The following is a 922,746-nucleotide window of genomic DNA, read 5'->3' as shown; positions in this document are numbered from 1 at the left end:
AACTACAACGAAGGGGATATGACGGTACCGTTCGGCGGCTTCAAAATGAGCGGCAACGGACGTGATAAGTCACTGCATGCCTTTGACAAGTTCACCGAAACAAAAACTACTTGGATTCGCCTGTAAGTCAACTAAAGGATTAGATCATGACCACACATACCGATTCATTCTATGCCAACTCTGTCCCGAATATGCCAGCGTATCCGCAACTGCAGGACAACATCGAAGTCGATGTTTGTGTCGTCGGGGCAGGATTCTCTGGCCTGTCATCAGCCCTGCACCTCGCCGAAAAAGGCTTTCGCGTTGCTGTTCTTGAAAGCGCCAAGGTGGGTTTCGGTGCTACCGGTCGTAACGGCGGCCAAATCGTCAACAGCTACAGCCGTGATGTCGATGTTATCGAGCAGCGCTATGATTCCAAAACCGCTACCGAGCTGTGCAACATGATTTTTGAAGGCGGTGATATTATTCGCCAGCTTGTCGCAACACATAATATTGATTGTGATCTTAAGCAAGGCGGGCTTTTTACTGCTCTTAACCACAAGCAGCTAAAAGGGCTCGAAGAGCACAAGAAAAACTGGGAGCGTTACGGTAACAATCAGCTGTCACTATTAGACGAAAACGACGTTAAGCAAGCCGTAGGCACCGAGGCTTACGTCGGCGGCCTGCTGGATATGCGAGGAGGTCACATCCACCCTCTTAAACTTGCCCTCGGTGAAGCCAGCGCTTTTGTCAAAATGGGTGGACAGATTTTCGAACAGTCCGCTGTGACCCGCATCGAAAAAGGCCCAATGCCTGTTGCCCATACTGAAAAAGGCTCAGTAAAGGCCAAATACCTTGTCCTGGCAGGTAACGCATATCTCGGAGGACTGGCCCCGAACATCAGCAACAAGGCAATTCCATGCGGCACCCAGGTTGTCGCGACGGCCCCGCTCAATGAAGAGCAACTCAAGACGATTCTGCCTTCTGACTATTGTGTGGAAGACTGTAATTACCTGCTCGATTACTTCCGCCTCTCGGCCGACAAGCGACTTCTGTTTGGTGGTGGCGTCGTCTATGGTGCACGTGACCCGCAAAATATTGAGCAACTCATCCGCCCCAAAATGGATAAAGTCTTCCCACAACTTCAAGGGATAAAAATTGACTATGCGTGGACCGGCAACTTCCTGCTGACCTATTCGCGTATGCCACAATTTGGTTGCTTCAGCGACAACATCTACTACCTGCAGGGTTACAGCGGGCACGGTGTTACCTGTACGCACCTCGCCGGTAAATTGCTGGCAGAGGCACTGACCGGCCATGCAGAACGCTTCGATGCATTTGCTTCACTCAAGCATTACGCCTTCCCTGGCGGCCGTCACTTCCAAATTCCTTTTACGGCTCTGGGTGCGGCTTACTACAACCTACGCGACAAACTGGCAATCTAAGAAACACAAGGACGCATTCATGACAAGAAAAGTAACTTTTGCTGCTGTGCAGCTTGCTATCAGCTGGGATTTAGAAAAGAACCTCGACAAAATCCGCCAGAGCGTAAAAGAAGCGGCCGATAACGGTGCCAATGTGGTGGTTTTGCAAGAGTTATTTGCAGCGCCCTACTTCTGCAAAAAGCAAGAAGCCAAATACTTTGAATTAGCACAAGAGCTCGATAGCAGCCCGCTGATTAGTACGATGAGCGCTATTGCCAAAGAGTTTAACGTCGTGCTTCCGGTCAGCTATTTCGAAAAGAGCGGCAATGCTTTTTTCAACTCATTAGTCATGATCGATGCCGATGGCACGGTGTTAGACAATTACCGTAAGTCACACATCCCTGATGGCCCGGGCTACAGCGAAAAGTTCTATTTCAGCCCTGGAGATACCGGCTTTAAGGTTTGGGATACACAATTTGGCCGCTTCGGAGCCGGGATCTGCTGGGATCAATGGTTTCCTGAACTTGCCCGCTGTTTGGTACTGCAAGGCGCAGAAGCTATCTTCTACCCGACAGCCATAGGCTCAGAGCCGCAGGATGCTAACTTAGACTCACAAGGGCACTGGCAGCGCACCATGCAAGGTCACTCTGCGGCTAATCTGGTCCCGGTGATTGCCTCTAACCGCACCGGGGTTGAGTCTGACGACGGCATTGAAACCACTTTCTATGGTTCATCTTTCATCACTGATCATACTGGAGACAAACTTGCCGAAGCCTCGCGAGATGAGGAAACCATTATCTATGCCGAAATCGATCTCGATGCGACCGCAAAAGCCCGACATAGCTGGGGGCTGTTTAGAGACCGCCGCCCAGATTTATACGGCCAGCTAAATTCCCTTAGCGCGAAATAATACGCTATTAACCAACTCCCCTTTTCCTGGCAACTGGCTAAATGTTGCCAGTAAAAGGAGCGGTATTCAGCTCATAAATCAGTATAGAGAGCTTGCAAATGGAACTTGTGACAACGCCCAAACAAGATGGATTTACCTTCCCTGCTGAATTTGCTACCCAGCAAGCGGTGTGGCTCGCTTGGCCTGAGCGTCAGGACAACTGGCGAAATGACGCCAAGCCTGCTCAGCAAGCTTTCGCAAGGGTCGCCAATGCAATCAACCGGGTCGTCCCCGTTACGGTTGTGGTCAGTGAGAGGCAACAACAAGAAGCGAGGGATCAACTTGCCCCATCGGTTCACGTTGAGGTCATGACTTATAACGACGCGTGGATGCGTGATATAGGCCCGACCATCGTCACCAATGCCGAGGGTGAAAAACGCGGGATAAGCTGGCGCTTCAACGCCTGGGGTGGCGAGTTCAACGGGCTTTACGCGCCTTGGTCTGATGATGACAAGTTAGCAGCTAAAATTTGCGAACGTCTGGGAATAGACCACTACCGAGCCCCTTTTGTGCTTGAAGGAGGAGCCATCCATACTGACGGAGAAGGCACGCTCTATACCACTGCGGAGTGCTTGTTAAGCCCGGGGAGAAACCCGGAGTTAAGCCAGGACGACATTGAGCAGTACCTAGCCGATTATCTCGGCATCACTAAAGTCATCTGGCTTCCCAAAGGGCTATTCAATGATGAAACCGATGGGCATGTTGACAACCTGCTACATGTGATAGCCCCCGGTAGAGTGGTACTGAGCTGGACCGAAGATATCAATGATCCGCAATACCTGATCTCGCGTGAGGCGCTGCGGGTATTGGTCAATAGTCTGGATGCCAAAGGGCGCACTATTGAGGTCATTAAACTCCCCATCCCGGGGCCATTGTATTTGCAAGAGCACGAAGCGGCGGGTATTGCCCCATCGCATGGAATGAAGCGTCATGCCGGCGAGCGGCTGGGCGGCTCTTACGCGAATTTCCTGATGATCAATAAGACTGTATTTCTACCGGAATTAGACAGTCTGACCGATTCTATGGCGAAGTCGATTTTGCAAAACGCCCTCCCCGACTACAACATCGTTGGTATCCCAACCCGGGAAGTTTTGCTCGGTGGTGGCAATATCCACTGTATTACCCAACAGATCCCTGTGGGAGGTGCAGCATAACCTCTCATCAACAAGCACATAAGCACGTCTTTACCTAGCCCTTGGAGTAAGGCTAGTTTTTACCCTTAACTAGGACACAGTATGGAACAGATAAAGAACAAGAGTTTGCTCTCTTTTTTGAGCGAACCGGATTGCCACACCCTAAAAGTCACTAATCCTGCCACCATGGCCGTGCTCGGGTATGTGAAAACTACCACCTCAGAGCAACTATGTGACATGATTGAAACCGCACATCTTGCGCAAAAGTCATGGGCTGGTCACACAGCCAAAGAGCGAGCTTCGAAGCTCAACAAGTGGTTTCAGTTGCTCATCGAAAACCAAGATGATCTCGCGCGTTTGATGACTCTAGAGCAAGGGAAGCCGTTTGCCGAAGCAAAAGGCGAGGTACTCTACGGTGCGAGCTTTATCGAATGGTTTGCCGAAGAAGGTAAGCGAGCCTACGGCGATTCCATTCCCGGCCATACCTCTGACCGGCGTGTCATTACCGTTAAACAGCCAGTGGGGGTTGCTTGTGCCATCACGCCTTGGAATTTTCCTATTGCGATGATCACCCGCAAAGCGGCTCCTGCTCTCGCGGCTGGCTGTAGCTTTATCGTTAAACCCTCCGAGCTTACGCCATTATCGGCACTGGCTATTACTCAGCTGGCCTACCAGGCAGGGATCCCCAAAGATGTGCTCCAGGTCGTTTGCAGTTCGAACGCAAAATCAATCGGTGACACTTTTACCCATCACCCACTGATTAGAAAGCTATCTTTTACCGGCTCGACCCGAGTCGGCAAGCTTCTAATGGCACAGTGTGCAGATACCGTAAAACGCACATCCATGGAGCTAGGAGGTAACGCTCCGTTCATAGTCTTCGATGATGCAGACATCGATAGTGCTGTCCAGGGCGCGATTGCCTCCAAGTTCCGCAATGCTGGCCAAACATGCGTCTGTGCCAACCGTTTTTATGTACACAGCAAAGTCCACGATGAGTTCGTCCTGAAGTTCCGAGCCGCAGTAAACTCACTCAGAATCGGCAATGGCCTTGAGGAAGGCGTAGCACTCGGCCCAATGATCAGTCAAGCGGCCAAAGACAAAGTCAAGTCCCTTGTCCAGTTTGCTTGTGAACAAGGGGCAACCTTGATTACCGAGCAAAAACAATATGGGGGCTTATTTATGTCTCCTGCAATTTTGGTGGATGTCGAACAGCATATGGACATCGTTCAGGAAGAGATTTTTGGCCCCGTCGCCCCGATTTTGCGCTTCGACAGCGATGAAGAATTAATCGACATGGCCAACGATACCCCTTATGGTCTCGCCTCCTATTTCTACAGCCAAAATATCAAGCGGATCTGGAAAGTCGCCGAGGCACTGGACTACGGCATGGTCGGGATCAACGAGGGGATCATCTCGACTGAAGTTGCACCATTCGGCGGTGTAAAAGAGTCGGGGATCGGCCGAGAGGGCGCCAAACAGGGATTAGATGAATACCTAGATATTAAATACATGTGTTTCGGCGGTATTGCATAAATAAAAGGAAATTAGCCATGAAATCCAATCAAGAACTACACAATAAAAGACAACAAGTGATCGCCCAGGGTATGGGGGCGCTTTACCCGCTGTATGTGAAAAAAGCCGAAAATGCCATTGTCTGGGATATTGAAGACAACCAGTATATTGATTTTGCAGCTGGCATCGCGGTCAATAACACCGGTCACTCCCATCCGAGGATCACCGAGGCGGTCAAAGCCCAGCTGGATCAATTCTCACACACTTGTGCAATGGTAACGCCGTACAGCTCATTTGTTGAGCTTGCCGAAAAGCTCACACAACTTGCCCCAGGTGACACCCAGAAAAAGGCTGTCTTTCTTACAACAGGCGCAGAAGCCGTCGAAAATGCGATTAAAATTGCCCGCGCTCATACCAAACGAAGTGGCGTGATTGCCTTCAAGGGGGGCTTCCACGGACGGACCAATATGACAATGGGCTTAACCGGGAAAGTCGCACCATATAAAGCAGGCTTCGGCCCTTTCCCTAATGAAATCTACCATGCCCCATACCCTAACGCATATCATGGTATTTCGATTGATGACAGCCTAAACGCTATCAACGATCTGTTCAGCTGTGATATCGAGCCAAATCGAATTGCCGCTATTATCTTTGAGCCGGTTCAGGGCGAAGGCGGCTTCTACCAAGCACCTGTTGAATTTGCCCAGCGGGTACGTGAACTTTGCGATCAGCATGGCATCGTACTCATCGCCGATGAGATACAAACTGGCTTTGCCCGTACCGGGAAATTATTTGCGACCGAATACTTAGGCATTGAGCCTGATCTCATCACCATGGCAAAAGGCATTGCAGGTGGCTTCCCAATATCAGCCGTGGTGGGCAAAGCCAATATCATGGATGCAGCCCTACCCGGCGGATTAGGCGGTACCTATGCAGGCTCTCCACTTGGCTGTGTGGCGGGATTAGAAGTACTGAAAATTATTGAAGAAGAACAGCTTTGTCGCAAGGCACTGGATATTGGTGAAATTGTCTCGGCCAAACTGGAAACGCTCCGCACCAAAGTCGCCACCATTGGCGATGTACGAACCCTTGGAGCAATGATTGCCATTGAATTTTCAGACCCAATTTCTGGAAAGCCATTACCTGAGCTCACCAAAACCGTTATCAGCAAGGCACAAGAAGCAGGTCTAATTCTTCTGTCATGTGGAGTTAAAGGTAACGTGATCAGGTTACTTCCGCCGCTGACAATAGAAGCTGACGTACTGCATCAAGGGCTAGATAAGCTCGAAGCAATCTTGCTAGATTGCGCCAACTAGTAAGTTATGCCTAACCCAGAGCGTATAAGAGCGAGACACCGAATGCCCTCGGCCAGGAAGGCACTTCGGTGTTTCGCTTTTCATTTATCGCTGAGGCTGACGATAAGTCACATATCGTGATTTGACCATCCGATATACCAACCCAACAATAGCCGACACCATCAGGGTGAAGCTTAGCATCACCAACCCTTTGGTTAGGATTTGCTGGTATTCACTCAACATCGGGCTAAGCATTACCCATTTGCCCACCAGCAACAAAATCAAACACCAGATCAGGGAGCTCATGGCGCTGATCACCACCATTCGCCATGCGCTCAGCTTAGCGATCCCCATCAACATGGGCGTTAGCACCCTGACAAAAGGAACAAAGCGAGAAATGAACAACGAGAGAAAGCCGTATTTATTGAGTAACCGTCTTGCTTTTGGCAACGCATCATCAGGTAGCATACGCTCCAACCAATCCACAAACCGGGTCCGATGTAACACCCTTCCCTGCAGGTAGCCCATAAACCCACCAAAGGTAGCCGCAAAACACAGTGCAGCAACAGTCGTAGGGAAATCTAAAATTCCAAGCCCAATCATACCTCCGGCAAACAGTACTAACCCGTCGCCAGGCAGAGGCAAAAATACAAAACTCGATTCCAATAGCAAGATTATCGTCAGCAACAACAAGAACCATTGCAATGAACTCACTTGCTGCAGGGTTTCAAAATCATGATGCCATATAGCCAATAACATCTCTTGCATATACTACTCCAAAACGTAACTACCGGTATTCCCGGCCTTATTGCCGCCTATGAACAAACAAACCGTGACATGTTGTGCTCAACCTTGGCGAGCGTTACCAAAAATCAAATCCACTAGCATTCGGGAAGCTAGAGTCCCTTCCTGGTTGATTTTCATCTCAACCAATCTGTGTTCGATGTACTCATTTACCACCAGCGATGAATGGTGAATTGGTGAGCTTGGCCAGCTTAGAAAAACGAGCAGCGTCGAAATTACAACCAGGGTGATCCCCCGCCAATTAGACAGTGCAGTTTTAACTCGCAAAGAAACCCAAGTACGCTCCATTGTCATACCCTTTATTTATAAAGTCCCTGATACACAGGAACCCCTTTTGTATAGGAGACAGTAGTGATCGATATCGATCTGCTACAAATACACTCAGTTAACTTACTTAAGATATGGAGCTATAAGGATTAGCCGACACGATGGCTATAGAGCAAATTGCCCTCTTTCCAGCCGGAAAGACGGTTATGGCTTTGAGGAATGCGGGCAACCCATTGGGACTGCATCGATGGCAATACCGTTGGCGTCAGCGCAATTTGTAAAAAAGAAGGGGGATGAAATTCAAAAACGAGGCTAAACGAGGGCTTTACCCCCATGCCGGCATAATGATCAACGCTTTTGATACGCCTTAACGCGTTGAAAATATAAGCGTCCCCTCCTTCATCGAAGATGGATCGCTCTTCCTCCTGGGTGATGGTTATCACTTCTGTTTTTTGTATTGGCCAACTGCTGTCAGTCACTGCCAACAAGCTTACAGAAGGATGAACAGGCGCTGTCGGACAAAACTTATTGCCACTAAACGACTCAATATGCTGCGCTATCGCGGTGTTTACACACAACGATACAACAAACAGACAAATTGTGTAGAGACGCCTAATCAACATACAATCTACCCAGACTAATTACTCAGAACATTATAATCTGTCCAAGCGAACTGAAAAGTGATAAATAGCAGGTTGTGTTACAAGTTATGTAATATGCAAATAAAGAGCCCTGAGGCTCTTTATTTATTTCCATCTGGTGAGAAAACAGCGGGCCGTATTACCCTTTGTCTGCTTTGCCGGCCGCATCGGCAAACTTGGCCAATTGTTTATCCACCCATAATGGTTTGCGTCCGGCATCTTCGGCCGCTTCTTTACGACGAATCGCGTTGCGTACCATCATCGCCCCAGTCCAGCGAATTGGCTCTGGCGGGAAATAACCTTTAGGGCCGGATACCAAGCCACACTCGGTCCAGTCATTTTGCTGCTCTAGTACCAATGATGACAGAATTTTCCCGCCTATCCAGGTTTGTGCTACACCATTGCCCGAGTAGCCTAAGCCATAAACAATGTCTTTATTGTGCTTTAACTGGCCGAAGAACGGCATCCCGGTCACAGAGCGATCCGATGCCCCGGTCCAAGTCGCCGCAAATGGCTGATCCGATATTATAGGGAAGAACCGATTGAATGCATTACGCAGCAGCGGCTGATAACGACTTGGCTGATCAAATACCTTGCTGATACGATTGGCAAACGCGAAATAATTACCGCCCTTGCCCAGCATCAGCCGGCCGTCAGGTGTCGAGCGGTAGTAATGAACAAAGGTACGCGAGTCAACAATTGTCTTGCCGTCCTTTAGCCCCATTTCAGCCAGTTTATCTGGGACAGGCTTGGTGATCGCCATATCTGAAGAGACTAATACCACGCTGCGCTTGAATTCGGGGAACTGCTCTACCATCCAGGCATTGAGTGCCAGTACCACCTTCTTGGCAAAAATATCCGCCTGCGGGGTGGTAATGGTAATTGGGATCTCGGTATTGATATCTTCCATCGGGGTATTCTCAAAGATCTTTACCCCCATACGTTCGGCAACACGTTTCAAGCCACGGGCCAACATCGCCGGCTGGACACTGGCAGCCGCCGGAGAATAGTACCCTTCACTATGCACGCTAGATCCCGCCTCCAGTTGGATCTTGTCTTTTTCCCACGCTTGCCAGCTGTTAATTTCCTGCTGCTCCAATGCCTGCAAGACGCCAGCCATTGCCCCTTCTTGGGCACTGTTGGTCGCGGTATATAACGTTCCATGGCGACGCAATTGGGCATCAATACCGTGCTCCTTACAGAAGGCCTCGATTTCATAGATTGCCAGCTCAGAGGCCGCAACTAGCTTTGCCGCCTTCTCTTCGCCGTAGAGCTTTTTCATCGACAGGTATTTAGTCGACCACGTCAGCATGCAGCCGCCGTTGCGACCAGAGGCTCCAATGCCACACAGCCCTTTATCAATGACCACAACATCCAGCTCTGGCTGCTGTTGCTTCAGATTAATGGCAGTCCACAGACCGGTATACCCGCCACCGACGATACACACATCGGTTTGGATATCATTTTGTAGCACATTGGGTTGAGCGGATACTTCTACTCCCATCGCCTGAGCAAACCAATATGGCTGGAAGTTATCTTTGTCCTTGAGCATTATTCACCACCTAATTTGGTATAGACCAAAACAATAGCGATAAATTAACAATCACCTGTGAAAGGATTATGACAATCTAGGTGTGAAAAAATTATTTTTGACGTAAATTACCACTAGCGCATTATGAAATTTGCTTTTAGAATGCGCCTGCTTTGGGGAGTAGTCACCAACTGTTCGTCTGTCGTCATCTCGAAGTCCCAAACTTCCGGCAGCCGAGGGTGGATTTGTAGTACCAGCCCTACACCATCCTGACGAGACCAACGCCATTAATCATGCACATCCGTGCAGGGGTAGCTTCATATGCCATTTAGCATTTGGAGGTAGCTCATTACATTAATGCGCGAAAGGTCTGGTCTCCCCCTGATCCGGTCCCTTTCGCGCGCTCGATCGTGAAAGGAGTAAATTATGAGCCTTTTGAGCTATGAAGGGTTCGCTGTTCTAACCATCTTTATGTTGGCGCTGGACTTGTACCAAACCCGCGGTGGCAAAGTCACCATCAAAAAAGCCGCTATCTGGAGTGTTTTCTGGGTTATGTTGGCTTTAGCTTTCAATGTGGTTATCTATTTATACTGGCCTTTGATGGCACCAGAGAGTAGCTATACCAATAGCGAAGCGGCGACAGCTTTCCTTACCGGCTACTTGCTTGAAAAATCATTGAGTGTCGACAACCTGTTTGTCTTCGCATTGATTTTCAGCCAATTTGCCGTGCCTGAAGCGATTCGTCCGCGGGTACTGATGCTAGGCGTAGTGGGCGCACTGATACTGCGTGCAATCATGATTGCCGTGGGGGCTGAGTTGCTCACCCAATTCCACTGGGTCTTGTATGTCTTTGCAGCGTTCTTGCTGTATACCGGCTACAAGTTATGGCGTGAGGATGAAGAAGAGCAAGAGGACTTTTCCCAGTCGCTACCAGTACGCTTAGTGAAAAAATGCTTCCGTGTTACCGATGACTATCGTGGCCATCAGTTCTTTGTCAAAGACAGCATGGGTTGGCTTGCCACTCCGCTGTTGATTGTCATTGCTGTCATTGCATTGACCGATGTGATGTTTGCTCTGGACTCGATCCCGGCGATCTTCGCGGTAACCAAAGAGCCGTTTCTGGTCATGACAGCCAACGTCTTTGCCCTGCTTGGCTTGCGTTCGCTGTATTTCGTGCTGGAAGGTATGCTGACCCGCTTCTGCTACCTGCGGCCGGCACTGGCGTTCATCCTGAGCTTCATCGGTATCAAGATGCTGTTGATGGAAACCAGTTATGCGATCCCGACACCGGTTTCCTTGGGTGTGATCGTACTGACCATCAGTGCCGCAATTATCGGCTCGCTCTGGAAAACCCGAGAGCTGAAAGTGTCATAACTGACTATCTTCCATAAAAATAAAGCCGCTCGAACTATTTCGAGCGGCTTATTTCATCAAGATGCTAGATAATCAGAGGCATTTCTACTCGCGAATATCTTTAAAGACAGCACCACCTTTCATGACCACCTTGATGTTATCGGGGTTGGCCAGGATATCGAGGTCTGCCACCGGATTTCCTTTAACAAACAGCATATCGGCAAATGCCCCCGGACACAGTACACCCAACTTGGCTTCTGGATAAGGATCCAATAGCCCAGACATTTTCAACAACTCACCGGTGTCTGACGTAGCCTGCTTGATACCTCTGAACGAGCCGAAATACTTCTTACGCGCAGAGAACTCCATGTTCTGCTTGGCATGCACTTCGGGTGTGCCGACTAAATCTGTACCAAAGGCACATTTCAAACCGTATTTATCTACCAACTCAGCCTGCTTTAACAAACCTTTGCCGACACGCTCAGTTTTCTGATACAAAATCTCACTACCTAGCGGGATCATGCGATTGGCAATCAGCTCAGCCGTGGCATATTGCGGTACCACCCAAACATCATTGTCAAGGCACATGCTGGCGACTTCATCATCCATAAAAGTGGCGTGCTCCAACGACTTCACCCCTTCCTCAATCGCGATTTTCATTGCCGGCTGGGCATGGATATGACTACAGACATACGACCCGTAATTTGTCACGGTTTCAACGATGGCTCGCAGTTCATCACGGGTGTATTGGATCGTATCCAGTGGGTCGAACAATGACGAAGCGCCGCCCCCGCCGAAGACCTTGATTTGCGATGCACCTTTGAATATTTGATCACGGGTGCGCTTCAAGCACTCTGGCACACCATCAGCCAGAATCAGATGCCCCTGGCGCATAAAGCTGGAATCTTCGATGCCGCGATTGAAGTTTGAACGCTGCGCACGGTTCTGGCGATAGTCCGCATGACCACAAGTTTGCGAGATCCCCGCATAACTCGGGTAAATCCTTGGCCCCGGCACGAAGCCATTGTCGATGCTTTGCTTAAGGCCATAACAGTTACTGCCAACATCACGCACCGAGGTAAAGCCGCGCTCCAGCATCTCCTTGGCAATCACTGTCGAACGGACAGCTACTTCTTCCTGCGTCATCAGATCAATCTTGTCGAAGCTATCAGACAGTGCAATATGGGTATGGGCATCAATAAGGCCCGGGATCACCGTGTAGCCTGCGGCATCTATGGTTTGATCAACATCTTCGAGCACAGCCTCGTACTGGTAAATCTTAGTGATCACCCCATCTTCCACCAGCAAACTACAATCATGGCGTAGCGCTTCGTTTTCGCCATCAAACAAGGCGGCATTTTTAACTAATACTTTCATTTCTTTTCCCATCACAGTCGATTAAAAACCACAACTCAGAAGTGCTATTCAGCACTCAGCCTGCGCTACAGCCTCAGCGTGTTTTGGCTGGCCAGCTTGATTGACAAGCTCACGTTCGATCTCGAATGCAGCGATAATTTTCTCTGCCGAAAGGTCAATATCCTGCTCGTTGGTATGGCAGCTCAACACCGAGAACAACATGGTCTTCAGCCCTTTGTAGCCAGATGTGGACGGATAACAGAAACCTTCCTGCTGCAAGCGGTGTACCACGCGCTCGGTGAGCTGGTTGCGCTGTTCGTCGTTGCCCGTTCCGAATTGGGCTGAGAAGCGGTTAGAGACCACATCATTCAGAATGGTGATCCCCTCGACGGCACGTAACTTATCGGCCATGCGCTGGGCAAGCTCACAGCAATTATCAAGATGTTGTTCAATGCCTGATTTACCCAGTGCTTTAATTGCCGCATACACCGGTACCCCGCGGGCACGACGAGAAGCGGAAATACCAAAGTTGATCGCATTGCGATCCGGTTTGGCCATCGCGTCATTGAGGTAGTCCCCCATGTTGCTGCCGCCCATGGCACAGGCCAACGCCGATGCATCCTTTACAATGACCAGACCGCAGTCATAAGGCATGTTGAACCACTTGTGACCGTCGGTATCGATGGAGTCTACTCGCTCAATACCCTTAACCAGGTATTTCTGCTTGTCACTTACTGCCGCCCACAGCCCAATAGCACCGTCCACATGCAGCCATGCATTTGGATGACTCTCAACAGCATCAGCCAGTGCATCAAACGGGTCGAAGGCACCAGAGTCGATACATCCGGCTTGCGCACAAACAAGCGTTGGCCCTTCGCAACGAGACAGGACTTCTGGGATATGATCCTCAATGATCCGGAGGTTATCGTCAGTCGGAATAGTATGGATATCTTCAAGGCCAATGCCGATCATCGACAGAGCACGCTTAATGGTAGAGTGAATTTGATCGCTCACGACAACATTAATACGTGGCGCACCGTACAGACCTTGCTTGGCGACATCCCAGCCAGCGCGCTGCAACAAGGTATTACGTGCGGTGATCAATGCAGTATAGATTGCTTCCTGCGCGCCAGAAGTAAAACCAAGGCCTGCGCGTTCAGATAAGCCGAGCAGCTCCAGCACCCACTCCGCTGCGGTTTCTTCGACAATGGCCATCGATGGGCTTGAAACGTAATAAGGCACATTCTGATCCCACGCACTGACCAGCCAATCCGCGGCCATAGACACAGGGAAAGCACTGCCAATGGCATAGCCAAAGAACCTTGGGCCACCAGAGCCAATCAGACCTTGTTCCACATTCACAGCTAGCTGGTTTAGAACAGTATCAGGACAACTCGGCGCTTGTGGTAGCTCACCGCCGATAGCCTGTCGCAATGCATCAGATGTCACATGCTTATCAACCGGACGCTCTGGTAATGACTCAAGGTAGGCCACTGCATGATCAAATGATTGGTTAAGTAATTGACGGTATTGATTAAACTGGTGAGACATAGCACAGCTCCTCTTCGTTTTCGGCTATGCCACTAAATTACTTCTCCTCCGTGAGAGTTTTTTATCAATTCGCGCCAAAAAAATAAAACTCTCAGTACAAGGCAGTAAGATTCTCTTCAAAATCAACCGATAAGAACAAGCCCCATTAACCGTGTTTCCCGAGTTCCCTGAAGACTACTGCTTGAGTTGTATGACTGGATTTAACTTCGGTGGTGATCACAAACCGTCGCCCGGTTACCGATTCGCTTTGTATCTTCAAGGTCAGTTTCACCTCGCTCGCTCAAGACAAGAGTGAGCTTGCTGTCTAAATCAAATAAGGGTGAGGTGAAAAATTCTACGTTAAGTGCGGAAAAAGGAAGTGGAAAATGGCGATCTGGCCTACCAATCAAAATTTGGTCAGAAACAGCGTTGCAATATCGATATCAAAATCAGTGAGTTGAGCTGGCAAGTCAAACGATTGGTAAGCTATAACAACCTCCTTGAGTTCCAATACCTAGAATAGGAAACCATGGGTTCAAAGGTTGTATTGAAAGTGACAAAAACACCAATGCCCAAAAGGCATTGGTGTCGAAGGAAGGAAAAAGAGGTTACTGCATTGGCGCCCACACAGAGTAGTCAACGTCAACATCATCCTCGGCATAAATAACCAAAGGAAGCTTTGAGTTATAGCGCAGCAGATCACTGTGGAACTGCAGGTTGGTATCAGTGGCTTCTTTCTCGCAAGCCATCATTGTACTGGCATAGTTCGTTTGTTTTTTCATCACATAGTATGAGTATCCCCACCCTTCCAGCGAGCGTCGCTCAAAGTCCATCGGCAGTGCTTTGATGTTGCAATCTACCTTCATAACACTGTCAGCGATGATTTGAACCCGGCGGGTTTGGCTTTCGTTATCAACCTCATCAAGCTGGATCACATGCTTGGTGAAGCCCGGCATTTCAGGGAACATGTCAGCGTTCCCGCTTGCCATAACATGAGGGGCTGAAAACAATAATGCTGCGGTAAGAAGTGTCTTTTTCATTGTTATTCCTATTATTTTTACTGAGTCTAGTTTTACCATCATAGCCTGAACCCTCGCTGTTCAACTCACAAGTACTTTTCTATTGGGAATAACTGTAACAGTCGAGACTTAATGCGCTCCCACTGACCAGTATCTGGCTCGCTGTCCCAGCTTTCTGAACCGGAATACCACCGGACGCTGCCTTCTTCCAAGCTCAGACGCCAGCTATTCTCGTCCTCCATTGCCGCCTCAATGTCATCAGCAAGCGAATCGGCGATGCTTTGATTGTCTATCACCAGAATAGATTCGGTATTGAGATAGGTTGAGCGCAAGTTAAAGTTAAAGGAGCCGATCCCAGCGATTTGCCGGTCAAATACTACGGACTTAGAATGCAGGCCATAAGGGGTTGAGGGCGCACATTTAGAAGCATCTTTAGTAGACTCCTCACATAGACTGGTTTCCGGTTTTAACTCAAACAACTGCATGCCATTCTCTAGCATGTCCTGACGGCGCCCCGCATAGCCTGAATGATTGGTGATGAGATCGTTCGAGACCATAGAGTTAGTCAATGCCTTTACGACAACACCTTCACTCGTTAGATCCTCAAGACCAGCCAACTGGCGATCATCGAAAACCAGATATGCCGACTCCACGATGATTTCTTGCTCAGACTGCAGTGCTAAGTCCGACAAAACTCTGGCTGTCTTTTTGGGTGCATCGGTATTGTCAACATCATCCGGAACAGGCTGGTCGGCCACATAACGCGCGTTGACCCAAGTCATCTCGCTCATTAACTCTTGCAGAAAACGATAAGCGACCTCTTTTCCTTCAGGCAATACCGGGTAATGCTTATAGCGCGGCGCATAGACTTTATCTAAATCCGCCAGTTCAATTGTTGCTTCCCCACCCAGCATGCTGACAGGATAAGACCAACGGCTATCCCAATAGTCGACAAAACTAGTTTGGATATCATTAACCACTGGCCCCATAACCAATACATCACGGTCACGGAAATTAATATCATCGGAAAGATCAAAATATTCATCACCGATATTACGCCCTCCGACAACCGACATAGCCCCATCGACGGTGAAGGACTTGTTGTGCATGCGGCGATTCAGGCGGGAGAAATCCCCCAACACATTGAGCCACTTTGCAACACCACGGCGGGTGGGAATAGGGTTAAAGACACGTATTTCGATAAAAGGGTGAGAATCGAGCGCTGTTAGCAGATCTTCTCGCTCGTTGAGGTTGATATCATCAAGCATGACACGCACTTTCACCCCGCGGTTCGCGGCGGCTATCAACCTGGTCGCCAGGTATTTACCCGACGCATCTGAGTTCCAAATGTAATACTGGATATCGATGCTTTGCTCAGCGGTTTCGATTAGCGCTAGCCGCTGGGCCAGCGCATCCCAGCCGGACTCTTGCAACACAACGGCACTCGTGCCTTGCTTAGGACTTTGCGGTCGATAGGTATCAGTCAGCGATGATAATGTGCTGGTTGACCGCGAGACCGGTGGCCCAACCTGGTGCTTTACCTCATCAGAGAGTGACGCACATCCATTAAGAATAGTGACTAAGAATATGGTTAAGCTAATGCGTTGCAGCAGAGGCATTTATTATAGTTCCTATTTTTACTTCGAATAACCCATCCTGGTGCTAACAGCTACGGTTTAAGCGGTAGCCTGAGCTCACTGGGTAAATTTAAACGAGAAAGTATACCAAACTGATCGCCATATACCGCCATAGAGTGCAACTTTGTCAGCCAAGCTCAAGTTTTAGCGACTCTATTGCCTATAGTTTTTCACTGTTGAATATTGCAGTTTAACCGGTCTCTTAATTGGTCTGTCGTAACCATAGATGTCTTCCCGCAACTGTAGTTGGTTATTTTCATCAACCCAGGCAGTCACATACGTCACATCGACATCAATCTTACGCGGCAGCGTGATAGTATTGGTTCTGCCGTCACTGACCAGTTGCTGGTAGTTACGCCAGCTTGGCCGCTGCTGGTAATCCAAGACATACTCAGCCAGCTCCGCAGCCTTCTCGACCCGAACACAGCCCGAGCTCAGGTTACGCCTGGCTTTGTTGAATAAACTTCTGGATGGCGTGTCATGCAGGTAGACGGAGAAATCATTGGGCATGAGAAATTTTACATTGCCAAGAGCATTACCTCGGCCGGGACTCTGCATAAACTCATACGGGAAGGTATTGGGATCAACATTGCTCCATTCCACCATCTCGGGAGAAATTTCAGTCCGATCATCCCAGCTACGGATCATTTTCAGGTTCGTTTGTTGTAAGTAATCTGATGAAGCCTTCATTCCCGGGATCACATCTTTGGTCTTGATCGTTTCTGGAACATTCCAGTACGGGTTGACCACCATGATATTCATCGACGATGAAAACAGGTTCGTTGGCCGGGCTGTTCGTCCTACGATGACTCTGGACTCAAAAACAACTTCTTGCTGATGGGTTATTTGCAACCGGTAATCAGGAATGTTCACCCGTATAATCGGCCGCTCATTGCCAGTCGCACCCAACTGGCTGCGGTAGTGGTTAAGTGCTATTAGGCGTGCCACCTCTTGATAAGGCAAAGCAACCTGCTGTGACGTTGCAGAACCAATGATTCCATCATCCTCAAGGCCGTTCCGTAACTGAAAACGCCGAATAGCTTGGTTAACAGCACCTGTGTTTATGATCGAGTATTGCTCCCGAGCAATCAGGTAATCATCTATATTAATATCGCCATAGGTGTTAAGCACTTCTAACAGTGCATGCCCGTTGGGAATGACTTGCCCCTGTTTAATTAAGCCCCGTTTTATTGGCTGGTATTCGTGTGATGCTAAATCAAAAAAAGACTGTGCCAGACGAATGGCGGTTTGAGACAATCTAGGCAGAGCCAAATCTGCATAGAGTCGGTTTAAAAATCGAGTTTGCTCCAACTCAAAAAAACCATACTCAGAGGTGTAGTCGACCACTTGATTGTGACCTAGTGGTGGCACCTCTTTATGACGAAACAACAATGTCGGATTATCCTCAATCAATTGCTCCACAGCTTTGACAACCCAATAACTATCGGTCGCAAGGATATCAAATCCCCTCTTATCTTGATTTGCCTCTAAGGCCTTCAGCTCTGCTATACGTTGATTAATACCTATAAAAAGGCCTGATAACCGGAGGATAGTGAGTTTAGTATATAACCCTTGCCGTAGCGCATTATCTTCCCACAGCGGAAGAAAACCATTGTTTGCATAAACTTTTTCTGTGAGATCAGTAAAACACACTGAGCCTGCGAATTGAGGACATATTTGCTGAGAACTGTAGATTTTGACTGGCTCGATTAAAGAATAATCCAGCCTGACATCCTGTTTAACTGATTGTGCACATATAGCAGTAACAAAGAAAATGCTACCTAATGCCATAATCTTTTCTAATGCTGTTTTTATTCTTTTAATAACGCAAAACATCACGAATTCCTGCTCAGGCAAACCAAGGTCGCTCGTGCCTCCTGCATTGCAACTTATAACAAGTTCGCTTTAACGCCTCCTTGTTATATCAAGTTTTAGTCAAAGAATTGACAAAACGGCAACTTTCAAACCACAAAAAAACTCGAAAAAACAACAGTAAATATCTCCTAACTAGCTAATATATAATTTACTTTTCTAACTACTATGGTTTAAAAAACATTAAAAAAATGCACTTGTTTTCCATTATGGAAACTGCAGGTTTATATCTTTTCACTTCAAGAAATCAGATGGCCAATTTATGATATTAACCATAATTCAAACATGGTTAATAGCATGAGCATTCAAGATAAATTCAGACAAATCATCAACGACCCGACTCTTTCTCCGAAGCAAAAGAGCCAATACCTTGCCTTAGAAGCCGATGCCAGCCTGCCCTATCCAGAGATCACGGAGTCGGTCAAAACCGCGATTGAAGACAATATCTTGTGTGATATGTTTGAAGGTAATGCGCCTTTCAAACCACGCTATGTCCTGCCGGATTATGCCAAGTTCCTTCAGCAAGGCTCTGTATATTTAGAATTGCCACCTGCCAAGGATTTCGACGAAGCACTTAACCATCTGACTATCCTCTATCACCATGTACCATCGGTCACGAATATTCCTGTCTACCTTGGCCAACTCGATGATGTCTTACTGCCTTACGCCGAAGGGCTCGATGCAGAAACAATTTACCGCAAGCTGCGCCTGTTCTGGATCATGCTTGATCGCACCCTGCCAGATGCTTTCATGCACGTAAATATCGGTCCAACGGACAATGTCATCTGCCGTACTATTCTCCGCGTCGATGCCGAGCTCAAGCAGGTCGCCCCTAACTTGACCTTTATGTATGATCCGGAGATCACGCCAGACGCTCTCCTGCGGCAGGCCAGCCACAACATCTGCGAGTGCAGCAAACCACATATTGCTAACTACCCTATCCACGCCCATGCCTATGACAACACCGGCTTCGGTATTGTCAGTTGCTATAACTCACTGCCATTGGCAGGCGGGGCCAACACCCTGGTTCGCATGAACCTCAAAGAAGTCGCACGCAAGGCGTCATCAAGCGAAGACTTCTTTCACGCAACCCTGCCGAACTACTGCCAAACCATGTACGAGCTGATCGAGGCCCGCTCAGCTTATTTGCACGAGCAATCAGGCTTCTTTAATAGCTTTTTAGTGCAGGAGGGCTTAATTGACGAAAGCCGTTTTGCTCCGATGTTTGGCATCTATGGCATGGCAGAAGCGGTTAATACCCTGCTGGAAAAAGACGGCCGGGCCGAAAAGTATGGCCACCAGCCGGCAGCAAATGAACTCGGCCACCGAATCTCTAAAGCCCTGAGTGACATTGTCACATCCACACCGGTTAAATATGGCTACCATGGCCGCGCCCTGCTTCATGCCCAAGGCGGGATCAGCCTTGATGAAGATGTCACTCCGGGCGTTCGCATCCCATATGGCACCGAGCCGGATCCGGTAAGCCATATCCAGGCATTGGCTCAGCATCACCAGTACTATACATCCGGTATCAGCGATATTCTGACCATTGATGAAACGGTCAAATCCAACCCTGAGGCCATGTATCAGCTCTGTAAAGGCGCGCTAGCTATCGGCTTTCGTGAGTTTACCGCCAATGTCCACTCCAACGATCTGGTCCGCGTGACTGGCTACATGATCAAACTGTCCGATATCGCCAAGTTCAAAGAGCAAGGCTCCCGCACCAACACCACCGGACTAGGCGCTGAGGCTGCCGCGAATACCGGTATCCTCAATCGCAAACCACGAGTTGTGAGCCATGAGCAAGCGCCGCGCTACTGCGACAGTCAGTAAGATCCTCAATTTCTCGTGTGTCGACGGGCCTGGCAACAGGCTCGTTATCTTCCTGCAAGGGTGTAACTACCAGTGCAAGAATTGCCACAACCCGCATACTATCGGGATCTGCAACCACTGCGGGGACTGCGTTGCCCCCTGCCCAAGCAATGCGCTTTCGATGAGTGAAGGCCACATCAGGTGGAATGCAGAGCTATGCACCCATTGCGATCGCTGCTTGGCCGTTTGTCCTAACCAGTCGAATCCCAAGACCCAAACCATGAATGTTAATGACATATTGCAGCTTGTCCGCAAGCATCAGCTGTTTTTATCGGGGATCACCGTCAGTGGTGGCGAGGCTACGCTTCAGCTGCCGTTCATTGTCGAACTCTTTAACGCAATCAAGGCCGATCCAAGCTTGCGCCATCTCACCTGCATGGTAGATTCCAACGGAAGCCTGAGCCGAACTGGATGGGAGAAACTGCTACCGGTATTGGACGGCGCGATGGTTGATCTGAAAGCGTGGCAGGAAGAAACCCACCGTTGGCTGACAGGTCGCAGCCATCACAGGGTAATGCAAACTATCGATTGGCTTGGCAAGCACGATAAGCTGGAAGAAGTCAGACTGCTGCATATCCCGGCGATCACAGATTTCGAGCAGGAAATTGATGCGTTGGCGCACTATTTATCAGCCCTTCCGCTACGCACAACTATCAGGCTAAATGCCTTTCAGCACCATGGGGTAACGGGCCCGGCCCTTGAGTGGCCGCCTTGCAGCGCGTCTCAGATAAACGCGTTTGCAAAGCAGTTAACCCAACGAGGCCTGCGTGTTCTGTATCGTGAGCCCCTGGCTTAAATTCTCAGAGCTGTGTTATCTCCCCCCATTTCATCGGTTGGAGATAACACGGGCTTTGCCATTATTCTCCAAGCTCAGCCACTGAGTGGCTTTTATCAGCCGTACCGGCTTGCTTGGTGCGCTGCCATTTCTCAGTGCGTGCCGCTTTTATTTTGTCGGCCGCTTTTTCCGCAATCATAATTGTCGGGGCATTGGTGTTTGCCCCCACCAAGGTCGGCATGATTGATGCGTCTACCACCCTCAATCCTTCCAGGCCATGGACTCGCAGCTCACTATCGACAACAGCCATAGGATCAGAGCTTGGCCCCATTTTACATGTCCCGACGGGATGGTATTGTGTATCGGCTCTATTACGAATATCTTGCTCTATTGCGGCATTGTCGCACTCATCAACGGGATATAGCTCTGCCCCTCTGATTCCGTCGAATGCCTTGCTCATCAGCATCTGTTTCTGTTTTTTCCACCCCGCAATCATCACTGGCAGATCATCGGGATGAGAGAAGAATTGGGGATCAATCCGGGGCGGCGCAAACGGATCGGCGCTCTCCAGCTTGACGGTACCCCGGCTTTTGGGTCTCAATAACGTTAAATGGCAGCTAAAACCGTGCTGAAGATGAATTTTACGGGCGTGGTCATCAACGATGGCGACCACAAACACGAATTCAAGATCAGGAATGGTGACATTGGGTTCTGAATAAAAGAAACCGATCCCTTCGGCAAAATTGCTGGTTACTTTCCCACGACGCTTGAGCAGCCATTGCGGCAGAGCCTTGCTCATGGTGGCCAGCATTCTTGAAGAGAAACCAAACGTGTCATACCGGCTGCAGCATTCGAAGCTGTGAACTAAATCGATATGATCCTGCAAATTTTCACCAACCCCCGGCAATTCATGGATCACATCAATACCCAAGGGAGCAATATCTTTTCCGCGCCCTATCCCCGAAAGTTGCAGCAATTGCGGAGAGCCAAACGCCCCGGCGCTGATAATCACTTCTTGGGTTGCGGTAATGACCTTGTGCTGGCCTCCTTTACTGTATTCCACCCCCACGGCTCGCTTACCTTCAACCACCACGCGCGTTGTGGTTGCCTTGGTCAACACCGTCAGATTCTCACGATCTCTATTGGGCGTGAGGTACGCCCTTGCCGCGCTGCATCGCTCACCGTTTTTCTGGGTCACTTGCGTTGCCATGGCGCCGAACTGCTGTTCACCATTGACATCGGGGTTCGCCGGGATCCCGATTGACTCACAAGCGTTGAGATAATGCGCTAACAAGCTGCTCGGGCACTGGAGATCCGTGACATTCAATGGTCCCCCTTGGCCATGGTACTCATCGGCATGGATCTCGTTACTCTCTGCTTTCTTGAAATACGGCAAGCACTCTTGGTAACTCCATCCCTCATTGCCGAGGCTAGCCCAATGATCATAATCAGCTTGATGTCCCCGGGCGTACATCATGGCGTTAATTGAACTTGAGCCCCCCAAGGTTTTTCCTCTGGGCTGATACCCCTTACGGCCATTGAGCCCCGGCTGGGGAACGGTCTCAAAGGCCCAGTTATTCAGCTTGGTGGGCAACATCGCGACAGATCCAATAGGCGCACGAATAAGCATACTGTTATCTGTCCCACCCGCCTCGACTAAACAGACTGTCACTTGCGGGTCCTCTGATAACCGAGCGGCCAGTACACAGCCTGCTGAGCCACCGCCGACAACAATATAGTCATAGTCCTTCATCATGCTGCTCCTGACTTATTCTGCGGTGAGTTTTCGCTTTAAAATCTTGCCTGTCGCACTCATCGGCAATTGCGCCCTAAAATGAACGTGCCTTGGGTATTTATAATCGGCCAACTGAGCTTTACACCATGCCTTGAGGGTTTGTTCATCCGCTTCGTGGTTGTTATCCAAGACAACAAACGCATGTATTTCTTCGCCATGTACGGCATGGGGTAACCCAACAACAGCAACCATTGCCACGGCTTCGTGCGCCATGAGGATTTCTTCTACCTCGCGTGGATAGACGTTATAGCCACCGCGCACAATCATTTCCTTTATACGGTCAACAATGTAGAGGTAACCGTTACTATCGAGCCGGCCGATATCCCCGGTGCGAAACCAGCCGTCCACCAACACTTCCTCAGTGGCTTCCGGACGGTTGTAATAGCCCTTCATGACACTCGGGCTATTAATACAGATTTCGCCAAGCTCGCCCGCGGGTACATCATCGCCGTTCAAATCAATAATTTTGATCGCCGTTGCACACAGAGGTTGGCCGACACTACCGGGAATACGCTTGGCATCAACATGGTTAAATGTGGCGACAGGGGCGGTTTCAGATAGCCCGTACCCCTCAAGGATCGGAATATTGAACCGACTTTCAAATTGCTTAATGATCTCAACCGGCATAGAGGCGCCGCCAGAAATGCCTAGCCTCAGCTTCTCCGACAACCGCTCTATCAGCGATTGATGATGTTCACAAGCCGCCAACAAGGCGATATACATCGTCGGGACACCGGCAAAAACCGTAACTTGATACGCATCAAGCGCTTCCAGTACCGCGTCGGGATCAAATCTGGGGATCAGGACCATACTACTGCCACTCAGTATCGATGCATTCATCAACACTGTTTGGCCAAAGCTATGGAATAACGGCAAGGTGATAAGAGTCGTATCCAGCTTAGACAGCCGCATCAGATTTTGCGACGCCATGGCATTGGTCAGCATATTCGTATGCGTCAGCTCTGCCCCCTTCGGTCGCCCCGTCGTGCCCGAGGTGTAGAGGATCACCGCAGTATCATCCCCGGCACTGGGGTAAACATCACAATATGTAGATTGCTTCTCGACCCACTCAGCAAAATGGATTTCTCCCTCATGAGCAGGCACAGTATGTCCGGGGGTTGGAATTTGAATAAAGTGTTTACAGCTGCTTGCCTGAGTAAACCCACTACGTCCCATCTCCCCAATCGGCATCTCGGGAGTCCCTTCAAAACAAAAGTAGGCTTTTGCTTCTGAGTCTTCCAGGTGGTATGCGACCTCTCTGGCTTTGAATAAGACATTAAGAGGCACGACCGTACAGCCAGCTTTTAAGATTCCATAATAGATAGCAGGGAAGTACGGCAGGTTCGGAGATGAAAGCGCGACTTTGTCCCCGGGCACCAAGCCGAGCCCTTTCAACCCGTTGGCAATCTGATTGGCCAACACGTTCAACTGGCTAAAGCTAAGATTTTGACCCGCACACGTTAGTGCATTTTTGGATGGATACAATGTTGCACAGCGTTCTAGATTTACAGCAAGATTCAGCATTTACGACCTCTTGTTATGGCTTTATTTCACATTAGAAAAGGGGTACTGCTTGGCCCACTAGCGCTGTTATTTCACACTAGTGAGCCTTTAAATAACGAGTTACAACGACTGCTATTATTTTTTATCAATCAAGCTGGGATCAGGCTTGCCAACGAACATTCGCAATATCAAACGTTGTAGCAGGCCGCCATATGGTGGACTGAAAATTTGGATCGGAAACCAAGGCTTCATTTCCAATACCGAGCGGGCATGGCTTAGTTCACGAAAACCTTCTTCTCCATGGTAGTTACCTATTCCAGAGTTGCCCGTACCACCAAAAGGCACTGCATGGTTGAGTACATGCCACCCCCAATCATTGATGGTAACGCCTCCACTATGGGTATGGGTCAGCACCCATTCCCGCCGCTCAGTATCATGGCTGAACAAGTAACAGGCCAGTGGCCGGGGCCGCGACTGGATATGCTCGACAACATCATCGAGTTCGTCATACCCGTAGACGGGTAACAGTGGTCCAAAAATTTCCTCTTGGCAAATGCGCATCGCCGGCGACAGTGAAGTAACGATATGCAACGGATACTGACGCCCCTCCCCCTTCTCACCGCAGCGAACAATGACCGCACCTTTTTGCTCGGCGTCCTCCACCAGCGCCAGAAATCGGGCTTCTTGCGCCTCATCGACTAAGTTCGTGATATCGGGGTTACCACTCAGGCTCGGGTACATTGCTCGGTTTGCCTTCTGCACGGCAGCAACAAAATTCTCGACTTTTTCCCTTGGTACCATGGCGTAGTCCGGGGCAATACAGATCTGCCCCGAGTTGAGCCCTTTGCCGTGGGCGATGCGTTCAGCTGCTTTTTCTATCTCATAGTCATCAAACACAATAGCCGGTGACTTACCCCCCAGCTCAAGCGTTACAGGGGTCAAATTGGCCGCAGCATTGGCCATGATATGTTTGCCGCTTGCCGGTGAGCCAGTGAAAACCAGATGGTCGAAAGGCAGGTGGGAAATCTCCATCGCTTGGGGATGCTCCCCCTCAATAATACACACCAGATCCTCACTGTAGATCTCGGCCAGCATCCGCTTGAGTACTACGGTGGTTTGCGGGCAGTTGGGTGGCATTTTGATCATGCAGCGATTACCCGCTGCCAACGCCGTGATCATCGGCCCGATTGATAGATACAAAGGGAAGTTCCACGGGCAGATAATGCCGACAATCCCCTTGGGTTGATAGCGCACCTGAAGCTTATTGCCTTTAAATAGCCACTCTGTCGGCCTACGGCTTGGCTTTGACCACCGCTTGATGTGACTGAGTACATGGTTGATATCTAAAATCGGCGCCAGCACGTCAGCCAGGATAGACTCCGTGTGCGAGCGATAGCCAAAATCAAGGCTCATGGCATCAGCCAGCAGCTGCTGATAGCGGCTCAACTGGGATTTCAGCGCTGTTAGACGCTCTTTCCTCAATGGAATACTTGGATACGGTTCTTGTCTGAAAGCACGTTGCAAGGCTATGAATTTATCATTCAAATCATCAACTTGACTGGAATCATGTGGCATCGTTTGTTGATTGGCGACAATACACGGTTCACTCATAGTAAAAATTCACCTCATAGTAATACCGTCACAGTACAACATTTGATTAACATTAATCACAGGTCGCAAGCAGACAATAATAGGTGAAATACGGACAACCCAATAAAGTGAGTAAATGTTTGTGGTAATCTGTTGCGTATGGTCAATCTAGAATGAAAATATGGAATATATTGCTGATTACGCCCCGAGTGCCAACGATTACACTTACGGTATATTAGATATTCAACTCTTGGTAAAAATGCTCGAGAAAGAAGGAATTGCTGTTGAAACCTTACTCTCGGGCAGCAACCTAACACCTGATGATCTGGCCTCGCCCAACACCCACATTCGCTACCGGGATAAATTGGCAGTATTTGCTAATGCCATCGATTTATCCTCTCAGCCCGGACTTGGCCTGCTGGTAGGCAACCAAGCTCGATTTAGTGATTTTGGTGTCCTCGGCTATGCCGTCTTCAGCAGTGCGACTCTCGGTGAGGCACTGCTTATTGGCTTTAAATACCTCCGCCTCGCGGGTCCGGTATTACGCAAAAAAATGTGGATCAATGGAGATATCGGTGGATTCAGTGGCGAAGAGTTGCTGGAGCTCGATGCAAAACTACTCCGTTTCTGTGCCGAATACTGGTTCAGTGCCATCAAATCACTATGCGAAGAAGTCACCCAGACACGCTTTCCAGCTCAGAAACTCTACTTTCCTTTTCCCGAGCCGAGCTACAGCCACCTGTACCAAGAAATCTTCCAATGCCCCGTGGTATTCAACAGCAACAAACTCGAATGGCATTTTGACTCGGAGTGGTTGGCACGCCCACTGCCAACAACCAACCCTCTGACGTTGAAAATGTGCCTGCAGTCTTGCGATGACATGCTCTCTAAGCTAAGCCACCCTACGACATTGGCCGACAAAGTCTCGTTGCTCTTTGTTGAATGCTCAGGACGCTACCCGAACATCGAACAGGTCGCTGACCACTTTTCCATGTCTTCACGTACCCTTCGCCGGCGCTTGACCAACCTGGGCACAAGCTATCAGTCCTTGCTGGATCAAGTACGCTCTAACCTGGCCAAAGATTATCTAAAGACGACGCACATGAGCCTGGATGAGATTGCCGAACGCATCAGCTTTTCAGACAGTGCCAATTTTCGCCATGCCTTCCAAAAGTGGACCGGCATAAGCCCTTCGCAATACCGTAAAAGCACTCGGGCCGGCAACAAAACCTAAGCCTTACGATTCACTTAGCACTTTTCCTTTCATGTACGACATTCAAAAGGCTATGACCCTTTGGCGACCGAAATAATTTGCTCGTACAGCCAACGCTGAGCCGGATCATTCATACTCGGCTGGTGCCAGACAAGACTGTAAGACACTTCGCCGTAATTGAAAGGCAACGGTTTGGTGATTAACGCTTTGGCCTGAAGAGCGACATCGGCCCATTGACGCGAGCAAGTGAATAACAAATCACTGTGGTGGCACATCAAGGCTGCGCCACCAAAATCCGGCACATGAACCGCAATTTTGCGTTTCTGGTGCTGCTGGGCAAGCTGCAGCTCGAAAAACGGCACATTCAAGTCGTTATCAGTAATACCAACGTGACCGTAGCTCAGGTAATCATCGATGGTCAGTTTCTTGCCTGCCAGCGGATGGTTAGGATTCATCAAGCACACCATTTCGTCATCTAATAAGGTTTCCCAAACCAAATTATTCTGGGTGCTCGGCGGCTGGCTCTTGTCATGGGGCAAGATAATGAAATCCAACTGGCCTTTGGCAAGGCTGTCAAAACCCATGTTGTCCCGCGACCAAATTTCCAACCGCATACCCGGCGCTTGCTCCAACACTCTGGCACTGAGCTTGGCCGCTAACAATTCGAAGGTGCTTTCGCGCATCGCCAACGAAAAACGCCCCTGGTAAGACGCCGGATCAAAAGCCTCCTGCGTCAACATCTGGTTCATCTCGTTGATCATCTGATGCACGGTTGGCCCCAGGCGGCGCGCCAGCGGCGTCGCGACAAGCTGGTTACCATGGCGGTAGAACAGCTCATCATTGAGGCTCTCCCTCAACTGGGTCAAGGTTTTACTGACAGAGGACGGGCTCAGGCATAACCGCTCAGCACTGGCAGTGACACTGAGCGTGTCCAGCATCACATGCAGTGTAATGAGATGCTTCATGCTGATTCGGGATAGTTTAATTAAATCCATAAGCCTTTCAGTATCCAGATGAAAAAACGATAGCTACAAAAAAGCCAGTAGGTTATCTACTGGCTTGTTTCATAATAAATTATTCTAGATGGGCGTCAAATAAAGATTAACGCAGGCCGTGCAGAAATTCAGCGCGGGTGGCTGGGTTGCGCTTAAAAATACCACCCAAGGCTGTTGTCGTCGTGGTACTGGTCGCATCCATTACACCGCGCGCTTTCACGCAGTAGTGGGTTGCATCCATGGTGACCGCAACATCATCGCTTTCCAGCAGGGTTTGCAGTGCCACCAAAATTTGTTGGGTCATACGCTCCTGTACCTGCGGGCGCTGGGCAAAGAAACGGACGATACGATTGATCTTGGACAGGCCAATGATCTTACCGCGCGGAATGTAAGCGACTGTCGCAGTACCATCAATAGTCACCAAGTGGTGCTCACAGGTACTGGTCAGGGTAATGTCTTTCACGCGAACCATTTCATCACACTTCATCTTGTTCTCGATGACGGTGATCTTCGGGAAGTTGGCGTAATCTAGACCAGAAAACACTTCGTCAACATACATTTTCGCGATTCGATGGGGAGTTTCAACCAGGCTGTCATCGGTTAAATCCAGTGAAAGAAGCTCGAGGATCTCACGCATGTGATACTCGATTTTTTCCTTCTTTTCTTCGCGGCTTACCACCTTGTCAGTCATCGGGGTTTCTAGGCCACGCTCAACCAGTGCTTGGCGCACCTTCAATGCAGATTCGCTAAATGCAGTCATTCTTTTCCTCCAACCGGCTGGGCTTAAGGCAAACATCAAGTAATTTTAGTTACTTATATGTACAAAACACGCCCAAATACGAGTGCCAGCAAACTTTGAGACGGAAGGATACCTTTAAATGATCAAAAATACACTAGGAATTACACTACAAAACTACTCAGGTATTAGTGCTAGTGACCTTTTTTTGTCATAATTACGCCACTAAAACATATAACGACGATAGACGGATACCTATTATGGGATGTTGTGACACTCCAGGCTTAATGCCAGTCGAAACCGCACTGACTAAAATTCTTGACCAGGTTGAACCACTCAAAGATGTAACATCAGTTTCTCTTTCTGACGGTATGGGCTTGGTGCTGGCTGAAGATATTTGCTCACCAATTAACGTACCCCCTTTTGCTAACTCGGCAATGGATGGCTATGCCCTGCGCATTGCTGATCTGGAAAGTACAGATACCTTGCGCATGGCAGGTAAGTCGTTTGCCGGCATCCCCTACGACGGTGTTTGCCAGCCTGGCGAATGTATCCGCATCATGACCGGTGCTCAAATGCCAGAAGGTGCTGATACCGTTATCATGCAGGAAGAAACCGATGTCGACGGTGATAACATCCGCTTCACGGCCAAGGTCTCTCACGGCGAGAACGTCCGCCCTATTGGTGATGATGTTCATCAGGGTGATGTGGTCGTCGCAAAAGGAAACCGTATCACCGCCCGCGAGATGCCACTGCTGGCTTCTCTGGGTATTGCTACCCTGCCCGTTTATCGTCGCCCAGTGGTTGCTTTCTTCTCGACCGGTGATGAGCTTCGCCCGGTTGGCGAGCCGCTGGAAGCGGGTCAGATCTACGACAGCAACCGCTACGGCATCCGTGCTCTATTGGAAAAATTCGGTTGTGACGTAATGGATCTGGGGATTATCCCTGACTGTCCTGAAAAACTGCGTGAAGCCTTCGATAAAGCCACCACCGCCGATGTATTGGTTACCTCCGGTGGTGTCAGCGTGGGCGAAGCCGACTACACCAAAGACATCTTGGATGAGCAAGGCGAGATCGGCTTTTGGAAAATTGCGATGAAACCGGGCAAACCTTTTGCCTTCGGTACCATCAAAAACACTTGGTTCTGTGGCCTGCCGGGCAACCCGGTATCGGCCATGGTCACGCTTTACCAACTGGTACAGCCCATGCTGGCCAAGCTGTCGGGCCATAGCCAATACCAGCCACCGCAGCGCCTGAAAGCCAAGGCGACAACGGTCTTTAAAAAGCGTCCGGGCCGTGCCGACTACCAACGTGGCATCTACCAACTGAACAGCGAAGGCCTGGTTGAAGTGGCAACGACAGGCAACCAGGGCTCAGGCGCCTTTAGCTCGATGCACCAGGCCAACTGCTTTGTAGTGCTCGAGCAAGAGCGCGGCCGTGTGATGCCGGGCGAAGAAGTGACGATCGAGCTGTTCAACCACGCAATGTACTAAATACGCTAAAGACGGTGCTCGCCAACCGGCGAGTACGCCTCCCGCACATAACTACCGACAGGAATATACAGTGGTAGAACTTACCGATGCAGAGATGCTGCGCTATAACCGCCAGATTATTCTTAGGCAATTTGATTTTGATGGCCAGGAAGCGCTCAAAGCCACCTCGATGCTGATCCTTGGTGCCGGTGGGTTGGGTTGTGCATCCAGCCAATACCTCGCAGCCGCCGGCGTTGGCAAGCTTACCTTGATCGATGACGATAAAGTCGAAGTGTCCAACCTCCAGCGACAGGTTCTGCACAACGACAGCACGGTCGGCATGCTGAAAGTCGACTCTGCCAAGCGGGCTCTGCAGACGATCAACCCGAATACCGTTATCGCAACCGTGGCAAAACGTCTTGATGACGAAGCTCTGAAAGCGCTTATTGAGCAGCATGATATGGTGCTCGATTGTTGTGATAACGTGGACACACGAAACCAGCTAAATCGGTTGTGTTTCGAAACCAAGACTCCGTTGATTTCCGGTGCAGCTATCCGCATGGAAGGCCAGATCAGTGTTTATACCTATCAGGATAACGAGCCTTGCTACCAGTGCCTGAGCGCCCTATTTGGCCAGCAAGCCCTGACGTGCGTAGAAGCCGGGATCATGTCGCCGGTAGTTGGCATTGTGGGCGCGGTACAAGCCATGGAAGCGATTAAAGTCGCCGCCAATATGGGACAGCCCCTGACGGGTAAAATCCTGATGCTCGATGCCATGACCATGAGCTGGCGGGAAATGAAACTCGGCAAGCAACCTAACTGCCAGGTTTGTGGTTAATACCTAGCAATTTAATTTGCAGCCAATTTTGAAGCCAGCAGGTATTTCCTGCTGGCTTTTCTTTTTCCCGCGCCAATCACATTCACCAAATGTATGGGTTTGTATGGGTTGCGCATAAAAGCAATGAATAGCATTAAATTAGTGCTACTATCGACACATTAATGAACAGTGTTTTATAGGGCGTATATAATGAAAAAAATCGGACTGATCGCATGTGGTTTGAGCGCATTGCTACTTGCGGGCTGTGCAACCCCTTATGATACCGACCGTGACTCTTTCTGGTCATTCGGTAAAGGCTTCGAAGTTACACCTCTTGCTCAGGATACTTGGCAAATCAGTTTTATCGGCAACGAAAATACTGACCGCACACTGGCCCGAAACTACCTGCTCCACAAAGCAGCAGAGCTAGCGCAAGGTGCCGGCTATCCTTACTTTGCTCTTCGCGGCGAACAGAACTTCCGCGACCAAACAGGTAGCTCAACCGGGTTTGGTTACTCGAGCAACGATTTCCTGTACGGTATTGGCAACACGATCTCAGAAACTACCGTGATGGTTGAAGTCATTGGCATGAATGAAAAGCCAGCTGACAGTAACCTACCTGTGTATGAGTCAGACTTCATCTTAAAAAATGTAGATGTGAACTCGTAAGCAGCTAAGAGACTCCCCCTTCAAGCCGGTGCAGAAACACCGGCTTTTCTGCAAAATGATAAAAGCCTCTCATTTATCACCGACTTTCTTTACCCCAGCAGTTTTCTAACTAAGATTTAGTAAAACAATAAGTTAATCTTATGCTCAGGGAGCGCTCCAATGCACGATTTACTGACTGTTAGCGTAACCGTCTTTATGGGTTTCTTCGCCATTATGAACCCGATCGCTAACACCGCGGTATTCATCGGTTTAACCAGTGCGCAAACCCGCCAGCAGCAGAGAGCGACAGCCTTCAAAGCCCTAGTTACTGCATTTTGCATCGTGGCGGCTTTCAGCTTGCTCGGCAAAGGGATTTTTCACGTTTTCGGTATTACCCTACCTGCACTTCGCATTTCAGGGGGCATCTTGGTATTCTTGGTTGGTTACCACATGCTGCAGGGCAGCAGCTCTTCAATGCATCGTCATCAAGAAGAAGATAACCAAAGCAAAACCGTCAGTGAAGATCAGGACGTCGCGATTTCTCCGCTTGCCCTCCCTATACTGGCAGGGCCAGGCACCATCGCAACCGCCATGAACTATTCTGCGGCAGGTGGTTTTCTGAGTATAGCGGTCACAATTTCAGCCTTTGCAGTGCTGTGCCTAATCAGTCTGGTTTGTTTTATTTATGGCCAGAAACTGGTGAGTGTGCTTGGGGATAACGGAATAAGTATCGTCACCCGGCTAATGGGATTAATCCTGACAGTCATCGGGATGCAAATGGGGATCCAGGGAATACATGATGCCATCGCCCTGTTCGATCACCTTGCCAAATAAAAGCCGGACAATCGTCCGGCTTGATAGGCAATAATATCTAATTTGAAGAGTCTTACTGCATCAGGTACAAATCACGACTGTATCGCGCTTCTGCTGCATTGGTGGCCGAGTAGCCGCCAACTTTTGTGCTCTTGAGCACTGAACGCGTGTAGTGATAAAGCGGGATAGCTGGCATCTCTTCAGAGAAAACCTGCTCCGCCTGCTGGTAGTACTTGTTACGCTCGTCATTGCTTGGCGATTGGATAGCTTTGGCCATTGCCTCGTCATAGGCATCACTCGACCAGCGAGAGTAGTTCATTCCGGTACTTTCGAAATAAGACAAGAAGGTTGAGGCTTCGTTGTAATCCCCTACCCAGGCATAACGGGCTACCGTAAAGTCTTTCTGGCCAAGTTTCTGCAAAAACGTCTTCCACTCTTGGTTGGCCAAGTTGACCTTGGCACCCAGGGTCTTGTTCCACATCGACGACATCACAATCGCCAACTTCTTGTGCGATTCTGAGGTGTTGTACACCAACTCGAAAGAAAGTGGATTGGACTTGTCAAAGCCCGCCTCAGCAAGTAGTTCTTTGGCCTTCTGGTTACGCTCTTTCTGGCTTAGCTGCCCCCATGCCAATTTCGGCGGTACAAAGCCGTCTACGGATGGCGGGGTCACCCCATAAGCAGGTACCTGTCCTTGGCCAAGGATCACCTTGGTGACAACGTCACGATCAATCGCATAGGCCAGAGCCTTGCGGACCCTTGGATCATCAAACGGTGCTTTGCTGACATTGAATAAGTAGTAGTAAGTGCCGAGCGATGGCATGGTCAACAGCTCTTCCGGGCGCTGTTTTTTAATTGCATTGTATTGCTCGAGAGGGAATGACGAGGTGATATGGATCTCCCCAGTCCGGAAACGGTTATATTCCGCTGTCATATCAGCAATTGGCAAATACGTAACCTTGTTGACGACAGTTTTGTCGTTGTTCCAATATTGCGGGTTGCGCTCCAGCACAATGCGCTCATTCAGCGTCCAGTTAGCCAATTTATAAGCACTGCTGGTAACAATATTCTCCGGCTTGGTCCATGCATCGCCATGAGCTTCGATGGCGGGACGGTAGACAGGGAATGTCGACTCGTGAACCATCATTTTGACGAAATACGGTACCGGCTTATCAAGAGTGACCTGCAACGTTTTGTCATCAAGCGCTTTGACACCAAGCTGCTCCACCGGCAGCTTGCCTTCGTTGATTTTATCAGCGTTAAGAATATGGGCAGTACTGTAATACCACGCATACGGCGCACCGGTTTTCGGATCCACCACCCGCTTGAAACTGTACTCGAAGTCACCGGCAACAATTGGCTCACCGTTTGACCATTTAATGCCATCGCGCAGATGGAAGGTAAACATTTTACCGTCATCCGATTGTTCCCAATGCGTTGCCAGCGCAGGAATAATCTCGCCATCGGGGCTTTGGGTCACCAGCCCCTCGAACATATCGGCAATAACGCGGGCACTGGAGGTATCTGAAGAATAAGAAGGGTCTAAAGTCGGAACTTCATCGCCATTGCCACGAACGATCTCCTGAACTTTGGCTAATGTCACATTATCGGGGACATCTGCCGCCCAAGTTGGGCTTGCCGCTAGCATTGCGACAGCAGCAGCGATCACTGTTAGCTTACTTCCTTGCATAATCTATCCTTGTGATGGTTGTAATAAAGGGTTAAACCGCTTTTAACATACACACATATTCACTCGGGTGATATGCTACTGCTCACAAAAAAGCCGGTGATAAACACCGGCTTTTGATTCAGTATCACAACCTTACACTGGTTAATTATCGTTCAAGCGAATTCCATCACGCTCAATAATAATAATGCCTTTTTTGTACAGGGCACCGATAGTCTTCTTGAAGGTCGCTTTACTGGTACGGAATTCTTTGAAGATTTCATCTGGTGACGACTTGTCGCTCAGCGGAACAAAACCACCCTTGCGCTCAAGGGTCGTCAGAATTTTATCGGCCAAGTCATCAACCTTAGCCTTACCTGCTTTTTGCAGCGACAGGTTGATCTTGCCGTCTGGGCGGATTTCTTTAATGTAAGCTTTCAGCTTCTTGCCCGGGAACAGCTTGCCAAATGATTCTGTTTTGAACAGCAGTCCCCAGTGTTTGTCTTCAATCACCGCTTTGTAACCCAGATCGGTAATTTCAGCGATCAGCACCTGGACTTCTTCGCCGACTTTGTATTTAGCGGGTGTTTTATCCAAGAAACGGTTGAACTTGGTGGAACCAACAATACGGCCTGATGCTTTATCCGTGTAAACACGCACCATGATGTCCTGGCCGACTTCAAGGCGGCGGCGTTGCTCACTGAAAGGAACAAGCAAATCTTTTTCCAGGCCCCAGTCAACGAATGCCCCCACGCCACAAATACCGACCACGCGTAGCAAGGCGAAATCCCCCACTACCGCGTAAGGCTGCTTGGTCGTTGCAATGATGTCATCTTCAGAGTCGAAATATACAAAGACTTCCAGCTTATCACCCAGCTCAGTGCCAGCAGGAACACAAGCTTTAGGCAGTAGGATATTGCCAAAGTCTTCACCACCATCAAGGAATACGCCAAAATCAACCAGCTTGACGACCTCTAATGTGTTGTATTGTCCAATTCTAATCATTCTTTCGACACTCTCTGGGTAAATAAAACGGCCTGCTCATCTCACAGCCGCCAGTATGCGAAGCTTCGCAACAGCTTCATCTTAACATCAGGCGGCGCATTATACGTGATGTTAACCCAATGCGCCTGACCTATCTTTCATTTTTTGCTTATTTTTCACTCTAATAAAGCGCCAAATTCCAAATAAGTCTGCTAATAACTGACTAATTCATCTAAAATTAATATTAATTCCGACAGTTAACGCTATATTGATATCCCCTAGCTAATGTGAGGTAGTGTAGTAGAGTGATCACAGTTGAAAAAAAAGACGGGCACAAACTCAAAATTTCCCACGTCATCCCTGAAACAACCAATAGACAACTGGATCTCTTTATTTTCGTTCCCGGTGAACTCGGATTAAACAGCAATATCATTGCTGAGGATGAATTTTTCCACAATGCTATCCAGGGCAAGCGCACCTACTACAGTGACGTAAACCATTTACCCTTGGTCCACAGCCGCCTTGCCAGCCGAGGTAAGTTATCGACCGAGCAGTACCGTTTGAGCTTGAGCCTCTATGCGTATCAATACGCCTTGGCGCTTGAGAAAACCACCCAGCAGCTGCTTGATGACAAAGAAGATCGTTCGCTCGATGAAGTCGAAGAAGTCGCCCAACTCACGATGCGGATCCTCAAGCGACTTCGCCGTAATGTGCCAACCGACAAAAAACTGCACAAATACTATGAGAATGTCGATAACTACCTATCATGGTTTACCGAACAACGCTTGCTAGAGATGGTCGCCCACTTACCAAGAAGCAGTGACTATAGCGAAATAAAATCACTGCTGCTTGAAGTCTGTGAAAGAGAGTCTGAGCATCGCAGCAACCATGACTACAACTCGTCCAAGGCCATGGAAGATCCTACCCGGATGTCAAACAAGATGCGCCTGTTGCGCCGCTTGATTGAGTACCCGGTAACCATGAAGGAAAAAACCACCGAGCTCGGGCAGAATACACGAAAAATTGTGACCGGTTTTGCTGCAGGGTTTGTGATGATTTTCGTAACGTTAATGCTCATCAAAGCACGAGGGGTACTCGGCGATATTACCGCCTCTTTCATTTTGGTGCTCTCTTTCATCTATGCCGCCCGTGAAGTATTCAAGGATGACTTGAAAACCATGCTTTGGCGCTGGGTGCGTAAAGGCAAGCCGAAATGGCGCAAGCAATTCTTTGACGTCAACTCAAACCAATTGATTGGCCGCCAGCTTGAATGGATGGAATACTGCGCCTTCAAGGAACTCGACAAGGAAATCCGAAAAGTACGCAAGCACAAAGTCTCCCAGCACGAGGAAACCGTACTGCATTACAAGAGCACGACCCGGATGTCACCCACCAAATTCCTGACCGGTTATGAGCAAACCCGTGAATCCATTATGTTGGATCTCCGCACTATTACCCGTCTGATGGAGAAAGGCTCGCAGAAAATCTACCAGCTCAAAGACGGCCAGGTCTCTAAGGAGTCGGTAGAAAAGCGCCATTTGATCAACCTTGTCACCCGGGAGAAAGTTGATGACAAGACCATTTCGATCCAACGCTGGAAAGTGATTATGAACCGCTCGAAAATTGTCGATATCGAGCCGATTGAAACCTACAACGGGGAATAACCCTACACTCTCTCCGTTGTAACCTCGCGGACAGTTGATACGCTTAAAGGGAAGCCATTTAGATGATCCCTATATGAAAAAACTGTCCGAGCTCGTCTTCAACAACACCTACAGTGCCCTACCGAAAAGTTTTGGTACCTTCATCAAACCTCAGCCGCTTGATGATCCTTTCCTGGTCAGTGTGAACAACCGCGTTTGCCAAATGCTTGAGCTTGATCCGGCTCAAGCCCATACCCAATACTTTGTTGACCTCTTTACCGGCAACGATGAGCACCCAGCGATGGCTCCTCTTGCCATGAAGTACACCGGCCATCAATTTGGCCAATATAACCCTGATCTGGGTGACGGACGAGGCTTGCTAATGGGAGAAGTACTGACATCTTCCGGGCAAAAGTGGGATATACACCTGAAAGGCTCCGGCCTTACCCCCTACTCGCGCCAAGGTGACGGCCGGGCTGTATTGCGCTCCAGCATCCGTGAATACCTGGCCAGCGCCGCAATGGCAGGACTAGGCATCAAAACTACCCATGCATTGGCGGTGCTCTCGAGCAATACCCCAGTATTTCGAGAAACGGTCGAGCGCGGAGCAACCTTGATCCGGGTGGCGGACAGCCACCTAAGGTTCGGTCATTTCGAGTACTTTTTTTATACCCAGCAATATGCCGAATTAAAACTACTGGCCGACTATCTAATCAGCCATCACTTTCCTGAAATCAATCGCCATAATAATGAGACCGACCAGTATCGCGAGATGTTCAACCACATAGTTCAACTTACCGCCGAAATGATAGCCGACTGGCAAGCGGTAGGATTTGCTCATGGGGTGATGAATACCGACAATATGTCGGTACTCGGCCTGACGTTCGATTACGGTCCATACGGCTTTCTCGATGACTACGAGCCCGGCTATATTTGTAACCACTCTGATTACTCCGGCCGATATGCGTTCAACCAGCAACCAACGATCGCCTTGTGGAATTTATCCGCTCTGGGCTATGCATTAACCCCGCTGTTGGAAAAACAAGCCATTGATCAGGCCCTTCAGAACTATCAGCCGCTATTGCAGAAAGCTTACAACAAGAAAATGCGCCATAAGCTGGGATTGAAAGCAACACTCGAACAAGATACCGCGCTATTTGCTGGTTTGTTTGATTTATTGAAATCCCAAGCCGTTGACTACACGCTGTTCTTCCGCACGTTATCGTCGCTCCCTCATGCCGAACTCCTATCAGCCAGTCACCACTTTCAGGCCCTGTTTGAAGATCTCGCCCCTTTGGCTGCCTGGCTGTCTTTATATTCAGATCGGCTGGAAAAAGAATCGTTAGATGATGCAGATCGCCTCGATCTCATGAGATCAACCAACCCCAAGTTTATCCTGAGGAACTACCTCGCCCAGCAAGCCATTGAGCTGGCAGAAAAAGGGGATTTTTCCATGATCGAGCAACTACTGGCCATCCTCCAACATCCCTTTGAGGAACACCCGGAATTCGATGCCTTTGCAAAACGCCCACCTGAATGGGGCAAAAAGTTGGAAATCAGCTGCTCTTCTTGATAAAGAAAAGCCATTTACAGCTCGTAAATGGCTTCATTGTTTACTGCTGAATGAGCTACTTTCAATTGTTAATGATATCAGAAACCGGGAAGTTGGTACTTCAGCTTAACACTGAACGAATCTACGTCATTGGCATCGATAAAGTAACGGTTAACAGCCAAGCTAACTAGCCACTGCGGAGTGAAAGCATAACTCAATTCTAAGCCTAAATAAGGATCCACACCGTCGTCATCATGGGTAATTACCTTTCCTTGATATAGGCTCTCTATATCTGCCTGCCAAAACATGGCTCCCACTACTCCGGCAAGTGATACTTGATGTTGCCGCCAGAATGCATATCGTGTATCGATACCAAAACCTTGCACCAGTACAGGCGTTATTCGAGATACAGATTGATGCTCAGCGTCTGTCAGACCAAGCCCTCCGGCTAAGGTCGCCGCTCCTTTGCCCTGATCAATATACCTAATCGTTACATCCCAATCAGGCGTGATCGAATAACCTGCCCCAACAGCCCAGTAAAGATCATCATCCTCGATATTGATGATCTCTGCTTGGGTCGAACCCAAATCATCTCGAGCTTTACTCATGCCGATATCCGCCTCTACATACCAACCAGCCTGAGCCTGTAAACTGAAAGGCAGCATAAACAACAGTATCATGCGTATCAATGAACGGCTTTTGGAAGCCCCCCACTTACAAAGCGCTAACAACATCAGCATCATTATCCCTACTCCGCCCATGCTGCCTCCTCCTGAGTTTTTCACGTAGGTTGAACTGACATTACGGACAGTGACCTTGACGTTAGCTACCGACGTCAAACCAAACATATCTGTAATTTGATAGCTGATGGTATCTATCCCTTCAAACCCAGCATCAGATTGATAACTCAAGGTTTGATTGCTATTAATCACAACCTTACCATTCGTCGCACTAGCAGCGAGTATTGCTAATTGATCGCTATCAGGATCGTAGTCATTTGCCAGAACATCGATAAGCACCGTTTCCTGAGTGACGGCTTGTGCATCATCTGCCACCGCAACCGGCGACTGGCTGTTAACAACCGTGACGGTAGCCGTCGCAGTGGCAGTCCCTCCTCGACTATCTGTAATACTGTAGGCAATCAACGCCTCACCGAGGTAGCCCGTTTCAGCCGTATAATAGAGTTGACCATTAATGATCTCAGCCTGGCCGAAGTTAACCGACGCATTGACAATACTGAGGGTATCCCCGCCTACGTCACTGTCATTTGCTAACACATCAATCATGACAGAAGCATTCTTACCCACTATCGCGATATCAGGCTCAGCGACGGGAAGCACGTTTTCACTGGCTTTTGCCGCTACACCGCCCGGATCCATAATGCTACCGTTTACCGTACCATCATCATCATTCGGGCCACCATCTTCTATCGTGAGCTGAACACACCAATCTCCCTCTTTAAGGCCAACAACCCAAAGTTCACTTCCTGGCGGCGGGCAATACCCTGCCTCACCCGCGGTTGACGACAAGTAGTTATTACTGTCTATGACAAAATCAAACCACCCATTCTCCTCCGAGTATTTTCGGTAAACAGCATTGGCCGGAATAGGAAGACGCTGAGGAAAGACCACCTGATAAGTTTGACCTGGCGTCGGTAGTCCGTAAGCGATGAAATCGAACACCCCACCGATATTGGTTGCTTCCGTATCGCTTCCAAATTCCTGCTCAACCTCGTCATCAAATAACTGCGTTCCTCCCGATGCATTCGCGGCAACACTCACACCTTTACGCAAGCAGACCCCTGGGTTCCCTTCGATCAGGTAGCTATCCGACTCGAGAGCACGCTCTTGGAGGACATTACATTCATTGATTGCATCAAGGTAATCAGGGATACCATCATCATCGCTGTCGGCAAAGCCCTCTTCGCTATCAGGCATCAAATCACCATCACTATCCTCAGTGCCAAGCGAAGCCAATTGCGAGACCACCTCGAAATAAATGTCCTTTTTCACCAATGCCGGAACAGAAGCATTATCCATCACCGTCAAGCTGATTCGATAATGCCCTGGCAAAAGCGACTGGGGGGAAAACACAAACTCCTCTTCATTATCACTTTGGTTAATGATCAAAGGCTCATCCGTATCCCAGCTATATTGGTGGCTATCCAAAACATTTGCGTCAATAACCGTAGTTCTGATTGTGACCAAATCGGCACTGTTGGTGATCAACTGACGATTTTGACCAGACTGACTCACAGTAGCTGTTAGCTGAGGTGGAATATTGTCCTCTTTGATAAGCAGGTGGAACACTGACTTGCTACCAAGATTCACGCTTTGATCCAAGGTGATAATCAACTCTTCATCGCCTTCACTGATACCATCAGCAGCTATCGAAAACGTGATCGAACCTTCCACACCGTCTTCAATAACAACTTTGCCTTCTTCTAGATCGTGGTCTTTGTTATCCACACTTCCCGATATGGTGTAAGGGATGACAACAGGGTAGCTCGGAGAGGCCCCATTTAAGTGAACCTTAACCTGGTGACGACTTCCTTCCGCTGTCACTCGATCTTTTTCGATAGACACTAACGGGTGTACCATGACTCGCTGGCTTGCCTCCGCAGTATTTCCTTGGGCATCTTTGGTTTGCCAATAAGCAATATTCTTACCAGGAGGGAAGTAAAGCCGATTATCGACCAAAGAAACACTCAGCGGGTTACCCACAGAATCAAATGCTGAGGCAATACCGAGATCAACTTTAGTAAAGAGTCCTGTTGCGTTGACCTCAACGTCATCGGGTTCATTGATAACAGGTGTTCCTAACTGAACATCTCCTTCAATGGTTAAATTGACCGTCGCACTGACTAACTCACTGTGTTCATCAGTAACCAAATAGCTGATTTCAACATTGCCGGTAAAGCCTGCGGGTGCAACAAAATTAAGCTTGTTATTCTCGATTGTTACTGTTCCCACGCTGGCCTGGGCCGCAACAATGCTCAATTCGTCACCATCCACATCGACATCATTGCTTAGCACATCGAGTTCAAACTGATTTTGCTCCGTATATGTTTCCGTGATGGTGTCGTCAACGATAATCGGCACATCATTGACCGGCATAACGGTCAGGTCCACCATGGCAATGTTAGACACGTCACCAGTCAAGTCCTTGACCTGATAACTAAATAAGTCATCACCGAAGAAATTCTCAATGGCCTGGTAACGTATTGCGCCGGTCGGCGTTACACTGACCGTCCCGCCTTGTGGCATTGTCACAATTTCTACCGATGAAACGTCTAGCTGATCACCCTCGTCGACATCGTAGTCATTGCCCAAGACGTTAATCTCTAGCGTGCCCTCTTCGAGCAATTGAGCTTGGTTATCGATAGCAACAGGTGAATCGTTTACAGGAGTAATCGTAACAGTCACCGTTGCGGCTAACGACTCATAACCATCGCTATCAGTAATCGAGTACGAGATCAATTCAGTGCCATTAGCATCCGCATCAGGGACATACCTTAGCTTTCCATCTGCGAGCACTGAGACTGAACCTATATGCAAAGAGCCTTGGTCAATGAGGGTGATCTGCGAAGATGCAAACCCAGCCTCGCCACTGCCATCTTCAATATCACTGTCGTTCGACAAAATCGCGATATCAACTGGCTCGTCCTCAAATGTCGTTACCTCATCATCTCTGGCAACTGGTCGGTCGTTAATTGCCCCTACCAAAATCTTGATTTCTGCATTTTCCGATGCGAGTCCTGCTTCATCGTAGATGCGGTAGGTCAATTCATCTTGGCCAAAATAATCATCATTGGGCATATAACGAATATTGGCGCTGTCGACTACGGTAGCTACACCGTACTCAGGATGAACCACTATTTCGATATCCCCTGCGGGTGTTCCCTCTTCAGAGTCCGATGATGCAATTCTTACCGCCAGAACTAAAGGGTTGTCCTCTGCCGTTTTTTCGTTAAATGCAGCAGCGACCGGTGCATCATTAACAGGTGTGACTGTTATGGTGACTGTTGCCAGTTCAGATTGACTTAAATCGCTATCTTTGACTCTGTAGGAGAAGATATCGGTACCATTGAAATCATTTTCAGGCTGGTAGGTCACTTTTCCTGTTCCAGTATCAAACTGAGCAGTACCGTGTTCTGGGGCAGTTTCTATGCTAACGCTGGATACCACCAGGTTCTGATCGATATCGTAATCATTGCTCAGAATGTCAATCAGTACTGACTCATCTTCATTTGTCTCCGCAATGTCATCAACAGAAACCGGCGCGTCATTGACATTCACCACTTCCAGGTTAAACGCGACCAGACTCGCGGTTTCGTTACCATCACTCACGGTGATCACGATGTTCGCCGTGGTGCCGACATCGTCGTTGCTCGGCGTGCCGGATAGCAGCCCGGTGGCAGTATTGAAGCTCGCCCACGCCGGCTGGTTGTCGATACCGAAGGTCAGCGCGTCGTTGTCGAGATCACTGGCCACTGGCGTGAAGCTGTAACTGGCATCCTGCTGCACGCTGGTCGCCGGGGTGCCCGATATCGTCGGTGCATCATTAACATTGACTACCTCGAGATTGAACGCCGCCAGACTCGCGGTCTCGTTGCCATCACTGACATGAATCACGATGTTCGACGTGGTGCCGACATCGTCGTTGCTCGGCGTGCCGGAAAGCACACCGCTGGCGGTATTGAAGCTCGCCCAGACCGGCAGGTTGTCGATACCGAAGGTCAGCGCATCGTTGTCGATATCGCTGGCCACTGGCGTAAAGCTGTAGCTGGCATCCTGCTGGACGCTGGTCGCCGGGGTGCCCGAAATGGTCGGCGCGTCGTTGACGTTCACCACTTCTAGGTTGAACGCCGCCAGACTCGCGGTCTCGTTGCCATCACTGACATGAATCACGATATTCGATGTAGTGCCGACATCGTCGTTGCTCGGCGTACCGGAAAGCTGCCCGCTGGCGGTATTGAAGCTCGCCCACGCCGGCAGATTATCAATGCTGAAGGTCAAGTCATCGTTGTCGATATCGCTGGCCACTGGCGTGAAGCTGTAACTGGCATCCTGCTGCACGCTGGTCGCCGGGGTGCCCGATATCGTCGGTGCATCATTAACATTGACTACCTCGAGATTGAACGCCGCCAGACTCGCGGTCTCGTTGCCATCACTGACATGAATCACGATATTCGATGTAGTGCCGACATCGTCGTTGCTCGGCGTACCGGAAAGCTGCCCGCTGGCGGTATTAAAGCTCGCCCACGAAGGCTGGTTGTCGATACTGAAGGTCAAGTCATCGTTGTCGATATCACTGGCTACTGGCGTAAAGCTGTAGCTGGCATCCTGGTTGACCGAGGTCGCCGGAGCCCCCGATATGGTCGGCGCGTCGTTGACGTTCACCACTTCTAGGCTAAACGCGGCCAAGCTGACCGTTTCCGTGCCGTCACTGACATGAATCACGATGTTCGCCGTGGTGCCGACATCGTCGTTGGTCGGCGTGCCGCTCAACTGCCCGTTGGCGGTATTGAAACTCGCCCAGACCGGCAGGTTGTCGATACCGAAGGTCAGCGCATCGTTGTCGAGATCACTGGCTACCGGCGTGAAGCTGTAACTGGCATCCTGGTTGACCGAAGTCGCCGGCGTCCCCGAAATCGTCGGTGCATCGTTAACATTCACGACTTCCAGGTTGAACGCCGCCAGACTCGCGGTTTCGTTGCCGTCACTGACATGAATCACGATGTTCGACGTGGTGCCGACATCGTCGTTGCTCGGCGTGCCGGATAGCAGCCCGGTAGCAGTATTGAAGCTCGCCCACGCTGGCTGGTTGTCGATACCGAAGGTCAGCGCGTCGTTGTCGAGATCACTGGCCACTGGCGTGAAGCTGTAACTGGCATCCTGCTGCACGCTGGTCGCCGGGGTGCCCGATATCGTCGGTGCATCATTAACATTGACTACCTCGAGATTGAACGCCGCCAGACTCGCGGTCTCGTTGCCATCACTGACATGAATCACGATATTCGATGTAGTGCCGACATCGTCGTTGCTCGGCGTACCGGAAAGCTGCCCGCTGGCGGTATTGAAGCTCGCCCACGCCGGCAGATTATCAATGCTGAAGGTCAAGTCATCGTTGTCGATATCACTGGCTACTGGCGTGAAGCTGTAGCTGGCATCCTGGTTGACCGAAGTCGCCGGGATGCCGCTGATAGTCGGTGCATCATTAACATTGACTACCTCGAGATTGAACGCCGCCAGACTCGCGGTCTCGTTGCCATCACTGACATGAATCACGATATTCGATATAGTCCCAACATCATCATTGGTTGGCGTGCCGGAAAGCAGACCGCTGGCGGTATTGAAGCTCGCCCAGACCGGCAGGTTGTCGATACCGAAAGTCAGCGCATCGTTGTCGATATCGCTGGCTACCGGCGTGAAGCTGTAGCTCGCATCCTGCTGGACGCTGGTCGCCGGGGTGCCCGAAATGGTCGGCGCGTCGTTAACATTCACCACCTCTAGGCTGAATGGACCAAGACTATCCGTCTCTATCCCATCACTGACATGAATCACGATGTTCGACGTGGTGCCGACATCGTCGTTGCTCGGCGTGCCGCTCAGCTGTCCGGTGGCGGTATTGAAGCTCGCCCATGCCGGCAAATTATCAATGCTGAAGGTCAAGTCATCGTTGTCGATATCGCTGGCCACTGGCGTGAAGCTGTAGCTGGCATCCTGCTGCACGCTGGTCGCCGGAGTCCCCGAAATCGTCGGTGCATCATTGACATTGACCACCTCTAGGCTGAATGGACCAAGACTATCCGTCTCTACTCCATCACTGACATGAATCACGATGTTCGATGTAGTCCCGACATCGCCGTTAGTCGGCGTACCGCTGAGCAAACCGCTGCCGGTATTGAAGCTCGCCCAGACCGGCAAATTATCAATGCTGAAGGTCAGGTCATCATTGTCGATATCGCTGGCCACTGGCGTGAAGCTGTAGCTGGCATCCTGGTTGACCGAAGTCGCCGGAGTCCCCGATATGGTCGGCGCGTCGTTGACGTTGACCACTTCTAGGCTAAACGCGGCCAAGCTGACCGTTTCCGTGCCGTCACTGACATGAATCACGATATTCGACGTGGTGCCGACATCGTCGTTGCTCGGCGTGCCGAACAGCTGCCCGCTCGCGGTATTGAAGCTCGCCCACGATGGCTGGTTGTCAATACCGAAGGTCAGCGCGTCGTTGTCGAGATCACTGGCCACTGGCGTGAAGCTGTAACTGGCATCCTGCTGCACGCTGGTCGCCGGGGTGCCCGAAATCGTCGGTGCATCGTTAACATTCACGACTTCCAGGTTGAACGCCGCCAGACTCGCGGTTTCGTTGCCGTCACTGACATGAATCACGATGTTCGATGTAGTCCCGACATCGTCGTTGCTCGGCGTGCCGGATAGCAGCCCGGTGGCAGTATTGAAGCTCGCCCACGCCGGCTGGTTGTCGATACCGAAGGTCAGCGCGTCGTTGTCGAGATCACTGGCCACTGGCGTGAAGCTGTAACTGGCATCCTGCTGCACGCTGGTCGCCGGGGTGCCCGATATCGTCGGTGCATCATTAACATTGACTACCTCGAGATTGAACGCCGCCAGACTCGCGGTCTCGTTGCCATCACTGACATGAATCACGATGTTCGACGTGGTGCCGACATCGTCGTTGCTCGGCGTGCCGGAAAGCACACCGCTGGCGGTATTGAAGCTCGCCCAGACCGGCAGGTTGTCGATACCGAAGGTCAGCGCATCGTTGTCGATATCGCTGGCCACTGGCGTAAAGCTGTAGCTGGCATCCTGCTGGACGCTGGTCGCCGGGGTGCCCGAAATCGTCGGTGCATCATTGACATTGACCACTTCCAGGTTGAACGCCACAAGGCTCGCACTCTCGTTGCCATCGCTGACATGAATCACGATGTTCGACGTGGTGCCGACATCGTCGTTGCTCGGCGTGCCGGAAAGCACACCGCTGGCGGTATTGAAGCTCGCCCAGACCGGCAGGTTGTCGATACCGAAGGTCAGCGCATCGTTGTCGATATCGCTGGCCACTGGCGTAAAGCTGTAGCTGGCATCCTGCTGGACGCTGGTCGCCGGGGTGCCCGAAATCGTCGGTGCATCATTGACATTGACCACTTCCAGGTTGAACGCCACAAGGCTCGCACTCTCGTTGCCATCGCTGACATGAATCACGATGTTCGCCGTGGTGCCGACATCGTCGTTGCTCGGCGTACCGGAAAGCAGACCGCTGGCGGTATTAAAGCTCGCCCAACTCGGCAAATTATCAATGCTGAAGGTCAAGTCATCGTTGTCGATATCACTGGCTACTGGCGTGAAGCTGTAACTGGCATCCTGCTGGACGCTGGTCGCCGGGGTGCCCGATATCGTCGGCACGTCATTGACGTTCACGACCTCCAGGTTGAACGCCACAAGGCTCACTGTCTCGGTGCCATCGCTCACGGTGATCACGATGTTCGACGTGGTGCCGACATCGTCGTTGCTCGGCGTGCCGGAAAGCACACCGCTGGCGGTATTGAAGCTCGCCCAGACCGGCAAGTTGTCGATACCGAAAGTCAGCGCATCGTTGTCGATATCACTGGCCACTGGCGTAAAGCTGTAGCTGGCATCCTGCTGGACGCTGGTCGCCGGAGTCCCCGAAATCGTCGGTGCATCATTGACATTGACCACTTCCAGGTTGAACGCCACAAGGCTCGCACTCTCGTTGCCATCGCTGACATGAATCACGATGTTCGATGTAGTCCCGACATCGTCGTTGCTCGGCGTGCCGCTCAGCTGTCCGGTGGCGGTATTGAAGCTCGCCCACGCCGGCAGGTTGTCGATACTGAAGGCCAGTGCATCGTTGTCGATATCGCTGGCCACTGGCGTGAAGCTGTAGCTGGCATCCTGGTTGACTGAAGTTGCAGGTGTTCCCGAAATAACAGGTGCGTCATTAACGTTCACCACTTCCAGGTTGAACGCGGCCAGACTCACGGTCTCGTTGCCGTCGCTGACACGAATCACGATGTTCGCAGTGGTGCCGACATCATCATTGCTCGGCGTGCCGGATAGCTGCCCGCTGGCGGTATTAAAGCTCGCCCAAGCCGGCAGATTGTCGATACCAAAGGTCAGCGCATCGCTGTCGATATCGCTGGCCACTGGCGTGAAGCTGTAGCTGGCACCCTGGTTGACCGAAGTCGCCGGCGTCCCCGAAATCGTCGGTGCATCATTGACATTGACCACCTCTAGGCTGAATGGACCAAGACTATCCGTCTCTACCCCATCACTGACATGAATCACGATGTTCGACGTGGTGCCGACATCGTCATTGGTCGGCGTGCCGGATAGCTGCCCACTGGCGCTATTAAAGCTCGCCCACGAAGGCTGGTTGTCGATACTGAAAGTCAGATCATCGTTGTCGAGATCACTGGCCACTGGCGTGAAGCTGTAGCTGGCGTCCTGGTTGACCGAGGTCGCCGGCGCCCCTGAAATGATTGGTGCTGTGTTACCTGCCGACGAGGGTGTCACCGTCAGTCTGAAGGTTAGGTCATAATCGGGAAAAACAGCACCATCTAAATACAGATTTCCATTAGGATAAAATGGTGGGTTTCCGTAATTAGCTGACTTGCTACTATCCGAATAGTTAATGCTATGACAATCAGCGGGCATTAGCGTAAAAAGATAAGTATTCCCTTCAGTAACAGGTACAGAGTCGGTAAGGGAAATTTCACTAAAACTATAACCATTCTGCTCTGTACTAGTGATGAACGTATTAGTGATATTCCATTGTTGTTCACTACCTATTGACGCACCTTTACTACCACTAAATTCATAAAATTGAATTGTACATGTAGATGATTGGTTTGAAACAAGTTCTACTTTGGTAACCACACCAGTTGCAGGAGCTTCAAACGTCTGCCCCCACTCCGAACCGTACTGACTAGAAGACCAAATATTAAACGCCCAGCCATTGGTGTCATTTACCACAATCGCACTGTTCACTTGCCCAGAATATATTAGACCCAAGGCTGCACTATAAAAAATTATAGCTCTCCAACAATTTCTCAAGTTATTTGGACTAAATCTAAACAAACCATCCATATCTATTTCTCCCCCAGTTACCACATCCTTGTGGTGCTCAGCCCTTTATAGTGATCCTTGACAATTATCTATGATGAACTAGACCCCTTCCTTAGTTGCGCGATGGAAATACCCCCACTAGGGAAATGATGTGGTACAGCCCCAAATACGGGTTTCGAATTCCAAATGCTTGGTTTGAACCTGTGTTTCCAACTGCCACCGTTCCGCCACCGCTCCCCTGCACGCGCACGCCACCAAGAGAAACAAGATCAGCATCAGCAGGGTTTGCGGCATAGGCTGTTTGTAAACCCATACCTTCGGTCGCATTCGCTAAAACAGCATTATCTTTAGCAGACGTATCGCCCGCTTTTTTAGAGGCCATCACTGACACCTCAACGCTACCGCCACCGCCAGACGGGTTAAACTCAGCCACATGTGAATGTTGAGGAAGATTGTCTAAACTCAGCGTCGTAAGTTCAGAGCCATAGCTCTGGCCCCACATTATTGTTGACAAACCTTTTCCTTGCCCTACACCCACAGGAGAACGCCCCTGTAAATCAGGTAAGCCAAGTGTTGTTCTACCATCCCCACCAAACGTGGTTCCAAGCAAGGCAAAAACCGCCTCATTGTTATTAATTGGCAGCAATTGTCCTTGACAAAATGAACTGCCTTTCGGGGCAAAGTTGAACCCAACGGTATGAATACTTCCTATATAGGTTTCCATGAACTTTCTCCTTACAATTAATGGAGATAGTCACGACTACATAACTGTGAACTATCAGCAAGGTGGCGAAGTTTGCCTCGCCTACCCCAAAATCATTCCGGCATCTAGCTGGTAAAACACGGCGAACTGATAGCCACTGTAATAGCCCGATTGGGCGACGATCACATCCAGACGCACTGCGCCATCTTTGGCTGCCACAATCAACCCCTTTTCTTTATCAACCGCCAACACGGTACCCGGAACACAGCCATAGCTTGGCTGGGAGTTGGCAGTGATTTGCATGACATTGAACGTGCCACCATTGACTCGAACCGCCACGCCACCATGATGGGGATTACCGGCCCGTGCCGCACCGATAAAATCGGCCACGGTATGCTCGGACCAAATAAGCTGAGCATTATCAGCATTCACTCTCGGAGCCAGCGATACCTCGCCTTGCTGCGCCCGCCATTCAATGGCACCAGCTTCGTAGCCGGCGATAAAATCGGCCACCAACTGCGGGGCGGCTTGCATCACACGTAGACCGAGGCTCTGATGATTATCAAAAGGATGAATAGCTAGCGGCGCTTGCAAGCCTATCTCACCGCTATCCATCTGCTGAGTTAGGCGGTGCACAGTCAGTTGGGTTTGGGTAAGGTTATCGCGCAATTGCCAATAGATGGGGTTGCTACCCCTGTAAGCAGGCAGATCGGACGCATGGAGATTAAAAATCTCACCATCGAAGTAGTCACAAACCTGCGCATCGATTTTATGAGAAAATCCGAAGACTAACCCCGCGCTGGCTTGCCAGTAGTCGAACTGGGCCAGCAAGCGATTATCATTCAGATCAACCTGGGGAATATTTGCCTGTACCAGTTGCTGATTCAATTGTTGTAGATCCCCGACTAATCGGCTGTCACCGAGATCTTCTAGTGATAACGTCACCACGCCCACCAGCTTGTTTTGACTGGCAAGCAACTCAATAACGGGAATGCTGACGCAACTGGCAGTAAAAACGACGACCTTGTTTAAGCGTTCCATGCTCTGATCCTTTCGCTAACTTAGGCTTTGATAGGAATAAACCGAGGTAATCCCGATAACTGATAGTAAAAACCAACTCGCTCTCCCCCTCGGGCAACAAAGTACTTTCTGTCGGGAACCGAAGGCGTGGCATCGACGTAAAACGTCATGTCCGGTAAAGGGTGCGTAATACCGGAGTCATACTCATCAACCACGTCGTCGCCAAACGCATGGATACGCGCATAAATCGCAAGAATTCGCTCTGGCATATCAGTAACGCCATCAGGTAACACCAGCGTGCCCGCCTGAACGACCTCAATATCATTGGCCAGCGTAATGGGCTGCATCGCCAACAATGCCGTTTTGGAGATATGGAATATTTCACCCAGTTCAACTCGCTGATCACGAGCAGAAAGGTGGGATGAATGGGTATAGGCCGCAGACTGCCACTGTTGGTTAAATTCTGTATCGCCGTGTACCATGATGGCCTGTACAGAGATGGACTGCGGCACCATAATGCCATCGAGACTCAAGAACTGTACCTGGTGCCGGGCAATGCTCAACTGTCCCTCTTGGGTAAAACCGTGTTGCAGCGCCTCAAGCAACAGAATGTCTATCGCCCCCTGCGGCTCATACTGTGTGGCGTCTGCTTCGACGATAGCTTCGACATAGTCCGATACATTCAGGTCTTTGACCAATTGGTGCAAAGACTGAATCGCGCCAGGCTGGATATCGACAAGTACAACCTGTAACTGGCTACTGTCAACTCCACCTTCGTCTTGGTAATACTGCAACAACGGCAGTAGCAAGGGGGCAAAGGGGCCACAAGCCGGATAGAGCAAACGCACTTGCTTCCTGTTGCTGAGTTTGGCTCTGATCGCTTTATCTAACCCACGAACGAACCCACGTAATCGGTAAACATCTTTGATGCTGGTGCTGCAATTGAGTGGCGACATAATCAGCCCGGTTGCGCTGACATATTGGCGGGTAAGAAGATCCTGACCCAAAGCCGCCTGCGCCATTGACAACATGGCCTGATCGTACATATCGGTAAACAGTGCAGTTAACTGCTCATGCACGGTCACGCTGTCAGTCAACACCGCTGTCATCGCTTGGGTAAAACTCTGCTGCAGTTTCAGCTTGCGCTCGGCCTGGGATAACTGTTGCTGCGCCAGGGACTCCAGTTGCTGACGAATGGAAAACTTCAACAGGTTATCAACGGCGGGATCCGCAAAATCGAGCTCGGCTTTTGGGTGATTCGCCATCTGTAGTTGCGCTTTCATCTCTCTTCATGCTCCGTCTTTGGTTGAAGTTGTGCCATTAGCCAATCATTGACAATGCAATCGAAAACCAGGTAAATACGAGGCGTATGACCTCGGTGATAAACGGCATGTTCTGCAGCCGCATTGATGTACCATAATTCACGTTCCCCAATCTTTAGCGACTTCCCTCCTACAACGAACTCCACACCAGGATCTGTCTGCAGACAAAAGTGAAGACGGGCTTGGCCCTCAGACAGGACTAGGCCATGATCACAATGTGGCTTAATAATCGAGCCCGGACCCAGCTTCATCAAACGGGCAGATAAAACAGCACAAGGAAATAACCGTAAAAAACGAGCGATATGGGGTAGCCCGTCTAAAATGGGATAATTTTCATAATCGTCAGGGCCTGCTGACTCCTCAAAATTAAAAGCCTGTAAGATTGGTGAACGGCCAGCATGTTTCACCAAGCCTCTCAACGGAAGTACCAGCCATTCCCCTTCAAAACATGCTTTATTTACATGAGTAAGCCATCGGCCATTATTATCTTGTGTAAAATCCCACTGTTCCGAGTTAGATAAATCCAACTCTTCAGGGACGCTTAATTGAGAGAAAATCACATCCATATTATTCTCTAATAAACAGAAGGTGTCTTTATTATCAAAGAAAAGTAAATATTATAAATCGCTGATTACACGCCATATTAACGAGCATATCAATGACGAAAAACCAACTCTAACAGTCAAATTTACTTATATGATGTTTACCTTTTTATAATTAACCATTATTCAAACATTTTCTATTACAGCTTATTACAGAGCTAATTCAGATTATGACTGCATAAACCAAACGGAAATTCGACTGTGCAATATTTATAAGTTCAAACTTATATTTATTTAAGGGTGCTAGCTTTGTTAGTTGACAAACTTACAAAGCTAGCGGTGCGGAAGGTAGCTGTCACGCCATCATTGAGTCTACTTCCAATTCGTGCCCTTTAAACACTTTAAAATCATTTGCTGCAAATCTCACTCTACCTCGTTTTCGTTCAATCAACAGAGGGGCTGAAATTCCCTCTGATTGCAACTTATCAGCCAATTGCTTCCTGGCTCGGTGTATTTGGATGTTGACATGGTTTTCAGACAGGCCTATATCTTTTGTGAGTTGCTCAATAGTGCGCCAACCCTGTAAATGCTCGGGCATATTGGCTCTCTGATCTTGGCCTTTGTAACGCGCTAATAGCGCCGTGAGATAATGATGGCTCCTGATCTCACAATCAATATCTGTCCTACTATTTTTGAGCGTGAGTTCCGTAAGTTCTTCATCTTGACTAATGTTGAATATATAACAAATATCATTGCTCACATTACCATCTGAAATGAGGGTTTCTTTTTCTGCAGCATCAGCCCCCTTGATTAATTTCCATATTGAGTGAGAAAATTCAAGCAACTCGCCATCATAAAGTTTTGTTGGCGTTGAATCAGCGATAGTTTCGCAATACCAACACTTTTCCACCATATCATAAAATATGATCACTTCAGGGGAGTTTTCTGAAGGAAGAAAATGATAATGTTCAAGCAAGATAGGTTTTGCATTGGGCAAGTCAGCACTGGATTCTGACTCAAGGGGGATTAAGACATCTTTTGGTTCATCAAGGTTTTCGACCACAAAAGTGATATTTTTTTTGTTCGCAAAACAAATTTTATCCTTCACCGCTAGCTTATAAAGCTTATTCGGTGAAATGGAATCGCCATTTACCCAAACGCCATTTTTACTGAGATCCCGTATATACCAGATGCCATCAATCCATTCGATAACCGCATGAATGCGAGATATCTCTGGGTTGTCGACTAATGTATCAACAGCAGTAGCTAGTCGACCAAATTGATGAAATGCTTTCAAATAAAGAGGATAACGCGAATTTCCCGATGTTAAATGAGCCATAGTTAATCCTTGCTGTTAGCGAATAGCTTTATCCGGTATATAACTTTGTCATATCTAGACTTTAGCGTGGTGAGAACGTGGTGCCTATTACAAGGCATTACAAGCGAAGTCATCCACTGTTTGTTCTAAGTTGGCTTAGACATAAAAGCCTTGCTGGCAAATACTCCTTTCATCCTTCAACGCGTTTTGCCAGTGCAGCTTTACCGGCACTTGGTACAAGCGCTCATTCGCCAGTTGCGGCCAAATATGGCAGAGCCCAGGGACAAAAACTTTTACGGTATAAAGCGGAACAGGCTCACGACTGTAGTCCAGAACGAGTGTTTCGTAGTTAAGGCTCTGCAGTTGCTCGACAATGGATAAGATATCATCCTTCATATCCCCCGAGCACAGCAAGCAAGGCTGAACGGCTTGACGCTCAGGTGCAGGATATAAGTACGGCCCCTCTTCCACCGCATCGAAGTCAAACGGCGCCCCTTTTTGATTACGCACGGGGATCAACTGGCACAACTCAGTCAGCGCACGCTGGGCTGCCAACTCGGGTTTTAAATGGCAGCCGAAGCCAAAAATAAACCCTTTATGTTGCTTATGCTGGCCAACGGCAACCATCACTGGTACCCCGGTATCATTGGTTACATCAAGCACCCAGAATTCATACTGTTTGGATAATGAGTTTGCTATTGGTTGAAGCAGTTCTGGCGGTATTTTATTTAGCTCAAAAGGCGGTCGAGTAACACGGTTATACCACCATATTGATACTGCATCTCGCTCGATCAGCTCACACAATCCTTGTAAAATTGCCTCTTCACGGGTATTGCCGGCCGACGCCCCGTTTGAATGCCAGCGACCATATTTTTCATCGACAAACGCCAGCTGTTCAGTATGCTCGCTCTCGATTTCAATATTGGTAAAACAGCACGTCAGGGGAACATATACATGCTCTTCTTTGGTCAAAGACCAGGTTTCAAACCAATAGATTTCCTCATTACGATATGGCTGTACCGCTTGCTTTCGCTTGGACTCAGGATCGCTTCGATCTGCAAACCTCAGGTATTGTCGCTCACTGTATGGTGTCAAAGCTTGGAAAGGCACATACCGCAATGATAAATCATCAGGGTGAGATTTTAGCAACGGCTCATTCCCTCTGAACTGAGCGTTCACCCTTTCAATCGCCTCGCATACCGCACTGACCTGTGATTGCACTGGGCTGACGCCTTTACCCAGACAAATCTGAACAAAACTATTTTGGTCAAACGGCTCCTGAGTATTTTGCGGCAGCGACTTAAAAAAACTGGTGCGATAAATCTCCACCTCTGAATCAGGTGAACTCTTAAAAGGCTCAAGATGACTAACCACCCCAGTAATTGGACTGATGAAGGGTTTTAACTTATCCAATGTTTGCTCTGCACTAATACTTCTCGAACCGCCATCTTCCGCATATACCGCCAGGCAGCTTTCGAGCTTTATTGGTGCTCTCGCAGGTTCGGATAAACAGCCATGTTGCTGCAAGGAACAAACAACATCGTGATATTCGTCAGCCGATGTATCAATATCATAGACTGCTAACTGATAACTTTCGGCTCTTAATTGCTTAAGCAGCACCCCCTTTAACTGCTGACATTGCTCGGCGGTTAAGCGAGTCCCAGCTTTGAACGAGTAACCATGACACCGCTCAGGCCACTTCTTAATCAACCACTTCCTCACCGGTTGATTATCAAGCAGCTGTACTTGTAGCTGATGATATGCTGATAAGTCAGCGGTACCGAATTTTGGGGTAAGCCAAACCTTTTCGCCACCGACTTTAATCACAATGAACTCAGTATTTAATGGCAGGTCGGATATTCTCGGGTCTAACAAATCATCAACAAACACGAATGTTAAAGGGCCTCCTTTCCCGTAAGACTGATATACCGCTATATCCGCCATAAAGGATTGAAGTTTTTCACTACCATCAAATAGCTCAGGCAAGGTTAACACCGACAGGTTGAAGACCGTTATTCCAGCAGGAAAGTCATGTACCTCTGCACTCCGAAAATCGACACTTTTCTGAGTATCAAATAATGGCCGTTGATATTGCTCGCCAGTATCACCACAAAGCAGAAGATTTGCCGCTGTAAGCTGTTCTATCTGGTAATAAAAAAGCGCCGCGGTTTGCGGATCGTAAACATCGCTAACCCGCAAAATATCATCCGCCGATTTCGAGCTATCAATAAACTGCATCAAGGGGAAATGCAGAACCGGCAGAATCCATTGCCCTGACGATGACACCAACAGTACATCACCATTTTCAAATAGATAATGGTTTAAGCTTGGATGCCATTTCAATACACTCGAATTATACATATTCAATATCTCTTCAGCTTGCCCGATTTGAACCCAGCGAAAAGAAATCGCTAGCATTACTGTCTAACAGTCTATGTAATTCAGCCTCAGACAACTCGTCGAGCTGTGCAGCGATATCCTTGGTCGTAAACTGCAAGTGATCGGGATGTGGATAGTCCGTACCGTAAAGCAGCTTATCCGGCCCAATGAGATCGATAACCTCCCGCAAACAAGGCTCGCCAAGCTCAATGGATACCCAGCACTGCCGCTTGAAATACTCGGAAGGCGGCATGGTAATAGTATCTTTGGTCAGTGATGGAAATTCTGGATAACAAATATTATCGAGCCGCCACAGCCAATGCGGCAGCCACGATGCACCAGCCTCAAGAAAAGCAAACTTGAGTGTTGGGTACCGCTCTAAAACGCCAGCGTCCAGCAAAGATAGGAAGGCCATTTGAATTTCCATTGAGTGAGAGCAAGCATGCATCGCAAAGTGAGAGCCAAACCGCTCTGTACCGGCGGTAGGCAAATTCGCATGGGTACCGCCGTGTATCGCAATACTCACCCCGTTCGACTCACAAGCCTGCCAAAACGCTTCATAGTCATGATGACCGAGCGCACGCCCGGCAACCACTTCCGGTCGAAGCGTAATACACCGCCACCCGTTCGCTATGATGCGGTCCAGCTGCGCTAACATGGTATTTGGATCATGCCGGCTGATCAGGCCGACGGCGTTTAATCGGCCAGGATCGTAGTCGCAGTATTGTTTCAACCAGCTATTGTAGCCATCTGCATAAGCTAGCGACACTTCAGCAGGTATGTGGTTATGGTTAACTATCATTCCGCCAAAGGTCGGAAAAATACTGGCAACCGCAATATTGGCTTCGTCCATACTTGCCAGCTGAGTATCCGGTGACATTGCTTTTAATCGCTCAGCCTCGCTATTTTTGACCTCTAAACAGGCAAGCTGAAGCTCCTCCCCCCAGCCGGACAATACCGTTTTGTCCCCAATCATAAATGTCGGAGGAAGCTTCTTCGAAGCCGCAAATCCCAGCCGTTTGACTCTTTCCTGCATTGCCTCTTCTGTATCATGCACCAATGATAATGGGTATCTGGCAAACACAGCATCATCAACATACTGGCGCCACATATCCAGCGGCTCCATAACATGCCTATCGGAATCAATTATCCTTTTATTTTGCATAAAAATATCCATTTGTTGTGAAGTCATGGTTTATGGGCACGTAAATGGATACTGCATCCCATCGGAATTATATTGCGCTAACGCAATTGCCTTAATGGCATCATCAGTAAAGCCATCAACGGACTTAGGTGGCGCAGGATAGTTGAGTTTGACTTCATTATATAAGCCGCACCATCGCTGATTCTCTTTATCCCACATGGCCCCCTCCGGCGCTTGTTTAAACTTAATATTGAAACCCCAGGGGTTTACGAAACCAACAAGGCTTGTAAGTGCATCCAAGCCGTGAAGCTCAAGCTGCTCGGCAAAATCAGGGGTACTACTTCCGCCACCATTACCTTTCGTCGCCCAACATAGGCTGATCCCTTGCAAAAGCGCACAACTAAAGTTCACAAAGTCTTCTGACAAGCCTTCACTATCGCTATCATCTGTTGTCCCCATCAAAGTTGGAAACATCTGGTTGTAGGCAGCGATGGCACTTGCATACTCTGCGGGATCTTCGGGGGCCGGAGGTAAGTTGATCACAAATTCATCATTAATCCCGAACCAGCCAGCTGTTGGACCTGGCATCCAGCGCGTATTCAATGGAAAACCATTTTCCAGCGGCTCGGGTATAAAAACAAAAACTTTGGCCGTCCAAGGCAGAGGCTTTTTATTCGGTAATAAATCAATAAATGCCTCCCACTCGAGAATGTTATTATTTTCTTCCAGCAGTCCGATTTTAAATTTTTCATCACTCCACGACTTTGCAACTGCTTTTAAATATGCAGTCCTAAAACTGACAATCGACTTAAATGATGATTTATAACCAGCAACGCTTGTACCCATAACTTAACCCTCTCACAATTAGTGTGTTTCTTCTTTTAGCTGTAACAAGTAGTGTTTTGACTGCTGTAATGTCTGGCTGTTGCCTCTTAACTCGGCCAACTTAATTGCATGTTTTAAGTCTGACCTAGCCCTGGTATAATCAGGGTGTTCCGCATTCAATAAGTAACATGCCCGCCTTTTATAGAGCTCTGATTCATAACTGTAGTCATTAAACTTTTCACATGATATTAAGCATTCATCAATGAGCTTGATAGCCGCTGATGTTTGCCCATTACGTATCAGCGTATCTGCATGTAATGACCCATAATACGGAATAAAGGCATTACAATTCATCTCTCTAAGTGTCTTTACAATACAAGCTTCTGTATCAACATCCGGTAACTCCAAGGCCCATAGGTTTAATAAAGACGCGTAACCTTTATAGGCGGGAAGGCTATAGTTATCAGACAACGTAATTATCTCTTCGGAATAACGCTTTACCTTCAGTTTATCGGCGTTGAACTGGGCAACAATGGCTTTGTAAAGCAATGCAATACATATTGAAGGAACGTGTTCGATTTCTCTGGCCCATTTTACCGCTTTTACACCAGCAAGCTCTGCTAATTTATTTTCTCCCTGATAGGAATATATGATACCCAAAATCGATTGGGCCCATGTATATAAGTCCAATCCGTATAGATATATCAGCACCTGATGATCTTTTGCGGCGTAAAGGTTAACAACCTTCAAAAAAGAAGCTTTCGATTGCTCGAAATCGGCTTCGTTAAAATATATAAATCCTTGCATTATATGGGCTGCCAAAGCCATATCTGGTTCATTTTTATTTTTCAGGATCCCTCTAACATGCTTGTGCAGGCTGACCATCCCTTCTTTTTGGCCGACAACGAAATAATAAACAAAGGTAGACACTAAACTCCAAACCACACTCCGGCTGTACTGGGAAGGTGTTAACGCGGCAAACAAACTTTTTGTTTTATCAATATGCTCATAAACTTGTTGATGCCCCCAGCCTAGTTTCAACATAAGCGCCTGCAACAAAATACGATTAATCTCAATCTTATCTACAACTGTCACTGACTGTGAAACTTTATCGATCCAACAACAGACTCTTTGACTTTGTTCAATTGTTTCTTCTATAGCAAAACTAGCTAGTGACGCGTTTGCCGATGACGTACCAAACTCAATCGCCAACTCATACTGTGAAGCTCGGGCAAAGTGCTCGGCGACTTCACCGGGCTGCCCGCTCACCCTATCCGGGAAGTTATTGACTAACACCTCAGCGATTCGCAAATGCGCATTTTGCAACGTTTTCTTATCCATGCTTTCATAAGCAGTATCCCTTACTAAGGCATGCTTAAACAGATACTTATCCCCTTCAAGTTGGCGTTGCGGATAAACCAATTCAGCTTTTACCAATTCCTCCAAATCAACTTGGATCTCTGCTTCATCCTTACCTGAAATCAATACCAGGAGATCATAATCAAACGCACGTCCAATCGTTGCAGCAAGCTGTGCTGTAGGTTTTGCGTATCTAAGCCTGTCTAACTTCTGATGAAGTAATTCTCGCAAGGTCGCCGGAATCTGATTCAGATTATGTTCATTAACCAAGTCAACAGTACCATTCACTTTCCTAACCAGTTTTTGCTCCTGTAGCGTTAAAACCAACTCTTCGATGAACAGCGGAATACCATCTGCACGTTCGTTCAAAAATTCCTTTAGCTTAGAAGACAAAATCTGCTGGTCGAAAAGAGAGTTCACGAAAGTCATCGCGACCATATGATCTAGGCGCTCGAGATGAACAGTGACGAAAGAAGTACCTCCTAGCAGTGAGGGAAGTGGTTCGCGGGATGTATTGAACCAAGCGTGTTCATTAGCATTAAACGAGTCCGATTCAGCGATGAACTTAATGAACTCAACACTCGTTGGATCAGCCCAATGCAGGTCTTCAAAAATGAACAAGTGATGCTTCGAATACTGGATATTACTTGAGATGCCGGAGCGTACTTGGCACAAGAGATAGGCAAGTATTTCAAACAGGCGCTGTTTCTGTAAGGCTGGCGATAAGTTACCGAGTATATAGGCCCTCTCCCGACTGCCATCCACCTCCAAGTTCAACCACAAGGCCAAAACAACAAGTCCCTGAAGTTTATGCTCTTGAGGTAATGGAAGTATGTCTATTGCCTGATTTAGACGATCTAACCTTTGCCCATCATTTAAAGGCTCTAACGCATACTTCGCTTTAAGCATCTTCAGTATGGGAAACAGCGCGTTGTTCTGGTGTTCAGGCAAACATTGCCCGACTAAATGCCGCCAATCAGCTTTTCGCTCCCTGAGTTCAAAGAGCAGGCGAGATTTACCAATTCCCGCCTCACCCTCTATATGGGCAAATTTCTTTGCATTACAACATGAAAGCAAATCGTCTAATACAGAGACTTCAGTTTCCCTGCCAATGAAGGCATGGTTCTTCCTTGTGCTTCGTAAAAAACCAAATGCTTCTGACAAACGTTCAGAGCGTAGTAAATACATCCTTTGCTCAAAACAGTCTTCACAAGCACTTTCTTTCTCACCGCCAATCAAACGCTCAAAATTAAGATGGCTCTCAAGTAACTGCTTGACGTTTTCCGAACAGACAATTTGTCCTGGCAGGGCAATTCGGCTGAATTTCATAGCATCATGGGCAACTTTCCCCTCAGGAATATGACCAATCAAACTTTGCATGAGCCCTATTTGAATTCCCATCTGGATTTGGCTAACAATGCCATGACTACCTTTTAATAATGCATTCTTTTTCTTTATATTGCTTGCAATCTCTAGGGCAGCGCGACTACATAAGCGACTGTCATTATCTGTGACTGACGGATAGCCAAAATAAAATAGTAGAGTATCCCCCAAAGTACCTACATGCACGGCGCCATAACGGCTTGCAATATCAATGCTCTGTTGAAGCTGATCACTATGAAATGTATCGATCACATCTTGCTCAATAAAATGAGCAGTCTGCTGTTGTTGATTAACGATTCCTGAGCTCAATATCACACTCAAAACAGTGAGCTGTTTACGCTCAGTAAGCCTTGAATACGAGAAGTGCCCATCATTTATCAAGGTTTCATCATAATGAGTCATTGATGGAGCTTTACTATCCAGAACCTCCTTCTTCGAACCTGCTAACTGTTTACAATCTAGATTTGAAAAATTTAACTTTCTGAACTCATGATATAGCTCTGCAGTATTTAACGGCCTTTCATGAGGCTTTTTATTCAATACCCTGCGGAATAATTGCGCAGAGCTATGCCCAGCTAAAATAGCTAGCGGTATATTGGTTGGGCTGAGCTGCTGATGGAAAATGGCTGCCAGACTTCGACCGGTAATCGTTGGAACACCAGTCAAACACTCTAGAAAAACTAACCCCCAAACATAAATATCAGTCTGCGCAACAGGCGGCTCACCCCGCAATTGCTCGGGTGAGCTATATGTTGGTGTTCCCAGCGTTTCTTGAGTCAGGGTAATACTTTTATAATCAAGCTGCCTGAAGTCACTATTTAATGTTGCGATACCAAAATCGAGAACTTTAACATGTGTTTTAGCACCAACTTTATAAAGCATAATATTTGAAGGCTTGATATCACGATGTATTACCCCTTTTTCATGAGCATGAGATAAGGCATCCAATACACAAGCCATAATTTCAGCTGTATCGACAGGATTTAAAGCTCCATTTGTTTCAATATGTTCTTTTAGTGTTCGCCCATCAATATATTCATATACAGCATAAACAAGCGTATCGCTTTGCTGACCTTTATCGATAAGGTTAACAATATTCGGATGGTTGAGGCGACGAATTAAATCCGCCTCTCGGTTAAAACGCTCTATATACCGTCTTGCTTTGTCTTTATCGAAAGTCGAGCTAATAGTCAGGAACTTTATGGCAACAAATTTTTGGGTCCTGTGCTGAATGGCTTTATACACCTGACCAAAACCGCCCTCACCTATCTTTTCTAATAACTCATAATCAGGCGAGTTAAAAGCCGTTTCTACTGAATATTGACTGTGGAAATCCATTTCCATTACAAATTCTCGTTATTCTGTTAATGATCATACTATAAAATTATTCACCGTTGATAATCCTAACAGGACCACATATTATCAATAACGAACTTCAGCTAAACATAGGTGTTCTTCATTAAATGATCAAACAACAATAACTCAACGTGTTTCATAATGTGAGTTGGCACTCATCTCCACTCCCTTCTACAAGTAAATATCAGCCTCGTCATATGAGGAATATTTGATACATCGCTCATTTTTTTCAGTTCAATTGATAGATAGATGCCTTAAATCCATGGTGGCTGATAAAATTACAGGCCTTATTCACCACTCTCAAACCCCATGTCAAACAACCGCATAGCAAGTTTCGAGGCCGGAAGGCTCCTGGCCCTTCTCGGCGTCATCGCTATTCATAGCCAGATTTTCATACAAGCACCTTTAATTAACGGCGAACCTTGGCTGGGACTGCTTATCAACCAACTCAGTCGTTTTGCCGTGCCGCTCTTTTTCATCATGGCGGGTTATTTTATCGCTCCGAAACTTTCGGCCCTGCCTTCAAGTACAATGAAGCAATACAGCCTGCCATTGCTGAAAGTCTGGCTGGTATGGAGTGCAATATATTTCCTTGTGCCCTTTAACCTCCAGTTAGCCTGGGAAGCAGGCTATCTGGCTGAGCGCAGCGGCTATTGGCAGTACCTGCTGTCCCAACCGCTTAATACCCTGTTTGAAGGCAGCCTGGTTCACCTCTGGTATATCCCAGGGTTGATTTGTGGACTGCTGGTCATTGCGATTTGCTGCTATATCAACAAACAAAACCTTATCCTGCCAATCGCCATTGGGCTCTATTTTGTTGGTCTAGCCGCGGGAAGCTATGAGGCACTGACCGGCCTTGGATCACCTCTTTTCACCCGCAACGGACCGTTCATGAGCACCCTCATGCTAGCAATTGGCTTTAAGATAAGGCAAAGCGGTTGGCACCTGAGTTTTATTAAAGCCGCGGCTCTTGCACTAGTTGGCTTGGGGTTACATTTGGCAGAAGCTGTGTTTCTCATGCGCTATGACGTACCGTTCAATATGCATGACTTCCTGTTGGGTACGCCGTTATGGGGGGCCGGCCTTTTCGTCATGCTAAAACAGCGTCCGCTGTTTGGCCAATCACTCATCAAACTAAATATCAACAAACATGTACTGGGGATCTACTTACTTCACCTGCTGATCATTATCTATTTGATGCAACTCCTCCCCCTATTGGGTATCACAGGCTACGCTAATGATATTTTACGCTTTGTGCTTACCTGTCTGATCAGCTACGGCTTGGTTGCTCTCATCGATAAAACGCCTCTGCGGGCTCTACTTCTCAGGTAGCAGTATCCACAAAAAAACCCGGCCCACCTTGCGCTGTGCCGGGTTACTTAACCTGCTATGCTCGGGTTGCGCTTAACCTATTGCGTAATAACCGTCGAAACATTCTGCTCTAATAACCACACCTGTAGGTTTGGTGCCTTGTTGATGTAATGGCTGACAAGATCACAGGGCTTGTTTACGGTTGCTGCCGCCTTGAGTGCATGGTCGATGAGTGCCAACACCGCCTCATTTTGATCATCATGCAAGTATTCCAGTGACGGATGTTCTTGATCCAATCCCAGGGCAAATTGGGCAAGCTGATCGATATCAACAACCAGCCCATCAAAGTACTGCAGGAATTTTTCTGCCAACAAGGCATTCGCCGGTAGCTCAGCCATTAAATGTACCCGTAAGCCATGCGCGCCTCGACATAGCCCTTGCTCCGCTAGCAGATCAATCGCGGTTGCAGACTCGCTGAACGTACGGACAAATGGGATAACCAACTCGATATTCGCCATCCCCTCGGCGAGGCGAGCACGTTTAATCGCCTCGCACTCCAATTCGAATGCCTTGCGCAAAGCTTTGTCCGCCCAGCGTGAAACGCCTCTCTTACCAATAAGCGGGTTAACCTCTTGCGCTTCAAGCTCCGAACCGAGTAAAGCCTGTCTTTTATGAGAATCGGCGCCAGCCAAACGTACTTTTAGCGGCTTTGGACCCGCTTTCTGTGCCGCAGCAATTAGCTTCTCCGCCAGCGCTGAGACAAAAAACTCTGCTGGGTTACCGTCTGTTTTCGCATGTAACTGCTGTTGGATGTCTTCTGCGAGATCAGATGGATAGGCTGCAGCGAAAGGGTGGACCCCGATTTCCAGCAACAGATCGTCCACAGAGACCAAACCTATCTCTGTCTGTATACCCGATAGTTGTGAAGAAGATTTAAGAATTTCTGAAAACTGTAGACCTGACTGAGCACTATTTGTCATAAACCACCATAACTGCTTTAACTTGGTTTCTCAGAAGAAAATATATGGATAGATCCTAGCACCGCGGCTTGTGACTCCCTTTGTATATCAACTTCCATTTTTACCCAAAATGATTGGGTAGATATTCACTAAACCCCAACATACTGGCTCATTTCGTCGGACGCAAGTAGGTAAATAGAAAGTTTTCTTCTTCAGGATAACTAAATAACTTCGGTTGCACGATTATTCACATAGTCCAGCCACTTAAGGCTATCGGTAAATGACCACGACCAACTGGACAAAATGACAACATTCATTGATCTAACTTGAGAAAAGGCGAAGAAAAAGAGAACGCGCTAGAATAAAAATCTAAGTGATATCACAAGTTTGGTTTATTCCTGCCGACTTTTGGGCTATCTTTACGCGTCAATAATTTTTGTAATACCGAGATAGGCAACACTATGCCAATGAAAACAGATGAACTCCGCACCGTTAGCCTTGGACTGATGCCAACGCCGGCTGCGGTCGAAGCTGCTTACCCAATCACAGATGAAATTGCGGAGCATGTCGCCCACTCTCGTCGTCAAGTTGAAGCGATTCTTACGGGCCAGGATTCCCGTCTTCTTGTTATCGTTGGCCCTTGCTCTGTCCATGATCCTGATGCTGCCATCGATTATGCCAAACGCCTTTGTGCGGTGCAGGAAAAATACAAAGATACGCTATTTATTGTGATGCGTACCTACTTTGAAAAACCACGCACTGTTGTCGGTTGGAAAGGTTTAGTTTCCGACCCTAATCTAGACGGCAGCCTCGACCTCGCCAAAGGGCTTCATACGGCACGCAAGCTGCTGGTCGATATCAATGCTCTGGGTATGCCTACCGCGACGGAATTCTTGGATATGATCACAGGCCAATACCTGGCCGATCTGATCAGTTGGGGCGCTATCGGGGCTCGTACAACGGAATCTCAAATTCATCGCGAGATGGCTTCGGCCCTTTCCTGCCCTGTCGGCTTCAAAAACGGTACCGACGGCAACATCAAAATTGCGATCGATGCCATCCGTGCCACCCGTGAATCACACGTGTTCTGCTCACCTGCGAAAAACGGTGAAATGACAATCTACCGCACCTCAGGCAACCCATATGGCCATGTCATCCTACGAGGAGGCAAAATGCCAAACTACCATGCCGACGATATTAAAGCTTCATGCGACACGTTGGCATCCTTTGATCTGCCTACCCGTCTCGTTGTCGATTTCAGCCATGGTAACTGCCAGAAACAACACAAACGCCAGCTTGATGTTGCGGCCGATATTTGCCAGCAGATTAAGTCTGGTAGCCAGTTCATTGCGGGTATCATGGCAGAAAGCTTTATAGCAGAAGGTAACCAGCCGGTTGACAGTAACAATTTGAGCGCTCTGACTTATGGCCAGTCCATCACCGACCCATGCATTAACTGGGAAGACACTGTGACGATGCTGGATATGCTTTCTGAAGCCGTAGGCAGCCAAATTAAATAACCATAAGGTAGGGTTCAGTAACGCCCTACCAATACCTTTACATCATTAAACAATCAGGATTACTCACATGCCATCTTTTGATATTGTTTCTGAAGTCGACTTCGTTGAAATCCGCAATGCCGTAGAAAACTCTTCTCGTGAACTGGAAACCCGTTTTGACTTCCGTGGTGTAGAAGCAAGCTTCAAGTTTGAGAAAGAAGTCGTTAAAATTTCAACCGAATCTGATTACCAGCTCACCCAGCTGGTCTCCATTCTTCGTGCCAACCTTGCCAGACGCCATGTTGATGCCCAGGCTATGGATCAAAAAGAGACGACTCGCACAGGCAAGTCCTTTTCTTGTAACGTTGAGTTCAAGCAAGGCGTAGATACAGCTGTTGCGAAAAAAATCATCAAGCTCATTAAAGATGAAAAACTTAAGGTACAAGCATCAATCCAAGGTGATAAGGTACGAGTAACAGGCAAAAAGCGCGATGATCTTCAAGCCGTTATGGCACTTGTTCGCGGTGCAGAGCTGGGCCAGTCCTTCCAGTTCGATAACTTCCGTGACTAATCGGTCATGTATAGCTTCGAAAAAACCGCCTGCAGGCGGTTTTTTTATTTCAGTTGATATCAATATTTGAACCATGTAGTGATGCGAGCTCGAAAATGACGGTACTAACCGTCACTTAATTTTCACCAATAATTTTTAAAAATACCAAACTAACCCTTAATAGTTATAAAGAATACTTGGATTCATTGGCTTAACGAAAATTACTTTTCACTTTCGCTGTTCTCTCTAACTAAACCCCGTATGGCGGTTCTCAAAAGAAAGAGTATTAACTTTTATTAACAAATATTAAAACAACCCCACCATTGAACACAAAAAATCATAACTGGATATTTTACGGTTATAAACAAGTGCCTGTTTCTTGTGCAAACAGACTCGTAAAAGCGAAAAACCATAGTTGTGATACGGATAATCCCCTATACTTGCCGCGTCCTATCTAGGGTTCCAATTGTTAATTTTAAAGGTTTTAATAAGTTAGAGATTCAGAGCAGTCATTACCAAGTAGCATTGTGCATGCATGGAATTCGCGCTTTTCGACCCAGGACGTCACCATAATCACTCTCAGTTTGAAGTGATTCCCCTCGCAACTCGCTCTTATATTGTTCGTATGAACCTGCAAATAGTTATTTGCAAACTGCTCTTACTCCTTTGCTGACGTTCCATCAGTAAAGCAGGGAAGATACACAGAAGAGAACCCTTTGAAGGCTATATAAACTATACCTATAAAGGAGATGTCCATAATGGACACTGTGAAAAACAATACCGTTCATTCTCAATCAACCACGAAAGCAAAGCTTGGCTGGAAAAAAGCCGATACCCTATGGGTACTTGGCCTATTCGGTACCGCTGTTGGTGCAGGTACCCTGTTTCTGCCAATCAACGCCGGTGTCGGCGGCCTGATCCCGCTATTGGTAATGACAGTACTTGCGCTACCAATGACTTACTTCGCTCACCGCGGTATGACTCGTTTCGTGCTTTCGAGCTCCAACCCTGGCGCTGATATCACAGAGGTAGTAGAAGAGCATTTTGGTGCCGGTATGGGTAAAGTAATCACCCTACTTTACTTCTTTGCTATCTACCCGATTCTACTGGTATACAGTGTAGCTCTGACCAATACCGTAGAAAGCTTTATGATCAACCAGCTAGGCATTGTTCCACCAGCTCGCTGGATCCTGGCCCTGGCTCTGATTGTTGGCCTTATGGCAATTGTCCGTCTGGGTGAAGAGCTTATTGTTAAAGCAATGAGCATGCTGGTATTCCCGTTCGTAGCCGTTCTGTTGGCTCTTGCTCTGTACCTTGTTCCTGAGTGGAATGGTGAAATCTTTAACCACGTGATCCCTGCAGAAGGCGGTATGACGTCAGTCTTTATGGCTGTGTGGCTGATCCTGCCAGTTATGGTTTTCTCTTTTAACCACTCCCCAGTGATCTCGTCTTTTGCTGTTGCCATGCAAAAAGAGCACGGCGAAAATGCTGAAGCACAGTCACGCCGGGTACTGCAGCGTGCACACATCATGATGGTTGTAACTGTTATGTTCTTCGTGTTCAGTTGTGTGCTTTCTCTGTCTCCGGCAAACCTTGCTGAAGCGAAAGCACAAAATGTCTCGATCCTGACGTACCTATCTAACCACTTCAACACGCCAATGATTGCGTACGCAGCACCTATCGTTGCTATCATTGCAATCACCAAGTCTTTCCTTGGCCATTACCTTGGCGCCAGCGAAGGCCTGAACGGTTTGGTGGTTAAAGTGACACGTAGCCGTGGCAAGGAAATCGGCCCGAAAGCCCTTAATGCTTTCACCGCTGGCTTCATGCTGATCACAACTTGGGCAGTAGCGACCATCAACCCAAGCATCTTGGGTATGATTGAGAGCCTTGGCGGCCCAATCATCGCTATGCTGCTGTTCATCATGCCGATGTACGCTATTAAGAAAGTGCCAGCAATGCGCAAATACTCTGGCGCAATCAGCAACGTATTCATCGTTATTATCGGCCTGATCTCTATTTCAGCAATCTTCTACTCTCTGGCTCAATAAGCCAGGGATAGTGAATTAAAAGCCATCCCTGAATGGCCTTTGATTGCAGACGAACCCCACTCTTTAGTGGGGTTCTTTTTTTGCACGAAAAGTCCATTAGGCTACTTCCACCTAGTTTCTTACGCTTCTGCCAAGCCTTCCTTAAACCTCTCCATCTAGACTATGGCTACTTTTGTTGGTTTTTTTCGCCTTGTTGGCTTCCGCCTCATGAGGCTTGCTCTCGCTTTTGTTCATGAACAAAAGTTACAAAAGTACTAGATAGTTACATAAACACTGTTCTCAATTTTCCTCTTTGCACATGTTGTTAGACTACGCCCAAACCACAACAACACTTAAAAACAGGTGAACTATGTTTTCCAATAACACCATGAGTCATAGCGACAAGCGTATGATGAATGTGATTTTTGCACTTTCTGCTGCAGTGATCTTACTGGCGACCGTGCAAAACAATATGCCAACCGGGATCATCGGCGCGATTGGCGTCATGGCCGTCGTTGGCTATATCCTCAATGTCGCAGGCGACAAAACCCCTATCGTCAACCAGTTCTTCGGTGGCGGTGCCATTGTTATCATTTTTGGCTCTTCATACATTTTCCACAGTGGCCTGATCCCTCATGAGACAGCTGATACCATTACCACCTTTGTCAAAGGCGGTGGCTTCCTGTCATTCTTCATCGCCAGCCTTGTCACCGGCTCAATTCTGGGCATGGACACCAATGTGCTAAAGAAAGCCGCCCTGAAGTACATTCCCGTTATCCTCGGCGGTGTCGCCTGTGCATTCCTGTTTGCCGGTATTGTCGGCGCAGCACTGGGCCACGGCTTTATGGAATCGGTAATGCTGATAGCCCTGCCAATTATGGGCGGCGGTATGGGTGCTGGCGCGGTGCCTCTGGTGGAGATCATGTCGGGCAACACCGGCATGAGTGCAGAGATTCTGCTGTCAAAGATGGTTCCTGCGCTGGCTATCGGTAATGCGATTGCGATTGTGATGGCCGGCCTGTTGGATAAAGTCGGTAAATTCTTCCCGTCGCTGACCGGCAACGGCCAGCTGATGCGCGGCAAAGCCGAAGAGAAGCAGGAAGAAAACGACGAGCAGCCAATTTCTATCAACGTACTTGGTGTCGGTGCCCTACTGGCTATTACCATGTACTTTGTTGGTTCAATGCTAAGCAGCGTGATCAGCATGCACACCTACGCGCTGATGATCATCTTCGTAGCGCTGGTCAAGGTGGCCGGCTTCATGCCGCGCGAGTTGGAACGTGCGGCCCACGGCTGGTACAAGTTTGTGGTTGATAACCTAACCCCTGCTCTGCTAGTCGGCATCGGTGTGGCGTATACCGACCTTAACCAAATCATCGAGTCCCTGAGCCTGGTTTACTTCCTGATGGTTTTTGCCACGGTACTCGGCGCGATTGTAGGTACGGCGATTATCGGCCGTCTGATGGGCTTCAACCCGATTGAGGCATCTATTACCGCAGGGCTTTGCATGGCTAATATGGGCGGTACTGGTGACGTAGCGGTGCTGGCCGCCAGCAAGCGTATGGAGCTGATGCCGTTTGCACAGATCTCCTCCCGTATCGGCGGTGCTTTCATGTTGATATTGGCGACCATGATAATCGAGTTGCTGAAATAGCCATTAACGGTTTCGCGTTTCATGCCGGGCCAGCCATGCTGCCCGGCATTTGATTGCCTACTGGCCAGATAAAAGATATCTGGCACAGTATTCCCACCTTAAATCCAGTTATAATCCTTGCCAAATTCAGTGCCTAATCAACCGACCCGTTCAATGAAACTCAAGAGCTACCTTGCCCTTACCACCCTGGCGACAACATCTTCGATCGTCGTTGTTGTCACCACCTTTATCTTCTACCTGCTGCAAAACGCGCACATTGGCGGTATTGAAGAGCGGGGAATGGAGCTGGCCCGCGTCTTGGCCCATGACCCAGTGGTCATTCAAGCGGTCAAAGCCAAAAACAGCCGCCAGCCGTTCGAGCTACAGGGCTACATCGAAGATATTCGCAGCAAGACCGACGCTTCTTTCATTGTCGTGACCGATCAGCAGGCTATGCGCCTGACCCACCCTGACCAAGAGAAGATTGGGCTGCATTTTAACGGGGACGATATCTACCCGACCCTGAACCAAGGCGTAGACCATACCAGTGTGGCATCCGGCACGCTGGGTAAGGCCATCCGCAACTTTTCCCCTATCCTTGATGACGGTCGGGTGATCGGGGTCGTCAATATCGGTTATATGTATGACCGCAGCATCGGCATATTGATGGAGCAGTTTGGCAAGATTGCCGGGCTGGTCGCGATTGTTTACTTGTTGGGCGTTTCCATTACCAGTGCGTTTGTATTCAAAATGAAGCGTACCTTCCTTGATTACGAGCCCGAGATTGTGGTCCACAAGTTTCGCGAGCGCGAGATGATCCTTAACAGTATCCGCGATGGCATTCTCGCCATTGACAACAATCACTGTATTACCACCATGAACCACAGTGCCAGCAAAATGATCTCGATGGGGAAGCTCGGGCCACATGACTATATCGGCCAACCGCTTTCCTGCTTTTCAACCACCCTGAGCCATCTGGTATTTTCGGATAATGACAGCTTCCACCAAGGTAAATTCAATATTGGTAAGCATACTTATCGTGCTGATATCTATCCGATCAAACACAATAAGGGCATACGAGGCCATGTTATTGTCTTCTATGCCAACCTAGATCAAAATGAGCTGGAGCGTGAGGTCACCTATCTCAAAAACTATGCCGAACTGCTGCGCAGTAAAACCCACGAGTATTCCAACAAACTCAATGTCCTGTCAGGAATGCTGCAACTGGGCAACTTTGAGAAAGCCGTCGATTTTATTCAGCAAGAAACAGACAGTTACCAGTCCATTATCCGCAGTATCGTTACCTCGGTTAACGACAGTGCCATTGCCGGTCTGCTGATGGCCAAATTCAATAAGGCATCCGATCTCGGTGTCACCTTTACGCTAGATGACGATACCAGCCTGTCAAGCTACGAAAAGGCTATTTCGGAAAAGCTGGTGACGATTATCGGCAACCTGATTGACAATGCGCTGCTGGCCGCGTGGCAAAACCGCGGTCAAACGCCTGCGGAAGTCCAGCTCTATCTTAGCGATCGCAATCAGCATATCATTATCGAGGTACAAGACAGCGGTGCCGGGGTGCCGGTTGAGATCAGCGACTCAATTCTTGAGTTCGGCGTCAGCAGCAAGCACGACGACCAGCAAAACGGGGTTGGCCTTTACCTGGTCAATCAGCTTGTCGATTACTTCCACGGCAGTATCGACTGGGAACGCACAGAACAAGATACCACCTTGTTTAGCCTGTATTTAGACAAACAGATCACTACACGCTTATGACAAAGACAACGGTAATGGTGCTGGAAGATGACATCCGCGCCAGCTACACCCTGGAGTCAACCATCAACCAACACCCGCAATTTTCAGTGGTGGCCGTCAGTGAAAGCTATACTGATGCCCTGTTGCAATTCGATGCTTTCAAACCCGATTTGGTGTTTGTAGACATCACCCTGCCTGATGGCAGCGGGCTGGCGCTTATCCGCGAGCTGCGTGCCCAGAATGTCAGCTGCAGCTTCATTATGACCACTGCAGAGCGAGAAGCCGCAACCGTCGAGCAGGCGGTACAGCTTGGGGTCATGGATTACCTGGTCAAGCCAATCCGCATGTCTCGGGTCAATCAGGCACTGGAAGATTATCTCAAATACCGCCGTACCCTGACCACGGCAGCTACCGTTGATCAGAATGATATTGATCAGCTGTTTCGGAAATCGCCCGCAACACAGATTCGCAGCACCCCCAAAGGGATCGACGCGACAACCTTGGCAAACCTCAAGCAGATATTGCTCGATGAGCAACTCCAGGACTTCTCAGCCGATGATATCGGCAAGAAAATGAATGTCAGCCGGATCACCGCCCGCCGCTATCTGGAGTTTCTGGAAACGGAGGGGATGATCAAGTTAGTACTCAATTACAAAACCGGCGGCAGACCCCAGCGGCTCTATCAACTGCTGCACTGACCCATGCGTGCCTGGCCTCAATCCCGGCGGGCACTATTTGGGGATATTGAACGATTTCTGCCCATTGCAGATAAAGGTGAAGTAACGGCTGCGCTCATGGAAAGCGGAAAAGCCTTGGCCACGGCAGTATGCACCGTTTAGCTCATGCATGTAGGCCAAGGTGTCCTGATCTTTGACCGAGAAATAACTGTTGTTTTCGCAGACGATACGGATCTTACCATCATCACCCTGAGCGTAAGACTGCACCTTGGAGCCACACAGGGTAAAACTGGCCTCGACAAATTCGTCAGCACGCTCATCAACAGACTTGGAACATCCTGCTATTACCAGGGGTAAAAAAGTCACAAGCAGTAAGTTTTTCACAACCGGTCTCCTAAACACTAGTTGGTAAATGCCCATTTATCAGTGTAGTGCGGGTTCGTACTTACTGTGTCTCAATTATTGAATAAAAGACTTTTTTTACCATTAGCATGTCACTTTCATCCATTAATTTGTCTTTTTTTGCCTTTAGGCTCATCAATCCTACGGCGGTGCCAAATAGAGTAGTGGCGCAAGCCTGCGGGGCCGTGAGCGATAACCACCGACATCACGAGAATGACGATGAACAGCTCAGGTTTATGCTGTGGTAGCCAGAAAAAGCTACTGAGCAAAGCTAGTTTTACAAACGTCAGTACGCCTTTTAGCTGGATCAGCCATAATCGTGACTGGCGGATTTCTAACCCCGTCATGATAACGCCCGTTACCATTGCCATGACCCACCAGTGGAGCCACAGCGCCTGCTCGACCCCGTACAAGAAGCCACCAGCACTCCCGGCAATACCGAGGATATGCATTGCCCGGATAGCGGTTTTACTCAAGCGCTGAATCCAAAAGCGGGTTTCCGACATGCCGAACTGCTCTTCTTGATGCGTATTTTTGCTGTGTTTTTTACTAGAAGAACGTGTAGTTGAAGAGGGAGGCGATGATTGGTTCATGGTGATGACAGGGTATTCAAACAATGCAGGAAGAATACCTCTTATACCCAAGTCACTGCAAGGTACTTGGGCATCAACTGTCCGGTAATGGCTAGCGTGTTGCTTTGGTCAACGTGGTAATTTCACCATCGACGACAAGATAACAATCCATACCTGCCGCCAGGGCAGCTTTCTGACCTAATTCTGTGTCTTCGAACACCACGCATTCATGTGGTGTAACACCGATACGTTTGGCGGCTTCAAGGAAGGTATCGGGGTTAGGCTTGTGGTTGACGACATCATCAGCGGTAACCAATGCATCGAGCATAGGCAAAATCCCGGTTTGGCCAAGAAGCGGCTCGGCATTGAACAGGCGGCTTCCCGTTCCTACTGCCATTTTTTTGCTGCCTTTATGGTCGAGCAGAACTTGGTATACCGACTCAATCACTTCAGCCTTGTAGGCAATTTCATCGTAGAATTTGTATTTGGTATTGGCGAGGCGTTCTGTATCAAAGTTCTGGCGGAAGCTGCGGTTGATCTCCTGGGCAATGCGGATGCTAGGCATTCCGCCTAACTCGTAGAACCAATTGCGATCAAAGGGTATCTCATGAATCGCACAGGTCTTCTCCCATGCCTCGAGATGTGCAGGCATTGAGTCAACCAACGTGCCATCCATATCGAAAATAATTCCTTTGTAGCTTGATAAATCCATGTTTCTCCTTGTTTATTTAGCTTATCTCTCGGCATTTGCATCCACCGAGACTCCCGTCATGCTAACGACACTATATGTCACTTATATTGCAATCAGTCCATTATGTAAACCTAAACCGCTCACAGAAGCCGGCACACAACAAAGCTAGATTTGTTCGTATTTTGAGCAAAACAATCTACTGACAGCAAAAAAAATAGCAAAACCTCCCCCCGATAGGTATACATGCAATAACTTTGTATATATATTCAGACCAATAACATTGATATTCACTGCGCCTTTTTGATATTGGACGTACAGCTAAGGAACGCTATATGGCTCAACCTGAAATTACCTCCCTCATTCCCATCATCATTACCCTTGCCCTATCCCTCACAACACGAAACGTTGTCATCGGTTTGTTTGGCGGTGTTTTCAGTGGGGTTGTAATGCTCAATGGTATTGCTCCATTAGCGACCTTCGGCACTTTGGTCAAAGACTACTTGGTACCTCAGCTGACCGACAGCTATAACGCCGGCGTCATCGTTTTGCTGGTCTTTATCGGTGGTTTTGTTGCTTTGATGGAGCAGTCCGGTGGCGGCCAGGCCTTTGCTGCCAAGGTGACACATTGGGTAAGCAGCAAATGCCGAGCCCAACTATCCTCTTGGTTTGGTGGTATTTTTATTTTCTTTTCCGATTTGGGCACGCCGCTGATTGTTGGGCCTGTTTTCCGTCCGTTATTTGACAAGCTCAAGCTTTCTCGGCAAAAGCTCGCATTTATTATTGACTCCACCTCATCCCCTGTCGCGATATTGATCCCCTTCATTGGCTGGGGTGTTTATATCATGGGCTTGCTGCAAAAAGAGTTCACAGCTTTGGATGTCGCAGTTACTGATTGGGAAGCATTCGTCAAGGCTATTCCTTTCCAGTTCTATGCATTTTTAGCTATTTTCATCGTACCCCTAGTCGCATTCAAGAAGCTTGATTTTGGTCCTATGGCTATTGCAGAGCAAAAAGCCAAGCAAGGTATAATTACCGGAACCAGTAGCGAAACGCTTAACACCTTCACGCATAAAAATGCAAAGGCCTCCTTCGTATTTGCCCCTCTTCTTGTTATGGCGTCAGTACTCATTTTAATGCTGGCACCACTCGGTTTTCCGTTTGAGAAGGTGTCCGGTTCAGTATTCCGCGCTGCGCTTTCAAGTGCCTATTTCTTCGCCGCTATTACACTTATCTCGCTGATGGCGTTCCATGGCGTGCGTAAACTCAATGACGGTATTGGTGTATATCTCAAAGGCATGGGAAATATGATGCAAGTGGCTATCGTACTCATCCTTGCCTGGACACTGAGCAGCGTGGGTAAAGAGCTTGGTACTGCCGCTTATATTGCAGAGCAAGCCCAAGCAGGCTTCCCGTACTGGCTGGTACCTGCCGTTGCTTTCTTGCTATCTGCGATCATTTCTTTCGCGACTGGATCATCTTGGGGGACTTTCGCCATCATGATGCCACTTGTTATCCCGACAGCAATTGCCATCGATGCCCCATTGTATGCCTGTATCGGAGCGGTGCTGTCCGGTGGGCTATTTGGCGATCACTGCTCGCCGATCTCAGAAACCACTATTTTGTCTTCGACAGGATCAGGCTGTGATCAGTTTGAGCACTTCAGAACCCAGCTACCCTATGCACTGCTCAATGGCACGATTGCTTTGCTGAGCTTTGTCGCCGCAGGCCTGATGCCAAGCCCGACAGTCCTGGTATTCGCGCTTATCGCTCAGGCAGGCATGGTATACCTAGTGTCAAAATGGCACCGTTCCAGATACGTCGAGCCGACAACCCTGACCGAAGCATAGGCACCGCCCTGCGATTTCCAGCAGCCCGCCGATCCTACTGGCTGCTGGCAGTCGATCCACTATCGCATATCTAATTTGACCAGGCCCCATTTTTCGGCAACACGATCAAAAAACCCCTGGGTCTGCTTCAGCTCGATCCAGTGATTGACGTAGTTGATCCAAACTTGATCATCCTTGGGCAGCAGCATGGCTATCGGCGTTGGCAAACGCATCCCATCGACTTTGGCCACGCTCAGCTGAGGATAACGTTTGACCAGTGTCGCAGCTTCGATGTTCGAGGTCACTATCGCGGTGGTTTTGTTATCGAGCAGGTATTGGTGGGTTAGTTTTGCGTTTTCGCTGGCATGCTTGCGCGCGTTGGGCAGTAGTTCTTCGACTAAGCTTTGCTGAACCGTACCTGCCGTGGTGGTAAGGATGACCGACGACGAATTGAAGTCACTCCACTTACGAAAACGTTTCTCGTTCGCTTTGGCTACCACAGGTACAAATGCCAGTTGATAGTAGGTATTACTGTAGCCGGCCAACCTGGCACGGTGCATATTCAGCGAAGCACTGCCGGTCATATCGTATTTATCAGTCACAACACCGTTGACCAGTTTTTTCCAGGTCGTAGGAACGTATTCCACCGTTACCCCCAAATCCTTGGCCAGCTCGGTGGTGATATCGATATCAAACCCGCGGTAAAAGTTTGTGGCAGGATCGCGTACCGTCATCGGGCTCCAATCCCCCGTCGTTCCCACCCGCAGAACGCCCCGGTCAATAATCTCCGTCAACCGGCTTTTCGCGGCATGAGCCACCCCAGAAAGCAGTGACATCAAAATACATAGGACTGCGATTCCACTTTTGATGTACCGTGTCTTCATAGATGCCTCTGATACCCATCAAGAAACTTATCTATAAAGATAGCAGTAATTTATTTTGGCAAATTTAACCTTTGGAACTTTTATAGCCTAGTAAAAACATTGAGACACATGACTTTAAATAGGCTCTTCTTTCCTGCTCTGTTTCCAGGCTGTCCTGCCCTAGATAGGCCCAGTATACAGCCTTGCCGTGACACATCAGCAAAAACTGCAAAGCGGCATCATTGCAATTCAAATCAGGCTGTAGCACCCCTCTTGCGCTAAGCTGGCCGAGATAGGCTGCCACCATTTCTGTCGTATTTCTGGGCCCGGCATTCACATAAACCCTGGCAAGATCTGGATGGGTATCACTTTGCCGCACTGCTGTTTTATAGGTATTCAACGCCTCATCACTCAGCAGCATATTCTGGAACCGCCAAGCAAACTCCTCCAATACTTTATCTGGCTCTCTAGGGTCATCCAGCAAGCTAATATCTAGCTGATTTGCTGTACATTTGGCTCTGATACAGGTGTCAAAAAGCTCATCCTTCGTCCTGAAATGCGCATACACGGTTTGCTTTGAAACCTGCGCCCTTTCCGCAATGGTATCCATGCTGATGCCATAACCCTGCTCACAGAATAACTCTGTGGCAGCCTTCAAAATTTGCTCCCTCTTCTGGGCACTTCTCGCTGTTAACACACACTCACCTCTAATTAACAAGCATACATAAGTTTTAATACAATCAAACTGGACAGTCTAGTACTGATGGGTTATTTTTAAACATATGGACTGGACAGTCTAGTTTTATATCCAAGTCTATTGGATATCTCAACGTAAGGCAGGGCAAGATGAAAAGGATAACAATCGCCGGTATCGTGATCGGTTCCGCATTGCTGGGTGGATGCAATACCTCAACCTCGTCACCATCAGAGCGGCAGGAACACCCGCTGCTGAGTGTAGATACGCTAACGTTAACTCCGTCAGATCATTACAGCGTTGAACGGGAATACGTCGGCTTGGTCCAAGCTGGACAACAAGCTAATTTAGGCGTAGAGCTCGGCGGTAAAGTCGCACGAATTTTGGTCGATGTCGGAGATAGTGTTCAAGCGAGTGAGCCACTGCTTGTTCTCGATACCCAACTTTTGATCACCCAGGCTGATGAACTGCGCGCCCAACAGTCACAGATAACGGCGCAACTGGATTTGGTTGAAGCAAACTTAAAACGCCAGCAGTCACTCAAACAAAAAGGCTTCAGTGCCGATGCTGACATTGATACGCTCAGCAGTCAGCGCAAGGCACTACAAGCTAGCTTCAGACAACTCAGTGCTGCGCTTACAGCCAACCAGCTGAGGCAGGAAAAATCGACCGTCTATGCCCCTTACGATGGTATCGTCAGTGCCCGTCATGTATCGACGGGCGATGTTATCAATACCGGCGCCCCTACCCTTACCCTGCTAGCATCTACCAGCAAAGAAGCCCATATCGGTATACCTGCCAAGCAACTGGCCAAGTTAAACAACCATCACAACAACCATGACAGCTGGAAATTACAGATCGGCCCAGAGAGTTACCCCGTCACACTGTTGAATCCCGGTGCGCGTATCGATAGTGGTTCACGCACCGTCAAGCTCCGCTTTGCTTTGCCTGAGTCGGCCGAAGTCATCGATGGCCAATTGGCCTACCTGCAGTTTAGTGACGTTCACGAAAAGCCAGGGTATTGGATCCCGCTTTCGGCTATGACAGACGGCCTACGTGGTACTTGGAATGTCTTTGTCATGCTTGGTGAAGACAAACGACATGTGGTCGAACGCCGTTCCATCCAAGTGCTGCATGCCAACGACAGCTATGCCTATGTCACTGGCGCCCTGACAACGGGTGAGCGACTGATTGCGAATGGCCTCCACCGGCTTGTCCCTGGCCAGGCCGTGCAACCGGTAAAAAAGTTGCCGCTTCCTCTAAATACTCGCGATGAGGCCGCGCTATGAAGATGGAAGCCATAATCAGCAATACCCGCCTGTTGATATTAGCCATTGCACTCTTGGTGGTCGCTGGTTTCTCAGCCCTGACAACATTGCCCAGGGCAGAAGATCCGGTGATCCATAACCGCCATGCCAGTATCGTGACCCACTTACCCGGCGCAACCGCCGAGCGGGTTGAGGCACTCATCACCGAAAAAATTGAAACCGAGTTGCGTCAGCTAGAGGAAATCAAAGAACTGTCCTCTGTTTCAAGACCCGGTATCTCAGTTATCCGAATTGAGCTTAACGACGACATCACCGACTCCGATCCCGTTTGGTCCAGAGCCAGGGATAAGCTATCTGATGTTGTACCTTTGCTTCCGGCCAGCGCATCTGTACCGGAATTGGATAACGACCACGGCTATGCGTTCACCATGATCACCGCGTTGACCTGGCAAGACGAGAGCCAGCCCGATCTGCTGACCTTGCGCCGTTATGCCATTGAGCTTGGCAACCAAATGCGGATCATGAACGGGGTTGAGTTTGTGGATGTATATGGTTTACCTGATGAAGAAATCCAGGTGACCTTAGATCCCGCGGCGACCAGTGCCCTTGGCCGTTCCGCCATATCCTTGTCACAGGCTATCGATCAGGCCGATGCCAAAAACTCCGCCGGTGAGTTGGTCAATGGTCATACCCGCTTTGCGCTAGAGATCTCGGACTCGCTGGATACCCTCGACAGGGTCCGCCGTGTTCCTATCGCGATGGATGACAATGGCTTTTTTATTCGCGTGGAAGACATTGCCCAGGTTGAACGCAAGCCTGCCAGCCCGCCATCGGAAATCGGTGTGGTCAATGGCAAGACGGCGATTATTGTTGCCGCCCGGATGCAGCCCAAGTTGCGAGTTGACCAATGGACGGACCGAATGAACAGGCTGCTGGAGCAATACCGCCAGCAGATCCCGGCGAACATCGCCGTCGATGTCATCTTCGAGCAACAAAGCTATACCGAAGCCCGCCTTTCTGAGCTCAACAACAGCTTGCTGCTTGGCTTTTCCATCATCTTAGTGGTTCTGCTGCTGACACTAGGGCTCCGCTCTGCGGTTATTGTTGCGCTCTCATTGCCGCTTACCAGCCTGGTAACCCTCGCGATGATGAAATTCACTGGGCTGCCGATCAACCAGATGTCAGTGACAGGCCTTATCGTCGCACTCGGTATTATGGTCGATAATGCGATCGTCATGGTCGATACCATCCAGCACTACCGCCAACAAGGCAAAGCCAAACTTGACGCTGCTCTGGAGGCCATTCACCATCTTTGGATCCCGCTACTGGGCTCGACCTTGACCACGGTATTAGCCTTTGCACCGATTTTCCTGATGCCCGGCCCTGCCGGTGAGTTTGTCGGGGCTATCGCCATCACGGTCTGTTTTTCACTGATTGGCTCATACCTGATATCCCATACTCTGGTCGCCGGTTTTGCGTCACGCTTACTGCCTGCAATAAACCGGAATCCGCGCTGGTACCATAGCGGAATCGTGCTCCCGGCGCTCAGCCAGCGCTTTGAAGGATCCGTTCGCGTTGCTATCAAACACCCGTTGCTCACCGCCTGTTTGGTCTGCCTCCTTCCCCTCTCCGGCTTTTGGGCAGCGACAAAACTGACCGAGCAATTCTTCCCGCCATCCGACAGGGATATGTTTGAGATCCAACTGTTCTTGCCTCCGCAAGCCAGTATTTTTGCCACAGCGGAAGCGACCAAGCAGGTCGACCGCATCATGGCAGGCTATGACGGTATCGAGCAGGTTAGCTGGCTTGTCGGCGGCAACTTCCCCTCTTTCTACTACAATTTGGTCAGCCGCCAACAAGGCGCACCATACTTTGCCCAAGCCATGGTCAAAGTACGAAACTTTGAGTTGGCTAACACCTTGATCCCCACCCTTCAAGCCAAGTTTGACCGGGTTATGCCCAATGCCCAGATCTTGGTGAGAAAACTCGAGCAAGGTCCCCCGTTCAACGCGCCGCTGGAAGTCCGGCTATATGGCCCCAATCTCGATAGGCTCAAAGCAATTGGGGAAGACATTCGCCTGATCATGGCGAACACGCCCAACGTTACGCATACCCGAGAAACATTGCAGCCCGGCACCCCGAAGGTATGGCTGAATGTGAACGAGGAGGCCAGCCAGCTGAGCGGGTTAAGCCTTAAGGGTTTTGCCGAACTGCTCCAGGCCACGTTCACCGGCCGCTTGAGCGGGAGCATTATCGAGGCAACCGAATCGGTCCCCGTGCGCGTAAGGATCAGCGATGACGGTCGTGAGGATATGAGCCAGTTGAGCAGCCTACCACTACCAATCAAAGCGGGCAGCAACGTCGTCGGGCTACCCGTTTTTGCCCTCGCCGATCTCTCGCTCACTCCGAGTCGAGGGGCGATACCCCGCCGCAACGGCCAGCGAGTCAATGTCATCGAAGGCTATATCCGCGCTGGAGTGCTGCCGCAAACAGCACTGGCGCCTTTTCAAGCAGCGATGGAAGAGTACCGCTCGAGCATGCCAAGTGGCTACAGCATCGAGTTTGGCGGCGAATCCGCAGAGCGCAATGAGTCGGTTGGGAATTTAATGGCCAATTTGACTATGGTGATCACCCTTTTAGTAATGGTTGTTGTCCTCTCGTTCAACTCATTTAGGTTGAGTTTGGTCATTTTCTTTGTCGGTATGCTCTCGGCCGGTCTGGGCTTACTTTCGGTTGCCGTCTTTGGCTACCCGTTCGGCTTCACCGTGATCATCGGCTTGCTTGGCCTTGTCGGATTGGCGATCAACGCTGCCATTGTGATCCTTGCGGAGCTCAAGAGCTGCCCGGAAGCCAGCAAAGGCAACCTGGAGGCCATTGTGGCGGCAGTGATGAGCTGTACCCGGCATATTACCTCTACCACCATCACAACCATCGGTGGCTTCATGCCGTTGATTCTCGCAGGCGGTGGATTCTGGCCCCCGTTCGCAGTGGCTATCGCCGGCGGTACCCTGCTGACAACTCTCGTTTCCTTTTACTTTGTGCCTGCCGCATTTAAGATGGCGGTCAAGTACAGACCTTTAGCGGTAAGCAATATGACATTGCGCACCGCTAAGATGGGTTGATTATGGGTATATAGCTGGTCCGCGAGAGGTTATATCTTGCTACTGGCAGTACTGCTGCAGAGCACTGAAAGAATTAGAAAAGTTCTTATTGGGAAAGTACTCGTTGTTAATCAACAAACTTTTGCTCTTCGCCCAGTTATGGGCGAACGAGCCATTGCCGTAAGGGATATCATAGATTTCAAAATGCCGCTCATCTCGGCTATAAATCAAATTAGCCGCCATTCTGCCCGAGCGCAGCAAAGTGTTCTTGTAATACTGGAAATCGCCGTCGCAGCTTTTGATCACATATGATCCTTTTTCACTGCGCACACTAATATAGTAGTTCGGCGTATTCTCGAACTTACTCACCTGCCAGATACCAACATCACCGCTGAGTTTGATGCGTGGCACAATTACTTCTCTATCTAGCGCGACACCTTCTGGAGACACAACATGCTCAGTATTTGAGCTCTGGGTCTGGGTCGTATCGTGGTGCAGCAATCTCATTGTTGGCTTGCTGACTCTCTGCGGCTCGGGGTTGAGACTGTCCCAGGCACTCATCAAAGGTTCTTTACCCGGCCCTATCGCAACCCATACCAACACAATAGGTATGGCAAGCATTGCCAAACGCCCCCAGTAGCGGCTCCTGCCAATGGCTTTGATCTGACCGGCAACGACCGGCGTCAATCTTTGCGAAGCCGCAACCAGTTGACCGGGTATTTCGGATTTCACAACAGCTGTTTTTGTGCTTTTCTTCTCGCGGCGAAGAACATCTATCTGGGATTGCAAGCGGCGGTTTTCACGCCTCAGTGCCTGCATATCTTCATCCTGTATCTGTTTCTGTTTCGCTTCGGCGTCTGTCGGCACTTTCTCTTGTTGTTGCGCGTTCTGCTTCTCTAATGCTGCTTTGAGCTTTTTCTCCAGCAGCTCATTGCGACGGTGCAAGTCTTGGTTTTGATCTTCAAGCTGCTGACACTTCGTTTTCCATACAGCGGCCTGGTCATTGGGTTTGAGGTAAACCACGTGAACGGCTTCTTCGTGCCCGTGCCCTGACAGGATCTTCTCATACGCCAGCCCAACCAGTTGCATAATAGATTTGGATCCCCCTTTATCGGGGTGGCACCGGCTTGAGAGCAACTTGTATCGCCGCTTCACATCTGCCAAAGGGGTATTCTTTTTTACTCCAAGAATATCGAAATACGTTGTCATTCCATTCTTACCGCAAACATATTTTTTGAACTAACATCCCAGTTTCATTATATGCAGATAAACACATATCTTACTAAAGGCATTTTGTCTTTATTTGTCATGGGTCATACCAAATAACGATAAATGTTATCGGTGCATAAAAGCAGGGAATGTTATCGGCTTTGAAATGACAAAATTGAGGGCTTGCACTCAATAACACCAAAAACACCCCATTTACCCAAGCGGCAAATAGTCACATGGGTATATGGGGTGCTCTTCAGGCAATCCTAGTGTCAAACTCAAGTATGAAGGTTATGCTTGCGCATTCTGAACTCGCCCGGCGAGCAGCCCATGTGCTTCTTGAACACGCGGGAGAAATAAGAGACATCTTTAAAGCCTGCCGAATGGGCAATTTGCGAAATCTTCTCCCTATCCGAACTCAATAACCCACAGGCCAGATCCAATCGCTTCTTGATAATATATTGCTTTAAGGTTACCCCCATCACATTGTGAAAAAGGCGCGAGAAATAAGTCGGAGAGTAATGGCAAGCATTGGCAAGATCCTCCTCCCGTAGCGGGGAGCTTATGTTCTCGTCAATGATCTTCAAAGCCGGTCGTATGGATAGCTCGCGCTGCTCAAACCCTTGAACCGGCTCGGCCACCACATTATGTGTATGAAGTCTGCTAAAGCAGGCGTCTATTTCCTGTTTAGTGGCATTAGCCGCAATCACATCCTCCCCGCCCGCACGAAGAACATTTAATGCGAGATCGGCATCAAGGCTATGGTAAACCACAACGACTTTAGTTTGCGGAAAGCGGCTCTTAACCGACTGCAGCAATTCAAAACCGTTTGACGTTGAGTCTACGACCTCAAGGAAAATCAGCTCCTGACCTGTCATGGTTGACAACAGCTCAAAAGGTGAGACGTCAACTACATCATGTGACATCTTGAGGTTTTCTTTCGCTTCTGCCACTTTATCGAAGTGACTACAACTAACCCATATCACAACTTCACCTTAATCTATCAAGAAAATTACAAGCGTTTTGTCTTCATGGACACTCCTTGTCATAAATCGTCGTCAATCTTTTTATAGTTTTATGACCGTCAAAAAAGTCACGTGACATTGATAAGTAACGTCTATAAACCCAAAAAATTCCAGAAGGCAAATTTGTTGCAAGATTAAAGCTGTTTTCTCAAAATATTCTGCTATTGCGAACACTTCAATAAGTTATAACGCATATACGCCTTTAAAATCTTGGGGTTTATATCGGAAGTGAATTTAAATGTATTTTTTATTCAAAAATAATCTAATAATTTTATCCGTACCGCACTTTATTAAATTTGATTTTTGCCCTTTTTCGCCAGCCACACCACAAAATTATTGCGTTTGAGCTCATAAGCAAGAAAAAGACCATATAAACACACTTGCACTGAACGCATTATCACCACAGGCAATTTCCATCACAAATCTATAAATTGAATCGCCTTAACTTTATGGTCTCTTATCCGGCTCTCCAGCCCATCAGCCCGCCATAATTTGGCGAACTAGCCTTTTATAAGCCAACGCCCGGTCATCAATACCAGTTGCTTGACATTATCTTCAGCGGGCTCGGTAGTGCCACCGATAGCGACGGTTATTAAGCCAAAAAAAATGGGAAAGCAGACATATTTGTCTAGCACGTCAACTCATCCTCTTAAAATTTGTTGAATTTTTTGAAGACAATCGCATTTTTATCTATTAGTATGTCTCGGCAAATTTGAGTTCCGATGAAGACAGCAGGAGAGTGGCAAGTACTGGTTATTAAGCTAGTTACGAGCCCGCCGAAGAAGTAAGCTAGCTATCCCGTTTGCAGCCACTGCAAACAATGGCAAGTAAATCTTTCAGGCACCTTACTCAGTTGAACACTGAGCAGGGTATGGACTGTTGTTGGAGGAGCCTCTGGAGAGATCCGTTAAATCGGACGCCGAAGGAGCAAACCTGGTATCAGGTGAAACTCTCAGGCAAAAGGACAGAGGAGATAAGATCAACAGCACAGAAAGTAACACCAACATTCTGAAACACCACGCAACGGTATAACTGTTGTTCTTTATCTCTTCCTTTGATGTTTAAAGGTAAAGAGAAAATGAACCCACTTTATAACTTCTTACAAACTATCGACAACCTTGTTTGGGGCCCACCACTACTACTTTTGCTGGTAGGTACAGGTATTTATCTGACAGTCCGTCTCGGCCTGATCCAAATCCGCTACCTCCCCCTCGCTTTGGGCTACCTCTTTAAGGGAAATAAAAACAGCAAAGCAGACGGTGACGTCTCAAGCTTTGCCGCTTTGTGTACCGCACTTTCCGCGACCATCGGTACGGGTAACATTGTTGGTGTTGCTACCGCCATCAAACTGGGTGGCCCAGGTGCCCTGTTCTGGATGTGGCTAGCGGCACTGTTTGGCATGGCGACCAAGTATGCAGAATGCCTATTGGCGGTAAAGTACCGTGAGGTTGATGCCAACGGCCAAATGCTTGGCGGTCCTATGTATTACATCGAAAAAGGTACAGGTCAGAAATGGCTGGCTCGCCTCTTCGCGGTCTTCGCGCTGGGAGTTGCCTGCTTTGGTATTGGTACGTTCCCTCAAGCCAATGCGATTGTCGATGCGGCCTACCTGTCGTTTGAGATCCCGCGCGAAATCACCGTGGTGGTACTGACCATTCTGGTTGCTGTCGTTACGCTTGGCGGTGTGCAGTCTATTGCCAAAGTCGCCAGCAAAGTTGTTCCTTTCATGGCACTGTTCTACATCCTGGCTTGTGTCATTGTTCTTGGTTCGCAATACAGCGCTGTCCCTGAGGCGATTCAGCTTGTGATTCAATCAGCCTTTACCGGTCACGCCGCCACTGGTGGTTTCGTCGGTGCCGGTATTATGCTAGCTATCCAATCAGGTATCGCCCGTGGTGTATTCTCCAACGAATCAGGCCTTGGTAGTGCACCAATGGCCGCCGCTGCAGCAAAAACTGACTCGTGTGTTGAGCAAGGTCTGATCTCCATGACAGGTACTTTCTTCGATACCATTATCATCTGTACCATGACCGGTCTTACCTTGGTCGTAACCGGTGCCTGGCAGAGTGACTATGCCGGTGCGGCGATGACCAGCTACGCCTTTGCCAGCGGTTTGGACTCAAGCTTCATTGGTCCAATGATGGTAACGATTGGCCTGATGTTCTTTGCCTTCACAACCATTCTGGGCTGGAACTACTATGGTGAGCGTTGTATTACCTATTTGTTCGGCGTCAAAGCTATTCTGCCTTACAAGATTTTCTTCTTGGTCTTGATTGCGGCAGGCGCCTTCATGAAGCTTGATATGATTTGGCTGATTGCCGACATCGTGAATGGTTTGATGGCGATTCCAAACCTGATTGGATTGATCTTGCTACGTGATGTGATTGTGACGGAGACGCGTGAGTTCTTCCAAAAACTGACCCCGCCACCAGCAAACCTTCAAACAGCCTAATCGTCTTATCTGCCCTTCGCAGGTAACCAGCAAGTAAACACCCCGTGATACATAGCTACGCGGGGTGTTTTCATTCCAGTCGCCGGGTCAACTGCTGGTATAAATCAAAGCTACTGTCTTCCAGCCGGCAGTCGATAATTTTATCATCCTTGTGTTTGAAAAAAGCCATACCTGTCATCATGACTTTTTGCTTTTTTGCCGGTATTTTCGCCCACCCGCCACAATACAATGCATGGCACTGATAAATAACCACGGTTTTGTTGTCATCTCTGACGGTATCAACAATTCGAAAGGTCACATCCTTGAACCGTTGTCCCCATAGCGTAATAAAATTAAGGTATTCATTATGGCTAAGCAGATAACTTTTACCACCAGGTACGTGAAAATGAAAAGGATCAGAAGCTAATACCTGTAACCTTGAACTATCAGCCTTAGACCAGACTTCATTAAACCACTGCAGAACCCATTTCTCATCCATATGATATTACTCCAAGCCCGTTATTATAATTATACCCAAGCCACTCCAAGTTGCTTGGGTATAACATAGAACTTGTAGAGGGTTCTATCTAATCATCAGCTGTAGAACAATTAGATGAATCTTGACTGGTTATTCAATACCCAGATTTTAGCCCGCTCATCTTGCGCCGAAGCGGATAGCTGCTTAGCTATTTTCCGCCAGTGAACCCTATCAACTTGATTAAGATGCGAAATATTATCGTCGCTAAGATCTAAGGCTGTTTCTATTGCCAACTGTTCATATTGTTGCTGATCGGCAATTTGCCAGGCCTCAATCAACAATCCGGTAGCTTCTTCTCTCTGCTGCGTCTGCGAATACAGTCGCGCTTTCTCTCTTAAAAAATATGCTCTTGCTCTCGGCTCGGCATCATCCAAATATACTTCGGCTTGTCCTAAATAATACCTGGCTTGCTCAAAATCTTTACGCACCACAAAAGTACGGCTGATTTGACTGAGTAGTTCACTCAAGAAAGTTTTATCGGCACTGCTTGCGGCCATGTTCAACATGGAGAAATAGGTTGCGGCGGTTAGCTCTGGGTTATCATCATTCCAAAGCGCCATATAATCGGGGAAATTGAAATCGGCAAATTGATGGCAATACGGAACGTCTTCTTGTGCGGCATAGACCATTATGGGAGAAGAGAGTAAAAACACACAGATTAAAGAGGTAAACCAAATACTCATTGGGCGTAAATTTAGCATAGCAATTCGAATGCAAATAAAAGATGATAACTGCTTACACTATATGCGGAAATTCCCGCACTACGCCCAATAAAGTCAAGGTTCTGGAAGGATCCTCACATCCGGTAAGATACGTGACTCCCTATGCCGACAACGCTAATTGTGAAAAAGCAGCCTGGTAATGAGCCAGATTCGGAATATGAGTATGATTCCCTGACCCGCTCCCCACTTCTACATAGTCGTAGCCCAATTCTTGTGAGGCATGCTTGCTGCGATCACCATGAGCAAAAACAATACGACGTTCAAAAACAACCCCAGAATCTTGCTTGGCGCGAAAAGCCGCCAGCGCCATAATTTCAGTGCGGCTTAGTGCATCAGATGAAGAAGCAAAGGTCACATTGCCAATATCTATCCCTGCTGCACGCAATTTCAATTTCGCCGCCGATGCCCAACTGCTGGTAGCAATCGCAATATGAGTATCCCGCAACTCTTTCACCTGCATCAGAAACTCTTTTGCTCCCATCACCTCACTCACAGTCTCAGGGCGCTCATTTATTGCTTGCCGAACCAAAGCCAAGTAACGATTCTCCACTTTACGATGAATAATCGAACGGCTCTCGGTAATACCGTGTTTAGCGATAAGCTCATCCAACACCCCTGCATCGGTCAGATTGGCATATAGGGAAAGGTCTGTATCCATCTCAATACCCAGCACCTCATTGACCGCTCTAGCATAGCAATCCAGCTCTAGGTTGTGTGAATCTACCAGCGCCCCATCAATATCTAATAAAAACAAATTTGCCATTTTTTATCCTTATGACTCGCTGTACTCGACGCAAGATAATGCGCTTGTAAAAAATATGTTGCAAGCCAATTGTTTACCTAATCTGTAAAATCTTGTTTCAGATCAAGCCTTATTTGTCAGTATGTTAGTGTGAAAATTGCGAGCTCACCCCTTGACCGTACATTTATCAACCAACAGCCGAAGAACACCCAGCCAAAACATAAAAGCAAAGTGCAGGCACAAAGTGTAACAAACAAGACAATCTTGTCACATTTTAATCCACCACCGGCTTGAATTCCGTATTACCCTTGTAGAGTAAGACAAATAACAAAAACGATTATCGTTAACTTTGTGAGCAATAAGAAAGGTCGTAATGAAATGAAAAACACAACGAATAGAAGGAATTTCCTCAAACTTGGGCTGGCCAGTGTTATTGGTATTACTGTTGGTAAAGAGTTACTGGTTAAGCCAGCACACGCCTCTGAATTGCCCCATTTAACCGAGGATGATCCCCAAGCCAAGGCTCTCCAATATGTTCACCAAGCTGCAGACAGTGACAAGCATTGTGGCAACTGTGCCTTGATTCAAGGTGATGATGGAGACGAATGGCGTCCGTGTGCGATTTTCCCCGGTAAAGCAGTGAATGCCAATGGCTGGTGTAGTGCTTGGGTGAAGAAGCCTTAGCCCCCCACCTTATTTACCTACCCGGTCTTTTAGGGTCATACTGAAAAAGCCTGCTATCAATGTAACCCATCAATTGGAATACAGATAGTCAGGCTTTTTTAAAGCACAATTAAACAACTCTAAAAAACTAATTAATTCGCCAACAACTAGTCAAAAGTCTGCTGCGCCCAGCGTGCAAGCCCCGCGGTGACCGAGCCAAAGTAGCTGCCGCTGACCACCGGCGTCGATGGCAGTTGCTGCTCAATACACGCACGTAAAATTGGGGAGCGGGCTGTACCACCGGTCATATACACAACATCGGGTTTGATACCGCTTTGCTCAATGGCGTCTGTTACCAACTGGCTAATGTGCACCCTTGGTGCCTCAATGGCCTGAGCCAGTTGCTCTTGGCTTACTTCCACTTCAAGCAAATCAGATAGTTGAGATAAAGCCAACCGATGTGTCTGGGCATCTGACAAAGCAATCTTGCACTCCTCAGCCTTGCGCACAAGCTGATAGCCCAGTGTCTCCTGGTAGACTCTAAGAAGATACTTCAACTTCTCGGGCTCAGCAGCATCACGCTGCAATTGCTTCAATACCGCAAGATTAGACGAACCGTAGAAATCCGTTTGCGCCACAACATTGTTGATGGCGATCGGGTTCCAGAATTGGCCTATTGGCATATCAATCCCTTTCTGGGTTTTGGTGCCCAAGCCTAACTGAGGCATGATTTGGCGAAAAGCCAAATAGATATCGAGGTCATTTCCGCCAACGCGCAGCCCGGTGTGGGCCAAAAGACTTTCGGTTCGATCCGTCTTACCCGCCCAGCTCGGTCCCATCTGGATCATTGAGCAATCGGTCGTACCGCCACCAATATCGACCACCAATACGGTTTTGTCTTCTGTTAGTGTACTTTCATACTCAAGCCCTGCAGCCACAGGCTCGAACTGAAATTCTATGTGTTGGAACCCTGCCCTCTTGGCCGCCTGGCGCAATATTGACTCTGCCTGCTGATTGGCTTTTTCACCGCCAGTGCCCTGAAAGTTAACCGGACGGCCAATCATTGTGCTGGTGATCGCCTTATCAAGCTGAGCTTCTGCTTTGTGCTTGATATTGCTCATCATGGCGCAAACCAGATCTTCAAAAAAACGAATTTGCACATCACGCAGACCATTCGCCCCTAGAAAGGACTTGGGTGATTTGACGTAATACACCTCTTCAGGATCATCGAGATACAGATCGAGTGCAGCCTGACCAAATAATAGATCGCCTTTTTCGACAATAATGTCTTCTTCGCGGTTAAATGCAATGGCACGACGCAAGACTTGTTCGCCCAACTCATCGCCGGGCTGTACGCCCATATGACGGTACAAATACTCGCTTACTGCCTCTCGAGTCGGTGCACAAAGTGTCGAAGGAATAAAACTGCTCTCGCCTTCCAGAGCAAGCATACGCGGCTGGCCCTGCTCCATCACTGCTACCGAGCAATTGGCCGTTCCATAATCAAAACCAATAAACATGCTATCCTCCGCACCAAGAAAAGCCGGCCATCATACTGAAATTCGCCATTTGTTCAATCAAGAGTTTATGACAATGCATGCTCAGTAGGATTAAATCCAGTCTCGGCCCCATCTCTTCCCCTCTTGCATGTTAATTTTTAATTAACCATTAGCTTAAAACTTTCAAATATTCAGAATGAAAGTACACAAGTATGCTTGGCCTACCTTTCACAATAACATCAAGATAGGCAAGCCAATGACGGGAATACATATTTCATGTGCAGTGAACAATGTGGATGCACTTTCTCATCTCCCCAAATATTGCGACAAAATTGCACTCGTCACCGAAGGAGGGGGCCAGCGAGGTATTTTTACAGCTGGGGTATTGGATGCTTTCTTGGACGCCGATTATAATCCATTCTCATTGCTGGTAGGTACTTCGGCTGGCTCTCTCAATATCGCATCCTTTATTTGCGGGCATACCAAGCACGCATATCGTGTCATCACTGAAGCCACCACTACCCATGACTTTTTTGACTTACCCCGCTTTTTGCTCGGCAAGGAAGGATTGAATCTCGATTGGCTATTGGAACAAACCCAAACCCGATTGCCACTCGACTGGCAGCAGGGCCATAAGAACATGCGCTGGCGAACTGTTCTCGCCTGCGCATGCCATGCCGACAATCACCGTGCCTCCTTTTTTGACCTCAGAACTGATGACTGGCAAGCCGCCTTGAAAGCGTCGTGTGCCATTCCCGTCCTGCGTCGACAACCGATTCTCAATCACCAGCAGTACTGGGTCGATGGCGGTGTAGGTGCGCCAATTCCAGTACAAGAGGCTTACGACAGAGGTTACCGACACATCGTGGTCATCCGAACGGTGCCGATAAGCGTCAACTTCGATCATTGCTGGATGTCGATGCTCAGTAAAGCGTTAGGAAAAACCAAAGCAGCAGAGCTAATCAGTTTGTTTCTTGAACATGAAGAGAACTACCGCCAAACCCAGGCCTTTTTAAACAACCCACCAGATGACGCAACAATTTATGAAATCCATCCTAATAAAGAGCTGTCTTCAAAACTCCTCGGCAGCCGTCTTGATTCGCTCAAACAAGATTACCAATTAGGTTACCAATCGGGTCGATATTTTATGGCGACACTTGGCCGCGAATTCTCAGTACCGGGCCATCCTCCTAAACCCCACTCGTCCGATAGCGATAAAAAACCTGCCAATGACGAAGTGTGCGCCCAGAAAATGTATGCCTAGGATGGCCCGATGAAACCAAGATATTCAGCAGATTTTGTTACCAAAGAAGCAGTGTTTACTGAACTCATGCACCATGATATTCACCAGATGTGGCAACAACGTAAAAAGCATGTCTTTTCAGGGATCGGGGGGATTCCTATCCACGGTATTAGCCTTTGCGAATCAGGCACGACATTCTTGCCCCATGAGCGTTACTGTGTGGTGATAGTCAATGGCAGAAATGAAAGTGTCTGGAAATACCAAGAAGTTATTTTTGAATATGTTACCCGCGGTTTTGACGTATACGCCTATGACCATCGCGGGCAGGGGGCTTCAGGCCGCTTAGCCGCTGATCCTGAGGTAGGCCACGTCGACAGCTTTGACGATTACGTAGCTGATCTTGAGACATTCATCGAAAACATTGTCCAGCCGTCCCGCTATTCCCGCTGCTTTCTTCTCGCACATTCCATGGGCGGTGCCATTTCAACCTTGTATCTTGAGCAGCACCCTGATGTATTCAATGCAGCGGTACTCAATGCCCCTATGTTTGGTATCCACATGTCCGGCGCGCTGCGCTTGGTTGCACCGGCAGTGGCGAAGATCTTTGACCTTTACCAATCAGTACCGACATACGCCCTAGGGCAGAAGGCGTACCATGAACTACCGTTTGAACAGAACGATCAATGCCAGAGCCAATTGCGTTACGTCTGGGCCAAGCACTTGTATCAGACTCACCCAGAGTTGAGGGTCGGAGGCCCAAGCGCCAGGTGGGTATGGCAAGCAATACGTGCAGCGAAACATTGTATTCAAGACGCAGGCAAACTCCAGACACCGTTGCTGTTGCTTCAAGCTGAGAATGACACCATTGTCGATAACCGGGCACAGCTCCTGTTTGATGATCATACCGACCGATGCCAACTGAAAGTTATCGAATCGGCCCGTCATGAGCTGCTGATGGAAAAAGATGAACTGCGCGATCAGGTATTCAGTGAAACCATGAAGTTCTTCGAACAATTTTTCGAAGAAAAATGTGCCTGGTAAGTCATACAAAGGTGTCAATGTGCGCGTTAAGCAGGCAGCTATCTCAGGCAAATTGCTCGAAGCATCTAATTGGTTAACGCTTTCGAGCGATTGCGACAAATAGATCTACAGTAAGTTTTTTATATCATTTCTGTTTCATCAACGCGATGGCCAACCCAGAAGTTATAAACGTAGCGCCCGCACCAATATTTAAGCCAGACATAATTTTCGGCATTTTACTGAGCCAAAGGGTCAGCCGCGATGAAAACACTCCCATCATACTGAAGCCTATTGCCGTCAGCACGGCAAACCACACGCCATATACGATCATCTGCACGGTCACAGAACCAAGCGTTGGATTCACAAACTGAGGAACGAAGGCCAGAACAAACATACCGGGTTTCGGGTTAAGGGCCGCCGACAAGAACCCGGTAGAAAAGATTGATTGTAATGATTGTTTCTTAGCGCTTTTAAGTGAAAAAAGACTTCTTGAGCGTAATACGTTAATACCAAGCCATATTAAATAAGCTGCGCCAGTGGCTTTGACAATATAGAAAACCAGCTCAGAGGTCTGAATCAATAATGTAAGTCCAAAGGTTGCTGCAAGAACATGAAACAGAATACCGGCTCCAGAAGAGCAGCCCGATACGACTGCCGCGAGCTTTCCTTGACTTAACCCTCGCCCTATAGCCAGTAAGTTATCCGGCCCCGGGGAAATCACCAACAGCAGGCAAGCCAATGTATAGGCCAAAAAGACTTCAAGTGGGAACATAACACCTCCTTGTTTATTATTCCCCTATTATGTATGTAGTTTTTGAATCGGTTCTCCGGGATATCATACCTTCACTCGGTACTTGAGATCGGTAACCTCATCTCCGGTCATGCCGCGGAAACCCCAGCAGTGTGCCGACTGCTCCTTGATGATTATTTCAATATCTACCGGTGAAATACCCAAAGCCTTTTCAATCTCAATGAATAACGATTTGATCAACGCCTTTTGGGTATCCTTTCTGCGTCCTTCCATCATGTTGATTTCAATGACTGTATAAGCATCACTTCGACCACCGGGATAGTAAAAGTCTTCTTTTTCCATCGGTATAAAGCGATGAGAGCGTTTATCTTCTGGCAGCCCAAGCTCCCTGCCCATACAAGATTGAATAACGTCTGAAAGACTCGCTTTAATCGGATTGAGTCTTTCCTTTATTCCATAAATAACAATCATCATCGCCTCACTACTGTATTGACGCCCCATATAAGCAACAGACCGAATATCCAGGCAACACATCACCGCACCCATTCAGTCATTTTTTGTACAATCATGAACCAAGCCGCAACATAACATGCACTTCATCCAATAATGGGTAAATAAACACCCAAATAAGCACTTAACAACCTAATGTCTAACGCGAGACGAGATTCGAAGAACCGGCAACCCTCTGAACTGAGTGACTCTTTGCGAATAACGTGACCAACGAGGTATTTGGAAAGAACATCCATTTAGCGACAGAAAAAAACTAACAAGAAAGACATTATTTTCGTCGAACAGACAACAAAATTGATGTTTGCCAACGATCTCGTCTTGATTTTCATCCATACTTACAGCTTTAAACCCATTACAATTATCAGTATGAATACACTAACGAAAATCTTTGCTTCTGTCCTTTTTCTTCTTGTTGCCGTCACGGGGTGTAGTGAAACCGATACGCCGAAAGAAGGCGTAAAATACACCTTAGTCGCAACGCCAACAGCCGGTATTGCCGACGTTGTCGAGGTCTTTTCCCTGGGCTGTGGCCACTGTCGAAACATGGAGCTGATGCTACCTGAGATCAAAAAGTTGGCGGAAGTAGATATCGACCAGGTTCACGTCACGTTTAACGAAAGTGCCCAATACGCTGCTTACCTTTACTACACGGCAGCTATCCAGAGCAGTGGCAAACCATCAGCTGATTTGAAAGAAGCGTTATTTAGTTTTGTTCAGGAGCAAGCCGCCGGCCTAGATGAGGAAGGTCGCAAGAATAAGCTGGATGAGATCTTCGGCCAGCATGATCTTGTTAGCCCGTTTGCTCTTAACGATGAACAAAAAGAGCTCGTCTACCAGCAAATGACCAATGCCAACCAACTAGAACAAAATGCACAAATTACCTCTGTGCCTTCTTTCCTAGTTAAAGGGAAATACCTTGTTCAGAATGGTGCACATGACAGCTTGGAAGATTTAGCTAACACCATTCGTTTCCTCTCTGAAAAGCAATAAACCAGTTCGCGTATACGGGCTAGCTATTTCTGCTAGCCCAGCCTTTCTACCAGAACCCACTTTACTAACCAGCCCCCCTTCGGCCTCAAACCATACCTTTACTCCCCCTAACTCTTAATATTCAATTCTGGCACCGTACAGACTTCGCTTTTACTTCTTTACTTCCCGATAATTGCAAATACAAGCCAACAGGTATTATCGCGCTAAATGATGAATATTTGACGCTGTGCGTCAATATCCCCACCAAATAAATAGCAATTAATTGTTTGTCCACTCATATTTATCACCGTAATCAGTAGCAAAAAAACCTAAAGCTCAAGATTTGAAAAAATAAGTTTTTGCCACTGCGAACACGTTAACAGTCTTGTGGCAGGCATGCACTCTAGGGGATGTAACATTTTTAAACACCATAAATTAAAAACATTTAAAAACAGCATCTTAAATCTAAAACTTTCTTTATACCCTCCCCCTTAAGATCATTTCACTATTACTACAGGGAACGAAGTAATAAAAAATAAAACAAGCATTTATGAGTGCTTTACACCATTAAATTAGGAATTATGAAATGAATAAAAAGCTAATTGCCCTAGCAGTGGCAGCTGCGGCAACCTCATCGTCTGTTCATGCATTGGAAGTTTATAACGATGGCACTAACACCTTCTCTGTAGGTGGCCGTTTGGCAGTAAGCGCTAAATTTTCAGATGGTGATTCGAGCCTCAATAACCAATCATCACGTATTAACTTTGGTTACACCCATGCCCTCGAAAGTGGCTGGGATATCGGCACTCGTGCTGAATGGGCATATGACGCGCTTTCAAATAGCTCTGAGGGCAGCCATATTTCAAACCGTTTAGGCTTTATCACTGCTGATCACGAGGACTTTGGTAACTTTACGCTCGGTAAAGCCTGGTCTGTTCACTACGACGTAACAGGTAAAACGGATCTGTTCTGGATCTACGGTGGTGATACAGCCGGTAACTACGACGGCATTTCTGGCGACGGTGGCGTACATGGTACAGGCCGTGCGGATGACGTAATTCAATACCGCAACAACTTCTACGGTGTACAGGTTGGCCTTCAGTACCAATTCCAGGATTCCAACCTTTCACGTGACGAGGAAGGCAATATCTCTGGTGGCTATGACCGCGATTACGGTTACCAAGCTATGGCAGGTTACGACTTCGATACCGGTATGGGTATTATCGGCCTAAGCGGTGTCTACGCTGAAACTAAATTTGATGATCGTGCAGACGCAAAAGTGGCTAATGCCGTTATCACTTACCAGTACAATGGCCTGAATCTAGCGGCTAACTACGGTGAATTCCGCAACCACCAGAGCAAAACATCAAATGAGGCGTTCAAAAAGTCTAGCTTCAGCAGCAGTAGTGTTACCACCGATGGGATGATCAGAGCGGCGACGGGTGTAGAAGTATTTGGCTCCTACGATATCAACCAGTTCCAAATCCTTGGCGGCTACAACCTGCTGGAAGATGATAACTCCAAGGCCAAATATTCCTACGCTACAGTGGGCGCGGCATATTTTACCGGCCCTATCATCCTTGCTGCAGAATACAAAATTGATGCAAGCAGCAAAACCGCAACGGGTTCTGATGCCAAACTGGATAATGAGCTAGCCCTATTGGTACGTTATAACTTCTAAGGTACTCACTCACTAATCTGTGTTCATTCTGTCGAGCAGTTTTGACAACCTTGGGACACCTTTCGGTGTCCCCTTTTTCAGTATTACTAGCAGATAAATCCCACCTGATACTCACCATTTAGGGTATGAATTATCCTTGTTTGATGACTTATTCGTCATCATCACTGATGTAGCAAGCAAGCTTTAAAATCAATCCAATAACTATAAATACAATGGCTAAAATAACCACTGTCGAGCTGGTTTGATCACATTTTGGCAACCTTGTTTACAACCATTCCATCTATCAAAAAGGCTATTATTAACGATTAGTTACAAAGAGCGATAATCGCCTTGTCAAGACTTGAAGATCTTTTGGGTTAGTGGTTTGATCTGCGCCTTGCTGACTTTCACCCTCCATGCTCAACCGGGTGAGTAAGCTATAAATAGGATTGGATAAGTCCTTTGTAGCAAGCAGCAACACAACATGATAACAGTAAGGTGCATTCATAATGGCGAAATCCCCAACCGCTTCGGAAGTCTCTCAAGCCGTCGATATCGAGTACCAATCCACTTCAGTGGAGATTTGGGACAGTAAGTATCGTTTGAAATCAAAGCACGGAGAAGCTATTGATGTCACGCTTGACGACACTTTCAAACGTGTTGCCCGCGCATTGGCAGATCTAGAAAACGATGATGCTAAGGATCATTGGTACAACGAATTTCTTTGGGCACTACGTAACGGGGCTATTCCAGCTGGACGTATAACCTCCAATGCAGGTGCATTCGAACATAAACCTGCCACCTCAACCATTAACTGTACAGTCTCTGGCACCATTGAAGATTCAATGGATAACATCCTGAGCAAAGTCCACGAAGCCGGCCTCACGCTCAAAGCAGGCTGTGGTATCGGCTACGACTTTTCGACCCTGCGCCCGCGCGGTGCTTTTGTTTCGGGTGCTGGCGCTTACACATCTGGCCCACTTTCGTTCATGGATATCTATGACAAGATGTGTTTCACCGTCTCTTCTGCCGGTGGCCGCCGTGGCGCGCAGATGGGAACCATGGATATCCGCCACCCGGATATCATCGAGTTTATTCGTGCCAAGCGCGAAGACGGTCGCCTACGCCAGTTCAACCTGTCGCTGCTTATCAACGAAGATTTCATTGAAGCGGTTAAAAACGATGCGCCTTGGCAGCTGATTTTCCCTATCACAGCCAAAGAAGCGAAACAGGATAAGCTTGATCTCGACAATGACGACAGCATTGTTTGGGCCGACTGGCCAACCAAAGACAACTTGGTTGAAGACGCCGAGGGCCGTGTGGCGTGTAAAATCTACCGCTCGCTTCCAGCCCGCAATCTGTGGAATGTCATCATGACATCGACTTACGATTACGCCGAGCCGGGCTTTATTCTGATCGACAAAGTCAACCAGATGAACAACAACTGGTTTTGTGAAGAGATCCGGGCAACCAACCCTTGTGGTGAGCAGCCACTACCACCTTACGGTGCTTGCTTGCTGGGTTCGGTTAACTTGACCAAGTTTGTTCGTGAGCCGTTTACCGACAATGCCCACTTCGACTGGGAGGCCTATCGCAAAGTTGTTGCTATCTTTACCCGTATGCTGGACAACGTGGTAGAAATCAACCAGCTGCCGCTTGAAAAGCAGCGCCATGAGATCACCAGCAAGCGCCGTCACGGTATGGGCTTCCTCGGCTTAGGCTCTACTACGACCATGCTTAAGCACAAATACGGCAGTGCTGCTTCTGTGGCCTTTACCGAGCAGGTCGCACAAGAAATGGCCATCACAGGCTGGAAGGAAGGCCTGAAGTTGGCCAAAGAGAAAGGCGCAGCGCCGGTGATGAACGAAGAGTTCGAAATCACAGCCAAAATGCTTCGCCTCCGTCCAGAAATGGCCAAAGACGGCATCAAAGTAGGCGATAAGGTGAAGGGTAAAGTCCTTCACGCCAAGTACAGCCGCTACATGCAGCAAGTCAGTGAAATCGAACCCAAGCTGATCGAGGATCTGGCAAAACACGGCTGCCGTTTCACTCACCACAGCTCAATTGCCCCGACAGGAACCATTTCCCTGTCTCTGGCCAATAACGCCAGTAACGGTATTGAACCGAGCTTTGCGCACCACTATACCCGCAACGTTATTGTGCCGGGCAAGAAGACAAAGGAAAGCGTTGACGTCTACAGCTTCGAGTTATTGGCTTATCGCAAGCTGGTTAACGAAAAAGCAATGCCGTACAGCAACGACGAAGAAAGCCAGCTTCCCGAGTACTTCATCACCGCTGACGACATTACGCCAAGCCAGCACGTTGAAGTACAGGCCGCGGCCCAGCGCTGGATTGACTCTTCGATCTCAAAAACGGCCAACGTACCGACAGATTTCCCGTTCGAGGACTTCAAAGACATCTACATGGATGCCTACGACAAAGGCTTGAAGGGTTGCACAACTTTCCGTTTCAACCCTGAAGTCTTCCAGGGCGTCTTGGTGAAAGAGAAAGATCTCGAAAACACCACCTATGTCTTCACCCTAGAAGATGGCTCGACCTTTGAAGCCAAAGGTAATGAAGAAATCGAGTACGACGGCGAGACTCACACCGCTGCGAACCTTTATGATGCCCTGAAAGAAGGCTACTACGGTAAATTTTAAGGTACAGGTTAGAAACACATGACGAAAAAAATCGACGGTAAGATTGTGGCCTTCAAAGTAAAGAGCCAAGAACAAGAAGCGCCACAGGCAGCACCTGCACCTTCATCAGCTCCTGAGTTTGAAGTGCAGCACATGCATGAAGATATGCAGCGCCCGGAAAAGCTATTAGGTACGACCTACAAGCTGAAAACGCCGGAGCATATCTCTGAGCACTCACTGTTTATTACCATTAATGATGTCGTACTCAACGAGGGTACCGAGCACGAAGTTCGCCGTCCGTTCGAAGTGTTTATCAACTCTAAGAGCCTGGAGCACTTCCAATGGATTGTCGCCCTAACCCGCATTATGTCAGCGGTATTCCGCAAAGGTGGCGACTGCACATTTTTGGTCGAAGAGCTTCGCTCTGTGTTTGATCCGCGCGGTGGCTACTGGAACAAAGGGAAGTATGTCCCATCGCTTATCGCCGAAATCGGCAATGTGATTGAGCAGCACCTCACTGAAATTGGCATGCTGGGTAAGCCAGAAGTCGATGAGCACCAGCAGGCCTTCCTTGAAGCCAAGAAAGCCGAGCTTGAAGGTAAAAAGGAAGAAGCAGAAGAGGAGTCTGGAAGCTTCCCACCAAGCGCGACACTTTGCTACAAGTGCCACAACAAATCCGTTATCGTCAAAGACGGTTGTCAGACTTGCCTGAACTGTGGTGACTCCAAGTGCGGTTAACCGCAAAGAAACCAACCCTTCTCTAGAAATCGAGTAGGAGGAGGCCTCGCGGCCTCCGTCCTCTCACACCACCGTACAAGCGTGGGTCGCATACGGCGGTTCCGAATATATTTTCAGTGACTCATACCCATCTCTCAATGAGTACATGCCCATCTCCTTGAACCGTTTCGTTGGCATGGCCTGATTGAGCTGCGGCGATAAAGCCAGATGCCACCATCCTTTCTCTGACATCGCTAGCTTCCAAGCATTGCGCTCGTTTACGCCTTCTTGGCGTAACCATATCGCTATGCTGTGTCTGCGTTTTCGCTGCTTGAGTCGGTAGCACCGTAAGCGCCGTCTTATCCATTCATCCAAGCGCTGCATCGCGCTTTTCCGCATGGCGAGCTTGAAGTAGTGTTGCCAACCTCTTAGATATTGAGTTAGTTCGACTATTACTGTCTTCAACTCTCGTCCTCGATTCCGCTTCGTTATTTGACGCACTCGCTTCTTCATGTGAGTTTGTGCTGTCTTCGAGATATGGATACTTCCATCTCGTTGGAAGCGATGGCCTAAGTAAGTCCGCTCTGTCACTCTTGTTGCTGCACTCTTCTCCCGGTTGACCGTGAGTTTCAGTTTCTGCTCCAAGAACTCCGTTATCGAGGCTTTTACTCGATTTGCGGCTTCCTCACTGTGCACGTAGATTTGGCAGTCGTCTGCATATCGGCAGAACTTATGCCCTCTTCGTTCAAGCTCTTTATCCAACTCATCTAATACGATATTTGATAGCAGCGGAGATAATGGGCCACCCTGTGGTGTCCCTCGTTGCCTCTGCTCGACTAACCCGTTTCGCATTATGCCTGCCTGTAGGTATGACCTGATCAGCTTCAGTACCCGTTTATCTGTGATATCTTTCGATAACCTGTGCATCAGCCTATCGTGGTTCACAGTATCGAAGTATTTCGCTAGGTCAACATCGACTACATAACCCCGCCCCTCCCTGATGTAGTGGCTTGCTGCCGCCAGAGCATGGTGGGCACTACGGTTGGGCCTGAACCCGTAACTGCTGTTGGAGAACTTAGGTTCGTAGATATCTGTCAGGACTGATGTGATGGCCTGCTGGACGATCCTATCAAGTACCGTTGGGATACCTAGCTGCCTCACTCCCCCACTAGGTTTAGGGATTTCTACACCCAAGACGGGTTGGGGTTGATAGCTACCGTCCAGAAGGCTCTGGCGGAGCGCTTGCCCATTGGAAGACTGCCGAAGCACCGAGATAGTGGCTGCTATGTCGAGTTTATCAACCCCAGCACATCCCTTGTTCTTCTTTACTCTTCTCAGGGCTTGGTTCAGATTCGTTGATGAACAGATCTGCTCCATCAACTGAGTGGAGGTCACCAAGACTCGTCCTCCTGTCTACGCCAAACATGCTTGTCATTCTTCGTGGCCATGAGCGTCACTTGCGGTGTTGCCCATTGGTACGTAGAGATATTGTTCATCTTGCTATGACTCCACATGATTGAGTGTCTAATGACTGCTTCTTGATATATTCAGTTCCGGCCTTCCCTTGGGTTGTACTTCCCCAAGGTACTATGCCTTCTGCTGACTTCTTATTAACCGTCACGCAGCATCACTGCTGCACTAGTCTCGTCCGAGACAGCTAATAAGATCTCCCGAGGTAAGACGTTGTTCTTTCCCTTGGTTGTGCCTGATTTACCCGTACACACTTCCCGTCGAGGCATTGGGCTATTCTATATATGGCTAGGTTACCCAAGTTGTACTGGCCTACTATCAGATTTCTGTTCGTCACAACCAAGTTTTGCCGTTTGCTTCCTTCAGATCCCACCTCACGGTGGGCACCCTTGCATAGGCTAACGGTTCTCGCTCGACTGAGCCCGTAGAGGACTTTCACCTCCTAGAACAACGCCATGCTCGGCGCACCAATAAAGCCAGTCAGCGGTTTGCTGACTGGCTTTTTTAAAAAAGTTTATTGCTCGCGCCGTTTATTGTGGATTGAGGCCTAATTTTTCCAACACTAGCTTAAAGTTAGCGCGTCGTTCTTCAACGTTGTGAACAGGGCCTGTATCACACGTCAAGTCTGGACAGCCACGGTTAACGATGCCAGAAACGTCATCGATAAACTGGGTACCTGTCATACCACCTTCAACGTACTTTTTCAGCTCTGCGTGGTAATTCCAGCCTGGGTAGTTGCCACTCTCGTCAGGGTAACTCTGCACTGAGGTCACCCAGTAGAACAAGCCTGCAATCCACTTAATTTCCCTGTTCTCCTCGGAGCTACAAATCAGCCCAGGGTTCGAACAGAAGTCAAGTTCTGCGTAGAGCGGGTTGGCTGGTGGCGCTTCAACGGTTACCCCGTCGATGGTTTTACCAATCGTATCTGGGTCAACATGTGAGCGCCCCATGTAGTGGTTCAACGTACCGAAGTTTTGGCGGCCTGTGGTTTGGATAACTCCACGTCCCCACCAGCCACAGCCTTCAACACTCTCTTGGCTGCTGCCATCCCAGATAAACTTACCTGCTTTTTGGCCTACGTAGACTTTACATTCGTCACGCTCCCAAACCTGCTTGGACGTATCAACAGCTTCCGGTTCTTCGTTACAGTGACCATTGTTTGTCCAGCGACCCGCATGGCCGTTGACGAGCAGCCCACGTTCTTCAAGCACTGCATCCGGAGCGGCAAACACCGGCGCCGGCGCGCCATACCATTTAGCATGGGTCAAGGCACTGACTTCCATCTTGCTGTCACGAGGACAAGAGTATGCGTGATCCCGGCCGGTAACGGGATTGACCCCGTAATCAGCGTATTTCTGATCTAACTGACCACAGCTGGCTGACATTGGATAATCAGTAGGTGCTCCCCACCTTGTTTCAGACCAGTTGTTTTCGTCACAAGCATTGTAGCGAATAGTCTCCTGCATACTCTGCGCTAGGAAAGCGGCAATCGCGACTTTTGCATACTTAATGTTTGTTTCATCATCAGCAGTATCATCAAGAAGCCAGAATGTGTTGCCCGCAACACCGATGTTGTGCATGGCGTTCAGGCCATCAAGAAAGTCAGCCCATTTGTAGACCGTCGATGGGATCCATTCGGATTGAGGCGTTTCGTAAAGAAAAGCTTCATTGTCCATCACGTATTCTGCATCGGCCAATTCACGGTTCAAGGCTTCGATACGCGTTAGCGGGCCTTCGTGAACATCGTCGCCATTGTAGTACAGTGGCACTTTAGCAGCTTGGTAACGCTCAATTTTGGCGCTTAAGTCGGCAGTATCCGTGTCAAACATAATGGCGAATACGTTGCTATATGCCGCTTTACGGATGTGGCTCTCGCCAATTTTATCCCCCATAAAATACGTTGCCGCCTGATCTGTCGGCATTGACACCAATAACGCCGGTGTCTGAACATAGTCAGTCACTTGTTTTACATATTCCAGCGCATTGTGCCACTGTTCGCTAGTTAAAGCAGGCGTGGTGCTTGGCTTGGTAAATACAACAAAATCCGCTTTCGTCTCCGCTTGCGCGTCATAGAGCTCGAAGTTATACAAAAGTTCGGCGGTGGTACTCGATGCAGCATCCCATACCGACTGGCGCCCCGAATGGGTTTCATAGGCAAAATCGCCAATCGTTAAGGACCAACCGAAAGTCGCTTCTGTAGCCAGCGTAGAAACAATTAGGTTATGGGCTTGAGCCCAGCCTTTCGCATCGTTACTAAGCGCATTGATATCGTCAATATCAATGCGGCTACCTGTAATATCAACCGCTTCAATCAGTGCTTCTTTAACGGCAATGGTACCTAACAATGCGCTTTTATCCGCGGCGATGTTATCCAATACATCACTGCTGATAATGATTGATGAAGCACCTGCCTGCTCAGCCGCCCCAATCATACTGACGAACGCACTGGTTAGTTTTCCGAAATCAGACAGATCCTCGCTATTGATGGTATTAACGGTCAATGTTGCAGGTGCAGCTGAAGATGGACTCGCTGCCACGAACGTATTCGGCCAACCCTTCACCTCAAGCCTCACAGGATCCATTGGGTTCGGTAATGAGAGAAGCGGAGCCGTACCGGGATCGGTACCATCACAGTTTAGGTGATGTTCCCACGAACCATCACTGCCAGGAACCGATTGTGTCCAGTAAATCGCAGAATAAGCGATGTTATTGTGAACCATGATGTCACCACCGGTTGCATGATCACCACGCGTCCAGTCAGGATAAACATTGAAGTCTTCACATAGCTCACCAGGTGGCTCCACGGGTGGCGGTTCACTTGCATCGGTAACCGTTATTTGCACACTTGCTCTCGATGAGAGGTTCTGCGCATCTGTTGCGATAGATTCGAGTGTCACGCTGCCCACTTGCGAGGCATTCCAGTTACAGTCGAACTGCTGTGTTTTTGTCGCATCGAACTCGCAGATTTGTTTATTGTTGGCTTTCACGACAACCCGTGATAAATCATCGTCGGCGTCCGTTGCGTGAACTGAAATGGCAACTGTATCGTCTTTTTCAAATTCTGAACCATTAGCCGGAGCAACGAACCTCACTTCAGGTGCCGCATAATCCTCATCAGCTTCAACGGAAACCGTAACGGATTGCTGTACTACCTTCTGATTATCTTTATCAAAGACAAAAACATTAACTTTGGCATCACCCAGCTCATTTGGCGTCCAAGCCTGTGAGTATACCGTCTCACTGTGATCAATTGGCTGTTCGCCCAGTTTATTGCTGTTGGCCCAAAATTCAACTTTGGTTGCTAGCTCGCCTTCGACATGGGCTTGGATAACTGTCGCTTCATTGACATTTAGTCGCTGACCATCCGTTGGAGAGAGAATTGACAGTTCTGGCTCGCCGGGCTCTCCGGGATCATCTGGGCAATCTGTAATATCCCAGAACCATGAACCTGCGCTCGGCGTCTCCCACACACCCGGGCTATTTTTGGCAATAAAGCATTCACCATTGTAGGAAACCATATCACCGTTATTCACTTGAGTTTGACCCGGCACAAACGGAATAACGTTACCTGGGTTTTCTCCCGGGTTCTCTCCAGGATTTTCTCCTGGGTTTTCACCATCATCTGAACATTCAGTCAAATCCCAGAACCATGAAGATGCACTTGGGGTTTCCCAAACTCCTGGATTATTTTTAGCGATGAAGCATTCGCCACTATAAGAAACCTTGTCGCCATTACTTACTTGCGTTTCACCCGGTACAAAAGGGATTGCAGTCGCAGCAAATAGCTGCCCGCTAAAAGCAGCACCGACTATCGCAACAGTTATTAAATTTATCTTACGCATAAATTTACCTTTGTATTAATTACTTCCATATTAAATATTCAAATACCTGACGTGTTAAATTAGGTCCTAGAATATCCAGGACCTAATTTTCTTATTTAACCAACAAGTGTGTTTTATTCAGGACAGTTCACTGGCTTCCAGAACCAGCTTGATGTTGTAGGAGTCTCCCACACGCCTGGATTATTTTGGGCTGCAAAGCACTGGTTTTGATATTTCACAATATCACCGTTTTCTACCATCGTCTGACCCGCAACCCATTCAACAACATCACCCGGCTCTGGGCTTGGGCCAGGCTCTTCACCACCACATTCACCATCTGTAACCAAACGCCATACGCCCCATTCACCAGTTGTTCCGGGTTCTTCACCTTCCGTCCACCACTGTGCTTCCCATACCTTACCGTTGTGAACAACCTCATCACCTTTCACGTAGGTTGTAGTTGCAGACCAGTTATCCTCACAGCTTGGCGGTGGGGTTGGGGTCTCATCCTTACCGATCACCGTTACTCGAGTCGACGCGCTGGTATCAAGCTGGCCATCAGAAACCAAAACAGTAATCACTTCAGTAAGATCCACTTCAGTTTTTGGGGCTATTAGGGTCAAGCGGCTGCTGTTCTGCCCGCCCACCAAGGTAAAGCTGGCAGGATACTCCCACGAATAGGTCAAAGGCGCGCCTTCCGGATCCGTTGCCTGTGCCTTCAAAGAGAATTCTGTATCAGAATCAACCGACAGCGTTTCCGGTAGCGTGACTTCGGGCGGCAAATTCTCTGGCTCTTCCGCTAAATTTTTCACACTGGTTGTATCCGTACCGGTCAGGCCACCCGGATCCTTAACGGTCAGTGAAAAGGTATAATTCATGTCTTCATTAACAGCAGGCACAAAAATAGTCGCTTTCGCGCGATCTGCATTCATGATTTCAACTGGCTCGCCGCCAGCTTGTGTCCATTGGTAAGTGATGGCTTCACCTTCAGGATCGTAAGAGGCTGAACCGTCGAGTGTCACTTCAACAGGGCCATAGACTTGCTGGTCCTTACCGGCATTGGCTACAGGCGGCTTGTCCGCAGGTGGCTGGCTATCATCACCATGCCCCAAAGACTCATGCATTGCATTGAGTATATCGCCGTCATCGCCATCGATCTCCCAGGACATCAAACCACCCAATCCATTTTCTCTGACGTACTTGCCCTTCTCCATCACCGCGCGTTCGTTGTCAAAGGTGATCAGCTCTTTTGTATCAGGGTTCCACATGTAAGAGGCTTTCGCTGCTTCATCCCAGCGCTCTTCCCAACTGCCGCCGCTGCGATTGGCCCGGATATCGCGGTAATCAACAACACCGGGATCCCAAGTTCCCTGGATCGCGCCCGTCGCACGCCCGGACATCGGGTTGTCGTTAGTAAAGCTATGTACACCAGTCCAACCTCGACCGTACTTAGGCACCCCGGCGATGATACGGTTGCGATCAACACCCGTTCTAATCAAATGCTGAACACCTTCGTTCAGGTTGAAATCATTCGGAACTTCATGTTCAGGCTGGTAAATACCCGATTGGTGACCAAGGTTTTCCAAGTCAAATGCGCCATACATGTCATAACTCATCACATAGATATAATCCATGTATTGCTGGGCTTCCTTGAAGTCAACCACACTCAGTTTGACCGACGAGGTATGGACGGCAGAAGAAAGCTCGAACTCTCTCCCCGTCTCTGCTTCCAGCTCGTCCATCATCTGACGCAACTCTCTCATCAAGGTCACGTATAGCTCACCGTCTTGCGGCGATCCCAAGGTAGGATGGGCACCTCCGCCACCAGGGTATTCCCAATCAATATCCACACCGTCGAAGAACTTCCAAGTTAGCAGAAACTCTCGTACAGACTCGACAAAGGTCCGACGCTTGGCCTCATCATGCATGAAATAAAACGGATCAGACAGTGTCCAGCCACCAATAGATGGGACAATTTTAATATCAGGGTTAGCCTGCTTCATGGCCATCATCTGAGCAAAGTTGCCTTTGTAGGGATCGCTCCACTCCGAGGCCCCTTCTTTAGGCATTTGAAGTGCAGCCCATGCATCATGAACAGCCACAGAGAAATCTGGTGTTCCCTTACAGGCACGCTGCAATGCTTCGAAACTACCAGGAATTTCCTTCACGCTGTCGTTAATACCTTCCCCGCCGCAAATAGGAATGAAAGCATAAATGAAGTGAGTCAAGTTAGTGTGCGGAACACGATCAATCGGGTAGCTACGTTCGTAGTCAGACCATTCGACGTAGTAGGTTGATACGACACTGTTCGACTTGTTCTCATACGGTTTGTTCTTTTCATAAAATTTCGCTTCAAGCGGCTCCATGTGTGAGCCATCAGTGTCAGCAACCACAATTTCTTTGGTCTCGGTACTCCGTGTACAACCATCATCGTTGCAGAGTTCGACATACATCTCGTAAATGCCGCCCTTGTTAATCTGGAAGGTTGCTTCTTTTACCGAACCCGCACCGCTCCACACTTCCTCGCCATCTAAATAGACATGCGCGGAAGTGGCAGGATCGCCAGACCACACATCCCAAGTGACAGTGACATCCACCGCCTCTTTACGCTCACCAACCAATTCGTTATATGCAATTGCCGTTTGTGACACTTCAACCATTGCATATTTGTGCTCACCCCAGCCAATGACTGGCGCACCAGGTGCTGAGGCCAGCGCAGAACCAGAAATCAGTCCACAAACAAGCAGATTAAGAGGTGTTTTCCTTATCATCATATATAAATAACCCTTTGTTATATATCTAATTATTTTTTAAAAAACCAAAATGGGCTTATGGGAAGATGTTTTTATTTTCAACTAAAAAAGCACTCTGTGCCTTTCAGATTTTTCCTACATTAAGGGGAAAAAAGGTGGGATAAGCTGAATTGAAGTCACAAAAACAGCCCTAACAAAGAGAAAAAACTATAAAACCGCCAACTTATTACAAGACGCAAACTAAAAGGAAAAATGTAAAGTGTCGCTAATGTAACCCAATAAAAAGCAATTGAGCTTTTAACAAAAATTCACAGGTATACCGCAGAATAGACGCACTATTTGGCTCGATTGCTATGCTTAAGGTGATCTACTTGATGGAGTACTGATGAGCTGAAGCAAAATACCCCAGAGGTATATATGAATGTAGGAATTATCTGACTATACGCATTCCCCCCCGCCCTGTTATGATTAATCAGCTACATCATTTGCCAGTCAGCCTAATAATGAAAACAATAGTATTCATAGTAATTATTTTAAATTCCCTTTTTATATGCAACAAAACACTCGCTAATAACTACCTATACAAGAACGAGAGCTCTCAGGGACATGATAACCAAGCAGTTTGGCTGTTTGGCTTTATTGATTCATTTTCCCCCCCATACATAAACTCAGACTCAGGGAAAGCTATAGGCGTAGACTTTGACATCATTAATACAATTGCTCACGAACTAGGCTACAAATTGAATTATGTACCCTACAACAACACAAATGAACTCGTCGAAGCGCTTGAATCGGGCCGTGTAGATTTTGCTCTTCAGGATCCCCGAAACCTAAAAGGGAATTTTCACTTATCAGAGCTAATATACAGAGATCGTATAGCTGTAATAGAAAAGAATCACTTACAAGGTGAAAGTCGTTATGCTTGCCTTAAAGGTCAATTCTACTGCAAAGATATCGATAATGTTATAACCGTCATTGACCATTATGACAATATCAAATTATTGGAAGATAACTTTGTTACTGGCATTGTCAGTACCTATGCTACATTAGTGCATCATACACTAGACAGTAATACATATGGCAATATTGATTTCCTGCAGCAAGAGTTATTCAAAGAAGGATATTTGATTACCTCTGAGAAGAACTTACCTCACCTTAATGATATAAACAAAATAATAAGGAATTACAACAAGAAAAATTTAAAATGGACAGAGAACAAATCTTTTTTGTTCACTGAGTTTTCTGGAAAAGTCGAAGAAAAATTTGAGTTGAGAAAGCCACTCAGATATACAATTGAAAATGACGTTTATCCTGCCATATATCTAGATTCGACGACCAACACTCCTAGAGGTTATGTTGTAGATATATTGCGATATATTGAGCAGCGCACATCATTATCATTTAAATATATACCTAACCCTTTAGGTAAAAGTGATGCAAAATTAATGGAAGATGGCGAAATTGATTTCAGCCCTTATCAATACACTGAAAAATCAAAGCTATTTTTCAATGACAGCTTAGTCACGAACCCATACTATCATACAAATTATGTGATAGTTGATGTAAAAAAAACCACATCAAAGAAAGTTGGTATTTTAGCTCGTTCTATTATTTCTCAAAATCACCTATCTGACATATTACCAGAAGCTGAAGATACTATTTTATTTTCTAATTTGGATGATTTAATTATCGCAATTTCATCTGGTTCTATCAGTAAGGTATACCTCAGCAAAGATGTTTTTACTCAAGACTTTATCATCACGGCAAGCGACAATCTTAATATAAGTAGTTCAACAGAGTTACAAAAATTCCCTATAAGCATGGTTTTTTCTAATGAAATAGCAGACACCTTTCACTTGGTAGATGCTTTTTTGTCAACGATTAGCATAACAAAAATAAACGAGTTGAAAAATAATTATGGCAGTTCAAATTTCTTTTTTGGATTTGATGAGAAAATAACATATACATCTATTTTATTAAGTGCCATATTGTCTCTCGGCATCTGGTGGTTGTATAAAAAAAACAGCTCTCGATTGCGTAAAGACTTGGTAATTGAAAGGAAGAAAAAAGAATTAACAGATCAAACCTTACAATGGTTTCGCTCTTTACTTGAAGATCTACCAGTTGGATTATTACTAACCAATGGGAAAAATAACTCCCTCATTAGCAACCGACTTTATCGTGATAGATATATTAACTTAAAGATTAATCACAATGACTTAAAAGACGACAATGGTATTATTGAAGATGATAAAAATGAGTTAGCATTCCAGTACTATCGAATTCCATTTAATCATCCTATTTCAAAAGAACCAGGATATTTAATGGTATGGAACGAAATATCAGAATTAGAGAAACAAAAAAAAGAACTCATTAATGCGAGAAACATAGCTGAGCGTTCGCTAGAAATACGTCAGCAGTTTACAGCAATGATAACTCATGAACTCAGGACACCGATATCGGGAATATTGGGCCTTATCGGACTGTTAAAAGAACGTCACAATGACTGCAAAGACTCTTTAGAGCTATTGGAATCACTTCACAACTCTGCTGTAAACCTGAATCAACATGTAAATGAAATACTTGATATATCTAAAAGTGAATCAGGACAATTAACGTTAGACTTTGAAGACTGTAACTTATTAAAAGAGCTTGATAATCTATTTCAACAATATGAGACTGTTTGCAAGGAGAATGATCTTAGCTTTTCCATCTATTGGCAGCCAACAAAATGGATATTTGGTCACACCGATCGCAATCGGGTCATACAGGTAATCTCTAATCTTCTATCTAATGCTGTAAAATTTACGGACTCTGGCGGTATTAACGTATCAGTAAGTATTACATATAATCAATTTGAAATTTCAATAGCGGACACAGGTATTGGCATATCTCAAGGAGATATTGAGACCTTATACCAACCATACACACAAGCTGATTCATCTATTTCTAGAAAGTATGGCGGAACAGGTTTGGGAATGACGATCGTCAAAAACTTTGTAGATATGTTAGATGGAGAAATATCTATCAAATCAGAATTAGATAAGGGAACATGTGTAAAAATTAAATTACCCATGACCACATTCCCACCAAGCGAATTATTTGATTATAAGATGTTCACAAATGTACAAGAAATTAATAACTGGCTTAAATGCTTTAATGCTTTAGATGAAACACTTCCTATTACAACTTTTCCTGAGCACAAAGTAAAATCTATTCTGCGCTATCCAAGTGAGTTTTTTTGTTTGCTTAATAAAAATTCTAAGCAATATCCCATGCCTTCAGAGAAAAAGTTACTCGACGGATGTGTTCTCATTGTTGATGACAACCCAATAAACAGACTGCTGTTAGAAAAACAAATTGAACTATTTGGACTAACCGTTCAGTTAGCTTCAAACGGCATAGAAGCATTAAAGTATATAAACAAATCGAATGATTTAGATTTGGTTTTGACTGACTGTAGAATGCCTAAGTTATCAGGCTATGAACTCACGAAAAGAATTCGAGAAATCAAGCAAGACATAGAGCTACCTATCATTGGTTGTACTGCTGAAGTCAGTGATGAAGCGAAGGAGCTAGCTTTTAATTCTGGTATGAATGACATTATATTTAAGCCTTATGAGCTGCAAGATCTTTACAAGGTTATATCTCAATACCTCAAACCGAAAGTCAATATTATTCCGTCTCACGCAGGAGAGTTCATTAAAGGTTTCATTCCAATAAAACATAAAGATATTCTTCCAATCATTGTAAATACCTATAAGGAAGATATTGATCATCTTAGAATAGATGAGAAAAATATCAAGAATATCATTCACCGTATCAAAGGTTCTGCAAGTCTTCTTGGTATGCCTGTTTTTTCAACATACCTGTCGAATTTAGAATCCAAGAACAAGATTGATCAACACGATACCGAGCTAGTTGTGAGCATTTTGAGTGAGATTATTTCAATGTGTGAAAAATATTATAATTGTGAGGTTTAATGTATGAAAGTACTTATTGTTGAAGATGATCATATCCAGGCTTCACAGTTGAAACTTGATCTATTAAACCTTGGAGTTGAAAGAATACTGATCGCGTCGAACTGTTTATCAGCATTTGAACTTTGCGAAGCACATAGATTCAATATAATTTTCTGTGATATTCAACTTCCCGATCATGATGGTATCTATCTACTAAATAAAATTGCAGAAAGAGCACGAAAAGCCCACATCGTCATCATTAGCGCAGGAAATGGTCGCATTCTTTCTCTGGTAGAAAAAATCAGCAAACTACTTGCCTTCAAACAGGTTTCACGTATTGATAAGCCATATACAATCAGTCAGTTAAACTCAGTACTCGAATTGAGCTCAAAGAAGAGTCAGCAATCAAAATCAGTACTAACTGACAATAAACTTTATGAGTTTACTGAACGTGAAATATTAGAGGCCATTGACAATCAAAAAATCTTTGTGCATTACCAAGCTCAAGTCAATATCAACTCGGGGGAAATTGTCGGCTTAGAGGCCCTGGCAAGGTTGGATCACCCTGATTATGGCGTTGTAAGTGCAAATCAGTTTGTTCATATTCTTAACCAAAGCGAAAGTTACATTCGATTATTTAAAATTATATTCGAGAAATCCCTTATTGCGGTGCAATCATTACCTGAATCTATACAACTTTCCATTAATATTACATCTCGGGATATTCAATGGAGTGGCCTGTTCGATGAGATCACTGAACGCTGCGCCCGGCATAATTTTTCACTTAACCGTCTAACGTTAGAGTTAACTGAAAGTCACTTATATCAAGCAGATGTCCCAGCATTGCTTGCACTTTCAAGATTAAAACTTCTAGGGGTGAAACTATCCATCGATGATCTTGGATCCGGTTACTCATCTCTTTTCAAACTAACCCAGATCCCTTTTGACGAAATTAAAATAGACAAAAACTTTATACAAGGCGTTGAAGAGGACTTTCAGAAGTCAACTATTGTCCAATTACTCTTTAATCTTGCGCAACAAATGAACCTGACATGTATTGCTGAAGGTGTTGAAACGAAAGAAACTCTCCATTACTTACAATCTATAGGAATTTCTATTTGCCAAGGGTTCTTGATCAGCAAACCACTACCGATAAACGAAATTACAAATATTTTTCCTAAACAGTTTATTTCCGCTAGCCCTGAGCCTATACATTGCCTTGTTGTAGATGATCATCCTATTATTGGGGCTGCTTTATGTCAATCATTCCAGTTGCATAATCAAGTTCATAGTGTAGCTAGCGTTAAAAGTATCATGCAAGCATTAAATTACATTCGTGATATACCCTGTAACCTGCTATTAATTGATATAAATTTACGAGGAGAGAGTGGTTTTGAGCTAATCAGGCAAGCTAAAGAAAAAGGTTTCCAAGGCAAAGTTATATTTATGTCATCTGGTGATAAAGCTAACTATTCATTTTTGTCGATTGAAAAAGGCGGCATTGGATTTATTGACAAAGGAGTTGATGTAGACTGTCTAGTACAACAAGTCATTCACTTAGCTACAGGCCATGCTCAACAAGATATTAACTTTTGTTCTCCATCAAATAAAACTGTTAATTCCATGCAATTACTATCTAAACGCGAACATGAAGTTTTAGACAAGTTGATGTCTGGTCATTCAAATAAAAGCATCGCGAATGAACTTTTACTTAGTGAGAAAACCATAAGCACTTATAAATCTAGAATATTTGACAAGTTAGGTGTTAAGTCACTAATAGAAATATCAAAAACATACTTCTAATTATGCGTAAGCAGCTTATAATCAGTCATTAATTATTGGATGAAATCCTTATAACAACAACATGCTCAATAAAGGAGGAACCATACCTCCTTTCCCATTTTTATTATTTTTATAATAAAAACATTTATATTCACCAGAGGTATGATTTTAGCAATTATACCCCTTTACTTTATGATTAAACTTATTATATTTTTAGGTGCAGATCACAACAACAATAAAACTTATTTTCCACCTAACAAAAAGCCTGCCAAAATACTTCTAACTTTCAGGCGCATTTAATAGTTCTGAAGATTTTTCGATAAATCGCCTCCAGAAACACTACTTATACAAAAAGGAACTTCAATGAAAAAACTTCCCCTTGCGGGCATTATTGCCACCCTTTTATCACCCCATGTTTTCGCCGATGGCTATGATTGTACCGATCTGGAAATATGGAATAGTACTACGCAATATAATGGTGGCGTCAATGTTCAGCACCTAGACCACGCCTATAAAGCAAATTGGTGGTCGCAAGGTAGCGCACCCGATAAGTTCTCAGGTCAATATCAAGAATGGAGTTTACTCGGGCAATGTGAAACCGGTGAGCCTCAGCCGCCGACGATCTCTATCACATCACCTCAATACGGCGGCCAATTTGTTCTTGATAAACCCATTTTACTGGCAGCCGAAGTAAGTAGTAAAAACTCGGAAATTAAAGACGTCGAGTTTTTGGTCAATGGTGAGTCTGTAGCCGTTATCACACAAGCGCCGTTTTCGACCGAATGGACACCTAGCCAACTCGGACAATCTGTGGTCACGGTACGAGCAACCAACGTGGATAATATGACAGAGTCCAGCCAGGCTTCTATAACTATTGTCGACAGTGACATCTCATTGCCACCCAATGTTACTCTGACTTCACCTGGTGCTGGCAGTGTTTTCGATGAGGGTGACACCGTCACTTTTTCTGCCGATGCCTCTAGCGAACACGGCAGTATAGAGCGGGTTGAGTTCTACCTCAACGATGCGGTGATCGGCAGTGACAGTAGCGCGCCTTATGAATACCGCTGGACATCATCGGCAGGTAGCCATGCCATCTATGCACAGGCCATTGACAGCAACCAACAGAGCAGCAAAACACAGTCAACCCACTTTACGGTCAATGGCAAGCAGCCTGGCGGCAGCTGTAAGGAATTACCGGCCTATGCTGAGGGCCAAAGTTATACCCAAGGCCAACTTGTGACTAACGTTGATAACCAATATAGCTGTCAGATCCCAGGCTGGTGTGGTGGCGCAGCTTGGGCTTATGAGCCAGGTGTAGGCTTGCATTGGCAAGATGCATGGCAGCATGAAGGTGATTGCGGTGCGGCTCCAGAGCTCAGCTTTACCTCCCCTGCCGCAGGTGAAACCCTGTTAGCCGGAATACCTACCGATCTGATTGTCAACACAACGGCCGGCGCCTTTGATATTGCCAAGGTGCAGTTCTTTGCTGATAACCAGCTAATCGGCAATGGCGTTGTCGACGGCACGAAATACCAGCTAGAGTGGATCCCGGTCAATACTGGCAGTATCACCCTTAAAGCCGTGGCGACAGATACCGATAATGGCGAGGGCGAAACCACCCAGCAAGTAACCGTTACTGATCAAGCCTTGGCTATCGATCTTACCAAGCCGACAGCAGGATCTCGCTTTAGTATTGGATCTCCAGTGGAAATGACCGCAGATGCTAAGTCATTCCAGTCGGAGATTGAACGCGTGGATTTTCTGGTCAACGGTAGAGTGGTTGCCACTGCCCACCAGGCACCTTACCAAGCGACATGGCGCTCTGAAGCGGCCGGTGACTATCAGATCCAAGCCAAAGCCATTGCTGGCAATGGTGATGAAGAACTATCAAGTGCCGTAACGATCAGCGTGACGTTGTCGACCGAGAATAAACACAAACTTGTCGGCTACTGGCATAACTTCGTCAACGGCTCTGTGTGCCCGATGAACCTGAGTGATATCCCTACCGAGTGGGATGTTATTGACATCGCCTTTGCAGATACTAACCGTGCCTCACCCGGGACCAACTACTTCAACCTGTTCTCCGGCGATGGTGGATGCCCGGCGATTGATGCCAATCGCTTCAAGCAAGATATTCAGGCATTGCAAGCGGAAGGGCGTAAAGTAGTCCTATCCCTGGGAGGTGCCGAAGGAACTATCATCCTGAATGATGATGCTTCTGAGCAAGCCTTCGTCGATAGTCTGACCGCTATCGTCCAGGAATGGGGCTTCGATGGCTTGGATGTTGACTACGAGAGTGGCTCTGGGCTGGTCAACGGGTCTGAAATTCAGAAACGCCTGCCACGCGCCCTGCGCAGCATCCAGGATAAACTGGGCCGTGACTTGTATCTCACCATGGCACCAGAGCACCCTTATGTGCAAGGTGGTTACGTCAGTATTGCCGATGGCAGTGTGTGGGGAGCATACCTTCCGGTCATCGACGCAACCCGTGATATGCTCGACTTACTTCATGTCCAGCTCTACAACAACGGCGGGCTTGAGCACCCTTATGGCGGCACTGCGCCTGCTGGCTCTGTCGACATGATGGTCGCAGCCCAGAAAATGCTTGTCGAAGGCTTCCAGACGGCCTATGGCAACGGTCCGAACTTCGAACCTCTCCGAGACGATCAGGTCTCGATTGGTTTGCCTTCCGGTGCCAAAGCCGCCGGCAGTGGCCAGGCAACGATCGCCGACACCAACAAAGCACTGGATTGCCTAGTCTTGGGGACTCAGTGTGACACGGTTGTACCAGCTAAACGTTACGACAACTTTGGTGGCGTGATGTTCTGGTCTATCAACTGGGATGAATACTACAACCGTGCCTACTCACAAGGTGTTGGTGCCAAGTTGAGCGAGCTGAATCAGCGCTAATAACCAACTAGAACTACCCCGCGACAAAACGTCTCTTAGTATTGAAGCCAGTCGAAAGCTACCTTGTGGTAGCTTTCTTTTTTTCGAGTATTTCACCAATGATAATTGGATACGGCATATCGTTGAGTTACCAAGGCGTTACTGTCCGCTGTCGACATCAAGTGGTCCGCTATCAAATTTCGATTAATCATTTGCCAACGACGTCACTTTTTTGCAGTTGTATTCACAACGCAAAAGCTATCATCATCCCAAACAAAATCCCTTCGATGAGATCACATCAGTATCTATCAGTTTCATGGCATGCTATAAAAAGCACGATCGTTCTTATTTTATACCCAAGCCGTATAGCCAGTTAAGGAATTACTATGGTGCAAGCAGAACTACAACAAAGCACGGAAGCAACTAACCAGCCATTGCTCAATCGCCCATTTACACTCGCCAAAGGGACTACCATAAAAAACCGCTTGTTCAAGTCAGCCATGAGTGAGCAGCTTGGTGACGCACAACACAACCCCAAGCAAGGTTTGGTCACGCTTTATCGACGTTGGGCAGAGGGTGGTATCGGTTTGGCAATGACTAGGAACATCATGATTGACCGTAATGCATTGGGTGAGCCAAAAAATGTCGTGCTTGACGATAAGAGTGATCTCACCGTTTTCAGAAAGTGGGCCGAGGCCGGAAAGCAGAACGGCTCTCATATTTGGCCACAACTCAATCACCCTGGTAAGCAAATTCCTAATTTTCTGACCAAAGAGCCAGTCGCACCGTCAGCAATACCTTTGTCTAGAGGGTTAGAGAAAGGCTTCAACACACCAAAAGCGCTGACTGAAGAAGAAATCCTCACTATCATCGCTAAATTTGCCACCAGCGCAAAACTAGCAAAAGAAACAGGCTTTACCGGGGTACAAATTCACGGCGCACATGGTTATTTGGTTAGCCAGTTCCTTTCACCAAGGCACAATCAACGTGATGACCAATGGGGCGGTACCCTTGAGAATCGCATGCGCTTTGTCCTGTCGGTATATCATGCCATCCGTGAACAAGTTGGAGATCACTTCCCTATCGGCATCAAGCTCAACAGCGCCGACTTTATGAAAGGCGGTTTTACTGAAGAAGACTCCATGCAGGTAGTCCAGAGTTTGGCTGAGGCCGGGATAGATTTGATCGAGATTTCCGGTGGAACCTATGAAAGCCCTTCTATGATGAGTGGCAAAAAGGCCAAGGAAAGCACCATTCAGAGAGAAGCCTATTTCCTTGATTATATGGAGAAGGTGCGAGAGATGGTGGATGTCCCACTCGTTGTAACCGGTGGATTCCGCAGCGCGCCGGCAATGAATGAGGCACTCGAGAGCGGTGCAACTGACTTTATTGGTTTAGCACGAACCACTGCTATCGATGCCGAGTTCCCCAATAAGCTGATTGCTAATGCCCAATACAGCATGCCATTGGCCACCCCCACAACGGGCAGCAAAGCAATGGACCGTTTAGGGATGTTGAGTATTACTTGGTATGAGCAGCAGATGTGGCGTATGGCTAAAGGTCTCGACCCCAAACCAAAATTAAATGCATGGGGAGTGGTATTTAAAACCTTGGCAAGTGCGGGAATATACGCCTTCAGAAAACGTCGTGCTTAACTAGACAGTTAACCAAAATTGCGGCATGGCTGTGGTGACATGCCGCGATTCAGGTGATCTTCAACCTTAATATTCTTCGATTGTGGCACGCTGCAATACCTTGCATTCTCATCACCCGGTTTGTTATAACCCTTCTCAGCACCCGGCACTCATAAAAACGACTAGCGAAAAACATGCCCTCAGATCAGCCTAACCATAATAATACTCACCCTCATCAGCTCTTGGCCTCTCAAGAAGAGTCAAGCGAAGAAAAGCAGTCTGCTGGTAAAAGGTATTCTTACACTAAAAAACAACAAAACACCGAAAGGTGCGGTCAAAAGAAAGCTGGCCCCAAACCCGCCCAAAAGGTTGAAGATGTCTATGAGTATGCCATTTGGTGGCTCAACCAACGTGGCTATTCCGTCATGAAGCTGCGAGAAAAGCTGACGAGAAAAACGACCAATACCGAATGGGTCAACCAGGTCATCAACCGCTTGCTAGAGCTCGGCTACCTTTCGGATAGACGCTACGCTGAAACCTACGTCAATTCGCGCTGTCGCTCCTACGGCCCTGCGGTACTGGCGCAAAAACTCAAGCTTCAAGGTGTGAGCCAGGCCGATATCGACAATGCCCTGCAGACCATCGATGAGTCTGAACAAGAGGTATTGATCACCCGCACCATCAACAAGTATGCCGGTAAAAAAAGCGCCAATGATATTGGTCTTCGCCTGCGGCAAGAGGGCATTAGCCAGGCAAAAATACAGACCATCATGGCACAATCGCTCGACTTGGAGCACGAATTGCAACTTGCCGAGCGATTGATCACCAAGCACAGTAAAAAAATGGGCCGCACCGGCCTTATTCAAAAGTTACGCGGCGAAGGGATCAGCCAAGACGCTATTGACCAGGTGCTAGCCAATGAAGATTGTGAGCAACAGCAGAGTGAAGATCAGCACAAAGCGCTGGCAATGCTCAACAAGAAATTCAAGGCCCCTATCACGGACTTTGCCGAGAAGAAAAAAGCGACCGCTTTCTTGGTTCGCAAGGGCTTTAGTTTTGCTGACGCCAATTACGCCCTTGACCATCATTTGGATGATATCTAACAGCAGATTAAAAACTATAAAGGCTCCGGTTTTGGAGCCTATATTACCCAAAGGACTCAATCTTTCTCTACGCCGCGATATATTGTCCCAGTGCGATAAAAAATGGCACGCCGAGTAATACATTGAATGGGAAAGTAATCCCCAATGACGCAGTGATCGACATACCGGCATTGGCTTCTGGCAAGCTTTGTTTCATGGCTGCAGGCACTGCAATATATGAGGCGCTGGCACCGAGAATAGCCATCAGCGAAATTCCCCCTGCACTGAACCCGAGCAAGACGCCAAGGCTTGTTCCGCAGATACCGCCAACCATCGGCATTAACATACCAAAACTCACCAAGAACAAGCTGTTCTTTTTCAGGGCCGCCAGCTGTTCACCCGCCACTAACCCCATTTTCAGCAAGAACAGGGCCAATACACCGGAAAACAACTCAATGAAAAACGGTGCTAGCTTTTCAACACTTTGGCCACCAAAATAGCCAATCAGTAAACTTCCGACCATCAGCAAAATACTCTGATTGGCCACCAGCTCTTTTTTGATAAAGTCAGCATTGATCAGCTTCAAACTGCCCTTAGCCAATACCAAACCAACCAGAATCGCAGGCATTTCGAGCAATACAACAAACAGCGGGAAATAGGCCTCATAGCTAATGTTGTTGGCCTCGAGCAAAGCAACGGCCACCGCATAGGTCGCTACACTGACCGAACCATAATGGGCGGCAACGGCTCCGGCATTGATTCTATCCAGCTGGCCAAAATACCTGAGCAGCGGGTAAGCAATAAGCGGCAGCAACAAGCCAAATGCAACCACGGCCAAAGACAGGGCAATAAGATCGGAGTCGATATGTTGCTGTAGCGCCAAGCCCCCCTTAAGGCCAATAGCAATCATCAAGAACAGGCTCAGGGTTTTATAGACATTTTCGGGGAATGAAACCTTGGCACCCAGCAGCTGACATACGATTCCCAGAATAAAAAAGGCAACGACGGCGTCCATGGATCACTGTTCTCCTGCAATCTGAATGGCATGAACCGGATTCGCCTTGCGCAACGGTATTGATTTCGAGGCGTCTTTTGCCTTTTCGGCATTCGCACTCGCAACATTGACCAATATCAAGCCGACCAAGCTAACAGCCAAGACAACAAAACCTAGCAAGCTATGGCCGATCTCCACACTCAAGCCGTAAAACAAAACCAGCATCAGGCTGGTTGATGCTGGCAAAAATAAGCTTCTTACATTCATAGTGACCTCCATCGAACTGATGAAAATCTTACCGCCGTCATCCCATAGATAAAAATAGATAATAGCTATATCATGATTAGATAAAAGTCTATACAAAGGAGCAAACGATGGCATCTCGGTTGCACGCCCATATCGGCACATTCCGCCAGCTGGAAATATTGCTGGCTGTTCATGAACAAGGAAGTATTAAATCGGCATCCGAAACCTTGTTTTTGACTCAGCCGACTGTCTCCATGCAGTTGAAAAAACTAACAGAAGCTATCGGTTTACCGCTCTATCAACAAGTCGGCAGAAAACTGAAGTTTACCGATGCCGGTCTCGCCACGATCGCAACGGCCAAGAAAATCCTGCAAAACTGCGAAGAGCTAGACATGCAGCTTTCAAGCCTCAGAGGGTTAAAATCAGGCACCCTTCGGCTGGCCTGTGTCACGACCGCAAAATACTTCATCCCGCATCTACTCGGGCCGTTCTGCGAGCACTACCCGGGTATCGATATCCAATTTACGATCGCCAACAGGCAACAGATAATTGAGCGCCTGGAGCAAGGGATGGACGATTTTTATGTATTCAGCCATCTGCCAGAAGGGCTCGATCTCGACGTGATTGAGTTTATGTCCAATGATCTGGTTGCGATAGCCGAAGCCAACCACCCTCTTGCCAACAGGAACAGCGTGTCATTGGAAGAGTTCTGCCAGCAAGACTTTCTTATCCGAGAACAAGGCTCGGGCACCCGTTATGCCATTGAAGACTTTTTCAAACAGCAGCAACATACGCCAAATATTAAGATGACCATCGCCAGCAATGAAGCCATTATTCACTCCGTCTTGTCACGGCTTGGTGTTGCGATCCTATCGGCCCATACACTCGCCTTTGGTGAAATTTACGGCGTGAAAAAGGTCAATGTGGAAGGTTTGCCCATTCAGTCAAAGTGGTCATTTTCCTGGACCAAAGCGGAGAGCCTCTCTCCCATTGCCCAGGTTTTCCTCAGCTACGTTGAAACCGAAGGCAGGGAAATGATAAGAAAGGCGGTGCAGTTTTAAACTGCTATTTCCCTATTATCATTCCCAGCAGCAATGAAAAAATGGTTCTAATATTATTCATTTAGTATTGGTAAAAGTCACAGAGAGTGTTCAATGCTGCATCAATTTGTTCTGCTTGTTATGGCTCCCATTTTTTGGGCTCAAGGAAAGTATGTCCGCAAGTCTATTCCGTGCCTTAGAGAGGCCGAAGGCCCTCGCCAAGGGCATTCGGCCCAAGCAGAACGAAACCGAGGACGTACTGTTCAAAACAAACAAAAACTCAGGATCCTTCTGATCGGCGATTCAGCCGCGGCAGGCGTCGGTGCCAAACACCAGTCCCAGGCACTCTCTGGCCAGCTTATTTCGGCCCTGCGCCCCTTTTTCCAAGTTGAATGGCAACTTATTGCCAAAACAGGCTTTACGACTAAACAAGTCATCCAGTCTGCCCGATTACATCCCAAGCAGATGTATGATGTTGTTGTTGTCTCGGCAGGCGTAAATGATGTCACCAAACCGACCAGCGCGGCACAATGGATCAAACAGCAACAGATGCTCACCCATACCTTGCGGCATCAATTTTCCTGCCCACACATCATTCTGACCCAAATTCCACCTATGGGGCGATTCCCCGCACTGCCCCATCCACTCCGGTGGTATTTGGGAAGTAAAGCGAAAAGCTTTAATAAACAACTACACCACTGGGTATCGACACAGCCCGATTGCGAGATCGTCAACCTAGAAGGAGAGCTGGAGCCCAGTCATATGGCTAGTGACGGCTTCCATCCCGGCCCCGTCATTTATCAATACTGGGGACAAGCAGTCGCAAAGCTCATCGAGGCTAGATGGTCTTCACGCTGATAAATATCATCACTCGTGGTTATTAATATTATTATTTTTAGTGGTTTCTGTTATTTGTTGTGACAGTTAGCAAGACCAACATCATAATCAGCACTTTCCCAGCCATTTAATACTTCTCGCCTTAAAATTTCAAAATGTTATTCATTTAATCAGTATTACTCATAAATTATCAACATTTTAATCTCTTTGGAGACCACGTATTCAGACGCCGGTCTTCCAGCATTCATCTTGACTCATCATTTCAAATAAAGTTTACAATATTAATTGAAAGCAAAGCCTTACACGTTCCAAAAAGGTAAAGACAAAAGATATGAATCGGTTAAAACAGCTTTGCACAAATGTCTCCATAGGGAAAAAACGCACGGCTTGTGTTGCCATTTGGTTAAACAGAAAATTATTTCACCTCATATGTTTGGCGTTGTTGGCGTTATTGTTACCAGTTGGTTTAAGTGCGAAAAAAGTAAATATGTAATAACTTTTGATTCTCAACAAAGTCGATTCACCTCACATTTTATATTTTAGCCATCATTAATATCTCCACCCGAAAAATAACTAACCAGGTAGACACCTATGAGTAATCGCTCGCCTATAAAAATAGTTGCAATATCAACTATTATCGCAATGGCCGTCATATTCATTGCGCAAGTTGTTATTGGGACAAAAAACATTTCGTTCGGGGAAATAAATATTGCCATCCTGCCAATGCTGTTTGCAGTAACGATCGGGATGATCATTTCTTTAAATCCAGTACGTAATAAGATCAGTGCATGGGGTAAGATTTTCACTGAACAAGAAGAGTCTTTCTCCTCGAAAATGGTCGGTTTCTGCTTGCTTGTACTGGGTACTCAGTACGCAGGTATGATCATTCCCAACATCGACATTATTCTTGATGCCGGTATCCCGCTGATCTTCCAGGAACTCGGTAACCTATTGCCAATTCTGGTCGCGATTCCGCTAGCCGTTAAGTTTGGTATGGGTCGAGAGTCAATCGGTGCCTGTTCCTCTATCAGCCGTGAGCCTTCCATCGCCGTTATCCAGGGCAAATACGGTACCGGAACCAAAGAGTACATCGGTGTTTTGGCGATTTACCTGTGTGGTTCGGTGATCGGTACCCTTTGGTTCAGTGTACTAGGAAGTGTTGGTCCGCTAACAGGCATTCACCCACTGGCACTGGCTGCCGGTACCGGTGTAGGTAGTGGCTCGATGCTAAGTGCTGCCTCTGGTGCCTTGGTCAGCAACCTAACCCCGGAAATGGCCCAGCAAGCTCTGAGTATTGCTGCCGCTTCTAACCTGCTTTCATCTGTTCTAGGTGCACTATCGCTGACGTTCATCGGTATTCCACTCGCAGAATTCGTCTACAAAATTTGCCAGAAAAAAGAGGTGCGCAATGCAGTCGGTGCTTAATGATATGAAGTTTGTGTTCTTGGCACTGTTGCTTGCCATGTTCACACAAACCCTGACTACGGGTATCAGCTTCTTTAACATGTGGGACAGCTTCATCGCGATGTCGATTGTGGTGTTCCTATCACTGGTGGCTAAAAGCTACATCAAGTCACCACTGCCGACATTTGCCTACGCGACTATTATCGGTATTTTGATTTGTTTGCCTGAAACGGCCGTGAGAACCTTTTTCCTCGATTCAATCGGTAAAGTACAGTTCCTGTCTTGTACTGTACCGTTGCTAGCCTTTGCAGGTTTATCTGTCGGCGGCAAGATGGAAGAGCTGAAAAAGCTGTCTTGGAAAGTGATTGTGCTGTTCCTGGTGGTATCAACCAGCTGTTTCCTAGGCGCATCTTTGATTGCACAACTTGGCTTCTCGATGAAAGGGATTATCTAATGCTGTCTCGCTTTAATATTGACAATAAACTGCTTGAGCTCACCGCTTTCAGTATCACGGCTCGCCAAGATTTGCATCAGATCCCTGAACTGTCTGGCGAAGAGTATAAGACGTCGGCCTACTGTCAGAAAATCATGAATGAGTGCGGCTACGCCATCACGACTTACGACGGCTATACCGGTTTTATTGCTGATCTGATTGTTGACGAATCTTTCAAGATGGTCGCTTTCCGTGCTGATATGGATGCACTGGAAATGGATGATCTCACCAACGACGAGTTTACCTCGCAGCATGCGGGTAGAGCCCATAACTGTGGCCATGATGTCCATATGGCAACGGCACTGACGGCGGCAAAATACCTGTCATCGTACAAAGATGAGCTAAAGCACAACGTCCGATTCATCTTCCAAATGGCTGAAGAGGACATGCGCGTCGACGGCGCGAACAAGATGGTTGAGCTTGGCTGTATGAGTGGCGTAAGTGAAGTCTATGCCCTCCATAATGACGCGGCACAGGAGTGTGGCTTTGTCAGCATCAACAACGGCATCATGTCTTCTTACGGTAGCGCGTGGACTTTGGACATCGAGGGCAAATCAGCCCACGGCTCAACCCCGCACAAAGGGCTTGATGCGATCCGTGAAGGCGCCCGTATTGTCGAAGACATGGACTACATTGTCGCCAAGCAGACCAACCCGTTTTCACCGGCGGTCTTTGTCTGCGGCATGTTCAATGGTGGTACGGTACCCAACGCGGTAGCGGCCAATGTTCAAGCCCGTGGTACTATCCGCTCGATGGACAGCGAAACCGACCAAGTGCTGCGCAACAGTTTCGAGTCGATAGTGGCACAAAGCAAGCTGCGTGGGTTCAATACCACTATGACTTACTGTGGCTACCCTGCCATTATCAACCACCCAGAGGCTTACCAGCGCGTGGTTGAAGCTGCGGGCTCTGCCGTGCCGTCAGAAATGATGAACATCAACGGCTCGCCAATGACCGGTAGCGAAGACTTCAGCTACATGGTCAATGCGACGGAAGAGAAGCGCGGTGCATTCTTCTTCTTGGGTTCGGGCAACAAAGGACAAGGGATCTGTAACTACCTTCACTCCAACCCGTACTATGTTGATGAGCATGCCCCGCTGGTTGGCGCGCAGATTTTTATCAACATCGCTACCAGCTAGTTGAACAAAGCCTCATATAAACAAGGCCTAGCAAATATGCTAGGCCTTATTCGTATTTATCTACATCGCCTCAGCTCTGCCCTTGCATTTATCACAAAGGCCAATGGTCGAAATAGATATGGCTCGCCTGATGGTCTACTTTAGCGCGGTTATCAGCCAACAGCATTTTGGCCACAGTAAACGAGAACTCAAAACTCACCCCAAGCCCCCTGCCTGTGATGAAGTTATCGGCAACCACGACTTTCTCGAGCTGAAACTCACCATCGCTAAACTTGTCAGCCAATTTATCGCCGGTGGTATAGTGCCGCCCCTGCAATAAGTGGTGTGCAGCCAGTACCTTGGCGCCTGACGAGCACAACGCACATATCCACTTACCCTGTGCAATATGGCGTTTTAAAAACTCGATAACCGCTGGATTAGCCGACAAATTATCAGTCCCCTGCGGACCGCCTGGCATCATCACAGCATCGTAAGTGTTGGCTGCACAGTTTTTCAGCGTGTCATCGGCACTGATGCGCGTACCAAAATAGGTGTTCAGTACTGTACTCTCCATGCAGGAAAGTACGTCAACCTTGATATCAAGCCGACGCATAATATCGATAAATACGACAGCTTCTGCATCTTCGAAGCCATCAGCCAATAGAACGGCAACATGTTTTTCGCTCATTACTTTTTCCTTAAAGCCTAAACATTCATTAACTCGGTAAGGTATCCGGTATAATCTCTCGGAATGATTGCGCCCTTGTGCTGAATAACCCTTGCCGCCAGCTTATTGCCCCAATGGCAACACTCGTGCATCTCCATCCCCATACTCCATGCAGCCAGAAATGCCGCATTAAATGCATCTCCGCCAGCCGTCGTATCCATGACCCGATCCACCTTGTTTCCTCTCGCCATGCCATTTAGCCCATACTGAGACCACATTGCCCCTTCCTGGCCGAGCTTGACCACAACCTGCTTGACCCCCATCGAGTGCATGCGTTTGGCAATGATCAGCGGCGGAGAATCGTGCATCCCAAGCAGCCGGTCCTCGTCATCAGCGGTAACCAGGGCAATATCCGCTAATTGATAGAGTTTGCCGATCCACTCGCAAGCCAGAGATGATGATGGCCATAGCGCTGGACGATAATTTGAATCTACCGCTATCTTCACCCCCTCCTCTTGGAGGGTCTCCAGCGCCCGAAGCAGCAGGTACTTGTCCGGATCAGGCAAAATGGCCAGAGTGATACCGGTGAGATAGACCAAGTCAAACGCTTTCAAATCGTCAACAACCGAGCCAAATAGCTCGTGCCGGCAAAGGCAGCGCGCAGCAGAATCATTGCGCCAATAGTGAAAACTCTTTTCACCGCACGGGGTATTCTCAATGGCATATAAACCCGGTAACTTCCCATCGAGCGTCAGGACAAACTGCGTATCAATTCCTTCCTGCAACCAAGATTGGCGCATGTACCGGCTGTAATTGTCATTGCCCAATGCCGTCACATATGCGGGATTCATACCCGGCACCAGACGGGACAAATACAGCGCCGTATTGAGCGTATCCCCACCAAAGTACTGTGCTTGCTGGCCGAATGGCTGACCACTCAGCTCAATCATGCACTCGCCGATCACGGCTACTTTTTTCTTTTTGAACGTCAGAGACGAGGCCATTGCTTGTTATCCATCACATATGCAGTTAACAGAAAATAAAAATGGCTACACCGGGAAATGAGAGAGCACTATTCGGTGTAGCCAAAAAAAAGACTGGGAGTATCTTAACGCTTGCTTGTAAGGGGGGTTACAGCTTGCCAGCACTCCCGCACACTGCAATCTTGTCCATGACCACCTTCTTCATCGCTTCCTTACCCGGCACGATATAGTGGCGCGGATCATTGGCATTAGGATTGTCGATAAAGTACTGCTTCACGGCATCGGAGAAAGCAATTTTCAATTCGGTTGCCACATTGACTTTGGTGATACCCAACTCGATACAACGGCGGACATCGGCATCAGGCACCCCAGAAGCACCGTGAAGTACCAGCGGGACATCCGTTTTACTGCGAATGATACCAAGGCGGTCAAAGTCCAGGCATGGCTCTTCTTTGTACATGCCATGGGCCGTGCCGATCGCGATAGCCAAGGAATCGATACCTGTCTTGCTGACAAATTCCAATGCGGCATCCGGATCAGTAAATAGCGCATCCTTCGCATCAACAATCAGATCGTCTTCCTGTCCACCCAAACGACCTAGCTCAGCTTCTACCGAGCAGTCCCAACGGTGGCAGAATTCCACCACTTGCTTAACCAGTTCGATATTCTTGTCAAAGCTTAAGTGCGATCCATCGATCATCGCCGACTTAATCCCGGCCTCCACCTTATTGCGGATATCGCCAAAAGATTCATGGTGATCCAGATGAAGTGCAATCGGCATTTGGTATCGCTTCGCCGCTTCCTGGCAAATCCCTACCAAATAGTCAGTACCCGCATAGGAAAATGTCCCGGGAGTACCTGCCAGAATAACCGGCGATTGCATTTCTGCCGCTGTTTCAACCACAACCTGGACAGTCTCTAGGTTATGAATATTAAAAGCAGGAACGGCATAACCGCCCAGCTGTGCCTTATGGAGCATTTCGCGTGACGAAACCAGAAACATATAAAACCTCAAAAACCTTCGTTATCTTTCGCTTTGATGATATTCGAAAACAAAAGCAAAATAAAAGATCTAGATCACATAAATACTTTCAAACCGAAAGAAATTAAAACTAAAAGAAATGCGACATTTTCGAGCTGTAGCAAGTGATCCCTTTGCGCAGCAGGTTATTCTTGGGTCTCTCCGCACGTCCGGTCAGTATTTCCTGGATTTTTCTTGCCAGTTTTTGTCGCTCCAGACGACGAGAAAGCGGATCTTGCTGCTCACAATACTCTGACTGAAAAATCACCACGACCTCTTTCGTTTTGAAAGTGCCAATCACCTTGGCTTCAATCGCAGGGATCTCAAATGAAAAGTCTCCCCGTTCAATCTCAAGCGGGTGCTCTTCTGCTTGCCAGAGATTAAGCCGATCCCCACAGTACAGGGCGATGTTTAACGCCCGCAATGACCAGAAGCTGCTTGCTGGACCACTGTAGTTATCCACCAGCCGTGCGTCATCGCCAAACAGACCTTGCGTTGGCGCACCGTATTGCAAAGCACCGTGAGAGATAAAGTACTCAAGGCTGGTACGGAAGGCCCGTTTGGCCTCCCCGAGATGCAACCCGCCGCGGTAGGAATGACGGCGATTTAGATCGACCGCAGCCAGAAGCGGGGCTGATGCGGCTAGTCGGTAACACGCACTCCGGCCAAACAGAGGCAAGCCAACAGGGGTAAAGAACGCGCGGTAATTTTTGGAAAAAGCCTGCAAGCTGGCACGAATGAATTCCGGGTCAAAACTAGGATCGATTTGATCAAACCAATAGAGTGAATAATAAAATCCCCAGGCATTGTAATAGTCGTAGTTGCCTTTCGCGCCGTCCCGAAACCAGCCATCTCCGACATAGAACTCTTTTATCCTGTGGTAGCGGGTGTGATCAAAATGATCCTCGCCGGTGAGTGAGTTGATCACCAGTTGCACGGTCAGCGGAAAAAGATGCCAATTATTGTCAACGGTCTGGCAATGGTTGACCTGCTTGAACCAGGCGACAATTTGCTTTTGCTGGCCATAGGTCAAGGTCGTCCACACCGTCTCCCGGCTCAACCACAGCGCCAGGGCCAGATCGGCGCTTTCACAGATGCGCTGATCATAATCATGCAACTCCCCCCAATAGCCCGGGTGGGCGGGATCGGTGCCGGCCAAAAACGCTTTCTTCAACCATAAGGCGATATCCAGCGGCTGCCCGTTCAGGCCGTTAAGCATGGTACTCGTGCCTTTTTGTCGGGATAACCAGGCTGCCAAGGTCGGGATAACCCGGCTGCATCCCTCCATCGCATCGGTACGAGCATTCTGCTGGCTCGGCCTTCCCGGGTAATACGCATGGGTATAATCCCACACGGCGTAATGTTCAAAGGCCTCGGCGACATAGCGAACCAAATCGTCACACTGCTGGCGCAGTTGGCCAACCGTTGAAAATTGCTGACGAATATAGTCATCATGCTGAGAGTAGGCTGCCTTGCGGTAGCGCAGCCGGGTCAAGTTCTCTTTGAACAACCTGAGATAAATGGCGGTATCAGGATGTTCGTAGGGAATAATGGGACGCTCGGTGGCGTTTATTGTTTTTTGCATCGGTCACAATCCATCGAAAAAGGGCCTCGAACGAGGCCCTAACATCACAGCAAGCTTTACTTCGCTGACTCCGTCAATACTTGGTATCGGTCTTGGCCCCAGCCCAGAGGAGCTGGCTTGGACTTGATCCAGTCATAGAAGGCCGCTTTAAGCTCTTTAACTTTCTCCGGGTGTTTGGCAGCTAAGTTAATTGACTCAGCGGGATCGTTCGCATAGTGATAGAGCTCAAATCCCTCGTTGCCGCCATCGTAGTAGTGAAGCGACCACTCCTGATCTTTAATTGCCCATTCGCCCTTGGAGTGTTTTTCAATGTACTTGCTCGGGATAAATTCCTGCTCCTCGAAGCTGATCCACTTCCAGTAATGGTTCCAAAAGTCGACATTGCTTGAGTCATAGTGAAGGGCCCGCGGGCCTGCCCAGTATAGGTACTTGTGCGGTTGTTGTTTTTCCCCTTTCATCAACGGCATTATGTCCTTGCCGTCAACGCTCATTTCCTCGGGAATCGCAATGCCTGCAGCTGCCAAGGCCGTCGGCAAGATATCCATCGCCGAAATCATGGTATCGCTCTGGGTATTTTCCGGCAGTACCCCCTTCCAGTGGGCAATAAACGGAACATGGACGCCACCACGGTAGCGCTGCCCCTTGAATGCCCGGTCCATGCCGTTCATCGGCATGGGTGACTCATGTACCGCCCCGTTGTCGGACAGGAAGAAAATCAGCGTATTCTCGTATTCTCCCAATGCTTTGAGCTTAGCGATGATCTGGCCAATCCCCTCGTCCGAAGCATTGACGTGGGCATAGTACTTGTCGACTTCGACATTGCCGGTATCAAAGCGATCCATATACTTAGCCGGAGCCGGCTGTTCCAGCGGGATATGCGGTACGCTATAGGCCAGGTTGACAAAAAACGGTTTATCCTGCTCGCTGGCCTGTTCAATAAACTGCAGCGTCTCGTTGGTCAGGTTATGGGTGATGAAACCCGGCGCGGGGACATTTTCGCCATTGCGGAAAATCGCCGGTGAATTATACAAGGCGGCCCCGGAAGCAAAGTAGCTATAGGCATAATCAAACCCCCGCTCCTCCGGCCCATAGCCCGGCTCCGGAATCGAGATCTGGTTGTCATGGTAATCCCGTGTCTGGATGCTTTCGTCAATAAACTCTTTTCTGACCTTGGCATTGTGATACTTGCCGATATTCGCGGTGGCATAACCATTTTGATTCATCAGTGCAGGGAGCAACGTGATATCGAGCGGGATCCCAGAATGTGCATCATCGTTGCTGTAGATACCGAAACTGTGCGGGAACCGCCCAGTCATCATCCCGGCTCGTGACGGGCCGCATACCGGAGTCGCTACGTATGCATTGGTCATACGCACCCCTTCATTGGCCAGCTGGGTTATATTCGGCATCGAGCGCTTGGCTGCGTCATAGAGTTTGTCGAAATCCCCTTCATAGCGCTCGGGCGACGGGCGCTCCGCCAATGCCTGCTTATCAATATTGTCCAGGGCGAAATCCAGCTGAGCGGTACCCAAGTCATCCATCACAATCAGTAAGACGTTCGGTTTTACCTGCTCGCTAGCCATCGACACTACCGGGCTTGCTGCACATGCAGCCGCTACCAGTCCGGCCAATACCGTCTTCTTTTTCGAGGACAGTGTCATTGTTCACTCCTTGATTAACTTGTTTAAAGTTGTGTTTTGTCGTTGTTGTATATCGTCGACATCGCAGGCATGACATCCGCTGCAATGCCACCGCGCTGGATGGCCTGCACCATGTGGTGCATGGCCGGTGCGGTATGCTTGAATATCTGTTGATAGGATTGGCAGAGATAGTTTTGGCGATGCTTCTCCCCCGGCAGCGACACGATGCGATGCTTCGGACAGCCGCCATAGCAAAGGGCCTGAACCGAACACTGCTTGCACTGCTCAGTCAGCCGAGTGGACTTTGCCTGGCCAAAACGCAGCTGCTGCTTGCTCTGAGCCAGCTTGGCGATATTGGTTTGGCTGATATTGCCGAGTTTATTGGCCGGATAAACATAGTGATCGCACGAATAGACATCACCATTGGCCTCTATCACCATCGCCTGGCCACAATTTTTAGACTGCACGCAGACCGAGGCCGGATAGCCCATCCACGTTGCCAGAATACTGTCGAACATACGAACGTAGATCTGGCCAACATCCCGGGCAACCCATTCATTGAAGACATCGGTCATAAACCGGCCATAGCCATTGGCGGGCACCGAAAATGGCGTCAGTGTGGCATCGGCTGCGGGAGAATAATGACCTGTCGTACTCTGCTGGCAATGCGGCTCGATTTCGACAATAGGAATAAACTGCAAATGCTCCGAGCCCAGCGCCTTGAGGGCATGGTACGTCTCTTTGCCCTTGTTCCAGTTCTGATCATTGATGACGGTCAGAGTATTGAATTGAACCTGATACTCTTTTAGCAGTTCGATGGCGTGCTTGACCCGTTCGAAAGTAGGTTTGCCGTTAACCGAAATGCGGTATTTATCATGTACCTCCGCCGCCCCGTCGACCGACACCCCGATCAAAAAATTATGCTCGGCAAAGAACTGCGCCCATTGCCGGTTAATGGCAACGGCATTGGTTTGGAAACTGTTGGTGATTGTTCTCCCTTCCGCATACTGCTTTTGGTATTTGACTGCATTACGGTAAAAGTCCAAGCCAGCCAGCGTCGGCTCCCCGCCCTGCCAGGCAAAGTCAATCATGTCGCTATCTTGCGAGCGGATATAATCGCGTACATAGCGCTTTAGCATCGCATCTGACATTTGGTCCGCAGCCGCCTGCTTTGCTGTCTCGCCGGGCTGCATCATCTGCTCTTTTTCCAAATAGAAGCAATAGTCGCACTTAAGGTTGCAACGATAGCTGGCTGGCTTGGCCATCATATGAAAACGAGCATGATTAGAACGAAAGGTAGTCATTGCAAAAGCCCCGCATCTTTGAAAGGACATAAAAACAAAAAGAAAGAAAACGAAAGAAAATATACGCCAAAAAACGGAAATGAAAAACGTTTTTGATCACAAAATGAAATAAAAGGAAAGTTTTCAGGGCAAAACTGAAAGGACACAAAAAATAAGCCGGGCAATATATGCCCGGCTCCTGATATGAAGAGATTGATTAGGACACCGGCGCCAGTGTCAGCTCCTGCACCATGCCGAAGTAAATCTCGAAGGTCAGGGTGGTCGTCGACGAGTCAGTTTTCACCTTGACCTTATCGTTCGCCGTCACTGGCTGCCACCTGCCGGCAAGGGTGACACTGACAGAGGTTGGTTTCGCTTCCGTATAACGGGTCATGTTAAGATCCGGCGTAACCCCCGAGACCATCAACTGGCCATCGGCCAACTGGCGAGTCATGACAATGGCAGGCTGAGCTACCTGGGTCACCACGCCGCTGTCTAGGCTGACACTGTCGAAAGCAGCATAGGCTGTCACACCCGTTTGCTTGTCCCGTACCACATGCACTCTGCTATCCTCGCGCAAGACCTCGTAAGGCTTCTCACCTGACCCCTTGTAGGCTTCAGCCAAGGTGGTCATTTTCTCCGCGGTGGCATCGAGCACTAACAGATACTCATAACCCGCATCCGATGGGGCGTTGCCATGGTTGATCCACGCGACCGAGAAGTTGCCTTCTGTTGGTCGGCGGGTTTTATCATTGGCCGACTGCTGGTGCTGGCGCCTGACTTCTACCGTTACATCACTGGTGATCAAATACCCGTTGCCGTGACCGTCCATCAACCAATCACCTTGGCCAAGCTGTGTCTGGTATGGCATGTCGCGCACCTGCTCGCCATTGATCCAGATCTCATCAGCCTGCGGGGTGATGCCGTGCTGGAACAGCGTGGTTTCCGTCGCGTTGCCCTTACTCGAGTTGCTGATATCGCTGCCCAGCATCACTACCCTGTCAGCGACGGAGAAGGTCGATTTCCTCGCGGTAAAGCTACTGTCAAACTTAGGCATTGACGGTGCTTTGAACTTAAAGGCAAACATCCCGAACTGTCCATCTAGCGAGGAAGCCCCGCTGAACGGCTGGTCGCCGCGCAGCATCAGCGTATGTGAATTCGGGCTGTCAAGCTGCTCCAGCAGCAGGTGGAGGGTTGTGGTACCCGGATTCCGATTCCAGTCCCAGCCGTCCTGGCTAAAACCTATCTCTGCCTGCTTGCCAAACGGCACAACTTGGACGGCACCGTGGCTTTGGTAGCGACCGTATCGGTTGTCGCGGTAATAGATTTCCGATGACCAAACATTGCTGTTGTAGGCTTTCATCGTCACCATGTTGTCCCGGTAGCGGTGAATACCAAATGCCCCGCCGTTAAAGGCCCAGTAACCTTGCGGCAATGCCGCCGGGGTGATCGCTTCACCGAACAAGGCAACCGATTCGGCCTCGGTTTTCCCCGTGATCTGCAAGTAAGCCGCTGCCAGGGCCTTATCGACTTTCTCGCCGGTCTCCGGGTTGCCGGTCAGGGCGAGCCAACGGTAGGACTCATCAAGGTGGGTCACCGCAGGCGGGTTAAACGGATGGCGGCCAGACAGGCCGAGGCCAACTTCCGGGTTACTGTAGATCCATGCCGACAACATCGCTTTCTTAAGGGCGGCACGCCCTTCGCTGCTCACGCTAAACGGCGTGCCCTGCAACATATACACCAGCTGCGCGGCATTGTTGAATGCCGGGAATGAATACCCCGGATAGTTCCCCTCATGGCGCCATGCGGTTCCGTCAGGGCGCAAACCGTCGTAGCCTCCCGGCGGCGTTTGTGACAGGGCGATATTGATGTAGTTACCGAACTTCTTCAGCAGTGCGATGCGGCGGTCCTGATCCGGTTCGAGCATAAGCAGCGCCAAATGCTGACGAGAAAGCGTATTGAAGTAATCCAGATCCGAACTTTCCGGTCCCGCGACCATATCGAAGTTGGCCTTGAACTCACGTGAATACCACAGTAAGGCATCGAATATCGGCTGGCGCAGTTCGGCTTCGGTCAGAACCTCAGACATCAGCATGGCAGAGATATACCACCAGCGCGAGCTATAGCCCCAGTGGTGAGTAGTCACCAGACTACTGCCATCGACAAAGCCCTGGTCAAGAATATGCTCTGTCATCAGCACATACATGTCGGCCAGCTCCTGCTTGATGGCCGGTTCGTCGGTTTTATGCCAAAAACGCCCGATGTTGAACAGGATATTGGAGTATTCTGACAGGGTGACATAATCAGCAAACAGTGCTTTATCTTCTTCCTTCATGAATTCGGGCTGATAAATCACTTTTTGCTTGCCGGTAATGATATGGCGCCCAGACAGCACCCCGTTTTCATCGCGCTTGATCCGTAGCGAGGCATACTGCTCGCGCAGTGTCTCCAGGCTATTAAACGCCTTGACCCCTTTGAGGCGCTCGGCCCCGATAAAGACATCAATCAATGACTCACGGATAGACTCGGCAGCGGCAATTTCGTGCTGCTGAGCCACAGGGAGCTGGGCCGGCAACCCGAAATCAATCTCAGGAATATCATAACGGGTGGTTACCTGATCGTCCGACCATTGGTAACGGGCATCGTCTACCGACAGCATGACACGATCGATATAGAATGTCCCTTGTTTGGCTTTCCCCGGCGCGGTGAAGCGGATGCTATCCATGTCGCTGCGCGGGCCACCGGGCATGCTGTTCATCCCGCGGCCTTCACCGGAACCGTTGTCGGTGATCCCCTGCCCTTCTACTTCGCGGCCTTGAATATCGTTTTGCAGTGACACGCCGACGGTACGCCAGCCAGTGAAGTTCATGTGCACTTTGAAGCCCGCATCCGCGTTAGACGCGGCACTGAGTCCCCGGCCCAAATCGACAATCATGTAATCATCTACCGGTACTTCGTTGTACACCCAAAATGACAGCACCTGGGTTGCGGCACGCCCCCATGTCCGGCGTGCCTCCATGTCGGTCACCAGCGAAATCGGCTGGCGGAAAACCAAGGTGCTATTGGCGGTCCAGTCCCACTGCAGCGACTGCTCGCCTAGCACATATCGCGCCTTGCTCAGCGACAGACTCGAGCCCTGGCCGGCTTCGGCGTAGTCCGGTACCGTCTCCCCGGTCATCGCTAAGATCTGTGACTGCATCACCGGTGGCGGTGCGGCCTGTTCTGTTGGTTGGGTAACAGATAACCCGGAACATGCAGACATACCAAGCACCGCCGAAATAAGCAGTGGCAACCTGCTGAATTTATGTAGAGAATTCATTGCTTAACCTTTAACTTTATTGGCAGGTACGGGCGTTGCCGCCCGTCGTCTTAGCACTTAGAAACGTTTAGAAACAGCCAGGCCCAGAAAGCCTTCTTTATAGTCATCACGCTGGTAGTAAGTTAAGCCAGTTGACGCACTCAGGCCGTTGCCCATGTTGAGGTTGGCATTGAATTTCGCTTCGATAATGTCACCGCCGACAGCATCGCCATAAATCACGAAGCGGTCAGTCGAGGTGTCCATGGTCAATGCTGCACTTTCGCGGATCCGCTCATCGTCATCCATGTCGAAGTACGCCATCAGCGAAAACAGCGGAGTGAACTGGCCGTATGCCATGTCATAAGTGTTAAATGCAGTCACACCTGCACCCAATTGCTTGACCGAGTAAGAAGTGCGATCGTACTTGAGGCTGGCCGGCGATCCGGTTTCGTTGTAGTCCTCAACACGCAGCCATTGGTAGTTGTAGGCAACCCGCGGTTCAACTTTCACCACATCGAGGTCGAACTTCATCCCCGCCATCACTTGGTAACCGACTTGGTTGGCATCGTATTTGGCCTTGGCCTGGGTATTACCCTCATAGCCGGTTGAGGTGCCAATCGAGCGAGTGCTGTTGATGGTGTTCGTCCCGATATTGACATTGCCATCGATAAAGTAGCGCTCGTTGAACCATCCGGTGTAGATCATTCCCTGCAGGCTATCGATGTCTTTGCTGTTGCCGGTATCTTTGATATCCGAGTTGGAGCGTGCATAGGCAATGGAAACGCCGAACAGCTTTTCGCTGTCGAAGACCCGATCAATCCCGATGTTAATGCCGTAGGTATTGAGATCATACCCGTGGATATCGCCGCTACTTTGGCTACCATAGCCAACGATCAAGCTTGTCCAGGCATTCCAGCCATCATGGGCTTTGCCCAGGTGGCTTTCGTTACGCAACACGTTGGTACGGTCATCGACCTGGCTGCGCATCTTATCCACCACCAGCATCGCGGCCCGGACTTCACTGCCTTCGGCATCCGGGGTCAATTCGTCGGCCAGGCGGGCTGTCGCCGCGTCATCCGTGCCTGAAGAGGCCAGTAACGCAAGCAGTTCGCCAGATTCATCCGAGCCTGTTTTATTATGCTGATCAAGGGCATAGTTGACCATGTAATCGGCAACCACAACTTCTCCGGCATTGGCTCCCCCTGCGGCAGCCTGCCCCACAAACTCATCGCCGCCCTGGTAGTTAACGGCATAGCGGGCGATCAGCTGATCACCGCTCACCCCGCCATTAACATCAGGGGGTGTTTGCTCTAGCCATGAGTCATCCACAGTCAGCAATGGCGACGTATCAAAGGATTCCGCCGTCCCAAAGCCCTCGCCGGCTTCAACGCTGACATTGTCACCGCCATTTATCCCGCCTTCCGATTCCAACAGCACCACGTCTTTGCCCAGCAAGTCGTTGACGTTGCTGCCGGTATACGAAAAGGTCACCGTGCTGTTTTCATTGAACGTCGTCGACCCGGTCACCAGCAAGATCGGGTTATTCAGATCGCTGTTGTCACCGACCTTGAATTCCATCGATGCATCCGCTTTATTGGTATAGTCCGCATCCCAAACCACGGTCTGGTCTTGGCCAATAATGGTCAGATTGCCGTAGTTTTCGATTTTATCGACCCCGGTGATGCTATGGCCATCAAAGGTAGCATCTTTCCCCGCACCACCTTGGTAGCCGAAGTTGATCTTGTTGCCCTCAACCCCGTTACCTTTAATGTTGCCCTCAATCGTACCGTTGACATCGATACGCGCTGAGCTAGAGCTGGCACTAAAGTCGATCGCATTCTCGCTGCCACTGACCAAGCCGCCATCCTTGATATAAATACCCCGGTTAGGGTTGGTCGGTGTGCCCTGTTCGAAATCTCCATCAATTTTGATCCCGGTGCCGTTTTCGCTGACTACCTGGCTACCTTCGATATTGAGGTTCCCGGTAAACACCGCATCGCCATCGACATAGATGCCATTAGCCCCTTCCCCGGATACCCGAATGTTGCTCTTTAGGTACAAATTTGAAAACGCCGCTCCGCCGCCCTGGTATTCAAGGCCATTGCCGTCAGCGACCAAAATGTCTCCGCCGCTATAGCTGGTGTCACCGTCGGTTTTGACCACGGTTTCACAAACAGTATTTTCGGGACAGTCCGCCGCATTGACGGCCATTGGCGTCATCAGGCAAGAAGCAATAAGCAGCGATAGTGTTGTGCGCTGAGAAACTGGAATTCTGTGCATATTAAAAAACTCTCAAGTAATTATTTTTAAGATAAAAGGACACTTAGAAGCTCACACGAGCACCGAGTTTCAGGTATTTGACTTGAGAGTCTTCCTTGCCCATCGTGAAGCCTTCCTTATACTCCACATCCTCAATGTAATATTCAGCCTGGATCCGTAGATAATCAGTCAGCGGATAAGCCAACTGGATGGCATAACGTGACACTTTGCTCTGGGTCTTAGTCTCGTCGTGATAGGCGCTGTCATACCAAGCCGAGGTTTCGCCATAGCCCAGTGCGTAGCGGACATACGGTGAAATAACCAAGCCGATTGGTGTATCCCAGTAGTAATAAAGTCGTGCTTGCTGGTTGTAGGTATGATCGGTCAAGCCCCACGTTTCGCCTTTGTCGCTGCGCTTGCCCGTGTTGTAATACGACAGGGTCAGACGCTGCTTGGCGGTAAGGTTGTAGCGGATACCCGGCTCTACTTCCCATGCCAGGTAATCACTGTTGCGGACGGTGCCGCTGACATTTTTGTCTTCCTGACGCTCCAACCCAAACTGCGCCTCGCCCCACAGCGTCCACTTATCACTGAGGTCAAAAATATATTTGGTTTCGCTGCTGTAGATATCATTGGTCAGGCGCGAACCGCTGTCATAGCTGGTGACATCCTGGCGCACTTTGGCACTCGGTTGGATCCAGCCGCCATCAAACCGAAAACGATAAGCGGCTTGAATTTCAGCTCGGGTGTAGACCTGCTTGCTATCATGGGTACGGTTGCGGTAACCGAGGTCAAAATACCAGTTCGAACCATCGGGGTTAATGTTCATGTCCAGCCTCGGACCGGCATAGTCATAATCACTACCGTAATCCCCTGACTCGTAACTCAAGGTTGCATTTACCTTGGCAGCTTGTGCGACCATAGGAATACTCGCAGCAACCAGTACTGCACACAAAACAACCCTCGACGTTGGTCTCAATCCTGTTTTCATAACGATGCTAATGCCCTTCCACTTAATATCATCCAATTAGCAGCCGTAAATTTTTATTGTCCTGCTGCTTTCCATAGCATTTCAATGCCACTATTGATGAGTGGAATATTACGTTTATTTTCTAACCACAACTGTGATGAAGGGCAAATTTACGAAAACAAACGAAAGAAAACAAAAACACAAATCAAACTTTCGCATTTTTCCTAACATGGAAAAACAGATGAAGAAACGAAACAGGCCGGGCGTTAAACCATTAATGAAACTGATGGTATATACCGAAATTATTGAATCAACATCAATTGTCATACCTATATAGCACTATTAACCTTTCTAACAACGAAAACCAAAGCTGAATCACACTTTGAAAACAAAAGCAATTGAAAGCATTCACTGTTCAAGTTTTACCCATTAGACTCACTTCAACGCAAAAGAAAACGAAAGCACAGACTTTCATCTTACTTTCAAAGTAATTCACTCTGCATGGATGGAAATATGAAACTCAGATATTGCGCATTAGCCATCGCAACCGTATTAACTGGCTGTGGTTCCGACAGTGAAAATCCCGCCCAAGGCAATAACGGACAAGATTTTAAAGCGCCGATCGCTTCCTCGGTTGCTATCAGCGGGGACGCACTTGTCGGCTCAACGTTGACAGGCAAATACACCTTTACCGATCCGAACTATTCACCGCGCCCGGAAGGTGACAGCCAGTATCAATGGCGTCAGGCAGATGGCGACGCCGATACCGGCAATGACAAAGTACTGGGTGAAAGCCAGACACTTGCCCTGACGGATAGTGAGTTCGGCCAAAATGTCTACTTCTGTGTTACCCCTGCCGCGGAAGGTAACGTGAATATCATCGGGGAAGAAAAGTGCTCGGCGTCGGTTAACGTACAGAGCGGTGCCGGCGAAAAGCCCCAGGCGGACAACGTCACTATCGACAACACGGCTCCAACCGTTGGCGAAACCCTGACAGGCGACTACACCTACAGTGATCCTGACGGTGATGCCGAGGCAATAAGCCGATTTGTCTGGAAGAGCAACGGCAAGGACATTGATGGCGCCAACCAGCAAGGCTTCACCCTCACCGCAACCCAGGAAGGTGTCTCGATCCAGTTTTGTGTCACCCCTGTTTCAGAAAATCCTGATGGTTTGCCGAACTATCCGGTGACCGGCGATCAAGCCTGCTCGGATGCGACTACCGCGGTTGCCGCCAAGCAAGGCTCGGCACCGGTAGTCTCTGCCGTAACCACCTCGGGCGATCACACTGTCGGCTCAATCGTCACCGGTCAATATAGCTACCAAGACGATGACAATGATCTGGAAGGCGAAACGATCATTGCCTGGAAGCGCGACAGCGTGGTACTGCCAAGCGAGACGGCATCTAGCTATACACTGACGGCGGATGACAAAGGCGCCAGTGTGGAATTTTGTGTCACTCCTGTTGCTGCCACAGGGCTACCGAAACAAGGCAGTGAAGTCTGTGCCGATCCAATTACCGATGTGACAGAGCCAGAGGGCGACGTTCCAACCATCACCCTTGGTGATGTCGCCAGTGACGGTGATGTCCAGCTCGCCCAAGTCGGCGATACACTGACCGGCAGTTACCAGTATCAGCCATCAAGCTCTGGGGCCGCCGATGATTCGAAGGCCGTGTGGAAGGCCGGTGACCAAGTCATTGCCAGCGCAACCTGCGCCACCGGCCAAGCTTGTGATCTGACTATCGGCGAACAGCAGCTGGGCCAGACCCTGACGTACTGCGTCACCCCCAAGGCAACCGACAGCCAGCCAGGTACCGAGCAATGCTCACCGGCACTGGATACCTTCGGCATTCGTATGAGCGGCAAGCTGGAGTTTGGCCAGGATCTTGAAGCAGACATTGTCGGCTACACCAACGCCCAGTTGTCATGGAAGGTCGATACATCCAATACCGATGGGCCTGCTGGAGATAGCTCGAGGGTAGAAGTTGCAACCGGCTCTATCTATACCATCGGACAAGAGGTATTGGCTAACATCACCCCAGAGTTTGAAAGCAGCACGGGTAACAACAACGGCATGATTGATGATGCCGACTGGGATCAGGCAATACGAGCGAGCGTCGTTGACTCAACCACAGTCAATGCAGCCCACTACGTCGGTAAAGACGTTGAGCTGTGCATGACAAGCACCGAGCAGCCACAGCCGCAGTGCCTGTTGGCCTCGGCCCAGCCGACTGTCAGCGGCGGGGTGATCTACAACAAGGATGACTTTAGCCTGCGGGCTATCGAGCCGGTTCGTGAAGTCACCTTCAAGGGTGCCGTTTACCACCGCCCACTTTCTTTTGCCGAAATGCAGACTGGCTCGGGCAGTGACTTCGGCCCGCTGATGCCAAAAGCCCACTACAGCCAAACCGCTATGGGCATTGACTGGGCAAGCTTGAAACTGGAGCATACCGACGGGACCAAGCCTGGCCTGGAAGTCTGCCTCAACCTGTATAAGCAAGATGAAACTGATAGCAGCACATGGTTCCTGCCTGCCAGCCGCAGTGACAGCGCCTATCTGCCAAATGGCTTCGAGGCTGAGGGGAATCAGCTACCAGTCGATGACGTTAACACCTACCTCATCAAGCTGGCCAATATCTACAACACCAAAGACAGTGTGGTCGGCCAAGGCATTGTCGGTAACCTGCAAGGCACGGCATCGCCAATATTCGGCTGGGTCACCAACAGCGCAGGCAATACCCCATTCTGGAGTGCAACCAAGCCCAACTCCAACCTAGAGCAGGCCAACTCGGTCAAGTTCTACGACAGTGGCTCATCGGGCAACAATGCCGTCGGCAACGGCCGCTTTGTCACCTGCGTCCGCGCTGCAGGCTAGGCAAAACATTCAGGGATGGCGCGAGCCATCCCTTTCTTCGTTCAGGAACAATAATAATGAAACCACATCTCCTCTCCTACTCGCTACCCGTAGCTTTTCAAACACTCTCTTTGTGCGTCGCCGCCGCGCTATGGACGCCGGATACTCAGGCCAATGCAGATCTCACCGCTCAAATCGAAAGCTTTGAGGCAAATGCTTTACCCGCTGATTTGAGTGGACAAGGCATAAGCCTCACCACCGCGCGTGCCATCATGGGTGATCAGGCGCTTGTTTGGTCTTGGGACAAAGCCGATGCCTCGATCACGCTTAAACGCCACTTTTCCCGCCTCAGCGACAAAGAGGCCAACGAGGCCAAAGGCGTCTACAGTGGTTATACCCAAGTCCTGTCCTTCTGGCTCTACAACGAAACTCCGCAAGATAATGATCTGCGGATCCGGCTGGGCAACGCTTCGAGCTTTACCGACGAGTTTACCGTTAACCTGAACTTTAGCGGTTGGCGAGCGGTGGGGGTTTCCCTCAACAATGATTTCAACCTCGGCCAAAACAGCTCGCACGCCGCAACGATGGATCTGCAGCAGCTCCGCATTCAGGCGCCGAGGGGCGTCGCTAGCGGCACGCTGATCATTGACCGTATCATGGTCTCGGTCGATGACAATCGCTATCAGTGGTCTGACGAACAGGTCACCACCCGCTACGACGTACCTGAAATTGACTTTGGCCTGAGCTCCCCTTTGCCGGCAGTCAGCCAAGCCGAACTGGATGATGCCGAACAGATCAAAGCCAGCTTGATCGACGCATTTTCCGGCAACCCCGGTACGATTGACAGCCTGGAATCTCGCTTTGCCCAGTTTGAAATTGAAAAAAACTCGCAGGGGGTGATCTCCGGTCGCCATATCATTACCGACAAACAACAAGTTATCTATCAACCCGACCACCTTTCGCCAACCGACAAACCAGACTTTGATCAGTATGCACTGCTTGGCGAAAGCGACAGCAGTGGTGACAAGCTCGCTGGCTACGCAGAGCTGATGTTAGATCTCGGCAAGGCCTATCACCACGCTGCCTTCATCAACGATCGGGAGCGAATCGCCGACATGTACCTGCTTATGACAGAGCATTTGCTCGATCAGGGCTATACACACGGCAGTAGCCTTGTCACTACCCACCACTGGGGTTACAGCGGAAGGTGGTGGTATATTTCTGCGCTGATGATGGAACAACCACTGACCCAAAAAAGCCTACTGTCACCCGTATATCAGGCCCTGCTGTGGTTCTCCCGCGAGTTCAAGGAAAGCTTCGATATGGCGTTGAAACCTGATAGTTCTAACCTGGACTATTTCAACACCCTATCCCGCCAGCATCTGGCACTGTTGCTGCTCAACCCTGACGACCAAGAGCGGATTGCCCTGCTGCATAAATTCAGCCAATTCTTTTCCGGTGCGCTGGCCCAAACCCCGCCGGGTACCCACGACGGGCTGCGTGAGGATGGCACTGCATGGCGCCACCATGGCCATTACCCCGGCTACGCATTCCCGGCCTTTGAAAATGCCGCCCATGTCAGCTTCATGCTGAAAGATTCAGCCTTCGAAATTGCCGAACCGGCACTCGACAAGCTGAAAAAAGCCATGATTGCTGGCTGGCACTACAGCAACCCGTATGTTCCCCTTGCCCTGTCCGGCCGCCATCCGTTTACCGATCTCAGCGTCAGCCGCTACAACAACGGCATCAAATGGCTGGCCCAGAGCTACCCGGTACTGGATCGCACCCTGGCTTCGATTCACCTCCAGGTAGGCAATTACAGCCAAGCACAGAGCAAGGCAATTTTTGGCGAGGAGGTTGAGCCGGCCGCGCTGCCTCAGGGCAGCTGGAGCTTCAACGGCGGTGCATTTGCCGTCCACCGCAGCGGGGACAAAATGGCAGTTATCAAAGGCTATAACCAAGATGTCTGGTCGGCGGAAATCTATACCAATGACAACCGCTACGGCCGCTATCAGAGCCACGGCAGCGTACACGTGATCCCCGCGGGTGATCCGGTCGATAACGGCTACCAGCAAAACGGCTGGGACTGGAACCGCAACCCCGGCGCAACAACTATCCATCTCGACTATGACCAGCTGGAAAGCCCGAAGTCTTCGACCCTCATGCTGCGATCGGATGAAGGCCTGAGCGGGGCCACCTCGCTGGACAATCGCTTTACCCTATTTAGTTTCAAGCACAAGGCCCCACAAAACCTAGCCCAGTTCGAGCCGACTTTTGTTGCCGAAAAACATGTGCTTGCCGCTGGCAGCCAGCTGTACCTGAGCGGCAACGGGATCAGCAACCAAGACGGCCAGCATGCCACCGAAACGACCCTGTTCCAATTGGCAATGACACCGCAATCCTCGGGAATTTGGATCAACGGCCAGCACCATGACGCCACGAGCTTCACCACCGAGCTAAGCAGCGGCGACTGGCTCATCGATGACAACGGGGTTGGCTATTACCTGATCGAAGCCGACAAGGTGAAGGTGCGCCGCGGCGCCCAGCAGTCACGCCACAACAAGACCAAGGCTGACACTAGCGGGCAATTCTCGTCGGCATGGATAGATCATGGCGTAGCCCCCGCTAATGCCGGCTACCAATATGTCATGGTCATGGATACCACCCCAGCCGAGATGGCCAGCCTCGCCAGTGCGTTTGCGACCTCCCCTCGCTTTAGCACTCTCGAGCGCAGCCTCGACGGCCACGTGGTCAGCGATCGCGCCAACAACCTCTTCGGTTACACCAGCTTTGCAGCCAGCGATTTCAGCCAGGGGCCGGTGAAACACCTTGGAACCGCCAGTCAGCTTCTGGTGCAGCAGGACAAGAAAGAGATGTCACTCAGCGTCTCCTCATTGACGCTCAACATCGGTGAAGATGACGCCCCCACCCAGCCGGTCTCGATTCGCATTGAGCTGGCCGGGAAATGGGATGTCGATACCCAGGGGATCAGCTACTACTACCAAGGCAACAATACCGTTGTGACGGTTTCGAGTCTGTTCGGCCAAGCTGCCACCGTTGCCCTGAGCCAGGACGGCGGCAACGACGGTAACGGCAACGGCGGCGATACCGGAGGCGGAGAGGATAACGGAGGCGACGGCAATGGCAACAGCGGCCAGCCAGCCTCTGGCGGCAGCGGCGGCTCCAGTTCGGCCTTAGGCCTGATCATGTTGGCTATATTGGCCGCAAGAAGAACCAGGTTGTAATACGAACTAAGGGGCAATCATGACGTTGCCCCTTTTACTTTTTGCTCTAGCACGCCTGATAAATAAATCCGCAGCGATACAAGGTCTGAGTTTTATAAATTGTTTTTGCCCCTTTATGGTTTAGAGCTCACAACTTTGCTTACAGAAAGCATTGAGTTTGACTTAGTTTTCCTTATGTAGATATTCTGACCATCTGTAATGCTGATTGAATAAGCTAAGAGTTGAATTCAAGGGAACGATTATGCAGGTAAGTTGCAGGTTACTTGGTAAAAACGATAGTAGTGCGTATAGAGTACTGAGGCTGGAGAGTCTTCAGTTACACCCAGAGCTCTACGGGGCAAGCTTTAAAGAGCAGTCTGAGTTAAATAAACTTTACTTTCAAACGTTGCTGGAAGAGGAAAGTGAGCAAGGAGCGATGATCGGTGCTTTCATCGGTGAAAAGCTCGTGGGTTTATGCGGGCTATTGTCTCTGGAGGGGGGTAGGTCGCTAGAAGTTGTACAGATGTATGTGTCGCAAGCATTCAGGGGTAAATCACTTGGAAGTATCATGCTTCAAAGAGCAAAATCTGTACTTGATTCAAGAGTTGAAAACGAGCTCACCTTAACAGTGTATAAACTTAACACCGCAGCGATTGAGTTATACCAAAAATCAAAGTTTGAGCTCGTTGACCAGTCTGAGAAAGAGTACCGTATGAGCTACCAATGCTCAAAATAGTCGATATCTAGGGCGGTGAGTTGAGGCATACATGTCAGTCGGGCTACCAAATTTATGCCCCATTTTAATTTGGCAGCCCAATGCCACTGGCACGCCATGAAGTACTTTACCCCAAATTGAACCAGTAATTGAGCTTTGGTTAACTATATGATTAATATGGAAAATAAAAACAAACAAAAAAAAGTATATCTATTTGGCTCATACAGTGTATAGTGAAGTCCAGCTCAAACATTGAGCTATAGATAACTTATTTAGTTCAAGATCTTCTCAGTTCTCTTTCGATTTGATACGTCATATCTAACCTGCGATACCTTTTTCTTCATTCCTTATTTAGTAGCTCTAGTTTTAACTCAATCAATCTATCGAGATATGCATGTCAAATAAAATAACTGGCTCAGTAAAGTGGTTTAACGAAACAAAAGGCTTTGGATTTATCACACCAGATAATGGCAGTGCTGATGTATTTGTTCATTTCCGAGCAATTACTAGTAATGGCTTCAAAACACTAGCGGAAGGCCAAAAAGTCTCCTTTAACGTGGAGCAAGGTGGCAAAGGCTCACAAGCAGCCGATGTTACTGTACTTTAAGCATTTTGTTGAGATCTTACTCACTTCCTAGTTACGGTGTGATCTCTTCCTTAGAGCCCTTATCAAGGAGTCAAATGATTCGAAGAACAAATCGGAAAACATATTGGTATTATGTTTTGCGTGAGAAAAAATACCTAAAAGAGCAAAAATTAATTGTATCAGATTAAATATTATCTTTGTCACAACAAAGCCTCTTGGTCAACTATGATTAATCAGCTAAATAGCGATGTTTTAAAACGCCATATCCTCCCTAGAGTAAATACTACCTGCCTTGACTTGCGTTTTACGTTTTGTGAGTCTGAAAATACTGGAGAAATCAGAAATGCAGAAGATATGGTCTTGGGACATTTTTATATCTTATAAGTAAAGGAGGTTCGACTTTGAAAAAAACATCTGGTCGTAAATTGAAATCAAAAAATATCGAAAGTCATGGCAACGGAGATAGAAAAGAAAACATCCATAGGATAAGAAAGGAGATCGAGAATATTCTACTAGAACGAGAACATAAAAAGCTATGGGAACTATGAAATGAAAATTAGAAAACCAGCAAAAAAATCGAGTAAGAATATTCGAAAAAGCAATTTCGAAGAGAGATTTTCTCTTATGGTAGCTGACTATCACAAAGCTAAAGAAACTCTTGATTCTATGACAGAAGGCACTCCAGAGTTTGCCAAACAGAAGAAAAAGTGTGATAGCCTGTTCGCTAGTGCTGAACGTTTCATAAACGCAAATTAATGCACTCCAATAGTTTTGAACTTACTGTAGTAGTACAGTAAGTTTTGCCAATACTTTGTGCTTTACTTGACTATTTTGCCTTAGTTGAGTTTATATGAAATATCTCCACTTCTCGGAAATCGTAACAAGGTTATGTCCAAAAATGTGTCATATAGTAAAGCTTATTCGTGTGAAGCTTATTCGTGTCACTGGAAACTTGCGGTTTCAGCCAACACTAATCATATTAAAATCATTAACACATAAATCTATTCGCCTGAATATTGCAATGACAAAAAAGCCTTCACACGGAAGGCTTTTCTTTCCTTTGACCCTGGCTCAGGCGGTATGTCTGGTTGGTGCCGCTGTTGCCGTCATACCGGTGCTCATTGAGATGCCACGGAAGTGGTCTTGTACGGCTTTTTGCTTATTTTATGCCGATAACCCTTGAGTGCTTGTTCCAATGCCTTGCGGTGCATTTTCTCTCTTAACTGTTCAACGTCCATTTTCTCTTCACGTCGCTAAAGATCTGAACAAAAAAAGCCCCTGCACTGTGTCTCACCCTCGTTAGTCACAATACAGAGGCTCCCGAATTAACCTTCTAGCCGAAGCCAATTACTTAACTAACTTACAATTACCGAACGTACCTGGATTATGGAAGTTAGGTTTTGGTGTGTTCGGGTCAACCCAGGTCATCCAGCCCATATCCAGACTGCCGTCAGATTGAGGAGTAAACTCGGCTCGCATCAGGGCACACAGTAGCTCTGACTTATCGTCATCCTGCCACAGCCCCAATTTATCCAATGTCGCAAGCGGCAGCTTGCCTTCTACGATATAGCCATCATCTTTGATGCTGGCTTTCGTTTCCAACCCCGGCCATTGCCAGCTGCTATCGAGTGACGCGCGTTTCTTGGCTTTGGTGTCATACGATGCCTTGGCGCTGAACACGCGCGCTTTCGGGTCGATTTCCATGGTGTAGTAGCTTGATAGCGACGGGTCTTTGGCAAGGAAGATTTCTGCGCGATCAGAGTCCAAAATAGCCCGTTCAGGATCGGTGCCAATGGCCAGGTGCTTATCCGCTACTCGATAGCGGAAGTAAAAAGCCTGCTCGTCCCAAAGCGCCTTGAACTCGGTTGCCGGTGCCATTTCGCTCCGCCAAGGGAACGTAAACTGGGTCAATGTTTTCGCCCCGGCCCATGCGCTATCCTCACCCTTGCCGTCAATCACTGGTGCCTGCTCGGTATACTGAACGTGATAGGTAGGCTGCACCTCTTCTGCTGCCGCTTGACCGGCAACGACGCTGCCCACTAACAGGGCTGATAATCCCAACAGCTTTTTCATTGTTATATCCTTCTTTTGGTAATTATAAAAAAGCTGACCTTATTGCGTTGAATAACATCAGCTTTTCTTGTTCACGTTTTGGTTAATTATTCCTTGGCCGTTATTCCACCAAGTAGGCCATCTGCGTTGCCGCCAACAGGAACGCCCCTGCGCCATAATCGATGTTGTGGTCGAACTTCACATCGCGCGGGTTGAATGCCGGCAGCTGAACCCAGCCCATCATGCCGTTGTCATGGATGCAGCTTTCCAGTGCCGCCCAGGCTTTTTCGACGACCGGCAGGTAGGTTTCACGATCGAGGTGACCGTTATTGATCCCCCAGGCAAGCCCGTAGCAGAACAAGGAGGTCGCGCTGCTCTCCGGTGCTGGGAAACTGTCTGGGTCAAGCAGACTGGTGCGCCAGAAGCCATCGGCCTGCTGGTATTTGATCACTTCGGCAGCTAAATTCTTGAACAGGTCAAGGTACGGTTGCTGCTGGTCAAACTCGGCCGGGAAGCGCGCCATCAAGCGCGGTACCGATGCCAGCATCCAGCCTATCCCTCGTGACCAAAACACCTTCTCGCCATTGGCTTCGCGTAGCTCGGCGCCACCGTCACCGAATTCATCACGGTACTTCTGGCCGACTTCTGTTGGCATGTAACGGTAGTCACGGTAAAACAACTTAGTGTCCGGATCGTAAAGGTGATCAACCGCATCCCAGAACGCCATATGCATGTAGTCGACATACTTGCGCTCGCCCGTTACTTTCGACAACGCGGCGAAGGCAGGCGGTGCCATGAACAGAGAATCAACCCACCACCAGTCGCGATGGCCGGGCTTTGGCTCATCGAGCATGATGTCGAACGCCTTGATGGTCGGCTCCAGCGCTTCAGGAATATTGATTACCGGATAGACATCCAGATACGCTTGGGCACAGACATGGTCATCGGCAAAACGCGGAAAGGCACCGGTACGAAAACCTGTGTGCAAGGTATAGCCCATCACCCCGTCAAGGTATTCGCTATCGTCGGTTGCCTTCCAGGCTTCTGCCACACATGACCAAAATACCCCACGTTCCCAGTCGGTATCTTTAATGAAGCGCGTCGCGCCGCTGCGGCGGATCACCGAACGAGTCTGGTTTGCAGCCTGGTAGCGGTAAACCCGCTTCAGCTGCTGTAATACCTTTTCCTTTGTCACAGTCATATCACCACCTATCATCGAGCCAACCAGCCGCCATCGACCGCGAGCGTGTACCCTGTTACGTAATCTGAAGCCGGTGATGCCAGGAAGATAGCCGGACCGGCCATATCCGATGGCAGCCCCCAGCGACCAACAGGAATACGCTCCAAAATGGCCTTGTTGCGCTCTTGATCTTCACGCAGTGCCTGAGTGTTATTGGTTGCCATGTAACCCGGAGCGATGGCATTGACAGTAATGTTGTAAGGGGACAGTTCGGTCGCTAGGGCGCGGGTGATGCCCATGACTGCCGACTTGGAGGCCGTGTAGGAGATAACACGGATACCGCCCTGGAACGACAGCATGGAAGCAATATTGATGATCTTGCCGCCATTACCTTGGGCAATGAAGTGCTTAGCAACCGCTTGAGACAGGAATACAACCGCTTTTTGGTTGATGGCGATAACGTCATCCCAGTTGTCTTCTGAAAAATCCAGCAGATCTTCACGGCGAATAATACCGGCATTGTTCACCAGAATATCAACACGGCCCATTTCCGTTACCGCTTGGTCAACCAGAGCGTTCAGCGCTTCTTTGTTGGAATCAGAAATAAGGTTGGCAGTGATGTAATGAAACTTACGGCCCAGTGCTTCAACTTTTTCGCGTGTTTCTTCTGCAGGGACATAACCAATACCAAGGATATCAGCACCAGCCTGTGCCAGGCCAACCGCCATGCCTTGACCAAGGCCCGTATCACAACCGGTCACGATGGCCACTTTGCCGGATAGATCAAACATATTCATTTGGAGTTCCTATTTATTTGGTTGCAACATGGCAAGCCGCGAGGTTGGCTATGCCATGGCGCAAGATATTCAGGGGAATTACTTCAGGTCGCTCATTGCGACATGATCCATGTCGTGGAACGTCTGGTTTTCGCCAACCATGCTCCAGATGAAGGTGTACGCCGCGGTCCCGACCCCGGAGTGGATTGACCAACTCGGGCTGATCACCGCCTGCTCGTTGCGAACAACAATATGGCGCGTTTCCTGCGGCTCTCCCATGTAATGGAATACCAGGTTGTCGGCTTGCATATTGAAATAGAGGTAGACTTCCATCCGACGCTCGTGGGTATGGCAAGGCATGGTATTCCACAGGCTGCCCGGTGCCAGCTCGGTCAGCCCCATAGAAAGCTGGCACGTCGGCAGTACCGATGGGTGCAAATACTTATTGATGGTACGGACGTTGCAGTTCTCTTGGCTACCCAGAGTTTCCGGGGCCGCTTGCTCACGGGTGATCTTGCGGGTCGGATAGCTATGATGGGCCGGTGCGCTGTTTATGTAGAAGCGCGCAGGCTTTTGCGCCGAAATACTGCTGAATTTAACCTCTTTGGCCCCTTTCCCGACATAAAGCGCTTCGCGGCTGCCGATTTCGAACGTTTCACCATCGACCCAGACCACGCCCGGCTCACCGATATTGATCACGCCGAGCTCCCGGCGCTCGAGAAAGTAATCGACGCCGAGCTCTTTGCCCCCGACCAGTTCCAGGTCTGTCTCTGCCGGTACCGCACCACCGACAATAATGCGGTCAATGTGGCTATAGGTCAGGTTGAGCTGGCCGAGCTGAAACATCTCTTCGATCAAAAACTGCTCTCGCAGACCGGCGGTATCCAACTGCTTGGCATGCTCACTGTGAATTGGTTGACGAATTTCCATTTTTTCCTCTGTCATCTTGTTAGCAAAGGGGCAGCGTTGACTTACGCCTTAAATGCCCACTGCCCTTTGATCATTGTTCCTTGCACCTGAAGATCAGCATCCATCATGGTCAAACTGGCCTCCATCCCCTTGGCAACGCCGCCCAGGCGCTCTGCCAGCCCGAGGTAGACGGCCGGGACATAAGACGCCATTTGCACCGCTTCCCATACCGGCACGCCGGTCAGGTTCACCATATTTCGCACCGCCTGATCCAAACTGCAGGTGCTGCCTGCCAGCGAACCACACGGGCTGCGGGCCTCTCCGTTTGTCACTGAGATCATCTGCGCCCCAAGCTGGTACTCACCATCACTGAGGCCACCGGCCCGCATGCAATCGGTGATCAGCGCAATCCCGCGATAACCCTTAATGCGGTACGCCAAATTCATCATCACCGGATTGACATGCACCCCATCGGCAATCAGCTCGGCCAGCATGTCGTGATACAGCACGGCCCCGCAGCAACCGGGTTCGCGGTGGTGAAGCCCCCGCATGCCATTAAACAGGTGCACCCCGCAGTCAGCACCGCGCTGGTGCGCCTCGGTCACTTGGGCATAGGTTGCATCAGTATGGGCAACGGATGGCTTTATATGCTGGGCCGACAGCCAACTGATCGTGTCCATCGCCCCTTCGGATTCCGGTGCCAGCGCCGCCCTCAACAATGAGGCGCCTGCTGTTTCTTTCAGTTGCTCCAGCTCCGCAACGGTCGGCGCTTTCAGGAAGGCCGGTGGATGAGAGCCGCGATGAGGCTCGGTGAAATACGGCCCTTCGAGAAAGCTCCCCAGAAGCTCGGCACCTTGTTGCTGCGGTTGGTCGGTAAACTGCCTAACCGCAGCCAAGGCATCGATAATGTCCTGCCATGGCGCCGTTACCGTGGTGCCGACCCAAGCCACCACACCGGTTTGCGGCAGCGCATCGGAAATCGACTGCAGCGCGGTATCCGTGGCATCCATCACATCAAAACCGTTTCGGCCGTGGATATGGATATCGACAAAACCCGGCATAATCGACTGCCCGGCCAAGCGAACCACCTCGCAGTCTGCCGGTATGGATGATGTAACATCAGCAATCAGGCCATCTTCGACAATTACGGCACTACCGGTTTCGATACCCGCTGGAGTAAAAACCTGATCGGCAAGCAAGGCATAACGCATAATTACAGTCCGTCTTCACATTCCAGTTCAGGCTGTGGCGCCATCATAACTTCTAGCTCTTTGCGCATGTTCTGCAGGCATGAGCCACCAATTTCCAGCAGGGTATCAACCAACTCGTCCAGTTTTGCACCGTCACGCTCGAACGCGGCATTGGCAATCATGGGGAGGTTCACCCCGGCAATCAGCTCGATATTATCGGTATCCATCATGATCGCCATCGCACGGTTGCACGGTGAGCCGCCCGGAATATCAGTCAGGAACAAGACCCCTTCCCCGCCGTCGACCTGCTTGGCCGCGTCACGCAGCGCTACTTCCAGATCATCGGTTGACATCGATTCGACAAAATCCACAAATGCCATTTGCTCTTGGTCGCCGGCAATGGCCATGACCGCCGAAGCCATGCCTGTCGCGAAGTTGATGTGGCCAGAAACTACAATTCCAATCATTTTAAAATCCTTGAAACTTAAATCCTTGGGGATATAACCCGAAGCTAATACATTGAAGCGAAATACTTGAAGTTAGCACCTTGAAGGCCAGAGCTTTAAACAACAGTGACTCGATAGATGTCCCTAAAGAGCAAGACCTTTAAGCTGATAACTCGAACTCGAATGATGACCGGTTAACATAAGGGGGAGATACCTCCCCCCTAGCGTTGACGCATACCCGTTAAAGGATGCCGAAGAAGTGGCCTACCACACCGGCAGCAAGGGTGGAGAAGATAAGTACCGGCGGCTTAGCCCAGAACCCGGTGCCCTTCACCATCTTGAACATGAAGAACACCAAGCACAGCGGCAGCAGGTTCGGCATGATCTTGTCAAACAGTGCACCTTGCAGCTCGACGACCTTGCCCCCAAGCTCCAGCGAGGCGGTGGTCTGCACCCTGATAAAGGTTGCCGACAGCGCACCAATCACGAAGATACCCATGATGTTGGCCGCTTTCGCCAGCTTCTCGGTAGCATCGCTCATGTTCACCATGGCGGCCGTACCGGCCTTGTAGCCCATGAACATCAGGCCGAAATACACAGCGAAGTGAACAATCTGGTACAAGAAGAAGAACACGAACGGACCAGCAATCGAGCCTTCCATCGCAATCGACGCACCCAGCGCTAGGGTCAGCGGCATCAGGGTCATGTGGTCAATCGCATCACCGATCCCGCCTGTCGGGCCCATACCGGCCACTTTCATCACGTTAACGGTTGATGGTTTTTCCTTGTTCTCTTCCATCGCAATGGCAGTGCCAAGCAGGAAAGTGAACAGTTTCGGGCTCGCGTTGAAGAACTGAAGATGGTTCTTCAAAGACTTGGCAAAGTCACGCTTGTTGTTGCCGTGGATCTTTTTCAGCGCCGGGATAATCGAGTAGGCAAAACCACCCGCCTGCATACGCTCGAAGTTAAAGTTACCTTCCATGAACAGGCCGCGTAGCGAACACATCCACAGGTCACGTTTGGTAATTACTTTGCGCGGCGTTGTGTCTTCGTATGAATCAATATCATCAACCAGACTTTCAACCTTGCTGTTTTTATCGGCTAGCTTGCCTGCGGTGATATCAGATGCCATCTTCAAATTCCTCGACTTGATTGTTGTTAGTTCCATTGTTACCGCTGAAGAAGTAGTACAGCGCTGCGGCTGATGCGCCCAGGACCGCCACGGCCATGATTGGCAGCTTGAGGTATGTCGTCATCACGAAGCCGATAAAGAACACACCCGCAACTTCCTTCGACCACATGATTTTAAGCAACATGGCAAAACCGATTGCTGGAACCATCTTGGCGCCGATGCCCAGACCTTCTAGCAGAACTTTTGGTGCGTTTTCATCAATCCAGGTTGCAGCATGCTCACCGAAGTACACGGTGATAAAGGCGACCAGTGAGTACATCAGGGCACGCAGCGAAATTGTGGTGATCAGCAAGCGGTCAATGCCATCAGAGTCTCCCTGCTCGGCGAAGCGATCCGCTTTGCCCATCGTGAAGGCTGTCAGAGCGAAGAAACCGATAACCAGCATCTGCATCAAGACGGCGATTGGCATACCCACACCCATCGCGACTTCCGCTGACTGGCCAGTCATCACCGCGAAAGCGACAGCAGCAATGGTACCCAAGGTAACATCAGGCGGCTGAGCCCCTGCATTTGGCACTAGGCCTAACCAAGCCAACTCCAGGGTGGCACCGGCAATCAGACCGATTTGCATATCACCCATGATCAACCCGACAACCGGGCCGGTAATGAGCGGACGGTGGATGTTCAACGCGACATCGTATTTATCGATACCACAGAAGAACGCCCAAATTGCGACCAGCGTAGCTTCAAAAAACATGATTTATTCCTTTTTTAAATCTCTGTTTAGCGTGAATGTTGCCTGCGTTTAGGCAGTTTGTTTTGCCAATTCAAGTACATTGACTGGCGTTTGATCTGGTGTGTTCTGCACCGTACACGTCACCCCTTTGGCTACCATACGCTCAAAGGCATCGATATCTTTCTCATCGACCGATACGGTTTTGGCGATCTGGCGCTTGCCTTCGTGGAAGTGCATGTTGCCTACGTTGCAGTGTGTAAGAGGAACGCCACCTTCAACCAAACGGGCAACATCGGTAGGGTTGTTACACAGAATGAAAATCTTCTGCTTTGGCGATGCTTTGTGGATCACATCGATGGTTTTCTGGATAGAGAAGAAACGTACAGCGTATTCCCCTCCGGCAGAGGCCTTCATACCCGCCTGCATAAAGGCGGCATTCGGCCCTTCTGCTGCATCGTCATTGGCCACTAAAATTAAATTCGCCTCGGTATGTTTACCCCAAGTAATTCGAATTTGACCATGTAGAAGACGTTCATCGATACGCGTCCAAACAATGTTAGGTGACGTCATAGTAGTAAACCCTTTTTTATTTATTGTGCTATTAATTGAATTCGTGAATTGTTACACCCTGAACAACACGATTGACCTCGCCGGTCGGACAAGGATTGTCCGGCGTATTTCCTAATTTCAATGAGTGATGGAAAGCGTAAACTTGAGCAATGATTAAATATGGGAATATTAATTCTACATCGCTGGCATTATCCATACCGTTAATATTAATAAAGTCGCCATCAGTAACCGTATCGTCTTGCTGTGCCGTAATTGCTAATACTTGAGAAGCAATTTTGTCCCGGCGCAGTTCGGCTAATAAGTCCAAATCATACTTACGCGTATATGGGTTATTAGAAATAAAGACAACAACTAATGTTTCATTATCAACTATCGATTTTGGTCCATGTCTAAAGCCAAGTGGGGAATCGAACATTGCCACAACATTCCCTGCCGTTAGCTCCAGAAGCTTCAGTGCTGACTCCTGGGCTAAACCCTGCAGGCATCCACTGCCCAAATAAATAACTCGTTTTGCATTCTTATTAGCAATTATACTGATAGAAGAATTAATTTCTTTGATCAAAGCCTCAGATTGCTTACAAATACTTTCAATTTCTTTCGAGTAATCGTTGTCACAAGTTAATACCGAAAATGCTGCAAGCATCATAGAAGAGAAACTTGACGTCATCGCGAAAGACTTATCGTTTGTTTCAGCCGGCATCAAAATCGCCAGCGAGCCCGCGTCGTTCCTGCATCTTTCGTACAGTTGCCCTTCACCGTTACAGGTCAGCACCAGGTGATAACACTCGGTTAGCAGCTGGTTGGCCAAATCAACCGCCGCAACACTTTCAGGACTGTTGCCAGAACGCGCAAATGAAACAACAAGTGTCGGAATATCTTCGGCAAAATACTGATAAGGGTTCGATACAATATCGGTAGAAGCGATGGCTTCAACACGACGATCAAGCACCTTTGACAGCGCCGGTGCCAATGCTCGTCCGGCAAAAGCAGACGTACCTGCCCCGGTCAATACAATGCGCAAATTCGGCTTGCTATAGAGTGGTGCCAGAAATGCCTTGCTCACGGCTTGACACTCGGTCACGATTGACAATGTTTTTCTCCAGCACTCAGGTTGTTGCTGAATTTCTTTTGCAGTCCAAAAAGCCTTTAAGCTTTCGAGATCTTTATGGTCAAGATCTAAATATTTCATGGTATGCCCTATTATATTAAAACTCACAAGCTGCAGAATAAATACGAAGTACTTGCTGTACTTTGTTAATTACGAAATCTTTAGGTGTATTTTCTATTTCACCATTTCTCAAAGCATGGAACTGCTCAGGTAAATATTGGCTAATTAGCGGCAATGGCATTGGTTGCTGTGACAGATTGCTAAATAGTTTTGCTTGAGCCTGTTGAATTTTTTCATCGGGCCAGTAGTAACGAATACGGTCACTAAAGCTGTAGCAACGAGCAAAGCGTTGTTGATTGGCATCGCCATGATAATATTTCTGCCAGAACCCGGGCTCGATACACATGGTTTGTTCGATATGTTCTTTTAAATTCGAGCAATGGGCCTTCGGAACCATCTCTTCTTCGATTGCGCATAGGTTAAATAGCGCTTCACGCATGGCAAAAGTCAGCGCTGGGCCTACTTTCAGAATTGAAAAATGATCCCGAACCAAATCTTGGTAAGCCTGCGCAGGCTGATAATCTGTCGAGTGCGCCTCGAACACCATGTGCTGGTATTCATCAATCACCCGGCTGAGCGCCTGTGCTTTCTCCGGGCAATAATCAATAACGCCGGTATGATCAAACTCAACCCCCGGTTGGACGACCAAGCCAATCACGCGCTGCCAGCAATCGGCAACACCAGCTTGCTCAAAAGCCGTCAGGTGGCATTGGATGGTTTTCTGTGCCGCCTCCGGGTGAGTCACCTCGACCCCTTCGAGTAACTCCGCGGCCCCGCCCGGTACCGGTACTTCGGTGCCGATAACATAAACAACATCACTGGAGCCGAAGCTGTTTATCGCGGTCTCTTCAGCCACGTTAGCAAGACGGGCAGCCCGCTCGGCCACTACTTCATCGGCCAGTGGCACGGGATCGCCAGTACAGGACATGCTGCAATCAAGGTGTATTTTCTTAAAACCGGCAGCCACATAGGCCGCAATCAGTGCATCGGCATTATCCATTGCCTGATCAGCAGGCAAATCCTGCCAGCGATTTGGACCAAGATGGTCACCACCCAGTATCAAGCGCTCTGAAGGAAAGGCCAGTTGTTCGGCAAGATCAAGGACAAAGTTTCGAAAATCAACCGGTGTCATACCGGTATAGCCACCGAATTGATCCACCTGGTTTGACGTTGCTTCAATCAGCAACGGCGAATTGTCTTGCTTGGCTTGACGTATCGCAGCTTCAATCACAAATGGATGCGCCGAACAAACAGAATATATCCCGTTTCTGCCGCCAGCCTTGTGACGTTTTACGATATCAAGAAGGGTGTTCATGTACTAACTCCACAATCAGCATCTGGTCTGCTGCTATGGAGTTAGCACATCGCTTATAGAAAGGATTTAATCTGTCTTTTCAACAATGATCACATTCACTTTCATGTCTCGCAAACCCTGGAGGTACTCTTCCGGAATACCGGAATCTGTTACCAGGGTGTCAATCTGACCGAACTCTCGGATCATATGACAGCTGCGTTTACCAAACTTGCTGGAATCCGCAATAGCAATAACATGTTCGGAAATTTCACACATCAAGCGGTTCAGACTTGCTTCCTGCTCGTTGTGAGTTGTAATCCCCGATCTTAGATCAAAGCCATCCACACCCAAGAACACTTTATCAAAGCGGTAGTTTTTCAACCCGTTCTCAGCCTGTGAACCCGAAAAAGACAATGCCTTCTTACGAAGCACACCACCGGTCATCAATACCTCAATACCCGGTTTTGACGACAACTCCATAGCCACATCCAGACCATTGGTCATTACCACTACATCCTCGACATTGCTCAGGCTTGAGGCAATTTCGCGTGTAGTAGTACCCGAATCCAGAATGACTGTGTCACCATCTTCGATCAGCTCGGCCGCTGCTTGTCCCAATACCGCTTTCAATCCGGCATTTTGACGACGCTTTTCATGTACGGTCAGCTCAGCAATGACACCGGTATTCGGAATTGCGGCACCGTGCGAACGCACAACATAACCATTCTTTTCCAAAAAACTCAGATCACTGCGGATAGTGACACTGGAGACACTAAATCTAGAAGCTAGGTCCTCGACACGGGCTTTACCTTCTTGGTTTACCACGTTGACGATTTCCATTCGCCTTTCGACAGCACTTTTCATTATTTAGTCTCCTGTTGAAACCAAGCTTTCGTTTGGTTTCGATATAAGCTTACAATCAAAAACAAAAGGCACAATGGGAAGAATACAAACTTGCGATCTCTTTCACATACTTTCGTTAACTTACCTATTTATTTACGCAAACTTTCGAGTAAAAGAAAAAGCAGCACTACGAAAGCTGACTATCACTAGATTTGCATAAATAACTGCCAGTAAAAGTAAATTTATCGTAAATCAACTCGCAAAGCAAAACATAAGGCGTTTCACTTTGAAAGCATTTGACAAGTCAATGTCTTCTTTTGTGATCAGCAACCACGTCAATACGCTTTCGTTAGTTTACGATAGCGCTATAAAAACACCAAAACGTAAGAAAAGGAAATTAAATTACTTTCTTTTTCCGTCTTCATCACACTTTATATGCAAATGGTATCTTAAATTAAAGGAGACTAATGATGTCGATATCACGCCGTGACCTTTTAAAAGGCATTGCTGTCACAGGGGCTGTGGCTGCAACGCCAGCTTGCAGTTCACTTACGGGCAATCAACCGGTGGTTACCGCCAAAAACGAAAGTAAAAAGCCAAACCTGTTGATCATCTTCCCTGATGAGTTTCGTACCCAGTCGCTTGGCTTTATGAATCAGGACCGCTCATTAACTCCATATCTAGACAAATTTGCTAAGCAAAGTGTGGTACTGGATCAGGCCGTATCCAACTTCCCGCTTTGTACTCCGTTCCGTGGCATGTTGATGACAGGTCAGTATCCTTACCGCAACGGAATCCAAGGCAACAGCCATACCGCCATGCCTGGAAACTTCGGCGGCAAAGACTTCGGTATTGAGTTGAAGAAAAATACCCTGACCTGGTCAGACATCATGAAAAAGCAAGGCTATAGCATGGGCTATATCGGCAAGTGGCATCTCGATGCACCGGAAGCACCGTTTGTGCCGAGCTACAACAACCCGATGGAAGGCCGCTACTGGAATGACTGGACGGCCCCTGACCGTCGCCACGGTTTCGATTTCTGGTATTCATACGGTACCTACGATCTTCACATGAATCCTATTTACTGGACCAACGACACCCCGAGGGACAAACCGCTGCAAATCAACCAGTGGAGTCCGGAGCATGAAGCTGACATCGCCATAAAGTACCTTCGAAACGAAAACGGCAAGTATCGCGACAGTGACAAGCCCTTTACTCTGGTCGTCTCCATGAACCCGCCGCACTCCCCTTATGATCAAGTTCCTCAAAAATACTTGGATCGCTTCAGCGGCGAAACGTCCGAATCACTCAATACCCGGCCGAATGTGGTATGGGATAAAGACTACCAAGACGGTTACGGGCCGAAGTACTTCAAAGAGTACATGGCTATGATCAATGGTGTGGATGAACAATTTGGCCGCATTATTAATGAACTTGACCGCCTCAACCTAGCCGAAGATACCTTGGTGATCTTCTTCTCTGACCATGGCTGCTGCCTGGGTGCCAATGGCAACCCGACCAAGAATGTCCACTACGAAGAATCAATGCGGATCCCGATGATGTTCCGCTGGCCGGGCAAATTGTCCCCGCGCCAGGACAACCTGCTATTTTCGGCACCGGACATCTTCCCGACGATGTTTGGCCTGATGGGTATGGATCAGCAAATTCCAGACAGTGTTGAAGGCACAAACTTTGCCAAAACCGTACGCGGTGAAAATGGCGATACCCGTCCGACATCGCAACTCTACACTTTCGTACCCTACGGCGCCCAGTCCTACGGACGCCGCGGGATCCGTACCGACCGCTACACCCTGATGGTCGATCGCAAAATAGGCAAACCTCTGACATACGTCTTACACGATAACGTCAACGACCCTTACCAGATGGCCAATATTGCCGAGGGCAACGATGCCTTGATCAACCAACTGCTCGAAGAAGAGCTGCTGCCGTGGCTTGAGCATACCGGTGACCCGTGGCGCCCGGCCGAAGTCCCAGCCAGCGTACTCAAAGCTTTTACCTAACAGACCACTCCCGGCCATGCGCCGGGAGTTACCGATCACCAACATGAGAAGAGAAACCCATGCAAAAATTTAAAGTCGCTCTACTGGCCATCACGATGGGATGCAGCCTACCGACATACGCAATAGACAACCCAGAGGCACTTATCCAACAAAAAGGCACTTTGATCTATAGTGACACTTTCAACCAAAACCTATCCCAATGGGTCGTAGAGAAATCGGCCGTATCAGAGGTTAGCATCAAGCAAGCAGCGCTAGATATTGATGACGCTGCCGGCACTACCGTGTGGTTCAGGCACAGCATAAGCACGCCGTCAGTGATCGAGTTCGATGGCACGGTGGTTGTCGCTGGTGGCCCCAATGACCGAGGTACCGATCTTAATTTCTTTTGGATGGCCCAAGAGCCAGGCAGCCAGGACTTTTTTGCCAAATCCGACTGGCGCGCCGGTGACATGCGAAAATACGATCCGATGCAACTCTATTACATCGGCTACGGTGCCAATGACAATAGCACGACACGTTTTCGTCGTTACCCTGGCGATGGCACCCGCCCGCTACTGCCTGAGTTCGATGTCACCGACAAGCAGTTCATGAATATCCCTAATCAACCGACCAATATTAAAATCGTCAGCCTTGATGACCAGATCCTGGTCTTTAGCAACAACCAAAAGCTATACGAAATCAATGATGAAGAGCAGTTTAAATCAGGCAAGTTCGGCTTTCGGACCTGGAAAAGTCATCTGAAAATCGACAACTTCAAAGTGTATTCACTGAATATGGAACATGAAGGCTAGTTTAAAGGAAGTAAACAATGTCATTATCTCGCCGCAACTTTATTAAGGGTGTTGCCGGGGCCGCAGCAGCCAGCAGCACGTCGGCTGTTATGCTCAAGCCGTCCCCTGCTGCTGCCGCGCCTGCGTCCGACCGCGCGAGCAAGCCAAAGAATATCCTTATCATTACAGCTGACCAGCTTTCCCGCCATGCAATAGGCGGCTATGGCAACCGTGATGTGTCGACCCCGGCTATCGACCAGCTCATTGCGCAAGGCACCCGTTTCAACGCCGCTTATACCGCCTATCCATTATGCGGCCCTTCCCGTGCTTCGTTCTGGACCGGGCGGCTACCGCACCAGAACGGCGTGCACGGTAACAACAGCCCCAATATCCCCTCGTCAATGCCGACCCTCGGCCAACTGTTCCGAGAAGCGGGCTATGATGCGGTCCATTTCGGCAAGCGCCATGACTTCGGCTCCCTGCGCGGTTTCGACTGTGCGGAACAAATAGAAATGGACATGGATGCCCCCGAGGCCTTTCCGGTGAACTATGACTCGCGGGAAGATCTCTATGCCGAGCAGGAAAGTGTGGCGTTCTTGCGCAAAAAACACGACAAGCCTTTTATCATGGCCGTCGATTTCAACAACCCGCACAATATTTGCGGCTGGGTGGGTGCGTTTGCCGGGCCTCATGGCGATATCCCGGGCATCGGGCCGCTACCGCCATTGCGTGATAACTTTGAAAACCTCGATCCTATCACCAACCGGCCGAAAGCCATCCAGTACCTTTGCTGCGGACATCACCGCATGCACGAAGCCGCCCATTGGGATCCGCTCAATTACCAGCAGTATCTGGCAGCCTACTACCATTACACCCGTATGGGCGACAACAGTATCAAGAAGGTACTGGATGCCCTCGCACAATCAGATGCTGCAGACAATACGCTGATTGTCTTCTTCAGTGATCACGGCGATGCCATGGGTAGCCACCGTCAAGTCACCAAAATGAATTTTTTCTATGAAGAGGCAACCAACGTACCATTTGTGATGATGGGTCCCGGTATACCGCAAAACCAACACAGTGACGAACTGGTTTCACTCTGTGATTTAGTCCCTACCTTGTGCGACTATGCCGGCTTGCGTATTCCCGAGCAACTCTATGGTCGAAGTGTACTACCGCTGCTGGACGGAAATGCGCCTCGGGACTGGCGAGATGCCGTCGTCAGCCAGTGGTACACCAGCCGCGAAACTACCATCGAACCCGCTCGGATGTACCGTACTAAAACCCATAAATACACCGTCTACCAGGAAGGAGGCGAAGAGCTTTTCGATCTGGTTCGTGACCCAGGCGAACGCCAGAACCTGGCCAACGATCCGGCTTTCCGGGACTTGCTTGATAAATACAGGGAGCGTTTTACTCATTACACCCACGAGCAAATCGATCCGTTCAAGACCCAAGCAACCAGTATCGATCCAGCCTGGCGCCACCACACGCCGGGCTACCAGCATCATCACGGCGACTGTGCCCTAGACGCCTACCTCAAAGCCAAAGAGGCTGAAACCGTGACTTAAACGGCGCCGCAGATTGGCTAGGTAATCGCAAAAATCGAGTAGGAGGAGGCCTCGCGGCCTCCGTCCTCTCACACCACCGTACAAGCGTGGGTCGCATACGGCGGTTCCGAATATATTTTCAGTGACTCGTACCCATCTCGCAATGAGTACATGCCCATCTCCTTGAACCGTTTCGTTGGCATGGCCTGATTGAGCTGTGGCGATAAAGCCAAGTGCCACCATCCTTTCTCTGACATCGCTAGCTTCCACGCATTGCGTTCGCTTACGCCCTCTTGGCGTAACCATGACGCTATACTGTGTCTGCGTTTGCGCTGCTTGAGTCGATAGCACCGTAGGCGCCGCCTTATCCATTCATCTAAGCGCTGCATCGCGCTTTTCCGTATGGCAAGCTTGAAGTAGTGTTGCCATCCTCTTAGGTATTGAGTGAGTTCGACTATTACTGTCTTCAACTCTCGCCCTCGATTCCGCTTCGTTATTTGACGCACTCGCTTCTTCATATGAGTTTGTGCTCTCTTCGAGATATGGATAATTCCACCTCGTTGGAAGCGATGGCCTAGGTAAGTCCGCTCTGTCACTCTTGTTGCCGCACTTTTCTCACGGTTGACCGTGAGTTTCAGTTTCTGCTCCAAGAACTCCGTTATTGAGGCTTTTACTCGGTTCGCGGCTTCCTCACTGCCCACGTAGATTTGGCAGTCATCTGCATATCGGCAGAACTTATGCCCTCTTCGCTCAAGCTCTTTATCCAACTCATCTAATACGATATTTGATAGCAGCGGAGATAATGGTCCACCCTGTGGTGTCCCTCGTTGCCTCTGCTCGGCTAACCCGTTTCGCATTATGCCTGCCTGTAGGTATGACCTGACCAGCTTCAGTACCCGTTTGTCCGTGATATCCTCCGATAGCCTGTGCATCAGTCTATCGTGGTTCACGGTATCGAAGTATTTCGCTAGGTCAATGTCGACTACATAACCCCGCCCCTCCCTGATGTAGTGGCTTGCTGCCGCCAATGCATGGTGGGCACTACGGTTGGGCCTGAACCCGTAACTACTGTGGGAGAACTTCGGTTCATAGATATCTGTCAGTACTGAGGTGATAGCCTGTTGGACTATCCTATCAAGTACTGTTGGGATACCTAGTTGCCTAACTCCCCCGCTAGGTTTAGGGATTTCTACACCCAGAACAGGTTGGGGTTGATAGCTCCCATCCAGAAGGCTCTGGCGGAGCGCTTGCCCATTTGAAGACTGCCGAAGCATCGAGATAGTCGCTGTTATATCGAGTTTATCGACACCAGCACACCCTTTGTTCTTCTTCACTCTTCTCAGGGCTTGGTTCAGATTCGTTGATGAACAGATCTGCTCCATCAACTGAGTTGAGGTCACCAAGACTCGTCCTCCTGTCTACGCCGATCATGCTTGTCATTCTTCGTGGCCATGAGCGTCACTTGCGGTGTTGCCCATTGGTACGTAGAGATTTTGATCATCTTGCTATGACTCCACATGATTGAGTGTCTAGTGACTGCTTCTTGATATATTCAGTTCCGGCCTTCCCTTGGGTTGTACTTCCCCAAGGTACTATGCCTTCTGCTGACTTCTTATTTCCCATCACACAGCATCACTGCTGCATTAGTCTCGCCCGAGACAGGTAATAAGATCTCCCGAGGTAAGACGTTGTTCTTTCCCTTGGCTGTGCCTGATTTACCCGTACACACTTCCCGTCGAGGCATTGGGCTATTCTATATGTTGCTAGGTTACCCAAGTTGTACTGGCCTACTATCAGATTTCTGTTCGTCACGGCCAAGTTTTGCCATTTGCTTCCTTCAGATCCCGCCTCACGGTGGGCACCCTTGCATAGGCTAACGGTTCTCGCTCGACTGAGCCCGTAGAGGACTTTCACCTCCTAGAACAACGCCATGCTCGGCGCACAACAAAAATGGGCTCGTCAATCGAGCCCAATACATATAGGCAACAACACAACCTGGGATTTAATATAATTATTTGACTCAGTACGTAATATTGAGGTATCGACTAAATTTCATCATCACTGATATCACTAAAATGAGACAGCACAAATGCTGTGCTGTAATCACTTTGTTTATTTATTTCATTCACAACAAATGTAGTTTCGTCTTTCTCCAGAGGACCAATAAGAATACGGTATATCCCAGCAGAGCGAATAACAGATGTTTGCTCGGGGAAAAATAACCTCACATCCCTCAGTACATTTTTAGCGTTATCCTCATCCAACGTTGCAAAAACCTGAACATAAAGCGCCTCTTCTCTACCTAAGGTACTAGAGATTTTTTCTGTCGAAAATTGTCCATCAGAATAATTTGATGAGGTCGTTTCTATAGCATAAAATTGCTGCTCTTCAAACTCCACTGAGATTGGTAGAATATCTTCAGATGTCATTTCAGGTATGGCATTAATCGCTGTAACCTCAACAGTGGGTCTGCTGGCAGTATCATCATTATCTGTTCCAAACCCCGAGTCAAACCCTGACTCACTGATTGTGTATTCAGCCGTATTTTCACTCAATGCTGGCTCATATACAGTTTCAGTATATGTCGTATTAATGTCAGGCACACACTGGTCAGAATTTAAAGCTGTATGATACTTTTGATAGGGATCGAGCTGTATACATCCAGTAAGCATTATTGAGCACATTAGAGATAGTTTAATTTTATTAACCATAGGATTAGCATTCTAATTTTTAGATAAATTTGGTATAAATTTTAGTATCCAACATTAACATTCCGTGTTTAAGAAATGAAAAGCTTTCTCATTGACACCATTCCAGTTAATATTATCAAACCTCTATAAGATGAGAATGAATAACAGTTATTCGTTAATGATGTAGGTATTAGAAAATATTATTTTTTATTACAATTTGTTATTCTATAACTAGCTAAAAAGTTAAATTTCATTTAGCCTCAATAGACATTCGTTAATCTTTCCAGTCAATCCCGGTTCGATTCTCTCCCAATTAAAGTAGTCTATATCAGAAAAAGAGTTATTCCATGACTCAATACTCTGAAATTGGGAGTAATTAGGCAAATCGCTCTTCCAGTGATTATCGCTAAGACCCTGTGCATATCCATAACAATACATATACTGCATATATTGCTTGCTAAATGGTGCTTCCGACGGTGCATCTGGAATTCTATGGTCAATATATGAAAAATTGAACGATGCACCAATCAATTGACTTTGCTGATAAATATTCGTTAGATCACTCCGTCCTTGGTACTTTATCATCGTAGATATCGAACGGCCTGTAATATTAGTTAATGATGGCTGTGTTGGTTCCCAAATTGCACCAATACGCGAGTTATTAATCATCCATATGTGGCTTTCTCGCTCCTCTGGCAGCTCTATACCTAGCTTGGTAAAATATCTATCTTCAATACTAGCAAATTCCTCAACATCCATATTTTCTGGGATAAAAAAGGCTTGAGCTATGACACCACCATCAACATGTAACTCATCATATTGAACACCATTGATATGCATCGGTATAAGAACCGGTTCAAAAATACCAGGAATGGAAGCTGAAGCTATGATCACACTTTGAAAGAGGCGCTCTGCCTCCTTTGTGTCATGCATGGCTATCTCCCCCATATTCCATATGACTGGGCGCTGTGCATCAAGGTTTGTCGTTTTGACTAGAAAAGTTCTACCTCGCAAGTACTCTTCTTTGACTTTATCCAACAGATCGCGATCAATTTCCTCTCTTACCAGCGTCTCAAACCTGGCAGTATTCAAAAGTGAAGAGCTAGAAAATATTTCCCACACATATCGTGTCTGATAGAGATCTTGATCTGATAATTGTGTGTAGAAATCTCGTAGCTTGTGATCATACTCTTCACCTAAAAACGCGTATAACCCGATAATTGCTCCAGTACTAATGCCTGTAACCATCCGGTATTCAGGTCGTTTTCCACTAGCTGACAAGCCATTGAGAATTCCTGCGCCATATGCACCATTTGCTCCTCCACCAGATATAGTCAAATAGTGTTGAGCCCTAAAGTTACCGGCCTCATCAACAATGATATTTTTATCAAATGTATTGCTTCGCAGTTTCTCATCAAATACATATTGCTCAATTGAGAACGGTGTATCACCCCAATGTCTAAGCGTTTTGGAGTTAAATAAACCATAATCCATATTTAAGTGAGCAGGCGCTGGGTTTCGTTGTAAATCACTAGTACAACCGATTAAAAAAGCGGATAAAAGAAAAGCAATAATCTCTTTATTCATATCTATTCCAATAAAACCAGCACCAATTAGCTTAAAATTATAGCAGAGTTTATTTAGTCTAAAATCACATACTTCATTCTAGAGCATAATAATTATTAATTCTCTGATATTATCATTCTCATTTCCAGTCGACTATGAATAAGAGATATTCAATTTTGGCAAATGTTTTTTGGGATGGTCATACGAAAATATTACAGTCTCTCGTTTGGCATTTAATTCAATATTGTGATAATTACTGCAATTACAGAAAAGCCCTCGATATTTCGCCCGGATACTCACTTGAACTCTCAAGGTAACTTTCCGGCCGCAATATCAAGGGCAGGTTGCAGTATGTAAGAATATGGGGCTTAGTTAGCCGTTAACGATACGCAAGTGATCAACGGTGCTTGCTCCTCGGTATAGTTATTAGCCGTACCGCCATCCTGGTAAAAACGCACCACGTTGTAGTTCTGTGTTGCCTGATCAGCCGCCAAGCGACTGGCGCTACCATAAGGCAGTTTTAACGCCGTCCCCAGCGGCCAGCCGTATACCGGTGATAGCTCAACCTCCAGATCAACATTGGAAATCAACTCTTTGGTCAGCTTGATCATCGAGTTAGCGCTGCTTGTCGGCGGTTGGTTGCCATTGGCTTCGTAATAGTTGGGGACATACTTGCCCGCCGTGAACTGGCTGATCGGCAAGTGCCAGTCGCCACCGTCCTGGTAAAGGTTTCGGCACGAGTTTAATGCTGGTGTTTGGCCATTGGTGATCTGAGCAAACAACGCCCAGTCAATACCATTGGCAGCCAAAATCTCGCTCGCCTGCGGCAATCCGGCTCCTAGCTCACCTTTGTGAACAGTTTCTGCCTGGGTCAATGGACGATGGTATTTGTAACCGTTGAAGTCAACAATTCTGATTGGCTCAATGACGCGCAGCGCTGCATTGCTGGCATCGGTCAGCAAACCGCCGGAAACACTGTCAAAATCTGCCGCTGACACACATTTAGTGCCATAGGACTGGGTATTCAAACAATATTGCACCCCTTTGCCGATAAAGTTTCGGGCATCCACGGTATGGCCCTGTGCCGCCCAGTCGTAGTCATCAACAACACCGTTGCCGTTGCTGTCATTGCCTTGTGCCCGCACACCGATAATGTATTCATTGCCCGTTGCTTGTTCGGTCGGGTTGCTATCGCCCGCCGGGCCATTTTGATTACTGGTGTCTACCAGCCAGCGACCATCAGTATTGGCATTGCCATCGTAACCGTACACCACCGCCGTCAGCTTTTGGTCGTACTCGAGGGCACCGGTCAATGTGATCCCCATTGGCTCAACGGCCGGGGAACAATAGGCCTGATCGGCAGGGGTACCAAGGTAAGTTACCGGTGTTACACAGTATTCAATCGTTTTTCCGAGATCATCACCCGACAAAGTATACTGGCAGCTTTGTGCGACATCACAGCTCACCTCGGAAACTACACCATCGACTTTCCACTGGGCGGTCGATTGACCTTCTTCTGCGCCTTCAGCTTGCTCGTACTGGTATTGCCCCACCAGCGTTTCGCCGACCTCGGGTAAACCACCTGACAGCACCACCGCCTCGACACTGCTTGCCTGCGGCGGGGTTTCTACCTTGACAGAAATGGCTTCATCCATTTGCTGGCAAACTTCCTCCCCTACCGTCGGTGATCCTGTTTCAGAAACTGGGGTAACGCAAAAAGATAGATAATAACCGTCATCAGCATTGGCGACCGAATAAGCCGTTTCCGTCGCACCTTCAATCGCATTGTTATCACGTAGCCAGCGATACTGACTGGTACCCTCAAGGTCACCATCTGCATCAAAATAGGTGTATTTCCCAGTCAAACTCGCCCCGACAAAGGGCTGTCCGTCAACCGCGACGCTGCCTGCTTCCACTTCCGGTGCCGAGCCAGGCTTGACCGCCACCGGCGCAGTCAACTCAGAGCAGACAATCTCACCCACGACCGGAAAATCCTGCTGCGTTTTAGGCTCGACACAAAATGCCAACTGTTTGCCCTCGGTTTGATGCGCCAGCAAGGTTAGGCGACTATCATCAGCGCCGTCTATTGCTTCGCCGTCAGCCAGCCATGACAAGACAGAATCACCTTCGGCAACCCCCTCGGGATGATAGTACTGATACTCCCCTTCAATGACATCACCCACCATAGGGGCCATATCGCCAATGGTCACGTCATTGGCCTGCGGCGGGGTGCCCAACGGCGGCTGTACTTGCTTCGGCTCACTGCAAGACTGAGCACCGATAGTATTGGCCGTCCCTTCGGCGACCGGTGTCACACAAAAGCGGACTTGCTCGCCCAAATGCTGTTCAACCAAATACAGCTCCTGGGCGATGCCAATTTCAGTATCATCGGCCAACAACCAGCGGTATTGACTGGCACCTTCCGGACGGGCAGCCGGATTGGGATCGAAATACTGGTAAATACCTTTTACACCAGCTCCGACATGCAACGCCGGTATGGTTACTTCGCCCCTTACCGTCGGCGGGTACACATTGTCCTGCTTACCTGAGATATCCTTGTTATCTTCAGCTCCACAGCCTGCCAGCAAGGTGGCAATAGCCAGGGCCAAGGTAGAGTGTCTTACTTTCATAACCTTCTCTTTTCTGATTTGGAAATGAATAGTCCGTTTACGCCGATTCCGATAAATGGCGAGCTGGGCTAATATTTCGTTATAGTCAAACGCAACCTTTCAACTATCTTCGATAGCTTTCGCATAACTATATACTCAATCAAAAGCAAAGTTTATCTTTCGATAACGCTTTTGTGATCATAAAAGCGAAAGAAAACAAAAGACAATCAAAAACGAAAAAAGCGCCTATCGCTAGGCGCTTTCATTACGTTTCGAAATACAAATTGGCTTATATCTTTTGCAACCGTGTTTGGATCGGTAGGCCATCCTTGCAACGGAAAGTCACCACTGTCTTGCTCCCCTTGTGCTTCACGGCAATCCGCTCATCAGCCTCCGCTGGGCGCCAGCGCCCTTTCAAGGTAATGGCTACCGGGACTTCTCGGCTCAGGGTGTTTTTCTCCATGTTCAAATCAGGATTGGCAACACTCAGGCTCAATATTCCGTCCTGCTCTTTGGCCATGACCACGGAGGAGGTACTGATCGCCCTGATCCATTTGTCAGAGGTTCTCACAAACTGGTACGCCGTGTAGCCCGTTACGCCACTTTGCCTATCATGAACAATGTGGGCCGTTCCGTCTTTACGCAGCACCTGATAAGGCTTCTCCTCTGCCGATACCATTGATGCGGCCAACGCCTGCATTTTTTCCGGCGTTGCATCAAGCATGATCATGTACTCGTATTCTGCTCCGGACGGGGCATTACCGTGATTGATCCACGCCGACACCATATTGCCGAAGGTCGGTTCCTTGGTGATGTTATCGCGTGACTCCTGATGTTGGCGCCTAACCTCAATGCTGCCACCTTTAGCCACGTAATAACCGTTCCCCATACCATCTATCAGCCAGTCACCGGGCTCGAGTTCGGTGCTAAACGGAAACGCCGTCACCGCCTCGCCATTGATGATCAGCGACTGGGTTTTGTCTGTCAGGCCGTATTGAAACAAGGTGGTCTCAGTTGAATACTCACTGCGGCTATTGGCAATGTTACTCCCCACCAAGACCAGCCGGTTATCGAAGCTAAACACCGACTTCTTGGCCCTGAATGACGGATCAATAAACGCCGGCCAGCGATCAGGGTTTTCGAGGGTAAAGCCAAAAGCACCGTAGCGCCCTTCCAATTCGGTCGAACCATTGAAGCGAACATTGTTGGTTAGCATGGTGGTATGTTTGCGCGGAGCATCCAGCAGCTCCCAAGGCAAATGGATCGTCGTCGCCCCCGGCATCCGGTTCCAATCCCAGCCCTCTTGGCTAAAGCCGTACTCTTTTTCATCACCCCACTTCTGGATCTGCACACTGCCGTGGCTCTGGTAACGGCCATACCGGTTGGCATTGTTGTAGATTTCCGACGACCATACATACCGGTTCCAGCCCTTCATCGTCACCATCTTGTCATCGTAACGGTGGATCCCCATCGCGGCGTAATTGAAGCTATATGCGCCTTGAGGATGGGCTTCTGGCATCACCAGTTGGCCGAACTCCCCAGCAAACCGCTGTGGATCATCGCCGCTGATCCGTAAGTACGCCTGCGCCAGATCGGTATCGGCTGTTCCTTGCTCGGTCCCTGCCAGCGCCAGCCAACGGTAACCGTCTGCAATCTTGTTGAGCGAAATACCGAAGAACGGACGGCGGCCATTGGTGCCGACCCCGGGGTTCGGGTTACTGTACACCCTTGCCGCCAGCATCACCTTCTTCAGATACTGCCTGGCTGGCTCGGACAACTCGTAAGGGGTTCCTCTTAGCAGGTACGCAACATGGGCTGCCGAGTTAAAGGCAGCAAACGAATACCCCGGGTAGTTGCCCTTGTGGCGAAATGCCGTGCCATCTGGGCGGAAGCCGTCAGCGTAGCCAGGCGGTGTCTGCGCCATATTGCCGGAGATAAACTTGCCGAACTTATGCATCAGGGCAACTCGCTGCTGCTCGTCAGGCTCGAGCAGCAGCATGATCATATGGGCACGGGCCAGGGTATTGTAGTAATCCATGTCCGAGCTTTTTGGCCCGACTTCCATATCAAAACCGCGCTCTTTGAATTCCCGCGAGTACCAGAGCAGTGCCGAATGAATTGGCTCTAATAAACCGGCATCTTTCAGAGACTGCTCCATCAATAGCACCGACGAGTACCAGCTCCGGGTGCCGTAGCCCCAGTGGTGGGTCGCCACCAGCGAGCTGCCATGCTGGAAGCCCTGATCAAGCAGGTGCTCAGACATCAGGATATATTTGTCACGCATTTCAGCACGCACGACAGGATCATCGGTGACATGCCATACCCGGGCAATCTTTTCCATCAGCTCCGAGAACTTGCGCAAATCAACATAGGCCTTTACCCGTGCTTTGTCGTCCGGGCTCAAATGGGCTTTCTGATAAATCGTCAGCTGCTTCTTGGTTACGATATGCACGCCGTTGATGACACCATTTTCCTTGCTCAAGCCATATGTACGGTATTCTTTGCGAATAGCATCCAGTGCTTTCTTGCTCGCCTTCATGTCACCGACATAATAGTCAAGCAACTCTTGCTTGATGGTATCTACCGCAGCCAGTTCCTCGGCCGTAACATCCGGCAGGATTTCAGGCAGGCCATAGTCGACCTCGGGCACGGTGATCCTGGTGGTTACCACATCATCAGACCATTGGTAGCGAATATCATCAATACTGACCATCACACGATCAATATACAGCTCGCCCCCTTCCGTCATGCCTTTCGGGGTAATGGTCAGCCCCTTGAGGGTCGAGGCTGGCATCCCCTGCATATCTCGATGAAAAGCCAAGCCTGGTGAGCGCCAACCGGTAAAGTCCAACTTCATGGTAAAACGGCTATTTGCTGCCGAGCCAAACTGGAACTCAAGCTCACCCTCACTGGGCTTTTCATTATAAATCCATACCGAGAAAACCGTCGAAGACTGACGCCCATACGCTTGGTAGGCTTCCTTAGGTGTGTAGTAGCGAAACTCAGTATCGAGTGTTAGCGGCGCATCCGGCTGCCACTGCCATACCAGTGACTGCTCCCCGTTTACCGCCCGGCGATCCGTGACCGCAACGGTACTGCCATCGGCTACCTTGACATAGTCAGGTACCGCCTTCCCTTCGAATGAGATGATCTGTGCTTGCATCGGATCCTGTGGGTCGGTTTGTTCAACAACACTGGCCGAGGTGATATTGCCTGCAGCCTCTATCTGGCCGCCGGCATATACATTGCCGGACAACACCAGTGAAACCGCGGCGGCCAATACCGATATATGACTTAATCTGTTCATGCCTAATCCTTAATCATTACAGGCAATTTGCCTGTCGTGCGCGCAAGCAGCCACTTGCGCGCCACGTATCCTTATTGCTGGGTCAACAAGACTTGCAGAGGCTCTGCCCCAACCGTACTAAAGCGTATTTCCGTATGGCCGTTGGCCATATCGTGCAGCGTAACCCCTGCTGGCAGCGCAGAAGCCGCCAGCCACCGGCCACGCAGTACCATCCGGTTATCCACCGCAGCGAACGGGTTATCTTTCCATTTGCGAGAGTAGATACTGACCTCTTGCATAATGCCTTCGCCGTCATACTGGGTGCCGTCTCGCCCTTGGTATAGGTTGAGATCCGGATTGACGAGTGACAGCTGCAGCAGCTGACCTCGGATTGCAGCCATGACCATGGCGGGTGACGCGACTTGCGCAACCAGCCCGTGAGCGAACTCGGTATCAGCCGCAAATACTGCATATCCAGTTGTCGTTGAAGCACTATCGCTCACGACATGAGCACGCTCATCGTGCTGGACGACCTGATAAGGGGTATCCTCTGCGCTTGCCAGCTGGCGCGCAAAAGCGTCCAACTGAGCCTGTTCCGGCTGTACCAAGACAGCATACTCATACCGCCCGTCACGCGGCGCTTGGCCGTGGTCGAGCACCGCAGTGGCAAAGGTACCCTGGGTAGCTGAGCTATTTTTCTGGTGTACCGACACCTGCTCGCCCTGTGACACCCTGACATCTTGTGCCGGCGCGACAAAATAGGCATTACCATCGGGATCGCGTAACTGGAGATAGCTCCCCTGTTTGACTGCTACCTTCTGCTCCGAAGCAGGCATTGCCCGGCCCTCGACCACTGCCTGCTCACCATCGGCATACACGGCATGCTGAAACAAGGTCGTCTGAGTTGGATAAGCCGCCTGTTCGGTGGTGATCCCACTACCGAGCGCGACAATCCGGTTATCGAAGAAAAAGACCGACTTGTGGGCCTGGAAGCTGGCATCGTATTTAGGGTGGCCTTGCAGCACCATGGCATATAAACCGTTTTCCCCATTGCCCACCCCGCCAGCGAAGTTCTGTTCCGAGAGCAACATCTCTTCCAGCCCGCTGAATGTATCGACGTTACGCAACTTGGCATTGAGTGCCTCATAAGGCAGCTGTACGGCAGTGGTTCCCGGCCAGCGGTTCCAGTTCCATCCATCATGGCTAAATGCCCGGGCCTCGCCCTCAGGCCCCATGATCTCGAGTTGGCCGTAGTTAATATAACGGCCGTAGCGGTTGGCATTGGCATAGCTTTCGTGGCTGACCAGATAACGGCTAAAGCCGCGCACTGCCGCCACCCAGTCAGAACGCCGCTGAATCGTCATGCTGGCAAGGTTCATGACCCAGTTGCCCTGCGGCGCGACCCCAGACTCCATTCCTTGCTGCACCAGATAGCGGCCGAACGCATCATCTTTGCCCGCCATCCGCAAATAGGCAGCCGCCATATCCGGATCAATAGCCTGAGTGCCATCTGGCGAACCGGCCATGGCCATGTGCTGGAACGGCACCAGCTCGATAGATTGCTCTCCGTCGGGGTGACGGCCGGTAACAGACATCAGGGTCAACTGGTCATTACTGTAGATTTCTGTCATCGCGACAGCATGCTTGACGGTTTGGTGCGCCTGTGGCGACACGGCGTAAGGCGTACCCGCCAGCGCTTCAATCACAGGCGTGAGCCCTTTCAGGGCCCCTTTGGCATAGGCTGGATAATGCTGGGCATGGTGGAAGACCGAACCGTCAGCCTTGAATCCCCCACCCAGCCCGTCAGAGTGGCTGATAGACTGGGATAACCAGAAACTGAACTGGGACAGCCAGGCCCGGCGCTGCTGCTGATCCGGCTGCATCAGCACGCTGTATAGCATACCTCGTAGCTGGGTATTCATAATATCGACATTGAAATTGGTCATCTCTTCTACCGGACGGTAGATACGCCCTGTGCCTGAATACCATGCCATCATATCGCTGACTTCCTGCGCGAGGCCTTCCCTCGCCAAGAGATCCCTGCTGAGGTAATGGGCTTGGAACAAGGCCCTGAGGGTATACCCCATGTGGTGGGCAGTACCCAATCCACTGCCCGCGGTATAGCCCTGCGTAATCGCATATCGCGTCATATCCAGATACATCTTTTCAAAAGTACGCCGTTCATCAGCGGCCAAATCACCTCGCAGCACCTGCGCCAGCTCCAGCATATATTCGCCATATTCCCTGAGCAGCTTGACGCCGAACACGGTGTCGAACCCTTCTTGGTTCAGCAGCCCCTTGTTGACTCCCTTGTCGATGAACGTTTTGAGTCGGTTGCTATTATCCATTGGCAGACCGGTTATTACTCCATTGTGTTCAGCAAGCTGGTAACTGTCGTAACGCGATTTGAGCGCAAGTCGCTGCGTTGAGGACAGTACCTTGTCCTCGGCCGCAATGAATCCATCCAAGGTCTTTTCGATCCCCGCAATCTCCGGATCAGCACCTGCAGAATCAGCCTCCTGACCACTAGTATGTAGCTGGAGGAATTGGGAATAGCGGTACAGTGCCAGCCAATGGCGGTTCGGCGCTACATCCGCTGCCATATTGACGTATGGCACAACGGCATCCCTGGTCGGCCAGCGAGGGTCAACTGGAATGCTGGTCATCAGCTGATCAAGGTAGATCTTGCCTGATCCCCCCGCGTGCATCGTCTCGATGACCATCTGATCCATCGACTCGCTCGGCTGGCCCTGCATATCGGAGAACGGTACCAACAGCTGACGCCATCCCGAAAAGTCCATATTGATATCAAACCAGCTAGCTCGCTGTCCCTCGGCCAGAAAAGAAAAACGCAAGGTCCCTGCCAACGGTGATTCGTTGTAAATCCAAGTCGTAAACGTGCTTTGCGACTGATCGGTATTGTTTGCCACAAACGGCTTGTAACCGATAGGCTGGGTAAACATCAGCGTATTGCCCGGCGAAAACTGCCAGGCCAGACTGTGCTGACCATCTTTTTGTAGCGCATTATCGATAGCCACCAGGCCACCGTCCGATGCCGTCACCGTATCGGGCATACCATGCTCAAAGAAGTACATGAAGCCACCCGGCTGGCGATAGGATTCACTGTCCACCGCTACAGGCTCCGTTGCCAGTGCCTGCCCTTGCAGCCCCATTGCCACCGCCAATACCAACATTTTTACGCCATTATTTTTCATCTTGCTTAATACCATCCCTGATTAAAACGAGTACGTGCCGCGGCCGTAGTACATAGTGGTTTCCTGGCTATCACTCCATAGGTATTGGGCACCGATATGCCAGGAAAAACTGGTGTTGGTTTCCCAAACCAGATCGAGGTGGGTTTCGTAGAAAAAGTCATCGGCCTCACTGACCGGCAGAGTGAAGCTGGCACCACCGCTGGCCAGCCTTGCCGTGGTGGTCAGGTTGTGATCGAGTAGCTCCTGCTGGGCCTTGAGTTTTAGCTGGGTCGCAAACACCCCGACACGGGTATCAAGCCGGTGGGCAAGTTCCAGTCCGATCCCTAGGTTGAAGGTTTCATACTCTTGCTTGTCGTAGGCCAACGCGGCAGGAGAACCCGATGACTTGGTCAGCTCACCGGCTTTGTTGTATTCGCGGACATAATTTTCCTGGTAATCTTCAACCTTGACCAAGGAGTAGTCGGCATAAAGGGACGGCAGAAAAGTCAGCTCGCCGACATAGACCGGAAACTGCCAGTCAAGCAGCAACGCAAAGCTCTGGCTGTTGAATCGCGCGGTCGCTTGTGACTGCCCATCAGCCACCAGACTGTCACCGATAGAACGCTCGGAACGATTACTGTTCCAGCCGGCCAGCCCCTGCGCTGAGAAATACATATCACGCCACTGGTAAGTCCCATAGAGTACAGCCTGGTAGGTATCGATATCCAGCCGCTGGTTATAGAGCCGGCTTTGGCTATTGATTGACTGCTGACTAAATGCGACCCCGAGGATCGAGTCTTCCGACAGCACCCGGTCGTAACCTATGGCTATCCCTGATGAATCAGCGTCATAGCCATCAAAACGGTTGGTCCCTTCACTGGTGACAAACGAGGTTGAGTCCGTTCCAAGATAGGTTACCCACAGTGAGGTACGGGCCGAGTCACCCAAGATATAATCGGAGGTACGCTTGCGCACTGCATTCGCAAAAACATTCTGCGCGGTAGCCACGTTGTAGATACTGGCGCCACTCCGATCGGGGGTTATTTCTCCTGCCAACCTGGCGGCCTCCTCGCTCGTGGTCACCGCGGCAAACAAATCCAACAGCTCCTGGTTATTGTTTGCCCGTGCCTGCTCTTCCAGCAATTTCAGAACATAAACCTCGGTCGAGTCTGCGCCTCCTGCGGCGGCAAGATCAGCAATGCCGGAAGAGGCTGCCGCCGTGGCAGCGTACGCCAGCCCCATTCCTGTAAAAGCCAACCCCACTATCCCCCGATGTAACCTTCTACCGCGCTCAACAGCCATTCCCTATCCCTCTCAGCTGACACTTATCAAATACCGACATACACATTTTCGCTTCCTTGTTCTGAAGCCACCCTGCTTATGAAAAGCTTCATTATACTTACGAAAACCTTCGTTTAAGTGATCAATGTTTTAATTTTCTTATTTTTAGTTTTCTTTTTGTTTCGTGATGAAGAACACGAAAGAAAATGAAAGCACAAATATAATAGACTCAACTTTTGCTGCCACAAGCAGACGGCCACTGGCCACCTGAGGGTAACTGAATCACTACAACGGAGGTCCCGAGACTCATGTCTGTCGCTAAGGGAATACATCAACGACGTGTTAAACCAATTTATTCTGCCATGCTCGCTTCACTGGCGGGGTTATCTGCCATGCCGTCAACGGCGATGGCAGATACAGCGGACTTGTATAACCAATTCATCAAGGACGGAACGGTAACGGTTGTACTCCTCAACCACGGCAAGACGACCGAAAAATACTTCCGTGACACGAAAAACGATATTGACGGCATGGATCGGCAATATGAATGGGGACAGTCAGTCGGGTTGTTCTTCCGCTCAGGCAAAGTTCCAACGCTGAGCGACAACGTCACCCTAAGCGCCAACCTGGGCTACAGCTATATGTTCAAGCTGGCGGATTCCTATCCTGGCGGGGTGCACAACTGGAATGCCGGGGAAAAAATCTTTATCAGCGAAGACTGTTTTTGGTCCGGTGGCGAACCGGGAAAAGGCCAGTACAAGTGTAATGAAACCAGTGGATACGGCAAACTACCGGTAGCCAACGTGCAAATGAACTGGGGCAAGGACCGCAGCAAGAGCGGCTTCATGAAGATCGGTGATGGCTTCTACAATACCGGGATGATCACCACAGCTACCGATGATGACGCCCTGCTATCAAGTTACCGCGGCGTGATGGCGCAACAGCATTATAATGGCTATACCTTCGACGGCGCCTATGTCATTGGATTTATGTCGGGTAACGACGATACCATGCGCGATCTAAGCGGAAACGCTAACTACTATGCGCCCGATCCGCTTAACTATGACTACCTGTATACCCTAAGGGTACGCAAGAAGTTCGACGAACCCGGCGGGTATCAGGTTGCTTACGGCGAAGCAAAAGATTACCTGCGCCGCTTCCACTCCAGCGCCTATTACACCTTGGGTATCACGCCTCAGACCAACCTCTTCATGCAGGCGCAGTATTATTACAACCACAAGGCCGGTGATCTGTGGGATCAGGATGTTGAAAAAGGACTGGCATCGTTTGACGAATACGCCTCGGCACTGTCGTATGAGTTTCGACTCAACTATGACGCCTGGCAGCTGTTATATGGCTTTACCAAAATCAATGCCCCGCGTGAAAACGGCAGTGCCAATGGTGCCTTCAGCTATGGGTTTGGTAACGCCAAAGGTTACCTGAAGCTGCCGACAAGCGGCAACTACCACGGCTTCCGCCGAGACGGCGAGGAAGCAATGGTGGTCGGGGCGAAATACGACTTCCGTCACATTGGCCTGCAAGACCTGAATCTGGAGTACCGCTACCACTGGGGTAAGGCGCCAATTCAGAACAAATACAGCGGCGATACCGACTACGGCCGGGAAGAGGAGCATGCTATCACCCTCAACTACTACCCGCGCTCGGGGCTGCTCCGTGGACTGAATGTTAACCTCAAGCAGGCATTCTACCGACCAGACGAAACCCTGGGGCAACTGCAGCCTGGCGATATCAGTGAAAAGGCCGACAAAACGGCTACCAAGCTGATCGTCAGCTACAGCTTCCGTATCTAACAGTCCAAGACAGGCAGCGGTGTTGCCCCCATAAAACCGCTGCCTGTGCTCCTGATTGGGTCGGCTATCGCTCGATATCCCAGAGCTTGGGGATCTTGATCGCCGACCTTTGACCCACCTAACAGCTTTCTACCTGCAATCCCGCTACACTCCGCGCCGTTTATTCCTATATCAACGTATAGATTTATGGCAACCATTAAAGATGTCGCCCAGTTGGCGGGGGTATCTACCGCAACCGTATCACGGGTGATAAACCGCTCAGCTTATGTTGAGCCCGTCACGCTGGAACGGGTTGAGAAAGCAATCAAAAGCCTCAATTACCAACGTGACGCCAGGGCAACAGCCCTTGCCAGCCGCTCAAACAACACGCTCGGCCTGCTGACCGGCAACCTGGCTGATCCCTTCTTTGCGCTTATCGCCAAGCACGTGGAAGAAATTGCCCGCCAGCATGGCTGCCAGCTGGTGGTGGTCAGCGGTGGCCACAATGCCCAGCGGGAAAAGGAAGGACTGGACTTTCTGATCAGCCAAGGCTGCGAGGCCATGGTCGTCCACTCAAAGATGCTCGACGACTCGATGCTACTGAGATACAGCGCCCAGTTACCCGCGATGGTATTGCTCAACCGCACCATTCCTCAAATAGCCAATCGCTCGGTATGGGTCTACAACCGCAAGGGAGCAGCCGAGTCGGTCAGCTATCTCATTGCCCAGGGCCACCGCAGGATAGCCTGTGTCACCAGTGACTTACCGATAGAAGATCGGACGGATCGATTGGAAGGCTATCGGGATGCGATGCAGCAGGCCAACCTAGTCGTAGAACCTAACTGGATCATCAACCAAAACTTCAGTGAGCACGGTGGCGAGCTGGCTGGCGAACAATTACTTAGCCAATGTCCGGAAGTCACTGCGGTTGTTACCTTCAACGATGTTATGGCGGCAGGACTGATGGCCAGCCTGCATTCCCAAGGGCTACACGTCCCCAATGATATATCCATTGTCGGCTTCGATGACGTGCTGCTGGCCCGTTACCTCTACCCTCGCCTATCGACCATGCACAACCCGATCGACGAGATGTCGAGTCACGCGGCCAAGCTGGCACTGAAGCTCAAAGCCACAGGATTGAATCCGCCGAGCGAACACCAATTCGAGGCAACCTTGGTCGAGCGGCAAACCGTTGCAAGCCCTAGGAAAGCCATTCTGCTCGAAAAACTGTGATGAAACTCATATGTACACACCCCATGTAAGCGCTTACATGAAACCAGCATCTAGGTCTCATTTTACGAGCGGGGCCGATCTTAACATTGTGTCATTGAAACAGACGTGTACTTACTTGAAGAGGACAACACAATGACAAATACAAAGCCTCTGCCATCACTTCCGCTGGCGATAGCCCCTATCGCGGTAATGTTTGGCTTACTGGCAATTGGTTACGGCATGCTGGGACTGCGTATCGAACCACTACTATTAGTTTCAGCCGCGTTTACCGGCTTTATCGCTTACCGCATGGGCTACAACTGGGATGACATCATGGGAGCTATCGTTGAGAAGCTCGCCAAAGCCATGCCGGTTATCCTTATTCTGGTCTCTGTCGGTGGCTTGATTGCCAGCTGGATGATCAGCGGCACCATTCCTTACATGGTGTACTGGGGTTTGAAAGTTATCAGCCCTGAATACATCTTGATTGCCGCCTTCTTTGTCACCAGCGTCGTATCGGTGTGTACCGGTACGTCGTGGGGCTCTGCAGGTACTGTGGGTGTGGCGCTAATGGGTGTGGCTGCGGGTTTGGACGTTTCTCTCGCCGCGGCTGCAGGTGCCGTAGTTTCCGGTGCTTACTTTGGCGATAAGATCTCCCCGCTTTCAGATTCAACTAACTTCGCGCCGGTCGTGTCTGGCACCACCCTTTATGAACACATCCAGCACATGCTCTATACCACACTGCCAGGCTTTGTCATTGCCTCAGTGGTGTTCTTTTTCGCCGGTCAGCACGGCGATATCGCCGGTGTCGCCGAGCCGCAAAAAGTCGTTAAGATCTTGGCTGGCCTTGAAAGCCTGTATAACCTGAACATCCTGCTGGTTATTCCACCAGCGATGATCCTATGGGGCGCGTTAACCAAGAAACCAGTGATCCCTCTAATGCTGACCGCATCGGCCATTGCGCTAGCTCTGGGGATGGTTTTCCAAGGTTTTAGCCTACAACAAGGCTTCCAGGCCTATGTCGACGGCTTCAACATCAGCATGTTCAGCGACAACGGTCATGCAGTAGACGCTATCATTCCAGATGTGGCCAAGCTGCTTAACCGCGGTGGCCTGTTCTCGATGATGAGCACTATCCTGTTGGTATTCTGCGCCTTTGCTTTCGCCGGAATCCTCAGCCTGACGGGTGCGCTCAATGTCGTACTGGGCCATTTCCTACACCTGATCCGCACCACGGGCCAATTGATCCTGTCTACCGTTATCGCCACTATCACCGTTGTGTTCACCACTTCCGACGGTAAGCTGGCGCTACTGATTCCGGGTGAACTCTTCCAGAACGCCTACCGCAAGATGGGACTAGATACCAAGAACCTGTCCCGTACTATCGAAGATGCCGGCACCATCATTGAACCACTCGTCCCTTGGACGGCAGCGGGTGTATACATGGCAGGTACCTTGGGCGTCTCGACCTTGGATTACCTACCATGGGCTATCCAATGTTACACCGGGGTGATCTTCGCCATCATTTACGGCTTCACCGGCTTCGGTATTGCCAAAGCGCCAGTCGCTCAGGCATCAGAACAAAAAGAACAAGCAGCAAACCATTCAGCGGTTGCTGAAGCGAAATAAGGTAACACCATGACAGTAACTTTCGACCAGGTTCATGACCGCCGCTCAACCGGCTCGCTCAAATGGGATTTCATGACCGAAAAGCTGGGTCTAGACTCCGAAGAGCGCCTACCAATGTGGGTATCGGATTACGATTTCCAAGCGCCACCGGCGGTACTGGAAGCGCTTAACCAGCGCATTGGACATGGCATCTTTGGTTATGCCGAGCGCAACAACGACTATTACCAGGCGATCATCAACTGGTATCAGCAACAACACGGGATCAAGATAGATCAAAGCTGGATCACCACTGTACACGGTGTTCTACCCGGCCTGTCGATGCTGATCCAGATGCTGACGCAATCTGGCGACAAGGTGGTGATGCAGACCCCGGGTTACGGCTCGTTCCGCAAGATCACCGAGCTGAACGATCGTGAAATTGTTGCCAACCCGTTGGTCAATGACAACGGCGAGTACCGGATGGATCTCAACCACCTTGAGCAATGCTTTACACAAGGCTGTAAGGTGATGATCTTCTGTAACCCGCACAACCCTGTGGGCAAAGCCTGGTCGCAAGAGGAAATCCTGGCGCTGGCCGAGTTGTGTGAGCGTTATCAGGTATGGCTGCTCAGCGACGAGATCTGGGGGGACTTGGCCATGCCTGGGCATCAGTACCACTCTGCGCTGTCGTTACCTGAGCGTTTGCAGCAGCGCCTTGTTGTTGCCACCGCGGCCAGTAAGACCTTTGGCCTGTCGTCACTGCGGATCTCCAATTTCCTGATCCCGAACAGTGAACTGAAAGCCGCGTTTGTCCGCCGGCTCGATGCCCATGGCATGGATGTGTACAACAGCCTGGCAATGTGTGCCGCAACGGCTGCATATCAAACTTCAAGCGATTGGCTCAATGCGCTTAAGCTCTATCTGCAGGGCAATATCGATATACTGGCGACTTTTCTTGAAAAAGAACTCCCAGCCCTTCGTTTCCAGCCACCGCAGGCCGGCTATTTAGCGTGGGTCGATTGCCGTGGGTTAGGGCTTGGTGATGATGTTCTCGAGAAGAAATTGGTTAACGCAGGCATAGTGCCAAGTATGGGGATTGCCTTCGGTACTGAAGGTTCAGGCTATATCCGCTTGAATTTGGGCTGTCCGCGAGAGACCTTGCTTGAGGCTTGCCAGCGCATGAGAACTGCACTCACGAAGTAAATTTCTCGTTCCGGAAAATAAAAGGATCTGACCATGTCAGATCCTTTTGGTTTTTAAACCACGCAAATCTCCCTGTCGGGTGAAAGTGCTGGCGAAACAGCTAAGCATATTGCTATATGGCACAAACGCTGTATAAAGACTTAACAAGTGCATTTATGAACAACATCAATTGCTTAAGCGGAAATTAAGGAGATATATGGCCGTTCTAGACATTCTTACTGCACCGGATCCTCGGCTGAAGGTTCAAGCTGAGCAAGTACAGAATACAGAATCCGTGCAGACCCTAATCGATGACATGCTGGAAACCCTCTACGCTACCGACAATGGCATTGGCTTAGCGGCAACACAGGTTGGTCGAAAAGAAGCGATCGTCATTATCGACTTATCAGAAAACCGAAATGAGCCACTTATTCTAGTAAACCCAAAAGTCGTCTCTGGTACCGATAAAGCCTCGGGGCAGGAAGGCTGCTTGTCTGTACCCGGCTATTATGCCGATATTGAGCGTTTTACTTCCGTTGTTGTCTCAGCCCAGGATCGCCATGGCCATCCGATTACAATTGAAAGTGACGACTTCCTGGCTATAGTGATGCAACATGAAATCGACCACCTTTCAGGTAACTTGTTTATTGATTACCTTTCCCCCCTCAAACGCCAAATCGCGATGAAGAAAGTTAAAAAACACTTAAAAGCATAACTTTGATTGTCAAAAACGGACAGTGGAAGCAGCGACTCCCTGCTACTTCCACCTCAAGTTTCCTTCAGGGCTTTATGAGCTTTCTTTATTTTGACGGCGGCGCCAACCGGAAAAACCGAGCATTCCCATACCGAAAATAGCCAGTGATGATGGCTCGGGAATATCAACGACGGGATCATCACCACTGTCAAACTCAATGAAACCATTAAACGTAGGATCATGTATTTCACCACGTTGAATGAAAGAATCCACCACGACAGATCCTTCAATTGGCGTCGCATTCGTCAGGGCCGCTAATGGAGCCAATAAACTACCATTGAGCTGTTTGGTTAAATCTATCGTTTGAGCTTCATAAAAGTTCCAGATAATGAGCTCTCTGGTTTGATCATTGACAATATTGCCCACAGCATTAGCCGAGAATGTCGTATCCGTAATTGTTGTACCGCCAACATTCATGACAATTGCTGACGGAGTTTGCGAGTTAAAATTGACATCGTACTGCTGGATGAAACTGTTTCCGAAGAAATCAACAGCTTGAAAATCAAACACCGCCACATCACTGCCTAAACTATTATTGACGTCAAAGGATGCCGGGCCGCAACATGACAAGGGAGTCGTCAGTATAGAATTTGCTGTTAGGTTTTGCAGATAACTTGAAAAACTGGTTAATTCATTTTGAATATCAACCAAGTCGTAAGCGGTGATATTATTGGTAAGAGCCCCGCCCCCATTGAGGTTGATGATGCCATTATTGGTCCCGCCGATGGCAGCACCATAGCCATTATTGATATTTACATTAGCATTGTTATTACCACCGATGATCAGAGCATCTTCAGGCCCCGTAGCCGTCGGTAAATGTATACCGTAATTCGAGGTTGTTCCATTGATATCCCCCATCACTATGGTTTTACCTTCAACTTCACTGTCGGAGTCTAAATCCCCAAATACAATCAAGTTATATTCATTTAAAATGTCAATTGCCGTCGCATTAACCGAAAGCGATGTCAGTGAAATGAATATTAGCGGTAAACATTGATTCCATACTTTCATTGTGCGCTCCATTATATGCTTATACCTTAGAAAGCTTATATGGGTTCCCCACTTTTTCAAACTGATAAGACTATAAATTAGCCTTTCTAAATTTACCCTGTTAAAACTTGAAGACATAGCCTCATATTATGTCTTAAAAATCAGACAATAATTCCTTGAGCTAGTTTTAGCTTTTATTCACCATTGCTTTTGAAATTATTCATTCGCGGTTTATATTATTTTCTCACTACATGACAGATACAATTAACAGAAATCTTCTTTGTTGCAGCAGTAACACTAAACTAAGCCAGCTTCTATGACATTTTTTGCTATATCTATAAATAGCATTTATCGTTAAGCCAGTTATCCTAAGCTGTTAACTCACTCACCGCCAAGCCAAACAAGAAAAGCCCGTGAGAATAGTGAACAATGTGAAAGTGCGATACCTCTCAGAAATGCCCAGTCAAATAAAGTAGCATAGCAAACCTAATATCAGCTGCCTGTAAGGCACTTGGCAGTACTAGAAACCGAGAAACAACAATGCAAAAAGTTAATGATTTTGATATCAAATTGCTTCACCTTTTTATTACCATTGTCGAATCAGGCGGCTTTTCTGCAGCGCAATTTAAACTAAACATGCATCAGTCCACCATCAGTACCAAGATGAATGACTTAGAAACACGGCTAGGCATGACCCTGTGCCATCGTGGTCGAAGAGGGTTCAGGCTAACCAGTGACGGACAAAAGGTTTACCAGTACAGTAAAGAGCTCTTTAAGGATATCGCCCGATTTGAATGCCGACTCGATAGTATCCGCAATGTTTCTCATGGCCATATCCACCTAGCCCTCACCGACAATTTGGCCACCAACCCGCAGTGCAGAATTCAGCAGGCTATCCGTCACTTTTGTAACGACTTCCCTAGAGTCACCATCGATACCGATATCCGGGATTCCTACCAAATAGAGATGATGCTGCTGGAAGGAAAAATTGAGCTGGGGATCACCTCATCAGAAACACCCAAAGATGGCCTGAACTACACTTTTTTGTTCAATGAAAAACAATGTCTCTACTGCTCGGCTGAGCACCCCATCCTGAACCTCGCCCGAGAGGTTCAAGTCGAGGATTTGCTTAAATACCCTATCGTCGAGCGCGGTCTGGCGCATAAAATCACCCCGCTCAGCGAAGCCAAGGATTTGATGCACCTCGCCAGCAGTACCAATATGGAGGCAACGGCACACCTGATCTTATCTGGTAACTTTGTCGGCTACCTACCCGATCACTATGCCTTTATCTGGGAGCAGCGCGGTGAAATGGTCAAAGTCAACGCACCTTCGCTCGAATATCTTGCGGATTTCCATCTGACCACTCTGGATTCAAAAGAACAATCTCTGGCTGCAGCCCAACTGATGAATGCGATTGTCAACGTTCATCATAATCAGGATAAAGACTTACACACAGCCTAACACCTTATTACTTATAACTTATCAGCGGGATAAAATTTCTTATCCCGCCGATTTGATTTCACTATTCTCAATACATCGAATATAGGCAAAGTAACCATCTTAACCCCGCTATTTATTATCCCACTCAAAAAGCGCTAAATATTTACAGATAAAATCATACCCACCTGATATGCAGCCATAAAAGCCATTTTTATTTATTCAGGCGGGTTTATTACAAAGGTAAATCAATGAGCGTTTATCCATGCATTAATATTCGATTAAATACGATCACCCAAAATGCGCAACATATGGTAGCTACCTGTAAAAGCCATGGCATTTCCCCTGCAGGCGTGACCAAACTCGCCTGCGCCTATCCCGAAGTCGGACAGGCCATCATCAACGGTGGTATTCACCTACTGGCCGATTCCCGTATTGCCAACCTCAAAAAGCTACAACAACTTGATGCCGAAAAGATGTTACTCCGGTTACCGGCAATCAGCGAAGCCTGTGAGGTTGTCCGCTATGCAGATATTTCCCTGAACTCTGAGCTGGCAACCTTGCAAGCCCTTTCCGCTGAGGCCGTCAAACAACACCGGCAGCATCAAGTCATTCTTATGCATGATTTGGGCGATCTTCGTGAAGGCGCATTCTTTGAGGAGGAGACGTTGGCTCTTGCCCGTCTGGCCATCACCCTGCCGGGCATCGAACTGGTTGGTCTTGGTACCAACCTAGCGTGCTATGGCGGTGTCGAGCCCAGTAGCGAAAACCAGAGCAGCTTGCTCACAATTGCCGCAAAGATAGAAACCGAAAACCAGATTAAGCTGAAGTATGTAACGGGTGCCAGCTCGGCCGGACTGAATATCATGCAACGCGGAGAGCTCCCTCGCGGGGTCAATCAGCTGAGATTGGGGGCCTCTCTGCTAATGGGGATCGGGCTTAATGATGATCCAGTTCCCAATACCCGCCAGGACACTTTTGATCTGTCAGTAGAAATTATCGAAATAAAGGTCAAACCCTCGTTACCAGCCAACTCCACAGCATTGGATGCCTTTGGCAATAAACCTCAATTTATTGACCGCGGGCTCCGCAAACGCGCCATCTGTGCCATTGGCAAACAAGATGTCGATATCAATCAAATCACCCCGCAAGACAGCAGCATCCTTGTCATTGGCGGTAGCAGTGATCACTTGATCCTGGACATCAGTGACAGCGACATCAACTACCGGGTTGGTAGCTTGGTTACATTCAACCTGTCATACAGCGGTGTCTTGCAGTGTATGACCTCCGAATACGTTAACAAGCATTTTATCTAGTTTCGCCTTCTACACAGAGCGGGCCGTACATGCCCGCTTTTACACGCCGCCATGTAATTTACAGCTTTCCTTTACTGTTCTTTGTTATCCCCGTTCATTTCCTTATCCATCATATTGTGCGTGTAATTTCCCGGCAGCCTATTCACCGCTTAAATATATATTATCGAACACAGGACTCTTTTTATTCGTCACGTTAAATAATGCCGAAAAAGAAAAACCACCAGCAATATTAATTACTGGTGGTTTTGCTATTACCTTAATCCTAATTAATTACATCATTGCGCCAATGCTTAAAGTGGCCATGATGAGCACAGTCAGCATACCGATAAGCGGAGCGACCCATTTAAGCCAGCGGACGTACGGCACGCGCGCAATGGCCAGTCCCCCCATCAGTACTGCTGACGTTGGTGTCACCATATTCACCAAACCGGATGCAGATTGGTAAGCCGTCACGACCAAATCACGGCCTACACCGGCAAAGTCAGCAAGAGGTGCCATGATAGGCATGGTCAATACGGCCAGGCCTGAGGAAGAAGGAACGACGAACGACAATAACACCTCAAGCCAATACATAACGTTGATGAAAACGATAGAAGACAGACCCGTAACGGCGTGCTCGGCATAGTTCAATACGGTATCGGTGATCATTCCGCGGTCCATGATGACGACAATACCTCGGGCAATACCGATGATCAGGGCTACGCCCAACAAATCACGGGCACCGTTGATGAAACTGGATGTTAACTCCTCTTCGCTCATACGGGCGACTAAGCCAATGATGATGGTGGCAGCCAGGAACATGGCAGAAATTTCGGCCATCCACCACCCAGCCATAGCCACGCCGTAGATCATGATTCCGAACGATGCGGCAAATAGCGCCAGAATGATTTTGCGCGTTGTGGTAAATTCCAGCAGTTCATCAGACTGATTACCAAGGAAGAAGGCTTTGTTTTCTTCGTATTTGTCATAAACGATAGACTTGGTCTTGTCTTCACGAACCATTTTGGCATAGCGCATGACATAACCGACACAGATCACCCAACCAATCAGCAATATCGCAAAACGTGGTTCGATCCCATCTGTAAATGGGATGCTCGCAGCATTGGAGGCAATGACGGTGGCGAATGGGTTAATGGTTGAGCCAAGACTACCGATCCCGGCGCCTAGCTGCACGGTTGCCGCTGCGACCAAAGGGTCAAAGCGTGCTAGCATCATGACAGGAACAAGCAATGTATAGAAGGGAATGGTCTCTTCGGCCATACCGTAAATCGTCCCCCCTGCAGCGAACATCGCCATCAAGATGGGGATCATCAGCTCTTCCCGCCCTTTGAACCGTGCGGTTACACGCGCAATACCGGCATCGATCGCCCCCGTTTTGGTCACCAAACCGAGGAAGCCACCGATCACCAGAATGAACAGGGCAACGTCGATCGCTGCCGCCTCATAGCTGTTGTGGTCATAAAAACCGTCTATCGGTGCCAGCAGGATATCCACGAACCCCTGCGGGTTGCTGTCTATGGGTTGGTAAGTACCACTTATAGGTACTTCTCTACCAAGCTCCTCATTCATCACGCGCTCATACTGACCTGCAGGTACTATCCAAGTCAGCAATGCTACAAACGCAATAAGGGCAAAAAGAATGGTGTAGGCTGAAGGAAATTTGAAGTTAGCAAAAAAGCCAGTTTTCTCTTCTTTTGTCGCGGTTTGGGTCGTCATTATTATCTCCTTGTCTTGCTACTGTCGCCAGTAGAAAACGGTCACTCTATGTACCAAACACTGAATAGAAATCGTTATTGGGAAAAAGAATTCATAGCATTATTCAAAGTTGTCTTTTATTAATACGTCACCATCCAAAATCATTGTTTTTCCTTTGGCAATTACGGAATGAATCGAGAAGTCATCATTAAAAATGCAGATATCTGCATCACAACCTAATTCAACTCGACCTTTATTTATTCCTAATGTATCGGCAACGTTAGCTGTCATCATTGCAATAGCCTGCTCTGGTTCAATACCTACATTGATTAGTTTCGGTAAAAATTCCAGGTTGCTATCACAGCTTGCCGCAACAATACCGGTAAGCTCGCCTTGCTCATTAAATTCCGGCAGGCTGCCATTGCCATCTGAGCTGGTGGTAATTCGGTCTGCAGCGACTCCAGATTCGAGGGCATGTTTTATCATCTGCTCTTGATCAGCAAAATTGCCAGGCGCAGACGTAATATCGATTTTCCCGCCTTTCAGGGCAAAGCCAATTGCTTCGTCAAACAACCCTGAATTGCGCTCGAGGTGGGTCGGCGAGAAATGCTTGATCGGTATCCCCATATCGAGGAGCTCATTGATCTTGTCAAATGCGTTGGGCAGATCGCCCATATGAATATGCAGTACACCTCGCTTGCCAGATAGCATCCCGGCAACCCTGATATCTGAGGTAATGCGAGCCAGTTCCTGTGTTGTTGGGAAAGAACAGCGGTGATCAGCCAAAGCGATTTTTACGCCCAGAACAGACGGAATAAAGGCAATATCATCCCGAATCGCCCCGGTAATGGTCTTGGTTGGGACCTCGTAGGAGCCGGTATACATGTAAGCAGTCATGCCACTTTCCGTCAGTGCGGCGGCTTTGGCATACAAATCTCGAGGCGAGCGCGAGATACCATCGGTTCCCAGCACACCAATAACCGTGGTAGTGCCGGCCTGCAGCAGCTTTTTAAGGCTAACCTGCGGCACTCGGCTGCCAAAACCGGACTCTCCGCCACCGCCGATAAGGTGAACATGTTGATCAATCAATCCCGGCGTGGCGATTTTCCCGCAGCAATCAATCGTCGTGACACTCGGCAGCCCGCAGACATTTAGGTTGGGCTCAATGGCGAGTATCTTTCCTTGTCCGATTAAAATATCGGTCTTGCCGACTTTATTGGGATTATAGAGATTCGTATTTTTCAGTAGGGTAAACATGATTCCTCTTCCTTTGGGATCGGTGATTTTTGATAACCGGACATATCAGACGGTCAAAAGGAACAAGCAAATAGAAGCGAGGCTTGGGTTATGGTTCTGCATATAAAGTACCTGCTGTCCTACCTTTGCTTGTTGGTTGTCGACATTGAACGCCTATTAGAGCAAAAGATAAATAGCGAGGTTGGGATAGTTACTTTGCGTGAAATCGATGTATTGAAAGCAAGAGGTAATATAATCATTTATATCATTAACTTACAAAGCAAACATTACTCTTAACCCTAGCTATGTTAGACTCCCCGCAAGCAAGCACATTAGTGCTTACTCGTTTTTATCGAACATATCGAGGCCCGATTTGAAATATTTTTCTTTTGTATTCATGCTGATAGCAGCACCTAGCTATGCGCAATCCCTGTGCCAACCCAATGAGGACTATATTACGGGTTGTGAGCTTCGAAATGGAAAAACCGTGAGCTTTTGCTCCGGCAGCGAGGGGCTGACTGTTTACCGTTATGGCCGTGCCGGACAGGTGGAGCTTGCCGTCACTGAGCCTGAAGCCGGTACGATGCAGTTGAGCGATGAGTCTTATTCTCGAGGTGCCGCATCCGAATACCAGGCAACGAACGGCAAATACCACTACAGCTTTACCGACGCAATATACGGCAACAATGATGCAAGCTACTTGATGCTAGAACTGGAGCATCGTGGCTACGAGGTACCTTGGCTGAATGAAAATAGCTTGTCACATCATACGATCAGCAAGTCGTTAACCGTATCGCATGAAAACAAAGGAGAACTCACCTCTCTTTTGTGTCATGACGACAGCCATTTTTATGGTATGCCTCATAATGAGGGCCAATATATCCATATCATGAGAGAGGTGAGCAATAAGTACCATACTCAATGGCCGGAATCGATTCCCCAGTGTCAGGCCGACACCCGTTCTTGTGTCGCTATCTATGAAGATTTCAAACAGGAGTTCGCTTTGGTGTACTTTCTACCGGTTGAAAGCAGTGAATATATCAACCACAAGGCCTATTTGATCAAATCGGCTACGGGCGCAATGGCTGAAATCTCCCTCTCCCTCTTTACCACCGAAGCTACAGATCACTCACTCGCTAACGCATTTCACCTAACGGTTGACGGCCAGCAGACGGTTGTTTCACTTGAACCTGCCTCTTGAAGTAGCTTGGGTATATAACAACTTAAGCTTCCTTTATTATTAAATCAAACCACTGTTAATCGGAATCAATGCCCCTGAAAGCTGATATCTCGTTGGTTTACTGATATCTATCATGATACTTGCCATTTGTGCAGGGTCGACAAAGTTTGCGGGATCAATATCAGGAAGTGCTTTACGATTTACTGCGGTATTGATAATGGTCGGTTGCACAGCATTAACAGTGATGTTGGTGCTAATTAATTCAGTCGCCAGGCTTTCGACCAAACCATTCAATGCCATTTTTGATGCCATATAAGGGCCAAAGCCAGCCCCCACAAAGCGTGAGGTGTCCCTTGCCGAGACAAACACCATACTGCTACGGCTCTCTCCCAGCATAGCAGGCACTAGCGCCTTAGACATGCACCATGCCGTTTGGAAGTTGGCATTAAACAAACGCGCAACTTCAGTAGGTTCAACATGTTGCCAATGGTTCCAGGAGAACACACCAGCACAATGGTAATGGGCTTCGATACTGCCCAGTAGCTCAACGGCCGATGCCACCATGTGGTTTGACGATTCAGGATCAGCCATATCGCCATAAACGATTTGGATCGCTCCTTTGTAGTTGGCCTCTAGCTCTGCGCCTCTCTGTTCATCACCTACCCTCGCAAAACCAACCAACTTGGTTCCCTCAGAGATTAGTTGCTCAATAAGCTTGGTGGCCACCTCGGAGAATGGCGCAGCAACCGTTGCAGTTTTAATCATGTGATACCTCTCTTTTTTAGGAGTATATCGGATTATTTTTTGCTAATGCCGCAAAGCATTTTTGCTTTCTATGGTGCCTTTCAAACTAAGCTAGTTGCCATGATTTCCGCTGCAACAATCAATAACGGATAAGAAAGGCCAGCCTCCAGCAACGAAGCTCAAGCTTCGCATTTTTCCTTTACCTTGATTTACAATACTTACCCAAAAGCAAAACCAAGCATAACGCATTGATATATTGGAATTTTACCATCACCCGTTCTCTTCCCTATTTTTCTTGCTATCTTTGCAACCTGCATAGCAGAAGCCAATATGTTATTCTCAGTAAACGATAATCAATTTCACTAACAATTTGGGATAACCTGCAGTGCTTTCTTACTGTTTTGTCGGTTTCAGCATTGAACAAGGCCATACTGAATCCCCCTTAAAGAACGCGTTTCATGACTAAAACACAATTTTTTGCGCACTTTCTGCGTATGAATCGCAAGTCATACATACTGGCGATTTTTTTCATTTTTCTCGTTAACTGGCTCCAAGTCGAAATCCCCCGTTATATCCAGTTGGCAATTGATCTTATCGACAACGGCTCACCAGACGGCCACCAGCAGCTGACAACCTATGTGAGCATCGTGGTATTCATGGCTATTGCCATGGTTGTGGTTCGCATTTGGTCACGCATGTACGCACTTAACCCTGGCCGCGTTACAGAGGCAGCCCTCAAGAATATACTGCTGCACAAGTTGACCCGCTTACCCAATAACTTTCATAGCCAATTTGCATCAGGAAAGCTCATCTCGATCATCAATAATGATTTAGGTGGCGTCCGCCTGCTGTTTGGCCTTGGCTTCCTGCAATTTTTCAATGTCTTACTTGCGCTATCTCTCACACCTCTCTGGATGTGGCGCATTTCACCCGAGCTGACACTTTACTCCGTGATTCCTATCATCATCGCTTTTGTGATTTTCCGTATCGGCTTTAAACAAATGAAAACACTGCATATGGAACATATGCGCCGGTTGCAGAACCTCTCTGCCCAGCTGATGGGTTACTTGTCCGGGATCGATCTAATAAAGAGCGAGCAGATGTCCCCGTGGGTAAAAGACGAAGTCGAAAAGCTTAACCAGCAACTGCTTCACTGCCGGATGCAGATCACCCGTATTCAGGTGTTTTTTATGCCTGTGCTGGATTACGCCAACAACCTCATGAAGATTGTTATCCTCGGACTTGGCGGTTATATGCTGATGAGCCAGCAGCTCACTTTAGGCGAGATAACGGCTTTTCTCAGCTATTCTGTCTTACTGGCTATGCCGCTGATGCAACTAGGGCGAATTGCGACCATCTATCAGCGCGGCATGGTTGGGATCGAAAGCGTGCAAACTATCCTCAATGCTGAGATCCCTCAGCAAGATGTCACCCCACTGCCGCAACGTGAACTTGATAGCTTACAGGCAAAAACGTTATCTGTACGTAACCTGAGTTTCAGCTACCCGGGTGACGAGGCTTTAGTTCTGGATAACGTCAGTTTCGATATCCCCCCGGGTAAAAAAATCGGTGTTCTCGGCAGCATCGGGGCAGGAAAAACCACTCTGGTCAACTGCCTCAATCACCATCTGGATGTACCGGCAGGCAGCGTTTTCCTCGGCGATAAAGACATCACCACTTTTGCCCGCTCCGACCTGCGCCGCTATATCAAAACGGTCACACAAGACCCGTATTTATTCTCGGCAACGGTAGAGGATAATATTCGCTTCGGCAGCCACGCCCCGGACATTGCGAAAACTCAAGTCGATGAAGTGTTGTCACTTAGCCAACTTTCTGGTGATGTTGGCCGTTTTGAGAACGGCGATCAAACCATGGTCGGCGAAAAAGGGATCATGCTCTCCGGTGGCCAGAAACAACGTTTGAGCATTGCCCGAGCCCTGCTTGAGCCAAGTGATTTGATCATCTTGGACAATGTCTTGTCTGCGGTTGATTACGAGACAGAACGCAATATTCTGGAAGGCTTGTTTGACCGTTTGCAGAATCAATCCGTCCTCGTCGTCTCCCATCGCGTTAACGCCCTCGAATATATGGATGAAATCATTGTTCTCAGTGAAGGAAAGGTAATTGCCAAAGGTGATCACACTACCCTGCTCCAAACTTGCCCTTACTATTTTGATACCTGGAAACTGCAACAGAGCGAAGCGGAGGCAGCAGCATGTTAAAGGGCATTGATGTTAAATACCTAAAGCACTTTTTTAAATTTGCCAAGAAATACAAAGGCTCTGCCATCCTGGGTATTTCCATGTTGCCGCTCACCGTTGCAACCAGTTTGCTGTTCCCATGGCTGATTATCCAGGTGATTGATACTCACCTTTCGCAGGAAAACACCAACGGCATGTGGCTATATATCATGGCGCTTGTTGGGGTTTTGATTGTCGACTACATTGTTGATACCACCTATTCTTACAACCTGCGCAAAACAGGCCAGTACACTATTACGGATATGCGTTCAGTGCTTGTTGACCGCGTATTGAGACTACCCCGCAGCTATTTTGATAACACGCCAAACGGCGTGACGCTTTCTCGACTTACCAGTGATCTTGAAACCATTGGCGAGACATTCATCCAATCCGTTGTTGGGCTGGTTCGAGATAGCCTCAATACCATTGCTTTACTAGTGATGATGCTCTTTATCGACTGGCAACTGACACTGATTGTCTTGGTTATCATGCCACCGGTGATGTACCTGACGATGTATGTTCGCAACCGCCTGCGGGAACTGCACTTGACCACCCGTTCTTCATTGGCCCGTGGTATCGGCTATTTGCAGGAAGTGATCTTAGGCGTCAAAACCGTTCAGTTATACCGTGCAGAAGAGGCCGTCGAACAAAAATACAAAGGCTATACCGATGAGTTTTTAAAAGCGCAGAAGAAGGTCAATAAATACGATGCCGTATTGTTTTCCTTCATCTCCGGCATTACCTCTATCACTGTGGCACTGATGATTTGGTACGGCTCTGGGCAAGTCTTGGAGGCGTCACTGACTTTGGGTGTGCTGATTGCGTTTATCAACACATTGGAGAAAGTGTTTGTACCTATCCGAGATTTCACCTCGCAAATTGCCTCGATCCAAAGCTCATTTGCTGCGTTCGACCATATAGAAGAACTATTCGTCGAGCCAATCGAAGAGGAAGGCCGTGATTTGCAGCCGACACACAAAGTGGAACAACAGCTTAAAGAGTTTGTCAGCCTTGAGTTCAGAAATGTCAGCTTCCGATACAAAGATGACGCCCCTTACGTGCTGAAAAACGTGTCCTTTATTTTGGAAAAAGGCCATCAGATCGCGCTGGTTGGCTCAACCGGCTCAGGCAAGTCAACGATTATGCGCCTGATCTCGAAAACCTATCAAGATTACGAGGGCAGCATCCTACTAAATGGCATTGAGCTCTCTGAAGTTGCCATTGAAGATTGTGCCCATCTATTTTCATTGATGATGCAGGATGTCCACTTGTTTGAAGAAACCATTCACTTCAATATTGCCTTGGGCAAAACAGGCATCTCACGCGAGCAGGTTGAGCAGGCATCGCGTTATGTTTACGCCAATAGCTTTATCGAGCAACTACCACAAGGCTATGACTTCCCGTTAGATAAAAACGGCGCTAACCTTTCCGTTGGCCAAACCCAGTTAATCTCCTTTGCCCGTGCAGTGGCACAAGGCGGACAAGTAATGATGCTCGATGAGGCCACCAGCTCAGTTGATTCCATCACCGAAGATCTGATCCAAAAAGCCATGCAGCGCTTGTTCAAAGAAAAGACCGTTATCGCAATCGCCCACCGCCTTAGCACAGTGCGCCACTCAGATATGATCCTGGTTCTGGAAAAAGGCGAGATTGTCGAGCGGGGGAACCACCAAGAACTGGTTACCCAAAATGGTATTTACGCAGGATTGCTCAATGAGTCGACGTTGCAGTCTTCAGCTCCAGAGCTAAATTAACAAATAAGTTACAGGCACAAAAACACAAATCAGGTGGCACCGTAGGTACCACCTGATTTGTCAGTTGCGTGCATAAGTTATTTTACTTGTGCTTTATCGCATTACTGAGCGCCTAGGTTTTTAGCTGGTTGATGCATCATCTAATACCAATTTGGATAACAAACTGGCTATAGTGAGAGTAGACGCTGTCGGTATTATTGATTTACAAAAGAGGATTAAAACAAACTAAAGAAAAGCACCGAGAAGCTGTACAATACGCGAGTTGCGAGATCGCAGCATGGGATACTCACTCACAGAAACCCTCAAAGTAGCCACTTATGTCTAAAGATTTTGATTTCACCACAGAATACACCATCGACAAGGCCTTTTTAGCAGAATGTTATGATCAAACTAGCCGTCCTGCTGTATTTCCACAAGCCTATTTAAAAGGAATACTTTTTCTTCTTTTTGGGGTGGTTTTAGTAAAATTTGAACTGCTACCCAGTGGTTACGTTGGTTGGTTCTTTATTTTTTTGAGTATTATTGAGGCGCTTAGTGTTTATTTTAAGAGAGCCTGGTGGTTGTGGCGACAAACTCTCAGCATGAGCTCTGGCAGCAAAGTGGTATTTCACGTTGACTCTAACGGTGTGAGTTATAAAAGCGGTAAAAACACCCGTAACATCGCCTGGAGTGAAATCGACCAACTTCAGCAAAGCGATTTAGGTTTTATCCTTCATATGGGTAAACAGCGCCAATATGTCAGTAAGTCTTGCTTAAATGATGAAGTGATCGCGTTCATGGTAGAGCAGCACGCTGTATCAAAAATGAACTAACGTCAGCATTTTTTACCGCATATTTATCATATATAGGTTCATGCTTCTGCAGTAATGTGTATGAGTAAGTGAGTAATATTGACTGCTGTTAACACTTTACAATGAATTAATTTGACCAAAATTTGAGAGCTCTAGTACTGTTTAATTAACACATAACAAAAAAGTAGGCGCTAATTGTGGACGGAAATACACTGTTTCATTACACCTCAACGGACGGACTCTTTGGCGTTATGCTCAACAAAGAGATATGGTTTACCGATTACCAGTTTTTGAACGACAAAGGGGAGTTCAAAAAAGCGTTACATGCCCTGACCGGGCGGCTCCGTGACTCGGACTACACCACATGCAGTATGATGCTGGAAATGCTACTGCACCAAATCGAAACCCAGCACTCCATGTGTGTCTGCTCTTTTTCCGGTACCAGTGATTCCCTTACTCAGTGGCGCTTTTATGGTGATGATTGCCGCGGCAGCTGTATCGGTTTTCGGTCCGATGTACTGAAAAACAACACCAGTGATAGTCCCTCACTAACCTGTTCTGCTCACTACTTTAGCGGAACGCTAATGCTGAGTGAGACATTCAAGTGCAGCTATGACCCACTACATAACTATATCGAGGAAACCATTTTCCTGTTCAAAGAGCTGTTTGATTATTTGAACGCCATTGACATGCAGCATCAACATGAGCAGCAAAGTGTTCTGGAAGCCTTGGCGCCACATTACAAGTCCTCGCTCTTTTCCTTGCTCAAAACCCTATTTGCCTGGAAGCATCATGACTTCATTAACGAAGATGAGTCACGCGCCATTGCACTGGTTCCGCTGAACGAACTGAGCTATCGCGTGAACCGGAACCTTATCACCCCATATTACAAGCGTACCTTGGAAGATGTCTTTTCTATGGAGTCGATAAAAGTCATCATTCTCGGGGCAAAATCCGACAAAAGAAACTCACTGGCTATCTCTAGCTTAACCTCGCAGTACGGCGAGCAAGCCTTGCTGTGGGAAGCCAACGCCCGAGAGCTATCTGAAACAAGGCCTGAAACCTATGAAGATGTCGGGCAATGTGCAAGGCATAAAACCCAATACAATTGAAATCACATTACCTTGCTTCGACTGAAAAGGCCTCTCACTGCGAGGCCTTAAAACAGTTATAACAACTGTTTGTTGAGAGTACACATTAAATAAGGTGGCTATTCATTGCGCTCGAGCAACACCATCACTTCCGCATGTTCCGTATGAGGAAACATATCAAACCACTGCAGCCGCTGAACCTCATACGGATGCAAATCCATTAAGTCCTTTTTAAGTGTTTCTGGGTTGCAGCTGGAATAGATAATATATTTGGGTGCCAATGCGAGAAGTTGCTCGGTTAATGCCTGTCCTAGCCCGCGACGTGGCGGATTAACCAACACCAGCTCAGGTGCACGGTCTTGCAACTGGGAAAAATGAGCAGAATCCAACGCATCAAACTCGAGGTTGTTGATCCCCAACAGTGCAGCCGAAAACTTGGCACTGGCAATCGCCTCAGGCTCAATTTCAATACCAACGACCCGTTCGACATCATTGGCACAGTGCAAGGCAAAGCCGCCTACGCCGCAGAACAAATCCCACATCGTGGTCGGTGCCAACTCTCTGACCCAATTTCGTGCCGTCGCATATAGCTGCTCTGCGACCTTCGGGTTAGTCTGGAAAAAACTCTTTGGCCGAATCACCAATGGCACGCCGTTGAACTGCTCGACCAAATGCTGAGCGTCGGTAAGGAAAATTTCTTCTTCCCCTTCCAAACGTGCCATATGAATTGGCTGCAGGTTCACCGAAACCACTGTCACTTGCGGCCAATCAGCAAGCAGCCTGGCAAGGTTTGCTTCAATACGGGCAATAGCATCTCTGCTTTTCATCACGAACCGAAGCATATACTCGCCCTGACATTGAGAACGAGTAAGCAGAATGTATTTCAACTCGCCTTTCTTTTTCGCCTTGTTATAAGGCGGAATACCCGCGCCTCGAATCCAGTTCTCTAGATAAGCCAGTAATGCCTGCATATCATTAGGATAAAGCGGGCAGCCGCATAAGCTTACAGGCAGATTATCACTGCCTTCTATACCCAACACTGGCTGGTGGGCAGCACCAAGTACAACCATCTTGGCCTTGTTTCGGCATGCACTTTCCTCACTATAAACAGCGGGCAACCATTGCAGTGGCATTACCGTTGAAAACAACTGTTTTAGCGTGTCATCTTTTTGCTGGATTTGCTGTGGGTAAGGCATACCCGATAAATTACAGGAACGGCAGCGCTGCTGATCAAAGTGAGAACATTGCATGGTGGTACGGGTAATAAAGAAAAGCGCTAGTCTATTCCTTTCTCCGAAAAGCACCATTTGGATTATTTCTGCACATAATAAGTAATTTTAATGACACTGCTGACATTTTAAACAACAATAATTCGTTACCCTCAATTTCACGGTTAGTTCAAAGAAACCAAGTCATGATTTTGCTAGCTTAGCGCAAACTCGAACAACCCTGCACGACCATGAAACTAACCCAACTGAATGCGTTCAAAGCCATTATTGAATGCCAAACCGTCACCGCCGCAGCAGAGCGCCTTCATCTCAGCCAGCCTGCCGTCAGCAGATTATTGTCCTCATTAGAGCAACGCTTGGGCTTTAAATTATTCATCCGCAAAGGCAACCGATTGGAGCTCAGCGATGAAGGGCAGGCTTTTTACCTCGAGGTCGCCAAAGTCTTCGATGCCGTCGCCGGATTGGATCAAGCCGCCAACTCAATCCGCTCCAATCACTTTGGCAGCCTCAATATCGCGGCAATGCCACTGCTCTCCAATGCATTTTTACCCCGGGTCGTTGCGACCTTCCTATCCCAGACGCCTAAACTCAAGCTGGGCTTCAAAACGTACCGCTCGGAAGATGTGATCCGCCGGATACAAAGCCAAACCGCCGATATCGGCTTTGCTTTTGTCGACGACATTGTGGCCGGGGCCAAAGCACAGCGGGTCGAATGCGAGTGCGTATGCTTGGTTCCAGCCAGCTCACCGCTGGCAAAACGCAAGGTCATCGATATCTATGATATTGCCGATCAAGTGCTAATACGCCATGAAAAAGATGCCACCCAACGGCGTATAGATGCATTATTACGCCGTTACAGCCTGTCGACTATCGAGCATATCGAAGTCTCCCTTGCCAGCACTGCCGCCGCGCTGGTCAAAGAGGGAGTTGGCATTGCGATCACCGACCCGTTTACCGCCGTTATCGACAGCGAACACCCGAACGTGGTCATGCGACCACTGGTCTTTGGCCTGCCGTTCGAATTTGACATCCTCTACCCAGCCCTCAAGCCGATCCACCGTCATGCCGAGCACTTTATCGAACAATTTATGCTGCTGGCCGACGCCCTTGATGTGCAGTTGAAAATTGGCCCGATGAGAGATCTTGATGAGTAACCTTCGGGACGACATCACACTTGAGCCGCGTATGGGCGGCCAATGAGATGAAAAAATAACCCATTAAAAATCAAAAAGATAATAACGTTATCACTAACTAGCATTACTTTTTTGCATGGCTGTTTGTTCCTTTAGCATTGGCGAGATAACTGGGAGGTTCCTTACTGTAGCCAAAACAACGACACACACTGAAAAGGAATAATCATGACAAATCGTGTCTCTATCATTGGCTCGGGAAACGCCGGATTAACAGCAGCCTATCACTTTACCAAGCATGGTGCAGATGTCTGCCTATATGGCAGCAAGGGGTTTGATCAGCCTCTTCAAGATATTGAACAGCGTGGTGGAATTGAAGCCCTCAGCCACTTCAACGACGTGGAACTCACTTTCGCTGGTTTTCAAGCCATCGACAAGATCAGCCGTGATCTTAAAGAGACGCTCGATTATGCTGACCTTGTTGTACTTCCGGTGCCATCCTTTGCCCAGGAGCCTCTGTTTATCGAGATGTTGCCGCACCTGCGCGATGGCCAGATCATCATGCTGATGCCGGGTAATTACGGCTCCTTGGTGCTCAATCGAATCAAACACGAAAGAGGTTACGGCCAGCTTGATATTACCTTTGTCGATGCCATTTCCATTCCGTGGGCCACACGTATTGTGGGGCCAGCGCAGCTGGCAATCCTCGGCATGAAAGAGTTCCTGCCCGTGGCAGCTTTCCCGGCCAAGCGCTCGCAAATGGCTATTGACGCCCTGCAGCCGGTCATGCCGCTTCCGCTCACCGCTTTGGGCAATGTGATTGAAGCCGGCCTTGAAAATATCAACTTCGGGGGCCATCCACTGCTCACCACGCTGAACATGGGATTGTTGGAAAATTTCGACGGCCAGTTCAATTACTACAAAGACTGCTGTTCGGTGTCCACCGCCAAGGCTGCGGCAGCAATGGAAAACGAACGCCTTGCCATCGGTCGCTTACTGGGCCTGAGACTCAAGCCCGAACTGGATGCCATGAACGCGCTCTACGACATGGATTGCAAAACCGTGTATGAAGTCAACCGTACTTCAGAAACCCACGGCAAGCTCAACAGCGCACCGAACTCGGCAAGCAATCGCTATATCACTGAGGACGCCGCCTACCTGTTAGTGCCTTGCTATGAGCTTGGCCAACTTACCGGGGTGGAGACCCCTATGATCACCGCCTGCCTACACATTGACAACGCCTATAACGATACCAACTACTTCACTACTGGCCGCACATTGAAAAAAATGGGGCTGGATAACCTTTCCGCCCAAGAAATCATGGACTTTGTAGCGTAACTCAAGCGCAATTGACAAATATGGGGCCACTGGCCCCATAAAGGACTGAACAATGAGCAAATTGAAATTCCCTTCTGCCTACACCATCTTAATGCTGCTTACGGTATTGATGGCACTGCTGACCTGGATGATCCCGGCAGGCCAATACCAAATGGAAATCAATGAGACACTGGGCAAGCTTGTCCCGGTTGTGGGTTCGTACCAAACCGTCGAAGCGAATCCCCAGGGCATCATTGATATCCTGATGGCTCCTATCCAGGGCTTTTACGACCCATCGGACTATGTTGCACGGGCTGTTGATGTCGCCCTGTTTGTCTTGGTCATCGGAGGCTTCCTGGCTGTCGTGACCGAAACCGGTGCCATTGATGCCGGTATCGCCGGCACCATGAAACGTCTGGCCGGCCGAGAAAAATGGATGATCCCTATCCTGATGGGCCTGTTCGCCCTCGGCGGTACTGTATATGGCATGGCTGAGGAAACCATCCCCTTCTATGCCCTGCTGATCCCGGTGATGATTGCTGCCGGGTATGACAGCATTGTCGGTGTCGCCATTATCATGGTTGGGGCCGGTATCGGCTGCTTGGGCTCGACCATCAACCCTTTTGCCACCGTCATTGCTTCAAACGCAGCTGAAATCAACTTCATGGAAGGCTTTGCCCTTCGCGCGGTGATCCTTATCCTGGGCTGGCTACTGTGTGTGTTTTATGTCATGCGCTACGCCGAGCGCGTCAAACAAGATCCTTCTCGCTCAATTGTCGCCCACCAGCGTGATGAAAACCTCAACCATTTCCTGCACGGCAAGCAGCAGGAAACCCCTGAACTCACCAATACCCGTAAGGCCGTGCTGGCCATTTTTGCCCTGACGTTTGTCGTCATGATGTGGGGCGTTTCCGTTGCTGGATGGTGGATGGCTGAACTTTCAGCCCTGTTTATTGGCTCAAGTATCCTGGTTGGCTTTGTCGGCCGTTTATCAGAAGTTGAGATCACCGACAGTTTTGTCAACGGTGCCAGAGATCTGCTTGGTGTCGCATTGATCATTGCCATCGCACGGGGATTGGTCGTCGTCATGGACAATGGCAACATCACCCACACGATTCTTCATTATGCCGAAGGCCTGCTTGGTGGGCTAAATGAGATTGCCTTTATCAATGCCATTTACTGGGTTGAAGCCGTCCTTTGTCTGGTGGTGCCTTCGTCATCCGGCTTGGCCGTGCTGTCCATGCCTGTGCTCGCGCCGCTTGCTGACTTTGCCGGTGTGGGTCGAGAACTTGTCGTAACGGCCTTCCAGTCCGCCTCCGGTCTCCCTAATCTTGTCACACCGACCTCCGGTGTCGTGATGGGTGGGCTTGCCATCGGCCGAGTCGCCTATTCTTCTTGGTTACGCTTTATCGGACCGCTAATTGGTATCCTGACACTAATGATCATGGCGCTGCTCAGTATCGGCGTCATCGTTGGCTAAGGCTGGATAAAAACAGCCTATATCCTATATAAAAACAGCCAGGCTAACCTGGCTGTTTTAAATTCAAGCAGAACTATATTATCCCCTATCCTGACTATAGGAAATCCAGCGTATTATCCTCAAACGCTTTTAGCGTGGGGAAGAGAGTATCTAAATGGGCCTCTTCATAGCCAAACCACTTGGCCAGCGTCGCATTGACTTGGTCGGCAGCAATTTCCGGAATAAGGCGACCATTGTTGTAGTCGTACTCACTACCCGGTGTTAAATCAGGCCATTGACCGTAAGCCTTACCACCATTAACCGCACCGCCCATTACCAGCTGATGGCCTGCCCAGCCATGATCCGTACCGGTATCATTGGCCATCAAACGGCGACCAAAATCAGACATCGTGAAGGCCGTTACATTGTCCAACATGTTGATATCTTTCAACTCTTGATAGAAGTCTGCCATCGCATTAGATAGTTGCTCCAACAACGCATGATGAACATTCTTTTGGTTATGGTGCGTGTCAAAGCCCCCGAGGCCAACAAAATAAACCTGTCTGTGGTGTCCCATCTCGGCGTGCTTTTGAATCAGCTTCGCGGTGGTATGCAGCTGCTCGCTCAATGATGAACGATCAGTATCGTCATCCTCATCAGTACCAAGCAATTCAGCAAGTCTCTGATTTTGGTAGAATCGGCTGGACATCACATCCGCGTAATTATCCTTGAAGAGGTTATTGAACTGGCGATCAAAATGGAATTTCATCGCTTCGTAGCGTTCATCTTGATCAAGGCCGTTATACTTGCCAGCCCCGCTCGCGGTCATCACCATTTGCTCATAGATATCATTGCGCAGCCATTTCTGCTCGCCGTTCAAAGACATCATTGGTGATAAGTCATTGGACATATAAATACTGTCGACCATGCGCCCCGCCCAGCCAAGTTTGTCTTCCATGTTAAGCGCGCCTGACTGCCACATGGTTTGCTGCAGGTTATGCGCCATCAGGAAATCGGGAACAGGGTGCGGATTCGTTTCTCCGATAATTGGTCCAACCAACTGGCCCGAATTGACAATGACTGTGGCATTGTTATCTCTGAATACCGACTCCAGCCGTGACATTGCAGGATGCAAACCCAGACTAACCGCTGGGCTGGTGTCTCCCGGCTCTGACTGGATACCAATATCAACCAGTTCATGCTTGGCAATCGCCAGTGTCGGCCTTGCTTTTTCATACGTTAAGTAATGCTGGTCAACCGGTACCACCATGTTGTAGGCATCATTACCACCAAACAAGAAAATACAAACAAGGGCTCTGAACCCGTCATCACCCGCAACAGCCTGTTTGCTGAGTGATAGTCCCGGTACTGCTGATAGTGCGCCAAGTGCAGTAGAGCTTTTTAAAAAGTGGCGACGTGACATCTTCATGATGGCTTACTCCTGGCAGCGGAAATCAGGTGAACATTGAATGGCAAACAAGGTGGCGAAAGTTCTTCTATCAGTACCAATGTTTTGCTCGGTCATTTTGATCAATAAATCTTCGATGTACTGATGGAGCTCGTCTGACATCAAACCGAAAAAGATCCGCTCGTTAATCCACGCCATATACTCTTCCGGCTTATCAACCCGGTTTTCCAGCGGGCTACGATCCCAGGTCCACTGCTCTACCCCCGTGAGTCGATGGCTAAGGATAAGTCCCCACATCTTGTTTGAAATTCGACGCATTGAGTCCATGCTGTGGATATTGAACTCAGGAGCTGTGAGCTCTTTATTGGCGATCTCCCCTTTGGGCGCATAATCTGGCTCATAAAAGTTGAACACGCTCGGTGCCTGCAGCGGCGCCTGACCGAAATTACTCTGCAATCCGGGAAAGTCCCACCAGCGACGAGGATCATTGCTTTTTACATTCAGGGCACGGCAGAGGTTGGTCATCGCAATCACCGGCTCTTTGACTTTACCGAAATTGCGGGTGCTAAAACCAAAGCCCTGATAGTCTGCCATTGCATGGCCCTCAATCAAATCTTCATCAAGCAAAATAGCTTTGATCACAGCTTTCATATTGCCACGAACGCCTTGCCCGTCATCAATGAAGATCCTCGCGACCCGCTCAATATAACTACGACGAGGATTACTGATAGTCAGACGCTGAATTAACAGCCGTGAGATAAATACCGGTGTATTGGGGTGCTCATATAACACCTTGATGGCCTGGTCTAAATCTTGTTCTGCTGATTGGCCGGCAGGGAAGTCGACACCTAATACCGACTTTGCACCATCATCATGCCAATCTGCGTTATTCACCATTGGCTTGGTATTACTGTCCTTGCCATCGCTATCTTTGTCTTTTCTCCACCCGGTTAATACACGCGCCAATTCTTCAACATCTTGCTGTGTATAAGCCGGCTTGGTTTTCTCGCCATCAAGTTGGGGCTGACCATTTATCTTCAGCTCCCATAGGCCAATCGAAAATAATTGCATGACCTCCCGGGCATAGTTTTCATCCGGGTAGGTATTGTTTTGCTCATCATGGGCCCGGCTACCGGCCAAGGTCAAGAACTGTCCCATCGCCGGGTGCAGAGTGACTGCTTTGAGCAACACATCAAAGCGCTCAAAAGCATTTCTCACCAACACATCATAATACGATGCCAGCCCTTCCCCGCCGGGACCGCCATTGTTTGATACCACAAAAATCTGGCTCAAAGCGTAGGCAACACGCTGGCGAAGTTGATCTCCTCCAACGAGTGAGCGCTGCCACCAGGCACTCATCCGCGCACTTTCATTAAGAGGCGTACCGGTATCGTCCGCGACTTTTCGTGCCAGGCTCAAATGCAAATTCTGGCGAGCATACTGGTCCTCAAACCAACCATCAATGCCACCGTCGAAATCGAGAAGTTTTTCGACATCCCCATTCTTGGGACCGAATGTTGAACGATACAGGAACTTAGCCGCCTGTATCGGATCGTTAATTGTTGTTACCACTGCTTTTCCTTTTAAAGTTAATTCTGCTTTATTTATTCATGAAGCAATAAACGGGTGAATAATATTTGCAGTGGTTCCGACTAATGTTTATTTTTCGTCAACTCTTTTATACAGAGCAATAAACTGGGATGAAAATAACAGATAAGAAAATCTTACACTTGGCTATTTAAGAAATTAACATTCCCTTGATATTGCCATGATACAAGAGATTATATTTTGCTTTTATAAATATAAAGGCATATAAAAAGAGCCAGCAACATGCTAGCTCTTTATATCTATTACCAATTCGGTGTTAGAGAAAGCCCAGGGTATTTTGTGGGAATGTCTTCAACGACGGGAATAGCACTTCCAATTCGCCCTTGTAACCAAACCAGTTTGCCAAGGTTGCATTGACCTGATCCGCGGCGATTTCTGGAATGAGGCGACCATTGTTATAGTCATACTCGCTGCCTGGGGTAAGATCCGGCCAATTTCCATAGGCCCTGCCGCCTTTGACCGCGCCCCCCACGACTAACTGATGCCCAGCCCACCCATGGTCAGTACCGGAATCATTGGCCATGATGCGACGGCCAAAGTCCGACATGGTAAAGGCTGTTACCTGATCGGAGAGTCCCTGCGCTTTCATCTCCTGATAAAAAGCCGCCAGCGCATCCGACACCTGACCAAGCAGTGCCGCATGGGTGCCAGCCTGATCTTTGTGGGTATCAAAGCCACCCAATCCTACAAAGAAGACCTGACGATTATGCTGCAACGAGGCCGCGTTTCGCACCTTGATTAACTTGGCAGTTGTATGCAGCATGTTACCTAAACCGGTTTGCGGGAAGCCATCCAAATCGCCGACCGATGCCAGAGCATCATCCAATGCATCATTTTCATAATAGCGACTTGCCATAGTCGTCGAATAATTATCGGCATACAGGTTGGCATACTTTTCATCGAAGTGGCGCATCATGGCACCAAGGCGATCACTGTTGTTCAACCCGGTATAGTCACCCGCCCCTTCGCTTGTCATCACCAGAGGCTCTACATGGTTATTGCGCAACCACTTCTGTTCACCGTTCAATGACATCAAGGGGGACAGACTGCCCGACAGGTTCATATCCTGAACCATTCGTCCCGCCCAACCCAACTTGTCATTCATGTTTTCCGCCCCCGACTGCCACATCGTCTGCTGCAGGTTGTGGGCCATCAAGAAATCAGGTACCCGGCTATTCGGGTTATTCGCGCCAATGATCGGCTCGACCAACTGGCCAGAGTTAACGATTACTGTCGCATTTTGCTCAGCGAAAGTCGACTTCAAGCTTTGCATCGCCGGATGCAGACCCAGTTTCACACCGTTATCGCTTGCGATGTTCAACGGCACCAGATCACTTTGCGCTATTGCCAAGTTGCGCCTCGCCTGCTCGTACTTCTGGTAAGCACCGTCATCGGTTGGAATCACCATGTTATAGGCATCGTTACCGCCAAACAGGAAGATACAAACCAGCGCTTTGTAATCGTCTTGATTGGCATGAGCCATATTAAGCCCCGTTAAAGCAGGAGCAACAGAGGTGGCACCAAGCGCTGCCGTTCCTTTCAAGAAATGACGTCGTGATAATTTCATGATTTACTCCTGGCAGCGAAATTCAGGTGAACATTGGATGGCAAACAACGTGTCGTTGATTTTACGATCGTCATTGCGATTATCTGCAGTTAGCTCATCAAGCATCTGGCGAATAAAACCTGCCAGCTCCGTTGACATCAAACCAGCAAAGAAGCGTTCATTTAGCAGCTCAATATACTCGTCAGGTTTATTTATCTTTTTCTCGAACTGTGAACGGTTCCACGACCATTGTTTTACGTTGGTGCTGTCGTGAGCCAGAATCATGGTCCACATCCGGTTGGATATCCGGCGCATACTATCCATCGACAAAATGGCAAACTCTGGTGCAGTTAGCTGCTTGTCTGTAATTTCCCCCTTTGGCGCATAGTCGGGCTCATAGAAGTTAAAAACACTCGGAGCACGCAATGGTGCCTGACCATAATTGTTCTGGGTGGCAGGGAAATCCCACCAGCGCTCAGGATCATTACTTTTCACATTAAAGGCACGGCATAGGTTGGCCATTGCGATAATGGGCTCTTTCACTTTGCCGAAGTTACGCCCATTGCTGCCGTGGGCCTGATGATCGGCCATCGCTTTGCCATCAATCACATCTTGATCCAGCAATATGGCTTTGATCACGGCAACCATGTCACCCCGAACGCCTTTGCCATTATCCTTGAATACATCGGCTACGCGCTGAATATAGGAACGGCGAGGGTTACTGACGGTCAATCGCTTGATCAGCAAAATAGAGATGAACATCGGGGTATTGCGATGATTGAACAGCAAATCCATTGCTTGTGACAAGTCTTGCTCGGGCGACTGCCCTTCGGGAAAAGTTTGGCCCAGCACTCGTTTTTCACCAAAGTCATGGCGACTGTCATCGGCATACATGGGCTTAAGGTAGGTATCACGACGCCACCCTGTCAGCACCCTTGCCAGTTCCTCAACATCCCGCTGGGTGTAGGTCGGCTCTTTATTGCCCTGACCATCCAGTCTTGGCATGCCGTTATTCTGCAGTTGCCACAACCCCAAACTAAAGAGCTGCATCACTTCACGGGCATAGTTTTCATCCGGAAACGTATTATTGTCCGGGTTAGCTTTACGGCTACCTTCTAATGTCAGGAACTTACCCATTGCAGGGCTTAGCGTCACTGCTTCAAGCAAGTCACGGAAATTTCCAAACGCATGTTTTAGCAATACATCATAGTATTCAGCCAGCCCTTCAGCATTGGGGCCACCGCTGTTTGACACCACGAAAATTTGGCTTAGTGCATACGCAACGCGCTGCCTTAGCTGATCACCAGCGTTCAAGCTGCGGTTCCACCACGCACTTAGCCGAGCATTTTCATTTAGCGTATCGCCGCTCGCGTTAGCATAACGCTCGGCCAGTGGCCGGTGCAGACGCCAGCTTCGGGTAAACTGGTCATCGAGCCATGCTTCCACTCCCAATTGCAAAAAATCATCAACATCCCCTGGCTTGGGACCAAATGTTGCCCGGTACAGGAACTTTGCCGCCTGCTCCGGTTGGTATATTGAGCTCGCCACGATGCTTACCCCTCTCCTTATTAATTTTACTTATAGATGTATCAATCAACTTCAATAATGATTGAGAGGCATAAATTGACGAGCAGAATAATTATTTTCTGGAAGTAAAGTACCAAAAAATCATGAACAGTTCCGGTATAATGCTTTGATTAAAAAAAACAATCCAACCGTTCCCATCGTATTAGCTCCAGCCTGCTATTGTCCCGCTTCCTCACCGATTAACCTGCAGTTGTCCATCAGTGATGACAGTGTCAGCCAATGTATCGAAATGTACGGATCATAATTTTGCTATTGAACAATGTTTTATTGAGGCGTAGCATTCACCGCAACAATAAATGAGCAGGTAAAACCAAGCTCACCAGATAACAGGCTCTAAGCCTCGAAAACATAATTAGGAAAAACATGAAAAAGTTAATGCTACTTCCTTTGGCTGCACTTGTCGGTGCTTCTTTCGCTGCCAACGCTCAACAGCCGATGACCCAGAACTTCGACTACATTTCTGGTGGCTTCCAGTACAGCAAATTCAGCAACGACATTCCTTCTTCAGCAAGCGTAAATATTTATGGTGATGTCTACGGTACTACAACTGATGATGCAGCAGGTCTTTACCTACGTGGTAGCTGGAACTTCACTGACAACTTCTTCGTCGAAATGCGCGGTGATGCCGCAGCAGCAGACGATATGGTCTTCTCCAACGGCCTATTGGGTCTTGGCTACTTCATGCCAATCCAAGAAGATTTGACAGTTTACGGCCTGGCTGGTTTTGCAAATTACCGTTATGACCTAGATGTAAACACTCCTATTGGTACTATTGGTGGCGACCACTCTGACTCAGGTTTCACCGGTGAGCTAGGTGCCCGCTACCAGATTATGGATAAGTGGATGATTGAACCCGCTGTTCGCTTTGCGGCATTTGATGACACCATGTATGAACTGCGCCTAGGTAACAACGTTCAAATTACCGATCATGTTAGCCTTGAAGCCAACCTATCTCGCATGGACTTTGATGCGAACAAAGAAACCAACTTCCAACTTGGTGCGCGCTACAGCTTCTAAGTGTGTCTAGCTAGACGCTCTTGCTGAATTAAAATATTTACATTCGCTTTCGCTAGGTTAAAGCAACGGCCTGTGGTATCACTACCTACAGGCCGTTTTTTTAGCTTGGTTCCGCGCAAAATATATTTTTCTAATCAGTGACGGAAGCCATTAAACTTGCCGAGCACCAACTCAAACTCGTCAATTTGCTTGGCGACCATATCGACGCTCTGCTGCCAGAACTCCGGTTGGCGTATATCCATACCCAGGTGTTTTACAACCACCTCTTCCGCTGTCATCGAACCCGTATCACGAAGCAAGGCTTTATAGTCCGCATAAAAGCTGTCGCCTTTCGCCTCGCGCTGGGCGTACACCCCCTTGCTGAACAGATAGCCAAACAAATACGGGTAGTTATAGAAACTGATTTCCGCGATGCTAAAGTGCAGCTTGCTGGCCCAGAACATCTCGTTAGTTTCGTCCATGGCCTCGCCGTACCACTCCTGCCAGGTGTCCGACATCAGTGTCTTAAGCTGTTCAGGGGTAAACTCCCCGCCTTGGCGCTGTTCGTAAAACGCCTTTTCAAACTCATAGCGCACCGGGATATTGACCATCAGTGCCAGAGCTGACTGGGCTTCCTCCCACAGCATCAATAACTTTTCTTGCTCATCGCTGGCTTTTTCCATCAACGCATCGCGCACTACGTTTTCGGCAAAAATAGAAGCCGTTTCCGCCAACGTCATCGGGTAACGGGTTTGAACCAATGGCATGTCTTGCATTACCCAGTTATGGAAAGCATGGCCAAGCTCATGGGCCAATGTCAGGACATCCGACATACTGCCGCCCCAAGTCATGAAAACCAGTGGCAGCCTGCTATCGGCGAATTTAGTACAATAAGCACCCAAACGTTTATTCGGCTGCGGGGCAGCATCGATCAACTGCTTCTCGACCATCATATCGACGAACTCTGCCATTTCAGGATCGACACCGGCAAAAGCTTCGCGGATGATAGCAATGCCTTGCGCGAAACTGTACGTACTGGCGTCTCCGCCAGACAAAGCGGGCATAGACGCCATTTCATCCCAAGGTTTAAGCTTATCGGTACCAAACAGCCGCGCCATCAGTAGCCCCGCTTTTTGGCCAATATGACGGTTGCCTCTAGCGACCGCCATCATGGCATCAAGGGTCGCTTTTTCGATTCGGCTAGTATGCAGGCTAGGATCAAGAAAATGCACCTGCTGGGTATGACTGCGCTTTTGGTATTCCGTCAGACGCGCACCGGACAGCGCATTCAAGATGGCAGCAAAGCTTTCCTGATGGGTAGTCATCGCTTCAGAGATGGCGCGCCAGGCAGGTTCTCTGCGCATGCTATCCCCCCCATAGAGTAGACTGGCTGCCTGAGACAATCCCATTCGCTCCTGTTGCCCGTCAGGCAGTTGCAAGGTGACCTTCATACTGCCAGTGATATTATCGTACAACCGCCCCCATGCCAGCTTGCCATCGACATCCAGTGCGGTGAGCAGCTGCTCTTCAGCCACTGTTAGTTGCTGTGGCTTAAGCAAGCGCTCGCGCTCCAGCAGGAAACGCCATGAAGATAGCGCCTCTTCACCCTCACCCATTTCAAGCAAGGCTTCAAAGTCTACAAGGCTTAGGTTCACAATGGCTTGCATAAACGGGGTCATGGCCTGATCAAGCTGGGACTGCAGCACATTCACCTTACCGAGCAATTTCTTCGCGTGTTCATCAGCAGCATCGACCGACAATATACAATTGACATACGCGCTGAGCGTCATTACTTTCACACGCTCGATTTGTTGCCTGTTGAGTGCTGAAGCCAACCCCGCCAAAGACGTTACATCCAATTTTTCCAGCTCAGAAAACAATGCCTCCACCGCTGCTAGATCTTGTTCGATTTTGGGATCATTAACCCCTTGGTAGGCAATAGATAAATCCCAGCTCGGAATATTCATTCGTTCTCCTTGTTGAGTGACATCCCCATAAGCCGTCAAGGTGTTCGGACTTGAGCAAGCGGCTCGGGTATAGGCTTTAATCTGTAAACAAGAGGCAAGATTTGCCTTCATGCTCAATGCGCTGAACTTGAGTAGAAAAGACCGTTTCCAGCGTGTTGACGGTCATGACTTCGTGTGGCCGACCTTTCACCACACAAGAGCCATTATTCAATAAAATTACTTTATCAGCCTCTCTCAGGGTGCGGTTCAAGTCATGATTGGCCATCACCACCGCGATTCCCTTGCTTGCCAGACGGCGGATAAGTTGATACATAATGGCTTCCTGGCCGATATCCAGTGCCGATGCCGGCTCATCCAATAATAGTAATTGGGCTTCAGGATTCAATGTCGGCCATACCTGAAGACAGGCCGCCGCTAACCTCACGCGCTGCCACTCTCCCCCGGACAACTGCTGAATATTTCGGTTGAGCTTATCGGCAATTTTCAACGCTCCGCAAATCTCGTCTAACGCCGCTTGGACTCGGCCAGCAGGCAGCTCTCCCAGCGGCGACAGGGCAAGTGACAAATAATGGTACACCCCGACGGCAAAAGCCGGCTTGTCCTGCTGTGCCAGATAACAGCGCATCTGGGCCAGCCGAGGAAGCTCTAAGCTTGCGAGATTCTCACCGGCCAAGGTTATTTCACCTTGGGCTTCGGCCAGCCCAGATAGCATGGAAATTGCGGTACTCTTGCCGCTGCCATTGGGGCCAATGAGATGAACAATTTCGCCACGCAGGACTGAAAATGAAACCGGTAATAACCGGGGTGGCATCGCCAAGTTTTGAGCAGATAGGATCACAGGTTGTGATTCTAGTAACGTCTCCATTCACAACCTCCTTAATCGATTTGTGAGCGCAACAGCATCCAAATAAACACCGGCGCACCCAAGCTGGTGATCACCACCCCAACCGGTAGCTCGGCAGCAGGCAGCATCACTCTCGCCAGTGTATCGGCCAAGGCTAGCAGCAATGCACCGCAGAGCGCCGATAGGGGGAGCAAGTAGCGATTTTCGGTACCCAGAGCCAGGCGCAATAAGTGCGGTACCACGAGACCGATAAATCCAATCACACCGGCTAAGGCTACCGAGGCCCCCACCAATAGCGATACAACGAGAATTAACCGCCAGCGGCTGGCCGCTACATCCAACCCTAGTTGCTTGGCCTGGTGTTCGCCTAGCATCAATAAATCTAGCTTGCGGCCCTGGAGACATAGCCAGAGCAATACCGGCAAGACAAATAACAGCAATGTCAGCTGCTGCCAACTGACCCCGGCCACACTTCCCATCAGCCAATACATCAGCATGCGAAGATTTAAGTCATCACTGAAATAAAATGCCCAGGTTACAACGGCGCCAGACAAAATCCCCAAAGCGACCCCGATGAGCAATAACCGGGCTGTAGAAACCCGCTTTCGCCGAGATAAGCCAACAAGAATAAGAGTAAACAAAAATGCCCCAACCATGGCGGCGGCCATCATCAAAATAGGGGTTGGCGCAAAGGGGAGCACAAAGAGCAAAATAACAAGGGCCAGACTGGCGCCACCGGAAATCCCCAATACGCCAGGCTCTGCCAGTGGGTTCCCCAATAAAACTTGCAAGACCGCGCCCGATGCCGCCAACGAAGCCCCAACCGTGATAGCCGCCAGCAACCGGGGCATTCTGAGCTGGAGCAGCAATTGCTGCTCAAGGCCTGATTGGGCTGACCACGGCCATATGAATATTTCACCTACGGCAAGAGAAAGAAAGCAGACAAGCACCAGCAATAGGGCTGAAGTCATAAATCCTGTACGCCATCTAAGCTGCCGACGGCGCATTAACGTTTGTAGTTGCATCTTATTATCACGGTAAAGAGGAACGACTAACCTTACTCTTTCAGCCAGAAAATAGAAAGTCAGCTTTTTAGCTTCATGATAAATATGACAAAAACAGCTCTAATTCGAACCTTTACAGACCACCTACTGAGCAACAATTTGTTCACCCACAGAGACCTCCGCCTTCTTCACCAACAAACAGGCGCGCTGACCTATAGCCACATTGGCATTGGGAAAGACAACCGCTTCACCTTCTTCCAGTACGTAATACTCCAGATCCCGGTCACGGCCCAACAGGGTTCCCTGTGGATACAGCGTAAAATTAGCTTGATCGTCCGGAAAGTTAAGCATGAATTGCTCGGTTTGCTTTATCAGAGTCCTTGTCACCTTGTACACTACAAGTTTGTCGTGTTGCCAATGATAGTCAGGGCTTATCTGAGTAACCAGCGCGACCATCGCTTGATAGAACGGGGCTAAACGCCGCAGGTCATTCTGACCGAAGGGCGCGACCTTACCCAACTCCATCGTCAAAGCCTGCGCGCCAAAATACTCGGCGCTGTACCAACTGAATGTCGGCGAAGGAGAATTCGACAATAACGCCGCTTCAATTTCTCCATGTTGCAAGAACGAAAACAACTCTTGTTTGCGGGTTTGATGACTAGAACAGGGACTAACAGCAAATGTGAAGTGGGCTGAATCACGAATTGCACAATGCAGATCAAGGTGCCAGCGAGAGCGCTGTACCTTTTCACCAAATTGGTAGAAATCACGGACCGCCAGCTGCAGTTCATTGGCACGAATACAGTCAGGGTTCGTTGCTAGGTTATGGGCCTTAAACAGCCGGTTCATGTTCTCATCGACATATCGGCGGTGCTGATTAATCGCTTCAGGATGGCCAATGATCACCAATAGTCGGTGTACGGGTTGAATTTCACCAGAAAGAATTTGCTCAACTAATTGCTGGAGTAACTCGATAGGGCTAGTTTCATCACCGTGCACGCCAGACGACAGCACAATATCTTTTGATTGCTCTACCGGAACCGAAGCAACCGCTGGTGAGAACGATAATATACCTCTCCCTAACAGTTCGCATACCGTGCCAGACTCAGTCAGCCAGCGTCCCTGCTCTTCGGGCAAAGCTAAATCCAATGTCGCTTCAAGAAACTTCCCTTCTTTTACTCGCTGTAGCATTCCCATTACCTACCTCCATGTTATTAGCTAATCCCGAGCTAATGGAACAGGTTTATTCTACCGCTGCAGAAATTTCTTTGAAACCACACAAAAACATAATTTTAACATCAAGCACACAATTAAAGCTGATACATTGCTTAGATCCGTCGCTTTATGAAACCAGTAATAATAAAAAACCCGGGTAAGTTCTACACACCTTACCCGGGCTCTGTTTTCGTCAATAAGTTCGCGATTACTTTTCGATTTCGATATTTTCTACGCGAGCTTTTAATTTCTGACCTGGACGGAAAGTCACAACACGGCGAGCGGAGATTGGGATATCTTCACCCGTTTTTGGATTTCTTCCCGGACGCTCGTTCTTGTCGCGCAGGTCAAAGTTACCAAAACCGGATAGCTTAACCTGTTCACCACTTTCAAGCGCTTTTCTGATTTCCTCAAAGAAGACTTCCACCGTATCCTTGGCGTCCCGTTTGCTCAATCCAACATTTTCAAACAGGTTCTCAGCCAAATCGGCTTTTGTGAGCGCCATAGATAATTCCCTCAAGACTATATTGAATGGATTGCAGGAAGACATCAGTCATTCCCACAGCGAATTAGTCGAGTCAGGCAGAAGCCAGAAACCGCTGAAATAGCAGGCTTCACCAAGCTCAATCCTAACTAGAGACAAGTTTATGCCAACTAGCTGATTTCCGCCAACTTTTTTATGTCAACTTATCTTTAAATAATTGATTTTCGCGAGTGAAATTGAACCACTTTCATGCACCCTGTTGTGCTTATTTCGAATAATTAGTGGTAAATATTGCTAAAAACCAGCCAACTCCCAACATTTATTGCTATCAATCACATTCAATGTAGAAATTATCTCTATCTATCAGAAAGTTACGGTATTTAGATTCAGATCAAAAAATTTACAATTCTAGAGACGAATTTGTAAAACAATGACTTAAAAATCACGCCACTACCGACCACAGGTTGCAGCAAAGGCCCTCTTCACTTACATCGTAGAGCGCCCTTTTCAGACATCGAACTACCCAAGAAAGAAACCAACCGCACAAAGCAAAAAAAAGCCCCACCAAAATGGCAGGGCTTTATATCCGTCAAGAGGATCGATTAGTCACGAAGTGACGCGCCGAACTTCTCAGCAACATGAGCAACGATAGCATCAACAGAGCCAGCGATGTCAGCATCTTCCAACGTGCGCTCAACAGACTGAAGGCTCAGGGCGATAGCCAGGCTCTTCTTGCCTTCTTCGACGCCTTTACCAACATAAACGTCGAACAGTTTAGCGTCAGTCAGGAACTCACCGCCCGCTTCTAGGCATGCATTTACGATGTCGCCTGAAGCTACCGCTTCATCAACAACAACAGCGATGTCACGACGGTTTGATGGGAACTTAGACAGTGCAACGGCTTCTGGGATCACTTTGGTGTTAATCGCAGACCATTCGATTTCGAATACGATTGTACGGCCGTTCAGACCAAACTTACGCTCTAGCTCTGGGTGAACCGTACCGATCACACCCACTTCCTTGCCGTCCACGATGATTGCCGCAGACTGACCTGGGTGAAGAGCCGGGTGCTTGGCTGCTGCGAAGCTGTAGGCCTTCTCGTTGGCCGATAGCTCAAGAATCGCTTCTAGATCACCTTTCAGATCGAAGAAATCAACGGTGTTGGTTTCGATGTCCCAGTGCTCTTCGCTACGCGTACCCGCGATAACACCGGCAAGCATCGGCTCTTGGCGCATGCCGTTTTCAGCCGTTTCACATGGGATGAAACGCAGACCAGATTCGAACAGGCGAACACGTGGCTGCTGACGCTTCTGGTTGTGAACGACCGTATTAAGCAGGCCCTGGATCAGACCAAGGCGCATTGCTGACATTTCCGCAGAAATCGGGAACGGCAGGATTAGCGGCTCAACGTCAGGCACGATCAGCTTCTGCTGCTCTGGCTCAACGAAGCTGTAAGTGATCGCTTCTTGGTAACCACGGTCAACAAGTAAGTTGCGAACACGCTTAAGAGGAAGATCTGCTTCAACGTGGTCGTGCATCTTAAGTGCTGCTGCTGGGTTCTGGTTTGGAATGTTGTCGTAACCGTAGATACGGCCAACTTCTTCAATCAGATCCTGCTCGATAGCAATGTCGAAACGCCAAGTTGGTGCAGTCGCTGTCCAACCCGCATCTGTAGTTTCTACAGTTAGGCCCAGACGCTCTAGGATCTCAACCACTTCCGCATCAGCAATGTGGTGGCCTAGCAGGTTGTCTAGCTTAGTACGGCGCAGTGCTACCGTGCTTGGCTTAGGAAGATCAGCTTCAGATTCTTCGGCAACCACAGGTGCAACTTCACCACCACAGATTTCAACCAGAAGCTGAGTGGCACGCTCCATTGCGCTTACCTGAAGTGCGTAATCCACACCACGCTCGAAACGCATTGAAGAATCAGTGTGCAGGCCGTAACTACGCGCGCGGCCACGGATGTGGTCAGGTGCGAAGAATGCACACTCTAGTAGCACGTCTTTAGTCTCGGTGGTTACACCAGACTCTTCACCACCAAAGATACCAGCGATTGCTAGAGCTTTGTTGTGGTCGGCAACAACTAGGGTATCAGCATTTAGCTCAGCTTCAGTGCCGTCTAGCAGCGTTAGCTTCTCGCCCTGCTCTGCCAAACGAACCACGATACCACCTTCGATCTTCGCCAGATCGAACGCGTGCATTGGCTGGCCTTGCTCAAGTAGAACGTAGTTAGTGATGTCGACAACCGGATCGATTGAACGGATACCACAACGACGTAGCTTCTCTTGCATCCAAAGTGGTGTTTCTGCCTGAACGTTTACGTTCTTAACCACACGGCCAAGGTAACGTGGACATGCAGCAGGAGCTTTCACTTCGATAGATACAGTGTCGTCGATAGACGGAGCAACCGCTTCAACCGCTGGCTCAGTCACGTCAGCGCGATTCAGTACACCAACTTCACGCGCAAGACCGCGGATGCTGAAGCAGTCAGCACGGTTTGCCGTTAGGTCAACGTCAACGGTTACGTCGTCCAGACCTAGGAATTCGCGGAAATCAGTACCGTTTACCGCATCTTCTGCCAGCTCCATGATGCCGTCAGATTCAACGTCGATACCCAGTTCAGTGAATGAACATAGCATGCCGTGAGATGGCTGACCGCGTAGCTTGGCTTTCTTGATTTTGAAATCGCCTGGTAGTACTGCGCCAACAGTCGCAACAGCCACTTTCAGGCCCTGACGACAGTTAGAAGCACCACAAACGATGTCTAGTAGTTCTTCTTCACCAACATCAACTTTGGTTACACGCAGTTTGTCAGCGTCTGGGTGCTGGCCGCACTCAACAACCTGACCCACTTTGACGCCAGTGAAAGTGCCTGCTACAGGTAGTACGTCGTCTACCTCTAGGCCGGCCATAGTGATTTGGTGAGTTAGCTCGTCAGTTGTAACCGCAGGGTTTACCCACTCACGAAGCCAAGATTCGCTAAATTTCATAGTGTATGAACCTCTGGATTACTTGAATTGTTTTAGGAAACGAAGGTCGTTCTCGAAGAACGCACGAAGGTCGTTTACGCCGTAACGAAGCATGGTTAGACGCTCAACGCCCATACCAAATGCAAAACCAGAGTATTTCTCAGGGTCGATACCTACACTGCGAAGTACGTTCGGGTGAACCATACCGCAACCTAGTACCTCAAGCCACTTACCGTTCTTGCCTTTAACGTCAACTTCAGCTGAAGGCTCTGTAAACGGGAAGTAAGAAGGACGGAAACGCACTTCCACTTCTTCTTCGAAGAAGTTGCATAGGAAGTCGTGAAGGATGCCTTTTAGCTGCGCGAAGTTAACGTTCTCATCAACCAGCATACCTTCCACCTGGTGGAACATTGGCGTATGCGTCTGATCGTAGTCGTTACGGTATACACGGCCCGGAGCGATGAAACGGAAAGGCGGCTTGCCATTTTCCATCGTACGGATCTGAACGCCAGACGTGTGAGTACGCAACATTAGATCAGGGTTGAAGAAGAAAGTATCGTGGTCGGTACGTGCTGGGTGATCTTCAGCAATGTTCAGCGCATCGAAGTTGTGGAATGCATCTTCGATCTCCGGGCCAGACTCAGTGTTAAAGCCTAGCTCACCAAAAAACTGCTCAATACGCTCAACCGTACGCGTTACTGGGTGCAGGCCACCATTTTCAATGCGACGACCAGGTAGGGTCACATCGATAGTTTCAGCCGCAAGCTTCGCTTCTAGTTCAGCGCGCTGCAGTGCGTCTTTGCGAGCGACAATCGCCTGCTGAACAACACCTTTAGCCTTGTTGATTTCCTGACCAGCAGAGCGGCGCTCTTCTGGTGGAAGCTTACCCAAACTTTGAAGTTGAAGGGTCAATTCACCCTTTTTGCCCAGATACTGGACACGGACTTCGTCCAGAGCGACTAATGAATCAGCCTGCTCGATAGCTGCCGTTGCGTTGGCAATAATCTCGTCTAGATGTTGCATCGTTTCCTCATCCACCTACAGGTGGCGTCCTTTAGGGAGATATAAATTCGCGTAACGATACATACTAAAGAAACATGCGTCTAAATCCAAACCCAATCGTAAGAAAACCGTTGGATTGCGTGAAAAAAACACCATTTACTCTTCAGGTCGAGCTAATTGATGGTTTCCGCTGTGGCTTGCTAGCTAAACAGGATACTGATAGCCGTCAAATTGCACCAACATTCCCCCTTCATTTCGCCTTAGCAGCGTTGAAATGAAAGAGATGCCACTTACGGTTAATAATGTCAAACAGGCAATTGGGGCTTGGCAAGCTCTTAGTTATTGGTAGCTTACAACCAATAAAAATAATTGCTCAAAACGAAAAAAGGAGAGCCGAAGCTCTCCTTTCCACATCAAAACTGACTGAAATTACAGTGCAGCTTTTGCTTTTTCAACTAGTACTGTGAAAGTAGCTTTGTCGAATACAGCGATGTCAGCAAGGATCTTACGATCGATCTCGATAGATGCTTTCTTAAGACCGTTGATGAAGCGGCTGTAAGACATACCGTTCTGACGAGCAGCAGCGTTGATACGTGCAATCCATAGTTGACGGAAAGTACGTTTCTTGTTGCGACGGTCACGGTAAGCGTACTGACCAGCTTTAGTTACTGCTTGGAAAGCTACGCGGTAAACACGTGAACGTGCACCGTAGTAACCTTTAGCTTGTTTAAGAACTTTCTTGTGACGTGCACGTGCTTGTACACCACGTTTTACGCGAGGCATAGGAGACTCCTAACTAAATTAAAATATAAAACTAAAAACGATTAAGCGAACGGAAGCATACGTGCAACAGCTGCTACTTCACATGCAGGAAGAATAGCGTTTGGACGTAGCTGACGTTTGTTCTTAGTAGTACGTTTAGTCAGGATGTGACGCTTAGTTGCGTGCTTAAACTTAAAGCCACCAGCAGTTTTCTTGAAACGCTTAGCAGCACCTTTGTTGGATTTCATCTTAGGCATGATGAGACTCCGCATTGTTGATAGTTAATAACATAGTAATCAGGCGAACAAAAAGCGCTGCGGGTAAGCAGCGCTTTGTGCTACTTGAATGCCGTAATTACTTCTTCTTAGGGGCAAGCATCATCGTCATTTGACGACCTTCAACCTTATTAGGGAAGCTTTCAACAACCGCTAGGTCGCCTAGGTCTTCTTTAATTCGGTTTAGAAGATCGATACCAAGACTCTGGTGGGCCATTTCACGACCGCGGAAACGCAGTGTGACTTTACCCTTGTTGCCCTCTTCTAAAAAGCGAGTCAGGTTGCGCAGTTTTACCTGATAATCGCCTTCGTCTGTACCAGGACGGAATTTAACTTCCTTAACCTGGATTTGTTTCTGCTTTTTCTTTTGCTCTTTAGCAGCCTTGCTCTTTTCGAACAGGTACTTGCCGTAGTCCATCACACGACAGACTGGTGGCTCGGCATTAGGGCTGATTTCAACTAGATCAACACCAGCTTCATTAGCAGCATTCATTGCTTCTTCGATAGAAACAACACCAATTGACTCACCGTCAAGACCAGTTAGTCGTACTTCGCGTACGCCACGAATTTCACCATTCAGACGATGTGCATTCTGCTTAACTGGTGCTTGGGTTCTTCTTCCGCCTTTAATACCTTATTCCTCCACAATATTGAGCTTGCGACTGCTAATCTCTTGCTGCAGGTAAGCAACAAGATCGTCAATCTTAAATTTACCCAAATCTTTACCCTTGCGAGTACGAACCGCAATCTCGCCTGCTTCAACTTCTTTGTCGCCGCAAACAAGCATGTAAGGTACTCGCTTCAAAGTATGTTCGCGAATTTTAAAGCCAATCTTCTCATTTCTCAAGTCCGCATTCACACGAATTCCAGATTTTTGAAGTTTTTCGACTACTTGTTGAACATATTCAGCCTGGCCATCAGTGATATTCATCACAACCGCCTGTTGAGGCGCCAACCAAGTTGGGAAGAAGCCAGCATATTCTTCGATAAGGATACCGATGAAACGCTCTAGTGAACCAAGAATAGCACGGTGGATCATAACCGGCGTGTGACGCTCGTTATTTTCACCAACGTAAGTTGCACCTAGACGCTCAGGAAGTGCGAAGTCTAACTGAACTGTACCGCACTGCCAAGCCCTATCTAGACAATCGTGCAAAGTAAATTCAATCTTAGGACCGTAGAACGCGCCTTCACCCTCTTGGATCTCGTAAGGGATCTCCATTGATTCTAGCGCAAGTTTTAGATCTGACTCAGCTTTATCCCACATTTCATCAGAACCTACACGCTTCTCAGGGCGGGTAGACAGCTTAACAACGATGTTGTCGAAGCCGAATGTCTTGTAGGTATCGTAAACCATTTCGATACAGCTAGTTACTTCTGCCTGTACCTGCTCTTCTGTACAGAAGATGTGAGCATCATCCTGAGTAAAGCCACGTACACGCATAATGCCGTGTAGCGCACCCGATGGCTCGTTACGGTGACATGAGCCGAACTCGGCCATGCGCAGCGGCAGGTCACGGTAAGACTTCAGACCTTGGTTGAAGATCTGAACGTGACCCGGACAGTTCATCGGCTTGATCGCGTACTCACGGTTCTCAGAAGAAGTCGTGAACATCGCATCAGCGTACTTGTCCCAGTGGCCAGAGCGTTCCCAAAGCACACGGTCCATCATCAGTGGACCTTTCACTTCCTGGTAGCCGTACTCATTCAATTTCTCGCGGATGAATACTTCTAGGTCACGGAAGATAGACCAGCCGTTGTGGTGCCAGAACACCATACCCGGCGCTTCTTGCTGCATGTGGAACAGGTCTAGCTGCTTACCGATTTTACGGTGGTCGCGCTTAGCCGCTTCTTCCAGACGAGTAAGGTGCGCTTTCAATGCTTTCTTGTCGTGGAAAGCCGTACCGTAGATACGCTGAAGCATCTTGTTGTCGCTGTTACCACGCCAGTATGCACCCGCAACATTCAGCAGGGTGAAGTGCTGACAGAAGCCCATGTGCGGTACGTGTGGACCACGACACATGTCGATGTATTCTTCGTGGTGGTATAGGCCCGGACGGTCATCACGCGAAACGTTCTCGTCTAGGATTTCCACTTTGTATGGTTCGCCACGTGAGTCAAACGTATCACGCGCTTCCTGCCAGCTGACCTTTTTCTTGATAACTTGGTACTTGGTCTTCGCCAGCTCTTTCATACGCTTTTCAATCTTTTCAAGATCTTCTTGCGTAAGCGACTCTTCTAGGTCGATATCGTAGTAGAAGCCGTTGTCGATCGTTGGACCGATCGCCATTTTCGCTTGTGGGTAAAGCTGCTTAAGCGCATGGCCTAGAAGGTGAGCACAAGAGTGGCGAACGATTTCAAGGCCATCGACTTCATCTTTAACAGTGATGATTTCAAGGCTTGCATCTTCTTCGATCAGATCACACGCATCAACGCGGTTACCGTTTACACGGCCGGCAATAGTTGCTTTCGCAAGGCCAGGACCGATCGACTGAGCGACTTCCATAGTAGAAACTGGGTTGTCAAATTGACGCTGACTGCCGTCAGGAAGAGTAATTACAGGCATGTAAATATCCTTTCACAGTGGTCTTGCACACCAAGCAAGACATGTTGAATTAAAAATATAAAGCTTTGAGAGCTAAATAAAAGAAAACCCAGAAATCCGGCGCTGCAATACTGAGCAGGCCAAAATCGCTGAGCGAAGCTGCAACTATAACAAACGCGACAAGCCAATTGCAAAAAACAATGTTGTTAAACAGCCGGCTAATTCACCTGCGGCTTGGACATAGCACTTGCCAAGTTTAAAAAATCTTGCTTTTATTTGTATAGGCAATTAGGAAAAGCGTTATGGCTCAGTCACCTCGTTATCAGCAGATCAAACAGTACCTGCTAGAAAGGATTCATACCCGCCAATGGCCACCGGGCCATAGGATACCGACCGAAATGTCACTGTCTGAACAATTCGCGGTAAGCCGTATGACCGCCAACAAAGCCATCACCGAACTGGTCAAGGAAGGCTTTCTCGAAAGAACGCCACGCCTGGGTACATTTGTCTGTCATAAGAAAGCGGAATCCCCCCTGATGGAAATCCGCAACATTGCCGAAGAAGTGAAAAACCGCGGCCACCGCTATTCATCAGATGTGATCTCTCAATCAACTATCCAAGCAACCGAAGATATCGCGCTGCGACTTGGCGTGCGCCAAGGCACGGAGGTTTATTTCACCCAAATTGTCCATTTCGAAAATAGCTCACCGATTCAACTGGAAGAGCGCTGGGTTAACCCAGAACACGCACCGGCCTACATCGAGCAAGACTTCAGTACGCAGACCCCTAACGAATACTTGGTCAAAGCTTGCCCGCTCAGCGACATTGAGCACACAGTAGAAGCCTTGCTGCCTCCCCAGCGGATTGCTGAGTTGCTTAAGGTCAGCCCGCAGGCACCTTGCCTGCTGCTTAATCGCCGTACCTGGAGCAACAACAATTTGATAAGCACAGCCCTACTCTATCATCCGGGCAATAAATACAAACTGAGCTCGCGTACACAGGTAGGGATTTAGTTGCTAGATCCTAAAAGCCTAGGCCTTACAAAAACATGGCATATCGGCATTGGCTTTAATTACTTTTCCTGACAACCAAGGTTCGTATTCTAGGAACTAGGAACTAGGAACTAGGAACTAGGAACTAGGAACTAGGAACTATTCACTCCTCAAAATCTTTCTCTGCATAAACGCATTTCAAACGTGCGATCCCTCTCATAACCCAACGATTGTCAGCAATTAATTACAATTACAATCACATTTCATTTACATCCCACCTTGAACTTTAACCTCTAATTGCCTATTAATTTGTATATACATTAACGCAACTAGCAATAAATGCTAGTGATAGTAAATAACTTCAGGGTCGCAAAATGGATAGAGTACTGACGAACGTCAATCTGGTTACCCTAGCAGGGAAAGAAGGCTACCAAGTGATCAGCGATGCCATGATTGGCATCCAAGACGGCAAGATCATGTATGCCGGCCACAAGGAGCACTTCGACTGCCACGGCCACCCTGAAGTCGTAGACTGCCAGGACGCACTTGTCACTCCGGGATTGATTGATTGTCACACCCATCTGGTTTTTGCCGGCAACCGCGCTGGAGAATTCGAACAACGCCTCAACGGTGTCCCGTATGAGCAAATCGCCACCGCCGGCGGGGGAATTCTGTCGACTGTCCGGGCAACCCGCGATGCATCAGAAGACACACTGTTCAAGCTGGCGTGTGAGCGTTTGCAAGGCCTGAAGAATGAAGGGGTGACCACTGTCGAAATCAAGTCTGGCTATGGCCTCACCCTCGAAGATGAGCTGAAAATGCTCAGGGTGGCCCGCCGCATTGGCGAAATGCCCGATATCAATGTATCGACAACATTGCTTGCCGCTCATGCCCTACCGCCAGAATACGTCGATGATCCAGACAGCTATATCCGATTTGTCTGTGATGAAATCATTCCTGCCGCCGCGCAAGAAAAACTGGCCGACGCGGTGGATGTATTTTGCGAGAGCATTGGCTTTACTACCAGCCAGTGCCAGCAAGTATTCCAAGCAGCACAAAAACATGGCCTTGCCATTAAAGGCCACACCGAACAGCTTTCCAACTTAGGTGGCAGTGCGATGGCCGCAAGAATGGGGGCTTTGTCTGTTGACCATATTGAGTACCTTGATAACGAAGGGGTTGCCGCCCTCGCCGCTTGCGGCACTGTGGCAACCTTGCTGCCCGGTGCCTTTTATTTTCTTCGTGAGAGCCAAATGCCACCGCTTGATCAGCTCCGTCAACTGAACGTACCGCTGGCGATTTCCACCGACTTCAACCCCGGCACCTCGCCGATAGCTTCCATCCGCACCATGATGAACATGGCTTGCACCTTATTCCGGCTGACGCCTGAAGAGTGCCTACGCGGTGTCACGGCCAATGCCGCCAAAGCGTTGGGGATACATGAACAACGAGGACAAATCCGTGCAGGCATGAAAGCCGATTTGGCCATTTGGAACTTATCTCACCCGGCTGAGCTGTCATACCGAATAGGTGTGCCCGATCTTAAGGCGCGGGTAGTCAATGGTGAGCTATTCAACCAAGCTATTTTACCTAGTTCAGGGCAATAAGGAGTCCCCCATGTCGGTAGATATGACAGTCTGGCAAGGCCGCAGTGATCCCGAAGACGGTAACCTTGGATTACGCTGGCATGAAGTGATCAAGCCGGCCGACGAGGTTAATGATCCCGGTATCATGCTGCTCGGTTTTGCCTGCGATGAGGGGGTTTCCCGTAACAAAGGGCGTACCGGCGCCTACGATGCCCCAATATCGATTAGAAAAGCCTTGGCGAACCTCGCTTGGCACCATACAGATCCCGTTTATGATGGTGGGGATATTTCCTGCAATGACGGCAACCTTGAGTTGGCCCAACAGCGCTTGGGAGACGATGTCTGCCGCGCACTGCGCCAAAAGCACAAAGTGATTGTATTCGGTGGTGGTCACGAGGTTGCCTGGGGAACATTCCAAGGGATCGGCAATTATCTACTGCAAAAGCAACACGCGCAGGAGGGGGTGATTGAACCAGAGTATCTGGGTATCGCTATGCCGACACCCCAAATTGGTATTGTCAATTTTGACGCCCATTTTGATCTGCGTAATCCGCCATCTGGTGCATCAGCCGAGCAAGGCAGTTCGGGGACTCCTTTCCAGCAAATCGCACGATTCTGCGAACTACAAGGCTGGCCGTTCCACTATGCCTGTCTGGGTTTGAGCCGAGCCAGCAACACCCAAGCTCTATATGACAAGGCCGATAAACTGGGCGTGTTCTATTTCGATGACTGTGAGCTCACCCACCAGCGTCTGCCGCTGGTGATTGAATCACTCGAGCACTTCATCGCCCAATGTGATTACCTCTACCTCACCGTAGATATTGATGTGTTCCCAGCCTGTACCGCGCCGGGCGTCAGCGCGCCGGCTGCGCGTGGTGTACCGCAGGACATCATTGAGCCATTGATCAACACCGTATTAGCTGCCGAAACACCGGCGGGAGAAAAGAAAGTTCTGGTTGCTGATATGGCGGAATATAACCCGCGCTTTGATATCGACAACCAAACAGCACGACTCGCCGCGCGATTGGCCTGGACCATCGCCCGTGCCCTACGTTAATCAACGCCGCTGTCTTAATAAATCATTACAGTGACAGCATTGCAAGGAGAGCCACATGACACAAGATACCCAACCTCGCTTGGACGAAAGCCGTACCATTATTGCCCCGACGGGCACAACGCTAAATGCCAAGTCATGGTTAACCGAAGCCCCACTTCGGATGTTGATGAACAACCTGCATCCCGATGTGGCGGAACACCCACACGCTTTGGTGGTATATGGCGGCATTGGTCGTGCTGCAAGGAACTGGCAGTGCTATGACAAAATTGTCGAGGTGCTAAAGCGCCTTGAAGAAGATGAAACCTTGCTGGTTCAATCCGGCAAGCCTGTCGGTGTATTCAAAACCCACACTAACGCGCCGCGGGTATTGATTGCCAACTCAAACTTGGTTCCGCACTGGGCTAACTGGGAGCATTTCAACGAGCTCGATAAGGAAGGCTTGATGATGTACGGCCAAATGACCGCAGGCAGCTGGATCTATATCGGCTCTCAGGGCATCGTGCAAGGGACTTATGAAACCTTTGTTGCCATGGCAAAACAACACTTCGGTGGAGACAGTTCTGGTCGTTGGATCCTAACGGGAGGCTTGGGCGGAATGGGGGGCGCTCAGCCGTTGGCGGCCACCATGGCCGGCTTCTCAATGATTGCCGTTGAATGTGATGAGAGCCGCATCGACTACCGCCTACGTACCGGCTATGTAGATTGCAAGGCGACTTCTCTTGATGAAGCGTTGGCGATTATCGAAGAAGCCAAACAAACCGGAAAGCCTGTCTCTGTTGGTCTGCTTGGCAATGCCGCCGATGTGTTCCCTGAAATTGTTCGCCGTGGCATCGTGCCTGATTGCACCACCGACCAAACCTCTGCCCATGACCCATTGAATGGCTACTTACCACAGGGCTGGACTATGGAGCATGCCGCCGAGATGCGCCAACGCGATGAAGCTGCGGTAGTCAAAGCAGCCAAAGCCTCCATGGCCGTTCAGGTCGAAGCTATGTTGGCGCTCCAGAAAGCCGGCTCGGCGACCGTCGATTATGGTAACAATATCCGTCAAATGGCTTTTGAAGTCGGTGTTGAGAATGCCTTCGACTTCCCGGGCTTCGTGCCAGCCTACATTCGCCCATTATTCTGCGAGGGTGTTGGGCCTTTCCGCTGGGCTGCATTGTCTGGCGATCCGGAAGATATCTACAAAACGGACCAGAAAGTCAAAGAGTTGATCCCTGATAATCCTCATTTGCACAACTGGCTCGATATGGCCCGTGAGCGAATCCAGTTCCAAGGTTTGCCTGCACGTATCTGCTGGGTTGGTCTCAAAGATCGTGCTCGCTTGGGCAAAGCGTTCAACGAAATGGTGAAAAATGGTGAGCTGAAGGCACCGATTGTTATTGGTCGCGACCACCTTGATTCTGGCTCTGTCGCCAGCCCGAACCGTGAAACGGAAGGTATGATGGACGGCTCCGATGCAGTCTCTGACTGGCCACTACTCAATGCCCTGCTCAACACCGCATCAGGTGCCACCTGGGTATCGCTACACCATGGCGGTGGCGTGGGTATGGGCTTCTCGCAACACTCAGGCATGGTCATTGTCTGTGACGGAACCGATGAAGCCGCTGCACGCGTTGGCCGTGTGCTTCGCAATGACCCGGCCACGGGTGTGATGCGCCACGCCGACGCCGGTTACGACATCGCGGTTAACTGCGCCGAAGAGCAAGGCCTCGATTTGCCGATGATCCCATCAACCCAGAAGTAACAGGACGTTGTATGTACCAAATTGAAATCAATCCAGGGAAACTGTCACTCAAGCAACTGCGACACATCAGCCGCCACAAGGTGACACTGTCACTCAACAGCGCAGCTTATGATGATATGTTGGCAAGTACCCGAGCCGTTGAACAGGTGATCGCAGAGGACAAAGTCGTATACGGTATCAACACAGGATTTGGTTTGCTCGCCAATACCCGTATCGCCGTTGAAGATTTGGAAACCCTCCAGCGTAGTATCGTTCTGTCCCATGCCGCCGGCATTGGCGAGTTCATGGAAGATCATACCGTCAGGCTGATGATGGCTCTGAAGATCAACAGCCTTGCCCGCGGTTACTCGGGGATCCGCCCCAAGGTGGTTGATGCGCTCATCACCCTGGTCAATGCCGAAGTCTACCCTTGCATCCCACAGAAAGGATCGGTTGGTGCATCGGGGGATCTTGCCCCGTTGGCACATATGAGCACGGTACTATTGGGTGAAGGACAAGCTCGTCACAATGGCGAGGTTATCAGCGGCGCGGCAGCATTGAAGATTGCTGGCTTAGAGCCTATCACTTTAGCCCCGAAAGAAGGTCTCGCACTGCTCAATGGCACACAAGCGTCCACCGCATTTGCGCTGGAAGGCTTGTTTGCCGCAGAAGATCTGTATGCCTCGGGCACCGTCTGTGGTGCAATGTCGGTTGATGCTGCACTTGGTAGCCGCCGTCCGTTTGACCCTCGTATCCACCGCGTTCGTGGTCACCGCAGCCAGATTGATGCCGCGATGGCCTACCGCCATCTGTTGGACAAAGAAAGCGAGATTGGCTTATCTCACCAGCAGTGCGAAAAAGTCCAAGACCCCTACTCGCTTCGCTGCCAGCCTCAGGTGATGGGGGCTTGCCTGCAGCAGATCCGCCATTCTGCGGATATTCTGGAAATCGAAGCCAATGCCGTTTCTGACAACCCACTGGTATTCGCTGATGATGGCGACATCATTTCCGGTGGTAACTTTCATGCAGAGCCGGTTGCCATGGCAGCTGATAACCTTGCGCTGGCCATTGCCGAAATTGGCAGCTTGTCAGAGCGTCGTATGGCCCTGTTGATCGATAGCGGGCTGAGCAAACTGCCGCCATTCTTGGTGGATAACGGCGGGGTAAACTCCGGTTTTATGATAGCGCAGGTGACGTCAGCTGCACTGGCCAGCGAGAACAAGACCCTAGCCCATCCGGCTTCGGTCGATAGTTTGCCGACCTCGGCCAACCAGGAAGATCATGTCTCGATGGCCACCTTTGCCGGCCGCAGGCTCAAAGACATGGCAGAAAATACCCGCGGGATTTTGGCTGTCGAGCTTCTTGCCGCGGCACAAGGCTTGGATTTCCGCACGCCAAACCGCAGTTCAGAGCGTATTGAGCAAGCCAAGGAAATGCTTCGCGCCCGGGTGAGCTTCTACGACAAGGATCGCTACTTCGCTCCGGATATCGAAAAAGCCAATGAGCTACTATTGGAAGCGCATTACAACAGCCTAATGCCTTCGCAACTGCTTCCGAGCCTGTAACCAACTTGCCGCTATCCTATTTTAAGCCGGCAAACACTGCCGGCTTACTTTCATATTGCGGCCAGTAGACTATTCATTACTTGCACTTTTTCTATCCTGTTATGCAGGGAATACGTGCGCTTCCCGTACAAAATCGCATTCTTTTTCGTCTGAGAACATTAAAACCTTGATAAATACCCAGTTATTAGCTCAATAAATAGACTACTATGTTGAAGAGGCAATGAGCCCAACTGCAAATTGATGTTTCGTGGAGGATGCTATGTGGCAAGCAATTTCTCACCAACTTTCTGAGGTATTGGATAGACCATTCAAAATCAGCGAAAAGGAAGTGCTTGAAGGCGGTGACATTAATGAATGCTACTGCATCGGAGACGGTACCGACCGTTACTTCGTCAAGCTCAACGATCGCGAACGGCTTGTTATGTTCGAGACAGAAGCGGAGAGCCTGAGGCTACTCAACGAAACCGACTGTATCCAAGTACCCCAGTTTATCCACCTCGGCACATCCAAAGACCGGGCTTTTATTGTCCTCAACTACCTGCCGACGAAAGTGATCGATAACCAATCTGCCTATACGCTTGGGGAGCAGTTGGCTCGGATGCATGCCTGGGGCGAACAGGGGGAGTATGGCTTTGACCTCGATAACTACATTGGCTTGACCCCGCAGCCCAACCAATGGTGCCGCAAATGGTGCCGCTTCTTCGCTGAACAACGCATTGCCTGGCAGTTGCAGCTTTGTTCGGAAAAAGGCATCGATTTTGGCAATATCGATACGATCACCAGCAAAGTAATCGATCTTCTGGTACACCACCAACCCAAGCCCTCGTTGCTGCATGGCGATCTCTGGCATGGCAATACCGCCGTTACCGTTACCGGGCCTATCATCTATGATCCTGCCAGCTATTGGGGGGATCGTGAATGTGATATCGCTATGACCGAACTGTTTGGTGGGTTCCCACCCAGCTTCTACGAAGGATACCAGTCTGTCTGGCCGCTGGAAGACGGCTATGAAAAGCGCAAAACGCTCTACAACCTTTACCATGTGCTCAACCACTGCAACCTGTTCGGCGGTAGCTACATCACCCAGGCAGAACATATGATGGAAGAGCTAGGGCTGAAATAGGCCCAATTATTCTCGCCATCAACGCTGCTGATGTGCTCGGTGTTAGCCCACAGTCATTTATTGCCGTCGAGGACTCGGTAACCGGCCTGCTGGCCGCGAAAGCGGCCCAAATGAAAAGGGTGGCCGTCCCTGATGCCGTATATGCCAATGGTCCACGCTGGTCAACTGCCAACCGCAAACTTAACTCGTTACCCGAAGTAAATAAGCAATTAATTGCAACCATCTGATACCGTTGCTTAGATGCAAAGGTGTCATTGTAACCATGATATTGTTTACACCTTTTTGCTCTGTCCTTGCAGTCGCAAAATGTGCCATTTCTGACCTAATATTTATTTCACCAATATAAACAGAAATTTATACGTCCAGTCTTTTTTTAATATCTGATCGCTGCAACTCTCTTCTTTGTCATAACTTTCTGTGAGTTCAAACTTTATAGATAATTTGAGGCGAAAACGAATGCTTAACGCTAAAGTTAAATCATTGAACTGAACCAGTCGCGTTCTCGGGAATTATTGCAACTTGGATGCTAATTCTTGGCTTAAGTTTGCAAGGAGTACACTATGAAGAATTACACAGAGCAGACAGTAGTATGCCCACACTGTGGCCACAACATCCCTATTACTCTTGATGCCAGTGCAGGCAGCCAAGAGTTCTATGATGACTGCCCTGCCTGCTGCCACGCCATCCATCTAAATATGCAAGTTGATGAACTACATAAGACCATCAACTTATTTGTCGATGCCGATGATGAGCAGATTTTCTAGTCCATTGGCTGTTATTAAATGCCGTATCCGATATTCAAAACCCCTACTGAACCGTAGGGGTTTCTATTTTACTTGAGTCAATTATCCTAAGCCTTTTTCAGCCAATACCCTTTCAACCGTATCGACTATGGCTTGGGTTTGAGGATCGATTTCGATATTGACTTTAGCACCGACTTTCTTCACGCCAAATAGGGTTCGTTGCAAGGTTTCAGGGATCAAATGCACACAGAAACGATCCTCATCTACCGTACCTATCGTCAACGAGCAGCCATCCAAACCAATGTATCCCTTGCGCAAGATATATTTATTGTAGGATTCGGGGATTTCAAACCAAATAGTTGTATTGTTTGGCGATACTTCAATGTCAACGATCGTTGTTACCGCATTGATGTGCCCCGACATGGAGTGGCCGCCAATTTCATCACCAAACTTGGCCGCCCGTTCAATATTCACACTATCACCGGCGCTGAGTGCGCCGAGGTTAGTCACGGCCAGTGTTTCTTGCATCAGGTCGAAAGAAACATTATCCCCCTCCAGTTTCGTGACCGTCAGGCAACAACCGTTATGGGCAACTGAGGCACCGATTTCCAACCCCTCCCGCATCTTGCCGAATAATCGGACAACATGGGTTTGAAACGCTTCTTTTTTTTCGATAGCAATAACTTGTGCTGTACCCTGAACAATTCCGGTAAACATATCAACTCCTGATGATCAGATAACTTTCAGTATGTTAACAATAAATCGGCCGTGTAAAAAGCAAGCGAAATTGCACTATCAGGCTTAACCCTATATCCTCAGCACATATTTAGAAGGTTACAGCAGAATGTACTAAGTTGGACTCCGCATGCTAAGGCACCTAACAAAAAATCTTAATTTGCAAATTCAGGTGTTGATGGCGTTGTTGGTTGTCCTTACGGCGCTGCCTATCGGCTTGCTCTGGCACAACAGTACCGAGCGTGTTGTCCACCAGACGATTGAGCACATCTACAAACATGCCAGCCAAGGGGTAATTTCCCATCTCCGGGAATTTTTCACTGATGCGCACCAAGTCTATCAGCACCAGGACCGTATTCAGAAAGCCCTCAACAGCAAGGTGCAAAACCGGGAAACATTGCTCAACCATCTTCTAACCGTGTTAAACCACCACAATGAAATCGATTATTTCTATTTCGCGAATGTCGATGGTGGATTGCTCTCTATGGGCCATCAAGAAAATAACCAGTATTTCCTGATTGAAACTGATTCTAATCAAGCTGGTAACTTGAATCGTTTTTCCTCCGATCACGATGGTCACAAAGGCCAGCTACTCGAAACAACAACAAACTTCGATGCCCGAGAAAAAGCATGGTTTCAAAATGCCATCGACAGCAATGAGCCGGTCTGGAGCAATATTTACGCCGGTGCCTTTGACCCAACCCTGCTAGGTATTACGTTGTCGCAGGCGCAACGGGATGAAAGCGGCAAACTGTTAGGTGTCTGGGGACTGGATTTAACACTCACCACGGTTGTGCATGAACTGAACAAGAGCAAACTGAGCCAGCATGGTGATGTCGTGCTATACGATAAAAACCAAGCTATTCTTGCCAGTACCTCTCCCGCTCATACACCGAGCAACGGTGAGCTTCCTGCCATCAACCAATCCACCGCCCCAATCCTTGATAGCCTGATCAAAGCCGATAGCAACAAAGGCAACAGCTTGCTGCTGGTTGACCACAATGGTGAACAATGGGCTGGATTTATCAGCGACTACAATATCGGCCAAGATCACCTTGTCAAAATTGCCTTCTATTCCCCATTGACTGACTTTGCCCCTGAACTCGGTGCCTCCCAGCGAGCCGCGATCCTATTGACCGCCGTCTTAGTGCTCGTTGCCATCCTGCTCGGCAAGAAAGCTGCCTGGCAGCTCCATCAACCAATTCAAGCCCTGACCCAAGCGGCAGAGCAAATCAGCAAGGGACGATGGGGAAGCCAGATTACCATCACCCGGGATGACGAATTAGGGACACTGGCCAAATCGTTCAATAAGATGCAGCGAAATCTCGAGTTGACCATTCATGAACTCGATAGCCAACAGCAGGAGACCAAACGCCTCAATGCCCTCTTAGAACGTCAAAACCAAGAGCTTGAAGCACGAGTAAAAGAACGAACTCAAGCGCTTAGCACTGCCAATACCAAACTGCAACAGATGGCCTACTTCGACGGCCTCACGGGAATTGCCAACCGCCGTTATTTTTGGCAGCAGCTTGATGAAAAATGTAGAGAGCAAGACGGTTGGTTGCTAATTATGGATATCGACAACTTCAAGCTTATTAACGATGCGTACGGTCACATCGAAGGCGATAATATCCTCAAGCATTTCACGGCGACTTGTCAGGCTGTTTTGCCTGCGAATTGCCTCTTTGGCCGTATTGGTGGTGAGGAGTTTGCCGTCTGGATGGCAGATGTACCTCGACTAGAAATCGAGAAAATCACCCATCAGCTGCTATCGCAGCTTGAGCGTCACCCTTATACAAATGACAATAACTCAGTTATGGTTTCGACCAGTATCGGTGCCAGTCGCTGCACTTCCCTGCCGCAAAAATCCTATGCCGTTGCCGACAGGCTACTCTACCAGGCAAAGCAAGAGGGCAAGAATCGCGCTGTGATAGAGCCGACAGCTGATGATCACGAGGTCTAAATCAGCGGCTCAGGCAGCAAGAGAGCGGCAGATAAATACTTCGCTAAGCTATTGATATCAAATCTAGAGAATGAAATGATAATTTTTATTCGATGTGAATTGTGCCAATTTGGCGAACCGTTATAATTCTCGCGTCATTCCTCTCTTCAACCAGGAGCACTTCTGTGCATAACTATCGGCGAGAAACCCGCCTCTTACTCAAATTAGCGATCCCTGTACTGATTGCATCGGTTGCCCAAACCTCGATGGGGTTTGTAGATACGGTTATGGCCGGAGGCGTCAGTGCAACGGATATGGCGGCGGTATCTGTAGCGGCAAGCATTTGGTTACCGGCGATCCTTTTTGGTGTCGGTTTGCTGATTGCCCTGGTTCCAATTGTCGCCACCCTGAATGGTTCAGGTAAGCGTGATAACATTCCGTTTGAGGTCCAACATGGCTTCTTGCTGGCGCTGTTGATTTCCATACCGATCATTTGGGTGCTGTACAATGCCGGCACCCTGATTGATTTTATGGATGTCGAAACGGCGTTGGCCGAAAAAACCACTGGGTATCTTCATGCCGTACTCTTTGCCGTTCCCGGCTTTCTTTTTTTCCAGACCCTGAAGAGTTTTTCTGAAGGCGTATCGATGACAGTCCCGTCGATGGTGATTGGCTTTATCGGCCTTGCCGCCAATATTCCGCTTAATTGGATCTTCGTCTACGGCAAATTCGGCGCCCCTGCGCTAGGCGGTGTCGGCTGCGGTGTAGCAACCGCTATCGTCTACTGGCTAATGTTCTTCTCGATGCTGGTTTATATCCGTTTCAACAAAAAGCTACGCGCTATTGGTATTTTCGACCGTTGGCACCCACCCCAGCTGAAAGCGGTTATTCGCCTATTTCGCCTCGGCTTCCCGGTTGCAGCCTCGATCTTCTTCGAAGTCTCGCTTTTTGCGGTTATTGCCTTGCTGATCTCTCCGTTAGGCTCGACGATCGTCGCCGCCCATCAGGTCGCAAGTAACTTTTCTTCGTTGATCTTCATGATCCCGATGAGCCTAGGTGCCGCCCTGAGTATCCGGGTCGGTCACTTGCTAGGACGCCAAGACTTTACCGAGGCCAAAATCGCCAGCCGCAGTGGTTTGATTGTGGCTTTTTGTATCGCAGCGGTGACGGCGGTCATGACAGTGGTACTGCGCGAACCTATTGCTGAGATGTATACCGATAACCGCGAGGTTATCTACATCGCTGGACAACTGCTCTTCCTCGCAGCCATCTACCAATGTACCGATGCTATCCAGGTAGTGGCAGCCGGAGCACTCAGGGGCTATAAGGACATGCGGGCTATATTTATTCGCACTTTCATTGCTTACTGGATCCTTGGCTTGCCAATCGGTTATATCCTCGGGATCACCGACTGGATCGTCTCCCCGATGGGCCCACACGGCTTCTGGATAGGGAACATCGTCGGCCTAACCGCCGCCGCTATCATGCTGGCATACCGCCTGCTCTGGGTACAGAAGCAAGATGATGACTCACAGTTGCAGATGTCACTACGGTGATTTTGCTTGCGCGAATTAAAAGGCGGCCGTTGGTCTGTCTCTTATGCACAAATCCCCGAGCATGCTCGGGGATTTTTTTTGAACTCACTTTCGAAGTTGTGATCTGATCATTTAATAGCTATTAAATGGATGATTAAGATGGATAAAAATACTCATGAACAATGGGCAGATATGCAATTTGGGCAAGCTAACCTCAACGACCCTAGACGAACTCAGCGTTTAGTCTCTTTAGCGGCTTCACTTGCTCAACAGCCAGGAGTTGCTGTGTCAAAATTATCCCTCTCACCTGCTGATATGGAAGGGGCATACCGGTTTATTCGTAATGACCATATCGAACCAAAAGATATCGCTGAGGCGGGGTTTCAAGTAACTGCTCAAAGAGCCGCAACCCATCCCATTTTACTCGCCCTTGAGGATACAACCGCTTTAGTCTTTAGGCATCAATCGGTTAAAGGTGAACTAGGGCATATTAATCAGGGAGATAATAATCGAGCCATCTTGGCACATTCGATTTTGCTTTTTGCTCCACAAAACCACGATATTGTTGGCTTAATTGAGCAGCAAATGTGGACCCGTGACATATTGAAACGAGGCCAGCGACATCAACATGCTTCGCGGCCTTACAAAGAAAAAGAGAGCTATAAGTGGGAAAAGGCCTCTCAGAACATGGTTGAACGATTAGGCACTAATATAGATAAAGTGATTTCAGTATGTGACCGTGAGGCTGATATCTACGAATATCTGGCGTACAAAGCGCAAAATAATCAACGATTTGTTGTGCGTTCAATGCAGAGCCGATGTATCAAAGAGCATGACAACAAACTCTATGACTATGCTGAGCAATTACAAAATGCGACGCCTAAAGTCTTGCATATACCTCAAAAAGGGGGACGTAAAGCGAGAGATGTCGTCCTTGATATCAAGTACGCAAAAGTCACACTGAAAGCACCAGCCAATAAATCATCTCAGCCCGATACCGCTATGTATTATGTCAGTTGTGTTGAACAAGGCGATAGAAAAGACAAGCTCGCTTGGCACTTACTGACATCTGAAAGGGTCACAAAAGCAGAAGATGCGGAACGCATTGTCAGCTATTACGAACACCGCTGGTTAATTGAGGACTACCATAAGGTCTGGAAAAGTGAGGGGACAGGAGTTGAAGAGCTCAGAATGCAAAGTCGAGATAATTTAGAGCGGATAAGCGTCATTTTAGCATTTATAGCCACACGTTTATTACAGTTACGCTTTATGAGAAAAACGTGTTCTCAGGCTGATCATAACTGTGAAAAGGTATTGAGCACACAAGCTTGGAAGTTGTTGTGGTTGAAAATGGAGAAGAAAACCATTCCCGAGTCGCCACCCAATATATCTTGGGCTTATGAAAACCTTGCAAGAATGGGGGGATGGAAAGATACCAAACGAACAGGAAAGGCATCAGTGAAAGCCCTATGGGAAGGATGGTTCAAGTTACAAACCATCCTTGAAGGCTATGAGCTAGCAATGTCTCTTGACCATCAAAACTTGTGATCAAGAGACAGGCCGTTGGTCGCCTTTTTGTTACGCGACGTATAAAACCGAGTGACACCAGGTTACTTGGATATACTAATCATATGAACCTGTTTTGCCATCCTCTACTACTTCTGCTGCTCCTGGTACTGACTGGCTGCGAGCCCAACACCGCCACACGCAGCTTCAACAGCTACAATGAGCGGCTCGCCAATGTCCTCGACACTTCGCCAGTGGCCGTCGATGACATAGATCTCATCGCCTTTCCAGAACCCCGCGAGCTTCTAGAGCCTATCGAAGATATTCGAATTGATTTACTCGATGCCTATGAACTGAGAAAATGCGGACTGTTCAACCTGATCGCCGAGCGCAACTCCATTTTGGGCAAGGTACAGGACAAAACCCGTCAACTGCGTTATGAGCTCATCCTGTTAAGTGGCCTCAACCACTGCCAGCAGGTACTCCCGCAAGACTCTGAGGTCCTGCCGATGCTTCAAGGGTTCAAGCAGCAGAAACAAGCCCAGCTCGCCAGCCACCTGTGGAATATGCTCACCACAGAAAAGGAGTGGCGGCAGCAACTCACCATATACCACCAACCTTTCGAGCTAGGCCTATTCTATGGCTTTGATGAAAGCTTAAATGCCTTTAACTTTCTAACTTTTATTCAGAAAAACATCCTGCAGGGCACCAGTGTAGAAGAGAAACAGGCTGACCGGCTGATAAAGCATCAAGAGCAGCTACATACCCACCACTACTTCGGCCAGCTGGTCTATTCGATACACCTCGCGACGTTGTGGTTAGAAGCGATTACCGACATGCTGGAACAACATGAACAGCGGCTCATCTGCGGCCCTAACCGCAACCAACAGAAAGCCGAATACCTCAGTAACGTTTTCAACAAATTCTTTGCCAGCGAGCTGCAGGCCTACCTTGCCGAACTCGACTCCCAATACCGCCAAATATCTCCTGCTCTAACAACACTGCTCACGCTGGAACATGCCAGGAAATCAGCCACCACTCCCTACGTCGAGCAATACCTCAACGGTAAGCTCCATAATCGCTTCAGGCAGGCGACACGCCAGCATGTCGGGTTCTGGCAACGGACGTTCAAGCGGTGCAACATCAAAGTCGGCACCCGTTAGCCTAAACTTTGGCCATCTATCGCCTGGTATTATTAATTCACCGACTCAGCGCAAAGAATTGCCCTGTATTGCTATAAATGCATAACAACAGGCTCTAAGATGAATTAATAACCATCTGGCTGGAGCTGATATGAAGAAGAACAAAAACGATGCAAAACTCTTAAAAAAAGCGCTAGAGCTAGGTATGGCCTTTGCTAAGAAGCAAGGGTTTGATGATTTAGACAAATCAGTCTCGTCGAAGGATAAGGTCGAATGTATTTACCGCTTGCTGGTTCAATTCAAGCAAATTACCCCGCTTCCTGAAGACAAGGAAGACGGACCGAATATGAAACACAGACTCATCCTGTGGATTACCCGGCTATTACCGCCGGATCACGAACTGCTCCAGTAACACTTGCAGCAGGTTTGAGCCCCCTCAAACCTGCTGGTTTACCTGCTATCAGTATTTATATTCCCACGACACCATACCGAAGTAGCCATCATAGTCTTGATTGACACGGCCTAGGCTAGCCTCGTCTGCGGCAAACAGATAATCATCCTCATCATAGTTTTCATACCTGATATTGAGCTTGATACTCTGTCTGTCATCGACACGATAGGTACCATTGACCTCCAAACGATGCCCCTGGGAGCGATTATCCGGATAATCAAAGTCGGCATTTGACGTGGTGGATGTCTTTCCCTTGCCATAGCTATAACTGTAATCAAGCCCGATATCCAGCCGCTTATCCATCAGATTGTTCCGGTTGGCTCCAACTCCGACAACCACAGCTTCATCGGTCAATTCTGAAGTATATCGGGAAAAATCAGGGGAATTGCTGTTGGCGCTCTGCTGCTTGGATTCAATTTGCTGATAATTCAGGTAGGCATAGCCCACGGTATTTTCATCATGCTGGTAATCAACGGTGGCATCATAGCCATAATCTTTACCCGAGCTGCGGCCTATATCCGGGGTGGGATAATCCTCATCGCCGTACCAAGCGGCGGCAGACAATTGGGTTGAATCATTGAGCTGATAGCGAATATCCCCACGGAGTTCCAGCCTTTCCCGATCGGCCAAATAATACTGCCTCAAATTCGGGCTATTGGCACTGTCGTTCCTCCAGCTCGAGCCGTCTCTGTCTTGCCATGAGACTTTGGCACCGGCACTCCAGTCATCGACCGGTTTGTAGCGTGTTGAAAGATACAGCGTGCTTTCATTGGTGCGCTTCCTGTCCGCCTCTTCCCGCGAACGATACCTATAGTCGAACCCGCCCTGAATTTTCCACGACCGGTTATAGCGGTAATCCCCCACCACTTCGAGACCGCTTCGGGTTCTGTCGGTTGTTGGCCTTGTCTGGCCTATGACAGCATCCTTATCCGAGCGATCATCCCGGTCCCGGTAATCTGCCCGCACCTTCAGCGCAGCTTTACTCGTCAGCCGATTGCTGTAACCCGCATCAACCTGAACCGTATTGACCTTACCGTCAAACTTGGACTTTTGGTTCGGTGAACCCGGAAAGACATTCAACCCACCGTCAGATGTCGACTCCTGCCAAAGTACCCGGCCATCAATCGTCTGCCTGTCCATCCTGTAATTTCCCGAGACAGCAACCTGGTGAAATTCATTATCGGGCTCGTAGGCCCGGGAGTCGGCAAAGGGATCGCTGGCAGGGCCAAAATACAAGGCCTGGTTGTCATTACGAAAGACCGAGGCCCGGTATGCCGCATCGATAAGCCAGCCTTCCTCAAGATAGGACACCCCAACAGCAGTATTGAGGGTTTCATGCGAGAGCGGTTTTTGAATATATCCGGGAACACTGCCCACGCCAGGCACCCGGTTGTCATAGAAGGAATATGTCCCCTCTTTTTGCTCGAACGTCATGTCCGCATAGGGCTGCCAGGGGCTTGGCGGCGTATACTTCAACCCGATCTGGATTTTTTCCCGAATCGATTCCTTGTCGAAAGTCCTGAGATCCCCTTCGGTCAATGTCGTGCCATCACCACGGTATGCAGAAAGGCTATCATCGTTCCAGTAATACGGTGACTGGCTGTAGTAAAGGCTTGCCCGCACACCGTCGTAATCACCCAGCTCGGTGCCGATCCGAAACCGCTTCAAGCCAAGGTCTTCGACCTCAAACCGCGTGTATTCCCCGTCATCATTGACTTGCCCTAAATCGGCATTGAGTGTTCCCACGGCCCCTACATCACTGTGGGTCGGCACCCAATTGTTGAACCGGGTCGAGCCACCATTATCTGAATAGCCCGCGCCCAATGCGGCACTTCCCTGCCATTGCCCATCACTTGAGCAGGCTTTACACTCCCAGCCGGATGTATCGACCTCTTTCGCCGCTTTGAGTGAGTAATCCTGGTACGGATTGTCAGCGGGCACGCTCTCTTCTTCGGCATAACCACAAAATGTCATCGATGCAGTCAGCCAATAAATTGGATATACAATCTTCATTGCTCTGCTCTCATTTTCTCAACGTTAAGCCGCGAGGATGATTGGTACCGTGTACCTGACTATGGCAGTTCATGCAGCTGCCGCCACGCACACGCAGGTCTCCTTCTGGAATGTCCACTTGAGCGTGCGGCACTCGATGGCAGTCCTGACACAGTTGAGGCATGCGTTTGTCCAACATCGCACTATTGATGGAGCCGTGCGGGTTATGGCAATAACTGCAGTCCTCAGACACCGGCTCATGCTCCCACAGGAAGGGGCCGCGTTTTTCCGCATGGCATTGATAGCAATTTTCGTTGATATCCACCTGCTTCAAACTGGCTTCGTTGACTGACTGGTGCGGCTCATGGCAGCTCGAACAGCTCATGACCCCATCCCGTATCGGATGGCTGGAACGCTTGTGCAGCTGAGCTTTAACCTGGCTATGGCAGCCGGTACAGGTTTCTACCTGTGTTGCTTGGTTAAACATGGGGTCTTCAGCCTGATGCAGCTTATGGCAGCTCGAGCAACTAACATCTTCGAACGCATGCACGCTCGAGTGCCAGTTCCTCTGAGCACTGCCTTGGTGGCAAGACAGGCAAACGCTGTTTTGCTTGCTGGCAGGAACGGGGGAATCGTCACCAAAGGTGATCATGGGCTCACGCGCATTATCCCCCCTCGGGTTACGGTGGTGGTTTCCCAGCGGGCCATGGCAAGCTTCGCACTGGCGATCGCTCATCGGGCCATGGGAAACCCCCAGGCGGCCGTGAACATTGTCGAAGATCCCCGTCGCCGGGATCTCTGAATCCTTGTCATGGCAACGCAGACACGTCTCAGTGCCATCGCGTGAATAGCGTCCATCCTGGAATTTTTTATCCAGCTCAGCCTCAACGGCTTCACGGGGATCTCGGCTTTCAGTGTCGGCAAAAGCCATCATGCTGACCAGCATGATCAGGATCCCGCTTGCTGCCCACGACCACCACTTTCTCTTATTCATTTTATAATCCTTCCAAGGCGTTCTCAGCGAATCTGGTTTACTGGCGGAACCGGTAGACATCATGGACAACGTCGACACCGACATCCTGCCCGACCGAGTGACAGGTCGCACACTGCTCACTGCCGGTTGCATCAGCGGCACTGTCTGCGGCAAACACGGCGCCGTTCCTGAGCATATGCGAAATCGCGCCATCGCCTTCAGCCGGACTATCGGGATTGACATCCCCCAAATTGGATGCCAGGTGACAACTACCGCATACCACCAAGGCAGGGCTGAAGAACTTGTTTTCTCTCGCATCACCGGCCGCCACGCTAGCAACCGAAGGCCGGATGTTTGCCTGATTCGGCAGGTTGTACTGCGAGGCGGTATGGCACGCTTCGCAGTTAGCGAGATTGCCGGGATAACTAGACTCCCCGCTGCGCTGCGAGCCAAATCCGTGGAATGAATGGACATGGTATTTCAGATCGCCGGGGATCCCTGGGTAGAATGCCGCTCGTGTGGCGTTATGACAGCTGGCACACTGCTCGAAGTCCTTGGCTGAATGCGCTTGTCCCGCCGGACCATAGAGATGTACGGTCAGATCCTTGTGGCAACCGTTGCACGATGCTAAATCTGCGCCAATCGCGGTTTTTTCATTGACGGCGCCGCCACCGATATCAAAAGCGGCCCAGACCGCATTGGCCGCTAGCAGGTACTCGGTGTCCCTATCATTCTCGAGCGAACTGTCATCACAAGCGATCAGCGCCGGTTGCTCGGCTTTTCTGTCGGTACACAGCGGCATTTCAGCATTTGTCACAACCAATACCGAGCCAGCGGTAGGTTTAAGCGCTGTTTCACCGTTCGGGAAGGCCTTCTTACAGAGAAACTGTCCATCCCCCATCGCGCTACATTCTTCGGTCATATTGATCCGGACGCGATTGGCGGTATAGCTGATCTCAAGGCCGTTGCCGTTATTCCAGTTAACCAACAAGTAGGCAGAACCGTGGCGGATAAACGGGGCGATATCTGCAAATGACGCGACGCCCTCCCCGTTGCGCGTCAGCGTGATCTCTATTTCGAAATCCGGGTCGCTGTAGCGGGCCGAGTTAATCGCCAATTCCAAGGTATCCCTTCCTGCCTGCATCGCCGCCAGCCGGCCTCCATGGACAGATTGCACCGACCTTCCACCGGCATCAACTCCGTGGCAGCCTTCGCAGCGGTCATTGGATGGGAAAGCACTTGAATGTGAGTTGCGCACCGTATGGCAGGCCCCACAGGCTTCAGCAGTTGGATGATTGAACCAGTTATCGGCATCGGCCGTTGTATCGGAGACATCCTTGTGGCAGGTATCGCAATTCCTGGCATCCTGCGGATACGGCGAGCCCACCAGCTCTGGCTCAGCCTCTTCGCCCCCCTCATCCGGGATCTCAAACACATTACCGTGCTTGTCATGGACAATGACCGCTAAAGAGCGACGGGTTGAGTTGGGGTTACTGTCGTTGTGGCAGGCTGAACAGATTTGCGGCTCTACCCGGTTTGCCGGCGCGCGAGTGCCATGAAAAGGAGCCTCGCCCATGTGGCACGTGGTACAGCTTGAATTATCCAGGATATCCCGCGACAGCGGTGCCGAGCCACCGGAAGGAACCCAGTCCAGGGTATAGTTAATGACAGGGATATCCGAGAGCGCATCGCCATAGCGAATGGCAAAGCGGTGAAGAACATCCGGCTCCCACTCAATCACTGCCGCTTCTGCCGGTGCTGGTTCTGCCGACAGTTGGGCGGGGTCAACCACTTGGGTAACGTCTACCGAGAAGGTATAGCGATAACTGCCTGCCGCCAGCACCTCAAAGACCCCGCTGGATTCAAAGTTTGGCTTGGCATCGGCTGCTGGAGACTGGCTCCCAAAGATAAAGGTTTGCCAAAAGCTATTGTCACCGGTGCTACGCCCCTCGCTTACCTTGAGGACGGCGAAACTCAAACCGCTTTCAGGGTCGAGTTCAAATGGTGCTCCCGTACCGTCTGTTGCCGTAAACTCAACCGACAGCAAGCCGTTCTCATTCAGAACCGGTGTCTGGGCATCGATGGATATATCATTCGGATCCGGCGGTGGAGAATTCTGATCGCTTCCTTGGTTATCACAAGCTTGAATCAGGCAGATACAAATAAAAGCTAATATAAATCTTATAACAATCATCAGATTAACTCACACTAGCGGATTGAAGGGTTAGCTTGCACTCCATGGGAGATAGCCTGGGTCCATAACTTCTCGCAAGGCTTGGCAAGCAAATAAAAAATATAGCTATTTATCGCTGTGTGTTTGGCTGAGAATTTGATGACATCAGGGTTAATCCCCCGAAAATAGAAGCAAGTGTCTGATAAAAATTACAAATAACCCTGACTCAATTTTAAGAACAATCCATTAATCGCAACAGCTTTCTCAGCTTCCCCCTTACTCTCACTCTCTGTAGTCATTGGCGGGATTTGAGCTTCTGTCCTATCTTTGATGACAAAAAACCATCGTGACAGTGTCGCGTTCGAAGGAGTACATCATGAAAGTGTTGAAACAACCCTTTGCACTAACCTGCCTCATTATTATCGGTGGCTATTGCAGCCATGCCGCTGCGGTCAGTGATGAGCTAGTGAAAAGTTGCGATGCTTGCCACGGTACTAACGGGGTCAGTAAAAACACCAACATCCCCTCTATTGCCGGGATTGCCGAATGGAACCTCAGCGATCAGATGCTGCAATACCTCGATGGCCGCCCGGCCAAAACCGTTAACCATGTCCTTGGGGATACCAGCAAAAGTGGCAATATGAAAACCGTTGTCGAAGGGCTGAGCGAGGATCAAATCAACGATCTTGCCAAATATTACTCATCCAAACCTTTTGTCAAAGCCAAACAAACGTTCGATGGCAACAAAGCGGCTGCGGGCAAAGAGGTACATATGGCCAGCTGTGACAAATGCCATTCGAAAGGTGGCAGCGACCCATTCGACGAGGCCTCTATCCTCGCAGGCCAGCAAAAAGGTTACATCCTGCGCACTATGAATGAGTACAAGGGTGGCCAGCGCCAAGGTGACAAAGGTATGGTCGATGCAATCAAAGCCCTGAGCGCTGATGATATTTCAGCGCTGGTTGAGTTTTATGCCAGCCAGCAATAAGCAGGAGTGACAGGCCGTGACAGATTCCAACAAACCCAGCAGCTCACTCTGGCGTAAATTGCTATGGGGCATCCCTGTTGGGGCGTTCATTGCTTTCGTTCTGGGTATAGGTGCAATGGCTGCCTTTCACTGGACGATGGACTATACCAACAGGAACCAGTTCTGTTATGGCTGTCATATCGGCATGGATACCATCGTCGAGGAATACCAAGCCTCGATTCATTTTAAAAACACCAAGGGGGTGGTCGCCGCTACGTGCAGCGACTGCCACGTCCCCCGTGAATTCGTTCCCAAAATGGCGCTGAAAATTGGCGCGACTGGCGATATCTTCCACATGATGCGCGGCACCATCACGCTGGAGAACTTCGAAACAGAACACCGCCCGCGGCTGGCACAGAAAGTGACCGACGAGTACAAGGCCAATGACTCCAAGCAGTGCCGTTATTGTCATGATGTCAACAAGATGGATTTCGAAAACCAGTCACGCAATGCCAGCCGCCGCCACCAGACTATGGCGGAACGAGGGCAAACATGCATCGACTGCCATGCCGGTATCGCCCATGCGCTGCCCAAGCCAGCAGCGACGGAAGCCGCTGCCGAATGAAGTAGATACTCACCAAAAAGTTAAATAGCTAACATTTTTTCGGTACCCGGATTGCGACTCGTATATCAGTGCGCTACCGTGAACATATCTATTTAGTAGCATAACAAGGATTTTCATGCGTCGTGTCGTCTTCAACCAAAAAGGCGGGGTTGGTAAATCAAGTATTACTGCCAACCTTGCTGCAATCAGTGCAGCCCAAGGGTACAAGACACTGCTCATCGACTTAGATGTCCAAGGTAACAGTAGCCATTATCTCGGCTTCGATATCAATGTCGACAACAGCAAAAATATTGCTGAGCTACTCAACCAAACCGTGGGCTGGTTCTCGGTATCGACGCCGATCAAGTCCTACCCACAAGCGACTCCATTCGACAACCTAGACATTATCCCCGCCAGCCCGAAACTGGAAAAAATCGAGTCTGAGCTCGAGCGCCGTTATAAAATCTATAAACTGCGCGACGCTCTGGATGAGCTGGACAAAGAGTACGACCGTATATACATCGATACCCCGCCGAATTTGAATTTCTTCAGCAAGGCCGCCCTTATTGGTGCTCATAAACTGCTGATCCCGTTTGACTGCGATAGCTTCTCCCAACAGGCATTGATGACCTTGCTCAACAATGTGGCAGAGCTGCGCGAGGATCATAACCCCAAGCTTGAAGTGGAAGGGGTGATTGTCAATATGTTCAATGCCCAGGCCAAGTTCCCAGCTAAAATCATCGAAGACTTAAAAGATATCGGCTTGCCGATCCTTGAGCCTTACCTGCCGCTTTCGGTCAAGATGAAAGAATCGCATTATCACCAACAGCCGCTAATCCACCTGCTGCCGAACCACAAACTCACCCAGTCATTTAGCAATCTTTTTGCCACGCTGGAGCAAACGGAAAAAGCCACAGTCAATTAACGCCTCGTCCATAGTTATCAGGCAGTTATCATTGTAAGCCAGCTTGTTAGCATAATGACAAGCTGGCTTAACTTTATCGTCAGGCAATATGAAAAAGCTGGAGAGGGAAAGTCACCTCGGATAAAAGTGATTGAAATCACACTTTTAACCGCCACGGCGGTGATAAATAATCCGCCGCGCTCAAAGCATAAGCAAACAGTCACCATAACTTAAAAAAGCCAACTCAAACACTTGCACGAGGGATCATCACTCGCTAATATGCTCCTCGTTCCCACGGGAATGCAGTACGACCGTAGCTCAGCTGGTTAGAGCACCACCTTGACATGGTGGGGGTCGGTGGTTCGAGTCCACTCGGTCGTACCAACTTCTAGCTTTAATCTAGAACACAATTTGCGTCTGTAGCTCAGCTGGTTAGAGTACTACCTTGACATGGTAGGGGTCGGTGGTTCGAGTCCACTCAGACGCACCATCTTCAATTTGATTGAAGATACAGTACGACCGTAGCTCAGCTGGTTAGAGCACCACCTTGACATGGTGGGGGTCGGTGGTTCGAGTCCACTCGGTCGTACCAATTTCTAGCTTTAATCTAGAACACAATCTGCGTCTGTAGCTCAGCTGGTTAGAGTACTACCTTGACATGGTAGGGGTCGGTGGTTCGAGTCCACTCAGACGCACCATCTTCAATTTAATTGAAGATACAGTACGACCGTAGCTCAGCTGGTTAGAGCACCACCTTGACATGGTGGGGGTCGGTGGTTCGAGTCCACTCGGTCGTACCAACTTCTTACTTAACCAAATAAGAAGTACAAATTTGGGTCCGTAGCTCAGTTGGTTAGAGTACTACCTTGACATGGTAGGGGTCGGCGATTCGAGTTCGCCCGGACCCACCAAATTCCAATAAACGCACTACCTCATTGAGGCTCCCAAGCGTTTATTAGGGCGATTAGCTCAGTTGGGAGAGCACCTCCCTTACAAGGAGGGGGTCACTGGTTCGAGCCCGGTATCGCCCACCACTTTCATAAGAAGCAAAAGCCTGCTCATTGAGCAGGCTTTTTTGCGTTCAAACAACTGCCCTCCTCTCATTTTCCTATTCCGCTCCAATCGCCATTATTGTTACCAACGCAACAAAAAAATCGCTTCACAAATATACTTCCGTTCAACATTTTGCTACTCGCATAACTGCCACCTCATCAGTTCAACCAGTCGTATTTTTGGACAACCTCTCGTAAATAATTGAGTCAATGTTGCCTCAGAACCATTCCCAGCAACAATGCATTACCAACAAATCAACAATAATATTGATAACGCTCTCATTATTAGGAGCCGATATTTGCTTCACCACGATATAAAAAGTAACAATAAAAACAAAATAAAATCAAAATGTTTGGATATCAACAAAGGTTATAAGATGAACATTCTCAAACATAAAAAAAGTGCGCTTGCTGCATTCGTTTCTTCACTGATGCTTACCCCATCCCTACAGGCCGCGACCGTTTACCAAGCCGACAACGGTGATTATCTCGCTGTCTACGGTGAAGTCGGGATCGGCGGACATTTCGGAGCTGACTTTGAATCTGGCGAGTTTTACAAGGATCAAAGCTATATTGATGACTCGTTTGCCACGCTCGGGGTCAAAGGCCGCAATGGCGAGATCCTTTACCGACTGGAGTTGGATTACGAGCGCGAGAACTGGAAATACGGTTCCGGCGACATGGTGCTCAGCATCGACAAGCTATACCTTGGCTGCGAGTTCAATGATCACCACTACATTGAGGCAGGCTTGACCGATACCGCGTTTGATGACTACGACAAATACGGCGATTTTACCTTTGATACAACGGTAGAAACCGGTGAAGCGGGCGATCAGGACGCCACGGTAAAATATGAAGGCCGCTACGGCGATATCAAAGTTGGGGCTTCTTACAGCTACGATTCCAAGTCCAGCTCCGGCTCCCCGCTGGGTGATGTGGTTAACGGTTACGCTGGTTATTTCGGCAAAGTCTTTTCTATCGTTGTTGGTTTAGAAGGCCGCGGTGGTTCCGAGGGTGAATCTAAATACGGTGAACAACGCCTACTCGGCTTGGGCATGCGCCTAGCTGTCACCCAAGATCTTACATTGGGCTTCAATGGTTTCCTTGAGCAAGAAGATATCGCCCAGGAAAAAACAACGGTTGATACCAGCGATCCAAACAACAAAGTGTACCGCTATAACGATTACCAAACCCTCGATCATGAAGGGGCTTTGGTCTCCGCCAAATATAACCTAACCGAGCAATGGCAAGTGGTTGGCTCGGCGAACTATGAAGCCTATGAAAACTGGGACAAAGACAGCGAGTACTGGGACGGTAAAGACTACAGCTGGGGCAGCAGCCGTACCTGGGGCACCCTGGGTGTGAACTACAAACCAACTAGCTCATCGGTACTGGCTATCGAAGGCAACGTCGGTGAAGCCGCCCAAGATGTTTACGCCTACGCACGGGTTTATTTCTAATTCTCACCAATAACTAAAAATAAAGAGTCAAATTGCTATGAAAAACAAAATAACATTGGTTTCGGCAGCAATTGCTGCTGCCCTCGCCGCTCCAGCCATCGCTGGCATTGACGATATTATTATCTCTGAATACGTAGAAGGTAGCAGCTATAACAAGGCTATCGAACTGACAAATACCGGAGAGACCGACTATACCTTCGATGATTCTGTTGGCTTGTACTACGACAGCGGTAAGTACATCAATATGATCTACAGCGCAGATAAAGCATCAATCCTGAAAGGCTTGACTATTCCGGCCAAAAAAGCGGTTGTTCTCGCCCATGGCAAAGCGAGTGCAGAGCTCATTGCAGCAGTTACGAATAATGGCGCCTCCCACCTTCTTTCACCAACATCTGGCTACAACGCCATGGGCTTTAACGGTGACGACGCTGTAGTACTGGCCAAAACAACCGACCCTCGCAACAACATACTCGATATCATTGGCATTGCGGAAGAAGATAACCTCTGGGGCGCTGATCGCACCCTCCGCCGTTACCAAGGCAGTGAGTCGCAATCACCAACATACGAACAGGCAGACTGGTCTCAGTTTGGCAAAGATGACTTCTCCGGCCTTGGTGATCCCACCTTGGAAGAAAAACCTGCCGAAGCAATCGATACCACCATTGGTGAAATTCAAGGCAGCGGTTTCCGCTCTCCACTGCTTGAGGACGGCGAATACCAATCCGCTGATCGCTACCGCGTGACCGGCGTGGTCTCGGCGGTTGCCAACTCGTTAGTGAAAGGCTTCTACCTCTATGCCGACGATGGCGACAGCCAAACCTCAAACGGCCTGTTCATTGCCACCACTAATGAACAGCCGCAGATTGGCGCCACAGTGACGGTGACGGGCAAGGTACAAGAAAATTACGGCATGACCCAACTGGCTGCCGATGGCTGGGAAGTGGGCTCTGAAGCTATCTCTGTACCTGCAGCGGTTGATCTCACCACAATTGCAATCGACGACGATGACTTTGAGAAGACCCTGGAACGACACGAAGGCATGTTAGTTCGCTTGCCAGAAGACATCGATCTATACACCCCGAATGTCAAAGACGACATGCGGGTTTCTCGTACCTTCAGCTACGATTATGATAGCCGACGCAACAACATGGTACTGGCTTATAAACGCCCTAACATGCAGCCGAACCAAGAAAACATTGCCGGCAGTCAGGGCTCAAAAAATCAGGCCGCAGAGAACGACAACTTCCGCTTATATGTCGACAGCGACAAGAAGCCGGGCAATGGCGAAATCCCCTACTACCCGAATTTCAAATCGGACCCGGAAAACAACTACATCCGCATCAACGACAGCGTTGTTGGCCTAGAGGGCGTAATCCACTTCTCCTACGGGGATTACCGTCTGATCCCGATGAAAGAAGTTGATAACACTAACTTCATTCACAATACCGATCGCCAAGAGCAGCCGGAGATCAGCGAAGAAACAACCTCTGATGCCTTTGCCATTCGCTTGGCGACCCAGAATGTCCTTAACTATTTCAACTCGCCATACGGCGGTGCGGAAAACCAGCACGGTGATAACCGTGGTGCCGAAAGCCAAATTGATTTTGAACGCCAGCAGGCCAAAATCGTCGAGGCCATCTATGGTCTCGATGCCGATATCATTGGCCTGATGGAAATTGAAAACAATGGGTTTGGGGCTTACAGTGCCATCACAGAACTAGTTAACGCAGTCAACGAAAAGTACTACTACGAAAACTACCAAGACCGCAACGAAGCTAAATCAGTCCACAACAAATACGTATTTGTTGGCTTCGATTCAAACGGCGATGTGGTGCTGGATGAGTACGACTCTGTAGGTGGTGATGCTATTACCTCGGGGCTATTGTACCGCCCAAGCAAAGTCGCACTGGAATCATCGCGCATTATTGAAATGCCACGCCAGGAAGCCCCGATCATTGCTTATGAAAATGGCCAGCCGGTGACCGACGAAAATGAAGAGATCCGCGAAAACGGTAAGAACTTCCAACGCAATACCGTTGCTGCCACCTTCCGCCTGCTCAATACCGGCAAGAAACTCACTGTTGCGGTTAACCACCTGAAGTCGAAAGGCTCAACATGTTGGGAAGACTGGCAAGGCTGGCAATCATGGGATAAGTTCAACCCGGAAAAAGATGATGTCAGAAATGATGACTTCCAAGGTTCATGTGAAAACTTCCGGGTTGCCGCTGCTGTTGAATTAGGTGAGCAACTTGCCAAAATGGGTGGCGATCAAGTGGTCATGGGTGACTTCAACTCCTATGCCAATGAAGATCCGATGCTGGTATTGACCACGATCCCGAAATACTTGCCTGAAGGAAAAACCATTCGCGCTGCGCGTGATACCTTTATTGGCTACAAGCCACAGTTTGGCGAAAATGGCGCGGAAATCACCAAATCATATGGCTTGATCAATGCCGTTGAGATGATCAATGACAAGATTGAAAAAGAGACCCACCAGAAACATGCTGTTTGGAGTTATTCCTACAATGATGAAATCGGCTCACTTGACCATGTCCTGATCACTTCATCATTGTCAAAACGTGTTATCGATGCGACGGACTGGCATATCAATGCCGCTGAATCACCACTGTTTGATTACAGCAGCAAATACAAGAGTAGCTCTTGGGGTAACAACCCTTTCTATTCGCAAGATCCTTACCGCTCTTCAGATCATGACTCTGCCATTATCACCCTAAGCTACGGATATGGTGAAACCGCTGGCGAGCCAGTACTGCTGGCGACAAAGAGTGGCCGTATGGAAGTGGCTTACCCTATTCCAACCAGCGAGGCAAAAGCAGGTGATGTGGCAAGGATCCAATTTTCGCCGGCACCTGCCGATATGAGCAAAGTAACCCTGCCGGAGGTAACACTGACAGAAGACGGTAAGCATACGGTATCGTTTGATGTGAACGGCATCGATACGGGCCGGTACACGATGACCATGTCCCTGGTACGCCCAATGAGCTCCAAGGCCACTGCGACACCAATTACCAATGCCACGGTGACCATGGATGTTGAAGTGGTTAAACGCGACTCACTTGAGCCTAAAGTGACGGAGCCTAGCTACGATGGTTCTGGCGGCTCTACGGGATGGTTTGGCCTGCTGTCTCTGATGGGCCTAGGCTTGTTGCGCAGAAAGCGTAAATAGCATTAGCAAAAAAGACAAAGAGGCTGAATTCAGCCTCTTTTAATTTATTCCAAGTCACTTCACCGTTAGTTAGGGATATCGCCTTCTGCTACCCAGCGGTTCGGCAAATCGCTGTCGCATAAAATCTCATCGATATCTTCAACCCGGCACATAAAAGCTTTGCGGACCTTACCTATCTTACTGCTATCGACAACCAAGATCGTCTTCTGCGATTGGCGCATGGCCTGACGCTTATAAGGCAATTCGGTCAGCGCATAGCAAGTCACACCCTGCTGCGGATCAATCCCCGCCGCCGAGGCAAACATCAAGTCAAATCTAAGATTATCCAATTCAGTTTGGGTCGACAGAGGGTAAAAGTGATTACATTTCGCATCGAACTGACCGCCGCATAATATTGGCTTACAGTTGGGCTTGCTTTTTAAGGCCAAGAAAATATTCAGCGAAAAACACACCCCGGTAAAGGCGATTTCATCATCGATGGCATGGATAATATGGACTGTGGTTGTACCGTTATCAAAGAACACGGTGTCATTGTTGCTGACCCTCTGGGCAGCCAGTTTGCCCAACGCACTTTTCTCGCTGACATGATTTTCATTCTGCTCGATGAGCCTATATTCCGCGCCGCTCGTACCTGATTGTTTATTGATAATATAACCACCAATAACACTCAGTGTGGGATGAGGCAGGGTCAAGTCTCGGCGCAGGGTCATTTCAGAAACCGCTAGGGTTTCTGCGGCTTTCTTCAGGTGTATTTTATCTTGGCCTTGCAGTAATTCAGCCAATTGCCTTAGGCGCTTTTCCTGTTTGGTTTCCGTTTTCATGCTTCCTGCTAATATCATTTTTTTATATCTAAGTAGCTAGGACGTATTATAACTGACCACTCAAGGCAGCATAGAACATTATCTGCAATCTTCACTCCCAGTCGCTTGCTGACGTTCCAACAGCACCGTCCAATATGTAAGATAAATCACTGAAAAAATTATCTTTCATGAACTAGAATAACTATAACTTCGGCCATAGCAGGTAGCACGATAGCAAGAATAAACAGCACTCAACACATTGCATTTACCAAAAGGAATTAGGTTAACAATGAATCATATTCTAGACGTTACAACCTCACTGCTCGCCTCTACTTATCGCTGCTGGCAAGGAACAGTGGCAGATACAACAACCGAGCAGCCAACGCAAACGCTCATGCTGTTTGACCAAGAGAATAATGCCGAATGCCGACAGATTCGCGAAGCGCTGACTAAGCTGAATTTGGATATTCTCATTGTTCCCTGCCCCAAAGGCGGCAAGAATATCGGGGCACTGAAAACCCAATCGGGTAAAGGTGATGACATCCGGCCACCGGTTTTTGTTGATAATAACCAATCCAAAGCCATGTATGGTGCGAAGTCTATTCTAAAACACCTTAACCAACATTATGGTTCGGTAAGTACATCGACTTCCCTACTTGGTAGAGTCACAAACCAAGTCAGCTCAACGCTGGCTTCAAGTGTTCGGTTTAATACGGGAACGCATGCCCAACCATCACATCAACCCCAGCTGCCGTTGATATTGTACAGCTTCGAATCCAGCCCGTACGCCAGGCTGGTGCGCGAAAAGCTGTGTGAATTAGAGCTGAGCTATATTCTGATTAACCTTGGCAAACAGCAACTCTCAGATATGGGGCCAGCAAACATGCGGTGGAGCCTCAAACCCTACCAACCGCTGCCCAATACCAAACGGGATGAATTCTTCAAGCAGTACGGCAATGTGCAGGTTCCTTTCCTGATGGATCCCAATACCGGAGCTGCCATGTTCGAATCGAAAGATATTGTGGCGTATCTTGAACAGACTTACGGGCAGTAAAAAAAGAAGCCGTGTCGAAATCAAGCACGGCTTCTAGTTTGCAGCACACTTAAGTTTGTTTCTCTTTCGTAACGACTCTCAGCCTTTAATAATGATCACTGCAGATCAAAGCGATCGGCATTCATCACTTTGGTCCAGGCGTTGACAAAGTCGTTGACGAACATCTCTTTACCGTCATCGGAAGCATACACTTCAGCCACGGCCCTAAGCTCGGAGTTCGAACCGAAGATCAGATCGACCGTTGTTGCTGACCATTTCTTATCGCCAGATTGCCGATCGTGACCGTCATAAACTCCCTCATCCTGTGCCTTGCTCCATTTGGTCGACATATCGAGCAGATTGACAAAGAAGTCATTGCTCAGGGTACCAGGCTTGTCGGTCAGAACACCATGCTGGCTGCCGCCAGTGTTGGCATCGAGGACCCGCATCCCGCCAATTAAGGCGGTCATTTCAGGAACAGAAAGATCCAGTAAGCTTGCTTGGTTAACCAGAGCCTCAGCAGGCCCATAGTAGCTTCCCTCGCCAAAGTAGTTTCTAAACCCATCGGCTTTTGGCTCCAGTACCGCAAAAGAGGCCACATCGGTTTGCTCCTGGCTGGCGTCACCGCGTCCCGGCGTGAATGGTACTTCGATGTTATAACCCGCTTTTTTCGCTGCGTCTTCGACAGCGGCTGAACCGGCCAGTACGATCAGATCAGCCATTGACACCTGGGCTCCGCCCGCCTCATTGAATTCGCTCTGCACTTTCTCAAGGGCAGCAAGGACTTTGGCCAGCTCTTCTGGGTTATTGACCGCCCAGCTCTTTTGCGGCTCGAGTCGCAACCTCGCGCCGTTTGCCCCGCCGCGCATGTCACTGGCACGGTAAGTTGACGCTGACGCCCACGCCGTTCTGATCAGCTCTGGGCCGGAGAGACCGGCATCCATCACCGCCTTTTTCAAACTGGCAATATCACCATCACCAATAGCGGGCGATGCAGCTTCTGGAATTGGATCTTGCCACAGCAGAACCTCTTCAGGCACTTCGCTACCGAGATAGCGAACTTTTGGCCCCATATCGCGGTGGGTTAATTTGAACCAGGCTTTGGCAAATGCCAGATCAAATTCATCGGGGTTGTCACGGAAGCGCTGGGTAATTTTCAAAAACTCCGGATCTTTTTTCAGCGCCATGTCGGTGGTAAACATGATCGGCGCATGGCGTTTGTCCGCAATATGGGCATCGGGGACCAGGTTGGCCGCACTTTCGTCAGTTGGGATCCACTGGGTTGCCCCAGCAGGGCTTTTCACCTGTTTCCACTCGAATTTAAGGAGGTTATCAAGGTAGAGGATCGACCAAGCCGTCGGGGTGGATGTCCATGCCCCTTCCAGGCCGCTGGTAATGGTATCCTCAGCATTGCCCTTGCCGCACTTATTCATCCAACCGAACCCTTGCTCTTCAATCGGCGCTGCACCGGGCTCTGGCCCCACGCAGTCTTTTGGTGGCTTGGCACCGTGAGCCTTGCCCAAAGTATGGCCACCGGCTACCAGTGCAACAATTTCTTCATCATTCATTGCCATCCGGCCAAATGACAGCCGCATGTCTTTTGCTGCATCAAGCGGGTCATGGTTTCCACCTGGACCTTCGGGGTTGACATAAATCAGACCCATTTGAATAGCAGCGAGATCGCCTTGCAATTTACCGTCATCGGTACGGCGTTCATCGGCCAGGAATTCTTTCTCCGGACCCCAGTAAACCAGATCCGGCTCCCAATCATCGACCCGGCCACCGGCAAAGCCAAAGGTCTTGAATCCCATCGACTCGAGCGCCACGTTACCGGTCAATATCATCAAGTCCGCCCATGACAGGGCGCGACCATACTTCTGCTTAACAGGCCACATTAGCCGCTTGGCCTTATCAAGGTTGGCATTATCCGGCCAGCTGTTTAGCGGGTCAAAGCGCATCTGGCCGCCATCGGCACCGCCTCGTCCATCACCAACCCGGTAGGTGCCCGCGCTGTGCCATGCCATCCGGATCATAAAAGGCCCGTAATGATTGTAATCTGCCGGCCACCAGTCCTGGGATGTGGTCAGCACCTGCTCTATGTCCTTCTTCACCTGGGCAAGATCCAAGGTCTTGAAGGCTGCGGCGTAATCAAAGTCGGCGCCATACGGGTTAGAGCGATCGTCATGGTCGCGCAAGGCGCTCAAATTAAGCTGTTCTGGCCACCAAAACTGATTGGATTTTGCTTGTCCAGCAAAGACCGATGCTGGCTGTGCGAACAAGATGGCAGATAAGATCGCTGAAGCAAGCACCGTACGTGAATGTGTTTTCATTATTAGACCCCTTTCAGCAAGCTCTAAGAGCAGTGACTTTAGTTTAGGAGTGCTTGGTTGAAAACAACATTACAAAATTCCGAACATTGTTATCAGAAAATATGATTGGCAAAAAAGAATTTATTTATGATTAATAATCAGTTAGTAACGAGAGATGCCTTACAAATTTCGGCGAGGGCTACGATGCTCGACAGGCAGCTGTAATTGGGCCGGTAAACAAAGGCAATTCTGCGGTGGGGGCTGGGTTCATTGAGGTGGATAACCGACAGCCGATCACTGGCGGCAATGAGCTGCTCTTTGGCCATTGCCGGGATCAAGGTCGTCCCCAGGTTTCCCTGCACCATCTGGATCAGGGTGGTCAAACTGGTTGCACCAAAGCCATGGTTGGCCCGCTGCTCGGTCAGTTTGCATACATCCAATGCATGGTGTTTGAGGCAATGACCTTCCTTGAGCAGCATCAAGCGAGTTTGCGTGACTTCGTCGCTGGTGATTTCGCTCTGCCGGGAATACAACGCGCCTTTGAGGGTAACCCAATAAAAGTCTTCCTGCCAAAACTCCAGCGTCAGTAACCCCTCGCAAGGATACGGCAACGCCAGAATGGCCGTATCGATTTCGCCACTTTTGACCATATCCACCAGCTGTTGTGACTGCTCTTCCACCACATTGATTTGCGCAAGCGGAAAACGCTCGTTGAGCTCGGGAAAAATTTTCGGCAACAAATAGGGCGCGATTGTTGGAATGACACCAAGGTTGATAGGAAAGCTCAGGGGACTACTCTGGCTGCCGGCCAAGTGTTCCAATTCCTCGATCCGCAGCAAAATATCTTTTGCCCGCTCGAGCACCTCTCGGCCAATCGGCGTGACCAGTACTTGCTTGTTGTTGCGCTCAAAGATCTGCAGCCCGAGCTGCTTTTCAAGCTCGCTCAGGGCCGCACTAAGCGCCGACTGGCTGACAAAGCACAGATCGGCGGCTTTCTTGAAATGTAAGGTTTTTTCTACGGCAAGTGCATAACTTAGCTGCTTGATAGAAATCATTCTGCCCCAAAGTCTTTACCATGAAACCAAATAACTCCAAGTCGCAGTATCTAGCGCGAATACCTATCAACACGCAGCTTGAAGTGAGTTGGCTATAAGTATAGACAGAGGGTTACCGCTATCAGCGACCGTTATTGCGCCTTTTTCATCTTTTGCTCTGACGGCTTTTTCTCATTCGCCGGCAAATCTGCTTTATTTATGTCTGTCTTGCCTTTTGGCGTAAACTCAACAACATGCTGAGTTTCGGCCGGGTGCGTGGTACCGAAGAACTTACCACCGCGATCGATGCTCAGGTTATCGCAGTAAATACTGCCCGATACGACCCCCTTATCCAGGATCTCGATGGCATTGGCGCGGCACACCCCTTCTATCTGCCCGTTGACGATGATCTTGTCAGCCCAGATTTCCCCTTTGATAGAGCCACTGAGGCTGACGACCAACCCCTTTTCCAGCTTCAGTGTCCCCTCAATCATCCCGTCGACCTGCATATCGCAACTTAGCTTGAATTCTCCTTGGATGTCACATCCCGCTGCGATGACAGTTGTAGTTGTTTGCTGACTTGCTGCTCCACTTTGTTTATCAAAGATGCCCATTGAATATTTCTCTCTTTCTCAAAAATATGTTCAAAATTATCCAAGCTCCAATCAACGAATGGCCGTGGATTCAACGCCCGCCCTACAAACCGCACCTCATAATGCAGGTGTGGTCCAGATGACAAACCGGAATTGCCGGAGTAAGCAATGAGATCGCCCTTGTTGACGAAATCACCGGCTTTCACGGCAAACTTGTGTAAATGGGAATAAGAGGACGAAAAGCCGAAGGTATGCTGCAGGCGAAGAAAGTTACCCGACCCCTCTTTACTTGGCCGCACGGTTTCTACCACACCATCTGCAGGCGCATACACCGGCGTACCGGTGTTCACGGCAAAGTCCAGCCCTCGGTGCAATCGACGCTTGCCGGTGACTGGATGAACACGATAGCCAAACTGGGAAGACTGGCGGGCATTTCCCACCGGCGACCCGTTGGGTAAGCTCTCCAGTATGGCAGTGCGTACCGCCGAGTTGATCGCGGCAACATCCAAGCGCTCCTCGATAGCATCGACTTCCCCGGTAACATCAACGCCCAGCAAGGCTTCGAGTTCATGTAGCCTATCCGATACCCCACTCAAACGATTTTCGCGGGCATCCAAGTCCGCTTCTAAATCGAATTTCAACGATTTCAGTTGATCAAGCTCTTCAGTCAATGAGGATGACTGGGCTTGCAATTCCATTTGTTTGTATTTCGCGTCATCAGCTTCTGACTTCAAATACACCATCCAACCGGCCGCCGTCACGGTGACCACCACTGCAGAGATAGCCAGCCAGCGTAAATTACGCTGGGCTTTGAGACTGAGCTGAAAGTGCCTCGAACCATGTATCGATGAAACCGATATCGTGATTTGTTCCTTCATAGTTGTACTGCTATTTATAAATCACTTATACGTTAAGCGACCGAGATTGCTTTGTTATTAAGCGAGTCAGGTCAAATTCTTCAAATTAACATTCACGCAGATTACTGTTAGTATGCAATTAACTGTAGTTAAAGCATTTTTTGCAACTTTGCTGTAACAATACATGTTGATATTTTGCTTACTAAGGACAGTAACAGATGATTTCTCTCAAGGAACTTTTAAGACGTAAACCTTGGATACTCTCCACATTTATTTTGCTCGGCATCGGCATTTGGTTGTTTAGTGGCCACCAATCGGCCCCACCGGATAATTCGGATCCCCAAGGGCAAGCCACCGATGGCTCCAACGCCCCCCCACTGGCCAAGGTTGTCATCGAGCAATTTACTGTCCAGCCCGTTACCCGCACCCTTTCCCTCTACGGCCGTACCGCCCCCAACCGCAAAGCGACTCTCGGCGCAGAAGTCTCCGGGAAAGTCGAAAACCTCCTAGTGCGCAAGGGCCAGCATGTCAAAGCCGGCCAAGCACTTGTCCAGCTAGACAAAGCAGATCGCGAGCTGCAACTTGCCCGCACCAAGGCATTACTCAAGGTGCGTAACCAAGAGTTCAACGCCGCAACGTCATTAAAGAATAGAGGTTTACAGGGAGAGGTCGCATTTAGCCAGGCAGAAGCCAACCTCATTGAGGCCAAGGCACAGGTCAAAAGCCTGGAGCTGACGCTTGCCAATACCGAAGTCTATGCCCCCTTCGACGGAATTATCGAACTCCTCTATATTGAAAAAGGCGACTATCTGGGGATTGGCGATCCCATCATTTCCATTGTGGATCTTGATCCGCTGGTGATCAGTGCCGATGTCAGCGAGCGCCATATCGATAAGATCTACAAAGATCAGCCGGCCCAAGTCAGCCTAGTCACCGGATTTGCTACCACGGGTATACTGAGTTTCCGCGGGGCCGTCGCCAGCGAAGCCACTAATACGTATCCTATCGAGGTAGAAATCAGTAATCCTGATATGGCCCTGACGGCCGGTACCAGTGCCAATCTCGAACTGATCTTAGCGACCGAGCCGGCGATTAAGATTACCCCTTCGATGCTGGCACTCGATGAAGCGGGCAATCTGGGGATAAAAACATTGACGTCAGGCGATAAGGTTCATTTTGTCCCAATTTCTATTGTCAAAGTCGAGCCTGACGGGGTATGGCTGAGCGGTACCGAGCCCACTGTCGACATCATCACGACAGGCCAAGGTTTCGTCAGAGATGGTGATACGGTGATCCCGGTACGCCGCAATTCAGTTGACCTCAATGGGAGTGAGTAATGTTTGCCATCATTGACGCAGCGATAAACCGCTCGCGCACCATGCTCACCTTGCTCGTACTTATCTTACTGGCAGGGGCCATTACCTATCGCATCATACCCAAAGAGTCCAGCCCGGATATCACCATTCCGGTCATTTACGTCTCCGTCGGCCACCAGGGGATCAGCCCTGTCGATGCCGAACGTTTGCTGGTCAGGCCGTTAGAAAAAGAGTTGCGCTCAATTGAGGGCGTCAAAGAGATGACCGCAACGGCATCGGAAGGCCATGCCTCCGTCACCCTCGAGTTTATCGTTGGTTCGGATATCAACGTTGCCCTCACCGATGTCCGAGAGGCCGTAGATATGGCCAAGACCAAGCTCCCCGAAGACGCCGACGAACCAACGGTGAACGAAGTCACCCTTGCCAGCTACGAGCCGGTATTGTCACTGGTTCTCTACGGAACCGTACCTGAACGGACCACGATTCAGATAGCACGTGAATTACAGGACAAGCTAGAGAGCTTCAAGCAGGTACTTGAGGTGGATATCGCCGGTGACAGGGAGGACGTCGTTGAAGTGCTGGTCGAACCGCTATTGATGGAGAGCTACGGCCTTGACCAGCAAGACGTCTTCAACTTGGTTGCCCGCAATAACCGCGTCGTGGCTGCTGGGTTTGTCGATACCGGCTATGGCCGTTTTTCTGTCAAGGTGCCCTCGGTTTTTGACTCGCTGAAAGATATCCTCGAACTGCCCATCAAAGTCGATGGCAACAAGGTCGTCACTTTCAGTGATGTCGCCACCATACGCCGTGCCTACCGTGACCCCGACAGCTTTGCTCGCCTCAACGGTGACACCGCCGTTGTGCTGGATGTAAAAAAACGGGCGGGCGAAAACATCATTGAAACGGTCAATATCGTCAAAGCCGTTGTCGAAGAGGCCCAAAAGCTTGAAGAATGGCCCGACAACCTCCTGGTCGAATACACCCTCGACCAATCGGAAGATGTCGAGACCATGCTCAGCGATCTGCAAAACAACATTCTCTCGGCCATTATCTTGGTGGTCATTGTCATACTGGCGATTCTGGGAACCCGCACGGCATTCTTGGTTGGGGTCTCGATCCCGGGCGCGTTCCTAACCGGTTTGCTGATGCTGGCAATCAGCGGGATCACCATCAATATGATTGTGCTGTTCGCCCTAATTATGGCCGTCGGTATGCTGGTTGATGGGGCCATTGTGGTTACCGAGTATGCCGACCGGAAAATGCAAGAAGGGGTTGGCCGCAAGCAAGCCTACCGTGAGGCGGCAAAACGCATGGCCTGGCCAATCACCGCCTCAACCGCCACGACCCTCGCCGCTTTCGCGCCATTGCTATTTTGGCCAGATACCACTGGCGAGTTCATGCGCTACCTGCCACTTACTTTGATAGCGACACTGTCAGCGTCACTGATCATGGCGCTGCTCTTCGTGCCAGTGCTAGGTAGTGTCGTCGGTAAGCCGCAGTACACCACCCAGCAAGACAAAGAACGCAAGATTGCTCTTGAAAAAGGGGACTTCTCCCAAGCCCGCGGCTTGACCAAGCTATATCTGGCAACCCTTGCGATCGCAATTAAGCACCCGCTCAAAATCCTGCTCTCGGCCTGCCTCTTCGCCGTTGCCGTCGGGGTAACCTACAGCAAGGCAGGGCTCGGAGTCGTATTCTTTCCTGATGTCGACCCGCCCCACTTTACCATTAAGGTCCGCTCCCATGGCGACTTGTCTATCTACGAAAAAGATATCCTGATGAGCCAGATAGAGCAACGCATCATGGACACCGAAGGCGTCAAGAGCGTCTACACCAGGACCGGGGGCAATAACGAAATTGGCCAAATCCAACTCAATCCGCTCGATTGGCAATACCGCCCGCCAATCAAGGAAATCATTGCCGAGATGCGGGAAAAAACCGCTGACATAGCTGGCGTCGAATTGGAATTCAAGTTTCCCCAGGCAGGGCCACCCAGCGAGCATGACGTGGTCATCGAAGTCTCCGGCAACAACACCGCCGAAATGAACGATGCGGTCCGCCAAGTCCGTTATTGGCTCGAATCACAGCCGGCTTTCACCAACATCTCCGATTCGGCAGACAAGGAAGGAATTGATTGGGAAATCAACATCAGCCGGGATGATGCCGCTCGCTTTGGCAGCGACGCCACCTTGGTCGGCAATACCGTTCAGTTTGTGACAAACGGACTTAAGATCGGAGACTTCCTTCCTGATGATACCGACGAAGAAGTCGATATCCTGGTCCGCTACCCCGAAGACAAACGGGATATCGGGCGGTTCGATGAGCTGAGGGTCAAAACGGTGTACGGCATGGTGCCAATCACCAACTTTGCCAGCATTACGCCCTCACCAAAGCAGGGCACCATCAACCGCATTGATGGCAAGCGGGTCATCGAGGTCATGGCGGATATGGCCACCGGATACAACCTGAGCTTACAGCTTCCGGTGATCAATGCGGCGATTACGGAAATGCCGCTCGCCAAAGGAACCCAAGTGGTTGTCAGGGGACAGAATGAAGATCAGGAGAAATCATCAGCCTTTTTGCAAAATGCCTTCCTGGTCGCCCTCGCCGTGATGGGGCTGATTTTGATCACCCAGTTCAACAGTTTCTATCAAGCACTACTGATATTGAGTGCCGTACTGTTCTCCACTGTCGGTGTCTTCTTGGGGCTACTGATTTTCCAGCGCCCCTTTGGCATCATCATGTCCGGTATCGGAGTGATCTCACTGGCTGGTATTGTGGTGAACAACAATATCGTTCTGATCGACACGTATAACCAGCTTCGCCACGGCGGAATGGATAAGGTCACGGCCATCATGCACACTGGCGCACAGCGTTTGCGCCCGGTTTTGCTCACCACAATCACGACGGTCCTCGGCCTGCTGCCTATGGTGCTTGAGATGAATATTGATCTGCTAAACCGCGTGGTCGAATTCGGCGCACCTAGTACCCAGTGGTGGTCGCAGTTAGCCACTGCGGTGGCCGGGGGCCTTGCCTTTGCTACGGTGCTGACCTTGATCCTCACACCCTGCCTGCTCATGCTGGGGCGGGATCATAGACAACGTGCAGAGCAGCGCGCTTTGGCACCGCAAACACAAAACGGCCACACGCCAATGGCGGATCCTGAAGATATTGTCAAACAGCAGCTGGGCAAGGTGTTATCTTCCCCACCCTCGACGAGCAAAACGGTAACCGCGCAGGGAACCACCGAAAGGCTGGAGTAACAACGGCTCCATATCCAAAGCCGCCGATGTGATGGCATCACTTCGGCGGCCGTTAGCTAGCGATAAGTTCTACCCCAAAACCCACTTGATCACCGCGGCGAGCAAGCCGACGGCGAAGATCCCGCCAAGGTAGAGCACCACAAACCAAAACCATCTTTTGAAGCAGGCATTTATCATCAATGGTATCCCTCATCCTCTTTCAGTTTGCCCCGGAATACCCAGTAAGAGTATGCCGTGTATGCAATAATCAACGGCAGTAGGAAAACAGCACCACTGAGCAAGAACTTCAGGCTGGTATCAGGCGCGGCCGCCTCGGCATAGGTGATCGCATGCGGGACAATGTACGGATAAGTACTCACGCCAAAACCGAGAAAAGCCAAGAAAAATAGGCCAAGCACCACCAAGTACGCTTGCACCGGTTTATGCTCCATCAAATCTTTGAACAATAGGTATACCAAATAGGTAGAGCAGCCCGGTATCAATAAGAACAGCAGTGCCTGCGGAAAGGTGAACCAGCGTTCGGCGATGGTTGCATTGCCGAGCGGCAGCCACAGGCTGAGTATGACTACCATTGCCACCATTATCAGCGCACACCGCTTGGCAATCACATAAAACCGCTGGTACATGCCTTCAGGCATTTTGATGAGCAGCCAGCACGCCCCGAGCAATGTATAGGCTGCAACAGTGACAAAACCACAGTAGACGCTGAACGGGGTAAACCAATCAAACCAGCCGCCGCTGTATGCACGATCGGTGACCGAGACTCCCTGAAGCAGGGTTCCGAGGATCATTCCCTGAGTAAAGGTCGCAATCAGGGAGCCGAGGAAAAACGAACTGTCCCACAGAAACTGGCCACGCTTGGTCCTGAAGCGATACTCAAACGCCACCCCCCGGAAAATCAAGCCAAGCAGCATCATGATAATCAACGCGTATAAGGCCGGCATCGCCACCGCATAAGCAAGGGGGAAGACTGCGAAAAGCCCTCCGCCCCCCAGTACCAGCCAGGTTTCGTTGCCATCCCAAACCGGCGCGATACTGTTCATCATCAGATCCCGCTCTTTGGTGGTCTCGGCAGAAATAAACAAGATGCCGATCCCCAAATCAAACCCATCGAGAATGACATAGGCAAATACGGCAACTGCAATCAAAATGTACCAAATCAATGCGTAATCCATAACCGGGTCCTCACATTGTCAATTTGTTCGACGCTGCCAATGACTGTTTGTCTTTACTCTCATCGCCGACGTCCGGAACGCTGGAGGTTGGTGGCAGGACATATTTCGTTGGAGGCTTGCGCATCAGGCGAAGCAAGTAGAAAAAGCCGGCACCGAATACCGAGAAATACACAATCACGAAAGCTGCAACGGACACACTGACGGCCGCGGCATTGACCGGGGATATCGAATCAGCCGTTCTGAGCAAACCGTAGACGGTGAAAGGCTGTCGCCCGACTTCGGTGGTGATCCAGCCGCACAGGATGGCTATAAAACCGGTTGGTGCCATTGCCACACAGCAGCGGTGGAAGAAAGTATGGTAATAAAGCTCTCCCTTCTTGCGCAGCCACAAACTGTAGAGGCCAATAGCCAGCATCAAAAAACCAATACCGACCATGATCCGGAAGCTCCAGAACACGATAGGCACTGGCGGGTGTTCATCTTCAGGGAAAGCATCCAGCCCTTTAACCTCACCGTTCCACTCATGGGTCAAAATCAAACTGCCTAAATGTGGAATGGCAATTTTATAATCCACTTCTTTGGTTTCTTCATTGGGCAAACCAAACAATATCAATGGCGCACCTTGCTGGGTTTCATAATGCCCTTCCATCGCAGCCACTTTAGCTGGCTGGTGCTCGAAAGTATTGAGGCCATGCATATCCCCAACCACAATCTGGATCGGTGTAACAATCGCCGCCATCCACAGCGCCATGGAAAACATGGTTCGGGCTAAATGATTATTTTGCGATTTGAGCAAGTGATACGCCCCTACCCCGCCGACAACAAAGGCGGTGGTCAGAAAGGCGGCAAGCACCATGTGGACAAGCCGGTACGGAAAGGACGGATTGAACACCACCGCCATCCAGTCATCTGGAATGAACTGGCCGAGTTCATTAATTGAATAGCCGGCGGGAGTTTGCATCCAGCTGTTGACTGATAGGATCCAAAAGGCCGACATCAGGGTTCCAATCGCGACGATCACCGTCGACATGAAATGCAGCTTTTTCCCCACCCGGTTCATGCCGAACAGCATAACCCCCAAGAAGCCGGCCTCGAGGAAAAACGCCGTAAAGACCTCGTACCCCATCAGCGGTCCAAGCACCGGGCCGGTTTTGTCTGAGAACACACTCCAGTTGGTGCCGAACTGGTAACTCATGACAATACCGCTGACTACCCCCATACCGAAACTGATCGCGAAGATTTTTATCCAGTACTGGTAGAGCTCGATGTATTTGTGCTTGCCGGTTTTCAGGTACAAGCCTTCTAGCACCGCCAAGTAACTGGCTAGTCCAATCGTGAAAGCCGGAAAAATGATATGGAACGAGACTGTGAACGCAAACTGGAATCTAGCAAGGTCAACCGCGAGTTCATTCATGGTTTCTCCTTAATACCTAATCTAACGGGCTTTTAATTGAATAGGTAAAGCTATGGGAAATAATGAAACTACAACCCTTTCTATACGCGTTGCTTAACAGTATGGTTCATCTTGCTTAAATATGGCGAAGCGGCGACAAGCTAGATTTTTCGTCTGTCTTGACCGCGCTTCCCATCATTTGCCGCTTGCTGGCCAAGCATGATGCGTTATAGTTAAGTTATTGCTAATCGAAATTCCCACTCAGCCCGTAACAGTAGCAATAGCAATGCTGGCACTCTCCCTGCCAGTGACTCGTGAGGGCTAAACAATGAGTCTAAAATCAACATTAGAGAAATTCGAACATGCCTTTGAGCCAGGAGGCAAATACCAAAAGTGGTTCCCACTCTTCGAAGCTTTTACCACTTTGCTGTACACTCCGGGCCAAGTCACCAACCGCCTAACCCACGTCAGGGACAGTATCGACCTCAAGCGGATTATGATCATGGTGTGGTTGGCCGTCTTTCCTGCTCTGTTCTGGGGGCTATACAATGTCGGGCACCAAACGGTCATTGCCCTCAACAGCCTGTATTCCCCCGAGGAGATCCAGCAACTGGTCAGTGCCAACTGGCAATATTCAACAACACTCGCCATGGGCGGCAGTTTGGCCGAGTCCTCAGGCTGGGCCAGCAAAATGCTGCTCGGGGCTTGCTACTTCCTGCCACTCTACATCACGGTGTTCATTGTAGGCGGATTCTGGGAAGTATTATTCGCCATCATCCGCAAGCATGAAATCAATGAAGGCTTCTTTGTCTCCTCGATCTTGTTTGCGCTCATTTTGCCACCGACGTTGCCACTGTGGCAGGCGGCACTGGGGATCACTTTCGGTATCGTCGTCGCCAAAGAAGTCTTCGGCGGCACCGGACGCAACTTCCTCAACCCCGCCCTTGCCGGCCGGGCCTTCTTGTACTTTGCCTATCCGGCTGAAATCTCCGGCGGGATGGTATGGACTGCAGCCGATGGTTATACCGGAGCAACAGCGCTTAGTCAGTGGGCCGAAAACGGCTCAGCGGCCATGGTGCACAATGCTACCGGTGAGGCCATCACCTGGATGGACGCGTTTATCGGCAATATCCCCGGATCCATTGGTGAAGTCTCGACATTATTCCTATTGCTCGGCGGTTTGATGATTATGCTAATGGGGATTGCTTCATGGCGGATTGTGATCGGGGTTATGGTGGGGATGATTGTCACCTCGACGCTGCTCAATATTATTGGTTCTGACACTAACCCAATGTTTGCAATGCCATTTTGGTGGCACTTGGTACTTGGTGGCTTCGCCTTCGGAATGCTGTTTATGGCAACCGATCCGGTTTCTGCCGCGTTCACGGACAAAGGGAAATGGGCGTACGGGATCCTCATCGGAGTTATGACGGTGTTTATTCGGGTCGTCAACCCAGCCTACCCCGAGGGGATCATGTTGGCTATCTTGTTCGCCAACCTGTTTGCTCCCCTATTTGACAATCTGGTTTCACGCTCAAACATCAAACGCCGGCTCAACCGCCACACCAGTAATTGATATTCCCCCACGTCCGCACGACGTGGGGCGTCCCGCAATACTAGGCCAGGCAGTCAACGAAGATCATCGGCTCTTGATAGCGAACAGGCACCCCTTGTTCTATCAACTCATCAATCACATCATCAGCCATTTCAACAAAGGCTTCACTGAGCAAATCGCAAATCGCTTCGCCACCTTGGGTAATTGCCAGTGCAGAAAACCACAGTTTCAGCTGAATGGAGTGCTGGGCCAACTTACGAAACAGGCTATCGCAATCCGTTCGGGCAATATTGATGATTAACTCGCACAGGCATGAAGCTAATCCTTGCCTTCTATACGCTTCTTTGACATACATCGTATGCAAGGTCACTTCGTAGAACAGCTCTGTCGGCTTACGGCGATTACGGTGATCTTCCAGATAACGACCAAACGTCGCCACCGCGGCTATCTCACCGTCGGCATAAACTTCCACAGCGATATCGCCTGCCTCATCCGATTGGCGCTTATGCGGCGATGCCTCCTGGCTGCCATCAATAACCGCCTGCACTTGGTGATAGTCATCATCGAGATACTGCACCTCATGGGTCAGATCAGACAACGGCTTAATAACCAGCTGCCAGTCTGCTTTTGGCAATGGCGGCGTTATACCCAGCATAGCCAAATCGGCAATGGGTAACAGTGCTAAGTTCAAGGAGTCGGAATGGATTGATAAAGATGGGTTGCGCGAAAATTCCATGTTCACTCCCTTACATTTCACAAAATCGGAGTGTAGCAAAACCGCCTTGAATCCAGGCGTTCTAATTAAGCTTCTGTGAGCGTGGTTTCACTCTGTAGGCGTAGAGCGGCAATATTTTCAACAGCATGGTGAAACATGAGAGACAGAATGAGGCTTAGTAAGCCTCCTCGACGCAAACTTGCAACGCGACCTCCAACGCCGCCGGTGCTGACATGGGCCTGTAGAAATAGAACCCCTGTATCGCGGCAACATCCAACGACTGCATCGTCTGTTTCTGCTCTTTCGTTTCCACTCCCTCTGCAACCATCTTTAGCTCAAGCGCCTTTGACATTTTGACGATGCTACTGATCAGGATTTCACTCTGTGTCTCCTGACCAATACGTTGGACAAAACTGCGATCCAGCTTGACGATATCAAGCGGGAACTCGCACAGCGAGCTCAAGGCCGAATAACCGGTTCCGAAGTCGTCAAGCGCTAGCTTGATACCCAAATTCTTTATCGCCTGCATCTGCTGAAGCACTGCCGGATTGGAATCGATCAGCATAGTTTCGGTGATCTCGATAATCAGATACTTGGGACTGATCTGGTAGCGCTCAAGTAATGTTCGCAACTGAGGGAGTAATTGGGGATGAGAAAAATGCGAGCCGGCCAAGTTAACATTGACCGTCAATGCACCAAGCCCCAGCTCTTTACGCCTGCTGTTCACCTGCGCCAAGAACTCACACGACTTTTCCAGAATACAGCTACCCAGGGCAACAATCAGCTCTCGTGACTCGGCCAGCGGAATAAACTGCTCAGGCGAAATGACCCCTAGCTCCGGATGGTGCCACCTTGCCAGCGCCTCGAATCCACAGACCTCTTCCGTCTTGCTGTTAACAATAGGCTGAAAATCGGGATAAATATCACCTTGGCTGATTGCGTTGGCAATATCGCGCTGAATAACGATATGACTCTTCAGCTGTTGCTCTATTTGCCTGTCAAAAAACTGGATACGGGATTTCTTGGTCCGCGCACAATAGGTCGCAAACTCCGCCGCACTTATTACCTGTTCGGCGGACGTGTCCATGACTGAAAGCTGTACCAATCCGACAGAAGCGGATAAACGCAAGTCAACACCCTTGACCTGCAACGGTTTTTCCAAAGCCGACAGTATCGCCTTGGCACAGCGATAAGGGGTAAGATGGCTTTCATCACCAAGCACCAGCGCGAATTCACTTTCTGCTACCCGCCCCAGCAGCCCTTGTCCATATACACGTTTGAGCTGCTTGGCTACCCCCATCAGTGCCTCATCTGCCATCTGATGGCCAAACGCCCCGACAACAATATTGAAGCGCTCGACACGGAGATAAATCACCGCACTCCCGGTGCGCTGGCCGGATGACAATCTGTCCTCGAGCAGGGCCAGCAAAGTCTGGCGATTGAGCAGCCCGGTTAGCGGATCATACTTTTCCATCTGGTTGATCAGGCCTTCCTGCTCTTTCTGCCGACTGACATCCTTAATCGAAAACATCAGCGCCTCGCCACATTGCTGCTTAATTGGCATCACCTCCAACTTGCACGCCACAACCCGCCCATCGGACGCCAGTAGCTCGGTGTCAAAATGCCTTTGTCCGCCATTGACTGCTTGCGTTAACGCCTCAACTTTGCAGCAGTGATGCGATGATGCCGGACACAAGTTCAGTAAAGACTGTCCAATAAGCCCTTGCCCGGATGGATAAGACAAAATCTCAGCGATGGTATCATTGGCATCGACAATTTGGCCGTCGAGCACCATCAGCAAACCGAGATTACTGGTACGATATAGCGCATCAAATTTTTGCACCACATCGTTCAATGCCGAATTGCTGTGAGGTGATTTAGTGAGAGTCTGATTAATCACTTCCTCAATAATCGAAAACTCATCACTGCCTTCAGCTTTCATCTGTGCGCTATATTGATCCCTGACCAGCGCCTCCAGCCCTTTTTCAAACGCCAAAAAGCGGCTGCCTACTTTTAGTCTGAATGCCAGCAGTGTCAGCATCCCAATCACCACAGCTACCACGAACATAGCAATGGCCAACCAACTGATCAGCTGGCTCCCCTGCTGATAAATAGTGCGTAGGTGACTGCTATTCAATACGGCAAGCGGCGTGCCATTGATATCATTGAGAATAACGCTGGCGGTTAGATACTCTCCGCTGCTATCACTCTGCACAGCAGGAGATGCCGGATACGGGATATTTGCATCAGAGGTTATAGCAGCCAGGGAGATGCGCGTTGCCAACACATCACTGTACTGGCCAGGGAACACCGCCGACAGGTAGCGTCCCCAAATCAGCCAGCCGGCGACCGGGCCATTGCCGAGGCTATTGCGAATAGGCGCAACAGAAACGATCATAATGTCATCTCCCCACCTGAGCAGACCGGCATAAGCGTTCCCCGTCGCCACCTCACTTTCAATTTCAGCTGCCAGCTTCAAGCCCAGACCTTCTGGAGCCAACAGTCGCTGCCTGAACTTAGCCGGTAACGACACAGACTTGCCCTGCTCTGTGGCATAAATACTTTCGACGACGGTCCCTTCAAGATCGAGAAAAACCATCAGATCAACATCCAGGCTCTGAAGTCCATCGTAGTACAGATTGCGCTCCCGATAAGCGGCATCGCCCTGCATAACTAACTGATAGCTCTCGTCCCAATAAGACCAATCAAAGGATCGTTTCAGCTGCTGGCGGACAGCGATATCTATCATTTTCTCCGCTTGATCGACATGCTGAACAACATGCCGCTGCTCAATCTCATTGAGGTTCTGCAAAAAGAAATAACGGGCACAAAGCAGACAAAGAGCAGCAATGGCAAAAAGCGCGGCACCAAACAAGATTGCCGTTCTTGTACTCAGCTTGGCAGAGACTAGATTCTTTATTTTCATCATCAGCTGGATACTTGCGGAATATTCACTACGGGAATATAAATGTAGCAATTATGCGCTTCCGCAATGTTGATATAAAACAACTCGTTGCAATCTCTCTACAGGAATAGCAGCCAATACAACGCCCACAGCATCAGCTTGAGGTAGAGCAAGTCGATAGCCGATAGCCATTACGCCCTGACGCCTTGACTTGATATAAGGCCCTGTCTGCTTCAATCAATAGAGACACCCAATCCTGGCTCAGTTGCTTGGCACTAGGCGTAAAAATCCCCCCCATCGACACGGTTACCGGATAATCACCGCAGCTCAGCATGAACTCGGTTCCGGTTATTTGCCGCAGAATACGCTGGAGTAGCCGCTCGCTTTCACTCTCACGGCACGCTACCACCATAATAAACTCTTCACCGCCCCAGCGGACCACCACGTCTTGGTGACGGACGACGGACTTCAACCGCTTGGCCATCTCGACCAGTACCTCATCGCCAACATTATGCCCGTAGTGGTCATTGAATTGCTTAAAATGGTCAATATCAATCACGACAACCAGCCCGCCGTGGCAATAGTCGGCAACCGGCGGCTCTTTTAGCCAGCGTTCTAAAAAGCGGCGATTGTGAAGCATCGTCAGCGGATCTTTGTTTGACTGGGTAACCAGTTGTGCATTGGAACGCTCTAGCACCTGCTTGTCTTTATTAAGCATCGAATACCGACGGTATAACCAGTAAAGCAGAATGATGATCAATGCCGTGCCCAGTTTAAGCATGTTCTCACTGGCTTTTTTTTCTGCCAATCGAGAATTTGTCAGCGCGTTTTCAGCCTTGAGTAACTGGATCTCCTTTTCTTTGACATGCGTGTCGTAGCGCTCTTGCATGTCGAAAAGCTCTTTTCTTCGAATATCAAACAGATAGCTTTTACCTAGGTCAGAATACTTTTTGTAATAAGCTAAAGCTTGCTGGTAATCACCCACACTTTCGTAAATCTTTGCCATCAGCTCATACAGATAAATCATCCGATGTTGGAAGTGATTGGCCTCATACACCGACAATGCCATTTTGGCGTAGTAAAGCGCCTGCTCGGTTCGCTGTGAAGAGTAAAATGCTTCCGACAGGCTTTCATGACAATTGGCGACAGTAATACCATTCTTGCCACCAAAACGCCTTGCCATACTCAGGCAACGTTCAGCGGCATTCATCGCGGCAGGCTCGTCCCCGCGGTCGAGGTAGTAGGCCGAAAGGTTGACCAAGGCAATGGTCTTAATTCTGATTGAGCGCGTTTTCGCCGACAGTTTTACCGCCTTGTCGACATGGAATTTCCTCTGCGCTTCATTGCCTAAAAACTTATCAATGACTCCGGCATTGATATGCAAGATGGCTGCGATATACGCGTTATTGAGTGCACTTTTCCCATAGCGTTCAAAGGCCCGCTGGCTGTATTGCGAGGCAATATCCCACTCTTCCATGTTGATATAGACGGAAGAGATATTGGAGAGCAGCCTCGCCAGTTGCTGGTCGTCAGAGCGGGCAGAGAAAATCTCATAGGCTTGCTGGTATTTATCCAGCGCCTCGTGATAGTTCGAACGCTCGACATCAATATTGGCCAGCCACTTGAGGCTTCTTGCCAGCAAGATTTGATACCCCATTTGTTCGGCGCTGAGCTTCACCGACTCAAGTTTTACCTGGGCCAGTGCGTACTCCCTTTGTTCCATTAGCGCCAGGGCATCAAGAAACATGATCTCCGCATGTATCCAGGCTTCGCCAGACCGTTTTGCGATGAGCTCCAGTTGCTCGATGAAAAATGCAATATCGATCTCTGTCCGGCCTTCAGCCTGTTCAATGTTGTAACGCGCCAGCCAATAGAGTGCCTGCTCGTTATCAGATGCACCATCGTCAATCCGGCGTTGTAAAGCTACCGTCTGCTCATCAGCAAGATACGGGTTATCTAGGGACAGGCTGTAGTACTTGATATAGGCATTATCCGCACTATTTACCTTGGTGGATAAATAACACTGATAGGGTGTTTTACTACCGGCTGCAAGTACCGCTGGCGAGAGAAGACCATTAGATAAAATGAAAAATAGCGCAACAATGAGCACTTTAAAAGGAGAAGGTATAGGCATAGAACTACAGGCAGAAAAAATCAACGTCTTCCATAATCATGTTCCATCGAACAGTATTTTTAACAAAAATTAAGGTAGAAATACAGCAAAGTTATGCTGCCACCATAACCGAAATGTAAACCAGCCGATGCACCGGTGGCACCTATACTTTCCCCTCCCAGCATTGACAGACATAAAAGCCATTTCTATGTGATCTCATTAACATTTTTCACTTAATTTTAGCGAAAATAACTATTCGTTTTTCCTGATAAGCTATATGCCTTTGCTTTAGTAAAAAATGCCCCGTTTCGGGCACCTACGGATATTTACGCACTATTTGAATCCCAGTTTGTATTTATGTGAAATAAACAGAAATATATTATTAGAGAATTATCACATTCAGACTCAAATAATTTTCTTAATCTACCCCTAACCAAGCACATTGCTTCGCTTGGATATAAAACAAATAAATACAAATAAATACGAAAAAATACTCTTAAATGGAGATACGATCATGCGCATAGTTTTAGCACTAGGCGGAAACGCCCTATTAGCTCGAGGCCAAGCCTTAACCGCCGAGAACCAAAGAGAAAATATCCAAAAGGCAGCAGCCAGCATCGCCGCGATTGCAAACGACCATGAAGTGGTAATCGTTCACGGTAACGGTCCGCAGGTGGGTTTGCTGATGGAGCAAAACAGCGCTTACCAGGAGTATTCACCAGAAACCACACCATATCCAATGGATGTGTTGGGCTCCCAAACCTGCGGCATGGTAGGTTATATGCTGCAACAAGAGCTGCGTAATATCGATGCCAACCTATCGGTGGCGACCTTGGTTACCCAAACTGAAGTCAGCAAAGAAGACCCTGCGTTTGCCAACCCAACCAAATTTGTCGGCCCGGTCTACACCGAGGAGCGTGCCAAAGAAATCATGGCGGCAAGCGACAAAGAGTTCAAGGCTGACGGCAAATACTTCCGCCGCGTGGTCCCTTCACCGATGCCTAAAGCAATCATCGAACAACAGCAGATTGAGACACTACTCACCAGCGGCAATGTGGTGATTGCCTGTGGTGGCGGCGGTGTTCCGGTTTGTCGCCAAGATGGCCGTCTGGAAGGTGTTGAGTGCGTCATTGATAAAGATTTGACTGCAGAACTGTTGGCCGAAACCATTAACGCTGATCTGTTTGTCATTTTGACCGACGGTTCTATCTATCGAAACTACGGTAAAGAAGATCAAGCCGAAATGAAAGTGGCCACACCGGAAGGCCTATCACACTTCAACTTCCCTGCAGGATCTATGGGGCCGAAAGTGGATGCCGTTTGCCAATTCGTCAACAGCGGCCGTGGTAATGCTGCAATCGGCTCTCTGTTTGACCTTGACCGAATTTTGACCAATGAAGCCGGAACCTTGGTGAAGGCTGGCGAAGGGATTGAGTATTACTAAGCCAATACCGTTTTAGCCATATAAAAACTAAGCCTCTGATGAGGCTTAGTTTTATTCTCGTTAAACTAACGCCGAACCAGACTTCTGGCATTAGCCGCGACAATCAGGCGGTTGACCAGCACTTTCTTCTTGGTCTCCGACACCGACGGCAACTCCCTGATAATTCGATTTATCTCACCATCCAAGTATTTGGCATTTTTGGTTTTCACCATTGCCCGAATCACTTTCTCAGCATTGTCCGGCAGTGGCTGCTGCATGGCCCATTTGTAACTGTATTCGTTGCCGCTACTTAAGCCGGCATCCGTTTGTTTCCCGCCGCTTATTCTCACCGCTTTTGCACTCGGGAGCTTCTTGGTTTTCTTTACCGGCGGCTCGGCAACATCCTGCTCCCGCCCCATGCGGCGGCAGTATTCCTCGGCAACCGGGCTCGAGTAATAAGGCAGCGTACCTTGCTGGTAGAGCTTGGGTCCCAGGTCCTGGGCCAGGTTGATTTTCCCTTCCAGCACAAACCGGCTGGCATTGGTTGCCTTCACCGACGGCTTGTCGGGCATGGTGTAATAGACAAAGGCTTTTTGTTTGGCCCGGGTCAGGGCGACATAGGCCAAGCGGCGCTCTTCCTCCAAATCGGCCCCCACGGTACCGGAAGTCCGATTCACATAGGGAAAGGCATCCTTGTCCCAAAACGGCAGATGGACATGGTGGTATTCACAGCCCTTGGCGCGGAAAATGGTTGTCAGCTGGAGGGCATTTTGCGCGTCAGGCTCTTTGGAGCCCGCATTGGTGTTGGCGCTTTTCTGGCCAGACTGTTGGGTGTAATACTCGAAATACTGCAGCGCCTTTTCACAGCTCTGATCCATCGCCTCCAGCACGGTGGCAACACTGTCCAGCCGCTCCACCGCTTCCTCGATTTCCGATGCCGTGGCTTCGGTTTTCCAGATCCAGCTATCCAAGCCACTTTCGTTGCGGTATTGCTGGTAGACTTCCGCGGCTTTGAAACTGCCTTTACGCATCAGCCGCGTAAGTAACGCCAGGCGCTCAATCAAGTTGTCGAGCTTCAGCGTGGCGTTGGCCTTTTCATAGCGCCCGATAAACGTCAGCCACTGCGAAGGCTCCATGCCCGCCAGCTGCTCGCACAATGGCTTCAAGGATTTATTGGGCACATAGCAGTGAGGAAAGCACATCAAGCTAAACAGCAAACTCGCTTTCTGTGCCACTGCAAGTTCAGAAAAGCGTGGCGTCGCCAGGGTAGCCAACTCCATCAGCAATTTCACTTCCCGGCTGTGGGCCAATACCGACGGCACCGGCATCTGATAAGGCAATTGTTTGCTGAGAAAAGCCAGCTCGAACAGCAAGGTTTGCGACCAGCGGCGAACCAGGATCGCCACATCGGAAGGCTGGCCGCCCTCGGCCAGATACTGGCTGATGGCATTGGCGATTTCCCCGACCTGCCGGGATGAGCCACATTCGACGATCTGGGTATCGGAAATGCCCTCTCCCGAGACAGTCAAAAACTCACTGAAGCGCTCTTTGTTGTTGGCAATCAAATGGCTCGCGGCCAAGGCCAAGCTATGACCGAAACGGAATGTCTGCGACAGGGTATAGGTTTTCGCGGGCGCGAAATCCTGCTCAAAGTTGAGCATGAACTGCGGCGCACTCCCCCGCCATTTATAGATACACTGGTCGACATCTCCCACCGCCAGCAACTGAGTTTGCGGCCCCAGCAGCTGTTTCAGCAAACGGTACTGGGCGGTATTGATATCCTGAAACTCATCAACCACCACCAGCTTGCAGTGCTGGTGAAAATGCGCGCGGATAGCATCATCGCTCTCGAGCAATTTGACGGTTTCCACCAGCCAGTCGTCAAAAAACAACAGGCGCTGTTTTTTTCGTAGGGTTTCAAACTGCTCGTAGGCATCAAGAATAAACAGGTAGTCCCGGTTGATTTCGGCAATTTTGAACACTTCGTGCGGCGACAGCATGTACGCCTTCACCAACCCGATAAAGCTCAGTAGCAACTCGATGGTTTTCGGATCTTTGATCATCTGCTGGCGCTGGTAAGTCTTTTCAAGACCGGATAACTCCCGCAGGATAGCCTTTACCAGAGCCTTGTCACTTTCACCACTCTGATAATCGACCCTATAACCGGTATTGCGGATAAACCCAGTTTGGTTGAGGAACTTCAAACAGAAACTGTGGAAAGTATGCACCGGCACCTGCGCTTGGATCCCGCTATCCCGCAGCTTGGCCTGGAAATCGGTGCGAATATCCCGGTTGAACATCAGCACCAGCATTTCTTGGGCAGGGATAGTCGCTAACTTCTGCTCAATCAAGCCGACCAGGGTGGTGGTTTTCCCGGTTCCAGCCCCGGCAATACAAAGGGCATTCCCGTGCTGGTGATCAATAAATGCCGATTGTTCGCTGGTATAACGGGTCATGGTGGGCCTTGAGTAGAAAATGGGAGACCGATTTTGCCACACTTCGCCGTTGGCCCCTGAATAAAATATGACCAATTGAAATCGGTTCACATAAATTCGATATTTGGATGAAAAATAAAATTGCGCAAACGTTTGCTTTTCTAGCTGAAAGGCCATGAGAGTTCTGTTATTATCGCCCCCATTAAGGGTTTAGAGACCCAGGCATGGGCAAAACCGCTTGTCATGCCACCACGGGTTACCTTCGTTTAACTTTTGAAATAGGAATTCGCCATGAGCCTTGCTGATCAAGTTCTCGCTGTAAATGATGACCTGCCAATCCGAACCGATAAACTCGTCCATAGCGGTAAGGTTCGTTCCGTCTACTGGTTAACCGAAGAAGATAGCCGTCGCTTGATCAAAGAGAAAGGCTACAACGTTCAACCTGATGCCCCGCTGGCTATCATGGTGATCAGTGATCGTATCTCTGCTTTCGACTGCATCTGGCACGCCGAAGGCGGCCTGAGAGGCGTACCGGGTAAAGGGGCAGCACTCAACGCCATTTCCAACCACTGGTTCAAGCTATTCCGTGAAAATGGCCTAGCCGACAGCCATATCCTGGATATCCCGCACCCGTTTGTCTGGATCGTACAAAAAGCCAAGCCCGTGATGGTTGAAGCGATTTGCCGCCAGTACATCACAGGTTCAATGTGGCGAGCCTACAGCCAAGGCGAGCGCAACTTCTGTGGTATCGAACTGCCAGAAGGACTGGAAAAAGATCAGAAATTGCCTGAGCTACTGATGACGCCATCGACCAAGGGAATTCTTACCGGTATTCCTGGTGTGCCGGAAGTCGACGATGTCAATGTCACCCGCTCCGATCTGGAGAACAACTTTGAAGCATTCAACTTCCGCAGCGCCGATGATATCGGCCGCTACGAGCAGCTGCTCGAGGAAGGCTTCGATGTGATCAGCAAAGAGCTGGCGGCGTTGGATCAGATCTTCGTCGATACTAAGTTCGAATTCGGTTACGTAACCGATGCCAAAGGCAATGAAAAGCTGATCTACATGGATGAAGTGGGCACACCGGATTCTTCCCGTATCTGGGACGGTGCGGCTTACCGCGATGGTGAAATCATCGAAAACTCCAAGGAAGGCTTCCGCCAGATGCTGCTGAACCACTTCCCGGATCCAGATATCCTGCTGAATAAAGACCGCATGGATGAGCGCTTCGCCCTGGCCCGTGACAACGAGCTGCCGGTGGATGCCCTGATGAACCTGTCGAAGATCTACACCGAGATTGCCGAGAAAATCACTGGCGATAAAATCCAGCTTAGTCAAAACCCGAAAGCAGAAATCATTGCCGTCCTGCGCGATGAATATGGTTTGATCGACTAACTACCGGATTCGTATCTCTTTAAAGAAAGGCAGGCTACCTGCCTTTCTTGTTTTGCCCTTCGCTCATTGCGTTCATACTCAGCCATCCGCTTGAGCACAACAGCCATAATCACCCGGTAGCATATAAAACTTCTTTTTCATAACAATACAGCAAAAAAATCCAACTTCAGATCACACTCCTTGACAATGACGATTAACAATTCCATTACAGCGCCGACATTATAGTTATTCTAATTTCAGTGCTTGTTGAGGGATCCAATGAAGTTCAGCCATAAAGTTGTCGCAACATCGTCGGCAATATTACTAGCAGCACTCTCGCTCCTGTCTGCCAACCAATATTTCAATACCAAAAACCAAATCCAGTCTTTAGTCATGCAAAGTATGGATGAGATCATTTCCGGCATGAGCAATACGGTCAATGCCGAACTATCAAGCAAAAAGTCTCTCGCTGCCTATACTGCCAGCCTGGTATCCAGTGACATGTCACTGGACAATATCCAAACCGTCATTGAGCAACCCACTCTCAAACACGCTTTTTTGCTCACCGGACTGGGATTTGAAAAAGATGGCAGCTTCACCAGCAATGACCCGAGCTGGGATCCTGGGGAGTCCTGGGAGCCGCGAGCTCGCCCGTGGTACATCGATAGCAAGCAAAGCCGCGATATTGTTATCACGTCCCCTTACGCAGACTCTGTCAGCAATGAGATTTTGGTCTCCATCGCCAGTCCCTTGCTCTCTGACGGGCAATTCCAGGGGGCGATCTTCTTCGACATGAGCCTGTCAGGCCTGGCCGAGCTGGTGAACCAAGTCTCTTTATTCAATGCCGGTTACCTCTTCATCGTCGCGGGTGATGGCACGACCATTGCCCATCCCGACGCCAGATTTAACGGTAAGCCAATGAGCGAGTTTGTCGGCAACAACCCGATTGCAACAAATGCCGTCCACGCTGAGCTAGACGGTAAAACCGTGACCTTGTCCTTTACCCAGATCACAGGCCAAGAGTGGTATATCGGTGCGGTACTGGATGAAAACGTCGCTTTTGCCGCAGTCAACCAGCTTCGGACAGATGCGGTTATCTACTCGCTAATCGCCATGGTGGCCGGAATTATCGCTCTGCTAGTCTTGATCAAGGTATTGATGCGACCGCTGACAGATCTCAACACCGCGATACAGGATGTGGCATCAGGCCAGGGCGATCTCACCCGACGGCTGGATACCAATACCGATCAGGAGTTTGCGGTGCTGGCTAAAGGATTCAATGCCTTTACCGAGAAACTGCAAAACCTGATCCTGCAATCTAAATCACTCAGCAGTGATATTTTGCTCGGCACCGAACAAACTGCCGCCGGGGCCCAACAGTCAGCTTCTGCCATGTCCAACCAGCTGAAAGAGCTGGATCAGTTGGCAACCGCCATGCACGAAATGGCGGCAACCTCGGTTGAGGTAGCCAATAATGCACAGGGGGCGGCCACGGCAGCACAACAGGCTGATGACGCGGTCAAAGACGGTGGGCGCATTGTCTCCCACACGGCCAGTGCCATCTCAGATCTTTCCGCGCAAATTGATCAGGCGGTTGAGGTGGTCAAACAACTGGAAGCGTCGACGGGCAACATTGAGTCCATTCTCAAGGTGATCAATGAAATCGCCGATCAAACCAACCTGCTGGCCCTCAATGCGGCCATTGAGGCGGCGCGTGCCGGTGAATCTGGCCGAGGCTTTGCCGTTGTGGCCGATGAGGTGCGGACACTCGCCCAACGAACGCAGGAGTCCACCACCGAAATTCGCCAGATGATCGAGCAACTGCAGTCCGGGGCAAGCTCGGCGGCGAACGTGATGGGCATGAGCAAAGAGACTGCGGCCTCGACGGTGGAGAAATCTCAAGAAGCGGACGAGGCGCTGGTCAGGATCAGCGGGGCCATCCAGCAGATCAACGACATGAACCTGCAAATCGCTTCTGCCGCCGAGGAGCAGAGCCTGGTGGCCGAGGAGATCAATACCAACACGCTAAACATCAAAGAGCTCAGTGTGCAGGTCTCTGATGCCGCGGCGGCCGCCGATCAGGCTCTGGAAGAGCAAATCAATAAAGTCCGGGAGCAAGACGCGATCATGAACAAGTTTGTGGTGTAATTCACACCATGTAGACTTTCGGGAACACTGAGTCCTTATAAAATACAAAACGGCCCTGAGCGTCTGCTTAGGGCCGTTGTTTCATTGGCGCGTATGAGCTGAGATTTTAGTGAAGGTCTACAGCAGAAGCCTACTTCACCATCTGTTTAATGTATTCACCAAGCTCTGAGTGGTGCATGATTTTAGAGACTGGGACGATCTCTTTCAGAGGCCCCCAAGCAAATACATTAACTGGAGTATGAGTATGCGTACCTGTTCCCCAAACTGTATTTTGACCCGTGGCATGCTCGCGAGCCAGCAAGTTGCCGCGATCATTGTATGGGAAGAACGCATCAAAATCGTTGATTGCTGGCACTTCCTCACTGGCTAGGTATTTGTGGTTTTCGTGATGATACGGGTTCGGCTTTGTCGTCATCACGTTTTTCGCTTGAGCTACCGTGATCGGGAAATCACTGTTTGAGTTGACGATTTCAGCAAGCTTTTCAGCAGTCTGCTGTTCTTTATCAAGTTGATCGAACTTGCTGAACATCTGGGCATAGCTAATCTTCTGGTTGTAAAGCCCATCTAAGATCTCAAACTTGCCAAAGTTAAAGTTAGGCGCATAATCGCGTTTCTGGAATGCTTCCCCTGAACGTTTTTCCGGCTCGGGTATACCTTGTGAAGAATAGCTGAAGCCGAATGAGCCTGTTTCGTGGTCAGCGGTTACGATGATTAAGGTATCATCGCGATCTTTGGCCCACTCATACACAGAGTTCACCGCTTCATCGAACTTGATCATTTCATGCAGCATCGTACCTGCATCATTACTGTGACCAGCCCAGTCAATTTGACCGCCTTCCACCATCAGGAAGAAGCCGTCTTTATCTTTTGAAAGCAAAGCGATTGCTTTCTCCGTCATCTCTTTAAGCGATGGCTGAGTTCGGTTGGGGTCATTTTTGGAATGACTATAAGCAATACCATCGTTCATACCAGAAGAAGCAAACAGGCCAAGTAGCTTGTCGCCTTGTACTTTTTCTAGCATGTCTTTGTTGAAGACTAGGCTGTAGCCTTCGTTTTTCGCCTCGGTAAGTAGATTACGCTCATCACGGCGCTTGGACTTCAGATCCACATCACCTTGTGTCAGTTTCTCAAGCTCCTGGTAGGTGGCACCTTTATCGTTAGTCGATTTTGGGATCCAGTGGCGAAGACCACCAGAGAGCATGACATCAACACCGGCTTCTAGCATGTCAGCCGCAATTTCGTTTTCCAGAGAACGGTGAGGCTGATGCGCTGCAAATGCCGCTGGAGTGGCGTGGGTCAGGCGAGTATCAGAAACCAGGCCCGTTGCTTTACCAAGGCGTTTTGCTTTTTCGAGCACGGTTTCAACATGGTCACCGTTCGAGTTTATGCCAATCACCTCTGAAGCGGTATGTATTCCGGTCGCCAGCATGGTTGCTGAACATGCAGAGTCGACAACAATAGCTTCATGCGGGTGAGTTAGCGAAGCACCAATCACCCCCTCTTGAGCGAGTTTATACAATGCGGTGGTTTCACCGTTGTAAATAGAATTTGGTGCATTGTTTGCGTATGTTTCTAGCAAACCTACTTGCTGCGGCCCCATGCCGTCACCAATCATAAGAATAACATTCTTGATTTCTGCCGATAGTACCGAAAAAGACATGGTCGAAGCAGCAACGGCTACAACGAGGGGTTTTACTATGTGTTTCATCTTTGTTCCCGATGGATAAATTCGGCGTTAGTTAATCAACTTGTTTTGACATTTTTCTTACAGCAACCCTAAGCTTTTATGAAAGCGATATACGGCTTCGTATTTTTATGAATGAGTATCCACGTTAAACAAACAGATCTAATAATATGAAGAACAAGAGGTTTGCTCGCACCATCACACTAGGCAATAACCTTTGATACACCTTGCCCTACCCTTTGAAAATTCATCTCGACCTGCTGACACGGAGACAATAAGTTCACCTAGCTCTCACAAAACAGCCCAAGCAAAGGCTAGCAAATCGGTATCCCAATTTCTTAGTAGATACAAGGAATCAACCTATAGCGGACGCGTGTTGCGTAGTCCCGATAGCCCGGCAGCTCTTCGTGCAAAGTCTGATCTTCAAGTACGGTTCTGATCAGCGTAATAATTGATGCCACCACCGCAGGGATCAGTGCCCATAACGAACTCAGTGCAAAAACAAGGCCGAACAGTGCCAGGATATTTCCGGCATACCCCGGATGCCGTACAAACCGGTAAGGGCCGCTATCACATACCACATGGCCACGTTCTGTCTGAATGCGAACCACACTGGAGAAAAACCGGTTCTCCGCTAGCGCCCACACTGCAAAAGCATATCCGAGTAAAACCAATATAAAACCAATGACAACAAGCCAAGGCGCAAACCCGAGTGACCAACCATGGCGATGGTCCAGCCCAGCGACTATAACCATAGGAAACCCAAGGCTCACCGCCATCAGTGGTGCCAGCACCCTGTCCCAGCCTTTTGCTTTTCCTATATTTTTACTATTTTGTCTTTCCGCAGTTAATCCTGGGTGGCGTCGCTCGGCCCATATACGTCCACCGATCCCGGCCGCCAAGAACAACATGGAAAATAGCCATCCCTGCCACCACCCCACATCCCCAGCGCATCCCAATAAAACCAACGGGATTAGCAGATAGACCACAACTAATCTCATCCACTGACGAGGGGATGCCGTTTGAGCAGCCTCTTCATTGGCCTTCGATGACATATGAGCCCCCATCATTAAATGAAGTTGAGTGTGTGCCTACTACTGCGCTAGAGCACTGAGCAAAGAGGCCGGTCACGACCGGCCCCTTAATCCAGTTGTATCCGGTGGCCTTAAAACCACATCATAGCTTGCGGCCCAGGCGTTTCTCTATCTGGCGTTTTTCCCACTCTGCACCAAAGAAGTTAAAGACTTCAAAGGCGCTCAGGCCGTGGGACACGATCCCTATCCCCCACCCCATGGCCGGCCACCATGCCCATATATAACTCGGGTCGGTCATGTAGTTGATCACAAACAGCATGGCTATCACCAAGACATAAGTGACCAAGTGGGAATAAAAACCTTTGATCTCTCTTACCTGCTCGATGACTTTCATTTCATCGGGGGTAATTTGTGCTTTGTCGTTCATTGCTGGCTCTCCCTGAAGTTCGGTAACTGGAATGTCAAACACAGCAGCCAGTGATTTCAAGGATTCCAGTCCGGCGTTCTGGCCCCGCTCGATACGCTGGATAGTCCGGACGCTCAAACCCGATAGTTGCGAGAGGTGCTCTTGCGACCAACCCCGCTGCAGCCTTAGCTTTCTGACAATCATCATAGAATCCTTTCTGCTGTTTGACTCAACTGTACTTTTGTTCTGGAAAATAGAGAACGACACGAACCTGACAAACCCATGACATCATTTACTTTCAATAACTTAGATGGAAGCCTGTCAGGTATATGGCACTACCGACAGCTTTGCTGCCAGCCAAGTTGCACGCTTTATTATGCCACTAGTTGATTGACTAGTGTGACAGTAAGCCCCTTTTCTCTAGGCCACTTCACAACTTGCCACCAAAACAGGCAAAATAAAAAAGGCCATTGAGTTGATATCAATGGCCTTGTTCTTCAGCTGTTAAACTGTTTGCTGTGGCTGCTCACCTAGATGGTGGTTTTCACTGGCTCGGCGTCGTCTGCAACCTGCTCAGTTTCCACTTTACCGTGGAGTTTCTTTTCCCAGTAAGTGGCATTCTTGATACCCAGCTTAACAGGGTCAAAGGTAAAGTCCTTGACACCGGCCTGCTGCTGATTCTCGTAGTCTTTCAGCGCTTTCAGTGCAGGCTTGGACAGGAAGAAGATGATCAAGATACCGACAATGTTCAGCCAAGCCATCAAGCCCACACCGACATCACCCATCGCCCAAGCAAGGTTGGCGGTTTTCACGGTTCCGTAGAATACCGCGACCGTTAGGATGATTTTCAGCACAAACATCATGCCAGGTAGTTTCATCGAACGGCGGATGTAAGCAATGTTAGTTTCAGCAATGTAGTAGTAAGCGAGAATCGTGGTGAAGGCAAAGAAGAACAGTGCAAAAGCAATGAACGGCTTACCGATACCAGGCATCGCACTTTCAATCGCCATCTGGGTAAAGACAGGACCGTTAGCACCAATGTCTGCTGCTAGATTCTGTACCAGGAACACCCCTTCAGCCCCACCGTGTACATTGTACGCACCGGTAATCAGGATCATGAAGGCTGTTGCCGAACAAACGAGCAAGGTATCAATGTAGATTGAGAAAGACTGGACCAGACCCTGCTGAGCCGGGTGCTGCACATCCGCGGCCGCTGCGGCATGAGGACCCGTACCCTGGCCGGCTTCGTTCGAGTAAACACCACGCTTAACACCCCAACCGATTGCCGCACCGACACCGGCCATCGGCGTAAAGGCATCGCCCAAAATCATCATGAAGATGCTCGGAACCATGTTGATGTTCAGCAAGATGATAATGAAAGCAACAACGATATAAGCCAAGGCCATGAAAGGAACGACAACCTGGGTGAAGTTCGCGATACGCTTTACACCACCAAAGATGATGAAGGCCAGGATAATAGAAACAAAGGTACCCGTAACAATTTTCGCCAGACTGATAGTACCAATGGTTGTCTCAATCATCTGACCCGGACCAAAGGCTGCTTCAACCGCATTACCGATACTGTTCGACTGGACACCAGGAAGAAGCACACCACAGGCAAAGATAGTGGCAATCGCAAAGATCCAGGCATACCACTTCTGACCCATCGCCTTTTCAATGTAATACGCCGGGCCGCCACGGAATTGACCGTCTTCATCTTCTTCTTTGTAAATCTGTGCCAGTGCAGACTCACTGTATGCGGTTGCGGCACCCAAGAAGGCAACAACCCACATCCAGAAAACAGCACCTGGACCACCGAAACCGATAGCCGCAGCAACACCTGCAATGTTACCAGTACCTACGCGCCCAGAAAGTGAAACGGCTAATGCCTGAAAAGAGGAGATACCCTGAGCGGAACTTTTGCCTGATAACAGAAGACGCCACATCTCTCTGAAGTGACGCAGCTGTACGAAACGTGTGGTAATGGAGTAGAACAAACCTGCACCCAGACACAGATAAATCAGCACCGGGCTCCAAATGATTCCATTGAGAAAATCAACTAACGACTGCATTAAAAAACTCCCTGTATGATTGGTTAATGCTTCGTCAGTATAATAATCACATTGTAAGGTAAATGTTAAATATTTTATTTCGTCATGCAATTTAGCGTGATCTATGGCGCATAAAACGGAGGGTCTGCGCCATCACAGTTTAAGCCCCCAATAAATTACGTGATTCAGGTCGAACAAACTGGATTTCTTGCTACGGGATTGTTACTTCATTGTTTAAATAACAAGCAAACAAATCCAAATATTCTTCATCGATCACAATTTTTCGCTATTGCCTTCCCCTCGCATATTTACATTGCTTCATAACAAAAAGGCGCTGAATAATCAGCGCCTTTTCTCTCAGTTAGATCTATCCGTTAAGCAATGAATCAAACATCGTAGGTTGTTGACGAAATATCACCGCCGGTACCGGTCCAGTTGGTGTGGTAAAACTCGCCGCGTGGCTTGTCAGTGCGCTCATAAGTATGCGCACCAAAGTAGTCACGCTGAGCTTGTAGCATGTTGGCTGGCAGGCGAGCCGTGGTGTAACCATTTAGGAAGGTCAGCGCCGAGGACATACAAGGCATTGGTAGGCCAGTCTCGAATGACTTAGCAACGACTTTTCGCCATGCCGGTAGGCAGCTTTCAAGGATATCCTTGAAGTAGCTATCCAGCCCTAGGAACGCAAGCTCAGGGTTGGCTTCGAAAGCATCACGGATGTTCCCCAGGAAGGCACTGCGGATGATACAACCGCCACGCCACATCAGCGCCACGTTGCCGTAGTTCAGATCCCAGTTGTTAGACTCAGACGCCTCACGGATCAGCATAAAGCCCTGAGCGTATGAGATGATCTTAGACGCCAGCAGTGCCTGACGCAGTGCATCCAGCCACTCAGACTTGTCACCTTCCACGGCAGTAATTGGATTGTTGAACAGCGACGCCGCCTCTTCGCGCTGCTCTTTCAGTGACGACAGGCAGCGGGCAAATACTGATTCGGTGATCAGCGTCAGCGGAATACCGTGGTCAAGGGCGTTAATACCTGTCCACTTACCGGTCCCTTTCTGGCCTGCTGTATCTAGGATCTTCTCGACCAGCGGCTCACCGTCTTCATCGCGGTAACCTAGGATGTCGGCTGTGATTTCGATCAGGTAGCTATCCAGCTCAGTTTTGTTCCACTCGGCAAACGTTGCCTGCATCTCATCATGAGACATACCCAGGCCTTCTTTCATGAAGTGGTACGCTTCGCTGATCAGCTGCATGTCACCGTATTCGATACCGTTGTGAACCATTTTCACAAAATGGCCAGCGCCTTCTTTACCTACCCAGTCACAGCACGCTTCGCCTTTGTCAGTTTTAGCTGCAATAGCCTGGAAAATCGGCTTAACATGTGGCCATGCTTCAGGATCGCCACCTGGCATGATAGACGGCCCGAAACGTGCACCTTCTTCCCCGCCGGATACACCCGCACCGACATAGCGGATACCTTTCTCGCGTAGCGCTGCCACGCGGCGGTTGGTATCCGGGTAGTTGGTGTTACCACCATCGATGATGATGTCCCCTTCGTCTAGCAGCGGTACCAGGCTGTCGATAAACTGATCAACAACGGCACCGGCGCGGACCATCAACATCACCTTGCGCGGCGATTCAAGCTTGCCAACCAGATCTTCAAGAGAAGTTGCACCGACAATGTTGGTCCCTTTCGCCGGACCTTGCAAAAATTCATCCACTTTCGCCACGGTACGGTTGTAGGCAACCACTTTAAATCCGTTATCGTTCATGTTTAGGATCAGGTTCTGCCCCATCACGGCCAGACCGATAACACCAATATCAGCTTTCATTTACTTCTCTCCTTATGCCAGCTCTTTGGCTGCTTCTGAATCTAAATACCACTCGGTAGTGCCCGCTTTCGCGCTAACCTGGGCTGCTGGATACGCTTGTGCAGCCGGTGCATTGTCGGCAATCTCTTTGACCACCGACGCTTTGCCTGCACCTAGCACCAAGTAGGTAATACGTTTTGCATTTGCCAGCAGGTGCGCGGTTTTGGTCACGCGGATCTGGCGAGTCTCTGGATGCGCCGCAATCGCGGCGATTTCCGTTGTGTTGTAGTCTGTTTGCCCTGGGAACAGAGACGCCGTATGGCCATCAGTACCCATGCCGAGCAAAATCCAGTCAAACTCAGGTACCCCGTCCTTTGCCGGGATTTCTGAACTCATCTCTTGGGCAAAGCGGATCGCTTCCATTGCCGCGAAGTCTTCACCGCGGATACGGTGGATATTTTCAGCAGGGATCGCTATGTGGTCGAACAGCAAGGCTTTGGCCTGGCCGTAATTGCTTTGCTCGTCATCCGGTGCGACACAGCGTTCGTCCCCCCACCAGAAATGGAGGTTTTGCCACTGGATGGACTGAGCAAACTCAGAACCGGCCAAATAGGCAAACAACTGGGATGGCGTACTGCCACCCGACAGTGAGATATGAACGGGACGCCCCTGCTCACTGTAGTCCTGCAAGCTGGTCGCCAATGCATGAACAACCTGCTCGGCATTTTCAAATACGTGGTAATTCATCTCACTCATAGCTCGCAATAGTCGGTATTGGTCAGGTTCTTACATGGGAAGCGCCACTCGCGGCCATCACGAGACAATAGCTCGTCGGCTTCTTTCGGCCCCCACGTGCCCGCCGCATAGCCATAAAGGTGCTCTGGGTTTTCTTTGTACTCCAGAATCGGCTGGACAAACTGCCAGCAGGCCTTCACCGCATCGGTACGGGCAAAGAGGGTGGCATCCCCTTTCATCGAGTCCAGCAGCAAACGCTCATAGGCAGTCAGCATGTGCGTCTCTTCCAGGCTTTCATAGTGAAAGTCCATGCTCACTTCTTTGGCTTCAAACCCGGCTCCCGGCTTCTTGAGGCCAAAGCTCATCAGGATGCCTTCATCCGGCTGGATACGAATGATCAGTTTGTTCTCCGGCGCATTGGCCCCAAAGACTGGATGGGGGGTCTTTTTGAAGTGAATAACCACTTCGGTCACACGGGTTGGCAACCGCTTACCGGTACGGACATAGAAAGGTACCCCGTTCCAGCGCCAGTTATCGATAAACATCTTCAAACCGACATAGGTCTCGGTACGTGAATCTTCCGCCACCCCCGGCTCTTCGCGGTATCCCTTAAGGTGATCGCCACGAACGTCCGATTCCGTATACTGGCCCAGCACTAGGTTATTTTGCAGATCGTTTTCAGAAAGCGGCTGGAGGCTCTTGAACACCTTCATCACTTCATCACGCATCGAGTCGGCATTGATAGCCGCCGGCGGCTCCATACCAACCATTGCCAGCACCTGTAGCAAATGGTTCTGGAACATATCACGCACAGCGCCCGCGCCGTCGTAATACCCTCCACGCTCTTCGACACCGAGGAATTCTGCCGCGGTGATCTCGACATAGTCGATAAAATTGCGGTTCCAAAGCGGTTCGAACATGCCGTTGGCAAAACGGAATACCAGCAGGTTCTGAACGGTTTCTTTACCCAGGTAGTGGTCGATACGGTAGATTTGGTGTTCTTGGAAATGGGCGTGCAAGTCATGATCAAGCTGCTCGGCCGTGGCCAAGTCATAACCAAACGGCTTTTCGACAATTAGACGTTTCCAGCCATTGTCTTCCTTGTTCAGGCCGTGTGCGGCCAGACATTCTGGGATCACGCTGTACAGGCTAGGTGGTGTTGCCAGATAGAAGGTCGTGTTGCCACCGGTGCGATACTTGTGCCCAATCTCATCCAAACGGGCTTTGAGCTTGGCATAATCTTCTACGCTCTTGGTATCGATGGCCTGGTAGTGCAGGCGCTGACAGAAAGCATCCAACACTTGAGGATCAACTTTTTCGTTGGCTGTCAGTGATTCTTTCAACTTGTGCTGGAACTCAGCATCAGAGTAGTGTGTTCGGCTTACCCCCAAAATTGCGAATTCCTCAGAGAGCAATCCATTCGCGAATAGGTGGTAAAAGGCTGGGATCAACTTACGATGGGTCAGGTCACCCGACGCCCCGAAGATGACGATACAATTATTTTCAGGCTTAACCATAATGCTTTCCCACTCGCCTGAATCCATCAGGACAAGTTATTCATATTATTGTAGTGATACCAAGCTGATTAATGCTTTTAGGTTGTCAGTAATTATTATCTCACTGATTCAGAGGACATTATTCAGGTTGGTATTGATGTTATCAACACGACTAAAAAGCACCAGAAGGTTTTGCCTATCACAGTAATAGGTAAAACCTTTATTTGGTTAGATTTTAGTCGATTATGACAAGCACGCCTCTTGGGCGACACATTATGTCTGAGAAGCACGTAACATCACAGCTACAAATGTCTGGTATTACCACCTAGGACAAAGCGACCAACTGCTTGGTATAGTCTTGTTTAGGCTCACTAAACAGAGTCTGGGTCTCTCCCTGTTCGACAACCTGCCCTTGGCGCAGGACCAAGGTATAGTGGCACAGCGACTTAACGACACTGAGATCATGGCTGATAAATAGATAGGTGAGGTGATATTTCTGCTGCAGCGTTTTCAATAACGTCAGCACCTGGAATTGAACGGTTCGGTCAAGCGAAGAGGTTGGCTCATCCAGCAGGATAAATGACGGCTTGAGTACCAATGCCCTTGCAATCGCAATACGCTGGCGCTGGCCGCCCGAGAATTCGTTGGGATAACGGTGGCGGGTTTCCGGATCCAGCTCCACATCGCGCATGGCATCACAAATCATTTGGTCTTCTTGCTCTGGCGTCAGGTTTTGGTGAACCTTTAATCCCTCGCCGATGATCTGTGCCACCGACATCCTCGGGTTCAACGCTGAAAATGGGTCCTGGAATACCACTTGCAACTTACTGCGCATGGGCAACATTTGCTTGCGATTGAAGGCCGAGATATCTTGACCGCGATAGACAATTTCGCCGCTACTCTCAAGCAGTTTGAGAATGGCCATACCGGTCGTCGACTTGCCCGAGCCACTCTCTCCCACCAAGCCAACACTGTGCCCCGTTCGCAACATGAAGCTCACATCAGTAACCGCCTTGATGTGATCTTTTACCCGCTTGAGCACCCCGCCTTTTATCGGAAACCACACCCGCAAATCCTTGACCTCGAACATCGGTGTCGCCGCCATATCGACAGGCACGGGCTCCCCGCTCGGATCGGAATTGATCAACTTGATGGTATAGGGATCTTGAGGTCGCTCGAACACTTCGGTCATGGTGTTGGTTTCCACCAGCCGCCCCATCTGCATAACGGCGACCCGATCGGCAATCTTGCGCACGATACTCAGATCATGGGTAATAAACAGCATGGCCATCCCCATTTCGCGCTGCAGATCTTTTAGCAGGTCGAGGATCTGGGCCTGAACCGACACATCAAGGGCCGTGGTCGGCTCATCGGCAATCAGCAGCTCCGGCTCGTTGATCAGCGCCATGGCAATCATCACCCGCTGCCGCTCTCCGCCTGATAACTCATGGGGATAGGCTTCCAGCCGTTTTTCCGGATTTCTGATCCCGACTTTTTTCAGCCACTCGAGTGCTTTCTGCTGCGCTTCACGCTGCCGGGTACCGCGGTGGATCGCCAAGGTTTCGCAAAGTTGGCGGCCAACCTTGTGCAGCGGATTGAGTGACATCATCGGCTCCTGGAAAATCATACCAATCCGATGCCCCCGCAGACCGCGCATCTCCCTTTCACTACAATTCATCATATCAATGCCATCATAGTGAATGTGACCGTTGAGGTAGCGGGTAGAAGACTTCGGCAGCAGGCGCAAAATGGCATTGGCCGTCACCGATTTGCCCGAGCCACTCTCCCCCACCAGCGCCAGGGTTTCGCCTCGCCGGATATCCAGGCTGACATTGTAGGTCACCTGATTGACTGACTGTCCGGTTTGAAAGCCCACCGACAGGTTTTCAATGGTAATAATTGGTTGTGACATAGTTACCTCTGGTGGTGGGGATCAAATGCATCACGTACCGCTTCACCGACAAAAACCAGCAAGCTAAGCATGATAGACAGAACAACAAAAGCCGATAAGCCCAGCCAAGGGGCCTGAAGGTTCGTTTTGCCCTGGGCCAGCAGTTCGCCCAGTGACGGCGACCCGGCCGGCAGGCCAAAGCCAAGGAAATCCAGCGAGGTTAGCGTGGTCACCGAACCGCTGAGAATAAACGGCATCATAGTGAGCGAGGCCACCATGGCGTTGGGCAGCATATGGCGCAGCATAATGCGGCCATCACCGACCCCCATCGCCTGCGCCGCCCGGACATAATCGAGATTGCGGCAACGGAGAAACTCGGCACGCACGACACCGACCAGTCCCATCCAGCTAAAGAGCACCATAATACCCAGCAGCCACCAGAAGTTTGGCTCGACAAAACTCGACAATATGATCAGCAAGAACAAGGTCGGCATACCCGACCATACTTCGATGAAGCGCTGGCCGAACAGATCAAGCCAGCCGCCGTAATAGCCCTGACAAGCACCGACAATCACACCAATGACGGTGGATATAATGGTTAGGGCAAACCCAAACAACACCGAAATCCGAAAACCATAGATGATCCGAGCCAGGACATCCCGTCCCTTATCATCGGTGCCAAGCCAGTTGATGCTATCCGGCGGAGATGGAGCCGGCCCCGACAAGTTGTAGTTGATGGTGTCGTAACTGAAACGGATGAGCGGCCAGATCATAAAGCCGTCGGCCTCGATCAGCTCGGCGACATACGGATCGGTGTAGTCGGCCTCGGCGTCGAATTCGCCGCCGAACTCCGTCTCCGAGTAAGGGGTCACAATAGGGAAATACCACTGCGACTGAAACTGGATCACCAGCGGTTTATCATTGGCAATAATTTCAGCAAACAGGCTGCTGAAAAACAGCAACGAGAAGATCCAAAGCGACCAATAGCCTCGCTTATGTGCCCGAAATCTTGCCCAGCGTTCCTTGGTTAATGGGTTCAGTTTCACTAACGTGCCTCAAAATCTATCCGTGGATCAACCAGTGTGTAGGTGATATCCGAAATAATGTTCAGCAAAAGCCCTAGTAGCGTCATGATATACAAAGAGCTAAATACCACCGGGTAATCCCGCTGTATGGTCGACTCGAACCCAAGCAGTCCTATCCCTTCCAACGAGAACATAACCTCAATCAGCATCGCGCCGGTGAAGAAAATACTGATAAACGCCGCCGGAAACCCTGCGATGATGATCAGCATGGCATTTCGGAAAACATGGCGGTAGAGGATACTGCGCTCATCCAGCCCCTTGGCGCGGGCGGTGACCACGTACTGCTTGTTGATTTCATCGAGAAAGGAGTTTTTGGTCAGCATGGTCAAGGTGGCAAACCCGCCGATCACCATGGCCAGAATCGGCAATGTCAAATGCCAAAAATAATCGATAATTTGCTGGTACCAGTTCAACTGATCAAAGTTCGATGACACTAAGCCGCGCAGCGGAAACCAACTGAAATAGTTGCCGCTGGCAAAAAAGATAATCAGCAAAATCGCGAACAGGAACCCCGGGATCGCATACCCCACGATGACCACCGCGCTACTCCAGACATCAAACCGCGAGCCATGCTTGATGGCCTTGGCTATCCCTAGCGGAATAGACACCAGGTAAATGATCAGGGTACTCCACAACCCGAGCGAAATGGATACCGGCAAGCGGTCGATAATCAAATCAATGACATTGCCGCCTTTGAACAGGCTCTCGCCGAAGTTAAAGGTCGCGTAATCCTTGAGCATATCGACATACCGCTCAAGCAGCGGCTTGTCGAAACCAAACTGTTTTTTGATCGCCTCGACCACTTCGGGATCCAGTCCGCGCGATCCCCGGTAACCCGAACCATTCTCGGACGGCTCCAGCGAGCCGACCTCCTGCCCGCCGCCGGTAAAACGCTCCATGATCCCCGAGCTATGGCCTTCAAGCTGGGCCACCGCCTGCTCCACCGGGCCGCCTGGGGCAATCTGAATGACAAAGAAGTTGATGGTGATGATGGCCCACAAGGTGGGGATCACCAACAACAAACGCCGAATAATATATGCTGACATGGTTACCGCCGCTTCTCAGGCAACTTGGCTGCCTTTTCACTATCAATCCACCAGGTATCCTGGCCCAGGGTATATTTTGGCCGCAGCGGCGGACGGGAAAACTTGTCCCAACTCGCTACCCGGAACATGCTGATATGCCATTGCGGGATCACATAGAAATTCCACTGCAACACCCGGTCAAGCGCCCGGCCAAGGCTGAGCAACTTGTCCGGATTTTCCTGGTTTTCGGCGATTTGCTCGGTCAGGTAATCAATGGCAGGGTCTTTTACCCCTGCCGTGTTGTAGGTGCTGTCAATAAAATTACTGTTCCAGGCAATCATCAGGTTCGGACTCGGATACGGATTGGCTCCATAGCCAGCAGACACCATATCAAAGTCCCGGTCTCTCAGACGCTTGATGTACTGTGTGGTGTCCACGGTGCGCAAGCGCATATCTATGCCGAGTAACTTGAGGTTTCGCTGCAGCGGGATCGCCAGACGCTCGGTGGTCGGGCTATACATCAGCAGTTCAAAGCTAAAGGCTTCGCCGGTCTCGACATTGGTCATGACCTTGTTCTGTACTTCCCAGCCCGCTTCTTTCATCAAGGCCAGGGCTTTGCGAAGCTGAACCCGGATCCGACCGGAACCATCAGACTTCGGAGGTTGGTACTCTTCAGTAAATACCCTAGCAGGCACCTTGTCTTTTACGGGGGCCAAAACGGCAACTTCGGCTTCCGATGGCAATCCCTTGGCCTCGTAGTCGGTGTTTTGGAAATAGCTACGGGTCCGGGTGTACTGGTTATAGAACAGGCTTTTGTTCATCCACTCGAAGTCCATGGCGTAAGAAAGGGCTTCACGCACTTTGGCATCGCTGAAATAACTGCGCTCGGTATTGAACACAAATGCCTGCATCGACTGCGGGATCTGATGCGGGATCTCTTCTTTTACAATGTAGCCTTTATCGAAATTCGCCCCCTGGTACATGGTGGCCCAGAACTTGGCCACGTTCTCTTCGCGAATATCGTACTCACCGGCTTTGAACGCCTCGAGGGTCACTGTTTCATCCCGGTAGTAGTCATACTTGATGGTGCCAAAATTATGCCTGCCTACATTTACCGGCAAATCTTTGGCCCAGTAATCCTTTACCAGCGAGTAGGTCACGCTTTGGCCGGGCTTATAATCCGAGATCTGATAGGCGCTACTGCCAATTGGCGGGGTATTGAGCGGCTCGCTGAGGTTCTTGTCACGCCAAAAATGTTCCGGCAACACATTCATTCCCTGTACCAAGGCCAACAACACCTCGCGGTTGGGCTTTACCATTTCTATCCGGGCGGTGTGCTCCGACTTGGCCGTCACCGACTTCACATCCTTGAAATAGACCCGGTACTGCGCCACCCCTTCTTTCATGAATTTCTCAAAGGTAAAGGCAACATCAGCAGCCGTAATCGGCTGGCCATCATGGAACTTGGCGTTGGGGTTGATGTCCACTTCCATCCACGCATAATCTTCGGGATAGCGAACCTTTTCAGCGATGAGCGGATAATAGCTGTCTATTTCATCTTCCGATGACACAAACAAGGTATCGTATATCGCTTCGCTGCCTGCCGCCGAGACCCCTCGGGACGCATAACGGTTAAAACTATCAAAGGTGCCCACCTGGGCATACGTTACCTGCCCGCCTTTCGGGGCCTCGGGATTGACATAATCAAAATGGGAAAAGTCAGCAGGATACTTGGCACTGCCAAACCCCACCAGAGAGCGGCTTTCAATCACCTCATTCGCCGATACCGAACCAGCTATAGCCATCGCAACCAACAGCGATGAGACGCATCTGTACATCTGGGCCTCCATGCAAAAACCTGTCTTCAAACAGCGCCCGCTGACGCCATCTTACTCTTTGAATTAGATAAGTTTATTTTATTGTATATGTTTACGATAGGACACTAATGAGAAATGAACAACCACTCAATAGGCAATGTGAAAAGCTGTGATCACTTGCGACAAGCTATTGAAGCCGTTAATATCGCCGGTTTTCAGGTTTACCGACCTTAATCTCATCACCATTTCGCACGTTAGGAACACCATATGTCTAAGTTCTTCTATAAAGGCCGCATTGAGAAAAAACCGAAGCACGAGAGCTACGGCTTCAATACCAAGCAGGCCAAAAAGCTGGGAACTGAAATCAACCCGCTGCAACTTGTTGTGAACAGCGATGAGAAAAAAGCCGAAGTGGAAGCCCTGCTGGAACAGCACCAACTTGTTGCCACCATTACGGTCAACAACGAGACTGAGGAAAATCTAGTCGAGCTGGAAACGCTGATCAACAAGCCGAAAACCACCGTGTTTGATAAAACACCCAACCGTAATGACCCGTGCTCATGCGGAAGCGGTAAGAAATACAAAAAATGCTGCGGCTAAGGCAGACCGCCAGATAACGACAAGGTGCTCGGCGGTGCAAGAATTGCTGGGTATCCCTGCCATTTTTCGCGAGATTTCGTATAATCTCGCGCTGTTGTAAATTTCCGGAAAGATACAAATTATGAGCAAAGGTTACGCCTGTGTTGGGCTATTCAACCCCAAAACCCCTGAAAACGTTGGTTCTGTCATGCGGGCCGCTGGCTGCTATGGCGTTAATAGTGTGTTCTACACCGGCACGCGTTATGACCTTGCTAAGAAATTTTGTACTGACACCAAAAATACCATTCGCGATATTCCGCTGATTGGCGTCCAGGACCTCAAAGATATCATCCCGCACGACTGCGTACCGGTTGCCGTGGATTTAGTCGAGGGTGCCAAGCCGCTGCCGGAATACAAGCACCCGAAGCGGGCTTTTTATATCTTCGGCCCTGAAGACGGTACATTGAAAAAAGACATTACCAATTTCTGTCGCGAAACCATCTATGTACCAACTAATGGCTGTATGAACCTCGCGGCGGCGGTCAATGTGATCCTGTATGACCGCATGGCCAAGGGTGAAGGTTTTTCTAACCACTAACGCCAGCCTCGGCGCATAGCATTATCCCAGGGAGCCTGCTCCGGCTCCCCATTTTTCAATCATTTCCCGCAATTCCACGCTCTGATAAGGCTTGGAAAGAATATCGTCCATCCCGGCACTAAAACAATCTTCCCGCTCCGCTTTAGTTGTCCCCGCGGTCAAAGCGATGATCGGCTTGCTGTAGCCTTCACCGCGTAGCCATTTTGTCGTGGCAAAACCGTCAAGAATTGGCATCCGGCAATCCATAAAAACGATATCGAAGTCTTGCGACTTCAAAATACCCAGCGCCTTTTGGCCATTGCTGACAATAACAGGGGTGATGCCAAACTTAGCCAGCATCAGCTTGATGATCATCTGATTGGTTTTCAGATCCTCCACCACCAAAATAGTCAAATCACTAATGGGAAGGGCTTTGTTTCGCAAAACGTCGTTCTTGATAACCGCTGACGGATTAACGTCCAGGGGAAGCGTGACCGTAAAAATACTCCCTTGCCCCGCTGTACTCTCTATTTCTATCCGGCCTTTCATCTGCTCAGCCAACTTGCCGCAAATCGCCAAGCCCAGCCCCGTCCCCTCGTGTTGACGCTTACTTGAATTATCCGCTTGTTTAAATGGCTGAAATAGGCTGGCTATTTGTTCTTTAGCAATACCGCAGCCAGAATCAGAGACTACAAACTGCAGCGCTTCGTCATGCCACCCTATGGTCACGGATACAAAGCCTTTCTCCGTAAACTTAATGGCATTACCTATAAGATTGACGAAGATTTGCTTTATCCGATCTTCATCGCCCATCAACCATTGCGGTGTATTTGGCACGAAGTGAATCGAAAAATTTAGCCGTTTTTCCTTGGCGGGTTGGAGGAAGATGTCATTAAGCACGTTGGCCATCAACTGGCAATCGAAGGGTTTGATGGCCAACTCCATCATCCCAGCGTTGATCTTACTGTAATCGAGCAGATTATTAATGATTGCCCGCAGCAATTCACCGGAATGATTTAAAGTCTTAAGCAAGCTATTCTGATGATTATCAAGCTCGGTATCAGATAGCAGCTCAGCCGTTCCCAACAAGCCATTGAGAGGCGTTCGTAGTTCATGGTTTATCATTGCCAGAAAATCACGAGTCGACTTCTCCGACTCCTCGGCTGATTTCCGCGCTCGAATCGCCTCCTCGAGCTTTAGCTGTCGATCAATGGACGCGCGCAGCATTTCACCTATCAAGTTCATATGCTTACGAACTGTCGTGTGCCACTCCCTCGTCTTACCGATGCGGGTGACAAAATACCCCTTTACTGCCGAGTTGCCGAGTGAGAGCCAATATAACTGCTGTGACTCGTCCCAGCACTCCTCTCTAGACACCAATGTATCCGGCGGGACAATCGTATTATCAATACCGGAAAAATAGGCAATATTCAGCGCCGGTGTCGAGTCGCAACTGAAATTTACTGCGCAAGCACTCACTACTCGACTGTTGATCAGCGCATCAAGCAAATCTTTTATGATCAGAGTCGATGGTGGGTATTTCAGCAGCGTGTGGCCAATACTCAGCAACAAGTTATCCATCTTATGCTGGTAGGATAAAAACTCCGACCCACTGGCAAGCTTATCCCGCACCTGCGCGAGATTCTGCTCAATCAGCTGCTTGGCCTGATAGAGTTCAAGGCTTTTCGACTCCAACAGCATTTCAGCCATTTTCCTGGCGTCGCGCTCCCGGTCAATTTTCTTCTGCATCAGAGCAACTTGGCGTTCCAGATCCATGCGTTCAAGGCCCATTGTTACCCCGCATTTAATTTCAGCGTAAATCGTACATGGCTCTGATCTTGGTTGACAGGCTCCATACTGATTGCCATATCTTCGTTGAAATGCTTAACACAACCACGGATCAAACCCAGGCAAACATGTGACAAGCAGCGTGCCGATATGTAATCAAGGATCATCAGGGCGGAAGTTTGTGAGATAAAGTCAAACTGGGGTGGGTTCGCATTGGCGTAGAGCTTCTTCACTTCGGTATGGATATGGCGCTCAACACGCTCAATGAAGCTAAAAGTGCTGTTGGGCTTTTCGCCATTGTCCAGGGGAAAGGAGCTCAACAGGCGGGTAAACAATGCCTCACCATAGGCTTCTTGCAACACTTCCGGGGAGACACCAGTGATCTTGCTCAGGCAAACGATCATCTTTACCAAAACACGGTGATCATAACTGCCAACCGCAGTGTATGCTCCATCAACGCCGGCATCATCAAGCATCTGCTGGCAAACATCGAGACCAAAACGGCTTTCGACAATATCTAGAAACTCAGTAAAAATAATCCCTTTCATAAAGCCTTTCTCCCTTTGCCCTTGATTTGAGTATGGAAAATGAATCTCTGATGGTCAAAATTATCCCACCCATTTCATTCTCGGCTCGATCGCTAGTTTTTAGTAAGCAGGTGTAACCTGTTGATTGCTTACAAGTGCCAATAGCATTATTTTGTGGTCATACAAAACAAAAGAATACGAATTATGAAACGAACTCTCCTATTTTCCCTCCTTTATATATTGAACCCACTTACTATTTCTGCGGCATGGTCAAACACCATGCCCCAAGGTGACAGCGATGCCGGTAAGGTCAAATCGTTTACCTGCCAGTTCTGCCATGGACAAAATGGAGTTGCGCAAAAAGAGGGCTACCCGCACATCAACAACCAGTCGCCCTTGTACCTGTACCGGGCGATGCAAGCCTACCAAAACGGCGAGCGTTCAGGGAGTTATGGCGACATGATGAAACAGCAACTGTCCGTTCTCAACGAGCAAGATCTCGCAGACATTGCCACCTACTTCGGCGAGCAACCCTAGGCCAGTGGTTCGGTGCCCGATTCCGCGGGTATTTCCCCTAGGCCACTGGTAGCTTTTAGCGATTGAGACTAGAATTAAGCGGATTTGGCGGCCTGAGCGCTGCCATCTTGGCAGCAACAACGTTCATCACCTGTGGACAATGACTAGGTGAAAAACCATGATGACGGCCTCTTAGATCACTGTTCAAAGCGCAATTTGACAGTGTTTGTAGAAACAGATTGTGTTATAAGAGCCAACTCTTGTGGGTTTATTGAGCGTTTGCGCCAGAAAACCTGAAAAGACGGAGCAAAAACAAGCAAATGTTCATTTTATCTTAAATGAGCTATGTAATGTTTGCTGGAATCAGTGATATACTCCCCCACCGAATAGTGACACTAATTGTTTATAGAGAAAAACAATGGCAGATTTATCTAAATACAGAAACATTGGTATTTTCGCGCACGTTGATGCGGGTAAAACCACTACTACTGAGCGTATCCTTAAGCTTACTGGCCAGATCCACAAAACTGGTGAAGTACACGACGGCGAATCAACTACTGACTTCATGGAGCAGGAAGCTGAGCGTGGTATTACAATCCAGTCTGCAGCAGTTAGCTGTTTCTGGAACGACCACCGCCTAAACGTTATCGATACTCCGGGACACGTTGACTTCACAGTTGAAGTATACCGTTCTCTTAAAGTACTTGACGGTGGTATCGGTGTATTCTGTGGTTCTGGTGGTGTTGAGCCTCAGTCAGAAACTAACTGGCGTTACGCTAACGAATCAGAAGTTGCTCGTCTGATCTTCGTAAACAAACTAGACCGTATGGGTGCAGATTTCTTCAACGTTGTTGACCAGGTTAAGAACGTTCTAGGTGCTAACCCACTAGTTATGACTCTTCCAATCGGCCGCGAAGACGACTTCGTTGGTGTTGTTGACGTTCTAAACCGTCAAGCATACGTTTGGGATGAAACTGGTCTTCCAGAAAACTACGAAATCAAAGAAATCCCTGCTGACATGGTAGACGACGTTGAAGCTTACCGTGAAGAGCTAGTCGAAACTGCTGTTGAGCAAGACGATGACCTAATGGAAGCTTACATGGAAGGTGAAGAGCCTTCTATCGAAGAGCTTAAGCGTTGTATCCGTAAAGGTACTCGTGACCTAGCGTTCTTCCCTACTTTCTGTGGTTCTGCGTTCAAGAACAAAGGTATGCAGCTAGTACTAGACGCAGTTGTTGACTACCTACCTTCTCCAACAGAAGTAGATCCTCAGCCGCTAACTGACAAAGAAACTGGTGAGCCTACTGGCGAAGTTGCAACTGTTGATGCAAACGAACCTCTACGTGCTCTTGCGTTCAAGATCATGGACGACCGTTTCGGTGCCCTAACCTTCATCCGTATCTACTCTGGTAAGATGAAGAAAGGTGACACAATCCTTAACTCTGCAACAGGTAAAACTGAGCGTATCGGCCGTATGGTTGAGATGCAGGCAGATGAGCGTAACGAGCTTACTGAAGCACAAGCTGGTGACATCATCGCTGTTGTTGGTATGAAGAACGTTCAAACTGGTCACACTCTATGTGATGTTAAGCACGAGTGTACTCTTGAGCCAATGATCTTCCCAACTCCAGTAATCTCTATCGCAGTAACGCCTAAAGACAAAGGCGGTTCTGAGAAGATGGGTATCGCTATCGGTAAGATGGTTGCAGAAGATCCATCATTCCAGGTTGAGACTGACGAAGAAACTGGCGAAACTATCCTGAAAGGTATGGGTGAACTTCACCTAGACATCAAGGTAGATATCCTTAAGCGTACTTACGGTGTAGACCTAATCGTTGGTCAGCCACAGGTTGCTTACCGCGAAACTATCACTCAAGCTATCGAAGACAGCTACACGCACAAGAAGCAGTCTGGTGGTTCTGGTCAGTTCGGTAAGATCGACTACCGCATCAAGCCAGGTGAAGTTGGTTCTGGCTTCAAGTTCTCTTCAACTGTTGTTGGCGGTAACGTTCCTAAGGAATTCTGGCCTGCAGTTGAGAAAGGCTTCCAAGGTATGATGGAAACTGGTCCTCTAGCAGGCTTCCCAGTTCTTGACGTTGAAGTTGAACTATTCGACGGTGGCTTCCACGCAGTTGACTCATCTGCAATCGCATTTGAAATCGCAGCGAAAGGCGCATTCCGTCAGTCTATGCCTAAAGCAGGTCCTCAGCTTCTTGAGCCAATCATGCACGTTGACGTGTTCACTCCAGAAGACCACGTTGGTGACGTAATCGGTGACCTTAACCGTCGTCGCGGTATGATCAAAGATCAGCAAGCTGGTACTACTGGCGTACGTATCAAGGGTGATGTACCTCTATCAGAAATGTTCGGTTACATCGGCCACCTACGTACTATGACTTCTGGCCGTGGCCAGTTCTCTATGGAGTTCGCACACTACGCTCCATGTCCTGCAAACGTTGCTGAAACAGTAATCGCTGAGCAGAAAGAGAAAGACGCTAAGAAGTAATTAAACTTCAGGCGTAAAGTCTCTAAAAACCCCGACGGCACTGCCGTTGGGGTTTTTTTATGCCTTTGTCTAAAGCGTTCGCGGATAGCGGCGGTTAACGGTGCTGGCTGCAGCTGGCAAGGTAGTTCATCAAACCATACTGTTTCAACCACTCCAACTGCTCGGCCTGCTTGACCAAGAAGCGTCCAGAATAGTTGATACCATTAGCAAAGATACCCTCGATATTATTCTTGCTGCGGGGAAACAATAGCATCCAGCGCTCGGTCAGCAAGAGGTTGTATGGCGTGCATTCGCCGCCAGCTGTCATTGGCAGCAACGACAACTGCCCCATCATTGCCAGATAGTGGTCGTACAGCACTTCGGCATCCATAGCTTGCAGAGAGACCAAAGCATGGTCAAAGGGCAGCCTTCCTTGTGTAATAACGGGCTCGAGCGGGATAGGTGATTTTACCAACTGCATATGACGATGAGATTGACTTGCGCCGGCTTGAGGGCCGCTGTTGTAGAAACCAAACACATCGGGATGATCAAACCCCAGTAACCAAGCTCGGAAATCAGCAAGCGTCAGGCAAGATTGCTGAGGCACAAACGCCTTCGAGCAGATCAACAGGTGCGGAGACAGTACGGGAAATTTATTCAATAGGCAGACATGACCTTGCCCTGCTTCAGCAACATAGAGTGATTGGTCATAAGGCAGAAAAGGATTGCCTTGGGTCGAGGTTGCCCGAAACTTCTTGGTCGCGTTGGCTGTTACCACGTGGGCAAAATAGGATATCCCCTGTTCCTCTATCACCTGGGCATCGGTAACAATCGGCATCAAGCTACCGCCTGCTAACGCACACTCAGCCACACGGCTGGCCCTATCCCACAGCGTCTCAATTCTACCTGGCATAATTCCCCCATACCATCACATTACCCCCAACCATTGTATACCCAAGTCGCCTCGAGCGGTTGACTCAGTTGGTTGGCTTTGGGCATTGCCCAACCGTCTCTATCATTTTTTCGGGTGTACATTAAAGTTTACAACCATAGCACTTTTGGCCACCAGCAGGATTTAGGCCAGATATAGCTGCCAACCACGAAAGTTTGTATTATCAATGCCATTGGAAAACACTGCTTTATCCTATTCCCAATAGTACTCCATAGAGCAGTTAGAAGTTTTTGTTTGGTCGCTAAAACTTCAACTGGCAGTTTTGTTTGGTCGCATCCTGCCTATCCAGCCTGTTTGCCTTTTGCATCATTCAGGTGAAAACAAAAAGGGCGTTTACCCAGTAAACGCCCTTATTCCTATTGGTTGTTCACAACCGCTTTATATTGCTATCAAATCAACTCCGCAGCCAGCAAGAAGCATCCAAACAGGAAGCTCAAGCCCATCGCCAGCTGACCACCAGATGCCTGATACAACACGCCCGAAGCATCGACCTCGAAGGCACTGTCATCCTCTTTGCGTAGCTTTATAGTCATTGCCATTGGAATGAATACCGCAAGGAACACCAAGATAATACCGGCGTAGCCTAATACCGATAGGAACTGATCCGCGGCAAACAGCGCACCGGCCAGCGGAAGGATGAAAGTCAGTACATAGGTAACGGCACGATTCTGGCGGAATGTATCGACATTTTGGTCAAACAATGCCATCGCCACACCGAGGAACGAGGTCAGCAGAGCAAGGCCGGTGAACACCGACAGCACCAGGTTAATCATGCTGTGGTTCGAGCCCAGTGCAGCAATTAGCTCAGAAACATTTTTGAAATCGACCATCTGCTCAGCACTTAGGTTGCCCATTGCGGCATAGAGCCATAGTAGGTAGCTAAATAGCGGCACAAGAGAGCCAATCACCACCATGTTGCGTAACTGCTGGTGGGACGCTTCTTTGTTGTACGTTACCAAAGACGGGATCACAACCATAAAGCCAAAGCTGGTGAACAATACGGAACTGGTTTTGATCAGATCAATCTTGTTGTCGCTGGTTGCAACCATGAGGTTTTCGACAGTGATGGTAGGCACCAACGAAAGCAGCGTCATCACCAGCATAATAACCATAACGGCAAAAAGGCCACGGTTAAGCTTATCAATCACAGCGGTACCTGCTGCGACCACCACACCGGCCACGAGGGTGAAGGCAATCTGGCTCTGCATCAGGCTGAGTTCGAGGCCAATGCTGGAGAGAAGTTTCTGAACCAAATCCCCGGCGCCAATAATGTATGCCATTAATAGGCAAACAAGCAGCGCATACAACAAGCCGTTGGTGACCAATTGGCCACCTTTACCTAGCGTTTTACGGGCAATGGTGTTCATACCAAGCCCTCCTCCCGCTTTGATACTGGCTTCCAGCAGCAGCAGAGCAGCATAGGTTGTACCCGACCAGATCAACAACATTAACAACGTACCCCAGACCAAGCCGAACTGGGCCAGTACCATAGGGATAGCCAACATACCGGCACCAAGTGCCGTACCCGCAATAATAAGAGAGCTACCAAGCAGTTTTAGGTTCACAATTTTGTCTCGTAATAATGAGCCGCCGCCTCATGTCAGGCAGAAAGCAAAAAAAGGGGGAAATAATCTATTTATCAATGTGCTGCAGACGATAATGGCAGCAAAAGAAATTAGTGACTAAATCGGAATGAGGCAAAATAGCCGTAAAACTGAATGTTTTCGGAAGGCTTAGCGAAATGGGAATGGCTGGCGCCAGTGCGCAATGGGGTCGAGGATAGACGGATCTTCCCCGCAGGTATATTGTTCATTAATCGTACTCCAACAACGATAAATCCCTATAAGCTAGGCAAACATCCATTGATTGCCCTTGTTTTGTTTGGTCAGTTAGCAACTTATATGGTCGTTAGGAGCACTTCAACACTCGCAAGTGGAATCTTATATTGCAATATTGACACGGCAGATCTCAAGCAAATAAAAACCCTTTGAACACAGGTTCAAAGGGCTATATTCGTATCAGACAGCTTATGCAGGGACCGCATCGCCCGATTTGGCGGCAATTAGCGTGAGCTTGTTGAACGAAGCGGGATAAACACTGATGGTGCTGCCATCGTCAAATAGCAAGCCGTCGTAAAAGTTACCATTCCATTTGACACGGGTAAAACGGGCATAACGCGCTTTACTGTACACCGCTTCGAGAGCGTTAATGGCACCTTGCTTACCCACCTGCTCCATGATTTCTTGGCTCAGTAATTTCTCGGCCACCGATTTTTCTGTTGTCATCCCTGTCTCCGGAACCTCTTCATCCTTTGTTTTTACCAAATACGAACCGAGATTCAAGTACCAATATCACAACATGCCAGTGTACGCCGAGAAATTAATCAGTTTGATGTCAGTTGTTCCCGCTGTGATAATGATCGGGATTAAAATCAACCACTGTGCCCTGACTAGCAATAAACTGAGAGATGGTTGTCTGTTGCGCCTTCATCGACTGAGTGACCCGGACCACTTCCTGAGTGGAGAACTCATCACTACCGATGGGTGCCGGTACCAGCTTTCCCTCGCTTTCGATTGCCGGACCCTCGTAGGGAAACAAATAAGTGCCATGGCCACCGTACATGACCCTTATCGCGCCTTTCACAATCCCCTCGCCTTCTACTCGCTCCGTTATGGTACGCAGCGATAGATGCTCAATCAAAGGATCGGTACCCGCTAAGGGCAATCCTGTCGCCTTGTTCGGCACAACGGTATCGGGTAAATAATCAGCGCCAAGTTGGCAGTCCCCCGTGTAGGGATCGCATGTACCGGCAGCTTCGAGCAGCAGGATCGGCTGTTGCGGGTTATTGGCTTGGCGAGTAGTAAAGTTGGCCGGGTCGCCGGCATCCACGGCCGCTTGGACGGCAGGGAACATATCGGCAACCGCCTGCTCGTAGAACGTCTGCTCCAGCTGCTCTGCTTTCATCTTGTTCTCTTCGCTTTCGAACTTATATTTCGCCAGCGCATTGAGGCCTTCAACTTTCGTCTGCTCACTCGAGTCATAAACCCCCAGTATTTTCGCCACCATCAACTGGATATCGCTCGAGTTCTTGATTTGTTCTGCCACTTCATCGCCCAGCAAATCCGAGTTCATCACCAAATCAGTAAGGTGCATACCCGGCACCACCAGGTTAACCGTGGAAAAAGTCAGTTCATCGTCAGATTGGGATAGTTCACTCACCATGGTTGATACAATGCCCCCCAATGAATGGCCAATGAGGCTAATGTCACGGTTATCGACAAACGGCGTCGAGTTGAGAGCTTTGCGCAGCGCGAGCTGATCAACCACCGCCTGGCGTTGGTTGTCACGCAAAGTCAAAGGACTGAGCAAGTTAAGGTAAACCGACTTATCCTCGTGGTCCTCGGTACTGGTCGCGGTAATATCCATCTTCCCATCACCGTCTAAATCTATCCCGCGCTCGCCATGCAAAGGCTGATCAATGGCAATGACCAGCCGGTTTGTGTCGATAATACTTTTTGCCATGGTTTGCGCAGACTCTTTCCAGCCTGTAATTCCGTGGACAAAAATACTCGCGGGCAGCACGTGATCATTACTTGGCAGCCGCGGATCCCAGCTGTCCGGCGCGTAGATCAGTACCGGGACTTGCTGTTCGCTTTGCGCCAACGGCGTAGGGTTGGCACCATGGACAAAAGACCCGTTGCCATCCTTCCACCAGCTATATAAGGGAGCACAATAATGGATCGGATCAGCGTTGATAGCTCTGGCTTGCTCGCTGCCTTCAGGGTAAAGCGCAGCTACTTTGCAGTTGGCAGAGTTAGGTATCTCAAGGTAGTAAGGCACGGTAATCACGGCCTCAAACGTTGATATACCGCCATTGGAACCAACCAATGTCAGATTGCGAAGCGGCTGTTCTGGGATATTCGCCTTGACGGCTTCCATTACCGGATAAATGCTCTGAGTAGTAAACTGGGTGCTGTAGATGATATTTCGGCCTTCGACAGCGTCGGCCAGCAAGGAGTGGGTCGACTGGATCTGGCTGCTCGCCGCTTGGCTTAATGCATGCCCGGTATCCTCACCGCTAAGAAGCTTTTGATAAGTCAGGGAGGCTTTAAAGGCAACCCTTCCCGCCGTATCCGTCACCCCATCGGTTAATGCCAGCACGAAACGGGTTGACTCTGGCAAGATCTTCATAGGCAGAACACGAATATCTCCCCCCTCGGTTAGCTCAACCCGAAAGTCGACATTCACGTCCAATAGCTCACCGCTGTCTGCATTCAACATGATGAGATTGTCTGCCAAAGAAACCGGATCTATCTCATTTTCAGGCCCGGTCAACGGAATAACCATCGGGTAACCGGTAGACCACCCATCCAGCGCGCCATATACATTGTTGTAGTCCCTGTAATCAACCGGCTCGCCCTCTGCCTCCTGGTTGAGTGCAATTGTGCCATCACCATCAGCGAGCAACAGATCATTGGGATAAATGACCTTATCCAAACCATAGGCCACATATTGGCGGTTATCCGGTGTGTTTTCGCCGTCATCACAGGCGGTAAGCGTAGTTGCAATAGCTAAAGCCAAGCATAGTATGCGTGTGTTTTTTGTCATTATCGGTTCCATGAGGTTATTAAACTGCTTTCAGACGCTGAACTATCCTAAATGAAACGCCTGCAATACCCGACAACCACACCTAGCTAAACAATTGATTTAATAAATTATTTATGTTTTTTATATGTTTTTATCCTGAGCCACTGCGATAACAACCCGCTACCGCTACCAAGGTAGAAAGTCACAATTTCATCCCGCTGGCTAAACTTCTTTATGGCTGAGGTCTCCCCTCCTTAGCCAATGCCATCTCATTCATATTTATTGTTTTAATTCTTCATATTTATTCTTGTCGTACAATAACACTTAATATAAATTATTGATTTTAAAAGACATACCACTTTAGGGTTATTCAAAACTGTAATTGATTTACGTCATATTTATTCACATCTTGTCTCATTAAGATCCCGTTCAGAATTTATGACTTTGTAGTAGAGGATCTTATGAGCAAAGTGAGACTGGCCATCATCGGCAACGGAATGGTGGGCCATCGCTTTATCGAGGAGTTGGTCGATAAAGCCAATATGGATAATTACGAGGTAACGGTATTCTGTGAAGAACCTCGGGTCGCCTATGATAGGGTCCACCTATCGTCGTACTTCTCCCACCATACCGCCGAAGAACTTTCGCTCGTCAAAGAAGGCTTCTACCAGAAACACGCCATCAATGTCCTCCTCGGCGAACGCGCGATTAACGTCAATCGCGAAAACCGCATCATCTACTCCAGCACAGGCCGTGAAATTCAATACGACAAACTGATCCTCGCAACTGGCTCTTTCCCGTTTGTACCACCTATCAAGGGTAACGAAAGCAAAGATTGCTTTGTCTACCGAACAATCGAAGATCTAAAGGCTATCGAAGCATGTGCCAAGAAAAGCAAAGTCGGCGTTGTGATCGGTGGCGGCCTGCTTGGCCTTGAAGCAGCGGGCGCACTGAAGGCATTGGGCGTAGAAACCCACGTCGTCGAATTTGCTCCGAAGCTGATGGCCGAGCAGTTGGATATGGCTGGCGGTAACCAGCTGCGCCAGAAAATCGAGCGTATGGGTGTCAATGTCCACACCAGTAAAAATACGCTGGAAATTGCCCCAGAAGGTACAGATTCCCGCAATGTCATGCGCTTCGCCGACGGCACCGAGCTAGAGACGGACTTTATTGTTTTCTCTGCCGGTATCCGTCCGCAGGACAAGCTGGCGCGCCAAATGGATCTCGATCTGGCACAACGTGGCGGGGTGGCAATCAACAATCATTGCCAAACATCAGATGCCAATATCTACGCCATTGGTGAGTGTGCCTCCTGGAATGACATGTTCTACGGCTTGGTTGCCCCAGGCTACAAGATGGCACAGGTTGCCGTTTCTCACCTCATTGGCGAGGCCAATCAGTTCGAAGGAGCCGATATGAGCGCCAAGCTGAAATTGCTTGGTGTAAAAGTCGGCTCAATCGGCGATGCCAATGGCCGTACCCCGGGTTGCAAGAGCTTCGTCTACCAGAACGAGGAGCAGGAAGTCTACAAGCGTATTATCGTTTCTGAAGACAACAAGAAGCTACTGGGCGCCGTGCTGGTTGGCGACACCACCGACTACGGTGATCTGCTGCAGCTGATGCTCAATGAAATGGAGCTGCCGGAGCACCCTGACACCTTGATCCTACCGGCCCATGCTGGTGCAGAAAAACCATCCCTGGGCGCGGATGCGCTGCCAGATAGTGCGGTGATCTGTTCATGCTTCGACGTGACCAAAGCAAAAATCGCCCAGGCGGTTTCGGATGGCAACCATACTTTGGCTGACATCAAAGCCGTAACCGGCGCGGGGACAGGCTGTGGTGGCTGTATCCCGCTGGTCACCTCGGTGCTTAACGCCGAACTGGCGAAGTCCGGCATCGAAGTGAAGAACGATGTCTGTGAACACTTCGCTTACTCACGCCAGGAACTGTTCCACCTGATCCGCATCGAAGAAATCAAAACCTTCGATGAGCTGTTGGATAAATACGGCAAAGGCTACGGCTGTGAAGTGTGTAAACCGCTGGTAGGCTCGATCCTGGCCTCTTGCTGGGGCGAGCACATCCTCAAACCGCAGCTGGTCAAGCTGCACGACACCAACGATAACTTTCTGGGCAACATCCAAAAAGACGGGACTTACTCGGTGATCCCGCGTATGGCCGGTGGTGAGGTAACGCCTCAAGCGCTGGCCGCGCTGGCCGCCGTGGCTGAAGAATACAAGTTGTATACCAAGGTAACCGGTGCGCAGCGTATCGGCCTGTTCGGCGCCCAGAAAGACGACCTGCCGCAGATCTGGCGCAAGCTGATCAGTGCTGGCTTCGAGACCGGCCAGGCCTATGCCAAAGCACTGCGTATGGCAAAAACTTGTGTGGGTTCGACCTGGTGCCGCTACGGTGTCCAAGACTCTGTCGGCCTGGGTTCATTTATCGAGAACCGCTACAAGGGGATCCGTACCCCGCACAAGATGAAGTTCGGTGTGTCCGGCTGTACCCGAGAGTGCGCCGAAGCACAAGGCAAAGACCTTGGTATTATCGCGACCGATGCAGGCTGGAACATGTATGTCTGTGGTAACGGTGGTATGAAGCCTCGTCACGCCGACCTGCTGGCCAGCGACCTGGATCAGGAAACCCTGATCAAGTACATCGACCGCTTCATGATGTTCTATATCCGTACCGCAGCGCCGCTGCAACGTACCTCGGTATGGATGGAAAACATGGAAGGTGGTGTGGACTACTTACGCCAAGTGATTGTCGAAGACAAACTCGGTATCAACACGCAACTAGAAGCTGACGTGGCCAAGTTGGTCGATGAATACGAGTGTGAATGGGCCGCGACCATCAACGACGAGTCTCAGCTGGCGCGCTTTGCCCACTTCATCAACTCTGACCTGCGTGATGACAACGTAGTCTTTGTTGCCGAGCGTGACCAGCACCGCCCCGCAACATACACCGAAAAACACCCTGCTGCTGTAGGCGATATCCTGCACGTTGAATTGGAGAACTAATCATGGTCTTTGAACAAATTTGCGATATCCAAGATATCACTCCGGGTACTGGCGTATGTGCGCTGTTCAACGGCCAGCAGGTTGCCATCTTTCGTCCGGGCGAAGCTGAAGAGGTCTTCGCTATCAGCAACATGGATCCGTTTGCCCGTTCGAACGTGCTATCCCGTGGCCTGATCTGCGAGCACCAGGATGCGCTTTGGGTGGCGAGCCCGCTGAAAAAGCAACGCTTCAACTTGTCGACTGGGGGATGCATGGAAGATGAGCGCTTTAGCATCAAAGCCTTTACTGCCCGTGTGACCAACGGCAAAGTCGAAATCGCGGCATAAGCCCAAGCCGGTTAATCGCCAAAGATTTAATAGCGAAAAGGCTCTTTGCCCATCTCGAGAGTGAGAGCCTTTGACTATTCAATTTTTATTTTAACTTTTTGGAGTGACATGATGTCCTATTCAAAACCGATGGAATTCGTTCAGACAATGATTGATACGGGCGAGGCAAAAATCCGCACATCGACACGTGATCTGATTTTGCGTGGCACGATGGCCGGGATTATTCTCTCGCTGGCAGTTGTTGTGGCGATCACCACCATTACACAGACAGGTATTGGCATTGTTGGGGCCCTCGTTTTCCCAGTCGGCTTCTGTATCTTGAGCCTGATGGGATACGATCTGGTAACCGGCGTATTTGGCCTTGCGCCACTGGCTAAATTCGAAAACCGCCCGGGCATTACCTGGAGCAGTGTTCTTCGCTGCTGGGGTCTAGTGGGCCTGGGCAACCTGATCGGCTCGCTGATCGTTGCTTTCCTAATCGCCCTGTCCTTCACCATGAACTTCAGTGTAGAGCCAGGCGCTGTCGGCCAAACGTTTATCAAGGTAGCCACAGCACGTACCGTCGGCTTCGAGGAGCTCGGTGCCAACGGTTGGATCACCTGCTTTGTGCGCGGTATCCTGTGTAACCTGATGGTCTGCCTAGGCGTGATCGGCAACATGACAGCTCGCAGTGTTGCCGGCAAAATCGCCGCTATGTGGCTGCCAATCTTTATCTTTTTTGCGCTAGTGTTTGAGCACGCGGTCGTGAATATGTTCCTGTTCCCGTTGGGCATGATGCTGGGGGCAGATTTCGGCATCTCGACCTGGCTGAGTTTCAACCTAGTACCAACCATTCTTGGTAACCTAGTGGGTGGTTTGCTGTTTACCTGTGTGCCGCTATACCTGACTCACGCCAAAACAGCGCCAGCAGTTAGCGCAGAAAATAACACCGTGTTCAATGCAGAGCCGGTGCTCAGCTCTAAATAACGACCATGCAGGCCCCGCACCGCGCGTGCGGGGCCAACATGCCAACTTATGTACCTATTGTATTGTTTTGGCTATAAAAAGTAATAACTCCTTAGGATAAGAATCACCGCAACGAGTGTTACTTTTTATATCCAAGTTTCTTGAAGGGAATCGCCATGACCACCAACAACACACTATCAAACAGCGGCTTTGTATCCCTAGTCGGTGCAGGCCCGGGGGATCCGGACTTACTGACCGTCAAAGGCCTGAAGGTTATCCAGGCGGCCGACGTTGTGGTGTATGACCGTTTGGTTTCAGATGATATCTTGGCACTGGCGGATCGTTCAGCCGAGATGATTTACGTCGGCAAGAAGCTCGACTTCCACTGTGTCCCACAAGAGCAAATCAACCAGATACTGGTACAAAAGGCACTGGAAGGTAAGCGGGTTGTCCGCTTGAAAGGCGGTGACTCATTCATCTTCGGCCGTGGCGGTGAAGAGCTCGAGGAGCTGGCCAAGTTCGGCATTAAATACGAAGTGGTGCCGGGCATTACGGCGGCGGCGGGCGCAACGGCCTATGCGGGAATCCCCCTCACCCACCGTGATCATGCCCAAAGTGTCCAGTTCATCACGGGCCATGTGCAAAAAGATGGCCGTGAAATCGAGTGGCAATCCCTCGCCCACTCGAACAATACCCTGGTCTTCTATATGGGCCTCAAACAAAGTGGCCATATTTGCGACAAACTCATCACCCATGGCCTTGCGGCTTCGACGCCTTGCGCCATTATCGAAAACGGCACCCGGTATGATCAACGGGTACTGAGAGGGACGCTGGCACAATTGCCAGCACTGGCCAGCGGTGCTAAGAGCCCGGCATTGATTGTCATTGGCAGTGTCACCTCGCTGAGTGAGAAATTACAATGGTTTGAACAGAGGTAGTGCCTGCCTCTGTGTTAGGCCTATCCGCCATTGTGCGCAGGATCCGGCTGCGCGACAATATCCGTCATCTCAGTAACCCCTTTCCTGATAATGAGCTTGTCATCGAGATAGGGGCGGGTTTGGATCAAGCGCGGCACTAACCGGTCGCCATCAACGATTTTTATATATTCCAGCTGGCCGATACGGTACGTGCTCGTCGACGGCACCATCAGTACCTGCTCCTCGCCAGTCACAATACCGACCCGGGCAAACATGCCTGGATACAGCGGTTTGGAACCGGATTGAGCCAGTAGCTCAGGTGCAAAAGCCAGCTTAACAACCACACTGCGCGAACCGGCATCTGAAGCAGGGGTGATTTCTTTGATTGTCCCTTCCAGCTCCCATCCTTGCTCAGGCAGAATCACCGGCCAGCGCTGGCCCAGCTCCAACAAATAACGCTGGCTAGCTGCAATATAACTTTCCATCATCAGTGTCGCCGGGTTGTACAGACTGAGCATCGGGATCCCGGGGGATGCTATATCCCCCCGATGCACCAGTTTCTGAGTGATCACCCCATCAAAAGGAGCGGCAATAATGCTATAGCCATAGGTCGTTTGCGCTTCTTCTACCGAGGCTTGGGACTGCTTAAACCTAGCTTCTGCTGTCTGCCGGTTACTCAGGGCTTCGTCCAGCTGGGACTGTGCGATCAGTTTACGCTTGAACAGCGACAGGGTTCGCTCATAGTCCTTGCGGGCAATATTCAGTTGCGCCTGGGCACTGGCCAGCGCCTGTTCCGATTGCCGTACTCTGGCATCCAAGTCGAGGTTATCAAGGCGGATCAAAATATCCCCGGCCTTGACGTTGTCGCCGACATCCACCAGTACATCGGCAACCTGTGCCGTCAAGCGGGCAGACAACGTCGCCTGCTGATCAGCCACAATACTGCCGGTATACTGTTGCCAAACCGGCAAGGTTTCGGCTTGCACCCGGACAACAGCCTGCCCGGCCAGCGCCTCGCCGGGTGGCGCCAGATTTTCGGTATCCAGCTTCGCGACAAATCCGCCAGAAATGGTAAAGAAGAGGATACCAAGGCCTGCAAACGCGGCAATTGTTACGGCTATTCTTTTCATACTCATGACTGCGACTTCCTGTGGTTGACTGAAGCGGCTGATGACTGGGACGGACAACCAGTCGACGGCTCCGAGGATGTGTCTGAGGGCATACTGCCTGGCTCAGCAGGCAGGCCATATCCGGGTTTGTTGGCATAAGCCAGATGGTAAACCACCGGGATCACCAGCAGCGTAAAGAGTGTCGAAGCCGTGATGCCGAATATAATAGCCCAGGCAAGGCCATTGAAGATGGGATCCAGGGTGATCACCACGTTACCCAGCAACGTGGTACCGGCCGTAAGCAAGATAGGCCGCATTCTCACAGCGCCCGCTTTGACCAATGCGGGTTTCAGCGACTCGCCGTCACGCAGCGACTGATGTATAAACTGGATCAGCACCAATGAATTGCGTACCACAATCCCGGCCAGGGCAATCATGCCGATCATGGCCGTGGCGGTGAACAGCGACGGATTGGGTATCCCGTTGATTTCTGTTGTTCCAACCACATTAAGTAGCCAGAAGCCGGGCATGATCCCAATCACCGTCAGCGGGATCGCCAACATAATGATACCGGAGACCGCAGGCAAGCCGGTTTGCAGTACCATCACCACAAACACCCCGAGCAAGGCTGCACCGTAAGCAATCCCGAGATCGCGAAATACATCCAGGGTGATCTTCCACTCTCCTTCACCGCTCCAGACAACATTGATGCCCGGCGGCAGCCACCAGGGATCCCCTCCGCCGTTGTTTAGGTAAGTACGCCCACTTAGCGGCCTGACCTGACCAGTTTGCCTCGCACCATCCCACTGGCTGGCCTGTAGATCAGCAGCGACATCGGCAATCACCTCCGCAGGAACGCGCCCCGTCGCCTCGGCAAAGACGTACACCACTTGGCGCAAGTTCTTGCGCATGATCGGTTGCGGCGCATCGATTAATTCAAAGCGTCCCAGCTCAGACAACGGCACCAATGGCTGGCCGGCATCAACAACCCGCCCTTGCTCAACCCGCTTAGCGATCCCTGGCATGCCGCGGACATACAAATTCTCCAGCGCCGCCAGATCATCTCGCTGCTGACTTGGCAAACGAATGGTTATTGGCAAAGGATTAAGTTCATGCTCATCGTACAAGTAACTAACGACCAGACCTTGGTTTGCTGCCGCCAGGGTGTGGTTAATATCCTGAACCGATATCCCTGACAACGCCGCTTTTTCACTGTCCACCACAAACCGCCAGCTGTGCCATCCCCCCTCTTGGGAGGTATCGGTTTCCGCCACGAAGGGCTCCCGTCGCAAACGTTGCGCCACCTTATCGGCCGCCTGTTGCAACTGGTGGTAAGGGGTCTGCGGCTGGCCGTAGACTTCGGCCACTATAGTGGCAATAACAGGTGGCCCCGGCGGCGTTTCCACCAGCTGAATATCTGCGCCCACCCCTTCCGCTATGCGAGTGAGATCAGCCCGAAGCCGAGTAACCATCTCGTGTGACTGTTGCTGACGTTGATCCTTTTGCGCCAGAACGACCCGAAGCTCTCCCTGATACGGCATCGAGCGCATAAAGTAATGCCTGACCATCCCGTTGAAATCCATGGGCGAAGCAATGCCGGCAAAGCCGGAGACCGAGACCACCTCGGGCACACGCTGCAGGTAATCGGCAAAGCTATTCAACGCATTTGACGTCTGCTCGACACTACTGGTCTCAGGCATGTTCAGCACCAGCTGGAACTCATTTTTGTTGTCATAAGGCAGCAGTTTCAGCGGTACAATCCGCAAGGCTGGCAGCATTGCCGCGGCAACAAAAGCCAGTGCGACTACTGACAGAAAAATCACACTATTGCGCTTGCGTGCCAGCAGCGGCGTCAGCATCTTATTGTAGATTTTATACAACAGCGACTGCTCGACCCGGTAATGCCCGGCTCCCCCATCCCGCTTGAGGAGTTTCTTGGCAAGCCAGGGAGTAATGAGGAAAGCCACAACCGTACTGAATACCACACTGACCGGCACGTTAAATGCCAACGGTGCCATATAGGGCCCCATCATCCCGGTGATGAAAAACATCGGCGTAAAGACAATCACAATCGCTACGGTCGACATCAGCAGCGCGCTGCGGATTTCTGCCATTGCCATGACGATAGCCGTCGAAGTGGACATGCCCTTGCGCTTTAGAAAGCGCTCTATGTTATCGATACTGGCGATGGGATCATCGACGATCAGGCCCAGCGCCAAGATCAAGGCAAACAGTGTTACCCTGTTAATCGTATAGCCAAAGGCGAAGTCCATCCCCAACGCCGCACCGTAGCTGATTGGAATAGCGAGCCCAACCACCAGCGCCGCACGCCAGTTTAGAAAGACCCCGACAAAAACCACCACCGTCAGGATCGACAGACCGAGGCTGGAAACCAGATTGCCCACTTTCTCGTTGGCGGTTTCGCCATAGTTACGGATCACTGTCATCTTGACATGCGGCGGAAACTGGTTCTGTACCATCTCGTCCAGCAACGCAATAGCATCATTGGCAACCCAAACCGCATTGCTGCCTTTTTGTTTTGCAACCGAGAGAAACACCGCGGGATAGGGTTCGCGGGCTTGTTGGTTGCCAGCACCGGCTGCCGCCCCCCAACGGAACCATGTCTGGTCGGATGCTTCATCGGGGCCGTCGGTCACCGTGGCAATATCTTGCAAATAGACAGGCTGGCCATTGACCACATTCACCACAGTATGTGCCACTTCCTGGGCGTTACGGAAAAACTGGCCGCTTTCCAGCTGGAAAACCTGCCCTTGCTGGTGAATATCGCCCAATTGGCGGTGCTGGTTAGTCAGGGAGAAAGCCTGTTGGATATCATCCACCGTGGTCATGCGACTTGCCATCGCCACGGTATCGAGGGAAATTTGGATCAACCGGGGATTGCCCCCGACAACCGCTACCTTGTTGGTATTATCCAGCGCCTGTAGCTGGTTCACCGCCTGCTCGGCAATGCGCCGCAACTGCGCATTACCGGTCAGTTCAGGATCTGTACTGTAGAGCGCGGCAACCACTATCGGCACGTCATCAATTTCAACCGGCTTGACAGCCCATTGCGTCACCGAGGCAGGTACCAGATCCAGGTTCGAGTAGATCTTGTTGTACAGTTTGATCAGGGCATCTTCACGCTGCTCTCCGACATAAAAGCGTACGATGACCTGAGCCGCGCCTTTCATCGACGTCGAGTAGACATCTTCCACGCCATCGATCTGGGTCAGCAATTTTTCCAGCGGCTGGGTAACCTGATTTTCGACTTGCCTGGGTGACAAACCCGGGGCCTGAATCAGCACATCAGCCATAGGTACGATGATTTGGGGATCTTCTTCCCTCGGGGTCAGGAGCAGAGCAGACATCCCAACCGCCAAGGCCAAAAAGATAAGCACTGGCGGGAAAAAACTGTTGAGAAATTTTGCTACCAAGCCCTGTCTGACGTTCGCTGTCATAACACTCCCCCCTTTCCTGTTGTTAAGCAACAGAATCACATATGCGCAAGTTTATTCAGGGTGCTGGATAATGGCGGCAGGCTCTTACCTGCCGCCGTGCTGAGGTTCGCTATCCAGATTAGTTCATCTGCGCATGACTAACTTTGAGCTGGTCATCACTTTCTAGCTTGCTCTGGATCTGGCAGCCAAGCCAAATTCCTGCCAGCATGCTAGCCACAAACAACAGCAGGCCAAAGTTGCCTCCAGACAACGAGGTGACAGCGGGTCCCGGACAGATCCCAGCCATCCCCCAGCCGATACCAAACAAAATCGAACCGCCAACTAAAGGCGCATCGATCGATTTCTTCTGGCTCAAGCGAAAATCCGTCTCACAAACCGGCTTTTCCATCTTGCGTACCACCAACAAATACACCGGCATAAACACCGCGATGGCTCCGCCCATCACAAAAGCAAGGCTTGGATCCCACTGGCCGGCAAAATCAAGAAAGCCTATCACCCTGACAGGGTCTACCATCCCGGACACCATCATGCCAAGACCAAACAACAATCCAGAAATTAAAGCTACAACACGAGTTATCATTTTTGCCTCTTAAACATGAAGACGGATAAAGACAGTAATAATGGCAGAGGCCATAAAAATGCAGGTTGCAACAATCGAGCGCTTGGACAAACGCCCCATTCCGCAAATGCCGTGGCCACTGGTGCACCCGTTAGCCAACTTGGTGCCAATCCCGACCAGCAACCCTGCCAAGCTCAACCACACCGCACCATTTACCGGTAGCGTTTGAGGCAGTTCAAAACCCAGCCAAGGGGCTACCAAGCTCGCGGCCACCATGCCGACAACAAACAAGAGACGCCAGGTGAACTCCCCCTTGATGGGTTTGAGCAACCCGGCCAGTACCCCGCTAATTCCGGCCACTCGGCCGTTAACCGCAAGTAGCAATGATGCGGATAACCCCAGCAACACACCGCCAAGCAAAGCATCCCATGGAACTACAAACATTATTTTTTCATCTCCGTTTTCTTCTCATCGGCACAGCAAATATTCTGCAATGCCTCAATTAACCGTTGGACTTTTTCATCAGCCAATGAATAAAACACTTGTTGCGACTGCTTGCGAAAACTGACGAGCTGGTGGGCCTTCAGGATAGCAAGATGCTGCGAAAGGGCTGACTGGCCCAAGCTGGAGTTCTGCTGTAGCAACTTCAACGGCAGCTCACCTTGCGTTAACTGACAAAGCACCATTAAGCGTTCAGGGTGTGCCAGCATCTTCAACCAATTCGCAACCTCATCGGCCTGACAATGCATTTTTTGAACATCAATCATCACCCCCTCCTATGCTTTACTGCCCCGGCTCTATATTAGAGATTACTAAACAAAAGGATTAAGTCAACACTAATTTAGCAAAAAATACATTAGACAATTCTAAAGTATGCATTTATAGTTTGATTAAGTTATTGAGGTTGATACAACCGGCCCGGGAGAAAAGTTATGACATTAGAAAATGCAGTACGCGTATTTGCCGGCATCATGATTTTCGTCTCTGTCGCACTGACTATCTGGGTTCACCCCAGCTTTTACTGGTTCACGCTATTTATCGGCGCCAACCTGATCCAAAGTGCGTTTACCGGCTTTTGTCCAGCCGCCAACATACTTGGAAAGTTCGGATTCAAGTGATTCGTCACTGGCAATAATCTCAAAAGCTCGTTAATTAACGCTCTTTCTAGCTTGAAAGACATTTTGTGGAGATATCAATGACCAAGATTTTGATTGTCGGCGGTGTGGCAGGCGGAGCCTCCGCTGCCGCACGCGCACGCCGCTTGAGCGAAGATGCTGAGATCATCATGTTCGAGCGCGGTGAATTTGTCTCGTTTGCCAACTGCGGCCTTCCCTACCATATCGGAGGCGACATCACCGAGCGCAGCAAATTGCTGCTACAGACTCCAGAAAGCTTCCTGGCCCGTTTCAATGTCGATGTCAGAATCATGAATGAAGTCATCGCTATTGATCGCGAAGAGAAAAGCGTTACCGTCAAGAATATGCTCGACGGCAGCGAGTACCGTGAATCCTACGATTACCTGCTGCTGAGCCCGGGGGCAGCGCCAATTATTCCGCCTATCCCTGGCGTTGATAATCCGCTGACGCACTCGCTGCGTAATATTCCTGATATGGATAAGATCCTCAAAACGATCGAAATGAACCAGCCAGAACATGCCACAGTCGTCGGCGGTGGTTTTATTGGCCTGGAAATGATGGAAGCCTTCCACCAGCTTGGCATAAAAACCACCCTGGTAGAGATGGCAGATCAGGTCATGACGCCGGTTGATCGCGAAATGGCCGGCTTTGTCCACCAAGAGATCCGGGACAAGGGCGTTGATCTACGCCTCGGTGTGGCGCTGGAATCTGTCGAATACCACCCGAATGACTCTGTCGTCAACGAAGATGCGGGAGAGAGTGCCGAGCACCAGCACCTATGCGGAGCGCTGAGCCTTCATCTTAACAACGGCGACACCTTCAATACCGATATCCTCATTATGGCAATCGGTGTACGTCCGGAAACGGCACTCGCTACTCAAGCCGGCTTGAAAATTGGTGAGCTTGGCGGCATCTACACCAACGAGAAGATGCAGACCAGTGATCCGGCTATTTACGCTGTGGGCGATGCTGTCGAGGAAGCCGACTTCGTCACCGGCCACCAAACGCTGGTGCCGCTTGCAGGACCGGCCAACCGCCAGGGCCGTATGGCCGCCGACAACATGCTTGGCCGCGACGAGTCCTACCAAGGCACACAAGGCACTGCAATTTGCAAAGTCTTCGATCTTGCCGTCGCCTCAACCGGCAAAAACGAGAAGCAGCTAAAACGCGAGGGTATCGACTACGAAAAAGTCTATGTCCATACCGCAAGCCATGCCAGCTACTACCCTGGTGCTGAAATCGTGTCGTTCAAAATGCTGTTCGAACCACAGTCAGGCAAAATCCTTGGTGCACAGGCCGTTGGCAAAGATGGGGTTGATAAGCGTATCGACGTCATGGCGGTCGCCCAGCGAGCAGGCTTGACGGTTGAACAGCTGCAGCACCTCGAGCTGACCTATGCCCCACCTTACGGCAGTGCCAAGGATGTGATCAACCAAGCGGCGTTTGTGGCAAGCAACATTATCAAAGGTGATGCGAAGCCAATCCACTTCGATGAGATTGATAACCTAACAGATGACCAGTTGCTGCTTGATGTGCGTAATCCCGGCGAGCTGAAAAATGTGGGCTACCTGGAAGGCGCAATCAACATTCCTGTCGACCAGCTCCGCCAGCGCATGGGCGAGCTGCCAAAAGACAAAGAAATTGTGATTTACTGCCAAGTCGGGTTACGCGGAAACGTCGCCTACCGCCAGTTGGTCAATAACGGTTTCAAAGCCCGTAACCTGATTGGTGGCTACCGAACATACACCTTTGCTCGCAAGTAGTTACCAGTCACATAACCACACTAATGATGAAGCCTGAATCACTTCAGGCTTCAATTTTTATTCAGGCGTTAAGCTGCATTACAGCCAATTAATAGCCACTGCCTTTATGGCTGTAATCTTGGCCTTGGTTATAGCTCTTATCGCGATTGTATCCCTTGTTTTTATAGCCTTTATAGCGTTCGCCACCCGAGCCATAATGACTATCATCGTCTTCACCGTAATACATGTCTGAATGGTACTCCTCGTAGAAGCTCTCTTGGTAGTACCGGTAGCGATACCAGTCATACCATGACTTGAACTCCGGTTGGTATTCTTCTAGTTCAATGATGAACAAGCAATCAAAGAACATTGGTGAACCTTCTGTGCCATCATAGTTGGTTAGATCGACCATGCCAGAAAGACGAACGGTTCCTTTGTGCCAGCGATATTCACCGTAGCCTTTAACGACGGCATTTTCATCACTCGATGCGCCGGTAATATGAGAAATATACTGGCCGCCTGGAGTGGTTGTAGGTTGTAGCACCGGTTGAACCGTCGTATTCCCCCGGGTTATCAACAGACCATCAGGCAAATAAAAAAAGGTGGTTCCGATAAGTTGAATGCCTGTTTCTGGTGCCCCTTGTATCTCAGACAAACAGTCCGTAGCCCAACCTACGAGTTGGCCATCGTGAATATTTTTCAACTCGACGTCGAAACAATTCGCATCCAGCGGAGGGCCATATTTTTCTAACGGTGGGACAGTCATCGGGTACATCTCGCCGGTGCCCACAAGATTGAGAGCCAGACGCTGTTTAGTACCATCATCATCGCCGTAGCCATCTGAACTGTCACCATCGGAATAGCCACCGCCCCCCGAATAACTTCCCCCATCGTTAGAATAATAGGAGTGACTATAACTACCTGAAGATGAATTGCCTTCACTCTCATAGGACGATGAATACTTATCATCATCATCGTCATAGTCGTCATACTTTCCTGAGGCCAAGCTCCCCACAGAATACCCAACACAAACCGCCAAAATCGAGAGCGCGATCTTGTTCATTTTCATCATGCTACTCCACGTATGCTGTCGTACTAGTTAATCAGTTTGCCAACCGAACTATCCCTATTCGCCATGAATGTCCAAAAAAAGAGGGCACCACAGACTAAATCACTGGATAGTGGCTTTAATTGTAGATGATGCAACAGGATGGATTGGGAGGATGCATAACAGATGAATTGCTATATCTTCCTTAATAATAAGAGAGTTAAGCAAAAATGAGAGGTATTTGGGATAGTAGAAAACTGTATCAATTCTTAAAAATAATACAGGAGTGAAGGCAATGACAGCCAGTCTCCCGACAGGCTGCCACGCTTATACCCAAGTTACATGGTAAGGTTAATCGATGTCGGATCCTTTGGGTTCGGACCGTATTCATTAGCCGCCGCCTGGCTGTCCTGCACGAAGAAATACAGCAAGACCAGTAGGCCAATTAACGGGATCAAGCCAATCAGCATCCACCAACCTGTGCGACCGATATCATGCAAGCGGCGCACGCCAACAGCGATGCTAGGAACAAGCACGGCGAGTGAGTAAATAGTTCCGATAATCCCCGCTCCTTCACCCGCTCCCGGATTACCCAGCGCCGAGTCAAGCATCGACAGCGCGATACTGATAATGATGTTGAACAAGAAGAAATACCAATACTCTTGCCGCCGCGCCCTCCCTTTGAAGACCGCGTAGTTTTTCAATACATGAAGATACCAGTTCATAACAGACCTAATTGAGTCAGAATAAATAAAAGACCTAACTATATATTATTGTGTTAAAAAGTAATTTTCTGCCAACCCAAGCAAAGATCTTGTATCACTTCGTATTAAATTCATTTTTGATCAATACTAGTGGAAACCCATTACCGCAAGGTACCCGCCATGAAACCGCTATTGCTTTCCCTCGGCTTGATCCTCTTCAGCCCTGCATCCTTCAGTGAAAGCCATACGATCCACGAACCACTGTTCTCTCCCGACAACGGTGTGATCTGCGACCGGCAAGCCGGTTTTTGCGTCGACAGCTATGGCATTTCGATGGCATTCACCAAAGAGTTCCTGGGCCAAGAGGCCGAAGACAAAATGCTTGAACTGATCAACCGAGTTGGCAGCGAAAACTTCGACACAACCCGCTATTCATTCAGCAATAAGGTCTATTGCGATTCAGAACAAAAAGCCTGTTTTGTTGACCGATTCTCCGAACAACAGATGACAGACTACACCAGCATCTTATTTGATTAGACTCAACCGGTATGCTGATTGCCCCGAGGTTAAAAGTAATGCTTGATAGCCAAATACCGCGACCTGATGTGCTCAATCAGCAACCTGATTTTCTGCGATGGTTGGCGAGTATAGGGATAGACCGCGTAAATACCCAGCCTCTTACCCACTTGGTCAGGAAAGAGATCGACCAGTTTCCCTTCCATAATATCGTGGTAAACCAGACAGCGCGGCATATAGGCAATTCCATAACCGCCCAATGCCGCCTTTCTCAGTGCCGCCGCATTATCGGTCGAAAAATTCCCGCTAACCCGCAGGATATAGTTACCCTGCTCGCCAATGAATTGCCAGTCTGACGCCCCTGTGGTCTGGTAGGCATACTGCAGACAGTTATGATCGACCAGATCTTGAGGCACTTCCGGCCTGCCATTTAGGGCAATGTATCGAGGTGCGGCACAAATCACCCATTGTGAATCGAGAATATGCCTAGCGATAAGACTCGAGTCTTCCAGATAGCCCGTTCGGATCACCAAATCGTAACCATCTTCAATCAGGTCAACAAAACGATTATCCAGTGACATATCGACCGTAAAGCCGGGATGCTCGGCACAAAACTCCGCCACCGCATCCGCCAGCAGCAAGTCGCCAGATATCGTGGGTACAGACATCTTGACGTGGCCGCTGACTTTCTCGCCAAACCCACTAACGGCATCCACCGCCTCCATCGCGGCCTGCTTCACATTTTTAGAACCCAGGTATAACACCTTCCCCGCCTCACTAACCGTGAGTTTTCGGGTAGTACGATAGAGTAGTTGTACCCCCAGATCATCCTCCAGGCGGGCAATTCTTTTGCTAACTACCGAGTTAGTAAGAGAATTCAACTCTGCCACCTTGCTAAATGAGCCATGTTCCACTACCTGAGCAAACAAGATCAAGTCATCTGCCTTCGCCATTATTAGTCCATTTTTGGAAGAAATATTTTTCATTATTTCCCTATACCAAATAAAAATAAAGCGATATCGTCACACCCAGTTAACAAAACCAACTACAAAAACAACATTTATGTTCATTGATGCATAGGTTATGCATTACAAAACAGCACTCCGAAGGACTGATAATCATGAACGACACCCTACTTGCACTCGTTGCCTTCTCGCCGATAGTGGTTGCCGCTATTCTGCTGGTCGGACTGAACTGGCCCGCAAAGAAAGCCATGCCGGTGGCTTTCTTTCTGACCGTTGCCATCGCCCTGCTCTGCTGGGATATGTCAGCAACCCGCGTCTTGGCCTCCTCGCTACAGGGGCTAACCATCACTGTTTCGGTACTCTGGATCGTGTTTGGAGCAATATTCCTGCTCAATACCCTAAAACATACTGGAGCCATCACAACCATACGAAACGGCTTTACCGATATCTCCGGTGACCGCCGGATACAGGCCATCATCATCGCCTGGTGTTTTGGCTCATTTATCGAAGGCGCTTCCGGCTTTGGTACCCCAGCAGCAATCGCAGCCCCTCTTTTGGTTGCTATCGGTTTCCCTGCACTTGCTGCCGTTTTGATGGGCATGATGATCCAATCCACGCCGGTTTCTTTCGGTGCGGTCGGTACCCCGATTATTGTCGGTGTCAACAAAGGACTGGATACCCACAACATTGGTGAAACACTGCTCAGCCAAGGTTCGAGCTGGGATATCTACCTACAGCAGATCACCACCAATGTCGCGTTGATCCACGCTACGATCGGCACCTTGATGCCGGTTCTGATGGCGATGATGCTGACCCGCTTTTTCGGCAAGAACAAAAGCTGGACCGAGGGCCTGGATATCTTGCCGTTTGCCCTTTTCGCCGGCGTCGCCTTCACGGTGCCATATGCTTTGACAGGTATGCTGCTTGGTCCTGAGTTCCCATCCTTGATTGGTGGCTTATTGGGTCTAGCCATCGTGGTTTCCGCAGCCAAGAAAGGCTTCCTTGTGCCTCAAAAACAATGGGATTTTGAAAGCGAAGACAAATGGCCTTCAGAGTGGTTGGGGTCACTGAAAATCGACCTCAAAGCGGCTGACAAGCCAATGAACCTGGCGCTGGCATGGGCACCCTATGTGCTACTTGCCGTGGTATTGGTCGCCAGCCGTGTCAGTGCCGACTTCAAGGCCCTGCTGGTCAGTGTCAGTCTTTCATTTTCGAACATCCTAGGTGAAGCGGGGATCAGCGCCTCTATCCAGCCGCTATACCTGCCGGGCGGGATCCTAGTATTTGTCGCAATTGTGGCTGTACTACTTCAATCAGGTAAGCTTAGCCCTTTGACCGAGGCCTTCAAGGAATCAAGCAAGACCCTTATTGGTGCGGGTTTCGTATTGGTCTTCACTATTCCTATGGTACGTATCTTTATCAACTCGGGCGTCAACGCTGCTGACTTGGCCAGTATGCCGGTCACGACGGCTAACTTTGTCTCCGGGTTGGTGGGGGATTTCTTCCCGGCATTGAGTGCAACCATCGGTGCCTTGGGGGCGTTCATCGCCGGCTCGAATACGGTGTCCAACATGATGTTCAGCCAGTTCCAGTTTGAAGTCGCCCAGACGCTGACAGTATCCAGTGCCGCGATTGTTGCCTTGCAAGCGGTAGGTGCAGCGGCCGGTAACATGATTGCCATCCATAACGTCGTTGCCGCCTCTGCCACGGTCGGCCTGCTTGGCCGCGAAGGCGCCACGTTGCGCAAAACCATTATCCCTACGCTCTACTACCTGGTGATGAGCGGCATTATCGGTCTCACAATCATCTATGGCCTGCATATCACAGATGTCTTGATGGGTTAACCCCAGCGCATTATCAATACAATAGGCCAGCTGCTTTGCTGGCCTTTACCACCCGCAGCAATTCACTGTTCTAATGGAACCACAGAAAATATTTATAGTCCTGACTCTCAATCCCAGCCAAGCATTCCAACAATAATCATTGAGATCAGTAATATGAATACAGCATTCAACAATTCAGTCATACGACTGGTGCAGGATGAGAAATGGAAAACAAATACCGACAGCTAGAAGCCCTACTCGCTACCCAGATTGATGAGGCACGGATCATCACCGAAGAAGCCAAGCGGTTGGCTTACGGCACAGACGCCAGTTTCTACCGCCTCATACCCAAACTGGTTCTGCGCCTCAACAACCTAGATGAAGTCATCTTCACCATTCAGTCCTGCTGCCAGTTGAGCATCCCCTTCACTTTCCGTGCTGCGGGAACCAGTTTATCCGGCCAGGCCATCTCAGACTCAGTCCTCATTACCCTGAGCGACAAATGGCGCGGCCATTGCATCCTTGACCAAGGGGAGAAAATCCGCCTCCAGCCTGGCGTTGTCGGCGCTGATGCCAACCGCTACCTTGCCCCTTACCAGCGGAAAATCGGGCCAGATCCTGCGTCGATCAATACCTGTAAAATCGGTGGTATCGCAGCCAACAACGCCAGCGGGATGTGCTGCGGCACAGCACAGAACTCATACAACACCGTTAATAGCATGACCATCGTCTTCACCGATGGTACCGTGCTCGATACCGCCAGCGAAGCTAGCATAGAGGCGTTCAAAAACAAGCGACCAGATTTGATTGAAGGACTCGCTCAACTGGTCGAGGAAACCCAACAAAATACTGAATTGTCAGAAAAAATCCGCCACAAATACCGCCTGAAAAACACCACCGGTTATGCCCTCAATGCGCTGGTCGACTACCACGACCCAGTTGATGTCATTGAGCACCTGATGATTGGCTCTGAGGGCACCTTGGGCTTTATTGCCGACATTACCTACAACACGGTTATCGAGCATCCCCACAAGGCCTCTGCCCTACTGGTTTTTGGTGACATCGAAACCGCCAGCCAAGCGGTGTCAGTTCTGGCCAACACCCATGTTTCTGCTGTCGAGATGATGGACGGAAGAGCGCTACGCTCAGTCGCTGACAAACCGGGTATGCCGGACTATATCCAAGCGCTTGATCTCGAATCGGCAGCTCTGCTGATCGAAACCCGCGCCAGCTGCAGCCACCAGCTAGGGCAGCAATGCGTCGAGGTCATGTCGGCGCTGGAAGACTTCACTATCACCCACTCGACACCGTTTACCACCGATGCAAATACCGTTGCCAGCCTGTGGGCGATCCGCAAAGGCATGTTTCCGGCAGTCGGTGCCGTGCGGGAAACTGGCACTACGGTGATCATCGAAGATGTGGCCTTTCCGGTCGAGCACCTAGCCATGGGTGTGCGCGAGCTTCAGCAGCTGTTTGACAAATACCACTACGGCGAAGCGATCATTTTCGGCCATGCCCTGGAAGGCAACCTGCACTTTGTCTTTACCCAAGGTTTCGAGGATGAGGCAGAAGTGAACCGCTATGGCAGCTTTATGGATGATGTGGCCGAACTCGTCGCGGTCAAATACCAAGGCTCCCTCAAGGCCGAGCATGGTACCGGCCGCAATATGGCGCCTTACGTGGAGCTCGAGTGGGGCCATGATGGCTATCGCCTGATGAAACAAATCAAAGCCCTGTTTGATCCCGAAGGTTTGTTGAACCCGGGAGTGATCATCAATGACGATACACGGGCGCATATTTCCCACCTCAAGCCGATGCCGGCAGCCGATGAATTGATTGATCGCTGCATTGAATGTGGCTTTTGCGAGCCTGTGTGTCCCTCAAGAACACTGACGCTATCGCCGCGCCAGCGGATTGTGCTTTACCGCGAGCTACAACACCGCGAACGACAATACCTGGCGGGTAACAGCAGACGCCCACCCGTCGATGAGCTGAAGCAAATTTTTGAGTACCAAGGCATCGACACCTGCGCCGCGACCGGCCTGTGTGCCGACCGTTGCCCGGTTGGCATTAATACCGGTGATCTGGTTAAGAAACTGCGGATAGATAAATACCGGCGCTTTACTCCCATCGCCCGCTGGACCGCTGATCATTTCGGTGCCACCACAACCATGATCAAAGCCGGCCTCAAGAGCAATCAGCTAGCCCGCAAACTGGTCGGCGATAAGGTGGTCGGCACCATTACCAATGGCCTGAGGAAAATGACCAAAGGTGCAACCCCCATTTGGATACCGGAGATCCCACGGTCAAACCCGCATAAGATCCATCAGCCCGGTGCTGTGAACGCTGATACCTCGAGCAAGAAGGTTGTCTATATGCCATCTTGCGCTAGCCGCACAATGGGGCAACAAACCTCGGCCACAGATCACCGCCCACTGACGGAAGTGACGCTTTCACTCCTCCAAAAAGCAGGCTTTGAGGTGATCACCCCTGAAAAACTCAGCAGTCAATGTTGTGGCATGCCTTATGACAGTAAAGGGATGAGTGATATAGCCAAGCAGAAATCCCAAGAGCTGGAAATTTTGCTTTGGCAGGCGAGCAACGAAGGCAGCTACCCGGTATTGATGGATACCAGCCCGTGTGCCAAGCGCAGTATAGAAAACTTTACCCAGCCATTGGAGATTCTCGAACCGGTTGGCTTTGTATCACGGTATTTATTGCCGCACCTCACCCTGTCTCCGGTTCAGGAAACCGTGATGCTGCATGTCACCTGCAGCTCCCGCCGGATGGGGCTGGAGGCCGATATGCTCTCGCTGGCACAAGCTTGTGCACAGACGGTGGTGTTACCCGAGCATATCCAGTGCTGCGGTTGGGCGGGTGATAAAGGTTTCACCACCCCAGAATTGAATGAGGCCGCAGTTGCGCCACTAAAAGAGCAAGTCCCGGCAAACTGCACCCGAGGCTTTAGCAACAGCAGAACCTGTGAAATCGGCCTGTCTCACCATAGTGGTATTCCCTACCAATCGATTCTATACCTGGTCGACGAAGCGGCGGTCTAGTTTTCCACAATAACAAAGCCCAAACTGCCTATTTCAGTTTGGGCTTTTAGATTTCGTGCCGGCTAAAAATACCATTACGATTGACTCTACTTTCGTTTTACCAACCACTCTTCTAGCTCATGCGGAGCAAAAATAAGCGGGTTACCAATATCTCCATCAGGAATACCTTCAAGCTGTTCCGGCAGGATATCAATGATGTGATCAAGATCCTCATGACTGTGAATATGGTCTTCAAAAATCCTCACCATCTCGTGGTTATGATCCACTTCCCGCAGTTTGGCCGCCGTTGCCAAACCACTTAATAAGGTATACCAGGTTGTGGTCGGTCCCTGGACGAGAGACGCCGACTCTGCGGCAGAATCTATGAAGGCAAAAGGCACCGTCAGTAATGGGTATTCCCCCTTCATTGCCGCAAAGATCCAATCGGTATCAAACGAAAAATCATAGACCGACGGTTTGGCCAAAATATAACGGATAACTTCGCGATCGTATAACTTAAACGCCGCCTGGGTATCTTTGATATTATTGCTGAATATTGCGCGCCCTATCATGCGCTGCATATGGCGCAATGTTTTGATCCCTACCCCCCAGCGTTCCTCTTGCTTTACCAAAATAGAGTCCGGATGTTTACGATTACCCAGCACCACTTTGGCATTCTCTGACATGTAAGGTTTCAGCAGTAAGCCTAACTGTCCCAAATGAACAGAGCTATCAGCATCGGTATACACCACACAATCAGCCTTATCGGACAAGGCTTGCTGGCAGCCCAGTATGATCGCCCCCCCTTTACGGGAGTCGTCGGTCGACGCCAGATCCTTCAACGGGCCCGCTGAAGCGGGCAGTTTGTCGGCAAGGCGCAAAACGGACACCCTGTGTTTATCTGGGTGGTTGGCAAGAATTTCTTTGGCAATGCCCGCACTGTCATGTGGACAGCCATCATCGACCGGATATAAATGCCAGTCCACCATCGAGCCCATGGTGATCCAGTTGAGCTGATCAATTTTAATCCGCAGTGAATCTTCACCATTTGGATTCAACGGAGATTTCTGATTTAAACGGTGATGTTCACCCCACATGGCAAATACAACACCGACTAATAAAGGTCGATTTAATTTGAGCACATAACGTTTGGACTCAACTAATTTCACAGCCAAACGAAACTCGAGAGGGCAATTATCTAAAGATGCCAGCTGCTTATAATAATCCGTCGTAAGATCAGTTAAACAATATAATATATTGGCAAGTCTCAATAACCGTTGTTGATGTTGTTTTTCGGTTAAATCAAAAAAATCACTGGCGTCATCAAAAGCTTGTTGAACAATTATTTCTGATGCTGTCATTGATTATCCCTCTCCGCTACTCCCCTCCCCTAACAACAGGGTGTAAATTAAGCTTAGTAAGAGCGATAAGAATGACAAACCTTTTGCGCCACCAATTACATTCAGTGTGTTATTTTTCATGTTCATATCTCGCAAGGTAATTATTTTTTATAAACTTCTTTACAAGAAAGATATCAAGAATGTGAACACACAAACAGCCGCATCTAATTAGCTCAGCCTATGCATCAGAAAGTCTTAACCAAGCATTTTTGAGGATGGTAAAAACGTGAGTTGAATTGGACATCACGGTATTCACGCTCTGTTGACGGCTGGTAGAGCTTACCATTAGCCTTGTATAACAAAGCTTCCAGTACCCCCGCATTGGTTTGCAATGAAATACTTTTTTCGTAACCGCTGGTCAGCTCGTAGCGCCCCTCGTACCAACCACGCCCTGGATCGTAAAGTTCACGTACTAGTGTCAATAACCGTTCGGTGTAATCTGTTTTCCACAATGCCCACATTTGGAAGGCTACCCGGGTGGACACCAGCGCCTTATCATCATGGGAACTCCCATCTTCAGCCACCGTGATCCAAGGTGTACCAAGCGCATAGATACTGTCGTAGACAAAATATGGTTCACCTGCCACGACATGATCCCCGCGTGCAGTATAAATACGTTCGACATCCCAGCGGGACTCCTGAATACGGTATACAGAATCAGCCATCGCAGCCAGTACGTCATTAGTGTGCTTGGCATCAGACGAACGAATATCGTCAATCTCATCCCAGTTAAACTCCAGGCCTAGCAGCAAATAGGGCGTACTGTAGACGGGACGAAGCACATCGTAATCACGGGGATCACGGCCATCAAACAACAAATCAATACCGTTTATTGTGACCACCTCATATGGCTCTAGCATCATGGCTTTTTCCGGCACGATTTGCCAATCAAGGTAACCGTAGGCTGTATACTCTTCAACTCCTAGCCGCCCTTCTTTGTAGCGATGGACATACTCATTACTGATTGTCGCGCCGTAAAGCTCCCCTTCTGGGGTAACTAACTCGCAGAAGTTCCAGCGTAAAACGGCTTTGTCGACATACTCGGAAAATTCAGGGTTACGCTGTTTGACCATCGCCAGGGCGATCAACAGCCGACCTACATCAATCGATGACCAGCCCAATTCACCAGGCTGGTTGGCGTAATCAACCATCATACCGGTGCTGGTGCTATAGACCTTGTTGGGTACCCCGGTTAAGCCCAGTGGCATTTGATTGAGAAATGCGAGCACCAGCGTCAAACGCTCGTCATGCGCTTTGCTGGTGATAAATTCAAATTCACGGGCCGCCATCATGGCAATCAGGTAATCAGCCAGATTAGAGAGGTTGGTCGTGGGGTAATTGTCCACGGCATTCACCAATCCGGTCGCGTGATTGGTATTGTTCTCTACGTAAGTCCAGGCAATTTTCGCCCATTCCAGCTCCTGCTCGGTTAACGAGCCATACCGTCCCTGACGCAGCATCTGCGACTCGTTAACCGTATTCATCCCGCTTTGAACACCTTGATAGACCACACCACAAGACGTCAGGCAGAATATGCCAACTGCAATCACCGCACTTCTCAACATCCTATTCCTTTCTACGGCTGTTTGAGCTTGCTATTGGATGCCCCTCGACGAGGCAGGCACTGCCCTTCATAGCCAAACGGGGAATCCAGCGCCTTTTCCCACAAGCTGGGGGCAACATTGTCTTTATAGGTAAGCAGCTTACCCTGTTGTTTATATAGCAAGATTTCTAAGGTGATACCGTTATTGTTTGAGGTAAAGGTATTGATCAAGCCGGTACCGTTTTCAAATATCCCCTCATAAAACCCTTTTTCACGGTCGTACAAATGCGCAACGTGATCAAACAACAAGTCGGTATAGTCGGTATCCCACAACACCCACATCCCCATTGCCCCCTTGATGGCTACCGCAGCGTACTGCGGGAGGTATTCGCCTGCTTCTGAAATGGTATTCCAAGCAAAACCATCGGTATAAATAGTGTCGTACACGAAGTAAGGAGGCCCTGCTAACTGGTGCTCGGTACGGGCTGTAATAATACCAGTTTGCTTATAGCGTTCTTCCTGGACACGGTAAATCTGCAGGGCAAATTCCGCAATCCAGTCATTGGAATATTTATAGTCATGAGCTGAGCGGTCATCCGCCAAGTCCCACCCCAATTCGATACCATCAAGAACATAACTTTCGGTTACCACGTAGCTGTGTGCTTTCAGTTTACGAGGATCACGGGTGTCGTATGGTACATCGTAGCCATAGAGGTTAATGGTGCTGTACGGCTCCGCCATTGCCGCCTGGGTGGTATCAAAGCCCCATAGTTCAAACCCTTTTGCGGCATACTCTTCATAACCCAAGCGACCTTCCTGTAAGTACTGAACAGGTTTGCCTTTCTCCAGCAACGCACCGAACATAGTGCCATTTTCATCGACCACGTTACAGAAATTCCAACGCAATACCGCCGAGTCGATACTGCTCGCATATTCAGGATAGCGGTGCTTGATAATATGCAGCCAAATCAACAAGCGGCCAAGATCAAGCGCCGAATAACCAATCTCTCCGGGTTGGTTGCCATAATCCACTTTGGCCGCCGTTTGGGTGTTATAGGCTTTGTTCGGCAACTCATTCATGAACAAATCAAGCGTGTTCAAGGTGGTTAAAATACGAATAAGGCGGCGATTAAACTCCTCTTTTTCGATGATCCCTAATTCATAGGCACTAACCATACCCGCCATATAAGACGCGGCATCCCACCAGGTCACAGAAGGATAGTTATTCACCGCATTGACCAGCCCCGTGGACTCCTGATAGTTATTCTCAAAATATTTCCAGGCAATACGGGCCATATCCATTTCTTGTTCTGTCAACTGGCCCTGACGTGGTTTTGGGGTAGTCCAGTGACTTTTCCTGTCCACCACATCATCGGAAAAGCTGCTGTATTTGTTGCCGCAGCCCGTCGTCAAAATCCCTATAAGGCAGGCAATGATATAACGCATTTGATACTCCCTATCACAGTTGCGGTTTACCTTACGCCCACACTCAGCAAGGCTCCATTTTCGATATAAGCAAGTGATTCCAGAACAATCCCATTGGTATTCGCGGTTATTGCTTTATTCACCCGGCCATCATCCTCATAGCGGCCTGAATACCAGCCCTTCTCTTTTGAGAATAAATCTCTCGCATCTTCAATCAACAGCTTGGTATAAGGCGTGTCATACAGGGCATACCAACCAAACGCCGCTTTGGTCGACAGCGTCTTGAGGTGTGACGCGTCCTCACCTTGGTCAGTGATCGCATTCCATGCTTTGCCGTCGGAAAATACAGTGTTGTAGACAAAGTAAGGCGCTTCGTCGACGTTGTCCTCACTGACCGCGGTCAGAACTCCAGTCCGCTCGAAGCGGTTTTCCTGCGCTTTGTAAACACGGTGGGCAAAAATCTTTGACACACTGTCCGCACCAAACTCCAAGCCATCAAGGATGTAAGACTCGCTGACCACATAGTTATGGGCGTGGAATTTCGCCGGGTCTCGCAAGTCAGTTGGAATATCTACGCCATCGATATTCTGCATTTCCAGATAGTCGATATATTTCATTGCGTTGAACACATCCCGCCCCATTAAGGACATCGCTTTCGACGCATATTCTTCGTACCCGATACGTCCTTCCTGTACCAGTTCCATTTCAGCCCCACCATTTTGCAGCGGGCGCGAACCATACAGATAGCCATCCTTGATCATCGCCCCCACATCCCAGTGGTTTAATACTGCGTTCACTTGGGCATTAAAACGCGGGTACTGCCACACCAGAATATTCAGGGGGACCAAGATGCGACCAATATCTATGGCCGACCAGCCAATTCCATTTTCAACCGGGTTATTCTGGTAATCCACCATTTCAATGGATTGGGTGTTGTAGGCTTTGTTCGGCAACTTGCCATCAATCAAGGGGAGGCGAGCTAGCGTCTGCAGCGCTTTTTCCATCCGCAGTTCGAAAGTACTCTGGCTGATAATGTTTAACTTTTCTGCTGCCAATAGCCCCATAAGATAGGAGGCCGTGTCCCACATGGTGGTTGACGGATAGCCGTCCACCGAGTTCACCAACCCGGTATTTTCCTGGTAGTTATTTTCGAAATAAGCCCAAGCCGTATTGGCCCATTCAAACTCTTCTTCGGTTAGCACGCGGCTCTGGCGAGCCGGGATCTCTTCCGTTGCCTCGAAGGTCATGTTGCCTAAAATACGGCCGTAGTCACGGGTTTCAATATTGAACGCAATGACGAGTGCAGTAAAAAGCCCCAGCAAAAAGACAATATGATGCCGTGCGTTAACGGCTGCCTGCTTAAATTCCATATTCCAATTCCTCCGCTCCCTGTTCCTGCGTCTTGCCTGCCGGTGGCGGCGTCCAATATGCCGCAGCAATCATCCCCCACATCGCCATCATGTTGTTGATTGTCCAAAAACTGTTGAATATCAAACCGCCAATAGAATAGCTGCCAAACATGCCGGTAAAATAACAGAGCCATGCGAAGCACATACTGAATAAGCTCAGACCAAAGACCAGCTTCTGCGGTATGACCAAGTGTCCAAAGGTGCCATGCTGTCTCTCTTTTGGGGTTGCCGGGAAACTAATTTTACGGCCACGGAGAACCGTCCAAAGCGCCCGCATATTAACAGGGAAGAAAGAAAGGAAATTGGTTTTACCTTTATACCCTGCTACTCCCCAGGTACCAACCATCATGGCCAATTCAGCCGTGAGCACAAATGGTATAAAGTGCAAATAGAAAGTCACGTCATAAGCACTCACCGGCGCGATACTGGTCAGGAAATATATAATAGGACAGGCAAGGAAAATGATATTCCAAACGGCCGACAAGTTTGACCAGAAGCTGGCACCATACATCATTTTCTGCTTGAGGCTCATCCCCTTCCTAAACAATGGATTGTCATTCATAAAGATATCAATCGAGCCACCGGAATATTTGAATCGCTGCACTGTCCATGTCTGGAGATCCTGCGGTGACAGCATCTTACTTTCCACTTCGGGGTGCATCACCGAACGCCAGTTCCTTTCGGTATCCGAATGCAACACGATAGAGGTGTAGATATCTTCCGATACATGGAATTTATAGGGGGTGAACTCGGTATCGAAAATGATTTCTTGGCGCAGGTTATCAGACACATCCTGGTCAAGCGTTTTCTCTTTGGTGATCTTACGGATCTGCTTCTCGATCTCCTTATGCTCTTTGCTAATTTGTTCACTGTAACTACGAAGTGCCGCTTCCATGACCGCCTCGCGGCGATGGATCGATCCCGCACCGCAACAGAAAGAAGCATTCACCCAATTACGGCGGCGCTGAATAACGTCATAGAACATTTGGGGATCGTTAACAAATGGGTCTTCGCCAATTTTCACCGGTCCATAGAACTTCTCAAACCCGCGGCCTAACGGCGCTGCCCATTTACCCAGCTTACGCTGCAGCCAATGTGGCAGGCGCTCTCCCTCTGGCAAGTCAAAGAACCATTGCGGTGTCTGAACCCAAGCCACGTCCGGGTCACGGAAATAACCCATGGTATGCTCCAGAATGGTTGGGAACGGACGGGTATCGGCATCACAAATCACAATAAAGTCACCGTATGTCTGCTCGAGGGCATTGCGCAGGTTTCCCGCCTTAAAACCAATATTACTTTCCCGGGTTATGTACTCAACGCCCATCTCTTCAGCCAGCGCCTGCATTGTGGGTCGCTTGCCATCGTCGAGAATAAATATCTTTATATCGATATCATGGGGATAGCGTATCTTCTTCGCATCTTCGATACTCAGCCTGACCAACTCGGGCTCTTCATCATAACTCGGAAAGAACACATCAATACTGATCGGCCTAGTTTCAGTAGCCTCGGGGCTGTCTTTGTCCACACACTCATTTATGGTATGCGGGGGCGGTTTATTCGGTTCATCCTGGGTCTTCCATAAATTAAATGTGAATAGCACAGACCCGATGAAGGCACAGGACTCGGCAAATACCAGTGGAAAAGAGAACCACATAGCCTCGTAGTTCAAGGCATAGGTCCAACGCCACCACAAATACCACACACCCAGTGTGAGATTACAGGTAGCAAGATACTGATAGAGTAATTCTCTCGACATACTATAAGGCACCGGCTCCGGTGGCTTTCGATGTTCGAACTCCTTGAAATAAAAATCCATGAGTTTTCACTCCGATGAATCGTGATCAACCTAGGCGTGGTGCCAGTTTCCATTTAATGATTAGCTATTAACACACCAGTCATTTTATCAAAGCAAAGAGGCGCTAGAAAATAATGTTAATGACGGTAATACCGTATTATTCTCATATTTCCTTTATTTAACGCTTATTCCGCGCGTTTTAACAGTTTAAACGTGTTCTTGTTACCATTTTTAATATATTCAAGATTATCAGTAAGCTGCATAACGATAATAAATCCCCTCCCCGATGTTGCCCATGTTTCAGGGTCATCAGGATCTGGCTCTATAAATTCACCGTTTATTGCACGATTAAATTCCTCCTTGCTCATTGACTTGCCATAATCTGACACTTCAAAGACCAATTCATTGTTGGAGTTAAAAAAGCAAGAGCTTTCGATCGGTAACTGGTTGGAATACTGATAAGCATGTTCATAGGCATTATTCACCACTTCCACCAGGCACAGCTCAACTTGATCAATGATCTCCTGTGAAATTTGGTTATGCTGCAAGTATTCTTGCATATCTGCAGCAATTTCACGCGATACATCTGGGGAACTACTGTACTGCTTACTAAACCGCTCAGTAACTATATCCATTGGTAGCCCTTACCTAATTAGTTAAGAATTTCTTCCTCACCATCAAATTCTGAAGGAATATAAGTCGAAATATTGCCTAACGTCCCCATCATTGACTGTACTTGGCGCCTGTCATTGAGGATATTCACCGCTTTGAGTTCCTTTAGTGACTGGGTATAACCATCATGACTGATAAAGTAATCACCAAATACGGTTTTTTCTTCCACAAAAGCAGCCGAAGCAATATGGATATACTCGCTCACCAAACTTTGTTTTATCACCGCTCCTGATTCTACTTTACTATTAGCACCGATCACTGCCGGGCCTTCAATAGTTGCCCCAGGCTGTATTTCACAACCACTACTGACAATAACCGGAGGGGTGATAGTGCAGCTATTTATATCAAACACTGTATTGATGCCAACCCAGATCCCGGGCTTAACCTGAGTACCAGGAATAGGATATCCCGGCACTTTCCCTTTCATGATGTCGCTGGTTACCGTCCAGATATCACTAATATTACCAACATCCAGCCACTGGAAATCCATACTAGTCGCATAAAAGTCGACCTTACTTTCCACAAGATTAGGGAATAGCTCACTGCCAATATCATATTCCTGCGCGGCCGGGATATAATCAAAAATCGCTGGCTCAAAAATATAAATACCGGTATTGATCTGAGTAGATAGTGCCGCTTCCACTGACGGTTTTTCTTGGAAGCTGGTTACCTTGCCGTAATTATCGGTAACAACCACACCATATTTCGAGACTTCTTCCAATGCCACATCCCGAGTGACAATGGTGGCAATACCACCATGTTGTTTATGGCGGCGTACCGCTTCGGTCAGGTCCAAATCTATCCAAGCATCACCACAGACAACGACAAAGGTCTCGTCAAAAAAGCCAGAGAAGTCCTGGATCTTTCTCATCCCTCCCGCCGAGCCCAATGCCTTGCTGACAAAGTGGCCGTCGACAATTTCCCCTTCATAGGAAAATGAAAGCTGTACGTTGAAATGATGGCCATCGCCAAAATAATTCTCGATAACCTCAGCCAAGTGACTAGTATTAACTACAATCTTGTCAATACCGTGCGATGCAAACAGCTGAATCATTGACTCCATAACTGGCTTACCCAAAATTGGGATCATCGGTTTCGGGATTATCTGTGTAATCGGCCTAACACGTGTTCCCTTCCCTGCGGCGAGGATCATCCCTTTCATGCCATACTCCTCTAAGCTATTGTTGCAATGGCATCTTCAATGGAATCGTAACGGGTGATAAGCTTGTCCATACGCGTAAGTTTGAGCAACTCTTGGACCGCACGCTGCGGGTTGACCACGCAGACTTTCTTGCCACGCAGCATTTTATACACTGCCATCACAGCACCCAGGCCACTGCTATCCATAAATCGGACGGCTGATAAATCAAGCACTAAATGAGTGCCAATGCTCGGCGATAGTTTTTCGACCTCTTTCCTGAAACTCGGTGCCAGCTTGGCATCAAATCGCTCTTCTTTTATTTGAAGAACCGTGCATTGACCTTGGTAGATAGTTTCATATCGCATAACTGCTCCCTTTCTGGATTGCCCTTCCATTCAATAACAAGCACACTGACATCATCTGCAAACTGTTCAGCCTGCTGCCAATCTCTTACACTGTTTACCAGCAACTCTGTTTGTAACGTCGTTGGCTGCTCATTCAATTGAACAACCAATTTTCGCAAACCTTCTTCCGAAAACATTTCATTGTCTTTTTCTGCCTCGGTGATCCCGTCAGAATACATCCATACTTTATCGCCAGGCTCAAGCTGGATATACGAGGTTTCATATTCGACAAAATCAAATGCCCCAACCACAAAACTGTGCTGGCCAATCAACTCAGCTTCTTCGCGCTGGGAATGCAACCAAATCAGCGGCGGGTGGCCTGCAACAGAAAAAGCCATTTTGCCAGTCTTAATATTCAGTACGGCATAAGCCATAGTGAAATAGAGTAAGTTCTGATCGTTGGTGATGTATTGCTCGTTAAGGCGTTTCAGAACCTCATGGGGCTGGCTTATGCGGTAGAATGGCGGCTCATCCGATACCGTTTTGACAATCGCGCTATTTCCAGAGGTCACCGCGATACTTTGCTGAACAGAAAAAGACAACAGTGCCGATGACACTCCGTGACCGGCGACATCCAATAAATAAATGGCAACATGCTCCTCGTCCAGTTTCATGTAGCCCAGCATATCCCCGCCGATTTGTGCGCTAGGAATAGAAACATAACTCAGCTCTACGCCAGACATGGTGTTTTCAGTCGGCAATAAACGCTTGAGCAACTCACCCGCCGATTCCAAATCCTTTTTCATGGTGGCGTACGCATTGTCTAATGCATCATTCTTGGCCGTGATTTCATTGTGCAGTGCCAATGTCCGAAACCCCGCCTCAATGCGAGCCACCAACTCATCGACATGGGTATCTTTGACCACAAAGTCATCAGCCCCAGCATTGATGCCGCTGACGATAGACTCCTTGTCGTCTTTGCCTGATAACAACATGAAGAACAAATAGCGCCCGTAATCCGCCGCTTTCACCCTTGAGCACAATTCGATACCGTCCATTTCCGGCATCATCCAATCACTCAACACAAACTGGATATCTTGCCTGTCGCCCAAAACTTGCAATGCATGCATACCATCACTGGCCGTAATGACGTCAAACCCACGCTTGGACAGCACCTTTTCCATGAAAAGGAGCATGGTTCTGTTATCGTCAACCAGCAAGAGTTTCTTCATTGAATCACCAGTGAGACTATGCCGATCATGCTTAAACACATTGCTGCATAGCAATTTCCCAACACCAACCGATATGTAATTAATTTAAATTACACATACATTCTAGTAAGTTTAACTAGGCACACAAAAAAAATGTTTCTTTTCTGTCTGTTACCTCAAAAAATCACTTGCAACTGGTTTACTTTGCTTTTGATTAGCGCCACAACTAGAAGTTGTTGCTCCCTCGGAATACAAGAATGATAGGCTTGCGTTGTTTCAGTGTGTTTCTTTTGCTTCTGCCTTTAGCTATGCCCTGCATGGCCGATGAGTATATGAGCGAAACACGCAAACACGCTCAGGCACCCAGCTCGCCATCATTAACCAAGGCTGTAAAACACACCGTTGTTGAAGAAGACCAAGAGACATCAGAAGCGAATTTAATCTGGAAAGGCGTGTCGAGCTCCTTCTACTTTCCTTTCGAAGAGTGGGACAACAATGAGGATAAGTCTTTCCTGCATGGTCTGAGTGGCAGTCTTGGGATTGGTTACCCTCTCATCGACACCCCTGCGGCCAATATCCCAGTCAACGCGACGAATGTACCAGTCAATACCAATATGACCACCACCCTCTCACTCAAGTACACGGTATTAGGTAACTGGTTTATCTCCGGCACACTCTATCACTATTGGGACAGAGAACAGCAGCAACCCTGGAATCCAGACTTTACCTATGTGTTCGGTTACAGTGATTGGCGTCCCTATACCTTGAGCCTCGTTTATGCCAATTATGGTGGTAACCGTTTTAAGGCCACTAATGAGCAACCTGTTACCAACTTCGATCAAGGGACGTGGTCGCTGGGCTGGAAGTTTCCTGTCGTCGACCCAGTAAAAAGCTGGTTCACCTTTACCGATGAGGGGGCCATTGGCTGTCAAATTGACTTCAACTACACCCATGAGTATTTCGACCTCGACACCACCTCCTACATGACAGGCCATAAAACCCTCAGCCTGGGTTGCAAGTACTCCATCTATGGCAACTGGTATGTTAACGGTACTGCCTTTTATTACTTTGACAGTTCACAACAGCAGCCCTGGAACCCAGACTATACCTATGGCTTTGGCTATTTCGACTGGCGGCCTGGCACAATTACCATCCAGTACAACAACTACTCTGGAAACCGATGGAATTCATCCGACCGCGCCGACGACACAGGGCGATTTAAAGATGGCTCTGTTACCCTCGCCTACTCTTTTTCTTTTTGATTGAGAGACACAGGCAGATTTGTTTCACCTCATTCCTCCCGCACCGCTTCTGATTTTATTCCGATTTTCACATGACACTTGGGGCAAATATACGCACGCCTATTGATTTCAGCATGGCATGACGGGCAGGTAATATGCTTTCTATCTTTACTCATAAACATCAGCAAGGCGCCAATCGGGCCCAGGACATACCCCAGTAAAATACCCGCTATCAAATTCCCTTTTTGGTAACCCAAGTAGGTCGATAGACAGAAAAACGCCAAATAAAAGAAAAACCAAAAGACAATATCAAATGCCATAGCCCCACCACTTATCACGCTCCCTGTATGGCAATGCCCAGGCCAAGTCATCTAGCTCAGTTCAGCCTGAACACGACCTTTAACGACGTCCTGTTGCCGCCAGCTTCCGTATCAATTATAGGACGCGTAAATAAACATCAATGGCAAAGGTTCAGATAATTAATGAGGCATCATAGGGTTATGACGCGATTAACGTCACATTTTCACTCAGTATATAAAGTGCACTATCCCAACGCCTAAGCTAAACCGATATAACTTATTAGATAGTCAGGACAAGGAATTGTGCCTAATGCTGAAAACAGCCCGGAAGACAAGAAAAGCGCTTCAAACCGCCACACTGCTTGCCGCATCATGGATGCCGCTTTCTGTACATGCTGTTTTCGATACTGAAACAAAAGAGAGTGATCCCAGTTTTTATGGCGCGCGCAGTATAATCCCCAACCAGCAGAGCATCACAGGCAGTGATATCCAATTTCAGCGTCGGGCTATCGCCCCCGTGATGACAAACGAAGAAGAAGCTTCTAAGAATGAAGCCGCACCTCTCGTGCTTATCACTCCCTCCCGTACGGAGCTAACCACTTCCCCTCTTTCTGCTGTCACCCTTAGCCGAAATGACAAGCTGCTTGCCAAAAAAGCCTATTACTATTTCGAACAAAATTGGAATGACAAAACTGGCCTCTTCAATTCAGTCCAAGGCTATCACCACACAACGATGTGGGATGTCGCCAGCGGTATTGCAGCCATACTTTCTGCCGAAGGACTGGCTCTCATCACGACCGAACAAGCCAATGACAAACTAGCAAAAACCTTAGATGCCCTGCTGACACTCCCACTCTACCAACAATCTTTGCCTAACCGGGAGTACAGCACCCGTTCGGCTAAGCCCTCGGGCAGGTTTAGCACTCACCGCTCCAATGGCAATGGCTGGTCCGCTTTAGATATAGGTAGGTTATTAATTTGGCTTGAAATACTCCAAACACACAAACCGGAGCTCAGACCCGCGATTCAACATATTGTCGACAAGTGGCAATTAGAAAAAGCGGTTTTCCAGGGCACATTGTACGGCGAGCTCAAAACAGGCCAAAATAGCCACTACCGCCAAGAAGGCCGGCTTGGCTATCTGCAATATGCCGCGTACGGCTATAAACTGTTCGGGTTTGATGTCAGTGCAGCCTACAAGCAGCAAGACATCGCACAAGTGACCGTCGAGGGAATACCGCTTCTGGTTGATCAGAGAAACCTCGCTTATTTCACCACTGATCCCTATGTGCTCTTGGGCATAGAGATCGGCAGTCAGAACCAATGGTGGAACCAACTCAATGCCCTATTCGAATTACACAAATTAAAATCAGCCAAAGAAGCAAGCTATTGGGTATTTGCCGAAGATGCCATGAGCCGATCGCCGTGGTTTTCTTACAACAATATGTATATCTATGGCAAGGCGTGGGTCAGTATCGCACCTGGTGGTCAACCGATCGAAAACCCGCAAATTTTTAGCAATAAAGCGGCCTTTGCCCTGAGTGTACTATTTGATGGTGATGATTTCGGGTACGAACTTGCCGAACAGGTGGTCGCTAACAGTCTGCCACATCGAGCGATCCCCACCGGCGTCTATCTAAATGGCGGTCCAAACAGCGCCTATAACATTAACACCAACTCCCTGATTTTGAGTGCCTTATGGTATAAAAAGCGTCACTTTACTCCGCTCATTAAGCCGAGCAGTGCCGCACTTTAGTGCCCGCTATAAAGCCTTGTCGCACAATTTTAAATTTCGTCCCAAATCCAATACAGCCCTCTAGCTATAGAGCAAAAAAATCCTGCTACATTTAGTTCTGGCACTTTTATTTCTCATGGATCAGTATTTATGTCGTTACGATCTCTACTCCATACAGCAGGCTTATTCAATATGCTAACAATGTCGCCGTTTTTGCTTGCTGGTAACTCAATTACAGATCCCCTTACGGCACTACATACTGCGCTTTGGTGGAAATCCGATGGCTGGTGCAATGGCTTTCCGTTCGACAACCGCTGGGAGGGGGAAGCCATTTCTCATTCGGCAGACGGTATGGCGATTACATTGAGTCACTCGCCCAACGGAGCGGATGAGTTTGAATTTCAATCAGGTGAATTAAGAAGCCATGAGTTTTATGGTTATGGCTGCTACGAAGTGGAAATGAAACCAATCGCGGAGCCTGGGGTGGTCAGCTCGTTCTTCCTGTTTGCAGGCCCTTATGACAAACCGGAAGATGGCAATGGCAAGCACAACGAAATCGATATCGAGTTCTTGGGTCACAATACCAGTGTCATGCAAGTCAACTTCTGGACCAACCATGACAGCCAAGCCCGCAGCCACGAACACCTGATCTACTTGGATTTTGATGCCTCGCAAGATTTTCACCGCTACGGTATCAAATGGACCAAAGACGCCATCAGCTGGTATATCGATGGCAAGCTAGTCCATAGCGTGCAGAGCACCGGCGATGATCCCACCCCTTCAGCGGCAGACAGCCGGCTCCGGATAATGGCCAATGTGTGGGCAACCAACCATCAGATTTCGAACTGGGCTGGCGAGTTCAGCCAGAACCCCGCCACTACCGTGACGGCCGAGTACAAGAACTTCCGCTTTGTGCCCGCCCCAACATGCGCGCAGGGAAACTAGTTATGGCTTTATGCCCATCAGGCGCGTTTGATGCGTACCACCTTCATCACTTCAAAGCTCAATCCGGCCACTACCTCAGAAGCCGGATAGTAGGTCAGATTGACCTTTGCTCCCGCCAGTGATTGGTACTTTTTCTTGCGCTTGAATTTGAACGGAACATCACATCCCTCAAGCATCAGGGAATGCATTATCCAATCACCGTCTTCGCGTTGGCGGTGTGATACGACTTTCTTATCTTCAGAATGGATAAGTTCGCAATGTTGATTCAGTAGCTTATCGACGTCTGATTTCATCATTTCGCCTATATCGGGTCATATATCACTTGTGAGACAGACACTACCGGATTGCCCACTTATACTCAAATGGTCCTTAGGTCTTATATTGCAGTTTGTATGTTCCCCGAGAGCATACTATTAATAAAAAAACAGAGTGCTTTGCACTCTGTTTTCTTTTGTGCGCTGATTGCCTCTCCCGTCGTTAGAAAGACAAGAACACGCCGGCGATTGTTGCACTCATCAGGTTTGCCAAGGTTGCAGCAAAGATTGCCTTGAACCCCAGGCGGGCAATATCAGGACGTCGGCTTGGCACGACACCACCCAGACCACCCATCAACATGGCAATAGAAGTCAGGTTGGCAAAACCGCACAAGGCAAATGTCACGATAGCCTGCGAGTGGCTGCTGAGCTGATCTTTCACGGCAATCAGATCGGCAAACGCAACAAACTCGTTAACGGCAATCTTCTTACCGATCAAGCTAGCAGCTACCGTGGCCTCAGACCAAGGCACGCCAATCAACCATGCCACTGGCGCGAACAGGTAACCAAAAATCAGCTCAAGGCTCAGGTTGTCGATCCCCGTCCAGTCACCCACGTGAGCCAGACCACCATTGATCAAAGCAATCAAGCTGATAATCGCCAACAAGCTGGCACCAACGGCCATCACAATTTGCAGGCCGCTCAACGCACCCTGCGTAGCCGCATCAATAATGTTAACTGGCTCGTCTTCACCGCCTTCATCGGCCGCGTCGTCATCGTTGATCACTTCTGTCTGAGGCACCAAGATTTTTGCCATCATCAAACCTGCTGGTGCAGACATGAAGCTAGCAGCAATCAAGTAGCTGATATCAACACCCAGGCCCGCGTAGCCAACCAAAGTACCACCAGCCACAGAGGCCAGGCCGCCTACCATCACGGCAAACAGTTCCGAGCGGCTCATCTTGGCTAGGTAAGGACGCACAACCAAAGGCGCCTCTACCGAGCCGACAAAGATATTCGCGGTCGCCGACATCGATTCGGTACGGCTAGTGCCCAGCATACGCTGCAGCAAACCACCGATGCTGCGAATGATAAAGCCCATTACGCCGAGGTAGTACAGCACAGAGATCAGAGCCGAGAAGAAAACGATCGTCGGTAGGACATTTACCGCGAAAATAAAGCCTAGTTTGAACTGGGCCAGTTCGCCAAACAGGAATTCAGTGCCCACACGGCCGTAATCGATAATTCCTGAAACCGCCGAGGACACAGAGTTGAGGATCTCACGACCTACCGGGACATATAAGATAAAGCCGGCAAAAACTAGCTGAATGGCAAAGGCACCACCCACGGTACGCCAGTTGATTTCACGACGATTTTCAGAGAATAGAACTGCAACCGCAAAAAGCGTCATCACGCCTAGTGCACTGACCAGATAGCTCATGGCCAAACTCCACAAATTTGTTAGTAAACGATTGCGGAGGCATTCTATTCAGAATTAAAACTGTGACAAGGATCAACTTGTTACACATATTTACACTTTAGCCACATCAGCCTTGGATTTTGCTTATAGAAACGGCAAATCATGCTGTTTAGTCATGATTAGTGCATATACGGGATACTATTGTCACTATAGTTGACAATTCTCTCCTCGACTCAGACGAAAACGATACCGTATTCGGTGGCCGGTTGATGATTAAAGCACCTTGTCCCAGTACACTGGCTCACCAATTTTCCCCCTGACAAAATCCAGGAAGGCCTGCACCTTCTTTGGCAGGTACTGATAACGGGGGTATACAGCATACAGCGGCATATATTGGGAGAGCTGCCAATCAGGCAGTAAACGGACCAGCCGCCCTTCCTGAAACTCCTTATCCAATAGGTAGGTTGCCAAGTACCCCACCCCATGGCCTGACAAGGTCGCATCAAGGATCGCATCCGCCGAATCGACCCGGTAATTTCCCGATACCTTGATATTTTGCTGCTCGCCGCCTTGCTCGAAGCTCCAAATATTATCTTTGCGCTCCCGGCTGTAATAGGTAATACAGTTATGGCCCGCCAAATCTTCAGGTCGATAAGGCACACCTCGGCGGGCCAGATAGTCAGGGCTGGCGGCGAGGACGAAATGACAATCGGCCAAATGCCGTGCCACGAACCCTTCCGGGGGCGAATCCGTCATCCCGATCCACAAATCCAGCTGCTCGGCGATAAGATCAACCTTGTGATCAAATAAGCTCATCTCAACATCTAACTGAGGGTATTGCTGATGAAAAGCCGCCAGGTATGGCGCAATGTGATGGCGGGCGAATGATTGGGCGCTGCCAACCCGCAAAATCCCCTGCATGCTATCACTGCTCTGAACAAGCTCGCTTTCCGCTTCGTTTATTTCAGCCACAATATTGGCACAGTGCACCGCAAAGCGCTCACCCGCTTCGGTCAAGGCAAATGAACGGGTCGTGCGCTGCACCAACTGTACCCCGAGCCTTTGCTCCAGTTGCTGGACCTGCTTACTGACCTGGGTGCGGGATATATCGAGCAGTTGCGCAGCTTTGGTAAAGCTGCGCTGATGAGTCAGTGCATTGAACACCACCATCTGTTGGGCTTTTTTAATCATTATGATGCTTTCATTGAACTCGCTGTGGGGCTAATTGTAACAGAGCCAACATCAAATATTGATTTCATCTGGCCAATCCCCCCCAGTTACAGCGCGCAAGCTTTGTCCAATTGGGCATAACAGCAGCAGCTGATGAAGCAAAAAAGCGATAATCAGAAAAAAAAAGGGCAACTTCGACAGGTCTTTTTACAGTGGTAAAACCAGGTGGATTTCAGCGACAATTTCAGCCTGCTCCATCGCGGTCGCCTTCGACGCCCCGCCATATCATGGCCATGCTATCTGTCTGATTAGTAGGTAAATTACTTGTATTCCTCCATACAGGTTGCAGCAATAACTGGAACAGAGATCAAATTGGACAGGTATTAAACATTTATGAACAGCGTCATAGAGTGTTCAAAGTACTGAAACATTACTGTCATACTTCTTCCCTAATCTTGGCCTCGTTCATTCAAACCTATTGGCAATAAGGCCAGCTTTTTAAGGATTAGGAAAATGAAAACAAAGGTTATTGGTGCACTAGCCCTAGCAGGTTCAATGGTTATCAACCCAGCAATCGCAACTGAAACTATTTCTGTTGTAGGCTCGAACTCTGTTACACCTATCATGGAAGTTCTAGGTGAGACCTACGCACAATCTCATGATGTCACTATCGAGGTTCAGGGCCCAGGTTCATCTGCTGGCGTTCGTGCTGCCCACGATGGTTCTTCTGACCTAGGTATGAGCTCTCGCGATCTGAAAGATTCTGAGAAAGCAGACAACATCAAAGAAGTTGTTATCGCTCGTGACGGTATCGCGGTCGTTGCACACACAAGCAACCCAGTCTCTAACCTTTCGAAAGAAGAAGTGACCAAAATCTACAAAGGCGAAATCACCAACTGGAAAGAAGTAGGTGGTGAAGACAAGCCAATCGTTGTTGCAACTCGTGACACCGCATCTGGTACCCGTGGTGCTTTCGAAGACATCATGAACCTGAAAATGAAAGTCAACGATATTTCAGTATCAGCTATCTCTCAGCGTGCGCAAGTAGCAAGCGGCAACGGCCAGCTGAAAACTATCGTAGCCAACAACCCATTTGCTATCGGTTACATCTCACTAGGTTCTGTTGACGGTTCTGTTAAGCCACTATCAATCGACAACCACAAGCCATCTGTTGAAGCCATCCAAGCCGGTGAATACGGTGTACAGCGTCCGTTCCTGGTGCTTTACAAAGAAGGCCGCCCATCTGCAGAAGCGCTTGAGTTCCTGAAGTGGATTAAGAGTGCTGAAGGCCAGAAGATTGTTGCTGACAAAGGCTACATCGCTGTTAACTAAGTAAACGTTTTATTTTCCGGTCATCATCTGATGGTGGTGGCCGGTTTGTTGATTCCTCGGTATTCGGATAAACCTTGTTTAGCCAATATCTGGAGTAAAAATATGACCATCGCAAATAACATTGAAAGTTCAGCCAAAGGCTCATCGCTGAAAGCTAAAGATAAAGTCGACTGGCGCGAACTGTTTTTTAAATACCTATTTTTATCGAGTGCCGCACTTGGCATTCTCTCGCTGATCTTAATTGGCTACTTTATTTTCCGCGAAGGCTACGATGCCTTTGCACAAGCCGGTGTGGGTTCTATCGTATTCGGCACCAACTGGCTTCCACCAGCGCTTTACGGTATCGCTCCGATGATCGTGGCTTCTGTAGTGTCTACGGCAGGTGCGGTTGTTCTGGGTGTGCCAATCGGCGTACTGACGGCGATTTTCATTGCCGAGGTTGCCCCTAAGCGCCTTGCCAATACAATCCGTCCGATGATTGAACTACTGGCTGGTATCCCGTCTGTTGTATACGGTTTCTTCGGCTTGGTTATCATCGTCCCCCTGATTCAAGATGTCTTCGCCGTACCAGCGGGTAACACCATCTTGGCCGGTATCATCGTACTTGCGGTGATGATTCTGCCAACCGTTATCACGGTATCTGAAACATCAATCCGCGCTGTACCCCGTACTTACAAAGAAGGTTCGTACGCCCTGGGTGCATCGCAAATGTTCACTATCTTTAAGCTGCTTGTACCTGCTGCCCGCTCGGGCATCATGACCGGCGTGATCCTGGGTGTTGCTCGTGCTCTGGGTGAAACCATGGCGATTATCATGGTAATGGGTAACTCCCCTGCAATGCCACAAGGCCTGCTGGATTCGGCCCGTACCCTGACGGCAAACATTGCGATTGAAATGTCATACGCAACTGGCTTGCACGCAAGTGCACTCTACGCAACGGGTATCGTTCTTCTGGTCTTCATCATGGTACTGAACGGTGCGCTTCTTTATCTGAACCGTGAGCGTGCGAGGTAATCACAATGGCTCTTAAAGGTACAAATACACAAAAGCAGCAGATGAAAGATAAAATTTCTCTGGCGCTTATCTGGTCGGCAGCCTCTATCACGGTAGGCTTCCTGGTATGGGTAGTTTGGTACATCCTCAGCAATGGCCTGTCATACGTAGACTGGTCGTTCATCACCAGCAACTACACCACCATCGGTCAAGAGTCAGGGATCTGGCCAATGATCGTATCAACCCTATACATGGTTGCCGCTTCAATCGGTGTTGCCGCGCCACTGGGTATCATGACTGCTATCTACCTAACCGAATATGCAAAAGTGGGTAGTAAGCTAGTTAAAGTGATCCGTTTCTGTACTGAATCACTGGCCGGTATTCCGTCGATTATCTACGGTCTGTTCGGTATGACATTCTTCGTTGTCGTAATGGGCTTTGGTTACTCTATCCTGTCAGGTGCCCTGACCCTGAGTATCCTGATCCTCCCTGTTATTATCCGCACAACGGAAGAAGCACTAATGGCTGTTCCTCAGACTTACCGTGAAGGTTCATATGGTCTGGGTGCATCTAAAATTTACACCATCTGGAGACTAATCCTACCAAGCGCTATGCCGGGTATTGTTACCTCCATCATCCTCAGTGTAGGTCGTGTTATCGGTGAATCCGCACCGGTCTTCATGACAGCAGGTATGGTTGCCCGTATCCCAGAGAGCATGTTCGACTCTGGCCGTACGCTAACCGTTCACCTGTACAAACTAACGCAGGAGCTATACACAATTCACGAATGGAACCAGGCATACGCAACCGCCACCATTCTGATCATTGTTGTTCTTGTTATTAACTTGCTAACGAAGCTCATCGCTAGCCGATTCAATACTGCGACTTACTAATTTTTGAGGAAGAGAACCATGAACAAATTTAATATTGAAAATCTAGACCTTTACTACGGCGAGAACCAGGCGCTGAAGAAAATCAACCTGCCAATTCCTAACCGCCAGGTTACCGCACTAATCGGTCCGTCGGGCTGCGGTAAATCGACACTGCTGCGCTGCCTTAACCGTATGAACGACCTGATCGAAGGCGTAAAAATCGACGGCAAGCTGACTATGGATGGTGAAGATGTTTACGGCAACATCGACGTAGCTCAGCTTCGCATCAAAGTCGGTATGGTATTCCAGAAACCGAACCCGTTCCCAATGAGCATCTACGAGAACATTGCCTACGGCCTTCGTGCCCAGGGTGTTAAAGACAAGAAGATCCTCGATGAAGTGGTCGAGCGCTCGCTACGTGGTGCTGCCCTGTGGGATGAAGTGAAAGACCGTTTGAAATCACACGCCTTCGGCCTGTCGGGTGGTCAGCAGCAGCGTCTGTGTATTGCCCGTACTATCGCAATGGAGCCAGAAGTGATCCTGATGGACGAACCAACATCAGCACTTGACCCTATTGCTACCAAGAAAATTGAAGATTTGATGGAATCCCTGAAGAAAGACTTCACCATCGTTATCGTTACCCACTCGATGCAGCAGGCCCGCCGTATCTCTGACCGCACGGCCTTCTTCCTGATGGGTGAGCTGGTCGAACACGACTCAACAGACGTGCTGTTCAACCAACCAGCTGATGACCGTACCCGCGGCTACGTAAACGGTGACTTTGGTTAATCGCCATTCAATCACTTCCTCAAATCAGATGCAGATTTTTGACGAATAATAACAGCGATGGTAAATATTGCCCCCTCAAGTAGGGGGCCTTTTTTTGTTTTAATACAACCAGATAGAATCAGTTAGCTTTAGAAAAATCAGAGTGATGGCGACAAAATGGCGGCAGATAATTTTTATACCATTCACTCCCCCTCTCCTAACCCCGTATAAAAATTTCTCCTGAGTATTTCAGTTTGAAAAGAGGGATTCATTTTCAAGTTACTTGTTTTTCAAGCACTTAAACCATACTCTCAAATGAACGATCATAACGCGATCAACCAACCCACCACGAAAAACCACGCCTTTTCTTTTAATACAGTGACTTAGTCAAAGCATCCACCTATTCACAGAGATCATTAGAATGAAATCCACTGAAATTTTGATCATTCTTTGATGTTTTCCCTGGTCTTCCCTACTGCAGTTTTAAGGTTTCCTAATCTCACCCTCCCCCCTTTATTCAAGCGGTCTGAGCATGTATTGCATTCCTAATGCTGGTCTTCGAACTACGTAAAAGCAAAACTGAAAAATTATTTGATCGATAAGCGCGCGGGAGGGGAGGAAGAGTGCGGATTTCGTGGGAAATATTTCTACGCCGTGGCCTTCAATAGGCAACAAAAAAGGGTAAGAGAACAACTCTTACCCTTTTTAGACGACCTAGCTTTTACGGTATTGTCACTGTTACAACTACTGGGCAATGATCACTTGCTTTTGGCCTATCCCATCCTATGCGTGGAAACCTCTCCACATCATCAGTATTAGGCACTCTTAATGGCATACCATTACGTATAACCTCAGGTTGTGCATCGTGGTTAGCATTCGCGATTGCAGGTGATACAAGAATATAATCCAGCTGAGATTTTGTTTTTCCCCAGCTATAATAGTGAGTCCATCGTTGCATCGGCTCGAGTCTAGATACTAGGTTTACTGCAAACCCGCCATCTAATAAAGGATCTAAACCAGAACTTTCTTCAGTAACTAAGTCTTCAGAACCATCGGCTCTAACTTTTACTTGCTCTCTATAATCATTTAAATCGCCAATTACAATCCAGTTAGCCTTTTCAGGATTATCAAATTTACTTTCAATCAAATGTCGAACGGCTAGAGCTTCAAGAGTACGCTCACCTATGGTCTTATCACGTCCACCTCCCATAGACTTAAAATGACAGACAAAAACCGTCAACTCTTTACCATCTTTACGAACCTCGAGTTCAAGACAATCTCGATTGAAAATACGCCCCCTTTTATTCATTTCTTTTTTTGCTACTGGAAATCTATTTATAAGTTCATCTCTATGTTCTTTACTACCCAGGTCTGCTCTCGTCATATGGGCATGTGACCTTGAATAAATCGGGAATTTGGCTGTTGCCATCGCAGCAACATCAATCCCTCTTCTATCATTTCCTTCATGCAAAACAACTTGTTTATAATCATTTCCTTGAGTTTTATTTAAATACAAGTCACGGAATTTAAGTAGCGCATCAATACTGTCAACTTCTTGCAAACATAGTAAATCGGCGTCAGCTTCTTTGATAGCTAGTGCGGTGTGTTGGCGTTTATCATCTTCCTGAGAAAGGAATGCTGCTCGTAATGTCTGTTTGAAATCTTCAAACTCAGTAAGATCATTACTTCTAAAATCAGTTAGATAATTAACAATTGGTGGTAGATAACGCTGGGAGCGATCTGCATCTTGACTATTACCAAAGGCAGAAAAATCAAAGCGATTAAAAATATTTTCTAGGTTGTAGTTCGCAATACGTATTCTCACAATTGCCTCCTTTGCATTCAATTTGATGTGGCATAAACGTATTACTTGGTAGTCAGCCGCTCTACCGAAAACAACAAATAGGCTATATGCAAAGCAAACATAGTCCAACATTACCGAACTACAAACCATGCAAACTTAATTTTTGAGCCACTTAACATTTCAGACTAAATTGTGTAGCCCCTCAGAACTCCCACCCTTAACATCCACTTTAGCGTTCTGTGTGAGTTCATCAACCACAGCATTGGCGATGGCTTCGGCCATGCTGCCAGCTTGGGCAAACTCCCCTTCTGTGACAAAGCCTTTGGCCTGTAGTTCTGTGATGATTCGTTGCTTGAGTGATGTTTTACTGAGTGCCATATTACTTCCCTGCAAATACGGTTTTAGATACATCCACGTGTGGCTTTCCAGTGAACGGGCAAATCGTTGCGCCAGTACAAACACCAGTACCGCCGTTCATCTTGATGGTGTTGGCATCTTCGGTGATGTGCTTAGCGGTGGTCGTCTTGTTCCCTTTTACCGTTTCAGTATGGTCGCCATTGATTTCAGCTAACCGGTTCTCCAGCACCTTGATGCGTTGATTAAGGCATTCAAGCTGTTCATCTTTATCTGTCTTTCGCTCGAAGTTGCCCTCTTGGTCTACCAGGTGATAAACACCTTGCCGCTGTTGGTAACGACTCTCGCCTTCTTTGATACCTGGTAACTTAAAGCCAAGCGGGAGAACGCAGCGAATGAATGGCTTATCTGGTTGGCCGAAGATGAACCCCAGCTCAACGATGCTACCAATAGCAGGCGGCTCCAACCTTCCTGCATGATCGCCCACACCAGGAACGGGCAAAGGTACTGCCTGTAATGGGGGTTTGTTTTTATAATCGACACCCTTTTCATCCAACAGCTGGATATCTGCCGCGTAGTAAGGATAGAACCTATCGGACTGTTGCCCTTCTTCTGGCAACTCAGGCAGGGCCACCACCTTACCCCATCTAGGCAAGTGCCAACGGCCCGTTAGCTCAGGGAATAGACGGAAGATAATCCGCTTTATTGTACTTTCCATGTTAGTTTGGCCTCCGTGCCTTCAAATTCAACTGATGACAGGCGGATGCCGTTAACCATCACACCCGGCTTGAGTTTTGGGAGTGCCGGTAACCTGACCGATTTATTCGCGGTGTGTTTGGTCATCAGTTCATTGGGAAGGGTTATTGGCTTATCAGCCCAATACGAATCTTCCCAGCTGCCAACAAATATCTGCCCATTGCCCTGCTGTTGCCAGAATAAGTCGTCAATGCTGAAGGCTTGGGCCAGCTCATCCATGATGCGATACCCATTGCCATCGCTATAGAAGCAAGGGATTGACGTTTTGCTGTAAGCCTTCTCCGGTACCACAAATTGCAGTCCCGTTTGCTGGGTCAAGTTACTCAATAACTGCATCAAGGTTGGATGACGCATGATCACATTAAAAGGGTGATAGAGAACAGCAGCCAGTTCCCTACAAAAAATATCTGACCAACCATTTTCAGCCGGCTGCACCCGTTCAACATAACCAAGGAAAACCCGATCAATCGAATCGCCCCAACCCAAGTCAACGGCCACAATAGTGTCACTGTCTGGGTTACCTTCTACGGTCAACTTACATCGCCCTGGCGTGTTTTCTGTTAATGATACCCTGTGCGATTTCACTTTTACCTTTTGACTACCAAGGTAAACCCGACAAATAAAGTTATGATTTGCTGTCATGATCTTTCACTTCATGCCAAGGAGTCATCAAGTCGTTTTAGCACTCCCATTAAGCCTGTCAGCTCAACATTGGTATCTGGTGGTGCATCAACTTGCGTCCCTGTTTCAACTGGAGTGGTTACACCCTGTACCTTCTGCTGAGCTGCTGGTTTGTCCGATTGGCGTTGCTCGACTCGTTCTGGTACCGATAGATGTTCTACCAGTTCAAATGAAACGCTCCATTGTCGATGAGAATCTTGCTCATCAGCACGAACGGCTCCTTGAAATTTCACCTGGCGAATTTTCAAGGCTTCTGCCGTTTTATTGCTAATGCGATAGATTTGGCGAGCATCGTTTTCTTGTGCTTCCGCCATGCTGAACAAGTTGGTTAATAGCTGTTTTTTGGTAAATGGGATCACGCCTTTCACTGTCAGAATTTTACCCTTGCTACCTGTTTCCGCTTGGTCGGTAGCCGAGGTCTGGCCGGACATATCCTGTCCGGCCAATTGCTGACGAACGCTAATGCGTAGGTTCTTTAATGGGAGTTGGGTTCCGTTTAGGGTTAGCATAAAAAATAAACCCTGTATTACGAATTCATAATCATCGCAGAACCGACTTGAACATTTGTCGGTAAGTTAGCTTCATCCTGGTAAACAGGGTTTGCACCTTTGCGAACATACACACCATCTGCAATATGGTCATCACCACCAATATAATGAATGCCTTTCTCTGAACCACGCTTAATATTGGTACTAATGGTATCCACACAGTCAATCATCTTGACGGTTGTTTTCGCCCCTGAGATATTATTCAAATCTACTTCCGTACATCTTGCCAACTGCAACGCTGTTGAAGTGTGCCCGCTTGCTTTCATATCTGACACATCCAGATCATCAACATCGCGGATATTTGCACAAATAAAGTAACCATCTGTTTTTAGGTTTACGTCGCCCAGAGAGACATTTTTAAGCAGCCCTGTTGCATCTGGGTCTTTAAAAATGTCGATTGGTGCATGAGTAGTTCCCGCGCAACGGCCATATACATCACCAATATCCAAATCGTCGATATCAAAATTATTATCTGAATTAACTGAAGCTGAGACTAGTGTTCGCTCTGCGACACCTGACACATCAGATACTTTCAACCGAGAAATACTACCTTTATCGGTTCGAGCCCTGACGATATCATCAACACCCACACCATTAGATGCAGACACAACAACGTTTGCCCCTTTTGCTACGAGGACAACAAACGAATTAGCAGCTTTCACATACTGAATTAACTCTGAATTACGAACTTTGTTATTGTCGCCTTCAGTATCTACAGCACCAAATACACGACCTATCCCAAACGTATCTAACACCGTGCAGTTTTTACCGTATGCGGAAACGATACTCCACATGTCCTCAGTGTTATCTCGAGCATCGGCATAAGAGCCCTTAACTTTAATACCATTAGCCTGAATCTTAATTAATCGCTTTGCTATTTCAGCTCCAAAGGTATTTTCAACTTCAATAGAAAACTCTCGATCTGAATCAGACTGCAAATGAATTAAATCACCATCTTCTCTAGTCCCTAGCTTTCTACCGGAAGTATTTCTTATCTTACCTGAACTCGGGTTTGTAGTAGCTGTTGTTTGGTAATTATTCATCTGTATCAGCCGACACATACCATCAATGTCACCGACAATATCATTCCCTGCGGCAGTGATATTGACGCACCCTAGCCCATTGAATTCAAAACCTTCCACACCATCATCGCTAAAGTCCACGCAACGTAAAAAAGTTGACGATGAAACATTTTTAAACAATAAATTTAGTAACTTTGGCCTTTTTACATTTCGCTGAATATTAATGATACGAGAAATATCTTTACCTTGACCATCCAAGGTAAAATCCCTCAATGTGACATCATCTTTTCCCGATGCAATATCAAACAACAATTGAGTGTTGTTGGTAAGAACCGCACCACGGCCATCTATCGACGTATTTTTGTCAGGATAAAGAGTCCCAGCAATAAAGTAATCACTACCCAGCGCAATCTCTCGTTTGTACGGAGACATATAGCTAATACATTGGTTTAAAATATTTGTTACATCCTGATTTTTTCTTGCCCCTGCCTGTGAAATCAACTGAGGATTCTTTAACTTCAGATATAGTCCGTTGCTCAGCGTGTGATTAAAGAGTCCTTGCGCACCAGGATCGTCCGGCACAACATCATAAATCAATTCATAGACCAAATCACCACCCGCATAATATCTCGATGCATGAACTTGCTGGCCTGCTATAAACGCCTTTTTCGCGGCTGGGTTTAGCTCAATAGAAACATCCTGCACAGAAGAAATAAATACAGTTGAGATTGGCTCAAATTTTACACTTAAGCCACCGTTAACTGTAGCAAACCCACTTATATCGGGTTTTGAATCTAAGATCGCCTCTTCGGGTAATGATGTCCCATCTAACAAAAAACTAGGAACTCGCAATAATGCCGAACCTGGGAATTTCATTACTTCCCCAGAAATAGGCGTTATATTTAGCGAATCTTTGTAGTCTATAATACTACTCTCTATGGCCAATTCTCTTGCCGTTGATAAATCCCCATCGTTTACATACTTTCGACTAGCACTCTCCCCCTCTGGGCGCAAATCACTCACTGAACCATCAGCCAACACCTGAGCAATCTTGCACACAAAGTGCTTCACGCCATTTGCATCGGTGTAGTCGTCTTTCTCTTCTGTTGTGACCACGAAATCAAACAGGGTGACTTGCTCTCCTGTTGGCGTTCCTTCGCGGTGTGCGTCTACGTAGATGAATGATGGCTTGTTAGGGGCTTGGACATTGCGATCAAATTCGAGCGTGACACGATTGCCCGACACATAGCCGGCACCCGCTTTAATGTTGAATGCGCTCGCTTGAGGCGTTACCAAGAAACCGTCTTCGATAAACCAATCTTTTCCGTTCTGGTCGATGATGGCTTGAGCAACATCGGTGTCCATTTTCTTCATACGCTCATTGGCGTTGTACTGCCAAGTTGAAGCATCCACCGTGATATTGGTGATTTCCGCAATGTCCTTGTATTCCAGTACAACGGAACGCACTAAAGTGTTACCTGCAACACCTGGTTCATCGGCGGTCTTTGGTGTTAGTGCATGGTGGTCGATTGTTACCAATACGCCATATTCAGAGCAGTACGCGCCTGTCCAGTTGAAATCGAAAGGGCCAACGTCACTGGTTAGTGTAGTGCTGTAAATTACCGAGTCCGCAGAGAGTCGGCCACGCTGCTCTACAGCTTCTTGGTGAACAACGTTATCAGTTGGTACCACATCATCAGGTTGTGGATACTCTTGGCGGTTTGGCACGTTAGCGAAAATCATCTTGTCGATGATTAGTGGCTTCTCTTCTGCATTGAGCTGTGCCAACAGCGCTTTACCTGCGGCGGTTAAAATTGACTTGTCAGTGGTATTTGCCATCTTTAGTTGTTCCTTAACCTTTCACTGTGGCTTGGTAATATTCACAATCGACATTGAGCACGTTCGGCAACCCAGCAACGTTTATCCGTGTTTTAACGTGTGACGTTGAATATTGTGCTTCGACGTTCTTGCTTCGCGCGGCCAACGGCATTTCGACATAACTAGTGTATTGATAACGGCGACAGGTGCGCCCGTATTGACGCACTACTGTGTCTAATAACTTCGGGACATTGGTTAAATCACCGTCTCGAATCTTCAGGCTGATCACATCCCAATCGACGTTCACTAACCTTTCATCTTGAGCAATGTGCGGATAACCAAGCTTTGCAAACATGTCTTCCCAGCCGGATACCGAACCTGCATCACGGGCAAAACCATAGGCATGAGCCACACGAATGCGAAACAGTTCTTCTGGCTCTTGACCAAGTCGTTCTACATCCCTTTGCCATGCAAGGATGTTGACCAGCGCAATCGGTGCGGTTAGTGGGTCGTGTTGCTGCAGTGGCATTTCAAATGCGGCTTTCACATGCTCCCAGTAATTGCGAAGGGCTCTAGCGAGTTTCGCCAGTTCACCTCTCCCCATCCAGTAGCGAAGGTTTATCTCAGGTATTTTCAATGGATACCTCCAACGTCTGAATGCGTGGTACCGTCAGATTGTTGATGATATCGGCATTGTCGAACTCGAGTGATTCAATCTCAGAGAATTGGCCGTGTAGCTCTTGCCCTAATTTGGAGAAACTAAAGCGCAATACCGGATTGGTCACGGTTGGCGAATAATCGGTGTTCTCGCGGAAGGCCGCCCCGATGAACTTTTCAACGGCAGCTTTTAACTGGGTGCGCTCATCCATTGTGAGTGAGCGAATCGGCCACACTCGGCAAACAATTTTGACCTGCGTTTCTGGCATCGCCATCACCTGCAGATCATCACCATGACCGTGTTGCCCTTGCTCACGAATATGAGCATTTAAATCAGCAAGCATTTCTGGTGATGGTTCACCCGTATCAAGCAAAATGTAGGAATTGGCGGTACCTGGGCCACGTGGTGCGTTATGCTCGAAATACACGTTATCGTCGTTAATACCTGCGCGACTCGTTAGCAATGAACGGTAAGCTGCATCAATGTGCCATTTCGCCACCGCGCTCCACTGGTTGCGAATACGCAATCGAAGTTCATCATTGCTTTCTTTGTCTGCACCCGCCTCGGTTAGCCATTCAGCTGGGTTTGTTGCAGCTGCAATACCTGGTATCGCAGTTGGTAGAATGTGGTAGTAACCTTCACCAAGGTTGTAGGCCGCGCCTTCATTTTCAGCTTCCACTTCAGCTATGATCATTGTTTCGTTTTCTGGCAGCGTGGTATCAGCAAGCACACGAACGCGGTAAATATTGCCGTTAATAGGTTCGGTCTGAATCCAAGTATCTTTTGGAATGACTAACGTTGGGCCTTTTGCGGCAGCACGCTGAAAGGCGATCAAACCTTTAGCTTTGGTTGCCCCTTTGCGAGTCAGTTTGCACTGCCAAGCAAGTAAATCTAACCATTGGTCTGCTGCAGTCGCGACAAACATATTTGGCAAAACATAACCCACCAATAGCGTATTGATGAGCCACAAGGTGACTTTCACAACAGCAGATTCAATCAAGCGCCAGAACGGAGAGAAAGGCGAATCATTAGAGATGATGCACTCTTCCTTTTCCATCTCTTCTTTCAGCATTTTTTTCCAACTCGCTTCATCAGTAGGAATACCGGATTGCTTCACAAGTTCGGCGTAATCTGGCTTGGGAATATCAGACATTGGTTGTCTCCGAAGTTGTGATATCCAAAGTTACGTCACCAAAGTCTGTAGTCGTGGCGAAAACAAAAATGAGGCCTTCCTTAGGTTCTTCTAGTCGCACGGTACCTGGCACCAATCGAACGTCTTCTTCTACCAACAGCTCAAGCTGGGTTCGAATATCTGCTTTTTTAGATGAGCTCCGCTCAGCAATCAGCTCAACGGCCAAATTGCTTTCCAAAATCGCGTGCTTGATGTCTTGAGCGATAACGGCACGGTCTTGAATCAACACAGGGTTACGGCCTGCATCCAGCACCACGTCTCCATTTTCGATTAGTAGATCTTGATAAATCATCCGGCGATAAACTCCATTTCTGTGGCGAAGTCTTGCGGGTTGTTCATCTGCTGGGCGTGAATACTGATTGGGCCATAACTCGTGCTGCTACTTGTATACGAAGCTATGTTCTTGGCTGCACCGCCTGGTTGAATGGCTGCTCTTGGCGTGGCCTGCTGAACAGCTTGTGATTTTACTTCTGTGTCATCGCCACCAAAGCCTGGTATCCAATCCATGACTTTCTTCGCCGTATCCCACAGACCTCCCAGTTGCTCGGTTATCCAGCTGAACACCGAACCGAAAATATTTCGCAAGCTATCAGCTAAGGCGAACAAACCATCAAAGCCACTGGTGTCGGTGAAACCACTCATTACCCATTGCCACCCACCTTTCAGGAACTGGAACAATGCTTGGAAAGGTGCGGTAAGAAGGGTGATTGCAGACTCGAGCACTTGGAACCAAATGGTGTCACCAAAGCTAGCCTTGAGATCATCCCAGTAGTAAATCAGGGTTCCCACAGCGGCGATGGCTGCTACAACAGCACCTACTACCAAAATGATTGGGTTCGCTGCCATCACAATATTGGCCGCCAACATTGCCGCCCTTAATGCTGCCAACCCTTTGGTGATCACCAGGTTCATCCCAGCCCAAATTTTCATGGTTAGAGTGAAAGCCACCATAGCCTGCTTACCAATACCGACCATCATGGTGAACAAGCCTCCGGCGGCCACTAAGCTCAGGACGGTAACGCCAGCCAAGCCGATGTACTTGGTCAGGTTCGGGAATAGCTTCGTCCAGAGCAAAACCTCTTTACCACCATCAGCGATGGCCTGAACTACGGGCAGAATCACTGGTAGCAATGCCTGACCGAACGAGGCACGAATCGCGAAGATAAGTTGCTCGAAGCGCTCCCATTGGTCGGTCATAGCTCCGGCCATCTGCTCAGCAACATCTAGCCCTTTAACATCACCAAGGTCATTTATGGAGGATGCCAACCCTTCCGTGTTTTGCATTAACAGCTGGATCATGGCTACCGCATCTTTCGTTCCGAATGCCTTACTTAACTCAGCGCCTTCAGCAACAGAGAGCGTTTCTCCATAGCGGCCTTTGATTTGGTTGAGGATATCCACAATAGGAAGTAACTGGCCTTGAGAATCAGTAAACGACATATTCAGTGCATCTTCAGCTTTTGCTGCGCCAGCAAGGAAAGAACGGTATTTAGTACCCGCCTCGCTGCCTGACATAGTGGCCTGCAAGGTGCCCAGAATCGCCATCTGCTCTGTCATACCCACGCCAACCGAGGTTGCTGATGCTCCAACAGAGGTGAATGCCGCCGACATCTGATCACCCGTTGTTTTGAACATCTGAACGGCTTTTGCTGTTTGGCCGCCAAGCATATTCACCCAATCAGCCTTACCCATTTGGTTCGCGGTATTTTGGAAGATGCCGTACATGGTGCCGACATAGTTGGTAATCGTGCCGGTATCTGCCTTGGTCGCTGCGGCCAGCACACCCGATGCCTTGGTAAATTCAGCTAACTCATTACCCGCAAGGCCAGATATTGCAGACTGAATATCATAAGAAGCTGCCACGAACTCCGTCGCTGACTTGCCATAGTCCACTGCAAAGTTCAGGGCGGTATCACTTAACTGCTGTAGCTGCTCGTCAGCTACTCCAAGTGATTTCACCTCACCCAACACACGGTCCATTTCAATGGCCGGCATCAAGGCGGCCTGCAAGGCTAATCCTGCCCCGGCCACGCCTGCCGCCCCTGCGACCATGGTATGGGTGCCATCGCGGTAGCTCTGGCCCATATCATTGAATTGACGTTGAATGTTTCCCAATGGCTTGCTGATTTTGTCAATCAGCCCAACCTGAAACATCAATGCTTGCGGTAAGCTCATGAATAACAGCTTCCTTGCTTATGAGCTGAATGCTTTGGCAACTCCGTTCGCCGTGGACATTCGCATGTTTTCCCAGTAGTTCTTTTCTAACCAGATAGCCCTTGCCAAGTTGGCTTCGGTATCCGGCTCGCCTGGTAACCACTTACGCCGCCAGGCGAGCATCTTGCCGTAATCGTTACGGTCTATTGCCGCGACAAGGCCATCTATTTTTTTACCGAAATTTCCAACTGCGGCGCATACTCAGCCATTACTGCAGCGGTGATTTGCACTGCCGCACTTGGGTTGGCATTGGTAATTTCACGCAGTGTCTCTTTGGAGCCATCATCAACCGTGTTGAACAAGAAGTTATGAGCAGGAGCCACCTTGTTATCTGGCATTAGCTCATTCATGTAATCGTTGTATTCCACTTCCGATGGCTTGAATACTAGCTCCTTGCCTGCAATGACTAGCGTAATCAGTTGATCATTCATGCTACTTTCCCTTGTTTCAGCATTTCGACAACCCGGTCAAAACCGGTATCAAAGTGGCGCTCTAACCTCTCCGCCATATCTTTGAGTTCTTCTTTGGTGGCGTGATGCTGTGCCACATAGGTTTTATAATCGGACAGCTCTTTCGAAAGCCTAAAGAGGTAGCCGATTAACACGCTGGTTAGTAATGTGAGAAGTGATGCCAGAGCTACCAGCGCATTTAGCCAATTTGGATCCATACCTATTCCTTCTGTGGAATTTCTTTAAGGCGCTTACCCTGTAGGGATGCAATCACATCATCGACCGTGGCCTGCACAACATCATTGGTGGTCAGGTTCTTCAGGGTTTCCAGCCCCCAAACCACACCACGAGTGGCAAACCGTTCCAAAATGATTTTCCAGCCAATTTGAAAAAACAGCCCCTTTAACACATCCAATAATGTTTTCAGTAGAACGCCAGTAATAAAGTTCATGCCATGCTCCTATTCCATCATGTGTAAGTAAGCGTTTTTGTAATCAGCTTCGGTGGCCTTGCCAGCTGATGTATTCCAATACTTCTTGGCATAACGCGCTAAGCCATCCAAATCATCTGCTGCAGGTAGCGATTCTGGGAAACGGAGTAAATTCATCCTTGCTGCTGCCACTGCGTACTGTGGGCACACAACCATCATTAGCGGGTCATGCTCTCCGATAGCCCCGAACATACTCATGGCATCAAGTAGATGTGGTTTCGATTTCCCCAGCCATTCAATCAACCAGAAGAAAGTCGCTGGCTCCATTTGGGTGAAACCGAGAGCGGGCCCACGAACCTGTTTGGAGTAAGTCAGCTTTCCTGACTCATGAGCCACAATCATCATGATGAGTGCAATCGCAGCCTCAGTGTTCAGCTTCCCGTGACCGCCTGCTGCTACATCAAGCTGATCAAGCACAGGCTTAATCACATAGTTAATAAAGCGTTTCGCGATATTCATAGACGTCCCTTGTCTGCTAGTTCCTGGCATGAAGTGCAGTACTTGCACCCCGGTACTTTCTCGCGGCGTTTTTCGGGAATCGGCTCGCCACATTCGCCGCATTCATGTGCGCTTTCCCGTTGTTCAACCGGGTGATACCTTGCCCGTTGCTTGGCAATCGCCATTTCAGTGAATTGGGCTTCGAAACGGCAGCCTTGGTCGATAACATCAGTCATTCCGTCCCCTTACTGAACCAAGCCTTCGGTTTCATCATCACGCAAATATGGCGTTCCATTGATGCGAACAAACTTATGGCTCGATACTTCAAATGGCACCTTGTGAACTAAGGCACTCCCGCCTGTACCATCGATATCAAGTAGGTCAGAAAGCTTAATACGGCATCCAAAGGCTTCGACCTTGAGCTCATCCTTATCAATCTTGCCGTAGAACATGGCATCAAAAGCCGGAAGCGCCCGCCATGCGCCGGCGTTCTTGGCAGCTTTACCGAGCAAGTTAAATTGCGCCGTGGTCAACTCAAGTTCACCAGAAGCCTCCACATCGCCATCGACATAACCATCTGGTACACCGCTGGTTTTGTTCACTGCAGAGTTATCAGTAATAGAAAGGGTCACTTTCTGGGCCTTGAGCTTGATATCGCCCAAGGTGAAATGCATGTTCTTGCCAGATAAACGCATCGACATAAATTAGCTCCCTGCTCCATTACTCAAATCAAGTGCAATATTCACCACGATGTGTTTCGGGCAGTTATGCGGACGGATCATGATGCTGATAATGACTTTGGTTTTGGTCTCCCAAGTAATCATCACGTCCTCATCACGTGGCGTCATGATTTCACCTGGGAAGGTAATACCGCCGATTTCAGTCGTGAAGGCCATGTCAAACAACACACTGCGAAAATAGCTACGGTTAAGCTCAATGCTTGGCGGCGTTGAGTTAAGGATGCGGTCTGCAATACGGCCAATGGCTTTGAAGCGAATACGACGGTTGGCCTTATGAACTGGGCGAACGTACTCCAGGTATTGGTAATCACCGGTCTTGGTTTCCAGCGTCATAGCATCAGACCAATAGATACCTTCGTAATCGGCATACCATTGCGGTACCGAATAACGGGCTTCAGCTAACGTGGCGATAGTAGACATTTCTAACACCTTGCCAGCGCTATCAACTGGCATCTCACCTAGGCTAAGCACTGAACCCGTCGTTACACGCATTGGTGAATCAGCAACTGTGACAGAGCGATCGCACAGCCGGCCACCCAGTACCCCGACGTTATTACCATTGATCAAAGGAACCGGCACTACCCAACGGGCAGCCACATCTTTCACCAAAGCCAACATAGCGGTTTCATAGTCCGACCAGGTCTGGGCTTGTTTATCAATGCCCTTGCATGCAGCAAGTATGAACACCCAGCGGCCTAGCTTGCTGGTTAACTCTTCAGCCTTGGACTGCATCGCATCAAAATCAGTTTTGTCCGTTACCGGATCAACAATCGCGATACCTTCAAAACTGTCCGTTAAGTTGGCGTTATCAATCGCTTCAACCCATGTCTCAGCATCTTCATCTGCAGGCAATCCATAGATTGCAGCAGTCCAGTTCTGTTTCCCGTTAAGCTGTGCTGCACGAACATTGTCACCAAACGCATCATCAGCCACCACATCATCCAAATTGGTCATAGCGTTAATGCGAGTCACTTTGCCTTGAAGTTCAGGCTTACTGGTAGTGCCGATATACAGCAGATGCCGTTCAATCTCTGGCGGTGTTCCTTGGCCTAAATTGAGGTTGTTTACCTCTACCTTACCGATTCCCATTGTTTCAGTTCCTTCTGCGTGCCTGCTCCATGATTTTGATAAGCTGGCGATTCACATCCTTTTCTCGGCTTCCCAGTATTTGGCGCTCAGCCAGTGGGATGCTCCATGACTGCTTACTTGGCTGGTTCGTCATTTCCCTGATGAGCAACCCTGCCTGACCATGGCTAACACTTTGCATGATGTACCGTAGAGAAGGTTTCTTGCGGCCTTTGCCGCTTTTCCTTGGTACCGTGTAACCTAGCTCCCGTAGCTTCCTAGCTTGGCCCTTCGTGCATGGAGCCTTGTAGTTAGGCATTCCCCAGCGTTTTCGCATTTGGGCGGCCGTTACCTTTTGTGTCTGCCCTGCGTGATGCCGGGCAGCAATTCGGCCTGTTAGCTTGTTCTTCCAAGTCAGTTCTAGGCGGTTGGCGTTCTTCACATAAGGCTCCAAGCCCTTACCCATTCGCCGTAAAATCTTGCCTTTCTTTCGGTTTTGTCTCGGCTTTAATGCCCTGCCTTTAATATCTCGCTGCTGGCTTATCCTTCGCCTAGCATTTGCTCTTTCCCATCTCCCAAGTGTTTTCAGTATCCAAAACCGCTTTTTGGGTGGCATTGCCAGCAGTGCCAACTTCTCTTCAAAATTCAGCCGGTCACGTTCGTTTAGCTGAATCGTCGGAGTCATTCCCCACCTCGGCTTCTTCTGCATAGTTAATAGGCACGGTCTGAACCCGGTAGCTCTGCCCACGCCATGTGATTGAACCGTCTAGGTCTGGAATCAACTCAATGGGCTCCATCATTTCGATTTCGATGGCTACATCCGCCACTTCCTGTGAAAGCACATCTACGCTGACTTGCGGATCACCAAGTTCATATTCATAACGCTCGCTATCACAGTCAGATAACCAACAAGACACCAACGCAAAGATGTTCCTTGGGTCACATTTGTGATGGGGAAACTCTTCAATAGAAATCACTGCGGTGTAACGCCACTGAGCGGCTACATACCCGCCGTTCCCCCTATCTTCCCCGTCCACCTGAATCGTTGCCGACTCCTGCCAGGCATCAATCTTGTTTTCCAGCACATCGCTTTTCATATGGGCAAGCATGTACTCAGTGAGGTGCTGTAATTTGGTTTTGGTATAAACCTCTACCATCAAATCACCCCTACCGATGCACGACCCAATCCAAGCAGCAACCGGGTATCTCGATTGCTCTGGGCAATGAAATCATCCTGCTGTTCTTGGCTATCGGTGGCTAAGTTATTGGCTTCTTTGCGGCGGTCTTGAGTGGCAAACTCTGGCAGCAAATCGCCATGGGCACGGCCATAAACCGCACGCTTATAAATTGCGGTGTCATCGTCATCAAGTTTAGGCGGCTGGCCTTCGGCATTCAGTAACGACACCAACTGTTTTTTCACCGCTTTCGAGGCAATACGAATCGCCATTTCCATGCTGTCGTTATCAAATACGGTCGGGATACGGCGAACCCTGCGAAACTCTTCGGTCGATAAATCCGGCCATCCATTGCCGGGAATGTTGGTATTCACATCCGTGTTTGATTTACCGCCAAAGCTCATCGCCTATCACCTTATGAACCGTTGAATAAGTAAGGGTTAACTGGCATCGACGGTTATTGTTTTCCATTGCTGGTCAACACCTCAGCCAGAAACCCTTGGAGGGTTAGGAGTCGGTCAACGCCCGCAGGCGCATATCAATTTTTTCTAAAACAGTTTTAACGCCACATTTAGGGTTAAATTCCTGCGCCTTCATCAGCAATTCAGTGGCCTGTTGTAACTTGTCAGTGCTCTCTACTGAGCTCGGTAGTGCTTTGCCGTGAATGTCCCGCAATAGCAGTAGGCCGCAGAACTTGAACCATTTAGCGGTAAGCTTTTCATTGAGTCGCCATTCATTACTGACTTTCTCAAAAACGGTTGAACAGTAAGGCTCAACACTGTTGCCCCGCTCGGCCTGTACCTCGCACCATGCCAACACAGCATCAGCAGCAAAATGTGGCCAATCTCGCTTCACGCTATCCGGGGTTGGTTGCCCCTGCTCAATACACAAGAATGCCCATTCAATTGCCTGGTCAAATTGTTCTGTGTCGAAGAGCCAGATCACCACATAAGCAAATACCTGGTTGGCAAACACATCGCCCTCAGCCAAATACCGCTCAACATAAGGCATGTACTTTGGTAATAACTCGTTGCGCTTCATCGCAACCTTGTCGGCAATGCGGCTTAGCTGTTTAAGGCGCTTAATATCTTCCTCAAGCGCAATCAGCTGAAGGTGCAAGCTAGAGTTTTCAGGCGCGATACCCGTATCCTTTGCCCGCAGCGATTCACTGCGGGCTTGTTTGATTTCGTTATCGCGAAGACAAGGTGAATAACGAGCCATCTTTCACCTATGCAGCAGGCTTAGCGCCAATATGTACTTTGGTTTCATCGAATGAGGCGTATGCCTTCATGTTGCCAATGGCATAACCTTCCCAGCGAAGATACTTGTTCTCGTAAGCCTTTCGGTCTTGAACATGTTCAGCCTTACGATGACGAGTGCCTTTCTGGGTATAAACATGCAGGTTTGGCAGCATAGTTACGGACATACGCTTACCAGGGAAGAAAGGCGGTACGACTGCAGGGCGGCCAGCAATGGAGAACGGTAGATGTTCAGCTGCCTTCTTCTCGCTTGGTGTACCTGCTTCGTCATAAATTCGGGCAGATTCTTCCGCTACTAAGTCCGCACCAACCAGAATCACCAAGTTCGGGTTATTTCGATACTGTGGCGGTAGCTTGTTGTTGATAAGGTCAGAGCCCATCGCATCTAACGTTTTATAATCCCCCTTACCTTCGTAATCGAGATACACATCAACATCGACAATTTGGCCTGGCGCCTGATCTTTGATGATTTGCTGCCAGCCTTTATTGACGTCTTCGCCATTTGGGTTCTGCGCAGGATCGGTATCTTCGGCCACACTGGTACCGTTGAAACCGATACGCAAGATATCCAAAGCAAAAGCCTCGTTGGTAGACTCGTTGAGCAACTTCATGAACTCGCCAGCATTACCCGAGTTCGCCCACACACTCAGCGTGTCCCAGGTAATTGAGCAGTTAGAGTCAGTTTCGACCAACGCATAGGTAGTGCCATCAATATTGGCTTTCTTATGAAAACGGCCATCTTTAACTCGACCGGTATGCAGCCCCAAAGCGCCCACTTCAACGGCTTGCCCGATGATTTGGTCTACATCTTTCATGGTGATGCGCTTCAAGAACGCAACAGACTCAAGAATCGCTTTTCGAAGCTGGGTTTCTTTGGGGCCAGTAATCGAGAAAAGGTTCTCGACACTCGAAACGTTGTAAGCCTTGGCAAGCTGCTGGGCATACTGGTTTAGGTAGTTAAGTGCAGTTGAATTCAGCATGTCTTCTCCTTAAACCAGTGAGTTGCAATCAAAGCCGTCACCACCCGATACATCAGGGGTGTTACTGTGGTCTTCTTCCAGTAACTGGCTGAACTGTTGTTGCATGGCCGTTTGACCTTCAGCCAGCTTGGTCACCGCTGATGTCAGTTCGCTGAACTGTTCTTCGGTAATACCCACTTCCGGCTTCTCCGGTTGTTTGGGCTCATCGGGTGGGGTTTGCGCTCCACCACTGGCAGCAAAGTGAGACTGCAATGTATCTTGAAGCTGCCCCTGACCTTCCACCACTTGTTTAATGGCTTCGGTCAGAGCGTTGAACTGCTCCTTGTCCATGGGTTGTTCTTCCTTCTTGTTGCTAGCACTCTTGTCAGAGAACAAATTAAATAAACGACGGATGCCGCCTGCTTCCTCGTGCAGTTCATCCATAACTAGCAGTTCAGGCTGGGCATACATGCAATCATTAGAAGTGGAAAATAGCCGGATACGATCAGTACCAAGGCTTGCTGGTTGGTCGGTTATCGCCATACCCGCTAGATAAGGCTTACCAGTGTTGGCAAAGTTAGGTTTAATCTCGATAGAGGTATAAACCTTTTGGTCTTGTTGATTGAATTCGACCATCATCATGTTTGGTGCCAGCACAGCAAAGAGTCGCATCAATCCATCGACCTCTTCCGCTTTCGCCTCTAACACGTCACCACAGGCATACCAGCGCCAATGCTCAGGCCAAATCCTTGCACCATAAACGTCAGGGTCATAGTTCTCAGCCATATCAAGCAAGTCTTGCCTGCTGATTTCCCTTCCATCAATGGTGTCGCCTTCCGTGGCGACCCGGATCCATCCGGTTTTTAGCTTCCCTGCCATATGTCATCCATGACCAAATTTCATTCAAATGCACATCTAATCAAGGCAAGAATACGCACTTAAATAGTCAAAAGCATTTTGATTCATTCGGATAATTTCGGATTTAGCCGATATCCGAATTTATCCGAATGAAACTGCGTCATTTGAATGATTCCGAGCTGTATGATTGCGTCATGGCATACTCTCCTGAAATCCGCGAAGCGGCCAAACGTCTCTATTTGCGACGTTGGACACCAGATGAAATAAGGGAAGAACTTGGGTTACCAAACACCCGAGTCATTTACTATTGGGCTGATAAATACAACTGGCGAGACATGCTTCGCGAAGAGGAAGTCGACGAAGCAATTGCCCGTCGTATCGTCATGTTGACCGACCTGGCAGAAAAGACGCCTAATCAACTTAAAGAGCTCGACATGCTGATTGAAAAGCATGTGAAACTGAAGAAACAGCGAGTACTGCAACAAAAACAATCCACACCACCAAGCGACAGCAGCAATTCAGCGAGCAGCGAGCAAAGCTCCAACAAAATCGGCTCTAGCACTAAGAAGAAAGGCCGTAAGAAAAAGAATGATGTCACCGAACTCACTGAAGCTGACTTCAAAACTTGGCATGACAGCCTCTTTGCCTATCAACATGAAATGCGGAACAACCTGCATCAGCGAATCCGCAATATCCTGAAGTCACGCCAAATTGGTGCCACCTACTACTTTGCCGGTGAAGCATTAGAAAACGCCGTGCTGACGGGGCATCCTCAAATATTCCTGTCGGCCTCACGAGCCCAGGCGGAAGTATTCCGTAGTTACATCATCGCTATTGCCAAACAGTTCCTTGGGGTTGAGCTTTCCGGTAACCCAATCACCCTTCATACCGCACATGGTGATGCCGAGCTCAGATTCCTCTCTACCAACAGTAATACGGCTCAGAGTTATCACGGCCATGTCTATATTGATGAGTATTTCTGGATACCTCAGTTTGAACGCCTAAACAAACTGGCTTCGGCCATGGCTACCCACAAGAAATGGCGTAAAACCTATTTCAGTACGCCATCAGCAAAAGGCCATCCAGCCTATGGGTTCTGGACCGGCGACACCTGGAAAGGTGAAAAGAAAGATCGTCAAAACAAAGAATTTCCAAGCTTCGAAGAGATGCGAGATGGTGGCCGGCAGTGTCCAGATAGACAATGGCGTTACGTTGTTACTATTGAGGATGCGGCGAAAGGTGGCTGTGATCTGTTTGACATCGACGAACTGCGCGACGAATACAGCGATGATGACTTCAAAAACTTGTTTATGTGCATCTTCGTTGATGATTCTCAGTCAGTCTTCAAGTTCTCTCAGCTGGAAGGCTGCGGGGTTGATACCGCTAGCTGGCGTGACTTCAAGCCGAAAAATGCCCGACCATTTGCCGCCCGAGAGGTATGGCTAGGGTATGACCCAGCCCGAACGCGCGACAACGCGACCCTAATCGTACTCGCCCCACCTCAGTTTGATGGTGAGAGGTTTAGAGTATTAGAGAAGCATCACTGGCGTGGCCTTAACTTTCAGCACCACGTTGAGCAAATAAAACGTATCACTCAACGCTATCACGTTACTTATATCGGCGTTGATATCACTGGGATCGGAGCTGGGGTATTTGATTTACTGCACAACCTATTCCCCAGAGAAGCCAAAGCCATTCATTACAGCGTGGACAGCAAAAACCGCCTGGTACTAAAAATGATTGATTTGGTTGAGAGCCAGCGCATTTGTTGGGATGCCGAGCACAAGGATATCGGTGCTTCATTCCTTGCCATCAAGCGTGGTGTTACTGGCAGCACTAACCAAATGACATTCAAAGCTGACCGTACTGAAAGCACCGGCCATGCCGACGCATTCTTTGCCATTGCGCACGCCGCCATCAATGAGCCCATTAACCACAATACGAAACGGAAGTCGTCATGGAAGACAATCGCAGCCTAACCAACAAATCATCTCAGACCATCGCCTTTAATATCGGTGAAACCTGGGACACTATCACTGGCCTTGATGCTCTGCACTGCATGGACGAAAGCGGAGGTATTTTCTTTGATGACTATAACGAGTTTTGGATTCCTCCACTCGACCGAACTTTGCTGCTAAAGATCAGTAAGTCGAACCCTTATCATGGCCCTATTATCTTTAGCCGTAAAAACATGGCGGCTGAACTCATCCAGCTGTCATCAGTTCTAAGCCGTGAAGATCTAGAAGCTGCGTTATACAACTTCCTGTTGTTTGGTGATTGCCCACTACTAAAAATCCGTAACCGGCTAGGCAAAGTGACTCGCTTAGTCACACTTTCTAGCGTATGGATTAGGGTGAAAATGAATGGGGATTTTGCTTACCTGCAGCGTAATGGAGAGCACCTTACCTATCGCAAAGAAGATGTGATCTTCATAAAACAGTACGACCCATACCAACAAATCTATGGTGTGCCAGATTACATGGGCGGCTTACAGTCGGCCCAGCTGAATACGGATGCTACTTTATTCCGCCGCAAGTATTACAAGAACGGCGCCCACTGTGGGTTTATATTTTATGCTACCGACCCCAACCTAGACCCAGACAAACAGAAAGAGTTAGAAGAGTCGATGGCGGCTAGCAAAGGCGTTGGCAACTTTCGTTCTTTGTTTGTGAACATTCCTGATGGTAAGCCTGACGGTATCAAAATAATCCCGGTTGGGGACATTGCGACCAAAGATGACTTTACCAATATCAAATCTGTCACCTCTCAAGATATGCTCGCCGCTCACCGATTCCCACCAGGGCTGTCTGGTATTATTCCAGCTGGCACTTCTAGCTTTGGTGACCCATTGAAAAACGATGAAGCTTATAGAAAGAATGAGTCAATTCCTTTGGCTAGAAAGTTAGTAGAAGCCGTTAACCAAGACATTGATATTACGAAAAAAAATCATCTAAATTTACATGCATAGCTGTACACAAAAACAGTAATTGAGTTATTATTTGTTATCGGCAAATACAAATAGAGGTGTCCAGCTATGGCTATGCGAATTCATTGTAAAGAATGCGGTAACAAAGCAAGGATTGAAAAAACTAATTGGTTTACTTCTACATCTGCTGATTTATATTGTTCTTGCTGCGATCCCGAGTGTGGGCATACTTTTGTTATGTCCTTAGGCTTTAGTCACTCTCTGAACAAAGCTTATGATAAGCGGTTATAGTAGCAATAAGAATACCAAAACGATTAATAACATGGAATACAACTCAGGTTAAAAATATAGATGTTTGATATTATCAAAAAAGCACAAGAATCAATGAAAATTAATGATTTCTATAGGAAGTTTTATTCCACTTTAACATTAATGGCATTTTTAACAGCAACAATATTTATTCTTCTCACTGTATTTTTTAATTTTTTCAACTTAAGTGAAGAGACATTAAAAAACCTTCATTCAATAGGTACTTATGTATACTCATTTTTTGTATTCGTACTCTTCATCGTATGGTCAACAGCAATCGTAATTGATAAGATATCAAAATATAAAATACATGAAATTGCAGGATTTATAGGCATTGGATTATCTCTCTTGTGCTTAGCTGCCATGCCTTTTTCTCCATTTTTCACATATGCCTTTATAAGTGCTAGCTTTCTTTGCCTATATTCATCTATTATTCCAATAATAAACTCTACACTACCAAAATTCAGCAATAAGAACTGGGAACCAGCATTTTTATTCAGTGTAATATTATCAATATTTTTATATTTCGCGAATGTTATTGGTTCAGCTGTCATCAATGCTATTTTTGCAATTGATGCCAGCTACTTCCCAAAAACCATTGTTTTTGCAATGTTACTCTTAGGGGCATTACTTTCACTAATAGTTTCATTTATCTGTATTGTGTATATTTTTATACGCATCCTCATGAAAAATGATGATAAAAACAAAAAGCCTGGGTTTGATTTTTTTCACTCGACAATGTTCATGGCTGCATTTTCCTTATTCATTTTTAGTGATGCTATAATTAATAACCCAATAGGCTTTATTGAAAAAGTAGCTACAAATTATGACTTCAATTCATATCACTTTTGTAAATTTGATGATGAAGTAAAAGGTGTTATTACACTAGACCCAGCCCACACGACTGTACTAACTTACCGAACTAAAGATGAAAAAAACCTATACAAAATAGAGAAGTGCATCTTAGGTGATAATACGGATAATAAAGAGATGGTTACAAACAATTCAGAGCAAAAACATCCAGACTCAAAATCAAGTTCTTCCACTGACAGTTGATATACCAACCAACAGCTCCCGCGCCATCTCCAATTGGGTCGCATCAAGCGGCCCTTTCTTGTCTTAGACAATGAGCAAGATAAGACACTCTCCTGAACTATAACACTTTGACTTTGATCAAGATTAATAGCTTATTCATAGTAAAATATTAACTCGGGCATTACCATATACTTTATGGCATTTATTAAATACCAATCAAAAAACAACAATATATGCATAAGAATTAGTTTAATGGAATAATTAGTTATATGGAGGAAAGAAAATGAAGAATGAAAGTAGATTTTTACACTGGATGTATATCATACTAGCCTTCATTGCTTTTCTTGTAATTGCTTTGACTAAGTTTGGCGCTGAATTACATAAACCATCAATTCCTGCTTATCTAACAAGACCACCTCAAAACTCTGTAGTTGAGAGTGTTGATGAAGCACTATCGAATATGAACCCTGCTAATATAGCATTCAATGTTCCAGAGAACCTTAATATAGAAGAATCATCTATCGTCATTCTGAAATTAAGCTTAAATGATACTATAGAACAAATAAAAGAGCTTATTGATGAAGCTGGGCAACTGTATGGTGCAACGATAAAGGTATCAGATCGTATGGAAGCAAGATTATCTGGTCATAATTTTCAAATAACTGCTATTACAGCTGAAACACAAGCAGTTTCTAAAGACCAGAATACTGAATGGAAATGGGAGATAGAACCAAAAGTAGAGGGTTCACATAGGCTTCACTTGACCCTCACTGCATTACTAGAAATAGATGGTCATAACACACCAAGGACAATAAGAACTTTTTCCCAAAAAATTACAATTAAAGTGACAACAGCACAAAGAATTAAGTTATTTTTCAATAATAATTGGCAGTGGATGTGGGCAGCAATCCTTGTACCAGTGATAGGCTGGCTTTGGAGTAAAAGAAAAGCAAGTAGCTCCGATAAAAGCCAATCCCCAGAAGGGTAATAGCCTATTTATCTCTTTTGAATAGTAAGCTTTTTCATAAATATACTTTCCAGTTTACTGCGCTACAACACTTGATACATCAGCCAACAGCTCCCGCACCATCTCCAATTGGGTCGCATCAAGCGGCCCTTTCTTGTCTTCGACTACTAGCTTGATCAGGTACAAAGCCACTTCGGTACGATCTTCGCCGTATGTCTTTGCAGCTAAAGCCTCAACAATGAAATCAACTGCTTGCCAACTGATTGAGTGCGCCATCTTCATAACTCCTTGCGTAAAGCACTGTATGAATATACAGTATTATGTAAGCAGTTTACAGCACTGATAGGCAAAAAATTGACACAACCACCTGATTTTGATGAAGTTCTAATCAAAACACCGCGTTTAGAGATCTGTAATGGATGTCGAAGTCACCGCTATTGCATCCAGCTTATGAGCAAGCCTCTCCCTTGGCAGAAGGCTTCTTCTCCCAAACCACACCCTGTTTGGCTGTGTGAAAGGTGCACGGATTATCATAAGCGACAGCCTTTCCGTGATTTTGCGAAGCAGCAATCTCCGCGTTCTGTTTGATTTGTTCCCTAAGGGTCTTTAACCCTAAAGCATCAAAACACATAGAGTTCGCTCCTCATTGTTGTGATTGGATAAGCAGCCCACCGGGCCGATATACAGGTTGGCCCCAACTCTTATGTACATGATCATAAACCTGCACATTGTTTGAATCCTCGACAAGCTTTTCCCAGCACAATCGGTATCTTGGGTTAAAGTGAGTCGCTTCACTTGGCCGGCCTTCAGGTACGGCCATTTCTATAAACTCATACATCAGGTATTCCCTCTTTCTTTGAAGTCCAGTACTCCTTGCTTGGCGGGGTAAAGCCGCCTGCGTGTACTGGGATGGATTTAATGATGTCGGCATAAGTCCGCTCTGGTTCCGTTTCTGGGATTTCTTCATAGTCCCAACCCGGCCAGCCATCCTCATACTCTTCAACTACCTGCGAAATGCGAAGCTGCAGGCCGATATCCGTTTTATCGAGCCATACCTGCTCACCTTTCTTGGTTCTAACCTTGTCGCCCCTAGCGATAGCAGCTGCGCCACCTATATCAACGTCAATGCCATTCCGTTGAACATGGTCGAAAACTGTCCGTTTCACTTCGTTCAGTGGATCATTGAGATCCTCCGTACAGTTATTGACAGAACTCCAAGGGGCGCGGCTGTCGCCGCTTTTTGCAGACGCTGCACCTTTCTTAGCAATAACCCAACCATCGGCGCGCGATATCATGGTGAGGTCGATGTGGTTGGTGATCCCTTTTAACTTGGCAACAGCTTCCCCATACTTGTTTTCCTGTGGTTTGTAGATAAGGCGCAATGGCTGTTCCTTGCGAGGACAGAACAATCCGCCCATGGCAGCAATGAACATGCTCCAACTACCGGAATCGGCCGCTACTCGAGCCACTTCTAGCAAGGGCTTCTCAGCTTTCAGCTCTAGGAATGATTTCACTGGCCGGTGATACTTCACACCAGCATCTTTGGCAGCTGCAATTCCCGCTTTGGTTTCCTCATCCTGTTCTAGCCGGCGCAACTCACGCCAGATAGAGACCGGAGGCCCACCAATCTGTTGGAACTGACGAATACCCCACTCACTCGCCCACCCCGTTACAGCTTCTGCTGTCACGTTGGCTGCCATACCGGCTTCTTCATCTTCTTCCACCTTAAAACCATCGACATTCTTAGCGATGTACTTGGCGATATATCCGGTGGCGCTACCCTTTTCAGGGTCGATAGCTTTGTAGTCAAAACGTGGGCTAATACGCTTCGCGGTTTGCTCGATAAGGTCATGGTCAGTAACCGGAGAGAGCTGGCCTGTTTCTTTAACAAAGCAGCTAGCCCAGTACCCAATATCAAAATGACTCACTCGAAGTTCAGAGCGATCTTCACGGGTAAAGTAATCTGCCAACACAAAGCGAATCATCTGCTCGTGTTCAGGGCGGAAGAAAAACAACATGTGCCAATGCGGTGTGCCATCGTGGTGTGGTTCACATACCCGAAAGCCAATGATAGGAAGGTGAAGGCGATTCAGCTTGGCACGCGCACGTGACCAAACCTTACCTAGATATCGGTTAGTTTGTTTTGGGTTAGCGCCAGCATACTTACGATTGCTGTGGGCCTTCCCTTTTTTGTCCTTAATAAAGGCGTGGTACTTACTGGGAGCTGTAGCAGTAAAGAACCCTCCCATTAAACCTTGTTCCTGGGCGATATCTTCAAAGCCGCGCATTCTTACCATTAACTCATGCCGGCGAATTTCGGGGTTAGATACCGATGCCTCAACGGCTTCTAACAAGGCAATCTCTTCACCTGTTATCTCATTCTTGGCAATCATTTGTGCCAAAGCCCGCTTATTAGCAAGCTTGCGTTCTTTGTAATCACGCAAGCCAATACGGCTTAAATAAGCTGAAACACCTTTGCGAACCTTACCGGCGATAATCCGGCAGTGTTCGCAAAAACGTCTGTAAGCGATTTCTAGTTTTCGAGCCCACCAATCATCGGAAATCAATCGAGCCATTTGGCTTGCCATCAAGACTTCTTTAACACGTCGCCCATATTGAACTGGTGTTTCTCCCTTTGCAGGGAGTATCGTCTGCATCGGTACGCCAACAGTGAAACCCCACTGATTGGGGATATTCATCATTTCTTCAAATACCGATTTCATCGTGGCGCCTGCCTCACTACCGGAAGACAGAATGTTGTGGCACTGAGTGGCAAGGTCATTGGCTAGCTTGCTACGCTTTACCTCATTACGAAGGTTTTCGATATGCGTTGGAAACTGTGCGATGGCACTGGTGATCATTTGCACCTGGCGGCGTAACCAGATATTGGCACTTCGGCTTTGGCCGTTGCGCTTTACATACTTTTCCCAGCGAAAGACGTATTGCTTGTAGAGGGAGCTGGCGAGATCACCTGGTAAGGTAGAAACCAAGTTTTGAGCCCAGGTGGAATCATCCCGCCACAAGGCTGTGCGGCCTGGGCAGGAATCAATATAGGCTTGAGAGGGTTGCGGGTAAGTGGCGTCCATTGCTGATAACCTTCCTTATCAAACCAACTTCCCTATGGCTTCAGTGGCCCATTTGTTAGCAAAAGCTTGGTCAACCTTCCCTTCAACTTCTTCTGGAAAGGTTGCCGTTACTCCCCATCCCCAAAGACTCGGAGGAGTTAATTTCAGCTCTACCACAAAGGCGTTCATCAAAAAGTTATAGTGACGGGGTTTAACCGTGACGACACCATGATCGGTTTGAAAGGTCTGGCTCATACCTCAACAAACTCCTGTGCATCGACAATCAGAAAGCCGCCTGCTCCGCTTCGTTTACGAATCACGCCGTTTCTTAGGTGCTCGCAATCGAACTTGGTACATGCCTCAACAATGGCTTGTTGTTGGGTGTCTAAATCGCCGACTTCCATATTCATCACTTCGCCGGTTTCATCATTACGAATGATGCCGCCATCAGCACAAAGGAATACCGCTAAGTAATTCATGCGTTCTCCTTCTGAATAGCTTTAGCTTCGGCGATAACTGAGTTGCTGATATCGATTTGCCTTAGGGCATCAGCAGATGAGTAACGATGCTCTTCTAGGATGGGAACAAAGCAAACCATGCACTGAGTCATCTCGTTTAGGCGGTCGATAAGTTCTTGGTACATCTGCTCTTGTGTCATCATGCCGATACCTCGTTGAGTGAGTTATTGAAGTGAAGTTCGTTGGTTTGATGCCACCAGGTTTCAATTGCTGATGGCAGTGTGACCTGACGGTTATGGGCGGCGGTAAAGAACAGACCACGAATCGCGCCCAAGGCTTGGGTTTCTAGTTCGCTACCGTTTTCTGTGTTGTTGAACACACACATCCAAAACGCGAACCAGCCAGCGTAGATGTCGTCTTGGTCTATTAATGCAGGATCATGCGCAACATGGAGTGATTGGGCTTTTGCCGTATCCAAGGCAAACCACTCACCAGTGACGTCTTCGATGTAGTTGAAGATGTTTACGAATACATCTTTCTGAGATGGGCCAAGGCCGACCATATCTAATGTTTGATTGAGTTCGTCGGCCATCACCATGATATGACAGAGGCTCATGCTGCAGCCTCCAACTTATCTTTTGCTTCAGCGATAAGCTCAAGCAACTTGTCTTCGATTTCTAATAACTGCTGTAGCGGTGTGGCGTCGTCTTCAAATCGGTTACGGTCTAGATAAAGAGATTCTCTATAGAGATGAATGCTCTCTCCCACTTCATAACGGTTATCGACCGAATTCACCTGCACATCAAACTCTTCGGTGTGGGCATGAAATCCCACATGTATATGGATTAACTTAATGTTGCTCAAAGCCAATGATGTAATTTCGTTGATGACATCTAAACAACCGCGTTCTTGGCTCATCTGCTCTGCAAAGGCTGTGCAGTCTTTTGCTAGTTTCTCGGCCTGTAATGCTAATTCACTTTTACCGTTTCCTTTCTTCATGGTGTTCTCCTAACCAAGTGACTGCCCTTGTCGGGCTATTATCGAAACTCTTTTAATGAGCGATAAGCGAGTGGCTTAAGGGCATCTGCCAATGTATTGATGGCTTGGTGAAGCTTCTTACGCTCGAATGGTGTCAGTTCATGGAGCTTCATTGGAATGTGGCGTTGCTTTAACCCCGCCGAGAAACATAAAGTGCGCTTTACTGACTCATCGAGGTTCTCGTAACTCAGCCCCGCCAGGCTTTTGCAATTGAGTAATTCGTGACAATGAGCTAGCGATTCTGATGCTGGCCTGGGGTATGACTGTTCTATTTTTCGTGCTGCGTTTCCCATGGTTATCTCCTTATGAAAGACCCGGTAGTGGCATTGAACCAAACGCGTCGACCGCACAGGAAAGCACTGGTACAGCTTGAAACTTGCCTTCGACTTCATTCATTAGCATGACAAGTTCACGAACGGCGCATTGCGCGCGCTTCACGACTTGTTCTTTGGTGCGGCGATTAACTCGATTGGTGGCATTGATTTGCAAGGTGTGAGCACTGAGCTCACCGGTGGCTGAAGAAATCTCTAACATACGATCAGTTAAAGATGTTGTTGCTTGCTCTGTATTGGCAGCTGGTAATGGTACCGCGGTTAGATTGAGTTCCCTTAGTAGGCCATCGACCAAGCTGGTATCCATTTTCCCTGTATCTGGGTTATAGGTTGCTTTGGTAAGTAGCAGCAGCTCCTCAGCGAATAGCTTATGGGGTTTGTTGGCATCTAACTTATTGCACTGCATTTGAGCATCCAAACCGAACTTTGCAGCCAGATGCTTAATGACATGCGTGTTGCTGAAGGTGGTGCAAGCGTTGAGGAACGCTGTATGTTTTGGACATTCATTTGCAGACATAGTGGGCTCCTATCCCAATTGCTATATTCAAATGACTTAGTTAAAACACATATGAATCCGCTTCTCGCATTAGGGCAACCATGTTGATGAGCGGTTTTTCTTTGGGTTTGCCCGGTGTTTTAGGACGGATAGGGAGTTTGCCTTCATGAAGCATTTTGTTGACCTGCCCAATTGTTATCCCTGTGATATCAGAGAACTTTTGTACTGTGACAAAGGGGGCAAGTGGTGCACTAAAGACTATTGAAGTTGATTCCATAGTGGTATCCTTTCTAGTTAACTGTTGTTCAAATCAATCCCCATTGATTCTATGTTGCACAACGTCATTTGACGTTAATGATGATACTAGGTGATCAAATGCATCCAAGTCAAGATTTAAATACTGCCGAGATAGCAAAATTGCTACCTGAAGACTATCAAGGTGGTAAAGATGTGACTACCCGTCTACTTAAAGTGCTCAATTTGAAGGAGTACAGATCACTTTCTGATGTATTTGACGTTTCCTGGGGAACCATTTCCACGTGGCATCGACGTGAACAAACACCGTTTGAAATTGCTGTTCGAGTGCATTTAGCAACTGGAGTATCACTTCGTTGGCTTCTTCTTGGTGAAGGTGACATGCTCGATTCGAACAAACCTAGCATTTCAAGTGACAAAGTAGAGCTACCCTACTTCCAGCTAGATAACGGTGAGTTGCTAGATAAAGGCAAGATGTTCTTCGATCCTCAGTTCCTGGAAGGAATGCCTGATGCTGAACACTTGATGCTGGTTGAGCATGAAGGGAAGAAGTTGTTTGTGGATACGAGCAATACAAAGGTTATTAGTGGAGAGTACCTTGTCCAGTTTGATGGGTTGGCTTCAGTTAATGAATTACACCGTATTCCTGGCGGGAAAATTCATATGAGCTTCAATGGAAAGGATATTGAAGTCGAAGAGAATAAAATGACTATTTTGGGAAAAGTTATAACTCATGAGCTATGATTTAAGCAGATTAAATGACAATGAATTTGAAGTTCTTGCTGCTGATTTAATTGAAAAAAAGCTTAACTGTAATGTTGAGATTTTTAAACAAGGAAAAGATCAAGGCATAGATGGTAGATTTAGAACGTTTAATAATGAAAAAGGAATTATTCAAGCTAAGCACTGGTTTAAGCAGGATGTAGCAAGGCTTATATGGGAAATTAAAAACAAAGAATTAAACAAAGTTAAAAAACTTTCACCTGACAGGTATATTTTCGTTACATCACTAGCACTTAACCCCAACGATAAAGACAAAATACAAGCTGCTTTTGATGGATTTATTAAAAATACAGATGATATATATGGAAAAGATGAAGTTGAAAACTTTCTTAAAAAAAATCCAGACATTGAAGAAAAACATTATAATCTGTGGTTATCTAGCGCTAACGTTTTAAAAAGAATATTAAGTAGTGAAATTAGAGGTAACAGTGAACTTTGCTTAAAAGAAATTTATGAAGATTCTAAAAAGTACATTGTTACTGAATCACATAATAAAGCAATAGAAAAAATTGAAAAAAACAATGTAATTATAATAAATGGTGAGCCAGGGGTTGGAAAAACAACATTATCAAAAAATATTTGCCTGTATTATGTTAGCAAAGGTTACGAGTTTTGTGATATTGGTTCTGACATAAAAAACGGAACAACACTATTCAATAAAGAAAAAAAACAGATATTTTACTTTGATGATTTTTTAGGCCATAATTTTATTGATCTAAAATCTGATAAAGAAGATTCTGAAATATTAAGATTTATCAAGAGAGTATCAAGAGATAATAATAAAAGATTCATTCTCACTTCCAGAAGCACTATACTTATCCAACGTAAGATAAATGTTGAAGCTTATAGTCAAAATAAAACCTCCCAACATGAGTTTGAGCTTAAAATTAGAAAACTGTCAAAAACAGACAAAGCTAAGATACTTCACAGCCACCTTAAACATTCAAGTTTAGAGACATCATACATAGATGAAGTTATTAAAAACAAATCCTACAATCAAATAGTAAACCATAGAAACTTCAATCCAAGAATTATTGAACACATAACAGATGAATATAGAATCAGTGAAAACAGTATAAGCAAAGACAATTATTTAGATTACATAATAAAAACATTAAATCATCCACATGAATTATGGGATACTTACATTAACTCACAAAATTACATTTTAAAATCGATAGTTATGTTTGTTGCATTCTCCCATCGGTTTATTGTAATTAGTCATGATGAGTTAGAAAACTGCTACTTAAACATAAAGAAAATCGATAAAAAAGCTAAACTTGAAAGCAAACCTGACAGCTTCAATGATTGTATAAAATCTTTGGTGGGCTCTTTAATAAACCGCCATGTTAGTAATAACAAAGTTACATATACAGTATATAATCCATCCATAACGGATTATCTTATTAGCAAATATAAAAATGACACTGAGACACTATCTAACATATTCTCTTGCTATAGTTCTCCAACGTCATTATTAACTTTAATTTCAATGATAACCGATGGAAATTATATACTCAATCATGGAACTATAAAGCAAAAGAAATTGTTATCTAATGTTATAAACAACATAATTGAAAACATTAAAGAATATAATTTAGATAAAAATGATTCTTATCAACTATCACTTATTGGCTTAGCAATAAATAAATTATCTGTAACTAATGAAAATAAAATGGAGTTTATTAACTGGTATAAAAACAGAGACTATACAACCTACACACCTAATAGTATCTCTAAATTCTATAAATTACTTAATTCAACAAATGAAGTTATAGTCCCAACAACCAATCAAAAAGAATTTATAATAAACTGCTTGAATTCACACTTAGATATAGATGATTTACAAGACATCTCTTTATTAATTAAATTATTTTCATTAGATGACAATAGTGAAATAATTGAGTCTCTACGTACAAATACTGAAGAATGTCTAGTTAATGACTTTGTTGACATTGTGAATCAGACCGATGCTTTAGATGAACTATACCCTGAAGATAGTTTTGATGCCGAGCAAAAGCTAGATGAAATATTGGAAGAAATACTTGGTAATTTTTCGATAGATATGTCAAATTTAATTGATTTAGATAGCATCACATCTACGTATGATGTTGAGTCAAAGCTAGAAGAAAATTACGATAATTTAAGACTCGATGAATATGTAGACGATTATCATGATAAAGATCACGAGGCCAACGCTAAAGATGAGAGTGACGACATAGATTCATTATTTGAAGATCTTTGTAGTAAAGAAGAATAGCCGCATAAGCGACTTATTTATACATAAAGTCTTCACAATACGTCTTGATATAGGCATGAATCACAAGCTTACCTGCAGGCTCTTGTCGATGTCCCAATTGTTTTAAGGTTTCAAGCACTTTACTAGTAATCTCTTGATTAATTGTGCCATTGTCAACCCTGCAAGCTGCCTCTTGGTTTATCGCCCTTTGCCCTTCCATACCATCGACAACACCTAGGACGTAGAGCATCGCATATTGGAAGCCCTTATCACCTTGCTCACTAATAGCAATGAGCTTGTCTGTTTTCATGCCTGTCCAGCAACTTCCTGGGCAAGCAAATTGGCTGAAAAAGCGAAAGAAAGCAGAAGAAATATCACCTTCATCATTACGCCACCAATATCGCTCGTCCATCAATACTCACCTGAAGCAACCCACACTCAGACACCAACCATTCTTCATTTCGACCAAGCATATTCAAAATCCATCTGATCATATTTGCCCCCTCGCCTAACTTGATAGAAGCACCCAAACGCTAAAAATAGTAATGATTTCATGTGATTTGCGTGATATTGCACATTTTTCAATATTAACCAATAACATCAATTACATTAGTACTAGAGGCATAACTTCCCGGAGGTAACAATGAATCAAGTCGAGTGCACATTAGATGGTAGCTACATGACAGTTAAAATCTTCTGGGGTGAAATCAATAACGATACAGAAAAGCCCTACCACTAATGCAGGGCAATATTAGATAATAGCTCAACACTTTTGCTGGACTATCTATCGAAGAATGGTAACGCGAAAGAATCAATCACCTAATCGTTTTTTGTATTTAGCTTCAGCATTCGCTCTTGCTTCGGCTCTGATTTCTTCCTCAACAATAATTCTCTGAATCCGGTGGCGCTGCACCACCCTTAGAAGTGCGAATGGCAATCTGAACAAACCAATCACGATGCCAACTACAAAAAAAACAGACCCAACTATAAAGCTCCACAAAGTTTTAACGGTTCGCCGGATGATGCCACGCATCAAAAAAACCAACAACAATATGGATGCCAAAGCTAGCAACTTTGCAATCAGCCCATTTTTGTTTTTTACGTAAACTTCATGATTCAGTGCTTCATGCTTGGCTTTAGCAAGAGTCATTTGGATGTCTAGTGCCTCGGCTGTGCCTGATGGGTCAATAGTTGCATCAATCTCTCGAACTGGTACCCAACGTGCCTCACCCCTCTCAAGTCCACCTTTCTTGTTAACCCTCAGTCCAGAATCATAATTCGCATCCTTGCTCTCCATATGCAAGGCAATCGACTCACCACGCTTCTCAGATTCTAAAAATAGATCCAACTCCTGTTCACTAGAGTGAAAGCCACTAAAGTAATGCTGTGGCGCATAACTATTGTAATATTGGTTGCGATCAATCTCTTTTCCGTTAAACGCATAGAAGTATGCCTTGTCTTCATAGGTATGTTTTGAACGGATGTTTGGGTTACATGAAAGGGTGTATTTCTCCTCCCATCCAAATACAAATGAGTACATCTTGTCTACCCAGCTAAAATCATAGTCTGATGAAGAAAAAGGTCTATCAATATTACAGTACGCATCAAGAGTAAACACTCGCCTATCTGACACCGACCACTCGATAACACCCGTCTCTTTGTTAAAAGACTTAGTGACATTATCCGATGCTAGCGCCATTGAAGATGAGAAAATTAAACACATTGCTACAAGAAAATTATTCATTTATTTATCCAAACACGATATTTCAAACTGGATAGAGATTATATTAAGTGCTTGTATTTAGATAATGAAATTACTTTTTCACCACGATTTGTAATACATTCCTACTAACATATAAATGTATCCGGTTAACCATAGTGGTAGGTAACATAGGCCCCCCCAAAGGAAAACCAATTCCCAGAGCTTCTTACCCCAAACATATGAATTTTATTAACTATAAAGAGAAAGAGCGTTAGTACTACCGAAAGTAAAGCAATGCTGCAACTAGAAGGAATTGCAAGACAATCGCTCCGATTAGAATGTTTAGTTTTGTTTGAAAACTTCCGACTTTTTCTTCCAGTTGCTGAATTCGATAGTTTTTATCAAACAAAACGACACTTTTTTGGCTGTTTTCCTTGTCGATTTCTTCCTTCGTTGTTCTCAAAGCATATGTGCCAATAACACTACCACCTGCACCGTAAAACATAACAGGCGCCACGCTAGCTAAAAGATCGCTGACTCTCTTAAAGTCAAAAAATGTTGCAGGCACTAAGTGCGGTAAAGCTTCGAGTAGCTCACTAAAAAATGCACCAATTAAGATTAATAGAAAACCTTTCCAAAGCTGATCAGTTCGGAGTTCACAAACCCAAAATAAGATGCACATAAAGAATGCTACCAGTGCGGGACTAGCTAAAAATTGAATTTTAAAGAAGAAAGCCGTAATCATGGCTACGAATGAAATAACAGCAAGAGTTATTAATTTCTTATGTGTTGTTAAGGTTGTTTCCATCTGATCCTCAAAATTCATTTGTTTGTATGTAAAAAATAAAACATTGCAACAACATGAATATCATAGCAAAATTACACTGTATATTAAAACAGTATTTTTAGCTTATGTCTGTTAGAAAACAAAGAGATGGAACGTGGCTATGTGAATGCTACCCTCACGGCCGACAAGGAAAAAGAGTTAGGAAGAAGTTCGCCACTAAAGGGGAAGCGACTGCTTTCGAGCGCTTTACGTTACGTGAAGCTGAAGATAAGCCTTGGCTTGGCACTGCCGACGACAAGCGCCGGCTGTCTGACCTTATTGAGCTTTGGTATCACTACCACGGAAAGAACATCAAAACCGGTAAGTTATACCTCAAGATACTGAACAACATGTGCGGCCAAATGGGCAATCCTATTGCAGCTAAATGCAAAGCGAAAGATTACACCGAGTACCGAGCGAATCGTACTAACATCCTGATGGGCGATGGGCGTTCTGTTGCAGCTGAAACTCAGAACTTGGAACTGACTTTGCTGAAGGCTGTGTTCAATGAACTTATTCGAATTAAGGAGTGGCCTTTACCTAACCCATTTGCTGAAGTGAAAAAAATTCGCTCCGATGAACGTGAGCTTACTTTCCTTTCACACGAAGAAATTCGCACTCTGCTTGATTACGTCGGTACCCAGAACAATGCGGAAGACATGACCAATGTAATCAAGGTGTGCCTGGCTACCGGTTCTCGCATTATGGAAGCGGCAAAGCTTAAAGGCTCACAACTCACCAAGTACAAAATCACCTTCACCAATACCAAGGGGAAGCGTAATCGTACCGTACCAATCTCCCCAGAGCTGTACGATGCTATCCACAAACCTGGTAATGGCCCTCTTTTCTCTGTTAACTACTTCCCTGTTTATATGCGACTGCGAAAATGCTTTCCTGAACTCCCTAAAGGGCAAGCTACCCATGTGCTTCGCCATACCTTCGCCAGCCACTTTATGATGAACGGCGGAAACATCTTGGTGTTGCAGCGAATCCTTGGTCATCGCGATATAAAACAGACCATGGTTTACAGCCATTTCTCACCTGATCACCTACAAGATGCAGTGACGAAAAACCCGCTAAATTACCTGTAAGTGATTGAATTGTAGATACTCTAAGTGGCGACAAAGTGGCGACAGAGAAGAAAAAACACGTCGTAAATTGCTGAAAATAGCATAATTAGGGGTTATGTAAGCTATTGATTAAATCAGTAAGCCACTGATTTAAAACAAATATAGAAAAAGCACTAATACTAGCGATGGTAAACATTGCCCCCTCAAGTAGGGGGCCTTTTTTTCTCAGTCAACATTTTTTCTTCCTTCCTTTCCTGAAAATAAGCCAGCACCAACGCAATGGATTTCTATGTTTATTGATACTTAGGTATCGCTCGGAGTCCGATTCATGCGCTGGCTAGTTATCTTCGCCCTCTTCTTCTCCCTCTTGTCTTTTGCCGAGGAAACCGAACAAGCCCCGGAACAAAAAAAGGATGAATTTGCCAAGATAGAGCAGTTAGACAAGGAAATGGCTGAGCTTTACCGGGAATCACAGGGAAAAGTCGGCACAGCAAAAAATATCATTGATATGCAGATGCTAAAGAAAAATGAGGATATCCGGGCTGAATTGCAAAACCTGATCAAGAACCGAACCGAAGAGAACACCCCGAAAGTCACGAAGTTTGTCAACGAACAGGTCGAGTACCTTACCCTTGCCATTGATTTTCTGTTTAAACGGATCGCCAAGCTGCAAAACGACCTCGATGATGTCGATCTAGAACAGAAACTCATTACCCAAAAAACGCTCAACGAAACCACCGCGTTTTACCATACAATCTTGAGTGAACAATGGGTCAACTTCGGCTGGCTGGAGTTACTCGGCACCCCGGCCGACAAGAGCAAGCAGGCCCTGATCAAAGACATCGAACAGCGACTCGATTTTTTATCCGCCAAGCTATCATTCGACCACCAGCAGGAAAGCGTGCTATCGGGCCAAATCAAATCTGCCGCCGATGAAGAAAAGGCCTCATTGCAACTACAGTACATCTTCGCCCAGCGTGAAGTCACCAGTGATATCGACAACCTGCAGTTTATCGTCGATCTTGCTAACAAAATGAAAATCGATACCACCGATTTCACCAAGCAGCTGTTCGTGATCTCCGGTAACCTGACCAATGAGATATTAGACTATAAGGTCATCCTGTCATTGCTGTCCGACTGGCTAGAAGATTTTCGTGACTGGCTGGCACAAAACACCCCGCAGGCCCTGTTCAAAATATTCATCTTCCTGCTCATCATTTTCATCTTTAAAATCTTGAAAAACATCACCCGGCATATCGTCACCCGGGCAGTCTCGGCTCCAACCCTGCGGATGTCGCAACTGATGAAGGACTTTTTCATCTCTATCAGTGGCAACACTGTATTGTGCATAGGTATCTTGATTGCCCTGTCGCAAATAGGCCTGAATCTTGCGCCGGTCCTGACCGGTTTCGGTGTCGCCGGGGTGATAATCGGCTTTGCCTTGCAGGACACCCTGTCGAACTTTGCATCCGGTATGATGCTGCTGATCTACCGCCCTTTCGACGTCGACGACTTTGTCGAAGCCGGTGGCACCTCGGGCAAAGTAAGCCATATGAGTCTAGTCAGCACCACAATCAAGACTTTTGATAACCAGATCCTCATCGTACCCAACAGCAAGATCTGGGGCGATACCATCAAAAATATCACTCATGAAAAGGTGCGCCGGGTCGATATGGTCTTTGGCGTTAGCTATAGTGATGATATCGAAAAGACCGAGAAAGTGCTGGAGGCAATCATCACAGAGCACCCGATGGTACTCCGCTCGCCCGAGCCTACGATCAAGCTACATACCCTCAATTCGTCTTCTGTCGATTTCATCGTGCGTCCCTGGGTCAAGACCGAGGATTATTGGGACGTCTACTGGGATATCACCAGAGAAGTCAAAATGCGCTTCGACAGAGAAGGGATTTCTATTCCATTCCCGCAACAAGATGTTCATCTGCACATGATAAACAAGGCAAACACCCCTAAATAACACCAAGGTAACAGGCTCAGCGAAATTAATTGGACTATGAATAAATGACGCGGGCTTAACATTTTTTCATTTGGTGTTATTTAAACTACCATCTGTATATCCAAGTGCGTTAAACTGCTTGGAAATAGGGTAAAACCTAACCAAACCTGAATATTACAGTGTTAAGTGTGTTTTCTATTTTCTATCACACGAAAATCTGATATATATTGTAAAACAAGATAAAAAACGGCGTACAATTAGTTACTTGGCAAACCATCCAGTGAGATAATGCTTTGCCTGGTAATCATTTTGACTTCTGGGGATTTATGATAATGAAGAAACGTTTTCTTGCCGCGTTAGCAGTACCTGTTATTCTTGCTGCTTGTGCATCTAACACTGATAGCGAGCCGACGACCGCGATGATTAGCCAAACAGACCTTGCCACGTTTAACTGGGTACTGAACAAAGTTGACGGTAACGAGCTTCAGCTTGCTGAACCTTTCAAAGCACCAAACCTTCAACTGTCTGCTGATCTAGGTGCTAATGGTCATGCCGGCTGTAACCGTTATTTCGGTCAGGCAGAGCTCAATGAAGGTAAGCTTCGCATCGAGAAAATGGGGATGACCATGATGGCTTGTCCTGAGCCAGCAATGGAGCTAGAGCGTGTAATGAGCGCTACGCTTATGGATTGGAGCGCGGCCACAGTCGCGGGTAACCAGCTCACTCTAACTGGCGCAGAGCACACACTTACATTTACACGTACCGACGCTGAATAAATTATCTATCACAGCCATACTCTTTAAATAGGCGCCCTGTCGGCGCCTTTTTTCATTTTTGTTTTTTTCTTATTTACTTTCTGGTCGTTGCCGTCGCTTATTAAGATCAGTACTGAAAAATAAGCGGGAGAACAAGTAGGTGAGTTCTGTGCGAAAACTCTGTGGGCTTAAGTCATCTCGGGCACAAAAAATACTGATCCTGAACAAGAAAGGGGGGGCAGGAAAATCCACGCTTGCCATTTCACTCTCTAGTGTACTCAGTCGCCACTGCCGAACGGAATTACTCGATCTCGATGAGCAACGGACTTCGCACTACTGGAGCCACAACAACGATCGGGTTGAGGGCCATCACTTCAATTTCGACCGCGGACAACTGTTTTCTCTGGCAGTCAAGGTAGATACAGAGTGCGAGGTGATCGTCATTGATACCCCGTCCAATTTTAGCGCGGTCGAGCTGGAGCGTTACATAGCACTTGCCGATCGCATCGTGATCCCGGTACAACCCACCCCCGTCGATATCCATGCAATGCTCAATTTTACCCAACAGCTCATAAACACAGCGGCCAGCAAGCACAGGCGCATACCGGTCGCTATCGTCGCCACCCGAAATGAAAAGGGTTCCCAAGGTGTCGAATTACTCAAGCGTGTATTGGGCCACCTGCGTTATCCTTTGCTCGGCTCAATGAGCAACTCCCCGGTTTATCCGCAGGCGTTTGAGGAAGGTTGTAACTTTATGGATATCGACCCGTCGCTTGACGCCCAGTTATGGTCGAAAGCCTGCAAATGGCTAAAGCTGCCACGCTATCCGTTGCCCCAAGGAGAAAGGCTCAAAAGACCAAGTATCCTTCCGGAGACTTTCAAACTGGCTCTCGAGCGTCCAAACCGAATCTAGGCCATCAATGGCCTAGATTTGTCTTATTTACGATACGATTATGTTTCGTGCAAATATTGCCAAGACTGGTTGTTAGATCCTAATTGTATTTATTACACAATTATTCAATACGTTAGATATAACTTTTGACTCTATATAAAAATATATTATGCCGTCAGTCCGGCTTTATTGATAATTCGACAACTTAAAGTTTTGTAAATCCTCATGGTAATGATTTTTTATCAGCTAAGCTAAATAGACCCAAGCCGCATCAAGATATGCGCTCCAAGAATACCGCTTGGGCAATAAGACAACTCGGTATCCTTTTCAATCTTGCTAAGGTAGGCTGTTATGAAAAATGTCGCGTTCATTATTATTGCAGGGTTATGCTTTGCTAATTCGGCTGTCGCTTACGAGCTGCAAGGCCGCAATGACAACAGTGTGGTTTCTCCCCAGACAGTAAAATACCAACCCTCCAATTATGTCCCCACCAGCAAAGAGCTGCAGGGACAGAAGGAAAGAACTCGCTTTCCAGTACTAAAGACCAAATATACCCAATCAGACTACAAGCCTAGTTTTGACGATATCAAAGGTCGCTCCTGAGCGGCACCAGAGCCCCTTAGCCATTTTTTGCTGGGGGCTCGCTTCTACTGGCCAATATTGACCGCCTACCCCACTTTAGACTGGTGCAACTGACGAAGGATCTTCGCGGCCTCGATCATATTCAATAAAGCAGCCTCTGTTTCCTCCCAGCTACGTGTTTTCAATCCGCAGTCCGGGTTCACCCACAGGCGCTCGGCCGGAATTCGTGCTTGCGCTTTCGCGACCAGTTCAGTGATCTGCTCGACGGTGGGAATATTCGGCGAGTGGATGTCATATACCCCCGGGCCAATTTCATTTGGGTAGTCAAACGCTTCAAAAGCTTCAAGCAATTCCATGTCGGAGCGAGAGGTTTCGATGGTGATCACGTCGGCATCAAGTAAAGCCACCGACTCAATCATGTCGTTGAACTCGCTATAGCACATATGAGTATGAATTTGGGTTGCTGGCTCAGCACTGGCAGCGGAAATCTTGAACGCTTTCACTGCCCAGTCCAAATAAGCCTGCCACTGGCTTGCCTTCAGTGGCATTCCCTCTCGGATCGCGGGCTCATCAATCTGGATGATCTTGATCCCCTTCTCTTGCAGATCCGCCACTTCATCCCGCAGTGCCAATGCGATCTGGTTGGCGATCTCCTCACGACTGAGATCTTCGCGCGGGAACGTCCAGCCCAAAATGGTAACGGGACCGGTGAGCATTCCCTTAACAGGTTTGTCCGTCAGCGATTGGGCATAGTGCGCCCAAGATACGGTCATCGGTGCCGAGCGGTAGATGTCTGACACAATAACCGCAGGCTTGACGCAGCGGGAGCCATAGCTCTGTACCCAGCCAAAGCGGGTGGCCGCAAAGCCTTCAAGCAACTCGGCAAAATATTCCACCATATCATTGCGCTCGGCCTCACCGTGCACCAAGACATCAAGCCCCAGCTGGTTTTGGCGCTCAACCGCATCCTTGATATGCCCCTGCATTGCGGTAATGTAATCCTGCTCTGCCAACCGGCCTGCTTTGAAGTCCCGGCGCTGGGAACGGATTTCATTGGTTTGAGGGAATGAACCAATGGTTGTTGTCGGCAGCAGGGGCAGTCCCAATGCTTGGCGCTGCACACGGGCGCGCTCGGCGTAAGGAAGCTTCCTTGTTGCCAAATCATCTGTGATTGCCGCTGTACGTTGACGCACCAGCTCGTTATTCACCACGCTACTGGTCGCCCGGGCCTTAATCGGCGCGCTGTAGCGATCGCACTCTTCGAGCGCAATGTCGTTGCCATCTAAAGCCTGGGCCAACAAGGTTAGCTCGCGGCATTTTTGCTTGGCAAAAGCCAGCCACTGACGGACTTCTGGCTCCAGCTCTGTTTCCAAGTCCAAATCCATCGGGCTGTGAAGCAATGAACAGGAAGACGCGAGCCACAGCCGCTCGCCCAGTGCTGCTTTGGCCGGTTTCAGCCTTTCGACCAAAGCGGTCAGATCCGCGCGCCAAACGTTACGGCCGTTGACTACCCCGGCAGACAATACCCAGTGTGCAGGTAAGCGCTCAACCACCTCATCGAACTGCTCCGGCGCAGCCGTGAGATCGACATGGAGGCCATCGATGCTGAGTGCGGTGATCGTATCGAGTTGGTGAGCAATACTGTCAAAGTAAGTGGTCAACAGCAGCTTGGGCGAGCCGTGGAGTACCTGATAGGCGATCTTGAATGAATCGGCCCACTCTTTGGGTAACTCTAGACCAAGGGCCGGCTCGTCAATTTGGACCCACTCAACATCCAGCTTTGCCAGTTTGTTGAGAATTTGCTGATATGCAGCCAGTAGCCTTGGCAGCAATGTGCGTCTATCGAATCCGGCATCTTTCTCCTTGCCCAACCAAAGGTATGAAACTGGCCCTAAAAGTACCGGCTTTACTTTGTGGCCAGCTTTTTTCGCTTCAGCAATTTCCTCGAACAGCTGCGGCCAGCTCACGTTGAACTCATCGTCTACACTGAATTCCGGCACGATATAGTGATAGTTGGTGTTGAACCACTTGGTCATATCCGAAGCCGCACACTCGCAGCCCGTGGGAGCCTTACCTCTGGCGACTCGGAACAAGGTATCCAAATCCGGGAAACCGCTGCGGTGGCGCTTGGGTAAATGGCCAAGTAGCATACTGGTACCCAAGACATGATCGTACCATGCAAAGTCACCCACTGTGACCAAATCCAGGCCAGCCCCCGATTGCTCCCCCCAATGACGGTGACGCAGCAAGCTGCCGACCTCATTCAACTCGGCCTGCGAAATATCGCCACGCCAGTACTTTTCCTGAGCAAACTTAAGCTCGCGCTGGCTGCCGATTCGCGGGTATCCCAAAATATGTGTTGTTGTTTTTAAAGTCATTATTGCTCCGTCCATGCATTCTCTTCTTTGTTGGACTAACAATGACCCACGCTCGGACCATGAGCAATTTCTTATCATTAATGTTTATCTTGAATAAAATTCATAAGAATTCACTTGTGTATTTTTAGATATAATCGCATTTGGCCGTCTAGATGTTTACACTGCTATATTTTCTCGCTACATTAAAAAGCGTTTCAGGGATAGCACCAAAGTAGAAAAGCAAGAGGAAGCGATTTGATTGAAATTAAACACTTAAAAACACTGACTGTGTTGAGAGATACCGGATCGCTAACCGCGACAGCCAATACACTCTGTCTGACCCAATCTGCTTTGTCGCATCAACTGAAAGATTTGGAACAGCGATTAGGCAGCCAGCTTTTCCTGCGTAAAACCCGCCCCGTGAAGTTTACGGCTGAGGGCGATATCTTATTGCGGCTTGCCGATGATCTGTTTCCAAGACTGGCGCAGGCCGAGCATGAGCTAGCCAGCCTGAAAGAAGATACCAATGGCCGCCTTCACATGGCGATCGAGTGCCACTCCTGCTTCCAGTGGCTGATGCCGGCCCTCAAGGAATACCAGATTCATTGGCCAAACGTCGCGCTGGACTTCTCTTCAGGTTTTGGTTTTGAGCCTCTGCCCGCTCTGGGCGCGGGTGAACTCGATCTTGTCATCACCTCGGATATTCAGCCCCGCAGTGACATCCATTTTGAACCCCTATTTGATTTTGAGATGCGTCTGATCGTTTCTCCGCAGTCCCCACTGGCTGCCAAAAACATTATCTTGCCTGAAGATTTGGCCCAAGAAACCATGCTGAGCTATCCGGTACAACGAAGCCGGCTTGATGTCGTGAAGCATTTTATGCAACCAGCTGGCGTAGAGCCCGCAAACTGGAAGCAAGCGGATAATACCCTGATGCTGATACAGATGGTATCTGCTGGACTAGGTGTTGCTGCGCTGCCAAACTGGGCAGTCTACGACTTTGCCCGTCAGGGGCTGATTATCAGCAAGCCATTGGGTGATGGGCTGTGGCGACGCTTGTTTGCAGCCATTAGGGCTCAAGAACGCGAACGGCATTATTTATCTGCGTTTTTTGCGACGGCCAAACAACAATGCCAGACTCATTTAGAAGGAATTAAGGCTGCATGATAGCGGTTGACGCCGATGCAGCCAGGACAAAAGGTAAGGTGGAATTATTTGAATTGGTTGTTGATAGGATCGTAATGGTAACCCAAGTCTTCCATTTTTTGATTTAACTCGTTGAAGTCCAGTTCGTAGCGACTGACCAACTCTTCGACTGTCGAACACTCAAGGCGTAATCGTTCATTCACGATACCGAGAACGATGTTGCCATCCATGCTCAAAAGATTATTAATCTCCATACTGCCTGCCCCTCGGTAAGTATTCACTCATGAGTAAGCATAGACAGAGTGAGGCGGAAAGAGAAAGCGCCGCCTCACATTTCACCGATATTGCCGAGGCTAAATAGCCTTAAAATTACATTAATGCGACCTGCATGTTGGCTGAGATCACTAAAATGCCGGCAGCGACAACCAATTGCCAACGGTTAACCGTTTTGCCAGTCAACAGATGCATCGACCACACAAGCAAACCTGCTACAAGCAAAACCAAAGCCGCAACCACATTATTAGTCAATAACGCCAATTGAGTCTCATCAAGCTGGTAAGCAAGCCATAACAGGCAAAGTACACTTACCATCGCACTGACAAACCCTGCAAACGGCAGCAAACGGTGAAATGCCTGCAGACGGGTTCTCGCTTGTGTCAGTAGGATGTGAGCAACCAGTGAACCAAACAGCGCAATACTGACCAAACTCAAAATGGCCACGGGTAGAGTCAACGTGGGCAGCAAAGAAAACCAGACAAAAAACGCCAGTACATTAGCTGCATAAAACACATTGAGAGGGCCCGCATCGCGGGTTTTGCCTGTTTTGACTTTCAGGGTAAAGTAGCCCAAGGCCGCCAATGGCAAGAAAGCATAAGGCTGGGCCAGTGCTACGACTAACCAACCCACAAGAAGAACGGGTAAGGTTTTATGAACCCTTCCCCGCTGACCAGGGCAAATCTCTCCTTTAGTAAGGACCAAACTCAGAATCAACTGGGCACCAAGCAAAGCAGGGATCAGAAAAATTAAAGCAGTGTTCATGGGAATATCTAGATAAGGCCTAACAAAGTGTGTGGATGATAGCAATTCCTCCCTTTGATACCAACTGCGAAACTGCCGTTCCTGGTGGGAGGTAGGCTTATCGTTCTTATTTTGTTAACAAAGCTAGGCAAATGTGGCTTACATTTTGGATCAATATCACTGAACAATAAGCGCCTGCGTGAAATAATAGCAATTACTCGCCATCAGAGATCAATAGCGGTTTGGATCTAGGACTATCAGACATTAGCAAGGACAATCGCTATGACATCTTCACTGCTGCCACTGTTCAAATCACTCAAGTTATACATCCCCGATCTCTGGAGTGCCCGCGCTCATTCCACCAGCTTCAGAAATACCCGTAGCGGATACCTTCGCAGCCGGATCACCATGCTCTCTTCGGTATGGGGCATCTTGGTTATTCTTTGGCTGCCTTTTGATTTGATGTTGCTCGCCGACCCAGTCAACCACCAAATAGCCGCCTCTCGGCTACTGCTTGGTGGAGTACTGTTGGGAATTGCGTGGAAAAACCACCAGCATACGACGTTGAAGCGAGCCCAATGGTACATGGGCTTGATGGTCGGCAGTATTAACCTGTTTTACCTCTATACTGCTTGGGTTCTGGATTTTCCGACGGTCTATAGTGGATTTGTCTATGGCTATACCCTGTTGCCGATTGTGCATGTCGCTATCTTAACCATCTTGCCAGTAACCTTAAAAGAAAGCCTCTGCATGCTGGCAGTGACGGCTATCACGCAGCTCTTGGTCGACTCCTTGGCCGGTCATTTGCTAAACCCTGAAAATATCGCCAGCTACTGGTTACAGAACGTATTGGCCCTGATGGTTGTTTGGTCTCAGCTCTCCAAACTGCACATGTTGATGCGGCTCTACCGTCAGGCCACCCTCGACCCGCTTACGGGGGTATACAACCGCCGGATGCTACTGCAGCTGGCGGACAAGTATCTAGCTAGCTGCGCGCAAAAAGGCCAGCCCTTTTCCGTTCTGCTGTTTGACATCGACCGCTTCAAGCGGATCAACGATACATGGGGGCACGGTGTCGGTGATAAAGTACTGAAAGAATTTGCCCATTTTATGCAGCAACAAATCCGCAAAACCGATCTGTTTGGCCGGTTCGGCGGCGAAGAGTTTATCCTCTTCCTGCCGCAATGCACCTCTTGCGACGCAGAGAGAATGGCCGAGCGAATGCTATCGCGCATCCGCGCATTGGAAATCGAAACAGGAATAGATAACACCGCTATCAACTTCACAGCCAGTATTGGTATTTCCAACTATGCTAGCGGCGACTCGCTCTCATCCATAATTGAGCGAGCTGACAGGGCGCTGTACGACTGCAAAGATGCTGGCCGTGATTGCACCCGCTTCCACCCTATCGGCTACAGACCCATTCTGAGCGAAAGACGCAAAGCCATCGCCTAAATCGTTCACCGCCCCTTCCTTAAACATACGACGGCAAGGCCATCTGAAGTTTCGTTTACCTACACGACTGCTAATTTCATAGTTTTCCCGCCTTCCCAAGGATGATTCCTACTGCAGATTGTTTCTTTTTCAGCCAAACAATCACAAATAGGCGCGTTCGAATGCGCGAACGCTCATAAATGTGTAGCCGATCAAATATTATCCTTACAAAAAATGGCATATTAAAGCGCATAAAGTAGAAGGAATTTTCCATTTCCTGATCCACTGACCAAAAACAATAAGCGAAAACGAACATGAATAGTTGGTTTGAAACAGATGTTGTGATCATAGGCGGCGGCGCAACCGGTACGGGTATTATGCGTGACTGTGCCTTGCGCGGAATCCCATGCATCCTAGTTGAAAAAGATGATCTCGCATCAGGGACTACAGGAAGAAACCACGGTCTGCTCCACTCGGGAGCCAGGTACGCCGTAACCGATCAGGAATCGGCCAAAGAGTGTATCCAGGAAAACCGTATTCTGAAAAACATTGCACGCCACTGTGTTGAAGATACCCAAGGGCTGTTCATTTCCCTGCCTGATGACGATCTCGATTTCCAGAAAACCTTCATTTCATCTTGTCAGGCTGCAGATATCGATGTTGAACAACTTGCTCCTCAAGACGCACTTCGCCTCGAACCAAACTGTAACCCTGCGCTGATTGGCGCAGTGAAAGTCCCCGATGGCACCTTGGATCCGTTCCGCTTATCGGCCTCCAATGTACTGGATGCTGTTGAACATGGTGCCCGCCTGTTTAACCACACCCATGTCACCGGTCTGATCCGTGACGGGGCAACGGTCCGTGGTGTCTACTGCCTGGACATGAAAACAGGTCAATCATTTGAAATCCGCGCCAAGCAAGTGGTCAATGCCGCAGGGATCTGGGGCCAGCAAATCTGTGAATATGGGGATTTGTCGATCAAGATGTTCCCGGCCAAAGGATCATTGCTGATCCTTGATTACCGTATCAACAACCTGGTGATCAACCGCTGCCGTAAACCGTCCGATGCCGACATTCTGGTGCCCGGCGATACCATCTCGCTGATCGGTACCACCTCCGAGCGGATCGATTACGACAAGATTGATGATCTTCATGTCACTAGCAAAGAAATCGACATCCTGCTCGAGGAAGGCACCAAGCTCGCCCCGATCATGGCTAATACAAGGGTATTGCGCGCATATGCAGGCGTCCGGCCGTTGGTCGCTGTCGATGGCGACACCAGCGGTCGAAATATCAGCCGTGGTATCGTCCTACTCGATCACGCCGAGCGTGACGGCCTGGACGGCTTTGTAACCATCACCGGCGGTAAGTTGATGACCTACCGGATGATGGCCGAATGGACTACCGACATGGTGGCGAAAAAACTCGGCAACACCGCCCCGTGCATTACCCATGAAAAGCCACTTCCTGGCTCTGAGCAAGCCCAGCCGAAAAAACTGGCGACGGCAAGCCTTGCCAAGCCGGTTTACCAATCGGCCTTCTACCGACATGGCGAGCGCGCAGAGAAGTTCCTCGGCGATGACAAGAAAAGCCAGGCGGTGATCTGTGAATGCGAAATGGTGACTTGCGGTGAAGTGGAATATGCCATTAAGGACTTGGATGTTCACAACCTTGTCGACCTTCGTCGCCGTACCCGCATCGGCATGGGCCCGTGCCAAGGTGAGCTCTGCTCCTACCGTGCCGCAGGCCTGTTTTCTGAGTACGGAAAAACATCAGGCAATGCAGCCAGCCACTTGCTGGAGGAGTTTCTAGAAGAGCGCTGGAAAGGGATCAAACCCGTTTTCTGGGGCGATGCTTTGCGTGAAGGCGAGTTCACCTACTGGATCTATGAAGGGCTGTTTGGCGTTAGCGATCTTCCTGAGCAACAAGCAGCCGTGACAACCGAACAACCTACTGCTGCCACAACCCAGCCTGCTGACGAGGTAACACAATGAAATTTGATAGCATCATCATCGGCGGCGGTGTCGCAGGGCTAAGTTGCGCCATCCGCTGTGCTGAAGCAGGGCTGAAAACAGCAGTCATCGCAGCCGGTCAGAGCGCCCTGCACTTCTCTTCAGGCTCGGTTGACGTGCTCAGCCGCCTGCCCAATGGTGAGAACGTCGGTGCACCTTTCTCTGCATTTGCCGATCTGAAAAACCAATCTCCATCCCACCCCTACAGCAAGCTGGGGGAGCTGCAGTGCCGTGAAGCCATTAACTGGTATCAGGATGTGATGGCCGACTGCGGGGTATACCTCACAGCGCAACCTGATGAGATGAACCATTACCGAGTCACCCCGATGGGTACCTTCCGTTCCACCTGGTTGTCACAGCAAACTGTCCACCAGTTCCCGCACCACCAGCTGGCCCAAGGGCTAGCGGAGATTGCCCTGGTCACGGTCGATGGCTTCCGGGATTTCCAGCCCCAACTGGCGGCTGATAACCTGGCCAAGCTCAGCGCCTTCGAGGGCGTTAAGATCAAGACGGCTGCGGTCGAGCTCCCTGATTTCGACAACATGCAGCGCAATCCCTGCGAATTCCGCTCGATTGATATCTCTCGGGTTCTGCGCGACGAGACCAAGCTGCATGCTTTTGCCAAATCCATGATCCAGCAGGTCGGCAAGGCCGATCTTGTGGTATTGCCAGCCATCTTCGGCAACGGCGATGGCGCAGCAACCATCAAGCTACTGGAAGGGCTGACCGGGTTTAAAATTTGTGAGCTGCCAACCATGCCACCTTCGCTGCTGGGGATCCGCCTCGAAGAAGCGATGAAGTCACACTACAAGCGCTTGGGCGGCTTGCTACTGGCTGGTGATGAAGTACGCAAGGGCGAATTCAGCAATGGCCGCCTGATGAAGATTTTCACCCGCAACCATGAAGACATTCCACTGGTCGCGGATCACTTCCTACTGGCAAGCGGTAGCTTTTTCAGCAAAGGCCTGTCCGCACAGCGCCATGCAGTGAGCGAGCCCATCTTTGGCTTGGATATGGCCCAAAGCGCCCACCGGGATCATTGGTATCAACCACAGTTTTTCACCCCGCAGAGCCACCCGTTCATGAAGATGGGGGTTGAGTGCAATAACCGGCTGAACCCGACAATCAACCAGCAAGTGATCAGCAACCTATACTGTGCCGGTGCCATTTTGGCCCACTACGATCCGGTCCAGGAAGGCTCTGGCTCCGGGGTCGCCATTTCCACCGGATATTTTGTTGCCCAGCAGATGATCACTGCCCATCAGCAACAGCAAGCAGATACACAGCCAAAACAAGAAAGGACTACCGCATGAGCCTTCTGCAAAAAGACACCAGCTTCGACCAATGTATCAAATGTACAGTCTGTACTGTCTACTGCCCGGTCGCCAAAGCGAACCCGCAATACCCTGGCCCTAAGCAATGCGGCCCAGACGGTGAGCGCCTGCGGATCAAAAGCCCTGACTTTTACGATGAGACATTAAAGCTGTGTACCAACTGCAAGCGTTGTGAAACAGCCTGTCCGTCCGGTGTGAAAATCGGCGATATGATAGCCGTCGCCCGCGATGAGCATGCCAAGTTACCGATGAACATCAAGACTATCCGTGACTTTGTGTTAAGCCATACCGACTTAATGGGCTCGGCAGCCACCCCCTTTGCACCGATCGTCAACACCATCACAGGGTTGAAACCGGTCAAGAAAATCATGCACAAGACCATTGGCGTGCATGATCACAAGAGCTTGCCAAAATACTCGCATGGCACATTCCGCCGCTGGTACAAACAAAACTGTACCAGCCAAGCGCTTTATCCCAAGCAAGTGCATTATTTCCATGGCTGTTATGTGAATTACAACCACCCTCAGCTGGGCAAAGACTTTGTCAGCGTCATGAATGCGATGAGCATTGGCGTGCAACTGATGGACAAGGAAAAGTGCTGTGGCGTACCTTTGATTGCCAATGGCTTTTTCGACAAGGCGAAGAAAAATGCCAAGCTCAATATCGACAACTTTTCCGCTGCGGTTGAGAAGCATGATGCCCCTATTCTCTCCACGTCTTCGACTTGCTCTTTCACACTAAAAGAAGAGTACCCGAACGTACTAAAAGTCGATAACAGCAAGGTTGCGAGCAAAATAGAGTACGTGACCCGCTTCTTGCTCAAGGAGTTCATGAACGGGCGCGCCCCGAAGATGAAACCGCTGAACAAGAAGGTGGTATACCATACACCTTGCCACCTGGAGAAAACCGGCGGCAGCTTGTACACCATCGAACTGTTGAAGCTGATCCCGGGCCTTGAGGTCGAAGTACTCGACAGCCAGTGCTGTGGTCTGGCGGGAACCTACGGTTTCAAAACGGAAAATTATGAAACCTCGATGGCTATCGGTGGCAATTTGTTCAATCAGATCAAGCGCTCCAAAGCCGACTATGCGATTACCGACTGCGAAACCTGTAAATGGCAGATTGAAGAAAATACCCATTTGGAAACCATCCACCCCGTTTCCCTGCTAGCCATGGCTTTAGCCTAAGTATCTAACCTTAACCCTCGATCCCGAAGTTTGCCCCTGTTCCCCGACTTTAAGGCAAATTTCGGGATTTTTTCATTTCTGATCCTATAGTTGTATATGGCAATACAGACTTTTGTGTCGCCATTTATCGACATAACGTCGCTAAACCCAGCACCTTATATCACTTGGGTATACCACTGACAGGGAGAGTGAAATGCAAACCCATTTTTTCAAAACAATTAAAGCAAAACTCTACCTCACCAGCCTATTTCTGTTCGGTGCCATGGTGGCGTTCGGTGCCTTCGAAACCCTTTCTTTCATAAAATTGGATAAGCTACAACTTGCCGCCCAGGAAACAGCTCACAGCAGTGCCGACCTGCTGACGTTACGCCGCTACGAAAAAGACTTCCTCGCCCGCCTGGATGAGAGCTACATAGAGAAATTCAACCATAAGCAAATCAGCCTCAATGCGAGGTTAGAGCAAGTAAAAACCCTGCTGGCGCAGTACAGCGACGAGAATAACTCGGAGTTCGATCAGGTTATGGCATCACTCGACCGCTATGCCACCCAATTTAATATCATCGCCGATCAAACCATCCTGCTGGGCCTGACACCTTCCGATGGACTGCGGGGCAACATCCGCTCAGCAGCCAACGAAACAGAAGAGTTGCTACTCACTACCAGCAACGAGAAGCTATACCGGCTGCTGCTGACCCTACGCCGTAATGAAAAGGACTTCCTCATCACCAAAGATCCGAACCACGTTGCCGCCTTTGACAACAATCTCGGTACCCTATTCTTGGCCCTGGCCAATAGCGAACTCTCCACAGCGGAGCAAAAAACAATAAAAAGAAGCCTAATTGTCTATCAAATGATGTTCGATGAACTAGTGCAAGGCTATACCGATATTGGCCTCACCTATTCTGAAGGGCTTTACGGCGAACTAAGGACCAATGTCCATGAGGTTGAAAGCCATATTGAGCATCTCGAACAGACGATCGTCACGGCAATAAACGACATGCAATCGCAGGAAAAAACGATCCTCCTGCTGGGGGGATGTGCCATTACCCTTGTTATGACGCTGGTGCTGCTTGTGATCAGCCGCACCATCAGCCAGCGGCTCAATGCCGTTAACCGTATGATGGAAGACATCGCCCAGGGCGACGGTGACCTGACCGCTCGTATGAATGCCCAGGGCGAAGATGAATTGGCGCAGCTAAGCCGCTCTTTTGATCGGTTTACCGGTAAACTGCAGACCATCATCAGTAATATTGCCGGGATCTCCAAACAGCTCTCGCTGTCAGCCAACGAGTCTAAATCTGCCACCACAGCCAGCCTAGCCAATGCCGAGCAGCAACAAGGCGAATCAGCCAACGTTGCCACCTCAATCAATGAACTGCTGGCAACCAGCAGCGAAATAGCCGGCAATATCAATGATACGGCGGCGGCCGCGCAACACGGACAGGAAAATGCGGTGCGAAGCTTGGAGATCAGCCAGCAGGCCACGGTGTCGATCAATGCGCTCGCCAACGAAATTGAAGCCGCACAGCAACAGATCCTGACGCTGGAGACGCAAAGTCAAAATATCAACAAGGTGACCTCAGTGATCAGGGACATTACCGATCAGACCAACCTGCTGGCGCTCAATGCGGCGATCGAAGCCGCCCGCGCAGGGGAGCACGGCCGAGGATTTGCCGTCGTGGCCGATGAAGTCCGGCAACTGGCTCAACGAACCCATAGCTCGACGCAGGAAATCGAGCAAACCATCGAGCAGTTGCTCTTGACGGTCAACCAGAGTGTATCAGCGATGCAGCACAGCCAAGCATTGGCAGGCGAAACCGTGGCACACACTCAACAAGCACAAAAAGCCGCCGATCTGATCGTTGAGGCAATAACCGACATTTCGGATCGGAGCCTGCAGATCGCCTCGGCGTCCGAGCAACAAGCAGCGGTGTCAGCAGAAATCGACCAAAACATCCACCGTATCGCTGAGCTGGCAACCGATACGGCATCGGCCGTCGGCCAGGCCAGCGCAAGCAGCCAAGGTGTAGCGGATATGGCTGCTCAGCTAGATGCCATGGTCGGTCAATTCAAATACAAGTAATCGCGCAACAGAGACCGGCAATACCGGCTTCCCCCGTAACGTTTGGCCTAGCGGGGCTCAGATGACAATGGTGCATCTGAGCTTCCTTCTGTTCCTGCGTATAGCCGGTAGCATAACCCGCCCAGCAGAGCATAAAGCAGAGAACCACCCGCTATAACCCCGGTCCAACCGAAATACTGCCAGCAACCAATCAAATAGAAGCCACCTAAACTGCCACCGGCATAGTAATGCACCAAATACAGTGCCGTTGCCGTTGCCTTTGCAGTTTTGGCTCTTTGGCTTACCCAGCCATAGGCCAGTGAATGGGTAAAGAACGCCCCCGAACTGATCAGCAGCAGCCCGATCACCATAGCAACAACAGACTCATACCAAGCGACCCACATGCCCAGCGCACTGACACCGGTGCCCAGCACCATACCCAGCACAGGCGAGAAGCGCTGAGTCCAGCGGCCACTTAATTTGGCCGAAACCGTCCCACTGAGATAGCACAGGAAAATCATCGACGCCCAACTAACCGGCACCGAATAAGGCTCCGCGACTAGGCGAAAGCCCATGACTGAGTACAAGTTAACAAACAAGGCAAAGTTAACCCCGCCAATCAGCATCGCCTGCCACAACTCTGGAGTTCGCAGGTGCACCAACACACTGTAGGTCTGCTGTCTCAATTGCCCCTTGACCGGCCTGAAGTTACGCTGCTCGGGCAACAGAAAATAAATGGCTATCGCCACCAGCAAGCTAAACACGGCCATGCAGACAACCGCACCTTGCCAGCCATAACGCTCGGACAAAAACCCGCCGGAGATCCTGCCAGCAATCCCGCCAAGTGAATTGGCGCTGATATATCCCCCCACGGCCAGCATCAAGGCCCGCGGAGTAAACTCTTCAGCCATATATGCCACCGCCACCGCAGCGAAACCGGCCAAGGCGGCTCCCATCAGGGCCCGGCTCAAGCTCAGCATCAGCAAACTTTCAGCGGTCAGCATCATAAACCCAATCGCCGGCAATAGCGCGAGACTGATTAACATAACCAAACGCCGCCCGATACGCTCCGACCATACCGCCCACGGCACGAGTGTCACGGCCAACGCCAATGTTGCGGCTGCCACCAGCCAGTTCACCTGGGTGGCCGAAACCGAAAAATGCTCCGCCATCAGGGGCAGCATGGGCTGGAATAAATACAGATTGCAGAAAATGAGGAATGAGCCCAGACACAGGGCGAAACTTGCCCTTCGGTATTCAGTCGTTTGTATGTCTATCATGTCGGTTGTCGGCAAAGGAAAACTGCTTTAAACGTAGCAATTCGGTAGGAATAATGAAAATATATTAAAAATATGGAAGTGATAAAGGAAATATATAGCCAATGGATATCCGACAACTCAATTATTTTGTCACACTGGCTGACACTGCCAACTTCACCCGTGCCGCAGCCAAGCTCCATATTGCCCAACCCGCACTTAGCATCGCGGTGAAAAAGTTCGAAGAGCAACTGGGTATTGTCCTGTTCGATCGCAATGAACGGCGGGTCTCCCTCACCCCGGAGGGCGAGGTATTGCTGCGCCATGCGCGCCTGATCCTACAAAGCGTCCACGATGCCACCGTCGCGATGGAAGAGCTAAAAGGGCTTACCAAGGGAGAGGTCAAGCTGGGCGTGCCCAGCTCGCTGGGTTCATACTACTTGCCCGATATTCTGATGGGCTTCAAGAGCCAATACCCCAATCTCAAACTAACCATCGTTGAGGCCGGAACGCAAACCATCCGCCGGATGCTGCTAGATAAAGAGCTCGATCTGGGAATCATCCACTGCGACCATGTGCCGGACCGGTTGGCAACCGAGCACCTGCTCACCACCCAGATGGTCGCAGCCGTCCATCCTGAAAACCCCTTAGCCGACCTGGACAGCATCGACTTCGCAACCTTCTTCGAGCAAGAGCTGGTAATGTTCAAACCCGGTTATTTCCATCGCGAATACATTGATCGTATTTGCCAAGAAAATAACTTCGAGCCCAACATTGCTTTTGAAACCAATTTACTGCCGATGATATTAAAAATTGTCCGCAATGACTTTGCTGTCGCAGCGCTGCTAGACATGGTGACAGAGAATGAGTCTGGACTGGTGCCGATCCCCTTCGAACAGCCGGTTATATTGAACATCGCTATTGCATGGCGAAAAGACGGCTATTTGTCGGTCGCAGACAAAGCCTTCATGGAATATGTAAAGAATAATCGCCAAATGTAATAATATTTACACCCTGTAACATAACAAACCCGTTATGACTTCATATAGGCAATGTATTACCTGCATTTAAGCAAACATGATTAAAAGACAAGCAAAACATAATCATTAACTTCATTTAAACATCTGATGTTGCGTGTCTTTTCATGGTTGTAGCGCAGCATTAACACGTTACTCTAAATTCTGTTTCAGATCATAAACTGGTCCGATTATTGTCGTTCCTCCACCACTTTTTAGGTAAATTTATCGAAAATAATGTGTAAGAAAATTTGATCAATTGACACATTGTTTCTTAATTTTGTGGTTTAAGAGGATTTTTTCCATGTTGGAGTTATTGATTGGCCTAGCAGTCACCATTGCTGTTGGCTATTTCATTATTAAAGGATACAAACCTGCCGGTGTGCTACTGACCGCAGGTTTACTGTTGCTACTCATTACGGGCGTTTTGGGATACAACGTGCTGCCTGCCAAGATCCAGGCTACCGGTAATTTCGTAACCGACTCACTAGAGTATGTGAAGTACATGCTGCAGTACCGTGGGGGCGGCCTGGGTATGCAGATCATGCTACTTTGTGGTTTTGCGTCCTACATGACGCACATCGGTGCCAACAACGTCGTGGTAAAACAATTTTCTAAGCCACTTTCAGTAATTAAGTCACCTTATATCCTGCTGGTAGCGGCCTACATCGTTGCCTGTTTGATGTCACTAGCAGTAAGCTCGGCAACAGGCCTGGGTGTACTGCTGATGGCCACCCTTTTCCCGATGATGACAGCCATGGGGATCTCACGCCCTGCTGCGGTCGCTATCTGTGCATCTCCTGCAGCCATTATTCTTTCGCCAACATCCGGTGACGTGATTGTTGCGGCCGAAAAATCCGGCCTACCGCTGCACGTCTTTGCCGTTGAAACGGTACTTCCAGTGTCTATCTGCGCCATTATCGTGATGGCAGCGGCTGCGTTCTTCTGGAACAAGTACTTGGATAAAAAAGAAAATATCGTTATGGAAAAAGTCGATATTTCTGAAATCGAAGTTAAGGCACCGGCTTACTACGCTATCCTGCCATTCCTGCCTATCATCGGTGTTTTCGTCTTCAATGGTGATACTATCCCTGGCCTAGCGCTAGATATCTACACCATCGTGGTAATGTCTATCTTCATCGGCGCGATTGTTGACTTCGTAACCAAGCGCTTCAAAGGTAAAGAGACACTGGAAGATCTTGAGGCATGTTACCAGGGTATGGCTGATGCATTCAAAGGCGTTGTGATGTTGTTGGTTGCTGCGGGGGTATTCGCGCAGGGCCTGATGTCTATCGGTGCCATCGACAACCTGATCGGTCTGGCTGAAGCCGCTGGCGCAGGCGGTTTTGCCCTGATGCTACTACTGACTGGCCTAACGGTCGCCGCCGCAATCGCAACCGGCTCTGGTAACGCACCTTTCTACGCATTCGTAGAGCTTGCACCTGCACTAGCCGGTAAAATGGGTCTTAGCCCAGCTTTCCTTATCATCCCGATGCTGCAGGCATCTAACCTAGGCCGTACGATTTCACCGGTATCTGGCGTCATCGTTGCAACATCTGGTATGGGTAACGTCAGTCCGTTTGAAGTGGTTAAGCGTACGTCAGTACCGGTTCTGTGTGGCCTGTTGACGGTCATCATCGGTACTGTGGCCTTGGTACCTATGTACAGCTAACCCTTTGTAGCTATCGCAATTAGCTAGCAAACATAGAGATCCCGATATGACATTCGTTATATCGGGATTTTTTATCATCAACACTTTACTTTGATTTTTGGCTCTCTGATTTGGCAAAGCCGATAAACCGCTTCAAAGAAAGCCCATTATTAGATCTTTATGCCAACTTGGCATATTAAAACAAAATATTACAGCATTTCCCTGTTAGCTGTAATTTACCTTGTTCAAAATCCGTCTACAGTAGATGTTAGACCAGTTAGAGATCTACCATAAAAAACAAAATGATAGTTTCGGCCTCATAGAGCTGCAGTATCGCTTTTGTCGTCAGGCCTTGTGCGTATTGAAGAGGAACTTGCGATGAGAAAGAACCAGCATGTGAACAATCATGAGATTGAGCTCAGGCAGGAGTCACAGCTTGTCACCACCACCGACACCCAGGGCGTCATCACGTACGCTAACGAGGAGTTTGTGGAGATCAGTGGCTACCGCGCGGATGAGTTAATCGGACAGCATCACAATATCATCCGCCACCCCGACATGCCACGCCAGGCTTTCGCCGACCTGTGGCACCACTTGAAAAAAGGGCAGCCCTGGCGTGGGTTGGTTAAAAATCGCTGCAAGGATGGTAGCTTTTATTGGGTCGATGCCTACGTCACACCGCTCTATGAAAACAACCAATTAATTGGCTACCAGTCGGTAAGGCGTAAACCCTCGACGGCCATGAAATCCACCGCCTCTGCCATCTACCAGCAGCTCAACCAGAACAAGAATCCCTATGCATTCAAGCTATCAGTAATGCAAAAACTCGGTGTCGCCGCTTTGCTCGTCCTCGGCTCCGTGATCAGCTCTTTTCTCTTCCTCGACCAATACAAACTGCTTGGCGAATTGCTTCCACTTTGTTTGCTTGGCTTGCTGTACCGACAAGAGCTATTCGTTACCCCGCGTTTTTTTGCACAGCTCGAAAAAGACTATGACAGCCTCACCCGTTTGATCTATTGCGGTGATACCCCCTCCTCAATCGCGCAATTTCACCTCGCCCTCGATGACGCCCGAATAAAGACGGTCCTTGGCCGTACGGCCGATGTTTCAAAGACACTCAATGCCGTCGCCGATGATCTGCTGACGGCTTCGCAAGAGACGCAAAGTTCCATTTCAGAGCAAGATCGAGATACCCAGCTAGTCGCTTCGGCAATCACCGAGTTATCAGCGGTTGCCAATGAAATTGCAAACAACACCCAAATGACCAACGACAAGGTCAACCAAACCCAGAAACAGTGTAGCGATACCGAAACGGTGCTAACAACCACGCTTGATAACATCAATGCATTGGCAATCGAAACCCAAAACACCGCCACAACGGCCAAGTCACTCACCAAGGTCTCAGATCAGATCCACAGTATGATGGTGGAAATTCAAGGGATAGCTGAGCAGACGAATCTCCTGGCGCTCAATGCTGCAATTGAAGCTGCCCGCGCGGGCGAGCAAGGAAGAGGCTTTGCCGTCGTAGCCGATGAAGTCAGAGCTCTGTCTCAGCGCACCCATGGTGCCACCGAGCAAATCCAGTCGAGTATCGGGGACATCAACACCACACTTGAACAGTGGCAACTAACCACCTCCGAGAGTATTACCCGCACCCAGCAATGCGTTGACGATACCAATATCACCGCCGAAAAAGTCAGAGAAGTGGCGAAAATGGTCGATGAAATTGCTGAAATATCCAGCCAGATAGCAACCGCGGCAGAGGAACAAGGCGCCGTGACCCAAGATGTCAGCAACAACGTCCATCAAATTTCCTACCTTTCAACCAAAAACCTCGAGCATGTAGGGGTGATGGAAGCAGCATCGAAGCAAATGCGGGAAAAAGTAACCATGCTGGAAAGAATGAGCAAATCATTCGACTAAATACCGTCAGCCAAGTGGCTTCAGGGCTCAGCGATAGCAGCGACGGGGCTCTTGTCCCACGATGTACCTTGAAGTTACTAGGTTATGGGCTATCGCCAACGGAGCGCATATTACAAGCCAATAAAGCCAAAGTGGTCATAATCCTGCTTTATCAACACTTCGCATGCGATATATACTAGTAACTATCTGCTTCAAACCCAGCCGCATTTAACAGAAAACTAACGGTGGAAGCTGTTTTTTCCTCTATATTGGCTTTTGACTACGCATCAATTACGCAAACAATATGCATAATAATCATCAACCTACATTGCCCTATATCTCATTACAGTCGTTGGTCATCTCAATCAATGATCTCACTATCAAACAGGCCAACACCGGTGCTCAAAACAAGCTTCGTGTCAAAGAAATGGAGTTACTGAAAATCCTTTGTCAAAACTATCCTGAAGTGACCCTTCGAAAAGAGCTGGCAGACACTATTTGGGCGGGAACCTACGCCTCTGATTTCACCATAAACCAGACAGTTAACGGTCTTCGATCTAAGCTCTTTGAGCTGGGTAAAACATATATTGTGACAGTGCCCAAACGAGGCTATAAGCTAACCATAGCGCCGCGATACCATGACAGCGAATCACTGGCTGCAGCCATGCCGGTTAAATCGCCCACACCACCTTTATCTCCTGCCCGGCCACCTGCGTTACCGCTGGCCGATACCACACCAGGCAACCCGGAATCGAGGATTGCAAATGCGGCTTCGCTTGCCCACCTGAAATCAATTCGCTTTTATCTGTTTTCATTGTGCACGAGCGTTGCGCTTGTCGCCCTGCTGCATTGGCTGCTGCCAACCGATACGGCCTATAAAATGGGTGATACAACTGTACTGTTCATTCCTAATGATAATGAAATCAAAGCAATCCAACGCATAACGGAACAAGACAATTACCAGTACATCGACAAAGTAAAAGAAACCCTTTATGGCTGTAACGAGAAACTTGTATGTTCAAAAATAAAACCGTAATTATCCATTTCATCATTTCGGTACTCCTTTTCTCAGCAGCCCTCATCATCGCCAAGGAGAAGATCCTACCGACATTTAACCAACATCAAGGGATGTGGTACGCCACCATAGAAGATGGCTTACGGTTCTACGTCGAATTCAACGGCAACCAGATGAATGTATACGGGCAGGACAAGCAAGATCATAAGTTTGAGATTAAGTACCTTAGCCACTACCAAAAAGACGTGGATGACCGCATTGTAATCAGGCAAATTGACGCCAATGCCGACAACCCGCAGTTGAAAAACAGCCTTGATCACAATACCAACATTGTCAGCTCGGTACGCTTGATCCCCGGTGGCAACCAGCTGCTTGCCAGCTTTTACAACGGCTATGAACTCAAGATCTATCAGCTCAAGCCTGTTCAATAACATGATAGGCCTTAGCCTTGGCTAAGGTTACAAGCCAGGATGTAAAAAAGGAGGCTCAGGCCTCCTTATGTTTTAACACAGATAGCGTTTCTCTTAAGTAATATCCGTCACCAGTGCCATTGCGCTGCAGCTCTCCCCCTTCGATCAGGTGGATAACCAAGGTTGAGTGCAGCACGATCATTGTGGCGACATTCAGGGTCATCTGTTTCCACTTTTGAAAAGTTGATTCCTTGATGCGCCCAGTCTTAACCAAGTAAATCAACACTAGCCATTTGAGTAACGAAAAAATCGTGTACATAAAGCCCCAAATCGTTGCGCTTTAGCGATTTAGGGTAGCAATGAACAGCGGCTCACTGCAACCAGCCTTTCAGCGACTATGCATACTCACTTTTGCTAACTAAGCAGCCGCTATTGGCAAGCAACAATTTCTAAATGATAACTGTCATCTTTGCCGCTTGGAGGGGTATATCGCAGATAGCAGTTATCATTCCTCAACGCTGGCGCTTCATTAGCAATATTGCTGTAATCAAGGTTCGATGTATCGGTAATGATCGTTGTACCATCGATTCTCGTGATAGCCCAATCCTTTTCTTGTTGGTAATGCTTGTTAATACCGTCAACCAACGTCGTAATGGTATAAAAGTCAGCTTCAGGGTAACCATACCTAAAGACACAACGATCTGCCGTGTTTAACTCACAGCCCGGAATAGGAATAGGCTCACCAATATATTCACCGGTATCATTATCGGAAGAATCATTGTTTGTGATATGAGGCCGATTCTCTAGCCCCGCCATCACCATTTTGCCATAACCTATCCCTACCCCCGACTCAACCGCTCCCTTTAGCCCCGCCAACGCTGAATTGCGTGCATCGGTCTGTAAGTTCAAGAAACGAGGTGCAGCCGTGACAGCCAAGATACCGAGAATTACGATCACCACCACCATTTCTATCAGTGTAAAGCCATTCTTTTTCATCAACCAATCCGTCGAGCAATTACTCTAATGGACGTCAATTTAATGGCGCCAATTCATTTAGTCAACATAACGAATGAATATAATATGGCTTGTCACTTAAAAACTAATTCTTCTTACTGGCAACTTATTAATACAACCAAACCCTATACTGTATAAGATAAGGTTACTCTTCTAAGTGGCTTCTCCTTGGCAATTGATGAATCAGCCAATAGCCGACACTCATACTGAGAACAACTGCTGCAATTCCATATAAATACGTCACCTCCATTTGTTCCACATCAATAATAATAACCTTCCGTGCAATGGCCATTAATGCTGTTGCCATAACGATTTTCACATGGATGACATTTTCGCGAAGGTAGATCGTGATATTAATGAATATTTCTATGGCTATTAACACCGCCATGAACGCTCCGAATGTCGCGAGCATATCGGAAATCGTTAGTATATATCGCGGGGGTGTTATTAGACGCTGGTATAGTATCCAGGCAACATCAAGTACGCCCATCACAATAACAAAAACCATGACAATCGAAAGCGCCCTGACAGCCCAATGAATAACCACTTGGAGCTTTGCTGATAAAACATCATTACTATCAATTTTCATGCTTCGCCCTTCCTTATGACGTCAACAGTTACTATGGTGTAGCATTGCATCAACACCGAATAGCCATGACTTGATAATAATTTCTCTCAACACTCTTCCAATACCGGAGATTTAAAATTATCGGGTTTAAGGGTAATAACAGAGCTGCTGATATCATTAAGCAAAGACTCAGCCGTATTACCCATTAGGAAACCTGCAATCCCCGTGCGTGATAGCGAGCCTAATATCACCAAGTCCGCCCCTTGCTCATTGACGTAGTTAGGCAGTATTTGCCGGGTTTCGCCCTCCAGCACTTTGATTGAAATATCTATTGGCGTGTTTTCATACGGCATCAGCAGTGATTTCAACCTTCCGAACCTTTCTTCTCGCATTTTTTTCGACAGCAGAGCGATCTCTAAATCATTATAACCACTCCACTTTCTCAAAAAGCCTTCTGAGTCGAGTCGCCAAGCATGACAAACCGTCAAACGCGCCCCGGTTATCGAGCAAAACTCAACGGCTAGCGCAAGAATCTGGTCATTGAAATCACGGTAGTCCTGGTTTGAAATATCCACAGCGGCCACGACCTCTGTTAACGGTTTAGGGGCTGTGCTTATCGACCAGATAGGCACATGAGACTTACGCATGATATGCAGTGTCGTACTGCCACGCTGACAGGCTTGTTCCTTTGCCTCCCTGTGCGTATCGAGGATCACCATGGTGGCATGACTGTCATGAGCCTCCTTGATGATCTCGATAAACGGGATCCCGATACGTATCTTGGTCCGAAACTTTATATTGCTATATTCCTGTTTGAGCGATTGTACCCACTCTTTGAGAATGCCGTGATAAATCTTTGTTGATTTATCAAGCAGATCAAGTGTTGTACATGAAAAGCGAGAGATTTCCTTAAGCTCAGCCAAGTCCTCTATAACCGTCAACAGCGTAACCTGTGCCGACATTTGATTAGCAAGCTTGAAAGCTTGATGAAAGCAATCATCAAGTGGCTGCTCAGGCGCAATGGGAACAAGAAGTTGATTGAAACTCATAATGCCTCCTCGGGTGCTAAGCACCTTCATGGGTACCTTGCTCAAGGACAAATATGCAGGAGTCAATAACTAAAGTATAATTAATATTAAACATGACATTCATAGGTATTTATCTATACATGTCTCAGCACTTAAGAAACCGGCTCGGCAGTATCAGGCAGTTGCGGGTCTTCCTAAGCGTTTATGAACTGGGATCCGTTACCTTGGCATCCCAAGCACTAAACCTGACCCAGCCAACAGTCTCGATTCAATTACGTCAACTTACCGAATTAATCGGTATGCCGTTGTACCATGTCGTCGGCAAGAAGCTTATATTTACTCAAGCTGCAGATACCTTGGCCAAATATGCCAATGAGCTCCTTGATACCATCGATAGACTCGAGATTGAACTCGCCGATCTCAGCGAGATAAAAGCCGGCACATTGAAAGTGGCTGTCGTCACTTCTGCCAAATACTTTATTCCCCACCTACTGGGCAGCTTTTGCCGCACCTACCCTCGAGTTGATATCCTTTTAAAGGTAGACAACCGAGGAAACATCCTTGCCCGCTACCACCAAGGCCTGGATGACATCTACCTGTTCAGTCACTTAGAACCACAAATGGAGCCGTATTCAATCCAATTTCTGCCCAACCGACTTTATCCCGTCGCCCCCAAGGATCATCCGCTTGCCCATCAATCCCACATAGAGCCGGAAGATTTATTGAAGTACCCTTGGCTATCTCGAGAGCCGGGCTCAGGCACACGCCACGCCATCGATGCTCATTTTAAAAAACTCAACCTCCAGTTCAAACCGAACCTGGTTATTGAAAGCAACGAGGCCATTAAACACTGCGTGATTGCCGGTATGGGGCTCACCATACTGTCAGAATATGCGCTTGAGGATCAGCCTGGTGGTGACCTGGTTAAGTTATCTATCGCTGGCTTCCCTATACTGACCAGTTGGCATATCGTTCAAGCCCCTTTAAAACATCAAACCCCGCTGAGTGAAGCCTTTATTCAACATGCGACAGAAGGTACGGCGCTTGGCAGCATTATTTCCACTCCTAACTAGCCAGAGGTAAAAAAGGTGTAATGCGCAGCAAACGTGGTAAACTGCTCCCCTTTTTACGCCCTATACTATTTCCTAGTGCTGATACAGACCTCAGCACTGCTATTTATCATTGGTATAGGTAAAAATACACAAGTGATCAAAAAGGCAGGACATTCAATTGTCCGGCATATGCCCCATTTTGAGAAGTAAACTGTAAGCAAATGATTTCAGACAAAATTAACGAATATCCAAAGTACTGGGCGGAATGCTACGGTACTGCACCTTTCCTGCCTACCAGCCGTGCCGAAATGGACGCGCTGGGCTGGGATAGCTGTGACATTATTATCGTTACCGGTGATGCCTACGTCGACCACCCAAGCTTTGGTATGGCGGTCATCGGACGTTTGCTTGAGGCGCAGGGTTTTCGTGTCGGTATCATCGCGCAACCTGAATGGGGCAACAAAGATGCCTTCATGGCACTGGGGCAGCCGAACCTATTTTTCGGCATCACCGCCGGCAACATGGACTCGATGATCAACCGCTATACAGCCGACCGTAAGCTGCGCCACGATGATGCCTATACGCCAAACAACGAAGGGGGCAAACGCCCTGACCGTGCGGTTCTGGTTTACTCCCAGCGCTGCCGTGAGGCGTACAAAGACACCCCAATCGTACTGGGCGGTATTGAGGCTAGCCTTCGTCGCCTTGCCCACTATGATTACTGGTCTGATAAAGTTCGCCGCTCAGTATTGCTTGATGCCAAAGGCGATATTCTGCTATTTGGTAACGCCGAACGTGCGCTGGTTGAAGTTGCCCACCGTCTTGCCGATGGCGAAAACATTGCCGAGCTGACCAATATTGCAGGTACTGCCGTTATCCTGCGTGAGTGCCCTGAGCACTATAAGGAAATTGACTCTAGCCGGATTGAAAAACCGGGCAGAGCCATGCCGATGCCTAACCCGTATGCGACAGAAGAAACCTGTGCAACCAACAAAAGTGAAAAAGCACAAGAATCGGAAGCCAAGCCGGTTCAAATCCAGCCTTCGCGCCATGATGCCGAGACCACGGTGGTTCGTTTGCCTTCTTTCGAGAAGCTGCGCAACGACCGTATTTTGTATGCCCATGCTAGCCGCGTCATGCACCTGGAGACCAATCCGTATTCGGCAAGAGCCTTGATCCAGAAGCATGGTGATCGTGAACTGTGGATCAACCGTCCACCTATCCCTCTGACAACAGAAGAGATGGATTTTGTGTTTGGCCTGCCTTACGCGCGCGTCCCACACCCGGCCTATGGCAAAGCCAAAATTCCGGCTTATGACATGATCAAGACCAGTGTCAATATCATGCGTGGCTGCTTCGGCGGTTGTTCTTTCTGCTCGATCACCGAGCACGAAGGACGAATTATCCAAAACCGCTCGCATGAGTCGATCCTCAACGAGCTGGAAGAAATCCGAGACAAGGTCCCGGGGTTCACCGGCACGATTTCTGACTTGGGCGGTCCGACAGCCAACATGTACCGCTTGGGCTGTTCTGATCCTCGCGCCGAGAAAAACTGTCGCCGTCCATCGTGTATCTTCCCAGAGATCTGTAAGAAGCTGGATACTGACCACAAACACACCATTGATCTATACCGCAAAGCGCGAAATGTCGATGGTATCAAGAAGATCATGATCGCCTCGGGTGTTCGTTACGACCTCGCGGTTGAATCTCCGGAATACGTCAAAGAGCTGGTCACTCACCACGTCGGTGGCTACTTGAAGATCGCCCCTGAGCATACCGAAAAAGGCACCCTGGATCTGATGATGAAGCCTGGTATGGGCACCTATGACCGCTTCAAGGAGATGTTCGAGAAATTCAGCAAAGAAGCGGGTAAAAAGCAGTACCTGATCCCGTACTTCATCTCTGCCCACCCGGGCTCTACCGATGAGGACATGCTGAATTTGGCCTTGTGGCTGAAGAAAAACGATTTCCAGTGTGATCAGGTACAGAACTTCTACCCATCGCCGATGTGTAATGCAACGGCCATGTACCACTCGGAGACCAACCCGCTCAAACGTGTGAAGTACAAGAAGCGTGAAGATCTGTTTGTTGCCAAAGGTGAACGACAGCGCCGCTTGCACAAGGCCTTCCTGCGCTATCATGACCCGCTGAACTGGCCATTGATCCGTGAAGCGCTGATCAGCATGGGCAAGAAACACTTGATCGGCGACCGAGCAAACTGTTTGGTGCCAGAAGAAGGCAGCGAAGCCGAGATGACCCCAGCGCAGCGTCGTGGGTCTGGCCGCCATGGTTCAAAACGCTTTGCAACCAAGCACCCTAACCAGCCGGATATCCGTAAGGACGGCAAGCGCGGCGGCCCGCGCAAGAATGGTAGCCAAGCTGGTAGCAACCATGCAGGCAAACCTGGCAATAAGCCACATGGTAACCGCAATGGTTCATCATCGAACTCGCGAAATGGCCAAAACGCCAAAGGCCCGACTAACGGTTCGAAGCCGCAATCAAGACAAGGTGGCAACGGTAAACCTAACAGCTCGCGTAATGGCAAACCAAGCCAGTCACGCTCCGGCGGAAACCCTAACCGCTCTCGCGCACGATAAACAACAAAGCCCGCATTAGCGGGCTTTCTTTTTCGATATCCTGCCTATCGCATCAGCTCTGATGCCATCAGCCCAACCACGGCCAGTGCCACCAGCACACCGAAACCAATCAATATTTTCTGTTGCGATTTTTCATCAAGATACTTGGTCAATAACGCTCCCAGCAACAAGAGTATGATGATTACAGCAAGCTTCAGCATCTCAACACCACAATAAATATTGGTTCATAAATAAACCATAACAGACCCATAGTGCATGATCTGTCTAACCAATCATGTTTTTGCTATTCGGCGCCGATTGTTTGTAACATACTGTTTAAACAGTAAATGACGACCTGATTCTTGCCGTTGGCCTTCGCCTGGTAGAGCGCCTGATCCGCTCTGGCAATCGACTTCTCCATATTTCCGCTGATCGCCGCAACACCAATACTGACATGAACCCGGCAAGACTTGGTACCGCTCTTGATCACCGTGGAGGAAACGCTGGCTCGGATCGCCTCCAGTATCTCCTTGGCCGCCATTAGTCCCTTGGCTGGCAGCAAAATAGCAAACTCTTCACCACCGTAACGCGCCACAATGGCATGGCGATCACTTTCCTGGCGAAGGCAATTGGCCACGGAAATAATAACTTTGTCCCCGAACAAATGGCCATAGGTGTCATTAATTCCCTTGAAGTCATCAACATCAATCATGGCCAGATAATATTTGCCGTTCGCTTTAATTTGCTTCTCTATTTCGGCCTGCAGGAAGTTCTTATTCATCAGGCCCGTCATTGCATCTGTTTGCTGGATTCTCTGCGCTAGCATGACTTGACCCAAAGCACTTTGGGCATAGGTCCTTAGCATATTGATAAAAAGCGTTAGATCCAAACGTGGGGAAATAATGTACAGCAGGCCGATCAGTTGCTTTTTCTTCGTTAGTGGAACACGAATGCAGGTTTTGCCCGGCGCGATAAATGCCGACAGGATATCCGGTTGATTCTCGGGCAGTCTGGCCAACCGGCCAAGCCTTTCCGCAGGATCATCTCGGAGCCCTTTCTCAGAAATATGGTGCTTGCACTGCGCCGATTCAAAATCGCCAGAATACACGTTGCGCATGTAAAGGTGGATAGACTGGCAGCCAATCACCCCTTCCACCATCTGCTGCAAGGCAATTTTCAGCTCGGCGATGCTTTCTACTTCACTAAGCTGCCGGCCATAATTATGGACGTGGTAAACAATATAAAATAACAAGCCAATAATAAGGATTAACACCAGCAGGGATAAGGTCACGGCACTGATACTCAGTGTGTGCATGATTATTTCTGACTTCTCTGCCCCCGATAGCACGACCCAGCCGAGCAGCGGATTCGCTTCATAGACACTGAACTTCTCCTTGTTCTTGTATTCATACGACGGAATGATCCCTGCCTGCTCTCCCGCCTGGATCCGCGCGAGAATATCGCTAGTCACACTGACCGACGGTGTACCCACTCGACTGTCATCGGGATGTATCACTATCTTGCCTGTCGCGCTTTCAATGGCATAGACATATCCATTCTCTAGCGTTCTCAGCAGGGAAACATTCTCATACAGCCTGTTGACATCAATCTCGAGTACGATGCGCACTTCCTGCTGCGCGACTGGGTCGAGTACAGCGACAAACGCCACCGTCCATTTCCCGGTGCTGCCGCTTAGATAGATAGGTGTGATATAGCTCTCGCCGATAGCTGCTTGTTTGTACCATGGCCGCTCGGCGATCAAAGAGGCAATACCTTCTTTGTAAAAACCATTGGTACCGTAGTAGTTGCCATAAGCCAGCAAACCAACTTCCAAATAGCGACTTTTCGCGCTCACCATGGTCTGAGCCGCTTTCATCACCCCAGCAATACTGTTCTTTTCTTCCCACAGCTGTTCAAGAAGGTAGAGTTGGCTTTGTGCCGAAAGGAAATGATGGTCCAAATACTCTCGCGCAATACGGACATTGGAGGTTGCCTGATTTATCGCAGCATTCTGGTTGTCTTTATATTCATTGAAGCCGACATAGACCAATAAACTCAGTACGAGCATCAGCAGCGGGAATATAAAAGAGATCAATAATCTGGGCTGTACTTTCATGTACTTCAATAACCTTTGAAGTTTGTTTTTGTCACCCAAGTCAATTTTTTGACTTGGGTTCTGCTGCCACATTATCCATATGTAGAAAAAAAGCGCCTTTAGTTATAAGGATCTAAGCGCTATTTAGTGACACGCTGCACAAAAAACAATACATCAATGACGTGAAAAGTAGGCCGCACGTGGCGGCTTTTTAAATTTCAAACATTTGATAGTCTTTCAGTTCAGGAATGACTTGCTGTAGCTGCTGCTCTTCTTCCGCCAGTCCTTCAATAGACTCACAGATTTCGCCGGCCTGTACTGCCACTTCCCCAGAACGTTGACGAACCTTGTCTTGGAGGCTTTGCTTCAATGCCATTAGCTGGGTTTGGAATTGGGAAAAGCTCAGCTCACCACTTTTCATTTCCGCAGACAAAGACGCAATCATCCCAGATACCGACTCCACGCTGATATGCTTCAAGGCCTCCTCAAGATCCTGCTTCCAACCTGAATCCATCGAACGGAAAACATCAGCAGGCATAACAAACTCACCATCAGGATAGAATTTCTGCTTGGCCTTCGCGCTGTATTCATTCACCAATTGCTCTGCACCAACAAAGGCATCACTGCTGCCAAAGTGCGCGGAGAGATCATCAATAACCTCTTGGGCAATACTGGCCCCGCTATCGGCTAGCTCTGCCATTTGCGGCAGGTAAGACTTCACATGCTCACTGTATGCTTGCAAGGCTTGCATCTGCGAGTCAGACAGCGCAACTTGCCTACCCTCGATAAACAGCTGGTTATCCTGGCTAATCAACAACCTCGGTTCGCCATCTTGATACACCGCCACCTGATCACCGGCAATATGGATATCATTTGGCACCTCAACCGGGCAACTTTGAGCAAAACTGCCTGCCGAGCAAGCAGCTAGAGACAGCGCAATCACTGATTTTTTCATGGTCCACTTCATCGTTATCTGTTTCACGCCGTACTTTATACCCAATTAATGTCAAATAGCCAGGGTACCAATGCACGACACCCACCTTCAATATATTGATGACTAAGCAATTAAACCCGCATCAGGCATGCATATTACAGCCGCTTAGGTATATACTACCCCTTGGCCCAACCAATAAAGAGTAAACGTGGAAAAAGTCGCTATTTTTGTCGATGTGCAAAACATCTACTACACCGTCAAAGACACCTATGGTTGTAACTTTGATTACAATGCCTTTTGGGCCGAAGCCACCCAAGGCAGAGAGGTTGTCGCGGCTTATGCCTATGCCATTCATCGTGGTGACGAAAAACAACGCCAGTTCCAGAATATCCTTCGAGGTATCGGCTTTGACGTCAAACTCAAACCCTTTATCCAACGCAGTGATGGCTCCGCCAAGGGTGATTGGGATGTCGGGATCACCCTGGACGTTATGGAGCATGCACCGGATGTCGACCGGATCATTCTGCTGTCGGGTGATGGAGACTTTGACCTCTTGGTTGATAAGGTCCAGAGCAAATATGGCATTGACGTTGAGATCTACGGTGTCCCTGGCCTGACGGCAGCCTCGCTGATAAACACGGCACACTTTTTCCGTGAAATTGAAGACACGCTGCTGCTCAAACGGTAGAGATAAAAAAGGTAGGAGCCTAGCTCCTACCTAATATTGACGTCCTACATTTCGTCACGGTGAATTTAGCGAAGCTCCGTCACGGCATTGTAATCATCTGTCGCACGCAACTCCTTTAGCGCGCCGAGCATCATCTTCAGCGGCACTATCACAAAGTACACCGACGCTACGATTACCATAACAGGATCAGCGTATACCGAATATGCTGCCAAGCCGATATGCTGCATCAAGGTTGCCACAATAAAACCTACCATCACCGCGCCGCTGATCACCGTATCCATCATCCACTGCTTGGATTCGGCCACCACCAGATTTGAACCCGAACACTGGCCATACTTCCTCATGACCAGATAGGTTGCCAAACAGCCCACCACGTTTATAACCCCAAAAAGCAGTGCCAAACCGGTATCGACATCACGCCCGCCATTCAGTATGGCCATAATCGCTGAGCTGAACGAAATACAGCACATCAAGGTGATCACCAATCCCTTAAAGGCAATGACCATCGGCTCGACCTTCTGGCAGCTCTCGTTGCCTTTTCGCGATGGCGACCGGATATACGCTGCCGCCACCAGGGATAACACGGTCAATGCCAAGCTCACCAATGAATAAGCGCCGTCGAAAATAATGACGAGTGAACCCATCCACAGACCGAAGCCAATCCCTAACAGGGCAAACAACAGCGCAGAAAATGTCGAAAATTGTAAAAGCTTGCGCTCCAGTGCCACATTACATTGCATAACTACCTCAGTGCAGGGCTTTCTTGCCTGCTTGTCTTTCTGATTTATTCTCAGTCACGATCATACCGAGGTAACAAAAAAGGCGATAATCACTGAGCGCCAATTTTTTTGGCGCTATCACTGACTTTCCATTCAGGATAGAGCATAATTCAAACATCACCCCAAACCCTCTCAGGACACAGGATTATTATGAAACTCAGTCAATTAGCTCTGTTCCTTGACACCTGCGACACCGGCTCGATCACCGAAGCGGCCAAACGGTGCGGGAAAAACCGCACGACGGTCAGTTCGGCGCTTAGCGCGTTGGAAGATGAACTTGGCGTCTCTCTGCTGCAGCGTACTGGCAACCAGGTCCAATTGACCGAGATTGGTGATGCGATCAGAAACGATGCCGAGCGGATACTCATGATAGCCAATGACATCCACGCCAAGTGCCAGCAGCATCTCGAAGGGGTTGAGTCCGCACTGCGGATTGCCAGGGACGATGCCCTGCCTGAAGCATTCTGGCGCCAGCTGGTCCATGATCTGAGTATCAAATTCCCCAACAGCAGCCTCTCTATCTATGTCGCGCCGCCGCCCGAGCTAGATGAAATGGTCGAACAAAACATGGTGGATATGGCCTTCTGCCTGCTGCCGACCGACGATAACCTGCCCAACAACCAATATACCCAACTCGGCCAGATACGGATGATGTCAGTGGCACGTGCCGACCACCCGCTCAACCAGCTCAGCGAAGTCCTCAGCGACGACTTGGCCCATGCCACCGAATTCGTGCTGGCCGCGATCAAAGATCAGAGCCTGACGGCCGTATCGCCGACCTCAAGCAACTATATTGCCCTGACCTTTTACGAACACCTGCGCAATGCCGTTCTTGACGGCAATGGCTGGTCAACCGTTCCCTCGGTGCTGATCAATAGCTATTTGCGGGACGGTACCCTCAAAGTACTCAACCATTACCAGTCTATGCGCTGGCAACCCTACGGAGTGATCTACGGCAAGCACATTCAGCTAGGCTCAGTATCGAGATGGCTGTCATCGCAACTGGAGGCCTACCTTGACAAGGAGTCCAACTGACTCGCAGCTGACATTAAGGATGTCACGATAGCTCAGACACAAGATGCTGCTAGAGCAAACCAGCGGATTCGAATAGCCAACTCTTTGGCGGTTTGCCTCTGCCGCCTTCAGTTTCACTGATGAGCCATTGTCTTAATGTGAAATTCCTATACTCAGTGGAGTTTCTGGCTCATTAGGAGTAGACCTCAATGATAAAAAAACTCGTGGCCGAGTTCATCGGTACATTCTGGTTGGTCCTAGGTGGCTGTGGTAGTGCCGTCTTGGCAGCCGCTTTTCCAGAAGTTGGCATTGGTTTGCTCGGCGTATCGCTGGCATTCGGTCTTACCGTGGTCACAATGGCCTATGCTATTGGCCATATCTCTGGCTGTCACCTCAATCCGGCCGTCACCGTGGGGCTATGGTCCGGCGGGCGCTTTCCTGCCACTGAGGTGATCCCGTATATCGTCTTCCAGGTGCTGGGGGCCGTTGCTGGCGCCTTTGTGCTCTATTTGATTGCCAGCGGGCAGGCCGGGTTCAGCCTGGCGGGAGGACTTGCCTCCAACGGGTATGGCGATCATTCCCCCGGCAGCTACACCATGATGTCAGGGTTCATTACCGAGTTTGTCATGACCTTCATGTTCCTGATCGTCATCCTTGGTGCAACCCACAAACTTGCCTCCCCGGCCATGGCTGGGTTGGCAATCGGGCTGGCACTGACCCTGATCCACCTGATCAGTATTCCGGTCACCAATACTTCGGTGAATCCGGCTCGCAGCACTGGCCCTGCCATCATGGTGGGTGATTGGGCAATGGCTCAGCTTTGGCTGTTCTGGCTGGCACCGCTGCTCGGGGCATTGCTAGCCGGGCTGGTCTACCGTTGGCTCTCCCCTGACGAGTAAACCATCGGAAACAAAAAATGCGGCGTAGCGCCGCATTTTGTTTCTCTCGCAGAAACCCAGACACGGGCCTCAGCGGCTAGTCAAAATCCGCAACAGAACCTGCACCGGATGCTTCATTTTTATATGCTCCAACCGTTTGGCTTGGCTGCGGCAAGAATAGCCGGTTGCCAGGCAGCGATCGGGATCCAGCTGGGCAATATTCGGCTGCCAGCTCAGTGCATAAACCGCCTTCGAGGTCTCGAGCTTATCCTTCTCGTGGCCGTATGTCCCTGCCATCCCGCAACAGCCGACAGAAATCGGCATCAGGTTGGCACCAAAGTGGCGGAAGATAGTCCCCCACTCTTTTTCTGCATTCGGTAGCTTGGTCTTCTCGGTACAGTGGGCAAACAGATACCAGTCATCACCTGCGACTTGTGGTGCAGCCGGCTTCTCCTCCAGCAAAGGAAGGAGCCATTCATGTGCTGTCAGCACTTCGAACCCGCCCCGCTGGCCGGCCAAGATTTCGGTGTATTCATCCCGGTAGCAAAGCACCAGCGCCGGATCCACCCCCACCATGGGAATCCCCAATTCGGCAAGCTGGTTAAGAAAACCGGCGGTACTTTTAGCTGTTTTGGCAAACTGTCGCAAAAAGCCCTTCACATGCTGGGCCTTTCCGTTCGGCTTGAACGGCACCAGCATCGGCTTTTTACCCAGCCTCTCGGCGAGGAAGACCAAATCACGAACCACTTCGGCGTCGTAATAGCTGGTGAATGGGTCCTGGACAATAAGGACGTAATTCTGACGCTCGCGCGCCGACAGCGCCTGCAGCCACTGTAGGTCAAAGCGCGTCGCGTGGTGACCATCCAGGCTTTCAAACAAAGTAGGGACAGACAGGGCTGGCATATCCACATAGCCTATCGTCTTGGCGGTCAGGCTCTTCGACCACTTAGGGCGCATAATCGCATTGAAGGTCGCCGGCGCCTTGGCCATTAGCGGCAAGTAGCTCTCGACGTAAGCAACCAGGTAGTCTTTGGCCGGGCGCTGATAACGGCTGTAGTAGATGTTCATGAAGCGTGAGCGGAAGCTTGGAACATCGACTTTAATCGGGCACTGGCTGGCACACGCCTTACATGCCAAGCAGCCATTCATTGCCTCCATGACCTCATGGGAAAAATCATAGTCGTTGCGCTTACCACCAAAGGTGTTCCTGAACCGGTCGATAATTTGCTTCACCGACGGGGAGCTATCCATCAGGCTTCTCTCTAGCTCTAGGGGATCAATCCCCTGCTCGGAAAGCTGGCGCAGCCACTCTCTGACCAGCCCGGCCCGCCCCTTGGGTGAATGACGGCGATCTGCCGTAATTTTCATCGACGGGCACATCGGCGAGCTGGTGTCGTAGTTGAAGCACAGGCCGTTACCGTTGCACTCCATCGCCTGTTTGAAACTATCACGTACCTTAACTGGGATCTGACGGTCAAAGTAACCGCGCTTTACCCCATCGACTTTCACCAGCTCATCGTTACTGTCGAGCGGCGTACATATCTTGCCGGGGTTCATCCGGTTATCGGGATCAAACGCAGCTTTGATCCGCCGCAGCTCGGTGAAGAGCTCGTCGCCAAAGAAGGCAGGGCCGTACTCAGAGCGATAACCTTTACCGTGCTCGCCCCACATCAAGCCGCCATATTTCGCAACCAGTGCCACCACCTGATCGGAAATCTGCTTCATCAGCCTCTCCTGCTGAGGGTCGCACATGTCTAGCGCCGGACGGACGTGCAATACCCCCGCATCGACATGCCCAAACATGCCGTAATCCAACTGGTGTTCATCCAGCAGCAGGCGGAACTCGGCAATGAAATCAGCCAAATTCTCCGGCGGAACACAGGTATCCTCGGCGAAAGGCACCGGCTTCTTGCTGCCTTTTGCCGCCCCCAGCAGCCCCACCGCTTTCTTGCGCATGTTGTAGATTTTGTTGATATCAGCAAGTTCATTGCACACCTGATAACCAATGATCCCATGCTGTTTCTTTGCGAGCATCTCGTCCAAACGCTGGCACAATGCGGTCACTTGTTGCTGGTTTTCCTCAGCATCGTTACTGGCATACTCGACAATGTTGATCCCCTGCATGTCATGATTAGGCACATCGGTGATCAACTCACTCACCGTATGCCAGATGATGTCCTGCTTGGCCAGATTAAGCACCCGGGAGTCCACCGTCTCCACCGACAGTGCCTTGGCTTCGACCATCATTGGGGCATTGCGCAGCGCGGAGTCGAAGCTGTCGTATTTGATATTGACCAGAGTACGGGATTTGGGAATGGGAGTAAGGTTGAGCCTGGCCTCGGTGATAAAGGCCAGCGAGCCTTCCGAGCCGCACAGCAAACGAGCAATATCGAACTGGCCGAGCGCTTCATCAAACACGTTCTTGAGATCATAGCCCGTGAGGAAACGGTTAAGCGAAGGAAACTTGTCGACGATTTGCTCGCGTTTTTCACGGCACACCTGCTCGGAGACTTTCAGGGCCTGATTGGCCAGCACCTCTGTTGCAGACAACTCTTGAATGACATCACTAGGCAAAGGCTCGGTGTCCAATACTGAACCATCAACCAGAACCGCCTTAAGTCCCAGCACATGATCTGACGTCTTGCCGTACTTCAACGACCCCTGGCCTGAAGCATCGGTATTGATCATGCCCCCAATGGTTGCCCGGTTGCTGGTCGAGAGATCGGGCGAGAAAAAGAAACCATGTGGACGCAGGGCATCATTGAGCTGATCTTTCACCAAGCCGGTCTGGACCCTTGCCCAGCCTTCCTCAACGTTAATTTCCAGCACTTGATTCATATGCCGCGACAAATCGACCACGATGCCGGGTGTCAGCGACTGGCCATTGGTGCCTGTACCGCCCCCTCGAGCCGAAAACGTAATAGACCTAAATGGCTGGGTTTGCGCCAACTGACCAAGAACAACCAAGTCTTGGTTTTGCGCCGGGAAGATAACAGCCTGCGGCAGTTGCTGGTAAACGCTATTATCCGTCGCCACCGCAAGTCGGCTGGCATACGAACTTTCGATATCACCACAAAATCCCGATTTCTCGAGTTCTTGCAGGAACGACAGTACTACTTCGTCAGTACCGTTTTGATGTGTCAGTGCAGGTAACATTGCTCTCCTTGTCCAGTGTTACGCCGTATCCTACGGCGACTGGCCTCTCTGGCTTTATAATTGGGTCATCATCACACTTTACCCTACCGCGATCGGGAAAAAAAGTATCTGCTTCAATCCGCTAAAACCGAACCCTTAAACGGCTGAGCTGCCCCCTCACCCATGCGGAGCCATACACCAGCCAGGCACCCAGCATTAGGTAGCCCATCGCTTTTATCGCCAGCACCACCAGGCTTCCCGTTTGCATTGTCGCCAGCATGCTGGCCGTGCTGTAAAGAATTGACGCTCCCAGCAATACCATAACGCTCGCCACGACTTTGCGGTATCGCGACAACGCCGGGGTAAGCTGACTAACCTGCAGCGCAGGGGCAACCGCCAGCGAGCATCCCAATACAAATGCAAAGAGATAAGCTTGCTGCGGCACCAGTGAAATACTGGCAACCATACCGATCAATACACTAGATCCAAGCCAAAACCAGTGGTTCGTCAATTGCAGCTGGAAATAAGGAAAGCCCCCAGTACGCCAAACAATGAACATGGCCACAAGGGCAAAACTGAGCATCAGGCTAAGGATCACGTCACTGATAAACTGGACGCCAAACCAAACCCTGGCAATACCCTGAGTCAAAACCAGTAGCATAATCACTGTGGCAAGCCCGGCCTTTTGCCAAGCAAGAGGAAGCTTGCCCTGCCACAGGTAACCCCATACGCCCAGCAGCAGTGTCGACATCAAAATATGAACACTCGGAAAACCAAAACCGTAAGCATTCACCTGCTGCAACTCGGGAACAATAAAATATGGCCGTGGCATCATCAGTCCATGCTTGAACAAAGACGCACCAAACAAGGCGGCCACGAATAAAAAGACAACTTCAAGCAGAAGTGGCGTTCTCAGATACCCCGCCACAATAACCACCATAATGAAGGCAAACCATGGCTCACCCACCACACTGACGCCATGCATCATCCCCTCAAACAGCCACTGCAAAGAGGCTGGCCAGGTAGAGACATGGTGCTGGAACTGCTCAATCCAGCCGAGCTGAACTGTAAGCAAGGTACTGCCGGGGTAAGCAAAGCGCTCATAGATATTGATCTCACTTTCAGGCGTTTGAGCCAACCACTGGGGTAACAAGGCAGCATCTTCAACGTACCGATAGTCGCCAGCCTCAATCGCAGACGGGTCGATCAGGTACACACGCTCAACTTCCGTGGCATAGTGCTTGGCAAACCACGAGGCCACAATGAGATAGCCTCGGTGATCCTTGAACGAGGAAACCAAGATGGGAGATGTCGCTTTACAGGCAAAAATGGCAGCCCGCCCCCGGTACTGGATCAGATGTTCCACATCGACCTCGATACCAGTTTCTTCTAGTGCTTCCCTCGCCGCTGCTTGCTCGGGAGTATCCCCCTTATCGATGTATCCGCCCGGCAGGGACAACTTGTTGGTGATCACTTCCGATAACAGGATTAAATTATCGCCATTGCGGATCACACAGACAGCACCGACAATGCCATCAGGCTGTCGGCTGACAAATGTTGAACTTTGGTCTGCAACAGTGCTAAAACTCAAGACAGACAGCAAAACAAGCGCAAAATACTGGATAATAAGATTTGATTTCACCGGTTGAGCCAATCGTTTCATTGTGAGGCAATGATTTGAATTCTAACAACAAGGCAATTACTAAGCCATTGAAGTTAAGTAATGATGCGCCCGAACTACCCGCTACCTATTACCGTGACAATTTCCACTGCCTGGTCAACACCGTGGTGGAGCAGTATGCTGACTTGCTCACTCCCCAAGAGCACCTCTGGTACCGCACCTATATTGCACTGAGTAAACCGGCGCAGTGTCTCTATATCAGGCTGCTAAGCCGCAAAGGACCATATTTCCGCAGTGACAAACTCCAATACTCAGAGATAGCGCCGCTGCCTGATGCTTTGGCCGAGCTCAACAGCACCGGGATGGCCACCTTGCAGCCAGACACTATTCCATATCGCGAGTTTTGCGCCCTGTATACCAAACCAGAGCTCATCAGCCGCTTTGATTTTCTCTCGAGTAACAAACAAGCCAAAAAACCCGATCTCGTCGAGCAGGTAATCAACCACCAGCCAGCTCTCAGCCAGCATAGCCGGCAGATACTGGAAGTACACCATACCCAGCACCTGGAGGTATTCTTCTTACTGTTTTTTGGCAATACCCACCAGGATCTCAGCCAGTTCGTGTTGGCCGACATCGGTATTCAGCGATTTGAAAACTACCCTATTGATTCTGCCTATCGCCTGTTCAACCGCCGCCAGGATATTGAAGACTGGCTAGTGCTGTCGGCAATGACTGAGCAGTATTGGCAGCATAAGGAATCCAAGGAAATCCAGGCCATCGCTGACATGCAATTCGCTTTGCCCGGCACTTATTCGTGGCCGCCCACCGAGAAAAAAAGACAACGGCTTATCAATCATATCGCCCGTGATATCGAAAGATTGGGCAACCACACCCCCGAGCGGCTAGAACAAGCCCGTGTGCTATACCAGCAAAGTGAGCGCGCGCCGTCCCGAGAGCGGCAGGTCAGAATCCTCGATAAGCAAGGCGCTACGGCACAGGCATTGGCTATCGCCAAACAGATGCTGCATTCACCACACAATGAGGAAGAAGCCGATGTGGCCGAGGTGTTAACCCATCGCTTGCTCAACAAGCTGGGAGACAAACAGCCATCGAGAAAGAGACCAAACTTTGACAGCGAGCTGCTTCAACTAAACCAGCAGCACACCTGTGTTGAACTCGATGTCGCCGCCTACTACCATCAACAAGGATGGCAGCCTTATTTCCTCGAAAATACCCTGCTCTGTGGCTTATTCGGTTTAGCCATGTGGGACATTATCTTCTCGGCTAAGCAAGGGGCCTTTCTCAACCCGTTTCAACGATCGCCAAAAGATATGTTTTCGCGCGACTTCTACCTCAGCCGCCAGCAGCAAATAGACCGCCGTCTGACTGAGCTGGAAGCGAAACATTGGACTGACTGGCTAGGGATATTTCAAGCCAAACAAGGGATCAGCAACGACTGGATCCACTGGGGAATCATCACAGAAGACATCATCACCCAGGCCGTTTCAGCCATCCCGCCAGAGGCACTGACCGCCATTTTCAGACGGATTTTGTTCGACCCCAGAAGCAACCGCAGCGGATTTCCCGATTTAATCTTGTTCAAAGAGGGACGGTATTGCTTTGCTGAAGTGAAGGGCCCCGGAGATACGCTGCAGAGTAACCAAATCCGCTGGCTGAAGATGTTCCAGCAGCAGCAGATTGCCGCCAAAGTCGTATATGTAGAATGGATATAATTATCCTGAATAGATAAGTCGGATAATTATAGCCACCTAACATACGTCAAGGAATGACGACACAAAAAATAATTATTATCCGACTATAATTTTGTAATAAAATATTAAACAACCATTTATGGCGCTGTATTTTTTTCAACCAAGAAAAAGCACCATTCCGCTTATTGGTAACAATAAAAAAACAACAACCACATATTAAGCAAAAATAAGTTTCAAGGACTTACGTCCTTATATGAACACACATCATCAAGAATAAAACACAATGAACCACATACAATAAAAACAGCAAGCATAGTAACAACTTATAGCTACCAACGCCCAGCAAAACATATAAAGCCTACAAATACAACAAGATAAAAACCAGCAATACCAACAGTTGTTTTAAAATAACCAATATAGAGCTTTTACTTTATTTAAATTACCATACCAGTATAAATTACAAATTCACGCATTTAGCGAAAACGCCCTCTCCGAACATATTTAATAACCCCAACAATATTTCAACAAAATAGAGTTAACTGGTCTGATTTGTTGTTATTGGACTCCCACCTAGAATCACCCCCGAATTAATGCCATGCATTAATCACTATAAATTAAATAAATACAAAAGAATTCTCTATATGTTCAAGAAGCGTTTGTTATCCTGTGCTGTATTAACGGCACTCTCTGTTGCGTCTGCACAAAGTATGGCAGCAGGTTTCCAGCTCAATAGCCAATCTGCAACCGGCCTTGGCCGCGCCTTTGCCGGTGATGCTGTTATTGCAGATAATGCCTCGGCCATGGCCCGCAACCCGGCCACCATGGCGATGTTCAAAGAAACCAGTATGTCACTGGGCTTCACCGTGATCGACACTGATGTGCGTATCAAAGACGGTACTTATAATCAATTTAAGGTAAGTAATGTAGGTCCAGTACCAATTCCGGGGAGTAACGAAATTGATATTTCCGGTACCGACGGCATCGGCAGCACCGCGGTGGTACCTAACTTCTATTTGGTGGTACCGGTCAATGACCAGTGGGCCTGGGGCCTGTCTGCCTATTCCAACTTCGGTACTGGTACTGAGTTCAAAGATGACTTTGCCGCTTCCGTATTCGGCGGTACCACCGAGATCAAAAGCATGAATTTCGGTGCCAGCCTCTCCTACCGCCTCAACGAGCAGTGGAGCTTCGGTGCCGGCCTGGATCTGATTTATGGCATCGGTAAACTCAAGCGTGATATCGATTTTGCGTCTTGTAGTTTGGAAGGCCTCCCCCCTAAAGAAGTGTGCAATACGCACAAATTCAATGCCCTCGATGTCGATGCCTCCGGCTTTGCCGTCGGTGGTAATGTTGGTGTGGTTTACGAAGTTAACGACAACCACCGTTTTGGCCTTTCCTACCGCTACAGCCCGACCGTCACCGCCAAGGGTGATGTCAACACGGTGGCTGGCAACGCCGATAAAATGGACATGCCACTGCCGGACATGGCTGAATTCTCGGGTTACCACCGCTTGCACGACAAGTTTGCCGCGCACTACAGTGTGCAGTGGGTGCAATGGAGCGCCTTTGACACCCTTTACATGGGTGGCATTGAAAAAGAATACGCCTGGAAAGATGCTGGCCACATTTCCGTCGGTGGTACCTATTACCTGAACAATGACTGGATCCTGCGCGCCGGCTACATGTACGACGTCGCGGCGACGGATGACATCAAGTCAATTTCTATTCCGGATTCGGATCGCCAGTGGCTGTCAGCCGGTTTCACCTACCGCATTGACACTCGTTCGAATGTCGATTTCGGTGCCACCTACCTGATAGGCAAGGACACCCAGGTTGACGAGTTTATGGGTGTCGAAATTGGAGATAGGCCAATTGGCACCAGCGTTTCGGCCACCACCCGCGCCGATGCGATCCTGGTCGGACTGCAATACAGCCGCACTTTCTGATAACAAAATTAGAAAACCGATAAATAAAAAGCGGAAACCCTTAGGGTTTCCGCTTTTTCCTTTTTATTAACAGGCTATTCGGTTGTTATTTTGGCATGTAATCAAACAGAATACCTTGCTCTGAAATACCCTCACAGATACTGCTTCCCAACCGGGCATCCTGTGGTGCATTCAAAGTGTTGCCCCAATCCAATTGCTCGACAAACTGACCGTCGGCATTAATCATCAGTACATTGTCCGCACTGTTACGCGGATAGCCCTCAAACAACTTATCCGTAAACCAAATGCGGGACATGGTGCTCATCAGTTGGCGATCTTGCTGGTTCGGGTAGATCGTCTCGCCGGCAATATTCACCGCCTTGTTAAAGACAAAAGGCAACTCCGAAGCATGGCAGGCCTTGCCGGTACCGTTGCTATTGCTGCAACTCAATGCGGCCAAATTCCCCATCATGCCATGACCAAATGGCCAGATATTGATACTGGAGGTATAGTCGTAATGGTACAAGGTCGTCGCATGGTTCGTTGATTGCCTGTCGACCACCTCGCGGGCGGCACAGGTAAACAACAGATCATTGGCCAGTTTACGGATCTGGCCAATATTGCCCAGTGCACCTTTCTCGCCTTCCTCACCCTTGCCCGTTAACGTCTTGTCATCAAACGCGGCATAGTCAATGAATTCAAGTGCTTTATTGGCTGTTTGGTTTTGAAGCCCAAGGAACAGGCGGGTAATGATCGGATACAGGTTTTGGCGTGTGACCACCTCATCCGGTATAGCTTCCAGCTCTTTTTGAATTGCCTTCATCTGCGCAGCTAACTCTTTATCAATTGCCCAGACGGCCCAATAGTACTTTTTGATTAGCGAAATAACCGCTTCTTTGGGTGCACTAATGTTTGTTGTGTCAGTCTGCGAGACATCTGGCATCACAACCGGTACTTGTTCACCGGTCTCTGGATCCTCTGTGGTGATGTTATACAAGAACATCCAATCAAGCATTGCGGTAAAGATATTGGCTTCATCGCTGTTAAAGCCAACCACGGTAGGAACGTGAAATTCAGTATGGATTGGCTGACCGACAATGTGATAGCCGTCGATCTTACCACCACCGATAAGGCTCTTCTCCCTGCTTTCGATGTATGGCGCAAATGGCAAGAAGCCAGATGTCGCCGGGAAAGATGTCACAAGGCCGGTCACCAACTGCGTCGGCTGTTTGGCATAGGCTTGAACCTCCTTTAACTCGGCCAAGCTCAGTTCGGCCAGCGATTTGCCAAATTGGTCCTGTGCGTGTTGTTCCAGTTGATTTTGCAGGCGCTGTGCCGAACCATAATCTTTATAGGCAATACCGTACGGGTTGCTTTGCATAATGGCGCGCTGGTAATACGGACCGGCAACATCCTGATCCTGCTGCAAAATACCAATCGACATCGCACCGGCACTCTCGCCAAACACCGTGACATTGCTGCTGTCGCCACCAAAATGAGCGATATATTTGTTGACCCACTCAAGCGCCCGCTTCTGATCGCCGATGCCGTAGTTGCCGCCGTAAGGGTTCACCTCTGCGTCAACCCACTTGCTGCCTAACAAGCCAACACGGTAGTTCAACGACACCGCAATGAATGGCGCTTCACGCTCACCCAAGGCGGTATCTGAAATGCTTTGGGCTACAATGGTATCCGCCTGATTCAATGCCGACGACCCGGCACCACTTTCAAATGAGCCACCATGGATGAAGACATAGACTGGAAGCTCTTTTCCGGCCGGGATCCCAGTCGGACGCCAGATATTCAAGCTTAAGCAATCTTCCGACTGGGCAATCGCTTCATTGCCCAACTGAGGACAGATATCGCCAAACGCTGTAGCATCTACCTGCTCTGTAGGCTCAACCAATTTACTGTGCTGGAATCGATTTGCTGTTGCATAGCGAATGCCTTTATACACCTCAACATCAACCGTTTCGGCTTGGTTATCAAGATTCGTAATCTTTATTTTTTCCAATAAACCTTTTACCTGTGCATCCCCGACCTTAACGGCCACATTAGATGGCGCAAGATTATCTTTACCAGATGTTGATGAATCATTATTACAAGCAACCAAGGCCAACGCGATGCCTGTTGCAATTATTGAGCGGGAATAATTTTTCATAATTATAGTCTTTATATGCTTCTTGTTTTTTAATTAAAAGCCATAACCGTGCCAAAAGAAAATATCTTAAAGCACATAAATATGGCGTTTGCGGATGTTCATTATATTCGATAACCAATTAAATAGAATCTCAACCCTTACTGGTCTGACGTTTTAAAATGGGGAGAAGAATGATAAAAAACAGTTAGATACAAAGACCAAGCAAATATATGACCCAGCACTATTGATGAGAAAAATATCACTTTTCAACTCTCGCACCCAATATAGACACATTACCAGCAAACCCGTCAAATAATTAGATACATCAATCTTAATTGAAGTTATTTAACCATCAGGTATCACATCATAACCATTAGATTAAAACATAAAAAAAACGGGTTGATAAATATAGCAAATATTATCCATTGGATATTTAACACCAAAAGAAAAATCAGCACACAAAACCACAAAGAAGATCTGGTCGGAGTTGTTTAAATAAATACGCAATCTAGAATCCATCACAAATTCTAGGCAATATAAATTTGCCAAATTAAATAATTAATAAGATATAGCTATGTTCAAGAAGCGTCCGTTAACTTGTGCAGTAGTTTCGGCTATTGCGCTATCCTCCACCCCCTCGCTTGCTGCAGGGTTCCAATTAAATAGCCAATCTGCAACGGGACTTGGCCGCGCCTTTGCGGGTGATGCCGTTATTGCCGACAATGCATCCGTCGCAGCCCGTAACCCGGCGGCCATGGCCTTGTTCAAAGAGGCAAACTTCTCCCTGGGCTTCAATGTCATTGCGACTGACGTTAAGGTAAAGTCAGGGACTTACCACCAGCCTAAAGTGATTGCTAGTCCAAGCGGAGAAATCCTTGCTATAGAATCGAACAGCTACGATATTTCGGGTACCGATGACATCGGCGGTAACTCGCTAGTGCCGAACCTGCACTTGGTCATGCCAATCAATGACCAATGGGCTTGGGGGTTGTCGGCCTACTCAAACTTCGGCACCACAACCGAATTCGAAGATGACTTTGCCGCTTCTATTTTTGGCGGTAAAACCAGTGTGAAAAGCATGAACTTAGGAGCCAGCCTGTCTTATCGCCTGAATGAGCATTTCAGTGTTGGGGCTGGCCTGGATATCATCTACGGCGTAGGTGAACTATCTCGCGACTTTGATGCCGCAGTCTGTCCTGCGGTCATGGGCAGCCCGCTATTTTGTACCGAGCTGAAGCAGAATGTACTTGATGTTGATGCCTCAGGTACCGCGCTGGGCTGGAATGCCGGCTTGGTGTATGAAGTTAACGAAAACCATCGCTTCGGGCTCAGCTACCGCTACAGCCCGACAGTCGAGGCAAAAGGCGATGTCATGGGCGGACTGCAAACCGCAAGCTCGATGGATCTGCCTTTGCCTGATATTGCAGAATTTTCAGGTTATCACCGCCTAACCGAAAAATTTGCCGCCCACTATAGTTTGCAATGGGTTGAATGGAGTGCCTTTGATACCCTCTATATTGGCGGTATTGAAAAAGAATACAAATGGAAAGACGCGGGCCATATTTCAGTCGGTGGTACTTACTATCTGAATAATGACTGGACTCTGCGAGCCGGTTATATGTACGACGTCGCCGCCACAGATGATTTGAAATCCATTTCTATACCCGACTCTGACCGCCAATGGTTCTCTGCTGGTTTTAGTTACCATCTGAGCCAAAAAGAAAGCATCGACTTTGGTTTCACATACCTTGTTGGTCAAGACGTTACCTTTGACGAAAAACTATCCCCAGAACTGGAAGCACCATCTATCACCGGCGCCACAACACGTGCAGATGCCATCTTGGTCGGCTTGCAATATAGCCGTTCATTTTAATAACGAGTTAGCCCCAAGCGGAAATCCTATCGGGTTTCCGCTTTATTTCTTTGTATTGTCAATATTCTGTTTCTTTTCATAAATTAGCATGGTGAACCCCGGGTCTTGGGTCTAAGATTTATTGTATCAATTTCTTGATTGCAGCATATTTTCCAGGTTTTGCTGCCATGCTCATCGTCGCATCACGATATTGGTCAATGCCATGAAAAAGACAAGAACCGTACAAAAAATCCGTTTTGGCAAAAAGCGTGGCCTACAAACAACCTTTATCAACCCGTCAGAGCTTGAGCAACTCAATCCCTTTGTGCAGTGGGATCACTACACGGCCAAAGCCTTGATCCATGCTAAGCGACTCGATTATCAGGGCCACTCTGGGGTCGATGCGGTCAGTTACCCCGTTATTGGTCAACTGAGCCACCATGACTCTACCGGCAGCCATGTCACCCTCGCCAGTGGAGACGTGCATATCATGACCTCGGGCGAGGGCGTCATTCATAAAGAGATCATGACACCGCAAAATGGCCAAATAGAATCATTCAGCCTTGGTACGGTATTGCCGGCAGGAAAAATCGAGATGGCACCTGCGAGCTGTCTTTACTTACACGCCCAACAACTCCCTCTCATCGAAGAGCACGACTCAACAACCAAAGTCATTATTGGCAGCTATAAAGACGTCTCCAGCCCTGCGGCCTACAGTATCCCCATGACCTTTCTCGATATCATGATCACCCCTTACGGCTGCTGGTACTTCGAGACAGATCCGGAACAACTTGCCGGTTTCGTCTATTTGCGCTCTGGCAGTGTCTATATTAGCGGTAACCAACTTCATCGCCACCAAATGGCAACGCTGAATCCGTCCCCGCTACCGATAGAAATCCGCACCAGTCGTCTCGGAGCCAGAATATTTATCGCCACCGGCAAGCCTCAGCTGCAACCTCTGCTGTCGAGCCACCATTCCGTCCACTCGTCGCCACAAAATATGTCAAAAGCAATACGGCACATCGATCATTTGCTCACAGCCAGAAAGTGATCTTGCGGTCTGCGCCAGCCTTGTGGCTGACACAAAAAAACACCGCCAGTGCAAGGCAATGGCGGTGTTTTCATGAACATTTCAATGCTTGGTTAGCGGTTGGCCAAACGGAACGTGCCTTTAGAGCTGAACCAAACAGCCTGTGATTTTTTACGTCCAAGCAGCATTGGGCCATCATCGAAAAATAGAAAGTTCTTCCAGTTGCGCTTAAAGACATCCCACTTTGTTTCAATCACATTGTATTTTTCGTAGCAGAAGTAAACGGTGGTGTTATCTTCCCAGTCCAGAAATGCCAGCATCTCTTCAGGCAATTCGGGCTCATCGCTATCCCAAGCGACTTGCCAATCAATGGCTTGTGACCAAATCTTGTCGTTGTGGGCCCAATCCCCTTTCTCGAAATGATCCGCATCCGGGCTTTGGCGGCTGACATGCTCTCCCCAGATTTGGGCTGAGCGCGCTTGGGTAAACGGCTTGATTAGCGCCAAGTCTGATTCGGTAACAGGCATTGATGCGTGGGTAAAAATCCACTTGCGGGAATAGTTATCTAACTCTACGTAGTTCATGGGACGACCTAACAATTCAAGACCGGAGAAATGTACCTGAGTCGCCTCCGTTGTGCCAGCAAATATCCGAATTTAATTACACCACTAACAACAATCGAGCGGCACTAAGCCGCTCGCCGATCCACTAATGCAACAGCATTTTCAGACTATTTTTTCTGGTCCCACAAATTACTCACCCAGCCGCCGATTGCATCATCATAATGACAACCCGTGTAGTGCTTATCTACTGGTGTTGATTCCTGTTTGTTAGACTCAATCAACCTCGAAATGTGGCAGGCCATAGGATCGCCACCGGTCGTCAAACGGCGGCGGGTCGCTACTTCTTTGATGATTTGCAAGCGGTAAGCCGAGTTCATTTTCTTCATCGTTCCACACCTCTATTGATTGAGCCCAAATAAAAATAGGAGGCGTTAAGAAAATCGTCAAATAGCAGACCTAATATTGTCACATATGTCCGCTATGAGTCGATTTCACCCACTTTATAATTCAAAGAGTTACTCTCGGTATTCAAGCCACGACATTTGCTCGTTCCAATTGCAAAATATAATTTATTGAAATATAAAACATATCTCTGCCGCAAAAATTATTTCGCGCTTACAGATAAGTTTCCCCATCACCTGCAATCACTGTCTGTTCGATTGAATCGAGACTCGCCCACCGATTAAAGTTCACGGCACCGTTAGAAATAGCGCGAAGTGCGGCGCTGGTGCTTGGTTCGGCTGAGCAAGCCTGTAATCCGACTCGGCAGTAAGGAAAAATCCCCTCTTCGGGCATGCATCAATTCGCTACTCAATTCCTGCAACATAATATCGGCAATCCCCTCTGTCAGGGCACCGGCACGCACCTGCCGTTTTATGGCCTGACGCTGTATATTGATAGTCAAGGACTTCAGTTGCTGGGTACCCAGAGACCGAATCGCCTCAGGGTAACTACGCTTGAGGTTATTCATTCGCGACTCCGAGATAACCATCCAGCTTTGGTAGAGCTCCTTTGCCCTTGGAATTTGCACATCGACAATCTCACCGTTTTGCTCCATCTCCTTGAGAAAGTTCAGCAAATGCTTACAGCTCTGGGCTCGTCCCCAGGCTTCCAAGTACTCCTCTTTCCCGTACCAACTTCGAAAATCCTCTCTTCCCAAAAAAAAGCGCATCAGCAAGTTGTTGGGCTTAGAGCGGCTCATCAGGTACTTATGTTCCGGCAACGGGTAATCATGCCGCAAGGCGTCAAGCTGCTGCAGAATAGACGCTCTAAGCCGCAAAAAAGCACTTTCTGTCAGGTAGCCGTTCTCTGATAACTGGTGCAGGAAGGTGATCTCTATGGTGAAACAACGAGTCAAAAACAAACGCCAGTCCGTCTCAAGATCGAGCTTTCCGACGCGTTGTTCTTTTAGCTCGGATGAAAGCCGAACGATTGCCGCGTCGATGCTGCGCAGCATATCGTCAAGGGTGGCTGAGTGGGCGGCCTGTGTTTGTTTGATTTTTTCCAGCTCCAGCTTTGCCTCGTGGTAGGCACTGAGCCACCCTTCCATACGCATCAACTGGTGGCTTAGCTCCGGCTTATCAAGCTTGAGACGCTGCACAAGACGCCCCATAGATAGACCTTGCACCAGTATGGTGAATAACACGGCGCCGGTGGCCAGTGCCACGACGGTTTCCCCGAGTACAAAAGTATGCTCCAGGCTCAACGCCAGTGCGAGCGTCACCGCTCCCCGCAACCCTCCCCAAAACAGTAAGTGGCGGAAGGGATAGCTAATCGGGTGGCTGTTGCGGGACACCCGCCCGACCAAGGGGGTCAGGCCGTAGATCAAGGCTGCTCGGGCCAACAGCATGGCTAGCAGCACCACCACAAGGATCGGCCCAGTTTCCATGATAACCCCCAGATCGGCCCTGAGCCCGACCAGCAAAAAGATCAGGGAGTTAGCTGCAAAAGCGGTGTATGACCAATAGTGCTCCAAATAGCGGTAGGCCGACGTCGAGAGCCTGGGCCGACCGATGCTGCCCATTACCAGCCCTGCCGTTACTGTTGCCAGGATCCCACTCGAGCCCATCACATTGGCCAATAGGTAAGAGCCGTAAGCCAGCACCAGTGTCAGGGTAATTTCGACAAACGGCTGATCATCAACCTGTCCGGCTATCCATGAAAATGCCACTCCCAGCACGCCGCCGATCACAATACCGCCCACCACTATAACAACAAAGCTCAACAGACCCGACAGCACCGCGTCGGGCATACCGATCCCGGTCAGTAACGCAGCCAACAGTAATTTGGTGAGAATAATGGCGGTTGCATCATTGAACAGGCTTTCCCCTTCCATCAACAAGGTGAGATCTTTTGGGGCGCCGAGCTTTTTAAAAAGGGCGATGACCGAAATCGGATCGGTGGCGCTAAGCAGGGCACCGAGCAAAAAAGCGACTTCCCATGACAGGGGGGTAAGCAGCGCCACGATAGTACCGATGAGCAACGTGGTGATGACCGTACCGGGAACAGCTAGGGTAAAAATAGCTAACCAGTTATACCTGAGACGGTTAGCATCCAGGTTGAAGGCCGCTTCAAAAATCAACGTCGGCAACAAAATCACCAAGATGATCTCGGTCGCAACTTCCGGCTGGGAAAAATGATCCAGCCCGGCCCAGATGTCCACACCGCTAGCGTGAAGCAGCCCCCCTGCAATGACCAGCAGAACAGTAAATGGCCACTTAACTCGGTTGGCAACCAGCAACAAGGCCGCGGCAAGCAACATCATTCCCACCAAAGCGGCAATGAGCGGACTGGTCGATAAGCCATGTTCCATTCGCATTACCTCCAGATCTAACGAACCCTAAGCCAAGTATATTGCTGAAGTTTTTGGCCCCTTGGCTAGCCGTGGCTCTACAGAGGAATTAAAATCAAAAGCAAATACCAAAAGCAGCTTAGTCTATGTATAACCTAGCCACCAACCTTGAACGCAACGCCGATTTCCGCCCACACGACACGGCGCTGATTTTCAATGACGAGAAGATCAACTTTTCAGCCCTGAACAAAATGGTCAACGCCATTGCCAACCGCCTTTGTGAGCTTGGTATCAAGCCCGACGACAAAGTCGCCATTTCTTGCCCTAACATGCCTGCCTTTGTCATTGGCTACTACGCGATACAAAAAGTCGGGGCGGTGACTGTACCGCTGAATATCCTGCTCAAAGGCCCGGAGGTGGCCTACCACCTCAATGACTCCGACGCAGTGGCCATCATCAGCTTTCAGGGCAACAGCGCCCTGCCTAGTGGTGAATACTGCTTCGATGGCTTTAGCCAAACCCCAAGTTGCCAGCACTTTATCTCTATCGAGTCCGGCAGCGGTGAACCTTTGCCCGAAGGTGCCCACAGTTTCAACCAGTGGCTAGCATCAGGCGACACCCACTTCGAGGCCGTATACCGCCGCGCCGAAGATACCTGCGTGATCCTGTATACTTCGGGAACCACGGGACGAGCCAAGGGGGCGGAGCTTAGCCAAAGCAACATGCTGTGCAACGCTCAGGCCTGCCAAGCGCTGACCAACCAGAAGGGAACGGATGTCAGCATCGCAATCCTGCCGCTGTTTCATACCTTCGGCCAATCGCTGATCATGAACACCTCCATCCTGGCAGGCAGTGCTCTGGTCTTGATCCCACGCTTTGTTCCCAAGCACGTCCTCCAGCAGATGCATACCTACAAAGTCACCCATATGGCAGGGGTACCGACCATGTTTATGGGCTTGCTCGCGTTTGCCGAGAAGCATGGCCGCACAGAAGATATCGATGAGATTGCGGCCAACTTGAAGGTGGCTATCTCCGGTGGGGCCTCGATGCCGGTAGAAATCCTCAAGCAATTCGAAGAAAAACTCAAAGTACCCGTTATTGAAGGCTATGGCTTATCGGAGTCTTCTCCTGTCGCCGCCTTCAACCACCTGGAATACGAGCGTAAACCGGGTAGTATTGGACAGCCTCTGCCTGGCGTGGCAATGAAAGTTGTTGGTGACAATGGTCAGGAGCTGCCTCGCGGAGAAGCCGGCGAACTGCTTATACGTGGCCACAATGTGATGAAAGGTTACTACAAGAAGCCGGAAGAAACGGCCAAGACGGTGGTCAATGGATGGCTGCATACCGGCGATATCGTTCGCATGGATGATGATGGCTATGTGTACGTCGTCGACCGACTCAAAGAAGTGATCATTCGGGGCGGATTCAATATTTATCCTCGTGATATCGAGGAAACCTTCATGACCCACCCTGATGTTCATATGATTGCGGTCATTGGCGTTCCCCACAAGACCTACGGCGAAGAAGCCAAGGCCGTGGTTATCCTGAAGGAAAATGCTTCAGCAACAGCAAGAGAGCTGGTGGCATGGGGCAAGGAGCGCCTTGCCGATTATAAATACCCTCGCCTCATCGAGATTGTCGAGGAGCTGCCAATGACTGCCACCGGCAAAATCCTCAAGCGATTGCTGAAATAAGCGATTGTGCATGTCTACATCGGCCTGTTGTCAGAGCAGGCCGATTTGGCATATTAACCCGCGCCCTGCTAATTTAATTACATCAACCAATGTATTGAACGTAGCGAAGGTGTATGTGTGCAGGTCAACGTTTTATTGCCTTTACTGGCTTACCTTAGCAGTGTCGCCTCTGCCCAGACGTACGCCGAGCCTTCCCCGGTCTTTCACCAGTGCACTAAGACACTGACATACCAGCTTTTTTTCAACAACCTGAAAATCGGCCAAATGACGCGGGTGTTACGATGGCAGGACAAACAGGCGCAAATAAACTCCTATAGCAATATCGAGGTATTGGCGACCAAAACCCGGTTCAACCAGCAGAGCCAAGTCTACTGGTCAGAACAGCAGCAAAGTTTTCTGTCCAAAGGGTTTCGCCGCGAAGTCAACGGCTTGCTAGGCGGTAAATCCGATGTTTCCTTCAGCAGCGACGGCACATCGTCCAAGGTAAATGTTGATGGAAAAGTTTCTTCCTTTTCTAGCGACTCTCTTCCATTGCTCGATGTTGACGCGATTGGCAGCCAAATGAGACTGGGACTGATTGAGGGAAAAGCCCAGTTTGAATACAAGCTGCAGGACACCGATGACGTTAACCGTTACTATTTTCAAGTCAAAGGCAAAGAGAGGCTCAACTCCAACTTCGGCAGTATCAATACGATTAGAGTCGAACAGATTAAGAAAAGTGACAGAAAGTTGGTAATGTGGTTTTCACCGGACGTCGACTACCAACTGGTCCGAGCCACCTACAAGCGCAAGATCCTTGATCTGAAAGCGGTTTTACTCAGCAATAAGAAAGTCTGTCCGCCAACAAGCCAGTTTTCCCACTCCACTCCCCCAAACCGCCCTTAGCGGTTGCACGCACATTCAAACTATTTCATTATCACCTTGCCACCAATCATTTTCAGAGCCGGTGCACCTCGAATCAAGGTATCCCGGGCAAAGGCTTGTTCGCAGTGGGGGCATATCCCTTCCTGCAGGGTGAAGTCTTTCACAATCCGCTCCTTGAAGCACTTCACCAGTGCCCCCTTGCCTCCTTTGCGGTATTTATACAGCTGGGTTTTACATCCTGCACAATAGATATCAACGGTTTTGGTTGGGCCTTTTTTATTGGGTTTTGCCATGACTATTTGGTTCTTACCTGTGCCAGTAGTTGATCGATATGCGCGAGATGATCATCATCAACACCGGCGTGATTACCGTATTTCGGCTGATGGCGATCATTTTCCAGGGGATGATGCCAGCCCAAGGTTGTCTCGACAAATGTTTTGGCAAAAGAGCTGGAAATGGACAGGCAACCCGCCAAAACCGTATCGACATAGGTTTGCATAATCGGCTGGATATGGCACGGCGGCTCGTGATTATCCTTGGTATAAACCCACACCGGTATATCTAGCGCTATCGGCTGATGGGTCTCCAGCTGGGTGGGATCGAGCTCGATACGGCGGTAGCCCCTTTCCCGGTGGTCGAACTGCCGCAGCGCGTTTTCGTCAACTCTCACCAAGACCCCGTTGCAAACCCCGTCACCGAGCGCCGCGACAAGCGGCGAAATATGGTAAGCACTGTCAACTTTCCCCCAGTGGCGCTGCAAGCCATAGACGGTAGCAGGCTGGGCTTCTTTTGCCTGTCCGGTTAATAAACGAGATGCGTGGTTAATCAAACTGCCATAACCAAAAATATACATAGAACGACACTTACCTCTCTGATACTCGCTTATAGCGATAAGCCGAAAAAGCGTGAAAATTGCTGCCATTGCTCTACTGCCTCTGGCAATTTAGCACGTTTAAAGGTCACTGCGGTACCCGGCCTTGCCTGCGCTAAGCGGGGCAAATCGACCCGAGCGACACAGCCCAGCTTGGGATACCCACCGAGGGTCTGCCGATCATTGAGTAGCACGATGGGCTGACCGTTGGGAGGAATTTGAATCGCCCCCAGCGCAATACCTTCAGAGACGATGCCATCGATGGAAGCGTAGATCGGCTCTCCCGACAATCGACACCCCATACGATCGGTTTCCTGACTAACAGTATAGCGACTGGCATAAAAGCGCTGTTTTTCCTCCGCCGAAAAACTCGCCTGCTGATAGGACTCGATAACCCGCAACTCGATAGGTTTACTGTAATCGGGTACAAAGCGGCCGGAAGTTTGTCTGCCCGCCGCCTGCTTATCCTGATAGTTAAGCAAATCAGTGGATATCGGTTTGGCTGATAACCGATCACCTTTTTCCAGCCCCATTCCTTGGTGAAAGCCACCCAAATGGTTACGCGGTACCGCAGAGGCACTATCCAGTATCAAGGGTGACTCCAGCCCGCCTTGAATCGCCAAGTAGGCTCTCAGCCCTGTGCGGGCAAAGCCAAATACCAGGCGCTGCCCTTTTTTCACCAACACGCTTTGCCACATTGGAACAAGCTTTCCATCCAAGGAAGGCTGCATATCAGCACCGGTCATGGCAATACGGCAATCCTGTAAAATGAGGAACTCAGCCTGACCTAAGGTTATTTCCAGCATCGCGCTGTTGGGGTCATTGGCCAGAAGATAATTGGCCCAGCAACAGGCATGCAAGTCAACCGCACCGCCCTGGCTTAGCCCCTGTGCCCCCGCACCATATCGCCCGACATCTTGGATCAGGGTCAACATCCCCGGGCGGATCACTTCCATTGCGGCCATAGCTGTCCTCCTTGGGCTAAAAATGCATCCTTGGTCATAGAGGTAAACTGCACCTGATCACCAACCTGGAAAGGAGTCATGGGAGTTTGGTCAGGCTGGAACAAGGTCAGCGGGCAGTTTCCGATAATTTGCCAGCCTCCGGGGGACTCATTGGGATAAACCGCGGTTTGCTGATCAGCAATACCGACACTGCCGGCAGGGATCTTCTTCCTCGGCTCGCTATGGCGAGGCGTGGCGATGGCCTCGTCAACCGAAGCGAGAAAAGCAAAGCCCGGCGCGAAGCCGATAGCACACACAGTATAAAGCGGCTGGCTGTGACGCTGGATAACCTCATCGACACTCAATCCTTTGGTTTTCGCAAGCGCGGCTAAATCGGGCCCCGCTTCTTCACCGTAGTACACCGGAAGAGTAATGATCTTGGCCTGATAGCCACCAGCCGCACTCTGAGCATCACCTTGCTGAAGGTCCTTCTCCAATTGCCCCATATAAAATTGAAGAACACCGACGAGTTGCTCATAGCTCAATACACTAGGGCGAAACTGGATCAGAACCGAAGTGTACGACGGGATCACCTCGACCAGGGCAGGATGTGACAGAGACTGCAAGTAGGCAACAAACTGGCTGATCTTAGGCGTGAGCGACAGATCAATGTGATCACCGAAATACACTATCGCATTGCATTCAGATACGGGCTCAATCTTGAACATGGGCCAGGTCCTCGGCCAATTGACGGACAATTGCCACCGACTCATCATTGTCGCCATGAACGCAAACAGTATCGACATCCAGCTCTAGCGTATTGCCATCAATGGTGGTGATTTTGCCCACGGCAAGCTCGGCGACTTGCTGGCGGATGCGTTGGCTATCATGGTAAACCGCCCCCGCTTGCGCTCGCGGCACCAACAGACCATCACTATCGTAAGCCCTGTCAGCAAAGCCTTCGAACAGTAACTCGACATTTTGTTGTGCCGCTAATCCTATATATTGTTGGTTATCACGCCGAGCTAAGATCATCAGCTTCAACGGCGCAGAACGGTATTGGTTTAAATCAGCAACGGCGCTGAGAATCGCTTCGAAAATCCAAGATTGTGACATCATGTCGTTGTAGAGGGCACCGTGAGGTTTAACATAGCTAACTTCACCACCGTACAACTTACACAGTGCATCGAGCGCACCAATTTGATAGGCCACCAGTCGGGTAATGGCTTCGGCACTATGGGGAATAGAACGACGCCCGAAACCACTTTTGTCGTCGTAACCCGGGTGGGCTCCAATCTCGACATTATCTTCCACCGCCAGCTGTATGGTCTTGGCCATATGATCCGGGTCTGAGGCGTGAAATCCACAGGCAATGTTGGCCATGTCGATATACGGCATGACGTCGGCATCCTTCCCCATCGTCCAACGGCCAAAGCTCTCGCCCATATCACAATTGAGTTTCATATCTGCTCCCTGCTTACACCAGAGTTAGTTTGTGAGTTATCAAACTAAGTGGTTGATATTAAATCTACTCGAATAAGTATAACAAGCGGTTCTGGGAGCGGACAGTATGAGGATAGGTTGGGAAGGCCAGATACGAAAAAGCCCCAGCATTTCTGCTAGGGCTTTTTCTATGTCTGGAGCGACACACGAGGTTCGAACTCGTGACCTCAACCTTGGCAAGGTTGCGCTCTACCAACTGAGCTAGTGTCGCAAATGGAGGCGCGTCCCGGAGTCGAACCGAGGTCCACGGATTTGCAATCCGCTGCATAGCCACTCTGCCAACGCGCCTTCAATACCTACGAGGTGTTCCCCGCTGCGGTATGGGGTGCATTCTACGGATTGAGCTAATTGAGTCAACAAGAAATTTAGTGAAACATCACCAACTGGTCGTTTTGCCATCAAGACATGTTAGGTCGTGTATATTTTCATCGAATCACCAAGCTAATCTTGCGTAGATTAGTACTAAAAGCCGATCAGCCCTCGCATTTAAAACAACACGCTCATCCTAGACTACTTGTTTATCTCAGGGGGATCTTGGAAAATAGTGAACTTTGTCACACTTAGTATCTCGATAAACCATGCCTACCCTTTCCCGATTCGGCTTACTCGCCATCGCTGCCAGCCTATTAACCGCCTGCAGCCCCAAGCAACATCAGCCGATAACCACAGGGATCAGCTTTATCACCCAGGCACCTGATTATCTTCTCGAAGATTCAAGTAGCACTAACTCGAAAAGATACGCCCGCAAAAATACAGTTAACTGGCTTAGCCACCAGTACCATATGGCAAAAAGAAAAGCCGCAGACAACAACGCGGCTTACATCGCGTTCTACTCTGATCAACTGCGCGACAGACCTGTCCTTACCCCGGCTTTTTCGTACGTGACGGCGATGGTCTCCGGTGACAGACTTGGCCCAAATAGCGAAACCGGGGTGGTTGCCGAGCACGCTATTCTCGCCAGCAATATCGACTTTGGCATGACGCAATCAAGCGCTGACGTGTTTGCCTATAACCCAAACAAAGCCCGTGCCGACGTGTTTGAACAGCAGGAAGCAAATGAATCCATCGCATACTTGTCACTCATCAAACAGACGCATTCCGAGCAAGACGCCCCCCCAGCCGGCGATTTGGCAGTACTCGCCCACTCAGTTGACAGGCTGGCGACCCAAGGCAGGAACAAAATCGTATTGCTCAGCCAATATGACGCCCAGTACAACACGCTGATTACCGATCAAATAAAGGGGTTGGATGTGCTTATCAGTGCTGGAGAGATTAGCCATGTCGCTATTGAGCATAATACTTGCCTCGTGACATTCGCGCATACCGGGGTGAACTGGCAAACCTTGTACATCGCCTTCGACGCCGATGGGAATATTCTGCAGTGCTCGTTTTAGCGCTGCCCACAGTGATAAACACAAGTAAATCCGCGTAAGGTGCGTTATGCTCCCTGTATTTAGCACAGTTAAAGTCCGCACCCAATATTAAAGTAAAGTGCATTTTCTTGGTCACTAAACGCAAGATCGATACCTAACCTTAAACCACAACGGCACGCAAACTGACATAGGGTTTAGCGGTGGGCGTTATCAAAGCATCGTCGCTGGAAAAGTTCTGATAGTTACCACCAAACGCCAGGTTCCAAGAGGGACTGAGTGGAATATAGACCTGCCCGCTGAGCGACAGGCTGTAATAGTTGTAATCACTGCCGAGCGCCTCATCGTACACCATGTACTCAGCGCTGAGTTGATACCCTTGAGTCGGATAAAACAAGTTGTCGCGAGTATCGTAGTCAACCACCAGCCCTAACCCTGACGTGACCGATGTGCGGTCTAACTCTCCAAGGTTCAAATGTTGACTAATTTTATCTATCGCTTGTCCTAGTTTTCCGTAAAAGTTCAAATCGACGCTGGACACTGCGAGCACTTGTTTGGCTCCTAACATCAGTGACGTGTCTTGACTCGAAATTGAAGTTTTTGCATCAAACCCGCGACTTGAGTCGTGGTACCAAACCTGATGGTATCGATAGCAGGCAGTGCACCTATACCATCAAACTTTATGGGTTGGTAAATATCCAGCTTCGCTTCTCCAACGCCCGGCTCGGTGATTAAAATGGGCACAGGCAAAAAGCGGTAAGCGTTCTCAGCAAGATGATACCCAAGATCAAACTGCCCATCATGGCTGTCAAAAAACGAGGCGCTGGTGTATGAAGCGAAGAAGGTACTGGCACAAACCAACATCAGGGGACAAGTTTTGTTCATCATAGTCATCTCACAGTGAGCAGGAGCTCAATGCCGGTGGCTCTAGGCCTTGAATGAGATGACTATAACCAAGCTAATGAGAGATTAAGAATCGCTTACGTAGGACTTGATCCTACGTAAGCTCACTGAGACTAGCGCTCTTTGTATTTCTGCACATGATCACTAATCGCTTTAATGATTGACCCCCTCACCTCTTTGATGTTTTTGGCGTGTGGGCACCACAAGGAGATTGGCAGTTTCATTCCTTCTAACATCAAATCGAGTTCAAGTGGCGACACCCCTTCGACCGCAAATTGAGACTCAGACAACGCTTTAGGCAACCACGCCCAACCAAGCCCTTCTTTGATCATTTTAATCACCAAGGCCAGTTGGTCGACTTGCTCATTGTTGGCTGAAAATACGAACTTATCGGCCAAGCCCTCATCAACCAGAGACTTGAGCATAAACTGCCGTTCCGTTTGCAGCTCACCCACTACTGTAGCTTTATCCATTTGCGCCAATCGGCCTCCAGCTTGTACGTAAGGCAAAAACTCTACGTGGCCTAAAAAGGTCGAGTCAAAACTATGAATTGCGGTACTTTCATGAATGTTCACCAAGCCAAAATGAATGCTGCCATCAACGATGCCTTGCTTTATTTCGTCGCGATCACGCACAAGAAACTCTACGCGCATGGTCGGAAAATCTTGGACTAATTGTTGGCGAATCAGAAATAGAGCTTGATGAGGAACAAAACTTGGATAGGCAATCACCACGCGTTCAAGACCGCCATAAGAAAGGCTGAGGGCAATTTTGTCAAATACGCGGGCTTGCTCGATCGCTTGCTTAGCATAGTGATAAAGAAGATGGCCGTCTTCGGTAGGTTCAACTGAGCGACCAACTCGTTCAAATAACGTGACCGCGAGTTGGTCTTCAAGGTTAGTGATAACTTGACCTATGGTGGTTCGATGCTTATTAAGTTTTACCGCAGCCTTACTAAATGAAAGGTGCTCATAGACGGTGACAAATGCCAATAGCTGTTCAAGACTAAAGTTCATAGCAGTAAGGGGTTGGTTGGGGATGAATAATCACAAGATAGCACTTTTTTTGCCATGATAACCAGCGCAATCAACCACCTATAACTCGTATCTCTTGAGCAGGATATCAAATAGAGTATTTCTGTACCGCAAAGTCGTGGGTAGGTTCAACAAACTCATATTGCGCGCTAATGGTTTGTAGCTCATCGCTATCACTATTGAGCGTTGTCTCTAGCACACCATAAAGCGCGTTATTGGTATGACGCAGCGCCGCGACTGGTGACATGTGATTGACTAAACAGGCCGTATAAACAGCAGTGAGAAGGTCGTCGACGCCGACCGGAGCCTTGGCAAATTCAATCCAAGGTCTTTGCACTGAATAGACGTTTTTCGGCGTCGCCAACATCATCGAGACGCTCCCATCAGCAAGGCACGGCACGTGGCTAACTAACACAATTTTCGGGCCTTTCTCCAAAGCCCGCTGACAAGCACGTACGGCGTTTTCTTCATTATCAATGGGGAGTTCAGTGAACAACTGCAACTCCTCTGTCTGACATACCAGAACATCCGCGATCGGCATTAATTGGTCAACAATATAGCGGCATGCCTTTGGGTGAGTTTGGCGCGCTTCACTAGTACGACCAAACAATGGGTGACAAACATATAACGCGCCGACACTGCGTGACTTCACCAGCTTAACCGCCTCATACACCGCTTGATTGTGCGCCAGTGAGCTCTGATACCCAGAGATGATCGCGTTGCATTGATTAAGCCGCTCGTTTCGATCTAGAGCTTGTACTAGATGACAAACGTTTTCCGCCGGATAGCTGAAACTCACTGGGTTCGCGGAACTGTCTGAACACTGCAAGCTGTTAATTGCCCAAGCTTCAACGCCCATGCGCTGAACAGGGAAAACCGTTGAGCTATTGCCTGCCTGACCACAAACCAAATGAGGTTGGATGGAAATAACGCTTTTCATAATGTGAGTTACCTTAGTGATGACCAGTCTTGCCATAGTCGACTGCGAACATGGTACGGAATATTTGTGTGAGGACGGAAGTCAAAAAGCTTATTGGCTGAATACCGAACAGCAACAAGGGAGCCATGCTCCATTCAACACGATACTAAATGCTACTGATAGGTCACGATGTTAGACGCTTTAATCGTATCGCCGATTTCAATGGCTTGATTACCATCAGGCAATGCCTTAATCGTGTATACCTCTAGCGCTTCCTTTCTTGAGCATATTCTCCTCGACAAAAGCCCCGACTTGAGTCGGGGCTAATACAATTCCTTTAGTTAAATACCTACAAACCAAGTAAAAACTGTTTTACTTGTTCGCGAAGTATTTTGCGATTTCTCGGGCATAGGTTTCTTCTTGGTTCTTGCCCGTACTTGTAGAGAAGAACGTAACAACGAGATCTTTGTCCGGCGAAATGTAAATACCCTGACCACCTACACCACCCTTGTATAAATCGCCGTCTTCAAAGATCGTATCGAACATGTAACCGTTCTTGAAGTTCGTGTCGTTATAGAATGAATTCGCCATAACTTTACCGACGTAACCGCCCTCGAACGCTTCTGGATGGCCGGACGCTTGAATGCGTTGAACGACTTTTTCAGAAACCGCACCGTCACCAAGTTTCGCCCCTGATGGGGTTAACAACATACCGAATTTAGCCATATCTTCGATTGTTGAGTTCATAGAGAAGAACATTAATGGATAACCGCCGACCGGAGAAACAACCGTATAAGCATCGTTGTTTGCACCCATTTTCTGCCATAGATCACGGCTGATAATTTCGTTCATTGGCAAGCCGCGTACATTCTCAATAATTCGAGCAAGAACAAACGTGTTAATCGAGTTGTACTCGAATGTTTTGCCCGCCTCTTGGCGGCGTGTCATTTCGCTCAGTACATCAAGCGGCTTTTGTGTTGAATCGCCGTCAAATACCCCGATAGAAACTAACCATTTAAAAAACGGCTGTTCTGGGTTCGTACGTGAATCTGGATTTGGTTCGTCGTGCTCTGTTGCGTTCAAACCTGTAGCCATATTTGCAACGTCGATCACTTTCACTGTATCCCAAGCTGAACCTTTAAGCTCCGGAATGTATTTTGAAACTGGATCTTGTTCCTTAACTTTGCCTTCTTCGACTAGCTTCGCTAGTTCTATACCTGTAGTAATTTTCGAGTTTGAAAACCAATTGTGTTTATCTGTCTTGCGCATTGTGTTGTAGCGCTCGAAAACAATCTCGCCGTTTTTTACAACAAGGAAAGCGTCAACCGGGAAATCATCTAAATGTTCGTTAAGGGTACGTTCTTCGCCTTGAACGGTTGCTTTAATATTCCCAATGTTCGCATCGATAGAGTACGGGAACTGATAAACTGCGCCGTCGCGTTCGATCTGCGCCGTGTTATAAAAACGGCTAATGTTTTGCCAAGCAAAATGTGATTCTGCGATTGGGAATTGAAGCTTCACGCGATTTCCTTTTTCAAGGAAAAATTCGTGTGTCTCTGCAACGACTTTGTTCGTTGTTGTCTCATTAACTATCACGTTGGCCATTGCCGCGCCCGAAGTGATAACTGCTGCAATTGATAAAGCGATTAATTTTTTCATCTGGGTATCTCTCTATAATTAAATCTAATAGTGTTGCCTAAGGTGAACCTTAAATACGAGTTCGTCTGTATCGTGTTGATGGGCTCAGTATTGACGTTTTTTTTGCCGCAAACCAATCGCATATGTAGGACCAGACCCTACATATCCAAATCATCAATCAAATAGGCTGTATTACTTATTAAGGCGCACTTCTGATCTGTCTATTCACGCATTACACCGAAGTAAAGAAATCTCTTCTGGGTTGAAGGATACGACCCTACATACGCGAGTGTTTAATAAGAACAACCACAGTTACTCTCTAGGCAAAGACGCTAAACAGAGAACACTTATGCACGCTATACCTCATGAGATCGTATGGGGTGATGTCTATTTCACTCCACTTCTATTGGTTGCGGCCCTTGCTTATGGGTTTACCCTGCTCGCCACGACAATTTCAGTCAAAACCGGTCTATATCGATACATTGTTCACCCGACACTGGCTGAGATCAGTCTCTTTGTGATCTTTACCGGCATTTTCAGCCAAGTCATTTCGATTGTTTAAGGGGGAGAAGATGATTAAGCGTTATTTGATTACCCTGATTCTGGTACTCAGTGCTGGAGCAGTGATCGCCAACTTTTATTCGGTGTTCACGCAAAATCCGTGGACACGTGATGGCCGCGTCAGTGCGTATATCGTCTCGATTACGCCTCGTGTTACCGGCCAAGTGACCGCCGTTCATATATCAGACAACAGCCAAGTCACTAAAGGCGATCTGCTGTTTGAAATCGACGACAGCTTGTATCAAGCGGCGTATCACAAAGCCATCGCTTCTCAAGAGCAAGCCCAAGCCGCCCTCGACAAAGCGCTCAATGAAGAAAATCGCGCACTCGCGCTGCAAAGCCGCACGCCGGGATCTGTTGCGACGCTGACACTCAATAACTTGAGCAACGCGGTTGACTCGGCCAGGGCCAACCTAAGCCTAACCAAAGCCATGGTTGAAGAGGCTAAGCTCAACCTCGATTACACCAAAGTCTACGCATCAACCGATGGTTTTATTACCAACTTTCATCTGCGGGTGGGATCTCAGGTTGTGGCCAACAGCCCTGTTGTTGCACTGATTGATGCCAACAGTTTCTGGGTAGAGGGCTATTTCAAAGAAACCGACCTAGAGGGCGTGGATCCCAACGACAAAGCTTTTGTGACCTTGTTGATCGACCCAGCCCAACCTTTAGAAGCTGAAGTGACGAGCATCGGCTACGGCATTGCCAAGCAAGATGGCATAACGGGAAATGAGCTACTGCCAACGGTGAATCCCAATTTTCAGTGGATTCGACTCGCTCAACGCATTCCGGTCAAAGTAACGTTAAAACAGAGACCAAACAATGTGCAATTGCGCGTTGGAATGACAGCATCGATAAAAATCATCAAGCAATAAGGTATCATGATGCTCAATCACTCTACAAAAGAAGCGATTAAAGCGGCGTTGGCGATCGTTAGCGCCCTCTGCCTTGCTATCTGGTTTGAGTGGGATAAACCCTACTGGGCCGGTATTACCGCCGCTGTTCTCGCATTGAACGAAACGTTCGCGCACTCGTTGCAAAAAGGGCAAAATAGAGTGCTTGGCGCTTTGATGGGCGCCGGTTACGCGCTATTTTTAATCACCTGTTTCTCCCAAGACCATTTTTTATTTGTCGTTTTCTATACCTTGCTGCTCGCCGCCAGCTTGTTTATGGCGAGCGATGAAAGGCGCGGCTATATCTTTGTTCAAGGGTATACCGTATGCACCATCATCTGTTGTATGGGAGGCTTCGACAGCCTAAACACCTTTGAGTACATCATCCTGCGGTTACAAGAAACCTTACTTGGTATTGGCGTATTTACCTTAATATACCGACTGATTTGGCCTGTTAGCACTGAGACTGTGTTTTGTCATCGCTATTGGGAGTTGCATACCGAGTTACAGCAAGCGCTCAACCACTATCATCATGGCCGGCTGAATAACGAGGCAATAGAAGGTATTCAGCGCAGTGCGAGTCAACTTCATCACTTACTCGAACTCCCCAATCATGGCAGCTATGACTTGCAGTATTATCAGCCGAAATGGTTGGAAAGACTTCGAGAAATAGATGTAATTGTGCATATACTTGAGAGCCTCAGCCATAAGCCCAGTGATTTGTCGAACTATCTCGCAGACATCGAGCGTAACTTAGAATCGACGTGGGAAATGCCTCCCATTGAGCCTCTTCTACCCTCTGATCTACTTGAAATGGCCCGACGTTACTCTAAACACAAGCCTTCGTTAAGGCAACGCAGCCTGAAACAGCATATTGGTGACGATTGGAAAAAGGTGGTACAAGGTACCAGCACGTTTCTCGCCTGTATATTCGCTTGGATCTATTTACCGATACCTGGCGGCTTCGTGTTCCCGATGATTGCCGGCATTTTTGCCACCAATCTTCCTCCCTTACCCACCAGCGCAATAAGAGATGCGTTCTTTGGCGCCGTTGGCTTGGGTGGGTTCTACTTATTACAGTATTCGCTGATCATGCCATCATTCACTGAGCTGTGGCAGTTGCTCACTTTTTACTTCATTAATATTGTCGCCATTTGGAAGGTGTTCGATAACGCACGATTGGGGATCTTTCGAGTCCTTGGGGTTAACTTGTTGTTGGTGCTCTCTTCAAGCGCGTTAAACCTCACTCCTTATTACAATATTGAAATGCCGCTGATGATGTTGGTCTATGTGTTGATCATCTTAGCGATTGCCAAACTTTTTTCGGATCTTCTTACGCCCTGTGAGGCGAAAATCGCGTTCAATAAATAATCATTTACCGTTTCCGCTACCTCACAGAACGTCAAAAGTCGTCAATTCAACAGCCTTAGTTTTCGCCGAGGCTGTTTTTGTTTCATTAAACACTCTGCTTTTGTTCGTTACTCAAAGCAAAAAGCAACGAAACTCTCATCATAAAAACGCTTTTTTAGCCCACATTGTAGGATTAGATCCATCATATGCGATTAACTCGCTTTCAAATTCCCTCATAAAATCTCCACATTCCTATCAATACAACTTGTGGAAAACTTACTATGAACCATTTCCAAAAAGCACTTTTAACCACTCTTATCGGTAGCACTCTTGTTGCAGGCGCTCACGCTGCAGACAATGCAAACAGCGAAGCCCTTGACGCGTCAGATATGACTCGTGCCTACTCAACCTTTTATGTCGGTGCCAGCAACGATGGGGATGTTAAAGCCTCTGCCTCTATCTCCTACCAATACGAAAATGGTATGGAGTCGATGTTCTCGGTAGAAGGGACGATGAACAACGAAGGCGATTATAGCGATAGCCGCTTCCAGTACTTCCACGTGTTCAATACTGGAAACTCAATATCTCCCCGTGTCGCGGTTTCGCTTGATGTCATCGACAATGATACAGCAACCACGGCCGCACTGGGTGCCATTTCAATTTTCCGTACCCCAATTGACTCATTAACCTTTTTTGCGCGTGTCGGCGCACTGACCGGTACTTATTCGGACCAATCAATGAATGCGTTTAACGTGACTGACGATAGCCTGGTTGGCGGAATGGGCGCGGCATACGCGGTCTGGAAAACCGGCCAAGATGGAACTTTCTTAGCGTTATACCCTGAGTTGACTTACTTGAGCGGTGACATCGACTCAACCACAGTAAAAACCACCTTGATGGCAGCGACACCACTGAGCGCGGATAAAACACGTTGGGGCCAAGTTAAGTTTGAAAACACCTCTGGCAGCATGGAGTCGAGCAGTAAATCCGTCGACATCAATGAGAATCGCGTATGGTTTAACTACAAAGTGTACCTATAAGTCTCTCATTTAATCTGTCCTACTGTCCTTAAATCAGCCTGCGTGAAAACGCAGGCTTTTTTTGTTAGGCCAATAGGTGAGGTCCATTTCGCTGGCGCCTATACGGGAGGATCTCATCCTCCAAACCCGATTATTGGCGCGCAGTGTTCGACGATAAAATCATTGCCAAGCCCACTGAGTAAAAAAAGGGCTGCAAACACAACCACATAGAACAAGGCGGTTCTGTGATTAGCAAACCATCGCATTTTCTTAGGGGTGAAAAACGATGGATTTGGAGCAAAACGACTATGCGTAAACTAGCAAACAAACCGATTTTACTGACTGCACTTATCAGCTCACTCATCAGCTTTGGCAGCCTAGGTACGGAACAACAACAGATCACTGACACTCAATCCCTTACAGAAATCATGGCTCATGGTCAAGAGGTATTTAATCGCTATGGCATCAGCGACGATTTGCCGCGATTGGGTTTAAGCTCCCTAACTGCTGGAGAGCACTTAGTTGAACATGTTGAGCGCCAAATCACTATCGGCGACCAAGTGCGCAAATCTCGTGTTTTTCTGGTCAAAAATACCGATGAAAAAGGCAATATTGATTTACGTATCAAGTACAACCCCAATGAACTGGATGAGCAAGATGATGCGATCAGCGAAATTGAGCGCAACACTCGCACAGAATATCGATTGCGTGACTACGCACAAAGCTACGACCCAACCAGCGTTACAGCTACAGACTTGCCCGATGGCACAAGTGTAGTGAGCTTCAATTATTCTAAATATGGTTTGCCGCAAGACATCGCGTACTTTCGCTTCATGCGTGTCAATATCACTGTAAAAGATGGCGTGCCTCAGCTGATGACCATTACCAATGCCAAACCCTTTGATTATGATGGTGTCCGTGTCGCCAGCTATCGCCAAACCATAACTTTCGCGACGCTCGGTAGTGGCAAACTGCCCCTAAGCAAAAAAGCGATCGACATTAACGGCACTAAGAAGAGCCAACCTGTTCATGTCAGTTCCGTCGCTCAACCTGTAGCACTTTATAGTGAAGAGCGCGGCGTGGACATCATTCATCAAGCACTACTCACCGAAGTATCAGACCCACGCATTCGTGAAGTGAGTGTCAAACTGGATCGCACCTTTCCATTAATGGGAGACATAGTACGAAGAAAAGGGATTGATCTGCCACTACCGTATGGGGTATCTGTGGCCTATAGAAATCAAAACATGAACATTCCCTTTAACGACTTTACCATCAATGGTGTCAGGCTGAATGACCTGTTTGATCCTGGGGGTTCGATTGGGACGGTCAAAGCCGAGAGTCTAAACATTCGTGGTGATATCAACATTCTTCCTTTTTGGAATGTGTTTGGCTACATCGGCAAAATTAACGTCGATGCTAAAGTAGATGCTGAGTACACCGGCGCTGCGGGAGAGTTCATCCGTGATAAGCTTAACCAATTACCAGCCCTGCCCGGACGCCCTGGACTTGGTGATAAGTTCTGTGATAGTGAAACTTATGGTCGCTTGTGTCACACAGGCAATGTTGAGATCCCCTTGCACCTCGAATACGATTTACGTGGTATCGGCACCACACTCTCCGTTGGGTATCGCGAGTTTTTTGCATCGGTGACAGGCACTGTCTCACAAACACGCCTGAAAGGAATCACTGATTGGGGCGAACCCATTGCCACCATTCAACCTATGCTTGGCTATCAGTTGGTTGACTATCGTGCACAACTCTTTGTCGGGGCAGAATACCAAGGCCTAGAACCACGCATGGATGGGCACGTTAAAGCCGGCGATATCGAGTTCGATTACGACATAGGCGTAGATTTGAACAAATGGGCTTATGTTGTCGGGTTTAATAAGCAATTTGACAGAAACTACAATCTGACCTTTATGTATAACAAAGGCGAAACGCGAGATTCGATGACGTTAAATTTTGGTTATCGTTTCTAACGTCACTCTTTGTGCGCCTAGCTTAGCCCCCACTGAGCTTGGCGCATTCTCTTTTAATAAGTATTTGAACACTATCGGCTTGTGCTAGCAATTAGAGCTTTTCATTTACACTGAGTTAAAACATCACAGAGAGCCATTAGAGAACATATTGCTACTCAGTTATCAGGTGACAGGAAGAAACCAGTTTGTTATCGCAGAAAGGGGCAAAAACGTGTTTCAAGTTAGCCTAGTAAATATCTGGAAATGGCACAGAATTACCGCCTTTAGCAACTAAATCTCTACTACGCCCTACCCTGATAGTGATAAGATCTCCGCATCAGAATTACCGAGAAACTCTAATGTTTATCCATCATGTTAACGGCATCGACTGGCTGGTGATTACAGCTTTTGAAGAACTGAAAACTATATTTATCGAAGAAGCCGGTGCGATCCCCTCTTGCTTCTCTACCGCCAGCGAATTGAACCTGATTGATCAAGCCAAGCGCACTTATGGATATTTGCCTACACTCAGCGGCGTAATCACCGATACTGGCACTTTTCAAAGCAAGGATAACGAAGAAGATTTGAACCCACAGCTTGCCTGCCTCGTTGAGGGTCGTGGTCGGGTGTTTATCTATCACGGCGGCTTTGTGGCTTTTGTGGATGACGAGAAAACCTTTATTACCCGAATAGGCTGAAAATTATTCAGCAAGTTAAAATCAGCGAATTGTCATCCCTAGCAAGAAATTGGGCAAAAGTGTGTCAGCAATAATTCTACTGATTGTGATATGGACATCAGCGTCTTAGCGCTGACCGCTTTTTCATAAGGGGGGATTTCCCACCCGTTATCAATAAAAAAGGGATCTAAGCCTGACTTAGATCCCCTATAACCTCTCCGCAGCCTAACCGGACGGCGTTTCTATATCACGATACCGACCACTGCGACAACGAACGCTTGAAGTCGTCGTAGCCAAACTCGTTAAGCATTTGGATATCGCCGTTGCTGCGCTCGCAGTAGATAGACGGCATCTTCAGACCATTGAACCAGTTCAATTTCACCATGGTGTAGCCCGCGCTATCCATGATGTGAAGCTTCTGGCCAATCTCTAGCGGCTGGTCAAAGTTAGCGACACAGAACTGATCGCCGGCCAGGCATGAACAAGAACCGATCACGTATTCGTGCTCGCCGTTGTCAGACGCTTCAAACACCGAGGCTGGCTCGTCGTAGATAAGGGTATCCAAACGGTGAGCTTCGGTGGCCGAATCAACGATAGCGGTCTTTTTCACGTTTTCAACGATGTCTACCACTGTCACCACAAGGTCAGTGGTTTTAGTGATGATCGCTTCACCCGGCTCAAGGTACATTTGCACACCGTGTTTCTCAGAGAATGCTTTTAGCGCAAGTCCTAGCTTCTCGATATCATAGCCCGGCCAGGTAAAGAATACGCCGCCCCCCATGCTTACCCAATCGAGCTTATTAAGGTATTCGCCAAACTGCTCTGAGATTGAGTCCAACAGGCCAATAAACGCATCTACGTCTTTGTTCTCACAGTTCATGTGGAACATCACACCATCAATATCGTCAAAGACTTCTGGTTTGATATGGTCAGCCTGTACACCCAAGCGGGAGAACTGACGGGCTGGGTTTGCCAGATCTTGGCCTGCGTAGCTCACCCCAGGGTTCAGGCGCAGGCCCAGCGATGCTTTGCCTTCTACGATATGGCGGTAAGCCGCTAGCTGGCTTTGCGAGTTGAAGATCATCTTGTCGCAGATATCTGCCACTTCACGAACGTCATCTTCGCTGTAACCCACGCTGTAAGCGTGCGTTTCGCCGCCGAATGTTTCGTAGCCCAGCTTCACTTCAAACGGGCCGCTGCTGGTTGTGCCGTCTAGGTATGGCTTGATGATGTCAAACACGCCCCAGGTTGAGAAACACTTCAGGGCCAATACCAGTTTTACACCTGAAAGCTCTTTGAGCTGCTTGGCTTTTTCTAAGTTGGCAATCAGCTTATCTTCATTGATCATGAAGTAAGGTGTTTTCAATTCTTCTTTCTTAAATGTCATTGTTCTGTTCCGCGTTCAGGTTTGTCTGCCTGATAGTTGCTTGAGATATTTCTCTGCTTAGTAACTCACTGCGTTCAGACAGGACAAAGCAAATAAATATCCCAAGCAACAACCAATCTATGTATCCAAACCTAATCAATCGTACTAAGAAGGGAGCAGTAGCTGCTCCCTTCTAATCTTACTTTTCCAAATACGGTTCTGAGCGCCGGTGATTCTCTTCAGGGCTAGGAGGAAGCACGGAGTTTATAGTCATAAATGAGTACTTCCGACACCGCCATGGAGAGAAACAACCAGCTCAGGGCCTTATTTCAGAATCTTGATGTCAGGCTGACCAACTTCCAGCTCCTGAACATGCCAATCTAGACCGATTTCTGGCATGGTTTCTAGGAACGGATCTGGGTCTAGCTGCTCCATGTTGAACACGCCTTTGTCTGCCCACTTGCCACGGAAGTACTGAAGTGCTGCAGTGATCGCCGGTACACCAGTGGTGTAAGAGATCGCTTGGTGCTCAACATCTTCGTAGGCCACTTCGTGATCAGCATTGTTGTAGATGAAGACAGAACGCTCTTTGCCGTCTTTCTTACCCTGAACCCAAGTACCGATACAGGTTTTACCTGTGTAGCCCGGCGCTAGAGAGGTTGGATCTGGCAGTAGTGCTTTCAGTACGTGTAGTGGCTGAACCACAGTGCCGTCGTGCAGTGTTAGCGGATCCGGGCTCAGTAGACCGATATCACGCATACAGTTGAAGTAGTTCAGGTACTTGTCACCGAAGCCCATCCAGAATTCGATGCGCTTAGCTGGGATGAATTCTTTCATCGAGCGAACTTCATCGTGCGCCATTGAGTAAACTTTGTGAGTGCCCACTAGTGGGAAGTCAAACTCAAGCATACGTGAGTGACACGGTACTTGTTTCCACTCTTCGTTTTCCCAGTAGAAAGAGTCACCCTGGATTTCCAGCATGTTAGTTTCTGGGTCGAAGTTGGTGGCAAACTTCTTGCCGTGGTCGCCCGCATTAACGTCCATTACGTCAATGGTGTCGATTTCGTCGAACAGGTGCTTAACCGCGTACGCTGCAAATACAGATACTACGCCTGGATCGAAGCCAGCACCTAGGATACCGGTGATGCCCGCTTGTTCGAACTTCTCGCGGTAACCCCACTGCCAATCGTACGCTTCTGGTACTTGCTGGCCTTCAGAACATAGATCTACCGCTACAGATGTGTCTAGGTAAGAAACTTTTGCCTGGTAACATGCTTCCATGATGGCCATGTTTACCCATGGAGGACCAGCATTGATCACAAGATCAGGCTGAACTTCTTTGATTAGTGCCACTAGCGCGTCAACGTCATCTGCATTCACAGCACGTGCTTCTAGCTTCTTAGATGGGTCTTTCAAGTTGTTCTTTTTCTTGATCGACTCAATGATTTTCTCACACTTGCCAACTGTGCGAGAGGCGATAGTAATATCACCTAGAACATCGTTATTCTGAGCCGCTTTATGTGCAACTACCCAGCCAACACCACCAGCACCAATCTGTAGAATTGCCATTTCTTCTTTATTCCATAATTAAATGAGTGAGTGTTCCGGCACAGCTGACTCAACAACTGTGCCGTACCAGTTACTTAACCAAGTTTACGTTCAGCTTGTGCTGCAACCTGGTTGATTTCTGTTAGTAATGATTCAAAGTCAGACATAGTCAGACATGGGTTCAAAATCGTGAATTTCAGGGCAACTTTGCCATCCACCACGGTTTCACCCAGCACCGCCTTGCCTTCAACAAGTGCATCAATGCGTAGTTGTTTGTTAATTCCATCTAGCGCCGACTCTTCATTGTTGCCGATGTAGCGGAACAACACAGTTGATAGAGCCGGATCAGCCAACAGTTCAAATTCTGCCGACTGGTTAATCATATCTGCAACCTGCTGGGCCTGGTTCAAAAGGTGATCATACATAGCACCCAATGCCTGAGGACCGACACACTGCATCGTCATCAACACCTTCAAGGCGTCGAAACGCTTGGTCGTCGCAATCGACTTGTCAACCAGGTTTGGTAGCAGATCATCTTCACGGTTCAGGTAATCTGCATGGTGAAGTAGATACTTGAAGTTTTCTTTGTCTTTAATCAGCACTGCACCGCAGCTGATTGGCTGATAGAAAAGCTTGTGGAAGTCGACACTTACCGAGTCGGCCTTCTCAATGCCGTGCAGACGCGTCTTGTGACGGCTCAAAATCAGCGCACCGCCGTAAGCCCCATCAACGTGCAACCATAGGTTGTGCTGCTGGGCAACATCCGCCATGCCGTTTAGGTCGTCAATCGCACCGTGGTCAGTCGTACCCGCAGTACCCACCATGGCAAATGGCAGTAGCCCGTCGTTTTTCAGCATTTCAATGGTATTGACCAGAGAAGCCAGCTTGATGGTACCGTCAGGGTTGGTATCAACCGTCACCACGGCATTCTCACCCAGCCCCATTAGCGACGCGGACTTCTGTACGGTGAAATGCGATTTCTTCGAACACAGGATACGAAGCTTAGCTGCATAGTCAGGTAGGCCCTGTTTCTGGATGTTATGACCAGAAATCGTGTCAGCCGCCCAATCGCGTGCCAGCAGCAAGCCCATTAGGTTGGATTGAGTACCGCCACTGGTGAACACACCGTCAGCTTGGGTGCCCAACTGGTACAGCTCGCATAGCCAGTCAACGACCTTCTGCTCAACAAAAGTTGCTGCACTTGCCTGATCCCAGGAGTCCATAGACTGGTTAAGGGCGGCAATAAAGGCTTCAGCCGCAACAGCCGGTAGCAACGGCGGTGTATGCAGGTGCGCGATGCAGTGCGGATGCTGAACCATGATAGAGTTCTTGGCAATCAGCTCACCGGTTTGCTCGATCACCAAATCCAATGGCATTTGCTGGTTGTCCAGATCAATGTTGTTGATCATGGTCTTCAGCTGCTGAGGATCCATGCCTGAATATGGGGTGTCAGTATTCTCAAAAACCCCCTTCAGTACTTGCGTCGTTTGGTTCAGCGCCGCTTCGAACTTGTCCGCACCGCCTTTGCCGGTATGGATGAAGTGGTTACGCCAATCGGCCGCTTCACTCGCCACAGGCTCTTTCGCCTTGGCTGGACCTGCTGTTGCAATGATGGCTTTGCTCAAAGCATCAAGGGCAAAATCCAACTGCTCATACGAGATGATCAACGGCGGTAGGAAACGTAGCACTGAGCCCTGGCGACCGCCTTTCTCGATGATCAGGCCGCGCTCAAGTGCCGCGCGCTGAATCGCGATAGTCAGTTCTGGCGCCGCTTCTGGCTCGCCGAATTTGTTCTTAGAACCATCTGGTTTACAGATCTCGATACCCAGCATCAGACCCTTGCCGCGAACTTCGGCAATACAGTCAGTGTACTGCGCAATTCGCTCCAGGCCTTCACGCAGGTATTGGCCCGCTTTCTTAGCATGTTCAACCAGGTTATCACGACGGATAATTTCAAGTGCCTTAGCACCCGTTGCCATCGCCAACTGGTTACCACGGAACGTCCCCGTGTGCTCGCCTGGTCTCCAGGTATCGATAGACTTATCAAAGATAAGTACCGACATTGGCAAACCGCCGCCTACCGCTTTGGACAGGCACAGAATGTCAGGGGTAATACCTGATTCTTCAAAAGCAAAGTTCGAACCAGTCTTACCAATACCGCACTGGATCTCATCAAAGATCAGCAGGATGCCGTGCTCTTGGGTAATACGGCGAAGCTCACGCAGCCAGAATGCTGGCGCAGGGATCACACCACCTTCACCTTGAACCGGCTCAACAATGATTGCCGCCGGCTTCTGCACGCCACTCTCGTCATCATTAAGCATACGCTCGATGTAACGCAGGCTCTGCTTAGCACCTTCCTCGCCGTGCATACCAAACGGGCAGCGTAGGCTATATGGGAAAGGTAGGAAATGAACATCAGCCATCAGGCCTTGACGACGGGCTTTGGTATTGAGGTTACCCATCATAGCCATGGTGCCGTTTGTCATACCATGGTAAGCACCGTGGAAAGCTGCCATGGTGTTGCGGCCTGTGGTTTGCTTGGCAAGCTTGATCGCCGCTTCGACGGCATCAGCGCCAGATGGGCCACAGAACTGAATACGCGCATTCTTGGCAAACTCATCAGGCAAGAAGTTCATTAGCTCCTTGATGAATTTGTCTTTAACTGGCGTAGTGATATCCAATGTCTGGTATGGCAGACCCGCTTGCAACTGATCAACAATTGCCTGGTTAATTTCAGGGTGGTTGTACCCCATTGCCAACGTACCGGCACCGGCTAGGCAGTCCAGGAATAATTGGCCACGGCTGTCTTCGACCAGCGCACCAGAAGCCTTGGCAATAGCCAGAGGTAAACGACGTGGATACGATCGCACTTCGGATTCATAATGCTCTTGACTAAGCAGCAACTCATCAGGTGTTAAATCATAAACATCATGTACAACAGGTACATTTGAAGCGAGTTTTAGCTCATCAAGGTCAAACACATTACTCATGTTCTTTTCCATTTAAACACCACACCTCTTGTCGTCTTCTCCATTGATACAAGACTCAGAAACAATTTTTGTTCAGCACTACAAACACCCCCAAATGATGGCGGTGAGATTGGTGTGAACTGGAGAAAATTTCAAGGTTCGGTGTAGCTGCATCTTGCAAAGATGCATTGACTATAAACTACCGATAGCTTGCGCTCTCGGCGTGACCGAAAACTAACTGATTACCAAGACAAATTCGCCTCAAAGCCAGTCAAAAAATGACAGCATGTGATCAGAAAGTTAAAAACCAGTGAATGTGATCAGAAAGATCAAGGCTCAGTAATAATACTGCAGTTGGGTAAGACAAAGCTGATTAGAGTAGTAAGAGTAAAATTATTCACAGTTGGGTTCCTTCAATATGCGCCTGTATTGCTGGTACAGGACAGCGCTATTAATGCCCTTCTACTAACCCTAATCAGGTTAGTACCTACGGCGTACCAAGAGGCAATCAGCCCGAATACCACTTGGTACAGTGTGCCTCAGAAATGTCACCCTGAGATTGCGCTGAAAAGTACCACACCAGTAACGTGTATGCCAGAAATATTTCATTGAATTATGCGCCTAAAGGCAACTTCACGATTGTCCACCACCAAATAGCCAGATGCCGGATAAAACCTCCAGAACAGCAGCGCTAACCAGAGGAACATGATACAGCTCACCAAATAATCCAGCTCTATATGCTACTGTTTTAACAAGTTAATGCGACCACAGAGGACGGCTCATGAAGCATATTATTCGATTCCGCCCCCCATCAGGCACCCATCCCTGATTCTGGACTGCTGCTAACAGTCTGTTCAGCATCTTTTTTCCTCCTCCCAAGCACCACCTGCTACTTTCTATTCCCGACCCGGGAGCCCCGTTTGATTTCTGCTTTTCTCGCTCCATTACAGTACGGAATGACAAGGAATGATTATGGAAATCTTAATGGGTGTCGCCGCCCTGCTCGGCGCACTGTGCCTTTTTTCGTTATTTAGTTTCAAAGCTCCAAACGGCAGTGCCGCAATGAGTGGGCTTGCCGATGCCGCTATCGCCACTTTTCTGGTTGAAGCTATTCATAAATACGTCATGGGTAACCTGCTTGGAATCGGCTATCTTGCTGAGTTTGGCAATATGGTTGGCGCAATGGGCGGTATAGCCGCGGCAACACTGGTCATGCTTCGCATGGGTGTACAACCGGTTTATGCCATCGTGACCGGCCTGGCAATGGCTAACCTCGGCATTCTCGAAGGGTTCATCGTCGGCTATCTATTCTCTTTTGCCGCCCCTCTTTTCAAAAGATACTTGCCAGAGGGAGTCGATGTGATCTTGGGGGTACTCACGCTCGCGCCGTTAGCCCGCTTGGTCGGTATTTTTATCAGTCCGGGACTGGAGGTCTTGATGGGCACTCTGGCCAGTATGATCACCGAAGCAACCTTGCTCTCGCCAATTGCCATGGGCTTCTTGCTCGGTGGCCTTATCAAAATGGTGTGCACGTCACCGCTGAGCTCGATGGCATTGACTGCGATGCTGGGGTTAACGGGGTTACCGATGGGGATTGCGGCCATTGCCTGCGTCGGCGGCTCATTCACCAATGGTTATATTTTCCACTCGCTCAAACTGGGCAAGTCGAGCAACACCATCAGCGTGATGCTGGAGCCCCTTACCCAGGCTCATATTGTAACCAGAAACCCGGTTCCTATTTTTATGTCCAACTTTATTGGTGGAGCCTTGGCCGGGGTCATCGCCGCCTACTTCGGTATCATCAATGATGCCCCCGGTAGTGCCGCGCCAATACCGGGCTTATTGGCCTCTATCGCCTTCAATGAACCGCATACCCTACTAATGGCAACCGCTGCCGCAGCAATTGCCGGTTTGGTAGGCGGTATCATTGGTCACCGCCTCTACAGCAAGCTACTGGCTGAGCGTATACCTCTGCAGCACTTTGCTAACGGCTAATACAAAAAAACCGCTAGCCCATAACTTTGGAAGGTCATTGGCTAGCGGGTCTATCGAAACGAGGAGAACGTAAGATTAAGCCGCTACGCTTTGCTGGCCTAATGTACGCAGATCGTCCATGGTCTCGGCGTAGCTTTTTTCTTTGCCGAAAAGGCCTGCGGTACCCAGGACAAAGTATTCAACCTTGTCTTGGAGCTTTTCAATCACTTCAGGGCTAATTGCACCATCAATGGCGATTTTGGTATTTACACCCTGCTCATCAATCATCGAAATAATACGTTCGATACGGCTATAGGCGTTTGGGATGAATGCCTGGCCAGCAAACCCTGGGTTTACAGACATCACCAGCACCACGTCAGTCACATCCAGCACATCTTCAATCGCACTCAACGGCGTGCCCGGGTTTATTGCCAAACCCGACTGGATCCCTTTGGCCTGGATATTTCCCAGAGTACGATGCAGATGCGGTGGCGCTTCAGCATGAACATACATCAGCTTAGGGCCAAGCGATGCAAACAGATCGATAAACTGATCCGGGTTTGAAAGCATCAGGTGAACATCATAGTCAATATCGCTCAGCTCGCGGATCGCTTTGATGTCTTCAGGGCCCAGCGCAAAGTTCGGTACAAAGTGGCCATCCATCACGTCGATATGCAGCATATCAACATTGGCTTTTTCCAACTCTTTCAGCTCTTGAGCCAACTTGGAAAAATCCACACACATCATCGAAGGACAAAACTTAGCCATGGTACTTCTCCTCAATCTCGGCGATTTGGTTAATGCGGTTCTGGTGACGCCCACCTTCAAATTCAGCATTCAGCCAGTTATCAATGATCATCTTCGCCAGCTCAATGCCAATCACACGTGAACCAAACGCCAAGATGTTGGTGTTGTTGTGCTCTTTAGAGAGCTGCGCCGTATAAGGGTCGCTACATACCACCGCCCGAATACCCGGTACTTTGTTCGCAGACAGTGAAATGCCAACACCCGTCCCACAAATCAAAATACCCAAATCAGCCTGCTTACCGACTACAGCTTCAGCCACTGCCAAGCCATATTGCGGGTAATCCGTTCGTTCAGTTGTAAATGCGCCAAAGTCTTCAACTTCAATGCCTTTGCTTTCTAAATGGCTGATTACTAGATCTTTATGTTCAATGCCTACGTGGTCACAACCGATAGCGATTTTCATTTTTGCTCTCACTGATAACTAAACCTGACTGTAGTTTACAAAATAATTCACCAACGTAAACACCAACAACCCAACCAAACACCACAATCAAACTTAAGCAATTGAATTTAAATAACTTAAAATTACACAAAAAAAATCACAAGCATAAAAAATTCACGATAATATTTTTTCTGTGACTTAGATCGATGTTAAAGCGGCTTTTGACTGATAATTTAATAGGGAGTTAACCAATGACTGTGAAGGGTAGACAAGATGTCATATTCAATGATTGCCGAAGAGATTGTCGGCTCCCTCGGCGGGGCAGATAATATTGTTTCTGTAGCGCACTGCGCCACACGCTTACGCGTTATGGTGGCAGATGAAAACAAGATTGATAAAAAGCGCATCGAAGACACTGAGAAAGTAAAAGGCGCATTTTTCAATAGCGGCCAGTATCAAATTATCTTTGGTACAGGTACCGTCAATCGCGTATTTGAAGCAATTGAGGGTTTGAAATTAACAGTAGCGAATAAAGACCAACAACGAAAAGCTGCTGAAAAACAAGGTACTGCATTCCAACGTGCTATCCGTACCTTTGGCGATGTGTTCGTTCCTATTATTCCTGCTCTTGTAGCGACCGGCCTGTTTATGGGTCTGCGCGGGTTGCTGATGCAAGAGGAAATACTGGGTCTGTTCGGGTTAACACCAGAAACCATTCCACAGAATTTCGTGCTGTATACGCAGATCCTGACGGATACTGCCTTTATCTTCCTGCCAGCCCTAATTGCCTGGTCAGCTGCTCGTGTGTTCGGAGGAACACCACTGATTGGTTTGGTACTGGGTATGATGCTGGTCTCTCCTGCGCTGCCTAATGCCTGGTTAGTTGCCTCCGGTGAACTTGATCCGCTGATGTTCTTCGGTTTCATCCCTGTGCTCGGCTACCAAGGCTCCGTTATTCCGGCTTTCATTGCAGGTATGATTGGGGCGAAACTCGAGCGACGGATCCGCAATATAGTACCGGAAGCACTAGACTTGGTGGTCACTCCTTTCCTCACCCTGCTGATCATGATCACCGCATCGCTGTTTGTTATCGGTCCCATCTTCCACTGGCTGGAGCTGGTAATCCTATCTGCTACCCAGTTTATGCTCGATCTGCCATTCGGTCTGAGCGGGATCTTGATTGGTGGCTTCCAGCAGATTGTTGTAATGACAGGTGTTCACCACATCTTCAACCTGCTTGAAATCCAATTGCTAACCAATACCGGTGCCAATGAGTTCAATGCCATCATTACAGCAGCCATTGCCGCGCAAGGTGCAGCATGTTTGGCTGTCGGCCTGAAAAGCAAAGACAAGAAGCTCAAGGCTCTGGCTATGCCCTCTTCGCTATCAGCGTTCCTGGGCATTACCGAACCTGCGCTATACGGTGTCAACCTTCGCTTCTTCAAACCATTCATCATGGGCTTGGTCGGCGGTGCTGTGGGTGGCTTCTTCGCCGTGATGTTTGGCCTCAAGGCTACCGGTATGGCCATCACGGTTATCCCAGGCGCCTTACTTTACCTCAATGGTCAAATGCTCGGTTACCTAGCCGTCAATGCTATCGCTATCGCAACCGCATTCACCCTGACTTGGCTGTTCGGTTACTCAGACAAGATGCTTGATAAATAACATTTAATGAAGCCCCCTGTCAGGGGGGCTTTGGAGATCCAATGAAGACTGCTACTGCTACTGCAGATCAGCGATACATCAATGACGTACTCGCCATAGCCATGAACATGTCATCACAGTCCAACAATGATCCATTCCGCCCGGCTTGGCATTTCTCTCCGCCGTTTGGTCTACTCAACGATCCCAACGGACTGGCCCATTTCAACGACGAGTTCCACCTTTTCTACCAGTGGAACCCCAAAGCCTGCCAGCACGGTGCCAAAGCTTGGGGCCATGCCACCAGTAAAGATCTGATCAATTGGTCACACCAACCGTTAGCCCTCGCGCCAACCGAGCCGTACGAGACCCATGGCTGCTATTCAGGATCAGGCCTGGTAGTTGACGGAAAACTAGAGCTTTTCTACACCGGCAATGTCAAATTTGAACAAGGCGGAAGAACCGCTTACCAATGCCGGGCGACCCTCGAAGCAGGCAAACAGGTAGAGAAACAAGGCATCGTGTTAACCCTGCCTGAAGGCTATAGCGGCCATGTTCGTGATCCTAAAGTCTGGCAATACCAAGATGCCTTTTACATGGTGCTCGGTGCCGAAGATCTCAACTACCGTGGCAAGGTATTGGCCTACCGCTCTGACGATCTCCAGGCTTGGGAGATGATCGGTGAGATCTTTGGCGATGGCGTAGGCAATCAGCAATCCGATGACTTCATGCTCGAATGCCCCGACCTGTTCCCTCTGGCTGACAGACATGTACTGATCACCTGCCCGAAAAACTGGCAGGATACAGGTGGCAATAAAGTCGAAACCTTCGATGTGACTTACCATATCGGTGACTTCAATCACCACAAAGCAACCTTCGAGCATGACAACGGTGTTTTGATGGATCACGGCTTCGATTTTTATGCCCCGCAGACCTTCGAAGATGAATCAGGCCGTCGCATACTGTTTGGCTGGATGGGCAAACCGGACGAATTCGAGCCTTACCAGCCGACTATCGAACTGGGTTGGATCCACCAGATGACCTGCGCCCGCGAGCTGACTCTTCGTGACAATACCCTTGTCCAGACCCCGGTTAGAGAGCTGGAGGGCCTTCGCCAAAATAAGCAAGGTTTTACCGGTCTCAACCAGCAATTCATCGGTCTATCAGCCGAGCTGATGCTCGAAAGCTTAAAGGAAGCGGACATCAAGCTAGAAATCGCCAGCGATTTCTATATCGAGTCCAGTCAAAGCGGGCTCGTCACCTGGCGTAAAAACCTCAAGACCGCCGAGTGGGAATCTATCGCTTGGCAGGGAACAGTAAGTTCACTTCGCCTGCTGCGTGATCACTCTTCAATTGAAGTTTTTATCAACAGCGGTGTTGCCGTGTCGACATCCCGCTTCTTCGGTCTAGGGCTGGGTAAAGAGAAAAATGTTGGCTTTGCGCTCTCCAGCAATAAAGAGATTGTAGCCACTCACTGGCAATTATCAGCCTAACCAAAGGAGGCTGCCCCTGCAGCCTCCATGACTAATCGAGGGTCACTATGTATAATGATGCGATTGCTTCAAAAGGAATGATACTGTCCGTGGATCTAAACCAAGTAATTCCAAATATTCGCATGCGCCTTCCCTCGCTCACCCGTACCGAGCAGTCGATCGCGGAAAACTTTTTAAAGCCGCACTTCTTACAAAAGTCTACATCTATCAAAGAAGTTGCCGAGCGGTTGGGCGTTTCTACCGCCTTAATTGTGAAGGTATCGAAAAAGCTTGGGTTCAGTGGCTTCAAGCAATTGAAAGATGCCCTCAATGCCCAGCACCAGTCTGAGACCTACCTACCAAGCGAACAGCTAGAGCCGGACGACTCCTGCGAGCAAATCATTACCAAAGTACTGCAAAATTCTATCAATGCCCTGACTGAAATACTCAATTTCGTCGACGCCAAAATGGTCAGCGCAGCAGCAGATGCCATCGTCAATGCCAAGAACATTGAACTCTATGCCGCTGGCGGCTCAACCATTATCTGTGAAGACTTCCAACATAAGCTACTACGGTTTGGTATGCGTGCGTCTGTGCCGCGCGATAGGCACTTGATGCTCATGTCGGCCAGCGTGCTGAGCAGCGAGGATGTGGTGCTGGTTGTCTCTCATTCAGGCCAAACCGTTGACTTGATGGATGCTGTTCGCTTAGCCAAGCAGTCAGGTGCCAAAATCATTTCAATCACCAATAACTACCATGCCGAGCTTTCCCTGCTGTCTGACTATCCGTTGTATGCCCCAGCGTCTCCCGAACCACTGCTGGGCAAAAACGGGACCGCGCGTTTAGTCAAGTTGGCAATGATTGATAGCCTATACGCCACCATCGCAGGCAAGATCCCGGAGCAGGTCGACGAGAACCTCGAGAAAACAACCAAGGCTGTTGCCCTTCTCCATCGATAATATTTTACGTCAGTAGGATATTGATTATCCCCACTATTCAGTGGGGATTTTATATCTCTCGATAACAAATAAAAATACGGTGTATTAAACAACAGTGCAAATAATGCAACTCGATGTGATTAAAAATGAACATTGAGATATATCACCAACATTTCCCACAAAACAAAAGTCTTAACAACCAACATCTTGTATACATAAATATACTAAGATTTATACTATACATCATAAATAATATAATTAATGAATCCAGCGGAATTTTATAATTTGTCAGCATTCGCATATAGCAAGGATAATTTGAATGTTATCTTATGATTACGGCTGTGAAGTAATCGCATTTAATATAAAGCAACGTAGGGAAACAATAGGCTTAACCCAGTCAAAGCTTGCGGAATCCATTAATGTATCCAGAAAAACGATACTCGATATCGAATCCAACAAAACCTCACTTAAAGTCAAGACTCTGCTCCAGATTGCTGACAGCCTTGGTTGTCGCGTTTGTGAATTGATGCATGAGCAATGTCAGCCACGCCCTTTGGGCGATAACATACTGAAAATGCTAGCAGACGGTGGGTTGAAAATAGTCAGTGCGCAGGAGGGAGGGCATAAATAAGCAGTTCGTTACTGTACAAAGTATCAAACTGCCTATGAACACATATTCTTTTTTGAGAGCAGCAGCCTGGTTACACCTCGGGGATATTCACGACCATGAGTCCATTGCTCTCAAAAATTTCAATAATTCTCTCACCCATACCTTTATCTTTGCTTTGGATGCCTAACAGATCGGCGACCTCACATTTTAGACAATCACAAATACGGTAAAGAGTTGATAATTTTATGTCTGCTTTATTAGACTCGATGTCTATATAAGTTCTTCTTGATACATTAATACATTTTGCAACTTGAACTTGTGTTTTACCACGAAACTCTCTGAGGGTTTTTATTCTATGGGCTAGGAACTCAGGCTCATAACTATTAGGTTGCATTTATCCTTACCGTTTTCCAAAATACTTCCAACCTCACTGTTGAAAATAATAACTATCGACCACGATATACCAATCGAATTAAAAGCATAAACTAACTTTACGCGGGGCGATTATACGTTCATTAGATATACATGTAAATTATTCAACCGATATCACACCATTGATAACGCTTATGTATTGATATCCAATTAAGCCCTCGCTAAACCGCCTGCTGCCAGAATAATAAAGATTTACTTATTCATACATAATTACCTATCAATTTTATTGATAATCATGAGTTTTGTGACATAATAGCCCTATCTTGATGATTTAAGCCTTATCAAGAGTTCTACATTCTTTTACCGTCGTACCCTCTTAGTGCGACGGCTTTTTCTTTTCAAGACTCCCTATACCATTTCTCTCCATAGAGCGCTTGTATTATTACCTTTACTACCACCTGTACACGGCAGCGCTCTGTGCAAGTGTACTGCTGATCACGCCCAGAAAAGAAGATACGGTATGAAATGCAAAAAGAAGGTGAAGAGCTTGCTGAGTCAAAGAAAGGGAAATCGATGAGATCAAAAAAGCCCACAAGCAAAGCTTGCGGGCTTAATATGAGATGGTGCCCCGGGCCGGACTTGAACCGGCACAGCGCGAACGCCGAGGGATTTTAAATCCCTTGTGTCTACCAATTCCACCACCAGGGCACGCAATACTTTGCGATGCCGTTTAGTACAGTAAACACCATCTTTGTCTTACCGCGAATTGCCGTAAGATTTTTATTTGGAGCGACACACGAGGTTCGAACTCGTGACCTCAACCTTGGCAAGGTTGCGCTCTACCAACTGAGCTAGTGTCGCAAATGGAGGCGCGTCCCGGAGTCGAACCGAGGTCCACGGATTTGCAATCCGCTGCATAGCCACTCTGCCAACGCGCCGTTACCTTCAGGGTTATCCCCGTTGGTATGGCAGCCATTTTACACATATCAAAAAGAGTGTCACGAAAAAAATCATTAAAACCAACTTGTTCGGTTTATTTTCAACCAATTGCTTTAAAAACAGCACTAAACGGGCAATCATTCACCATATCTCATGAGACATTCTCATTTCTCAGAACATTACCAAAAATGAAACCCCCATCCTCCGCTATATTTTTCTCGCTTTATAGTCGTTCAATGAGGGTTCCATGCGCAATAACTCCATATTAACACCTTCGCTATTGCTAGTTTCCAGTATCAGCCTAGCCGCTCCTCCAGAAGGAAAAGGAAACCATACTGAAATCATTTCAGCTCCAAGTTTCAGTGACACACTGACGTCATTTGATGCCGGGCATTGGCAGGCCGCTGATGGATGGGCTAACGGTTCGCCATTCTTAAACGCGTGGTCTTCAACAGCCTTGGATTTTAGCACTGACGGTATGGCCATAGTGCTAAGTGATGACCCGTTGCTGGGGTATTACTACACATCAGGCGAACTGCGAACCACTGATTTTTACGGCTACGGGTGCTATGAAGTAGAAATGCGGCCAGCAGCTGTCAGTGGCGTTGTCAGTGCCTTTTTTACCTTTATGGGCCCTTACGATAATGTCCAGGGGGGCAATGGCCATCACAATGAAATCGATATTGAGTTTTTGGGTAATGATACCAGTGTGGTTCAGCTTAACTTTTGGACCAACGATGATCAGTATGCCAATGGTCACGAGCAAATCATAGAGCTGGGTTTTGATGCCTCAAAGTCATTTAACCAATATGCCTTTGACTGGTCGGAATCGGGGATTAACTGGTATATCAATAAAAAACTGGTGTATAGCGTTATCAGTACATCCAATGACCCTACCCCGAAAGTTTCAGACGGCACTCAAAAGATAATGATGAATATGTGGCCCGTGGATGCCACCGCTTCGGGTTGGGCCGGTGAATTTACCTACCCCGTGATGCCTATTCTAGGGCAATTCAAAAATGTACGTTTTACTGAAGGGAGTTATTGTACCTTTGACTATCCAGAACCTTCACTGCCATCGCCGTCTAACAGCCTAGCGATCTCTAGCCACAACATCTCACTGAATATTAAGGCAACCCAAGCTTCAGCAACCGTAACAGTCACTGATAGCAGCGGGCAAACAATTGAAGGCGTTAGTGTTACCGGTAAATGGTCTGGCGTCGTTAGCGATGGTGATGAAGAAAAAATCACAGAACAGACGGGTTCGGCATTATTCTACTCTCGGCGTAGCCGTTCAGCCTCTGGTACCTACCAGTTTTGTGTCACAAGCTTATCCAAAGCGGGCTATTCATGGTCTGCGAGCAATGTAGATCTAACATGCTCAGAGGTTGACATTCCATAGAAAAAAAGCGGCTATTACGCCGCTTTTCAACAGTTCAGTTACTTCACAGGTCTTCCGAGTTCAGCAAATCATGCTTGGCGGCCTTGAGGTAAATATACATCGACCAGTAGGTCAGGATCATCGCAACATACAAGGCAATGTAACCAATCCAAACTAACCACTCGTTTGGATGCCATAGCAGGACAATTAACGCGATCATCTGAGAAGCAGTCTTTACCTTACCGACCCAGGACACGGCAACACTCGAGCGCTTGCCTAATTCAGCCATCCACTCCCGCAAGGCAGAGATAATGATCTCGCGACCAATCATAGTGATTGCCGGTATGGTTACCCACACCGAATTATAATGCTCAACCACCAAAACCATCGCCGCAGCGACCATAACCTTATCCGCTACCGGGTCGATAAAGGCACCAAAACGTGTTGTCTGGTTTAGTTTACGAGCCAAGTAGCCATCAAACCAGTCGGTTACGCCAGCAATCAAGAAAATCAATGCTGTCGCAAAAGGGGACCAGCTATACGGCAGATAAAAGGTGATCACAAAAAATGGAATCAAAATGAGCCGTATAAAACTTAGAATGTTCGGGATTGTTAAACGCATAGTTCTTCGTTCTTATTGTGTAGATGTACCGCACTAACCTAATGATTCAGTGCGTCATAGATTTTTTCTGCCATCGCACGACTGATGCCCGGCACCTTGGCAATTTCTTCTCTGCTAGCTTTTTTCAGTTCCTGTAGGCCACCCATATATTTGAGCAATGCTTGGCGGCGTTTGGGGCCGATACCCTCGATGTCTTCCAAAGCACTACGTTTTCTTACTTTTGCACGCTGGGCACGGTGACCACTGATTGCATGATTGTGGCTTTCATCCCTGATATGTTGAATTAAATGCAACGCTGGGGAATCTGCCGGCATTGAAAACTCTTCGCCTGTTGTAAGCAACAACGTTTCCAGCCCTGGCTTTCGGGTCGTTCCTTTCGCCACCCCGACCAAGAGCGACCGCTTGGGCCACTCTGCCATCAATGGATTAACTACATCATACGCTCTTGACAGCTGACCTCTACCCCCATCGATAAAAATAATATCAGGAATTCTATCCGGATCGACTTGTGAGCCATATCGACGCGCTAAAGCTTGTGCCATCGCAGCATAGTCATCACCGCCGGTAATGCCGGTGATGTTATAGCGACGATACTCTTGCTTCAGCGGTCCATCCTGATTGAACACCACGCAGGAAGCAACTGTCTTCTCTCCCATGGTGTGACTGATATCAAAACATTCCATGCGCTCAAGGCGATTGAGCTGCAGCGCTTCACGCAAGGCAGTGAAGCGCTGATGGACGGTCATCCGATGGCTGAGTTTGCTCGTAAGCGCCGTTCTGGCGTTGGTCTGCGCCAACCGCTGGAACTTGGCTTTATTGCCACGAGTATGGGATTTGATGACGATTTTGCGCCCGGCCAGCTCGGTCAACGTCTGCGCTATCACAACCTGCTCGTCACCGAGCGCCTCACCCAGCAGGATCTCACTCGGGAGCACCCTGCCCTCGGCTTGGTTGAGGTAAAACTGGGTAACAAAACTGGACAACACTTCTGTTATCTCGGCATCGAGCGGCATCTTCGGGAAATAGCTGCGGCTGCCCAAAATCTTACCTTGGCGTATATAGAGCGCATGGATACAGGCCATGCCATTTTCGTAGGCGATGCCGATCACGTCCAGGTCATCATCACTATCGTGGCTGACAAACTGCTGTTCCTGTACGCGCCTTAGCGCCTGGATCTGATCTCGGTAGGTCGCCGCCTTCTCAAAGGCCAATTGCTGGCTTGCCTGCTCCATTTTTTCGACCATCGACGTGATCACTTGGCGGTCTTTGCCTTTCAAGAACAGCCGGACATAGTTGACCTGCTCTTCGTAATCTTCGTCACTCACCAGCCCTTTAACACACGGACCAAGGCACCGACCAATCTGATACATCAGGCATGGGCGGCTGCGGTTGGCGTAAACTGAGTCTTCACACTGGCGAATGGGAAAAATTTTCTGCAACAGATGCAAGCTTTCCCTAACAGCACCACCGTCCGGGTAGGGCCCGAAATACTCGCCTTTGCGCTTCTTGGCACCGCGATGCATCGACAGACGAGGGTGAGCGGAGGCACTGAGGAAAATGTAAGGGTAAGACTTGTCGTCCCGGAGCAGGACATTGTATTTCGGCAGGTAAAGCTTGATGTAGTTGTGCTCAAGGATCAGAGCTTCCGTTTCGGTATGCGTAACGGTGACATCAACCTTGGCAATATTTTTAACCAAGGCGCGGGTCTTCTCCCCCGCCACATTCACCCGGAAGTAGCTAGAAAGACGCTTTTTAAGATCTTTGGCCTTACCGACATAGATAACCTCATCAGCCAGGTCATACATTCGGTATACACCTGGCTGATGAGTCACAGTTTTTAGAAAACTTTTTGCGTCAAACCGTTCCGACACTACAACGTCTCTGTGTCTAACATTCCATGGCGGATAGCAAGGTGGGTAAGCTCTACATCACCGTTGATATCCAGTTTATTGAATAAACGGTAACGATAGCTGTTCACAGTTTTCGGGCTCAGATTCAGTTGCTCTGAAATATCGGTCACTTTCTGCCCTTTGGTGATCATCATCATGATCTGTAGTTCACGCTCAGAAAGATCTTTAAAAGGGTTTTCCGAATCTGGTGCAAACTGGCTCAATGCCATCTGCTGCGCGATTTCTGGTGAAATATAACGCTGTCCACTGTTGACCATGCGAATGGCATTAATCATTTCGTCAGGGCCGGCACCTTTGGTCAGGTAGCCTGCAGCGCCTGCTTGCATCACCTTAGTCGGAAACGGGTTTTCTGTGTGAATGGTCAAAACGATAATTTTGACATCAGGACTAAAGCGCAAAATTTTACGTGTCGCTTCAAGGCCACCGATACCAGGCATATTCATATCCATAAGAATGATATCCGCATGAGAATTACGGCACCATTTTACGGCTTCTTCACCACTGTCGGCTTCCCCTACCACTTTTATACCACGGACATCTTCAAGCAGACGTCGGATCCCTGTGCGAACCAGTTCGTGATCATCTACAAGGAATACATTAATCAAGCTGTATCTCCAATATGATTTGGCTCTGCACCCAGCCGAATTGGCGGGATAGCTGTTACTGATATTACCCAATTCTACCTTAACTTCCCACCGGATCTCATGCAGTTTCTGTGTAACAGCGCATGTTTTCGTAGTAAGTTAAGGCTTGACAAAACAATGATTTGTCAATTTTTACAAGCTTCAAAATAAAATAGCTTGGACAGCAGTATTTACTATATTTCGGAAAAAATAAAGTGAAATATTCAAGTTATCCAATTAGTTAGATTTATCTCAAAAAGATAGCTCTAATCTGTAATATTGTTGAAGCAATCAAGATGTTAAATCAATTACCCATAAGTAGTGTCTGCTTCCGCTTTATTCATCAAAGTCTAAAAAAAGCAGCTAGTTATAGAAATTTCCTTTTTTTTCGGCAAGCTACAATTTTCATTTGGCAAAAACATCTCGCAACACATTCTGCACAAGGATAGCCTCCGCTCAAACCAAGCCTTCGCTTTGCTTGCCAGCCAAATGGCCTCCTTCCATGATTAAAGTATTGCCCATCGATAGCTATTAACAAACGTCCCGTGTCCAATAGCCTTGGCTGTGATGAGTATTGCCGCTTTGCTGCTAACAGCATGACTTTGGTACGTAATATCCCCTCACAATGTTCACCCCAGCAGCAGGACAGGCTATTTTGGCTAAGAGTTAGACGTCTAGATGTAGAGGTTTCCCTTCTGTTTGATGTTCATGTATCATGTCGCGTCCTTATGCCTGCCGGCATAACTGCTCTTGCTTAAATATGGATATTTGCAACACCTGACCCGACATGATTGCGGGTTTGTTTTGGACTTCGCAAGCAGCCTTTTGGCCGGCAATGTACAAGCAAATACCCAAGAGCTTTAAAAGGTTATGTCATGAATCTCTCTGCCAAGACAGTTGTGCTCATTGCAATCGGTGCAGCCTTATATGGTATTGGTGGTTTACCTATGTTTGGTATTCCTGTCTTTGCAAATACCACTCTCAAACCCGCCATGGCAGTACTTGCCTTGTTCGGCGTGTTATTCGGCCCTCTCGTTGGCTTTCTTGTCGGGTTCATCGGCCACTGGGTCACCGACCTCTTCGCCGGCTGGGGCGTATGGGTAACTTGGGTTCTCGGCTCAGGGATCGTCGGCCTGGTCATTGGCCTATATCCCAAAATAACCAAAGAGAGAATTGAAAAAGGGCTGTTCTCCAACATTGACTTCTGCTTGTTCGTGCTCCTGGCTTTCATCGGCAATGTCGTGGGCTATGGCTGCTCGGCCTTCCTTGACGCGGTGCTGTACGCCGAACCGTTTACTAAGGTGCTGGCACAGCTAACGATCATTGCTGCCGGGAACACGGTACTGATCGCCATTGTCGGCCACTTCATCCTGAGCGCTGTCGCAAAGCGCAAGCAGCAAAGCTACAACCTGATCGAGGCAGAATAAGTCATGTCTATTCAGTTTACTGACTTCTCATTCAAATACTGGGCGCTGCAACAGCCAACCCTGAAGAACATCAACCTAACAATAAATAAAGGCGAAAAGGTTGTTATTGTTGGCCCAAGCGGTAGCGGCAAGTCGACGTTGGGCCAATGCTTGAATGGCTTGATTCCTTTCTCGGTCAAAGGCGACATCACCGGCAGCCTTAAAATCAACGGTAAAGAAACCCAGCAGATGGATCTTCACCAGTGTACCAGTATGGTGGGAACGGTCCTGCAAGACACCGATGGCCAGTTTGTCGGCTTGAGCATCGGCGAAGACATCGCCTTTGCCCTGGAAAACCAGATGATTGCTCCGGGCCCGATGCGCCAAGTGGTTGAAGAGACAGCCGCAATGATGGATCTCGACGATATGCTACACCTGTCGCCTTTCGACCTCAGTGGCGGCCAGAAGCAGCGCGTATCGCTGGCAGGGGTGATGGTCGACGATGTCGACATTCTTCTGTTCGACGAACCGCTCGCGAGTTTGGATCCGAAAACGGGCAAGTCAACCATCGAAATAATCGACCGCCTGCACCGCGAGACCGGCAAAACTGTAGTTATTATCGAGCACCGACTTGAAGATGTGCTGCACTGCCATGCCGACCGTATTATCCTGATGGAGCGCGGCGAAATTGTTGCCAACATGACACCCGACGAGCTGCTGGCAAGCCCACTACTGGTCCAGCACGGGATCCGCGAGCCCCTGTATCTTTCTGCATTGAAAGCAGCCGGCTGTGACATCGACCAAGCGGATAAACCCGCCTACCTGTCGACACTCGATATCGCCCGTTTCAAGCCGCAGGTACTCAACTGGTTCCAGCAAAGTGACATGGTCACGGCTGAATCTAAAGAGGCGCCCCTCCTCGAGGTCAAAAACCTCAGCTACTCCTACGATAATCAGCGCCAGACCCTCGACGGTGTCAGCTTTACCGTCAACCAAGGCGAGTTTGTCTCGATCCTCGGCAAGAACGGTTCAGGCAAGTCGACGATCACCCGTTTGATTATGGGCGTATTGGAGCCGGACAGCGGGAGCATTTGCTTTGAAGGGCATGACCTAGCCGCGCGTTCCATTTTCGAGCGAAGCCAAGACATTGGTATTGTGCTGCAGAACCCAAACCACATGATTTCCCACCATATGATTTTCGATGAAGTCGCTTCCGGCCTGCGCAACCGCGGGGTGCCAGAAAGCGAAGTCGAGGCCAAGGTACTGGAGACTTTGAAGCTGTGCGGGCTGGATCGCTACCGCCACTGGCCTATTGACGCTTTAAGCTACGGCCAGAAAAAGCGGGTCACCATCGCAACTATCTTGGTACTGGAGCCTAAGCTGCTGATCCTCGATGAGCCAACCGCGGGCCAGGATTACCACCACTACACGGCCATGATGGGCTTTATCAAGGAGCTCAACCAAAAGCTGGGGATCACCATTTTGATCATTTCCCACGATATGCATTTGGTGCTTGAATACACCCAGCGCGCGATCGTCATCGCCGACAGCAAGTTGCTGGCCGATTCTGCCGTCAACGAGGTGTTCAGCCAGCCGGCCTTGCTGGAACAAGCCAACCTGACAGTAACCAGTTTGTATACACTGGCCAGTAGCTTGGGTATCGAACGTATTGATCACTTTATTCGTTGCTTCATTAACCATGAGGCAGGCTCACTTTCATGAAAACCAATAAGATAAAATTCGGTATTAGCTACATCAATACCGGCTCGCCTCTCCACGCGCTAAATGGGATCACCAAATTCATTTTGTTTATGGCCTGGGTCACCATGGTACTGATGACGTTCGATGTCCGCATCATTGTTGCCATGATATTGGTCGGGTTTGGCCTGCTGCGCCTCTCGCGTGTTCCCGCGGCCAACTACAAGACCTTGATGACAGGTACGGTAACGGTTTTGCTGCTCAATGCCTTGTTCATGTATCTGATTGCACCGCAGCAGGGAACTGAGTATATGGGCAGCCAAACCGTACTTATCCCGCTGCCGGGTAACTACTCCCTAACCCAGGAAACCCTGTTTTACCTGATAACCGTTACCCTGAAGTACTTCAGCATGTTCCCAGTCGCTCTGGTATTCGTGTTTACCACCCACCCGACGGAGTTTTCGGCTAGCTTGAATAAGCTAGGCGTCCCGTACCGTATTGCCTATGCGGTGAGCCTGACATTGCGCTACCTACCGGAAGTGACCAAGGACTTCATCAACATCATGCATGCCCAACAGGCACGTGGGGTGGATATCTCGAAAAATGCGCCGGTCTTTACCCGCATTAGAAATGTGGCCAAAATTCTTGGCCCATTGATTTTCTCCAGCCTTGACCGTGCAGATGTGATTTCCAATGCGATGACCTTACGCGGATTTGGCCAGCACAAACGTCGCAGCTGGTATAGCTTGAAGCCGCTGACCAAGGCGGATTTCGCTGTTTTGTTTACCATCGCCGTGATCTTGGCCCTGGGCTTTGCCAACCGTTACTCCGCCGAACAGCTCTTCTGGTATCCTTTTTAGCCAGACACCGAACAATCACTATCTACCATACCTGAGGCCAGCACTGCTGGCCTTTTCTTTATGTCACTTTTGCTCAATATAGTCTTTTATCGGCATTACTTGTCAGCCCCTGCCGATATGAACCAACTGCTTTGGCAGCACGTAACTGTATAATTAAAGTCTACGGGTAAATCGATATGAAACCGGAGAACATCATCAGTAAAAATAAGCCAGGGACTGCCCGAGAATATGCCTCAGTCCCCAAGAGCCGTCTGTCACGCCTGGGGCAACTTGGCTCACTGGCGACACGCGTGGCAGGCAGCATGGTTACCGAAGGGGTGAAGCAACTTGCCCAGGGAAACCGCCCAAAAGCAAGTGAGTTATTGCTTACCCCCAGCAATGCCAAGCGCGTTGCTGAGCAGTTGGCACAGTTACGCGGGGCCGCGATGAAAGTTGGACAGTTGCTGTCAATGGATGCCGGGGATCTTCTACCGCCTGAACTGGCAGAGCTATTGGCCCGGCTTCGGGCAGAAGCCAAGGCGATGCCCATCAGCCAACTCAATGCAGTGCTGCAGCAGGAGTGGGATATCGACTGGCAAGACCGGTTCCAGAACTTTTCCTTCTACCCTGTCGCTGCAGCATCTATCGGCCAGGTGCATGCCGCCACCAACTGGCAGGGTGAGAAAATTGCACTGAAAATCCAATACCCGGGGATCAAGCAAAGTATCGACAGCGATGTTGATAACGTCGCTACCCTGTTGCGTGTCTCCGGGCTACTGCCCAAGGGCGTTGATTATCAGGATTTGCTGGAACAGGCCAAGCAGCAGCTCCATGCAGAAGCGGACTATCAGCTCGAGGCCAAGCTGCTCAAGCAATACCGTCAATTACTGGCCCACGATGCCAGATATGTCATACCGTATGTCTTCGACGAGCTGACCACAGAAAACATCCTCGCGATGAACTTTGTTGACGGCCTGCCGGTTGAGTCGCTGACCAACCAGCCGCAGCATGTACGAAACCATGTTATGGTGCTCGCCTTCGAACTGCTGTTCAAAGAAATGTTTGACTTCAGGCTGGTACAGACCGATCCGAACTTCGCCAACTTCCTCTACAACGAGCAATCTCAGCAGCTGGTGTTACTTGATTTCGGAGCAACTCGTGCTTACCCGTCCAGAGTATCGGAAGGCTACCGGCTACTACTCAGCGCAGCGCTGCATCATGATAAACCGGCGATGAACTCAGCCCTGCGCCAGATTGGCTTTTTCAGTCAACCGATCACGGCCTCACAGCAAGAGGCGGTGATCGCGCTATGCCTGGAAGCCTGTGAGCCGATCATGACCGTGGGCGAATTTGATTTCGGCCAAACCGACCTGGCACGTCGAATTCGTGATGCCGGCACGGCGCTGAGCATGAAAGAGAATTATTGGCATACCCCACCTGCCGATGCGATTTTCTTCCACCGCAAGCTAGGGGGGTTATATCTGCTTGCCGCGAGGCTCCAAGCCAAGGTCGATGTTGGGAAGATTTTCTCACCTTACCGGTTACAGGGCTGATCCCCCCGTTTGCGCCGTATCCTACGAAGAAGGGCCCAAATAATGGGCCCGCCAATAACCGGCGTCATCAAACAACTCTTCGTTAAGGGCAATGGCATTTTCAATCGACAGGTACAGTTCGGAGTTCTCCTCCCCCAGAGACTGAAGCTTTTCACGCGCCCGGTACAGTTCCGCAATATATGCCTGCTGGGATTTAACCGTTAGGTTGTGGCCACTCACTTCTTGACCAGGCTTTTGTTGCGCGAGAGAACCACGGGTATCTTCGCCGGCATGAGGGGCATCTTGCTCCAGGCTAACAACAAGCAGAGAGCATCCCAGAGCCATACCGAGAAGACCCGTCTTAATGATACTTTTCATCATCATGCAACCTCAAAACTGTAGATTGACACAATAATGACAAACAATTGAATGATGTTCAATTAATACCAGCTGAACAATTTTCCATCACCAGCTCGCCCAAGACTTCGGTTTCCTGTCCGCCGCTTGGATGATCCCCCCTCTTTTAAGAAGCCGGCTTAGCCGAAGAGTAAGTGTTCGTGCCGGCCAGTTTAGGCTTTCTCGTCACAAGGAAAACGGCGATGGCAGCTAACAGAAAACCGGCGGCACCGAACTCGTCAAAACGTTCACCAAAAATCAACCAGGCTTGGAAAGCCGTCATTGGCGGTACGAGGTAAAAGGTCGAAGCCACCTTGGATGACTCACCATGCTTCACCATATAAAGCAGTAATAAAATGGCGACGACCGACAGCACCAAGACCAACCAGCTCAGGGCAAATATAAACGTCGGGGTCCAATGTACCACCATGGTTTCCGTCGCCAGAGCCAAAGGCAGGAACAACAAAGCCGCCGCAAAATATTGCCATACGGCTCCGCCCACCATATCAATACCTTGGCAGAACTTTTTCTGGTAAAGCGTACCAAAAGTTATCCCCACCAAAGCCAGGAAAGTGAACAGATAGGCGGCTTCTCGGCTACCATCCTGATGCCAAGCCATATTCCCTTGCAGCACAAGATTGATGCCAACAAAGCCAATTGCCAACCCGATCCATTGCGACAACCGCATTCGCTCGCCTGCACAGCCGAACATTACCAGCGCGGTCACTATTGGCTGTAACCCTACCAGCAGGGAGCACAGCCCTGCCGGCATACCGAGGCCAATCGCGATATAGGTACCGCCCAAGTAAAAACCGTGGATCAACAAGCCTGCCACCATACAGTGAACCAGCGCCCTGCCGGTCGGTATCCGAGCTCTTAGGATAGCCACCAGCAGCAAAAACACCGCGATATTCGCAACCATCCGGATTAAGAGGAATGTTGCGGGTTCGGCGTAGGGTAAACCGAGCCGTGCGCCAATAAAGCCAGAGCTCCAGAGAACAACAAACAAGAATGGAATAAATCGCGTCATTATAGGTCACCCACTTTTCTTTTCCCTTAATTACCCTTACTTTAAATGGGCACAAAAATCTTAACAGGGACAGTTTGGTGATTTTTAATGGGTACAGATAACACAAAGAAAACGTATAACTCTCGGTGTCAAAAAGCATTGTTGCAGGAACATAGCCAGCTCAAAACCAAATACCAGTACGTCTACCAATGGATCTCCGAGCGCATAGACAAACAAAGCTTCCAGCAGGGGGAACGACTCCCTTCTATTCGAGATCTCAGCCAAAAGCTATCTGTCAGTAAAAACACGGTGATCCGTGCCTACCAGCAACTGGAAGCTAACCAGAAGATCACCGCACAAGCCCGCTCTGGCTATCGGGTCAATCGCACCAAAGTCATCCATGGACTTCCAGAACCGGTTCCCGAGCCGGGTTTTGTCGACCTAATGACACTCAGTAAAAAAATCATGGAACTGCCTGTATCCCGAGAGGTTTTACCTATGGGATCGGCCCACCCTGATACTGACTTTCCTGCCATCAACAGCTTGTACGCTGAAATAGGCCGACACAGCCGCTACCAAAGCCATATTCCCAGCCATTACCAACTGCCACCGGGAAACGATCTGCTATTGAAGCAACTCGTTGGTATAAACCGCGAACTTGGCATTACCATCTCCAAGCAGTCTCTGCTGGTAACCCATGGTGCGCAGCAGGCGATTAGCTTGAGCCTGCAGGCCCTGACCTCTGCAGGGGATATTGTCTTGGTCGAGTCTGCCAGTTATTTCGGCAACCTTATGCTACTAGAATCTCTGGGCCTTAAAGTGATTGAAATTCCGGCGAGCCCAATCACCGGCATTCATTTGGATGCCCTTGAGCAGGCACTCAAAGATTGGCCGGTCAAGGCCATCTTGATTAACCCCAGTTTCAACAACCCGACAGGGTATGTGATGTCGACAGCGGACCGACTACGCTTCCTCGCCATGACTCGTGGGATCCCAATTATCGAAGACGATGTCTTCGGCGGCCTGGCACATCATCAGCGTCCCCTGCCGCTGAAAACCCTCGACCATGAAAACCGGGTGATCTATTGCAACTCGTTATCTAAGACATTGGACTCCAGACTCCGTATCGGCTGGGTCGTGGCCGGCAAGTATCAGACGGTAATTGAGAAACGCTTGCTCACTGACAACATGGGCAGCCCCAACCTCATTCACTCCGCGGTTGCCCAATTCCTTGCAAGCGGCAAATACCGCCAGCACCTCGGTAAAATCCGCCGCAGTTACGCTAAAAAACAGCAGGTATTCTATCAGCAGCTCACCCAGGCCTTGGACCAATACCCGCAGCTTAGGGATCATTACCACCTGACCCAACCAACCGGTGGATTCTTATGCTGGCTCACTCTAGCCGAGCATGCGGACAGTCAGGCCATTTATCAACAGGCGCTAAGCCAAGGGATCAGCGTACTTCCCGGCACCATGTTCAGTACCAACAAGCGCTATGCGCATTGCCTGCGCCTGAGCTTTGCCAACTTCCGTGAAAATAACACCTGGCGGCAGGGGCTCGACCAGCTAGCCGCAATTATTGCAGGACAAACCAAACAGTAACCATAAAGTCGAAAAGACACCGCTATCCTAGCTGCTACACTACTGATAGCGCACAGGATAGAAGGAAACCGCAGGATGAGGTACCGCCCCCTCGCTACAGCAATGAACACAGTACGCCTGGCCTTGTTATCCCTTATCATATTGGCCCCACCAGCCAAGGCTCTGTCCTTCCCTGAAACTGTACTCGAAGGCTCCAGCCTCGGCATGCACTATGTCGTTGAGCGCATCGGGCAAACCGACGGCGTACCTTGGGGGATGGCTTTCACCCCCGACCAACAGCTGCTGATCACCTACCGGGAAGGTAATATTCGCCTGCTCAACCCTGAGGATGGTTCCCTGCAAGAAGTTTCCGGACTCCCCCCCATTCGCCAATACGGACAGGGGGGGCTGATGGATATCGCCCGACTAGATACCACCGGCAACCAACCGCCCGACCAGCGTCACAACAACGCCGCACCTCAAACCTGGTATTACTTCACTTACGCTAAAGCACACGATGGGCAGGCCGCAACAACCCTCGCCCGCGCCAAGCTTAGCGGTACCCAGTTAACCCACTGGCAGGATTTGCTGGTCACCCAATCCTTCAGCGATGCTTCCCGCCACTTCGGTAGCCGTATCGCTTTCGATAACCAAGGCCATGTCTTTTTTTCTATCGGGGACCGAGCTCATCGTCCCAACGGGCAAGATCTCGCAACCCATGCGGGCACTATCCTTAGACTCAACCTCGATGGCTCAACGCCCGAAGACAACCCTTTTACCGATACACCGAATGCACTTGCTGAAATTTGGAGCTTTGGTCACCGTAACCCGCAAGGGCTGCTGTTTGATCCACTGACCAACCGGCTGTGGTCAAACGAGCATGGTCCTAGGGGCGGCGATGAAATCAATTTAATCACCGCAGGGGCTAACTACGGCTGGCCAGTCACCTCTCACGGGAAGGAATATTGGGGCCCGATTGCGGTGGGCGAAGCCACCGAGAAAGAAGGCATTGTCTCGCCACGCAAGGTGTATATTCCCTCCATAGCACCGGGCAGCCTGCTTCTTTATCGAGGCGCAGCCTTCCCCAGCTGGCAAGGCCAGCTATTCAGTGGGGCATTGAAACTACGCCACCTAAACCGGGTTGAAATAACAGACAATGCCGGCATCGCAAACGAAGAGCGACTGCTCGAAGCACTGGACGAACGGATACGGGCCCTGGCTGTGGACGACCTGGGCTGGCTGTATTTATCGGCAGATTCCGGTGCAATTTACCGCCTACGCCCTCGTTCCCGATAATATGCGTATTATGCATAGAATATTTGTTATTTGCTCATTTGAGTCATAACTTAATTTCCTCTACTATCCCCGCACTTTTTTACCTTGAGGCACTGATGTTTTCACAATCACTGACGGCCCAACTGATACGGATGGTCTTGCTGCTTGCTCTGACCCTAGTTGGGGTTCACCACTGCCAGCCATTGTTGGACTCGCTGGCCGAACACGCAATGAGCGGCGGCTGCCATCAGCAAAACTCAAATGACCACACTTTGACCGGACTATAACAATGAGTATTTTTCGCTTTCCACTGCTTGTGTGGATAGGCATTGGAACACTAATTATCAGCCTAGGGATCAGGCAGTCTTTCGGTATCTTCATGATGCCGATTTCTATGCATTTTGATACTGGCCGTGAATTCTTTAGTCTGGCTATCGCTGTGCAGAACTTGCTTTTCGGCGCCTTCCAGCCGTTTGTCGGTATGGCCGCTGACCGCTGGGGCGCGCAAAAGGTCATCTGGACTGGTGCCATCGCCTATGGCTTGGGATTGTACCTTACCTCAATTGCAGTAGAGCCGAACTGGCTATATGTCTCCCTTGGCGCCTTGGTCGGACTTGGGTTAAGTGCTACCAGCTATGTCATCATACTGGGTGCCGTGGCGCGAGTGGTCCCCGCCGAACATACCGCCAAAGCTTTCGGCCTAACAACGGCAGCCGGCTCATTCGGGATGTTCGCGGTGATCCCGGGGGCCCAATATTTGCTCAGCGAGTTTGACTGGCAGACCGCCCTGCAGGTCTTCGCTATGCTATGTGCCCTGATGATGGCTTTCTCTTTCTTTATGAAGGCCAATCAGCAAAAAACAACCACATCGGCCACGCCAGAAATTGAGCAAACGCTCAAGACAGCTTTGAAAGAGGCATTCAGCCACCGTGGCTACTGGCTGATCCACATGGGCTTTTTCGTCTGTGGTTTCCACGTTATGTTCATTGCCACCCACCTGCCAAGCTACCTGGCAGACAAGGGGTTACCCGGTACCACAGCAGCGATGGCCTTGGCCTACGTGGGGATCTTCAACATCTTCGGTAGTTATTTCTGGGGAGTGATGGGCGATAAGTTCAACAAGCGCTATGTAATGTCTGCCTTGTATGTGATGCGCACCCTGGTCATCGCCGGCTTTGTGACCCTGCCGGTGACAACTGAAACAGCGGCTCTGTTTGGCGGTGCCATTGGGTTTTGCTGGCTGGGAACCGTGCCCCTGACCTCAGGCCTGGTGCGCCAAATCTTTGGCCCACGATACCTCTCCACCCTGTACGGATTGGTTTTCTTCACCCACCAAGTAGGCAGCTTCCTTGGCGCCTGGTTCGGCGGACGCATCTACGATTACTATGGCAGCTACGAGCCTATCTGGTGGTCAACCGTTGTACTTGCTTTGATTGCTGCGCTTATCCATATCCCAATCAACGATAAGCCTATCGAGCGTCAAGCTGCTATGGCTTAATAGCTAGCCACTCCAAGTAAAAAGCCCCCGGTCACAACAACCGAGGGCTTTTTTCATTCTAAAGCAAGCTGTTCGCCGCGGGCTTACAGGTGCTCACCACGACGAAGCGCGTCGATACGCTTGTCCAACGGTGGGTGGGTCATAAACAGCTCAGACAGGGATTTCTTGCCGTTGATCCCAAACGCCATCATCGAGCCTTCAAGCTGAGATTCATGGCTCATCTTCAAACGCTCAAGTGCCGCGATCATTTTCTCTTTACCCACGAGCTGCGCAGAGCCTGCGTCGGCCTTGAACTCGCGGTGACGGCTGTACCACATGGTCAAGATACTCGCCAAGAAACCGAACAGCACTTCCATGATAGATGAGACAATGAAATAGGTCATGTAGCTACCGCCCTCGCCCTCTTCATCACTGCTGTTTACGCCGCTGATAGCACCGGCGACCAAACGAGAGACGAAGATCACGAACGTGTTCACCACGCCCTGCATCAGAGTCATGTTCACCATGTCACCATTGGCAATGTGGCTCACTTCGTGGGCCAATACTGCCTCGGCCTCGTCACGCGTCATGCTGTGCAGCAAGCCTGTCGATACCGCAACCAGTGAATCGTCGCGCTTGGCCCCCGTTGCAAATGCGTTGATATCACCCGAGTCATAAATGGCGACGGTCGGCATACCAATACCAGACTGTTGTGCCTGGCGGGCAACGGTTTCCATCAGCCAGTGCTCGGTCTCGTTGCGTGGGTGTTCGATAACCATACCGCCCACAGAGCGCAGGGCCATTGACTTCGACATGAACAATGAAATCAACGAACCACCAAAACCGAACAAGGCAGCCATTACCAGTAGTCCAGAAAGGCTCCCCGGTTGCATGCCTGTCACCGCATAGACGACGTTCAAGACAACACTGAAGACCAGCAATACCGCTAGGTTAGTTGCCAAAAACAATGCAATACGCTTCATATAGTACTCTTTCTCCTGAAAAGAAGGTGCTGTTACCCCAGTCTTACCCATTGTTGGTACAACTGAGGCATCATCCATTTGTTATTGATATGTATAGTATGGTCGTTGAAACAGAAAACAAGTGGAAGTGAAAAATTGTTACGTTTCATTTTTGTTATTAAACAATCAAATACTATTAAACAATCTTTTTGATGATAATAGAAACAGCTTTAATTGGGGCTTAACGCAGAATATGATCTACTGCTAGCATTATGAAACTTAGGGCAATGGTAGGACTAGACAGGTTTAGACTTTAGTCTTATTGTATCTACGACTGATATATTCTATTGTCGTATTTAGTTAGTGATGGTGCATGGTATTCAATTATCAAGGAGGAATGATGGCTGATCACGAAAACTACCAGGTAGCAATTGACATTCTACGCTGTCATCTTGGTATGTCTGCAGAAGAAGCGCGTAAAGAGCTGGGGTTAGACGGAAATAACAAGAAGCTTACTGAAACTCAAGAAGCACTTATTGGCCTAGCTGGCAATAACTAAGCGAGCTTGCTATTAATCAGATTCATTGGAGCCTCTCTGCAAAGAGAGGCTTTTTCCTTAATAGCGTGATCCGGATCACGATTCAGTTGAGATTCAGCTGCCCTGGTTAGACTGTACTGTTTTGCAACCCTATACAGTACGCAGGTACGCCATGTCACTGACAACGACCACCGCCTCGCAACAAACGCAAGCAAACTCCATTTACCAGCCGCTCTTCAAAAGCGTATCGCTGTTCTTTTTGCTTGCTCTGCTAATGGCCCTATCCGCTTTCACCATCCATTTTGATGTGCTGCATATTCAAAACAGTGTTGGTGAAAACTCCTGGACGGAATTGTTGCAGGAAACTTACTTGTTCATTGCATCCAGTCTATTTGCCATGGTGGCAATCCGCCAGCCACATCAGCGCGGCTTCGCGCTCTTGGTTTCAGCCTTTTTTGGGGTGATGTTTATCCGTGAAATGGACTCGGTACTCGATCAGGTTGTCCATGGCTTTTGGAAGTACCCGGCATGGCTGCTCGCCTCTGCGGCAATTGGCTACGCTATCATGCACCGCAAAACCACCGTTGAGCCGCTCATGGACTATATGAAGCACAACAGTTTTAGTTTGATGCTTGGTGCCATGGTCACTCTACTCGTCTTCGCCCGCATCTTTGGCATGGGTGGTTTGTGGCAAGGGATCATGCAAGAGCATTACGTGCGCGGCGTTAAGAACCTGGCCGAGGAAGGAGTGGAGCTGCTGGCTTATAGCCTGATCCTGTTCGCCGCCGCGTGGTATTGCCTGCCGAACCTCAAACGTACTGCCAGCAAGCCTTCGGTAAAATAATACCGACACCGCAGTCTGCAAAAAAAAACCTGCCTAACGGCAGGTTTTTTTATCTCTCAGCACCTGGTGCACACTACACCAAGCAGCCAATTATAGGCCAAGCGGTGACAGATCAATGTAGTCCGCTAGGTTGCGCTTCTTGATACCCGGCATATAAGGGATTTCGCCCAACTTCTGCCCCGGTAGGTTTTCTTCCAGCATTCGAATGATGTCGGCATAGTTCTCGGTGCCTGGATTGATGCGGTTCGCAACCCAACCCACCACTTCCAAGCCATCATGCTGAATCGCTTCTGCTGTTAGTATGGCGTGACTCAGACAACCTAGCTTCACACCAACAACCAAGATAACAGGCAGTTTTTCCTGCTTAACCCAAGAAGAAAGGTAGTCGTTCCAAGACACAGGTACACGCCAGCCGCCAGCCCCCTCAACCAATACAACATCAGATTTTTGCTTGAGGTGTTCCAGCCCCTTCGACAGCACGTCAAACTCGATCACTCGGTCTTCCTGCTCGGCGGCCAAGTGCGGAGAGATGGCCGCTTCAAATGCGTACGGATTGACTTCGTCATATTCCAACTCGACAACAGATGCATCTTGGATATACAAAGCATCAGAATTACGCATACCATTGGCTGTCGGTGCGCTACCGGACGCCACCGGCTTATAACCCGCCATCTTGATATTCGCGCTAGCTGCAGCATGAAGAATGGCGCGAGAGGCTACAGTTTTACCTACTTCAGTATCTGTACCTGTTACAAAGAAAGCGTTAGTCATTAATAATTACTCCAAAACAGACTTGGTATGTTGCCGGCAGCTGATTGTCCTCATGTCGAAACTCATCATAAGCGCTCTCTAATGCCTTAAAGGTCTTGCGACCGGCCAAGCCTGCTTTTCGCCCCTGATGAATATGTGTTGCCCCTATACCTTTCAAATCTTTCATAAGGTCAACTGCCGAGCGGTAATACATGGTGATTGGCAGAAATTCTAGGTCAAGCTCCGTACACCCCGCTTGCGCCAGCGCAAGTTTTATGGCCTTTTGCGAAAGAAACTTGTTTACATGTTGATATTGATCAACCTGCTTCCATGCATGGCAAAGCTCATACAGGGAGCCCTGTGCCAACGTAGAAAAAACAATTTGGCCACCCGGCTTAACGACACGCCGGAGTTCTCGCAGCGGAACCGACAGATCTTCACACCACTGCAGAGCCAGGCTGGTGAAAGCAAAATCGAACTGATTGTCCGGCAACGGCAGACACTCCGCATCACCTTCTACATATCTGACTTGCTCACCGCAACGCAATCTGGCCTGCTCGAGCATCTTGCTGGACAGATCGGTGGCACAGACTTGCATTCCCCTTTGTTGTAGTTGCTGGCTGAAATAGCCTGTCCCACAACCGAGGTCCAGTACCTGGCTACCCGCGACGTTGAGCGAGGGGAGTTTGGCCAATAAATGATGGCCGACCTGGCGCTGAAATGCCGCCGATTGATCGTAATGCTTCGCCGCCTTGCCGAAGGCGTCGGCAATAGCTTGCTTGTCGGTCACCACGGCATCCGCCAAAAGAGTGGCTGCTGTCTCTGCATTATTCTTCATGCCATACCTCGTTGATTGCCTGCGCCAGCATGCGTACTTCCGTTTCTTTATGAGCGGCCGTCAGGGTCACCCGCAGCCTTGCGGCATTGGCGGGAACCGTCGGCGGGCGGATTGCACTCACCCACAGCCCTCGCTGTCTTAACTTATCGGCGAAACTAACCGCCCGCTCACTGCTACCCACCATCAAAGGCTTGATCGGAGTTGGGGTAGACACCATCTCAACATCAGGTGACAAATGCCCAGCCAAACACTCCCCTAGCGCGACCAGTTTTCCCCGCCGCCAGCCTTGTCGCTGGATCATGTCACATGCTGTAGACAGGGCATGGGCCTGCGCAGGTGGCATTGCCGTTGAATAAATAAAGTGGCGGGCAAACTGCACCAGGTATTCGGCAACATCTTGACTGCACAGTATCGCCGCCCCTTGCAGGCCAAATGCCTTGCCAAAGGTCACCACCAGGATATCTGGCTTGATGCCGGCATGATCACAGCTGCCGCGGCCAGACTCACCAAGTACCCCGCAGCCATGGGCATCATCGACAACCAACATGCTGCCGCTCTGCTGGCACACACCGGCTATATCACCGAGCGGCGAAAGATCCCCGTCCATGCTGAAAACCCCCTCGGTCACAACGAGCTTTGGGGAGCAATCGGGCATGCGCGAAAGCAGGCGGGATAATGAAGCGGGATCGTTATGAGCAAAACGCCGCATAGTTGCCGGAGACAGCATCCCCGCCTCAACCAACGAGGCGTGATTGAGCTTGTCTTGCAGCAGGTAATCGCCCTTTTGCAGCAAGGCAAACAAGAGTGCTTGGTTGGCACCAAAACCGCTGCTGAACAACAGCGCCTGATCGTAGCCCAACCATTCGGCAAGCTGCGACTGCAAGTACTGATGCGGAGAGTGAAAACCTGTCACCAACGGACTGGCGCCGCTACCGGCACCATAACGGGATAGCCCTTCCTGCCATGCGGCAACTAGCTCTGGATCTTGCGCAAGACCAAGATAGTCGTTGCTGGAAAAGTTCAGCAATGACTGTTCCCGCAACTGCACTGACATATTCTGTCCGCGCCCCAGGCAGCTCAATGTCCGATAAAGCCCTTGCTCCTGTCTGTCTTCAAGGGCCGACGCGATCCGTTGCTTAAACCGATGCATCGTAGAACAGCTCATCCTTGCTTGGTCGTGCGGCAACGCGCTCGGCCACTTGTCCCAACAACTCCTGTGCCTGCACTTCATCCGGCTTAGCTGCTTGCTCCTGGCGGTTGATCCCCAGTTTGGCGAACAACTGCATGTCCTTATCTTCGCCCGGGTTTGGCGTGGTCAGCAGCTTACAACCATAGAACACCGAGTTGGCACCGGCCATAAAGCAAAGCGCCTGCATTTGCTCATTCATATCTTCGCGGCCAGCCGATAGACGCACCGCCGATTTAGGCATGATGATCCGCGCTACCGCGATAATACGAATAAAGTCGAACGGATCGACATCATCGACAGACTCCAACGGGGTCCCTTTTACCTTAACCAGCATATTGATAGGCACACTTTCCGGATGGGTAGGCAGATTGGCCAACTCAACCAGCAATCCGGCTCGGTCGCGAGAGCTTTCCCCCATGCCGATGATCCCACCGGAGCAAATCTTCATGCCGGCCTCACGGACATGGCTCAGGGTATCGAGGCGGTCCTGGTAAGTACGGGTGGTAATGATATTGCCGTAGAACTCCGGTGAAGTATCGAGGTTGTGGTTGTAGTAGTCCAAGCCAGCATCGGCCAGCTCATTGGCTTGCGCGCCAGTGATCATGCCAAGTGTCATACAGGTTTCCAGCCCCATGGATTTCACCCCGCGGACCATCTCCAGCAGATAAGGCATATCGCGCTCTTTCGGGTTTTTCCATGCCGCTCCCATACAGAAACGGGTGGCGCCGGAGGTCTTCGCCTTGTGCGCCGCATCCAGCACCCGCTCAACTTCCAGCAGGCGCTCACGATCCACATCCGTGCGGTAGTGCGCGCTTTGCGGGCAATACTTGCAGTCTTCCGGACAGGCTCCTGTTTTAATAGAAAGCAAGGTGCTCACCTGTACCTTATTGGGATCATGGTACTGGCGGTGTACCTGCTGGGCCTCAAACACCAAATCCATAAATGGCTTGTCAAATAGCGCTTGAACTTCCTCGACTGTCCAGTCGTGACGTACTTCCACGTGTAATCACCTCTTATTATGATTTCAGCCAGCACAAACACGGGCTGCTGAATGATGCATTCATTGCTTCTTGTTACTTGGCTAGTCTACTTTGAGACGGTAGACTGTCAACCACCAACAAGGAGCAAGGTTTACAACTGTGCAAAAAACAAACAATACGGTCGATTTGGAATTTGACCAGCAGCATGTCTGGCACCCCTATACCTCAACCCTGAACCCACTCCCGTGTTACCCGGTAGTCAGTGCCAACGGGGTCTATTTGCAACTTGAGGACGGCAGGGAAATCATTGATGGCATGTCGTCGTGGTGGTCGACGATCCATGGCTACAACCATCCGGCCTTAACCGAAGCGGCTAAAGCCCAGCTCGATAAAATGTCACATGTGATGTTCGGCGGCATTACCCATCAGCCCGCTGTCGAGCTCTGCCGCAAGCTGGTCGCTATCACACCGCCCCCCCTGCAGCATGTTTTTCTCGCCGACTCAGGTTCCGTCGCAGTGGAAGTGGCACTGAAAATGGCGCTGCAGTACTGGCATGCCAGAGGCGAGCCGCGGGCAAAATTTCTCACGGTCAAACATGGCTATCATGGCGACACCTTTGCCGCCATGTCGGTCACCGACCCCGACAACTCGATGCACAGCCTGTACAAGGGGTTCCTGCCTGAGCATATCTTCGCCCAGTCGCCGGAGGGAGGCTTCTTTGAGCCTTGGCAAGAGTCGGATATTGATGATTTCCGCCACCAGCTCGAGCAGCAGCACCGCAACGTTGCCGCAGTAATTATCGAGCCTATCGTGCAAGGAGCGGGGGGGATGCGTATCTATCACCCGACCTTCCTCAAGCGGGTGCGACAGCTGTGCGACGAATACGGTATTTTGCTCATTGCCGATGAGATAGCGACCGGTTTTGGCCGCACCGGAAAATTATTTGCCTGCGAACATGCCGGTATCAGTCCTGATATTATGTGTGTCGGCAAGGCGCTGACGGGGGGGTACATGACCCTTTCGGCCACCCTTACCAGCAGCCATGTCGCAAATACGGTATGTGGCGGAGATGCGGGGTGCTTTATGCACGGCCCGACCTTCATGGGCAATCCGCTGGCCTGTGCGGTCGCCAATGCGAGCTTGGATATCCTCGCCCAAGGCAATTGGCTGCATCAAGTAAAAGCCATTGAAAAACAATTAGCTGAGTCACTTCCTGAGATTGAAGCACTCGACAAGGTCAAAGCCGTTCGCTGGCTGGGGGCCATCGGCGTGGTCGAGCTCCATGAGCCCGTTGAGATGGCCAGTATTCAGGAAACTTTTGTAGACAGTGGGGTATGGATTCGCCCATTTGGCACACTTGTCTACATAATGCCTCCATTTATCATTAATCAACAACAACTTAGCCAGCTCACTTCCGCCATCATGTTAGCACTTAAGTAGTATCGAAAAGCAGACAACTTCTAAAGATTGTCTGCTTATACTTTTCCTGAACGTTATAGCAAACCCAACTTCAGGTTGGCCCGTATTTATATAATGAATAACGTCAGTAAGGCTAATACTATGCAATTACCACTATTTCCGTTACAGATATACCTGCTGCCAGGTGGGATAAGTAAACTGCGTATTTTCGAACCACGCTATACCCGTTTAGTCAAACTGGCTATGGGGGACGGTAACGGCTTCGGCCTCTGCATGAAAGATGAAGCCACGCTGTGCCATTTCGGTACCCGGGTAATCATCACGGATTTCGAAAAGCTCCCTGATGGGCTGCTGGGCATTACCATCAAAGGCGTTGAAAAATTCCTGATCAATAAACATTGGCAAGAAGAAGATGGCTTACGGTTTGGCGATGTCACCCCGATCTCTAATTGGACCCCAAGCCAAATCAAGTTTGTCGATCGAGATATTTCCAATAGCCTAAAAGCCCTGTTCGACGAATATCCCGAACATGCCGAGAATTATCCCCTCCCCGATTACAATGACATGACTTGGGTATGTCAGCGATGGCTGGAGCTGTTGCCCCTGGAAACCAACCAGAAGCAATGGTTCATGAGCCGCAATGATCACCGTGCAGCCCTCTCTTTTCTGCACAATGTCATTGACGAACAGCTGAAAAGTGACAGTTAATGTGACAATTTAGGCAACCATATGTCTGTGGATGTGAATTTTTACAAAGGCATATTGACCTAACTCGGCAACAAAGTCAGTCAACCCTCAATCAGTTTCATCAACAAATGGCCATCATACATTGCTTGCTTCACCAGAGCAGCACCCGGCATTGTCGCCTGGGTATAGAAAGAGCTCTGCTCAATGACCAGATCCCGGTTGTACACCGGTAGCGACTGACTGCGGACACAATCCATGATCGCCGGATACAAAATATCTTTCGCACGGTTGAATTCACCACCGATCAAGACCTTCTCGGGATTGAACAGGTTAACCATGATTGCAATGGCTTGGCCCAAATGGTGGCCCAGCTCAACAATCACCTGCCTGGCCAATGTATCGCCAGCCATCGCCGCCTCACAAATCCGCTCTATCGTCAACGTCTTGCCATGAAGCGACGAGGGATGGCCTTCCCGCAGCCTCTGATCAACCTGCTCGATAACAGCCTTCACACTGGCTACCGTTTCAAGGCAACCGTGGTTGCCGCAGAAGCAGCGTTTGCCGTAGGGTTTGATCTGGATATGGCCCAGTTCACCGACGTTACCGATCCGCCCTTGCAGCACAACATTATCAAGCACGATACCGGCACCGACGCCGTGGTGGATAGACACCAAAATGGAATTAGCCACATCGCGGGAGTTACCGAACAGTTTTTCGGCCAGTGCCCAAGAGCGGGTATCATTACCGATAAATACCGGCAGCCCAGTTGCCTCATGGATTGCAGGCCCGAGTTCCAGGTTGTGTACATCGTAATGGGGCATCTGGATAACCATACCGGCATCGGAATTTACCAATCCCGGCAGTGACACGGCAATAGCCGTGATCCTATCTAGTTCACCGACATGATTGGCAAAGAAAGTGTGGATCTCGGTGATCAGCTTTTTCAGTACTTCATCTTGGTGCAGAACATCGATATCCTGACGCTCTTCCACCAGGATATCCCCGCCCAGCTCGTGCAAAGCGATGGTTAGGTAACCCCGCCCCAGTCGGATAGACAGAAATTGCCAACCCTCGTTGGCAGGCACCAACCCAACGGCAGGACGGCCCCGGCTGGAAGATTCCTGAATCGCGGTTTCTTTGATCAGGTGGGCATCAATGAGCTCACGGGTAATTTTGGTAATACTCGCAGGGGCTAGCTGGCTACGTTTGGATAGCTCAATGCGGGAGATTGGCCCAAACAAGTCAATAAGCTTGTACACGCTGCCGGCATTGTTTCTTTTGATATGGTCTATGTGACCTGGCTGAGCGACATACATGCCTAAACTCCCGGTAAAATCTGTCATCATTTAATACAAATTGAATTTTTTTACTTTGCGAACTAATTGTGAAGTCGATAATGTTAAGTCCGTGACAAGGGTCACGATGAATCATGAAAAACAAAGCAATTTTTGCCCTAGCTCTCATTGTACCGCAAAACTATTGCCTTTTTTTTAACTACAAAAATTAACCGACATAAAGACAGCTCCATGCAATTTTGCGATAATCACCGGTCGCAAAATCCCCCCACCATGAGGTTAACGGTGTACAAAATTAACGAAGTCTTTGAAACAATCCAAGGTGAAGGTGTATTTACCGGTGTACCTGCCATTTTTGTCAGGCTCCAAATCTGCCCTGTGGGCTGTGCCTGGTGCGATACCAAACAAACTTGGAGTGCTGAACCTCAGGATCACGGCTCTATCGAAGACGTCATGGCAAAGACCGGTGACTCCCCGCTCTGGACCGAGCTAGATGCACACGGCATCGTTAATTTACTTGCCCAGCAGCAGTACACCGCCAAACACGTCGTGATCACCGGCGGCGAGCCTTGTATCTACGATTTGCTGCCGCTTACTACCGCTCTTGAGCAAGCGGGCTTTAACTGCCAGATCGAAACCAGTGGTACGTCTGAGGTGCTGGCAACGGATAACACCTGGGTCACGGTTTCACCCAAAATCAACATGAAGGCCAAGCTTCCTGTGCTTGCAAGTGCGCTGGAACGTGCCGATGAGATCAAGCATCCCGTCGGTACCCAAAAAGATATCGAACAGCTTGATGAGCTGATCGCGGGAAAACAGCTCAAGGCCAACGTCAATATCGCCCTGCAGCCAATCAGCCAAAAGCCGAGGGCGACCGAGCTGTGTATCGAAACCTGCATCAAGCGCAACTGGCGCCTGTCTATCCAGACCCACAAATACCTCGCTATCGCGTAGTCGCTTGACATCGAGGTGACAGGCTACCTTATTCGGCTGTCTTACTTTCAGGACAGCCGCTCTATCTCCGAGACACATCTCCTTTCTTAACTTTGCATCTTTTTGCCCTATCTATACTGAGCAGAAACTAATACCAATAAAGATTCATGATCCAGTGACCTATTGGGGAAATTATTATGCGCAGTTACCTGGGATATACCCTGCTGGCTATCAGTAGCCTGCTGCTTGCTGCCTGTGGAGACAGCGGTAAGCCCGCCGAGCCCGTTGCAGGCACGCCCGTGCCCGTTTCAACCACCTTCACGGTTTCTGTCGATGCACCCGACGGTATGGTTCTTGCCGCCAATCAAGGTTTCTCTTTGATCAGCCCAGCCTATGCCAATGCAGTTAAACATCTTACCGAACAGAATTTCGCGGCTGTCTGGCTGGACGACAAAGGGAAAATTTTTGAATCTATCGATATCACCCGGCTTGAGGCCAAAGGAGATGGCAACTATGTCCTAGATGCGGGCACCCGGGCGCGGATCAATGCCGTCTTGCTGGTTGATCTGGACGGAGTTCCCGAGTACACCCTGGGCGAGAGCCTGCCCACCGGTTTGCTTATGACACCGCTGGCCGCTGAGCGCCTAGCCATTTCTCTTGAGTCATCGCTCACCTTCTATGCCCTTGCCCAGCGTGTTGTCGCCGATGAAAGCTGGGGCGTCTTCACTGACGTTTTCGAATCCGGGGCACAGGGGGCGGTTGCTCTCGCCCTAGAAGACATCAACAAGATCGCCATCGATATCCGTGATACCCTTTTCCCGAAAATCGGTATTCAAGGACTAACGCTCAAAGATCTGATGAGCCTGACCATCGTTCAGACCATGACCGAAGGCCGGCTTGAGCGGTTCTTTACCGAACAGTCGGCTGTCGCCGCCAATGTGCTGGCCATCCTCAATGACGGTTATTGGGAAATCAGTGCGTCAGAGGGCAACCAAGGCAAGGCGATTTTTGCCGACACGACATCGTATGACGGCAACGAAACCACAATCAGTGAGTTCAGCTGGGATAAAAGCGGCAGTGAAGATATCACCCTGACGGAAGTTTTCACCTACTTCAGTAACTCTACCAGCTTTGGCTCCGACGACATCCGCTCGCAAGTGCTTACAAACCAAGGCTGGGTCGGTCTGTTTAATTATCTTAAAGTACAATTTTCAACTGACCGCAGTGCTTTGCTAACCGATGCCGCACTCAATACCGATGCGGAGAGAGGCGTTACCCTAGAAGCCAAAGTTTACGCCCTATCGGGTAAAAAAATGCATGACTTCCTTTCGAGTAAGCAGAACCATTACCTCACCCGTTATATTGAAGACGACATGACATTCAGTGACGGTGCCTCAGGCTTCTACTTCACCTGGCGGCCAGAAAATGAAACCTACCTGCTTTGCGACAACACCAATGATAAGGACACCTGCCGAGCCTATCCATACCTTGCTCCTGACGCCGGGTTTACTTCGCTTGACGATATCAAGACGCCATTGTTCAACGTGGGTATCACTATTGACCAGGTCAACGGATTCAAACTTAGCGACAATATTGTCGCCGAGTTCATCGGTGATGATTTCTTCACTGTCCGCTACTGGAGCCGCATTGCAGCCAACGAGTGGACAATCCAGGACACCGGGGTATGGGCACCGACCACGGTATCGGGCAAACCGGTGATCCGGTTCGATGTACCGGACGTCATCAAGCAACTTGCCGACGACTACGCGTTCAATGGCCGCAATCTCTTCCTCATCGAGGACCGGGGTTTCGTTAATATCGGCGAGGTATTGCTCGAGCGGGCTGAGTTCCATTATTCAGGCTTTGATAATGATGCCAAGGCGCAGATTTTTGCCGCGGCAACACGGGACAACTTGCCGCCCTTTGGAGAATGTGTCTTTGGCAATACCAGCCTCGCCAATGAAGGGCTGTTCCTTAATGCTGTGACCGAGTGTGGCGGTGACGAGCGTTTCACTACCCAGTCAGTCAGTGATCTTACCGACAAGACCTTGGTTCAGATCAGTGAAGAGGGCGAAATTTCCGCTCACATCCTCCGCAGTGACAACAGTTGGGATCACTATCGCAATACCCTCAAGGAAACAAGCTCCCGTGCATGGTCCTTCACTGAAGAGGGCTACCTGAAGCTGTTCGGCAACACCAACATTGAAGATGAATTCGATTTCTGGGCGTTGACCAGTTATGAATACCAGCAAAATCTGCTGGCGATAAAGGTCTTCAGCCAGCAGGGACAGCAAGCTCAAATCACCAACCTGATGGCCCGCGAGTATTTACCGGGCACCCTGGCCGCTTGCCTTGATGGTGATTCTGGCTGGGATCAAACCACGGCAACCCCGGTTGTCAAAGAAAGCCTCGCCAACTACAACAACCAGGTCCAGCTCTGCAAACAGATCTGGTTTGGCCGCAACCCGATCTTCACCGAAGCGCTGTTAGTGGGACAGAGTGGCGATAACCGCGATGATAAAGCCCTAACTTTCGCCAGCGACAATGAGGAAGGCCAAGAGCGCTACCTGAAGCTCAGCGACACCTTCCAAGGTGAGTACTTCCTCGGCAGTTATATCGACAAAAGCGGTTGCGGTTTCAACTTCGATATCCGCTGGAAGATTGAAGATGATGGCACGCTGTATTACGAGTCAGTTGACGAGTCGTACCCGATGAATGAGCGGATCCAAATCACCGATACCGATGGTTTGAAACTGGCCATCAAAGCCTTCAACCACCAGGGGCGCTGGCAAACGGATGAATCTTTGAACTACGGCAGCGATGAAGGCGAGATCTGGAGCGACATCGTCACCTTGATTGACGCCAGCTCAGTACCCAATGTGGTTCCGACTGAACCGCCACCACCGGTTCAAGAAGAGACGCCACCTTCTGGTGAGACACCGCCACCAGAAGGGGAAACACCTCCGGCGGAAGAGGAGCCCGCAGGGCCACCAGCCGGAACAATACTCAATGATGGTGAAGTCTGTGCCTTCGATGTCACGGAAGAACAAGCACCTTAGAGATCCATCTATAACAGTAACAGCCCGGGAAAACGGGCTTTTACTGTTATAAAAAGCTGGAGAAATGCGGCTATCAACTTGAAGGACGTCAGAAAGACTATTATAAACTCGAGCAAGGCTTCGATGACAAAGTCTATTATGGCATGACTGCTAAAGAGCATTCGGCCCAACATTAAATTAACACCATAAGGCCAAGCCCCGTTTGGCCTCTTTGTCGCCAATCAGCAGCAACAAGATTAAATACCATGCAATAACAAAGCCCTAGACCACACACAGATCACATTCAGGTAATATTCTCAAACAGAATAGTTGCTCGGCATCACACCCACCACAACCAACCGTCTATTAACATTTCAAACACATTACAATATCCACAATAAAAATAAGAGATCATGGAAGATGCGTCTTACAATCGCCAACAAACTGCTGCTTACCCTATTTTCAGTTTTCACTATCGTCTTGGTAACCAGCCTTATTTATGAAGCAGGACAGCAAAAGAAGTTGCTGGAGTCGGTGATCAGCGAACAAACGCTGGATAAAGCCGGCAACTACTTTGATAGCTTAAATATGATGATGCTGACCGGGACTATGTCGCAAAAGGAAACCCTGCGCCAGAAGGTTCTCTCCCACAGTGGAATTGAGAATGTCAGGGTGATCCGGGGCCCTGGCATTACTCAGTTTTTCGGCCCCGGGCTAGACAACCAGGCTGCCGTTGACCACTTCGACCAACGCGCGCTGGCCGGAGAAACCATTGCCGAGACCATAACCACCGAGCGTGGCAGCAAACTCTTGGTGGCGCTGCCGATGAAGGCCAGAGCCGACTACCGGGGAACTAACTGTTTACAATGTCATATCGTACCGGAAAATGAGGTGCTCGGTGTTGTGCGGCTGGAGTACGATTTAGCCCCCCTGTACCAGCGTATTAACCAGCAGTTGCTTTCGGCAGGAAGCATTATGGCCGCCATCGCCGCAACCGGCTTCCTCTTTACTCTATTCATGATCCGCCGGATCATCGTCAACCCGCTCAAGCGTCTCTCAGACTACATGCGAACCACCAGCAAGAATAAAGATCTCAGTCAGCGGCTCAATGACAACCGGCAAGATGAAATCGGAGAACTCTGCAACAGCTATGATCAAATGCTGGACAATTTCTCCACAAGCCTGGAGCAAGTACAGCATACGTCGGTATCGCTCAGCGAACAGGCCAACCACTTGATTTCGGTCTCCTCCCAGACCAATCGGGCAGCCGACAGCCAACGGGTCGAAACCGACGACATGTTCAGTGCCATCGATACCATGCAGCACCAGCAGCATGACACCGAGCAGCGCACCACCGAATCGGCAGCCTTGAGCCAGCATGCAGCCGAGTCGGCCAGTGCTGGCACCCAACTCGCTTCTGAAGCCGGCGAGAGTATCCAGCAACTGGTCAAGGACATCGAGAACGTCAAACTGAAGATTGACCACCTCAACCAGCAGAGTCTGCAGGTGGGCAGTATCCTTGATGTGATCCGCAACATTGCCGAGCAAACCAACTTGCTGGCACTCAACGCCGCCATCGAAGCGGCCAGGGCCGGTGAGCAAGGCCGTGGCTTTGCCGTCGTGGCCGATGAAGTCCGTAGTCTCGCCACCCGAACCTACCAGGCGACCGGCGATATCCAGACAATCATCGAAGCCCTGCACAGCGACTGCGAAGCGTCTGCCGAGGCTATCGATACCACCTGCCAAACCGCCTATTCCAAGGTCGATACCATCCAAGAGTTATCAGCCGCATTGGCAGCGATGGGCGATCAGATCCAGGTAGTCAATACCCATGCAGTCGATATTCAGCAGCAGAGTGCCAGCCAAGCTTCATTGGCCGACGGTATCCGGTCAAAAATCGACACGATCAGCCAACATGCCGCCGATACGGCTACCCATGCCCAAGCTTCGAAAGAAATTAGCGTAAATCTTGAGCACTTGGCAGAACAATTAGAGCGATTACTGCATCAATTTACCCTTTCAGGCAATAACAAGGCTTGATGCTAAACGTAAGACAGGTAATATGGGTTCCTTGGACTGTGTCTTAGGGTAGAATACCCGACAGTACACAAATAAAGTGCCTTAACGGAGAATAATTTACACATGACTTACGCGCCTGTAACAGACGTACTTAGCGGTAAGCTAGCGGTTGACAGTGAAGTCACTGTTCGCGGCTGGATCCGTTCACGTCGTGATTCCAAAGCTGGAATCTCTTTCCTTGCCATTTATGACGGCTCTTGTTTCGACCCGATTCAGGCCGTGGTCCCTAATGAGTTAAATAATTACCAGGAAGAAGTACTTAAACTGACCACTGGTTGCTCTGTTGAGGTCACCGGTAAGATTGTTGAATCACCAGCGAAAGGTCAGGATTTCGAGCTAGCAGCCACTGACGTTAAAGTGGTTGGCTGGGTTGAAGATGCTGACACGTACCCTATGGCGAAAACCCGTCACTCTATCGAATACCTTCGTGAAGTGGCACACCTTCGTCCGCGCACCAACGTCATCGGTGCAGTAGCACGTGTTCGTAACTGCCTTTCTCAAGCTATCCACCGTTTCTACCACGAGCAGGGTTACTTCTGGATGTCTGCACCGCTGATCACAGCCTCTGACTGTGAAGGTGCCGGTGAAATGTTCCGCGTATCGACGCTGGACATGGCTAACCTGCCTCGTACCGAACAGGGCGATGTTGACTTCAACGAAGACTTCTTCGGCAAGGAAACATTCCTGACCGTATCTGGCCAGCTAAACGCAGAAGCATACGCTTGTGCCCTAAGCAAGGTTTACACTTTCGGCCCGACGTTCCGTGCTGAAAACTCTAACACCAGCCGTCACCTTGCAGAATTCTGGATGGTTGAGCCTGAAGTGGCATTCGCCGATCTGGACGATGTTGCCAAGCTTGCTGAAGACATGCTGAAGTTCGTGTTCAAAGCGGTACTTGAAGAGCGCCGTGATGATCTTGAGTTCTTCGCTCAGCGCATCAACAAAGACGCAATCTCTCGCCTAGAGCAGTTTGTAGATTCAGACTTTGCCCAGGTTGACTACACCGACGCAATTCAGATCCTGAAAGACTCTGGCCGCAAGTTCGAGTTCGACGTTGAGTGGGGCATCGATATGTCCTCTGAGCACGAGCGCTACCTGGCAGAAGAGCACTTCAAAGCTCCGGTTATCGTGAAGAACTACCCGAAAGACATCAAAGCGTTCTACATGCGTATGAACGACGACGGCAAGACTGTTGCTGCGATGGACGTTCTAGCACCGGGTATCGGTGAAATCATCGGTGGTTCTCAGCGTGAAGAGCGTCTGGACATCCTGGACGGGCGCATGGTTGAGATGGGTATCGACCCTGAGCACATGGGCTGGTACCGTGACCTGCGCCGCTACGGTACAGTACCGCACGCTGGCTTCGGTCTAGGCTTCGAGCGTCTGGTTTCTTACGTAACGGGTATGGCTAACGTTCGTGACGTGATCCCATTCCCACGTACGCCACGCTCAGCAAACTTCTAATTCAGCGTTAGAAGCTAAACCTATTCCAACATAGGTCAATCTACCTCACAGGACGAGCCCATGCTCGTCCTGTTTGTTTGTACCCCACCTAATTCGGTTGTCCAAATCCCTGTAACTCTCATTTCATAACCTCTACGCCCCCTCTTTTTTGACACGACCAGAACATCCACCGATGGCAATGCACGTTAACTTGCTATATAACTAAAATTCAGTGGCTTGGCTGCTTTCCTTCACACCGGAAGTGTGTTTATAGTCAGCGGACCAGCAGCAAGGAGGCAAGATGATAAAACGGTTAGTAGATAGGCTGATTTTCGGTGGGCTGTTGATTGCAACCCTGCAGATCCCCATGCTGGCAGACCATTATCTGCAGTACCTGTCCGGTTTTTTTGATGCCAACACACAGCAAGTCGACGCTTACACGGCCAACGCACGCCGGCATGGCTTTGACAGTGCCGAGAGCATGATTGATGCGCTGCTGCAAGAACCGAACCCCATTGTTCGGGTCGATGCCGAACACAAGCTTGAGATCCTGCGGCAACACCACATGCTAGAGCAAGCGATGGAAACACTCTCGAACGGCCATTTGCTCGATAAAGCACTATTTATGTTTAACCCGGTGAGGCTCGATGAGCTCAAACGTGTCCTGGTCCATTTCAAGCCGGGGCTTCCCATAGATGTTGAAAGCATTGCCTTCTGTATTGTGGTGGCTCTGGGGCTCAATCTTATGCTCTATTTGCCCTTACTCCTTTGTCGCCGCCTGCGGAAAAACAACTCCCGTCCAGCAGCATCACCCAACTAGCTGGCGATATTTAATACAACTGTTGCGCCAAAGGTAACAGGTTGCTGCTGCTAAATAGACTTCCCCACTGGCTTCGAATAAGCTTATGGCTATGCGCTTGAGCCTCTCAAGCAACCCTATAAATGCCAATGAGTCCAGCATGATCAGAGATGTTACCCTAGCCCCGGCCAACCAATGGGCCAAGCCCTTCGTTGCCGAAGTTGCTGAAATTATCAACCTACTCAAAGAGTATGGTTACGATGCCGCTACCCTCGCCCGTTTAACAGGTCTACAAGAAAAGAAACTCTCTGACTGGATGTCACGCTACAAGCGTGAACCGGAAAATATCTCCGATATTCCCTACCCTTGCTGGTGCTTCCTGACTGCACTGGCAGGCCGGCCGAACATCCAGAACAACGGCCAGCCGATAGACGTCGACGCACGCAAGGTCATGCGCGCCTTCAAGCCGACAGCCTTCAAGAACAAAACCCAGTTTGAAATGCCGACGGAAAAAGAGTTCAAGCGTGTCATCGGCGACAACACCTTTACCGGCATCACGATCGACGGCCTGTGTGAAACTTTTCAATGGAAACCGGCCCAGTTGGCCGAGAGTATGGTAAAAGGCACATTGCCATTCCTGAACTGGTGCCTGATCCTGATGCTGTGCGGTTTCAACATCCAGAAGATGCTGCTCAACCAACATGAAGGTGACATTAGCCTGGACGAAAGCGCAGGTTAAACCGCTCAAAACAACAAGGGCTGCCATTGGCAGCCCTTGTTTATTGTTTGACTGAACATTTCAGCGCAACAATAGCCGCCAATCAAGGGCGGATTTTATACTGCATCCCTAATAGGAAATTACGCAGGATCTGATCTTTACACTCGCGGTAATGCTTGTTGTCGGGCTTTCTGAAAAATGCGCTTAGCTCATGCTGGCTCATTCGAAAATCGACACTTTCCATAATCTCCAGAATATCTTCCGCTTTATAATTCAGCGCAATACGCAATTTCATGAAAATCATATTGTTGGTCAAGCGCGACTCAGGTTCTGGTTGTGGTCCCTCCCTTTTGCCACGCTTAACATTGATCAGGCCATTGAGAAAAATCGCCAACTCGCGATCCGTACACTTCTTGAAAGCCGGCTCCTCTTCTCTCTTCAGCCAATCACTGATCTGCTCACGACTAACCTCATGCTCAGCAGCGGCAAAAATACCCATCATCTCAGAATCGCTGAAATCAAAGGTATAGCGAAGACGTCGTAAAATATCGTTATTGAGCACAGTATTTCCTAAAGTTAATGCAGCCTTACCAACATGGCCTGCTGCGCAGTTATGTCTAGTCTAACAAATATGGAGATTTAATTAGACAATCCAAGCTGGTATAGTGCCACCCAGACCGAATTAAGAAGATCGCACAAAGAAACACACTATGGATCACCAACCCAACAACCCATTACACGGCCTTACCCTGCAAAGGATCCTCGAAGAACTCGTCGACCACTACGGTTGGGAAGAGCTGGGGCAAATTGTCAAAGTCCGCTGTTTCAACAATGACCCGAGTATCAAGTCGAGCCTGAAATTCCTGCGCCGCACCGAATGGGCAAGAAAAGAAGTCGAGCAATTGTATCTCGATACCTTTTTCCTTTAGTTGCTCGCCCTTTACGAGCGATAAATGCTGACACGCCGCTTTGGGTGGGTCAGCCATGGCTGAACACAATCTAATCACACTTATAATTTTTTAAGTGCTTCAATATCTTCCTCCGGCAATACAATAGCATCGCTAATGCCAATAGACCGCCAACACCCTCATCCTGCCTTTCAAAGGCCTATCGCCATATAACGCGTACCCTATTTGGGGATCTTGCCCGCCGAGATTTAATTGTCTTATGGTCCTGCCTTGTCCATGATTAATAGGCAAAACAACTCATCCTACCACTTAAGGAAAGCTGACATGGACATCCGCATTACCCACAATGGCCCGGTTCTTGATATCCAACTCACCCGCCCAGCGGCCAAAAATGCCCTCAACCAAGCCATGTACCACACCCTGGCCGATACCCTCATCCACGCCAACCAGTCACCGGAGACACGGGTGATTGTATTGCGTGGACTGCCGGAGATTTTTTGTGGCGGTAATGACATGCAAGATTTTGTCGCCATCTCACAGGGCATGGCTGACTTTCATGGCGAACGCTTTATGAAATCCTTGGTCGAGTGCGATACCCCGGTTGTGGCTGCGGTGTCCGGCCCCGCCATTGGTATTGGTACGACGATGCTGCAGTTTGTCGATGTTGTGTACTGCTCACCCAGCGCGGTATTCAAAACCCCGTTTGTACACTTGGGACTTTGCCCGGAAATGGCCTCAAGTACTGAATTGGCAAAATTGGTCGGCCCGAGAAAAGCCAAAGAAATGCTGTTGCTCGGAGCAACAATGACCGCCGATGAGGCGCTTACGCTAGGCTTTGTCAATCAGATCAGCCAGAGCCCTGACGACGCGGCCTTCCAGTGCGCCGAGCAACTCAGCCAGCTGCCCCCAAAAGCGATGCAGATCAGCAAACGTATGATTGGCCAACAGGAAAAAACGCGCCTGCTAAGAACCATTGAAGACGAAAACATTGAGTTGATACAACGGATCAGAAGCGACGAAGCCAAAGAGGCCGTCAGTGCCTTTCTAGAAAAGCGGCCAGCGAAGTTTAGCTAAGTGATGGCTATGGGTGGATTACTCAGCCATAGCGAAGATAGGCCAGCCTGGGCTGGCCTTTATCTCAATCGGCATTGCCGATAGTTAAACGGTCACGGCCTGTGACGTTGATACCTTGTCGGTCTCATTTGACTCAACCTTATTTGGCTCATCTTCGTCTTTTACGATACATACCACAAGGCCAGCAAAGATCATTGAGGCGCCGCCAAGGACAATGGCCATCATGGTATTGCCGTCGAATGCCCACCGGGTAAAGAAGCCCAAAATCCCCGCCGCCAGAATTTGAGGCAATACGATAAAGAAATTGAAGACCCCCATGTAAAATCCCATCTTGTTCACGGGCAGGGCACCAGCCAGAATGGCATAAGGCATGCACAGGATGCTCGCCCAGGCCAGGCCAATACCCACCATATTGACCATCAGCATGGCTGGGTTATGGATCAGGGAAATCGATGCCAGGCTCAAGCCGCCGATGATCAACGAGAAGCTATGGACAAACTTGCGGCTGGTGCGCTGCGCCAACCAAGGAAGAGCAAAGGCCGCCAGCGCCGAGATACCGTTATATGCGGCAAAACATAAGCCTACCCAGTCAGCCCCTTCGTTATACAGCGCCGAGCTGGTATCCGTGGTGCCGAAAATTTGCGAGGTGACTGCCGACGTGGTGTAAATCCACATAGCAAATAGAGCGAACCAAGAGAAAAACTGCACCACCGCCAACTGCATCATCGTCTTTGGCATCGCCTTGATATCAACCCAAATCGCTTTCAAGCTGGCCTTCTCTTCTTCCTGCTGCGGCGCGGTGTTGTGAAAAGCCGCCAGCTGTTGCGGTGAATATTCCTTGGTACGGAGCACCGTCCAGAGAATAGAAGCCACAAATACCACGGCCCCGCACAAGAAGGAAATCTTCACCGATGGCGGCACTTCGCCTGCCGGTGCGGTATTGGCGACATCGAAGACATTGCTCAGCAAATATGGCATCGCCGATGCCACCACCGAGCCGACGCCGATAAAGAAGGTCTGCACCGCAAACCCTTGGGTCCGCTGCTCAGACGGCAAGTTGTCGGCCACCAAGGCGCGAAAAGGTTCCATCGAGATATTGATAGACGCATCCAAAATCCACAGCATACCGGCTGCCACCCACAGGTACGGAGAATACGGCATGATAATCAGCGCGAGTGAGGAGGCAATGGCGCCACAGAGAAAATAAGGGCGACGACGGCCAAGTACCGTCCAGGTACGGTCACTGAAGTAACCGATGATGGGCTGGACCAACAGGCCCGTTAGAGGAGCTGCGATCCAAAGAATAGGGATTTGATCAATGCTTGCTCCCAGAGTTTCAAAAATTCGGCTTACATTGGCATTTTGCAGACCGAAGCCAAATTGAATCCCCATAAAGCCGAAGCTCATATTCCATATCTGCCAAAACGTAAGGCGTGGCTTTTCCATTGAGTGTTCCCCGATACTGCCTGCTGCAAAACACATTGAAACTGCAGCAGATTTACAACATTCGGACAAAACAGATGATCATTATTATGTTCATCCACCAGCAACCCCCGAAAACGAGAATCAGAGGTAACTTGGGAATATTAGTATGTTCCTTAACTATTGGCGGTGAAAACAGGATTTTTCTATGTTTACATCACCAAATCAGGCCCTGATCATCACATTTGACCGATTTCCATCGGGGAGCAATGCTATGACAACCCCACCCCTACCATCTGTGATCGATTTCACATAGGAGTACACTTGCATAGTGAATTTATAATTTAATTACGTTTTTAGGTGAAATTTATACAGTTTTAATGGGATTTGACGCACAAAACATCAGTAGATCGATGATTTTTGTTGTAATTTTCTTGCAAAGAAGAACGGGGAGAGTTTGACCGATTTGTGCGAATGTTAGCGAAAACTAGTAACAATTCACTGCTATCATATTTTATTTGGCTAAGATGTTACAATTTCTTGTCAATCGCCCGTGTTAAAAGGTATAAAGAACATATTGACCCTTTACCATTACCAGCATGGATGATTGACAATGTTTGAGAAAATTTCTGCTGCACCCGCCGACCCGATCCTTGGATTAACTGAAGAGTTCAAAAACGACATCCGCCCGGAGAAAATCAACCTCGGCGTCGGTATCTATAAAGACGAATCAGGCAATACCCCTGTTCTGGCCACAGTAAAAAAAGCCGAAGCGATTTTGCTGGAAAAAGAAACCACTAAATCATACCTAAGTATTCCCGGCACGGCAGAATACGGTCTTGCTGTACAGCAGCTGCTGTTTGGCGCCGACTCACCAATCATCTCTTCTAAACGTGCGCAGACCGCCCAGGCCCCTGGCGGTACCGGAGCCCTGCGTCTGGCTGCTGAGTTTATCAAGCGCCAGCTTGGCGATGTCAAAGTTTGGATCAGCAACCCGACATGGGCCAACCACAACGGTGTCTTCACCGCTGCCGGCTTAGAAACGGTGCAATACAGCTATTATGATGCCACCAGCAAAGACATGGACTTTGAGGCCGCCCTGGCCGATCTGGCCAATGCCGCGCCTGGTGATGTGGTCCTGCTGCACGGTTGCTGCCACAACCCAACCGGTATCGATCCACAGGCACCCCAGTGGCAACAGCTTGCTGAGCTGTGCAAAGAGAAGCAACTGCTGCCAATGTTCGACTTCGCCTATCAGGGCTTTGCCAAAGGGGTAGAAGAGGACGCCCAAGGCCTGCGTATTTTTGCCGACCTTTGCGAAGAGCTACTGATTGCCAGCTCATTCTCGAAAAACTTCGGTCTATACAACGAGCGAGTCGGTGCATTCACCCTCGTAGCCAAAAACAGCACCGAGGCCACGACCGCGTTCAGCCAGGTGAAAAGTATTGCCCGCGTGATCTACTCCAACCCACCAGCACACGGTGCGGCGATTGTGACCGAGATCTTGAACGATGCCGCCCTGCGAGCCGAGTGGGAAGTGGAAGTTGCCGATATGCGCGACCGCATTCAGGAAATGCGTATCCTGTTTGTGCAGACCCTAAAAGATCTGGGTGTCGAGGCCGATTTCAGCTTTATCGAACGCCAAAACGGCATGTTCTCTTTCTCGGGCCTGAGCAAAGAGCAGGTTAGCCGCCTGAAAGACGAATTCGGTATCTATATCGTTGGCTCTGGCCGTATCAGTGTTGCCGGCATGACCAAGGCAAATATGCAGCCACTGTGTAAAGGTATCGCGGCTGTACTTTAATAACCCAAGCTACCTCTTCGGCTGAAACGATAAACGGGCGCTCCTGCGCCCGTTTTTTTTATTTCGAGACCCTAGCATTATGTTAGCCAGATTTGTCCAATGGCAATACGTTGCAGAAAAGCTCTCGTTCGTATTGATGCTCTAACTGCTCGCGCCAAGGTTTGTTCGCCACAGGGATCAAATAGAAAGTCTCTCGTGACGTATCAGTGACAAATGCCATACCATGCTGCATGAGTTCATAGTGGATGTCGTTTACAAATCCAAGCGAAAAGCTCTGGCGTCCTGTCAGCTGATTGATGTCTTCCCTAGTTAAACTCACGCCTTGATCTTCATTAGCAAAACGAACGCGTAACCAATCGGAGAACTCTCTAGCACTTATCATTGTCATACACTCGCCTCCGCATGCACATCTTGGAAACCAAGACGTTACTGATGGGTGTCTATTTATAATAAGTTATAGCAGAGATGAGACATTACGACAGGATAATGCAACACGTTTATCATTGAGTTACTCAATAACGCATTTTTGAGACAGTATTACAGATGGAGCAAGTTGCGTTTTGCCAGCGAAACAAAAGAGGGGAATAATACCCGCCCCTGACCGGATCAGGAACGGGCCTGGCTGCAAACCCAAAGCTGGTTAGAGTCGCCCTGTCGCAAACAGCGCGCTTCATTGCTTGGGAATCATTAAAGTGCTTTGTACAGCACCTTGTTGCCTGCCAGTTGGATGCGCTCAACCAAACCTTCTTCGGTCAGTTTTTTCAGCGCACCAGTCGCCCAAGAAGCCGCTTTACTGTCTTCCTGGCCGGCCTCAAGACCAATACCTTTCGGATTGATACCTTCAGCGTTCTTAACAACAATATCCAGCACTTGCTGCTGTTTAGGAGTCAAAGACACTTTAGCTGCAACAGGTGCTGCCGCTTCTACTGGCTTCTTTTCTTCAACAACAGGTTTCGCCGCTGGAGCAGCTTTTACTGTTTCTGCAGTTGGTGCTTTTTTCACAACAGCTTTCACTGCTGCTGGTTTTGCTTCAACTACTAGGCCCTTAAGGCGCTTTTGTAGTTTCAGCTGAACTTTACGTTTGTGAGAGATTCTCATTAAATTTCCTACTCCGTTGCACTACTTTCAGTCACCACCATCCATCAACCTGAAAACAGAACAGGCTGATAGTTCCAGCGGGAAAAAGTAAGCGCGTGTTATACCAAGGATGTCAGAGAAATGCCAGCGAACGGTTATTTCATCCTCAACAAAAGATGATTTTACTCAAAAATAAGCGACCACCTCTCATTTTTGACTATTTCCGGCAGGCAGAAAAAAGCTCTAAATAAAAAGATGTTATGAGAATATGCCGGGATATTTCTGTATCTTCGTCAAACATCTGGATAAATACCCATATGCAATTAATAAATCATTATTCATGATAAAATCACAACTTAGGTGATCGTTTTTGCCATTTCGACAATACTTAAGTTGATCAAAACGGCTCGGTATTGGCAATGCGTGACAGTTTGAAAACTCGCTACATCACAACCGGTATCACTCCCTACCAAGCGAACCTGTTTGTGGCAGGCATTGCCGGCTTCGTTGTGGCCACGCTGATCGGCGTGATTTTTCCCACCGTGGCCCCTCCTGTCGTCGCCATCTTGCTGATAGGGGCCTGTATCATGATGCTGGTCGGCTACAAGTACGCCCAAGGTCCCGAGCTGTCATTTACCCTGACCTTCATGCATATTCAGTTTCACAGCCATTACGGCGGCTGGCTGGCACGCTGGAAGAATATCGACAGTATCGCTCAGGCCAGTATTGCCAAAGATGGTTGGCACCAGCCCGTCCCTTGGGTCGGGGTCAGGCTCAAAGACTATGAGGAATTCATTGATTCAATATGTCCCCGGGTCGCCACCAAGCTCCTTATCGACCAGCGGATCCTGCTTATCATGGCCCACAAAGGCCTCGATAACCCGCCCTACGAAATAGAAGATATCATGTTTGATGATAACCACTTCACCACCCGTTCAGGTCATGTGCTCAAAGGCCTGCAAGCCATGCTGGCCAACCGGATGCACTACAACCGCGAGCTTATCGGCTACGACTTTTTTATCTCGGAGGACTTCCTCGACCGCCCCGCCGCCGATTTTGCCGGCTTGGCACGGCGCTATCTGGCCGCCAGCTAGCCCCCCGAAGGCGCTACAAGGACGATGGTTCAGGCGTCGCCTGAGCCTTGAGAAACGGCATGAGCAACAGCCCAATCACCCCTGCCGCCACGGAAATAACAACAAAGAAGCCGGTCCAGTGGAAATACTCCATCACCAAAGCGAGCGGGTAGCCGGCCAACGCCGCGCCCATATAGGCAAATAGCCCGACAAACCCGGTGGCCGCACCGACCGAGTCTTTATGCGAACACTCCGCCGCTGCCATACCTATCAACATCTGTGGACCGAAAACAAAAAATCCGACCGAGAAGAAACACCCTGACAGTAAGGCAAAGTTTTTCACCGGCATCAGCCACAGGGCTGCAACCGACAGGAAGATCCCGATAGCAAAAATCACATTCATCGGCCCGCGGTTGCCGCCAAACAAGCGATCTGATCCCCACCCTGCGACCAGGGAGCCCACAAAACCACCGACTTCAAACAGCGACAGTGCCATATTGGCTTGGATCAGCCCGTAGCCCTGCTGCTCGCTCAGGTAGAGGTTCCCCCAATCATTAATGGCCGTGCGCACCACGTACACCAGCACATAACTGAAAGCCAGCAACCAGATATATTTATTGGTCAGGACATATTTGCGGAGGATCTCCCTTGCGTTCAGGCCGAACCCTTCCCGCTCATGGGTCAACTCGAGCCTATCCCGACGCCACTCGCCAACGGTTGGCAGCCCAAGGGTGACCGGCTTATCCCGCAACCGCCAGCACAGCACAACCCCGATCACCACCGCGATAGCCCCCGGTACAATAAAGCCCAGGCGCCAGCTGTAGTGCAAGGTCAGATAGCCGACCAGCAACGGGATCAAGGCTCCCCCCACGTTATGGGCGGTATTCCAAATTGACCACCAGAAGCCACGCTCCGAGCGGGAATACCAGGTCGTCATCAGCTTCGAGCAAGGTGGCCAACCCCAGCCTTGAAACCATGCATTGCATACCCATAAAGTCATCAGCCACCACAGTGAATCAGCAAAGCCGAACATGACGTTAACCACACCGGTTGCCATCAGGCCGATACCCATAAAGTAGCGGGGATTGGAGCGGTCGGAAATCACCCCCGAGAGAAACTTGGAAGCACCATAGGTGATGTAGAACAAGGTTCCCATCAAGCCGATATCCGCTTTATCTAGGCCAAGGTCAACCAGCATAGTCGGCATGGCGTAGTTAAAATTCTTGCGGGTAAAGTAAAACACCGCATAGCCGACATACATGGTCAGCATGATATGCAGACGCCAGTACCGATAGCGCGCATCAACACTGTCGCCATGGTCACTGGCCTCAGTTGTCGGCGACGACTTCAAGATCCCTGACATGGGTGCATTCACAGTTAAGCTCTCTCTTCTATTGGTTGCTGCCGCTTCACAAAAGGGGCATTTGGATGGCGATGCAAGTACCTTGGTTGGCACCGGAGGTCTGACTATCGACCACAATTTTGCCCCCGAGAGCTTCGACCCGCTCGCGCATCCCCTGCAGGCCAAACCCTTTCGACGACATCTGCATCACCTGCTCAACACTGAAGCCGCGTCCGTTATCCCTCACGGTCAACTCAACCGTGTCGTCCCGCAGCACAAAAGTCAGTTCAAGCTGGCTGGCCTTGGCATATTTGACCACATTATTCATCGCCTCCTGACACAGGCGATATAGCGTCACGCTCAGGGTATCGCTCAAGGACTCGGGCTCTCGCCCGTTGCAATGCCAGGAGATAACCGCGCTAATCCCCAGCGCCTCGCATTCCAGGTCACGTACCAGCTGCTCGATGGAATCGGCCAGCCCCATGTCATCGAGTGATTTGGGCCGCAGCCGGCTCAGCAACCCTTTGGTCGTGTCGTAGATATTCAGAGATAAGTTTTCTATCATGCCGGCACACCCTGCCCCGACAGGGGTGGTCTCGACCCGTTGGATGATGGAGGCTTGGGTACGAATAGCGGTAATATTCTGGCCGATTTCATCATGCAGTTCACGGGCGACATCCCGCCGCACTGACTCTTCGGCTTTGACCAACTGGCGGGAAAGGCTATGGTTGCGGTCGAGCTGCAGGCGCAGTTGCTGGTTCAGCTCCCGCTGGCGCTGGATCCCCATCCCCAGCAGAATTCCGGTCAGGCTTTGTGCCGAGAGCGAGAGCAGCAAGTCGGTGACTTCCAGATCGCTTCCCGTGCTGCGGGCTGCAATCAAGGCCACACTATTGAGCAGCGTCCCCAGCAACGCCCCCTGCCAACCGTAGCGGAACGCCAGCAAGATGATCGGGATCGCCAAGCAGAAAGGGGCAAACCGACGCATTTCGTCAGGCAGGCCAAGTTGCAGCGCAATACTGGCTATAAACAGCCCGGCATAGAAAAAGATGTGCCGTACCCGTAAAGCCACCGGACGGGACACCAGATCTACCGTCAGCGGGATCCAAGCCTGTTGGAACAAATAGCTCCAAATCAGGTAGCAGCTGGGCACTAGCATCAGCCCACCGGTGATACTGATCAGCAACACCATCCAGCTGTGATCGCTGAACCAGCCCGATATCGCAACATTGAGCAACGCCGCCAAGCCGATCACCGTCCCCATCACGCACAGCCGCCGTAACTGGGAACCGTAATATTGGCCGTGTGCCACCCACAACAACGGCACGCTGGCAACACTGGCACACAGGGCAGCCCCCCATAACGGATTGCCGACCTGCGGGGCCAATGCCAGCATCAGCCCCCACTCGGCACCATAAACCGCCCCCCAGTATTTTTTCGGGCAATGCAGGGCAACCCCCATCCGCAGCGCGAAGGGGAACAGGAAGACAGCCAGCTCAGGGTCGAGGGTAAAATAAGACGCAATGGCCCAGAGGCAGAACCAGGCGCAGGCAATCAGCAGCCACCCACCGATTGTGGTAAGGGCAAAATTGCGCATTACAGCACCTCGGTATCAAAGTGCTTGGCAAGTTCAACATTGTTCTTGGCACCGAGCTTGTCCATAGCATTCGCGCGATGGACATGGACTGTCTTGTGGCTAAGACCGAGTTCGGTTGCCACGGCTTTGACATCCAACCCGGTTGCCAGCATTTCCCCGACCTGGCGCTCGCGCTTGGTCAGCAGGGATACCGATGCCGCAGACTTCGCCGTCGTCGCCAGCTTAATCGCGATATCTGGTGTCAGGTAGCAGCCACCCGCCGCCGCGGTCCTGACCGCCTGGACCAGCTCATCGGGGCCGCAGCGCTTGCTGAGGTATCCCCTGGCTCCCGCCTCCAGTGCCTTTTCAACCACCGAGGCGCTATCGTGGACGCTGAGCATGATACAGGCGATCCCCTCCGGCAGATCGGCCAGCAGCGACAAGCCGCTTTCATCCGGCATGGAAATATCGAGAATACAGACATTGGCCTGGCTGCCCGGCAGTCCTTGGCGGGCATCTTTCGCCGAGCCGAACTCGCCCACTACGTGGATGTCGTCTTCCAACATCAACAGCTGCGCAAATCCAGACCGCACAATGATGTGATCATCAACCAATGCGACGTTGATCATTTTTTGTCCCCCAAGGCGAAAAAGAGGCATAACCTACCTGTTCAGCCCGGTTGAAACAAGGCTGGAATGTAATTATTCGAAAATAGTGAACTTGTAGCCTGCCGCCGATGGAAATCAGGCATAAAAAAACTGCCCGCAGGCAGTTTTTTAGGTAAAGCATCTCGTCGTCGAGATTATGCTGTTTCTAGCTCAAGCTGCTTCTGCAGGCGCTTCTCGCGGCGAATTTTTTTCTCTTCCGCGATGGCAACAAAGACTAGCAGGACAATACACACAGCCGCGGAGGTATCCAGGGCAGCAAACGTACCTTTCCAGCCGGTCAGGCCAAAGATAGGCGTACCGTCGGCAATCATACCCAGACCCAGTTTCGCGAAGCTGTCACCGATCAGGTAAGCAAAGGTACCCTTGATACCGTCGGCAACACTGATTGCTTTCTTCGGCACGAAGCCGACAGCGGCAACACCAATCAGAAGCTGCGGGCCGAACACCAGGAAGCCAAGCACAAACAGCGAGCCCAGGTACATGTACTCATTCGTTGCATGCTGGTAGAACTCAAGGCTGAAGATGATCAAGACCAGAGACACACAGGCAACCAACGCACGGCGGCCGTTCGCCAAGTCAGACAGGTAACCCCACATCAGCGTACCAACTAGCGCACCAACTTCGAACAGGGTGAAACCGGAAATAGCGGTTTCCTTTGACAGACCAAGCTCCTGGTAAGCATATACCGTTGACCACTGGTCGATACCGATACGCACGATGTACAAGAAGATGTTGGCAAAACACAGTAGCCAGATGATCTTGTTCTTCAGTACGTACTCCATGAAGATTTCGCGCTTGGTCATCTGGTTCTCTTCAGCGTTGATGTCTTCTTCGCTGATCTCTTCGCCAAACAGCTCTTCCGCTTTACCCAGGCCGTATGCTTCCGGTGAGTCGCTACCAAAGCGCAAGCCCAAGAAACCAACAACCAATGCAATGATTGACGGGAAAACGAACATACCGATCACGTGACCATCGAACAGGTAGTTAGCACCAAACAGGGCAACACCCGCCGCGCCCGCACCACCCACGTTGTGCGACATATTCCACAGACCAAGGTAGGTACCACGCTTATTGCGCGGCGTCCATTTGGTAATGGTCGAATAGCTTGACGGCCCACCGGTACTCTGGAAGAAACCACTCAGCGCGTAGAAAGCAATCATCATGAACAGGCTGGTGCTTGAACCACCCATGCTCACACTGAAGCCTAGCATCGCAATACCGGAAAGAATCAACATGAAAGGAAGAAACTGTTTGGTGTTCTTTCCATCGGCATAATAAGAAACGACTGTTTTACCAATACCGTAAGTAATGGAGAAACCCAGACCGATCAAACCCAGATCTGTCATCGACAAACCATAGGTAGAAATCATGTCGTTCTGAGCAACGTTGAAGTTTTTACGGATCAGATACATGGTCATGTAACCAATGAATACAACCAGGTACGATTGCATAAATGGCTTGAACCACATTTTACGGCGCTCTTCTACAGGCAGATCCAGTGTTGGCTTTCTGACCTGATCAAGGAGTTTAAGCATGTGTCACCCTCAATACTTTTTCGACGTTATCTGCAGCAACTGCTGCGCGTTCTGGCTTTCTCCTGCCGAATAGGGTCTGTTGAAACGTCACAAAACGCTGCAATCTGCACCGATAAAGGTAAAGCTTCAACAGCCCCTACTCGCCAGTTAAGCAAACTGCAAGAAGACCATTGGCAGGCATTGTAGGGAGGCAGATAAGAGGTGGCTTGAGAACCGGACTTAGGACAGTTAGGAAAATTTCCTATTTCCAGCCAAAGGAGAGAAGAAACGTGAAAGTAGTCACAAAAAACAAGGGGGGAAAAAGCCCAGAATAATCTGGGCTGCTTTGTCATCAGTACAGCGGCATCTCGTCGGCAACAAATGGGTTCGAGGCGCGTTCACTGCCAAAGGTCGAAATCGGACCGTGACCCGGAATAAACGTCACGTCATTGCCCAATGGCCACAGTTTGCCCTTGATTGAATCAATCAGGGTCTGGTAGTCACCTTTAGGGAAGTCGGTACGGCCAATGCCTCCCTTGAACAGTACATCACCGACAAACGCCACGTTTGCCTCTCTGCTGTAGAGCACCACATGGCCTGGCGTATGGCCCGGGGTATGCAGTACCGACAATGTCTGGTTACCCACCGCAACGGTGTCGCCGTCTTCCAGCCACTGATCAGGATCGAACGCTTCGGTTAATGGAAAGCCGAACATCTCACTCTGGCGAGGCAGGCCCTGAAGCCAGAAGGCGTCTTCCTTGTGCGGCCCAACCACCGGAATACCCAATTCTTTAGCCAACGGTTCAGTGCCACCTACGTGGTCCAAGTGACCGTGGGTCAAAATCAGCTTGGTGACAGTCAGTCCCAGTTGCTGCACTTTTTCTTTCAGAAGGTGGATATCACCTCCCGGATCAACCATTGCGGCTTCCTTGGTTTCATCACACCAGATGATGGAGCAGTTTTGCTGAAACGGAGTGACCGGCACAATTTCAAATTGAAGGCTCATTGATAATTCCTAGCGATTTCAGTTCTTGCCGCAGAATAGCAAAAACCGCAGTGCAACAACAGGGGAGAAAGACAGCGGACGCAAGAGACAGCAAAGCCGACAGCTACCAAGAGAGGGAGGAAGTGTCGGCTTTGAAATTATTCGGTTTGGGTTAGGGCGCGCAGCTAGGCAAACTAGCCATTACCAGCGACGAACCGGTCCAGTATCTATATGGACGAACCCGCTACGTGGATAATATCCTACACCACCTAGACGCAAATCAAGTGCAGCATTGCGGATCCGTGACAGAGAGACACCTTCTAGGTTGAAGTCAATCGCTTGACCTTTCATATGATAGCTCTTTGTCGCGACACCGCCATTTTTCTGCAGTGCTTTATTGGTCGCTGGCGAGCGGTAGCCTGAAATAATCCGAACCTGGCCTTTGTGGCCCAGCCCCGCTTGGATCTCGGTGATTGCATCGAACAAACGCCGGTCCATGTTCGCGACTTCGTTGCGCCTGAAGTCACGGCAAATGTAGTTTATTTTCTGCAGCTCTTCTTTGACATACAGTTTCCCGTTGAAGAATTCACTTTCGAGCTCTTCACGGGTATGAATATTATGCAACGATATCTGACGCGCACTTCCTGCTTTGTACGGACTCGCTAATGCCCAGCTTGGCAGCAAACATGCGCCAAGCGCCACTCCGCCAGCCGCCAGAAGCTGACGGCGCTTGTAATCAATTTCAGACATAACTCAACAACAACTAACTTCTGGCCTACTCCGGGCACGATAACGCAACCCTTACCGGGATTCCTCAATGGAGAAGCAAGATAGCGTTCAGATATTGTTCAGTCAAACCTTGAAATGACAAAAACTCGGCGATCTTTCCACCAAAGATCGCCTAATTATTGACACAGAAGCAGTTTATTCAGTGTAAAGAGATGTAAATAATTCTTGGTTTTGAGACATGGCAACGAACTTGTCATAGTCGTAAACATCGTTACGGTAATTTACCAAGCCGTCGCTATCCACCCAGGCTGTCTGGTAGATCACCTGGACCTTGACTTTGTTGGACAGCCCCACTGTCTTGGTTTTCGTACGTGACTTAAGCTCATTGACCCGCTGCTCCGGCACCCCTGAGTGATTGAGTAAAATCATCGCCAGGCTATCCGCCTGCTCAACCCTGACGCAACCAGAGCTGAACGCTCGGGTCTCCTTGGCAAACAGACTCTTGGCTGGGGTATCATGCAAATAGATAGCATGGTCATTGGGCATGTTGAACTTGAACCTACCCAAGGCATTTTTACTGCCCGGCTTTTGCCGCAACCGGTAAGGAAACGACTTGGCATTGACGATACGCCAATCAATAGTGTGGATAGGAATTTGCTCGGAGCTCTGCCAGCTTCTTATCACCGCAAACCCATTGCGGTACAGGTACCCCCTGTCGCGCTGCGCCTTAGGTAAAATATCCTTGCGCATTATCGACATAGGCACATTCCAGTATGGGTTGAACACCACCGAAGACACATTGGTGGTCAGCAGCGGCGTTCTCCGGCTCGGTCGGCCAACAATCACTTTGCTGTCAAGCACATGCCGGTCATTGAGCCACAGACTGAGTGCGTAGTTGGGGATATTCACCACCAGCAACGACGCGGCATCCGAAGGCCATAACCGGGTACGCTGGGCATTCAGGGCCAAGACACGGATGCGCGACCTGGGTGATATTGCCAGCCACTGCCGGGTCTGCGGGCCGATCACCCCGTCCTCCTTCAGTCCATGGCGGCGCTGGAAACTCTTCACCGCATTGGCCAAATCAACGTTGTAGGTACGTATGCCTGCCGCCCGGATCTGATCGGCCTCGAAATCCCGCAGATCGCCAAGCTGTTCAAGTATAGTGATCAGTGCATCCGGATTCCGCAACCGAGTACCCAGCCGGATGATCCCCGGTTGGTAGAACCCGGGCCAATCGTCGTTTGCCGCTGGCTCTAGGGCATCAATTGCCAACAGCAATCGGGTGTAGTTTTCATCATCTGGCTTGAGGCTGTTGATATAAGAGCGCAGCCTCTCGGTATCGATCGCATTATAGAGGCGAGACAGACTCGTATTGGAAGGTATCGGCAATTGGGGATCGACCCCGGCACCAAATAGCCACCCCCGGCCATACGACGGGATCCCCTCGACGTAGCTCATGTAGGCAAACAGGGTATCGGTAGCCAGCAGATCATACTGCCGCCAGTCGTTTGCCTGTTTGTAGTGCTGAAGCAGTGAATAGCGGCGATTGAAATCGCTGCTGATATTCGACAGCACCACCATACGAAGCTGCTGTTCAAAATCACTGGCAGTAAAGGTATCCTGCCACAACGGGACGAAGCCGATACTCTGGTACAAATCAGCCAACTGATCAACATAGCGTATGGCCGCAATGTTGTTGGCGACTTCATGTACCCACTGACGGGCTTTCTTCTGCTGCAGAATATCATCGGAGAACTGCTGTTCCAGCTGCTCCCGTGCAGACAGAGGCTGCACCGGCCAGACTTCTTCAGCATGGTTCACCTGAGAGAAGACACACACCAGGACAAGCCCCATACGACTGAGCGTTAACATGACCAACTGACTCCTCATTGCCGTTATCATAATTATGGCAAATTGCGCTATGACGACGGACTAAATTTAGCCGTCATTGCCAGTCGGTAATGTTTCAAATCCTGACACTTGTCAGGATATTTGACATATTTTGCGATTATTAGAACAACAATCTACCAGCACCAAATTAGTGCAAAGCCGGTAGCTCTTTCATTTCAGACAATATTCCAGTGATTGTCCCACATCACCGGGCTTTGTACCGACAGCGCCTCTTTTGAAGGATTAATTGATAAAACTTTTCCGGCTCCCGAGCCAACAAGCCACCTTCCGTTCTTCACACCGACGCCAGACGCATCAACCAGTGGGCGCAGCTCCACTAACTCACGGCTCACCTCATGCCAAATTCCATAGCAATTTCCCCGCGGGGAGGTCGCCAACAGGAACCCTTCCAAGCTGGCAATGCTGGCAATGTAATGATTGAAACGCAGCCACTGTTCCTCTTCAGCCAACAGCGGTTGAAGCTCTTCGCCCTCTCCCCGGCGGTGAAGGGCCACCAGGGGAGCCGCGTCTTCAGGCAAGCCGCGGTACTGCTGCCCGCACGCAATCGCTCCGGTATCGGTGACACTCAAGTGGCGGATACTAAGCTGCTTGTCTGCCAAGATCGCTTTATCAACAACCTCCCCTGTTTCACGGTCCAGGTAGACCAGAGCCGGCCGCATATTGCCTAGATTAAGCGGTGTCCGGCCTCGGGTGTGTACGCCGCCGACTCCGATGGCCAGCGTTTGCTCATCCGCCAACACCACTTCATGCGGCCCGATACCAAACCCGCTGAACTCGGCGACCTTTTCTAACCGCCCTGCCCCCAAAGTTTCCAGTGCATAGACCCCGATGATCCCTTCGCTGCTCTGGCGGATCCCCTCAGTGGCGTAGATCAGCTTCCCGTCGGGGGAAAATACGCCATGGCCGTAGAAGTGGCGGTTTGGCAGGGCTGTATAAATAGGCCATGCCACCCCCTGGCGATAGTCGAATACCTGCAGATAGCTTCCTGGCCGACGGCTGAATGCCGCCGCCAAGGTACCGTTAGGCTGCAAGGCAATCCCATGCCCGCGCTCTGGCAGCGGCAGTTGGTATAGCGGAAAGCCCTTATCGTTCGCAACCACCACGCCGTAACGCCCATCAATTTGACGGCTGCAGCCCACAATTGCCGCCTCTGAAGTGATACTGTTGAATGAGGCCGGCAGGCTGCAGCCGGCAAGCGAACTGGCTGCCACAATCGCTGACCAGGGACGCAGGGCTGCGCTACCCAATGCACCGAGCAGCAGCCGGCGCCGTGTTTGATCAGTCACCATCGGTTGCATTAAACCCCACTTTAATGCCCAATTCAGCTGCCACTTCGTCCTGTAGCATTAACTGGATATATTCCAACCCATTGAAAATATTGAGCAACTGACGATAGCCCTCCCGGCTATTGAGCATGGCTGTCAGCGATGGCTCGGCAGGCCAAGATGCCAGTAAGGCCGCAAACTGATCCGCGAGGCGATCCGCGGTCGCGCCATACCCCCGGTCTCGCAGCAAGCTGTCCAGCCCGTGTCCCCCGGCCAGGTAAAGCTGCTCCATCGCAGCCACACTGGCCCTGAGGTTCTCCAGCGAAGTACCAGAGCGCCAAGACTCCGCCTGATAAGGCCTGGGATAACCAGGCTGGCCCATCGGCCGCTGCAGTTTCTTGATGCTGTAGTCGAGCTGGTTGTTCAGCGCGCCGAGATACTCCCCCAGAGCCAATTCTGGCGTCATGGCTTGCCATGGGTTGTCTTGCCACGCGCTGGCCAGGGCTTCCCCACTGTGCTGGATATTTGCCGCCACCGCCACGGCCAACAGGCAGCCTTTGGCCGACTGCAATACCTGTGGGCTGTCATACAAAAACCATTCGGCGGCCCCCAATCCTTGGACCGCAACACTCTGACCAGCCAGTGTTGCGACGCTCCATTGCGTTCCTTGTTTCAGCAACTGGTCCAGTTTTCTCCCTGTGGTGTTTTTCTTGTCCGGCCAAAATTGAATCTGCCAACTGAGCGACAACGCCGCTTCGCTGCCTTTGTCGCGCCCCTGAAACGGCATCCAGCTCTGCATGGTATGGGTCCACGCCTGCTGCGCCGCCTCCAGCGACGCTGTGCCGTCGTTGCGGCACAGCCCAGAGAGGGAGTCATTCAGCCCCACCGCCGCGACCGCAAACTGCTGCGCCGCGGCAAGGTGCTGCTGGTGCACAGCTTGGCTAATTTCGTTGACATCACTGTCACAGCCCGCCAATACCACCAGCGTTAACATCGGAAGCATCCCGTTTTTCCTCATTGCCGCCCCCTACAGTGAATGCAGGAAGGCGACCAGTGCCTCCCGGTCAGTTTTCGGCAGTGCCACAACCTGATCGCGGCTTGGCTGGGCTTCTCCGCCATGCCATAAGATCGCTTCCATCACATTGCGTGCCCGGCCGTCATGAAGCAGGTTGGTATGGCCATTGACTTCCTCGGTATAGCCCAAGCCCCATAACGGTGCCGTGCGCCATTCTCGTCCATTGGCAAGGTACTCGCCGCGGTTGTCTGCCAAACCCTCGCCCATATCATGGAGCAACAAATCGGTATAAGGATTAATAAGCTGTTCGGACAACGCCGGGAAGTCCGTATTTTTCGCCGTCCTGACTTGGGTGACATGACAGCTCTGGCAGCCAACTGCAGCAAACAGAGCTTCCCCTTTGACAACTTGCGGATCATTGACATTGCGGCGAGCAGGGACAGCCAGATGGCGAGAATAAAATTCAACAAAGGTCAACACATTGCGGCTTACCTCTGGCTCTCCACCATTGGGGAGCCGATCACAAACCAGTTGCATCTCAGAGCAGTTCTCCACCGGGAACAAATCACTGGTCAACCCCAAATCGCCATTGAACGCGGCAGCATTCTGCTGCATCAAGCTAGGCTGTCCGGCTTTCCAGCCAAAACGCCCTACCGCGAAGCCCTGCGCTTCAACGTCCCACACCCGGTTGAGCTTACCGGAGATCCCCTTTTCTTCTGCCTGCTGCTCATTGGCAATCTGCTCCAGTGTTTGTTCTGGGATCAGTTCAAGCAACCCGAGGCCGATCATCGGCGGGGCGATACGCGCCGACATCATCACCTGCGGGTGCATCGGGCCATATTGCAAATCGGTGATGGCCAGTTGCGGCTGGCGCAGGGTAATGATCTCGCCGTCGGCCATGGTTACCGGGACCGCCCGGTAGCTCAGTACGATCTGTCCCTCCGGCTTGGCACCGGAGAGCGCAAAGTCTTGCAGCTGTCCGCCATAAACCGGATCGGGGATCACCCCGCTTTTAATAACGGCCTGCTTCTGCTCCGCCGTCAGGGCCGGGATACTCAAACGCACCAGCATCGACACCGCGTTACTGTCTCCTTCCTGCGGAGGATGGCCTCGGCCATCTTTGATGTGGCAGTTTTGGCAGCCATTGGTGTTGAACAGTGGCCCCAAGCCATCACGGGCGTCGGTCGTTGCCGGTGCTTGTACCCAAGGGTTGCGGAAAAAACTGTTTCCGACGCTAAAGTCGAGCCGCTTTGACAGCGGTAAGTTCGCCGCCGGTAGGGAAAAAGCGTTGGCGCCGCTTTTTATCACTGTAGTATTGCCACCGGATTTCATCGCCAGGGCATCGTCGACCGGGAGAGGGCTGGCTTGGGCTGATGTGGAAAGAGAAAACAGTATAGAGAGCAGCAATCCGGCTGCAGATAACATGAAAGGCAACTTCATTTTCATCGCTCGAGCTGTAAAGTTTGAGATGACGAAAGGGCTCAGGCGAGCCCTTTGTGGTGAGGTTAGAACTGGTGGTCGGCGGTATCTGGGTTGAGGTTGCTCACCCCGATGATCGACGCAGCCTGCTCAATGCTCGCGGTCTGCTTTACCAATGCCAGAATTGATGCATTCACCAAGGCATTGCCCGCCTGGTTGCCTGCCGCAATCAGCTGGTCAAAAGCCTGATCCTGTTTTTCCGCCGACTCGACCAAGGTATAGACTTGGCTGCGTGCACGGTCGAATTCAGCCTGAATGGCCTCGGCCGCGCCTTTATCATTGCTGGCGACGAGATCGTGGAGGCTCGGGCCCGATACCAAGGTACCGTTTACCCGCATATAGGTACCGGTGTAGACGTTATAGATCCCCTGCTCGTTGTAGTAATGGGAGTTATGAGTATTGTCTGAGAAACAATCGTGCTCGTCTTCGGTCGAATGCGCTTCGAGCGCAACTTTCATGCGCTCGCCCGCCAATTCGCCCAGCGACAATGACCCCATACCGAACAGAATTTTACGCAATCCGTTATCAGCCGAATCCGCCAGCAACTCGGCACGGTAATTTCCCGCCACCGCCGGAGACCACTGCTGCACCATCCAGCCGAGATCATTTTGCAGCAGTACCGAGGCCGCTTTCAGGTAATCGCGGCGCCGCTCGCAGTTGCCATTGGTACAGGCTTCACCATAGGCAAAGTCGGTGTACTGGCGCTGCCCAGCCCCCGGATCAGTACCGTTGAGGTCCTGGCCCCAAAGCAGAAACTCGATCGCATGATAGCCCGTTGCGACATTGGCTTCCGATCCCCCGATCTCATTGAGGCTGGCCAATAACTCAGGGGTGATCTCGGCAGTATCTACCAGCTTGTTGCCAACCTGAACGGACTGGCTGGCCACAATGTTGGCTTTCGCCCCTTCATTGCCCAGCTCATACTGATAGTCACCGGCCACGTAATCGATCAAGCCCTCATCCAGCGGCCATGCATTGAGTTGCCCTTCCCAGTCATCCACCACCGCGTTGCCAAAACGGAACACCTCGGATTGCTGGTAGGGCACTCGCGCCGCTTTCCAGGCGGTGCGCGCTTGCGCCAAGGTGTTCGGTGCCGGGGCTGCAATGAACGCATCAATGGCCTTATCCAGCTCCTGCGCTGTGGCTAGCGAGTCACTGTAAACGCTATGGGCGAGATCTGCATAGTGGGTGACCACTTGCTGCTTGGAAACATCAGCGGCATCCGCCATTACGGGAGCCGCCCAAAAAGCAGCCATAATCAAATTACGAGGGAATTGAGTCTTAATCATTTTTTCATCCATGTGAAAGCTATTTTATACCCACAAACAATAATGAAAGTGAGAATTGTTTTTATTCCGATAATGATAACTAAGATTGTAAGAAAATGTAAATGCTTTTTCTTTGCCAATAAGCTTCACCTTTCACCGGGAACAAATCAGATCGAGACAACATTATGAAAAGTAAGGCTTCCAACTTTCGCCGGTTTGTTGTAATTTCGCCGAGCACTAATTAGGAGAGTAATATGGACAAGCACGAAGAAGTCTTGATTGCCCTGCGCCAAATCATCCGAGCAATCGATCTGCATTCGCGCAAATTAAACAAGCTTGCTGGTTTAACCGGCCCCCAGCTAGTGTTGATGCGCGCAATACGCGATTCCGGCGAAGTGACTATCCGTCAGCTTTCCAACAACACCAACATGAGCCAAGCGACAGCCACCACGATTCTAGACCGATTGGAAAAGCGTCACTTGGTGATCCGTGAGCGTAGCAAACTGGACAAGCGCAAAGTCCACGCCTACCTCACCGATGAAGGAAGAGAGCTGCTGGCAAAAGCACCGCCGCCGCTGCAAGAAGATTTTGTCGCCCGCTTCCAGCGCTTGGAAGAATGGGAACAATCGCTGCTATTGTCTTCTGTACAGCGGATTTCTTCGATGATGAATGCCGAGCACCTTGATGTTGCCGCCATGCTGGAAGTTGGCAGCATTACCAAACAAGAAACCGAGCGCTAATCGGTTTCAAGTACAGGAATAACACGATTGTTACTTGAAGGGATTGAAACGCTGCTGGTACTGGCCCAAGAGGGTACCATGAGCAAAGCAGGCAGCCGCCTGTATCTCAGCCAGAGTGCCGTCAGCAAGCGCATTGCCAAACTGGAACAGCGGATCGGCAAAAAGCTTATCGAGCCTGACGGTCGGCGTATCAAGCTGACCGCCGATGCCCTGCAGCTGATCGCTGCGGTCGAGCCCGGTTTCAAGGCCCTGAAAGGACAAATTTTCGATCAACTTGATGTCGATGATCGCACGGTTATCCATTTGGCCTGCTCTGAAACCTTGGTTGCAGGCTACCTGGCACCTTTGATGGGAGAATACATCCAGCAGGATCCTTTTCTTACCATCAGTACCCACCATACTCCGATCATTGTCGAGCGGGTCCAGGCTGGCGATGCCGCCGTCGGTTTCTGCGCTGGTCACCTGCCGCCCCAGCACGGATTGGCGGTGACCCACCTGTTTGATGAACCGTTTTCAGTGGTGAGCCACCAGATCCTTACCCAGCCTCCGAGCAAACTGTTGGTCAATGACCTGAAAAACCCGGCCAATGCCAATCAGGCCAGCTCATTGCAGAAGGCAGGGATCGTCCCCTACATGGAAATGGATTCCTATACTGCCGCCGCCCAACTGGCCCTGAGCGGTGTCGCAGCGGCTTTGGTGCCCATTTCGATCGTCAACACGCTCAACATTGCCCCTCACCACTGCCACCACTTTCCATTCTTGGATCAGTTAACGCGTCCGGTCCAACTCTGCTATCGCCCAAATAGCTTCCAGTCTCCGCGGACACGCCGGCTTATTGAAACCATTGCGGATTCTGTTCAACTAGCAATTTGATCGCCATGCACATCGAGGTGATCACCACCATCGGCCTGATCAGCTTGCGCCCCTTGGAAATAACGACCTTGGCCCCCATTCTCGCCCCAATAAACCCGCCGACAGCCATGATAATACCGATTTCCCACACCGGCAGGCCGGCAAAGATGAAAAACAGCAGGGCCGCAAAGTTCGAGGTGAAGTTGAGGATCTTGGTTCGCGCCGTGGCTTCCACCAAACCAAACTGGGCAATGGCCACAAAGCAGATGGTATAGAGTGCCCCCGCCCCCGGTCCAAAGAAACCGTCGTAGAAGCCAATACTGGTGCCCACCGCCAAGGCAAAAATGTTATCGGACAGTTTCGGCGTGCCTCCCCCTTGCCCGACCTGCGGCGCGAACAAGAAATACAGGGAAATGCACACCAGCAAAATAGGGATCAGCTGGGTCAACACCCCCGCATCGATGCGCTGGACCAGCTCGGCCCCTGTCGCGGCACCGATAAAAGTAAAGACAATCGCATTGCGCATCTCACCCAAACTGACCAAACCATTGCGGATAAAGTACAACGAGGCAGAAAAGCTGCCGAATGACCCCTGCAATTTGTTGGTTGCCAGCGCTTGGGTGGGCGGCACGCCGGCTGCCAGCAGGGCTGGGACTGTCAGCAACCCTCCCCCCCCTGCGATTGCATCGATAAATCCTGCCAGTGCTGCAACCAGGAAAAGCAGCCCCAATACGTCAAATGACAACTCCATTTGTTTATTTCTCTTCGGTTAAGTGCTTGAGTTAAGGCTCAGAAAAGTATCATTTCAGTGAGAATTCGAACAGCGAAACGACGGACCACAACCCATTCCAGTTTGGAATCGGTCATACCCAAGTCACAAAAAAACCGATGCCTGTTGCTTCACTGCGCCAGTAACAGTGGCTACTTTGCCATCGAAAGTCGTTGCTATTTTGTGCAGAATTAAGGCCTTACCTCACAGGTCTGTTAACTCAGTCCCAGTTTTGGCGTAGCCCCTATGCCGATTCGGTATCGCGAAGCAATATTTGGCATTTAACACCCCAAAACCATTTCCGCACTATACCCGCAAAGATTTCAAGGTTTTATCATTTCAAACGGACAGGAAAAACTATGTTAGTAGCAATAGAGCTGTTAGTGGTATTAGGCTGCATATACTGGGGATTAAAAATGGGCGGACTCGGCGTCGGCCTCGCCGGCGGGTTGGGACTGGCGATATTGACCCTCGGCTTTGGTCTGGAGCCCAGCGCCCCCGCCGTCAATGTTATTTTGATCATCATGGCCGTCGTGACCGCGGCTTCCACTATGCAGGCCGCGGGCGGGATGGATTGGCTGGTCCACCATGCCGGTAACCTGATGCGCCGCAACCCGAAATACATCTGCTTTCTGGCCCCGATGATCACCTGGCTGATGACCATCATGGCCGGTACCGGTTACACCGTGTTCTCGACCTTGCCGGTCATTTCGGAAGTCGCCAAGGAGATCGGCGTGCGCCCTTCCCGCCCGCTGGCAGGCGCTGTGGTTGCTTCACAGGTAGCGATTTCGGGCTCCCCTATCTCTGCAGCCATGGCCGCCATGATTTCGATCATGGAGCCGATCGGTGTCAGCTTCTTGGAAATCATGGCAGTTTGCCTACCTGCATCTTTTATCGCCGCGATGGTTGGTGCATTCATTGCGTCACGCCAAGGCTGTGAATTAAAAGATGATCCTGTTTACCTTGCCCGCCTCCAACAGGCTCAGGAACAAAAGCAACAGCAAAGTATTACCCTGGCACCGAAAGCAAAATATTCTGTCATGCTGTTTCTCATCGCCACCGTTGCCATTGTGGTCTATGCCGCTTTCCCTGTGTTGCGCCCACACTTTGCCGACGGCAGCATGATGTCGACCCGCGATATCATCATTGTTTCGATGTTCGCCGTTGCTTGCTTGATGGTCCCGATGTGCAATGTTGATCCTGAGAAGATCATCCGCACCACCACTTTCCGCTCCGGCATGAGCTCTGTCGCGGTTATCCTTGGTATTGTGACCATGGGCTCAACCATGGTGAATGCCTACCTGCCTGAAATCAAAGAGTTTGCCGGCTCCTTGCTGCAATCTTACCCGATGCTGCTGTCACTGGTGTTGTTCGGTACTTGCACCCTATTACTTTCGCAAGGCGCGACAACGCCATTGATCATTCCATTGGCATTGAGCCTACAAGTGCCACACTGGGCGATCCTGGCTTCATTCGTTGCGGTCACTGGGGTATTTGTGCTTCCGACCTACCCAACCTCGTTGGCCGCAATTGAGTTCGACTCCACAGGTTCAACCCGCATGGGCAAGAATATTTTCGACCACCCATTCCTGATGCCGGGCTTAATCGGTGTCGCGGTCTCGACTGTCTGTGGCTTCCTGCTGGCGCCTATGATTGTGTAATCACTGCCAACCGAGCGAAGCGCCTGAGGGCGCTTCGCTGTTTGTCTATGCCTGGGTTCAGCTACACCTGCTTTTCAGCATGCAACCGCAAGGCTTGCCAGACTTGCTCCCCTGCCGGGTGTAAGCGGGCCTGATAACGGTAGGCATAGTAGGTAATGGGCAACCGCAATGAGGCATCACCGACAATGGCAACCCTGCCGTTTTCCAATTCTTGTCTTATCGCATAATCGGGTAGCCACGCCACGCCTAAGCCCTGCAGCACCAGCGTCTTAAGCAAATCTGTCATGGATGATAGGAACACGGGCTGCAAGTTCACCTGGTTTCGAATCGCCTCCACTTGGCGTCCCATGTAGGAGCTTGGGCTATAGGCCAACCAAGGCACTTCTTTGTGGTTGGTAATTCTGAACAGCGGCTTGCCTGAACCATCGCAGGCACACACTGGCAATAGCTCTGCTTGGCCGATTTGCAATGACTGATAGGGTGGCAGGCGCAGCAGCTCATCATCGAACGCCAGCAGCAAGTCACAGCCGCCTTCCTGCAACTCTTCAATCGCATCATCGACATCGATCGCCTCGACACTCAAAATCGGCTTATGCTTGCCGGTCATCAATTCAGATTGAATCGACGGAACCAAACTGGTGGCCAAGGAGTGGGCGGCCGCCACACGGACATTGTTTCCTCCCAGTTTCGACAGATCCGAGAGCTGGCCGATTCCATCCATCATCTGGTTGATCAATGTTCTTGCGGTGATCCGGAACAACCGGCCACTGGGGGTCAGCGCTATTGGCGTCTTGCTTCTATCGACCAGCTCGGCCCCCACAGTCTGCTCCAGCGCTTTGATCCGCCGGCTAAATGCCGGCTGGGTGACATTGCGTTTGTCCGCCGCCATGGAGAAGTTCCTCACTTCCGCCAACATCAGAAAATCTTCCAGCCACTTACTCTCAATATTCATATCCGTACAACGTATTTATCCCGAACCAAAGGCAACGGCAGTATAGCGAAACGCATTGCACATACGGAGCAGTTTCAAGCTACTCTGATCACAGTTTTCGCATCTGGCCATACCGATTGTGCATGACCGGCTCAGCAACGGCATTTCTCACCGCCGCAGCGCTACCCTATAGTGAACTCAGTGGAAAATACTGTAGGAACAATAAGATGAGCAGGAAATTAGGTATATTGGGCGGAATGGGGCCACTAGCCACTGTCGAGTTCATGCAAAAAATTATCGCGCAGACACCGGCCTGCAGCGATCAACAGCATATTCCTATGCTGGTTAGTAATAATCCCCAAATCCCTGATCGTACCGCCTTCCTGATCAGCAACGGCGACGATCCCTACCCGGTCCTTAAACAGGGCATGGAGCAACTCGAACAAGCCGGGGCCGAGTGTATTGTTATGCCGTGCAATACCGCGCACTACTGGTATCCCCGCCTGAGCAACACCTGCCGGGTACACATGATCAGCATACTAGACAGTGTTGTGGACGAAGCCCAGCAGCGTGGCTACCGCAAAGTCGGCATTATGGCCACCACCGCCACCATGGCAACCCGGATGTACCAGACCAAATTGGCGCAAAAGCAAATTGCGGCGGTTGCCCCGACACAGGACCAGCAGCAAGCCGTGATGGACGGGATCTATGCGGTCAAGGCCGGTGATGTCGAGCAGGGTCACCGTTTGATGAAGCCGGTGTTTGATGCCCTGCTCGAACAAGGGGCCGAGGCCGTTATCTTGGGCTGCACGGAAATACCGGTTGCGCTGGCAGAAACCGTCTTCCACCAGCCACAGCAGTGCCTCGACTCACTCGATATCCTGGCCAAGGCCTGTATTGAGTGGGCCACCGCTGACACCGCCGAACTGGTTGCTTGATAGCAGCCAGACACAATGGGCTAGCGGTGCCAACGGCGCTATACAAACGACACGATGGTTTCCAGCCACTGCGGATGCTGCTCGGCCAGCAGCTTGACCGCCATTACCATCGAGACCATCACAACAAGAGGACGTATCAATTTACGTCCCTTGGTCACCACCACCTTTGCGCCGAGCCTCGCTCCCATAAAGCCGCCAAGCGCCATCACCAAGCCGATCTCCCAAATGGGCAGGCCGGCGACAATGAAAAACAGCAAGGCTGCAAAGTTGGAGGTGAAATTCAGCACCTTGGTTTTCGCCGTGGCCTCGACAATCCCGAGCTGGGCGATGACAACGAAGCAGATGGCAAACAGCGACCCTGTCCCCGGGCCAAAAAAGCCATCGTAAAAGCCGATCCCGGTGCCGACGGTTAGGGCAAAACCGGCCTGGCCCAGCTTGGGCTGACCACCACCGTCACCGGCTTCTGGCGCGATGAGAAAGTACAGCGCAATCGCCACCAACAAGGCCGGAATAACCATCGTCAAGGTTCCGGCATCCATATACTGGACAAGCATGGCCCCAGCAGCAGAGCCGACGAAAGTACACAAAATTGCCAGGCGCATCTCGTTGAGCCGAACCAAGCCATTGCGGACAAAATACAGGGTGGCAGAAAAACTCCCGAACGAGCTTTGCAGCTTGTTGGTGGCCAGCGCCTGGGCCGGTGGGATCCCCGCCGCGAGCAAAGCGGGAACGGTCAGCATCCCTCCCCCTCCAGCGATGGCATCAATAAAACCGGCCAGGCTAGCTACGACAAACAGGGCCCCGATAATTTCCCACGAAAATTCCATACCACTTCCAACACACAAGGTAAAACACAGCAATAGACAAACGCCCTCTGGAGCGACAGCTTCGCCAGAGGCGGCGATAGGATACGGATTGGCCGGCAAAAGAAAAATGAAAAAACGGATATCTACCTATTCCCATTTTTTATAGGTCAGGTCGGTAACTAACTTTCACCTCCCCGTCTAAATAGTCCGATTTGTCGTTATCTTACAAACATTAGTGCCTCAGACCGATGTAAAGCCCAAACACCTGACTGTTCGGGCCTGGAAAATCGTGGCATTTCTACTCCGTGGATTTGGCCAGGGATACAAAATCATTATTTCCAAAAGTGGATAAATAGAATCTCACCACCTTAAGCGCAATAAATAATAAGTGGCTATTTTATATATATATTTCAGCTTGCTTTTATTTATTCCAATTTAGCGCCCTCTACATCATTGTGCTGATTTGCGCATTAATGCCAACAAAAAACCGTAGCGCCCAGCCGGCTATTCCCTACAATATTCTTCCCATACCAACATTTCGTTACACCCTGTAAACAAAATTACAAAGAGTGAAGCGTTAGCTCGCTAGCCACTTCACCCCAAGCACTGGAGCAAGTATGAAGGTCAACCTATTCGCCACCTGCCTGTGCGATACCGTCAAGGCGGACGTCGCCAAAAAAAGTGTATTACTGCTGGAGCAACTCGGCTGTGAAGTCATCTTCCCAGAACAGCAAGGCTGCTGCGGCCAACCTTCGCTCAACAGTGGCTACATCCACGCCAGCAAGAATGGCATGAAAAATCTCATCATGGCCTTTGAAGCGAATGAGTACCCAATCGTCTCTCCGGCAGGCTCTTGCGTCGCCTCCATCAAACGCTACCCGGAATACCTGGCCGATGAGCCACAGTGGGCCTTGAGGGCACAGCAGATTGCCGACCGTTTTTTTGAACTCACCCAGTTTATCGTCAACCAATTGGGCATTACCCGGCTTGGCGCCAAACTAGATGGCCGCGCGGTCTACCACCCGTCATGCAGCTTGATCCGCAAGCTCAATGTGCGCGAGGAGCCACTCAAATTGCTTGCGCAAGTCGAAGGACTGACCCTGCTGCCTATCAACCACCAGGAAACATGCTGCGGATTCGGCGGGACATTTTCGGTCAAGATGGCCGAAATCTCCGGTGAAATGGTCAAAGAAAAAGTCAGCCACATCAGCGCGGCCGCTCCCGACTACCTGATCGGGGCGGATATCAGCTGCCTGATCAATATCGGTGGCCGTATCAGCCGCGAAGGCAAGCCCATCAAGGTCATGCACATCGTTGATGTACTAATGAGTCGCTGAGGGAGGTCCAGACCATGTCGATGAAAACCAGCACTACCCAGTTCAAGCAGCGCATCGAAGTCCAGATGCAAGATACCTTCATGCGGGAGTCGGTCGCCAATGCGCAAACCCGGATGTTTGCCAACCGCCAAATCGCGGCTGACCAACTCGGCAACTGGGAGCAGTGGCGCGAAATGGGGATGGATATCCGCAACCATGTGCTCGAGCATCTCGATTACTATCTTCACCAGCTGAGCGAAAGCGTCCAACGCAATGGCGGCAAGGTGTTCTTCGCCCAAACCGCCGACGAGGCCACAAACTATATCGAAACCATTATCCGGGACAAAAACGCCAAGAAAGTCGTCAAGTCCAAATCCATGGTGACCGAAGAGATCAGCCTCAATGCAATGATTGAGCGCAACGGCTGTGACGTTGTCGAGACCGATCTCGGCGAATACATACTGCAGGTCGACGACTACGATGCCCCATCGCATATCGTGGTACCGGCACTGCACAAGAACCGCTACCAGATCCGTGATATCTTCCGCGACAAAATCGGCTATCAGGGCAGTGAGGAGCCAGAAGCACTGACCCGGTACGTGCGGGACTATATCCGCCACGACTTCCTGGACGCCGACATCGGGATCACCGGCTGTAATTTTGCCGTTGCCGAATCCGGCACTGTAACCCTGGTTACCAATGAGGGTAATGCCCGGCTCGCCACCAGCCTGCCCAAAACCCATATTGCAGTGATGGGGATGGAGCGCATCGTGCCCACCTTTGAAGAGCTGGATATTGTGATCAGCCTGCTCTGCCGCAGTGCCGTCGGCCTTCCGCTAACCGGTTACGTGACGGCGCTGACCGGCCCGCGAGAAAACGACCAGCTAGACGGTCCGGAAGAGTTCCATTTAGTCATCGTCGATAATGGTCGCTCTGATATCTTGGGCTCAGAATTTAAAGATATCCTGCGCTGCGTGCGCTGCGCTGCTTGCGTCAACACCTGCCCGGCCTACCGCCATATCGGGGGGCAATCCTACGGGTCGATCTATTCCGGGCCGATTGGTGCGGTGCTGTCGCCTCTGCTCGGCGGCTATGAGGATTTCAAGGAGCTGCCCTATGCCTGCAGCCTGTGCCGGGCATGCCATGATGTCTGCCCGGTCAAGATCCCGTTATCCGACCTGCTGCTCAAGCACCGCCAAAAAATGGCCGAACAGGGCCTGGCCCCGCTTGCAGAACGTCTGAGCGTGGCAGCGTTCAATATCATCAATGCACGGCCACTGCTGTGGGATAAAACCGTGAAGGTCGGTGCAACCCTGGCCAGCGGCTTGATCCGAAACGGCAAACTACCGCTGCAGGTCGGTGCGATCGGTGAGTGGGCACAAGCAAGGGATCTGCCCCAGCCCGACGGCCCATCGTTTCGCAGCTGGTTTAAAAACAGACAATCTACCCCGGAGTCTTGAACATGAGCGAAATCATCAACCGCGAACGCTTTCTCGACAACATCGCCGCCAAACTGGGGCGTCCGCGACAAACGACGCCTGTTGAGCGTCCGCCGCTGCGCTATGCGTGCCACCACGAAATCATGGCAGGAAAAAGCAGCGACGAACTCAAACAGATACTGATTGACTACACCCGCAAGGCTCTGGGCGCCCAGGCCTTGGTCACTACCCAGGCGGGACTGACCGAATCATTGCGGCAGGTTTGCGCCGGTTATTGTAATGACGAAACGGCAACCAGCCCTTCGCGGGCACCCAGCGAAACCTTGGTGTCCGCCGATACGCGGCTACTGGCATTGTTTGCCCCCGAGCAGCTCGATACGGACGACCATAGGGTCCATATCTGGGATCCCCAGCTAGGCTATGGACCGAATATCGAGATCGCCGAGCGGGCAAAGGTGGGGATCGTTTATGCCGAACAGGCGCTGGCTGAATCGGGCACCATGGTGCTCTATAGCCAACCGGCACAAGGCAGGGCGATCAGCTTGCTGCCTGAGGCCTCGGTGTTTGTCGTGCCCAAAAGCGCACTGGTCGCCCGCTTGACCCAGGCCACTGCCGAGCTGCACAGAAAAGCCCAGCAGGGAGAGCGGCTGCCTTCGTGTGTGAACTTCGTCTCCGGACCGAGCTCCACCGCGGATATTGAACTGATCAAGGTTGTCGGGGTCCATGGCCCGATCCATGCGACCTATGTGATCATTGACGATCTCTAGCTGGTATTTGCCGCCGGTCTCGCTGGCTCTGTGTGGGCAATGGGGGAAAGGGCGTGTTGCGACGCCCTTTATACAGTAATGAGGAGCTTAGGTACGGTTACGGCACATCTCCGCGGGGAATGACAGCTGGACCATGACATGGCGCTTGAACAATTCATCATAGTCCTGATCGTCCAAGGCTTTTTGCATGCATTGCAGCCACATTTCCTTCTCTGCCACCCCTATCGCCAAATGGCGGTGGGCCCCCGGCAGGTTCATCATGCCAAATTTTTCTTCGTAACGAGCTGGCCCGCCGAGCCAACCCACCAGAAAAGTAGTCAGCTTATCGATCGACTCGCTGAGATCATCATCATGCATCTGGCGCACTGTCTTTGCCTGCGGCAAGGTGTCCATATGATGGTAAAACGACTCCACCAAAGCCCGGATGCCTTCTTCACCGCCCGCGGCCCTGAAAGCGTTCTCCCCTACCGTGTAATCCGGCGCAGTTCTTTCTCGTATGCTGTAATCATTGGGTCTGTAAGGCTTCATGTCTATCTACAACCATCGGCTAAAACTATCAGATATACCCAAGTTACCTCAAGGTGCAGGAATCATATCGCTGAACCCGCATCTTGAAGTAGCTTGGGTATATATCAATAGGTCATTATACGGCAGATTCGCGGGTTGGCGCTGCGCGAGCTCTCACAAACGAGGGCTAAGGGGCCACGTCGCATGGGTCAGCAACAGGCTGTCAGGGGCTCCACGGTGCTAGGAGAATATGCCAACGCCTGAAGATAGCGATGCCTTCAGGCGTTGTCGCAAAACTCCCCGATCACCGGAAACCGGACCCAACTAGCCACCGCCTCGCCTGTCAGGACTCATAAATCGGCCCGCCGAATGAAGTTATCGGCGGTACCTCGCCTTTGAATTTCTCGATATCCACCACCACGGTATTGGCACTGGTCGCCTGGGCCAACTCGGAAGAGCCGACATCCATGGTCAGGGTATTCGGATCGCCGTAGGTATCAATTGCCCCGAGCTTCTCGTTGAGCGGGCCATACCAGGCTCCTTCGTGGATCCGGATCACCCCGGGCGGGTAATCGGCTGACACCACCGCCCCGGCTAGGAGCTGGCCGCGATCATTGAAGACCCTGACCAAGTCACCGTCGTTAATCCCCCTGGCTTTCGCGTCTTCCGGACTGATATAGACCGGCTCGCGGTCCTGTACCGTATAGGTCGCCCGGTACTCATCCGACTCGCACATCTGTGAGTGCAGGCGCTGATCAGGGTGGCACGACTGCAGCCAGAGCGGATACTTGTCGGAACTCGGTCCACCATGCGAACGCTCGGCTTTTTCAAACCACATCGGGTGCCCCTGGCAGTGCTCGTAGTTATAACTGGCAATTTTGCGGCTGTAGATTTCGATAAAACCGGATGGCGTGCCCAGCGGGTTGATTTCGGGATCTTCGCGAAAGTCGGCATGGCGAACGAAGTTCTTGCCTTCGCCAAAGTCGACCCAACCGGCTTGGCCCACTTCCCAGAATTCGTCGAATTCCGGCATTTCAAAATTGGCTTTATTGGCTTCGCGGCAATCCTCATAGAGCAAACGTACCCACTCCATTTCATCCATACCGCGGGTGTATTCCTTGTTGCGGCCGAAGCGCCGGCAAAAATCAGTAAAGATATCAAAGTCGGTACGCGACTGGTAAAGCGGGTCCACCAGTTTGTGCATCGCTAGGATACCAGTGCCCGAATAGGCCCCGTACAAATCGATGTCGTTGCGCTCGAACTGGGTACAAGCTGGCAGCACAATGTCCGAAAAGCGGCAGGTTGCGGTCCAGGCAAAATCAATCGTCACCACCGTTTGCAGCTTCTGGAATGCCGTTTTCATCCGGTTACGGTCCTGATGGTGGTGCCAGGGATTACAACCGCTGACCACCAGCATCTTGGTATCGGGCAAGACAACCTTCGACCCGTTGTAATTGATTTCCTTACCCGGCTCGAGAATCGCGTCAACCCAGCGGGCAACAGGAATGGTCCGGCTGTACCCCTTGAAGTCATCGTTATCCCATTTCGGTTTCTTACCTTCGTCAACATTACGCGGGAAGCCACCAGGGCCTGCAGCCCCTGTAGGAGGGATCCCCACCCCACTGTAGTGATGAGAATAAGAGATACCGCCCCCCGGCAAGCCAATTTGGCCCAGCATGGTGGCAATGACGGCACCCATCCAATATGGCTGCTCGCCGTGCTGCTGGCGCTGCACCGCCCAGCCGAAGATCAGCTGGGTACGCTCCTTCGCCAACAGACGGGCAAACTCACGGATATCATCGGCCTTGACGCCGCATATAGGCTCCGCCCACTCCGGAGTTTTCTCGACTTTGTCCTTGGTTTCGCCCAGTACGTAAGGCATGAACTCATCAAAGCCCAAGGCATAGGTTTCGATGAACGCCTTGTCGTAGAGCTCTTCCTTGTACAAGGTATGGGCGATGGCCAGCATAAAAGGCACATCCGTTTGCGGGTTCACGTAGAGCTGATCGCACCCCAGGTAATTCTGGCTTTTCGATTTCACCGGATCGACTGAGATCACTTTGATCTCGCCCTTGGCCACCTTGTCCCTGAGCTGCTCGTAATACATGTAGGAGTCGTGGGTCTCGCACTGCCAACCGACCTGGGTATTCTTGAGCGGATCATTGGCCCACAAGATCACCGTTTTGCTGTTTTCCAAGATATCAGGCCAAGAGGTGCCCTGGGCATAGACCTCGGTCGAGCCCAGCACGTACGGCATGATCGTCTGGCCGGCACCGGTCGAATAGTCCCCGACCTTAGTCATGAAGTTACCGTGCATCCCCACGGCACGTTGCATATGGTTGCCACAGCTGTGGAACTGGCCGGTTTGCCGCCAGCCAGTCATACCGGCATGCAGTGCCCATGGCCCGTAATCCTTTTGGATCCGTTCCAGCTCGTTGTAAAAGATATCCAGCGCTTCGTCCCAAGTCACCCGGACAAAACGGTTATTGCCCCGGGTATCCCCGCTGTACTTGTGCTTCTTGAGCCAATCCAAGCGGATCATCGGATAACGGACTCGGGAAGGGTTATAGATGATCCCCTTGATCCCATTGATCATATCTGTCGGGTATTTATCTCGCTCCAGAGGCTTGATCTCAACAACCTTGCCGTTGTAGATCTTGGCGCGAAATGCCCCCCAATGGGAGCCCGTTGTTTTCCAAACCCCATCCGCCGAATACGGTGAGGACACCTCTTCGGCAGCACGGGCAACAGAAGTCAGTAGACTCGGACCGATAACCCCTACAGCACTCGTAGTGACCAGCCCGGATAAAAAATGACGACGACTCAGAGACATGTTCTTACCTCGCTTCGCTTCTTTTAATGGCCGGCATCAGAAAAGTCTGATGAGTGTTTCTGTAGGTATTTCAGCACCAGGGCTTCACTATCACGGTCGAGGTTGACGAACGCCAACATCCCGTTGAACATACCCGGCCAGGTATTCGCATCGAAGTGATTTTCGGCTGGCTGGGTATGGCAAATACTGCAGTTGTTATTGTAGGCTGGCCTTGCCTCAGCCCAGATCTCTTCCACATCATCCAGCAGCGACTCTTTCGGCATCCACAGTTTCGCGGTCACCCGTTGCCAGCCCAAGCCCGTCAGCTCGTCTTCTTTTTCTTCGAATTTCTCAACCAGGGTTTCGCTGAGCGCGGCATCTTTGCTCAGGGCCGCGGTCGGGATATTCAGGCCGAAGTCCTCGTTGATCACCCGGCCAAAGCCTTTGGTTTTGCGCCAACCGGAAATTTCAACCTGCACCGCATTGTCTTTGACCTGCACCACCTTCACTTCGGAGGCCGGGTTTAGCTGGCCGCCATCAATGGTCAGGGCTTCATCTTCATACATCGGCAGGTAACGGACACTGAAGTAGTTCTCCCCTTCCTTGAAGGACGTGTTGCCGGCTTTCTGGACCAACTGCTGGACCATGCCGCCTGAAAGCTCCATGTTGCCCGGCAGTTCGTGGGCTATCCCTTTGTGGCAATCTATACAGCTCTGATCCCGCTCAGCAGCCTGCTGCATCTGCGTCCGCGCAAGATCCGACATTTCATCCCACTTCATGCTGTCGTAGTTGTGGCAGTTCTTACATTCCAGCGACCCGTTGGCAGAAAAGCGTTCCCATTCATGATTGGCCAGCTCAAGCCGCTTTTCGAGAAATTTCTCACGGGTATTGATCGTTCCGAAAATCGCACCGTATACCTCTTTGCTGGCTTGCATTTTACGGGCAATTTTATCGGTCCAGTTGTGTGGTACATGGCAGTCGGGACAGGTCGCCCGAACACCTGAGTGATTTGACCAATGAACTGTTTGCTGCAACTCTTCGTAAACATTGTCACGCATCTCGTGGCAACCGATGCAAAACTTCTCGGTATTGGTCATTTCAAGGGCGGTATTGAATCCCCCCCAGAAAATAATCCCGGCAAGGAAGCCGCCGAGAGTCAGCACACCCAAACTAATGTGCACTGCGGGACGCCAGAAGGTCGCCCACAGTTTTTTTAAAGCGCTCATCATAGTGTTTACCTATATCCTGTGCTACATAGCCTGACGCTCATATCTCGGCAACCGTAATCACCCATGGCCAGGAGGCCCAAGGAAAAACACTTGCATCGCCCACACGATAAAGCCGTAACCACCGACAATCGCTACGGCTAATATGGGAAACAAAAAAATGGTAATAAACAAAAAGGAACGCCATTCGTACTTGGCTTTTTCTTTATCGCTGACGGCTTCGGGGTTGCTCATTGCTTCTTTCCTTCTACCTATCTTGTTATTCGTCTCTCCAATGACGCTAATGCCTCATGCCTGAGAGCTAATTTCTGTAAGTATAGTTAAGGAATATACCCTAGTATCTTCAAAGTACTTGGTTCAGCGGGAATGGCTTGGATGCAAGGCAAGGGGGCAGAACGGGCACAAAAAAAGGTGCCATTCGGCACCTTTCTTATCTGTTGTCTGTATTTTCCAACTGATTACAGTGAAGCACTGTAGATAGTCTGATTCTGCTGGTACAGCTTCAAACGCTGTTCGAAGTTCGCATAGCGCTGGCCGTTTGGCTCTTCCAGTTTACCGATAGCGGTCTGCTGGGCCTCGACGGCACGGCGGAACTCACCGCAGGCAGCATAAGCCGCAGCCAGATTATCGTAGTCGCCCGCATCCCCCGTACCATTACGGCTCAGTACCTGCTTCGCCAACTTCAGTGCACGCTCGCCATCACGCATACGATCATCGGAACAAGTGGCATACAACCATACAAGGTTACGCTTTGATTCCAAGGAGCCGCCGTTGGCCGCTTCGTTGAACCACTTGATGGCGTTGCCGCAGTCTACCGAACCGGTTGCACCTGACGCATAGTACATACCCAGCTCAACCATTGCCGGCACATCACCTTCATTGGCCGCTTCGGTGTACCAGCGTACTGCCTGCTCGTGATCTCGTGGCAGCACTTCACCTTTCTTGAACAGGTCTCCAATCAGGGTCTTGACCTCTGGCATGTCTACTGCTGCTTTTTCCAGCCAGTAGATGCCTTTCAGCGGGTCGGCCTGCAAGCCGTTACTGCCTTCCAGATATGCACGTCCGAGGAACAGCTGCATGTTTTTGTCGCCCTGCTCAGCTTCAAGTTCAACGTAGTTCAAGGTTGATAGCAAGTGGTGCTCGGGAGAAGTCGTAACCGAAGCATGGGCAGTTGTTGCACCGATAGCAACTAGGCCGAAAATGGCACCGAATACAATTTTTTTCAGGGTCATGGTAGCTGGCATATCTCGGTCTCTTTCAAAGCATTTGCGGTTGTTGGGTAGGAAATTTAAAGAAGAGGCGGTCAAAAAACAACCAAAAAAGACAAGACAGTAAAGACCAGAAAGTAGGACATTAGCGGTTAATATTATTGCTGTCAGCAACTTATCGCTTACAAAAAAATATAGCTCAGAATCAAAAATGAGAGATAGATCCGATTAACATCCACTATAGGATACGGTTATTTGCTGAATATAGGCTGGATAGCCGAATAATATATCGCCAGTTTCAGCGGCGCACAAATAAAGGCAGCCAGGCTGATACCTGGCTGCGGGTCGAGCTTATTGTGGTATGTCGCTATAGGTTGCGGTAGTGCTGATCACCGGCGCTGATATACTGGTTTTCGTATTTCGAATAGTCACCGTCGAGATCAATGTCCAGATCGATTTCGTTTGGCAGATCCATCAAAGCATCACACACCAGCACCACGTCGTAGTTACCTTCCGGCACATACTTCATCTCATAGCTACCATCGTCCCCCACCTTAGCAGTTTTGACCGGAGGATAATCAGATCCCAGGTCACCATACTCCGGGGAGTCGGCTTCATAGAGGTAGACATACGCGTCTTTGACCGATGTTGCGCACGATGAGACATCGATATCGCCAAACAGCGACCCAGCCGTAATATTATCGACGACCTTGAAACCCTCATTCTTCAGATAGTATGCCTGCTCAATCAGCTGGATCATGCTGCGAAGATCCAACGTCATGGTAAAGGTGGTCGGTACCTCAATGTTGATATCCAACCCGTCGAACTTGAGGTCATCGACAATATCCATCTTCATCTTGTCAACGGGATTGCCGACATATGAGTATGGCGTATCTAAGAAGTCACCGTAACTGCCCTGCAGGATGGAAAGCGCCATGCTGGTGTATTCGCCCACCGGCAACAGTTGCTCTGAAATCAGGTTGACCAAGTCTACCCCGGTCACATCATACAGGTCGATCACGATGAATTTTGGATAGCCATCGTTATCCACAGGAATTTCCGAGTCCGCCGGAATACACTGTGTAGAGTTAACCCCATAGGGATCACTCATGCTCTTGGTCGTCCATTCCACAATCGTCCCTGCTAAATCCATCACCTGTACGGCATCGATAGCCACGCACGCCTGAAGATCATCAGCCCCCTTGGGCACCTCATTGGGCGGTGTGGACACATCCACTGATACTGGCACTGAGCCGTCATCCTGGTTGGCTGCCGGGTCACTATTTAACGAGGCAGCCCCGTCGGAATCACTACACCCGGCCACAATGAGTGTGGCGAGCACTGGAAATATTGCTTTTTTCATGTCATCACCCCTACGACAAATAAAAATTGGCCTGTACCAAACCAATATGCTGGCCGCTTAGTGTTTGGTTATGTATTTTTGTGCCAAACCAAAACAAAGCGAAACTCGTTGCAGTGTCCTGCTTTGTTCAGGCTGACAAGTGGCCGAATCTGACAGTTAAAATTTTAGGCGGATATAAAAGGGCAAAAAATTTATCGTTAGGGTAATTAAGTAATGAGAAAAAGTTCTTATGTTCAAGACGAAAAAAGCCGGTCACAGGACCGGCTTTACAATATCGAAATCAGTTTTGAGGTGGTTACACCGGATCCAATTCCAGCATGGTTTGGATATTGGCAGGAGCCTTAGATTCCTGGCCAAAGCCTCGCAGACCAACCACATGTACGTGCTCGCGATCTTTGAAGATCTTACGCACCAGCTTGTAGGTGGTCCCCTTCTCTGGGCTGATGTTCTCTGGTGCCGCGATAAGAAGCTGCATATCCAAGCGATCACACAACTCGAACAGCGTTGCAATCGACTTGGCATCCAATCGCGCTGCCTCATCGAGGAACAGCAAGCGACACGGGATAATATCTTTTCCACGCAAGCGGCGAGATTCTTCTTCCCAGCTCTGAACAACCATCAACAGGATTGCCTGACCGGTACCGATCGCCTCACCGGTTGACAGCGCACCCGACTCAGCCTGCAGCCAGCCGTCTGTACCACGGTTAACTTCAATGCTCAGCTCAAGGTAGTTACGGTAGTCCAGCAACTCCTCGCCCATCACCTGCGGCGAACGCTGGCCGACATCAATATGCGGGTTCAGGCGCTGGAACAGCTTAGCAATCGCTTCGGAGAACGACAGGCGGTGGTTACCGAACAGATCCTGATGCTGATCCTGCTGGTCAGCAAGCCCCGTCAGCAGCTGCTCGTGGGTTTCACGTACTTTAACGGTCAAGCGCACGCCCTGAACCTGGCCAAAGCTAATATTCTGCAAACCCTGGTTGAGCATACGGATACGGTTCTGCTCGCGCTGGATAGTCTTGCGAATAATGTTCGCTACCGAGTCAGAGCTGATCGCCAGACGTTGTTCACGGGCAGTCAGTTCTTCGCTCAGGCGAGCCAACTCTACTTCCATCTCTTCGATGGCTTCTACTGGATCATCAGTACGAATGATGTCGTGACGAATACGCTCGCGCAGGTGCTGGTAAACCGCGATGTAGAACAGTACTTTGCGCTCTGGACGAGAGACATCTTCCGATGCACGCAGGGCATCACGCAGGTTCTCGTTATCCGCGACCGCCAAACGGAGCGCACCCAGAGACTTATCCGATAGCGAACGCAGTTCATCGGCAGACATGTAAGCCATTTCACGGCGGTGCAGGCGACGTTCAACATCACTCTCACGCGCCAGGCGAAGTACCGCACACCAACCGGCCTTGGCGGTAACAACAAGCTTACGGAGCTCTTGGTATTCTTTGCCCACTTTACGCAGACGCTTCACCAAGCCTTTCATTTCCAGCTCGACAGACGTGATACCTTTCTCTAGCTGACTGCGACGGGCACGCGAAGTGTGCAAACGTTCGTTCAGCTCATCGCGGCGCAGGCGAGCACGCTCTTCCGCTTCCACATCAGCACGTACACCGAGCTCCTGCAGCTCACGCTCGAATTCCTGAACAGTTTCCAGCTTCGCCTGATGTGAACTCTTCAGCGACGCCAACAACTGATTGTACTGGTTGGCCTGCGAGCGAGTTTGTTTCAGAGCATCACGGCAGCGGTTACGCTCGCGCTCAGCCGAAGCCAACTTGGCTTTCAGCTGCTCGTTAAGCTCAGAGCTCTTGCTGAGCATGTCGATAGAATCGGCATAGCCAAAGTGGTGACGACGCTCGGCTAAGTCAGCCACAGCAAAGATTTTCGCCTTCAGGGCCTGGAGCTGCTTGTCGGCATCATCGTAGCTGATCTGCAAGGCATCAAACTGCTGCGGGTCAGCATCAAGCGCCGTAACCAGCGATTCCAGCTCAGCAATGGCTTTACCGTGGCGGCTAAGGTACTGGCGGGCTTCATCCAGCTGCGACAGCTGCTGCTGCACTTCTTCAAAGCGTGCCTGTAGGGTGTCATCTTCCAGCAGGTTTACCAGCGGGTTGATTTTGCCCAATAGGCCAAGTGCTTCGCGGGCAGCTGTTAGCTGGCTGCGCTGTTGCTGCTCCTGCGCTTGTGACTCAGAAAGCTGGCGGCTTACCTGATTGCGCTTATCTCGCGCCACTTTCAGCGCAGCTTCCGGATCATCGCTAAACGCGACGGCCATATGAGTCGCAACAAAGCTATTGAAGCTCTGGTATAAGCGCTGAAGCTTCTGCGAATCAAAGGACGCCTTGGCGTGGTCTTCAACCAGCTGCTCACGCTCTTCACGCAAGTGCTCGAGGCGCTGCTCGCGCGCGGCGCGGCCAAACAGCGGTACTTTCGGGAAGCGGGAGTAACGCAGCTGACGATCGTTAAGATGGACACATACAGCATCTTCCAGCTCGTCGACATCAAAGCCGCTGTCGTCGAATGAATCAGCTTCACCTTCGATGATGTACAGGTCATCCGGGCAATCATCTAGCGCAACTAGCTTCTCTTTGATGCCCTTGAGGTCCGGTACCACAATAGCATGACGGGCCGGGCCATACATGGCACTGAAGTAAGGTGCATCGGCCAGGGTGATATCATCGTAGATTTCAGACAGCAAACTACCGCCCAAAGTGTCGGCCAGTGCACGCAAGCGTGAATCATCACTACCGCCTGGCTGAGCCAAACGTTCGATATCCAACTCGATTTGCTGCTTGCGGGCGGCCAGCTTGTCACGGGTCGCAGACGCTTCACGCTCTTTGTCCAGAGTCAGCTGCATCGCTTCCATCACCGCCTGGCTATCGTAAAGCTCACGCTCTGATTGCTCAGACAGCTTTTCCAATGCATCAGAGGCGGCAATCCACGCCGGGGCTGCCGCTTCCAGCGTTGAGATCTGGCTGGTCAGCTGCTGCTCCTGGCGGCGCATGTCATTGCGCTGCTCGACCAGGATTTCCTGCTGTTGCTCCAGCTCTTCCAGCGTCGCCTCGTGGCGAGCCTGCTCTTCAGCCAGTGCCAGCTCGCCGTCAAGCTCAACCGCAAAGCGCTTGGCATAGGTTTCAGCCAGTTCTGTCGCTTGGCGCTGGTTACGAACTGCACGCTCTAGGTCACGATATTGGGCTTTTAGCTGGTCGCTGCGCTCGGTAATCGCTCCTAGCTGACGCGCTTTGGCAATCAATTCACGGGCTTTGCTCCCCGCTTCTGAACGCTCGATTGAGCCAGCTATCGTGGTAACAATCTGCAGGCCTTTTTCAAACTGCTGTGCCGCCGCCGATGACATATCCAGTCGGTGCTTGAGGGCCAACAGTGCCGTGGTTTGGGTTTCCTGATCCTGCTTCAACTGAGCAAGGTAAGGGACTGCCTGATCGGCCAGCATCTGGTGCTCACCGGTGATATCACGGGCTTTTTCCAGCGCCTGTACCGCCTGCTGGTATTGCAGAGCACGTGTCTGCTGCATATCCAGCGCCTGCTGGTAATCTGCCAGCTGGGTTTTCAGGCTATCAACTTCTTCTTCTGTCAGTAGCGCCTGCTCTTCTGCCATGGCAAGTTGTTCAGCGGCTTCTTCTACCACCATCACTTGCTCTTCAAGGCGTTCGGTCAGCTCTTCGAGATCTTCACGATAGCGTTCGATCTTCTCCTGCTGGCGCACTGCGGTTTGGACCAGTTGCAGGTGATCAGAAGCGGCCTGGTGATCCTGCTCCAGCGCCCCTTCGCGCTCGGTCAGTTCATCCAGCTCAGCTGTCATGTTGGTCAGAGAGGCCTGCTGATCATCCAAGCTCTTGCGCGACCCCATCAGTTCACCGCGCAAGCCCAGTGTTTTTTCCAGCTTCTGGCGACGTTCGTTGGCATGGCGCATGTAGTCTGCCGCCACGTAGTTGGTCGCTTCGGTGATCAAGTGCTTGAACAGATCACGGTCGCTCTGGGTCAGCTTAATCGCTTCCAGTGTCATGCGGTTTTCGCGCAGTGCCGCCTCCATATCCTGGAACGCTTTTTTCACGCCGCTATTGTGTGGCAACAAGTAGTCGCGCAGTGAGCGGGTAATCGCACTGGAGATACCACCATAAAGCGAGGCTTCAATCAGGCGGTAGAATTTAGAGCGATCAGTACTGTTACGTAGTTTCTTCGGCAGCACGCCGAACTCGAACATCTGGACGTGGTAGTCCGTCACCGAGTTGAAGGCTTTAAACATTACGCCTTCATATTCGCTGCTGACCAGGTCTTTGACTTCGTTAATTTGACGTACACGCGCCTGATTATCAGACAGTGTCTCTACCAGTACTTCGGTTGGTTTAACGTGTGATGGCAAGCCCTGGATAATAAATGGCTTGATATCCACCTTCTTGTCACGTCCCGCAACCTGCTGCAATTTCACAGCAAAAATGATGCGCTGGTTCTTCGAGTTCACCACATCCAGCGCCGAGTAACAGGTACCCGGCTTCAGCTTACCGTGCAGCCCCTTGTCGCGAGAGGCATTGGAGCTACCCGCTTCGGTGGTGTTACGGAAATGAAGCAGGCTCTGATCCGGGATAAGGGATGTGATAAATGCCGCCATGGTGGTCGACTTACCGGCACCATTACCGCCAGAAAGCGTGGTTACCAGGTTATCGATATCGAATGTGCGGGCAAAGAAGCCGTTCCAGTTGACCATGGTCAACGATTGATACTTACCGCGTTCCATTAGGCTTCACCCTCCAAACCGGCTTTGTCTAACTCTTGTTCTTGTGTTTCATCAGCTTCTTGCAACAAGCTTGACTGGCTTGGCTCCTGCTGATGAACCACCACCGCTTCACCGTCACGGATCAGACGCATCTGCGCTTCACGCACATCATCACCGACACGAACATCGGCACCGAAACGGAACACCGCTTCACTGATGCGGAACTTACCGTTTTCGCCGATTGGGATGATCATGCCAAGGCGGCGCAGACGACGCAGCGAGGTCTTGGTCTTGTCGAACAGTTTTTCGCGGTCGAGATCAGAACCTGTTGCACGATGAGTCACCAGCTTCATCAGCTTCTTCTCATCGGCTAACTGCATCAGTTCGTCGAACAGTTCTTGGTTAGTGAAGATCCCTTCGTGCGCCAAACGCTCCGGGCTCAGGTAAAGGAAACACAGTACCTTGCCCACCAGCATATCGAGTTCGGTCAACACCGAACGGCTGATCAAAGAAGTCGAACGCGGACGCAGGTAGAAAAAACCTTCCGGTGCACGTACCAACTCAGCGTTATAACGCTTGTAAAACATCACCAGATCCTGCTCGAATTCAATCAGCAGGGCGTGGTTATCCAAATCTTCGCTGGAAATATGACGACCAGAGCGAAGGGCGTTATCGAGTGCCGGGAAAAGCGGGTTGGCAATGGCCTTGGCCAGCTTTTCAGGCATAAATTCTTCAATATTTGTCAATGACATTTGCTTGTACCTTGGCTCCGTAGTCATTAATAGCTTCCCAATCAGGCTGGATGGCATTGAAATCCGACTCGGAGTAACCCAGTCGAACAGCCTGATCAATCACCAGACGCGCCATATCGAAATGCTGCGCGTGAGGGTGCTGAGCCAAATAATCTTTAAGAAGCAAACTCAAGTTAATTGCAGCGCCGGTCTCTTTGTGGGCCTGCAACATCGCGGCAATTTGTTCTGCCAGTTGGTCATTGACCAGATCCAGCTCTTCAAATTCCATTTCTTCCGGCACGATACCGGTCACTTCGTCATCACGCAGGACCAAGGCCTCATCACGCATGTCGAGCAAGCGCTCGGCATCGGCGTAAGTCAGCATCCACGGCGCGTCGAAGTAGTCTTTCACCGACTGGCGCAAGCGCTGACTGAAGGCGCGGTTTTTGTCCATGTCGATCGCAGTACGGATAAACTTATGGACATGGCGGTCATAGCCAATCCACAGGTCAATCGCCTGCTGTCCCCAGTTGATGATGCGGTCCAACTTGGCTTGCAAGTTAAATACCATGGCATCAACAAACTCCAGATCCGGGTTACCCTGAATTTCTTCCTGGATAATCAGCAACTGGGTTTGCAACTGGTCACCCGCCGCCTGCAGGGTATCCTGCAGCTCGCGCAGGGTGCTCGAGGTTTCGTTCAGCAGGGTTTCACAGCTGCTGATCGCCGCTCGCCAGTCTTGGTTCAGCAGCTCGGCAATATCTTGCTTCACCTGTTGCTGCTGCTCATCCATGGTGCGCTGGTTGAGATCGATACGGTCAAAGATCTCAGCCACTGAATATTTCAGTACCGCATGGACGTTCTGGCGCCAGTGCTTCTCATCGCCACCTTCCTGCGCTGCCGTGGCTGCCTTGTTTATTTCATCGGCAACCATGGCAAGCTGAATGGAAAGCTTCAGCGTTGAATACTCGCGGTGGCGGGCATAATAATCGGTGATCCCGAGCGCCAGTGGGCTCAGACGGTAGATACTCGCACCGTCGGTGACCTCACTGGTAAAGCGGGAAATCAGGCGTTGGCGAACCAACTCATTAATGGCGTTGTTGGCACGGAAGGCCACGGTTTCCGGTGTCTGTTCGAACAAATCGCTGACAATGCGAAATGCATCGATCAGTTCACCTTCCCCTAATTCTTCATCAAAACGATCGCCGCTCAGTACAGCAATCGCCAACAGAAACGCCAGCCGCTCGGTTGGTAGGTTAAGCTCGAATTCATGTTGCTTAACCCAACTGACCAACTCGGGAACGGTCTGGGTTACTTCACTCATCCGTTGTCCTTATTGCTTTTGTATTTCTCGGCCTCTGTGCCGGATAATGGCTTTTGCGCATAAACATGTATATATCGGCCCAGAGACAAATAAGGTTCCTGACGGCAGAGTTTTTGCTCCATCGCCAGTACCTGTTCAAAACTGTAATCCCCGACCATCGTTGTCTGCATATAGTCGTGGAAAGTCCTTACTCCGGTCTTACCCAGAATGTTGAAACCTGCGTTTTCAAGCCAGCCATACACCTCGTCGGGCTTGATCCCCTGCGAGGGCTGTAACTTGAAACGCTTTCTGTGTGGCATCCCTTCTTCGATATGGGTCAGGTTGCCGCAAATCAAGTTCTTAAACAGCAAGCCATTATAGTTGTAGAACATAACGGAAATAATACCGCCTGGTTTTACCTGTTCGAGCAAGTATTCCAACGCCGCCTGCGGATCGGCCAGCCACTCCATCACGGCGTGAAACAAAACCAAATCAACCGGGCTAGCGAGATGGTTACCGATCTCCTGCACCGGGCTGTGAACCAGACGATACTGCTCAAGCAAACCATTTTTAGCAATATCTTGCTCCGCGAGCTTGAGCATTTCGCTAGAAAGATCACACAACGTGACGTGATGTCCTAGCTCTGCCACTTTCTGTGACAGTTGGCCCACCCCCCCACCAGCATCCAATAGATGCAGTGGTTTATCGCTCTTCAGTAGGGCTAAAATTTGCTCAAGATCTTCCCAAACAACAGTTTGACGGATCTGGCCTTTGCCAGTTCCGTAAATATTTTTTGCAAATTTTTGCGCTAAGTCGTCAAAATTTCGATCTTCGATCACGTCAGCTTTACGTTATGATAGCGGTTCTAAAAATGTGGCTTATTTTCTCACAAGCGATAAAGGAATAAAGGCTTGTGGTGCTTTTTCGAGCTCAACTGCTGATTTTTCGGACTACATTGCATGTTTGAACTAAAAAAAATTGTCTCTGCTTTACTAATGCCCCTGCCCGCAATGCTCATGCTCGGCCTGCTTGGGCTACTACTGCTCTGGTTTACCCGCCGTAAAGGGCTGGCATCGTTTTTCATCAGCTTTGCTTTTCTGGGGATTTTCCTCGTCTCTTTTCAACCGATCGCAACCAGCCTGCTGCGCCCGCTGGAAAAAGCCTACCCGCCTTACGTGCCGTCCGGTCAGGCGGTGGATTATGTAATGGTACTGGGCAGTGGCCATGTGATTGATCATGCCATGCCGATCACCTCACAGCTTTCCCGCACATCGCTAATGCGCCTGTCTGAAGGTATGCGAATTCACCGCCTGTTCCCGGGCTCAAAATTAATTTTGTCGGGCTATGGCGGCGGTACCGATATCAGCCAGGCGCGCATGATGGCGAAGGTGGCGCTCGCCCTCGGGGTCAACAAAAATGACATCCTGCTGCTTGAAACGGCCAAAGATACCTGGGAAGAGGCCTTTCAGGCCGCGTCTGTGGTCGGCGAGAGCAAATTGGTCGTTGTGACGTCGGCCAGCCATATGAAGCGAGCCATCGAAGAATTCAATAGGGTCGGATTGTCACCGTCTGCGGCCCCGACGAACTTCCTTGCCAGCAACAAGATCGAGCAGCCCTGGGAGCGCTACCGCCCTCAGGCAAAATACCTCGAGCAGACCGAACGCTACTGGTACGAAAAGCTAGGGCGTTGGTGGCAGCAGCTTCGCACCATGATCAACAACGAAGAAGCTGCAGCGCAATAGCCTATCCCCAAGATATCCGCCGGAACATCTCGGACCGGCGGAGCCACCGATACGTTAAATCCTGCCTCGCCTCTCTGGCTGACTTCCTATTCACTAACAACGACCTCCCCCCCTTATTCTTAACGTTTGCGAGCGGTTTTTTGTATAAAAACAGCAACTTTGCGCAAAATTTCACCTTTATTCTTTTTTGTTTTATTAAATACCGATTACTCATAACGAGAACGGCGAAAACTGATTCAGGTTTTGCGATTCACATCTTACTATTGCAGCCAATTAGTGATTGATGACTTAGCAAACCGGAATTGCGAGTTATAAACAACGGTAGGATTAGGTTCGATGTTCCAGATACTCAACTTGGCGGTCTTCGCCATCATTATTGCCCTGTTGGTCAAACAACAAAAATCAGAGCAAACCCTTTCCAAGCGCGTATTTACCGCCTTGGGGCTGGGTGTGCTATTCGGTGGCGCGCTCCAGCTTGTGTACGGCGGTGGCAGCGACGTTATCGCTGGCACACTGGAGTACATCAACATTGTTGGTGCGGGCTACGTCAGCCTGTTGAAAATGATCATCATGCCGTTGATCACTGTCTCTATCATCGGTGCCATCATCAAGGTGAAAGACTCGGGGTCGCTGGGCAAAATCTCAGGCTTGAGTATCGGTATCCTGCTGGCGACCACAGCGGCATCAGCGCTGATCGGTATTCTTATTAGCAGCATGTTCGGCCTGAGTGCCGAGGGGATCGTTCAGGGAGCACGCGAGATCGCCCGTGGTGAGATGCTGGAAACCCGTTTGACCTCGGTTGAAGCCATGTCTTTTGCCGACATGATTATCTCTTTCTTCCCTGCCAACCCGTTTGCCGATTTGGCTGGTAGCCGCCCAACTTCGACTATCGCTGTGGTGATTTTCTCCGCCTTTGTCGGTGTGGCTGGCCTTACCGTGATCCGCACCCAACCAGAGCTGGGTGCAAGCTTCGAGAAGTTCATCAACGTTGCCCAGGAAGTCGTGCGTACCTTGGTTCGCATGGTGCTGAGCCTAACGCCATACGGCGTACTGGCACTGATGACCAAAGTCGTCGCAGGCTCGAACTACGACGACATCCTGAGCCTGCTCAACTTCGTGGTGGCCTCTTACGTCGGCCTGGGCTTAATCCTTGTAATGCACCTGGTCTTGGTAGCGTTTGTTGGCGTTAACCCAATCCGTTACCTGAAGAAAATCCTGCCGGTACTGACCTTTGCATTCACCTCGCGCTCCAGCGCCGGTACCATTCCACTCAACGTTGAAACCCAGGTGAAAAAGCTGGGCAACGGTGACGCAGTATCAAACTTCTCAGCATCATTTGGTGCCACCATGGGCCAGAACGGCTGTGCCGGCCTGTATCCTGCGATGCTGGCAGTGATGATCGCCCCGACGGTCGGCATCAACCCGCTTGACCCTGGCTTCATGATAACCCTCATCGCCATTGTTACCATTAGTTCATTCGGCATTGCCGGTGTCGGTGGCGGTGCGACCTTCGCGGCTCTAATTGTGCTGTCAGCCCTGGATATGCCGGTCGCTCTAGCTGGCCTTCTGATCTCCATTGAGCCGCTGATTGATATGGGCCGAACTGCGGTAAACGTCAGCGGCGCGATGACTGCCGGTACCATTACTTCTCGGGTACTGGGCCAAGCCGACAACGCCCTGTTCGAGTCCGATGCCGATATCGAAGAGCAGACAGCGAAAGCTTAAAACTAGCACTAGGCGCTAAATTGGAAGCCACCCAAATAATATGGGTGGCTTTTTGTTTTTATAATCAGAGACTAAGATCAATTAATCGGGAATAATGAAAATTACTCAGTGAATTTTCAGGATGGATCGGTAGAATACGCCCACTTGCCATACAATATGGCAGGATTATTTTATCACTAGCCCATTTAGCCACCGAGTATCAATGCGTAGTCCAGTTAACCAGGCCATTGTCCTGCTTGTTGCCGCCAACTTGTTAGCCTCCTTCTCTGACGTTTCACTGAAAATCCTCAACGGAGAAGTCCCTACCTTCCAATATGTATTCATCCGCCAGTTGCTCAGCGTGATCATGTTATTACCGTTCTGGCTGGCACTGCCGCGGGAAAAGCGCCACCAAGGGTGCTGCAAAATTGCCTTCTGGCGCGCCCAGTTGATCTTGATGGGTAGCGCCTGTGCCATGATCGCAATTACCTTCTTGCCGCTGGCGACCGCCAATGCGATGTTCTATGTTGGCCCGCTGCTGATGTTGCCGTTGTCGGTCTTGCTGCTCAATGAAACCCCGCCTCGGTCGAAAGTCATCGCCACCAGCATCGGTTTTGCCGGTGTGCTGGTGGTATTACGGCCGGAGCATTTCCACTGGGCCGCGATTGCCGGGCTGGGCAGTGCCCTTTCTATGGGATTGGGTAACATATTGATCCGTAAGTTACCCCAAGAGCAGCACCTGGTTTCAACCCTATTCTGGACCGGCGTGATGACCCTACCGCTATCGCTCGCCTTGGCCGTACCGCAGTGGGCCGACATAGAGTGGCGCCATGTCGGCTGGATCATGGCGATTAACCTATTTGTGCTGGGCTACCATGCCTTGGTGGTCATTGGCTACAAGAAAGCGGCGGCCGGCCAAATAGCTCTGGCTGAGTATTCAGGGCTGGTGTTCGTGACGGCGTTCGGGGTGATGTGGTTCGATGAAATTCCCGATCTGCTCACGCTAGCGGGGATCTTGCTGATAGTGGTACCGATGATGCCGATCAACTGGAAGCGCTTACTCAAGGGCAAGCGCAGCAGGGCAATCACTGAGCCATAACTGATGCCCAACAAGGGATGCCCAAGATAAAAAAACGGGGAAGCTGAGCTTCCCCGTTACTTTATTTCGCAGTACTCAACCTACCAGTTGACGTACTTTTTCCAAATCCTCTGGCGTATCCACCCCGGCCGGCGGCGCATCAATTGCCACTTCTACATGGATTTTCTCACCGTACCACAACACCCGAAGCTGCTCTAACGCTTCGATTTTCTCCAGCGCACTCGGCTCCCAGTTGATGTAGGTATTGATAAAACCAGCACGGTAGGCATAGATACCGATATGGCGCATCAGATTCTGGTGGATTTCCTGCGGGCGCTTAGCAAAGTTATCGCGATCCCATGGAATGGAGGCGCGGCTGAAGTAAAGTGCGTAGCCGTCTTTGTCGGTCACCACTTTCACCGCATTAGGATTAAACACTTCATCGGCGTGGTCAATCTCGACAGCCAGTGTTGCCATCGGCGCCTTGCTGTCTGCTAGATTAGTGGCCACCTGGCGAATGATACTGTCTGGGATCAACGGCTCGTCACCCTGGACGTTGACCACAATTTGGTCATCGGCCAATTGGTATTTCTCGACCACTTCCGCCAGGCGCTCGGTACCCGACTCATGATCGGCACGGGTCATGCAAACTTCGCCGCCAAATGCCTTGACCACGTCGGCGATACGCTGATCGTCGGTCGCAACGATGACCTGCTCGGCACCGGCTTTACTCGCCTGCTCATAAACCCACTGGATCATCGGCTTGCCGGCAATATCAGCCAGCGGCTTGCCCGGCAGGCGTGACGACTGGTAGCGGGCCGGAATAATCACGGTAAAAGACATTACTTCACCTCTTCCGAGCTCAGGGTGCGTGCCTCTGGCTCGAGTAGTACTGGGATACCATCTTTAATCGGATACGCCAGACGATCAAATTTGCAGATCAGCTCATTTTTGTCTTTGTCGAAGTTCAATTTACCCTTGCATACAGGGCATGCAACGATTTCAAGCAGACGATGATCCATACTCTTCCTTTACCTTTATAATCCGGTTAATCAAGCTTTCAGCCTGCTCGGTGGGCATCGCGGCATCGACCGGCAAATACCACCAGTTAGGCTGGGCGAAAGCGTGGCATTTCACCGCATCTTTCTCTGTCATGACTAAGTGCTGGCCTTGCGCGGACAGCTGTTTTAATTCTTGCTCGGCAAACGCCTGGTGATCAGCGAATGGCTGACACTTCACCGGGGTGATACCGAGCTGCTGCAATGTACTAAAAAAACGCGGCGGATGGCCGATACCGGCCATGGCAACAACGTCACCCTGCAGCTTGGCAGCCTCGCAGCGCTCTCCGGTGCAGAGGTTGACCAAGTCTGCAGGCACCAGTTGCATCGGGATTTCATTGTGTTCGGCACTGCCGCCGTTGCAAATGAGAAAATCCACTTCTTGCAGGCGCTCACAGCCTTCGCGCAGCGGCCCCATCGGGATCAGCTGCTGGTTGCCAAACCGGCGCTGGCCGTCAATCACCACAATTTCGATATCCCTTGCCAGCGCATAGTGCTGCAGACCGTCATCGGTGATGATCACATCGACGTCGGGCTCAATCAGCTGCACCGCCTCGGCACGCTTAGGCGAGACCGCAACAGGGACGCCTGTGCGGCGAAATATCAACACCGGCTCATCGCCGGCTTCGGCGGTCGTACTCTGGTCACTGATCCGGTAGGGATAATGCGGCGCCTTGGCCCCATAGCCGCGGGAAACCACCCCGGGCTTGAGCCCTGCGGCCTTGAGCTGCTCAACCAGCCAGACCACCACCGGCGTCTTGCCATTACCGCCAGCGGTAATATTGCCCACCACCACGACCGGCACCGACGGGCGGTAAGCGGCTTTCCGACCGGTTTGGTATTGCTGGCGGCGATGACGGCTCACCGCGCCAAAGAGTTTGCTCAGCGGCCACAGCAGCGGTTTGAGCACCACCCCAGCCGGGTGGTGCTCAAACCATATTTTTTCGATAACGGAAGCCATTATTCACCAAACTGGATACGGTGCAGCTGGGCATAGGCACCGTCTTGGGCCAATAGCTCGGCATGCACACCGCGTTCGATAATTTCCCCGTCATCGACTACCAGGATCTGGTCGGCGTTTTCAATGGTCGACAAGCGGTGGGCAATTACCAGCACAGTTCGGTCTTTTTGCAGCTCGTCCAGTGCAGACTGAATGGCCCGCTCTGATTCGGTATCCAGGGCCGACGTCGCCTCATCGAGGATCAGCACAGGTGCATTGCGCAACAGGGCTCGGGCAATCGCAATACGCTGGCGCTGGCCACCGGAAAGGCTGACACCGTTCTCGCCGATGATGGTATCCAAGCCATTGTCCATCTCTTTGATAAAGTCCATGGCATAGGCAAGCTCTGCGGCTTTTTCGATATCCGCCCGGCTGTAGTTATCACCGCTTGCATAGGCGATGTTGTTGGCAATCGTGTCGTTGAACAGGTGGACATTCTGCGACACAACCGCCACCTGCTCGCGCAGGTTAGCCAGTTTGTAGTCACAAATGTCATGGCCATCAATGGTGATACTGCCCGAGTCGATGTCGTAGAAGCGGGTAAGCAGGTTGGCAATGGTACTCTTGCCCGAGCCCGATCGGCCGACCAAGGCGAGTGTCTGCCCGGCGGGCAAATCAAAACTGACGTTTCTCAGCGCCGGCGCATCCTTGGTTGGGTAAGTGAAAGTCACATCCTTCACCTGGATATCCCCGTTCACGCGCTTAGCTTCATGGTTACCGTTGTCTTTTTCCGTCTCAAGCTCCATCAGGCCAAACAGCGTCTGGCATGCCGCCATACCACGCTGGAACTGGGAGGTCACGTTAGTCAGCGCCTTAAGCGGGCGCATCAGGCCAAACATGGAACCGAAGATCAGCGCAAAGGTACCCGGCGTCAGCGACTCGCGCAACGCTTCGGTGTTAGCGAGGATCAGCACCACAACCAGTGCCATAGAAGCAATCACTTGAATAACCGGGTTGGCAATAGCCTGGGCCGAGACCAGCTTCATGGTCTGCTGACGCATCCGGTTACTCACTTGCTCGAAGCGATCCTGCTCGACCTGCTGGCCACCGTAGCTCAGCACCACTTTGTGGCCCTTGAGCATTTGCTCTGCCGACGAGGTGACTGAGCCCATCGCGTCCTGCATATTCTTGGAAATCCGGCGGAATCGCTTGGAGACCACGCGAATGCTGACGGCAACCACAGGCGCAATGACAAGCAAAATAGCCGACAGCTGCCAGCTGTTATAGAACATGATAGCCATCAGGGCGATGATACTGGCTCCTTCGCGCACCAGGCTGACCATGGCATTGCTGGTTGCCGCGGCCACCTGCTCCGAGTCGTAGGTAATGCGCGAGAGCAGTTTGCCCGACGATTCTTTATCGAAAAAGCCGACCGGCATTTTCATGAAGTGGTTGAACATCTGGCGACGCATGCTCATCACCACATTGCCCGAAACCCATGCCAGGCAGTAAGTAGAAACGAAGCCACTGACCCCGCGTAGGATCATCAGCCCCATCAGGTAGATAGGCATCATTGCCAGGAAATTCGATTCAATTCCGTCAAGCCCGCCAAAGCTCTCATCCATTAGCGGCTTTATCATCGAGAGCATCAATGCATCACTTGCGGCGTTGATAATCAATGCAACAACAGCGACAGCCAAACCGGCTTTATACAGGCTAATCGAAGGCCACAGTCGCTTAAACGTCTCCCAAGTGGTTTGATCGTTCGAAGTAGTCATGGAAACCATTTTTTCTTTAAGTCAATTTTTCCATTCTACTCGCATAAAGGCCGGAGACCAAATAAGTTCATTCCCCCGGCTGTAAAACTGCTTGTTTTTCAAACAGCCAACCTCACCACAACGACCTATTCCCGTTAAGGCGGCGGTATTGCCGGCCTAAACCACGCTGCTTTTCTGTCTTGGCGATAACGTACCACCTCGATCTCTCCCCCCTCAATGGCCAGTGTCACCTGACCCGATTCAGCCGTAGAAAGCCATTCGATGCCTTTGTCCAAATACCGCTGGCGCACCTCGCCCGACGGCAGCTGCCAAGGATTGAAGCGCGCCACCGACACCAGCGCATATTTGGGTGACATATTGCCGAGCCAATCCATCTGTTCTAGCCAGGTCGCCGTCGACGAACTCCGGCTGCCATGGTGCGGAACCAGCAAGATATCCGGCGATAGCCCCGGCTCCAGCCTGGCCAGCAACAACTCGGACACCGCATCGATATCCCCGGTCAGGAGCAAAGATACCCCCGTACCTTCATTCATCCCGGAAAACTGCCTTACTTCGATCACACACGAATGGGGATTAGCCGCCCTCGCGACTTGTTTCGGCGGCCACAGCACTCGAAAACTCAAGCTGTGCCACTGCCACTGTTCACCCCGGATGCACGCCTGATAACCCGCGCGAAAATCGCTGCTGCGCTTCCACTCGGGGTCAAAAGCCACCTCCAGATAGTCGGCCCCTGCGGCATGATCGCTATCGGCATGGCTCAATATCAGGCCATCAAGCGTAGCCTGGCCCCGTTGCTTCAGGACCGGCTCGATCACGGCACTGGCTATGGAGCCCCCTGGCCATTGATTACCGGTATCATAGAGCACGCTGCGATTTCGAGTAGATATCAAAACAGCCAGACCGTGTCCGACATCGAGCAGATCAACTTGCCAGCGGTCAGCCGCCGGGGAGCGACCACTAAGTTCAGCCTTGGGGTCACTGAACGGGAAGGGCGGTTTGTTCCACAGTAGGGCTACGATTGACAGGGTCACCAACAGTCCGATAAATCGCCTGACCGGCAGCATCCACAGCAGCACAGTCAAGACAACCACGCCGACCACCCAGTTGCCTTGGCTGTCGGCGAGTGTCCACCAGCCCCCCTGGGTCCACTGCGCCAACCACAGCACCGGTGTCAATGCGGTATTCGCCAGTTGCCAGCACACCATGGCTATCTGCTCAACAGGCGAGAAGACAATCGCCGCCAGAACCAAGGGCACCGTAGTCACACTCACCCAGGGCACCGCGAGCAAATTGATCAACGGCGCCCAGGGTGAAAACCCGCCAAACCACAGCCATTGGACAGGCAGCATCAGCACCAGCAGAGAAAGCTGGAGTAAAATAAGCGCCTGCCATTTGCCATACCAGCGTTGATAGCCCCCCAGCCCGGCATGCCCCTCGAACCTCACTCCGCCGGCATAAGCCAAGGCGATAACCGTCACTGCCGCAAAAGATAACCAGAAGCCCGCCCGGTATGACGCCAGCGGATCCAACGCGAGACTGACTGCGAAGACCAACAGCAGGATTTGCCATCCTGGCCAGATGATCCGAAACCGCAACAAAACCAGTGCCACCATGCTCATCAGCAATGCCCGCTGGGTCGGCAGGGTAAAGCCAGCGAGCCATGCGTACAGGGCACCGATGGCCAGTCCCAGCCAAAGCGGCAGCCAAATTGCGTACGGCCAATCACCGGCGAGATTGCGCAATATGCCCCCACTCCACCATCCCAGCATAATCGCCAGACCGATATGCAATCCGGAAATTGCCATCAGATGGGCCAAGCCGCTATCGCGCAGTATCCCCCAATCTTTGGCGTCCAGTGCCCCGCGAAAGCCAAACCCCAGTGCCAGCAGATATCCTCGGTGGCTCAGTCCCTCGGTATAGTCCACCGCGGCATCGAAAATCGATTGGCGCAAGCCTGCCAGCGTATGCTGACTCGGTGCCAGGCGAATACCACTTAGCACTACCCCCGTCGCGTGGATCCCCTGGCCGACATACTGCCGCTCGCGGTCATAACCGGCGCTATTGACCCGGCCATGTGGCGGCCGCAGCCGAACTTGCAACTGCCAGCGCTCACCTTGTTTCATCTCCGGGATGTTGACTTGCTCGGACCAACCCAGCCTGACGCGCAATGTTTTGCTTGTACGAAGACCTGGCGAGCGCAATTCTGAGGTTACAAAAACAAACAAAGTATCTGGTTTCTTATGATTTAATAGGCTGCTAACTTCCCCAACTATGGTAATATTCCTCGGCTCAATAAAAGCCAGTTGGACGTTTTTTAGATAGGATGTTGCGGCGAGATTCGCCAAACAAGCGCCGATGCCGATATAGATCAATAGTCGCCAGCGGAAAAAGAAACACACTACACTGCCTATCATTAAGGTTGTAATAAACCCATGATAGGTTGGCAACGCCAGCCAAAAATGAAGCGATAGCAGTCCAAGTGCAACCCCGGCAGCGCTTTTGTTCATCTCAAGCCTGCCTGTGAAAAAAAGAATTACAATGCCAAGACAAGTAATTAAACGAATAATGCCAAGCCATGATGTCATCAAGCGCCAAAAAGCGTTGAAGATATTTGGCAACGTGCTTTACAACCCCAACTTGTGGTGCCTCAACCGCCGTTCGGCGTCTGGAGCTTTTGCGGTCGGTTTGTTTATGGCGTTTGTACCTCTTCCCAGCCAGATGATTATGGCTGCCGGCGCCGCCATCTTTTTCAGCGTCAACCTGCCACTTTCTGTGTGCTTGGTATGGATCAGCAACCCCATCACGATGCCAGTGATGTTTTATGGTGCGTATAAAGTCGGGGCGTGGTTGATGGATACCCCGCACCAGGCCTTCCACTTTGAGCTGTCCTGGGAATTCCTGCTGCACCAAATGAACCAAATTGGGCCTCCTTTCCTATTGGGGTGTGCGGTTTGTTCTATCCTGTTCTCCGCGCTTGGCTACTTCGGTATCCGCGGTCTATGGCGCTACTCCGTTGTGCGAAGCTGGCAAAAGCGTCGGTTCCGAGTATTGAGCCTCCACAAGGATTGATCGCCAAGCAATAAAAAACCTCGCAGATGCGAGGTTTTTTATTGCTTTAATTAATTAGCCGCCAAGTAAGGCAAACTCAAATATTTCTAACAAAAAAGCGATGCAGTTAGCAGAGCACTGAAAATCACTAGACACGTTTTATCTCATTTGCCGACCGCTCCCTCAAAGCACGTTTGCATCAGCATCAGCCATCACCACAACACACCTTGAGGGCCTCGTTCGCTATTATTTTGCGCTCAGTACTGTTGCTGGCTGCAGCGCGCCTGCCCTTTTCGCCGGATACCAGGTTGCCAAGAAGCTCAATGCCACCGCCGTGGTGGTCACCAACAGCACATCGTGCAGCGACAAAGAGGTAGGAAGGAAGTCGACAAAGTAAATATCACCGGACAAAAACTGGTGCCCGATCAAGCCCTCTAGCCCCTTAATCAAACTCGTGAGATTGACCGCCACCAATGAGCCGAGCAGCGAGCCCACCAAGCTGCCGATAACCCCCGACAGGATGCCGTGCCAGACGAAAATGGAGCGGATCAACCTGTCCGTCGCCCCCATGGTGCGCAAGATCGCGATATCCGCTGCGCGGTCTTTAACCGCCATCATCAAGGTCGATACAATATTGAAACAAGCCACCCCAATGACCAGCACCATCACCAGATACATGATGGTACGTACCATCTGGATATCCCGGTAGAGATAACCGTATTTTTGGTTCCAGCTCTTGAGGTAGACATAAACCGGTAAGGTAAAGCCAACTTCGCGCACGATACTCTGGGCATCCAACACGTTGTCCACGTTCAACTCGATCCCGGTGATACCCGCCCCCATGGATAGGTAGCCTTGTGCATCCTCAATTGGTACCAACGCAAAGTTATGGTCGATCTGCCCGGCCAGCGCCAGCAGACCGGCCACCTGCAGCCGGATTCGGTGCGGTGCCTTAAGCCTCAAGCTAGGGTCCGGGTTAGGGATCATCGCGGTGATCCAATCGCCCACATCGATCCCCAAGGTATCGGCCACCCCTTGGCCCAGAATAACCTGCTGCTTGCCCGCTTCCAGACTGTCCCAGGCATTGTCCTTGACAAATTGGGGCAGCACACTGACTTCTTTTTGCTTCTCAGGATCAACGCCGCGCACTTCCACCGCCTTGAGGCTATTGCCTTTTTCAAGCAGCGCCGTGAACTGGATATAGGGTGCCGCGGCAGTCACCCGCGGGTGCTGTTCGACCAAGTCGAGCACAGGCTGCCAGTCTTCGAAAGGCGGAGTCACCGCCTCCAGTTCGCCATGTGGGATCACCGACAGCACGCGGTTCTGCAGCTCGCGCTCAAAACCGTTCATCGCCGACAGACCAATAATGATCACCGCAACACCGACAGCGATCCCCAACGTCGATGAAATCGAAATAAACGAAACCATCCGGTTTCTTTGCTTGGCACGGCTAAAGCGGCTACCGATAAAAAGAGAGAGCGGTCGAAACATCAGGCCACCTCTACCTGCTGCAATTCGCCGTCCTGCATGTGCATACAGCGATCCAGTTTACCCGCCAGCTCGTTGTCATGGGTCACGACAAGAAAGGCGGTGCCCGACTCCTTGTTGAGCTTGCGCATCAGATCATAAATCTCCAACGCGGTCTTGTGGTCCAGGTTACCCGTTGGCTCATCGGCCAACACCAGTGACGGCTTGTTCACCAGCGCCCGAGCAATCGCGACACGCTGGCGTTCCCCCCCGCTCAACTCTGAAGGACGGTGCTCCAACCTGTGGCCGAGCCCTACCAACTCCAAAATACTATGAGCCTGGGCGCGTGCCTTAGTTGCCGCTACCCCACCGATAAGCAGGGGCATCGCCACGTTTTCCACCGCGCTGAAATCGGCCAGCAGGTGGTGGAACTGATACACAAAACCAATTTCCTGGTTGCGTAGCTTAGCCTGTTTGTTGGCGCTCATGGCATTGAGTTTCTGCCCCTTGAAGAACACCTCTCCTTCGCTCGGATCATCCAAAGCCCCGAGCAAATGTAAAAGTGTACTCTTGCCAGAACCTGACGCCCCGACGATACCAACCAGCTCACCAGCATCGAGGTGGAAACCGACCCCTTTTAGCACCTCTGTTTCAAGTTGGGCTTCACGGTAGACTTTTCTTAGGCCCTGACAAACCAATAATGCATTACTCATAACGAAGTGCCTCAGCAGGACGAACCGATGCCGCCCGGTAGGAAGGAAAAACAGTTGCCAGCAAACTTAGAATGATTGCACCGACAATAACTAAAACAACCTGGAGCGGTGAGATCACCACAGGCAACTGGCCACCGGCGGTGATCAAATTCACCCCGAGAACCGACAGCAAGCCGTTGAGGTTAAGCGCCAGCAAAGCCCCCAGCAAGCCGCCCATAATGGCGCCGATCACGCCGCTGCTGGCACCTTGTACCATGAATACCAGCAAGACCTGACGACTCGTCATACCTTGGGTTTTCAGGATGGCTACCTCGGCTTGCTTCTCCATCACCACCATGATCAACGCCGAGATAATGTTGAAGGCCGCCACACCGATGATCAGTCCCAGCATCAGGCCCATCATATTCTTTTCCATTTTCACGGCCTGGAATAGCTCGCCGCGCTGCTCGCGCCAGTCCGACCAGGTCATCCCTTCGGGTAACGGCCGGTTGGCAAGCTCTGCGACGACAAATGGATCATCGACAAACAAACGCCACCCTGTCATTTGGCCGGGTTTGAGCCTCAGCAAGCGTCCCGCATCGTCGATATGGGTCAAGATCAGCTGGCCGTCGACATCTGAGCCCGTATTGTACAAGCCGACCACTTCAAAGTTGCGCTGGCTGGGAATACGACCAAGCGGTGTATACTGGCTGGCGCTGGTCACCATCAGGCGCACCTTGTCACCGACTTTCACCCCGAGCTGGTTTGCCAGCACCTGTCCCAGGATCACCCTGTAGCTGCCCGCTTCCAGATCCATGATGTCGCCTTGGTTAATGTAATAGCCGACAGGCTCAAAAGCCTCTGGGTCCACCCCCACCATCATCCCCGCCGCCAATGACTTGGCACTTTGCAAAATAGCTTCGCTGCGGGTGAGCGGCGACACCATATCAACATGGGCAATAGCAGAAACTTGTGCCGGAGGTTGCTCTGTTCGGGGGAGGTAACCCTCTGAGCTAGATATAACGGCTTGCGGCATCACCCCAAGGATCCGCTCCTTGAGCTGTTGCTCAAAGCCGTTCATCACAGACAATACTGTGACAAGGGACAGGACCCCGACGGTGATCCCCGCGGTCGACATGTAAGAAACAAAACGGCTGAACCTGTCACCAGAGCGTCCCCTGAGATAGCGCAGCCCGATAAAAAACGATACTGGATGAAACATAGATTGAGAAGATACCATCCTTATAAAAACTGTTCGAAAGCATACCTGTTGCCGCGTCTGATTACCATGAAGCGCAGTAAAAGTAATGTAAAAACAGCGGGTAAAACCACCACTCTAGGGCCTGTTTACTTGTCCCTTGGCAATAGCTGAGTGATAATCGTAGGATAGTTAATTTATATCGAGTGCGACATGAATCAGGACGAGTATTTTTCAGTCCATGCCGGATTGACCATCAATGTAGAACCGCTCCCTCCCGGTGCCGGTGTGCCCGAGATGCTGGCTTTCCAGCAAGAAATCCCGCCCCTGTTTCGTATCGCCAGTGAATGCAGCAGCCTGGATGAAGGCTTGGAGCACTCCTTATCCCAGCTCAGCAAAGACGAGTTCAAAGCGCTCGCTAACTACTTAACGGCACAGAACAACAAGATAAACCTGTTGCTTTCCTTCGTCCTTGCCCAACAAGATGATGCCGAGCTGCGCTTCATCACCCATACGTTTGGTGCCAGCCAGCTCTCCTACTTCTCACCTGTTGCACTTAGCGAAGGCGACCACGTCAGGCTCAAGCTGTTTCTCGACAACCCCGCTGCGGCGGTTTACGCCTATGCCGAAGTAACCCAGTGCCTGCCACAGCAAAACGGCAGTCATGAGATTACCTTGAGGTATGTATGCTTAATGGAGGACGACAGGGATCTGCTGATCCGAGCCGCCCTGTATTTCCAACAAAAAATTCTGCGCCAACGCGCCCAACAGCGATCAGATAATAAAAGTTAACCATGAAAGATCAGTCTATTCTCTCTCTTCCATTACCGTCCAAAACCGGTGACAGCCGATTTATCGGTAATGTGTCCGGTGCAGCGCTGGCACTCTCTGTCGCCGAACTGGCCCATGATCACCAAGGCCCGATCCTGGCCGTGGTGCCCGACACCCAGACCGCGTTACGCCTGCAGCCGGAAATCAGCCAGTTTTCAGCGCTGGAAGTCAGCGTTTTCCCTGACTGGGAAACCCTGCCGTATGATAATTTCTCGCCGCACCAAGATATCATTTCAGATAGACTGACCCGCTTATACTCCCTCCCCCAGCAGACCAATGGGGTCGTGCTGGTGCCGATCAGCACCCTGCTGCAACGCCTGACACCTCGCGCCTTCATTCACCAGCACGCGCTGATGGTCCGCAACGGCGATAAGCTGTCGCTGGAAAAACTGCGCTTGCAGCTCGAGGCCTCCGGCTACCGCCATGTCGATCAGGTTATCGAGCACGGGGAATACGCCAGCCGCGGCTCACTGATTGACTTGTTCCCGATGGGCAGCAACCAGCCATACCGGATTGACTTCTTTGATGATGAAGTCGACTCCATCCGCCAGTTCGACCCGGAAAACCAACGCTCGACCGGCGAAATTGAACATATCCGCCTGCTGCCGGCCCACGAATTCCCGACCGATGAAATCGCTATCGAGAGCTTCCGGATGCGCTGGCGCGAGCGCTTCGAAGCGCGCCGCGAGCCTGAGTCTATCTACCAGCAGGTCAGCAAGCGTACATGGCCGGCAGGTATCGAGTATTGGCAGCCGCTGTTCTTCGAGCAAACCGAGACCCTTTTCGACTACTTGCCGGACAATAGCTTGCTCATCACCATCGGAGCCCTCGAGCCGGCTGTCGACCACTTCCTGGCCGATGCCGAGTACCGTTTTGAGCAGCGCCGGGTCGACCCTTTGCGCCCGCTGCTTGCGCCCAAGGAGCTGTGGCTGACCAAAGATGAAATGTTCAGCCATTTCAAAACCCTGCCCCAGGTGCGCATCCGCCCGGATAATGAGCCGGAAAAAGCGGGGCGCTTTAACCTGCCGCTGCAGGCTATCCCCGCGCTGACGATCAACCACCAGCTAAAAGAGCCGCTGGCCGAGCTTCGCCGCTTCGCCGAAAGCTACCCGGGTAAAATTGTCTTCTCGGTCGCCTCGGAGGGCCGCCGTGAAGCACTGCTCGACCTCCTGGCCCGGATCAAGCTCCGCCCTGTTGTCGCCCCGACGCTGACTGAAGCCTTGGCCACACCGGGCAAGTTCAGCTTGGTGATCGGTGCCGCGGAGCAAGGCTTTGTGCTGGAAAAGCCCGAAGTTGCCCTGATCTGTGAAAGTGATCTGCTGGGTGAACGAGTGGTCCAGCGCCGCCGCCGCGACGAAAAGAAATCGGTCAACGCCGATACCATTATCCGCAACCTCGCCGAGCTCAAAGTGGGCCAGCCGGTGGTGCACATCGACCACGGTATCGGCCGCTACCAGGGCCTCCAGACCTTGGAAGCCGGCGGCATGAAAACCGAATATGTCACCTTGGAATACCAAGGCGGGGCCAAGCTCTACGTGCCTGTCGCCTCGCTGCACCTGATCAGCCGTTACTCCGGCGGGGCGGAAGACACCGCCCCTATCCACAAACTGGGCGGCGAGGCGTGGGTCAAAGCGCGCAAGAAAGCCGCGGAAAAAGTCCGTGATGTCGCCGCCGAACTGCTGGATGTGTACGCCAAGCGCGAGCTGAAGCCGGGTCACAAATTCAAGCTTGACCGTGAAGCCTATGCCGATTTCTGCACCGGCTTCCCGTTCGAGGAAACCCATGATCAGGCGCTGGCGATCAATGCCGTGCTGTCTGATATGTGTCAGGCCAAGGCGATGGACCGCTTGGTCTGCGGTGATGTGGGCTTTGGCAAGACCGAGGTAGCAATGCGTGCTGCCTTTGTCGCCGTCGACAACAGCAAGCAGGTGACCGTGCTGGTACCAACGACCCTGCTGGCCCAGCAGCACTTCGAGAACTTCCGCGACCGCTTTGCCAATACTCCGGTCAGGGTGGAGGTGCTTTCCCGCTTCAAGACCGCCAAGGAGCAGAAGCAGATCCTGGCCGACATGGCCGAGGGCAAGATTGACATTCTGATCGGGACCCACAAGCTGCTCAATGCCTCGGTGGATTACCATGATCTGGGCTTGCTGATTGTTGACGAGGAGCACCGCTTCGGTGTCCGCCAGAAAGAAAAGCTCAAGGCGATCCGCGCCGATGTCGATATCCTGACCCTGACGGCCACCCCGATCCCAAGAACGCTGAATATGGCCATGAGCGGTATGCGTGATCTGTCGATCATCGCAACGCCGCCGGCCCGCCGCCTGGCCATCAAGACCTTCGTCCGCGAGTCCGACGATGCCCTGGTCAGAGAAGCCGTGCTGCGTGAGATCATGCGCGGCGGCCAGGTCTACTTCCTGCACAATGACGTCGACTCGATCGAGAAAACCGCCGAGGATCTGGCCAAGCTGATCCCCGAAGCGCGGATCACCTTCGCCCATGGCCAGATGCGCGAACGTGAACTCGAAAAAATCATGAGTGACTTCTACCACCAGCGCTTTAACCTGCTGGTCTGTACCACCATTATCGAAACCGGGATCGACGTACCGACCGCCAATACCATAGTGATCAACCGTGCCGATCACCTTGGTCTGGCCCAACTGCACCAGCTGCGTGGCCGTGTCGGTCGCTCGCACCACCAAGCCTACGCCTACCTGCTGACTCCGCATCCAAAGCGCATGACCAAGGATGCCGTCAAACGTCTGGAGGCCATTTCGTCCCTGGAAGATTTGGGGGCCGGCTTTACTTTGGCAACCCACGACCTTGAAATCCGCGGCGCAGGTGAGCTGCTCGGCGACGAGCAAAGTGGCCAGATCCAATCCGTTGGTTTCACCCTCTATATGGAGATGCTCGAGCAAGCCGTCGAAGCCCTCAAAGAAGGCAAGGAACCTTCGCTTGACGACCTGCTGCGTCAGCAAACCGAGGTGGAACTGCGCCTGCCGGCATTGCTACCGGAAGAGTTCATCCCGGACATCAACACCCGCCTATCGCTCTACAAACGCATTGCCAGTGCCAACAGCGAAAAAGCACTGGATGAGCTCAAGGTAGAATTGATTGACCGCTTCGGCCTGCTACCGGATCCAACCACCAACCTGTTGGTTCTCAACAAAATCAAGCTCAAAGCTGCAGGTATTGGTGTGCGCAAGATTGAAGCTGGCGAGAAAGGCGGCTTCATTGAGTTCACCCCCAATGCCAACATCGACCCGGGGTTACTGGTTGGCCTGCTACAGTCCCAGCCGCAGCATTTCCGAATGGAAGGGCCGACCAAACTGAAAGTCATGGCCCCGATGAGTGACAGAAAAGACAGAATAAAGTATGTTGACGGTCTCCTAACAAAGTTGGCCGAAAACGCTCTATAATAGATAGCACTTAAGTGCGGAGTATTATCTTGAAAAATATCATTTATTTGCTGCTGTTTGCCATTAGCTGGCCAAGCCTTGCAGCCCGACAGTTTGATATCGAAGTGATCCTGTTCAAGCGTAACATTGCGCCTGAGCAAGTGAGTGAATCCTGGCCGGATAACCAGAAGCCAGTTAATCTCAATGGCACGATCGATTTCGGTGACACGGCTCGCCTTCAAGCGCGAGGGATCACCCCGATGCCATCCTCTCAGTTCGAGCTCAACGGCCAATACAGCAAGCTTCAACAGCATGCTGGCTTTACCCCACTTGCCCACTTCGGATGGCGCCAGGGTGATTTGAGCCGTGCTGCCGCACCTCGCATCCATTTCACAGCAGGTAAAGATTTTTCCGCTCAGTTCCTGTCTGACGGCACGGTGAAATCAGCACTGCCAAGCAAGCAAACTGGCGAGTTTGAGTCGGCTGCAGTGGACAACATTGACCAGGATGAAATGCCCTCACTACATGAACTTGACGGCACCCTGCGTGTTTATGTCCAGCACTTCCTGTTCACTGAGGCAAACTTTGCCCTGCGCGAGCCAAGCCGCCGCGAAGTCATTATCGGCGCTGAACCGCTTGACCCAGTAGAAGGCAGCCTTGAGCCGGGAAGCAGTGTCCAGATCGGTCACCTGCAGGAAGTCAAAAAACAGGTGAAAGTTGAGGAGTTCCTCAAAACATACCAGTTCCAGCAACAGCGCAGAATGCGCAGTGGCGAAACCCATTACCTTGACCACCCGCTGATGGGTATGGTGATCCAAATTCGCCGCATCGACGGTTAACACCCGCACACTCTCAAGGGCTGCAAACGCAGCCCTTTTCACACTTTCCCGCCCCGCTCTCACCCCATCCACGACATTTGCCCCAGTCCGGTTTATGCTAACAACATGTACCGACGGAGACTGTGGACAGGATGAATACAGACTACCAACTCACCAGCGAGCGCTTGCTGCTCCGGCCCTACAAAAATGCCGACCTACTGGATTTGCTCGATGCGATCCACCATTCACAGCAAAGCCTTACCCCCTGGCTGCCTTGGTGCCACGCCAAATATAATCAGCATGATGCCCATGAGTGGATTCACGCCAGCCTGCAGAACTGGGCCTACGACGTCAGTTACGAATTCGCCATCTTCGAGCGTGCTACCGATACCTTCCTCGGCAGCACCTCCCTGTGCAATCTATCAGAGCTCACCAACTCGGCCGAACTGGGATACTGGATCCGCTCCAACGCCCAACGCCAGGGCTATGCCAAGGAAGCGTGCCTAGCCATTGCTCAGTTCGCCTTTGAAACCCTTGGCCTCACGCGAATAGAGATTGTTACCCATACCGGCAATCTTGCCAGCCAGCGCACCGCCCTGGCGACCAAGGCCCGTTTCGAATGCACCGCCCGAAACCGGATCCTGACCCAGAGTGGCCCTGTCGATGGCCTGCTGTTTTCACTGATCCCGAGCGACATCGCCGCGGCGGTACCAGCACGACCGATAAATGGTTAACGGGTTCAAACCTCCACCCACGGTGCCTTTCGTCCGGCAGTGAGCTTTGCTACTATCATCAAATACAATTAATAGAGGTACTTACGTGTTTAAAATTATTCTAGGTATCGCCCTGATTGCGCTCGTCATCTTCTTCGTACAACGCTCTCAAGGCAACAAGCAAGCGGCTGTTGAAAATATCAAGGCGGGTGAAACTTTCCTGGCTGAGAACCAAGAAAAAGAAGGGGTGCAAACCACAGCATCCGGCCTACAGTACTTGGTGTTGCAACAAGGTACAGGCACTGTACACCCGAAACCCAGTGACAAAGTTACCGTCCATTACCACGGTACCCTGCTAGACGGCACGGTATTCGACAGCTCAGTCGATCGTGGCGAAACTATCCAGTTTGGCCTGAATCAAGTTATCAAAGGCTGGACCGAGGGGCTGCAGTTGATGGTTGAGGGTGAGAAAACTCGCTTTTTCATTCCCGCAGAGCTGGCTTACGGTAACCGCTCTATCGGTGCTATCCCGCCGGGATCGGTGCTGATCTTCGACGTCGAACTCTTCAAGATCAACTAGCCGCCGGCAGCTGTTGAAACAAAAAAACCGCCTGCAGTGGCGGTTTTTTTGGTGTTTGTTTCCGGCCGCTGACGGCAGAAACTAACTCCCCTAGGAATTATTTTGCTTAGTGAAGCTTCAGGTTAGGGCGCAGTACGCGGTTAATACGCCCTACCAGCATCATCAGGCTGGTTTTCACCACACCATGAAGCGCAATCTGGTGCATACGGTAAAGGGAAATGTATACCACGCGGGCAATACGACCTTCTACCATCATCGACCCTTTGGTCAGGTTCCCCATCAGGCTACCCACGGTTGAGAAACGGCTAAGCGATACCAACGACCCATGATCGCTGTAGACGTATGGCTTCTGCTCACGGTCAGTGATTTTTGCCACGATGTTCGAGAAACAACGGCTTGCCATCTGGTGGGCGGCCTGTGCGCGCGGTGGGACAAAGCTACCGTCTTCCTGGGCACACGATGCCAGATCACCAATAACATAGATGTCGTCATCGCGCGTGGTCTGCAGGGTTGGCTTAACAACCAGCTGGTTGATACGGTTGGTCTCAAGGCCGGCGATATCCTTGATGAAATCCGGTGCCTTGATGCCCGCGGCCCAGACCATGATTTGCGCAGGAATATGATCGCCATCTTTGGTTGTCAGGCCGGTTTCGTCGGCCTTGGTCACCATAGTCGCGGTACGCACATTCACCCCCAGCTTGGTTAGCTCGCTGTGGGCTGCGGCGGAAATACGCGGAGGTAGAGCAGGCAAAATGCGCTCACCGGCTTCGACCAAGTTGACGTTCAGGCGTGAACTGTCCAGATCGCCAAAACCATAGTTCTGCAGCTCTTTAACCGCATTGTGCAGCTCTGCGGATAGTTCAACCCCGGTCGCACCCGCGCCAACAATGGCGATATCCACCGTTTTCTGTTCTTTGTTCGCATGCAGTTTCAGGAACTGGTTGTTCATTTGTGTACGGAAACGATGCGCCTGTTCAGGGCTGTCGAGGAAGATACAGTTTTCGCGCACTCCCGGCGTGTTGAAATCATTCGACGTCGAGCCGATTGCCATCACCAGAATGTCGTATTCAAGCTCGCGCTCCGGCATCAACAGTTCATTATTTTTGTCATGTAATGGCGCGAGAGTGATCACCTTGCGGTCGCGGTCGATGTCTTTCAGGCTTCCCATTTGGAAATCGAACGAGTGGTTTTTAGCATGGGCGCGGTAACTCAGCGCATCGACGCCCGCATCCATCGAGCCGGTTGCCACTTCATGCAACAGTGGCTTCCACAGGTGACTCGCCTTGCGGTCAACCAAAGTAACCTTAGCACGACCTTTACGACCCAATGTACGACCCAGCTTCGTTGCTAGCTCCAAACCGCCGGCGCCACCGCCAACAACAATAATTCGAGTCATCACAACACTCCTTCCACAAATTTAGAATTTTAAAATTTAGAAATCTAACCTGGCCCGAGCTAACTCCAACCAGCATAATTCTTTTTATTCAACAGCTTAACTTTAGAACCTCGAGGGATGCTTACGACATCTTCTTCATTTAATTAACTCAACTTTTTTTGATTTACCTCAAAAAAAGTTAAGATTTGCATTATAAGCCAATATTATTTCAAGGCAAGAAATAATTGATTAAGATCAATGCCCACCCGTGAGAAGGCAGTTTTTTGAGGTTCGGTCTAGGCCATTGTCGCGATGGGGAGTGGAAATTGCGAATAGCCAATACCCGGACGGGCCGCAGCAGGCGGCAGGATTGGTGCCGCCTACTTGAAGATTGGGTTAGGAAGCTTCTTTGAATGCTTTTATCGTTTGCAGGTGCTGGGAGATTTTCTTGAATTTATGCGTTTCGTTATCATCCCAGATAATGTCGTAAAAATCGCTAAGCACATCTTTGGTATAATTGTTGTCTAGGACTTCATCCTTGGTAGAAAGAATACACAGGCAGTTACCTGCATTTTTTCTCCGAAAATCTGTTACGCATTTGGTGGAAATATCAGCGTACTCCTCCGGACGGTCGATGCGGCCTTCCATATTGCGCTCCGGATACAGGTTTGGATTAAAAATAACTTGCTTAATACCACATAAGAAACCAATCCGCTCAGACCAATATCCACCCAGCCCGACACCGCAGATCAAGGGATGGTCATCCGCAGACTCTTCTTTTAGCTTATGCACTTCTTTAAGCAAATGCTGCATATCATGCTTAGGGTGCAGGGTACTGTAATTCACAAAACGCACGTCAGGATCAATGAACTGAAGCTGCAATACCTTTTCATGGTTACCCGGGCTTGTTGAGTCAAAGCCATGCAGATAAATAATCATTTTTACTCCCTATTGTGATTATCAGTAAAATCAATCTAACACGTTTTGTGGGGTTTGTTGACATTACTTTCACAACCAGGTGAGAGTCAGATCGACTTATTGATTAATCAGCATCGCCACATCCTTGCGCAAGTTCACCAGCTTGCGGTTGAGGAACGCCTTCTGCTGCGGAGACATCGTGTGGTTGAGCCGGCGCATCAGCTCAAAACGGCGATTGAGGTAAAACCGGATCTCTGCTTGGTGTTTTGGGCTGTCCAAGGCAACCATGTCGCGCATCAGCTGGGTAAACTGGGCCTTGAAGGCGGGCGAAGTACGGTTTTCCATCAGCTGCTTCAAACGCTCAAAATAGCCATTGCGCAGCGAGCGGAAGACTGGTGACATTTCCAGCTGGTAGCCCGCCAGTTCGGTGAGCAACTCCTGCTGCCGGCTGGTCAGCGACCCCAGCCAGTCTTGGGTAAAGTCCTGCAAGCGTTCCGCTCGTTTTGCCAGTTTCTCGGATTGACTCAGCTTAGCCCGCTTCTGATCATATTCAGCAAAGCGCTGGCGTAAATGGCCTTCGAGCTGGGCCACCTGAGCCTCGTTGAGCGAAACCAAGAGATCGGCAAGCGGATCGGCCAGAATTGCAACTGAATCCTGCCCCAGCTGTGTGAACACCGTATAGTATTCCTGCATCTGGCCAAATGTCATAGGAGTGAGCAAATCAGCCTGCAGGTGATCGATGGTGCGATGGATTTTGGGAAGCTCTTGCCTACGATGGATGGCTAGAGCCCGGTCAAGTCCCCGGTCGAACGCCGAGTCCTGGGAGGAATCCAGGCTCACATAGGAAGAAAAGCGATAGCTCAGCCATACGTCAAGGTTGTTGTAGGCTAATCGGGTGGCGCAGCCTACCACCAATACCACGGCCATGCTGAGCAAGACCCACTTGAGGTGCCTCTTAATCATGCTCTTTTCCTCATCTCTTCCCTCCAGATTACGCGTAAACCCCAGCCAAGAGATCATTTCTACAGTATACAGAACCGATAAAAACGTATTTCGCACAAACGGGAAAGGGCCACCTCAATTGTAGTCGAGAGGAAAAATTAACTGCCTATTAATCAGTAAACTGCCCCCCGCCCCATAGCTTTTCCTTCAACGCCAGGGCCTGATTGAGATAATCGTCATCGGGCTGTTGTAAAGTAGAAAAGAGTTGGGCCCCGACGTAGAACCAGAGCATCGCCATGTAGTCACACCACGGTTGCCAATAGGCGACTGCCGCCTGCCAGCGGGCCTGACAGGCGACATCCTTGATCCCACGACTTTGACAATACTGGGCAACGGCGGCCTTAGCATCCAACTGGTTAGCCGCAATCGTCAGCGCCAGGTCCAGCGACGGATCACCGGCGGAGGCATATTCCCAGTCAATCACGGTGTGTCGGCCGTTGGGGGCGGTGATGATGTTGTATCCCCCCAAGTCATGGTGGCAGCAAGTATCGGCAAACCACGCCGTGGTCGGCCGGGCCTGAAAGTACGCATGAATACGTCTCAGCTGAGGGTCATCAGCAGCCCCGCCGATATTCTGCCAGTAGTGCGCAGTTCGTTGTCGGCAGTCAAGACGATGGCTTGGCACCGGCAATTGATGAATGGTCACCAGAGTCGCCATTAAGGTCTCGCAGGGAAGCGCCTGCAGAGCGGTTTGTCCCGCGACCCACTCGACCAGTAAGCCTTCTGGAAACAAAGCGAAGGGGCATGGCGCAATCTCATGCTGGGAAGACGAGGCAATGGCACGGAGTACGTTGTGCTCCTGCTGCCTGGAGACACCAAAAGCAAGTGACGAGGAGGAGGTTGGCCGCCATACCAAGGTATGTCGTAGAGCGTTCTGTCTGTGCTCGATGACCACCACCCAGCAGCGGTTACTGAGACCGCCACTGAGAGGTTCGGCACTGACTAGGCCGTATTCCGGTAACCTGGCTTCAAACAAAGTTCGCAAGCTATCAATACTCATTGCACCGGAGCACCCTAGTGTAAAAGTTACCAGCCCAGCAGGCTTTTCGATTCCTGCTTACGGATCTCGGTTTCGTCAGCCCACTCAATCAGGCCAGTCTCCAAATCCATCAGGCGCATGGTCATCTTGTAGTAGACATCTTTGTCGCTGCCGGCGGATTTCACAATGCTCGACAGGTTACCGTAGAGCATGTACTCAGCCCCGACCATTTTACCGAACTGAATCGCCGTGCTCTGGTTGACCAGCTCGTCATTATTCTGGAAGTTAAGCTGCTTACGCACGTCTTCGACACGGGTCATGTCGACAAAACGGAACTTGCCTGAGTTAAGCAGGCGTGTGCTGACAGAGTCGGTGATCGACTCGGTATCAATATGCTCGCTGGTTTTGTTCTTGATACTATCAACAACTATGATTGGGCGCTGGCCATTCCCGGTAATGTATGCGACCGAGCCTGATGTCAGCATGCTGTCAGTCATTTCTTCAGCAATCTTTTGCAAGTCTGTCGAACCAAATTCAATAGTGGTTGTTTCAGCCTGCTGAGCATCGCCATAGCTTACCTTCTGGGCACACCCGCCCATCAGCGCCGCTACACCCATTAATGCGATTACGCTTTTTTTCATCGTTTTACCTTTATCAGTCAAACAGCACTCGCTACAGTGCCAATCCCAAAATTAATAATCAGCTTTTCGGATATAAATCCGGTATTGTGTCGCCTGAGGGCTTCTGGCAACGGCTTGTAATGTCATTGTATCTTTGCCATGCAGCACAACCTGCCGCCAAGGGCTATCGCTTCCGCTCACTTCCAGTCCCTGGGCATCATACCAATAAAAGCGGTATTGCAGATTCAGATCAGAGTCAATCTGGCTGGTCACCGGCACCCCTGCTTTCAGCAAGCCGTTGACCTCGGAAACATGGGCCTGCTCAATCGAAAGCCGGCTAGCCAAGTTGGGGTTCCCGATCACCACGCTTTGGTTACTGCTCTCAATGCTGATCCCCGAGGTGGTGTTGGAACACGCGGCCAACCCCAGGACCAAACCCAATACAAGTAAAATTCTCATTAGTTACCCCCCAATAAGACTGACCAACCGGTCAGCTGATTTCCCTGACGTGATACCCACACCATTGTTGTTCTTCCCGCCTGGACATCTACGTCTATCTGATGGCCATTCCAGGCCAAATCATAGTGCCCTGCCGCCACATCTTGCTGGGCGATCGACACCGACGCCGGCAAGGTCTGCCAGCTTCGAGTATCTGGTTGCTCGGTAAGAGTATTGAATATATTAGTCAATACGTTACCCACATCATTGGCTTCTCTTGCTGCGGTTTTGCGCACTTCGTTCTTTGCCGCCACCCGCAAAGCCTGCCGCAGTACAATCATCGGCAGATCTTCCTGAAGGCTGTAGCGCGCCATGCCATCGACATTGGCCACGGTACTATCGGCCAGAGGCTCGCCATTGAGCTGCAGCGGCGTATAAGCATTCTTGGACGGAGTGCGATAATAAGGCAGGGTCAGATTATAAATGACCCCGTCGCCTCGGCTGTCTGTTAGCCAGATAGGCAGGCGCCAGTCATCCCTTGCCGATACCACCCCCTGCTCGTCAAACACGATGACCCGGCCGGTGCTGGCTGAGGGCGGTTGGTATTTGCCGTATCGCGCCTGTAACGCAGGCAAATCATTGTCCATCCGCATGCGTGTCGCCAGACGCAGCACCGTCTCGGCGACAAACGGATTATTAGGGGCGACCGCTAAGGCCCGTTTGTAGTCGATATAAGCGCTGTTGAGATCGCCATCAGCCTCGTAGAGTACACCGGACAGGAAAAACAGGTAGCCGTTCTGGATATTGCCCAGCTCACTCCCCACGTCCGGATAGCGCGCCAAGACAGCCCCAAGGTTTTGATCCAATCCCTTTCGGCGCGCTTCCTTCGCCGCCTTCGCCAATTCGGCCTCCCGCTGCCTCTTTGCCGCTTCTTGCACTTGGTTGGCACGGCGCACTTCCACCAGCGCCCCTTCGAGGTTGCGTTGCTGAAGGTAATTGAGAGCCAGGTAAAGATGTAAAAAGCCCAGCTCGTAGTCCGCAGGGCGGTAGGTGATCATATTATCATTGGTCAGCAATGAACCTACCTGATTGAACCCTTCCGACACCTGAATACGAGCCTGGCGCTGCTGCTCCTTGACCGCACTGTCAGCCGCCTGCAGCGCCCCAAAGCTCTGCGGGTAGTGACCAGCGACGAAGCCAACCCGTCCCTTTTCCATACCATCTAGGATTTCACCGGCAGGCGCATCAGGCAATACGTCCAGGGCTTGTTGGTACGAGCCCTGCTGCATTGCCTGATGGGCCTTACTGTTAGCCGCACTATAATGACTAAATAAACTCTGGGTAGATAAATTTGCACATGCAACCAACCCAAACGACAACACCGCTACGACGGCATGTTTCAACATCTTTTGCCAACCCTAAAACAAAGCCTGAGTGCCATCTATCATCAGCAAACACGCCGTAAATACTCGCCACTCAGACTTCAATTTGGAACAGAAGTTCACTTGCTCTCGGCTAACCAATAACCGGCCAGCCGAGCCTTACACTAACCCACAAGCATCGGCCCCAGAGGGCGACCACCCAGCAGGTGCATATGAATGTGATATACCTCCTGGCCACCATGCGGGTTACAGTTCATGATCAAACGGTAACCGTCTTCAGCAACCCCTTCCTGCTCGGCAAGCTTACGGGCAACCGTAAACAAGCGCCCCATCATCAATTCATCCTCTGCTTCCACATCGTTAACGGTTGGCAGCAACTTATTCGGAATGATCAGAATGTGGCTTGGCGCACGCGGGTTAATATCGCGGAAAGCCGTTACCAAATCGTCCTGATAAAGAATGTCAGCGGGAATTTCCTTGCGAATAATCTTACTGAAAATGGTTTCTTCAGCCATGTCTTGCTCCATTTATCGTTATCGAATCTACACTTGCAGTATGCTCGACTACGTTAATAAGAGCAATATTGAACATTGTTTTTAATCTTTTTTCCAGCTCTTTTTTGCCCCCTCCCCCTAATGATCGCAAGTCAATAGCACAAAAACGCCCACCAACGCGTTGGACGATGTGAATTAAATCACCGGATAACAAAGTTATTTTTTGATGCAGCCGTCAAAGAATGTACGGAGCAAAATCATTTACTATTTGGCATGATGTGCCGGACCCATAACCGGAATTTATGGGTTGGGTGAGTCGAAAATGACGCAATTTTGTTCGCTTTTTTTGCTTCTAAAATTTTAGCCGTCACATTTTGTACGAAGACTAAAACCATAATTCTAACTTCGTATTACATTGCCATAAGTAAGTTCTGCTGTCGCTTGCTTGTACTTTTTAGGGATATTATGAAGACAACGAAACAGACCTCTGTCATACGACGTATGTATACCGCTATCACCGTCATGGTCATGCTATTTGTTGCCACGCTGGTGATGATGCTCGATGGTACCAGCCGGATCCACCAACAGCTCCAGATCGTCACTACCCAGTCGATGCCTTTGGTATCACTATCAAACCAAGTCAGCGTAAGACTGCTGGCCGCTGACAAGATCTACAAGGATTTCCTCACCAGCCAGAACCTTGAGCGAATGGATGGCTACGAAAAGCAGTTTGGCCAGGCCCACCAGCAATTTCTAACGGCTTTCGAACAGCTAGTGAGCGCCTCACGAGACAATGCGGCGCTAAGCGGCCAGCTGGAAGCACTGATCGCCTTGGAAAACCGTTATTTCCGCGAGGCGCACAACGCGATGGACAACTACCGGATCCAGCTGCTTGCCCAAGCCGATCGTCAACAATCTGCCCGACGCTTCCAGCAGCTGCACAGCAGCCTCAATAGCCGGATGAAAGACTATGTGGATGATCAAGAGAGTATTTCGGTCAAGATGATTGCCAAGAACTACTTTGTCAAACTGCAGGAAACCGAGGTCGTCACTTCCGATGCCCTCGCAACGGAAGATATCAGCACCATTGACAACGCCATCAAAAGCAACCGGCGTAACATCAACCACCTCAACAATGCCTATCGCTCGCTGCTTGCGATCATGCCGGAGCTCAAGCCAATTTTTGACAAGTCGATTGACCAATACACCGTCGATATCGGTCAATCCGGTGGGGTACTGGATGCCCACTTCCAGTATATCGAGGCCCGCAACCGGCTCTACGACAACATTGCTACCCTCGCCAATGAAATCGACCAGGCAACGGAACTGCTAGCTGGCTTCAGCGCCCAGGCGACAACCCAAATGGATACCGCCATCACCAACGCCGACCGCACCTACAACCAGGGCTTCCGCAATGCGACCATCCTCGGGATAGGGACCACCCTGTTTGCCCTGTTCATCGGTTGGTATATCGCCCAAAGTGTCCGCAAGCCCCTGAACGCGACCCTGGCCACGCTTGAAGCCTTAGCCAAGGGGGACATGACCAAACGCAGCCAAGTCAACCAGTTTGCCGAATTCAGCAAATTGGGCAACTACATCAATACCCTGGCCGATAACCTGCAGGAAATCCTTGGCAAACTGAGCCAAGCCTCCAGCGATCTCACCTCTGTCGCCGAAGTAAATCAATCAACAACCACTGAAGCGAAACACCGGCTCAACGAGCAACGCCAGCAAACGGCCTCTGTCGCTACGGCCATGACCGAAATGGAGCAATCTGTCACGGACGTGTCCCACAGCGCCCAGAGCACCATGGAGCGGGTCCATGAAGTCGAACAGGCGTCGAGCACGGGCCGGGACGTCATGAGCCGCAATATCAACACGGCACACCAGCTGTCGACGCGTTTAGACAAATCGGTCCACGCCGTTTCGGAACTGCAGGAAATGAGCAGCAATATCGGCTCAATCCTGGATGTGATCAGAAACATTGCCGACCAGACCAACCTGCTCGCGCTCAATGCAGCCATCGAGGCGGCACGGGCCGGCGAGCAAGGCCGCGGCTTTGCCGTGGTGGCAGACGAAGTCCGGGTACTGGCCAAGCGGACCACCGACTCGACGTCCGAAATCGAGCAGATGATCCAGCGCCTGCAATCCAGTTCGGGCCAGGCCGTTGACGTCATGCAGAGCTGTGTCAGCGAAATGGAAAACAGTATCACCCAGGCCTCGGATGCCAACAGTGCAATGGAAGAAATCCAGGCCATCATTCTCGAGATCAGCAAGATGAGTACCCAAATTGCGCAAGCGGCGGAAGAGCAGCGCAGTACCACGGGCTCTATCGCCCGCTCGCTGGAAGACATCAGCCATATTGCCGATTCCAACTATCGCGCGATGGAGGAAGTGGCTGAAGCTAGCAGCAAGCTCGATCAGCTCGCCCATCAGCAGAACGATCTGGTCCACCGCTTCAAGCTCTAAATTGCTTTTTCACCCCGTCCTAAAGCCAGCCGTCTCGGCTGGCTTATTTCTTAATGCCTCAAGCCCTAACCGAGGAAGTCACCTATTTACACCCGCTAAAAGCAATCGTTTGCTCCATTGTGCACCAATTAATTCAATAGTTTGAACAACCCGCTTTACAAGCTTTGGCAGAGGTTTTAGAATCGGTCGATTTTTTTTGGGAGGGAAGCAACAATGACGACTATTACGATCACACGTCCTGATGACTGGCACACCCATTTGCGCGATGGTGAAGTGTTGACAGATACCGTTCGCGATATCAGCCGCTACATGGGTCGAGCTATCATCATGCCAAACTTGATCCCACCGGTCACCGATACGGAAGCTGCACTGGCCTACCGCGACCGTATCCTTGCCGAAAAGCCTCAAGGCAATTTCTCCCCTCTTATGACTCTCTACCTCACCGACAACACCACCCCTGACGAAATTCGCAAAGCAAAAGCAACCGGCCATATCTTTGCCGCCAAGCTTTACCCTGCAGGTGCAACCACCAACTCCGACTCGGGTGTGACGTCTATCGACAAGCTGATCCCGACACTGGAAGCGATGCAGGAAGAAGGGATGCTGCTTCTGATCCACGGTGAGGTAACAACCCATGAAGTTGATATCTTCGATCGCGAAAAGCAATTCCTCGACACCGTACTTGGCCCTATCGTTGAGAAGATGCCAAACCTGAAAATCGTGGTCGAGCACATCACCACCAAAGATGCCGTCGAGTTTGTCAACAATGCCGGCCCAAATGTGGCAGCAACCATCACGGCACACCACCTGATGTTCAACCGCAACCACATGCTGGTAGGCGGGATCCGCCCACACTTTTACTGCCTGCCAATCCTCAAGCGCAACATCCACCAGCAGGCACTGGTCGCAGCAGCAACCAGCGGCAGCCCGAAATTCTTCCTGGGTACCGACTCGGCCCCGCATGCCCAAGGCCGCAAAGAGTCTGCCTGCGGCTGTGCCGGCTCCTATACGGCTCATGCCGCCATCGAGTTGTATGCCGAAGTGTTCGAGCAAGCTGATGCGCTGGATAAACTAGAAGCCTTTGCCAGCTTCAACGGCCCGGATTTCTACGGCCTGCCGCGCAACACAGATACGATCACCCTGACTAAAGAAAACTGGGCCGTACCTGAAACCATGGCGTTTGGTAACGATGTTGTGGTACCAATCCGCGCCGGCGAAGAGATGACTTGGAAAGTAACCGCTTAAAAACCTTTCACTTTATCTCTGATCTAATAGCATAACCAAATAAAAAGGGGCGCACATTGCGCCCCTTTTGTTTCTTGCGTGTTTTAGCCCGCTCTAACTATGCGCCGGCTCGACTACCGCCGAACGGCTATCAGGTAGCGACACATGGTGGAACAGGCGATACAGCACAGGTACCACAATCAGGGTCAATACCGTTGCAAAGCCCAAACCAAACATGATGGTCACGGCCATAGGTTTGAAGAACACATCCGGCAGCAAAGGCACCATACCCAGTACCGTGGTGATCGCCGCCATACACACCGGTCTCACACGGCTCACCGCAGCATCAACCACCGCTTGATACTTCTCCTTACCGCTGGCTATTTCAATTTCGATTTGATCCAGCAGTACGATACCGTTTTTCACCAACATCCCCGACAGGCTGAGGAAGCCTAGCAGGGCCATGAAGCCAAACGGAGTGTTGAGCAATAGCAACCCGGTGGTAACACCAATGACCGCCAATGGTACCGTCGCCCAGACAATCAAAGCTTCCTTCACTTTGTTGAACAGGAAGATGGTGATCAAGAACATGACCAGGTACCCCATCGGCATGGTCTGGAACAGCGAGGCCTTCGCATCGGCCGAGGACTCATACTCTCCCCCCCACTCCAACGAATAGCCCGGCGGATAATCCAGCCCTTCGATCAGCGGCTGGATACGAGCCTGCACCGTCGCCGCCGTTTCATCGCCCAACGGATCCGGATCAGCCATCACAGTCAGCATCCGCTTGCGGTCTTTCCTCGCAATCAACGGGTCTTCCCAAATCATATTGACGCCATTGATCACCTGCTGCAGCGGAATATAGCCTTGCGTTGCCGGGCTCCAGATTTTCATCCCTTCGATCGTACTGACATCCACGCGCTCCTCTTCCGGCAATCGGGCGACGATAGGCATTAGGTTGGTTCCGTCACGGTATACCCCGACGGTCAAGCCGGAGAAGGACATCTGCAACAGATCGTCGACATCTTTTTTGGTGATACCGTAGCGGCGAGCCTGGCTTTCGTTAAAGACCGGCTCGATCACCTTATTGCGCTCACGCCAGTCATGGCGAATATTAAACGCCCCTGGATCGGCATTCATGATATCCACCACCTGCTTGGCCAATGTGCGCAGCACTGTGGGATCGGGGCCAACCAGACGGGCCTCGATTTTCGAGCCCGATGATGGGCCAAGCATGATCTGCTTGAGCTTGTATTCCAGCTCGGGATGGCGTGTGTCCAGCACCTCACCGAGCTTACCCATGACCGGCATCACATCATCGAAGCTGTTAACCCGAATAACCAACTCACCATAGGAGGAGTAACTCTTCTCCGGCGAATAGGTCAGCATGAAGCGCTGCGAGCCCTTACCGGCACTGGAACTGACATACTCGACACGTTCATCCTGCCTCACGATACCTTCCAGCTCTTCCAAGGTCGCGTTGGTTGCCCGGATATCCGTCCCTTCCGGCAGCCAGATGTCGACCATGAACATCGGTGTCGTCGACGCCGGGAAGAACGACTGCTTGAGAAGGGTAAAGCCATACAGGCTAGCCCCCAGCATGGCCACCAGCACAATCACTGTCATCCATGCACGGCGCATGCAGAACTCGAGGAATGTCCGGTACAAGACGAATATCTTGCCGGCATAAGGGTCCGCATCCGGATCCTGGTTACCGGTTTTGACACTCTTGAAGAACAAGTCACTGAAAAACGGCGTCAGAGAAATTGCGGTAAACCAGCTGAGCATCAAGGAGATCAACAGCACGGTAAACAACGTCCGACAATACTCACCGGTCGAGTCCTGAGATAAACCTATCGGCGCGAATGCCATGACCGCAATCACGGTCGCTCCCAGCAACGGCCACTTAGTCTGGGTCACAATATCCGAGGCCGCCTGCATCCGGGTCCGTCCCTTCTGCATCCCTATCAGCACTCCTTCGACCACCACTATCGCATTATCCACCAGCATACCCAGCGCGATAACCAGCGCCCCCAGCGAGATCCGCTGCAAGTCGATAGCCAACCAGCTCATGAAGACGAAGGTGCCCAGTACGGTCAGCAGCAGGATCAAGCCGATCAATAGGCCAGATCTCAGCCCCATGAAGAACAGCAAGACGATAATAACAATCGCCACGGCCTGGCCCAGGCTGATCACAAACCCACTGACAGATTTGTCGACCTCGGTCGGCTGGCTATACACCACCCCGATATCAATACCGACTGGCTGCTGCTCTTTGAGTTCGTTAAGCCGCCTTTCAACGCGCTTACCAACCTCGACAACGTTGACGCCTTCAACTGCCGAGATCCCAACATGCAGCGCTTGCCTGCCGTTGTAGCTGATCAAATTACTCGGGACTTCTTGGAAATCACGTTTGATGTCAGCCACATCCTTCAGGTAGATAAGCCCTTCCGCCCCGCTCTCGGTGATAATCAAATCACCGAGTTCATCAACACTCTGGAACTCACCGGTCGGATGGACACGGATATACTCATTGCCGATACGGACGGCACCGGCACTGGTGACCAGATTCTGGGTTTCGAGCGTGCTATAAATGGTCTGCGGCGAAATCCCCAAACTGCTGAGACGTTGCATCGAGATTTCGATAAACACCTGCTCTTGCTGGGTCCCCGTCACCGATACTTTTCCCACGCCGTCGACAAGCTCAATTTCACGGCGCAGGTAATCCACATAATCGCTGAGCTCCTTGTAGCTGTATCCCTTACCAGTTATCGCCAGCAACATACCGAACACATCACCAAAGTCGTCGACAACAGAAGGCTCATGCACCCCCGGCGGCAACGACGGCTTGAGATCGTTGACCTTACGCCGCATTTCATCCCAAATTTGCGGCAGATCATCAGGCCCGTAGTTGTTCTTCATGGTCACGGTGATCTGTGAAAGCCCGCGGCTAGAGACCGAGTTCACCTCATCAACATATATCAACTGCTGGATTGCTTTCTCGATCGGATAGGTCACTTCCTCTTCGACTTGCAATGGTGTCGCTCCGGGATAAGAAGTGATCACCATGGCATCCTTGATCGTGAAAGCCGGGTCTTCAAGTCGCCCCAAGCCAAAAAATGCCATGGTACCGCCGATCAAAAAGATCAGGGTCAGCATCCAGCTGATCACTTTGTTGCGAATAAAATAGCTTGCAATATCCTGCTTCATAATCAGCCTGCCTCCTTATTGACTATGGTGACCGACTGGCCTTCACGTAATCTGTTTGCCCCTTCAACCACGATATGCTCGCCCGCTTCCAACCCTTCAAGTAATCGAATTCCTTCCGGTACCACCTTATCGGTGACGACTCTGCGCTTGGTCACCGTGTTGTCATCGTTGACAACCCAGACGAACTTATTCTCCATGGCGAGATCATCACCATCTTCGTTGATGATGGCCTCGAGTGGGATCACAGACTCATCTCGGCGATAAACTTTAAGTTTCTGGGCATCGGCTCTCACTTCTACCGCCATGCCATCAAGAATAAAACGATCCTCGGGCATTGGCATGGTCAGTGTGACTAAAAATGATCCCAAGTTTGGATCTGGCTCAGTGGTAAATTCCTTGAGATAAGCCCGGTACTCGATACCGCCCTCGAGCAGCACCCTCGCCCCCGGTTTCGATTCCTGCACTTCTACTGCAGTACTTTGGGAGTAGATCATATCCGGAGCTTGGATGATGATATCGACCTGATCTGCCAGATGCAGGTTCATCACCAGCTGACCAACCTGAACATTCTCAAACTGCTCAACCGGCACCCTTGAGATCACCCCCGAAAACGGGGCCTTGAGTTCGGTGAACGTCAGGTTGAGCTTGGCCAAATCGAGGCGGGCCTTGGCGATCCGGCGCTGCGCTTTCAGCTCATCAAACTGCGACTGGGGCAGGAAACCTTGCTTGACCAGCTTGGCCGAACGGCGGTACTGGCTATCGGCGACATTATACTTGGCCTGGGCGTCATCAACTTCCAGCTTGTAATCGGTCGGGTCAAGGCGGGCGAGTAATTGCCCTTTCTTGACTTGATCACCGGGACGCACGGCAATATGGATTATTTCGCCTTGCACCCGGAACGACAAACTCGACTTATCGGCCGCAGCGGCCACCGCAGGAAAAGCCAGCTGCGGTGCCGAATGGGCAATTGTCACTTCAGCCACCGAAACCGGCATAACGATACTACGTGGCTCGACGGTCGCTTTATCACACCCATTGAGGAAGGTCACTCCCCCCAGCACCAAAGGGATTAGGGTTAATTTTTTCATCCTACAGTCCCCGCTCTTTTACCCATTCGCGAACTCTCTGTCCCTCTTGCAACTCCTGAACACCGGAGGTGACAATCAAGTCCCCATCGTTCAACCCGTCCACTACCCTGCGCTTCTCATCAAGTTGAACGGATACCTTGCTCACTATCCCTTGCTCGTCAACCCGCCAGACAAAGGTGCTACCGTCCTCGGTTAATATGGCACGGGATGGAATCGAGCCGCTGGAGCTCTGAGGGATCGCCACGCGTACATGCCCTGCCATACCGGGAAGCAAATTGAACCCCTCTGGGCGCTCCATAAAGAGCGTCACTTTGTAGCTCGACGTTTTCGCATCGGCCTCGGTATCGATTTCCTTGAACTCGGCGGAGAAGGTCTGGTTAGGAATAGTATCGAAGGTAACGGTTGGATCCCGGTCAAAATCGGAGCGATGCTGGAAACGGGCAAACAGCTGATCCGGTAGCTGGAAGGTCACATTGATCAAACCAGCACTTTGAATATGCATGACAGGCTGCTTAGCCGCGACGTATTCGTAGTTTTCGACCAGCGATAATGACAGTGTGCCATCGTATGGCGCAACCAAGCTGGCATAATTGAGGTTTGCCTGGGCTTTGTCCAAATCCGCTTTGGCTTGATTGAGTTCAGCCTCCGAACGGTCGAAATCCAGTTCTGATACCACCTTGGTTTTAAGCAGCTCTTTGTCTCGCTTGTACTGTACGAAAGCCAACTCATAGTCGGCTTTAGCCTGCTCAAGCAAAAGGCTAAGCTCATCAGTATTGAGGTGGGCGAGAACCTGCCCTCGCTTGACGATATCACCGGGCTTGCCGTTGACATTATCTAGTTGCCCAGACACCCGAAAAGCCAACACCGCTTTATCTCCGGCCTCAACAACAGCAGGAAAGGTACGATAACTTTCGCTACTGCCTACCGATACCGCTTCTAACTTGACAGGCCTGGAGTCGGGTTCAGGAATGACGACTTCTTTGTCCCCGCAACCTTGCACCAACAATGCAAACAAGGCCGGGGCCCACAACACGCGTCCCATAAAATCCTCTGTAATTCTTGATTATTGTTGTATTTATTTCAGCAGCCAAGCACACCAAGGTGTGGGAATATGACACTAAAATGCTTGTTAATACTATAGCCCACATATTGCTACATTAATGAAACCAATAACAAAAAAACAACAAAAAACAGGTTATTAAGTATGGCTATGACGTTATCAAAGCTCAGATATGACAACGATAGGCTGCAACGAAAAATCAGGAGAAGTCAGCAAATATCAGATAAAGAAATCTCAATCTCACTAAATACGTGAAATCATGAGGTAAGTTTTTGAGGTGGATTTAGCTATTTTTATTTTACTCAATAGCCGGTGCGTTGGGACCAGGGACTTTGCAATAAAAAAGGAGCCATTCGGCTCCTTTTCAACGGTTCAAACACTGGAATGCTTAGCCTTCAAGCTCAGCAATCTTCACTTTCCAAGTATCTGGCCCCGTTTGGTGGGCATTCACCCCTTCGGCATCAACGGCAACCGTGACTGGCATATCTTCGACTTCAAACTCATAGATAGCCTCCATGCCCAAGTCTTCGAACGCCACCACGCGTGCTTTTTTGATGGCTTTGGCAACCAAGTAGGCGGCTCCGCCTACAGCCATCAAGTACACCGCTTTGTGCTTTTTGATTGACTCAATCGCTGCCGGGCCACGCTCTGCCTTACCGATCATACCGGTCAGGCCGGCTTGCTCAAGCATCATATCGGTGAACTTGTCCATACGCGTAGACGTTGTTGGACCCGCTGGGCCAACAACCTCATCGCCCACCGCATCGACAGGGCCGACGTAGTAGATGAAGCGGTTTTTGAAATCAACCGGGAAGTCTTCACCTTTCGCTAGCATATCCTGGATGCGCTTGTGTGCAGCATCACGGCCTGTCAAAATCTTGCCTGATAGCAGCAAGGTCTCACCGGAGCGCCACTCCAGGACATCTTCTTTGGTCACTTCATCCAAGTTTACACGGCGAACATTGTCACCGACTTCCCAGGTTACTTCCGGCCAATCCTCGAGCTTCGGCGGCTTCAGATCTGCCGGGCCTGAGCCGTCCAGAGTAAAGTGAACGTGGCGGGTCGCCGCACAGTTAGGGATCATGCAAACCGGCTTGGATGCTGCGTGCGTCGGTGCCGTTTTGATTTTGACATCCAAAACCGTTGTCAAGCCGCCAAGACCCTGTGCACCAATGCCCAGCTTGTTGACTCGATTATAGATATCCAGGCGGAGCTCTTCTTCAGCATTCTGCGCGCCACGCTCCTGCAGCTCATGGATGTCGACAGACTCCATCAAGGATTCTTTTGCCAACACCGCCGCTTTCTCGGCAGTGCCGCCAATACCAATCCCCAGCATACCCGGTGGACACCAGCCCGCGCCCATCAGCGGCACGGTTTTCTCGACCCACTCGGCCACATCGTCGGATGGGTTGAGCATCACCATTTTGGTCTTGTTCTCAGAGCCGCCGCCTTTGGCCGCGACCTGAATTTCAACTTTGTCGCCCGGCACCATATCGATATGGACAACTGCAGGGGCATTGTCCTTGGTGTTTTTGCGGCTGCCCGCAGGATCGGCTACGACAGAGGCTCGTAGCGGATTATCCGGATTGGTGTAGGCCTGGCGTACGCCTTCATCGATCATTTCCTGCACAGTCAGATCGCTGTCCCACTGCACGTTCATACCGATTTTGACGAAGCAGGTCACGATGCCGGTATCCTGACAGATTGGGCGGCGACCTTCTGCTGACATACGCGAGTTGATCAGGATCTGAGCAATCGCGTCTTTCGCAGCTTGGCTCTGCTCTTTGTGGTAGGCTTTTTCCAAAGCTTGAACAAAGTCGAGCGGATGGTAGTAAGAAATGTACTGCAGCGCATCGGCCACACTACTGATCACATCTTGTTTACGGATGACGGTCATATCTGCCCTCGTTGATTTTTTTATCATTCCCTGGCGCCCGATTTTTTTGCTTCCAGTGTAGGGTGTGATTCACATTTTCAAATTTCAAATGTAACCACGCGGCCATGATCCTCATGGCGTTTCTCCATCCAGCCTATTTCATCGCTACCTGCTAAAAATAATGCCTTCAGGACGTCCTTGGGCGTCGGATTAAATTCTGCGTTTATGATACTCTTGCGGATAATTTCGCGCCATGCGCCAAACGTACACCTGTCACAAAAAAGAAAATGATTTGTAAATCACATCCAGAACTGAGTATTGAACAACTCGACTACCACAAAGACGCCTCGCTAACGTGGTTTGAATCGTTTGCGGGTCTGCCTTGGGCTATGATATTACGCTCCGCGGCTTCGGATCACCCAGATAATCGATTCGACATTTTAGTTGCTGATCCTTTAGCCACTTTAGAGACATATGGTGAAACAACTCATATTAAATTTTCAAATGGTGATGAAAAGTCGAGCAACGACGACCCGTTCACGTTAATCCAGTCAATCCAGCAACAGCTGGTTCCGTCAACAACCCCTCTAAAAGATGTGCCTTTTATCGGCGGTGCTGTCGGTTTGTTCAGCTATGATCTGGGGCGCAGGGTCGAAAAAGTGGCCAACATCGCCAAGCACGATATTGCCACTGCCGACATGGCGGTAGGTATTTACGACTGGGCCTTGGTTGCCGATCACCACACCAAGCGACTGTATCTGGTGTCGCCATCAGGCAGTAGTCGCAAGCAATGGCTGCTCCAACACCACAAATCGGCACAGCTCGCGGCCTCTGCTACCGATTCGCAACGCCCGCATGTCTTTTCATTAACATCGCCGTGGCAGGCGAATATGGATAAAGACGAATATCGCAGCAAGTTCGACCGTATCCAGCAATACCTGCTATCCGGCGACTGTTACCAAATCAACCTGACCCAACGCTTCTCTGCCAGTTACCAAGGAGATGAATGGCAGGCATACCGCTTGCTGGAAGAGCGCAATGGCGCCCCGTTCTCGGCCTTCCTCCGCACCAGTGACAGTGCTATTCTGTCGGTATCACCGGAAAGATTCCTGCAGCATCGCCATGGCCAGATCGAGACCAAGCCCATCAAAGGCACCCGGCCTCGAGACGCCGACCCAGCCCGAGACGCGGCCCTGGCTGAAGAGTTGCGTACGACCGAGAAAGACCGCTCAGAAAACCTGATGATCGTCGATTTGCTGAGAAACGACATTGGCCGGGTAGCCAAGCCGGGCACGGTGAAAGTACCAAAGCTGTTCGATATTGAGAGCTTCCCGGCCGTGCACCACTTGGTCAGTACCGTCACCGGCGAGCTGGATCAGCAGTACACGGCTACCGACCTGCTCCGTGCCTGCTTCCCGGGAGGCTCAATCACCGGCGCACCGAAAATCCGGGCGATGGACATAATCGAAGAGCTTGAACCAAATCGTCGCAGCGCATACTGCGGTAGTATCGGCTACGTCAGCCGTTGCGGCCAAATGGATACCAGCATCACTATCCGGACCCTCGTTGCCAACGAGCAGACACTCCATGTTTGGGCTGGCGGCGGCATTGTGGCTGACAGCCAGGCTGACAGTGAGTACCAAGAAACACTGGATAAACTGAGCCGCATTCTGCCGGTGCTGGAAAACTAGCCCACAGACATAACCCGGAAACCCAGCCCAATACCGTGTTGGGTTGGTTTTTGGGTTTGTAATTGTTGGGATTTATTTATAATCTTATAACCCATTGCTGCACGGATCCGCGGCATCGAACCCGCAACTCATGAAATCAATTCGCTAAGTTGCTGTTTCAACATCTATAGTTATTAGTATGCCGTCATAGCAGCACCACGGAAGGTTTATGAATTGCCAGCAACAGATCATCACCCGCTTCTTGCTTGCCCCGCAAGCCAGCTACGATAAGAGCCATACCACCCGAGTTAGGCAGTACATCCGTGACGGCTATCAGCTCAAACCTGCCGCTGTGCTTATCCCACTCGTTCCCCGCCACGACTCATTCAGTATGATTTTTACCCGCCGGGCGCAACACCTCAAACACCACCCGGGACAAGTTTCATTTCCCGGCGGCCGATTTGAGCCTCAAGATATTGATTTAATTGATACCGCACTGCGTGAAACCCATGAAGAGACTGGTATTTTATGCAACCGGGATAGCATTATTGGACAGCTGCCAAGCTTGCCGACTATCAGTGGGTATATCGTCACCCCGTACTTGTCGGTGATCTCGCCGGATTACAGGCCAGAACTGGATCCAAACGAGGTTGATGAATTGTTCGAAGCCCCGATCGAACACGTATTAAATCCGATGAATATACGGATACAAAAAGTTACCCTTAAAGGGAAAACACACAATATTTATTCAGTCCCATTCAGCAAATATTCAATCTGGGGTGCCACCGCCCAAATGCTCAAAGTGCTCTCTGATCAGCTCTGGTATGAGCAAAACTAATCTGACACGATAATTTCCCTAATATTACCCCGGACTTTGGTGTGATCCAAGTCACACTAAATTGTATTGCAATTTCGCCCCGTTACATAACGAGATCTCGATCAAGGTTTTCCTGCAATAAATCACGAAAATGCGCCCCGTTCCTAATTTCCGTTCCGTAATTAACTTTGGATATATAATCATGCAAACATCTACAAGCACCGTAGCAACTAGTGCTGCAAAAGCAGGATGGACGTATAAAGACGTAACATGGGCACTATCTCTATTCGGTACTGCTGTTGGCGCGGGCGTATTGTTCCTGCCAATCAAAGCGGGTGCTGGCGGTTTCTGGCCTCTTGTTATTCTAGCCCTGCTTGCTCTTCCAATGACTTGGTTTGCTCACAAGAGCTTGGCTCGTTTCGTTCTTTCTGCTAAAAACCCTGAAGCAGATATTACTGATACTGTTGAAGAACACTTCGGTAAAGCTGGCGCAAACATCATCACTTTTGCTTACTTCTTCGCCATCTACCCAATCGTTCTTATCTACGGTGTAGGTATTACCAACACTGTTGACTCTTTCATGGTTAACCAGCTAGGCATGGAATCACTTCCACGCTGGATCCTGTCTGGTGGCCTGATCATGGCGATGACTGCAGGTGTGGTATTCGGTAAAGAACTGATGCTGAAAGCAACTTCGGCAATGGTTTACCCTCTAGTATTCGTTCTACTAGCACTTTCTGTATACCTGATTCCAGATTGGAACGGCTCAATGATGTCTGTAAGCCCAGACTGGAGCGCAATGCCTTCTGTTATCTGGCTAGCAATCCCAATCATCGTGTTCTCGTTCAACCACAGCCCAATCATCTCTCAGTTCTCTAAAGAACAGCGTCGTGTATACGGTGAAAATGCAGTACAGAAAACTGACATGATCACTGGTGGCGCAGCAATGATGCTGATGGGCTTCGTAATGTTCTTTGTATTCTCTGTAGTACTTTCTCTATCTCCAGAGCAACTAGCTGACGCACAAGCACAGAACATCTCAGTACTGTCTTACCTAGCAAACATCCACGAGTCTCCAATGATTTCCCTGATGGGTCCGATGGTTGCTTTCGCTGCGATTACTTCTAGCTACTTCGGCCACTTCCTAGGTGCCCACGAAGGTCTAGTAGGTCTAGTTAAGTCTCGCTCTGACATGCCAAAGAGCAAGATCGAGAAAATCTCTCTAGCGTTCATCGTAGTAACAACTTGGGTCGTAGCAGTCGTAAACCCAAGCATCCTAGGTATGATTGAGACTATGGGTGCGCCAATGATTGCCGCTATCCTGTTCATCATGCCAATCTTTGCAATGCAGAAAGTACCAGCAATGGCTAAGTACAAAACTTCAGCTCCTGCTCAGATTTTCACAGCACTATGTGGTATTGCAGCAATTACTTCTGTAATCTACGGTGCACTATAAGGCGATTTATCACTGACTTAGTGATAATTCACCAGCGCTAAGTGAATTTGTAAGAAAATGTGCTACAACGCATAGTCTTCTGACTCAAATTCCGTAAAATAGAGCCACTAAAGAGCAGGACGCGTTTGCCCCTGCTCTTTTGTTTTGATTATCTCGCCAAGGAAGGGGCGAGAATGATAAAAACTATACAGTCTCACGGTAACTAGACAGTTACCCTGACTGAGGTATTAGCAATGATCAGTGTTTTTGATATCTATAAAATCGGTGTGGGTCCTTCCAGTTCGCACACTGTCGGCCCAATGAAAGCAGGTAAAGAGTTCATCGATGACCTGCGTGCCATGGGCAAGCTTCGTGACGTGACTAAAATTACCGTGGATGTTTACGGTTCGCTTTCTCTAACCGGTAAAGGTCACCACACTGATATCGCAATTATTATGGGTCTGGCTGGTAACAGCCCTGAGCATGTTGACATCGACAGCATCCCTGGCTTTATCGCCCGCGTTGAAGAAACAGAGCGCCTACCAGTTGGCATGCACTGCCACACTGTCGATTTCCCTCGTGAAGGCGGTATGAACTTCCATACTACTAACCTTCCTCTTCACGAAAACGGTATGACTATTCACGCTTTCATCGGCGAGGAAGAAGCATACGCCAAGACTTACTACTCTATCGGTGGTGGTTTCATCGTTGACGAAGAGAACTTCGGCAAGTCAAGCGAATCATCGGTAAAAGTTCCTTACATGTTCACGACAGCAGAAGAGCTAGTAAACCAGTGTAAGGAAAACGGCCTGTCAGTAAGCTCACTGGTTATGTCTAACGAACGCGCAATGAACGCGGAAGACGAAATCAGCACTTACTTTGCCAACATCTGGCGTACCATGCGCGAATGTATGGAGCGTGGCATGAGCGAAGAAGGTATCCTTCCGGGTCCTCTACGCGTTCCTCGCCGTGCAGCAGCTCTGCGCCAGCAGCTAATGACAACCGAAAAGCTGAGCAACGACCCAATGACCGTGGTTGACTGGGTTAACATGTACGCTTTCGCGGTGAACGAAGAGAACGCAGCCGGTGGCCGTGTGGTTACCGCACCAACTAACGGTGCTTGTGGTATCATCCCTGCGGTTCTGGCTTACTACGACAAGTTCATCCAGCCAGTTGGCCCGAAAGAATACACCCGTTACTTCGCAGCTTCTGGCGCTGTCGGCGGCCTTTACAAGCGTAACGCGTCTATCTCTGGTGCGGAAGTTGGCTGTCAGGGTGAAGTTGGTGTGGCATGTTCAATGGCTGCGGCTGGCCTTGCTGAGCTTATGGGCGGTAGCCCTGAGCAAGTCTGTATGGCTGCTGAAATCGCGATGGAGCACAACCTAGGCCTAACCTGTGACCCAGTTGCTGGCCAGGTACAGGTTCCTTGTATCGAACGTAATGGTATCGCTGCAGTTAAAGCAATCAATGCTTCACGTATGGCACTTCGCCGCTCTTCTGAGCCTCGCGTATCACTGGACAAAGTTATCGAGACGATGCTTGAAACCGGTAAAGACATGAACGCGAAATACCGTGAAACTTCACAGGGTGGCCTGGCAATCAAAGTAATTTGCTAATCACCCAATAAGTAATAGAAAAGCTACCCACTCGGGTAGCTTTTTTTATGCCCGTCGCCTGCAGGGCCATTGCTTAGAATGCGCCACCCGCATTGTGCAGCAGCTGCTCGATGTCTTCCGCCAGCGCCTCGCCACACTGCAAGGTAGTGATCCACGAAATAGGGATCCCCTGGGTATCACCAAAACCATAACATGCCCCGGCAATCGCCCCCACCACGATCCCGCGACCACAACTATCACCGCCTACCGCAATATTGTTGAGTATCGCCTCGGTATAGCTTGAACTGTTCTGCAGTATCCATGCCGCCATCGGTAGGCTATCGGCAAGGTGACAGGCGCTATTTGCAATCGACAGCACATGGGAAAAATCATTGACATCGCCACTGAGCACCCGTACCTGCTCAATTTTCTCCTGCACCGGCTCAGGGCATTTGACCTTCAGCACATTGAGTACCGGCTCCATGCGCCGTGAGCGCAAGGCTTCGTTGAGGGCACTGGCAAACGCCTTGGCACAGGCCAGCGCCAGTTCATTTTGGTGAGTCACCCCGACGATGCGGTCTATCTCGCCTTCCAGTTTTTCCGAGGGCATTTTCAGCGCCACCAATGCCGGTACCGCACACAGCGCAGAGGTCTGGTCGTCATCACAGCCAGAGTCTTCCGGCCAATCTTCTGGTGACAGGGAAAACAGAGACAGCAGCAAGGCTTTGGTCGGACTATCGACATAGCCGATGAACTCGCCGCCGGGGCCGAAGTAATCCAAAATTTCCTGCTGCAAACGATGAGTCTCGACATCGGGTTCACTGAGCAGCCGAATATACAGGGCTAGCCATTCACCATAGATGGTCAGCTCCCCTGCCGTGAGCTTGTCATGGGCATAGTAACCTTCTACCCCTTCATAATGATGGGCATCCGGTTCGATAAAAGGAAAATGCGGAAGGGATTGGAGGGTCCGGATACGCTCCGGGGAATAGATCCAATGGGTCCCCATACTAGCAGCATCGGCCACCAGCGCCCCCATCAGGGCTGCATAACGTTGTGCCATTGTCTTGTCCTTTCACGAGCTCAAACGATGAAATAAGCTTATACCCATTCCCGCGAACTGGCTGAACAAGAATAAAAAAACCCGCCATTAAGGCGGGTTATAGTAAACAATTAGCGATGGGCTTTAATTAAGCAGCCGCTTTAAGTGCTTTGGCTTTCTTCAGTTCGCCTACAGGCAGGATGGTACGACCGTACTCGTTGTTAAGTACTTGTGCCATTGCAAAGTAGATAGCACTTGCACCACAGATGATGCCTTCGAAGCCAGCGATAGTGCCGATTAGTGCGCTGCCAGTGAAGTCACGCGCTGCCAATAGGAAGAACAGTACAGTTAGAGAGCCGAATACGAACTGCTTGGCGCGAGGGTAGCATAGCGAACCAATGAACATGAAGCCTGTGAAGATACCCCATAGTAGTAGGTACCAACCCATGAAGCTTGCAGGGCTTGCAGGCAGACCCATGTAAGGCATTACGATTAGACCAACAAGCGTCAGCCAGAACAGACCGTAAGATGTAAATGCAGTCGTACCAAACGTGTCACCACGCTTGAAGCACATCATGCCTACGATAACCTGGCTCAAGCCACCGTAAAAAATACCCATAGCTAGGATCATCGAATCAATTGGGAAGAAGCCCGCATTGTGGATGTTCAGAAGGATGGTAGTCATACCAAAGCCCATAAGACCTAGTGGTGCTGGGTTAGCTAGTTTCGTAGACATGTTTTCCTCAAATAGGAGTAATTCAACAAAAATGATAAAGATTAAAATTTGGATGCATCAATCAATGCGCGGCGAATTCTAAAGGACGCTGACAGGCAAATCAAGCCAAAACCCGCACAAAACTTAACCAAACTCAAAAAAAGTTGTAATTTAGCATCCGCATGTAAAGCAAATTTTATCCTCAAAACGTGGCGAACTGTTAGCAAATGTAATCAACCAAAGCCCCCAGAATATAACAAAAAATAAAATACCAATACAAAACAACAATTTAAACCCAGGCGCCAACCACCTTTATTGTCATAAGTTTTCACAAGTCGTTTTTAACTCTTATTGGCCCAGCTTGCGGCTAGCTCTGGGGGACAGATGTAAAAAAAGCAGCATATATGCTGCTTTTTTATTCATGATTGTTTTATATAACCAGACCGGTAATCAAATTTCCTGTCCTTCCCCCGCTTCATCCCCGGCCATGGACACGGCGCTATTGAGCGGCTCTACTTCATCGGCGGCTAGCTCCTGCTGGGCCGGCATGTCTTCGATGATATTGGGTAACGGCGTCTCACCGGCCTGCTGTTCTTCCGTAGGGATCTGCGCTTCAGGTGCCGAAGCCATCCTCAACAGCTGTGCTTGGAGTTTAGCGATTTGGCGGTTCTGCTCTTTGAGCAACCCCTTGAGCGTATCCAGCTGGACCTGCTGCTGGGTAGGCTGGGCCTGGCGACTGGCCAACTGAAGCTGCTGACGCGTACCTGCCACCTGCGAGCTTAATTGCTTGGCCTGCTCAGCCAATGGCTGGTCACGCAAATCTGAATCATTCAGCGCCTGGGAGATGCTGAGCAACTTCGCTTCAATGGTAAGAATATAGCTTTCGTATTCATCACGGTTACGGTCACGCAGGTATTTCACCTCTTCGGCAATATGCGCCGCGTGGGCAAGCTCAAACTCTATGGCTGACACCACTTGGTTAATCGCATCAAAGGCCCGGGGAGAATTATCTATCAAAGTCTTACCAGCCTTGATTTCCTCCTCAACCTTGGTATAGCTGAGCGGCGCATAATAGCGCACGTCTTCACGGCGTAACTGGCGCAGGGCTTCTTCCTGCGGGGTGATATAAATACGCTTGATCACCCTCACTTCCAAACTGTGCGCGCGGGAAAGGAATTCGGTCTGCTCTTCGCGGGCCCGGTTGAGATCGCCGCGGGCCACAAACGCGAACAAGTTGCTATAAAAGCGGTTGAGCCGAACAAATTCACTGCGGTAGTGAGCATTGGCATCAATCGAGTTGAGGTAGGCCAACTGGGTCATGGCAGGTTCCAGGACCTTATCAGCAATTTTCTTTAGCCCCATCAATTCCGCATGGTTGCTCTCGACCACCTCGATATCATTGTAAAAACGATCGAGGTAGGTCACCGAAGAGAAAAGCGAATAACTTTGCGTGGCGAGATCCGGCGTCGACTGAATGTCTTTGAAAAGATTATCAGCACGCTGCCAGCTCTCCATCATGGTGGCATATTTATCGGGCGCATAGAGCTTTAAACCCTCGGCATCGACGAGGGTGTTGCGCCAATGGCGATGAACTTTATTGGCAGAATGAAGTACGCTCTCAACATTCACTTCTGTGGATAATTCGTTGTTACTGTCTGGTGTGCCGGCACAACCCGCGAGCAAAGTCGCCAATACAACCATACTGGCAACTTTCCCAACATACTTCATATATATGTTCCGATTCTCTTTCCGGCCAGAGGGGATATTTTCAGGCCGATTATTATTGTCTTGTCTATCGATATTCTATCTGACTCACAGTTTTATAAAAAGTTCATCGGTAACTTTTGCCGTATTTTGAACAAAACTTGACAAAAGGTCTATTTTTTCGCCCTTTTTATCGTCAGTTTAAGTCAGAAAGCGTCCGTTCCATAATGAAGTTTTGCTGCCACCTTCCGTTATTTCAAGCTGAAACCTTGCCCTTCGATAAATTTTTTCATAAATGGCCGCGCTTCTTTATTCAAGGTGCCAGAAATTTGCTCACTCCAGGACATATCTTTATTTCCCCCGGTACGGTTCAAGTAGTATTGCCGTACATGCTGGTCATAGCGAGCCAGCGTATCCATATCTAGTGGGGTATAGTTGTTTTCATGAACCACCGCAGAACGCGGGAGACGGGGCTTTGCCTCGGGCGACTGTGCTGGATAGCCGAGGCAGAGACCAAATAACGGCAGCACATGCAAAGGCAACGACAGCAAGGCTGCGACTTTGTCGGGGTTGTTCCTCAAACCACCGATATATACCCCACCCAGCCCCAGGGACTCAGCCGCCAGCAAGGCATTTTGTGCCATTAACGCTGCGTCAACAGCACCGATCAAAGTCTGCTCAGTAAATCCCAGCTTTGCGTCAGGATAAATTTGTTGATGGCGATTGTAATCAGCACAAAATACAAAAAACTCCGCGGCACTGGCAACGTACTCCTGCCCGCCGGCATACTCGGCCAATAGCAACCGCTTCTCGCAATCGGTAACCCGAATAATACTGACACACTGGATAAAACTTGACGATGACGCCGCAATGGCACAGTCCAGAATAGTAGTGCGCAAATTTTCACTTATCGGCTCAGCGGTAAACTTACGAATTGAGCGATGGTGCAAAATGGTATCAATCGTCTGGTTCATACATTTCCCTATAACAGTGAGCCTAAATATACCCAAGTTACCTCAAGGTGCAGGATTCAGAGGGTTGTCAGCGCATTCAATACAAGGCGAAGATTTGCAGGAATGGCATTCCCTTTCAAAAATCTTCAACGAAGGAGTGAATGGGCTGACACCCTCCCGAAGGGCGAGTTTTCTAAGCTCATATACGGCGTTATTGTTTCTTGATTTAGAGCCACTAGATCTTCAAAACAATGCCTTGTCTATAAGCTTATAAATTCTCGCTGAACCTGCCTCTTGAGGTAGCTTGGGTATAAGTCACTCTAGCACAGGCGTCCGGGTTGACCCACTGTTATATGGCATCGAGAAATATTGCCCGTCCGCTAACTTTCCGGGCTGTACATGCCATCCTCTGAGGTAGAACTGGCAACCTGACCTTGGCATATTTGCTCGAGGATGCTCAGCAGCCGATCCTTATTCAGCGGCAGCGGGTTTCCCTTGATCGAGTTCGATAGCAAGGCATCTTCCGCCACTTCATCAAACATCACATTGCAGAACCCATAGTCTGTAAGCGGCGGCAGGCTCAGTCGCTTCAATGTCCGCTTGGTCCAAGCGATACCATCGATAATTTCGGCATTCATCCGGCCCGTCAAAATACACGCTAACTGACGATAACGGTTGAGCACATCGGCCCTCCCCGCCTCCCGCGCAGCCAAAACATTTTCCTGCATCACGTAAGGGGCTAGCTGAGCGGTAATTAGCCCGTGGGGAGCCTGAAGCCGGCCACCAAGAGAAGACGCGAGGCCATGAGCAGCACCAAGCTTGGCATTAGCCAGCGCCATCCCCCCCAGCATAGCGGCAAAGGCCATATCGGAGCGGGCCCGTGGGTCATCGTCCTCGCACGCGGCAAGAATGGCCCCGGACAAGCGCCTCAGGCCTTCTTCACAAACCATGTCGGTCAACGGATTGGGTTCACCGCAGACATACGACTCCATCAGGTGGGTAAAGGCATCCATACCGCAGCATCCGGACATGACGGGATCCATACCGTAGGTAAGGGTCGGGTCGACAATGGCCAGATCCGGCAGCATATCGGGGCTCCGCAGCCCGACTTTGACATTTTCTTGTGCCGAGCGCAGTACTGCACTCTTGCTAACCTCCGAGCCAGTCCCCGCTGTAGTAGGAACGGCAATAAAAGGGATCGGTTTGGCTTGCAACGGCACATTGCGCCCTACGACCTCGACATAGTCGTATACACTGCCTTGATTAGGGATCAGAGCGGACAGCGCCTTACCCGCATCGAGCACACTGCCCCCACCGATGGCCAGTACCATGTCAGGGCGGAATTTCCGCCCCATCGCAGCCATCTCCTCCACCATCGCAATGAGCGGCTCGTCGTGAATGGCCACTTGCTGATAGCGCATTCCCTGCTGCTTGAAGTAACTGATCAATGGCTGGGCCCGGGAACTATCCCGGCCTGTCACCAGCAGCACGCTGTAGCCGAACTGGTTTAATGTCGACAACGAATTACTCAGTGCGCCTTCCCCGAAGATTATCCGAGTGGCCGTCATAAACTGAAACATAGGCACTCCATTCCGTCTTTTAAAATAATTATTATCGAGTGTGCCCCGATGCTGATTCCTGTTTTTGATTCTGAGCAACTTTTCACCAGTGAATAAAACTGGCGTCACAATAACCTGCGAGCAGTCACACTTAGCTTGATAAGGTCTGCTTCGCCATTATTGGCCTTCATTTCCCTTCAATCGGTTTTGTCTATTGCTGCAAGTGATAAAACCCTCTTTCTCATCCCAGCCAGTCACGTTATAGTAAACCCATCAAATTTAAGGAGAGACGTTATGTTCGTTGTTATTTTTGGCCGCCCAGGTTGCCCATTCTGTGTCCGTGCAAAAGATCTTGCTGACAAACTAAAAGAAGAGCGCGAAGATTTTAACTACCGTTATGTAGATATCCACGCAGAAGGCATCAGCAAAGCTGACCTGGAAAAGACAGTGGGTAAACCAGTAGAGACTGTGCCTCAGATCTTCATCGACCAAGAGCACATCGGCGGCTGCACAGACTTCGAAGCATACGCAAAAGAAAACCTAGGCCTGTTCCAGTAAGCGCTGAGCAACAAGTTTAGTAACATTTTCTTAAAAAGGCTGAAATATCAGCCTTTTTTATTGCCTTCTGGTTTATTTCCCAGCAAATCAATTCGAAAATTTTCTATGAATAACGATCATTTTCGGTATGCCATAAACATAAAATCAGCTAGAATTTCACCACTTTGTTGCTGGTCTCTCGTCGCGGAAAAAAACTGTTGTGAATATCGATGTCGCCGCCCTCCTTCATCAGAATGATATTCTGTTGCTCTTTGTTGTACTCGCTGTTGGCCTTTCGGCCGGTAAAATTCGCATAGCCAATATGCAACTGGGAAACTCCATTGGGGTTCTCATTACTGCCCTCCTGTTTGGAAACGCTGGCTTTACCTTTGATGCCGAGGCACTGAACATCGGCTTTATGCTGTTTATTTTCTGTGTCGGCATTGAGGCCGGGCCTAACTTCTTCGGGATCTTCTTCCGCGATGGTAAACACTATTTGCTGTTGGCACTGGTTGTGATCCTGTCAGCAATTTTCATTACGGTCACCATGAGTAACTACCTCGGTCTCGGGCTCGGGCTGAGTACCGGCCTCATGGCCGGCTCACTGACCGCAACACCGGTATTGGTAGGGGCAAAAGATGCCTTGGTGAGTGGTTTATCCAGCATTAGCGATCCTGATAGCATTCAGCAGATCATCGACAGCATCAGTGTCGGCTATGCCATGTCTTACCTCATTGGCCTGGTGAGTGTCATTGTATTGGCCAAGCTGATGCCTAAGTTGCAGAAACAGAACCTTGCCGAATCGTCACAGCAAATCGCCCGCGAACGCGGCATCGGTGAAAGCTCCCAGCGCAAGGTATACCTACCAATCATCCGCGCCTACCGGGTTGGTCCAGAGCTTATCAACTGGATTGATGGCCGCAACCTGCGTGAACTGGGTATTTACCGCCAAACTGGCTGCTATATTGAACGCATTCGCCGAAACGGTATTTTGGCCAACCCCGATGGTGATGCCATCTTGCAGGAAGGGGATGAGATTGCCTTGGTGGGCTACCCAGACAGCCACGCCCGTCTGGACCCAAGTTTCCGCAACGGTAAAGAAGTCTTCGATCGCGATCTGCTGGACTTGCGTATTGTTGAAGAAGAGATCGTGGTGAAGAACGACAACATCGCCGGCAAACGCCTATCCGAGCTGAACCTGTCAGAATACGGCTGTTTCCTCAACCGCGTCGTCCGCGCCCAGATTGAAATGCCGATGGATCACAACATCCTACTAAGCAAAGGGGATATCCTGCAGGTCAGTGGTGAGAAAAGCCGCGTCATGGGACTGGCTGAGCGGATCGGTTTCATCTCGGTCCACAGCCAGATTGCCGACCTGCTGGCGTTCTGCTGCTTCTTCATCATTGGCTTACTAGTCGGTACGATCACCATGACCTTCGGCCAGATTGCCTTCGGCCTGGGTAGCGCGGCCGGTTTGTTGGTGGCAGGCATTACCCTGGGTTTCCTGCGGGCCAACCACCCGACCTTCGGCTACGTGCCACAAGGAGCGCTGAACATGACCAAGGATCTCGGTCTGATGGTCTTTATGGTCGGTATCGGCTTAAGTGCCGGCTCCAACTTGTTTGACTCGCTGTCGCAAGTCGGCCTGGCCGTGTTCTCGGCAAGTTTGATGGTGAGCGTGATCCCTGTGGTGCTGGCCTACCTGTTCGGAGCCTACGTCCTGAAGATGAACCGTGCCCTGCTGTTTGGCGCCATCATTGGGGCGCGTACTTGCGCCCCGGCGATGGATATGATCAACGAGCATGCCCGCAGTACGATCCCGGCCCTGGGCTATGCGGGTACCTATGCCATCGCCAACGTGCTGCTGACAATTGCCGGTACCCTATTCGTGATCCTCAGCTGACACCAGCCAACCTCAATCACTCGAGTTCCATGCCCCCTACCCCAGGGGGCATTTTTTTGCTTAACATGGCGCTATCGAGTCAGCACAGATTCAGTCCATTTCATCTAAGCTATAAAGAGTTAAAATTCACCGTATATCCCTGATTAGCACCACAAATTGCTAGGAAATATTCGCCACTTCACACGCTATTCAGTATATTGGCTGAATAGGTAGAAAAACTATTGGTAATCAAAACTATGCGTATCCTTATTGTTGAAGACGATCCGATCCTCAGTCACCACCTGAAATCCCAACTCAGCGAGATGGGCCACCAGGTTCAGTGCGCGGGCACAGCAGAAGAAGGCCTATTCTTTGCCCAGGATTACCCTAACGATGTGGCTATTGTCGATATCGGCCTGCCTGATCGCGATGGTATCAGCCTGATCAAAGATATGCGCGAGAAAGGCCTGCGCTTGCCGATCCTAATTCTGACAGCCCGTTCTAACTGGCAAGACAAGGTCACCGGACTTGAGGCGGGGGCCGATGACTATCTGGTCAAGCCGTTCCAGAAAGAAGAAATGGTGGCACGACTCAGTGCACTGGTCCGCCGCAGTGCTGGCTTTGTCAAACCCGAGATGACGGCCGGAGACATTCGCGTCGATCTGCTGGCCAAGCAAGTGTTTATTCAGGATAACCTGCTTGAGCTTACCGCGTTTGAGTACGACTTGCTGGAATACCTGATGCGCCACAGCCGCCAGGTCGTCTCTAAGCAGCGTCTACTGGATGTGCTGTACGAAGATCAGGAAGGCGATCCGAACACTATCGAAGTGATGATCAGCCGCCTGCGCAAGAAGTTCACCAATAACGGCCAGGAAAACCCAATTTCCACCATCCGCGGTCAAGGCTATATTTTCGAACTTCAAGCCCAGTAATGAAGAGAATTATCCAACCGCGGCTTCGCCGCCGAGTTCTTGTCACTTCCGTCGCGATCATTGTTCTGATCACCTCAGCACTGGCTGGGGTGATTAACCAGCTTTATAGCCAAAGCTATATGGCCGCGTACTCTTCCGAACTGGTCGCCCAAATGCCGATGGTCGTTGCCCAGCTCAACCGTGCCGGCCTGATCAAAGATGTCGACAAATGGATAGACTCGGTCGACCCGTCTGATACTGACTATATGTCGGTGGTCTGTGACAAAACCGACCATACCATTTGGCTTTCCGAGGAGGCCAAAGAAGCCAATATTGGCAACATCTGCAGCGAGCTCCCCGACAGTATTCCTGTGCCTACCCTGGTTGAGACCAAGGAGGGTGAGAATTATATCGCCTATAACATGAGCCAGGAACGGGAAGGAGGAAGTGTCTACCAGTTGGTGGTACTCCGCTCGGGGGATTCCTATGTGTCATCGCTCAATCAGCTGCACAAACGGACCACTTTCTACCTCGGCTTGTTTGTCCTTATCGCAATTGCATTCTTGATTGCCGCATTCCACTGGAGTTTCCAGCCACTGCGCAAGATGGCATCGCAACTGGATCAGATGACCGATTCAAAGCGCGACAAGCTTGATGATGATTTCCCCATGGAGCTGCAAGATGTGACCTTGGCACTCAACCGCTTGATTGAAATCAGCAACGCGCAGAAAGGCCGTTATCGCCATGCGATGGATGACTTGGCACATAGCCTAAAAACACGCTTAGCTGCAACCAACGCGCTGCTTGATGACAAGGATATCCCGCGCTTCGAGTTGAACCAGCGGGTGATGGAGCAGATCAGCCAAATGGACGAACTTGTCCAGTACCAGCTGAAACGTGCCATGATGGGCCAGCAGGGGCTGCAGAAAGACAAAACCGAGCTAAAGCCACTGACGGACAGCTTCAGCCGCTTGCTCAGTAAAGTGTATAACGAGAAAAACGTCGCATTGCGTTGCTTCTTCAACGACAAATTGACGCTACCGGTCAACCGCAGTGATTTGATGGAGTTGCTGGGTAACCTGCTGGAAAATGCCTACCGCTTCTGTATTACCGAAGTACGGGTCATTGTTCAGGAGAAACCCGATCGCTACATCATCATCATTGAAGATGATGGCCCCGGGGTACCGGAAGAAATGCGCGAAGCGATTTTCCAACGCGGCGTCCGAGCGGATCAGCTCAACCCTGGACAAGGGATTGGCCTGTCGGTCTGCCACGAAATCGTCATGAGTTACAAAGGGACTATCCATGTCAAAACCGCATCCATTGAAGGGGCCGCCTTTGTGATTGAATTGCCGAAGCATTAAACCCGGCCTTCAGCATTAACAAAAACCACAAGCACAAAAAAACCGCCGTAACCGGCGGTTTTTTATTGCTAGGCATTCAAGCCCCAATTAGATGTCTTGAACATCAAACTCAACAGCTGGGTTAACATCTGCGTCGTAGTCGACCGCTTCGATGCCAAAGCCGAACAGCTTCAGGAACTCATCTTTGTACTGCTGGTAATCAGCCACTTCGAATAGGTTCTCGTTGGTTACGTTTGGCCACAGGTCGCGACAGTGCTTCTGGATATCTTCACGTAGTTCCCAGTCATCAAGACGCAGACGGTTTTCGCTGTCTACCTCAGGTGCACTGCCGTCCTCTTTGAACAGGCGCTGGGTGAACATGCGGTGGATTTGCTCCATACACCCTTCGTGAACCCCTTCCTCACGCATCTTCTTGAACACCATTGCGATGTATAGAGGCATGACAGGAATGGCCGAGCTCGCCTGAGTGACCACACTCTTCAGTACTGCAACATTCGCCGAGCCGCCGGTCGCAGCCAGTTTCTGGTTCAGCTCAGAAGCTGCGCGGTCCAGGTCCATCTTCGCTTGGCCAAGCGCACCGTGCCAGTAAATTGGCCAAGTGATCTCGGTACCAATGTAGCTGTAGGCAACGGTCTTGCAGCCATCAGCCAGAACGCCAGCTTCAGACAGCGCATTGATCCACAGTTCCCAATCCTGACCACCCATAACGGTGACAGTATCAGCCACTTCTTGCTCAGTCGCAGGCTCAATACTCGCTTCGATCAGCACATCTTTATTGGTATCAACAGCAGTTGCGGTGTAGGTTTCACCCATAGGTTTCAGGGTAGAACGGACTACCTCACCGGTATCTGGCATTTTGCGAACTGGAGAAGCCAGTGAGTAAACCACCATATCAACCTGACCCAAATCTTCTTTGATCAGATCAATCACTTTCTGTTTTGCTTCGTGAGAGAAAGCATCACCATTCAAGCTCTTGGAGTACAGGCCTTCTTCTTTAGCAAACTTGTCGAATGCGGCAGAGTTGTACCAGCCTGCTGTACCCGGTTTCTTTTCAGTACCCGGCTTTTCGAAGAACACACCAATTGTTGCAGCACCGCCACCGAATGCAGCAGCAATACGCGAAGACAGACCGTAACCGCTTGATGAACCAACAACCAGTACACGCTTAGGGGCATTGGCAATAGGGCCCTGCGCCTTAGTGTATGCAATCTGCTCTTTGACGTTTTCCTCACAACCCACTGGATGAGTCGTAGTACAAATAAATCCACGAATTCTAGGTTTGATGATCATTTTCAACTTCCCTTACACAATTGACAGTAGGATAAAAGGTAAATGACAAATTCGCATTAAATTTATGAGCGAAAACGCTAAATTCGGCAGTGGTTGGAGGTGTTCCGCGCGGAAAATCACAGAAATAGACCAAAAAAAGTGCCACGCAATGGCGTGGCACATGGGAGACACCAGGTTTATTGTTCACAAGGCATGAGCCTTAGGCTGCTTTCCCCGGTTGCAAGCCGCCTTTTTTGAAGTGGGCAGCAGAGAAGTGATCCACCTGAATCGCCCTCTGTCTTAACTGATCGGCATTTTGCATTTTTTTCACGTCTGCATCTGTGACGATCCCCGCATCAAGAGCAATTTGTAGCTTTTCTGTTAAAGAAACCTTGCGTGGGATCGTACCCGCTTTGACCGCCTTGGCAATTTTACGCTCGAGATCTTTCACTCCGTACATGGCAATGAACGCGCGTTCCATCAATCCAACCGGATCGTCCTCTTGTTTACCGACATAGCAGAGGTGAGTCAGCCGATCACGCTGCTTGCCCGGACGCATCAGAAGTTCGGCAATCTTCACTGCCACCTCGTCTTTCGGTGCAGCATAGTGAATACCTAACGGGAACAACAAGGTCCGCAGCAAACGACCGACTCCCTTGCGTGGGAAGTTGGCTAGTACTTCATCGAACGCAACCCCGCACTGGTGCAAACAATGTTGCAAACCGTAGTGGACAAATGGCAGGTCTTGCTGCTGGCGACCTTCGTCCTCGTAACGTTTGAGCACCGCAGAAGCCAGGTACAAATGGCTTAGTATATCGCCCAAGCGGGCAGAAACCATTTCACGCCGCTTGAGCTCACCGCCAAGACTCAGCATCGCGAAGTCAGCGGCCACAGCCAACGCACGACTCATACGAGACAACTGCTTGTAGTACTTAGCCGTTTCTCCACTGACCGGCGAGCTGTTGAAGTACGAGCCACTGAACGCATTAAGCAAGGATTTGCTCACATTCCCCACCGCAAAGCTGATGTGGCTAGCCAGCAACTTATCGAACGCTTTCGCCCCTTCGCGACTGTCTGGGTTTGCCGCCGCCTCCATCTCGCTGAGCACGTACGGGTGGCAACGCGTGGCCCCCTGACCGAAGATCATCAGATTACGGGTTAGGATATTCGCCCCTTCTACCGTAATGGCGACCGGCATGCCGAAATAATGGTGGCCGATATAGTTCATTGGCCCGAGCTGAATCGCGCGCCCGGCGTGGACATCCATCGCATCATTGAGGATGGTGCGGGCCATTTCCGTCATGTGGTATTTGGCAATGGCCGTGACGATCCCCGGAGTTTCATCCATATCAAGAGACGTCGTCGTCAGAGTTCGTGATGCTTCTAACATATAAGTGAAACCACCAATACGCCCCATCGCCTGCGCAACACCTTCGAAGTTACCGATAGACATCCCGAACTGCTTGCGGACATAGGCATAAGCGCCTGTGGTTCTTGCCGTTAAATGACCAACAGCAGTCCCCAGCGCCGGAAGAGAAATACCACGGCCTGCCGACAAACATTCCACCAGCATACGCCAGCCACGGCCGACATAATCCTGACCACCAATCACCCAATCCATCGGGATAAAGACATCGTTACCGCGGGTCGGGCCGTTCATGAAGGCAAGGTTCAGCGGATCATGGCGCTCACCAATTTCAACGCCCGGGTGATCTGCCGGGATCAAGGCACAAGTAATGCCGAGCTCTTTCTTGTCGCCAATCAAACCATCAGGATCATGCAGCTTGAAGGCCAACCCCAGCACGGTGGCTACCGGTGCCAGGGTGATATAGCGCTTGTTCCAGCTCACGCGGATCCCCAGCACTTGCTCGCCTTGGTACTCGTCGTAGCACACCACGCCCAAATCAGGGATACCACCGGCATCCGACCCCGCCTCAGGGCCGGTAAGGGCGAAACAAGGAATATCTTCACCGTGGGCCAAGCGCGGCAACCAATAATCTTTCTGCTCCTGGGTACCATAGTGAGTCAGAAGCTCACCCGGACCCAGCGAGTTTGGCACCATGACCGATACCGCGGCACTCAGACTCTTGGTGGCAATCCGGGTAACGATGGTTGAGTTGGCGTGGGCGGAAAAGTCCAAACCGCCATACTCTTTACCGATAATCAGCGAGAAGAATTTCTCTTTGCGCAGATACTCCCACACCTCCGGCGGCAGATCTTTATCTTCCTGGACAATCTGATAGTCGTTCAGCATATCCAACAGCGGTTCTAGCTTGTTGTCGATGAACGCCTGCTCCTCATCACTCAATATGGGCTGCGGGTAGGTCAGCAGGGTATTCCAGTTAGGATTCCCGCCGAACAATTCACCATCCCACCAAACACTGCCGGCCTCCATGGCCTCTCGCTCGGTGTCGGAAAGTGGCGGCAGCACTTTCTTGAACATTTTGAATGCGGGATCACTGAGATAGCGTTTTCTTAGCTTGGTTAACGTACTCATGTTTCAGGTCCTTTTGTCACTTTTATCGTTATTGGTTTTTTGGGTATATCTATCTTGTTCCTGTTGACTGTTCGCTAATTAGCGAAAGCGATTGTTCTATCGGTGCAGCAACGCCCGCTGCCAAATAAGGCACCAAACGTTCGATCAAATCTTCAGGTTTAACCTGGCGGGAGAAGTCATTCGCCGCAATCTCACACAGCGCGGTAGACGAGGCCATGGTGAAAACCGATGCCCCAAGCGTGAAATGCAAGCGCCAAAATAAGGTTTCAGGATCTAAAGATGGATTGGCACGGCATACCGCGGTGGTAAATAGAGTTAATACTTGCTCATAGCGAGTCATGATGAACCAACGCAAATGCCCCTGAACATCAGTATACCCCCTACCAATCAGCGACATGAACACGGTTGCCCCGTTGGCACGGTATTCATTAAGTGATAACAGCGGATCTTTAAGACAGCGAAAGACATCTTCCATGGAAAAATCGTCGCGCGTCAGCAGCACTTCCAGTTCTGATTGTAGGGAGGGCATGAATGCCTCGAGATAGCGACCAAGCACTGCCCTGACCAAGGTTTTCTTGTCGCCATAGTGATAATTGACGGACGCCAAGTTCACCCCAGCTTTGCTGGTGATGGTGCGCAGTGATGTGTCTTTGAAGCCGTGTTCGGCAAAGAGTAGCTCGGCAGCATCCAGGATACGTGCCTTGGTTTCTCCCTTTCCAGCCATATTCATTCACCCGTATTAAACACTTGTTTAAACTTTACATTCAAGAAACATTTTTAACAAGTCACAAATATACCCCATGTTGTAACATATTGATATTTTCGCTGTTTAATATAAAAGTCGTGAAGATGATCAATCTTTCCTTCGCAGCTCTCGTAACTCCAACCGGGTGAAAAACGTCTCAATCCTGTCTCGTGAAAACGGCTTGAGATTTAACCAAACAAAAAAAATCTGAGAAAGTGAAAAAAAATTGGAACAAAGTCGACATCTGTGGGTCATAACTATTGCCACTGCTTTTTCTTAGAAGACATTCTTCGAAACCCGTCCCCGCCACTGGAGACGGGTTTTCTTTATTTCCCGCTTAATCCACTTTCCTTTACTAAAGCTTAAAATCAAACAGTTAGAAAAAAAGTACTTTTTTTTCATTTTTCTTGAACCATCTTGAAAATAGCCAGTCATATATAGTGACATTCAGATTAAAGACTTTTCACAAATTGCTGGCCGCAACTTGCATTTACTCTTTAATCCCACAATGCCACTGCTGCTAAACTCCTAATTGTTTTATGATGTGTTGCCCACTCAATTGAAGTGGGCTTTTTTTTGTCGGTAACCGCTCCCATGAGGCCTCTTATCGCTCTTTGGCCCAACCATATTTCCGCTTAAGCACCGCCTAACTTTGATAGCCCATTTTCCAACCGCAATTCTTTTTTCAAAAAAAAAGAATAATTTTTTGAACCATTTGAATTTGGGCCAGTCATATATAGTGACATTCACATTAAAGCCGCGGTAAGCAGATTAATTTCCTACTCATTCCGCTGCTTTAATTTATGATGCCACTGCTGCTAAACTCCTAATTGTGTATATAGAGCTTTCGCCCACTGACTTTCAGTGGGCTTTTTTTTGTCAAAAGAATATTTTTTTTGAACTATTCGAAAACCTATCAGTCTGACTATACATGATTCAGATTAAAGATGTGGTTGATGAGCCGGTTCATGTAAATCAACGGGTAACATCCCCCTTATTTAATTTGTAATGCCACTGCTGCTTAACTCCTAATTGTATATAGAGCTTTCGCCCACTGACTTTCAGTGGGCTTTTTTTTATTTACAAACATATAACTACGGACAATAAATAACACCAAGCCCAAAAAAACATACAGCTCTGACTATTAATGAAACAGATGAACGCCCCACTTCATTAAGCACCCGAAAGGCGGATATCTCCGCTATATTTCAGGCTTTTCTGAGAGTAGATCTGCATGGCGTATACACAGCGACAGCCAACCGCACGTTTTGGCCGCATCAATGACCTTACTGTTACGCTCCACCGAATCAGCAAACTCCGGCAGCGGTAAACCCGCCATTTGGGCCATTTGCCGGTAATAGGCTTCTCGGCTTGGGTGCTGCGGTGCAGCTAAATGCATGATCGGATAGTGGGGCCAGCGGGCAACAATCTGTGAAATGGCAGCGATACAGTCCTCCTGATGAATGAGGTTCACTTTATCTTTACCGTTTTCGATCCCCTGACGGCCCGATAGATACCGAACCGGATGCCGGTTTGGACCAATCAACCCGGCCAGACGGAGTATCACCACCTCATCGCCCCATTCCGCTCTCAAATATTGTTCGATTGCTAGATGGGCTTTTCCCGACAGCGTATTGGAGCGAGGATCTGTCCATTCATCAATCGTCCCCTTACAGTCGCCGTAAACGGCCGTGGTGCTTATAAAGATGACCTTGCGGCAGCCTGCCTGCTTTGCCGTCGCGGACAACCGCTTCACTATAACACCCCACTCCTCAACGGCCCCAGCGTAACGACCGGGCGGAACATTGATGACCAGCAAATCGGTATCAAGAAATGACGCGAGCGGCGAAGGAAGGACAGGCTGCTCCAATGACAGGGGAAGCGAGAGGGCCACACCGTGAATTCCGTACTCAGCCAACTCCAAAGCTTGCTCTGCTGTCTGTTTGCTCCCCCATGTTTCCATCCCCTGCTGAACTAAGTGCTTGGCCAAGGGCAAACCGAGCCACCCGCAACCACATATGCTGACCTTGCTAATTTCGCCCTGTTTCATAACGTCTCCATTCATTCCTGCCACCTGAAAGCCATTTTCACTTCGCTGCACAAATCCGCATCCAGATTTATTTCAACCTGTAAATTAATTCCCAGACACTGAAAATTAGCTACAGAAAAACACGATATAGGCCCTCCAAACCGTAATTTTGAGTAAAAAACTTTTCAGTTCTGAAAGAAAAAATTCGATCCCTGTCAAACTATAATAAAAAGAGAAAGAGATATTCATGGATTTACTAGGAGCAGATCCATGAAAAGTAGTATAGTTTCATCAAAATGGCTTTAAACACTTTATACGATAAGTAAGCCAGTAACGAAATTCAGTAACGAGCGGTAACCGCCATGAATACCCTAGAGAAAATTCAAAAGAATCTTGATAACTTCAGTAAGTCAGAGCGCAAAGTCGCTGAAGTTATCCTCGCATCGCCACAGACAGCCATACACTCAAGCATCGCTACTCTGGCAAAGATGGCGGATGTCAGTGAGCCTACCGTTAACCGCTTCTGCCGCCGCTTAGATACCAAAGGCTTTCCAGATTTTAAACTGCACCTTGCCCAGAGCCTAGCCAACGGTACCCCTTATGTGAACCGTAATGTAGAAGAAGATGACGGCCCAGATGCCTATACCTCGAAAATCTTCGAATCCACCATGGCATGCCTGGACGTGGCGAAGAACAGCCTCGACCCAATGCAAGTGAACCGTGCTGTTGACCTATTGACCCAAGCCAAGAAGATTTCCTTCTTCGGTCTAGGCGCGTCAGCGTCTGTCGCTCACGATGCCCAGAATAAATTCTTCCGCTTCAATATCCCGATTGTTTGCTTCGATGACATTGTGATGCAGCGCATGAGTGTGATCAATTGCAGCGATGGTGATGTGGTGGTGGTGATCTCTCATACCGGCCGCACCAAGAGCCTGGTCGAAGTCGCCCGTATGGCCCGGGAAAACGGTGCAACGGTTATTGGTATCACAGCCAAGGACTCGCCGCTTGATCGTGAATGTTCTATTTCTATCTGTCTGGATGTACCGGAAGATACCGATGTCTACATGCCGATGGCAAGCCGTGTAGTCCAGATGACCGTCATTGATGTGCTGGCGACTGGCTTTACCCTACGCCGTGGTGCAGGTTTCCGCGAGAACCTAAAACGGGTTAAAGACTCTCTAAAAGACTCCCGCTTCACGAAAGAAGGGATCATCTAACCTTATTAGATATTCCCTGGGTATGCTTCGTTACCTGATCTACAAAGGCATGGCTTCGGCTGTGCCTTTTGTCTTTCCGCCCGCTTGATTTGTCGCTCAGAAGCCTTGTCCATCAACTACACTTACCCCAACCAAGAGAGCAATCCTCTGCAAGTACGCATGATGTTGCCTATAAATATTTCCGCAACAACTCCAAAGCATGATGAAAAATTATGCATAACTAGTCCGACAATATGTTTTTTTCTTACAGTTTGTTGATAAAGAACAGCTTCTTTCTTCCTTTATATGTTGTAAAATTTCATGCAACTCAATGAAGCAGATTTCCACAAGCAATCGTTTCGTTGGTAACCAATGATACAGATGGAGTTTCCGATGTCTGAAAGGCTAAGACGTACTAAAATCGTTACTACTTTGGGTCCTGCTACCGACCGCGACAACAATCTTGAGAAGATTATCGCTGCCGGTGCAAACGTTGTGCGAATGAATTTCTCGCACGGCAGCCCAGAGGATCACATCCAACGCACCAAGACTGTACGTGAAATCGCCGCGAAGCTAGGTAAGCACGTCGCTATCCTAGGCGATCTCCAAGGCCCGAAAATCCGTGTGTCTACTTTCAAAGACGGCAAGATTCAATTAGCGATCGGCGACAAGTTCACCCTAGACAGCGACCTAGCAAAAGGTGAAGGCGATCAGCAAGCTGTTGGTCTTGACTACAAAGAACTACCAAAAGACGTTGAGACAGGTGACATCCTGCTACTTGACGACGGCCGTGTTCAGCTAAAAGTGACCTCTGTTGAAGGTAACAAGGTGCACACCGAAGTTACTGTTGGTGGTCCACTGTCAAACAACAAGGGTATCAACAAGAAAGGCGGTGGCCTTTCAGCTGAAGCGCTGACTGACAAAGACAAAGCTGACATCATCACCGCTGCGCAAATGGGCGTTGACTACCTAGCGGTTTCTTTCCCACGCAACGGCGAGGACATGAAATATGCTCGCCGCCTTGCGATGGAAGCCGGCCTAGAAGCTAAACTAGTGGCAAAAGTTGAGCGTGCTGAAGCCGTTGCAACCACTGAAGCGATGGATGACATCATCATGGCTTCTGACGCGGTAATGGTAGCCCGTGGTGACCTAGGGGTTGAAATCGGTGACCCAGAGCTAGTTGGTGTGCAGAAGAAACTGATCCGTCGTGCACGTAGCCTGAACCGCACCGTGATCACGGCAACCCAGATGATGGAAACCATGATCACCAGCCCAATGCCAACCCGTGCTGAAGTCATGGACGTGGCCAACGCCGTGCTTGATGGTACCGATGCGGTAATGCTATCTGCTGAAACGGCTGCGGGTAGCTACCCAGTTGAGACGGTTACCGCAATGGCTGGCGTTTGTATGGGCGCGGAAAAAGAGCCGAGCATCAACGTATCTAACCACCGTCTAGCCCGTACTTTCGAGTCGGCGGAAGAAACGATTGCAATGTCAACCATGTATGCGGCAAACCACATGGAAGGCGTCAAGGCGATGATCGCAATGACTGAGTCAGGCCGTACACCGCTGATGATGTCTCGTATTTCATCTGGCAAGCCTATCTTTGCGATGTCTCGCAACGAAAATACACTAAACCGTGCGGCGCTATACCGCGGTGTAACCCCGGTTTACTTCAACCGTGACAGCGATGCTGGCCTTGAAGCGGCAAAACACGCGGTTGAAACACTAAAAGAGAAAGGCTTCCTGACAAGCGGCGATCTGGTGATCGTCACCCAGGGTGATGTGATGGATACCATTGGTAGTACCAATAACATGCGTATCCTGACGGTCGAGTAATCGACAGCCGAATCGAGTAGGAGGAGGCCTCGCGGCCTCCGTCCTCTCACACCACCGTACAAGCGTGGGTCGCATACGGCGGTTCCGAATATATTTTCAGTGACTCGTACCCATCTCGCAATGAGTACATGCCCATCTCCTTGAACCGTTTCGTTGGCATGGCCTGATTGAGCTGTGGCGATAAAGCCAAGTGCCACCATCCTTTCTCTGACATCGCTAGCTTCCACGCATTGCGTTCGCTTACGCCCTCTTGGCGTAACCATGACGCTATACTGTGTCTGCGTTTGCGCTGCTTGAGTCGATAGCACCGTAGGCGCCGCCTTATCCATTCATCTAAGCGCTGCATCGCGCTTTTCCGTATGGCAAGCTTGAAGTAGTGTTGCCATCCTCTTAGGTATTGAGTGAGTTCGACTATTACTGTCTTCAACTCTCGCCCTCGATTCCGCTTCGTTATTTGACGCACTCGCTTCTTCATATGAGTTTGTGCTCTCTTCGAGATATGGATAATTCCACCTCGTTGGAAGCGATGGCCTAGGTAAGTCCGCTCTGTCACTCTTGTTGCCGCACTTTTCTCACGGTTGACCGTGAGTTTCAGTTTCTGCTCCAAGAACTCCGTTATTGAGGCTTTTACTCGGTTCGCGGCTTCCTCACTGCCCACGTAGATTTGGCAGTCATCTGCATATCGGCAGAACTTATGCCCTCTTCGCTCAAGCTCTTTATCCAACTCATCTAATACGATATTTGATAGCAGCGGAGATAATGGTCCACCCTGTGGTGTCCCTCGTTGCCTCTGCTCGGCTAACCCGTTTCGCATTATGCCTGCCTGTAGGTATGACCTGACCAGCTTCAGTACCCGTTTGTCCGTGATATCCTCCGATAGCCTGTGCATCAGTCTATCGTGGTTCACGGTATCGAAGTATTTCGCTAGGTCAATGTCGACTACATAACCCCGCCCCTCCCTGATGTAGTGGCTTGCTGCCGCCAATGCATGGTGGGCACTACGGTTGGGCCTGAACCCGTAACTACTGTGGGAGAACTTCGGTTCATAGATATCTGTCAGTACTGAGGTGATAGCCTGTTGGACTATCCTATCAAGTACTGTTGGGATACCTAGTTGCCTAACTCCCCCGCTAGGTTTAGGGATTTCTACACCCAGAACAGGTTGGGGTTGATAGCTCCCATCCAGAAGGCTCTGGCGGAGCGCTTGCCCATTTGAAGACTGCCGAAGCATCGAGATAGTCGCTGTTATATCGAGTTTATCGACACCAGCACACCCTTTGTTCTTCTTCACTCTTCTCAGGGCTTGGTTCAGATTCGTTGATGAACAGATCTGCTCCATCAACTGAGTTGAGGTCACCAAGACTCGTCCTCCTGTCTACGCCGATCATGCTTGTCATTCTTCGTGGCCATGAGCGTCACTTGCGGTGTTGCCCATTGGTACGTAGAGATTTTGATCATCTTGCTATGACTCCACATGATTGAGTGTCTAGTGACTGCTTCTTGATATATTCAGTTCCGGCCTTCCCTTGGGTTGTACTTCCCCAAGGTACTATGCCTTCTGCTGACTTCTTATTTCCCATCACACAGCATCACTGCTGCATTAGTCTCGCCCGAGACAGGTAATAAGATCTCCCGAGGTAAGACGTTGTTCTTTCCCTTGGCTGTGCCTGATTTACCCGTACACACTTCCCGTCGAGGCATTGGGCTATTCTATATGTTGCTAGGTTACCCAAGTTGTACTGGCCTACTATCAGATTTCTGTTCGTCACGGCCAAGTTTTGCCATTTGCTTCCTTCAGATCCCGCCTCACGGTGGGCACCCTTGCATAGGCTAACGGTTCTCGCTCGACTGAGCCCGTAGAGGACTTTCACCTCCTAGAACAACGCCATGCTCGGCGCACAACGAACGAAGCGTGATGGTGCTGCCATCACGCTTTTTTTCTACCTGCGTCTATCTCCCACCCTCACGGATAGGTCTTATCCACTCGCACCCCGTTATCGAAATACAGGATCCTCACCTTGTCTTCGGGTTGGAACAGCATGCTCGCGTCAACATCCTGGATGACATCAATCAAGGTGCCATCTTCTGCCCTGATGAGCAGTTCCACCAAGCGGTACTGGACAATTTGCCGTGTCGGCTGGCGGTTGTGAGCTATCCCCATCCCTGCGACGGCACCAACCGCCGTCGCGACCTCCCGCCCGGAGCCATCACCAAACTGGTTGCCGATCAAACCACCGATAACACCACCAAGCAAGGTTTCCCAGCCATTGCGTTGCGAGTCAATCACATCCTGGTGGGTAATATAGCGAACACTGTCGACCGCACCAAACACCACTTGATTCACCGTCCGAGCCTGATTCCTGTTGTAAGGCGCCGCAGAAAGTGCCAAGGGTAAAATTAACAATAACACTAACCATTTTCTCATCATATAATCCTCTTTCCCGGCAACCCTAGGCTCTCCCCCAGTAACTTCGAACTACTTGGGAGATATCAGCTACATTTAGTGTAATTATGGCAATTTATCTTCCGGAACTTGATCCGGTCAATACTGACTTCCCTGCTCCTGAAACAGCACTGGCCGACCCAAACGGCCTACTGGCCTTTGGGGGTGATCTGCGCCCCGAACGCCTTGTCAGTGCATACCGACAGGGTATTTTCCCATGGTTTTCCGAGGGCGAGCCGCTGCTGTGGTGGAGCCCGGCACCAAGGGCCGTTTTCCTGCCCGATCAGTTCCAACCCAGTAAGAGCTTACGCAAATTCTACCGAAAATCTGACTACCGGGTCACATTGAACCACGCTTGCCATGACATTATCGAGCTCTGCGCCACCACCCGCAAAGCAGAAGAGACCTGGATCACTCCTGAAATGATCCACGCCTACCAGCATCTGCATGACCTCGGGTACTGCCATTCCGTAGAAGTGTGGCAGCAAGGCAAGCTCGTCGGAGGGCTTTATGGTATCAGTGTCGGCGGTATCTTCTGTGGTGAATCCATGTTCTCACTGGCTGACAATGCCTCCAAGATCGCCCTTTGGCTGTTTTGCCAACACTTCAGCGCTCATGGCGGCCAGCTCATCGACTGCCAGATGATGAATGATCACCTCTCCTCCTTGGGGGCCGCCGAAATGGAACGAAGCCTGTTTACTCGTTTCCTCCAGCAGCAAAGAGATGCCATACTGAGTGAAGAATGTTACCACAGCCAGGAGTTAACCTTCTCACCGTCATGACCAGTATTAACAAGCTCCCGCTGCGCATCGGACTAACGCCAGAATCGTCGTGTAGCTACCTCCCGGAGCAAATCGAGCAACTTGGCGTGGTAATGGATCACCACTGGCTGGCCCCGGCAGGCTACAGTGTGCTGCTGGCATCAGGCTACCGCCGCAGTGGCAGTGCCGTTTACAAGCCAATGTGCCAACAATGCAACGCATGCGTCCCGCTGCGGGTTGACTGCCCCGCGTTTCGTCCCTCTAAAAGCCAAAAGCGCCAGCTCAACCAGATGGCCCGGCTTCGGTGGGAGTTCAAGACCAAGCTGGATCCAGACTGGTACCCGCTTTACGCCCGCTATATTACCCAGCGCCATGCCGATGGCAGTATGTACCCTCCCAACAAGGCACAATTCTTTGAGTTTTGCACCGCCCCGTGGATGGATACCCTGTTCCTGCATGTCTACCAGGATGAAAGGCTGATAGCCATCGCCGTAACCGATGTCTTCGAGGATGCCATGAGTGCGGTGTACAGCTTCTTCGAACCCGACAGCACCCTGTCCCTTGGAACCCTCTGTGTTCTGTATCAGATCCAGTACTGCCAACGCTCGGGACGCCGCTGGCTGTATCCGGGTTACCAGATAGACCAGTGCCAAGCAATGAACTATAAAATTCGTTTCAGGCCCTGCGAGAAACTGACAGCGAATGGATGGCAACGTTTTGATGAAAACTGAGCTGCATTTTTCACCACTGCCTGAGGGAAATACGATAAAATACGGATTAATGCATCAGAGTAGCTGACAAAGCACATTCGCAGATGTAAAATTGCGGCCTAAACTTTACACTCAAACAGTTTCAAGGCATTATCCGGCCCGATCAGATGAATGGCTGGTAGCCTAAGAGGATTCAATGGCAAAAGAAGACGTAATTGAAATGCAAGGTACTGTGCTTGACACACTACCTAACACTATGTTCCGCGTAGAGCTTGAGAACGGTCACGTTGTTACCGCTCACATTTCTGGCAAAATGCGTAAAAACTACATCCGTATTCTTACTGGTGACAAGGTAACTGTGGAACTGACTCCATACGACCTAACCAAAGGCCGCATCGTCTTCCGCGCCCGTTAATCTTTAATCAAGATTACAGAATACAAATAAAACCCGGCATATTGCCGGGTTTTATTTTTTCTACGGCCTGAAGAGACAGCCACAGCGCCTTTTCTTGGTGCGATAAATTTCTCTCATCGCCTCTACGAATTTATTTTATTTGCCACAACCCCCGTTCAGTTGTCTAATCCCCCTGCACCCGAAGGCCGACGGCGAACGAGGTGTATACGAGGGAAATGCCCTCACCTTACTCTGTCATACCGTGAAATCTGTCTGCAGCACGGCCGTTTAGGAATGACAATGAAACCTATCGCAATGCATGATGCGCTGGTGCAATTAAGCCTGGTGAACGTTTGCGACATCGCAGCTACTATCCATCCCAAAGACCGACCGCTGAACACGTCGCCGCATCTTGAGCGCCGTAAAAAAAGAATATCGCAAAGGCGGAGCCAAAGGACGCTGTCTAGCTGCGTCTAATCCCCCTTTGATTCACCATGATGTGCTGAGGCCCATTGCATTCCCAGCGCTTCACACATCTGCCTGATGAATATTAACTAACCTGGTGCTTACAGTCTTGAGGCTGGGCCTTGCCACAGCTGTCGATACACTGTCAGTACCCAATCACTGTCCGAGGAAAAAGTAATGAGTGATTGGACGACTAAAAATGCGCGTGACGTTTACAATATCCCTTATTGGGGACAAGGCTACTTTGATATCAACCCGCAAGGTGAGGTAGTGGCGAGGCCCGACAGCCAGAACCCGTTTAACACCATTGCCCTGTCACAGTTAGCGGATCAGTTAATAGGCAAAGGCGCATCTTTACCGGTATTGGTTCGTTTTCCCGATATTCTCCACCATCGGGTCGATACGCTGTGCACAGTATTCAACCAGGCGATCGACCACTACCAGTACCAAGGTGAATATCTGGCGGTTTACCCTATCAAGGTAAACCAGCAAGAAGCGGTGGTCAGCGAGATACTCGCTAGCCAGTATGCCAAACAGCAGCGCCAGCTCGGTTTGGAAGCCGGTAGCAAACCTGAGTTGATGGCGGTACTCGCGATGGCCCAGCAGGCCAGCTCAGTGATTGTTTGCAACGGTTATAAAGATCGGGAATATATCCGCCTGGCCCTGATCGGCGAAAAGCTCGGCCATGATGTGTATATTGTGCTGGAAAAGCTGTCCGAGCTAAAAACCGTCATGCAAGAAGCCATCGAGCTCGGGATAAGGCCGCGTCTGGGTCTGCGTGCCCGCCTGGCCTCACAAGGCAAGGGCAAATGGCAAGCCAGTGGTGGCGAGAAATCCAAGTTTGGCCTGTCGGCATCGCAAGTGCTGTCAGTGGTTGATCAGCTTCGCGACAACGATATGCTCGACTGCCTGCAGCTGCTTCACTTCCACCTCGGCTCGCAGATTGCCAATATCCGCGATGTCCGCAACGGTGTCGGTGAAGCAGGCCGGGTGTATGCCGAACTGAAGAAACTGGGTGCCGGGATCACCACCGTCGATGTCGGTGGCGGCTTGGCCGTAGACTACGAAGGCACCCGCAGCCAGAGCAGTTGTTCGATGAACTACAGCCTGCGTGAGTATGCCAACAATGTGGTCTACACCCTGGGTGATATCTGTAAAGAGTACAGTATCCCGATGCCGAGAATTATCTCCGAGTCGGGCCGTAACCTGACAGCTCACCATGCGGTACTGATCACTGACGTGATTGGTGTAGAAAGCTATAAACAAGAGTCGGTTAACCCGCCGGAGACAACGGCACCGCAGATCCTGCACAACATGTGGCATTCGTGGCAGGAGTTGATGACGTTGACCGACTCTCGTTCGCTGATTGAGATTTACCACGACAACCAGAGCGATCTGGCTGAAGTCCATACTCAATTTGCCCTTGGCATGCTGAACTTTACTGAACGCGCATGGGCTGAACAAATCAGCCTGAGACTCTGCTATGAGCTAGAGAAAATGCTGTCGGCGAAAAACCGGGCCCACCGTCCGCTGCTGGATGAGCTGCACGAGCGCCTTGCTGACAAATTCTTTGTCAACTTCTCGCTGTTCCAGTCATTGCCAGACGCATGGGGAATCGATCAGATTTTCCCAATTTTGCCGCTGAGCAACCTCGACAAGGAGCCAGAGCGCCGCGCAGTGATCCTGGACATTACCTGTGATTCAGACGGAGCCATTGAGCAATATGTTGAAGGCCAAGGCATAGAAAGTACATTGGCGGTACCGGCATGGAGCGATGAATCGCCTTATCGCATGGGGTTCTTCCTTGTCGGGGCCTACCAAGAGATCTTGGGCGATTTACATAACCTGTTCGGTGATACCGATACCGCGATTGTTCGCACTCAGCCAAACGGCGGCTATGAGATTGAGCGTGTCGAGCACGGCGACAGCGTCAAAGATGTCCTACGCAGCGTCCGCCTTGATTCCGCCAACTTCTTGGCCCAGTACGAACAGATGGTCAAGCAACACTTGCCTGAACACGAGCACAGCGCAATCTTGAGCGAGCTCGAAGAAGGGCTAAATGGCTACACCTACTTGGAAGATGTCCAAAGCCAGCTTTAGAGCACGGTTCAGCCGATAAAGCCACCCAATAACAGAACAAGGCCACCAGCACGCTGGTGGCCATTTTGAAAACCGAGGAGCCGACTATGGCAACGCTTGCTACTCACCCTGATTATTCGCTGACGGCCAATGCCTTTGGTTTTTTGCGCCAGCCGCTAGAGTTTGCACCACACTCCACCGATGCCGATGTCATTATCACCGGTGTACCGTTCGATATGGCCACCACCGGTCGCTCAGGCAGCCGCATGGGCCCGAACGCAATCCGCCAGGTATCTACCCACCTTGCCTGGGAAGGCAAACGCTGGCCTTGGCCGTTTGCACTTAAAGATGCCATTACCATCGCTGACTGTGGGGATTTGGTTTTTGATAGCGGTGATGCCGCCCAGATGTGTGAACGCCTGGAAAACCATGCGACGTCACTGCTTGAAGCCGGCAAATCCTTGCTGACATTCGGCGGTGACCACTTCGTCACCCTGCCGCTGCTGCGCGCCCATGCGAAAACGTTCGGCAAAATGGCGCTGATCCACTTCGATGCCCATACCGATACCTATGATATGGGTAGCCAGTTCGATCACGGTACCATGTTCTACCATGCCCCAAACGAAGGCTTGATTGACCCGCAGCACTCAATCCAGATCGGGATCCGTACCGACTATGACAACAAACTCGGCTTCAGTGTCTTGGATGCCGGCACCGCCAACGACTGGTCGGTTGAGCAAATTGTCGAGAAGGTTAAACACACTGTTGGCGATATGCCGGTTTACCTCACCTTCGATATCGACTGCCTGGATCCCGCCTTTGCACCGGGTACGGGTACCCCGGTATGCGGCGGGCTGACATCGGACAAGGCACTGAAGATCATTCGAGGCTTACAGGGTATCAACCTGATCGGTATGGATGTTGTCGAAGTGGCCCCGGCCTATGATCATGCCGACATGACGGCCTTGGCTGCGGCCACTATCGCCACGGATTTACTGCATTTATTCGCAGCTAATAAGCGATAAGCGATTTTCCTTCTCGCGCGGTACCTCAAGCCGCATGCCGACGCAAAAAAATAACCGCCCTCAGGCGGTTATTTCATTTATGGTCAAAGCGTTTTTTGGCTTAGTGCGCAGGCTCTAGGTCGCTGCTGAACTGGAAGTCCAGCTCATCGTTGACGATATCAACCCGGACCGAGCCCCCATTGACCAAACTACCGAACAACAACTCGTTGGCCATCGGTTTTTTCAGGTTATCCTGAATCACGCGGGCCATCGGACGGGCCCCCATAGCCTTGTCATAGCCCTTGTTGGCCAGCCACTCGCGGGCCTTTGACGACACTTCCATTGACACGCCGCGGGCATCCAACTGTGCCTGCAGCTCGACAATGAACTTGTCGACCACCTGGGAAATAACATCTTTCTCAAGATGGTTGAACCAGATGATACCGTCTAGACGGTTACGGAATTCAGGCGTAAACACTCGCTTGATTTCGCCCATCGCATCATGGCTGTGATCCTGCTGGATCAAACCGATCGACTTACGCACTGTCTCGGTCACACCGGCGTTGGTGGTCATCACCAAAATCACATTGCGGAAGTCCGCCTTGCGGCCGTTGTTGTCCGTTAGCGTACCGTTGTCCATCACCTGCAGCAGCAGGTTGAAGACATCCGGGTGGGCTTTCTCGATTTCATCAAGCAGTACCACCGAATGCGGATGCTTGATAACGGCATCGGTCAGCAAACCGCCCTGGTCATAGCCTACATAGCCAGGAGGCGCACCGATCAGGCGGCTCACCGTGTGGCGCTCCATGTATTCGGACATATCGAAGCGAAGCAGCTCGATACCCAGGGTACGGGCTAGCTGGACCGTTACCTCGGTTTTACCCACCCCGGTCGGACCGGCAAACAAGAATGAGCCTACAGGCTTGTTCTCGGCCCCTAGACCGGCGCGGCTCAGCTTAATCGCCTCGGTGAGCACATCAATCGCCGGATCCTGACCAAACACCAGCATCTTGAGTTTGCTGTCGAGCTTCTGCAGCACATCGCGGTCACTCGAAGAAACTGATTTTTCAGGGATACGAGCCATCTTGGCAATCATCGCCTCGATATCGCTGACATTGACGGTCTTCTTGCGGCGGCTGGCTGGAGCCAGACGACATCGCGCACCCGCTTCGTCGATGACATCAATCGCCTTGTCCGGAAGATGACGCTCATTGATATATTTAGCCGACAGTTCAACAGCGGCACGGATCGCTTTGTTGGTGAAGCGTACTTCGTGGTGCGCTTCGTACTTCGGCTTCAACCCCATCAGGATCTTGGTGGTGTCGTCGAGGGACGGCTCAATGATATCGATTTTCTGGAAGCGGCGTGACAAGGCACGCTCTTTCTCGAAAATGTTGCTGTACTCCTGATACGTGGTCGAGCCCATGCAACGCAACTTACCGTTACTCAACAACGGTTTGATCAGGTTAGCCGCATCGACCTGGCCACCGGAGGCAGCTCCGGCACCGATAATGGTGTGGATCTCATCGATAAACAGAATGGCCTGCTCTTCTTTCTCGAGCTGTTTCAGGATAGCCTTGAAACGCTTCTCGAAATCACCACGATACTTGGTGCCTGCCAACAGCGAACCGATATCCAATGAATAGATCACGCAATCTTTGATCACATCTGGCACCTGGCCTTCAACAATGCGCCATGCCAGACCTTCGGCAATCGCGGTTTTACCCACACCGGCTTCACCGACCAACAATGGATTGTTCTTGCGGCGGCGGCACAACACCTGCACCGTTCGCTCAAGCTCGGTATCCCGACCAATGAGCGGGTCAACCCCACCCGCACGGGCAAGCTGGTTGAGGTTGGTGGCAAAGTTTTCAAGTTTATCTTCAGAACTCTGCTCTGAGCGTGGCTCTTCGCCACCGACATCCGACCCATTGATATCGTCGTTGTCGCTGTCTTTAACAGTGCCGTGTGAAATAAAATTGACCACATCCAAACGGCTGATGTCACTCTTCTTGAGTAAGTAAGCCGCATGAGACTCCTGCTCGCTGAAAATGGCGACCAGAACATTGGCGCCGGTCACTTCACTGCGGCCGGAAGATTGAACGTGGAATACAGCACGCTGTAATACACGCTGGAAGCTGAGTGTAGGCTGAGTTTCCCTGCTTTCGTCATCCACTGGGATCAGTGGGGTCGTTTGTTCAATAAACGAATCAAGCTCTTTGCGCAGCGTATCGAGATTGGCTCGGCAAGCCAACAGCGCCTCCTGGGCCGCTGGGTTTTCCAGCAATGCCAGCAGCAGATGTTCCACCGTCATAAATTCATGACGTTTCTCTCTCGCCCGCGCAAAAGCAGCATTCAAGCTCGCTTCAAGTTCTTTGTTTAGCATAAGGCACCTCCCCTAAATACCACTCAATTATGGCGTGCCGGAAAAAGACTATGCCTTTTCCATCGTACACAGTAGCGGATGTTCATGCTCCCTCGCATACATCATCACCTGGGCCACCTTGGTTTCGGCCACCTCGGCAGTAAAGGTTCCGCACACCGCTTTCCCCTCGTAATGCACAGTTAGCATCAACTGTGTTGATTTCTCCAGATCCATGGAGAAGAACTTCTGTAACACTTCTATCACAAAATCCATCGGTGTGTAATCATCATTATTCAAAATTACTTTGTACATCGATGGTGGTTTGACCTGGACTTCCTCTTCTTCCAATACATCGGAGTCGGGAATAATCCATTCGTATAACTTACTCATAACCTTAACTTACCAGTACGATAGGAATAGTCCACCAAGAAACAATGAGTTATCTCTCAATAATGCTTGCTAGGTTTATCCGACCACCGTTTTCCTATCCCTATATTCAGACTAATGCACACATTGTATTCCAGCAAATCAGAGATGACTATGACTAAGCCAACAATCCGGACCAATTCCCCTCGGTTTCTCTCCCTGCACGGAGCAAGCAGCAGCGAGGAGCCACCTGCATAAATTACGTGCCAGAAAAGAGATTGCATGCAGAAAGATGCTAAAAATATTACACAGCACCGCATTTTAACAAAATGTTATGCAACCTGCTTGACTGCCTAATTCTTTTTACTAAAGTGTAACTTGTAGTGGATATTGACTGCATCAAATTAGCATTAGTATGCAAGTCGTGTTAAAAAGGAAATGGCAGACTAATGCAAAATGGAACTTGAATGCACAGAAGGATGTAAGCATGGCAACAGGTACAGTTAAATGGTTTAATAACGCTAAGGGATTTGGTTTTATCTGCCCTGAGACAGGCGAAGGCGATATTTTCGCCCATTATTCGACTATTCAGATGGATGGTTACCGTACACTCAAAGCGGGTCAGCAGGTCAACTATACAGTTGAGACCGGGCCAAAAGGGTTCCATGCCAAGGAGATCATTCCTGTTGAAGGTGAAGCCGTAAAATAGCGCGCTTGAACGATACGACTCTTTCTGAAGACGAGCAAAGGCTCGTCTTTTTTATTTATTTCACAAGTACCCTCGCGCAAAACGCCCGCTTTCCCCCACCAAACCAAAATGCATAACTTATGCATAAGCAATTATCGCCCCCCACACCCCACCAATTAACACACGCGTTACAATGAGAGGTTTAACAGGCATTTTTCAGCAAATTTAAGACACAAAAAAGCCCAGCAGAGCTGGGCTTTTTTTATGCTTTATCGCAATGATGATACAGAATTACATCTGCTCAATCATGTCATCGGCAAACTCTGAACACTTACGCAGCGTCGCACCCTCCATTAGGCGCTCGAAGTCGTAGGTTACCGTCTTGTTGCTGATAGCCGCTTCCATCGAGCTAATGATAAGGTCAGCCGCTTCTGTCCAGCCTAGGTGACGCAGCATCATCTCAGCCGACAGGATCAATGAACCTGGGTTCACTTTATCTTGGCCGGCATACTTAGGTGCCGTACCGTGGGTCGCTTCAAACAGCGCAACACCATCACCGATATTAGCACCCGGCGCGATACCGATACCGCCGACCTGAGCCGCCAGTGCATCAGAGATGTAGTCACCGTTTAGGTTCATAGTGGCAATGACATCATACTCTGCTGGGCGCAGAAGGATTTGCTGTAGGAACGCATCAGCAATACTGTCTTTGATGATGATTTCTTTGCCCGTATTCGGGTTCTTCAGCGTCATCCATGGGCCGCCGTCTAGCAGCTCAGCACCGAACTCTTGCGCTGCCACTTCGTAACCCCAATCTTTGAAGGCACCTTCGGTGAACTTCATGATGTTACCTTTGTGAACCAGCGTTAGCGAGTCACGATCGTTGTCGATAGTGTACTGTAGCGCGGCACGTACGAGGCGCTTGGTACCCTCTTCAGAAACAGGCTTGATACCAACACCACACTGCTGTGGGAAGCGGATCTTCGTGGCACCCATTTCGTCTTGAAGGAACTTGATAACTTTATCAGCTTCTTCAGTGCCAGCCTTGAACTCAACACCGGCATAGATATCTTCCGAGTTTTCACGGTAGATAACCATATCAGTCAGCTCAGGTTGCTTAAGTGGGCTTGGTACGCCATCGAAGTAGCGTACTGGGCGGGCACAGATGTATAGATCTAGCTCTTGACGAAGAGCAACGTTCAATGAACGGATACCGCCACCTACAGGCGTCGTCAAAGGACCTTTGATTGCCACTTTGTAGTCACGGATAAAATCAAGGGTTTCTTGTGGTAACCAAGCATCTTCACCGTATACTTGCGTTGATTTTTCACCGGTGTAGATTTCCATCCAGGCAATCTTACGGTCACCGGCATAGGCTTTCTCGACAGCGGCATCAACGACTTTGATCATCGCAGGGCTTACGTCAACCCCGATACCATCACCTTCGATGTAAGGGATGATAGGGTTGTTAGGAACAACCAGTTTACCTTCAGAATCCAGAGTGATTTTCTGACCTTCAGCTGGTACAACTACTTTACTATCCATTTAAATCTCCTAGCGTCCATTTGTTATCTTTTTGTAAGATGCGCGCAAATCATACTTGAAATTTTATCGATACGCCACTCATTGTATTTTTCGCGTATAATAGGCGTGTCAATTTACTTTTCCCTTGTACAACTCGCTATTTATGAAGCCAAACACCTCTTCGCGTCAACCCAAACGTGCCAATAATGAGCGCCGACCATCAAGAATACGAAATAAGCCGAGGCGGCCACGCGGCCCGACAAAGATCATATTATTTAACAAACCTTATAACGTTTTGACCCAGTTTACCGGTGAACCGGGGGATAAAACTCTGTCTGATTATGTGCCAGTCAAAGACGTGTATCCGGCTGGGCGACTGGACAAAGACAGTGAAGGGCTGCTGGTGCTCACCAATGACGGCATCTTGCAGGCACGCTTGACCCAGCCGAAGTCGAAACAGCCTAAAACCTACTGGGTTCAGGTCGAAGGCGCACCCAGCGAAGAAGAGCTCGAACAGCTGCGCCGCGGCGTGACGCTCAAGGATGGCCCGACCCTGCCTGCCGGGGTGGAAGTCATCACCAACCCAGAAGTCTGGGAACGCACCCCGCCCATTCGCGAGCGGAAAAATATTCCGACCACCTGGCTGGCCATTACCCTCAAGGAAGGGCGCAATCGGCAGGTACGACGCATGACCGCCCACATCGGCTATCCGACCCTGCGCCTTATCCGCTACCAGATGGCTGACTGGACGGTCAGCGGACTCGCCCCGGGCGAGTGGAAAGAGGTCAAGCTCGACGCCTCCTAAACGAACTTGCCAGCAGTTTTCTACCGCTGGCAAACCCTTCACATTTTCCTGCTGCATTTTTACGAATTTAACATTAAAAACACTACACTTTTGCCTCGCCCTCATCTATCATTGCCAGCAGAAGCAAACGTTTGCGCAAATGAAAAAATGCCGTTGGTAAAATTATTAAAGTGTGATTCCGCTCTCGCTCTGTTTCGGCCAGATGGTTTCTGTTAGAATCGCGCTCTTAACTTTTATTAACGACTGAAGAGTAAAATGTCAGATAACAGCCAGAAAAAAGTCATTGTCGGCATGTCCGGCGGTGTAGATTCCTCGGTATCAGCTTACCTTCTTCTTCAACAGGGCTACCAGGTCGAAGGCCTGTTCATGAAAAACTGGGAAGAAGACGACAACGATGAGTACTGCTCGGCAGCCGAAGATCTCGCTGACGCACAAGCTGTATGTGACAAACTGGGTATCCCCCTGCACACCATCAACTTTGCGGCTGAGTACTGGGACAATGTGTTCGAGTACTTCCTGGCAGAGTACAAAGCAGGCCGTACACCGAACCCAGACATTCTTTGTAACAAAGAAATAAAATTCAAAGCATTTTTGGACTTCGCAGACGAAGTGCTGGAAGCCGATTACATTGCAATGGGCCACTACACCCGCCGCAGCTTCCCGACGGCTGAAGGTGAGCTTCCGAAGATGCTGCGCGGTGTTGATAACAACAAAGATCAGAGCTACTTCCTGTACACTTTGAGCCACCAGCAGATCGCCCGCAGCCTGTTCCCTGTCGGTGAACTGGAGAAGCCAGAAGTACGCCGCATTGCGGAAGAGCAAGGCCTGATCACTGCGAAGAAGAAAGACTCAACAGGTATCTGCTTTATCGGTGAGCGTAAGTTCACGGAGTTTTTGAGCAAGTACCTGCCTGCGCAGCCGGGCAAAATTGAAACCGCCGATGAAGGTAAAGTCATCGGTGAACACCAGGGCCTGATGTACCACACCCTTGGCCAGCGTAAAGGCCTGCACATTGGTGGCCAGAAAGGTGGCAACGGTAATGAAGAGCCGTGGTTCGTAGTCGATAAAGATGTAGAGCGTAACGTACTGATTGTCGGCCAGGGTAAAGATCACCCACGCCTGAAGTCAGACGGCTTGGTTGCTGCCCAGTTGCACTGGGTTGACCGCCAGCCTATTCGCGAACCGTTCAAGTGCACGGTTAAAACACGCTACCGCCAGCAAGATATCCCTTGTACTGTTATCCCGGTGGATGACGAGACGATCAAGGTTATCTTTGACGAGCCGCAAATTGCGGTAACACCAGGGCAGTCTGCCGTATTCTACGACGGCGAAGTCTGCCTAGGCGGCGGTATTATTGAACAGCGTATCTAAGGGAGTTGACGCACGTGGCACACACTGTTTATGACCGGACGATTGCCTTTGCGGGTATTTGTCAGGCGGTAAAACTGGTTCAAAAGATTGCCCGAGATGGCCATTGTGACCATGACGCGCTGGAAGCCAGCCTGAACAGCATCATGGCAACCAATCCGTCGAATACCATTGAAATTTTTGGCAACGAAGCCAATTTGAAAATGGGCCTCGAGGCACTGGCAGCTGAGATTGACAATACGCCATCAGGCAACGAAATCACCCGCTACCTGGTCAGTGTAATGGCGCTGGAGCGCAAGCTTGCCAGCCGCCGTGACAGCATGGCGCAGCTGGCTGACCGTATCAGCACCGCCCAGCGACAAACGGATCATTTCGAACTGCTGGAAGACCAAATGATCAGTAATTTGGCCAGCATCTATTTGGATATTATCAGCCCACTGGGCCCTCGTATCCAAGTGACCGGTACGCCGGCGCAGCTCCAGCAACAGAGTGTGCAGCATAAAGTGCGTGCCCTACTCCTAGCCGCGATTCGCTCCGCGGTGCTATGGCGCCAGGTCGGTGGCAAACGCCGCCACCTTATCTTTGGGCGCAAACAGATGGTCGAGCAGGCGAAAATCCTGCTTGCCCGCTGCTAACAAAATATTTCGTGCCAGCTACCAAGCTGGCACCTTTTTCATCCCCCTAGTGCCGCTTTTGCAAGGGGGAGTGTTACACCTTGTTTAAACCTTAATTGATCAGGAGAGAGCAACATGGAACTGTCAGCATTGACTGCTGTTTCCCCAGTAGATGGCCGCTACGGAAGTAAAACGATTGCACTACGCAGCATTTTCAGTGAATTTGGTCTGCTAAAGTACCGCACAATCGTTGAAATCCGCTGGCTACAGAAACTTGCCGCTACTGATGCTATCGTGGAAGTTCCTGCGTTCAGCGCTGAAGCCAATGCCTTCCTAGACCGCATTGCTGCTGAATTCAGCGAAGAAGATGCAATGCGCATCAAGACCATTGAGCGCACCACTAACCACGATGTAAAAGCTGTTGAATACTTCCTGAAAGAAAAAGTCGCTGAAGTACCAGAGCTACACGCAGTGAACGAGTTCATTCACTTCGCCTGTACATCTGAAGATATCAACAACACTTCTCACGCTTTGATGCTACACGAAGCGCGCGAGCAAGTGATCCTGCCTGAAATCCGCAACGTTATCGATGCGATCAAAGGCCTTGCCAACGAATACCGTGAAGTACCGCTTCTTTCTCGTACCCACGGCCAGCCAGCTTCTCCATCTACTATGGGTAAAGAAATGGCTAACGTTGCATACCGTATGGAACGCCAGTACCAGCAGATCGCCAACGTTGAAATTCTTGCGAAAATCAACGGCGCGGTAGGCAACTACAACGCGCACCTGTCTGCTTACCCAGACGTTGACTGGCACCAGTTCAGCGAAGAGTTCATCACTGAATCTCTTGGCGTAACTTGGAACCCATACACCACTCAGATTGAGCCGCACGATTACATCGCAGAGCTATTCGATGCTATCGCTCGCTTCAACACCATCCTTCTTGACTTCGACCGTGACGTTTGGGGCTACATCGCTCTGGGTCACTTCAAGCAGAAGACTATCGCGGGTGAGATCGGCTCATCGACTATGCCGCACAAAGTTAACCCAATCGACTTCGAGAACTCGGAAGGTAACCTTGGCCTAGCGAACGCAATCTTCAGCCACCTAGCACAAAAACTGCCGGTTTCTCGCTGGCAGCGTGACCTGACTGACTCAACGGTTCTGCGTAACCTGGGTGTTGGCTGTGGCTATGCGATCATCGCATACACCTCGACTCTGAAAGGCATCAGCAAGCTAGAAGTTAACCAGGCGGCACTAGAAGCTGAACTAGACAAGAACTGGGAAGTACTGGCCGAGCCGGTACAGACCGTAATGCGTCGCTACGGCATCGAGAAGCCATACGAGAAGCTAAAAGAGCTAACTCGCGGTAAGCGTGTTGACGGCGAAGGCATGCGCAACTTCATCGATGGTCTGGAGCTACCAGAGCACGAGAAAGCACGCCTTAAAGAAATGACCCCGGCGAACTACATCGGTGACGCTGTTAAGCTGACAGACCTGCTGTAATCGCACGGTTATATCGCTAAAATCAAGGCCAGCATCAGCTGGCCTTTTTGTTTTGCCCTCTCTAACCCGCTCGGCTGCCATTTGGAATAGAGGTTTCAGGCACAGCGAGGCAAGGTGTCAACTTATCAGCGTAGCCAATATCAAACAGCATCCCCTGAGAAACCTCACCGGCCATTTTTTGCTCGGGTAAATTCACCACGAACAAGGCTTGCTTGCCTTCAATCTCAAAGGGGTTTTCACGCTCTTGCTTTATCCCGGCAAGGATAGAGCGAACGTGATCGCCAAAATCCACTGTCAGCTTCATCAGCTTCCTCGATTTTTCAACTTCAGCAACAGCTGTGATCGTGCCAACTCGGATATCCAGTTTTTCAAAGTCTTCGAACGTGATTAGCTCTTTAATAGGTGCAGGTTTCATTTTCGTTCTCTTTCTCGACAATTTCGCTGTAACAGATTGAATTACCCAGCTTATCACTTTAAGCATTAGCCAATGAGGGCCCACCTCACGAAACTATGCTGCTCGCTCTTTTTCGCAAATATTCCGCTGCCACGACATACTTATGCGTATAATCTCAACATCATTGTCAGCGTATAAAAGCAAAACTATGTATCAGCTCACCTTCTCCTTCGAAGCGTTCCTTGCCGAATACTGGCAAAAGAAACCGACCATCATCAAAGGTGGATTCAGCGATTTTATCGATCCTATCAGCCCCGACGAGCTGGCAGGCCTTGCCATGGAAGAAGAGGTCGACTCTCGCTATATCGCCAAGCACGGCGACGAGTGGGAGGTCAAACATGGCCCGCTTACTTTCGACAACGTACCGAAAGATAACTGGTCCTTCGTGGTACAGGCCGCTAACCACTGGCATGAAGGAGCCGCCCAACTAGTCACCCCCTTCCTCCGGCTACCCAACTGGTTGTTTGATGATCTTATGATCAGTTACTCCACTCCTGGCGGTGGTGTCGGCCCGCACATCGACCAATACGATGTCTTCATCGTACAAGGTTCAGGTAAGCGGCGCTGGCGCGTAGGGCCCCAAAAAGAAGACTACGAAGAAAAGCATGGCCATCCGGCACTTCGCCAAATCAAAGATTTCGAGCCTATCCTTGACGATGTCCTCGAGCCGGGCGATATCCTCTATATCCCGCCGGGCTTCCCGCACGACGGCTATGCCATCGAGACGTCGATGAGTTTTTCTATTGGCTTTCGCTCACCGAAGAAACAAGAGTTACTCAGCAGCTTTGCTGATTATGTTATTGCCAACGAAGTGGGAGAAGACCACTACCACAATCCTGATCTTCCTGCCCGCAAGACTCCCGGAGCCATTATGGCCGGCGAGTTTTCTGACTTAGAAGCTATGATGCGCAGCCTGCTGGACCACCCAGAAATGCTTAAAACCTGGATGGGGGAACACCTCAGCCAAAGCCGCCACGAGCTGGATATCATTGCTGCCGAGCCGCCTTGGCAACCCGCCGAAATCTACCAGTTCCTCGAGAGTGGTGAGATCCTAAAACGCCTTGGTGGACTGAGAGCCTTCTACTATCCAGAGCAGTCCCACCGCCTGTTTATCAATGGGGAAAGCTACGAGCTCCCGCCAGAATGCGGGATCGCGGCAACGTACCTGTGCGATGGAGAATCTCTTTGTCAGGATAGGCTGGGCAAGCTTATCGACCACCCAGCCTTTATCGCCCTGCTGACACTGCTGGTTAACCAGGGCTACTGGTATCCGGTTGAATAGCCCCTTTCCTCAATAGCAAACACCGGGCTCTTGCCCGGTGCTGTGATTTACGGCTGTTGCTCGTTGTGCGCTCAGACCTTGAACTGGCCTGCCAGCGATTGCTGATGCTTAGATAGCTCGGCTAACCGCTCGCCAATCCCGGCCGACTTCTCGGCCTGCGCAAGGATATTTGAGCTCAGGCCCCGGATGTTCGCAACATTACGGTTCACCTCGGCCGATACCGCCTGCTGCTCTTGGGCGGCATGCATGATTTGCTCGTTCATCGACTGGATGGATGCCACCGCCTCGGTGATTTCGCCGAGGCTAACAACCGCCTCACCAACTTGTGACGAAGTCTCCGCCGCGAGTTGGTTCCCTTCTTCAATAGCAACCACCACATCACGTGTCCCCTGCTGCAGCACTTCGATCACCGTGCGGATCTGCCCGACCGAGTCATGTGTCCGGCTAGCTAACTGACGAACTTCGTCGGCAACCACGGCAAAACCGCGGCCTTGCTCACCGGCACGCGCTGCTTCAATCGCGGCATTCAATGCCAGCAAGTTCGTCTGCTCTGAAATACCTTCGATCACCTGGAGGATCTGGTTGATATCTTCACTATTAGTTGCAAGGTCTTTAGCTACGGGGACGGCACTCTCCATCCGACCGACGAGGCTATCCATCGAATGGGCAGAGTGAGTGATCACCCGGTGGCCATCTCGCACCGCACTGTCAGCCTGCCCGGCCGCGACAACCGCCGTCTCGGTAAAGCCCACCACCTGCTCTGCCGTCTGGGCCATCTCCTCAGAGGCCGTTGCCACCATATCCACTTCGCGAAACTGCGCCTGGCTACCATCACGGGTGGCGCTTGCCACTTCCGCCGCTTGTTGCGAAGTCGTGCCAACATCATTCACAGCCACAACGACATCACCGATTGTTACCTGCAACTTATCCAAGAAACGATTGAACCACAGGGCAAGCTGGCCGACTTCGTCATTCTGATCGACATCCAAGCGCTGGGTCAGATCCCCCTCCCCGGTTGCAATGTCTTCCAGCCGCTCGGCAACACGGCGAATTGGCGCGACCAAGCGAGAAGCAGCAAATACGACTAGCAGCAGCCCCGCAATAGCCACCGCCAAGCTTGTCGCCGACTGGATCCAGGCCGACTGATCACGTTGCTGGGAAATTTCCGTATCCAGAGCAATAGCATCGGCCAATATCGGTTCAACCGGTAGTTGGATAACGATCCCCCAGCTCATCTGCCCAAGCAGGACCGGCGTATAGGCGTACAGCCATTGCTCATCGGCCGTCCACAGCACTTGGGCTTTACGCTCCGCTAGCCACCGTTTCAAATTGGCCGGCAGCCCGTCGGCTTGATTCACCGTCTGTCCGATCCGGGCCGCGTCTTGATCCCAGGCAACAATCGTATTGTTCTGGCTGATCAAACTGACATTGCCGACACCGCCAAACAAGGTTTGGTCAACGGTTTGTACCATAGGCAGCAATGGCGATAACCGAATATCAATCCCCATCACGCCGATCACTGCCCCCTCAACCGCAAGCGGAACCGTGATAGTGCTGACGACCGGAGGCTGCTGGCCAAACCCGGCCGCCAGGGGATTGGAGACACACAAACCTGTGTAGTTGTTCAAGCACTCGGCCCATAGCCGCTGGCGTGACTGCAGTTGCTGCTCGGAGAAAATATACGGCTCGGCGTCGCCCGATGGTGATTGAGCCCAATAGGGGGCGAAGCGGCCAAGTTCATTGGCACCGACATAATCGGCACTGACATAATTACTGTCTTCACCATCAAGGGCATCGGGATTGAACACCACGAACGCCCCATGGATATTATCGAACTCATTGACCGTACGGCGCAAAAGCTCGCTAATAGAACCGCGCAGCTCAGAGCTGTTGGTGTAATTTTCTTCGGCGTTAAACTTGAGGAACAACACACTTTGGGCCAGCATTTCGGCACGGTGCGTCGCCTCGTCGAGATACTGCAGGACGGTGGTACTTTGCTTTTCTGCCTGTGCCTGAACGACAAGTTGTGATTTTTCCCTAAGGGAAGAGTAAACCTGCTGGCTGACGAGCTGCTGGTTCTGGGCAGCAAAATAAAAAGAGAGACCTGTTAATACGACTACTGTCGTCAGTAGTCCTAGCCCGGCCATCAGGGCTATTTTCCATTTCACGGATAATGACCGCATACAACAATCCTTGTTCTGATACCAAACGGCGCAGCTGTCTGTTTGGCATTAATCCTTTTCATCACGTCGGCATGCTGAGAGGCCTACCACCTCAAGACAGCTTGCGCTAACTGATTGTTACATAATAATTTATTCCCCAACAACAGCTTACTTCCCTGGCATAAAACGATGATACAACCCTGTTAAGGCTGTTCCAGTTTCATGCCGCAAAATAGCTGGGGTACAAAAAAAGCGCGGTTTTTACACCGCGCCCAAAGCCTGTCACAGGCTTCAATTATTGGACGTTCAAGCAGGAAACAGCATGAACATCATCACCATTCAATGACGGTTTTGTCTTGGCACAATCGGCAGTCGCAACCGGACAACGGGTTCGGAAAACACAGCCCGATGGCGGGTTCATTGGCGAAGGCAGATCCCCTTCTAGCAACTCGATATGCTTAGTACGCTCCAGATCCGGATCCGGGATCGGTACTGCCGACATCAAGGCTTTGGTGTATGGGTGCTTCGGCTCACTGAACAGTGCCTCGGCTTCGCCCATCTCAACCGCATTCCCCAAGTACATCACCAGCACGCGGTCCGAGATGTGCTTCACTACCGACAAGTCGTGGGCAATGAAGATCAGGCTCAGTCCCATTTCTTTCTGCAGCGACTTAAGCAGGTTAACCACCTGGGCCTGGATCGATACGTCCAAAGCAGATACCGGCTCATCACAAATAATCAGCTTCGGTTTTAAGATCAAGGCGCGGGCAATACCGATACGCTGACACTGACCGCCAGAGAATTCATGCGGGTAACGGTTGATTACGTTAGGTAGCAAACCTACTTTGGCCATCATGGCCTTAACTTGCTGTTTCACATCATCTGCCGAAAGCTCCGGGAAATAAGCTTTCAATGGCTCAGCGATAATTTCACCTACCGTCATACGCGGGTTCAGCGATGCCAGCGGATCTTGGAAAATCATCTGGATGTCTTTGCGTTTTTCGCGCATCTCTTTGTGATCAAGTTTGGTCAAGTCCTGACCCAACCAAACCACCTTGCCTTCAGTAGCTTCAACCAAGCCGATAACCGCACGGGCGAAGGTTGATTTACCACAACCAGATTCGCCCACCACACCTAGCGTCTCACCTTCATAGAGACGGATATCAACACCATCAACCGCTTTCAAGCTCAATGGTTTGGTCCACGGCCACGCAGATTTCTGGGCAATGCTGAAGTGAACCTTCAGATCATGAATATCAAGTAATACTTTCTTTTGAGCTTCCATTACCACGTCCCCATATCAGAAAAACACGCGCGCAAGCGACCTTCAGTAAATGCCTTCAATTGAGGCGCTTCTTGCGAACAACGGCTAGATACACGATGGCATCGTTCCTGGTAAGGACAGCCGACTGGCAAACTCAGTAAGTTAGGTGGGTTACCGGGGATTGTTGGCAGCTCTTCGCCCTCGGTATCAAGGCGCGGGATCGCTTTCAACAAGCCTTCGGTATATGGGTGCGATGGCTTGTAGAAGATCTCATCAATCTTGCCGTATTCCATAGTACGGCCAGCGTACATTACCAATACTTTGTCACAGCTACCGGCAACCACACCGAGATCGTGGGTGATCATAATGATCGCAGTGTTGAAGTCATTCTTCAGCTCGTTGAGCAGCTCCATGATCTGCGCCTGGACCGTTACGTCCAATGCCGTGGTCGGCTCATCGGCAATCAGCAGCTTAGGGCGGCACAGCAGCGCCATGGCTATCATCACACGCTGGCGCATACCACCTGAAAACTCGTGCGGGTACATGGTAATCCGCTTGCGGGCCTCAGGGATTTTCACCGCTTCCAGCATACGAACACTTTCTTCGAACGCTTCCGCCTTGCCCATGCCTTTATGCAGCATCAGCACTTCCATCAACTGATCGCTGACTTTCATGTACGGATTGAGTGACGTCATCGGATCCTGGAAAATCATCGCGATTTGTTCGGCGCGGATCCGGTTAAGTTCTTTTTCCGGTAGGTTGAGAATTTCACGGCCTTCAAATTTGGCGCTGCCGCTGATAGTGCCGTTTTTGGCCAGTAGGCCCATGATAGCGAATACCGTCTGGCTCTTGCCCGAACCGGATTCACCTACGATACCCAAGGTCTCGCCTTGGCTGAGCGAAAAGTTTAGATCGTTTACCGCGGTGACAATGCCGTCTTGAGTTTTGAATTCTACGCGTAGATCTTTGACATCTAATAAGCTCATAGTACTTCCTTATAATCTATCTACCCCTGACCTGCCGTCCGGCTTCCGTGGCGGCAGGCCCAGGGCTTCTTGTTATCTGTCTTTTGGATCCAGTGCGTCACGCAAACCGTCACCCACATAGTTAAAGCAGAACAACGTCACCACCATAAATGCCGCTGGGAACATCAGCTGCCAAATGGCGACTTCCATCGTTTGTGAACCTTCCTGCAGCAACGCGCCCCAGCTGGTCATTGGCTCCTGTACCCCCAAGCCGAGGAAACTCAGGAATGACTCGGTCAGGATCATGGATGGCACTAGCAAGGTTGAGTAAACCGCGACGATACCCAGTACGTTCGGCACGATATGGCGGGTAATGATCCGCCACTGGCTTACGCCAGATACCCGGGCCGCCTCGATGAACTCCTTGCTGCGCAACGATAGGGTTTGGCCACGAACGATACGTGCCATGTCGAGCCATGAAATCGCACCGATCGCGACGAAGATCAGCATGATGTTACGGCCAAAGAAGGTTACCAGTACGATCACGAAGAACATGAACGGGATCGAGTAGAGAATTTCCAGAATACGCATCATCACGCGGTCAGTACGGCCACCAATAAAGCCGGAGGTTGCACCGTAAAGCGTCCCTATCAAGACCGCTACCAATGCCCCCATGATACCTACCATCAGGGAGATACGGCCGCCGATCAGCGTACGGGTGAACAAGTCTCGGCCTAGACTGTCAGTACCGAAGTAGTGGCCTTCCGGACCAAAACTTGGGGCGGCGTGCAGTGCATACCAGTCGGTGTCATCAAATGCATAGTTACTGAACATCGGGCCAAAGATCACTGCTAAAGTGATCAAGCTCAGGATCGTCAAGCTCACCATCGCCGCTTTATTGCGCATAAAGCGGATGCGGGCATCCTGCCACAAACTACGGCCTTCAATTTCCAATTGCTCGGAAAAATTCTCAACCGCTTCTACGTTTTCTTTTTTAGTCAGCATCATCGGTTGGGCTCCTTAGTAACGGATTTTCGGATCAATGTACGCCAGCACAATGTCGACAATGGCGTTAAAAATAATGGTCAAAGAACCAATCAGGATAGTGATACCCAATACTAGAGAGTAGTCACGGTTGAAGGCGGCGTTTACGAACAGCTTACCGATACCCGGCAGGCCGAAAATGGTTTCGATAACCACCGAACCCGTGATGATACCGACGAAAGCCGGCCCCATGTAGGAAACAACTGGCAGCAACGCTGGCTTCAGGGCGTGCTTGATAATGATATAGCCGTAGCTCAAGCCTTTCGCGCGAGCGGTACGGATGAAGTTACTGTTGAGGGTTTCGATCATGCTACCACGGGTAATACGGGCGAAGGTTGCTACGTACAGCAGCGACATCCCCATCATTGGCAACAGCATAAATTTCAGGCCGCCGTCGTTCCAGCCACCCGCGGGTAGCCAGCCCAAGTTAATCGAGAAGATATAGATCAGTACCGGGGCGAGAATAAACGACGGCATCACCACCCCGGCCATGGCCGTCGACATTATGCAGTAGTCTATCCAACTGTTTTGCTTCAAGGCGGCAATGGTGCCGACGGTGACCCCCATCACCAATGCAAAAATAAAGGCAAAGAAGCCGATTTTCGCCGAGACCGGCAGGGCTTTAGACACCAGCTCGTTGACGGTGAAATCTTTATATTTGAAAGAAGGCCCGAAATCACCTTGCACAATATTGCCAAGGTACGTGGTGTATTGTTCGAATACCGGCTTATCCAGACCGTACTTGGCCTCGATGTTAGCCATCACTTCCGGAGGAAGCGGACGCTCGCTGGAAAATGGGTTGCCTGGTGCAAAGCGCATCAAGAAAAAGGAAATTGTGATTAACACCAACAGGGTCGGTATTGCTTCAAAAATCCGTTTTGCGATGAATTTAATCATAAACTCCACCGTTCTTTTTAGTCTGTGACAGTCAATAAATACTGGCGTGAAAAACCAGAAAGGGCACTGCTCCCGTCCCGAGAGCAGCGCTTATTATCATGCTTCTTGCTGGCTATTAGTCAGCAATGATGTACATATCTTTGGAGAAAAGCTTGTCTTCTGCGTTGTTCGCAGGGTAGCCACCCACTTTCGGGTTAACCAGACGCGCTTTAACATATTGGTAGATAGGAGCAATAGGCATGTCTTTGGCTAGCAGCTTCTCAGCCTCGATGTAAAGCTGCTCACGCTCTGCATCTGAAGTGGACTCCAGTGCTTTTGCCATGATCGCATCGTATGCCTTGCTGTTGTAACGAGGGTCGTTAGAACTGTTGTTGCTCTGCATCAGTGACAGGAAGCTTGATGCTTCGTTGTAGTCACCACACCAGCCTGCACGTGTAACGTCGAAGTTACCCTGACGGCGAGTATCTAGGTACGTTTTCCACTCTTGGTTCTCAAGCGTAGCTGTGACGTTCAGGTTCTTCTTCCACATAGAAGCAATCGCGACAGCAATCTTCTTGTGGTTTTCTGAAGTGTTGTAAAGCAGAGTGAAGTTCAGTGGGTTGCCCGGGCCAAAACCTGCTTCCTCAAGCAGCTCTTTCGCTTTAACGTTACGCTCTTTCTGCGTCATTTGACCGTACTCAGGCGTCACTGGGTTGAAGTTGGCAGTGATTTCTGGCGTCAGGAAATAGCCTGGCTTCTGGCCTTGGCCTAGCAGTGCTTTGGTCACTACGTCACGGTCAATCGCGTAAGACAGCGCCTTACGAACACGCACATCGTTAAATGGCGCTTTTTCGTTGTTGAAGCCGTAGTAGTAGGAACACAGGTTACCAGAAATAGACACAGAATCAGCGTGCTGGTTCTGGAGACGGCGGAAGTGCTCGTTTGGCAGTTCGTTGGTGATGTCGATCTCGCCCGCCAGGAAGCGGTTCATTTCAGCAACCTGGTTTTCGATTGGCAGGAACGTAACCTTGTTGATAACCGTGTTGCCGTTATCCCAGTAGTTTTCGTTGCGAGTTAACACGATACGCTCGTTCACAACCCAGTTGTCCAGGGTGTAAGCTCCGTTACCAACGAAGTTTTCTGGCTTGGTCCAGTTGTCGCCGAACTTCTCGACAACCTTGCGGTTTACTGGCTTAACTGTGGTGTGGCCCATCATCTTAACGAAATATGGAACAGCCTGCTCAAGCTCAACAACCAGTGTGTAATCGTCTTTTGCCGATACGCCAAGCGTTTCTTTGTCAGCTTTACCTGCAATGATTTCATCTGCGTTCTTCATGGTTGTCATTTCTAGGTACCATGAATATGGCGATGCCGTCGCCGGATCAACAGCACGCTTGAAGCTGTACACGAAGTCGTGTGCAGTTACAGGATCGCCGTTGGACCATTTAGCATCTTTGCGCAGGTGGAATGTGAAAGTGCGGTTGTCGGTAGTTTCCCAGCTCTCAGCAACACCAGGGACAGTATTACCGTTTTCATCTTGGTTTACCAAGCCTTCAAGCAGGTCACGGATAACGTGTGACTCAGGCACACCTTCCGTTTTGTGTGGGTCTAGCGAGGCAACTTCCGTACCGTTACCGCGCACCAACTCTTGCTTGGCAGCAAGTTTTACCCCTTCCGGCACGTCAGCAGCAAGAGTAGAAAAAGAAGTAGCCGCTACAGCCATGCCAGCGCCCAGAAGAATCGCCTGGGTGATTTTATTCTTATACATGCATTAACTCCAATACATCGTTAGATACGTCCTTGCGTTCTCCAGCCGGTGCCATCTCACAATATTTGCATCGTTAATCCTAAACAATACAAAGCAAACCGAAGAATTGGTCAAAACATTATCAGGCATTGAAGTAATTTGCCACATTTTGATTACAAAAACCAACATAATTCTTAAACAGCAATATGCCGCTAGTATAAGTGACTAGTTCAAAGTTACGTCGCAGCCAGATCTATCACAAAATCCAAAATCAAGAGAAAAATCCGCCAGTTGAGCCAAAAAAAAGTAAAAATTGAATAAATAATTGTAAGATTGCATAAATATACAGCAGAAATAACTTCAATTTTTCACAGTAGCTCAATATGTCAATAACAAACATGTAAAAACATGACTTTTAACCATAAAAAAAAGCGCCTTGCGGCGCTTTCTTATTTGTTCTCGCTATCCATGTTTATGTTCGGAGGCACTTCATTAATTGATTGTTCCTTGCCCTCTACCATCGCGTTGTGCTCGTTACTAATTGCCTCATCAAATAAACCATCGTGATTGATATCTTCCAGCATTTGCTTGATACGACGGTTTGACATTCTTTTATGCTTCATGGAACCCTCCGCTGTTAACCACAGCACTATTGACCCATAACAGATAGACAGATACCAAGTGGACTCTTCACACCCGGCACAGAATTAACTATGGCACAGGATCCGTGATCCTGCCTTTCTCTGGGTGAAGAGGCACTGCGTTGTAATAACCAAACTGTATATCAAACAAAGTTAATAGATTAAGTTCTCACATAGCTGAACTTTCCAACTTTGATACGTTTCTCTTACGTCTCATTAACGCTACTATCGTTTTGTTGGCTAAAGCTTTGGTTTGAGCCATATTCCGTTCCCGTTCCGTTACCCTTGAGAGTCAAAAAATATGAGACCAGCAGGTTGTTTCTCGCGTCCAAGTCCTTCCCGCGTCCGCCACGGCTACGTACCACCATCACGCAAGCCAAAAGCGGAATAAGCGTATCAACAACTTTGATAGACAAACCCACAAAGCCCCTCACCGAGGGGCTTTTTTTTATTGTGGTCTGAGCCTTTCTCAGGTACCGCATATGCTCCAGACCATCCAGTCACGCCAGCAGAAGCTCAGTCAACAGCAAGCCGATATCAATCGGCTGAGGATGGAGCTCAATGCCGCCAAAAGAAAGTGCTACCAGCAGCTCAATAAGTTCGATTGCTTTCCCTTCTTTATATTCCTTTTCGCCATTTCTCTTTGTCATGCACAAAAAAGCCCGGCGCTTGGCCGGGCAAAAATAAATAAGACAATGAACGTTGGGTAGGCTTACCAGTAAACGCGAGCACCGACTGCGAAGCTGCTCTCGCCGTCTGCCGAAGCTACGCCTACGAAGCTATCGCTACCTTTGTTGGTGTAACCCAGTGTGTCACCGTCCGCGTAAGCGTATTCAACGTAGATACGTGACCAGCTGTTGAAGTGGTAGTCGGTACCGATGTAGAACAGCTTGCCGTCACCATCCGTAGCAATCGCTTTTGACTCTTGCTCTGTGTATTCAAAACCAGCGTACGCTGTTGCGTTATCTGCCCAGCTGTAAGTACCGGCAAGGCTATAGCCGTCTTCATCGATGGTGTTACCTGTGCCTTTGTTTTTCAGCTCAGCATTGTAGTAGGTGAAGCCGATCAGTGCCGGGCCAAAGGTGTACTCAACTGTACCCTCAAAGTAAGTGTTTTCAATATCCGCAGTTTGGTCTTCAACATCAAAAGACTTATCGCGGTTTACACCACCACCCAAGTGGAAGTTAAAATCACCGAAGCTAGATGCCACATAAAGTTCTGCTAGCTCCTGGTTAGTGTCATCTTCTGCTAGACCAACGTTACCCGCAAGGATGAAGTTTTCACCCTCGTAATTGTATTTGATCAGCGAGTCATGTCGGGCACCAGAAAGTGTTGAGTAACGTAGCGCGGTGCCGCCAAAGAAGTATGAGTAATCAGCGCCGTAGATATCATCCGCAACCACCCATTGGCGGCCGAACGAAAACTTACCGAAATCAGTGTCCACACCGGCGAAGTGTAGACGGTTTTTCATGGTGTAATCTTCTTTTGCGGTGTTGTAGTTCAGACCGAACTCGACCTTACCGAAGATATTTACCGAATCTGTTACAGCGTACTGTGCCTGTACGCCTGCACGTGATGAGCCCGCATTTAGAGTGACATCCTTATCCTCTAACTTTTTCACTTCAGTACGAAGTTGGCCATAGAAGTCGACAAGCGCCTCGTCGGTTTTTAGAAGTTCTACGGCGGATGCGGAATGAGCGAAAAGTACTGCTGGGATTGCTACTGCTAGAAGTGTTTTTTTCATTTTTACTTACCTGTAATAATTTTTTTAATCTTGCTGACTCGTCCTGAGCCGAAAAGAAACATATCAACAACAAAAAAAATCATCAATAGAGCAAAAAACTGACATAAAAAAACATCTCAACACTTTGCACTAAGCAAAAAAACATAAATTAAAAACATAAAAAATCATAAAAACCCCACCAAACACCATTATTATTCAACCAGAGGCCAATTATGTTCAGGTTTTATTCAGCAGAGCGGTAGACCAAAAGACAAGATTTTCAATAACAAAAACGCATAAGTAGAATAAATAAAGTAAAAAAAGATATAACAAAAAAGGTCGGACGGTTGTTTTTTGAGCAGCAACGGAAACAAAACGGCAACATGTGAGACACATTTCCCGCGCTACAATGTTAACACTCAATAAGAAACCATATGGATATAAAAAAGGAAGTAGCGTTACCGCTACTCCCCCTTTCATCAATTCGTGGATGAACTAGTGGATTATTCTATTAATGGGTAGGGATACGAATCACCCAAATATCATGCTTATCCTGGTGATATGCTCCCTGCTCAATAATCTTATTTAAGTATGCCAACCGATGGTGGCCTTCCAACAGGTTAAAAGGTGCCTTTAGCGACTTGCCATTCGCCATGGCGATATCGCGTTCATACCTCAGGACGATAGGTGCCTGCGGCCACGTCCCCATTTCCTGCATCTGCTGTACCAGCCAGCTGCGCTGAAAAATAGGGTTTGTCATCCGGCGCGATAACTTATCCACCACCTCCTGGTGTGGGGTACGGATCTGTGACTGAATTTGCTCGCTGGTCCAGGATTCAAGTTCAAACCGCATTGACTGAAAATCCAACCATCCCCAGTTGCACAACACGCCTTTCCAGTGTCGGTATAGCCACTGCTTCAACACATCGTCGGGAAAATTGGGCAGGGCCTGATGCGCTTTGGGTTGCCACTCTTCCCAAGATTCACAGTGGCGCCCGCCAAAACCGTCAGGTTGTAGTTCATAGAGTAGTCGATCGCTCCTGATCATAGGCATACTCCTTCTGCTTTGCTTGATATTGCACCTGGCCTAGTCCACCAAGCCATAAAACCATAACCATTCACTTTTAATGGTTATTTATACCTTCAATTTCAAAGTAGCACAGAGCATGGTGAAAGAATAGCTGAATAATAGAGAAAGATTATGCGAGCGTGAGGCGTGAGGCGTGAGGCGTGAGGCGTGAGGCGTGAGGCGTGAGGCGTGAGGCGTGAGGCGTGGCGATGTTGGCACCTGCAGGGTACAGGTGCCAGATAGTATAACTATTTTTTCTGCCAGCGATCCGCGGCAGACGTATCGGTTTCTCGAGCATCGACCCAGCGAGACTCATCCGGCGTCTGCTCTTTCTTCCAAAACGGCGCGCGGGTTTTCAGGTAATCCATAATGAACTCACAGGCTTCAAAGGCAGCTCCGCGGTGCGCACTGGTAACGCCGACAAAGACAATCTGATCGCCAAGCTCTAGATCACCCACACGGTGGATAACACGGGTTTTCAATAACGGCCAACGCTCACGCGCCTGCTCAACGATCTCGGCCAGGGATTTTTCGGTCATACCCGGATAGTGTTCCAGTGACAATCCCGTGACGGCATCGCCCTGGTTGAAATCACGGACTTTTCCGATAAAGGTAACGACCGCACCGGCATCGGTACCCTGTGATAGCAGGCTGTACTCTTCAGCAACAGAGAAGTCTTCAAACTGAACTGAAATCATGTTTAGCCCCCAGTTACAGGTGGGAAGAAAGCCACTTCGTCACCGTCTTTAATTTCACTCTCGAGCGAGCTGATCGTTTGATTAATCGCCACCAGCAGCTTGCCCTGCTCCAGCGCCAACTGCCACTTGTCACCTTTCTCTGCCAGATGCTGACGCAAAGATTCAGCCGTGGAGAATTCAGCCGCCACTTCTAGACGATCGACCCCGACAAGTTCTTTTACTTGTGCGAAAAATAATACGCTAATCATGATTCCACCTTAAAATGCCCAGATTTCCCGCCTGTTTTTTCCAACAAGCGAACTTGCCCGATCACCATGTCTTTCTGTACGGCCTTGCACATATCATAAATGGTCAACGCTGCTACCGAGGCTGCCGTCAAGGCTTCCATTTCAACCCCCGTCTTACCAGCCAGTTTACAGCATGACTCGATACGAACCTTGTTTTCGGCTTCAATCGCTTCGAGCTGTACTTCGACTTTCGATAGCAACAACGGGTGGCAGAGAGGGATCAAATCCCATGTTTTTTTTGCCGCCTGAATACCGGCAATACGAGCGGTGGCAAACACGTCACCCTTATGATGCTGACCCGAGACAATCAGCTGCAGTGTTTCCGGCGCCATGTGCACAAATGCTTCAGCGCGTGCTTCTCGAACCGTGTCATTTTTTGCTGACACGTCAACCATGTTAGCTTCCCCAGAAGCATTGATATGCGTAAATTGGTTCATCCGTCTGTCCCAAAACAGAAAAAGAAAATTTGAAAGGTGGCGTTTAGCCACCGATAGAGGCTAGGTTTGGTGTCATGCCGGTATTCCCCTCATCGAGGAAATGGCTCACCGCTTTTTCAGCTAGCCCCCCTTGAATCCGGGCTATAAGCTCGTCGCGCTGTTCATCCTGCTGGAGCAGATCGCGTAAATCCACGCCATGTTCACCAAATAGACACAGGTGTAGTTTACCCAAGGCAGAAACGCGCAGGCGGTTGCAGCTCTTACAGAAATCTTTCTCGTACGGCATGATCAGGCCGATTTCACCCTGGTAATCGGGGTGGCAAAAGACTTGCGCTGGGCCATCGTTGTTGCTTTTCAGCTTCAGTACCCAGCCATTGGCAATGAGGTAGTTACGAATGCTGACACCGGACACATGGTGGTTATTGAACAGTTCGTCCATTTCACCGGTCTGCATCAGTTCAATAAAGCGCAGCTGAATTGGCCGGGTCTTGATCCAGTTAAGGAACTGCGGCAATTGCTGTGAATTGAGGTCTTTGAGCAATACGGTATTGACTTTTACTTGCTCGAAGCCGGCATCAAAGGCGGCATCAATCCCCTCCATCACCTGATTGAACATATTCTCACCGGTGATTTGGTAGAACATCTTCGGATCAAGGCTATCAACACTGACATTGATGTTAGTGAGGCCAGCTTCCCGCCACTCATGGACATGCCTGGCCATGCGGTAGCCATTGGTTGTGGTTGCGACTTTACGGATACCAGGTTGCTCGGCAACCGCACGGATGATATCGGTAAAATCACGGCGCAGGCTCGGCTCACCACCGGTAATGCGCACCTTTGACGTGCCACACTCAGCAAACGCCCCGGTCACGCGTCGAATCTCATCAAGCGTCAGGAATGATGGCTTTTTCTTCTGTTGAGGGTGGTAGCCATCAGGCAAGCAGTAAGTGCACTTAAAGTTACAGACGTCTGTAACCGACAAACGCAAGTAATAGAACTTGCGATGGAAATTATCTTCAAATTGTTTCGCCACGGAACACCTTTCCAAGTACGGGAGGCCGATGCATTTCTTTATCGACCCTGGTGACAACCTGTCACTGGCTTGAGTCACTTATCCCCTGCTGTAGGGAACTTAGTGAAAAAAGCTCGGAGCATGGCAATTGTACCGCACAGGATAAAACCAAAATGCGCACAATAGCGTATTAGTTATAAAAATATCAGAGGAAATGCCATACAGGCAAACTCTCAGGTTTTTCGTGCTGCATTCTACCTTTCAGCCGAAATCACGACAATACTACTAAAGGGAATACCCGGTAAATTTCTTACTGATTGTGAGGATATTATGTCCAATATTATTGAATCTGCGACAGTCGATGATATTGCCCTGTATTTACAACGTGAAGAGGGGCTCGATTTGGCACATGCTCGCGAACAAGCCAAGCTTGTAATTGATGGTTTTATTGACATGCAGGAGAAAGGATTGATCAAAGGCTGGTACTTTGATGAGCAAAGTCATTTAGAGTTGCTACCAAGCGATAGTGCGATGAAAATCATTGCGAATCAGAAATAATTCGCAAAATGCAAATCGCGAATTGGTACTTTTTTGCATTTTAAAAAGACAAATTGGGTCAAAAGCGCCAAACACTAATTATATGCGGTATGTAATTCTGGTATCCCATTTGCAGTGTCTATTTCACCAGACAATTTGCAACCGGATTAGACTATGAAAACCTACATACCGCTACTCTTCCAAAAACGCCACGTCTTACCCGGTGGGCGCATTCCTCTACGTATTGCTCCAGGGCCGCAGATGGAAGCTTTCAAAGCTGCCCTGCGTGAAGGTAACAGTTTTGGTGTTTGCATGTTCGACCAAGACGAGCACGGGCACAATTTCTTCCAAATCGGTACCCGTGTTACGGTTGAAGATTTTGATATCTCACCAAACAACGGCTGTTTAATCGTTACTGTTGCGGGCCACGAAAATTTCACGATTAACCACCTGGAGCAAACTGACGAAGGCTTCTTCTGTGGTGACTGCCAGTTTATTCCCCCTTGGCCCGAAACCAAGGTGCGCCAAGACCAGCAAATCCTGGCTGAAAAGCTCAAGCAAATGTTCAGCAAGCATCCGGAGCTCGGTGAGCTGCACCATAAAAAACAATTCGACAACCTGAGCTGGCTTTGCCAGCGCTGGCTGGAGCTGCTTCCTGTGCCGGCCAGTGAAAAGCAGATGCTGCTAACAGCCCCAAGCTGCCTCGACACATATGATTATCTGATCAGCATTATGCAAAAAACCCATTAGGCGAAATAGCAGCATCATAATTCTGCCTCGCCCATGCTAAGCCGGCCCCGCATAACCCTATGCCCTCACTAGACGGAGGGCATTTTTTATTCGCTCTACGCCCACAATACGTGACAGGCATACCACCACGGGGACAACATCTGTATTCAGTGCAACTAACGCGGTACACTGCATCTACTTAGTTCACACTTTTCAGCCAATGATGACAGACACTACAGTGAAAAATATTACAGAAGCCAAAATTGTTGCTATTGGTGGAGGCCATGGTCTCGGCCGTATGCTCTCGGCCCTATCTGAATTTGGCGAGAATGTGACCGGTATTGTAACCACTACCGACAATGGTGGCTCAACTGGCCGGATCCGCGCCTGCCAAGGGGGGATTGCCTGGGGCGATACCCGCAACTGTATCAACCAACTCATTACTGAGCCTTCCGTTGGCTCGATGATTTTCGAGTATCGATTCCGGGGCAATGGCGAGTTGAATGGCCACAACTTGGGGAATCTGATGCTAAAAGCCCTGGACAACCTGTCGGTCAGGCCCTTGGAAGCCATCAACTTAATCCGCGATATGCTAAAGGTTAAAACGCATATTGTACCGATGACCGAGCACCCTGCCGATTTATCAGCAATGACACCGGGTGGCGAGATCATTTGCGGTGAAACCAGCGTGGATGAACTGGCGGATATACCACTGCGGCTGTATATCGAGCCGGCGGTGCCGGCAACCAAAGAAGCCGTCATCGCTATCCAGCAAGCCGACATTATCTTGCTCGGCCCGGGCAGTTTCCTGACCAGCGTCATGCCACCACTGTTGTTGAAAGAAATTGAGCAAGCGTTGAAGAAATGCAAAGCCAGAATTGTCTTTGTCACGAACCTGGATAAAGAACACGGCCCGGCAGGTATGATGACGCTACCGCAGATGCTCAGTTGGTGTGAACGCTCGATGGGCGGCCGCCAAATTGACACTGTGCTTGCTGACGTGAAATCTGAGGCGCTGGATGAAAGATACAACCAGCATATTACCTCTTTAGCATCTAACAACCATCAATGGCGGCACGACAGGGAAAAGTTAAAACAGGCTATTCACCGGATTATCATGGCTGGCTAGGCGCTTGTACTCAATTGCCATACCTTCTACCATCTGCCTGAATTCTGGCAGATGGGTGACAATCCACTCATTCTGCCCTTGCTTGACACGTGATTCACACTCTTGGGCCATATCCGCGAGCTCATCAGCACCGAAACTGGCCGCACTGCTTTTTATCGAATGACAGATCTCTCTGACCTGACTGATCGAGGGCTGGTCCAAGAGCTGGCGCTGGTACTGTTCCAATTCATCGCTAAATACATTGAGGAGTAATGTCAATGTTTCCTGACCGACTTCATCTGCCATACGTTTAATAGTCTCGGCATTAATTGTCATTGCCATGTATTTCTCTCCCTACAACTAACCTTGCGATTCCTGCCAGGCTTGTAATTTACGGTAAATTGTCGACGGACTGACTTCAAGCAAACCCGCAGCACGTGGAATATTGCCATCACAAGCATCGATAGCAGCTTGGATTGCGCGCTTTTCAACAATCCACAGCGGTTCAACCTGCGATTTATCTAATATTGTTATTGCACTGGGCTCGGGTTGAAGAGCTTCCCCCTCTATGCTGCCAGTGACAACAGGCTGAAATGATGCAATTTTAACACCAGCTTGGTTAATTGGAGGGGGGACCATCTCCAAAGTTACTTCTTCGCCAGAATTTAGCACAACGATATTTCGAATAACGTTTTGCAGCTCACGAACATTGCCCTGCCAATGGTATTGCTCGAACAGTGACCTGACCTCAGGGGAGAAGCGGGAGAAATTTTTGCCCTCCTCAACAGACATCAACGCCAGCAAGGCATGGGCTATCTCCATCACGTCTCCCCCCCGTTCACGGAGCGGAGGCAAGGTCACGGGAATAACATGCAGGCGATAATAAAGGTCTTCACGAAAGCGCCCTTCTTGCACTTCCAGCCAAGGGTTACGGTTAGTCGCACAAACAAAACGGACATCGACCGTGCTGGTTTTGGATGAGCCGACCTTTTGGTAGGTGCCTGTCTGGATAAACCTGAGCAATTTGCTTTGCAAATCCAAATCCATTTCACAAAGCTCGTCAAGGAAAAGCGTACCATTATTCGCTAACTCGACGGCACCTTGGCGCTCGGTCGACGCACCGGTAAACGCCCCTTTCACATGACCGAATAGTTCACTCTCAATCAGCTCTTTGGGAATCGCAGCACAATTGAGCGCAACAAAAGGTTTGTCATTTCGCGGACTGGCCGCATGCACCGCCTCGGCACACACCTCTTTACCTGTACCGCTTTCCCCGGTGATAAACACAGTGGCTTTACTGGCTGCGGCAGACTCAATCACGCGGTAAACCGCCTGCATTGGGAGACTGTTACCGATAAATCCTTGGTATTGGGCACCGGACTGCTTGGGCGCAGCCTGGTAGGTTTCACCTTTGGCCTTACGGTCTCCGTCTTTCAGTGCATTGTTGACGGTCACCCGCAGCCGATCAGCTTCGCAAGGCTTGATAAGAAAATCGATGGCTCCATATCGCATCGCTTCAACAGCCACATCAATTGAGCCATGCGCTGTCATAATGACCACAGGTATGTCGGGATTATCTTGCTTAACAACTTCAAGCACCTGCATGCCTTGCATATCAGGTAACCGCAGGTCGAGCAGGATCAAATCGGGCGTGACACCTTTGACAAAGTCCAGCGCTTCCGCCCCCGACCCGACAATAGTCACGGATACCCCCAGTGGATTGAGGTATGACTTATATAACGCAGCGACCGAGGCGGTATCTTCAACCATCAAAATTCGACGCTGTTGTAATCTGCTTTCCATTGCCCCTCCAAGTCCCACCAATCTTTACTAATTGTAAACAAAAGAAAAAAAACGATGTGACTTTTTCTAGTTTATCGCTCAAATATAACTGACTCGAGCAGCTTTGGCATTATGAATCGCATATTGCTTTGCAAAATGCGAATTTGTATCCACAAATAATCAATATACACGGCTAATTTTGCTGTTAACCCCTTAAAAAAGTGCAATTAAAGAGAGCCACAAAAAGTTGGCACACATAATGCTTTATACACTATGACTCTTCCTGAGAGTCAACCTAGCCAACTGACGTTGTTTTTGGAATTATTTCAATAAAACAATGACGCCAACCGAACCTATTCTCGGTTGGCTTTTTTTTTGCCTGTTTTTCCTTGCCTGTTTATCAGTCTAGCGGCGACTAGCTATTAGCAATAAATTGCTCACGCAGTGTGTGAATTTTATCCCTCAATTCAGCCGCTTTTTCAAACTCCAGGTTCTGGGCGGCATCATACATATCCTTTTCAAGCTGCAGAATTTCAGTTTCCAACTGCTGCGGCGACATCGTGGTATAGGTCGCCTTCTTCTCGGCAACTTTATGCAGCTGTGCTGCCCGGTTGGCTTTACTGCCCTTGCCTGGGGCCCCCAACTCCATAATGTCGGACACTTTGGTATCGAGTGCCTTGGGCACAATGCCATGCTGTTCATTGTGCGCGATCTGCTTATCCCGGCGGCGGTTGGTTTCGTTCATCGCCCGCTCCATCGAGCCGGTGATCCTGTCGGCATACAATATCGCCTTGCCTTCCAAGTTACGGGCGGCTCGGCCGATTGTCTGGATCAGCGAACGCTCTGAGCGCAAGAAACCCTCCTTATCGGCATCGAGGATCGCCACCAGCGAGACCTCTGGCATATCCAAGCCCTCACGCAGCAAGTTAATCCCGACCAGGACATCGAATTCCCCCAGCCGCAGATCACGAATGATCTCTACCCGCTCAACCGTGTCGACATCCGAATGCAGGTAGCGCACCCTGACCCCGTGCTCGGTCAGGTATTCGGTGAGATCCTCTGCCATCCGTTTGGTCAACGTGGTTACCAGCACCCGCTCCTGCTTAGCCTCGCGGATCCGGATTTCGGACAGGAGATCGTCCACCTGAGTCGCAACCGGGCGGACTTCGATCTCCGGATCGAGCAAACCTGTTGGCCTGACAACCTGCTCGGCAATATCCCCGCCGGATTTGTCGATTTCATACTGGCCCGGTGTTGCCGAGATATACAACGTCTGGGGAGCCAGAGACTCAAATTCCTCGAATTTCAGTGGCCTGTTATCCAGTGCCGACGGCAGACGAAAACCATACTCCACCAAGTTTTCTTTACGCGAGCGGTCACCGCGGTACATCGCACCAATTTGCGAGACGGTGACATGGGACTCATCGATGATCAACAAGCCATCCGGCGGCAAGTAGTCGAACAAGGTCGGTGGCGGCTCGCCCTCGGCACGGCCACTGAGGTAGCGGGAGTAGTTCTCTATCCCCGAGCAGAAGCCAAGCTCCATCATCATTTCGATATCGAACTGAGTTCGCTGGCTGATACGCTGCTCCTCGACCAACTTGTTGTTTTCGAGCAGTTGTTTCTTGCGTACTTCGAGCTCTTCCTTGATGCCATCGATAGCCTCAAGGACCCGCTCCCGTGGGGTAACATAGTGAGTTTTAGGATAAATCGTGCAGCGAGGCAGATCCCGTTGCAAAATGGCCCCAGTCAGCGGATCGAACATGCTGATGCAATCGACTTCATCATCAAACAACTCGATCCTTACCGCTTCTTTCTCGGATTCGGCCGGGAAGATGTCGATCACCTCTCCCCGTACCCGGAAGTTACCGCGCTCGAAGGCAACATCGTTTCGGGTATATTGCAACTCTGCCAATCGGCGCAATACATCGCGCTGATCCAAGATGTCACCACGGCGCACGTGCAGCATCATTTTGAGGTATGAGTCAGGATCGCCCAGACCATAAATCGCCGACACCGACGCCACAATGACCACATCACGGCGCTCCATCAGCGCCTTGGTTGCAGACAGCCTCATCTGTTCGATGTGAGCATTCACTGACGCATCTTTTTCGATAAAAGTATCCGTGGTCGGGACGTAGGCTTCCGGCTGGTAGTAATCGTAGTAGGAAACAAAATACTCAACCGCGTTGTCCGGGAAGAACTCTTTCATCTCACCGTACAGTTGTGCTGCCAAGGTTTTGTTCGGCGCTAAAATCAGCGTTGGCCTATCTGACTCGGCAATCACATTGGCAACCGTAAAAGTTTTACCTGTCCCCGTCGCCCCCAGCAGGGTCTGATGAGCAAGGCCGGCTTCCAGCCCTTCAAGCAACTGGTTGATAGCCGTTGGCTGATCACCGGAAGGGGAATAGCGAGAAGAGAGTTTAAAAGTTTTAGAACTAGACTTGTCCATCATGATTCCATACTGGCTATATGATCAGTGTATATGACATTGTGCAGCAGCTAACGAGCATGTCAACAATAAGCATTTTCCGCCCCCTATTGGCAAGGGTATGAAGTCGGCCCTAACACATGGTATAAAACACAGATACGCACGGTGCAATAGCCGCGGGCATACCCCCAAGGCATTTACCGGCGGCTCATTCCGAATACCTAATAACATTCTGCTGCCACCATCACACTATTGGCATTCGGTTTTAAAAAAACACTGATAGGTAACATAAACTGTTGTTTTATGGATGCTAATTACAATATTGACAGTAATTTAAGCCTACGCAGTGATCCTGCCCATACTCGAACGATCTGACCGTTGTTTTTAAGCGATAAATCACTAATTTTGTCTTTCCTCTATGCATGAAAATAACCATAGAAGCTTTAACTAAAAAAACTTCAGCATACGGCAAGACTATTATTATGAAACTTATCCGCAAAAAGAACTTAATTAAATCAGCAGTATCGGCATCACTTCTCCTGGCCCTGGCAGGTTGCTCCAGCGACAGTGATGAAACGTTAAAATTCACGGTATTACACACCAATGACAACCATGGACGCTTCTGGCATAACTCCGATGGCGAATATGGTATGGCCGCACGGCAAACCTTGATTAACCGCCTCCGTGAACAAGTGGCGGCGGACGGTGGCGAAGTGCTGTTGCTCTCCGGTGGCGATATCAATACCGGTGTACCAGAGTCTGACTTGCTCGACGCTGAGCCGGATTTCGTTGGTATGAGCCATATCCGCTACGATGCCATGGCGGTCGGCAATCATGAATTTGATAATCCTCGTGAGGTTCTAGAGAAACAGCGAGCCTGGGCATCCTTCCCCATGCTCTCTGCCAACATCTACAAAAAAGACACTGGCGAGCGATTGTTCAAACCCTATGAAGTCTTTGATGTAAATGGTGTGAAGATTGCCGTAATCGGGCTAACGACCGAAGATACCGGCCGAATTGGAAACCCTGAGTATGTTTCTGATCTTGAGTTTCGCAACACTGCGGAAGAAGCCACAAAAGTCATCGCAGAAATCGAGGCGAACGAAAACGTTGACGTTATCCTTGCCACAACCCATATGGGCCACTACGAAGATGGCAACAATGGCAGTAACGCCCCAGGCGATGTCACTCTGGCGCGCTCGCTGGCACCTGGGAAACTAGATGCCATTATCGGCGGGCATTCGCAGAACCCGGTGTGCATGGAGCCTGGCACAAACAATTACAACACCGACTTTAAGCCCGGCGACGAGTGTGTTCCCGACCAGCAAAACGGGACCTACATTATGCAAGCCCATGAATGGGGCAAATATGTTGGCCGTGCTGACTTTGAGTTTCGTGGCGATGAATTAAAGCTCGTCAGCTATGAGCTCATCCCGGTAAACCTAAAGGAAGAGAATGAAGACGGCGACAAGGTCTTTATTGGTGAGGAAATCGAGAAAGATCCCGCCCTCTACTCTATCCTCGAAGAGTTCCAGAACAAAGGTGACGAGGCCCTTGGCAATATCATCGCCACCCTCAACGGTAAGCTTGAAGGCGACAGGAGCATTGTGCGCTCGCAGCAAACCAATCTTGGCCGCCTGATTGCTGCAGCCCAAACCGAAGCGGTGCCAAACGCCGACTTCGGCGTCATGAACTCTGGTGGAGTTCGTGACTCCATCAATGCCGAAGGTATTAGTGGCTATGAAGTGTCCTACCGCGATGTTTTAATCGTTCAGCCATTCGGTAACACCATTGGCCGTGTCGAAATGTCAGGCGCAGAAATAGCCGAATACCTTGGCGATGTCGCCTCCAAGCAGATCGAATCTGGTGCCTATGCGCAATTCTCTGGGGTCGACATGACTGTTGACTGCGCAGCCGGTACGGTCGCCATCAACTCTCTGGGTACTAAAGACTATAGCCCTGAAGATACTTACATTTTCACCATACCGAGCTTTAATGCCAACGGGGGCGACAATTACCCAATCCTTGACTTCATAGATACCGGTAAAGTTGACGCAGATGAACTGAAGCGCTTCTTTGAAACCAAGCAAGTGATCAATGCCGCTGATTATGAGCCACAAGGAGAAGTGGTATATCAAAATTCAATATCAGATAAAGGCTGCCAGCTAGCGCCATAACCCCTCAATACCACTCCAGTTCTCTCACATACTGGAGTGGTATTTTCTGCCGACGACCAGCTTCTTTTTTCTTGACGATGTTCTCTTAACGCCGTATTATCACCGCCCACGTAATAACAGCTTGCTGTTTACTCGCCAGTCAGGTTTACACCTTCCGTTATCTTCAAAATATGCTTTTGAGGAAACTTTCCACAACTTATCCAAGATTTGATTTATATCAATTCACAGCGTTCTTGCATCTTAAATTCCTGTAAAGTAATCACTCTAGCTTTTTCTACCAGCACATCTTTACCCTCAGAGACCCTACCTATAACAGTGGTTTATTGCACATCCGATCTTGCTCACATTTTAACCGCAACGACACAGAGATGACCTCAAGCCCTAGTTTCCAAACATCCATCAACACAGTTATCCACAGTTTCCGTGGATAAGTGGGCTAAACCCTTGAGCCGTCTGGGCTGAAGGAAATCAAGCATTTTTTCTGCAAAACAAAACCAGCCGAACACTTTTTCGCCACCCATAGCAATACCGTTCAAAAAACAGACAGCACTGGAGTTTACGATATTTATAGCTGTAAACAACCATGGTTTTTGTCACAAGTGGCATATCCTCAGCGAATGTTGTATTCACATGGAAAGAACGGACTTAAATGTTAACAGCACATAATGTCGCATTAACTTTGCCGCAATGAATGGTGAAAAGGTCATCGAAGTGGAAAAACCCTGCTCCTAGGGAGTTGTTATAGATGCGACAAAGGAAGATAATATAAGGATCTTTTGCAAATAGTATTACGGCGGTATGACTGAATACCTACTCCTTCTCGTAGGTACAGTGTTGGTCAACAACTTTGTACTGGTTAAATTTTTAGGACTTTGTCCCTTTATGGGGGTTTCCAAAAAACTGGAGACTGCCATCGGGATGGGGCTTGCTACAACCTTTGTGCTTACGCTTGCGTCAGTATGTGCTTACTTAGTCGAAACTTACATTCTGGTACCACTGGGCATCCAATATCTCAGAACGCTGAGCTTTATCCTGGTGATTGCGGTAGTCGTACAGTTCACGGAAATGGTGGTTCACAAAACAAGCCCGACACTTTACCGCCTGCTGGGCATTTTCCTACCGCTGATCACATCAAACTGTGCAGTACTGGGGGTGGCCCTACTAAACATAAACGAACGCCACAATTTCATTGAGTCGGTCGTCTATGGTTTCGGTGCTGCCGCCGGTTTTTCTCTGGTCCTTATTCTTTTCGCTTCGATGCGCGAGCGTATTGCCGCTGCGGATGTACCCGCCCCGTTCAGAGGTGCTTCCATTGCCATGATCACTGCAGGACTGATGTCACTTGCCTTTATGGGCTTTACTGGATTGGTGAAACTGTAACATGAGTGGATTAATCATTGCTGTGATAGCCATTGCAGCCCTGGCAGCAATTTTTGGCCTGGTATTGGGGTACGCCTCTATCCGGTTCAAGGTTGAAGCTGATCCGATCGTCGAACAAATTGACGCTATCTTGCCGCAAACCCAGTGTGGCCAGTGTGGCTATCCAGGCTGCCGTCCCTATGCCGAGGCTATCGCCAATGGCGACGACATCAACAAATGTCCACCTGGCGGCCAGCAGACCATTGAGAAACTGGCAGATTTAATGGGTGTCGAAGTGCAGGAGTCAGCCCATGATGCCGAGAAAGCCATTAAGAAAGTCGCCTTTATCCATGAAGATATGTGTATCGGCTGTACCAAGTGTATTCAGGCTTGCCCTGTTGATGCGATTGTGGGCGGGACCAAGGCCCTCCATACCGTCATCAAGGATGAATGTACCGGCTGTGACCTTTGTGTAGCACCTTGCCCGACCGACTGTATTGAAATGATCCCGGTAGAAACAACGCCTGAGAGCTGGAAATGGGACTTGAACCAGATCCCGGTTGTAAACCTTCCAGTAGATAACAATGAAAGCACGGTGAAGTAACATGCTGTCTATTATTGAACAAATCAAACAAGGCCAGCTGTGGGACTTCCCAGGCGGTATCCACCCTGCCGAAAATAAAACCCTGTCAAATCGCACGGCAATCACTCGTACAGGGGTTCCCGATGAATTGGTACTGCCACTCAAGCAGCACATCGGTACCAAAGGTGAAATCTTGGTCTGTGTCGGCGATAAAGTACTGAAAGGCCAGCCACTGACCAAGAGTGACATGAGCATGTGCGTACCAGTCCATGCACCGACATCGGGTACTGTCACTGCAATTGAGCAAAGAACCACTGCCCACCCTTCGGGCCTGAGCGATCTATGTATTGTTATCAAGAGCGACGGTGAAGATCAGTGGGGATCTCAGCACAAAATTGCCGATTACCAATCCCTCGAGCCTGCTGAGCTGATCGATGCGATCCGCCTGAGCGGTATTGCCGGCCTTGGTGGTGCAGGGTTCCCGACAGGCCGTAAGCTCCAAGGCAGCTTGGGCTTAGCCGATATCCTGATCATTAACGCTGCTGAATGTGAACCATACATTACCGCCGATGATCGCCTAATGCAGGACTATGCAGACGAAGTGATCGAAGGGGTGCGGATCCTGCGCCATATCGTCAAACCCAAACTCACCCTCATCGGTATTGAAGATAACAAGCCTGATGCAATCAAAGCTCTGGAGAAGTGTGTTTCACCGGAAGACAATATTATCATCCGGGTGATACCGACCAAGTACCCTTCAGGCAGCTCCAAGCAGTTGGTGAAAATCCTGACTGGCCGTGAAGTACCGAGCCAAGCTCGTTCATCCGCTGTCGGTGTCGTGGTGCAGAACGTCGGTACCGCCTTTGCGGTCAAGCGTGCCATTATTGACGGCGAGCCCTTGATTGAACGAGTCGTCACCCTGACCGGTGAAGCATTCAAACAGCGCGGTAACGTGTTTGCCCGCTTGGGGACACCGATTTCCTACCTGCTCGATAACTACGGTTACAAGCCGGATCGGAAATACCCGCGAGTGATCGTTGGAGGTTCGTTGATGGGCTTTACTTTGCCGCACGCGAATGTACCGATCACCAAGATCACTAACTGTATCCTTACGCCGAAGCGTCGTGAACTGCCGCTGCATACTCACGAAATGGCATGTATCCGCTGTAGTGCCTGTGCAGACGCCTGCCCAACATCGCTGCTGCCTCAACAGCTTCAGTGGTATGCCAAGGACAAAGACTACGACAAATGTGAAGAGTACAACCTATTCGACTGCATCGAATGTGGTGCCTGTGCCTATGTTTGCCCGAGTGAAATTCCGCTGGTTAACTACTACCGCAAGGCCAAGGCCGAGATTTGGGCCAACCAGCAAGAAGCCGCTAATGCAGAGCGCGCCAAACAGCGCTTCGAAGCCAAGCAAGCGCGCTTCGAACGTGAAAAAGCGGCGCGTGAAAACCGCTTCAAGAAGGCGGCTGAAGACCGTCGCAAAGATATGGCCGCGAAAGGTGGCGATGATGCTGTCGCTGCAGCCATTGCACGCGTCAAAGCTAAGCAGGCCGCTGCGACGTCAGAAACTGCTGACAAAAAGCCAGCTGTTGCCGCAGCCATTGCCCGTGCCAAGGCCAAGCAAGCAGAAGCCGCCAATGCAGATAACACAGCACCTAAGATCACCAGCGCGGTGCCTGACAACAGTGAGATGGCAAAACTGCGTGAAGAACGTAAGCGCCAGGCCCGTGAGCGCAAAGCTGCCAAGCTAGCCGAACAGGCTGAAACGGCAACCGAGCAAACAGCCGATAGCAAGAAAGACGCTGTTGCCGCTGCCATTGCCCGAGCCAAGGCCCGCAAAGCAGCCCAGCAAGCTGACTCCAAACCAGATTCAGCCGAAGAGCAGCCTGCCAGCACGGAGTCCGATCCGAAGAAGGCCGCTGTCGCCGCCGCCATTGCCCGAGCCAAGGCCCGCAAAGCAGCCCAGCAAGCTGACTCCAAACCAGAATCAGCCGAAGAGCAGCCTGCCAGCACGGAGCCCGATCCGAAGAAGGCCGCTGTCGCCGCAGCCATTGCCCGTGCCAAGGCCCGCAAAGCAGCCCAGCAAGCTGACTCCAAGCCAGAATCAGCCGAAGAGCAGCCTGCCAGCACGGAGTCCGATCCAAAGAAAGCCGCTGTCGCTGCTGCCGTCGCCCGCGCCAAAGCCCGCAAGGCGGCCCAGCAGGCACAAACCGATGCTGCTGAAGATGCCAAACCGGAACAACCGGCACCAGTTGCTGAGGTTGATCCGAAGAAAGCCGCTGTCGCTGCTGCCGTCGCCCGCGCCAAGGCCCGCAAGGCGGCCCAGCAGGCACAAACCGATGCTGCTGAAGATGCCAAACCGGAACAACCGGCACCAGATGCTGAGGTTGATCCGAAGAAAGCCGCTGTCGCTACTGCCGTCGCCCGCGCCAAAGCCCGCAAGGCGGCCCAGCAGGCACAAACCGATGCTGCTGAAGATGCCAAACCGGAACAACCGGCACCAGTTGCTGAGGTTGATCCGAAGAAAGCCGCTGTCGCTGCTGCCGTCGCCCGCGCCAAGGCCCGCAAGGCGGCCCAGCAGGCACAAACCGATGCTGATGAAGATGCCAAACCGGAACAACCGGCACCAGATGCTGAGGTTGATCCGAAGAAAGCCGCTGTCGCTGCTGCCGTCGCCCGCGCCAAAGCCCGCAAGGCGGCCCAGCAGGCACAAACCGATGCTGCTGAAGATGCCAAACCGGAACAACCGGCACCAGATGCTGAGGTTGATCCGAAGAAAGCCGCTGTCGCTGCTGCCATCGCCCGCGCCAAGGCACGTAAAGCTGCGAAAGAAGCACAAGAAAAAAATGAGGAAAACTAACTGTGGCTTTTAATATTGCTAGCTCCCCCCATGCCCACAGTCGCCGAAGCACCAGCAGCTTAATGCGCACTGTTATCCTTTGTACCGCCTTGGGTGTTGCCGCCCAATGGTACTTCTTTGGCTGGGGCGTCCTTATCCAAATCGCCCTTGCGGCTTCACTGTGTGTCGCTACCGAAGCTGTGATTTTGAAACTGCGCCAGCGGCCTTTGATGCCCTACCTGCGCGACAACAGCGCACTGTTAACCGGCGTCCTGATCGGCTTATCCATCCCCCCACTGGCTCCTTGGTGGATCAGTGTTATCGGCTGCCTGTTTGCAATAGTCATAGCCAAGCACCTTTATGGTGGGTTGGGTCAAAACCTGTTCAACCCGGCTATGGTCGCCTACGTCGTTTTGCTCATTTCGTTCCCGTTGCAAATGACCACCTGGTTACCGCCGCAGTCACTGACAGCCGAACCCGTGACCCTGGCCGATAGCATAAGTGCCATTCTGACCGGCTTCACCCAGGATGGATTCAGTGTCCACCAACTTCGCATGTCAGTAGACGGCGTCACGATGGCAACACCACTTGATACCCTGAAAACATCGCTGACCACGGGGCATACCGCGACAGAAATCTTGTCTGGACCAGTGTTTGGCCTGATTGGCGGGATCGGCTGGGAATGGGTCAATCTGGGCTTTTTGCTCGGCGGACTGATCATGCTGAAAATGCGAGTGATCCAATGGCACATACCTGCCGGCATGCTGGGCTCCCTGTTTGTTATCAGTACTTTGGCATTTATGTTCAGCCCGGATAACACCGCTTCGCCGCTGTTTCACTTGTTCTCGGGAGCCACTATGCTGGGTGCCTTCTTCATCGCTACCGATCCGGTCTCAGCCTCGACAACGGTCAAAGGCCGCTTGATCTTCGGTGCGTTGATTGGCGTGCTGGTGTTCTTGATCCGTACCTTCGGTGGCTTTCCTGACGGCGTCGCTTTCAGTGTCCTGCTGGCCAACATGTGCGTACCGCTGATTGACTACTACACCCGACCACGCACGTTTGGCCACTGAGGAAACCGCCATGATTAACGCAATGAAAAAAAATGGTGGCATCCTGGCAATTTTTGCCATCCTAGCTACCAGCTTGGTATCGGTCACCCACCTGCTAACCGCCGGGCGAATCGAGCAACAGCAGCAGCAAGAACTGCTTAAGGTACTTAACCAGGTGATCCCAGCGGAAAGCCATGATAATGAGCTATATAAAAGTTGTACTTTGCTGACCAGCGAACAATACCTCGGTACCACCAGCCCTATGCCGGCATATATCGCTGAGAAAGATGGTCAGAAAGTCGGTATGGCTATTGAGGCTATCGCACCTGATGGCTACAGCGGTGCCATCAAACTTATCGTCGGACTCGATCTTGAAGGTACCGTGACCGGTGTCCGCATCCTAAGTCACAATGAGACCCCGGGGCTGGGTGATAAAATCGAAACCCGGATCAGCGACTGGATTTACAGCTTTGCCGGCAAGCGCGTCGACAACGAAAAAGATACCCGCTGGGCGGTACGCAAAGACGGTGGCGAGTTTGATCAGTTTACCGGTGCGACCATTACCCCTCGAGCGGTAGTGGGTGCGGTCAAAAACGTGTCATTGTATTACCAGGCAAACCAGCAACGCCTATTCGAACAGCCACTGAACTGTCAGGGTGAATAAAGATGATGAATAAAGAACTGATGAAAAACGGCTTGTGGAACAATAACCCGGCAATCGTCCAATTGCTGGGACTGTGTCCGCTTCTCGCCGTATCAGCCACAGTGACCAATGCCCTTGGCCTTGGCTTGGCGACAACGGCAGTACTGGTTGGCTCGAACCTGATTGTCTCTTTGGTAAGACAGTGGGTACCGTCAGAAATTCGTATTCCTGTGTTCGTTATGATCATCGCATCCTTGGTAACTTGTGTGCAGTTGCTGATGAATGCATTTACCTATGGCTTGTATCAATCGCTGGGTATCTTCATCCCGCTGATCGTTACCAACTGTATCATTATCGGCCGTGCAGAAGCCTTTGCCTCTAAAAATGATCCTGTCCCGGCCCTACTGGACGGATTATGGATGGGGCTGGGTATGACCGCCGCTTTGGTGGTACTGGGCGCCATGCGAGAAATCCTGGGCAACGGTACGCTATTTGATGGCGCAGACCGCCTGCTTGGTAGCTGGGCAGCATCGCTGCGTATCGAAGTCTTCAGTTTTGACAGCAGTTTCTTGCTAGCCATCCTGCCACCGGGCGCTTTCATCGGGGTAGGCTTTATGATTGCCCTGAAAAATGCTATTGATAACAAGCGTGAACAGAAAGCCGCCAAGGCACAGGACAAACCTGTTATCGAGCGTGCCCGCGTCACGACAACAAATTAATCCTAAACTGCTGGTGAGGGATCACCGGCAGAACAATGTTGGCTATATCGCTGGAAGTTAATATGAATAATCAAAAACGCGTCCAGATCCTGGAACGTTTACGTGCGGAGAACCCCCACCCCGAGACCGAACTGAACTGGAGCACCCCGTTCGAGTTGCTAATCGCAGTATTGCTCTCTGCCCAAGCAACCGATGTCAGTGTCAATAAGGCTACTGACAAGCTCTACCCTGTTGCCAATACCCCGCAGGCCATGTTCGACCTCGGTGTAGACGGCGTCAAGGAATATATCAAAACCATCGGCTTGTTTAACTCCAAGGCTGAGAATGTCATCAAGACCTGTAAAATCTTGCTGGAGAAACACGGTGGCGAAGTTCCTGAAAGTCGCGAGGCACTGGAGGCCTTACCGGGCGTTGGCCGCAAGACAGCCAATGTCGTGCTCAATACTGCCTTTGGCTGGCCGACCATTGCCGTTGATACCCATATCTTCCGGGTGTCGAACCGCACCAAGTTCGCGATGGGCAAAAATGTCGATCAGGTAGAGGAAAAACTACTCAAGGTGGTTCCAAAAGAGTTCAAGGTCGATGTCCACCACTGGCTGATCCTCCACGGCCGTTACACCTGTGTGGCGCGAAAGCCGCGCTGCGGCAGCTGCATTATCGAAGATTTATGCGAGTACAAAGAGAAGACGGAGATATAAGGCCGGCCTTATCGCACTATTGATAACGACACGCCCGCCATGGCGGGCGAATCCAACCAACAGCTCGACTACTCAACTTTGCCAAAATATTCAGTAACGATAGCCGTATATCGATCATCGTCATTGGTTGGTTCGTTATATTCAATTGAGTAATAAGGCATGATGCTGTCTTTGAGCTTCTCGGCAATCTGTAATTCCAAATTTTCGACACTCACCGTACTGGTGACTTCGTACGTTTCCGCTCGGTTGAGCTCCATCTCTTCGGCCTGCTCCGAGGTAATCAATTGCGATTTTACCTCAGAGGCTAACTCGCTTTGTATTTTAGACACATCACTGCCTACAACCGCGTCATTAGCAGCCAAAACCGCACCAGCACCGAACAATAGGGTCCACAGGATATATTTCATCGCCACTACCTTGCTTAATTATTTATCCCGATAAATTTAGTCTGCGGCTGGCAAACTCAGCGCTTCAAAATTAAGACAAAGCAGGAGGCAAATTACTCTTTTTACAGCAAGGTGCCATTAAATAATCGTTCTACCTAATGAAATGACAACCCTACGGTTTTTATTGCGCCCAATCGGCGTATTGTTGTCGGCAACAGGACGGCGCTCACCATAGGCCTCAACCTGAATCCTGTCTTCCGGTAACCCCATTGCCATAAAGTACTCTTCCAAACGCTCAGCCCGCCGCTCGGACAACGCCTGGTTGGCGGTTTTCCCTCCCCGTCCATCCGTGTAGGCCGCCACCAAAACCAAATCCACGTCGTCACTGTAGCGGACGAAGTCAGCTATTTGAGCCAGGCGCTGCTGTGAGGCTTTGTTCAGCTGATCGCTGCCCTGATCGTAGTGAAGCACAGTAAATGCGATATCTTCGAAGCTGTAAGGCAGCAAGTTATCTAAGCACTGGCTGAACTGATCATAGGCAGAGCGAAAAGCAACGGCTGACAAAGCAACATCGACCCGTTTATTTTGCTGCTGCCAGTCCTGGTAGCTAAATGTTGGATAGCGCCCAGTTTCTAGCTCGGACAACATAACCCAAGCTGTCTGCCCGCCGACATAGCCATCGAATTGCTTGAAGAACGTCAGGTTGGTAATGGGCTGCGCTGCATCACCCGGCATCCAGCGCGGGGGCATTGAAACGAGATTAACATTACGCGTTTCGCCCATCGGACGGCGCATCTTCAGCTCGAAGTCGAGATTGATTTTCTTACTGGCCTTGGAGGTAAACTGAGCCTCACCATAGCTCGGGATAGTATGGAGCATCCGGCATTCCAATGGGGTATCGACGGCCACTTTCCAGGTCGACTGGCTGGGTTCGGCGACATACACAGGTGTTGCCCTCGCCGCACTGGCCATCACTATGCCGAGCATGAATGCTACACTGCAAGATTGAAATTTCGAGATAGCCATTTTTCCACCCATACTGCTGTCCTGCCCTTCACACTGCCTGTCAGTGCGAGATAAATGTGAAGCTTGTTATTGTATCGGAAAACGCCAAAAAAACTTTATAACCAAATAGCCTCGGGGTTATTGGGGCTACGAGGCTGAATTGGCTCGACCTATCCTTACTGCAGAGCGATTGGGCTTCAGGGCAGGGAAAGGTTTAGCTCATCGGTCGAATCTGACATAATGGCCGACTATTTTACATTGATTTGCCGTTTTATGAGCCAAGATAACGAACTAAATACCTTGAAAAGTCGCTTTCGCGGCTACTTCCCAGTCGTCATTGATGTAGAAACTGCAGGCTTCAATGCCAAGACTGATGCGTTACTGGAGATCTGTGCCGTAACGCTACAAATGGACGAAGAAGGCTGGCTGAAACCGGCATCAACCCTGCACTTTCATGTGACGCCATTCGAAGGAGCCGTAATCCACAAAGAAGCTTTAGAATTCAATGGTATCCGTGATCCATTCAGTCCATTGCGCGGAGCAGTGTCAGAGGAAGCCGCACTGAAAGAGATCTACAAGCAGATCCGTAAAGAGCAAAAAGCGGCTGGTTGCTCCCGTGCCATCATGGTGGCCCACAACGCCAACTTCGACCACAGTTTTGTTATGGCAGCTTCAGAACGTGCCAAATTAAAGCGCAACCCATTCCATCCGTTCGCAACGTTTGACACCGCGGCATTGAGTGGTCTTGCCTTTGGCCAGACCGTATTGGCCAAAGCCTGCACCACCGCGGGTATCGAATTTGACAACAAGGAAGCACATTCAGCCCTGTACGACACCGAGAGAACGGCAGAGTTATTTTGTGAGATTGTTAACAAATGGAAAAAATTGGGTGGTTGGCCACTGCTAGAAAGTCAAACAGACGCTAGCGCTGACAGCCAATAATTCAAACAACACCAACTCATCAGACCTCTGACCAAGCCCTTTAAATTTGGGCTTGGTCACACTTCCATTCAAACATGCCTGCAATTTTTTGTGATTGTTTTAAACGCAACCTAATTAAACATTGCTCAATTAGACATATTTATCAAAAACAATGCTTTACAGTAGGTTAACAATTCTAAATTCCGTCTTTATACTGCCCTAACTGTTTCATATTGTTTCAAGTGGTATCACCGCATGAACGATAACATCTGGCTATTTATCGTTGATGCGTCCCCTTCGTGTGAACAAATATGCTGTTCCCCTGTTGTCAAGGGCCCCTTCCGAAACCCCGTGGTTCAGTAACACCTTTTTTGCGTTTTTCATTCATGGATCGAAGAACAAGAAGTAACTCACTCTAAAAGGCATGCATAATAATGACTAAGAAAATCACTCTAACGGCGCTCGCCGTTTCCGCAGCGCTCCTCAGTATCAACGCTCACTCGGCTGGCTTCCAAGTTAACGAACACTCTGCCTCCGGCCTTGGTCGCGCTTTTTCTGGCGAAGTGGCAGTCGCAGACAATGCGTCGGTACTGGCCCGTAACCCAGCCGCGATGATGATGTTCGACCGGATGCAATTCTCAGGTGCGGTCTCATACATTGACCCGCAAATCGATGTCACTGCGGAAACAATTGGCGAAACGGCGAAGGATGTCGCGCCAACCGCCGTGGTTCCAGCCGGTTACTTCATCCAGCCAATCAACGATAAGTTTGCTTGGGGACTGGCGATGTTTACCAACTACGGTTTTGCCACAGAGTATCCTGCTGATTTCCACTTCGGCACCGATGCCGGTACAACCGACCTGCTCACCCTCAACCTCAATCCCAACATCGCTTACCGCATCAACGAACAATTCAGTATTGGTGCGGGCATCAACATGGTGTATGCCGACGCCGAACTGCTGCGCCATTACGGCGGCCTCAACCCATCCAATCCAAGTGCGGATCTCCTGAAACTGGCAGGCGATACCATTGATTGGGGCTGGAACATTGGTTTTCTTTATGAATATAACAAAAACAACCGCTTCGGCCTGAGCTACCGCTCGGAAGTAGAGCTGAAGTTTGATGGCGACTTTACCGATTACAGCGGTGCATTTATCAAAGACGGTGCACCTGGCGATACCGTACCCGGCAAACTCAATGTGATCACCCCGGCCATTGCCGAATTTGGCGGCTTCCATCAGCTAAACAACCAATGGGCCGTTCACTATGGCGTGCAGTGGGTCCAGTGGAGCAAGTTCAAAGAGCTTCGTGCCACCAGCGATCAGTGTGTCGACAATGTGTGCTTGCTCAAAGAGGAAGACTACGACGATAACTTCCGCTACTCCATTGGTGCCACCTACAACCTCAACCCTGACTGGACACTTCGCGCTGGCTTTGCGTTCGATGAGCAGGCGGGCAAATCTACCCTGAGTATTCCCGATACCGACCGTTACTGGTACTCGGCTGGATTTACCTACAACTACAGCAACCAGATGACATTCGACTTTGGCTTTACCTACCTTTACGGCAAGAGCAGTACTTTCGAAGAAAGTGGCGAGACATTCAACGCCACCAATGATGCGTACCTAACCTCGGCGCAGATTAACTACATCTTCTAATCCGGTAGGAAACAATAAATTCAGTTAAGGGATCACCACAATGAACAAAAGTATTTTAGCTCTGAGCATTGCCGCCTCACTGGCCCTGGCCGGCTGTGGTAACGACGCAAAAGTCGAGAATAAAGTCAGCTATGAAGATCACATCGCCAAGAGCTTGGAAGCCGATACCAAAATCAAATTTGATATATTGACGGCACCGATTCTGCCAACCTTCCTAGCCATGGACAGTACTGATGGAACACTGTCTACCGAGGGCAGTGTCGGTGATGAAAACTACAAAACCGACCTGTCTGACCCGCTAACCGCACTGGGTAAAACAGACGGTTGGAGTGTGTCACAGCCGATTGTATTGCCGTTTGATGGAAAGCTGGATGCCGCGAGTGCTTTGGATGCATTCCACCTTATAGAGACAACCAGTCCGCTGGCAGGTGCTCCTCAACTCATCAAAGTATTGGAACGCGGCCCTCTGAAAGACTACTTGCTGGTTCCCGGTGATGGAAAGATTACCATTTTCCCGAATTCACCACTGAACCCGAAATCTAACTATATGTTTGCCCTGACCGATAGCCTGCTTGATAGTGAAGGCGAGCCGGTCGGCATGTCCGAATCCTATGCAGCACTGAAAACAACCGTTAAACCGCCAAGCAGTGACCTTATCGGCGCACAGAAAGTCACCCATGCCATCGAGGCGACGGTTGCCGCGGTAAAAGGTATAGAGCCTAATTCAATCATCTACTCAAGCTGGTTCACTACCGGCTCGGTCGGTGATGTGCTTGATACTACAAAAGCCATCATTGCCCAGACGATTGGTACCGTTCAAGCCGGTGGGAAAGCGGAAGATATCTTAAAAGGTGAAGCCAATCCCAATAACGTCGATCTGTCCAGCCTGTACCAGATGAATATCAGTGAAGTCACTGATATTGAAACATTCTTTAATAACAGCGCTACCCTGCGCGCACTGGTTAGCAATGACCAGGACACGATTGATGATCTGGTCGCTGGTTACGTGGGAAATGGAATTAAAGTGTACACTGGTACCGTCAGCCTGCCTAACTTCCTCAACAGCAATACAGAAAATGAAGCGTGGAAGAAAACCCCATGGCAGAGCGCGGTACCTAGCCTTGCCAAGATCAGCAATGTCATGACCAACGGCTCCGATGCCGACAAAGCCGCGGTACAAGCCTCTTTGGACGGTATCGATATTGCCAAGCTGCTTGCCGGCGACAGTGCCGAGTTCATCAAACTGATTGGCCTGAAAGTCACGCTAGCCGATGGTTCGCAACTGGATGAAGAACGCCTGGTCACCCAATACAGCCCATTACCGCAAATCCAATCGGTCGATCAGGTACCCGTGCTGATGATCGTTCCACCAGCGGCTCTGGCACCGACGCCGGGGGTCGTGGTTTACCAGCACGGTATCACTTCGGTCAAGGAAACCGCCTACCTGTTCGGTGCCCAACATATCGGTGCCGCAGCAGCTACATCGGCAGTCCCGAAAGCCATTGTTGCTATCGACCACCCGCTTCACGGTGAACGTGCGCTGGCCGATGGTACCGTGACCACCGGCGAAACCGCTGACGTGTACATGAACCTCGAATACCTCAATGTTGCGCGTGACAATATCCGCCAGAGTATCATTGATGATCTAGGTCTTCGCACCTCGCTCTCTGTGATGGCTGGCAGCGGCCTTCCTACATTCCCAAGCCTGAATGTCATGGATGTCAGCTTCTTCGGCCACTCTCTCGGGGCTATTTCGGGCATCGGCACTTACCGTTTAGGCAACAAAACACTAGGCATCGATGAAGCTGATGCTTTGTTCAATTTCACCTCAGGGGCATTTGCCAACCCGGGCGGCGGTATTCCATCGCTATTGCTTGAGTCAAAGACCTTTGGGCCAACTATCAAGCATTCACTCATGCTGGGGGCAGAAGACGCAGCATACCTGGGTGCCTGTGGCGGAGCTGAAGATGGCGCTGCTTGTTTCGCTACTTTCTATGACAGCTTGGATGAAACAACCCAAGCAAAAGTCGACGGTACATTTACCGCCTTTGCCTATGCCGCTCAAACCGTGTTGGATACCATTGACCCCTACAACCTTGGACGTGATGTAGAAGGCCCTGTATATGTCATGCAGGCGGCCAATGACAGCGTGATACCAAACCAAACCACCAAGTATGGCATCATTGGTGGTACGGAGCCGTTAGCAAAACAGCTTGGCCTGGCTGACCTCAAGAACTATTCATCTGGCGAAGTCGCCCACATCGCTCGATTCAATATCGACTCCACTGCTCAGCACAGTACGGTAATCGGCCCGCAATTAGTCGACGGCGAAGGAACTGCTATTGATCCTGTCACCGCCCAAGCTGCCACCGATCAGGCTCAGCTGCAAGTTGCGACGTTCTCAGCGAATGCTGGACAAGGTATTGTTGTCACCCGTCCGGATATGATCAACTAAGTCAATAATAGTGACATAAAGAAGGCTAGCCTTTCGGCTAACCTTCTTTTTATCTTCGCTCACCGCCAACCCCACTTTCGGTCGGCGGTAACTAAACTGCCGATTTACAGGTCGTCGGTATGCTCAGACAGGTAAGCCGCTACACCTTGTGGTGACGCATCCATCCCCTCTTTGCCTTTCTCCCACTGGGCCGGACACACTTCGCCGTGCTCTTCGTGGAACTGCAGCGCATCAACCATACGCAGCATTTCATCGATGTTACGGCCTAACGGCAGATCATTGACAACCTGGTGGCGGACCACGCCTTCTCGGTCAATCAGGAAAGAGCCACGGAAAGCGACACCCGCTTCAGGATGCTCAACATCGTAGGCCTGGCAGATCTCATGCTTGGTATCCGCAATCAGCGGGTACTGGACAGGACCGATACCACCGTCTTCGACTGCGGTGTTACGCCATGCATTGTGGGAGAACTGGGAGTCGATAGAAACCCCGATCACTTCCACCCCCTTGTCCTGGAAGTCAGCAAAACGCTTGTCAAAGGCGATCAATTCCGATGGGCAGACGAACGTGAAATCAAGCGGGTAAAAGAACAGCACCGCAGGCTTGCCTGCAATATGGCTGTGTAGGTTGAAGGCATCAACGATTTCACCGTTACCAAGTACTGCCGCGGCAGTAAAATCCGGGGCCGGGCGGCCAACTAGAACACTCATAACAAACTCCATGTTGTTGGCTTGGCTGTTTTTTGTTCAACAACCGAAACCAAAGTAAGATCATGCAGTAATATCTATGTACTACTGCCGAATATTCATACCATAATGGCGAAACCAGTATAGACAGGGTAAAGTGACAAGGCTTAGACACGCAGCACAATAAAGAAAATTCCTTCACAACATGAATTTTTATTCTACATGTTGTAAATTAATTTCCTTTGAGCAAAACAGCCAAAACAAATAAGAAACATTGCACATAGCGTGCAAACTTCGAGCAAATCACGACATAACACAATGGACGGATCTTAAGTTTATGAACCCAGTAGTAATTTCGGTATGCGTTATGCTTTTGCTCGCATTATTGCGAGTAAACGTTGTTGTCGCGCTTACCTTCAGTGCCATTCTTGGTGGCCTGATTGGCGGGATGCCACTTTCGGAAACCATCTCAGCTTTCGAAGGCGGTTTGGGTGGCGGTGCCACCACGGCATTGAGCTATGCCATGCTAGGTACGTTTGCCGTAGCGATTTCTCGCTCTGGCATTACCGACGTCCTGGCCCAAAAAGTTATCAAGCGTATCAGTGGCCATGACAATGCTGCCGCTGCCACGGGCGTAAAGTATTCTGTTTTAATCATTCTTGTGCTTCTAGCCATTTCTTCTCAGAATGCGATCCCGGTTCACATTGCGTTTATCCCAATTGTGATCCCGCCCCTACTCCATGTTTTCGCCAAGCTGAAAATTGACCGCCGCTTGATTGCCTGTGTGCTGACATTCGGCCTGGTCACACCATACATGGTTCTGCCAGTTGGCTTCGGTGGTATTTTCCTCAACAACATCCTGTTGAAGAACCTGCATGATAACGGCCTTGACGTGTCAGCCAGCCAAGTACCTTTCGCCATGCTGCTGCCTGCTCTGGGGATGATTTTCGGCCTGTTGGTGGCAACATTCTTTACCTACCGCAAACCACGCGAATACTCTGAAGAGCAGATCCTGGCAGCGGAGCCTGAGCACAAAGAGATCAACATGCAGCATGTCTACATTGCTGTCGGTGCGATTATCGCTGCTCTGGGGGCTCAGCTATACAGCGGCTCGATGATTGTTGGTGGCTTGATTGGCTTCATGGTGTTTACCTTCGGTGGGGTGATCAAGTGGAAGGAGACCCATGACGTGTTCACCAAAGGTGTCCACATGATGGCGATGATCGGCTTTATCATGATTGCTGCTGCTGGCTTCGCCTCGGTAATGAAAGCCACTGGTGGCGTTGAAACACTGGTTAGCTCGCTGGCTGAGATTATTGGCGACAACAAGCCGCTTGCTGCGCTGCTGATGTTGGTAGTTGGCCTGTTGGTAACGATGGGGATCGGCTCTTCGTTCTCGACCATTCCTATCCTGGCGACGATTTACGTACCACTATGCCTAACCTTCGGGTTCTCCCCGCTGGCAACCGTAGCCCTTGTAGGTACGGCAGCAGCGCTGGGGGATGCAGGTTCGCCGGCTTCTGACTCTACCCTGGGTCCAACAGCAGGCTTGAATGCAGACGGACAGCACGAGCACGTCTGGGACTCCGTCGTACCGACGTTTATCCACTACAACCTTCCACTGATTGCCTTCGGCTGGATGGCTGCAATGGTGTTGTAAGGCAAACTGCCTAGGCGTTCAAGCCTCACTCCAACATCGGCCAGCCGGTTTTCCGGCTGGCCTTTTTATTGCCTAATAATTCTTACCAAATTAAATAGTTACACAGATAATCGAGTAGGAGGAGGCCTCGCGGCCTCCGTCCTCTCACACCACCGTACAAGCGTGGGTCGCATACGGCGGTTCCGAATATATTTTCAGTGACTCATACCCATCTCTCAATGAGTACATGCCCATCTCCTTGAACCGTTTCGTTGGCATGGCCTGATTGAGCTGCGGCGATAAAGCCAGATGCCACCATCCTTTCTCTGACATCGCTAGCTTCCAAGCATTGCGCTCGTTTACGCCTTCTTGGCGTAACCATATCGCTATGCTGTGTCTGCGTTTTCGCTGCTTGAGTCGGTAGCACCGTAAGCGCCGTCTTATCCATTCATCCAAGCGCTGCATCGCGCTTTTCCGCATGGCGAGCTTGAAGTAGTGTTGCCAACCTCTTAGATATTGAGTTAGTTCGACTATTACTGTCTTCAACTCTCGTCCTCGATTCCGCTTCGTTATTTGACGCACTCGCTTCTTCATGTGAGTTTGTGCTGTCTTCGAGATATGGATACTTCCATCTCGTTGGAAGCGATGGCCTAAGTAAGTCCGCTCTGTCACTCTTGTTGCTGCACTCTTCTCCCGGTTGACCGTGAGTTTCAGTTTCTGCTCCAAGAACTCCGTTATCGAGGCTTTTACTCGATTTGCGGCTTCCTCACTGTGCACGTAGATTTGGCAGTCGTCTGCATATCGGCAGAACTTATGCCCTCTTCGTTCAAGCTCTTTATCCAACTCATCTAATACGATATTTGATAGCAGCGGAGATAATGGGCCACCCTGTGGTGTCCCTCGTTGCCTCTGCTCGACTAACCCGTTTCGCATTATGCCTGCCTGTAGGTATGACCTGATCAGCTTCAGTACCCGTTTATCTGTGATATCTTTCGATAACCTGTGCATCAGCCTATCGTGGTTCACAGTATCGAAGTATTTCGCTAGGTCAACATCGACTACATAACCCCGCCCCTCCCTGATGTAGTGGCTTGCTGCCGCCAGAGCATGGTGGGCACTACGGTTGGGCCTGAACCCGTAACTGCTGTTGGAGAACTTAGGTTCGTAGATATCTGTCAGGACTGATGTGATGGCCTGCTGGACGATCCTATCAAGTACCGTTGGGATACCTAGCTGCCTCACTCCCCCACTAGGTTTAGGGATTTCTACACCCAAGACGGGTTGGGGTTGATAGCTACCGTCCAGAAGGCTCTGGCGGAGCGCTTGCCCATTGGAAGACTGCCGAAGCACCGAGATAGTGGCTGCTATGTCGAGTTTATCAACCCCAGCACATCCCTTGTTCTTCTTTACTCTTCTCAGGGCTTGGTTCAGATTCGTTGATGAACAGATCTGCTCCATCAACTGAGTGGAGGTCACCAAGACTCGTCCTCCTGTCTACGCCAAACATGCTTGTCATTCTTCGTGGCCATGAGCGTCACTTGCGGTGTTGCCCATTGGTACGTAGAGATATTGTTCATCTTGCTATGACTCCACATGATTGAGTGTCTAATGACTGCTTCTTGATATATTCAGTTCCGGCCTTCCCTTGGGTTGTACTTCCCCAAGGTACTATGCCTTCTGCTGACTTCTTATTAACCGTCACGCAGCATCACTGCTGCACTAGTCTCGTCCGAGACAGCTAATAAGATCTCCCGAGGTAAGACGTTGTTCTTTCCCTTGGTTGTGCCTGATTTACCCGTACACACTTCCCGTCGAGGCATTGGGCTATTCTATATATGGCTAGGTTACCCAAGTTGTACTGGCCTACTATCAGATTTCTGTTCGTCACAACCAAGTTTTGCCGTTTGCTTCCTTCAGATCCCACCTCACGGTGGGCACCCTTGCATAGGCTAACGGTTCTCGCTCGACTGAGCCCGTAGAGGACTTTCACCTCCTAGAACAACGCCATGCTCGGCGCACCAAAAACACCCCGAGGAAGACTCTTCCTTGGGGTGTCCTGCGAATACAGCGTTAGTAGCCGATGATGAACCCGTCTACCTACTCTCCGTTCGACAGATTATTCTGCTGCTTCACCGTCACGACGCTCAGCCGCTTCTTTGATCAATGGCTGAAGCTCGCCTTTCTGGAACATCTCGATGATGATGTCACAACCGCCGATAAGCTCACCTTCAACCCATAGCTGAGGGAAGGTAGGCCACTGCGCGTAGGCTGGAAGCTCAGCGCGGATATCAGGGTTCTGCAGAATATCGACATAAGCAAACTTTTCACCGCATGCCATCAGCGCTTGTGCCGCCTGGGAAGAAAAACCACAGCTTGGCAGTTTCGGTGAGCCTTTCATGTACAACAGAATTGAGTTTTCAGCGATCTGTTGTTTAATCTTGTCGATGGTTTCCATAGCTTCCTCTTACGACTTTGCTTTATAAGTTGACTATCACAGACATCATTCTACTTGCTCTCGCGCCGGAAAAAAATGCCTAAAAAAAGTAAGGACATTATTTTTCAACTCTTTTTTAGCTTTCAACTCTTTTAATAAAGAAAAAACTTGCTAAAATGATTTCACTGTCACAATTTAGACCCATACCTCGCGGTATAGTAATCCGGTGACAATAGTCAGTTTCAAATAATAAGTTGGCCCTAGCCGACTGGAAGCAATGTCAAGGGAAACGCCCCTTAACCAAAATGGAGAATCGAGCAATGGCATTCGAACTACCAGCTCTACCTTACGAAAAAAATGCTCTTGAGCCACACATCTCTCAGGAAACTCTTGAGTACCACCACGGCAAGCACCACAACACTTACGTGGTAAAACTAAACGGTCTTATCGAAGGTACTGAGCTAGAAGAAAAATCACTAGAAGAAATCGTTAAGACTTCTACTGGTGGCGTATTCAACAATGCAGCTCAGATCTGGAACCACACTTTCTACTGGCACTGCCTAGCGCCAAACGCAGGTGGCGAGCCAACAGGCGAAGTTGCAGAAGCAATCAACGCAGCATTTGGTTCTTTCGAAGCGTTCAAAGCGAAATTCACTGATTCTGCAATCAACAACTTCGGTTCTTCTTGGACTTGGCTTGTGAAAAAGGCTGACGGCTCTCTAGACATCGTTAACACGTCTAATGCTGGTACTCCGCTGACTGAAGAAGGTGTTACTCCTCTTCTAACTGTTGATCTGTGGGAACACGCTTACTACATCGATTACCGCAACCTACGTCCAGACTACATGAATGGTTTCTGGGCTCTGGTTAACTGGGACTTCGTTGCGAAGAACCTAGCAGCCTAATCGCGCAAAGATTCCCCCTCTTTCAACTTGCCATAGAGTTGAAACGAAAAAACGCCTGCAAATGCAGGCGTTTTATTTGGCTCAAGTAAGCCTTATTAATGCTTTTCAGCCAAGATAATACGCAGGGTGCGGCGTAGTGGCTCTGCAGCCCCCCACAATAGCTGATCACCCACAGTGAACGCATTGAGGTAGTCATCACCCATCGCCAGCTTACGCAAACGGCCAACAGGAATCGACAGCGTCCCTGTTACCTTAGTCGGGCTTAGCTCTTGGACAGTCACATCGCGGTCATTCGGGATCACTTTTACCCAATCGTTATGCGATGCGATAATTTCCTCTACTTCGTCCATGGGCACGGCTTTTTTCAGCTTCAGTGTCAAAGCCTGGCTGTGGCAACGCATTGCACCGATACGCACGCAGGTACCGTCAATAGGAATTGGGTTGTTATCAAGCCCCAAGATCTTGTTGGTTTCCACCGAGCCTTTCCACTCTTCTTTACTTTGGCCATTGTCGCGCTTCACATCAATCCAAGGGATTAACGAACCTGCCAGCGGCGCGCCAAACTCAGAAGCAGGGAAATCATCAGAACGCATGGTCTCGGCGACTTTACGATCGATATCCAAAATAGAAGTGGAAGGATCAGCCAGTTCGCTAGACACCGCATCATTGATCACACCCATCTGGCTGATCAGCTCACGCATGTTCTTTGCACCAGCCCCTGAAGCTGCCTGGTAAGTCTGGGAGGTCATCCACTCCACCAAGCCGGCCTGGTACAGGCCCCCTACAGCCATCAGCATAAGGCTTACCGTACAGTTACCACCGGCAAAAGTACTCACACCGTTATGCAGACCTTGCTGCATCTGGTCAAAGTTCACCGGGTCAAGGGCAATAATTGAATCTTCTTTCATGCGCAAGGTTGATGCCGCATCGATCCAGTAGCCTTTCCAGCCTGCTTGGCGAAGTGCTGGGTACACTTTCTCGGTATAGCTGCCACCCTGACAGGTAACAATCGCGTCCAACTGTTTCAGGCGCTGAATATCAAACGCATCCTGAAGGACACCGGCATCCTTACCAAAATTTGGGGCTGGGATCCCAACTTGGGACGTAGAGAAGAAAACAGGGTCAATCACATTGAAATCACCCTCTTCTACCATACGTTGCATTAGGACTGAGCCCACCATGCCTCGCCAACCCACTAATCCTACTTTCATCATGTGCACAACACTCCCTGATCATTGTTCTATCGGTATAACTATTGGTCTGCTGGTACGACCATCTAAACAAAAACGGCCAATAGTTATAACGACAGGCAGACCCCCATCTATAGTAATTTCAGCAAGGAAACTCAAGCAGAAGTTGCAAAAAAGCTGTAAAAAAAATCACCAGGCTGTAAAGGAAAGCCGCAAATAATATTACATCCTGCACTATCCAACTTTAAATCCCCACACTATTTTTGGTGAAATTTCGGGCTAGAAGACAAACAACCACCGGATAATTTACACACAAATCGCTACTATATGTATAAAAACAAAGCTGAAAGATTAAAATAAACCGAAACGACCACAAGTAATCACCATCACTTTTTTTGATCATTTCGCCACACATTGATAACCTACCATAACCATAAGCAGCGAAGCTTAATTCTGGAATATTACCACTTGTATGGTTATATCATCTATTCATTAATGGAATTTCACACACGGAAACAATACAAACAAACAGTCAAAAAACAAACAAAACACAAATTAAGCACGCTCAATTAACAATAAATCAAAATGCAAACATCAATTTTTAAAGGGTTTAGATAGCAATTTGTATGAGATCACATCTAGAGACATTTTCTATCGTGACAACAAAAGCTATCCGCTAGAGTAGCGGCAAATCATTGCTAGTCCCCTTTAGCAGACCGTAATGGTCATCAAAATTATTACAAAGTAATTCCTTGGGACGAGAAATAGGCTCCAAAGGAATATTCACTCTTTACAGGCTCGAACTTACAAGGTTAGAAGTATGAACAAACAGACTGTAAAACTACCGTCGCTGACTCAGGTCTTTATTGCCCTCGGTATTTTTCTTGCGCTGGCTTTCTCTTTTACTGCGAAACTCGATTTACCTATCCAGCTAGCACTTTACATTGGTTGGTTCGTGATCATCGCACTAGGCATAAAGCTTGGACATGATTACAAATCGCTAGAAACAGCCGCCACCAAAGGCATTGCTAACGGCCTCGGAGCGGTACTGATCCTGTTGGCTGTCGGTGCTCTTGTTGGTACCTGGATTGCTGGCGGTATTGTACCGACCATCATTTATTACGGATTGAAAGCGATCCACCCATCCATCTTCCTGCTTGCCACTATGCTGATCTGTTCGATGACAGCATTGGCGACCGGTACCTCTTGGGGCGCGGCAGGTACCGCCGGTATTGCCATGATGGGTATTGGCCAGGGGCTGGGTATTCCGGCACCGATGACTGCCGGTGCCGTGCTCTCCGGTTGTTACTTCGGTGACAAGATGTCGCCGCTGTCAGATTCAGTGATCTTGGCGTCTTCGATGTCCAATGTGGAAATTGTTGAGCACATCAAAGGCATGCTACCGATTGCCCTGATCAGCTACATCATCACCGGCATCCTCTTTACCGCTGTAGGTATCCACTACGCCGGCAATGTCGATATGTCTCAGGTTGAATCAGTTATCATCGCAATGGAGCAGCAATTTGTGATCTCGCCGTTCTCTTTCATGCCGGTGATCATCGTACTTGCCCTGCTTGCCTTGCGACTGCCTTCTTTCCCAGTCATTTCACTTGGCTCCCTGCTGGGTATCGTTTGGGCGGTAATGGTTCAGGATATGGACCCGCTAGTTGCCTTCAACACCGCTTGGGCACCATTCTCTATCGACTCGGGAGTTGATTTCATCGATGCAATTCTGAACCGGGGCGGTATGTCATCAATGCTGGGCTCGGTAGCGGTGATCGTCTTCGGCCTTGGCTTCGGTGGCCTGCTGGATAAAGTGGGTGTACTACAGACTATTGCCAAGCTATTCGAGAAGCGTGTTAACTCGGCAGGCAGCCTATCGGTATCGACTATTGCTACTGCTTTCCTAGGCAACGTGTTCGGCTCAGCAATGTACGTATCATTGATCCTGACACCGAAAATCTGTGCCAAGAACTACGACCGCTTGGGCTACCAGCGCAAGAACCTATCGCGCAATGCCGAGTTCGGCGGCACCCTGACATCAGGTATGGTGCCTTGGAGTGATAACGGTATCTACATGGCGAGCATCTTGGGTGTGGCAACCTTCTCGTATGCACCATTCATGTGGTTGAGCTTCGTGTGCATCATCGTCACCATTGTCTCGTCTTACATGGGTTGGTTCGTCGACCGTTGCCCACCGACAGAGGTTGCTGACAACAACGAAGATCAAAGTCAGCTGCAAGCGACTCAGGCACAGCAGCAAACAGCTTAACCCTCATTCCCCCCGCTATTTCCAGGGCGCCTTTAGGCGCCCTTTTCTTTATCTGTTCAAGAAAATAGTTGTAAACAAATATTAATGGGACTTATACTAACCTAAGCTCTCCAATCAGCACATTTATTATAGCCCACCTGCTCAAAATACAGTTTTAAAACACACAAAGTACAATATGGAAATGATTAATTAATATATAAAAAACAATTAATCATGCTTTAAAACATTGCTTTGTGATATTAAATTTTGTGAATGGGATATTAATGTAGATCACGATCACAAATACCGACCATTACCTCAATAGGATTAGCATTCAGTAGCACATATTGACCCCCGTCAATTATTTCCTATATAGATCAGGGACAATGACCTCGTTTCTATTTTGAGGCCTCTGTAACAGCAGCTTTTGTTGTGAAGAATTGTTACAGATTCCTTATTTTGGCCAATCGGCCTTTTTGATTCCTAAGAGGTTATATATGAGCAATCCAGCAGAAAAAAACCAAAAGGTAACGATAGGTGCATACATTGCCCTAGCGTTCGCTTTTGTGTTCTTTTCAGGTTTACTACAGACCAACGAATGGTACGGTGTATTTGATTTCAACACCCTAAACGGTTCTTTCGGTACCATGGCAAACAATGTCACTATGGCCGCTGATGGCGCTATTGAAGTGACAAAAACGACAATGCGCGGTACTGGTGGCAGCGGTGCACGTGACGGCTTCCTGTTCGCCCTAACCTTGGTTCCAACAGTTATGTTCGCGTTGGGTATGATCAATGTTCTTGAGCACTACGGTGCGCTGGACGCTGCTCGTAAACTTCTGACACCTCTTCTACGTCCACTAGTTGGTCTACCAGGTGATACCGGTCTGGCGCTAATCGCATCTCTGCAGAACACTGATTCCGGCGCATCAATGACTCGCCAGCTTCAGGAGGGTGGCCATATCACCCAACGCGAAACCGATGTATTCGCGATGTTCCAGTTCTCTGCCGGTGCGACCATTGTTAACTTCTTCTCTTCAGGCGCAGTGCTATTCACCCTAACCTATGCTGACGGCAGCAATGCAGTAACCTCTTCAATCGGTTTGGCAGTAGTCATCATGTTCGTGATGAAGATTGTTGGCGCGAACATTTTCCGCCTATACCTATCTGCCACAGACAAGAAAAACAACGTTTCTACTGAGAAGGAGACCGCATAATGTCTCAAGCAACTAAAAAACCAATGGTTACTGATATCTTCGTAGAAGGCGCGAAGAAAGGCTGGGCAATCTCTACCAGCTCAACGATTCCAAACGTACTGATGGCATTCGTGATCATCAAAGTACTTTCTCTTACCGGTGCACTAGACGCGATGGGCGTACTGTTCTCACCTATCATGGGCATCTTCGGCCTACCGGGCGAAGCAGCAGCCGTACTTATCGGTGCTTGGATGTCTATGGGCGGTGCAGTTGGTGTGGTGATCACCCTGTTTGACAGCGGTATCCTTGACGGTAACCACATCGCCATCCTTGCTCCAGCTATCTACCTAATGGGCTCTCAGGTGCAGTACCTTGGCCGTATCCTAGGTGTTATCGGTACAGAAGGCCGCCACATCCCGGTGATGGTTGCGATCTCTGTCCTGAACGCATTCATTGCCATGTTCGTAATGAATATCCTAGTGTAAATCACTACCTTTAAGGGGGCCTACTGCCCCCTTTTTCCTGTCGCTATTCATACCCCTAAGGGTTTCTCTCAGGAGCTAATATGAGTTTCTCACTGCAAGATTACTTGGAAGAACTACGCCCGCTGATCGATGTTGACTGCGGTACGCTAACCAAAGAAGGCATTGAAGTTATTGCCAACCAGATGGAACAGAAATACGTTGATCTGGGCTGGAACGTTAAGCGCATTGACTGCGGCATTGCTGGTACAGGTCTTGAAGTTCGCAACAAGCCTGAAGCAGAGCAAATTGACGTGATGCTAATCGGCCACATGGATACCGTTTTCCCTGTTGGCACTGTAGCCGCTCGCCCAATGACGTTTGACGACAAGCGTGCTTACGGTCCTGGCGTTTCCGACATGAAATCTGGCCTGCTGAACGTTGTTTACGCCCTGCGTGAAATGGACAAGGAAACCCTGGAAAAACTGTCTATCTGTGTATGCATGAACCCAGATGAAGAAATCGGTTCTCTGCACTCTGAAAAATGGCTGAAGAGCGTTGCCGTTAATGCGAAAAATGTATTGGTAGCGGAAGCTGCCCGTGCAGACGGCTCTTTGGTAAAAGCCCGCAAGGGTATGGCTCGCTACCGCCTGACCTTCGCTGGTAAAGCGGCACACGCAGGTAACGAACCACAAAACGGCCGCAGTGCTATCACTGAAATGGCCAACTGGATCCTGGCTATTAACGAGCTAACCAACTTTGAAAGCGGCACGACCCTAAACGTCGGTGTCGTTAAAGGTGGTGCAGGTGCCAACATTGTTCCAGACCACGCTGAAGCTGTGGTTGACGTTCGTTTCTGGGATAACGACGAATACGCTGCTGCCGATGCGAAGATCCGCACAATGGCAGAAACACCATTCGTTGACGGTGTAGCGATCACTATTGACCGCGAAGCGCACAAACCATCTATGGTCCCTTCTGAGAAGACAGAAGCGCTGATGGCGTTGGTTGAAGAATCAGGCAAAGAGCTAGGTATCGACATTACTTGGCAAGAAGTAGGTGGCGGTTCTGACGCCAACCTGACCGCCGTGCTGGGCATCCCGACACTAGACGGCCTTGGCCCTGCCGGTGCAGGTTTCCACAGTGCTGATGAGTACCTTGAGCTTGAAACTATCGAGCCTCGTATCCAGCTGCTGAAGAAAGTACTGACTAAAATTGCGGGTTAATTATCGTTAATTCACCGTATTAGACGAAAGGGCGCGACAGCGCCCTTTTTCATTATGAGCAAACACCCTTTGCATATCCCTTCGAACGTATTCGGCGCTTTTCATTTGTTTGGTAAGCCTCTATATGTTTCTCCCTCACCCTCGCTAAGTGTGCCTGGGCTAGCTTTTCTTTAATTTTTATAGAGATAGTCATAATTACCACAAATAAACAACCCGCGAGCAATAGGCTACACAAATACAAAACACTGTTCAATAGCACCCTTACAATCCATACATTTCGATACACCCACCAAAACCAGTATTTAATATGCATGTTATTTGCCAAAAATGATCTCGATCAATGACGTTACTGCTCTTTGCCCTTATCCTCACCCCATAAGTTGCAATATAAATACACCTTTAAAGGAATGCAATAATGTCGAACTTAGCAATGTTCTGTCACCAATGCTCTATGGCCCAGACTGGCGGCTGTGGTAGCACGGGAAAAACCCAAGGCACTTGTGGTAAAGACGAAAACCTTTCCCGCCTGCAAGATATTATGATTTTCGGCCTGAAGGGCCTTTCTGCCTATCGTACTCATGCCGATGATCTGGGTGCAGATACCAAGTCGATCGATGACGTGATTGCCGAAACCCTGTACTTCACGCTAACCAACGTGAACTTCAGCTTCGACCAGCATATTGCCCAACTGATGAAGATCGGTGGGGCCGGTAGCGAAATGATGTCTCGCCTCGGTGAGGCCCACCATGGCCGCTTAGGGATCCCTACCCCTGTTTGTGTGCCGCAAAACAAAGCAGAAGGTAAAGGTATCCTGGTTACTGGCCACGACCTTGAACTACTCGAGCGCCTGCTGATTGCCACCGAAGGTAAAGGCATCAATATCTACACCCACTCAGAAATGCTACCTGCTCACGGTTACCCTGAGCTACGCAAGTACAGCCACCTCAAGGGTAATATCGGTAAAGCTTGGTTCGACCAGAAACAACTGTTCCAGAAGTGGAACGGCACTATCATCGTGACCACCAACTGTATTGTCCCGCCAACTGGCCGCGCTGATTACGCCGACCGCCTGTACAGCTACGGCATCGTCGGTATCGATAACTGCCGCCAGCTTGAAGATGATTTCGGTCCATTAATCGAGCAAACGCTTAGCCTGCCGGACATCGAAGGCTTCGACAGCGAAGAAACCTTGATGACAGGCCACAACTACAAGACCATTCTAGGTCTGGCTCCGCAGATCCTCGAAGCCGTTAACGAAGGCAAGATCAAGCAGTTCTTCGTGGTTGCCGGGTGTGACAAGCCAGGCAAGCCGAATGACTACTTCCGCGAGTTGGCCCTGTCGATTCCGGAAGATTGCATCATCCTGACTTCTTCTTGCGGTAAGTTCCGGTTCAACGACCATGACTTCGGTACCGTTCCGGGCACAGAGATCCCACGCTACCTAGACCTTGGCCAGTGTAACGACAGCTACGGCGCAGTGATGATTGCGCTGGCATTGAGCGATGCGATGGGTGTGCCTGTTAACGATCTTCCAGTGAATATCGTCCTGTCTTGGATGGAGCAAAAAGCGGTATTGATCCTGCTGGCGCTGTTCAACCTGGGTATCCAAAACATCTACTTGGGCCCTAATCCACCAGAGTTTGTTAACGAAGATATCTTTGCCTTCTTGCAGCAGCAGTTCAACCTGCAGCTAACTGGTGATGCCAAGGACGATTTGGCTCGCATGCTGAACCCTCAGCCACAGCTAGACGTGGTTGAAGTGTAAACGGCAGTCATGCCCTCAGGCCGGCCCTCTGCTACCCACTAGGGGTCGGCCTACCCTTAATTAAAACAATAACACAGCAACGTGTTTGCCTGTGTCGATTACCTGCACCTGTTAAACAGGGCTTGCCCATTGGAGCCAGTCATGTCTACTCATCCACAAAGCCAATCGCAGTTTGTCACCATGGACGGCAATGAAGCCGCCGCATCAATCGCTTACCGCTGTAATGAAGTGATCGGTATCTACCCTATCACCCCGTCTTCCCCGATGTCGGAAGCCTGCGAGACATGGGAATCCCAGCAAAAGGAAAATATCTGGGGCCAAGTCCCTCGCGTTATTGAAATGCAATCAGAAGGTGGGGCTGCCGGAGCCGTGCACGGTGCCCTGATGGCCGGCGCGATGTCGACCACTTTTACCTCTTCGCAAGGGTTACTGCTTAAAATCCCGAACATGTACAAAATTGCGGGCGAACTCACCCCGTTCGTTATGCACGTTGCCGCCCGTACCCTTGCGACTCATGCCTTATCAATTTTCGGCGATCACTCTGATGTAATGGCAGTGCGCCAAAATGGTTTTGCCATGCTGGCGGCAGGCAGTGTGCAGCAAGCCCATGACTTTGCGCTTATCAGCCAAGCTGCGACATTGGAAAGCCGTATACCCTTCGTTCACTTCTTCGATGGCTTCCGTACCTCGCATGAAATCAACAAAATCAAAGTGATTGATGACGCGACGTTACATGCCATGATAGACAGCGAGCAGGTCAACGCCTTCCGTGAACGTGGCCTGACTCCAGATGCCCCGAGCATCCGCGGTACCGCACAAAACCCGGATACTTTCTTCCAGGCCCGCGAAGCATCAAACCTGTTCTATCAGGCCTGTCCTGATATCGTCGCCGCGAAAATGACCCAGTTTGCCGAACTAACTGGTCGTGAATATCGCCCGTTTGACTACTACGGCCACCCACAAGCCGATGACGTGATTGTGGTGATGGGCTCAGCCTCTGCTACCGTAAAACAAGCTGTTGACCACCAGCTAGCGCTCGGGCAAAAGGTCGGGGTCATTACCGTTCACTTGTACCGTCCGTTCTCGCTTTCACATTTGGTTGCGGTATTACCGACTTCGGTGGCACGTATCGCAGTACTGGACCGCACCAAAGAGCCGGGTGCCTTGGGCGAGCCACTCTACTTGGATGTCTTGGCCGCCTTGCAGCAGGCTGTTGCCAACCAGCAATTTCCGCACATGCCTTCGATTGTCGGTGGTCGCTATGGCCTGTCCTCCAAAGAATTCACACCATCGCATGCGGCTGGCATTTTCAACGCCATGCTCGAACAGCAAATCAAGCATCCGTTTACGGTGGGCATCATCGATGACATCACCCACTTGTCGCTACCTCAGCCAACCGCTATCGACATCGAGCCTGCTGGACGACTGCGTGCACTGTTTTATGGCTTGGGGGCTGACGGAACGGTCAGTGCCAACAAGAACACAATCAAGATCCTTGGTGAAAATACCCCGCTGCACACCCAGGGGTACTTTGTCTACGACTCGAAAAAATCGGGCGGGATCACCACCTCACACCTGCGCATTGACCCTCAGGCAGTGGAAGCACCATACCTGATTGAACAGGCGGACTTTATTGCTTGCCATCAGTTCCAGTTCATCAACAAGCTGGAAATGTTCGAGAAAGCGGCTCCTAAAGCGACCCTGTTGCTCAATAGCCCACACGATGCTGACACCGTATGGCAGCACCTGCCACGGGAAGTACAGCAGGTGATCATCGGCCGCCAGTTGAAACTGTATGTGATTGACGCAGTAAAACTTGCCCGTGAGCTTGGGCTGAAAAACCGTATCAACACCATCATGCAGGCGGGCTTTTTTGCCCTGAGCAACCTGATGCCGCTCGATGAGGCGCTTGGTCAGTTGAAGAATGCTATCGAGAAGAGCTACAGCAAGCGCGGCCCGGCAATTGTCGATGCCAACCACGCTGCGGTTGATGCAGCTGTTGCACACCTGCATGCTGTCGCTATTCCGGATGAAGCCACCAGTATTTTCCGTCGCCCGCCAGTGGTCAGCGAAAACGCACCGGACTTGGTCAAGCGTGTCAGCGCCATGATGATGGCCGACAAAGGTGACCAGCTGCCTGTCAGTGCTTTCCCTGTTGATGGCTGCTGGCCGACAGCAACTACCCAGTGGGAAAAGCGTAACATTGCTCAGGAAGTCCCGGTCTGGGAAGAAGATCTGTGTACCCAGTGTAATATCTGTACCTTGGTGTGCCCGCATGCGGCCATCCGAGCCAAGACGGTTGCGCCGGGTGAGTTAGTTGATGCCCCGGAAGGTTTCAAACATACCGATTACAAGCAGCGTGACTTCAAGGGCCAAGCGTATACCCTGCAGGTATCTCCAATGGACTGCACCGGCTGTAACCTGTGCACCACGGCCTGTCCTGCCAGTGACAAAGACAACCCGGCGCGTAAGGCCATCAATATGGTGCCGAAACAACAAGTCATTGAGCAGCAGAGCACAAACTATGAATACTTCCTGCAACTGCCGGAAGTAGAACGCATTGATATCAAGCGCATTGATGCCCGCACCAGCCAGCTCCTGCAGCCATTGTTCGAGTACTCCGGCGCCTGCTCGGGTTGTGGCGAGACATCCTATGTCAAACTGCTCACCCAGCTATTCGGTGACCGCCTGTTGATTGCCAATGCAACGGGTTGTTCGTCAATCTATGGCGGTAACCTGCCGACCACACCCTACGCCGTCAACAGTGATGGCCGGGGTCCGGCTTGGGCCAATTCGCTGTTCGAGGACAATGCCGAGTTCGGCCTGGGCATGCGCTTGGCATTGGACAGCAAGCGCAATAATGCCTTGTCATTACTCGATAGTGCCCGTGACATTATTCCAGCAGACTTGATTGAACAGATCCGTGAGGATGCCTTCGACAGCAGCGAAGCGGCCGTTGTTCGCCAGCGTGGCAACCTCACCCGCCTGCGCGCCGCCCTGCCTTACTCCATGCGCCAGCTTGACGCCTGCGCCGACGACCTGGTCGCGAAAAGCAATTGGATTGTCGGTGGTGACGGCTGGGCCTATGACATCGGCTACGGCGGTTTGGACCACGTCCTTGCCGGCGGCGATAACGTCAACGTACTGGTCATGGATACCCAAGGCTATTCGAATACGGGGGGCCAGCAGTCTAAAGCCACCCCAACTGGCGCAGTTGCCAAATTCGCGACCCAGGGCAAAACCAGCCAAGGCAAAGATCTAGCCCTAAATATGATGATGCACGGCAACATCTACATTGCCAAGATTGCGCTGGGCGCCAACATGAACCAAACCATCAAAGCCCTGCAGGAGGCGGAAGCCTATCCTGGACCGTCTTTGGTGATCGCTTACTCACCTTGCATCACCCATGGCTTTGACATGGCTGAAGGTGTCGAGCATCAGCAACTATTGGTAGATTCAGGGCTATGGCCGCTATTCCGCTTTGACCCGCGCCGGATAGCTAAAGGCCGTGCCGCGCTGCAGATGGACTCAAAGCCAGCCAAGAAGGATATCGAGGAGCTTATCAGCCGGGAAGCACGCTTTACCCAAATCAAGCGCAGAGATCCGCAGCGCTACGAGCAGAACCTCAACCGCCTTCGCCAGCAGGTAAGCCACAAACAGCAGCTGCTCGAACAGCTGGCCCAGTGGAAACCGGCTCAAGGCAAGAACGAATAACCCAGTACATCGGGTGTACAACTCAACAAGATCACAAAGCGGCTGGCCAGCGTTTTATCACCTTTGCAGCCAGCCAGCACAAAATAGTTAGGAGAGATAAATTATGGCTAACATCGGAATTTTCTTCGGCAGCGATACCGGTAACACCGAAAAAGTGGCAGAGAAAATCGCGGCAAAACTGGCATTGGAACCGCAGGATATCGCAGGCACCAGCAGCGACATCTTCGATGACTATGATGTGCTGATCCTCGGTACCCCAACGGCTAACTACGGCGAGATGCAACCCGATTGGGATTACTTTGTCCCGGAGATGGAAGAAGCCGATTTAACCGGGAAGAAAGTCGCCTTGTTTGGTTTGGGTGACCAGGTTGACTACCCTGATAGTTTCCTCGATGCCATGGGCGAACTGGCGGAAATGGTCGAAGAGGCTGGCGGAGAACTGATCGGCGAGTGGCCAACAGACGGCTATGAGTTCAATGACTCTCGAGCAGTAAAAGACGGTAAGTTTGTGGGATTGGCGCTGGACGAAGATCGCCAGCCAGAACTGACTGATGACCGCATTGCAACGTGGCTTGCGACGCTAGGGCTTTGACCCACTGGAAAAGACGGCAAGAAATGACAAGGGCTGCATATCGCAGCCCTTTTTGATCGGGGATTCACCACTCAGGCCAACCTACACAGTCAAGGTGTTACAAAAAGAGAATTACGGCTGCAAGGAAGATGAAGTGTTATCGATTTGCTCACCACGGCGCAGACAGTCGATTTTAAACTTTAAGGTTTGTAGCGGGCGTCGCCAGGCCAGTTTCGGCATAGCCCAACGCAACACATGGTTGAAATGAAGACGTTTAGCTGGCTGATAGCAGTGGCTTTTACACTGAATACAGTTAGGCTTTTCATTGCCAAGGCGGCATTTTTGTACGCGATGCTCGACATATTCAATGAGCCCTTCGCATTCAGGACACATGATGGCACCACGGTGCAGCGTTTTACAGTAAAGGCGAATCATCGCCTTTGCAGTATCCAACTCACGCTGCTGACGAGCTGGACTATTAGTTTGAGAGATCATAGTGGCGCTATTATCCACTGCCGCCCCGGCATTTATATGATCTCGATCAATTTAGGCAAGCGAACAAACAAATCACTCAGCTAAATTGCGGCGCACCAAGATAAAATACGGATAGTATCGCTTCATGGTCTGCATTGTGTCGCACGCGGCTAGGCATCCACTTTTATCTCGGCAAGGTAAGCCTCAGCATGGGCGATAGTCTTATTCAAGATTTGCCCAATGTTACGACATTCATCGCCCGACACGGCTTGGCTATGTTTAAGCTTTGCTTCCGCCACTGCGCAACAATCGCGCAAAGGTGTCGCCCCCAAGTTTGCTGCCACCCCCTTTAGTGCATGAACGATATTCAACACGTGCTCTTGCTGGTCAGGATCGGAGGCTGCCAAGGCCAAAGCCTCACCTTGGCCTGCGTTGTCCTCGACAAATATTTCGAGCAACATGCACACAGCTTCCTCGTCCCCATCCATGCTTTCACGTAGGATGTCCACATCGAGCCAAGAGGGGGAAGACTCTTGCTCTCCGTCGGTATCGGCTCGCTCTGCCGTCTTTTCAACAGTCACAGCCTTGCTTGAGGCATCATCAATAGGAATTCTAAGAACACTACTTGTCTGGAAAGGAGCTTCCTTGTGCGATTCTCGCAACCGGAAGTCGGCACATTCCTCAAGGAATGATTGGATTTCCAATGCTGCGGGGGTAAAAACCATCTTCAACAACTCACAAAGTTCTTCCAACTTTTCACTATTAGGCCGAGCTTTTACTTCGCGCTCGACCTGCTCAGCCAGGGCGTGGATTTGCTCTGTCCCCAAGCTGGCCGCTACCCCTTTGAGGCTATGGGCGATCATCTGTACTTGATCAAAATCACCAGCTTGAAGCGCCCTTACAATCTTATGGCCATCGTCAAGGTGTTCATCGACAAAAACCTCTAGCAGCATCGTCACCATATCGCGATCACCATCCATGGTCTCGAGCAGGAAATCACTGTCGAAAACCAGCATTGACTCCACTTCAGGCGAAAGACTCAATGGTTCCGCGTCGAGCACTGTGCGAGAGCTTACAGTGTCTTCGTTCGTTGAGTCTGTTGTGGCATCCGTGCCGATATCGGCGTCCTCTCTTGGCTTTACCAGCAAATTGAATCCAAGCCCCAACGCAGCCACCAAAGCCATCACCGAGAACACAACAAGTGAATAGCCCACCACCCCGGCCAAGGTGACACCAAGATATAAACTCGGCAGCGCAGCAATGATAAGTACCGTACCAACAACACTTTTCTTGGAATTACGAGATTGCAAAGGGGAGGTAGAGCCTTTGCCGCAAGCATTTGTCATGGTCACTCCTGTCCATCTTACCGATGGCAATGAAACACACCCAGACCCAGTATGGAAAAATAACCCAATAGGTACAGAAAGCTATACAAAAACTGTAGGCAAAAAAATTAGAGAGGTACAACCAAAATCACAGATTAGTTAGCTTGCTGTGCAAACTAACACAAAAAAAAACGGGTAACCGAGGTCACCCGCTATCCAAAGCACTAGCCATCACTGTTGAGTCGGCGCAGCAGCTGATCTTTCAAGTTCGGCGGCGTGCCCTTCAAAGTCAGCGTGTCGGTATCTGCATCGTAGAAAATACGTTCACCAAGTAGCATGCCATCAAAATTAATGGTGACACCGCCGCCTGAGCCAACAAACTTGGTCAACTTACGCATAGCCGTCCTGTCAGCAGGGAAGCTCTCTTCCAGCTCATAGCCCTGCTGTGAGGTGAACTGGTAAAAATCAGTCCCGTCTTCAGACTCGGGAAGTTCAGCGGCCAACTCTTTGACGGTCACTTCGTCACCGGCCTGCAACTGGCCGTTGCAGTAATCGTACACCTGCTTGCGGTATTCCTGCTTTTCTTCCTTATCCATGCGCGAATCGGCACAGAAATCTTCCACAGCCTGCATCAGAACCTGATTCTGTTCTTTAACATCCAGCCCGACTTCTGCCTGCAGGAAATCAAGGAAGAAATCAGCAATCTTGCGGCCGACGCGCCCCTTGATAAAGGTTAGGTAACGGTTAGAGTCCGCATCCGTTTCCCACGATGACAAGTCGATGCGGGCAACAATGTCCATCTTCGACACATCAAGGTAATCGGTCGCACTGATATCAAGCTGCTCGGTTACTTTCATACTATGACAGGTTGGCAGCAGGCCGATAAACAGATAATCCGTCGCTAAAGATTGGTACTCGGCAATCACCAGCGTGCCAGTCTCGGCAAACGGGTATTTCGCCAGCTCAGCCTGCAGGCGCTGGGCCGATTGGTTAGAAAATGTAAGAAAGTCCAATTCACCACGACGAGCCTGTTTCAGCCAATGACCAAATTCGCTATCGTCAGAGAAGTGGCCGAACCCTTTGGCGCCTTTACTGCTGTATACCCGATGGAGCTCAGAGACCAGTTCCTCGGTCGCAGTGTTATTTTCAAGGGATTGTTTTCGAAGATGAATTTCCAATTCATCGTTTTCATTCTTGACTAATTGATGAAGAATGACGTTAGAAAGCGTGAGACTCATAATGGAAAAATTTCAGTAAATCTAAAGTGTAGGTTATTATAAGTCGCTTTCCTTAACATTAAACAAGATTAAACAAGACTTCCTATGCCAATTACTTCAAAATACACCAATAAAAAAGTTGAACAAATCATTGAAGATATGTTCGATGTATTAGAGAAGCATGATGCTTCTGCAGAACTTGCACTGATGATCGTAGGCAACATCGCCACCAACATCATCAATGCCGATGTTCCTGCATCGCAAAGGAAGGCTATTGCAGACAAATTCGCACAGGCTCTGCAGTCTTCTATCAAAGAAGATTAATCTTGTTTGCTTGTGCCACAGCTATATAGGACTGGGAAACACTGACATCTATGGTCTCCAGCGGTAACAATTACAAAGACAAAGTCTCTCAGCTTATCAGCTGGGGACACTGGTTCAGTTTTTTCAATATCATCGCCGCCATGCTTTTGGGGACGCGGTATATTGTCCATTCTGAGTGGCCGGCGTCCCTGCTTGGCCAACTCTACCTGATGTTCAGCTGGGTTGGCCACTTCGGCTTTCTGGTCTTCGGCTTCTACATCCTGATCCTGTTCCCGGCCAGTTTCCTGATCCCCTCTCAGCGTCTGATGCGGCTGTTCGCAGTGTTAGTTGCCACCACTGGCCTAACCGCGTTGCTGCTTGATACCCATGCATATGAAACGCTGGATCTCCACCTAAGTCCCTTGGTATGGGATCTGCTGCTTAGCGGTGAGCGCACAGAACTCAACGCCCGCTGGCAATACCTGTTTATTACCGTCCCGGTCATCTTCCTGCTCCAGCTGGTGCTGTCTGAGTGGCTGTGGCGCAAACTTAGAAAGCTCACCCGCAAACATGTCGGGGTGCCTATCGCAACGGTCTTTGGGATCTGCTTTATCAGCAGCCACCTACTGTACATCTGGGCTGATGCCAATTTGTACCGCCCGATCACCGTACAGCGTTCGAACTTTCCGCTGTCCTACCCAATGACAGCAAAAAGCTTCATGGAAAAGCATGGCTTACTGGACCGTGAAGAGTATACCGAACGTCTCAATGCCCAGGGGATCGAAACCAGCGAACAGCTGCGCTATCCGCTGGAGAAAATAGCATTTAATGACCCGGGAACTGGCAAGAACCTACTGATCGTAATGATCGATGGGCTACGTAGCGATATGGTTGCGGCCGACACCATGCCTTACCTATCGGCTTTTGCCAGCCAAAACCTCCATTACGAGAATCACTACAGCAGTAGCAACGAAAATACCGCCGGGATTTTTGGTCTGTTCTACGGCCTGCCGAGCAGCTATATCAACAGCGCCCGTTCCGACAATACCAGACCGCTGCTTATCAGCACGCTGGAACAGCGTGGCTACCATTTTGGTTTATTCGGTGGTGATAACCTTCGTCAGGATCCGATATACACCGAAGCGATCTTCAATGGTCTGCCCCTCGAGGAAATGACTACAACAGATCAAGATGCCGAAGCCGTGGATAGCTGGGCATCATGGCTTGAAACCCAGAATAATGAAAAGCCTTGGTTCAGCTATATTGAGCTTACTTCAGTACAGAACTTTGAAGAAGGTGGTGACTACTCGCCTAAATTCGAGCCGTCACTGGGGTCAAGCAACGCCTCGGGCCAGAACACTAACCTGATATTGAAAAACAGCTACCGTAACGCGGCTTACTTTATTGACGAGCAACTGATCCGGATCTTCGACCAGCTGGTTGCCCAGCAGTTCATGGATAACACCATTGTCATGATTACGGCCAACCACGGTACTGAATTTAACGAAACCGGAAGTAACAGCTGGGGCGCAAACAGCAACTACAGCCAATACCAATTGAAGGTGCCTATGGTTATCCATTGGCCGGGCAGTGTTTCATCAGTGAGCGACAGGCTCACCAGCCACCTAGATGTTGCCCCAACATTGATGGAGTCGCTGTTTAACACCACAACACCATCGTCTGTCTACAGCAGTGGCAACAGCTTGTTCAGCAACCCGACCAAGCGCCGCTGGATTTTGGCAGGTAACGAAAAAGATATTGTGATGATCCAGCCAGAATCCACCACGGTCATTGATAAATACGGTAACTATCTGGTTTATGACCAAGACTATAAGCGGCTGGATTCTGCCAAGCCAAAGCTGTCTACCCTGATGCAAGCCATGCACGAGATGAAGCGGTTTTACAGAGCAGAGCGATAAAGCAGATCAATCATGAGGGCGGCCAGTGGCTGCCCTTTCTGTTTCCTTGGCGGTATTGCCTGTCACTACAGATAATCTTTGTTATCGGCATAGCATTGCTCATACCCATCCTGCCAGCCGTAAGCATATTTTTGGTCGGCCTCCATCCTCTCGGGATCTTGGCGAAAGCCGTCCAGATGCGTAGCCGGTTCGTTCTGGCGGCTGAAACACCCGTCTTGGTATCCATCTAAGTAAGGTCGGGTAAAACCGAGTTCAGCTAGCGTGTCGTGACGCGTATCTGCACAGCCGGCCAGGAGGAGCACTGCAAGGGGGAGCCCGGTCAATGTTGGTGAAAAAGTCATAAATGTCCATATATGAAAGTAAACACCTAAAATGTAGCGGTGGCACACCATTTCAACCTGTCTTAGTTTCGATACTTCCGCTATCTTTATACCTACCTGATTAATATTCTCTATTTTTCAGCTCCTTATTGAGTTTGATATTTCCCCCTGAGAGCAGGTTGAGGATAAAAAATGAACAAAACCGTCTTAATTACTGGCGCAAACCGTGGCGTGGGACTGGCGTTGACCGTGGCTTACCTTGAAGCCGGCTGGCGGGTCTATGCGACCTGCCGCGATATTGCCCGTGCAAATGAGCTGACCCAAAGGCAAAGCTTGTTTCCCAACCTGACCATCGTCGAGCTAGATGTCACCAACCACGATGCCATCTTGCATCTCGCCCAATCGATGGAGTCCATCAGTCTAGACTTGCTTATCAATAACGCAGGCTACTACGGCCCTAAAGGGTATGGTTTTGGTAACACTGATGCCAAAGAATGGCGAAAGGTATTGGAAATCAATACTATTGCGCCGCTGAAGCTGGCAGAGGCCTTCTACCCTCAGCTCAAAGAAGGCACGCCCGGTATGATTGCCTGCGTTTCCTCCAAAGTAGGCAGCATGGCCGAAAATACCAGTGGCGGCGGCTATATCTACCGCTCTTCCAAGGCAGCTCTCAACTCTGTGGTCAAGAGCCTATCGAACGATCTCCTTCCCGAGGGGATTATCGCTATCGCCCTTCACCCTGGCTGGGTGCAGACCGAGATGGGCGGGCCGAATGCGCTGATCGATAGCCAAACCTCAGCCGTTGGCCTGAAAAAAGTCCTCGATAACCTCACTCCGGCCGACTCCGGCCTGTTCATGGACTACCAGGGTAATTACCTTCCTTGGTAGCGGCCCAGCCCGCGATGAGGGCTTACACTTTGTCGCGGCTTCCCCGAGCTTTCTCCCGAAAAACCACTGGTAGATAAATCAGACAGTTGCAGCCATACGCGTGATGCGTCGCAGAAAGGCTTTCTCGTTGGGAGAAAAAAGCCAATTTGCAGTATCCATTTATCTATACCGGTAAAAAAAACGTAACAATAGATTGTGCACCAAGAAGCAAAAACCAAGTGTGCCATATCCGTATTGAGTGCATAGTCATTTAGGGTGGAAGGTAAATTGATCCAATATCATAAAGTCCGGCAATTTTACGATCGTCTACTTGCCCAAAGCGGAAAATCCCATAACCTTCAAACGACATGCGAGCAGATCTGCCGCAGCCTCGTCCACCATTTTTCTGTCCGTCGAGTGGTTATTGCCCTGGCCTATGGTAATCAGTGGAAAATTATCCTGAACATGGATGAGCAAGATACCCAGTATCATTATCCGCCCATTACGTATCTGGAGATCCCCTCGTTACCGGCAGAATTGATCAACCTGGCCATTACGCAACAAAGGCCCGTATTCCACCCTAACAACACGGGGCAGTGGTTGTTGCTCCCCTTAGAGCGGCAGTCGGAAACCATTGGCTGTATGCTTATCGATTTCCCCCAGAGCACTGACAACCAACATCTTCACAGCCGCGATTTTCACTTTCTCGCCGCATTACTGGCTGCCGAGTTGAATGCCTCGATGTTCGATAGTATTTTCCTGAGTAAATTCAGCCAAGAACGCGTTGCAGAACGAGAGAAGAAAATCCGCCAAAACGAACAGCATACTTTGCAAAGACAGCTGCAGGCCCTGCATGATATATCCTTTAAACTTTGGCGTGCCAGCTCGATCAATAATATGCTGTTCACTGCCGTTGACGAAGCCAAGCAGCGGCTCAATATCGACAGAATGGCTATCTTTTTATTCCAGTCCGGCCACCGGATGAAGGGAACCTATGGCACCGACCTGCAAGGGAATACCGTCAACGAAAGTGACTTCGAATCAGATATCCCAGATATGTGGTTTGCCCCCCATGCGCTGGGGCAAAAAGAATACCTCGTTGTCGAAGAAAACACCCCGCTCTATCATGACCTCAAACAAGTCGGCTTTGGCTGGAGCGCCTATATTTCCCTGTGGGATGAAGATACGCTTATTGGCTGGATTGCCTGTGACAACCTGCTCAGGGGGCTGCCACTCCCTGATCACTTTCACCAGCTCCTCAAACAATTCGGCTTTATTGTCTCCCAGCACTTGGTCAGACGCCAAGCAGAGGAAAAACTGAGGAAGCTCAACAGTGAGCTGGAACAGAGGATTGCCGAGCGAACCCACGCCCTGCAACGAGCCAACACCAAACTTCAGAAGGTATCGCGTGAAGATCCGCTGACCGAGGTGGCAAACCGCCGGGTTTTCGATGAACGCTTTATCGACGAATGGCGACGGGCCGACCGGCACCAGCTTCCGCTATCGATATTAATCATAGACATTGACTACTTCAAAGAGTACAACGACAGCTACGGCCACGCAGCCGGTGACAGCTGCCTCAAAACCATTGCCCAAACCCTGGCGCAGGTAGAGCGGCGAGCCGGTGCCTTGTTTGCCCGTTACGGCGGTGAAGAGTTCGTTCTGCTGCTGCCGGGCCAAGATAACCGCGCCACCCACTACGCGGCAGACAAAGCCCTGAATGCAATTCGCCGGCTACGCCTTCCTCGCAATCCGCATCCAGAGCAGACAACTGATTTTGTCACTATCAGCATTGGCGGTGCCACTATCACGCCTTCAGCACGCTACACCCCTGGCGCTTTTTTCAAAATGGCCGATTCTGCGCTCTACGAGGCAAAAAGCGGTGGCCGTAACCGGCTGCTGATAATGGACATTCAAAACTAGCGGCACTATCGTGTGCCAGTTAATCCGGCAGATTAACTGGATGATCGCCGCTTCCTCGTCCCGGCTTTTCGAGTGCTGGCCGCAGCCGGTTTTCTTGCTCCTTTACTCGTACGACGCTTTTTCGCTTTAAAGGGCTCAGGCGATTTTAGGTCGCGCAGACTCTGGGGAACCTCACAGGTTTTCACCTTCTCCATCATCTGTGTCACCTGTACTTCCAGCGCATCCATGAACGGTTTGTAGGCACACTTTTTATCGGCCATATCCTGCAGCTGGTGTTCCCAATGAGCGGTCATATCCGGATAGGTCGCCTCGTCCGGCAGCGCATAGATCAGGCCTTTGCCCGCCTCGGTTGCATGGATGCTTTTGCCCTGGCGCATCAGCAATTGCCTTTTGAACAAAATATCCAGGATCCCAGCACGGGTTGCTTCCGTGCCGAGCCCATCGGTATCTCGGAGTATCTTTTTCAGCGAGCTGTCGGAGACAAAGCGGGCAATTCCGGTCATCGCCTGTAACAACGTGGCCTCGGTAAACGGCTTGGGCGGCTCCGTCATCTTGTCCACAATCTCGCCATCGCGGCAAGTCAGGACCGTTCCCTTGTCAAGCGGCGGCACTTTGTCAGCCAGATCCGCCTCATTGTCCGCGGGTTCATCACGCCCCAGCAAAATACGCCACCCAGCAGACATCAACTGGCGTCCCCGGGCCACAAACAGCCCACCGGCAATGGTGAATTCCAGCTTGGCCTCGCTGTAAATCGCCGCCGGGTAGAACTGCATCAGGTACTGCCTGGCAATCAACTGGTACACCTTCTGCTCGCTGCCACTCAGGCTCGCGGCATTGACCGCCTTTGGCGTGGGGATAATCGCATGGTGGGCATCCACCTTCTTGTCGTTCCATGCCTTTGATTTGAGGCTGATATCCGCCCCGTCCACCGCCTTGCCAAGCTGGCTGTCTGTATTGGCAATCGCTTGGCAAACATCCCCAGCTTGGCGCAAATGATCCATTGGCAAATAACGACAATCTGAACGCGGATAAGTGATCACCTTGTGTCTCTCATAGAGCGACTGACACGTGGCCAGTACATCAGCAGCGCTCATGCCAAAGCGCTTGGCGGCATCAATCTGCAAGGCCGACAGTGAATAGGGCAAAGGGGGAGCCTGCCGGGTTTCCTTGCGCTCCGATGCGGTTACTTCCGCAGGTTGGCCTTTAATGCGGCTGACAACGTTCTCGCATAGCTTACGGTTCATCACCCTGCCATCTTCATCCTGCCAAGGCTTACAAGCTTCGCTCGGTTTCCATCTGGCACGGATCTCCTGCTGCTGGTAGGGGATCAATGCAAACAGCTCATAGAATGGCTTTGGGACAAAATTGGCAATTTCATCATCACGTCGGGTCACCAGCCCGAGTACCGGCGTTTGCACCCGGCCAACCGATAATACGCCTCGGTAGCCCCCTTTCTGGCCAAGCAAGGTATAGGCACGGGTCATGTTCATGCCATACAGCCAGTCAGCCCGGGAGCGAGCCAGTGCCGATACCGACAGCGGGATAAAATCACGGTTACTGCGCAGCTTGCCGAGTGCCCGCTTGACTGCCGCAGGGTTAAGATCGGAAATCAGCAGCCGCTGCATGGCAGCTTTCTTGCCCTGGGCAAGATTGACGTAGTCAATCACCTCGTCCACCAGCAACTGCCCTTCGCGGTCCGGGTCGCCCGCATGGATCACTTCGCCTGCCTGCTTGCACAGCTTGCGCACCACCCCCAACTGTTTCTTGGCCGATTTGCGGGGAACCAGCTGCCACTGCTGCGGCACGATTGGCAAGTCAGCCATATGCCATTTTTTATACTTCTCATCATACGCATCCGGCTCGACCTGCTCGAGCAGATGGCCGATACACCAGGTGACGATATCCCCGTTTCCCGCCTCGATATAGCCATCATGGTTTTTATGAGGACGTGGCAATACCGCGGCAATGGCGCGCCCCAGGCTGGGTTTTTCTGCAATATATAGACGAGACATGGTTGAAGTTCAGTTGAATCACTTTGGAAAGTCTTGGCTGAACTATAAGAAAAAAGTCTGGGGAGAACAAGAAAATACTGGATATAGATACAGGCCACTCGGCATCAGGCTGGCTGTTGGACAGAAAAAAGCCCAGCGGATGCTGGGCTTAACATCAATAAGTTAGGCGCAATTTTCAGCCAACCATGCCTTGACCTCGGCATATTCACCACGGAAGACAATGCGATCCGCTTTCTTGCCGAGCTGGTAGGTATACATAGGATCGTAGTACTGCTCAAGCAACAGGGTTAACCAATCATAGTGACCGCCAAGCTCACCAGTGGCCTGCATCGCTTTGACCGCCTGCTGCTGGACCAACAGCAGCTCTTCATAGCGCTGGAAGCCAAGACGCTTGCGGATACTGAACATTCCGCGCTCCAGGTACTGGGCAAACCGCTCCCATCCCTCTTGTTCGCCGTATTCAGCACAGAAGTCACGTTGCATCCGCACCACGTAATCATCCAACAAACGCTCGAGGCGGACATCCAGCGGATCATCAACAATGGCGATAGGCGCTTGCTGCATGGCTTGGTTGATCGTCAAGGGAACACTGACCGAGCCAATGATCTTACCTTCGTCCTCGTAGACAAAGTGCGACACGCCCGCGGCCTGCTTCTTGAGCATGGCAATCGCCAGCACATTCTCGAAATTGATCTGCGTTCGCTGGGCAGTCACATAGCGACCGAAGGACGAACCTCGGTGATTCGCCGCTCCTTCCAAGTCGATACCGTTGCCGATCTCATTGACCATGATCGTCTTGCCGCAGCCAGTGTTGCCGCCAATCAGGGTCATCGGCTTGGTGGCAACATCATCGATGGTATCGATCAAGAAACGTCGCAGGGCCTTATAGCCCCCCTCGACAAAGGGGTAGTCAACCCCGGCTTCTTTGAGCCACTGCTGGGTAATGCGCGAGCGCAGCCCGCCGCGGAAACAGTAAAGATACCCTTCAGGGTTGGCTTCGCAAAAGGCCTTCCACTGTGCTACCCGCTGGGCTTTGATATCGCCGTGCACCAGCTCGTGGCCAAGGGCAATCGCGGCTTCCTGGCCGTGCTCTTTGTAGCAGGTGCCCACCGCCTTGCGCTCTTCGTCCTGCATCAGCGGACGGTTAACGGAGGCTGGAAAAGCACCGAGTTCAAACTCTACCGGCGCACGCATATCCATCAGTGGCGTATCGTTGATAAACAGCTGGCGGAAATCTTGGCAATTAGGACGCGACATAACTAGCAGATCTCAATCAGTACTGTTTCTTCGCTCTGGGCGGTCACCAGCTCGCCGATGGCATTGAGCTCGATGTCATGCTGCTGGGCCAGCGCTTTGACTTCTTGCTCGAATTCAGGTGCCACCGCCAACAGCAGGCCACCTGAGGTCTGAGGGTCACACAGCAGCGCTTTTTGCTGCTCGGTCATCGCCCCCAGGCGGTGGCCATAGCTGGCGAAGTTGCGCCCGGTACCACCTGGAACACACCCTTGCTCGATATAATCAAATACGCCCGGCAGGGACGGTACCTGGGCAAACTCGAGTTTCGCCTTCAGACCGCTGCCCTCGCAGATTTCATTGAGGTGGCCCATCAAGCCGAAGCCGGTCACATCAGTCATCGCCTTTACGCCTGCGACGTTGGCAAAGTCAGCACCCGGCTTGTTCAGCTGGCACATCCAGTCGCGGGCCAGCCCGCGGTGCTCTTCGCGCAATTTGGATTTTTTCTCTGCCGTGGTCAGTACCCCGATACCTAGCGGCTTGGTCAGGTAGAGCTTGCAGCCAGCCTCGGCCTGGTTGTTTCGCTTAACACGGTCTGTATCCACAATGCCCGTCACGGCCAAACCGAAAATCGGTTCTGGGGCATCAATCGAGTGGCCACCCGCCAGAGAAATACCCGCTTCACGGCATACTGCACGGCCGCCTTCAATCACCTGCTGGGCAATTTCCGGAGCCAGTACGTTGACCGGCCAGCCCAGAATGGCAATAGCCATGATCGGCTTGCCGCCCATGGCATAGATATCACTGATCGCGTTTGTTGCTGCGATACGGCCAAAATCATACGGATCATCGACAATCGGCATGAAGAAGTCAGTGGTGCTGACGACGGCGGTACCATTGCCAAGATCATAGACCGCGGCATCATCTTTACTTTCGTTACCTACAAGCAGGTTAGGATCGGCAAACGGAGCGAGCTGCGTTCGAAGAATAGTATCAAGAACTTGAGGGGAGATTTTACAACCACATCCTGCTCCGTGGCTGTATTGAGTAAGGCGAACATTTTCCATGACACGCTCCGATAATTTTACAAGAGCGATGGATTCTACTCCTGCAACCAGATCCTGTCATCCACTTGGATCAAAAAGGAGAGCCGATGGCTCCCCTCGCGACGTAGTAATATCGGTTACAGGTACTCGACGAATTGAGTCAGATCCCGAACAGGTGGTTTGGCATCCCGGCAACCGGGGGTCCCCAGATACAAAAAGCCGACAATCATATTATCGTCCCCCACCCCCAGGGCCTGACGGACCACGGGGTGATACGCCCACTTACCAGTACGCCAAAAGCCGGCATAGCCCTGGGCGATGGCCGCCAGTTGCATGGCCTGCACCGCACAGCCCGCCGACAGGTACTGTTCTATCACCGGCACCTTGCCGTGCTCGGCGACCTTGGCGACCACCGTTATCACCATCGGAGCCCGAAAGGGAGCTCTGCCCGCTTTCTCGATCGCCGCATCATCAGCACCCTCACTGTTTGCCGCCTCGACCAAAATATCTGCGAGCTTCTGTAAGCCTTCCCCTTGGGACACAATAAACCGCCAGGGAGTCAGGCCCGCATGATCCGGTGCCCGCAGGCCCGCCCGGAAGATCGCTTCCAGCGCCTCGCCCTCGGGCGCCGGCGCGACCATCTTGGGCAGCGAGCGGCGGTTTAGTAATAAGGTAAGTGCGTCCATAACAACCTCATAGAAATGTGTAGTTATAATAGACGGTAGCACACTTTGTTCGAGCTAAATCCTACAACTTCGCCGCCAGCTCAACCCCTTGGCGGATCACCCGCTTGGCATCGACCTCCCCGGCGACATCGGCCCCACCGATAACATGGACATTGATGTTTTTGGCCCGGAGCGCTTCGGATAGCTCATCCACCGAAGTTTGCCCCGCGCACAGGACTACATGATCGACATCCAGCACCCGCGACTGGCCTTCGACCGTGATATGCAATCCGAGATCATCAATCTTGTCGTAGCTGACTCCGCTGAGCAGCTCGACTCCGCGCTTCTCCAACACTTTCTTGTGGATCCAGCCCGTGGTCTTGCCCGGCCCTTTACCCATCTTGCCCGGACGGCGCTGCATCAGCCAAACCTGACGCTGGCTGACATATTCTTCATGCGGATACAGGCCGCCAGCATGCTCAATCGACTTGTCGATCCCCCAATCCTTAAGCCAATCATCCAGGCTCTGGTGGTCGGGCTCGGTCAACATTGTGGACACATCGACCCCGATCCCTCCGGCACCGATGACAGCAACACGCTGGCCCAGCTCGACCTTGTCGCGGATCAGCGTCTGGTAATCAATCACTTTCTCATGCTCGATACCCGGGATCGGCGGACGTCGTGGCTGGACACCGGTCGCAACAATCACTTCGTCGTATCCGCCGAGCTCGTCGGCCGAGACGGCGTGGCCAAGCTTCACATTGACCCCGGTCTGCTCCAGGCGGCGGGTAAAGTAACGAATCGTCTCTTTGAACTCCTCCTTGCCCGGAATTTGCATTGCCAGGTTGAATTGGCCACCGAGATAATCGTTCTTCTCAAAAAGATCCACCTTAAAGCCACGCTCGGCCGCTGCAACGGCCGTTGCCATACCGGCTGGACCCGCCCCTACAATGGCAATCTTGCGTTGGCTGGCTGATGGCGACAATACCAGCTCTGTCTCGTAACACGCCTGCGGATTCACCAGACAGCTCGCTCGCTTGCCGACAAACACATGATCCAAGCAAGCCTGGTTACAACCAATACAGGTGTTGATGTCATCCGCCCGATCCTGCTCGGCTTTCACCACAAAATCCGGGTCAGCCAAAAACGGCCTCGCCATCGACACCATATCGGCTTGGTTACTGGCCAGAATGTCTTCGGCAACCTGCGGGGTATTGATACGGTTACAAGTCACCAACGGAATGGAAATCTCAGACTTGAGCTTTTCGGTCACCCAGGCAAAGGCCGCCCTTGGCACCTGAGTGGCAATGGTAGGGATCCTTGCCTCGTGCCAGCCGATACCGGTATTGAGGATAGTCACCCCTGCCAACTCAAGCCTTTTAGCCAGCTGAACCACCTCGTCATGTGTACTGCCCTGCTCAACCAGATCAAGCATCGACAGGCGGAAAACAATAATGAAATCCCGCCCTACCCGGGCACGAACCGCCTTGACCAGCTCGATGGGGAAGCGCATCCGGTTTTCATAACTGCCGCCCCACTCATCGTATCGATGGTTCGAGCGCTTACAGATAAACTGGTTGATCAAATAACCTTCCGATCCCATCAGCTCCACACCGTCGTAGCCTGCCTCTCTGGCTAGCTCAGCGCTGCGGGCAAAGGCCTCGATCGTTTTCTTGATTTGTCGGGGGCTCATTTCCTTGGGGGTAAATTTGGAGATAGGCGCCTTGATAGCCGAGGCACTGACCGCAAAAGGATGCATGGCATAACGGCCGGCATGGAGCAGCTGCAGAGCAATCTTCCCCCCCTCCTCATGCACCGCATCGGTAATCACCCGGTGCGCTCGAGCCGCACGTCCCGAGCTAAACTCGGCACTGAGCGGATGGAGGCGACCGCGAAAGTTCGGCGAGAAACCGCCGGTGACAATCAGGCCAACGCCGCCCTTGGCTCGGGCTGCATAAAAGGCAGCAAGTTTTTTGAATCCATCGCGGGATTCTTCCAGCCCGGTATGCATCGATCCCATCAACACACGATTACGTAATTGAGTGAAACCAAGTTCTAGCGGCGCTAACAGATGAGGGTAAGATTTATCGTCCATGGCTTCCATTCTTTATGTTGTTATGGTCTGACCAGTATACGAAGGGACCAACCATATTTCAAACAAACGTTTACATTAACGCAACAATATATTGATTTAGATCTAACTCTCTGTATAAAAGTAGGTATATTCATTTTGATGCTAGCTGCCCCGCATTTGTTTGCCCCGGCGATTCAGCCGATACGATTAGATACTGTAATTCCTTGATTACTCAGGTAGCATAGAACTTAACCATAATTATTACGTCCAATCAGATATAGATTGAGAGATAAGCAGGCCCAGAGCCTTGGCTAAATATCAGGAACCTTCATGAAAATGATCTTTAAAGGAATTGGCAAAATTTTCCGTTGGATATGGAAACTGATCAGCTTTACCCGTCAGCTGATCATCAACTTACTCTTCCTCATTATCATTGGCGCGCTTTTCTTTGTCTTCAGCGAAAGCGGCAAGGAGCCAGAGCTACCGGAGCAAGCGGCGCTGGTCTTGGACCTTTCGGGGCCGATTGTCGAGCAGCGGAGCTATACCAGCCCACTCGATAGCCTGACCAACAGTGCGTTCGGCAACGAACAGGCACAGGAGAACGTGTTGTTCGATATTGTCGAGACCCTGCGCACTGCAGCGACCGACGAGCGTATCACCGGGTTAGTACTCAACCTGCGCGATATGCAAGAGACTAACCTGACCAAGCTGCGCTATATCGCTAAGGCCCTCGAGGAGTTCAAGCTATCCGGCAAGCCGGTCTACGCGATAGGCGATCACTACAAGCAGAGCCAGTACTACCTGTCGAGCTACGCCGATAAAATCTTCATGTCCCCGGATGGCGGTGTACTGCTGACGGGTTACGGCAGTTATACGCTGTACTACAAGAGCCTGTTCGAGAAGCTGAACGTCAACACCCATGTCTTCCGTGTCGGTACTTACAAGTCATTCGTCGAGCCGTATACCTTGGACGGTATGTCTGACGAAGCTCGCGAAGCCAACACCGCATGGCTAAACCAGCTGTGGGGGGCCTATACCTCTGATGTCGCTGGCAACCGCCAAATTGAAGCCCGTTCTCTGACGCCAGAGCTTGATCAGTTTGTCGCCGAGCTGAAAAGTGTCGACGGCGACTTTGCCAAGCTAAGCCAAAAGATGGGCTTGATCGATGAGCTGGTAAGCCGACCGCAACTTCGCCAACAGCTTATTGATGTGTTTGGTGAAAACGACGACCACAGCTTTAACCAGATCAGCTACTACGATTACCAGCCAACAGTCGCGGACACCCAGCTTCCGAGTGACAGCCAAATCGCGGTAGTGGTCGCAAGTGGGGCCATCATGGATGGCAGCCAGCAACGGGGCAATGTCGGCGGTGATACCACTGCCGCCCTGCTGCGCGAAGCTCGTCTGGACGACAAGGTAAAATCAGTGATCCTGCGCGTAGATAGCCCGGGGGGCAGTGCGTTTGCCTCGGAAGTGATCCGCAACGAAGTCGACGCTCTCAAGGCCGCCGGCAAGCCTGTGGTGGTGTCGATGTCGAGTGTTGCGGCATCTGGCGGTTACTGGATTTCCGCCTCTGCTGACAAGATCATGGCCCAGCCGACCACGATTACCGGTTCAATCGGCATCTTCGCGATCCTGACAACTTTCGAAAAAGGGCTAGAAAAGATGGGGATCTACAGTGATGGCGTTGGCACTACCCCATTCTCCGGTGTCGGTGTGACCCGAGAATTGCCAGAAGGCATCGCCGAAATCTTCCAGCTTGGGATCGAAAATGGCTACCAGCGTTTCATCGGCTTGGTTAGCCAATACCGCGATATGACGCTTGAGCAAGCCGACAGCGTTGCGCAGGGCAGGGTCTGGACCGGCCAAGATGCCCTGGCCCTCGGTCTGGTTGACGAGCTCGGTGACTTTGATGATGCAGTCAACAGCGCCGCCGAACTGGCCATGCTGGGCGATGACTACGAGCTTCGCTGGATGGCTAAACCGTTGAGTACTGCAGAGATATTCATGCAGCAATTCAGTTCTGGTGCCAAGGTCTTCTTCCACCAGCTGGTATGGGGGGAACTGCCGGAAGCTATGCAACCGGTCACCAAAAAAGTTGTAACAGACCTCTCTACCCTTGGTAACTTCAATGATCCAAAAGGGCAATATGCCTTCTGTATAAACTGCCCGGATCTTTAAAAGTGAGATCAGCCCGGCATCGCCGGGCTTTTTTTACGCTACATACCCCGTATAATGCGCCCACCAAACCGATAATTCTGTACCTTCATATGGAAAGAAAACACATTTACATCGCCTATACTGGCGGCACAATTGGCATGCAGAAGTCCGACCACGGCTATATCCCGGTTGCTGGCTTCATGGAGCAGCAGCTGGAAAGCATGCCAGAATTCCATCGTGCAGAAATGCCAAAGTTCACCATTCACGAATACGATCCCCTGATTGATTCGTCGGATATGACGCCAGCGGATTGGCAGCGCATTGCTGATGATATTAAAGCGAACTACGACAAGTACGACGGTTTTGTGATCCTGCATGGTACGGATACCATGGCATACACCGCATCGGCCCTGTCGTTCATGTTCGAAAACCTCGACAAACCAGTGATTGTGACCGGTTCGCAAATTCCCCTCGCGGAATTGCGCTCTGACGGCCAGAGCAACCTGCTCAACTCGCTGCACGTTGCGGCTAACTACCCGATCAATGAAGTCACTGTATTTTTCAACAACAAGCTGATCCGCGGTAACCGCAGTACCAAAGCCCACGCAGACGGATTCGGTGCCTTTATTTCACCTAACCTACCACCGCTGCTGGAAGCCGGTATCAACATCCAACTCAATAATGTTGAAATCGACAAGAAACCAGACGGGCCGTTCACGGTTCACAACATCACGCCACAGCCTATTGGCGTGATCACCATGTATCCGGGGATCTCGCCTGAAGTGATCCGCAATACCCTGCGCCAGCCAGTCAATGCCATGATCTTGCTGACCTTCGGTGTGGGTAATGCGCCGCAAAACCCGGAACTGCTAGAACAGCTCAAAGAGGCAAGCGACCGTGGTGTTATCGTCATGAACCTGACCCAATGCCTGTCGGGTAAGGTCAACATGGGCGGATATGCGACGGGCTGTGCCCTGGCTGACGCCGGGGTACTCAGCGGCTACGACATGACCCCGGAAGCCGCACTGGCCAAGCTTCACTTCCTGCTAAGCCAAGATCTACCGGTAGAAACCGTCCGTAGCATGATGCAACAGGATCTTCGCGGCGAACTGACACTCTAAGCGCCAAATGGGCCTCGCCAAAAACAAAAACGGCAGCAAATCGCTGCCGTTTTCATTGTTCTCCCCGCATAAACAACAACTCGGCTACACTTTGACTATTCCTGTCAGCAAAAGGCCGCCCGTACATTATGATCCTACATGGTTCCTCGATTTCACCATTTGTCAGAAAAATCATGCTGGCCCTTGCCTACAAAGGGATCAACTACGAGCTTCAGCCCCTCAACCCCTACTTTGAAAAGGAGCTGGCTCAAAAGCGCCATCCGCTCGGTAAAGTGCCTGTGCTGGAGGTCGACCAGCACAGCATTATCGACTCCACGGTCATAGCCCATTACCTTGATGACCAATATCCCGTCCCCCCGTTATATCCCGGCGACCCGCTCACCCGGGCGAAAATCCGCTGGCTGGAAGAGTATGCCGATACCCGGCTCACATCGCTCATTGGCGGCGTATTGTTCTACCAGAAAATCCTGAGGGGCAAAATGCTCGAAAAAGACGTCGATGAAGAAGCCGTCGAGCAGTGCCTCGAGCACCACCTGCCTCGGGCCATACAGTACCTTGAAGAGCAGTTGCCCGAGCAGGGCTATATCGGCGACCACCTTTCGATGGCAGAAATAAGCTTGTGGAGTGTGTTGCGAAGCGGTTGGATGGCTGGACTGAGGTTTTCCCACTACCCGCACCTCGACCGCTACCTTGCACGTATCGAACAAGAGCCCTGGGTCGCCAACCTGGTTGGAGAGGAAGACCACGAGCTGTCAGGTTTCTATTGCCCGCCCGTGGTACTCGGCACCATAAAATAATATGCCTGTGCCGTGCTAAGCCTTATAGCTGATCATGCTCAAATCGGGCTATATCATCGGCGGTCACCGCTGCTGCAGGCTCCTCGCCTGCAAACTCTTTTTTCAGTTCCGCCTTGGACTTAAATTTGAGTTCGCCGCCTTTCTCGACAGTCATATGGGCCGCTTTCGAATTATGACGAGACTGATAGAGCATCACAGCCTGCATAGCCGAATCGCGTTGATCATGGGTCAAAGGCGTTCCATCTGGCCACTTGCCAATTTCAACCGCGGTTGAAAGCCGCTGGTAAACTTCAGGGGTCATGGCGTTGAGCACCGTTTCTATATCCATTGCTGTTCACTTTTCCATTTAATGATTGTTGTTGCCCGCAGTAATAGCAGTTTCCATTAAAGCTCGCCAAGAATACGTCGATAAAATGCTTGGGGGATCACACTGCTCAAAACCGGCGGCCCGCCGCAGTCTTTTATCGCCATTTTGATAAACTCATTAATAAGAACACCTTTATGAAGGCACTGGAAGCCAAATGAGAAAAACAATACCAAAACTTACCCTTCTGTTGGCCAGCGTCATCCTCGTCAGCGGTTGCTTCGAGCGCCACCGCTCTACCGACAGCTTGTGTGAGGCCGAGCCCCAACTCTGCGCCGATACCAACCTCAATGACGGCCAATGCCGGCTGCAGCGGGTAAACTTGATTTGGCAACGTTACGAAGTGCAGAAAGATCCCAGCGACAAAGAAAAGTTCAAAGAGCTGCAATATACCTACGATTATCAGAAATGCCTGGAGTATGCCGCCCGTATCGAACCTACCGAATTGAAAGAGCGCAAAACCCACCGTACCCAAGCCATGCTCAGTGCCTACGCTTCCATCAAGCGACTCAACCTTGAGCTCGCCGACTCAAATGATCCCGAGATCCTGTATTTCCGCTGGAGCCAAGGCGACAGAGATGCACTGCGGAAATTCTTGAGGCTCGAAGGCACGCCTGAAATGGAAACACCGGAGATGCAGCTGGCCCTGGCCACCTTTTACACCACCAAAGATCAGGAGAAAACAATCCAGCTGCTCAAGCACTCTCTTGAGCTCTATCCGCGCAAACCGAAGATAAAACCAGAAATCATTCAAGGCCTGGCAACGCTGTCCCACCAAAACGGGGCGAATGAGCATGCCTACCTGTGGGCCAAAGTCGGGGGTAAATTAGCTATACCGGTCGCCAGCCAGGAGAAGCTCAATGCCTTCTACCCTATGAGCGACGAGCGTCGCAGTGAATTGAATGAGCAGGCAGAGCGGATTGCCCAGGCACTCAGTGATGGCAGGTTCCTCGCTAGCATGGCGGATTAAACCAGCCTATCGATAAAACTGCTGATACGCCCTGTGATGCCTGTGAGGGGTGCAGGGCGTAAGTTCGTTAGCCGCCCTAGTGCTCGCTATCAGCACCCTCATTATTAAACAACAGGGATACTGAGTTAACACAGTACCTTTCCCCGGTGGTTTTCGGGCCGTCCGGGAAAACATGGCCAAGGTGGCTGTCACACTGGGCACAGCGGATCTCGATTCGGTGCATACCATGGCTGTGATCGTCGAGGTAGCGAATCGCGTCGCGAGCGATTGGCGCATCAAAACTTGGCCAGCCGCAGCCTGAGTCGTATTTGCTGCCCGAATGGAATAATGGTGCCTGGCAACAGGTACAGCTATAAATACCGGTTTCGCGGTTATGGAGCAACTTACCGGAAAAAGGAGCCTCGGTCCCCTGCTCCCGACAGATGTGATACTGTTCTTCTGTCAGCTTCTCACGCCAATAAGATTCTGATTTTACTGACATTACCTTTCCTTCTTGTAATTTTCACGTTATCTCTTCCGAAAAATGGTTGCCATTTCTGTGGTCTGTGGCACATACTTTCTGCTCGAAAGGATTTTACATCTTCACTGCTCATTAAAGCATATTTTGAATGGGCTTCGTGTTGATATTAAAAGTTAATAACAGCAATGATTGATATTCATACAACTTCTGTACGAATTTGCAGCGTTGTAGTAGGAATGTAAAAAAAATCCGAACTTTTTTTTGACCTTACGCAATTTAAGTTCGTTTTTCACTTGCAGCGTCACGTTAGATTCTGTAATTTTACTACCAGTTATCTTTCATTAGAAATTAAGTTGTGGAGCAACTGTAATGACTATCAAAGTAGGTATTAACGGTTTTGGCCGTATTGGACGTTTTGTTTTCCGTGCTTCTGTAGAGCGTAACGACATCGAAGTTGTTGGTATCAACGACCTAATCGACGTTGAGTACATGGCTTACATGCTTAAGTACGATTCAACTCACGGCCGCTTCAACGGTACTGTTGAAGTAGAAGGTGGCAACCTAATCGTTAACGGCAAAACAGTTCGCGTAACTGCAGAGCGTAACCCAGCGGACCTTAAGTGGGACGAAATCGGTGTTGACGTTGTTGCTGAAGCAACAGGTATCTTCCTAACTGACGAGACTGCTCGTCAGCACATCACAGCTGGTGCGAAGAAAGTTGTTCTAACTGGTCCATCTAAAGATGCGACTCCAATGATCGTTATGGGTGTTAACCAAGACACTTACGCTGGTCAGGACATCGTTTCTAACGCTTCTTGTACTACAAACTGCCTAGCGCCAATCGCTAAAGTTCTTAACGACAAGTTCGGCATCGAGTCTGGTCTGATGACTACTGTTCACGCTACTACAGCTACTCAGAAGACTGTTGACGGTCCTTCTGCTAAAGACTGGCGTGGTGGTCGTGGTGCTTCTCAGAACATCATCCCATCTTCAACTGGTGCTGCTAAAGCTGTAGGCGTTGTTCTTCCAGAACTAAACGGCAAACTAACTGGTATGGCTTTCCGTGTACCAACTGCTAACGTTTCTGTAGTTGACCTAACAGTTAACCTAAAAACTGGCGCATCTTACGAAGCTATCTGTGCAGCAATGAAAGAAGCTTCTGAAGGCGAGCTGAAAGGTGTTCTAGGTTACACTGAAGACCAGGTTGTATCTCAGGACTTCATCGGTGAAGTACAGACTTCTGTATTCGATGCTAAAGCTGGTATCGCTCTAACTGATAACTTCGTTAAAGTTGTATCTTGGTACGACAACGAAATCGGTTACTCAAACAAAGTTCTAGACCTAATCGCTCACATCTCTAAGTAATGTAAGCTTTTAGCTAGAAGATAAAAGGCGACGCTACGGTGTCGCCTTTTTTGTATTCGTACTTTGTATCCCGCGCTCGCCAACCAGCAAGCACTAAACAGCCACTAAAAAATAATTACAAATTTAACAAATATTTTTTAATGGACTCCGTTATTTTTTAAATAAAAATAAGTGTAGAATTGACTGTTACTTTTCCACCAAGGTGGCAATCATTTATACATTGCAACAACCAAAGGATAGTCTGATGGATTTCAATACTCTTCCAACAGTGGCGGCCTTATCCGATGCTGTCACTATCTGTGAATACCAAGGGATCAAGATTGTACGGATCAACCATGCACAGGCCGAAGCGGGTATTTCCCTGCATGGTGGCCATCTTGTTTGGTTCAAGCCTAAAGGTGAGGATGATGTAATTTGGCTGAGCGAAAAAGCCGAGTTTGATGTCGCTAAAGCGATCCGTGGCGGCATCCCAGTATGCTGGCCGTGGTTTGGCAAGGCTGCCGCCCCTTCGCACGGTTTCGCCCGTAACAGCGAGTGGGTACTTCACGAGCACCGCGAAAACGACAATGGCGTTATCGTCGCCCTGACCCTATCCGACTCCGATGAGACCCGCGCGGTTTGGCCGCACAAGTTCAGCAATATGCTAACCTTCGAAATTGGCACCAGCCTGAATGTCTCACTGACCTCCACCAATACAGACGACAGCGCGTGGAGCTACTCCGGCGCGCTTCATACTTATTTCAATGTAGAAAGCATCCGCGAGACGACAATCTCCCAGATGGGCAGCCAGTACCAAGACAGCACCCAGTCAGGTCAGATCTGCCAGGGCGGCGAACAGCTCTCCTTTAACGGCGAAGTCGACCGTGTTTACACCCAGCCAGAATCAACGGTGATGATCCACGACGGCAACCGCCGCCAGATAGCAGTCACCAATAGCGGCCACAATGCTGCAGTGATCTGGAACCCATGGCAGGCACTGTCTGAAAGCATGGCAGATATGGCCGACGACAGCTTTGAAACCATGGTGTGTGTAGAGTCGACCATCCACAACAGCCAGAGCATCACACTGGCACCGGGTGAATCACATACCCTCACCACCCAGATCCAGGTCAAGCGCTAGCGGCTTAGCATACGGGTTAAGCTGCCCGCTGCAATCGAGTAGGAGGAGGCCTCACGGCCTCCGTCCTCTCACACCACCGTACAAGCGTGGGTCGCATACGGCGGTTCCGAATATATTTTCAGTGACTCATACCCATCTATCAATGAGTACATGCCCATCTCCTTGAACCGTTTCGTTGGCATAGCCTGATTGAGCTGCGGCGATAAAGCCAGATGCCACCATCCTTTCTCTGACATCGCTAGCTTCCAAGCATTGCGCTCGTTTACGCCTTCTTGGCGTAACCATGTCGCTATGCTGTGTCTGCGTTTTCGCTGCTTGAGTCGGTAGCACCGTAAGCGCCGTCTTATCCATTCATCCAAGCGCTGCATCGCGCTTTTCCGCATGGCGAGCTTGAAGTAGTGTTGCCAACCTCTTAGATATTGAGTTAGTTCGACTATTACTGTCTTCAACTCTCGTCCTCGATTCCGCTTCGTTATTTGACGCACTCGCTTCTTCATGTGAGTTTGTGCTGTCTTCGAGATATGGATACTTCCATCTCGTTGGAAGCGATGGCCTAAGTAAGTCCGCTCTGTCACTCTTGTTGCCGCACTCTTCTCCCGGTTGACCGTGAGTTTCAGTTTCTGCTCCAAGAACTCCGTTATCGAGGCTTTTACTCGATTTGCGGCTTCCTCACTGTGTACGTAGATTTGGCAGTCGTCTGCATATCGGCAGAACTTATGCCCTCTTCGTTCAAGCTCTTTATCCAACTCATCTAATACGATATTTGATAGCAGCGGAGATAGTGGGCCACCCTGTGGTGTCCCTCGTTGCCTCTGCTCGACTAACCCGTTTCGCATTATGCCTGCCTGTAGGTATGACCTGATCAGCTTCAGTACCCGTTTATCTGTGATATCTTTCGATAGCCTGTGCATCAGCCTATCGTGGTTCACGGTATCGAAGTATTTCGCTAGGTCAACATCGACTACATAACCCCGCCCCTCCCTGATGTAGTGGCTTGCTGCCGCCAGAGCATGGTGGGCACTACGGTTGGGCCTGAACCCGTAACTACTGTGGGAGAACTTCGGTTCATAGATATCTGTCAGTACTGAGGTGATAGCCTGTTGGACTATCCTATCAAGTACTGTTGGGATACCTAGTTGCCTAACTCCCCCGCTAGGTTTAGGGATTTCTACACCCAGAACAGGTTGGGGTTGATAGCTCCCATCCAGAAGGCTCTGGCGGAGCGCTTGCCCATTTGAAGACTGCCGAAGCATCGAGATAGTCGCTGTTATATCGAGTTTATCGACACCAGCACACCCTTTGTTCTTCTTCACTCTTCTCAGGGCTTGGTTCAGATTCGTTGATGAACAGATCTGCTCCATCAACTGAGTTGAGGTCACCAAGACTCGTCCTCCTGTCTACGCCGATCATGCTTGTCATTCTTCGTGGCCATGAGCGTCACTTGCGGTGTTGCCCATTGGTACGTAGAGATTTTGATCATCTTGCTATGACTCCACATGATTGAGTGTCTAGTGACTGCTTCTTGATATATTCAGTTCCGGCCTTCCCTTGGGTTGTACTTCCCCAAGGTACTATGCCTTCTGCTGACTTCTTATTTCCCATCACACAGCATCACTGCTGCATTAGTCTCGCCCGAGACAGGTAATAAGATCTCCCGAGGTAAGACGTTGTTCTTTCCCTTGGCTGTGCCTGATTTACCCGTACACACTTCCCGTCGAGGCATTGGGCTATTCTATATGTTGCTAGGTTACCCAAGTTGTACTGGCCTACTATCAGATTTCTGTTCGTCACAACCAAGTTTTGCCGTTTGCTTCCTTCAGATCCCACCTCACGGTGGGCACCCTTGCATAGGCTAACGGTTCTCGCTCGACTGAGCCCGTAGAGGACTTTCACCTCCTAGAACAACGCCATGCTCGGCGCACCATAAAAATACCTGTACGGCAGCTGCCGTCAGGTATCCTCCATCATCCTGTCAAGCCAGCATCTGGGTATTCGCTTCAATAAGCACCCAGCCATTGCCATCAGGATCAGCGAAGGTCGCAAATCGCCCCCCGATCAGGGTCACAATCTCTGACAGCGGAACCCCCCGGCTCGACAGTTCGTGGTGGGTCAAGTGGATATCATCGGTCTGTACCACCAATCCCTGTACGGATCCGGCTTTCATTCCTCCAAAAGGCATCACCAAACTGATTGTCGTTTCAGCCCCTTTGGGCGCAAGCTGGATCCAGCGCTTATGCTGATCTGCTTGGTGATCGCGTATAAGCTCAAACCCCAAAGCATCGCGGTAAAAAGCTAACGCCTGATTTTGATCAGAAACAGGGATTGAAACAGTATCAACACGAGAAATACTCATTAATTAGGCTCCCCCCAACTTTCGGCACTTTTTTAGCTTAAGCCAGAGATTTTGATTTAGCTCTCAAAATAACTCCTGCTCGCCTTTTTTTGACACCGGTATGGGATGAAAAAGCCCCCCGTAATCCCTATCGACTTCCTGCTTATTTGCAAGAATAACAGTGGAAAATTCATTTTTTTGCAAAAAAGCCATCTTGCTCTGACCCAACCTCATTTAACCCCATCTTGAAACAATGAAATCCTTTGCATTCAGTTAATAGCTCTGGCCAAGAAATAAAATTCATCATATCTGACTATCCATTTCCACAAGCGAGCACCATCACAAGCTATCAACATTTTCGTGATTTTTTTTAAACACCAGCACTTGCAGAACGCGATTTATAGGAGGATAGTAGATTAATGAGCAAAATATATGCAGCTTGTAAGGAACACCGAAAAAGGAAATTTAGTTTATAAACCAACAACTCAGTCAAGCAATTTAATCAGTTAGGTCTAGTCTTAAGATATGGGGGATGTGAAAGATTTGTGTTTTCGTCCTTTCTAATTGATTAAAGAACGATTCAGGGGGCATACCATGAGTATTTTTGACCACTATCGTCAACGCTATGAAGAATCCAAGGATGAAGAGCTTTCATTGCAAGAGTTCCTTGAGATTTGCCGTAACGATCGCAGCGCTTACGTCAACGCAGCAGAACGTTTGCTGATGGCCATCGGCGAACCCGAAATGATTGATACCGCTCAAGACCCACGCTTGAGCCGCCTTTTCTCCAACCGCGTGATTTCCCGCTATAAAACCTTTGAAGATTTTTATGGTATGGAAGATGCGATTGAGCAAATCGTTTCCTACCTCAAACACGCCGCACAGGGTCTGGAAGAGCGTAAGCAAATCCTCTATTTACTTGGTCCTGTAGGTGGTGGTAAGTCATCGTTGGCTGAAAAACTGAAAAGCCTCATGCAGAAGGTGCCAGTATATGTGCTAACAGCCAACGGCGAGCGCAGCCCAGTCAATGACCACCCATTCTGCTTGTTCGATAAAGTTGAAGACGGCGATATCCTCAAGAAGGAATACGGTATCCCCGAACGCTACCTCAACACCATTATGTCGCCTTGGGCCGCCAAACGCCTGCACGAATTCGGTGGTGATATCACCAAATTCAAAGTCGTGAAGGTTCGCCCTTCTATTCTCGACCAAGTCGGTATTGCCAAGACCGAGCCGGGTGATGAAAACAACCAAGATATCTCGTCACTGGTAGGTAAAGTAGATATCCGCCAACTTGAGCACTTCGCCCAGGACGATCCGGATGCCTATAGCTACTCAGGTGCTCTCTGTAAGGCCAACCAAGGCCTGATGGAATTCGTCGAGATGTTCAAGGCACCGCTGAAAGTACTCCACCCGCTGTTGACTGCCACGCAGGAAGGCAACTACAACGGTACCGAGGGGCTATCAGCACTGCCATTTGACGGTATTATTCTGGCCCACTCCAATGAGTCGGAGTGGCAGTCATTCCGTAACAACAAGAACAATGAAGCCTTCCTTGACCGTGTCTTCATTGTCAAAGTGCCGTACTGTCTGCGCGTTTCCGAAGAGATCAAAATCTACGAGAAACTGTTGCAGAGCTCTGAGCTGTCGGCGGCACCATGCTCACCTTCTACCTTGGAAATTCTTGCCCGCTTCTCGGTGCTTTCTCGCCTGAAAGAGCCTGAGAACTCGAGCTTGTACTCGAAGATGCGGGTCTATGACGGTGAAACACTCAAAGATACCGATCCGAAGGCCAAGTCTTATCAGGAATACCGTGATTATGCCGGTGTCGATGAAGGTATGGCTGGTCTGTCTACCCGTTTCGCGTTCAAGATCCTATCTCGCGTGTTCAACTTCGACCACTCCGAAGTGGCAGCTAACCCAGTCCACCTGTTCTATGTACTAGAACAGCAGATTGAGCGTGAGCAGTTCCCACAAGAGTTGGCCGAGAAATATCTTGAGCACCTCAAGGGTTACCTAACACCTAAGTACGTCGAATTTATCGGTAAAGAAATCCAGACCGCTTACCTCGAGTCCTACTCTGAGTATGGCCAGAATATCTTTGACCGCTACGTCAGCTATGCCGACTTCTGGATCCAAGACCAGGAATACCGTGACCCAGAGACAGGCCAGCTATTCGACCGCGCCGCACTTAACAATGAGTTGGAGAAAATCGAGAAACCGGCCGGGATCAGTAATCCGAAAGATTTCCGTAACGAGATCGTCAACTTCGTGCTTCGTGCCCGAGCCAGCAACGCCGGTAAGAACCCGAACTGGACCAGCTATGAAAAACTTCGTACGGTCATCGAGAAGAAAATGTTCTCGAATACCGAAGAGCTGCTGCCAGTTATTTCATTCAACGCCAAAACATCAACGGAAGAACAGAAGAAACATGACGACTTCGTTGCCCGTATGATGGAAAAAGGCTATACCCGCAAACAGGTCCGCCTGCTGTCTGAGTGGTACCTGCGTGTGCGTAAGTCTTCGTAAGTTAGATGGGATGAATAAGGGGAGAGCTTATGGCGCATTTTATAGACCGCAGGCTCAACGGTAAAAACAAAAGCACGGTAAACCGTCAGCGTTTCCTGCGCCGTCACAAGCAGCAGATCAAAGAATCGATTGCTGATGCGGTGAACAAACGCTCGATTACCGATGTGGAAAGCGGTGAAGATATTACTATTCCAAACCGTGACATCCGCGAGCCAAGCTTTCACCAAGGCCGGGGCGGACAACGTGAAGTTGTCCACCCGGGCAATGACCAGTTCAGCCCCGGAGACCGAATTGAACGCCCCCAAGGAGGGGGCGGACAAGGCGGTGCTGGAGAGGGACAGGCCAGCCCCGATGGTGAGGGCCAGGATGAATTCGTATTCCAAATCTCCAAAGATGAATACCTCGACTTACTCTTTGAGGATTTGGAACTGCCAAACCTCGAAAAAAACCAGCTCAACAAAATCGTTGAGTGGAAAACGTTCCGTTCGGGCTACAAGTCGTCCGGCGTGCCGGCCAACATAGCCATTGTAAAATCGCTCCAGAATTCGCTGGCGCGGCGTACCGCAATGACGGCAGCCAAACGCCGCCAGCTGCGTGAGCTAGAAAAGACACTGGATTTGCTGATGAACACCGAACCCGCCCAGCCTTTCGAGGAGGAGCGGATTAAAGAGGAAATCCAGGGATTACGCCAGAAAATCAGTAGTGTGCCGTTCATTGATACCTTTGACTTGCGCTACAAGAACTACGAGCGCCGGCCTCAACCGAGCAGCCAGGCGGTGATGTTCTGCTTAATGGATGTCTCGGGATCGATGGATCAGGCCACCAAGGATATGGCCAAACGCTTCTACATCTTGCTGTACCTGTTCCTCAACCGGACCTACAAGAATGTCGACGTCGTGTTTATCCGCCACCATACCCAGGCCAAGGAAGTGGATGAACATGAGTTCTTCTACTCCCAAGAAACCGGGGGCACCATAGTGTCCAGTGCATTGCGCTTGATGAACGAGATTGTAAAGAAACGCTACTCGCCTGCCGAATGGAATATCTACGCGGCACAGGCATCGGATGGGGATAACTGGGCCGATGATTCACCAGGCTGCCGTGAGCTCTTGGACAAAGAGATCTTGCCCGTAACCCGTTACTACTCGTATATCGAAATCACACGCCGTGCACACCAAACACTATGGCGGGAATATGAGGCGCTACAAGCCAGCCACAGTAACTTTGCGATGCAGAATATCAGGAGTGTGGAAGACATTTTCCCTGTATTCCGGGAGCTATTTAAAAAGCAAGTCAGTTAACATCGCTTGAGGGGGAATGTGCTATGGAGACAGCCGCCAATTCTAAGACACTCAGTGACGGTCCAGATTGGACATTCGATTTGTTGGATAGATACCACAAGGAAATCAAGCGGGTAGCAGAACACTACCGGCTTGATGCCTACCCCAACCAAATCGAGATCATCACTGCCGAACAGATGATGGATGCTTATTCCAGTATTGGTATGCCGATCAACTACCACCACTGGTCATTTGGTAAGCGTTTCATCGAAACCGAGCGGGGCTACAAGCACGGCCAGATGGGCCTCGCCTACGAAATTGTTATCAACTCCGATCCCTGTATTGCCTATCTGATGGAAGAGAACACCATTACCATGCAGGCCTTGGTTATGGCCCATGCCTGCTATGGCCATAACTCGTTCTTCAAAGGCAATTACTTGTTCAAGACCTGGACGGATGCCAGTTCAATCATCGACTACTTACTGTTTGCCCGTAAATATATTACCGAGTGTGAGGAAAAATACGGGGTAGACGAGGTCGAGAAGCTACTGGACTCTTGCCATGCCTTGATGAACTACGGCGTTGACCGCTATAAACGACCGCAGAAGATCTCTATGGTCGAGGAAAAGGCACGCCAGAAAGCCCGGGAAGACTACCTGCAGACACAGGTTAACTCCTTGTGGCGAACAATTCCGGTCCAGCAGGAAGAGGTGGTCGAGGCCCAAGAAATACGATTCCCGGCCGAGCCGCAGGAAAATATTCTCTACTTTATTGAAAAACATGCGCCCCTGCTGGAGCCATGGCAACGCGAAGTGGTCAGGATTGTTCGCAAGATCAGCCAGTACTTCTACCCTCAGAAACAGACCCAGGTCATGAATGAAGGGTGGGCAACCTTCTGGCACTACACCATCCTCAACCACTTGTATGACGAAGGTCTGGTCACCGATCGGTTCATTATCGAGTTCTTGCACAGCCATACCAATGTGGTGGCCCAGCCGGACTACAATAGCCCTTACTATAGCGGGATCAACCCTTATGCACTGGGCTTTGCCATGTTCCAGGACATCCGCCGGATCTGTGAGAATCCGACCGAGGAAGACAAATACTGGTTCCCGGACATCGCCGGTAAAGACTGGTTGGACACGCTCCACTTTGCGATGGAGAACTTCAAGGACGAAAGCTTTATTAGCCAGTTCTTGTCACCGAAGGTGATTCGTGACTTCAAACTGTTCGCGGTAAACGATGACGACCGCCACAACTATGTCGAAGTCAGTGCAATTCACAATGAGGAAGGATATCGGGCTATCAGGGAGAAACTGTCATCCCAGTACAACCTCAGCAACAATGAACCGAATATCCAAGTCTGGAATGTCGCACTGAAAGGCGACCGTTCACTAACCTTGCGCTATGTCCCACACAACCGCATCCCGTTAGCGAACAGCCATCAGGAGGTATTGAAACATCTGCACCGCTTGTGGGGCTTTGACGTGACCTTGGAGGAGGAGCTACCTGACGGACGGACCCATATCTTGGGTACCTGCCCTAACCATGCCCAGTACAATGCGGAGATCTGATTGCTTGTCTATTTAACCTGACAAGCACAATCATCACCCCGTAACCGTTACATACACTTTAACATTTGGAAACAAAAAGGAGATGCCTTGGCATCTCCTTTTCTTTACCGCTGAGCGAAATCGACTACTCGAATTACTGTTCTTCTTCGAACAAGTAACGGGCAATTTCAATACGGTTAGCATACCAAATCGCCCCACTCTCGCGACCGTATTTGCGGATACGATCAGCGACCAGCTCTGGCTGGTTGTTGTCACAGTAGGACTTCATGTCACGGTAGAACTCAAGAGCAAGCTCACACGCTTCTTTGGACATGAAGTAATAACCGCCAACACGGGTATAGATTTTGCGTAGACCGTTAATTGTTAGCACATACAGGGTATTGCCCGACTTCGAGGCCATGCCCTGGAACATACGGTAGTCAAAGTAGTTAAACGCGCGGGCACGGCAAATGGCCTCACACAGTTCAGGATCATCTTTACCGTATTTATCAACGATCTTTTTCACTTCCTGCATCAAGTCCGCTTTGTCTTCGCTTTGCTCAATGTAGTCGGCAAAACTATCGGCCTTCAACAGGGCTTCACATTCCTCAATCACGTGCTTGATCAAGGCAGAAGACTCTTCAGGATTCCCCTTGATGGCATAGCGCATGTATACACTGCTGATATCGGTACGTGCCGAAAGCAAGTCTTCCAGTACGCCCTGAACATCTTGGCCATCAAGTGTGATTAGGGTATCGAGAATACTTAGCCCCGAGGTGTCCATGTAGTTGTTGACCCGGGTTGGCTTGCCATGCTGAATTGTCAGCCAGCCATCACGGGCCAGACGCTGCAATACCTCACGAAGGGTTGTCCGTGTCACACCAATGAGTTCTGACAACTCTCGTTCTGCGGGAAGGATTGAGCCCTGGGGGAAGTGATTATTCCAGATACTCTCAATAATGTATTTCTCAGCAAATGTTGCTGGGCTATCAGCCTTTATAACCATCTGATCAGTTTTCCAGTTGCTTCTTGCTCTATTTTTATTAACTCATCATACCACCAGTCTTTACCTTATGCCTACCTAATTACCAAAAGAAGTATCTCGGCTGCTTATTTATAACCATGCACAATGAGGTGATTGATATGCATCCGGTATATCGATACAGGCAAAAAATCGCTCAAAGTTCAGTCGAACTAAAATTTGACGAAGCTCAACGTAAAATGAAAATTGTAAGCATATATTTCAAAGCTACGTGAAAAATACCCATACAAGCCGTGTTTTGCGATGAATTTTCACAATCTCCAATAAGTTCATCTCTAAGCACTTGACTGCGATGGATCACGCGGTAGAGTTAGCACGTTTTCACTCTGGGAGCTGAACGGATGCTGCTGCCTGCTTTAAGTTAAACACCATCAAGGAAATGGTCTTTAGCTTAGAGGGTCTCAAAAGAACACTTAACCAGAACAATAACATAATGGTTATCCTGCTCTCGGACTTCAAAGGCAAGATAGCAACGCAGCTCATTATTAATAGTATTTGCGTATATTAAGAGACTCGAACACATGGCAATTTCGCTAGGGAACGCCTTTATAAAAAACTTCCTCGGTAAAGCACCCGACTGGTACAAGGTCGCTATCATTGCTTTCCTGATCATCAACCCCATTGTTTTCTTTCTGATTGACCCCTTCGTTGCAGGTTGGTTGCTCGTTATCGAGTTTATCTTTACCTTGGCAATGGCGTTGAAGTGCTACCCGTTGCAGCCCGGTGGCTTGCTAGCCATTGAAGCGGTCGCAATCGGGATGACCAGCCCGGAAATGGTCAAGCACGAACTGGTTGCCAATATCGAAGTGCTCTTGCTCTTGATCTTCATGGTTGCGGGTATCTACTTCATGAAGCAGTTGCTGCTTTATATCTTCACCAAGATATTGATCGGCATTCACTCCAAGACCCTGCTCTCGCTGTCATTCTGTGTCATGGCCGCTTTCCTGTCAGCCTTCCTTGATGCCCTGACCGTCATCGCCGTTGTCATCAGTGTGACCATTGGTTTCTACAGCATTTACCACAAGGTGGCTTCTGGCCAAGAACCGCACGCGTCGCACGACCACACCTCGGATAAGCATATCCTTGAAGTCAGCCGCGATGACTTGGAAAACTACCGAGCCTTCTTGCGCAGCCTGCTGATGCACGCCGGTATCGGTACCGCACTGGGTGGGGTGATGACCATGGTCGGTGAGCCGCAGAACCTGATCATCGCCGATCAGGCGGGCTGGCTCTTCGGTGAATTTATCATCCGCATGCTGCCAGTGACTTTGCCGGTCTTCCTGTGCGGTATCGTCACTTGTGTCTTGGTCGAGAAATTCCAGATTTGCGGTTACGGTGCCCGTCTGCCTGAAAACGTCCGCCGGATCTTGGTCGAGTTCGACAATGAAGAGCGCAAGAGCCGCACCAACCTCGACTATGCCAAACTGGTCGTTCAGGTTGTGATTGCGATTTGGCTTATCGTTGGCTTGGCGATGCACCTTGCGGCAGTAGGCCTGATCGGCCTGACCGTCATCATCCTCGCGACCTCCTTCACCGGTATTACCGACGAGCACGCGCTCGGCAAGGCCTTCGAAGAAGCCCTGCCATTTACCGCCCTATTGGCCGTGTTCTTCTCCATTGTCGCGGTGATCATCGACCAGCACCTGTTTGCGCCTATCATCGAGATGGTGCTGAGCCTTGAAGGTAGCATGCAGATGACCATGTTCTACATTGCCAACGGTCTGCTTTCAATGGTGTCCGACAATGTGTTCGTCGGCACGGTATACATCAATGAAGTTAAGGCGGCATTGCTAAGCGGGATCATCACCCGCGAACAGTTCGATATGCTGGCCGTGGCAATCAATACCGGTACCAACCTACCGTCTGTCGCGACACCAAATGGCCAGGCGGCATTCCTGTTTGCCTTGACGTCGGCACTGGCGCCGCTGATCCGCCTGTCCTACGGTCGCATGGTCTACATGGCGCTGCCATACACCCTCGTGCTGTCACTGGTTGGCTTGGCCTGTATCGAGTTCACGCTGGTACCGATGACCCAGTGGTTCTATGACCTCGGCTGGATCACGCAGGGCGCCGTGGAGGCTGCTTCACAAATTGCGCCAGCGGTTGGCCATTAATTGAATTTTTTCAATCTCTGATTGTCTGTATTAAAGCCCTGAATCGTCAGGGCTTTATTGTATTTTTCGTTATTATTTGGTGCTAGTATTTATCTTTTAGCCCTTTCGCTTGATAGAAATTGGCACTTTTTAGGTCATTACAGGCAATGGCTAAGTGCTAAACCTGCTCGCAATGGTGACAGTAAACCGTCCCTGAGCCGATTTAGCAGTTAACCTTTCAATCAGGAACACCGTATGTATTTTTTAAATACTTTTTCGAAGAGCCGCCTTTCGTGGGCGATCTTGCTGGCTTTTATCATCTTTTTTGAAGCCTGTGCCCTATTCTTCCAGCATGCCATGAAACTTGATCCATGTGTCATGTGCATCTACGAGCGCGTTGCCATGATGGGGATCGGTTTTGCCGCTATCCTGGGCATGATTGCACCGAAAAACAACATCATTCGCTGGGCAGGACTCGCCGGCTGGGCTTACAGCTCCTACCAAGGGCTGGCCCTAGCTCAAGAGCATGTCGGCTACCAATTCCCTGAGTTTCCATGGTCAGCAACCTGTGCGCTGGATGTCAACTTCCCGGCCTGGGCTCCGCTCAACCAATGGGTACCTTGGATGTTCGAAGCCTCGGGGGATTGCGGAAAGATTGTATGGCAGTTCCTGGGGCTTTCAATGCCGCAGTGGCTGGAAATCATCTTTGCGGCCAACTTAGTGGCCGTCGCGATTATCGTTGTTGCCCAGTTCCTGGGAACCAAGAAACACTAACCCCAGCAGCTCATTGCCCAGTCCACGACTGGGCAAGCGGTGATACCAACGACTGCCTGTAGAGGCTCTCCAGCATTCGAGGGTGTCGCCTTTCCTCTTGGTCGAGGTAGCGGTAGAAGGACATTAGCTCGCGGGCGATAAGTGCGCTACTGCCGAAGGTTGCCTCCAGCTGATAGGCTCGCCTCACGATCTGCGCATTGATATTTCGGTTCCTCGGAAGCGCATGGTTATAGGTTTCAATGGCATTGACCCTTTTGAGCACATTCTTCATGTAGGGCAAATATTTTAGGTAGTTCTTCTGCGCAAGGCCGTTGATATGGGGTATCGAGAGGTAGCACTCCCTTTCTGCCAACAGATCGAGGTAATAGCCAATGTCCCTGGTCGTCCTCCTTGCCCGGTAACAGTGCTTGTTCTTTTCGACTTCCCCGCTATAGAAAGCCTCCAGCTGCTCCATGGTTCTGAAATAGACCAGAAGCTCGAAGCCATCCTCGCAAACCAGCTCCATCCCCGGAACATTATTCAGCCCTTTATCGCAAGCCGTGGCCGCACCCCGGATATCGTTGTGATCCGTTACCGAAATCAAATGGTTGGTCTCTGTCAAAAAGGCCAGCACAGAAGGCGGAGTCATGATCCGCGGTGAGGCTGTGGTGTGCAAATGGAAATCAAAATAGATGAATTGCCCCCTGGCCTTAATGTCATAGAAGTCAGAGAAAAACTCAGATAGCTGATCAAACTCAATCATAATATTCTGCCTCCCCCTTAAAGATAGGAGAATCCCTCTTATTTGAAAAAGGCAAAGCTCCGCTTCAGGCCTCCCCCCAGCCACAGTCCAACAGTAAGTCAGTAAATTGTGCAATTGGTTAGTATACTTAGCGTTATGTTTTCGATGCCGGATCAGCGAATGCTATGAATGATTTCCCCTCTAAGAAGGCCAATCAACCACGCAAGACGGCGATCTCGGCCCGCCATTCCGCCCATACCGGCCAGGTAACTTCAGCCACCAAGCTGGAGGCCGCCGAGCTCTTCCACCCCTGCGATCCTACCCAGTTTAATTTTGAGACGACAGAGGAGATTGAGCCGGCGGAAAGTCCGGTGGGGCTCGAACGTGCTGTCGAGGCCCTCAAGGTCGGGATTGGGATCCCAGCCCAAGGCTTCAATATCTTTGTCATGGGATCGGCGGGGCTTGGCAAGCACTCGATAACCGAACAACTGCTGGCCCAGCACCTCGACAAAGACAAGCCGCTCTCAGACTGGTGCTACGTCAACAATTTCAACAATAGCAATCAACCTATAGCCCTTGAGCTGCCTGCGGGAATGGGAGGCGTCCTAAAACAAAGCCTCAGCCAACTCATAGCGGAGCTCAGAAAAACCATCCCTTCCTCGCTGCAAAATGAAGAATTCATCCACCATACCGATAAACTGCAAAACGAGCTCAACGACAAGGAAATCGAGGCGTTCCAGTCCATCGAGAAGGTCGCCAAAGAGAAAAGCTGCATCCTCAAGCGTTCGCGCAACGGCTACGTCATTCACCCGGTCAAGGACGGCAAGGTAATCAGCAAAGAGGAGTTCGCCAAGCTTCCCGAAGAGCAGCAAAAGTTCATCGACCAGGCGATCGACGAGTTGAGACTGATGCTGGTCAACCTGCTAAAACAGGTGCCTATCTGGGATCAGGAGATGAGAAGCAAGAAAGATCAGCTGGAGAAGGAGTTCGTTGCCAGTACCCTCGACTACCTTATCGGCCAACTCCCCGAAGACCTCAAGGCTGTCGATTGCGTGGCACGCCATATCGCAGCGCTCAGGCTGCACGTGCTCAATAATATCCCCCTGTTCAACGGCAGCCTAGAAACCGAAGTCAATGAGTACACCGGGCAAAAGCTCAGCGTCAGCCCATTTACCGCCTATGACGTCAATATCATTATTGACAATAGCCAGAGCCCGTCACCTCCGGTCATCTACGAGGACAACCCGACTTATGCCAACTTAATAGGCCGGATCGAGCACAAGGGCGAGCTCGGTACCTTCATTACCAATTTTACTCTGATAAAGCCCGGAGCCTTCCATCGCGCCAACGGCGGTTACCTCATACTCGATGTGATCCAGCTGCTCAATAAGCCTTTCGTCTGGGACCTGTTCAAGCGAACCCTGCAGTCCGGCGAGATCAAGATCCAGCCCCTGGAGCAGCAGCTCAGTGTCACGGCCCTTTCTAGCTTGGAACCCGATGCGATCCCGGTAGACATCAAAGTCATTTTGATCGGCGATCGCATGACCTACTACCTGCTCAAGCGCTACGATCCGGACTTCGGGCAACTGTTCAACATCCAAGCCGACTGCGCCGAGGAAATCAGCCGTACCGCAGGTTCTTGCCAGCTCTACGCTCGCTTTATCCGCTCACTGCAGGCCGGGGCATGCACACGCCATCTTGATCGCACGGCGGTAGCCATGCTGGTCGAATACGCTGCCCGACTGGTCGAAGACGGGGAAAAAATGACCCTGCACCGAGATACACTTAGCGGGATCATCACCGAGGCAAACTACTGGGCCCAGCAACACGATTGTGAGCTGATCACCGCCGCTGCCATTGAGCAGGCCATTGAGGCCCGCGAGTATCGGCGCAGCTATCTCAAAGAATGCATCACCGACAATATCCACCGCGGTATCAGCCAGATTCAGACCCAGGGATCAACCATCGGCCAGATAAACGGCCTGTCGATCATCGCCCTTGACGACAGCCTGTTCGGCCGCCCCAGCCGGATCACCGCAGCCGTCCATCTTGGTACCAGCAGTATTATCGATATTGAGCGGGAAGTGGACTTGAGCGGCCCGAGCCATTCCAAAGGGGTAATGATACTGACGGCTTTCCTGCGCGAACAATACGAACAACAGCAACCGCTGGCTTTTTCGGCCACCCTCACCTTCGAGCAATCCTACGGTATGGTAGACGGAGACAGTGCGTCGGCAGCCGAGCTGTGCGCCCTGCTCTCCGCCATCGCCCAAGTCCCGCTCAAGCAAAACATCGCCGTGACCGGGGCCATCGACCAGCATGGCAACATAGAAGCTATCGGTGGCGTCAACGAAAAAATTGAAGGCTTCTATGATATCTGCAGTGCCAGCGGCCTAACCGGCGAGCAGGGCGTGATCATTCCTCAAACCAACACCGTCCACCTGATGGTGAACCAAAAGGTGCGCCATGCAGTGGCCGAGCAGCAGTTCCATATCTGGACCGTCGAGCATGTCAATCAGGTCATGGCCCTGCTCACAGGGCTGCCGATGGGCCAACCCAACAGCAAAAAGCACTATCCGCCCAACAGCATCAATGGCGCAATCGCTGCCCGCATCAAGCAGATGAACAAGGCGCTGGGCAAAGCGGGGAACGCGGGAAGAGGGACAGCCAAGCGGTGAGTTGAGTAACCCCTTAAGCGAAAGGCGCTTGGATTAAGCTAGACTTTCTACTTATTGCCAAGCTGTTTTTAGCTGTTACCGGAAGGAAATTTCATGAAGGTTTCACTGTTAACATTAATCCTGTGCTCTATCTGCGTTACTGCTTCGGCGACAACGCCGCCCAAACCTTTCGCAGATACCATCTATGCTGGCGGGGAGATCATTACAGTTAACGACGCTGCCCCAAGCTCCGAGGCTATAGCGGTTAAAAATGGTCGAATATTAGCTGTCGGTAGTGAATCAGAACTCATGAAATTACGAGATAAAAATACACGAGTGGTTGATTTAGATGGGAAAACCATGATCCCTGGCTTTATTGACGCCCACGGCCACGTCTTTAATACTGGCATTCAGGCCCTCTCTGCCAACTTACTTGCCGCTCCGGACGGTGCAGTTAATGACATCGCTTCCTTGCAAGAAGAGCTCAAATCCTGGTTTGCCAAACCCGAAAACAGCAAACACGGCATTATTCTAGGCTTTGGCTATGATGATTCGCAGCTAAAAGAGCAAAGGCACCCAACGCGCCAAGAGCTGGATGAGGTATCTAAAGATCTTCCGGTGCTGATTATTCACCAATCGGGGCACTTGGCTACGTTGAATACCAAAGCATTGGAGCTGGCAGGTCTGACGGCACAGAGCACAGACCCGGATGGGGGGAAGATCCGTCGTGAGAGTGACGGCGCAACCCCCAACGGAGTGCTGGAAGAGACGGCCTTCTTTGGTACATTGCTACCGATGTTCGCCAAACTAAGCGCGAAAGAAAACGAAGTGATTTTCAGAGCGGGGATAGATCTCTACGCGAGCTTTGGTTACACCACGGCTCAGGAAGGCCGAGCTTCTACATCGGCAGTTAAAACCATGTACGACCTTGCTCAACGTGAAAAGCTTCCTATCGACGTGGCAGCCTACCCTGATATTCAAGTGGCGCAAGACGTTATCTCCCCTCCTTACTATTCGGCTGAGTACTCAAATGGGTTTCGGGTTGCGGGTGCAAAACTCAACCTTGATGGCTCGCCGCAAGGTAAAACCGCATGGCTAACAGAGCCTTACCTTGTTCCACCTGTCGGTCAGGAGAAAGGGTACAAAGGCTATCCAAGTATGAGCGACGAAAAAGCGGCAGAGCTTATAGAGTTGGCACACACAAATGGATGGCAGTTGCTCACGCATGTCAACGGCGATGCTGCCATCGATCAGCTACTCAATGGCATTGAGGCAAGCGAGAAGAAACACGGTGTCCCAGATCGGGGGTTCGTCGCTATCCACGCCCAAACCGCCCGTAAAGATCAAGTTGAAAGGTTCAAGCGCCTGGGTGTCTTCCCTTCCTTTTTCCCCATGCACACCTTCTACTGGGGAGATTGGCACATGAATTCCGTTTTAGGTAAAGCGCGAGCGGAAAATATCTCCCCAACCGGCTGGGCTCGAGACTTGGGAATGATTTACACCTCCCACCATGATTCTCCGGTCGCTCTGCCTAACTCAATGCGTGTTTACTCTGCGACGGTGAATCGTGTAAGTCGTACCGGTCATGTGCTGGGGCCTAAGCAACGAGTATCGGCGCTTGATGGATTAAAAGCGCAAACATTATGGGCTGCCACACAATACAAGGAAGAGAAAAATAAAGGTTCATTGGAAGTGGGGAAACTCGCAGACTTCACCATTCTGTCTGCAAATCCATTAACCGCCAAGCCAGAATCACTGGCCGACATCAAGGTGCTTGAAACGATAAAAGAAGATCAAACCGTTTACTCAAGTGATCACGAGGTAGCCGCTGGAAGTTGCGTTAGTTCACCACGCTGCCAGGCCATTGCTGCGACGGCAATGATTTCAGCAGGGCTATTGCATCATTCACACTAAGTGAATCGGTAAACGGGAGTTATTGGTTTCAATAAACTCCAGGCATAAAAAAAGACGTCCTAGGACGTCTTTTTTTAAGAAGATGGCGGTGAGGGAGGGATTCGAACCCTCGATACGTTGCCGTATACACACTTTCCAGGCGTGCTCCTTCAGCCACTCGGACACCTCACCAAATTGTATTGCCAAGGCATGTCGCCTCAACAGGGTCGCTACTATAGAGGCTTGGGGGATAAAGGTCAACAAAAAACACAGCACAATCAATCGAGTGCTCACAATTACAGCAAACATCATGATTTACCGGTGAACAGTGCCACCATCTTCACGACCCTGTTACAATACTTCGTATAAATCGTGTTCTTCCAGCGACAGCCTTGCGTTGGACCAACCCAGATATCAAATATACGAGAGCGAATTATGTCTTCTTCTTTACGCACACTGCTGGCGAATCCGCAATTGGCCCAACAGTTACTATCTGAAGCCCAGACCCGTGGTTTTGTGACCGCAATGGCGGCAGCCCCTCACCTGATCAACCCGTCAGAATGGCTAGCATTCATGTGGGGTGGCGAAGAGACTTCACCTTTTGCCAGCCAGGAAGAGCTGGAAGCCTACGCCAATGCGATTGTTGAACTGTGGAACGAAAACCGCGAGTCTCTGCTGGACGGTAGCTGGCAGTGGCCGGAAGGTTGTGCGCTGGATGACAAAGAACTGGTGTCGACAGAAACCCGTGAGTTTGCCGAAGGGCTTCTTCAGGGCTGGCAGCTATCCCGCGATGACTGGGAAACCATTATGCCAGAAGAAAGCGAAAACAACGCTCTGCTTGGCGGCGTACTGCTGTGCTTCAGCCTGCTGTACGATCCGGAGAATGCAATGGAGGCCCTGTCCCAGGAAGGCGCCGATGGCCTAGCCCAGTTCGAGGAAATCTTCACCTCGGTCCCTACCATGTTATCTGGCCTGACAATCCGCGCCTACCAGCTGGTTAGCGAAGGCGACGAAGAAGCATAATCAAAGATTAGGCAAGTAAAAGGCGGTAACCACAGTTACCGCCTTTTTTCTAGCGGGCGAAGAGCGAGCGCGAATGCCCCCGCTGGTAGCGGTAAATCATCACGGCGACCGGAATATTCATCAACACCCCATATAGCAGGGGTGTCAGTGCCAGCTCTGGTTGCTTGAGCTGTACCACCGCGACAAAGATCGCGGTCCCGGCATTTTGGATCCCCACTTCGATTGCCAGAGTCTTGGTCAATACCTCCCCCCCTTTAAGCCAAAAGGCAACGACTACACCCAGCGCCATACCCAACAGGCATAGGGCAATGGCAACGACAGAAACCGTGGAGAACAACTGCTGGAACACCTTGGTGTTGGCCGCTAAGGTAATTGCAACCGTGAACATCAACACCCAGATTGACGAACGCCCCGCCCATTTAGCAAAACGCCCATACCCCTTGCCACGGCCAAAATGATGGCACAGCATGCCGATAGAAACGGGGACCAAGGTAACCATCACCAACTGCAAAATAGCCGTTTTCAACGGCAGTACCAACTGGCTATCACTAAGCACCACGGGAAGTAGTAGAGGTAGGCTAAAAGGGATGATCAAGCTACTCACTGCGGTCATTGAAATGGAAAGCGCGGTATTTCCGCCGCACAAGTGGGTGATCACGTTGGACGATGCCCCACCCGGTGCCAATGCCAGGAGCCACAGGCCAACAGCGACGACTTCCGGCAAACCAAGAGAATGGATCAAGGCCAGGGCAATCAGTGGTAAGCCGATCAACTGGGCTGCCAATCCGGAAAACACAACCCGCGGATAACGCCCTACTCGCTTGAAGTCAGCCAAAGACAGCGTCAAACCGACACAATACATCATCCAAGCCAGCGCAATGGGCAAGGCGACCGTAAGCATTGTCTGTCCCACAGAAAATCTCCTTTATCAAAAGGTTGATTCTAACCAAATATGAGCTGTGTTACATAAAAAAAGAGCGACCCCAGGGTCGCTCTTTTTTGGCAGAGATGGCACTACGCGTTGCCTTTCACGCTGGCCTGCAGCTGGGCAGCAAAGTCCAGCATACGGTTGAGCGGGATCAGCGACTTTTCACGCAGCGATTCATCAACAAAGATTTCGTGCTGCTCGCCACCTTCTCGCAAGCCCTGCTCGATCGCTTTGAGGCCATTCATCGCCATCCACGGACAGTGGGCACAGCTACGGCATGTGGCACCGGCACCGGCTGTCGGCGCTTCAATCAGCTCTTTGCCCGGCACCATTTGTTGCATCTTGAAGAAGATACCCTTGTCCGTAGCCACAATCAGCTGCTGGTTAGGCAGCTCTTTAGCCGCTTTGATCAGCTGGCTGGTCGAGCCTACCGCATCCGCCAGGGCCACAACACTGGCTGGGGATTCTGGATGTACCAAAATCGCGGCATCCGGATACAAGTGTTTCATGTCACGCAAGGCTTTGGCCGAGAACTCGTCATGAACCACACATTCACCCTGCCACAACAGCATTTCGGCACCGGTTTGTTTCTGGATGTACGAACCTAAGTGACGGTCGGGACCCCAGATAATTTTCCTATCTTCGCTGTCTAGGTGCTCAACAATTTCCAGCGCGATACTCGAGGTCACCACCCAGTCGGCACGGGCTTTTACCGCGGCGGAGGTGTTGGCGTAAACTACAACGGTATGGTCTGGATGGGCATCACAGAACTTGCTGAACTCATCAATCGGACAGCCGAGGTCTAGCGAACACTCCGCTTCCAGGGTCGGCATCAATACTCGCTTTTCCGGGGTCAGGATCTTGGCTGACTCACCCATGAAGCGTACGCCACAAATCACCAGCGTCTTGGCCGGGTGCTGGTTACCGAACTTGGCCATTTCCAGCGAGTCACCAACAAACCCTCCGGTCTCTTCCGCCAGCGCCTGGATTTCAGGATCGGTATAGTAGTGGGCCACCAGCACTGCATCTTTTTCCTTCAGCAGTGCCTTGATTTTTGCCTTGTACGCCTGCTGCTCATCAGCGGTTAGCGGAATTGGCTTAGGTGGAAACGGGTAAACCATTTCAGAGGGATCAAATGTTAGACTCATAGCTCGGTTGCTCTATTGCTGTCCATGTACAATCCGCGCATTATACACCGCAAACGTTCAAATAGCATGGATCAAAAAAGGCCGGTCAACCGGCCTTTTGCAATCCATCCGAGCAAACGCTTATAGCTTGTCGAGGTTACTTTGCGCCTGACGCGAACTGGTTGAGTTCGGATAAGCTGAAATAACTTGCTGGTAGTATTTCTTCGCCTCTGCGGTTTTCTTGCTCCGCTCGGCAATAATACCGAGTTTCAGCAACGCATCGGCTCGCTTGTTGGACTTCTCAAAACTGGCCACCGCGGTGAATTGCTCTGCCGCTTCGGGGAGTTGGTTTTGCGTGAAGTAAAGCTGACCAAGCCAGTAATGGGCATTCGGCTTGTAGCTTGATTCAGGGTAGGTAGTAAGAAAGCCTTTGAACGCAGTGATCGCGCCGGTGTAATCCTTCTCCTTCAAGATCAGGTTCACGGCTGATTCATACGCTTCGTTCTCACTCACATTGCTGGAGTATACTTCGCTACTTGCCTTTTCTGATGATTTTTCGTCAGCCGGCTTAGCTTGAGGCTGACGACTGAGGGCATCAATCTCACGATAGAGCTCGCGCTGACGCTCAAGCATCTGGCTTAAATCGTAGCTGTTTCTTTCTACGATACCTCGTAGCTCATCCATTTCGGTTGCCAGCTGATCCAGTTGCCGTTGCATATCCAACTGCACCTGGTTGCGAGCCTCAATCATCCTTTCCAGACGTTCCAGGCTATCGCCCTGCGCACTGCTACCGCTAATTTCAGTAACAGGAGCAGGTGCGGCGACCACCTGGGTCGCCGCACCAACCAGCAACGTAAATGCGAGCTTTCGCATTGTGTTACTGTTCATCGTAATTACCTATGATGGCTTAGTAAACCAGAACCGAACGACGGTTCTTGGCGTAGTCAGCTTCAGTGTGGCCTAGAACTAGAGGCTTTTCTTCACCGTAGCTAACAATTGAGATTTGGCTTGCAGATACGCCTAGCGCCTGTAGGTACTTAGCAACTGCATTGGCACGACGCTCGCCCAGTGCGATGTTGTACTCTGGTGTACCGCGCTCGTCGGCGTGACCTTCCACGATCACTTTAACTTCAGCGTTGTCACGTAGGTACTCAGCGTGAGCGGTCAGCATGTCCTGGTAGTCAGGCTGGATTTCAGCGTTGTCAAACTTGAAGTAGATAGTTTGCTCTTGACGTAGCTGCTGGCTGCGTAGCTCCTGCTCAGAAAGTACTGGCTCTTGCTCAACCGGTGATGTTACTACCGTAGATTGCTCAGTTGTTGAACCTGTGTTGGTCTCTGACGCCGCTGAGCTATCAGTGCTTTCGCTTGAGCTACACGCCGCTAGAGTAAACATTGGCAGCGCAATTGCCAAACCCTTTAAAACTTTGTTCAGTTGCATTTTATTTTCCTTTTTTATTACGAGTTGCAGCTAACTTAGAGGAAAGGTCCCCAGGCAGGAGCCCTCACCCGCCCGTTAGTAGCAGGTAATCTTGCTTTAAATCGCCCATCAATCGACACTAGTGACAGCTCGTTGGACTTATTATTGACCGAGCTGTAAATCACCATGCCGCCATTTGGCGCAATGCTTGGTGATTCATCCAAAAATGTCTTGGTCAGTACCTGTACGGCATTGGTTTTCAAATCTTGCTTGGCAATGTTGTAGCCAGAATCAGACCGATTCACCATAATCAGGTAGCGGCCATCAGGCGTCAATTGACCACCGAGGTTCTGACTTCCTTGCCAAGTCAGGCGCTTAGTCGAACCGTCAGCTAAATTTACTCTATAAATCTGTGGGTTACCACCTCTGTCTGAGGTAAAAATCAAAGAGTCGCCGCTCGGATCCCAAAATGCCTCGGTATTGTTCGCGCGGCCACGGGTGATCTGCTTCAATTCCTTGGTTTCCAGGTCTTTGATATAGATCTGCAAGCTACCACTCTTCGACAGCACAATCGCCAGCTTCTTGCCATCTGGCGAGAAACGCGGGTTACCGTTATGGCGCGGGAACGACGTCACCATTTCACGGGTACCCTTGTAGATATCCATGATAAAGATCTGCGCCTGCTGGTTCTCGAAGCTGACGTAGGCCAACTTGCTGCCATCCGGCGACCAAGACGGCGACATCAACGGCTGCTGTGATTTCAGCACCAAGCGCTCGTTGTAGCCGTCGTAGTCCGCTACGCGCAGCTGGTACGGGTACTGAGCCTTGTCATCAATCACCACATAGGCGATGCGGGTCAGGAACGCCCCTTTCTCGCCCGTCAGCCTTTCGTACACAATATCTGAGATACGGTGGGCATAATGGCGTAGGCGTGACTCTTTGACTGTGGCCCGGTTGTTGATCATCAGGTGATCCTTGGTCAGCACCAGTTCGCCGTTTTCCAAGCCGCGGCTCTGGCCGCTGGTCAGCTGGCCGCGAACCACGTCGATCAGCTGGTAGTTGATGACATAGTTGCCCTGCTCGTTCATGGTCACCGTACCGGTCACCAAGGCATCGACGCCCATTGATGTCCAGGCGTTATAATCGACTTGCTCTTCGCTCGCAGGGGTTTGCGGCATACTGCTGGTCGCGACCGGCGAAAACTTACCGCTTCGGCGCAAATCAGACGCAATGACCGCCGAAATATCGGTCGGCATCTGACCGGCCCCTTCCCACTTGAACGGCACCACACCGATAGGACGGGCCGAGTCCACCCCTTCGGTGATCACCAATTCCAGCTCTGCCTGTGCGATTTGGCTGAAACTCAACAGTGCCACGCACAAGCCCATTAACCAACGTTTCATCATTATTCCTTCCTTATTGCGGGCTTACTGTCAGTCTGATGCTGCGAAGCTGCTCAACCACGGCAGGGTCTTCCGGCATCGGGAACTGGCTCACCTTGACCACCGCGGCTTTGGCTGCCCGGCAGACAGCACTATCGCCGCCATCTTCCGACGCATCTAGCACCAAACCATTGCTCGACAGGCGCATGCGGATCACACACTCCTTGCCGATAAAGCTCTGCTCCACCAACAAATTCTGCTGGATCATCTGGGTGTAAATCGCACCATAGCGATCGCGCTCGTCAGAAATAAACTGACCGCGTGCACCGCCACGCTGCTCTGATTCAGCTTCCAAGCCGGCAAACATATCATTCAACGCCGCTTCCTGCTGGCGCTGAAGCTCACGGGCTTCCGCGGCCTTGCGTTCGGCTTCCTTACGGGCGGCCTCCGCTTTGCGCGCTTCTTCCTCGGCTTTCTTCTTGGCTGCAACCTGTGCCTGGCGCTCAGCTTCGGCTTTCGCGGCAGCCGCTTCTGCCTGGCGCTTTGCTTCTTCAGCTTTACGCTGCTCGGCTACTTGACGCTGGCGCTCTTCCTCAGCTTTTTTGGCTGCTTCCTGTTTCGCTTTACGCTCAGCTTCTGCTTTGGCGGCTTGCTCGCGGGCAACACGGGCGGCCTCGTCCGCTTTACGCTTCTCTTCCGCGGCTTTAGCTCGCTCGGCCGCTACACGCTTGCGCTCTTGCTCGGCTTCACGGGCTTCTTTCTCCGCCCTAAGCTTGTCCGCCTTGAGCTGACGTAAACGCTGCTCTTCTTCCAGACGCATTTTCTCCAAGGCTTCAGCCTGCTGCTCCAAGCGCTTGAGCCTGTCCTGCTCGGCAGTTTTTGCTGCTTCGCGCTGCTGGCGGATACGCTGTGCCTGCTGGTTCACCAAAGCCGGATCGACCACCACCGCCTGAACGATGCTGCCCGAGGGCTTAGGTTTTGTCATGATGAAATCCGTTCCCCACAACAACATAGCGACCAGTGAACCATGCATAATTAACGAAATAATGAAGGCAGCACTATATTCTCTTTTTTTCATCCTGCCCGCCTGCTTATTGTTCGAGAGGTTCGGTCATTAGACCTACCGAACCAACGCCCGCCTGGTTGAGTGCATCCAGCGTCTCAATAATGTAGGCATAAGGCGCACGTGCGTCCCCACCGACTAGCACCGTAGACTCGGGGTTCAACTGCAGCTCTGCACGCACACGGGTAAGCAGTTCATTGAGGCCTAGACCACGCTGCATCTCCTGATCATCCACACTGATGCCTAGGTGCCCGTCGCGGTCAACTTCAACAATAATCGGTGGCTTTTCATTGTTCTCACCGACCAACTCGGCCGCCGTCTTGGCCGTGGTGGTGCTCGGTAAATCAACATCGACCCCTTGAGTAATAAATGGCGCCGTCACCATGAAGATAATCAGCAGCACAAACATCACGTCGATATAGGGTACTATATTGATTTCACAAGTAACCTTGCGTTTTTTCGGTTGATAAGACATCGCTTCTACTCCTGGTGAGCAGCAAATGCCTGGCGGTGCAAAATGCTAGAAAACTCATCCATGAAAGTGGCATAAGAGTGCTCAAGCTTAGCCACCTGGTTAGTCAGCTTGTTGAAAAAGATAACCGCCGGGATCGCAGCGAACAGACCAATGGCCGTTGCAATCAATGATTCGGCAATACCCGGTGCAACCATCGCCAATGTCGCTTGCTTCACCGCACCAAGGGCGATAAAGGCGTGCATAACCCCCCATACCGTACCGAACAGGCCGATATACGGGCTGATCGAGCCGACTGTTGCCAAAAATGGCAGGTTGGTTTCCAGCTCTTCCACTTCACGAGACATGGCCACACGCATCGCACGCCCAGTGCCTTCCATCACCGCTTCAGGCGCCTTGCCGTTGTTGCGATGCAGGCGGGCAAACTCCTTGAAACCCGCATGGAAAATTTGCTCGGTGCCGGTCAGGCTATCCTTGCGCGCTTCCACTTCTTGGTAAAGCTGCGACAGATCCACGCCAGACCAGAAACGGTCTTCAAAACGCTCCACGTTAGATTTAGCCCGTGACAAGACTTGGGAGCGCTTGATGATCATGGTCCAGGATGCAACAGACATACACATCAAAATGATCACAACAACCTTACCCAACAGGCTCGCCTGTAGGAAAAGGTCTAAAATCGAAAGTTCAGTCACTTAGTTATCTCCGATAAAATATGTTCTGGGATCTTGATAGGTTTCAACGTATCGGGGTGGACACAGGCTACCTGAATCGATGCGCTACACAAGGTTTGCCCGTTAGTGTTAACTAAAACCTGACAAAATTCGATTGATGCCCGGCGTATAGTATTAGGCCAGGTCCGTACAACAAGTTGATCATCCAACTTGGCGCCCTTGAGATAATCAACCTCCATATGGCGCACAACAAAACTGACTTTTTCGGCGAACAAGTCGTTAAGACTGACACCGACAGAACGGAAGAGTTCCGTCCTCGCCCGCTCAAAAAACTTAATATAGTTAGCATGATAAACCAGGCCACCGACATCAGTGTCTTCGTAGTAGACCCTGATCGGCCAGTCAAAAGGATGCTCTTCGGTCATTACCATTCCAACCTTGGTGTTCCCAATGTATTTAGGCTTTTACTCAAGGGCTTACTATACCTAACTTGGCTACCGGATTGGAATCATGCATTCGCAGTAAACACACAGAGTTTTCCTTTTTGATGATCTTGTCACTGCCTGCCATCCGCTGCCGACACACTCTAAGGCTGCATTTTATCCAGTTACAAAAAAACAGCCCATTACTCAATTGCAATGGGCTGTTTCAATTGTATGTTTTTGTATCAGCGCGAACAGATTGACATCAAATCATTATGTTAGGCGCAAAAACAAAATATAAGCCAAGATAGGCAACGAGGCGTATGGCGTGAAAAACACCTGCCAGTACCAACGGCGTGGGACGAAGCCCACCCCGAAGACCATGGCGGCACACGTTGCCCAAATCAGGGCCGGCGAGATAATCGGTCCGAAACCGCCAATCGCCTGGGCGAAGAGTGTGGGCTCCCACACCACCAGCCCTGCCGATGCCATCGACATCAGCAGAGACGCTAAGCGCAGCAGACCGAAGTCTAGCCACTGGTGGGCACGCTTCACCCAGTGATCGAGGTTACTCACCGATATCCTCTTTATCCATATTTTCTGTCGCTTCAAGCCACAGCGCGTTGATGATACCGAATGAGCAGGCCAGAAGCACACCCAGGATCCAAGCGAAATACCACATAGTCTGTCTCCTTAGTACAGTGAGTTCTTGTTCTCTTCGATATATTTGGTATCAAGGCGGCCAAACATCTTGTAGTAACACCAAGACGTGTACGCCAGGATAATCGGTACCATCACTGCCGCAACACCGGTCATAATGTTCAGCGTCAGCTCAGAAGACGTCGCATCCCACATGGTCAAGCTGTGGTTTGGCACCAGGCTTGAAGGCATGATGAACGGGAACAAGGCAAAACCCGCCGTCAAAATCACGCCCGCCATAGTCAGGCTAGAAGTGATGAATGCCAGTGCGCCGCGGTTGGCACGAGAGCTCAGTACGGTCAGTACAGGCATCACTACCGCTAGCGCCGGTGCAATCCACAGTAGTGGGTATGCGTCAAAGTTAGCAAACAGCGCACCGCTCTGGCGCATGACTTCTTTGGTCAGCGGGTTAGAAGGCGCATTGGTCATGATTTCAGAGGTCACGATGTAACCTTCGATGCTCTGAGCCCAGATACCTGCAATGGCAAAACAAACTGCCGTACCCACTGAGGTAAGCATGGCAACGCGGCGAGCGCGCTCGCGGATAGCGTCGGTGGTTTTCATCTGCAGGTATGCCGCACCCTGGGTGGTGATCATCAGAATGCTCACGATACCGCACAGTAGGGCAAACGGGTTTAGCAGGCCGAAGAACGACCCCTTGTAAGTCGGGATCAAGAACTCGTTTAGCTCGAACGGTACACCCTGCAGTAGGTTACCAAACGCCACACCGAAGATAACCGGCGGTACGAAGCTACCTACGAAGATCGCTTTGTCCCAGGTTTCACGCCACTTTGGATCTTCAATCTTCGAACGGTAGTCAAAACCGATCGGACGCAGCCAAAGTGCCGCTAGCGTGATGATCATGGCAAAGTAGAAGCCGGAGAACGCTGTTGCATATACCAATGGCCATGCCGCAAACAGGGCACCACCCGCGGTGATCAACCAAACCTGGTTACCGTCCCAGTGCGGGGCGATCGAGTTAATCATTACACGGCGTTCGTTGTCTGTCTTGCCGATAATGCGCGACAGTACACCCACACCCATATCAAAACCATCAGTGACTGCGAAGCCGATGCATAGCACACCGATTAGCACCCACCAGATAAATCGCAATACTTCATATTCAAACATTGCTTAACTCTCCCTGATTATGCTTCAACCTGACGCGATACCACGTTCTGTGGTGCATCGGTTTTTTCAAAGTGGTAGCGGCCCGTTTTCAGGCTGCTAGGACCTAGACGAGCAAACTTGATCATCAGGTACAATTCAGCAATCAGGAACACTGTGTACAGTGCAATAATTGCCAGCAAAGAAGTAATGATGTCTGAAGCAGCAAGGTTAGATGCCGCCATCGATACCGGCAAGATCTCACCCACCGCCCATGGCTGGCGACCGTATTCGGCAACGAACCAACCGGCTTCTACTGCAATCCAAGGAAGTGGTAGGCCGTATAGCGCCGCTTTCAGCACCCACTTGTTCTCGGTGATCTTATGACGGCAAGACTGGATGAATGCCGCACCGATAATACCCAGCATCAGGAAGCCACATGCCACCATGATACGGAAGCTCCAGAACAGCGGCCATACTGTTGGGATAGAGTCATCCGCAGCACGGGCGATATCTTCTTCTGTTGCGTCCACAACGTTTTCAGCATAAGGCTTAAGCAGGAAACCGTAACCAAGGTCGTGCTTCACTTCGTCGAATGCTGCAATGTTTTCTGGAGTCTTGTCACCGGCACGCAGTTTCTCAAGCAAGCCGTAAGCCACCATACCGTTACGGATACGCTCTTCGTGCTCGTCTTTCAGATCACGCAGGCCGGTCACTTCGGTGTCGAAAGAACGTGTTGCGATAATACCCATGACATAAGGGATCTTGATCGCGTAATCCGTTTCCATCGTTTCCTGGTTAGGGATACCAAACAGGGTGAAGGCAGCAGGTGCTTCTTCTGTATGCCACTCAGCTTCGATAGCTGCTAGCTTGGTCTTCTGAACGTCACCTAGCTCGTAACCTGATTCGTCACCCAGCACGATGACAGATAGAATTGACGCCATACCGAACGCTGCTGCAATCGCAAATGAACGGCGAGCAAAGGCGATATCACGGCCTTTAAGGATGTAGTAAGAACTGATAGCCAGTACGAACATCGCACCAGTTACGTAACCAGACGCCACAGTGTGAACGAATTTCACCTGCGCAACCGGGTTTAGCACCACTTCTGCAAAGCTAACCATTTCCATACGCATGGTTTCAAAGTTGAATTCTGCCCCTACAGGGTTCTGCATCCAACCATTTGCCACCAGAATCCACAATGCCGAGAAGTTGGAGCCAAGAGCAACCAGCCAAGTCACCGCAAGGTGCTGACGCTTGGATAGACGATCCCAACCGAAGAAGAATAGGCCAACTAGGGTAGATTCAAGGAAGAAAGCGATAAGGGCTTCGATAGCCAGCGGCGCACCGAAAATATCACCTACGTAGTGGGAGTAGTATGCCCAGTTAGTACCGAACTGGAACTCCATGGTAAGACCCGTGGAAACACCCAGGGCAAAGTTGATGGCAAAAAGCTTACCCCAGAACTTGGTCATGTCCTTGTAGATTTGCTTTCCGGTCATTACGTAAACCGACTCCATGATGGCTAGTAGGAACGCCATACCGAGAGTCAATGGGACGAACAAAAAGTGATACATCGCTGTTAATGCGAACTGTAACCGCGATAGTTCGACGATATCAGTGAACATTGAGAACTCCTTCTTTCGCCAGGCTGACTGACGACAGTACAACACAGTGCACTTATGGTTGGGCTTAGCAAAATGTAGCCAAACGACGCCGCAATTTTTTTCACCTTCCTGGCTGTCACCATCTTATAAATCAATGACATCCTTGATATGTTGCAACGCTGTACCAAATTAGTTAATTTGTTGTTAAGCTACAGCTAATAAAGTCATTGCTAATATTACTGGCATTCTCTCTCATGCTCAATGGATTTATCGCACAATTTGCTTTGATAAATATCAATAAACCTTGCTCATTTATTAACCACCCACACCTTGGTTGACCCAGATCAAACTTTCCAGCCCTATACAGCCCACTCCAACCAAGACATCAAAACTACACTTTTTCAAATCGTGATTGAACGTATTAATGCCATTTCACTTTCTGTTTTATCACTTCATATATGGCTTATTTACCCTTAGAAAAAAGAGTATTGAATATGATTGAACTACATATTCAGCTAACACTAACCTTTAGCCGCTACTGACAAACAAGTCGCTACGGCCAGTAGCCGATAGAAATAAAGATTAGAAAAAATAATGCGAAAGCGAAAATTAACTCGCTTTTGGATAAATTTAAAATGCCTATAATCAGCCCCAGAAACAGATAAGGCCGCCCAGAGAGTAAAAGTCTTCTTTTTGGCGGGTTGTAGGCTGTTTCCCCAACCATTGAGATTTAGATTGAGGAAGTAGATATGGCTCGTATTTTTGAAAAAATCATTGCGCTTTACCAACCAAGCTTTGCGGAAATGTACAAAAGCAACTGCTAAAAACCGCTCACAAAGCAAGCAGGCGCTCTACAGGCTGTGAAATAAACCGGATTTTCTTTCTGTGATTTCGATTCGAGATGTCACGGAGATGTAACGAAAGACACAGCCATAAAACAAAAATCGTTGTGCTAGGCGATAAAAACAAAAACGAGGCCATGAGGCCTCGTTTTTGTGTCTTACTTACTACAATCTCAATTACCGATTGCTACTATTTCCCATCGCACTGGTAATTTCTTCCATCGGGGGCAAATTTCCCCTTGGATCATACTCATAATGTTTAGCAATGACTTTCTTGTCACAGTCACACGCATTTTTCGACGTCTTATCGGCACTCTCAGCCCATGCCATAGAGCTTGCTAGGGCAAACAAGGCTGACATTAACAGTCCAGCTTTAACCATCTAACACCTCCTTATTACTCATAAAGAGTATAGATGGAAATCTCTGTTATCTAACTGAATCTGAATCCTTATTTCCCCCTACCGACAGTATTAGCGCTATACCAGCAAATCCGTGACAGCATTGGCCGAATCAACCACAGCATCATGGTAGCCACTAATAGCAAGCATTTTACTCACCAAGACATCAACCAGCACCAATGAACCAACCTTGCCTGCCAGCGCCCCTCCATTGACCGCAGTTTCAGCAGCGGCAGCCACCACTTGATAGTCAGCCAGCTCAGATAGCGGGCTCGTTTTGACATTGGTTATGGCCAAAATTGCACAGTCAGTCTGGTGGGCGACCTTAACGGCATGCAGCACATCCTTGGTCGAGCCAGAGCTGGACACCACAACCATTGTATCGTGATGGTTGAACTGCGAAGCGGCTATTGCAGCCAAGTGCATATCTTGGTAACAGGTTACCCGCTTACCCAGCCTAAGCAACCGATAGCTAAGGTAATCAGCCACTATACTGCTCGCACCAACGCCAAGTACGGTGATCTGCCGTGCTTGGTGAATATGACTCACAAGCCGTTCCATACTCGTTTCATCGATCAGTTGCCGAGTCAAACGAAGTGCCTGATCAACCTCATTAAACACAGGATAAGGATCATGCCCCTGCACCGGCACCTCCTGCTGACCGCATTCCAGCGTTAACGCCAACTTAAACTCAGCATAACTGCGATAGCCAAGCTCTCGACATAACCGGCTGACGCTCGATACACTCACTTGTGCCTGCTGGGCAAGATCTGTCACCGTCAGCCTCACCACTTTCTGGGGGTTTTCGCGGATGTATTCTGCCAGTTGAGTCAGTGTCGGGCTCAACGATGGCAGAAGTTGTTGGATATTGGCAAAAAGTGGGGTTTCAATCATACTCACCCCCCCACCTTCAAACGGATACCAAGCTCGAAAGTCCGGTGCCACGGGGCATAGGTTTCCAGAGCAACATCTTGTGGCAAGGAATCGGCCGTCAAGGCACGATACAGCTCCAGCAATCGTTGCGCTGTGTACGCCATGGCCTGGAGCTCCTGCTCAGGCTGGTAGGAAGTGTGGCCAAATGCCGCATCAGAGAAATAGCGCTGTAGTAATTCACTGCGCACCACTGACTGGTAGCAGACATCCTCAAGTACATGGTAAACCACATTCTCCACCACAGCAGGTTGCCCAATATCAGCAATCATCCCTGCCCCCAACGTACTGCCCAACGTATTACAGTTAGTGTTCCAGCCTTTGTAGGAAGCCAGTTGGCCCAATACCCCTAATTTATTGAGGAAGCGAATCAGCTCAAGATCCCCACCATTGGCAAAGGCACTATCCGCCAACACCACCTTTTTACCAGCATCGAGATAATCTTTGATCCGCAGAGCGAAGTCCTGCAGGTTACGGCCAGAGCTGTATGTAAGATCTTTTTCGCTTTGCTGAGCAGCCTCTTGCATGATCTTACCCGGCGAGTTTATAGCCAACACGAGATCGGCTTCCTGACTGTTATCACACCAGCGACCGCCAACAGCACGGATGTGTGACTTCACCGACTCATTCATCGGCCGGTCTTCATACAGAGGAATAGTCTGCGGGCCCAGGGTTGAGGCGTAAAACGGAAATACTTTCGGCACCTTGCCGTGATACTCATTAAACGCCCGGCCAAGCAGGGTCACCCCCACTTCATCCGCTCCCGGGTAAATCGCAATATCAAACGACAGGTCCTGTTGCTCGATGTAACCCAGCACCTTTTTCTGATCCAGTGCGGTGTAACCGTATGGGCTGGAATCATCCTGTGGGATCACAAGGAAATTGATAACCTTGTCTTTTACCAGTTCTGCTACAGCCATATTGACCGATGAGTTGAACGCACGGCGCCCCTCGAAATCGGCAAGAACAAACTGCGGGACACTATCAGCGAGCTCCCCAAGTTGAACTAACTCGTCTCCCTCTAGACCATGGCGCTGCTGCTTGTCTTGTAAGTACTTCCTTTTGAAGATTTCAGCGCCAAAATCATCATAATATTCCGGCTCCTCGTCACTAGAACTGTAGCTCGGACATCGCATGATACAGTTATAGGCGTAGATCTTTGTCTCTGGGTTCTGGGCTCTCAAACGGCGAAGGTTAGCGACAAACGTTTGTTTGTCAGAGTCCTCTAGTGCATGGAGACGTGACGGTATCAAGCCTCCGTACATCATCATTTCCACCGATAGGATAACCGCGTCAACACCTGCCATATTGGCAAACACATACTGCCAAAGCTGCTCGGTATTTGCCGGCCGCTTTTTATTACTCAACAGAGAATCTGGAACGTTAACCAGCTCAATATCGGCTGTCTTGGCAATGTACTCGGGATAGAGTTTATTGCATGGCCGCTCATCTAAAGGAATAAACAGGGTCTTCATACACGCTCCCCCTTGAGGTCACGCCCATTGACTTGGTTAAGAGCCATACCATGCTGCTTGGCAAATGCACAGGCACGACCTGCTGCATCGCCCATGTCCCGGCAAGTGTGCTGAATACGGATACTCGATTGCATTTTGAAATCACAGGAAATGATCCGGCCAACGAAAATCAGATTAGCCACTTCCCCACAGACGAGCGAGCGATAAGGGATCTCATAGTATTCACCCTTGTCATATTTCTTCTTGAATGATTCATCTTCGACTTCAAGGTCATCACTGTGGATATCGATATACCAATCCCCCCTAGCAATACCATCATCGAACTTGCGGCGCTGGGCATAGTCATTAGCCGTCATCACATAACGCCCTTTGACGCGGTTTGACTCTCGGACCCCGAGCATATTAGCTTCCTGGGAGATAAACGCTTGCTCAAAACCCGGAATATTAGCGACAAGGAACGCAGCCAGTTGGTGCTGCATCTTGCGGCCATAGCGAACATACTCCGAGAAGACTTGTGGATCCTCAACATTACCCAGCTGTGGCATTTGCGGGTTGTTGAAAGACAGGCACCCCGGCTTGCCCGGCATAGAGAAACCTTGGATGTAACGTGCAATCTCTGGGGTCAACTCGCCATTTTGCTGGGCTTTGCCAAATACCTTCAAAAGCTCTCCGCAAGCTTCAACACCCGGCACGTGGACAAACTCCATAAAGGTTTCATCGGCCGGATCACAGAAGGTGTAATTAGCCTGAGCCAGGTATTGGCGTAGGCGGTCAAAATTGATATTGGCCATTTCAAACCGGAAAGACACCGACTGGCGGGTACCATCCGTATCACCGGTCATCAACTGGACACCAGCAAACCGCGATAAGAGTGCATCTCCGGATGCATCGATAAATTGCTCGGCTTCAAACTTGTAGAAGTTATCAAAAATCAATGCGGTCACTGACTGAATAACCCCATTTTCTGTATCAGCGGCTATCACGGTCGCATCATAAAAAATCTCAACACCACTTTCGGTCAATACCTGTTCATTGAGCAACTTGAAGCTCTCCGGGGAATACAATTCCATATTGCCCGGCAAGGTCAAACGGCCTTGGCCTGCCATATGCTGATGATAGGCATTAGTCAGCATGTCCGCGGTTGTCGAGCCATGAACATGAGATGGCATAAATGGGGTAACCATGGCATTAGCCTGGGTACCGGTGAGGGCAATTCGCTTCTCAAGTAAAGCAACTTTCAATCCTTGAAGTGATGCCGATAGTGCAGCAGCAACACCTGCTGTGCCACCACCGACCACCACAACATCGTAGCCAGCATAGGTCTTATTGGGTTTCACTTTCATCCCCTATGAATAATTCGTCAATTAGCAATGGGTTAAATGGTGCCTGACAGGCTCGGTGGGCAAAACGGTTACTGGCAATCTCAGAGGGGGAATGCAGGTGGCCGAAGAACGACTTACCCAGCAGGGTCAACCTGACAACCTTGCGCTGCAGGACAGGATCCTCAACCTGCCCCGTCATTTCCAACATATGAAAGAACTCGTGAGCAAGATAGAGTGACTCGATCATTGCCGAGCTAGCCTCAACGCCAAATCGAGCAAGATCCGCCAGGGCCTGATCAATACTGTCGCGGTAGATAAGTACCCGTTTGCCGAGGTTGTCTTCAATGATCTCGGCCCGCATCATCAAGCCATGCTTGAGGGCCTGCTCCACATTGCGGGTATATTCAATTTTGTAGCCCGCTTGCTCAAAAGCCAGGTAGAAGTTGGTGTGGCGGTACGCACCCGCCACACGCTCACCCAATGCCAGTGCCTGCTCCACGATATCCCGATGCTCTTCTACAGGGATCTTTGCAGCATATTTATCCATCTGTAGTTGCTTCAGTGCATAGGCAAAATCGGTATCAGACATCATTTTTCCCTTTTATTTTTTCGCCGCGACCAACAGGATATCCTGCTGGGCATCGAGGTGTTCCAGATCCATACTCATCATTGAGCTAAGCTGGTCGGTGCTAAACAGCCCGGAGTAGTCAAACATCCTCGAGCCGGTAAAGGCATAGACTTTAGGGATAGTCTGGCCTGCATCTGAATAAGAAGATAGCTGGGCAACCAGGGTATTGAGCGCATCACCGTAACCGCTACGGGCGGTTTTGATAAACTGCGCGCCCTTGAGCTTAAGCGGGATCATGCCATCGTTTTTGACCACTGCGTAATGCTCTTCCGTCTTGCGGATCAGGTTAAACAACTTACGGGATTCCTTCGGTGCCTTGACGATGTGGAACGCCCCTGACTGTGCTTTGGCCTGCACCAATTTACGGTCAACCGAGAACACATCAGCCACCTTGGCAGTAATGGCTTCTTCAGTCAGGTTCTCCACCCCACCATCATTGGAGAACTCGGTCGCACCGGTTGCTGTGGCAATCAAGATATTTCGTTGCTTGTCTACCTCAATGGCAATCTCAACAGATTCTTCCTTGGCTCCCTGGGCAACAATCTGATCCATGATATCGGCACGGATCTTTTGGATATCACTGGACGAAGGATCAACCACCGAGCGCTCGATCTGCTCTCGAACCATCGCCATCGCAACACCAATGGTTGAAATATATGGAGCATTCTTGGCGGTTTTGGCTTTAAAGCCATATTTCTCACCAAGGGCAAACGTGGTAATAGCTGCACTACCACCGCCGCCAACAAACTCGATGTACTCCGGGTTAACCTCGTACTCTTTGATCATCGGGCCGACAATATTCCAGATCTTTTCACAGGCAATGTCCATGACCTCACGGGCCACTTCTTCCACGGTTTTTCCGCAATACTCTGCCAGCGGCTGCCAGGCAACACGTGCCGCTTCCACATTAGCATGGGCATAATCGTCTTCAGGGACATAGCCAAGGATATTTGCTGCGCCAGCAAGGGTGTAGGCGTAATCTCCCTGATCGGAGGTAATGATGGCATGGTCCGGGCTATCGCCCGGTAACGGGGTGATCTCCTTGAGCTTGGCATTAGTCACGGGGGCATCGACAAAGCACTCATAGTGCTTGTCCGCAAGGTGGGCAGAGCGCGGGCCGACATCGATGATCTTTCCTTCGCCAATACGGATCATTGAGCCTCCAGCAATACCCAAGGTACGGACATCCAGCGCCTTAAGGTAGGTTTTATGCTTACCAACCTGAGCATTGTTAACAATAACCTTGCCGTCTTTGATCACTGAGATGTCAATCGAGGTACCGCCGACTTCGAAGAACACACCGTCAGAAATTTTTTCGTACATCAAGGCACCAGCAACGCCCGCCGCCAGTCCAGATAGCATGGTTAGGATTGGACGCTGTCGCACTTCGTTGACCGACATCACACCACCATCGGCGCGCATGATCATCAGCTCCGACGGGATGCCTACCCGCTTGACCACTTGCTCGGTCATATTGGCCGTTTCGATCATTTTCGGGATCAGCGAGGCATTGACCACCGCGGTACGGGTTCGCATCCGCAGGCCATAAAGCTGGGATATCTCATGGCCACTGGTTGCGTAAAGGCCCTTCTCGCGAGCCAGTTCAGTGACAAGCTTTTCCAGATGAGGGTCATCTACCGCATAGGCTTCAGAAGCGACAATCACCTCGCATCCTTTGGCAACTAACTCATTAATGGCCTGATCCGCTTTGTCTTTGGTGATCTCATCAACATCAAAATAGCTGAACTCGGTTTCAAGAAACTTACCTGGAGCTAGCTCAATGTGTTTTACATTCAATTCATTGAATGCCGCCTTGCTCTTACCTATCCCAATGATGCCAACTTTTGCCACATCACCTTCCAACAAGGCATTGGTTGCCTGTGTCGTGCCATGGGCAATAAACACTACCTGCTCTGGGGAAATATTATTGTTGGTCAGCACTTCGTTGATGATCTCAACAATGCCCTGGGCCACACCATCCTCGTGGTGGTGGGTTGTTGGCCGTTTGGCCTTGGCGATCACTTCACCTGTCTGATTATCAATAACCACGGCATCGGTAAACGTACCACCGACATCAATACCAATTCGTACTTTACGCATTCTTCTCTACCTTATCAGTGTGCATGAGCGGGTGCCCGGCACCCGCACCGTTGGTTAAATCAATGGGATTTGGTCGATAACAATGGCCCAAGTCAGGGCAATGAAGGTGATCACCAGACCGACCCAGAACAAGCTCTTGGTAATGTCATTCGGGTCAACCTGGACGAAATCGGCAATCCAGATATTTTGCGAGTTTGTCGGGTCACCGAAGCCCTGCATCATACCGGTAGAGCGAAGTACCCAAACCACAGCAATTGGTGAGAAGCCGGCAGTTGCAAAGATAGCAGGCAGTGAGCCACCGATACCCCATGAGTTCAATGGGCCACGGTAGAGCACCAAAGGAGTCGCAAGGGTAAAGCCAATCACATAAGTCATCGGGCTTTGCAGCATCGCAACCAGTGTCTCGATAGCAGGGGTAATAATCGGCGTCACTGTGTAGAACTGGACACCCCGAATAAGGATACCCAAGCCAATTAGCAGCACTACGGCACCAGCCACTTCTTGGGTGCCCTGTACGAAGGACTGGGCGATTGCATTAACCTTATCTTTGATTTTGCATACAAAAACGGTATAGAGGATACCGACAATGATCGCCAACTCTGCCGTTATGACTTGCGGTAGCAAGTAGATAGAACCCAATACCAGAGCTACCGGGACAATAGGAGAAATTAGCGCCCAGTTGCTAAGCTCATAAGCCGACTGAGTTTTGCGGGCGTGCCAAGCACTGCGCTGTGAGTTCTTCACATTCAGCAGGATATAGCCCACAGAAACCAAGGCTGAAATAATGAACAGAGTGATCGCCATACGGGCAACAATCTCATAGGCCGCATCATAACCACCAGCAATCACCGGTTCGAGAATGGTTGCGAAAAAGGCAAAGCCTGCTGGGTTCATGACCCCACCGGTAGTCAGGCCGAGCAGGATAATCGCGCCAGCTACCGTACCCGAGATACCTGCGGTCATCATAATTGGCAGGGCCACCGAGCCAATCAGGATAACAGCACCAAGACCACCGATAGCCGAGAAGATAACAACCGTCGCGAGGTAGAAAATAAAGGCAATCACTCGGACACGGTCCCCAGCGAGCTCAGCGGCTTTTTTGATAATCGCTTCGGCAATCCCTACTTTACGCAGTAACACCGCAAAGGCACCACCAAAAATAGAAGCAGCAATGGTTGACGCCATCATTCTGGCACCATCGCCAAGCACCGCATTCATGATGCCCTGGACGGTTTCACCTTGGGCATTTTCATGGGCAAACAGGCCAAGAAAAGGCAACGTCCCCACGCTGGCAACCATTGCTGTCAGCACACCCATTATTGGAAGAGCAATCAAAGTGGAAATTCGCTTGGTGATCATGGCATACACGAAGTAGACCAGTATCGCCGCGATTAAAAATAAACGAATCAGTTCCAAGTTCGTCATAGTTCGCCTCAAGAGTTACAGAGTAGATGGGGCATTCCTGCCCCATAACGTTCAAGTTATTGGGAGTGTGCGATACGCACTGTAAGAATTTGTTTTGGACTAATTTCTGAGGCCGTTGCTAGGTGTCGACCATCAAGGGAAACCACCCGATAAGCCTTATTCAGAGTAAATGGCTGGATGTCTGCGGTTGGGTTCCATACCCTTAGTTCAAGCTCATCTCCTTGGCGCCTGACCGCAGAGACTTGCAATGCCTCATTACTAAGCACCACATTCTCCAACCATTTTTGGCTATGGCCCTGAAGCAACATCGGCTTGTGCCTGAACCATGCTGCACGATTGCAAACCGCTGCTGATTCAAAGTCCGTCATCACCAAACTAAAGCGATACTCATGCTGGCCAAGGCACTGTGCTTCTGGGGTTGGTAGGTCTGGCCCTGCACCATTGCCACGGGTTGAGAAATCACGGCGTGACAACCAGCCCACACTGCGTAGCAGAGTAATAGCCAGTTCGTCACAGTCACCTGCAACCACCCGATATTCCGGAGTCCCCTGGTGGATGTACTGAACCCCACCAGCATGGACAAAACTCTGACTCGGGTTAACCGAGACCTTGGCCTCTCTGTTGGCCTGTACTGGGTTGTTATCTTGATAAACCACATCACGGCTAACAACTTCGAACGCACTATCGGCATGGGTTACTGCAAGCTTCTCGCCGGTAGGGATATGCAATGACAGGCGCTGATCTTGGGCATTGTTATGCCACACTAAACGGCACTCGATATGTTCGCTCCCCTTGAACAGGCGTACTCGCATCTGACCATGGCTTACCACTTCTTTTGCAGATGCATGACGACGGTGCTCTGCTAATGCAGCAGGTTGAGCCAACTCGATATCGAAAGTCAGCTCGCTAAATGCTGGATGCAACCGGGTCTGTACATTGCCGACCAACTTTGCCTGGCTGAAATGGTCGTGCATCGGCGGCGCAAAGTTATAGCTATCACCAGCATCCATACTGCTTTCGATACGTCCAACACCACACCAAACTTTTCCATTGCGCTTATCCGTAATGGTCAGTGTGGCGTCATCAGCGAGTGCTATGCTGTAGATATCGTTGTCAATCGAACGACGGCAGACGTGCTCGACAACGTATGCGGCCTGGCGCTCGCTGACGGTAAACTCACAATGAGACAGGCCTTCAACCTCAGAGATAAAACCTAATTCATACCAATGGCCTTCGATACGGTCCGGAAAATCATCGATCGGTGAAGTGAAGCGGAAGCCCGGCTCAGCCATGATCACGACGGGTTCAAATTCGTTACCGCCTGACTGGGTCAGTACCAGATGCTGGCGCAGCTCTCCCTGTAAGAAAATTTTCTCGCTGATCCATCCCTTGTATCGTTTGGGGCTTGGATTAAACAGCGTAAAGCGGGCATCATCAGCAAATGGATCGGCCTTGCCCGGAGTATTTTTTTCATCACTGATGCACCCTAATGACAGCAGTGCCATTGACTCCATCGCATCGCAGCGCTGGGACAACTTTTCATAGCGTGATTCCATCTCTCGGTGGACTTCATCCACTGAACATCCACAAATCGAGTCATGGGCATGCTGGACAAGCAGCATTTTCCAGCTCTCTTCCAAATAACGGTTGGGGTAATGCTTGATAGGAGCCATTGCCAGTAGCGGCTCAACCTGAGCTGTCAGGCGATCTTCCGCCTGTTGGTTCTGCTGCTTTAAGTATCGGCGGGTCGAAAGCACGTCCGGCAGAACAAAGGCTTTCTCATTGCCGCGCAATTCGCCTTGCATGGCTGGCAATTGCTCAAGCTCTACACCCTGCTGAAGCTCATCGATATAGTCAGTCAGGTTACTCTGCTGCAACTGATACTGCTGGGACTGAGCATTGAACTGGGCGATACGTTCAGCCATGTTGCCCTCGGAAGGACGCAGATGGTCACCGCCCTGAGTCAACAACAGCTTGTTGCTGCTGGCACATCCGGTGATCTTGTCGAGATAACTGTTGACACCCTCAACAAAATTATCTGTGTTCAGCGGATGCTGATAATACCCTTCTGTCAGGAACAGCATGAAGACCTCACTGCCATCCTCCGCCTGCCAGCGCAACTCGGAAGATTGCTGATCGATACCGCGCCACATCACCGCATTATTGATGTCAAACCCCTGTAGAAGTTGAGGCATCTGACCGATATGGCCAAAAGTATCAGGCAAGTAACCCACCTTTTGGTAATTACCCAATGACAGCGCCAGTTTGCGGCCAATCTCAAGGTTTCGGATCAGACTCTCACCACTGCAGAGAAACTCATCCGACATCACATACCATGGGCCAAGTACCAGGCGGCCCTGTTGCATCAGCACATGCAATCGCTCCGCCAACTCTGGCTCACACGTTGCCAGCAGGTCTTCGGCGGCAACAACCTGGCCGTCAAACAAAAAGCTATCAAGCTCATTCTGCTCGAGGGCCGAGGCAACGCGCTCCATCACCCGGATCAAGCGAGCGCGGAAGGTTTCAAAAGGAAAGTACCACTCCCTGTCCCAATGCGTATGAAAAACAACTGAACAAATTTTCTTAGCCATGATTTCTTTCCCGGGTCCAATTAACGACCCGTTGCCTGTTAATCTTGTTGATGTTTGAGAGATTCGAAGTGGTTGAAGACCATCCGGGCTGCACCGTACATCCCCGCATCATTGCCCAGGATTGCCGGTCTGATCGGCGTCATCACACCGCACTCTTTAACAAAGCGGGTCATTAGCTCCCACCAATAATCACGTGAATTGATCATGCCACCACCTAGCAGCACCAACTCCGGATCAACGGTCCAGCGAATATTAGCAATGGTCTTACCCAGCAATTTGAAAAAGTCTTCCACGGCCGCAATCACCCTAGGATCGCGGTTTGCGTAGGCCTGGATTATGCTGATGCCATCCGGATAATTGTTATGCTCTTGAAGTGGTAGCTGGAACAACAGGGTTTCGCGCAATCCCGTCCCCGAGAGAAGGGATTCCAGAGTCACCCAATGTTGCGGGCGATACGGGTGCGGCACTTCCATCCGCCCCCAGTGGCCAGCCAAAAAGCCAGCACCATGGACAAGCTCGCCACCACGGGACATTGCCCCACCAAGGCCCGTCCCCAGTGTTAGCATCACCACATCCTGATAGTTCTTCGCCCCACCCAGCCATTGCTCACCAAGCAAGGCACAATTCACATCGTTATCAGTGCAGATATGCAGGCCGAACTCTTCCTCAAGCAAATAACCGAGCCTTGTTCCACGCCATTGTGGCAGGCTGTCTGTTGCATCAATGACGGTACCAGAACGAACATTGATCACTCCAGCGGCTGAAATACCTATTCCCATTAGCAGCTTGCCTTCTCTGCGTGCTCGGGTCAGCAAAGGGGCAATAGCACTGATAATGCTGTTCATAATGCCTTCACGGCCGTTAGATATATCCGTCGGGTAAGTATTGGCCACCACCAACTGCCCCTGCTGGTCAATCAATCCAGCCCGAATCTTTGTGCCACCCAAGTCCAGCCCCAGCGCAAGTTCATTCATCACACAGTCTCCGTATAACTTGCCATCGCATGACTGAAACGCTTGGCAATCAGTTGTGGACGTGTGATTGCCGAGCCAACAACCGCGGTGTAGGCACCGGCAGAAAGTACCTGGCCAAGTTGCTCAGGAGTCCAAATACGTCCTTCAGCAATCACTGGAACAGTCAACGTTTGGCTCAGCCTGCGGATCAGGGCAAAATCTGGGGTATCACCACGGTGCTGGGTATCCGGGGTGTAGCCGGACAAGGTAGTTGAAATACAGTCAGCGCCTAACGATTGCGCAGTGATACCTTGCTCGTAGGTTGCAATATCAGCCATTACCTGGCGACCCGCAACATGTGCTAGTGCGACTAATTCTTCGACTTTTTCATTGCTAGGCCGCGCCCTTCCCGTCATATCCAGCGCAACCATATCAGCGCCGGCTGCAATGATGGCTGTCACTTCTTTCTTTGTCGGGGTGATGAAGATTTCTGAATCACTGTAGTCTTGCTTAATAAGGCCGATCACAGGAATATCAGGGAAGGCAGACTTTACCGCACGGATATCAGCAGCAGATTGGACTCGCAATGCTTTTGCACCACCTTCTAATACGGCGCCGGCCATTTTGACCATGGTTTCAGGCCCATGTAATGGTTCATCCGGTAATGCCTGAACCGAAGCAATTAATTGACCCTTTAGTGCCTGTAACATAATCAACCTCTGCATAAATATTCTTTTAGTTTGCTCATTTAGCCGCCAGAACAGCCAGCAAAACAAACTGAAAAAATCTTTTTCCTTTTATCAATTACTTAGCCAATAGCTTGCTTATAAAAACAATAATCTTTGTTGCTGGAGCGAGTGCAGAATAATAAAAATTTTCAATGCTCGAGAATTGAGGGGGCTTTTTTTTCACCCAGGTGATCAATGTCACGCATCCAGGGTAGTTTTGTGACGGGCGCAGCGATCAAGATCACATCGCGCTGATAGGGTTGTTTTCAATCCCTTCCAAAACGTCAAAATATCCGTGCTAGAAAACGGGGATGGTAATGATAAATAAAATAAACAATTGATTATAAATGTAAAAAAAACATGGTTTCGATAGTCACCGATCGAGGTCACAAAAAGCTAGAAGTGAGGTGCGTCACACTGGGACGAGGATATCGGACCAGGCTTTCGATAAGGATCACTTATTGAAGATTTATTCACCATTGGCTGAATGAATCTTGAATTTCTCCTGAATAATTGCTGCGACAATGAACATCTAGCGAGACCATAATGACAATTAATACAAAGAAAACGCTTCTGTCAGCAGCAGTAGCCCTAAGCCTATTACCCAGCATAGCCATGGCAAACAACGGCGGCTGGATCCAAAACGAAACAGAGTACCGCCATTTCCGTTACGACTATGACAATGCCCCTAATCCTTATTCACGAGACGAAGTCGAGGTCAACAAGAAGTTATTGCAGGGTATGCTTCAGTTAACCGAAAACGTTGATTTGTGGCTTGACCTTCGACGGATTGATTACTTCACTGATTTTGATGATGACCGAGGCATGAGAAAAAATGGTTACCACTGGGACCATGAAGCCCATTTACGTTATCACTTCCGTGGTTTGAATTTCTGGGGCCGCGAATGGACCTTCCGCCCTGCTCTTGCCTGGGAGGGGGATTGGAACTTCAAAAACACCAACAATGACTTTAACTGGAGTTCCAATGACTACTACCTGCAGTTTGATTTTCTGACCTCTTTCCCGAACGGCATTACGCCTTGGGATAGCGGCAGCCACACTTTGAACTTCCGTCCGCTGTTAACGGAGTACATTGTGCTGGGCGGCGCGAGCAAATTTCATGAAAACGGCAATACCGGTAACGTCCGGGGCCACCGCCAACAGGTGATGAACTTCTTCCTCGTCTCGAAGTGGAACGACCGACTCAGTTCCATCGTTAGTTTCCGTAACTACCTAGATACCATGGCAAAAGATGGCATTAAGTATCACTACGGCTCCGAGAACGAAATGTGGTTTGATATCATCCAACACGACAACTTCAAGCTGACTTGGCACAACAAGCTCGAGTTCTACCTTGGCATGGATGATTCCAGTGAAGTACTGCGAGATAAGTTCGTGGAGTTTTACACCCGACTTGAGGCTAGCTATCGCAAGACCTTCGATAACGGCATAACTGTAACCGGCTTGGTCGGCCATGATATGTGGGACTACCACTATAACGACAGCCCTTGGGTTGGCGGCGAGTATAGCCGAATGGAAACGATCGGTAAGCTCACCATTAACGTCCCGCTGGGCTACTAACTGAACAACAGGAAACCTATGTACCGTTTAGGCCTTGATATTGGTGGGACCAAAATTGCCGCCGCTGTTTATTCTCCGGCAGGTGTTCAAGTGTACTACCAGCGCTATGAAACAGAAAAGCAAAGCTATCATGCGTTCATCGATCAAATACAACGGGTTGTAGCCACCGCGGCTAACCACATCCCTGAGCGATTTAGCATTGGCATCGGCTTACCGGGAGCAATTTGCCCCAATACCGACAAAATCAAGAATTCCAATATTCTGATCCTCAATGGTCATGCCTTAAAGGAAGATCTAAGCCGGGAACTAGGGCAACCCGTCTGGTTAGCCAACGACGCTGACTGTTTCGCGCTTAGCGAGGCGGTAAATGGTGCGGGGCAAGACTTCCATAGTTGCTTTGGTGCAATCTTGGGCACAGGTTGTGGCGGAGGTGTTGTTTATAACAAGCATCTTGTGACAGGACCTAATAACGTCGCCGGAGAATGGGGTCACAACCCTTTAGCTGATTACCACCCGGTCAAAGATGGCACGCCCGATCCATGCTACTGCGGACGAAATGTCTGTAACGAAAGCTTTCTCTCGGGGACAGGTTTTGCCAAAAGCTATAACCAAAAACACCAGACAGAGCTGAGTAGTAAAGACATCATGGAACTCGTCAGCCGCGACCCATCCGCCAAAGTGCACTACGAGCTTTACCTGGATCAGTTGGCTCGAGCATTGGCGCAGGTGATAAATTTCTTTGACCCTGCCGTTATTGTGCTAGGTGGGGGCATGTCGAATCAAGAAAGTCTCTATATTGATCTGCCGTCACGGCTCAGCCAATACGTCTTCGGTGGCCTGTGCAACACCCCCATTCGTCAAGCAAAACTGGGCGATGACAGCGGTGTACTCGGTGCTGCATTACTTCCTGTATAAACTGTCCCCCTGTGGTGGCTGCCAAGATTAACGTTCTGGCAGCCGTCACCCCAAATGAAAAAGGTTGCCTCTTGGCAACCTTTTTTCATTTTGTCTCCGGCACATCAAAGCCGAAGTGCAAATACGCTCGGTGGGTGGCAATGCGGCCACGCGGGGTACGCTGCAGATAGCCCTGCTGGATAAGGTATGGCTCGAGCACATCCTCGATGGTATCGCGCTCTTCACCGATAGCCGCGGCAAGGTTATCAAGACCAACAGGCCCGCCCATGAACTTGTCGATAATCGCCATCAGCAATTTGCGGTCCATGTAATCAAAGCCACTGCTGTCGACATCGAGCATGTCCAATGCCTTGCCCGCAATATCCGGGCAGATATGGCCATTGCCTTTCACTTCGGCAAAGTCGCGGACCCGGCGCAGTAAGCGGTTGGCAATACGCGGCGTACCTCGGGCTCGCATCGCCACTTCCATCGCCCCGGCCTCTTCCATCGACAACCCCAGGCAATTGGCACTGCGCTGGACAATACCGCGCAAGTCTTCCACCTTGTAGTATTCGAGACGCTGGGTAATACCAAATCGGTCGCGCAGCGGTGAGGTCAGCGAGCCGGCTCGAGTCGTAGCACCAATCAGGGTAAAAGGTGGTAGGTCAATCTTGATAGAGCGCGCTGCCGGACCTTCACCGATCATGATATCCAACTGGTAGTCCTCCATCGCCGGATACAGCACCTCCTCGACCTGCGGGCTGAGACGGTGGATCTCATCGATGAACAGCACATCGTTTTCTTCCAGGTTGGTCAACAGGGCGGCCAGATCGCCCGCCTTTTCCAATACCGGTCCCGACGTGGTGCGGATGCTCACGCCCATCTCGTTGGCAACGATGTTAGCCAGGGTGGTCTTCCCCAATCCCGGCGGACCGAAAATCAGCAAGTGATCCAAGGCTTCATCTCGCAGCTTGGCCGCTTTGATGAAGATCTCCATCTGATCCCGGACATGGTCCTGGCCCTTGTAGTCTTCGAGCAGCTTAGGGCGGATCGCACGATCGATAATGTCCTCTTCGCGCGTTGTCGGGTAATCACTGGCGACCAGTCTGTCTGCTTCTATCATCGAGCCTTACCTACATTCAACATCAATAAAAACAGCCTTAAACCATCGAGCGCAGCGCGTCGCGGATAATGGCTTCGCTGGTCATCTCCGGCTGGGCCACCTGGGCCACCACCTTCGAGGCTTGCTGCGGCTTGTAGCCAAGGGCGACCAGGGCGCTGACCGCTTCGTCTTCGGCGCGGGCCTGCGAGGCCGTATCCTGTACTGGCGCATTCGATGCTGCAGTATCAAGTGCCGGGGTAAACAGATCGCCCTCACCCCACCCCTTGAGGCGGTCTTTCATTTCGACCACCAAGCGCTCGGCCGTCTTCTTGCCCACGCCCGGAATTTTCACCAGTGTCGTCACGTCTTCGTTTTCAACGCTGAGGACGAACTGGCTGGCCGTCATGGCCGATAAGATAGCGAGACCAAGCTTAGGCCCTACACCGTTGGCTTTGATCACCTCGCGGAACAGGTCGCGCTCGCTTTTTTTGTTGAAGCCATACAGCAGCTGCGCATCTTCACGCACCACGAAATGGGTCGAGATAATGGCTTCCCGGCCGACTTCCGGCAGCTCATAGAAGCAGCTCATCGGCATCTGGACTTCATAGCCCATGCCGTTCACCTCAAGCAATACCTCAGGTGGTTGTTTTTCAATGATGATTCCACGTAGTCGGCCAATCACAGCAAGATCTCTTTTCTCAATCCACAAAATTGGCTCTAGGATAGTAAAGAGCTGGATGTATATCCAGCTCTTTTTTCATTCCTGCTGACTGCCCGCCCCCAAGGCTATGCACGTTGCTGGCGCATGCCCACTACCAGGTTAAGGCTCTCGGCCAGGGTATTTAGCCGCTCGACCTGTTCAGCCAACAATGCCCCCTGTGAGGCCACGGCATCGGATACCTGGTTGGTTTCCACCACGCTGCTGGCCACGGCTTGGCTGGCACAGGTCAGCTCCCTGAGCGCTTCCACCTGCTGGCTGATGGTGTCGGCCAGCTGGGTGACATCGCCCGACACGCTGCTGACCTGCTCAATGATCCCGCTAAGCTCCGCCGTGCTGCTCTCGATAACCGCCTGCCCCTGCGATACCTCGCGCCGGCTGCGCTCCAGCAAGGCACGGATGTCCACCGCTGAGCTATTACTCTTGGCAGACAGTTCACGCACCTGATCGGCGACAACGGCAAACCCCCGCCCCTGCTCGCCAGCCCGTGCCGCTTCTATCGCCGCATTGAGCGCCAGCAAATTCGTTTGCTCGGCCACGGAGGTGATCACATCGGCCACCGACATGATTTCATCATTGCTGCTGAGGATACGGGCAATTGCTTGTTTGGAAGCCAGGAGGGATTCAGAGCTAGTCTCAGCCTGACGGTAGATGATATCGCTGCGCTGTTTGAGCTCGGTCACAAACTGATCGGACGCTTCCATCCCCAGGGTGAGGTGCTTGACCTGCTTGCTCATCTGCTCAGCAGCACTGGCTTGTGACTCGCAATTCACATTCAGGGCTCCCACCTGCTGGTGGAGCTCGGATGACTGCTGTTCAATCACATTCGATACCTGGGTCAGCGATTCGGCATTGCCGCTGGCTTTATCCAGCACTTCAGCCAACTGGCTGGCCCCTAGCTTGGCCTGCTCGGCAATCGCCTCGCTCGATTTGTGCGCGGTTTCCGCCTGCGCGATAGCCTGATGCCGCTGGCGCGATGCCCAAGCCTGGGCAATCACAATGACCACCAGGGGCAATAGGAAGCCGGACCAGGTTTCAATCATCTGGGAAGTTGAGCTCAATTCGACATTCGGGAATACCCGGCCCGACAAGTGACTATTGACCATCCAGCCGGAGACCACAACCACCAGCAGTGACCATGCGGTTGCCATCAGCAACCTTGCCGACAAATAAAAGGCGACAATCAGCAAGGGCGACCAGAACGCCTGGGTCGATTCCACGATACCGCCCGTTTGGTAAATAATATTAACCGCATGGATAACCATACCGAGAAAGCCAACATTCAGGGCAATGACCGGTTGCCGGCTGAAACGGAAGATCACACCGGCGAGGCATTCGAGGGATACCAGCAACACCGAGGTCATTACCAAAGCGCTGTGGCCATGCTCGTACCATTTGAACAGGCTATAAATCCCGACGAAAAAAGAAGTTAACGTAAAAAACAAAAAAGTGTCGACGTAACGCGCATCATCGCCCTGCCAACTTGCAGTTGTCGGCATAAACAGTGCCCGCCAGAGTGCTAAAGGCGTCATGGAATCCGTTCCTTATTCTGTCTCGATTATTATTGTCAGGTATCGTTGGGGCTGATCTGCAGAGATCACCATCACAGGGTCATATGACCTCCGACCAATATATGTCATCGAACATTGTCGTAACAAAACAAAAAAGCAGCCAAAGGCTGCTTTTTTGATCAAACACTCATTATGCATATATCTTTGTAACGATATAACACTTTGTATTAAAGGCAGTTATCGATATCGGCCCCGCCGTGCCCCGCGGGCTTGCCCCGCCATCGCCACCAGTGTTTTATGGGTATGGGCATGACAAATTGCCACCGCCAAGGCATCGGCCGCATCGGCCTGCGGTTTGCCCGGAAGCTTGAGCACCGAGCATACCATATGCTGCACCTGCGCTTTATCAGCCCCGCCGGTTCCCACCACCGCCTGCTTAATTAGACGCGCAGCGTATTCATTGACCGGCAAATCGGCATTCACCGCCGCCACAATGGCACTGCCCCGGGCTTGGCCCAGTTTCAGCGCCGAGCTGGCGTTCTTGCCCATGAACACTTCCTCGATAGCAAAGACATCGGGCTGGAACTGGGTGATCACCTCGCTCACGCCGGCATAGATTTGCTTGAGGCGGCCTGGGATATCCTCGACGGACGTACGAATACAGCCACTGCCGAGGTATTCAAGATGCCGCCCGACTTGGCGGATCACACCATAGCCGGTGATCCTCGAACCGGGGTCGATCCCTAAAATAATAGACATACTCTTTAAGCGTTACAGCTGCGCTGCAACCTCATCCGAGATATCGCCATTGTGATACACTTCCTGGACATCATCCAGATCTTCCAGCGCATCGATCAGGCGAAGCAGCTTAGGCGCAGTATCGGCGTCCAAGTCCGCCTTGGTCGATGGCACCAAAGTCACCTCGGCGTTCTGGGCTTCGAAACCTGCTCCATCCAAGGCATCTTTTACCGGGCCAAAATCAGCCGGCGTGGTGTAGACGTCGATAGAACCGTCATCGTTGGTTTCGACATCATCAGCACCGCCTTCAAGCGCCGCTTCCATCACGGCATCTTCATCCAGGCCCGCCGCGTAAGAAATAACCCCTTTCTTATCGAACAGGTAGTTAACACTGCCATCGGTACCCAAGTTGCCGCCAGCTTTCGAGAATGCGTGGCGAACACCCGATACGGTACGGTTGCGGTTGTCGGTCATACACTCAACCATTACCGCCGTCCCCCCCGGACCGTAACCTTCATAGATCACGGTTTCCATGTTGTCATCGCCTTCACCGCCGGCACCGCGGCTGATCGCGCGGTTAACGGTATCACGCGTCATGTTGTTCGACAGCGCCTTGTCTACCGCTGCACGCAAACGCGGGTTGTTGTCAGCCTCAGGGCCACCTTCTTTGGCCGCAACCACGATCTCGCGGATCAGCTTGGTGAAAATTTTACCGCGCTTGGCATCTTGTGCCGCCTTACGGTGTTTAATGTTGGCCCATTTACTATGACCTGCCATATCACACTCCCATTTATTGCTCGCCAACTGGCGAAGTTCCACAAATGACCAACCTAGTTTTTATTGATTAAGTGCCGGGACCGGCTTGGAAATTAAGGCTGGCTTTAAAGCTCTGATCACCATAGCACTATTTCTATCCTATGGCTTTTGTACCCCTAAAACAAAGACTGGCCTTTCGGCCAGTCTTAATCAAGGTTGTTGCTTACTCTTGCTCGGCGCTTTCTTTCGCCAAGTTGACCGCAATCGCCAGCTCTTCTAGCGCGGCTGGGTTAGCCAGGCTCGGTGCGTCTGTCAGTAGACACGCTGCCGCCGTTGTTTTCGGGAAGGCAATCACGTCACGGATGTTTTCCGTACCGCAAAGTAGCATCACCAAGCGGTCAAGGCCGAACGCCAGACCCGCGTGCGGTGGCGTACCGAACTTCAGAGCATCAAGTAGGAAACCGAACTTCAGCTTCTGCTCATCGGCATCGATACCTAGGATATCGAATACCGCAGACTGCATCTCAGCGTTGTGGATACGCACAGAACCACCGCCCACTTCGTAGCCGTTGATAACCATGTCGTAGGCGTTAGAGTTTGTTGCCGCTGGGTTCGCCTTCAGCTCTGCTGGGCTCACGCCCAGTGGAGAGGTGAATGGGTGGTGCATCGCGTGCAGGTTACCTTCGTCGTCTTCCTCGAACATTGGGAAGTCGACAACCCATAGCGGTGCCCAAGCCTTAGTATCAGTCAGCTCAAGATCAGTACCCAGCTTCAGACGAAGTGCGCCCATGGCTTCTTCAACAACACGCTTCTTGTCTGCGCCGAACAGGATGATATCACCAGACTCAGCCTGAGTACGGTCAAGCAGCTTGGCAACGACTTCTTCGTTCAGGAACTTCGCCACTGGAGACTGAACACCCTCGAAGCCCGCTTCGCGGTCGTTCACCTTCATCCATGCCAAGCCTTTCGCACCGTAGATACCAACAAACTTGGTGTACTCGTCGATTTGCTTACGCGTTAGCTGTGCGCCACCCGGTACGCGGATCACCGCTACACGGCCTTTCTCGTCGTTGGCTGGGCCAGAGAACACTTTGAAGTCAACATCTTTCAGGATGTCGGCCACATCAACTAGCTCAAGCGGGTTACGCAGGTCTGGCTTATCAGAGCCGTAACGGCGCATTGCTTCTTCGAATGGCATGATTGGGAACGTGCCAAGGTCTACGTTTAGTAGCTCTTGCCACATTTCAGTGATCATGCGCTCAGTCACGCCACGTACCTGCTCGGCAGACATGAATGAGGTTTCGATATCGATCTGGGTGAATTCTGGCTGACGGTCAGCACGGAGGTCTTCGTCACGGAAACACTTAACGATCTGGTAGTAGCGATCGAAGCCAGACATCATCAGCAGCTGCTTGAACAGCTGTGGTGACTGAGGTAGAGCGTAGAAGCTACCTTTATGAACACGGCTCGGTACCAAGTAGTCACGTGCACCTTCTGGTGTCGCTTTAGTCAGTACTGGCGTTTCGATATCCAGGAAGTCGTTGCTGTCTAGGAAACGGCGAACAAAGCTCGATGCTTTTGCACGCAGCTTGATGCGGTCGCTCATTTCTGGACGACGTAGGTCTAGGTAACGGTACTTAAGGCGCTGCTCTTCAGTGTTCTTCTGGTTAAAGTCTAGCGGTAGTACGTCAGAGCGGTTGATGATCTCAAGGCCAGTCGCCAAGATTTCCACTTCACCGGTCGCCATGTCTTTGTTGACTTGGCTCTCAGGACGCACGCGTACTTCACCAGTTAGGCGAATACAGAATTCGTTGCGCAGTTGGTTAGCGATCTCGAATACATCTTTCATATCCGGATCAACAACAACCTGAACAATACCTTCACGATCTCGCATATCAATGAAGATAAGACCGCCTAAATCACGGCGACGGTTAACCCAGCCGCATAACTCTACTGTTTGCCCTGCTAGGGACTTGTTCAGGTGACCACAATATTGGGTGCGCATATGAAATTCCCGATCTGTTTACTAACTTTCCTGTGCGTATGGCTGTGCCCAAAGCAGTCGACCACACACAAACTGAATCCTTCCCGGCCAATTTGGTTAAACATCACGCAACTAGCGCGCTCAGTCTGGCCGAGAGACAAAAATAACGAGGCATTATATACCCAAGCGCCTTCAACATACATGATCCACGAGAATTAATTGGCAATCCGCCTAAACAGCGAACCATTGAGCTGGCAGCCAACTTCTGGCCTAGCACTTTGTATTTTGAACATGCAGGGGAAATAAAGCGAAATACCACTTTAGGAAAAAGTACCCAATGAGATCAAGGAAAAATCCGAAATCAATGGCTTAAAAGATTGACCTAGCACTCAAACCCTAAGCACAATGACCAGTAAACCCAGTTTGGAAGCCTCGCCATGCCCTCAACTTACGCAAACCTCCCCGTTCGCCTCGGCCTAGCCATGTGGTCCCACAACCACTGGCAGCAAAGTGTGTACGGCAGTAGTTGCAAACCGGGCGACAGGCTTGCGAGATATGCCGAAGTGTTCCACACGGTCGAAGGCAATACCACCTTCTATGCCACCCCAGGGAGCCCGACCGTCAAGAAATGGCACGAGGCAACCGGCGATCATTTCCGCTTTACCTTCAAGCTGCCCCAGGCCATTACCCACCAAAACCAGTTAGTGCATTGCGATCAGCTGCTGGCCGACTTCTTTACCACGATGGCCCCGCTCGAAGGCAAAATCGGGTTATGGAAAGTCCAGCTTCCAGCCCAGTTCGGTCCGGCCGCGCTGCCTGCTCTGGAAAAGTTTCTGCAAAGGCTGCCTGCCAGCTACCCCGTCGGTGTCGAGGTGCGCCATCCGGCTTTCTTTGCCAAGGGGGAAGAAGAAAAGCAGCTCAACCGATTGCTGATCGAGCACGGCGCCAACCGCATTATCATGGACAGCCGCCCGGTGTTTGCCGCTCCCCCGACGACGGAGGCGGTGATCGACGCCCACCAAAAGAAGCCCAAGGTCCCGGTCCATGCTATCGCAACGGCCGCCCGCCCGATGATCCGTTTCATCGGCCATCCCATTGATGCCAGCAACGACGCCTTCTTTGCCAACTGGCTGGTCCGCCTGCCGCAGTGGCTGCGCGACGGAAAAGAGCCATATTTGTTCATCCACACCCCGGACAACAACCACGCCCCGGAGCTGGCAACAAGGCTCTACCGTCTGCTGCAGCAAAAAGCCGTCGACGCGAAGCTACCGGATGTCGAGCTGCCGAAGGCCGAGCCGGACCCGCAAATAACATTACTCTAAGAAAAAAGCACCCCGCAGGCTTAAACTACGGGGTGCTCTATCTTGCAGCTACAGCGTATGGCTATTACTGCAAAATCTGGCCGTTGTACTCGCCGTTAAGCGTCTCTAGGTACGCCGTGATCTTGCCGAGCTCGGCTTCCGACAACCGGACGCCCACCTGGTAGTACGCCATCTTGTCGACCGCTTCGGCCAAGGTTGCCACGCTACCATCATGGAAATACGGTGCAGTCAGGGCAACGTTACGCAGGGTCGGCACCTTGAAGCGGTGCATGTCGCGCTCTTCACCGGTGGCATTGAAGCGGCCGTAATCCACTTCGGTGACATTACCGCGATCGGCAAAGTAGTCTTTCTTGAGCCCCATGATTTCAAAACTCTGCCCACCCATGGCCTCACCGACGTGGCAGGTACTGCATTTGTATTGCTTGAACAGCGCGTAGCCTTCCTGCTCGTCCGCCGTCAGCGCATCATGGTTGCCTCGCAGGAACTGGTCAAAGCGGCTGTTCGGCGTTACCAGGGTTTTCTCAAACTCGGCAATCGCATCGGTAATGCTGTGCTCCGTGATCCCCTCGGCATAAATCGCAGCAAAGGCGGCATTCATTTCTTCGTCAATTGCCAGCTTGTCGATGATCTGGTCCCAAGACTCAGATGCCATCTCCAGGGGATTGAGCGGAGGGCCACCGGCCTGCGCCTGCAAATCATGGGCACGACCATCCCAGAACTGGTGAGTATTGAAAACCGAGTTAAACACCGTCGGCGCATTGATTGGGCCAATGGCGCCGTCGACACCCACCGAGCTCACCAGGCGGTCAACACCACCGGTTTCCAGAGCGTGGCAGCTGGCACAGGATACGGTATTGTCGCCTGAAAGGCGGGTATCATGATAAAGCTTGTCACCCAGCTCGACTTTCTCCATATCGACATCGAACGTGGTACGGATTGGCTGCACCGCTTCGTATTTGAATTCTTTGGTGATCTTGGCCTGGCCCTGGTGGTGACGCAGACGCTCCTGCTTCACCCAGTCTTGGAGTGTCGCGGTTTCTTCTGGTGACAATTTCGAGCGCCAGTGCATGGTCAGGTACAGAGCCGGCGGCATCGAGTTGTCTGCCATCACCGACTCCAGCTTTGCCAGGTCAACTTCGGAGACAAGTTCGCCGGTTCGAACCTGCCCCATCATCGCTTCGATGTTGAAATGGCGCATTGCGCGGGTTACGTCAGCGTCCATCAGTTGCTTGGCGACAGGCAGCTGACCGTAAAAAGGCATTTCGCTATCACTGGTATGGCAGTATGAACAACCGTTTTTGTTCAGTACATCGAACGCTGCCGTTGAAAGCGGATTGATATCCTGTTTGGCCATTTCATGGTAGCGGTCAATCGCCAGTTGCTGGTCAAACTTATCGACCACATAGACTGTAGCCAAATAGCCGGCCAGCCCCAAGCCTACCGCATAATATAATTTACGCATTTTCTACTCCCCCAAAAAAATTGTCGGGGAAGATAAAAGTATCGCCAATCCATTGCCAATTGAAAAAAACGTAATCACCCATTCATTTATCCGATAAAACATTCACTTAACATCAACAGGCCAAGCAATACGCAGTTAGGTGCATTTGTTCGCGGCAAGCGCTCACAACAAAACATTTCATTAACAAATATTTTGTTACAACTCACATTGTGGGAGCAATGGGAAATATTAGGAATAACGCCACTCATTAAAGCGAGCTTATCTCAAAAGCTCAGCAGCAAAGGCAAAATCAATAAAGACAAATGCGCTCATTTTCACTACAATACGCGACCTTTCAGCGGTGATGGATCACCTCAGTATGAAGATAGGCGCCCTCTGCGTGACAAAGTTCATACTTATCATTTGGAATTTCTGTTTTTTTGTATAGATGAGGTTCGTGAAGATGGCCGGTCACGACAATATTTTTGCGGCACCGATAGATAAAATCGGTGATTTCACATTTGACGAACGCGTAGCCGAAGTTTTCCCGGATATGATTCAACGCTCGGTGCCGGGCTACAGCAATATCATTTCAGCCATCGGTATGTTGGCTGAACGCTTCGCCAAGCCGCATTCGAAAGTTTACGATCTGGGCTGCTCGCTGGGAGCGGCAACCTTGTCAATGCGCCGCCATATCCAGCAAGAAGGTTGCGAAATCATCGCGGTCGATAACTCCAGCGCCATGGTTGAACGCTGCCGCTTGCATATCAATGCCTATCGCTCCGATACCCCAGTCCAAGTGCTGGAAGCCGATATCCGTGATATCGAGATCAGCGATGCCTCCGTTGTAGTACTCAACTTTACCCTGCAGTTCTTGGCCCCTGATGACCGCCAGGCGCTGCTAGAGAAAATCTACGCCGGCCTGCGCCCGGGGGGGATTTTGATCCTATCGGAAAAATACATCTTCGACGATGAACGTGCCCACGAGCTGCTCATCGACTTGCACCATGACTTCAAGCGTGCCAATGGCTACAGCGAACTGGAAATCAGCCAAAAGCGCAGTGCCATTGAAAACGTCATGCTTCCCGACAGCATTGACACCCATAAGCAGCGCTTCGAAAAAATTGGCTTCTCAAGCTCAGAAGTCTGGTTCCAATGCTTCAACTTCGGCTCGATGTTTGCCATCAAATAAGGTTTTTATTGTCTATGTTTACTTTTGCTGAGTTTTACCAGCTACTAGCCCAGCATGAAACACTGCGTCCATGGCTAAACACCCTGCCAAAACAGCTGAGTGATTGGGAAGAAAAGGCCCATGGTGACATGAGCCGCTGGATGCGTGCCCTGAAAAAATTCCCAACCGATAAGCCGGGCATCATTGACCTGAAAAATGCGGTCAGCGTGCGCAACGAAGACGGCATTGCCGAAGGCGAGCAAAAGCGCCTTGAAAGCCTGCTTCGCCTACTTCACCCGTGGCGCAAGGGCCCTTACGATATGCATGGTATCCATATCGATACCGAGTGGCGTTCAGACTGGAAATGGGACCGAGTTCTGCCGCATATCTCCCCACTAAAAGGCCGCACCGTATTGGATGTTGGCTGTGGTAACGGTTACCACATGTGGCGTATGCTGGGCGAAGAAGCCAAACTGACAGTGGGTATCGACCCGTCCAATCTGTTCCTGATCCAGTTCGAGGCGATCAAGCGCCTGATGGGCATGGACGAGCGCGCCTACCTGCTTCCGCTTGGCATCGAACAGCTACCTGAGCTGAAGGCCTTTGATACTGTCTTCTCGATGGGGGTACTTTACCACCGCCGCTCACCGCTTGATCACATCATCCAGCTCAAGAACCAGCTACGCAAAGACGGCGAGCTTATCCTAGAAACACTGGTGATTGACGGTGACGAGAATGATGTGTTGGTGCCGACCCACCGCTACGCCCAGATGCACAACGTCTACTTCTTCCCTTCCGCCAAGGCACTGAAAGTGTGGATGGAAAAATGCGGTTTGGTGGATGTGAAAATCGTTGACGAGTGCGTGACGACCACGGACGAGCAGCGCTCGACGGACTGGATGACCAATAATTCCCTACCGGAATATCTGGACCCATCCGACCCATCAAAAACGGTGGAAGGATACCCTGCACCGAAACGGGCAGTGCTGATTGCTCGAAATCCTGACTAACTACTGACAAGGGGGTGCTGTTCGCATCCCTTTTTGTAGGTTAAAATATTGCCGCCTAAGAAAAAATAGAAGTACCTCCGGGAGACATAATGCTTCGCCGCTTTGTACCATTACTGACCTTTGCTGTCCTTTCAGGCTGTAGCCTCACCCAGCCACAACAAGATCATGAACAAACCATGCAGGCTATTAACGTCATGGAAGATCGTGTCAATTTTCAGCTTGCAACCATGATCAAACAAATAGATGACCAAAACGCCTATATTGCTAACTTGGAAACCAAAATCTCTACCCTGTCCGACGACATGAGCCAGCGCTACAGTGATACCGCTCTGCTTGCCTTCAACGAAGAGGAAGAAAAAGCGGTCCCTGTTCCCGAGATCCGGGACAACGACCCGCGTATTGCCCACGGCAAAGTGATTCTTGGCGAAGAAGAGTGGGTATGGCTGGATGCTACCCAGAGTTTCTATAAGGCACGAGTCGATACGGGGGCGACAACCTCGTCAGTCAGCGCCACCAATATCCAGATTTTCGAGCGAGATGGCAAAGAGTGGGCCCGCTTCAATATGAACCACACCTCGGACGAAAATCCAAGCGAGGCGGACATGGTCGAAGCCCCTGTGGTTCGCTGGGTGAAGATCCGCCAGGCCAGTGCAAGTGACCTTAACCGCCGCCCTGTCATTGAAGCATGGGTAAAACTCGGCCAGCTTCATGAAAAAGCACAATTTACGTTGGCAGATCGCACTCAGATGACCTATCCAGTATTATTAGGACGTGAGTTTTTCAAAGACATAGCACTTGTTGATGTAGGTAAAAAGTTTGTTCAGGGAATGAATGAGCAGCAAGTACAACAAAACTAATAACAAATTTTGAGGATGTCATGACATCAAGAATCCCGTTTTATTTTCTTATTACCCTGCTAGTCATCGCAGGGGCGGCATTGAGCATGTACCGCCACGATGTCTATGGGGTGCCATGGACTCCGGGTGAAGAACGCGCGCTATGGGAACTCGAGGCTCGCATTGAATTTGATGCCATTGGTGATCCGGTCAAAGTCTCCATGGCCGCGCCGGAAACCCAGCAGGGGTTTACCCAAATTGATGAAAGCACCTCATCGCCGGGCTATGGTGTCGCTCTCATTGATACCAACAAAGGCCGCCGGGCCGAATGGTCTATCCGAGAGGCAACGGGTAAGCAGATCCTTTATTACAAAACCCAAATGCTGGTCGACGATCAAGCCAGCTACAGCATGGTGCCACCCAAAGGCAACACGGTCGCTGTCAGCCTTGATAACCCGCAGCAGACAGCTGCTACGGCCCTGCTCGACCAAGCTCGCAGCTTATCCTCCGATAACGTTACCCTTACCCGTGAGCTGATTAAACAATTCAATGACCGCAACAACCAGAATGCGGCCTTGTTGCTCAACAGCCTAAGCCGCGAGCAGGCAATCATTAACCTGCTTTCTCTGGAAAAAGTCCATGCCCGCATTGTCGGCGGCCTGCAGCTAGAAGATGGCCGACGCCGCCAAAGCATCACCCCGATGGCCGAAGTATGGGACGGCAAGACTTGGCAGCTATTTGACCTGCAAACTGGCCAAGAAGGCAAACCGGACAACATCCTACTTTGGAACCAGCAAGGCCACTCGTTACTGGACGTTATTGGTGGCCGCAACTCCAACATCAGCTTCTCGATCATTGCTCAGGACATCACTCCACAGCAAGCGACCCGTGAAAAGGTCCAGGCCGAAGATCTGCTTAACTTCTCAATCCATAGCTTGCCGGTTGAAGAACAAGCCATGTTCAAGACCATTATGCTGGTCCCTATCGGCGCGTTGATTGTGGTATTTCTGCGTATCATCATTGGCCTTAAGACTTCGGGTACTTTCATGCCGGTCCTCATCGCGGTAGCCTTTGTCCAGACCCAGCTTGTCACCGGTATCCTTGGCTTCCTGTTGATTGTCGGTACCGGTTTGGTGATCCGTAGCTACCTGTCCAAGCTCAATCTGCTTCTGGTGGCAAGGATTTCCGCGGTGATCATCACGGTAATTATGATTATCTCCATCTTTACCGTCGTTGCCTTCAAGATTGGCTTGGTCGAAGGCCTGACCATTACCTTCTTCCCGATGATCATCCTATCGTGGACCATCGAGCGTATGTCGATCCTGTGGGAAGAAGAAGGTGCGAAAGAAGTACTAGTCCAGGGTGGTGGCTCGCTGCTGACAGCAGTCTTCGTTTACCTGGCAATGACCAACCCATTGATTCGCCACCTGACGTTCAACTTTATCGGTATCCAGCTAATCATCCTGGCACTGATCCTGATGTTGGGTAACTACACGGGTTACCGTTTGAGTGAGCTGCGCCGCTTCAAGCCGCTCGCGGAGGACTAAACTATGTCACTGTTTTCACAGTTTACGTCCCCGTTCAAGCTGCGCGAACGCGGGATCATGGGAATGAACCAGCGCAACCACAGCTACATTGGCCGCTACAACGACCGTAGCCTCTATCCGCTGGTGGACGACAAGCTCAAAACCAAGCTGATTGCCAAACAGGCCGGGGCCACTGTGCCGGAGCTGATTGGCGTCATTGACAGCCAGGTTTACGTCAAGCGCGTCCACGATATGGTTAAAGACTGGCCGGGTTTTGTGATCAAGCCAGCCCAAGGTTCCGGCGGTAAAGGCATTCTGGTGGTGGTTAAGCACAAGGACGGGATTTATGTAAAGCCGTCCGGTGCCGAGATGAACAAGCAGGACGTAGAGCGACACATCACCAACACCCTAGCGGGACTGTTCTCGTTGGGCGGTAAAAACGATGTAGCGATGATCGAGAACCTGATCCAGTTCGATAATGTGTTCGACGGCTTCAGTTACGAAGGCGTGCCTGATGTGCGGGTTATCGTCTTCAAAGGCTACCCTGTGATGGCAATGATGCGCTGCTCGACCTCGGCATCTGACGGCAAGGCTAACTTGCACCAAGGTGCGGTAGGGGTCGGTATCGATATTGCCACCGGCAAGGCTATCCGCGCCGTGCAGTTTGACCAACCGGTTGAGCGCCATCCTGACACCGACCGTAAACTGAGTGAATTGGCCGTTCCCAACTGGCACAAGCTGCTGACATTGGCTTCAAGCGCGTGGGAGATGACCGGATTGGGCTATATGGGCACCGATATGGTCCTTGATAAGATCCAGGGCCCGATGGTACTGGAGCTCAATGCACGCCCGGGTTTGGCGATCCAGACCGCTAACGGTGCCGGCCTGCTACCTCGGCTGCGGCATATCGAAAGCTTGGGAGTACCGGCCAAGCCGCCAACACCAGAAGAACGTGTTGCCTATGCCGCCGAACAGTTTGGTGTCAAATCAAAGTTCTAGCGCTGATAGTGTTCACTCTCACATCAAGCCCCAGCCCTGTGCTGGGGCTTTTTTATTCGGCCGCCATATGGCAATAATGTATCTCATTATTTCCGGGTAGTTTCTTCCCTGCAGCGCAAAGGACTTATCAATGCACCCTACTTCCCAACATCATGATCCCCTGTTCGATCAGCACATCGACCGCACCGGCAGCAACAGCATCAAATGGCAAAAGTACCTAGGCCAGGATGTACTGCCAATGTGGGTTGCCGACAGTGACTTCAAAGTCCCTCAGGCGATCACCGACGCCCTGCATCGCCATGTTGAGCACGGCATCTTCGGCTATGGCAGTGCCCCCACGGCGCTGACAGAGCTGATTATCGAGCGCATGCAGCGGCTGTACCAATGGCATGTTGAGCCAGAGTGGATAGTCTATCTGCCGGGGTTAGTATGCGGCATCAACCTCGCGGTCCGTTCTGTGTGCAATGAGGAGCAAGGGGTGGCTTGTCCAAGCCCGATATACCCGCCGTTCAAATCATCGGCCAAACTGGCTAAGCGGCCACTGAGCAAACTACCGGTAGTGCTCGAGGATAAACGCTGGTTAATGTCCCTTGATGACAGTGCCTTGCTACCTGATACGCGGTTATTGCTGTTTTGCAATCCGCTCAACCCAGGTGGCACGGTGTACCGCAGAGACGAGCTGACAGCCGTCGCTGACTTTGCCAGGCAGCAAGATTTGATCGTTTGTTCCGATGAAATTCACTGTGACTTGATACTCGAGCCTGGTTGCCAGCATATCCCCTTTGCCAGCCTCAGTGAGGATTCAGCACAGCGTTCTATCACCCTGATCGCGCCAAGCAAAACATTCAACATTGCAGGCCTTGGTGCCTCAATGGCCATTATTCCCAACCCTGCCTTACGAAAAGATTTTCTCCGTGCAAAGGCCGGTATTGTGCCTGACGTCAATGTACTAGCCTACACCGCAGCCAAGGCAGCCTATGAACAGGGGCAGCCTTGGCTCGACAGGCAGCTAGCCTACCTCAGACGAAATAAAGAAACCGTTGAGCAAGCTATCAATGCAATGCCCTTCCTGACCCTCCCCCCTATCGAGGGCACTTATCTAGCGTGGATTGATGCGACGAAGCTGCCAGTGGCTTCTCCCTTTAAGTTTTTCGAGCAGGCTGGAGTGGGATTATCTCCCGGTGCTGATTTCGGCAATCCCGGCTTTGTCAGGCTCAACTTTGCCTGCCGCCACCAGACGCTACGAGATGCACTAGGCAGAATGGAAAAGGCTGTATTGGCATTGGATAACGAACAAATGGCGAAAGAGTAGCCACTTGCTTGCCGTACCTCATTTTTTATTAAAGAAATCATAGGCAGTACCGATACAAATTGCACAACACTGGTTTGTTTTCTCGGTACAGCAATTGATGCAAATTCATTCACTCGACAAAGCTCAGCTGATCAACGAAGTTCAGCTTGGCAGCCAACTCAGCCATGCGGTTGAGGGCGGGCGTCGTGCTGATTTTGCCCTGATGCTGGCCCTACTCTCCCCCGAGCAGCTCGAGACAACCCCGGTTGACGCATTGCCAGCACCGGGAAAAACAGAAAGTGAGCTGCGAGCTTACTTTGAGTTACCTGAACCCCAGCCGTTGTCGACCACAGAGAGCAGCTACCAGAATGCGGCCCTGCAAGCCAAGGCTTTCCACCAGAGTGGCTTGGCTGACGCGCGCCTGCTCGATAGCCTCAAACCCACCCCACTCTCCTACCCGCCGCAAGGAACCAAAGGCATGCCGGAAGAGGTGTACCACAACCTTTCAGGCCATGAACGCCGCCTGCTGCCGCCAACCGAAGACGCTACGATCAAAGCCTCTCCGCAGGATCTGTACCTTTCACTGGTACAAGCAAAGCGGTTTGCCGAAATGTACGGTGTCTAAACCGGCTCAATTTCTGGCAACAAAAGAGGGGGCCAACGAGCTTGCGAACGGCCATTGCACGATTAATGCATTGACTGCATTATCATTACTGCATTAATTTCGTGACCGCCCTCATAGCATCATCACTTTTTCGCTGCACTATGATCACACTTCACTAACATTTTATGGCCGGGTCGTAAGTTTGGGGGATTATTCACAGACAAGCGCTCCATTGCTCCGTAACCTGAATCCATGACTCGCAAGTTGGCTTTTGACAGTGTCATATAGGAAGAACTATGAATATTGCACATTCAGTCATACTCATCACAGCGGCAGGCAGCCCCTTGGGTAAAGCGCTATCGCTCCATTTTGCTTCGCTGGGGGCAAAACTGGCATTGGTCGATGAGCGCCAACACGCCCTTGGGCAAACCCTACAGGCTTGCCAGGCTGTTGGGGCCTCGTGCCAGTCATACCTTATCCCTGACCTGAGCGAGCGGACGATAGCCACGCTGATTAATAACGTCCACCAGCATTTTGGCAGGATCGAAGTCTTGGTTAACTGCTGGGTGGGGTCTGAATTGCCTTCTCTGCTCAGCCCGTCTTCAGTCGATCAATTCAGCCGTTCGATGAGCGAAAAAGCCACCCCGTTCTTCACTTTTGGCAAGCAAACCGCCCATTACATGCGGGATCACAACTGCCCCGGGGTCATCATCAACCTGGCGGCCAATGAAGATTGCCAGCATAACTACATCCACTCAGGTTCGAAAGCCATTGTTTCGGGCTTAACGCAAAGTTGGGCCAAAGAACTGGCAGAATTCAACATTCGTGTTGGCGGCGTGGTGCCGCTGACCATCGACTGCCCTTGCAATAACCACCACCATAAGCTCAGCTCGCCACTTCAATACGAGATAGCCCGCAGCGCAGAATATATCGTCGCCAACGACTACTTCAACGGCAGGATGATTGAAGCCGAAGTGAGCTAAAGCCCCCTTCTTGCCCCGGTAAATTGACAGTCCTTAAACGAAAAAAGCCCGCCAAAATGGCGGGCTAAATAGGTAGTCTAAAGTGCGCTAGCTAAACAATGATTAAGCTTCTGCTTTCTCTTTTTTAGCTTTTGGTGCTTCTTTCGCAGCTTCCTGGTCAGCTTTTTTCTTGATAACCGTTGTGCCTTCGAAAGTGTCACCTTCAACGAATGCTTTACCGTAGTAAGAAGCAAGTAGTACTTCTTTCAGCTCAGCGATTAGAGGGTAACGTGGGTTTGCACCGGTACACTGGTCATCGAACGCTTCAACCGCTAGCTCGTCGATTTTCGCTAGGAAGTCAGACTCAGCTACGCCCGCAGCCTGGATAGACATTGGGATTTCTAGGTTAACTTTCAGCTCGTCCAGCCATGCTAGTAGACGCTCGATCTTCTGTGCAGTGCGATCACCTTCCTGAGATAGGCCTAGGTGGTCAGCAACTTCTGCGTAACGACGGCGTGCCTGTGGACGGTCGTACTGAGAGAATGCAGTCTGCTTAGTTGGGTTGTCGTTCGCGTTGTAACGTACAACGTTAGAGATCAGTAATGCGTTCGCCAGACCGTGTGGTAGGTGGAACTCAGCACCAATCTTGTGCGCCATTGAGTGACAAACACCTAGGAAGGCGTTCGCAAACGCGATACCAGCGATAGTTGCTGCGTTGTGTACTTTCTCACGTGCGATTGGGTCGTTAGCACCGTTCGCGTAGCTTGAAGGTAGGTACTCTTTAAGCATCTTAAGTGCCTGTAGAGCCTGGCCGTCAGAGTATTCGTTCGCAAGAACAGACACGTAAGCTTCTAGTGCGTGAGTTACCGCATCGTAACCACCGAAAGCAGTTAGCGACTTAGGCATGTTCATCACTAGGTTGGCATCAACGATAGCCATCTGAGGCGTTAGCTCGTAGTCAGCAAGTGGGTACTTGGCACCAGTCTGGTCGTCAGTAACAACCGCAAATGGAGTTACTTCAGAACCGGTACCAGAAGTTGTAGTGATACATACCAACTCAGCTTTCTTACCCATTTTAGGGAACTTGTAGATACGCTTACGGATGTCCATGAAGCGCATTGCTAGTTCTTCGAAGTGAGTTTCTGGGTGCTCGTACATAACCCACATGATTTTCGCAGCATCCATTGGTGAACCACCACCTAGAGCTAAAATCACGTCTGGCTGGAAGCTCTGCATCGCTTCAGCACCTTTCTTAACAACAGTCAGCGTAGGATCCGCTTCTACGTCGAAGAAAGTCTGTACTTCCATGCCCTGAGCTTTAAGTAGCTGAACTACGTCATCAGCGTAACCGTTGTTGAATAGGAAACGGTCAGTAACTAGGAATGCACGTTTCTTGCCTTCTAGGTCGCCAAGCGCGATTGGCAGGCTACCACGACGGAAGTAGATTGACTTAGGTAGTTTGTGCCACAACATGTTTTCAGCTCGCTTAGCTACAGTTTTCTTGTTGATAAGGTGCTTAGGACCTACGTTCTCAGAGATAGAGTTACCACCCCATGAACCACAACCCAGTGTTAGAGACGGTGCAACGTTGAAGTTGTACAGGTCACCGATACCACCGTGAGTAGTTGGGATGTTTACAAGAATACGTGCAGTCTTCAGCTTGTCACCGAAGTAGCGGATGCGGTCTGCATTCACGTCTTGGTTAGTGTAAAGACCAGATGTGTGGCCGATACCACCGATTTCAACCATAGTCACAGCCTGCTCAACAGCGTCTTCGAAGTTGTCAGCGCGGAATAGACCTAGAGTTGGAGATAGTTTTTCGTGAGCGAATGCATCGTCGTAAGACACTTTGCCCAGGCCTTCACCAACAAGAACCTTGGTGTCAGCTGGAACTTTAACGCCTGCCATTTCAGCGATTGCTGCAGCTGGCTGACCAACGATTTTCGCGTTCAGTGCGCCATCGATAAGCAGAACTTTACGTACTTTTTCAGCTTCTGCTTTAGTTAGAACGTAAGCTTTGTGAGTAGCGAAACGCTCTTTCACTTCATCGTAAACTTCGTCAACAACGATTGCAGCCTGCTCAGACGCACATACTACACCGTTATCGAAAGTCTTAGACATCAGGATAGAAGCAACAGCACGTTTAACGTCTGCAGTTTCATCGATAACAACTGGAACGTTACCCGCACCAACACCGATTGCAGGCTTACCAGAAGAGTAAGCAGCTTTAACCATGCCTGGACCACCAGTTGCAAGGATAAGTGCAATGTCATCATGCTTCATCAGTGCGTTAGAAAGCTCTACAGAAGGCTGGTCGATCCAACCGATGATGTCTTTTGGTGCACCAGCAGCGATAGCCGCTTCTAGAACCAATTTAGCTGCATCGTTGGTAGAGTTCTTCGCACGTGGGTGTGGCGAGAAGATGATACCGTTACGGGTTTTAAGAGAGATTAGAGATTTGAAGATAGCAGTAGAGGTTGGGTTTGTGGTTGGTACGATACCACAGATGATGCCAACAGGCTCTGCGATAGTCATAGTACCTAGGTTGTCATCCTCTTCTAGGATGCCACAGGTCTGCTCATCTTTGTATTTGTTGTAGATAAATTCTGAAGCGAAGTGGTTTTTGATAACCTTATCTTCAACGATACCCATACCTGACTCTTCTACCGCTTGTTGCGCTAGAGGAATACGTGCTTGGTTGGCAGCTAGTGATGCAGCACGGAAGATTTTGTCAACTTGCTCCTGAGAGTAAGTAGCAAACTCTTTCTGAGCCGCTTTAACGCGTGCAACCATTGCATCTAGTTCAGCCATATTAGTAACAGGCATAGTTAACTCCTAACTTAAGATTGAAAACTTTTTAGTAAGGATGCGTTCACATCCTACGGGTTACCTGGCGAGCATCCGGCTCCAAAAAACAACCTGGTAACACACATACTTAGTAAATTGCTTTCAAAACTGATTATATTCTTTCACACCTCGAAAAAAATTGATTTAGATCACTTGTAACCATTTAGAGTTACACTTTGTTATTTTTTGACGCATATCACCCAAAACCAATAACCTAGATGATTAATATGTGACCAATGCGCTTGATGAACAACAAAGCGGAGCCAAATCCCGCTGATATCTAGCCATATTATTACGTAATAAAGCTACACAATTTGTCATATCTGCATCATAACGAGAGTTAGCTCACAGTTTTCTGTAGTGCTTGAATCAGTTTTGTTTCATTAATGTAGCACGCGATCTACTCAACAAAGAGTAACCCAAACCAACGCCTTTTACACCACCGCAACAACATTTTCATAAATAACTTTATATAGGGGTAGATATAACTATTTTTAATTGGTTAAATGCAAACGTTTGGCTTAAAGTATCGCAGATCAACAGGTGTGTACTGTTTTTATCAAAGGTCGGATCATTGGAAGAACAAGCCTTGCTTACTCACCCGCGCTTGCTCACCGTGCAACTTTTCTAATCTTTGGCGACACTGGCTTCCTGTTGGGCTCTAAACTCCCATAATTAGTACTAAACCCAATATGCAACCACTTGAATTAGCCATTTTTCTGCAGTTTTTTGTCGGTCTGATCGCTGCCGTCAACCCAATCGGAATCATGCCGATCTTTGTCTCGCTGACCGGCCATATGAGCCCGGAAGAAAGAAACAAAACGGCCCTGACCGCCAATATCGCCGTTGCCGTGATCCTGACCGTGTCGCTCCTTGCTGGTCAGTTATTGCTGGATATGTTCAGTATTTCCCTCGATTCGTTCCGTGTTGCCGGTGGCCTACTCCTTTTGACCATCGCTTTCTCGATGATGAGCGGTAAGTTGGGTGAAGATAAACAGAACAAGCAGGAAAAATCCGAGTCCATCAGCCGCGAGCAGATTGGTGTTGTTCCGCTGGCAATGCCGTTAATGGCTGGTCCGGGTGCCATCAGTTCCACTATCGTGTACGGCTCCCGCTACCCGGGGATGAGCAGCACGGTTGGCATTGCGATGACCATCGTGGCGTTTGCGTTTTGCTGTTGGCTCTTGTTCCGAGCCGCCCCGATCATCGTCCGTTTTCTAGGCCAGACCGGCATCAACGTCATCACCCGTATTATGGGCTTGATCCTGGCAGCACTCGGCATCGAGTTCATTGCCAACGGACTACGCGCCCTATTCCCGGGACTAGCCTAACCCCTGTCCCCTCTGTGGCCGGATAGCTCTCCGGCCATAGCACGCCGTCAGTCCGTTCGCGTCCGCATTCTCCCCAACAAGCTCGCACCAAGCCCTTCACCGTCATGCCAAAGGGCTATTTTGCTTACTACGACCCAACTATTTGGTTTATTATTTATATACTTATATAAATAACTAAGGACTCATTGCTTTGGTTACCCTGACCCGCAAACAGCGCCTTTACCAAATCATCTTCGGCACCCAAACCAAAGCTGGCCGGAATTTCGATATCGCGCTAATTGTCGCGATCCTTTGCTCTGAAGTCGTTTTGATCCTGTCTACCATCCGCTCTGTCGATTTCAAATACAGTGAAGCGCTAACCACGCTTGAATGGACATTCACCCTGCTGTTTACCATCGAATATGCATTGCGCCTGTATTGCTCCCCCAAGCCATGGGCGTATGCCCGCAGCTTTTATGGTGTCATCGACCTCATTGCCGTTCTGCCCAGCTATCTCGCGTTTCTATTTCCGGGCTCGAACTACCTGCTTATCATACGCCTGATCCGTGTCATGCGAATTTTCAGGGTCCTCAAGCTTGCCCGCTTCCTCAAAGACTCCAATATCCTGTTGCGAGCCCTCCTGATGGCACAGCGCAAGATCTTGGTGTTCTTCAGCACCGTGGCCATCTTGGTTACTGTCCTGGGTTCATTACTCTACATCGTCGAAGGGCCCGACAACGGCTTTACCAGTATTCCCACCAGCATCTACTGGGCCATCGTCACGATTACGACAGTGGGTTATGGCGATATTGTGCCGCAGACAGATATCGGCAAAGCCATTGCTTCTTTTACCATGCTACTGGGCTACTCGATCTTGGCAGTACCGACCGGGATCATTACCGCCGAGCTCAGCCAGGAGATGCAGACCCAGCGACATTTGATCCGCTGCACTAACTGCTCGGCCAGCGGCCATGAGAGTGATGCTAATTTCTGCAAAAAATGCGGGACCGAGCTTCCCGAACACCTTTGATTTGCCTGCTGACGCCGTCCATATTCAGGCTCTAACAACAAAAACGGCACCCTTACAACAGGGTGCCGTTTTTTAATTGTGTGGATTTATCGCACATTACTGTTGGCGATTTAAATAGTCCACCGCCTTATCTGGAAAATCAGTAAATACGCCGTCAACATTGGCTGTTCGGTAAAAGATGTCCAGCATGTCATTGAAGTCATTGGCATAGGCTGGAATGCGTCCTTCGTCGGAACGGAAGGTGTACGGGTGAACCTGCATCCCGGCTTCATGGGCAGCCTTGACCAGCCCCGTCAGCCTGATGTTACCTTTTACTGATTCATCAGACACCACCATCGGCTTCCAAGGACCGATGCCATCGGCGTATTTTGCCACCGCGGCCATGCCTCCTGGTTGGAACATCCAATCATAGCTGTAAGGTTTCGCACTGCCGTCCTCACCATACACCATGGTTTCATTCCAGTCGGTATAAGCCATCAACTGAACCAGTTTGACCTCCATTCCCATCGCTGGCATCAACTCATCGTGAATACGCTTGAGCTCGTTGTAGTCGAATGTTTGCAGGTATACCTTGCTGTCTTTACTGGTATAGCCGTATTGCTTGAGCGCCTTAAGCACGGCCGCACTGATATCCTTGCCTTCATGGCGGTGGAACCAAGGTGCTTTGATTTCAGGATAAATACCAATATCGTAGCCGAGGGTCTTGTTCAGCCCTTGGATCATCTCGATCTCTTCTTCGAAAGTCGGCACCTTGAAGTCAGACTGCCACATTGGAAAACGCCCCGGGAACCCTTGAACCTGTTTGCCCTCTTTGATCTTGAAACCTTCAGTTACACTGAGTTGCTTGATTTCGGCAAGGGTAAAATCAATCGCATAATAACGACCATCGTCACGCGCACGGTCTGGAAAGACCTCGGCTACATTGGTAACACGGTCAAGGTAGTGGTCATGCAAGACCACCAGCCGGTCATCTTTGGTCATGACCACATCTTGCTCAATGTAATCAGGCTTCATGGCATAAGCCAGCGCTTTAGCGGCAAGGGTATGCTCGGGCAGGTAACCGGATGCACCGCGGTGGGCCACCACCACCTTAGCGGCGTTGGTTTGGGCAGTGCTCGTTTGAGCGAAGCTCGGGGAAGCAATTAGGGCACTGCCAATCACGGCAGCAAGGCAAACTGTTTTCATTATTATGTCCTAGTCAACGCGTTATTATTGTCTGTTCCTTGAGTATGAAACACCAAGTTATGCAACACACCAAGGTACAAGCATAATAATGCCCCGCAATTGTTTCAGCAGCATGACTTTCGTTATATGTGATCAATAACGCTCGAAGTTGAACATCATAGTTTCGAATGGTGATCTTAGTGTAACTTTTGATTATTAGACATAAAAAAAGCCGGAGTTTTCACCCCGGCTCATTTAATTCAAAGAAGGTTATCCTTTACTTACGGCGCCAAGTCGTACCTTGAGGGCCGTCTTCCAGGATAATACCCATCGCGGTCAGCTTGTCGCGAGCTTCATCAGCTGCAGCCCAGTCTTTCGCGGCTCGGGCATCCAGGCGCTGCTGGATAAGTGCTTCGATTTCAGCGACGTCTTCATCTTCACCAGCACCACCTTGTAGGAAGGCTTCCGGCTCTTGCGCCAATAGACCAAGTACGTCAGCCAACTCACGCATGCGCGCACCCAATGCAGAAGCCGCATTGATATCTTCCGCTTTCAGGCGATTGATTTCGCGCGCCATGTCAAACAGTACAGAGTAAGCTTCTGGCGTATTGAAGTCATCGTCCATCGCTTCTCTGAAGCGGGCAACAAACTCATCACCACCGGCAGCAGCAACCGAAGTATCAAGGCCACGCAGTGACGTGTACAGGCGCTCAAGCGCTGAACGAGCCTGCTTGAGGTTATCTTCGCTGTAATTCAGCTGGCTACGGTAGTGGCCAGACATCAAGAAGTAACGCACGGTTTCGGCATCGAAGTAACCCAGTACATCACGGATAGTGAAGAAGTTACCCAGCGATTTGGACATCTTCTCACGGTCAACCATTACCATCCCGCTGTGCATCCAGGTATTCACGTACTGAGAACCCGTTGCACAGCAAGACTGAGCGATTTCATTTTCGTGGTGCGGGAACTGCAGATCAGAACCACCGCCGTGGATATCGAAATGATCACCCAGGATAGCCGAGTTCATTGCCGAACATTCAATGTGCCAGCCCGGACGGCCTGCGCCCCATGGTGATTCCCAAGTTGGCTCACCCGGCTTAGACATCTTCCATAGCACGAAATCAAGCGGGCTACGCTTGGCTGTTTCGATATCAACACGGGCACCGGCCTGTAGTTGATCAAGATCTTGCTTTGACAGCTTGCCGTACTCGTCGAACTTGCTCACTTCGAACATCACATCGCCATTGTCCGCCACGTAGGCAAAGCCACGCTCGATCAGGCGCTCACACATCGCGATAATCTCAGCGATAAATTCGGTTGCGCGAGGCTCGATATCCGGTCGCTTCATGCCAAGCGCATCGAAATCAGCGTGCATTTCGCCGATCAGGCGCTCGGTCAGAGAATCACAGCTCTCGCCGTTTTCCGCTGCACGCTTGATGATCTTGTCATCGATGTCAGTGATGTTACGAACAAAAGTCAGATCGTACCCCGAGTAACGCAGGTAGCGAGAAACCACATCGAATGACACAAACGTACGGCCGTGACCGATGTGACAGAGATCGTAGATGGTAACCCCACAGACATACATGCCAACTTTACCTGGCTGAATGGGTTTAAATTCCTCTTTTTGTCTAGTCAGTGAGTTATAGATCTTCAACATGTCTCTTCAATACTCATTTGGTGGGGTTACAATTCAAGAAGGTAATTACACCTTTATTGGCCGCCCATAGCAAGGAAAATCACGCCATCGGGACGATTCTGGCCCAATATCGCCCATGTCCTTGCCGCAACCTTGGCCCTTCAGTGGTAATCGTTCATGGTGCCAAGCATCCCGTCATCTTCTATAGTTAAGCAAAAGGTCAAGATTTCACCTATTTAGCCGTCGGCAACAGTTAATATTGACGCCTATGTCGGGTAAGATAGAATCCAACGTTTAAAGCAATATACACCTATTTAAAGGACAAGCTCATGGTAACGCTTCACACTACTTTTGGTGACATCAAAATCCAACTAAACACTGAAAAAGCACCTGAGACCTGTGCAAACTTCCTACAGTACTGCCGTGACGGTTTCTATAACGGCACCCTGTTCCACCGCGTTATCGATGGTTTCATGATCCAGGGCGGCGGTATGGCTTCAGGCATGGAAGAAAAAGAAACTCGTGCACCAATCAAGAACGAAGCTAACAACGGCCTAAGCAACAAAGTCGGCACACTGGCTATGGCGCGCACTATGGAGCCGCATTCTGCAAGCTCTCAGTTCTTCATCAACGTCAACGACAACAAATTCCTGGACTTCAAATCAGAAACACCTGACGGCTGGGGTTACTGCGTATTTGCTGAAGTGGTTGAAGGCATGGACGTAGTGAACAAGATCAAAGGCGTTGCAACGGGCAACTGGGGCTACGTACACCAAGACGTACCGGTAGAAGAAGTTGTTATCAACAACGTGACTATCGAAGAGTAATGCTTCACAAAGGGTGGCCGATGTGCCACCCTTCCCTTCTATGACCACACTTTTTATTTCCGATCTGCACCTGAGTGCTGACAGGCCCGATATCACAGCCTGTTTCCTTCGCTTTATGTCCACCGAAGCCCGTGGCATCGATGCCCTTTATGTATTGGGCGATCTGTTTGAGATGTGGATTGGCGATGATGATGATTCCCCGTTCCACCAACAAATAAAATCAGCCTTCCGCCAGCTTACCGACAGCGGCGTGCCTTGCTATTTTATCCATGGCAACCGGGACTTCCTGATTGGCAAACGCTTCAGCCAAGAAACCGGGGTCGAGCTGCTGCCCGAGCACACTGTGGTTGATCTCTATGGCACTCCGACCCTGCTCCTGCACGGTGACACCCTGTGCACGCTCGATGAAGGCTATCAGCGCTATCGCAAAAAGGTACATAACCGCTTTATTCAATGGCTGTTTTTCTGCCTGCCGCTGCGCTATCGCCAGCGTATCGGTGAGAAGATGCGAAGCGGCAGTAGCCAGACCAATCAAACCAAAAGCCAGGCCATAATGGACGTCACCCCCGGTGAGGTTGTCCATATCATGGCAGAGCTGGGAGTCAACCAGATGATCCACGGCCATACGCACCGGCCTGATGTGCACGCGCTGTCTGTCAACGGGCAAGATGCACGCCGTATTGTGCTAGGCGACTGGTATGAGCATGGCTCTGTATTGATTTGTACCCCGCAGCACTGCCAGCTTGAAACGCGCGATTTTCAGCCTTAGCGACCTGTAGCTACTCCCAAACACAGGCGGCCCGGCCAAACACTGTGACAGTAAAAGATCCACCTTCTAAAGAAGGTGGCTTTGCATGAGCCCCCTCGAAGGGGGCCTTTGTTTAGTTCAGCGCTAACTCTCCCTGTTCTTGACGCTCTTTCTTCTCTTGATGCCTTACATATCGCCGGATTATTTCTTCATTAATTCCAACGCTATCGACAAAATAGCCTCTTTGCCAAAAGTGATTTCCCCAAAGCTTATTCTTTCTCAAATACGGAAACTTACTGAATAACTTCAAGGCTATTTTGCCTTTCAATACCCCCATCAACTTGGATATTGATAACTTTGGCGGAACCTTTACGACAAGGTGTACATGGTCAACTTGTACATTCAACTCAATGACCTCACATCCAAGTTGATTACAATAGACCTGGATACACCGATAAACCTCTTTACCCACATTGTTCTTCAAAATCCTGAAGCGGTACTTGGGCGTCCATACGATGTGATATTGACATCGCCAAAATACGTGGGAAGCTTGGTTATATCTACTCATGTTATTTGTCCTCTTTGACTTCGCGAAAAATCAAGAGAGCATTTAGCATGAGTAGTACTTCAGGCAAAGCCTCGCTGGATGATAACCACCTACTGAAGTAGGTGGTTTAGGGCTGAAAATAAAAAAGGTACGCCATGCGTACCTTTTTCAAATCCGGTGGGGTAGCCCCTACTCGGTCGAACCTGCCAGCGCCTCTTTGCCAGCAAGTACGCGCTCTTTTGCCCACGAGCGATACATAGTGATAGCGGTATAGAGCACCACGCCAATCACCAGCCATGCCAGCAAGTGCAAATCAAGCGACTTCACCAGATACGCCGCAATCACCACACCGATAGGCCCGGTAATGGCCACCACCAATGCCGCACGACTGTTGATGCGGTTCATCCGAATAAAGCCACCTGCCGAGAAAAAACTCAGGAAGGCACAAGAACACATCATAATAGGAAATGCCGCCAGCGGGTGCATGCCCAGCAGGTAGACCATGGTCATGCAGGGCGCGTAAAGGCCGATACCGACCGTCATCAGGGCGCCAAACAGGAAATTACCGGCAATAGCCACCGCCAGTTTCCAGCCCGTCAGGCCAAGCTCTAGGCCGCCAAGCGGGAACAGCTTGAGCTGTCCGGCCAGCATCAGGCTGGCAACAACCAGCAGGGCACCGCTCATCACCAGGCGGATCAACTGCCTGTCCCAGCTTGAGACCAGGCGGGCTCCTACCGTCGCTCCAAGGCATGCGGCCAGCACCATGGTAACCAGCGTGGTTGGATCGACGTCAACAGCAGTCAGGAAGATAAGGGACTGAACCACGGTCGCCAGCACGGCCTGGCAATTAAGCGTACCCGGCAGCAGCTGGTCATCAATCAGCTTGAATTGTTTATAACCTGCGGTTTTAATGGCAAAGCTGCCCACACCCAAGGTGTCACAGAAGTTGGCGAAACCACCGATAAGGCCAATCGGCAAAATTTTAGTTTGTGCTTCCTGCTCTCGATTTTTTCGCCATGAAAGGAGCAACATAGCGATAAAAACCAGTCCACCTACAAGCAATCCCGCTTGTATGACTGCAAATACTGTCATGAGTTACACAAATTTTTTTGGAAAGCCGCGGATTATCTATCATGAACACGAATAATTCCATGCGTAACATCATGGCAATTTCCCAAAAAAATGTAAGACTGTCCTAATAGGCCGGTTTTTGTCATAATTTGTACGAAAAGCCATACATAGACCAAATGGTGTAACAACACGCATAATGGTGAAACTAGGTAATAACGACTATTTGCTTACATGAATTCATATCTTGCCAGACAGCCGGTATTAAACAGGGAAAAAGACACTATCGGTTATGAGCTGTTGTTCCGAGACGGCCCGAGAAACAGTTTCCCAGAGATTGGCGATGAGCAAGCGACTCACCGCCTGCTGACTGATAATTTTTTAAGCTCTGGCAATAATGAGGTAACCTCGGGCAAAAAAGCCTTCATCAACTTCCCTCACAGCAGCCTGATCAACCGTATTCCTCTGCTTTTCCCTAAGAAAAGCTTTATCATTGAAATACTGGAAACCTGCCAACCCAACGATGAGCTGCTCGAGGCGGTAAAAGAACTTCACCATGCCGGCTACACACTGGCACTGGATGATTTTACGCCGACACCGGAATGGAACCGTTTTATCCCCTTCGTTGACATCATCAAGTTTGATCTACGGGTAATGCCGGTAGCCAAGGCCGGTTTTTTTATTCGCAGGCACAAAGAAAAAGGTAGCCGCATTACGTTCCTGGCCGAGAAAGTCGAGACTTATGAAGAATTTATGGCCGCTAGTGAAGCCGGCTTTGACCTCTTCCAAGGCTACTTCTTCAGCCGCCCAGAAATTGTTCGCAAGAAGGCACTCAAGCCCTCAGCACTGACCACCCTGAGGCTATACCGTGAAATCAGCCGCTCGGAAGTCAACTTTAGCAAGGTCGAAAAGATCATCGCTACCGATGTGACGCTGTCTTACAAATTACTTCACCATGTCAACACCATGACCTACACCCGTGCCAAACCGATCTCCTCGTTCAAACAGGCTCTGGTGTATTTGGGTGAAGAAAAACTACGCCGGTTTGTTACCTTCGTCGCCACCGCCCATGCGGTCGAAAACAAGCCCGAGTCACTGTATTTCCTGTCGCTGCAGCGCGCTCGCTTCAGCGAACAACTTAGCCAACACCTTCAGGCAGATATTGACAGTAACCAAGCCTTCCTCACAGGCTTATTCTCCTTGCTTGACTGCATCCTTGATCAACCGATTGAAGCATTGATCGATCAATTGCCACTCGACACTCCCGTCCAGCATGCCCTCGTCAGCCGCCAGGGTCACCTGGGTGGGTTACTGCGCTTAGCCATTGCCTACGATCAAGCAGACTGGAAGGCAATCAATCGATTATGTCAGGCCCTCAACGTCAATGAATCAGTCGTTGCGCAGACCTACCTCGAATCTTTAAAATGGGTCACTGTTTTTGAGCAAACCTTACCGAGCAAACCATGACCCAACAAACCCAGCCATGTCCATGTGGCAGTCAGCGCCCGCTGGCTGAATGCTGCCAGCCGATCCACCACAACCCAAGCCTGGCTGTTCATCCTGAACAGCTGATGCGATCCCGCTACAGTGCCCACGTCCTCGGCTTGGTCGATTATGTTGTGGCGACCTACCACCCCAGCTGCGAAGCAGAGCAGCACCGTGAGGCTATTGCCGAGTCAGTACACAGCCAATGGCTGGGACTGGAAGTGATCAGCAGCGAAATAGCGACGGAGAACGAGGGTTTTGTCGAGTTCAAGGCATTCTACCAAGACGGCAACGATCAATACTGCCTGCACGAGCGTTCTCGCTTCCTCAACGAAACCATCAATGGCCAGCGGCAGTGGTTCTACATCGATGGTGAATACCCAGAGCCACCAGCGCCCAATGAGAGCCAAACGGCACCGGCAGTCAGCGATAAGATCGGCCGCAACGATCCTTGCCCGTGCGGCAGTGGCAAAAAATTCAAAAAGTGCTGCGGCTAACGACAGCTGTACAACCCGAATAATCAGCCGCGCTCAGCTCCCCTATTTCGATAGGGGAGTGGTCGCCAAGAAAGGTTATTCACCAAACCGAATAAACCCCTGCACACCCGTCACTCATCCCGCCCATCAATCGTTAACAACTCGTATACCTTCTTGTTGCAAGCCGCTCTTTTCATTTTCCGAAGACAAAACATAAAATCGGATAAGATCTTCGCATTACGCCTCTATTTGATTGGGATTCATTCGCCACAAAAGCCTACCTCGATAAAAAATTAAAATTTCCGTAAAATTGCTATTGCAAAATAAATCCAGCTTCGTTAGTGTGAATCACAAGCAAGCGTTAATAATGATTTATACAGAGTACATAACTATGCGTATCCCAATGGTAAACCTACATCACCATCATCATCCTGATTAGTCTTTCGGGAGGATACGCCTCGCTCTGGAAGACGCAAAAAACACTCTTCCAGCGGTCGTCAAAGCACAGATTACAAGACCCTCGGAAGAGACATCTTCCGAGGGTTTTTTCGTTTTTAGACTCAACATCGAGTACAGGGATTAAAGCAATGCAGACACAACGACTACGAATTGCCATACAAAAAAAAGGACGCCTGAGTAAAGAATGCCAGGAACTACTCAAGCGCTGTGGTGTGAAGTTCAACATGATGGGTGAGCGCTTGGTGGTTCACGCTGAAAACATGCCGATCGACCTGTTGCTAGTTCGCGATGACGATATCCCGGGCCTGATCATGGACGGTGTGGTTGACCTCGGTGTCATTGGTGAAAACGAGCTTGAAGAAGTGGGCCTTGAGCGCGAAGCCCGTGGCGAGCCTGCTGACTACATCAAGCTGCGCCGCTTGGACTTTGGTGGCTGTCGCCTCTCCATTGCCATCGACAAAGATGCAGAGTACAAGGGCCCGCAAGACCTCCAAGGCAAGCGTATTGCAACGACCTACCCACAGTTGGTGAAGCGCTACATGGATGAGCAAGGTGTGAAGTTCAGTACCTGTATGCTCAACGGCTCGGTGGAAGTGGCTCCGCGCGCTGGCCTTGCCGATGCGATCTGTGACCTGGTATCGACCGGGGCAACGCTGGAAGCCAATGGCCTGAAAGAAGCCGAAGTGATCCTGCGCTCCAAAGCGGTACTTATCCAGCAAACCGGTGAGCTGTCTGCCGACAAACAAGCATTGATTGAGCGCCTGCTCACCCGTATGCAAGGGGTGATCCAGGCCAAGGAGTCCAAGTACATCATGCTACACGCTCCTGCTGAGTGCCTTGACCAAGTCAAAGCCCTGCTACCGGGTGCCGAAGACCCAACAGTATTGCCGCTGTCCCAGGACAAGAGCCGCGTCGCGGTACATCTTGTCAGCTCTGAAAACCTGTTCTGGGAAACCATGGAACAGCTCAAAGAACTGGGCGCGAGCTCAATCCTCGTCCTGCCTATCGAAAAAATGATGGAGTAAGCAATGAAAACAGTCGTGTGGCAATCCCTGAGCGAAAACCAGCAAGAAAGCCTGCTAGAGCGTCCAGCGATCACCGAGGGGGCAAATATCAGCGCGATTGTTGCCGATGTCATCACTGATGTCCGCAACCGTGGCGACCAAGCCCTGCTGGAATTGACCGAGAAATTTGATGGCATCAAGCCTGCCAGCATCATGGTCAGCAAAGAAGAGGTCGCGGCGGCCTCGGATAGGCTGAGCGACGAAATCAAGCAAGCTCTACAGCAGGCCTACCAAAATATTGCGACCTTCCACCAAGCGCAGAAGCAGCCAACCCTGCGGGTCGAAACTCAGCCTGGCGTGGTGTGTGAGCAGGTAACCCGCCCGATCAACTCTGTGGGCCTCTATATCCCGGGCGGCAGCGCCCCACTGCCATCAACGGTCTTGATGCTTGGCGTCCCGGCGCAAATTGCCGGCTGCCGCCAGGTGGTGCTGTGCTCGCCTCCACCGATCGCTGACGAGATCCTGTATGTCGCCCAGCTGTGTGGTATTAGCGAGATCTACAACGTCGGCGGCTCGCAGGCAGTCGCCGCCATGGCCTACGGTACCGAGAGCGTGGCCAAGGTCGACAAGATCTTCGGTCCGGGCAATGCCTTTGTGACCGAAGCCAAACGCCAGGTCAGCAATGATTTCCGGGGTGCCGCGATTGATATGCCAGCAGGCCCATCCGAAGTACTGGTGATTGCCGACAGCAGTGCCGATCCTGATTTCATTGCCGCCGATTTGCTCAGCCAAGCCGAGCACGGCCCAGACTCGCAGGTTGTCCTGGTTACGCCCGACCCGAGTATTGCCGATCGCACCGCCGATGCTATTCAGCAACAGTTGAAAGCCCTGCCACGGGCAGACATTGCCCGCCAAGCTCTGGGCTCGAGCATCTTGATTGTGGCGGAGAGCCTGACCCAATGTGTGTCGATATCCAACCACTACGGTCCAGAGCACCTGATTGTCCAAACCCGCAACCCGCGAGATCTGGTCTCGCAGCTGGACAATGCCGGTTCGATTTTCCTGGGCAACTGGTCACCTGAATCAGTGGGCGACTATGCTTCCGGCACCAACCACGTACTGCCGACGTACGGCTATACCCGCACGTATTCAAGTCTGGGCCTGGCAGATTTCAGCAAGCGCATGACGATTCAGCAACTCAGCGCCGAAGGCCTGCAAGAATTGGCCCCAACCGTTGTTGCCATCGCCGAGGCAGAAGGTCTCGATGCCCACAAACGTGCCGTCACTGTGCGGATTGCAAAACTGGCCACGGCACAAGCTGCAAGTAAAGAGGCGTAATATGAAAATAGAACAACTGGCCCGTAAAACCGTCCGTGAGCTAACCCCTTACCAGTCCGCACGCCGCCTCGGTGGCAGCGGTGATATCTGGCTCAATGCCAACGAGTCACCGTTTGCCAATGAATACAGCATCAAGTGCGATCGCCTCAACCGTTACAGTACCTGCCAGCCGACAGAGCTGATTGCAGCCTACGCCGACTATGCCTCGGTACGGCCAGAGCAGGTATTGACCTCGCGCGGCGCCGATGAGGGGATCGAGCTGCTGATCCGCGCCTTTTGCGAGCCGAACCAAGACAGCATCCTGTATTGCCCGCCGACTTACGGCATGTATGCCATCAGCGCGGAAACCTTCGATGTGGGCACCAAGGCAGTGCCACTGACCGATGAGTGGCAGCTGGATCTTGAGGGTATCCGCGATAACCTCGATGGGGTAAAGCTGGTTTTTGTCTGCAGCCCGAACAACCCGACCGGCAACCTGCTCAACCGCCAGGATATCGAGTCCTTGCTGGATATGACCCAGGGCAAGGCCCTTGTCGTGGTTGACGAGGCCTACATTGACTTCTGCCCGGAAGCCACCACTGCAAATATGCTGGATCAATACCCGAACCTGGTGGTATTGCGAACGTTGTCAAAAGCCTTTGCCCTTGCCGGCCTGCGCTGCGGCTTCACCCTTGCCAATGCCGAGGTGATTGAGCTGCTGCTGAAAGTCATTGCCCCCTACCCAGTGCCGGTTCCGGTGACCGACATCGCTTTACAGGCGCTCTCCCCGGCGGGTCGCGCAAAGACCAAGTTCCAGGTGCTGGATATCAGTGCCAACCGGGCTTACCTCCAGGCAGGACTGGGGATGCTGGCAGGCGTTACGGTATATGAGGGCTATGGTAACTACCTGCTGGTGAAGTTCCCCGATGCAGATGCCCTGTTTAACGCCTTATGGGACCACGGCATCATCCTGCGTCGCTCGCCAATTGAGAACTGTATCCGGATCAGTATCGGTAGCCGCGATGAATGCGAAAAAACACTGGCCTTCATCCGAGAGCAGCTAGGACAAAATTAATAGAAAGGACAACACTGTGAGCAAGGAAAAAATCTTATTTATCGACCGTGACGGCACCCTGATCGTTGAACCGCCAATCGACTTCCAGGTTGATCGCCTCGACAAGCTCAAGCTGGAACCCTTTGTGATCCCAGCCTTGCTGAAGCTTCAGGATGCCGGCTACAAACTGGTGATGGTCACCAACCAGGACGGCCTGGGCACTAGCAGCTACCCGCAGGAGGATTTCGACACCCCGCACAATATGATGATGGAGATCTTCGAATCCCAAGGGGTGAAATTCGATGATGTCCTGATCTGCCCGCACTTCGATGAAGACAACTGCAGCTGCCGCAAACCTAAGCTGGGGCTGGTCAAAGGCTATCTCCAGCAAGGCAAAGTCGATTTTGAAACCTCGGCGGTGATTGGCGATCGCCAAACCGACCTGCAACTGGCAGAAAACATGGCGATCCGTGGTATCCAGTACAACCCTCAGACCATGGGCTGGCAACAGATCGTTAAAGATCTCACCACCCGCCCGCGGATCGCCGAGGTAGTGCGTACCACCAAGGAGACCGATATCCGGGTCAAGGTGAACCTCGACGAAACGGGCGGTAACCGCATCAGTTCCGGCCTGGGCTTTTTCGACCACATGCTGGATCAAATCGCAACCCACGGCGGCTTTCGGATGGAGCTGAGCGTCGACGGCGATCTGCACATCGACGATCACCACAGCGTGGAAGATGCTGCGCTGGCACTGGGCGAAGCGTTGAAAAAAGCGCTCGGGGACAAGCGCGGCATTGGCCGTTTTGGTTTCAGCCTGCCGATGGACGAATGCCTTGCCCAGTGTGCACTGGATCTGTCCGGCCGCCCGTACCTCAAGTTCGATGCGACCTTCAGCCGTGATCAAGTGGGTGATTTGTCCACCGAAATGGTCTCGCACTTTTTCCGCTCGCTGACCGATACGCTGGCGTGTACCCTGCACCTGTCATCAAACGGCGACAATGACCACCACATTGTCGAGAGCCTGTTCAAGGCCTTTGGACGCACCCTGCGCCAGGCCATTCGCGTTGAAGGCAACGAGCTACCGAGCAGCAAAGGAGTATTGTAATGACAGCGTCGAGCCAACAAGTCGTCATCATCGATACCGGCTGCGCCAATGTGTCATCGGTACGCTTTGCCATCGAGCGTTTGGGCTACCCGGTGACCGTCAGTAAAGATCCCGAGGTGGTTTTGGCGGCGGACAAACTGTTCCTGCCGGGCGTTGGCACCGCTAGCGAGGCAATGAAAAACCTCGAGGAGCGGGACCTTATCACTCTGGTTAAGAAAGTCGATAAGCCGCTGCTGGGTATTTGCCTTGGCATGCAGCTGCTCGGTGAATTCTCCGAAGAGCAAGGCCAGAGCGGGACCGAGCAGGTTAACTGCCTCGGCCTGTGTGGCGCTCCGGTGAAGAAAATGCAAACAGGCGATTTACCCCTGCCCCACATGGGCTGGAACACCGTCAGCACCGAGCCAGATCACCCGCTGTTCAAAGACATTCCGGCCGAAAGCTATTTTTACTTTGTTCACAGCTATGCGATGCCGGTGTTTGACGCGCCACAAAAGGGCCGCACTATTGCCCGCTGTGAATACGGCCAACCGTTTACCGCCGCAGTACAGAGCGGCAATTACTACGGGGTCCAGTTCCACCCTGAGCGCTCGAGCAAAGCTGGCTCGCAGCTGATCAAAAACTTTCTTGAAATGTAAGGACACCAAAAGGACTTGTTATGATTATTCCCGCTCTCGATTTAATTGAAGGTCAGGTTGTCCGCCTGTTTCAAGGAGACTACGGCAAGGTTACCGAATACAAAGTCGACCCTGCCGAGCAATTTAACCTATACCACCAGGCTGGCGCGACCTGGCTGCACCTGGTTGATCTTACCGGAGCCAAAGACACCTCTGCCCGGCAGCTGGACTTAATCAGTAAGCTATTGGCCAGCACCCCTGCCAATATCCAGATCGGCGGCGGCGTTCGCACCGAGCAGGATGTTGCTGATTTGCTCAATGCCGGAGCTCAACGAGTGGTGATCGGTTCGACGGCGGTCAAGCAGCCAGAATTAGTCAAAGCCTGGATGGAAAAATACGGCCCAGAGCGCATTGTGCTGGCGCTCGATATCAATATCGATGCCGATGGTAAACGCAATGTGGCGGTTTCCGGCTGGCAGGAAGACTCTGGTGTGACTATAGAAGCCCTGCTCGAAGACTTCCTAACGGTTGGGCTGCAGCATGTACTGTGCACCGATATTTCCCGCGACGGCACGCTGGAAGGGTCAAATGTCGAGCTATACCAAGATCTGTGTGGCCAGTACCCGCAAGTTCAATTCCAGTCCTCGGGCGGGATCGGCTCACTGGATGATATCACGGCCCTCAAAGGTTCGGGGGTTAGTGGCGTGATCGTCGGCCGTGCACTGCTTGATGGTAAGTTCACCGCCGAGCAAGCCTTTGCTTGCTGGGCAGAATGAGGCAAGGAGATACCAAGATGTTAGCAAGACGAATTATTCCCTGCCTCGATGTCCGTGATGGCCAGGTAGTCAAAGGGGTTCAGTTCCGCAACCACGAGATCATCGGTGACATCGTCCCGCTTGCCAAGCGCTACGCCGAGGAAGGAGCCGATGAGCTGGTGTTCTACGACATCACCGCCTCCAGTGATGGCCGGGTGGTCGACAAGAGCTGGGTGGCCCGCGTAGCAGAAGTGATCGATATTCCCTTCTGCGTCGCCGGCGGGATCAAATCCGCCGAGGACGCCAGCCGTATCCTGCAGTTTGGAGCCGATAAAGTGTCCATCAACTCGCCAGCCCTGGCCGATCCGAACTTAATCACCGAGCTGGCGGATAAGTTTGGGGTCCAATGCATTGTGGTCGGTATCGACTCCTATTTCGATGCCGATAGCGGTAAATACCAGGTGTACCAGTTCACCGGAGATGAAAACCGCACCAAGGCGACCCGCTGGGAAACCCGCGACTGGGTGCAAGAAGTCCAGCGCCGCGGGGCCGGCGAGATTGTCCTGAACATGATGAACCAGGACGGCGTGCGCAACGGCTACGATCTCACCCAACTCAACATGGTGCGTGAAGTCTGCCATGTACCGCTCATTGCCTCCGGCGGGGCCGGTGAGATGGTGCACTTTGCCGATGCCTTCAAGCAAGCGAATGTCGACGGCGCCCTCGCCGCATCGGTATTCCACAAACAAATCATCAATATCGGTGAACTCAAGCAATACCTGAAACAACAAGATGTGGAGATCCGCCTATGAGCCTAGCAAGCAGTATCAATTGGGACAAAGTAGACGGCTTGGTTCCGGCGATTGTCCAGGACAACACCAGTGGCCAAGTCCTGATGCTCGGCTACATGAACGACGAGGCCCTGAGTAAAACCCTCGAGACAAAACAAGTCACCTTCTGGTCACGGACCAAAGCGCGCTTGTGGACCAAGGGCGAAACCTCGGGCAATGTGCTTCAGCTAAAAAGCATCAAACTCGATTGCGATCAGGACACCCTGTTGGTGAAAGTCGACCCTATCGGCCCGACCTGCCACCTGGGTACCACCACCTGTTTTGACAATGACACAGCAGAAGAAGGACAGGTCGAGCAGCCTGCCCTGGTGTTCCTTCATCAACTTGAGCAGATCTTGGCTGCTCGTAAAGGTGCCGATCCTGAATCGTCCTACACTGCCAGCCTGTATGCCCGTGGTACCAAGCGGATTTCGCAGAAGGTGGGCGAAGAAGGGGTTGAAGTCGCGCTTGCGGCAACGTCGGGTGACAAGGCGGAGCTAGTCTGTGAGTCAGCCGATCTGATCTACCACTTGTTGGTACTGCTGCAAGATCAAGGGATGTCCCTGTCGGATGTCACAGCCAAGCTGCAAGAGCGCCACAAGTAGCCGTAACAATGGTCCCAATAAAACGAAGCCCAGAATAATCTGGGCTTCGTTGCTTATCGAACAGGATATGGTAGAAAGTACCAATTACCGGCCGAGCGCTTCTTTATAGTGCTTGCGGCACACGGAAACATAGCGGTCATTGCCGCCGATTTCGACCTGGTCGCCGTCGGCAATCGCCTTGCCGCTGGCATCTTGGCGGATCACCATATTGGCTTTGCGGCCGCAATGGCAGATGGTTTTCAATTCAACCAGTTTATCTGCCCACGCCAGCAAATAACGGCTGCCTTCAAATAGCTCACCACGAAAATCACTACGCAAACCATAGCAAAGCACCGGAATATTCAGCTTGTCGACGACTTCTGTTAATTGGTACACCTGCTCTTTGGTCAAGAACTGGCACTCATCAATTAGCACACAGTCAACTTTCTTGGTTGCATTCATATCCTGCAGACGAGCATAGAGGTCATCGCTGGTAGTAAACAACTCAGCATCTTCTTGCAAACCAATTCGCGAGCTGACCTTGCCTTTACCGTAACGGTCATCAATTGCAGCGGTGAAAATCACCGGCGTCATGCCGCGCTCGCGGTAATTAAAAGATGACTGCAATAATGTTGTCGACTTACCCGCATTCATTGCCGAGTAATAGAAATACATTTGGGCCATTAAGCTTCCCTAGTAATACGATTGGTGCGTGAAAAATCAGCCGAGATGCTACAGAAAAGCCCTTCAGATTGAAAGGAGCAAGCTCATCTTCTTTGTGACCAATTGAGATTAAATTAAAGAAATTTGGGCTAACTAGCGAAAATAAAAAAGCCTGTATCAAATACAGGCTTTTTTCTTCAGCATGACATCAGCATTACGCGTTCGCAGCCGCTTCCTGAGGGCGGCGTGCAAGCCAGTAAAGCGCCACGCAAGCCAGAGCGAAGGCGACGGTTGCCGACATGAACGAAACAGCGAGAGAGCCTGTAAAGCCCAGTACCAGGAAGCCAATAGTCGATACCGCAGCCACAGCCAGCGCATAAGGTAGCTGGGTCGATACGTGATCAATGTGGTGGCAGCGAGCACCAGTCGACGACAGGATAGTCGTATCGGAAATTGGCGAGCAGTGATCGCCAAATACCGAACCGGCCAATACCGCGCCAAGCATCGGCAACATCAGCATAATGTCGGTGGCAGCAGCCAGATCACCGGCAATCGGCAACATAATACCGAACGTACCCCACGACGTACCGGTCGAGAATGCCATCAGGCCTGCTAGCAAGAAGAGAATCGCCGGCAGCATCATTGGGTTAATGCTACCCTCAACCAAGGTCGATAGGTATTTACCCGTCGCCATGTCACTGATCACCGAGCCAATGCTCCAAGCAAACAGCAAGATCAAGATCGCGCCAAACATCGACTTGGCCCCAATCCACAGGGTAGAGGCCACATCTGCCATTGGAATGCGCTGGCGGAAAACAGGGATAAGGGCAGCAGCCAAACCAACCAGGCCACCGTATACCAGAGACATACCCACATCTGTATTCTCGAACGCACCCAGAACGCTAAACGCGAGACCATCCGCCGCCAAGGCCTGGTAGCCGGTAAAGAGCATAAAGAAGAACGTTGCCACAATCAGGGTTACGATTGGCATTACCAGATCGGCAACACGGCCATTCTTGCTTTCTTCAATTTCCAGTTCGTCGTTCAGATCCTTGGCACGGCTGTCTACATCCCCCTCATCGAATCCACGGCAGTGACTCGCTTCCAGCTCGTGCTTTTTCATCGGGCCCACATCAATTTGGAACCAAGCCACGACAAACACCATCAACAGAGCGAATACCGCATAAAAGTTCATCGGCGCCAGCTGCATGAATGCCCCTAGCGGCGAGTATTCTGTCACCCCGTGCGAAACCAAAATACCGCCGATCAAGGTAATAATGTATGCCCCCCAGCTTGAAGCGGGCATCAATACACACATTGGTGCGGCAGTAGAGTCAAGGATATAGGCCAATTTGGCACGGGAGACATAGAACCGGTCAGTCACCGGGCGGGAAATCGAGCCAACGGCCAAACTGTTGAAGTAATCATCAACAAAGATAAATACACCCAAGAACGCAGCCAACAGTTTAGCACCGCGCTTACTCTTGATTTTCGTCTGGGCCCATTCAGCAAACGCTCGAGTACCGCCAGAAAGTGTCAGCAAGGCAGTGGTCATACCCAGCAAAATAAGGAAAGCAACAATACTCATGTTCCAACTGTTGATGGCACCGTCTTCAATAAACAGCCCTTCAACCGTGGTACCGATATAGCTGGCCGTACCACCGACAGAGAAATCCGTCAGCAGGAATGCGCCCAGCAGGACACCGACACCCAATGAAACTAAAACACGACGAGTTAGGATAGCCAAGCCCAGCGCAACCAAAGGAGGCAACAACGACATGGCGGAATGTGAAAAATCTACAATATTCATGATCTCGACTACAACCGATCCTGGTTGGAGATCTACTGCTTAACACGACATCTTGTCGTGTATAGAAGAGCATAAGGAAGAGAAGTTACCCTTTTCCGACTCCACAGTAGCGCTCCATAGTTAATGTAATTATATACTATGGCAGTGTTGACCCTATTCGGTGACAACCCCAGCAAGCAGGCTTGATACTCCACGCTTACTTCGGCATCGGCTCCTTTCGTAAATCCTCATTGGAATCACCCTAAGATTTACTACTAATAGACGATGCGCCTCTACCCTTAGTCTAGGTATGGTCAATTCTACGGAATAGATATCCAAATGCAATAAGTTAAGATGAAAAAAATCACAAAAATAGTGAATAGTCTTGCCATAGAGTACGAAAATCATCCACTTAGTGACAAATTATTATACCTTTCACATATGAAATTGATGGCAAATATTTATCAGCTCCCGTAGATTTTGGATAAGAATATTTACTTATCTTGACCATTACAATTTATTACAAATGAGAAATGAACCAGATAAATTGCAAAAAATTAAATAAACCCTTCATTTTTTATTTGGCATCACTGTATTAAAAGTATTATTATTGCAATTATTGAATCGTCACTGCTATTATTAATTTATAGTTTTAGGCCTACAGGAAATAAAAAATGTCTGATGCAATGAAAGCGCTACTTAACCTTCGCAGCCTTCGCGCACTTTCTCGTGAATATTCTCTTGAGCAACTACAGGAAGCGCTAGAAAAACTTCAAACCGTTGTTTCTGAGCGTGAGGAAGCAGAAGCAGAAGAGCTTGCTAAAGAAAAAGAACGTACAGAAAAACTAGCCCAATACCGTGAAATGCTTCTTGCTGATGGTATTGACCCAGAAGAGCTTCTAGCCACACTAAATAAAGCACCAAAAGCAAAGCGTGCGCAGCGTCCAGCAAAATACCGTTTCATCGATGAAAATGGTGAAGAGAAAACTTGGACTGGCCAAGGTCGTACTCCAAGCGCACTGAAAAAAGCTCTGGACGAAGGCAAGTCTCTAGAAGATTTTGAAATCTAATATTTCAAATCATCTGTGATAATCATCGAAAAAACCCGGCCATGCCGGGTTTTTTTTTAAGATAAACCGCTGACAAGCACCAAAAACCAAGTCATTGATTCAAAAGAAAAAGAAAGGGGGCACCAAACCGCAAAGCTCAATTTCACCCAACAACTTACTTCCCTCCCCTCTATTACTAACGATTATTTTAATTTCACCCGATGGCAAAAAAATAAAGCGTGATTTTCCCCGCAGCATAAAAAACCAGACCTATTGGTCTGGTTTTTTGTCATTTTTGGGGATTAGCGAATTTGATCAGCCAAATGGCTCACGGCCAAGGCGAAATAATGCGAACGATTCCACTTGAGCAACGACTGATAATTACCATAAATCAAATAGGCACGGCCTTGTTTATCATCAGGTTGAATAAGCCAGGCATCTATTTCAACACTCGGCAGGGCCTTGCCGTTGAGGCGTCGAACACCTAATTGCTGCCATTCAGCCAGACTACGGGCTTTGCTCATTTCTACACCAAGCAATGACTCATCAATAGAAGCGGGTAAAGAAACTTGCCGCCCCCAGGTATATTGGTCATCCCAGCCGGCTTTATTCAAATAATTCGCCGCAGAGGCAAAAACATCGGCCTCCGTCTGCCAAATATCAATCCTGCCGTCATTGTTGCCATCGACGGCATACGACAGGAATGAGGTTGGCATAAACTGCGGTTGGCCCATGGCACCCGCCCAAGAACCCTTCATATCTTCAGGGCTAATATGGCCGGCATCCAATATTTCCAGTGCCGCCATCACCTGTCCGCGGAAAAACGCTTCGCGCCGACCTTCATAGGCTAGCGTGGATAACGCTTCAACCACATTATAATTCCCCATCAAGCGGCCAAAATTACTTTCAACCCCCCACAAGGCAACTATAAAGCGCGGTTGCACACCGTACTGCTCACCAATTTTATCCAACATAGATTTATGCTGGCGATATAGCTCATTTGCCTGTTTTACTTTCCAAGCAGGCACCGCACGGGGAATATACTCATCCAGAGTTAATTTACGCTCCGGTTGATTTTTGTCCGCTTTTACCGCACGCTCGACAAACGTTATGCCATCAAAAGCAGAGTTGATAATCGACTCCGAAATTCCATTTTCCCGGGCTTCTACTTTCAGTCCTTCGACATATTTATCAAACCCCTCATCGGCATAGACAACCGATGATAATCCTAACCCTAAGGCCACTAAGGCCGATATCAATCGCTTATGCATAGTTTATCCTTGGCTGCTGGCGGCTTTATCCGCTTTGTACTGCACGAGTAAGTTTGGCACGGGAGGCGGCACCTGCAGGTAATATCCGCTCTCCTTGAGATCCGCTTTTACTTTTTCTATATCGGCCTGTGCCAGCTTATGTCGTTCCTCTAACTTAAGTACCATGACAAATTGTGGCGTACCAAATGTTTTCAACAAAACTTCAGGCACGGCTGAAAAGTCGTCTTTGTTGTTGATATAAAGATAGGTGTTGTCTTTTTTGGGGCTTTTGTAAATTGCACACAACATATTGTCGGTAACCTGTTCGTTAATTTCGCTATTTTGTCAGACAACAATTCACCGGGATCATTCCCTACAGATGGGGGAGATCGCCTACTTGATGAGACGGTTGTCTGAATTTCCAACGCAAAAGCAAGGATAGCTTGCTGATATACGCTTTGGAATATAACATGCAAGTTACCCAAGAGATAACGTTCCCGAACGACTAATTTATCGGCAGTCATTAGCGCGCATGACAAAATCTGCAGAACTCAAAGGGGGCTCATTCACCCTCTCGGCCCTCCACCTCGTGGACGGCGACATACAGCAAGCAATCAACTTTCTCAAAGATAAAGTTGAACAGGCTCCTCATTTCTTTTCCGCCGCTCCGATCGTCATTGATGTCAGCCAAGCCGGAAATAAGCTGGATTTTGCATTGCTAAAAAGCCAGGTTCACGAAGCCGGCATGATCCCTGTGGGGATCAGTGGCTGCAAGCAACCGGAGTTGCAACAACAGGCCAAGCAGGCTGGATTCGCGATTATGAATGCAGCCAAACAGGCAAAAGCCGCCGAACCTGTGATGACACCGACAAAAATCATAAAAAATCCAGTTCGGTCAGGACAGCAAATTTATGCTAAAAATAGTGATTTGATAGTACTTGGACATGTCAGTGCGGCAGCTGAAATCATCGCCGATGGCTGTATCCATGTCTATGGCACCCTTCGGGGCCGTGCTATCGCTGGGGCCAGCGGTCAACAAGAGGCAAAGATTTTCTGCCACAACTTACAGCCTGAGCTCATTTCAATCGCAGGGAACTATTGGTTAAGCGACAAAATTCAACAAGAGTTCTGGGGAAAAAATGTCGTTATCTCGCTTGCTGAAAACAATTTGAACATAGAGCACATGACTCTATAAGGTTTAATAAGGAATTTAAGATGGCACGTATTATCGTTGTTACCTCAGGTAAAGGTGGCGTTGGTAAAACTACCTCGAGTGCAGCTATTGCATCGGGCCTTGCGCTAAGCGGCAAGAAAACAGCGGTGATCGATTTCGATATCGGCCTGCGTAACCTTGACCTCATTATGGGCTGCGAACGCCGAGTCGTGTATGACTTCGTCAATGTGATTAATGGTGAAGCCAACCTCAACCAGGCACTCATCAAGGACAAGCGTGTCGACAACTTGTATGTCCTACCCGCTTCACAAACCCGCGACAAAGATGCCCTGAGCCGTGAGGGCGTTGAGCGTGTGTTGAATGATTTGGCAGCAATGGACTTCGAGTTCATTATTTGCGACTCGCCCGCGGGTATCGAAACCGGCGCGCTGATGGCGCTGTACTTTGCCGATGAAGCCATTGTCACCACCAACCCAGAAGTCTCTTCTGTACGTGACTCAGACCGTATTCTAGGCATTCTCGACTCCAAGTCTCGCCGTGCCGAGCAAGCGGATGAGCCGGTGAAGACTCACCTGCTACTGACCCGCTACAACCCTGCCCGCGTCACTCTGGGCGAGATGCTAAGCGTTGGTGATGTTGAGGAAATTCTGCACATACCGCTGCTTGGCGTGATCCCAGAGAGCCAAGCCGTACTGAATGCCTCAAACAAGGGTGAGCCGGTGATTTTCGATAAAGAATCGGACGCTGGTATCGCCTATGGCGACACCGTTGCCCGACTACTGGGTGAAGAGCGCCCGTACCGCTTCCTTGAAGAAGAGAAGAAAGGCTTCCTAAAACGTCTGTTCGGAGGATGATAATACGATGGCATTGTTAGAATTCTTCCGCCCCAAGAAACCAACGACTGCCAGTGTAGCCAAAGAGCGCCTGCAAATTATCGTTGCCGAACGCCGCTCTGCCGATCAGAGTGCACCTAGCTATTTACCGCAGTTGAAGCAGGATATTCTGGATGTGATCCGCAAATACGTCCAAATCAGTCCAGAACAGGTCACCGTTAATCTCGATCAGAAAGAAGAAGACCTTTCCGTTCTTGAGCTCAACGTTACCCTGCCGGACGAAGACAAGTAAACTGGCTGGCTCCATATCCGAAAAAAAGCCCCGCTCGATAGTTGAGCGGGGCTTTTTATTTCCGGGCGCATAGCAAAAACGACTTAGCCTTATTTCGACTGCAGCAAAGGTAGCACTTTGCTTTCAAACAGCGGTTTACGCCAGGTCTTCAGCATGTCAGGCAAGCTGTCGGACGGCGAGTCTTTTTTCCAGGCCCAAGAGATCAGCTGGTTGATCTGTTTCTTCGACGCCAGGAACTCGGACATCAGGCCGGTTTCCTGCTCGACTGCCGACACAACATCCTTGATATGCTTCACTTTCTGCTTATACCCCGGCAAATCCACCAGCCTAATGATTTTTTCCGGGTATCGGTCTTCGGGCATATCGTCGACATCATGTACCATTTTCAGCAGCCGGTTGGCATGGCGCTGAATTTCCATGTTGTCGAAACCTTCTTTTGCCATCACCGCCTTCGACTTGATCCCGTAGCGGGCCAGCTTCCAAAGGTGCAGCTCCTTGACGATAAAGTTCAGGGCCAAATCGCGCTTGCGCGCTTCCAGCACCCGCCACTTAGCCGCTTTTTGCAAAATAGCCAGCTGCTTGGGATTGAGCTGCCACGCATTCTTGATATCGAGGTAGGCTTTGTCCGGGTCGATAGTCTTAACGCGCTTGAGCATCAGACCCGCACACTCCTGCGCCAGGGCCTCCTGCCAACCTTTGGCTTCGACGAGCGGCATCAGTTTCTGGTACAGCGGCAGCAGATAGTAAACATCGGCTGCGGCGTAGTCGAGCTGACGCTCGGTCAAAGGACGGGCTAACCAGTTGGTACGCGCCTCCCCCTTATCAAGCTCAATACCCAAGTAGTCTTTCACCAAGGTCCCGAAGCCTGCAGACACCCCATAGCCGAGGAACGAAGCCATTACCTGGGTATCAATCATCGGTACCGGCAAGCAGCCTGCATAGTACTGGAATACTTCCAAGTCTTCACCACAGGCGTGCAGCACCTTGATCACCGACTGGTCACGCAGCAGCTCCCACAGCGGATCCAGGTCGTCAATTGCCAATGGGTCAATCAACGCCAGGGACTCACCGTCAAACAGCTGGATCAAACCCAGTTTCGGGTAGAGGGTCCGGGTTCTGACAAACTCGGTATCCAACATGACGGCCGACTGACGGCGCGCCTGAAGGCATATTGTTTCCAACCGCGTGCGGCTGGTGATCATTTCAAAATTCACAGTTATCTCACCAATGATACCAAGCGGAAAAATAGGCCTATGAAACAGGACATTATCTGGCTCGGTACAAAATGCCGGCTTGGCGCCGGCATTATGTGTCTTTAATTGAAAATGCGATTAGGCATCCTGAGCTTGCTGGTTCGACTCTTCACGCAATGCGCGACGCAAGATCTTGCCGACATTAGTCTTTGGCAGTTCATCGCGGAATTCAACAATCTTCGGTACCTTGTAGCCGGTCAGGTGCTCACGGCAGTGCTCGAGCAGCTCCTCGCGCGTCAGGCTGGCATCGCGCTTGACCACGCAGACTTTCACCACCTCACCCGAGACTTCATGCGGTTCGCCGATCGCCGCCACTTCCAGCACCTTGCTGTTAAGGGCAACTACATCCTCAATCTCGTTCGGGTATACATTGAAGCCCGACACCAGGATCATGTCCTTCTTGCGATCGACGATATGGAGGAAGCCTTCGTCATCGAAACGTACAATATCTCCCGTAGACAGCCAACCATCTTCGGTCAGTACTTCCTTGCTGGCCTCAGGGCGCTGCCAGTACCCCTGCATAACCTGCGGGCCACGGACCTGCAGCTCGCCGGTCTGATCATTAGCCAGCACCACTCCCTCGTCATCGACGATGCGGACATCGGTCGACGGTACCGGCAAGCCGATAGAGCCATTGTAGTCGGTCAAATCATAGGGGTAGGCGGCAACCAGCGGCGAGCACTCGGTCAGGCCGTAGCCTTCTAGCAGGTAATTGCCGGTGATTTGCTTCCACTTGTCAGCTACCGCGCGCTGGACTGCCATGCCTCCGCCAACGGATAGACGCAGCTCACTGAAGTCAATCTCATGGAAATCTTCATTGTTAACCAGCGCATTGAACAGGGTATTTACCCCGGTGATCGCGGTAAACGGATAGCGCTGCAGCTCTTTGACAAACGTCGGAATATCACGCGGGTTAGTGATCAGCAGGTTGCGTCCTCCCATCTCGATGAACAGCAAGCAGTTCACCGTCAGGGCAAAAACATGGTACAGCGGCAGTGCCGTCACAATCAACTCGCGGCCTTCAGTCAGTACCGGGCCATAGGCTCCCTTGGCCTGCATTACGTTAGCCAGCATGTTGCGGTGGCTGAGAATCGCACCTTTGGCCACCCCAGTCGTCCCGCCGGTGTACTGCAAGAAGGCCGTATCGTCACCAGACATGAACGGCTTGACGTACTGCATGCGGCGGCCTTTGCGCAGGGCCATACGCATTGATGTAGCGTGCGGAAGGTGGTACTTCGGCACCATCTTCTTGATGTACTTGACGACAAAGTTAACCAGCGTGCCTTTAGGGCGAGACAGCTGATCGCCAAGGCTGGTCAGCACCACATGCTGGACACTGGTGTTTTTAACAATGCTCTCTAGGGTGTGGGCGAAGTTAGAAACAATGACGATCGCCTTGGCACCGGAGTCATTCAACTGGTGCTCCAGCTCACGCGGAGTATAAAGTGGGTTAACATTAACCACCACGCAACCGGCACGCAAAATACCAAACAGGGCAATGGGATACTGCAGCAGGTTCGGCATCATCACCGCGACGCGATCGCCTTTTTGCAGCTTCAGCTCATTCTGCAGGTAGGCGGCGAAGGCCCGGCTACGCTCTTCCAGCTTGCGGAAGGTCATTACCTGCCCCATATTGATAAACGCTGTCTGGTCAGCGTACTTCTGTACCGACTGCTCAAACATTTCAACCAACGACGGATACTGGTCCGGGTTGATTTCAGCCGGTACATCTTCCGGATAGCGGTTAAGCCAAACCTTATCCACTTTGCACTCTCCTTTTTGAAATTGGCATGGTGCCTATCTGTGCTGACGGGTAGTTAAAACATCTGTTTACACCGCAATTACAGCACAATCAACATACAAGTAACACTAGCCTATCTGGCTAATGCATTAAATTTTGAACTGAACAACAATATGTTTTCAGTCACCTGTTCGGGGCTTTGAAGGTGGCAATGATGGCCACCGGCAACCTCGATTTGTTCAAGCTGTTGCCATCCCTGCTCGCCCGGCTGCTGCAGTTTCAGCTGGCGGTAGCCCGTTTCCCCGATAATCGAGAGCACCGGGCATTGCACCGACGACACCAAGGCCGAAACCTGAGGGTGAGCCATGCGGTACAGCGAATCGCAGCGCAGGCGGTTGTCATGGCGCCAGTACCATCGCCCGTCGCGCTGGCAGACCGCCCGCTCAACGACCGGCCTGATCTGCTCTGGCGTGACATCATTGACCGCGCAGCGCAGATCGAGCGCCTGCTGGAACGAGCCCATCGAACGGTTCTGGCGCTGCTGTACCCGGTCCCGGTAACGTTGGCGGCTTTCGATCCCCTGGCGCAACCTCTGCGGGGCATCATGCTCTGCCTCAGATAATGGCGCCAAGCCCTCGATTAAAGCCAAGCCATTCACCTTGTCGGTAAACGCTGCAGCATAGCAAACCGCTACCAGCGCTCCCATGGAATGGCCCGTTAGGGTGACCTGGGGCTGATCCAACAAAGCGACCAACTGGGCCAAGTCATCAACATAATCGATAAAATGATAATAGTTATCGGCCGCTCTCGGCGCCGATAACCCATGGCCAGGCCAATCAATCGCAACAACATGAAACTGCTCGGCAAGCTTACCAAACAATGGGGCGAAGCTAGCGGCGTTATCCTGCCAGCCATGCAGCATCACCATCACAGGCTTATCCACCAAGACGGCACTTAACTGGGCCTTGGTCGCTACGGGGCGCTCGGTTGCAAAGGAGGCTAATCCCGACAGCCTCTGTTCGGCCAACTGAAAATCAATCTGGTACATGGTCGTCTATTGGGTCACCCGCTCCCTGACTTCTGCCCGGGAGAAACCGCTATTAATGAGGCTTGGGGAACAATATAAGCCGACGCAGCTTCTGAAGCGGTCGAAGTCATCGAGCCAGACTTCCTGCTTCACTTGCCACAGCTGGGTACCCGATGCCACGACGACCGGGAAACGGTACTGGTACTCGCCGACCTTGCCCTCTTCTTCACCCTTTACATACCCTGCAACAGAAATCAACCGCCCTGGGTGGTACTCCATCGGCTCGAGAAAGCCATCAACATACGCGACGAAGCGCTGCTGGGTACTGCTGCCAAGCTTGGGTTTGGCGTCACTGCCAATGGGCATGGCCACAATTTCCAACCGGGTTTTCTGCTCACCGTTGTCTATCGCAGCAATCATCCCCCCGAGCCGGACAGCCAGCCCGAGATCCTGACCGGTAGGATCTCGCAATGCCGTGATATCAGAGATCGGATTTTCGCTGTCAATCATGAGGCTCTCAGGCACCGCGGCGCAGCCTATCATAGTCGCAGCAAGCAACCCAACGATTAGCTTCCTAAACATAGGTAACTCCATGGTAAATGATGAATATCCGCGCAATTTTCCGGCTTTCAGGCAACTAATCACGCTTAAACATACACATCGACCCCAACCAACATCGAGAGTTCATCCCGCTTTTGCTGGTGCATTACCCCTAAATAACTCTCCAGCGCCTGGCGGTTCTTGCCCTCGGGTTGATCGTACTGAATGTGGGAATGAGCGGCGCTCAGCACTTCAGGATCACGAACCGATTGGGCGACGGCTTTGGCTACGGGAGTGGGTTCACTGGCATCCAGAACGGAATCGCGGGCGAGTTTCGTCTTCGACGGGGTTTGGGGAATGGTGACGGGGAGGCGCTGAATAGAAACCATAGGAAACGTCCAGTATCCAAATAATTGCCGAGCATGCTAATACAATAGTATGCATACACGGCAATGAGGCAAGTGTATTATTCGCGACCTGGCAATTTTTTCCAGGTTACTGTATCGCGCAGGTACACCGGGCTTGCTTCTTCGGCAGCAACCGCCTCGCCACGAGCAAATGCATATTTGGCCAAATGCACCATATCGGCCGCATCCGGATACAGAACCGACCCTGATACCGTTTCGACAGGCAGTTGTGCCAATACCTCAGCATAACTTTCCCAACCTGTACCCGCTGTTAACCACTGGCCTTCGCTCACCGGCAGTTGCGTGATCAGGCTCTCAGGCTTGATAACCAGCTCGCTGCCCTGCAGTGCCCAGTCACCATCTGACTGGCGGCGATACTGACCCCAGTAGATTTCGTTCATACGGGCATCGATAGCCGCCATGACCTGCTCGGCCTGGTGCTGGCGGTAGGTTCCCTGAGCCATTGCCGCCAAAGTCGAAATGCCCACCATTGGCAAGTCCGCACCAAACGCCAAGCCCTGCGCAATGCCAATCCCGATACGCACCCCGGTAAAGCTACCTGGGCCGCGGCCGAAAGCCAACGCATCAAGCTGATTGAGCTTAAGTCCGGCCTGAGCCAACACGCTATCGACCATTGGCAATACTTTGGTGGTGTGCTCGCGCGGGGCATACTCACAGTGAGAAATCACTTCATCGCCCACTAGCAGGGCAACGGAACAGTTTTCGGTGGCAGTATCTACTGCAAGAATTTTGTTGCTCATTCAAGCCTCTGAATGCTGTTCTTCGGTTGAGGCAGGCTCTTGGTGGCCATTAACCGAAGATAAGAAATGCCCGACGCTAGCAACATCCCGAGTTCTCGGAATGGGCGGCAGGCTGTTAAGAAATACCGCACCGTAGGGGCGCGTGACTAAACGGTTGTCGCAGATCACCAAGACTCCTTTATCCTGCTTGTCGCGGATAAGACGGCCGACGCCCTGCTTGAGGGTGATCACCGCATCCGGGATCTGTACTTGCGCGAAAGGATCGCCACCACGTAAACGGCAGTCCTCAATACGCGCTTTCAGCAGCGGGTCATCCGGTGCTGTAAAGGGTAATTTGTCAATGATAACACAGCTAAGGGCCTGTCCTCTAACATCCACCCCTTCCCAGAAAGCACCTGTGGCGATCAACAGGGCATTACCCCGCTCCAAGTATTCCGCCAATAGCTTCTGCTTAGTCGTTTCCCCCTGGACCAGTACGGGCAATTCGAGCTTGGCCCTGAACCCTTCGGCCAGTTCGCGAACCATCTGGTGCGAGGTACACAGGAAGAAGCAGCGCCCTTGATTGTCCTCAATCACCGGAGCCAACATCTCCACCAACCTATCGGCAATGCCGAAGCTATTGGGTTCAGGCAAGAAACGGGGCACACAAAGCAAGGCCTGCTGCTGGTAATCAAATGGGCTTTCCAGCGAAAACTGTTGCTTGGGCTTGAGTCCCAACCGCTGGCTGAAGTGGCTGAAGTCCTCATTCACGGCCAAAGTCGCCGAGGTGAAAATCCAGGCGCCCCCCTGCTGCTCGATCTGCTCACTAAACTTATCGGCAACCGACAACGGGGTGATGTGCAGACTGAAATGGCGCGGGGTGCATTCATACCAATAGGAATAACCGGTAATGCTGGTATCGCAGACCCGATCCAATCTTGCCTTGATAAGGGTCGCCCGCTCAAACGCCGAGTCCAACAACTGACTCCGCCCCAGGGCCAACTTCAGGACTTCATGGGTCAAGTCCAAGGCATCGCTCAGGCGGGTAATTTCACGCTGAATCGTCGGGCTGGCGATTGCTTCACGCCAGTTGCCACGGAACCCTGGTTCACCTAGCACAATGCGCATATCAGCAGCAGCTTGGTGTAACCTATCGGCGGTTTTTTGCAGCTGGCGCATATCCTTGGCTTCGGTGCGGTAGCCTATCTCGACATCTTTGGCCAGCTCCTGGATCTGGCGGCTGGACAGGCTTTGGCCAAAGTACTGGCTGGCGATATCAGGCATCTGGTGGGCTTCATCAAAAATGAATACCTCGGCTTCGGGGATCAGCTCACCAAAGCCGGTTTCCTTAATCGCCTGATCAGCCAAAAATAAATGGTGATTGACCACCACCACATCGGCCTCCATCGCCCGGCGGCGCGCTTTGACCACGAAGCACTCTTCATAGGACGGGCACTCACGGCCAAGGCAGTTATCATTGGTGGAAGTGATCATCGGGATCACCGGGCTGTCTTCGGCAATGTCCTCGCACTCCCCCAGGTCGCCGCTCTTGGTCGACGACGACCAACTCCGCACCTGAACCAGCTGGCTCAGTAACTTCGGATCGGTGTGGACACCATGGCTTTCGGTGATCTGGCGGCTGAGACGGTCAAGACAAAGATAGTTGGAGCGCCCCTTGAGCAAGGATACCCGGCCGGTAAAGCCTAGGGCATCGGCCATCAATGGCAGATCCCGGTGGAACAGTTGCTCCTGCAGGTTCTTGGAACCGGTGGAGATAATGGTTTTCTTGCCGCTGACAAGCGCTGGAACCAAATACGCGAATGTCTTGCCGGTTCCCGTTCCCGCTTCGACCACAAGCTGGCTCTCGGTCTTGATGGCATCGGCCACGGCCTGCGCCATATCGATTTGCGGTTGGCGGGCCTGAAACCCGGGAATGGCTTTATCAAGCGCACCACCGGAGGCAAAAAACTTGGCTATCATTGGCTTTCGACTATCTGGCTAAAGAAAAACGGGCTCTAGGCAGCTCCGTCGGTTGACCGCACATTATGCCAATATTCCCCTCCAGCAGCCATGATTTATTGGCGGCGAAAATTTAGCCTTTGACCCTGAAAGCAATCCAAGGTAAATACTATGAAACTGGATTTGATAAAATAGTAGTTCAAGGACGAGCACCATGGAAAAGAAAACCCTGCTGACCGACTGCCCGGATGCAATGGGCCTGATCAGCAAAATCACCAACATCTGTTACAAGCACCAGCTCAATATTGTGCACAACAACGAATTTGTCGATCACTCGCACAGCCAGTTCTTCATGCGCACCGAGCTGGAGGGTTACTTCAATGACGAAACCTTCCTGTACGACTTGGACCGGGCTCTGCCAGAAGGGAGTCATCGCCGCCTTATTGGCTCAGACCGCAAACGCATTGTGATCATGGTGACCAAGGAAGCCCATTGCTTGGGGGACATTCTGGTCAAGACCTTTGATGGCACCTTGGATATCGAGATTGCCGCCATTGTTGGCAACTATGATCACCTGGCCGATCTCGCCAGCAAGTTTGACATCCCTTTCCACCATGTCAGCCATGAAGGGCTCAGCCGCGACGAGCATGAAGCTCTGTTGCTCGAAGCGGTGCAGCAGTACGCGCCGGATTACCTGGTGCTGGCCAAGTATATGCGGATATTGACGCCGAACTTTGTTGCCCAGTTCCCGCACAAAATCATCAACATTCACCACAGCTTCCTGCCGGCGTTTATCGGTGCCAAGCCGTACCTGCAAGCGTTCGAGCGCGGGGTGAAAATCATCGGCGCCACCGCCCACTTTGTCACCAACGATCTTGATGAGGGCCCGATCATTACCCAAAACGTGATCCCTGTTGACCATAATTTCAGCGCCGAGGACATGGCGCGAGCGGGGAAAGATGTTGAAAAATCGGTGCTGAGCAAGGCGCTGGGCTTGGTCATCGATGACCGGGTATTTGTCTATGGGAACCGGACGGTAATTTTATAAACACCACGCCACATACCTTACCTACCAACAGTATTTAGCAAGGGTGAGATTTCAAAACCTACCCGCCAAGGATGGCGGGTCGGAGCGACAGGGATGTCTTCATGCGTTTTTGAAATTTTACCCTGCTAAATGCAGGAATCTAGGAGTACGCTTACTCCCCTTCACTTTCAATTACCGCCTTCAACGAATGCGGGTGCAGCTTGATACATACCCCATCATGCTTGAAGGCATAAGTTGGGTTCGACAGGCGTTCTTTCTCGCCCGATGGGCTGCTGGCTTTAACTTTGATACCCTTGCCAGCCAATTCACCCCACTGCTCAGCCAATTGCGGAAATACCTCATCAAGGGTTATTTTTAGTGCCTCGGTATCGGCTGCTTCTGATGGGATCACAAACTCGACATGCTCCCAGCCTTCTTGCGGGTAGGCTTTGTCGCCCGGATAAGGCAGTTCCAGTGCCTCAATCAGCCATGGGCCGCAGCTTAGCGGCTGGTCAAAGCCGATCACCACAATCGGGCGGCCATTGATTTCGTTGGTCGACCATTCCTTGCCATAAGCCAGCCAAGCTTGGTGCAATTGCTCGGCAGTTTCCCAGTCATTGACCCGCAAGGCCAGGTGATCAGCCTGGTAACCGGCAAGCGTCAGGCCCAACTGTTCGGCAAGGCGCTCAATTTTCGCCATAAAGGCTGGCAACTCGGCCAACATTTGCTCGGGTAACAGGCCCTTTTGTTCTAGCTTGTGCATCTCTTTTCTCCGATTATTCACGCTGAGCGATTGAACGCATAATTATCCATAGTTTTCGGCTTGACAACAGCCCTATCAGCATCGGCAAAGCCCTTGTGCCTGCTAGACTCCTGCATATTTTTCACCCCGTTATGGATATTTAAAAAAAATCGCAATCTATTAGCTTTACGGCTTGCCAAAGCACCTAAATTTGTGGGTATTATTAGGGTAATGCAACCAGCGTATTCAAGATGTTTCCCCTCTCCCACTTCTGAGGCGGCCCCGTCAAAAATACTCACGTTATTAAATTATCACTTGGTGCTATCTTTATAGGCCAATGGTCGTGATTATTTTTGACGGTCATATCCCTTGAATACGGTGCCGTTTTTGCCTCGCCAATGTGCATTAACATATGGCGTTCCAAACGATTTAAAGGATAAGCGTGTGAACATTCAAGCACTCATTAATGACAAAGTCTCTCAGGCGCTAGAAGCCGCAGGCGCACCTGCCGGCAGCCCTGCTGCAGTTCGCCAGTCTGCGAAAGCGCAATTTGGCGACTACCAAGCCAACGGTGTAATGGGCGTAGCCAAAAAACTGGGTACTAACCCTCGCGAGTTCGCACAAAAAGTTATCGAGCAGCTAGACCTTGACGGTATCGCTGAAAAAGTTGAAATCGCAGGCCCTGGCTTTATCAACATCTTCCTAAGCAAAACTTGGCTTGCCGAGCAGGCGGAGAGCGCACTAAAAGATGAGCGCCTGGGTGTTGCGAAAGAAGAGCAAAAAACCATCGTTGTTGACTACTCTGCTCCGAACGTCGCCAAAGAAATGCACGTTGGTCACCTGCGCTCAACCATCATCGGTGATGCCGTAGTCCGTACCCTTGAGCACCTAGGCCATAAAGTAGTCCGTGCTAACCACATCGGTGACTGGGGTACTCAGTTTGGCATGCTTATCGCGAACCTTGAGCGTGTGCAGAAAGAGTCTGGCGAAGTGTCAATGGAGCTTTCTGATCTGGAAGCTTTCTACCGTGAATCTAAAAAGCTTTACGACGAAGATGCCGAGTTCGCTGAGCGCGCACGTAACTACGTTGTTAAGCTACAGGGCGGTGACGAGTACTGCGCTGAGATGTGGAAGAAGCTGGTTGATGTAACTATGGTTCAAAACCAGCGCAACTACGATCGCCTGAACGTATCACTGAGCCGTGATGACGTCATGGGTGAGTCAATGTACAACGACATGCTGCCTGGCATCGTTGCTGACCTGAAAGAAAAAGGTCTGGCAGTGGAAGATGACGGCGCGCAGGTTGTTTTCCTTGACGAGTACAAGAACAAAGACGGCGAGCCTATGGGTGTGATCATCCAGAAGCGCGACGGCGGCTTCCTGTACACCACCACAGACATTGCTTGTGCTAAATACCGCTACGAGCAGCTTGGTGCCGACCGCGTGCTTTACTTCATCGACTCTCGCCAGCACCAGCACCTGATGCAAGCGTGGACGATTGTTCGCAAGGCTGGCTACGTACCAGAAGAAGTAAGCCTAGAGCACCACGCCTTCGGTATGATGCTAGGCAAAGATGGCCGTCCGTTCAAGACCCGTGCCGGTGGTACTGTTCGCCTGGCAGATCTTCTTGATGAAGCTGAAGAGCGTGCAGCGAAGCTGATCGAAGAGAAGAACCCTGAGCTAGACGCTGAAGAGAAAGCAAACATTGCTAACACGGTTGCAATGGCGGCAGTTAAGTATGCGGATCTATCTAAGCACCGTACCACTGACTACATCTTCGACTGGGACAACATGCTGGCCTTCGAAGGCAACACGGCACCGTACATGCAGTACGCCTACACCCGTGTGGCTTCAATCTTCAAGCGTGCCGGTGTTGAGCTAGCTGATCTGACTCACCCAGTTGTGATCAACGATGAAAAAGAGCAGACGCTGCTTTCTAAGCTGCTGCAGTTCGAAGAAGCGGTTCAGACGGTTGCCCGTGAAGGCCACCCACACGTAATGTGTTCTTACCTGTTCGAACTAGCCGGTAACTTCTCAAGCTTCTACGAAGCCTGCCCAATCCTGAATGCTGAAGAAGACGTTAAGCAAAGCCGCCTGAAGCTGGCCCTACTGACGGCGAAGACCATCAAGCAAGGTTTGGATCTTCTGGGTATCGAAACCCTTGAGCGCATGTAAAAAAACGCTGACATAATTCGATAAATTCCTAATAATTCATAGCCTTCTAGGGTATCCTTAGAAGGCTATTTTATTATCTGTGGCAATAAAAACCGTCAAACTAGAACGGCCATGAATAAGTTTTCATAGCAATCGACAGAAGATGACCCGTAAGAATGGATGTTAGGTATGAACAACGATAGCTTTGCGAAATCAACGGAGATTTTGAAGCAGGCCGTTCCCCTGATGATTAAGCACAAGGTACCCACCACCCCAACCAACTATGCCCTGTGGTATACCTACAGCTCCCAGCAAAACCCCCAGCTCAATATGGCGCTCGACAGCGGTATTGAATCCCTCGGACATTGCACCCCGACACTGTGTGAAAGCCTATACCAAGACCACCTCGCCCGGCAGACAGACAACGACGTCAAACAACTTAAGCTAAGCCTCACCGCGATGATGCAGGAGCTGTCCCACAGCATGGCTGATACCCTGTCAGATACCAACAACTTCCACAATGCGCTGGAGAGTACGTTTGGGCGGCTGGAGCAAGTGGGCAAAGAAGGGATCTCCCTGGAAGAGACCGTCGGTCTGGTGCGCGAACTGCTCCGCGAGTCGCAGCAGATGCGCCAGTCAACCGGGCTGTTCAAAGGCCAACTCGATTCGGCCCAGCAAGAGATCCAATCATTGCGGGCAGCACTGAATAAAAGCCAACAACAAGCCAACGAAGACGCCCTGACCGGACTCTACAACCGTAGGGCCTTCGATCAGGACATTCAAAGCTATCTCGAGAACCAGATCCCGACGAGCCTAGTGCTGCTGGACATTGACCACTTCAAGTACTTCAACGATGAGTTCGGCCATCTCATGGGTGATCAGGTCCTGAAAATGGTCGCCAAAAGGCTCACAGAGTGCTGCCGCGATTATGCCAAGGCCTACCGCTTCGGCGGGGAGGAGTTTGCAATTTTGCTTCCGCATAAGTCACTGCCCTCTGCCCGCCAGCAGGCAGAAACCATGCGTAAAGCCATTGAAAAGATTTCCGTACTCGACAAGAAGTCCGGGCAGCGGATCAACTCGGTAACCGCCTCGTTCGGTATTAGCAGCTCAGAGGAAAGAGAGCACAGCATGGCACTCATCGAGCGGGCCGATCACTTCCTCAAGCAAGCCAAGCAACTCGGGCGAAACCGCGTCCTGCCCATTACCTGAGCCCAGATGGGCCGGCACCTCCGGTCAGTCCACCGACTGACCGCCCTGCCCGCTTCCAGCTACTGACCAAATCGCTGCCCACCTTTATTCAGCCATTCCAGCTCTTCTTGGGTTGACAGGCGACCGAATACCGCATTGCGGTGAGGGAAGCGGCCAAAACGCTTAATCACCTCGTGATGGCTTACCGCATACTGATAGAATCCCTCAAAAGTACTGGCATGGGCCGGTGTCACCGCCTGCAGTAACCGATCAAAGCGAAATACCGATTCCTCCTGATCTTCGATAGCTTCCGAGTGCTCAAGGGGTAAGTAGAAAAACACCCGCTCAATCGGGGTTAGCTCCAAGTCTTGATTATTCGCCAGGCCACGCTTGCACAAGGCCAACGCCAGCGAGTCATAACGAAACGCTGCGCTTAGCCCGCGGTAAATATTGCGGGTAAACTGATCGAGCAAAATGATCAGCGCAAGCGTTCCCCTAGGCTCCTCGGTCCATTTGCTGAGCTCACCACGTCCTGCCTGGCTGACTAGGTGACGAAAACGCTCCGCGATAAGTTGATCGGTTTCTTCCCCACCACGAAACCACAGCTGATTTCGATCCTTGACCGTCACTTCTTCATCTATCTCGCCAAACCAAAAGTCCAGCACCTCTTGATATTGAGCCACCATGTATCATTCCCTCCAAGCACTTCGTCACGATACCGCTACACAGCGGCTAAACCCAATCCAACTTCCCGAGAACCTGTTCACCGACGCACAAAAAAATACCGCCTGCCCTAGCAGAAAGCATTGCGGCTGCCTTATATTCACACTATCTTACAGTCATCAGTGCAGCTCCTGATACCTATATACCCAAGTTACCTCAAGGTAACTTGGGTATATCCTACCCCAAAGCGAATTTTTGGCTGTTGGCAAATATCTCAGCATGTGAGCTACACAATACAATTAAGGAATAATCCCATGCAGTTTTCACTTCACCCGAGACTGGCCGCAGATACTACGGTTATCGGAAACCTGCCCCTGTGCCAGGTACTATTATCCAAAGAAGCCCTGGGGCCTTGGCTCATTTTAGTTCCCCGCAAAGCAGAACTCCGTGAAATCCATCACTTGCCTGAACCCGATCAGATACAGTTGTTAAAGGAGTCCAGTGCCGTCGCCGCCGTATTAGAAAACGACTACCAAGCCGACAAAATCAACGTCGGGGCCTTGGGCAACCTTGTCCCGCAATTGCATGTCCACCACATTGCCCGCTTCAAGAATGATGTCGCCTGGCCAGGGCCAGTTTGGGGCAACACCGACGGCACCCAACGCAGCGAGTCCGTACAGCAAGCCCTCGCGGAAGAGCTTAGGGCCGAGCTAAGCCATATCGAAGGCTTCAGTGCAGTAGAATAACAACGCATTAAAAAAGGCAACCCGGAGGTTGCCTTTTTATTTCATACTGCTGCCTAGCCACGCATGACGGTGACAGCAAGCTCATCTGACTTGAGGGGACGGTACCAGATCTCTTTGGCACTCTGGCAACAGCCATCACTGTCGCAGCCTATCAGCTCCTTGCCCAACTTGCCTTTGCGGATCCACACATCCAGCATGGCCTCGACCCCGTCTTCCGACAGACCGAATCGCATCGCCAAAGCCTTGCGGCTGGCGCGCCCGTGTTGCTCAATGTACTGTTTCAGCTGCTGCAGGATCATAGTGTGACAAGCTCCTCTGCTTGCATCTGCTGCCCTTTACGCTTGAAGGTAATGAACAGGCCGGCATTGATAGCAGTGAAGACCCCAATCCACAGCATGCTCGTGGCCGGGTGATCCGCGAAGTGAGCGATCTGGTAGTAGTACGTTGCGAAAGTATACGCCAGCAACATGGTATAGCTCGCGATAAACAGCGAGTACTTCTGGCCGAACTCACGCACATAAGCACCCATTGCCGCCGCACATGGCGTATAAAGCAGAATGAAGATCAGGTATGCCATGGCTGCTGCAGAGCTCACAAAGTGGGCTTGGATATTGCCAAAGATCGACGCATCGACTTCCTGCTCTTCGGCTGCCGCCACTTTATCTTCCAACTCGCCCACCGTGATACCCAGCGGATCCGAGTAGCTTAGATCTGCCAGGTTGGCACCAATACTGGCTACCGCTTCCTGAAGGCTACCCATCAGGTCGTACTCGGCCTCCTCTTCACCCGCAGCTGGCGCATACAGGTTATTCAAGGTGCCCACTACCGCTTCTTTAGCAAAGATACCCGTTAGGATACCCACCGTAGCCGGCCAGTTGTCTTCTTTAATACCAATTGGAGACAGTACTGGTGTCACAACTTGGGCGGTCTTAGCCAATACCGAGTTCGGGGTATCTTCGTTACCGAATGAGCCATCCATACCCAGCGAGTTGAAGAAGCTCAGAATGGCCACCACGACAACGATAGTCTTACCGGCACCCATTACAAACTTATTCAGTTTCTGCCAAGTTTTGATCCCGACGTTACGCATCGTCGGCATTTCATAGTCTGGCATTTCCATGATGAAGCTATCGCTGCTTCCCGGGTAGATGGTGTGGCGCAGTACCAAGCCAGTCAATACCGCAGCGGCAATCCCCAATAAGTAGAGCGCAAACACAACGTTCTGGCCATTTTCAGGGAAGAAAGCGGCGGCAAACAGGGCGTAAACAGGAAGGCGAGCACCACAAGACATGAACGGTGCCATGGCAGCAGCAAGCTTGCGCTCACGCTCCTGCTCAAGCGTACGGGTTGCCATAATAGCCGGTACGTTACAGCCAAAGCCCAGCACCAATGGCACGAACGCTTTGCCCGGCAGGCCGACTTTCTGCATCACTTTATCAAGCACAAAGGCCGCACGCGCCATGTAACCAGAGCTTTCCAGCATCGCTAGGAACAGGTATAGGCAGGCAATCACCGGAATGAAGGTTGCCACCGTCTGGATACCACCGCCGATACCGTCAGCAATAACGGTTACCAGCCATACCGGTAGGTGATCATCGAGCAAGTAGTGTCCGCCGTCGACAAGGATAGCGCCCGCACTGATATCGAAAAAGTCGATAAATGCACTGCCGATGTTGATAGAGAACATGAACATCAGGTACATCACAACAAAGAAGAATGGAATACCAAACGCACGGTTCAATAAAACAGCATCGATCTTGTCGCTCAGGCTACGGCTCAGTTTGCCTTCCTGGCGGCGCACCTTGCTGCATAGTTGGTGCAAGAAGCTATAACGCACATCGGCAACCTGGATATCAGGATCAACATCCACCATCAGAGTGTTGCGAACATTGCATACCTGATTTTTTTGCTCTTCAGATAACTGGTTGATCACCAAAGTATCATTTTCCAGGGCCCGGATAGCCTGGGCACGGCCATTCAAATGCTCATCAGTAAAAAAAGCTTCCGTTTCGGCAATCGCTTGCTCAAACTGGGGACCGTAATCCAGCGTCAGTTCATTAATGGCAATACCCTGAGCCAGCATCTTGTGCAGTTGGGTTTTGAACTCTGTGACTTGCTTAAGGTTGTTCGCTGACAGGCTCATCACCGGACAACCCAGGGCTTTTTCCAGCCCCTTGATATCTAGCTTTTGGCGCTGGCGCTCAAGCACATCCATCTTGTTCAGTACAACAACCATTGGGCGGCCCAATTCGCGAAGCTGAAGCGTCATGTACAAGCTGCGCTCAAGGCATGATGCATCCACCACGTTGATGATGACATCTGCAGGCATGGTCAAGATGGCGCGCGAGGCAATAGCTTCATCCAAGCTGTTGACATCATTGGCACTATCAAGGTTATAGATCCCCGGGAGATCGGTCAGAGCAAAGCTATCACCCGCGCATTCGTAGCGGCCAGTCTTCTTCTCAACCGTTACACCGGCCCAGTTACCCACCTGCTGCTTGGCACCCGTCAGGCCATTGAACAACGTGGTCTTGCCGCTGTTCGGATTACCTACTGTCAGAATACTGTATTGCATCAGTTCACCTCCACATCAATGCTTTCTGCAAGTTGTTTGCGTAATGCGATATCCACACCACGTACTCGCACCTGAAGAGGATCGCCAAGAGGTGCCACCCGAATCACGCTCACTGGTGTATTCGGCAGCATTCCCATGACCATAAGCTTTTTGCGGGTAGCTGCTGGCAAGCCAGCTAAACTGGCAACCCTTCCCTCAGCCCCGCATGACATTTCTGACAGTTTCATTCTAAATCGCTACCCTAAATAAGAATAATTAGCATTAATGCTTACAATGTTACAGATTGAAACACATTCAATGTTGTTTTAAATCAATAAATCACCCTCATTTTTGCATTCATTGTTTGCAATATTGACACGCGGCACAATTTTTAACCCATCCGACCAAAAGACGTCACCATCAATATGTTAATGAATAAAGGTTCACTTCTAAAACAAAGGGTTACGTTATTGATTAAGCACTGCATGTTAATGCCTGTACAACAAACAAATAAGGAAGTATTGACAGTCATAAAGCTAGCGCCAGCAGAATGGACGATAGTCTAGCGAAATGAACGCAGGGAGCCGCGGCTGGCGCGAGAGTGATATTGGTCAGCATAATATGGCCATAAGGCCATATTATGCCCGTTTAATCTTGCTTTACTCGACCGCAGGCAAACTCGGCAGGCGTTTGCCCGCTATAAGCGGTAAACCTGGCACTAAAATAGGCGGGATCTTTGAAGCCACAGGACAGCGCGACGTCACCCACACTGTCCCCTTGCTTGAGCATTACCGCCGCCTGCTCAAAACGGAACTGAGTGACATAGTCTTTAAACGACAAGCCGAACTCTTGTTTGAAATGCCGCTGGAATGTTCGCTCTGACATATACAGTGCCTTGGCTGCTGCTGAGGTACCAAAGTCACCGGAATGGAAATGCTCGGAAACCAGCGAATGGACATTTTCCTGCCACTCCTTTCCAGTTGGCTCGCCAGCAGCCGCGATTTTCACCGTTGCTGCACGCCGAGCATCCAGCAAGTTTTCGATCTCCGCTTGCATTGGCTGTCCCAGCAGCGGCTCGTTCAACACCAAATCAGCCCAGCTGACGTTTCTCAGATATTGGGCGTCAATCTGTGCTGAGGCACTAAGCAGAACGAACACCGGGCCATGGCCGCCAAAAAAGTGTTTCCTCAATCCCTGCAGCAACTGTTCGTCACTGGGCACCAGTACCTGATGGTCAACAATCACAACATCAGGCAGAGGGTCATCGAGCAAGATTAAGTCTTCGTAATCGGCCCGGGTATAGGTCACATGGTAGTGTTCGGATAACAGCTTACCCCACTCCGTTTCGGCAAGGGCCTCCTCACCAATCACCATTAGCCAGGGATAATGCTCCACTGTCTTCTGAGACTCTTCGTTAGAGTGGCTCCTGCCCTCCCGAGGAACGGACAACGGCAAGCGAATGATAAATTCACTCCCTACCCCCTGGTAGCTGATCACTGAAATGACACCGTGATAGCGCTCGACCAGTTGCTTGACGGTGGTTAGCCCCAGGCCAAACCCAGCTTCGGGGCTAAGCTGAGGATCCTCTTGGTAGTAACTATCGAATAAGCGTGCCTTGGTCTGGTCAGTCATTCCCCGCCCTGTATCACTGACCGATATGATAAGCTGCTGCTCACGCTCTTTTACACTGACCGTGATCCCGCCCTTATTGTCAGTGTACTTGAGTGCATTAGACAACAAGTTACCCAGCATGATTTCGAGATGGTAGGGGGCTAGGTCAATTGATGTATCGGCACCAGTATGATCCTCGAGGCAAAGCGCAATTTGTTTCTTCTCGGCTTCAACCTGCCAGCTCATGCAGCACGCCTGAATGATAGGACTGACCAGCTGCTCGCAAGCTTTTTCTGGCTCCACCAATGCAAAAACGTCACGCGACAAAATCTGCTCGGCCACATGCAGAGCATGAGCGACATTCCTTTCAGTAATATCAACCTTACTTGGAGCCTGGCTAAGCGGACGGAGATCAGACAGCAATCCCATTGATAGCTGCAGCGGGGTTCTGAGCTCATGGGAAAGCTGTGCCATCACATGCTGCCTTACATCTAGAATCCGTTGCAGATGTACATTGCTAGCATTTAACTGCCTCTTCTGAAGTTCGATTTTTGCCGTTTTTTGATACACCGATTGCTTAAGCTGCTGGGCTTGCACCTTAAAGAGTTTGCTCCGCCAGTAGAAGAACAACAAAATCAGCACCAGGGCGGCTACAGCTAATACACCCAATAGCGCCTGATAAACTTGCCATGAAGATTGCACCCTGAAGTCATAACTCAGGGCCGACGAATTATTATCGGAAGGATTCACGCGGCGTACTTCGAGTGTATACCGTCCCGCGGATAAAACACCGACAGGCAAAAGTGGCTGGCTAACAATTTTCCATTCCCCAACCTGATTGCTTTCATCAATCAATCGGTATTGATAGAGTGCAGAGGGTGCAGGCAATACCTTCAACTTAAAAGCTATCGATGCCCCATACGGCAGTCTTCGTAGCTGGTTCCAGCTATCTCCCAGCGGCCAGATATCGTTATCTATCCAAACCGCGCTCAGCTCCAACTCCGGTTCATCCGGCAGCTCCTCAAACATGGCCGGCTCCGAAATACGCAGCAGCCCTTGTCGGTATCCCAGCACCAAAGCATTCAAGTTATCCTGCAGACAAGCACGGGAGCCAAGATCGTCAGATAGTAGGCCCGATTTAAACCCGAGGTGCATCTTTAAATCGGCATAGTAGCTGATATATGAAAGCCCATTACTGGAAGAGAGCCATATCCCGTTGCTTCCCCTTGCGATGCAATAAAGCTGTGCAAACTCGGGGGTGAGTTTTACCTCTTGCAGTTTGAGTGGTTTGAGTGCCTGAGAGAGCTGCAACGCATAATTCGTAGCGACCCATAACTGCCCCATGCGATCTTCGAAAATATCAACAATGCCCCCTTGTTTTGCCGTATTAGGAACAAGGTTGAGCACCCCCGCCTCGAATTGGTAAAGGCCATAGGTCGTCCCCACCCACACCTGATGTTCACTATCTTCGACAATGCTGGTGATCTGCTCTCCACCGGCGGGATCCCTGAACCAGTGGTGTCCAAAGGACATCCAATCCCTAAATTCAGGCCAATAGCGATACAACCCGCCTTCAGAGCCGACCCAGAGCGAGCCAAAATGGTCAACCATTATTCGTTCTAGCGGCTGCTCCTGGATATCTTCAGGTATAGCAATACGCTCCAAATGTGACTGGCGAATATCATACAAAGTGATCCCGTCTTCCTGCAGAATCCAGAGCCGACCATCAGACAGGGCCAATTGCTCTACCTTCCCCACGCTATCAATATGCTCTACGACATCAAGCATGGATGAGAGCTTGAACAGGCCATTATCAGTCGCTAACCAATAGTAGCCATCACCGCCATAGGCGGCATCGCTAATAAAATTGGCATCTATCAGTCCTTTGCTGCCTCCCAGCCGGATCCGGCTGAATAGATGGGAGCCAGCCGGTAGCAGGCTTACCCCCTTGGGCGTCGAGACCCACAGATTCCCCTGCAGGTCTTGATGAAGCCTCTGTACCCGCCGATCTGGCAAGGCATAACGATCATTATCAGAGGGCATAAAGTGCGCTTTTATCTCCCCCTTATTCGTCATCAGGTATAGCCCCATGGTGCTCCCCACCCACACTCCCTGGGGTGTCGGTTGCATGCTGAGCACCGCGGGCTGACTTCCATCATCGCCCAGAGGCTGCAGAACACCCTGCTTGCCTCTAATCAGCCCCCGGCGGGTACCAAACCATGGCTCGCCGAGTGGGTCTTGTACAACCGCGGTAATATGGTGCTCAGATAAAAGTCTGGTTGGCGGCTCGTCGAGCGACAGGTATTGGTAGACGCCTTGCTGGGTGGCAGCATAAAGATGCTTATCCGTCACATATAGGCCGGCAAGCTTAACCGGATGGGGAAAGGCAACAAATTTCACGTCTGGATCGTTATCAGTTAATCGATATAGTCCCCGGCGATTGGCAAACCAAGCCGCGTTGTCCCGCTCGACCACCGATTCCACGGGTATTTGGCTAATATTGAGTCTTTCGAGACTGGCTGAGAGGGGGGAATAGGAATAGGCATGGTTATCTTTAACCAACCAGAGCGTGTTACCAACCATCGCCGCATCGGTCACACCTGTCACGGCGTTACCGGTTCTTTCAACTGCAGGTTTAAGATTAATGCCGTCGTGGAACAGTAGCTGCCCGCGGCTATCCACCAGCCACAAACCTTTATTTGTATCATTAACGATTTTTCGTACGGACAATGTACCTAGCCCGCTGAACTCAGGCATTGAACGAAACATGTAGCTTGAAGCAAATACCGCCACCGAGCTCATCAAACCGATACCCAAGAGCAGTAATACAAGTGAAAACCGTCTGACCATAACAGCGCAAAAGTTACCTTACCCCTAACCCCCGACATTATGCAGTATTGACAGACTGAATATAAGCAGACATTTATAAATTGAGGCAAGATGCATAAAAAAACGCACCAAGGTGCGTTTTTTTATCTTAATTACGATGTAACACGTTGATATATTAATATAACGGTTATTTCAGGCACTGGCTAAAGCTTTGCCCTAATTGATTGAGAAACTCAACGTAGCTCCCATCACCGTAGGCTATGTCCGTTCCCATTGGATCTAAAGTACCAATATTTACGTCCGTTCCCCGGATCACACTATCAACTACGGCCGGTGAGAACTGTGGTTCGCTAAATACACAGTGAGCATGCTGCTCTTTCAAGGAATTACGAATTGATATAAGCGTCTTGGCACCTGGACGACGATCGGGTTCAACGGTGAAGTGGCCAAGGTTGTTCAGACCAAACTGTTCTTCAAAATAACCGTAGCCGTCATGGAAGACAAAGTAACCACGATCGGAAACCGGGGCCAGTTTCTGTTCGATAGAAGCCATTGCCGCTTTCACTTCCGCGGTGAAGTTAACCAAGTTGGCTTCAAATTTCTCTTTATGGCCCGGGTCGAGTTGAGCCAGTTTAGCGGTGATCACCTGCGCCGCCTGTATGGCTTGCTCTGGACCTAGCCAAAGGTGCGGGTCAATCCCCTCATGACTGTGACCATGATGGTCATCGTGATCATGGCCTTCGTGGTCACCGTGCCCGTGCGAGTCGTGATCATGGCCTTCGTGGTCATCGTGCCCGTGCTGGTCGTGATCATGGCCTTCGTGGTCATCGTGCCCGTGCTGGTCGTGATCATGGCCTTCGTGGTCACCGTGCCCGTGCTGGTCGTGATCATGGCCTTCGTCACCATCACCATAATGGCGGAAGTTAATACTGCCTTGCGCCGTCAATGTCAGCACATTTTCTTTACCCTCAAGCAGCCGGGTCAGAAACTGTTCCAATTCAGGCCCTACCCAAATCACCAAGTCTGCTTCATTAAGCTTTCTGGCATCGGACGGACGCAGCGCATAATCATGCGGCGAGGCCCCCGCCGGCAACAGTGTCTCCGTCGACGTCACTCCCTGGGTCAGCTCTTGGACGATCATGGTAATTGGCTTAACAGTTGAAACCACCTTAAGTTCTTCGGCATGCAAAACGGGTGCAGCTAGAAGCCCTAAAGTGCTGCAACTGAGGAGTAAACGGCGCATAATAGATTCCCTGAATAATTCTTGATTACAACAACTGCCAGAGATGTTATATTATAACATCTCACTTTGGCAATTATCTAAGCAAAGAAAAATATGACCTCCTTAGTTGAATTACAGTCGGTCACAGTCACCTTCGCCGAACGGCACGTACTGGATCAGGTTTCGCTCAAGCTGGAGCGGGGACAGATCACGACCCTGATCGGCCCAAATGGTGCCGGCAAGTCGACGCTTGTCAAAGTCATCACCGGGTTGAACAAACCAACAGTCGGGAAAGTTATACGCCAAAAAGGACTTCGCATAGGCTATGTACCGCAAAAGCTGGCCCTCAATAGCACGCTGCCGCTCAGTGTTGACCGTTTCATGCGTTTGGCAGGCCGCTACACAGAGGCGCAGCGAATCGAGGCGCTGGAGTTAGTCAGTGGCAAACACCTTCACCACAGTAATATGCATTCGCTATCGGGTGGCGAGATGCAGCGGGTACTGCTGGCCCGTGCCCTGTTGCAACAGCCCGACTTGCTGGTCCTTGATGAGCCGGTACAGGGGGTAGATGTCAATGGCCAGCTGGAGTTGTACAGCCTGATCCAGTCACTCCGTGACAAGCTCAACTGCGCGATCTTGATGGTATCGCACGACCTGCATCTCGTGATGGCAAAAACCGACCATGTGATTTGCCTGCACCACCATATCTGCTGCTCGGGCGAGCCGGAGGTGATCACCAACCATCCATCGTATGTGGCACTGTTTGGCCGCCACCAATGCGAGCAATTGGCCCTTTACCAGCACCACCACAACCACGAGCATGATTTATCTGGCAACCCCGTCGGCCCCTGCCAGCACGAGCATCAACATAACGAACAACACGAGACCAACAATGCTTGATTTATTGCTTCCCGCACTGATTGCGGGTATTGGCATCGCCGTTCTTGCCGGCCCACTCGGCTCTTTTGTCGTATGGCGCAAGATGGCCTATTTCGGCGATACCCTATCCCATGCTTCCCTGTTGGGCATTGCGCTTGGTTTTCTGTTCAATATCAATCTTAACCTTGCATTGCTGATTTGCTGCTTGGCGCTCGCGGTTATCTTGGTCAGCCTGCAGAAGCAGAAATATGTGGCAACCGACACCTTGCTGGGAATCCTTGCCCACAGTGCCCTGTCGCTAGGCTTGGTCGCGGTAAGCTTCCTCGATCACGTCCGCATCGACTTGATGTCTTACTTGTTTGGTGATCTGCTGGCCGTTACCCCTACCGATCTGCTTTGGATCTACGGTGGCGGCGCTATTGTGATGACCATGCTGATCACCCTGTGGCGACCGCTACTTTCCATGACTATCAATGAAGAGTTGGCGCAGGTGGAAGGCGTGAATGTTGATTTGATGCGGCTGCTGCTGATGTTAATGGTCGGCATGGTGATTGCGGTTGCGATGAAGTTTGTCGGCGCCCTGATCATTACGTCCCTGCTAATCATCCCTGCGGCAACCGCCCGCAAGTTCTCACACAGCCCGGAGATGATGGCGGCCTTGGCGTCAGGGTTGGGAATTATTGCCGTCATGTGTGGCTTGGCCATGTCGTGGCATTATGATACTCCGGCAGGCCCATCGGTAGTTGTCGCGGCGGCGGGCCTGTTCCTGCTGAGCCAGTTCAAGCGCACCGAGGCCTGATTGTATCCCAGCGCCAAATCAATGATACAGCAGCCCAATCTCGGGCTGCTGTTCCAATATCCTCTCCATAGCACATCCATTTGAACAAGCCCTTTAGTTAAACAAGCTTCGATACCGGCTGTTACAGGTGCTCTTTACCTGCATCGCATACCTCCCTTGAGCATTTACTTTGCCAACCAGTGCAGAAATCTGCCAATAAAAAACCCGCCAGGTGGCGGGTTTCATTAGAGCTTGGAGGTAATTACCAACCAGTGACTTCGCGCAGAGCTTTACCGATATCGGCAAGGCTCTTAACGGTTTTCACACCCGCAGCTTCCAGCGCCTGGAATTTATCTTCTGCCGTGCCTTTGCCACCAGAGATAATCGCACCGGCATGGCCCATACGCTTGCCTGGAGGTGCCGTCACACCGGCAATGTAGGAAACAACCGGCTTGCTGACGTTCTCTTTGATGTAAGCCGCCGCTTCTTCTTCTGCCGTGCCACCGATCTCCCCGATCATCACAATCGCCTCGGTCGCCGGATCGTTCTCGAACAGCTCAAGCACATCGATAAAGTTCGAACCAGGAATTGGGTCACCACCGATACCGACACAGGTAGACTGACCGAAACCTTCATCAGTGGTCTGCTTCACGGCTTCGTAAGTCAGCGTACCCGAGCGAGAAACAATACCGACTTTACCCGCTTTGTGGATGTGGCCAGGCATGATGCCGATCTTACACTCATCTGGTGTGATCACACCCGGGCAGTTTGGACCAATCATACGCACGCCAGCTTCATCAAGGCGTACTTTGACATCCAGCATGTCCAGCGTCGGAATACCTTCTGTGATGGTGACAATCAGCTCGATACCCGCATCAATCGCTTCTAGGATGGCATCTTTACAGAATGGTGCCGGTACGTAGATAACGGTCGCAGTGGCGCCAGTAGCTTCAACCGCTTCACGCACGGTATTAAATACAGGCAGACCAAGGTGCGTAGTGCCGCCTTTACCCGGAGAAACACCACCGACCATCTGTGTTCCGTACTCAATGGCTTGCTCTGAGTGGAATGTACCCTGACCGCCAGTAAAACCCTGACAGATCACCTTGGTATCTTTGTTAATTAGCACAGACATTATTTACCCTCCGCTGCAGCAACAACTTTTTCCGCTGCTTCAGTAAGGGAAGTCGCAGCAATGATGTTCAAACCACTCTTCGCCAGGGTTTCCGCCCCCAGCACCGCATTGTTACCTTCAAGGCGAACCACTACCGGTACTTCAACACCGACTTCTTCGACCGCACCGATAATACCTTCGGCAATCAGGTCACAACGGACGATACCACCGAAGATGTTAACCAATACCGCTTTGACATTGGTATCAGATAGGATGATCTTAAATGCTTCGGTGACACGCTCTTTGGTTGCACCGCCACCGACATCAAGGAAGTTGGCCGGTTGGCCGCCGTGTAGGTTAACAATATCCATGGTACCCATCGCCAGACCGGCACCATTGACCATACAGCCGATGTTGCCGTCCAGGGCGACATAGTTCAGCTCCCACTGTGCCGCATGCGCCTCGCGCTCGTCTTCCTGTGATGGATCGTGCATTTCGCGGAGCTTAGGCTGGCGATAAAGCGCATTGGAGTCGATGTTGATCTTACCGTCCAGACAAAGCAGGCTGTCATCACCGGTGATCACCAACGGGTTGATTTCCAGCAGGGCCAGATCATAGTCGGCAAACATGTTGCCGAGACCCAGGAAAATCTTGGTGAATTGCTTGATTTGGTCGCCTTTCAGGCCCAGTTTGAATGCCAACTCGCGTCCCTGGTACGGCTGCGGGCCAACAAGCGGGTCAATCGCTGCTTTGTGGATAAGCTCCGGGGTTTCCTCAGCCACTTTTTCGATTTCCACACCGCCCTCGGTCGACGCCATGAACACGATACGACGTGTGCCACGGTCAACTACCGCACCTAGGTACAGTTCGTTAGCGATATTCGAGGCTTCTTCAACCAGAATTTTTGTTACCGGCTGGCCATTTGCATCAGTCTGATACGTTACCAGATTCTTACCCAGCCACTTCTGGGCAAAGTCCTTGATGCCGTCTTTGGTGTCGTGCAGTTCAACACCGCCCGCTTTACCGCGGCCACCGGCATGGACCTGACATTTCACAACCCATTTATCACCACCAATTTTGCTTGCTGCTTCAGCCGCTTCCTGTGGTGTGTCGCAAGCGTAACCTTCTGGAACTGGCAGACCGTACTCGGCGAACAGCTGTTTCGCCTGATATTCATGCAAATTCATGATGTTCTATCCGTTTTCATATCCCTTGGGGAATCGTTATATCCATGTGAAATACTCTTTGGTATTTCTTCGTTTGTAGCTGCAATAGTGGCAGGCCAACTGTCGAGCCTCACTGGCCTGCCTGCAGGGTTACACGTCTAGAAGCAGACGCGTAGGATCTTCAAGTAGCTCTTTGATGGTTACCAGGTAGCCAACCGACTCACGACCATCAACCAGGCGGTGATCGTAGGACAGCGCCAGGTACATCATCGGCAGGATTTCCACCTTGCCATCCACCGCCATCGGACGATCTTGGATCTTATGCATTCCCAAAATAGCCGACTGTGGTGGGTTGATAATTGGTGTCGACATCAATGAGCCGAATACACCACCGTTAGTGATGGTGAAGTTACCGCCTGTCAGCTCATCCACTGTCAGCTTGCCGTCACGGCCCTTGATGGCCAGGTCGCGAATACCTTTCTCGATTTCCGCCAGGCTCAGCTTGTCGCAGTCACGCAGAACCGGCGTCACCAAACCGCGCGGCGTTGAGACCGCGATGCTGACGTCAAAGAAGTTGTGGTAAACAATGTCGTCACCGTCAATCGAGGCATTCACCTCAGGGTAGCGCTTGAGCGCTTCCACCACGGCTTTCACATAGAAAGACATAAAGCCCAGACGAATACCGTGGCGCTCTTCGAAAATGTCTTTGTACTGCTTGCGCAGATCCATGATTGGCTTCATGTTGACTTCGTTGAACGTCGTCAGCATCGCCGTGCTGTTCTTCGCTTCCAGCAGACGCTCCGCGACACGCTTGCGCAGACGGGTCATCGGCACACGCTTCTCGCTACGGTGGGCAATCGGCGCTTCAGCTTTCGCCTCAACCGCTGGTGCGGCCGGGGCCACTGCCTGCTTGCCTTCTTTGACGAATGCTTCGACATCTTCACGTGTGATACGACCGCCCACACCCGTGCCCTTCACGTCCGCGGCATTGATGCTGTGCTCGGCCAACAGGCGGCGAACTGCAGGGCTCAAGGCTTCGCTGGTCTCATCACCCAGAGCCGCAGTGTTGCGCTTGTTCGGTGAAGACTCAGCTTCTGCAGGAACATCCTTGGTCGGCTCGCCAGCAACAGCACCGGCTTTGATCTTGCCGATCAGCTGCTTGGTCAGTACTGTCGTACCCTCATCTTCAAGAATTGCTTCAAGAATACCATCTTCCGGTGCCGGTACTTCCAACACCACTTTGTCTGTTTCGATATCAACCAGAACTTCATCACGGGTTACAGCATCACCCGGCTGCTTGTGCCAAGTTGCTACTGTTGCGTCTGCAACTGATTCAGGTAAATCGGGAACCAGAATTTCGATCGTCATATCGGTTTTGTCCTTTTTGTTCCAGTTCTTATTAATCTATGGTCAATGCGTCTTCGATCAACGCTTTTTGCTGTTTCAGGTGAACCGACATGTAGCCAACAGCCGGAGATGCTGAAGCCGGACGGCCTGCATATTCAAGCTGGGCGCCGGCCGGAAGCGCAGAACGGAAGTTGTGCTGGCTAGAGTACCAGGCACCTTGGTTCTGAGGTTCTTCCTGACACCAAATAAAATCAGTAACATGTTGATAGTCCGCCAGGGCAGCTTCAACGTCTTCTTTCGGGAACGGATAAAGCTGCTCGATACGCACGATCGCCACATCGGTCTGCTCGTTCTTGCGGCGTTGCTCCAGCAGGTCAAAATAGACCTTACCCGAACAGAACACCACGCGCTTGACCTGTTTCGGATCAAGATCGTCAATCTCACCGATTGCCGGCTGGAAAGTACCGTTTGCCAGATCATCCAGGCTCGAGATACACAGCGGGTGGCGCAGCAGCGACTTCGGCGACATCACCACCAATGGGCGACGCATCGGGCGAACCACCTGGCGACGCAGCATGTGGTAAACCTGTGCCGGCGTCGATGGGATCACTACCTGCATGTTCTGTTCAGCACACAACTGCAGATAACGCTCGAGGCGAGCCGACGAGTGCTCGGGCCCCTGCCCTTCGTAGCCGTGCGGCAACAGCATGGTCAAACCGCACATCCGGCCCCACTTCTGCTCACCAGAGCTGATGAACTGGTCAATCACCACCTGGGCACCATTGGCAAAATCACCAAACTGAGCCTCCCAAATAGTCAGGCCGCTTGGTTCAGCCGTGGCATAACCGTATTCAAAAGCCAGCACCGCCTCTTCTGACAGTACCGAGTCAAAGACTTGGAAAGGACCTTGCTTATCATGGATATTGGCAAGCGGAATATAGGTGCTCGCATCATTCTGGTTGTGAAGTACCGAATGGCGGTGGAAGAAAGTACCCCGGCCTGAATCCTGGCCGGTAATACGGATTCGCTTACCTTCGTCAACCAAGGTGGCATACGCCAAGGTTTCAGCCATCCCCCAGTCAATCGCCCTTTCACCTTCCGCCATTGCCATGCGATCGTTATACAGTTTCTGCACACGGCTCTGAAGCTTGTGGCTTTCTGGGAACTGGCAGACCCGCTGGGCAAGCTCCTGCAGACGGGTGTAGTCAACCTGATTATCCCAGTCCACCGTCCAGTCATGGCCGATATACGGTGCCCAGTCTACCGAGTGAAGTTTCATCGGGCGCCACTCTTTGACCACGCACTCACCCCGGTCAAGAGCATCACGGTACTCGTTGATCAGTGACGTGGCAGTTTCCAGATCAACCGTGCCTTCATCGGTCAGTGAATCGGCATAGATCTTACGCGGTGTCGGGTGCTTCTTGATTTTTTGGTACATCAACGGCTGAGTCGCATTCGGCTCATCCGCCTCATTGTGGCCGTGGCGGCGGTAACACACCAGATCAATCACCACGTCGCGCTTGAAGGTATTCCGGAAGTCCAAGGCAATACGGGTAACGAAAGCGACCGCTTCTGGATCATCGGCGTTAACGTGGAAAATCGGTGCCTGTACCATTTTGGCGATATCGGTACAGTACTGGGTCGAACGGGTATCATGCGGGTTGGAGGTCGTAAAGCCGATCTGGTTATTCACCACGATACGCACCGTGCCACCGACCTGGTAACCACGCGACTGGGACATATTGAATGTTTCCGCAACCACCCCCTGGCCAGCGATCGCCGAGTCACCGTGGATGGTGATCGGCAGAACCTGCGAGCCATCTCTATCGCCCAAGCGGTCTTGTCTGGCCCGAACCGAACCGACCACGACCGGGTTTACGATCTCGAGGTGGGAGGGGTTAAATGCCAGCACAAGGTGCACATCACCGCCCGGTGTCGCAAAGTCGGCCGAGAACCCCTGGTGATATTTCACATCGCCAGTACCCCACGTCTCGTCGTGCTTACCGGCAAACTCATCAAACAAGTCCTGTGGTTTTTTACCCAGCACGTTGACCAGCATGTTCAACCGGCCACGGTGGGCCATGCCGACAACCACTTCACGGGCACCGTTGGAACCGGCGTAGCGGATCAGCTCTTTGACCATAGGGATCAGGGCATCGCCCCCTTCCAGCGAGAAGCGCTTGGCCCCCGGGAATTTCGCGCCCAGGTAGCGCTCAAGCCCTTCCGCAGCGGTAAGCTCGTCCAAGAAAGTCAGTTTCTCTTCCTTGGTAAAAGTGCCGCGTCCAACAACCGACTCAAGGCGCTGCTGAAGCCAGCGCTTTTCGTCAGTATTGGTAATGTGCATATATTCTGCACCGATGGAGCCGCAGTAGGTCTTCTTCAGCGCATCATAAAGTTCTGACAACTTCATGGTCTCCTGCCCGATGGCAAAAGAGCCGACATTGAATGTCTCGTTGAAGTCATCGACGGTCAGGTTATGGAATTCAGGATCGAGATCGGATACCCGCTCCTGCTGCCATAGCCCCAACGGATCTAAGTTTGCATGCTGGTGCCCGCGGAAACGGTATGCGTTAATCAACTGCAATACCTTAACCTGCTTAGCATCAACATCTGGATCGCTGACGGTCGCACTTAGATAGGTTGTTTCCTTCGCTAGACGCCGGAAATAGTCGCGAACACGTGAATGGGGCTGTTCTACAACCGTCTCATTCACGACAGGCAAATCACTGAACACGTGACGCCACTCTTCATCTACTAAATCTGGGTCGCTAAGATACAACTCGTAGAGTTCCTCTACATAAGTTGCATTGGCGCCAGCCAGGTGTGAAGACTCAAGCCAAGCCTTCATAACGCCGTTCTGCATTGTTTTCCCTTAACCACTAGTTATCGCCATTTTCCCGGTCTTGCTCACCGGAATTGAGGCTGGCTCCTGAGAGCGAATCATGAAGCCAGCATATCGATAATTCTATTATTTACACCGCACGTTTTAACAACATCGACTTGATGTGTCCAATTGCTTTCGTCGGATTTAACCCTTTAGGACAAACATTTACACAGTTCATGATGCCATGGCAACGAAAAACGCTAAAAGCGTCGTCCAGATCAGATAAACGTTCATCAGTTGCCGTATCACGACTGTCAATTAGCCAACGATAGGCGGCCAGCAAGCCTGCTGGTCCGATGAATTTATCTGGGTTCCACCAGAATGACGGACACGACGTCGAGCAGCAGGCACACATAATGCACTCATACAAACCATCAAGGTGGGCACGCTCCTCCGGCATTTGCAGGTTCTCGCGCGCTGGCGGTTGGGCGCCATCATCAATCAAGAAAGGTTTCACTTTGGCATAGTTGGTGTAAAACTGCTCCATATCGATGATCAAGTCACGGATAACCGGCAGTCCCGGCAACGGGCGGATCACGATAGTGCTCTGGTCAGTCAATGCCGACAGCGGCGTGATACAGGCCAGGCCATTCTTGCCGTTCATATTGATACCGTCAGAGCCACAGACCCCTTCACGGCAAGAGCGGCGAAACGCCAGGGTGGGATCCTGCTCTTTGAGCAGGATCAGCGCATCGAGCACCATCATGTCAGAGCCTTCCGGCACCTCCAGGGTGTAGCCCTTCATGTGCGGCGCGTTGTCTACATCAGGGTTATAGCGGTAAATCGAGAAATTCAGTTTCATAGTTCTATCCTCCCCTTAGTACGTACGCGCTTTCGGCGGAAATGCTTCACGATGAATCGGCGTCATATTGACATCACGCTTGGACATCTGCTCTGTCTCTGGATTATAGATAGAGTGACATAGCCATTGTTCATCATCACGCTCAGGGAAGTCGAAACGGGCGTGGGCACCACGGCTTTCGGTACGGTAGTTCGCCGCCACCGCCGTTGCATAGGCCGTTTCCATCAAGTTCTCTAGCTCCAAACATTCAATACGCTGAGTATTGAACTCCGTTGATGTGTCATCAAGACGAGCATCTTTGAGGCGTTCGCGGATCACTTTCAGCTCTTCCAAACCGGTAGCCATTGCTTCACCTTCACGGAAGACCGAGAAGTTGTTCTGCATACAAGTCTGCAAATCTTTGCGGATCTGAACCGGGTCTTCACCCTTCTGGGTGCTATTCCAACGGTTCACTCGAGCCAAAGACGCTTCAATATCTGAATCTGTTGCCGGGCGCGCTTCTGCCTGCGCCAGTAAGGTTTCACCCAAGTGCAGGCCGGTCGCACGACCAAAGACCACGAGGTCAAGCAGTGAGTTACCGCCAAGACGGTTCGCCCCGTGGACCGAAACCGAAGCGATTTCACCACAGGCAAATAGGCCCTGCACCTCGACATCATCACCGGCCGCGTTCTGCTTGATTGCCTGACCCGATACCTGAGTCGGCACCCCGCCCATCATGTAGTGGCAGGTCGGGATAACTGGAATTGGCTCTTTAACCGGATCAACGTGGGCAAAGGTACGGGACAATTCACAGATACCCGGCAGACGTGACTCAAGCACATCTTTACCCAAGTGATCCATCTTCAGCTTGATATGTGGTCCCCATGGACCGTCACAGCCGCGGCCTTCACGGATCTCAACCATCATAGAACGGGCAACGACGTCACGGCCTGCCAAGTCTTTGGCATTGGGCGCATAGCGCTCCATGAAGCGCTCACCGTCTTTGTTAAGCAGGTAGCCACCTTCACCACGACAGCCTTCGGTTACCAGTACCCCGGCACCAGCAATACCTGTCGGGTGGAACTGCCACATTTCCATATCCTGCATCGGTACACCGGCACGCAGTGCCATGCCAACACCGTCCCCGGTATTGATGTGGGCATTAGTCGTAGAGGCGTAAATGCGACCGGCACCGCCGGTGGCAAGGATAGTCGCTTTCGCTTTGAAATAGCAGATTTCACCGGTTTCCATGCAAAGCGCAGTACAGCCCAGGATCGCACCGTCCTGGTTCTTCACCAAGTCCAGCGCATACCACTCGGAGAAAATGGTTGTTTTGTGCTTCACATTTTGCTGGTAAAGCGTATGCAGCAAGGCATGGCCAGTACGGTCTGCCGCTGCTGCGGTGCGCGCTGCCTGCTCGCCACCGAACTCTTTCGACTGGCCGCCGAACGGGCGCTGGTAGATAGTACCGTTATCGAAACGCGAAAACGGCAAGCCCATCTTTTCCAGTTCAATTACTGATTTCGGACCATTTTTACACATATACTCGATGGCATCTTGGTCACCGATGTAGTCAGACCCCTTAACGGTATCGTACATGTGCCACTGCCAGTTATCTGGGTGAGAGTTACCCAGTGCAACGGTGATCCCGCCCTGTGCCGATACCGTGTGGGAGCGGGTAGGGAAAACTTTGGAAAGCAGCGCACATTTCAAGCCCTGCTCAGAAATCTGTAGTGCCGCACGCATCCCTGCACCACCAGCACCAATTACTACCGCATCAAATTCACGAACTGCAATGCTCACTTACGCACCCCACACAATAAAGAAACCTGAGAACAGGTAAACAAAAAGAACAGCAACTACAACAAACTGGATACCGGCTCGCAGCGCGGCAGGCTTAATGTAGTCAGTCAGCACTTGCCACAAGCCGATCCAGGCATGGATGAGGATCGACAGCAACGCCAACATTGTGAAGACCTTGGTACTCAGCTTGCCAAAAAAGGCCGTCCAGGTTTCGAAGGTCAGTTCCGGGCCAAAGGCAAAGAAGCCCACCATATAAAGGGTGTACAGCGTAAGAATGATGGCGGTAGCACGGATCAGGATAAAGTCATGAATTCCATTACGGCCGATTGTTGAGACGTTGTTTACCATACCAGGCCTCCTGCTAACAGAGACAGCACACCGACAATGACAAAGCTCACTTTGGCACTTTTGATACCGGTCTCCATTTCTTCAAAATATCCCATGTCCATTAGCAAATGACGGATCCCCACCACGATGTGGTAGAACAGCGCCGTCAGGATGCCCCACAACACCAATTTCACGAAGAAGCTGTCTACGATACCAGCTGCGCTCGCAAAACCTTCGGGGGATGACAGAGAAAGGCCTAGCAGCCATAGCAGGATAGCCACGGCAACAAAGGTGATCACGCCGGAGACGCGATGCAAGATAGACGCTATCGCAGTAAGGGGAAAGCGAATCGTCTGTAGGTCGAGGTTGACAGGTCTTGGCTTATTTACTTTCACGGTGATTGCCCACTCAGCTCCATTGAAGCAATGTTATTGTTATCACTCCCTGCTTCTACTGACGCCGAACAAGTGCGTTAACATAACTGTAACTCGAGGTTGCAATTATGTTCTACATGCAAATGTAAAACAGTGCCTTCCCTAACTTACTCTAATTATTGATAACTTTGGCATTTGCGTCTGGCGGCGGCAGAACCAGAGACCTGCCGCGAGTATACGCCGCGCAACAATCAATTACAAACCCTGTTACATGACCTCTAACACGCTTTTAGAAATTTGCATCTTTTTGTCCAAACTTATTAACAAGCGCACACAAGCAAGCACAAAAATTGACATTTGGGCTGCTGATCGGTACAACAAATGTACATCCGCCTTGGATTAGGATTATAAAAAGCAAAGGAGATTGTTATGGCAGACAAGAAAGCTACTCTTCACATTGAAGGGAAAGCACCCGTCGAACTGCCGATTATCGGGGGCACTGAAGGGCCTGAAGTAATTGATGTACGTAAGCTTGGAGCTAACGGTTATTTTACATTCGACCCTGGTTTTCTAGCCACTGCATCATGTGAATCTCAAATTACTTACATTGATGGTGATAAAGGTATTCTGCTTCACCGCGGATACCCGATTGACCAATTGGCCAATAACGCCGACTATTTGGAAGTGTGTTACATCCTTCTTTACGGTGAGGTTCCGACCCGCGAGCAGTACGAAACATTCCGTACCACAGTAACTCGTCACACCATGGTGCATGAGCAGATCTCAAGCTTCTTCCACGGTTTCCGCCGTGATGCGCACCCAATGGCTGTTATGTGTGGCGTGGTGGGTGCACTTGCTGCGTTCTACCATGATTCACTGGATATCAATAACGATACCCACCGTGAAATCACTGCGTTCCGCCTACTGTCGAAAATGCCGACACTGGCAGCAATGTGTTACAAGTACTCAATCGGTCAACCATTTATCTTCCCACGTAACGACCTTGATTATGCCGAGAACTTCCTGCATATGATGTTTGCGACACCGTGTGAAGAGTATGAGGTAAGCCCAGTTGTGGCCCGTGCAATGGATAAGATCTTTACCCTGCACGCCGACCACGAGCAGAACGCTTCAACATCAACCGTCCGCCTAGCCGGTTCTTCGGGCGCAAACCCATTTGCCTGTATCGCGGCGGGTATCGCATCACTTTGGGGACCTGCCCACGGCGGTGCTAACGAAGCATGCTTGAAGATGCTGGAAGAGATCGGCAGTGTCGATAAAATCCCAGAATTCGTTGAGCGTGCGAAAGACAAGGATGACCCATTCCGCCTAATGGGATTTGGCCACCGCGTCTACAAGAACTACGATCCTCGTGCCACAGTTATGCGTGAAGCGTGCCATGATGTACTTCAGGAACTGAACATTCAGGACCCACTGCTTGATGTTGCAATGGAGCTAGAGCGTATTGCCCTATCCGATGAATACTTCATCGAGAAGAAACTGTACCCGAATGTCGATTTCTACTCAGGTATCATCCTGAAGGCCATCGGCATCCCGGTATCTATGTTTACGGTTATCTTCGCCATGTCACGTACTATCGGGTGGATTGCACACTGGAACGAGATGCACAACGATCCGGGTAACCGCATCGGACGTCCTCGCCAGTTGTACACCGGTTACAACCAGCGCGAGTTCAAACCGCTACACGAGCGCGAATAATCACAGTTCGTTAAATGAAAGGGCCTTCGGGCCCTTTTTTGTTATTCAAAAACGGTTCTGTGGTTCTGTGGTTCTGTGGTTCTGTGGTTCTGTGGTTCTGTGGTTCTGTGGTTCTGTGGTTCTGTGGTTCTGTAAGGATGCTCCCCCGAGCAAAACCTTACTGTCAATCTATTGATCTAATTGAAATATACTTACCAGAGCCTACTACTAAACAGCGGTATTTCCATCTTTCCATAGCTCCGCTCTTTCCCATAGAACCTTAGGGCCGCTCTTTAAACAACAAAAGGGCCCGAAGGCCCTTTTTATTTTCTATTTATCAGCTGTTTGTAATTAAACAAACTTGATCTTGGTTACTTCTTTCAAGCCAGATAGAACCAGCGTTGGCAGTGATGCGGCCAAGAACACCGTGATTAGGTGGCTACCAGACAGACCTTCTGTGCTGAAGATGAACTGGCCAACGCCTGTGTAAATCACACCCAGAGACAGCGTTGCAGACAGCGCTACCGCACCCAACAGTGATTTGTTGGTGAATGGGTTCTTGCGGAACAGCGTGCTGAACGTGCGTGAATCAAAGATGTGCCATAGCTGACAGAACACTAGCATCGCAAAAGCCATTGTCTGTGCGTAGTTAGCGCTCAGGCCAGCGTTCATCGCCCAGTTAAATGCCAGGAAGCTCATACCACCCTGCGCCAGACCACGGATAACGATACGGGTACCTAGGTGATCGCTGAAGAAGCTTTCGTTACGCTTACGCGGCTTACGCTCCATCAGGTCTTTCTCTTCAGGGTCAACACCCAGAGCCAGTGCTGGCAGGCCATCTGATACCAGGTTGATCCATAGAATCATCAATGGTGTCAGTGGCAGGGCAACTTCTGGACCCATGAATAGGAAAGCAAACAGGATTACCGATACTTCACCAACGTTCGCAGTCAGTGCCTGACGGATGAACTTACGCAGGTTATCGAAGATCTGACGCCCTTGGCGTACCGCTTTAACGATAGTGCTGAAGTTATCATCCAGCAGGATCAGGTCACCGGAATCTTTTGCAACTGACGTACCTGTGATACCCATCGCAACACCGATGTCAGCGCGGCGAAGTGCTGGCGCATCGTTTACCCCGTCACCAGTCATTGCAGCAACTTCGTTGTTGTATTGCTGAGCCTGTACGATACGTAGCTTATGCTCAGGCGTCACACGGGCAAATACGGCAACTTGCGGACAGATACGACGGAGTTCTTCATCGTCCATCTCATCTAACTGGCTACCTGTAACTACGAGATCTTCTTCGCTACGGATAATACCGATGTCACGGGCAATAGCAGCAGCCGTCAGCGCATGGTCACCGGTGATCATTACCGTGCGAACACCTGCGTCGTAACAGCTGTCTACCGCTGCGCGCACTTCCGGACGCGGTGGATCCATGATGCCGTATAGGCCAAGGATAGTCACATCCTGCTCAAGTTCGGTGTGGTCACGCTTGAGGTCGTCCTCAGACAGCTCACGGAAACCTACCGCTAAGGTACGTAGTGCCTGCTCGGCGAAATCCTGGATTGCCGCTTCGTAGCTAACAACCATCTCTTCTGCTGGGTTGGCCGCTACCGCAAGGTTACCTTCCATTGAGGTTGGCTGGTGAGCAACAACTTCACCGTTAACCATAAAGCCTGACGCATTGCGCAGAACCACATCTGGCGCCCCCTTGATAGCTAGGAAGTGCTTACCCTGTGGGTCTTTCACGATAACCGAGGCCATCTTGCGTCCAGAATCGAACGGGAACTTCTCAACGATTGAGTAGCCGCCGCTTGACAGCATTTCAGCCTGCTGTAGCCCCGCTTTCGCTGCAGCTACAATCAATGCGCCTTCGGTTGGGTTACCGCGTACTGTCGACTTGTCACCGTCTTGGATGTATTCAGAATCATTACACAGCGTCGCAACCACCAGGCCTTTCATCATCTCTGGGCTGTCTTTGGCGTCGGTGCTGTGTGATAGCGGCTTGAACTCGCCTTCAGGAGAGAACCCTTTACCGCTCACTTCCCAGTAACGGCCAGACGCATCGTAAGCTTTCATCACCTGCATCTGGTTCTGGGTTAGGGTACCTGTCTTATCTGAACAGATCACCGTTGTTGAACCGAGTGTTTCAATCGCAGCCAGCTGCTTGGCCAGTGCGTTGCTCTTAACCATGCGGGTTGAACCCATGGTCAGAACGATAGTCACAACCGTAGGCAGACCTTCAGGAATTGCCGCCACAGACAGTGAAATACCCGTATTCAGAATTTCAAGCCACGGCATACCGTGGTAAAGGCCGATAACACAAACGACCGCGACCACACCCAGCGCGACAACCATTAGCGATTTGGCGATCAGATCCATACGCTCTTGCATCGGGGTCTTGGTTTCTTCGGTGTTTGCCATCATGTCGGCAATGTGGCCCACTTCGGTCTGCATACCGGTACCGACAACGATACCCAGGCCTGTACCTGAAGTGACCATGGTGGTCATAAAGCCCATGTTCTTCTGATCGCCAAGACCGATGTGCCCATCTTCCAGGGCATCGGCTTTCTTGTTAACCGGCTCAGATTCACCGGTCAGAGCAGCCTCGTCGATAGACAGACGGTTCGCTTCAATGATACGCACATCGGCAGCAAGGATGTCACCGGTACTAATCTTGAGCACATCACCCGGTACAATCTCACGAGCTGGGATATCTACCCATTCACCATTACGACGAACCTGCGCCATCGGTGCAGCCATGTCGCGCAATGCTTCCATCCCTTTCTGGGCTTTGAATTCCTGCCAGAAAGCGATCACCACGTTGATGACAATGATGACACCGATTGCCACGGCATCAATCAAGTGACCAGTGAAGAAGGAAACAATCGCACCGATCCCTAGGATGAAGATCAATGGATTCTTGAATTGATGCGCCAGCAATTCCAGAACCGTTTTGCCGGCCTGTTCCTGCAGTTCATTCGAGCCAAATTGCTCCTGGCGCTTTTTCACTTCTTCAGAAGATAAACCATTCTCGGTTGACGTACCCAAATTGGACACAGTACTGGCAACCGTTTCGGTAAACCACTTTTTAGTCATGGGGGGAATCTCCAATTAAATACATTCAGTCGACATCAGTACAATTTCAAACTGATAAAAAGCATTCGCTGAATAGGTCAAAGTAATTTAAAACTCGTTATTAAAGGCATCATGCCAATTAATTTTTGTCACATCCCTGAATACTTTCTGAATAAAGTATTCGAGTTCATTACAACGAGTAAATTTAAATTAACCGAAAAAATGGTTGGTTGTAATTATATTTCGCAAGGCCATACCAAGGTTCAGGATGAATCTTTGACAATTATCAAAAACCAAACCGAATGCAGCTAACAAGCGGGCATAAAGTTGAAACAAAATATGAATTAGACCCAGATCTAACAGAAACAATACCTCCGAAATATCGAAATATGAAATTTTACAACACAAAATAAAAGGCTTAACGCGCTAGCATTAAGCCTTTTATTGCCTTTATTTTGGTTAAAAAACGCGTTAAACCGGGTTATCAACATCAATAAACACAACATCAAATTTATGTTTATCGGCCAAGTACTCGCCTAAAGATTTAATTCCGTAGCGCTCAGTGGCATGGTGGCCAGCACTAAAATAATGAATACCTAATTCTCGGGAAATATGAACTGTTCTTTCGGAAATTTCTCCGGAAATAAAAGCATCCAAACCTTTATTTGCTGCTAATTCTATAAAGTCCTGCCCCCCGCCAGTACACCACCCCAAGGTTTTAATTTCTTTTGGCGCATTATCGCCAATATGCAACGGTTCACGGTGCAAGGTAATTGACAGTCTTGCAGCCAGTTCTTCGCCACTCAAAGGCTGGGACAACTGCCCGTAGATAGCGACCGAGTTCGGGTTGCCCTCTTCCAAACCACCCAAGACCTCGATGTCGAGCATCTCAGCCAGCTTGGCGTTGTTGCCAAGGGTAGGATGGACGTCTAACGGTAGATGATAGGCATAGAGGTTGATACCATTCTCAATCAAGGCTTTGATACGACGATATTTCATACCGCGAATTTCGGCCGCTTCCCCTTTCCAAAAGAAGCCGTGGTGCACCAGCAGCGCATCGGCCTGCTCTTCGATCGCTCGGTCAATCAATGCCTGGCAGGCTGTTACCCCAGTGATGATCTTCTTGACCTCGGACTTACCCTCCACCTGCAAACCGTTCGGGCAGTAGTCTTTGATTAGATGCGGGCTAAGCAGCTCGTTGAGCACTGATTCTAATTGGATATTGTTCATCATCGTCTATTTCCTTCTCCTCAATAGCGACATTTTATACCCAATCCATCGCGACTGTTGATCTTTTCCTAGCCGCAACGAGCGATTATGCCGACAAAAAAGCTGCCTCGAGGCAGCTTTATCAAGTAAGGTCATTAAGGTAATGGAAGAGGCGCCTAATAGAGGTGCTGGGCAGCTAGCTCCGCCTGAGTCAGCCAAACGGGTTTAGTACTGGTTTTCAGCCATACCCGATGCAGGTAGCTATATAGCTTTGAGCGTGTTTCCATTGGAGTGAACATCATGACGGGAAAGGTCACTACACTGACAGTGACAACAAACGCACGGCGAACAAAAATACGCAACGGTGAATAGCGAGTATACATAACGCCTCCTTGGCCAGGCAGAACGACATACTGGTCAGATACCAAGCTGATTAAGGTGCTTTACCTATCAGCCGGATCTTTAATGTAAAAAATAGGTTTAGGCATCACTACCTAATATCCAGGGTTTATTAGTCGATATCATTATAAAAAGAAGGGTTTTATAGCGAAATGTCTATTCTTTACAATAAAACAACAGCAACAGAACATACCGACAACAGCTTCAAGGCCATTCTCACCCTTCCCCCACTCTTGGCAGGCCATCGATTCATTGCAGGCCAGGACTGGCTGGATGAATTTGCCAGTAACGCTATTATCCCCAAAGGTATCGAGTACCAAGGTGGACGCCGCTTGGGTTTTTTCTACCAGTGGCTGTGGCAACAGCTGATCCTGCATCACCCATGCTATGACTTACTCGCCGAGGAAATCCAATTGAGTGTCGACAAACGCACACTCGGCGCGGTCGATTTTCTGGTAAAAGACAGCCGAACCGGAAAGGTAGAGCACTGGGAAGTGGCCATCAAATTTTACCTCGCATTCGAGGAAAGATGGCCCGGCCCCAATGCCCGGGATGATTTGGATAAAAAAGCTGGCAAGATGCTTACCCACCAGTTGAGGCTGTCGGAGCACCCTGCTTTCATCGCCCGGTACCATACCCAATTTGGCGACATCGAGACGCGCCGCCTGATCATGCAGGGCCGCTTGTTTTACCCGGCCTTTGCCGACTACAGCGGGTCAGGAATCAAGCTTGCCCCTGAAGCGGCGCAAGGCCTATGGTGCTATTCGGGTCAGGCTGCAGATCTTAATTTGCGACCTATCGCCAAGCCCGAGTGGATCGCCCCCCCGCGCTACAGCCTGATAGCCGAGGAGCCCGCTCTTACGGCGGTCAGTAACCCTACCATGGCCATCGCCCCCGATGACAAAGTATGGTTTGTAATGCCCGAGCACTGGCCGTATTCTTCCATGAAAACGACATAAAAAAACGCCCGCTGTAATAAGCGGGCGTTTTCGCAATCAATTTCGCAAGATTATAAACCTGCGTCGGCAAATACCTTGCTCACGATTTCCTGCGCTTCTTTCTCAATCAAGGCCAAATGCTCTTTACCCTTGAAGCTCTCGCAGTAGATCTTGTAGATATCTTCCGTACCTGACGGGCGTGCGGCAAACCAACCATTTTCAGTCGTTACTTTCAGGCCGCCGATCGCCGCACCGTTGCCCGGAGCATGGGTCAGGCGCGCAGTGATGGCATCACCGGCCAGCGTTTCTGCTGCAACCATCTCAGGAGATAGCTTGCTCAGTACCGCTTTCTGCTCACCGTTCGCGACAGCCTGCAGACGGTTGTACTCAGAAGCACCGTGCTTAGCCGCCAACTCTTCGTAGTACTGCTGTGGGTTCTTACCGGTTACTGCAGTGATCTCTGCCGCCACGAGGCAAAGCAGGATCCCGTCTTTGTCAGTGGACCAAGGCGTACCGTCCATGCGTAGGAAAGAGGCCCCCGCACTTTCTTCGCCGCCAAAGCCAAGCTTACCGCTGTAGAGGCCGTCAACAAACCACTTGAAGCCGACAGGCACTTCGCAAAGCTCACGACCTAGGTCTGCAACAACACGGTCGATCAGCGCACTTGATACCAGAGTCTTACCTACCGCAACTTCCTGTGCCCAATCTGGACGGTGGCGGTATAGATAATCGATACATACGGCCAGGAAGTGGTTCGGGTTCATCAGACCCGCAGGCGTTACGATACCGTGACGGTCGTAGTCTGGGTCGTTACCAAATGCCAGGTCGTACTTGTCTTTGTGCGCCAGCAGGCCCGCCATAGCATAAGGCGACGAGCAGTCCATGCGAACCACGCCGTCTTTGTCCAGCGACATGAAACGGAAAGACGGGTCGATAGACTCATCCACCAGCGTAAGATCCAGACCGTAATGGGCGGCGATCTGACGCCAGTACTCGATACCAGAACCACCCAGCGGATCAACACCGATTTTGAGGTTGGCTTTCTGGATCGCAGCCATATCAATGACATTGACCAGATCATCAACATAAGGCGCTACCAAGTCACGCTCTTCAACCAGTTCGCTGGCCAAGGCTTCTTGGATAGAAACGCGTTTGACACCTGCCATACCCGCCGCAATGATTTCATTGGCACGGGTTTCGATGGCCGTGGTCAGTGCACCTTCCGCCGGGCCACCGTGGACCGGGTTGTACTTGATCCCACCGTCTTGCGGTGGGTTGTGCGACGGCGTAATAACAATGCCGTCCGCCTTGGCATCGTGTGCTTTGTTGTGGCACAAAATCGCATGCGATACACCCGGTGTTGGGGTATAGCCACGATCCTGCTGGATCACGACCTGAACACCGTTCGCCACCAACACTTCAAGCGTCGAAGTGAACGCTGGCTCCGACAAGGCATGGGTATCTTTGCCCAGGAAAAGTGGGCCCGTTACGCCATTGGCAGCTCGAACTTCAGCCACAGCCTGGGCAATCGCCCAGATATGGTGCTGGTTAAACGTTCCTTTGTCGGCAGTACCGCGGTGACCAGAAGTGCCGAAAGCGACCTTCTGCTGCGAGTTTTGAGCACTTGGCTCAATCAGGAAATAATTTGCCACCAACGCGGGAATATTGTGCATATCTTCTTGCTGGGCACGCTGCCCCGCTCGAGGATGAATAGCCATTAACGTATCCTTGTAAAAACTAATTTGGCATATTGCCGGTTAAATTTCACCGCAAACTTTTTCAATGATATCGCCACCGAAGCTCATCTTGACCATCAGTTGCTCAACCATCTGACGTTTACGATCAGTATTCGTATTCGTGATCACCCAGAAAGGCGTATTCGGAATCTGCTTAGGCTTGGTCGTTTTACCACTAGCCAGCAGTTTCTCTTCTGTATCGGCGAAGTAAATGCGGGTACGTCCCTTAATAGCAGCCGCTTCAGAGAAACCTTGAGGATCAATACGATAAAGCGAGGTTAATACCAGCATAAATCGGCCAATCGCTTTTTCCTGGGCAGCGAACTCGTCAGAAATCAACAATGAGCGCATTTCTTTTACGCGATCGGTATTTGGGACCACGTTGCCCGCATCTTTGCTCACCACTACGCCTTTCGGACGTACCGGCATAACCACCTCATGCTGCAAGGTAGCTACAGATTGATCAGGCATCATCAGCAAGCGGCGCAGGATGTCCGAAGCACTTTCACCAATGTGCTGGGTCTGGCTCGCGATATAACGATATAGCTCTTCGTCTACCTCAATAGTCTTCATCGTAGTGTTCATTATCGTTCCGTTTAAAAATCACCGAGAGATTATAACGTGATCCGAGGTTATACTCTACGGTAAAGCGTTAACTACAAGAGAAAATAGTCAGTGAATCTTCATTACCAAGTCGATGGCCAAGGCGATGCGATCGTCTTGATCCACGGCCTGTTCGGCAGTGCCGACAACCTTGGCCTAATGGCCAGATCATTGAAAGATAAATATAAAGTGATCAGCGTTGATCTTCGCAACCATGGCCGCTCCCCGCACAGTGATCACTTTACCTATCGCGAAATGGCTCAAGATGTCCTTGCGGTTGTCGACCAGCTCGACATCGAACGCTTCTCGCTGATTGGTCATTCTATGGGCGGCAAGGTGGCAATGGCAGCAACCGAGCTCGCGGCTGCCCGTATCAACCACCTACTGGTATTGGATATGGCCCCGGTCCATTACCATGTCCACCGCCACCAGAATGTCTTCAGCGGCCTGCGCGAAGTCTCCCGCCATACTGTCAGCAAGCGCAGCGAAGCCGAGCCTCTGCTGGCGCAGCATGTCACCGAGCCTGGAGTACGCCAGTTCCTGCTGAAATCTTTCGCCAAGCAAGACAGCGGCCGATTCGACTGGCGCTTCAACGTCGAGGGCCTGATTGCCAACTACGATACCATCATGGGCTGGCAGAATATCCCCCCATTTACAGGCAAGACCTTATTCATCAAAGGCCAAAATTCGGAATATATCCTGCCCGAGCACCGCAGCGCGATCGGGCAGCAATTTCCCAATGCCAAGGCCCATTTGGTCGCCAATACAGGGCATTGGTTGCATGCCGAAAAGCCAGAAACGGTCAATCGCATCATTTTGAACTTCCTGCAAGCTGCTTAGCATTAACAGGCAGGCCTTGTCTATGATATAGTGCGCGCCTGGCTCAATAATGACGATAATGTGGAAAGGAGACACTAATGTTGTACGAGCACATGGATTTGCTTGAATCTATTGGGCTGGATTTGCTCTTTGCCGCGATATTTTTCTTTATCGGCATGGCCATTAAAGATGTGCTAAAACAAGGCGATGTTCCACCTTTTGGCCGAAAAATCGTCTGGCTGGTACTTTTCCTTGGATGTGCCGGATTTATCACCAAAGGCCTGATCCAAATCAGCTGGGAAGGCGCAGGCATCGGCTAAAACTGAACGATTACTGTTAGTGATTGCCAAAAGCAGCCGTGGGCTGACTTTACCTTCCGCGATCACCGACCGTCAGGGTATACTCCTGACAAGGCTATTTCTATCGTTGGCAAGTAGGCTAACGGTCAACATTAATAACGGGTAATTTCTACTATGGCAAGTGTAGGACTCTTCTTTGGTAGCGACACTGGTAACACAGAAGCGGTCGCTAAAATGATCCAGAAACAACTGGGCAAAAAGCTAGTTGAAGTCAAAGATATCGCGAAATGCAGCAAAGAAGATATCGATAACTTTGACCTACTGTTGCTAGGTATCCCAACTTGGTACTACGGTGAAGCACAGTGCGACTGGGATGACTTCTTCCCTGAGCTGGAGCAAATCGACTTCTCAACCAAACTGGTTGCTATCTTTGGTTGTGGTGATCAGGAAGACTACGCTGAGTATTTCTGCGACGCGATGGGCACGGTACGTGAAATCGTCGAAGGCCGTGGCGCGACAATCGTTGGCCACTTCTCTACCGAAGGTTTTGAGTTCGAAGCGTCAAAAGCCCTAGTCGATGACAATCACTTTGTTGGCCTGTGCGTCGACGAAGACCGCCAGCCTGAACTGACTGAAGAGCGAGTTCAGAAGTGGGTAAACCAGGTTTATGATGAAATGTGCCTAGCCGAGCTAGATGACTGATCATCCCAAGCGTTAGAAACCGATATGCCGGGCTTTATGCCCGGCATTTTTTATCTAGGTTATCGCCCGCGGCTCCTCGAGCGGATCTTTTTCGCCATCTTCACAAATCGCGCGATACTGTGGCTTTTTACGGACATACAACACCCGCCTCACCTGTGACACCACTTCTCCTTGGGTGTTTTTCACCTGTACCACAAATTCAGGAAAGTATTTGTCCCCACTGGCTGTCGCAGCCCGGATCTGTCCAAGCTGATCTTCGCTGATCAAAAAGTCGGCAAACAGGTCGGTATTGCCGGGTTTGAGATAATGAATTTCGGCCTGTTTATCCCAAACATAATATTCTTTACCGAGGATCCCTATCAGCATCAGGGCATACACCGGATCCGTCAGCGAAAAAATGCTACCTCCGTATTGAGTACGATTAGCATTTTTATTCCACCATTTTAACTTTAACTGGATCCTGACTTGGCGAAAATCCTCAGAAATACGGACAATACGTATCCCCGCCCCCCAAAAAGGAGGCCACAGATTAAGGGCAAACTTGACGATTGGCGGCCGGAAGAATCGATACACGGCAATATTCCCTTGTGGCTGGTACGATGAGCCAATCCTAACTCGCCACCGTACATCTTGACAACATCTGCGCAACAAAAAGAAAAGTTAGATATCAGCAAGATTGACCCGTTTTGAGGTTTATTGTTACCTTGTGGTCACTTATAATGAGGGAAGAAGAGAAAGACTACCGTATCATGAGGGTGCGGGTAGCCAATAGGAAACTCCAATGTCAGATAACAATCACGCACTAAAACAAGCTGGCCTGAAAGTAACCCTTCCACGCCTTAAAATTCTGGAAGTGCTACAACAGCCGGATTGCCAGCATATCAGTGCTGAAGACTTGTACAAGAAGCTAATCGATATCGGTGAAGAAATTGGCTTGGCGACGGTATACCGCGTTTTGAACCAATTCGACGATGCCGGCATTGTAACGCGTCACCATTTTGAAGGTGGTAAGTCTGTGTTCGAACTCGCAACACAACATCACCATGACCACCTGGTTTGCCTCGACTGTGGCAAAGTTATTGAATTCTCTGACGAAATTATCGAAGAACGTCAAAAAGAAATCGCTTCTAGCTTCAACGTTCGCCTGACCAACCACAGCCTGTACCTATATGGTCACTGTATGGAAGGCAATTGCCAAGAAGACGATACCTTGCACGACAAGAAATAATTAGGCCCAAGTAAAAAACAATAAGGCCAGGAGCTCAACACTTGGCCACTCAATCAGCCGAACCGTTCTTGTTGGATAACATAAAAAAACCAGCCCTTGGGCTGGTTTTTTCATATCGGGCTAATACCGGCTTAGTCGCCAATTTTTGCCCAAGTATCACGCAGGCCTACAGTACGGTTAAAGACCAGCTTCTCTTTCGAAGAATCTTTGCTGTCTGCACAGAAGTAACCCATACGTTCAAACTGGAATGCCTTCTCTGCTTCGGCATCAACCAATGAAGGCTCAACCACACCTTTCATCACGGTCAGTGATTCTGGGTTAATCACAGAGACGAAGTCATCGGCGGCACCAGGGTTTGGTACAGTAAATAGACGGTCGTACAAACGGATTTCAGCCGGGATACCCTGCTCGGCAGATACCCAGTGGATCACGCCTTTGACCTTACGGCCATCGGCAGGGTTCTTGCCTAGGGTTTCGTTATCGTAAGTACAGAAGATAGTCGTGATGTTACCGTCTTCGTCTTTCTCGATACGCTCAGCTTTGATCACGTATGCGCCACGCAAACGGACTTCTTTACCCAGCACCAAGCGCTTGTACTTCTTGTTCGCTTCTTCGCGGAAGTCTTCGCGTTCGATATACAGTTCACGGGTGAACGGTACTTGGCGGCTGCCCATCTCAGGCTTGTTCGGGTGGTTGGCCACATCCAGCATTTCGGCATCGCCATCGAAGTTTTCGATCACAACCTTCACCGGATCCAGCACGGCCATCGCACGTGGTGCGTTCTCGTTCAGATCATCACGGATGCACGATTCCAACGAGCTCATCTCGATAGTGTTATCTTGCTTGGTCACACCGATACGCTTACAGAACTCACGAATTGATGCTGGCGTGAAACCACGGCGACGCAAGCCAGAGATAGTCGGCATACGTGGGTCATCCCAACCGTTAACCAGGTTCTCTGTCACCAACTGGTTAAGCTTACGCTTGGACATCACCGTGTATTCCAGGTTCAGGCGGCTGAACTCGTACTGGCGCGGCTGGCAATCAATGGTGATGTTCTCCAGTACCCAATCGTACAGGCGACGGTTGTCCATGAATTCCAATGTACAGATAGAGTGCGTAATGCCCTCCAGCGCATCAGAAATACAGTGGGTGAAGTCGTACATCGGGTAGATGCACCACTTGTCACCAGTCTGGTGGTGAGTCGCAAAACGGACACGGTAGATTACCGGATCACGCATCACCATAAATGGTGAAGACATATCGATTTTGGCACGAAGGCACATCTTGCCTTCTTCCACCTCGCCGTTCTTCATTTTTTCGAACAGCTCAAGGTTTTCTTCTACGCTGCGATCACGGTATGGGCTGTGCTTACCGGCTTCGGTAAGGGTGCCACGGTATTCGCGCATCTGCTCTGGACTTAGCTCATCAACGTACGCTAAGCCTTTATTAATCAATTCAATAGCAAACCCGTATAGCTTATCGAAGTAGTTCGACGAGTAACAAATCTCACCGCTCCACTCAAAGCCCAACCAGTTAACATCGTTCTTAATAGACTCAACGTATTCGATGTCTTCTTTCTCAGGGTTAGTATCATCGAAGCGAAGATTACATTGACCCTGATAGTCCTGAGCAATACCGAAGTTCAAACAAATAGATTTCGCATGGCCGATATGCAGGTAGCCATTTGGCTCCGGCGGGAATCGGGTATGTACGCTTGTATGTTTGCCACTTGCTAAATCCGCATCAATGATCTGGCGGATAAAGTTAGTTGGACGAGCTTCAGATTCACTCATCAATTACACCTCGTGTGCTTACAGGATTTTTAAGTCCCCTATGATCCATAAATATAGGGGCCGACTCAACAAATAGTGTACATTGTTTGTCGATATGAATAAAAAAACCCCGCAATCGTGCGGGGTAACAAATAGAATCGGCCGAAACTGGCGGGGTTTACCCCGCCAATCATGATTTTTAGCGAATAATTTATAGCGCAACAGAACGGCTGAAGCGCTTGCCATCTGCGCTCACTGCCCGCACCTCTACATCACCGGATACTGCTGGTTTACGGTTGGCATCGTAGGCCTGCCACGTAGCACCGGCATCAGTCGAGTACTGCAGTGCCAGGCCCGGCATGCTGATGTTCATATGCAAAATACCGGCTTCTAATTTGGCACCCGGTACCGGTACACGGTATTGGATCCCTGCCGCGTCCAGCTTGGCAAGCTCCCGCTGGCCTAGCAAATTGGCAAAACGGGCCCAGTCTCCATGCAGTGATGCCTTGTCGACATACCGAGTCGCCTGGCTGTACTCCACCCCCGGCTGGTAGTCACGCTCCCAGCTTGCCCGGTGCCAAGCACGCTCTGCCGCCGCCAGCACCCGTGGGAAAACCATGTATTCATACTGCTCGTCGGTGCGGACCGTTTCACTCCATAGCTGGGCAGACATGCCATGGAAGCCATCAAACTCGGCAGTACCCTTGCTGGCAAAACCGTTACCGTCGCGGTCAACCGAGGTTTCGGCATTCTGTGGCAGGTTTTCCGGCGCAAAACCAAACATCTTACGGGTATCTGTCGCCCGGGTTGCCCAATAGTAACCGCGCTCCTGCGGATCTACTTCATAAGGCATATCCATGTAGACATAGTCCGGGTTCGAGACAATCAGATCATACCCCTTCGCTGCCCAGTCGTAAGCGGATGCACCGCCGCCCCAATAAAGCACATCCCAAAAATTCACCCGGACATTGTCGGTGGCAAACGCATTGGCATCTTCGGAATACTTCAGTCCGTCTTGCCATGCCTGGAAGTTCGCGATGCCCTTCTCTGCCACCACCTTGCTGACTTTTTCGGCGAAGTAGCTTGGCAGGTGGGCGTAATCCGACACGACACCATCTGCAATTGCCCGCTGGCACATTGGCGATTTAGCAAACGGCTTGTCTTGCTGCGACAGGTCCAGATCACCTTTCCACTCGACCTTGTCGGTAGCATTGATATCCTGGAAGCCGGCTCCTAGTTTGATGTTCTTGGCTTCGTCACCGCCGAAATGCCAAGTGTTCAACGGCATGCCCGCTTGCTGGTGCATCGCCGCCATTTCAGTGATCACCTTGTCGACAAAGTTCAGCGAAGAATCCATACATGGGTTGATGAAGCTGCGCTTGTCGTAGAACTGCACCGTGGTGACATTGGAGGTATCTTGCGGATCCATCAGGCGGTACTGGTTTGCCGCAGCCAAATTGCCCTCTGCCGCCAGGCGCTGATAGCGCGCTTCCATCGCAACAACCGCTGCGCGTGAGTGGGCCGGCATATCAATTTCCGGGATCACCTCAATACCGCGCGCTTTGGCATATTCCAGGATCTCAAGATAGTCCTGCTTGCTGTAGAAACCCGAACCGAAGTTATTGCTATCCGGTCCCGAGCCCAGCTGCGGCAACAGACAAGAGGTTTCTGACAAGTCATGGCAGCGCTGACCGCCGATGTCTGTTAATTCAGGCAAGCCCGGGATCTCGATACGCCAGCCTTCATCGTCTGTCAGGTGGAAATGGAACTTGTTCAGCTTGTACGCAGCCATCTGGTCAAGCGTACGCAAAATCGCTTCTTTAGAGTGGAAGTTACGGCCGACATCGACCATCACCCCACGGTAGTCAAAGCGAGGTGCATCCGTGACCTTCACACTGGGAATTGTCTGCTCGGTACCGGTTCCCATCAGCGACATCAGTGACTGCAAGCCATAGAAAGCACCCTGGTAATCATACCCCGTGATCACGGTGCTGCCTTTGCTGACTTCGAGCTGGTAGGCACCAGAGACCTTATTGGTCTTATCGAAGCGCTGCGGGTCCAATACCAGCTTCACCGGGTACTGCCCTTGCGTATTCACGCCAAGGGTAGTCATGCGATCCGTCGCAGCTTCGAGCATTGCTGTCGGCAAGGCCCGGTTGTCAATGCTGATGCCATCCGCCAATGAAACCGTACCGCCAGTCAAACGGGTTTCCAACGGGGTCGGGATAATGGTTCCGACCAACTCTTCCTTGGCCAGCAAATCAACATCGCTGTTTTTCTCGAAGCGAGACTGGGCTGTTGCCAAGGTATTGTTGTCTGCCGGGGTACGCTTCCAGTTCTCGCCATCAATTGCCGATAGGTAAGTCGACGGGTCTTCGCTGTCCATGCTTTTCAGTGTCTTCGGCTCGGAATCGCCTGCCACGACGTAGGCTCGCGGCATGTAATCATTTTCAAACAGCGTCCAATACTCGCCGATATACGGGATCACCACGCTTTCATCGGCAACAAAACCCTGAAACTTGTCCGTCGGCTCCAAAGTATGCAAATCGCCGGTGATATGGGTCACCTTGAACTGCTCATTCTGAACATCCAGGATCATACGGATACTGTGGAAGTAGATTTTCCAGTCAGTATCATTCAGAGCCGGGCCATTGTTGGTCAGCGTCAGGTTAATCAAATCACACGATGCCCACTCAGCGGCCAGTTCACGGCATTTCAGTCCTTCGTTTGCCCCGTGATTGGTGACCACTTGGTAATTCACCCCCAAGTTCGCTGCCAACGCGTCAGCCACTTGCTGATCAGCCTGGACATTTGAACGCGTTGAGTCAGAACTGCAACCGGTGGCTGCCATGGCAACCACAGAGGCTAATAGGCTTAATTTGAATGTTTTCACGAGTAACTCCTTATCCCGAAATCCCGAGGCAGTACCAACCATTGGTACCCTCCCAGGCAAACAAACATAACAATGATCTGAAACCGCACGCACTAAGAATCACCCTTGAAGTCCCGGCATCGCCGGCAAGGTAGAAATGGCTGTGTAGGTGTGGGGTAACAGGTGATTGCTGAGTCTGAATCAATATCGGCCTCCGAATGGAGGCCGATAGGGTCGTTAGCTATGACTTAGGACTAAGTCATTAAGGAAGTTTTACCGCTGATAGGTCTTCGTTCGGAGAAACTTTTTTCATCTCGCCCGCAACGATTTCAGCTAGTGGGCCAAGGATAACCTGTAGGTTGTTAGAGCCTAGTTTCACCACACCCATTGCACCTAGTGCTTTCAGCGTCTTCTCATCAGCAAGGCTGCTGTCTTTCAGAGTTAGACGTAGACGAGTGATACATGCATCGATGTTTTCTAGGTTGGATACACCGCCTAGAGCTACGATGTACTGCTTAGCTAGCTCACCTGTTTCCTGAGAACCAGCTACTTCAGAAGCAGCTTCATCTTCGTCTTCACGACCAGGAGTCTTCAGGTTGAACTTAACAATAACCGTACGGAAGATTGCGTAGTACAGGCCGAAGAATACCAGACCTTGAACAATCAGCATGTACCAGTTAGTTGCTAGCGGGTTACGCGTTGATAGAACCATATCAACCAGACCTGCAGAGAAACCGAAACCAGCAATCCACTGCATTGATGCTGCGATGTATACAGAGATACCCGCAAGGAATGCGTGAAGAACGTATAGGCCTGGAGCTAAGAACATGAATGAGAATTCTAGCGGCTCAGTTACACCAGTGAAGAAAGAAGCGAAACCAGCAGCAATCATAATTGAAGCAACTTTCTCTTTGTTCTTCGCCTTAGCAGTGTGGTAGATAGCTAGAGCTGCACCAGGAAGACCAAACATCATGATTGGGAAGAAGCCAGCCTGGTACATACCAGTCACACCCGGGGTTGCTACGCCTTCAGCAATTGACTTAGCACCGCCTAGGAAGTTAGGGATATCATTAATACCCGCTACATCGAACCAGAATACTGAGTTCAGTGCGTGGTGAAGACCCACAGGGATCAATAGACGGTTGAAGAATGCGTAGATACCAGCACCAAGTTCGCCCATGCCCTGGATACCTTCACCGAAGGATACCAGACCACCGTATACTGTTGGCCAGACGTACATCAGTACGAACGCAATAAAGATACCGGCGAAAGAAGTCAGGATAGGTACCAGGCGCTTACCAGAGAAGAATGCAAGCGCTTTGTGCAGCTCAACATGCGAGAAGCGGTTGTAGATCTCAGCGGATACGATACCGACTAAGATACCAACAAACTGGTTGTTGATCTTACCAAAGGCCGCAGGCACTGCACTTGCGTCAATCCCTTGGATTTGAGCAACTGCGCCAGGAGAAAGTAGAGTAGTAACAACAAGGAAACCAACGAAACCGGATAGTGCTGCCGCACCGTCCTTATCTTTGGACATACCGTAAGCAACACCCACTGCAAACAGTACTGACATGTTATCGATGATTGCGGCGCCCGCTTTGATCAAGAAGGCAGCCAGTGCACTGTTGGCACCCCAGCCGTTTGGATCAATCCAGTAACCAATACCCATTAGAATTGCAGCTGCAGGCAGCGTGGCGACTGGCACCATCAACGCTTTACCTACTTTTTGAAAATATCCAAGAATATTCACCCTTAGTTCCCCCTATGGTTTTCTTAGATTCGATGTTAGATAACTTATTTTAGTTACCCGATTAAGTTACTTGCAGTTTAAGAATTTTATTTCGCCCCGCAAATTAAAACGTCATCATTTGTGATCTCAGTCACCAGTAAGAGCAATTGACAGGCGATTTTGCTAGCTCGATCATAAAACTTATTTTATCATGCAAAACAAATGCGATAACACGCTATGATTTAATTGTAATTTACATATGGAATGAGGTGTCACTGTGAGACTAATCCCACTGAATGAAGCTAAAGATGTAGGTTTGTGGTCGGCTCGCTATATTGCTGATCGTATTAACAAATTTAAGCCAACAGCGGAACGTCCTTTTGTCCTGGGCCTACCGACAGGTGGCACCCCGCTAGCAACTTACAAACGCCTTATCGAGCTTTATCAAGCCGGTGAAGTAAGTTTCAAGCATGTTGTCACCTTCAACATGGACGAATACATTGGCATCCCAGCTGATCACCCTGAGTCATACCGCAGCTTCATGTACAACAACTTCTTCAATCACATTGATATTCAAGAAGAAAATATCAATTTGCTAAATGGTAATGCTGAAGATCACGAAGCAGAGTGTCAACGTTACGAAGACAAAATTAAGTCATACGGCAAAATTAACCTATTTATGGGTGGCGTCGGCAACGACGGTCACATCGCATTCAACGAGCCAGCTTCTTCCCTGGCTTCTCGTACCCGTATCAAGACCCTAACGGAAGATACCCGCATCGCGAACTCCCGTTTCTTCGATGGCGATATCAACCAGGTACCTAAGTACGCACTGACTATCGGTGTCGGTACGCTGCTAGATTCCGCGGAAATCATGATCCTGGTAACAGGCCACAACAAGGCACTGGCCCTGCAGGCTGCGGTTGAAGGTTCGGTCAACCACCTATGGACAGTCTCTGCGCTTCAGCTTCACCCTAAATCGCTGATTGTATGTGATGAGCCTTCAACCCAAGAGCTGAAAGTGAAGACAGTCAAGTATTTCCAAGAGCTAGAAGCCAAAAACATCAAGCACCTGTAATTAAGGAGTTATTCATGTACGCGCTAACCAATTGCCGTATCTTCACCGGTAGCGATGTGCTGAATAACCACGCCGTCATTATTGACGGCGTGAACATTCACGCGGTCTGCCCAGCATCAGAACTACCTGCGGATATCGAAATCCGTGACCTCGATGGTGCCAACCTCACACCTGGCTTCATCGACCTTCAGCTCAACGGTTGTGGCGGCGTCATGCTCAACGACGAAGTCAATGCCGATACAATCCACACCATGCACCGTGCCAACCTGAAATCAGGCTGCACCAGCTTCCTACCGACGCTTATCACCTCTTCTGACGAAGACATGAAAGCCGCTATTGCTGCCGAGCGTGAGTACCAGAGCAAATACCAAAACCATTCGCTGGGCTTGCACCTGGAAGGGCCTTACCTCAATGTGATGAAGAAAGGTATCCACTCGGTTGATCATATCCGTCGCTCTGACAACGAGATGATCAACACCATCTGCGACAACGCCGATGTAGTCACCAAAGTCACCTTGGCCCCTGAGCAAAACGACCACCGCCATATCGAGCAGTTGGTCGAGGCTGGTATCGTCGTTTCAGCTGGCCACACCAATGCAACCTACGTAGAAGCCCGCAAAGGCTTTGCCTCGGGCATCACCTTTGCCACCCACCTGTTCAATGCCATGACACCGATTGCTGGCCGTGAACCGGGAATGGTCGGGGCTATCTACGACACGCCAGAGGTGTATACCGGAGTGATTGCCGACGGTTTCCACGTCGATTATGCCAACATTCGCATGGCGCACCGCATGAAGGGCGACAAACTTGTTTTGGTCACCGATGCAACTGCACCTGCAGGAGCAGACATTGATCACTTTATTTTTGTCGGCAAGAAAGTATATTACCGTGATGGCAAGTGCGTTGATGAAAATGGCACACTTGGCGGTTCGGCACTGACTATGATCGAAGCAGTTCAGAACAGTGTCGAGCATGCAGGTATCGCCCTGGACGAAGCGATTCGCATGGCAACCCTCTACCCTGCTCGCGCGATTGGCGTTGATCAGAAACTGGGTGCCATCAAAAAAGGCATGGTTGCAAACCTGGCTATTTTTGATCGTGACTACAAGGTTCGGGCGACTGTTGTTAACGGTGAATACGAGCAGAATTAACTATGACAGGCGGACAAATTGGTAATGTTGATCTGGTAAAGCAGCTAAATAGTGCAGCTGTTTACCGGCTCATCGACTTGCAAGGCCCTATATCGCGAATCCAGGTAGCTGATGTCAGTCAGCTTGCACCTGCAAGTGTTACTAAAATCACCCGCCAACTGCTGGAGCGCGGCCTGATCAAAGAGGTCGCGCAGCAGGCTTCCACCGGAGGCCGGCGTGCAATTTCGCTGACCACAGAGTCAGCACCTTTCCACTCGATTGCCATTCGTCTTGGACGAAACTATATCGAGCAAACCATTTATGATCTCAGCGGCAAATACATTGTCGGTACCGCGCACCCTTTCCACTATACCAATCAGCAAGAGCTTATCGATGGCTTACTTGAGCATATCCGCAAGTTCATTTCTGACAACCAGAATGTGCTTCGCGAGTTAGTTGCCTTTGGTGTTACCCTACCTGGCCTAATTGACCCGGAAAGCGGTGTAGTTGAATACATGCCGCATATCGATGTCGACAACCTGCCACTGTCAGAAATTATTACCGAGAAGTATGGCGTTGCCTGCTTTGTTGGCAATGACATCCGCGGCTTGGCGTTGGCTGAACATTACTTCGGGGCGAGCAAAGACTGTAAAGATTCTATTCTGGTCAGTGTTCACCACGGTACCGGCGCTGGGATCATCGTCAATGGCCAGGTTTTTCTTGGCTATAACCGCAATGTCGGTGAAATTGGCCATATCCAGATCGATCCGCTCGGTGACAAGTGCCAGTGCGGTAACTTTGGCTGCCTTGAAACCGTTGCAGCCGATCCAGCGATTATTCGCCACGTCCAGAGCTTGCTTGAGCAGGGTTACCCAAGTTCGCTGCAGGAACTGGAAGAAGTCACTATGCCGGCTATCTGCGATGCAGCAAACAAGGGAGATGAGTTGGCAAGCCAGGCCCTGATCAAGGTCGGCAACCAGCTTGGCAAGGCCCTGGCAATGACGATTAACTTGTTTAATCCTCAGAAAATAGTTGTTGCGGGTAATATTACCCAAGCCAAAGACGTTATTTTCCCGGCAATACGCCGCTGCGTGGAGACCCAGTCACTGTCGACCTTCAACAAAGACCTGCCAATCGTCGAGTCTGAGCTTTATACCCAGCCAACCATTGGCGCATTCTCTATGATCAAGCGCGCGATGCTGAACGGGGTATTGCTGCAGCGCCTGCTGGAAGAGTAAGAAAAATAGAGAATAACTGTCTAAGTTATTCATCCTGTTACAAAATATTAAGGGCAGCTTCCGGACAGGAGACTGCCCTTTGTGTTATATTCCGCCATCAACCGTTGAGTCGTATTCGCAGGGCCTGTGCCTTGCAGCACTCCACAGCAAGCAGCCAGTCCACATCTCTAATAAATCTACTTTTGGGCCTGGCGAAAAACCCGTAAGGAACGTCAGCCTAACATGGAACTTATCTATATTATCGCCGCCTTCTTGGCCGGCTTTATCGCACTCAGGTGCAAGCTGCCCCCTCTAGTGGGCTTCCTCGTCGCAGGGTTTGCCCTTAACACGGCAGGCTATTCATCAACCCCGGTACTGACAACCCTTGCGGATCTCGGGGTCACCCTGCTGCTGTTTACCATCGGCCTGAAGCTCGATGTCAAAACCCTGCTCGCCAAAGAGATATGGGGCGGGGCCACACTTCATAACCTGCTCACGACCGGCCTATTTACCCTCGCATTGCTGATCCTCAAGCAACTGGGTATCGGCATGATGGCCGATCTTGAGGTTAGCCAGATCGCTCTGTTGGGCTTCGCCCTGTCGTTCTCCAGTACGGTATTTGCCATTAAGGTGCTCCAGGAAAAAGGCGAGCTCAACGCAACTTACGGCACCCTCGCCATCGGGATCCTGGTCATGCAGGATATCTTTGCGGTGATCTTCCTGACCGTCTCAACCGGCAAGATCCCGGAAATCACAGCGCTTGCCCTATTTGCCCTGCCACTGCTGCGCCCATCGCTATTCAAGATCCTCGATCGTGCCGGTCACGGTGAAATGCTGGTGCTTTACGGCATTTTCCTTGCGCTAGTCACCGGTGCAGGCCTATTCGAATTGGTCGGCATGAAAGCCGATCTCGGTGCGCTTATCATGGGGATGATGCTCGCGGCCCACCCCAAGTCTTCAGAAATGTCCAAGTCGCTGTTCAACCTTAAAGAGCTGCTGCTGGTCTGCTTCTTCCTCAACATTGGCTTGGCCGAGCAACCGACACTCGACGGACTGCTGATGGCGTTGCTGCTGATGGTGATGCTGCCTCTGAAGGGGATTTTGTACTATGTCATCTTCAACCTGTTCCGCTACCGGGTCCGTACCTCCCTGCTCGGCACCCTGACCCTATTCAACTACAGCGAATTCGGCCTCATCGTCGGCGGCCTCGCCTACAAGATGGGGATGCTACCGGGCAGCTTTCTGGTCGCTATCGCGATTGCGGTCTCACTCTCTTTCCTTATCGCGGCACCGCTCAACAGCCTGGGCCACCGCCTGTACAAAGATGCCTCGAAGTGGCTCAAAGAGTTCGAACCAGAAAAGCTCAATGCCAGTGATCGCCTGATTGACCTCGGCGACAAACAGATTCTGATCTTGGGGATGGGCCGTATCGGCAGCGGTGCCTATGACGAACTGGTCGAGACATATGGCAATAACATCATCGGCGTCGAAACCCGGGAAGATTCAGTTTTGCAGCATCAAGAGGAAGGCCGTCATGTGATCCACGGAGATGCCACCGACCCTGACTTTTGGGCTCGGGTTATTTCAAAGCAAAATATCAAACTGATCCTGCTCGCCATGCCTCATAGCCATGCCAACAGCTTTGCCCTTGAACAAATTCGCGAGCGCAACTATCAAGGGCAGATTGCCGCTATTGCCAAATACGGTGACGAGGAGCAAGAGTTGGCCGCTCTGGGAGTCGATGCGGCCTTCAACATCTACCAAGAAGCCGGTAGCGGTTTCGCCCGACATGTGTGCGAGCATTTGTCGCCGCAAATTAAGTCTCGGTAACGATTACCACTTCACAGTAAGACGGCAGCTTCGGCTGCCGTTTGTTTTTGTGCGCAAAATATCACCCGCATTTAGATAATATTCACTTTTACCTATTTTTATTAAATTATATTCAGTGATAGTTCTTTTTGTTTGTTGAATTGAAATTGATGGTTGCAATTTATTGTTGAATACGCAATTTTAACAATTAACGAAAGGACAGCAATGACGTGGCCAAGATCTGCCTGGCGCTCTACTAAGTGCTCGCGGGTAACTGAACAAGCCGCCACCAAGGTAGTGTTCATCGCCACGCTGGTTCCGACAATTTCATGGATAGCAATATTAGTTAATTTTGGGGTAGGAAGTATGTGTTCAGTATTTGGGATCCTAGACATCAAGAGCGATGCAACCGCATTGCGTCAAACCGCATTGGAAATGTCTAAAAAAATGCGCCACCGCGGCCCAGACTGGTCTGGCATTTATTCAACGGATAAAGCCATCCTTGTGCATGAGCGTCTGGCTATCGTAGACCTGAACAGCGGCGAGCAGCCACTGTACAATGCTGAAAAAACACATGCGCTGGCCGTCAATGGCGAGATCTACAACCACAAAGAGCTGCGTGCAGAGTTTGCACCGGACTATCCGTTCCAGACCGAGTCTGACTGCGAAATCATCCTGGCTCTGTATAAGGAAAAAGGCCCAGAGCTGCTGGATTACCTCAACGGTATTTTCGGCTTTATCCTGTATGACGAGCAGGAAGATGCCTACCTGATCGGCCGTGACCATATCGGTATCATTCCGCTCTACCAGGGGTATGACGAGCACGGTAACTACTATGTCGCCTCGGAAATGAAGGCTCTGGTTCCTGTCTGTAAGACAATCAGCGAGTTCCCTCCGGGCCACTTCCTATGGAGCAAGGCCGGCGAACCAACCCGCTACTACAAGCGCGACTGGATGGAATTTGATACCGTGGCCGATGCCAAGACGGACAAAGTTGCCCTCTCTGAGGCCCTGGAAAGTGCGGTTAAGCGTCAGCTTATGACGGATGTGCCTTATGGTGTGCTGCTTTCTGGTGGCCTGGATTCCTCGGTTATTTCCGCGATTACCAAAAAATTTGCGGCGCGCCGTATCGAAGACAACGAAGAGTCTGATGCCTGGTGGCCAACGCTGCACTCCTTTGCCATTGGCCTTGAAGGCGCTCCGGATCTCAAAGCCGCCAAAGAAGTGGCCGACCATATCGGTACGGTCCATCACGAACTGACTTACACCATTCAAGAAGGCCTGGATGCCATCCGTGATGTGATTTACCACATCGAGACCTACGATGTCACGACTATCCGCGCGTCAACGCCGATGTACCTGATGTCGCGTAAAATCCGCGCGATGGGGATCAAAATGGTGCTCTCGGGTGAAGGTGCCGATGAAGTCTTTGGCGGCTACCTGTATTTCCACAAGGCACCGAGTGCGCAGGAATTCCATGAAGAAACCGTGCGCAAGCTACTGGCCCTGAACATGTTCGACTGTGCCCGTGCCAACAAATCGATGGCGGCCTGGGGGATCGAAGCGCGTGTACCGTTCCTCGACAAAGAGTTCCTGGAAGTGGCGATGCGCCTGAACCCAGAGGACAAAATGTGTGGCAACGGCAAGATGGAAAAACACATTATCCGTGAATGCTTCGGCCACTACCTGCCGGAATCTGTTGCCTGGCGCCAGAAAGAGCAGTTCTCGGACGGTGTAGGCTACAGCTGGATTGATACCCTAAAAGAGGTGGCGGAAGCCAAAGTATCGGAGCAACAGCTGGAAACCGCCAAGTTCCGCTTCCCATACAACACGCCGACCACCAAAGAGGCTTACGTTTACCGCGAGATCTTCGAAGAGCTGTTCCCGTTGGAAGACGCGGCAAAATGTGTTCCGGGCGGCCCGTCAATCGCCTGCTCAAGCGCCAAGGCCATTGAATGGGATGAAAGCTTCAAGAACAGTGCCGATCCATCAGGTCGCGCCGTTGCCGCCGTGCACAACGAAGCCTACTAATACGCTAACAACCCTTCTAAACAGAAAACGAGAGCCAAATGGCTCTCGTTTTTTGATTTCACGTCTCAAACACTAAAAGTAAAAACGGGTACCGAAGATAAAGCGGGTGAAGCTGTCTTCAACACCGTCCTTGGTCACGTTGATGTCATCAGTGGCAATGTTGTAGTTCACCTCGGCACTTATCGCGACATGCGGGTTGATGAAATACTTCACACCGCCAGAAATTTTGATGTTCAGTGCCGTGACATCTTCAAAATCAAAATCAAAATCGCCATCATCACCCGACAGGTTGGCCACTTGGGCTGCCGCCCCAAGGTAAGGAACCCAGTTGGTGCTGTTGGTGAAGTTGTACTCCGTAAAAGCCCCTAGTTGAAACTGCTGGGTACTATCGCTCATGCTGACATCCAGCACCCCACCAATTTCCCAGTTATTGCGGATAAAATACCCATAGGACGTATTAAGCACGAACAGGTAGTCATCGACATAATCAAGATCCAAACTACCCTGTAGGGCAAATTCCTGCGTGCCCTGCTCCAGAGTCACTGCCGCAAACGCTGAGGGCGCCCCAATCACGGCGATCACTGCCATTGCCACTGCATGTTTTTTCATGATTATTCTCTCCTTGGTATGAACTCCAAAATAATCATAGGTGCAAAAGCAAAAAAGCGCCTACCGCTTAGTGTTTTTATTCTTAATAAAGAACGATCAGTAAATTAAGCACTTCAAGACTGAAAAAAAAAGGTCAACCGAAGTTGACCTTTTCTTGTGCCATCTGAGCCTTAACGCTCCCAGTATGCCTCTTCCAGGCTATCTTCACGCTCAGGCAGGCCTCGTGATAGGCGTGGCGAGTGCTGAGCCAGTACTTCGTAGCTCACACGGTTCGAATACAGGCAGATCTGCGAGAACGACGAGTAAGTCAGGAAATCAAACTGATGCTTGCTTGATTTCGGCACGTTTTCTTTGTGGTAGCGGTTGGCAGACATGTCGTGCAGCAACGCCGACAATGCGCCGTCACCGGCACCGTTGGTGTTCTTGATACGCTCAGGGCCCCCCATGTAAGGTGCAATGTGCGAGTACACCTTGATCGGGTTTTGACATTCTGTCTTCAGCATTGGGCGGCTGAACTCATAGCGGTTGAACTCTGGGATTTCACCCGGAAGAAGAGGCAAGCTGGTTTCACGCTTGGCTTCATCTTCGGTGTAGCCCGCCGTGTACAAGCCAACAGGGCCTGCAGTGCACAGTACCAAGTCAACCCACTCCAACGTTTTCTCTGATGCCATCAGCGGATCAGACTCACCTGTCAGGGCTTCGGCTTCGTCTTCGTTCATCGCAACAACCGTCACGTGATCACGCAGGAAGTCACGCCACCACTGTGGGTCGTCTTCGATCACGAACTTGGTGCCCAAAGTCAGCACCACCGGTACATCGTGCTTCTTGGCGTACTCAATGGCCTTCATCGTTGCAGCAGGCATTGGGTCACCGTCTTTACAACGTACCAAGTAAGCCGTCAGCACCAACGCAGAGGCTCGCTTGAAAACATCTTCAGGAATACTGCTTGGTTCCAGCTGATTCATTCGGCCTTCGTTAATCGCGAAGGTACGTTCGCCGTCTTTGGAGATCAGGGCGAAACAACGGCCAATCGGGCCATTGACCGGCTGCAGGTGGTTCATGTCCATGCGGCTTGAAGTGTTGCACAGATAACGGTAGGCATAGCTGCCGATTTCAATATCTTTGCTCATCACGCCCAGCAGAACAGATTTGTCATCAGCCAGTACCGAATAGTTGTGCAGGGTATTACCGATCGTACCACCAGCGAACTCGTGGCTGATCAAATCATTGTCTTTCAACTCGCGGTAAAGCGCTTCGGCTTTCTCGTCGGAGATCACCAGCGAGTGGCCTTTGCTTAGCTCATAGCGTTCCAGGAATTCGTCTTCGACACATGCTTCAATATCAACAAGAGTCTGATCAATACCGACAATATGCGTACGTGTCAGTCGCTTGTCTTGCTTAGCTTGGCTAAGAAGGGGATCACGAGCATGGACCGGGAAGTAGTGCTTGGATTTGCGTTGGCCTGGAAATTTCATGTCAATGAGCTGTCTGTTGAAAAATTTTTGCGAATTCTATCACAGAATATAGAACAAAAAAGAAAAAGCTCTCACAGAATGCAAGAGCTTGGCCCTGATGCAGGCAAGATTCCCATACAGGGTGTTCACCATTGTCGACACCCGTGGTCTAAGGGCTGTTCCTCACCAGCCTTGGCTGTGTTGCTGTACCAGCGAGGCCATCAGATCAATGTGGGCGGGATTGTCATTCAGGCAAGGGATCAGATTGAAGCTCTCCCCCCCAGCCTCGAGAAATACCTCTTTGCACCCCTCGGCAATTTCTTCCAGAGTTTCCAGGCAGTCAACGGAAAAAGCCGGGCAAATGACATCCAGTCGCTTCACCCCCTTTTGCGCCAGCTCCCTAATGGTGCCTTCGGTATAGGGTTTGAGCCACTCTTCACGGCCGAATATCGACTGGTAGCTCATGCTCATTTGCTCGCGCGGCATACCGAGCTTTTCCGCCAGCAAGGCGGTGGTGCCGTTACAGTGCTGCGGGTATGGATCGCCATGGTCGGCATAACGTTTCGGGATCCCATGGAAAGAGCACAGCAAATAGTCGGCTTTGCCGTTTTGCTGCCAAAAAGTCTCGACCGATTCCGCCAGAGCGGCAATATAGCCAGGATGGTCGTAGTAGTGGTTTACAAAGCGCAATTCAGGAATATCCGCCCTCGCCTTCAGCACCTTCGCCACCTTGTCGAACACCGCCGCGGTCGTCGTTCGCGAATATTGCGGATACAACGGCAGTACCAGCACTCGCTCGCACCCCTGCTGCTTGAGTGCATCCAAACCATCTAGCATGCTCGGATTACCGTAGGTCATCCCCAGCTCAACCGGTACTCCCAGTTGTGCTGAGAGCGCCTGCTGCTGGCGCTTCGAGTACACCATCAAGGGTGAACCGTCATCCATCCATACCGACTGATAGAGCTTGGCCACTTTCGGCGAACGGATCGGCAGAATCACCCCATGCAGGATCGGGCACCAAAGCCAGCGGTTCATATCGACCACACGATGGTCATGGAGGAACTCGGACAGGAATCGCTTCACCCCTGCCGGTGTTGCTTCATCGGGCGTTCCTAGATTAACTAGCAGCACCCCATACGGGCAGGTTTGAGTTTTGTTATTTGTGCTTTGCTCGCTCATATCATCCTTCACGCTAACGGCAGTATTGGTCAACCAGCTCAATAATAGGTGGATATAACTGTATCAGTTTTCTTTTCAGTCGGTTATACCCGAACAGGTATTAATTGGATCATTTCTGCAATAAAAAACGGGCTGACCTAATGGCCAGCCCGTTTCTGAACTTGCTAAGCAGCTTGCAATTAAGCCAGCGCTTTTTCCAGCTCTGCACTTACCGCGGCTACAGGCTGAGTACCGTCGAATTTCAGGTACTTAGTGTTGCCAGCATCTGCTTCTTTGTTGTAGTAAGCAATCAAAGGTGCAGTCTGATTGTGATATACGCCTAGGCGAGCACGCACTGTTTCTTCCTTGTCGTCATCACGAACAACAAGATCTTCACCGGTTACGTCATCTTTACCTTCAACCTTAGGCGGGTTGTAGACAACATGGTAAGTACGGCCAGAAGCTAGGTGGGCACGACGGCCAGCCATACGCTCAACGATCACATCGTCAGCTACGTCAAACTCGATCACGTAGTCAACATCAACACCGATTTCTTTCAGGCCGTCAGCCTGAGGAATCGTACGTGGGAAGCCGTCAAGCAGGAAGCCTTTTGCACAGTCGTCTTCAGCAATACGCTCTTTAACCAGACCAAGGATGATGTCGTCTGACACAAGCTGGCCAGCATCAATGACGGATTTCGCTTGTTTACCTAGCTCAGTACCTGCCTTGATTGCTGCACGAAGCATGTCACCAGTAGAGATTTGTGGAATACCAAACTTCTCCATGATGAATTGTGCCTGAGTACCTTTACCTGCACCTGGAGCGCCCAGAAGAATGATGCGCATCTTGTTCCCCTTTAGATTTGAATGGAGTTTTCAAAGAAGTGAAAAATACACTGATTACGGCACAGTCGCAAGCCCAGTCCCTCGACTGGGCAGCGATTACATGCTTTATCAGAATACAATTTGACACCGGTAGCAGGCGATTAGACCTTAGTCCTACCCTGCCCGCTCCATTGTGCCCCGCCTTTATGCCAGCAGTTTATTAACGGCGGTCAGGAACTGGGACGGGTCGTCCATTGTGCCTTTTTCCGCCAGCATCGCCTGGCCCAATAGCATCTCGACCCAACGACCGAAAATCTCCTCGTCGGCTTCATCGGCCATTTTGCTAACCAGCGGATGCTCAGGGTTAAGCTCGAAAATGTACTGTACCTCTGGCGCGTCGTGGCCTGCAGCCGCCAGTAATTTCGCCATTTGAGTACCCATTTCGTTTTCGTCAGTCACCACCACTGCTGGCGTGTCTTTTAACTTGAACGTAGTGCGCACATCTTTCACCCGCTCGCCAAGATAAGTCTTGGTACGTTCAACCACTGACTGGAAGGCTTCTTCCGTTTCCTTGCGCTTCTCTTTCTCTTCTTCCTGCTCGAAAGCTGAAAGATCAAGATCCGCTTTGGTGATCGCCTGGAATTGCTTGCCCTCAAACTCCGGCAAGTGGCCCATCAACCACTCGTCAATGCGGTCGTGCATCAGCAGCACTTCAAGCCCCTTGGCACGGAACTGCTCTAGGTGCGGGCTGTTCTTAGCCGCGCTGAAGCTATCGGCGGTCAGGAAGTAAATCTTATCCTGGCCTTCTTTCATGCGCTCGATGTAGTCAGCTAGCGATACAGTTTGTTCAACCGTCTCAGCGTGGGTCGAACTGAAGCGAAGCAGCTTTGCGATCTTGTCGCGGTTAGCGAAATCTTCAACCGGTCCCTCTTTCAATACCTGGCCGAATTCATTCCACAATGTCTGGTATTTCTCAGCATCATTGCTCGCCAAGCGATCCATCATGGTCAGCGCACGCTTGGTGCAGGCCTTGCGCAACGATTGCGTGACTTTATTATCCTGCAGGATTTCGCGCGACACGTTCAGCGGCAGATCGTTCGAATCAATCAGGCCCCGCATGAAGCGCAGGTAAGATGGCATAAACTGCTCAGCATCGTCCATGATAAAGACACGCTGGACATACAGTTTCAAGCCGTGCTTAGTCTCGCGGTTGTACAGATCCCATGGCGCCTTAGACGGAATATAAAGCAGGCTGGTATAGTCCTGCTTACCTTCTACCCGGTTGTGGCTCCAAGTCAACGGCTCGGCAAAGTCATGCGAGACGTGCTTATAGAATTCTTTATACTCTTCTTCAGAGATATCTGACTTATTGCGGGTCCAAAGCGCTTGCGCCTTGTTGATTTGTTCCCACTTGCGCCCGGTTTCCTGGCCTTCCTCATCGCGTTCAATGGTCTGGATCTGTACCGGAATACCGATGTGATCAGAATATTTGCCGATAATGTCACGCAGGCGGTACTCGCTTAAGAACTCCTTTTCGTCCTCACGCAAGTGCAGCACGATGTCAGTACCGCGGCTCTCTTTGACGATATCTTCTACTGTGTAATCGCCTTCACCGCCCGACTGCCAAGACACCGCCTGATCCGCCGCGACGCCGGCAGCACGCGTATTGACAGTGACAGAATCAGCAACAATAAACGCTGAATAGAAGCCCACCCCAAACTGGCCAATCAGCTGCGAGTCTTTCGACTCGTCTTCACTCAGCTTGGCAAAGAAGTCCTTGGTGCCAGACTTGGCAATCGTCCCCAGATGCTCAATCACATCATCACGGGTCATACCAATACCGTTGTCGCTGATCGTTAGCGTACCAGCCTGCTCGTTAAAGGAGAGCTTAACGCCAAGCTCGGCATCGTTTTCATACAAGTCTGGCTGAGATAATGCACGAAAGCGCAGCTTGTCGGCTGCATCAGACGCATTAGAAATCAGCTCACGCAAAAAGATCTCTTTGTTGGAATACAAAGAATGAATCATCAATTGCAGTAGCTGCTTTACCTCAGACTGAAAACCACGGGTTTCCTTATTTTTGTGGATAGTTTGTTCGCTCATTTCAACTCCGAAACTTGTATCAATAAACATTCGGGGATCTAAAACAGCCATATACCTGGCTGCAACCCTTTACATTTCACTTTAATCCAAGTGACTTAGCTATATACATGTGGTCAAACGTAATGATTTCAACCTAAAATGTACATTTTAGGTTTTTGATATTTTTTCAGAGCCCTTTTTTATAATTTTGACATTCAGATATGATTCAGGGTGTTTGCGTATTATATGCGCAGACAGTGTACCCTTGGTGCTAAAAATGAATAAATTAGAAAGTAAATTCCTAATTGGTCAGCGCTTTTTGTTTGACCCCTATGATAATAGCTTAATCGACCAACATGAGAATGATGAACTGACCCGACTGGGTAGTAATGAAAGCCGGGCATTGAGTTTGCTGATCGAAGATCCAGGAGCCATCATTACCCGCACTCGCCTGCACGACTATGTCTGGCGCGAGCAGGGTTTCGAGGTAGATGACTCGAGCCTGACCCAGGCAATTTCAACTCTGCGTAAAGCGCTAAAAGATTCCACCAAATCACCGGAATTCATCAAAACCGTGCCAAAGCGCGGTTACCAAATGATTGCGATGGTTGAATCACTGTCGGAGATCGCCTCCACGGCCAGCGCCGAGCAGGCAGAAGTCCTGGCCGACAAACTGGACGAGCCGTCAGATACCGAACGAGAGTTATTCGAACATAACCAGCAAGCCGCCCCAGCCAAACCCCATGCTGCGGTGCACCGCCCGCATCGCCATAAGAGACCTCTGCCACTGGTTGCGATTTCGGGAGTGCTGGTACTGGTTGCCCTACTGCTGCCGGTTATTGTCAACCTGAGCATGCCGCCGAAATCTGCCGCTTTCGAACCTTTTGCCGTCGTTGATAATATTCAGGTCCTCACTCCGACCAACCACCCGTCGCTGGCGCCGTGGGAAAAGATGATCACCCAGTGTGTTGAGAGCTATCTCGATTTCCACCCGGATGACAAACGTCCGATGGAAGTCATTGTATCTGGTGGTCAAAACGCCCAACTTTGGGTCAACTACGTCCACTCCTTAGAGAACCCAGCAGAGAATGTCACTCTACGCCTGTTGACCAGCCAAAAGGACAATACCGCAATATGTCAGTAGATACTCACAAGAAGTCGGTCAAGCACTTCATTTACCAATATTGGGCGTTTATCCTGGTTGGCCTATCTGCACTGTTCAGTACTTGGTTGTACTACTCTAGCGATTACAAACAGGAGCAGCTGCTGATCTCCCGTGAATGGCAGTCTAGAACCGTCAGCCGCATCGAAGAAACCGAACTTGAGCAGCTCGGTATGCTCCGCCGCGTAGAACAAACCAGCCATGTGGTCTACCTGCCGAACAGCACTTACTCGCGGATCACGTTGATGAGACTGTTCAGCGACAATGAACAGCCGCTAACCATCCACATTTCGGAGTCTGGCAACTGGGATGTCAGCGGTAAATACCTACTGACAGAGCCTACCGAGTTTAAGGATATCACCTCGGGCACCAATGAGGACTTCCAGCCTGAGCACCTGAAGATCATCAACAAGCTCTACCGTATGGATGCTCAGCAAAGCCGTCGCATGGATATCATCAATGAGAAGACCATCTTGCTCACCAGCCTGTCTTACGGCTCGCATATCCTGTACTCGCTGTAATCCTTGCTCCCGCCCCTAGCCTGTATTCAAACCGCCCGGCAATGGGCGGTTTTGTTTTTTGGAAGCGGTGCTGAAATGCTGAAATGCTGAAATGCTGAAATGCTGAAATGCTGAAATGCTGAAATGCTGAAATGCTGAAATGCTGAAATGCTGAAATGCTGAAATGCTGAAATGCTGAAATGCTGAAATGCTCCCCTAGCCTCGGCATGCTGTCAAGCTATTGATTTAAAACATTAATCAATAAAAACTGCTTTGTCTTTTACAGTTCTTAGACCACAGAGTCGCTCTTAGACCCATAGGGCCATAGAACCACTTCACCATAGGGCCGATTTTGCGAAGCCTAAAAAAAGAACGGGCGCAACTTGCGTTGCGCCCTTAGGTCTTACTTGCAGCAATCCCGCTACTGTGGTGCTCCCTGCATCATTCCATTGAATTGCTGTAATCCGTCAGCAGATTCCTTTTATTCTTCGTCCTGAAGTTGTCCTGTGGCCGTCCTGACCCGTCAGCATATCCTATTCTGACTCTCAACATCCATCCTGGAGGTGTCCCTGACTTCGTCCTGAAGTGGTCCATTGTCATCCTGACCGGTAAGCATCCTGGTTACCGTTTTGCCGTTCCTCGGCTATCCCTTCACAGTCCCTGTTCGACATACCATCCTGGTACACCGGTCTCTTCCTGAGACAAACCAAATCCTTGGCTTATTTCCTGTTCCGTTCCGTCAGTTCCTTCCGACACCAATCACTATACGCCGATGGGCTGTATTGAGTAGCCACCTCAAAATAAAATCTGCTATGCAACACGGTTAAAACGTCGAAAACCCTCAATAAATACCATTAAAAGCAGAAGCTTAAGCAAAATAAAGGCGAAAAAAACCAATAGCTATCGACACAATATCCCACGCTCTTGTAAGAGATCTCTCACAAGATGGATGGAGTATTAGCACTGAGAAAAAATGTGGTGCTGTGGGGCCAGCTCTTCTCCGTAGAACCGCGGTTAAATCCATAGGCCATCGAACCGCTTTTCGTCCATCGGACCGCTCTAACGAAAAAAGGGGGAAGCCAAGCTTCCCCCAAACACAATGAACAGTCTAGCAAATATCTAAAATTAGAAGTACAGACGCATACCGATAGTGAATGCGTTGTCGTCCTGGCCAGCGTTACGCTTGTCGAAGCTCTGGTCAGCATATTCCATGTAAGAAACTACCTGGCTAGTTACCCAGTAATCCGCACCGATGGTGTACTGGTTTAGCTTGTCGTTAAGTGTGTCGTAATCAACGTAGTCGTACACACCGTACACGCCGAAGCCCATGTCAAAGTCGTAGCGCGCCATAGCACCGATACCCGTTTGCTCATCGCCCGCAAAATCGTAGTCAGAGTACATTGCCGCTAGCGACAAGGCCTGCCATTCGTAGGTCGCGTTCAGGGTCCAAGACGTATCTTTATCATCGCCGTAGACGCTCTTTGCTGTACGCTCAGACTGGGTGTAGGTACCCGATAGGCCAAGACCGAAGTTAGATGTCCATGCCGCACCCAGCGCGAACGCCTGGTCGATATCTACGCCGTTGCTTTCGGTACCGGTGTGGTACTGCGCCATCACAGTGAAGTCACTGATATCAATCTTGTACTGGATACCGTTGGTCAAACGGTCAGTGGCCGCCTCATCTGATTTGATGTTTGCCGTACCGCCGTACTCCCACGTAATATCGTACTGGCCCGCCAGGCTATCTTGTACTGCTGACATACGGCCCATACGGAATTCACCGAAGTTACCACCGATCGCCACCGAGCCGAACTTCAGGAAGTCGTCGTCATCAGAGCCATCGCCATCTTCTGGGATGATGTTGAATTCTTTCAGTACATCACCGTTGATGTACATGTTGTTGTCCATGAAGTAGTTAACGCTAAGACCAAGCTCTGTACCTTCACCAGTGAAAGTGCTGTCTGCGCCCATGTGACCATTATCTGTCGTCTCGTAACGTGCACGCAGGTTACCGTATACGTTAACAGATAGATCATCTGAATTATAAACCTCTGCCGCCATTGCTGACGCGCTAGCTACTACCGAGCCAATCACGGCTGCAACTACTGTCTTTTTCATGTTCACTCCTAATCGTTCCCTGACTTTCAAACAGTCGAAAACTTGGTATTAATTTTTTATTTGATACGCCGGTAACGAAGGGCATTTACAACCATCAACCATCATCACCTGGCAAGTAACGTTATTATTTAATACATGAAAACAATCAGTTAGGAACTGAAATTCTATTAAAGAATATTTTGATAGAAGTTCTTAGAAAACAACTTTTGCTAAAATCTAAATATTTCTTTACCACTCTAAAAAAGCTAAATTTGGCTTTTTAAGTGCTTGATTAGGCAAGAAAGTAAAAAAAGGGCAAAAAAATACCAACACAGACGGTTGGTATTTTGGTAAAAAAAGTTTATATAAAACAAGTTTTATATCTATCAGTACAGCTTTTGTCGGCCTGCTAGGGAGTGGGACAAGGTTGTTCCGTCGACTAACTCCAGCTCGCCCCCGACTGGCACCCCATGGGCAATACGCGAGGCCGGGGTCGAATACTCACTGCAGAGCTCGGCAATATAGTGAGCGGTCGCTTCCCCTTCCACCGTCGGGTTGGTCGCCAAAATCAGCTCGCTGATCTGCTCGTTTTGCAAACGAAACTCTAGAGTATCCAGACCGATGTCAGAAGGGCCGATACCATCAAGCGGTGACAGGTGCCCCATCAGCACAAAATAGCGGCCGGAGAACTGACCAGTAGCTTCGACCGCAACGATATCTGCCGGAGACTCCACCACACAGATCTGACCGTTTTCCTGGCGACGAGGGTTCGAGCAAATTGCACAGACTTCTTCCTCGGTAAAAGTACGGCAATCCCGGCAGTGACCAATTTCGGTCATCGCCTTACTCAACGCGTCGGCCAGTTGCAAGCCGCCCTGTCGGTTTCTCTGTAACAAACTGAAGGCCATACGTTGCGCTGACTTGGGTCCGACCCCAGGCAGGCACCGTAAGGCCTCCATCAGTTGCTCCAGTAAGTGACTGGTACGCATTAATTAGAATGGCATCTTAAAGCCAGCAGGCAGATTCATACCACCGGTTACGCTAGCCATCTTCTCTTTCTGTGCTTCTTCAATGCGACGCGCCGCATCGTTGAATGCTGCCGCGATCAGATCTTCAAGCATATCTTTGTCGTCTTCCATCAAGCTGTCATCCAGCTCAACACGACGTACACTGTGGCTACCAGTCAGAGTCACTTTTACCAGGCCAGCACCAGACTCGCCGGTCACTTCCATATTTGCGATCTCTTCCTGCATCTGCTGCATGCGCTCTTGCATCTGTTGCGCCTGCTTCATCATGTTAGCCATACCGCCTTTACCAAACATATCATCTCTCTCTGTGGTCTGGTTAATCTATAAGGGTCTTACGCTATCTTCATCAAGTACAGCAGCAAACCGCTGACAAATGAAATTCACGTTCGGATCAGACTGCAGACTCTGCTTGGCCTGATCCAGTTTCTGCTGATAAATTGCCTCACGCCATTCAAGGGGCGAGCGGCCTTTATCACTCAATTCAATTTCTAACGACACGTTTTCGGCAAACAGTTCACTCATTGCCTGAGCCAATTGCTCCCGTGCCTTAGGCGTATCCAGGTGCTGCTGAGAAGGGCGAAGACATAATTTCACCTGATTACCTTCTCTTTCGAAGGCTGAATTAAGTGCCAATTGCTGGACCATACGCCCAACATTAAGCTTAGTCACCCAATCCGACCAACTATCCTGATTTGCAGCTTCCTTGACAAGCAATTTCACCATTTCCGGTGTTTTTTCATGCTCCAACGCTTGTTTCAATGCCGTCGGCGCGACGACTGGCTGTGCCTCGCTCTGCGCGGGAAGCGCTGTCGGGCGCCATTGGTATTCCACGGCTTTTGCACCAGTGTTTTCCATACCGTCAGGCTGCGTTGCCGCTGTGTTTGCTGCACCCGGTACCGGCATCGCATTACCAGCCGCCTTTACCTGACCGTTTTGCTTACTGGCAATGCGATCAAGTACGCTGCTGCTTGCAACTTTTCTAGCCCGTACCGGTTCAACCTTTTTTCCGCTATCCGACGTATTACCGTCGCGCTTGGCTTTACTGCGAAGCTGGTTTCTCGCCGCCAGCAACCCCGATGCTGCCGATCCCGGCACCGACTGCGCTTGAGCCGGTGCAGCAGGGTGCGCAACTTGTGGGTGTGCCTGAGCAGCTTGGTGGTTTGGCACTACTGGTGCCGTAGCAGAATCTGGAGGCGTTGGTACCGGCTCATACCCGGCCGGACCATAACTCTCGGCAGGTGGCAGGACAGAACTCGCCTGCCCTGCAGGCGGCTGAGTATAGCCTTGCGGCTCATGCGCAGGCATGCCCTGCGGCTGGCCATAACCAGTTGCTGGCTGGGACTGCGAGGCAGCCGCCTGTTGCCCGCCATGCATCTGTGCCTTCAGCGCCTGGACCCGCTGAATACCTTGGCTCGACGGCTGAGCAGCTTGTGGCTGGGCCACCTGCTGCACCGGTGCCGTGGCTGGCTGGGTCGCCGGTACGGCTATCGGCTGCGGCGTAACCGCATTGACCGACACCGGCCGGAAAGCCAGCATGCGCAGCAGTACCATTTCCAGTCCGGTTCGGCCGTCAGGGGCAAACGCCAGATCCTGACGTCCCTGCAGGGCAATCTGGTAACACAGCTGGACTTCTTGTGGCGAAACAGCCTGGCTTAATGCCGTAATGCGTGGCGCATCCGGAGCGCTTTCATCCAATGACGCCGGCAGCGCCTGGTGCATCGCCACTCGATGGAGCTGGGTGGCCATTTCTCGCAGCAAGCTGTCCCACTCGACACCGACCGATGCGAGCTCTTCCAGGCAAGCCATCGCAGGCCCGGCTTCGCCACTGGCTACCGCCTCAAGCAGATAAAGAGCCTGTTCGGTATTGAGGGTACCGAGCATTTCAGATACCGCATCGGCCTGCACCTGGCCATTACCCAACGCAATTGCCTGATCGGTCAGGCTCAACGCATCGCGCATACTCCCTTCGGCAGCACGGGAAAGTAAACCCAGCGCCCGGGTGTCGAACTCAATCTGCTCTGTGGTCAGCACCTTTTCCAGCTGCGACTGGATCTGGCTGTTATCCAAATGCTTGAGATGGAACTGCAAGCAGCGGGAGAGGATGGTCACCGGCAGCTTCTGCGGATCGGTCGTCGCCAAAATAAACTTCACGTATTCAGGCGGCTCTTCCAGTGTTTTCAATAAGGCGTTAAAGCTATGACGAGACAACATGTGCACTTCGTCAATCAGGTAAACCTTGTAGCGGCCACGGGCCGGCTTGTACTGGACGTTATCGAGCAGCTCCCGGGTATCTTCTACCTTGGTGCGCGATGCCGCATCGATTTCCAGCAAATCGACAAAGCGACCTTCATCGATTTCACGGCAGGTTGGACACTGGCCACATGGCGAGGCCGTAACGCCCTGCTCGCAGTTCAAGCCCTTGGCAAAAATACGGGCAATCGTGGTTTTACCTACCCCTCTGGTTCCACTGAACAAATAGGCATGGTGAAGACGGTTGTGGGCAAGCGCATTGGCCAGCGCCGTCAATACGTGGGACTGACCAACCACATCATCAAACTGGTGCGGGCGCCATTTACGTGCCAGAACCTGATAACTCATGTTAACTAACCTTACAGAATCAAGAACTCAATGCTAGCACAGGGAGGATTTTTGAGCGAGAGGACGCTCCAACGAGCGCCCAATGATTAGCCAGCTCCCCGAAAAGTAAGACCCAGAGGAGCTGAGCATCTGCATTAACAGAAGAGAATTAGTGACCGTCGAAGTCGCACAGGCTAAAGACACTCAGGCCGATACCTTTCAGGCGCTCCTCACCACCGATATCCGGTAGGTTGATAACGAAGGCAGCATCTTCTACCACACCACCCAGGCGGCGTACCAGTTTCGTCGTGGCTTCAATGGTTCCGCCCGTTGCCAACAGGTCGTCCACCAGCAAAACCTTGTCGCCCTCTTTGATCGCATCAACATGGATCTCTAGGGTATCTTGGCCATACTCAAGCTCGTAGCTCTCGCCAATCACTTCGCGAGGCAGTTTGCCAGGCTTGCGCACAGGCACAAAACCCACGCCCAACTCAAGCGCGAGAGGTGCCCCGAACAAAAAACCACGCGCCTCAGTACCAATCACTTTAGTGATCCCTTTGCCCTTATACTGATCGATAAGGATCTGCATTGTCGCACGGTAGGCTTCCGGATCTTCCATCAGGCTCGTCACATCTCGGAACAGGATCCCTGGCTTAGGGTAATCAGGAATGGATTTGATGCTATTTTTGATCAACGCGAGCTTTTCTTGAGTCATAATCTTTTTCCATGCTCCCAAAACGGCAAGGCCGCGGAGCCATAACTGAACAATACAGCAGCATGCCGGCATACTGCTGAAAAACTGGTTCAAATAGTAATTTTTTTCCCAAACCGGGGCAAGGATTGCGGCGCACTCAACGCCGATAGGATGATCCAGATAGCATTGGCAGAAGATTTAGCTCTGCAGGGGGGGATTATCCCGCTCAGGCAAGCGGTTAAACCAAACAAGCAGCACCACCAACATGGTCAGCAGCATCACTTTGTGCCACAGCAATGGCACCAAGTATATAGATAGGGCAAAGCTGGCGACTATCATGACATTGGCCCTTCGCTTAACGGGCTTCGAGACCGCACGGTGATGGTGCCAATTTTGCAAAATCGGCCCGAATCTCGGGTGGTGCAGCAACCAATGGTTAAGCTTTGGCGAGCCACGCATAAAACACGCACTGGCAAGCAGCAGAAATGGTGTCGTCGGCAACAGCGGCAAAAAGGCCCCGAGCAGCCCCAAAGCCACACAGATCCAGCCGCCCAACAAAAAAAGTGTTTTTCTAACCATGCTTCCTAACCACTGTAAACGCCTATTTACCCTTTAATACGAGTTTATACCTATGCTAGCGCAAACAAAAATACCAACAACCACTAGATTGTTGGTATTTGTGTCAAGCCTGGGGTAACTCGTTAATGCTTATGAGCTAAGCATACCAACCCAAGTCAGGATTGCGGGCAACGTCGGCAACGCCAACACGGCAATAAAGCCAAAGAAATATTTAACGTTATACGGATCTTGAAATCCCTGCTCCATGGTACACTTCCTTTATTGACTGATTACGCGTTAATGGCTCATGGGCCATCATTTATAAGTGGTGCCAATATAGCGGATTCACGCCAAGACAAAAACCGAGAGAAAATAAGGTTATTGTCATACAACCCCATAATTGTTTGATTCAAATCACAATCGTTCTCAAGAATCGTCTTAGACTGAAATAATCACAAATAAAAAGAATGAAAGGCTTATGACAACGTCAGATAAACTTTACGATCAACTGCAGCAGCGCCTTGAACAAGAGCACGGAATGTTGTCACGCGAGCTCAAACACGAAATGCTGCTCAATACCTTGGTGCCATCGGCAACGGCAATTGAGAACGCGGAGCTTAGCGAATTAATCGTGATGGCCAAATCGTCTTTTATTCCCAACCTGTTTGACTTGGCCGTCCGGATGGAGCGCGTTGACGCCGCCGTGTGCTCGGTGAAACTCGGCATGTACGGACTGTGTGTCGATTGCGAAGAAGAAATTACCCTTGAAGATCTCGAGCAAGATCCGGCCCAGCCACGCTGCAGTAGCTGCCGCGAGCACAGCCGCTACCACCACGACAGCTAACACCATCAATAAGCGGGCCTTCCCGCCTATTGTTATTTACTGCACCACGTTTACGCGGTGCAATCTTGACGAAATTGCATCCTACCACTATTGAGCAGATTGCTGCTTCACCCATTGTTCGAAAGCAGCCCTTTCTTCCGCGTTCGCCTTGCTGTACCACAGCTTGAGCTGGACAAAGGCATCACCAGTAATGCTCACTTCCCCTTTGTCACTGACTTCCACTGCGGCCTGCTCAAGATCAACCGCATACCCCTCTTCAAAGGTAATACCGTGCTCGCGGTTGTACTCGGCAACGACCGCTTCCATATTGCTGAAGGCGGCAAAGCCCTTGCCCTGCAGCTCGACATGGTTTAGGTGATGGGAAGTCCCATCCGCCAGTTCAAGCTGCCATTCTGGGCCGCGTTGGAAATACGCTTTGGCCTGGCTCAGGGTCGATAGGCGAGGCAAGACAATGGTGGCATCTTGCTTCGGGACGTCCATTTCGAACAAATAAGGACGCGTGGTGTACATTTTGCTCTTCGAGCCATCTTTGAGTTCACCGTCAAAGCGGACCACCACCTGGTGGCGCCCTTCCGTCAGCTCGATGCTGTCAGTTTCAGACCAGAACGACGACTCGACCTTTTTGCCGTCGACCACCAGCAGCTTGATGTTGTTGCCGGTGCTCAGTGTGGCTGCCTGCACGCCCATCGGCAGCGCCAATAGCCCAAGGGTCACTAACCATTTTTTCATTATCAATCCCTTACTCACTGTCATAACACAATTTTGTCACCACTAAGATAACAAAAAGCCGCCTGAGGAGGCGGCTTTTTTTGGAGAGTTTTTAACCGAAAAAGACGATTAGAAAATTACTTCCATACCTACTACGTAGCCGAACTCTGCGTCATCAGCGTCTGTGTAGCCGATTTCGCCGTAAGCTTTAACATTGCTGTGTAGCTGCTGAGTAACGTTCGCGTAGAAAGTGTTTACGTCGTCAGAAGTCTTAGCACCAGCAGTTGGCTTTTCATCCCAACCTAGGTAAGTGTAACCAAGAGCAAAAGTAGTTTGGTTCATAGTGTATGAACCAGCAAGTGCTGCTGTATCTGCTTCAACTTTACCTTTGTTAGCAGAAGTTGCATCTTCATACTCGATCTGGCCGAAAGAAGCAGCTAGAGCAAATGCATCCATGAAGTATTCAACTTCTAGGTTGTAGCCGTCGATGTCCATAGATTTGTTATCGAAGAAGCTAACGAAGTTGCCGCTCACATCAGAACCAGAGTATAGGTATACACGAGCATCGAAGTTACCGAAACGAGCACCTAGACGACCATCAACGATGCTTGTATCTTCTGTTGCATCATCGTTGTCTTCAGCAATAACAGCAGAAATACCCGCGTAGAATTGGCCGTTGTCGTATACGTACTTAACAGTTTGATCGCCTTCTGCCTGAACGAAATCTAGACCGTCACCGCCTAGCTCGTAGTCTTTACCGATACCTGAGTCATCAGCAATCAATAGCTGGCGACCGAAAGTAACGGTACCGAAGTCGCCACCAAGACCAACCCATAGCTCGTCGTTCTTAACATCGCTATCTTCGAACTTAAAGGCAATACCGGCAACCGCATTCAACTGGCTGTTAACCGCGATAGTGGTGTTTAGCGCTAGGTCACCGTCATCCAAACGTAGGAACGGGTCGCTGTTTGGTGTGTATTCTTGAATGTACTGAACTTCAGCTGCAGCTGAAAGGTCAACGATTACACCGTTTTCGTCATATAGGTTTACACCAGCTTGTGCTGAACCTGCTGCTAGTACTGATAGTGCTAGAAGAGTCTTTTTCATGATATCCACTGCCTTTTCTTATTTAGACTGGAATTCCTGTTTCCAGAATTCCTTTTCTTTTTTTATCCCCAGTTTCTCATGCCTTATGAACATATAACGCAATAAGAAAACCAAAGAGTCGAAATTTATGGAACTCATCCTGACAGAATATTCCTCTTGATGTCAAATCTTCTAAATCCAAACTAAAAAAACATCAACAACCATTCAATTCAATCACTTACAAAGCACCTGCGTGCTAATTGAGCATTGTTTTAATATAAAACCAGCCTATTCATAAAAAAGTAACCCATCAAACATCAACATAAAAAACTAAAAATTTAGAAAAAAAAGGACAATAAAAGCACAATTCACCATTCAGAGCAGGAATTTGTGGTGATTTAGCATTGAATAGCGCTCGCTCTACATGCAACGAAACAAGTTCAATCTTATTTCGTGAACTGGTTCTCATTTTTAAAAGGCAAATAACAAAAACCTGCGAGCGGTCACATTCAGATGTTCGTGCTATAATGCCGCACCCTGTCCCTATGAAGTTTCAGTTATGCTACACAACCAGATAAAAAGTGATATCAAGCAGTGCTACGAGAACCTGAGCAACCAGCTCGATAACTTTATACCTAGAAGGGCTCAAAACTATCTGGTGGCTGAAATTGCCAAAACGTTGGGCGGGGAATACCATGCCAAGCACCGCATGCTGGTTGCCGAAGCTGGCACTGGGATCGGTAAATCGCTCTCCTATTTACTGGGGGCCATCCCTTTTGCCGTGTTCAATAACAAGAAAGTCTTGATATCAACGGCCACCGTTGCCCTGCAAGAGCAGCTGATCAACAAAGACCTACCACTGTTCAATCGCATCTATCCCAAAGAGTTCAGTTTTATCCTGGCAAAGGGCCGACAACGCTATTGTTGCAACCATAAACTGGAAGCTAGCTGTAGTGGTGATGAAAATCAACAGGTTAGCTTGTGGGATGAAAAACCTAAAAAGTCTGATTTAGATATTTTGAAGCGGATGTTGATAGCCAGCGAGAGCGGAAAATGGGACGGCGACCGCGACAGCTGGCCAACCACCATCCCCGATCGCGTCTGGCAGCAGATTGTCGCCGATAAACACAGCTGCCATGCCGGCCTGCCCAAGCACCGGGACTGCCCGTTTGCCAAGGCCCGCGAGCACCTGGAGAAAGCCGATGTCATCATCGCCAACCATGCCCTGCTGATGGCCGATATCGAGCTGGGCGGCGGTATCATCTTGCCGGAGCCGGAAAAAACCATCTATGTCATCGACGAGGCCCACCACCTGCCGCAGGTTGCACGTGACTTTTCATCGGCAGCGGCGAGCCTTAAAGGGGCCGCCAACTGGCTAGAAAAGCTCAATCAGTCTGTCGGTAGACTGGCAGAGCTGGCCGATTACAAGAAATCAGGCCGTTTCCAGACCGCGCTGAGCGAAAATATCGCCTTGCTGATCCCCTCCCTGCGCCAGATCGCCAACAATATCGACGATGCCCAGTTCAATAAAGACGGCGTTTACCGCTTTGAGCACGGTGAACTGCCTGCATGGCTGCAAGAAGAGGCAAAGGGTTGCAAAGATGCCAGCAAGAAAGCCCTGCAGGCGCTGGGGAAAATTCACGATCTGATCTCCGAGCGCAGCAAAGACAATGAAATTTTGCCAAGGGTTGGTGAGCAGGCGCTTACTGAGTCTGGCTTTTACCTGCAGCGTCTGGAAAACCTTGAAAAGGTCTGGAACCTAATGGCCCAGCCCAACAAGGACAAAGGGGCACCTTTAGCCCGCTGGATAGAAAAAAGTCCGGATAGGGAGAATGACTACATCATCGAAGTCTCGCCGCTGGAAGTCGGCCACCGCCTCGACCAACTGCTCTGGAGCCGTGCAGTCGGCTCTATTTTGGTTTCTGCGACCCTAAGGGCATTGAACCAGTTTGATTATTTTTGCCGCCAGGCCGGTATCTTCGAAAAGGAAGCAACCCGGTTCTTGGCCTTGGCCTCGCCGTTTGACTACAAAAATAACGCACGCTTGGTGATCCCGGCCCTACCACTGGAGCCACAGGCTGACAAGTTTACCGATTTGCTTATCGACACCCTGCCGGAGTACCTCGAAGGTGAAACCTCTAGCCTGGTACTGTTTTCGTCCTATTGGCAGATGAACCAAGTGGCCGACAAACTACGCCCGCTGGCGAAGAAAAATCGCTGGGAGCTGCTGATCCAAGGCGAGGAATCGCGCCACATCATTCTAAAAAAACATAAAGAGAACTGTCAAAAAGGTAAACCCAGCATTTTGTTCGGCACTGGGAGTTTCTCTGAAGGACTTGATTTACCTGGGGATTTACTCAAAAACCTGATCATTACCAAGATCCCTTTTGCTGTACCGACCTCTCCGGTAGAAGAGGCTCATGCCGAGTACATCGAAAGCCGGGGCGGCAACCCGTTTTTGCAAATTTCCGTACCTGAAGCCAGCAAGAAACTGATCCAGTCGGTGGGTCGCTTGCTGCGCAAGGAGGAAGATTCGGGCCGGGTCGTGTTGCTCGACCGCCGGGTGATCACCCGACGCTACGGCAAGGCCTTGCTCGATTCGCTGCCACCTTTCGAACGTGTTATCGAACACGTCTGATAGTAGGTAATTAACAATGATTGACATGATTGAGCCTAGCATGTGGCTCCTGCTTGGAACGGTTGCCCTGCTGGCCGGCTTTATCGATGCGGTTGCCGGCGGTGGCGGCATGCTGACCGTACCCGCCCTGCTCTCTATTGGTTTGCCACCGCATATTGCATTGGGCACCAACAAACTGGCCGCGACCTTTGCCTCGTCGACAGCCGCCTGGACCTACTACAGAAAGCAGCTCTTTTCGCCTTCATTCTGGCGCCAGTCGTTCGTTGCGACCCTGATTGGTGCGATTGCCGGGACCCTGGTGGTTGATTTGATTGCCACCGAATGGCTGGAAAAAATGCTGCCGTTGGTTATCTTGGCCACGGCGCTATATACCCTTTGGCACCCGCACCCAAAGGGAAACAGCCACAGTCTGCCCGAAAAGTCCGCAAGCCTGACAAAAAAGCAGTGGGTACAAGGCACCAGCCTAGGTTTTTACGATGGCGTTGCCGGCCCCGGTACCGGGGCGTTCTGGACCGTCTCGAACATGGCCCTCTACCGGTTGGATATCTTGATGGCTTCGGGGCTATCCAAGGCTATGAACTTTACCAGCAACCTGACCTCACTGGTGACCTTTGCTATCTTAGGGCATATCAATGTTATGCTCGGTCTGACAATGGGGGTTTGCCTGATGCTCGGCGCTTATATCGGCGCTCACTCAGCCATTCGCTTCGGGGCTCGTTTCATTCGCCCTGTTTTTGTTACTGTGGTTATTATTTTGGCCGTCAAACTGGCCTTGCAGGCTTGGTTTTAGTACACCACTGAATTTGGAGTCAACCCATGCTCGACTTCCAACGCTTGGAAGCACTCACTACCCAGCTGGCTGACAAGGCTGCCGATACCGATAGCAAGCGGGGAGAAGCCCAGCGCCCACTGTTTGATGAACAGCTGTTTCATTGCCACGGTAAACTGCTGGTACCTTGTGTGGAAGAAGTCCGCGAAGAAATTCAAGCTCTTAGCCGCGAGCACCAGCAAGGCAAACTGGACCCTACCCGCGCCCAACATATTTGCGAGCGTATTGTCTCGCAAATACAGGCAATCCAACGTGAACTCGCCACCCAGACTATCCGTAAAAACGAGCCCCAGCGCACAAGACACTGGCAAAAGCCGATCTATGAACTCAAGCAAGATCTCGCACAGCACCTGGTATGGGCAAAGCGTCTCGCAGCCATGCAACGCCACAAGGAGCGGGCGCTGAGCCAGTGCCGCTCCGCTGAAGAGCAACAAGTCTTACAAAACGAAGCAGCCACATTGGCAGAGCGCCTGCACCGCTGCCGAATGGCACTGGCAAAAATTGAAAAACAGATCAGCATGCGGGAGCGTAAAGGCTAATGGCACTGCATCTGGTTTATCACCCAATCTATTCGCAGCTCGAACTACCGCCGGAGCACCGCTACCCGATCAACAAGTACCGGATGCTATATCAGTATCTGGAGCTAGAGCTGGGCCTCCGTTCACATCCCCAAATCCGGATACACCAACCTCAACCGGTTGGTATTGATGAAATCAAGCAACTGCACCATCCAGACTATATTGAAAAGCTGTTCGCAAACACTTTGCCGGCGGCCAAAATGCGGCGGATTGGTTTCCCGTGGAGTTCGCAACTCATCGAGCGCACCCTGACCTCGTCTGGCGGGACCAAATTGACCGTCGATTTAGCCTACCAGTACGGCCTCGGTATTCACCTCAGTGGCGGCTATCACCATGCCCATCATGACTTTGGCAGTGGCTTTTGCCTGGTCAACGATTTGGCGCTGGCTGCCCGCCACGCCCTTACCCTGGACGGGATCGATAAAGTCATGATCGTCGACTGTGATGTCCATCATGGTGACGGAACCGCAACGCTACTGGCAAATGATCCGAATATCATCACCTTTTCTGTGCATTGCGACAAAAACTTCCCGGCCCGTAAGCCTGATTCCGATATCGATCTGGCCCTGCCGCGGGAAACAACCACCCGCGAATACCTTGATGCCTTTCGCGGGATCTTGCTTCTGGCTATGGCCCAACACCAACCCGATATGGTGATATATGATGCAGGCGTTGATATCCACCAGCACGATGAATTGGGTTATTTCAATGTCTGTACTCAAGGGATCTACCAGCGCGATCACTTGGTACTGAGCCATTGCCACGAAGCCGGTATCCCTGTTGCCGCGGTAGTTGGTGGCGGTTACCGAAGCGAACACCAACATCTGGTCAAGCTGCATGCCCAGCTTATATACTCAGCCATGGATGTACTGGCATTGCGCTAGTTCGCGTTATTCACCCAACCCTGTGAGCACTATGACAGACTCGACCTCATCACCACTCGACAACGCCCCTGACGACATCAAACTGGCCGTCGATCTCATTTACCTCCTCGAGAGTAACGGGATCGATCCTGAAACCGCGCTGTCGGCTATCAAGATCGTCAAAAATGATCTGGAAGCAAAATTAAAAGCTAAGCAGGGGGAGTAACACACGGTCTTCCCTTAGCATCCGACATTGACGATAGCCTTGCCTGCCAAAACCTTGGCTATCTCAATCCCGTCAAAATTACCACGCCCCAGTAAACTAAAACCGGTCCGCTCCCCTTACCTCCAAGCCATTAGCTCTTCGCAATTGTCAGTATATAACCAGCTCGGTAAGCATAGGCTCGCCATCACACCAAGCGTCAAATAAATGGCAAGACGATAAGCACTGATAATTAAAATATATTTATACCTTTATTTTGATAACAAATAATTTGCACCCGGGTGTTTATCTTATATTTTTATCGTTCTACAATCTTTTTATTAAAAGCACTAATAATATTCAGAAATAAACTTCACTCATATATACCAATTGGAGCCGCAATGAAAAAGGGACTAACACTAACAGCAATCGCTGTTACTGTACTTCTATCGGGCTGTGCATCAGACTCCGATGCAACAAAAACACTTCCTCTCGAAAGCAATCAATCTGAAGTTTCCACTCAAATTCATTCAATTGCTCAGAGTTTACGCCAAGCAGAAGATAAGCTTGACAACGCAAAAAAAGAAGAACTTCAATGGTTTGCAACTAAATACTATCAAGATGCGGATAAGGCCCTGAGTGACGCCAAAGAGTATTATGCGATATTTGAAACCGATCCGAGTAAAGCCCATAGCAGCACGGGATTCTTCAGTTCTCGCACCAATATCCAGGCCGCCGAAGAAGCGTTAAATCAATTCAAGCTCAATATTGCCAAGGCCGAAATAATTCGGGAAAAAGCATTATCGGTTCTGGATGAAGCCTTCTCTTACCGCGCCCAATTACAGTCATTAGATGTCAATAAATATTACCCAAAATCTAATGCGCGCTTAGAGAGCCAGCTCAAAACACTGGTAAACCATATTGCAGATGACCGGATTGAACGTGCGACTTCAGGCCAGCCTGATTTAGTCAGCAAACAACGTGCGCTTGAAGTCAAAACAGTGACCCGCATTTACCTTTCGGCGGCACAAAAAGAATTGGCACGCTTGAAAAATAGCAATATTGCCTTGCATGCCCCGGATACACTGGCAGTTGCCTCTACCCGCGTCACAGCCGCAGAAGCCTTTATTGCTGCCGAGCCGCGCTCGTTCGACAAAATCGAGCACAAAGCCGACGAAGCCATGTTCTCGCTAAACCATGCCGAGCATATCGCCGATGTGGTGCAAAAACTCAAAGCTCTGCCGGAAAAAGACTATGAACGCCACGTACTGACGTTTGAGAAAATGCTGGTCAATATTGCCAAGGCACTGGGTAGCGAGGATCTACGCGATAACCCAATCAGTGAGCAAGGCAAGCTGCTTGTTGCTCTCATTGAAGCGCAAAAGGCCCAATCGAGTGAAGGTGTCCAAAACCATCAGCAACTACTGGCGCAGCTAACAGCTGAACAACAGAAAGTGGCTGAACTAGAGGCATCTCTGGCTTCGCAGCACAAAGCCACAGAACGTGCAGACCAAACCGTCGCCCAGTTGGAAGCCAAAATTGCCGAACTGAACGCGTCGCTAGTCACCGCCTACACCCAAACAAGCGATCCAATTAAAACCGCTCCCCTAACGCAAAAGACAGATCCGAAAATAGCGGGTACTGCAACTGTAGTAGATCATGGAGCTGCCAAAGAGCCCCAAGCTGAAACAGAAGCTATCGACACACCGGCTACCCCGCCAAAACTCAACGCTGAAGTTGAGCCAGTCCCCGCCGGCTGATCCTTTCAAGCGCTCTTAATAATAAGAAGTGGCTAATAAGTCACTTCTTTATTGTTGACCTTTCCCCTAGGGGAAGGTCTAGACTTGTAACAAATAGATAATAATCATTTCTAGCCGTTACATGATGACCTTGCGCCGACCGTATAATTTGCTGGCATTACTTCTGGTGTTGATAACAAGCCTGATTATCAACCCAGTTTTTGCTATGCCCGGTCATCAAGTGCCAGCGGACACTGACTCCACAGCCCCTCATCAAGTCAGTGAAAAAAGTACGGTTCATCAACAAGCCAATGGCCATACCGGACATCATGCCCCGGCACAAGCCGTAACCTCCGCCGACAGCCATGCCAGCCATCAGGCGGCCCTTCATTGTGATAACTGCAATGATAAAACCATGATGGAGGGCAGCCACTGTGACAATAACGGCGATACCAACCATTGCAAGAGCTGTAACAGTAGTCACTGCCAGTACTCAGCCTTGCCGATTTTCTACCTTACTCAACCCGCATTTTCCGACCAAGCGGCGCCGCCGCGTTTATTGGTAAGTGCGCCGATTTCCCGCATCGAGAACAGCCTCCGCCCTCCCATTCACTGATTCGTACTTTGCCTCCACTGGGTAAATAGCTTTCGCTGCCCAGTCGTTATCAATATCGAAAAAGTGAAAAACACATGCAAAAAAACAAGATTTACCGTGCATTAGCTATGGTGTCTCTCATTGGGTTTGCCGCAAACTCGTGGGCCGCTAACCTCCCAGGCAATGCCAGTGCCGATGACAAACCAGCGAGCTTGAATGCACTGATCAACTGGGCCATCGAACATGATATTGCCCAGCAACAAATTCAGTTTCAGGCTGATGCGATCAGCGAGATGGGGATAGCCAACAGCCAATTGATGGATCCCAAATTGAGAATGGGCGTCAACGGGCTGCCTGTCGATAGCTTTGCGTTCGATGAGGATCCCATGACCAACATTTCAGTCGGTCTCATGCAGCAGTTTGGCCGTGGCAATAGCCTGTCTTTGCAACAGAAACAAAGCCAACAGAAGGCCGGAAGTGTGCGCAAACAAGCCGATGTCCGCAGGCTTGATGTCACCCAAACAATCACCAGCGCTTGGATAGAGTTGACCTACCTGGAACAGAGCCACTTACTGATGCAGCAAAACCAAGATCTGTTCCGTGAGCTTACCCGCTATCTGAGCACCAACTATGGCGTTGGCGCTAGCCAGGCTCAGGACTTGATTCAGGCAGAGCTGCAGGTCAACAAAATAGACGAGCAGCTTCAGGCTAACCAGCAGATGCAGCAACGCCTGCGAGCCCAGCTTTCAGAGTGGCTTGGCGAGCAAGCGTGGCAAGTCAAAGCGACAGGCTATCCGCAATGGCTCGCCCTGCAGGAATATTTTGCCAAGGCACCGCACGACCATTATCAGGCTCTCACGGCCCACCCGCGTATCCAGATCGCCGATGAGCTGATTAAAAGTAACGAGACCGGTGTCGAATTGGCGAATGAATCCTATCAGCCCCAGTTCGGTGTCGAAGTCATGTATGCCTACCGTCAGGCCGATCGAATGGATGGATCACCGGCACCTGATTTAGTCAGCGCCTTCGTCACCATGGATCTCCCTTTATTCACAGAAAAGCGCCAAGACAAGAAACTGTCCGCCGCCCAACATCAGGTAGGCGAAGCCAGAACCCAACGCGACCTCACCCTCCGACAAATGCATGCCCAAGTTAGCGCAGCGGCAATTGACAGAGACAACACTCAGCAGCGACTGGTTCGTTACCGCTCAACCTTGCTCAAGCAAGCCAAGGAAAAAACCCAAGCCGTCGAACGCGGCTATCAGAACAATACCAGCCAACTGGATGAATACATCCGAGCAGCCAGCGAGGAGTTGGCTATTGAACTGGAACAGGCCCGTCTTGCTGCCGACCTGCAGCAAGCTAATAACACCTTGGCCTACCTGCTGAACAAATATTAAGGGAAAACATGAAAAACGCATTTTCCATCGCCTTCATCGCTCTCGCTATCGGCGGTGCGCTAGGGTACTTTGCCAACGGTTATTTTTCCGACGGACAATCAAGCGATAGCACTGGCACGGCCAGCAATAAGCCACTTTACTGGGTGGCCCCCATGGATCCGAACTACAAACGAGACAAGCCAGGAAAATCTCCCATGGGGATGGACTTGATCCCTGTCTATGAAGAAGATCTTGCCGGTGGCAGTAATGATCCGGCCGGTACCGTTACTATCAGCCCTGCGGTCGAAAATAACCTCGGCGTCAAAACGACCCAAGTTAAGCGCCAGCAACTGGCACCGAAAATTGATAGCGTCGGCTACGTCAACTTTGATGAGAGTCAGCTGTGGCAAATCAACAGTCGTGTCAGCGGCTGGATCAAAAACCTCAGTGTCAATGCGATTGGTGAGCGCGTGCTTGCCGGACAGGTTCTGTTCGAAATTTACTCGCCAGATCTCGTGAGGGCACAAGAAGAGCTGCTCAATGCCAAGCGTATGGGCAAAGCTGCTCTGGTCAATGGTGCCAAAGACCGCCTGCGCTCTCTGGGCGTGGATAACGGCCAGATCAACGACATTCTCCGCCGCGGCAAAACCCGCCAGTATATTGCAATAAAAGCACCGGCTGATGGTGTGATTGCGACGCTCAACATCCGCAACGGTGCTTATTTGTCACCGCAGCAAACCGTGATCAGCGGCGGCTCTCTATCCGATGTTTGGGTTGATGCCGAAGTCTTCGAGCGCCAGGCCCACTGGATCACCCCCGGTGCTGAGGCCACAATGTGGGTTGATGCCTTGCCGGGCAAAAACTGGCAGGGCAAAGTTGACTACATCTACCCGATCCTCGACCCCGCCACCCGCACCTTGAGGGTTCGTCTCAAGTTCAGCAACCGTGAGGCCAACCTCAAGCCCAACATGTTTGCCAACCTGACCCTGATCCCGCAGACCAAGGAGTCGGTGCTGGTTGTGCCTGAGCAAGCGGTGATCCGCTCCGGCAATATGTCACGGGTCGTCCTTGCTGCAGGTGATGGCAAATACCGCACCGTGCGCATCGAAACCGGGCGGACGGCGGCCGGCATGGTCGAAGTTCTGGATGGCCTGGATCTTAATGACGCCATCGTCACTTCTGCCCACTTTATGATTGATTCGGAATCGAGCCAAAACGCTGATCTCAATAGGATCAATACTCATATCCCGACCGAACCCGTCAGCCAGGTACAAACAACTGGGGTGATCCGAAACATTATGCCGGGTCACAAGATGCTGACTCTGGAACACCCGCCAATCCCCGAGTGGGGCTGGCCAGCAATGACCATGGATTTCACGGTAAGTGACGACAGTGACCTGAGCCAGTTTGTCGGCGGCCAGTCGGTGCGATTTCTAATTACTAAGCAAGACAGTGGCCAGTACACCCTTTCAGAGATACAAGCGGATGGGGCTCACTCTAGCACCAATATGGACCACAGCACCATGGACCACAGCACCATGGACCACCCGCCACAGGTGCCGGCAATGGAGGAGGCTGAACAATGATCAGTGCCGTGATCCGTTGGTCTATCCAGAACCGTTTTTTGGTATTGGTTGCCACCGCTTTTTTAATTGCATCCGGTATATACAGCCTCAAGCGCACCCCGATTGATGCGATACCTGACCTGTCTGACGTGCAGGTTATCATCAAAACCAGCTACCCGGGCCAAGCGCCTCAAGTAGTAGAAGATCAAGTCACCTACCCGCTGACCACCGCCATGCTGGCGGTACCGGGAGCGGAAACCGTTCGCGGCTATTCCTTCTTCGGTGATTCCTATGTCTATATCATCTTCAACGATGATACCGACATGTACTGGGCGCGTTCGCGGGTACTGGAGTATCTCAGCCAGGTTGCCCCCAACCTACCGGACAGTGCCAAGCCGACACTGGGCCCCGATGCCACCGGTGTGGGCTGGATTTACAGCTATGTCCTAGTCGACAAAAGCGGCCAGCATGATCTCAGCGAGCTGAGAAGCCTGCAGGACTGGTTCCTGAAATACGAACTGCAAACCGTTGAAGGCGTATCGGAAATAGTCACTGTTGGCGGGATGGTCAAGCAATATCAAGTTCAGATTGATCCGAACAAACTACGTGCCTACAACCTGACACTCCAACAGGTCAACATGGCGATTCAGGCCGGTAACCAGGAAGCTGGTGCCTCAGTGGTTGAACTGGCTGAAGCCGAGCATATGGTCAGGGCAACCGGCTACGTCTCCAGCATAGACGATCTTAAAAACCTGCCGTTGAAAGTAACGGACAAGGGCACGCCGTTGTTACTGGGTGATATTGCCGATATCAACCTCGGCCCGCAAATGCGGCGCGGGATCTCTGAGCTCAACGGCGAGGGCGAAGCCGTTGGCGGGGTTGTCGTCATGCGCTTTGGCGAAAACGCCCAGCAGGTCATCGGCAACGTGAAAGATAAATTAGCCGATCTTGAACGGAGCTTGCCCGATGGCGTGGAGATCGTCACCACCTATGACCGATCGGGCCTGATCGACAGCGCGGTAAAGAATCTTTACGAAAAACTCATCGAAGAGTTCATCGTCGTTGCCATTGTCTGCGCTCTGTTCTTGTTCCATTTCCGCTCGTCGCTGGTAGTTATGATCAGTCTGCCGATAGGCATCTTGTCGGCGTTTATCATCATGCACTGGCAGGGGATCAACGCCAACATCATGTCGCTGGGTGGCATTGCGATCGCGATTGGTGCCATGGTCGACGGCGCCATCGTGATGATCGAGAACGTGCACAAGCATATCGAGCGAACCCCGCTCAACGATCAAAACCGTTGGCAAGTGATCAGCCGAGCGGCAGAAGAGGTCGGTGCCCCACTGTTTTTCTCGCTGATCATCATCACCTTGAGCTTTGTGCCTGTATTTGCCCTCGAAGGGCAAGAGGGCAAGATGTTCTCGCCATTGGCCTTCACCAAAACCTACGCCATGGCAGCAGCTGCCGGCTTGGCTATCACCCTAGTACCGGTGCTAATGGGCTACCTGATCCGTGGCAATGTCTTGCCCGAGCACAAGAACCCGATCAACCGCTTGGTGATCGCTCTCTATCGCCCATTGCTCAATTTCAGCCTGGCCTTCCCCAAAACAGTTATTGTCATTGCCCTGGCGTTGATGGCATCCGCCTATTATCCAGTACAAAAAATGGGCAGCGAATTCATACCGCCACTGGATGAAGGCGATTTGATGTACATGCCAACAACCTATCCGGGTATCTCTATCGGTAAGGCGCGCGAACTGCTGCAGCAAACCGACAAGCTGATCAAGACCATCCCTGAGGTAAAAACAGTTTGGGGCAAAATCGGCCGGGCTGAAACCGCCACCGATCCGGCTCCTTTAACCATGATCGAAACTATTATCCAACTCAAACCCAAAGAGCAATGGCGAGAAGGAGTGACGACAGAAAGTTTGCGCCGAGAGCTGGATAACTTGATCCAATTCCCGGGCCTGACCAATGCCTGGGTGATGCCGATAAAAACCCGCATCGACATGCTGGCAACCGGTATCAAAACGCCGATTGGGGTCAAAATTGCCGGCCCAGATCTCAAGCAAATTGAACAGATTGGTGCCCAGCTAGAAACCTTGCTGCAAGAAGTTGAAGGCACGGCATCTGTCTATGCCGAGCGGGTCGCCGGCGGCCGCTATATCACCATGGATATCAAACGCCGAGAAGCCGCCCGCTACGGCCTCAATATCCGTGATATCCAACAGGTGATCAGCACCGCTGTCGGCGGCATGAATGTCGGGGAGTCGGTCGAGGGGCTGGAGCGCTACCCGATCAACGTCCGTTATCCGCAGAGCTACCGAGATTCATTGGATAAATTGCGTAACCTACCCTTGGTTACCCCCAACGGTGCCCGAATTGCACTGGCTGATGTGGCCGATATCCGCTTTGAAGACGGGCCACCAATGATCAAAACCGAGAATGCCCGGCCAAACGGCTGGGTCTTCATCGACATCGACGGCCGTGATCTCGGCTCTTACGTTAAGGACGCCCAACAAGTTGTTGCCGAACAACTTGAGCTGCCAGCGGGCTACTCTCTGGTGTGGTCTGGCCAATACGAATACATGGAACGGGCCAAGGCCCGGCTGACCGTCGTCGTCCCCGCCACTATCGCCATCATCATGATGCTGCTCTACCTCAGCTTCCGCCGTGTCGGCGAGGTACTGATCATTATGGGTACCCTGCCGCTGGCAATGGTCGGCGGCATCTGGCTGATGGAATGGCTGGGCTACAACTTCTCGATTGCTGTTGGCGTTGGCTTCATTGCCCTGGCCGGTGTCGCAGTCGAGATCGGGGTCATCATGCTGGTCTATCTCAACCAGGCCTGGAAATACCAGTTGGAAGAGGCTGAGCATACCAAGCAGCCACTGACGCTCGACTCGCTCAACAATGCGATTGTGGAAGGGGCCGGCTTGCGGGTTCGCCCAATCATGATGACCGTCTCAACCGTGATCATCGGCCTGATACCGATCATGTATGGCTCAGGCACCGGCTCCGAGGTCATGCAGCGCATTGCCGCGCCAATGATCGGCGGTATGTCGTCGGCTCTGCTATTGACCCTGGTGGTATTGCCGGCCTCTTTCCAGCTTTGGAAACGCATTAGCTACAAACTAACGAAATAAAAACACACAATTTTCCCGGTGCCTGGCACCGGGTAAGGAATGATGATGAAATTAAATGTTGCTCTTTCGCTGGCTCTAGTACTTGTGGCGCCCTTCAGTTTTGCTGCAGGCGATCATGCCCATCACCAAGAAGGACATGGGACAATGTCTGGCCACGGCGCCATGGCCTCTGCTGTCGGTATGCCGGCACCCGCCTCTCAAGCAAGCCAGACCTACCAGGTCGTACTAACTGATGACATGAAAATGCAATTCGAGCCAAGCCTAGCCATCAAACAAGGGGATGTGGTGCGATTCGTGGTAACGAACAAGGGCCAGATCCCCCATGAGTTTTCGATCGGCAGCATCGATGAGCAAGCCAAGCACCGAGAGATGATGCAGGCCATGCCAAATATGGTGCACCATGACGGTACCACCGTCACCCTCTCCCCTGGGGAAACGACAGAAATGGGATGGCACTTCATGGGGCAGAACTTTGTCGAATTTTCCTGCAACATTCCCGGCCATTCAGAGGCTGGCATGAAGCGTAATACAATTTTGAAATAACGATATGGAACAGGCTATGAAATACCTAATACCTACCCTCCTTCTCGCGCTAGGCGGTGGCCAGGCAATGGCAAGTGTTGATGCGCAAGCTTTCGCAGCGCTCTCCCCACAGCAGGCACTCGAGCAGTCCCATCAGTGGCACCGAACGGGCGAGGCAAGCGTGAAAGTCATGCCGGATGCTATTCACGCCGAGTTTACCGATGGTACAAAAGCAACGGTAGCGATCGACGATGAATTCCTGCTCTCCATTGCCCCATACGAACAGGTGACCCATGGCTGTACCTTCCATGTCCCGACCGGCTGCCAGGGGGAAATGGTCAACAAAGCGATGATGGTAGAAATAAAAGATACCCAGACCAACGAAGTGGTTCAGTCTGGCATGGTCAAAACCCAGAAAGACGGGTTCATTGATTTCTGGATGCCGAAAAATGGCCACTACAAATTCACCTTCACCTATCAGGGCAAGACCGCTTCCGAGGTACTGAGTACGGACAACGAAAGCCGTACCTGCATCACCACCATGCAGCTACTTTAACTCACTCCCCTATACAATCTCGGCCCTGCAGACATTAACGCAGCAGGGCCATATCACTCTTGCCCATACCTTATCCCCTTGCTCCTGGTCTCTCACAATACTTTGACTTTCAAACTATATGATCGCAAAATAGATTGATCATCAAAATATATAAATATCAAACAAAACAGCTTACACCAATCAGGAAAACACTCATGCACAGCGAGAATTTGCAGCAATGGCAGCACAGCCATGACTTTGTCCCACTCAACCACCAAGGCGAACAACGGACACTCTGGGTCCTCGGGCTGACCATGGTTACCATGGTGGCAGAAATCACCGCAGGCACACTATTTGGCTCGATGGCGCTACTGGCAGATGGTTGGCACATGGGTACCCATGCGGCGGCTTTCCTGATCACCCTGTTTGCCTACCGCTATGCCCGCAAGCATGCCAGCAACCCGGCCTTCTCCTTCGGTACCGGCAAAGTCAGCGTGCTCGGCGGCTTCACCAGCGCCATCGCCCTTGGCCTGGTCGCTCTGCTGATGCTGGTTGAGTCATTTCAGCGCCTGTTCAACCCGCAGGCCATTCAGTTCAATGAAGCTATTCTGGTGGCCCTGATTGGTTTGGTGGTCAACATTATTAGTGTCTTCCTGCTGCACGGCCACAGCCACAGCCACAGCCACGATGATCATGGCCACCACCACGGCCACACGCACGACCATGACCACAGCCATAGCCATAGCCACGACCATAACCTGCGTGCCGCCTATTTCCATGTCTTGGCTGACGCCCTCACTTCGCTGTTGGCTATTGTGGCCCTGCTGTTTGGTAAATACCTCGGCTACAACTGGCTGGATGCCGTTATGGGGATGGTCGGTGCGGTCATTATTACCCGCTGGGCATGGGGGTTGATAAAGCAAACCAGTCCGATCTTGCTCGACGGCAATATTGACCATACCTACCAGCAAAAAATCATCGCGGCGCTTGAGAATGAAGCGGATAGCAAAGTCAGTGATATCCACATCTGGAAAGTCAGCGCCGACCATTATGCGGCAATGATATCGCTGGTTACCCACCAACCCAGACCCGCTATGGAATACAAGCAATTGCTGGCAGAATTCGATAAACTTAGCCATCTCACGATAGAGGTCAACCCGTGCCAGACGGCACCCTGACAACGAGACAAAAATGAAAGACATTGAACAGTTGAACCACGCCATTATCGAATTTTACGAAAAACTCTCTTCTTGGGAGCAATCTGTCGTCCGTGGCAAGGGCTTCTCCCTGCCACAGATCCATGTTGTTGAAATTCTCGGTGCCCATGGTGCAATGCGGATGAAGGAGCTGGCGGATAAAATTGGCGTCACCACCGGCACCCTGACTGTTCAGGTCGACAAAATGGTCAAGCTGGGCCTGCTGGTACGCCGTCCGCATGAATCTGATCGCCGGTCGATCCTGGTTGAGCTCACCGCTGAGGGCGAAGCATTGTACCGCGAGCATGATCAGCTTCACCTCAGCCTGACGCAGGACATCACCGCCAAGCTCAGCGCAGAAGAGTGCCGACAACTACTCGCCAGCCTGACCAAAATAAACCAAGAGTTCTAACTAAACGTCTCTCCCTCCTTCTATATGCAGGTGCGCGAAGCGCCTGTATATCCCTCCCCCTAATATGCACAGACACTCTTATTAAGTGGCCGAATAAACATCACATAATTATTAATTCATCGATAATTTGTTGGTAACTTCACACCACCCGCTTACAATCCTGAACCATTCCTGAATAACAGTTGTCTGCTTCTAGACACACTTTCGATACTCGGCTGCTAACAGCCCCGGCCAACTGAGTTTGGCCTGAATGGATACGGACATGAACGATACCACCTACGGCCAGTACAACCCGGCTTTTCAGTTTTCTTTTTTACACCCACGCCACTGGCTACTGTGGACAGCAATGCCAGTTATACTATTGCTTGCCCTTTTGCCCCATGGGGCACGAAAAACCATTTCCCGTTTCGCGGCCAAGCTGATTTTAAAGAAAAAAAGAGGAGCAAAGCGCCGAGCACTGAAAAACATCGAGCTGTGCTTTCCCGATTACGACGACAAACAGCGATTGGCGCTGCTGGAAGACACCTTCACCGTCGCAGGCTGTATTTTGCTTGGCTTCGCTCAGCCTTTTATTAAGGGCCGCCGTTATATGCTAAACAGCCATGATGTCCGAGGGCTTGAACACTTGGAGGCCCTGCAGGCCGAAGACAAGAACATCATCATGCTGGTGCCCCACAACTGGGCCATAGACTTTTCCGCACTCTACTTTGCGGCCAACGATATGCCGATGGTGGCGATGATCAAGCCACAAACCAACCCCATCATCAACTGGCTGATGAACGTTCAGCGCAAGCAGTTCGGCGGGCGCATTTATCAACGTAGCCAGGGGATCAAACCTTATCTGCGCTCAATCAAAGAAGGCTATCTGGCCTATTACCTGCCGGATGAAGAGCACTCGCTCCAGCAGAGTGTGTTCGCCCCGTTCTTCGGCCACGAAAAAGCCACAGTGAAAGGCGTGGGTAAACTGGCCAAACTTTCCAATGCTGCGGTGCTGCCGGTCTTTCCGGCATACGACTTAGCCACAGGCAAATTTACCATTTCCATCAAGCCGCCGTTAAACGACTTTCCATCAGGCGATGAATTCCGAGATGCCACGCGGATGAACCAGGAGCTGGAGGCCATGATCTGCCAGCAGCCAGAGCAATATATGTGGATCCTCAAGATCTTGCGTACCCACCCCGATGGCAGCAGGCGCTATTAACGGGGACCGATGACCGCTAGCTGGCGGTCAAGCATAATGAGAAAGGGCCGAATGCACTTTGCATCCGGCCCCAACAGATCCCTCATCGGATTTTATGGTGCGGCGCCGCAAGTCGCGCCTAACGTTATACGGTTTCTAGCACTTTCACCCGCAGACCATCATCGACTTGCTGCAACGCCTCAAGCAGCTGTTCTATATCCACCTCTGTCGGCACATCAACCTGCAGCTCGGCAAAAAATAACGCCTGTCCGAGATCGGGCACGCCGATACGGTGGTTTTCGATTTTCACGATGCCGATCCCGATGTTGTCTAGGATACGGGTAATATCATTGACGATACCCGGGCGGTCACTCGACTCAACCTTCAAAGTAAGGTGATCAGTTTTGATGTCACCGACATGTCTGGCTTCAATGACCCGGACATCCAATTCTTGCTGGGATTGAAAAAGCTCCTTGAGCTGGCTAACTGACTGGGCAGGAATATCAATTTTCAAAATCCCGACGACTTGGTTATCCAGCCTGTTAATTTTACTGATCAGCCACTTTCCCCCAAGCTCATGCGTCTTGGCTGCCAATTTATTGATAAGTTGAGGATGATCTTGTCCCGCCAGTGTTACGGTTAGTTGAGTATTCATACGCGCTCCCCCTCTACACTCGAGCCAGAAAAAAACTGGCTATATAGTCAGACTAGCAAGCAAGATGAAACCGTGCCGTGATAAGGCTCCATTCTGGTTACGAAAAAGTCCGGTTACCCGTATTGAATTCACAAATCCATATAAAAAAGCCAGTTACTCACGTAACTGGCTCGTTAGTAATGTGCTGCTCAACGGATTCAGCTGTTGGTGCGATACTTCTGCAGAATTTCCCCCAGCTGACGAGAGGTATTCCCCAAGCTGGTGCTGTTATCAATCGACTGTTCACTCATGGTACGGATCAGCTCCGACTGGGAGCGGATATCGTGCAGCTCTGAGGCGATATCATTAGCTACCGTCGTCTGCTGATGGGCAGCAGTTGCAATCTGGGTGCTCATATCCATCACCTGGCGCGCCGACTCCGCAATGTTATTCACATCGCGGCCGATTTCAGTGATCATCTCGCGGCTCTGGTGGGACTGCTCCAAGGTCACGGCAGTAATGTTCGAAATACTGCTTGTTTCAAGCTGCAGCTTGTCAATCATGGCCTGGATCTCGACCGTCGCCTGCTGAGTACGACCCGCCAGTGTCCTCACCTCATCAGCCACCACGGCAAAACCGCGCCCTTGCTCACCCGCACGGGCTGCCTCAATCGCCGCATTCAAGGCCAGAAGGTTGGTTTGCTCGGAGATCGCATTGATAGTCGTGATCACCGCATTGATCTCTTCTGCCTTCTCGTTGAGGCTGCCAACAGCACGCGAAGCTTCATCGGTTTGCTCTGACAGCTGCGTCACTTTAACAATGGCCTGCTGAACGTTACGGTTCCCCTGCTCAATGCTTTGCATGTCAGCATCCGACTGCTCTGAGGTTTGCTGTGCCAAACCGGCAATATCGTTCGCCGATGCCGTCATCTCCTCCATCGCCGTCGCCACCGAATCCAGCGAAGCATACTGCTGGTTCACCTGCTGGCCAGCCCCCTGGGCAACATCGCTAAAGTTACCAGCCGCAACCTGCAAGCTCTGCGTGCTTTGCTTAACGGTAATGACCAGCTCGCCCAAAGTATCCATGGTACGGTCTAGCTCAAAGCCAATAATACCGAATTCATCCCTGCCGACATGGAAACCCAACCTTGAGGTCAAATCACCATCAGCAATCCGCTTGGTCGCCTGATGCATCACCCACAGGGCTCCGCCAAGGAAAGTAGCCAACCAGTAACACAGCAATCCGACAGGAAGAAGTGTGGCTAGAGAAAAGAAGAAGCGCTGTAGCGCCTGGTCTTTGTCTGCCTGCAACAAGGCCGACGGCTCCTGCGACAAACTTGCGCTACCCAGCGGTGTCACCACCACAACCTGGCTACTGGCCGCTGCGTGGGAGTGATTGGTAAAGTTGACCCCCTGCTGCTGCAGCACGCTACGCTGGCTATCACTGTCCAAGCCAGAGGCCTGCACAGTCTCGACCATGGCCGTTAACCGCGCCTCCGCCCCCCTCTGCTGCTGTTGCTCCAGCTGGGTAACCGTTTGGCGGTATTGCAGGCCGGCCATCGCCGTTACGACCGTGGCAATCAGTGCAAAGAGCACCCAAAACTTATCATTGACCGACATTTTGACAAATAGCCTGTCAATGGTGCGAAATTCAACCTCTCTCATCGTCGTTCCCTGTAATCATTATGGTTTGCGGCATATGGTAGCAGCTCACCCAATCCATTTGTGATACAGGGTTTATTTTTAGGACAAGAAAAACAGGCATTTTCACCAAAAGAAGATTCAGATCACAACTGAGAATAAATTACCGCTTTCAACAGCCCGCCGAAATAAAAAAACCGGCTGATAGCCACCCTAGTTTCAGGATGGATACCAACCGGCTTTTAGTAACAGAACGGTATCAGGCCGAAGCGATTAGATACCCGCGCGCTTGAACAGGCCAGCCATCAGTGGCGAGTTCGCCTTCACTTGCTTCGACTTAGTTTTAAACTCACGAGCCAACGAGGTATCATTGATTGAGTTGGCAATGTAAATCATTGACTGGTACATATCGCCAGCAGTCTTGATACGGGCCGTATCATTCATCGGGCTGATGATATTCACCACATCAGTTCCCTTCATGCCATTTTTGGTTGCATAGTTCTCAACCGAATCTAGCAACTTATCTAAATCCATCACGAAGTCAGAATTTTCAACGCCTAACTTCTTAATCTCTTTCAGGTTACGTTTGCGAACCCGATTAATAATAAACGCAGGCTTGTTGATAAACTTAAAGCCAGCAAAACCAGCAACAATCAGCAAGGCAACACCACCAGCTACATAACCCCAAATCGAACCCGAAGATTCAGCAACCGGCTGGATCACTTCGGCGGCGGTTGTAACAGACACTGGTACATCAGACATATTGGTAACCTTTCATTTCTCTGGAACAGAACAACAGTGACATTATGCACTCCGGCCACGAAGAACCATGCGTTTTATCAATATTTGTTGCAAATAGGGTGATCGACTTCAAGCTTTGGCAAATATACCAGCGAAAATCTCGTGCCACAACGCATAACCTGTCACGGTTTTTGTGGCTGACTTTTAAAAAAGTGAAATTTAGATTCGGTGAGCACGCCGAATCACTCGGTCAACGATCACAGAGAAAGCATCACTGACTAACGTCTGAACGCCAATACCTCACTCTCTAGTAATCCGCATGTATTGGATGCCTCTTGTTTTTACTTTACTACTAGAAAACAACATCCAGATTAAGCGCTCTGCCTCCAGCATCATTGCTCTCTCGTTAAATAAAAACGTGATATCCATCTTCATTTCCTCAAAAATGAAACCGGTTTCTGTGATCGGATATCTAAAAATGAAACCGGTTTCTGTAAGCGGTTTCATTTTTAGGTAGAGTAAATGCAGAACTTAATTACAACCAATTGAAGGAATAGAAAATGGTTAAAATTTTACTTTGCTGTGCTGCCGGTATGTCTACAAGTATGGTCGTGAAAAAAATGCAAGAAGCAGCGACCTCAAAATCTATCGAAGCCGAAATCAAGGCTGTGGGCCTAGACGAATTTGAAAATTGCCTGCCAAACTTCGACATTGTGCTGCTAGGCCCGCAAGTGAAATACAAAGAAGCCGATTTTTCAGCTAGCGCTGCCAAGCAAAATAAAAAAGTGAAAGTTATCAACTCGATGGATTACGGGATGATGAAAGGCGACAAGATCTTAGATGATGCTATTGCTGAACTAGCGTAAAGGAGCTAACACTATGTCAGCATTTACAGCAAACATTTTTAATTTTATAGAAAACAAAATTACCCCCGTTGCAGGTAAGGCGGCTTCACAACGACATGTCATGGCAATGCGTGATGGCTTCATTTCGGCAATGCCGTTTATGATTGTCGGCTCATTCCTTTTAGTCTTTGTTTTCCCACCGTTTTCAGCCGATACCCAAATAGGGTTTGCTCAGGCTTGGCTGCAGATTTCGAGTGAATACCAGGCCGAGTTTTTGACGCCTTTTAATATGACCATGGGCATCATGTCCATCTATATCACGGCGGCGATCTCATACAATTTGGCGCAAAGTTACAAGATGGAACCTTTCATGCCGGCCATGCTGTCATTGATGTCGTTCCTCTTAATATCGGCTCCGCTTACTGATGGTGCCCTACCTGCTGGTTTCCTTGGAGGCACAGGTATTTTTACTGCCGTTCTGGTTTCATTTTACTGTACCGAACTGGTTCATTTCCTAAAGCGCAAGAATATTGGTATTAAACTGCCGGATCAGGTTCCTGCGAAAATTAAAGAGTCTTTCGACCTATTAATTCCTATCCTGCTGATTGTCGTCACACTGTACCCAGTCAACCTGCTGATCCATAGCCAAACCGGAATGTTAATCCCTGACGCTATCATGACAGCGTTCAAGCCCTTGGTGAGTGCCGCAGATTCATTACCAGCTATTTTGTTGGCGGTTCTTCTGACCCATATCCTGTGGTTTGCAGGTATCCATGGTGCAGCCATTGTTGGCGGTATGCTACAGGCATTCTGGTTGACCAACTTAACAGCGAACCAAGCCGCTCTCGCTGCAGGCGACGCGTTACCGCATGTTTTCATGGAAGGTTTCTGGAGCTTTTTCATTGTATTAGGAGGCTCAGGTGCAACACTAGGATTGGTTTTCCTATTCATGCGCAGCCGAGCAGTACACCTGAGAGCCATTGGTAAGCTGAGCGTCGTACCATCGTTGTTCAACATCAACGAACCCGTAATTTTCGGTACCCCGATTATTATGAACCCAACATTCTTTATTCCATTTATCACCGCCCCTGTCGTCAACGCAGTCATTGCTTACATGTGCGTTAAAACAGGCTTGGTTGGCGCAGTCATTTCAGTGGTGCCTTGGACATCCCCTGCACCTATCGGTGCGGCATGGGCGGCAGGTTGGGCATTAAGCTCTGCACTACTGGTATTTGTCCTGATGGCAGTCGCCACCCTAATTTACTACCCATTCTTCAAAATGTATGAAAAAGAGCTTTTAAAACAAGAAGCTCAAACTGAGGAAAAATAATGACAGATCACATCGATTTTGACTTAGAATCAACGGTCATGGAGCTCATTATCAACGCAGGCTCTGCCAAGTCCTTAGCCATGGAGGCACTAAGAGCAGCCAAGGCTGGCAACTGGAAAGGGGCTGATGACTTACTCAACGAATCATCTGCCGCAGCAAAAAAAGCGCATGATGTACAAACCCAACTCATCGGCTTGGATCAAGGCGAAGGCAAAGTACCGGTTAACCTCATCATGGTCCATGCTCAGGACCATATCATGACCAGTATGCTTGCCCGGGAGTTGATTGAGGAACTCATTGATATTCACCGCAAGCTACAACAACCGTAGCAAGCAACCATAACAACAATATTCGGGATCACTCCCTTTCCTATCAAGAGGTTTTGATGGCTACAATTTCTGATGTTTGCAAAATGGCTGGTGTGTCTAAAGCAACCGTTTCTCGCGTTATCAACGGCACGGGCCAAGTAAAGCCCAGTACCCGCGAGCACGTTGAAGCGGTGATGAAAGAACTCAACTACAAGCCAAATAGCCTTGCTCAGGCACTAGCAAACAGTAGTGGTAACAGTATTGGCCTGGTCCTATCGGACTTTGATGGCAACTACTTTGGTAGCCTATTGAAACAAGCATCTTTAAGTGCAGATAAAATGGGTAAAAAGCTCTTAATCGCCGATGGTAAAAACCAGCCTGATTTAGAGCTAGAAGCAATCCAATCTCTGGTAGACAAAAAATGTGATGTCATTGTGCTCTATAGCCGCCGTTTAACAAGCGAGCAACTGATCGAGCTGAATAACAGCATTGACATCCCTATTGTCCATGTCGGTCGCCAACTTCCAAATCAAGCAGGCTATTCGATTGCCTTTGACCAAGAAAAAGCCATCGCTGATGCGTTAGAGCATTTGTTGACCTCGGGGCATCGTCAAATTGCCTACTTCGGACCAGATGCAATGAGCAACACAACCAGATTACGTTTATCCACATTTAAATCGGTCACTGCAGCAAAAAGTCATCTTGGTTTAACCACGGATATTTTTTGCTGTAATTTCTCACTGGAAAGTGGCTACCAGATAGCAAATGAAGTACTTGGCTCTCATTTTGCGTTCAGTGCCATTGTCGCAGCCAGTGACGATATTGCGATAGGTATATTACGAGCTTGCAGAGAAAAAGGAATCAACGTTCCTGAACAGCTCTCGATAGTCAGTATCGACAATGAAAAAATGAGTGAATTTGTTACACCAAAACTCACTACCGTTAATATACCAATAAGCCATATTACCGAAAGGGCCATGCTTGTTGCCCAAGAATATACCCAGGGGAAAACACCTGATTCATCTGAACTGATTTCAGGGCAGTTGATTATTCGAGAGTCAACAAAACCTCTATAAAATATAAGTTGATTAAATATGAAATTCTCCAACGATTTTTTCTTTGGAGCGGCTACGGCTGCTTATCAGGTAGAAGGTGCCATTCAAGAAGATGGCAAAGGATTAACTAACTGGGATGAATTTGTCACTATCCCGGGTAAAACCTTCGAAGGCACAACAGGTGAGATCGCAGTCGATCATTACCACAGGTACAAAGAAGATATTAAGCTAATGGCTGAAATGGGGCTTGAATCTTACCGTTTCTCCATTTCATGGGCACGTATATTCCCTGAAGGTACAGGTGACATTAACCCTAAGGGGATTGAGTTCTACAACAATGTCATTGATGAGTGCTTGAAATATGGCATCGTGCCATTTGTTACGCTATATCACTGGGATCTACCACTACCTTTGGAAAAAGAAGGTGGCTGGTTAAATAAAAACACCATCGATGCTTTCGTCAGTTATGCAAAGGTGTGTTTTGAGCACTTTGGTGACCGAGTTAAGCATTTCATCACCTTCAATGAAACCGTGATCTTCTGTGGTCATGGCTACCTTGCAGGTGCACACCCACCCGGCATTAAAAATGATCCTGCGAAATACTTCCAGGCTACACACAATGTCTTTACCGCCCATGCAAAAGCCGTTTTAGCATATAAGGCGCTGAAACAATATGGGGAAATTGGCCTTAGCCATGTCTTCTCACCGGCTTTTGCGGTTGATGACTCAAAAGAGCATACCTTCGCAGCCATGCATGCCAACCAGTTCGGCATAAACTGGTACTATGACCCTGTGCTTAAAGGAGAGTACCCTGAATATGTGATGGGCCTACTACTGAAGAATGGTACTTGCCCTGTCATGCTGGATGATGAATTGGCTTCAATTAAACAGGCCGCTCCTCTTAACGACTTCATCGGGCTCAATTACTACCAGCCTATACGAGTTGAAAAAATCACCGAACCTTTTGAAGCGCTCGAGCCAACACGAGAAAATTCAACAGGCGCACCGGGCAACCCGAGCTTCGACGGTGTATACCGCACAGTCAAAATGAATGACAAGCGCTACACCAAGTGGGGATGGGAAATCTCACCCGAAGGTTTTGTTGATGGTTTGCAGCTTCTCAAAGACTATTATGGCGATATCAGAATGTATATCACTGAAAATGGTCTTGGCGATGAAGATCCTATCATCGAAGGTGAAGTCTGTGATATTCCAAGGATCAACTTTATTAATGACCATCTGGTTGCCGTCAAAAAAGCGATTGATGCCGGCGTGAATGTTAAAGGTTATTACGCTTGGTCTGCCATCGATCTGCTTAGCTGGCTAAATGGCTATAAAAAGCAATATGGGTTTATTTATGTTGATCACAACAATGATCTAGTGCGGAAAAAGAAAGCCTCTTTCCACTGGTATCAAGAAGTCATCAATACCCGGGGCGAAAACCTCCACAATTAATTCGCCAACATAACGAAATAACTACACACGCTTAAAATAAGTGCATTCGTGCGTGGTTATCTGATTTTATGTCCAGTGAAATTAAAAATGGCTGGCAAAACTGCCAGCCATTAACTTAATTTGATGTCATGGGATCAATAATACCCAAACAATATTACAAGGCCTGCTTCACACCACAGCAGTATACGTCCAACAGCTGCAGCTCTTGGTCCAGTACCAGAATATCGGCATCTTTTCCGGCCTCAAGGCTCCCTTTGCGGTCAGCGACCCCTGCCAAGGTAGCCGGGTTTTCGCAGGCGATGCTTGCTACCGAGCAGAGACCATTATCCAGCCGGTCGACAACAGCCCGCACCGATTCAAGGAAGTTCATCTCCAGCCCTTCGACGTCTTTGTAGCAGCACGGGTTCACCTGCTTCACCGTGCCGTCATCATGGGTCAGGAACAACTGACCATCTTTGACGTTGAAGGTTTCTTTACGCAGGTAGTGGTAGAACTCATAGCCATCAGGAAAATCGGCATAGCCCATACAGTCCGTCATCATCACCAAACGGCGATCTTTTTTCAGCCGATAAAGAATATCGAACGCTTCATGGCGGATGGTGATCCCTGTCTGCTTAGCGACTTCGGCATACACATCCTGGTGATACATCAACGCCCCGACAACTCCCAGCTCACGGTGATGAAAACCTCGCATCCCACTGAACGCATGGGTGAAATGGTTCAAGCCCGCTTCAATCGCCGTGGTAATTTGGTCAAACGTCGCCGCAGTATGACCGGCCGACGCCGTGATCCCCTTGCTGCGCATATGGCGAATAAGATCTAAGCTGCCCTCCACCTCCGGGGCCAGCGTCATCAAGCGAATGTTGTCACCCGATAATGCATTGAAATGATCAAAGCCCGCGATACTCGGTCGCTGGATACTATCCTCCCGCTGCAGCCCCAGATACTCGGGGTTGATATACGGGCCTTCCATATGGACCCCAACCGGCTCGGCTCCCATTGCAGGTTGAAACTCGGCAATATGCTCCGCCGCAGCCTGCAACGAGCTCTCGAGAAAATCATTGGGCATAGTACCGCTGGTCGGCAGGTAGGAGGTCACGCCGACCTTCGGCAGGTCTTCACTCATATGGCGCAGAGAGTCTAGCGTCCCCTTGTAGGCAAAAGAGCCCCTGCCCCAGCCATGAATGTGAATATCGACAAAGCCCGGCATGATGTTGTGCTCGCTATGATCGATATACTCGCCAGTATACTCACGGTGGATTGCCGTGATCTTGCCATTATTGACCTCAAGGAAGCCGGCAACCTCCCCCTGCGGGGTGATGATGTGATCCGATTTGATAATGAAATGACCCACGGCTATTTCCCCTGTAAGGCCAACTGGGCAAACTGCTCTGCGATATCCGCACACAAGCCGGTGTAACAGGCCGGATCCAGCATCTCCTTGATCTCCTGCTCGCTAAAGTGCTCGGTGATCACCGGGTTGCTGGCCAGTACGACATTGTAGTCAATTCCCTGGTGGGTACTTTCCATCGCCAGTTCATAAACCAGCTCATGGGCGGGATCCTTACCTAGGCGCTCAACCAGGCTCATCATGATTTTCTCGCTATTGATCAGCCCCTTGGTGATCATCACGTTATCGAACATCCGCTCGCGGTTAACCACCAGTGTCCGAGTCAGCTCCTCGGCACGCAGGATAATCTCCGCCATCAGCTCAACACTTTCCTGCAAGCTGGCATCATAAATGAAGTAGGCCGAGCTATCAGCCTCGAACGGACGCGGGGCAACATACATGCTCGCCGTCTGTACCGAATACAGCTTCTGGGAGTTGGCGATGATCCCCTTAGCCAGCTTAGGGTTGACCTTCTGCGGCATGGTACTGCTGCCCACCGTGCCCTTGGTGAAGGCTTCCGATACTTCGGCAAACTCTTCGCTGGAGGTCTGGTATACCTCTTCCGCTATCTTGTGGTAGGTCGTGGCCAGCAAGCACAAGTTGGTAATGTATTCGGCGCGGAAGATGCGCGTATTACGCGACGGGATCGGCATCGAATGCATCCCCAGCATTTCCGCGACACGATCCTGCACCTGGCGCCCTTTCTCACCGGTTGCGTGGAAAGCACCAACCGCGCCGCCCATCATAACGGTGAACACACGCTTTTCCGCTTCCTGCATCCGCTCTTTTGCCGCCATCAGCTCGTTAATCCACACGGCGACCTTGTAGCCATAGGTAATTGGCAGTGCGTGCTTGCCGTGGGTACGGCCCGCCATCACGGTGTCTTTGTGCTCGGCCGCCAGGCGGCCAAGGTTAACAATGGTGCGGTCGACAAAATCCATCAGCTTGTCGTGGAACTTCTTCACCAGCAGCAAATGGGCACTCTGCTGGATATTCTGCGTTGTTACCCCGTAGTGAACATACTTGCCGCTTTCTTCGTCGCAGGCCTCCACCAGTACCTTGATAAGTGGCACAAAACCATGGCCGATCTTCTCGAAGATTTCATTCATCCGCACCAGGTCAATCTTGTCGATATGGCTGTTTTCCGCAATGTTACGGGCGGCTTCGGCGGGGATCATCCCCACCTCCGCCTGTGCCTGCGCCAGGGCCGACTCGAGATCAAGCCAAGACTGAATGCGGGCATCGTTAGAGAAGAGATCTTTCATCCCTTCATGATCAATGGTTTTGCTCTTTGAATCGTATAAAGCACGCATCAGTTATGCTCCCTGGGCTAGATTGTCATCGACAGCGTTACGTACAAACTCGACATGTGGGCCGAATACAACATGGACATGGTTACTGGATGGGATGAACGTCCCCGAAGAGCCAGCTTCTTTGAATTTCTTCACATCGATAATTTTCTGATCTTTCACGTCGATACGCAGGCGGGTCACACAGTTTTCGACACGTTTGATGTTGCCTTTGCCGCCAAGGGCCTCAACGACGATATCCGCAATCTTGCCGTATTCCTTGTTGATCAAAAGCGTATTGTCGCCAACATCCTTTTCGCGCCCCGGGGTAGCAACGTTGAACTTAACGATGGCGTAGCGGAAGACGAAATAGAACACCACGAAGTTAATCAAGCCGAGGATAACCAGGCTCAGCCACTGGGTATTTTCGTACATCAGGCCAAAGATCCCGAAGTCAAAGATCGTACCGCGGATATACCCCATAGAGATGTCCAGGTAGTACATAGGTACAGTCAGCAAACCGCACAGCAGGGCGTAGACAAAGAACAGTTTCGGCGCGATGAACAGGAATGAGAATTCCAGCGGCTCAGTGACGTTGCCCAAGAACGCCGTCAGCACAATGGTCAGGATCAGGCCTTTGGCAATGGTCTTGTTCTTGGCAAACGCGGTGTGGTACATCGCCAGACCAATCGCAGGGATACGGAACAGGGTAGTCAGCATCTGTCCCGGCGCCAAGTAGGCAGAAAGGGTTGGCATATGCTCTTGCCAAGCAGGATGGTTAGGGCCGAGCTCAAACAGAATTTGGTTCATCGCCGGAAGAATACCGGTGTAAGTCACCCCATCGATGACGTAGATCCCGCCGGCTTCAGTAAAGCGAAGCGCAGAGCTGAACACATGATGGAGGCCAAACGGGATCAACAAGCGATTGAGTGTCCAGTAGATCCCCGGGCCAAAGCCCTCGGCCATAAAGATACTCGACAGGCTCACCATGGCTGAGGTGAACATATTCCAGAAGAACGGGATCAACAAGCCGATCGGCACAATGAGCGCGATTGAGATGATCGCTACCGATTTTTTGCCGCTGAAGAAAGCAAAAGCCAATGGCAACTCGAGGCGATAGAACCTGTCGGTGGTCAAGGCGGCCACCAAACCGGCAATAATACCACCCAGCGCTTCAATCTTGAGGGTATGCACCCCTAAAACCATGCCCTGCCCCACCAGCCCGGGGTTATCAGTGGTCAGGGTGCCGGTCAGTTGCAAACTGACTTTCATCGAAATCAGCAACGTCAAGTAAGCGATAACCGAGGCAAATACCGCAATCCCCTTTTCTTTCTTCGACATGCCGTAAGCCACCCCCATCGCAAACAGCAACGGAATGTTAGAGAAGATGACACTGGCAATATCACGCAGGGACTGGAACAGAGTGGTAAAAAACTCGTTCCCCAAGAGCGGGAGCTTTTCCACCATATAAGCTTGTCCAAGTGCACTCGACACCCCCATGATCATACCTACCGGGGCTAGCACCGCGATGGGTAGGAGCAAGGAGCGACCGAATGTCTGGACTTCGTTTTTGAAGCTAGAACTCATTGTTGGGTACCTATTAGATTAATTTACCCTCATCATAAAATTTTGCTAAGGGCCATCAAGGTAAGAAAATCAGCTAAAATTGACGCACAAACTGCCCTTAAATAAAGTGCTCTTTATACTGTGTTTTTAGTAAATGGTTGAGCTCATGCGGGGAGAGTTGCTGGATCTGCGCAATGAATTGGTCGACCGGGATCTTGCGCGCCGATCGAGACAGTCCGAGCTGTTTTAGCGCCCTGAGATCGCTTTCACCCAGCTGGAAATCTACTTTGACCGATGTTTTGCCATGGAAAGATAAATAGCGGGAAATTTTATTGGTAAAAGTAATCAACACATCATATTGGTCTTCGGGGATGTGAATAATTTCATTGCTATTGACGATCCCTTTAATATCAATGTGGAAATGGGTTTTTAATTTCTCAATAAAATAGCCGAGTTTATTGTGTGAAGAATTACTAACCAGATAGATTCTTGCTCTTTCTCTATCAATCGCTTTATTTTGCACCACATATTTCTTTATTACCATCGTAATCGTTGCGAGATGATTTTCACTTAAAACCAGTCCAACACTTCGCTCAACATCAGCAATATATTTCTCAACTAACTGATAGACAAACTGATGTCTTTCCTTAACTTTTGACAACTTTTTATCTGGAAATGAAATATTCAGCTTAGCCTGAGTTAAACAGCTTTTAATAACACTATAAAGATCGGCGAAAAAGTCATTCCGATTATGGATATGCGTTCGGATACTGCCACATAGCTTCTGGGTGAAATTTTCTATCTGCGGCGTCAGACGCGGGTCATAACAATTATATTTACCCGAATAAAACGTCATAGAAGCAAGAATACGGCTAGCCAACAGGTTTTCTTCATGGTTATCAAATACCTTAAAATATTGATTCGATAGCCAGTCATCGATATCCAGCGCTGAGAGCCTGCGCCCTTGCCTGCCCCTTAGTAGGGTCAGAGAAAAATATATAATCAGGAACTTCTTTGAATTATAGGAAAGCCTTACCCGGTATTGTTGCTCAAGTTGGTTATACATTGCCGCAGAAGTAACAAGATAATCATGGCAGTAGGACAGAAAATGGCTGGCTATCAGCTTATTAACCGGCGTGTTTGAAAGATGCTCAATCAGCAGGTTATCCTTGTCCAATTCAAGTGTATTAAGCACTGTCCTTGCGGTATGGATCCGGATCTTAGCTTCTTCTCCCGTTAGCCTTGTTCCTTTCTTCACGACGGTTTCATTGACTAAACCCAGGCATTCCAGGGTTGATAGAATATGTTTCCGATCATTCTTGAGCGTCGTATCACTGACATTGAACAAGGTATAGAACTGCTTTTTATTTACCGTCTCCGTCAAGGCCATTTCGACTAATAAAGCCTTTATCCGCTCACTGGTATTGCTATGGTAGTGACTTAGGGGTAATTGATTTAAAAGTTTGGTATAGCCGGAATATGAAAAATTAGTGGTAATATTTTGTTTATCAAAACTAATAAAATCGTCAATTTCAACCCATTGATTAAGCTTGCTGATACTTCTCGCGATGGTCGATTTCGTTTTATTAAAATGATTCTCGACAGTCCTTATCGGAACGGGAGAGAACTCTTGAATATACTTGGCTAAGGCTAAATCAAAGCTATTCATTGCTACACTTCAAAAATTATCCGGCGCCAGCATTATATCGGACCGGCACCGTGAGTGTGAATGCAAACAATGAATACCGTTTTCTAAGTGTTTGAAATAAAATTATGGATTTTAATTTTCGTGTGGTTAATCACAAATAACACGTCTTTTCGCCTTGTCTAACGGCAATGATAGATAGCCTTTCATCCACAGCAAGACAAGCAAAGCTTGTCCCAGAAGCAGAACATAAAGCATAACGGGACCGGGCAACCATGCAACTTGGCTTCTCTTAATCATCAATCGTCGCTAGCATTGAAGCCTAAGCTGTGCAGGGTAAGAGCATCAGAAGCGATTAAAGTTAACGAAACCTTTCCCTCCTTCATTACCGCTTATAAATTACGAGACATTGATCGCAAAAACCAGAAAGGAAAGTTGTAAATCTAAAACCCCGCAATTCAATTTATTGCATATACCCTTACACAAAATATGGACAAGCCCTTATTGCCATCTTCGGCAGTATGTTGGCTGTATGGTCTTGCCCTTATTATCCACTCACTTGATATGGAAAGAGCATGGCTAGTGAAAACCTCTCCAGTGTCATTACAACACTTCTCACCGCCCCTGCGGACGCTGTGGTTCAAGCCTCAACTGCCCAGCGTCATATTTGGATGAAGTGGCTCAGCGATCTCTGCAAGCTCATTCAAGATCAGCCCGATAATGTCAAAAAAACATCATCGAAGAGCACCTCAAACTTGCCCCAACGTGGAAAATGTCTGCCCAGTTATCCCTCTCAATATCCATGCGTATCGCCTCGCTGGAGCGAACCGAAACAGGCGTCTCATTGGGATTAGGCATCGGAATGATCCAAGCCAGCGGCACATTTGGCTTTGCCCGAGAAATCGCCTCAGAAAGTGTCCTTCAGGCTCAGGCGATATATAACCTCACCAACGACAAGGAAATTGCTCTCAAAGACTACCTCAGTATTTTGGGTGCTCCAGAACTGGTAGATAGCACGACTATCAATAAAGCCGTCACTATGCTTGGTAGCGTCTCGCTTCCTGCCGCCGAAAGCAGCACTGATTGAGCATAGTTTCACTACGTCGAGCATCAACCCTGGTTGAAGAAATAAGGATGTGCCTTTATGAATACAAACAGTGAAAACGAATGTGGCCCAATGCCGGATAAGACTCTCGAGCAAGTTCTTATTGCCCTGCAAAAATCAATCAGCCGGGTCAATTCCATGTCGAGCAACGTTCCCCCCACCCAAGCCCGGGCGTTAATACTTGGAGATATTGACTTTGATATCAGCCTGAAATGCGACCAAGACGGGGATAAACTTAGGATCTCCAATAGCGGAGGGATAAGCCTCAACCTCAAAGGGATTATCAATACAGATATGGATATAACCCACGAGGAGGAAGGATGACTGACAAAACCCAGCTACCGGCAATATCGGTAGGTAAACTTTTTACTTCAACTATTGCCAATATTTCCGAGGTACGTAACCAGCTTGACTTCACTGGCACTGTCGATGTGGGTGTAACCTTAAACACGACGTTGAAGGATAACACCGGCGTTCTGCTCGTGCCCTTCAAGGGTAAAGATACCAGCCACTCAACAATTGAAGTGAAACTAGCTACCCGAATACACCTCTCAGAAGTAGAAAAAACAATACATTTCATTTACCAGGGTGAGCTGCGTCTAGGAGATAAAGGGCATAAGGTCAAAGCATTACAAAGAAAGTTAAACCAATTACTTAACCTAAGCCTAAAGGTTGACGGCGATTTTGGGAAAAACACGGCCGATGCCGTAAAAGCCTTTAAGTACCTGCAAAACCTCCCATTCGATAGTGTTCTCGACGAAGTTGCAGGCATGAAGCTAATGAAGCTCCCCCACCTATAGAACTGGAGGCGTTATGGAATTCTATAAACCCAAACGTAGTATCGAAGTGGTATTTCTACACTGCAGTGCCAGTGACAGTCCAGCGCATGATAATGTCGAAACTATGAGGAAATGGCACCTTGCTAGGAAGTGGAATGATGTCGGATACCATTACTTTATTCGAAAGGACGGGCTTATCGAAAATGGCCGGGATATTGAAAAAATACCGGCCGCACAACTCGGCTACAATCAAGGGTCAATAGCCATCTGTCTACATGGGCTAAAACCAGAGCTATTTACTGAGCAGCAATTTAATTCTTTAATTTCACTCTGCAGGCAGATTAACGAAGCCTATGAAAACCAAATCATCTTCCGCGGTCATTGCGAAGTGTCAAACAAAGCTTGCCCGGTATTTGACTATCGTACAGTACTTGGCCTTGACCACTTTGGTGAGATGACATACGCATCCAACCCTCACTTTAAAGAGTCACCAGCCCGAATACTGCATGGAACGCTTAAACTCACCTCTTTGGGCGCTGAAGTACTTGTACTACAACAGCGCCTAAACCAAACATTACAAACGGCGTTAGCAGAGGATGGGATATTCGGTCAGCAGACAAAATCTGCGGTCATGGCCTTTCAGGAAAAAAGAGGTATTACCATTGATGGTGTAGTAGGCCCAGTCACCTGGCAACAATTGCTCTCAACCTAAATTGATCACCGCAAGTGAGATTTATTTGGCAGCTTTCAGGTGAAACCCGCTTATTTAAGGAAGACGATGAGCACTATGAGTGAAACTACCAATATCTCACTTGCTATACTCGTATTGGACTTACTCTAACAGGTTTGGCTATTTTACAAAGCGAGGCTTATAACAGCTGACTTGTGAGCACTGCTGCCATTAGGAACCTGAAAAGATAGTGACGACAACCAGAGGGCTTGGCTTGGCTTGGCTTGGCTTGGCTTGGCTTGGCTTGGCTTGGCTTGGCTTGGCTTGGCTTGGCTTGGCTTGGCTTGGCTTGGCTTGGCTTGGCTTGGCTTGGCTTGGCTTGGCTTGGCTTGGCTTGGCTTGGCTTGGCTTGGCAAGGAGTTTGCTGCCAAAACTACCAAATAAAGTATCTAATGCGTCCCGCGCTTTATTTATCTATCTCTTCATCAATGCGGTCAATATCAATAACTAGCAAATTATCCTTGTCTACATCCAATGTATTAAGCCCTGTCCTGCGGTATGGGTACGGATCTTGGCTTCTTCACCCGTTAACCTCGTTCCTTGCTGCACGATAGTTTCATTGACCAAATCTAGGAGGCCAGGGTTGAAAATATATATTCCCTGTCATTTTTCATAGTGGTATCACTGACCTTAAACAATTTATAAAACTGCTTTTTATTTAACGTATTTAATAACGCCATTTCGATAAATAATGTCTTTATTCGTTCGTCGGTATTAATATGACACTGCTTTAATTAAAATTGATTAATAAGCAGTATAAAATCAAAAGTTCGTGGTGATATTTTTATAAAAATACAGCCAACAACTTCAAACAAACCACTAAATATATGAATACTTCTTGTGATAGTTTATTTTGTCTTCTTAAAATTAGCCTCCACTCTTTAAGAAATACAGGTAAATACTCTTAGAGATATTTGGCTAAGGATAAATCACAGCTTTTCATTACTTTACTTGAAAATTTATCCAGCGCCAAAGCTCTATCAAATTATTAAATTCATAGCGATTTTAAACATGATGATGAATTATTATAAAAATTCATCATCTTTTAATAGTCAATATTATTCCTAACTACTCGAGCATACACAAAGGCAAATTAATGCTAAACAAAAATAAAATAAATTAAAGAAGCTAAAAAACCAAACACAAACATAAACACACACGCTTTAACGTAGAGCCATAGGATCTTTATCACAGGACCCTCCATTGTAAATTACCAAGTCATGTATTTACAGATTTATTAAGCTCTCAACCTGTAGGGGTTAAATAAACCATAGCCAGTATTGCCAGTCTCAAATGTCTCAATGTGGCAACTCAGAATGCAAACTGAAGATAACCATAAATTTGTCATGCCAGCCTCGTGTCATACACACAAAGTGGATCACCTAGATGGGGTAAAGCTTGAAAAGATTGGTAAGGGATTGATTGGATTTACCAAACGCCAGATGTGTCGTTGAAATCGGGATATGGTTTTTGCGACAAGATGGGTGGAAGCCCCACCAGCCACATCTCGGCACACACGTCGCTCGCTGCGGCTGCTCCCTTCCGGGCCTGACCGGGTTCACGAGTTAGTGTTGCGAGAGGACCAGCAGGGCCTCCATAGATTCTTTGTCTCTTTGCGAGAACGGGATGGATTATCCGCTATGGTCGGAGCGATTGCAATAGCACAACCCAAGTTTCCCGACCGACTGCCGATTTATTACCCAAACACTCCCCTTTTCACACAGTTAGCGTTCCTAAAGCTCTTCTTCTGGGTCTTCCAGCAGGTATTCCCCCAGCAGTGCCCCGCCCAGCACCAGCAGCCAGGCAACCAGGATCGGGTTTGGCACCTCGAGCCATGGCACCAGCACCAAGGTGGCAAAGCCAACGGCCGGGAGTATCCACATCATCCGCGGAACCCACTCGCTGAGTTTGCTTTTGGCCATCCCCTGCAGCGAGGCAATCAGCCCGGTCACGCACAAGGCAACCAACGCCGCATGGCCCAGCCCCCCAACCCAAAGCGGGATCACCAGGAACAACGGCCACCAGGTATTGCCTTCTACCGGCCGCCAGCTGCGGGCCGCAATCCAGATCACCCCAACGGCAAGGATTTGAATAATGGTGTAAGTCGGGCTTCCTTCAAGCTTGCCTTCGGCTTGCAGTGCCATCAAACCCACATCCATCGCAAGAACGATAGATATTAGCAACGCTGCCAATTGCCAGGTGCTCTTGGCGGAAAAACTTACCGCAAACACCGGCAGCATCATAAAGACGCTCACCGCAAGAGCGATTGGCTGTTCGGGGAGGACAAAACCGAAGGTACCCAGCCCTATAAGCAACAGCCAGGCAGACACGCCGCCTTGCGGCAGCAACCAGAGTGCGGGAATAGCAAGGGCCAGTGCAGGCAGCTCTCCGTGGCTTTGCCCCAATGCACTGACTCCGACGATGGTCAACGCAATGCTGACCACAACAAGTAACGCGGCATACAACATGGCAGCACCTCCTTGCGTTCTCTGACAACCGTAATACCATGTTCGGTCATCAGGTTTTTGTATGGTACAGGTATAAATATGGATGATTTCGCGTCTCAAATCTACACCCAAGTTCACCAAATTCCACATGGAAAAGTCGCAACTTATGGCGATATAGCCAAATTTGCAGGTTTTCCCGGCTATGCCCGCCAAGTAGGGCGACTTATGGCAACCTTACCCGACGGGTCAACACTGCCCTGGCACCGGGTTGTGAATGCAAAAGGAGAGATTTCCCTGACAGGGCACGATTTACAGCGCCAACGCCGAAAATTGATTGATGAAGGGGTGGAGGTCAGTGATGCCGGGCGGCTCAAACTTAGCCGTTATCGATGGGATGGCTTTTGATGCCGCCGATCCCGGCAGCATCATATCGCGTCTCGGGAAGCCTTTAGTTGACCTTTACCAATACCACATCTTTATGAGTCGACCCAGCTTGGTCAGTCAGTACATGATTAGCCGTATCGGTAATGAACCACAACTTGCCGTCCACTTCGATACGCGCACTCACCGCATAGGTATGGTTAGGCCTGATTTCCTGACGGGAGAAATTTAATTGGTAGTCAAAAGGCACCTGTTTACCATCCGCCAAAAAAGCCTGGCTACTGAGTACTTCTGCGGCGACATCCATTTTGGACACATCGGCCAACGTCACAGTGATACGGGCATGATCCGGCAAGGCAATACGCTCTTTGTAAGTCAAGGTCCCCGTCACCGCTTCCAAGTCGGCATCTTGTTGGATCATGCTGCTACAAGCCGATACGATCAGCGCCACAGCCAATACCGAAATCAGTGCAAAAACCCTTTTCATTGCCTCTCCTAAAACAAAACTGTCATTTTCATGTGTGACAAGCACTTGAACTCATGTTTAAACTGAATAATCATCATTCATCATTGAAAGATTTTTTCACTCCCAACGGCGCGTAATAATAACATTATTTTTGGAGATCCGATGAGCAAAGAACTGAATGAACTTCTCACTCTGCTACATTTAGAGCAGCTTGAACAAGGATTATTCCGTGGCCAAAGTGAGCATTTGGGTTTACCACAAGTTTATGGCGGCCAGGTCCTTGGACAAGCCCTGTCGGCGGCGAAGGAAACCGTCGATGAGGACCGCCAAGTGCACTCATTCCACAGTTACTTCTTACGTCCGGGCGATCCCCACAAACC

The 922,746-nt window shown here is 50.0% G+C and carries 756 protein-coding genes, 13 tRNA genes, 1 other RNA gene, 4 pseudogenes, 4 riboswitches and 1 other annotated feature (2 of these 779 cut by a window edge); of the genes and pseudogenes, 345 read left to right on the top strand and 429 right to left on the bottom strand.

Going from position 1 to position 922,746, the window contains the following annotated elements:
- The 6 genes from PTW35_RS08305 to gabT all read left to right on the top strand — a co-directional run.
- Positions 1–126 carry the end of an aldehyde dehydrogenase gene (locus PTW35_RS08305; protein ID WP_281027279.1) on the top strand. Its footprint begins 1,353 nt before the window's first position, so only the last 126 of its 1,479 coding nucleotides appear in the window; the start codon falls outside the window, past its left edge; it ends in the stop codon at positions 124–126.
- A 20-nt stretch (positions 127–146) separates the two neighbouring features.
- A complete protein-coding gene (locus PTW35_RS08300) occupies positions 147–1,424 on the top strand; it encodes an FAD-binding oxidoreductase (protein ID WP_281027278.1) in 1,278 nt (425 codons plus the stop codon).
- Positions 1,425–1,443: 19 nt separating this feature from the next.
- Complete coding sequence (aguB, locus tag PTW35_RS08295) at positions 1,444–2,313, top strand: N-carbamoylputrescine amidase (protein WP_281027277.1); 870 nt, start codon at positions 1,444–1,446, stop codon at positions 2,311–2,313.
- 98 nt (positions 2,314–2,411) lie between these two features.
- Positions 2,412–3,506: an agmatine deiminase gene (gene aguA / locus PTW35_RS08290; protein WP_281027276.1), complete on the top strand. Its 1,095-nt coding sequence runs from the start codon at positions 2,412–2,414 to the stop codon at positions 3,504–3,506.
- Between the two features lie 81 nt (positions 3,507–3,587).
- Positions 3,588–5,018 carry an NAD-dependent succinate-semialdehyde dehydrogenase gene (locus tag PTW35_RS08285; protein WP_281027275.1) on the top strand — a complete coding sequence of 477 codons (1,431 nt, stop codon included), beginning with the start codon at positions 3,588–3,590 and terminating at the stop codon, positions 5,016–5,018.
- 17 nt (positions 5,019–5,035) lie between these two features.
- On the top strand, positions 5,036–6,313 hold the full coding sequence (gene gabT, locus PTW35_RS08280) for a 4-aminobutyrate--2-oxoglutarate transaminase (RefSeq protein ID WP_281027274.1): 1,278 nt from the start codon (positions 5,036–5,038) through the stop codon (positions 6,311–6,313).
- An 84-nt stretch (positions 6,314–6,397) separates the two neighbouring features.
- Here gabT and PTW35_RS08275 read toward each other — a convergent pair whose 3' ends face one another.
- The 4 genes from PTW35_RS08275 to PTW35_RS08260 all read right to left on the bottom strand — a co-directional run bounded on the left by PTW35_RS08275 (position 6,398) and on the right by PTW35_RS08260 (position 9,508).
- Positions 6,398–7,060 (bottom strand): DedA family protein, encoded by a 663-nt coding sequence (locus PTW35_RS08275; protein ID WP_281027273.1) that lies wholly within the window; start codon positions 7,058–7,060, stop codon positions 6,398–6,400.
- 78 nt (positions 7,061–7,138) lie between these two features.
- The gene (locus PTW35_RS08270; protein ID WP_281027272.1) at positions 7,139–7,384 is read right to left on the bottom strand and encodes a hypothetical protein; all 246 of its coding nucleotides are present in this window, start codon (positions 7,382–7,384) and stop codon (positions 7,139–7,141) included.
- Between the two features lie 128 nt (positions 7,385–7,512).
- Complete coding sequence (locus PTW35_RS08265) at positions 7,513–7,986, bottom strand: hypothetical protein (protein WP_281027271.1); 474 nt, start codon at positions 7,984–7,986, stop codon at positions 7,513–7,515.
- A gap of 157 nt (positions 7,987–8,143) precedes the next feature.
- On the bottom strand, positions 8,144–9,508 hold the full coding sequence (locus tag PTW35_RS08260; RefSeq protein ID WP_281027466.1) for an FAD-dependent oxidoreductase: 1,365 nt from the start codon (positions 9,506–9,508) through the stop codon (positions 8,144–8,146).
- A gap of 453 nt (positions 9,509–9,961) precedes the next feature.
- Between PTW35_RS08260 and PTW35_RS08255 the strand changes: the two genes are divergently transcribed.
- Complete coding sequence (locus PTW35_RS08255; RefSeq protein WP_281027270.1) at positions 9,962–10,909, top strand: TerC family protein; 948 nt, start codon at positions 9,962–9,964, stop codon at positions 10,907–10,909.
- An 84-nt stretch (positions 10,910–10,993) separates the two neighbouring features.
- On the opposite strand, the gene PTW35_RS08250 is transcribed toward PTW35_RS08255, so the two are convergent.
- From PTW35_RS08250 to PTW35_RS08230, 5 genes are all read right to left on the bottom strand, one after another.
- Positions 10,994–12,265 (bottom strand): amidohydrolase family protein, encoded by a 1,272-nt coding sequence (locus PTW35_RS08250; protein WP_044623238.1) that lies wholly within the window; start codon positions 12,263–12,265, stop codon positions 10,994–10,996.
- A 48-nt stretch (positions 12,266–12,313) separates the two neighbouring features.
- Positions 12,314–13,795 carry an aminotransferase class V-fold PLP-dependent enzyme gene (locus tag PTW35_RS08245; RefSeq protein WP_281027269.1) on the bottom strand — a complete coding sequence of 494 codons (1,482 nt, stop codon included), beginning with the start codon at positions 13,793–13,795 and terminating at the stop codon, positions 12,314–12,316.
- 587 nt (positions 13,796–14,382) lie between these two features.
- Positions 14,383–14,814, bottom strand: coding sequence for an ecotin family protein (locus PTW35_RS08240; protein WP_281027268.1), 432 nt, complete (start codon positions 14,812–14,814; stop codon positions 14,383–14,385).
- Between the two features lie 65 nt (positions 14,815–14,879).
- Positions 14,880–16,412: a phospholipase D family protein gene (locus PTW35_RS08235; RefSeq protein ID WP_281027267.1), complete on the bottom strand. Its 1,533-nt coding sequence runs from the start codon at positions 16,410–16,412 to the stop codon at positions 14,880–14,882.
- Positions 16,413–16,583: 171 nt separating this feature from the next.
- Positions 16,584–18,266, bottom strand: coding sequence for a L,D-transpeptidase family protein (locus PTW35_RS08230; protein WP_281027266.1), 1,683 nt, complete (start codon positions 18,264–18,266; stop codon positions 16,584–16,586).
- Positions 18,267–18,599: 333 nt separating this feature from the next.
- Between PTW35_RS08230 and PTW35_RS08225 the strand changes: the two genes are divergently transcribed.
- A complete protein-coding gene (locus PTW35_RS08225; RefSeq protein ID WP_281027265.1) occupies positions 18,600–20,135 on the top strand; it encodes a YjjI family glycine radical enzyme in 1,536 nt (511 codons plus the stop codon).
- Positions 20,101–20,970: a YjjW family glycine radical enzyme activase gene (locus PTW35_RS08220; protein WP_281027264.1), complete on the top strand. Its 870-nt coding sequence runs from the start codon at positions 20,101–20,103 to the stop codon at positions 20,968–20,970. The genes PTW35_RS08225 and PTW35_RS08220 overlap by 35 nt, the downstream gene beginning before the upstream one ends.
- Positions 20,971–21,031: 61 nt before the next feature.
- Here the strand turns inward: PTW35_RS08220 and PTW35_RS08215 are convergent, their stop codons facing one another.
- From PTW35_RS08215 to PTW35_RS08205, 3 genes are all read right to left on the bottom strand, one after another.
- Positions 21,032–22,702 (bottom strand): choline dehydrogenase, encoded by a 1,671-nt coding sequence (locus tag PTW35_RS08215; RefSeq protein ID WP_281027465.1) that lies wholly within the window; start codon positions 22,700–22,702, stop codon positions 21,032–21,034.
- Positions 22,703–22,717: 15 nt separating this feature from the next.
- Positions 22,718–24,268, bottom strand: coding sequence for a long-chain fatty acid--CoA ligase (locus PTW35_RS08210; protein WP_281027263.1), 1,551 nt, complete (start codon positions 24,266–24,268; stop codon positions 22,718–22,720).
- A gap of 114 nt (positions 24,269–24,382) precedes the next feature.
- Entirely contained in the window at positions 24,383–25,822 is a 1,440-nt protein-coding gene (locus PTW35_RS08205) for a coniferyl aldehyde dehydrogenase (RefSeq protein WP_281027464.1), read from the bottom strand.
- Between the two features lie 196 nt (positions 25,823–26,018).
- Here PTW35_RS08205 and PTW35_RS08200 point away from each other — a divergent pair, with 196 nt between their 5' ends.
- A complete protein-coding gene (locus tag PTW35_RS08200) occupies positions 26,019–27,071 on the top strand; it encodes an AraC family transcriptional regulator (protein ID WP_281027262.1) in 1,053 nt (350 codons plus the stop codon).
- A gap of 50 nt (positions 27,072–27,121) precedes the next feature.
- Here the strand turns inward: PTW35_RS08200 and PTW35_RS08195 are convergent, their stop codons facing one another.
- Together PTW35_RS08195 and folE are read right to left on the bottom strand one after the other, a co-directional pair.
- Entirely contained in the window at positions 27,122–28,045 is a 924-nt protein-coding gene (locus PTW35_RS08195; protein ID WP_044623228.1) for a LysR family transcriptional regulator, read from the bottom strand.
- Between the two features lie 106 nt (positions 28,046–28,151).
- Positions 28,152–28,805 carry a GTP cyclohydrolase I FolE gene (gene folE, locus PTW35_RS08190; RefSeq protein WP_039456800.1) on the bottom strand — a complete coding sequence of 218 codons (654 nt, stop codon included), beginning with the start codon at positions 28,803–28,805 and terminating at the stop codon, positions 28,152–28,154.
- Between the two features lie 236 nt (positions 28,806–29,041).
- Here folE and moeA point away from each other — a divergent pair, with 236 nt between their 5' ends.
- The 4 genes from moeA (at position 29,042) to PTW35_RS08170 (ending at position 32,552) form a co-directional block, all read left to right on the top strand.
- Positions 29,042–30,274, top strand: a complete 1,233-nt coding sequence (gene moeA, locus PTW35_RS08185) for a molybdopterin molybdotransferase MoeA (protein WP_281027261.1) — start codon at positions 29,042–29,044, stop codon at positions 30,272–30,274.
- Between the two features lie 70 nt (positions 30,275–30,344).
- On the top strand, positions 30,345–31,091 hold the full coding sequence (moeB, locus tag PTW35_RS08180; protein WP_281027260.1) for a molybdopterin-synthase adenylyltransferase MoeB: 747 nt from the start codon (positions 30,345–30,347) through the stop codon (positions 31,089–31,091).
- Between the two features lie 189 nt (positions 31,092–31,280).
- Complete coding sequence (locus PTW35_RS08175; protein ID WP_281027259.1) at positions 31,281–31,739, top strand: hypothetical protein; 459 nt, start codon at positions 31,281–31,283, stop codon at positions 31,737–31,739.
- A 159-nt stretch (positions 31,740–31,898) separates the two neighbouring features.
- Entirely contained in the window at positions 31,899–32,552 is a 654-nt protein-coding gene (locus PTW35_RS08170) for a MarC family protein (RefSeq protein WP_281027258.1), read from the top strand.
- A gap of 52 nt (positions 32,553–32,604) precedes the next feature.
- On the opposite strand, the gene PTW35_RS08165 is transcribed toward PTW35_RS08170, so the two are convergent.
- Positions 32,605–34,221, bottom strand: a complete 1,617-nt coding sequence (locus PTW35_RS08165; RefSeq protein ID WP_281027257.1) for a peptide ABC transporter substrate-binding protein — start codon at positions 34,219–34,221, stop codon at positions 32,605–32,607.
- A gap of 141 nt (positions 34,222–34,362) precedes the next feature.
- Positions 34,363–35,202, bottom strand: a complete 840-nt coding sequence (locus tag PTW35_RS08160) for a S1-like domain-containing RNA-binding protein (RefSeq protein ID WP_281027256.1) — start codon at positions 35,200–35,202, stop codon at positions 34,363–34,365.
- 284 nt (positions 35,203–35,486) lie between these two features.
- Between PTW35_RS08160 and PTW35_RS08155 the strand changes: the two genes are divergently transcribed.
- Both PTW35_RS08155 and PTW35_RS08150 read left to right on the top strand, forming a co-directional pair.
- Complete coding sequence (locus tag PTW35_RS08155) at positions 35,487–36,845, top strand: hypothetical protein (protein ID WP_281027255.1); 1,359 nt, start codon at positions 35,487–35,489, stop codon at positions 36,843–36,845.
- A 73-nt stretch (positions 36,846–36,918) separates the two neighbouring features.
- Positions 36,919–38,397, top strand: coding sequence for a protein adenylyltransferase SelO (locus PTW35_RS08150; protein WP_281027254.1), 1,479 nt, complete (start codon positions 36,919–36,921; stop codon positions 38,395–38,397).
- A 77-nt stretch (positions 38,398–38,474) separates the two neighbouring features.
- On the opposite strand, the gene PTW35_RS08145 is transcribed toward PTW35_RS08150, so the two are convergent.
- The 10 genes from PTW35_RS08145 to PTW35_RS08100 form a co-directional block, all read right to left on the bottom strand.
- Complete coding sequence (locus PTW35_RS08145) at positions 38,475–47,930, bottom strand: Ig-like domain-containing protein (protein WP_281027253.1); 9,456 nt, start codon at positions 47,928–47,930, stop codon at positions 38,475–38,477.
- A gap of 664 nt (positions 47,931–48,594) precedes the next feature.
- Entirely contained in the window at positions 48,595–49,206 is a 612-nt protein-coding gene (locus PTW35_RS08140) for a tail fiber protein (protein WP_281027252.1), read from the bottom strand.
- 81 nt (positions 49,207–49,287) lie between these two features.
- Complete coding sequence (locus PTW35_RS08135; RefSeq protein WP_281027251.1) at positions 49,288–50,226, bottom strand: formyltransferase family protein; 939 nt, start codon at positions 50,224–50,226, stop codon at positions 49,288–49,290.
- Between the two features lie 20 nt (positions 50,227–50,246).
- A complete protein-coding gene (locus tag PTW35_RS08130; protein WP_281027250.1) occupies positions 50,247–51,488 on the bottom strand; it encodes a hypothetical protein in 1,242 nt (413 codons plus the stop codon).
- Entirely contained in the window at positions 51,485–52,093 is a 609-nt protein-coding gene (locus PTW35_RS08125) for an aspartyl/asparaginyl beta-hydroxylase domain-containing protein (protein WP_281027249.1), read from the bottom strand. Before PTW35_RS08125 ends, PTW35_RS08130 begins: the two co-directional genes overlap by 4 nt.
- Before the next feature lie 331 nt (positions 52,094–52,424).
- Positions 52,425–53,408, bottom strand: coding sequence for an FHA domain-containing protein (locus PTW35_RS08120; protein ID WP_281027248.1), 984 nt, complete (start codon positions 53,406–53,408; stop codon positions 52,425–52,427).
- A 135-nt stretch (positions 53,409–53,543) separates the two neighbouring features.
- Positions 53,544–55,805: a YcaO-like family protein gene (locus PTW35_RS08115; protein ID WP_281027247.1), complete on the bottom strand. Its 2,262-nt coding sequence runs from the start codon at positions 55,803–55,805 to the stop codon at positions 53,544–53,546.
- Positions 55,762–56,931, bottom strand: a complete 1,170-nt coding sequence (locus PTW35_RS08110) for an amidohydrolase family protein (protein ID WP_281027246.1) — start codon at positions 56,929–56,931, stop codon at positions 55,762–55,764. The genes PTW35_RS08115 and PTW35_RS08110 overlap by 44 nt, the downstream gene beginning before the upstream one ends.
- A gap of 30 nt (positions 56,932–56,961) precedes the next feature.
- Positions 56,962–57,756: a BMA_0021/BMA_0022 family TOMM bacteriocin gene (locus PTW35_RS08105; RefSeq protein WP_281027245.1), complete on the bottom strand. Its 795-nt coding sequence runs from the start codon at positions 57,754–57,756 to the stop codon at positions 56,962–56,964.
- 18 nt (positions 57,757–57,774) lie between these two features.
- A complete protein-coding gene (locus PTW35_RS08100; protein WP_281027244.1) occupies positions 57,775–61,821 on the bottom strand; it encodes a TOMM system kinase/cyclase fusion protein in 4,047 nt (1,348 codons plus the stop codon).
- A gap of 321 nt (positions 61,822–62,142) precedes the next feature.
- Here PTW35_RS08100 and PTW35_RS08095 point away from each other — a divergent pair, with 321 nt between their 5' ends.
- Entirely contained in the window at positions 62,143–63,165 is a 1,023-nt protein-coding gene (locus tag PTW35_RS08095) for an acyltransferase family protein (RefSeq protein ID WP_281027243.1), read from the top strand.
- Between the two features lie 77 nt (positions 63,166–63,242).
- Here the strand turns inward: PTW35_RS08095 and PTW35_RS08090 are convergent, their stop codons facing one another.
- On the bottom strand, positions 63,243–64,124 hold the full coding sequence (locus PTW35_RS08090) for a putative PEP-binding protein (protein WP_281027242.1): 882 nt from the start codon (positions 64,122–64,124) through the stop codon (positions 63,243–63,245).
- A 440-nt stretch (positions 64,125–64,564) separates the two neighbouring features.
- Here PTW35_RS08090 and PTW35_RS08085 point away from each other — a divergent pair, with 440 nt between their 5' ends.
- The 6 genes from PTW35_RS08085 (at position 64,565) to PTW35_RS08060 (ending at position 72,268) form a co-directional block, all read left to right on the top strand.
- Positions 64,565–65,623 carry a 3-deoxy-7-phosphoheptulonate synthase gene (locus PTW35_RS08085; RefSeq protein ID WP_281027241.1) on the top strand — a complete coding sequence of 353 codons (1,059 nt, stop codon included), beginning with the start codon at positions 64,565–64,567 and terminating at the stop codon, positions 65,621–65,623.
- A 67-nt stretch (positions 65,624–65,690) separates the two neighbouring features.
- Entirely contained in the window at positions 65,691–66,173 is a 483-nt protein-coding gene (locus PTW35_RS08080; RefSeq protein ID WP_281027240.1) for a YajQ family cyclic di-GMP-binding protein, read from the top strand.
- Between the two features lie 737 nt (positions 66,174–66,910).
- Positions 66,911–68,203 (top strand): serine/threonine transporter, encoded by a 1,293-nt coding sequence (locus tag PTW35_RS08075; RefSeq protein ID WP_281027239.1) that lies wholly within the window; start codon positions 66,911–66,913, stop codon positions 68,201–68,203.
- Between the two features lie 349 nt (positions 68,204–68,552).
- Positions 68,553–69,836: a 2-hydroxycarboxylate transporter family protein gene (locus PTW35_RS08070; RefSeq protein ID WP_039462095.1), complete on the top strand. Its 1,284-nt coding sequence runs from the start codon at positions 68,553–68,555 to the stop codon at positions 69,834–69,836.
- 153 nt (positions 69,837–69,989) lie between these two features.
- Positions 69,990–71,591 (top strand): sensor histidine kinase, encoded by a 1,602-nt coding sequence (locus tag PTW35_RS08065; protein ID WP_281027238.1) that lies wholly within the window; start codon positions 69,990–69,992, stop codon positions 71,589–71,591.
- The gene (locus PTW35_RS08060; protein WP_281027237.1) at positions 71,588–72,268 is read left to right on the top strand and encodes a response regulator; all 681 of its coding nucleotides are present in this window, start codon (positions 71,588–71,590) and stop codon (positions 72,266–72,268) included. The genes PTW35_RS08065 and PTW35_RS08060 overlap by 4 nt, the downstream gene beginning before the upstream one ends.
- Before the next feature lie 33 nt (positions 72,269–72,301).
- On the opposite strand, the gene PTW35_RS08055 is transcribed toward PTW35_RS08060, so the two are convergent.
- The 3 genes from PTW35_RS08055 to PTW35_RS08045 all read right to left on the bottom strand — a co-directional run bounded on the left by PTW35_RS08055 (position 72,302) and on the right by PTW35_RS08045 (position 73,933).
- Positions 72,302–72,631 (bottom strand): hypothetical protein, encoded by a 330-nt coding sequence (locus PTW35_RS08055; RefSeq protein ID WP_044623207.1) that lies wholly within the window; start codon positions 72,629–72,631, stop codon positions 72,302–72,304.
- Between the two features lie 116 nt (positions 72,632–72,747).
- Positions 72,748–73,155: a hypothetical protein gene (locus PTW35_RS08050; RefSeq protein ID WP_281027236.1), complete on the bottom strand. Its 408-nt coding sequence runs from the start codon at positions 73,153–73,155 to the stop codon at positions 72,748–72,750.
- A gap of 178 nt (positions 73,156–73,333) precedes the next feature.
- Positions 73,334–73,933 carry a beta-phosphoglucomutase family hydrolase gene (locus tag PTW35_RS08045; RefSeq protein WP_281027235.1) on the bottom strand — a complete coding sequence of 200 codons (600 nt, stop codon included), beginning with the start codon at positions 73,931–73,933 and terminating at the stop codon, positions 73,334–73,336.
- Positions 73,934–74,244: 311 nt separating this feature from the next.
- On the opposite strand from PTW35_RS08045, the gene PTW35_RS08040 reads away from it, so the two are divergent.
- Complete coding sequence (locus PTW35_RS08040; RefSeq protein WP_281027234.1) at positions 74,245–75,759, top strand: Na+/H+ antiporter NhaC family protein; 1,515 nt, start codon at positions 74,245–74,247, stop codon at positions 75,757–75,759.
- Between the two features lie 59 nt (positions 75,760–75,818).
- On the opposite strand, the gene PTW35_RS08035 is transcribed toward PTW35_RS08040, so the two are convergent.
- Complete coding sequence (locus tag PTW35_RS08035) at positions 75,819–76,574, bottom strand: transporter substrate-binding domain-containing protein (RefSeq protein WP_162845556.1); 756 nt, start codon at positions 76,572–76,574, stop codon at positions 75,819–75,821.
- A 112-nt stretch (positions 76,575–76,686) separates the two neighbouring features.
- Positions 76,687–77,259 carry a TetR/AcrR family transcriptional regulator gene (locus PTW35_RS08030; RefSeq protein WP_281027233.1) on the bottom strand — a complete coding sequence of 191 codons (573 nt, stop codon included), beginning with the start codon at positions 77,257–77,259 and terminating at the stop codon, positions 76,687–76,689.
- Between the two features lie 188 nt (positions 77,260–77,447).
- Between PTW35_RS08030 and PTW35_RS08025 the strand changes: the two genes are divergently transcribed.
- Together PTW35_RS08025 and PTW35_RS08020 are read left to right on the top strand one after the other, a co-directional pair.
- Entirely contained in the window at positions 77,448–78,584 is a 1,137-nt protein-coding gene (locus PTW35_RS08025; protein ID WP_281027232.1) for an efflux RND transporter periplasmic adaptor subunit, read from the top strand.
- A 2-nt stretch (positions 78,585–78,586) separates the two neighbouring features.
- Positions 78,587–81,685 carry an efflux RND transporter permease subunit gene (locus PTW35_RS08020; RefSeq protein ID WP_281027463.1) on the top strand — a complete coding sequence of 1,033 codons (3,099 nt, stop codon included), beginning with the start codon at positions 78,587–78,589 and terminating at the stop codon, positions 81,683–81,685.
- A gap of 39 nt (positions 81,686–81,724) precedes the next feature.
- Here the strand turns inward: PTW35_RS08020 and PTW35_RS08015 are convergent, their stop codons facing one another.
- The gene (locus PTW35_RS08015; RefSeq protein WP_281027231.1) at positions 81,725–82,753 is read right to left on the bottom strand and encodes a hypothetical protein; all 1,029 of its coding nucleotides are present in this window, start codon (positions 82,751–82,753) and stop codon (positions 81,725–81,727) included.
- A 398-nt stretch (positions 82,754–83,151) separates the two neighbouring features.
- Positions 83,152–83,859, bottom strand: a complete 708-nt coding sequence (locus tag PTW35_RS08010) for a DNA-binding response regulator (protein WP_039462120.1) — start codon at positions 83,857–83,859, stop codon at positions 83,152–83,154.
- A 761-nt stretch (positions 83,860–84,620) separates the two neighbouring features.
- Positions 84,621–84,758, top strand: a riboswitch (glycine riboswitch).
- A 24-nt stretch (positions 84,759–84,782) separates the two neighbouring features.
- Positions 84,783–84,876, top strand: a riboswitch (glycine riboswitch).
- 100 nt (positions 84,877–84,976) lie between these two features.
- Between PTW35_RS08010 and PTW35_RS08005 the strand changes: the two genes are divergently transcribed.
- Positions 84,977–86,350, top strand: coding sequence for a sodium:alanine symporter family protein (locus PTW35_RS08005; RefSeq protein ID WP_281027230.1), 1,374 nt, complete (start codon positions 84,977–84,979; stop codon positions 86,348–86,350).
- Positions 86,351–86,420: 70 nt separating this feature from the next.
- Here the strand turns inward: PTW35_RS08005 and PTW35_RS08000 are convergent, their stop codons facing one another.
- The 3 genes from PTW35_RS08000 to PTW35_RS07990 all read right to left on the bottom strand — a co-directional run bounded on the left by PTW35_RS08000 (position 86,421) and on the right by PTW35_RS07990 (position 88,352).
- Positions 86,421–86,828: a nuclear transport factor 2 family protein gene (locus PTW35_RS08000; RefSeq protein WP_281027229.1), complete on the bottom strand. Its 408-nt coding sequence runs from the start codon at positions 86,826–86,828 to the stop codon at positions 86,421–86,423.
- Positions 86,829–86,938: 110 nt separating this feature from the next.
- Positions 86,939–87,568 (bottom strand): hypothetical protein, encoded by a 630-nt coding sequence (locus PTW35_RS07995; RefSeq protein ID WP_281027228.1) that lies wholly within the window; start codon positions 87,566–87,568, stop codon positions 86,939–86,941.
- 121 nt (positions 87,569–87,689) lie between these two features.
- Positions 87,690–88,352: an HAD hydrolase-like protein gene (locus PTW35_RS07990; RefSeq protein ID WP_281027227.1), complete on the bottom strand. Its 663-nt coding sequence runs from the start codon at positions 88,350–88,352 to the stop codon at positions 87,690–87,692.
- A 357-nt stretch (positions 88,353–88,709) separates the two neighbouring features.
- Between PTW35_RS07990 and PTW35_RS07985 the strand changes: the two genes are divergently transcribed.
- On the top strand, positions 88,710–89,015 hold the full coding sequence (locus tag PTW35_RS07985; RefSeq protein ID WP_281027226.1) for a high-potential iron-sulfur protein: 306 nt from the start codon (positions 88,710–88,712) through the stop codon (positions 89,013–89,015).
- A 146-nt stretch (positions 89,016–89,161) separates the two neighbouring features.
- Here PTW35_RS07985 and yegD read toward each other — a convergent pair whose 3' ends face one another.
- The gene (gene yegD / locus PTW35_RS07980) at positions 89,162–90,514 is read right to left on the bottom strand and encodes a molecular chaperone (protein WP_281027225.1); all 1,353 of its coding nucleotides are present in this window, start codon (positions 90,512–90,514) and stop codon (positions 89,162–89,164) included.
- A 235-nt stretch (positions 90,515–90,749) separates the two neighbouring features.
- Between yegD and PTW35_RS07975 the strand changes: the two genes are divergently transcribed.
- Together PTW35_RS07975 and PTW35_RS07970 are read left to right on the top strand one after the other, a co-directional pair.
- Positions 90,750–91,757 carry a patatin family protein gene (locus PTW35_RS07975; RefSeq protein ID WP_281027224.1) on the top strand — a complete coding sequence of 336 codons (1,008 nt, stop codon included), beginning with the start codon at positions 90,750–90,752 and terminating at the stop codon, positions 91,755–91,757.
- A 9-nt stretch (positions 91,758–91,766) separates the two neighbouring features.
- Entirely contained in the window at positions 91,767–92,777 is a 1,011-nt protein-coding gene (locus PTW35_RS07970) for an alpha/beta fold hydrolase (protein WP_281027223.1), read from the top strand.
- 124 nt (positions 92,778–92,901) lie between these two features.
- Here PTW35_RS07970 and PTW35_RS07965 read toward each other — a convergent pair whose 3' ends face one another.
- The gene (locus tag PTW35_RS07965; protein ID WP_281027222.1) at positions 92,902–93,528 is read right to left on the bottom strand and encodes a LysE family translocator; all 627 of its coding nucleotides are present in this window, start codon (positions 93,526–93,528) and stop codon (positions 92,902–92,904) included.
- Positions 93,529–93,591: 63 nt separating this feature from the next.
- Positions 93,592–93,978, bottom strand: coding sequence for a tautomerase family protein (locus PTW35_RS07960; protein WP_281027462.1), 387 nt, complete (start codon positions 93,976–93,978; stop codon positions 93,592–93,594).
- A 405-nt stretch (positions 93,979–94,383) separates the two neighbouring features.
- On the opposite strand from PTW35_RS07960, the gene PTW35_RS07955 reads away from it, so the two are divergent.
- The 4 genes from PTW35_RS07955 (at position 94,384) to PTW35_RS07940 (ending at position 100,023) form a co-directional block, all read left to right on the top strand.
- Positions 94,384–95,007: a thioredoxin domain-containing protein gene (locus PTW35_RS07955; protein ID WP_281027221.1), complete on the top strand. Its 624-nt coding sequence runs from the start codon at positions 94,384–94,386 to the stop codon at positions 95,005–95,007.
- 565 nt (positions 95,008–95,572) lie between these two features.
- Positions 95,573–96,667, top strand: a complete 1,095-nt coding sequence (locus PTW35_RS07950; RefSeq protein ID WP_281027220.1) for a porin — start codon at positions 95,573–95,575, stop codon at positions 96,665–96,667.
- A gap of 488 nt (positions 96,668–97,155) precedes the next feature.
- The gene (locus tag PTW35_RS07945; protein ID WP_281027219.1) at positions 97,156–99,306 is read left to right on the top strand and encodes an adenosylcobalamin-dependent ribonucleoside-diphosphate reductase; all 2,151 of its coding nucleotides are present in this window, start codon (positions 97,156–97,158) and stop codon (positions 99,304–99,306) included.
- 18 nt (positions 99,307–99,324) lie between these two features.
- The gene (locus PTW35_RS07940; protein ID WP_281027218.1) at positions 99,325–100,023 is read left to right on the top strand and encodes an NrdJb; all 699 of its coding nucleotides are present in this window, start codon (positions 99,325–99,327) and stop codon (positions 100,021–100,023) included.
- Positions 100,024–100,086: 63 nt separating this feature from the next.
- Here the strand turns inward: PTW35_RS07940 and ltrA (PTW35_RS07935) are convergent, their stop codons facing one another.
- The 3 genes from ltrA (PTW35_RS07935) to PTW35_RS07925 form a co-directional block, all read right to left on the bottom strand.
- Positions 100,087–101,379 (bottom strand): group II intron reverse transcriptase/maturase, encoded by a 1,293-nt coding sequence (ltrA, locus tag PTW35_RS07935; protein WP_348637735.1) that lies wholly within the window; start codon positions 101,377–101,379, stop codon positions 100,087–100,089.
- A gap of 623 nt (positions 101,380–102,002) precedes the next feature.
- Entirely contained in the window at positions 102,003–105,314 is a 3,312-nt protein-coding gene (locus PTW35_RS07930) for an Ig-like domain-containing protein (protein ID WP_281027217.1), read from the bottom strand.
- A 113-nt stretch (positions 105,315–105,427) separates the two neighbouring features.
- Positions 105,428–108,067 (bottom strand): glycosyl hydrolase family 18 protein, encoded by a 2,640-nt coding sequence (locus tag PTW35_RS07925; RefSeq protein ID WP_281027216.1) that lies wholly within the window; start codon positions 108,065–108,067, stop codon positions 105,428–105,430.
- A 482-nt stretch (positions 108,068–108,549) separates the two neighbouring features.
- On the opposite strand from PTW35_RS07925, the gene PTW35_RS07920 reads away from it, so the two are divergent.
- The 5 genes from PTW35_RS07920 to PTW35_RS07900 all read left to right on the top strand — a co-directional run bounded on the left by PTW35_RS07920 (position 108,550) and on the right by PTW35_RS07900 (position 119,419).
- Positions 108,550–112,029, top strand: a complete 3,480-nt coding sequence (locus tag PTW35_RS07920; protein WP_281027215.1) for an ATP-binding protein — start codon at positions 108,550–108,552, stop codon at positions 112,027–112,029.
- 3 nt (positions 112,030–112,032) lie between these two features.
- Positions 112,033–113,811 carry an EAL domain-containing protein gene (locus PTW35_RS07915; protein WP_281027214.1) on the top strand — a complete coding sequence of 593 codons (1,779 nt, stop codon included), beginning with the start codon at positions 112,033–112,035 and terminating at the stop codon, positions 113,809–113,811.
- A gap of 342 nt (positions 113,812–114,153) precedes the next feature.
- Positions 114,154–116,703, top strand: coding sequence for an Ig-like domain-containing protein (locus PTW35_RS07910; RefSeq protein ID WP_281027213.1), 2,550 nt, complete (start codon positions 114,154–114,156; stop codon positions 116,701–116,703).
- Between the two features lie 365 nt (positions 116,704–117,068).
- Positions 117,069–118,337, top strand: coding sequence for an NADH:flavin oxidoreductase/NADH oxidase family protein (locus PTW35_RS07905; protein WP_281027212.1), 1,269 nt, complete (start codon positions 117,069–117,071; stop codon positions 118,335–118,337).
- A 404-nt stretch (positions 118,338–118,741) separates the two neighbouring features.
- Positions 118,742–119,419, top strand: coding sequence for a RecX family transcriptional regulator (locus PTW35_RS07900; protein ID WP_281027211.1), 678 nt, complete (start codon positions 118,742–118,744; stop codon positions 119,417–119,419).
- Positions 119,420–119,486: 67 nt separating this feature from the next.
- On the opposite strand, the gene PTW35_RS07895 is transcribed toward PTW35_RS07900, so the two are convergent.
- Both PTW35_RS07895 and PTW35_RS07890 read right to left on the bottom strand, forming a co-directional pair.
- Positions 119,487–120,413 (bottom strand): sodium-dependent bicarbonate transport family permease, encoded by a 927-nt coding sequence (locus PTW35_RS07895; protein WP_281027210.1) that lies wholly within the window; start codon positions 120,411–120,413, stop codon positions 119,487–119,489.
- A gap of 3 nt (positions 120,414–120,416) precedes the next feature.
- Entirely contained in the window at positions 120,417–120,659 is a 243-nt protein-coding gene (locus tag PTW35_RS07890; RefSeq protein WP_281027209.1) for a hypothetical protein, read from the bottom strand.
- Between the two features lie 107 nt (positions 120,660–120,766).
- On the opposite strand from PTW35_RS07890, the gene PTW35_RS07885 reads away from it, so the two are divergent.
- Together PTW35_RS07885 and PTW35_RS07880 are read left to right on the top strand one after the other, a co-directional pair.
- The gene (locus PTW35_RS07885; RefSeq protein ID WP_281027208.1) at positions 120,767–121,699 is read left to right on the top strand and encodes a LysR family transcriptional regulator; all 933 of its coding nucleotides are present in this window, start codon (positions 120,767–120,769) and stop codon (positions 121,697–121,699) included.
- Between the two features lie 93 nt (positions 121,700–121,792).
- Positions 121,793–122,536 (top strand): SGNH/GDSL hydrolase family protein, encoded by a 744-nt coding sequence (locus PTW35_RS07880; RefSeq protein ID WP_281027207.1) that lies wholly within the window; start codon positions 121,793–121,795, stop codon positions 122,534–122,536.
- A 518-nt stretch (positions 122,537–123,054) separates the two neighbouring features.
- Here PTW35_RS07880 and PTW35_RS07875 read toward each other — a convergent pair.
- Positions 123,055–123,270 (bottom strand): hypothetical protein, encoded by a 216-nt coding sequence (locus PTW35_RS07875; RefSeq protein ID WP_231569038.1) that lies wholly within the window; start codon positions 123,268–123,270, stop codon positions 123,055–123,057.
- Here PTW35_RS07875 and PTW35_RS07870 point away from each other — a divergent pair.
- From PTW35_RS07870 to PTW35_RS07860, 3 genes are read left to right on the top strand one after another with little or no spacing between them, the layout of a single operon-like run.
- Complete coding sequence (locus PTW35_RS07870) at positions 123,167–123,940, top strand: DUF3100 domain-containing protein (RefSeq protein ID WP_231569035.1); 774 nt, start codon at positions 123,167–123,169, stop codon at positions 123,938–123,940. The two genes, PTW35_RS07875 and PTW35_RS07870, sit on opposite strands and share 104 nt — an antisense overlap.
- 4 nt (positions 123,941–123,944) lie before the next feature.
- Positions 123,945–124,373, top strand: coding sequence for a hypothetical protein (locus PTW35_RS07865; protein ID WP_281027206.1), 429 nt, complete (start codon positions 123,945–123,947; stop codon positions 124,371–124,373).
- Positions 124,373–125,551, top strand: coding sequence for an amidohydrolase (locus tag PTW35_RS07860; protein WP_044623178.1), 1,179 nt, complete (start codon positions 124,373–124,375; stop codon positions 125,549–125,551). Before PTW35_RS07865 ends, PTW35_RS07860 begins: the two co-directional genes overlap by 1 nt.
- Before the next feature lie 91 nt (positions 125,552–125,642).
- Here the strand turns inward: PTW35_RS07860 and PTW35_RS07855 are convergent, their stop codons facing one another.
- The 9 genes from PTW35_RS07855 to PTW35_RS07815 all read right to left on the bottom strand — a co-directional run bounded on the left by PTW35_RS07855 (position 125,643) and on the right by PTW35_RS07815 (position 139,257).
- Positions 125,643–126,218, bottom strand: a complete 576-nt coding sequence (locus PTW35_RS07855; RefSeq protein WP_044623177.1) for a DJ-1/PfpI family protein — start codon at positions 126,216–126,218, stop codon at positions 125,643–125,645.
- A gap of 17 nt (positions 126,219–126,235) precedes the next feature.
- On the bottom strand, positions 126,236–127,201 hold the full coding sequence (locus tag PTW35_RS07850; RefSeq protein ID WP_281027205.1) for a sugar kinase: 966 nt from the start codon (positions 127,199–127,201) through the stop codon (positions 126,236–126,238).
- A 127-nt stretch (positions 127,202–127,328) separates the two neighbouring features.
- Entirely contained in the window at positions 127,329–128,183 is an 855-nt protein-coding gene (locus tag PTW35_RS07845) for a tagatose bisphosphate family class II aldolase (protein WP_039462190.1), read from the bottom strand.
- Between the two features lie 109 nt (positions 128,184–128,292).
- Complete coding sequence (locus tag PTW35_RS07840) at positions 128,293–129,786, bottom strand: DUF2264 domain-containing protein (RefSeq protein WP_044623176.1); 1,494 nt, start codon at positions 129,784–129,786, stop codon at positions 128,293–128,295.
- Positions 129,787–129,842: 56 nt separating this feature from the next.
- Positions 129,843–131,447: a sulfatase-like hydrolase/transferase gene (locus tag PTW35_RS07835; RefSeq protein ID WP_039462198.1), complete on the bottom strand. Its 1,605-nt coding sequence runs from the start codon at positions 131,445–131,447 to the stop codon at positions 129,843–129,845.
- 23 nt (positions 131,448–131,470) lie between these two features.
- Positions 131,471–132,730: an anaerobic sulfatase maturase gene (locus PTW35_RS07830; protein WP_281027204.1), complete on the bottom strand. Its 1,260-nt coding sequence runs from the start codon at positions 132,728–132,730 to the stop codon at positions 131,471–131,473.
- A gap of 196 nt (positions 132,731–132,926) precedes the next feature.
- The gene (locus PTW35_RS07825) at positions 132,927–136,028 is read right to left on the bottom strand and encodes a chondroitinase family polysaccharide lyase (RefSeq protein WP_281027202.1); all 3,102 of its coding nucleotides are present in this window, start codon (positions 136,026–136,028) and stop codon (positions 132,927–132,929) included.
- Between the two features lie 57 nt (positions 136,029–136,085).
- The gene (locus tag PTW35_RS07820) at positions 136,086–138,287 is read right to left on the bottom strand and encodes an autotransporter outer membrane beta-barrel domain-containing protein (RefSeq protein ID WP_281027201.1); all 2,202 of its coding nucleotides are present in this window, start codon (positions 138,285–138,287) and stop codon (positions 136,086–136,088) included.
- 43 nt (positions 138,288–138,330) lie between these two features.
- Positions 138,331–139,257, bottom strand: a complete 927-nt coding sequence (locus PTW35_RS07815; protein WP_039462724.1) for an OmpG porin family protein — start codon at positions 139,255–139,257, stop codon at positions 138,331–138,333.
- Positions 139,258–139,749: 492 nt separating this feature from the next.
- On the opposite strand from PTW35_RS07815, the gene PTW35_RS07810 reads away from it, so the two are divergent.
- From PTW35_RS07810 to PTW35_RS07790, 5 genes are all read left to right on the top strand, one after another.
- Complete coding sequence (locus PTW35_RS07810) at positions 139,750–142,113, top strand: hypothetical protein (RefSeq protein ID WP_281027199.1); 2,364 nt, start codon at positions 139,750–139,752, stop codon at positions 142,111–142,113.
- A gap of 56 nt (positions 142,114–142,169) precedes the next feature.
- Complete coding sequence (locus PTW35_RS07805; RefSeq protein WP_281027198.1) at positions 142,170–145,337, top strand: chondroitinase family polysaccharide lyase; 3,168 nt, start codon at positions 142,170–142,172, stop codon at positions 145,335–145,337.
- 241 nt (positions 145,338–145,578) lie between these two features.
- Positions 145,579–146,052, top strand: coding sequence for a GNAT family N-acetyltransferase (locus tag PTW35_RS07800; protein ID WP_107291797.1), 474 nt, complete (start codon positions 145,579–145,581; stop codon positions 146,050–146,052).
- Between the two features lie 373 nt (positions 146,053–146,425).
- Positions 146,426–146,638, top strand: a complete 213-nt coding sequence (locus PTW35_RS07795; RefSeq protein ID WP_281027197.1) for a cold-shock protein — start codon at positions 146,426–146,428, stop codon at positions 146,636–146,638.
- 534 nt (positions 146,639–147,172) lie between these two features.
- Positions 147,173–147,373: a hypothetical protein gene (locus PTW35_RS07790; RefSeq protein ID WP_281027461.1), complete on the top strand. Its 201-nt coding sequence runs from the start codon at positions 147,173–147,175 to the stop codon at positions 147,371–147,373.
- 591 nt (positions 147,374–147,964) lie between these two features.
- Here the strand turns inward: PTW35_RS07790 and PTW35_RS07785 are convergent.
- From PTW35_RS07785 to agaR, 12 genes are all read right to left on the bottom strand, one after another.
- Positions 147,965–148,690: a CBM9 family sugar-binding protein gene (locus tag PTW35_RS07785; protein WP_281027196.1), complete on the bottom strand. Its 726-nt coding sequence runs from the start codon at positions 148,688–148,690 to the stop codon at positions 147,965–147,967.
- A gap of 100 nt (positions 148,691–148,790) precedes the next feature.
- Positions 148,791–149,870 (bottom strand): glycoside hydrolase family 88 protein, encoded by a 1,080-nt coding sequence (locus PTW35_RS07780; protein ID WP_281027195.1) that lies wholly within the window; start codon positions 149,868–149,870, stop codon positions 148,791–148,793.
- 11 nt (positions 149,871–149,881) lie between these two features.
- Positions 149,882–150,646, bottom strand: coding sequence for a 2-dehydro-3-deoxy-D-gluconate 5-dehydrogenase KduD (gene kduD / locus PTW35_RS07775; protein WP_039462219.1), 765 nt, complete (start codon positions 150,644–150,646; stop codon positions 149,882–149,884).
- A 78-nt stretch (positions 150,647–150,724) separates the two neighbouring features.
- Entirely contained in the window at positions 150,725–151,555 is an 831-nt protein-coding gene (gene kduI / locus PTW35_RS07770; protein WP_281027194.1) for a 5-dehydro-4-deoxy-D-glucuronate isomerase, read from the bottom strand.
- Positions 151,556–151,596: 41 nt separating this feature from the next.
- On the bottom strand, positions 151,597–152,745 hold the full coding sequence (gene nagA / locus PTW35_RS07765; RefSeq protein ID WP_281027193.1) for an N-acetylglucosamine-6-phosphate deacetylase: 1,149 nt from the start codon (positions 152,743–152,745) through the stop codon (positions 151,597–151,599).
- A 2-nt stretch (positions 152,746–152,747) separates the two neighbouring features.
- Positions 152,748–153,191 (bottom strand): PTS galactosamine/N-acetylgalactosamine transporter subunit IIA, encoded by a 444-nt coding sequence (agaF, locus tag PTW35_RS07760; RefSeq protein WP_281027192.1) that lies wholly within the window; start codon positions 153,189–153,191, stop codon positions 152,748–152,750.
- 220 nt (positions 153,192–153,411) lie between these two features.
- Complete coding sequence (locus PTW35_RS07755; RefSeq protein ID WP_039462228.1) at positions 153,412–154,302, bottom strand: PTS system mannose/fructose/sorbose family transporter subunit IID; 891 nt, start codon at positions 154,300–154,302, stop codon at positions 153,412–153,414.
- A complete protein-coding gene (gene agaW / locus PTW35_RS07750; RefSeq protein ID WP_039462232.1) occupies positions 154,292–155,059 on the bottom strand; it encodes a PTS N-acetylgalactosamine transporter subunit IIC in 768 nt (255 codons plus the stop codon). The genes PTW35_RS07755 and agaW overlap by 11 nt, the downstream gene beginning before the upstream one ends.
- 48 nt (positions 155,060–155,107) lie before the next feature.
- Positions 155,108–155,608, bottom strand: a complete 501-nt coding sequence (gene agaV, locus PTW35_RS07745; protein ID WP_039462235.1) for a PTS N-acetylgalactosamine transporter subunit IIB — start codon at positions 155,606–155,608, stop codon at positions 155,108–155,110.
- A 31-nt stretch (positions 155,609–155,639) separates the two neighbouring features.
- Positions 155,640–156,797, bottom strand: coding sequence for an SIS domain-containing protein (locus tag PTW35_RS07740; protein WP_044623163.1), 1,158 nt, complete (start codon positions 156,795–156,797; stop codon positions 155,640–155,642).
- A gap of 16 nt (positions 156,798–156,813) precedes the next feature.
- Positions 156,814–158,091 carry a tagatose-bisphosphate aldolase subunit KbaZ gene (kbaZ, locus tag PTW35_RS07735; protein ID WP_281027191.1) on the bottom strand — a complete coding sequence of 426 codons (1,278 nt, stop codon included), beginning with the start codon at positions 158,089–158,091 and terminating at the stop codon, positions 156,814–156,816.
- 66 nt (positions 158,092–158,157) lie between these two features.
- Positions 158,158–158,934, bottom strand: a complete 777-nt coding sequence (gene agaR, locus PTW35_RS07730; RefSeq protein WP_039462246.1) for a transcriptional repressor AgaR — start codon at positions 158,932–158,934, stop codon at positions 158,158–158,160.
- A gap of 446 nt (positions 158,935–159,380) precedes the next feature.
- Between agaR and PTW35_RS07725 the strand changes: the two genes are divergently transcribed.
- Genes PTW35_RS07725 through PTW35_RS07715 form a run of 3 tightly spaced genes read left to right on the top strand, consistent with a single transcriptional unit; the run spans position 159,381 to position 163,275 of the window.
- A complete protein-coding gene (locus PTW35_RS07725; RefSeq protein WP_281027190.1) occupies positions 159,381–160,934 on the top strand; it encodes a sulfatase-like hydrolase/transferase in 1,554 nt (517 codons plus the stop codon).
- A gap of 59 nt (positions 160,935–160,993) precedes the next feature.
- Positions 160,994–161,725, top strand: coding sequence for a DUF6250 domain-containing protein (locus tag PTW35_RS07720; RefSeq protein WP_052829751.1), 732 nt, complete (start codon positions 160,994–160,996; stop codon positions 161,723–161,725).
- A 17-nt stretch (positions 161,726–161,742) separates the two neighbouring features.
- A complete protein-coding gene (locus PTW35_RS07715) occupies positions 161,743–163,275 on the top strand; it encodes a sulfatase-like hydrolase/transferase (RefSeq protein ID WP_281027189.1) in 1,533 nt (510 codons plus the stop codon).
- A gap of 68 nt (positions 163,276–163,343) precedes the next feature.
- Here PTW35_RS07715 and ltrA (PTW35_RS07710) read toward each other — a convergent pair whose 3' ends face one another.
- The 7 genes from ltrA (PTW35_RS07710) to PTW35_RS07680 form a co-directional block, all read right to left on the bottom strand.
- Positions 163,344–164,636 carry a group II intron reverse transcriptase/maturase gene (gene ltrA, locus PTW35_RS07710; protein WP_348637736.1) on the bottom strand — a complete coding sequence of 431 codons (1,293 nt, stop codon included), beginning with the start codon at positions 164,634–164,636 and terminating at the stop codon, positions 163,344–163,346.
- Positions 164,637–165,299: 663 nt separating this feature from the next.
- Positions 165,300–165,965 (bottom strand): hypothetical protein, encoded by a 666-nt coding sequence (locus PTW35_RS07705; RefSeq protein ID WP_281027188.1) that lies wholly within the window; start codon positions 165,963–165,965, stop codon positions 165,300–165,302.
- Positions 165,966–166,187: 222 nt separating this feature from the next.
- A complete protein-coding gene (locus PTW35_RS07700; protein WP_281027187.1) occupies positions 166,188–167,531 on the bottom strand; it encodes a patatin-like phospholipase family protein in 1,344 nt (447 codons plus the stop codon).
- Between the two features lie 347 nt (positions 167,532–167,878).
- Positions 167,879–170,140 (bottom strand): hypothetical protein, encoded by a 2,262-nt coding sequence (locus PTW35_RS07695; RefSeq protein WP_281027186.1) that lies wholly within the window; start codon positions 170,138–170,140, stop codon positions 167,879–167,881.
- Between the two features lie 268 nt (positions 170,141–170,408).
- Positions 170,409–173,426 carry a chondroitinase family polysaccharide lyase gene (locus PTW35_RS07690; RefSeq protein ID WP_281027185.1) on the bottom strand — a complete coding sequence of 1,006 codons (3,018 nt, stop codon included), beginning with the start codon at positions 173,424–173,426 and terminating at the stop codon, positions 170,409–170,411.
- Between the two features lie 71 nt (positions 173,427–173,497).
- A complete protein-coding gene (locus PTW35_RS07685; protein WP_281027184.1) occupies positions 173,498–176,620 on the bottom strand; it encodes a chondroitinase family polysaccharide lyase in 3,123 nt (1,040 codons plus the stop codon).
- Between the two features lie 21 nt (positions 176,621–176,641).
- Positions 176,642–177,901 (bottom strand): autotransporter outer membrane beta-barrel domain-containing protein, encoded by a 1,260-nt coding sequence (locus PTW35_RS07680; protein ID WP_281027183.1) that lies wholly within the window; start codon positions 177,899–177,901, stop codon positions 176,642–176,644.
- Positions 177,902–178,188: 287 nt separating this feature from the next.
- Here PTW35_RS07680 and PTW35_RS07675 point away from each other — a divergent pair, with 287 nt between their 5' ends.
- The 5 genes from PTW35_RS07675 (at position 178,189) to def (ending at position 184,387) form a co-directional block, all read left to right on the top strand.
- Positions 178,189–179,691: an OprD family outer membrane porin gene (locus PTW35_RS07675; protein WP_082060598.1), complete on the top strand. Its 1,503-nt coding sequence runs from the start codon at positions 178,189–178,191 to the stop codon at positions 179,689–179,691.
- Between the two features lie 186 nt (positions 179,692–179,877).
- Entirely contained in the window at positions 179,878–180,903 is a 1,026-nt protein-coding gene (locus tag PTW35_RS07670; protein WP_281027182.1) for a LacI family DNA-binding transcriptional regulator, read from the top strand.
- Between the two features lie 132 nt (positions 180,904–181,035).
- A complete protein-coding gene (gene nhaC / locus PTW35_RS07665) occupies positions 181,036–182,511 on the top strand; it encodes a Na+/H+ antiporter NhaC (protein WP_281027181.1) in 1,476 nt (491 codons plus the stop codon).
- Between the two features lie 9 nt (positions 182,512–182,520).
- A complete protein-coding gene (locus PTW35_RS07660; protein WP_281027180.1) occupies positions 182,521–183,693 on the top strand; it encodes a MalY/PatB family protein in 1,173 nt (390 codons plus the stop codon).
- A 196-nt stretch (positions 183,694–183,889) separates the two neighbouring features.
- Positions 183,890–184,387 carry a peptide deformylase gene (def, locus tag PTW35_RS07655; RefSeq protein ID WP_281027179.1) on the top strand — a complete coding sequence of 166 codons (498 nt, stop codon included), beginning with the start codon at positions 183,890–183,892 and terminating at the stop codon, positions 184,385–184,387.
- Between the two features lie 72 nt (positions 184,388–184,459).
- Here the strand turns inward: def and PTW35_RS07650 are convergent, their stop codons facing one another.
- Positions 184,460–185,437 (bottom strand): collagen-binding domain-containing protein, encoded by a 978-nt coding sequence (locus PTW35_RS07650; protein ID WP_281027178.1) that lies wholly within the window; start codon positions 185,435–185,437, stop codon positions 184,460–184,462.
- Positions 185,438–185,956: 519 nt separating this feature from the next.
- Between PTW35_RS07650 and PTW35_RS07645 the strand changes: the two genes are divergently transcribed.
- Positions 185,957–186,880 (top strand): LysR family transcriptional regulator, encoded by a 924-nt coding sequence (locus tag PTW35_RS07645; RefSeq protein ID WP_281027177.1) that lies wholly within the window; start codon positions 185,957–185,959, stop codon positions 186,878–186,880.
- Positions 186,881–187,107: 227 nt separating this feature from the next.
- A complete protein-coding gene (locus PTW35_RS07640) occupies positions 187,108–188,172 on the top strand; it encodes an alanine/ornithine racemase family PLP-dependent enzyme (RefSeq protein WP_044623148.1) in 1,065 nt (354 codons plus the stop codon).
- Positions 188,173–188,442: 270 nt separating this feature from the next.
- Here the strand turns inward: PTW35_RS07640 and PTW35_RS07635 are convergent, their stop codons facing one another.
- Together PTW35_RS07635 and iadA are read right to left on the bottom strand one after the other, a co-directional pair.
- Positions 188,443–189,888, bottom strand: coding sequence for a YfcC family protein (locus tag PTW35_RS07635; protein WP_044623147.1), 1,446 nt, complete (start codon positions 189,886–189,888; stop codon positions 188,443–188,445).
- 99 nt (positions 189,889–189,987) lie between these two features.
- Complete coding sequence (gene iadA / locus PTW35_RS07630) at positions 189,988–191,124, bottom strand: beta-aspartyl-peptidase (RefSeq protein WP_281027176.1); 1,137 nt, start codon at positions 191,122–191,124, stop codon at positions 189,988–189,990.
- Between the two features lie 352 nt (positions 191,125–191,476).
- On the opposite strand from iadA, the gene PTW35_RS07625 reads away from it, so the two are divergent.
- Positions 191,477–192,304: a hypothetical protein gene (locus tag PTW35_RS07625; RefSeq protein WP_281027175.1), complete on the top strand. Its 828-nt coding sequence runs from the start codon at positions 191,477–191,479 to the stop codon at positions 192,302–192,304.
- Positions 192,305–192,343: 39 nt separating this feature from the next.
- Here the strand turns inward: PTW35_RS07625 and PTW35_RS07620 are convergent, their stop codons facing one another.
- Positions 192,344–193,048 (bottom strand): SDR family NAD(P)-dependent oxidoreductase, encoded by a 705-nt coding sequence (locus PTW35_RS07620; RefSeq protein WP_281027174.1) that lies wholly within the window; start codon positions 193,046–193,048, stop codon positions 192,344–192,346.
- A 437-nt stretch (positions 193,049–193,485) separates the two neighbouring features.
- On the opposite strand from PTW35_RS07620, the gene PTW35_RS07615 reads away from it, so the two are divergent.
- The 4 genes from PTW35_RS07615 (at position 193,486) to PTW35_RS07600 (ending at position 198,924) form a co-directional block, all read left to right on the top strand.
- Positions 193,486–195,249 carry an ABC transporter ATP-binding protein gene (locus tag PTW35_RS07615; RefSeq protein ID WP_281027173.1) on the top strand — a complete coding sequence of 588 codons (1,764 nt, stop codon included), beginning with the start codon at positions 193,486–193,488 and terminating at the stop codon, positions 195,247–195,249.
- Positions 195,243–197,021: an ABC transporter ATP-binding protein gene (locus tag PTW35_RS07610; RefSeq protein WP_039462296.1), complete on the top strand. Its 1,779-nt coding sequence runs from the start codon at positions 195,243–195,245 to the stop codon at positions 197,019–197,021. Before PTW35_RS07615 ends, PTW35_RS07610 begins: the two co-directional genes overlap by 7 nt.
- Before the next feature lie 317 nt (positions 197,022–197,338).
- Positions 197,339–197,833, top strand: a complete 495-nt coding sequence (locus tag PTW35_RS07605) for a YcxB family protein (protein WP_281027172.1) — start codon at positions 197,339–197,341, stop codon at positions 197,831–197,833.
- A 176-nt stretch (positions 197,834–198,009) separates the two neighbouring features.
- Positions 198,010–198,924 (top strand): DUF2971 domain-containing protein, encoded by a 915-nt coding sequence (locus PTW35_RS07600; protein WP_281027171.1) that lies wholly within the window; start codon positions 198,010–198,012, stop codon positions 198,922–198,924.
- Between the two features lie 98 nt (positions 198,925–199,022).
- Here PTW35_RS07600 and rlmC read toward each other — a convergent pair whose 3' ends face one another.
- The gene (gene rlmC / locus PTW35_RS07595) at positions 199,023–200,153 is read right to left on the bottom strand and encodes a 23S rRNA (uracil(747)-C(5))-methyltransferase RlmC (protein ID WP_281027460.1); all 1,131 of its coding nucleotides are present in this window, start codon (positions 200,151–200,153) and stop codon (positions 199,023–199,025) included.
- Positions 200,154–200,362: 209 nt separating this feature from the next.
- Between rlmC and PTW35_RS07590 the strand changes: the two genes are divergently transcribed.
- From PTW35_RS07590 to PTW35_RS07580, 3 genes are all read left to right on the top strand, one after another.
- Entirely contained in the window at positions 200,363–201,286 is a 924-nt protein-coding gene (locus PTW35_RS07590) for a LysR family transcriptional regulator (RefSeq protein ID WP_039462305.1), read from the top strand.
- A gap of 204 nt (positions 201,287–201,490) precedes the next feature.
- On the top strand, positions 201,491–202,600 hold the full coding sequence (locus tag PTW35_RS07585; RefSeq protein ID WP_281027170.1) for an NAD/NADP octopine/nopaline dehydrogenase family protein: 1,110 nt from the start codon (positions 201,491–201,493) through the stop codon (positions 202,598–202,600).
- Between the two features lie 52 nt (positions 202,601–202,652).
- On the top strand, positions 202,653–204,059 hold the full coding sequence (locus PTW35_RS07580; protein WP_281027169.1) for a YfcC family protein: 1,407 nt from the start codon (positions 202,653–202,655) through the stop codon (positions 204,057–204,059).
- A 94-nt stretch (positions 204,060–204,153) separates the two neighbouring features.
- On the opposite strand, the gene PTW35_RS07575 is transcribed toward PTW35_RS07580, so the two are convergent.
- From PTW35_RS07575 to PTW35_RS07560, 4 genes are all read right to left on the bottom strand, one after another.
- Positions 204,154–205,467, bottom strand: coding sequence for a DUF1501 domain-containing protein (locus PTW35_RS07575; protein WP_281027168.1), 1,314 nt, complete (start codon positions 205,465–205,467; stop codon positions 204,154–204,156).
- 6 nt (positions 205,468–205,473) lie between these two features.
- Positions 205,474–207,018 (bottom strand): DUF1800 domain-containing protein, encoded by a 1,545-nt coding sequence (locus PTW35_RS07570; protein WP_281027167.1) that lies wholly within the window; start codon positions 207,016–207,018, stop codon positions 205,474–205,476.
- Between the two features lie 292 nt (positions 207,019–207,310).
- On the bottom strand, positions 207,311–208,621 hold the full coding sequence (locus tag PTW35_RS07565) for a DUF1501 domain-containing protein (RefSeq protein WP_281027166.1): 1,311 nt from the start codon (positions 208,619–208,621) through the stop codon (positions 207,311–207,313).
- Between the two features lie 3 nt (positions 208,622–208,624).
- Complete coding sequence (locus PTW35_RS07560; RefSeq protein ID WP_281027165.1) at positions 208,625–210,148, bottom strand: DUF1800 domain-containing protein; 1,524 nt, start codon at positions 210,146–210,148, stop codon at positions 208,625–208,627.
- Between the two features lie 402 nt (positions 210,149–210,550).
- On the opposite strand from PTW35_RS07560, the gene PTW35_RS07555 reads away from it, so the two are divergent.
- Positions 210,551–211,204 carry an outer membrane beta-barrel protein gene (locus tag PTW35_RS07555; protein ID WP_281027164.1) on the top strand — a complete coding sequence of 218 codons (654 nt, stop codon included), beginning with the start codon at positions 210,551–210,553 and terminating at the stop codon, positions 211,202–211,204.
- A 134-nt stretch (positions 211,205–211,338) separates the two neighbouring features.
- Here the strand turns inward: PTW35_RS07555 and PTW35_RS07550 are convergent, their stop codons facing one another.
- The 11 genes from PTW35_RS07550 to thrS form a co-directional block, all read right to left on the bottom strand.
- A complete protein-coding gene (locus PTW35_RS07550) occupies positions 211,339–213,150 on the bottom strand; it encodes a M3 family oligoendopeptidase (protein ID WP_281027163.1) in 1,812 nt (603 codons plus the stop codon).
- Positions 213,151–213,226: 76 nt separating this feature from the next.
- Entirely contained in the window at positions 213,227–213,988 is a 762-nt protein-coding gene (btuD, locus tag PTW35_RS07545; protein ID WP_281027459.1) for a vitamin B12 ABC transporter ATP-binding protein BtuD, read from the bottom strand.
- 38 nt (positions 213,989–214,026) lie between these two features.
- Positions 214,027–215,019 carry a vitamin B12 ABC transporter permease BtuC gene (gene btuC, locus PTW35_RS07540; protein WP_281027162.1) on the bottom strand — a complete coding sequence of 331 codons (993 nt, stop codon included), beginning with the start codon at positions 215,017–215,019 and terminating at the stop codon, positions 214,027–214,029.
- 123 nt (positions 215,020–215,142) lie between these two features.
- Positions 215,143–216,195 carry a succinylglutamate desuccinylase gene (astE, locus tag PTW35_RS07535; protein ID WP_281027161.1) on the bottom strand — a complete coding sequence of 351 codons (1,053 nt, stop codon included), beginning with the start codon at positions 216,193–216,195 and terminating at the stop codon, positions 215,143–215,145.
- A 226-nt stretch (positions 216,196–216,421) separates the two neighbouring features.
- Positions 216,422–216,718 carry an integration host factor subunit alpha gene (gene ihfA / locus PTW35_RS07530; RefSeq protein WP_039462335.1) on the bottom strand — a complete coding sequence of 99 codons (297 nt, stop codon included), beginning with the start codon at positions 216,716–216,718 and terminating at the stop codon, positions 216,422–216,424.
- A gap of 581 nt (positions 216,719–217,299) precedes the next feature.
- Positions 217,300–219,687 (bottom strand): phenylalanine--tRNA ligase subunit beta, encoded by a 2,388-nt coding sequence (gene pheT / locus PTW35_RS07525; protein ID WP_281027160.1) that lies wholly within the window; start codon positions 219,685–219,687, stop codon positions 217,300–217,302.
- Positions 219,688–219,705: 18 nt separating this feature from the next.
- Complete coding sequence (pheS, locus tag PTW35_RS07520) at positions 219,706–220,689, bottom strand: phenylalanine--tRNA ligase subunit alpha (protein WP_281027159.1); 984 nt, start codon at positions 220,687–220,689, stop codon at positions 219,706–219,708.
- Between the two features lie 408 nt (positions 220,690–221,097).
- Entirely contained in the window at positions 221,098–221,451 is a 354-nt protein-coding gene (gene rplT / locus PTW35_RS07515; RefSeq protein WP_007469869.1) for a 50S ribosomal protein L20, read from the bottom strand.
- A 41-nt stretch (positions 221,452–221,492) separates the two neighbouring features.
- Entirely contained in the window at positions 221,493–221,687 is a 195-nt protein-coding gene (gene rpmI, locus PTW35_RS07510) for a 50S ribosomal protein L35 (RefSeq protein WP_007469870.1), read from the bottom strand.
- A 97-nt stretch (positions 221,688–221,784) separates the two neighbouring features.
- Positions 221,785–222,336 (bottom strand): translation initiation factor IF-3, encoded by a 552-nt coding sequence (infC, locus tag PTW35_RS07505; RefSeq protein WP_082008553.1) that lies wholly within the window; start codon positions 222,334–222,336, stop codon positions 221,785–221,787.
- Between the two features lie 3 nt (positions 222,337–222,339).
- Positions 222,340–224,271, bottom strand: coding sequence for a threonine--tRNA ligase (gene thrS / locus PTW35_RS07500; RefSeq protein ID WP_281027158.1), 1,932 nt, complete (start codon positions 224,269–224,271; stop codon positions 222,340–222,342).
- Between the two features lie 281 nt (positions 224,272–224,552).
- Here thrS and hutC point away from each other — a divergent pair, with 281 nt between their 5' ends.
- The 8 genes from hutC (at position 224,553) to PTW35_RS07460 (ending at position 233,063) form a co-directional block, all read left to right on the top strand.
- Complete coding sequence (gene hutC, locus PTW35_RS07495; RefSeq protein WP_281027157.1) at positions 224,553–225,263, top strand: histidine utilization repressor; 711 nt, start codon at positions 224,553–224,555, stop codon at positions 225,261–225,263.
- Positions 225,264–225,616: 353 nt separating this feature from the next.
- A complete protein-coding gene (hutI, locus tag PTW35_RS07490) occupies positions 225,617–226,849 on the top strand; it encodes an imidazolonepropionase (RefSeq protein ID WP_281027156.1) in 1,233 nt (410 codons plus the stop codon).
- 10 nt (positions 226,850–226,859) lie between these two features.
- Positions 226,860–227,885, top strand: a complete 1,026-nt coding sequence (hutG, locus tag PTW35_RS07485; RefSeq protein WP_281027155.1) for a formimidoylglutamase — start codon at positions 226,860–226,862, stop codon at positions 227,883–227,885.
- A 55-nt stretch (positions 227,886–227,940) separates the two neighbouring features.
- Positions 227,941–229,632, top strand: coding sequence for a urocanate hydratase (gene hutU, locus PTW35_RS07480; RefSeq protein ID WP_281027154.1), 1,692 nt, complete (start codon positions 227,941–227,943; stop codon positions 229,630–229,632).
- Between the two features lie 11 nt (positions 229,633–229,643).
- Positions 229,644–231,176: a histidine ammonia-lyase gene (gene hutH / locus PTW35_RS07475; protein ID WP_281027153.1), complete on the top strand. Its 1,533-nt coding sequence runs from the start codon at positions 229,644–229,646 to the stop codon at positions 231,174–231,176.
- A 259-nt stretch (positions 231,177–231,435) separates the two neighbouring features.
- Positions 231,436–232,299, top strand: coding sequence for a fructosamine kinase family protein (locus PTW35_RS07470; RefSeq protein WP_044623121.1), 864 nt, complete (start codon positions 231,436–231,438; stop codon positions 232,297–232,299).
- Positions 232,300–232,331: 32 nt separating this feature from the next.
- The gene (locus PTW35_RS07465) at positions 232,332–232,526 is read left to right on the top strand and encodes a hypothetical protein (RefSeq protein ID WP_281027152.1); all 195 of its coding nucleotides are present in this window, start codon (positions 232,332–232,334) and stop codon (positions 232,524–232,526) included.
- A 333-nt stretch (positions 232,527–232,859) separates the two neighbouring features.
- On the top strand, positions 232,860–233,063 hold the full coding sequence (locus PTW35_RS07460) for a CPXCG motif-containing cysteine-rich protein (protein WP_044623120.1): 204 nt from the start codon (positions 232,860–232,862) through the stop codon (positions 233,061–233,063).
- Between the two features lie 81 nt (positions 233,064–233,144).
- Here PTW35_RS07460 and PTW35_RS07455 read toward each other — a convergent pair whose 3' ends face one another.
- Complete coding sequence (locus PTW35_RS07455) at positions 233,145–233,759, bottom strand: riboflavin synthase subunit alpha (RefSeq protein ID WP_281027151.1); 615 nt, start codon at positions 233,757–233,759, stop codon at positions 233,145–233,147.
- A gap of 196 nt (positions 233,760–233,955) precedes the next feature.
- Here PTW35_RS07455 and PTW35_RS07450 point away from each other — a divergent pair, with 196 nt between their 5' ends.
- From PTW35_RS07450 to PTW35_RS07430, 5 genes are all read left to right on the top strand, one after another.
- The gene (locus PTW35_RS07450; RefSeq protein WP_281027150.1) at positions 233,956–235,740 is read left to right on the top strand and encodes a diguanylate cyclase; all 1,785 of its coding nucleotides are present in this window, start codon (positions 233,956–233,958) and stop codon (positions 235,738–235,740) included.
- A 164-nt stretch (positions 235,741–235,904) separates the two neighbouring features.
- Positions 235,905–237,275 carry an MATE family efflux transporter gene (locus tag PTW35_RS07445; RefSeq protein ID WP_281027149.1) on the top strand — a complete coding sequence of 457 codons (1,371 nt, stop codon included), beginning with the start codon at positions 235,905–235,907 and terminating at the stop codon, positions 237,273–237,275.
- Between the two features lie 138 nt (positions 237,276–237,413).
- On the top strand, positions 237,414–238,802 hold the full coding sequence (locus PTW35_RS07440) for an IS4 family transposase (RefSeq protein ID WP_281025132.1): 1,389 nt from the start codon (positions 237,414–237,416) through the stop codon (positions 238,800–238,802).
- A gap of 83 nt (positions 238,803–238,885) precedes the next feature.
- A complete protein-coding gene (locus tag PTW35_RS07435; RefSeq protein WP_281027148.1) occupies positions 238,886–239,923 on the top strand; it encodes a DUF3080 domain-containing protein in 1,038 nt (345 codons plus the stop codon).
- Positions 239,924–240,053: 130 nt separating this feature from the next.
- Positions 240,054–240,314, top strand: coding sequence for a DUF5062 family protein (locus PTW35_RS07430; RefSeq protein ID WP_039462384.1), 261 nt, complete (start codon positions 240,054–240,056; stop codon positions 240,312–240,314).
- A gap of 48 nt (positions 240,315–240,362) precedes the next feature.
- Here PTW35_RS07430 and PTW35_RS07425 read toward each other — a convergent pair whose 3' ends face one another.
- From PTW35_RS07425 to PTW35_RS07415, 3 genes are read right to left on the bottom strand one after another with little or no spacing between them, the layout of a single operon-like run.
- Positions 240,363–242,366 carry an MtrB/PioB family decaheme-associated outer membrane protein gene (locus PTW35_RS07425; RefSeq protein WP_281027147.1) on the bottom strand — a complete coding sequence of 668 codons (2,004 nt, stop codon included), beginning with the start codon at positions 242,364–242,366 and terminating at the stop codon, positions 240,363–240,365.
- Between the two features lie 10 nt (positions 242,367–242,376).
- Complete coding sequence (locus PTW35_RS07420; protein WP_281027146.1) at positions 242,377–243,339, bottom strand: DmsE family decaheme c-type cytochrome; 963 nt, start codon at positions 243,337–243,339, stop codon at positions 242,377–242,379.
- Positions 243,340–243,376: 37 nt separating this feature from the next.
- A complete protein-coding gene (locus PTW35_RS07415; RefSeq protein WP_281027145.1) occupies positions 243,377–245,512 on the bottom strand; it encodes an OmcA/MtrC family decaheme c-type cytochrome in 2,136 nt (711 codons plus the stop codon).
- A 355-nt stretch (positions 245,513–245,867) separates the two neighbouring features.
- Between PTW35_RS07415 and PTW35_RS07410 the strand changes: the two genes are divergently transcribed.
- From PTW35_RS07410 to PTW35_RS07355, 12 genes are all read left to right on the top strand, one after another.
- The gene (locus PTW35_RS07410; protein WP_281027144.1) at positions 245,868–246,479 is read left to right on the top strand and encodes a c-type cytochrome; all 612 of its coding nucleotides are present in this window, start codon (positions 245,868–245,870) and stop codon (positions 246,477–246,479) included.
- 115 nt (positions 246,480–246,594) lie between these two features.
- Positions 246,595–247,083 carry a NapC/NirT family cytochrome c gene (locus tag PTW35_RS07405; RefSeq protein ID WP_281027458.1) on the top strand — a complete coding sequence of 163 codons (489 nt, stop codon included), beginning with the start codon at positions 246,595–246,597 and terminating at the stop codon, positions 247,081–247,083.
- Between the two features lie 115 nt (positions 247,084–247,198).
- A complete protein-coding gene (locus PTW35_RS07400; protein WP_281027143.1) occupies positions 247,199–247,987 on the top strand; it encodes a ParA family protein in 789 nt (262 codons plus the stop codon).
- 286 nt (positions 247,988–248,273) lie between these two features.
- Positions 248,274–248,350, top strand: a tRNA-Val gene (locus PTW35_RS07395).
- A gap of 29 nt (positions 248,351–248,379) precedes the next feature.
- Positions 248,380–248,456: transfer RNA gene (locus PTW35_RS07390), tRNA-Val, on the top strand.
- A 25-nt stretch (positions 248,457–248,481) separates the two neighbouring features.
- Positions 248,482–248,558, top strand: a tRNA-Val gene (locus PTW35_RS07385).
- Positions 248,559–248,587: 29 nt separating this feature from the next.
- Positions 248,588–248,664, top strand: a tRNA-Val gene (locus tag PTW35_RS07380).
- Positions 248,665–248,689: 25 nt separating this feature from the next.
- A tRNA-Val gene (locus PTW35_RS07375) sits at positions 248,690–248,766 on the top strand.
- Positions 248,767–248,800: 34 nt separating this feature from the next.
- Positions 248,801–248,877, top strand: a tRNA-Val gene (locus tag PTW35_RS07370).
- Positions 248,878–248,924: 47 nt separating this feature from the next.
- Positions 248,925–249,000 (top strand) — tRNA-Val (locus PTW35_RS07365).
- 395 nt (positions 249,001–249,395) lie between these two features.
- The gene (locus tag PTW35_RS07360) at positions 249,396–250,478 is read left to right on the top strand and encodes a porin (protein WP_281027142.1); all 1,083 of its coding nucleotides are present in this window, start codon (positions 249,396–249,398) and stop codon (positions 250,476–250,478) included.
- A 37-nt stretch (positions 250,479–250,515) separates the two neighbouring features.
- Entirely contained in the window at positions 250,516–253,665 is a 3,150-nt protein-coding gene (locus PTW35_RS07355; protein WP_281027141.1) for an ExeM/NucH family extracellular endonuclease, read from the top strand.
- 65 nt (positions 253,666–253,730) lie between these two features.
- Here PTW35_RS07355 and deoR read toward each other — a convergent pair whose 3' ends face one another.
- Positions 253,731–254,486, bottom strand: coding sequence for a DNA-binding transcriptional repressor DeoR (deoR, locus tag PTW35_RS07350; protein ID WP_281027140.1), 756 nt, complete (start codon positions 254,484–254,486; stop codon positions 253,731–253,733).
- A 268-nt stretch (positions 254,487–254,754) separates the two neighbouring features.
- Between deoR and PTW35_RS07345 the strand changes: the two genes are divergently transcribed.
- Entirely contained in the window at positions 254,755–255,519 is a 765-nt protein-coding gene (locus PTW35_RS07345; RefSeq protein ID WP_281027139.1) for a glutathione S-transferase N-terminal domain-containing protein, read from the top strand.
- 95 nt (positions 255,520–255,614) lie between these two features.
- On the opposite strand, the gene katG is transcribed toward PTW35_RS07345, so the two are convergent.
- The 4 genes from katG to PTW35_RS07325 all read right to left on the bottom strand — a co-directional run bounded on the left by katG (position 255,615) and on the right by PTW35_RS07325 (position 260,312).
- Complete coding sequence (gene katG, locus PTW35_RS07340; RefSeq protein ID WP_281027138.1) at positions 255,615–257,828, bottom strand: catalase/peroxidase HPI; 2,214 nt, start codon at positions 257,826–257,828, stop codon at positions 255,615–255,617.
- A 137-nt stretch (positions 257,829–257,965) separates the two neighbouring features.
- Positions 257,966–258,862, bottom strand: a complete 897-nt coding sequence (locus PTW35_RS07335; protein ID WP_281027137.1) for a hydrogen peroxide-inducible genes activator — start codon at positions 258,860–258,862, stop codon at positions 257,966–257,968.
- A gap of 131 nt (positions 258,863–258,993) precedes the next feature.
- Positions 258,994–259,350, bottom strand: coding sequence for a polymer-forming cytoskeletal protein (locus PTW35_RS07330; RefSeq protein WP_281027136.1), 357 nt, complete (start codon positions 259,348–259,350; stop codon positions 258,994–258,996).
- 8 nt (positions 259,351–259,358) lie between these two features.
- Positions 259,359–260,312: a M23 family metallopeptidase gene (locus PTW35_RS07325; RefSeq protein WP_281027135.1), complete on the bottom strand. Its 954-nt coding sequence runs from the start codon at positions 260,310–260,312 to the stop codon at positions 259,359–259,361.
- 197 nt (positions 260,313–260,509) lie between these two features.
- Between PTW35_RS07325 and PTW35_RS07320 the strand changes: the two genes are divergently transcribed.
- Both PTW35_RS07320 and PTW35_RS07315 read left to right on the top strand, forming a co-directional pair.
- Positions 260,510–261,628 carry an efflux RND transporter periplasmic adaptor subunit gene (locus PTW35_RS07320; protein ID WP_281027134.1) on the top strand — a complete coding sequence of 373 codons (1,119 nt, stop codon included), beginning with the start codon at positions 260,510–260,512 and terminating at the stop codon, positions 261,626–261,628.
- Positions 261,628–264,705: pseudogene (locus tag PTW35_RS07315) on the top strand (efflux RND transporter permease subunit); the annotation flags it as partial. The gene PTW35_RS07320 and the pseudogene PTW35_RS07315, both read left to right, overlap by 1 nt.
- Before the next feature lie 341 nt (positions 264,706–265,046).
- Here the strand turns inward: PTW35_RS07315 and cydB (PTW35_RS07310) are convergent.
- Together cydB (PTW35_RS07310) and PTW35_RS07305 are read right to left on the bottom strand one after the other, a co-directional pair.
- The gene (cydB, locus tag PTW35_RS07310; protein ID WP_281027132.1) at positions 265,047–266,045 is read right to left on the bottom strand and encodes a cytochrome d ubiquinol oxidase subunit II; all 999 of its coding nucleotides are present in this window, start codon (positions 266,043–266,045) and stop codon (positions 265,047–265,049) included.
- Positions 266,046–266,055: 10 nt separating this feature from the next.
- Positions 266,056–267,459 (bottom strand): cytochrome ubiquinol oxidase subunit I, encoded by a 1,404-nt coding sequence (locus tag PTW35_RS07305; RefSeq protein WP_281027131.1) that lies wholly within the window; start codon positions 267,457–267,459, stop codon positions 266,056–266,058.
- Positions 267,460–267,766: 307 nt separating this feature from the next.
- Between PTW35_RS07305 and PTW35_RS07300 the strand changes: the two genes are divergently transcribed.
- Complete coding sequence (locus PTW35_RS07300; protein ID WP_281027130.1) at positions 267,767–269,014, top strand: NADH:ubiquinone reductase (Na(+)-transporting) subunit B; 1,248 nt, start codon at positions 267,767–267,769, stop codon at positions 269,012–269,014.
- A 40-nt stretch (positions 269,015–269,054) separates the two neighbouring features.
- Here PTW35_RS07300 and PTW35_RS07295 read toward each other — a convergent pair whose 3' ends face one another.
- The 3 genes from PTW35_RS07295 to PTW35_RS07285 all read right to left on the bottom strand — a co-directional run bounded on the left by PTW35_RS07295 (position 269,055) and on the right by PTW35_RS07285 (position 274,747).
- Entirely contained in the window at positions 269,055–269,729 is a 675-nt protein-coding gene (locus tag PTW35_RS07295; protein ID WP_281027129.1) for a GNAT family N-acetyltransferase, read from the bottom strand.
- 154 nt (positions 269,730–269,883) lie between these two features.
- Positions 269,884–272,637, bottom strand: coding sequence for an EAL domain-containing protein (locus PTW35_RS07290; RefSeq protein WP_281027128.1), 2,754 nt, complete (start codon positions 272,635–272,637; stop codon positions 269,884–269,886).
- A 130-nt stretch (positions 272,638–272,767) separates the two neighbouring features.
- Complete coding sequence (locus PTW35_RS07285) at positions 272,768–274,747, bottom strand: tetratricopeptide repeat-containing diguanylate cyclase (RefSeq protein ID WP_281027127.1); 1,980 nt, start codon at positions 274,745–274,747, stop codon at positions 272,768–272,770.
- Between the two features lie 493 nt (positions 274,748–275,240).
- Here PTW35_RS07285 and arcC point away from each other — a divergent pair, with 493 nt between their 5' ends.
- Positions 275,241–276,170 carry a carbamate kinase gene (gene arcC / locus PTW35_RS07280; RefSeq protein WP_039462420.1) on the top strand — a complete coding sequence of 310 codons (930 nt, stop codon included), beginning with the start codon at positions 275,241–275,243 and terminating at the stop codon, positions 276,168–276,170.
- 65 nt (positions 276,171–276,235) lie between these two features.
- On the opposite strand, the gene PTW35_RS07275 is transcribed toward arcC, so the two are convergent.
- On the bottom strand, positions 276,236–278,605 hold the full coding sequence (locus PTW35_RS07275) for an ATP-dependent helicase (RefSeq protein WP_281027126.1): 2,370 nt from the start codon (positions 278,603–278,605) through the stop codon (positions 276,236–276,238).
- Positions 278,606–278,875: 270 nt separating this feature from the next.
- On the opposite strand from PTW35_RS07275, the gene PTW35_RS07270 reads away from it, so the two are divergent.
- Both PTW35_RS07270 and PTW35_RS07265 read left to right on the top strand, forming a co-directional pair.
- Positions 278,876–279,979 (top strand): phosphoribosylaminoimidazolesuccinocarboxamide synthase, encoded by a 1,104-nt coding sequence (locus PTW35_RS07270; protein WP_281027125.1) that lies wholly within the window; start codon positions 278,876–278,878, stop codon positions 279,977–279,979.
- A gap of 258 nt (positions 279,980–280,237) precedes the next feature.
- Positions 280,238–282,106 (top strand): methyl-accepting chemotaxis protein, encoded by a 1,869-nt coding sequence (locus PTW35_RS07265; RefSeq protein WP_281027124.1) that lies wholly within the window; start codon positions 280,238–280,240, stop codon positions 282,104–282,106.
- Positions 282,107–282,236: 130 nt separating this feature from the next.
- Here PTW35_RS07265 and PTW35_RS07260 read toward each other — a convergent pair whose 3' ends face one another.
- From PTW35_RS07260 to PTW35_RS07210, 11 genes are all read right to left on the bottom strand, one after another.
- Positions 282,237–283,814 (bottom strand): alkaline phosphatase, encoded by a 1,578-nt coding sequence (locus PTW35_RS07260; protein ID WP_281027123.1) that lies wholly within the window; start codon positions 283,812–283,814, stop codon positions 282,237–282,239.
- Between the two features lie 314 nt (positions 283,815–284,128).
- Positions 284,129–284,845: an isoprenylcysteine carboxylmethyltransferase family protein gene (locus PTW35_RS07255; protein WP_281027122.1), complete on the bottom strand. Its 717-nt coding sequence runs from the start codon at positions 284,843–284,845 to the stop codon at positions 284,129–284,131.
- Positions 284,846–284,966: 121 nt separating this feature from the next.
- Entirely contained in the window at positions 284,967–285,434 is a 468-nt protein-coding gene (locus tag PTW35_RS07250; RefSeq protein WP_044623094.1) for a 2TM domain-containing protein, read from the bottom strand.
- A gap of 326 nt (positions 285,435–285,760) precedes the next feature.
- Entirely contained in the window at positions 285,761–287,302 is a 1,542-nt protein-coding gene (locus tag PTW35_RS07245) for an alanine/glycine:cation symporter family protein (RefSeq protein ID WP_281027121.1), read from the bottom strand.
- 365 nt (positions 287,303–287,667) lie between these two features.
- Positions 287,668–289,116 carry a decarboxylating NADP(+)-dependent phosphogluconate dehydrogenase gene (gene gnd, locus PTW35_RS07240; RefSeq protein WP_281027120.1) on the bottom strand — a complete coding sequence of 483 codons (1,449 nt, stop codon included), beginning with the start codon at positions 289,114–289,116 and terminating at the stop codon, positions 287,668–287,670.
- A 12-nt stretch (positions 289,117–289,128) separates the two neighbouring features.
- Positions 289,129–289,851: a 6-phosphogluconolactonase gene (gene pgl, locus PTW35_RS07235; RefSeq protein ID WP_044623091.1), complete on the bottom strand. Its 723-nt coding sequence runs from the start codon at positions 289,849–289,851 to the stop codon at positions 289,129–289,131.
- A complete protein-coding gene (gene zwf / locus PTW35_RS07230) occupies positions 289,848–291,347 on the bottom strand; it encodes a glucose-6-phosphate dehydrogenase (RefSeq protein ID WP_281027119.1) in 1,500 nt (499 codons plus the stop codon). The genes pgl and zwf overlap by 4 nt, the downstream gene beginning before the upstream one ends.
- Before the next feature lie 304 nt (positions 291,348–291,651).
- On the bottom strand, positions 291,652–293,238 hold the full coding sequence (locus tag PTW35_RS07225; protein WP_044623090.1) for an ABC transporter ATP-binding protein: 1,587 nt from the start codon (positions 293,236–293,238) through the stop codon (positions 291,652–291,654).
- Positions 293,239–293,240: 2 nt separating this feature from the next.
- A complete protein-coding gene (locus PTW35_RS07220; RefSeq protein ID WP_044623089.1) occupies positions 293,241–294,263 on the bottom strand; it encodes an ABC transporter permease in 1,023 nt (340 codons plus the stop codon).
- The gene (locus tag PTW35_RS07215; RefSeq protein ID WP_281027118.1) at positions 294,263–295,348 is read right to left on the bottom strand and encodes a microcin C ABC transporter permease YejB; all 1,086 of its coding nucleotides are present in this window, start codon (positions 295,346–295,348) and stop codon (positions 294,263–294,265) included. The genes PTW35_RS07220 and PTW35_RS07215 overlap by 1 nt, the downstream gene beginning before the upstream one ends.
- 2 nt (positions 295,349–295,350) lie before the next feature.
- On the bottom strand, positions 295,351–297,165 hold the full coding sequence (locus tag PTW35_RS07210) for an extracellular solute-binding protein (protein ID WP_281027117.1): 1,815 nt from the start codon (positions 297,163–297,165) through the stop codon (positions 295,351–295,353).
- Between the two features lie 246 nt (positions 297,166–297,411).
- Between PTW35_RS07210 and PTW35_RS07205 the strand changes: the two genes are divergently transcribed.
- Together PTW35_RS07205 and PTW35_RS07200 are read left to right on the top strand one after the other, a co-directional pair.
- Positions 297,412–297,744 carry a PBPRA1643 family SWIM/SEC-C metal-binding motif protein gene (locus PTW35_RS07205; RefSeq protein WP_281027116.1) on the top strand — a complete coding sequence of 111 codons (333 nt, stop codon included), beginning with the start codon at positions 297,412–297,414 and terminating at the stop codon, positions 297,742–297,744.
- Between the two features lie 121 nt (positions 297,745–297,865).
- Positions 297,866–298,321, top strand: coding sequence for an RNA methyltransferase (locus PTW35_RS07200; protein WP_039462464.1), 456 nt, complete (start codon positions 297,866–297,868; stop codon positions 298,319–298,321).
- A gap of 21 nt (positions 298,322–298,342) precedes the next feature.
- Here the strand turns inward: PTW35_RS07200 and PTW35_RS07195 are convergent, their stop codons facing one another.
- Positions 298,343–300,091, bottom strand: coding sequence for an ATP-binding protein (locus PTW35_RS07195; protein ID WP_281027115.1), 1,749 nt, complete (start codon positions 300,089–300,091; stop codon positions 298,343–298,345).
- 2 nt (positions 300,092–300,093) lie between these two features.
- A complete protein-coding gene (locus PTW35_RS07190; protein ID WP_044623085.1) occupies positions 300,094–300,636 on the bottom strand; it encodes a heme NO-binding domain-containing protein in 543 nt (180 codons plus the stop codon).
- A gap of 183 nt (positions 300,637–300,819) precedes the next feature.
- On the opposite strand from PTW35_RS07190, the gene PTW35_RS07185 reads away from it, so the two are divergent.
- A complete protein-coding gene (locus tag PTW35_RS07185) occupies positions 300,820–301,152 on the top strand; it encodes a c-type cytochrome (RefSeq protein ID WP_044623084.1) in 333 nt (110 codons plus the stop codon).
- Between the two features lie 397 nt (positions 301,153–301,549).
- Complete coding sequence (fusA, locus tag PTW35_RS07180; protein WP_281027114.1) at positions 301,550–303,637, top strand: elongation factor G; 2,088 nt, start codon at positions 301,550–301,552, stop codon at positions 303,635–303,637.
- A gap of 94 nt (positions 303,638–303,731) precedes the next feature.
- Here the strand turns inward: fusA and PTW35_RS07175 are convergent, their stop codons facing one another.
- The 4 genes from PTW35_RS07175 to PTW35_RS07160 form a co-directional block, all read right to left on the bottom strand.
- Positions 303,732–304,529 carry a DUF4922 domain-containing protein gene (locus PTW35_RS07175; RefSeq protein WP_281027113.1) on the bottom strand — a complete coding sequence of 266 codons (798 nt, stop codon included), beginning with the start codon at positions 304,527–304,529 and terminating at the stop codon, positions 303,732–303,734.
- Between the two features lie 428 nt (positions 304,530–304,957).
- Complete coding sequence (locus PTW35_RS07170; protein ID WP_281027112.1) at positions 304,958–306,133, bottom strand: aromatic amino acid transport family protein; 1,176 nt, start codon at positions 306,131–306,133, stop codon at positions 304,958–304,960.
- 462 nt (positions 306,134–306,595) lie between these two features.
- Positions 306,596–306,853, bottom strand: coding sequence for a hypothetical protein (locus tag PTW35_RS07165; protein WP_281027111.1), 258 nt, complete (start codon positions 306,851–306,853; stop codon positions 306,596–306,598).
- A gap of 109 nt (positions 306,854–306,962) precedes the next feature.
- Entirely contained in the window at positions 306,963–309,176 is a 2,214-nt protein-coding gene (locus PTW35_RS07160) for an alpha/beta fold hydrolase (protein ID WP_281027110.1), read from the bottom strand.
- Between the two features lie 440 nt (positions 309,177–309,616).
- Between PTW35_RS07160 and nirB the strand changes: the two genes are divergently transcribed.
- From nirB to cobA, 4 genes are all read left to right on the top strand, one after another.
- Positions 309,617–312,175 (top strand): nitrite reductase large subunit NirB, encoded by a 2,559-nt coding sequence (gene nirB, locus PTW35_RS07155; protein WP_281027109.1) that lies wholly within the window; start codon positions 309,617–309,619, stop codon positions 312,173–312,175.
- Positions 312,176–312,177: 2 nt separating this feature from the next.
- A complete protein-coding gene (nirD, locus tag PTW35_RS07150; RefSeq protein ID WP_281027108.1) occupies positions 312,178–312,501 on the top strand; it encodes a nitrite reductase small subunit NirD in 324 nt (107 codons plus the stop codon).
- A gap of 111 nt (positions 312,502–312,612) precedes the next feature.
- Positions 312,613–313,467 (top strand): formate/nitrite transporter family protein, encoded by an 855-nt coding sequence (locus PTW35_RS07145; protein WP_281027457.1) that lies wholly within the window; start codon positions 312,613–312,615, stop codon positions 313,465–313,467.
- Positions 313,468–313,622: 155 nt separating this feature from the next.
- Positions 313,623–314,384, top strand: a complete 762-nt coding sequence (gene cobA, locus PTW35_RS07140) for a uroporphyrinogen-III C-methyltransferase (protein WP_281027107.1) — start codon at positions 313,623–313,625, stop codon at positions 314,382–314,384.
- A 20-nt stretch (positions 314,385–314,404) separates the two neighbouring features.
- Here cobA and PTW35_RS07135 read toward each other — a convergent pair whose 3' ends face one another.
- From PTW35_RS07135 to PTW35_RS07115, 5 genes are all read right to left on the bottom strand, one after another.
- Positions 314,405–315,499 carry an efflux RND transporter periplasmic adaptor subunit gene (locus tag PTW35_RS07135; RefSeq protein ID WP_281027106.1) on the bottom strand — a complete coding sequence of 365 codons (1,095 nt, stop codon included), beginning with the start codon at positions 315,497–315,499 and terminating at the stop codon, positions 314,405–314,407.
- Positions 315,496–318,930: an efflux RND transporter permease subunit gene (locus PTW35_RS07130; RefSeq protein ID WP_281027105.1), complete on the bottom strand. Its 3,435-nt coding sequence runs from the start codon at positions 318,928–318,930 to the stop codon at positions 315,496–315,498. Before PTW35_RS07130 ends, PTW35_RS07135 begins: the two co-directional genes overlap by 4 nt.
- 118 nt (positions 318,931–319,048) lie before the next feature.
- Positions 319,049–319,510, bottom strand: a complete 462-nt coding sequence (locus tag PTW35_RS07125; protein ID WP_281027104.1) for a YeeE/YedE family protein — start codon at positions 319,508–319,510, stop codon at positions 319,049–319,051.
- 9 nt (positions 319,511–319,519) lie between these two features.
- Positions 319,520–319,936, bottom strand: a complete 417-nt coding sequence (locus PTW35_RS07120) for a YeeE/YedE family protein (protein ID WP_281027456.1) — start codon at positions 319,934–319,936, stop codon at positions 319,520–319,522.
- Positions 319,933–320,256, bottom strand: a complete 324-nt coding sequence (locus tag PTW35_RS07115; protein ID WP_044623072.1) for a metalloregulator ArsR/SmtB family transcription factor — start codon at positions 320,254–320,256, stop codon at positions 319,933–319,935. Before PTW35_RS07115 ends, PTW35_RS07120 begins: the two co-directional genes overlap by 4 nt.
- Positions 320,257–320,421: 165 nt before the next feature.
- Here PTW35_RS07115 and PTW35_RS07110 point away from each other — a divergent pair, with 165 nt between their 5' ends.
- The gene (locus PTW35_RS07110; protein ID WP_044623071.1) at positions 320,422–320,607 is read left to right on the top strand and encodes a DUF2892 domain-containing protein; all 186 of its coding nucleotides are present in this window, start codon (positions 320,422–320,424) and stop codon (positions 320,605–320,607) included.
- A gap of 77 nt (positions 320,608–320,684) precedes the next feature.
- Entirely contained in the window at positions 320,685–322,388 is a 1,704-nt protein-coding gene (locus PTW35_RS07105) for an FAD-dependent oxidoreductase (protein WP_281027103.1), read from the top strand.
- Positions 322,389–322,476: 88 nt separating this feature from the next.
- Here PTW35_RS07105 and PTW35_RS07100 read toward each other — a convergent pair whose 3' ends face one another.
- Positions 322,477–323,439, bottom strand: a complete 963-nt coding sequence (locus tag PTW35_RS07100) for a hypothetical protein (RefSeq protein ID WP_281027102.1) — start codon at positions 323,437–323,439, stop codon at positions 322,477–322,479.
- A 314-nt stretch (positions 323,440–323,753) separates the two neighbouring features.
- Positions 323,754–324,140, bottom strand: coding sequence for a DUF805 domain-containing protein (locus tag PTW35_RS07095; RefSeq protein ID WP_281027101.1), 387 nt, complete (start codon positions 324,138–324,140; stop codon positions 323,754–323,756).
- Positions 324,141–324,299: 159 nt separating this feature from the next.
- Between PTW35_RS07095 and PTW35_RS07090 the strand changes: the two genes are divergently transcribed.
- Complete coding sequence (locus PTW35_RS07090; RefSeq protein WP_281027100.1) at positions 324,300–324,656, top strand: YcgJ family protein; 357 nt, start codon at positions 324,300–324,302, stop codon at positions 324,654–324,656.
- 29 nt (positions 324,657–324,685) lie between these two features.
- On the opposite strand, the gene PTW35_RS07085 is transcribed toward PTW35_RS07090, so the two are convergent.
- Positions 324,686–325,588 (bottom strand): LysR family transcriptional regulator, encoded by a 903-nt coding sequence (locus PTW35_RS07085; protein WP_281027099.1) that lies wholly within the window; start codon positions 325,586–325,588, stop codon positions 324,686–324,688.
- Positions 325,589–325,755: 167 nt separating this feature from the next.
- Between PTW35_RS07085 and PTW35_RS07080 the strand changes: the two genes are divergently transcribed.
- Entirely contained in the window at positions 325,756–327,444 is a 1,689-nt protein-coding gene (locus PTW35_RS07080) for an L-lactate permease (RefSeq protein ID WP_281027098.1), read from the top strand.
- A 203-nt stretch (positions 327,445–327,647) separates the two neighbouring features.
- Positions 327,648–330,482 (top strand): FAD-binding and (Fe-S)-binding domain-containing protein, encoded by a 2,835-nt coding sequence (locus tag PTW35_RS07075; RefSeq protein WP_281027097.1) that lies wholly within the window; start codon positions 327,648–327,650, stop codon positions 330,480–330,482.
- An 86-nt stretch (positions 330,483–330,568) separates the two neighbouring features.
- On the opposite strand, the gene PTW35_RS07070 is transcribed toward PTW35_RS07075, so the two are convergent.
- The 9 genes from PTW35_RS07070 to PTW35_RS07030 all read right to left on the bottom strand — a co-directional run bounded on the left by PTW35_RS07070 (position 330,569) and on the right by PTW35_RS07030 (position 341,422).
- Positions 330,569–331,822: a glycosyltransferase gene (locus PTW35_RS07070; protein WP_281027096.1), complete on the bottom strand. Its 1,254-nt coding sequence runs from the start codon at positions 331,820–331,822 to the stop codon at positions 330,569–330,571.
- A 224-nt stretch (positions 331,823–332,046) separates the two neighbouring features.
- Entirely contained in the window at positions 332,047–333,426 is a 1,380-nt protein-coding gene (locus PTW35_RS07065; protein WP_281027095.1) for a DUF3131 domain-containing protein, read from the bottom strand.
- 11 nt (positions 333,427–333,437) lie between these two features.
- Complete coding sequence (locus PTW35_RS07060) at positions 333,438–334,850, bottom strand: DUF3131 domain-containing protein (protein ID WP_281027094.1); 1,413 nt, start codon at positions 334,848–334,850, stop codon at positions 333,438–333,440.
- 26 nt (positions 334,851–334,876) lie between these two features.
- Positions 334,877–336,199 (bottom strand): DUF3131 domain-containing protein, encoded by a 1,323-nt coding sequence (locus PTW35_RS07055; protein ID WP_281027093.1) that lies wholly within the window; start codon positions 336,197–336,199, stop codon positions 334,877–334,879.
- Entirely contained in the window at positions 336,189–338,054 is a 1,866-nt protein-coding gene (locus tag PTW35_RS07050; RefSeq protein WP_281027092.1) for a cellulose synthase catalytic subunit, read from the bottom strand. The genes PTW35_RS07055 and PTW35_RS07050 overlap by 11 nt, the downstream gene beginning before the upstream one ends.
- 164 nt (positions 338,055–338,218) lie before the next feature.
- The gene (locus PTW35_RS07045) at positions 338,219–338,668 is read right to left on the bottom strand and encodes an ATP-binding protein (RefSeq protein WP_281027091.1); all 450 of its coding nucleotides are present in this window, start codon (positions 338,666–338,668) and stop codon (positions 338,219–338,221) included.
- Positions 338,669–338,685: 17 nt separating this feature from the next.
- Positions 338,686–339,867 (bottom strand): NDP-sugar synthase, encoded by a 1,182-nt coding sequence (locus PTW35_RS07040; RefSeq protein ID WP_281027090.1) that lies wholly within the window; start codon positions 339,865–339,867, stop codon positions 338,686–338,688.
- Positions 339,868–339,878: 11 nt separating this feature from the next.
- Positions 339,879–340,211, bottom strand: coding sequence for an STAS domain-containing protein (locus PTW35_RS07035; protein ID WP_281027089.1), 333 nt, complete (start codon positions 340,209–340,211; stop codon positions 339,879–339,881).
- Positions 340,163–341,422, bottom strand: a complete 1,260-nt coding sequence (locus PTW35_RS07030; protein WP_281027088.1) for a SpoIIE family protein phosphatase — start codon at positions 341,420–341,422, stop codon at positions 340,163–340,165. Before PTW35_RS07030 ends, PTW35_RS07035 begins: the two co-directional genes overlap by 49 nt.
- 311 nt (positions 341,423–341,733) lie before the next feature.
- On the opposite strand from PTW35_RS07030, the gene PTW35_RS07025 reads away from it, so the two are divergent.
- Complete coding sequence (locus tag PTW35_RS07025) at positions 341,734–342,663, top strand: hypothetical protein (RefSeq protein ID WP_281027087.1); 930 nt, start codon at positions 341,734–341,736, stop codon at positions 342,661–342,663.
- 29 nt (positions 342,664–342,692) lie between these two features.
- Here PTW35_RS07025 and PTW35_RS07020 read toward each other — a convergent pair whose 3' ends face one another.
- Positions 342,693–342,962, bottom strand: a complete 270-nt coding sequence (locus tag PTW35_RS07020; protein WP_281027086.1) for a hypothetical protein — start codon at positions 342,960–342,962, stop codon at positions 342,693–342,695.
- Positions 342,963–343,251: 289 nt separating this feature from the next.
- On the opposite strand from PTW35_RS07020, the gene PTW35_RS07015 reads away from it, so the two are divergent.
- The gene (locus PTW35_RS07015; protein ID WP_281027085.1) at positions 343,252–344,697 is read left to right on the top strand and encodes a DUF3131 domain-containing protein; all 1,446 of its coding nucleotides are present in this window, start codon (positions 343,252–343,254) and stop codon (positions 344,695–344,697) included.
- Positions 344,698–344,826: 129 nt separating this feature from the next.
- Positions 344,827–345,621, top strand: coding sequence for a family 16 glycosylhydrolase (locus tag PTW35_RS07010; protein WP_281027084.1), 795 nt, complete (start codon positions 344,827–344,829; stop codon positions 345,619–345,621).
- A gap of 17 nt (positions 345,622–345,638) precedes the next feature.
- Here the strand turns inward: PTW35_RS07010 and PTW35_RS07005 are convergent, their stop codons facing one another.
- The 3 genes from PTW35_RS07005 to PTW35_RS06995 form a co-directional block, all read right to left on the bottom strand.
- A complete protein-coding gene (locus PTW35_RS07005) occupies positions 345,639–345,914 on the bottom strand; it encodes a hypothetical protein (RefSeq protein WP_281027455.1) in 276 nt (91 codons plus the stop codon).
- A 184-nt stretch (positions 345,915–346,098) separates the two neighbouring features.
- The gene (locus PTW35_RS07000) at positions 346,099–347,316 is read right to left on the bottom strand and encodes a NupC/NupG family nucleoside CNT transporter (RefSeq protein ID WP_039462568.1); all 1,218 of its coding nucleotides are present in this window, start codon (positions 347,314–347,316) and stop codon (positions 346,099–346,101) included.
- Positions 347,317–347,568: 252 nt separating this feature from the next.
- Complete coding sequence (locus PTW35_RS06995; RefSeq protein WP_281027083.1) at positions 347,569–348,486, bottom strand: LysR family transcriptional regulator; 918 nt, start codon at positions 348,484–348,486, stop codon at positions 347,569–347,571.
- Between the two features lie 492 nt (positions 348,487–348,978).
- On the opposite strand from PTW35_RS06995, the gene PTW35_RS06990 reads away from it, so the two are divergent.
- The 4 genes from PTW35_RS06990 (at position 348,979) to pstB (ending at position 352,451) form a co-directional block, all read left to right on the top strand.
- Positions 348,979–349,797, top strand: a complete 819-nt coding sequence (locus PTW35_RS06990) for a phosphate ABC transporter substrate-binding protein (RefSeq protein ID WP_281027082.1) — start codon at positions 348,979–348,981, stop codon at positions 349,795–349,797.
- A 102-nt stretch (positions 349,798–349,899) separates the two neighbouring features.
- Positions 349,900–350,811: a phosphate ABC transporter permease subunit PstC gene (gene pstC / locus PTW35_RS06985; RefSeq protein WP_044623051.1), complete on the top strand. Its 912-nt coding sequence runs from the start codon at positions 349,900–349,902 to the stop codon at positions 350,809–350,811.
- Positions 350,812–350,816: 5 nt separating this feature from the next.
- Positions 350,817–351,683, top strand: a complete 867-nt coding sequence (gene pstA, locus PTW35_RS06980; RefSeq protein WP_039462575.1) for a phosphate ABC transporter permease PstA — start codon at positions 350,817–350,819, stop codon at positions 351,681–351,683.
- Between the two features lie 18 nt (positions 351,684–351,701).
- Positions 351,702–352,451 carry a phosphate ABC transporter ATP-binding protein PstB gene (pstB, locus tag PTW35_RS06975; RefSeq protein ID WP_281027081.1) on the top strand — a complete coding sequence of 250 codons (750 nt, stop codon included), beginning with the start codon at positions 351,702–351,704 and terminating at the stop codon, positions 352,449–352,451.
- Positions 352,452–353,151: 700 nt separating this feature from the next.
- On the opposite strand, the gene PTW35_RS06970 is transcribed toward pstB, so the two are convergent.
- The 23 genes from PTW35_RS06970 to PTW35_RS06860 all read right to left on the bottom strand — a co-directional run bounded on the left by PTW35_RS06970 (position 353,152) and on the right by PTW35_RS06860 (position 370,931).
- On the bottom strand, positions 353,152–354,255 hold the full coding sequence (locus PTW35_RS06970) for an endonuclease/exonuclease/phosphatase family protein (RefSeq protein ID WP_281027080.1): 1,104 nt from the start codon (positions 354,253–354,255) through the stop codon (positions 353,152–353,154).
- Positions 354,256–354,414: 159 nt separating this feature from the next.
- Positions 354,415–354,612 carry a hypothetical protein gene (locus PTW35_RS06965; protein WP_281027079.1) on the bottom strand — a complete coding sequence of 66 codons (198 nt, stop codon included), beginning with the start codon at positions 354,610–354,612 and terminating at the stop codon, positions 354,415–354,417.
- A 1-nt stretch (position 354,613) separates the two neighbouring features.
- Positions 354,614–355,306, bottom strand: a complete 693-nt coding sequence (locus tag PTW35_RS06960) for a hypothetical protein (RefSeq protein WP_281027078.1) — start codon at positions 355,304–355,306, stop codon at positions 354,614–354,616.
- Positions 355,291–355,986 carry a hypothetical protein gene (locus PTW35_RS06955; protein WP_281027077.1) on the bottom strand — a complete coding sequence of 232 codons (696 nt, stop codon included), beginning with the start codon at positions 355,984–355,986 and terminating at the stop codon, positions 355,291–355,293. The genes PTW35_RS06960 and PTW35_RS06955 overlap by 16 nt, the downstream gene beginning before the upstream one ends.
- An 11-nt stretch (positions 355,987–355,997) precedes the next feature.
- Positions 355,998–356,534: an adenine glycosylase gene (locus PTW35_RS06950; RefSeq protein WP_281027076.1), complete on the bottom strand. Its 537-nt coding sequence runs from the start codon at positions 356,532–356,534 to the stop codon at positions 355,998–356,000.
- Between the two features lie 17 nt (positions 356,535–356,551).
- Positions 356,552–359,434, bottom strand: a complete 2,883-nt coding sequence (locus PTW35_RS06945; RefSeq protein ID WP_281027075.1) for a phage tail protein — start codon at positions 359,432–359,434, stop codon at positions 356,552–356,554.
- A gap of 13 nt (positions 359,435–359,447) precedes the next feature.
- Complete coding sequence (locus tag PTW35_RS06940; RefSeq protein WP_281027074.1) at positions 359,448–360,050, bottom strand: phage tail protein; 603 nt, start codon at positions 360,048–360,050, stop codon at positions 359,448–359,450.
- The gene (locus tag PTW35_RS06935) at positions 360,037–361,224 is read right to left on the bottom strand and encodes a baseplate J/gp47 family protein (protein ID WP_281027073.1); all 1,188 of its coding nucleotides are present in this window, start codon (positions 361,222–361,224) and stop codon (positions 360,037–360,039) included. The genes PTW35_RS06940 and PTW35_RS06935 overlap by 14 nt, the downstream gene beginning before the upstream one ends.
- Positions 361,217–361,555: a DUF2590 family protein gene (locus tag PTW35_RS06930; RefSeq protein ID WP_281027072.1), complete on the bottom strand. Its 339-nt coding sequence runs from the start codon at positions 361,553–361,555 to the stop codon at positions 361,217–361,219. The genes PTW35_RS06935 and PTW35_RS06930 overlap by 8 nt, the downstream gene beginning before the upstream one ends.
- Complete coding sequence (locus PTW35_RS06925) at positions 361,552–363,438, bottom strand: phage tail tape measure protein (RefSeq protein WP_281027071.1); 1,887 nt, start codon at positions 363,436–363,438, stop codon at positions 361,552–361,554. Before PTW35_RS06925 ends, PTW35_RS06930 begins: the two co-directional genes overlap by 4 nt.
- Before the next feature lie 203 nt (positions 363,439–363,641).
- Entirely contained in the window at positions 363,642–363,908 is a 267-nt protein-coding gene (locus PTW35_RS06920; RefSeq protein WP_281027070.1) for a putative phage tail assembly chaperone, read from the bottom strand.
- Positions 363,905–364,144 carry a hypothetical protein gene (locus tag PTW35_RS06915; protein WP_107297663.1) on the bottom strand — a complete coding sequence of 80 codons (240 nt, stop codon included), beginning with the start codon at positions 364,142–364,144 and terminating at the stop codon, positions 363,905–363,907. Before PTW35_RS06915 ends, PTW35_RS06920 begins: the two co-directional genes overlap by 4 nt.
- Positions 364,145–364,146: 2 nt before the next feature.
- Positions 364,147–364,377: a hypothetical protein gene (locus tag PTW35_RS06910; RefSeq protein WP_281027069.1), complete on the bottom strand. Its 231-nt coding sequence runs from the start codon at positions 364,375–364,377 to the stop codon at positions 364,147–364,149.
- A 9-nt stretch (positions 364,378–364,386) separates the two neighbouring features.
- Complete coding sequence (locus PTW35_RS06905; protein WP_281027068.1) at positions 364,387–364,875, bottom strand: hypothetical protein; 489 nt, start codon at positions 364,873–364,875, stop codon at positions 364,387–364,389.
- Positions 364,872–365,090, bottom strand: a complete 219-nt coding sequence (locus PTW35_RS06900; RefSeq protein ID WP_281027067.1) for a TraR/DksA C4-type zinc finger protein — start codon at positions 365,088–365,090, stop codon at positions 364,872–364,874. Before PTW35_RS06900 ends, PTW35_RS06905 begins: the two co-directional genes overlap by 4 nt.
- Before the next feature lie 9 nt (positions 365,091–365,099).
- On the bottom strand, positions 365,100–365,555 hold the full coding sequence (locus PTW35_RS06895) for a phage protein (protein WP_107297659.1): 456 nt from the start codon (positions 365,553–365,555) through the stop codon (positions 365,100–365,102).
- 3 nt (positions 365,556–365,558) lie between these two features.
- Positions 365,559–366,683 carry a DUF2586 domain-containing protein gene (locus PTW35_RS06890; RefSeq protein ID WP_281027066.1) on the bottom strand — a complete coding sequence of 375 codons (1,125 nt, stop codon included), beginning with the start codon at positions 366,681–366,683 and terminating at the stop codon, positions 365,559–365,561.
- Positions 366,684–366,687: 4 nt separating this feature from the next.
- Positions 366,688–367,344 (bottom strand): virion morphogenesis protein, encoded by a 657-nt coding sequence (locus PTW35_RS27220; RefSeq protein ID WP_348637730.1) that lies wholly within the window; start codon positions 367,342–367,344, stop codon positions 366,688–366,690.
- The gene (locus tag PTW35_RS06880) at positions 367,313–367,819 is read right to left on the bottom strand and encodes a phage tail protein (protein WP_281027064.1); all 507 of its coding nucleotides are present in this window, start codon (positions 367,817–367,819) and stop codon (positions 367,313–367,315) included. Before PTW35_RS06880 ends, PTW35_RS27220 begins: the two co-directional genes overlap by 32 nt.
- On the bottom strand, positions 367,816–368,238 hold the full coding sequence (locus PTW35_RS06875) for a head completion/stabilization protein (RefSeq protein ID WP_281027063.1): 423 nt from the start codon (positions 368,236–368,238) through the stop codon (positions 367,816–367,818). Before PTW35_RS06875 ends, PTW35_RS06880 begins: the two co-directional genes overlap by 4 nt.
- 103 nt (positions 368,239–368,341) lie before the next feature.
- Positions 368,342–369,055 carry a phage terminase small subunit gene (gpM, locus tag PTW35_RS06870; protein WP_281027062.1) on the bottom strand — a complete coding sequence of 238 codons (714 nt, stop codon included), beginning with the start codon at positions 369,053–369,055 and terminating at the stop codon, positions 368,342–368,344.
- Positions 369,056–369,062: 7 nt separating this feature from the next.
- A complete protein-coding gene (locus PTW35_RS06865; RefSeq protein WP_281027061.1) occupies positions 369,063–370,073 on the bottom strand; it encodes a phage major capsid protein, P2 family in 1,011 nt (336 codons plus the stop codon).
- Between the two features lie 9 nt (positions 370,074–370,082).
- Complete coding sequence (locus PTW35_RS06860; RefSeq protein ID WP_281027060.1) at positions 370,083–370,931, bottom strand: GPO family capsid scaffolding protein; 849 nt, start codon at positions 370,929–370,931, stop codon at positions 370,083–370,085.
- 173 nt (positions 370,932–371,104) lie between these two features.
- On the opposite strand from PTW35_RS06860, the gene PTW35_RS06855 reads away from it, so the two are divergent.
- The 5 genes and pseudogenes from PTW35_RS06855 to PTW35_RS06835 all read left to right on the top strand — a co-directional run bounded on the left by PTW35_RS06855 (position 371,105) and on the right by PTW35_RS06835 (position 376,168).
- Positions 371,105–372,889, top strand: a complete 1,785-nt coding sequence (locus tag PTW35_RS06855; protein WP_281027454.1) for a terminase family protein — start codon at positions 371,105–371,107, stop codon at positions 372,887–372,889.
- Positions 372,868–373,878 carry a phage portal protein gene (locus PTW35_RS06850; protein WP_281027059.1) on the top strand — a complete coding sequence of 337 codons (1,011 nt, stop codon included), beginning with the start codon at positions 372,868–372,870 and terminating at the stop codon, positions 373,876–373,878. Before PTW35_RS06855 ends, PTW35_RS06850 begins: the two co-directional genes overlap by 22 nt.
- Before the next feature lie 72 nt (positions 373,879–373,950).
- A pseudogene (locus tag PTW35_RS06845) lies at positions 373,951–374,109 on the top strand (ogr/Delta-like zinc finger family protein); the annotation flags it as partial.
- 78 nt (positions 374,110–374,187) lie between these two features.
- Positions 374,188–375,201: a hypothetical protein gene (locus PTW35_RS06840; protein ID WP_281027058.1), complete on the top strand. Its 1,014-nt coding sequence runs from the start codon at positions 374,188–374,190 to the stop codon at positions 375,199–375,201.
- A 262-nt stretch (positions 375,202–375,463) separates the two neighbouring features.
- Positions 375,464–376,168, top strand: a complete 705-nt coding sequence (locus tag PTW35_RS06835; protein WP_281027057.1) for a hypothetical protein — start codon at positions 375,464–375,466, stop codon at positions 376,166–376,168.
- 54 nt (positions 376,169–376,222) lie between these two features.
- On the opposite strand, the gene PTW35_RS06830 is transcribed toward PTW35_RS06835, so the two are convergent.
- The 10 genes from PTW35_RS06830 to PTW35_RS06785 all read right to left on the bottom strand — a co-directional run bounded on the left by PTW35_RS06830 (position 376,223) and on the right by PTW35_RS06785 (position 381,813).
- Entirely contained in the window at positions 376,223–376,423 is a 201-nt protein-coding gene (locus PTW35_RS06830; protein WP_281027056.1) for a hypothetical protein, read from the bottom strand.
- 554 nt (positions 376,424–376,977) lie between these two features.
- Positions 376,978–379,233, bottom strand: coding sequence for a replication endonuclease (locus PTW35_RS06825; RefSeq protein ID WP_281027055.1), 2,256 nt, complete (start codon positions 379,231–379,233; stop codon positions 376,978–376,980).
- A gap of 18 nt (positions 379,234–379,251) precedes the next feature.
- Complete coding sequence (locus PTW35_RS06820; RefSeq protein ID WP_281027054.1) at positions 379,252–379,467, bottom strand: hypothetical protein; 216 nt, start codon at positions 379,465–379,467, stop codon at positions 379,252–379,254.
- Entirely contained in the window at positions 379,464–379,691 is a 228-nt protein-coding gene (locus PTW35_RS06815) for a hypothetical protein (protein WP_107297644.1), read from the bottom strand. The genes PTW35_RS06820 and PTW35_RS06815 overlap by 4 nt, the downstream gene beginning before the upstream one ends.
- Positions 379,688–379,873, bottom strand: coding sequence for a hypothetical protein (locus PTW35_RS06810; RefSeq protein ID WP_107297643.1), 186 nt, complete (start codon positions 379,871–379,873; stop codon positions 379,688–379,690). Before PTW35_RS06810 ends, PTW35_RS06815 begins: the two co-directional genes overlap by 4 nt.
- Entirely contained in the window at positions 379,870–380,286 is a 417-nt protein-coding gene (locus tag PTW35_RS06805; RefSeq protein WP_281027052.1) for a hypothetical protein, read from the bottom strand. Before PTW35_RS06805 ends, PTW35_RS06810 begins: the two co-directional genes overlap by 4 nt.
- The gene (locus PTW35_RS06800; RefSeq protein ID WP_281027051.1) at positions 380,283–380,669 is read right to left on the bottom strand and encodes a hypothetical protein; all 387 of its coding nucleotides are present in this window, start codon (positions 380,667–380,669) and stop codon (positions 380,283–380,285) included. The genes PTW35_RS06805 and PTW35_RS06800 overlap by 4 nt, the downstream gene beginning before the upstream one ends.
- Positions 380,670–380,707: 38 nt before the next feature.
- On the bottom strand, positions 380,708–381,001 hold the full coding sequence (locus PTW35_RS06795) for a hypothetical protein (protein ID WP_281027050.1): 294 nt from the start codon (positions 380,999–381,001) through the stop codon (positions 380,708–380,710).
- A gap of 10 nt (positions 381,002–381,011) precedes the next feature.
- On the bottom strand, positions 381,012–381,557 hold the full coding sequence (locus PTW35_RS06790; RefSeq protein ID WP_281027049.1) for a phage regulatory CII family protein: 546 nt from the start codon (positions 381,555–381,557) through the stop codon (positions 381,012–381,014).
- Positions 381,558–381,597: 40 nt separating this feature from the next.
- Positions 381,598–381,813: a DNA-binding protein gene (locus tag PTW35_RS06785; RefSeq protein WP_107297638.1), complete on the bottom strand. Its 216-nt coding sequence runs from the start codon at positions 381,811–381,813 to the stop codon at positions 381,598–381,600.
- A 98-nt stretch (positions 381,814–381,911) separates the two neighbouring features.
- Here PTW35_RS06785 and PTW35_RS06780 point away from each other — a divergent pair, with 98 nt between their 5' ends.
- Together PTW35_RS06780 and PTW35_RS06775 are read left to right on the top strand one after the other, a co-directional pair.
- Positions 381,912–382,535, top strand: a complete 624-nt coding sequence (locus PTW35_RS06780; protein ID WP_281027048.1) for a helix-turn-helix domain-containing protein — start codon at positions 381,912–381,914, stop codon at positions 382,533–382,535.
- Positions 382,525–384,834 carry an ATP-binding protein gene (locus PTW35_RS06775; RefSeq protein ID WP_281027047.1) on the top strand — a complete coding sequence of 770 codons (2,310 nt, stop codon included), beginning with the start codon at positions 382,525–382,527 and terminating at the stop codon, positions 384,832–384,834. Before PTW35_RS06780 ends, PTW35_RS06775 begins: the two co-directional genes overlap by 11 nt.
- A gap of 13 nt (positions 384,835–384,847) precedes the next feature.
- Here PTW35_RS06775 and PTW35_RS06770 read toward each other — a convergent pair whose 3' ends face one another.
- The 3 genes from PTW35_RS06770 to PTW35_RS06760 all read right to left on the bottom strand — a co-directional run bounded on the left by PTW35_RS06770 (position 384,848) and on the right by PTW35_RS06760 (position 387,323).
- Positions 384,848–385,225, bottom strand: coding sequence for a Rap1a/Tai family immunity protein (locus PTW35_RS06770; protein ID WP_281027046.1), 378 nt, complete (start codon positions 385,223–385,225; stop codon positions 384,848–384,850).
- A gap of 399 nt (positions 385,226–385,624) precedes the next feature.
- A complete protein-coding gene (locus PTW35_RS06765) occupies positions 385,625–386,557 on the bottom strand; it encodes a hypothetical protein (protein ID WP_281027045.1) in 933 nt (310 codons plus the stop codon).
- A 235-nt stretch (positions 386,558–386,792) separates the two neighbouring features.
- Entirely contained in the window at positions 386,793–387,323 is a 531-nt protein-coding gene (locus tag PTW35_RS06760) for a hypothetical protein (protein ID WP_281027044.1), read from the bottom strand.
- 104 nt (positions 387,324–387,427) lie between these two features.
- On the opposite strand from PTW35_RS06760, the gene PTW35_RS06755 reads away from it, so the two are divergent.
- From PTW35_RS06755 to PTW35_RS06735, 5 genes are all read left to right on the top strand, one after another.
- The gene (locus tag PTW35_RS06755; protein WP_281027043.1) at positions 387,428–388,432 is read left to right on the top strand and encodes a tyrosine-type recombinase/integrase; all 1,005 of its coding nucleotides are present in this window, start codon (positions 387,428–387,430) and stop codon (positions 388,430–388,432) included.
- 307 nt (positions 388,433–388,739) lie between these two features.
- Positions 388,740–390,386 carry a mechanosensitive ion channel family protein gene (locus tag PTW35_RS06750; RefSeq protein WP_281027042.1) on the top strand — a complete coding sequence of 549 codons (1,647 nt, stop codon included), beginning with the start codon at positions 388,740–388,742 and terminating at the stop codon, positions 390,384–390,386.
- 311 nt (positions 390,387–390,697) lie between these two features.
- Positions 390,698–391,141 (top strand): META domain-containing protein, encoded by a 444-nt coding sequence (locus PTW35_RS06745; protein ID WP_281027041.1) that lies wholly within the window; start codon positions 390,698–390,700, stop codon positions 391,139–391,141.
- A 148-nt stretch (positions 391,142–391,289) separates the two neighbouring features.
- Positions 391,290–392,033, top strand: coding sequence for a ParA family protein (locus PTW35_RS06740; protein WP_281027040.1), 744 nt, complete (start codon positions 391,290–391,292; stop codon positions 392,031–392,033).
- A gap of 330 nt (positions 392,034–392,363) precedes the next feature.
- On the top strand, positions 392,364–392,615 hold the full coding sequence (locus PTW35_RS06735) for a hypothetical protein (RefSeq protein WP_281027039.1): 252 nt from the start codon (positions 392,364–392,366) through the stop codon (positions 392,613–392,615).
- Between the two features lie 65 nt (positions 392,616–392,680).
- Here PTW35_RS06735 and metE read toward each other — a convergent pair whose 3' ends face one another.
- Entirely contained in the window at positions 392,681–394,972 is a 2,292-nt protein-coding gene (gene metE / locus PTW35_RS06730; protein ID WP_281027038.1) for a 5-methyltetrahydropteroyltriglutamate--homocysteine S-methyltransferase, read from the bottom strand.
- Between the two features lie 234 nt (positions 394,973–395,206).
- Between metE and metR the strand changes: the two genes are divergently transcribed.
- A complete protein-coding gene (metR, locus tag PTW35_RS06725; RefSeq protein WP_281027037.1) occupies positions 395,207–396,118 on the top strand; it encodes an HTH-type transcriptional regulator MetR in 912 nt (303 codons plus the stop codon).
- A gap of 44 nt (positions 396,119–396,162) precedes the next feature.
- On the opposite strand, the gene PTW35_RS06720 is transcribed toward metR, so the two are convergent.
- The gene (locus tag PTW35_RS06720) at positions 396,163–396,351 is read right to left on the bottom strand and encodes a DUF4250 domain-containing protein (protein ID WP_281027036.1); all 189 of its coding nucleotides are present in this window, start codon (positions 396,349–396,351) and stop codon (positions 396,163–396,165) included.
- Between the two features lie 115 nt (positions 396,352–396,466).
- Complete coding sequence (locus PTW35_RS06715) at positions 396,467–397,135, bottom strand: hypothetical protein (protein WP_281027035.1); 669 nt, start codon at positions 397,133–397,135, stop codon at positions 396,467–396,469.
- 261 nt (positions 397,136–397,396) lie between these two features.
- Between PTW35_RS06715 and PTW35_RS06710 the strand changes: the two genes are divergently transcribed.
- The 5 genes from PTW35_RS06710 to PTW35_RS06690 all read left to right on the top strand — a co-directional run bounded on the left by PTW35_RS06710 (position 397,397) and on the right by PTW35_RS06690 (position 405,164).
- Complete coding sequence (locus PTW35_RS06710) at positions 397,397–398,569, top strand: GGDEF domain-containing protein (RefSeq protein WP_281027034.1); 1,173 nt, start codon at positions 397,397–397,399, stop codon at positions 398,567–398,569.
- 293 nt (positions 398,570–398,862) lie between these two features.
- Complete coding sequence (gene glpA / locus PTW35_RS06705) at positions 398,863–400,542, top strand: anaerobic glycerol-3-phosphate dehydrogenase subunit A (protein WP_281027033.1); 1,680 nt, start codon at positions 398,863–398,865, stop codon at positions 400,540–400,542.
- Positions 400,539–401,873 (top strand): glycerol-3-phosphate dehydrogenase subunit GlpB, encoded by a 1,335-nt coding sequence (gene glpB / locus PTW35_RS06700; protein WP_281027032.1) that lies wholly within the window; start codon positions 400,539–400,541, stop codon positions 401,871–401,873. The genes glpA and glpB overlap by 4 nt, the downstream gene beginning before the upstream one ends.
- Positions 401,870–403,081: an anaerobic glycerol-3-phosphate dehydrogenase subunit GlpC gene (gene glpC / locus PTW35_RS06695; RefSeq protein ID WP_281027031.1), complete on the top strand. Its 1,212-nt coding sequence runs from the start codon at positions 401,870–401,872 to the stop codon at positions 403,079–403,081. Before glpB ends, glpC begins: the two co-directional genes overlap by 4 nt.
- Before the next feature lie 193 nt (positions 403,082–403,274).
- Positions 403,275–405,164 (top strand): methyl-accepting chemotaxis protein, encoded by a 1,890-nt coding sequence (locus tag PTW35_RS06690; RefSeq protein WP_281027030.1) that lies wholly within the window; start codon positions 403,275–403,277, stop codon positions 405,162–405,164.
- Between the two features lie 47 nt (positions 405,165–405,211).
- Here PTW35_RS06690 and PTW35_RS06685 read toward each other — a convergent pair whose 3' ends face one another.
- On the bottom strand, positions 405,212–406,423 hold the full coding sequence (locus tag PTW35_RS06685) for an MFS transporter (protein WP_281027029.1): 1,212 nt from the start codon (positions 406,421–406,423) through the stop codon (positions 405,212–405,214).
- A 101-nt stretch (positions 406,424–406,524) separates the two neighbouring features.
- On the opposite strand from PTW35_RS06685, the gene PTW35_RS06680 reads away from it, so the two are divergent.
- The 5 genes from PTW35_RS06680 (at position 406,525) to PTW35_RS06660 (ending at position 412,414) form a co-directional block, all read left to right on the top strand.
- Positions 406,525–407,400 (top strand): LysR substrate-binding domain-containing protein, encoded by an 876-nt coding sequence (locus PTW35_RS06680; RefSeq protein WP_281027028.1) that lies wholly within the window; start codon positions 406,525–406,527, stop codon positions 407,398–407,400.
- 319 nt (positions 407,401–407,719) lie between these two features.
- Positions 407,720–409,087 (top strand): anaerobic C4-dicarboxylate transporter DcuC, encoded by a 1,368-nt coding sequence (gene dcuC / locus PTW35_RS06675; protein ID WP_281027027.1) that lies wholly within the window; start codon positions 407,720–407,722, stop codon positions 409,085–409,087.
- Between the two features lie 357 nt (positions 409,088–409,444).
- Positions 409,445–410,989: a PAS domain-containing methyl-accepting chemotaxis protein gene (locus PTW35_RS06670; protein ID WP_281027026.1), complete on the top strand. Its 1,545-nt coding sequence runs from the start codon at positions 409,445–409,447 to the stop codon at positions 410,987–410,989.
- A gap of 283 nt (positions 410,990–411,272) precedes the next feature.
- Positions 411,273–412,004 carry a winged helix-turn-helix domain-containing protein gene (locus PTW35_RS06665; protein ID WP_281027025.1) on the top strand — a complete coding sequence of 244 codons (732 nt, stop codon included), beginning with the start codon at positions 411,273–411,275 and terminating at the stop codon, positions 412,002–412,004.
- Positions 411,983–412,414, top strand: a complete 432-nt coding sequence (locus PTW35_RS06660; protein ID WP_281027024.1) for a hypothetical protein — start codon at positions 411,983–411,985, stop codon at positions 412,412–412,414. The genes PTW35_RS06665 and PTW35_RS06660 overlap by 22 nt, the downstream gene beginning before the upstream one ends.
- A 55-nt stretch (positions 412,415–412,469) precedes the next feature.
- Here PTW35_RS06660 and PTW35_RS06655 read toward each other — a convergent pair whose 3' ends face one another.
- From PTW35_RS06655 to PTW35_RS06640, 4 genes are all read right to left on the bottom strand, one after another.
- Positions 412,470–412,616, bottom strand: a complete 147-nt coding sequence (locus tag PTW35_RS06655) for a hypothetical protein (RefSeq protein ID WP_281027023.1) — start codon at positions 412,614–412,616, stop codon at positions 412,470–412,472.
- Positions 412,617–412,822: 206 nt separating this feature from the next.
- Complete coding sequence (locus PTW35_RS06650) at positions 412,823–413,389, bottom strand: type II secretion system protein (protein ID WP_281027022.1); 567 nt, start codon at positions 413,387–413,389, stop codon at positions 412,823–412,825.
- Between the two features lie 163 nt (positions 413,390–413,552).
- Positions 413,553–413,996: a phosphate-starvation-inducible PsiE family protein gene (locus PTW35_RS06645; RefSeq protein ID WP_281027021.1), complete on the bottom strand. Its 444-nt coding sequence runs from the start codon at positions 413,994–413,996 to the stop codon at positions 413,553–413,555.
- Between the two features lie 86 nt (positions 413,997–414,082).
- Positions 414,083–415,024 (bottom strand): universal stress protein, encoded by a 942-nt coding sequence (locus PTW35_RS06640; protein WP_281027020.1) that lies wholly within the window; start codon positions 415,022–415,024, stop codon positions 414,083–414,085.
- A 119-nt stretch (positions 415,025–415,143) separates the two neighbouring features.
- Here PTW35_RS06640 and PTW35_RS06635 point away from each other — a divergent pair, with 119 nt between their 5' ends.
- The gene (locus PTW35_RS06635) at positions 415,144–416,076 is read left to right on the top strand and encodes a LysR family transcriptional regulator (protein ID WP_281027019.1); all 933 of its coding nucleotides are present in this window, start codon (positions 415,144–415,146) and stop codon (positions 416,074–416,076) included.
- A gap of 200 nt (positions 416,077–416,276) precedes the next feature.
- A complete protein-coding gene (locus tag PTW35_RS06630; protein ID WP_044623033.1) occupies positions 416,277–418,652 on the top strand; it encodes a YgiQ family radical SAM protein in 2,376 nt (791 codons plus the stop codon).
- 44 nt (positions 418,653–418,696) lie between these two features.
- On the opposite strand, the gene PTW35_RS06625 is transcribed toward PTW35_RS06630, so the two are convergent.
- The 3 genes from PTW35_RS06625 to PTW35_RS06615 all read right to left on the bottom strand — a co-directional run bounded on the left by PTW35_RS06625 (position 418,697) and on the right by PTW35_RS06615 (position 421,681).
- Positions 418,697–418,852 carry a hypothetical protein gene (locus PTW35_RS06625; RefSeq protein WP_044623032.1) on the bottom strand — a complete coding sequence of 52 codons (156 nt, stop codon included), beginning with the start codon at positions 418,850–418,852 and terminating at the stop codon, positions 418,697–418,699.
- 83 nt (positions 418,853–418,935) lie between these two features.
- Entirely contained in the window at positions 418,936–420,747 is a 1,812-nt protein-coding gene (locus tag PTW35_RS06620; protein WP_281027018.1) for a sensor domain-containing diguanylate cyclase, read from the bottom strand.
- Between the two features lie 190 nt (positions 420,748–420,937).
- Positions 420,938–421,681: a DUF2884 family protein gene (locus tag PTW35_RS06615; protein WP_281027017.1), complete on the bottom strand. Its 744-nt coding sequence runs from the start codon at positions 421,679–421,681 to the stop codon at positions 420,938–420,940.
- A 187-nt stretch (positions 421,682–421,868) separates the two neighbouring features.
- Here PTW35_RS06615 and PTW35_RS06610 point away from each other — a divergent pair, with 187 nt between their 5' ends.
- Positions 421,869–422,348, top strand: a complete 480-nt coding sequence (locus tag PTW35_RS06610) for an NYN domain-containing protein (protein WP_039462663.1) — start codon at positions 421,869–421,871, stop codon at positions 422,346–422,348.
- Between the two features lie 65 nt (positions 422,349–422,413).
- Here PTW35_RS06610 and PTW35_RS06605 read toward each other — a convergent pair whose 3' ends face one another.
- Positions 422,414–423,088, bottom strand: coding sequence for a cation transporter (locus PTW35_RS06605; RefSeq protein WP_281027016.1), 675 nt, complete (start codon positions 423,086–423,088; stop codon positions 422,414–422,416).
- Between the two features lie 189 nt (positions 423,089–423,277).
- Between PTW35_RS06605 and PTW35_RS06600 the strand changes: the two genes are divergently transcribed.
- On the top strand, positions 423,278–424,162 hold the full coding sequence (locus PTW35_RS06600; RefSeq protein ID WP_044623029.1) for a LysR family transcriptional regulator: 885 nt from the start codon (positions 423,278–423,280) through the stop codon (positions 424,160–424,162).
- Positions 424,163–424,353: 191 nt separating this feature from the next.
- Positions 424,354–425,040, top strand: coding sequence for an aquaporin Z (gene aqpZ / locus PTW35_RS06595; protein ID WP_338064700.1), 687 nt, complete (start codon positions 424,354–424,356; stop codon positions 425,038–425,040).
- A gap of 69 nt (positions 425,041–425,109) precedes the next feature.
- On the opposite strand, the gene PTW35_RS06590 is transcribed toward aqpZ, so the two are convergent.
- Both PTW35_RS06590 and PTW35_RS06585 read right to left on the bottom strand, forming a co-directional pair.
- Complete coding sequence (locus PTW35_RS06590) at positions 425,110–428,175, bottom strand: FAD-binding and (Fe-S)-binding domain-containing protein (protein ID WP_281027015.1); 3,066 nt, start codon at positions 428,173–428,175, stop codon at positions 425,110–425,112.
- A gap of 121 nt (positions 428,176–428,296) precedes the next feature.
- The gene (locus tag PTW35_RS06585; protein ID WP_281027014.1) at positions 428,297–429,796 is read right to left on the bottom strand and encodes a phosphatase PAP2 family protein; all 1,500 of its coding nucleotides are present in this window, start codon (positions 429,794–429,796) and stop codon (positions 428,297–428,299) included.
- Positions 429,797–429,831: 35 nt separating this feature from the next.
- Here PTW35_RS06585 and PTW35_RS06580 point away from each other — a divergent pair, with 35 nt between their 5' ends.
- Positions 429,832–431,508, top strand: coding sequence for a VRR-NUC domain-containing protein (locus PTW35_RS06580; RefSeq protein WP_281027013.1), 1,677 nt, complete (start codon positions 429,832–429,834; stop codon positions 431,506–431,508).
- Between the two features lie 620 nt (positions 431,509–432,128).
- Positions 432,129–433,433, top strand: coding sequence for an outer membrane protein transport protein (locus tag PTW35_RS06575; RefSeq protein ID WP_281027012.1), 1,305 nt, complete (start codon positions 432,129–432,131; stop codon positions 433,431–433,433).
- Between the two features lie 85 nt (positions 433,434–433,518).
- Here PTW35_RS06575 and PTW35_RS06570 read toward each other — a convergent pair whose 3' ends face one another.
- On the bottom strand, positions 433,519–435,573 hold the full coding sequence (locus PTW35_RS06570; RefSeq protein WP_281027011.1) for a carboxylesterase family protein: 2,055 nt from the start codon (positions 435,571–435,573) through the stop codon (positions 433,519–433,521).
- Between the two features lie 553 nt (positions 435,574–436,126).
- On the opposite strand from PTW35_RS06570, the gene PTW35_RS06565 reads away from it, so the two are divergent.
- A complete protein-coding gene (locus tag PTW35_RS06565) occupies positions 436,127–437,425 on the top strand; it encodes an outer membrane protein transport protein (protein ID WP_281027010.1) in 1,299 nt (432 codons plus the stop codon).
- Positions 437,426–437,627: 202 nt separating this feature from the next.
- The gene (locus PTW35_RS06560) at positions 437,628–438,455 is read left to right on the top strand and encodes a pirin family protein (RefSeq protein ID WP_281027009.1); all 828 of its coding nucleotides are present in this window, start codon (positions 437,628–437,630) and stop codon (positions 438,453–438,455) included.
- Positions 438,456–438,547: 92 nt separating this feature from the next.
- Here the strand turns inward: PTW35_RS06560 and PTW35_RS06555 are convergent, their stop codons facing one another.
- The 3 genes from PTW35_RS06555 to PTW35_RS06545 all read right to left on the bottom strand — a co-directional run bounded on the left by PTW35_RS06555 (position 438,548) and on the right by PTW35_RS06545 (position 441,809).
- Positions 438,548–439,018 carry a DUF2947 domain-containing protein gene (locus PTW35_RS06555; RefSeq protein WP_281027008.1) on the bottom strand — a complete coding sequence of 157 codons (471 nt, stop codon included), beginning with the start codon at positions 439,016–439,018 and terminating at the stop codon, positions 438,548–438,550.
- Between the two features lie 146 nt (positions 439,019–439,164).
- Entirely contained in the window at positions 439,165–439,383 is a 219-nt protein-coding gene (locus PTW35_RS06550) for a hypothetical protein (protein ID WP_044623021.1), read from the bottom strand.
- 314 nt (positions 439,384–439,697) lie between these two features.
- On the bottom strand, positions 439,698–441,809 hold the full coding sequence (locus PTW35_RS06545) for a sodium:proton antiporter (RefSeq protein WP_281027007.1): 2,112 nt from the start codon (positions 441,807–441,809) through the stop codon (positions 439,698–439,700).
- A 125-nt stretch (positions 441,810–441,934) separates the two neighbouring features.
- Between PTW35_RS06545 and PTW35_RS06540 the strand changes: the two genes are divergently transcribed.
- A complete protein-coding gene (locus tag PTW35_RS06540) occupies positions 441,935–443,482 on the top strand; it encodes a long-chain fatty acid--CoA ligase (protein WP_281027006.1) in 1,548 nt (515 codons plus the stop codon).
- A gap of 117 nt (positions 443,483–443,599) precedes the next feature.
- On the top strand, positions 443,600–444,367 hold the full coding sequence (locus tag PTW35_RS06535) for a DUF3108 domain-containing protein (RefSeq protein WP_281027005.1): 768 nt from the start codon (positions 443,600–443,602) through the stop codon (positions 444,365–444,367).
- Positions 444,368–444,387: 20 nt separating this feature from the next.
- On the opposite strand, the gene PTW35_RS06530 is transcribed toward PTW35_RS06535, so the two are convergent.
- The 7 genes from PTW35_RS06530 to PTW35_RS06500 all read right to left on the bottom strand — a co-directional run bounded on the left by PTW35_RS06530 (position 444,388) and on the right by PTW35_RS06500 (position 447,952).
- Positions 444,388–444,639: a hypothetical protein gene (locus PTW35_RS06530; RefSeq protein WP_281027004.1), complete on the bottom strand. Its 252-nt coding sequence runs from the start codon at positions 444,637–444,639 to the stop codon at positions 444,388–444,390.
- A 2-nt stretch (positions 444,640–444,641) separates the two neighbouring features.
- Positions 444,642–445,199 carry a gamma-glutamylcyclotransferase family protein gene (locus PTW35_RS06525; protein ID WP_281027003.1) on the bottom strand — a complete coding sequence of 186 codons (558 nt, stop codon included), beginning with the start codon at positions 445,197–445,199 and terminating at the stop codon, positions 444,642–444,644.
- Positions 445,200–445,228: 29 nt separating this feature from the next.
- Positions 445,229–446,182 carry a biotin-dependent carboxyltransferase family protein gene (locus tag PTW35_RS06520; RefSeq protein WP_281027002.1) on the bottom strand — a complete coding sequence of 318 codons (954 nt, stop codon included), beginning with the start codon at positions 446,180–446,182 and terminating at the stop codon, positions 445,229–445,231.
- Positions 446,164–446,889: a 5-oxoprolinase subunit PxpB gene (pxpB, locus tag PTW35_RS06515; protein ID WP_281027001.1), complete on the bottom strand. Its 726-nt coding sequence runs from the start codon at positions 446,887–446,889 to the stop codon at positions 446,164–446,166. Before pxpB ends, PTW35_RS06520 begins: the two co-directional genes overlap by 19 nt.
- Entirely contained in the window at positions 446,876–447,625 is a 750-nt protein-coding gene (locus tag PTW35_RS06510) for a 5-oxoprolinase subunit PxpA (protein ID WP_281027000.1), read from the bottom strand. The genes pxpB and PTW35_RS06510 overlap by 14 nt, the downstream gene beginning before the upstream one ends.
- Positions 447,626–447,799: 174 nt before the next feature.
- Positions 447,800–447,875: transfer RNA gene (locus PTW35_RS06505), tRNA-Gly, on the bottom strand.
- Between the two features lie 3 nt (positions 447,876–447,878).
- Positions 447,879–447,952: transfer RNA gene (locus PTW35_RS06500), tRNA-Cys, on the bottom strand.
- A gap of 290 nt (positions 447,953–448,242) precedes the next feature.
- Between PTW35_RS06500 and PTW35_RS06495 the strand changes: the two genes are divergently transcribed.
- Positions 448,243–449,058, top strand: coding sequence for a hypothetical protein (locus PTW35_RS06495; protein WP_281026999.1), 816 nt, complete (start codon positions 448,243–448,245; stop codon positions 449,056–449,058).
- Between the two features lie 139 nt (positions 449,059–449,197).
- Here PTW35_RS06495 and PTW35_RS06490 read toward each other — a convergent pair whose 3' ends face one another.
- From PTW35_RS06490 to PTW35_RS06470, 5 genes and pseudogenes are all read right to left on the bottom strand, one after another.
- Positions 449,198–449,584 (bottom strand): BamA/TamA family outer membrane protein, encoded by a 387-nt coding sequence (locus tag PTW35_RS06490; protein ID WP_281026998.1) that lies wholly within the window; start codon positions 449,582–449,584, stop codon positions 449,198–449,200.
- A 164-nt stretch (positions 449,585–449,748) separates the two neighbouring features.
- A pseudogene (locus tag PTW35_RS06485) lies at positions 449,749–449,898 on the bottom strand (glyceraldehyde-3-phosphate dehydrogenase); the annotation flags it as partial.
- A 152-nt stretch (positions 449,899–450,050) separates the two neighbouring features.
- The gene (locus PTW35_RS06480) at positions 450,051–450,953 is read right to left on the bottom strand and encodes a LysR family transcriptional regulator (protein WP_281026997.1); all 903 of its coding nucleotides are present in this window, start codon (positions 450,951–450,953) and stop codon (positions 450,051–450,053) included.
- 106 nt (positions 450,954–451,059) lie between these two features.
- On the bottom strand, positions 451,060–451,911 hold the full coding sequence (pdxY, locus tag PTW35_RS06475) for a pyridoxal kinase (RefSeq protein WP_281026996.1): 852 nt from the start codon (positions 451,909–451,911) through the stop codon (positions 451,060–451,062).
- A gap of 351 nt (positions 451,912–452,262) precedes the next feature.
- Positions 452,263–453,549 (bottom strand): serine hydrolase, encoded by a 1,287-nt coding sequence (locus PTW35_RS06470; RefSeq protein WP_281026995.1) that lies wholly within the window; start codon positions 453,547–453,549, stop codon positions 452,263–452,265.
- A gap of 328 nt (positions 453,550–453,877) precedes the next feature.
- Here PTW35_RS06470 and PTW35_RS06465 point away from each other — a divergent pair, with 328 nt between their 5' ends.
- From PTW35_RS06465 to PTW35_RS06440, 6 genes are all read left to right on the top strand, one after another.
- Positions 453,878–454,090, top strand: coding sequence for a DUF1656 domain-containing protein (locus PTW35_RS06465; RefSeq protein ID WP_281026994.1), 213 nt, complete (start codon positions 453,878–453,880; stop codon positions 454,088–454,090).
- Positions 454,091–454,100: 10 nt separating this feature from the next.
- The gene (locus tag PTW35_RS06460; protein ID WP_281026993.1) at positions 454,101–454,964 is read left to right on the top strand and encodes an HlyD family secretion protein; all 864 of its coding nucleotides are present in this window, start codon (positions 454,101–454,103) and stop codon (positions 454,962–454,964) included.
- 9 nt (positions 454,965–454,973) lie between these two features.
- Positions 454,974–456,353, top strand: coding sequence for an FUSC family protein (locus tag PTW35_RS06455; protein WP_281027453.1), 1,380 nt, complete (start codon positions 454,974–454,976; stop codon positions 456,351–456,353).
- 260 nt (positions 456,354–456,613) lie between these two features.
- The gene (locus PTW35_RS06450) at positions 456,614–457,372 is read left to right on the top strand and encodes a hypothetical protein (protein ID WP_281026992.1); all 759 of its coding nucleotides are present in this window, start codon (positions 456,614–456,616) and stop codon (positions 457,370–457,372) included.
- Between the two features lie 407 nt (positions 457,373–457,779).
- Positions 457,780–459,333, top strand: a complete 1,554-nt coding sequence (locus PTW35_RS06445) for a hypothetical protein (protein WP_281027452.1) — start codon at positions 457,780–457,782, stop codon at positions 459,331–459,333.
- A 338-nt stretch (positions 459,334–459,671) separates the two neighbouring features.
- The gene (locus PTW35_RS06440; RefSeq protein ID WP_281026991.1) at positions 459,672–460,010 is read left to right on the top strand and encodes a cytosolic protein; all 339 of its coding nucleotides are present in this window, start codon (positions 459,672–459,674) and stop codon (positions 460,008–460,010) included.
- Positions 460,011–460,236: 226 nt separating this feature from the next.
- On the opposite strand, the gene nspC is transcribed toward PTW35_RS06440, so the two are convergent.
- From nspC to PTW35_RS06425, 3 genes are all read right to left on the bottom strand, one after another.
- Complete coding sequence (nspC, locus tag PTW35_RS06435; protein ID WP_281026990.1) at positions 460,237–461,376, bottom strand: carboxynorspermidine decarboxylase; 1,140 nt, start codon at positions 461,374–461,376, stop codon at positions 460,237–460,239.
- 303 nt (positions 461,377–461,679) lie between these two features.
- A complete protein-coding gene (locus tag PTW35_RS06430; protein ID WP_044623002.1) occupies positions 461,680–462,924 on the bottom strand; it encodes a carboxynorspermidine synthase in 1,245 nt (414 codons plus the stop codon).
- Between the two features lie 74 nt (positions 462,925–462,998).
- A complete protein-coding gene (locus PTW35_RS06425; protein WP_281027451.1) occupies positions 462,999–465,896 on the bottom strand; it encodes a pyridoxal phosphate-dependent class III aminotransferase in 2,898 nt (965 codons plus the stop codon).
- A gap of 951 nt (positions 465,897–466,847) precedes the next feature.
- Here PTW35_RS06425 and PTW35_RS06420 point away from each other — a divergent pair.
- Positions 466,848–467,870, top strand: a complete 1,023-nt coding sequence (locus PTW35_RS06420) for a PTS sugar transporter subunit IIC (RefSeq protein ID WP_281026989.1) — start codon at positions 466,848–466,850, stop codon at positions 467,868–467,870.
- A 75-nt stretch (positions 467,871–467,945) separates the two neighbouring features.
- Here PTW35_RS06420 and rpe read toward each other — a convergent pair whose 3' ends face one another.
- Positions 467,946–468,617, bottom strand: a complete 672-nt coding sequence (gene rpe, locus PTW35_RS06415) for a ribulose-phosphate 3-epimerase (RefSeq protein WP_281026988.1) — start codon at positions 468,615–468,617, stop codon at positions 467,946–467,948.
- Entirely contained in the window at positions 468,610–469,059 is a 450-nt protein-coding gene (rpiB, locus tag PTW35_RS06410) for a ribose 5-phosphate isomerase B (protein ID WP_281026987.1), read from the bottom strand. Before rpiB ends, rpe begins: the two co-directional genes overlap by 8 nt.
- A gap of 252 nt (positions 469,060–469,311) precedes the next feature.
- Here rpiB and PTW35_RS06405 point away from each other — a divergent pair, with 252 nt between their 5' ends.
- The 4 genes from PTW35_RS06405 (at position 469,312) to PTW35_RS06390 (ending at position 473,720) form a co-directional block, all read left to right on the top strand.
- Positions 469,312–470,703 carry a sucrose-specific PTS transporter subunit IIBC gene (locus tag PTW35_RS06405; RefSeq protein WP_281026986.1) on the top strand — a complete coding sequence of 464 codons (1,392 nt, stop codon included), beginning with the start codon at positions 469,312–469,314 and terminating at the stop codon, positions 470,701–470,703.
- 41 nt (positions 470,704–470,744) lie between these two features.
- Complete coding sequence (locus PTW35_RS06400) at positions 470,745–472,172, top strand: sucrose-6-phosphate hydrolase (protein ID WP_281026985.1); 1,428 nt, start codon at positions 470,745–470,747, stop codon at positions 472,170–472,172.
- An 89-nt stretch (positions 472,173–472,261) separates the two neighbouring features.
- Positions 472,262–473,110 (top strand): SIS domain-containing protein, encoded by an 849-nt coding sequence (locus tag PTW35_RS06395; RefSeq protein WP_039468608.1) that lies wholly within the window; start codon positions 472,262–472,264, stop codon positions 473,108–473,110.
- A gap of 298 nt (positions 473,111–473,408) precedes the next feature.
- A complete protein-coding gene (locus PTW35_RS06390; RefSeq protein WP_039468563.1) occupies positions 473,409–473,720 on the top strand; it encodes a helix-turn-helix transcriptional regulator in 312 nt (103 codons plus the stop codon).
- A 70-nt stretch (positions 473,721–473,790) separates the two neighbouring features.
- Here PTW35_RS06390 and PTW35_RS06385 read toward each other — a convergent pair whose 3' ends face one another.
- The 4 genes from PTW35_RS06385 to PTW35_RS06370 form a co-directional block, all read right to left on the bottom strand.
- Positions 473,791–474,093 carry a helix-turn-helix transcriptional regulator gene (locus tag PTW35_RS06385; RefSeq protein ID WP_039468564.1) on the bottom strand — a complete coding sequence of 101 codons (303 nt, stop codon included), beginning with the start codon at positions 474,091–474,093 and terminating at the stop codon, positions 473,791–473,793.
- Between the two features lie 599 nt (positions 474,094–474,692).
- Positions 474,693–474,779, bottom strand: a tRNA-Leu gene (locus tag PTW35_RS06380).
- Positions 474,780–474,856: 77 nt separating this feature from the next.
- A tRNA-Gly gene (locus tag PTW35_RS06375) sits at positions 474,857–474,932 on the bottom strand.
- 3 nt (positions 474,933–474,935) lie between these two features.
- Positions 474,936–475,009: transfer RNA gene (locus tag PTW35_RS06370), tRNA-Cys, on the bottom strand.
- A gap of 248 nt (positions 475,010–475,257) precedes the next feature.
- On the opposite strand from PTW35_RS06370, the gene PTW35_RS06365 reads away from it, so the two are divergent.
- Positions 475,258–476,412 (top strand): family 16 glycosylhydrolase, encoded by a 1,155-nt coding sequence (locus PTW35_RS06365; RefSeq protein WP_281026984.1) that lies wholly within the window; start codon positions 475,258–475,260, stop codon positions 476,410–476,412.
- Positions 476,413–476,455: 43 nt separating this feature from the next.
- Here the strand turns inward: PTW35_RS06365 and pgsA are convergent, their stop codons facing one another.
- Genes pgsA through uvrY form a run of 3 tightly spaced genes read right to left on the bottom strand, consistent with a single transcriptional unit; the run spans position 476,456 to position 479,528 of the window.
- On the bottom strand, positions 476,456–477,013 hold the full coding sequence (gene pgsA / locus PTW35_RS06360; protein ID WP_281026983.1) for a CDP-diacylglycerol--glycerol-3-phosphate 3-phosphatidyltransferase: 558 nt from the start codon (positions 477,011–477,013) through the stop codon (positions 476,456–476,458).
- Positions 477,014–477,051: 38 nt separating this feature from the next.
- Positions 477,052–478,884, bottom strand: a complete 1,833-nt coding sequence (gene uvrC / locus PTW35_RS06355) for an excinuclease ABC subunit UvrC (protein ID WP_281026982.1) — start codon at positions 478,882–478,884, stop codon at positions 477,052–477,054.
- Complete coding sequence (gene uvrY, locus PTW35_RS06350; RefSeq protein ID WP_039468571.1) at positions 478,884–479,528, bottom strand: UvrY/SirA/GacA family response regulator transcription factor; 645 nt, start codon at positions 479,526–479,528, stop codon at positions 478,884–478,886. Before uvrY ends, uvrC begins: the two co-directional genes overlap by 1 nt.
- 893 nt (positions 479,529–480,421) lie before the next feature.
- On the opposite strand from uvrY, the gene PTW35_RS06345 reads away from it, so the two are divergent.
- The 4 genes from PTW35_RS06345 to PTW35_RS06330 all read left to right on the top strand — a co-directional run bounded on the left by PTW35_RS06345 (position 480,422) and on the right by PTW35_RS06330 (position 485,042).
- The gene (locus tag PTW35_RS06345; protein ID WP_281026981.1) at positions 480,422–480,973 is read left to right on the top strand and encodes an ECF-type riboflavin transporter substrate-binding protein; all 552 of its coding nucleotides are present in this window, start codon (positions 480,422–480,424) and stop codon (positions 480,971–480,973) included.
- Between the two features lie 3 nt (positions 480,974–480,976).
- Complete coding sequence (locus tag PTW35_RS06340) at positions 480,977–482,674, top strand: ABC transporter ATP-binding protein (protein WP_281026980.1); 1,698 nt, start codon at positions 480,977–480,979, stop codon at positions 482,672–482,674.
- Entirely contained in the window at positions 482,671–483,510 is an 840-nt protein-coding gene (locus tag PTW35_RS06335; protein ID WP_281026979.1) for an energy-coupling factor transporter transmembrane component T, read from the top strand. The genes PTW35_RS06340 and PTW35_RS06335 overlap by 4 nt, the downstream gene beginning before the upstream one ends.
- A 176-nt stretch (positions 483,511–483,686) precedes the next feature.
- Positions 483,687–485,042, top strand: a complete 1,356-nt coding sequence (locus tag PTW35_RS06330; protein WP_281026978.1) for an AarF/ABC1/UbiB kinase family protein — start codon at positions 483,687–483,689, stop codon at positions 485,040–485,042.
- A gap of 21 nt (positions 485,043–485,063) precedes the next feature.
- On the opposite strand, the gene PTW35_RS06325 is transcribed toward PTW35_RS06330, so the two are convergent.
- Together PTW35_RS06325 and PTW35_RS06320 are read right to left on the bottom strand one after the other, a co-directional pair.
- The gene (locus PTW35_RS06325) at positions 485,064–485,405 is read right to left on the bottom strand and encodes a hypothetical protein (protein ID WP_281026977.1); all 342 of its coding nucleotides are present in this window, start codon (positions 485,403–485,405) and stop codon (positions 485,064–485,066) included.
- A gap of 139 nt (positions 485,406–485,544) precedes the next feature.
- Positions 485,545–486,450 (bottom strand): DMT family transporter, encoded by a 906-nt coding sequence (locus PTW35_RS06320; protein ID WP_281027450.1) that lies wholly within the window; start codon positions 486,448–486,450, stop codon positions 485,545–485,547.
- Positions 486,451–486,534: 84 nt separating this feature from the next.
- On the opposite strand from PTW35_RS06320, the gene PTW35_RS06315 reads away from it, so the two are divergent.
- The 4 genes from PTW35_RS06315 (at position 486,535) to PTW35_RS06300 (ending at position 490,780) form a co-directional block, all read left to right on the top strand.
- A complete protein-coding gene (locus tag PTW35_RS06315; RefSeq protein ID WP_281026976.1) occupies positions 486,535–488,028 on the top strand; it encodes a PLP-dependent aminotransferase family protein in 1,494 nt (497 codons plus the stop codon).
- Between the two features lie 75 nt (positions 488,029–488,103).
- Complete coding sequence (locus PTW35_RS06310; RefSeq protein WP_281026975.1) at positions 488,104–489,303, top strand: PQQ-dependent sugar dehydrogenase; 1,200 nt, start codon at positions 488,104–488,106, stop codon at positions 489,301–489,303.
- A 95-nt stretch (positions 489,304–489,398) separates the two neighbouring features.
- Entirely contained in the window at positions 489,399–489,569 is a 171-nt protein-coding gene (locus tag PTW35_RS06305; protein ID WP_281026974.1) for a hypothetical protein, read from the top strand.
- A gap of 2 nt (positions 489,570–489,571) precedes the next feature.
- Complete coding sequence (locus PTW35_RS06300) at positions 489,572–490,780, top strand: MFS transporter (protein WP_281026973.1); 1,209 nt, start codon at positions 489,572–489,574, stop codon at positions 490,778–490,780.
- A gap of 83 nt (positions 490,781–490,863) precedes the next feature.
- Here the strand turns inward: PTW35_RS06300 and htpX are convergent, their stop codons facing one another.
- A complete protein-coding gene (gene htpX, locus PTW35_RS06295) occupies positions 490,864–491,742 on the bottom strand; it encodes a protease HtpX (protein WP_281026972.1) in 879 nt (292 codons plus the stop codon).
- A 376-nt stretch (positions 491,743–492,118) separates the two neighbouring features.
- Between htpX and PTW35_RS06290 the strand changes: the two genes are divergently transcribed.
- Complete coding sequence (locus tag PTW35_RS06290) at positions 492,119–492,280, top strand: hypothetical protein (protein WP_281027558.1); 162 nt, start codon at positions 492,119–492,121, stop codon at positions 492,278–492,280.
- Positions 492,281–492,431: 151 nt separating this feature from the next.
- On the top strand, positions 492,432–493,103 hold the full coding sequence (locus PTW35_RS06285) for a hypothetical protein (protein WP_281026971.1): 672 nt from the start codon (positions 492,432–492,434) through the stop codon (positions 493,101–493,103).
- Between the two features lie 90 nt (positions 493,104–493,193).
- On the opposite strand, the gene bioD is transcribed toward PTW35_RS06285, so the two are convergent.
- The 4 genes from bioD to bioB are packed head-to-tail and all read right to left on the bottom strand — an operon-like array spanning position 493,194 to position 496,880.
- Complete coding sequence (gene bioD, locus PTW35_RS06280) at positions 493,194–493,874, bottom strand: dethiobiotin synthase (protein ID WP_281026970.1); 681 nt, start codon at positions 493,872–493,874, stop codon at positions 493,194–493,196.
- On the bottom strand, positions 493,867–494,691 hold the full coding sequence (gene bioC / locus PTW35_RS06275) for a malonyl-ACP O-methyltransferase BioC (protein WP_281026969.1): 825 nt from the start codon (positions 494,689–494,691) through the stop codon (positions 493,867–493,869). The genes bioD and bioC overlap by 8 nt, the downstream gene beginning before the upstream one ends.
- The gene (bioF, locus tag PTW35_RS06270) at positions 494,681–495,841 is read right to left on the bottom strand and encodes an 8-amino-7-oxononanoate synthase (RefSeq protein WP_281026968.1); all 1,161 of its coding nucleotides are present in this window, start codon (positions 495,839–495,841) and stop codon (positions 494,681–494,683) included. Before bioF ends, bioC begins: the two co-directional genes overlap by 11 nt.
- Complete coding sequence (gene bioB, locus PTW35_RS06265) at positions 495,828–496,880, bottom strand: biotin synthase BioB (RefSeq protein ID WP_281026967.1); 1,053 nt, start codon at positions 496,878–496,880, stop codon at positions 495,828–495,830. The genes bioF and bioB overlap by 14 nt, the downstream gene beginning before the upstream one ends.
- A 139-nt stretch (positions 496,881–497,019) precedes the next feature.
- Between bioB and bioA the strand changes: the two genes are divergently transcribed.
- Entirely contained in the window at positions 497,020–498,300 is a 1,281-nt protein-coding gene (gene bioA / locus PTW35_RS06260) for an adenosylmethionine--8-amino-7-oxononanoate transaminase (RefSeq protein WP_281026966.1), read from the top strand.
- Positions 498,301–498,420: 120 nt separating this feature from the next.
- Positions 498,421–498,987 carry an LON peptidase substrate-binding domain-containing protein gene (locus tag PTW35_RS06255; protein WP_281026965.1) on the top strand — a complete coding sequence of 189 codons (567 nt, stop codon included), beginning with the start codon at positions 498,421–498,423 and terminating at the stop codon, positions 498,985–498,987.
- An 80-nt stretch (positions 498,988–499,067) separates the two neighbouring features.
- On the opposite strand, the gene PTW35_RS06250 is transcribed toward PTW35_RS06255, so the two are convergent.
- On the bottom strand, positions 499,068–500,282 hold the full coding sequence (locus PTW35_RS06250) for an ROK family protein (protein WP_281026964.1): 1,215 nt from the start codon (positions 500,280–500,282) through the stop codon (positions 499,068–499,070).
- Positions 500,283–500,546: 264 nt separating this feature from the next.
- Between PTW35_RS06250 and queE the strand changes: the two genes are divergently transcribed.
- The 7 genes and pseudogenes from queE (at position 500,547) to PTW35_RS06215 (ending at position 509,292) form a co-directional block, all read left to right on the top strand.
- On the top strand, positions 500,547–501,215 hold the full coding sequence (gene queE / locus PTW35_RS06245; RefSeq protein ID WP_281026963.1) for a 7-carboxy-7-deazaguanine synthase QueE: 669 nt from the start codon (positions 500,547–500,549) through the stop codon (positions 501,213–501,215).
- 176 nt (positions 501,216–501,391) lie between these two features.
- Positions 501,392–504,253 (top strand): hydrogenase expression protein HypA, encoded by a 2,862-nt coding sequence (locus PTW35_RS06240; RefSeq protein WP_281026962.1) that lies wholly within the window; start codon positions 501,392–501,394, stop codon positions 504,251–504,253.
- 47 nt (positions 504,254–504,300) lie between these two features.
- Positions 504,301–504,429, top strand: a pseudogene (locus PTW35_RS06235) (N-acetyltransferase); the annotation flags it as partial.
- A gap of 223 nt (positions 504,430–504,652) precedes the next feature.
- The gene (locus PTW35_RS06230; protein WP_281026961.1) at positions 504,653–506,272 is read left to right on the top strand and encodes a methyl-accepting chemotaxis protein; all 1,620 of its coding nucleotides are present in this window, start codon (positions 504,653–504,655) and stop codon (positions 506,270–506,272) included.
- Positions 506,273–506,374: 102 nt separating this feature from the next.
- On the top strand, positions 506,375–507,775 hold the full coding sequence (gene asnS / locus PTW35_RS06225) for an asparagine--tRNA ligase (RefSeq protein ID WP_281026960.1): 1,401 nt from the start codon (positions 506,375–506,377) through the stop codon (positions 507,773–507,775).
- A 280-nt stretch (positions 507,776–508,055) separates the two neighbouring features.
- Positions 508,056–508,574, top strand: a complete 519-nt coding sequence (locus PTW35_RS06220) for a DUF2937 family protein (protein ID WP_281026959.1) — start codon at positions 508,056–508,058, stop codon at positions 508,572–508,574.
- Between the two features lie 139 nt (positions 508,575–508,713).
- Entirely contained in the window at positions 508,714–509,292 is a 579-nt protein-coding gene (locus PTW35_RS06215; RefSeq protein ID WP_044624421.1) for a hypothetical protein, read from the top strand.
- 82 nt (positions 509,293–509,374) lie between these two features.
- Here the strand turns inward: PTW35_RS06215 and PTW35_RS06210 are convergent, their stop codons facing one another.
- On the bottom strand, positions 509,375–509,833 hold the full coding sequence (locus PTW35_RS06210; RefSeq protein ID WP_044624420.1) for a DUF1456 family protein: 459 nt from the start codon (positions 509,831–509,833) through the stop codon (positions 509,375–509,377).
- 148 nt (positions 509,834–509,981) lie between these two features.
- Between PTW35_RS06210 and PTW35_RS06205 the strand changes: the two genes are divergently transcribed.
- Both PTW35_RS06205 and PTW35_RS06200 read left to right on the top strand, forming a co-directional pair.
- Positions 509,982–510,200, top strand: coding sequence for a VF530 family protein (locus PTW35_RS06205; protein ID WP_039464239.1), 219 nt, complete (start codon positions 509,982–509,984; stop codon positions 510,198–510,200).
- A 303-nt stretch (positions 510,201–510,503) separates the two neighbouring features.
- The gene (locus PTW35_RS06200) at positions 510,504–511,253 is read left to right on the top strand and encodes an enoyl-CoA hydratase-related protein (protein WP_281026958.1); all 750 of its coding nucleotides are present in this window, start codon (positions 510,504–510,506) and stop codon (positions 511,251–511,253) included.
- An 84-nt stretch (positions 511,254–511,337) separates the two neighbouring features.
- Here PTW35_RS06200 and PTW35_RS06195 read toward each other — a convergent pair whose 3' ends face one another.
- Positions 511,338–512,699: an MFS transporter gene (locus tag PTW35_RS06195; protein ID WP_281026957.1), complete on the bottom strand. Its 1,362-nt coding sequence runs from the start codon at positions 512,697–512,699 to the stop codon at positions 511,338–511,340.
- Positions 512,700–513,288: 589 nt separating this feature from the next.
- On the opposite strand from PTW35_RS06195, the gene PTW35_RS06190 reads away from it, so the two are divergent.
- Positions 513,289–514,479, top strand: a complete 1,191-nt coding sequence (locus PTW35_RS06190; RefSeq protein ID WP_281026956.1) for an amino acid aminotransferase — start codon at positions 513,289–513,291, stop codon at positions 514,477–514,479.
- Positions 514,480–514,561: 82 nt separating this feature from the next.
- Here PTW35_RS06190 and PTW35_RS06185 read toward each other — a convergent pair whose 3' ends face one another.
- Together PTW35_RS06185 and PTW35_RS06180 are read right to left on the bottom strand one after the other, a co-directional pair.
- Complete coding sequence (locus PTW35_RS06185) at positions 514,562–514,867, bottom strand: hypothetical protein (protein ID WP_281026955.1); 306 nt, start codon at positions 514,865–514,867, stop codon at positions 514,562–514,564.
- Between the two features lie 299 nt (positions 514,868–515,166).
- Positions 515,167–515,577, bottom strand: coding sequence for a MarR family transcriptional regulator (locus tag PTW35_RS06180; protein ID WP_281026954.1), 411 nt, complete (start codon positions 515,575–515,577; stop codon positions 515,167–515,169).
- Between the two features lie 398 nt (positions 515,578–515,975).
- Between PTW35_RS06180 and PTW35_RS06175 the strand changes: the two genes are divergently transcribed.
- A complete protein-coding gene (locus PTW35_RS06175) occupies positions 515,976–516,650 on the top strand; it encodes a DUF2982 domain-containing protein (protein WP_281026953.1) in 675 nt (224 codons plus the stop codon).
- A gap of 13 nt (positions 516,651–516,663) precedes the next feature.
- Here the strand turns inward: PTW35_RS06175 and PTW35_RS06170 are convergent, their stop codons facing one another.
- The 11 genes from PTW35_RS06170 to PTW35_RS06120 all read right to left on the bottom strand — a co-directional run bounded on the left by PTW35_RS06170 (position 516,664) and on the right by PTW35_RS06120 (position 530,402).
- Positions 516,664–517,992: an MFS transporter gene (locus PTW35_RS06170; protein ID WP_281026952.1), complete on the bottom strand. Its 1,329-nt coding sequence runs from the start codon at positions 517,990–517,992 to the stop codon at positions 516,664–516,666.
- Between the two features lie 46 nt (positions 517,993–518,038).
- Positions 518,039–519,565: a signal transduction histidine-protein kinase/phosphatase UhpB gene (gene uhpB / locus PTW35_RS06165; RefSeq protein WP_281026951.1), complete on the bottom strand. Its 1,527-nt coding sequence runs from the start codon at positions 519,563–519,565 to the stop codon at positions 518,039–518,041.
- Positions 519,565–520,173, bottom strand: a complete 609-nt coding sequence (gene uhpA, locus PTW35_RS06160; protein ID WP_281026950.1) for a transcriptional regulator UhpA — start codon at positions 520,171–520,173, stop codon at positions 519,565–519,567. Before uhpA ends, uhpB begins: the two co-directional genes overlap by 1 nt.
- A 173-nt stretch (positions 520,174–520,346) precedes the next feature.
- Entirely contained in the window at positions 520,347–521,747 is a 1,401-nt protein-coding gene (gene uhpT / locus PTW35_RS06155) for a hexose-6-phosphate:phosphate antiporter (protein WP_281026949.1), read from the bottom strand.
- Between the two features lie 331 nt (positions 521,748–522,078).
- A complete protein-coding gene (locus PTW35_RS06150; RefSeq protein WP_281026948.1) occupies positions 522,079–522,732 on the bottom strand; it encodes an MBL fold metallo-hydrolase in 654 nt (217 codons plus the stop codon).
- A 180-nt stretch (positions 522,733–522,912) separates the two neighbouring features.
- Complete coding sequence (locus tag PTW35_RS06145; protein ID WP_044622967.1) at positions 522,913–523,461, bottom strand: YcbK family protein; 549 nt, start codon at positions 523,459–523,461, stop codon at positions 522,913–522,915.
- 174 nt (positions 523,462–523,635) lie between these two features.
- Entirely contained in the window at positions 523,636–525,315 is a 1,680-nt protein-coding gene (locus PTW35_RS06140; protein ID WP_281026947.1) for a L,D-transpeptidase family protein, read from the bottom strand.
- Positions 525,316–525,509: 194 nt separating this feature from the next.
- Positions 525,510–526,652 (bottom strand): DUF1513 domain-containing protein, encoded by a 1,143-nt coding sequence (locus PTW35_RS06135; protein ID WP_281026946.1) that lies wholly within the window; start codon positions 526,650–526,652, stop codon positions 525,510–525,512.
- Complete coding sequence (locus tag PTW35_RS06130) at positions 526,633–527,622, bottom strand: imelysin family protein (protein WP_281026945.1); 990 nt, start codon at positions 527,620–527,622, stop codon at positions 526,633–526,635. Before PTW35_RS06130 ends, PTW35_RS06135 begins: the two co-directional genes overlap by 20 nt.
- A gap of 24 nt (positions 527,623–527,646) precedes the next feature.
- Positions 527,647–529,074 carry a di-heme oxidoredictase family protein gene (locus tag PTW35_RS06125; RefSeq protein ID WP_281026944.1) on the bottom strand — a complete coding sequence of 476 codons (1,428 nt, stop codon included), beginning with the start codon at positions 529,072–529,074 and terminating at the stop codon, positions 527,647–527,649.
- 65 nt (positions 529,075–529,139) lie between these two features.
- On the bottom strand, positions 529,140–530,402 hold the full coding sequence (locus PTW35_RS06120) for an imelysin family protein (protein ID WP_281026943.1): 1,263 nt from the start codon (positions 530,400–530,402) through the stop codon (positions 529,140–529,142).
- 233 nt (positions 530,403–530,635) lie between these two features.
- On the opposite strand from PTW35_RS06120, the gene PTW35_RS06115 reads away from it, so the two are divergent.
- Both PTW35_RS06115 and PTW35_RS06110 read left to right on the top strand, forming a co-directional pair.
- Positions 530,636–531,121 (top strand): MarR family transcriptional regulator, encoded by a 486-nt coding sequence (locus PTW35_RS06115; RefSeq protein WP_281026942.1) that lies wholly within the window; start codon positions 530,636–530,638, stop codon positions 531,119–531,121.
- A 27-nt stretch (positions 531,122–531,148) separates the two neighbouring features.
- Complete coding sequence (locus tag PTW35_RS06110; protein ID WP_281026941.1) at positions 531,149–531,994, top strand: LysR family transcriptional regulator; 846 nt, start codon at positions 531,149–531,151, stop codon at positions 531,992–531,994.
- Here PTW35_RS06110 and PTW35_RS06105 read toward each other — a convergent pair.
- Positions 531,954–532,724, bottom strand: coding sequence for a TSUP family transporter (locus PTW35_RS06105; protein WP_281026940.1), 771 nt, complete (start codon positions 532,722–532,724; stop codon positions 531,954–531,956). The genes PTW35_RS06110 and PTW35_RS06105 overlap by 41 nt on opposite strands.
- Before the next feature lie 377 nt (positions 532,725–533,101).
- On the opposite strand from PTW35_RS06105, the gene PTW35_RS06100 reads away from it, so the two are divergent.
- A complete protein-coding gene (locus tag PTW35_RS06100; protein ID WP_281026939.1) occupies positions 533,102–534,403 on the top strand; it encodes an anaerobic C4-dicarboxylate transporter in 1,302 nt (433 codons plus the stop codon).
- A 61-nt stretch (positions 534,404–534,464) separates the two neighbouring features.
- Here PTW35_RS06100 and PTW35_RS06095 read toward each other — a convergent pair whose 3' ends face one another.
- Positions 534,465–535,355 carry a LysR substrate-binding domain-containing protein gene (locus tag PTW35_RS06095; RefSeq protein ID WP_281026938.1) on the bottom strand — a complete coding sequence of 297 codons (891 nt, stop codon included), beginning with the start codon at positions 535,353–535,355 and terminating at the stop codon, positions 534,465–534,467.
- Positions 535,356–535,561: 206 nt separating this feature from the next.
- Here PTW35_RS06095 and PTW35_RS06090 point away from each other — a divergent pair, with 206 nt between their 5' ends.
- Entirely contained in the window at positions 535,562–536,272 is a 711-nt protein-coding gene (locus tag PTW35_RS06090; RefSeq protein WP_281026937.1) for an amino acid racemase, read from the top strand.
- Between the two features lie 38 nt (positions 536,273–536,310).
- Here PTW35_RS06090 and PTW35_RS06085 read toward each other — a convergent pair whose 3' ends face one another.
- Positions 536,311–537,099: a TSUP family transporter gene (locus PTW35_RS06085; protein WP_281026936.1), complete on the bottom strand. Its 789-nt coding sequence runs from the start codon at positions 537,097–537,099 to the stop codon at positions 536,311–536,313.
- 596 nt (positions 537,100–537,695) lie between these two features.
- On the opposite strand from PTW35_RS06085, the gene PTW35_RS06080 reads away from it, so the two are divergent.
- From PTW35_RS06080 to PTW35_RS06070, 3 genes are read left to right on the top strand one after another with little or no spacing between them, the layout of a single operon-like run.
- A complete protein-coding gene (locus PTW35_RS06080; RefSeq protein ID WP_281026935.1) occupies positions 537,696–538,415 on the top strand; it encodes a (Fe-S)-binding protein in 720 nt (239 codons plus the stop codon).
- A 14-nt stretch (positions 538,416–538,429) separates the two neighbouring features.
- Positions 538,430–539,854 (top strand): LutB/LldF family L-lactate oxidation iron-sulfur protein, encoded by a 1,425-nt coding sequence (locus tag PTW35_RS06075; protein ID WP_281026934.1) that lies wholly within the window; start codon positions 538,430–538,432, stop codon positions 539,852–539,854.
- A 2-nt stretch (positions 539,855–539,856) separates the two neighbouring features.
- Positions 539,857–540,600, top strand: a complete 744-nt coding sequence (locus PTW35_RS06070; protein ID WP_281026933.1) for a lactate utilization protein C — start codon at positions 539,857–539,859, stop codon at positions 540,598–540,600.
- Between the two features lie 87 nt (positions 540,601–540,687).
- On the opposite strand, the gene PTW35_RS06065 is transcribed toward PTW35_RS06070, so the two are convergent.
- The 10 genes from PTW35_RS06065 to cmoM all read right to left on the bottom strand — a co-directional run bounded on the left by PTW35_RS06065 (position 540,688) and on the right by cmoM (position 555,327).
- A complete protein-coding gene (locus tag PTW35_RS06065; RefSeq protein ID WP_281026932.1) occupies positions 540,688–541,128 on the bottom strand; it encodes a group II truncated hemoglobin in 441 nt (146 codons plus the stop codon).
- Between the two features lie 322 nt (positions 541,129–541,450).
- Positions 541,451–543,940 (bottom strand): trimethylamine-N-oxide reductase TorA, encoded by a 2,490-nt coding sequence (gene torA / locus PTW35_RS06060; protein ID WP_281026931.1) that lies wholly within the window; start codon positions 543,938–543,940, stop codon positions 541,451–541,453.
- Positions 543,941–543,963: 23 nt separating this feature from the next.
- Complete coding sequence (torC, locus tag PTW35_RS06055) at positions 543,964–545,148, bottom strand: pentaheme c-type cytochrome TorC (protein WP_281026930.1); 1,185 nt, start codon at positions 545,146–545,148, stop codon at positions 543,964–543,966.
- 57 nt (positions 545,149–545,205) lie between these two features.
- Positions 545,206–545,379, bottom strand: coding sequence for a trimethylamine N-oxide reductase system protein TorE (gene torE / locus PTW35_RS06050; RefSeq protein WP_281026929.1), 174 nt, complete (start codon positions 545,377–545,379; stop codon positions 545,206–545,208).
- 224 nt (positions 545,380–545,603) lie between these two features.
- Positions 545,604–546,389: a tetratricopeptide repeat protein gene (locus PTW35_RS06045; protein ID WP_281026928.1), complete on the bottom strand. Its 786-nt coding sequence runs from the start codon at positions 546,387–546,389 to the stop codon at positions 545,604–545,606.
- A 331-nt stretch (positions 546,390–546,720) separates the two neighbouring features.
- Positions 546,721–547,716 (bottom strand): hypothetical protein, encoded by a 996-nt coding sequence (locus PTW35_RS06040; protein WP_281026927.1) that lies wholly within the window; start codon positions 547,714–547,716, stop codon positions 546,721–546,723.
- A gap of 295 nt (positions 547,717–548,011) precedes the next feature.
- Positions 548,012–552,475, bottom strand: a complete 4,464-nt coding sequence (mukB, locus tag PTW35_RS06035) for a chromosome partition protein MukB (RefSeq protein WP_281026926.1) — start codon at positions 552,473–552,475, stop codon at positions 548,012–548,014.
- Positions 552,475–553,206 carry a chromosome partition protein MukE gene (gene mukE / locus PTW35_RS06030; RefSeq protein WP_281026925.1) on the bottom strand — a complete coding sequence of 244 codons (732 nt, stop codon included), beginning with the start codon at positions 553,204–553,206 and terminating at the stop codon, positions 552,475–552,477. Before mukE ends, mukB begins: the two co-directional genes overlap by 1 nt.
- Complete coding sequence (gene mukF, locus PTW35_RS06025) at positions 553,187–554,509, bottom strand: chromosome partition protein MukF (RefSeq protein WP_281026924.1); 1,323 nt, start codon at positions 554,507–554,509, stop codon at positions 553,187–553,189. Before mukF ends, mukE begins: the two co-directional genes overlap by 20 nt.
- On the bottom strand, positions 554,506–555,327 hold the full coding sequence (gene cmoM, locus PTW35_RS06020) for a tRNA uridine 5-oxyacetic acid(34) methyltransferase CmoM (protein WP_281026923.1): 822 nt from the start codon (positions 555,325–555,327) through the stop codon (positions 554,506–554,508). The genes mukF and cmoM overlap by 4 nt, the downstream gene beginning before the upstream one ends.
- A gap of 120 nt (positions 555,328–555,447) precedes the next feature.
- Between cmoM and elyC the strand changes: the two genes are divergently transcribed.
- The 3 genes from elyC (at position 555,448) to PTW35_RS06005 (ending at position 559,033) form a co-directional block, all read left to right on the top strand.
- The gene (elyC, locus tag PTW35_RS06015) at positions 555,448–556,230 is read left to right on the top strand and encodes an envelope biogenesis factor ElyC (RefSeq protein WP_281026922.1); all 783 of its coding nucleotides are present in this window, start codon (positions 555,448–555,450) and stop codon (positions 556,228–556,230) included.
- Positions 556,231–556,566: 336 nt separating this feature from the next.
- Positions 556,567–557,955 (top strand): L-cystine transporter, encoded by a 1,389-nt coding sequence (locus tag PTW35_RS06010; protein ID WP_044622953.1) that lies wholly within the window; start codon positions 556,567–556,569, stop codon positions 557,953–557,955.
- A gap of 202 nt (positions 557,956–558,157) precedes the next feature.
- Positions 558,158–559,033, top strand: coding sequence for a DMT family transporter (locus tag PTW35_RS06005; protein WP_281026921.1), 876 nt, complete (start codon positions 558,158–558,160; stop codon positions 559,031–559,033).
- 75 nt (positions 559,034–559,108) lie between these two features.
- Here PTW35_RS06005 and kdsB read toward each other — a convergent pair whose 3' ends face one another.
- The 5 genes from kdsB to PTW35_RS05980 all read right to left on the bottom strand — a co-directional run bounded on the left by kdsB (position 559,109) and on the right by PTW35_RS05980 (position 565,295).
- Positions 559,109–559,855 carry a 3-deoxy-manno-octulosonate cytidylyltransferase gene (kdsB, locus tag PTW35_RS06000; protein WP_281026920.1) on the bottom strand — a complete coding sequence of 249 codons (747 nt, stop codon included), beginning with the start codon at positions 559,853–559,855 and terminating at the stop codon, positions 559,109–559,111.
- Positions 559,855–560,034, bottom strand: a complete 180-nt coding sequence (locus PTW35_RS05995; RefSeq protein ID WP_039468742.1) for a Trm112 family protein — start codon at positions 560,032–560,034, stop codon at positions 559,855–559,857. The genes kdsB and PTW35_RS05995 overlap by 1 nt, the downstream gene beginning before the upstream one ends.
- Positions 560,015–561,031, bottom strand: coding sequence for a tetraacyldisaccharide 4'-kinase (lpxK, locus tag PTW35_RS05990; protein WP_281026919.1), 1,017 nt, complete (start codon positions 561,029–561,031; stop codon positions 560,015–560,017). The genes PTW35_RS05995 and lpxK overlap by 20 nt, the downstream gene beginning before the upstream one ends.
- Complete coding sequence (gene msbA, locus PTW35_RS05985) at positions 561,031–562,788, bottom strand: lipid A ABC transporter ATP-binding protein/permease MsbA (RefSeq protein ID WP_281026918.1); 1,758 nt, start codon at positions 562,786–562,788, stop codon at positions 561,031–561,033. Before msbA ends, lpxK begins: the two co-directional genes overlap by 1 nt.
- A 134-nt stretch (positions 562,789–562,922) precedes the next feature.
- The gene (locus PTW35_RS05980) at positions 562,923–565,295 is read right to left on the bottom strand and encodes a DNA internalization-related competence protein ComEC/Rec2 (RefSeq protein WP_281026917.1); all 2,373 of its coding nucleotides are present in this window, start codon (positions 565,293–565,295) and stop codon (positions 562,923–562,925) included.
- Between the two features lie 31 nt (positions 565,296–565,326).
- Here PTW35_RS05980 and PTW35_RS05975 point away from each other — a divergent pair, with 31 nt between their 5' ends.
- Positions 565,327–565,857 (top strand): DUF2062 domain-containing protein, encoded by a 531-nt coding sequence (locus PTW35_RS05975; protein ID WP_281026916.1) that lies wholly within the window; start codon positions 565,327–565,329, stop codon positions 565,855–565,857.
- A 225-nt stretch (positions 565,858–566,082) separates the two neighbouring features.
- On the opposite strand, the gene lolE is transcribed toward PTW35_RS05975, so the two are convergent.
- From lolE to lolC, 3 genes are read right to left on the bottom strand one after another with little or no spacing between them, the layout of a single operon-like run.
- On the bottom strand, positions 566,083–567,327 hold the full coding sequence (gene lolE / locus PTW35_RS05970) for a lipoprotein-releasing ABC transporter permease subunit LolE (protein WP_281026915.1): 1,245 nt from the start codon (positions 567,325–567,327) through the stop codon (positions 566,083–566,085).
- A complete protein-coding gene (gene lolD / locus PTW35_RS05965; protein ID WP_039468727.1) occupies positions 567,327–568,016 on the bottom strand; it encodes a lipoprotein-releasing ABC transporter ATP-binding protein LolD in 690 nt (229 codons plus the stop codon). The genes lolE and lolD overlap by 1 nt, the downstream gene beginning before the upstream one ends.
- Positions 568,009–569,217: a lipoprotein-releasing ABC transporter permease subunit LolC gene (gene lolC, locus PTW35_RS05960; protein WP_281026914.1), complete on the bottom strand. Its 1,209-nt coding sequence runs from the start codon at positions 569,215–569,217 to the stop codon at positions 568,009–568,011. Before lolC ends, lolD begins: the two co-directional genes overlap by 8 nt.
- Before the next feature lie 189 nt (positions 569,218–569,406).
- On the opposite strand from lolC, the gene PTW35_RS05955 reads away from it, so the two are divergent.
- The 5 genes from PTW35_RS05955 to PTW35_RS05935 all read left to right on the top strand — a co-directional run bounded on the left by PTW35_RS05955 (position 569,407) and on the right by PTW35_RS05935 (position 575,533).
- The gene (locus PTW35_RS05955) at positions 569,407–569,985 is read left to right on the top strand and encodes a PilZ domain-containing protein (protein WP_281026913.1); all 579 of its coding nucleotides are present in this window, start codon (positions 569,407–569,409) and stop codon (positions 569,983–569,985) included.
- A gap of 2 nt (positions 569,986–569,987) precedes the next feature.
- Positions 569,988–573,443, top strand: coding sequence for a transcription-repair coupling factor (gene mfd, locus PTW35_RS05950; protein WP_281026912.1), 3,456 nt, complete (start codon positions 569,988–569,990; stop codon positions 573,441–573,443).
- A gap of 29 nt (positions 573,444–573,472) precedes the next feature.
- The gene (locus PTW35_RS05945) at positions 573,473–574,261 is read left to right on the top strand and encodes a peptidoglycan binding protein CsiV (RefSeq protein ID WP_281026911.1); all 789 of its coding nucleotides are present in this window, start codon (positions 573,473–573,475) and stop codon (positions 574,259–574,261) included.
- Between the two features lie 131 nt (positions 574,262–574,392).
- Positions 574,393–574,974 (top strand): GNAT family N-acetyltransferase, encoded by a 582-nt coding sequence (locus PTW35_RS05940; protein WP_281026910.1) that lies wholly within the window; start codon positions 574,393–574,395, stop codon positions 574,972–574,974.
- Between the two features lie 85 nt (positions 574,975–575,059).
- On the top strand, positions 575,060–575,533 hold the full coding sequence (locus PTW35_RS05935; protein WP_281026909.1) for an FKBP-type peptidyl-prolyl cis-trans isomerase: 474 nt from the start codon (positions 575,060–575,062) through the stop codon (positions 575,531–575,533).
- A 106-nt stretch (positions 575,534–575,639) separates the two neighbouring features.
- Here the strand turns inward: PTW35_RS05935 and PTW35_RS05930 are convergent, their stop codons facing one another.
- The 8 genes from PTW35_RS05930 to hinT form a co-directional block, all read right to left on the bottom strand.
- Positions 575,640–576,929 (bottom strand): NAD(P)/FAD-dependent oxidoreductase, encoded by a 1,290-nt coding sequence (locus PTW35_RS05930; protein WP_281026908.1) that lies wholly within the window; start codon positions 576,927–576,929, stop codon positions 575,640–575,642.
- A 375-nt stretch (positions 576,930–577,304) separates the two neighbouring features.
- Positions 577,305–577,847: an alpha/beta hydrolase YcfP gene (gene ycfP, locus PTW35_RS05925; protein WP_281026907.1), complete on the bottom strand. Its 543-nt coding sequence runs from the start codon at positions 577,845–577,847 to the stop codon at positions 577,305–577,307.
- Positions 577,848–577,943: 96 nt separating this feature from the next.
- The gene (locus PTW35_RS05920; RefSeq protein ID WP_281026906.1) at positions 577,944–578,789 is read right to left on the bottom strand and encodes a DUF6279 family lipoprotein; all 846 of its coding nucleotides are present in this window, start codon (positions 578,787–578,789) and stop codon (positions 577,944–577,946) included.
- Positions 578,790–578,937: 148 nt separating this feature from the next.
- Entirely contained in the window at positions 578,938–579,828 is an 891-nt protein-coding gene (locus PTW35_RS05915) for a phosphotransferase (RefSeq protein ID WP_281026905.1), read from the bottom strand.
- A 26-nt stretch (positions 579,829–579,854) separates the two neighbouring features.
- Positions 579,855–580,448 carry a penicillin-binding protein activator LpoB gene (gene lpoB / locus PTW35_RS05910; protein WP_107348446.1) on the bottom strand — a complete coding sequence of 198 codons (594 nt, stop codon included), beginning with the start codon at positions 580,446–580,448 and terminating at the stop codon, positions 579,855–579,857.
- Between the two features lie 51 nt (positions 580,449–580,499).
- A complete protein-coding gene (locus tag PTW35_RS05905) occupies positions 580,500–580,886 on the bottom strand; it encodes a YcfL family protein (protein WP_281026904.1) in 387 nt (128 codons plus the stop codon).
- Positions 580,886–582,271, bottom strand: a complete 1,386-nt coding sequence (locus tag PTW35_RS05900) for a hypothetical protein (protein WP_281026903.1) — start codon at positions 582,269–582,271, stop codon at positions 580,886–580,888. The genes PTW35_RS05905 and PTW35_RS05900 overlap by 1 nt, the downstream gene beginning before the upstream one ends.
- A gap of 140 nt (positions 582,272–582,411) precedes the next feature.
- Positions 582,412–582,762 (bottom strand): purine nucleoside phosphoramidase, encoded by a 351-nt coding sequence (gene hinT, locus PTW35_RS05895; RefSeq protein ID WP_107297478.1) that lies wholly within the window; start codon positions 582,760–582,762, stop codon positions 582,412–582,414.
- 444 nt (positions 582,763–583,206) lie between these two features.
- On the opposite strand from hinT, the gene PTW35_RS05890 reads away from it, so the two are divergent.
- The gene (locus tag PTW35_RS05890; protein WP_281026902.1) at positions 583,207–585,210 is read left to right on the top strand and encodes a methyl-accepting chemotaxis protein; all 2,004 of its coding nucleotides are present in this window, start codon (positions 583,207–583,209) and stop codon (positions 585,208–585,210) included.
- A 213-nt stretch (positions 585,211–585,423) separates the two neighbouring features.
- Positions 585,424–586,455, top strand: a complete 1,032-nt coding sequence (pyrC, locus tag PTW35_RS05885) for a dihydroorotase (RefSeq protein WP_281026901.1) — start codon at positions 585,424–585,426, stop codon at positions 586,453–586,455.
- Between the two features lie 93 nt (positions 586,456–586,548).
- On the opposite strand, the gene PTW35_RS05880 is transcribed toward pyrC, so the two are convergent.
- The 4 genes from PTW35_RS05880 to PTW35_RS05865 all read right to left on the bottom strand — a co-directional run bounded on the left by PTW35_RS05880 (position 586,549) and on the right by PTW35_RS05865 (position 593,689).
- A complete protein-coding gene (locus PTW35_RS05880) occupies positions 586,549–589,644 on the bottom strand; it encodes an efflux RND transporter permease subunit (RefSeq protein ID WP_281026900.1) in 3,096 nt (1,031 codons plus the stop codon).
- Between the two features lie 2 nt (positions 589,645–589,646).
- The gene (locus PTW35_RS05875; protein WP_281026899.1) at positions 589,647–590,732 is read right to left on the bottom strand and encodes an efflux RND transporter periplasmic adaptor subunit; all 1,086 of its coding nucleotides are present in this window, start codon (positions 590,730–590,732) and stop codon (positions 589,647–589,649) included.
- Position 590,733: 1 nt separating this feature from the next.
- Complete coding sequence (locus PTW35_RS05870) at positions 590,734–591,774, bottom strand: efflux RND transporter periplasmic adaptor subunit (protein ID WP_281026898.1); 1,041 nt, start codon at positions 591,772–591,774, stop codon at positions 590,734–590,736.
- A gap of 406 nt (positions 591,775–592,180) precedes the next feature.
- Positions 592,181–593,689 carry a fumarate hydratase gene (locus tag PTW35_RS05865; RefSeq protein WP_281026897.1) on the bottom strand — a complete coding sequence of 503 codons (1,509 nt, stop codon included), beginning with the start codon at positions 593,687–593,689 and terminating at the stop codon, positions 592,181–592,183.
- Between the two features lie 266 nt (positions 593,690–593,955).
- Here PTW35_RS05865 and pabB point away from each other — a divergent pair, with 266 nt between their 5' ends.
- From pabB to PTW35_RS05845, 4 genes are all read left to right on the top strand, one after another.
- Positions 593,956–595,359 carry an aminodeoxychorismate synthase component I gene (pabB, locus tag PTW35_RS05860; protein ID WP_281026896.1) on the top strand — a complete coding sequence of 468 codons (1,404 nt, stop codon included), beginning with the start codon at positions 593,956–593,958 and terminating at the stop codon, positions 595,357–595,359.
- A 208-nt stretch (positions 595,360–595,567) separates the two neighbouring features.
- Entirely contained in the window at positions 595,568–596,176 is a 609-nt protein-coding gene (locus PTW35_RS05855; protein ID WP_044622928.1) for a CoA pyrophosphatase, read from the top strand.
- A gap of 181 nt (positions 596,177–596,357) precedes the next feature.
- Positions 596,358–597,611: an aromatic amino acid transport family protein gene (locus tag PTW35_RS05850; protein WP_044622927.1), complete on the top strand. Its 1,254-nt coding sequence runs from the start codon at positions 596,358–596,360 to the stop codon at positions 597,609–597,611.
- A 233-nt stretch (positions 597,612–597,844) separates the two neighbouring features.
- Entirely contained in the window at positions 597,845–599,206 is a 1,362-nt protein-coding gene (locus PTW35_RS05845) for an L-serine ammonia-lyase (RefSeq protein WP_281026895.1), read from the top strand.
- A 73-nt stretch (positions 599,207–599,279) separates the two neighbouring features.
- Here the strand turns inward: PTW35_RS05845 and PTW35_RS05840 are convergent, their stop codons facing one another.
- From PTW35_RS05840 to PTW35_RS05820, 5 genes are all read right to left on the bottom strand, one after another.
- Positions 599,280–600,248, bottom strand: coding sequence for an ADP-ribosylglycohydrolase family protein (locus tag PTW35_RS05840; protein WP_281026894.1), 969 nt, complete (start codon positions 600,246–600,248; stop codon positions 599,280–599,282).
- 127 nt (positions 600,249–600,375) lie between these two features.
- Complete coding sequence (locus PTW35_RS05835; RefSeq protein ID WP_281026893.1) at positions 600,376–600,963, bottom strand: acetate uptake transporter; 588 nt, start codon at positions 600,961–600,963, stop codon at positions 600,376–600,378.
- A gap of 429 nt (positions 600,964–601,392) precedes the next feature.
- Complete coding sequence (locus tag PTW35_RS05830; protein WP_281026892.1) at positions 601,393–602,670, bottom strand: hypothetical protein; 1,278 nt, start codon at positions 602,668–602,670, stop codon at positions 601,393–601,395.
- A 227-nt stretch (positions 602,671–602,897) separates the two neighbouring features.
- The gene (gene nfsA, locus PTW35_RS05825; protein WP_044622923.1) at positions 602,898–603,620 is read right to left on the bottom strand and encodes an oxygen-insensitive NADPH nitroreductase; all 723 of its coding nucleotides are present in this window, start codon (positions 603,618–603,620) and stop codon (positions 602,898–602,900) included.
- A gap of 359 nt (positions 603,621–603,979) precedes the next feature.
- Complete coding sequence (locus PTW35_RS05820) at positions 603,980–605,179, bottom strand: iron-containing alcohol dehydrogenase (RefSeq protein WP_281026891.1); 1,200 nt, start codon at positions 605,177–605,179, stop codon at positions 603,980–603,982.
- 273 nt (positions 605,180–605,452) lie between these two features.
- Between PTW35_RS05820 and PTW35_RS05815 the strand changes: the two genes are divergently transcribed.
- The 4 genes from PTW35_RS05815 to PTW35_RS05800 all read left to right on the top strand — a co-directional run bounded on the left by PTW35_RS05815 (position 605,453) and on the right by PTW35_RS05800 (position 609,852).
- Positions 605,453–605,716 carry a GrxA family glutaredoxin gene (locus PTW35_RS05815; protein WP_039457468.1) on the top strand — a complete coding sequence of 88 codons (264 nt, stop codon included), beginning with the start codon at positions 605,453–605,455 and terminating at the stop codon, positions 605,714–605,716.
- A gap of 199 nt (positions 605,717–605,915) precedes the next feature.
- Entirely contained in the window at positions 605,916–607,598 is a 1,683-nt protein-coding gene (locus PTW35_RS05810) for an aspartate:alanine antiporter (protein ID WP_281026890.1), read from the top strand.
- 236 nt (positions 607,599–607,834) lie between these two features.
- The gene (locus PTW35_RS05805) at positions 607,835–608,509 is read left to right on the top strand and encodes a response regulator (protein ID WP_039457473.1); all 675 of its coding nucleotides are present in this window, start codon (positions 607,835–607,837) and stop codon (positions 608,507–608,509) included.
- On the top strand, positions 608,509–609,852 hold the full coding sequence (locus tag PTW35_RS05800; protein ID WP_281026889.1) for an ATP-binding protein: 1,344 nt from the start codon (positions 608,509–608,511) through the stop codon (positions 609,850–609,852). Before PTW35_RS05805 ends, PTW35_RS05800 begins: the two co-directional genes overlap by 1 nt.
- A gap of 87 nt (positions 609,853–609,939) precedes the next feature.
- On the opposite strand, the gene fabV is transcribed toward PTW35_RS05800, so the two are convergent.
- The 4 genes from fabV to PTW35_RS05780 form a co-directional block, all read right to left on the bottom strand.
- The gene (gene fabV / locus PTW35_RS05795; RefSeq protein ID WP_281026888.1) at positions 609,940–611,142 is read right to left on the bottom strand and encodes an enoyl-ACP reductase FabV; all 1,203 of its coding nucleotides are present in this window, start codon (positions 611,140–611,142) and stop codon (positions 609,940–609,942) included.
- Between the two features lie 199 nt (positions 611,143–611,341).
- Complete coding sequence (locus tag PTW35_RS05790) at positions 611,342–613,618, bottom strand: acyl-CoA dehydrogenase (RefSeq protein WP_281026887.1); 2,277 nt, start codon at positions 613,616–613,618, stop codon at positions 611,342–611,344.
- 49 nt (positions 613,619–613,667) lie between these two features.
- Positions 613,668–614,342, bottom strand: coding sequence for a TetR/AcrR family transcriptional regulator (locus PTW35_RS05785; protein WP_044624415.1), 675 nt, complete (start codon positions 614,340–614,342; stop codon positions 613,668–613,670).
- A gap of 1,222 nt (positions 614,343–615,564) precedes the next feature.
- A complete protein-coding gene (locus PTW35_RS05780; protein WP_281026886.1) occupies positions 615,565–616,413 on the bottom strand; it encodes an NAD-dependent epimerase/dehydratase family protein in 849 nt (282 codons plus the stop codon).
- Between the two features lie 341 nt (positions 616,414–616,754).
- Here PTW35_RS05780 and PTW35_RS05775 point away from each other — a divergent pair, with 341 nt between their 5' ends.
- On the top strand, positions 616,755–617,609 hold the full coding sequence (locus PTW35_RS05775) for a MurR/RpiR family transcriptional regulator (protein ID WP_281026885.1): 855 nt from the start codon (positions 616,755–616,757) through the stop codon (positions 617,607–617,609).
- A 372-nt stretch (positions 617,610–617,981) separates the two neighbouring features.
- Positions 617,982–619,427 (top strand): pyruvate kinase, encoded by a 1,446-nt coding sequence (pyk, locus tag PTW35_RS05770; RefSeq protein WP_281026884.1) that lies wholly within the window; start codon positions 617,982–617,984, stop codon positions 619,425–619,427.
- Positions 619,428–619,473: 46 nt separating this feature from the next.
- Here pyk and ltrA (PTW35_RS05765) read toward each other — a convergent pair whose 3' ends face one another.
- The gene (ltrA, locus tag PTW35_RS05765) at positions 619,474–620,766 is read right to left on the bottom strand and encodes a group II intron reverse transcriptase/maturase (RefSeq protein WP_348637736.1); all 1,293 of its coding nucleotides are present in this window, start codon (positions 620,764–620,766) and stop codon (positions 619,474–619,476) included.
- 624 nt (positions 620,767–621,390) lie between these two features.
- Positions 621,391–621,852 carry a glycine zipper 2TM domain-containing protein gene (locus PTW35_RS05760; protein ID WP_281027448.1) on the bottom strand — a complete coding sequence of 154 codons (462 nt, stop codon included), beginning with the start codon at positions 621,850–621,852 and terminating at the stop codon, positions 621,391–621,393.
- An 86-nt stretch (positions 621,853–621,938) separates the two neighbouring features.
- On the opposite strand from PTW35_RS05760, the gene aat reads away from it, so the two are divergent.
- The 5 genes from aat to speB all read left to right on the top strand — a co-directional run bounded on the left by aat (position 621,939) and on the right by speB (position 627,304).
- A complete protein-coding gene (gene aat / locus PTW35_RS05755; protein WP_281026883.1) occupies positions 621,939–622,652 on the top strand; it encodes a leucyl/phenylalanyl-tRNA--protein transferase in 714 nt (237 codons plus the stop codon).
- Between the two features lie 5 nt (positions 622,653–622,657).
- Positions 622,658–623,362 carry an arginyltransferase gene (locus PTW35_RS05750; RefSeq protein WP_281027447.1) on the top strand — a complete coding sequence of 235 codons (705 nt, stop codon included), beginning with the start codon at positions 622,658–622,660 and terminating at the stop codon, positions 623,360–623,362.
- Between the two features lie 175 nt (positions 623,363–623,537).
- A complete protein-coding gene (gene infA / locus PTW35_RS05745) occupies positions 623,538–623,756 on the top strand; it encodes a translation initiation factor IF-1 (RefSeq protein ID WP_005298441.1) in 219 nt (72 codons plus the stop codon).
- A gap of 621 nt (positions 623,757–624,377) precedes the next feature.
- Positions 624,378–626,300 (top strand): biosynthetic arginine decarboxylase, encoded by a 1,923-nt coding sequence (speA, locus tag PTW35_RS05740; RefSeq protein ID WP_281026882.1) that lies wholly within the window; start codon positions 624,378–624,380, stop codon positions 626,298–626,300.
- Positions 626,301–626,386: 86 nt separating this feature from the next.
- Positions 626,387–627,304 (top strand): agmatinase, encoded by a 918-nt coding sequence (gene speB / locus PTW35_RS05735; RefSeq protein ID WP_044622916.1) that lies wholly within the window; start codon positions 626,387–626,389, stop codon positions 627,302–627,304.
- A gap of 100 nt (positions 627,305–627,404) precedes the next feature.
- Here speB and clpA read toward each other — a convergent pair whose 3' ends face one another.
- Positions 627,405–629,669 carry an ATP-dependent Clp protease ATP-binding subunit ClpA gene (gene clpA, locus PTW35_RS05730; protein ID WP_281026881.1) on the bottom strand — a complete coding sequence of 755 codons (2,265 nt, stop codon included), beginning with the start codon at positions 629,667–629,669 and terminating at the stop codon, positions 627,405–627,407.
- 48 nt (positions 629,670–629,717) lie between these two features.
- Complete coding sequence (gene clpS / locus PTW35_RS05725) at positions 629,718–630,038, bottom strand: ATP-dependent Clp protease adapter ClpS (protein ID WP_039459836.1); 321 nt, start codon at positions 630,036–630,038, stop codon at positions 629,718–629,720.
- 463 nt (positions 630,039–630,501) lie between these two features.
- On the opposite strand from clpS, the gene cspD reads away from it, so the two are divergent.
- The gene (gene cspD, locus PTW35_RS05720; protein ID WP_107298673.1) at positions 630,502–630,723 is read left to right on the top strand and encodes a cold shock domain-containing protein CspD; all 222 of its coding nucleotides are present in this window, start codon (positions 630,502–630,504) and stop codon (positions 630,721–630,723) included.
- Between the two features lie 270 nt (positions 630,724–630,993).
- Here the strand turns inward: cspD and icd are convergent, their stop codons facing one another.
- Positions 630,994–632,247: an NADP-dependent isocitrate dehydrogenase gene (gene icd / locus PTW35_RS05715; protein ID WP_281026880.1), complete on the bottom strand. Its 1,254-nt coding sequence runs from the start codon at positions 632,245–632,247 to the stop codon at positions 630,994–630,996.
- Between the two features lie 142 nt (positions 632,248–632,389).
- Here icd and PTW35_RS05710 point away from each other — a divergent pair, with 142 nt between their 5' ends.
- The 4 genes from PTW35_RS05710 to purB all read left to right on the top strand — a co-directional run bounded on the left by PTW35_RS05710 (position 632,390) and on the right by purB (position 636,519).
- A complete protein-coding gene (locus tag PTW35_RS05710) occupies positions 632,390–633,031 on the top strand; it encodes a pseudouridine synthase (RefSeq protein WP_281026879.1) in 642 nt (213 codons plus the stop codon).
- A gap of 255 nt (positions 633,032–633,286) precedes the next feature.
- Positions 633,287–634,402 (top strand): tRNA 2-thiouridine(34) synthase MnmA, encoded by a 1,116-nt coding sequence (gene mnmA / locus PTW35_RS05705; protein ID WP_281026878.1) that lies wholly within the window; start codon positions 633,287–633,289, stop codon positions 634,400–634,402.
- A 14-nt stretch (positions 634,403–634,416) separates the two neighbouring features.
- Positions 634,417–635,034 carry a high frequency lysogenization protein HflD gene (hflD, locus tag PTW35_RS05700; protein ID WP_281026877.1) on the top strand — a complete coding sequence of 206 codons (618 nt, stop codon included), beginning with the start codon at positions 634,417–634,419 and terminating at the stop codon, positions 635,032–635,034.
- Positions 635,035–635,148: 114 nt separating this feature from the next.
- Positions 635,149–636,519, top strand: a complete 1,371-nt coding sequence (purB, locus tag PTW35_RS05695) for an adenylosuccinate lyase (protein ID WP_281026876.1) — start codon at positions 635,149–635,151, stop codon at positions 636,517–636,519.
- Between the two features lie 61 nt (positions 636,520–636,580).
- Here the strand turns inward: purB and PTW35_RS05690 are convergent, their stop codons facing one another.
- Positions 636,581–636,934 (bottom strand): tRNA-binding protein, encoded by a 354-nt coding sequence (locus PTW35_RS05690; protein ID WP_281026875.1) that lies wholly within the window; start codon positions 636,932–636,934, stop codon positions 636,581–636,583.
- Between the two features lie 187 nt (positions 636,935–637,121).
- Between PTW35_RS05690 and PTW35_RS05685 the strand changes: the two genes are divergently transcribed.
- On the top strand, positions 637,122–638,255 hold the full coding sequence (locus PTW35_RS05685) for a cupin domain-containing protein (RefSeq protein WP_281026874.1): 1,134 nt from the start codon (positions 637,122–637,124) through the stop codon (positions 638,253–638,255).
- A gap of 71 nt (positions 638,256–638,326) precedes the next feature.
- Here PTW35_RS05685 and PTW35_RS05680 read toward each other — a convergent pair whose 3' ends face one another.
- The 14 genes from PTW35_RS05680 to moaA form a co-directional block, all read right to left on the bottom strand.
- On the bottom strand, positions 638,327–640,438 hold the full coding sequence (locus PTW35_RS05680) for a methyl-accepting chemotaxis protein (protein ID WP_281026873.1): 2,112 nt from the start codon (positions 640,436–640,438) through the stop codon (positions 638,327–638,329).
- 274 nt (positions 640,439–640,712) lie between these two features.
- Positions 640,713–641,702 (bottom strand): murein tripeptide/oligopeptide ABC transporter ATP binding protein OppF, encoded by a 990-nt coding sequence (oppF, locus tag PTW35_RS05675; protein WP_281026872.1) that lies wholly within the window; start codon positions 641,700–641,702, stop codon positions 640,713–640,715.
- The gene (locus PTW35_RS05670) at positions 641,702–642,667 is read right to left on the bottom strand and encodes an ABC transporter ATP-binding protein (RefSeq protein ID WP_281026871.1); all 966 of its coding nucleotides are present in this window, start codon (positions 642,665–642,667) and stop codon (positions 641,702–641,704) included. The genes oppF and PTW35_RS05670 overlap by 1 nt, the downstream gene beginning before the upstream one ends.
- 72 nt (positions 642,668–642,739) lie before the next feature.
- Complete coding sequence (gene oppC / locus PTW35_RS05665; protein WP_281027446.1) at positions 642,740–643,651, bottom strand: oligopeptide ABC transporter permease OppC; 912 nt, start codon at positions 643,649–643,651, stop codon at positions 642,740–642,742.
- A 15-nt stretch (positions 643,652–643,666) separates the two neighbouring features.
- Positions 643,667–644,587, bottom strand: a complete 921-nt coding sequence (gene oppB / locus PTW35_RS05660; protein WP_039463976.1) for an oligopeptide ABC transporter permease OppB — start codon at positions 644,585–644,587, stop codon at positions 643,667–643,669.
- Between the two features lie 115 nt (positions 644,588–644,702).
- Positions 644,703–646,334, bottom strand: coding sequence for an ABC transporter substrate-binding protein (locus PTW35_RS05655; RefSeq protein WP_281026870.1), 1,632 nt, complete (start codon positions 646,332–646,334; stop codon positions 644,703–644,705).
- A 428-nt stretch (positions 646,335–646,762) separates the two neighbouring features.
- Positions 646,763–646,936, bottom strand: a complete 174-nt coding sequence (locus PTW35_RS05650) for a hypothetical protein (protein WP_281026868.1) — start codon at positions 646,934–646,936, stop codon at positions 646,763–646,765.
- 518 nt (positions 646,937–647,454) lie between these two features.
- Entirely contained in the window at positions 647,455–647,604 is a 150-nt protein-coding gene (locus PTW35_RS05645; RefSeq protein WP_281026867.1) for a hypothetical protein, read from the bottom strand.
- Between the two features lie 62 nt (positions 647,605–647,666).
- Positions 647,667–648,698: a porin gene (locus tag PTW35_RS05640; protein WP_281026866.1), complete on the bottom strand. Its 1,032-nt coding sequence runs from the start codon at positions 648,696–648,698 to the stop codon at positions 647,667–647,669.
- A 490-nt stretch (positions 648,699–649,188) separates the two neighbouring features.
- Positions 649,189–649,725, bottom strand: coding sequence for a hypothetical protein (locus tag PTW35_RS05635; protein ID WP_281026865.1), 537 nt, complete (start codon positions 649,723–649,725; stop codon positions 649,189–649,191).
- 269 nt (positions 649,726–649,994) lie between these two features.
- On the bottom strand, positions 649,995–650,444 hold the full coding sequence (gene moaE, locus PTW35_RS05630; RefSeq protein ID WP_281026864.1) for a molybdopterin synthase catalytic subunit MoaE: 450 nt from the start codon (positions 650,442–650,444) through the stop codon (positions 649,995–649,997).
- A 2-nt stretch (positions 650,445–650,446) separates the two neighbouring features.
- Complete coding sequence (moaD, locus tag PTW35_RS05625; protein ID WP_281026863.1) at positions 650,447–650,692, bottom strand: molybdopterin synthase sulfur carrier subunit; 246 nt, start codon at positions 650,690–650,692, stop codon at positions 650,447–650,449.
- Positions 650,689–651,168, bottom strand: coding sequence for a cyclic pyranopterin monophosphate synthase MoaC (gene moaC, locus PTW35_RS05620; protein ID WP_281026862.1), 480 nt, complete (start codon positions 651,166–651,168; stop codon positions 650,689–650,691). The genes moaD and moaC overlap by 4 nt, the downstream gene beginning before the upstream one ends.
- A 43-nt stretch (positions 651,169–651,211) precedes the next feature.
- Entirely contained in the window at positions 651,212–652,201 is a 990-nt protein-coding gene (moaA, locus tag PTW35_RS05615) for a GTP 3',8-cyclase MoaA (RefSeq protein ID WP_281026861.1), read from the bottom strand.
- A riboswitch (molybdenum cofactor riboswitch) is annotated at positions 652,190–652,332 on the bottom strand. (Overlaps the previous gene by 12 nt.)
- A gap of 178 nt (positions 652,333–652,510) precedes the next feature.
- Here moaA and PTW35_RS05610 point away from each other — a divergent pair.
- The 3 genes from PTW35_RS05610 (at position 652,511) to yvcK (ending at position 654,575) form a co-directional block, all read left to right on the top strand.
- On the top strand, positions 652,511–652,738 hold the full coding sequence (locus PTW35_RS05610) for a hypothetical protein (RefSeq protein ID WP_281026860.1): 228 nt from the start codon (positions 652,511–652,513) through the stop codon (positions 652,736–652,738).
- Positions 652,739–652,891: 153 nt separating this feature from the next.
- Positions 652,892–653,467, top strand: coding sequence for an LON peptidase substrate-binding domain-containing protein (locus PTW35_RS05605; protein ID WP_281026859.1), 576 nt, complete (start codon positions 652,892–652,894; stop codon positions 653,465–653,467).
- A gap of 199 nt (positions 653,468–653,666) precedes the next feature.
- A complete protein-coding gene (gene yvcK, locus PTW35_RS05600) occupies positions 653,667–654,575 on the top strand; it encodes a uridine diphosphate-N-acetylglucosamine-binding protein YvcK (protein ID WP_281026858.1) in 909 nt (302 codons plus the stop codon).
- On the opposite strand, the gene PTW35_RS05595 is transcribed toward yvcK, so the two are convergent.
- The 3 genes from PTW35_RS05595 to uvrB all read right to left on the bottom strand — a co-directional run bounded on the left by PTW35_RS05595 (position 654,537) and on the right by uvrB (position 658,788).
- Complete coding sequence (locus tag PTW35_RS05595) at positions 654,537–654,896, bottom strand: Hpt domain-containing protein (RefSeq protein WP_281026857.1); 360 nt, start codon at positions 654,894–654,896, stop codon at positions 654,537–654,539. The two genes, yvcK and PTW35_RS05595, sit on opposite strands and share 39 nt — an antisense overlap.
- Before the next feature lie 18 nt (positions 654,897–654,914).
- Positions 654,915–656,357 (bottom strand): quorum-sensing sigma-54 dependent transcriptional regulator LuxO, encoded by a 1,443-nt coding sequence (gene luxO / locus PTW35_RS05590; RefSeq protein WP_281026856.1) that lies wholly within the window; start codon positions 656,355–656,357, stop codon positions 654,915–654,917.
- Between the two features lie 394 nt (positions 656,358–656,751).
- On the bottom strand, positions 656,752–658,788 hold the full coding sequence (uvrB, locus tag PTW35_RS05585; protein WP_281027445.1) for an excinuclease ABC subunit UvrB: 2,037 nt from the start codon (positions 658,786–658,788) through the stop codon (positions 656,752–656,754).
- A 470-nt stretch (positions 658,789–659,258) separates the two neighbouring features.
- On the opposite strand from uvrB, the gene ushA reads away from it, so the two are divergent.
- The 8 genes from ushA (at position 659,259) to nth (ending at position 668,840) form a co-directional block, all read left to right on the top strand.
- Positions 659,259–660,944, top strand: coding sequence for a bifunctional UDP-sugar hydrolase/5'-nucleotidase UshA (gene ushA, locus PTW35_RS05580; RefSeq protein WP_281027444.1), 1,686 nt, complete (start codon positions 659,259–659,261; stop codon positions 660,942–660,944).
- A gap of 798 nt (positions 660,945–661,742) precedes the next feature.
- Complete coding sequence (gene rsxA / locus PTW35_RS05575; RefSeq protein WP_281026855.1) at positions 661,743–662,324, top strand: electron transport complex subunit RsxA; 582 nt, start codon at positions 661,743–661,745, stop codon at positions 662,322–662,324.
- A 1-nt stretch (position 662,325) separates the two neighbouring features.
- On the top strand, positions 662,326–662,907 hold the full coding sequence (gene rsxB / locus PTW35_RS05570; protein WP_281026854.1) for an electron transport complex subunit RsxB: 582 nt from the start codon (positions 662,326–662,328) through the stop codon (positions 662,905–662,907).
- A gap of 1 nt (position 662,908) precedes the next feature.
- The gene (gene rsxC / locus PTW35_RS05565; RefSeq protein ID WP_281026853.1) at positions 662,909–665,752 is read left to right on the top strand and encodes an electron transport complex subunit RsxC; all 2,844 of its coding nucleotides are present in this window, start codon (positions 662,909–662,911) and stop codon (positions 665,750–665,752) included.
- 2 nt (positions 665,753–665,754) lie between these two features.
- A complete protein-coding gene (rsxD, locus tag PTW35_RS05560; RefSeq protein ID WP_281026852.1) occupies positions 665,755–666,801 on the top strand; it encodes an electron transport complex subunit RsxD in 1,047 nt (348 codons plus the stop codon).
- 10 nt (positions 666,802–666,811) lie between these two features.
- Entirely contained in the window at positions 666,812–667,444 is a 633-nt protein-coding gene (gene rsxG, locus PTW35_RS05555) for an electron transport complex subunit RsxG (RefSeq protein ID WP_281026851.1), read from the top strand.
- Between the two features lie 2 nt (positions 667,445–667,446).
- The gene (locus PTW35_RS05550) at positions 667,447–668,142 is read left to right on the top strand and encodes an electron transport complex subunit E (protein WP_039456888.1); all 696 of its coding nucleotides are present in this window, start codon (positions 667,447–667,449) and stop codon (positions 668,140–668,142) included.
- 62 nt (positions 668,143–668,204) lie between these two features.
- The gene (gene nth / locus PTW35_RS05545) at positions 668,205–668,840 is read left to right on the top strand and encodes an endonuclease III (RefSeq protein WP_281026850.1); all 636 of its coding nucleotides are present in this window, start codon (positions 668,205–668,207) and stop codon (positions 668,838–668,840) included.
- Between the two features lie 68 nt (positions 668,841–668,908).
- Here the strand turns inward: nth and PTW35_RS05540 are convergent, their stop codons facing one another.
- Positions 668,909–669,247, bottom strand: a complete 339-nt coding sequence (locus tag PTW35_RS05540; RefSeq protein WP_281026849.1) for a hypothetical protein — start codon at positions 669,245–669,247, stop codon at positions 668,909–668,911.
- A 117-nt stretch (positions 669,248–669,364) separates the two neighbouring features.
- Positions 669,365–670,246 carry an OmpA family protein gene (locus PTW35_RS05535; RefSeq protein ID WP_281027443.1) on the bottom strand — a complete coding sequence of 294 codons (882 nt, stop codon included), beginning with the start codon at positions 670,244–670,246 and terminating at the stop codon, positions 669,365–669,367.
- Between the two features lie 258 nt (positions 670,247–670,504).
- Here PTW35_RS05535 and rnt point away from each other — a divergent pair, with 258 nt between their 5' ends.
- From rnt to PTW35_RS05520, 3 genes are all read left to right on the top strand, one after another.
- Positions 670,505–671,173, top strand: coding sequence for a ribonuclease T (rnt, locus tag PTW35_RS05530; RefSeq protein WP_281026848.1), 669 nt, complete (start codon positions 670,505–670,507; stop codon positions 671,171–671,173).
- Between the two features lie 410 nt (positions 671,174–671,583).
- Positions 671,584–672,810 carry an outer membrane protein transport protein gene (locus PTW35_RS05525; protein ID WP_281027442.1) on the top strand — a complete coding sequence of 409 codons (1,227 nt, stop codon included), beginning with the start codon at positions 671,584–671,586 and terminating at the stop codon, positions 672,808–672,810.
- Between the two features lie 40 nt (positions 672,811–672,850).
- Positions 672,851–675,265, top strand: a complete 2,415-nt coding sequence (locus PTW35_RS05520; RefSeq protein WP_281026847.1) for a VolA/Pla-1 family phospholipase — start codon at positions 672,851–672,853, stop codon at positions 675,263–675,265.
- A 104-nt stretch (positions 675,266–675,369) separates the two neighbouring features.
- On the opposite strand, the gene PTW35_RS05515 is transcribed toward PTW35_RS05520, so the two are convergent.
- Positions 675,370–675,975: a peroxiredoxin C gene (locus tag PTW35_RS05515; RefSeq protein WP_107291817.1), complete on the bottom strand. Its 606-nt coding sequence runs from the start codon at positions 675,973–675,975 to the stop codon at positions 675,370–675,372.
- Between the two features lie 313 nt (positions 675,976–676,288).
- Between PTW35_RS05515 and PTW35_RS05510 the strand changes: the two genes are divergently transcribed.
- Complete coding sequence (locus tag PTW35_RS05510; protein WP_281026846.1) at positions 676,289–677,611, top strand: Na+/H+ antiporter family protein; 1,323 nt, start codon at positions 676,289–676,291, stop codon at positions 677,609–677,611.
- Positions 677,612–677,755: 144 nt separating this feature from the next.
- Here PTW35_RS05510 and ltrA (PTW35_RS05505) read toward each other — a convergent pair whose 3' ends face one another.
- Both ltrA (PTW35_RS05505) and PTW35_RS05500 read right to left on the bottom strand, forming a co-directional pair.
- Positions 677,756–679,048, bottom strand: coding sequence for a group II intron reverse transcriptase/maturase (gene ltrA / locus PTW35_RS05505; protein ID WP_348637735.1), 1,293 nt, complete (start codon positions 679,046–679,048; stop codon positions 677,756–677,758).
- A gap of 658 nt (positions 679,049–679,706) precedes the next feature.
- On the bottom strand, positions 679,707–680,045 hold the full coding sequence (locus PTW35_RS05500) for a Grx4 family monothiol glutaredoxin (RefSeq protein WP_039456904.1): 339 nt from the start codon (positions 680,043–680,045) through the stop codon (positions 679,707–679,709).
- Between the two features lie 299 nt (positions 680,046–680,344).
- Here PTW35_RS05500 and sodB point away from each other — a divergent pair, with 299 nt between their 5' ends.
- Positions 680,345–680,929: a superoxide dismutase [Fe] gene (sodB, locus tag PTW35_RS05495; RefSeq protein ID WP_039456908.1), complete on the top strand. Its 585-nt coding sequence runs from the start codon at positions 680,345–680,347 to the stop codon at positions 680,927–680,929.
- 95 nt (positions 680,930–681,024) lie between these two features.
- Here sodB and asd read toward each other — a convergent pair whose 3' ends face one another.
- The gene (asd, locus tag PTW35_RS05490) at positions 681,025–682,143 is read right to left on the bottom strand and encodes an aspartate-semialdehyde dehydrogenase (RefSeq protein WP_044622890.1); all 1,119 of its coding nucleotides are present in this window, start codon (positions 682,141–682,143) and stop codon (positions 681,025–681,027) included.
- 796 nt (positions 682,144–682,939) lie between these two features.
- Here asd and nhaC (PTW35_RS05485) point away from each other — a divergent pair.
- The 7 genes from nhaC (PTW35_RS05485) to fldA (PTW35_RS05455) all read left to right on the top strand — a co-directional run bounded on the left by nhaC (PTW35_RS05485) (position 682,940) and on the right by fldA (PTW35_RS05455) (position 693,324).
- The gene (gene nhaC / locus PTW35_RS05485; RefSeq protein WP_281026845.1) at positions 682,940–684,391 is read left to right on the top strand and encodes a Na+/H+ antiporter NhaC; all 1,452 of its coding nucleotides are present in this window, start codon (positions 682,940–682,942) and stop codon (positions 684,389–684,391) included.
- Positions 684,392–684,867: 476 nt separating this feature from the next.
- Positions 684,868–685,587, top strand: coding sequence for a nucleoside recognition domain-containing protein (locus tag PTW35_RS05480; RefSeq protein ID WP_281026844.1), 720 nt, complete (start codon positions 684,868–684,870; stop codon positions 685,585–685,587).
- Positions 685,587–686,051, top strand: coding sequence for a YjiG family protein (locus tag PTW35_RS05475; protein WP_281026843.1), 465 nt, complete (start codon positions 685,587–685,589; stop codon positions 686,049–686,051). Before PTW35_RS05480 ends, PTW35_RS05475 begins: the two co-directional genes overlap by 1 nt.
- 80 nt (positions 686,052–686,131) lie before the next feature.
- Positions 686,132–687,253, top strand: coding sequence for a M20 family metallopeptidase (locus tag PTW35_RS05470; RefSeq protein ID WP_281026842.1), 1,122 nt, complete (start codon positions 686,132–686,134; stop codon positions 687,251–687,253).
- 415 nt (positions 687,254–687,668) lie between these two features.
- Complete coding sequence (gene hcp / locus PTW35_RS05465) at positions 687,669–689,018, top strand: hydroxylamine reductase (protein WP_281026841.1); 1,350 nt, start codon at positions 687,669–687,671, stop codon at positions 689,016–689,018.
- Between the two features lie 141 nt (positions 689,019–689,159).
- The gene (gene nifJ, locus PTW35_RS05460) at positions 689,160–692,732 is read left to right on the top strand and encodes a pyruvate:ferredoxin (flavodoxin) oxidoreductase (RefSeq protein WP_281026840.1); all 3,573 of its coding nucleotides are present in this window, start codon (positions 689,160–689,162) and stop codon (positions 692,730–692,732) included.
- A 103-nt stretch (positions 692,733–692,835) separates the two neighbouring features.
- The gene (gene fldA / locus PTW35_RS05455; RefSeq protein ID WP_281026839.1) at positions 692,836–693,324 is read left to right on the top strand and encodes a flavodoxin FldA; all 489 of its coding nucleotides are present in this window, start codon (positions 692,836–692,838) and stop codon (positions 693,322–693,324) included.
- Between the two features lie 111 nt (positions 693,325–693,435).
- Here the strand turns inward: fldA (PTW35_RS05455) and PTW35_RS05450 are convergent, their stop codons facing one another.
- From PTW35_RS05450 to yejK, 3 genes are all read right to left on the bottom strand, one after another.
- The gene (locus PTW35_RS05450) at positions 693,436–693,798 is read right to left on the bottom strand and encodes a nitrous oxide-stimulated promoter family protein (RefSeq protein WP_281026838.1); all 363 of its coding nucleotides are present in this window, start codon (positions 693,796–693,798) and stop codon (positions 693,436–693,438) included.
- Positions 693,799–693,947: 149 nt separating this feature from the next.
- Positions 693,948–695,123 (bottom strand): Hpt domain-containing protein, encoded by a 1,176-nt coding sequence (locus tag PTW35_RS05445; RefSeq protein WP_281026837.1) that lies wholly within the window; start codon positions 695,121–695,123, stop codon positions 693,948–693,950.
- Positions 695,124–695,326: 203 nt separating this feature from the next.
- Entirely contained in the window at positions 695,327–696,340 is a 1,014-nt protein-coding gene (gene yejK / locus PTW35_RS05440; RefSeq protein ID WP_281026836.1) for a nucleoid-associated protein YejK, read from the bottom strand.
- Positions 696,341–696,424: 84 nt separating this feature from the next.
- Here yejK and PTW35_RS05435 point away from each other — a divergent pair, with 84 nt between their 5' ends.
- Both PTW35_RS05435 and PTW35_RS05430 read left to right on the top strand, forming a co-directional pair.
- A complete protein-coding gene (locus PTW35_RS05435; RefSeq protein WP_281026835.1) occupies positions 696,425–696,643 on the top strand; it encodes a YejL family protein in 219 nt (72 codons plus the stop codon).
- A 50-nt stretch (positions 696,644–696,693) separates the two neighbouring features.
- Positions 696,694–698,541, top strand: coding sequence for a DUF3413 domain-containing protein (locus PTW35_RS05430; RefSeq protein ID WP_281026834.1), 1,848 nt, complete (start codon positions 696,694–696,696; stop codon positions 698,539–698,541).
- Positions 698,542–698,606: 65 nt separating this feature from the next.
- Here PTW35_RS05430 and PTW35_RS05425 read toward each other — a convergent pair whose 3' ends face one another.
- Positions 698,607–698,882 carry a hypothetical protein gene (locus PTW35_RS05425; protein ID WP_281026833.1) on the bottom strand — a complete coding sequence of 92 codons (276 nt, stop codon included), beginning with the start codon at positions 698,880–698,882 and terminating at the stop codon, positions 698,607–698,609.
- 171 nt (positions 698,883–699,053) lie between these two features.
- Between PTW35_RS05425 and PTW35_RS05420 the strand changes: the two genes are divergently transcribed.
- Positions 699,054–699,749, top strand: a complete 696-nt coding sequence (locus PTW35_RS05420) for an SDR family oxidoreductase (RefSeq protein WP_281026832.1) — start codon at positions 699,054–699,056, stop codon at positions 699,747–699,749.
- Positions 699,750–700,016: 267 nt separating this feature from the next.
- Positions 700,017–701,651 (top strand): sensor domain-containing diguanylate cyclase, encoded by a 1,635-nt coding sequence (locus tag PTW35_RS05415; RefSeq protein WP_281026831.1) that lies wholly within the window; start codon positions 700,017–700,019, stop codon positions 701,649–701,651.
- 32 nt (positions 701,652–701,683) lie between these two features.
- On the opposite strand, the gene PTW35_RS05410 is transcribed toward PTW35_RS05415, so the two are convergent.
- The 5 genes from PTW35_RS05410 to PTW35_RS05390 all read right to left on the bottom strand — a co-directional run bounded on the left by PTW35_RS05410 (position 701,684) and on the right by PTW35_RS05390 (position 708,702).
- Positions 701,684–703,663, bottom strand: a complete 1,980-nt coding sequence (locus tag PTW35_RS05410) for a DNA topoisomerase III (protein ID WP_281026830.1) — start codon at positions 703,661–703,663, stop codon at positions 701,684–701,686.
- A gap of 162 nt (positions 703,664–703,825) precedes the next feature.
- Positions 703,826–704,920 carry a tRNA 2-selenouridine(34) synthase MnmH gene (gene mnmH / locus PTW35_RS05405; protein WP_044622875.1) on the bottom strand — a complete coding sequence of 365 codons (1,095 nt, stop codon included), beginning with the start codon at positions 704,918–704,920 and terminating at the stop codon, positions 703,826–703,828.
- Between the two features lie 2 nt (positions 704,921–704,922).
- Positions 704,923–705,963, bottom strand: coding sequence for a selenide, water dikinase SelD (gene selD / locus PTW35_RS05400; protein ID WP_281026829.1), 1,041 nt, complete (start codon positions 705,961–705,963; stop codon positions 704,923–704,925).
- A gap of 116 nt (positions 705,964–706,079) precedes the next feature.
- Positions 706,080–706,628, bottom strand: coding sequence for an NAD(P)H nitroreductase (locus PTW35_RS05395; RefSeq protein ID WP_281026828.1), 549 nt, complete (start codon positions 706,626–706,628; stop codon positions 706,080–706,082).
- A gap of 61 nt (positions 706,629–706,689) precedes the next feature.
- Positions 706,690–708,702, bottom strand: a complete 2,013-nt coding sequence (locus tag PTW35_RS05390; protein WP_281026827.1) for an NADPH-dependent 2,4-dienoyl-CoA reductase — start codon at positions 708,700–708,702, stop codon at positions 706,690–706,692.
- Positions 708,703–709,011: 309 nt separating this feature from the next.
- Here PTW35_RS05390 and sppA point away from each other — a divergent pair, with 309 nt between their 5' ends.
- The 3 genes from sppA (at position 709,012) to PTW35_RS05375 (ending at position 712,759) form a co-directional block, all read left to right on the top strand.
- Positions 709,012–710,862 carry a signal peptide peptidase SppA gene (sppA, locus tag PTW35_RS05385; RefSeq protein WP_281026826.1) on the top strand — a complete coding sequence of 617 codons (1,851 nt, stop codon included), beginning with the start codon at positions 709,012–709,014 and terminating at the stop codon, positions 710,860–710,862.
- 89 nt (positions 710,863–710,951) lie between these two features.
- Positions 710,952–711,962 carry an asparaginase gene (gene ansA / locus PTW35_RS05380; RefSeq protein ID WP_281026825.1) on the top strand — a complete coding sequence of 337 codons (1,011 nt, stop codon included), beginning with the start codon at positions 710,952–710,954 and terminating at the stop codon, positions 711,960–711,962.
- 128 nt (positions 711,963–712,090) lie between these two features.
- Complete coding sequence (locus tag PTW35_RS05375; RefSeq protein WP_281026824.1) at positions 712,091–712,759, top strand: glutathione S-transferase family protein; 669 nt, start codon at positions 712,091–712,093, stop codon at positions 712,757–712,759.
- Positions 712,760–712,781: 22 nt separating this feature from the next.
- Here the strand turns inward: PTW35_RS05375 and PTW35_RS05370 are convergent, their stop codons facing one another.
- Positions 712,782–713,087 (bottom strand): DUF1315 family protein, encoded by a 306-nt coding sequence (locus PTW35_RS05370; protein ID WP_281026823.1) that lies wholly within the window; start codon positions 713,085–713,087, stop codon positions 712,782–712,784.
- A 193-nt stretch (positions 713,088–713,280) separates the two neighbouring features.
- Between PTW35_RS05370 and PTW35_RS05365 the strand changes: the two genes are divergently transcribed.
- Entirely contained in the window at positions 713,281–714,093 is an 813-nt protein-coding gene (locus PTW35_RS05365) for a DUF2989 domain-containing protein (protein WP_281026822.1), read from the top strand.
- Between the two features lie 76 nt (positions 714,094–714,169).
- Here PTW35_RS05365 and msrB read toward each other — a convergent pair whose 3' ends face one another.
- Positions 714,170–714,574, bottom strand: coding sequence for a peptide-methionine (R)-S-oxide reductase MsrB (gene msrB, locus PTW35_RS05360; protein WP_281026821.1), 405 nt, complete (start codon positions 714,572–714,574; stop codon positions 714,170–714,172).
- 348 nt (positions 714,575–714,922) lie between these two features.
- On the opposite strand from msrB, the gene gap reads away from it, so the two are divergent.
- Together gap and PTW35_RS05350 are read left to right on the top strand one after the other, a co-directional pair.
- Positions 714,923–715,918, top strand: coding sequence for a type I glyceraldehyde-3-phosphate dehydrogenase (gap, locus tag PTW35_RS05355; protein WP_039459186.1), 996 nt, complete (start codon positions 714,923–714,925; stop codon positions 715,916–715,918).
- A 244-nt stretch (positions 715,919–716,162) separates the two neighbouring features.
- Positions 716,163–717,038, top strand: coding sequence for a D-hexose-6-phosphate mutarotase (locus PTW35_RS05350; RefSeq protein ID WP_281026820.1), 876 nt, complete (start codon positions 716,163–716,165; stop codon positions 717,036–717,038).
- A 68-nt stretch (positions 717,039–717,106) separates the two neighbouring features.
- On the opposite strand, the gene ltrA (PTW35_RS05345) is transcribed toward PTW35_RS05350, so the two are convergent.
- A complete protein-coding gene (ltrA, locus tag PTW35_RS05345; protein ID WP_348637734.1) occupies positions 717,107–718,399 on the bottom strand; it encodes a group II intron reverse transcriptase/maturase in 1,293 nt (430 codons plus the stop codon).
- Positions 718,400–719,010: 611 nt separating this feature from the next.
- Entirely contained in the window at positions 719,011–719,391 is a 381-nt protein-coding gene (locus PTW35_RS05340; RefSeq protein WP_281026819.1) for a VOC family protein, read from the bottom strand.
- A 573-nt stretch (positions 719,392–719,964) separates the two neighbouring features.
- Here PTW35_RS05340 and PTW35_RS05335 point away from each other — a divergent pair.
- The 3 genes from PTW35_RS05335 to PTW35_RS05325 are packed head-to-tail and all read left to right on the top strand — an operon-like array spanning position 719,965 to position 724,753.
- Positions 719,965–721,899, top strand: coding sequence for a PrkA family serine protein kinase (locus PTW35_RS05335; protein ID WP_044622865.1), 1,935 nt, complete (start codon positions 719,965–719,967; stop codon positions 721,897–721,899).
- Between the two features lie 29 nt (positions 721,900–721,928).
- Positions 721,929–723,200, top strand: a complete 1,272-nt coding sequence (locus PTW35_RS05330) for a YeaH/YhbH family protein (RefSeq protein WP_044622864.1) — start codon at positions 721,929–721,931, stop codon at positions 723,198–723,200.
- A gap of 23 nt (positions 723,201–723,223) precedes the next feature.
- The gene (locus PTW35_RS05325; RefSeq protein WP_281026818.1) at positions 723,224–724,753 is read left to right on the top strand and encodes a SpoVR family protein; all 1,530 of its coding nucleotides are present in this window, start codon (positions 723,224–723,226) and stop codon (positions 724,751–724,753) included.
- Positions 724,754–724,886: 133 nt separating this feature from the next.
- On the opposite strand, the gene fadR is transcribed toward PTW35_RS05325, so the two are convergent.
- The gene (gene fadR / locus PTW35_RS05320; RefSeq protein ID WP_281026817.1) at positions 724,887–725,738 is read right to left on the bottom strand and encodes a fatty acid metabolism transcriptional regulator FadR; all 852 of its coding nucleotides are present in this window, start codon (positions 725,736–725,738) and stop codon (positions 724,887–724,889) included.
- Positions 725,739–726,295: 557 nt separating this feature from the next.
- Between fadR and nhaB the strand changes: the two genes are divergently transcribed.
- Both nhaB and dsbB read left to right on the top strand, forming a co-directional pair.
- On the top strand, positions 726,296–727,888 hold the full coding sequence (nhaB, locus tag PTW35_RS05315; protein ID WP_281026816.1) for a Na(+)/H(+) antiporter NhaB: 1,593 nt from the start codon (positions 726,296–726,298) through the stop codon (positions 727,886–727,888).
- Positions 727,889–728,122: 234 nt separating this feature from the next.
- Entirely contained in the window at positions 728,123–728,641 is a 519-nt protein-coding gene (gene dsbB, locus PTW35_RS05310; protein ID WP_281026815.1) for a disulfide bond formation protein DsbB, read from the top strand.
- Between the two features lie 10 nt (positions 728,642–728,651).
- Here the strand turns inward: dsbB and PTW35_RS05305 are convergent, their stop codons facing one another.
- Positions 728,652–729,383: a PHP domain-containing protein gene (locus tag PTW35_RS05305; RefSeq protein ID WP_281026814.1), complete on the bottom strand. Its 732-nt coding sequence runs from the start codon at positions 729,381–729,383 to the stop codon at positions 728,652–728,654.
- A 164-nt stretch (positions 729,384–729,547) separates the two neighbouring features.
- On the opposite strand from PTW35_RS05305, the gene PTW35_RS05300 reads away from it, so the two are divergent.
- The gene (locus tag PTW35_RS05300) at positions 729,548–732,040 is read left to right on the top strand and encodes an AAA family ATPase (RefSeq protein WP_281026813.1); all 2,493 of its coding nucleotides are present in this window, start codon (positions 729,548–729,550) and stop codon (positions 732,038–732,040) included.
- A 93-nt stretch (positions 732,041–732,133) separates the two neighbouring features.
- Positions 732,134–733,933, top strand: coding sequence for an amidohydrolase (locus tag PTW35_RS05295; RefSeq protein WP_281026812.1), 1,800 nt, complete (start codon positions 732,134–732,136; stop codon positions 733,931–733,933).
- An 83-nt stretch (positions 733,934–734,016) separates the two neighbouring features.
- Here PTW35_RS05295 and PTW35_RS05290 read toward each other — a convergent pair.
- Positions 734,017–734,104: transfer RNA gene (locus tag PTW35_RS05290), tRNA-Ser, on the bottom strand.
- A gap of 243 nt (positions 734,105–734,347) precedes the next feature.
- On the opposite strand from PTW35_RS05290, the gene PTW35_RS05285 reads away from it, so the two are divergent.
- Complete coding sequence (locus PTW35_RS05285; RefSeq protein ID WP_281026811.1) at positions 734,348–734,935, top strand: UPF0149 family protein; 588 nt, start codon at positions 734,348–734,350, stop codon at positions 734,933–734,935.
- 49 nt (positions 734,936–734,984) lie between these two features.
- Here the strand turns inward: PTW35_RS05285 and PTW35_RS05280 are convergent, their stop codons facing one another.
- The 23 genes from PTW35_RS05280 to PTW35_RS05170 form a co-directional block, all read right to left on the bottom strand.
- Positions 734,985–735,848 carry a bile acid:sodium symporter family protein gene (locus PTW35_RS05280; RefSeq protein ID WP_281026810.1) on the bottom strand — a complete coding sequence of 288 codons (864 nt, stop codon included), beginning with the start codon at positions 735,846–735,848 and terminating at the stop codon, positions 734,985–734,987.
- Positions 735,849–735,949: 101 nt separating this feature from the next.
- A complete protein-coding gene (gene nadA / locus PTW35_RS05275) occupies positions 735,950–737,011 on the bottom strand; it encodes a quinolinate synthase NadA (RefSeq protein ID WP_281026809.1) in 1,062 nt (353 codons plus the stop codon).
- A 120-nt stretch (positions 737,012–737,131) separates the two neighbouring features.
- Positions 737,132–737,878, bottom strand: coding sequence for a tol-pal system protein YbgF (gene ybgF, locus PTW35_RS05270; RefSeq protein ID WP_281026808.1), 747 nt, complete (start codon positions 737,876–737,878; stop codon positions 737,132–737,134).
- 19 nt (positions 737,879–737,897) lie between these two features.
- A complete protein-coding gene (gene pal, locus PTW35_RS05265) occupies positions 737,898–738,428 on the bottom strand; it encodes a peptidoglycan-associated lipoprotein Pal (RefSeq protein WP_039459151.1) in 531 nt (176 codons plus the stop codon).
- Positions 738,429–738,463: 35 nt separating this feature from the next.
- The gene (tolB, locus tag PTW35_RS05260; RefSeq protein WP_281026807.1) at positions 738,464–739,813 is read right to left on the bottom strand and encodes a Tol-Pal system beta propeller repeat protein TolB; all 1,350 of its coding nucleotides are present in this window, start codon (positions 739,811–739,813) and stop codon (positions 738,464–738,466) included.
- A 10-nt stretch (positions 739,814–739,823) separates the two neighbouring features.
- The gene (tolA, locus tag PTW35_RS05255) at positions 739,824–740,867 is read right to left on the bottom strand and encodes a cell envelope integrity protein TolA (protein WP_281026806.1); all 1,044 of its coding nucleotides are present in this window, start codon (positions 740,865–740,867) and stop codon (positions 739,824–739,826) included.
- Positions 740,868–740,880: 13 nt separating this feature from the next.
- Positions 740,881–741,327, bottom strand: coding sequence for a protein TolR (gene tolR, locus PTW35_RS05250; RefSeq protein ID WP_281026805.1), 447 nt, complete (start codon positions 741,325–741,327; stop codon positions 740,881–740,883).
- Between the two features lie 5 nt (positions 741,328–741,332).
- Complete coding sequence (gene tolQ / locus PTW35_RS05245; RefSeq protein ID WP_039459139.1) at positions 741,333–742,016, bottom strand: protein TolQ; 684 nt, start codon at positions 742,014–742,016, stop codon at positions 741,333–741,335.
- Complete coding sequence (gene ybgC / locus PTW35_RS05240; protein ID WP_044622853.1) at positions 742,013–742,420, bottom strand: tol-pal system-associated acyl-CoA thioesterase; 408 nt, start codon at positions 742,418–742,420, stop codon at positions 742,013–742,015. Before ybgC ends, tolQ begins: the two co-directional genes overlap by 4 nt.
- 270 nt (positions 742,421–742,690) lie before the next feature.
- The gene (gene ybgE, locus PTW35_RS05235; RefSeq protein WP_039459131.1) at positions 742,691–742,993 is read right to left on the bottom strand and encodes a cyd operon protein YbgE; all 303 of its coding nucleotides are present in this window, start codon (positions 742,991–742,993) and stop codon (positions 742,691–742,693) included.
- Complete coding sequence (gene cydX, locus PTW35_RS05230; RefSeq protein WP_044622852.1) at positions 742,986–743,099, bottom strand: cytochrome bd-I oxidase subunit CydX; 114 nt, start codon at positions 743,097–743,099, stop codon at positions 742,986–742,988. Before cydX ends, ybgE begins: the two co-directional genes overlap by 8 nt.
- Positions 743,100–743,110: 11 nt before the next feature.
- Positions 743,111–744,247, bottom strand: a complete 1,137-nt coding sequence (cydB, locus tag PTW35_RS05225) for a cytochrome d ubiquinol oxidase subunit II (protein WP_281026804.1) — start codon at positions 744,245–744,247, stop codon at positions 743,111–743,113.
- Positions 744,248–744,264: 17 nt separating this feature from the next.
- Positions 744,265–745,851 carry a cytochrome ubiquinol oxidase subunit I gene (gene cydA / locus PTW35_RS05220; RefSeq protein WP_044622850.1) on the bottom strand — a complete coding sequence of 529 codons (1,587 nt, stop codon included), beginning with the start codon at positions 745,849–745,851 and terminating at the stop codon, positions 744,265–744,267.
- 998 nt (positions 745,852–746,849) lie between these two features.
- The gene (locus PTW35_RS05215) at positions 746,850–747,053 is read right to left on the bottom strand and encodes a hypothetical protein (RefSeq protein ID WP_281026803.1); all 204 of its coding nucleotides are present in this window, start codon (positions 747,051–747,053) and stop codon (positions 746,850–746,852) included.
- Between the two features lie 96 nt (positions 747,054–747,149).
- Positions 747,150–747,965, bottom strand: coding sequence for a MurR/RpiR family transcriptional regulator (locus PTW35_RS05210; protein ID WP_281027438.1), 816 nt, complete (start codon positions 747,963–747,965; stop codon positions 747,150–747,152).
- Between the two features lie 2 nt (positions 747,966–747,967).
- Entirely contained in the window at positions 747,968–749,476 is a 1,509-nt protein-coding gene (locus PTW35_RS05205) for a DUF4127 family protein (protein ID WP_281026802.1), read from the bottom strand.
- A complete protein-coding gene (locus PTW35_RS05200; RefSeq protein ID WP_281026801.1) occupies positions 749,473–750,813 on the bottom strand; it encodes an FAD-dependent oxidoreductase in 1,341 nt (446 codons plus the stop codon). The genes PTW35_RS05205 and PTW35_RS05200 overlap by 4 nt, the downstream gene beginning before the upstream one ends.
- Entirely contained in the window at positions 750,800–751,390 is a 591-nt protein-coding gene (locus PTW35_RS05195; protein ID WP_281026800.1) for a hypothetical protein, read from the bottom strand. Before PTW35_RS05195 ends, PTW35_RS05200 begins: the two co-directional genes overlap by 14 nt.
- A 9-nt stretch (positions 751,391–751,399) precedes the next feature.
- Positions 751,400–753,526: a hydantoinase/oxoprolinase family protein gene (locus tag PTW35_RS05190; protein WP_281026799.1), complete on the bottom strand. Its 2,127-nt coding sequence runs from the start codon at positions 753,524–753,526 to the stop codon at positions 751,400–751,402.
- Positions 753,527–753,580: 54 nt separating this feature from the next.
- Entirely contained in the window at positions 753,581–754,951 is a 1,371-nt protein-coding gene (locus PTW35_RS05185; RefSeq protein WP_281026798.1) for a transporter, read from the bottom strand.
- A gap of 56 nt (positions 754,952–755,007) precedes the next feature.
- Positions 755,008–757,542: a glycoside hydrolase family 38 C-terminal domain-containing protein gene (locus PTW35_RS05180; protein WP_281026797.1), complete on the bottom strand. Its 2,535-nt coding sequence runs from the start codon at positions 757,540–757,542 to the stop codon at positions 755,008–755,010.
- Between the two features lie 38 nt (positions 757,543–757,580).
- Positions 757,581–758,516, bottom strand: a complete 936-nt coding sequence (locus tag PTW35_RS05175) for an ROK family protein (protein WP_281027437.1) — start codon at positions 758,514–758,516, stop codon at positions 757,581–757,583.
- Entirely contained in the window at positions 758,516–759,220 is a 705-nt protein-coding gene (locus PTW35_RS05170; protein WP_281026796.1) for an N-acetylmannosamine-6-phosphate 2-epimerase, read from the bottom strand. Before PTW35_RS05170 ends, PTW35_RS05175 begins: the two co-directional genes overlap by 1 nt.
- A gap of 549 nt (positions 759,221–759,769) precedes the next feature.
- Here PTW35_RS05170 and PTW35_RS05165 point away from each other — a divergent pair.
- Both PTW35_RS05165 and PTW35_RS05160 read left to right on the top strand, forming a co-directional pair.
- The gene (locus PTW35_RS05165; protein WP_281026795.1) at positions 759,770–760,804 is read left to right on the top strand and encodes a hypothetical protein; all 1,035 of its coding nucleotides are present in this window, start codon (positions 759,770–759,772) and stop codon (positions 760,802–760,804) included.
- Positions 760,805–760,822: 18 nt separating this feature from the next.
- Entirely contained in the window at positions 760,823–761,719 is an 897-nt protein-coding gene (locus PTW35_RS05160; protein WP_281026794.1) for an ROK family protein, read from the top strand.
- 85 nt (positions 761,720–761,804) lie between these two features.
- On the opposite strand, the gene ruvB is transcribed toward PTW35_RS05160, so the two are convergent.
- The 6 genes from ruvB to aspS form a co-directional block, all read right to left on the bottom strand.
- Positions 761,805–762,821, bottom strand: coding sequence for a Holliday junction branch migration DNA helicase RuvB (gene ruvB / locus PTW35_RS05155; RefSeq protein WP_281026793.1), 1,017 nt, complete (start codon positions 762,819–762,821; stop codon positions 761,805–761,807).
- A gap of 37 nt (positions 762,822–762,858) precedes the next feature.
- A complete protein-coding gene (gene ruvA / locus PTW35_RS05150) occupies positions 762,859–763,482 on the bottom strand; it encodes a Holliday junction branch migration protein RuvA (protein WP_281027436.1) in 624 nt (207 codons plus the stop codon).
- A gap of 104 nt (positions 763,483–763,586) precedes the next feature.
- A complete protein-coding gene (locus PTW35_RS05145; RefSeq protein WP_281026792.1) occupies positions 763,587–765,050 on the bottom strand; it encodes a methyl-accepting chemotaxis protein in 1,464 nt (487 codons plus the stop codon).
- A gap of 216 nt (positions 765,051–765,266) precedes the next feature.
- A complete protein-coding gene (gene ruvC, locus PTW35_RS05140) occupies positions 765,267–765,788 on the bottom strand; it encodes a crossover junction endodeoxyribonuclease RuvC (RefSeq protein ID WP_044622848.1) in 522 nt (173 codons plus the stop codon).
- Between the two features lie 12 nt (positions 765,789–765,800).
- On the bottom strand, positions 765,801–766,544 hold the full coding sequence (locus PTW35_RS05135; protein WP_039458826.1) for a YebC/PmpR family DNA-binding transcriptional regulator: 744 nt from the start codon (positions 766,542–766,544) through the stop codon (positions 765,801–765,803).
- 202 nt (positions 766,545–766,746) lie between these two features.
- Positions 766,747–768,528: an aspartate--tRNA ligase gene (aspS, locus tag PTW35_RS05130; protein WP_044622847.1), complete on the bottom strand. Its 1,782-nt coding sequence runs from the start codon at positions 768,526–768,528 to the stop codon at positions 766,747–766,749.
- Between the two features lie 416 nt (positions 768,529–768,944).
- On the opposite strand from aspS, the gene PTW35_RS05125 reads away from it, so the two are divergent.
- A complete protein-coding gene (locus tag PTW35_RS05125) occupies positions 768,945–769,829 on the top strand; it encodes a DUF72 domain-containing protein (protein ID WP_281026791.1) in 885 nt (294 codons plus the stop codon).
- A gap of 64 nt (positions 769,830–769,893) precedes the next feature.
- Here the strand turns inward: PTW35_RS05125 and PTW35_RS05120 are convergent, their stop codons facing one another.
- Complete coding sequence (locus PTW35_RS05120) at positions 769,894–771,291, bottom strand: cytochrome c peroxidase (RefSeq protein WP_281026790.1); 1,398 nt, start codon at positions 771,289–771,291, stop codon at positions 769,894–769,896.
- A gap of 442 nt (positions 771,292–771,733) precedes the next feature.
- Here PTW35_RS05120 and cmoA point away from each other — a divergent pair, with 442 nt between their 5' ends.
- The 8 genes from cmoA (at position 771,734) to PTW35_RS05080 (ending at position 779,690) form a co-directional block, all read left to right on the top strand.
- Positions 771,734–772,462 (top strand): carboxy-S-adenosyl-L-methionine synthase CmoA, encoded by a 729-nt coding sequence (gene cmoA, locus PTW35_RS05115; protein WP_281026789.1) that lies wholly within the window; start codon positions 771,734–771,736, stop codon positions 772,460–772,462.
- A 14-nt stretch (positions 772,463–772,476) separates the two neighbouring features.
- A complete protein-coding gene (gene cmoB, locus PTW35_RS05110; protein WP_281026788.1) occupies positions 772,477–773,451 on the top strand; it encodes a tRNA 5-methoxyuridine(34)/uridine 5-oxyacetic acid(34) synthase CmoB in 975 nt (324 codons plus the stop codon).
- Between the two features lie 89 nt (positions 773,452–773,540).
- Positions 773,541–774,308 (top strand): RimK/LysX family protein, encoded by a 768-nt coding sequence (locus PTW35_RS05105; protein ID WP_281026787.1) that lies wholly within the window; start codon positions 773,541–773,543, stop codon positions 774,306–774,308.
- A gap of 20 nt (positions 774,309–774,328) precedes the next feature.
- Entirely contained in the window at positions 774,329–775,834 is a 1,506-nt protein-coding gene (locus PTW35_RS05100; RefSeq protein ID WP_281026786.1) for an inactive transglutaminase family protein, read from the top strand.
- A gap of 9 nt (positions 775,835–775,843) precedes the next feature.
- Positions 775,844–776,812 (top strand): alpha-L-glutamate ligase-like protein, encoded by a 969-nt coding sequence (locus PTW35_RS05095; protein WP_281027435.1) that lies wholly within the window; start codon positions 775,844–775,846, stop codon positions 776,810–776,812.
- Positions 776,813–776,942: 130 nt separating this feature from the next.
- Positions 776,943–778,124 carry a PatB family C-S lyase gene (locus PTW35_RS05090; RefSeq protein ID WP_281026785.1) on the top strand — a complete coding sequence of 394 codons (1,182 nt, stop codon included), beginning with the start codon at positions 776,943–776,945 and terminating at the stop codon, positions 778,122–778,124.
- 97 nt (positions 778,125–778,221) lie between these two features.
- Positions 778,222–778,728: a VC2046/SO_2500 family protein gene (locus PTW35_RS05085; RefSeq protein WP_281026784.1), complete on the top strand. Its 507-nt coding sequence runs from the start codon at positions 778,222–778,224 to the stop codon at positions 778,726–778,728.
- A 275-nt stretch (positions 778,729–779,003) separates the two neighbouring features.
- Entirely contained in the window at positions 779,004–779,690 is a 687-nt protein-coding gene (locus PTW35_RS05080) for an SDR family oxidoreductase (protein WP_044622836.1), read from the top strand.
- A 102-nt stretch (positions 779,691–779,792) separates the two neighbouring features.
- Here PTW35_RS05080 and adhE read toward each other — a convergent pair whose 3' ends face one another.
- A complete protein-coding gene (gene adhE, locus PTW35_RS05075) occupies positions 779,793–782,495 on the bottom strand; it encodes a bifunctional acetaldehyde-CoA/alcohol dehydrogenase (RefSeq protein ID WP_281026783.1) in 2,703 nt (900 codons plus the stop codon).
- A 713-nt stretch (positions 782,496–783,208) separates the two neighbouring features.
- Here adhE and PTW35_RS05070 point away from each other — a divergent pair.
- Together PTW35_RS05070 and PTW35_RS05065 are read left to right on the top strand one after the other, a co-directional pair.
- Complete coding sequence (locus PTW35_RS05070) at positions 783,209–783,847, top strand: YchE family NAAT transporter (RefSeq protein ID WP_044622834.1); 639 nt, start codon at positions 783,209–783,211, stop codon at positions 783,845–783,847.
- A gap of 190 nt (positions 783,848–784,037) precedes the next feature.
- Positions 784,038–784,856 carry an ion transporter gene (locus PTW35_RS05065; RefSeq protein ID WP_281026782.1) on the top strand — a complete coding sequence of 273 codons (819 nt, stop codon included), beginning with the start codon at positions 784,038–784,040 and terminating at the stop codon, positions 784,854–784,856.
- A gap of 96 nt (positions 784,857–784,952) precedes the next feature.
- Here the strand turns inward: PTW35_RS05065 and glpQ are convergent, their stop codons facing one another.
- A complete protein-coding gene (gene glpQ / locus PTW35_RS05060) occupies positions 784,953–786,041 on the bottom strand; it encodes a glycerophosphodiester phosphodiesterase (protein ID WP_281026781.1) in 1,089 nt (362 codons plus the stop codon).
- A 256-nt stretch (positions 786,042–786,297) separates the two neighbouring features.
- Positions 786,298–787,680 carry a cysteine--tRNA ligase gene (gene cysS / locus PTW35_RS05055; protein ID WP_281026780.1) on the bottom strand — a complete coding sequence of 461 codons (1,383 nt, stop codon included), beginning with the start codon at positions 787,678–787,680 and terminating at the stop codon, positions 786,298–786,300.
- Positions 787,681–787,988: 308 nt separating this feature from the next.
- Here cysS and PTW35_RS05050 point away from each other — a divergent pair, with 308 nt between their 5' ends.
- The gene (locus tag PTW35_RS05050) at positions 787,989–788,486 is read left to right on the top strand and encodes a peptidylprolyl isomerase (protein ID WP_044622830.1); all 498 of its coding nucleotides are present in this window, start codon (positions 787,989–787,991) and stop codon (positions 788,484–788,486) included.
- 40 nt (positions 788,487–788,526) lie between these two features.
- Positions 788,527–789,255 (top strand): UDP-2,3-diacylglucosamine diphosphatase, encoded by a 729-nt coding sequence (lpxH, locus tag PTW35_RS05045; protein WP_281027434.1) that lies wholly within the window; start codon positions 788,527–788,529, stop codon positions 789,253–789,255.
- A gap of 112 nt (positions 789,256–789,367) precedes the next feature.
- Here the strand turns inward: lpxH and tnpA are convergent, their stop codons facing one another.
- Positions 789,368–789,802: an IS200/IS605 family transposase gene (gene tnpA / locus PTW35_RS05040; protein ID WP_039460255.1), complete on the bottom strand. Its 435-nt coding sequence runs from the start codon at positions 789,800–789,802 to the stop codon at positions 789,368–789,370.
- A gap of 168 nt (positions 789,803–789,970) precedes the next feature.
- The gene (locus PTW35_RS05035; protein WP_281026779.1) at positions 789,971–790,873 is read right to left on the bottom strand and encodes a sulfite exporter TauE/SafE family protein; all 903 of its coding nucleotides are present in this window, start codon (positions 790,871–790,873) and stop codon (positions 789,971–789,973) included.
- Between the two features lie 210 nt (positions 790,874–791,083).
- On the opposite strand from PTW35_RS05035, the gene PTW35_RS05030 reads away from it, so the two are divergent.
- From PTW35_RS05030 to hisIE, 10 genes are all read left to right on the top strand, one after another.
- On the top strand, positions 791,084–792,316 hold the full coding sequence (locus PTW35_RS05030; RefSeq protein ID WP_281026778.1) for an HDOD domain-containing protein: 1,233 nt from the start codon (positions 791,084–791,086) through the stop codon (positions 792,314–792,316).
- Entirely contained in the window at positions 792,313–792,831 is a 519-nt protein-coding gene (locus tag PTW35_RS05025; RefSeq protein ID WP_281026777.1) for a YchJ family metal-binding protein, read from the top strand. The genes PTW35_RS05030 and PTW35_RS05025 overlap by 4 nt, the downstream gene beginning before the upstream one ends.
- Before the next feature lie 393 nt (positions 792,832–793,224).
- Positions 793,225–793,362, top strand: a sequence feature (His leader region).
- A 35-nt stretch (positions 793,363–793,397) separates the two neighbouring features.
- Positions 793,398–794,294: an ATP phosphoribosyltransferase gene (hisG, locus tag PTW35_RS05020; protein ID WP_281026776.1), complete on the top strand. Its 897-nt coding sequence runs from the start codon at positions 793,398–793,400 to the stop codon at positions 794,292–794,294.
- Between the two features lie 3 nt (positions 794,295–794,297).
- Positions 794,298–795,611, top strand: a complete 1,314-nt coding sequence (hisD, locus tag PTW35_RS05015) for a histidinol dehydrogenase (RefSeq protein WP_281026775.1) — start codon at positions 794,298–794,300, stop codon at positions 795,609–795,611.
- A 1-nt stretch (position 795,612) separates the two neighbouring features.
- A complete protein-coding gene (hisC, locus tag PTW35_RS05010) occupies positions 795,613–796,665 on the top strand; it encodes a histidinol-phosphate transaminase (RefSeq protein ID WP_281026774.1) in 1,053 nt (350 codons plus the stop codon).
- A gap of 16 nt (positions 796,666–796,681) precedes the next feature.
- Complete coding sequence (gene hisB / locus PTW35_RS05005; protein ID WP_281026773.1) at positions 796,682–797,752, top strand: bifunctional histidinol-phosphatase/imidazoleglycerol-phosphate dehydratase HisB; 1,071 nt, start codon at positions 796,682–796,684, stop codon at positions 797,750–797,752.
- Positions 797,752–798,387: an imidazole glycerol phosphate synthase subunit HisH gene (gene hisH / locus PTW35_RS05000; protein ID WP_281026772.1), complete on the top strand. Its 636-nt coding sequence runs from the start codon at positions 797,752–797,754 to the stop codon at positions 798,385–798,387. Before hisB ends, hisH begins: the two co-directional genes overlap by 1 nt.
- Positions 798,388–798,407: 20 nt before the next feature.
- Positions 798,408–799,142, top strand: coding sequence for a 1-(5-phosphoribosyl)-5-[(5-phosphoribosylamino)methylideneamino]imidazole-4-carboxamide isomerase (hisA, locus tag PTW35_RS04995; protein ID WP_281026771.1), 735 nt, complete (start codon positions 798,408–798,410; stop codon positions 799,140–799,142).
- Positions 799,143–799,159: 17 nt separating this feature from the next.
- Positions 799,160–799,933 (top strand): imidazole glycerol phosphate synthase subunit HisF, encoded by a 774-nt coding sequence (gene hisF, locus PTW35_RS04990; RefSeq protein WP_281026770.1) that lies wholly within the window; start codon positions 799,160–799,162, stop codon positions 799,931–799,933.
- Positions 799,930–800,556: a bifunctional phosphoribosyl-AMP cyclohydrolase/phosphoribosyl-ATP diphosphatase HisIE gene (hisIE, locus tag PTW35_RS04985; protein WP_281026769.1), complete on the top strand. Its 627-nt coding sequence runs from the start codon at positions 799,930–799,932 to the stop codon at positions 800,554–800,556. Before hisF ends, hisIE begins: the two co-directional genes overlap by 4 nt.
- A gap of 84 nt (positions 800,557–800,640) precedes the next feature.
- Here hisIE and PTW35_RS04980 read toward each other — a convergent pair whose 3' ends face one another.
- Positions 800,641–801,219, bottom strand: a complete 579-nt coding sequence (locus tag PTW35_RS04980) for a thymidine kinase (protein WP_281026768.1) — start codon at positions 801,217–801,219, stop codon at positions 800,641–800,643.
- 193 nt (positions 801,220–801,412) lie between these two features.
- Entirely contained in the window at positions 801,413–803,008 is a 1,596-nt protein-coding gene (locus tag PTW35_RS04975; RefSeq protein WP_281026767.1) for a Na+/H+ antiporter NhaC family protein, read from the bottom strand.
- A 99-nt stretch (positions 803,009–803,107) separates the two neighbouring features.
- Positions 803,108–803,291, bottom strand: a riboswitch (Lysine riboswitch).
- A 370-nt stretch (positions 803,292–803,661) separates the two neighbouring features.
- On the opposite strand from PTW35_RS04975, the gene PTW35_RS04970 reads away from it, so the two are divergent.
- Positions 803,662–804,057, top strand: a complete 396-nt coding sequence (locus tag PTW35_RS04970) for an H-NS family nucleoid-associated regulatory protein (RefSeq protein WP_039463251.1) — start codon at positions 803,662–803,664, stop codon at positions 804,055–804,057.
- A 281-nt stretch (positions 804,058–804,338) separates the two neighbouring features.
- Here the strand turns inward: PTW35_RS04970 and PTW35_RS04965 are convergent, their stop codons facing one another.
- Together PTW35_RS04965 and PTW35_RS04960 are read right to left on the bottom strand one after the other, a co-directional pair.
- Positions 804,339–805,307, bottom strand: coding sequence for a lytic murein transglycosylase (locus PTW35_RS04965; protein WP_281026766.1), 969 nt, complete (start codon positions 805,305–805,307; stop codon positions 804,339–804,341).
- A gap of 3 nt (positions 805,308–805,310) precedes the next feature.
- On the bottom strand, positions 805,311–805,595 hold the full coding sequence (locus PTW35_RS04960; RefSeq protein WP_281026765.1) for a YcgL domain-containing protein: 285 nt from the start codon (positions 805,593–805,595) through the stop codon (positions 805,311–805,313).
- Between the two features lie 223 nt (positions 805,596–805,818).
- Here PTW35_RS04960 and minC point away from each other — a divergent pair, with 223 nt between their 5' ends.
- Genes minC through minE form a run of 3 tightly spaced genes read left to right on the top strand, consistent with a single transcriptional unit; the run spans position 805,819 to position 807,585 of the window.
- Complete coding sequence (gene minC, locus PTW35_RS04955) at positions 805,819–806,481, top strand: septum site-determining protein MinC (RefSeq protein ID WP_281026764.1); 663 nt, start codon at positions 805,819–805,821, stop codon at positions 806,479–806,481.
- A 20-nt stretch (positions 806,482–806,501) separates the two neighbouring features.
- Positions 806,502–807,314 (top strand): septum site-determining protein MinD, encoded by an 813-nt coding sequence (minD, locus tag PTW35_RS04950; protein WP_044622814.1) that lies wholly within the window; start codon positions 806,502–806,504, stop codon positions 807,312–807,314.
- A gap of 7 nt (positions 807,315–807,321) precedes the next feature.
- Positions 807,322–807,585 (top strand): cell division topological specificity factor MinE, encoded by a 264-nt coding sequence (minE, locus tag PTW35_RS04945; protein WP_281026763.1) that lies wholly within the window; start codon positions 807,322–807,324, stop codon positions 807,583–807,585.
- Positions 807,586–807,674: 89 nt separating this feature from the next.
- Here minE and rnd read toward each other — a convergent pair whose 3' ends face one another.
- From rnd to PTW35_RS04910, 7 genes are all read right to left on the bottom strand, one after another.
- Positions 807,675–808,799 carry a ribonuclease D gene (rnd, locus tag PTW35_RS04940; RefSeq protein WP_281026762.1) on the bottom strand — a complete coding sequence of 375 codons (1,125 nt, stop codon included), beginning with the start codon at positions 808,797–808,799 and terminating at the stop codon, positions 807,675–807,677.
- Between the two features lie 117 nt (positions 808,800–808,916).
- Positions 808,917–810,602 (bottom strand): long-chain-fatty-acid--CoA ligase FadD, encoded by a 1,686-nt coding sequence (gene fadD, locus PTW35_RS04935; protein WP_281026761.1) that lies wholly within the window; start codon positions 810,600–810,602, stop codon positions 808,917–808,919.
- A 110-nt stretch (positions 810,603–810,712) separates the two neighbouring features.
- On the bottom strand, positions 810,713–811,627 hold the full coding sequence (locus tag PTW35_RS04930; protein WP_281026760.1) for an alpha/beta hydrolase: 915 nt from the start codon (positions 811,625–811,627) through the stop codon (positions 810,713–810,715).
- A 6-nt stretch (positions 811,628–811,633) separates the two neighbouring features.
- Complete coding sequence (locus tag PTW35_RS04925; RefSeq protein ID WP_281026759.1) at positions 811,634–812,188, bottom strand: Slp family lipoprotein; 555 nt, start codon at positions 812,186–812,188, stop codon at positions 811,634–811,636.
- A 65-nt stretch (positions 812,189–812,253) separates the two neighbouring features.
- Positions 812,254–812,535 (bottom strand): hypothetical protein, encoded by a 282-nt coding sequence (locus tag PTW35_RS04920; protein WP_281026758.1) that lies wholly within the window; start codon positions 812,533–812,535, stop codon positions 812,254–812,256.
- Positions 812,536–812,612: 77 nt separating this feature from the next.
- On the bottom strand, positions 812,613–813,314 hold the full coding sequence (gene tsaB, locus PTW35_RS04915) for a tRNA (adenosine(37)-N6)-threonylcarbamoyltransferase complex dimerization subunit type 1 TsaB (RefSeq protein ID WP_281026757.1): 702 nt from the start codon (positions 813,312–813,314) through the stop codon (positions 812,613–812,615).
- On the bottom strand, positions 813,315–815,273 hold the full coding sequence (locus PTW35_RS04910) for an ATP-dependent DNA helicase (protein ID WP_281026756.1): 1,959 nt from the start codon (positions 815,271–815,273) through the stop codon (positions 813,315–813,317). It abuts the gene before it with no gap.
- A 193-nt stretch (positions 815,274–815,466) separates the two neighbouring features.
- Between PTW35_RS04910 and purU the strand changes: the two genes are divergently transcribed.
- A complete protein-coding gene (gene purU / locus PTW35_RS04905) occupies positions 815,467–816,300 on the top strand; it encodes a formyltetrahydrofolate deformylase (RefSeq protein ID WP_281026755.1) in 834 nt (277 codons plus the stop codon).
- Between the two features lie 151 nt (positions 816,301–816,451).
- On the opposite strand, the gene PTW35_RS04900 is transcribed toward purU, so the two are convergent.
- Positions 816,452–817,042 (bottom strand): VOC family protein, encoded by a 591-nt coding sequence (locus PTW35_RS04900; RefSeq protein WP_281026754.1) that lies wholly within the window; start codon positions 817,040–817,042, stop codon positions 816,452–816,454.
- A 423-nt stretch (positions 817,043–817,465) separates the two neighbouring features.
- On the opposite strand from PTW35_RS04900, the gene argS reads away from it, so the two are divergent.
- Complete coding sequence (gene argS / locus PTW35_RS04895) at positions 817,466–819,196, top strand: arginine--tRNA ligase (RefSeq protein WP_281026753.1); 1,731 nt, start codon at positions 817,466–817,468, stop codon at positions 819,194–819,196.
- A gap of 168 nt (positions 819,197–819,364) precedes the next feature.
- Positions 819,365–820,384: a GGDEF domain-containing protein gene (locus PTW35_RS04890; protein ID WP_281026752.1), complete on the top strand. Its 1,020-nt coding sequence runs from the start codon at positions 819,365–819,367 to the stop codon at positions 820,382–820,384.
- 59 nt (positions 820,385–820,443) lie between these two features.
- Here the strand turns inward: PTW35_RS04890 and PTW35_RS04885 are convergent, their stop codons facing one another.
- A complete protein-coding gene (locus PTW35_RS04885; protein ID WP_281026751.1) occupies positions 820,444–821,049 on the bottom strand; it encodes a DUF924 family protein in 606 nt (201 codons plus the stop codon).
- Positions 821,050–821,340: 291 nt separating this feature from the next.
- On the opposite strand from PTW35_RS04885, the gene PTW35_RS04880 reads away from it, so the two are divergent.
- Positions 821,341–821,772, top strand: coding sequence for an HIT family protein (locus tag PTW35_RS04880; RefSeq protein ID WP_281026750.1), 432 nt, complete (start codon positions 821,341–821,343; stop codon positions 821,770–821,772).
- Positions 821,773–821,825: 53 nt separating this feature from the next.
- Here the strand turns inward: PTW35_RS04880 and PTW35_RS04875 are convergent, their stop codons facing one another.
- The 5 genes from PTW35_RS04875 to PTW35_RS04855 all read right to left on the bottom strand — a co-directional run bounded on the left by PTW35_RS04875 (position 821,826) and on the right by PTW35_RS04855 (position 830,009).
- Entirely contained in the window at positions 821,826–822,071 is a 246-nt protein-coding gene (locus tag PTW35_RS04875) for a FeoC-like transcriptional regulator (protein ID WP_281026749.1), read from the bottom strand.
- Complete coding sequence (gene feoB, locus PTW35_RS04870; RefSeq protein WP_281026748.1) at positions 822,068–824,347, bottom strand: Fe(2+) transporter permease subunit FeoB; 2,280 nt, start codon at positions 824,345–824,347, stop codon at positions 822,068–822,070. The genes PTW35_RS04875 and feoB overlap by 4 nt, the downstream gene beginning before the upstream one ends.
- Positions 824,347–824,574, bottom strand: coding sequence for a FeoA family protein (locus tag PTW35_RS04865; protein ID WP_281026747.1), 228 nt, complete (start codon positions 824,572–824,574; stop codon positions 824,347–824,349). The genes feoB and PTW35_RS04865 overlap by 1 nt, the downstream gene beginning before the upstream one ends.
- A 400-nt stretch (positions 824,575–824,974) precedes the next feature.
- Positions 824,975–828,787, bottom strand: coding sequence for an ATP-binding protein (locus PTW35_RS04860; RefSeq protein ID WP_281026746.1), 3,813 nt, complete (start codon positions 828,785–828,787; stop codon positions 824,975–824,977).
- 166 nt (positions 828,788–828,953) lie between these two features.
- Complete coding sequence (locus tag PTW35_RS04855) at positions 828,954–830,009, bottom strand: zinc ABC transporter substrate-binding protein (protein ID WP_281026745.1); 1,056 nt, start codon at positions 830,007–830,009, stop codon at positions 828,954–828,956.
- A 93-nt stretch (positions 830,010–830,102) separates the two neighbouring features.
- Between PTW35_RS04855 and znuC the strand changes: the two genes are divergently transcribed.
- Both znuC and znuB read left to right on the top strand, forming a co-directional pair.
- Complete coding sequence (gene znuC / locus PTW35_RS04850; RefSeq protein ID WP_281026744.1) at positions 830,103–830,888, top strand: zinc ABC transporter ATP-binding protein ZnuC; 786 nt, start codon at positions 830,103–830,105, stop codon at positions 830,886–830,888.
- Positions 830,881–831,666 carry a zinc ABC transporter permease subunit ZnuB gene (znuB, locus tag PTW35_RS04845; protein WP_281026743.1) on the top strand — a complete coding sequence of 262 codons (786 nt, stop codon included), beginning with the start codon at positions 830,881–830,883 and terminating at the stop codon, positions 831,664–831,666. Before znuC ends, znuB begins: the two co-directional genes overlap by 8 nt.
- Positions 831,667–831,907: 241 nt before the next feature.
- Here znuB and sucD read toward each other — a convergent pair whose 3' ends face one another.
- The 8 genes from sucD to sdhC all read right to left on the bottom strand — a co-directional run bounded on the left by sucD (position 831,908) and on the right by sdhC (position 841,462).
- Positions 831,908–832,780, bottom strand: coding sequence for a succinate--CoA ligase subunit alpha (gene sucD / locus PTW35_RS04840; RefSeq protein WP_281026742.1), 873 nt, complete (start codon positions 832,778–832,780; stop codon positions 831,908–831,910).
- The gene (gene sucC / locus PTW35_RS04835) at positions 832,780–833,946 is read right to left on the bottom strand and encodes an ADP-forming succinate--CoA ligase subunit beta (RefSeq protein WP_281026741.1); all 1,167 of its coding nucleotides are present in this window, start codon (positions 833,944–833,946) and stop codon (positions 832,780–832,782) included. Before sucC ends, sucD begins: the two co-directional genes overlap by 1 nt.
- Before the next feature lie 129 nt (positions 833,947–834,075).
- Complete coding sequence (odhB, locus tag PTW35_RS04830) at positions 834,076–835,293, bottom strand: 2-oxoglutarate dehydrogenase complex dihydrolipoyllysine-residue succinyltransferase (RefSeq protein WP_281026740.1); 1,218 nt, start codon at positions 835,291–835,293, stop codon at positions 834,076–834,078.
- Between the two features lie 31 nt (positions 835,294–835,324).
- Positions 835,325–838,135 carry a 2-oxoglutarate dehydrogenase E1 component gene (sucA, locus tag PTW35_RS04825; RefSeq protein ID WP_281026739.1) on the bottom strand — a complete coding sequence of 937 codons (2,811 nt, stop codon included), beginning with the start codon at positions 838,133–838,135 and terminating at the stop codon, positions 835,325–835,327.
- Positions 838,136–838,244: 109 nt separating this feature from the next.
- Complete coding sequence (locus PTW35_RS04820) at positions 838,245–838,958, bottom strand: succinate dehydrogenase iron-sulfur subunit (RefSeq protein ID WP_281026738.1); 714 nt, start codon at positions 838,956–838,958, stop codon at positions 838,245–838,247.
- A 15-nt stretch (positions 838,959–838,973) separates the two neighbouring features.
- Positions 838,974–840,740: a succinate dehydrogenase flavoprotein subunit gene (gene sdhA / locus PTW35_RS04815; protein WP_281026737.1), complete on the bottom strand. Its 1,767-nt coding sequence runs from the start codon at positions 840,738–840,740 to the stop codon at positions 838,974–838,976.
- Entirely contained in the window at positions 840,741–841,088 is a 348-nt protein-coding gene (gene sdhD / locus PTW35_RS04810; RefSeq protein ID WP_281026736.1) for a succinate dehydrogenase, hydrophobic membrane anchor protein, read from the bottom strand.
- Positions 841,082–841,462 (bottom strand): succinate dehydrogenase cytochrome b556 subunit, encoded by a 381-nt coding sequence (sdhC, locus tag PTW35_RS04805; protein WP_281026735.1) that lies wholly within the window; start codon positions 841,460–841,462, stop codon positions 841,082–841,084. Before sdhC ends, sdhD begins: the two co-directional genes overlap by 7 nt.
- 408 nt (positions 841,463–841,870) lie before the next feature.
- Between sdhC and PTW35_RS04800 the strand changes: the two genes are divergently transcribed.
- Complete coding sequence (locus PTW35_RS04800; RefSeq protein WP_281026734.1) at positions 841,871–843,160, top strand: citrate synthase; 1,290 nt, start codon at positions 841,871–841,873, stop codon at positions 843,158–843,160.
- A 330-nt stretch (positions 843,161–843,490) separates the two neighbouring features.
- On the opposite strand, the gene PTW35_RS04795 is transcribed toward PTW35_RS04800, so the two are convergent.
- The 3 genes from PTW35_RS04795 to PTW35_RS04785 form a co-directional block, all read right to left on the bottom strand.
- Entirely contained in the window at positions 843,491–846,244 is a 2,754-nt protein-coding gene (locus PTW35_RS04795) for a cation-transporting P-type ATPase (protein ID WP_281026733.1), read from the bottom strand.
- 450 nt (positions 846,245–846,694) lie between these two features.
- Positions 846,695–847,453 carry a Nif3-like dinuclear metal center hexameric protein gene (locus PTW35_RS04790; RefSeq protein WP_281027433.1) on the bottom strand — a complete coding sequence of 253 codons (759 nt, stop codon included), beginning with the start codon at positions 847,451–847,453 and terminating at the stop codon, positions 846,695–846,697.
- A 155-nt stretch (positions 847,454–847,608) separates the two neighbouring features.
- Entirely contained in the window at positions 847,609–847,815 is a 207-nt protein-coding gene (locus PTW35_RS04785; RefSeq protein WP_281026732.1) for a DUF2517 family protein, read from the bottom strand.
- A 168-nt stretch (positions 847,816–847,983) separates the two neighbouring features.
- Between PTW35_RS04785 and PTW35_RS04780 the strand changes: the two genes are divergently transcribed.
- Complete coding sequence (locus PTW35_RS04780; protein WP_281026731.1) at positions 847,984–848,790, top strand: DUF1853 family protein; 807 nt, start codon at positions 847,984–847,986, stop codon at positions 848,788–848,790.
- A gap of 50 nt (positions 848,791–848,840) precedes the next feature.
- Here PTW35_RS04780 and pgm read toward each other — a convergent pair whose 3' ends face one another.
- Together pgm and seqA are read right to left on the bottom strand one after the other, a co-directional pair.
- Positions 848,841–850,487 (bottom strand): phosphoglucomutase (alpha-D-glucose-1,6-bisphosphate-dependent), encoded by a 1,647-nt coding sequence (pgm, locus tag PTW35_RS04775; RefSeq protein WP_281026730.1) that lies wholly within the window; start codon positions 850,485–850,487, stop codon positions 848,841–848,843.
- 39 nt (positions 850,488–850,526) lie between these two features.
- Positions 850,527–851,078 (bottom strand): replication initiation negative regulator SeqA, encoded by a 552-nt coding sequence (seqA, locus tag PTW35_RS04770; protein WP_281027432.1) that lies wholly within the window; start codon positions 851,076–851,078, stop codon positions 850,527–850,529.
- A 102-nt stretch (positions 851,079–851,180) separates the two neighbouring features.
- On the opposite strand from seqA, the gene PTW35_RS04765 reads away from it, so the two are divergent.
- The 3 genes from PTW35_RS04765 (at position 851,181) to fldA (PTW35_RS04755) (ending at position 852,928) form a co-directional block, all read left to right on the top strand.
- Positions 851,181–851,948, top strand: a complete 768-nt coding sequence (locus PTW35_RS04765) for an alpha/beta fold hydrolase (protein WP_281026729.1) — start codon at positions 851,181–851,183, stop codon at positions 851,946–851,948.
- A 77-nt stretch (positions 851,949–852,025) separates the two neighbouring features.
- Positions 852,026–852,247 carry a DUF2788 domain-containing protein gene (locus tag PTW35_RS04760; protein WP_039462901.1) on the top strand — a complete coding sequence of 74 codons (222 nt, stop codon included), beginning with the start codon at positions 852,026–852,028 and terminating at the stop codon, positions 852,245–852,247.
- Positions 852,248–852,400: 153 nt separating this feature from the next.
- A complete protein-coding gene (gene fldA / locus PTW35_RS04755) occupies positions 852,401–852,928 on the top strand; it encodes a flavodoxin FldA (protein WP_039462903.1) in 528 nt (175 codons plus the stop codon).
- A 54-nt stretch (positions 852,929–852,982) separates the two neighbouring features.
- Here the strand turns inward: fldA (PTW35_RS04755) and PTW35_RS04750 are convergent, their stop codons facing one another.
- Positions 852,983–853,501, bottom strand: coding sequence for a DUF4442 domain-containing protein (locus tag PTW35_RS04750; RefSeq protein ID WP_281026728.1), 519 nt, complete (start codon positions 853,499–853,501; stop codon positions 852,983–852,985).
- A 208-nt stretch (positions 853,502–853,709) separates the two neighbouring features.
- Here PTW35_RS04750 and fur point away from each other — a divergent pair, with 208 nt between their 5' ends.
- A complete protein-coding gene (gene fur, locus PTW35_RS04745) occupies positions 853,710–854,156 on the top strand; it encodes a ferric iron uptake transcriptional regulator (protein ID WP_039462908.1) in 447 nt (148 codons plus the stop codon).
- Between the two features lie 131 nt (positions 854,157–854,287).
- On the opposite strand, the gene glnS is transcribed toward fur, so the two are convergent.
- The 3 genes from glnS to nagE form a co-directional block, all read right to left on the bottom strand.
- Positions 854,288–855,952 (bottom strand): glutamine--tRNA ligase, encoded by a 1,665-nt coding sequence (glnS, locus tag PTW35_RS04740; RefSeq protein ID WP_281026727.1) that lies wholly within the window; start codon positions 855,950–855,952, stop codon positions 854,288–854,290.
- A gap of 190 nt (positions 855,953–856,142) precedes the next feature.
- Complete coding sequence (locus PTW35_RS04735; protein WP_281026726.1) at positions 856,143–858,866, bottom strand: beta-N-acetylhexosaminidase; 2,724 nt, start codon at positions 858,864–858,866, stop codon at positions 856,143–856,145.
- Between the two features lie 199 nt (positions 858,867–859,065).
- A complete protein-coding gene (gene nagE, locus PTW35_RS04730) occupies positions 859,066–860,556 on the bottom strand; it encodes an N-acetylglucosamine-specific PTS transporter subunit IIBC (protein WP_281026725.1) in 1,491 nt (496 codons plus the stop codon).
- A gap of 256 nt (positions 860,557–860,812) precedes the next feature.
- On the opposite strand from nagE, the gene nagB reads away from it, so the two are divergent.
- From nagB to asnB, 5 genes are all read left to right on the top strand, one after another.
- Positions 860,813–861,613 carry a glucosamine-6-phosphate deaminase gene (gene nagB / locus PTW35_RS04725; RefSeq protein ID WP_281026724.1) on the top strand — a complete coding sequence of 267 codons (801 nt, stop codon included), beginning with the start codon at positions 860,813–860,815 and terminating at the stop codon, positions 861,611–861,613.
- Between the two features lie 14 nt (positions 861,614–861,627).
- On the top strand, positions 861,628–862,764 hold the full coding sequence (gene nagA / locus PTW35_RS04720; protein WP_281026723.1) for an N-acetylglucosamine-6-phosphate deacetylase: 1,137 nt from the start codon (positions 861,628–861,630) through the stop codon (positions 862,762–862,764).
- A gap of 2 nt (positions 862,765–862,766) precedes the next feature.
- On the top strand, positions 862,767–863,981 hold the full coding sequence (locus tag PTW35_RS04715) for an ROK family protein (RefSeq protein WP_281026722.1): 1,215 nt from the start codon (positions 862,767–862,769) through the stop codon (positions 863,979–863,981).
- A gap of 222 nt (positions 863,982–864,203) precedes the next feature.
- A complete protein-coding gene (locus PTW35_RS04710; RefSeq protein WP_281026721.1) occupies positions 864,204–865,790 on the top strand; it encodes a cation:proton antiporter family protein in 1,587 nt (528 codons plus the stop codon).
- Positions 865,791–866,135: 345 nt separating this feature from the next.
- Positions 866,136–867,800, top strand: coding sequence for an asparagine synthase B (gene asnB / locus PTW35_RS04705; RefSeq protein ID WP_281026720.1), 1,665 nt, complete (start codon positions 866,136–866,138; stop codon positions 867,798–867,800).
- 72 nt (positions 867,801–867,872) lie between these two features.
- On the opposite strand, the gene PTW35_RS04700 is transcribed toward asnB, so the two are convergent.
- The 5 genes from PTW35_RS04700 to htpG all read right to left on the bottom strand — a co-directional run bounded on the left by PTW35_RS04700 (position 867,873) and on the right by htpG (position 873,948).
- Positions 867,873–868,409 (bottom strand): outer membrane beta-barrel protein, encoded by a 537-nt coding sequence (locus PTW35_RS04700; protein ID WP_281026719.1) that lies wholly within the window; start codon positions 868,407–868,409, stop codon positions 867,873–867,875.
- Positions 868,410–868,579: 170 nt separating this feature from the next.
- The gene (locus tag PTW35_RS04695) at positions 868,580–869,884 is read right to left on the bottom strand and encodes an inosine/guanosine kinase (protein ID WP_039462930.1); all 1,305 of its coding nucleotides are present in this window, start codon (positions 869,882–869,884) and stop codon (positions 868,580–868,582) included.
- Positions 869,885–870,046: 162 nt separating this feature from the next.
- The gene (gene hemH, locus PTW35_RS04690) at positions 870,047–871,042 is read right to left on the bottom strand and encodes a ferrochelatase (RefSeq protein WP_281026718.1); all 996 of its coding nucleotides are present in this window, start codon (positions 871,040–871,042) and stop codon (positions 870,047–870,049) included.
- 179 nt (positions 871,043–871,221) lie between these two features.
- A complete protein-coding gene (gene adk / locus PTW35_RS04685; RefSeq protein ID WP_281026717.1) occupies positions 871,222–871,866 on the bottom strand; it encodes an adenylate kinase in 645 nt (214 codons plus the stop codon).
- A gap of 183 nt (positions 871,867–872,049) precedes the next feature.
- Positions 872,050–873,948, bottom strand: coding sequence for a molecular chaperone HtpG (gene htpG / locus PTW35_RS04680; protein ID WP_281026716.1), 1,899 nt, complete (start codon positions 873,946–873,948; stop codon positions 872,050–872,052).
- A 256-nt stretch (positions 873,949–874,204) separates the two neighbouring features.
- Between htpG and PTW35_RS04675 the strand changes: the two genes are divergently transcribed.
- Positions 874,205–875,071 (top strand): transcriptional regulator, encoded by an 867-nt coding sequence (locus tag PTW35_RS04675; protein ID WP_281026715.1) that lies wholly within the window; start codon positions 874,205–874,207, stop codon positions 875,069–875,071.
- Entirely contained in the window at positions 875,062–875,610 is a 549-nt protein-coding gene (locus PTW35_RS04670) for a regulatory protein ToxS (protein ID WP_281026714.1), read from the top strand. Before PTW35_RS04675 ends, PTW35_RS04670 begins: the two co-directional genes overlap by 10 nt.
- Before the next feature lie 1,104 nt (positions 875,611–876,714).
- Here the strand turns inward: PTW35_RS04670 and PTW35_RS04665 are convergent.
- The 6 genes from PTW35_RS04665 to PTW35_RS04640 form a co-directional block, all read right to left on the bottom strand.
- Entirely contained in the window at positions 876,715–877,707 is a 993-nt protein-coding gene (locus PTW35_RS04665) for a porin (protein WP_281026713.1), read from the bottom strand.
- Between the two features lie 365 nt (positions 877,708–878,072).
- Positions 878,073–878,675 carry a recombination mediator RecR gene (gene recR / locus PTW35_RS04660; RefSeq protein WP_044622767.1) on the bottom strand — a complete coding sequence of 201 codons (603 nt, stop codon included), beginning with the start codon at positions 878,673–878,675 and terminating at the stop codon, positions 878,073–878,075.
- Positions 878,676–878,678: 3 nt separating this feature from the next.
- Entirely contained in the window at positions 878,679–879,008 is a 330-nt protein-coding gene (locus tag PTW35_RS04655) for a YbaB/EbfC family nucleoid-associated protein (RefSeq protein ID WP_039467303.1), read from the bottom strand.
- Positions 879,009–879,035: 27 nt separating this feature from the next.
- Positions 879,036–881,312 (bottom strand): DNA polymerase III subunit gamma/tau, encoded by a 2,277-nt coding sequence (gene dnaX / locus PTW35_RS04650; RefSeq protein ID WP_281026712.1) that lies wholly within the window; start codon positions 881,310–881,312, stop codon positions 879,036–879,038.
- Between the two features lie 148 nt (positions 881,313–881,460).
- Complete coding sequence (gene apt, locus PTW35_RS04645) at positions 881,461–882,006, bottom strand: adenine phosphoribosyltransferase (RefSeq protein WP_281026711.1); 546 nt, start codon at positions 882,004–882,006, stop codon at positions 881,461–881,463.
- Positions 882,007–882,183: 177 nt separating this feature from the next.
- Positions 882,184–882,564, bottom strand: coding sequence for a YbaN family protein (locus PTW35_RS04640; RefSeq protein ID WP_281026710.1), 381 nt, complete (start codon positions 882,562–882,564; stop codon positions 882,184–882,186).
- 457 nt (positions 882,565–883,021) lie between these two features.
- Between PTW35_RS04640 and PTW35_RS04635 the strand changes: the two genes are divergently transcribed.
- Entirely contained in the window at positions 883,022–883,387 is a 366-nt protein-coding gene (locus PTW35_RS04635; protein WP_281026709.1) for a conjugal transfer protein TraR, read from the top strand.
- A gap of 87 nt (positions 883,388–883,474) precedes the next feature.
- Here PTW35_RS04635 and PTW35_RS04630 read toward each other — a convergent pair whose 3' ends face one another.
- A complete protein-coding gene (locus PTW35_RS04630) occupies positions 883,475–884,116 on the bottom strand; it encodes a DUF2057 domain-containing protein (protein ID WP_281026708.1) in 642 nt (213 codons plus the stop codon).
- Positions 884,117–884,224: 108 nt separating this feature from the next.
- On the bottom strand, positions 884,225–885,202 hold the full coding sequence (locus tag PTW35_RS04625) for a porin (RefSeq protein WP_281026707.1): 978 nt from the start codon (positions 885,200–885,202) through the stop codon (positions 884,225–884,227).
- Between the two features lie 538 nt (positions 885,203–885,740).
- Between PTW35_RS04625 and dinG the strand changes: the two genes are divergently transcribed.
- The 6 genes from dinG to PTW35_RS04595 all read left to right on the top strand — a co-directional run bounded on the left by dinG (position 885,741) and on the right by PTW35_RS04595 (position 892,051).
- Positions 885,741–887,819 (top strand): ATP-dependent DNA helicase DinG, encoded by a 2,079-nt coding sequence (dinG, locus tag PTW35_RS04620; RefSeq protein WP_281026706.1) that lies wholly within the window; start codon positions 885,741–885,743, stop codon positions 887,817–887,819.
- Between the two features lie 16 nt (positions 887,820–887,835).
- A complete protein-coding gene (locus PTW35_RS04615; RefSeq protein WP_281026705.1) occupies positions 887,836–888,609 on the top strand; it encodes a TSUP family transporter in 774 nt (257 codons plus the stop codon).
- A 26-nt stretch (positions 888,610–888,635) separates the two neighbouring features.
- The gene (locus PTW35_RS04610; protein ID WP_281026704.1) at positions 888,636–889,187 is read left to right on the top strand and encodes a primosomal replication protein; all 552 of its coding nucleotides are present in this window, start codon (positions 888,636–888,638) and stop codon (positions 889,185–889,187) included.
- Complete coding sequence (locus PTW35_RS04605; protein WP_281026703.1) at positions 889,187–890,110, top strand: histone deacetylase; 924 nt, start codon at positions 889,187–889,189, stop codon at positions 890,108–890,110. Before PTW35_RS04610 ends, PTW35_RS04605 begins: the two co-directional genes overlap by 1 nt.
- Before the next feature lie 31 nt (positions 890,111–890,141).
- Positions 890,142–890,315, top strand: a complete 174-nt coding sequence (rsmS, locus tag PTW35_RS04600; protein WP_281026702.1) for a pleiotropic regulatory protein RsmS — start codon at positions 890,142–890,144, stop codon at positions 890,313–890,315.
- A 278-nt stretch (positions 890,316–890,593) separates the two neighbouring features.
- Complete coding sequence (locus PTW35_RS04595; protein WP_281026701.1) at positions 890,594–892,051, top strand: hypothetical protein; 1,458 nt, start codon at positions 890,594–890,596, stop codon at positions 892,049–892,051.
- Between the two features lie 157 nt (positions 892,052–892,208).
- On the opposite strand, the gene PTW35_RS04590 is transcribed toward PTW35_RS04595, so the two are convergent.
- Positions 892,209–892,514 carry a hypothetical protein gene (locus tag PTW35_RS04590; protein WP_281026700.1) on the bottom strand — a complete coding sequence of 102 codons (306 nt, stop codon included), beginning with the start codon at positions 892,512–892,514 and terminating at the stop codon, positions 892,209–892,211.
- A 206-nt stretch (positions 892,515–892,720) separates the two neighbouring features.
- Here PTW35_RS04590 and PTW35_RS04585 point away from each other — a divergent pair, with 206 nt between their 5' ends.
- The 8 genes from PTW35_RS04585 to lpxM all read left to right on the top strand — a co-directional run bounded on the left by PTW35_RS04585 (position 892,721) and on the right by lpxM (position 902,581).
- Positions 892,721–894,025, top strand: a complete 1,305-nt coding sequence (locus PTW35_RS04585) for a TolC family protein (RefSeq protein WP_281026699.1) — start codon at positions 892,721–892,723, stop codon at positions 894,023–894,025.
- A gap of 8 nt (positions 894,026–894,033) precedes the next feature.
- The gene (locus PTW35_RS04580; RefSeq protein WP_281026698.1) at positions 894,034–895,590 is read left to right on the top strand and encodes an efflux RND transporter periplasmic adaptor subunit; all 1,557 of its coding nucleotides are present in this window, start codon (positions 894,034–894,036) and stop codon (positions 895,588–895,590) included.
- Entirely contained in the window at positions 895,587–898,715 is a 3,129-nt protein-coding gene (locus tag PTW35_RS04575) for an efflux RND transporter permease subunit (protein ID WP_281026697.1), read from the top strand. Before PTW35_RS04580 ends, PTW35_RS04575 begins: the two co-directional genes overlap by 4 nt.
- Positions 898,716–898,760: 45 nt before the next feature.
- Positions 898,761–899,258: a cupredoxin family protein gene (locus PTW35_RS04570; protein WP_281027431.1), complete on the top strand. Its 498-nt coding sequence runs from the start codon at positions 898,761–898,763 to the stop codon at positions 899,256–899,258.
- A 16-nt stretch (positions 899,259–899,274) separates the two neighbouring features.
- Positions 899,275–899,793 (top strand): CueP family metal-binding protein, encoded by a 519-nt coding sequence (locus PTW35_RS04565; RefSeq protein ID WP_281026696.1) that lies wholly within the window; start codon positions 899,275–899,277, stop codon positions 899,791–899,793.
- A gap of 194 nt (positions 899,794–899,987) precedes the next feature.
- Positions 899,988–900,950, top strand: coding sequence for a CDF family Co(II)/Ni(II) efflux transporter DmeF (gene dmeF, locus PTW35_RS04560; RefSeq protein ID WP_281026695.1), 963 nt, complete (start codon positions 899,988–899,990; stop codon positions 900,948–900,950).
- A 13-nt stretch (positions 900,951–900,963) separates the two neighbouring features.
- The gene (locus PTW35_RS04555; protein WP_281026694.1) at positions 900,964–901,380 is read left to right on the top strand and encodes a MarR family transcriptional regulator; all 417 of its coding nucleotides are present in this window, start codon (positions 900,964–900,966) and stop codon (positions 901,378–901,380) included.
- A gap of 262 nt (positions 901,381–901,642) precedes the next feature.
- On the top strand, positions 901,643–902,581 hold the full coding sequence (gene lpxM, locus PTW35_RS04550; protein WP_281026693.1) for a lauroyl-Kdo(2)-lipid IV(A) myristoyltransferase: 939 nt from the start codon (positions 901,643–901,645) through the stop codon (positions 902,579–902,581).
- Positions 902,582–902,705: 124 nt separating this feature from the next.
- Here lpxM and PTW35_RS04545 read toward each other — a convergent pair whose 3' ends face one another.
- The 3 genes from PTW35_RS04545 to PTW35_RS04535 all read right to left on the bottom strand — a co-directional run bounded on the left by PTW35_RS04545 (position 902,706) and on the right by PTW35_RS04535 (position 905,596).
- Complete coding sequence (locus PTW35_RS04545) at positions 902,706–903,215, bottom strand: ACT domain-containing protein (protein WP_281026692.1); 510 nt, start codon at positions 903,213–903,215, stop codon at positions 902,706–902,708.
- A gap of 197 nt (positions 903,216–903,412) precedes the next feature.
- Positions 903,413–904,858 (bottom strand): methyl-accepting chemotaxis protein, encoded by a 1,446-nt coding sequence (locus tag PTW35_RS04540; RefSeq protein ID WP_281026691.1) that lies wholly within the window; start codon positions 904,856–904,858, stop codon positions 903,413–903,415.
- A 249-nt stretch (positions 904,859–905,107) separates the two neighbouring features.
- Positions 905,108–905,596 (bottom strand): hypothetical protein, encoded by a 489-nt coding sequence (locus PTW35_RS04535; RefSeq protein ID WP_281026690.1) that lies wholly within the window; start codon positions 905,594–905,596, stop codon positions 905,108–905,110.
- A 539-nt stretch (positions 905,597–906,135) separates the two neighbouring features.
- On the opposite strand from PTW35_RS04535, the gene PTW35_RS04530 reads away from it, so the two are divergent.
- From PTW35_RS04530 to PTW35_RS04510, 5 genes are read left to right on the top strand one after another with little or no spacing between them, the layout of a single operon-like run.
- Positions 906,136–906,441, top strand: a complete 306-nt coding sequence (locus tag PTW35_RS04530) for a PTS sugar transporter subunit IIB (RefSeq protein WP_281026689.1) — start codon at positions 906,136–906,138, stop codon at positions 906,439–906,441.
- 13 nt (positions 906,442–906,454) lie between these two features.
- Positions 906,455–907,750, top strand: coding sequence for a PTS sugar transporter subunit IIC (locus PTW35_RS04525; protein WP_281026688.1), 1,296 nt, complete (start codon positions 906,455–906,457; stop codon positions 907,748–907,750).
- Complete coding sequence (locus PTW35_RS04520) at positions 907,750–908,079, top strand: PTS lactose/cellobiose transporter subunit IIA (RefSeq protein WP_281026687.1); 330 nt, start codon at positions 907,750–907,752, stop codon at positions 908,077–908,079. Before PTW35_RS04525 ends, PTW35_RS04520 begins: the two co-directional genes overlap by 1 nt.
- A gap of 56 nt (positions 908,080–908,135) precedes the next feature.
- Positions 908,136–909,134, top strand: coding sequence for a LacI family DNA-binding transcriptional regulator (locus PTW35_RS04515; RefSeq protein ID WP_281026686.1), 999 nt, complete (start codon positions 908,136–908,138; stop codon positions 909,132–909,134).
- Positions 909,135–909,152: 18 nt separating this feature from the next.
- Entirely contained in the window at positions 909,153–910,568 is a 1,416-nt protein-coding gene (locus tag PTW35_RS04510) for a glycoside hydrolase family 1 protein (RefSeq protein ID WP_281026685.1), read from the top strand.
- A 154-nt stretch (positions 910,569–910,722) separates the two neighbouring features.
- Here the strand turns inward: PTW35_RS04510 and nagA (PTW35_RS04505) are convergent, their stop codons facing one another.
- The 4 genes from nagA (PTW35_RS04505) to PTW35_RS04490 all read right to left on the bottom strand — a co-directional run bounded on the left by nagA (PTW35_RS04505) (position 910,723) and on the right by PTW35_RS04490 (position 916,482).
- On the bottom strand, positions 910,723–911,922 hold the full coding sequence (gene nagA, locus PTW35_RS04505; RefSeq protein WP_281026684.1) for an N-acetylglucosamine-6-phosphate deacetylase: 1,200 nt from the start codon (positions 911,920–911,922) through the stop codon (positions 910,723–910,725).
- A gap of 2 nt (positions 911,923–911,924) precedes the next feature.
- The gene (locus tag PTW35_RS04500; protein ID WP_281026683.1) at positions 911,925–913,271 is read right to left on the bottom strand and encodes an adenylosuccinate lyase family protein; all 1,347 of its coding nucleotides are present in this window, start codon (positions 913,269–913,271) and stop codon (positions 911,925–911,927) included.
- Between the two features lie 3 nt (positions 913,272–913,274).
- The gene (locus PTW35_RS04495; RefSeq protein WP_281026682.1) at positions 913,275–914,834 is read right to left on the bottom strand and encodes a PTS transporter subunit EIIC; all 1,560 of its coding nucleotides are present in this window, start codon (positions 914,832–914,834) and stop codon (positions 913,275–913,277) included.
- A gap of 97 nt (positions 914,835–914,931) precedes the next feature.
- The gene (locus PTW35_RS04490; RefSeq protein ID WP_281026681.1) at positions 914,932–916,482 is read right to left on the bottom strand and encodes a PRD domain-containing protein; all 1,551 of its coding nucleotides are present in this window, start codon (positions 916,480–916,482) and stop codon (positions 914,932–914,934) included.
- A gap of 748 nt (positions 916,483–917,230) precedes the next feature.
- Between PTW35_RS04490 and PTW35_RS04485 the strand changes: the two genes are divergently transcribed.
- The 5 genes from PTW35_RS04485 (at position 917,231) to PTW35_RS04465 (ending at position 919,523) form a co-directional block, all read left to right on the top strand.
- Positions 917,231–917,545 carry a hypothetical protein gene (locus PTW35_RS04485; RefSeq protein WP_281026680.1) on the top strand — a complete coding sequence of 105 codons (315 nt, stop codon included), beginning with the start codon at positions 917,231–917,233 and terminating at the stop codon, positions 917,543–917,545.
- 57 nt (positions 917,546–917,602) lie between these two features.
- Positions 917,603–917,887, top strand: a complete 285-nt coding sequence (locus PTW35_RS04480; protein ID WP_281026679.1) for a hypothetical protein — start codon at positions 917,603–917,605, stop codon at positions 917,885–917,887.
- Positions 917,884–918,363, top strand: a complete 480-nt coding sequence (locus PTW35_RS04475; RefSeq protein ID WP_281026678.1) for a peptidoglycan-binding domain-containing protein — start codon at positions 917,884–917,886, stop codon at positions 918,361–918,363. Before PTW35_RS04480 ends, PTW35_RS04475 begins: the two co-directional genes overlap by 4 nt.
- Before the next feature lie 13 nt (positions 918,364–918,376).
- Positions 918,377–919,054, top strand: a complete 678-nt coding sequence (locus PTW35_RS04470) for a peptidoglycan-binding domain-containing protein (protein WP_281026677.1) — start codon at positions 918,377–918,379, stop codon at positions 919,052–919,054.
- Between the two features lie 208 nt (positions 919,055–919,262).
- On the top strand, positions 919,263–919,523 hold the full coding sequence (locus tag PTW35_RS04465; protein WP_281026676.1) for a hypothetical protein: 261 nt from the start codon (positions 919,263–919,265) through the stop codon (positions 919,521–919,523).
- A gap of 1,040 nt (positions 919,524–920,563) precedes the next feature.
- Here the strand turns inward: PTW35_RS04465 and ffs are convergent.
- Positions 920,564–920,660: signal recognition particle sRNA small type (gene ffs, locus PTW35_RS04460), an RNA gene on the bottom strand.
- A gap of 145 nt (positions 920,661–920,805) precedes the next feature.
- Positions 920,806–921,540, bottom strand: coding sequence for a hypothetical protein (locus tag PTW35_RS04455; protein WP_281026675.1), 735 nt, complete (start codon positions 921,538–921,540; stop codon positions 920,806–920,808).
- Positions 921,541–921,618: 78 nt separating this feature from the next.
- On the opposite strand from PTW35_RS04455, the gene PTW35_RS04450 reads away from it, so the two are divergent.
- Positions 921,619–921,924, top strand: a complete 306-nt coding sequence (locus tag PTW35_RS04450; RefSeq protein WP_281026674.1) for an MGMT family protein — start codon at positions 921,619–921,621, stop codon at positions 921,922–921,924.
- 43 nt (positions 921,925–921,967) lie between these two features.
- On the opposite strand, the gene PTW35_RS04445 is transcribed toward PTW35_RS04450, so the two are convergent.
- Positions 921,968–922,387 (bottom strand): YbaY family lipoprotein, encoded by a 420-nt coding sequence (locus tag PTW35_RS04445; RefSeq protein ID WP_281026673.1) that lies wholly within the window; start codon positions 922,385–922,387, stop codon positions 921,968–921,970.
- A gap of 141 nt (positions 922,388–922,528) precedes the next feature.
- Between PTW35_RS04445 and tesB the strand changes: the two genes are divergently transcribed.
- On the top strand, positions 922,529–922,746 hold the start of the coding sequence (gene tesB, locus PTW35_RS04440; RefSeq protein ID WP_281026672.1) for an acyl-CoA thioesterase II. The gene runs 649 nt beyond the window's last position; the window shows 218 of its 867 coding nt (coding positions 1–218); the start codon lies at positions 922,529–922,531; its stop codon lies off the right edge, out of view.

This window comes from Photobacterium sp. DA100 (assembly GCF_029223585.1).
Classification (GTDB): domain Bacteria; phylum Pseudomonadota; class Gammaproteobacteria; order Enterobacterales; family Vibrionaceae; genus Photobacterium.
This window is presented reverse-complemented; position numbering and strand designations above follow the sequence as displayed.

Bases quoted from the DNA above. Each gene is read 5' to 3' on its own strand.
- PTW35_RS08300 (WP_281027278.1), top strand. From the start codon at position 147: ATGACCACACATACCGATTCATTCTATGCCAACTCTGTCCCGAATATG.
- aguB (WP_281027277.1), top strand. From the start codon at position 1,444: ATGACAAGAAAAGTAACTTTTGCTGCTGTGCAGCTTGCTATCAGCTGG.
- aguA (WP_281027276.1), top strand. From the start codon at position 2,412: ATGGAACTTGTGACAACGCCCAAACAAGATGGATTTACCTTCCCTGCT.
- PTW35_RS08285 (WP_281027275.1), top strand. From the start codon at position 3,588: ATGGAACAGATAAAGAACAAGAGTTTGCTCTCTTTTTTGAGCGAACCG.
- gabT (WP_281027274.1), top strand. From the start codon at position 5,036: ATGAAATCCAATCAAGAACTACACAATAAAAGACAACAAGTGATCGCC.
- PTW35_RS08275 (WP_281027273.1), bottom strand. From the start codon at position 7,060: ATGCAAGAGATGTTATTGGCTATATGGCATCATGATTTTGAAACCCTG.
- PTW35_RS08270 (WP_281027272.1), bottom strand. From the start codon at position 7,384: ATGGAGCGTACTTGGGTTTCTTTGCGAGTTAAAACTGCACTGTCTAAT.
- PTW35_RS08265 (WP_281027271.1), bottom strand. From the start codon at position 7,986: ATGTTGATTAGGCGTCTCTACACAATTTGTCTGTTTGTTGTATCGTTG.
- PTW35_RS08260 (WP_281027466.1), bottom strand. From the start codon at position 9,508: ATGGGAGTAGAAGTATCCGCTCAACCCAATGTGCTACAAAATGATATC.
- PTW35_RS08255 (WP_281027270.1), top strand. From the start codon at position 9,962: ATGAGCCTTTTGAGCTATGAAGGGTTCGCTGTTCTAACCATCTTTATG.
- PTW35_RS08250 (WP_044623238.1), bottom strand. From the start codon at position 12,265: ATGAAAGTATTAGTTAAAAATGCCGCCTTGTTTGATGGCGAAAACGAA.
- PTW35_RS08245 (WP_281027269.1), bottom strand. From the start codon at position 13,795: ATGTCTCACCAGTTTAATCAATACCGTCAATTACTTAACCAATCATTT.
- PTW35_RS08240 (WP_281027268.1), bottom strand. From the start codon at position 14,814: ATGAAAAAGACACTTCTTACCGCAGCATTATTGTTTTCAGCCCCTCAT.
- PTW35_RS08235 (WP_281027267.1), bottom strand. From the start codon at position 16,412: ATGCCTCTGCTGCAACGCATTAGCTTAACCATATTCTTAGTCACTATT.
- PTW35_RS08230 (WP_281027266.1), bottom strand. From the start codon at position 18,266: ATGTTTTGCGTTATTAAAAGAATAAAAACAGCATTAGAAAAGATTATG.
- PTW35_RS08225 (WP_281027265.1), top strand. From the start codon at position 18,600: ATGAGCATTCAAGATAAATTCAGACAAATCATCAACGACCCGACTCTT.
- PTW35_RS08220 (WP_281027264.1), top strand. From the start codon at position 20,101: ATGAGCAAGCGCCGCGCTACTGCGACAGTCAGTAAGATCCTCAATTTC.
- PTW35_RS08215 (WP_281027465.1), bottom strand. From the start codon at position 22,702: ATGAAGGACTATGACTATATTGTTGTCGGCGGTGGCTCAGCAGGCTGT.
- PTW35_RS08210 (WP_281027263.1), bottom strand. From the start codon at position 24,268: ATGCTGAATCTTGCTGTAAATCTAGAACGCTGTGCAACATTGTATCCA.
- PTW35_RS08205 (WP_281027464.1), bottom strand. From the start codon at position 25,822: ATGCCACATGATTCCAGTCAAGTTGATGATTTGAATGATAAATTCATA.
- PTW35_RS08200 (WP_281027262.1), top strand. From the start codon at position 26,019: ATGGAATATATTGCTGATTACGCCCCGAGTGCCAACGATTACACTTAC.
- PTW35_RS08195 (WP_044623228.1), bottom strand. From the start codon at position 28,045: ATGGATTTAATTAAACTATCCCGAATCAGCATGAAGCATCTCATTACA.
- folE (WP_039456800.1), bottom strand. From the start codon at position 28,805: ATGACTGCATTTAGCGAATCTGCATTGAAGGTGCGCCAAGCACTGGTT.
- moeA (WP_281027261.1), top strand. From the start codon at position 29,042: ATGGGATGTTGTGACACTCCAGGCTTAATGCCAGTCGAAACCGCACTG.
- PTW35_RS08175 (WP_281027259.1), top strand. From the start codon at position 31,281: ATGAAAAAAATCGGACTGATCGCATGTGGTTTGAGCGCATTGCTACTT.
- PTW35_RS08170 (WP_281027258.1), top strand. From the start codon at position 31,899: ATGCACGATTTACTGACTGTTAGCGTAACCGTCTTTATGGGTTTCTTC.
- PTW35_RS08165 (WP_281027257.1), bottom strand. From the start codon at position 34,221: ATGCAAGGAAGTAAGCTAACAGTGATCGCTGCTGCTGTCGCAATGCTA.
- PTW35_RS08160 (WP_281027256.1), bottom strand. From the start codon at position 35,202: ATGATTAGAATTGGACAATACAACACATTAGAGGTCGTCAAGCTGGTT.
- PTW35_RS08150 (WP_281027254.1), top strand. From the start codon at position 36,919: ATGAAAAAACTGTCCGAGCTCGTCTTCAACAACACCTACAGTGCCCTA.
- PTW35_RS08140 (WP_281027252.1), bottom strand. From the start codon at position 49,206: ATGGAAACCTATATAGGAAGTATTCATACCGTTGGGTTCAACTTTGCC.
- PTW35_RS08135 (WP_281027251.1), bottom strand. From the start codon at position 50,226: ATGGAACGCTTAAACAAGGTCGTCGTTTTTACTGCCAGTTGCGTCAGC.
- PTW35_RS08130 (WP_281027250.1), bottom strand. From the start codon at position 51,488: ATGAAAGCGCAACTACAGATGGCGAATCACCCAAAAGCCGAGCTCGAT.
- PTW35_RS08125 (WP_281027249.1), bottom strand. From the start codon at position 52,093: ATGGATGTGATTTTCTCTCAATTAAGCGTCCCTGAAGAGTTGGATTTA.
- PTW35_RS08120 (WP_281027248.1), bottom strand. From the start codon at position 53,408: ATGGCTCATTTAACATCGGGAAATTCGCGTTATCCTCTTTATTTGAAA.
- PTW35_RS08115 (WP_281027247.1), bottom strand. From the start codon at position 55,805: ATGCTAGCGATTTCTTTTCGCTGGGTTCAAATCGGGCAAGCTGAAGAG.
- PTW35_RS08110 (WP_281027246.1), bottom strand. From the start codon at position 56,931: ATGCAAAATAAAAGGATAATTGATTCCGATAGGCATGTTATGGAGCCG.
- PTW35_RS08105 (WP_281027245.1), bottom strand. From the start codon at position 57,756: ATGGGTACAAGCGTTGCTGGTTATAAATCATCATTTAAGTCGATTGTC.
- PTW35_RS08100 (WP_281027244.1), bottom strand. From the start codon at position 61,821: ATGGAAATGGATTTCCACAGTCAATATTCAGTAGAAACGGCTTTTAAC.
- PTW35_RS08095 (WP_281027243.1), top strand. From the start codon at position 62,143: ATGTCAAACAACCGCATAGCAAGTTTCGAGGCCGGAAGGCTCCTGGCC.
- PTW35_RS08090 (WP_281027242.1), bottom strand. From the start codon at position 64,124: ATGACAAATAGTGCTCAGTCAGGTCTACAGTTTTCAGAAATTCTTAAA.
- PTW35_RS08085 (WP_281027241.1), top strand. From the start codon at position 64,565: ATGCCAATGAAAACAGATGAACTCCGCACCGTTAGCCTTGGACTGATG.
- PTW35_RS08080 (WP_281027240.1), top strand. From the start codon at position 65,691: ATGCCATCTTTTGATATTGTTTCTGAAGTCGACTTCGTTGAAATCCGC.
- PTW35_RS08075 (WP_281027239.1), top strand. From the start codon at position 66,911: ATGGACACTGTGAAAAACAATACCGTTCATTCTCAATCAACCACGAAA.
- PTW35_RS08070 (WP_039462095.1), top strand. From the start codon at position 68,553: ATGTTTTCCAATAACACCATGAGTCATAGCGACAAGCGTATGATGAAT.
- PTW35_RS08065 (WP_281027238.1), top strand. From the start codon at position 69,990: ATGAAACTCAAGAGCTACCTTGCCCTTACCACCCTGGCGACAACATCT.
- PTW35_RS08060 (WP_281027237.1), top strand. From the start codon at position 71,588: ATGACAAAGACAACGGTAATGGTGCTGGAAGATGACATCCGCGCCAGC.
- PTW35_RS08050 (WP_281027236.1), bottom strand. From the start codon at position 73,155: ATGTCGGAAACCCGCTTTTGGATTCAGCGCTTGAGTAAAACCGCTATC.
- PTW35_RS08045 (WP_281027235.1), bottom strand. From the start codon at position 73,933: ATGGATTTATCAAGCTACAAAGGAATTATTTTCGATATGGATGGCACG.
- PTW35_RS08040 (WP_281027234.1), top strand. From the start codon at position 74,245: ATGGCTCAACCTGAAATTACCTCCCTCATTCCCATCATCATTACCCTT.
- PTW35_RS08035 (WP_162845556.1), bottom strand. From the start codon at position 76,574: ATGTCACTGCTTTCTGGGGTGGCTCATGCCGCGAAAAGCCGGTTGACG.
- PTW35_RS08025 (WP_281027232.1), top strand. From the start codon at position 77,448: ATGAAAAGGATAACAATCGCCGGTATCGTGATCGGTTCCGCATTGCTG.
- PTW35_RS08020 (WP_281027463.1), top strand. From the start codon at position 78,587: ATGGAAGCCATAATCAGCAATACCCGCCTGTTGATATTAGCCATTGCA.
- PTW35_RS08015 (WP_281027231.1), bottom strand. From the start codon at position 82,753: ATGCAACTGGTTGGGCTGGCGTATGAGAAGATCCTGTCAGGGCACGGG.
- PTW35_RS08005 (WP_281027230.1), top strand. From the start codon at position 84,977: ATGAACCCACTTTATAACTTCTTACAAACTATCGACAACCTTGTTTGG.
- PTW35_RS08000 (WP_281027229.1), bottom strand. From the start codon at position 86,828: ATGGATGAGAAATGGGTTCTGCAGTGGTTTAATGAAGTCTGGTCTAAG.
- PTW35_RS07995 (WP_281027228.1), bottom strand. From the start codon at position 87,568: ATGCTAAATTTACGCCCAATGAGTATTTGGTTTACCTCTTTAATCTGT.
- PTW35_RS07990 (WP_281027227.1), bottom strand. From the start codon at position 88,352: ATGGCAAATTTGTTTTTATTAGATATTGATGGGGCGCTGGTAGATTCA.
- PTW35_RS07985 (WP_281027226.1), top strand. From the start codon at position 88,710: ATGAAAAACACAACGAATAGAAGGAATTTCCTCAAACTTGGGCTGGCC.
- yegD (WP_281027225.1), bottom strand. From the start codon at position 90,514: ATGTTTATTGGTTTTGATTATGGAACGGCCAATTGCTCGGTAGCAGTG.
- PTW35_RS07975 (WP_281027224.1), top strand. From the start codon at position 90,750: ATGACGGGAATACATATTTCATGTGCAGTGAACAATGTGGATGCACTT.
- PTW35_RS07970 (WP_281027223.1), top strand. From the start codon at position 91,767: ATGAAACCAAGATATTCAGCAGATTTTGTTACCAAAGAAGCAGTGTTT.
- PTW35_RS07965 (WP_281027222.1), bottom strand. From the start codon at position 93,528: ATGTTCCCACTTGAAGTCTTTTTGGCCTATACATTGGCTTGCCTGCTG.
- PTW35_RS07960 (WP_281027462.1), bottom strand. From the start codon at position 93,978: ATGATTGTTATTTATGGAATAAAGGAAAGACTCAATCCGATTAAAGCG.
- PTW35_RS07955 (WP_281027221.1), top strand. From the start codon at position 94,384: ATGAATACACTAACGAAAATCTTTGCTTCTGTCCTTTTTCTTCTTGTT.
- PTW35_RS07950 (WP_281027220.1), top strand. From the start codon at position 95,573: ATGAATAAAAAGCTAATTGCCCTAGCAGTGGCAGCTGCGGCAACCTCA.
- PTW35_RS07945 (WP_281027219.1), top strand. From the start codon at position 97,156: ATGGCGAAATCCCCAACCGCTTCGGAAGTCTCTCAAGCCGTCGATATC.
- PTW35_RS07940 (WP_281027218.1), top strand. From the start codon at position 99,325: ATGACGAAAAAAATCGACGGTAAGATTGTGGCCTTCAAAGTAAAGAGC.
- ltrA (WP_348637735.1), bottom strand. From the start codon at position 101,379: ATGGAGCAGATCTGTTCATCAACGAATCTGAACCAAGCCCTGAGAAGA.
- PTW35_RS07930 (WP_281027217.1), bottom strand. From the start codon at position 105,314: ATGCGTAAGATAAATTTAATAACTGTTGCGATAGTCGGTGCTGCTTTT.
- PTW35_RS07925 (WP_281027216.1), bottom strand. From the start codon at position 108,067: ATGATGATAAGGAAAACACCTCTTAATCTGCTTGTTTGTGGACTGATT.
- PTW35_RS07920 (WP_281027215.1), top strand. From the start codon at position 108,550: ATGAAAACAATAGTATTCATAGTAATTATTTTAAATTCCCTTTTTATA.
- PTW35_RS07915 (WP_281027214.1), top strand. From the start codon at position 112,033: ATGAAAGTACTTATTGTTGAAGATGATCATATCCAGGCTTCACAGTTG.
- PTW35_RS07910 (WP_281027213.1), top strand. From the start codon at position 114,154: ATGAAAAAACTTCCCCTTGCGGGCATTATTGCCACCCTTTTATCACCC.
- PTW35_RS07905 (WP_281027212.1), top strand. From the start codon at position 117,069: ATGGTGCAAGCAGAACTACAACAAAGCACGGAAGCAACTAACCAGCCA.
- PTW35_RS07900 (WP_281027211.1), top strand. From the start codon at position 118,742: ATGAAGCTGCGAGAAAAGCTGACGAGAAAAACGACCAATACCGAATGG.
- PTW35_RS07895 (WP_281027210.1), bottom strand. From the start codon at position 120,413: ATGGACGCCGTCGTTGCCTTTTTTATTCTGGGAATCGTATGTCAGCTG.
- PTW35_RS07890 (WP_281027209.1), bottom strand. From the start codon at position 120,659: ATGAATGTAAGAAGCTTATTTTTGCCAGCATCAACCAGCCTGATGCTG.
- PTW35_RS07885 (WP_281027208.1), top strand. From the start codon at position 120,767: ATGGCATCTCGGTTGCACGCCCATATCGGCACATTCCGCCAGCTGGAA.
- PTW35_RS07880 (WP_281027207.1), top strand. From the start codon at position 121,793: ATGCTGCATCAATTTGTTCTGCTTGTTATGGCTCCCATTTTTTGGGCT.
- PTW35_RS07875 (WP_231569038.1), bottom strand. From the start codon at position 123,270: ATGATCATCCCGATCGTTACTGCAAACAGCATTGGCAGGATGGCAATA.
- PTW35_RS07865 (WP_281027206.1), top strand. From the start codon at position 123,945: ATGAAGTTTGTGTTCTTGGCACTGTTGCTTGCCATGTTCACACAAACC.
- PTW35_RS07860 (WP_044623178.1), top strand. From the start codon at position 124,373: ATGCTGTCTCGCTTTAATATTGACAATAAACTGCTTGAGCTCACCGCT.
- PTW35_RS07855 (WP_044623177.1), bottom strand. From the start codon at position 126,218: ATGAGCGAAAAACATGTTGCCGTTCTATTGGCTGATGGCTTCGAAGAT.
- PTW35_RS07850 (WP_281027205.1), bottom strand. From the start codon at position 127,201: ATGGCCTCGTCTCTGACGTTCAAAAAGAAAAAAGTAGCCGTGATCGGC.
- PTW35_RS07845 (WP_039462190.1), bottom strand. From the start codon at position 128,183: ATGTTTCTGGTTTCGTCACGCGAAATGCTCCATAAGGCACAGCTGGGC.
- PTW35_RS07840 (WP_044623176.1), bottom strand. From the start codon at position 129,786: ATGCAAAAAACAATAAACGCCACCGAGCGTCCCATTATTCCCTACGAA.
- PTW35_RS07835 (WP_039462198.1), bottom strand. From the start codon at position 131,447: ATGACACTGTCCTCGAAAAAGAAGACGGTATTGGCCGGACTGGTAGCG.
- PTW35_RS07830 (WP_281027204.1), bottom strand. From the start codon at position 132,730: ATGACTACCTTTCGTTCTAATCATGCTCGTTTTCATATGATGGCCAAG.
- PTW35_RS07825 (WP_281027202.1), bottom strand. From the start codon at position 136,028: ATGAATTCTCTACATAAATTCAGCAGGTTGCCACTGCTTATTTCGGCG.
- PTW35_RS07820 (WP_281027201.1), bottom strand. From the start codon at position 138,287: ATGCACAGAATTCCAGTTTCTCAGCGCACAACACTATCGCTGCTTATT.
- PTW35_RS07815 (WP_039462724.1), bottom strand. From the start codon at position 139,257: ATGAAAACAGGATTGAGACCAACGTCGAGGGTTGTTTTGTGTGCAGTA.
- PTW35_RS07810 (WP_281027199.1), top strand. From the start codon at position 139,750: ATGAAACTCAGATATTGCGCATTAGCCATCGCAACCGTATTAACTGGC.
- PTW35_RS07805 (WP_281027198.1), top strand. From the start codon at position 142,170: ATGAAACCACATCTCCTCTCCTACTCGCTACCCGTAGCTTTTCAAACA.
- PTW35_RS07800 (WP_107291797.1), top strand. From the start codon at position 145,579: ATGCAGGTAAGTTGCAGGTTACTTGGTAAAAACGATAGTAGTGCGTAT.
- PTW35_RS07795 (WP_281027197.1), top strand. From the start codon at position 146,426: ATGTCAAATAAAATAACTGGCTCAGTAAAGTGGTTTAACGAAACAAAA.
- PTW35_RS07785 (WP_281027196.1), bottom strand. From the start codon at position 148,690: ATGAAAAAGCTGTTGGGATTATCAGCCCTGTTAGTGGGCAGCGTCGTT.
- PTW35_RS07780 (WP_281027195.1), bottom strand. From the start codon at position 149,870: ATGACTGTGACAAAGGAAAAGGTATTACAGCAGCTGAAGCGGGTTTAC.
- kduD (WP_039462219.1), bottom strand. From the start codon at position 150,646: ATGAATATGTTTGATCTATCCGGCAAAGTGGCCATCGTGACCGGTTGT.
- kduI (WP_281027194.1), bottom strand. From the start codon at position 151,555: ATGGAAATTCGTCAACCAATTCACAGTGAGCATGCCAAGCAGTTGGAT.
- nagA (WP_281027193.1), bottom strand. From the start codon at position 152,745: ATGCGTTATGCCTTGCTTGCCGATCAGGTTTTTACTCCAGCGGGTATC.
- agaF (WP_281027192.1), bottom strand. From the start codon at position 153,191: ATGATTGGAATTGTAGTTTCTGGCCACATCAACTTCGCGACAGGCATG.
- PTW35_RS07755 (WP_039462228.1), bottom strand. From the start codon at position 154,302: ATGGCATCTGATATCACCGCAGGCAAGCTAGCCGATAAAAACAGCAAG.
- agaW (WP_039462232.1), bottom strand. From the start codon at position 155,059: ATGTTTTTTGAAGCTACGCTGGTCGCAATTTGGGCGTTCTTCTGTGGT.
- agaV (WP_039462235.1), bottom strand. From the start codon at position 155,608: ATGACGTCACCTAACATTGTTTGGACGCGTATCGATGAACGTCTTCTA.
- PTW35_RS07740 (WP_044623163.1), bottom strand. From the start codon at position 156,797: ATGAAATATTTAGATCTTGACCATAAAGATCTCGAAAGCTTAAAGGCT.
- kbaZ (WP_281027191.1), bottom strand. From the start codon at position 158,091: ATGAACACCCTTCTTGATATCGTAAAACGTCACAAGGCTGGCGGCAGA.
- agaR (WP_039462246.1), bottom strand. From the start codon at position 158,934: ATGAAAAGTGCTGTCGAAAGGCGAATGGAAATCGTCAACGTGGTAAAC.
- PTW35_RS07725 (WP_281027190.1), top strand. From the start codon at position 159,381: ATGATGTCGATATCACGCCGTGACCTTTTAAAAGGCATTGCTGTCACA.
- PTW35_RS07720 (WP_052829751.1), top strand. From the start codon at position 160,994: ATGCAAAAATTTAAAGTCGCTCTACTGGCCATCACGATGGGATGCAGC.
- PTW35_RS07715 (WP_281027189.1), top strand. From the start codon at position 161,743: ATGTCATTATCTCGCCGCAACTTTATTAAGGGTGTTGCCGGGGCCGCA.
- ltrA (WP_348637736.1), bottom strand. From the start codon at position 164,636: ATGGAGCAGATCTGTTCATCAACGAATCTGAACCAAGCCCTGAGAAGA.
- PTW35_RS07705 (WP_281027188.1), bottom strand. From the start codon at position 165,965: ATGGTTAATAAAATTAAACTATCTCTAATGTGCTCAATAATGCTTACT.
- PTW35_RS07700 (WP_281027187.1), bottom strand. From the start codon at position 167,531: ATGAATAAAGAGATTATTGCTTTTCTTTTATCCGCTTTTTTAATCGGT.
- PTW35_RS07695 (WP_281027186.1), bottom strand. From the start codon at position 170,140: ATGAAAGTAAGACACTCTACCTTGGCCCTGGCTATTGCCACCTTGCTG.
- PTW35_RS07690 (WP_281027185.1), bottom strand. From the start codon at position 173,426: ATGAACAGATTAAGTCATATATCGGTATTGGCCGCCGCGGTTTCACTG.
- PTW35_RS07685 (WP_281027184.1), bottom strand. From the start codon at position 176,620: ATGAAAAATAATGGCGTAAAAATGTTGGTATTGGCGGTGGCAATGGGG.
- PTW35_RS07680 (WP_281027183.1), bottom strand. From the start codon at position 177,901: ATGGCTGTTGAGCGCGGTAGAAGGTTACATCGGGGGATAGTGGGGTTG.
- PTW35_RS07675 (WP_082060598.1), top strand. From the start codon at position 178,189: ATGTCTGTCGCTAAGGGAATACATCAACGACGTGTTAAACCAATTTAT.
- PTW35_RS07670 (WP_281027182.1), top strand. From the start codon at position 179,878: ATGGCAACCATTAAAGATGTCGCCCAGTTGGCGGGGGTATCTACCGCA.
- nhaC (WP_281027181.1), top strand. From the start codon at position 181,036: ATGACAAATACAAAGCCTCTGCCATCACTTCCGCTGGCGATAGCCCCT.
- PTW35_RS07660 (WP_281027180.1), top strand. From the start codon at position 182,521: ATGACAGTAACTTTCGACCAGGTTCATGACCGCCGCTCAACCGGCTCG.
- def (WP_281027179.1), top strand. From the start codon at position 183,890: ATGGCCGTTCTAGACATTCTTACTGCACCGGATCCTCGGCTGAAGGTT.
- PTW35_RS07650 (WP_281027178.1), bottom strand. From the start codon at position 185,437: ATGAAAGTATGGAATCAATGTTTACCGCTAATATTCATTTCACTGACA.
- PTW35_RS07645 (WP_281027177.1), top strand. From the start codon at position 185,957: ATGCAAAAAGTTAATGATTTTGATATCAAATTGCTTCACCTTTTTATT.
- PTW35_RS07640 (WP_044623148.1), top strand. From the start codon at position 187,108: ATGAGCGTTTATCCATGCATTAATATTCGATTAAATACGATCACCCAA.
- PTW35_RS07635 (WP_044623147.1), bottom strand. From the start codon at position 189,888: ATGACGACCCAAACCGCGACAAAAGAAGAGAAAACTGGCTTTTTTGCT.
- iadA (WP_281027176.1), bottom strand. From the start codon at position 191,124: ATGTTTACCCTACTGAAAAATACGAATCTCTATAATCCCAATAAAGTC.
- PTW35_RS07620 (WP_281027174.1), bottom strand. From the start codon at position 193,048: ATGATTAAAACTGCAACGGTTGCTGCGCCATTCTCCGAGGTGGCCACC.
- PTW35_RS07615 (WP_281027173.1), top strand. From the start codon at position 193,486: ATGACTAAAACACAATTTTTTGCGCACTTTCTGCGTATGAATCGCAAG.
- PTW35_RS07610 (WP_039462296.1), top strand. From the start codon at position 195,243: ATGTTAAAGGGCATTGATGTTAAATACCTAAAGCACTTTTTTAAATTT.
- PTW35_RS07605 (WP_281027172.1), top strand. From the start codon at position 197,339: ATGTCTAAAGATTTTGATTTCACCACAGAATACACCATCGACAAGGCC.
- rlmC (WP_281027460.1), bottom strand. From the start codon at position 200,153: ATGCAATGTTCTCACTTTGATCAGCAGCGCTGCCGTTCCTGTAATTTA.
- PTW35_RS07590 (WP_039462305.1), top strand. From the start codon at position 200,363: ATGAAACTAACCCAACTGAATGCGTTCAAAGCCATTATTGAATGCCAA.
- PTW35_RS07585 (WP_281027170.1), top strand. From the start codon at position 201,491: ATGACAAATCGTGTCTCTATCATTGGCTCGGGAAACGCCGGATTAACA.
- PTW35_RS07580 (WP_281027169.1), top strand. From the start codon at position 202,653: ATGAGCAAATTGAAATTCCCTTCTGCCTACACCATCTTAATGCTGCTT.
- PTW35_RS07575 (WP_281027168.1), bottom strand. From the start codon at position 205,467: ATGAAGATGTCACGTCGCCACTTTTTAAAAAGCTCTACTGCACTTGGC.
- PTW35_RS07565 (WP_281027166.1), bottom strand. From the start codon at position 208,621: ATGAAATTATCACGACGTCATTTCTTGAAAGGAACGGCAGCGCTTGGT.
- PTW35_RS07555 (WP_281027164.1), top strand. From the start codon at position 210,551: ATGAAAAAGTTAATGCTACTTCCTTTGGCTGCACTTGTCGGTGCTTCT.
- PTW35_RS07550 (WP_281027163.1), bottom strand. From the start codon at position 213,150: ATGAATATTCCGAGCTGGGATTTATCTATTGCCTACCAAGGGGTTAAT.
- btuC (WP_281027162.1), bottom strand. From the start codon at position 215,019: ATGCAACTACAAACGTTAATGCGCCGTCGGCAGCTTAGATGGCGTACA.
- astE (WP_281027161.1), bottom strand. From the start codon at position 216,195: ATGGGAATGCTACAGCGAGTAAAAGAAGGGAAGTTTCTTGAAGCGACA.
- ihfA (WP_039462335.1), bottom strand. From the start codon at position 216,718: ATGGCGCTCACAAAAGCCGATTTGGCTGAGAACCTGTTTGAAAATGTT.
- pheT (WP_281027160.1), bottom strand. From the start codon at position 219,687: ATGAAATTTAGCGAATCTTGGCTTCGTGAGTGGGTAAACCCTGCGGTT.
- pheS (WP_281027159.1), bottom strand. From the start codon at position 220,689: ATGCAACATCTAGACGAGATTATTGCCAACGCAACGGCAGCTATCGAG.
- rplT (WP_007469869.1), bottom strand. From the start codon at position 221,451: ATGCCTCGCGTAAAACGTGGTGTACAAGCACGTGCACGTCACAAGAAA.
- rpmI (WP_007469870.1), bottom strand. From the start codon at position 221,687: ATGCCTAAGATGAAATCCAACAAAGGTGCTGCTAAGCGTTTCAAGAAA.
- thrS (WP_281027158.1), bottom strand. From the start codon at position 224,271: ATGCCTGTAATTACTCTTCCTGACGGCAGTCAGCGTCAATTTGACAAC.
- hutC (WP_281027157.1), top strand. From the start codon at position 224,553: ATGGCTCAGTCACCTCGTTATCAGCAGATCAAACAGTACCTGCTAGAA.
- hutI (WP_281027156.1), top strand. From the start codon at position 225,617: ATGGATAGAGTACTGACGAACGTCAATCTGGTTACCCTAGCAGGGAAA.
- hutG (WP_281027155.1), top strand. From the start codon at position 226,860: ATGTCGGTAGATATGACAGTCTGGCAAGGCCGCAGTGATCCCGAAGAC.
- hutU (WP_281027154.1), top strand. From the start codon at position 227,941: ATGACACAAGATACCCAACCTCGCTTGGACGAAAGCCGTACCATTATT.
- hutH (WP_281027153.1), top strand. From the start codon at position 229,644: ATGTACCAAATTGAAATCAATCCAGGGAAACTGTCACTCAAGCAACTG.
- PTW35_RS07470 (WP_044623121.1), top strand. From the start codon at position 231,436: ATGTGGCAAGCAATTTCTCACCAACTTTCTGAGGTATTGGATAGACCA.
- PTW35_RS07460 (WP_044623120.1), top strand. From the start codon at position 232,860: ATGAAGAATTACACAGAGCAGACAGTAGTATGCCCACACTGTGGCCAC.
- PTW35_RS07455 (WP_281027151.1), bottom strand. From the start codon at position 233,759: ATGTTTACCGGAATTGTTCAGGGTACAGCACAAGTTATTGCTATCGAA.
- PTW35_RS07450 (WP_281027150.1), top strand. From the start codon at position 233,956: ATGGCGTTGTTGGTTGTCCTTACGGCGCTGCCTATCGGCTTGCTCTGG.
- PTW35_RS07440 (WP_281025132.1), top strand. From the start codon at position 237,414: ATGGATAAAAATACTCATGAACAATGGGCAGATATGCAATTTGGGCAA.
- PTW35_RS07435 (WP_281027148.1), top strand. From the start codon at position 238,886: ATGAACCTGTTTTGCCATCCTCTACTACTTCTGCTGCTCCTGGTACTG.
- PTW35_RS07430 (WP_039462384.1), top strand. From the start codon at position 240,054: ATGAAGAAGAACAAAAACGATGCAAAACTCTTAAAAAAAGCGCTAGAG.
- PTW35_RS07425 (WP_281027147.1), bottom strand. From the start codon at position 242,366: ATGAAGATTGTATATCCAATTTATTGGCTGACTGCATCGATGACATTT.
- PTW35_RS07420 (WP_281027146.1), bottom strand. From the start codon at position 243,339: ATGAATAAGAGAAAGTGGTGGTCGTGGGCAGCAAGCGGGATCCTGATC.
- PTW35_RS07415 (WP_281027145.1), bottom strand. From the start codon at position 245,512: ATGATTGTTATAAGATTTATATTAGCTTTTATTTGTATCTGCCTGATT.
- PTW35_RS07410 (WP_281027144.1), top strand. From the start codon at position 245,868: ATGAAAGTGTTGAAACAACCCTTTGCACTAACCTGCCTCATTATTATC.
- PTW35_RS07405 (WP_281027458.1), top strand. From the start codon at position 246,595: ATGGCTGCCTTTCACTGGACGATGGACTATACCAACAGGAACCAGTTC.
- PTW35_RS07400 (WP_281027143.1), top strand. From the start codon at position 247,199: ATGCGTCGTGTCGTCTTCAACCAAAAAGGCGGGGTTGGTAAATCAAGT.
- PTW35_RS07360 (WP_281027142.1), top strand. From the start codon at position 249,396: ATGAACATTCTCAAACATAAAAAAAGTGCGCTTGCTGCATTCGTTTCT.
- PTW35_RS07355 (WP_281027141.1), top strand. From the start codon at position 250,516: ATGAAAAACAAAATAACATTGGTTTCGGCAGCAATTGCTGCTGCCCTC.
- deoR (WP_281027140.1), bottom strand. From the start codon at position 254,486: ATGAAAACGGAAACCAAACAGGAAAAGCGCCTAAGGCAATTGGCTGAA.
- PTW35_RS07345 (WP_281027139.1), top strand. From the start codon at position 254,755: ATGAATCATATTCTAGACGTTACAACCTCACTGCTCGCCTCTACTTAT.
- katG (WP_281027138.1), bottom strand. From the start codon at position 257,828: ATGAAAACACATTCACGTACGGTGCTTGCTTCAGCGATCTTATCTGCC.
- PTW35_RS07335 (WP_281027137.1), bottom strand. From the start codon at position 258,862: ATGATTTCTATCAAGCAGCTAAGTTATGCACTTGCCGTAGAAAAAACC.
- PTW35_RS07330 (WP_281027136.1), bottom strand. From the start codon at position 259,350: ATGCAGGTCGACGGGATGATTGAGGGGACACTGAAGCTGGAAAAGGGG.
- PTW35_RS07325 (WP_281027135.1), bottom strand. From the start codon at position 260,312: ATGAAGGAACAAATCACGATATCGGTTTCATCGATACATGGTTCGAGG.
- PTW35_RS07320 (WP_281027134.1), top strand. From the start codon at position 260,510: ATGATTTCTCTCAAGGAACTTTTAAGACGTAAACCTTGGATACTCTCC.
- cydB (WP_281027132.1), bottom strand. From the start codon at position 266,045: ATGGATTACGCATTGATTTGGTACATTTTGATTGCAGTTGCCGTATTT.
- PTW35_RS07305 (WP_281027131.1), bottom strand. From the start codon at position 267,459: ATGAATGAACTCGCGGTTGACCTTGCTAGATTCCAGTTTGCGTTCACA.
- PTW35_RS07300 (WP_281027130.1), top strand. From the start codon at position 267,767: ATGAGTCTAAAATCAACATTAGAGAAATTCGAACATGCCTTTGAGCCA.
- PTW35_RS07295 (WP_281027129.1), bottom strand. From the start codon at position 269,729: ATGGAATTTTCGCGCAACCCATCTTTATCAATCCATTCCGACTCCTTG.
- PTW35_RS07290 (WP_281027128.1), bottom strand. From the start codon at position 272,637: ATGATGAAAATAAAGAATCTAGTCTCTGCCAAGCTGAGTACAAGAACG.
- PTW35_RS07285 (WP_281027127.1), bottom strand. From the start codon at position 274,747: ATGCCTATACCTTCTCCTTTTAAAGTGCTCATTGTTGCGCTATTTTTC.
- arcC (WP_039462420.1), top strand. From the start codon at position 275,241: ATGCGCATAGTTTTAGCACTAGGCGGAAACGCCCTATTAGCTCGAGGC.
- PTW35_RS07275 (WP_281027126.1), bottom strand. From the start codon at position 278,605: ATGACCCGTTATACCAGCGAACAATCGGCATTTATTGATCACCAGCAC.
- PTW35_RS07270 (WP_281027125.1), top strand. From the start codon at position 278,876: ATGAGCCTTGCTGATCAAGTTCTCGCTGTAAATGATGACCTGCCAATC.
- PTW35_RS07265 (WP_281027124.1), top strand. From the start codon at position 280,238: ATGAAGTTCAGCCATAAAGTTGTCGCAACATCGTCGGCAATATTACTA.
- PTW35_RS07260 (WP_281027123.1), bottom strand. From the start codon at position 283,814: ATGAAACACATAGTAAAACCCCTCGTTGTAGCCGTTGCTGCTTCGACC.
- PTW35_RS07255 (WP_281027122.1), bottom strand. From the start codon at position 284,845: ATGTCATCGAAGGCCAATGAAGAGGCTGCTCAAACGGCATCCCCTCGT.
- PTW35_RS07250 (WP_044623094.1), bottom strand. From the start codon at position 285,434: ATGATTGTCAGAAAGCTAAGGCTGCAGCGGGGTTGGTCGCAAGAGCAC.
- PTW35_RS07245 (WP_281027121.1), bottom strand. From the start codon at position 287,302: ATGCAGTCGTTAGTTGATTTTCTCAATGGAATCATTTGGAGCCCGGTG.
- gnd (WP_281027120.1), bottom strand. From the start codon at position 289,116: ATGAAAGCTGATATTGGTGTTATCGGTCTGGCCGTGATGGGGCAGAAC.
- pgl (WP_044623091.1), bottom strand. From the start codon at position 289,851: ATGAGTGAGATGAATTACCACGTATTTGAAAATGCCGAGCAGGTTGTT.
- zwf (WP_281027119.1), bottom strand. From the start codon at position 291,347: ATGGTTAAGCCTGAAAATAATTGTATCGTCATCTTCGGGGCGTCGGGT.
- PTW35_RS07225 (WP_044623090.1), bottom strand. From the start codon at position 293,238: ATGTCACAACCAATTATTACCATTGAAAACCTGTCGGTGGGCTTTCAA.
- PTW35_RS07215 (WP_281027118.1), bottom strand. From the start codon at position 295,348: ATGTCAGCATATATTATTCGGCGTTTGTTGTTGGTGATCCCCACCTTG.
- PTW35_RS07210 (WP_281027117.1), bottom strand. From the start codon at position 297,165: ATGTACAGATGCGTCTCATCGCTGTTGGTTGCGATGGCTATAGCTGGT.
- PTW35_RS07205 (WP_281027116.1), top strand. From the start codon at position 297,412: ATGTCTAAGTTCTTCTATAAAGGCCGCATTGAGAAAAAACCGAAGCAC.
- PTW35_RS07200 (WP_039462464.1), top strand. From the start codon at position 297,866: ATGAGCAAAGGTTACGCCTGTGTTGGGCTATTCAACCCCAAAACCCCT.
- PTW35_RS07195 (WP_281027115.1), bottom strand. From the start codon at position 300,091: ATGGGCCTTGAACGCATGGATCTGGAACGCCAAGTTGCTCTGATGCAG.
- PTW35_RS07190 (WP_044623085.1), bottom strand. From the start codon at position 300,636: ATGAAAGGGATTATTTTTACTGAGTTTCTAGATATTGTCGAAAGCCGT.
- PTW35_RS07185 (WP_044623084.1), top strand. From the start codon at position 300,820: ATGAAACGAACTCTCCTATTTTCCCTCCTTTATATATTGAACCCACTT.
- fusA (WP_281027114.1), top strand. From the start codon at position 301,550: ATGGCAGATTTATCTAAATACAGAAACATTGGTATTTTCGCGCACGTT.
- PTW35_RS07175 (WP_281027113.1), bottom strand. From the start codon at position 304,529: ATGCCAGGTAGAATTGAGACGCTGTGGGATAGGGCCAGCCGTGTGGCT.
- PTW35_RS07165 (WP_281027111.1), bottom strand. From the start codon at position 306,853: ATGACAACAGAAAAATCGGTGGCCGAGAAATTACTGAGCCAAGAAATC.
- PTW35_RS07160 (WP_281027110.1), bottom strand. From the start codon at position 309,176: ATGACAAAAAACACACGCATACTATGCTTGGCTTTAGCTATTGCAACT.
- nirB (WP_281027109.1), top strand. From the start codon at position 309,617: ATGAGCAAAGTGAGACTGGCCATCATCGGCAACGGAATGGTGGGCCAT.
- nirD (WP_281027108.1), top strand. From the start codon at position 312,178: ATGGTCTTTGAACAAATTTGCGATATCCAAGATATCACTCCGGGTACT.
- PTW35_RS07145 (WP_281027457.1), top strand. From the start codon at position 312,613: ATGTCCTATTCAAAACCGATGGAATTCGTTCAGACAATGATTGATACG.
- cobA (WP_281027107.1), top strand. From the start codon at position 313,623: ATGACCACCAACAACACACTATCAAACAGCGGCTTTGTATCCCTAGTC.
- PTW35_RS07135 (WP_281027106.1), bottom strand. From the start codon at position 315,499: ATGAGTATGAAAAGAATAGCCGTAACAATTGCCGCGTTTGCAGGCCTT.
- PTW35_RS07130 (WP_281027105.1), bottom strand. From the start codon at position 318,930: ATGACAGCGAACGTCAGACAGGGCTTGGTAGCAAAATTTCTCAACAGT.
- PTW35_RS07125 (WP_281027104.1), bottom strand. From the start codon at position 319,510: ATGATAACTCGTGTTGTAGCTTTAATTTCTGGATTGTTGTTTGGTCTT.
- PTW35_RS07115 (WP_044623072.1), bottom strand. From the start codon at position 320,256: ATGATTGATGTTCAAAAAATGCATTGTCAGGCCGATGAGGTTGCGAAT.
- PTW35_RS07110 (WP_044623071.1), top strand. From the start codon at position 320,422: ATGACATTAGAAAATGCAGTACGCGTATTTGCCGGCATCATGATTTTC.
- PTW35_RS07105 (WP_281027103.1), top strand. From the start codon at position 320,685: ATGACCAAGATTTTGATTGTCGGCGGTGTGGCAGGCGGAGCCTCCGCT.
- PTW35_RS07100 (WP_281027102.1), bottom strand. From the start codon at position 323,439: ATGATGAAAATGAACAAGATCGCGCTCTCGATTTTGGCGGTTTGTGTT.
- PTW35_RS07095 (WP_281027101.1), bottom strand. From the start codon at position 324,140: ATGAACTGGTATCTTCATGTATTGAAAAACTACGCGGTCTTCAAAGGG.
- PTW35_RS07090 (WP_281027100.1), top strand. From the start codon at position 324,300: ATGAAACCGCTATTGCTTTCCCTCGGCTTGATCCTCTTCAGCCCTGCA.
- PTW35_RS07085 (WP_281027099.1), bottom strand. From the start codon at position 325,588: ATGGCGAAGGCAGATGACTTGATCTTGTTTGCTCAGGTAGTGGAACAT.
- PTW35_RS07080 (WP_281027098.1), top strand. From the start codon at position 325,756: ATGAACGACACCCTACTTGCACTCGTTGCCTTCTCGCCGATAGTGGTT.
- PTW35_RS07075 (WP_281027097.1), top strand. From the start codon at position 327,648: ATGGAAAACAAATACCGACAGCTAGAAGCCCTACTCGCTACCCAGATT.
- PTW35_RS07070 (WP_281027096.1), bottom strand. From the start codon at position 331,822: ATGACAGCATCAGAAATAATTGTTCAACAAGCTTTTGATGACGCCAGT.
- PTW35_RS07065 (WP_281027095.1), bottom strand. From the start codon at position 333,426: ATGTTGAGAAGTGCGGTGATTGCAGTTGGCATATTCTGCCTGACGTCT.
- PTW35_RS07060 (WP_281027094.1), bottom strand. From the start codon at position 334,850: ATGCGTTATATCATTGCCTGCCTTATAGGGATTTTGACGACGGGCTGC.
- PTW35_RS07055 (WP_281027093.1), bottom strand. From the start codon at position 336,199: ATGGAATTTAAGCAGGCAGCCGTTAACGCACGGCATCATATTGTCTTT.
- PTW35_RS07050 (WP_281027092.1), bottom strand. From the start codon at position 338,054: ATGGATTTTTATTTCAAGGAGTTCGAACATCGAAAGCCACCGGAGCCG.
- PTW35_RS07045 (WP_281027091.1), bottom strand. From the start codon at position 338,668: ATGGATATAGTTACTGAGCGGTTTAGTAAGCAGTACAGTAGTTCCCCA.
- PTW35_RS07040 (WP_281027090.1), bottom strand. From the start codon at position 339,867: ATGAAAGGGATGATCCTCGCCGCAGGGAAGGGAACACGTGTTAGGCCG.
- PTW35_RS07035 (WP_281027089.1), bottom strand. From the start codon at position 340,211: ATGCGATATGAAACTATCTACCAAGGTCAATGCACGGTTCTTCAAATA.
- PTW35_RS07030 (WP_281027088.1), bottom strand. From the start codon at position 341,422: ATGAAGAAACTCTTGCTGGTTGACGATAACAGAACCATGCTCCTTTTC.
- PTW35_RS07025 (WP_281027087.1), top strand. From the start codon at position 341,734: ATGAGCGAAACACGCAAACACGCTCAGGCACCCAGCTCGCCATCATTA.
- PTW35_RS07020 (WP_281027086.1), bottom strand. From the start codon at position 342,962: ATGGCATTTGATATTGTCTTTTGGTTTTTCTTTTATTTGGCGTTTTTC.
- PTW35_RS07015 (WP_281027085.1), top strand. From the start codon at position 343,252: ATGCTGAAAACAGCCCGGAAGACAAGAAAAGCGCTTCAAACCGCCACA.
- PTW35_RS07010 (WP_281027084.1), top strand. From the start codon at position 344,827: ATGTCGTTACGATCTCTACTCCATACAGCAGGCTTATTCAATATGCTA.
- PTW35_RS07005 (WP_281027455.1), bottom strand. From the start codon at position 345,914: ATGAAATCAGACGTCGATAAGCTACTGAATCAACATTGCGAACTTATC.
- PTW35_RS07000 (WP_039462568.1), bottom strand. From the start codon at position 347,316: ATGAGCTATCTGGTCAGTGCACTAGGCGTGATGACGCTTTTTGCGGTT.
- PTW35_RS06995 (WP_281027083.1), bottom strand. From the start codon at position 348,486: ATGATTAAAAAAGCCCAACAGATGGTGGTGTTCAATGCACTGACTCAT.
- PTW35_RS06990 (WP_281027082.1), top strand. From the start codon at position 348,979: ATGAAAACAAAGGTTATTGGTGCACTAGCCCTAGCAGGTTCAATGGTT.
- pstC (WP_044623051.1), top strand. From the start codon at position 349,900: ATGACCATCGCAAATAACATTGAAAGTTCAGCCAAAGGCTCATCGCTG.
- pstA (WP_039462575.1), top strand. From the start codon at position 350,817: ATGGCTCTTAAAGGTACAAATACACAAAAGCAGCAGATGAAAGATAAA.
- pstB (WP_281027081.1), top strand. From the start codon at position 351,702: ATGAACAAATTTAATATTGAAAATCTAGACCTTTACTACGGCGAGAAC.
- PTW35_RS06965 (WP_281027079.1), bottom strand. From the start codon at position 354,612: ATGGCACTCAGTAAAACATCACTCAAGCAACGAATCATCACAGAACTA.
- PTW35_RS06960 (WP_281027078.1), bottom strand. From the start codon at position 355,306: ATGGAAAGTACAATAAAGCGGATTATCTTCCGTCTATTCCCTGAGCTA.
- PTW35_RS06955 (WP_281027077.1), bottom strand. From the start codon at position 355,986: ATGACAGCAAATCATAACTTTATTTGTCGGGTTTACCTTGGTAGTCAA.
- PTW35_RS06950 (WP_281027076.1), bottom strand. From the start codon at position 356,534: ATGCTAACCCTAAACGGAACCCAACTCCCATTAAAGAACCTACGCATT.
- PTW35_RS06945 (WP_281027075.1), bottom strand. From the start codon at position 359,434: ATGGCAAATACCACTGACAAGTCAATTTTAACCGCCGCAGGTAAAGCG.
- PTW35_RS06935 (WP_281027073.1), bottom strand. From the start codon at position 361,224: ATGTCTGATATTCCCAAGCCAGATTACGCCGAACTTGTGAAGCAATCC.
- PTW35_RS06930 (WP_281027072.1), bottom strand. From the start codon at position 361,555: ATGATTTATCAAGATCTACTAATCGAAAATGGAGACGTGGTGCTGGAT.
- PTW35_RS06925 (WP_281027071.1), bottom strand. From the start codon at position 363,438: ATGAGCTTACCGCAAGCATTGATGTTTCAGGTTGGGCTGATTGACAAA.
- PTW35_RS06920 (WP_281027070.1), bottom strand. From the start codon at position 363,908: ATGAATGATCAACTGATTACGCTAGTCATTGCAGGCAAGGAGCTAGTA.
- PTW35_RS06915 (WP_107297663.1), bottom strand. From the start codon at position 364,144: ATGGATCCAAATTGGCTAAATGCGCTGGTAGCTCTGGCATCACTTCTC.
- PTW35_RS06910 (WP_281027069.1), bottom strand. From the start codon at position 364,377: ATGAACTTTATTACTGGCGTTCTACTGAAAACATTATTGGATGTGTTA.
- PTW35_RS06905 (WP_281027068.1), bottom strand. From the start codon at position 364,875: ATGAATATCGCGAAACGCTTTATTAACTATGTGATTAAGCCTGTGCTT.
- PTW35_RS06900 (WP_281027067.1), bottom strand. From the start codon at position 365,090: ATGACTGATGTTATCGACCAAGGCTGCCGTTTCGAAGCCCAATTCACT.
- PTW35_RS06895 (WP_107297659.1), bottom strand. From the start codon at position 365,555: ATGTCGATGCGTTTATCTGGCAAGAACATGCATTTCACCTTGGGCGAT.
- PTW35_RS06890 (WP_281027066.1), bottom strand. From the start codon at position 366,683: ATGGGAATCGGTAAGGTAGAGGTAAACAACCTCAATTTAGGCCAAGGA.
- PTW35_RS27220 (WP_348637730.1), bottom strand. From the start codon at position 367,344: ATGACTCCGACGATTCAGCTAAACGAACGTGACCGGCTGAATTTTGAA.
- PTW35_RS06875 (WP_281027063.1), bottom strand. From the start codon at position 368,238: ATGAGCTTTGGCGGTAAATCAAACACGGATGTGAATACCAACATTCCC.
- gpM (WP_281027062.1), bottom strand. From the start codon at position 369,055: ATGGCTCGTTATTCACCTTGTCTTCGCGATAACGAAATCAAACAAGCC.
- PTW35_RS06865 (WP_281027061.1), bottom strand. From the start codon at position 370,073: ATGCTGAATTCAACTGCACTTAACTACCTAAACCAGTATGCCCAGCAG.
- PTW35_RS06860 (WP_281027060.1), bottom strand. From the start codon at position 370,931: ATGGCAGGGAAGCTAAAAACCGGATGGATCCGGGTCGCCACGGAAGGC.
- PTW35_RS06855 (WP_281027454.1), top strand. From the start codon at position 371,105: ATGGCATACTCTCCTGAAATCCGCGAAGCGGCCAAACGTCTCTATTTG.
- PTW35_RS06850 (WP_281027059.1), top strand. From the start codon at position 372,868: ATGGAAGACAATCGCAGCCTAACCAACAAATCATCTCAGACCATCGCC.
- PTW35_RS06840 (WP_281027058.1), top strand. From the start codon at position 374,188: ATGTTTGATATTATCAAAAAAGCACAAGAATCAATGAAAATTAATGAT.
- PTW35_RS06835 (WP_281027057.1), top strand. From the start codon at position 375,464: ATGAAGAATGAAAGTAGATTTTTACACTGGATGTATATCATACTAGCC.
- PTW35_RS06830 (WP_281027056.1), bottom strand. From the start codon at position 376,423: ATGGCGCACTCAATCAGTTGGCAAGCAGTTGATTTCATTGTTGAGGCT.
- PTW35_RS06825 (WP_281027055.1), bottom strand. From the start codon at position 379,233: ATGGACGCCACTTACCCGCAACCCTCTCAAGCCTATATTGATTCCTGC.
- PTW35_RS06820 (WP_281027054.1), bottom strand. From the start codon at position 379,467: ATGAGCCAGACCTTTCAAACCGATCATGGTGTCGTCACGGTTAAACCC.
- PTW35_RS06815 (WP_107297644.1), bottom strand. From the start codon at position 379,691: ATGAATTACTTAGCGGTATTCCTTTGTGCTGATGGCGGCATCATTCGT.
- PTW35_RS06810 (WP_107297643.1), bottom strand. From the start codon at position 379,873: ATGATGACACAAGAGCAGATGTACCAAGAACTTATCGACCGCCTAAAC.
- PTW35_RS06805 (WP_281027052.1), bottom strand. From the start codon at position 380,286: ATGAGCCTCTGTCATATCATGGTGATGGCCGACGAACTCAATCAAACA.
- PTW35_RS06800 (WP_281027051.1), bottom strand. From the start codon at position 380,669: ATGAAGAAAGGAAACGGTAAAAGTGAATTAGCATTACAGGCCGAGAAA.
- PTW35_RS06795 (WP_281027050.1), bottom strand. From the start codon at position 381,001: ATGGGAAACGCAGCACGAAAAATAGAACAGTCATACCCCAGGCCAGCA.
- PTW35_RS06790 (WP_281027049.1), bottom strand. From the start codon at position 381,557: ATGTCTGCAAATGAATGTCCAAAACATACAGCGTTCCTCAACGCTTGC.
- PTW35_RS06785 (WP_107297638.1), bottom strand. From the start codon at position 381,813: ATGGAATCAACTTCAATAGTCTTTAGTGCACCACTTGCCCCCTTTGTC.
- PTW35_RS06780 (WP_281027048.1), top strand. From the start codon at position 381,912: ATGCATCCAAGTCAAGATTTAAATACTGCCGAGATAGCAAAATTGCTA.
- PTW35_RS06775 (WP_281027047.1), top strand. From the start codon at position 382,525: ATGAGCTATGATTTAAGCAGATTAAATGACAATGAATTTGAAGTTCTT.
- PTW35_RS06770 (WP_281027046.1), bottom strand. From the start codon at position 385,225: ATGGACGAGCGATATTGGTGGCGTAATGATGAAGGTGATATTTCTTCT.
- PTW35_RS06765 (WP_281027045.1), bottom strand. From the start codon at position 386,557: ATGAATAATTTTCTTGTAGCAATGTGTTTAATTTTCTCATCTTCAATG.
- PTW35_RS06760 (WP_281027044.1), bottom strand. From the start codon at position 387,323: ATGGAAACAACCTTAACAACACATAAGAAATTAATAACTCTTGCTGTT.
- PTW35_RS06755 (WP_281027043.1), top strand. From the start codon at position 387,428: ATGTCTGTTAGAAAACAAAGAGATGGAACGTGGCTATGTGAATGCTAC.
- PTW35_RS06750 (WP_281027042.1), top strand. From the start codon at position 388,740: ATGCGCTGGCTAGTTATCTTCGCCCTCTTCTTCTCCCTCTTGTCTTTT.
- PTW35_RS06745 (WP_281027041.1), top strand. From the start codon at position 390,698: ATGAAGAAACGTTTTCTTGCCGCGTTAGCAGTACCTGTTATTCTTGCT.
- PTW35_RS06735 (WP_281027039.1), top strand. From the start codon at position 392,364: ATGAAAAATGTCGCGTTCATTATTATTGCAGGGTTATGCTTTGCTAAT.
- metE (WP_281027038.1), bottom strand. From the start codon at position 394,972: ATGACTTTAAAAACAACAACACATATTTTGGGATACCCGCGAATCGGC.
- PTW35_RS06720 (WP_281027036.1), bottom strand. From the start codon at position 396,351: ATGGAGATTAATAATCTTTTGAGCATGGATGGCAACATCGTTCTCGGT.
- PTW35_RS06715 (WP_281027035.1), bottom strand. From the start codon at position 397,135: ATGAACACTGCTTTAATTTTTCTGATCCCTGCTTTGCTTGGTGCCCAG.
- PTW35_RS06710 (WP_281027034.1), top strand. From the start codon at position 397,397: ATGACATCTTCACTGCTGCCACTGTTCAAATCACTCAAGTTATACATC.
- glpA (WP_281027033.1), top strand. From the start codon at position 398,863: ATGAATAGTTGGTTTGAAACAGATGTTGTGATCATAGGCGGCGGCGCA.
- glpB (WP_281027032.1), top strand. From the start codon at position 400,539: ATGAAATTTGATAGCATCATCATCGGCGGCGGTGTCGCAGGGCTAAGT.
- glpC (WP_281027031.1), top strand. From the start codon at position 401,870: ATGAGCCTTCTGCAAAAAGACACCAGCTTCGACCAATGTATCAAATGT.
- PTW35_RS06690 (WP_281027030.1), top strand. From the start codon at position 403,275: ATGCAAACCCATTTTTTCAAAACAATTAAAGCAAAACTCTACCTCACC.
- PTW35_RS06685 (WP_281027029.1), bottom strand. From the start codon at position 406,423: ATGATAGACATACAAACGACTGAATACCGAAGGGCAAGTTTCGCCCTG.
- PTW35_RS06680 (WP_281027028.1), top strand. From the start codon at position 406,525: ATGGATATCCGACAACTCAATTATTTTGTCACACTGGCTGACACTGCC.
- dcuC (WP_281027027.1), top strand. From the start codon at position 407,720: ATGTTGGAGTTATTGATTGGCCTAGCAGTCACCATTGCTGTTGGCTAT.
- PTW35_RS06670 (WP_281027026.1), top strand. From the start codon at position 409,445: ATGAGAAAGAACCAGCATGTGAACAATCATGAGATTGAGCTCAGGCAG.
- PTW35_RS06665 (WP_281027025.1), top strand. From the start codon at position 411,273: ATGCATAATAATCATCAACCTACATTGCCCTATATCTCATTACAGTCG.
- PTW35_RS06660 (WP_281027024.1), top strand. From the start codon at position 411,983: ATGTTCAAAAATAAAACCGTAATTATCCATTTCATCATTTCGGTACTC.
- PTW35_RS06655 (WP_281027023.1), bottom strand. From the start codon at position 412,616: ATGACCCTGAATGTCGCCACAATGATCGTGCTGCACTCAACCTTGGTT.
- PTW35_RS06650 (WP_281027022.1), bottom strand. From the start codon at position 413,389: ATGAAAAAGAATGGCTTTACACTGATAGAAATGGTGGTGGTGATCGTA.
- PTW35_RS06645 (WP_281027021.1), bottom strand. From the start codon at position 413,996: ATGAAAATTGATAGTAATGATGTTTTATCAGCAAAGCTCCAAGTGGTT.
- PTW35_RS06640 (WP_281027020.1), bottom strand. From the start codon at position 415,024: ATGAGTTTCAATCAACTTCTTGTTCCCATTGCGCCTGAGCAGCCACTT.
- PTW35_RS06635 (WP_281027019.1), top strand. From the start codon at position 415,144: ATGTCTCAGCACTTAAGAAACCGGCTCGGCAGTATCAGGCAGTTGCGG.
- PTW35_RS06630 (WP_044623033.1), top strand. From the start codon at position 416,277: ATGATTTCAGACAAAATTAACGAATATCCAAAGTACTGGGCGGAATGC.
- PTW35_RS06625 (WP_044623032.1), bottom strand. From the start codon at position 418,852: ATGCTGAAGCTTGCTGTAATCATCATACTCTTGTTGCTGGGAGCGTTA.
- PTW35_RS06620 (WP_281027018.1), bottom strand. From the start codon at position 420,747: ATGAAAGTACAGCCCAGATTATTGATCTCTTTTATATTCCCGCTGCTG.
- PTW35_RS06615 (WP_281027017.1), bottom strand. From the start codon at position 421,681: ATGAAAAAATCAGTGATTGCGCTGTCTCTAGCTGCTTGCTCGGCAGGC.
- PTW35_RS06605 (WP_281027016.1), bottom strand. From the start codon at position 423,088: ATGCAATGTAATGTGGCACTGGAGCGCAAGCTTTTACAATTTTCGACA.
- PTW35_RS06600 (WP_044623029.1), top strand. From the start codon at position 423,278: ATGAAACTCAGTCAATTAGCTCTGTTCCTTGACACCTGCGACACCGGC.
- PTW35_RS06590 (WP_281027015.1), bottom strand. From the start codon at position 428,175: ATGTTACCTGCACTGACACATCAAAACGGTACTGACGAAGTAGTACTG.
- PTW35_RS06575 (WP_281027012.1), top strand. From the start codon at position 432,129: ATGTTCAAGAAGCGTTTGTTATCCTGTGCTGTATTAACGGCACTCTCT.
- PTW35_RS06570 (WP_281027011.1), bottom strand. From the start codon at position 435,573: ATGAAAAATTATTCCCGCTCAATAATTGCAACAGGCATCGCGTTGGCC.
- PTW35_RS06565 (WP_281027010.1), top strand. From the start codon at position 436,127: ATGTTCAAGAAGCGTCCGTTAACTTGTGCAGTAGTTTCGGCTATTGCG.
- PTW35_RS06560 (WP_281027009.1), top strand. From the start codon at position 437,628: ATGAAAAAGACAAGAACCGTACAAAAAATCCGTTTTGGCAAAAAGCGT.
- PTW35_RS06555 (WP_281027008.1), bottom strand. From the start codon at position 439,018: ATGAACTACGTAGAGTTAGATAACTATTCCCGCAAGTGGATTTTTACC.
- PTW35_RS06550 (WP_044623021.1), bottom strand. From the start codon at position 439,383: ATGAAGAAAATGAACTCGGCTTACCGCTTGCAAATCATCAAAGAAGTA.
- PTW35_RS06545 (WP_281027007.1), bottom strand. From the start codon at position 441,809: ATGGAACATGGCTTATCGACCAGTCCGCTCATTGCCGCTTTGGTGGGA.
- PTW35_RS06540 (WP_281027006.1), top strand. From the start codon at position 441,935: ATGTATAACCTAGCCACCAACCTTGAACGCAACGCCGATTTCCGCCCA.
- PTW35_RS06530 (WP_281027004.1), bottom strand. From the start codon at position 444,639: ATGGCAAAACCCAATAAAAAAGGCCCAACCAAAACCGTTGATATCTAT.
- PTW35_RS06525 (WP_281027003.1), bottom strand. From the start codon at position 445,199: ATGTATATTTTTGGTTATGGCAGTTTGATTAACCACGCATCTCGTTTA.
- PTW35_RS06520 (WP_281027002.1), bottom strand. From the start codon at position 446,182: ATGGCCGCAATGGAAGTGATCCGCCCGGGGATGTTGACCCTGATCCAA.
- pxpB (WP_281027001.1), bottom strand. From the start codon at position 446,889: ATGTTCAAGATTGAGCCCGTATCTGAATGCAATGCGATAGTGTATTTC.
- PTW35_RS06510 (WP_281027000.1), bottom strand. From the start codon at position 447,625: ATGAAACTCAATTGTGATATGGGCGAGAGCTTTGGCCGTTGGACGATG.
- PTW35_RS06495 (WP_281026999.1), top strand. From the start codon at position 448,243: ATGCCTACCCTTTCCCGATTCGGCTTACTCGCCATCGCTGCCAGCCTA.
- PTW35_RS06480 (WP_281026997.1), bottom strand. From the start codon at position 450,953: ATGAACTTTAGTCTTGAACAGCTATTGGCATTTGTCACCGTCTATGAG.
- pdxY (WP_281026996.1), bottom strand. From the start codon at position 451,911: ATGAAAAGCGTTATTTCCATCCAACCTCATTTGGTTTGTGGTCAGGCA.
- PTW35_RS06470 (WP_281026995.1), bottom strand. From the start codon at position 453,549: ATGAAAAAATTAATCGCTTTATCAATTGCAGCAGTTATCACTTCGGGC.
- PTW35_RS06465 (WP_281026994.1), top strand. From the start codon at position 453,878: ATGCACGCTATACCTCATGAGATCGTATGGGGTGATGTCTATTTCACT.
- PTW35_RS06460 (WP_281026993.1), top strand. From the start codon at position 454,101: ATGATTAAGCGTTATTTGATTACCCTGATTCTGGTACTCAGTGCTGGA.
- PTW35_RS06455 (WP_281027453.1), top strand. From the start codon at position 454,974: ATGCTCAATCACTCTACAAAAGAAGCGATTAAAGCGGCGTTGGCGATC.
- PTW35_RS06450 (WP_281026992.1), top strand. From the start codon at position 456,614: ATGAACCATTTCCAAAAAGCACTTTTAACCACTCTTATCGGTAGCACT.
- PTW35_RS06445 (WP_281027452.1), top strand. From the start codon at position 457,780: ATGGCTCATGGTCAAGAGGTATTTAATCGCTATGGCATCAGCGACGAT.
- PTW35_RS06440 (WP_281026991.1), top strand. From the start codon at position 459,672: ATGTTTATCCATCATGTTAACGGCATCGACTGGCTGGTGATTACAGCT.
- nspC (WP_281026990.1), bottom strand. From the start codon at position 461,376: ATGACATTTAAGAAAGAAGAATTGAAAACACCTTACTTCATGATCAAT.
- PTW35_RS06430 (WP_044623002.1), bottom strand. From the start codon at position 462,924: ATGGCAATTCTACAGATTGGTGCTGGTGGTGTTGGCTGGGTAGTTGCA.
- PTW35_RS06425 (WP_281027451.1), bottom strand. From the start codon at position 465,896: ATGAGTAATGTGTTTGACCTTGATGAGCTAAAACTCGCTTCAAATGTA.
- PTW35_RS06420 (WP_281026989.1), top strand. From the start codon at position 466,848: ATGGAAATCTTAATGGGTGTCGCCGCCCTGCTCGGCGCACTGTGCCTT.
- rpe (WP_281026988.1), bottom strand. From the start codon at position 468,617: ATGGCTAAGTTTTGTCCTTCGATGATGTGTGTGGATTTTTCCAAGTTG.
- rpiB (WP_281026987.1), bottom strand. From the start codon at position 469,059: ATGAAAATCGCTATCGGTTGTGACCACGTAGGCATTGAACATAAAGAT.
- PTW35_RS06405 (WP_281026986.1), top strand. From the start codon at position 469,312: ATGTCATATTCAATGATTGCCGAAGAGATTGTCGGCTCCCTCGGCGGG.
- PTW35_RS06400 (WP_281026985.1), top strand. From the start codon at position 470,745: ATGAAGACTGCTACTGCTACTGCAGATCAGCGATACATCAATGACGTA.
- PTW35_RS06390 (WP_039468563.1), top strand. From the start codon at position 473,409: ATGTTATCTTATGATTACGGCTGTGAAGTAATCGCATTTAATATAAAG.
- PTW35_RS06385 (WP_039468564.1), bottom strand. From the start codon at position 474,093: ATGCAACCTAATAGTTATGAGCCTGAGTTCCTAGCCCATAGAATAAAA.
- PTW35_RS06365 (WP_281026984.1), top strand. From the start codon at position 475,258: ATGCGCAATAACTCCATATTAACACCTTCGCTATTGCTAGTTTCCAGT.
- pgsA (WP_281026983.1), bottom strand. From the start codon at position 477,013: ATGCGTTTAACAATCCCGAACATTCTAAGTTTTATACGGCTCATTTTG.
- PTW35_RS06345 (WP_281026981.1), top strand. From the start codon at position 480,422: ATGAATCTCTCTGCCAAGACAGTTGTGCTCATTGCAATCGGTGCAGCC.
- PTW35_RS06340 (WP_281026980.1), top strand. From the start codon at position 480,977: ATGTCTATTCAGTTTACTGACTTCTCATTCAAATACTGGGCGCTGCAA.
- PTW35_RS06335 (WP_281026979.1), top strand. From the start codon at position 482,671: ATGAAAACCAATAAGATAAAATTCGGTATTAGCTACATCAATACCGGC.
- PTW35_RS06330 (WP_281026978.1), top strand. From the start codon at position 483,687: ATGAAACCGGAGAACATCATCAGTAAAAATAAGCCAGGGACTGCCCGA.
- PTW35_RS06325 (WP_281026977.1), bottom strand. From the start codon at position 485,405: ATGATGATGAAAAGTATCATTAAGACGGGTCTTCTCGGTATGGCTCTG.
- PTW35_RS06315 (WP_281026976.1), top strand. From the start codon at position 486,535: ATGGGTACAGATAACACAAAGAAAACGTATAACTCTCGGTGTCAAAAA.
- PTW35_RS06310 (WP_281026975.1), top strand. From the start codon at position 488,104: ATGAGGTACCGCCCCCTCGCTACAGCAATGAACACAGTACGCCTGGCC.
- PTW35_RS06305 (WP_281026974.1), top strand. From the start codon at position 489,399: ATGTTTTCACAATCACTGACGGCCCAACTGATACGGATGGTCTTGCTG.
- PTW35_RS06300 (WP_281026973.1), top strand. From the start codon at position 489,572: ATGAGTATTTTTCGCTTTCCACTGCTTGTGTGGATAGGCATTGGAACA.
- htpX (WP_281026972.1), bottom strand. From the start codon at position 491,742: ATGAAGCGTATTGCATTGTTTTTGGCAACTAACCTAGCGGTATTGCTG.
- PTW35_RS06290 (WP_281027558.1), top strand. From the start codon at position 492,119: ATGATGGCTGATCACGAAAACTACCAGGTAGCAATTGACATTCTACGC.
- PTW35_RS06285 (WP_281026971.1), top strand. From the start codon at position 492,432: ATGTCACTGACAACGACCACCGCCTCGCAACAAACGCAAGCAAACTCC.
- bioD (WP_281026970.1), bottom strand. From the start codon at position 493,874: ATGACTAACGCTTTCTTTGTAACAGGTACAGATACTGAAGTAGGTAAA.
- bioC (WP_281026969.1), bottom strand. From the start codon at position 494,691: ATGAAGAATAATGCAGAGACAGCAGCCACTCTTTTGGCGGATGCCGTG.
- bioF (WP_281026968.1), bottom strand. From the start codon at position 495,841: ATGCATCGGTTTAAGCAACGGATCGCGTCGGCCCTTGAAGACAGACAG.
- PTW35_RS06255 (WP_281026965.1), top strand. From the start codon at position 498,421: ATGCAATTACCACTATTTCCGTTACAGATATACCTGCTGCCAGGTGGG.
- PTW35_RS06250 (WP_281026964.1), bottom strand. From the start codon at position 500,282: ATGTATGTCGCTCAGCCAGGTCACATAGACCATATCAAAAGAAACAAT.
- PTW35_RS06240 (WP_281026962.1), top strand. From the start codon at position 501,392: ATGCGCAGTTACCTGGGATATACCCTGCTGGCTATCAGTAGCCTGCTG.
- PTW35_RS06230 (WP_281026961.1), top strand. From the start codon at position 504,653: ATGCGTCTTACAATCGCCAACAAACTGCTGCTTACCCTATTTTCAGTT.
- asnS (WP_281026960.1), top strand. From the start codon at position 506,375: ATGACTTACGCGCCTGTAACAGACGTACTTAGCGGTAAGCTAGCGGTT.
- PTW35_RS06220 (WP_281026959.1), top strand. From the start codon at position 508,056: ATGATAAAACGGTTAGTAGATAGGCTGATTTTCGGTGGGCTGTTGATT.
- PTW35_RS06215 (WP_044624421.1), top strand. From the start codon at position 508,714: ATGATCAGAGATGTTACCCTAGCCCCGGCCAACCAATGGGCCAAGCCC.
- PTW35_RS06205 (WP_039464239.1), top strand. From the start codon at position 509,982: ATGGATCACCAACCCAACAACCCATTACACGGCCTTACCCTGCAAAGG.
- PTW35_RS06200 (WP_281026958.1), top strand. From the start codon at position 510,504: ATGGACATCCGCATTACCCACAATGGCCCGGTTCTTGATATCCAACTC.
- PTW35_RS06195 (WP_281026957.1), bottom strand. From the start codon at position 512,699: ATGGAAAAGCCACGCCTTACGTTTTGGCAGATATGGAATATGAGCTTC.
- PTW35_RS06190 (WP_281026956.1), top strand. From the start codon at position 513,289: ATGTTTGAGAAAATTTCTGCTGCACCCGCCGACCCGATCCTTGGATTA.
- PTW35_RS06185 (WP_281026955.1), bottom strand. From the start codon at position 514,867: ATGACAATGATAAGTGCTAGAGAGTTCTCCGATTGGTTACGCGTTCGT.
- PTW35_RS06180 (WP_281026954.1), bottom strand. From the start codon at position 515,577: ATGAGAATCTCTCACAAACGTAAAGTTCAGCTGAAACTACAAAAGCGC.
- PTW35_RS06175 (WP_281026953.1), top strand. From the start codon at position 515,976: ATGCGTGACAGTTTGAAAACTCGCTACATCACAACCGGTATCACTCCC.
- PTW35_RS06170 (WP_281026952.1), bottom strand. From the start codon at position 517,992: ATGTCAGGGATCTTGAAGTCGTCGCCGACAACTGAGGCCAGTGACCAT.
- uhpB (WP_281026951.1), bottom strand. From the start codon at position 519,565: ATGCGCAATTTTGCCCTTACCACAATCGGTGGGTGGCTGCTGATTGCC.
- uhpA (WP_281026950.1), bottom strand. From the start codon at position 520,173: ATGATCAACGTCGCATTGGTTGATGATCACATCATTGTGCGGTCTGGA.
- uhpT (WP_281026949.1), bottom strand. From the start codon at position 521,747: ATGCTTAAACTCCTTGATCAGGTCAGAAAGCCAACACTGGATCTGCCT.
- PTW35_RS06150 (WP_281026948.1), bottom strand. From the start codon at position 522,732: ATGAGCCTTCAATTTGAAATTGTGCCGGTCACTCCGTTTCAGCAAAAC.
- PTW35_RS06145 (WP_044622967.1), bottom strand. From the start codon at position 523,461: ATGTCTGAAATTGATTACAAGCGCCGTCAGCTTCTGGCGGCTGGCGGA.
- PTW35_RS06140 (WP_281026947.1), bottom strand. From the start codon at position 525,315: ATGTTAACGCTCAGTCGTATGGGGCTTGTCCTGGTGTGTGTCTTCTCT.
- PTW35_RS06135 (WP_281026946.1), bottom strand. From the start codon at position 526,652: ATGCAACCGATGGTGACTGATCAAACACGGCGCCGGCTGCTGCTCGGT.
- PTW35_RS06130 (WP_281026945.1), bottom strand. From the start codon at position 527,622: ATGCTTCCGATGTTAACGCTGGTGGTATTGGCGGGCTGTGACAGTGAT.
- PTW35_RS06125 (WP_281026944.1), bottom strand. From the start codon at position 529,074: ATGAAGTTGCCTTTCATGTTATCTGCAGCCGGATTGCTGCTCTCTATA.
- PTW35_RS06120 (WP_281026943.1), bottom strand. From the start codon at position 530,402: ATGATTAAGACTCAATTCCCTCGTAATTTGATTATGGCTGCTTTTTGG.
- PTW35_RS06115 (WP_281026942.1), top strand. From the start codon at position 530,636: ATGGACAAGCACGAAGAAGTCTTGATTGCCCTGCGCCAAATCATCCGA.
- PTW35_RS06105 (WP_281026940.1), bottom strand. From the start codon at position 532,724: ATGGAGTTGTCATTTGACGTATTGGGGCTGCTTTTCCTGGTTGCAGCA.
- PTW35_RS06100 (WP_281026939.1), top strand. From the start codon at position 533,102: ATGTTAGTAGCAATAGAGCTGTTAGTGGTATTAGGCTGCATATACTGG.
- PTW35_RS06095 (WP_281026938.1), bottom strand. From the start codon at position 535,355: ATGAATATTGAGAGTAAGTGGCTGGAAGATTTTCTGATGTTGGCGGAA.
- PTW35_RS06090 (WP_281026937.1), top strand. From the start codon at position 535,562: ATGAGCAGGAAATTAGGTATATTGGGCGGAATGGGGCCACTAGCCACT.
- PTW35_RS06085 (WP_281026936.1), bottom strand. From the start codon at position 537,099: ATGGAATTTTCGTGGGAAATTATCGGGGCCCTGTTTGTCGTAGCTAGC.
- PTW35_RS06080 (WP_281026935.1), top strand. From the start codon at position 537,696: ATGAAGGTCAACCTATTCGCCACCTGCCTGTGCGATACCGTCAAGGCG.
- PTW35_RS06075 (WP_281026934.1), top strand. From the start codon at position 538,430: ATGTCGATGAAAACCAGCACTACCCAGTTCAAGCAGCGCATCGAAGTC.
- PTW35_RS06070 (WP_281026933.1), top strand. From the start codon at position 539,857: ATGAGCGAAATCATCAACCGCGAACGCTTTCTCGACAACATCGCCGCC.
- PTW35_RS06065 (WP_281026932.1), bottom strand. From the start codon at position 541,128: ATGAAGCCTTACAGACCCAATGATTACAGCATACGAGAAAGAACTGCG.
- torA (WP_281026931.1), bottom strand. From the start codon at position 543,940: ATGTCTCTGAGTCGTCGTCATTTTTTATCCGGGCTGGTCACTACGAGT.
- torC (WP_281026930.1), bottom strand. From the start codon at position 545,148: ATGATGAGCGCTTTAAAAAAACTGTGGGCGACCTTCTGGCGTCCCGCA.
- torE (WP_281026929.1), bottom strand. From the start codon at position 545,379: ATGAGCAACCCCGAAGCCGTCAGCGATAAAGAAAAAGCCAAGTACGAA.
- PTW35_RS06045 (WP_281026928.1), bottom strand. From the start codon at position 546,389: ATGCCAGCTACCATGACCCTGAAAAAAATTGTATTCGGTGCCATTTTC.
- PTW35_RS06040 (WP_281026927.1), bottom strand. From the start codon at position 547,716: ATGAAAAAAGCAATATTTCCAGTGCTCGCCACACTCATTGTGGCCGGG.
- mukB (WP_281026926.1), bottom strand. From the start codon at position 552,475: ATGGAACGCGGTAAGTATCAATCGTTGACCATGGTCAACTGGAACGGC.
- mukE (WP_281026925.1), bottom strand. From the start codon at position 553,206: ATGTCATTGACAAATATTGAAGAATTTATGCCTGAAAAGCTGGCCAAG.
- mukF (WP_281026924.1), bottom strand. From the start codon at position 554,509: ATGAGTGAAGTAACCCAGACCGTTCCCGAGTTGGTCAGTTGGGTTAAG.
- elyC (WP_281026922.1), top strand. From the start codon at position 555,448: ATGTTTGAACTAAAAAAAATTGTCTCTGCTTTACTAATGCCCCTGCCC.
- PTW35_RS06010 (WP_044622953.1), top strand. From the start codon at position 556,567: ATGTTCCAGATACTCAACTTGGCGGTCTTCGCCATCATTATTGCCCTG.
- PTW35_RS06005 (WP_281026921.1), top strand. From the start codon at position 558,158: ATGCGTAGTCCAGTTAACCAGGCCATTGTCCTGCTTGTTGCCGCCAAC.
- kdsB (WP_281026920.1), bottom strand. From the start codon at position 559,855: ATGTCTTTTACCGTGATTATTCCGGCCCGCTACCAGTCGTCACGCCTG.
- PTW35_RS05995 (WP_039468742.1), bottom strand. From the start codon at position 560,034: ATGGATCATCGTCTGCTTGAAATCGTTGCATGCCCTGTATGCAAGGGT.
- lpxK (WP_281026919.1), bottom strand. From the start codon at position 561,031: ATGGCTTCCGTTATCGAAAAAATATGGTTTGAGCACCACCCGGCTGGG.
- msbA (WP_281026918.1), bottom strand. From the start codon at position 562,788: ATGACTACTTCGAACGATCAAACCACTTGGGAGACGTTTAAGCGACTG.
- PTW35_RS05980 (WP_281026917.1), bottom strand. From the start codon at position 565,295: ATGAACAAAAGCGCTGCCGGGGTTGCACTTGGACTGCTATCGCTTCAT.
- PTW35_RS05975 (WP_281026916.1), top strand. From the start codon at position 565,327: ATGCCAAGACAAGTAATTAAACGAATAATGCCAAGCCATGATGTCATC.
- lolE (WP_281026915.1), bottom strand. From the start codon at position 567,327: ATGTTTCGACCGCTCTCTCTTTTTATCGGTAGCCGCTTTAGCCGTGCC.
- lolD (WP_039468727.1), bottom strand. From the start codon at position 568,016: ATGAGTAATGCATTATTGGTTTGTCAGGGCCTAAGAAAAGTCTACCGT.
- lolC (WP_281026914.1), bottom strand. From the start codon at position 569,217: ATGTTTCATCCAGTATCGTTTTTTATCGGGCTGCGCTATCTCAGGGGA.
- PTW35_RS05955 (WP_281026913.1), top strand. From the start codon at position 569,407: ATGAATCAGGACGAGTATTTTTCAGTCCATGCCGGATTGACCATCAAT.
- mfd (WP_281026912.1), top strand. From the start codon at position 569,988: ATGAAAGATCAGTCTATTCTCTCTCTTCCATTACCGTCCAAAACCGGT.
- PTW35_RS05940 (WP_281026910.1), top strand. From the start codon at position 574,393: ATGAATACAGACTACCAACTCACCAGCGAGCGCTTGCTGCTCCGGCCC.
- PTW35_RS05930 (WP_281026908.1), bottom strand. From the start codon at position 576,929: ATGACTCGAATTATTGTTGTTGGCGGTGGCGCCGGCGGTTTGGAGCTA.
- ycfP (WP_281026907.1), bottom strand. From the start codon at position 577,847: ATGATTATTTATCTGCATGGCTTTGACTCAACAAGCCCGGGTAACCAT.
- PTW35_RS05920 (WP_281026906.1), bottom strand. From the start codon at position 578,789: ATGATTAAGAGGCACCTCAAGTGGGTCTTGCTCAGCATGGCCGTGGTA.
- PTW35_RS05915 (WP_281026905.1), bottom strand. From the start codon at position 579,828: ATGAGTATTGATAGCTTGCGAACTTTGTTTGAAGCCAGGTTACCGGAA.
- lpoB (WP_107348446.1), bottom strand. From the start codon at position 580,448: ATGAAAAAAAGCGTAATCGCATTAATGGGTGTAGCGGCGCTGATGGGC.
- PTW35_RS05905 (WP_281026904.1), bottom strand. From the start codon at position 580,886: ATGAGAATTTTACTTGTATTGGGTTTGGTCCTGGGGTTGGCCGCGTGT.
- PTW35_RS05900 (WP_281026903.1), bottom strand. From the start codon at position 582,271: ATGTTGAAACATGCCGTCGTAGCGGTGTTGTCGTTTGGGTTGGTTGCA.
- hinT (WP_107297478.1), bottom strand. From the start codon at position 582,762: ATGGCTGAAGAAACCATTTTCAGTAAGATTATTCGCAAGGAAATTCCC.
- PTW35_RS05890 (WP_281026902.1), top strand. From the start codon at position 583,207: ATGAAGACAACGAAACAGACCTCTGTCATACGACGTATGTATACCGCT.
- pyrC (WP_281026901.1), top strand. From the start codon at position 585,424: ATGACGACTATTACGATCACACGTCCTGATGACTGGCACACCCATTTG.
- PTW35_RS05880 (WP_281026900.1), bottom strand. From the start codon at position 589,644: ATGAAGCAGGATATTGCAAGCTATTTTATTCGCAACAAAGTGATCAGC.
- PTW35_RS05875 (WP_281026899.1), bottom strand. From the start codon at position 590,732: ATGAAAAAATTAACCCTAATCCCTTTGGTGCTGGGGGGAGTGACCTTC.
- PTW35_RS05870 (WP_281026898.1), bottom strand. From the start codon at position 591,774: ATGGGACGCGTGTTGTGGGCCCCGGCCTTGTTTGCATTGTTGGTGCAA.
- PTW35_RS05865 (WP_281026897.1), bottom strand. From the start codon at position 593,689: ATGACCGTCATCCGTAAACAAGATGTGATCAGTAGTGTGGCCGATGCG.
- pabB (WP_281026896.1), top strand. From the start codon at position 593,956: ATGATTTGTAAATCACATCCAGAACTGAGTATTGAACAACTCGACTAC.
- PTW35_RS05855 (WP_044622928.1), top strand. From the start codon at position 595,568: ATGAATTGCCAGCAACAGATCATCACCCGCTTCTTGCTTGCCCCGCAA.
- PTW35_RS05850 (WP_044622927.1), top strand. From the start codon at position 596,358: ATGCAAACATCTACAAGCACCGTAGCAACTAGTGCTGCAAAAGCAGGA.
- PTW35_RS05845 (WP_281026895.1), top strand. From the start codon at position 597,845: ATGATCAGTGTTTTTGATATCTATAAAATCGGTGTGGGTCCTTCCAGT.
- PTW35_RS05840 (WP_281026894.1), bottom strand. From the start codon at position 600,248: ATGGCACAACGTTATGCAGCCCTGATGGGGGCGCTGGTGGCCGATGCT.
- PTW35_RS05835 (WP_281026893.1), bottom strand. From the start codon at position 600,963: ATGTCTACGAAACTAGCTAACCCAGCACCACTAGGTCTTATGGGCTTT.
- PTW35_RS05830 (WP_281026892.1), bottom strand. From the start codon at position 602,670: ATGAAGTATGTTGGGAAAGTTGCCAGTATGGTTGTATTGGCGACTTTG.
- nfsA (WP_044622923.1), bottom strand. From the start codon at position 603,620: ATGAACCAGACGATTGATACCATTTTGCACCATCGCTCAATTCGTAAG.
- PTW35_RS05820 (WP_281026891.1), bottom strand. From the start codon at position 605,179: ATGTTTCAGTTTATGACGGCCACTCGGATAATCTTCGGGGAAGGCGCA.
- PTW35_RS05815 (WP_039457468.1), top strand. From the start codon at position 605,453: ATGTTCGTTGTTATTTTTGGCCGCCCAGGTTGCCCATTCTGTGTCCGT.
- PTW35_RS05805 (WP_039457473.1), top strand. From the start codon at position 607,835: ATGCGTATCCTTATTGTTGAAGACGATCCGATCCTCAGTCACCACCTG.
- PTW35_RS05800 (WP_281026889.1), top strand. From the start codon at position 608,509: ATGAAGAGAATTATCCAACCGCGGCTTCGCCGCCGAGTTCTTGTCACT.
- fabV (WP_281026888.1), bottom strand. From the start codon at position 611,142: ATGATCATCAAACCTAGAATTCGTGGATTTATTTGTACTACGACTCAT.
- PTW35_RS05790 (WP_281026887.1), bottom strand. From the start codon at position 613,618: ATGAGTACGTTAACCAAGCTAAGAAAACGCTATCTCAGTGATCCCGCA.
- PTW35_RS05785 (WP_044624415.1), bottom strand. From the start codon at position 614,342: ATGGCTGGAAAGGGAGAAACCAAGGCACGTATCCTGGATGCTGCCGAG.
- PTW35_RS05780 (WP_281026886.1), bottom strand. From the start codon at position 616,413: ATGAAACAGGGCGAAATTAGCAAGGTCAGCATATGTGGTTGCGGGTGG.
- PTW35_RS05775 (WP_281026885.1), top strand. From the start codon at position 616,755: ATGAATACCCTAGAGAAAATTCAAAAGAATCTTGATAACTTCAGTAAG.
- pyk (WP_281026884.1), top strand. From the start codon at position 617,982: ATGTCTGAAAGGCTAAGACGTACTAAAATCGTTACTACTTTGGGTCCT.
- ltrA (WP_348637736.1), bottom strand. From the start codon at position 620,766: ATGGAGCAGATCTGTTCATCAACGAATCTGAACCAAGCCCTGAGAAGA.
- PTW35_RS05760 (WP_281027448.1), bottom strand. From the start codon at position 621,852: ATGAGAAAATGGTTAGTGTTATTGTTAATTTTACCCTTGGCACTTTCT.
- aat (WP_281026883.1), top strand. From the start codon at position 621,939: ATGGCAATTTATCTTCCGGAACTTGATCCGGTCAATACTGACTTCCCT.
- infA (WP_005298441.1), top strand. From the start codon at position 623,538: ATGGCAAAAGAAGACGTAATTGAAATGCAAGGTACTGTGCTTGACACA.
- speA (WP_281026882.1), top strand. From the start codon at position 624,378: ATGAGTGATTGGACGACTAAAAATGCGCGTGACGTTTACAATATCCCT.
- speB (WP_044622916.1), top strand. From the start codon at position 626,387: ATGGCAACGCTTGCTACTCACCCTGATTATTCGCTGACGGCCAATGCC.
- clpA (WP_281026881.1), bottom strand. From the start codon at position 629,669: ATGCTAAACAAAGAACTTGAAGCGAGCTTGAATGCTGCTTTTGCGCGG.
- clpS (WP_039459836.1), bottom strand. From the start codon at position 630,038: ATGAGTAAGTTATACGAATGGATTATTCCCGACTCCGATGTATTGGAA.
- cspD (WP_107298673.1), top strand. From the start codon at position 630,502: ATGGCAACAGGTACAGTTAAATGGTTTAATAACGCTAAGGGATTTGGT.
- icd (WP_281026880.1), bottom strand. From the start codon at position 632,247: ATGGATAGTAAAGTAGTTGTACCAGCTGAAGGTCAGAAAATCACTCTG.
- PTW35_RS05710 (WP_281026879.1), top strand. From the start codon at position 632,390: ATGAAGCCAAACACCTCTTCGCGTCAACCCAAACGTGCCAATAATGAG.
- mnmA (WP_281026878.1), top strand. From the start codon at position 633,287: ATGTCAGATAACAGCCAGAAAAAAGTCATTGTCGGCATGTCCGGCGGT.
- purB (WP_281026876.1), top strand. From the start codon at position 635,149: ATGGAACTGTCAGCATTGACTGCTGTTTCCCCAGTAGATGGCCGCTAC.
- PTW35_RS05690 (WP_281026875.1), bottom strand. From the start codon at position 636,934: ATGAAACCTGCACCTATTAAAGAGCTAATCACGTTCGAAGACTTTGAA.
- PTW35_RS05685 (WP_281026874.1), top strand. From the start codon at position 637,122: ATGTATCAGCTCACCTTCTCCTTCGAAGCGTTCCTTGCCGAATACTGG.
- PTW35_RS05680 (WP_281026873.1), bottom strand. From the start codon at position 640,438: ATGCGGTCATTATCCGTGAAATGGAAAATAGCCCTGATGGCCGGGCTA.
- oppF (WP_281026872.1), bottom strand. From the start codon at position 641,702: ATGGAAGCTCAAAAGAAAGTATTACTTGATATTCATGATCTGAAGGTT.
- PTW35_RS05670 (WP_281026871.1), bottom strand. From the start codon at position 642,667: ATGAGCTTATTAGATGTCAAAGATCTACGCGTAGAATTCAAAACTCAA.
- oppC (WP_281027446.1), bottom strand. From the start codon at position 643,651: ATGCTGACTAAAAAAGAAAACGTAGAAGCGGTTGAGAATTTTTCCGAG.
- oppB (WP_039463976.1), bottom strand. From the start codon at position 644,587: ATGATTAAATTCATCGCAAAACGGATTTTTGAAGCAATACCGACCCTG.
- PTW35_RS05655 (WP_281026870.1), bottom strand. From the start codon at position 646,334: ATGTATAAGAATAAAATCACCCAGGCGATTCTTCTGGGCGCTGGCATG.
- PTW35_RS05650 (WP_281026868.1), bottom strand. From the start codon at position 646,936: ATGAAGCATAAAAGAATGTCAAACCGTCGTATCAAGCAAATGCTGGAA.
- PTW35_RS05645 (WP_281026867.1), bottom strand. From the start codon at position 647,604: ATGACAAAGAGAAATGGCGAAAAGGAATATAAAGAAGGGAAAGCAATC.
- PTW35_RS05640 (WP_281026866.1), bottom strand. From the start codon at position 648,698: ATGAAAAAAACACTTCTAGCAGTAGCAATCCCAGCAGTACTTTTCGCT.
- PTW35_RS05635 (WP_281026865.1), bottom strand. From the start codon at position 649,725: ATGATCAGGAGCGATCGACTACTCTATGAACTACAACCTGACGGTTTT.
- moaE (WP_281026864.1), bottom strand. From the start codon at position 650,444: ATGATTTCAGTTCAGTTTGAAGACTTCTCTGTTGCTGAAGAGTACAGC.
- moaD (WP_281026863.1), bottom strand. From the start codon at position 650,692: ATGATTAGCGTATTATTTTTCGCACAAGTAAAAGAACTTGTCGGGGTC.
- moaC (WP_281026862.1), bottom strand. From the start codon at position 651,168: ATGAACCAATTTACGCATATCAATGCTTCTGGGGAAGCTAACATGGTT.
- PTW35_RS05610 (WP_281026860.1), top strand. From the start codon at position 652,511: ATGTCCAATATTATTGAATCTGCGACAGTCGATGATATTGCCCTGTAT.
- PTW35_RS05605 (WP_281026859.1), top strand. From the start codon at position 652,892: ATGAAAACCTACATACCGCTACTCTTCCAAAAACGCCACGTCTTACCC.
- yvcK (WP_281026858.1), top strand. From the start codon at position 653,667: ATGATGACAGACACTACAGTGAAAAATATTACAGAAGCCAAAATTGTT.
- PTW35_RS05595 (WP_281026857.1), bottom strand. From the start codon at position 654,896: ATGGCAATGACAATTAATGCCGAGACTATTAAACGTATGGCAGATGAA.
- luxO (WP_281026856.1), bottom strand. From the start codon at position 656,357: ATGGAAAGCAGATTACAACAGCGTCGAATTTTGATGGTTGAAGATACC.
- uvrB (WP_281027445.1), bottom strand. From the start codon at position 658,788: ATGGACAAGTCTAGTTCTAAAACTTTTAAACTCTCTTCTCGCTATTCC.
- rsxA (WP_281026855.1), top strand. From the start codon at position 661,743: ATGACTGAATACCTACTCCTTCTCGTAGGTACAGTGTTGGTCAACAAC.
- rsxB (WP_281026854.1), top strand. From the start codon at position 662,326: ATGAGTGGATTAATCATTGCTGTGATAGCCATTGCAGCCCTGGCAGCA.
- rsxC (WP_281026853.1), top strand. From the start codon at position 662,909: ATGCTGTCTATTATTGAACAAATCAAACAAGGCCAGCTGTGGGACTTC.
- rsxG (WP_281026851.1), top strand. From the start codon at position 666,812: ATGATTAACGCAATGAAAAAAAATGGTGGCATCCTGGCAATTTTTGCC.
- PTW35_RS05550 (WP_039456888.1), top strand. From the start codon at position 667,447: ATGATGAATAAAGAACTGATGAAAAACGGCTTGTGGAACAATAACCCG.
- nth (WP_281026850.1), top strand. From the start codon at position 668,205: ATGAATAATCAAAAACGCGTCCAGATCCTGGAACGTTTACGTGCGGAG.
- PTW35_RS05540 (WP_281026849.1), bottom strand. From the start codon at position 669,247: ATGAAATATATCCTGTGGACCCTATTGTTCGGTGCTGGTGCGGTTTTG.
- rnt (WP_281026848.1), top strand. From the start codon at position 670,505: ATGAGCCAAGATAACGAACTAAATACCTTGAAAAGTCGCTTTCGCGGC.
- PTW35_RS05520 (WP_281026847.1), top strand. From the start codon at position 672,851: ATGAACAAAAGTATTTTAGCTCTGAGCATTGCCGCCTCACTGGCCCTG.
- PTW35_RS05515 (WP_107291817.1), bottom strand. From the start codon at position 675,975: ATGAGTGTTCTAGTTGGCCGCCCGGCCCCGGATTTTACTGCCGCGGCA.
- PTW35_RS05510 (WP_281026846.1), top strand. From the start codon at position 676,289: ATGAACCCAGTAGTAATTTCGGTATGCGTTATGCTTTTGCTCGCATTA.
- ltrA (WP_348637735.1), bottom strand. From the start codon at position 679,048: ATGGAGCAGATCTGTTCATCAACGAATCTGAACCAAGCCCTGAGAAGA.
- PTW35_RS05500 (WP_039456904.1), bottom strand. From the start codon at position 680,045: ATGGAAACCATCGACAAGATTAAACAACAGATCGCTGAAAACTCAATT.
- sodB (WP_039456908.1), top strand. From the start codon at position 680,345: ATGGCATTCGAACTACCAGCTCTACCTTACGAAAAAAATGCTCTTGAG.
- asd (WP_044622890.1), bottom strand. From the start codon at position 682,143: ATGATGAAAGTAGGATTAGTGGGTTGGCGAGGCATGGTGGGCTCAGTC.
- nhaC (WP_281026845.1), top strand. From the start codon at position 682,940: ATGAACAAACAGACTGTAAAACTACCGTCGCTGACTCAGGTCTTTATT.
- PTW35_RS05480 (WP_281026844.1), top strand. From the start codon at position 684,868: ATGAGCAATCCAGCAGAAAAAAACCAAAAGGTAACGATAGGTGCATAC.
- PTW35_RS05475 (WP_281026843.1), top strand. From the start codon at position 685,587: ATGTCTCAAGCAACTAAAAAACCAATGGTTACTGATATCTTCGTAGAA.
- PTW35_RS05470 (WP_281026842.1), top strand. From the start codon at position 686,132: ATGAGTTTCTCACTGCAAGATTACTTGGAAGAACTACGCCCGCTGATC.
- hcp (WP_281026841.1), top strand. From the start codon at position 687,669: ATGTCGAACTTAGCAATGTTCTGTCACCAATGCTCTATGGCCCAGACT.
- nifJ (WP_281026840.1), top strand. From the start codon at position 689,160: ATGTCTACTCATCCACAAAGCCAATCGCAGTTTGTCACCATGGACGGC.
- fldA (WP_281026839.1), top strand. From the start codon at position 692,836: ATGGCTAACATCGGAATTTTCTTCGGCAGCGATACCGGTAACACCGAA.
- PTW35_RS05450 (WP_281026838.1), bottom strand. From the start codon at position 693,798: ATGATCTCTCAAACTAATAGTCCAGCTCGTCAGCAGCGTGAGTTGGAT.
- PTW35_RS05445 (WP_281026837.1), bottom strand. From the start codon at position 695,123: ATGACAAATGCTTGCGGCAAAGGCTCTACCTCCCCTTTGCAATCTCGT.
- yejK (WP_281026836.1), bottom strand. From the start codon at position 696,340: ATGAGTCTCACGCTTTCTAACGTCATTCTTCATCAATTAGTCAAGAAT.
- PTW35_RS05435 (WP_281026835.1), top strand. From the start codon at position 696,425: ATGCCAATTACTTCAAAATACACCAATAAAAAAGTTGAACAAATCATT.
- PTW35_RS05430 (WP_281026834.1), top strand. From the start codon at position 696,694: ATGGTCTCCAGCGGTAACAATTACAAAGACAAAGTCTCTCAGCTTATC.
- PTW35_RS05425 (WP_281026833.1), bottom strand. From the start codon at position 698,882: ATGACTTTTTCACCAACATTGACCGGGCTCCCCCTTGCAGTGCTCCTC.
- PTW35_RS05420 (WP_281026832.1), top strand. From the start codon at position 699,054: ATGAACAAAACCGTCTTAATTACTGGCGCAAACCGTGGCGTGGGACTG.
- PTW35_RS05410 (WP_281026830.1), bottom strand. From the start codon at position 703,663: ATGTCTCGTCTATATATTGCAGAAAAACCCAGCCTGGGGCGCGCCATT.
- mnmH (WP_044622875.1), bottom strand. From the start codon at position 704,920: ATGTCGCGTCCTAATTGCCAAGATTTCCGCCAGCTGTTTATCAACGAT.
- selD (WP_281026829.1), bottom strand. From the start codon at position 705,963: ATGGAAAATGTTCGCCTTACTCAATACAGCCACGGAGCAGGATGTGGT.
- PTW35_RS05395 (WP_281026828.1), bottom strand. From the start codon at position 706,628: ATGGACGCACTTACCTTATTACTAAACCGCCGCTCGCTGCCCAAGATG.
- PTW35_RS05390 (WP_281026827.1), bottom strand. From the start codon at position 708,702: ATGGACGATAAATCTTACCCTCATCTGTTAGCGCCGCTAGAACTTGGT.
- sppA (WP_281026826.1), top strand. From the start codon at position 709,012: ATGAAAATGATCTTTAAAGGAATTGGCAAAATTTTCCGTTGGATATGG.
- ansA (WP_281026825.1), top strand. From the start codon at position 710,952: ATGGAAAGAAAACACATTTACATCGCCTATACTGGCGGCACAATTGGC.
- PTW35_RS05375 (WP_281026824.1), top strand. From the start codon at position 712,091: ATGATCCTACATGGTTCCTCGATTTCACCATTTGTCAGAAAAATCATG.
- PTW35_RS05370 (WP_281026823.1), bottom strand. From the start codon at position 713,087: ATGGATATAGAAACGGTGCTCAACGCCATGACCCCTGAAGTTTACCAG.
- PTW35_RS05365 (WP_281026822.1), top strand. From the start codon at position 713,281: ATGAGAAAAACAATACCAAAACTTACCCTTCTGTTGGCCAGCGTCATC.
- msrB (WP_281026821.1), bottom strand. From the start codon at position 714,574: ATGTCAGTAAAATCAGAATCTTATTGGCGTGAGAAGCTGACAGAAGAA.
- gap (WP_039459186.1), top strand. From the start codon at position 714,923: ATGACTATCAAAGTAGGTATTAACGGTTTTGGCCGTATTGGACGTTTT.
- PTW35_RS05350 (WP_281026820.1), top strand. From the start codon at position 716,163: ATGGATTTCAATACTCTTCCAACAGTGGCGGCCTTATCCGATGCTGTC.
- ltrA (WP_348637734.1), bottom strand. From the start codon at position 718,399: ATGGAGCAGATCTGTTCATCAACGAATCTGAACCAAGCCCTGAGAAGA.
- PTW35_RS05340 (WP_281026819.1), bottom strand. From the start codon at position 719,391: ATGAGTATTTCTCGTGTTGATACTGTTTCAATCCCTGTTTCTGATCAA.
- PTW35_RS05335 (WP_044622865.1), top strand. From the start codon at position 719,965: ATGAGTATTTTTGACCACTATCGTCAACGCTATGAAGAATCCAAGGAT.
- PTW35_RS05330 (WP_044622864.1), top strand. From the start codon at position 721,929: ATGGCGCATTTTATAGACCGCAGGCTCAACGGTAAAAACAAAAGCACG.
- PTW35_RS05325 (WP_281026818.1), top strand. From the start codon at position 723,224: ATGGAGACAGCCGCCAATTCTAAGACACTCAGTGACGGTCCAGATTGG.
- fadR (WP_281026817.1), bottom strand. From the start codon at position 725,738: ATGGTTATAAAGGCTGATAGCCCAGCAACATTTGCTGAGAAATACATT.
- nhaB (WP_281026816.1), top strand. From the start codon at position 726,296: ATGGCAATTTCGCTAGGGAACGCCTTTATAAAAAACTTCCTCGGTAAA.
- dsbB (WP_281026815.1), top strand. From the start codon at position 728,123: ATGTATTTTTTAAATACTTTTTCGAAGAGCCGCCTTTCGTGGGCGATC.
- PTW35_RS05305 (WP_281026814.1), bottom strand. From the start codon at position 729,383: ATGATTGAGTTTGATCAGCTATCTGAGTTTTTCTCTGACTTCTATGAC.
- PTW35_RS05300 (WP_281026813.1), top strand. From the start codon at position 729,548: ATGAATGATTTCCCCTCTAAGAAGGCCAATCAACCACGCAAGACGGCG.
- PTW35_RS05295 (WP_281026812.1), top strand. From the start codon at position 732,134: ATGAAGGTTTCACTGTTAACATTAATCCTGTGCTCTATCTGCGTTACT.
- PTW35_RS05285 (WP_281026811.1), top strand. From the start codon at position 734,348: ATGTCTTCTTCTTTACGCACACTGCTGGCGAATCCGCAATTGGCCCAA.
- nadA (WP_281026809.1), bottom strand. From the start codon at position 737,011: ATGAGTCTAACATTTGATCCCTCTGAAATGGTTTACCCGTTTCCACCT.
- ybgF (WP_281026808.1), bottom strand. From the start codon at position 737,878: ATGAACAGTAACACAATGCGAAAGCTCGCATTTACGTTGCTGGTTGGT.
- pal (WP_039459151.1), bottom strand. From the start codon at position 738,428: ATGCAACTGAACAAAGTTTTAAAGGGTTTGGCAATTGCGCTGCCAATG.
- tolB (WP_281026807.1), bottom strand. From the start codon at position 739,813: ATGATGAAACGTTGGTTAATGGGCTTGTGCGTGGCACTGTTGAGTTTC.
- tolA (WP_281026806.1), bottom strand. From the start codon at position 740,867: ATGAAAAAAAGAGAATATAGTGCTGCCTTCATTATTTCGTTAATTATG.
- tolR (WP_281026805.1), bottom strand. From the start codon at position 741,327: ATGTCTTATCAACCGAAAAAACGCAAGGTTACTTGTGAAATCAATATA.
- ybgC (WP_044622853.1), bottom strand. From the start codon at position 742,420: ATGACCGAAGAGCATCCTTTTGACTGGCCGATCAGGGTCTACTACGAA.
- cydX (WP_044622852.1), bottom strand. From the start codon at position 743,099: ATGTGGTATTTCGCTTGGATCCTGGGTGTGCTTCTGGCCTGCTCATTC.
- cydB (WP_281026804.1), bottom strand. From the start codon at position 744,247: ATGTTTGAATATGAAGTATTGCGATTTATCTGGTGGGTGCTAATCGGT.
- cydA (WP_044622850.1), bottom strand. From the start codon at position 745,851: ATGTTCACTGATATCGTCGAACTATCGCGGTTACAGTTCGCATTAACA.
- PTW35_RS05215 (WP_281026803.1), bottom strand. From the start codon at position 747,053: ATGGTTAAAGCTGGACTGTTAATGTCAGCCTTGTTTGCCCTAGCAAGC.
- PTW35_RS05210 (WP_281027438.1), bottom strand. From the start codon at position 747,965: ATGATTGAAACCCCACTTTTTGCCAATATCCAACAACTTCTGCCATCG.
- PTW35_RS05205 (WP_281026802.1), bottom strand. From the start codon at position 749,476: ATGAAGACCCTGTTTATTCCTTTAGATGAGCGGCCATGCAATAAACTC.
- PTW35_RS05195 (WP_281026800.1), bottom strand. From the start codon at position 751,390: ATGATGTCTGATACCGATTTTGCCTATGCACTGAAGCAACTACAGATG.
- PTW35_RS05190 (WP_281026799.1), bottom strand. From the start codon at position 753,526: ATGCGTAAAGTACGAATTGGTATTGATGTCGGTGGTACGTTTACCGAT.
- PTW35_RS05185 (WP_281026798.1), bottom strand. From the start codon at position 754,951: ATGACGAACTTGGAACTGATTCGTTTATTTTTAATCGCGGCGATACTG.
- PTW35_RS05180 (WP_281026797.1), bottom strand. From the start codon at position 757,542: ATGGCTAAGAAAATTTGTTCAGTTGTTTTTCATACGCATTGGGACAGG.
- PTW35_RS05175 (WP_281027437.1), bottom strand. From the start codon at position 758,516: ATGAATGAACTTGCGCTGGGGCTGGACTTGGGTGGCACAAAGATTCGG.
- PTW35_RS05170 (WP_281026796.1), bottom strand. From the start codon at position 759,220: ATGCAGAGGTTGATTATGTTACAGGCACTAAAGGGTCAATTAATTGCT.
- PTW35_RS05165 (WP_281026795.1), top strand. From the start codon at position 759,770: ATGACAATTAATACAAAGAAAACGCTTCTGTCAGCAGCAGTAGCCCTA.
- PTW35_RS05160 (WP_281026794.1), top strand. From the start codon at position 760,823: ATGTACCGTTTAGGCCTTGATATTGGTGGGACCAAAATTGCCGCCGCT.
- ruvB (WP_281026793.1), bottom strand. From the start codon at position 762,821: ATGATAGAAGCAGACAGACTGGTCGCCAGTGATTACCCGACAACGCGC.
- PTW35_RS05145 (WP_281026792.1), bottom strand. From the start codon at position 765,050: ATGACGCCTTTAGCACTCTGGCGGGCACTGTTTATGCCGACAACTGCA.
- ruvC (WP_044622848.1), bottom strand. From the start codon at position 765,788: ATGTCTATTATTTTAGGGATCGACCCCGGTTCGAGGATCACCGGCTAT.
- PTW35_RS05135 (WP_039458826.1), bottom strand. From the start codon at position 766,544: ATGGCAGGTCATAGTAAATGGGCCAACATTAAACACCGTAAGGCGGCA.
- aspS (WP_044622847.1), bottom strand. From the start codon at position 768,528: ATGCGCACCCAATATTGTGGTCACCTGAACAAGTCCCTAGCAGGGCAA.
- PTW35_RS05125 (WP_281026791.1), top strand. From the start codon at position 768,945: ATGCCCTCAACTTACGCAAACCTCCCCGTTCGCCTCGGCCTAGCCATG.
- PTW35_RS05120 (WP_281026790.1), bottom strand. From the start codon at position 771,291: ATGCGTAAATTATATTATGCGGTAGGCTTGGGGCTGGCCGGCTATTTG.
- cmoA (WP_281026789.1), top strand. From the start codon at position 771,734: ATGGCCGGTCACGACAATATTTTTGCGGCACCGATAGATAAAATCGGT.
- cmoB (WP_281026788.1), top strand. From the start codon at position 772,477: ATGTTTACTTTTGCTGAGTTTTACCAGCTACTAGCCCAGCATGAAACA.
- PTW35_RS05105 (WP_281026787.1), top strand. From the start codon at position 773,541: ATGCTTCGCCGCTTTGTACCATTACTGACCTTTGCTGTCCTTTCAGGC.
- PTW35_RS05100 (WP_281026786.1), top strand. From the start codon at position 774,329: ATGACATCAAGAATCCCGTTTTATTTTCTTATTACCCTGCTAGTCATC.
- PTW35_RS05090 (WP_281026785.1), top strand. From the start codon at position 776,943: ATGCACCCTACTTCCCAACATCATGATCCCCTGTTCGATCAGCACATC.
- PTW35_RS05085 (WP_281026784.1), top strand. From the start codon at position 778,222: ATGCAAATTCATTCACTCGACAAAGCTCAGCTGATCAACGAAGTTCAG.
- PTW35_RS05080 (WP_044622836.1), top strand. From the start codon at position 779,004: ATGAATATTGCACATTCAGTCATACTCATCACAGCGGCAGGCAGCCCC.
- adhE (WP_281026783.1), bottom strand. From the start codon at position 782,495: ATGCCTGTTACTAATATGGCTGAACTAGATGCAATGGTTGCACGCGTT.
- PTW35_RS05070 (WP_044622834.1), top strand. From the start codon at position 783,209: ATGCAACCACTTGAATTAGCCATTTTTCTGCAGTTTTTTGTCGGTCTG.
- glpQ (WP_281026781.1), bottom strand. From the start codon at position 786,041: ATGAAAACAGTTTGCCTTGCTGCCGTGATTGGCAGTGCCCTAATTGCT.
- cysS (WP_281026780.1), bottom strand. From the start codon at position 787,680: ATGTTGAAGATCTATAACTCACTGACTAGACAAAAAGAGGAATTTAAA.
- PTW35_RS05050 (WP_044622830.1), top strand. From the start codon at position 787,989: ATGGTAACGCTTCACACTACTTTTGGTGACATCAAAATCCAACTAAAC.
- lpxH (WP_281027434.1), top strand. From the start codon at position 788,527: ATGACCACACTTTTTATTTCCGATCTGCACCTGAGTGCTGACAGGCCC.
- tnpA (WP_039460255.1), bottom strand. From the start codon at position 789,802: ATGAGTAGATATAACCAAGCTTCCCACGTATTTTGGCGATGTCAATAT.
- PTW35_RS05035 (WP_281026779.1), bottom strand. From the start codon at position 790,873: ATGACAGTATTTGCAGTCATACAAGCGGGATTGCTTGTAGGTGGACTG.
- PTW35_RS05030 (WP_281026778.1), top strand. From the start codon at position 791,084: ATGAATTCATATCTTGCCAGACAGCCGGTATTAAACAGGGAAAAAGAC.
- PTW35_RS05025 (WP_281026777.1), top strand. From the start codon at position 792,313: ATGACCCAACAAACCCAGCCATGTCCATGTGGCAGTCAGCGCCCGCTG.
- hisG (WP_281026776.1), top strand. From the start codon at position 793,398: ATGCAGACACAACGACTACGAATTGCCATACAAAAAAAAGGACGCCTG.
- hisD (WP_281026775.1), top strand. From the start codon at position 794,298: ATGAAAACAGTCGTGTGGCAATCCCTGAGCGAAAACCAGCAAGAAAGC.
- hisC (WP_281026774.1), top strand. From the start codon at position 795,613: ATGAAAATAGAACAACTGGCCCGTAAAACCGTCCGTGAGCTAACCCCT.
- hisH (WP_281026772.1), top strand. From the start codon at position 797,752: ATGACAGCGTCGAGCCAACAAGTCGTCATCATCGATACCGGCTGCGCC.
- hisA (WP_281026771.1), top strand. From the start codon at position 798,408: ATGATTATTCCCGCTCTCGATTTAATTGAAGGTCAGGTTGTCCGCCTG.
- hisF (WP_281026770.1), top strand. From the start codon at position 799,160: ATGTTAGCAAGACGAATTATTCCCTGCCTCGATGTCCGTGATGGCCAG.
- hisIE (WP_281026769.1), top strand. From the start codon at position 799,930: ATGAGCCTAGCAAGCAGTATCAATTGGGACAAAGTAGACGGCTTGGTT.
- PTW35_RS04980 (WP_281026768.1), bottom strand. From the start codon at position 801,219: ATGGCCCAAATGTATTTCTATTACTCGGCAATGAATGCGGGTAAGTCG.
- PTW35_RS04975 (WP_281026767.1), bottom strand. From the start codon at position 803,008: ATGAATATTGTAGATTTTTCACATTCCGCCATGTCGTTGTTGCCTCCT.
- PTW35_RS04970 (WP_039463251.1), top strand. From the start codon at position 803,662: ATGTCTGATGCAATGAAAGCGCTACTTAACCTTCGCAGCCTTCGCGCA.
- PTW35_RS04965 (WP_281026766.1), bottom strand. From the start codon at position 805,307: ATGCATAAGCGATTGATATCGGCCTTAGTGGCCTTAGGGTTAGGATTA.
- PTW35_RS04960 (WP_281026765.1), bottom strand. From the start codon at position 805,595: ATGTTGTGTGCAATTTACAAAAGCCCCAAAAAAGACAACACCTATCTT.
- minC (WP_281026764.1), top strand. From the start codon at position 805,819: ATGACAAAATCTGCAGAACTCAAAGGGGGCTCATTCACCCTCTCGGCC.
- minD (WP_044622814.1), top strand. From the start codon at position 806,502: ATGGCACGTATTATCGTTGTTACCTCAGGTAAAGGTGGCGTTGGTAAA.
- minE (WP_281026763.1), top strand. From the start codon at position 807,322: ATGGCATTGTTAGAATTCTTCCGCCCCAAGAAACCAACGACTGCCAGT.
- PTW35_RS04930 (WP_281026760.1), bottom strand. From the start codon at position 811,627: ATGTACCAGATTGATTTTCAGTTGGCCGAACAGAGGCTGTCGGGATTA.
- PTW35_RS04925 (WP_281026759.1), bottom strand. From the start codon at position 812,188: ATGTTTAGGAAGCTAATCGTTGGGTTGCTTGCTGCGACTATGATAGGC.
- PTW35_RS04920 (WP_281026758.1), bottom strand. From the start codon at position 812,535: ATGGTTTCTATTCAGCGCCTCCCCGTCACCATTCCCCAAACCCCGTCG.
- tsaB (WP_281026757.1), bottom strand. From the start codon at position 813,314: ATGAGCAACAAAATTCTTGCAGTAGATACTGCCACCGAAAACTGTTCC.
- PTW35_RS04910 (WP_281026756.1), bottom strand. From the start codon at position 815,273: ATGATAGCCAAGTTTTTTGCCTCCGGTGGTGCGCTTGATAAAGCCATT.
- purU (WP_281026755.1), top strand. From the start codon at position 815,467: ATGGAAAAGAAAACCCTGCTGACCGACTGCCCGGATGCAATGGGCCTG.
- PTW35_RS04900 (WP_281026754.1), bottom strand. From the start codon at position 817,042: ATGCACAAGCTAGAACAAAAGGGCCTGTTACCCGAGCAAATGTTGGCC.
- PTW35_RS04890 (WP_281026752.1), top strand. From the start codon at position 819,365: ATGAACAACGATAGCTTTGCGAAATCAACGGAGATTTTGAAGCAGGCC.
- PTW35_RS04885 (WP_281026751.1), bottom strand. From the start codon at position 821,049: ATGGTGGCTCAATATCAAGAGGTGCTGGACTTTTGGTTTGGCGAGATA.
- PTW35_RS04880 (WP_281026750.1), top strand. From the start codon at position 821,341: ATGCAGTTTTCACTTCACCCGAGACTGGCCGCAGATACTACGGTTATC.
- PTW35_RS04875 (WP_281026749.1), bottom strand. From the start codon at position 822,071: ATGATCCTGCAGCAGCTGAAACAGTACATTGAGCAACACGGGCGCGCC.
- feoB (WP_281026748.1), bottom strand. From the start codon at position 824,347: ATGCAATACAGTATTCTGACAGTAGGTAATCCGAACAGCGGCAAGACC.
- PTW35_RS04865 (WP_281026747.1), bottom strand. From the start codon at position 824,574: ATGAAACTGTCAGAAATGTCATGCGGGGCTGAGGGAAGGGTTGCCAGT.
- PTW35_RS04860 (WP_281026746.1), bottom strand. From the start codon at position 828,787: ATGGTCAGACGGTTTTCACTTGTATTACTGCTCTTGGGTATCGGTTTG.
- PTW35_RS04855 (WP_281026745.1), bottom strand. From the start codon at position 830,009: ATGCGCCGTTTACTCCTCAGTTGCAGCACTTTAGGGCTTCTAGCTGCA.
- znuC (WP_281026744.1), top strand. From the start codon at position 830,103: ATGACCTCCTTAGTTGAATTACAGTCGGTCACAGTCACCTTCGCCGAA.
- znuB (WP_281026743.1), top strand. From the start codon at position 830,881: ATGCTTGATTTATTGCTTCCCGCACTGATTGCGGGTATTGGCATCGCC.
- sucD (WP_281026742.1), bottom strand. From the start codon at position 832,780: ATGTCTGTGCTAATTAACAAAGATACCAAGGTGATCTGTCAGGGTTTT.
- sucC (WP_281026741.1), bottom strand. From the start codon at position 833,946: ATGAATTTGCATGAATATCAGGCGAAACAGCTGTTCGCCGAGTACGGT.
- odhB (WP_281026740.1), bottom strand. From the start codon at position 835,293: ATGACGATCGAAATTCTGGTTCCCGATTTACCTGAATCAGTTGCAGAC.
- sucA (WP_281026739.1), bottom strand. From the start codon at position 838,135: ATGCAGAACGGCGTTATGAAGGCTTGGCTTGAGTCTTCACACCTGGCT.
- PTW35_RS04820 (WP_281026738.1), bottom strand. From the start codon at position 838,958: ATGAAACTGAATTTCTCGATTTACCGCTATAACCCTGATGTAGACAAC.
- sdhD (WP_281026736.1), bottom strand. From the start codon at position 841,088: ATGGTAAACAACGTCTCAACAATCGGCCGTAATGGAATTCATGACTTT.
- PTW35_RS04800 (WP_281026734.1), top strand. From the start codon at position 841,871: ATGGCAGACAAGAAAGCTACTCTTCACATTGAAGGGAAAGCACCCGTC.
- PTW35_RS04795 (WP_281026733.1), bottom strand. From the start codon at position 846,244: ATGACTAAAAAGTGGTTTACCGAAACGGTTGCCAGTACTGTGTCCAAT.
- PTW35_RS04790 (WP_281027433.1), bottom strand. From the start codon at position 847,453: ATGAACAATATCCAATTAGAATCAGTGCTCAACGAGCTGCTTAGCCCG.
- PTW35_RS04785 (WP_281026732.1), bottom strand. From the start codon at position 847,815: ATGTATACTCGCTATTCACCGTTGCGTATTTTTGTTCGCCGTGCGTTT.
- PTW35_RS04780 (WP_281026731.1), top strand. From the start codon at position 847,984: ATGTCTATTCTTTACAATAAAACAACAGCAACAGAACATACCGACAAC.
- pgm (WP_281026730.1), bottom strand. From the start codon at position 850,487: ATGGCTATTCATCCTCGAGCGGGGCAGCGTGCCCAGCAAGAAGATATG.
- seqA (WP_281027432.1), bottom strand. From the start codon at position 851,078: ATGAAGACTATTGAGGTAGACGAAGAGCTATATCGTTATATCGCGAGC.
- PTW35_RS04760 (WP_039462901.1), top strand. From the start codon at position 852,026: ATGTTGTACGAGCACATGGATTTGCTTGAATCTATTGGGCTGGATTTG.
- fldA (WP_039462903.1), top strand. From the start codon at position 852,401: ATGGCAAGTGTAGGACTCTTCTTTGGTAGCGACACTGGTAACACAGAA.
- fur (WP_039462908.1), top strand. From the start codon at position 853,710: ATGTCAGATAACAATCACGCACTAAAACAAGCTGGCCTGAAAGTAACC.
- glnS (WP_281026727.1), bottom strand. From the start codon at position 855,952: ATGAGTGAATCTGAAGCTCGTCCAACTAACTTTATCCGCCAGATCATT.
- PTW35_RS04735 (WP_281026726.1), bottom strand. From the start codon at position 858,866: ATGGTTGGTACTGCCTCGGGATTTCGGGATAAGGAGTTACTCGTGAAA.
- nagA (WP_281026723.1), top strand. From the start codon at position 861,628: ATGTACGCGCTAACCAATTGCCGTATCTTCACCGGTAGCGATGTGCTG.
- PTW35_RS04715 (WP_281026722.1), top strand. From the start codon at position 862,767: ATGACAGGCGGACAAATTGGTAATGTTGATCTGGTAAAGCAGCTAAAT.
- PTW35_RS04710 (WP_281026721.1), top strand. From the start codon at position 864,204: ATGGAACTTATCTATATTATCGCCGCCTTCTTGGCCGGCTTTATCGCA.
- asnB (WP_281026720.1), top strand. From the start codon at position 866,136: ATGTGTTCAGTATTTGGGATCCTAGACATCAAGAGCGATGCAACCGCA.
- PTW35_RS04700 (WP_281026719.1), bottom strand. From the start codon at position 868,409: ATGAAAAAACATGCAGTGGCAATGGCAGTGATCGCCGTGATTGGGGCG.
- PTW35_RS04695 (WP_039462930.1), bottom strand. From the start codon at position 869,884: ATGAAATTTCCAGGCCAACGCAAATCCAAGCACTACTTCCCGGTCCAT.
- hemH (WP_281026718.1), bottom strand. From the start codon at position 871,042: ATGAGCGAGCAAAGCACAAATAACAAAACTCAAACCTGCCCGTATGGG.
- adk (WP_281026717.1), bottom strand. From the start codon at position 871,866: ATGCGCATCATTCTTCTGGGCGCTCCAGGTGCAGGTAAAGGTACTCAG.
- htpG (WP_281026716.1), bottom strand. From the start codon at position 873,948: ATGAGCGAACAAACTATCCACAAAAATAAGGAAACCCGTGGTTTTCAG.
- PTW35_RS04675 (WP_281026715.1), top strand. From the start codon at position 874,205: ATGAATAAATTAGAAAGTAAATTCCTAATTGGTCAGCGCTTTTTGTTT.
- PTW35_RS04670 (WP_281026714.1), top strand. From the start codon at position 875,062: ATGTCAGTAGATACTCACAAGAAGTCGGTCAAGCACTTCATTTACCAA.
- PTW35_RS04665 (WP_281026713.1), bottom strand. From the start codon at position 877,707: ATGAAAAAGACAGTAGTTGCAGCCGTGATTGGCTCGGTAGTAGCTAGC.
- recR (WP_044622767.1), bottom strand. From the start codon at position 878,675: ATGCGTACCAGTCACTTACTGGAGCAACTGATGGAGGCCTTACGGTGC.
- PTW35_RS04655 (WP_039467303.1), bottom strand. From the start codon at position 879,008: ATGTTTGGTAAAGGCGGTATGGCTAACATGATGAAGCAGGCGCAACAG.
- dnaX (WP_281026712.1), bottom strand. From the start codon at position 881,312: ATGAGTTATCAGGTTCTGGCACGTAAATGGCGCCCGCACCAGTTTGAT.
- apt (WP_281026711.1), bottom strand. From the start codon at position 882,006: ATGACTCAAGAAAAGCTCGCGTTGATCAAAAATAGCATCAAATCCATT.
- PTW35_RS04640 (WP_281026710.1), bottom strand. From the start codon at position 882,564: ATGGTTAGAAAAACACTTTTTTTGTTGGGCGGCTGGATCTGTGTGGCT.
- PTW35_RS04635 (WP_281026709.1), top strand. From the start codon at position 883,022: ATGACAACGTCAGATAAACTTTACGATCAACTGCAGCAGCGCCTTGAA.
- PTW35_RS04630 (WP_281026708.1), bottom strand. From the start codon at position 884,116: ATGAAAAAATGGTTAGTGACCCTTGGGCTATTGGCGCTGCCGATGGGC.
- PTW35_RS04625 (WP_281026707.1), bottom strand. From the start codon at position 885,202: ATGAAAAAGACTCTTCTAGCACTATCAGTACTAGCAGCAGGTTCAGCA.
- dinG (WP_281026706.1), top strand. From the start codon at position 885,741: ATGCTACACAACCAGATAAAAAGTGATATCAAGCAGTGCTACGAGAAC.
- PTW35_RS04615 (WP_281026705.1), top strand. From the start codon at position 887,836: ATGATTGACATGATTGAGCCTAGCATGTGGCTCCTGCTTGGAACGGTT.
- PTW35_RS04610 (WP_281026704.1), top strand. From the start codon at position 888,636: ATGCTCGACTTCCAACGCTTGGAAGCACTCACTACCCAGCTGGCTGAC.
- PTW35_RS04605 (WP_281026703.1), top strand. From the start codon at position 889,187: ATGGCACTGCATCTGGTTTATCACCCAATCTATTCGCAGCTCGAACTA.
- rsmS (WP_281026702.1), top strand. From the start codon at position 890,142: ATGACAGACTCGACCTCATCACCACTCGACAACGCCCCTGACGACATC.
- PTW35_RS04585 (WP_281026699.1), top strand. From the start codon at position 892,721: ATGCAAAAAAACAAGATTTACCGTGCATTAGCTATGGTGTCTCTCATT.
- PTW35_RS04580 (WP_281026698.1), top strand. From the start codon at position 894,034: ATGAAAAACGCATTTTCCATCGCCTTCATCGCTCTCGCTATCGGCGGT.
- PTW35_RS04575 (WP_281026697.1), top strand. From the start codon at position 895,587: ATGATCAGTGCCGTGATCCGTTGGTCTATCCAGAACCGTTTTTTGGTA.
- PTW35_RS04570 (WP_281027431.1), top strand. From the start codon at position 898,761: ATGAAATTAAATGTTGCTCTTTCGCTGGCTCTAGTACTTGTGGCGCCC.
- PTW35_RS04565 (WP_281026696.1), top strand. From the start codon at position 899,275: ATGAAATACCTAATACCTACCCTCCTTCTCGCGCTAGGCGGTGGCCAG.
- dmeF (WP_281026695.1), top strand. From the start codon at position 899,988: ATGCACAGCGAGAATTTGCAGCAATGGCAGCACAGCCATGACTTTGTC.
- PTW35_RS04555 (WP_281026694.1), top strand. From the start codon at position 900,964: ATGAAAGACATTGAACAGTTGAACCACGCCATTATCGAATTTTACGAA.
- lpxM (WP_281026693.1), top strand. From the start codon at position 901,643: ATGAACGATACCACCTACGGCCAGTACAACCCGGCTTTTCAGTTTTCT.
- PTW35_RS04545 (WP_281026692.1), bottom strand. From the start codon at position 903,215: ATGAATACTCAACTAACCGTAACACTGGCGGGACAAGATCATCCTCAA.
- PTW35_RS04540 (WP_281026691.1), bottom strand. From the start codon at position 904,858: ATGAGAGAGGTTGAATTTCGCACCATTGACAGGCTATTTGTCAAAATG.
- PTW35_RS04535 (WP_281026690.1), bottom strand. From the start codon at position 905,596: ATGTCTGATGTACCAGTGTCTGTTACAACCGCCGCCGAAGTGATCCAG.
- PTW35_RS04530 (WP_281026689.1), top strand. From the start codon at position 906,136: ATGGTTAAAATTTTACTTTGCTGTGCTGCCGGTATGTCTACAAGTATG.
- PTW35_RS04525 (WP_281026688.1), top strand. From the start codon at position 906,455: ATGTCAGCATTTACAGCAAACATTTTTAATTTTATAGAAAACAAAATT.
- PTW35_RS04520 (WP_281026687.1), top strand. From the start codon at position 907,750: ATGACAGATCACATCGATTTTGACTTAGAATCAACGGTCATGGAGCTC.
- PTW35_RS04515 (WP_281026686.1), top strand. From the start codon at position 908,136: ATGGCTACAATTTCTGATGTTTGCAAAATGGCTGGTGTGTCTAAAGCA.
- PTW35_RS04510 (WP_281026685.1), top strand. From the start codon at position 909,153: ATGAAATTCTCCAACGATTTTTTCTTTGGAGCGGCTACGGCTGCTTAT.
- PTW35_RS04500 (WP_281026683.1), bottom strand. From the start codon at position 913,271: ATGCGTGCTTTATACGATTCAAAGAGCAAAACCATTGATCATGAAGGG.
- PTW35_RS04495 (WP_281026682.1), bottom strand. From the start codon at position 914,834: ATGAGTTCTAGCTTCAAAAACGAAGTCCAGACATTCGGTCGCTCCTTG.
- PTW35_RS04490 (WP_281026681.1), bottom strand. From the start codon at position 916,482: ATGAATAGCTTTGATTTAGCCTTAGCCAAGTATATTCAAGAGTTCTCT.
- PTW35_RS04485 (WP_281026680.1), top strand. From the start codon at position 917,231: ATGTCTGCCCAGTTATCCCTCTCAATATCCATGCGTATCGCCTCGCTG.
- PTW35_RS04480 (WP_281026679.1), top strand. From the start codon at position 917,603: ATGAATACAAACAGTGAAAACGAATGTGGCCCAATGCCGGATAAGACT.
- PTW35_RS04475 (WP_281026678.1), top strand. From the start codon at position 917,884: ATGACTGACAAAACCCAGCTACCGGCAATATCGGTAGGTAAACTTTTT.
- PTW35_RS04470 (WP_281026677.1), top strand. From the start codon at position 918,377: ATGGAATTCTATAAACCCAAACGTAGTATCGAAGTGGTATTTCTACAC.
- PTW35_RS04455 (WP_281026675.1), bottom strand. From the start codon at position 921,540: ATGTTGTATGCCGCGTTACTTGTTGTGGTCAGCATTGCGTTGACCATC.
- PTW35_RS04450 (WP_281026674.1), top strand. From the start codon at position 921,619: ATGGATGATTTCGCGTCTCAAATCTACACCCAAGTTCACCAAATTCCA.
- PTW35_RS04445 (WP_281026673.1), bottom strand. From the start codon at position 922,387: ATGAAAAGGGTTTTTGCACTGATTTCGGTATTGGCTGTGGCGCTGATC.